Source organism: Nocardia sp. NBC_00565 (assembly GCF_036345915.1).
In the GTDB taxonomy this organism is placed as follows: domain Bacteria; phylum Actinomycetota; class Actinomycetes; order Mycobacteriales; family Mycobacteriaceae; genus Nocardia.
Window position 1 is genome coordinate 7,754,180 of record NZ_CP107785.1, and the last position, 922,746, is coordinate 8,676,925.

The 922,746-nt window shown below is 66.1% G+C and carries 798 protein-coding genes, 12 tRNA genes and 10 pseudogenes (2 of these 820 only partly in view); 412 read left to right on the plus strand and 408 right to left on the minus strand.

Translation table 11 applies throughout. From position 1 onward, the window contains the following. The 8 genes in view from OG874_RS35745 to OG874_RS35780 are tightly spaced (at most 53 nt apart) and all read right to left on the minus strand, a layout consistent with a single transcriptional unit that may run on beyond the window. Positions 1–267: the beginning of a hypothetical protein gene (locus OG874_RS35745; protein WP_330251458.1), read on the minus strand. It extends 1,374 nt beyond the left edge of the window; 267 of the gene's 1,641 nt are visible here — the first part of the coding sequence; its start codon is at positions 265–267; its stop codon lies off the left edge, out of view. 53 nt (positions 268–320) lie between these two features. Beyond that, positions 321–1,790 carry an SCO6880 family protein gene (locus tag OG874_RS35750; protein ID WP_330251459.1) on the minus strand — a complete coding sequence of 490 codons (1,470 nt, stop codon included), beginning with the start codon at positions 1,788–1,790 and terminating at the stop codon, positions 321–323. Next, complete coding sequence (locus tag OG874_RS35755) at positions 1,787–3,241, minus strand: hypothetical protein (RefSeq protein WP_330251460.1); 1,455 nt, start codon at positions 3,239–3,241, stop codon at positions 1,787–1,789. Before OG874_RS35755 ends, OG874_RS35750 begins: the two co-directional genes overlap by 4 nt. After that, positions 3,232–4,053, minus strand: coding sequence for a hypothetical protein (locus OG874_RS35760; protein WP_330251461.1), 822 nt, complete (start codon positions 4,051–4,053; stop codon positions 3,232–3,234). Before OG874_RS35760 ends, OG874_RS35755 begins: the two co-directional genes overlap by 10 nt. Continuing rightward, on the minus strand, positions 4,050–4,700 hold the full coding sequence (locus OG874_RS35765; RefSeq protein WP_330251462.1) for a hypothetical protein: 651 nt from the start codon (positions 4,698–4,700) through the stop codon (positions 4,050–4,052). Before OG874_RS35765 ends, OG874_RS35760 begins: the two co-directional genes overlap by 4 nt. A 52-nt stretch (positions 4,701–4,752) precedes the next feature. Beyond that, positions 4,753–4,989, minus strand: a complete 237-nt coding sequence (locus OG874_RS35770) for a hypothetical protein (protein WP_330251463.1) — start codon at positions 4,987–4,989, stop codon at positions 4,753–4,755. Then, positions 4,986–5,264, minus strand: coding sequence for a hypothetical protein (locus OG874_RS35775; protein ID WP_330251464.1), 279 nt, complete (start codon positions 5,262–5,264; stop codon positions 4,986–4,988). The genes OG874_RS35770 and OG874_RS35775 overlap by 4 nt, the downstream gene beginning before the upstream one ends. After that, entirely contained in the window at positions 5,258–5,473 is a 216-nt protein-coding gene (locus OG874_RS35780; protein WP_330251465.1) for a hypothetical protein, read from the minus strand. The genes OG874_RS35775 and OG874_RS35780 overlap by 7 nt, the downstream gene beginning before the upstream one ends. On the opposite strand from OG874_RS35780, the gene OG874_RS35785 reads away from it, so the two are divergent. Continuing rightward, positions 5,474–5,686, plus strand: coding sequence for a hypothetical protein (locus OG874_RS35785; RefSeq protein ID WP_330251466.1), 213 nt, complete (start codon positions 5,474–5,476; stop codon positions 5,684–5,686). 233 nt (positions 5,687–5,919) lie between these two features. Here the strand turns inward: OG874_RS35785 and OG874_RS35790 are convergent, their stop codons facing one another. From OG874_RS35790 to OG874_RS35805, 4 genes are all read right to left on the minus strand, one after another. Beyond that, complete coding sequence (locus OG874_RS35790) at positions 5,920–6,261, minus strand: hypothetical protein (protein WP_330251467.1); 342 nt, start codon at positions 6,259–6,261, stop codon at positions 5,920–5,922. 419 nt (positions 6,262–6,680) lie between these two features. After that, positions 6,681–8,249, minus strand: coding sequence for a cutinase family protein (locus tag OG874_RS35795; RefSeq protein ID WP_330251468.1), 1,569 nt, complete (start codon positions 8,247–8,249; stop codon positions 6,681–6,683). Beyond that, positions 8,246–9,502: a cutinase family protein gene (locus tag OG874_RS35800; protein WP_330251469.1), complete on the minus strand. Its 1,257-nt coding sequence runs from the start codon at positions 9,500–9,502 to the stop codon at positions 8,246–8,248. Before OG874_RS35800 ends, OG874_RS35795 begins: the two co-directional genes overlap by 4 nt. Continuing rightward, positions 9,499–10,332: a hypothetical protein gene (locus OG874_RS35805; protein WP_330251470.1), complete on the minus strand. Its 834-nt coding sequence runs from the start codon at positions 10,330–10,332 to the stop codon at positions 9,499–9,501. Before OG874_RS35805 ends, OG874_RS35800 begins: the two co-directional genes overlap by 4 nt. Positions 10,333–10,952: 620 nt before the next feature. Between OG874_RS35805 and OG874_RS35810 the strand changes: the two genes are divergently transcribed. From OG874_RS35810 to OG874_RS35820, 3 genes are all read left to right on the plus strand, one after another. Beyond that, the gene (locus OG874_RS35810) at positions 10,953–11,777 is read left to right on the plus strand and encodes a helix-turn-helix domain-containing protein (RefSeq protein WP_330251471.1); all 825 of its coding nucleotides are present in this window, start codon (positions 10,953–10,955) and stop codon (positions 11,775–11,777) included. Positions 11,778–12,603: 826 nt separating this feature from the next. Next, the gene (locus tag OG874_RS35815; protein ID WP_330251472.1) at positions 12,604–13,548 is read left to right on the plus strand and encodes an alpha/beta fold hydrolase; all 945 of its coding nucleotides are present in this window, start codon (positions 12,604–12,606) and stop codon (positions 13,546–13,548) included. Beyond that, on the plus strand, positions 13,545–13,898 hold the full coding sequence (locus OG874_RS35820) for a helix-turn-helix domain-containing protein (RefSeq protein WP_330251473.1): 354 nt from the start codon (positions 13,545–13,547) through the stop codon (positions 13,896–13,898). Before OG874_RS35815 ends, OG874_RS35820 begins: the two co-directional genes overlap by 4 nt. Before the next feature lie 138 nt (positions 13,899–14,036). Here OG874_RS35820 and OG874_RS35825 read toward each other — a convergent pair whose 3' ends face one another. From OG874_RS35825 to OG874_RS35840, 4 genes are all read right to left on the minus strand, one after another. After that, entirely contained in the window at positions 14,037–15,023 is a 987-nt protein-coding gene (locus OG874_RS35825; protein WP_330251474.1) for a hypothetical protein, read from the minus strand. A 143-nt stretch (positions 15,024–15,166) separates the two neighbouring features. Beyond that, positions 15,167–15,850: a hypothetical protein gene (locus OG874_RS35830; RefSeq protein ID WP_330251475.1), complete on the minus strand. Its 684-nt coding sequence runs from the start codon at positions 15,848–15,850 to the stop codon at positions 15,167–15,169. Beyond that, a complete protein-coding gene (locus OG874_RS35835; protein ID WP_330251476.1) occupies positions 15,847–17,028 on the minus strand; it encodes a tyrosine-type recombinase/integrase in 1,182 nt (393 codons plus the stop codon). The genes OG874_RS35830 and OG874_RS35835 overlap by 4 nt, the downstream gene beginning before the upstream one ends. A 121-nt stretch (positions 17,029–17,149) precedes the next feature. Beyond that, positions 17,150–17,232 (minus strand) — tRNA-Leu (locus OG874_RS35840). 224 nt (positions 17,233–17,456) lie between these two features. On the opposite strand from OG874_RS35840, the gene OG874_RS35845 reads away from it, so the two are divergent. The 7 genes from OG874_RS35845 (at position 17,457) to pknB (ending at position 27,401) form a co-directional block, all read left to right on the plus strand. Further along, on the plus strand, positions 17,457–18,860 hold the full coding sequence (locus tag OG874_RS35845) for a DUF3662 and FHA domain-containing protein (RefSeq protein WP_330251477.1): 1,404 nt from the start codon (positions 17,457–17,459) through the stop codon (positions 18,858–18,860). Between the two features lie 201 nt (positions 18,861–19,061). Next, entirely contained in the window at positions 19,062–19,529 is a 468-nt protein-coding gene (locus tag OG874_RS35850; RefSeq protein ID WP_014980860.1) for an FHA domain-containing protein FhaB/FipA, read from the plus strand. Continuing rightward, positions 19,526–21,001, plus strand: a complete 1,476-nt coding sequence (locus tag OG874_RS35855) for a protein phosphatase 2C domain-containing protein (protein ID WP_330251478.1) — start codon at positions 19,526–19,528, stop codon at positions 20,999–21,001. Before OG874_RS35850 ends, OG874_RS35855 begins: the two co-directional genes overlap by 4 nt. Beyond that, complete coding sequence (locus tag OG874_RS35860) at positions 21,001–22,476, plus strand: FtsW/RodA/SpoVE family cell cycle protein (RefSeq protein WP_330251479.1); 1,476 nt, start codon at positions 21,001–21,003, stop codon at positions 22,474–22,476. The genes OG874_RS35855 and OG874_RS35860 overlap by 1 nt, the downstream gene beginning before the upstream one ends. Next, positions 22,473–23,939 (plus strand): peptidoglycan D,D-transpeptidase FtsI family protein, encoded by a 1,467-nt coding sequence (locus OG874_RS35865; RefSeq protein ID WP_330251480.1) that lies wholly within the window; start codon positions 22,473–22,475, stop codon positions 23,937–23,939. Before OG874_RS35860 ends, OG874_RS35865 begins: the two co-directional genes overlap by 4 nt. A 37-nt stretch (positions 23,940–23,976) precedes the next feature. Continuing rightward, positions 23,977–25,500: a protein kinase domain-containing protein gene (locus OG874_RS35870; RefSeq protein WP_330251481.1), complete on the plus strand. Its 1,524-nt coding sequence runs from the start codon at positions 23,977–23,979 to the stop codon at positions 25,498–25,500. Continuing rightward, positions 25,497–27,401 (plus strand): Stk1 family PASTA domain-containing Ser/Thr kinase, encoded by a 1,905-nt coding sequence (gene pknB, locus OG874_RS35875; protein ID WP_330251482.1) that lies wholly within the window; start codon positions 25,497–25,499, stop codon positions 27,399–27,401. Before OG874_RS35870 ends, pknB begins: the two co-directional genes overlap by 4 nt. A 161-nt stretch (positions 27,402–27,562) precedes the next feature. On the opposite strand, the gene OG874_RS35880 is transcribed toward pknB, so the two are convergent. Genes OG874_RS35880 through OG874_RS35890 form a run of 3 tightly spaced genes read right to left on the minus strand, consistent with a single transcriptional unit; the run spans position 27,563 to position 29,363 of the window. After that, positions 27,563–28,015 carry a deaminase gene (locus tag OG874_RS35880; RefSeq protein ID WP_330251483.1) on the minus strand — a complete coding sequence of 151 codons (453 nt, stop codon included), beginning with the start codon at positions 28,013–28,015 and terminating at the stop codon, positions 27,563–27,565. A 29-nt stretch (positions 28,016–28,044) separates the two neighbouring features. Next, positions 28,045–28,722, minus strand: a complete 678-nt coding sequence (locus OG874_RS35885; protein ID WP_330251484.1) for a RibD family protein — start codon at positions 28,720–28,722, stop codon at positions 28,045–28,047. After that, positions 28,719–29,363, minus strand: a complete 645-nt coding sequence (locus OG874_RS35890) for an aminodeoxychorismate/anthranilate synthase component II (protein ID WP_330251485.1) — start codon at positions 29,361–29,363, stop codon at positions 28,719–28,721. Before OG874_RS35890 ends, OG874_RS35885 begins: the two co-directional genes overlap by 4 nt. A 207-nt stretch (positions 29,364–29,570) precedes the next feature. Here OG874_RS35890 and crgA point away from each other — a divergent pair, with 207 nt between their 5' ends. Then, positions 29,571–29,834 (plus strand): cell division protein CrgA, encoded by a 264-nt coding sequence (crgA, locus tag OG874_RS35895; RefSeq protein ID WP_330251486.1) that lies wholly within the window; start codon positions 29,571–29,573, stop codon positions 29,832–29,834. A 132-nt stretch (positions 29,835–29,966) separates the two neighbouring features. Next, the gene (locus OG874_RS35900) at positions 29,967–30,434 is read left to right on the plus strand and encodes a PH domain-containing protein (RefSeq protein ID WP_330251487.1); all 468 of its coding nucleotides are present in this window, start codon (positions 29,967–29,969) and stop codon (positions 30,432–30,434) included. An 83-nt stretch (positions 30,435–30,517) separates the two neighbouring features. On the opposite strand, the gene OG874_RS35905 is transcribed toward OG874_RS35900, so the two are convergent. Both OG874_RS35905 and OG874_RS35910 read right to left on the minus strand, forming a co-directional pair. Continuing rightward, entirely contained in the window at positions 30,518–31,381 is an 864-nt protein-coding gene (locus OG874_RS35905; RefSeq protein WP_330251488.1) for a rhomboid family intramembrane serine protease, read from the minus strand. A 4-nt stretch (positions 31,382–31,385) separates the two neighbouring features. Next, complete coding sequence (locus tag OG874_RS35910; protein WP_330251489.1) at positions 31,386–31,913, minus strand: peptidylprolyl isomerase; 528 nt, start codon at positions 31,911–31,913, stop codon at positions 31,386–31,388. 105 nt (positions 31,914–32,018) lie between these two features. Here OG874_RS35910 and OG874_RS35915 point away from each other — a divergent pair, with 105 nt between their 5' ends. Further along, on the plus strand, positions 32,019–32,231 hold the full coding sequence (locus OG874_RS35915) for a hypothetical protein (protein ID WP_330251490.1): 213 nt from the start codon (positions 32,019–32,021) through the stop codon (positions 32,229–32,231). Between the two features lie 34 nt (positions 32,232–32,265). On the opposite strand, the gene OG874_RS35920 is transcribed toward OG874_RS35915, so the two are convergent. From OG874_RS35920 to OG874_RS35930, 3 genes are all read right to left on the minus strand, one after another. Beyond that, positions 32,266–33,123 (minus strand): ABC transporter permease, encoded by an 858-nt coding sequence (locus OG874_RS35920; RefSeq protein WP_330251491.1) that lies wholly within the window; start codon positions 33,121–33,123, stop codon positions 32,266–32,268. After that, entirely contained in the window at positions 33,120–34,127 is a 1,008-nt protein-coding gene (locus OG874_RS35925; protein ID WP_330251492.1) for an ATP-binding cassette domain-containing protein, read from the minus strand. The genes OG874_RS35920 and OG874_RS35925 overlap by 4 nt, the downstream gene beginning before the upstream one ends. Positions 34,128–34,837: 710 nt before the next feature. Further along, positions 34,838–35,788, minus strand: a complete 951-nt coding sequence (locus tag OG874_RS35930; RefSeq protein WP_330251493.1) for an acyl-CoA dehydrogenase family protein — start codon at positions 35,786–35,788, stop codon at positions 34,838–34,840. 155 nt (positions 35,789–35,943) lie between these two features. Between OG874_RS35930 and OG874_RS35935 the strand changes: the two genes are divergently transcribed. Together OG874_RS35935 and OG874_RS35940 are read left to right on the plus strand one after the other, a co-directional pair. Next, positions 35,944–36,624, plus strand: coding sequence for a YoaK family protein (locus OG874_RS35935; RefSeq protein WP_330257570.1), 681 nt, complete (start codon positions 35,944–35,946; stop codon positions 36,622–36,624). Between the two features lie 40 nt (positions 36,625–36,664). Then, the gene (locus OG874_RS35940; protein WP_330251494.1) at positions 36,665–37,933 is read left to right on the plus strand and encodes a hypothetical protein; all 1,269 of its coding nucleotides are present in this window, start codon (positions 36,665–36,667) and stop codon (positions 37,931–37,933) included. Positions 37,934–38,203: 270 nt separating this feature from the next. Here the strand turns inward: OG874_RS35940 and OG874_RS35945 are convergent, their stop codons facing one another. Further along, positions 38,204–38,383 carry a hypothetical protein gene (locus tag OG874_RS35945; RefSeq protein WP_330251495.1) on the minus strand — a complete coding sequence of 60 codons (180 nt, stop codon included), beginning with the start codon at positions 38,381–38,383 and terminating at the stop codon, positions 38,204–38,206. Positions 38,384–38,645: 262 nt separating this feature from the next. On the opposite strand from OG874_RS35945, the gene OG874_RS35950 reads away from it, so the two are divergent. After that, the gene (locus tag OG874_RS35950; RefSeq protein ID WP_330251496.1) at positions 38,646–39,056 is read left to right on the plus strand and encodes a hypothetical protein; all 411 of its coding nucleotides are present in this window, start codon (positions 38,646–38,648) and stop codon (positions 39,054–39,056) included. Between the two features lie 782 nt (positions 39,057–39,838). Here OG874_RS35950 and OG874_RS35955 read toward each other — a convergent pair. From OG874_RS35955 to dnaA, 10 genes are all read right to left on the minus strand, one after another. Further along, positions 39,839–39,911: transfer RNA gene (locus OG874_RS35955), tRNA-Ala, on the minus strand. A gap of 25 nt (positions 39,912–39,936) precedes the next feature. Continuing rightward, positions 39,937–40,044 (minus strand): DLW-39 family protein, encoded by a 108-nt coding sequence (locus OG874_RS35960; protein WP_330251497.1) that lies wholly within the window; start codon positions 40,042–40,044, stop codon positions 39,937–39,939. A gap of 30 nt (positions 40,045–40,074) precedes the next feature. Further along, positions 40,075–40,148 (minus strand) — tRNA-Ile (locus OG874_RS35965). 133 nt (positions 40,149–40,281) lie between these two features. After that, positions 40,282–41,397, minus strand: coding sequence for a DUF3566 domain-containing protein (locus tag OG874_RS35970; protein ID WP_330251498.1), 1,116 nt, complete (start codon positions 41,395–41,397; stop codon positions 40,282–40,284). 39 nt (positions 41,398–41,436) lie between these two features. Beyond that, positions 41,437–43,950, minus strand: a complete 2,514-nt coding sequence (gene gyrA, locus OG874_RS35975; protein WP_330251499.1) for a DNA gyrase subunit A — start codon at positions 43,948–43,950, stop codon at positions 41,437–41,439. Positions 43,951–43,997: 47 nt separating this feature from the next. Then, complete coding sequence (gene gyrB, locus OG874_RS35980) at positions 43,998–46,043, minus strand: DNA topoisomerase (ATP-hydrolyzing) subunit B (protein ID WP_330251500.1); 2,046 nt, start codon at positions 46,041–46,043, stop codon at positions 43,998–44,000. Between the two features lie 463 nt (positions 46,044–46,506). Further along, positions 46,507–47,067: a DUF721 family protein gene (locus OG874_RS35985; protein WP_330251501.1), complete on the minus strand. Its 561-nt coding sequence runs from the start codon at positions 47,065–47,067 to the stop codon at positions 46,507–46,509. 235 nt (positions 47,068–47,302) lie between these two features. Beyond that, positions 47,303–48,490: a DNA replication/repair protein RecF gene (gene recF, locus OG874_RS35990; protein ID WP_330251502.1), complete on the minus strand. Its 1,188-nt coding sequence runs from the start codon at positions 48,488–48,490 to the stop codon at positions 47,303–47,305. 136 nt (positions 48,491–48,626) lie between these two features. After that, on the minus strand, positions 48,627–49,802 hold the full coding sequence (gene dnaN / locus OG874_RS35995; RefSeq protein WP_330251503.1) for a DNA polymerase III subunit beta: 1,176 nt from the start codon (positions 49,800–49,802) through the stop codon (positions 48,627–48,629). 841 nt (positions 49,803–50,643) lie between these two features. Further along, positions 50,644–52,602: a chromosomal replication initiator protein DnaA gene (dnaA, locus tag OG874_RS36000; RefSeq protein WP_330251504.1), complete on the minus strand. Its 1,959-nt coding sequence runs from the start codon at positions 52,600–52,602 to the stop codon at positions 50,644–50,646. Positions 52,603–53,221: 619 nt separating this feature from the next. Here dnaA and rpmH point away from each other — a divergent pair. The 9 genes from rpmH to OG874_RS36045 all read left to right on the plus strand — a co-directional run bounded on the left by rpmH (position 53,222) and on the right by OG874_RS36045 (position 60,691). Next, positions 53,222–53,365 (plus strand): 50S ribosomal protein L34, encoded by a 144-nt coding sequence (gene rpmH, locus OG874_RS36005; RefSeq protein WP_330251505.1) that lies wholly within the window; start codon positions 53,222–53,224, stop codon positions 53,363–53,365. 21 nt (positions 53,366–53,386) lie between these two features. Next, positions 53,387–53,818: a ribonuclease P protein component gene (gene rnpA / locus OG874_RS36010; RefSeq protein ID WP_330251506.1), complete on the plus strand. Its 432-nt coding sequence runs from the start codon at positions 53,387–53,389 to the stop codon at positions 53,816–53,818. Next, positions 53,815–54,168 carry a membrane protein insertion efficiency factor YidD gene (gene yidD, locus OG874_RS36015; protein WP_330251507.1) on the plus strand — a complete coding sequence of 118 codons (354 nt, stop codon included), beginning with the start codon at positions 53,815–53,817 and terminating at the stop codon, positions 54,166–54,168. Before rnpA ends, yidD begins: the two co-directional genes overlap by 4 nt. Before the next feature lie 4 nt (positions 54,169–54,172). Further along, positions 54,173–55,294 carry a membrane protein insertase YidC gene (yidC, locus tag OG874_RS36020; RefSeq protein ID WP_330251508.1) on the plus strand — a complete coding sequence of 374 codons (1,122 nt, stop codon included), beginning with the start codon at positions 54,173–54,175 and terminating at the stop codon, positions 55,292–55,294. 145 nt (positions 55,295–55,439) lie between these two features. Continuing rightward, entirely contained in the window at positions 55,440–55,970 is a 531-nt protein-coding gene (locus OG874_RS36025) for a Jag family protein (protein WP_330257571.1), read from the plus strand. Positions 55,971–56,211: 241 nt separating this feature from the next. Further along, the gene (rsmG, locus tag OG874_RS36030) at positions 56,212–56,976 is read left to right on the plus strand and encodes a 16S rRNA (guanine(527)-N(7))-methyltransferase RsmG (protein ID WP_330251509.1); all 765 of its coding nucleotides are present in this window, start codon (positions 56,212–56,214) and stop codon (positions 56,974–56,976) included. Between the two features lie 643 nt (positions 56,977–57,619). After that, a complete protein-coding gene (locus OG874_RS36035) occupies positions 57,620–58,573 on the plus strand; it encodes a ParA family protein (protein ID WP_442943463.1) in 954 nt (317 codons plus the stop codon). Between the two features lie 65 nt (positions 58,574–58,638). After that, on the plus strand, positions 58,639–59,667 hold the full coding sequence (locus tag OG874_RS36040) for a ParB/RepB/Spo0J family partition protein (RefSeq protein ID WP_330251511.1): 1,029 nt from the start codon (positions 58,639–58,641) through the stop codon (positions 59,665–59,667). Positions 59,668–59,959: 292 nt separating this feature from the next. Next, positions 59,960–60,691: a GNAT family N-acetyltransferase gene (locus tag OG874_RS36045; RefSeq protein ID WP_330257572.1), complete on the plus strand. Its 732-nt coding sequence runs from the start codon at positions 59,960–59,962 to the stop codon at positions 60,689–60,691. Between the two features lie 115 nt (positions 60,692–60,806). Here the strand turns inward: OG874_RS36045 and OG874_RS36050 are convergent, their stop codons facing one another. From OG874_RS36050 to OG874_RS36085, 8 genes are all read right to left on the minus strand, one after another. Further along, on the minus strand, positions 60,807–62,003 hold the full coding sequence (locus OG874_RS36050; protein WP_330251512.1) for an N-acetylmuramoyl-L-alanine amidase: 1,197 nt from the start codon (positions 62,001–62,003) through the stop codon (positions 60,807–60,809). Positions 62,004–62,177: 174 nt separating this feature from the next. Then, the gene (gene trxA, locus OG874_RS36055) at positions 62,178–62,504 is read right to left on the minus strand and encodes a thioredoxin (RefSeq protein WP_330251513.1); all 327 of its coding nucleotides are present in this window, start codon (positions 62,502–62,504) and stop codon (positions 62,178–62,180) included. A gap of 32 nt (positions 62,505–62,536) precedes the next feature. Continuing rightward, positions 62,537–63,523 (minus strand): thioredoxin-disulfide reductase, encoded by a 987-nt coding sequence (gene trxB, locus OG874_RS36060; protein WP_330251514.1) that lies wholly within the window; start codon positions 63,521–63,523, stop codon positions 62,537–62,539. Positions 63,524–63,631: 108 nt separating this feature from the next. After that, on the minus strand, positions 63,632–64,480 hold the full coding sequence (locus OG874_RS36065) for a hypothetical protein (RefSeq protein ID WP_330251515.1): 849 nt from the start codon (positions 64,478–64,480) through the stop codon (positions 63,632–63,634). Between the two features lie 102 nt (positions 64,481–64,582). Next, positions 64,583–65,164: an RNA polymerase sigma factor SigM gene (gene sigM, locus OG874_RS36070; RefSeq protein ID WP_330257573.1), complete on the minus strand. Its 582-nt coding sequence runs from the start codon at positions 65,162–65,164 to the stop codon at positions 64,583–64,585. 330 nt (positions 65,165–65,494) lie between these two features. Next, on the minus strand, positions 65,495–69,589 hold the full coding sequence (locus OG874_RS36075; RefSeq protein ID WP_442943181.1) for a lipid II flippase MurJ: 4,095 nt from the start codon (positions 69,587–69,589) through the stop codon (positions 65,495–65,497). 514 nt (positions 69,590–70,103) lie between these two features. Next, positions 70,104–72,827, minus strand: a complete 2,724-nt coding sequence (locus tag OG874_RS36080) for a DUF6049 family protein (RefSeq protein ID WP_330251517.1) — start codon at positions 72,825–72,827, stop codon at positions 70,104–70,106. Beyond that, positions 72,824–73,360, minus strand: a complete 537-nt coding sequence (locus OG874_RS36085; protein WP_330251518.1) for an NUDIX hydrolase — start codon at positions 73,358–73,360, stop codon at positions 72,824–72,826. Before OG874_RS36085 ends, OG874_RS36080 begins: the two co-directional genes overlap by 4 nt. Before the next feature lie 400 nt (positions 73,361–73,760). Here OG874_RS36085 and OG874_RS36090 point away from each other — a divergent pair, with 400 nt between their 5' ends. After that, a complete protein-coding gene (locus OG874_RS36090) occupies positions 73,761–75,191 on the plus strand; it encodes a CCA tRNA nucleotidyltransferase (RefSeq protein ID WP_330251519.1) in 1,431 nt (476 codons plus the stop codon). A gap of 15 nt (positions 75,192–75,206) precedes the next feature. Here OG874_RS36090 and OG874_RS36095 read toward each other — a convergent pair whose 3' ends face one another. The 3 genes from OG874_RS36095 to OG874_RS36105 form a co-directional block, all read right to left on the minus strand. Beyond that, a complete protein-coding gene (locus OG874_RS36095; RefSeq protein ID WP_330251520.1) occupies positions 75,207–76,022 on the minus strand; it encodes a hypothetical protein in 816 nt (271 codons plus the stop codon). 189 nt (positions 76,023–76,211) lie between these two features. Further along, positions 76,212–79,847: a hydantoinase B/oxoprolinase family protein gene (locus OG874_RS36100; RefSeq protein WP_330251521.1), complete on the minus strand. Its 3,636-nt coding sequence runs from the start codon at positions 79,845–79,847 to the stop codon at positions 76,212–76,214. Between the two features lie 57 nt (positions 79,848–79,904). After that, positions 79,905–81,581: a DUF4185 domain-containing protein gene (locus OG874_RS36105; RefSeq protein WP_330251522.1), complete on the minus strand. Its 1,677-nt coding sequence runs from the start codon at positions 81,579–81,581 to the stop codon at positions 79,905–79,907. A gap of 174 nt (positions 81,582–81,755) precedes the next feature. On the opposite strand from OG874_RS36105, the gene OG874_RS36110 reads away from it, so the two are divergent. Next, the gene (locus tag OG874_RS36110) at positions 81,756–82,307 is read left to right on the plus strand and encodes a hypothetical protein (RefSeq protein WP_330251523.1); all 552 of its coding nucleotides are present in this window, start codon (positions 81,756–81,758) and stop codon (positions 82,305–82,307) included. Here OG874_RS36110 and OG874_RS36115 read toward each other — a convergent pair. Together OG874_RS36115 and OG874_RS36120 are read right to left on the minus strand one after the other, a co-directional pair. Beyond that, positions 82,297–83,649 (minus strand): MFS transporter, encoded by a 1,353-nt coding sequence (locus OG874_RS36115; RefSeq protein WP_442943182.1) that lies wholly within the window; start codon positions 83,647–83,649, stop codon positions 82,297–82,299. The genes OG874_RS36110 and OG874_RS36115 overlap by 11 nt on opposite strands. A gap of 257 nt (positions 83,650–83,906) precedes the next feature. Next, the gene (locus tag OG874_RS36120) at positions 83,907–84,368 is read right to left on the minus strand and encodes an NUDIX hydrolase (RefSeq protein WP_330251524.1); all 462 of its coding nucleotides are present in this window, start codon (positions 84,366–84,368) and stop codon (positions 83,907–83,909) included. Positions 84,369–84,663: 295 nt separating this feature from the next. Here OG874_RS36120 and OG874_RS36125 point away from each other — a divergent pair, with 295 nt between their 5' ends. Next, a complete protein-coding gene (locus tag OG874_RS36125; RefSeq protein ID WP_330251525.1) occupies positions 84,664–85,449 on the plus strand; it encodes a pirin family protein in 786 nt (261 codons plus the stop codon). A gap of 173 nt (positions 85,450–85,622) precedes the next feature. Then, the gene (locus OG874_RS36130) at positions 85,623–86,105 is read left to right on the plus strand and encodes a DUF4190 domain-containing protein (protein WP_330251526.1); all 483 of its coding nucleotides are present in this window, start codon (positions 85,623–85,625) and stop codon (positions 86,103–86,105) included. Here the strand turns inward: OG874_RS36130 and OG874_RS36135 are convergent. Next, complete coding sequence (locus tag OG874_RS36135) at positions 86,077–86,634, minus strand: hypothetical protein (protein ID WP_330251527.1); 558 nt, start codon at positions 86,632–86,634, stop codon at positions 86,077–86,079. The two genes, OG874_RS36130 and OG874_RS36135, sit on opposite strands and share 29 nt — an antisense overlap. Before the next feature lie 133 nt (positions 86,635–86,767). Between OG874_RS36135 and OG874_RS36140 the strand changes: the two genes are divergently transcribed. From OG874_RS36140 to OG874_RS36150, 3 genes are all read left to right on the plus strand, one after another. After that, on the plus strand, positions 86,768–87,619 hold the full coding sequence (locus OG874_RS36140) for a helix-turn-helix domain-containing protein (protein WP_330251528.1): 852 nt from the start codon (positions 86,768–86,770) through the stop codon (positions 87,617–87,619). 10 nt (positions 87,620–87,629) lie between these two features. Continuing rightward, entirely contained in the window at positions 87,630–88,007 is a 378-nt protein-coding gene (locus OG874_RS36145) for a DUF397 domain-containing protein (protein WP_330251529.1), read from the plus strand. Positions 88,008–88,104: 97 nt separating this feature from the next. Next, entirely contained in the window at positions 88,105–90,201 is a 2,097-nt protein-coding gene (locus tag OG874_RS36150; protein ID WP_330251530.1) for a M13 family metallopeptidase, read from the plus strand. Positions 90,202–90,222: 21 nt separating this feature from the next. Here OG874_RS36150 and OG874_RS36155 read toward each other — a convergent pair whose 3' ends face one another. From OG874_RS36155 to OG874_RS36185, 7 genes are all read right to left on the minus strand, one after another. After that, on the minus strand, positions 90,223–91,302 hold the full coding sequence (locus OG874_RS36155; protein WP_330251531.1) for an ABC transporter ATP-binding protein: 1,080 nt from the start codon (positions 91,300–91,302) through the stop codon (positions 90,223–90,225). Between the two features lie 27 nt (positions 91,303–91,329). After that, positions 91,330–92,658, minus strand: a complete 1,329-nt coding sequence (locus tag OG874_RS36160; protein WP_330251532.1) for an ABC transporter substrate-binding protein — start codon at positions 92,656–92,658, stop codon at positions 91,330–91,332. A gap of 13 nt (positions 92,659–92,671) precedes the next feature. Beyond that, entirely contained in the window at positions 92,672–93,463 is a 792-nt protein-coding gene (locus OG874_RS36165) for a carbohydrate ABC transporter permease (RefSeq protein WP_330257575.1), read from the minus strand. Positions 93,464–93,534: 71 nt separating this feature from the next. Continuing rightward, complete coding sequence (locus OG874_RS36170; protein WP_330251533.1) at positions 93,535–94,464, minus strand: carbohydrate ABC transporter permease; 930 nt, start codon at positions 94,462–94,464, stop codon at positions 93,535–93,537. Positions 94,465–94,640: 176 nt separating this feature from the next. Beyond that, complete coding sequence (locus tag OG874_RS36175; protein ID WP_330251534.1) at positions 94,641–95,540, minus strand: L,D-transpeptidase; 900 nt, start codon at positions 95,538–95,540, stop codon at positions 94,641–94,643. A gap of 399 nt (positions 95,541–95,939) precedes the next feature. Beyond that, positions 95,940–97,286 carry a cytochrome P450 gene (locus OG874_RS36180; RefSeq protein ID WP_330251535.1) on the minus strand — a complete coding sequence of 449 codons (1,347 nt, stop codon included), beginning with the start codon at positions 97,284–97,286 and terminating at the stop codon, positions 95,940–95,942. An 85-nt stretch (positions 97,287–97,371) separates the two neighbouring features. Next, positions 97,372–98,595 carry a serine hydrolase domain-containing protein gene (locus OG874_RS36185; RefSeq protein ID WP_330257576.1) on the minus strand — a complete coding sequence of 408 codons (1,224 nt, stop codon included), beginning with the start codon at positions 98,593–98,595 and terminating at the stop codon, positions 97,372–97,374. A 633-nt stretch (positions 98,596–99,228) separates the two neighbouring features. On the opposite strand from OG874_RS36185, the gene lppU reads away from it, so the two are divergent. Next, positions 99,229–99,900 (plus strand): LppU family putative lipoprotein, encoded by a 672-nt coding sequence (gene lppU, locus OG874_RS36190; protein WP_330251536.1) that lies wholly within the window; start codon positions 99,229–99,231, stop codon positions 99,898–99,900. Between the two features lie 39 nt (positions 99,901–99,939). Then, complete coding sequence (locus tag OG874_RS36195; RefSeq protein ID WP_330251537.1) at positions 99,940–101,391, plus strand: MFS transporter; 1,452 nt, start codon at positions 99,940–99,942, stop codon at positions 101,389–101,391. Between the two features lie 125 nt (positions 101,392–101,516). Here OG874_RS36195 and OG874_RS36200 read toward each other — a convergent pair whose 3' ends face one another. Beyond that, entirely contained in the window at positions 101,517–102,191 is a 675-nt protein-coding gene (locus tag OG874_RS36200; protein ID WP_330251538.1) for a serine protease, read from the minus strand. A 631-nt stretch (positions 102,192–102,822) separates the two neighbouring features. On the opposite strand from OG874_RS36200, the gene OG874_RS36205 reads away from it, so the two are divergent. From OG874_RS36205 to OG874_RS36245, 9 genes are all read left to right on the plus strand, one after another. Next, positions 102,823–103,641 (plus strand): MlaE family ABC transporter permease, encoded by an 819-nt coding sequence (locus OG874_RS36205; protein ID WP_330251539.1) that lies wholly within the window; start codon positions 102,823–102,825, stop codon positions 103,639–103,641. A gap of 4 nt (positions 103,642–103,645) precedes the next feature. Continuing rightward, the gene (locus OG874_RS36210; protein ID WP_330251540.1) at positions 103,646–104,509 is read left to right on the plus strand and encodes an MlaE family ABC transporter permease; all 864 of its coding nucleotides are present in this window, start codon (positions 103,646–103,648) and stop codon (positions 104,507–104,509) included. Between the two features lie 6 nt (positions 104,510–104,515). Further along, on the plus strand, positions 104,516–106,012 hold the full coding sequence (locus OG874_RS36215) for an MCE family protein (RefSeq protein ID WP_330251541.1): 1,497 nt from the start codon (positions 104,516–104,518) through the stop codon (positions 106,010–106,012). Then, entirely contained in the window at positions 106,009–107,052 is a 1,044-nt protein-coding gene (locus tag OG874_RS36220) for an MCE family protein (RefSeq protein ID WP_330251542.1), read from the plus strand. The genes OG874_RS36215 and OG874_RS36220 overlap by 4 nt, the downstream gene beginning before the upstream one ends. Further along, complete coding sequence (locus OG874_RS36225) at positions 107,049–108,044, plus strand: MCE family protein (RefSeq protein WP_330251543.1); 996 nt, start codon at positions 107,049–107,051, stop codon at positions 108,042–108,044. Before OG874_RS36220 ends, OG874_RS36225 begins: the two co-directional genes overlap by 4 nt. Continuing rightward, on the plus strand, positions 108,041–109,162 hold the full coding sequence (locus tag OG874_RS36230; protein ID WP_330251544.1) for an MlaD family protein: 1,122 nt from the start codon (positions 108,041–108,043) through the stop codon (positions 109,160–109,162). Before OG874_RS36225 ends, OG874_RS36230 begins: the two co-directional genes overlap by 4 nt. Further along, the gene (locus OG874_RS36235) at positions 109,159–110,265 is read left to right on the plus strand and encodes an MCE family protein (protein WP_330251545.1); all 1,107 of its coding nucleotides are present in this window, start codon (positions 109,159–109,161) and stop codon (positions 110,263–110,265) included. Before OG874_RS36230 ends, OG874_RS36235 begins: the two co-directional genes overlap by 4 nt. After that, positions 110,262–111,440, plus strand: a complete 1,179-nt coding sequence (locus OG874_RS36240; RefSeq protein ID WP_330251546.1) for an MlaD family protein — start codon at positions 110,262–110,264, stop codon at positions 111,438–111,440. The genes OG874_RS36235 and OG874_RS36240 overlap by 4 nt, the downstream gene beginning before the upstream one ends. A 137-nt stretch (positions 111,441–111,577) precedes the next feature. Further along, a complete protein-coding gene (locus OG874_RS36245; RefSeq protein WP_330251547.1) occupies positions 111,578–112,315 on the plus strand; it encodes a hypothetical protein in 738 nt (245 codons plus the stop codon). Between the two features lie 131 nt (positions 112,316–112,446). Here OG874_RS36245 and OG874_RS36250 read toward each other — a convergent pair whose 3' ends face one another. The 7 genes from OG874_RS36250 to OG874_RS36280 form a co-directional block, all read right to left on the minus strand. Continuing rightward, positions 112,447–113,094 (minus strand): ribonuclease H family protein, encoded by a 648-nt coding sequence (locus tag OG874_RS36250; RefSeq protein WP_330251548.1) that lies wholly within the window; start codon positions 113,092–113,094, stop codon positions 112,447–112,449. A 10-nt stretch (positions 113,095–113,104) separates the two neighbouring features. Beyond that, positions 113,105–113,575 carry an SRPBCC family protein gene (locus tag OG874_RS36255; RefSeq protein WP_330251549.1) on the minus strand — a complete coding sequence of 157 codons (471 nt, stop codon included), beginning with the start codon at positions 113,573–113,575 and terminating at the stop codon, positions 113,105–113,107. Between the two features lie 171 nt (positions 113,576–113,746). Next, a complete protein-coding gene (gene lhgO / locus OG874_RS36260; protein WP_330251550.1) occupies positions 113,747–114,925 on the minus strand; it encodes an L-2-hydroxyglutarate oxidase in 1,179 nt (392 codons plus the stop codon). Positions 114,926–114,944: 19 nt separating this feature from the next. Next, the gene (locus tag OG874_RS36265) at positions 114,945–115,616 is read right to left on the minus strand and encodes a hypothetical protein (RefSeq protein ID WP_330251551.1); all 672 of its coding nucleotides are present in this window, start codon (positions 115,614–115,616) and stop codon (positions 114,945–114,947) included. 348 nt (positions 115,617–115,964) lie between these two features. Next, a complete protein-coding gene (locus OG874_RS36270; RefSeq protein ID WP_330251552.1) occupies positions 115,965–116,756 on the minus strand; it encodes a TIGR03084 family metal-binding protein in 792 nt (263 codons plus the stop codon). Positions 116,757–116,964: 208 nt separating this feature from the next. Next, a complete protein-coding gene (locus OG874_RS36275; protein ID WP_330251553.1) occupies positions 116,965–118,320 on the minus strand; it encodes a hypothetical protein in 1,356 nt (451 codons plus the stop codon). A 289-nt stretch (positions 118,321–118,609) separates the two neighbouring features. Further along, positions 118,610–119,875 (minus strand): cytochrome P450 family protein, encoded by a 1,266-nt coding sequence (locus OG874_RS36280; RefSeq protein ID WP_330251554.1) that lies wholly within the window; start codon positions 119,873–119,875, stop codon positions 118,610–118,612. Between the two features lie 546 nt (positions 119,876–120,421). Here OG874_RS36280 and lon point away from each other — a divergent pair. The 4 genes from lon (at position 120,422) to OG874_RS36300 (ending at position 125,655) form a co-directional block, all read left to right on the plus strand. After that, on the plus strand, positions 120,422–122,800 hold the full coding sequence (lon, locus tag OG874_RS36285; protein WP_442943464.1) for an endopeptidase La: 2,379 nt from the start codon (positions 120,422–120,424) through the stop codon (positions 122,798–122,800). A gap of 223 nt (positions 122,801–123,023) precedes the next feature. After that, the gene (locus OG874_RS36290; protein WP_330251556.1) at positions 123,024–124,094 is read left to right on the plus strand and encodes a DNA polymerase IV; all 1,071 of its coding nucleotides are present in this window, start codon (positions 123,024–123,026) and stop codon (positions 124,092–124,094) included. Between the two features lie 61 nt (positions 124,095–124,155). Continuing rightward, positions 124,156–125,151: an oxidoreductase gene (locus tag OG874_RS36295; protein ID WP_330251557.1), complete on the plus strand. Its 996-nt coding sequence runs from the start codon at positions 124,156–124,158 to the stop codon at positions 125,149–125,151. A 27-nt stretch (positions 125,152–125,178) separates the two neighbouring features. Continuing rightward, positions 125,179–125,655: a TetR/AcrR family transcriptional regulator C-terminal domain-containing protein gene (locus tag OG874_RS36300; protein ID WP_330251558.1), complete on the plus strand. Its 477-nt coding sequence runs from the start codon at positions 125,179–125,181 to the stop codon at positions 125,653–125,655. A 2-nt stretch (positions 125,656–125,657) separates the two neighbouring features. Here OG874_RS36300 and OG874_RS36305 read toward each other — a convergent pair whose 3' ends face one another. Beyond that, on the minus strand, positions 125,658–127,538 hold the full coding sequence (locus OG874_RS36305; protein WP_330251559.1) for an ABC transporter ATP-binding protein: 1,881 nt from the start codon (positions 127,536–127,538) through the stop codon (positions 125,658–125,660). Positions 127,539–127,972: 434 nt separating this feature from the next. Here OG874_RS36305 and OG874_RS36310 point away from each other — a divergent pair, with 434 nt between their 5' ends. Continuing rightward, positions 127,973–130,795, plus strand: a complete 2,823-nt coding sequence (locus OG874_RS36310) for an FAD-binding and (Fe-S)-binding domain-containing protein (RefSeq protein ID WP_442943465.1) — start codon at positions 127,973–127,975, stop codon at positions 130,793–130,795. 3 nt (positions 130,796–130,798) lie between these two features. On the opposite strand, the gene OG874_RS36315 is transcribed toward OG874_RS36310, so the two are convergent. Then, positions 130,799–130,972 carry a hypothetical protein gene (locus OG874_RS36315; protein ID WP_330257706.1) on the minus strand — a complete coding sequence of 58 codons (174 nt, stop codon included), beginning with the start codon at positions 130,970–130,972 and terminating at the stop codon, positions 130,799–130,801. A gap of 345 nt (positions 130,973–131,317) precedes the next feature. Between OG874_RS36315 and OG874_RS36320 the strand changes: the two genes are divergently transcribed. Continuing rightward, a complete protein-coding gene (locus OG874_RS36320; protein WP_330251561.1) occupies positions 131,318–132,232 on the plus strand; it encodes a DNA-3-methyladenine glycosylase family protein in 915 nt (304 codons plus the stop codon). A 167-nt stretch (positions 132,233–132,399) separates the two neighbouring features. Here the strand turns inward: OG874_RS36320 and OG874_RS36325 are convergent, their stop codons facing one another. Together OG874_RS36325 and OG874_RS36330 are read right to left on the minus strand one after the other, a co-directional pair. Next, positions 132,400–132,606 carry a hypothetical protein gene (locus tag OG874_RS36325; RefSeq protein WP_330251562.1) on the minus strand — a complete coding sequence of 69 codons (207 nt, stop codon included), beginning with the start codon at positions 132,604–132,606 and terminating at the stop codon, positions 132,400–132,402. Next, positions 132,606–132,896: a hypothetical protein gene (locus tag OG874_RS36330; RefSeq protein ID WP_330251563.1), complete on the minus strand. Its 291-nt coding sequence runs from the start codon at positions 132,894–132,896 to the stop codon at positions 132,606–132,608. The genes OG874_RS36325 and OG874_RS36330 overlap by 1 nt, the downstream gene beginning before the upstream one ends. 227 nt (positions 132,897–133,123) lie before the next feature. Between OG874_RS36330 and OG874_RS36335 the strand changes: the two genes are divergently transcribed. The 4 genes from OG874_RS36335 (at position 133,124) to OG874_RS36350 (ending at position 135,003) form a co-directional block, all read left to right on the plus strand. Next, the gene (locus OG874_RS36335; RefSeq protein ID WP_442943183.1) at positions 133,124–134,188 is read left to right on the plus strand and encodes a helix-turn-helix domain-containing protein; all 1,065 of its coding nucleotides are present in this window, start codon (positions 133,124–133,126) and stop codon (positions 134,186–134,188) included. After that, entirely contained in the window at positions 134,185–134,382 is a 198-nt protein-coding gene (locus OG874_RS36340; RefSeq protein WP_330251564.1) for a DUF397 domain-containing protein, read from the plus strand. Before OG874_RS36335 ends, OG874_RS36340 begins: the two co-directional genes overlap by 4 nt. A 13-nt stretch (positions 134,383–134,395) precedes the next feature. After that, positions 134,396–134,620, plus strand: a complete 225-nt coding sequence (locus OG874_RS36345) for a DUF397 domain-containing protein (RefSeq protein WP_330251565.1) — start codon at positions 134,396–134,398, stop codon at positions 134,618–134,620. Positions 134,621–134,805: 185 nt separating this feature from the next. Beyond that, positions 134,806–135,003, plus strand: a complete 198-nt coding sequence (locus OG874_RS36350) for a hypothetical protein (RefSeq protein WP_330251566.1) — start codon at positions 134,806–134,808, stop codon at positions 135,001–135,003. Between the two features lie 53 nt (positions 135,004–135,056). Here the strand turns inward: OG874_RS36350 and OG874_RS36355 are convergent, their stop codons facing one another. Genes OG874_RS36355 through OG874_RS36365 form a run of 3 tightly spaced genes read right to left on the minus strand, consistent with a single transcriptional unit; the run spans position 135,057 to position 138,607 of the window. Next, positions 135,057–135,803, minus strand: coding sequence for a succinate dehydrogenase/fumarate reductase iron-sulfur subunit (locus OG874_RS36355; RefSeq protein ID WP_330251567.1), 747 nt, complete (start codon positions 135,801–135,803; stop codon positions 135,057–135,059). 2 nt (positions 135,804–135,805) lie between these two features. Further along, the gene (locus OG874_RS36360; protein ID WP_330251568.1) at positions 135,806–137,746 is read right to left on the minus strand and encodes a fumarate reductase/succinate dehydrogenase flavoprotein subunit; all 1,941 of its coding nucleotides are present in this window, start codon (positions 137,744–137,746) and stop codon (positions 135,806–135,808) included. Positions 137,747–137,776: 30 nt separating this feature from the next. Beyond that, complete coding sequence (locus tag OG874_RS36365; protein ID WP_330251569.1) at positions 137,777–138,607, minus strand: hypothetical protein; 831 nt, start codon at positions 138,605–138,607, stop codon at positions 137,777–137,779. Positions 138,608–138,991: 384 nt separating this feature from the next. On the opposite strand from OG874_RS36365, the gene OG874_RS36370 reads away from it, so the two are divergent. Next, positions 138,992–140,233 carry an acetyl-CoA C-acyltransferase gene (locus OG874_RS36370; protein ID WP_330251570.1) on the plus strand — a complete coding sequence of 414 codons (1,242 nt, stop codon included), beginning with the start codon at positions 138,992–138,994 and terminating at the stop codon, positions 140,231–140,233. 163 nt (positions 140,234–140,396) lie between these two features. Here OG874_RS36370 and OG874_RS36375 read toward each other — a convergent pair whose 3' ends face one another. The 11 genes from OG874_RS36375 to OG874_RS36425 all read right to left on the minus strand — a co-directional run bounded on the left by OG874_RS36375 (position 140,397) and on the right by OG874_RS36425 (position 149,438). After that, on the minus strand, positions 140,397–140,684 hold the full coding sequence (locus OG874_RS36375; RefSeq protein WP_330251571.1) for a hypothetical protein: 288 nt from the start codon (positions 140,682–140,684) through the stop codon (positions 140,397–140,399). Between the two features lie 170 nt (positions 140,685–140,854). Then, positions 140,855–141,814 carry an alpha/beta fold hydrolase gene (locus OG874_RS36380; RefSeq protein WP_330251572.1) on the minus strand — a complete coding sequence of 320 codons (960 nt, stop codon included), beginning with the start codon at positions 141,812–141,814 and terminating at the stop codon, positions 140,855–140,857. A gap of 615 nt (positions 141,815–142,429) precedes the next feature. Continuing rightward, a complete protein-coding gene (locus tag OG874_RS36385; protein WP_330251573.1) occupies positions 142,430–142,912 on the minus strand; it encodes a DinB family protein in 483 nt (160 codons plus the stop codon). 484 nt (positions 142,913–143,396) lie between these two features. Beyond that, positions 143,397–144,392: a sigma-70 family RNA polymerase sigma factor gene (locus OG874_RS36390; RefSeq protein WP_330251574.1), complete on the minus strand. Its 996-nt coding sequence runs from the start codon at positions 144,390–144,392 to the stop codon at positions 143,397–143,399. Between the two features lie 21 nt (positions 144,393–144,413). Further along, positions 144,414–144,992, minus strand: a complete 579-nt coding sequence (locus tag OG874_RS36395; protein ID WP_330251575.1) for a TIGR03086 family metal-binding protein — start codon at positions 144,990–144,992, stop codon at positions 144,414–144,416. Between the two features lie 157 nt (positions 144,993–145,149). Continuing rightward, entirely contained in the window at positions 145,150–145,944 is a 795-nt protein-coding gene (locus OG874_RS36400) for an ESX secretion-associated protein EspG (protein WP_330251576.1), read from the minus strand. Then, entirely contained in the window at positions 145,916–147,208 is a 1,293-nt protein-coding gene (locus OG874_RS36405; protein ID WP_330251577.1) for a hypothetical protein, read from the minus strand. The genes OG874_RS36400 and OG874_RS36405 overlap by 29 nt, the downstream gene beginning before the upstream one ends. Then, positions 147,205–147,582, minus strand: a complete 378-nt coding sequence (locus OG874_RS36410) for a hypothetical protein (RefSeq protein ID WP_330251578.1) — start codon at positions 147,580–147,582, stop codon at positions 147,205–147,207. The genes OG874_RS36405 and OG874_RS36410 overlap by 4 nt, the downstream gene beginning before the upstream one ends. Positions 147,583–147,591: 9 nt before the next feature. Further along, the gene (locus OG874_RS36415; protein WP_330251579.1) at positions 147,592–148,182 is read right to left on the minus strand and encodes a DUF3558 domain-containing protein; all 591 of its coding nucleotides are present in this window, start codon (positions 148,180–148,182) and stop codon (positions 147,592–147,594) included. Between the two features lie 159 nt (positions 148,183–148,341). Beyond that, a complete protein-coding gene (locus tag OG874_RS36420) occupies positions 148,342–148,560 on the minus strand; it encodes a DUF397 domain-containing protein (protein ID WP_330251580.1) in 219 nt (72 codons plus the stop codon). Further along, positions 148,557–149,438 carry a helix-turn-helix domain-containing protein gene (locus OG874_RS36425; RefSeq protein ID WP_330251581.1) on the minus strand — a complete coding sequence of 294 codons (882 nt, stop codon included), beginning with the start codon at positions 149,436–149,438 and terminating at the stop codon, positions 148,557–148,559. Before OG874_RS36425 ends, OG874_RS36420 begins: the two co-directional genes overlap by 4 nt. Positions 149,439–149,715: 277 nt before the next feature. Here OG874_RS36425 and OG874_RS36430 point away from each other — a divergent pair, with 277 nt between their 5' ends. The 4 genes from OG874_RS36430 to OG874_RS36445 all read left to right on the plus strand — a co-directional run bounded on the left by OG874_RS36430 (position 149,716) and on the right by OG874_RS36445 (position 152,096). After that, the gene (locus OG874_RS36430; protein WP_330251582.1) at positions 149,716–150,141 is read left to right on the plus strand and encodes a DUF4254 domain-containing protein; all 426 of its coding nucleotides are present in this window, start codon (positions 149,716–149,718) and stop codon (positions 150,139–150,141) included. Between the two features lie 490 nt (positions 150,142–150,631). Continuing rightward, the gene (locus tag OG874_RS36435; protein ID WP_330251583.1) at positions 150,632–151,066 is read left to right on the plus strand and encodes an ester cyclase; all 435 of its coding nucleotides are present in this window, start codon (positions 150,632–150,634) and stop codon (positions 151,064–151,066) included. An 89-nt stretch (positions 151,067–151,155) separates the two neighbouring features. Further along, positions 151,156–151,455: a hypothetical protein gene (locus OG874_RS36440; RefSeq protein WP_330251584.1), complete on the plus strand. Its 300-nt coding sequence runs from the start codon at positions 151,156–151,158 to the stop codon at positions 151,453–151,455. Then, on the plus strand, positions 151,452–152,096 hold the full coding sequence (locus tag OG874_RS36445) for a dihydrofolate reductase family protein (protein WP_330251585.1): 645 nt from the start codon (positions 151,452–151,454) through the stop codon (positions 152,094–152,096). The genes OG874_RS36440 and OG874_RS36445 overlap by 4 nt, the downstream gene beginning before the upstream one ends. 791 nt (positions 152,097–152,887) lie before the next feature. Here OG874_RS36445 and OG874_RS36450 read toward each other — a convergent pair. Next, positions 152,888–153,574 (minus strand): FHA domain-containing protein, encoded by a 687-nt coding sequence (locus OG874_RS36450; protein WP_330251586.1) that lies wholly within the window; start codon positions 153,572–153,574, stop codon positions 152,888–152,890. A gap of 368 nt (positions 153,575–153,942) precedes the next feature. On the opposite strand from OG874_RS36450, the pseudogene OG874_RS36455 reads away from it, so the two are divergent. Then, positions 153,943–154,389: pseudogene (locus tag OG874_RS36455) on the plus strand (serine protease); the annotation flags it as partial. Between the two features lie 64 nt (positions 154,390–154,453). Here OG874_RS36455 and OG874_RS36460 read toward each other — a convergent pair. Beyond that, positions 154,454–156,409, minus strand: coding sequence for an acyl-CoA dehydrogenase family protein (locus OG874_RS36460; protein ID WP_330251587.1), 1,956 nt, complete (start codon positions 156,407–156,409; stop codon positions 154,454–154,456). 152 nt (positions 156,410–156,561) lie between these two features. On the opposite strand from OG874_RS36460, the gene OG874_RS36465 reads away from it, so the two are divergent. Beyond that, positions 156,562–157,932 (plus strand): serine/threonine-protein kinase, encoded by a 1,371-nt coding sequence (locus OG874_RS36465; protein WP_330251588.1) that lies wholly within the window; start codon positions 156,562–156,564, stop codon positions 157,930–157,932. Then, the gene (locus tag OG874_RS36470) at positions 157,929–159,053 is read left to right on the plus strand and encodes a BTAD domain-containing putative transcriptional regulator (RefSeq protein ID WP_330251589.1); all 1,125 of its coding nucleotides are present in this window, start codon (positions 157,929–157,931) and stop codon (positions 159,051–159,053) included. Before OG874_RS36465 ends, OG874_RS36470 begins: the two co-directional genes overlap by 4 nt. Positions 159,054–159,141: 88 nt before the next feature. On the opposite strand, the gene OG874_RS36475 is transcribed toward OG874_RS36470, so the two are convergent. Beyond that, positions 159,142–160,323 (minus strand): ATP-binding protein, encoded by a 1,182-nt coding sequence (locus tag OG874_RS36475; protein ID WP_330251590.1) that lies wholly within the window; start codon positions 160,321–160,323, stop codon positions 159,142–159,144. A 203-nt stretch (positions 160,324–160,526) separates the two neighbouring features. Here OG874_RS36475 and OG874_RS36480 point away from each other — a divergent pair, with 203 nt between their 5' ends. From OG874_RS36480 to OG874_RS36490, 3 genes are all read left to right on the plus strand, one after another. After that, positions 160,527–160,784, plus strand: a complete 258-nt coding sequence (locus OG874_RS36480; protein WP_330251591.1) for a hypothetical protein — start codon at positions 160,527–160,529, stop codon at positions 160,782–160,784. Between the two features lie 430 nt (positions 160,785–161,214). Then, positions 161,215–161,802 (plus strand): C40 family peptidase, encoded by a 588-nt coding sequence (locus OG874_RS36485; protein ID WP_330251592.1) that lies wholly within the window; start codon positions 161,215–161,217, stop codon positions 161,800–161,802. 2 nt (positions 161,803–161,804) lie between these two features. Next, the gene (locus OG874_RS36490) at positions 161,805–162,212 is read left to right on the plus strand and encodes an RNA-binding S4 domain-containing protein (RefSeq protein ID WP_330251593.1); all 408 of its coding nucleotides are present in this window, start codon (positions 161,805–161,807) and stop codon (positions 162,210–162,212) included. A gap of 164 nt (positions 162,213–162,376) precedes the next feature. Here OG874_RS36490 and OG874_RS36495 read toward each other — a convergent pair whose 3' ends face one another. From OG874_RS36495 to OG874_RS36515, 5 genes are all read right to left on the minus strand, one after another. After that, a complete protein-coding gene (locus OG874_RS36495) occupies positions 162,377–163,519 on the minus strand; it encodes a cation:proton antiporter (RefSeq protein WP_330251594.1) in 1,143 nt (380 codons plus the stop codon). Continuing rightward, the gene (locus OG874_RS36500) at positions 163,516–163,914 is read right to left on the minus strand and encodes a hypothetical protein (RefSeq protein WP_330257578.1); all 399 of its coding nucleotides are present in this window, start codon (positions 163,912–163,914) and stop codon (positions 163,516–163,518) included. The genes OG874_RS36495 and OG874_RS36500 overlap by 4 nt, the downstream gene beginning before the upstream one ends. 78 nt (positions 163,915–163,992) lie before the next feature. Further along, positions 163,993–165,666: a fatty acyl-AMP ligase gene (locus tag OG874_RS36505; RefSeq protein ID WP_330251595.1), complete on the minus strand. Its 1,674-nt coding sequence runs from the start codon at positions 165,664–165,666 to the stop codon at positions 163,993–163,995. Then, the gene (locus OG874_RS36510; RefSeq protein WP_330251596.1) at positions 165,663–170,903 is read right to left on the minus strand and encodes an SDR family NAD(P)-dependent oxidoreductase; all 5,241 of its coding nucleotides are present in this window, start codon (positions 170,901–170,903) and stop codon (positions 165,663–165,665) included. Before OG874_RS36510 ends, OG874_RS36505 begins: the two co-directional genes overlap by 4 nt. Continuing rightward, positions 170,900–171,154, minus strand: coding sequence for an acyl carrier protein (locus tag OG874_RS36515; RefSeq protein WP_330251597.1), 255 nt, complete (start codon positions 171,152–171,154; stop codon positions 170,900–170,902). The genes OG874_RS36510 and OG874_RS36515 overlap by 4 nt, the downstream gene beginning before the upstream one ends. 116 nt (positions 171,155–171,270) lie before the next feature. Here OG874_RS36515 and OG874_RS36520 point away from each other — a divergent pair, with 116 nt between their 5' ends. Continuing rightward, positions 171,271–172,305, plus strand: coding sequence for an MBL fold metallo-hydrolase (locus tag OG874_RS36520; protein WP_330251598.1), 1,035 nt, complete (start codon positions 171,271–171,273; stop codon positions 172,303–172,305). Positions 172,306–172,619: 314 nt separating this feature from the next. Here OG874_RS36520 and OG874_RS36525 read toward each other — a convergent pair whose 3' ends face one another. After that, complete coding sequence (locus OG874_RS36525) at positions 172,620–173,597, minus strand: NAD(P)H-dependent flavin oxidoreductase (protein ID WP_330251599.1); 978 nt, start codon at positions 173,595–173,597, stop codon at positions 172,620–172,622. 337 nt (positions 173,598–173,934) lie between these two features. On the opposite strand from OG874_RS36525, the gene fadD5 reads away from it, so the two are divergent. Together fadD5 and OG874_RS36535 are read left to right on the plus strand one after the other, a co-directional pair. After that, complete coding sequence (fadD5, locus tag OG874_RS36530) at positions 173,935–175,506, plus strand: fatty-acid--CoA ligase FadD5 (protein ID WP_330251600.1); 1,572 nt, start codon at positions 173,935–173,937, stop codon at positions 175,504–175,506. A gap of 48 nt (positions 175,507–175,554) precedes the next feature. After that, positions 175,555–175,953: an isochorismatase family protein gene (locus OG874_RS36535; protein WP_330251601.1), complete on the plus strand. Its 399-nt coding sequence runs from the start codon at positions 175,555–175,557 to the stop codon at positions 175,951–175,953. A 22-nt stretch (positions 175,954–175,975) separates the two neighbouring features. Here the strand turns inward: OG874_RS36535 and OG874_RS36540 are convergent, their stop codons facing one another. Beyond that, a complete protein-coding gene (locus tag OG874_RS36540; protein ID WP_330251602.1) occupies positions 175,976–176,650 on the minus strand; it encodes a TetR/AcrR family transcriptional regulator in 675 nt (224 codons plus the stop codon). A gap of 105 nt (positions 176,651–176,755) precedes the next feature. Here OG874_RS36540 and OG874_RS36545 point away from each other — a divergent pair, with 105 nt between their 5' ends. Beyond that, positions 176,756–177,466, plus strand: coding sequence for a methyltransferase domain-containing protein (locus OG874_RS36545; RefSeq protein WP_330251603.1), 711 nt, complete (start codon positions 176,756–176,758; stop codon positions 177,464–177,466). On the opposite strand, the gene OG874_RS36550 is transcribed toward OG874_RS36545, so the two are convergent. After that, complete coding sequence (locus tag OG874_RS36550; protein WP_330251604.1) at positions 177,463–179,835, minus strand: lysylphosphatidylglycerol synthase transmembrane domain-containing protein; 2,373 nt, start codon at positions 179,833–179,835, stop codon at positions 177,463–177,465. The genes OG874_RS36545 and OG874_RS36550 overlap by 4 nt on opposite strands. Positions 179,836–180,112: 277 nt before the next feature. Between OG874_RS36550 and OG874_RS36555 the strand changes: the two genes are divergently transcribed. Then, positions 180,113–180,976 carry an SDR family NAD(P)-dependent oxidoreductase gene (locus OG874_RS36555; protein WP_330251605.1) on the plus strand — a complete coding sequence of 288 codons (864 nt, stop codon included), beginning with the start codon at positions 180,113–180,115 and terminating at the stop codon, positions 180,974–180,976. Positions 180,977–180,982: 6 nt separating this feature from the next. Here the strand turns inward: OG874_RS36555 and OG874_RS36560 are convergent, their stop codons facing one another. Both OG874_RS36560 and OG874_RS36565 read right to left on the minus strand, forming a co-directional pair. Further along, positions 180,983–181,756: an SDR family NAD(P)-dependent oxidoreductase gene (locus OG874_RS36560; RefSeq protein WP_330251606.1), complete on the minus strand. Its 774-nt coding sequence runs from the start codon at positions 181,754–181,756 to the stop codon at positions 180,983–180,985. After that, positions 181,743–182,525 carry a 2OG-Fe(II) oxygenase family protein gene (locus tag OG874_RS36565; RefSeq protein ID WP_330251607.1) on the minus strand — a complete coding sequence of 261 codons (783 nt, stop codon included), beginning with the start codon at positions 182,523–182,525 and terminating at the stop codon, positions 181,743–181,745. The genes OG874_RS36560 and OG874_RS36565 overlap by 14 nt, the downstream gene beginning before the upstream one ends. Before the next feature lie 243 nt (positions 182,526–182,768). Between OG874_RS36565 and OG874_RS36570 the strand changes: the two genes are divergently transcribed. After that, entirely contained in the window at positions 182,769–183,545 is a 777-nt protein-coding gene (locus tag OG874_RS36570) for a winged helix-turn-helix domain-containing protein (RefSeq protein WP_330251608.1), read from the plus strand. Positions 183,546–183,600: 55 nt separating this feature from the next. Next, on the plus strand, positions 183,601–183,762 hold the full coding sequence (locus OG874_RS36575) for a hypothetical protein (RefSeq protein WP_330251609.1): 162 nt from the start codon (positions 183,601–183,603) through the stop codon (positions 183,760–183,762). A 14-nt stretch (positions 183,763–183,776) separates the two neighbouring features. Here OG874_RS36575 and OG874_RS36580 read toward each other — a convergent pair whose 3' ends face one another. Then, positions 183,777–184,160 carry a DoxX family protein gene (locus tag OG874_RS36580; RefSeq protein ID WP_330251610.1) on the minus strand — a complete coding sequence of 128 codons (384 nt, stop codon included), beginning with the start codon at positions 184,158–184,160 and terminating at the stop codon, positions 183,777–183,779. A gap of 197 nt (positions 184,161–184,357) precedes the next feature. On the opposite strand from OG874_RS36580, the gene OG874_RS36585 reads away from it, so the two are divergent. Continuing rightward, on the plus strand, positions 184,358–185,317 hold the full coding sequence (locus tag OG874_RS36585) for an oxidoreductase (RefSeq protein WP_330251611.1): 960 nt from the start codon (positions 184,358–184,360) through the stop codon (positions 185,315–185,317). Between the two features lie 78 nt (positions 185,318–185,395). Here OG874_RS36585 and OG874_RS36590 read toward each other — a convergent pair whose 3' ends face one another. The 4 genes from OG874_RS36590 to OG874_RS36605 all read right to left on the minus strand — a co-directional run bounded on the left by OG874_RS36590 (position 185,396) and on the right by OG874_RS36605 (position 189,656). Further along, entirely contained in the window at positions 185,396–186,520 is a 1,125-nt protein-coding gene (locus OG874_RS36590) for an NAD(P)H-dependent flavin oxidoreductase (protein ID WP_330251612.1), read from the minus strand. A gap of 281 nt (positions 186,521–186,801) precedes the next feature. After that, a complete protein-coding gene (locus OG874_RS36595) occupies positions 186,802–188,157 on the minus strand; it encodes a WS/DGAT/MGAT family O-acyltransferase (protein ID WP_330251613.1) in 1,356 nt (451 codons plus the stop codon). A gap of 135 nt (positions 188,158–188,292) precedes the next feature. After that, entirely contained in the window at positions 188,293–188,571 is a 279-nt protein-coding gene (locus OG874_RS36600) for a hypothetical protein (RefSeq protein ID WP_330251614.1), read from the minus strand. A 191-nt stretch (positions 188,572–188,762) separates the two neighbouring features. Continuing rightward, the gene (locus OG874_RS36605) at positions 188,763–189,656 is read right to left on the minus strand and encodes a DMT family transporter (protein WP_330251615.1); all 894 of its coding nucleotides are present in this window, start codon (positions 189,654–189,656) and stop codon (positions 188,763–188,765) included. Between the two features lie 254 nt (positions 189,657–189,910). Here OG874_RS36605 and OG874_RS36610 point away from each other — a divergent pair, with 254 nt between their 5' ends. Together OG874_RS36610 and OG874_RS36615 are read left to right on the plus strand one after the other, a co-directional pair. Further along, complete coding sequence (locus OG874_RS36610) at positions 189,911–190,552, plus strand: arsenate reductase ArsC (RefSeq protein ID WP_330257579.1); 642 nt, start codon at positions 189,911–189,913, stop codon at positions 190,550–190,552. 105 nt (positions 190,553–190,657) lie between these two features. Beyond that, on the plus strand, positions 190,658–190,984 hold the full coding sequence (locus OG874_RS36615; protein WP_330251616.1) for a hypothetical protein: 327 nt from the start codon (positions 190,658–190,660) through the stop codon (positions 190,982–190,984). A gap of 70 nt (positions 190,985–191,054) precedes the next feature. Here OG874_RS36615 and OG874_RS36620 read toward each other — a convergent pair whose 3' ends face one another. The 6 genes and pseudogenes from OG874_RS36620 to OG874_RS44980 form a co-directional block, all read right to left on the minus strand. Next, positions 191,055–192,719, minus strand: coding sequence for a cutinase family protein (locus tag OG874_RS36620; protein ID WP_330251617.1), 1,665 nt, complete (start codon positions 192,717–192,719; stop codon positions 191,055–191,057). 956 nt (positions 192,720–193,675) lie between these two features. Beyond that, positions 193,676–193,887 (minus strand): annotated as a pseudogene (locus OG874_RS36625) (TnsA-like heteromeric transposase endonuclease subunit); the annotation flags it as partial. 654 nt (positions 193,888–194,541) lie between these two features. Continuing rightward, positions 194,542–194,991 carry a TY-Chap domain-containing protein gene (locus tag OG874_RS36630; RefSeq protein WP_330251618.1) on the minus strand — a complete coding sequence of 150 codons (450 nt, stop codon included), beginning with the start codon at positions 194,989–194,991 and terminating at the stop codon, positions 194,542–194,544. Beyond that, a complete protein-coding gene (locus OG874_RS36635; RefSeq protein WP_330251619.1) occupies positions 194,988–195,485 on the minus strand; it encodes a DUF6301 family protein in 498 nt (165 codons plus the stop codon). The genes OG874_RS36630 and OG874_RS36635 overlap by 4 nt, the downstream gene beginning before the upstream one ends. Before the next feature lie 603 nt (positions 195,486–196,088). Continuing rightward, complete coding sequence (locus tag OG874_RS36640) at positions 196,089–196,622, minus strand: hypothetical protein (RefSeq protein WP_330251620.1); 534 nt, start codon at positions 196,620–196,622, stop codon at positions 196,089–196,091. Positions 196,623–196,731: 109 nt separating this feature from the next. After that, positions 196,732–197,280: pseudogene (locus OG874_RS44980) on the minus strand (toxin glutamine deamidase domain-containing protein); the annotation flags it as partial. Between OG874_RS44980 and OG874_RS36645 the strand changes: the two are divergent. After that, positions 197,173–197,418 (plus strand): hypothetical protein, encoded by a 246-nt coding sequence (locus OG874_RS36645; protein ID WP_330251621.1) that lies wholly within the window; start codon positions 197,173–197,175, stop codon positions 197,416–197,418. The pseudogene OG874_RS44980 and the gene OG874_RS36645 overlap by 108 nt on opposite strands. A 1,637-nt stretch (positions 197,419–199,055) precedes the next feature. On the opposite strand, the gene OG874_RS36650 is transcribed toward OG874_RS36645, so the two are convergent. Then, positions 199,056–199,295, minus strand: a complete 240-nt coding sequence (locus tag OG874_RS36650) for a hypothetical protein (protein ID WP_330251622.1) — start codon at positions 199,293–199,295, stop codon at positions 199,056–199,058. 34 nt (positions 199,296–199,329) lie between these two features. On the opposite strand from OG874_RS36650, the gene OG874_RS36655 reads away from it, so the two are divergent. Continuing rightward, the gene (locus OG874_RS36655; RefSeq protein ID WP_330251623.1) at positions 199,330–200,010 is read left to right on the plus strand and encodes a hypothetical protein; all 681 of its coding nucleotides are present in this window, start codon (positions 199,330–199,332) and stop codon (positions 200,008–200,010) included. 140 nt (positions 200,011–200,150) lie between these two features. Here the strand turns inward: OG874_RS36655 and OG874_RS36660 are convergent, their stop codons facing one another. After that, the gene (locus OG874_RS36660) at positions 200,151–200,381 is read right to left on the minus strand and encodes a hypothetical protein (protein WP_330251624.1); all 231 of its coding nucleotides are present in this window, start codon (positions 200,379–200,381) and stop codon (positions 200,151–200,153) included. Positions 200,382–200,526: 145 nt separating this feature from the next. Between OG874_RS36660 and OG874_RS36665 the strand changes: the two genes are divergently transcribed. Continuing rightward, positions 200,527–201,132 carry a hypothetical protein gene (locus OG874_RS36665; protein WP_330251625.1) on the plus strand — a complete coding sequence of 202 codons (606 nt, stop codon included), beginning with the start codon at positions 200,527–200,529 and terminating at the stop codon, positions 201,130–201,132. A 709-nt stretch (positions 201,133–201,841) separates the two neighbouring features. Further along, entirely contained in the window at positions 201,842–202,072 is a 231-nt protein-coding gene (locus OG874_RS36670) for a hypothetical protein (protein WP_330251626.1), read from the plus strand. A gap of 629 nt (positions 202,073–202,701) precedes the next feature. Here OG874_RS36670 and OG874_RS44985 read toward each other — a convergent pair. The 7 genes and pseudogenes from OG874_RS44985 to OG874_RS36705 form a co-directional block, all read right to left on the minus strand. Next, a pseudogene (locus OG874_RS44985) lies at positions 202,702–203,079 on the minus strand (WXG100-like domain-containing protein); the annotation flags it as partial. 12 nt (positions 203,080–203,091) lie between these two features. Then, positions 203,092–203,415: a WXG100 family type VII secretion target gene (locus tag OG874_RS36680; RefSeq protein WP_330251628.1), complete on the minus strand. Its 324-nt coding sequence runs from the start codon at positions 203,413–203,415 to the stop codon at positions 203,092–203,094. Between the two features lie 82 nt (positions 203,416–203,497). Continuing rightward, positions 203,498–203,953 carry a YbaB/EbfC family nucleoid-associated protein gene (locus OG874_RS36685; protein ID WP_330251629.1) on the minus strand — a complete coding sequence of 152 codons (456 nt, stop codon included), beginning with the start codon at positions 203,951–203,953 and terminating at the stop codon, positions 203,498–203,500. Continuing rightward, positions 203,946–204,626, minus strand: a complete 681-nt coding sequence (locus OG874_RS36690; protein WP_330251630.1) for a hypothetical protein — start codon at positions 204,624–204,626, stop codon at positions 203,946–203,948. Before OG874_RS36690 ends, OG874_RS36685 begins: the two co-directional genes overlap by 8 nt. Before the next feature lie 133 nt (positions 204,627–204,759). Continuing rightward, complete coding sequence (locus OG874_RS36695; RefSeq protein ID WP_330251631.1) at positions 204,760–205,116, minus strand: hypothetical protein; 357 nt, start codon at positions 205,114–205,116, stop codon at positions 204,760–204,762. After that, entirely contained in the window at positions 205,113–207,179 is a 2,067-nt protein-coding gene (locus OG874_RS36700; protein ID WP_330251632.1) for a hypothetical protein, read from the minus strand. Before OG874_RS36700 ends, OG874_RS36695 begins: the two co-directional genes overlap by 4 nt. Continuing rightward, a complete protein-coding gene (locus OG874_RS36705) occupies positions 207,176–207,553 on the minus strand; it encodes a hypothetical protein (RefSeq protein ID WP_330251633.1) in 378 nt (125 codons plus the stop codon). Before OG874_RS36705 ends, OG874_RS36700 begins: the two co-directional genes overlap by 4 nt. 283 nt (positions 207,554–207,836) lie before the next feature. Here OG874_RS36705 and OG874_RS36710 point away from each other — a divergent pair, with 283 nt between their 5' ends. Then, positions 207,837–208,115, plus strand: coding sequence for a hypothetical protein (locus tag OG874_RS36710; RefSeq protein WP_330251634.1), 279 nt, complete (start codon positions 207,837–207,839; stop codon positions 208,113–208,115). 444 nt (positions 208,116–208,559) lie between these two features. Here OG874_RS36710 and OG874_RS36715 read toward each other — a convergent pair whose 3' ends face one another. From OG874_RS36715 to rpsF, 5 genes are all read right to left on the minus strand, one after another. After that, on the minus strand, positions 208,560–211,658 hold the full coding sequence (locus OG874_RS36715) for a replicative DNA helicase (RefSeq protein ID WP_330251635.1): 3,099 nt from the start codon (positions 211,656–211,658) through the stop codon (positions 208,560–208,562). Positions 211,659–212,335: 677 nt separating this feature from the next. Then, positions 212,336–212,788: a 50S ribosomal protein L9 gene (gene rplI, locus OG874_RS36720; protein WP_330251636.1), complete on the minus strand. Its 453-nt coding sequence runs from the start codon at positions 212,786–212,788 to the stop codon at positions 212,336–212,338. 16 nt (positions 212,789–212,804) lie between these two features. Beyond that, the gene (gene rpsR, locus OG874_RS36725) at positions 212,805–213,056 is read right to left on the minus strand and encodes a 30S ribosomal protein S18 (RefSeq protein WP_040697505.1); all 252 of its coding nucleotides are present in this window, start codon (positions 213,054–213,056) and stop codon (positions 212,805–212,807) included. An 82-nt stretch (positions 213,057–213,138) separates the two neighbouring features. Next, complete coding sequence (locus tag OG874_RS36730; RefSeq protein WP_330251637.1) at positions 213,139–213,678, minus strand: single-stranded DNA-binding protein; 540 nt, start codon at positions 213,676–213,678, stop codon at positions 213,139–213,141. A gap of 80 nt (positions 213,679–213,758) precedes the next feature. Continuing rightward, entirely contained in the window at positions 213,759–214,046 is a 288-nt protein-coding gene (rpsF, locus tag OG874_RS36735) for a 30S ribosomal protein S6 (protein WP_330251638.1), read from the minus strand. A gap of 363 nt (positions 214,047–214,409) precedes the next feature. Here rpsF and OG874_RS36740 point away from each other — a divergent pair, with 363 nt between their 5' ends. Beyond that, entirely contained in the window at positions 214,410–215,729 is a 1,320-nt protein-coding gene (locus tag OG874_RS36740; protein WP_330257580.1) for a glycosyltransferase family 87 protein, read from the plus strand. Positions 215,730–215,749: 20 nt separating this feature from the next. On the opposite strand, the gene OG874_RS36745 is transcribed toward OG874_RS36740, so the two are convergent. After that, positions 215,750–216,286: a CGNR zinc finger domain-containing protein gene (locus OG874_RS36745; RefSeq protein WP_330251639.1), complete on the minus strand. Its 537-nt coding sequence runs from the start codon at positions 216,284–216,286 to the stop codon at positions 215,750–215,752. 102 nt (positions 216,287–216,388) lie between these two features. On the opposite strand from OG874_RS36745, the gene OG874_RS36750 reads away from it, so the two are divergent. After that, complete coding sequence (locus OG874_RS36750; RefSeq protein WP_330251640.1) at positions 216,389–217,324, plus strand: DMT family transporter; 936 nt, start codon at positions 216,389–216,391, stop codon at positions 217,322–217,324. Between the two features lie 17 nt (positions 217,325–217,341). Here OG874_RS36750 and OG874_RS36755 read toward each other — a convergent pair. The 3 genes and pseudogenes from OG874_RS36755 to OG874_RS36765 all read right to left on the minus strand — a co-directional run. Next, a pseudogene (locus OG874_RS36755) lies at positions 217,342–217,566 on the minus strand (Tellurium resistance); the annotation flags it as partial. A 136-nt stretch (positions 217,567–217,702) separates the two neighbouring features. Further along, positions 217,703–218,812, minus strand: a complete 1,110-nt coding sequence (locus tag OG874_RS36760) for a DUF475 domain-containing protein (RefSeq protein WP_330251641.1) — start codon at positions 218,810–218,812, stop codon at positions 217,703–217,705. Between the two features lie 208 nt (positions 218,813–219,020). Then, positions 219,021–219,596: a TerD family protein gene (locus OG874_RS36765; RefSeq protein WP_330251642.1), complete on the minus strand. Its 576-nt coding sequence runs from the start codon at positions 219,594–219,596 to the stop codon at positions 219,021–219,023. Positions 219,597–219,756: 160 nt separating this feature from the next. On the opposite strand from OG874_RS36765, the gene OG874_RS36770 reads away from it, so the two are divergent. The 6 genes from OG874_RS36770 to OG874_RS36795 all read left to right on the plus strand — a co-directional run bounded on the left by OG874_RS36770 (position 219,757) and on the right by OG874_RS36795 (position 226,904). Continuing rightward, positions 219,757–220,974, plus strand: coding sequence for a hypothetical protein (locus OG874_RS36770; RefSeq protein ID WP_330251643.1), 1,218 nt, complete (start codon positions 219,757–219,759; stop codon positions 220,972–220,974). A gap of 48 nt (positions 220,975–221,022) precedes the next feature. Continuing rightward, positions 221,023–222,234, plus strand: a complete 1,212-nt coding sequence (locus OG874_RS36775) for an HpcH/HpaI aldolase/citrate lyase family protein (RefSeq protein ID WP_330251644.1) — start codon at positions 221,023–221,025, stop codon at positions 222,232–222,234. Next, positions 222,231–224,786, plus strand: a complete 2,556-nt coding sequence (locus OG874_RS36780) for a phosphoribosyltransferase (RefSeq protein WP_330251645.1) — start codon at positions 222,231–222,233, stop codon at positions 224,784–224,786. The genes OG874_RS36775 and OG874_RS36780 overlap by 4 nt, the downstream gene beginning before the upstream one ends. Further along, positions 224,786–225,625 carry an HAD family hydrolase gene (locus OG874_RS36785; RefSeq protein WP_330251646.1) on the plus strand — a complete coding sequence of 280 codons (840 nt, stop codon included), beginning with the start codon at positions 224,786–224,788 and terminating at the stop codon, positions 225,623–225,625. Before OG874_RS36780 ends, OG874_RS36785 begins: the two co-directional genes overlap by 1 nt. Before the next feature lie 65 nt (positions 225,626–225,690). Continuing rightward, entirely contained in the window at positions 225,691–226,047 is a 357-nt protein-coding gene (locus OG874_RS36790) for a MerR family transcriptional regulator (RefSeq protein WP_330251647.1), read from the plus strand. Next, the gene (locus OG874_RS36795; RefSeq protein ID WP_330251648.1) at positions 226,044–226,904 is read left to right on the plus strand and encodes an LLM class F420-dependent oxidoreductase; all 861 of its coding nucleotides are present in this window, start codon (positions 226,044–226,046) and stop codon (positions 226,902–226,904) included. The genes OG874_RS36790 and OG874_RS36795 overlap by 4 nt, the downstream gene beginning before the upstream one ends. A gap of 82 nt (positions 226,905–226,986) precedes the next feature. On the opposite strand, the gene OG874_RS36800 is transcribed toward OG874_RS36795, so the two are convergent. From OG874_RS36800 to OG874_RS36810, 3 genes are read right to left on the minus strand one after another with little or no spacing between them, the layout of a single operon-like run. Continuing rightward, positions 226,987–227,754 (minus strand): AIM24 family protein, encoded by a 768-nt coding sequence (locus OG874_RS36800; protein ID WP_330251649.1) that lies wholly within the window; start codon positions 227,752–227,754, stop codon positions 226,987–226,989. A gap of 3 nt (positions 227,755–227,757) precedes the next feature. Then, positions 227,758–228,489 (minus strand): AIM24 family protein, encoded by a 732-nt coding sequence (locus OG874_RS36805; RefSeq protein WP_330251650.1) that lies wholly within the window; start codon positions 228,487–228,489, stop codon positions 227,758–227,760. Between the two features lie 11 nt (positions 228,490–228,500). Continuing rightward, complete coding sequence (locus OG874_RS36810) at positions 228,501–229,124, minus strand: AIM24 family protein (protein ID WP_330257581.1); 624 nt, start codon at positions 229,122–229,124, stop codon at positions 228,501–228,503. 174 nt (positions 229,125–229,298) lie between these two features. On the opposite strand from OG874_RS36810, the gene OG874_RS36815 reads away from it, so the two are divergent. Together OG874_RS36815 and OG874_RS36820 are read left to right on the plus strand one after the other, a co-directional pair. Beyond that, a complete protein-coding gene (locus OG874_RS36815) occupies positions 229,299–230,672 on the plus strand; it encodes a TerD family protein (protein ID WP_330251651.1) in 1,374 nt (457 codons plus the stop codon). A 34-nt stretch (positions 230,673–230,706) separates the two neighbouring features. Beyond that, positions 230,707–232,344, plus strand: coding sequence for a TerD family protein (locus OG874_RS36820; RefSeq protein ID WP_330251652.1), 1,638 nt, complete (start codon positions 230,707–230,709; stop codon positions 232,342–232,344). 7 nt (positions 232,345–232,351) lie between these two features. Here the strand turns inward: OG874_RS36820 and OG874_RS36825 are convergent, their stop codons facing one another. The 3 genes from OG874_RS36825 to OG874_RS36835 all read right to left on the minus strand — a co-directional run bounded on the left by OG874_RS36825 (position 232,352) and on the right by OG874_RS36835 (position 237,502). Continuing rightward, positions 232,352–233,998 carry a glycosyltransferase family 87 protein gene (locus OG874_RS36825; RefSeq protein ID WP_330257582.1) on the minus strand — a complete coding sequence of 549 codons (1,647 nt, stop codon included), beginning with the start codon at positions 233,996–233,998 and terminating at the stop codon, positions 232,352–232,354. Between the two features lie 146 nt (positions 233,999–234,144). Then, the gene (locus OG874_RS36830) at positions 234,145–236,319 is read right to left on the minus strand and encodes a transglycosylase domain-containing protein (RefSeq protein WP_442943466.1); all 2,175 of its coding nucleotides are present in this window, start codon (positions 236,317–236,319) and stop codon (positions 234,145–234,147) included. Positions 236,320–237,082: 763 nt separating this feature from the next. Further along, a complete protein-coding gene (locus tag OG874_RS36835) occupies positions 237,083–237,502 on the minus strand; it encodes a DUF5318 domain-containing protein (protein ID WP_330251653.1) in 420 nt (139 codons plus the stop codon). 197 nt (positions 237,503–237,699) lie between these two features. Here OG874_RS36835 and OG874_RS36840 point away from each other — a divergent pair, with 197 nt between their 5' ends. Both OG874_RS36840 and OG874_RS36845 read left to right on the plus strand, forming a co-directional pair. Beyond that, positions 237,700–238,788 (plus strand): DUF1707 SHOCT-like domain-containing protein, encoded by a 1,089-nt coding sequence (locus tag OG874_RS36840; protein ID WP_330251654.1) that lies wholly within the window; start codon positions 237,700–237,702, stop codon positions 238,786–238,788. Positions 238,789–238,795: 7 nt separating this feature from the next. Continuing rightward, entirely contained in the window at positions 238,796–239,596 is an 801-nt protein-coding gene (locus tag OG874_RS36845; RefSeq protein WP_330251655.1) for a DUF1707 SHOCT-like domain-containing protein, read from the plus strand. Between the two features lie 305 nt (positions 239,597–239,901). Here the strand turns inward: OG874_RS36845 and OG874_RS36850 are convergent, their stop codons facing one another. From OG874_RS36850 to OG874_RS36860, 3 genes are read right to left on the minus strand one after another with little or no spacing between them, the layout of a single operon-like run. Then, positions 239,902–240,120 carry a hypothetical protein gene (locus tag OG874_RS36850; RefSeq protein ID WP_330251656.1) on the minus strand — a complete coding sequence of 73 codons (219 nt, stop codon included), beginning with the start codon at positions 240,118–240,120 and terminating at the stop codon, positions 239,902–239,904. Next, on the minus strand, positions 240,113–240,436 hold the full coding sequence (locus OG874_RS36855) for a hypothetical protein (protein ID WP_330251657.1): 324 nt from the start codon (positions 240,434–240,436) through the stop codon (positions 240,113–240,115). The genes OG874_RS36850 and OG874_RS36855 overlap by 8 nt, the downstream gene beginning before the upstream one ends. Continuing rightward, positions 240,436–240,627: a hypothetical protein gene (locus OG874_RS36860; protein WP_330251658.1), complete on the minus strand. Its 192-nt coding sequence runs from the start codon at positions 240,625–240,627 to the stop codon at positions 240,436–240,438. Before OG874_RS36860 ends, OG874_RS36855 begins: the two co-directional genes overlap by 1 nt. A gap of 263 nt (positions 240,628–240,890) precedes the next feature. On the opposite strand from OG874_RS36860, the gene OG874_RS36865 reads away from it, so the two are divergent. From OG874_RS36865 to OG874_RS36880, 4 genes are all read left to right on the plus strand, one after another. Further along, positions 240,891–241,778, plus strand: coding sequence for a helix-turn-helix domain-containing protein (locus tag OG874_RS36865; protein WP_330251659.1), 888 nt, complete (start codon positions 240,891–240,893; stop codon positions 241,776–241,778). Further along, the gene (locus OG874_RS36870; protein WP_330251660.1) at positions 241,768–241,974 is read left to right on the plus strand and encodes a DUF397 domain-containing protein; all 207 of its coding nucleotides are present in this window, start codon (positions 241,768–241,770) and stop codon (positions 241,972–241,974) included. The genes OG874_RS36865 and OG874_RS36870 overlap by 11 nt, the downstream gene beginning before the upstream one ends. A 235-nt stretch (positions 241,975–242,209) precedes the next feature. Next, complete coding sequence (locus OG874_RS36875; RefSeq protein ID WP_330251661.1) at positions 242,210–242,764, plus strand: PadR family transcriptional regulator; 555 nt, start codon at positions 242,210–242,212, stop codon at positions 242,762–242,764. Continuing rightward, positions 242,757–243,857: an inositol-3-phosphate synthase gene (locus OG874_RS36880; protein WP_330251662.1), complete on the plus strand. Its 1,101-nt coding sequence runs from the start codon at positions 242,757–242,759 to the stop codon at positions 243,855–243,857. The genes OG874_RS36875 and OG874_RS36880 overlap by 8 nt, the downstream gene beginning before the upstream one ends. Positions 243,858–243,942: 85 nt before the next feature. Here the strand turns inward: OG874_RS36880 and OG874_RS36885 are convergent, their stop codons facing one another. The 6 genes from OG874_RS36885 to OG874_RS36910 all read right to left on the minus strand — a co-directional run bounded on the left by OG874_RS36885 (position 243,943) and on the right by OG874_RS36910 (position 250,982). After that, a complete protein-coding gene (locus OG874_RS36885) occupies positions 243,943–244,368 on the minus strand; it encodes a GyrI-like domain-containing protein (RefSeq protein ID WP_330251663.1) in 426 nt (141 codons plus the stop codon). 8 nt (positions 244,369–244,376) lie between these two features. Continuing rightward, positions 244,377–244,835, minus strand: a complete 459-nt coding sequence (locus OG874_RS36890; RefSeq protein WP_330251664.1) for a GyrI-like domain-containing protein — start codon at positions 244,833–244,835, stop codon at positions 244,377–244,379. A gap of 267 nt (positions 244,836–245,102) precedes the next feature. After that, on the minus strand, positions 245,103–247,370 hold the full coding sequence (locus OG874_RS36895; protein ID WP_330251665.1) for a transglycosylase domain-containing protein: 2,268 nt from the start codon (positions 247,368–247,370) through the stop codon (positions 245,103–245,105). 330 nt (positions 247,371–247,700) lie between these two features. Then, positions 247,701–248,591, minus strand: coding sequence for a carbohydrate ABC transporter permease (locus tag OG874_RS36900; RefSeq protein ID WP_330251666.1), 891 nt, complete (start codon positions 248,589–248,591; stop codon positions 247,701–247,703). Then, positions 248,591–249,598: a carbohydrate ABC transporter permease gene (locus tag OG874_RS36905; RefSeq protein WP_442943186.1), complete on the minus strand. Its 1,008-nt coding sequence runs from the start codon at positions 249,596–249,598 to the stop codon at positions 248,591–248,593. Before OG874_RS36905 ends, OG874_RS36900 begins: the two co-directional genes overlap by 1 nt. An 82-nt stretch (positions 249,599–249,680) precedes the next feature. Continuing rightward, a complete protein-coding gene (locus OG874_RS36910) occupies positions 249,681–250,982 on the minus strand; it encodes an ABC transporter substrate-binding protein (RefSeq protein ID WP_330251667.1) in 1,302 nt (433 codons plus the stop codon). A 174-nt stretch (positions 250,983–251,156) separates the two neighbouring features. Here OG874_RS36910 and OG874_RS36915 point away from each other — a divergent pair, with 174 nt between their 5' ends. The 3 genes from OG874_RS36915 (at position 251,157) to OG874_RS36925 (ending at position 254,337) form a co-directional block, all read left to right on the plus strand. Next, positions 251,157–251,996 carry a DUF2786 domain-containing protein gene (locus OG874_RS36915; protein ID WP_330251668.1) on the plus strand — a complete coding sequence of 280 codons (840 nt, stop codon included), beginning with the start codon at positions 251,157–251,159 and terminating at the stop codon, positions 251,994–251,996. A 168-nt stretch (positions 251,997–252,164) separates the two neighbouring features. Beyond that, positions 252,165–252,677: a TIGR04338 family metallohydrolase gene (locus tag OG874_RS36920; RefSeq protein ID WP_330251669.1), complete on the plus strand. Its 513-nt coding sequence runs from the start codon at positions 252,165–252,167 to the stop codon at positions 252,675–252,677. A 457-nt stretch (positions 252,678–253,134) separates the two neighbouring features. Beyond that, entirely contained in the window at positions 253,135–254,337 is a 1,203-nt protein-coding gene (locus OG874_RS36925) for an RNA-guided endonuclease InsQ/TnpB family protein (RefSeq protein ID WP_330251670.1), read from the plus strand. A 134-nt stretch (positions 254,338–254,471) separates the two neighbouring features. Here OG874_RS36925 and OG874_RS36930 read toward each other — a convergent pair whose 3' ends face one another. From OG874_RS36930 to OG874_RS36940, 3 genes are all read right to left on the minus strand, one after another. Next, a complete protein-coding gene (locus OG874_RS36930) occupies positions 254,472–255,434 on the minus strand; it encodes an o-succinylbenzoate synthase (protein WP_330251671.1) in 963 nt (320 codons plus the stop codon). Between the two features lie 284 nt (positions 255,435–255,718). Continuing rightward, entirely contained in the window at positions 255,719–256,576 is an 858-nt protein-coding gene (locus OG874_RS36935) for an SDR family oxidoreductase (RefSeq protein WP_330251672.1), read from the minus strand. Beyond that, positions 256,573–257,196: a TetR/AcrR family transcriptional regulator gene (locus tag OG874_RS36940; protein ID WP_330251673.1), complete on the minus strand. Its 624-nt coding sequence runs from the start codon at positions 257,194–257,196 to the stop codon at positions 256,573–256,575. The genes OG874_RS36935 and OG874_RS36940 overlap by 4 nt, the downstream gene beginning before the upstream one ends. Positions 257,197–257,300: 104 nt before the next feature. Here OG874_RS36940 and OG874_RS36945 point away from each other — a divergent pair, with 104 nt between their 5' ends. Next, positions 257,301–257,642, plus strand: a complete 342-nt coding sequence (locus OG874_RS36945; protein ID WP_330251674.1) for a hypothetical protein — start codon at positions 257,301–257,303, stop codon at positions 257,640–257,642. Between the two features lie 37 nt (positions 257,643–257,679). On the opposite strand, the gene OG874_RS36950 is transcribed toward OG874_RS36945, so the two are convergent. Beyond that, entirely contained in the window at positions 257,680–258,849 is a 1,170-nt protein-coding gene (locus OG874_RS36950) for a thiolase family protein (protein WP_330251675.1), read from the minus strand. A gap of 102 nt (positions 258,850–258,951) precedes the next feature. Between OG874_RS36950 and OG874_RS36955 the strand changes: the two genes are divergently transcribed. Together OG874_RS36955 and OG874_RS36960 are read left to right on the plus strand one after the other, a co-directional pair. After that, a complete protein-coding gene (locus tag OG874_RS36955; RefSeq protein ID WP_442943187.1) occupies positions 258,952–259,470 on the plus strand; it encodes a winged helix-turn-helix transcriptional regulator in 519 nt (172 codons plus the stop codon). A gap of 55 nt (positions 259,471–259,525) precedes the next feature. Further along, entirely contained in the window at positions 259,526–260,131 is a 606-nt protein-coding gene (locus tag OG874_RS36960; RefSeq protein ID WP_330251677.1) for a hypothetical protein, read from the plus strand. A gap of 80 nt (positions 260,132–260,211) precedes the next feature. Here the strand turns inward: OG874_RS36960 and OG874_RS36965 are convergent, their stop codons facing one another. Together OG874_RS36965 and OG874_RS36970 are read right to left on the minus strand one after the other, a co-directional pair. Then, positions 260,212–261,300: an ABC transporter ATP-binding protein gene (locus OG874_RS36965; protein ID WP_330251678.1), complete on the minus strand. Its 1,089-nt coding sequence runs from the start codon at positions 261,298–261,300 to the stop codon at positions 260,212–260,214. Between the two features lie 177 nt (positions 261,301–261,477). Beyond that, positions 261,478–261,876: an OmpA family protein gene (locus tag OG874_RS36970; protein WP_330251679.1), complete on the minus strand. Its 399-nt coding sequence runs from the start codon at positions 261,874–261,876 to the stop codon at positions 261,478–261,480. Between OG874_RS36970 and OG874_RS36975 the strand changes: the two genes are divergently transcribed. Further along, entirely contained in the window at positions 261,875–262,006 is a 132-nt protein-coding gene (locus OG874_RS36975) for a hypothetical protein (RefSeq protein WP_330251680.1), read from the plus strand. The two genes, OG874_RS36970 and OG874_RS36975, sit on opposite strands and share 2 nt — an antisense overlap. 341 nt (positions 262,007–262,347) lie before the next feature. Continuing rightward, on the plus strand, positions 262,348–262,659 hold the full coding sequence (locus OG874_RS36980; protein WP_330251681.1) for a hypothetical protein: 312 nt from the start codon (positions 262,348–262,350) through the stop codon (positions 262,657–262,659). A gap of 102 nt (positions 262,660–262,761) precedes the next feature. Here the strand turns inward: OG874_RS36980 and OG874_RS36985 are convergent, their stop codons facing one another. After that, positions 262,762–263,520 (minus strand): response regulator, encoded by a 759-nt coding sequence (locus OG874_RS36985; protein WP_330251682.1) that lies wholly within the window; start codon positions 263,518–263,520, stop codon positions 262,762–262,764. Between the two features lie 230 nt (positions 263,521–263,750). Then, positions 263,751–264,500, minus strand: coding sequence for a response regulator (locus OG874_RS36990; protein WP_330251683.1), 750 nt, complete (start codon positions 264,498–264,500; stop codon positions 263,751–263,753). Positions 264,501–264,949: 449 nt separating this feature from the next. Between OG874_RS36990 and OG874_RS36995 the strand changes: the two genes are divergently transcribed. The 7 genes from OG874_RS36995 to OG874_RS37025 all read left to right on the plus strand — a co-directional run bounded on the left by OG874_RS36995 (position 264,950) and on the right by OG874_RS37025 (position 270,965). After that, positions 264,950–265,744, plus strand: coding sequence for an LLM class F420-dependent oxidoreductase (locus OG874_RS36995; protein WP_330251684.1), 795 nt, complete (start codon positions 264,950–264,952; stop codon positions 265,742–265,744). A gap of 171 nt (positions 265,745–265,915) precedes the next feature. Further along, entirely contained in the window at positions 265,916–267,709 is a 1,794-nt protein-coding gene (locus OG874_RS37000) for an ABC transporter substrate-binding protein/permease (RefSeq protein ID WP_330251685.1), read from the plus strand. Positions 267,710–267,712: 3 nt separating this feature from the next. After that, positions 267,713–268,438, plus strand: coding sequence for an amino acid ABC transporter ATP-binding protein (locus OG874_RS37005; RefSeq protein WP_330251686.1), 726 nt, complete (start codon positions 267,713–267,715; stop codon positions 268,436–268,438). 98 nt (positions 268,439–268,536) lie between these two features. Then, on the plus strand, positions 268,537–268,833 hold the full coding sequence (locus OG874_RS37010; RefSeq protein WP_330251687.1) for a hypothetical protein: 297 nt from the start codon (positions 268,537–268,539) through the stop codon (positions 268,831–268,833). A 63-nt stretch (positions 268,834–268,896) separates the two neighbouring features. After that, entirely contained in the window at positions 268,897–269,391 is a 495-nt protein-coding gene (locus OG874_RS37015) for a GNAT family N-acetyltransferase (RefSeq protein WP_330251688.1), read from the plus strand. Positions 269,392–269,440: 49 nt separating this feature from the next. Continuing rightward, positions 269,441–270,100: a DUF998 domain-containing protein gene (locus OG874_RS37020; protein WP_330251689.1), complete on the plus strand. Its 660-nt coding sequence runs from the start codon at positions 269,441–269,443 to the stop codon at positions 270,098–270,100. A gap of 25 nt (positions 270,101–270,125) precedes the next feature. Then, entirely contained in the window at positions 270,126–270,965 is an 840-nt protein-coding gene (locus tag OG874_RS37025) for an alpha/beta fold hydrolase (protein ID WP_330251690.1), read from the plus strand. On the opposite strand, the gene OG874_RS37030 is transcribed toward OG874_RS37025, so the two are convergent. From OG874_RS37030 to OG874_RS37060, 6 genes are all read right to left on the minus strand, one after another. Beyond that, positions 270,962–271,597 (minus strand): TetR family transcriptional regulator, encoded by a 636-nt coding sequence (locus OG874_RS37030; RefSeq protein WP_330251691.1) that lies wholly within the window; start codon positions 271,595–271,597, stop codon positions 270,962–270,964. The genes OG874_RS37025 and OG874_RS37030 overlap by 4 nt on opposite strands. A gap of 23 nt (positions 271,598–271,620) precedes the next feature. Beyond that, positions 271,621–272,688: an NAD(P)H-dependent amine dehydrogenase family protein gene (locus OG874_RS37035; RefSeq protein WP_330251692.1), complete on the minus strand. Its 1,068-nt coding sequence runs from the start codon at positions 272,686–272,688 to the stop codon at positions 271,621–271,623. Between the two features lie 364 nt (positions 272,689–273,052). Further along, a complete protein-coding gene (locus OG874_RS37045; protein ID WP_330251693.1) occupies positions 273,053–274,321 on the minus strand; it encodes a CHAT domain-containing protein in 1,269 nt (422 codons plus the stop codon). Further along, positions 274,318–275,940: a tetratricopeptide repeat protein gene (locus OG874_RS37050; protein ID WP_442943188.1), complete on the minus strand. Its 1,623-nt coding sequence runs from the start codon at positions 275,938–275,940 to the stop codon at positions 274,318–274,320. The genes OG874_RS37045 and OG874_RS37050 overlap by 4 nt, the downstream gene beginning before the upstream one ends. Then, positions 275,876–276,889 (minus strand): hypothetical protein, encoded by a 1,014-nt coding sequence (locus OG874_RS37055; RefSeq protein ID WP_330251695.1) that lies wholly within the window; start codon positions 276,887–276,889, stop codon positions 275,876–275,878. Before OG874_RS37055 ends, OG874_RS37050 begins: the two co-directional genes overlap by 65 nt. Then, positions 276,889–278,211 carry a hypothetical protein gene (locus tag OG874_RS37060; protein ID WP_330257585.1) on the minus strand — a complete coding sequence of 441 codons (1,323 nt, stop codon included), beginning with the start codon at positions 278,209–278,211 and terminating at the stop codon, positions 276,889–276,891. Before OG874_RS37060 ends, OG874_RS37055 begins: the two co-directional genes overlap by 1 nt. A 146-nt stretch (positions 278,212–278,357) precedes the next feature. On the opposite strand from OG874_RS37060, the gene OG874_RS37065 reads away from it, so the two are divergent. Together OG874_RS37065 and OG874_RS37070 are read left to right on the plus strand one after the other, a co-directional pair. Next, positions 278,358–278,897 carry a lipoprotein LpqH gene (locus OG874_RS37065; RefSeq protein ID WP_330251696.1) on the plus strand — a complete coding sequence of 180 codons (540 nt, stop codon included), beginning with the start codon at positions 278,358–278,360 and terminating at the stop codon, positions 278,895–278,897. A 68-nt stretch (positions 278,898–278,965) separates the two neighbouring features. Beyond that, a complete protein-coding gene (locus OG874_RS37070; protein ID WP_330251697.1) occupies positions 278,966–279,769 on the plus strand; it encodes a hypothetical protein in 804 nt (267 codons plus the stop codon). 43 nt (positions 279,770–279,812) lie between these two features. Here OG874_RS37070 and OG874_RS37075 read toward each other — a convergent pair whose 3' ends face one another. Next, entirely contained in the window at positions 279,813–281,003 is a 1,191-nt protein-coding gene (locus OG874_RS37075) for an RNA-guided endonuclease InsQ/TnpB family protein (RefSeq protein WP_330251698.1), read from the minus strand. Between the two features lie 22 nt (positions 281,004–281,025). Between OG874_RS37075 and tnpA the strand changes: the two genes are divergently transcribed. Both tnpA and OG874_RS37085 read left to right on the plus strand, forming a co-directional pair. Further along, the gene (tnpA, locus tag OG874_RS37080) at positions 281,026–281,442 is read left to right on the plus strand and encodes an IS200/IS605 family transposase (RefSeq protein ID WP_330251699.1); all 417 of its coding nucleotides are present in this window, start codon (positions 281,026–281,028) and stop codon (positions 281,440–281,442) included. 348 nt (positions 281,443–281,790) lie between these two features. Next, the gene (locus OG874_RS37085) at positions 281,791–283,860 is read left to right on the plus strand and encodes a PhoX family protein (protein WP_330251700.1); all 2,070 of its coding nucleotides are present in this window, start codon (positions 281,791–281,793) and stop codon (positions 283,858–283,860) included. A gap of 106 nt (positions 283,861–283,966) precedes the next feature. Here OG874_RS37085 and OG874_RS37090 read toward each other — a convergent pair whose 3' ends face one another. Both OG874_RS37090 and ggh read right to left on the minus strand, forming a co-directional pair. Then, positions 283,967–284,743 carry a glycoside hydrolase family 25 protein gene (locus OG874_RS37090; protein WP_330251701.1) on the minus strand — a complete coding sequence of 259 codons (777 nt, stop codon included), beginning with the start codon at positions 284,741–284,743 and terminating at the stop codon, positions 283,967–283,969. Positions 284,744–284,907: 164 nt separating this feature from the next. Further along, on the minus strand, positions 284,908–286,245 hold the full coding sequence (gene ggh, locus OG874_RS37095) for a glucosylglycerate hydrolase (protein WP_330251702.1): 1,338 nt from the start codon (positions 286,243–286,245) through the stop codon (positions 284,908–284,910). 240 nt (positions 286,246–286,485) lie between these two features. Between ggh and OG874_RS37100 the strand changes: the two genes are divergently transcribed. Further along, a complete protein-coding gene (locus tag OG874_RS37100; RefSeq protein ID WP_330251703.1) occupies positions 286,486–287,181 on the plus strand; it encodes an SDR family oxidoreductase in 696 nt (231 codons plus the stop codon). A gap of 221 nt (positions 287,182–287,402) precedes the next feature. After that, on the plus strand, positions 287,403–288,170 hold the full coding sequence (locus OG874_RS37105) for a polysaccharide deacetylase family protein (protein ID WP_330257586.1): 768 nt from the start codon (positions 287,403–287,405) through the stop codon (positions 288,168–288,170). A 60-nt stretch (positions 288,171–288,230) separates the two neighbouring features. On the opposite strand, the gene leuS is transcribed toward OG874_RS37105, so the two are convergent. After that, positions 288,231–291,080 carry a leucine--tRNA ligase gene (gene leuS, locus OG874_RS37110; protein WP_330251704.1) on the minus strand — a complete coding sequence of 950 codons (2,850 nt, stop codon included), beginning with the start codon at positions 291,078–291,080 and terminating at the stop codon, positions 288,231–288,233. 218 nt (positions 291,081–291,298) lie between these two features. Here leuS and OG874_RS37115 point away from each other — a divergent pair, with 218 nt between their 5' ends. Beyond that, a complete protein-coding gene (locus tag OG874_RS37115) occupies positions 291,299–291,706 on the plus strand; it encodes an SdpI family protein (protein WP_330251705.1) in 408 nt (135 codons plus the stop codon). Between the two features lie 190 nt (positions 291,707–291,896). On the opposite strand, the gene OG874_RS37120 is transcribed toward OG874_RS37115, so the two are convergent. The 4 genes from OG874_RS37120 to OG874_RS37135 are packed head-to-tail and all read right to left on the minus strand — an operon-like array spanning position 291,897 to position 296,352. After that, on the minus strand, positions 291,897–292,931 hold the full coding sequence (locus tag OG874_RS37120) for an aminotransferase class I/II-fold pyridoxal phosphate-dependent enzyme (protein WP_330251706.1): 1,035 nt from the start codon (positions 292,929–292,931) through the stop codon (positions 291,897–291,899). Further along, positions 292,928–293,983: a 3-oxoacyl-ACP synthase III family protein gene (locus tag OG874_RS37125; RefSeq protein ID WP_330251707.1), complete on the minus strand. Its 1,056-nt coding sequence runs from the start codon at positions 293,981–293,983 to the stop codon at positions 292,928–292,930. The genes OG874_RS37120 and OG874_RS37125 overlap by 4 nt, the downstream gene beginning before the upstream one ends. Positions 293,984–293,992: 9 nt before the next feature. After that, complete coding sequence (locus tag OG874_RS37130; RefSeq protein ID WP_330251708.1) at positions 293,993–294,652, minus strand: SRPBCC family protein; 660 nt, start codon at positions 294,650–294,652, stop codon at positions 293,993–293,995. Between the two features lie 11 nt (positions 294,653–294,663). Next, the gene (locus OG874_RS37135; RefSeq protein WP_330251709.1) at positions 294,664–296,352 is read right to left on the minus strand and encodes a thiamine pyrophosphate-binding protein; all 1,689 of its coding nucleotides are present in this window, start codon (positions 296,350–296,352) and stop codon (positions 294,664–294,666) included. A 248-nt stretch (positions 296,353–296,600) separates the two neighbouring features. On the opposite strand from OG874_RS37135, the gene OG874_RS37140 reads away from it, so the two are divergent. The 3 genes from OG874_RS37140 to OG874_RS37150 all read left to right on the plus strand — a co-directional run bounded on the left by OG874_RS37140 (position 296,601) and on the right by OG874_RS37150 (position 299,067). Beyond that, positions 296,601–297,116: an EXLDI protein gene (locus OG874_RS37140; RefSeq protein WP_330251710.1), complete on the plus strand. Its 516-nt coding sequence runs from the start codon at positions 296,601–296,603 to the stop codon at positions 297,114–297,116. Between the two features lie 132 nt (positions 297,117–297,248). Then, positions 297,249–298,226: an ATP-binding cassette domain-containing protein gene (locus OG874_RS37145; protein WP_330251711.1), complete on the plus strand. Its 978-nt coding sequence runs from the start codon at positions 297,249–297,251 to the stop codon at positions 298,224–298,226. A 67-nt stretch (positions 298,227–298,293) separates the two neighbouring features. Then, positions 298,294–299,067, plus strand: a complete 774-nt coding sequence (locus OG874_RS37150; RefSeq protein WP_330251712.1) for an ABC transporter permease — start codon at positions 298,294–298,296, stop codon at positions 299,065–299,067. A 55-nt stretch (positions 299,068–299,122) separates the two neighbouring features. Here OG874_RS37150 and OG874_RS37155 read toward each other — a convergent pair whose 3' ends face one another. The 3 genes from OG874_RS37155 to OG874_RS37165 form a co-directional block, all read right to left on the minus strand. Beyond that, the gene (locus tag OG874_RS37155) at positions 299,123–299,830 is read right to left on the minus strand and encodes an anti-sigma factor family protein (protein WP_330251713.1); all 708 of its coding nucleotides are present in this window, start codon (positions 299,828–299,830) and stop codon (positions 299,123–299,125) included. Next, positions 299,827–300,336: a sigma-70 family RNA polymerase sigma factor gene (locus tag OG874_RS37160; protein ID WP_330251714.1), complete on the minus strand. Its 510-nt coding sequence runs from the start codon at positions 300,334–300,336 to the stop codon at positions 299,827–299,829. The genes OG874_RS37155 and OG874_RS37160 overlap by 4 nt, the downstream gene beginning before the upstream one ends. A gap of 62 nt (positions 300,337–300,398) precedes the next feature. Next, entirely contained in the window at positions 300,399–301,043 is a 645-nt protein-coding gene (locus OG874_RS37165) for a YqgE/AlgH family protein (protein ID WP_330251715.1), read from the minus strand. Positions 301,044–301,135: 92 nt separating this feature from the next. Here OG874_RS37165 and OG874_RS37170 point away from each other — a divergent pair, with 92 nt between their 5' ends. Continuing rightward, positions 301,136–301,897 (plus strand): lysophospholipid acyltransferase family protein, encoded by a 762-nt coding sequence (locus OG874_RS37170; protein ID WP_330251716.1) that lies wholly within the window; start codon positions 301,136–301,138, stop codon positions 301,895–301,897. 1 nt (position 301,898) lies between these two features. On the opposite strand, the gene OG874_RS37175 is transcribed toward OG874_RS37170, so the two are convergent. After that, on the minus strand, positions 301,899–302,210 hold the full coding sequence (locus OG874_RS37175; RefSeq protein WP_330251717.1) for a GNAT family N-acetyltransferase: 312 nt from the start codon (positions 302,208–302,210) through the stop codon (positions 301,899–301,901). 158 nt (positions 302,211–302,368) lie between these two features. Between OG874_RS37175 and OG874_RS37180 the strand changes: the two genes are divergently transcribed. Together OG874_RS37180 and OG874_RS37185 are read left to right on the plus strand one after the other, a co-directional pair. After that, on the plus strand, positions 302,369–303,985 hold the full coding sequence (locus OG874_RS37180) for an alpha/beta hydrolase (RefSeq protein ID WP_330251718.1): 1,617 nt from the start codon (positions 302,369–302,371) through the stop codon (positions 303,983–303,985). Positions 303,986–304,212: 227 nt separating this feature from the next. Then, positions 304,213–305,334 (plus strand): glycerate kinase, encoded by a 1,122-nt coding sequence (locus OG874_RS37185; RefSeq protein ID WP_330251719.1) that lies wholly within the window; start codon positions 304,213–304,215, stop codon positions 305,332–305,334. Positions 305,335–305,337: 3 nt separating this feature from the next. Here OG874_RS37185 and OG874_RS37190 read toward each other — a convergent pair whose 3' ends face one another. Further along, positions 305,338–305,691, minus strand: coding sequence for a winged helix-turn-helix transcriptional regulator (locus OG874_RS37190; RefSeq protein WP_330251720.1), 354 nt, complete (start codon positions 305,689–305,691; stop codon positions 305,338–305,340). A 144-nt stretch (positions 305,692–305,835) separates the two neighbouring features. Here OG874_RS37190 and OG874_RS37195 point away from each other — a divergent pair, with 144 nt between their 5' ends. Both OG874_RS37195 and OG874_RS37200 read left to right on the plus strand, forming a co-directional pair. Next, positions 305,836–306,717, plus strand: a complete 882-nt coding sequence (locus OG874_RS37195) for an NAD(P)-dependent oxidoreductase (RefSeq protein ID WP_330251721.1) — start codon at positions 305,836–305,838, stop codon at positions 306,715–306,717. A 235-nt stretch (positions 306,718–306,952) separates the two neighbouring features. After that, on the plus strand, positions 306,953–307,399 hold the full coding sequence (locus OG874_RS37200; protein ID WP_330251722.1) for a nitroreductase/quinone reductase family protein: 447 nt from the start codon (positions 306,953–306,955) through the stop codon (positions 307,397–307,399). A gap of 150 nt (positions 307,400–307,549) precedes the next feature. Here the strand turns inward: OG874_RS37200 and aroQ are convergent, their stop codons facing one another. After that, complete coding sequence (gene aroQ, locus OG874_RS37205; RefSeq protein ID WP_330251723.1) at positions 307,550–307,990, minus strand: type II 3-dehydroquinate dehydratase; 441 nt, start codon at positions 307,988–307,990, stop codon at positions 307,550–307,552. Positions 307,991–308,014: 24 nt separating this feature from the next. Next, on the minus strand, positions 308,015–308,623 hold the full coding sequence (locus OG874_RS37210; protein ID WP_330251724.1) for a hypothetical protein: 609 nt from the start codon (positions 308,621–308,623) through the stop codon (positions 308,015–308,017). A 393-nt stretch (positions 308,624–309,016) separates the two neighbouring features. Here OG874_RS37210 and OG874_RS37215 point away from each other — a divergent pair, with 393 nt between their 5' ends. Beyond that, positions 309,017–310,696, plus strand: a complete 1,680-nt coding sequence (locus OG874_RS37215) for an NTF2-like N-terminal transpeptidase domain-containing protein (RefSeq protein ID WP_330251725.1) — start codon at positions 309,017–309,019, stop codon at positions 310,694–310,696. A gap of 3 nt (positions 310,697–310,699) precedes the next feature. Here the strand turns inward: OG874_RS37215 and OG874_RS37220 are convergent, their stop codons facing one another. The 3 genes from OG874_RS37220 to OG874_RS37230 form a co-directional block, all read right to left on the minus strand. Further along, a complete protein-coding gene (locus tag OG874_RS37220; protein ID WP_330251726.1) occupies positions 310,700–311,080 on the minus strand; it encodes a DUF3054 domain-containing protein in 381 nt (126 codons plus the stop codon). A gap of 258 nt (positions 311,081–311,338) precedes the next feature. Further along, positions 311,339–312,442 (minus strand): lysylphosphatidylglycerol synthase transmembrane domain-containing protein, encoded by a 1,104-nt coding sequence (locus OG874_RS37225; protein WP_330251727.1) that lies wholly within the window; start codon positions 312,440–312,442, stop codon positions 311,339–311,341. Between the two features lie 4 nt (positions 312,443–312,446). Continuing rightward, positions 312,447–313,967: an adenylate/guanylate cyclase domain-containing protein gene (locus OG874_RS37230; RefSeq protein WP_330257587.1), complete on the minus strand. Its 1,521-nt coding sequence runs from the start codon at positions 313,965–313,967 to the stop codon at positions 312,447–312,449. A 275-nt stretch (positions 313,968–314,242) separates the two neighbouring features. Between OG874_RS37230 and OG874_RS37235 the strand changes: the two genes are divergently transcribed. The 4 genes from OG874_RS37235 to OG874_RS37250 all read left to right on the plus strand — a co-directional run bounded on the left by OG874_RS37235 (position 314,243) and on the right by OG874_RS37250 (position 318,200). Continuing rightward, complete coding sequence (locus tag OG874_RS37235) at positions 314,243–315,502, plus strand: AI-2E family transporter (protein WP_330251728.1); 1,260 nt, start codon at positions 314,243–314,245, stop codon at positions 315,500–315,502. Between the two features lies 1 nt (position 315,503). Then, entirely contained in the window at positions 315,504–316,694 is a 1,191-nt protein-coding gene (macS, locus tag OG874_RS37240; RefSeq protein WP_330257588.1) for a MacS family sensor histidine kinase, read from the plus strand. A 105-nt stretch (positions 316,695–316,799) separates the two neighbouring features. Beyond that, complete coding sequence (locus OG874_RS37245) at positions 316,800–317,432, plus strand: response regulator transcription factor (RefSeq protein WP_330257589.1); 633 nt, start codon at positions 316,800–316,802, stop codon at positions 317,430–317,432. 63 nt (positions 317,433–317,495) lie between these two features. After that, positions 317,496–318,200: a DUF1707 SHOCT-like domain-containing protein gene (locus tag OG874_RS37250; RefSeq protein ID WP_330251729.1), complete on the plus strand. Its 705-nt coding sequence runs from the start codon at positions 317,496–317,498 to the stop codon at positions 318,198–318,200. 122 nt (positions 318,201–318,322) lie between these two features. Here OG874_RS37250 and OG874_RS37255 read toward each other — a convergent pair whose 3' ends face one another. Then, on the minus strand, positions 318,323–319,513 hold the full coding sequence (locus OG874_RS37255) for a helix-turn-helix domain-containing protein (protein WP_330251730.1): 1,191 nt from the start codon (positions 319,511–319,513) through the stop codon (positions 318,323–318,325). Positions 319,514–319,841: 328 nt separating this feature from the next. Here OG874_RS37255 and OG874_RS37260 point away from each other — a divergent pair, with 328 nt between their 5' ends. From OG874_RS37260 to OG874_RS37275, 4 genes are all read left to right on the plus strand, one after another. Further along, the gene (locus OG874_RS37260) at positions 319,842–320,300 is read left to right on the plus strand and encodes a hypothetical protein (RefSeq protein ID WP_330251731.1); all 459 of its coding nucleotides are present in this window, start codon (positions 319,842–319,844) and stop codon (positions 320,298–320,300) included. 97 nt (positions 320,301–320,397) lie between these two features. Next, positions 320,398–320,667 (plus strand): type II toxin-antitoxin system Phd/YefM family antitoxin, encoded by a 270-nt coding sequence (locus OG874_RS37265; protein WP_330251732.1) that lies wholly within the window; start codon positions 320,398–320,400, stop codon positions 320,665–320,667. Further along, positions 320,657–321,106: a type II toxin-antitoxin system VapC family toxin gene (locus OG874_RS37270; protein WP_330251733.1), complete on the plus strand. Its 450-nt coding sequence runs from the start codon at positions 320,657–320,659 to the stop codon at positions 321,104–321,106. The genes OG874_RS37265 and OG874_RS37270 overlap by 11 nt, the downstream gene beginning before the upstream one ends. Positions 321,107–322,029: 923 nt before the next feature. Then, positions 322,030–323,685, plus strand: a complete 1,656-nt coding sequence (locus OG874_RS37275; RefSeq protein ID WP_330251734.1) for a DUF2339 domain-containing protein — start codon at positions 322,030–322,032, stop codon at positions 323,683–323,685. A 104-nt stretch (positions 323,686–323,789) separates the two neighbouring features. On the opposite strand, the gene OG874_RS37280 is transcribed toward OG874_RS37275, so the two are convergent. The 4 genes from OG874_RS37280 to OG874_RS37295 all read right to left on the minus strand — a co-directional run bounded on the left by OG874_RS37280 (position 323,790) and on the right by OG874_RS37295 (position 329,689). After that, on the minus strand, positions 323,790–326,603 hold the full coding sequence (locus OG874_RS37280) for an MMPL family transporter (protein ID WP_330251735.1): 2,814 nt from the start codon (positions 326,601–326,603) through the stop codon (positions 323,790–323,792). Then, positions 326,603–327,322: an NYN domain-containing protein gene (locus OG874_RS37285; protein WP_330257590.1), complete on the minus strand. Its 720-nt coding sequence runs from the start codon at positions 327,320–327,322 to the stop codon at positions 326,603–326,605. Before OG874_RS37285 ends, OG874_RS37280 begins: the two co-directional genes overlap by 1 nt. Continuing rightward, complete coding sequence (trmB, locus tag OG874_RS37290) at positions 327,322–328,131, minus strand: tRNA (guanosine(46)-N7)-methyltransferase TrmB (protein ID WP_330251736.1); 810 nt, start codon at positions 328,129–328,131, stop codon at positions 327,322–327,324. The genes OG874_RS37285 and trmB overlap by 1 nt, the downstream gene beginning before the upstream one ends. Positions 328,132–328,342: 211 nt before the next feature. Beyond that, positions 328,343–329,689, minus strand: a complete 1,347-nt coding sequence (locus OG874_RS37295; RefSeq protein ID WP_330251737.1) for a lipase family protein — start codon at positions 329,687–329,689, stop codon at positions 328,343–328,345. Between the two features lie 244 nt (positions 329,690–329,933). Here OG874_RS37295 and OG874_RS37300 point away from each other — a divergent pair, with 244 nt between their 5' ends. The 4 genes from OG874_RS37300 to OG874_RS37315 all read left to right on the plus strand — a co-directional run bounded on the left by OG874_RS37300 (position 329,934) and on the right by OG874_RS37315 (position 335,990). Continuing rightward, a complete protein-coding gene (locus OG874_RS37300) occupies positions 329,934–330,716 on the plus strand; it encodes an SDR family oxidoreductase (RefSeq protein WP_330251738.1) in 783 nt (260 codons plus the stop codon). 237 nt (positions 330,717–330,953) lie between these two features. Further along, entirely contained in the window at positions 330,954–332,087 is a 1,134-nt protein-coding gene (locus tag OG874_RS37305) for a hypothetical protein (protein ID WP_330251739.1), read from the plus strand. A gap of 247 nt (positions 332,088–332,334) precedes the next feature. Continuing rightward, entirely contained in the window at positions 332,335–333,882 is a 1,548-nt protein-coding gene (locus tag OG874_RS37310) for a hypothetical protein (RefSeq protein WP_330251740.1), read from the plus strand. A gap of 275 nt (positions 333,883–334,157) precedes the next feature. Beyond that, positions 334,158–335,990 (plus strand): phosphoenolpyruvate carboxykinase (GTP), encoded by a 1,833-nt coding sequence (locus OG874_RS37315; protein WP_330251741.1) that lies wholly within the window; start codon positions 334,158–334,160, stop codon positions 335,988–335,990. A 70-nt stretch (positions 335,991–336,060) separates the two neighbouring features. On the opposite strand, the gene OG874_RS37320 is transcribed toward OG874_RS37315, so the two are convergent. Then, complete coding sequence (locus OG874_RS37320) at positions 336,061–336,894, minus strand: HD domain-containing protein (RefSeq protein WP_442943467.1); 834 nt, start codon at positions 336,892–336,894, stop codon at positions 336,061–336,063. A 106-nt stretch (positions 336,895–337,000) separates the two neighbouring features. Then, entirely contained in the window at positions 337,001–337,840 is an 840-nt protein-coding gene (locus OG874_RS37325; RefSeq protein WP_330251743.1) for an NAD(P)H-binding protein, read from the minus strand. 63 nt (positions 337,841–337,903) lie between these two features. Between OG874_RS37325 and OG874_RS37330 the strand changes: the two genes are divergently transcribed. From OG874_RS37330 to OG874_RS37340, 3 genes are all read left to right on the plus strand, one after another. Further along, complete coding sequence (locus tag OG874_RS37330; protein WP_330251744.1) at positions 337,904–338,302, plus strand: winged helix-turn-helix transcriptional regulator; 399 nt, start codon at positions 337,904–337,906, stop codon at positions 338,300–338,302. Positions 338,303–338,349: 47 nt separating this feature from the next. Further along, positions 338,350–339,300, plus strand: a complete 951-nt coding sequence (locus OG874_RS37335) for a GlxA family transcriptional regulator (protein WP_330251745.1) — start codon at positions 338,350–338,352, stop codon at positions 339,298–339,300. 319 nt (positions 339,301–339,619) lie between these two features. After that, on the plus strand, positions 339,620–339,841 hold the full coding sequence (locus OG874_RS37340; RefSeq protein ID WP_330251746.1) for a hypothetical protein: 222 nt from the start codon (positions 339,620–339,622) through the stop codon (positions 339,839–339,841). A 1-nt stretch (position 339,842) separates the two neighbouring features. Here the strand turns inward: OG874_RS37340 and OG874_RS37345 are convergent, their stop codons facing one another. Beyond that, positions 339,843–341,288 carry an aldehyde dehydrogenase gene (locus OG874_RS37345; protein ID WP_330251747.1) on the minus strand — a complete coding sequence of 482 codons (1,446 nt, stop codon included), beginning with the start codon at positions 341,286–341,288 and terminating at the stop codon, positions 339,843–339,845. A 208-nt stretch (positions 341,289–341,496) separates the two neighbouring features. Between OG874_RS37345 and OG874_RS37350 the strand changes: the two genes are divergently transcribed. Beyond that, complete coding sequence (locus tag OG874_RS37350) at positions 341,497–341,790, plus strand: hypothetical protein (RefSeq protein ID WP_330251748.1); 294 nt, start codon at positions 341,497–341,499, stop codon at positions 341,788–341,790. Positions 341,791–341,793: 3 nt separating this feature from the next. Here the strand turns inward: OG874_RS37350 and OG874_RS37355 are convergent, their stop codons facing one another. After that, positions 341,794–342,543: a class I SAM-dependent methyltransferase gene (locus tag OG874_RS37355; RefSeq protein ID WP_330257591.1), complete on the minus strand. Its 750-nt coding sequence runs from the start codon at positions 342,541–342,543 to the stop codon at positions 341,794–341,796. Positions 342,544–342,751: 208 nt separating this feature from the next. On the opposite strand from OG874_RS37355, the gene OG874_RS37360 reads away from it, so the two are divergent. After that, positions 342,752–343,918, plus strand: coding sequence for a glycosyltransferase family 4 protein (locus OG874_RS37360; RefSeq protein WP_330251749.1), 1,167 nt, complete (start codon positions 342,752–342,754; stop codon positions 343,916–343,918). 31 nt (positions 343,919–343,949) lie between these two features. Here OG874_RS37360 and OG874_RS37365 read toward each other — a convergent pair whose 3' ends face one another. Then, positions 343,950–345,782 carry a hypothetical protein gene (locus tag OG874_RS37365; RefSeq protein ID WP_330251750.1) on the minus strand — a complete coding sequence of 611 codons (1,833 nt, stop codon included), beginning with the start codon at positions 345,780–345,782 and terminating at the stop codon, positions 343,950–343,952. Between the two features lie 112 nt (positions 345,783–345,894). On the opposite strand from OG874_RS37365, the gene OG874_RS37370 reads away from it, so the two are divergent. Further along, positions 345,895–347,238, plus strand: coding sequence for a polysaccharide biosynthesis protein (locus tag OG874_RS37370; RefSeq protein ID WP_442943190.1), 1,344 nt, complete (start codon positions 345,895–345,897; stop codon positions 347,236–347,238). A gap of 104 nt (positions 347,239–347,342) precedes the next feature. Continuing rightward, positions 347,343–347,708, plus strand: a complete 366-nt coding sequence (locus tag OG874_RS37375) for a VOC family protein (protein WP_330251751.1) — start codon at positions 347,343–347,345, stop codon at positions 347,706–347,708. 124 nt (positions 347,709–347,832) lie between these two features. On the opposite strand, the gene OG874_RS37380 is transcribed toward OG874_RS37375, so the two are convergent. Then, entirely contained in the window at positions 347,833–348,945 is a 1,113-nt protein-coding gene (locus OG874_RS37380) for a DUF3068 domain-containing protein (RefSeq protein WP_330251752.1), read from the minus strand. A gap of 227 nt (positions 348,946–349,172) precedes the next feature. Between OG874_RS37380 and OG874_RS37385 the strand changes: the two genes are divergently transcribed. Further along, the gene (locus OG874_RS37385) at positions 349,173–350,369 is read left to right on the plus strand and encodes an acyltransferase family protein (RefSeq protein WP_330251753.1); all 1,197 of its coding nucleotides are present in this window, start codon (positions 349,173–349,175) and stop codon (positions 350,367–350,369) included. Positions 350,370–350,494: 125 nt separating this feature from the next. Here the strand turns inward: OG874_RS37385 and OG874_RS37390 are convergent, their stop codons facing one another. From OG874_RS37390 to OG874_RS37410, 5 genes are all read right to left on the minus strand, one after another. Next, on the minus strand, positions 350,495–350,938 hold the full coding sequence (locus OG874_RS37390) for a DinB family protein (RefSeq protein ID WP_442943468.1): 444 nt from the start codon (positions 350,936–350,938) through the stop codon (positions 350,495–350,497). 180 nt (positions 350,939–351,118) lie between these two features. Beyond that, positions 351,119–355,633: an alpha-(1->3)-arabinofuranosyltransferase domain-containing protein gene (locus OG874_RS37395; RefSeq protein WP_442943469.1), complete on the minus strand. Its 4,515-nt coding sequence runs from the start codon at positions 355,631–355,633 to the stop codon at positions 351,119–351,121. Positions 355,634–355,706: 73 nt separating this feature from the next. Continuing rightward, positions 355,707–355,874 (minus strand): DUF2613 domain-containing protein, encoded by a 168-nt coding sequence (locus tag OG874_RS37400; RefSeq protein WP_330251754.1) that lies wholly within the window; start codon positions 355,872–355,874, stop codon positions 355,707–355,709. 125 nt (positions 355,875–355,999) lie between these two features. Beyond that, positions 356,000–357,094 carry an isochorismate synthase gene (locus OG874_RS37405; protein WP_330251755.1) on the minus strand — a complete coding sequence of 365 codons (1,095 nt, stop codon included), beginning with the start codon at positions 357,092–357,094 and terminating at the stop codon, positions 356,000–356,002. 57 nt (positions 357,095–357,151) lie between these two features. Further along, positions 357,152–357,631 (minus strand): universal stress protein, encoded by a 480-nt coding sequence (locus tag OG874_RS37410; RefSeq protein ID WP_330251756.1) that lies wholly within the window; start codon positions 357,629–357,631, stop codon positions 357,152–357,154. Between the two features lie 141 nt (positions 357,632–357,772). Here OG874_RS37410 and OG874_RS37415 point away from each other — a divergent pair, with 141 nt between their 5' ends. The 4 genes from OG874_RS37415 (at position 357,773) to OG874_RS37430 (ending at position 362,646) form a co-directional block, all read left to right on the plus strand. Next, positions 357,773–359,158 (plus strand): ADP-ribosylglycohydrolase family protein, encoded by a 1,386-nt coding sequence (locus OG874_RS37415; protein ID WP_330251757.1) that lies wholly within the window; start codon positions 357,773–357,775, stop codon positions 359,156–359,158. A 44-nt stretch (positions 359,159–359,202) separates the two neighbouring features. Continuing rightward, positions 359,203–360,363 (plus strand): glycoside hydrolase family 3 N-terminal domain-containing protein, encoded by a 1,161-nt coding sequence (locus OG874_RS37420; protein ID WP_330251758.1) that lies wholly within the window; start codon positions 359,203–359,205, stop codon positions 360,361–360,363. A gap of 228 nt (positions 360,364–360,591) precedes the next feature. Next, positions 360,592–361,191: a TetR/AcrR family transcriptional regulator gene (locus tag OG874_RS37425; RefSeq protein WP_330251759.1), complete on the plus strand. Its 600-nt coding sequence runs from the start codon at positions 360,592–360,594 to the stop codon at positions 361,189–361,191. Between the two features lie 207 nt (positions 361,192–361,398). Next, positions 361,399–362,646 carry a DUF5685 family protein gene (locus OG874_RS37430; RefSeq protein WP_330251760.1) on the plus strand — a complete coding sequence of 416 codons (1,248 nt, stop codon included), beginning with the start codon at positions 361,399–361,401 and terminating at the stop codon, positions 362,644–362,646. An 84-nt stretch (positions 362,647–362,730) separates the two neighbouring features. On the opposite strand, the gene OG874_RS37435 is transcribed toward OG874_RS37430, so the two are convergent. Both OG874_RS37435 and OG874_RS37440 read right to left on the minus strand, forming a co-directional pair. Then, positions 362,731–363,588: a MaoC/PaaZ C-terminal domain-containing protein gene (locus tag OG874_RS37435; RefSeq protein ID WP_330251761.1), complete on the minus strand. Its 858-nt coding sequence runs from the start codon at positions 363,586–363,588 to the stop codon at positions 362,731–362,733. Then, positions 363,588–364,946, minus strand: a complete 1,359-nt coding sequence (locus tag OG874_RS37440) for a 3-oxoacyl-ACP reductase (RefSeq protein ID WP_330251762.1) — start codon at positions 364,944–364,946, stop codon at positions 363,588–363,590. Before OG874_RS37440 ends, OG874_RS37435 begins: the two co-directional genes overlap by 1 nt. A gap of 247 nt (positions 364,947–365,193) precedes the next feature. On the opposite strand from OG874_RS37440, the gene OG874_RS37445 reads away from it, so the two are divergent. Further along, positions 365,194–366,510, plus strand: coding sequence for an acetyl-CoA C-acetyltransferase (locus tag OG874_RS37445; RefSeq protein ID WP_330251763.1), 1,317 nt, complete (start codon positions 365,194–365,196; stop codon positions 366,508–366,510). Positions 366,511–366,764: 254 nt separating this feature from the next. After that, entirely contained in the window at positions 366,765–367,313 is a 549-nt protein-coding gene (locus tag OG874_RS37450) for a hypothetical protein (RefSeq protein ID WP_330251764.1), read from the plus strand. 7 nt (positions 367,314–367,320) lie between these two features. Here the strand turns inward: OG874_RS37450 and prcB are convergent, their stop codons facing one another. The 3 genes from prcB to OG874_RS37465 form a co-directional block, all read right to left on the minus strand. Beyond that, the gene (gene prcB, locus OG874_RS37455) at positions 367,321–368,121 is read right to left on the minus strand and encodes a proteasome subunit beta (RefSeq protein WP_330251765.1); all 801 of its coding nucleotides are present in this window, start codon (positions 368,119–368,121) and stop codon (positions 367,321–367,323) included. Positions 368,122–368,293: 172 nt separating this feature from the next. Continuing rightward, positions 368,294–369,325, minus strand: coding sequence for a phosphogluconate dehydrogenase (NAD(+)-dependent, decarboxylating) (gnd, locus tag OG874_RS37460; protein WP_330251766.1), 1,032 nt, complete (start codon positions 369,323–369,325; stop codon positions 368,294–368,296). 367 nt (positions 369,326–369,692) lie between these two features. Beyond that, on the minus strand, positions 369,693–369,917 hold the full coding sequence (locus OG874_RS37465; RefSeq protein ID WP_330251767.1) for a hypothetical protein: 225 nt from the start codon (positions 369,915–369,917) through the stop codon (positions 369,693–369,695). A gap of 828 nt (positions 369,918–370,745) precedes the next feature. Here OG874_RS37465 and OG874_RS37470 point away from each other — a divergent pair. Further along, a complete protein-coding gene (locus OG874_RS37470) occupies positions 370,746–372,581 on the plus strand; it encodes a VanW family protein (RefSeq protein WP_330251768.1) in 1,836 nt (611 codons plus the stop codon). A 57-nt stretch (positions 372,582–372,638) separates the two neighbouring features. Here the strand turns inward: OG874_RS37470 and OG874_RS37475 are convergent, their stop codons facing one another. The 3 genes from OG874_RS37475 to OG874_RS37485 all read right to left on the minus strand — a co-directional run bounded on the left by OG874_RS37475 (position 372,639) and on the right by OG874_RS37485 (position 376,388). Next, positions 372,639–373,082 (minus strand): heme-binding protein, encoded by a 444-nt coding sequence (locus tag OG874_RS37475; RefSeq protein ID WP_330251769.1) that lies wholly within the window; start codon positions 373,080–373,082, stop codon positions 372,639–372,641. Positions 373,083–373,266: 184 nt separating this feature from the next. After that, the gene (locus OG874_RS37480) at positions 373,267–374,373 is read right to left on the minus strand and encodes a DUF4185 domain-containing protein (RefSeq protein ID WP_330251770.1); all 1,107 of its coding nucleotides are present in this window, start codon (positions 374,371–374,373) and stop codon (positions 373,267–373,269) included. A gap of 179 nt (positions 374,374–374,552) precedes the next feature. Next, the gene (locus tag OG874_RS37485; RefSeq protein WP_330251771.1) at positions 374,553–376,388 is read right to left on the minus strand and encodes an acyl-CoA dehydrogenase; all 1,836 of its coding nucleotides are present in this window, start codon (positions 376,386–376,388) and stop codon (positions 374,553–374,555) included. A 427-nt stretch (positions 376,389–376,815) separates the two neighbouring features. On the opposite strand from OG874_RS37485, the gene OG874_RS37490 reads away from it, so the two are divergent. Continuing rightward, positions 376,816–377,412 carry an alpha/beta hydrolase family protein gene (locus OG874_RS37490; RefSeq protein ID WP_330251772.1) on the plus strand — a complete coding sequence of 199 codons (597 nt, stop codon included), beginning with the start codon at positions 376,816–376,818 and terminating at the stop codon, positions 377,410–377,412. Positions 377,413–377,513: 101 nt separating this feature from the next. Beyond that, positions 377,514–378,179 (plus strand): alpha/beta fold hydrolase, encoded by a 666-nt coding sequence (locus tag OG874_RS37495; RefSeq protein ID WP_330251773.1) that lies wholly within the window; start codon positions 377,514–377,516, stop codon positions 378,177–378,179. Between the two features lie 159 nt (positions 378,180–378,338). On the opposite strand, the gene OG874_RS37500 is transcribed toward OG874_RS37495, so the two are convergent. From OG874_RS37500 to OG874_RS37515, 4 genes are all read right to left on the minus strand, one after another. Beyond that, a complete protein-coding gene (locus OG874_RS37500; RefSeq protein ID WP_330251774.1) occupies positions 378,339–379,043 on the minus strand; it encodes a class I SAM-dependent methyltransferase in 705 nt (234 codons plus the stop codon). Positions 379,044–379,114: 71 nt separating this feature from the next. After that, positions 379,115–380,362, minus strand: a complete 1,248-nt coding sequence (locus OG874_RS37505; protein WP_330251775.1) for an erythromycin esterase family protein — start codon at positions 380,360–380,362, stop codon at positions 379,115–379,117. Between the two features lie 134 nt (positions 380,363–380,496). Further along, a complete protein-coding gene (locus OG874_RS37510; protein ID WP_330251776.1) occupies positions 380,497–381,606 on the minus strand; it encodes a DUF4185 domain-containing protein in 1,110 nt (369 codons plus the stop codon). 183 nt (positions 381,607–381,789) lie between these two features. Next, positions 381,790–382,539: a crotonase/enoyl-CoA hydratase family protein gene (locus OG874_RS37515; RefSeq protein WP_330251777.1), complete on the minus strand. Its 750-nt coding sequence runs from the start codon at positions 382,537–382,539 to the stop codon at positions 381,790–381,792. A 213-nt stretch (positions 382,540–382,752) separates the two neighbouring features. Between OG874_RS37515 and OG874_RS37520 the strand changes: the two genes are divergently transcribed. The 3 genes from OG874_RS37520 to OG874_RS37530 are packed head-to-tail and all read left to right on the plus strand — an operon-like array spanning position 382,753 to position 385,797. Beyond that, positions 382,753–384,285 carry an acetyl-CoA acetyltransferase gene (locus tag OG874_RS37520; RefSeq protein WP_330251778.1) on the plus strand — a complete coding sequence of 511 codons (1,533 nt, stop codon included), beginning with the start codon at positions 382,753–382,755 and terminating at the stop codon, positions 384,283–384,285. Further along, positions 384,282–385,091: a crotonase/enoyl-CoA hydratase family protein gene (locus OG874_RS37525; RefSeq protein ID WP_330251779.1), complete on the plus strand. Its 810-nt coding sequence runs from the start codon at positions 384,282–384,284 to the stop codon at positions 385,089–385,091. Before OG874_RS37520 ends, OG874_RS37525 begins: the two co-directional genes overlap by 4 nt. Before the next feature lie 4 nt (positions 385,092–385,095). Further along, on the plus strand, positions 385,096–385,797 hold the full coding sequence (locus OG874_RS37530) for a TetR/AcrR family transcriptional regulator (protein ID WP_330251780.1): 702 nt from the start codon (positions 385,096–385,098) through the stop codon (positions 385,795–385,797). A 98-nt stretch (positions 385,798–385,895) separates the two neighbouring features. Here the strand turns inward: OG874_RS37530 and OG874_RS37535 are convergent, their stop codons facing one another. Next, positions 385,896–386,684: an alpha/beta fold hydrolase gene (locus tag OG874_RS37535; RefSeq protein WP_330251781.1), complete on the minus strand. Its 789-nt coding sequence runs from the start codon at positions 386,682–386,684 to the stop codon at positions 385,896–385,898. Between the two features lie 105 nt (positions 386,685–386,789). On the opposite strand from OG874_RS37535, the gene OG874_RS37540 reads away from it, so the two are divergent. The 3 genes from OG874_RS37540 to OG874_RS37550 all read left to right on the plus strand — a co-directional run bounded on the left by OG874_RS37540 (position 386,790) and on the right by OG874_RS37550 (position 387,728). Further along, complete coding sequence (locus OG874_RS37540) at positions 386,790–387,014, plus strand: hypothetical protein (RefSeq protein WP_330251782.1); 225 nt, start codon at positions 386,790–386,792, stop codon at positions 387,012–387,014. Further along, positions 387,001–387,297 carry a hypothetical protein gene (locus OG874_RS37545; protein WP_330251783.1) on the plus strand — a complete coding sequence of 99 codons (297 nt, stop codon included), beginning with the start codon at positions 387,001–387,003 and terminating at the stop codon, positions 387,295–387,297. The genes OG874_RS37540 and OG874_RS37545 overlap by 14 nt, the downstream gene beginning before the upstream one ends. A 71-nt stretch (positions 387,298–387,368) precedes the next feature. Further along, positions 387,369–387,728 carry a hypothetical protein gene (locus tag OG874_RS37550; protein ID WP_330251784.1) on the plus strand — a complete coding sequence of 120 codons (360 nt, stop codon included), beginning with the start codon at positions 387,369–387,371 and terminating at the stop codon, positions 387,726–387,728. An 81-nt stretch (positions 387,729–387,809) separates the two neighbouring features. Here OG874_RS37550 and OG874_RS37555 read toward each other — a convergent pair whose 3' ends face one another. The 6 genes from OG874_RS37555 to OG874_RS37580 all read right to left on the minus strand — a co-directional run bounded on the left by OG874_RS37555 (position 387,810) and on the right by OG874_RS37580 (position 392,880). Continuing rightward, positions 387,810–389,249 carry an alpha/beta hydrolase gene (locus tag OG874_RS37555; RefSeq protein WP_330251785.1) on the minus strand — a complete coding sequence of 480 codons (1,440 nt, stop codon included), beginning with the start codon at positions 389,247–389,249 and terminating at the stop codon, positions 387,810–387,812. 430 nt (positions 389,250–389,679) lie between these two features. After that, entirely contained in the window at positions 389,680–390,339 is a 660-nt protein-coding gene (locus tag OG874_RS37560) for a hypothetical protein (RefSeq protein ID WP_330251786.1), read from the minus strand. 581 nt (positions 390,340–390,920) lie between these two features. Further along, positions 390,921–390,981: transfer RNA gene (locus tag OG874_RS37565), tRNA-Gly, on the minus strand. 242 nt (positions 390,982–391,223) lie between these two features. Further along, complete coding sequence (locus OG874_RS37570) at positions 391,224–392,051, minus strand: helix-turn-helix domain-containing protein (RefSeq protein ID WP_330251787.1); 828 nt, start codon at positions 392,049–392,051, stop codon at positions 391,224–391,226. Continuing rightward, positions 392,048–392,593, minus strand: coding sequence for a DUF6879 family protein (locus OG874_RS37575; RefSeq protein WP_330251788.1), 546 nt, complete (start codon positions 392,591–392,593; stop codon positions 392,048–392,050). The genes OG874_RS37570 and OG874_RS37575 overlap by 4 nt, the downstream gene beginning before the upstream one ends. After that, complete coding sequence (locus OG874_RS37580; RefSeq protein ID WP_330251789.1) at positions 392,581–392,880, minus strand: hypothetical protein; 300 nt, start codon at positions 392,878–392,880, stop codon at positions 392,581–392,583. Before OG874_RS37580 ends, OG874_RS37575 begins: the two co-directional genes overlap by 13 nt. Before the next feature lie 269 nt (positions 392,881–393,149). On the opposite strand from OG874_RS37580, the gene OG874_RS37585 reads away from it, so the two are divergent. Genes OG874_RS37585 through OG874_RS37600 form a run of 4 tightly spaced genes read left to right on the plus strand, consistent with a single transcriptional unit; the run spans position 393,150 to position 394,606 of the window. After that, the gene (locus tag OG874_RS37585) at positions 393,150–393,449 is read left to right on the plus strand and encodes a hypothetical protein (protein WP_330251790.1); all 300 of its coding nucleotides are present in this window, start codon (positions 393,150–393,152) and stop codon (positions 393,447–393,449) included. Beyond that, positions 393,446–393,619: a hypothetical protein gene (locus OG874_RS37590; RefSeq protein ID WP_330251791.1), complete on the plus strand. Its 174-nt coding sequence runs from the start codon at positions 393,446–393,448 to the stop codon at positions 393,617–393,619. The genes OG874_RS37585 and OG874_RS37590 overlap by 4 nt, the downstream gene beginning before the upstream one ends. Before the next feature lie 37 nt (positions 393,620–393,656). Continuing rightward, complete coding sequence (locus OG874_RS37595; RefSeq protein WP_330251792.1) at positions 393,657–394,085, plus strand: hypothetical protein; 429 nt, start codon at positions 393,657–393,659, stop codon at positions 394,083–394,085. A 23-nt stretch (positions 394,086–394,108) separates the two neighbouring features. Next, positions 394,109–394,606, plus strand: coding sequence for a hypothetical protein (locus OG874_RS37600; RefSeq protein WP_330251793.1), 498 nt, complete (start codon positions 394,109–394,111; stop codon positions 394,604–394,606). Positions 394,607–394,613: 7 nt separating this feature from the next. On the opposite strand, the gene OG874_RS37605 is transcribed toward OG874_RS37600, so the two are convergent. From OG874_RS37605 to OG874_RS37615, 3 genes are all read right to left on the minus strand, one after another. Further along, positions 394,614–394,859, minus strand: a complete 246-nt coding sequence (locus OG874_RS37605) for a hypothetical protein (RefSeq protein WP_330251794.1) — start codon at positions 394,857–394,859, stop codon at positions 394,614–394,616. 260 nt (positions 394,860–395,119) lie between these two features. Continuing rightward, positions 395,120–395,539 carry a hypothetical protein gene (locus OG874_RS37610; RefSeq protein WP_330251795.1) on the minus strand — a complete coding sequence of 140 codons (420 nt, stop codon included), beginning with the start codon at positions 395,537–395,539 and terminating at the stop codon, positions 395,120–395,122. 381 nt (positions 395,540–395,920) lie between these two features. Further along, on the minus strand, positions 395,921–396,718 hold the full coding sequence (locus tag OG874_RS37615; protein WP_330251796.1) for a hypothetical protein: 798 nt from the start codon (positions 396,716–396,718) through the stop codon (positions 395,921–395,923). Between the two features lie 206 nt (positions 396,719–396,924). On the opposite strand from OG874_RS37615, the gene OG874_RS37620 reads away from it, so the two are divergent. Further along, positions 396,925–397,434, plus strand: coding sequence for a hypothetical protein (locus OG874_RS37620; RefSeq protein ID WP_330251797.1), 510 nt, complete (start codon positions 396,925–396,927; stop codon positions 397,432–397,434). A gap of 75 nt (positions 397,435–397,509) precedes the next feature. On the opposite strand, the gene OG874_RS37625 is transcribed toward OG874_RS37620, so the two are convergent. Beyond that, positions 397,510–398,679, minus strand: coding sequence for a pentapeptide repeat-containing protein (locus OG874_RS37625; protein ID WP_330251798.1), 1,170 nt, complete (start codon positions 398,677–398,679; stop codon positions 397,510–397,512). Positions 398,680–398,761: 82 nt separating this feature from the next. Between OG874_RS37625 and OG874_RS37630 the strand changes: the two genes are divergently transcribed. Further along, positions 398,762–398,962, plus strand: coding sequence for a hypothetical protein (locus OG874_RS37630; RefSeq protein WP_330251799.1), 201 nt, complete (start codon positions 398,762–398,764; stop codon positions 398,960–398,962). Positions 398,963–400,068: 1,106 nt separating this feature from the next. Here the strand turns inward: OG874_RS37630 and OG874_RS37635 are convergent. Then, positions 400,069–400,314 carry a hypothetical protein gene (locus OG874_RS37635; protein WP_330251800.1) on the minus strand — a complete coding sequence of 82 codons (246 nt, stop codon included), beginning with the start codon at positions 400,312–400,314 and terminating at the stop codon, positions 400,069–400,071. Next, positions 400,311–400,838 carry a hypothetical protein gene (locus tag OG874_RS37640; RefSeq protein WP_330251801.1) on the minus strand — a complete coding sequence of 176 codons (528 nt, stop codon included), beginning with the start codon at positions 400,836–400,838 and terminating at the stop codon, positions 400,311–400,313. Before OG874_RS37640 ends, OG874_RS37635 begins: the two co-directional genes overlap by 4 nt. Before the next feature lie 441 nt (positions 400,839–401,279). Here OG874_RS37640 and OG874_RS37645 point away from each other — a divergent pair, with 441 nt between their 5' ends. After that, positions 401,280–401,459: a hypothetical protein gene (locus tag OG874_RS37645; RefSeq protein WP_330251802.1), complete on the plus strand. Its 180-nt coding sequence runs from the start codon at positions 401,280–401,282 to the stop codon at positions 401,457–401,459. Between the two features lie 402 nt (positions 401,460–401,861). Here the strand turns inward: OG874_RS37645 and OG874_RS37650 are convergent. Continuing rightward, a tRNA-Gly gene (locus OG874_RS37650) sits at positions 401,862–401,935 on the minus strand. 175 nt (positions 401,936–402,110) lie between these two features. Further along, entirely contained in the window at positions 402,111–402,350 is a 240-nt protein-coding gene (locus OG874_RS37655) for a hypothetical protein (protein ID WP_330251803.1), read from the minus strand. Between the two features lie 48 nt (positions 402,351–402,398). Here OG874_RS37655 and dcd point away from each other — a divergent pair, with 48 nt between their 5' ends. After that, positions 402,399–402,971 (plus strand): dCTP deaminase, encoded by a 573-nt coding sequence (gene dcd, locus OG874_RS37660; RefSeq protein ID WP_330251804.1) that lies wholly within the window; start codon positions 402,399–402,401, stop codon positions 402,969–402,971. A 256-nt stretch (positions 402,972–403,227) separates the two neighbouring features. On the opposite strand, the gene OG874_RS37665 is transcribed toward dcd, so the two are convergent. Then, a complete protein-coding gene (locus OG874_RS37665; RefSeq protein ID WP_330251805.1) occupies positions 403,228–403,677 on the minus strand; it encodes a hypothetical protein in 450 nt (149 codons plus the stop codon). A 561-nt stretch (positions 403,678–404,238) separates the two neighbouring features. Between OG874_RS37665 and OG874_RS37670 the strand changes: the two genes are divergently transcribed. The 3 genes and pseudogenes from OG874_RS37670 to OG874_RS37680 form a co-directional block, all read left to right on the plus strand. Beyond that, positions 404,239–405,249, plus strand: coding sequence for an XRE family transcriptional regulator (locus OG874_RS37670; protein ID WP_330251806.1), 1,011 nt, complete (start codon positions 404,239–404,241; stop codon positions 405,247–405,249). A 238-nt stretch (positions 405,250–405,487) separates the two neighbouring features. Beyond that, on the plus strand, positions 405,488–406,744 hold the full coding sequence (locus OG874_RS37675) for a pyridoxal phosphate-dependent aminotransferase (protein ID WP_330257595.1): 1,257 nt from the start codon (positions 405,488–405,490) through the stop codon (positions 406,742–406,744). A 392-nt stretch (positions 406,745–407,136) separates the two neighbouring features. Beyond that, positions 407,137–408,408: pseudogene (locus tag OG874_RS37680) on the plus strand (YibE/F family protein); the annotation flags it as partial. A gap of 455 nt (positions 408,409–408,863) precedes the next feature. Here OG874_RS37680 and OG874_RS37685 read toward each other — a convergent pair. Both OG874_RS37685 and OG874_RS37690 read right to left on the minus strand, forming a co-directional pair. Next, positions 408,864–410,195 (minus strand): Hsp70 family protein, encoded by a 1,332-nt coding sequence (locus OG874_RS37685; protein WP_330251807.1) that lies wholly within the window; start codon positions 410,193–410,195, stop codon positions 408,864–408,866. Between the two features lie 152 nt (positions 410,196–410,347). Further along, entirely contained in the window at positions 410,348–411,670 is a 1,323-nt protein-coding gene (locus OG874_RS37690; RefSeq protein ID WP_330251808.1) for a UDP-glucose dehydrogenase family protein, read from the minus strand. A gap of 150 nt (positions 411,671–411,820) precedes the next feature. Here OG874_RS37690 and OG874_RS37695 point away from each other — a divergent pair, with 150 nt between their 5' ends. From OG874_RS37695 to OG874_RS37710, 4 genes are all read left to right on the plus strand, one after another. Beyond that, the gene (locus tag OG874_RS37695) at positions 411,821–412,366 is read left to right on the plus strand and encodes a YdcF family protein (protein WP_330251809.1); all 546 of its coding nucleotides are present in this window, start codon (positions 411,821–411,823) and stop codon (positions 412,364–412,366) included. 162 nt (positions 412,367–412,528) lie between these two features. Further along, positions 412,529–413,758, plus strand: a complete 1,230-nt coding sequence (locus OG874_RS37700) for an acyl-CoA dehydrogenase family protein (protein WP_330251810.1) — start codon at positions 412,529–412,531, stop codon at positions 413,756–413,758. Then, a complete protein-coding gene (locus OG874_RS37705; RefSeq protein ID WP_330251811.1) occupies positions 413,758–414,906 on the plus strand; it encodes an acyl-CoA dehydrogenase family protein in 1,149 nt (382 codons plus the stop codon). Before OG874_RS37700 ends, OG874_RS37705 begins: the two co-directional genes overlap by 1 nt. A gap of 1 nt (position 414,907) precedes the next feature. Further along, positions 414,908–415,501: a QsdR family transcriptional regulator gene (locus tag OG874_RS37710; RefSeq protein ID WP_330251812.1), complete on the plus strand. Its 594-nt coding sequence runs from the start codon at positions 414,908–414,910 to the stop codon at positions 415,499–415,501. 149 nt (positions 415,502–415,650) lie between these two features. Here the strand turns inward: OG874_RS37710 and OG874_RS37715 are convergent. Together OG874_RS37715 and OG874_RS37720 are read right to left on the minus strand one after the other, a co-directional pair. Further along, positions 415,651–415,783 (minus strand): annotated as a pseudogene (locus OG874_RS37715) (type II toxin-antitoxin system VapB family antitoxin); the annotation flags it as partial. Positions 415,784–415,881: 98 nt separating this feature from the next. Then, the gene (locus OG874_RS37720; RefSeq protein ID WP_330251813.1) at positions 415,882–418,983 is read right to left on the minus strand and encodes a (Fe-S)-binding protein; all 3,102 of its coding nucleotides are present in this window, start codon (positions 418,981–418,983) and stop codon (positions 415,882–415,884) included. 467 nt (positions 418,984–419,450) lie between these two features. On the opposite strand from OG874_RS37720, the gene OG874_RS37725 reads away from it, so the two are divergent. After that, a complete protein-coding gene (locus OG874_RS37725; protein WP_330251814.1) occupies positions 419,451–420,215 on the plus strand; it encodes a hypothetical protein in 765 nt (254 codons plus the stop codon). Positions 420,216–420,269: 54 nt separating this feature from the next. Here the strand turns inward: OG874_RS37725 and OG874_RS37730 are convergent, their stop codons facing one another. The 6 genes from OG874_RS37730 to OG874_RS37755 all read right to left on the minus strand — a co-directional run bounded on the left by OG874_RS37730 (position 420,270) and on the right by OG874_RS37755 (position 430,088). Next, positions 420,270–421,145, minus strand: coding sequence for an NRDE family protein (locus OG874_RS37730; RefSeq protein ID WP_330251815.1), 876 nt, complete (start codon positions 421,143–421,145; stop codon positions 420,270–420,272). Between the two features lie 171 nt (positions 421,146–421,316). After that, complete coding sequence (locus OG874_RS37735) at positions 421,317–422,516, minus strand: S1 family peptidase (RefSeq protein ID WP_442943193.1); 1,200 nt, start codon at positions 422,514–422,516, stop codon at positions 421,317–421,319. A 225-nt stretch (positions 422,517–422,741) separates the two neighbouring features. Continuing rightward, complete coding sequence (locus OG874_RS37740) at positions 422,742–424,106, minus strand: S1 family peptidase (RefSeq protein WP_330251817.1); 1,365 nt, start codon at positions 424,104–424,106, stop codon at positions 422,742–422,744. A 167-nt stretch (positions 424,107–424,273) separates the two neighbouring features. Beyond that, positions 424,274–425,395: a hypothetical protein gene (locus OG874_RS37745; RefSeq protein WP_330251818.1), complete on the minus strand. Its 1,122-nt coding sequence runs from the start codon at positions 425,393–425,395 to the stop codon at positions 424,274–424,276. A 44-nt stretch (positions 425,396–425,439) separates the two neighbouring features. Further along, complete coding sequence (locus OG874_RS37750) at positions 425,440–428,274, minus strand: LuxR C-terminal-related transcriptional regulator (RefSeq protein WP_330251819.1); 2,835 nt, start codon at positions 428,272–428,274, stop codon at positions 425,440–425,442. Further along, the gene (locus OG874_RS37755; RefSeq protein WP_330251820.1) at positions 428,274–430,088 is read right to left on the minus strand and encodes an Hsp70 family protein; all 1,815 of its coding nucleotides are present in this window, start codon (positions 430,086–430,088) and stop codon (positions 428,274–428,276) included. Before OG874_RS37755 ends, OG874_RS37750 begins: the two co-directional genes overlap by 1 nt. Before the next feature lie 289 nt (positions 430,089–430,377). On the opposite strand from OG874_RS37755, the gene OG874_RS37760 reads away from it, so the two are divergent. The 4 genes from OG874_RS37760 (at position 430,378) to OG874_RS37775 (ending at position 438,336) form a co-directional block, all read left to right on the plus strand. After that, the gene (locus OG874_RS37760) at positions 430,378–434,028 is read left to right on the plus strand and encodes an IniB N-terminal domain-containing protein (protein WP_330251821.1); all 3,651 of its coding nucleotides are present in this window, start codon (positions 430,378–430,380) and stop codon (positions 434,026–434,028) included. Between the two features lie 37 nt (positions 434,029–434,065). Then, a complete protein-coding gene (locus OG874_RS37765; RefSeq protein ID WP_330251822.1) occupies positions 434,066–435,880 on the plus strand; it encodes a dynamin family protein in 1,815 nt (604 codons plus the stop codon). Between the two features lie 47 nt (positions 435,881–435,927). Further along, the gene (locus OG874_RS37770) at positions 435,928–437,484 is read left to right on the plus strand and encodes a dynamin family protein (RefSeq protein WP_330251823.1); all 1,557 of its coding nucleotides are present in this window, start codon (positions 435,928–435,930) and stop codon (positions 437,482–437,484) included. Positions 437,485–437,691: 207 nt separating this feature from the next. Then, positions 437,692–438,336, plus strand: coding sequence for an endonuclease (locus tag OG874_RS37775; RefSeq protein ID WP_330251824.1), 645 nt, complete (start codon positions 437,692–437,694; stop codon positions 438,334–438,336). 3 nt (positions 438,337–438,339) lie between these two features. On the opposite strand, the gene OG874_RS37780 is transcribed toward OG874_RS37775, so the two are convergent. Further along, a complete protein-coding gene (locus OG874_RS37780; protein ID WP_330251825.1) occupies positions 438,340–438,612 on the minus strand; it encodes a helix-turn-helix domain-containing protein in 273 nt (90 codons plus the stop codon). A 171-nt stretch (positions 438,613–438,783) separates the two neighbouring features. Between OG874_RS37780 and OG874_RS37785 the strand changes: the two genes are divergently transcribed. Both OG874_RS37785 and OG874_RS37790 read left to right on the plus strand, forming a co-directional pair. Beyond that, the gene (locus OG874_RS37785; RefSeq protein ID WP_330251826.1) at positions 438,784–439,317 is read left to right on the plus strand and encodes an NUDIX hydrolase; all 534 of its coding nucleotides are present in this window, start codon (positions 438,784–438,786) and stop codon (positions 439,315–439,317) included. An 18-nt stretch (positions 439,318–439,335) separates the two neighbouring features. Continuing rightward, positions 439,336–439,863 carry an MFS transporter gene (locus OG874_RS37790; RefSeq protein ID WP_330251827.1) on the plus strand — a complete coding sequence of 176 codons (528 nt, stop codon included), beginning with the start codon at positions 439,336–439,338 and terminating at the stop codon, positions 439,861–439,863. Positions 439,864–439,993: 130 nt separating this feature from the next. On the opposite strand, the gene OG874_RS37795 is transcribed toward OG874_RS37790, so the two are convergent. After that, positions 439,994–440,290 carry a hypothetical protein gene (locus tag OG874_RS37795; RefSeq protein ID WP_330251828.1) on the minus strand — a complete coding sequence of 99 codons (297 nt, stop codon included), beginning with the start codon at positions 440,288–440,290 and terminating at the stop codon, positions 439,994–439,996. Position 440,291: 1 nt separating this feature from the next. Next, positions 440,292–442,037 carry an MFS transporter gene (locus tag OG874_RS37800; protein ID WP_330251829.1) on the minus strand — a complete coding sequence of 582 codons (1,746 nt, stop codon included), beginning with the start codon at positions 442,035–442,037 and terminating at the stop codon, positions 440,292–440,294. A gap of 113 nt (positions 442,038–442,150) precedes the next feature. On the opposite strand from OG874_RS37800, the gene OG874_RS37805 reads away from it, so the two are divergent. Further along, entirely contained in the window at positions 442,151–442,639 is a 489-nt protein-coding gene (locus tag OG874_RS37805) for a MarR family winged helix-turn-helix transcriptional regulator (RefSeq protein WP_330251830.1), read from the plus strand. A gap of 9 nt (positions 442,640–442,648) precedes the next feature. On the opposite strand, the gene OG874_RS37810 is transcribed toward OG874_RS37805, so the two are convergent. Continuing rightward, positions 442,649–444,253, minus strand: a complete 1,605-nt coding sequence (locus OG874_RS37810) for an FAD-binding oxidoreductase (RefSeq protein ID WP_330251831.1) — start codon at positions 444,251–444,253, stop codon at positions 442,649–442,651. A 525-nt stretch (positions 444,254–444,778) separates the two neighbouring features. On the opposite strand from OG874_RS37810, the gene dnaK reads away from it, so the two are divergent. The 5 genes from dnaK (at position 444,779) to OG874_RS37835 (ending at position 450,706) form a co-directional block, all read left to right on the plus strand. After that, the gene (dnaK, locus tag OG874_RS37815; RefSeq protein ID WP_330251832.1) at positions 444,779–446,626 is read left to right on the plus strand and encodes a molecular chaperone DnaK; all 1,848 of its coding nucleotides are present in this window, start codon (positions 444,779–444,781) and stop codon (positions 446,624–446,626) included. After that, entirely contained in the window at positions 446,623–447,276 is a 654-nt protein-coding gene (gene grpE, locus OG874_RS37820; RefSeq protein ID WP_330251833.1) for a nucleotide exchange factor GrpE, read from the plus strand. The genes dnaK and grpE overlap by 4 nt, the downstream gene beginning before the upstream one ends. 24 nt (positions 447,277–447,300) lie before the next feature. Beyond that, the gene (gene dnaJ, locus OG874_RS37825) at positions 447,301–448,464 is read left to right on the plus strand and encodes a molecular chaperone DnaJ (protein ID WP_330251834.1); all 1,164 of its coding nucleotides are present in this window, start codon (positions 447,301–447,303) and stop codon (positions 448,462–448,464) included. Next, entirely contained in the window at positions 448,464–448,865 is a 402-nt protein-coding gene (locus tag OG874_RS37830) for a heat shock protein transcriptional repressor HspR (protein ID WP_330251835.1), read from the plus strand. The genes dnaJ and OG874_RS37830 overlap by 1 nt, the downstream gene beginning before the upstream one ends. 671 nt (positions 448,866–449,536) lie before the next feature. After that, positions 449,537–450,706: a globin domain-containing protein gene (locus tag OG874_RS37835; protein WP_330251836.1), complete on the plus strand. Its 1,170-nt coding sequence runs from the start codon at positions 449,537–449,539 to the stop codon at positions 450,704–450,706. Positions 450,707–450,908: 202 nt separating this feature from the next. On the opposite strand, the gene OG874_RS37840 is transcribed toward OG874_RS37835, so the two are convergent. The 4 genes from OG874_RS37840 to OG874_RS37855 form a co-directional block, all read right to left on the minus strand. Next, the gene (locus tag OG874_RS37840; RefSeq protein ID WP_330251837.1) at positions 450,909–451,685 is read right to left on the minus strand and encodes an FAD-binding oxidoreductase; all 777 of its coding nucleotides are present in this window, start codon (positions 451,683–451,685) and stop codon (positions 450,909–450,911) included. Positions 451,686–451,695: 10 nt separating this feature from the next. Beyond that, positions 451,696–452,853: an FAD-binding oxidoreductase gene (locus OG874_RS37845; protein WP_330251838.1), complete on the minus strand. Its 1,158-nt coding sequence runs from the start codon at positions 452,851–452,853 to the stop codon at positions 451,696–451,698. Between the two features lie 210 nt (positions 452,854–453,063). Then, on the minus strand, positions 453,064–453,204 hold the full coding sequence (locus OG874_RS37850; RefSeq protein WP_330251839.1) for a hypothetical protein: 141 nt from the start codon (positions 453,202–453,204) through the stop codon (positions 453,064–453,066). A gap of 113 nt (positions 453,205–453,317) precedes the next feature. Then, positions 453,318–454,253, minus strand: coding sequence for an NADP-dependent oxidoreductase (locus OG874_RS37855; protein WP_330251840.1), 936 nt, complete (start codon positions 454,251–454,253; stop codon positions 453,318–453,320). A gap of 260 nt (positions 454,254–454,513) precedes the next feature. Here OG874_RS37855 and clpB point away from each other — a divergent pair, with 260 nt between their 5' ends. The 7 genes from clpB (at position 454,514) to OG874_RS37890 (ending at position 462,980) form a co-directional block, all read left to right on the plus strand. Next, the gene (gene clpB, locus OG874_RS37860; RefSeq protein WP_330251841.1) at positions 454,514–457,072 is read left to right on the plus strand and encodes an ATP-dependent chaperone ClpB; all 2,559 of its coding nucleotides are present in this window, start codon (positions 454,514–454,516) and stop codon (positions 457,070–457,072) included. Between the two features lie 413 nt (positions 457,073–457,485). Then, positions 457,486–458,340 carry a DUF5666 domain-containing protein gene (locus OG874_RS37865; RefSeq protein WP_330251842.1) on the plus strand — a complete coding sequence of 285 codons (855 nt, stop codon included), beginning with the start codon at positions 457,486–457,488 and terminating at the stop codon, positions 458,338–458,340. Between the two features lie 82 nt (positions 458,341–458,422). Next, on the plus strand, positions 458,423–459,535 hold the full coding sequence (locus tag OG874_RS37870; RefSeq protein WP_330251843.1) for a hypothetical protein: 1,113 nt from the start codon (positions 458,423–458,425) through the stop codon (positions 459,533–459,535). A 58-nt stretch (positions 459,536–459,593) separates the two neighbouring features. After that, positions 459,594–460,400 (plus strand): SDR family NAD(P)-dependent oxidoreductase, encoded by an 807-nt coding sequence (locus tag OG874_RS37875; protein WP_330251844.1) that lies wholly within the window; start codon positions 459,594–459,596, stop codon positions 460,398–460,400. Between the two features lie 5 nt (positions 460,401–460,405). Continuing rightward, positions 460,406–460,972 (plus strand): orotate phosphoribosyltransferase, encoded by a 567-nt coding sequence (pyrE, locus tag OG874_RS37880; protein ID WP_330251845.1) that lies wholly within the window; start codon positions 460,406–460,408, stop codon positions 460,970–460,972. Positions 460,973–461,122: 150 nt separating this feature from the next. Then, a complete protein-coding gene (locus OG874_RS37885) occupies positions 461,123–462,187 on the plus strand; it encodes a beta-ketoacyl-ACP synthase 3 (protein WP_330251846.1) in 1,065 nt (354 codons plus the stop codon). A 73-nt stretch (positions 462,188–462,260) separates the two neighbouring features. Then, a complete protein-coding gene (locus OG874_RS37890) occupies positions 462,261–462,980 on the plus strand; it encodes a lysoplasmalogenase (RefSeq protein WP_330251847.1) in 720 nt (239 codons plus the stop codon). On the opposite strand, the gene OG874_RS37895 is transcribed toward OG874_RS37890, so the two are convergent. After that, entirely contained in the window at positions 462,958–463,410 is a 453-nt protein-coding gene (locus OG874_RS37895) for a DUF3592 domain-containing protein (RefSeq protein WP_330251848.1), read from the minus strand. The genes OG874_RS37890 and OG874_RS37895 overlap by 23 nt on opposite strands. 587 nt (positions 463,411–463,997) lie before the next feature. Here OG874_RS37895 and OG874_RS37905 point away from each other — a divergent pair. The 3 genes from OG874_RS37905 to OG874_RS37915 all read left to right on the plus strand — a co-directional run bounded on the left by OG874_RS37905 (position 463,998) and on the right by OG874_RS37915 (position 466,277). Next, positions 463,998–464,336 (plus strand): DUF4190 domain-containing protein, encoded by a 339-nt coding sequence (locus OG874_RS37905; protein ID WP_330251849.1) that lies wholly within the window; start codon positions 463,998–464,000, stop codon positions 464,334–464,336. A gap of 57 nt (positions 464,337–464,393) precedes the next feature. After that, a complete protein-coding gene (locus OG874_RS37910) occupies positions 464,394–465,074 on the plus strand; it encodes a TrmH family RNA methyltransferase (RefSeq protein ID WP_330251850.1) in 681 nt (226 codons plus the stop codon). Positions 465,075–465,191: 117 nt separating this feature from the next. Continuing rightward, complete coding sequence (locus OG874_RS37915; RefSeq protein WP_330257596.1) at positions 465,192–466,277, plus strand: glycoside hydrolase family 76 protein; 1,086 nt, start codon at positions 465,192–465,194, stop codon at positions 466,275–466,277. 3 nt (positions 466,278–466,280) lie between these two features. Here OG874_RS37915 and OG874_RS37920 read toward each other — a convergent pair whose 3' ends face one another. Further along, entirely contained in the window at positions 466,281–467,000 is a 720-nt protein-coding gene (locus OG874_RS37920; RefSeq protein ID WP_330251851.1) for a DedA family protein, read from the minus strand. After that, positions 466,984–467,646: a DedA family protein gene (locus tag OG874_RS37925; RefSeq protein WP_330257597.1), complete on the minus strand. Its 663-nt coding sequence runs from the start codon at positions 467,644–467,646 to the stop codon at positions 466,984–466,986. Before OG874_RS37925 ends, OG874_RS37920 begins: the two co-directional genes overlap by 17 nt. Before the next feature lie 528 nt (positions 467,647–468,174). Between OG874_RS37925 and fbaA the strand changes: the two genes are divergently transcribed. After that, positions 468,175–469,209: a class II fructose-bisphosphate aldolase gene (fbaA, locus tag OG874_RS37930; RefSeq protein WP_330251852.1), complete on the plus strand. Its 1,035-nt coding sequence runs from the start codon at positions 468,175–468,177 to the stop codon at positions 469,207–469,209. A 31-nt stretch (positions 469,210–469,240) separates the two neighbouring features. Next, complete coding sequence (locus OG874_RS37935) at positions 469,241–470,359, plus strand: BTAD domain-containing putative transcriptional regulator (RefSeq protein WP_330251853.1); 1,119 nt, start codon at positions 469,241–469,243, stop codon at positions 470,357–470,359. Here OG874_RS37935 and OG874_RS37940 read toward each other — a convergent pair whose 3' ends face one another. Together OG874_RS37940 and OG874_RS44990 are read right to left on the minus strand one after the other, a co-directional pair. Next, positions 470,360–470,692, minus strand: coding sequence for an excalibur calcium-binding domain-containing protein (locus tag OG874_RS37940; protein ID WP_330251854.1), 333 nt, complete (start codon positions 470,690–470,692; stop codon positions 470,360–470,362). It abuts the gene before it with no gap. Between the two features lie 43 nt (positions 470,693–470,735). Further along, positions 470,736–471,035 carry an excalibur calcium-binding domain-containing protein gene (locus OG874_RS44990; protein WP_442943470.1) on the minus strand — a complete coding sequence of 100 codons (300 nt, stop codon included), beginning with the start codon at positions 471,033–471,035 and terminating at the stop codon, positions 470,736–470,738. Between OG874_RS44990 and OG874_RS37945 the strand changes: the two genes are divergently transcribed. Then, positions 470,919–472,364 (plus strand): DUF4185 domain-containing protein, encoded by a 1,446-nt coding sequence (locus OG874_RS37945; RefSeq protein WP_330251855.1) that lies wholly within the window; start codon positions 470,919–470,921, stop codon positions 472,362–472,364. The two genes, OG874_RS44990 and OG874_RS37945, sit on opposite strands and share 117 nt — an antisense overlap. Positions 472,365–472,374: 10 nt before the next feature. On the opposite strand, the gene OG874_RS37950 is transcribed toward OG874_RS37945, so the two are convergent. Both OG874_RS37950 and OG874_RS37955 read right to left on the minus strand, forming a co-directional pair. Next, positions 472,375–473,445 carry a fused (3R)-hydroxyacyl-ACP dehydratase subunits HadA/HadB gene (locus OG874_RS37950; protein ID WP_330251856.1) on the minus strand — a complete coding sequence of 357 codons (1,071 nt, stop codon included), beginning with the start codon at positions 473,443–473,445 and terminating at the stop codon, positions 472,375–472,377. Between the two features lie 75 nt (positions 473,446–473,520). After that, complete coding sequence (locus OG874_RS37955; protein WP_330251857.1) at positions 473,521–474,663, minus strand: Rv0361 family membrane protein; 1,143 nt, start codon at positions 474,661–474,663, stop codon at positions 473,521–473,523. An 895-nt stretch (positions 474,664–475,558) separates the two neighbouring features. Between OG874_RS37955 and OG874_RS37960 the strand changes: the two genes are divergently transcribed. The 3 genes from OG874_RS37960 (at position 475,559) to OG874_RS37970 (ending at position 478,110) form a co-directional block, all read left to right on the plus strand. After that, on the plus strand, positions 475,559–476,320 hold the full coding sequence (locus tag OG874_RS37960; protein ID WP_330251858.1) for a hypothetical protein: 762 nt from the start codon (positions 475,559–475,561) through the stop codon (positions 476,318–476,320). Positions 476,321–476,504: 184 nt separating this feature from the next. Continuing rightward, the gene (locus OG874_RS37965) at positions 476,505–476,954 is read left to right on the plus strand and encodes a DUF3151 domain-containing protein (RefSeq protein WP_330251859.1); all 450 of its coding nucleotides are present in this window, start codon (positions 476,505–476,507) and stop codon (positions 476,952–476,954) included. A gap of 7 nt (positions 476,955–476,961) precedes the next feature. Beyond that, positions 476,962–478,110 (plus strand): FUSC family protein, encoded by a 1,149-nt coding sequence (locus tag OG874_RS37970; protein ID WP_330251860.1) that lies wholly within the window; start codon positions 476,962–476,964, stop codon positions 478,108–478,110. Positions 478,111–478,407: 297 nt separating this feature from the next. Here OG874_RS37970 and OG874_RS37975 read toward each other — a convergent pair whose 3' ends face one another. Both OG874_RS37975 and OG874_RS37980 read right to left on the minus strand, forming a co-directional pair. Then, positions 478,408–479,193: a site-2 protease family protein gene (locus OG874_RS37975; protein ID WP_330251861.1), complete on the minus strand. Its 786-nt coding sequence runs from the start codon at positions 479,191–479,193 to the stop codon at positions 478,408–478,410. Then, positions 479,190–479,855: a hypothetical protein gene (locus tag OG874_RS37980; protein WP_330251862.1), complete on the minus strand. Its 666-nt coding sequence runs from the start codon at positions 479,853–479,855 to the stop codon at positions 479,190–479,192. The genes OG874_RS37975 and OG874_RS37980 overlap by 4 nt, the downstream gene beginning before the upstream one ends. A 474-nt stretch (positions 479,856–480,329) precedes the next feature. On the opposite strand from OG874_RS37980, the gene OG874_RS37985 reads away from it, so the two are divergent. The 3 genes from OG874_RS37985 (at position 480,330) to OG874_RS37995 (ending at position 484,501) form a co-directional block, all read left to right on the plus strand. After that, positions 480,330–481,625 carry an adenylosuccinate synthase gene (locus OG874_RS37985; protein ID WP_330251863.1) on the plus strand — a complete coding sequence of 432 codons (1,296 nt, stop codon included), beginning with the start codon at positions 480,330–480,332 and terminating at the stop codon, positions 481,623–481,625. Positions 481,626–481,699: 74 nt separating this feature from the next. Beyond that, positions 481,700–484,306, plus strand: coding sequence for a helix-turn-helix transcriptional regulator (locus tag OG874_RS37990; RefSeq protein ID WP_330251864.1), 2,607 nt, complete (start codon positions 481,700–481,702; stop codon positions 484,304–484,306). A gap of 121 nt (positions 484,307–484,427) precedes the next feature. Then, positions 484,428–484,501, plus strand: a tRNA-His gene (locus OG874_RS37995). A gap of 14 nt (positions 484,502–484,515) precedes the next feature. Here the strand turns inward: OG874_RS37995 and OG874_RS38000 are convergent. Next, a complete protein-coding gene (locus OG874_RS38000; protein WP_330251865.1) occupies positions 484,516–485,562 on the minus strand; it encodes a saccharopine dehydrogenase NADP-binding domain-containing protein in 1,047 nt (348 codons plus the stop codon). Between the two features lie 94 nt (positions 485,563–485,656). Here OG874_RS38000 and OG874_RS38005 point away from each other — a divergent pair, with 94 nt between their 5' ends. Beyond that, on the plus strand, positions 485,657–486,577 hold the full coding sequence (locus tag OG874_RS38005; RefSeq protein ID WP_330251866.1) for an AraC family transcriptional regulator: 921 nt from the start codon (positions 485,657–485,659) through the stop codon (positions 486,575–486,577). 25 nt (positions 486,578–486,602) lie between these two features. Here the strand turns inward: OG874_RS38005 and OG874_RS38010 are convergent, their stop codons facing one another. The 7 genes from OG874_RS38010 to OG874_RS38040 all read right to left on the minus strand — a co-directional run bounded on the left by OG874_RS38010 (position 486,603) and on the right by OG874_RS38040 (position 493,624). Further along, positions 486,603–487,355: a DUF427 domain-containing protein gene (locus OG874_RS38010; RefSeq protein WP_330251867.1), complete on the minus strand. Its 753-nt coding sequence runs from the start codon at positions 487,353–487,355 to the stop codon at positions 486,603–486,605. A gap of 33 nt (positions 487,356–487,388) precedes the next feature. Then, the gene (locus OG874_RS38015) at positions 487,389–487,832 is read right to left on the minus strand and encodes a MarR family winged helix-turn-helix transcriptional regulator (RefSeq protein ID WP_330251868.1); all 444 of its coding nucleotides are present in this window, start codon (positions 487,830–487,832) and stop codon (positions 487,389–487,391) included. 129 nt (positions 487,833–487,961) lie between these two features. Further along, positions 487,962–489,011, minus strand: a complete 1,050-nt coding sequence (locus OG874_RS38020; protein WP_330251869.1) for an acyl-CoA dehydrogenase family protein — start codon at positions 489,009–489,011, stop codon at positions 487,962–487,964. After that, the gene (locus OG874_RS38025) at positions 489,008–490,039 is read right to left on the minus strand and encodes an acyl-CoA dehydrogenase family protein (protein WP_330251870.1); all 1,032 of its coding nucleotides are present in this window, start codon (positions 490,037–490,039) and stop codon (positions 489,008–489,010) included. The genes OG874_RS38020 and OG874_RS38025 overlap by 4 nt, the downstream gene beginning before the upstream one ends. Further along, positions 490,036–491,178: an acyl-CoA dehydrogenase family protein gene (locus OG874_RS38030; RefSeq protein WP_330251871.1), complete on the minus strand. Its 1,143-nt coding sequence runs from the start codon at positions 491,176–491,178 to the stop codon at positions 490,036–490,038. Before OG874_RS38030 ends, OG874_RS38025 begins: the two co-directional genes overlap by 4 nt. After that, positions 491,178–492,071 (minus strand): enoyl-CoA hydratase, encoded by an 894-nt coding sequence (locus OG874_RS38035; protein ID WP_330251872.1) that lies wholly within the window; start codon positions 492,069–492,071, stop codon positions 491,178–491,180. Before OG874_RS38035 ends, OG874_RS38030 begins: the two co-directional genes overlap by 1 nt. After that, on the minus strand, positions 492,071–493,624 hold the full coding sequence (locus OG874_RS38040) for a FadD3 family acyl-CoA ligase (protein WP_330251873.1): 1,554 nt from the start codon (positions 493,622–493,624) through the stop codon (positions 492,071–492,073). The genes OG874_RS38035 and OG874_RS38040 overlap by 1 nt, the downstream gene beginning before the upstream one ends. Positions 493,625–493,732: 108 nt before the next feature. On the opposite strand from OG874_RS38040, the gene OG874_RS38045 reads away from it, so the two are divergent. The 5 genes from OG874_RS38045 to OG874_RS38065 all read left to right on the plus strand — a co-directional run bounded on the left by OG874_RS38045 (position 493,733) and on the right by OG874_RS38065 (position 498,732). Then, a complete protein-coding gene (locus OG874_RS38045; RefSeq protein WP_442943195.1) occupies positions 493,733–494,965 on the plus strand; it encodes an acyl-CoA dehydrogenase family protein in 1,233 nt (410 codons plus the stop codon). Between the two features lie 52 nt (positions 494,966–495,017). After that, positions 495,018–495,815, plus strand: coding sequence for an SDR family oxidoreductase (locus tag OG874_RS38050; protein ID WP_330251874.1), 798 nt, complete (start codon positions 495,018–495,020; stop codon positions 495,813–495,815). Between the two features lie 303 nt (positions 495,816–496,118). Next, on the plus strand, positions 496,119–496,850 hold the full coding sequence (locus tag OG874_RS38055) for a hypothetical protein (RefSeq protein ID WP_330251875.1): 732 nt from the start codon (positions 496,119–496,121) through the stop codon (positions 496,848–496,850). A gap of 70 nt (positions 496,851–496,920) precedes the next feature. Then, a complete protein-coding gene (locus tag OG874_RS38060) occupies positions 496,921–497,538 on the plus strand; it encodes a TetR/AcrR family transcriptional regulator (RefSeq protein WP_330251876.1) in 618 nt (205 codons plus the stop codon). A 9-nt stretch (positions 497,539–497,547) separates the two neighbouring features. Continuing rightward, the gene (locus tag OG874_RS38065; protein WP_330251877.1) at positions 497,548–498,732 is read left to right on the plus strand and encodes an acetyl-CoA C-acetyltransferase; all 1,185 of its coding nucleotides are present in this window, start codon (positions 497,548–497,550) and stop codon (positions 498,730–498,732) included. A gap of 89 nt (positions 498,733–498,821) precedes the next feature. Here OG874_RS38065 and OG874_RS38070 read toward each other — a convergent pair whose 3' ends face one another. Genes OG874_RS38070 through OG874_RS38090 form a run of 5 tightly spaced genes read right to left on the minus strand, consistent with a single transcriptional unit; the run spans position 498,822 to position 503,032 of the window. Beyond that, positions 498,822–499,379, minus strand: coding sequence for a hypothetical protein (locus OG874_RS38070; RefSeq protein WP_330251878.1), 558 nt, complete (start codon positions 499,377–499,379; stop codon positions 498,822–498,824). Between the two features lie 53 nt (positions 499,380–499,432). Then, positions 499,433–500,521, minus strand: coding sequence for an NAD(P)H-dependent flavin oxidoreductase (locus OG874_RS38075; RefSeq protein ID WP_330251879.1), 1,089 nt, complete (start codon positions 500,519–500,521; stop codon positions 499,433–499,435). After that, positions 500,518–501,378: a CoA-transferase subunit beta gene (locus tag OG874_RS38080; RefSeq protein ID WP_330251880.1), complete on the minus strand. Its 861-nt coding sequence runs from the start codon at positions 501,376–501,378 to the stop codon at positions 500,518–500,520. The genes OG874_RS38075 and OG874_RS38080 overlap by 4 nt, the downstream gene beginning before the upstream one ends. Continuing rightward, on the minus strand, positions 501,375–502,259 hold the full coding sequence (gene ipdA, locus OG874_RS38085; protein ID WP_330251881.1) for a cholesterol ring-cleaving hydrolase subunit IpdA: 885 nt from the start codon (positions 502,257–502,259) through the stop codon (positions 501,375–501,377). Before ipdA ends, OG874_RS38080 begins: the two co-directional genes overlap by 4 nt. Then, on the minus strand, positions 502,259–503,032 hold the full coding sequence (locus OG874_RS38090; RefSeq protein WP_330251882.1) for an enoyl-CoA hydratase family protein: 774 nt from the start codon (positions 503,030–503,032) through the stop codon (positions 502,259–502,261). The genes ipdA and OG874_RS38090 overlap by 1 nt, the downstream gene beginning before the upstream one ends. A gap of 162 nt (positions 503,033–503,194) precedes the next feature. Here OG874_RS38090 and OG874_RS38095 point away from each other — a divergent pair, with 162 nt between their 5' ends. The 5 genes from OG874_RS38095 to OG874_RS38115 all read left to right on the plus strand — a co-directional run bounded on the left by OG874_RS38095 (position 503,195) and on the right by OG874_RS38115 (position 508,227). Further along, entirely contained in the window at positions 503,195–503,983 is a 789-nt protein-coding gene (locus OG874_RS38095) for an SDR family oxidoreductase (RefSeq protein WP_330251883.1), read from the plus strand. Between the two features lie 38 nt (positions 503,984–504,021). Next, positions 504,022–504,933 (plus strand): SDR family oxidoreductase, encoded by a 912-nt coding sequence (locus OG874_RS38100; protein ID WP_330251884.1) that lies wholly within the window; start codon positions 504,022–504,024, stop codon positions 504,931–504,933. Positions 504,934–505,701: 768 nt separating this feature from the next. Next, entirely contained in the window at positions 505,702–506,625 is a 924-nt protein-coding gene (locus tag OG874_RS38105) for a hypothetical protein (RefSeq protein ID WP_330251885.1), read from the plus strand. Between the two features lie 79 nt (positions 506,626–506,704). After that, positions 506,705–507,220 (plus strand): ImmA/IrrE family metallo-endopeptidase, encoded by a 516-nt coding sequence (locus OG874_RS38110; RefSeq protein WP_330251886.1) that lies wholly within the window; start codon positions 506,705–506,707, stop codon positions 507,218–507,220. Then, on the plus strand, positions 507,217–508,227 hold the full coding sequence (locus tag OG874_RS38115) for a hypothetical protein (RefSeq protein ID WP_330251887.1): 1,011 nt from the start codon (positions 507,217–507,219) through the stop codon (positions 508,225–508,227). The genes OG874_RS38110 and OG874_RS38115 overlap by 4 nt, the downstream gene beginning before the upstream one ends. Positions 508,228–508,540: 313 nt before the next feature. Here the strand turns inward: OG874_RS38115 and OG874_RS38120 are convergent, their stop codons facing one another. Then, positions 508,541–508,957, minus strand: a complete 417-nt coding sequence (locus OG874_RS38120; RefSeq protein WP_011207048.1) for a helix-turn-helix domain-containing protein — start codon at positions 508,955–508,957, stop codon at positions 508,541–508,543. 362 nt (positions 508,958–509,319) lie between these two features. Beyond that, entirely contained in the window at positions 509,320–510,483 is a 1,164-nt protein-coding gene (locus tag OG874_RS38125; RefSeq protein ID WP_330251888.1) for a steroid 3-ketoacyl-CoA thiolase, read from the minus strand. Positions 510,484–510,581: 98 nt separating this feature from the next. On the opposite strand from OG874_RS38125, the gene OG874_RS38130 reads away from it, so the two are divergent. Beyond that, positions 510,582–511,889: a cytochrome P450 gene (locus OG874_RS38130; protein WP_330251889.1), complete on the plus strand. Its 1,308-nt coding sequence runs from the start codon at positions 510,582–510,584 to the stop codon at positions 511,887–511,889. A 130-nt stretch (positions 511,890–512,019) separates the two neighbouring features. Here the strand turns inward: OG874_RS38130 and OG874_RS38135 are convergent, their stop codons facing one another. From OG874_RS38135 to OG874_RS38155, 5 genes are all read right to left on the minus strand, one after another. After that, positions 512,020–512,436 (minus strand): nuclear transport factor 2 family protein, encoded by a 417-nt coding sequence (locus tag OG874_RS38135; protein ID WP_330251890.1) that lies wholly within the window; start codon positions 512,434–512,436, stop codon positions 512,020–512,022. Then, on the minus strand, positions 512,433–513,323 hold the full coding sequence (locus OG874_RS38140) for a TIGR03619 family F420-dependent LLM class oxidoreductase (RefSeq protein ID WP_330257599.1): 891 nt from the start codon (positions 513,321–513,323) through the stop codon (positions 512,433–512,435). The genes OG874_RS38135 and OG874_RS38140 overlap by 4 nt, the downstream gene beginning before the upstream one ends. Positions 513,324–513,444: 121 nt before the next feature. Further along, positions 513,445–514,641, minus strand: a complete 1,197-nt coding sequence (locus OG874_RS38145) for a thiolase domain-containing protein (protein ID WP_330257600.1) — start codon at positions 514,639–514,641, stop codon at positions 513,445–513,447. A gap of 23 nt (positions 514,642–514,664) precedes the next feature. Further along, positions 514,665–515,702, minus strand: coding sequence for a thiolase domain-containing protein (locus OG874_RS38150; RefSeq protein WP_330251891.1), 1,038 nt, complete (start codon positions 515,700–515,702; stop codon positions 514,665–514,667). 6 nt (positions 515,703–515,708) lie between these two features. Continuing rightward, positions 515,709–516,671: a Zn-ribbon domain-containing OB-fold protein gene (locus tag OG874_RS38155; RefSeq protein WP_330251892.1), complete on the minus strand. Its 963-nt coding sequence runs from the start codon at positions 516,669–516,671 to the stop codon at positions 515,709–515,711. A gap of 184 nt (positions 516,672–516,855) precedes the next feature. On the opposite strand from OG874_RS38155, the gene OG874_RS38160 reads away from it, so the two are divergent. Further along, the gene (locus tag OG874_RS38160; protein WP_330251893.1) at positions 516,856–517,893 is read left to right on the plus strand and encodes an LLM class F420-dependent oxidoreductase; all 1,038 of its coding nucleotides are present in this window, start codon (positions 516,856–516,858) and stop codon (positions 517,891–517,893) included. 21 nt (positions 517,894–517,914) lie between these two features. Next, positions 517,915–519,468: an acyl-CoA synthetase gene (locus tag OG874_RS38165; RefSeq protein WP_330251894.1), complete on the plus strand. Its 1,554-nt coding sequence runs from the start codon at positions 517,915–517,917 to the stop codon at positions 519,466–519,468. A 206-nt stretch (positions 519,469–519,674) separates the two neighbouring features. Here OG874_RS38165 and OG874_RS38170 read toward each other — a convergent pair whose 3' ends face one another. Next, positions 519,675–520,676 (minus strand): sigma-70 family RNA polymerase sigma factor, encoded by a 1,002-nt coding sequence (locus OG874_RS38170; RefSeq protein ID WP_330251895.1) that lies wholly within the window; start codon positions 520,674–520,676, stop codon positions 519,675–519,677. 255 nt (positions 520,677–520,931) lie between these two features. Between OG874_RS38170 and OG874_RS38175 the strand changes: the two genes are divergently transcribed. Then, on the plus strand, positions 520,932–521,351 hold the full coding sequence (locus tag OG874_RS38175; protein ID WP_330251896.1) for a VOC family protein: 420 nt from the start codon (positions 520,932–520,934) through the stop codon (positions 521,349–521,351). 47 nt (positions 521,352–521,398) lie between these two features. Here the strand turns inward: OG874_RS38175 and OG874_RS38180 are convergent, their stop codons facing one another. Next, entirely contained in the window at positions 521,399–522,178 is a 780-nt protein-coding gene (locus tag OG874_RS38180) for a crotonase/enoyl-CoA hydratase family protein (RefSeq protein WP_330251897.1), read from the minus strand. Between the two features lie 147 nt (positions 522,179–522,325). On the opposite strand from OG874_RS38180, the gene OG874_RS38185 reads away from it, so the two are divergent. Then, positions 522,326–523,975: an acyl-CoA synthetase gene (locus tag OG874_RS38185; protein WP_330257601.1), complete on the plus strand. Its 1,650-nt coding sequence runs from the start codon at positions 522,326–522,328 to the stop codon at positions 523,973–523,975. An 85-nt stretch (positions 523,976–524,060) separates the two neighbouring features. Beyond that, positions 524,061–524,906 (plus strand): thioesterase family protein, encoded by an 846-nt coding sequence (locus OG874_RS38190; protein WP_330251898.1) that lies wholly within the window; start codon positions 524,061–524,063, stop codon positions 524,904–524,906. Positions 524,907–524,928: 22 nt separating this feature from the next. Here the strand turns inward: OG874_RS38190 and OG874_RS38195 are convergent, their stop codons facing one another. Continuing rightward, the gene (locus OG874_RS38195) at positions 524,929–525,060 is read right to left on the minus strand and encodes a hypothetical protein (RefSeq protein WP_330251899.1); all 132 of its coding nucleotides are present in this window, start codon (positions 525,058–525,060) and stop codon (positions 524,929–524,931) included. Between the two features lie 49 nt (positions 525,061–525,109). After that, complete coding sequence (locus tag OG874_RS38200) at positions 525,110–526,291, minus strand: FAD-dependent oxidoreductase (protein ID WP_330251900.1); 1,182 nt, start codon at positions 526,289–526,291, stop codon at positions 525,110–525,112. 98 nt (positions 526,292–526,389) lie between these two features. On the opposite strand from OG874_RS38200, the gene OG874_RS38205 reads away from it, so the two are divergent. Next, the gene (locus OG874_RS38205) at positions 526,390–526,974 is read left to right on the plus strand and encodes a TetR/AcrR family transcriptional regulator (protein WP_330251901.1); all 585 of its coding nucleotides are present in this window, start codon (positions 526,390–526,392) and stop codon (positions 526,972–526,974) included. Here OG874_RS38205 and OG874_RS38210 read toward each other — a convergent pair. The 6 genes from OG874_RS38210 to OG874_RS38235 form a co-directional block, all read right to left on the minus strand. Then, a complete protein-coding gene (locus OG874_RS38210) occupies positions 526,971–527,738 on the minus strand; it encodes an SDR family NAD(P)-dependent oxidoreductase (RefSeq protein WP_330251902.1) in 768 nt (255 codons plus the stop codon). The two genes, OG874_RS38205 and OG874_RS38210, sit on opposite strands and share 4 nt — an antisense overlap. Next, a complete protein-coding gene (locus OG874_RS38215) occupies positions 527,735–528,709 on the minus strand; it encodes a hypothetical protein (protein ID WP_330251903.1) in 975 nt (324 codons plus the stop codon). The genes OG874_RS38210 and OG874_RS38215 overlap by 4 nt, the downstream gene beginning before the upstream one ends. 192 nt (positions 528,710–528,901) lie before the next feature. Beyond that, positions 528,902–529,693, minus strand: a complete 792-nt coding sequence (locus OG874_RS38220; protein WP_330251904.1) for an alpha/beta fold hydrolase — start codon at positions 529,691–529,693, stop codon at positions 528,902–528,904. 70 nt (positions 529,694–529,763) lie between these two features. After that, on the minus strand, positions 529,764–530,888 hold the full coding sequence (locus tag OG874_RS38225) for a cytochrome P450 (protein WP_330251905.1): 1,125 nt from the start codon (positions 530,886–530,888) through the stop codon (positions 529,764–529,766). 40 nt (positions 530,889–530,928) lie between these two features. After that, on the minus strand, positions 530,929–531,723 hold the full coding sequence (locus tag OG874_RS38230) for an SMP-30/gluconolactonase/LRE family protein (protein ID WP_330251906.1): 795 nt from the start codon (positions 531,721–531,723) through the stop codon (positions 530,929–530,931). A gap of 98 nt (positions 531,724–531,821) precedes the next feature. Next, a complete protein-coding gene (locus OG874_RS38235) occupies positions 531,822–532,967 on the minus strand; it encodes a cytochrome P450 (protein ID WP_330251907.1) in 1,146 nt (381 codons plus the stop codon). 131 nt (positions 532,968–533,098) lie between these two features. Between OG874_RS38235 and OG874_RS38240 the strand changes: the two genes are divergently transcribed. The 4 genes from OG874_RS38240 to OG874_RS38255 all read left to right on the plus strand — a co-directional run bounded on the left by OG874_RS38240 (position 533,099) and on the right by OG874_RS38255 (position 536,630). Continuing rightward, positions 533,099–533,659: a TetR/AcrR family transcriptional regulator gene (locus OG874_RS38240; RefSeq protein WP_330251908.1), complete on the plus strand. Its 561-nt coding sequence runs from the start codon at positions 533,099–533,101 to the stop codon at positions 533,657–533,659. 22 nt (positions 533,660–533,681) lie between these two features. Next, positions 533,682–534,485, plus strand: coding sequence for a helix-turn-helix domain-containing protein (locus OG874_RS38245; RefSeq protein WP_330251909.1), 804 nt, complete (start codon positions 533,682–533,684; stop codon positions 534,483–534,485). Positions 534,486–535,076: 591 nt separating this feature from the next. Beyond that, entirely contained in the window at positions 535,077–535,898 is an 822-nt protein-coding gene (locus OG874_RS38250; RefSeq protein WP_330251910.1) for a helix-turn-helix transcriptional regulator, read from the plus strand. A gap of 96 nt (positions 535,899–535,994) precedes the next feature. Beyond that, a complete protein-coding gene (locus OG874_RS38255; protein ID WP_330251911.1) occupies positions 535,995–536,630 on the plus strand; it encodes a LysE family translocator in 636 nt (211 codons plus the stop codon). Positions 536,631–536,731: 101 nt separating this feature from the next. Here OG874_RS38255 and OG874_RS38260 read toward each other — a convergent pair whose 3' ends face one another. Both OG874_RS38260 and OG874_RS38265 read right to left on the minus strand, forming a co-directional pair. Beyond that, positions 536,732–537,655 (minus strand): NADP-dependent oxidoreductase, encoded by a 924-nt coding sequence (locus OG874_RS38260; protein ID WP_330251912.1) that lies wholly within the window; start codon positions 537,653–537,655, stop codon positions 536,732–536,734. A 5-nt stretch (positions 537,656–537,660) separates the two neighbouring features. After that, positions 537,661–538,386 carry an SDR family NAD(P)-dependent oxidoreductase gene (locus OG874_RS38265; RefSeq protein ID WP_330251913.1) on the minus strand — a complete coding sequence of 242 codons (726 nt, stop codon included), beginning with the start codon at positions 538,384–538,386 and terminating at the stop codon, positions 537,661–537,663. 48 nt (positions 538,387–538,434) lie between these two features. On the opposite strand from OG874_RS38265, the gene OG874_RS38270 reads away from it, so the two are divergent. The 4 genes and pseudogenes from OG874_RS38270 to pgk form a co-directional block, all read left to right on the plus strand. Beyond that, positions 538,435–539,331 carry a LysR family transcriptional regulator gene (locus OG874_RS38270; protein ID WP_330251914.1) on the plus strand — a complete coding sequence of 299 codons (897 nt, stop codon included), beginning with the start codon at positions 538,435–538,437 and terminating at the stop codon, positions 539,329–539,331. A 227-nt stretch (positions 539,332–539,558) separates the two neighbouring features. After that, positions 539,559–539,876 (plus strand): DUF222 domain-containing protein, encoded by a 318-nt coding sequence (locus OG874_RS38275; RefSeq protein WP_274750416.1) that lies wholly within the window; start codon positions 539,559–539,561, stop codon positions 539,874–539,876. Positions 539,877–540,931: 1,055 nt separating this feature from the next. Continuing rightward, on the plus strand, positions 540,932–542,797 hold the full coding sequence (gene ltrA, locus OG874_RS38280; protein ID WP_330251915.1) for a group II intron reverse transcriptase/maturase: 1,866 nt from the start codon (positions 540,932–540,934) through the stop codon (positions 542,795–542,797). A 1,009-nt stretch (positions 542,798–543,806) separates the two neighbouring features. Beyond that, positions 543,807–543,932 (plus strand): annotated as a pseudogene (gene pgk / locus OG874_RS38285) (phosphoglycerate kinase); the annotation flags it as partial. A gap of 12 nt (positions 543,933–543,944) precedes the next feature. Here pgk and OG874_RS38290 read toward each other — a convergent pair. The 4 genes from OG874_RS38290 to OG874_RS38305 form a co-directional block, all read right to left on the minus strand. Then, the gene (locus OG874_RS38290; RefSeq protein ID WP_330251916.1) at positions 543,945–544,382 is read right to left on the minus strand and encodes a type II toxin-antitoxin system VapC family toxin; all 438 of its coding nucleotides are present in this window, start codon (positions 544,380–544,382) and stop codon (positions 543,945–543,947) included. Next, on the minus strand, positions 544,372–544,611 hold the full coding sequence (locus tag OG874_RS38295; RefSeq protein WP_330251917.1) for an AbrB/MazE/SpoVT family DNA-binding domain-containing protein: 240 nt from the start codon (positions 544,609–544,611) through the stop codon (positions 544,372–544,374). Before OG874_RS38295 ends, OG874_RS38290 begins: the two co-directional genes overlap by 11 nt. Before the next feature lie 380 nt (positions 544,612–544,991). Further along, positions 544,992–546,098, minus strand: a complete 1,107-nt coding sequence (locus tag OG874_RS38300) for an acyl-CoA dehydrogenase family protein (RefSeq protein WP_330251918.1) — start codon at positions 546,096–546,098, stop codon at positions 544,992–544,994. Positions 546,099–546,115: 17 nt separating this feature from the next. Next, the gene (locus OG874_RS38305) at positions 546,116–547,309 is read right to left on the minus strand and encodes an acyl-CoA dehydrogenase family protein (protein WP_330251919.1); all 1,194 of its coding nucleotides are present in this window, start codon (positions 547,307–547,309) and stop codon (positions 546,116–546,118) included. A gap of 208 nt (positions 547,310–547,517) precedes the next feature. On the opposite strand from OG874_RS38305, the gene OG874_RS38310 reads away from it, so the two are divergent. From OG874_RS38310 to OG874_RS38365, 12 genes are all read left to right on the plus strand, one after another. Continuing rightward, a complete protein-coding gene (locus OG874_RS38310; RefSeq protein ID WP_330251920.1) occupies positions 547,518–547,706 on the plus strand; it encodes a ferredoxin in 189 nt (62 codons plus the stop codon). A 120-nt stretch (positions 547,707–547,826) separates the two neighbouring features. Next, positions 547,827–548,744 (plus strand): 3-oxoacyl-ACP reductase, encoded by a 918-nt coding sequence (locus OG874_RS38315; RefSeq protein WP_330251921.1) that lies wholly within the window; start codon positions 547,827–547,829, stop codon positions 548,742–548,744. Positions 548,745–549,098: 354 nt separating this feature from the next. Continuing rightward, on the plus strand, positions 549,099–549,863 hold the full coding sequence (locus OG874_RS38320; protein WP_330251922.1) for an MlaE family ABC transporter permease: 765 nt from the start codon (positions 549,099–549,101) through the stop codon (positions 549,861–549,863). A 4-nt stretch (positions 549,864–549,867) separates the two neighbouring features. Further along, positions 549,868–550,719 carry an MlaE family ABC transporter permease gene (locus tag OG874_RS38325; protein ID WP_330251923.1) on the plus strand — a complete coding sequence of 284 codons (852 nt, stop codon included), beginning with the start codon at positions 549,868–549,870 and terminating at the stop codon, positions 550,717–550,719. 6 nt (positions 550,720–550,725) lie between these two features. Then, entirely contained in the window at positions 550,726–551,937 is a 1,212-nt protein-coding gene (locus tag OG874_RS38330; protein WP_330251924.1) for an MCE family protein, read from the plus strand. After that, on the plus strand, positions 551,934–552,965 hold the full coding sequence (locus tag OG874_RS38335) for an MCE family protein (RefSeq protein ID WP_330251925.1): 1,032 nt from the start codon (positions 551,934–551,936) through the stop codon (positions 552,963–552,965). The genes OG874_RS38330 and OG874_RS38335 overlap by 4 nt, the downstream gene beginning before the upstream one ends. After that, positions 552,962–554,029: an MCE family protein gene (locus OG874_RS38340; protein ID WP_330251926.1), complete on the plus strand. Its 1,068-nt coding sequence runs from the start codon at positions 552,962–552,964 to the stop codon at positions 554,027–554,029. Before OG874_RS38335 ends, OG874_RS38340 begins: the two co-directional genes overlap by 4 nt. Next, the gene (locus OG874_RS38345) at positions 554,026–555,288 is read left to right on the plus strand and encodes an MCE family protein (RefSeq protein ID WP_330251927.1); all 1,263 of its coding nucleotides are present in this window, start codon (positions 554,026–554,028) and stop codon (positions 555,286–555,288) included. Before OG874_RS38340 ends, OG874_RS38345 begins: the two co-directional genes overlap by 4 nt. Next, positions 555,285–556,511, plus strand: coding sequence for an MCE family protein (locus OG874_RS38350; RefSeq protein WP_330251928.1), 1,227 nt, complete (start codon positions 555,285–555,287; stop codon positions 556,509–556,511). Before OG874_RS38345 ends, OG874_RS38350 begins: the two co-directional genes overlap by 4 nt. Beyond that, complete coding sequence (locus tag OG874_RS38355) at positions 556,508–557,917, plus strand: MCE family protein (protein ID WP_330251929.1); 1,410 nt, start codon at positions 556,508–556,510, stop codon at positions 557,915–557,917. The genes OG874_RS38350 and OG874_RS38355 overlap by 4 nt, the downstream gene beginning before the upstream one ends. 73 nt (positions 557,918–557,990) lie before the next feature. Next, a complete protein-coding gene (locus tag OG874_RS38360) occupies positions 557,991–558,734 on the plus strand; it encodes a hypothetical protein (protein WP_330251930.1) in 744 nt (247 codons plus the stop codon). After that, positions 558,731–559,219 (plus strand): h domain protein, encoded by a 489-nt coding sequence (locus OG874_RS38365; protein ID WP_330251931.1) that lies wholly within the window; start codon positions 558,731–558,733, stop codon positions 559,217–559,219. Before OG874_RS38360 ends, OG874_RS38365 begins: the two co-directional genes overlap by 4 nt. A gap of 13 nt (positions 559,220–559,232) precedes the next feature. Here the strand turns inward: OG874_RS38365 and OG874_RS38370 are convergent, their stop codons facing one another. The 11 genes from OG874_RS38370 to OG874_RS38420 all read right to left on the minus strand — a co-directional run bounded on the left by OG874_RS38370 (position 559,233) and on the right by OG874_RS38420 (position 569,408). After that, entirely contained in the window at positions 559,233–560,729 is a 1,497-nt protein-coding gene (locus OG874_RS38370; protein ID WP_330251932.1) for a sensor histidine kinase, read from the minus strand. Next, a complete protein-coding gene (locus tag OG874_RS38375; RefSeq protein WP_330251933.1) occupies positions 560,726–561,463 on the minus strand; it encodes a response regulator transcription factor in 738 nt (245 codons plus the stop codon). The genes OG874_RS38370 and OG874_RS38375 overlap by 4 nt, the downstream gene beginning before the upstream one ends. Positions 561,464–561,604: 141 nt before the next feature. After that, positions 561,605–562,153 carry a TetR/AcrR family transcriptional regulator gene (locus OG874_RS38380; protein ID WP_330251934.1) on the minus strand — a complete coding sequence of 183 codons (549 nt, stop codon included), beginning with the start codon at positions 562,151–562,153 and terminating at the stop codon, positions 561,605–561,607. Between the two features lie 26 nt (positions 562,154–562,179). After that, positions 562,180–562,653, minus strand: coding sequence for a nuclear transport factor 2 family protein (locus OG874_RS38385; RefSeq protein WP_330251935.1), 474 nt, complete (start codon positions 562,651–562,653; stop codon positions 562,180–562,182). 199 nt (positions 562,654–562,852) lie between these two features. Beyond that, the gene (locus tag OG874_RS38390; protein WP_330251936.1) at positions 562,853–563,776 is read right to left on the minus strand and encodes a VOC family protein; all 924 of its coding nucleotides are present in this window, start codon (positions 563,774–563,776) and stop codon (positions 562,853–562,855) included. 3 nt (positions 563,777–563,779) lie between these two features. Then, a complete protein-coding gene (locus OG874_RS38395) occupies positions 563,780–564,640 on the minus strand; it encodes a fumarylacetoacetate hydrolase family protein (protein WP_330251937.1) in 861 nt (286 codons plus the stop codon). Between the two features lies 1 nt (position 564,641). Continuing rightward, the gene (gene mhpA / locus OG874_RS38400) at positions 564,642–566,282 is read right to left on the minus strand and encodes a bifunctional 3-(3-hydroxy-phenyl)propionate/3-hydroxycinnamic acid hydroxylase MhpA (protein WP_330251938.1); all 1,641 of its coding nucleotides are present in this window, start codon (positions 566,280–566,282) and stop codon (positions 564,642–564,644) included. Between the two features lie 30 nt (positions 566,283–566,312). Further along, positions 566,313–566,774 carry an anthrone oxygenase family protein gene (locus OG874_RS38405; protein ID WP_330251939.1) on the minus strand — a complete coding sequence of 154 codons (462 nt, stop codon included), beginning with the start codon at positions 566,772–566,774 and terminating at the stop codon, positions 566,313–566,315. A 150-nt stretch (positions 566,775–566,924) separates the two neighbouring features. Continuing rightward, positions 566,925–567,482: a hypothetical protein gene (locus OG874_RS38410; RefSeq protein WP_330251940.1), complete on the minus strand. Its 558-nt coding sequence runs from the start codon at positions 567,480–567,482 to the stop codon at positions 566,925–566,927. Between the two features lie 4 nt (positions 567,483–567,486). Beyond that, entirely contained in the window at positions 567,487–568,224 is a 738-nt protein-coding gene (locus OG874_RS38415) for a hypothetical protein (protein ID WP_330251941.1), read from the minus strand. Positions 568,225–568,574: 350 nt separating this feature from the next. Next, entirely contained in the window at positions 568,575–569,408 is an 834-nt protein-coding gene (locus tag OG874_RS38420; protein ID WP_330251942.1) for an IclR family transcriptional regulator, read from the minus strand. Positions 569,409–569,743: 335 nt separating this feature from the next. Here OG874_RS38420 and OG874_RS38425 point away from each other — a divergent pair, with 335 nt between their 5' ends. The 11 genes from OG874_RS38425 to OG874_RS38475 are packed head-to-tail and all read left to right on the plus strand — an operon-like array spanning position 569,744 to position 578,292. Continuing rightward, positions 569,744–570,013, plus strand: a complete 270-nt coding sequence (locus OG874_RS38425; RefSeq protein ID WP_330251943.1) for a nickel-binding protein — start codon at positions 569,744–569,746, stop codon at positions 570,011–570,013. Beyond that, complete coding sequence (locus OG874_RS38430) at positions 570,010–571,023, plus strand: TAXI family TRAP transporter solute-binding subunit (protein WP_330251944.1); 1,014 nt, start codon at positions 570,010–570,012, stop codon at positions 571,021–571,023. The genes OG874_RS38425 and OG874_RS38430 overlap by 4 nt, the downstream gene beginning before the upstream one ends. 2 nt (positions 571,024–571,025) lie before the next feature. Beyond that, a complete protein-coding gene (locus OG874_RS38435; protein ID WP_330251945.1) occupies positions 571,026–572,015 on the plus strand; it encodes an NAD(P)/FAD-dependent oxidoreductase in 990 nt (329 codons plus the stop codon). 29 nt (positions 572,016–572,044) lie between these two features. Next, positions 572,045–572,377 (plus strand): indolepyruvate ferredoxin oxidoreductase subunit alpha, encoded by a 333-nt coding sequence (locus OG874_RS38440; RefSeq protein WP_330251946.1) that lies wholly within the window; start codon positions 572,045–572,047, stop codon positions 572,375–572,377. Between the two features lie 6 nt (positions 572,378–572,383). Then, complete coding sequence (locus tag OG874_RS38445; RefSeq protein WP_330251947.1) at positions 572,384–573,565, plus strand: FAD-dependent monooxygenase; 1,182 nt, start codon at positions 572,384–572,386, stop codon at positions 573,563–573,565. Between the two features lie 8 nt (positions 573,566–573,573). Beyond that, positions 573,574–574,272 (plus strand): class II aldolase/adducin family protein, encoded by a 699-nt coding sequence (locus OG874_RS38450; protein WP_330251948.1) that lies wholly within the window; start codon positions 573,574–573,576, stop codon positions 574,270–574,272. Beyond that, positions 574,262–574,939 carry a maleylpyruvate isomerase family mycothiol-dependent enzyme gene (locus OG874_RS38455; RefSeq protein WP_330251949.1) on the plus strand — a complete coding sequence of 226 codons (678 nt, stop codon included), beginning with the start codon at positions 574,262–574,264 and terminating at the stop codon, positions 574,937–574,939. The genes OG874_RS38450 and OG874_RS38455 overlap by 11 nt, the downstream gene beginning before the upstream one ends. 17 nt (positions 574,940–574,956) lie before the next feature. After that, entirely contained in the window at positions 574,957–575,613 is a 657-nt protein-coding gene (locus OG874_RS38460) for an MBL fold metallo-hydrolase (RefSeq protein ID WP_330251950.1), read from the plus strand. A gap of 15 nt (positions 575,614–575,628) precedes the next feature. Further along, on the plus strand, positions 575,629–576,717 hold the full coding sequence (locus OG874_RS38465) for a cupin domain-containing protein (RefSeq protein WP_330251951.1): 1,089 nt from the start codon (positions 575,629–575,631) through the stop codon (positions 576,715–576,717). A 4-nt stretch (positions 576,718–576,721) separates the two neighbouring features. Beyond that, a complete protein-coding gene (locus tag OG874_RS38470) occupies positions 576,722–577,558 on the plus strand; it encodes a fumarylacetoacetate hydrolase family protein (protein WP_330251952.1) in 837 nt (278 codons plus the stop codon). 14 nt (positions 577,559–577,572) lie between these two features. Next, positions 577,573–578,292, plus strand: a complete 720-nt coding sequence (locus OG874_RS38475; RefSeq protein ID WP_330251953.1) for a maleylpyruvate isomerase family mycothiol-dependent enzyme — start codon at positions 577,573–577,575, stop codon at positions 578,290–578,292. Between the two features lie 123 nt (positions 578,293–578,415). On the opposite strand, the gene OG874_RS38480 is transcribed toward OG874_RS38475, so the two are convergent. Beyond that, positions 578,416–579,318 carry a LysR family transcriptional regulator gene (locus OG874_RS38480; RefSeq protein ID WP_330251954.1) on the minus strand — a complete coding sequence of 301 codons (903 nt, stop codon included), beginning with the start codon at positions 579,316–579,318 and terminating at the stop codon, positions 578,416–578,418. Positions 579,319–579,378: 60 nt separating this feature from the next. Between OG874_RS38480 and OG874_RS38485 the strand changes: the two genes are divergently transcribed. Then, positions 579,379–579,942 (plus strand): SDR family NAD(P)-dependent oxidoreductase, encoded by a 564-nt coding sequence (locus tag OG874_RS38485; RefSeq protein ID WP_330251955.1) that lies wholly within the window; start codon positions 579,379–579,381, stop codon positions 579,940–579,942. A gap of 546 nt (positions 579,943–580,488) precedes the next feature. Beyond that, positions 580,489–580,710, plus strand: coding sequence for a hypothetical protein (locus tag OG874_RS38490; RefSeq protein ID WP_330251956.1), 222 nt, complete (start codon positions 580,489–580,491; stop codon positions 580,708–580,710). Between the two features lie 182 nt (positions 580,711–580,892). Here the strand turns inward: OG874_RS38490 and OG874_RS38495 are convergent, their stop codons facing one another. Continuing rightward, entirely contained in the window at positions 580,893–581,201 is a 309-nt protein-coding gene (locus OG874_RS38495; RefSeq protein ID WP_330251957.1) for a LysR family transcriptional regulator, read from the minus strand. 61 nt (positions 581,202–581,262) lie between these two features. Between OG874_RS38495 and OG874_RS38500 the strand changes: the two genes are divergently transcribed. Then, positions 581,263–582,111 (plus strand): oxidoreductase, encoded by an 849-nt coding sequence (locus OG874_RS38500; RefSeq protein WP_330251958.1) that lies wholly within the window; start codon positions 581,263–581,265, stop codon positions 582,109–582,111. Between the two features lie 436 nt (positions 582,112–582,547). Here OG874_RS38500 and OG874_RS38505 read toward each other — a convergent pair whose 3' ends face one another. Together OG874_RS38505 and OG874_RS38510 are read right to left on the minus strand one after the other, a co-directional pair. Then, on the minus strand, positions 582,548–584,125 hold the full coding sequence (locus tag OG874_RS38505) for an alpha,alpha-trehalose-phosphate synthase (UDP-forming) (RefSeq protein ID WP_330251959.1): 1,578 nt from the start codon (positions 584,123–584,125) through the stop codon (positions 582,548–582,550). A gap of 83 nt (positions 584,126–584,208) precedes the next feature. After that, on the minus strand, positions 584,209–584,379 hold the full coding sequence (locus tag OG874_RS38510; RefSeq protein WP_330251960.1) for a hypothetical protein: 171 nt from the start codon (positions 584,377–584,379) through the stop codon (positions 584,209–584,211). Positions 584,380–584,565: 186 nt separating this feature from the next. Here OG874_RS38510 and OG874_RS38515 point away from each other — a divergent pair, with 186 nt between their 5' ends. The 3 genes from OG874_RS38515 to OG874_RS38525 all read left to right on the plus strand — a co-directional run bounded on the left by OG874_RS38515 (position 584,566) and on the right by OG874_RS38525 (position 585,976). Continuing rightward, positions 584,566–585,399: an alpha/beta fold hydrolase gene (locus OG874_RS38515; RefSeq protein ID WP_330257602.1), complete on the plus strand. Its 834-nt coding sequence runs from the start codon at positions 584,566–584,568 to the stop codon at positions 585,397–585,399. A gap of 131 nt (positions 585,400–585,530) precedes the next feature. Next, positions 585,531–585,773: an MbtH family protein gene (locus OG874_RS38520; protein WP_011207082.1), complete on the plus strand. Its 243-nt coding sequence runs from the start codon at positions 585,531–585,533 to the stop codon at positions 585,771–585,773. 128 nt (positions 585,774–585,901) lie between these two features. Then, a tRNA-Thr gene (locus OG874_RS38525) sits at positions 585,902–585,976 on the plus strand. A gap of 83 nt (positions 585,977–586,059) precedes the next feature. On the opposite strand, the gene OG874_RS38530 is transcribed toward OG874_RS38525, so the two are convergent. After that, a complete protein-coding gene (locus OG874_RS38530) occupies positions 586,060–586,485 on the minus strand; it encodes an HIT family protein (protein ID WP_330251961.1) in 426 nt (141 codons plus the stop codon). Positions 586,486–586,557: 72 nt separating this feature from the next. On the opposite strand from OG874_RS38530, the gene OG874_RS38535 reads away from it, so the two are divergent. Continuing rightward, positions 586,558–586,737, plus strand: coding sequence for a hypothetical protein (locus OG874_RS38535; RefSeq protein WP_330251962.1), 180 nt, complete (start codon positions 586,558–586,560; stop codon positions 586,735–586,737). Here the strand turns inward: OG874_RS38535 and OG874_RS38540 are convergent. Together OG874_RS38540 and OG874_RS38545 are read right to left on the minus strand one after the other, a co-directional pair. Then, positions 586,725–587,099, minus strand: coding sequence for a PH domain-containing protein (locus tag OG874_RS38540; RefSeq protein ID WP_330251963.1), 375 nt, complete (start codon positions 587,097–587,099; stop codon positions 586,725–586,727). The genes OG874_RS38535 and OG874_RS38540 overlap by 13 nt on opposite strands. 51 nt (positions 587,100–587,150) lie before the next feature. After that, positions 587,151–587,792: a TetR/AcrR family transcriptional regulator gene (locus tag OG874_RS38545; protein WP_330251964.1), complete on the minus strand. Its 642-nt coding sequence runs from the start codon at positions 587,790–587,792 to the stop codon at positions 587,151–587,153. A gap of 87 nt (positions 587,793–587,879) precedes the next feature. On the opposite strand from OG874_RS38545, the gene OG874_RS38550 reads away from it, so the two are divergent. Together OG874_RS38550 and purD are read left to right on the plus strand one after the other, a co-directional pair. Beyond that, positions 587,880–589,091, plus strand: coding sequence for an alpha/beta fold hydrolase (locus OG874_RS38550; RefSeq protein WP_330251965.1), 1,212 nt, complete (start codon positions 587,880–587,882; stop codon positions 589,089–589,091). A 135-nt stretch (positions 589,092–589,226) separates the two neighbouring features. Continuing rightward, positions 589,227–590,498 (plus strand): phosphoribosylamine--glycine ligase, encoded by a 1,272-nt coding sequence (purD, locus tag OG874_RS38555; protein WP_330251966.1) that lies wholly within the window; start codon positions 589,227–589,229, stop codon positions 590,496–590,498. An 18-nt stretch (positions 590,499–590,516) separates the two neighbouring features. Here the strand turns inward: purD and OG874_RS38560 are convergent, their stop codons facing one another. Then, positions 590,517–591,500, minus strand: coding sequence for a M23 family metallopeptidase (locus OG874_RS38560; protein ID WP_330251967.1), 984 nt, complete (start codon positions 591,498–591,500; stop codon positions 590,517–590,519). 132 nt (positions 591,501–591,632) lie between these two features. On the opposite strand from OG874_RS38560, the gene OG874_RS38565 reads away from it, so the two are divergent. From OG874_RS38565 to OG874_RS38585, 5 genes are all read left to right on the plus strand, one after another. Then, a complete protein-coding gene (locus OG874_RS38565; protein WP_330251968.1) occupies positions 591,633–592,799 on the plus strand; it encodes a pyridoxal phosphate-dependent aminotransferase in 1,167 nt (388 codons plus the stop codon). A gap of 142 nt (positions 592,800–592,941) precedes the next feature. Beyond that, positions 592,942–593,580 carry a TetR/AcrR family transcriptional regulator gene (locus OG874_RS38570; RefSeq protein ID WP_330251969.1) on the plus strand — a complete coding sequence of 213 codons (639 nt, stop codon included), beginning with the start codon at positions 592,942–592,944 and terminating at the stop codon, positions 593,578–593,580. A gap of 83 nt (positions 593,581–593,663) precedes the next feature. Next, complete coding sequence (gene purB, locus OG874_RS38575) at positions 593,664–595,085, plus strand: adenylosuccinate lyase (RefSeq protein ID WP_330251970.1); 1,422 nt, start codon at positions 593,664–593,666, stop codon at positions 595,083–595,085. Between the two features lie 20 nt (positions 595,086–595,105). After that, the gene (locus tag OG874_RS38580; protein WP_330251971.1) at positions 595,106–595,528 is read left to right on the plus strand and encodes an HIT family protein; all 423 of its coding nucleotides are present in this window, start codon (positions 595,106–595,108) and stop codon (positions 595,526–595,528) included. 157 nt (positions 595,529–595,685) lie between these two features. Next, positions 595,686–596,633 carry an alpha/beta hydrolase gene (locus OG874_RS38585; RefSeq protein WP_330251972.1) on the plus strand — a complete coding sequence of 316 codons (948 nt, stop codon included), beginning with the start codon at positions 595,686–595,688 and terminating at the stop codon, positions 596,631–596,633. 383 nt (positions 596,634–597,016) lie between these two features. Here the strand turns inward: OG874_RS38585 and OG874_RS38590 are convergent, their stop codons facing one another. Next, positions 597,017–598,105, minus strand: a complete 1,089-nt coding sequence (locus OG874_RS38590; protein WP_330251973.1) for an alkene reductase — start codon at positions 598,103–598,105, stop codon at positions 597,017–597,019. Positions 598,106–598,151: 46 nt separating this feature from the next. On the opposite strand from OG874_RS38590, the gene OG874_RS38595 reads away from it, so the two are divergent. Beyond that, complete coding sequence (locus OG874_RS38595) at positions 598,152–598,523, plus strand: MerR family transcriptional regulator (protein WP_330251974.1); 372 nt, start codon at positions 598,152–598,154, stop codon at positions 598,521–598,523. 10 nt (positions 598,524–598,533) lie between these two features. Beyond that, positions 598,534–600,717 carry a S9 family peptidase gene (locus tag OG874_RS38600; protein WP_330251975.1) on the plus strand — a complete coding sequence of 728 codons (2,184 nt, stop codon included), beginning with the start codon at positions 598,534–598,536 and terminating at the stop codon, positions 600,715–600,717. Positions 600,718–600,745: 28 nt separating this feature from the next. On the opposite strand, the gene OG874_RS38605 is transcribed toward OG874_RS38600, so the two are convergent. Next, complete coding sequence (locus OG874_RS38605; RefSeq protein WP_330251976.1) at positions 600,746–600,892, minus strand: hypothetical protein; 147 nt, start codon at positions 600,890–600,892, stop codon at positions 600,746–600,748. A gap of 173 nt (positions 600,893–601,065) precedes the next feature. On the opposite strand from OG874_RS38605, the gene OG874_RS38610 reads away from it, so the two are divergent. Next, complete coding sequence (locus OG874_RS38610; protein WP_330251977.1) at positions 601,066–601,767, plus strand: DUF2334 domain-containing protein; 702 nt, start codon at positions 601,066–601,068, stop codon at positions 601,765–601,767. Between the two features lie 110 nt (positions 601,768–601,877). On the opposite strand, the gene OG874_RS38615 is transcribed toward OG874_RS38610, so the two are convergent. Then, complete coding sequence (locus OG874_RS38615; RefSeq protein WP_330251978.1) at positions 601,878–603,323, minus strand: glutamate decarboxylase; 1,446 nt, start codon at positions 603,321–603,323, stop codon at positions 601,878–601,880. 434 nt (positions 603,324–603,757) lie between these two features. Between OG874_RS38615 and OG874_RS38620 the strand changes: the two genes are divergently transcribed. Continuing rightward, positions 603,758–605,122, plus strand: coding sequence for a dipeptidase (locus tag OG874_RS38620; RefSeq protein WP_330251979.1), 1,365 nt, complete (start codon positions 603,758–603,760; stop codon positions 605,120–605,122). A gap of 91 nt (positions 605,123–605,213) precedes the next feature. On the opposite strand, the gene OG874_RS38625 is transcribed toward OG874_RS38620, so the two are convergent. Beyond that, positions 605,214–605,858: an MBL fold metallo-hydrolase gene (locus OG874_RS38625; RefSeq protein WP_330251980.1), complete on the minus strand. Its 645-nt coding sequence runs from the start codon at positions 605,856–605,858 to the stop codon at positions 605,214–605,216. Between the two features lie 95 nt (positions 605,859–605,953). On the opposite strand from OG874_RS38625, the gene purS reads away from it, so the two are divergent. Together purS and purQ are read left to right on the plus strand one after the other, a co-directional pair. Then, a complete protein-coding gene (purS, locus tag OG874_RS38630) occupies positions 605,954–606,190 on the plus strand; it encodes a phosphoribosylformylglycinamidine synthase subunit PurS (RefSeq protein WP_330251981.1) in 237 nt (78 codons plus the stop codon). Beyond that, positions 606,187–606,864 (plus strand): phosphoribosylformylglycinamidine synthase subunit PurQ, encoded by a 678-nt coding sequence (gene purQ / locus OG874_RS38635; protein ID WP_330251982.1) that lies wholly within the window; start codon positions 606,187–606,189, stop codon positions 606,862–606,864. Before purS ends, purQ begins: the two co-directional genes overlap by 4 nt. A 223-nt stretch (positions 606,865–607,087) precedes the next feature. Here the strand turns inward: purQ and OG874_RS38640 are convergent, their stop codons facing one another. After that, positions 607,088–607,549 (minus strand): hypothetical protein, encoded by a 462-nt coding sequence (locus OG874_RS38640; RefSeq protein WP_330251983.1) that lies wholly within the window; start codon positions 607,547–607,549, stop codon positions 607,088–607,090. Positions 607,550–607,598: 49 nt separating this feature from the next. Here OG874_RS38640 and OG874_RS38645 point away from each other — a divergent pair, with 49 nt between their 5' ends. The 3 genes from OG874_RS38645 to OG874_RS38655 all read left to right on the plus strand — a co-directional run bounded on the left by OG874_RS38645 (position 607,599) and on the right by OG874_RS38655 (position 610,733). Further along, positions 607,599–608,036 carry a MarR family winged helix-turn-helix transcriptional regulator gene (locus tag OG874_RS38645; protein ID WP_330251984.1) on the plus strand — a complete coding sequence of 146 codons (438 nt, stop codon included), beginning with the start codon at positions 607,599–607,601 and terminating at the stop codon, positions 608,034–608,036. A 334-nt stretch (positions 608,037–608,370) separates the two neighbouring features. Next, positions 608,371–609,666, plus strand: a complete 1,296-nt coding sequence (locus OG874_RS38650; RefSeq protein WP_330251985.1) for a M18 family aminopeptidase — start codon at positions 608,371–608,373, stop codon at positions 609,664–609,666. Between the two features lie 131 nt (positions 609,667–609,797). Continuing rightward, a complete protein-coding gene (locus OG874_RS38655) occupies positions 609,798–610,733 on the plus strand; it encodes an LLM class F420-dependent oxidoreductase (RefSeq protein ID WP_330251986.1) in 936 nt (311 codons plus the stop codon). A gap of 92 nt (positions 610,734–610,825) precedes the next feature. Here OG874_RS38655 and OG874_RS38660 read toward each other — a convergent pair whose 3' ends face one another. After that, on the minus strand, positions 610,826–612,118 hold the full coding sequence (locus OG874_RS38660) for a glycosyltransferase 87 family protein (RefSeq protein WP_330251987.1): 1,293 nt from the start codon (positions 612,116–612,118) through the stop codon (positions 610,826–610,828). A gap of 223 nt (positions 612,119–612,341) precedes the next feature. Here OG874_RS38660 and purL point away from each other — a divergent pair, with 223 nt between their 5' ends. From purL to OG874_RS38690, 6 genes are all read left to right on the plus strand, one after another. Next, positions 612,342–614,636 (plus strand): phosphoribosylformylglycinamidine synthase subunit PurL, encoded by a 2,295-nt coding sequence (purL, locus tag OG874_RS38665; RefSeq protein ID WP_330251988.1) that lies wholly within the window; start codon positions 612,342–612,344, stop codon positions 614,634–614,636. Then, positions 614,633–616,411: an alpha/beta hydrolase gene (locus OG874_RS38670; protein ID WP_330251989.1), complete on the plus strand. Its 1,779-nt coding sequence runs from the start codon at positions 614,633–614,635 to the stop codon at positions 616,409–616,411. Before purL ends, OG874_RS38670 begins: the two co-directional genes overlap by 4 nt. 135 nt (positions 616,412–616,546) lie before the next feature. Continuing rightward, complete coding sequence (locus OG874_RS38675) at positions 616,547–618,298, plus strand: alpha/beta hydrolase (RefSeq protein WP_330251990.1); 1,752 nt, start codon at positions 616,547–616,549, stop codon at positions 618,296–618,298. A gap of 29 nt (positions 618,299–618,327) precedes the next feature. After that, the gene (locus OG874_RS38680) at positions 618,328–618,930 is read left to right on the plus strand and encodes a CPBP family intramembrane glutamic endopeptidase (RefSeq protein ID WP_330251991.1); all 603 of its coding nucleotides are present in this window, start codon (positions 618,328–618,330) and stop codon (positions 618,928–618,930) included. A gap of 95 nt (positions 618,931–619,025) precedes the next feature. Next, the gene (locus OG874_RS38685) at positions 619,026–619,241 is read left to right on the plus strand and encodes a hypothetical protein (RefSeq protein ID WP_330251992.1); all 216 of its coding nucleotides are present in this window, start codon (positions 619,026–619,028) and stop codon (positions 619,239–619,241) included. 136 nt (positions 619,242–619,377) lie between these two features. After that, positions 619,378–619,773, plus strand: coding sequence for a sterol carrier family protein (locus OG874_RS38690; protein WP_330251993.1), 396 nt, complete (start codon positions 619,378–619,380; stop codon positions 619,771–619,773). Positions 619,774–619,932: 159 nt separating this feature from the next. Here OG874_RS38690 and OG874_RS38695 read toward each other — a convergent pair whose 3' ends face one another. Together OG874_RS38695 and OG874_RS38700 are read right to left on the minus strand one after the other, a co-directional pair. Further along, positions 619,933–620,985: an acyl-CoA dehydrogenase family protein gene (locus OG874_RS38695; RefSeq protein WP_330251994.1), complete on the minus strand. Its 1,053-nt coding sequence runs from the start codon at positions 620,983–620,985 to the stop codon at positions 619,933–619,935. Between the two features lie 32 nt (positions 620,986–621,017). After that, positions 621,018–622,271: a YhgE/Pip domain-containing protein gene (locus OG874_RS38700; protein WP_442943471.1), complete on the minus strand. Its 1,254-nt coding sequence runs from the start codon at positions 622,269–622,271 to the stop codon at positions 621,018–621,020. 216 nt (positions 622,272–622,487) lie between these two features. Between OG874_RS38700 and purF the strand changes: the two genes are divergently transcribed. The 6 genes from purF (at position 622,488) to purM (ending at position 631,237) form a co-directional block, all read left to right on the plus strand. After that, complete coding sequence (gene purF / locus OG874_RS38705) at positions 622,488–624,047, plus strand: amidophosphoribosyltransferase (RefSeq protein WP_330257603.1); 1,560 nt, start codon at positions 622,488–622,490, stop codon at positions 624,045–624,047. A gap of 392 nt (positions 624,048–624,439) precedes the next feature. Next, positions 624,440–625,996: an ABC transporter substrate-binding protein gene (locus OG874_RS38710; RefSeq protein WP_330251996.1), complete on the plus strand. Its 1,557-nt coding sequence runs from the start codon at positions 624,440–624,442 to the stop codon at positions 625,994–625,996. A gap of 77 nt (positions 625,997–626,073) precedes the next feature. Further along, positions 626,074–627,132, plus strand: coding sequence for an ABC transporter permease (locus OG874_RS38715; RefSeq protein WP_330257604.1), 1,059 nt, complete (start codon positions 626,074–626,076; stop codon positions 627,130–627,132). Between the two features lie 92 nt (positions 627,133–627,224). Next, entirely contained in the window at positions 627,225–628,238 is a 1,014-nt protein-coding gene (locus OG874_RS38720) for an ABC transporter permease (protein WP_330257605.1), read from the plus strand. Further along, positions 628,235–629,947 (plus strand): ABC transporter ATP-binding protein, encoded by a 1,713-nt coding sequence (locus OG874_RS38725; protein WP_330251997.1) that lies wholly within the window; start codon positions 628,235–628,237, stop codon positions 629,945–629,947. The genes OG874_RS38720 and OG874_RS38725 overlap by 4 nt, the downstream gene beginning before the upstream one ends. A gap of 210 nt (positions 629,948–630,157) precedes the next feature. Further along, positions 630,158–631,237: a phosphoribosylformylglycinamidine cyclo-ligase gene (gene purM / locus OG874_RS38730; RefSeq protein WP_330251998.1), complete on the plus strand. Its 1,080-nt coding sequence runs from the start codon at positions 630,158–630,160 to the stop codon at positions 631,235–631,237. 371 nt (positions 631,238–631,608) lie between these two features. Here the strand turns inward: purM and OG874_RS38735 are convergent, their stop codons facing one another. The 4 genes from OG874_RS38735 to ygfZ all read right to left on the minus strand — a co-directional run bounded on the left by OG874_RS38735 (position 631,609) and on the right by ygfZ (position 634,805). Continuing rightward, positions 631,609–631,824, minus strand: a complete 216-nt coding sequence (locus OG874_RS38735) for a DUF3073 domain-containing protein (RefSeq protein WP_330251999.1) — start codon at positions 631,822–631,824, stop codon at positions 631,609–631,611. Positions 631,825–631,999: 175 nt separating this feature from the next. Beyond that, entirely contained in the window at positions 632,000–632,953 is a 954-nt protein-coding gene (locus OG874_RS38740; RefSeq protein WP_330252000.1) for an asparaginase, read from the minus strand. After that, entirely contained in the window at positions 632,950–633,690 is a 741-nt protein-coding gene (locus tag OG874_RS38745) for an MOSC domain-containing protein (protein WP_330252001.1), read from the minus strand. The genes OG874_RS38740 and OG874_RS38745 overlap by 4 nt, the downstream gene beginning before the upstream one ends. After that, positions 633,690–634,805, minus strand: coding sequence for a CAF17-like 4Fe-4S cluster assembly/insertion protein YgfZ (gene ygfZ, locus OG874_RS38750; protein ID WP_330252002.1), 1,116 nt, complete (start codon positions 634,803–634,805; stop codon positions 633,690–633,692). The genes OG874_RS38745 and ygfZ overlap by 1 nt, the downstream gene beginning before the upstream one ends. A gap of 339 nt (positions 634,806–635,144) precedes the next feature. Between ygfZ and OG874_RS38755 the strand changes: the two genes are divergently transcribed. The 6 genes from OG874_RS38755 to OG874_RS38780 all read left to right on the plus strand — a co-directional run bounded on the left by OG874_RS38755 (position 635,145) and on the right by OG874_RS38780 (position 643,189). Then, complete coding sequence (locus tag OG874_RS38755; protein ID WP_330252003.1) at positions 635,145–636,062, plus strand: aminodeoxychorismate lyase; 918 nt, start codon at positions 635,145–635,147, stop codon at positions 636,060–636,062. Between the two features lie 195 nt (positions 636,063–636,257). Beyond that, positions 636,258–637,745, plus strand: coding sequence for a cytochrome ubiquinol oxidase subunit I (locus OG874_RS38760; RefSeq protein WP_330252004.1), 1,488 nt, complete (start codon positions 636,258–636,260; stop codon positions 637,743–637,745). 10 nt (positions 637,746–637,755) lie between these two features. Further along, the gene (gene cydB, locus OG874_RS38765) at positions 637,756–638,787 is read left to right on the plus strand and encodes a cytochrome d ubiquinol oxidase subunit II (protein WP_330252005.1); all 1,032 of its coding nucleotides are present in this window, start codon (positions 637,756–637,758) and stop codon (positions 638,785–638,787) included. Between the two features lies 1 nt (position 638,788). Continuing rightward, positions 638,789–640,648 carry a thiol reductant ABC exporter subunit CydD gene (gene cydD, locus OG874_RS38770; RefSeq protein WP_330252006.1) on the plus strand — a complete coding sequence of 620 codons (1,860 nt, stop codon included), beginning with the start codon at positions 638,789–638,791 and terminating at the stop codon, positions 640,646–640,648. Positions 640,649–640,761: 113 nt separating this feature from the next. Beyond that, positions 640,762–642,471 (plus strand): thiol reductant ABC exporter subunit CydC, encoded by a 1,710-nt coding sequence (gene cydC / locus OG874_RS38775; RefSeq protein ID WP_330257606.1) that lies wholly within the window; start codon positions 640,762–640,764, stop codon positions 642,469–642,471. A gap of 277 nt (positions 642,472–642,748) precedes the next feature. After that, complete coding sequence (locus OG874_RS38780; protein WP_330252007.1) at positions 642,749–643,189, plus strand: hypothetical protein; 441 nt, start codon at positions 642,749–642,751, stop codon at positions 643,187–643,189. Between the two features lie 85 nt (positions 643,190–643,274). On the opposite strand, the gene OG874_RS38785 is transcribed toward OG874_RS38780, so the two are convergent. From OG874_RS38785 to OG874_RS38810, 6 genes are all read right to left on the minus strand, one after another. Continuing rightward, positions 643,275–643,979, minus strand: a complete 705-nt coding sequence (locus OG874_RS38785) for an FABP family protein (protein ID WP_330252008.1) — start codon at positions 643,977–643,979, stop codon at positions 643,275–643,277. Between the two features lie 183 nt (positions 643,980–644,162). Next, the gene (locus tag OG874_RS38790; protein WP_330252009.1) at positions 644,163–644,468 is read right to left on the minus strand and encodes a DUF1416 domain-containing protein; all 306 of its coding nucleotides are present in this window, start codon (positions 644,466–644,468) and stop codon (positions 644,163–644,165) included. Positions 644,469–644,472: 4 nt separating this feature from the next. Then, the gene (locus OG874_RS38795; RefSeq protein ID WP_330252010.1) at positions 644,473–645,306 is read right to left on the minus strand and encodes a sulfurtransferase; all 834 of its coding nucleotides are present in this window, start codon (positions 645,304–645,306) and stop codon (positions 644,473–644,475) included. 30 nt (positions 645,307–645,336) lie between these two features. Beyond that, the gene (locus OG874_RS38800; RefSeq protein ID WP_330252011.1) at positions 645,337–645,816 is read right to left on the minus strand and encodes a DUF4395 domain-containing protein; all 480 of its coding nucleotides are present in this window, start codon (positions 645,814–645,816) and stop codon (positions 645,337–645,339) included. A 319-nt stretch (positions 645,817–646,135) separates the two neighbouring features. Then, positions 646,136–646,576, minus strand: coding sequence for a thioredoxin family protein (locus OG874_RS38805; protein WP_330252012.1), 441 nt, complete (start codon positions 646,574–646,576; stop codon positions 646,136–646,138). Then, on the minus strand, positions 646,573–647,379 hold the full coding sequence (locus tag OG874_RS38810) for an LmeA family phospholipid-binding protein (protein WP_330252013.1): 807 nt from the start codon (positions 647,377–647,379) through the stop codon (positions 646,573–646,575). Before OG874_RS38810 ends, OG874_RS38805 begins: the two co-directional genes overlap by 4 nt. A 409-nt stretch (positions 647,380–647,788) precedes the next feature. Between OG874_RS38810 and OG874_RS38815 the strand changes: the two genes are divergently transcribed. The 6 genes from OG874_RS38815 to pstB all read left to right on the plus strand — a co-directional run bounded on the left by OG874_RS38815 (position 647,789) and on the right by pstB (position 653,734). After that, the gene (locus OG874_RS38815) at positions 647,789–648,556 is read left to right on the plus strand and encodes a winged helix-turn-helix transcriptional regulator (protein WP_330252014.1); all 768 of its coding nucleotides are present in this window, start codon (positions 647,789–647,791) and stop codon (positions 648,554–648,556) included. Between the two features lie 135 nt (positions 648,557–648,691). Continuing rightward, on the plus strand, positions 648,692–649,603 hold the full coding sequence (mshD, locus tag OG874_RS38820; protein ID WP_330252015.1) for a mycothiol synthase: 912 nt from the start codon (positions 648,692–648,694) through the stop codon (positions 649,601–649,603). Between the two features lie 249 nt (positions 649,604–649,852). Continuing rightward, a complete protein-coding gene (gene pstS, locus OG874_RS38825; protein WP_330252016.1) occupies positions 649,853–650,968 on the plus strand; it encodes a phosphate ABC transporter substrate-binding protein PstS in 1,116 nt (371 codons plus the stop codon). A gap of 91 nt (positions 650,969–651,059) precedes the next feature. After that, a complete protein-coding gene (gene pstC, locus OG874_RS38830) occupies positions 651,060–652,034 on the plus strand; it encodes a phosphate ABC transporter permease subunit PstC (RefSeq protein WP_330252017.1) in 975 nt (324 codons plus the stop codon). After that, a complete protein-coding gene (gene pstA / locus OG874_RS38835) occupies positions 652,034–652,939 on the plus strand; it encodes a phosphate ABC transporter permease PstA (protein ID WP_330252018.1) in 906 nt (301 codons plus the stop codon). The genes pstC and pstA overlap by 1 nt, the downstream gene beginning before the upstream one ends. A gap of 18 nt (positions 652,940–652,957) precedes the next feature. After that, entirely contained in the window at positions 652,958–653,734 is a 777-nt protein-coding gene (gene pstB, locus OG874_RS38840; protein ID WP_330252019.1) for a phosphate ABC transporter ATP-binding protein PstB, read from the plus strand. 199 nt (positions 653,735–653,933) lie between these two features. On the opposite strand, the gene phoU is transcribed toward pstB, so the two are convergent. The 3 genes from phoU to dusB form a co-directional block, all read right to left on the minus strand. Then, complete coding sequence (phoU, locus tag OG874_RS38845; protein ID WP_330252020.1) at positions 653,934–654,596, minus strand: phosphate signaling complex protein PhoU; 663 nt, start codon at positions 654,594–654,596, stop codon at positions 653,934–653,936. A 100-nt stretch (positions 654,597–654,696) separates the two neighbouring features. Then, positions 654,697–656,868 (minus strand): LCP family protein, encoded by a 2,172-nt coding sequence (locus OG874_RS38850; protein WP_330252021.1) that lies wholly within the window; start codon positions 656,866–656,868, stop codon positions 654,697–654,699. A gap of 214 nt (positions 656,869–657,082) precedes the next feature. Then, on the minus strand, positions 657,083–658,231 hold the full coding sequence (gene dusB, locus OG874_RS38855; protein ID WP_442943199.1) for a tRNA dihydrouridine synthase DusB: 1,149 nt from the start codon (positions 658,229–658,231) through the stop codon (positions 657,083–657,085). A 51-nt stretch (positions 658,232–658,282) separates the two neighbouring features. On the opposite strand from dusB, the gene OG874_RS38860 reads away from it, so the two are divergent. The 3 genes from OG874_RS38860 to OG874_RS38870 are packed head-to-tail and all read left to right on the plus strand — an operon-like array spanning position 658,283 to position 660,586. After that, the gene (locus OG874_RS38860; protein ID WP_330252022.1) at positions 658,283–658,894 is read left to right on the plus strand and encodes a helix-turn-helix domain-containing protein; all 612 of its coding nucleotides are present in this window, start codon (positions 658,283–658,285) and stop codon (positions 658,892–658,894) included. 22 nt (positions 658,895–658,916) lie between these two features. Further along, the gene (locus OG874_RS38865; protein WP_330252023.1) at positions 658,917–659,420 is read left to right on the plus strand and encodes a hypothetical protein; all 504 of its coding nucleotides are present in this window, start codon (positions 658,917–658,919) and stop codon (positions 659,418–659,420) included. Then, positions 659,417–660,586 (plus strand): MAB_1171c family putative transporter, encoded by a 1,170-nt coding sequence (locus tag OG874_RS38870; protein ID WP_330252024.1) that lies wholly within the window; start codon positions 659,417–659,419, stop codon positions 660,584–660,586. The genes OG874_RS38865 and OG874_RS38870 overlap by 4 nt, the downstream gene beginning before the upstream one ends. 155 nt (positions 660,587–660,741) lie before the next feature. Here OG874_RS38870 and OG874_RS38875 read toward each other — a convergent pair whose 3' ends face one another. The 4 genes from OG874_RS38875 to OG874_RS38890 form a co-directional block, all read right to left on the minus strand. Further along, positions 660,742–661,608, minus strand: coding sequence for an SDR family oxidoreductase (locus tag OG874_RS38875; protein WP_330252025.1), 867 nt, complete (start codon positions 661,606–661,608; stop codon positions 660,742–660,744). A 903-nt stretch (positions 661,609–662,511) separates the two neighbouring features. After that, the gene (locus OG874_RS38880) at positions 662,512–663,474 is read right to left on the minus strand and encodes an acyl-ACP desaturase (protein WP_330252026.1); all 963 of its coding nucleotides are present in this window, start codon (positions 663,472–663,474) and stop codon (positions 662,512–662,514) included. Positions 663,475–663,753: 279 nt separating this feature from the next. Further along, positions 663,754–664,323 (minus strand): DUF937 domain-containing protein, encoded by a 570-nt coding sequence (locus OG874_RS38885; protein ID WP_330252027.1) that lies wholly within the window; start codon positions 664,321–664,323, stop codon positions 663,754–663,756. A gap of 172 nt (positions 664,324–664,495) precedes the next feature. After that, positions 664,496–664,568, minus strand: a tRNA-Lys gene (locus tag OG874_RS38890). An 849-nt stretch (positions 664,569–665,417) separates the two neighbouring features. Here OG874_RS38890 and OG874_RS38895 point away from each other — a divergent pair. The 5 genes from OG874_RS38895 to OG874_RS38915 all read left to right on the plus strand — a co-directional run bounded on the left by OG874_RS38895 (position 665,418) and on the right by OG874_RS38915 (position 668,089). Then, complete coding sequence (locus tag OG874_RS38895; RefSeq protein WP_330252028.1) at positions 665,418–666,083, plus strand: TetR family transcriptional regulator; 666 nt, start codon at positions 665,418–665,420, stop codon at positions 666,081–666,083. Between the two features lie 93 nt (positions 666,084–666,176). Beyond that, positions 666,177–666,249 (plus strand) — tRNA-Glu (locus OG874_RS38900). Positions 666,250–666,278: 29 nt separating this feature from the next. Beyond that, positions 666,279–666,352: transfer RNA gene (locus OG874_RS38905), tRNA-Asp, on the plus strand. 58 nt (positions 666,353–666,410) lie between these two features. Next, positions 666,411–666,487, plus strand: a tRNA-Phe gene (locus OG874_RS38910). Between the two features lie 828 nt (positions 666,488–667,315). Then, entirely contained in the window at positions 667,316–668,089 is a 774-nt protein-coding gene (locus OG874_RS38915) for a polyprenol monophosphomannose synthase (protein ID WP_330257608.1), read from the plus strand. Here OG874_RS38915 and OG874_RS38920 read toward each other — a convergent pair. Next, positions 668,086–669,549, minus strand: coding sequence for an HAD-IB family hydrolase (locus tag OG874_RS38920; protein WP_330252029.1), 1,464 nt, complete (start codon positions 669,547–669,549; stop codon positions 668,086–668,088). The two genes, OG874_RS38915 and OG874_RS38920, sit on opposite strands and share 4 nt — an antisense overlap. Next, on the minus strand, positions 669,549–672,005 hold the full coding sequence (locus OG874_RS38925; protein ID WP_330252030.1) for a glycerol-3-phosphate 1-O-acyltransferase: 2,457 nt from the start codon (positions 672,003–672,005) through the stop codon (positions 669,549–669,551). Before OG874_RS38925 ends, OG874_RS38920 begins: the two co-directional genes overlap by 1 nt. A gap of 145 nt (positions 672,006–672,150) precedes the next feature. On the opposite strand from OG874_RS38925, the gene OG874_RS38930 reads away from it, so the two are divergent. The 5 genes from OG874_RS38930 (at position 672,151) to OG874_RS38950 (ending at position 677,257) form a co-directional block, all read left to right on the plus strand. After that, positions 672,151–672,915, plus strand: coding sequence for a DUF2127 domain-containing protein (locus OG874_RS38930; protein ID WP_330252031.1), 765 nt, complete (start codon positions 672,151–672,153; stop codon positions 672,913–672,915). Positions 672,916–672,986: 71 nt separating this feature from the next. Then, positions 672,987–674,297 (plus strand): salicylate synthase, encoded by a 1,311-nt coding sequence (locus tag OG874_RS38935; protein WP_330252032.1) that lies wholly within the window; start codon positions 672,987–672,989, stop codon positions 674,295–674,297. A gap of 187 nt (positions 674,298–674,484) precedes the next feature. Then, on the plus strand, positions 674,485–675,363 hold the full coding sequence (locus OG874_RS38940; RefSeq protein ID WP_330252033.1) for an oxidoreductase: 879 nt from the start codon (positions 674,485–674,487) through the stop codon (positions 675,361–675,363). Between the two features lie 150 nt (positions 675,364–675,513). Next, positions 675,514–675,984, plus strand: a complete 471-nt coding sequence (locus OG874_RS38945) for a carboxymuconolactone decarboxylase family protein (protein WP_330252034.1) — start codon at positions 675,514–675,516, stop codon at positions 675,982–675,984. A gap of 181 nt (positions 675,985–676,165) precedes the next feature. Further along, entirely contained in the window at positions 676,166–677,257 is a 1,092-nt protein-coding gene (locus OG874_RS38950) for a 3-deoxy-7-phosphoheptulonate synthase (protein ID WP_330252035.1), read from the plus strand. Between the two features lie 40 nt (positions 677,258–677,297). On the opposite strand, the gene OG874_RS38955 is transcribed toward OG874_RS38950, so the two are convergent. Next, positions 677,298–677,867 (minus strand): GNAT family N-acetyltransferase, encoded by a 570-nt coding sequence (locus tag OG874_RS38955; RefSeq protein ID WP_330252036.1) that lies wholly within the window; start codon positions 677,865–677,867, stop codon positions 677,298–677,300. 93 nt (positions 677,868–677,960) lie between these two features. Here OG874_RS38955 and OG874_RS38960 point away from each other — a divergent pair, with 93 nt between their 5' ends. Further along, complete coding sequence (locus OG874_RS38960) at positions 677,961–678,881, plus strand: sigma-70 family RNA polymerase sigma factor (RefSeq protein WP_330252037.1); 921 nt, start codon at positions 677,961–677,963, stop codon at positions 678,879–678,881. Between the two features lie 73 nt (positions 678,882–678,954). Here the strand turns inward: OG874_RS38960 and OG874_RS38965 are convergent, their stop codons facing one another. After that, positions 678,955–679,188 (minus strand): hypothetical protein, encoded by a 234-nt coding sequence (locus OG874_RS38965; RefSeq protein ID WP_330252038.1) that lies wholly within the window; start codon positions 679,186–679,188, stop codon positions 678,955–678,957. A 123-nt stretch (positions 679,189–679,311) separates the two neighbouring features. Between OG874_RS38965 and OG874_RS38970 the strand changes: the two genes are divergently transcribed. Continuing rightward, a complete protein-coding gene (locus OG874_RS38970; RefSeq protein WP_330252039.1) occupies positions 679,312–680,490 on the plus strand; it encodes a pyridoxal phosphate-dependent aminotransferase in 1,179 nt (392 codons plus the stop codon). 2 nt (positions 680,491–680,492) lie between these two features. Here OG874_RS38970 and OG874_RS38975 read toward each other — a convergent pair whose 3' ends face one another. Together OG874_RS38975 and OG874_RS38980 are read right to left on the minus strand one after the other, a co-directional pair. Next, positions 680,493–681,143 (minus strand): trimeric intracellular cation channel family protein, encoded by a 651-nt coding sequence (locus tag OG874_RS38975; protein WP_330252040.1) that lies wholly within the window; start codon positions 681,141–681,143, stop codon positions 680,493–680,495. A gap of 35 nt (positions 681,144–681,178) precedes the next feature. Beyond that, a complete protein-coding gene (locus OG874_RS38980) occupies positions 681,179–681,823 on the minus strand; it encodes a LysE family translocator (protein WP_330252041.1) in 645 nt (214 codons plus the stop codon). Between the two features lie 256 nt (positions 681,824–682,079). Here OG874_RS38980 and OG874_RS38985 point away from each other — a divergent pair, with 256 nt between their 5' ends. The 4 genes from OG874_RS38985 (at position 682,080) to OG874_RS39000 (ending at position 686,635) form a co-directional block, all read left to right on the plus strand. Continuing rightward, positions 682,080–683,738, plus strand: coding sequence for a DNA repair helicase XPB (locus tag OG874_RS38985; protein WP_330252042.1), 1,659 nt, complete (start codon positions 682,080–682,082; stop codon positions 683,736–683,738). 110 nt (positions 683,739–683,848) lie between these two features. Beyond that, positions 683,849–684,517 (plus strand): DUF3239 domain-containing protein, encoded by a 669-nt coding sequence (locus tag OG874_RS38990; protein WP_330252043.1) that lies wholly within the window; start codon positions 683,849–683,851, stop codon positions 684,515–684,517. 39 nt (positions 684,518–684,556) lie between these two features. After that, positions 684,557–685,192, plus strand: a complete 636-nt coding sequence (locus OG874_RS38995) for a LysE family translocator (RefSeq protein ID WP_330252044.1) — start codon at positions 684,557–684,559, stop codon at positions 685,190–685,192. Positions 685,193–685,243: 51 nt separating this feature from the next. Next, positions 685,244–686,635, plus strand: coding sequence for a M1 family metallopeptidase (locus OG874_RS39000; protein ID WP_330252045.1), 1,392 nt, complete (start codon positions 685,244–685,246; stop codon positions 686,633–686,635). A 6-nt stretch (positions 686,636–686,641) separates the two neighbouring features. On the opposite strand, the gene OG874_RS39005 is transcribed toward OG874_RS39000, so the two are convergent. Then, positions 686,642–687,472, minus strand: a complete 831-nt coding sequence (locus OG874_RS39005) for a hypothetical protein (RefSeq protein ID WP_330252046.1) — start codon at positions 687,470–687,472, stop codon at positions 686,642–686,644. Between the two features lie 330 nt (positions 687,473–687,802). On the opposite strand from OG874_RS39005, the gene OG874_RS39010 reads away from it, so the two are divergent. Beyond that, the gene (locus OG874_RS39010) at positions 687,803–688,315 is read left to right on the plus strand and encodes an LppU/SCO3897 family protein (RefSeq protein ID WP_330252047.1); all 513 of its coding nucleotides are present in this window, start codon (positions 687,803–687,805) and stop codon (positions 688,313–688,315) included. On the opposite strand, the gene OG874_RS39015 is transcribed toward OG874_RS39010, so the two are convergent. Next, complete coding sequence (locus OG874_RS39015) at positions 688,316–690,607, minus strand: helicase-associated domain-containing protein (RefSeq protein ID WP_330252048.1); 2,292 nt, start codon at positions 690,605–690,607, stop codon at positions 688,316–688,318. 76 nt (positions 690,608–690,683) lie between these two features. On the opposite strand from OG874_RS39015, the gene OG874_RS39020 reads away from it, so the two are divergent. Then, positions 690,684–690,872, plus strand: coding sequence for a hypothetical protein (locus tag OG874_RS39020; RefSeq protein WP_330252049.1), 189 nt, complete (start codon positions 690,684–690,686; stop codon positions 690,870–690,872). 80 nt (positions 690,873–690,952) lie between these two features. Here OG874_RS39020 and OG874_RS39025 read toward each other — a convergent pair whose 3' ends face one another. Beyond that, a complete protein-coding gene (locus OG874_RS39025) occupies positions 690,953–691,573 on the minus strand; it encodes a transglycosylase family protein (RefSeq protein WP_330252050.1) in 621 nt (206 codons plus the stop codon). A gap of 366 nt (positions 691,574–691,939) precedes the next feature. Next, complete coding sequence (locus tag OG874_RS39030; protein WP_330252051.1) at positions 691,940–692,182, minus strand: hypothetical protein; 243 nt, start codon at positions 692,180–692,182, stop codon at positions 691,940–691,942. Between the two features lie 201 nt (positions 692,183–692,383). On the opposite strand from OG874_RS39030, the gene OG874_RS39035 reads away from it, so the two are divergent. After that, positions 692,384–692,809, plus strand: a complete 426-nt coding sequence (locus OG874_RS39035) for a cold-shock protein (protein ID WP_330257609.1) — start codon at positions 692,384–692,386, stop codon at positions 692,807–692,809. Between the two features lie 175 nt (positions 692,810–692,984). Here the strand turns inward: OG874_RS39035 and OG874_RS39040 are convergent, their stop codons facing one another. The 3 genes from OG874_RS39040 to OG874_RS39050 form a co-directional block, all read right to left on the minus strand. Beyond that, complete coding sequence (locus OG874_RS39040; RefSeq protein ID WP_330252052.1) at positions 692,985–693,491, minus strand: DUF2771 domain-containing protein; 507 nt, start codon at positions 693,489–693,491, stop codon at positions 692,985–692,987. Between the two features lie 69 nt (positions 693,492–693,560). Further along, a complete protein-coding gene (locus tag OG874_RS39045) occupies positions 693,561–695,321 on the minus strand; it encodes an MFS transporter (RefSeq protein ID WP_330252053.1) in 1,761 nt (586 codons plus the stop codon). Between the two features lie 81 nt (positions 695,322–695,402). Beyond that, positions 695,403–696,176: a glutaminyl-peptide cyclotransferase gene (locus OG874_RS39050; RefSeq protein ID WP_330252054.1), complete on the minus strand. Its 774-nt coding sequence runs from the start codon at positions 696,174–696,176 to the stop codon at positions 695,403–695,405. Positions 696,177–696,223: 47 nt separating this feature from the next. On the opposite strand from OG874_RS39050, the pseudogene OG874_RS39055 reads away from it, so the two are divergent. Both OG874_RS39055 and OG874_RS39060 read left to right on the plus strand, forming a co-directional pair. Next, positions 696,224–696,920 (plus strand): annotated as a pseudogene (locus tag OG874_RS39055) (DUF3027 domain-containing protein); the annotation flags it as partial. 2,398 nt (positions 696,921–699,318) lie between these two features. Next, positions 699,319–702,735, plus strand: a complete 3,417-nt coding sequence (locus OG874_RS39060; protein WP_330252055.1) for a sacsin N-terminal ATP-binding-like domain-containing protein — start codon at positions 699,319–699,321, stop codon at positions 702,733–702,735. 67 nt (positions 702,736–702,802) lie between these two features. Here the strand turns inward: OG874_RS39060 and OG874_RS39065 are convergent, their stop codons facing one another. Further along, positions 702,803–703,417 (minus strand): TetR/AcrR family transcriptional regulator, encoded by a 615-nt coding sequence (locus tag OG874_RS39065; RefSeq protein WP_330252056.1) that lies wholly within the window; start codon positions 703,415–703,417, stop codon positions 702,803–702,805. A gap of 127 nt (positions 703,418–703,544) precedes the next feature. Between OG874_RS39065 and OG874_RS39070 the strand changes: the two genes are divergently transcribed. Beyond that, positions 703,545–705,599 (plus strand): neutral/alkaline ceramidase, encoded by a 2,055-nt coding sequence (locus OG874_RS39070; RefSeq protein WP_330252057.1) that lies wholly within the window; start codon positions 703,545–703,547, stop codon positions 705,597–705,599. Positions 705,600–705,605: 6 nt separating this feature from the next. On the opposite strand, the gene OG874_RS39075 is transcribed toward OG874_RS39070, so the two are convergent. Further along, entirely contained in the window at positions 705,606–705,845 is a 240-nt protein-coding gene (locus tag OG874_RS39075) for a DUF2530 domain-containing protein (protein ID WP_330252058.1), read from the minus strand. A gap of 141 nt (positions 705,846–705,986) precedes the next feature. Between OG874_RS39075 and OG874_RS39080 the strand changes: the two genes are divergently transcribed. Further along, complete coding sequence (locus tag OG874_RS39080; protein WP_330252059.1) at positions 705,987–706,424, plus strand: MarR family winged helix-turn-helix transcriptional regulator; 438 nt, start codon at positions 705,987–705,989, stop codon at positions 706,422–706,424. A 7-nt stretch (positions 706,425–706,431) separates the two neighbouring features. Here the strand turns inward: OG874_RS39080 and OG874_RS39085 are convergent, their stop codons facing one another. Then, on the minus strand, positions 706,432–706,860 hold the full coding sequence (locus OG874_RS39085; RefSeq protein WP_330252060.1) for a YccF domain-containing protein: 429 nt from the start codon (positions 706,858–706,860) through the stop codon (positions 706,432–706,434). 198 nt (positions 706,861–707,058) lie between these two features. Beyond that, complete coding sequence (locus OG874_RS39090) at positions 707,059–708,264, minus strand: GNAT family N-acetyltransferase (protein WP_330252061.1); 1,206 nt, start codon at positions 708,262–708,264, stop codon at positions 707,059–707,061. Between the two features lie 932 nt (positions 708,265–709,196). Here OG874_RS39090 and OG874_RS39095 point away from each other — a divergent pair. After that, complete coding sequence (locus OG874_RS39095; protein ID WP_330252062.1) at positions 709,197–710,000, plus strand: TrmH family RNA methyltransferase; 804 nt, start codon at positions 709,197–709,199, stop codon at positions 709,998–710,000. 10 nt (positions 710,001–710,010) lie between these two features. Next, positions 710,011–710,322 (plus strand): DUF2537 domain-containing protein, encoded by a 312-nt coding sequence (locus OG874_RS39100; RefSeq protein ID WP_330252063.1) that lies wholly within the window; start codon positions 710,011–710,013, stop codon positions 710,320–710,322. Positions 710,323–710,647: 325 nt separating this feature from the next. Here OG874_RS39100 and OG874_RS39105 read toward each other — a convergent pair whose 3' ends face one another. From OG874_RS39105 to serC, 3 genes are all read right to left on the minus strand, one after another. Further along, a complete protein-coding gene (locus tag OG874_RS39105) occupies positions 710,648–711,394 on the minus strand; it encodes a DUF6928 family protein (protein ID WP_330252064.1) in 747 nt (248 codons plus the stop codon). 527 nt (positions 711,395–711,921) lie between these two features. After that, entirely contained in the window at positions 711,922–713,040 is a 1,119-nt protein-coding gene (gene sepH, locus OG874_RS39110) for a septation protein SepH (protein WP_330252065.1), read from the minus strand. Positions 713,041–713,256: 216 nt separating this feature from the next. Next, positions 713,257–714,381: a phosphoserine transaminase gene (gene serC / locus OG874_RS39115; RefSeq protein ID WP_330252066.1), complete on the minus strand. Its 1,125-nt coding sequence runs from the start codon at positions 714,379–714,381 to the stop codon at positions 713,257–713,259. 64 nt (positions 714,382–714,445) lie between these two features. Here serC and OG874_RS39120 point away from each other — a divergent pair, with 64 nt between their 5' ends. Continuing rightward, a complete protein-coding gene (locus OG874_RS39120; RefSeq protein ID WP_330252067.1) occupies positions 714,446–715,090 on the plus strand; it encodes a hypothetical protein in 645 nt (214 codons plus the stop codon). A 67-nt stretch (positions 715,091–715,157) separates the two neighbouring features. Here the strand turns inward: OG874_RS39120 and OG874_RS39125 are convergent, their stop codons facing one another. The 4 genes from OG874_RS39125 to OG874_RS39140 all read right to left on the minus strand — a co-directional run bounded on the left by OG874_RS39125 (position 715,158) and on the right by OG874_RS39140 (position 722,099). Further along, positions 715,158–715,742 carry a GTP-binding protein gene (locus OG874_RS39125; protein ID WP_330252068.1) on the minus strand — a complete coding sequence of 195 codons (585 nt, stop codon included), beginning with the start codon at positions 715,740–715,742 and terminating at the stop codon, positions 715,158–715,160. Next, positions 715,739–719,512: an ATP-binding protein gene (locus OG874_RS39130; protein ID WP_330252069.1), complete on the minus strand. Its 3,774-nt coding sequence runs from the start codon at positions 719,510–719,512 to the stop codon at positions 715,739–715,741. The genes OG874_RS39125 and OG874_RS39130 overlap by 4 nt, the downstream gene beginning before the upstream one ends. A 223-nt stretch (positions 719,513–719,735) precedes the next feature. Next, positions 719,736–720,599 carry a polysaccharide deacetylase family protein gene (locus OG874_RS39135; RefSeq protein WP_330252070.1) on the minus strand — a complete coding sequence of 288 codons (864 nt, stop codon included), beginning with the start codon at positions 720,597–720,599 and terminating at the stop codon, positions 719,736–719,738. Between the two features lie 351 nt (positions 720,600–720,950). After that, positions 720,951–722,099 carry a citrate synthase 2 gene (locus OG874_RS39140; protein WP_330252071.1) on the minus strand — a complete coding sequence of 383 codons (1,149 nt, stop codon included), beginning with the start codon at positions 722,097–722,099 and terminating at the stop codon, positions 720,951–720,953. 256 nt (positions 722,100–722,355) lie between these two features. Between OG874_RS39140 and pdxH the strand changes: the two genes are divergently transcribed. From pdxH to OG874_RS39160, 4 genes are all read left to right on the plus strand, one after another. After that, positions 722,356–723,084: a pyridoxamine 5'-phosphate oxidase gene (gene pdxH / locus OG874_RS39145; RefSeq protein ID WP_330252072.1), complete on the plus strand. Its 729-nt coding sequence runs from the start codon at positions 722,356–722,358 to the stop codon at positions 723,082–723,084. Positions 723,085–723,141: 57 nt separating this feature from the next. Then, positions 723,142–724,434, plus strand: a complete 1,293-nt coding sequence (locus OG874_RS39150) for an MFS transporter (protein ID WP_330252073.1) — start codon at positions 723,142–723,144, stop codon at positions 724,432–724,434. A 138-nt stretch (positions 724,435–724,572) separates the two neighbouring features. Then, positions 724,573–725,874 (plus strand): citrate synthase, encoded by a 1,302-nt coding sequence (locus OG874_RS39155; protein WP_330252074.1) that lies wholly within the window; start codon positions 724,573–724,575, stop codon positions 725,872–725,874. Between the two features lie 46 nt (positions 725,875–725,920). Continuing rightward, a complete protein-coding gene (locus OG874_RS39160; RefSeq protein ID WP_330252075.1) occupies positions 725,921–726,280 on the plus strand; it encodes an FKBP-type peptidyl-prolyl cis-trans isomerase in 360 nt (119 codons plus the stop codon). 314 nt (positions 726,281–726,594) lie between these two features. Here OG874_RS39160 and OG874_RS39165 read toward each other — a convergent pair whose 3' ends face one another. Next, the gene (locus OG874_RS39165; protein WP_442943202.1) at positions 726,595–727,425 is read right to left on the minus strand and encodes an LppX_LprAFG lipoprotein; all 831 of its coding nucleotides are present in this window, start codon (positions 727,423–727,425) and stop codon (positions 726,595–726,597) included. Positions 727,426–727,858: 433 nt separating this feature from the next. Between OG874_RS39165 and OG874_RS39170 the strand changes: the two genes are divergently transcribed. The 4 genes from OG874_RS39170 to OG874_RS39185 all read left to right on the plus strand — a co-directional run bounded on the left by OG874_RS39170 (position 727,859) and on the right by OG874_RS39185 (position 733,882). Continuing rightward, complete coding sequence (locus OG874_RS39170; RefSeq protein ID WP_330252077.1) at positions 727,859–729,322, plus strand: cytochrome b5 domain-containing protein; 1,464 nt, start codon at positions 727,859–727,861, stop codon at positions 729,320–729,322. A gap of 99 nt (positions 729,323–729,421) precedes the next feature. Next, positions 729,422–730,612 (plus strand): type III polyketide synthase, encoded by a 1,191-nt coding sequence (locus OG874_RS39175; protein ID WP_442943472.1) that lies wholly within the window; start codon positions 729,422–729,424, stop codon positions 730,610–730,612. A gap of 59 nt (positions 730,613–730,671) precedes the next feature. After that, the gene (locus OG874_RS39180) at positions 730,672–732,558 is read left to right on the plus strand and encodes an ATP-binding cassette domain-containing protein (protein WP_330252078.1); all 1,887 of its coding nucleotides are present in this window, start codon (positions 730,672–730,674) and stop codon (positions 732,556–732,558) included. A 151-nt stretch (positions 732,559–732,709) separates the two neighbouring features. Beyond that, positions 732,710–733,882 carry a hypothetical protein gene (locus OG874_RS39185; RefSeq protein ID WP_330252079.1) on the plus strand — a complete coding sequence of 391 codons (1,173 nt, stop codon included), beginning with the start codon at positions 732,710–732,712 and terminating at the stop codon, positions 733,880–733,882. A 182-nt stretch (positions 733,883–734,064) separates the two neighbouring features. Here the strand turns inward: OG874_RS39185 and OG874_RS39190 are convergent, their stop codons facing one another. From OG874_RS39190 to OG874_RS39205, 4 genes are all read right to left on the minus strand, one after another. After that, on the minus strand, positions 734,065–735,438 hold the full coding sequence (locus OG874_RS39190) for a sensor histidine kinase (RefSeq protein WP_330257611.1): 1,374 nt from the start codon (positions 735,436–735,438) through the stop codon (positions 734,065–734,067). 22 nt (positions 735,439–735,460) lie between these two features. Continuing rightward, positions 735,461–736,168, minus strand: a complete 708-nt coding sequence (locus tag OG874_RS39195) for a response regulator transcription factor (protein ID WP_330252080.1) — start codon at positions 736,166–736,168, stop codon at positions 735,461–735,463. A gap of 177 nt (positions 736,169–736,345) precedes the next feature. After that, a complete protein-coding gene (locus OG874_RS39200) occupies positions 736,346–736,732 on the minus strand; it encodes a hemophore-related protein (protein ID WP_330252081.1) in 387 nt (128 codons plus the stop codon). A gap of 131 nt (positions 736,733–736,863) precedes the next feature. Further along, a complete protein-coding gene (locus OG874_RS39205; RefSeq protein WP_330257612.1) occupies positions 736,864–738,930 on the minus strand; it encodes an AMP-binding protein in 2,067 nt (688 codons plus the stop codon). Between the two features lie 342 nt (positions 738,931–739,272). Between OG874_RS39205 and OG874_RS39210 the strand changes: the two genes are divergently transcribed. From OG874_RS39210 to OG874_RS39235, 6 genes are all read left to right on the plus strand, one after another. After that, complete coding sequence (locus OG874_RS39210) at positions 739,273–743,286, plus strand: ATP-binding protein (RefSeq protein WP_330252082.1); 4,014 nt, start codon at positions 739,273–739,275, stop codon at positions 743,284–743,286. Further along, entirely contained in the window at positions 743,283–743,696 is a 414-nt protein-coding gene (locus tag OG874_RS39215) for a roadblock/LC7 domain-containing protein (protein ID WP_011207200.1), read from the plus strand. The genes OG874_RS39210 and OG874_RS39215 overlap by 4 nt, the downstream gene beginning before the upstream one ends. Positions 743,697–743,703: 7 nt before the next feature. Then, a complete protein-coding gene (locus OG874_RS39220) occupies positions 743,704–744,078 on the plus strand; it encodes a DUF742 domain-containing protein (protein WP_330252083.1) in 375 nt (124 codons plus the stop codon). After that, positions 744,059–744,661: a GTP-binding protein gene (locus OG874_RS39225; RefSeq protein WP_330252084.1), complete on the plus strand. Its 603-nt coding sequence runs from the start codon at positions 744,059–744,061 to the stop codon at positions 744,659–744,661. Before OG874_RS39220 ends, OG874_RS39225 begins: the two co-directional genes overlap by 20 nt. Positions 744,662–744,714: 53 nt before the next feature. Further along, positions 744,715–746,262 (plus strand): carboxyl transferase domain-containing protein, encoded by a 1,548-nt coding sequence (locus tag OG874_RS39230; protein WP_330252085.1) that lies wholly within the window; start codon positions 744,715–744,717, stop codon positions 746,260–746,262. Between the two features lie 152 nt (positions 746,263–746,414). Continuing rightward, positions 746,415–747,266: an aldo/keto reductase gene (locus OG874_RS39235; RefSeq protein ID WP_442943203.1), complete on the plus strand. Its 852-nt coding sequence runs from the start codon at positions 746,415–746,417 to the stop codon at positions 747,264–747,266. Here the strand turns inward: OG874_RS39235 and OG874_RS39240 are convergent, their stop codons facing one another. After that, positions 747,267–748,394: an NAD(P)-binding domain-containing protein gene (locus OG874_RS39240; protein WP_330252087.1), complete on the minus strand. Its 1,128-nt coding sequence runs from the start codon at positions 748,392–748,394 to the stop codon at positions 747,267–747,269. A 91-nt stretch (positions 748,395–748,485) separates the two neighbouring features. Between OG874_RS39240 and OG874_RS39245 the strand changes: the two genes are divergently transcribed. The 5 genes from OG874_RS39245 to OG874_RS39265 all read left to right on the plus strand — a co-directional run bounded on the left by OG874_RS39245 (position 748,486) and on the right by OG874_RS39265 (position 753,309). Continuing rightward, the gene (locus tag OG874_RS39245) at positions 748,486–749,211 is read left to right on the plus strand and encodes an enoyl-CoA hydratase (protein WP_330252088.1); all 726 of its coding nucleotides are present in this window, start codon (positions 748,486–748,488) and stop codon (positions 749,209–749,211) included. A gap of 13 nt (positions 749,212–749,224) precedes the next feature. Then, entirely contained in the window at positions 749,225–750,367 is a 1,143-nt protein-coding gene (locus tag OG874_RS39250) for an MBL fold metallo-hydrolase (protein WP_330252089.1), read from the plus strand. Between the two features lie 34 nt (positions 750,368–750,401). Next, positions 750,402–750,674, plus strand: coding sequence for an antitoxin (locus OG874_RS39255; RefSeq protein ID WP_442943204.1), 273 nt, complete (start codon positions 750,402–750,404; stop codon positions 750,672–750,674). A 49-nt stretch (positions 750,675–750,723) separates the two neighbouring features. After that, on the plus strand, positions 750,724–753,048 hold the full coding sequence (locus OG874_RS39260; RefSeq protein WP_330252090.1) for an ATP-dependent DNA ligase: 2,325 nt from the start codon (positions 750,724–750,726) through the stop codon (positions 753,046–753,048). An 81-nt stretch (positions 753,049–753,129) separates the two neighbouring features. Then, positions 753,130–753,309, plus strand: coding sequence for an antitoxin (locus OG874_RS39265; protein WP_330252091.1), 180 nt, complete (start codon positions 753,130–753,132; stop codon positions 753,307–753,309). 107 nt (positions 753,310–753,416) lie between these two features. Here the strand turns inward: OG874_RS39265 and OG874_RS39270 are convergent, their stop codons facing one another. Continuing rightward, the gene (locus tag OG874_RS39270) at positions 753,417–754,064 is read right to left on the minus strand and encodes a cysteine hydrolase family protein (protein WP_330252092.1); all 648 of its coding nucleotides are present in this window, start codon (positions 754,062–754,064) and stop codon (positions 753,417–753,419) included. A 281-nt stretch (positions 754,065–754,345) separates the two neighbouring features. Between OG874_RS39270 and OG874_RS39275 the strand changes: the two genes are divergently transcribed. Next, entirely contained in the window at positions 754,346–755,587 is a 1,242-nt protein-coding gene (locus OG874_RS39275) for a lipase family protein (RefSeq protein ID WP_330252093.1), read from the plus strand. A 57-nt stretch (positions 755,588–755,644) separates the two neighbouring features. Here the strand turns inward: OG874_RS39275 and OG874_RS39280 are convergent, their stop codons facing one another. The 5 genes from OG874_RS39280 to OG874_RS39300 form a co-directional block, all read right to left on the minus strand. Then, positions 755,645–756,289 (minus strand): ammonium transporter, encoded by a 645-nt coding sequence (locus tag OG874_RS39280; RefSeq protein WP_330252094.1) that lies wholly within the window; start codon positions 756,287–756,289, stop codon positions 755,645–755,647. A gap of 212 nt (positions 756,290–756,501) precedes the next feature. Further along, positions 756,502–757,188, minus strand: a complete 687-nt coding sequence (locus OG874_RS39285; protein ID WP_330252095.1) for a hypothetical protein — start codon at positions 757,186–757,188, stop codon at positions 756,502–756,504. Between the two features lie 18 nt (positions 757,189–757,206). After that, entirely contained in the window at positions 757,207–757,944 is a 738-nt protein-coding gene (locus OG874_RS39290) for an energy-coupling factor transporter transmembrane component T family protein (RefSeq protein WP_330252096.1), read from the minus strand. Position 757,945: 1 nt separating this feature from the next. Next, positions 757,946–760,078: an ABC transporter ATP-binding protein gene (locus OG874_RS39295; RefSeq protein WP_330252097.1), complete on the minus strand. Its 2,133-nt coding sequence runs from the start codon at positions 760,076–760,078 to the stop codon at positions 757,946–757,948. 63 nt (positions 760,079–760,141) lie between these two features. Further along, positions 760,142–761,608, minus strand: coding sequence for a flavin-containing monooxygenase (locus OG874_RS39300; RefSeq protein WP_330252098.1), 1,467 nt, complete (start codon positions 761,606–761,608; stop codon positions 760,142–760,144). A gap of 86 nt (positions 761,609–761,694) precedes the next feature. Between OG874_RS39300 and OG874_RS39305 the strand changes: the two genes are divergently transcribed. Then, on the plus strand, positions 761,695–762,753 hold the full coding sequence (locus OG874_RS39305; protein WP_330252099.1) for an AraC family transcriptional regulator: 1,059 nt from the start codon (positions 761,695–761,697) through the stop codon (positions 762,751–762,753). Here OG874_RS39305 and OG874_RS39310 read toward each other — a convergent pair. Together OG874_RS39310 and OG874_RS39315 are read right to left on the minus strand one after the other, a co-directional pair. Next, positions 762,750–763,529, minus strand: a complete 780-nt coding sequence (locus tag OG874_RS39310; protein ID WP_330252100.1) for a metallophosphoesterase — start codon at positions 763,527–763,529, stop codon at positions 762,750–762,752. The genes OG874_RS39305 and OG874_RS39310 overlap by 4 nt on opposite strands. 181 nt (positions 763,530–763,710) lie before the next feature. Continuing rightward, complete coding sequence (locus tag OG874_RS39315) at positions 763,711–764,139, minus strand: MarR family winged helix-turn-helix transcriptional regulator (protein WP_330252101.1); 429 nt, start codon at positions 764,137–764,139, stop codon at positions 763,711–763,713. A gap of 86 nt (positions 764,140–764,225) precedes the next feature. Between OG874_RS39315 and OG874_RS39320 the strand changes: the two genes are divergently transcribed. Further along, on the plus strand, positions 764,226–764,870 hold the full coding sequence (locus tag OG874_RS39320) for a TIGR03086 family metal-binding protein (RefSeq protein ID WP_330252102.1): 645 nt from the start codon (positions 764,226–764,228) through the stop codon (positions 764,868–764,870). A gap of 222 nt (positions 764,871–765,092) precedes the next feature. On the opposite strand, the gene OG874_RS39325 is transcribed toward OG874_RS39320, so the two are convergent. The 4 genes from OG874_RS39325 to OG874_RS39340 all read right to left on the minus strand — a co-directional run bounded on the left by OG874_RS39325 (position 765,093) and on the right by OG874_RS39340 (position 770,277). Next, positions 765,093–765,887 carry an RluA family pseudouridine synthase gene (locus OG874_RS39325; protein WP_330252103.1) on the minus strand — a complete coding sequence of 265 codons (795 nt, stop codon included), beginning with the start codon at positions 765,885–765,887 and terminating at the stop codon, positions 765,093–765,095. A gap of 243 nt (positions 765,888–766,130) precedes the next feature. Beyond that, positions 766,131–767,138, minus strand: coding sequence for an adenylate/guanylate cyclase domain-containing protein (locus tag OG874_RS39330; protein WP_330252104.1), 1,008 nt, complete (start codon positions 767,136–767,138; stop codon positions 766,131–766,133). A gap of 128 nt (positions 767,139–767,266) precedes the next feature. After that, positions 767,267–769,597 (minus strand): galactose oxidase-like domain-containing protein, encoded by a 2,331-nt coding sequence (locus tag OG874_RS39335; RefSeq protein WP_330252105.1) that lies wholly within the window; start codon positions 769,595–769,597, stop codon positions 767,267–767,269. 74 nt (positions 769,598–769,671) lie between these two features. Continuing rightward, on the minus strand, positions 769,672–770,277 hold the full coding sequence (locus tag OG874_RS39340; protein WP_330252106.1) for a PadR family transcriptional regulator: 606 nt from the start codon (positions 770,275–770,277) through the stop codon (positions 769,672–769,674). 116 nt (positions 770,278–770,393) lie between these two features. On the opposite strand from OG874_RS39340, the gene OG874_RS39345 reads away from it, so the two are divergent. Next, the gene (locus tag OG874_RS39345; RefSeq protein WP_330252107.1) at positions 770,394–770,855 is read left to right on the plus strand and encodes a hypothetical protein; all 462 of its coding nucleotides are present in this window, start codon (positions 770,394–770,396) and stop codon (positions 770,853–770,855) included. A 49-nt stretch (positions 770,856–770,904) separates the two neighbouring features. On the opposite strand, the gene OG874_RS39350 is transcribed toward OG874_RS39345, so the two are convergent. Together OG874_RS39350 and OG874_RS39355 are read right to left on the minus strand one after the other, a co-directional pair. Next, positions 770,905–771,498, minus strand: a complete 594-nt coding sequence (locus OG874_RS39350) for a protein-tyrosine phosphatase family protein (RefSeq protein WP_330252108.1) — start codon at positions 771,496–771,498, stop codon at positions 770,905–770,907. Positions 771,499–771,553: 55 nt separating this feature from the next. Then, positions 771,554–771,886, minus strand: coding sequence for a hypothetical protein (locus OG874_RS39355; protein WP_330252109.1), 333 nt, complete (start codon positions 771,884–771,886; stop codon positions 771,554–771,556). Between the two features lie 293 nt (positions 771,887–772,179). Here OG874_RS39355 and OG874_RS39360 point away from each other — a divergent pair, with 293 nt between their 5' ends. From OG874_RS39360 to OG874_RS39375, 4 genes are all read left to right on the plus strand, one after another. Continuing rightward, positions 772,180–772,779, plus strand: coding sequence for a TetR/AcrR family transcriptional regulator (locus tag OG874_RS39360; RefSeq protein ID WP_330252110.1), 600 nt, complete (start codon positions 772,180–772,182; stop codon positions 772,777–772,779). A gap of 84 nt (positions 772,780–772,863) precedes the next feature. Further along, entirely contained in the window at positions 772,864–774,084 is a 1,221-nt protein-coding gene (locus OG874_RS39365; protein WP_330252111.1) for a cytochrome P450, read from the plus strand. After that, the gene (locus tag OG874_RS39370) at positions 774,081–774,692 is read left to right on the plus strand and encodes a TetR/AcrR family transcriptional regulator (protein WP_330252112.1); all 612 of its coding nucleotides are present in this window, start codon (positions 774,081–774,083) and stop codon (positions 774,690–774,692) included. Before OG874_RS39365 ends, OG874_RS39370 begins: the two co-directional genes overlap by 4 nt. A 72-nt stretch (positions 774,693–774,764) precedes the next feature. Next, positions 774,765–775,748 carry an aldo/keto reductase gene (locus OG874_RS39375; protein WP_330252113.1) on the plus strand — a complete coding sequence of 328 codons (984 nt, stop codon included), beginning with the start codon at positions 774,765–774,767 and terminating at the stop codon, positions 775,746–775,748. Between the two features lie 62 nt (positions 775,749–775,810). Here the strand turns inward: OG874_RS39375 and OG874_RS39380 are convergent, their stop codons facing one another. After that, a complete protein-coding gene (locus OG874_RS39380) occupies positions 775,811–776,803 on the minus strand; it encodes an MASE1 domain-containing protein (protein ID WP_330252114.1) in 993 nt (330 codons plus the stop codon). Between the two features lie 291 nt (positions 776,804–777,094). On the opposite strand from OG874_RS39380, the gene OG874_RS39385 reads away from it, so the two are divergent. The 5 genes and pseudogenes from OG874_RS39385 to OG874_RS39405 all read left to right on the plus strand — a co-directional run. Continuing rightward, positions 777,095–777,256, plus strand: coding sequence for a hypothetical protein (locus OG874_RS39385; RefSeq protein ID WP_330252115.1), 162 nt, complete (start codon positions 777,095–777,097; stop codon positions 777,254–777,256). A 123-nt stretch (positions 777,257–777,379) separates the two neighbouring features. Further along, positions 777,380–778,621, plus strand: coding sequence for a cytochrome P450 (locus tag OG874_RS39390; protein WP_330252116.1), 1,242 nt, complete (start codon positions 777,380–777,382; stop codon positions 778,619–778,621). Further along, the gene (locus OG874_RS39395; protein WP_330252117.1) at positions 778,618–778,815 is read left to right on the plus strand and encodes a ferredoxin; all 198 of its coding nucleotides are present in this window, start codon (positions 778,618–778,620) and stop codon (positions 778,813–778,815) included. The genes OG874_RS39390 and OG874_RS39395 overlap by 4 nt, the downstream gene beginning before the upstream one ends. A 58-nt stretch (positions 778,816–778,873) precedes the next feature. Next, complete coding sequence (locus OG874_RS39400; RefSeq protein ID WP_330252118.1) at positions 778,874–780,403, plus strand: GMC family oxidoreductase; 1,530 nt, start codon at positions 778,874–778,876, stop codon at positions 780,401–780,403. Between the two features lie 26 nt (positions 780,404–780,429). Further along, positions 780,430–780,789, plus strand: a pseudogene (locus tag OG874_RS39405) (acyl-CoA dehydrogenase); the annotation flags it as partial. Positions 780,790–780,820: 31 nt separating this feature from the next. On the opposite strand, the gene OG874_RS39410 reads toward OG874_RS39405, so the two are convergent. Beyond that, the gene (locus OG874_RS39410; protein WP_330252119.1) at positions 780,821–782,155 is read right to left on the minus strand and encodes an FAD-dependent oxidoreductase; all 1,335 of its coding nucleotides are present in this window, start codon (positions 782,153–782,155) and stop codon (positions 780,821–780,823) included. 197 nt (positions 782,156–782,352) lie between these two features. Between OG874_RS39410 and OG874_RS39415 the strand changes: the two genes are divergently transcribed. Beyond that, a complete protein-coding gene (locus tag OG874_RS39415) occupies positions 782,353–783,912 on the plus strand; it encodes an aldehyde dehydrogenase family protein (protein WP_330252120.1) in 1,560 nt (519 codons plus the stop codon). Positions 783,913–783,975: 63 nt separating this feature from the next. Beyond that, on the plus strand, positions 783,976–784,680 hold the full coding sequence (locus tag OG874_RS39420) for a hypothetical protein (RefSeq protein ID WP_330252121.1): 705 nt from the start codon (positions 783,976–783,978) through the stop codon (positions 784,678–784,680). A gap of 400 nt (positions 784,681–785,080) precedes the next feature. On the opposite strand, the gene OG874_RS39425 is transcribed toward OG874_RS39420, so the two are convergent. From OG874_RS39425 to OG874_RS39435, 3 genes are all read right to left on the minus strand, one after another. Beyond that, complete coding sequence (locus OG874_RS39425) at positions 785,081–786,337, minus strand: cytochrome P450 (protein ID WP_330252122.1); 1,257 nt, start codon at positions 786,335–786,337, stop codon at positions 785,081–785,083. A 188-nt stretch (positions 786,338–786,525) separates the two neighbouring features. Beyond that, complete coding sequence (locus tag OG874_RS39430) at positions 786,526–786,774, minus strand: winged helix-turn-helix domain-containing protein (RefSeq protein ID WP_330257613.1); 249 nt, start codon at positions 786,772–786,774, stop codon at positions 786,526–786,528. 89 nt (positions 786,775–786,863) lie between these two features. Then, positions 786,864–787,172 (minus strand): hypothetical protein, encoded by a 309-nt coding sequence (locus OG874_RS39435; RefSeq protein ID WP_330252123.1) that lies wholly within the window; start codon positions 787,170–787,172, stop codon positions 786,864–786,866. 440 nt (positions 787,173–787,612) lie between these two features. Here OG874_RS39435 and OG874_RS39440 point away from each other — a divergent pair, with 440 nt between their 5' ends. From OG874_RS39440 to OG874_RS39460, 5 genes are all read left to right on the plus strand, one after another. Next, positions 787,613–787,756 (plus strand): hypothetical protein, encoded by a 144-nt coding sequence (locus OG874_RS39440; protein WP_330252124.1) that lies wholly within the window; start codon positions 787,613–787,615, stop codon positions 787,754–787,756. 188 nt (positions 787,757–787,944) lie between these two features. Then, positions 787,945–789,072: an FxsB family cyclophane-forming radical SAM/SPASM peptide maturase gene (locus OG874_RS39445; RefSeq protein WP_330252125.1), complete on the plus strand. Its 1,128-nt coding sequence runs from the start codon at positions 787,945–787,947 to the stop codon at positions 789,070–789,072. Between the two features lie 16 nt (positions 789,073–789,088). Beyond that, complete coding sequence (locus OG874_RS39450) at positions 789,089–790,882, plus strand: HEXXH motif domain-containing protein (RefSeq protein ID WP_330252126.1); 1,794 nt, start codon at positions 789,089–789,091, stop codon at positions 790,880–790,882. Continuing rightward, the gene (locus tag OG874_RS39455; protein WP_330252127.1) at positions 790,875–792,089 is read left to right on the plus strand and encodes an MFS transporter; all 1,215 of its coding nucleotides are present in this window, start codon (positions 790,875–790,877) and stop codon (positions 792,087–792,089) included. The genes OG874_RS39450 and OG874_RS39455 overlap by 8 nt, the downstream gene beginning before the upstream one ends. A 252-nt stretch (positions 792,090–792,341) precedes the next feature. After that, on the plus strand, positions 792,342–794,006 hold the full coding sequence (locus tag OG874_RS39460) for a WXG100-like domain-containing protein (RefSeq protein WP_330252128.1): 1,665 nt from the start codon (positions 792,342–792,344) through the stop codon (positions 794,004–794,006). A gap of 201 nt (positions 794,007–794,207) precedes the next feature. Here the strand turns inward: OG874_RS39460 and OG874_RS39465 are convergent, their stop codons facing one another. The 3 genes from OG874_RS39465 to OG874_RS39475 form a co-directional block, all read right to left on the minus strand. Continuing rightward, entirely contained in the window at positions 794,208–795,521 is a 1,314-nt protein-coding gene (locus OG874_RS39465) for a UDP-glucose dehydrogenase family protein (RefSeq protein WP_330252129.1), read from the minus strand. A gap of 218 nt (positions 795,522–795,739) precedes the next feature. Continuing rightward, positions 795,740–797,401, minus strand: a complete 1,662-nt coding sequence (locus OG874_RS39470) for a glycosyltransferase family 2 protein (protein ID WP_330252130.1) — start codon at positions 797,399–797,401, stop codon at positions 795,740–795,742. 173 nt (positions 797,402–797,574) lie between these two features. Further along, the gene (locus tag OG874_RS39475) at positions 797,575–798,582 is read right to left on the minus strand and encodes a UDP-glucuronic acid decarboxylase family protein (protein ID WP_330252131.1); all 1,008 of its coding nucleotides are present in this window, start codon (positions 798,580–798,582) and stop codon (positions 797,575–797,577) included. 352 nt (positions 798,583–798,934) lie between these two features. Between OG874_RS39475 and OG874_RS39480 the strand changes: the two genes are divergently transcribed. Continuing rightward, positions 798,935–800,161, plus strand: coding sequence for an MFS transporter (locus OG874_RS39480; RefSeq protein ID WP_330252132.1), 1,227 nt, complete (start codon positions 798,935–798,937; stop codon positions 800,159–800,161). Positions 800,162–800,233: 72 nt separating this feature from the next. Here OG874_RS39480 and OG874_RS39485 read toward each other — a convergent pair whose 3' ends face one another. Continuing rightward, positions 800,234–802,168: an oxidoreductase gene (locus tag OG874_RS39485; RefSeq protein WP_330257614.1), complete on the minus strand. Its 1,935-nt coding sequence runs from the start codon at positions 802,166–802,168 to the stop codon at positions 800,234–800,236. 189 nt (positions 802,169–802,357) lie between these two features. Here OG874_RS39485 and OG874_RS39490 point away from each other — a divergent pair, with 189 nt between their 5' ends. Genes OG874_RS39490 through OG874_RS39510 form a run of 5 tightly spaced genes read left to right on the plus strand, consistent with a single transcriptional unit; the run spans position 802,358 to position 807,819 of the window. After that, positions 802,358–803,395, plus strand: a complete 1,038-nt coding sequence (locus OG874_RS39490) for an extracellular solute-binding protein (protein ID WP_330252133.1) — start codon at positions 802,358–802,360, stop codon at positions 803,393–803,395. A gap of 20 nt (positions 803,396–803,415) precedes the next feature. After that, a complete protein-coding gene (locus OG874_RS39495; protein WP_330252134.1) occupies positions 803,416–804,168 on the plus strand; it encodes an SDR family NAD(P)-dependent oxidoreductase in 753 nt (250 codons plus the stop codon). A 10-nt stretch (positions 804,169–804,178) separates the two neighbouring features. Beyond that, positions 804,179–805,342, plus strand: coding sequence for an ABC transporter ATP-binding protein (locus tag OG874_RS39500; RefSeq protein ID WP_330252135.1), 1,164 nt, complete (start codon positions 804,179–804,181; stop codon positions 805,340–805,342). Then, complete coding sequence (locus OG874_RS39505) at positions 805,342–807,033, plus strand: ABC transporter permease (RefSeq protein ID WP_330252136.1); 1,692 nt, start codon at positions 805,342–805,344, stop codon at positions 807,031–807,033. The genes OG874_RS39500 and OG874_RS39505 overlap by 1 nt, the downstream gene beginning before the upstream one ends. A 21-nt stretch (positions 807,034–807,054) precedes the next feature. Further along, on the plus strand, positions 807,055–807,819 hold the full coding sequence (locus tag OG874_RS39510; RefSeq protein ID WP_330252137.1) for an SDR family NAD(P)-dependent oxidoreductase: 765 nt from the start codon (positions 807,055–807,057) through the stop codon (positions 807,817–807,819). Positions 807,820–807,895: 76 nt separating this feature from the next. Here the strand turns inward: OG874_RS39510 and OG874_RS39515 are convergent, their stop codons facing one another. The 15 genes from OG874_RS39515 to OG874_RS39585 all read right to left on the minus strand — a co-directional run bounded on the left by OG874_RS39515 (position 807,896) and on the right by OG874_RS39585 (position 821,423). After that, complete coding sequence (locus OG874_RS39515) at positions 807,896–808,066, minus strand: hypothetical protein (protein ID WP_330252138.1); 171 nt, start codon at positions 808,064–808,066, stop codon at positions 807,896–807,898. 8 nt (positions 808,067–808,074) lie between these two features. Next, complete coding sequence (locus OG874_RS39520) at positions 808,075–809,124, minus strand: MBL fold metallo-hydrolase (protein WP_330252139.1); 1,050 nt, start codon at positions 809,122–809,124, stop codon at positions 808,075–808,077. Further along, positions 809,121–809,456: an EthD domain-containing protein gene (locus tag OG874_RS39525; protein WP_330252140.1), complete on the minus strand. Its 336-nt coding sequence runs from the start codon at positions 809,454–809,456 to the stop codon at positions 809,121–809,123. The genes OG874_RS39520 and OG874_RS39525 overlap by 4 nt, the downstream gene beginning before the upstream one ends. 68 nt (positions 809,457–809,524) lie before the next feature. Then, entirely contained in the window at positions 809,525–810,148 is a 624-nt protein-coding gene (locus OG874_RS39530; protein ID WP_330252141.1) for a TetR/AcrR family transcriptional regulator, read from the minus strand. 45 nt (positions 810,149–810,193) lie between these two features. After that, positions 810,194–811,708 (minus strand): class I adenylate-forming enzyme family protein, encoded by a 1,515-nt coding sequence (locus OG874_RS39535; RefSeq protein ID WP_330252142.1) that lies wholly within the window; start codon positions 811,706–811,708, stop codon positions 810,194–810,196. Beyond that, complete coding sequence (locus OG874_RS39540) at positions 811,705–812,820, minus strand: alcohol dehydrogenase catalytic domain-containing protein (RefSeq protein WP_330252143.1); 1,116 nt, start codon at positions 812,818–812,820, stop codon at positions 811,705–811,707. Before OG874_RS39540 ends, OG874_RS39535 begins: the two co-directional genes overlap by 4 nt. Then, positions 812,820–813,608: an SDR family NAD(P)-dependent oxidoreductase gene (locus OG874_RS39545; RefSeq protein WP_330252144.1), complete on the minus strand. Its 789-nt coding sequence runs from the start codon at positions 813,606–813,608 to the stop codon at positions 812,820–812,822. Before OG874_RS39545 ends, OG874_RS39540 begins: the two co-directional genes overlap by 1 nt. A 13-nt stretch (positions 813,609–813,621) precedes the next feature. Then, positions 813,622–814,383 (minus strand): SDR family NAD(P)-dependent oxidoreductase, encoded by a 762-nt coding sequence (locus OG874_RS39550; RefSeq protein ID WP_330252145.1) that lies wholly within the window; start codon positions 814,381–814,383, stop codon positions 813,622–813,624. Continuing rightward, positions 814,380–815,582, minus strand: a complete 1,203-nt coding sequence (locus OG874_RS39555) for an acyl-CoA dehydrogenase family protein (protein WP_330252146.1) — start codon at positions 815,580–815,582, stop codon at positions 814,380–814,382. Before OG874_RS39555 ends, OG874_RS39550 begins: the two co-directional genes overlap by 4 nt. A 30-nt stretch (positions 815,583–815,612) precedes the next feature. Then, on the minus strand, positions 815,613–816,614 hold the full coding sequence (locus OG874_RS39560) for a phosphotransferase family protein (RefSeq protein ID WP_330252147.1): 1,002 nt from the start codon (positions 816,612–816,614) through the stop codon (positions 815,613–815,615). Beyond that, positions 816,611–817,819 carry an acyl-CoA dehydrogenase family protein gene (locus tag OG874_RS39565; protein WP_330252148.1) on the minus strand — a complete coding sequence of 403 codons (1,209 nt, stop codon included), beginning with the start codon at positions 817,817–817,819 and terminating at the stop codon, positions 816,611–816,613. The genes OG874_RS39560 and OG874_RS39565 overlap by 4 nt, the downstream gene beginning before the upstream one ends. Positions 817,820–817,846: 27 nt before the next feature. Continuing rightward, positions 817,847–818,998, minus strand: coding sequence for a thiolase family protein (locus OG874_RS39570; RefSeq protein WP_330252149.1), 1,152 nt, complete (start codon positions 818,996–818,998; stop codon positions 817,847–817,849). Continuing rightward, positions 818,995–819,366 (minus strand): Zn-ribbon domain-containing OB-fold protein, encoded by a 372-nt coding sequence (locus OG874_RS39575; RefSeq protein WP_330252150.1) that lies wholly within the window; start codon positions 819,364–819,366, stop codon positions 818,995–818,997. The genes OG874_RS39570 and OG874_RS39575 overlap by 4 nt, the downstream gene beginning before the upstream one ends. A gap of 37 nt (positions 819,367–819,403) precedes the next feature. Beyond that, positions 819,404–820,192 (minus strand): enoyl-CoA hydratase/isomerase family protein, encoded by a 789-nt coding sequence (locus OG874_RS39580; protein ID WP_330252151.1) that lies wholly within the window; start codon positions 820,190–820,192, stop codon positions 819,404–819,406. A gap of 94 nt (positions 820,193–820,286) precedes the next feature. Then, positions 820,287–821,423, minus strand: a complete 1,137-nt coding sequence (locus OG874_RS39585; RefSeq protein WP_330252152.1) for an acyl-CoA dehydrogenase family protein — start codon at positions 821,421–821,423, stop codon at positions 820,287–820,289. A 91-nt stretch (positions 821,424–821,514) separates the two neighbouring features. Between OG874_RS39585 and OG874_RS39590 the strand changes: the two genes are divergently transcribed. The 4 genes from OG874_RS39590 (at position 821,515) to OG874_RS39605 (ending at position 823,860) form a co-directional block, all read left to right on the plus strand. Next, positions 821,515–821,898, plus strand: a complete 384-nt coding sequence (locus OG874_RS39590) for a nuclear transport factor 2 family protein (RefSeq protein ID WP_330252153.1) — start codon at positions 821,515–821,517, stop codon at positions 821,896–821,898. After that, on the plus strand, positions 821,895–822,269 hold the full coding sequence (locus tag OG874_RS39595) for a hypothetical protein (RefSeq protein WP_330252154.1): 375 nt from the start codon (positions 821,895–821,897) through the stop codon (positions 822,267–822,269). The genes OG874_RS39590 and OG874_RS39595 overlap by 4 nt, the downstream gene beginning before the upstream one ends. Positions 822,270–822,480: 211 nt before the next feature. Further along, complete coding sequence (locus tag OG874_RS39600; RefSeq protein WP_330252155.1) at positions 822,481–822,990, plus strand: MspA family porin; 510 nt, start codon at positions 822,481–822,483, stop codon at positions 822,988–822,990. Between the two features lie 87 nt (positions 822,991–823,077). Next, the gene (locus OG874_RS39605; RefSeq protein ID WP_330252156.1) at positions 823,078–823,860 is read left to right on the plus strand and encodes an MspA family porin; all 783 of its coding nucleotides are present in this window, start codon (positions 823,078–823,080) and stop codon (positions 823,858–823,860) included. Between the two features lie 330 nt (positions 823,861–824,190). Here OG874_RS39605 and OG874_RS39610 read toward each other — a convergent pair whose 3' ends face one another. Next, a complete protein-coding gene (locus OG874_RS39610; RefSeq protein ID WP_330252157.1) occupies positions 824,191–824,328 on the minus strand; it encodes a hypothetical protein in 138 nt (45 codons plus the stop codon). 570 nt (positions 824,329–824,898) lie between these two features. Between OG874_RS39610 and OG874_RS39615 the strand changes: the two genes are divergently transcribed. After that, complete coding sequence (locus OG874_RS39615; RefSeq protein ID WP_330252158.1) at positions 824,899–826,191, plus strand: IS4 family transposase; 1,293 nt, start codon at positions 824,899–824,901, stop codon at positions 826,189–826,191. A 48-nt stretch (positions 826,192–826,239) separates the two neighbouring features. Here the strand turns inward: OG874_RS39615 and OG874_RS39620 are convergent, their stop codons facing one another. Beyond that, positions 826,240–826,638 carry a VOC family protein gene (locus OG874_RS39620; protein ID WP_330252159.1) on the minus strand — a complete coding sequence of 133 codons (399 nt, stop codon included), beginning with the start codon at positions 826,636–826,638 and terminating at the stop codon, positions 826,240–826,242. 301 nt (positions 826,639–826,939) lie between these two features. On the opposite strand from OG874_RS39620, the gene OG874_RS39625 reads away from it, so the two are divergent. Beyond that, a complete protein-coding gene (locus OG874_RS39625; protein ID WP_442943473.1) occupies positions 826,940–827,260 on the plus strand; it encodes a transposase in 321 nt (106 codons plus the stop codon). Between the two features lie 390 nt (positions 827,261–827,650). Here the strand turns inward: OG874_RS39625 and OG874_RS39635 are convergent, their stop codons facing one another. Then, a complete protein-coding gene (locus OG874_RS39635) occupies positions 827,651–829,123 on the minus strand; it encodes a catalase (RefSeq protein WP_330252160.1) in 1,473 nt (490 codons plus the stop codon). Positions 829,124–829,818: 695 nt separating this feature from the next. Between OG874_RS39635 and OG874_RS39640 the strand changes: the two genes are divergently transcribed. Beyond that, the gene (locus OG874_RS39640; protein WP_330252161.1) at positions 829,819–830,130 is read left to right on the plus strand and encodes a hypothetical protein; all 312 of its coding nucleotides are present in this window, start codon (positions 829,819–829,821) and stop codon (positions 830,128–830,130) included. A gap of 15 nt (positions 830,131–830,145) precedes the next feature. On the opposite strand, the gene OG874_RS39645 is transcribed toward OG874_RS39640, so the two are convergent. From OG874_RS39645 to OG874_RS39655, 3 genes are all read right to left on the minus strand, one after another. Next, entirely contained in the window at positions 830,146–830,517 is a 372-nt protein-coding gene (locus tag OG874_RS39645) for a hypothetical protein (protein ID WP_330252162.1), read from the minus strand. A gap of 143 nt (positions 830,518–830,660) precedes the next feature. After that, positions 830,661–831,227, minus strand: coding sequence for a nicotinamidase (locus OG874_RS39650; RefSeq protein WP_330252163.1), 567 nt, complete (start codon positions 831,225–831,227; stop codon positions 830,661–830,663). Between the two features lie 407 nt (positions 831,228–831,634). Further along, the gene (locus OG874_RS39655; RefSeq protein ID WP_330252164.1) at positions 831,635–833,065 is read right to left on the minus strand and encodes a cytochrome P450; all 1,431 of its coding nucleotides are present in this window, start codon (positions 833,063–833,065) and stop codon (positions 831,635–831,637) included. Between the two features lie 1,136 nt (positions 833,066–834,201). Between OG874_RS39655 and OG874_RS39660 the strand changes: the two genes are divergently transcribed. The 4 genes from OG874_RS39660 (at position 834,202) to OG874_RS39675 (ending at position 838,537) form a co-directional block, all read left to right on the plus strand. Then, the gene (locus OG874_RS39660; RefSeq protein WP_330252165.1) at positions 834,202–834,777 is read left to right on the plus strand and encodes a hypothetical protein; all 576 of its coding nucleotides are present in this window, start codon (positions 834,202–834,204) and stop codon (positions 834,775–834,777) included. A gap of 55 nt (positions 834,778–834,832) precedes the next feature. Further along, on the plus strand, positions 834,833–836,176 hold the full coding sequence (locus tag OG874_RS39665; RefSeq protein WP_330252166.1) for a Dyp-type peroxidase: 1,344 nt from the start codon (positions 834,833–834,835) through the stop codon (positions 836,174–836,176). Between the two features lie 127 nt (positions 836,177–836,303). Beyond that, the gene (locus OG874_RS39670; protein WP_330252167.1) at positions 836,304–837,455 is read left to right on the plus strand and encodes a DUF4331 family protein; all 1,152 of its coding nucleotides are present in this window, start codon (positions 836,304–836,306) and stop codon (positions 837,453–837,455) included. A gap of 8 nt (positions 837,456–837,463) precedes the next feature. Then, entirely contained in the window at positions 837,464–838,537 is a 1,074-nt protein-coding gene (locus OG874_RS39675; RefSeq protein ID WP_330252168.1) for a hypothetical protein, read from the plus strand. A 799-nt stretch (positions 838,538–839,336) separates the two neighbouring features. On the opposite strand, the gene OG874_RS39680 is transcribed toward OG874_RS39675, so the two are convergent. From OG874_RS39680 to OG874_RS39690, 3 genes are all read right to left on the minus strand, one after another. Continuing rightward, positions 839,337–839,409, minus strand: a tRNA-Arg gene (locus OG874_RS39680). Positions 839,410–839,518: 109 nt separating this feature from the next. After that, positions 839,519–840,343 carry a DUF1542 domain-containing protein gene (locus OG874_RS39685; protein WP_442943207.1) on the minus strand — a complete coding sequence of 275 codons (825 nt, stop codon included), beginning with the start codon at positions 840,341–840,343 and terminating at the stop codon, positions 839,519–839,521. A gap of 78 nt (positions 840,344–840,421) precedes the next feature. Next, positions 840,422–841,564: an acyl-CoA dehydrogenase family protein gene (locus tag OG874_RS39690; protein WP_330252169.1), complete on the minus strand. Its 1,143-nt coding sequence runs from the start codon at positions 841,562–841,564 to the stop codon at positions 840,422–840,424. 250 nt (positions 841,565–841,814) lie between these two features. Between OG874_RS39690 and OG874_RS39695 the strand changes: the two genes are divergently transcribed. The 6 genes from OG874_RS39695 (at position 841,815) to OG874_RS39720 (ending at position 849,018) form a co-directional block, all read left to right on the plus strand. Beyond that, a complete protein-coding gene (locus tag OG874_RS39695) occupies positions 841,815–842,540 on the plus strand; it encodes a ParA family protein (RefSeq protein ID WP_330252170.1) in 726 nt (241 codons plus the stop codon). Continuing rightward, positions 842,540–843,442, plus strand: a complete 903-nt coding sequence (locus tag OG874_RS39700; RefSeq protein ID WP_330252171.1) for a hypothetical protein — start codon at positions 842,540–842,542, stop codon at positions 843,440–843,442. Before OG874_RS39695 ends, OG874_RS39700 begins: the two co-directional genes overlap by 1 nt. Before the next feature lie 269 nt (positions 843,443–843,711). Then, a complete protein-coding gene (locus OG874_RS39705; RefSeq protein ID WP_330252172.1) occupies positions 843,712–845,418 on the plus strand; it encodes a C40 family peptidase in 1,707 nt (568 codons plus the stop codon). Positions 845,419–845,633: 215 nt separating this feature from the next. Continuing rightward, on the plus strand, positions 845,634–846,029 hold the full coding sequence (locus OG874_RS39710) for an ArsR/SmtB family transcription factor (RefSeq protein ID WP_330252173.1): 396 nt from the start codon (positions 845,634–845,636) through the stop codon (positions 846,027–846,029). After that, positions 846,026–847,213, plus strand: a complete 1,188-nt coding sequence (locus OG874_RS39715; RefSeq protein ID WP_330252174.1) for a cation diffusion facilitator family transporter — start codon at positions 846,026–846,028, stop codon at positions 847,211–847,213. Before OG874_RS39710 ends, OG874_RS39715 begins: the two co-directional genes overlap by 4 nt. 167 nt (positions 847,214–847,380) lie before the next feature. Next, positions 847,381–849,018: a long-chain fatty acid--CoA ligase gene (locus OG874_RS39720; protein WP_330252175.1), complete on the plus strand. Its 1,638-nt coding sequence runs from the start codon at positions 847,381–847,383 to the stop codon at positions 849,016–849,018. 74 nt (positions 849,019–849,092) lie between these two features. On the opposite strand, the gene OG874_RS39725 is transcribed toward OG874_RS39720, so the two are convergent. The 4 genes from OG874_RS39725 to OG874_RS39740 all read right to left on the minus strand — a co-directional run bounded on the left by OG874_RS39725 (position 849,093) and on the right by OG874_RS39740 (position 851,351). Further along, on the minus strand, positions 849,093–849,500 hold the full coding sequence (locus tag OG874_RS39725) for a PIN domain nuclease (protein WP_330252176.1): 408 nt from the start codon (positions 849,498–849,500) through the stop codon (positions 849,093–849,095). Next, positions 849,497–849,721 carry a type II toxin-antitoxin system VapB family antitoxin gene (locus OG874_RS39730; protein WP_330252177.1) on the minus strand — a complete coding sequence of 75 codons (225 nt, stop codon included), beginning with the start codon at positions 849,719–849,721 and terminating at the stop codon, positions 849,497–849,499. The genes OG874_RS39725 and OG874_RS39730 overlap by 4 nt, the downstream gene beginning before the upstream one ends. A gap of 130 nt (positions 849,722–849,851) precedes the next feature. Beyond that, on the minus strand, positions 849,852–850,244 hold the full coding sequence (locus OG874_RS39735; protein WP_330252178.1) for an SCO5389 family protein: 393 nt from the start codon (positions 850,242–850,244) through the stop codon (positions 849,852–849,854). Positions 850,245–850,304: 60 nt separating this feature from the next. Beyond that, on the minus strand, positions 850,305–851,351 hold the full coding sequence (locus OG874_RS39740) for a nitronate monooxygenase (protein WP_330252179.1): 1,047 nt from the start codon (positions 851,349–851,351) through the stop codon (positions 850,305–850,307). Positions 851,352–851,658: 307 nt separating this feature from the next. On the opposite strand from OG874_RS39740, the gene OG874_RS39745 reads away from it, so the two are divergent. From OG874_RS39745 to OG874_RS39785, 9 genes are all read left to right on the plus strand, one after another. Further along, a complete protein-coding gene (locus OG874_RS39745) occupies positions 851,659–852,483 on the plus strand; it encodes a M23 family metallopeptidase (RefSeq protein WP_330252180.1) in 825 nt (274 codons plus the stop codon). Positions 852,484–852,639: 156 nt separating this feature from the next. Beyond that, the gene (locus OG874_RS39750) at positions 852,640–853,653 is read left to right on the plus strand and encodes a LuxR C-terminal-related transcriptional regulator (RefSeq protein ID WP_330252181.1); all 1,014 of its coding nucleotides are present in this window, start codon (positions 852,640–852,642) and stop codon (positions 853,651–853,653) included. Positions 853,654–853,904: 251 nt separating this feature from the next. Continuing rightward, positions 853,905–861,218, plus strand: coding sequence for an amino acid adenylation domain-containing protein (locus OG874_RS39755; RefSeq protein WP_330252182.1), 7,314 nt, complete (start codon positions 853,905–853,907; stop codon positions 861,216–861,218). A gap of 120 nt (positions 861,219–861,338) precedes the next feature. Further along, positions 861,339–875,714, plus strand: a complete 14,376-nt coding sequence (locus tag OG874_RS39760; RefSeq protein ID WP_330252183.1) for a non-ribosomal peptide synthetase — start codon at positions 861,339–861,341, stop codon at positions 875,712–875,714. 201 nt (positions 875,715–875,915) lie between these two features. After that, a complete protein-coding gene (locus OG874_RS39765; protein WP_330252184.1) occupies positions 875,916–883,319 on the plus strand; it encodes an amino acid adenylation domain-containing protein in 7,404 nt (2,467 codons plus the stop codon). 156 nt (positions 883,320–883,475) lie between these two features. Beyond that, entirely contained in the window at positions 883,476–899,063 is a 15,588-nt protein-coding gene (locus OG874_RS39770) for a non-ribosomal peptide synthetase (protein WP_330252185.1), read from the plus strand. A gap of 187 nt (positions 899,064–899,250) precedes the next feature. Continuing rightward, entirely contained in the window at positions 899,251–910,185 is a 10,935-nt protein-coding gene (locus OG874_RS39775) for an amino acid adenylation domain-containing protein (protein WP_330252186.1), read from the plus strand. Positions 910,186–910,426: 241 nt separating this feature from the next. Then, positions 910,427–911,449 (plus strand): alpha/beta hydrolase, encoded by a 1,023-nt coding sequence (locus tag OG874_RS39780; RefSeq protein WP_330257616.1) that lies wholly within the window; start codon positions 910,427–910,429, stop codon positions 911,447–911,449. Positions 911,450–911,564: 115 nt separating this feature from the next. Further along, complete coding sequence (locus tag OG874_RS39785) at positions 911,565–912,815, plus strand: Nramp family divalent metal transporter (RefSeq protein WP_442943208.1); 1,251 nt, start codon at positions 911,565–911,567, stop codon at positions 912,813–912,815. Between the two features lie 4 nt (positions 912,816–912,819). Here the strand turns inward: OG874_RS39785 and OG874_RS39790 are convergent, their stop codons facing one another. The 4 genes from OG874_RS39790 to OG874_RS39805 all read right to left on the minus strand — a co-directional run bounded on the left by OG874_RS39790 (position 912,820) and on the right by OG874_RS39805 (position 915,480). After that, positions 912,820–913,845 carry an SDR family oxidoreductase gene (locus OG874_RS39790; protein WP_330252187.1) on the minus strand — a complete coding sequence of 342 codons (1,026 nt, stop codon included), beginning with the start codon at positions 913,843–913,845 and terminating at the stop codon, positions 912,820–912,822. Between the two features lie 827 nt (positions 913,846–914,672). Then, positions 914,673–914,912 (minus strand): hypothetical protein, encoded by a 240-nt coding sequence (locus OG874_RS39795; protein WP_330252188.1) that lies wholly within the window; start codon positions 914,910–914,912, stop codon positions 914,673–914,675. Further along, positions 914,909–915,037, minus strand: a complete 129-nt coding sequence (locus tag OG874_RS39800; protein WP_330252189.1) for a hypothetical protein — start codon at positions 915,035–915,037, stop codon at positions 914,909–914,911. The genes OG874_RS39795 and OG874_RS39800 overlap by 4 nt, the downstream gene beginning before the upstream one ends. 257 nt (positions 915,038–915,294) lie before the next feature. Continuing rightward, positions 915,295–915,480: a hypothetical protein gene (locus tag OG874_RS39805; protein ID WP_330252190.1), complete on the minus strand. Its 186-nt coding sequence runs from the start codon at positions 915,478–915,480 to the stop codon at positions 915,295–915,297. Between the two features lie 246 nt (positions 915,481–915,726). On the opposite strand from OG874_RS39805, the gene OG874_RS39810 reads away from it, so the two are divergent. The 6 genes from OG874_RS39810 to OG874_RS39835 all read left to right on the plus strand — a co-directional run bounded on the left by OG874_RS39810 (position 915,727) and on the right by OG874_RS39835 (position 920,343). Continuing rightward, the gene (locus OG874_RS39810) at positions 915,727–916,617 is read left to right on the plus strand and encodes a helix-turn-helix domain-containing protein (RefSeq protein ID WP_330252191.1); all 891 of its coding nucleotides are present in this window, start codon (positions 915,727–915,729) and stop codon (positions 916,615–916,617) included. Beyond that, positions 916,614–916,820 carry a DUF397 domain-containing protein gene (locus tag OG874_RS39815; RefSeq protein ID WP_330252192.1) on the plus strand — a complete coding sequence of 69 codons (207 nt, stop codon included), beginning with the start codon at positions 916,614–916,616 and terminating at the stop codon, positions 916,818–916,820. Before OG874_RS39810 ends, OG874_RS39815 begins: the two co-directional genes overlap by 4 nt. Before the next feature lie 324 nt (positions 916,821–917,144). Beyond that, positions 917,145–917,714 carry a DUF3558 domain-containing protein gene (locus OG874_RS39820; protein WP_330252193.1) on the plus strand — a complete coding sequence of 190 codons (570 nt, stop codon included), beginning with the start codon at positions 917,145–917,147 and terminating at the stop codon, positions 917,712–917,714. 56 nt (positions 917,715–917,770) lie between these two features. After that, positions 917,771–918,292 (plus strand): hypothetical protein, encoded by a 522-nt coding sequence (locus tag OG874_RS39825; RefSeq protein ID WP_330252194.1) that lies wholly within the window; start codon positions 917,771–917,773, stop codon positions 918,290–918,292. Further along, positions 918,289–919,446: a WXG100 family type VII secretion target gene (locus tag OG874_RS39830; RefSeq protein WP_330252195.1), complete on the plus strand. Its 1,158-nt coding sequence runs from the start codon at positions 918,289–918,291 to the stop codon at positions 919,444–919,446. The genes OG874_RS39825 and OG874_RS39830 overlap by 4 nt, the downstream gene beginning before the upstream one ends. A 129-nt stretch (positions 919,447–919,575) precedes the next feature. After that, positions 919,576–920,343, plus strand: a complete 768-nt coding sequence (locus OG874_RS39835) for an ESX secretion-associated protein EspG (protein ID WP_330252196.1) — start codon at positions 919,576–919,578, stop codon at positions 920,341–920,343. Between the two features lie 479 nt (positions 920,344–920,822). Here the strand turns inward: OG874_RS39835 and OG874_RS39840 are convergent, their stop codons facing one another. Then, positions 920,823–921,626 carry an enoyl-CoA hydratase-related protein gene (locus OG874_RS39840; protein ID WP_330252197.1) on the minus strand — a complete coding sequence of 268 codons (804 nt, stop codon included), beginning with the start codon at positions 921,624–921,626 and terminating at the stop codon, positions 920,823–920,825. Positions 921,627–921,826: 200 nt separating this feature from the next. On the opposite strand from OG874_RS39840, the gene OG874_RS39845 reads away from it, so the two are divergent. Continuing rightward, on the plus strand, positions 921,827–922,746 hold the 5' portion of the coding sequence (locus OG874_RS39845) for a TetR/AcrR family transcriptional regulator (RefSeq protein WP_330252198.1). The gene runs 346 nt beyond the window's last position; only the first 920 of its 1,266 coding nucleotides appear in the window; its start codon is at positions 921,827–921,829; its stop codon lies beyond the right edge, outside the window.

A 922,746-nucleotide genomic window follows, 5' to 3' on the forward strand; every position in this document is an offset into this window, starting at 1 on the left:
CCAGAGTCCAGCTGTTTGGGTTGTGGTGCCACGCCACTCTGGTGTCGCGGGAACGACCGAGGACCGCCCGCCTCCGGCTCCGCGATAGCCACGGTCGGTCAGAGTTGCCAACGGGCGGTCGAAGCCATCGCGGCGGCTGTCTTCGGCGCGGCGGGTCGCGGTGGCGAGGCGGTGGTTGTCGCTGGACAACAGGTATCGCGCCCACCAGGCACTAAGACCGCCGTGCGCCACGACATTCTCGACGCGCGCACGCTCGTCCCGCGTCATTACTCGAATCCCGGCCACCTGTGTGGTGCGGGCTGGATGGGCGGCGCGGCGGGTCATGACGCCGACACGCGCTTCGAGATGCTGGCATGTTCAGGCAGGATCACACCGACGCCGAGGCTCGCGGCAAATGCCGAGGCTTGGAAGGCGTAGCAGCGGCGCACGTTGAGCCGAGATGCCGCCGACATGGTCTGTACAGATGCTTCGATGCCGGGGAGATCAGCGCCCAGATGGTCGGTGACGGTGACGAGTACGCCGAAGCGAGTCAAACCAGCACCGCGGGCTTGTTCCTGACGGCTGGCCTGCGTGTTGCCTACCCGAAGTGAGGCGGATGCCGAGGCTATTCCTTGTTGGGTCTGCTCGGCGGCGAGAGCATCCTTGAAATCGGAATCGACGATCGAGGTCGATTCGGCAGGAGAGTGCAGTCGATACACGACGGCGACTCGTTTGCGGGGAACATCCGGGCGCGGCTCGAGCAGTGGCTTGAGTGCCGTTTCGTGGACCGCCCCCAGCGGAGCGGCGTCCATCTCCCAGGTCACCGACCGGGCACCATCGTGAACGAAATGGTCCCATCGGTCGTCATGACTGATCGGCCCGGCACTATCCCAGGATTGGGTGCCCAGTACATCCTCGCCCGCTGCTTCGACATCACGTTGAGCAGCAAGGTCGTAACGGGTCCGAACCAGGCCGAATACCTCCCACGCCCGCATTGGGGTAGCGGGCAGCCCGGCACGGGCCAATTGGCTGAGTGCTCCTTGCAGCCGCAGCCCGATTTCTTTCGCCTGTTCAGCCTGGTCGCGACGCATCCGCCCAATCGACCGGTACGTCAGCGCGATCCGAGCTTCGATACGCACTCCGCTTCCACCGGTATCGGCGGCAGCTTCGGCCATGACGGCGCGCGCGTAATCAGGGGTGCCGCGCCGAATCAGCCGTGCAACCTCACGCCGTTGCCGGAGCCGAGTATCGACGACGGATTCCAGAACCGAGGTCACCGCGACGACATCGCCGCTGCGCCCTTGTGCAGCCAGGAACGTCCCGTATTCTTCGACCCAGGCGTCGATTCGGTCTTGATCGACCAGTTCCTGCGCCGACGGAATGACGCGCAACACCACCGTCCAGTGGTTGGTTCGACGCACATGGATCAGCCCGAACCTCCGCCCACCCGGTGCTTCGAACTCCATCAGCTTCGAGTCGGCCAGCAAGCCAGGCAACCGCGCGGAACCGGGAATTCGGCTGAACCGCCCTGCACGGTAAAGGGTTTCGTTACGTCGTCGTGCAAGTGCGTACTGTGTTCGCAGCGTGACGATCTCCCAGCCGGTCCGTCCTGCGCGCTGCACGACCAACGGTGTCCACACAATGGCAGCGACGGCCAGCAGCACCGCAGCCACGGTGATCGATTGGGTGATCAAGAAACCGATCATGATCATGACGACCAGACCGAGTCCTGCCATGGACACACCCCAGGTCAGACCCATCAGCCCGGCGGATCGGGGCCGCTCCCAACGTCCGTACATTCGCGTTGTCATCGACGGACCTCCATGGGGCCGGGTTCGTCGGGGCCTATCTCGTTGGCGACTTGATCGCGTACTTGATTGGCTGCACTCGCTCCGGCTTGGACTCCGGCGTTGGCGGCTGCCACCCACGGCCCACCAGCGGCACCGCCCGCTGCCGAGCCAGCCGTTGAGGTCCCCGGCGTCGCACTGCCAGTGGGAACAGCTGGAGTCGGCTGTTGGCTACCGCTGCGACCACCTCCCCCGCCGTTAGTTGTTGAGGCCGTGGTGGATTCACTACCTGTCATCACCCGACCGCCACCACTGCCGTGCCCGGATCCGCTCTGCCCTGACGAAGAGTTCGATGAACCGCCGCTATGGACGGATTCAGTGACACCACGTGCGCCGGAAGCCGATCCCGCCGCCGACGCGGCACCGGAGGCAGCGAGGCCGCCCGCCGCGCCCAATGCCATAGCGGCACCGGCCCCGCCGCCGCCGCCCATCGTGGCGACCGCAGGCGCGACCATGCGCATGATCGCGGGCAATACCAGCGCCACCAGGGCAAGCAGGATCAGCCCAAGCAGTGCCATTTGAGGGTCGTCGCCGGGAGTGCCGGCGGCGGCGAAGGCCACGACGTAAACGAGCGCACCTACGGGTTTGAACAGCACGAAGGCGATCGACCACGTCAGCAAGCGTTTGTAGGCACCCGAACCCGGTCCTGTGCCCGCCGCTGAGGCGGCAACCGGCAGTAACGCGACGACCACGATCAGCAGTGCTTGTCGGATCACCAGCAGAATGACCTGGACCAGCGCTCCGATGAATCCGATCGTGCCGAGGATGAACATCGCTCCGAGCCCCAGTCCCCCGTCGCTGTCGACGAGGGAGTCGAAACTGACCATGTTGTGCAGGACGTTCACCGCGTCGTTGTGCGTGATATCGAGGAGGACCCAGGTCGAGAAGCTGTCTCCTGCCCTGGTTCCCGCGGTGATGACGGCGGCGAACATCCAGCTGCCGAACACAGCGCGGGCGAAGGTCAGGAAGGACTCCTGAGTTTCGGCCGCCAACCCGACCTGCCCAGGCAGACCGCCCCGCTTGGCCATCATCAATCTGGCGGCCGTGAGGAGCACCGCACCAGTCATCAGCAGCACTTGAAGTCCGGTCGTGTACTCGCGCACCGTGGCCAGGACGGGCGAGACTTGGCCCGATCCCGATCCGAGCACTGGAGAGGGCAGGGCGACCCACCACGACAAGGCCCATTCCAGCTGTCGGCCGAACCCCTGGAGCATCGAGTTGACGATGGCTTCGAAACTGCCCTGTGCCGCGTCCTTCACTGCGTCGCCGCCCACCTTGCACGCCAGGTCGGCGCCAGGGATATAGCACGGGAGGGGCTTGGCTGAGGCGCTGCCGGTGCCCAGGATCATCGATTCGGCCACCACAATGCCGGTGAATGGCACCGTGAGCAGAATGCGTCGGCCGATCATCGCCATACCCCGAAGTCGGCCAGCGAGGTGACCAACGTGGACGCCGCCCACAGGGCTCCCACGTCCTCTGGGGCACGGATACGCCAGTCGCCGTCGACCCAGACCATCGGCCAGGAGGAGAATCCCGACTTGCCTTGCGGGGTACGGACTCCCAGCTGCACGACAGCGAAATCGTCGCGGTAGCCGACGACTTTGATTCCTGCTGGGACGACGACGTATTTCGCGGCGTCGGGGTTGTCGCGGCGGCTGCTGGCGTATCGCTCGAGCAACGCTGCCTGGTCTCCGACAAATCGTGCTGCCACTACCCGCTGCCAGACCCCATCGGGGGCTGCCAGCGCGCGAGCCATCGCGTCGGCGGCGGCCAGGCCAGCACCCTGCGGTGTATGTGCGAATCCGGATGCGATGCCGCCATCGATACGCGCTGGGCCATCGCTGCGGGATGCGGGCAACGCTGCGCCGTTCCACCCCCGCTGCCACATCATGCCCGCCGGTGCGGCGATGAACCACGCGGCACCGAGACCGGGGTCCGGGCCAGCTGAGTCCTGGGGCAACGCCGCACCAGCCGGGTCGGTGGGCGTTTCGAGCCGGACACCGAACAGGTCTGTCGTCGGCAGCCCGAAGGCAGGCGATCTGGGCGGATTCGCCACCGCCGTCGACGATGGGTTCGGCGGAACACTCGGCACCACAGTGGTTTTCGTGCCGGACTGCGATTCGTTGTTGTACAGCAGGGCGAGCACGGCGACGACGACGAGCGCCAAGAGCGAAGCTGTGAGGGTCAGCCCGGGTCGGAGTCCGAATGAGGTCTTGCGGCTACTCATAGCGGTAGCCAGACCATGTCAGTGGGTGTCGCGGGTACCGCTGTCACCGGTGAGGAGTCGGGGTTCTCGGGCAGCACCAGGAGCCAGTCAGTGTCGTGCCAGGCCACCGTGGCGGTATTGCGGGTCAGTGAGTTATCGGGCTGGCGGGTGAAGATGGCGACGTCTGCGGAATCTGGGGTGTAGGCCAGCAGGCTGTAACCGAGGATCTGGGGTGCGCGATCGGATGTGACCGGTTCGGTGATGGACAGTTGGATGCGTGCTGTGGCCCAGTGATCACGGCCGACTCCGGGTTGGACCATCCGGCCGACGACGCGCGACCACTGGGTGTCGTCGGCATTGGAGATTCGCACGGTGGCTTGGATGGCCGCGACCGCCGAACCGCGGGGCGAGTGTTCGTATCCGGCAGCAACTGGTCCTTCCTCGATGGTCGGCCCCTGCTGAGTTCGAGGGATCGGAATGCCTTGGAACTGTTGCCATGTCAGCCCGGTCGGTGCGGCACCAAGTTCGGCGCGGGTCGGCGATGGGCCGGTGGAGATCACCGTCGGGCCGTCGGTGCCACATCCACTGATCAGACCGGCGAGAGTCAGCAGACCTGTAACGCCCAGCAGGATGAGGATGGCGAGGGCTGGTTTGCCACTCGGGTACATCGGGTGCCTTTCGTGAACGAGCATGGGTGAGCAAGTGGGGTCGGCGACTGCATCAGGGGGGTTGCAAGACGGCTTGGGCGATCAGCCCTGCCGATCCAAGGACGGCACCGCCCACCAGCGCGGCGATCAGCCCTTCGATTGCCTCGTCGCGGTAGACGCGAATTGCTAAAAGCGCTCCCGCCCAGATGATTCGGGTGATTCCGACCAGGATCGCCAGCCAGGCGACCCAGCCGAACAGCTGGATCAGCGGAGCGGTGACGGTGGGTGGCAGTTGCTTGGCGGCGATCAAGAGCTCACGCCGTTCATCAACAGCCCGGAGATGGTCACGAAGACGCCACCGATGAGAGCCCCGGCGATGATCTTCGGCGACTCCATGGCACCGCCGTGCATCTTCTCCCAGGCGAATTTGCCGCCGCCGTAGATGATTCCGAGGACACCGGCGATCATCGCGAACCAGCTGGCCCAGCCGATGAGTTTGAGGAAGCGTTCGGAGCCTGGAGGTGCTATTGGGGTCACGGAGACTTCGGCGAGGTGTGTCACCGCTGAAAGGGCCACGGTCAGCATGGGGACTCCTTGGTGCTGGTGTCGGACAGATGTCGCGACGCCGCGATGAGCCGGGTGATCGCAGCACCTGCGGCAATCACGTCGGCGGGGACCGATTCAGTGATGCGGCGACGGCGACGGCGACGCGGAACCGGTTGGCCCGGTGTCCATTCGGCGAGGTCAACCAGTTCGCAAGCGATGAGTTCGTCGTGCCAGTCGATGTTGAACACGTGCTCGTCGATGAGGTTGGCGACAAGATCTCGGTATCGGCGGACCTCGGCCGGTACTCGACCGGGGCGGGGCGGCGTCAGCACGAGCGCCACAACGGTCACGCCAGCAGGCGCGTGCTCGGCGCGCCATTCCCGCAATCTGTCGGCAGCGGCGACGAGGCCGGGCATGCACAGCCGCGCAGCGAGAACAACACGCTGAGTAGTAACCGTTGATGCGGGCCAGCACTGTCCGCTGTCGGCCGCGGGTGCCCAGAACCGTGCAAGTGTCGAGGTAGCGGCACCACCATGTGCGCCGACTATCGCAACGAGCGGTGGGTACGCGCCCGTGGTCGGTAGCGGTTGGCTACGGATGGGGGACGGAATGAGTGGGGATGCATAAACGAAGTCGGCCAGCGACGACGGCGCAGGCGCGCGGTCGGGTTGCAAAGGGAGCGCGTTGGTCACCGTCACCCTCGTTTCTGGATGTTGGTGATGTGTGTGCCGTCGTGGAAGCGAACGTTGATCAGTTGCAAGTAGTCGAAACGATCGCGGTCGGGCCGCAATTCGACGATGTGTACCTCTGCGGCGGTATCGCTCAGCGGAGTAATCGCAACGCAATGGCGGGTGCCGACGGGAAGGCTGGCGATTCCTGCGGTGAGTCCGTCGAGGGTGAGGCCCGCCTCGGGCGTGGTGAGAGACAATGCACGAGCTGGGTCACGGTCGGCGTAGTAGGCAAATTCGAAACTGGCGACGATCCCCCCGATCGAGGTGTCATCTCCATGGCGATCGGTGACGACGACGCCGGTCAAACCCATGCACGCCGGGCTGTCGTGAACCGTTGACACCCCGGCAGTTGTGGAGGTGATGGTCGTCGTTGCAGTTTGGTCGAGGTCGGGTCGCGACCTGACCGCCACAGCCCCGACGACGACTGCTACCACGGCGGCCGAGATGGATACCCACCCCAGGACGCTGCTGCTTGATCTGGGTGCCTTCGCTGTTACCAGGGCAGTGGTCTTGGTGTCCTCGTCGTCGGTGCGTTCACCATCGGCGGCCGATAGCTGTTGCTCGCCGAGCCATCCCCATTCTCGGGCGGTGTCCGGGTCCACAGCAGAGGTGAATGCGTCGAAAGACAGCGACTGGGCTTGGGCAGGGCGAGCGCCGGGATGGCCGTCGATCCATCCCCATTCTTCACGGGACTTATTGTCTTGCAACACACTTCACCTCCTCGTCAGTTGGCAGGGAGTTCCTCCGGGGGAGCCACACGATCTGGTGAGGGGGTGTGCGGCTCCCCCGAAGGAAGGGGCGCGGAAGTACTGACTCCCGCGGGCCTCGGTGTCACCGACGAGTGCGGTGGACGCTGGACAGGACTGTCGGCCAGTGCCGCGAACCAGTGCGCGGCCACCGTCATCAGCGACTGCTGGCCGTTGCTGGAGGCGCCGTAGTCGGCGCGCCGACCGATGACATCGGCGGCTTGGGTCAGAAGCCCGATGTCGACCAGGTCGGCGTTGTCGGTGATGTTGTCGCGAACGGCGTCGAATGCTTGCTGCACCAACCGCGTTCCGGTGGCAGGCGGGATCAGTTCGACGGCGGCAGCAGCAAGCTTCGTACCAAGAGTTGTCAACGCCGCGACTGGGTTGACCAGGCCGACGCCGATCAGTTCGGCAACGGTGGCTGGGGTGATGACCTTCTCGGCGACAGTGACGACGCTGTTGAAGGCAATGGTTCCCAGCTTCATAAGCGCCTGGATCGCGTCGTTCGGACCGGGGATCTGAGTGCGCGGGTCCGAGGCTTCGGCAAGTCGTTGCGAAATGCTCTTCTCGGGCGCATAGGAGATCTGGTCCAGGCTGGTGCCTTGAACGTCGTCGTTGACGACGTTGACCGCCGTGGTGTAAATCGTTTGCGCCATCGCGGTCGCGATCGTCGATATCGCCGCAATGGGGTCGTGGAGGTCTGCGCGTGCCGCCACGTTCGATACGACTTGCAGCAGCGCGGCGTGGTCGGGAGCGTTGCAGGCGAGATCACCGGGCGCGCAAAGGTCTGCGACGCGGCCGGTGAGTGTTCCGTAGCTGGCCGAACCGGTCGCATGGTTACCGAGCGCCGCGGCGATTCCGCCTCCGTCGAGGCGGGTGTTGGGCAAGGTGATCGCCGAGACAGCGGAGTCGGGCAGGCTCGGTGGTGCCGACGGTGTGGTCTGCCCAGGGCGGCCCGGCAGCACCTCGGAATCTCGCTGTCGCGCAGGATTGGCGATCAACGCGATACCCGCAATGCGATCGGCCGGGATGGCTGTGGCGCCGGTGCCGACTCGTCGGCTGAACTCTGAAAGCGCTTGCGCCCCTTGGGCATATCCGGCCCCGCCGAGCTGTGTGTCCGGGCACTTCTGAAGAACATGGGTCGCGGACTCGACCAATCTGTCCGCCGCCGCGCTGATGGCTCGGGTGTATCCGTCGCCTGCAGCGCTCGAAGAACCGGTCGCAGCTGAGGCGTCTAGTTCGACGTAGGCGCGTTGAACCTTCGTGCCCGTTTCGGCAAGCAGTGGCCGAAGCATCGTTCCGAGCATTCCGGTGTCGGTGGTGGACGTAGCGTCGGGCGAGGTTTCTTCGGCGGGCTGGATGCCGAGCACATACAGTGCCGGGCATTCAGCCCCGGTTGGTGGCTCCGATGTGGGCTGCGACCATGCCGCGCCGGTCATGACGATCAACGCGGCGACGGTAGTGGCGCTTGCTGCCAGCACCCGCACCGGCGCCCGGTGCGCACCACGCTGCGCACACCGAACCCGGGCCCACTGGAACCGACTCATCGGCCAGCTCCTCCCGCGAGATCACGCGACAGAGCCGAGAACCAGTCGGCAGCGTTGGCAGTCTGGCCATCGGTGCCGTACCCGGTGTGATTGCCGGGCACATCGAGGTAGCGCCCCAGGACTGCGGGGTTGGCCAGATCGCTGTTGTCGGCGATGTTCTGCCCGATCGCTGCGACGAGTTGCCCGGCTAGACGCGGGATCTGTCCCAGCGGATCAGCAAGGATCGCCGAAACGACGCGGTCGGCCTTGTCGTTGGCAGCATGCGTCTCCTCCGGTGTCGGTGCCGCGGAGCGGGGGTCGGCAGCTTCGGCCAAGCGCTGAGAGACCGACCGGGACGGGGCGTAGGTGACCTGGCCGTCGACGACGCTGACATCGTTCACCAGGACGGAGGTCCTGGTGTCGGCCACAGTGTCCGACCAGGCATTCGAAAGAGACTGTGCGGCAGCGATCGGATCGCGCAGGTCTGCTTGAGCGGCGAGACCGGCGGCGGTCCGCAGGGCTGCGTCGTTGGCGGGAGCGTCACAGCTCAGATCGCCCGCAATGCAGAATTCTGCGACGCGACCGGACAAGTCGCCATAGCCTGATCCGCTGGCAGCGATGCCACCGGTCGGAGGTACGGGGTTGATCCGTACCTGGGTGGTCAGTTCCCCGTCCGATCCTGGCGGCGGGTTGGGCGTCAACTGGCCGGGCCGCCCGGGGAACGGATCGGTGCCCGGTGCACGAGAGGGATTGCTGAGCAAGGCGATCCCAGCCACCCGGTCAGCCGGTACGGGCCCGTTTCCGGAGCCGACATCGGCGGCGAAACTGGAAAGCACTTCCGCGCCTTGACTGAATCCGGCGGCGGCCAGCTGCGTGTCAGGGCATTGCGCGATGACCTGGGTGGCCATCGCGTTCAGCTGTGCGCGGGCCGCTTGAACGGAATCGCCGTAGGAGTCGGTACCTGCGCCGGTGCCGATCACGCCGCCGAAAGAGGCTGGGTAAGGCACGTAGGCGTGTCCGATACTCACCCCGTTCGCCAGCATCGGCCGGAACATCTCGCCGAGCATCCCGGTATTGTCGAAAAGCGATGCTCCGGGCGAAGATTCGCTTGTCCCCTGAATACCCAGCACGTAGAGGCCAGGGCAGCTGGAACCAGGGACCTGCGCGGTGTCGTCGGCGATGGCTGTTGCGGTGCCCGCCAGCATCGCTGCTGCGGTGCATGCCGTCACGCTCCAGGCAGCACGGTGCCGCTGGCGAGCTCGGTGCTTGCTCATTCCCCCACCCCCACAGCTGCGCCGACGCTGGCGCCGACCGTCCCGCCAGCAATGGCTGCGGGGATTCCACCCAGGGCTCCGGTGATAGCCCCGCCGATCACGGCACCGATCACGGCACCGACTGCGGTAGCGGTGCCGATAGTCCCGCCGAAGACGATGGGAGTGGCGGCAGCAGCAGCCAGGATGCCTGGAATAGCACCGATTCCTGCGGTGGCTACAGCACCTGCGACGGCCAACGCACCCTCGACGCCAATAGACCCCACGACTCCAACTGCGGCACCGATCGCGGCACCGGCCGCGGCACCTACTGCCGCGCCAGGGACGGCGGCGACGGCAGCCGCAGGAACTCCGGCGGAGACGGCACCGATCCCGGCTCCTGCGGTGGCCGCCGCCGCGACGCGGTCACTGCGCTCCGGGGGTACCCCGATGCTGTCCCAGAGCTGTGCTGCTCCGGCTTCGAAACCTGCTGCAGCGGTGTTGATTCCGTCTCTCACCTCCGGAGGGAGCCAGTCTGGGCTGGGGGTGCTCCAGTCGCCGATCCTGATCGTGTTGGGCGGCGGTTCGATCGGCGCGACCGGCGGAGTCGGTTCGGGTAGGTGGAGGTCCTCCCAGACGATCGGCGGAGCTGGCTCCGACGGAGGGACCGGGCGGGAGGAGGCATCGTTGCGTACCGCGGGCGAGGTGTGCTCGGGTTCGGGTTGGGGTTCAGATGCCGTTGGAGGTGGGGACGGCGCGGTCGTTCCCGGCTGCGCCGGGCTGGTCACCCCCGGCTGGTCGGCGATATCACCGACGGCTGCGCCGGCCGGGATCACCAAGGCCAACGTGACCATCAGAGGAACAGCGGCAACGAACAGGCCCCGCTGGATTCGACGCTTGGCCTGCCCTTGAGGAGGCCAATGATGTGAGGAGGACTGGGAGGCGCTCTCGACATGCGGAGAAACGCATAGCGAGGTCCGGTTTTCCGATGAAGGCATGCGCGTTCCACTTTCTGCGCTGAGAATTATCGACAAAGTCGAAAGAGTTTCTAGATAGGAAATGGGCCGCCCGATGCATTCATCGCCGGGCGGCCCCGAAGTCCCTACAGGAAGCTGAATACGATATTCAGCACATTCACCAGAGCCGATGTCGCATTGACAGCGATCGAACTGCCGGTGTTGAGAAAGTTGAGGATGATGGCGGGGTCCACGGATTCTCCTTCTGATTCACGTGTTGTCATTCTGACTCCACCATCACAGCCGTGAAAACCATTGCGTGTCCATAGTTTTCACTTGCACCACCAAGTGCATTACACCTCGCAGTGCATTACACCGAACAGTGTCAATCCGACCCCTCCCACAAGATCACAATTCGAATACGATTCGATCTTGAAGGAACCGAGAACACAGTTCCGCCGTCCTATCCATCACAGGCGTTTTGGAGGAGATGCCTGCTTGAGAATCAAGGGGGTTGAATGCACAACGAAAGCTCAGCTAGCAAACAATTCGCTATCGAAAAGGGACCGCGGGTCCGCCCGCTGTCGCGTCCGACCCTCGGTCGGTACATCAGGGCGGCGCGTCGTCGCACGAAGATGAGCATGAGCCGTCTGGCCGAGCTCGCCCAGGTCAGCTTGTCCTATGTGGTGCAACTCGAACACGGGGACAAGAAGAAGCCGTCGATCGGAGTGCTCGAGGCTTTTGCTCGCGCATTGGAACTCGACGAAGACGGCCGGTGGGCCTTGTTCCAACTCGCCGGCGTCGAGGTTCCCGGCCCGACGCCGACCGTGGAGGAGTTGCGCCGCGGTCTTACCGCCAACCAGCGCTACACACTCACAGGAACCGAACCACACCTGGCGGCCTACTTCGATTCCCGGTGGAACCTGTTGGCCCACAACAGCGCTCACGAGCGCGCTTTTCCCGGTCTGGCCGAGGCCGGTAACGAACAACTGTGGATGTTCACCGACGAGGCACGAGAGGTCCTGTTGGACCGCGACCACGAGATCGCAATCAGGATCGCCTGCCTGCGCGGTCGTTTGGCGATGAGGCCGAAAACGGACTGGGCTGACGAGCTCCTGGGAGCGCTCGAGGAGTATCCCGAGTTCCGGCGACGTTGGAGCCGTGACGAACGGATGGCCTACGGCCGCAGCGCTGCCGACCCGTTCATGGCGCTCCTCGATCCGGTCACGCGCCAGCCTTACTTGGTGCGCGTCAACGAGTTTCTGACCGGCAAATGCGGTGGCTACGCTCTGCACTGCTTCGTCGGCTGCAAAGAGATCGCACACCAGGCGGAAGTGGCTTAGGTCACAACGATGCATGTTCGTGTTGCAGCTCACATCGACCCACCTCGTTGCAAGTGCAGATGCACGCACATACACCCGTCGGTGTATTGCACTCGATGGCGTAGTCGAAATCAGTGGACGCCCACGGGATTACACGGTTGTGATGGTGAAGTCCGATAAACCTTCGAACCAGGAGAACCCGTGGATTCAACCACCACTGGTCGAGCTTCGACCCGTTAACGCTGTGGAAATTCCGACGCATCCAAATCTTTCCCACTAGGGATTGCGCGGGCCGCCCGATCACCCCCTCCGATCGGGCGGCTCATTCCCACCGAAGCGATTGTCCTACGTACATCGTCTGATTCGCGTTGCGCGAGAATATCGATTCCGAATTCCGTCAGCCGAACTGTTCTGCCGCACCCGTATCTCGTTGCACGCCCGCGAATCCCATCACCCGAAAGTGCGCGCTGCCGTGCGCTCCTCGAAAGGAATGGGTTGTGAATTCGGCTCCCCCAGGGCGATGCCCTCAACATATCGGCACGACCATGACACCTTTGTGCGGCGCCTGCCGTACCGCACGCCGGGCTCGTGCCGCCTGGGATCGCCGACATCACAACGAGTTGCACGAAGCAGCGGTCGCCGAACGCACTCGGCGACGTTCCTGCTCGATGTGCGACGAAGCCGGATGGCGCAGGCCCCCTGCGGAATTGCTGGCAGCGAATGCCGATCCGCCTGTCGTCCGGTGCGACCACACCACACCCACGTCGCTCGATCACTGGCATCCGGCAGCTCCTCAGCCATCGATGCCGTTCACTCTCCCCCTGTCCCTATATGAGGAACCGAACCCATGACCTTCCCCAAGGAATGCACCCTCGCTGTCTCGACCCCGGATGGAGTTCGCCTGTCGGCCAAGCGATTCGGCACTGGCCGCGCACAGACCTCCGTGATCTTCGTGCACGGCTTGCTGACCGATTCGACCTACTGGGCTCCACTGGCCGAACATTTGACAAGCCGCCTCGGCGACACCGTCGATCTGTATCTCTACGACCAGCGTGGCCATGGCAATTCGGGATGGCCGCACCGCAGGGCCACCACCACACTGGCGACAATGGCGGCCGACCTCGACGCCATCGTTTCACGTGTGGCCGGCCGGGTGATCCTCGTTGCGCACTCCGCGGGCAGCCTGGTCGCCCAGGCTTTCGCTGAACACCATCCCCGCCAGTTCCGGGAGTTAGCCGCCGCCGTGCTATTCAGTCCGGCTGGTGAGTTCCCGGAGTACCCGGCCCTGCCGAGTTACTTCCTGTCCATTCCCAACGCGCTGAGCGGACCCCGTCCTGGGGCGCTCGACGCGCTGAATGTCTTGGCTCATCGAGCTCTACAAGCCCGCTTCCGAAGACTGAGTAGGCGATACGGATCACGCTCCCCGTTCGTGACTGGCCGCCACAACGGCGACCCTCGGGTGCTGTGCGATTTTGTGCACGCTCTGCGTCACTTCTATCTGGGACCGCAGACCATAGCCACGTTGCGCGCGGTTCCGACCGTCGTCCTGGGCGCGGAGCGCGATGGCGTCGTGCCCGCCTCGCAATCGGCGCGTCTCGCGGACAAGATCGAGGCGGATTTCGAGCTGGCCACCGGAGTCGGCCATTCGCTGCCGCACGCTGATCCAATCCGGTCGGCAACAGCCGTCGAATCCACAATCGCCAGAGTTGGTGGTCCGCGAGTCAGCATCGGTTACTCCGGTGCCGAGAACGACATCGCCTGGGGGGTGCACGGTTCGGGGTCCGAGGGATGACCAGGGAACCACCGGCCCCGCCAGACGACGAGACCGCAGGCCGCGACAACGGCAACGCAGCTGGGAAGACCTATCCGGTCGAGGAAGGCGCACGGCGGCTGCGCAAATCGAGAGCCTGGTACCTACGTCAACTGAGAGCCGGGCTGTTGCCCGGTCACCGGGCGGGTCGAACCTGGTTTCTGACCGAGCGCGATATCGACCAGGCGCTGGAGCAGACCGCCCAGCCAGCGAATGGCTCGCCCCCGTCAGCAACAGAGGCGTTGGGTCAGTCATCGGCCCAGAAGCTCACCCAGGCAGCGGGATTGAGTCGGCGGCAACGCCGACACCGTTTGCCACCACCAGCCGGTTGACCCCCTGGGACGCGGCTCAGCCGACACCGCGTGACAGGGATCGACACGGTCCGGAGAGTGATCCCAGGTGGAACCCGTGCACCTGTCTCCGGACCGTGTCACCGTCTCGTTCGCACCACGCCTAACGCGCAGGCACCGTCAGGCGCTGGTAGCCGCCGCCGGTCGGCGGGCACTCTCCAGCTCGGCACGCAGTCGGGCCACGTCGACGTCGGCCCGTTCCAACGCCGCAGTCATCTGTTCACGGTGGTCGCCGCGGATTCGTTCGATCTGCTGGCGATGACCGTGTGCCGCCCTGTCGGCGGCGCTATGCGCGGCCGTGAGCGCCTCGGTGTGGACCGCGTGCAGTTGAGCGAGTTGGCACGAGTGCTCCTCGGTCCGGCTCTCGAAGACCTCACGCAGTCTGGATGCTTCGGCTCGATCCGACTCGGCCGCCTTCAGCGCCGCATCGCGTTCGCCTTCGGCTCGTGCTTGCGCGGCGCGGGCGGCATCGACGTGCTCCCGCATCTGCTTGAGTGTCTGTTCGGCTTCGTCGTACACGCTGTCACGGGCAGCTTCGGCGTCGGCGATGCGCCGGTTCGCCTCGGCGGTCACCTGCTCGACTCGGTCGTTGGCCTCATCAAGGGCAGTCGCAGCCTCATCGGCGGCATCGATGGCCACCTGCTCGAGATCGCGAGATTGGTCGCGCTGTAGACGCATCGCATCGGCGGCCTGCTCGGCATGTGCACGAGCCTGTTCGGCTTCGGCGACCTGGATCGCGGTGCTGCGCTTGATCTCAGCGATCTCACGTGCAATGTTGGCCGGATTGCGGATCGAGTCGAATAGATCCCCAGCGTCGGTCACCACGGCGTCGAGCTCAGTGCCGAGTTTGCCGAAGCGGTCGACGAGTCCGACCAGCGAAGTGACGTCGCCGGTGACTGTCCGGCGAGCGGCAGCTTCCTCGGCGCGGGCCGCCGTCTTCGCCAGCGCCTGCTTCTTGCGCAGCGCCTTGAGAGCCGTGTGGCCGGGATCGTCGCAGTACGCCAGCGGACGACGCCGGTGTTCGCTGACCGCGACCGGCCGACCGCAGCCAGGATAGGTGCACGCATCAGAGGTGGTGGATGAGGACGAGTCGATGACCTTGAGCATTGGATTTCATTTCATTTCAATGCATTTCATTTCATAGCGTCTGTCGTGTGTGCAATGAAATGAAATTGGATCGGATCGAGTGCCCGGCTGCCCGCAGGTCGATCGTTGCGAACAGCCGGGCGGCAATGAGCCAGCGCGGTGGACTACGGGCTGACCGGCGGTGACGAGACCACGGGGGTGACCCCGGTGAGCTTCGCGCCCAGTTCAGGCACACACCGCTCGATCAGGGGCACCAACGTGTCGATGCGCGCCAGGCCCAGGTATGCGACAACCGACGGTAGGGACGCCCCGGCGGACAGCAGCCATTCGGCACAGCTCCAGCGCACGTCCTGCGGGCGCGGCCGTTTGCCGTGCAGTGGGTCGCTGGATTCGTCGTGGCCGTCGAGCAGATCCGCGAGTGCTCGTCTCCACACCTGGGCATAGCGATGGCCGAGGACCGCACCGCCCGAGCGGGTCGTGAACAGCAGCTCGTCACCGGGCCGGTCCAGGTCAAGGCTATCGATCAGCGCCTCGGGCACGCGGATCACCCTGCGGCCGTACTTGTTCGGCCGGATCTTCCATCCGTCGCGTGTCGGCATCCAGGTCTTGGAGATCTCGCAACCAGCGGTGTCGGGATCGACATCACACACGAACACCGCAGCAGTCTCGTTGAGACGTGCTGCACCCAGGGCAAGGAAGTCGGCGTGCCGATGCCAGAACGCGGGCAAAGCATCGCGTACTACGGTGAACTCGTCGGTGCTCAGCAGGACCGGCGACTTCTTGACTTTCCAGTACGGGGTGCGCCGCGACAACCGGGCTTCGGCGTGCTGCCGAATTGACGCGTTCATGCGGCGAGGGACAGGATCGGGCGGTGCAACCGCGGAAGGCGGGCGGCGAAGACCTGGGCGGCCTCGGCGCTGGCGGAGCGATCGAGGTGGCCGTAGGTCTTGTCGGTGATGACGGCCGACTCGTGCCCGGCGTCGCGGGAGACCACGAACAATGGAGCACCGCCGAGTAGACGCCAGCTGATTCCAGTGTGCCGCAACCAATACGGGCTAGGGCGTTTACCGTTCAGCTCATCGGAGACAACCTCGCCCTTTTCGTCGAGGACGATGAGGCTCTTCAGCGCCGGAACGAATGCCTTCTGATAGAAGTAGCAGGGCCGGACCGGGTTGCCGTGCTGGGTCTGGAACAGCAGCTCATGTGCGGGTCGGTTCAGGTCGAGTAGGTCGAGGGTTTCCATCGGCACGTTGGTGACGCGGACGCCTCGCTGTGTCTTGGGTGGACCCAGTTTGAGCTTGCCGCCGGTGTACTTCCATGCCTTGGTGATGTCCACCGCGCCGGTATCGCGGTTGATGTCACCGACCAGCAGCGCCGCGACCTCTGCGGGTCGCGCCATGGAAGCGGTAGAGAACTCGGCCTGCGGTACCCACCGCTCAGGCATCGCGCCGACGAACAGTTCATATTCGTCGGGTTCGAGGAACATGATGCGAGTGGCATAGATCTTCGGCAGCCGGGTTCCAGAGCACGGGTTGTAGGGGATCAATGATTGCGGCTTGAGCGTCGCCGCTGCTTTCATCGCCGAGGACAGGAATCCGTGTTTGTTGTGGATCGTCTTCGGCTTGAACTCCTTCTCCTCCTGCATGTGGATGACCCACTCGGCGTCGGTGAACTGGGTGACCGCGTCGATGGGCATGTGTCCCATGAAGGGATCGATGTCATTGTCGATGTACTGCCGGTACTTCTTCTTGGTGTACGGCTCGATGCCGCTGAGGTGATCGACGTAGATCCGGCACCATTCGGTGACCGTCGGCGCGACAACGATCGCGCTGCGCTGCACCTCGAGGATGCGCAGGGCCTCGATCGGCCCGACCTTCTCAAGCAGATCTGCGAACTTCTGCGCAGGTTCGTAGTCATCGAAGGTTTCGGAGGTCTGCTTGGGCGTGTTGCCGGGACGCGGCAGACGGAAGGGCACTTTCCAGGTGACAGAACCGTCACTGTTGGTGCGTGAACGTGGAGTGGGCACAAAGTCCTCCATGATGATGGTGACTGTGCCGACATCCCGTGGGATGCATGATGTTGACCGGAATGTTGACAGCCGGTCAGAGATCCAATTGAATCTTACCTCTGACCAGCCGCAACGTGTGTGGGCGAAGGGGGACTTGAACCCCCACGTCCCGAAGGACACTGGCACCTGAAGCCAGCGCGTCTGCCATTCCGCCACTCGCCCGAGCGACTCGGAGACAGTATCACGAGGGTCGACCGGACACGAAATCGGCGCCTGGCGGCCTTCGATCGCAGGCCAGGCGACCACGGGAACCCGCTGGGCTTTCCAGGAGTTACAGGTGTGGACGATCGTGGATATCATGCAATGAACGTGGTCGATACGCGACACGCCATATCCGCGTGTCGTTGTTATGAATCAGTACAGACGCTCACCGAAGGGAGGCCGAGATGGGCATCGTTTCTCGATTCGAGCGTCGCCTGCAAGGCGCCGTCGGTGATGTGTTCGCACGGGCCTTCGGGGGCAGTGTCGTCCCCCAGGAGGTCGAGGCGGCGCTCAAGCAAGAAGCCACCGACAATATCCAGGATCTGGGTGGCGGACATCTGTTGGCGCCCAACAGTTATGTGATCACCATCAACACCTCTGATCACCAACAACTCGACGCCGACCACGAGCTCACCACCCGCGCGTTCGCCAAACACCTCCAGGACTATATCCGCGAGCAAGGCTGGCAGACCTACGGCGAAGTACACGTGGCATTCGAGGCATCACTTACGCTGCACACCGGACAGTTCAGGACGAGCGGTCGGGTCGATCCCGACATCGGCCGCCGAGCCACCCCGGCTCGTAGCCCCGAACCCCCGCCACAACGACCTGCAAACCCGCAACCAGGAGCTGGCCCCATGACGCAGAACTCAGGCTACGACCCAAGCCGTGAGCCCGCGGAGTCCGATCCACGCAACCGCGGGTACGCACCGCCGCCAGCGGGGCGGCCCGGGCCGCCGAACGGTGCGTACCGCGACGACTACGGCCGGGGCGGCGCGCCCTATGGCGGTGGCGCCGACTATCCGGCGGCGGACCCGCAGCAGGGTTACGGCGAATACCAGAACGGCTACGACTACCAGCAGGGTGGCCAGGGCTACCAGGAGCCGGGTTACGGCGGTGGCCAGCAGGGCTATGGCGAGCGTGGCGGCTACGGCCAGCAGCAAGGTGGCTACGCCGAGCAGGACTACGCCCAGCCCGGGTACCAGGAGCCGGGTTACGGTCAGCCGGGCTATGGCGAACAGGGCTACGGACAGCAGGGCTACGCCCAGCCCGGCTACGGCGAGCAGGGCTACGCCGACCAGGGCGGATACGGCCAGCAGCCGGGCTACGGACAGCAGGGCTACGCCCAGCCCGCCTATGGCGAACCGGGCTATGCGGAACCCGGTTACGGCGAGCAGGGCTACGCCGCGCCCGAGGAGCAGGGCGGCTACGGCCAGGCCTACTCGCAACAGCCCGGCTACGGCGCCCAGGGCGGCGGTTACGCGGCCCCCGCGTACGGCGCTGGCGCACAAGCCGGTTCGGGTTACTCGGCGACGCTACAACTCGACGACGGCAGCGGCCGCACCTATCAGCTTCGCGAGGGCAGCAATATCATCGGCCGTGGCCAGGACGCGCATTTCCGGCTGCCGGATACCGGAGTCTCACGTCGGCACATCGAAGTTCGTTGGGACGGCCAGACCGCGATGCTCTCGGATCTCGGCTCGACCAACGGCACTCTCGTCAACGGTTCTCCCGTGCAGGATTGGCAGCTCGCCGACGGTGATGTCATCCGCGCCGGGCATTCCGAGATTCTGATCCGTATCGTCTGATCCCGTAAGCTCGCGGTGCAGGTCACGACATGGCGTACAGGGATTCTGCTGTCGTATCGTGATCGAACTCGACCCACGGCCCTATGATGCTGCCAACACACGCGCGTCACCGGGACCGGGGCTCGCGAAACCAGCAAGCCGGTGGGGGCGAACTCGCACCTACGGCACCGACGTACACGGTCGAACAGGAGGTGGAGCGCCGTGCAGGGACTTATCCTGCAATTGACCCGTGCGGGGTTCCTGCTGCTGTTGTGGTTATTCGTGTGGGCGGTGTTGCGCACTCTGCGCAGCGACATCTACGCGGCATCCGGCATCCGGATACAGCCCAGGGCCGCACGCGGTTCCGCGGTGCTGCCGTCTTTCAGCCGAGGCCAGAAGGGCGCCAAATTTCTTGTGGTGACTCAAGGTTCACTCGCCGGCACTCGCATCTCGCTCGGCACCCAACCGGTGCTGATCGGACGTGCGGACGACTCAACGCTGGTACTCACCGATGACTACGCCTCAACCAGGCATGCGCGGCTATCACCGCGTGGTGACGACTGGTACGTCGAAGACCTCGGCTCGACGAATGGCACTTACCTCGACCGCGCGAAAGTCACCACCGCAGTCCGAGTTCCACTCGGCACCCCTGTCCGTGTCGGCAAAACAGTGATCGAGCTGCGATCGTGACACTTGTTCTCCGCTACGCAGCGCGCAGCGACCGCGGTCTTGTCCGAGGCAACAACGAGGACTCCGTCTATGCGGGCGCACGGCTGCTCGCACTAGCCGACGGTATGGGCGGCCACGCCGCGGGCGAGGTCGCATCCCAGCTGATGATCGCCGCGCTGGCCCATCTCGACGACGACGAGCCCGGCGACGATCTGCTCGGCAAGCTCAACGCAGCCACCCATGAGGGCAATGCGGCGATCGCCGATCATGTCGAGGAGGAGCCCGAACTCGACGGCATGGGCACCACGCTCACCGCAATCCTGTTCGCGGGCAAGAAACTCGGCCTCGTCCACATCGGCGACTCCCGCGCCTATCTGCTGCGCGGCGGTGAGCTGGCCCAGATCACCCGTGACGACACCTTCGTCCAGTCACTGGTGGACGAGGGCCGCATCACGCCCGAGCAGGCGCACACCCATCCACAGCGTTCGCTGATCATGCGCGCGCTCACCGGCAACGAGATCGAGCCGACGCTGATCATGCGCGAGGCTCGGGCCGGCGATCGCTATCTGCTGTGCTCGGACGGACTCTCCGATGTGGTCAGCGATGAGACTATCGCCAACACCATGCGCGAGGGCAGCACCGACGAATGTGCCGACCGGCTCATCGAGCTCGCGTTGCGCAGCGGCGGTCCGGACAACGTCACCGTGGTCGTCGCCGATGTCATCGATCTCGACTACGGGCAGAGCCATCCGATCGTCGCAGGCGCGGCCTCGGGTCAAGACGATGACACGCCGCCGCCGAATACCGCCGCCGGTCGCGCGGCCGCGATGCGCCCGCCCCGGGCGGAGCCGCGCCGTGCCGCCGCCCCCGAACCACCCCCGCAGAGCAAATCGCACAAGCTGCGCTGGATCCTGCTGGCGGTCGCCCTCGTGGTGGCCGCTGGCGTCGGATTGCTGGTCGGCTACAAGATGATTCGCAGCAACTACTACGTCGGCGCCGATGGCGGCCAGGTCGTCATCCTGCGCGGGCTCCCCGGTTCGGTGCTCGGGTATTCGATCCACGAGGTCGAATCGATCGGCTGTGTCGACAAGAGCGGCACTCTCACGCTGGCGCAGCCGGGCGAAGATCTGCCGCCGAAGTGCAAGGCGCTCGCGGTCGCCGATCTCAAGCAGACCGGGCACGATCAAGTTGACAAGGGACTGCCGCCGGGCTCGCTGGACGAGGCCCGCAAGCAGATGCAGACCCTCGCGCAGAAGGAACTGCTGCCCGTCTGCCCGCCCAAGGAGTCGGTGCCGCAGCCTGGGGTCGTTCCGCCCGCCGAACCGCCCGCGCAACCCGGTACGCCCGCGCCGACCTCGGTCGCGCCGACCAGCGAGAACCGGTCTACACCCGAGCAAGCGGCCGAGACCAAGAGTCCGGACGCCAAGACCCCGACGGCGACGGCGTCGCCGAATCCCCAGACGGCGGGGGAGCCTTGCCGGGTGACGGACTGATGTCCGCTCCGGCACCGCCGTCCGCTGGGGCCTTTCCCAGTCCTCCCGGCGGATTCGCGCCTGCGCCGCCGCCGTCGACCAGGCGCAATGCCGAACTGTTACTCCTCGCCGGTGCGACGGTGATCGTCACCGTCTCGCTGTTCCTGGTGGAGGCCAGCCAGGAGCAGTCGGTCACCTGGGAAATCGCCAAATATGGTTTCGCCTATCTGGCCCTGTTCGCGGTGGCGCATATGGCGGTGCGGCGCTTCGCGCCATTCGCCGATCCGCTGCTCTTACCGATCGCCGCGCTACTCAACGGACTCGGCTTGGTGCTAATCCATCGGCTCGATCTCGCCGATGCGCAGACCGCCGCCTACAACTCGTGGCCGATCCCCTCCCCCGACGCCAATCAGCAGATCCTGTGGACCGGTCTGGGGATGATCATCTTCATCGCGATCCTGGTCGTGCTGCGCGATTACCGCACGCTGGCCCGCTACGGCTACACCTTAGGCCTCGTCGGTCTTGTCGCGCTGGCGATTCCGGCATTGCTGCCCGGCGCGTATTCGGAGACGAACGGCTCCAAGATCTGGATCAGGCTGCCCGGATTGAGCGTGCAGCCCGGCGAATTCGCGAAGATTCTGCTGATCATCTTCTTCGCCTCGGTGCTGGTCGCCAAGCGCGATCTGTTCACCGCGGCCGGGCGGCATTTCCTCGGTATGGAGTTCCCGCGCGCCCGCGATCTCGGGCCGATCCTGGTGGTGTGGATCGTCTGCATCGGGGTGCTGGTCTTCGAAAAGGATCTCGGCACTTCGCTGTTGATCTTCAGCACCGTGCTGGTGATGCTCTACATCGCGACCGAGCGGGTCGGCTGGCTCGTCATCGGCGGTGTGCTGCTGAGCATCGGGTTCTTCTTCGCCTACCAGTCCTTCAGCCATGTGCGGGTGCGCACCCAGACCTGGCTGCATCCGTTCGCCGATTACAACAACACCGGCTACCAGATCTCGCAGTCGCTGTTCGGGCTCGCCACCGGCGGACTCGCCGGCACCGGGCTCGGCAGCGGGCGGCCCTCGCAGGTGCCCTTCGCCAAGACCGACTTCATCATCACCACCATCGGTGAGGAACTCGGCCTGTTCGGGCTCGCCGCGGTACTGCTGCTGTTCCTGGTCTTCGTCGTGCGTGGGCTGCGGACCGCGCTGGCCGTGCGCGACAGCTTCGGCAAGCTGCTGGCCGCGGGCTTGTCGTTCACCATCGCGATTCAGCTGTTCGTGGTGGTCGGCGGTGTCACCAAATTGATTCCGCTGACCGGTCTCACCACCCCGTTCATGTCGTACGGTGGTTCGTCGCTGCTGGCCAATTACGCGCTGCTGGCATTGCTGATCAAGGTCTCCGACGCGGCCCGCGCCCCGGCGCCGGTACGCAAGAAGGATCCGGTGGCCCCGATCGCGGACGCGACTACCGAGCTTCTGCGTAAACCGGAAGCGAGGCCGCAGGAATGAACACACCGCTACGACGGGTCGCGGTCGCGGTGATGCTCATGATCGTCGCGCTGCTGATCAATGCCACCTACGTGCAGGTGATCAAGGCCGATGACTACCGCAACGATCCGCGCAATTCGCGCGTGCTGCTCGACGAGTACGCGCGCCAGCGCGGGCAGATCTCCGCGGGCGGCACCGTGCTGGCCAGTTCGGTCGCCACCGACGACCGCTACAAATACCTCCGCACCTACCCCACCGACCCCGAGGCCTACGCGCCGGCCACCGGCTTCTACTCGATGCAGTACGGCAGCACGGGTTTGGAGCGCGCCGAGGACACCGTGCTGAACGGTTCGGACAATTCGCTGTTCGGGCGCCGCCTGATCGATATGATCTCCGGTCGTGACCCGCGCGGCGGCAATGTGCTGACCACGCTGGATCCGATGATGCAGCAGGTCGCCTACGAGCAGCTGACCGCCAAGGGCTTCACCGGCTCCGTGGTGGCGGTGGAGCCGAGTACGGGCAAGATTCTCACCATGGTCTCCACCCCCAGCTACGACCCCAACCTGCTGTCCGGGCACGACGGCGCCCAAGGCACCAAATCTTGGGAAGAGCTGAGTGCGGATCAGCGCCAACCCATGTTGAATCGTGCTGTGTCGCAGACCTATCCCCCGGGGTCCACCTTCAAGGTGGTCGTCACCGCCGCCGCACTGGCCAACGGCACCGCCACCCCGGATGACCAGTTCACCGCGGCGCCCACCATCACGCTGCCCGGCACCACCACCACGCTGGAGAACTACAACGGCTCCACCTGCGGCAACGGCCCGACCGCGACACTCACCGAGGCGTTCCGCAGATCCTGCAACACCGCGTTCGTCGAACTGGGCCTCAAGGTCGGCGCATCGAACCTGAAGGACGAGGCCGCCGCGTTCGGCATCGGCGCGCACCGCGGCATTCCGATTCCGGTGGCCGAGAGCACCGTCGGCACGATTCCGGACAATGCGGCACTGGCCCAGAGCAGCATCGGCCAGCGCGATGTCGCGCTCACGCCACTGGATAACGCGGTCATCGCCGCGACCGTCGCGAATGGCGGCGTCCGCATGGAGCCATACCTGGTCGATCAACTGCAGGGACCCGATCTGAGCGAGCTCTCGAAGAACAAACCCGTCTCAGTCGGCCAAGCCGTCAGCGCCCAGGTAGCGTCGACGCTGACCAACCTGATGATCGCGTCGGAGGACAACACCGTCGGACACGGCCAAACCCGGTACCAAATTGCCTCTAAGACCGGAACCGCCGAGCACGGCAGCAATCCGCGCAATACGCCACCGCATGCCTGGTACATCGCCTTCGCCCCCGCACAGAACCCCAAGATCGCCATCGCGGTGATCGTGGAGAACGGTGGCGACCGGGCATTGGCCGCGACCGGTGGCTCGGTGGCCGCGCCGATTGCCCGCGCGGTGCTGGACGCCGGTCTGCGAGGGCGCTGAGAGATATGAACGTGCGAGTGGATGTACGGGGGCCCGGATGCTGAACAACGGTGCGATGATTGCCGACCGATATCGCCTGCATCGCCTGATCGCGACCGGCGGTATGGGTCAGGTCTGGGAGGCGCTGGACACTCGGCTGGACCGCCGGGTGGCGGTGAAGGTACTCAAGTCGGAGTTCTCGGCCGACCCCACGTTCCGGCACCGATTCCGCAGCGAGGCCAAGACCACGGCACAGCTGAATCACCCCGGCATCGCCGGGATCTACGACTACGGCGAGACCATGGACCCGAGCGGCGGTGAAACCGCGTATCTGGTCATGGAATTGGTGCAGGGCGAACCGCTCAATACGGTGCTGAACCGGCTCGGCCGACTCTCGGTGGTCCAGGGTCTGGACATGCTGGAGCAGACCGGCCGCGCACTCGAGATCGCACACGCCGCCGGCGTGGTGCACCGTGATGTGAAGCCGGGCAACATCCTGGTCACTCCGACCGGTCAGGTGAAGATCACCGACTTCGGCATCGCCAAGGCGGTCGACGCCTCCCCGGTCACCAAGACCGGCATGGTGATGGGCACCGCCCAGTACATCGCGCCGGAGCAGGCGGTCGGCGAAGACGCGACCGCCGCCAGTGATGTGTACGCCCTCGGCGTGGTCGGCTACGAAGCGCTGGCCGGGCAGCGGCCGTTCAGCGGCGACGGCGCGATCACCGTCGCGATGAAGCATGTGCGCGAGGCCCCGCCGCCGATGCCGTCGGATCTGCCGCCCAATGTGCGTGAGCTCATCGAGATCACCCTGGGCAAGGATCCGACGCGTCGCTACGCGCGCGGCGGCGAGTTCGCCGACGCCGTCGCGGCGGTCCGCGCCGGACGCCGCCCGCCGCCGCCGAGCGGCACCGCCGAACCGACGACGGGCGCAACCCGGGTCTTGCCGCCCGGCCCGACGGTGATCCTGCCGTCACGGGACTACGAAGGCCCAACGGTCCGGTACAACACTCCGGCAACGCCGGCGGGCGGCGCGACCGGGCACACCGCTGTCGGCGCTCCCGCGACCGTGCTTGGCACCAGCGCATCCGGTGCCACGCCGCCGACCGGACGTGGCACCTCGAATAGTCACGGCAAGCCGGGATTCAGCACGGGACAGAAGGTCGGCGCGGGCGTCGCCGTCGGCGCCGTGCTGCTCGTCGGTCTCGTCCTCTGGCTGCTCTTCGGTGGCGACACCAACCCGGACACCGTGCGCGCGCCCACCACCACCTCTAAGGTCGCACCGCCGCCGGTCACCACGCCGCCGCCGACGACCGAAGAACCGACGACGGTCATCACCACGACCAGGCCGGCCCCGCCCCCGCCGCCGACGACCGCCTCGGAACCGACGACGACGCAACCACCGACGACAACCCCGTCGAGCACCGCGCCGAGTACGACGAAATCGTCGAAGACGACGAGTCCGTCCACGACCACCAGAGGCTCGTGGTTCCCTACGCTCGATTTACCATTTCCGGATAGTCCCGGTGCCCGAGGACCCTCGGCCACCCCCGGCGCTGCTACTCCGCAAGGACAACCATGACGACCCCGAAGAATCTCTCCTCCCGCTACGAGCTGGGTGAGATCATCGGGTTCGGCGGCATGTCCGAAGTCCACAAGGCGCGCGATCTACGGCTGAGCCGGGACGTGGCGATCAAGGTGCTGCGTGCCGACCTGGCCCGCGACCCCACGTTCTATCTGCGCTTCAAGCGCGAGGCGCAGAACGCCGCCGCCCTGAATCATCCGGCCATCGTCGCGGTCTACGACACCGGTGAGGCGGAGGTGGACGGCGGTCCGCTGCCGTACATCGTGATGGAGTACGTGGACGGCGATACGCTGCGCGATATCGTGCGCGGCAAGGGGCCGATTCCGGCACGCCGCGCGATGGAGATCGTCGCCGATGTCTGCGCCGCACTGGATTTCAGTCATAAGGCCGGAATCGTGCACCGCGATATGAAGCCGGCCAACATCATGATCAACCGGGCTGGTGCGGTGAAGGTGATGGACTTCGGCATCGCGCGCGCCATCGCCGACAGCGCCAACCCGATGACCCAGACCGCCGCCGTTATCGGTACCGCGCAATACCTTTCGCCCGAACAGGCGCGCGGTGAGACCGTCGACGCCCGCTCGGACGTCTACTCCGTCGGCTGCGTGCTGTTCGAAATCCTCACCGGTGAGCCGCCTTTCACCGGCGATTCCCCGGTCGCGGTCGCCTACCAGCATGTCCGGGAGGATCCGCGGCTGCCCTCGCACGTCTTCGCCGGGGTGCCGCGCGAACTGGACTCCGTCGTGCTCAAGGCGATGAGCAAGAATCCGGCCAACCGGTACCAGACCGCCGCCGAGATGCGCGCCGATCTGATCCGCGTGCTCGGCGGCCAGAAGCCCAGCGCACCGATGGTGATGACCGACGAGGACCGCACCACCATCCTCGGCTCCAACGAACCGCCGCCGCGCAACTTCCGCACCGTCGAGCGCAATGACGACACCGCCGAGCAGGAGCCCGCCGATGCGGCGAATCCGCGCCGCAATATCTATATCGCGCTCGCCGCGGCCGCCGCGGTCATCGTGGCGTTCGCACTGTTCTGGGTATTGATAGGTCCCGGTGCCAGACCGGATCAGATTGCCATACCCGACCTTTCGAACAAATCCGCGCAACAGGCCCAGGACGCGCTGCAGAAGCTCGGCTTCACGGTGGCCATCCAGCAGAAGCCGGATAACAAGGTCGCCACCGGCAATGTCATCTCCACCCAACCGCTGGGTGGCTCCCGGGTCGACAAGGGCAGCACCATCACCGTCCAGGTCTCCACCGGACCGGCGCAGGTCCAGGTGCCGCGACTGGACGGCATGACCCAGCAGCAGGCCGAGCAGCAGCTGAACTCCAGTGGTCTGCGGATGGATCCGACGGTGCAGCGCAAACCGTCCAGCGAGCAGGAGACCGACAAGGTGATCGGCACCGACCCGTCGGCGGGCTCGCGGGTCGACGTCGACCAGGCCATCGTCGTCATTCTCGGTGCGGGCCCCGAACAGGTCCGGGTGCCGAACGTGATCGGGCAGGACATCAGCGTCGCGCAGCCGAATCTGGTGGACAGCGCCGGGTTCAAGATCAGCGTTCAGGAGGTGCCGTCGTCGAAGCCGAAGGGCGAGGTAATCGCGACGAACCCGACGGGCGGCACCACCGCCGATAAGGGGTCCGTAGTGACGGTGCAGGTCTCCAACGGAGACATCACCATGCCGAGCCTCATCGGCCTGTCCACCGCGCAAGCCGTGGACAAGCTGCGACAGGCGGGCTGGACCGGCACATCCGCTCAGATCAGCCAGTCCACCCAGGGCACCTTCGACACCAACAGCGTCGGCCGCGTCATCAGCCAGCAGCCCGCCGCGGGTTCATCGATCGGGAAGAACGGAACGGTTTCGATCACGACATACGTCCTCGGCCCGCCGTGAGCAATCGCTACGGCTGACCTTTTCGAGCGACCTGCAAGCAATCGCTACGGCTGACCTTTTCGAGCGACCTGCAAGCAATCGCTACGGCTGACCCTTTCGAGCGACCTGCAAGCAATCGCTACGGCTGACCCTTTCGAGCGACCTGCAAGCAATCGCTACGGTTAGGACAGATCCAGGTGGCGATTCATCGACATCGCCGCCTCGGCCAGCTCCGGTAGTTCGACCACCTCGACGCCGTGCTGCCGCAGTTTCTCCACACCGATGCAATTGGTCACGAAGGTCGTCGGTTCCCGCCAGGCGATGACGACGCGCGGAATCCCGGCCCGCAGGATCCGATCGGTGCACGGCAGGCGCGTCGCGGTGGCGCGCTGCGAACACGGTTCCAGCGTGCTGTAGATCGTCGCCCGGGCCAGCCGGGGATCGTCCGCGTCGAGCTTGTCCAGCGCGGACTCTTCGGCATGGACCTTCGCATCGGTCTCCCTGGAGTAGCCCGTGGCGATTTCAGCGCCATCGGTCACGATCACGGCGCCGACCGAGAACGCGGTCGGGCTGGTCGGGCACAACCGCGCCAGTGCTATTGCCCTGCGCATGAATTGGACGTCATCGGTCGACATCGACAGACCTCCGTGATTCTGGGCGGCGGTCATCCGCCGTCGGACTCTTGCGGCAGGTAGCGCAGCAGCGCGACATCACCGATCCGAGTGACATCGGCCAGCCGCATCCGGCGGCTCGGAAACTCGGCCGGGCCGAGAAAGCGCGGGGCCGCGGCGTGCCCGACGAGAATCGGTGCGACCGCCATCTGCAATTCGTCGGCCAAATCCGCCGAAAGGAACTCGGTATGCATCCGAGTGCCGCCCTCGACCATCATCCGGGCGATGCCGCGGCGGCCGAGATCGTCGAGCAGTGCACCGAGATCGATATCACCGCCGAGGGAGACGACCTCCGCGAGGCCCGCCAACCGGTCCCCGAGCTTCGCCGCACCGGTGTTGGTGGTGTAGACGAGTTTGTCACCGCCGTGATGCCAGAACCGCAGTTCGGGATCCAGATCGCCACGCGCGCTGACGGTGACCTTCAGTGGGTACTCCGGCTTACCCGCCGCGAGGCGCGCGGCCCGGCGCTCCGCACTGCTGACCAGCAACCGGGGATTGTCGCGCCGCAGCGTTTCCGCACCGATCAAGATCGCGTCGGAATCCGCGCGCACCGCATCCACCCGGTCGAAGTCCGCCTCGTTCGACAGCAGTAAACGCTGGGGACTCGCGTCATCGATGTACCCGTCGACGCTGACCGCGACGGACAGCAGGACGTAGGGACGGTGCGTCACTGAGTCACCAGTGCCGCGACCTCCGCCTCCAGCATCTCCACCAGGCTCTCGGACGGACGTTCGCCGCAGATCTCGAGCCAGTTCGCCAGCATCCGGTGCCCACTCTGGGTCAGCACCGATTCGGGATGGAACTGCACGCCGTGGATGGGCAGCGTGCGGTGGCGCATGGCCATCACGATTCCGGTCTCGGTGCGCCCGAGCACCTCGATATCGGCCGGCAGGGTGTTCTCGAGCACGGTGAGCGAGTGGTAGCGCGTCGCGGTGAACGGGTCGGGCAGACCGGCCAACACGCCGGCACCGATATGGAACACCGAGCTGGTCTTGCCGTGCAGTAGCTCCGGCGCCCTGGTCACGGTGCCGCCGAACGCCTCGCCGATCGCCTGATGTCCGAGGCACACCCCGAGCAGCGGAATGCGGTGCCGGGCGCAGGCGTGCACCAGGTCGATGCTCGCGCCCGCCCGATCCGGGGTGCCGGGGCCGGGGCTGATCAGGATGCCGTCGTATTCGGTGACCACGGCGTCCAGATCGGTCAGCTGTGGATCGTCATTGCGCCAGACCACGGCCTCGGCACCCAACTGGCCGAGATACTGCACCAGGTTGAACACGAAGCTGTCGTAGTTGTCGACGACCAGTACACGCATGGTGTCGAGATTACGTGGCGACCCGGCGGGCCGTCGCACGCATTACCAGTTGGGTTAGCCTAGAGGCAGACCCGGAGGGGACCCGATCCCGCGCCCGGACCGTCCTGGCTCCCGCCGGATCGGGTTCCGTGGCGAGCGAGCTCGGCACCATAATTCAACCGAATCTCTCCACCGGTACCCGACCTGAACGCCGAACACGAGGACGACATGCCCAAGTCGAAGGTCCGCAAGAAGACCGACTACACGATCAATCCCGCCAGCCGCACACCGGTAAAGGTGAAGGTAGGGCCGTCCCCGGTCTGGTACGTCGTGATCATGCTCGGCTTCATGCTGGCCGGGCTGATCTGGCTGCTCGTCTACTACCTGGCCAACGACCGCATCACCTGGATGGCGGATCTCGGCGCGTGGAACTTCCTCATCGGCTTCGGGTTGATGGTCGTCGGGCTGATCATGACAATGCGGTGGCGCTGACCGCTCCTACCCGGCTGATCGTTTCGAGCGACCTGCAAGCAGTCGCTAACGGCCGGATTACAGACGTGTCATTCATTCACACCTGTGGATAACCATGTGGACAACTCGAGGAACGATTGGGGAAAGTGACGCGTGGATCCCGAATCCGATTCGCCTGATCCGCTGACTCCCGCGCCGCGCACCACGTGGACCACGCCGGTCGCAGCGCTCGTCGCGGTCACCATCGGCGGTGTGGTGCTGGCCGGTGCCGCCATCCTCGCCAAGGACGGACCCAGCCGTCTGTTGATCGGATTGGCCGCGGTCGGTCTACTGGCGCTGGCCGGGCTCGGATTCCGGCAGCGCCCGCGACTGAGCATCTCCTCCGACGCTGAGCCACGGCTGGTGGTCCGCACCCTCACCGGCCCCACCGAATACACCCGCGACCAGATCCTGCGAGCGCGCGTCGTCGGCTACCGGCGCCTCGGTCGCAAGAATCCGATGCTCGAAATCGACGTCCAGCACCACGGCGACGAACGCCTGCTGATCTTCGGCCGCTGGGACCTCGGCACCAGCCCCGACGACGTCTTCGAATCCCTTGTCGCGCACGGCTTGGCGCGATAGCGATGCGCTGAATACGCGTCGGCGGCAACGTTTCACGTGAAGCATCTCGGGACCGACCGCTGCTGCAGCCCACCCCTGGCTCGTCAGTGATACGCCGCGGCGACGATGACAGCCAGCGCCACAACGGCGACCGCGGACACCGCCGCCCAGCCGATCAGCCGCACCGTCTCCTGGGATTTCGCGCGCAACCACTCGGGCAGGAACAAGATGCCGAGCGCGGCGAGAGTTCCCGCGACCAAGCCGCCGAGGTGTCCGGCCAAGGAGATGCCGGGCAGCGAGAAGCTGATGAAAACGTTGATGCCGATGAGGATCAACATCTGATTCGGGTTCTGCCGCACCCGGATCAAGATCACCGTGATCGCACCGAACAGGCCGTACACCGCGCACGACGCACCCGCGGTGAGGCTGTCCCTGGCGAAAACCATGACGGCGGCCGAACCGCCGAGCAGTGAGACCAGGTAGACCACCAGATAGCGCACCCGTCCGAGGACCGGCTCGATGCTGCGGCCAACCACGTACAACGCGAACATGTTGAGCAGCAGATGGATCGGCCCGTAGTGCAAGAAGCCGGATCCGATCAGCCGCACCCACTGGCCGTGCGCCACCGCGGGCGGGTACAGCACCCAGTCGACATATAACGCGGATCGGGCGGTGTTCTCCACCAGCGAGCGCGATTGGCCCGCGGTGACCGCGAACACGATCGTATTCAGCGCGATCAGGACATAGGTGACATACGGAATCGGATTCCGCGCGGTCTGCGCACCGGCCACGGTCCGGACCGGCCGGACCTCGCGCTGGCCTTGGCGGACACAGTCGACACAGTGTTGCCCGACCGCCGCGGGGCGCAGGCACTCCGGACAGGCCGGCCGCCCGCAACGCGTGCAGGCCAGGCCCGTCGGGCGATTGGGGTGGCGGACGCACGTCGGTGCGGGCGGCTGAGCGTTCATCGGACTACTCGATGGTGATCTTGGAGATGGTGACGGCTTCCTTCGGACGATCGTTGCGATCGGTCGCGGTGGTCGCGATGGCATCGACGACCTTGCGCGAATCGGGGTCGACGACCTCCCCGAAGATGGTGTGCTTGCGGTTCAGGTGCGGCTGCGCGCCGACGGTGATGAAGAACTGCGAACCATTGGTGCCAGGTCCCGCATTCGCCATCGCCAGCAGATATCCACGGTCGAAGCGCAGCTCCGGATGGAATTCGTCGCCGAATTCGTAGCCGGGTCCACCGCGTCCGGTGCCGGTCGGGTCACCACCTTGAATCATGAACCCGTCGATCACCCGGTGGAAGACGGCGCCGTCGTAGAACGGCCCGGAGGTTCCTCCGCTCGCGTTCTCGGTCTGGTACGGCGCCGATCCGTCGGCCAGGCCGAGGAAGTTCCGCACCGTCTTCGGGGCGTGGTTGCCGAAGAGCGAGATCTTGATATCGCCGTGATTGGTGTGCAGCGTCGCCACGGCGGTCTGATTCGGTGAGGTCACGCCGCCCATCGTGCCACGATCGCCGGATTCTTCCCCGAACCGGGCCGGGTACGGCTGTGAACTGGAGCTACTGCACGAAGCGGCGGTGTGTGCCACAGTTGTCGAATGACCTTGGGGCGCCTTCACGTATCCGCACGTTCTCGTAACCGACTAATCGCCGCGGCCGTCGTCGCGCTGGCCGGTGGCGTCGCCCTGCTGGCACGCAGCAAGCGTCCGCAGCCGCCGGAACCCGCATCGGCACCGCCGCGAATCGGATACTCCCGCAACGGCTCCGCGCCCACCCCGTTGGCGGGCGCGGGCGCGGACAACAGTCGCTGACGACCGGTTACCGCTGACCGGGCGCTACGTCCGGTCAGCGGCTGACGGTGCGTTTGTATTGCCGCAGGGCCAGCGGGATGAACACCACCAGGATGATCACCACCCACGCCAGCGTGGTCACCACCGGATGCCGCATGGACCAGGCATCCGATTGCGGCGCCATCGGGCTGGTGTTGCCGAACAGCTCACGGGTCGCCTGGGTAACCGCGGAAACCGGATTCCATTCGGCGAAGATCCGCAGCGCCGTCGGCAGATTCTCGAGCGGCACGAAGGTGTTCGCCAGGAAGGTCAGCGGGAAGATCACCATGAAGCTGGCGTTGTTGAACACCTCGGGCGCGCGGACGAGCAGACCGACCACGGCCATGATCCACGAGATCGCATAGGCGAACAGCAGCAACAGCACATAAGCCAGCACCGCGTCGAGGAGTGACCCGCGGATCCGCCAGCCGACGACCAGACCGGTCAGCGACATCACCACCAGGCTGACCACGTTGATCACCACATCGCTGATGGTGCGCCCGACCAGCACGGCCGAGGGCGCCATCGGCAGCGAGCGGAACCGGTCGATGATGCCCTTCTGCATATCCTCGGCCAGACCCAATCCGGTGAAGGTCGCGCCGAACACCACCGACTGCGCGAAGATGCCCGCGATCAGGAACTCGCGATAGCCGCCCGACATACCGGGCACCTCGATCGCCGAACCGAAGATGTAGGCGAACAGCAGCACGAACATGATCGGCGACAGCGTCGAGAAGATCAGCACGTCGGGTACGCGCTTGATCTTGATGACATTGCGCTTCGCGATCGTCACGCTGTCGCTGAAGACGAAAGACAGGCGTTCGCCGAGCGATATCGTGGTTCTGGTGTCCAGGGTCGTGGTCGCCGCGGTCATCGGTTCCGTCCTTCTGTGGCTTCGAGCCGGTCGGCGGACTTGCTTCCGTTGCCGTTGACCAGCTCCTCGGCCTCGTGCCCGGTCAGTGTGAGGAAGACGTCGTCGAGCGAGGGACGGCGCAGGCCGACATCGTGGATCTGCACGTTGTGCTTGCTCAACATGCCGATAGCATCGATGAGCGCCTGTGACCCGTCGCTGACCGGAACGGTGATCCGCCGCAGCCCGGGCTCCAGGTGGATCTCCCCATCCGCCAAGCCCTTCAGCGCCTCCTGGGCGGTCCCGAGGTTGTCGGCGTGGTCGACGGTGAGCTCGATGCGATCCCCGCCGACCAGGGTCTTCAGCTCGTCCGCGGTGCCGCGGGCGATCACCTTGCCGTGGTCGATCACCGCGATCGAGTCGGCCAGCCGGTCGGCCTCCTCCATGTACTGCGTGGTGAGCAGCAGCGTGGTGCCGCCGGCCACCAGTTCCTCGATGACATCCCAGAGATCGAGGCGCGCTCGCGGATCGAGTCCCGTGGTCGGCTCGTCGAGAAAGAGCACCGGCGGATTGGCCACCAGCGCACCCGCCAGGTCGAGCCGTCGGCGCATACCGCCGGAGTAGCCCTTGACCGGTCGGTCGGCGGCGTCGCTGAGTCGGAATCGCTCCAGCAATTCCCGAGCGCGCTCCTTACTGCGCGGCACACCCATGTGATAGAGCCGCCCCACCATTTCCAGATTTTCGAATCCGGTGAGATATTCGTCGACCGCTGCGTATTGTCCCGACGCGCCGATGCGCGAGCGCAGCGCCTGTGGATTGCGGAGCACATCGATACCCGCGACCGTCGCCTGGCCCGCGTCCGGAATCAGCAGAGTGGTGAACACCCGGACCGTGGTGGTCTTCCCCGCACCGTTGGGTCCGAGCAGTGCGGTGACGGTGCCCTCGGGCACCGACAGATCGAGTCCATCGAGGGCGACCAACTGGCCGTATCGTTTGACCAGACCCTCGGCGACTATTGCGTCGGGCATGATTCTCCTGAGTTTTCGGGCGCGGCGACCATTACCCGAGTCAGTATTGCCCTGGGCACCGACAATTTCATCCGATTTGTGGTCGACCTGGACATTCGACTGAAACCGCACCCCCGGCCGGATGTGACATAAGACGGTCGCATCCCGTTCCGGGCGGTGCTCGGGGGTGCCGGATCGGGATGCGACCGGTTCGATCATCCCGCTCGGGTACCCATGCCATCGCGCGTAGCGCACTACCCGATTCGGGCCCGAACCGGTACTCGAGTCCCGCGCACACGACATGCCCGCCCCGGAACGACACGCGACAAATCCGACCAAATCCGTAGCCCGGGAGCCGAAGCCGGGATCGCGATCACCGACACACAGCGGCCGGTCGGCACGTTTTTCACAGTGCACATCGACCTGGTAGCCCGCTCCCCTTCGCCCGTAAAAGCCTGCGCGACAGCATTTTTGACAACAGTCACAAAATCGGGCCGCGCACGACCAACCGACCGGTCCAGCTACCTGGGCGGAGTCTGCCACGACGGCGGGTAAATCGACCCAAAAAATCTTGGAAAGTGGCGATCCCCACGCACACACAATCCCGGATCATCGCGTAGGATCATTCACGTCGGCCCCTCCCCCCCGGGCCGACCTTACGCGGGCCTCGGCTAACTCCCCCCCTTCGCCGAGGCCCGCTCCCCATTTCTGGGGCAGGTCGAAACCCCGGCTCAGCTATCCGCCAGCACGGCTGGATCACCCTGATTTCCATCGATGCCCACCGATAGCCAGGCCGCCGTCAACCGTTGCGCCCGTACCTTTCCCGCCGTCGCCAGCAGCCGCCGATCGCGGTCCCACCGCTCGCGGGTGACCGGATCGGTCTGTGCCCAGAGCGGCGCCAACTCTGTCAGCACCTGCTCGAAGTATTCGTATCCACCCCCGATCGCGATATGCCCGCCCGGCGACGTCGGCCGATCCATCTCGAGGCCGCGCACGAACGCCACCGCGGCGAGCAACCGCTGCAATGCCGAGCGCGGCCAGCCGGACGCCCGCCCGACGCGGACCAGCCAGCCGAGCGTGGCCGCGAGCACATGGACGTCCTCGATGGTGCGGAACGGTTTGAGATAGTCCGAATACCCGTCACCGGGCAGCACCTCGGCTACGGCGCCCGCGAATGTCACCGTGGCGTGCGGGATTTCGGGTGCGAACGGGACCGGCGGCAGATTAGTCACATGCACACCGGACTGCCCGGCCTCGACGAGGACCGCGCGCAACCGATTCCGCCCATCCGCCGCCGCGCCCGCGCTCGCGATCACCAGGAAGCGCCGCGCCAGCATCCCCAAGGTCGTAAAGGTCTTCGTGCCGTCCACCCGCCAGCCCGCGTCGGTATCGGTGAGTCTGGTCTCGATCGCGGACGGATGCGCACCACCCGCCTCGGTCGCCGATACCGCGACCAGGTCATCGGCCGATATGTCCGGCAGCAAGCAGCGCAACGCCTGCTGATATCCGGACAGAAATGCGAAACCCAGTCGGTCCGCACCGAATCCACCGGCAATCGCGATATCCACCGTGGTGCCGAACTGTTCGGCGACCGCCCGATGCCGCGTCCACGCATCGGCGATCGTCTCGAGCGGTGTCGGGTCGAGAGCTTCGGTCAGCAGATAGTCGAACACAGAGTCCACTCGTGCACGCTAGCCGAGGAACGGCGACTGTCCGGCAATCCTTATCGAGCCCTCGGCGATGCGACGGCGAAATCTCAGGAACACCGGGTATCACTGAGTCGTCATCTCCCAGAGGAGCCCGACCAGTGACGAAACCGGATCTCGCCCGCAGAAGAATGCTGTACGACGCCGAGGCGCGGCTGTCGTGGGTACTCGCCACGCTCGCCGGTCTCATCGGCGCGGCGGCCTTCATGCATACCGCCGGCTACTTCGTCACCTTCATGACCGGCAATACCGAGCGAGCCGTCCTCGGTTACTTCCACGACGAACCCGACCTGGCCGTCGCCGCCGCCTTGCTGATGCTGTCGTTCCTGTCCGGCGTCGTGGTCGCCTCCTGGTGCCGCACGCATTATTGGTCCGGCCATCCGCACGGCCCGACCCTGCTCACCACGCTCAGCCTCGCCGCGGCATCCCTCGTGGACGGCATCATCTACTTGACGACCAGCGCCACCAACATCGACCTCATCCCGATCCTGCTGGTGGCCTTCGGCGTCGGCGCCCTCAACACTTCGTTCGTCAAGAACGGCGAAGTCTCGATTCCGCTCAGCTACGTCACCGGAACCCTCGTCAAGATGGGCCAGGGCATCGAACGCCACATCAGCGGCGGCGATTACGCCGATTGGCTCGGCTACTTCCTGCTCTACGCCGCCTTCAGCGCCGGCGCCCTGCTCGGCGGTCTGCTGAGTCTGCTGGTGGCCGGCTGGGCCATGCTCATCACCGCCACCGTGGTGTGCCTGATCACTACCTGCTTCACCTACCTGCACCTGGACCGACACGGCCCACCCACAACCGGCTGACCCGCGTGCGTGGCGTCGAGGCGACGGATACGGTTATCCGGTGGGGAGTTTCGAAGATCTGACGCCGGATCACTTTGCGACGCTCGTGCTGCGGCATCTGGCCGACGTCGGCAAATCGGTCGTGAGTTACGACCCCGAGACGTTCCGGATCGACTTCGTCGACGGATCCAAGATCGGGATCCGCGGTGCGTATTACGACACCATTCGCCTTCCCGAGCCGCAACGAGCAGCGTCGATCGCGAGGTTCCTGACCTCGGTGGGCAATGCGGAGCACCTGCGCCTGCCCACCTGGCAGGAAGCTCGACCGCTGCTGCGCCCGATTCTGCGTTCGACCACCGACAAACAGGCGACCGCGGATGAGGTGCTCCACCTGTCGCCCGAGGAGGTCGAAGAGGCCGACGCGCGGCCCGTCCGGCGCTCGGTGTTTCCCTTCGTCGACGAGTTGGTCGCGATCGACCAACCGAACTCCCGAACCGTCGTCGACTACTCGACCCTGACACGTTGGCAGGTCACGCCCGACGAACTCTTCGCGGCTGCCCGCGAAAACCTGGAAACCATTGCGCAGCCCCATGATCCGCGCGGCAACGCGATTCTCACCCGCACCGATCACAACGGCCACAGGTACTTCACCTCCTGGCCGCTCGCATCGAGCTGGTTGGCCAGCTTCCGCCAGCGCTACAGCGGCCGCCGCCCGGTCGTGTTCATGCCCGATATCGACACCCTGATCGTGGTCCCCGACATCCCGCACCTACTCGCCCGCATCTACCGCCAGGTCGAGCAGCAGTACGCGAACGCGCACCACCGCCTCTCACCCCAGGGCTACACCCTCGATGAGGACGACACCGTCGTCCCCTTCGACCGAGCGGGCCCGCACGAGCAGCACCAAGCCGCGGTACGCGCCGGATATCGCCTGGCGATCCAGGAGTACGCCGCCCAAGCCCGCTGGCTCAACGAGGCACTGCGGCGCGATCTCGAATTCACCCGCTTCGGCCTGGAAATGGCCGTCGTCGGCGAGGTAAAGGTCGCAGGCACCGACACCCACCCCTACACCTACACAATCTGGGGCAAAGGCGTCGACTACCTACTCCCCGCCGCCGACTACATCATCTTCGCCACCACCGACCCCGACGGCAAACCCGTCCCCCACTGCGCCGTCCCCTGCACCGCCGCCCTCGAAATAGCCGGCCTCATACCAATTCCCGACATGTCCCCCATCCGCTTCGAGGCCCGCTTCTGGCCCGACGAAACGATGCTCACCCACCTGCAACAGGCCTCGGTCCCCCTCGATGAACCCACATGGCACACCTAAACCAGTCGAGTACCTGAGCCGAACGAAAAAGTGCAGTACCGAACGAAAGTGCAGTGCCCCAGCGGAAGTCAGTGCCGCACCCGAAGCGCCGAGCCCACCAACCAAACGCAACCGGATCCATTAGACGGCGGCTCGGAGCTGCGAGAACTTTCTCTCCCACAGGGCACGCACCGGTCGTGCCGGCCGCATCTGCGGCCAGATGGTGGTGAGTAGGCGCCCGTTGACCAGTTCTCGCAGATGACGGCCGGTTCCTTCTTCGAGGACGATCTTTTAGGCCGCAGTTCGGTCGTAGGCGTCATCCAGGTCGAACTCGGTCCGGCCGCCCCATGCCAGCTCAACCGGCAGCCGGAGCACACCGTGTTCGGGTCCGCGCAGCTCCACCAGAGAGTCGACGACCTCATATGGTCTGACCTCAGCGAAGCTGAACGGCGTACCGGCATGATCGGACATGCTCACAGTCTGCCGGACATCTGGCAGCAGGTAAACCAACCCTCGAACGCGATTCCGGCGTCCAACACTGTGTCACTGCGAGACGGGTCAGTGCGGTGTTTGACGACGAGACCGCGGCCAGACTGATGACTCGACAACTACTGCGCCCGATGTGTTCCCAGGCGGTCGAGTAGCCACAGTGGTGATCGCCAACCGCGCCCGGTTCGACACGATCGCAGCTACGGTTGGGCTGGTCATCATGTCGTGGGCTGGAGGAATGTCGATGGCAATCAGCGACGAGCAGTTACCGCCGGAAACCGGCGCAGCCAAGGAACCCCCCGATAGCGTTGCCGCGCAACCCGATAGCGGCCAGACGGGTGCCGGGTATCCGCCGTGGCCGTATCCGTTGGCGTACAGCGAGCAGGGCCCACCAACCGATCCGGGTTCCGGCTATCCGGCGTCATCCCCCACCGGCGAATTCAGCCCGGTCTTCGTCCCGAAGAGCGAGAAAGAGCGCACCCGTCTGGTCAGGACCTTCATCGTCGGAATGCTCATCCTCGCAGTCCTTTTGGTCTGCTGCATACCACTGTTGGTCCTCACCGGCCACGACGCAGGCGTCGTCGTCGCCCCCCTCACCGCAATAATCGCAGGCCTGATCGGCCTGTTCGCCGCCTCCCCCGGCCAGGACAGCTGAGTCCGCCAGCACCCACGCTGACTGCACACCTCAGATGCATTCCGCTCGGATCCAGCTGCCGAGTATGGGTGTGTGCTGGCCCATTTCGGCTGCGGCAAGCAGACGGTCGAGCCACGGTCCAGGGTTGTCCAGATCGCGCCAGGTCCAGCGGATCACTATTCAGACGGATGCGCCGGAGCCATGGGCTTCGCCAAGGCGCGGCCCACGCCGGCCGCCACGAACCTGAACCCCGCGACATGACCCCGATTTCGCCCGGCCCGGCCTTCAGCACGTACATCAGCCGGTGGTTCGAACTCCCACAGGACCGGTACGCCGTTGCCCCGCACGATCACGGACAGACCGAGGTCCTCGGCGGCAGGGCACTTGAACGTCCTGAGGCGTGGGCCGAAAGAACGAGCTGACAATGGTCTGCGACGCCTGTGGCTGCTGGGTACCGATCGCGAGCTCCGGAAAGCTGTTCCCCCACGGCGGCGAACGCGGTGTCGTCCCCATCAACCTGCGGCTATACCAAACTACATCTGTGAGCGAACTGGGACTTGAAGCACCCCCGATGTTCGAGTGTGCGCTGCTCAATGGCCACCACGATCGAAATACCACGTCGCGAACCGAGGGAGGGTTAGGGGAATCGGAATCCGCCGCGCGGATAATACCGATCGAAAAGCCCAGTTCAGGCCATGGCGCAAGCTCAGAAAATGCTGACAGCAGCCTTACACGTCAACATAGAAAGCAGTAAGAAGAGCCTGAGAAAGTGCTCTGACCTGCAGTTATGCAGGTCAGATTTGTGGAGCCTAGGGGAATCGAACCCCTAACCCCTGCCTTGCAAAGGCAGTGCTCTGCCAATTGAGCTAAGGCCCCGAATCCCTGCTGTCCGAAGACAGATTCAACGGGTGGTGACTTCGTGCCACAGGTCCGCATCATCGCGCTTGCGCAGCTTGGTGATTCCGATGAGAACCACGACTACGACACCGACCGTGAGAAGAATTTTCATGGTTCCCACCCTACTTGTGATGTCCGGGAGTGGGCCTAGGAGGACTTGAACCTCCGACCTCTTCGTTATCAGCGAAGCGCTCTAACCGCCTGAGCTATAGGCCCTCATCTCGTTCGGATACCCGCCAAAAGCTGCTAACCGAACCGAGGCACGAGATTACCTTACCCGCCCGCTGATGACCAAAACGGCCGGTCACCGCCCTGCGTGAGGACAGCGACCGGCCGCGTGGCGATGCGTTTAGTCGGGGTCGGCCAGGGTTATCTGGATGCCGCCGACGAGGTCACAGCACTGGTTGTAGATGAAGACGCCGACGGTCGCCAAGGCAGTGAAAAGCACCACATTGATCAGTCCGATGACGCCCGCGTACCCGAACACCGAACCGGCGTCGACCAGTCCGACCGATCCGCTGTCCGAGGACACCATGTCGGTGAAGGTGCTGTTGAGCCGCTCCCACACGCCCATGCCCTCGAGCACGATGTAGAGCAGACCGACCGCGAGCATCCATACGAAGAACATCGCCACGCTGATCACCAGCGAGATCTTCAGGGTCGACCACGGGTCGATCCGGCGGATCTGCACCGTTGCCCGCAGCGGCTCACCCGAGGCGACGGCCGCCGCGACGGCGACCGGAGCGGCGGGCGAAACCGCGACGGTCTGCGGACCTATGGCCTCGACCGGCAGCGGATGCCGGATCTCGGAGAGGTCCGGCATGTCCTTGATCAGCTCCGGGCGCGCGATGCTGCGGGTCGGTCCGTCGATGCCGACGGACTTCACCATCGCCGCTTCCTTGCGGGCCGCCTTGGCCGCGAGGTCCGCGGTGCTGCGGGCATTCTTGGCGCCACCACCGAGACCGCCACCACCGAGACCGGCGTTGCCGAGACCAGCGTTGCCGAGACCAGCGCTACCGAGGCCGCCGCCACCGCCACCGCCACCCAGTCCGGGGCCGGAAGTCGGACGACCGGTCACCGGCGCCTGGCCGGGCCGGTACAGGTTCGACTGCGGTTCCCGCTGTGGCAACTGCGACCAGCCCTCCTGGAACGGTGACTGGCCATTACCCCCGGCCGATTCGCCGCCGTCCTTGGACGGATCGGCGTTGTTGCGCCGTGCCGTCGTCTGATCGAACGATTCGGGCTTATCGGCGCCGGCGGGCTCCGGCGCACTGAACGCGAGATCGCCTTGTTGGCTACGCATTTCATGCGGCTGGGCACCTCCCGGCGGGCCACCCGGCTGGCCGTTTTCGGCCGAGGCGACGGGCCGTGGGATCGGCCGCGGCGGAATCGGTGACGGTGCGATCCGTTCGGTAACACCGTTCGTCTGGTGCCGCTCGTCGTTCGGCTGATTCGGTGTGGTCAATGGGAATCCTTAGATCCGTTCGTTGCCGCCGCTGTGGGGTTACTGCTCAGAGGAACCGGTGTCGTCTCCGCCGCCGATTTCATCAGGTTCATCGGCATTGCGAGCGATAGCAAGCAACGTATCGCCATCGGCGAGGTTCATCAATCGCACGCCCTTGGTCTGTCGTCCAGCCTTACGAACCTGCTTCGCCGCCGTCCGGATAACTCCGCCGCCGGACGTGATCGCGTACAACTCATCCTCGTCGTCGACGATGAGCGCACCGACCAGGGTGCCACGCCTGGTGTCGTATTGGATAGTCAATACACCTTTACCGCCGCGACCCTGCGGTGTGTACTCCTCGATCGCGGTCCGCTTGGCATAGCCACCGGAAGTCGCGACGAGCAGATAGGTACCTTCACGAACCACATTGAGCGACAACAGTTCATCGTCGGCATTGAACCGCATGCCCTGCACACCGGAGGTGGCGCGACCCATCGGACGCAGCGCCTCGTCGGTGGCGGAGAAGCGGATCGACTGACCGCGCGCCGACACCAGCAGCAGATCATCGTCGGAAGAGCACAGCACGGCGCCGACCAGCTCGTCGTCGTCGCGCAGGTTGACCGCGACGATGCCGCCGCTGCGGTTGGAGTCGAAGTCCGACAGCTTCGACTTCTTGACCAGGCCGTTCTTGGTGGCCAGCACCAGATAGGGAGCGTCCTCGTAACCCTTGATCTGGATGATCTGGGCGATCTTCTCGTCCGGCTGGAACGCCAGCAGATTCGCCACGTGCTGACCGCGCGCGGTCCGGCTGGCCTCGGGCAGCTCGTAGGCCTTGGCGCGGTACACCCGGCCCTTGTTGGTGAAGAACAGCAGCCAGTCGTGCGTGGAGCTGATGAAGAAGTGCTTGACGATGTCGTCCTGCTTGAGGCCCGCGCCCTGCACGCCCTTGCCGCCGCGCTTCTGGCTGCGGTACAGGTCGGTCTTGGTGCGCTTGGCGTATCCGGTCTCGGTGACGGTGACGACCACGTCCTCGCGGGCGATCAGATCCTCATCGGCCATATCGCCGTCGTTGGCCACGATCTTGGTGCGCCGCTCGTCGCCATATTTCTCGACGATCTCGGACAGTTCGTCCCGCACGATCGCGCGCTGGCGCTCCGGCTTGGCGAGAATGTCCTTGAGGTCGGCGATCTCGGCCTCGATCTTGGTCAACTCCTCGACGATCTTCTGCCGTTCCAGGGCAGACAGCCTGCGCAGCTGCATATCGAGGATCGCGGTCGCCTGGATCTCGTCGATATCCAGCAACTGCATCAGGCCGGTGCGCGCGGTTTCGGTATTGGCCGAGCGCCGGATCAGTGCGATGACCTCATCCAGCGCGTCGAGCGCCTTGACCAGACCGCGCAGGATGTGGGCCCGCTCCTCGGCCTTGCGCAACAGGTAGCGGGTGCGCCGGATGATGACTTCCAACTGGTGCTCGACGTAGAACCGGATCATCTGATCCAGGCGCAGCGTGCGCGGCACACCGTCGACGATGGAGAGCATGTTGGCGCCGAAGCTTGTCTGCAGCTGGGTGTGCTTGTAGAGGTTGTTCAGCACCACCTTGGCCACGGCATCGCGCTTGATGGTGACCACGATCCGCATACCCGCGCGGTCGGAGGACTCGTCGTGGATATCGGAGATGCCCGCGATCTTGCCGTCCTTCACCTGCTCCGCGATGGAGTTGATGAAGTTGTCGGTGTTGACCTGGTACGGCAGCTCGGTGATGACGATCGTGGTGCGACCGCGGTTGTCCTCTTCGATCTCGACCACACCACGCATGCGGATCGAACCGCGACCGGTGGTGTAGGCGTCATGGATGCCCTGGCCGCCGACGATAAGGCCGTAGGTCGGGAAGTCCGGACCCTTGACCCGCTCCATGCAGGCGGCGAGGGTGGACTCTTCATCGGCGTCGAAGTTGTCCAGCGCCCAGTAGATCGCGTCCGCGAGCTCGTTGAGGTTGTGCGGCGGGATGTTGGTCGCCATGCCGACCGCGATACCGTTGCTGCCGTTCATCAGCAGCGCGGGCACCCTGGCCGGCAGCACGGTCGGCTCCTGCGAGCGACCGTCGTAGTTCGGGACGAAATCGACCGTCTCGTGGTCGATTTCGCGCAGCAGCTCCATCGCGAGCGGGGTCAGGCGGCACTCGGTGTAACGCATGGCGGCCGCGCCGTCGTTACCGCGGGAGCCGAAGTTGCCCTGACCGTCGACGAGCGGGTAGCGCAGCGACCACGGCTGCGCCATCCGGACGAGGGTGTCGTAGATCGAGGTGTCGCCGTGCGGGTGGTAGTTACCCATGGTCTCGGCGACCGGGCGCGCGGACTTCACATAGCCGCGGTCGGGCCGGTACCCGTTGTCGTACATCGCGTACAGCACCCGGCGATGCACCGGCTTGAGGCCGTCACGGACTTCGGGCAGCGCACGGCCGACGATCACGCTCATGGCGTAATCGATGTAGCTGTTCTGCATTTCGTTCTGGATGTCGACCGGCTCGATCCGGTCACCAGCTCCGCCGTTGGGTGGCAGGGTGGTTTCAGTCATCTAAAAGTCTCCTTTGGAACCGGACGTGGAAGATGGCGTCACGTCGGTTACACGTCGAGGAAGCGAACGTCCTTGGCATTGCGGGTGATGAAGCTGCGACGTGCCTCGACGTCCTCACCCATCAGGATGGAGAACAACTCGTCGGCCGCGGCGGCATCGTCCAGGGTGACCTGACGCAGCACCCGCACCGCGGGATCCATGGTGGTCTCCCAGAGTTCCTTGGCGTTCATCTCGCCGAGACCCTTGTAGCGCTGGACACCGTCGTCCTTGTTGATCTTCTTGCCCGCGGCCAGACCGGCCTCGAGCAGACCGTCGCGCTCGCGATCGGAGTAGGCGAACTCCGGTTCGGACCGCTGCCACTTGAGCTTGTACAGCGGCGGCTGCGCGAGGTACACGTGCCCGTGCTCGACCAGCGGACGCATGAAGCGGAACAGCAGCGTCAGCAGCAGGGTCGAGATGTGCTGGCCGTCCACGTCGGCGTCGGCCATCAGCACGATCTTGTGATACCGCAGCTTGGCGATATCGAATTCGTCGTGGATGCCGGTGCCGAAGGCGGTGATGATCGACTGCACCTCGTTGTTCTTGAGGACGCGGTCGATGCGGGCCTTCTCGACGTTGATGATCTTGCCGCGCAGCGGCAGGATCGCCTGGTACATCGAATCGCGGCCGGACTTCGCCGAGCCGCCGGCGGAGTCGCCCTCCACGATGTAGATCTCGGACTTGCTCGGATCCTTGGATCGGCAGTCGGCCAGCTTGCCGGGCAGGCCACCGAGGTCCGTGGCGCTCTTGCGGCGCACCAACTCACGTGCCTTGCGCGCGGCGACGCGGGCCTGCGCGGACGAGACCGCCTTGTTCACAATGGTCTTCGCATCGGCCGGATTGGCCTCGAACCAGTGCGAGAGGTGCTCGTTGCAGGTGCGCTGTACGAACGACTTGACCTCGGTATTGCCGAGCTTGGTCTTGGTCTGGCCCTCGAACTGCGGCTCGGAGACCTTCACGCTCACGATGGCGGCCAGGCCCTCGCGGATATCGTCACCGGTGAGATTGCCGTCCTTGTCCTTGAGCAGCTTCTTGTCCTTGGCGTACTTGTTGACCACCGTGGTGAGCGCCGCGCGGAAACCCTCTTCGTGGGTGCCGCCCTCATGGGTGTTGATGGTGTTGGCGAAGGTGTGCACGGATTCCGAATAGCCGGAGTTCCACTGCATCGCCACCTCGAGCTCGTGCCCGGTGCCCTTACCGGTGAACGCGACGACCGAGTTGTGGATGGCCTGCTTGGTCCGGTTGATATGCCGGACGAAATCCTCCAGACCACCCGGGTAGTGGTAGGTCCGCGTCTTCACCTTGTGCTCGACCGGCGCGGCAGGCGCGTTCGGGTCGGCGTGCTTGGGCGCCTCGGCGGTCTCGCTGACCACCTCGTCGGTGATATCGGCGTCGGTGACGCGCTCATCGGTCAGGACGATGGTGAGGCCCTTGTTCAGGAACGCCATCTCCTGCAGGCGGCGCGCGACCGTCTCGAAGTTGTAGGTGGTGGTCTCGAATATGTCTGCGTCCGCCCAGAACCTCGTAGTGTTGCCGGTTCTCGTAGTGGGCTCGCCCTTGACCAACTTTCCAGGTTTGGCACCTTTGTAACTCTGGCTCCATTGAAACCCGTCGCGGTCGATTTCGAGCTCAACTTGGCTGGACAGCGCGTTGACGACCGAGATACCCACGCCGTGCAGACCACCCGACACCGCATACGAGTCGGAGTCGAACTTGCCGCCCGCGTGCAGCTGCGTCATGACGACCTCGACAGTCGGGATACCGGACGCGTGCATCGCCACCGGAATCCCACGCCCGTCGTCACGCACTTCGACTCCGCCGTCGGCGAGCAGCGTGACATTTACCTGGCTCGCGTATCCGGCCATCGCCTCGTCGACCGAGTTGTCGACAACTTCCCAGATCAGGTGGTGCAAGCCGCGCTCACCGGTGGAACCGATGTACATGCCCGGGCGTTTGCGGACCGCCTCGAGGCCTTCCAGAACCGTGATGGAGGAGGCACCGTAGTCCTGCTTGCCCGATGTCGCGTTGGTCGAGCCCGATGCGTTGGAATCCATGGCAGCCACTGGTCGGTAGCTCTCCTTACTTGCTGATCCTTGCGCAGCGGTCGGACAGCGCTCGTGGGCCCCGGGTCTGATTCTGGTCGAGAATTACGGGTCCACGCGCGGGCTGTACGGAACGCGCCGAAGGTTCGCCGCTAGTTACCCCACCATCCTACTGGTAGACCCAAGCCACAATGCACCTACGACACCCCTAACGGCTCCGTGGATGCGAGAAATCGGTCGGCGACGAGTCGGTTCCGCCTTCAACCGCTTTGCGTCCGCCATTCCGCCTCCCCGAGCCGTTTGCCGACGGGTGGGTAGACCAGCGATTTCATGGCGGACCAGCGGTCGAACATGTGATCGACTACCGGTACACCCAGCGAGTTACCCGTGTTCCGACGAAATCGGTTGTCGCATCGGATGACTTCGAGAAGGGGTTTCACGTGGAACGACCTCGGACTACGACGGCACGCGGTGGCTATCCGTAGGTGTCGCGGGGGCCGCGGCCCTTGATGTGGCGTTCACCCTTGCGCCAGCTCGGAGCCGTCGGACCGGTGATCTTCAGCGAGGTGACCACGCCCTGTCCGACCCCCGCATTGATCTTCGCCAGGATCTGGCCCTGCAGCATACGCAGCTGGGTGGCCCAGGCCGTCGACTCGGCGGCGATACTCAGCACGCCGTCCTTCAATGTCATTGGTGTCGCGTGCGAGGCGATGTCCTCGCCGACCACCGTGGTCCAGCGGCCGAAGACCATGCCCTCGGCGACCTTGGCCGACCAGCCCCGATTCTTCGCGATGGATCCGGCGAGACTCGAAAACAGCTGTGGGTCACGGTCATCGGGCCGTGCGCCGGACCAGCCGCTGCGACGCCGGGCGCCGGTGCGCAGCCGACGCGGCGAGGCCCGGCCCTGTCCCACCGATTTGCCGCTCGCCTTGGCCGCCGCCCGCGCCTCCTCCAGCGCGCGCCGCGCCAGATCGATGCCGCGCAGTTCCGGCTCCGGCTCCGACGGGGAAGCGCTCGACGCCGCTTGATCGCTCACCGGGTCCACCTCTCTCCCCCCGCCTCCCCGAACCTTTGCCGGTCGTAAGTGCCTCGAACCTTGATCACGGGACCGACGGATCGGATGTGAGACAAGTTCTGGATGTACCCCGGCGACGTACCCATGTGCATTCGAAATCAGTTGGCGCGTTGGTAGCCATGGCGTTGCAACGGATTCGCGGGTGATCTTACCGATAGTCCACGCCGGCAGCTGCTCTGACGTCGGTACGAATAAATCACGGATCAGGCGGTGGGGTTTCGATGTCGGCGATCCGGGAGATGCGGCCGTCTGCACCACCGCTGGTCTCCACCCTGAGTGGCACGGCGGCGAGTTCCGCCGGCACATCCTCGGGGACGGCGGCGGTGATCAGCACCTGTTCGGCCCCGGCCGCGACCTGCGCGAGTGCGGTGCGGCGACGGCGATCGAGCTCGGCGAAGACGTCGTCGAGCAGCAGCACCGGTTCGGCGCCGGTGGTGCGCAGCAGCTCGAACGCCGCGAGCCGCAGGGCCAACGCGAACGACCACGACTCACCATGGCTGGCAAAGCCTTTCGCGGGGGCGGTGCCGAGCATCAGGTCCAGCTCGTCGCGGTGCGGGCCGACCAGGCAGACGCCGCGCTCCAACTCCTTCGGCCGCGCCGCCGCCAGTTCCCGCAGCAGGATCGCCTCCAGCGCCTCGGCGTCATCGGGCCGTGGCGCGCGCGCCGGATCCAGGAACTCCGGCGGCAGGCTCGCGCTGCGGTAGCCGATTGCGGCCGGGCGTGATTCGGGGGCGATCGACGAGTACGCCTGTGCGAGATAGGGATACAGGTCGTGCACCAGCCGCAGCCGCTGTGCGAGCAGTACCGCGGCATGCGTCGCCAAATGCCCGTCCCATACGTCCAGGGTGCTCAGCTCCGCCTTCGAGCGGGCCTGGCGCCCAGCGGATTTCAACAATGCCGAGCGCTGTCGCAGCACCCGGTCATAGTCGGCGCGGACGGCGGCGAGCCGCGGCAATCGGGCTGTGCACAACTCGTCGAGAAAGCGCCGGCGCTCGCCCGGATCGCCGCGGACCAAGGCGAGGTCCTCCGGTGCGAACAACACGGTCTGCAGAATGCCGAGGATCTCTCGTGGTCGGCGTACCGGCGATCGATTGATCTGTGCGCGATTCGCGCTGCCCTGGTTGAGTTCGATATCGACGCGCAGTTCGCGGCCCGCGTTCACGACGGTCGCGCCGATCCTGGCGCGCTCGGCCCCGATGCGGATCAGCGGTGCGTCGGCGGCGACCCGATGCGAGCCCAAAGTGGCGAGGTAGCCGGCCGCCTCCAGCAGGTTCGTCTTGCCGTTGCCGTTGGAGCCGAGAAAAACCGTTCGGCCTGGGGATAATTCGAGCTCCGCGTGTTCCCAGGAGCGGAACTCACGCAGTGACAGCGTCCGGATGAACACCCGTCTACTCCGCTCCGGCCGTCGTAATCGCCGTTTTTCGCCGCTGTCGGCAGCGCATCGGCACCAAACCACAACATCTTGTGGTCCATCCACTGCTTGTGGACGAACTGTGGATAAACCGCATCGACGCCGATGCTCAGCCGGGCAGCCGAACCGGCATCAACAGGTAGATGTACGGGCTCTCCATCGCGGCGAACGCGCCCGACTCCGTCACCTTGGGCTCCTCGTCGCTGGCGGGCAGCAGCACCGCGGGGCGGCTCGGCGTGGTGAAGCCGAAGGTGACTCGCTCGGCGTGCAGCGCGGAGAGCCCATCGATGAGGTAACCCGGATTGAACGCGATCGTCAGCGACTCACCACGGAAATCGGCTTCCAGCCATTCCTCGGCGCGTCCGGCATCGTCACCGCCCGCCGAGAGCAACAGGCCCTCGTCGGCGAATTCCAGGCGCACCTGGGCGCCGCGCTCGGCGACCAACGCGACGCGCTTGATGGCGTCGGTCAGCGAGGCCACCGGGAGCGTTGCGATCGAGGTGTGCTCCTTGGGGAGCAATTGGCGGAACTTGGGGAATTCCGCATCGAGCAGTCGGGTCGTAGTCCGGCGGCCCGCGTTCACGATGCCGAGCAGACCATCCGCGCCCGCCCCGGTGCCGAGGGACAGTTGCACGGGGGCATCGGACGGGCCGAGCGTCTTAGCGGCCTCGGACAGCGTCCGGGCGGGGATGAGCACCGCGGTCTCGATATCGATTCGGGCGGGCTGCCATTCGATGTGCCGGACGGCCAGCCGGAATCGGTCGGTGGCCGCCAGCACGACGTGTGGCCCCTCGATCTCGACCCGGATGCCAGTGAGCATCGGCAGGGTGTCGTCGCGCCCGGCGGCGACCGCGACCTGGCCGACCGCCTCGGCGAAGATGTCGACGCTCAGCGCACCGGTCTGCTGGGGTACCTCGGGCAGCTGGGGATAGTCCTCGACCGGCATGGTCGGCAGCGAGAATTTCGCACTGCCACAGGTGATCAGCACACGGGTGCCGTCGACGGCGACATCGACCGGCTTATTGGACAGCGCCTTGGTGATGTCGGCGAGCAGTCGGCCGGAGACCAGCACCTCACCGGGACCGGCGACCTCGGCCGCCACGCGCATCTGCGCGGAGACCTCGTAGTCGAAGCCGGAGACGGTGAGCCCGTCCTCGCCCGCCACGAGTAGTACACCACCGAGTACCGGGACCGGAGGCCGCGACGGGAGGCTGCGTGCCACCCATGCAACGGACTCGGCGAAATCCTCTCGGGCGACCCGAAACTTCATACTCGCCAGCTCCATCGCCCGATCTGTCCTCTCCCGGTTCCGTGATCTCTGTCGGCTCGTCAGCGTTGATTCTCGAAAAAGGGGTGCTGTTTCGGCCGCCCGAAAAGTGTGGCATAGGCGACCGACATCAAACCGTACCCGCGCGGACCAGATGAACCTAGCCCGACCCTCCGGTCATTGTCTGTAGCGATCTCGACATTCGCATCGATCAGAAGTCATGGAGGAGGGGTGCGGGCGATCCGGTGGATAGGTCACCCCCTCTCCTCCTTGCTCGGGTGCAGTGACCGACTCGGATGCCGAGGCTCATCGATCGACTTTCCACACACCCTGTTTTGAAGAGAGATTTCTAAGAAGAAGAACTGAAGTAGTAGTAGGCACTGTGGAATCTGTGGACTGCGGCCGAATCCGCAGGTCCGAGGGCGTGGTGCCGTGGGGATGACCGTGGGGTGACTCGAGGATGAACGGGAGGGGGCTGTGGAGGTTGCGCAGTTGTCCCACGTTCATCCTCGAGTGCTCCTCGAGTTGTTCCACCGGATTCATGTGGTTGTTCACACGTGTGCACCGATTCGTGGACAACTCGTGGAATCCTCGAGGACTCCACACGGAATCCTCGAGGATTCCACAACCCCTTGACCGAGCCCGCTGCTGCTCGAGGGGTGTGTGCGGATCGGGCTGTGGAAGCTGTGGAATCCACCCCTGTTAGCGAAGCCGTCGGCGATGCTCCCCGAGCCTGTGGACGAACCGGTGCACAACTTCGAGTTTCCTCGAGGACTCCACAAGAATTCCTCGAGGAATCCACAGGGCACAAAAAAGCACCGCCCCTGGTCAGGGGCGGTGCACAGGGTGTTAGTGCGGATCAGCGCGAACGCTGTTTAATCCGGGCTGTTAGTTCTTGAACCTGGTCATAGACCCGGCGCCGTTCGGTCATTTCCTTGCGTACCTTCTTCTCCGCGTACATCACCGTGGTGTGGTCGCGGCCGAACGCCTGACCGATCTTGGGTAGCGATAGATCGGTGAGTTCGCGGCATAGGTACATGGCGATCTGGCGGGCCTGCGCCAGCGGTCGTGCCTTGCCCGGGCCGGTGAGCTCTTCGAGCGTGGTGTTGAAGTACTCGGCGGTGACGGCCATGATCGTCGCCGCATTGATCTCCAGCGTCGCGGTATCGGGCATCAGATCCCGCAACACCACCTCCGCCAGCGGCAGATCCAGCGGCTGACCGTTCAGCGACGCGAAGGCCGTCACCCGGATCAGCGCACCTTCCAGCTCACGGATATTGCGCTCGACTCGGCTGGCAATGAGTTCGAGCACGTCATGCGGCACGTCTAGCCGGTCCATCCGCGCCTTCTTGCGCAGGATCGCGATGCGGGTCTCCAGCTCCGGCGGCTGCACATCGGTGATCAGACCCCATTCGAATCGGGTCCGCAGTCGCTCCTCCAGGGTGGCCAGTTGCTTGGGCGGGCGGTCGGAGGAGACGACGATCTGTTTGTTGGCGTTGTGCAGGGTGTTGAAGGTGTGGAAGAACTCCTCCTGGATACCTTCCTTGCCCTCGATGAACTGGATGTCGTCGACCAGCAGGATGTCGGTCTCGCGGTAGCGGCGCTTGAACGCCACCTTCCGGTCGTCACGCAGGCTGTTGATGAAGTCGTTGGTGAACTCTTCGGTGGAGACGTACTTGACCCGCATGCCGGGAAAGAGTCGCTGGGCGTAGTGGCCCGCCGCGTGCAGCAGATGGGTCTTGCCCAAACCCGAAGCGCCCCAGACGAACAGCGGGTTGTAGGCGCGGGCGGGTGCCTCCGCGATGGCCACCGCCGCGGCGTGCGCGAAGCGGTTGGAGGCGCCGATCACGAAGGTGTCGAAGGTGTATTTCGCGTTCAGGCTCGCCGATGAGTTCGACGGCGCCGGGTTCTCCTGTGACTTGGTGAAGTAGGTGGGCCACGAGTTGCGGACATTGACGACCGGTTCGTCGTCGTCATGTGAGTTGTCCGATATCGGCTCGCGGACCGATTCGTGCGCGGCCGCGATCGCCGGATCGGTGTTCGGCCGGTTTTCTCGCATCGGCGCACGGCCCGGACCACGTGAAGGCTCCGGCTCGGGGTTGAACAGCGACTCCTGCCCGGGCGGTACGGAGTCGCGGCGCGGCGGGAGTCCGGATTCACGGCGCGGCGCGGGCTGCTCCTGCCGTTCGCCGTTGACCTGGCCCGGGTAGTCACCGCGGGTCGGGTATTGGTCGGTGGGATACCCCCTTGCCCCTTCATATCCGGGCACCGGCAGGTACTCCGGTGCACCCGTGTAGTCGGGCGCTGCTTCGTAGTCCGGGGCTGTCGAGTATTCGGGGCCGCCCGAGTACCCGGGCGCGGCCGGGTACTCGTTGGGTTGTGCATAACGTGGCGGCGAATAGTCGTTGCGCCCCGGATAATCGGGTGCGGAATATCCGGCCGGACCGCGGCCGCTGTCCCGGCCGCGCTCGGGGCGGCTGGTCATTCTGGCGTGACGCGGATTGTTGCCGGTGCGCTCGGTCGGCTGGGTGGCCGGTGCCGCGATACGGACGCCGAGCCCCTCGACCTGGGGACCCAGGCGGCGACCGAGGGAGCGCAGGATGGGTTCGCGCAGATCGCGTTCGATGGCCTCCTGGGCCAACGAGGACGGCACCGAGAGCAAGGCGAAGCCCTGTGCCACGGTCAGTGGCTTGACGAGTTTGAGCCAGGCCTGCTGCGCCCGGGAAACCGGCGGGATGGCACCATCGGGTGAGCCGGTGGTGAGCTCGGCGACCACCTCGGGCCACACCGTGGCCAACACGTTCTGCTCGTCGTCCATGCAGTTTCCTCCCCGGAAGTAGGCGATAGGAGCAGACGGTCGGGGCACGCGGGGTATCTACCGTGGATAGGTCGAAGCTGTGAGTCCGCGTACGTCCGTAACCGGTTCGGACGCTGCCCGGGTCCCCCATCCGGGCGGCGGCTTGGCACCGTCGGCCCTACGAATATGCCACTCCAGGGGTCTTTCCACACAATTATCCACAGATGTGGAGAACTCTGGGGAAATGTGAAATGAGGCTGCGCTCCGCCGCTATAAGGCCTGGACCTGCGGTTCTTCAGCAATCTTCTGGCTACGTACGTTAGCTGGTGTGGCGGCCGACGGCTAGGGGTGTGGACGAACTCACGGTTATACCCAGGACGCGTGACTCCCGGCGGCGCCACCGCGGCCGAACCGCAAGGGTGGGCCGAGTTTGACCCGCACTTTGCCGATCAGTACCCTCGTACAGTCACCCCTTGGTGCGGTGGCGGTCCTGTGCTGACCGTGTCGGGTCAATATCGACCTCGTGCGCCAGGACCGACGCGCATCGATGATGACCACCTCGCGATTCATCGCGCACAGACGTATCACTGACAAAGCTTTGGGCGCCGAACGGTGCCCACTTACTCGAGGAGTGTTGACCGTGGCCAAGGGCAAGCGGACGTTCCAGCCGAACAACCGTCGTCGGGCGCGGGTCCACGGCTTCCGTCTCCGGATGCGCACCCGCGCTGGTCGCGCCATCGTTTCCACGCGTCGCGGCAAGGGCCGCAAGTCCCTTACTGCCTGATCCTCGCTCTCGGACGCTCGGGTGTTGCCTGAGCCGTATCGGTTGCATCATCGTGCCGACTTCTCCCGGACGGTGCGCCGCGGCCAGCGAATCGGGAGGCGAGATCTGGTCGTACACGCGCTCGTGCACGGGTATGACGGAGTCATGGGCGCGAGTGGACCTCAGAGCGATCCGGCGGTAGCCGGATCGTTGGTCCGCGTCGGCGGTCCGCGATTCGGATTGATTGTCAGCAAGGCGGTGGGCAATGCGGTGATTCGACACCGCGTCGCCCGCCGCCTGCGTCATATGTGCGGCAAGGTGATCGCCGAGCTGCCCGCCGATGCCGATATCGTGATCCGGGCGCTGCCCGGTGCCGCGACCGCGGACTCGGACGAGTTGCTCCGGCAACTGCGTGGCGCGCTGCGCAAGCTCGATATCGCCCCCGCATCGGCTACCGTGGCCGGTGCGGGATGAGTGCCCGCACTACCGTTGCTCGGCTTCCCGCGAACACGGTGATCTTTCTGATCGAGCTCTACCGGACCTATGTCTCCCCCATGCGCATGCCGGTGTGCCGTTTCACCCCGTCCTGCAGCGAGTACGCGGTGACCGCGTTGCGCACCCGCGGCCTGTTCATCGGCCTCGGATTGACGGTCGTGCGATTGGCGAAATGTGCGCCCTGGCACCCTGGTGGGTGGGATCCCGTTCCGGAGCGTAAACCGCGCGGACGGAACGAGGCAGCCGCCGACCCGGAAGCGTCGGCGCCACACGCTTGTAAAGGATCACCGCGCGCGGTGATCGGCGACACGAACGACGGGAGTGCATAGAGCCGTGCTCGACTTCATTTATTACCCGGTGTCCTGGATCCTCTGGTTCTGGCATCGGGTCTTCGGGTTCGCGTTCGGCGCGGACAACGGACTCACCTGGGCCCTGGCCGTGGTGTTCCTGGTGTTCACGCTGCGCTTGGTGCTCTATAAACCGTTCGTCAAACAGGTGCGTACCACCAAGCAAATGCAGGAGTTGCAGCCCCAGATCAAGGAGCTGCAGAAGAAGTACAAGAACGATCGCCAGAAGATGGCGACCGAGATGCAGAAGCTGCAGAAGGATCACGGCTTCAACCCGCTGATGGGCTGCCTGCCGATCCTGGCGCAGGTGCCGGTCTTCCTCGGTCTGTTCCATGTACTGCGCTCGTTCAACCGCACCGGCACCGGCATCGGCCAGCTCAGCATGTCGGCCTACGCCAATGCGCATACGCCCAACTATGTCTTCAGCGCCGACGATGTCCAGTCATTCCTGAAAGCCCGTATCTTCGGTGCACCCATCTCGGCCTACATCACCAGCCCGCCCAGCCAACTGCAGGCATTCCTCGACTACGGCGGCGTACCGACCAAGCTGAGCATCGCGCTGGTCTCCATCCCGTTGATGGTGATCGCGGGTCTGGCAACGCATTTCAACGCGCGCGCGTCGGTTGCACGGCAGAGCCCGGAAGCCGCGGCCAACCCGCAGTCGGCCATGATGAACAAGCTCGCGCTGTGGGTCTTCCCGCTCGGTGTACTCGTCGGTGGTCCGTTCCTGCCGATCGCCATCCTGCTCTACTGGGTCGCAAATAACATCTGGACCTACGGACAGCAGCACCTCGTCTTCGGCCGCATGGCGAAGGAAGAGGAAGTCAAGAAACAGCAGAAGCTGGAGCAGCGCGCACAGAACGCGCCGAAGCCGGGCGCCAAGCCGGTCAACGTCAAGAAGAAGCAGTCGCCCTCGGACGCGACCCCCGTCGACGCCGATTCCGACGCCGATTCCGACGCTGATTCTGTGGCCGATGCGGTCGACGCTCCGCCGTCTACGAACGGCACCGCGAAGTCCCCGACCAAGGCGGGACAGGGACAGCGGCGCTCGGGCGGTCAGAAGCGGCCGGGCAACCGCGGCCGGCCGAACCAGAAGCGACGGCGCTGAGTCAGCCGGCCTGCGAGACCCTTTGAGCAACCCTGATTGCGTTCTCCGGCCGGCGCCGGTCGCCGGTCGCGCGCGATGAGCAGATGAAGGAAATCAAATGACTGTTGAAACCGACGGAGGGGACGCCACAGTGGCGACGACGACGATGGTGAACGACACGGCCGGGCACGAAGCCGATGCGGGGACCGAACCCGCCGACACCGCGAACGATGCCGAGGAAGCCCTGATCGAAGAGGGCGAAATTGCGGGCGACTACCTCGAGCAGTTGCTCGATGTGCTCGACTTCGATGGCGATATCGATCTTGATGTCGAGGGTGACCGCGCCATCGTGAGCATCGATGGTGGCCGGGATCTCTCGAAGCTGGTCGGCCGTAACGGCGAGGTGCTCGACGCGCTACAGGAGCTGACGCGCCTGGCCGTGCAGCAGGCGACCGGGGTGCGCAGTCGGCTGATGCTTGACGTGGCTGGCTGGCGTGCCAAGCGCCGCTCGGAGCTGAGCGCGCTCGGGGCGGCCGCCGCGCAGCGGGTGCTCGAATCGGGTGCGCCGGAGCCGCTGGCGCCGATGACGCCGTTCGAGCGCAAGATCGTGCACGACGCGGTCGCCGCGGTCGACGGCGTCAGCAGCGAGAGCGAGGGTGTGGAGCCGAACCGCCACGTTGTCGTGGTGCCCTCCTGAATTGCGCACTCCGCAGGCGAATCTCGAGCTGATCGTTTCGAGCGACCTGCAAGCAGTCGCTACGCTGATCGTTTCGAGCGACCTGCAACCAGTCGCTACGAGGGTTCCAGGACGCCATGTTTGGCGACGGAACCAGTAGTGATTGGATAGGGCCTCTGGTCTTCGGACCGGAGGCCTTCTTCATGTCCTGGATATCCCCCCTCCCCCGCACCGCCGCACTGATCGACTCGAGTTCGGAAGGATGTTTCACGTGGAACGAGATCTCGGTGGAGTCGCCGCTGGCGACCGCTCGCCGGTGGGTTCGAATAACGTCGCGTTGCCGAATGAGCTGGAGCCCCCAGCGTCGGCCGCGGTGGTGTTCGGGGACCGGCTGGATCTCGCCCGTCGGTATTGCACGGCACTCGCCACCGCCGGAGTCGAGCGCGGGCTGATCGGTCCCCGCGAGGTGCCGCGGTTGTGGGATCGGCACATCCTCAACTGCGCGGTGGTCGGTGAGTTGATGGCCGAGGGCACGACCGTGGTCGATATCGGCAGCGGCGCCGGGCTACCCGGAATCCCGTTGGCGATCGCTCGCCCGGATCTCCGGATCACCCTGGTCGAGCCGCTGCTGCGCCGCACCATATTTCTGAGCGAGTTCATCGAGGCGGCCGGTCTCGATATCACCGTGGTGCGCGGGCGGGCCGAGCAATCGGGCGTGATGAAGGAAGCGGGCGGCGCGGATGTGGTGACGTCCCGTGCGGTCGCCCCGCTGGCGAAGCTAGCGCAGTGGTCCCTCCCCCTCCTTCGCGACCACGGGCGGATGCTCGCGCTGAAGGGCGTGAGCGCAGCCGAGGAACTCGAGCGTGATGCGGATGCCTTGGCGAAGGCGGGCGCGGGGAATGCGAAGGTTCTCGAATGCGGTGCCGGACTCGTCTCGACGCCCACTCTGGTGATCAGCGCCGAGCGGCTGCCACGCGCCGAGCGTCCCTCGCGACGCGCGGGTAAGTCGGCACGGAAGTCGAAGTAGATCCGATTCGCGGCAATGTTTCATGTGAAACGACGCACCTAGGCGTCCCGGATTCGGATGACTCGAACGTCAAACTCCACGTGACGTTTCGAACCTGGTGCCATCGGATGGGGAAATCGATGACCCGGATTGCGCCAGCCTGATCTAGCCCGAGAGGCCCCCGAGTGCCGCACGTGTCGGCGCCCCCGACGCTCGCGGGTCGATGGACGCGGCACGGTGATGCGGCCCATGTTTCATGTGAAACATGGGCCCGGTGTTGATCCGGCACTTCATGTTTCATGTGAAACAGCGATTCGGGCGCGCCAATCTTGTTTGCGGCAGCGAGATTCGGCACAGATTTGCGTGTCGTCTGCGCGTTGCCGCGATTCAGCTTTCTAATCGCGCTCAGTGCTGGCAAGCTAGTGAGCGTCGGGCGTGAGCGTTGGTGCCACGGAGGATGTGGGTGTCGCAGCGGCGAGAGCTCCGCTCGGTCGATCGGGCGCCGCGGTTCCGATCGAGCATCAAGTTCGATCCGACACAGCTAGTGATGACACGGCGCCGAATTCGGTCGGGCGCATGTGATCTGAGGTTCTCGCGTTAGGAGCTGTCTATGTCGAGCGGTCCGGCGAATGTTTCACGGGAAACGACGTCGCGCGTGCCGGGGATGCTGGACTCCAGCACCTTCGATACGGAGGCATTCGGAAGCACACCGTTCGGGCACATCTCCCCCAGTGAGACCCCGATAGCGGCCGAAGCCCAACGTGCAAGCCAAATATTGCATCCAGGAAAGGTGACAGTGCCGAAACCGTACGAGCAACGGATCATCACCATCGCGAATCAGAAGGGCGGCGTCGGCAAGACGACGACAGCGGTCAATCTCGCGGCCGCACTGGCGCATACCGGGATGACTGTTCTCGTGATCGATCTGGACCCTCAGGGCAATGCCAGCACCGCGCTCGGTATCGAGCATCACTCGGGCGTTCCGTCGAGTTATGAACTCCTCATCGGCGAGGTGTCGGTGAGCGATGCGATCCAGCAGAGCCCGCACAGCGAACGGCTGCTGTGCATTCCGGCCACCATCGATCTGGCGGGTGCGGAGATCGAATTGGTTTCGATGGTGGCCAGGGAGGGGCGGCTGAAGGCCGCCATCCAGGAGGCGAATATCGCCGGGTACGACATCGATTACGTGATGATCGACTGCCCGCCGTCGCTCGGTCTGCTCACCGTCAACGCACTCGTCGCGGCCAAAGAGGTGCTGATTCCGATCCAGTGCGAGTACTACGCGCTGGAGGGTGTCGGTCAGCTGCTCCGCAATATCGGTCTGGTGCAGGCGCATCTGAATCCCGAACTACACGTCTCCACGGTGATTCTCACTATGTACGACGGCCGGACCAAGTTGGCCGACCAGGTCGCCGAAGAGGTGCGTGGGCACTTCGGCGATGTGGTGCTGAAGTCGGTGATCCCCCGCAGCGTGAAGGTCTCCGAGGCGCCGGGCTACGGCATGACGGTGCTCGATTATGATCCAGGCTCCCGGGGCGCGATGAGTTATCTGGACGCCGGTCGCGAGATGGCTGCGCGGTCGGTGGTCCGGCCGGGTGCGGCAGAGAGCGCGCAATGATCCGACGGGATCAGATGATTGATCGGGTGCAGCGTGGTGGCGAACGAGGAAAGGGTCGGTAACCGATGACTCAGGCGAAGAAGGGCGGGCTAGGGCGCGGACTTGCCGCGTTGATTCCGACGGGGCCGACGGCCACACCGGGGCTCGGTGCCACACCGGGGTTGGGCAGCGCCGCCGCCAATGTCGTCATCGGAATCGATCCGATCGGCCCGCAGCCCGCGTCGGCGTTCCTGCATCGGGTCCCCGACCCCAGTGACGAGCAGCTGTCGGACAGCGGCGCGACCTATCGCGAGATTCCGCACGAGCAGATCGAGCCGAATCCGAAGCAGCCGCGCCACGTCTTCGAGGAAGAGGCGCTCGCCGAACTCGTGCACTCCATCCGTGAGTTCGGGCTGATGCAGCCGATCGTGGTGCGCCGGCTCGAGCCCACGGTGGACAAGTATCAGATCGTCATGGGCGAGCGGCGCTGGCGGGCCTGCCAGGAGGCCGGTCTGGCCAGCATCCCGGCGATCGTGCGGGAGACCGCCGACGAGTCGATGCTGCGCGACGCCCTGCTGGAGAATATCCACCGGGTGCAGCTGAACCCGCTCGAAGAGGCGGCGGCCTATCAGCAGCTGCTCGAGGAATTCGATGTCACCCATGAGGAATTGGCCGCGCGAATCGGCCGATCTCGACCGGTCGTGACCAATATGATCCGCCTGTTGAAATTGCCGATCCCGGTGCAGCGCCGGGTCGCGGCGGGCGTGCTGTCCGCCGGCCACGCTCGCGCGCTGCTCGGCCTCGAGGCAGGCGCCGATGCCCAGGAGGTTCTCGCCGCTCGCATCGTTGCCGAGGGGCTGTCGGTGCGGGCCACCGAGGAATCCGTCACCCTGGCAAACCGGGACCCGGATGCGCCAACGCCCTCCGCTCCCCGGCGCAAGCCGATCCATATGCCTGGTCTGCAGGATGTGGCCGAGCGATTGTCGGAGTCCTTCGACACCAGGGTGACGGTGAGCCTCGGTAAGCGGAAGGGCAAGATCGTTGTCGAATTCGGTTCGGTCGAGGACCTCGAGCGCATCGTCGGCATGATGGAGCAGCAGCAGCTCAACATGTGACAGAAGTGGCAAAAATAGCCCTGTGTTTCCGACAGGCACGAGTCCGGCGCTGAAACGTCACTGTGACGGCATCGAAAATCGGCCTCGGACAGGTTCCTTACTAACAGCACAGCGACGTGGAATGAGGCGGGTTCTCTTTGATCGCTTATTCTTGCTGGCGAGTGAATGCAGGCGCGAGCGAGCGCAGCGAGCGAGCCATGTCACAGCGTGCTTCGCTCACGGCGGAGCCGAGCGCCAGCGAGGCGGAGGCGTGAGCGTGGATGAATCGGATAGCTGGAGGCTGAGCAGAGCGGTGTCGACCAGCGTCACAGCACTAACCCTCGGCGGACTCGACAAGCTACCCGCGCACGCGCGGCGTTGCGTGTTCTGGGAGATAGATCCGGCCCTTGCCGCGACGTCCCGGGAGTTCAGCGATCCGGTCTTCGAGAAGGAGGCCTGGCTCTCCACGGTCATGCTGGAGTGGGGTTCGTGCGGTCAGGTCGCGAACGTGGACGGCAATATCGCCGGGTGTGCTCTGTATTCGCCGCCGAGTGCCGTGCCACGCGCCGGGCTCTTCCCCACCTCACCGGTCAGCCCGGACGCGGTCCTGCTGACCACGCTGCGGGCCGAATTCCCCTACCAGGACGCCGACATAGCCAACCGGCTCGTATCGGCCGTGGTGGCCGATCTGGTGCGTCGCGGTGTGCGTGCGCTGGAGGCCTTCGGAATTCGCAAAGATCCCCCGGCGACGGCGATGTCGGATCGTTCGCTGGGCTCCATGCGATTGATGGAGCGGATCGGCTCACCGGTCCGGGACGCCGCCTCGGCCGGTAAGGCGATCGAATGCTCGCCGGAGACCTGCATGATCGAGGCCGACTTCCTGGAGGACGTCGGCTTCGAAGTAGTCGCGCCGCATCATCGTTTCCCCCGGCTGCGTTTGGAACTCAATTCCGATCACGGTTGGAAGGAAGACGTCGAGCACGCACTCGATCAGCTGCTCGCGGCCGCCTCCCTGACGATCCCCTTCCGCGTCGGGGCTCCCTGAGACTCCCCCCGCACAGACCAGTGCGCCCCTGCTGACGGATGGTCGGCAGGGGCGCACTCGTATCAGAAGTACTTTGCTGATCTGTTCATAATCTATTGGACCGGAACGTAATTCACTACATGCGGTCGGCCGCGGCCAACTCCTCGGCCAGCAGTTCAGCGAAGGTGTATGTGCCCGTTGGCTGATCGTCCTGGCCGAGCAGATACAGCCGCTTCACCGAGATCAGGATGGCTTCGGCGATCACATCGCGCACCCGCGGGTTGGTGAGCACCGTGGAGTCGTATGTGTTTGTCAGATAACCGATATCGACCTGCACGGTCGGCATCTTGGTCAGCCGTAGCAGATCCCAGGTTCGTGCGTGAGTTCGGCAGTCCTGCAATGAGGTTCGCGCGACCACCTCGCGCTGGATGAACCCGGCCAGCACCTGGCCGATCATCGATACCGACCCGTGCGAATTGCCGAAGTGGAAGCTTGCGACACCGTTCGCGGACGGGCTCGGATTGGTCGCGCAGCGCAGCGAGATCATCAGATCGGCGTCGAAGGCGTTGGAGGTATCGGCCCGTTCGGCGTCGGTCGGGTTGGCGCCCCACGGCCGCGACAGGAAGGTCTCCATGCCGGTGGCGGCCATCCGGCCCTCCAGCCTGCTGGCCAGATCCCAGAGGATCTCCGACTCGTAGACGTCGCCGTATTCGCTCGGCACCGCGAAGCCCTTATCCGGACCGCCGAGACCCGGATCGATGACGATCCGTTTGCCGGTGAGCTGCGGACCGGCCCGATGCACGACCTCTTCCTCGGCGATCCGGTGCGGATTGCCGCCGGTGACGCGCGCGCCGAGCAGTTCGAGCGAGCGCAGCGTATCCGGACCGCAGATACCGTCCGCGGCCAGACCGATCTCCCGCTGGAACGAGGTCAGGCCGTCGTGGGTGTGCGGGCCGAAGTAGCCGTCGACCCGGTGTACGTAGAAACCGAGGTCCTGCAGCCTGCGCTGCAACGTTGCCACATCGTCGCCGTAGAGCGGCGCGGAGAGCTGATAGATCAGCGTGCGTGCGCCGAGCCGGTAGGAGGCTTCCTTGAGAGCACGGTAGGTGGCCGGTCCGACGACGCCGTCGACCAGTAGTCCGCGGTGCTGTTGGAATGCGCGAACCGCCGAGTCGAGCTGGCGATCGAAGGAAGCGTCGGTGTCCTTCCAGTACTCTCGCGGATCAGCATGATCTGTTGCGGCGGAGTGCGTATGCAGAAACCCGAGACTTGCCAGGGTGCTCCGAACCTCGGCGACGGCTGGACCGGTATCGCCGTGACGAAGTCGGTGCATGCGTGAGAGCCCTTTCCTTCCGTCAACCCGGGTACCCACTCATGCGATGGCTACACACCTTCGCACGACCGGAGGTCGGTCGATTGTCTCAGACCCGGACCGGAATTCAGCAATTCCCGGCGTCCAGGCATCCTACGGCGCGTCGTCGAATGACGGCGTTCTTTGACGGAAACGTCAGATGATGCCGTCGAGTTCACGCAACAGGGCGGCTTTGCCCTTCGCGCCGACGATCTGCTTCACCGGCTTGCCGCCGGAAAACAGCATCATAGTTGGCAACGAAAGGATCTGATAATCGCGGGCCGTGCCCGGATTGGCGTCCACGTCCAGCTTGGCCACGGTCAGCTTGTCCGCGTGCGCGCCCGCGATCTCCTCCAGCACCGGAGCGACCATCTTGCACGGACCGCACCAGTCGGCCCAGAAGTCGACGAGTACCGGCTTCTCACTGAGCAGCACGTCGTCGGCGAAGGACGCGTCGGTCACAGTGACCGTGTTTTCGGACATGGGTATCTCCTTGTGATGAAAAAGTGGTGAGATCAGTTGGCGGGCACGGCAACTGAGTTGCCGGCGTGGTCCAGGGTGTTCGAGCTGATATCACCCTGTTCGGCCAGCCAGCGCTCGGCATCGATCGCGGCGCGACAGCCGGTGCCCGCGGCGGTGATGGCCTGGCGGTAGGTGTGGTCGACCAGATCGCCCGCGGCGAAGACGCCGGGCGCCGCGGTGGCGGTCGACGGGTGCACCACCTGCACGTAGCCCTCGTCGTCCAGCTCCACCTGGCCCTGCACCAGCTCACTGCGCGGATCATGGCCGATCGCCACGAACAGGCCGGTCGCGGCCAGTTCGGAGGTCTCGCCGGTGCGGGTGTCGCGCAGTGTCAGACTCGTCACGCTGGTATCGCCGTTGACCTCGGCGACCTCGGCATTGAGCACGAACTTGATCTTCTCGTTGGCCTTGGCGCGCTCCAGCATGATGCGCGAGGCACGGAATTCCTCGCGGCGGTGCACGATGGTCACGGTGCTGGCGAACTTGGTGAGGAAGGTCGCCTCCTCCATCGCGGAGTCGCCGCCGCCGACCACGACGATGTCCTGGCCCTTGAAGAAGAAGCCGTCACAGGTGGCGCAGGCGCTGACACCGCGGCCGAGCAGCTTCTGCTCGCCGGGGACGTTCAGATAGCGTGCGGCCGAACCCATGGCGAGGATCACGGCGTAGGCCTGGTAGGTCTCCTCACCCACCGTGACCGTTTTGATCGGACCGTTCAGGTCGATGGCGTCCACGTCCTCGGTGCGGATATCGGCGCCGAACCGCTTGGCCTGCTCGCGCATCTCCTCCATGAGATCGGGGCCCATGATGCCGTCGCGGAAGCCGGGGAAGTTCTCGACCTCGGTGGTGGTCATCAGTGCGCCACCGAACTGTGTGCCCTCGAACAGCAGGGGCTGGAGTTCGGCGCGGGCGGCGTAGACGGCGGCGGTATAGCCAGCGGGTCCGGAGCCGACGATGATCAAGTCGCGAACTGCGTTGCTCATGGGGCCCTTCCGAGGGGAGATCGTTGGACGTGTGGGTCAACAACAGCGTAAACGGTGTTGTTCCCGACGTGATGTGGGACAACATCACGACGTGAAGCATGCCACTCGCTAGCCGATGTCGGTGCGCGCCAACTGCTGGGGATCGTCGGTGCCGCAACTCATTCCGACGACCAGGGCGGTGATCTTGTGCGGGCGTGGGCCGGTGAGCAGGATCAGCACGGCGTCCCTGCCCTGGAAGGTGGTGTTGGTCGAGCCGAGGACGGTGCGGTCCAGTCCGTTGGCGTGCACGCAGCGATTCAGGGCCGCCGGAGTGCCGAGGACGCCGGTGACGTCATTGCGACCGAGTGCGCTGAGCGCGACGGTGGTGTCGAGTCCGTCACCGAGTTGGACATTGCTGGTGGTCGGCTGCGCCGATGGGGCGTCGTCGGGTCCGCGCATGGTTTCCACCACGATCGCGGCACAGGCGACGACCGCGATGACGGCGGCCGCGGCGGCCGGCCAGCGGAGCCGGCGCGGGCGGCGGCCGGCCAGCGGGATCGGGGCCGTGAACGTCTCGAGCTGGGCGTTGGCGATCGGGTGCGGCTCGGAGTCCGATGTGCCATCGGTGGATCCGGGCCACTGCGCGATGGCGGATTCGGGCCCGGCGGCGACGGAGGGCAGCCGATGGATGGTTGCGACCCGCTCGGTGGAATCCTCGGTCAGGTCGAGACCGTCTACGAACTGCTCGAGCCGGGCCGCGATATCGGCGGGCATCGGGTGGACGATGTGCTCGTCCCGGCCGAGGGCGCGCAATTCGGCGCCGACGTCGTCGAGCGAGCTCAGGAACCGCAGGGCATCCGGATCGCGGCGGACCACGGGCCATAGTTGCTCGCTTAGTTCCGGCGCAACATTGTCGGCGTGCAGATCGGCTAGCAGCTCCGGCGAGAACGGAGGCTGCGGAACGGATCGGGTCGCCATCGCACCTCCGGGGTTCGCTAGTGGATATCGCGGGAGCTCGCACGTAGCGGGCACTGCATGTACATCGTCTGGTTGTCCGTCACTATTAATGACGCATCTCGACTACTTCCGGTTCCCCGGATCACGCAGAAATTCCAAACGTTCTTGTAGCCGCTGCCGACCGCGTGCGCACCGGCTCTTGATCGTCCCCTCCGGAACCCCGAGCAGCGCCGCCGTCTCGGCGACACTACGCCCCTCGAGTTCCACCGCGACCAGCGCCGCCCGCTGCTCCTCCGGCAGCGTGAACAGGGCGCGGTCGATGATCAGCGACATCTCCAGCTCAGCGATATCGTCCCTGGTGTCCTTCGGTTCGGGCATGGTCTCCGGCGACAGCGAGACCGCGCGACGAGTCTTGTTGCGCCGAATCCGGTCCAGGCAGGCGTTCACCACGATGGCGTGTAGCCAACTGCGCACCTCGGCCTCGGCGCGGAACGAGGCGGCGGTGCGGTGCGCGGAGAGCAGGGCGTCCTGCAGTGAGTCGGCCGCGTCCTCGCGGGTGTAGGAGGTGCGCAGGGCGGTCTGCCAGAGGTGATCGTTATGGCGGCGCAGAAGTTCGGCGAAAGCGTGCCGTTGGCCGGCGACATGGGCTCGCAGCAGTTCGGCATCGGTGAGTTCATCGGGTACGAACGAACGCTCGCGAAACACCACAGGCCGCGCCTTCCCCCCGTGGGAATCGTTCAGTTCGGACGGCAAAACCAACCCCTTGGACAACGCTCACGCGGTAACGGGCGCAACCGACCGTCACCGAAGTTTTCGCAGCGTCCAGGATCGAACAACCAGAACCTGGGAAGCTCCCCTGCTGAGAGCGCGGCTAGATCATATCGTTAGTAACGATTCAGCAGCAACCAGACGAGGTGCGCTCCGGACGGGAGCGATGTGCCCGGGGAATCGACACCGGCGGGCGAGGCGAAGCGTAGTTCAGCGGCGACACGGGAGTCGACACGTGCGGCGGGCGGTGGAGCTTTGCGGCGCTTTTTACGGCGCGGCGTCGAAGCGGAGTTCGGCGATCGAGGTCTGGAACTGGCCACCGGAATTGCCGAGTCCGGTGATCCATACGAGCACGTACCGGGCCGCCTGATCAGCACGGACCGGGATTTCGGTGATGCCGTTCTCTAGTCGCGCCGAGCCGATCAGCTGGGTCTGGTCCAGTGTCGGCGAGGCCGTCGGCGAGGTACGGATCTCGACCGCGGTGCCCGGACTCGGCGATTCGATCGAGACGTTCGTCAACTTGGCCGGACTCGGCAGGGTGGCCAGCAGCCCGACGCCCTTCTTGAGCGCCGGGAACTGCTGGAAGTACTGATCGCTGCGCCAGACGGTGGCCGGATTGTTATCCAGTACCGCCCCGGTGCCGCTGACATTGTCCGGCGTGCCCTCAGGGGAGAACACCTTCACACTGGTCACCGGCACCGGCACCCCGCCCGTCGGCGCAGCCGTCGCGCCGCCGGGCGTCGGCGCGGGGCCGGGTGAACTGTTCGTGGTGAGGCCGATATTGCGCTGTTCGTTGAGCGGCGCATCCGATGCGCCGGGCGCGAAGACGCTGACCATCCACCAGATGATGATGCCGACCACGAGCGCGGCCAGGATGCCGAGCCCGACCATGATCCACATCATCCGCTGCGAGCGTTCCCGTTCCGCCGCAAGCAGTTCCGGATCGGCGAGCGATTCGTCGGCCCCGCTCGGCGGACGCTGACCCAGCCGCAGCACCGGGATGAAGTCGGTCTTCTGATCGACCACCGAGGCCTGCTCGAGCACGTGCTGCACGGTCGCCGCGGTGCGCACACCCTTGTTCGATTCCAGCGAGCGGACCGCGACCGCCGAGATCTCGAAGGGCACCTCGGGCCGGATCTGCCGCGGCTCGACGGGGGTGCCGTCCGAGCCGAAATCGGCCAGCCGCAGCCCGCCGACAGTCGCGGCGGTGCCGGTCATACCGCCCGCCCGGATCGGCCAGCGCGCGGTGATCAGCGCGTAGAGCATCGCGCCGAGACCGCGCACATCGGCCTGCGCGTCGGAGTCGCCGAGGGTGCCGGGGAACGCGAGCACCGCGTCACCGGTCGCGCTGATCCGGACCCGGTCCGGATGGTCGATGGACAGCGAGCCACCGCCGCGGTGCGCCAGTTCGGCGGCCGAGGCCAGCGCCCGGATGGCCCGGGCCGCACCGATCGGCGACGGCACCGTCTCGGCCATCTCGCGCAGCGACCGACCCGGTGTCCACTCGGCCACCACGATGCCGCCGGAGCTGCCGCGCACCACGTCGAGCACGCGTGCCAGACCCGGTGAGTTGATCCGGCCGAGTCGCAGTGTGCGCGACAGGATCGCCTGCGGGCCGTCGTGACCGGAGTTGTCGCTGGCCTTCTGATCGGCGTCGACGAAGGTGAGCGCGACCTCGCGGTCGAGCTTGATATCGAGTGCCTGCCAGAACTTGAGGCCACGGGATCCACCGTGACCGGCGAGCAGTCGGTAGCGGCCGCCCGCGACCGAGGCGCCCGGAATCAGTTTGGGGCCGCGCGGGGTGCGCCGACCGGCCGGGTCGCCGCCAATGGGCGGCAACTGCGGCGGGATCGGAATCATCCCGGTGTCGTACATCGGATCACGCTGCGGAGCCTCCCGCGGTTGCTCACCGGATCCTGGTGCGGCATCGTGAACCGGCGGAACGCCATCGGCGTCCTGGTTCGCGTACGCGGGATCGGAGGCATTCCCGGCGGGCGGAACATCCGTGGAGAGCCCACCTACCTTGTTCGCAGAAGAGTCGGCGGCTGGGACGCCGCCCAGCGCCGCGTCGTCGCTCACCCTCGTTCCTCCTTCGGCCTGATATGTCGAAGTTTCGGCAAACTCGCCACCTGTGCTTCTCTGCCGAACAGGGTACGGGAACTCACCCATACCGGTGCTGTCAACGGCATGAGCTCTGATCACGGGTAGCACCATGGTCTGGGCATCCATGTACGGGTCGAAACCAGGGTATGCCACATACGGTTCGGGGCGCCGGAATACCTGCGTTGCGTACTCGTCCTCGACCGGACCGTCGAGACCCAGATCGGGGGCAGGCGGAGTGAAGCCGAGCCGCCGGGAGATGGCCACGGTGATCGCGACGATCTCCGGAATACCGGCGAGCCGCATCAGCCCGAACGCGACCGCGAACATCACGATCGCCGACAGTGTCACCCGGATCAGTGAACCGGGGCCGCCGGTGAGCCGGTCCAACCCGAGCACCTTGTCCACGATGAGCATGACCGCGCCGCCCGCGATCGAGGCAAGCAGGACCCGGGTCACCGTGCGTCCGACATTGACCATGCGCAGATCGCCCAGACTGCGGTGCAGCAGGTAGCCGCCGATGAAGGCACCGCCCAAGAAACTGAGACCGGTCGCGACACCGAGAACGATCACGACCTGATCGCTGCTGCTCGCGATGACCGGTGCCAGCACCGAGATCAGGATCTTGATCGTGGTGATGCCCAGGATGATCCAGGTCGGCGTCCACGCCTGCTCCCTGGCGTAGAAGACGCGCAGATGGATCAGCACCAATGAGTACGGAATCAGCGCGAAGGCCGACCAGCTCACCGCTTCACCGAGACGTTCGGCGTCACCGGCGAACCGCGCGTAGCCGAACAGCGCCTCGCCGACCTGTGGTCCCGCGAGCGTCAAGAAGGTGACCACGGGGACCAGGGCGATCATCGTCAATCGGGTCGCTACCGAGAGATCGTCCACGACGGCCGGGGTATCGTCGGCCGCCGCGTTGCGGCTCAGCCGCGGCATGATCGCGGTCAGCAGGGTGACACCGAGTACGCCGTAGGGCAGCTGGAGCAGCAGCCAGGCGTTGGTGTAGATCGCTGGGCCCGCTTCGTCGGCGGCCGAGGCGATGTGGTTGGACACGATCAGGCCGATCTGGCTGATCACCACGTACAGGATGATCGCGGAGCCCATCTTGCCGAACTGCTTGAGTCGCGCGTCGACACCCCACAGCGGACGCAGATCGACATGGTTGCGCCGGATCGCGGGCAGCAGGCTCAGCGCCTGGGTGGCGACGCCCAGGGTGATGCCGCCGCCGAGGACCAGCAGTTTCGGATCGCTCATCCGGACCGGATCCAGGGTGATCTCGCCCGGCGTCAAGGCATAGAGCGCCAGCACGACCAGCACGACGACGTTGTTCAGCACCGGCGCCCAGGCACCGGGTTTGAAATTCTGCCGGGTATTCAGAATCGCCGTGAACAGCGCCGACATGCCGTAGAACAGGATCGCCGGCACCAGCAGATAGGTCAGCGCGGTGGTCAGCTCGGTGTTGACCTTGCCGTCCGAGGAGACGAATACGCGCGTCGCGAGCAGCGGCGTCGCGGCGGCGGCGAACAATGTGGCCGCGGCGAGCACCGCGAAGGCGGCGGTCACCAGCCTGCGGACGAAGGCGACGCCGCCATCGTCGTCCTCTTGTTCGGCGCGGACCAGCGTCGGCACCACCATCGCGGTCAGCACCGCACCGAGGACCAGCTCGGTGATCATATTCGGGATCAGGTTCGCCGAGGTGTACGCACTGGCGATGGCCGGGCCGAGAGCGGTCAGCAACAGCAGCTGTTTGCCGAAGCCGGTGATCCGACTGATCAGGGTCGCGATCGCGATCGAACCGGAGTCCCGCAGCAGTCGCGAACTCGCGCTCTGTTTGGTCTCGGTGGCGACCGCGCCCGAGGCGGGCCACTCCTGGGTCCGCGGGCGGCCCGCTTCCCGGGGAGGGCGTTGGCGTTCTACCGGTTGCTGGCGTTCTACTGGGTGCTGCCGCTCGACCGGGGGCTGCCGCTCGACCGGGGGCTGCCGCGTCGCGGCGGGCTGTGGCGGCGGGGTCTGGTAGCTCGGCTGCGGCGGCTGGTAGTTCGGCGGTGGCGCGAAACGCTGGGGTGGCACCCGAGGTGGCTGCCCAGACGGTCCGGGGACCGGCTGGCCGGGCGGCATCGGACGTGGCCGGGCCGGGCCGGGCGCTGGCGGCGCCGCCGGATACTGACGCTGGCCCGGATGCGCCTGCTGATTCGGCTGGGGTCGGGGCTCCGGGTATTGCTGGGGACCGGGCCGCGGGGGCGTTTGCCGTGGCATCGCTCCCGACGGTGGTGCCATGGGGCCGGCAGGTGGCTGCGGCGCGCGCCCGGGGTGCGGGCCGGGTCGCTGGGGTGGCGCTTGCCGTGGCGTCGCTCCCGATGGCGGCGACATCGGACCGGTAGGGGGCTGCGAGACGCGAGGTGCGGGTCGGCGCGGTGGCATCGGGGGCTGCCCGGGACGGCTCACCTGCGGCACGCGCGGCGATTCGGCGAAACGATCGTCGGGAGTCATTTCCGCGTCCTCCGGTTCTGCCGGTGGCTGCGCCAGTTGTCGTTCCCAGGGTGCCGCGGGTGCCCGGCGGGCCGGGGGTCCGTCGGGCCGATCAGGTCGTTGCCGATGAGCGGATAGATCATCGTCGCTCATCGTGCCTCCTGCGCCATGCTGTTCCCCCCGCCACCCGCCGATAACATCGAGGCTGTTACGCGATTGTCCTCCACGATGCCATGTGTGGTGCGGGGTCGGCATGGATCAGGGGTGGCGACAGCCGGAAACGAGTGCGGTGTCGCCGTCCTCATCCCGCCTCCTGCTGCTCCTGCTGCTGTAGTACGCGCTTGCGTGCGCGCCGATACCTGTTCACCCGGCGTCGGGTGCCCGGGTCGAACCCCTCGTCGGCCGGATCCGGCTGTCCGCGGAACCGACGCCACAACCGGCGCCCGGCCAACAGGAACAGCAGTATTCCGGCACACGCCGTAATTATTGCCAAGGTCTGACCGTATGCGTTCGAGCGCACCGAGACCGAGGTGGGATTGCCGAGGGGGATGCCGTCGGGCGTGGTAAGGGATATCGGAATGACCAGGTTGCGGCTGTCGCTGACCTCGGTCGGAATCTGGAATGACCGACTTCCGGTGGGCGGCAGGGTCTCATCGCCGGGATCGGTGATCTTCGTCTCGACGGGGGCCTCGATCCGGAACCTGATCCGGATGGCGACCGGCAGATCGTTGCGGGCGACCAATAGCAGGGGGCTCTGCTCGGAGGCCAGTGTGTACACCCCGCCGGGCGGCAGCACGGTGACCGAGCCGTAGAGGCGGTCCATCGTGTGTGTCACCTGGTCGAGGCGGCGTTGGGCATAGGTTTCGGGTTGTGCGGAATCGCCGGAGCGCCGGTCCGAGAGCGTCAGCACCCGCAGCAGGTCGTCGCGCAGCGGAGTCAGGAATTGCCGTGGCGTCGGCTCGGATTCGGGCACCTCGACGAGCGCGCGCATGAGTTCGGTGATCCGGCGGCCCTGATCGCGGACCGGGAGTACGAAGCGGTCCGGGACCGCGTCATGGGCGGCCTGCGGCAGGTATTCGGGTTCATACGGCTGCGCGTCGGGCGACTCGGCGATCAGGTCGGCGAGCGGGCGCGGGGCCGCGAGGTTGTTGCGCAGCAGCAGATCGACCTGTTTGAGGATCGCGCCGGCCTCGTCCCGGTTCGCACTCCATTGCTGCGGCGGCACCAGCAGCAGCGAGCGCGGTCGGTTCGGCTCCGGGTTCAGCGCGGTCCAGGTGATGGCACCGAGTGCGTCCTGCAGCCGGGCCATCCGGGAGTCGTTGGTGACGTCGTAGCGGACCCGGGACGGGGTGAACGACGGGGTCGGCGGATTGGAGCCGACCGCGGCGAGGGCGGTCGCGGACCAGATGTCGAAGGTCGCCGCATGCAATGCCGGGTCTGCGGGTGGACTCGCGGGCAGGGTCGGCGTGCCCGGGGTCGGTGCGCCGGAGGTGGTGGTCGTGCTCGAGGCGGAGGTACTCGGTGCGGAGGTGGTCGGTGTCGCGCTGGTCTGCGGTTCCGGTTCCGATGTCGACTCCGCCGTCACCGGAACCGGGGCGATCTCGGCGAGCCGGACCACATCCGGGGTGATCGTTTCCGGCAGCGGCGGACTCGCGCTGGTCTGGTTGGCGGTGCTCTGGTTGCCGGTGCTGTTGCCGGTAGCCGTCGGCAGTTGCGATGCCGTCGCGGAACCGGCCGTGCCGAGCGGGACGGCCGCGGTGTCGGCCAGCACGGCGGTCCCGAAACCGTGGCTGCGCAACAACATTCCCGCGCCTTCATCGAGACTGCCGGAATCGGGGACACTCACCCCGCGTACCGATTTGGTGGCCAGGATCGAATCGACGATATCGGCGGGTGCGTCCAGCGCCCGGGCGGACAGATCGGGATCGTTGACCGCGGCCACTGCGGTGATATCGACCTGCGCGAACGGCAGCGCGACCGTGCAGACCGAGGCGGCGACCGCACGCAGCCGATCCAGCCAGGTCTGGGCCTGGTCGGCGCCGGCGCCCGCTCTGGTCGCGCCGTCCGGATCGGATGGGCTGGCCAGCACTCGATAACCCTTGGTCATCGCCTGCACGGTGATCAGCAGATCGGGATCGACGGCGACGCAGACCGATGAGGTCAGCGTCCGATCGCGACCGGCCGGGCTGGTTCCGAGCACCGACTCCAACGCCCCGAGCAGTTGGTCCAGGCGTCCGCCCTTGCCCAGTGAGGCGGCCAATTCATCGTCGGTCAGCTCGGCTTTCCCGTTCACCGAGCCCGGAACGCCGGCCACCAGCCGAGGACGATCGGCCAACGGCCACAGCAACGTCGTCGCCACCGGGGTATCGGGGACGGCGGGCACCGGCTGGGCCGCCGCACCGTCGGCATCGGCCGCTGGCGGGACGCCCAACACCGGCAGCAGGAAGCGGGCGTCGTCGAGGCGGGCCTGGGTGCCGTAGGCCGGTTCACCGTTGACGTTCAGCAGCAGCGGATAGACACCCGGCTTGCTGATATCCAGCGAGGCCGCGCTGCTGGAGCGAAACGCGATGGTCAGTTGGAACTGTTTGCGCTGGCCGGGGCTCAATCGTTCGGCGACATCCTCGAACGGACCGGTCATGTCGTAGTTGACCTGATCGAGGCGCAGCGTCGAGCGCAGTGCGCTCGGTGTCGTCACCGCGGCGGCGCGCTGGATGCGAACGCTGACGTCCTCGACCACCCGGTCGCCGATATTGGTGACGGTGCCCGCGACCGTCAGCGTCGGATCGCTGGTCGTGGTCACCGCGGCCGGATTCACCGAATCCAGGGTCAGCTTCAGGAATTTCGGCGACGACGAACTATTCGGCGTCGTCGGCTGTGCGGTGGCGGGCTGGGCGATCAACATCGGTAGCGCCGCCGCCGAGCCGAGAATGGTCAGGACCGCCACGATGATCCGGAACAGGCCCACCCGTCGCCCGGCCACCACCCCCAACGGAATCGCTGCGCGATGCCGAAAAGTCTGGGTCATCGCTTGCCGGTCTCCATCCGGTCGATCATCCGGTTCGCCACTTCGGCCAGGCGCCGTTCGTCAGCGTAGGCCAGTCGAGAATCCAATTCGCTCAACGGAACCCACGCGACCTGCGTGACCTCGACGTCGGCGTCGGAGAGTTCACCACCGATGGAACGCAACAGATAATGATGCACGGTCTTATGTACCCGGCGACCCTCGGTGACGAACCAATAATCGATGCTGCCGAGTTCGGCGACCACGATCCCATTGATTCCGGTCTCCTCGGCGACCTCGCGGATCGCCGTCTGCTCGGGCGTCTCCCCCTCTTCGATATGTCCCTTGGGCAGTGACCACAGCAGTCTGCCGCGCCGATCGGTCCGCCCGATCAGTGCCGCACTGCGCTGCTCGCTCGGCCCGTCCAACCCGTCGACGACCAGCCCGCCCGCCGAGGTTTCCCGAACCGTGCGCATGCGAGGCTTCGCCGCGTTGGCCGCCGATCCGCGGCGCCGAGGCTGGCGGCGTCGACTGTTCGCGCGATCGGCCGGAGACACCAAGCAATCCTACTGTGTTGGATTTGCAGCGCCTGCGGCGCTGCGTGTTCGCGGCCCCCGTATGTCTCGCGTCCGAGCCGTCGAGACTCGCGCCTGCGGCGCATGCACTTCGACGACTCGGACGCGAGACGGGCCGCGAACGGTCGCTCGTAAGACTCGCTCCGTGGTGGTTGCGTGGGTGCGGTCGATTGTGAACTGGTTTGCCGTTTCGAGTGGTTGCGTGGGTGCGGTCGATTGCGAACTGGTTTGCGTTCCGAGTGGTTGCGCGGGTGCTGTCAGCTCGCCTGATGCGTGCGGCCTTGTATATAGGTGGCGGCCGTGTGGGTTGCGCTGGAATCTCGGTTGCGCGGGCTCGGTAAGCTGCTGTTTCGTGGTTTCGCCCAAGTCCGAGGATGCAGCGTTGGATCGACGTACCCGATTGCTGGCCGCGGCCGCGGTCACGCTCGGACGGTTGTCCGATGTGTTGGCGCCGTTGGGCGAGTTGTTCGCTGCGCGCGGCTATGAGCTGTACCTGGTCGGGGGCAGTGTGCGCGATGCGGTGCTCGGGCGGTTGGGGACCGATCTGGATTTCACCACCGATGCCAAGCCGGAGCAGGTGCAGGAGCTGTTGCGCGGCTGGGCCGATCACCTGTGGGATACCGGCGGGCTGGCATTCGGCACGGTCAGTGCGTCCAGGGCCGATCAGCAGCTGGAGATCACCACCTTCCGCAGCGATACCTATGACCGGGTGTCGCGAAATCCCGAGGTAACCTTCGGTGATTCGCTCGAAGGCGATCTGGTGCGCCGCGATTTCACCGTCAACGCGATGGCGGTCAAGATCGGAGCCGACGGGTCGCTGGAGTTCATCGATCCGCTGGGCGGCATGGACGCGCTACTCGCCGGGATGCTGGATACGCCTGCGGCGCCGGAGGATTCGTTCCACGACGATCCGCTGCGCATGCTGCGGGCGGCGCGCTTCGTCGCACAGCTCGGCTTCGAACTACATCCGCGGGTGCGGACCGCGATCAGCGCGATGGCCGGTGAGATCGAGCGGATCACCGCGGAGCGGGTGCGCACCGAATTGGACAAGCTCATCGCCTCCGCGCATCCGATCGACGGCATCAACGTCATGTGCGAGACGGGTCTGGCCCAGCTGGTGCTGCCCGAGGTGCCCGCGATGAAATTGGAAATCGACGAGCACCACCAGCACAAGGACGTCTACTGGCATTCGCTGACGGTGCTGCAACAGGCCATCGACCTGGAGGAGGGCGATCCGGATCTGGTGCTGCGCTGGGCCGCGCTGCTGCACGACATCGGCAAACCCGATACCAAGCGCAACGAGCCGGGTGGCGGTGTGAGCTTCCATCACCACGAGGTGGTCGGCGCGAAGATGGTGCGCAAGCGGATGCGCGCGCTCAAGTACCCCAAGCAGTTCACCGAGGACGTGGCGCGACTGGTGTTCCTGCACTTGCGTTTTCACGGCTACGGCAAGGGCCAGTGGACCGATTCGGCGGTGCGCCGCTACGTCACCGATGCCGATGACCTACTGCCGCGGTTGCACAAGCTGGTCCGCGCCGACTGCACCACTCGCAACAAGCGCCGCGCCGCCGCGTTGCGTGGCACCTACGACGAGCTCGAGACGCGCATCGCCACACTGCAGGAGCAGGAGGATCTGGATCGGGTTCGTCCCGATCTGGATGGGAACGCGATCATGGAGTTGCTCGGCATCCCGGCGGGTCCCGAGGTCGGCAAGGCCTGGCGTTTTCTGAAGGAGCTTCGTCTGGATCGCGGTCCGCTGAACCGGGATGAGGCCGAGGCGGCGCTGTTGGAATGGTGGAAGACCCAGGGCTGACAGCGGATTCGCGGGTCAGAAGATGATGAGCGTGGTGCCCGCGACGATCGCCGAGCGGATCTGCGCCAGGTCGAACGATCCGGTGATCGCCGACAGCTCGACCCGGAAGCGGACCAGATCGCCCTCGCGGGTGGCGTGCACGATGCGCGCGTCGTTCGGCAGCTGATCGAGCAGGATCGCCGGGGCGGTCAGCAGATTCCGCGGCACTCGGATGCCCAACCAGTTGGCCCGGTGGATTTCGACGGTCAGCAGGTTGTCGCGCACCTGCGCCTCCACCAGCGCGGTGATCCGGCGCCGCCGATGCTTCGCCCGGATCAACCCGCTTTCCGCGATACCGAGCTGCCAGTCGATCCGCTGGGTATTGAGCCAGCCGACGACCGCCTCGGTGGTGACGGTGCCGTTCAGGTCCAACTGCTGCACCCGGGCCTTCGTCGGCACGCCGGGCACCAGCCGGACCCCGTGCGCGATCACGGTGACCTGCTCGATCGGGTGGTCGTCCCAGCACATCCGCGACAGCACGGTCTTGGTCTGGAAATGCGCGCCGCGGCGGCGCACCTTCAGCACCTGCAGGGTCGCGTGCAGGTCGTGGCCGAGCAGCGTCGCGCTGACCTCCTGGCCACCGAACCGGCTGAGAATGCCCTCGCTGAGCACGGTCATCAGCACATCCGGCATCAGTGCGGTGACGGTGCCCGCGCCGAGGTCGGCCACCGGATCCATCCAGGCGGTGGTGAAGGAGAGCCATTGCTCCAGCAGCGACTGATCGAAGAGTCGCTTGCCCAAGTCGACGGCCCGCATCGGTGACCATGACGTCGGATCGAAGTACGTGGCCATAATTGCTCCGAGCGTACTTGGCGGCGGCGGTCGCCGCTGTGACGAAGTTGGCAATAGCACGTATCTACTGCGCGGTGTCAGCGATGACCCCGCGCAGGGCTGGGTCGCGGCACTACAACTCGCGGCGGCCAAGGACTCCCCCGGGCCGTCTGGTGATCGAGGGCCAGGATTTGGTGGCAGGGCCGAGGATCAATTCCCGTATCCGCCGCCACCGGGTGTCTCTATAACCAGCACATCACCGGGTTCGAGCTGTGCCGAATCCGCGCCGCGCAGGTCGACCACCGTGCCGTCCGCACGTTCGATCCGGTTGCGGCCCAACGATCCGGGTGCGCCACCCGCCATGCCGTACGGCGGTACCCGGCGGTGACTCGACAGCGTGGAGACCGTCACCGCTTCGGTGAAACGCAGGCGGCGCACGGCACCATCACCACCGCGCCATCGACCGGCGCCGCCGCTGCCCGGACGCACCGAGAACTCCTCGAGCAGCACCGGCAGCCGCCATTCCAGGACTTCCGGATCGGTGAGTCGGGAGTTGGTCATATGGGTTTGGACCACCGGGGCACCGTCGAAGCCCTCGCCCGCACCGGAACCGGAGCCGATCGTCTCGTAGTACTGGGAGCGGTCATTGCCGAAGGTGACGTTGTTCATCGTGCCCGATCCCTCGGCCTGCACCCGGAGCGCCGCGTACAGCGCGCCGGTGATCGCCTGGGAGGTCTCGACATTGCCCGCGACGACAGCGGCGGGCGGTTCGGGCGCGAGCATCGAACCGGGCGGCACGATGATCCGCAGCGGACGCAGGCAGCCGTCGTTGAGCGGGATGTCGTCGGCGACCAGCGTGCGGAAGACATACAGCACCGCCGCGTTCGCGACGGCGTAGGGCGCGTTGAAGTTACCGGGCAACTGCGCCGAGGTGCCACTGAAATCGATGGTGGCGCTGCGGTTTTCCCGATCCACCGTGACCCGCACGCGAATGGTCGCGCCCAGGTCGGTCGCATAGGCGTACTCGCCGTCGTCGAGTGTGTCGATGACCCGGCGGACCGATTCCTCCGCATTGTCCTGAACGTGGCGCATGTACGCCTCGACGACATCGAGCCCGAAGTGCCCGATCATCTTCCTGACCTCTTCGACACCCTTGGCATTGGCGGCGATCTGCGCGCGCAGATCGGCCAGGTTGGTGGCCGGATTGCGGGACGGGTACGGCGCTTCGGTCAGCAACCGGTAGGTCTGCGCTTCCCGGAACCGGCCGTTCTCGACGAGCAGCCAGTTGTCGAAGATGACGCCCTCTTCTTCGATGCGCCGGCTGTTCGCGGGCATCGATCCCGGCGCGATGCCGCCGATCTCCGCGTGATGGCCGCGGGAGGCGACATAGAAGAGGATCCGCGCGCCCGGCGCATCGAAGACCGGCGTGATCACCGTGACGTCGGGCAGGTGCGTGCCGCCGTGATAGGGATCGTTCACCGCATAGGTGTCGCCCGGGCGCATGGTCGCGGCCCCGGCTTGTCTGCGCCGGATGACCTCTTTGACGCTGGTGCCCATAGATCCCAGATGCACCGGAATATGCGGTGCGTTCGCGACGAGATTGCCGTCGGGATCGAACAGCGCGCACGAGAAGTCCAGGCGTTCTTTGATATTGACCGATTGGGCGGTCGATTCCAGGCGCGCGCCCATCTGTTCGGCGATGGACATGAACAGATTGTTGAAGACCTCGAGCAGCACCGGATCCGCTTCCGTACCCGCCTGCGGTCCGGCCGCCACCGCGACCCGTGCCATGATCAGATGCCCGAGGTCGTTCACCACCGCCTGCCAGCCGTCGTCGACGACCGTGGTGGAGTTGTCCTCGGTGATGACCGCAGGCCCGAGCACGACCTTACCGGGCACCAATTCCGCACGCCGGTAAAGGAATACGTCACGCTGGGCGCCGTTGGTATGCAGCCGCACGGTCTCCGGTTCGCTGGTGGCGGCGAGCGGCCGGGCCAGATCGGCGAGATCGGGTGGTTCGGTGAGCCCGGTCGCCTCGACCGAGAGCGCCTCGATCACGATCGGCCGGTCCAGCACAAAGGAGTAGGTGGTGCGATGTCGCGCGGTGAAATCCGTTGCCATGCGGTCTGGTTCGGTGAGTTCCACGGTCAGCGTGGTGTCGGTGCCGTCATAGCGCAGCTGGGCGCGGCGGACCACACGGACCCGATGTACGGGCACATCCTCGCCGAGTAGTTCGGCACGGGCGACGGCCTCCAGATCATCGGCGATCTCGACGACGCGGGGCATCGACTCGGCGCGCAACGGCAGCTCCACCGACTGCTCGCGCATGGCGGTAGTGTCGGCCAGGCCGATGCCGAGCGCCGAGAGCACACCGGCCATCGGCGGGACCACTACGGTGCGGATGCCGAGGGAATCGGCCACCTTGCAGGCGAGTTGGCCGCCCGCGCCACCGAAGGTGGTCAGCGCGTACCGGGTGACATCGTGCCCCTTCTGCACCGAGATCCGCTTGATCGCGGCGGCGATATTGGCGACGGCGATCTCGAGATAGCCCTCGGCGACCTGCTCGGGGGTGCGGTCGTCACCGGTGTTCTTCGCGATCTCGGCGGTCAGTTCCGCGAACCGGTCGCGCACCAGCGCGTCATCGAGCGGCCTATCGCCGTCCGGACCGAAAACCCGTGGAAAGTGCGCGGATTGGATGCGGCCGAGCATCACGTTCGCGTCGGTGACGGTCAGCGGTCCGCCGCCGCGATAACACGCGGGCCCCGGCACCGCACCCGCGGAATCGGGGCCGACCCGGTAGCGGCTGCCGTCGAAATGCAGGATCGAGCCGCCGCCCGCCGCGACGGTGTGGATATCGAGCATCGGGGCGCGCAGCCGGACTCCGGCGATCTGGGTGATGAACACCCGCTCGTACTCGCCCGCGAAATGTGAGACGTCGGTGGAGGTTCCGCCCATATCGAAGCCGATGACGCGGTCGAATCCGGCGAGTTCGGACATTCGCACCATGCCGACGATGCCGCCGGCCGGGCCGGACAGAATGGCGTCCTTGCCGCGGAACTGGCTCGCCTCGGTGAGTCCGCCATTGGACTGCATGAACATCAGCCGCACATCCGCGAGCTGGTCGGCGACCTGCTGGACATAGCGGCGCAGCACCGGCGAGAGATACGCGTCCACCACCGTGGTGTCGCCGCGCGGCACCAGCTTCATCAGCGGACTCACCTCGCTGGACAGCGAGATCTGCGGAAATCCGATATCGCGGGCGACCCGTTCGATCGCCTGCTCGTGCGCGGGATACAGATGCGAGTGCATGCACACCACGGCAACGGCTCGAATACCGTCGTCGTACCACGGTTTCAGTTCGGCGGCGAGGGCGTCCAGATCCGGCGGTGCCAGGACCGTGCCGTCCGCGGTGACGCGTTCGTCCACCTCGATCACGTGCTCGTGCAACAACTCCGGCAGCACGATCTCGCGCGCGAAGATCTGCGGACGATTCTGGTAGGCGATGCGCAGTGCGTCGCGGAACCCCCGGGTGATCACCAGTACGGTGCGTTCGCCCTTGCGCTCGAGCAGGGCGTTGGTGGCGACCGTGGTGCCCATCCGGACGGCATCGATATCGGCGCTGTCCGCCCCCGCGTCGGCGAGGATTTCGCGGATACCCGCGACCGCGGAGTCGGCGTAGCGCGCCGGGTTCTCCGAGAGCAGCTTGTGGGTGACGAGTGTGCCGTCGGGTCGGCGGGCCACCACATCGGTGAAGGTGCCGCCCCGATCGATCCAGAACTGCCAGCCGGGTCCTGGTGCGTCCGCTGGGCGGGAGGAGGCGGCCGTCACCGCAGCCGTCCACGGCATATGTGCTGGTCGATCACATGCGCACCATACCGAATCGGGGCGGCGCGGCCCCGATCGTCAGCGTGGCGGATCCAGTTTCGCGTGCATGAGGTACACGTTGTAGCTATCCCACGCCGAGATCGTGAAGTACAGGTCCTCGGCTGTCGACCACGGATGGATGAACCCGCCGTAGGCCTTCGGGTAGTCATCGGTCGAGACCAGCGGGATGCCATCGGTCCACGCACCCTGCGGCGTGGCCGCGGTGCGCATCACGATCGCGCCGCGCGCCGAATCCAGGTAGACCATCTGCCACTGCCTGGTGTCCTTGTCGAAGCGCACCGACAGCTCGCTCGCCATGCCGAGAACCAAAGGCGTTGCCTGGTTTTCGGCGGCCGGGGCCCAGGTGCCCCCGACCCAGTACTGATAGGCCGACTTGTTGAGCACCTCGGCCTTCGGCACCCTGGCCAGGCCGATCACGCCGACCCGGCCGTTCGGTGTGCCGAACATGTAGACGTAGTTGCCCTGCGGCACCATGGCCGCGACCTGGAAGCGGCCGAGCCCGAAGAAGTTGTCCCACTTGGCATACTGATCTTTGATCCACGTGCGGCCGTTGTCGTCGGAGTACGCGAGACCGCCGTAGTTGGTCGACCACATACCCGGAATCCGGCTCCAGTGGTTCACCGACATATAGCTCATGAACTGGCGCTGCCCGATGGCGAACCCGGAGGTCGGGATGGTGGTCGTCTCCCAGTTCTTGATCTTGCGACTGGACAGCAGTTCGGTGGCGTGACAACGGCTGTCCTGCACCATGGTGTCGATGCTCAGCCCATCGGCGAGATCACGGTCGGTGCTGTAGCCGAGCACATTGCTGCGCCAATCGGGTCCGCCGGCGCCGCCGCCCTCCCAGCCTTCACCGAAGGTGTCGCCGAAGACCACCGCGACCTCGCCCGGTTTGGTCTCCCACATCAGCCCGAGGTCGGTGCCGTCGACCTGCCAGCGCATGTCGGTGCGATTCTGCGAACCGTGCCCGGTCACCTGGCCGGCCAGTTCCACCGACTCCACCCGCGGCGCGGCGACGGCCGCGGCCAGCGGTCCGGGTTCGGCCGGGTGCACGATAACCGGCGGGGCCGGTTGCGGTTCGGGCCCGTCGCCACCGGGCACCGGGATCGGAATGGGTTCTATCTCCGGGCGGATCTCGATGCGCGGCAGCGTGATCGAGCCGGATCCCGAACTCGAGCCGGAACCCGAGCCGGAGCTGGAACCCGAGCTCGATCCGGTGTTGGGGGCGGAGCCGGATCCCGAGCTCGATCCGGTGTTCGGGGCGGTATTCGGATTCGGATCCGGTTCGGTGCTGGGCTCCGGTGGCTTCGGCGTGTCACGCACGTCCGGGCACGGATTGCGACATGGGTCCGCGGGCAGCGGCTCCGGATCGATCCGGGTGTTGTCCGGCGGCGGATCGGGTACGGGTACCGGCGTCAGCTCGGGCACCGGCACCGGGATATTGATCTGCGGCGGTAGCGGTGGCAGCAGCGGTGGTGGTGGCGCGTTCGGGTCCGGCTCCCGGTTCAACGGGTCGAAGCCGACTTCGCCGCAACTGTTTACCGGCGGCGGCGCCCACGGATGCTGGGCGGCGTGTGCGACGGGTGCCGGCAAGGTCAGCAGCCCGGCCAGCAGTGCGCCGAATAAGGCAGGTACGCAGGGATATCGGGCTGTCCAGGTCGCGCTTGTCCGCGCCCCGCTCGGCCGAAATCCCATGTGTTGTTGACTCCCTGTCGATTCGGGTCGATGGAGGATCAACCTACCCGACCGTTCGCTTCGAATGCGGTACCGCGAGCGCGTGCGATGATATCGAATTCGCACCGGCTGCGCGTGTCGGCGAAATCGCGCGTTTCATGGAACCGGATGGGCAACAGCAGCGTCCAAACAGATATGAACGAGATCGAGTACGTGTTCGGGACCGGTGACGGCACGGTCCACGTCTGGACCAGCCAGGCGGACCTGGATCTATCCGGATCGGGCGCGGGCGACGCCGTGCGACTGGACTTCGACGGCGACGGTCTGGTCGACGACGTCCTATGGGATTCGCACGGCACCGGCATCGCCGATGTGGTCGGGCTGGATCTCGACGACGACGGCACGCTGGACCACTTCTTTACCGATCCGACCGGCAACGGCACCTGGAACCACCAGATCACCGGCAATCCGGCCGATGCGAACAGCGAACACCTCGACTGGATCGTGCGCGCCGAACCGGAGCCGGATCACCTCATCGACCACGATTCAGGCGCATCCGTGCCGAATCACGATGCGCCACCACCGGATTCGCCGTGGTCGGACCCGCAGGTACCGTCCAACAGCATCGCGCAGCGATTCGATGAGGGGTGGTCGGGAGACGGGTGGGCACAGGTGGCCACGCTCCAGGATCACCGCACCTGGTCGGGTGATGAGCCGGGTGCCACCGCGACACCGTTCACCGAGTGACCGGCACCCGCCGGTTGTTCAGCGCGATGGCCGCGATTCCGGCGCAATAGATTCCGGCGCCGACGAGCACCACCGCGATCGAGCGCCCATCGGCCGGTATCACCAGTGCGGCGAGCGCGATCGCCAGCACGAAGGCGATATTGAAGACGGTGTCCTGCAACGCGAATACCTGGCCGCGCCTGGTGTCATCGATATCGATCTGCATAATCGCGTCGCCGGTCAACTTGATGGTCTGTCCGGCGAGTCCGAACAGGAACGCGCCGACCAGCAGCAGTTGATGCGCGCGATGCGCGCCGTTCCCGTCCGTGGCGATCGCGGTCGGTGTGACCAGCGCCAGCTGGACCGCGGTCGCGGTGCACAGACCGAGCACCACCGTGCGCGACCGGCCGAGCCGTGGGATCAACAGCGGTGCGACCACCGCCGCGACCAACATCCCCGCCGCCGTGCAGCCGATGGCGAGCCCGAACCGAGTCAGCCCGGTATTCGAAGCGGAGCCGTCGATCGGCGCCTGCCGCAGTACCAGCACCATGATCAGCGTATTGGTGCCGAACACGATCCGGTGCGTGCCGATGCCCACCATCGCGGTGGTGACTTCACCGGACCTCCAGACCGCCGCCGCACCGTGGCGCAGACCCGTGGCGATCGCCCGCACCGCACTCTCCCGGACCGCCGCCCCCGGCTCCGGACCGAGCACCCCGTGCCCGAATCCGGCCGCGAGCACCGCACCGACCACCGACCAGACGGCGCTGACCGCGACCGCGATCGCCGAGGCGAAATCACCGGCGCCGACCAGCCCGATGATCGCGACCGAGGCGGCGGCGCCGACACCGGCACAGGCCGAAGCCACCGTGGCGAGCACCGAATTCGCGGGCACCAACCAGTGCTGATCCAGCACCCGGGGCAGCGCCGCGGACACGCCGGAGAGCACGAACCTACTGATCCCGACCACCGCGAGGGCCAGCAGCAACAACGGTGTCTCACCACTGTCCGCCAGCAACCCGACACTCACCGCGCCGATCAGAATCGCCCGCAACACATTGGCGACCAGCAGCACCGCACGCCGATCCCAACGGTCCAGCAGCGCACCGGCGTACGGGCCGATCAGCGAGTACGGCAGCAACAGCACCGCGAAGGCGGCCGCGATGGCCAGCGGATCGGTCTCCCGTTCCGGATTGAACAGGATCGCCCCCGACAGTGCCGCCTGGAACATACCGTCACCGAATTGGCCGGTGAATCGCACCAGGGCCAGCCGCAGCACACCGGGACTCGCGCGCAACGCCCGCTGAAGCGATACCGGCCGTTCATCCGCGGGAGTGGAGCCTTCGGGGCGACCAGTGGACACGTCGGAAGATTACTGTGTCTGATTTGCCGCGCCTGCGGCACGGCGTGTTCGCGGCCCCCTCGGTCTCGCTGACCCGTTCGAGCGACCTGCAAGCAGTCGCTAGCGGCCGAGCCATCGAGACTCGCGCCTGCGGTGCATGCGCTTCGACGACTCGGCTGAGTTCGATGGCCGCGCCTGCGGCGCGGACGCGACACCGGCCGCGAACGTCGCCCGCAAGACTCGCTCCGTCGTAGTCGCGATTGTGGGCGTGTCGCCGATCAAACGCAGTCGACCAGCGCAGTGATTGTTTCGCGCATATCCGGGGCCATCGGCAGTTCGTCCAGGGCGGCGGCATCGATCCAGGCGAAGGCGTCGTGTTCGCCCGGTGCCAGCTCCACCTCGCCCGGCTCCACCTCGACGACGAAGCTGTACTTGCGGACTCGGGCCTTGGTTCTGGTGGCGTAGTCGAAGCCCCCGAGGAAGTCGGTGATATCGCGCACTCGCAGGCCCGTCTCCTCGAACAGTTCCCGCGCCACGCATTCGGCCAGGGTTTCTCCGGATTCGACTCCGCCACCGGGCAGTTCGTACATGCCGCCGCGGTAATCGTCCGGCACGCGGCGGACTACCAGGAGTTTGCGGTCGCGGAATACCGCAACACCGACGACGAAATCGCTGATCCCATCGCGCTGCGCCGCGTCGCGGAGTTGTCGCTCGATGCGTGCGAGCGTTTCCGGTCGCATCTGTTCGTCGCCTCCGGTTCCATTGTGGCACATGGTGTTACGAATCCGGCATCCGCGCGGACGGATTGCCCGGTGCGGTAGCGGGCCGAGCTGACCACTGATTCGACGAACCAGTCGGTACTGCTCGCCTGCCGTTCACCCGCCGGTCGCTGGCGACTGCTTCCATGTCGCTGGCGAAGATCAGCTCGCGTAAAATGCCGAGTGCAGGACAATTTACTAGGAATACGGAGTACCACGTCGTAAGTGCTCCTACCCTGAAAGGTGATCGGTGCACGGTCCCGAGAGGAGGACCACGATGTCCACACTCACGACACCACACATCGATGTCCATCGCGGCGGCGACCGCATGAAAACGCGCGTGTCCTGGCTGGACTCGAAGCACTCGTTCTCCTTCGGCGAGCACTACGATCCCGACAACACCCATCACGGGCTGTTGCTCGTCAATAATGACGATATCGTTTCCCCTGGTCAGGGCTTCGAAACCCATCCCCATCGGGATATGGAGATCGTGACCTGGGTGCTCGGTGGCAGCCTGGTGCACCAGGATTCCCTGGGCCACAGCGGCGTCATCTACCCGGGCCTCGCCCAGCGGATGAGCGCGGGCACCGGAATTCTGCATTCGGAGAAGAACGACTCCTGGCGGCTGCACGACGGCACTGAACACGATGAGCCCGTGCATTTCGTGCAGATGTGGGTGGTGCCCGACGAGCCGGGCCTGGACCCGGGCTATCAGCAGCTCGAGATCGACGATGAACTCGCCAGCGGCGGCCTGGTGACCGTGGCCTCCGGACTGCCGCGCTACCGCGACCGGACCGCGATCGTGATCGGCAGCAGTCATTCGGCCCTGCATGTGGCGCGGATGGCGGGCACCGGTGATATCGAACAGGCGGTCGACATCCCGGACGCGCCGTATCTACATCTGTTCGTCGCCAGGGGCGAGGTGGAGATGGAGGGCGTCGGCCCGCTGTACGAGGGCGATGCCGTGCGCCTGACCAGGTCGGGTGGGCAGCGGGTGATCGCCCGCAGGCCGGCGGAGATTCTGGTCTGGGAGATGCACGCGCGGCTGGGGTCGCAGCCGTAGCAGGTTGTTCGAAATGGGCCGTTGCGACTGGTTGCAGGTTGTTCGAAATGGGCCGTAGCGACTGCTTGCAGGTCGCTCGAAATGGTCAGCCGGGTTCGGCATTAACATCCCTGCTCAGGTAGTGCGATCAGTAGGCGACTGCCGTGCACGCGCACCGGCTGAGAGGAAGTCCCATGTCGCAATATCCGCCGCCCGGGCAATATCCGCCGCCTGGTCAGTACCCGCCGCCGGGTCCGTATCAGGACCGGCCGACCTACTGGCAGGAATCGCCCAAGCGCACCGGCCTGGCGATCACCACCCTGGTACTCGGCATTCTCGCGCTCCTGAGCTGCTGGACGCTGATCGGCGGTTATCTGTTCGGCTTGTTCGCGCTCATCTTCGGCATCATCGCGTTCTTCAAGATCCGTTCCGGCAGCGCGGGCGGCACCGGCATGGCCGTCGCCGGTGTCATTCTGGGCGTGATCGGTCTGGTCGCGGCGATCCTGCTCACCATCGTCGGCTGGAGTTTCTTCGTCGACTCCGGCGGCAAGAACTATCTGGATTGCGTGAACAAGGCGGGCAACGATCAGACCAAGCTCAACGAATGCCGGGACAAGTGGCAGCAGCAGATCGAGAACAGCTTCAGCGTCACGCTGACTCCACGTCCGACCCCTTGACACCCAACCCGTTCGACTTGCCGAATTTGACCCCGCTACTGCTGGCGCACGCCCGCGTCGTGGCGATGACATCGCCGAGTTCGGGTCGATAGTCGCTCTCGGGCGGTGCGATCCAGGTCCGGTAGCCGCTGGCCTCATCGGTCGGTGAGGGCAGCACGATCCGGCTGCCCGGCAGTGCCACCGAGGCGCAGACCCGGAACAGCTCCGGAAAGATCGTCATGTCCAGGTAGGAGTTATCGGTCGGTCCGGTCAAGAATGACCAGCGGCTGGAGCGCGGGTGCGCGATGATCGGGCCGGTCCGCCCGTAGGTGGCCATGAGCTGGGCGCGGACCCGCTTACCGAGCGCGGCGGGCATGACGACCGCGCCTACCGCGCCGATCTCCAACAGGATGCGCCCGAGCGCGGGATCGACGACCCCGTAGAGCCCGTTTTCCTTGCGGTAGCGGCGACAGCGGGCGATGGCGTCCTGGGCCGCCGCGAAGTCCTGGGCGGCCTGGTAGCTACCCGATTCGATGCGCGACGTACTCATGACGAACCTCGCCTCGACTTCTGAGTGGATCGACGTGAAAAGCAAAGGTGCCGCTGAAATCGACCCTAGTCTTGCACAACTGGGTTGACAATAGTCACACGCCAGAGAATTGCGGGGCGTAGCATCGCCAGGCATGGCGCCCGTTTCCCCTACCGTTGCCCGTTGGGAACTGGTGCTACGGCTGCGGGAATTGCGGGAACAACGCGGCTTCGATTCGGCCACCTTCGCCAAGCGGGTCGGCTTCACCCCGGCCAATTGGTCGCATGTGGAGAAGGGCAGACGGGTGCTCACCATGAACACCATCGGCCCGGTACTGGAATTGCTCGAGGTGGATGCCGAGGAGCGCGACGAGCTGCTCACGCTGCTGGAGTCGAGCAAACAGCGTGGCTGGTGGGCCAAATCGTCGGCATTGATCGGCCCGGAACTGCAGCGGCTCTACGGCATGGAGTTCGGCGCGCAGAGCATTCGCAGTTACGACAGTTTGGTCTTCCCTGGGCTGCTGCAGACTGAGGATTACGCTCGCGCGCTCATCAGCGCGGATGTGATGATCCGTCCGGTACAGGTCGAGCAACTGGTAGCCATCAGGATGCGGCGCCAGGATCGGTTGCGTGGCAAGGGGCGGGTCGAGCTGACCGCGGTGATCGGCGAGGGCACGCTGTTGCAGCAGACCGGTGGTCCGGAGGTGCTGCACGGGCAGCTGGAATATCTGGCCAAGTTGGTCGAGCAACTCGACAATATCGAGGTGCGGGTCATTCCGTTCGCCGCGCGGGCGGGCGCGGTGCTCGGCGGTTCCAGCTTCCATCTGATCGACTTCGCGGGCGAACAGCTGCCGACCTTCGCCTGGGCCGAGAGCGCGGTCTTCGGCGGTGCGGTCGACGATCCGGAACGAGTGCGCGATCTGAACTTCGCTTACGTTCGCGCGCTGGAACAATCGTTGACTCATGATGAGTCATTGGCCCTGATCAGACGCTATACACAAGTGTAAAATCCTGCCCATGGCCACCACCGCTACCTCCCGGTCGGTTTTTACTGACTGGTTCACGTCGACTCGTTCCAACAACGGCAATCAATGCGTCGAGGTCCGGTTCGATGGTGACGCGGTGCTCATCCGTGACAGCAAATACCGCCGCAACCCGGCCAACCGCCCCGCCGAAGAGCCCATCATCACCATCACCGCGAGCCAATGGACCTCGTTCATCAACCTCCTCAACAGCGGGCGATCGCATACCGAGCTGATCGCGCACACGACCGCCGACGGCGCCACCACGCTCCGCTACGGCGACATCACTCTCACTTACACCCCCGAAGAGTGGGATGCCTTCCTCGCCGGAGCCGGCGAGGGCGAATTCGACCGCATCATCTTGCCCGCCTGACCGTCCCACCCCGGCCGCTGACGACTGCCTATCGGTCTCTCGAACGCGGCCGGGCCGATCTCGGCGGCATCTCTCGCGCCTCTGCATACTGGAGATCGTGACTTCCGATCTGAGCAGTCCCTCCGGTATCGATCTGTCCTATCTCGACCAGGCCGTGCGCGTTCAGGACGACCTGTTCGCGCATGTCAACGGCGCATGGCTGGATACCTACGAGATACCCGCGGACCGCGCGGTCGACGGCGCCTTCCGAACGCTGTACGACCAGGCGGAGCTGGATGTGCAGACGATCATCCAGAATCTCGCGGTGCGAGCGACGGGCCCGGAGGAGGCAGCGGAGCGTAACCACGCAGGGCCCCGGGAGCACCGCAAATCAGACACAGCCGCCGCCGCGGCGGAGCCGGGTAGCGACGCACGCAAGATCGGTGATCTGTACTCGAGCTTCATGGATACCGACACCGTTGCGTCGCTGGGGCTGGCGCCCATCGCCGGTGAACTCACCGAGATCCACGAGGTCGCAGACCGCACCGCCTTCGCCGCGCTGCTCGGCAGGCTGCAGCGCACCGGCATCGGCGGCGCGCTCGGCTTTTATGTCGACACCGACGACAAGAACTCCGACCGGTACCTCGTGCACGCCACCCAGTCCGGGATCGGGCTGCCCGACGAGTCCTACTACCGGCAGGACGAATTCGCCGAGATCCGCGCGAAGTACATCGAGCACATCGGCCGCATGTTCGCACTCGCCGCCGCCGAACCGCAGATCGCCGCACTGCTGCCCGCCGACCTGACGACGGTCGGTCAGCGGATCTTCGAACTGGAACGCAAGCTGGCGGCCGGTCACTGGGATGTGGTGCGACGTCGCGATGCCGAGTTGAGCTACAACCTCACCACCTTCGGCGCACTGGCCGCCGACCACCCGGAATTCGATTGGCAGGCTTGGACTTCCGCGCTCGCGGGGGGCGTGTCGAAGTCCGGACCGGAGCTGTTCGCCGAAGTGGTCGTGCGTCAGCCGGATTACCTGCGCACCTTCGCCCAGACCTGGGTGCGTGAGTCGCTGGCGGATTGGCAGGCCTGGGCGACGTGGCGGCTGTTGCGTTCGCGCGCGGCCTATCTCACCGATCCGATCGTCGAGCAGAGCTTCGACTTCTATGGCCGCACTCTCACCGGGGCGCAGGAGAACCGGGAACGCTGGAAGCGCGGCGTTTCGCTGGTGCAGGATCTGCTCGGTGAGGCGGTCGGGAAACTGTATGTCGCCGAACACTTCCCGCCGGAGGCCAAGGCGCGGATGGTCGAGTTGGTGGCCAATCTGCGGGCGGCCTACCGTCGCAATATCGCCGACCTGGACTGGATGGGACCCGATACCAGGGCGGCCGCGCTGGCCAAGCTGGAGAAGTTCACCCCCAAGATCGGCTACCCGGACAAGTGGCGCGACTACTCCGCGATCGTGATCGTCCCGACCGATTTGGTCGGCAACTACCGCCGCGGCCACGCCGCCGATCACGACCGCGATCTGAACAAGCTCGGCGGCCCGGTCGATCGCGACGAATGGTTCATGACTCCGCAGACCGTGAACGCGTACTACAACCCGGGCATGAACGAAATCGTCTTTCCCGCGGCGATTCTGCAGCCGCCGTTCTTCGATATGCACGCCGACGACGCCGCCAACTACGGTGGCATCGGCGCGGTCATCGGCCATGAAATCGGCCATGGCTTCGACGATCAGGGCGCGAAATACGATGGCGACGGCAATATGGTCGACTGGTGGACCGATGCCGACCGCGCCGAATTCGGTAAGCGCACAAAGGCTTTGATAGATCAGTACAGCGTGCTGTCGCCCAAGGCGCTGCCCGACGACCAGACCGTCAACGGCGAATTCACCATCGGCGAGAACATCGGCGACCTCGGCGGCCTGAGCATCGCCCTCGCGGCCTACCGAATCTCCCTCGACGGCGCGGAGCCCTCGGTGATCGACGGACTCACCGGCCTGCAGCGCGTCTTCTACGGCTGGGCCCAAGTCTGGCGCACCAAGGCCCGCACCGAGGAAGCCATCCGTCGCCTGGCCACCGACCCGCACTCCCCGCCCGAATTCCGCTGCAACGCCGTTGTTCGCAATATCGACAGCTTCCACGAAGCCTTCGAGGTAAAGCCCGGCGATGCCCTCTACCTCGATCCCGACGCGCGGGTGAAGATCTGGTAGTCGTCCAGTGCCTGCGGTGATTCAGCGCAGGCGCTGTTCGGATTCGCCGTCGAAGAAGAAGATTTCGTCGAGTTTGGGGCGTAGGCGCAGGCGGTCGCCAAGGGCGACCTGGAAGCGACGGTCGACGCGGGCCACTACCTTGCCCGAGCGGCTGTTCCATTCGTCGGTGATGCCGTGGCTGTAGATGAAGGATTCGGCGCCGAGTTCCTCGAGGAGTTCGGCGGCGACGGCCAGGCTATTGTCGGGGTCGGTGGTGGTTTCCCAGGACTCCGGGCGGATGCCGACGACGACGCGGTCGCTGGTCACGCTGCGGGGCAAGGGGATTCGCAGGTTACCGAGCACGGCTGCGCCGTCTTGGACCGGGGCGTCGAGCAGGTTCATGCCGGGTGAGCCGATGAAGCCGGCGACGAAAGTGTTGACCGGATTGTCGTAGAGCTCACGCGGTTTGGCGATCTGCTGGAGTTTGCCCTCGCGCAGCACCGCGACGCGATCGCCCATGGTCATGGCCTCGACCTGGTCGTGGGTGACATAGACGGTGGTGGTGCCCAGACGCTTCTGCAGCGCGGCGATCTGGGACCGGGTACTCACCCGCAGTTTGGCATCCAGATTGGACAGCGGCTCGTCCATGCAGAAGACCTGCGGGCGGCGCACGATGGCCCGGCCCATGGCGACGCGCTGACGTTGTCCGCCGGAGAGTTTCGCCGGTTTGCGGTCGAGCAGATGCTCGAGTTCGAGCATCGTCGCGGCCTCCTGCACCCGAACCGCGGTGTCCGCCTTGTTCATTCCCGCGTTGCGCAGCGCGAAGCCCATATTCTGCGCGACGGTCATATTGGGATAGAGCGCATAGCTCTGGAACACCATCGCCACATCGCGTGCCCGCGGCGGCAGGCCCGTCACATCCTTGCCGCCGATCAGAATGCGGCCCGCCGCAACGGATTCCAGCCCGGCCAGCATCCGCAGACTGGTCGACTTGCCACAGCCCGATGGGCCGACGAGGACGATGAATTCCCCGTCGGCGATATCGAACTCCAGGCTGTCGACAGCCGGCGTCGGCGCACCGGGATACCGATGCGTCACCCCGTCGAAGTGCACAGTTGCCACGGGCGTCGATCTCCTACTCTTCGCTGATTACTTGGGCAGCTTCGGCGTGATCTGCCGATCGATGATCGCCTGTAGCTGGCTGGCCACATTGGCGAAAGCCGTTGCCGGATCCTGATTCTGCAGACCGATCTGTTCCAGCCCGGTGCCGATGATCTGGTCGCCGCCCGGCACGAACACCCGCGCGTAATCCTGCGACTTGGTCACCGCGAGCTGCTCGATGGCGACCTTCGACTTCGGGTTCTTGGCCAGGAAGTCGACCTCGCTCGGATCGGTCTGCGCCGACTTGCGCACCGGCATGTATCCGGTGCCCTGCGAGAAGTAGGCGGTATTGGCGGCATTGGTGATGAACTCGATGAACTTGAGCGCGTTCACCTTCCGCTGATCGGAGATGCGCGCCGGAATCGCCAGGCCCGCACCGCCGGTGGTGACGCCGGGCCCGTTGGGATGCGGCAGGAACGCGGTGCCGAATTCCAGCTTGCCCTCGGCGTTCTTCTGGATGCCGCTCAGATCGCCGGTGGAGGCGATGGTGGAGGCGATGACACCGGTGCCGAAATCGACGGCGATCTGCGGCTTGATGCCGGCGTACTTCTTGGTGTGGATCATCTCGCGCAGGAACTGGCCCGCCGCAATGGTTTTCGGGTCGGTGAACTTCAGCGTCCACTGATCGGAGTAGGCGCCACCGAAGGTCCAGTTCGGGCCCTGGAAGGTCCAGGCCAGGTAGTTCTTGGCGTCACCCCAGCCGTGCGCGAGCTTGCCCTCGCCGACCACCGACTGGATCTTCGGCCCCCACTCGTCGAACTCCGGCCAGCTCTGCGGGCCGCGGTCCGGCAGCCCGGCCTTCGCCCAGACGTCCTTGTTGTAGTAGAACAGCGGCGTCGAGCGGGAGTAGGGCAGGGCGTAGTGCTTACCGTTGAATACGTAGTCCGCGGCCAGCGAATCGATGTAGTCGTCCAGCTTCACCCCGGCGTCGGCGAAGTGCGCGTCGAGCGGTTCGATGGTGCCGTTGAGTGCGTAGTTGAACCACCAGACGTCCGAGAGCACAACGACATCGGGCAGCTCACCACCGGAGAGCGCCGCGTTGAACTTCTGCGACACCTCCTCGTAGTTCTTGCCCGCGTCGACCAGGTTGACCTTCAGGTCCGGGTACTTGGCCTGGAACCGGTTGATCAGCTCGGTCTCGAGTTCCTTCGAGGTGCCAGGGTGATTCGACCAGAAGGTGATGGTGTTGGCGTCGCCGGACTGCTTGCCGCCACCGCCGCTGCCCGCGCACGCGGTCAGTGCGGTACCCGCGGCGAGCACACCGGCCAGTCCGATGAAGCCGCGCCGCGACAGTGCGGGGAATTGTGAAGTGGACACTGGTTCTCCTCGGTTAACCCTTGACCGCACCTGAGGTGAGGCCTTTGATCATGTGGCGCTGCAGCAGCAGGAACACGAGCAGAATCGGCAGCATGGTCAGCAGTGTGCCCGCCATCACCGGCCCCCAGTTGGTAACGCTCGGATTCTCGGTGTTCTGCAACAGGGTGAGGCCGACCGGCAGCGTGGCGACCTTGGTGTCGTCGGCCATCAAGAACGGCCAGAGATATTCGTTCCATTCGTTGACCAGCGTGACCACCGCGAAGGCGACCATCGTCGGCCCCGACATCGGCAGCACGACCCGGGTGAGCAACCGCCACCAGTTGGCGCCGTCCATGCGCGCCGCCTCGATCACCTCCGAGGGCAGCGAGAGGAAGTGGTTGCGCATCAGGAAGGTGCCGAAGGCCACGCCGCAGAGCGGAATGATGATGCCCTGGAAGGTATTTCGCCAGCCCAGCTGCGCGATCAGCGCATAGTTGGAGATCACCGTGATCTGGTTGGGCACCATCAGCGCCGCGATGATCACCAGGAACACCACGGTCTTGCCCGGAAACCGCAGGAACACCAGGCCGTACGCGCTGAAGACGCCGAGCACGAACTTCACCAGCGAGATGATCCCGGTGATGATCAGCGAATTGCGCAGGAACGTCCAGAACGGCAGTGCGGTGGTGGCCTCCTCGTAGTTCTCCGGATGCCAACTGTGCGGCCAGTACACCGCGGGCTGAGTGTAGATATCCGGGCGCGCCTTGAACGAGGTGATGAAGATCCAGAACAGCGGCACGCCGACGATGATCAGCACGCACACCATCGCGGCGTAACCGAGCAGCGTCACCGCACGCTGCCGACGCCGATACGAAAGCGTCTCCACACCAGCATGTTTCACTGCTCGCCCCGATCCATGATGCGCACCTGGATCAGCGTGATGACCAGCAGCACGAGGAACATGATGGTGGCGACGGTCGCGCCGTACCCGGCCCGGAAATTGCGGAAGGACTCTTCGTAGACCTGGTAGACCATGGTCGTGGTACCGGTACCGAGCGGCCCGCCGCGGGTCATCACGTTGATGATGTCGAAGACCTGCAGCGAGTTCAGCAGCACCGTGATGGACAGGAAGAACGTCGTCGGGCGCAGTTGCGGCAATAGGACTTTGGTGAAGGTGGTCCAGCGGCTCGCGCCGTCCATCTCGGCCGCCTCCATCAGATCGGCGCGGGTGCCCTGTAGCGCGGCCAGGTAGATGACGAAGGTGTAGCCGAGGTTCTTCCAGATGTAGGTGACCGTCACCATGAACAGCGCCCAGTGCGGGTCCTGGTAGAAGTCGGGCACCTTGTCGACGCCGATGCGGTGCAGCAGATCCTGGATCAGGCCGAAGCTGGGATCGAAGATGAACTGGAACGCGACGCCGATGGCCGCGCCGGAGATGACGAAGGGCGCGAAGATGGTCGAGCGGACCACATTGCGGCCGAACAGCTTACGGTCGAGCAGCAGTGCCAGCGCCAGGCCGAGCACCATGCTGCCGACCACTGCGGCCAACGTGAACACCACCGTGTTGGTGACGATCTGCCAGGAGTCGTCCCGGCCCCACCACTCCGTGTAGTTGTCGAACCCGATGTAGTTCACGAACTGGTCGGAGATGTTGAAGTCGGTGAACGAGAGCCGGATATTGTCGGCCAGCGGGCGGTAGACGAACAGCGTCAGCAGTGCGAGATTCGGTCCGAGCAACACCAGGAACAGCGCATAGTCCTGCCACGGCCGATTCCGCAGGCCACGCCCCTTGGGTTGGGGCAGCACTCGTTCCGGTCTGGTTCGCACCGTCGAACCTTTACGTCCCGCAGCATACGGTCGGTTAACACTTAGCGCCGACACGCTGAACTTTCCGCGCACCGGCAAAGTGAAACAAAAGCCGAACATTACGACCGGACTTTCGTCCATTTTGGTCGTAATGTTCGGCTTTCGATTACCCCGTCGCGACGGGGCGGGGAGCTACCTCACTCGTTCCAGTCGCCGTAGCCGTCACGCGCGTTGAGCGTGCCGCCCTTGGTGTTCTGGACGATGACCGGATCGCCCTTCTTGGCGTTCTCGAAGAACCACTTGGCGTTTTCGGTGCTCACGTTGAGGCAGCCGTGGCTGGCGTTCGAAACACCTTGCTGCGCAACCGACCACGGGGCCGCGTGCACGAAGATGCCGCTGTTGGAGATGCGGGTGGCGTACTCGACCTCGACCTTGTAGCCCTCGGGATCGGTGGTCGGCACGCCGTAGGTGGACGAATCCATGGTCATCTTGCGCAGCTGCTCGCCGACGAAGTAAGTGCCGTTCGGGGTCTCGTGCTTGGTCCTGCCCATCGAGGTCGGCATCGTCATCACCTCTTCCCCGTTGCGGGTGATGGTGATGGTGTGGGTGTCGTCGTCGGCGGTGGTGATGAAGGCGTCGCCGATCTTGTACGCGGTGCGGGTACCGCCCGCCTCAACCGTCACATCGGTGTTGGCCGGCCAGAACTCGTTCGGCCGCCAGCGCACCTGCTTGTCGTTGAACCAGTAGAAGTATCCGGGCGCCGGATTCGAGGAGGTGATCTTGATGGCCTGCTCGGCGGTGGCGTGATCGGCCACCGGATCCTTGAAGTTGATGATGATCGGCTGCGCGACGCCGACGGTCTCACCGTCGCCGGGGCTGATGCTCGGCGGCGCGAAGTTCGCCTGGACGCCCGGATCGGTGACCGGCGACGACGAGGAGCCCGATCCGAGGCCGAGCGGATCGGCCTGCGCGGGCGCGACGGCGCTGACGCCGAGCGCGGCGATCGCCGCCGACAATAGGACGCCCTGCCGGAGTCGGCGGGCTAGCGCTCTCCGACGAGGAGCAGTCGACGTCCCGGTGTGCAAAGCGGCATGCATAGGTTTCTCGTTCCAATCCATCTCTCGACGACGCCGGTGGCGCAGCGAGATCTCTCATCGGCGTGGTGCCCGCGCGGCAGTCCCACGAAGACTGTCGTGGACTGGCGTTGCGAACGCCCACGGAAAAACGGCGTGGGCATGAAACACCCCACGGGTATTGATGACGCACCCGACCCCTGCCGTCCTTCCTACCGTCCCGATGCGGTTGGAAGCCAGTGGTGTTTCGCATTGATTCGGACCGTCCAGCAAGTGTGTCGTGCGACACATATGCCGTTGGCGGTCACCATCTTTCGTGAAATGGGCCGGTCACGTCGGCGAGTCTCGGTGCGCCCATTGGGTCGATCGGGCGGACGGTTGAAGCGAGCACCAAACTTCTTCGTGAGATAAATCACGCTGACATCACGCCAGTACATCGAATGGAATCGACCGATGCGGACCGGTCGCGATGTTGTGTGGCACCGCCAGCGGCACCCGCCCCCGCGCGTAGCGCGGCGCGAGCCGCAGCCGCACCCGAGTGAGGATCGTGGCGAGTACGACCCGCAGTTCGTAATCGGCCAGTGACGCCCCGACACACCGCCGGTGCCCGCCACCGAACGGCGCGAATTCGAACGGCCCGTATTTGCGATCGATGAACCGCTCGGGTCGGAACAGGTCCGGATCCGACCACACCGCGGGATCCCACACCGCAGGATCGGTGTGGAGCAGCGGCACCGCGACCCCCATCGTGTCGCCCGCGGCGAGCGCGACGCCGCGCAGCGTGAACGGCGCGGTCAATCTGCGCAGGACAATCGGCACGGTGGGATGCAGCCGCAGCGTCTCCTGGCAGACCGCGTCCAGATACGGCAGACCGGCCAGCTCGAGCGGGGTGGCGTCCGGCCCCGCCGAGTCCAGTTCGGCGTGCAGGCGTGCCAGCGCTTCGGGTTCCCGGTGTAGATGGAACAGCGCCCACACCAGGCTGGTCGCGGTGGTCTCGTGCCCGGCGACGAGCAGGGTGCGCAGTTGTTCGCACAGATCGTCATCGGTGATCGAGGTGCCGTCGTCATAGCTGGTCGTCAGCAGCATGCCGAGAATGTCGGCGCCGCCCCGGTGCCGGTCGGTCACCGCCCTTCGCCGCGCGATATCGGCCAGGATCAGCTCGTCCAGCCGCGCGCGGGCCGCGACGAACCGATCCCACGGCGCATATCCGAACAGCCCGTGGCGCAGCGCGGGGACCAGCATCAGCGGCCCCGAGAAGGCGGTGAGGAATTCCGCGACCGCGGCGGTGTATTCGGCGCGGCGCTGGTGGCTGTCCACCCCGAAAACCGCCTCCAGAATCACCCGCAGCGTGATCGCCCTGGCCGCCGCACGCGAGTCGATGCGCGTGCCAGGTCGCCAGGCCGGGCTGGATTCGCTTGTGCTGCCGGATATTTCGCCCACGGCGGAGTCGCGAATGAGTTCGCCGTAGGCGCGGATCCTGGCGCCGTGAAACGCGGGTGCGAGCAGTGCCCGATCGCGGCGGTGCCGTTCGCCCGCGGCCAGGATCAGTGAGGCGGACCCGACCAGCGGTTCGATCGGATTCGGCCGCGGCGGTTCGAGTAGGTCGATCGGTGCGCGAAAGATCTCGCGGGCGCCCTCGGCGGTTCCGGTGAACAACACCGCACCGAAACCGGGGAACCGGACGTAGAACGGGTCGCCCTCGCGCGCCCGTCGCCACCGGAAATACCGCTCGAAATCGATGCCCGCCGCCAGCGCGTGCGCGACAGCCATCCGGGGCACGCGCGGCATCGATGGTGCGGCCTCGTGCCCACCCTCGCCTGGTGTGCCCGCGTGTCCCATATCTATAGCTACGAACTCACCGGGCGCCTGGTTCGACCGGTCCCATCGACTTCACCTTCCGCACCGTATTGGCCGTCATCGCCGCAATGCGGGCGAGGCGGGCATCCCCGAGCGCGGTCACCATATTGCCGAGACGGTTGGTGACGAAGGCAATCGACATACCGAGCTCGGGATCGGCGTAGGCCCCCGAACCGCCGAGTCCGTAGTGCCCGAAGGCTCTTCCCGGCTGCTGCTTGGACATCAACACCGGGCGGTGATAGCCGAGCGTGAATTTCAGCGGCAGTCCGAGCACGTAGTCGCGGCTTTCGGAGCGCTGCGTCTGATTGATGATCTCGATCGTCTCGGGTTTCAGTAACTGCACGGCCCCGATGCCGAGCCCGCCGCGTACGGGATCGAGCGCCTCGACCCGACCGCCGTTGGCCAGCGCCCCATACATTCTGGCCAGTGCGCGCGCCGAGAAGACGCCGTTCCAGCCCGGCATCACCGCATCGTGCACGCGCGGGTCGCGGACCAGTTCGTCGAAGCTCTCCGGCATGCCCGCCTCGGCGAGTCCGCGGATCGGCCGCACCCAGGACAGCACCGATGACGCGGTGTTCCAACGGATTCCGGGCGGGCTCAGATGCGGAAAGATCTTGGCGATCCGGTAGCGCTCGGATTCCGGTACCCGGAACCAGAATTCGTCATAGCCGAGCGGCTCGGCGATCTCGCGACGCAGCACCTCGGTGAACGGATCCCCGGTGACCCGCTGCACGATCTCGGCCACCAGCCAGCCGAAGGTGATGGCGTGATATCCGGAGCTGCGGATCCGGCGCGGATCGGCCGGACTCTCGGCCAGCGCGCGCACCACGGCGTCGTAATCGAGGATGCCCTCGCGGCCGGGCACCAGGCCGCGGACGCGATGCAGCCCGGCGTGGTGCGAGAGTACGTCGCGCACCGTGATGTCTTCCTTGCCGTGTGCGCCGAACTCCGGCCAATACGCCGCTACCGGAGTGCTGTAGTCGATCAGGCCCCGCTCGGCGAGCCGGTGCACCACGGTGGTGGCGACACCCTTGCCGGTGGAGAAGGTGAGCGCCACATTGTCACCGCTCCAGCGCCGATCCCTGGCCGCCCAACCCGCCCAGATATCGACGACGGGTCGACCGTCCAGGTAGATCGCGAGCGCCCCGCCACCGCGGGTCGGCTGGGTGAACATGCCGAAGAAATGGTCGGCGAGCCGGACGAATTTCGGATCGACGAGCATCTCCCGTGGCGCGGCGGGCTGTCGATCCGGTGCTGGGATGGCAGAAACCACGGGTCGCACCTCCTGCTGGCTGGGGCCGAATTTGCTGGCTGGGCCGAACTTCAGCCTAGCTCCGATCTTGGTGTTCGCCGGCGACCGAACGGTGTGGTCGGGCAGGTCGCGCCAGTTGCCGAATTCCCGGCGAGGGCGGCCGTGCCCAGGCAGACCACCGAACTGTCGGCGGTCGCGACCTGCGCGCGTGAGCCCGCTGTCGGATACGCAATGCACATCGGTTGCTGATGCCACTACGGAAAGTATCAGCGAGGCTCCGACCGCGGCCGTGGTACAGGCGATTGCGCTGATCAGGTTCACCGACGAACTCCTCTCACGCCGGAAACCCCACCATACCCAGATCGGTTGCTGGAAGGTCGATTCCGCTGGTCTGCCGCCGCGCCGCAGTGATCGAACCGACATTGCCGCCCGATCGGGTCGATGTCTCGACACCGGGACACCTTCTCCACCGTGGTGCGTCGTCGACTCGACGCGTGCGCGGTCGGTGGTGTAAGCATGGCGTGGTATTTCATGTATTGCTAGATCAACTTCGGATTCCGACGGGGGTATGAGTTCGGAGCGTTACAGCCGGGAGGACTGTAAGTGTCTCGTCAACTGATCTCGGGTCGCCTAGCGACGGCGATCGTCGCCGCGGTCGCTGTGGTCGCCGCACTCTCGCTCGCGGGCTGCGGCAACAAAATCAGCGGCAACGCCCAGCCCGCGGTGCAGAACGGGACCATCGATGCGGTCTCGTCCACCAACACTCCGAGAACCTCATCCGCCAAGCCCACTTCGAGTGGGCGGCCGACGACCGGCGCCCGCCCGTCCTCCGGCAAGCCGACCGCGACCACCTCGCCGTCCAAGGGCGGCAACACCGACTTCCAGGCCAGTGTCGGTGACTGTGTCACCCTCGGCGGCACCACCGACAACGCCACCATCGCCAAGGCCTCGTGTGGCAGCCGGGCGTCGAACTACAAGGTGATCGGCAAGGCGGCGACCAGTTCGCAGTGCGTCGCCGACCGCGACTCCGCCTACTTCGAAACCCTCAACGGCGCGCAGCAGGGTGCGATCTGCCTGGATATCGATTGGGTCGTCGGCGGCTGCATGGATATCAGCGGTGAGGACCCCAAGCGCATCGACTGCACCGAACGGGTCAGCCAGGGTGTGAAGGTCACCAATATCGAGCAGGGCGCCGACGACGCCAGCGTCTGCGGTAGCAGCAGCGGGTTCGAGTACCCGACGCGGCATTTCGTGGTCTGCGTCCAGAATCTCTGACCGCCACGAAATTCGGCTCGCGGAGGTTACGTTGGGCCGGTGAGCGTTACTGAACTACCCCGGCTGAGTTCAGCCACCGGCCGCTGGATCCTGCTGGCCACCATCCTCGGCTCGTCGGTGGCCTCACTGGACGCCACCGTCGTCAATATCGCGCTGCCGCGCATCGGTGAATCCCTGGACACCGATGTCGCGGGGCTGCAGTGGACACTCAACGGCTACACGCTGACCCTGGCCTCGTTCATCCTGCTCGGCGGCTCGCTCGGCGACCATCTCGGTCGGCGCAAGGTCTTCGTCTGGGGTGTCATCGGTTTCGCGCTGGCCTCGGTGCTCTGCGGCGCCGCGGTGAATATCGAGATGCTGATCGTGGCCCGGGTGCTGCAGGGCGTGGCGGGCGCGCTGCTCACCCCGGGCAGTTTGGCCCTGATCTCCTCGTCCATCGATCAACGTGATCAGGGCGCGGCGATCGGGCTGTGGTCCGGCTTCGGCGGTGTCGCCGGTGCGCTCGGGCCGTTCCTCGGCGGCTGGCTGATCGAGCTGGCGGGCTGGCAGTCCATCTTCTTCATCAATGTGCCGCTCGCACTGGTTGTCGTCGTCGTCGCGCTGAAGCATGTGCCGGAGAGCCGCGATCCGAATGCCACGGCGCGACTGGATGTTCCCGGCGCGGTGGTGGTCGCGCTGGCCTTGGGCGCGTTGACCTTCGGCCTGATCGACTCGATGCCGCTGCTGGTGGTCGCGGGTCTGCTGCTGCTCACGCTCTTCGTGGTGATCGAACTGCGCAGTGATCATCCGCTGGTGCCGCCGTCGCTGTTCGCCTCGCGCGTCTTCACCGCCGCGAACCTGGTCACCCTCGCGGTCTATGCCGCGCTCGGTGGCGTCTTCTTCCTCCTGGTCCTGCAACTGCAGTTGGTGGCGAAGTACTCGCCACTGATGTCGGGGGTGGCCACCGTCCCGGTCACGCTGGTCATGCTGGTGTTCTCCGCGCCGGCCGGCCGCTGGGCGCAGGTGCACGGTGCGCGCATTCCGATGACGGTCGGTCCGCTGCTGGCCGCTGGCGGCCTGGTGTTGTTGCTGCGCATCGGACCCGACACCACCTACCTGACCGATGTGCTGCCCGGCGTGCTGGTGTTCGGACTCGGCTTGTCGGCGCTGGTCGCCCCGCTCACCGGTGCGGTGCTCGGCGCGGTGCCCTCGAGTGAGGCCGGTATCGCCTCCGGGGTGAACAATGCCGTCGCCAGGACCGCCCAGCTGCTGGCCGTCGCCGCGCTGCCCGGTCTGGCCGGGATTTCCGGATCACTCAGTGACCCGGTCGAATTCGATCGTGGCTTCGGCGTCGCGATATGGATCTGCGTCGGCCTGCTGGTGGCCGGTGCACTGCTGGCCGCCGTGCTGCTGCGCGCGCCGCGGCACGCACCGACATTGGACAATGTCGACTGCATGCCGCAGTTCGGGGTCGCCGGTCCGGCGCTGGCACCGCTCGGTAAAAAAGAATGAGCGAGCGCAGCGAGCGAACAACAAGCACAGCCGGGCGGACCCGCTCGTTCCGGAGCCGAGCGCCAGCGAGGCGCAGGAATGAGCGGGTCTTTCGACCCGCTCATTCGGTGTTCGGTCGATCTCGACTAGATCGGGTTGAAGCCGGCGCCCACGCTGCCACGGGCGTTGATATCGCCCATGATCGAGCTCAAATTGGTGCCGACCTCGGGGCCGAAGCAGGCGATCGCCAGGTAGGCGTTCACCATGCCGACCAGTGTGGTGCCGACGACGACCGGCGCGCCGGAATCGCCTTCCACCACGCACATCTGCGACCAGGTCTCCATATTCGTGCCGAAGACGTCACCCCAGGCGATGCCGCAGGTGTTGCCGGTGGTGCGGCCTTCCTTGCAGACGATCATCGGGAACTGCGCAGGGCCGCCGATTCCGGTGATGGTGACGCCGCCGATCCGGTTGACCGGGATGATCTTGCCCGGCTCGAACTGGATGATGGCGTAGTCCAGATCGTGGTTGGAGTAGACGAACCGGCCGATCACGCCTGCGCCGCGATCAGTCTCGGCGTACACCTGAGCGCCCGGGTCGCCGCAGTGTCCGGCGGTCAATCCGACCAACCGACCCGCGCCGTCGTAACCGACTGTCGTTACGGTGCACTCGAACTGGTTATCGATGATGATCCCCGACCCACCGCCGACGACCGGAGGCCCCGGCGCGGCGTCCGCGGTCCCGGCCCCTGTCGCGAGCAGCGCCGCACCAAGAGCTACGGCGAAGGCGGCGTTGGCCACCTTGGCGAGTTTGCTGAACATGTCCCTCCAGACGTCGGAAGCCCGCACGATATCAATCTGTCGCACCCATCGTGTCAGTATTCGGCTCCGGGCGCGTCCTGTATCCCAGTGACCCGTCGCGAGTCGGTCGAATCATTTCCCGGCGACTGCTGGCGGATCGCTGGAATTGGTCAACTGTCTTGATGTCGATCGCGTCGCGGGTCCGCACTTTTCGACATTTCAGGTACAGCGTCTCATTTCTGGCAATAGCTGGTCTCTATAACAGTGGTCATCGTAATGCGCGCGATTGGTGTTTCGGCCGCTGGCGGAGGGTGTTCTCGAACGGTATTCGAATCGGTACATATTTTCGATGAATTCTATCCGCTCAAATAACCGAACGGGCCATATCCGCCGGTGATGGACCCGGGTGGAACTGTGACCCGTTCTAGAAGTATCCCGGTTAACTTCGGGGCCCGTACCAAGCTCCGTGCCACTGCTCTTAGGGGTTCTCCAGCAGGGACTCTGAACTATGACTGCAATCACACCGTGATGCTGTGTTCTGCACTACTCCGTAGTAAGGTGCGTCAAGCAATCAAGTCGTCGGGGTTTGGTTTCCGGCGTCGAGAGGGGTTAGCCAGTGCAGTCGACCAAGAGTCCACCAGCGCAGTCACGGATGAGTGATGCGGTCGATTGGACGAAGGCCTACTGGGAAGACCATCCGAAGCGCTCATTGGAGACCTTCGGTAGACAGATCACGATGGGGTTCGCTGCCGTCGCCGAGTTGTTCGTCGCGATATTCCGGCGTCGATTTCCCTATCGTGAGTTCATCCGGCAATGCGCCTTCATGTCCAGTGTCGCGGCGGCGCCAACCCTCCTGGTGGCTATCCCGATCGGCGTGATCGTCTCCATCCAGGTCGGCGCGGTCGCCAGCCAGGTCGGTGCGACCTCGTTCATCGGCGCGGCCAACGGTCTCGGCATCATCCAGCAGGGCGCGCCACTGGTCACCTCGCTGATGATCGCGGGCGCGGTCGGTTCGGCGATCACCGCCGATCTCGGTTCGCGCACCATCCGCGAGGAGATCGACGCGATGCGGGTGATGGGCGTGGATCCGCTGCGCCGCTTGGTCGCGCCTCGGCTCGGCGCAGCCATGCTGGTCAGCGTGTTGCTCTGTGGCTTCGTCGTTTTCGTCGGATTCTTGACCGGCTACATTTTCAATATTTTCGCGCAGAACGGCACCCCAGGTTCGTATGTCGGCACCTTCTCCTCGTTCGCCGTCACCATCGATCTTCTTGTCGCACTGGTGAAATCGTTGATCTTCGGGTTGCTCGCGGCGATCATCGCCTGTGATACCGGACTCAATACCCGCGGCGGTCCCGGTGGTGTCGCGAACTCGGTGAACTCGGCAGTTGTCAGTTCCGCCATCATGTTGTTCGGCGTGAACTTGATCATCACGCAGATCTACAACGTTCTCCTCCCCCCACAGGTGGTCTGAGCCGGTGTCATCAACCTACATACCGCCACTGCTGCGGCCGCTTCAGCAAATAAAGAAGTCCGCGCAGGCCCCGGTCGATATGCTTGCGCGCCTGGGCCACCAGGTGTTCTTCTTCCTGCGGTCGGTCGGCTCGATTCCGGTGGCGCTGCGGCACTATCCGAAGGAAGTCTGGCGGCTGCTCTCGGATGTCACCTGGGGCAACGGCAGTCTGGTCGTCGGCGGCGGCACCATCGGCGTCATCCTCATCCTCAGCGCGTTCGGCGGGATGACGGTCGGCATCCAGGGCTATACCTCGCTGAATCTGCTCGGCCTGAGTCCGATCACCGGCGCCATCTCGGCGTTCGCGACCACCAGGGAGCTCGGGCCGCTGCTGGCCGCGCTGGCCTTCGCCGCGCAGGCCGGCTGTCGATTCACCGCACAGCTCGGTGCGATGCGGATCTCCGAGGAGATCGACGCGCTCGAGTCGATCGCGATCCGGCCGCTGCCCTACCTGGTGAGCACCCGGATGTTCGCGGCGATGGTCGCGATCGTCCCGCTCTACTGCATCGGCCTGGCCATGGCCTACATCTCGTGCTCGCTCACGGTGCAGCTGATCGGCGGCACCTCCAGCGGCACCTACGCGCACTACTTCTATCAGTTCCTGATTCCAGTGGACGTGCTCTACTCACTGCTCAAGGCGATGGTGTTCGTCGCGATCACCACGTTCATCCAGAGCTACTACGGCTTCTTCGCCTCGGGCGGTCCCGAGGGCGTTGGTATCGCGGCCGGTCGGGCCATCAAGATGAGCATCATCGTCGTGGTGTTCGCTGACCTGTTCATGACGTTGGCGATCTGGGGCGTCAATCCCGGCATCCGGATCTCGGGGTAGGACGAGATGATTATCGATCCCAGTGGGCGTGGCCCCACCATGCGGCAGCTGTTGATCGCCGGTGTGTGCGGACTCGTCGTGTTCGCCCTGATCCTCGGCTTTCTGATGGCCAGATACCGTGGCTATTTCGTGCCCAAGGTCGATGTGGTCGCCAATCTGACCACCACCGGTGACGGACTGCCCGATCAGGCCGACGTCAAGTTCCGCGGCGTGCTCGTCGGCGCGGTCAAGGACGTCGAGGTGGCCGCCAAGGGTGAGCTGCAGAAGGTACAGATCGAGCTGAAGCCGGAGTTCGCGGGCGATATCCCGTCGAACGTGACGGCCCGGGTGGTGCCGAGCAACCTGTTCGCCGTCACCTCGGTGGAGTTGGTCTTCAACGGCCCGGGTGACAAGTACCTGCACGAGGGTTCGACCATCGAGGAGGACCGCAGCCAGGGCACCATCGCGCTGCAGGACACCCTCACCACTGTCCGGACCATCCTCACCAAGATCGATCCGGTGCAGTTCGGCCGGGTACTCGGCACGCTCTCACAGGCGCTGGACGGCAGCGGCCGGATGCCCGGCTCCACCGTCGAGCGGCTGGATAATTGGCTCACCTCGGTGGACCAGTCCATCCCGAATCTCGGTGTGCTGCTCGATGATTTCTCGAACTCGTTCCGCGCGCTCAACCAGTCCGCACCGGAACTGCTCGATGTGCTGGGCAGTTCGGTGAAGACCGCGCAGACCATCGCGGATCACCGCTCCGCCCTGGTCGCGTTGATCAGTGGGACGGCGGGCACGGTGGATACGGTCAACGGACTGTTCGCCCGCAACGGCGATATCGGCAAGCAGATCACCGCGGGCACCAGCGATATGTTCGGTGCGATTGCCGCGGACGCGAATTCGATTCCGGACACCATCGCCTCGCTGAACAACTCGCTGCGCAAGTTGAGTACGACCTTCCACTGGGGTCCGCAGCGGCAGATGGTCTGGAATGCCGGCGCGACGCTCACTCCGTACCGGCCCTACGAACAGGCGGACTGCCCGCGCTACGGCAATCTGGCCGGCCCGAGCTGTGCCACCGCGCCGGCTGTCTCCGATCCCGGTTACCTGCCGCCGTCGATGCAGCCGCGTTCGCTGGCGAGCGCCGAGGGGTTGGCGAAACTGCCACTGCCCGCGGGCTTCCCGGAGATTCCGGGGCTGACCTCGCCGGGTGATCCGCTCGCATCGACCTCGGCCGAGCCGAAGCCGGCCAGCCCGTTCGCGGGTACACCGCTGGAAGGGTTGTTCCCGAATCTGATTCCGTCCGCACCGGGTGCTCAGCCCGCGGCCGGTCAGCCCGCGGCTCCGGTCGCGCCCGCCGAACCGGCGAGAGTGCCTGCGGCCGCACCGATTTCGTACGAAGGAGATGCCGCGATCGTCGCGCTGCTCGGTCGTCGGCCGACGACGGCCGAATATCTGTTGCTCAGTTCGGTACTGCGCGGGGGCACCCTGCAGGTGACCGAAAGCGGTGCGGCCAAATGAGCGTTCGCAAACCGCTGATCGGCTTCGGCCTGTTCGCGATCGTCTCGATCCTGGTCACCGTGGTCGTCTGGAATACGCTGGCACGGGTCGTGGCGGGTGAAACCAACACCTACACCGCGACGTTCAGCGATGTGCTCGGCCTGCGCGAGGGCGATGACGTCCGGATGGCGGGTGTGCGCGTCGGCAAGGTCGAGAAGATCGAGCTCACCCGGGATACCCAGGCCAAGAAGTCGGTCGCCAACGTGACCTTCATCGTGCAGCGCAACCAGACGGTGTACGACGATACGAAAGCCCTTGTCCGCTACCAGAACCTGATCGGCCAACGCTATATCGCGCTGGCTCCGGGCAAGGCGGCCGGCCCGGCGGCGTTGAAGAACAAGGCCACCATTCCGCTGACGCGCACCGAGCCGTCCTTCGACGTCTCGGGTCTGCTCAACGGATTCCAGCCGCTGTTCCAGGTGTTGCAGCCCGAACAGGTGAACCGGCTCTCGGAGACCTTCATCCAGGCATTGCAGGGTGACGGTGTTTCGTTGAGCTCGTTCATCACCCAGGCCGCCACCCTGGCCACGGATTTCCAGCGCAGGGACGCGATTCTCAGCGATGTGATCACCAACCTCAGCGGCGTGATGTCCGGGTTGGCCAAGCGAGGTGATGAATTGGAGACCCTGGTTACCCAGACCCGGGCACTGATCGGCGGCCTGTACGACCAGGGCCAGTCGCTGCAATCGTCCACGGTGCAGATCGCGGACGCGACCAGCTCCCTGATCGACATGATGGGCAAGATCCAGCCGAAGCTGGCCACCGCACAGGATTCGACGAGCGCGGCGCTGACACTGTTGATCGCCAACGGTGCCAAACTCGACCAAGCTGCGATCGACCTGCCCGCGGCGCTGGCCGCCCTCGGCAAGTTCACCCAGGACGGCGCCTACGCGAATGCGTACTTCTGCAAGCTGGACGTCTCGCTGTACGGCATCCTGCTCCCCCGCGGTCTGCTCCCCCAGATCGGCGGCAACGGACAGTCGGCGGTGTGCCGCCCATGACCAAGATCAAGGACAGGTTCAACAGCAACCGCTACTTCTGGCTGGGTGTCATCGGTGGCGTCCTCATCATCGTGCTGCTGATCGGCTCGAGTGCCTACAAGTTGATCGGCGTCGGTGAGAAGACGGTCAAGGCCGAGTTCGCGCAGACCGCCGGGGTCAGGGTCGGCGACAAGGTCAATGTGGCCGGTGTCCCGAGCGGCCGGGTGGCCGGTGCGAAGCTGGAGGGCGGGCACATCCTGCTCACCCTCAGCGTCAAAGACGACGTCGAGCTGGGACCGGATGCCAGGGCCTCGATCAAGATGGCGACGCTGCTCGGCGCGCGCTATGTCGATCTCGATCCGGGTGACGGCTCCGGCCTGAAGGACGGCCGAATTCCGTTGTCCAACACTTCGGTTCCGTACAACCTGGCCGATGTGGTCGAGTACGGTACCCCGAAATTCGAGGCGCTCGACACCAAGCAGCTGGCCACCTCGCTGGATCTGATCAACAAGCAGATGGGCGATTCGCCCGCGCTGACGGCGCAGGCGCTGGACAGCATCGGCGCGCTGGCGAAGGTGATGGATTCGCGCAAGGCGGAGGTCGACGGCCTGCTCAAGGATCTCGACCGGGTTACCAGGATCCTCGGCGACAACCGCAACAGCGTGCTGTTGGTGATCACCCAGGGCGAGGCCATCGCCAACCGGGTGATGGAACGCCAGGGCCTGCTGCGGCAGCTGCTCGACAATGTGTCGACGTTGAGCCGCCAGCTGCAGGAGATCGGCGCGGCCAATAACAATCAGCTCGGCCCGACCATCGAGCAGCTGAACACCATGGCCGAGGGCCTGCAGAAGAACAAGGACAACCTCGATCGGATGCTGCAGACCATGCCGGTGGCGGTGCGCACCTTCAACAACGCGTTCGGCAACGGTCCGTACGGTGAGGTCGGCCTTCCCTGGCTCTTCCCCGACAACTGGTTGTGCTTCGCCCACATGATCGAGGGGTGCCAGGGATGAGACTGCTGCGAATCAACCTGCGCCGGCCGAATCTGCGGCGGGTGACCAAACCACTGATGATCAGTGCCGCGGCGCTGGCTGTCGGCAGTTGCTCGCTGCTGCCGAGTTCGATGAACAGCGCACTGGGCAACACCATAACGATCACCGCGGACTTCGAGAACATCGCGGGCGTCTTCGAGGGCAACCCGGTCACGGTGCTCGGCTTGGAAGTCGGCAAGGTCGACAAGATCATTCCCAAGGGCACCCTGGTCGAAGTGCACATGACGATCGACAAGGACGTCAAGATCCCGAAAGACGCGATGGCCGCGATCGTTTCGCCATCCATCGTCACCGATCGGCACGTCGAACTCACCCCGGCCTACACCCAGGGCGAGACCATGGCCAACGGCGCGCATCTGCCGAAGGCGAAGACCAAGACGCCGGTCGAGCTGGACACGATGCTCAAGACCATCGATCAGTTCGCCGCGGCGCTGAAGCCGGAACCGGGCACCGAGGGCATCGGCCCGCTGTCGGGCCGGGTGCTCTACCCGATGCTCAACGGCAACGGCGAGAAGATGCGTGACACCCTCAACGCGCTCTCCGGTGCGTTGAAGGTCGGTGTCGACAATAAGGACGCGGTCTCCAACATCATCATCAAGCTGAACGAACTCACCACGATGCTGTCCGAAAACGACCAGTCCGTGCGTGATTTCAGCAACCGGATGACGCAGCTGACCGGACTGCTCAGTGATCAGGCCCCCGGTCTGGAGGCGACGCTGCAGCAGCTCAACGACTTCCTGGCCAATACGAGTTCGGTCTTCGTGCAGTATCAGGATCAGCTCGGGAGTTCGCTCGCCGGACTGACCAAGGTGACCGATCAGTTGCGTGCCAACGCCCGTGGCCTCACCGAGGTCGTCGACATCACGCCACTGCTCATGCAGAACCTGGACCGGTCGATGAATCGCGAGCTGGGCTACGTCCGGCTGCACGGCAACCTGCCGACCTTCCTCAACGGCGAGCTGCTGAGCGTGTTCTGCGAACGGATTCAGATGCGCTCGGATGGCTGCCGGACCGGCAAGATCGAGGACCTCGGCCCCGACCTGGGGATTACGGCGGCACTGCTGGGGATGACCAAATGAACGACCGGTTCACGTTGAAACCCCGCCGCACGCTGGTCGCGCTGGCGGCGGCATCCGGAGTGGCCATCACCTCCGGCTGTGGTCTCACGGTGGAGAGTCTGCCGCTGCCCAAGCCGGGCACGGCCGGTGAAACCTACACCGTGCACGCGAAATTCGAGAACGCGCTGAACCTGCCCGACCAGGCGAAGGTGAAGATCGGTGGCTCCGATGTCGGCGTGGTCTCCAATATCCAGACCAAGAACTTCGAGGCCATTGTCGATCTGAAGATCAGCAAGGACATCGATCTTCCGGTCGGCAGTACGGCCGAACTGCGCCAGGCCACCCCACTCGGCGACGTGTTCGTCGCGGTGTCGAAGGCCAAGGCGGATCCGGGCGCACCGATGCTGCACAACGGCGATACCCTCGGCTTGGACAAGACCTCGGCGGGCGCCACTGTCGAGGAGCTGTTGATCTCGGTCTCGCTGTTGTTCAACGGCGGTGGCGTCGCGGCGCTGACCAAGCTGACCTCGGAGATGGACTCCATCGTCGGCGGCCGCGGTGACCAGATAGCGCATCTGATCAACGAAATGACCGGCGTGGTCGGCAGTTTGAACGACAACAGCGCTCGGATCGACAGTGTGCTCGCCCAGTTCAGCTCGCTGGCCACCACCATCGAGTCGAGACATACGGAGTTGGGGCAGGTCGCGGACACTCTGCCACAGATGATCGGCGCGGTCGCGGAGAACAACCGGGCGATCGGTGATCTGCTGCAGAAGATCTCGACGACCAGCGCGGCGCTCGGCGACTATGCCAACACCTCCAGCGACCAGCTGAGCGATCTACTCGACAATGTGCACAAGTTGATGACCGCGCTGTCGCAGACCGAGCAGAACTTCGGTCCGGCATTGGATGCGTTGCGCGACATACGCGGTCCGCTCGACGCGTCCTTCCGCGGTAACAGCCTCGCGGTCTACGCCACCGTCACCAATATCCACAACTTCAGCTTGTTGTCGGATCCGGCGCAGGGCAAGTTCTTCGACGGCCGCGATCTCAGCGACTTGGCGGGCAGCCTTATCACCGTCTTGCAGGCCATCCAAGGACGACTGCAAGGGGGACACCGATGAGTTGGCTCGGCAAACTGATGCGGCGCAAGTTGCTGCTGTCCAGCATCGGCTTGGTGCTGGTGTTCATCGTCGGCGCGACCTACCTGTTGGTGAGCGTCATGCGGGTGAACCCGCTGAAATCGACTTATGCGGTCACGGTTGACTTGGACCGCTCCGGCGGTCTGCAGCCGGGCAACGATGTGACCTTGCGCGGCTACCGCATCGGCAAGGTGACCTCCATCGAGTTGGTCGATCGCGGACAGTCCATCGCCGCGACAGCCGAGATCGACTCGAAGTACAAGATTCCGGTCGACACCAATATCTCGGTGGGCGCGCTCTCCGGCGCCGGTGAGCAGTACATCGACTTCCGGCCGAATACCGAGCAGTCGCCGTTCCTGAAGGACGGTTCGGTGGTCGAATTCAATGCCGAGAAGATCAAGACGCCGACCCCGATCTGGTCGGTGCTCGACAACTCCAGCGCACTGATCGCTCAGGTCGATCCCGATAAGTTCAGTGTCATCCTGTCCAACTTGGATGTCGCGCTCAGTGGCGGTCCGGATCAGTTGCGCGGCATGGTCAATGGCATCAGCTTGGCCATGGCCGGTTTCGACAATCTGCTGCCGCAGACCCAGAACCTGATCGCCAACCTGCGCACCATCGCGGACACCACCTCGAACGCACAGCCGGATCTGGCGACGCTGACCCGCAATTCGGGCCGGTTGTTCGACCAGTTCAACAATGCCAACGGCGAACTGCAGGCAGTGCTGGAGAAGGCGCCGGGACAGCTGACCAGTCTCGGTGCGGTGCTGGACAAGACGGCCGACCCGATCACCAGTCTGGCGGCCAACTTCGCGGCGATGACCAGGGCCGCGCAGCTGCGGATTCCGGCGCTGCAGGCGCTGTTCCCCTCCCTGAACATCGGGTTGTCCGCCGCTGGTGTGCCGGCCCACGACAACGAGTTCTACGCTGTCGCGGATATCTGGGTTCGGCCGATATGCCAGTACAAACACACGCCGATCCGCAATGAGGTCATCCAGGACGGTTCGGTGCCCAAGTGGAACTACTGCGAGAATCCGCCGCCCGGACTGCAGGTCCGCGGTTCGGCGAACGCACCGCGCCCGGATGTTCCGGACAATGGTGCGCAGATGCCGCCGGGTGCGGATCCGAATGAACACACCCCGCCGGCGCTGCGGTGAACGTGAGTCACCCCGGCCAGGGTGCGTGATCCGCGGCCGGGAATACTCCCCCGCAGAGTGCGAAGATTCGTACGATGCGGACCGACAAAGCAATATCGGTGCGCTCGAGTGCGCCGGGAAAGTGCAGGATTGTATCGATGTCCACTGATGACGCCGGCGCCGAGAACCAGGACGCCCAGAACGCGGACGCACCGCAGCAGGACGCCGAGGTCGACGCGTCCGCCGCGGACAAGCCGATCGAGTTGGGTAAGGCCGACGCCGAACCCGCGGCCGCTCCGAAGCCGACCGAGACGCAGGTAACGGACACGTTGGCCGAGGGCGCGCAGCGTCCGGTCGCCGCGGGGAGCACCAAGGGTAGTGGCGCGCTGGTGCCGGTGATCGCCGCATTCGTCGCCGGTGTACTGCTCGTCGCGGCGGTCACCGCCGTCGTCGTCTTCTACCGGCAGGCGAGCAACCGCGGCGACGAGTTGGACGCGCACGCCGACGCGACCTCGGCGGCCTGCGAATACGGCAAGCTGATCTCCACCTACGACCCGCAGACCATCGACGACTACCTCAAGAAGGTGGACGCCGCGTCGACCGGCGAGTGGCGGGACCAGTTCAGCAAGCTCGGCCAGGACCTCAAGGGCGTGGTCATCGACGCCAAGGCCACCTCGTCGACCTACGACATGCAGTGCGGCTTCCAGTCCGGCGACACCGAGAGCGCGAACGTTCTGGTGGTGATCGGCCAGACCACCACGAACGTGAATATCGCGGCTGCCAACAAGCCGCCGAGCAAGGTCGAGCTCGTCGTCGTCGCTGGCCTGAAGAAGGTCGACGACAAGTGGCTCGTCGACAAGTTCGATCTCCCCATCCTGAAGCAGATGGGCAATTGAGTTGTGACTATGCCGAGCTGACACTCGGCTAGGTCGCGAATCCAGCGAAAAGCGCCTCCGGGCGGGTGGGAATGGCACCACCCGCCCGGAGGTCTTTCCGGCGGTCTTGCGCCCGGTCGCACCAGGCGAACTCAGAACAAGGTCAATGCCTGAGGCGCTGGGGCGACCGGCTTCCCCGCTGACCGCGGCCGGGGGGCTTTACTTGCGCCGTGTTTACCCACCCCGCCGGCTTCACCGGCTGCCATCCCCCTGAGGGAATTCCCCGTGGCGGTGGTCTTTTCGATCTTGTCCTCGAGTACCGGCGGTAGTTCGGGCAGTTCCGCGGTCGGAACTTCACCCGCGGCCGCGGAGGCCGCGGCCTGCCTGGCCGCCTCGCCGGCGAGGGTATCGGCCATCTCGTTGAAGTAGTTGCCGACATGTCCACGCACCCAGCGGAACCGGACCGGTCCCGGTCGGGAGGCGATGGCCCGATCGATCTGCTTGATGAGCTCGACGTTCTTCACCGCACCGCCGGTAGAGGTGCGCCAACCGTTGGTGCGCCAGCTACCGATCCATTCCGAGGCGCATTTGATCGCGTATAGCGAATCGCTCTCGATGAGCAACGGCTCTTCGCTGGGATGGGCGAGCACCGCTTCCAGCAGCGCGCGCAATTCCGCTACCTGATTGGTTCCGGTGGCGGCTCCCCCGCTGCGCGAACCGCCCTGATGATTGACCCAAGCCCAGCCGATGGCGCCGCCGGGATTGCGGAGGCAGGATCCGTCGGTGCTCACGATGATCATGGGTGGCACCCTACGCAATCCGACCGACAAGATCGGTACCGTGGAATTCCTCTATCTCCCTTCGCAACTGGGACTCGGTGCGGCGTAGCGCCGATCGCACGGCGGCATCCACCACGCGCAGGCACAGGCGACCGAAGAGCCCACCCGGTGGAGCGTACTCTGCTTCCGAGGTCAGCACCGAGCGTCCATAGCCGAGCGGGTCGAAGCGCAGCGTCAAGGTGCCCGACAATCGACCGCTCAGCGTGTAGCCGATCACCACATTGCGCCGGTATTCGGTGATCTCGCACGCCAGCTTCGGCCGCCACGGTCCGACCCCGGCGTGCGTGCTGAAGACCGCGCCCAGGCCCTGGTCGAGCTCGCCCTGCGGCTCGAACGCGGTAACGCCGAACATCCAGTCCGGCACGAACTGATGGTTGTCCGTGTAGGTGAAGGCCACCTCGACCGGTGCCCCCACGTCACTCGCGTACTTGATGTGGCCCATAGGCCCTCCCTGTCGGCTGCCGATAAAAGTACTACAGATCTCCTCTTTATTGCAGCGGTTGCCCGGAACTCGGTTTGTCGGCTTGCCACATCGGCGACCGCCCGGTCGCCGATGTGGCAAGCAGTCGCCAGCGGTGTTTGCTGGGATCGGTGGTCCAGCTATCGCATCGGTTCAGAGCTGGTCGACGAGGTATTCGGCGATCGGCATGGCCGAGGTGGCCGCCGGGGACGGCGCGTTGAGCACATGGATCGAGCGCGCCGTGCGTTCGATCATGAAGTCGTGCACCATGGTGCCGTCGCGCAGCACTGCCTGCGCCCGGATGCCCGCTTCGCGCGGTTGGAGGTCCGCGACCGTCAGCTCCGGACAGTAGCGTCGGCATTCGGCCAGGTAGCCCCGCTTGAACAGGGAGTTGCGCAATTCGCGTAACCCGGTGCGCGCATGTGCGCGGGCCACCCGGTGGAAGCCGGGGAAGCCGAGCACGGCACGGGCGTCGCGCGCGTCGAAACTGCCCTTGCGGTAGCCCTCCCTGGCCAGGCCGAGTACCGCGTTCGGGCCGACGGTCAGGGCGCCGTCGATCATCGGGCTCAAGTGCACGCCCAGGAACGGCAGGTTCGGATCGGGAATCGGATAGATGAGCGTGCCCACCAATCCGGCGCGGCTGGGCGGTAGCTGGTAGTACTCGCCGCGGAACGGCACGATGCGGAAATCGGTTGGCAGACCGGCCAGCGCGGCCATCCGGTCGGCCTGCAGACCCGCGCAGACCACCAGCGTGCGCGCCGTCCAGGAGCCGGCGGGCCCGGCCACGGTGACCGCGTCCGCGGTCTCGGTGATCGCCGTGATCTCCGCGCCCAGCACGATCCGGCCGCCCGCGGCCCGGACTTCCTCGGCCAGTGCCGCCGTGACGCGGGTGTAATCGATGATGCCGGTGGCGGGCACGAACAGTGCGCCGACGCCGGTCACGTGCGGTTCCCGGCGGGTGAGTTCGGTGGCGTCGATCAGTTCGACATCGACCCCGTTGGTGACCGATCGTTCGTGCAGCGCGAGCATCCGCCGGTGTTCGGCGGCGTCGGTGGCTACCAACAGCTTTCCGCAGACCTCGAACGGAATGCCGTGCGTGGCGGCGAATTCCTTCGTCCATGCGGCGCCCTGGCGGCACAGCCGGGCCTTGAGACTGTCCGGCGGGTAATAGATGCCGGAATGGATGACGCCGCTATTGTGTCCGGTCTGGTGCGTGGCCAGCGCATTCGCCTTGTCGAGGAGCACCAGACTCGCGCCGGGATGCCGATCCAGAATCCGATGCGCCGTCGCGACTCCGACGATCCCGCCCCCGATGACACAGAAGTCGTCCATGGGACGCAGCGTAGGCGGACTACACGACGATGGTGCGATCCGCCGTCGAGTCGTCCACGCTCGGTGGGTGTTTCGTGGTGGGCGCGGGGTAGCGCGCCACCCGCAGTCCGTGTTCACCGAGGGTGGGATCGGAGAAGGTGAGCGTCACTTCGCCGTTGTGGGTGTCGACCTCGGTGCGCAGCTGGGTGACGCCGTCCGGGTGGCCGTGCATGCCGAGCCGTTCCCGAACCGGTTCGGCGAGCAGGAAATCCGACAGCACCGTCAATGCGTTGGTATCCACGGTGAAGGCGACCGAATTCGGACGGCCTGAAGCGACCTGCGCGCCGACATAGGTGCTGCCGAGGCGCAGCTTGCCGCTGATCTCGGCGGGCGAGGTGGTCGGCGAATCGGCATGGGATTCCGGGATTTTCCCGGTGGTGTCGGTGGTCTCGGCCGGGAAACGGGCGAATAGTGCGGGCAGATCGCGACTTTCACCGGTCAGTACGGCATCGGAGAGTTCGGGACTGGAGTCGATGACGATATCCGGGATAGTCGCCGACGGCGGCGCGGCCATTTCGCCGGCGGCGCGGTGCGTATCGGCCATCTGATGCACGATGTAGGCCCCGGAGACGACGGTGAGACTGAGGCTGGCGGCGCCGGCGAGCACGATGGCGGCGTGCCGCGCGATCTGGGCAGGTTTGTGTGCTGTCACGATGCGTTCCTTTCCCTCCGCCCCTGGTCCCCTGACGGGTACGGCCCGCATCGTCGAAAGCCGTACGCTTGTTCAGGTTACCGGGGCGGCCGCGAGCGGCACCCATGGGGGAGATCAGCATCACAAAGCCCCAGGCAGCGCTCGCCAGCGCGAACTCGAGCCGAATGGCGTCGCACATGTTTCTACGAGCTGACAAAGGGGTAAACACACATAGCTGGCGAGCGTCATTCTCGACTGCCACATCGAGACACCCGGCCAACGGCGTCCGGCCGACACGAACGGCGCACCCAAGGTGACGCTCGCCCGCTTCGAACTTCCGGTCGGACCGGGTGGTCGGGGTTCGGCGGGTCAGGCGAACTGGCCCGCTGTCCGCCCGGGGCCCGTCGGCCCCGCGAAAGCCTGTGCGATGGTGAGCCATTCGGCGGCGTCCGCACCCACGGTTTCGAGCGCGAGGTCGTCGCGGTGGCGTCGCTGCGTCACGAGCAGGCAGAAGTCGAGGGCCGGGCCGCGCACGCGTTGGGCGGCGTCCTCGGGTCCCCACGACCAGACGCCGCCGTCCGGTGCGGTGAGTTCGACCCGGAATTCCTCGACCGGTTCGGTCTTGCCGCGCACGGTGTAGGCGAAGTTCCTGGTCCGCACGCCGATATGCGCGACCGTGCGCAACCGGGCGGTCGGTGTCCTGGTCACACCGAGCGTGTCTGCGATGTCCTGGCCGTGCGCGAAACTCTCCATGATGCGGGCGCTGACCATGGATGCCGCACTCATCGGCGGTCCGAACCACGGCAGTTTGGTGCCCGGCGGGACCGCACGCAGGGCTTCGATGAGATCCGCGCGGCCCCGGCGCCACCGATCGAGCAGTTCGGCGGCCGATGCCGTGACCGCCGCCGCGGCGGCCTCGTCGACGAAGGTGAACGCCTTCGGTGCGGCATCTTCGAGCAGTTTCGCGAACCCGTCCGGATCGGTGGCGGCCAGCGTGGCCACCTCATCGGTCCAGGCCAGATGGCCGATCTGATGGGCGATGGTCCAGCCGGGCGCGGGCGTCGGCGTGGACAAGTCCGCCGGTGCCGTCTCGGCGACGATTCGTTCCAGGTCGGCGCATTCGTCGGTGAAATCGCGCAGGAGCGCGTCGAGGTCAGCCATCAGTTTCCTGTCTAATTTGCGGCGCTCGCGGGGCCCCTACGTGGTTACGCAAGCTGCCTCCTCCGGGCCCCGTCGCTCACACCGCGTGTCCATCCAGTCGTACTGCTCCGTACGCCGTCGCGGTTCAGCATCGCAGCGGCATCAAAAAAATGCAAGCATGCGTGCTTTTATTTGGCACAAGCCGCTTCGCGGATCGGAATTACGTCGGTTACCAGCCGAAGATCGTGAGGTGGGCGGCGCCGACCAGCAGGCCGAGCAGCGCGCCGTGCAGATACAACAGCCAGGCATCCTGTTCGACCGACGCGTAGAACATCTCCATGAACTCCCCCGGCGTGAGGTCCTGGAGCTTGCGCGCCGCGAACTCGTCGATCTTCTTGGCCTGTTCGAGGGTGAACTCCTCGTCCTCCACCAGGCTCGGGGCCAGGCCGACCGCCGCACCCGCCGCGCCGACCTTGAGGTTGTCGAACTGGCGGCGACCGAATGCGACGCGCACGATCGAGGTGGTCGGGCCGAGTTGGCGATGGATCTCGTCGGAAACCAGCCGCTCGATCAGCTGCCTGGTCTTATCGCCGTTGGGGCCGTCGAGCAGTTCGTTGGACAGGTTCGGCAGTGTCAGCACCTGGTAGGCGAGGATGTGCGCGAGGTCGGTCGCTGCCTGCGGCTGCCGCTTGGCCAGCAGTGCCTGCTTCCACAGGTATTTGTAGCGTGGCTGCGGATCACCCGGTTCGAAGACCATCTTGACGGCGATCACGTTGACGATCACGCCGATCGCCGCGGCGGCCAACAGCACGATCACCCACCCCGGCACCCAGCCGAGCACCGGAATGGTGTGGTGCACATGCATATACAGCGCGAGCAGCAGACCGAACGGCCCGCCGAGCAGACCGATCCGCACCATGAATCGCAATTCCGGCGCGGCGATGGTAGTCGTCAGATCCTTCAGGATGTACGGGTTTTCCCGCAAATAGCGGATAACGAAGGATTTGATATCGATGAGCTGGTCGACATTGTCGCCGAGGGATTTGAAGGCCCGCCTGGTCAATGTCGGCAATTCCCGATCCACGCGCTGATAGACCATCTGTTTCATGGTCTTGGGCACGCCCCGCCACAGATCCGGATTCTCCCGGTACATCACCTCGTCGACCAGCGGCTGCACCTGCTTGCTCGCGAGTATCGCGATGTAGTCGGCGATACTCTCCAGATCCAGTTCGTGGATGAAATCGCGCGGACTGCCGATGCGCATGAGCGCCTTGTCGACACATATGCTCGCCATCTTCTCCGCGCGCGCCGGAATGAAGCCCTGGAAGCCGAATCGGCGGCCGTCACCGGAGAAGGTCGGCAGCACCTGAACCCGCCGCGGAAAATACGGATACAGCACCTGCAGGCCCGGAATTCGGATGCCGCGAAATATGACGGGCCAGAACAACATCAGCACGCCGGTCCAGTTGGTGAGCCAGCCCGCGAGCGCGCTGAAGACCGGAAAGGTGATCAGATCGACGGCGAACTTGGACAGGCCGGTGAGCTTTTCCCAATCGATGAACACTCCGGCCGCGAGTGTCGTCATCGTGGGATCCCCCTATGGCCGCCCAGCCGTAGCGACTGCTCGCAGGTCGCTCGACAAGATCAGTGGTGTCTGGGTGCCAACATTGTCATTGGCTCCGACGGGGTGTCAATGCACATGCGCTAGGGCGCTGTGATCGACCAGACGACTCGAGCCTGCGAGTCGAGGCCGGGCAACTCGCCGCCGACGACCCCGACATCGCAGTTCGCGAACTCGAACAAATCGTGACGACCGCGCCGAAGACGGCCCCTACCCGTAAGAGAGGCAGAGTATTTGGGCCCTGGGTCGCCGGTCAGGCCATCGAAGGTTGCCGCCCCTCGTAGCCGATGGTTAGCGCCGTGAAATCGACAGGTGGCGCGAGGCGGACCGGGAGCGCGGCGAGGCCGCGGATCAGCAGGCTCTTCCGCCATGTCGGTTCGCCGGCCGCTGTGTCCAGCGACATTACCGGGACCTTGGCCAAGAGCCGAGTGAGCGCGATGGTGGCCTCCGTCCGGGCAAGGGCCGCGCCGATGCAGTAGTGGATGCCATGGCCGAAGGCGATATGCCTGTTGTCGTCGCGATCGGCATCGATCCGGTCCGGTTCGGCGAACCGCTCCGGGTCGCGGTTGGCGGCCGCGAGGGAGATCATGATGAATTCGCCGGCGTCGATGTCCTGGTTGCCCAAGGTAATCGGCGCGGTGGTGTAGCGGGCGGTGGCCAGGTGCACCGGACCCTGGCAGCGCAGGATCTCGTCGATGTAGGCCGGAATTCCCGTCGGGTCCGCGCGCAGTCGTCCGGCCCTTTGCGGGTCGCGCAGCAGCTCGAGCACGGCGTTGCCGATCAGGTTGACGGTGGTCTCGTGTCCGGCGGCCAGCAAGAGGAAGAGCATGGAAATGAGTTCTTGCTGGTCGAGCCGATCATCGTCGTCCTTCGCGATGATGAGCTCGGAGAGGAGGTCGTCGCGGGGATCGTCGGTGCGCTTGGCGATCAATTCCGTCAGGTAGGTAAAGAAGCTGACTCCGGCACTGGTGCGCGCCTCGATGGTGGCCGAGTCGTTGACAACGACGGCGGTCCAGGAACGAAAGGCGTCCTTCTCGTCGTCCGGTACCCCGAGCAGTTCGCAGATCACGGCGATCGGCAAGGGGAACGCGTAGCTGTCCAGCAGGTCGACCCTTTCCCGGATGGTCATCTCGTCGAGCAGCGTGTCGGCGATCGTGGTGATCCGCGGCCCGAGATCCCGGACGGCCCGGCTGGCGAACGCCTTCGCGACGAGGCTGCGCAGCCGGGTGTGCTGTGGCGGATCGGCGAACAGCATATTGTCGCTGATGGTGCTGTTGAACATGTCGGCCGCGCCGTTCTTCGCCAAGATGGCCTGGCCCTCGGGTGAGGAGACCTTCTTGCTGATATTCGGCTCGACGAAGGCCTGCTTCGCGACCTCGTAATCGACGACCAACCAGCAGAGCACCCCCTCAACGCGGACTCGGTGAATGGGCCCGCGCGTGCGCAGTGACCGGTAGATCGCATGTGGGTCCTGGTAGAAGTCGCCGGTCAACTCGACAATCTCGGGCGCGGCCGTCATGCGTCACCGGCCATTGATGCGGTGTCGGCAGCGGCCCAGCGTGAATCCATGCAGTTCACTTGCTCACAAGTCCTTTCGACGTCGAACGGTTTGACTGACGTGCGATGCAGTCACGAGCAGCGGCAGTTGCGGCGGCCCGGTGACCGGCCGTGATGCTGCCGGGATGGGACAGCGGACGCGCGCGCAACCCGATGAGCAATCGACCGCGTCTGTATCGGTGGAAAGTCGAGCAGTGTCGATCGTTGGGTGAACCAGGAAATATCCGGTGCCGGACTTGCCGACGGCAGGATGTCCGCGCGCGCGGAATTTCCGTGCGATTGTCGCAGAGGTCCATTGTTCGGTCCCGCAGGTTCAGGCGGATGTCGCCGCAACCTTGGGAAAATTCGGCTGCTCTTCGCCGTGAGCGAACGGTAGGGGCGGGGCGGAACAAACCCGATCACTCCGGGGTTGACTGGGCATCGCTCAACTTTTGGAAGGGTCGAACACGTGACTACACCACAGAACCTGCCGGTGCTGTTCCTGACCGATCCGATCGTGCTGCCGGGCATGGTCGTGCCCATCGAACTGGACGAATCGGCGCAGGCCGCCATCGACGCCGCGCGGGCCGCGAACACCGACGCGGTGCTGCTCGCACCGCGGCTGGACGAGGGCTACGCCACCTACGGCGTCGTCGCAACCATCGAACAAGTCGGTCGGATGCGCGGTGGCGCACCGGCCGCCGTGCTGAAGGCCGAACGGCGCGCCAAGATCGGCCACGGGGTCACCGGGCCGGGTGCGGCGCTGTGGGTCGAGGCCGAACCGGTCGAGACGCCCGCCGTCGACGGCCGCACCAAAGAGCTTGCCGCCGAATACAAGAAGCTGGTCGTCTCGGTGCTGCAGCGCCGCGAGGCTTGGCAGATCATCGACGCGGTCAACCAGCTGACCGATCCGTCGGCGATCGCCGATACCGCGGGCTACGCGCCGTACCTGACCGCCGACGAGAAGCGCGACCTGCTCGAAACCCCGGATACCACCGAGCGTTTGACCAAGCTGATCGAATGGACCAAGGCGCATATCGCCGAGGCCGAGGTCACCGAGAAGATCAGCGCCGATGTCCGCGAGGGCATGGAGAAGAGTCAGCGCGAGTTCCTGCTGCGCCAGCAGCTCAACGCGATTCGCAAGGAGCTCGGCGAGGACGAGCCCGACGGCGCCGACGACTACCGCACCCGGGTCGAGCAGGCCGATCTGCCCGATACCGTGCGCGCCGAAGCGTTGCGCGAGGTCGGCAGGCTGGAGCGGGCCAGCGATCAGAGCCCGGAATCCGGCTGGATCCGGACCTGGCTGGACACCGTGCTGGAACTGCCGTGGACGGTGAAAACCACCGACAGCACCGATGTTTCGGCCGCTCGCGCGGTGCTGGACGCTGATCACCACGGCCTCGACGAGGTCAAGGACCGAATGGTCGAGTACCTGGCCGTGCGCTCCCGGCGTGCGGCGCGCGGGCTCGAGGTCGTCGGCGGACGCGGCTCCGGCGCGGTGCTGGCGCTGGTCGGTCCGCCCGGTGTCGGCAAGACCTCGCTGGGTGAATCCGTGGCCCGCGCCACCGGCCGCAAGTTCGTTCGCGTCGCCCTCGGCGGCGTGCGCGACGAGGCCGAGATCCGTGGTCACCGGCGCACCTACGTCGGCGCACTGCCCGGTCGGATCGTGCGTGCCATCAAGGAGGCGGGTTCGATGAATCCCGTTGTCCTGCTGGACGAGATCGACAAGGTCGGTTCGGACTTCCGCGGCGATCCCGCGGCGGCCCTGCTCGAGGTGCTGGATCCGGCGCAGAACCACACATTCCGCGACCACTACCTGGATCTGGATCTGGACCTGTCCGACGTGCTGTTCATCGCGACCGCGAATGTCATGGAGACCATCCCCGGCCCGCTGCTGGACCGGATGGAGCTGATCACTGTCGACGGCTACACCGAGGACGACAAGGTCGCCATCGCGCGTGACTTCCTGGTGCCGCGGCAGCAGGAACGCAATGCGCTGACCGCGGCGGAGGTTTCGATCACCGACGACGCGCTGCGTGAGATCGCGGCCAACTACACCCGGGAAGCCGGTGTGCGGCAAATGGAGCGAATTATCGCGAAGGCGTTGCGCAAGGCCGCGACGCGGCTGGCCGAGGACGGAAACGACACGGCGGCGGACGATTCCGTGGTGTCGCTCGGCTACGAGACGGAGTTGGGCTACGACGCGCTGGTGAAGTCCGAGAACGGTGTGATAACTGGTGAAACGCTGACCATCGATCTGGACAATCTGAAGGACTACCTGGGCCGCCCACGCTTCACCCCGGATTCGGTGGAGCGCACCGCGGTCCCCGGTGTGGCAACAGGTTTGGCGGTCACCGGACTCGGCGGCGATGTCCTCTACATCGAGGCCAATTCCGCGGCGGGCGAGCGCGCGCTCACGCTGACCGGCCAGTTGGGCGATGTCATGAAGGAGTCGGCGCAGATCGCGCTGACCTACGTGCGCTCGCATCTGGCGGAGATCGGTATCGAGCCGTCGGTGCTGGATCGCAATATCCACATCCACTTCCCGGCGGGCGCGGTGCCGAAGGATGGTCCTTCGGCGGGCGTCACCATGGTCACCGCCCTGGTGTCACTGGCGCTGGACCGGCAGGTGCGCGCGGATGTCGGCATGACCGGTGAGGTCACGTTGAACGGGCGGGTGCTGCCGATCGGCGGTGTGAAGCAGAAGCTGATGGCCGCGCAGCGTGCGGGCCTGAAGACGATCTTCATCCCGGCCCGCAATGAGCCGGATCTGGACGACGTCCCCGCGGAAGTGTTGGCCGCCCTGGATGTTCGTCCCGTCGCCGACGTCGCCGACATCTTGGCCTACGCCATCGAGCCGGTCGCCGAACCGGCCCTGGACGCTCCCGCGTTCGCGGCCACTGCCTGATAGCTCCCCGAACGGTGTGCCCCCATGATCGCGAAGTCCCGGTCATCGCCGAACGGTCGGCGGTCAGGCGGTCGGGCGGTCAGGCGGGGACGGCGCAGCAGCCAGGCCAGGAACGATCGCCTGGACGGGCGCGGATACGACTCCGCCGTCGCATTGCCCGCCGCCAACTGATGGTCGGAGCGAATTTCCGCTGCTTGTCGTAGGCGTGCGGTAAGACCTATACATGCCCAGGTGGCTGTTGCACGTCGATCTCGACCAGTTCCAGGCGGCGGTGGAGTTCCGCCGCCATCCGGAGCTGCGCGGCCTGCCGGTCATCGTCGGGGGCAATGGCGATCCCGATGAACCGCGCAAGGTGGTGACCTGCGCGTCGTATCCGGCCAGGGCGTTCGGGGTGCGCGCCGGAATGGCGTTGCGCTCGGCCAAGCGCAAATGTCCCGATGGCATCTTCCTGCCGCTGGATATGGCCTCCTATGAGGAGGCATCGGAGGAGGTCATGGCATTGCTGCGCACCTTCCCCGGCCGCGTCGAGGTGTGGGGCTGGGATGAGGCGTTCCTGGCCGCCGATACCGACGATCCGGAGCAGTTGGCGCGCGAAATCCGCAGCGCCATCGCCGAATTGGATCTGAGCTGCGCCATCGGCATCGGCGACAACAAGCTCACGGCCAAGCTGGCGACCGGCTTCGCCAAGTCCGCGGGCAAGTCCTCGGCCGCACCCGCAGACACCGACGGCGCGGCCGCGGGCATGTTCCGGCTGACCGCCGCGAACTGGGTCGAAGTGATGGCGCACCGGCCGACGAATGCGTTGTGGGGCATCGGAAATCGGATCGCGGCCCGGATGGCCGAACTCGGCATCGAAACCGTCGCCGACCTCATGGCCGCCGACCGGCATCGCCTCGCCGCCGAATTCGGTCCGAATACCGGGCCGTATCTCTGGGTGCTCGGCCACGGCAAGGGCGATACCGACGTGACCACCGAGCCGCGAATTCCGGTGGGCCGCAGTAAATCCGAAACCTTCCCGCACGACCTCACCGAGCGCGCGGAGATCCGTGCCCAGGTGGCGCGGCTGGCCACCGAGGTCGCCGAGGAGATGGTCGCAGCGGGTCGCGTCCCGTTGCGTGTCTCGGTGACGGTCCGCAGCAATACCTTCTTCACCCGCAGCAAGCAGGAGAAACTGCCCGAGCCGAGCACCGACATCCCGGCGATCGTCGAAACCGCCCTCCGGATCATCGACCGCTTCGAACTCGATCGCCCCGTTCGCTTGCTCGGCGTCCGCCTCGAACTCGTGCCGGAGTAGCGGCGCGATTCGGCCACGGAAGATCCACCCGGCATCGCCCCGCGCTCGTATGCTCGTCGGCATGGAGTTCTGGGCGATGGTGGCACACGAATCGGATAGCGGGATCGTGCTCACGCGGCAGCAGGTCAGCGAGGACTTCCTCGGGCCGGGCGAGGTCACGATCAAAGTGCACTACTCGAGCGCGAATTTCAAGGACGGGCTGGCGATCACCGCGGGCGGTGGCGTCGTCCGCAAGTACCCGATCATTCCGGGCATCGACCTCACCGGTGAGGTCGTCTCGTCCGAGGACGACGACTTCACCCCCGGCGACCTGGTGGTGGCGCATGGCTACGACATCGGCGTCTCGCACCACGGCGGTTTCGCCGAATACGCCAGGGTGCCCGCCGACTGGGTGGTCAAGCTCGACGGCCTGGACACCCGCGATGCGGCCGCGCTCGGCACCGCCGGTTTCACCGCGGCCATGAGCGTGCAGGCCCTGCTCGACCACGAACTGACCCCCGAAACCGGGGCGGTGCTGGTCACCGGCGCGACCGGTGGCGTCGGCAGTGTGGCCATCGACATTCTGTCCGGGCTCGGCTTCGAGGTGATCGCTTCCACCGGCAAGACCGGCGCGGCCGATCTGCTCGCCGAACTCGGCGCCAACGAGGTGATCGGGCGACTTCCGGAAGATCCCGATGCCAAGATCCGTGCATTGTCGAAGGCCCAGTGGGCGGGTGCGGTGGACAGCGTCGGCGGCAAGTCGCTGGCCTACATCCTCAGTTCCATCGGATACGGCGGCGCGGTGGCGGTCAGCGGCCTCACCGGCGGCGCCGACCTGCCCACCACCGTGATGCCGTTCATCCTGCGCGGCGTGGCGCTGCTGGGCATCGACTCCGCCTACTTCCCCATCGCCAAGCGCCGCGCGCTGTGGGGCCGCCTCGCCAACGAATTGCGGCCGCAACATCTCTCGACCATCGAGAACTACGCCCCGATCACCGAGGCCGAGAAGGTGCTGCACGCGATCCACAATGGGAACCACTCGGGGCGGACGGTCTTCGGGGTCGCGGGCGAATTCTGATCGTCGAGGGTCTACGGCGAGATCCGGGTGCCCGAGATCGCCGATGCGGCGCAATGGCGTACGGCCACCGCGGAATGCGCCGCCGGCTTGCGCGCCATGATCCTGCGGCACCCGTGGATGGCCTCGACGCTCGGTCAGGTCGGGCTGTCCTACCTGGGCCCCAATGTCATGCGAATGACCGATCGGATGGTCGGCCTGTTCATTACCGGCGGATTCACGGCGGAGGAGGCCGGGGACGCCATCGGCGTGCTGGTCGGCTATGTCGTGGGCGTCGGCATCAGCGAGGCGGCCTGGTTGACCATGCTGACCCGCACCGGCCAGACCGAACGGGAGCTGATGGACGGCCTGCGCCCGGCCGCCGAACAGGCCGCCCAGGAGTTCCCGCATCTGAAATCCGATATCGCTACGGAGAACTGGGACCAGGACCCGAGCAAGGCGCGCGACCGGAAATTCGCCTACGGCCTCGATCGGGTCCTGGACGGTCTGAACCTGCGCCGCAACTGACGTCAGGCCGCGACGGTCACCGGTTCCTCCGCGAACTGCGTGCGGTACAGCTCCGCGTAGCGTCCGTCGGCGGCCAGCAGCTGAGTGTGCGTGCCGCGCTCCACGATTCGGCCGTCCTCGAGCACCAGGATCTGATCGGCGGCGCGAATGGTGGACAGGCGGTGCGCGATCACCAGTGCGGTACGCCCGTCCAATGCCTCCGAAAGCGCCTCTTGGACAGCGGCTTCCGAGGTCGAGTCCAGCGAGGCGGTCGCCTCGTCGAGGATCACCACGCGGGGTTGCTTCAGCAGCAGCCTGGCGATGGTCAACCGCTGGCGTTCACCGCCGGAGAGGCGGTAGCCGCGTTCGCCGACGACGGTATCCAGACCGTCCTGCAGCGAGGTCACCAGATCGCCCAACCGGGCTCGCTGCAACGCATCCCACAGCTGCGCCTCGGTCGCCTCCGGCCGGGCCAGCAGCAGGTTGGCGCGGATGGTGTCGTGGAACAGGTGCCCGTCCTGGGTGACCAGGCCGACGGTATCGCGGATCGAGGTCGTGCTCAGCTCGCGCACATCGGTTCCGTTCAACCGCACCGCGCCGCCGTCGACATCGTAGAGCCGGGAAACGAGTTGGGCGACAGTGGATTTACCGGCACCCGAGGAGCCGACCAGCGCGACGAGCTGTCCGGGTTCGGCCCGCAGCGACACATTGTGCAGCACCTCCACTCCGCCGCGGGTGTCCAGTGTCGCGACATCTTCGAGCGAGGCCAGCGACACCTTGTCGGCCGACGGGTAGCCGAACGTGACGTCGTCCAGCTCCACCGCGACCGGACCCTCGGGCACCGCGACGGCATCGGGCGCATCCTCGATGAGCGGGTGCAGATCGAGCACCTCGTAGACCCGCTCGAAGCTCACCAGCGCGGACATGATCTCCATCCGGGCGCTGGCCAGCGCGGTGAGCGGCGTGTAGAGCCTGGTCAGCAGCAGCGAAAGGGACACCACCGCACCGGCATCCAGCTGTCCGCGCAGCGCATACCAGCCGCCGAGCCCGTAGACCAGCGCCAGCGCCAGCGCCGAAACCAGAGTCAGCGAGGTGACGAAGACGGTCTGCAGCATCGCGGTGCGCACTCCGATATCGCGCACCCGCCGCGCCCGCAACGCGAACTCGTCGGACTCCTGCTGTGGCCGCCCGAACAGCTTCACCAGCGTCGCGCCGGGAGCGGAGAACCGCTCGGTCATCTGCGTGCTCATGGCGGCGTTGAGTCCCGCCGCTTCGCGCTGCATCCCGGCGAGGCGATTGCCCATCCGTCGCGCCGGAAGGACGAACACCGGCAGCAGCACCAGCGCGAGCAGGGTGATCTGCCAGGAGATGCGGACCATCACGGCGAGGGTGAGCGCGAGGGTCACCAGATTGGTGACCACACCGGAGAGCGTGTCGCTGAACGCGCGCTGCGCACCGATCACATCGCTGTTCAATCGGCTGACCAGCGCACCGGTGCGGGTCCGGGTGAAGAACGCGACCGGCATCTTCTGCACGTGATCGAAGACGGCGGTGCGCAGATCCAGAATCAGTCCCTCACCGATCCGCGAGGACAGCCAGCGAATGATCACCCCGAGCGCGGCGTCGACCACCGCGATCCCGCCGATCACGAACGCGAGAGTCACCACGACCCGGGGCGCGGCCCCGCCGACGATATCGTTGACAACCCGTCCCGCCAGCACCGGCGTCGCTACCGCCAACAGTGCGGATATCACGCTGAACAGCAAGAACGCGCCGATCCGGCGGCGGTGCGGCCCGGCGAACCGCAGGATGCGCTGCGCCGTCGCGAGCCGGAACGGCCGCTGTTCCTGCGGCGCGTTCGCCCGCCGATACATCTGGCTCCAGGCCACCGATTCGATACTCACCTTGGGACTTCCTCTCGCTCCCCACCCATCGAACTCCTGGCCACCGACACTAAGACCTCAACAAAGGTTGAGTGCAAGCTGTTTCCGCCCGAATTCCGCGCACAGCGAAACCGCCGCACCCAGTCGCAGGATCGGCCGGGGTGCACGGCCATATCTCTCGATGCGCCGCCTCGGTGGTGGACAGCGCTGCGCGCCCTGTTTTCCACGGTCCGGGCGGATCTGCGCCACCAGGGCTCGATGGTCGGCGCTGTACCAGTCGTGGGCACACGCCACTGGGTGCGGATCCGAAGAGAGGGTGCGGATCCGGTAAGGACATCCGGATCCGGACAAGGGTACGGATCTAGACGAGAGTTCGGATCCGGACAAGGAGTGCGGATGTCGCGCGGGCGGCCGGGGGCGTGCGTGCCTAGGCTGGCGGGGTGAGCGAGGACCGAATGTCCGATGCGTTGCGTCGCAGGATCGCGGGTGCGGTCGACGCGTCCCCGCGCAGGCGGGCGGAGTACTCCTCCGATGCTTCGAACTATCGGGTGCTCCCGGCCGCGGTCGTCTTTCCGAGCGGTGACGAGGATGTGGCGCGCACGCTCGAATTCGCCGGGGAGAACGGGCTGTCGGTTACGGCGCGCGGTGCGGGAACCTCGGTGGCGGGCAATGCCATCGGAACCGGAATCGTGGTGGACTTCAGCCGATATATGAACGTCATCCGCGGGCTGGACCCAGATCGTCGGGTAGCGCGAGTCCAACCCGGTGTCGTGTTGTCGCAGCTGCAGCGCCGGGCCGGCGCGCACGGGCTGCGGTTCGGGCCCGATCCGTCGACGCAGAATCGGTGCACGCTCGGCGGGATGATCGGCAACAATGCCTGCGGACCGCATGCGGTGGCGTGCGGCCGCACCTCGGACAACGTGCGGGAACTGCGCATTCTCGACGGGACCGGCACCGAGCGGACGCTCGCGGCGGATCCGTCGGTGCTGCCCGGACTACCCGAATTCACCAGGGCGAGTCTCGCGGTGATCCGCACCGAACTCGGCCGATTCGACCGGCAGGCCTCCGGTTACGGGCTCGAACATCTACTGCCGGAACATGGTTCGGCGATCGCGAAATCGTTCGTCGGCACCGAGGGCACCTGCGGACTGCTACTCGAGGCCGAGGTGGATCTGGTCGCGCTGCCACCGGCCACCGTGCTCACCGTGCTCGGCTATCCCGATATGGCAACGGCCGCCGACGATATCGCGGCGGTGATGGCGTGCGATCCGATCGCGGTGGAAGGTATCGACGCACGACTGGTCGACATCGTCCGGGTGCACCGCGGCGCCACCAGCGGGGTGCCGGAACTGCCGCGCGGCAGTGGCTGGTTGTTCGTCGAGTCCGCCGGTGACACCGCGGCCGAGGCATACGCCGTCGCCGAAAAGCTGTGTCGCACGGTGGGTGCGCTGGACTCCCGGATCGTCACCGATCCCGGTGCCGCCGCGGCACTGTGGCGAATCCGAGCGGAGGGAGCGGGCCTGGCCGGGCGCACGCCGCAGGGGCATCCGGCCTGGCCCGGCTGGGAGGACGCGGCCGTGCCGCCGGCACATCTCGGTGCCTATCTTCGCGATTTCGCGGCGCTGACCAAGGACCACGGCGTGGACGGTCTGCTCTACGGCCATATCGGCGACGGCTGTATCCACGTCCGCCTCGATCTGCCGATCGCCGATGCGCCGCAACGCTTCCGGGCCTTCCTGCACGACGCGGCCGAGCTGGTGGTCCGCTACGGCGGCTCACTCTCCGGTGAGCACGGTGACGGCCGGGCCCGCTCGGAGTTGTTGTCGGTCATGTACTCCCAGGACGCACTCGACGTATTCGCCGGGTACAAGGCACTTTTCGATCCGAACGATAGGTTGAACCCGGGCGTGCTGGTGGCCCCGCGCCCGATCGATACCGATCTGCGGCTGGTCGGTGTGCGTCCGATCGAGGCTGCGGGTGGTTTCGCATTTCCGCACGACAACGGTGATCTCGCCACGGCCGTGCACCGCTGCGTCGGTGTCGGCAAATGCCGCGCCGACACCCGCGCGACCGGCGGTTTCATGTGCCCGTCGTATCTGGCCACCGCCGACGAGAAGGACAGCACCCGCGGTCGGGCGCGCGTACTCCAGGAGGTGGTGCGCGGCGCGCTGCCCTGGTCGTCCGAGGCCGTCGCCGAATCGCTCGATCTGTGCCTGTCCTGCAAGGCGTGTCGCTCCGACTGCCCGGCCGGGGTCGACGTGGCGACCTATAAGTCCGAGGCGCTCTACCGCCGCTACCGACACCGACCGCGCCCGATCGATCACTATGCGCTGGGCTGGCTGCCGCGTTGGCTCGGTGCGGCGGGTCGGGTTCCGCGCATTGCCAACGCGATCTCCGATATCGGCTGGTTGCGCCGAATCGGCCTGCGTGCCGGTGGGGTCGATCCACGTCGCGAGGTTCCGCGGCTGGCGGACCGTAGCTTCCGTCGGATCTGGCGGGACCGGCGGTTATCGGGCGCAGCGCAATCGACGGCCGGTGCGCGGTCGGACGGTGCGGCGCCGTCGGATTCGAATCGGTCTGCGGAAGTGATGCTGTGGATCGACACCTTCACCGACGCGTTCGACCCCGAAATCGCCCTGGCCGCAGTGGAATTGATCGAATCGCTCGGCTATCGCGTGCGCATACCGCAGCGGCGAGTGTGCTGCGGACTCACCTGGATCAGCACCGGTCAGCTCGACGGCGCCCGAGCCCGACTGCGCGCGACATTGACCGCATTGGATGAGCATGTGCGCGGCGGCGGTATCGTCGTCGGCCTCGAACCGTCGTGCACGGCCGTGCTGCGCGCCGATCTGCCGGAACTACTCCCGGATGACCCGCGTGCGGCCGCTACCGCCGCGGCCGTGCGTACCCTCGCGGAGTTTCTCGCCGAACAGCCGAACTGGCGACCGCCACTGCGCACGGGACGGTCGGTGGTGGTCCAACCGCATTGCCATCACCATGCCGTACTCGACTTCAATCAAGATCGCCAAATATTAGCCAGCATGAATGTAAATGTGACAGAGGTCACCGGATGCTGCGGCTTGGCGGGTAACTTCGGAATGCAATCCGGCCATTACGACATTTCGGTCGCGGTGGCCGAGAATGGCTTGCTACCCGCACTGCGCAACGCCGACGAGGATTCGATCCTGCTCGCCGACGGCTTCTCATGCCGCACGCAGGCCGCGCAGTTGGGCGGCCATCGGGGGCTACACCTTGCGCAATTCCTGCTCGGTGAATGAGGCTCAGCTGCCGAACGGCAGTGTGCCCGGCGGAATCTGGTAGCCCGAACTGCCCGCGGAAACCGCACCCCAGGCATTGAGTAACCAGTTGAGCGCATTGGTGATCATCGAAACCTCCGTTATGGCGACTGCCAGCTGTTTGCCGAACGCACAAATATCGCCATACTTATTCGTCACGTTACAAAATAGCGGAGATCTGCGACTATGCCGAATCCCTATCAAGAAATCGGACAATTAGGCCGAACTCTTTGTGAGCCAGGCAACATTCGACACGCGACGACATTCGATGGGGAGGCCCGTGCTCGCGCCGCGCACCCAGCGCGCACAATGAGGCGGTGCGCAATCAGACGGCCGAGCCGGGCCTGAGCCCGTCCGGTCTGACCAGGACGGTCACAGCTGCGCCTCGCTGGCGCTCGGCTCCGCCGCGACCGATGGTGCTGTGCTGATGGTTCTCTCGCTGCGCTCGATCACAGCTGCGCCTCGCTGGCGCTCGGCTCCGCTGCGACCGATGGTGCTGTGCTGATGGTTCCCTCGCTGCGCTCGATCACCACCCAGCGGCCGATCGATCTCGCGCCTACCCTCGCGCCACTGTCGCGCGGCCGCGGCGATCCGTGTCACCAGGTCACCCGCGACGGCGCACACTGGCACGCCTCCCGAATGCCGACCGGCCCGGTCACCTACCGCCTGACCCAGCCGGGCCGCGACACGGTGGACGCCCGCGCCTGGGGCCCCGGCGCCGCCGAATTCCTCGACGGTCTCGACCACATGCTGTGCCTGGACGAGGACCTCTCCGACTTCGCCCCCGAGCATCCGAAGGTCATCGACGCACACCGCCGCTTCCCCGGACTGCGCATGCTGCGCACCGGCCTCGTCTTCGAGGCCCTGGTGCCCGCTGTGCTGGAACAGAAGGTGCACACCGTATCCGCCCGCGCCTCCTGGCGAAAACTGGTGCGGCAGTTCGGTTCTCCCGCACCGGGCCCGGCGCCGGCAGGTCTGCTGCTGCCGCCCGACGCCGATACTTGGCGGCAGATCCCGTCCTGGACCTGGCACCGCGCCAATGTCGGACCGCAGCGTTCGCAGACGATCGTGCGCGCGGCCCGGCTGGCGGATGCGCTGGAGCGAGCGGCCGCCCAGGATCCCGCCGAGGCCGCGCGTCGGCTGCGGACGCTGCCGGGTATCGGGGTGTGGACCGCCGCTGAGATCGGCCAGCGCGCCTTCGGCGACGCGGACGCATTATCGGTCGGTGACTACCACCTCGCGGCTATCGTCGGCTGGACCCTACTCGGCGAGCCCATCGACGACGACGCGATGGTCGAATACTTGGAACCGCTACGGCCACACCGATATCGGGTCGTTCGCCTGCTGGAGATCAGCGGCCACGCGCACAAGCCGAAGTTCGGCCCGCGCACCCCGCTCACCGATCACACCTGGCACTGACCGCGGCCGGGCGACTCGCTTGCGCAGACCACTGTCCGTCCGCGTGAATTCGGTTCCTGCGGCTACGTGACGCCGATGCGCAAATGACTCCGCCGTTACCCAACGCAGGACGCGGATGCAGTCCTTCAGTACCTCCGGCACACCGGGTGAATGAGCCTCGACGGGACTCATAACTGCAGCGCGCGCTCGTCCAGCACGCATTTGCCCGCCTCGACCAGCGTGCTGCGCGCGGCGCGGCGCACCCGACAGCGGTCGACGGTGCAGTCGATATGTAATTGCATTGCGGCATGGGCTTGTTCAGTTGTCAGCACACCAGGGTCGTTACCGCAGGCCAGGAGCGAGGCAACGTGCATATTCAGATTGGTGAGTTGCATCAGACGACCTCCGCCCGGCGGCGCACGGATCGGACATGTCGGGAATACCGGGAGATCGGGCCTTCGTCCCAGGGGGCCTGTCGAACCGCCATGCCCAGCGCTTCGAGTGGGGTGAGGCCGAACGAGTCGGCGAGCTCGCCGACAGCGTCGAACAGCGACGGCACCACCTCGGCAACCTGCAGCGCGGCCACCGCCTGCGCACATGTCAGCTTGCGGCCCGGCAGATAGGAAACCACCCAGCCCTCCTGTCCGACGGCCCGGGCCCGGTGCGGGGTCAAATCGCTGGTCATCAAGGACGACGCTATGACACTTACAGCCATGACTCCTCGTTCCTACGTGCGCGATTCCGGTGTGTGCCCGGAGGTTTCGCAGGAGGAGGGGTACGGCGCCTGTTCCGCTCCGGGCACACTTCCAGCACACCATCGCGGAAGGCCCAGAACAACGTAGTTGTGGATATCCAAAGTTTTACCGCGAATTCCCAGCACAAAACCCAATCGGGAAGGGAGGATTCTCCATAGTGGACGAAAGAGCCCTCTGCCCAAGCGAAGTGACGGGGAACCGAGCTTGTGGGAACGCCCCGGAGCAACCTTTGGGTGTGCATCCGAGCAGAACGGAGCGTGCGGTGTCAGCGAGTTCGGCAAGAGCGTCAGAGAGTTCCGGCAATTACTCGAGGGTGATCGAAGCCTCGGATCGACTATCTCCCGACAGCGCCGCCTCCACTCTACCCAGGCGCCAGCTCGGCAGGTACCTCCGGGATTGGCGCACCCAGGCCGGCCTCACCATCGCCGAAGCGTCCAGACTGATGGAGTGGGGTGCAAGTACCTTGCAGCGCTTGGAAAAAGGCCAGGCCGATCGCATCCGCACCATCGATATCCAAGAGCTCTGCCGCATCTACGGCATTCCGGACGAACTCTCCGACGGCCTCAAGGGCCTCGCACAGCAAGCCGCCGTCAAGAGTTGGTGGCACGCCTATGGCGATCTCATTCCCGAAAACTTCGACGTCTATGTCGGTTTGGAGGCATCAGCCCAGCAACTCAGCTCTTACCAATCCGAAATGGTCCTCGGCCTATTGCAGACCGCCGACTATGCCAGAGCCCTCAATCGCCTTGGCTATCCGGACGATTCGGATGCTGAGATCGAGCGCCGCGTGCAATTGCGTCTACAGCGTCAGGCTTTGATCACCAGGAAGGCCGCACCGGCGACGGTGGACGTGGTGCTGCACGAATCGGTCTTGCGCCGGGTGGTCGGTGGCGCCAAAGTGATGGCGGCGCAGCTACGTCATCTTGCCGATATCGGTACCCAACCCAACGTCACCCTGCGTATTCTGCCGTTCGCGGCCGGTGTTCCGCTCGGAGTTTCCACCGGACCGTTCACAGTTCTCCGGTTCGGAATCGATGGCAAAGGCCAGCCGATCGAGCCGCCGGTGGTGTATGCCGAGGGCTTCACGGGGGATCTCTACCTCGAAAGACATGCAGATGTACGGCGGTACGATCGTGCGCACGAGTGCCTCCAGCGTAGCGCGCTGGATATTCAACCCAGTAGACATCTGCTACGGCAGATCGCGAAGGAGTATGTGGCATGAGTATGGATTTGGTTGGCGCGCAGTGGTTCAAGAGCGCCCGTAGTGGCGCGGGTAAGGACTGCGTCGAGGTCGCCTTCCTCGGCAGCGGTCGGGTCGGCGTGCGTGACAGCAAAAATCCGTGTGGACCCGCCCTGGTCTTTACCACGGGCGCATGGGATGCGTTCACCGCTGGTGTGGTGGGCGGCGAGTTCTGAGAGGAGTGGCGACGTGAGTGTCAACGAGGGTGCCGCAGTGGATTTGAGCGGCGCGATCTGGCGCAAGGCCGGCGATGGGACCGGCAAGGACAGTGTGGAGGTCGCACTACTAGACGCCGGTCACGTCGCACTGCGCGACGGTAAGGACCCCGACGGGGCGATTCTGGTCTTCACGCCCGGTGAGTGGGCCGCCTTCACCGCGGGCGTGCACGACGGTGAGTTCGATCGTCCCGAGTAGTGCGAACGGCCCGGCGGTTTTGAGGATGCCCGCCGGGTCGAGTCACGTGACGGTTTGATCGCCCGGCCAGCCGTACACCATAACCCCATCTATGTGATCAAATGTGCGCGGGAAGATCACGAAACAGTGCAGATTCCACAACGAAAGTGCGTTTGCCAACGGCAATTACGGGTAGACAACAACTTGTGGACCGTGGGCTCAAGAGTTCCCATCCCCGGTACAAGAAATTGCGGCCGGGCGATTGGGTGGAATGGCTGATCGTGGCACTGCTTTTCGCGGTGTCGGCGGTCGGCGTGTTCGTACTGACCGGCTCGTTCCTGTCGGCACTGTTCGTCGGAGTGCTGGTATGGATCGTCGCCGTCGGAGTCGTCGCGTTGTTATAGCGGGTGCGCCGACCGGCCGGGCAGTAACACCCGGCCGGTGGTCCGGTAGCTGATCAGCGCCGGAAGAGCTTGTTGCCCAACCAGACCAGCGGATCGTACTTCTTATCCGCCACGCGTTCCTTCATCGGAATCAGGGCGTTGTCGGTGATCTTGATGTGCTCCGGGCAGACCTCGGTGCAGCATTTGGTGATATTGCAGAGGCCGAGCCCCTGCTCCTCCTGTGCCAGATCGCGGCGGTCGGCCACATCGAGCGGATGCATCTCCAATTCGGCGATCCGCATCAGGAAGCGCGGACCGGCGAATGCCTCCTTGTTCTCCTCGTGATCGCGCACCACGTGACAGGTGTCCTGGCACAGGAAGCATTCGATGCATTTGCGGAACTCCTGCGAGCGCTCCACATCGACCTGCTGCATCCGGTAGTCGCCCGGTTTCAAATCGTCCGGCGGCGTGAAAGACGGTATCTCCCTCGCCTTCTGGTAGTTGAACGACACATCGGTCACCAGATCCCGGATCACCGGGAAGGTGCGCATCGGTGTGACGGTGATCAGCTCATCGGGCTGGAAGGTCGACATCCGGGTCATACACAGCAGCTTCGGCCGCCCATTCACCTCGGCCGAACACGAACCACATTTGCCCGCTTTGCAATTCCACCGCACCGCGAGATCGGGCGCTTGCGTGGCTTGCAGCCGGTGGATGATGTCGAGCACCACCTCGCCCTCGTTCACCTCGACGGTGAAGTCGTGCAATTCGCCACCGTCGATATCGCCGCGCCACACGCGGAATTTGGCGTCGTAACCCATTCTTACGCCTCGCCTTCCGTGGCTGTCACCGAGGTCGCCGGATGGGAGGCGAGATCGGCTTGATTGTAATACTTTTCGAGTTCACCGAGGTCGAAGAGTGAGAGCAGGTCGTCGCGCATCGGGATCTGGTCCTCCGGGGTGACGCGCACGCCCGGCACCGGACCGTCCGCGTCGGCCGGATCGATCGCGCACACCAGCAGCTTGTTGCGCCATGCCGGATCCATCGTCGGGAAGTCGTCGCGAGTGTGCCCGCCCCGGCTCTCGGTGCGCAAAAGTGCTGCCTGTGCGACACATTCGCTGATCAAGAGCATATTGCGCAGGTCGAGGGCGAGATGCCAGCCCGGGTTGAACTGCCGATGTCCCTCCACCACGACACCGTCGAAGCGGGTGCGCAATTCGGCGAGACGCTCGACGGCCTCGCGCAGTTCGTGGTCCTTGCGGATGATGCCGACCAGATCGTTCATCGCCTGCTGCAGATCGGTGTGCAGGGTGTAGGGGTTCTCTCCCGACCCTTCGGCGGGGGGATCGAACGGTGCCACGGCATCTTTCGCGGCCGTGGCGATATCGGCATCGGTGACGGCGGGCCGCTCGGACAGTTGTTCGACGTAGGTGGCGGCGCCGAGTCCGGCCCGTCGACCGAAGACCAGCAGGTCCGAGAGCGAATTGCCACCGAGCCGGTTCGAGCCGTGCATACCGCCCGAACACTCACCGGCGGCGAACAATCCGAGCACCGTGGCCGCACCGGTATCCGGATCGACCTCGATTCCGCCCATCACGTAGTGGCAGGTCGGGCCGACTTCCATCGGCTCCTTCGTAATGTCCACGTCCGCGAGCTCTTTGAACTGATGGTGCATCGAGGGCAGCCGCCGCCGGATCTCCTCGGCGGGCAGCCGCGAGGCGATATCCAGGAATACGCCACCGTGTTCGGTGCCCCGGCCCGCCTTCACCTCCGAGTTGATGGCGCGGGCCACCTCGTCGCGGGGCAGCAGATCCGGGGTGCGGCGGGCGGAGTCGTTATCGCGCAACCACTGATCGGCCTCATCTTCGGTTTCGGCGTACTGCCCCTTGAAGACCGGCGGGATGTACTCGAACATGAACCGCTTGCCCTCGGAGTTCTTCAGCACCCCGCCGTCACCGCGCACACCCTCGGTGACGAGGATACCCTTCACGCTGGGCGGCCAGACCATACCGGTCGGATGGAACTGCAGGAACTCCATATTGATCAGCGTCGCCCCGGCCCGCAGTGCCAGCGCGTGTCCGTCGCCGGTGTACTCCCACGAGTTGGAGGTGACCTTGTAGGACTTGCCGATACCGCCGGTGGCCAGCACCACGGCCGGCGTCTCGAACAGGACGAACCGCCCGGACTCGCGCCAGTAGCCGAACGCGCCGGAGATCCGGTCGCCGTCCTTCAACAGTTCGGTGATGGTGCATTCGGCGAAAACCTTGATGCGCGATTCGTAGTCGCCGGTCTCCGCGAAATCCTCCTGCTGCAGCGACACGATCTTCTGCTGCATGGTGCGGATGATCTCCAGCCCGGTGCGGTCGCCGACGTGCGCCAGCCGCGGGTAGGTGTGGCCGCCGAAGTTGCGCTGGCTGATCCGGCCGTCGGCGGTCCGATCGAACAGCGCCCCATAGGTTTCCAGCTCCCACACCCGGTCGGGGGCCTCCTGGGCGTGCAATTCGGCCATGCGCCAGTTGTTGAGGAACTTGCCACCGCGCATGGTGTCCTTGAAATGGGTTTGCCAGTTGTCCTTTTCGTTGGCATTACCCATCGAGGCGGCGCAACCGCCCTCGGCCATCACGGTGTGCGCTTTGCCGAACAACGACTTGCACACCACCGCGACGGAGAGACCGTGTTCGCGTGCTTCGATCACCGCGCGCAGTCCGGCGCCACCGGCACCGATGACGACGACGTCGTACTTGTGCCGTTCCACTTCTGGCATGGCCGCGAAACTCCTGGTTTGTGAGGGCGGTTAGTTGATGAACCGCAGATCTGAAATCGTGTCGCTGGCAACCAACATCACGTAGAAGTCGGTCAGTGCGAGGGTGCCGAGCGTGGTCCAGGCCAACGCCATATGGCGGGTGTTGAGCTTGGACACCTGGGTCCAGAACCAGTACCGCGTCGGATGGGCGGAGAAGTGCTTGAGCTTGCCGCCCATGATGTGGCGGCAGGAATGGCAGGACAGGGTGTAGGCCCACAGCAGGATCACGTTGGCGAGCAGCACGATATTGCCGAGGCCGAAGCCGAACCCGCCGGTCTTGCCGTGGAACGCGGTGATCGCGTCGTAGGTGTTGATCAGCGAAACGAGCACGGCCACATAGAAGAAGTAGCGGTGCGCGTTCTGGATGATCAGCGGCAGCCTGGTCTCGCCGGTGTACTTGGCCTTCGGTTCGGCGACCGCGCACGCGGGCGGGGAGAACCACACCGCGCGGTAGTAGGCCTTGCGGTAGTAGTAGCAGGTCAGCCGGAATCCGAGCAGGAACGGCAGGACCAGGAAGCCCAGCGGCAGGATCGCGGGGATGTGGCCGAACCAGGCGCCGAAGTGGGTTGAACCCTCGACGCAGTCGGTGCTCACGCACGGTGAATAGAACGGCGTCAGGTAGTGGTACTCCGGCACCCAATATGCCGTTCGCACATACGATCTGATCGTCGCGTAGATGACGAAGGCGGCCAGTCCTATGGCCGTCGCTAGCGGTGGAACCCACCATCGGTCGGTGCGCAGTGTGCGCACGGAGATGGCGGCCCTGGTCTTGCTGAAGACGCCGGTTCCCGTTTCCGGGCTGGCGGTCGGTGCGGCACTCACAGGTGGATGCCTCGCTGATCTGCTGTGCGGACGGTCCCCGTGACCTCCGCAATCGAATGTGATGCTGAGCACCATACGACACCCCCGCTATCGCGCAGCGGGGTCCTGCCAAACCTGACCCACCCTCAGGTCCGTGATTTCCGCCACATTCGATCTAGGTTTGCCCTCCGCGCCCGGTGCGAGCCGACTGCGAACCCTTCGAACTCGCCTGCCCGGAACATGATTCGAGCGAGGCCGCCGGTCCGGAATCCAGTGGTCGAATTTCGGCCGCACGAACGTCACACGGCGGCAATAAATCTATGGTCACCTTTCCTGGAGATTCGCCCGCTGACGTGCGCTGATACGACCGTCGCACGGCTGAGCCCGGGGAAGGGAGACACCGATATGAGAAGAGCCGCGATCGTGGCGCCGGTCCGCACCCCGAGCGGTATCGAAGGCGGCGCACTGTCCGGAATGTCGCCGGAATGGCTGGCCTCGACCGTCCTTTCGGCGGTGATCGCGCGCTCGGGCATCAATCCGCTGCGCATCGAGGATGTCGCGATGGCCTGTGTCGACAACCGGGCCGGCGCGCCCGAACTGAGTAGGTTGGCCGCACGCGGCGCCGGATTGCCGTTCGCGGTGCCCGGATTCCTGACCGACTGCCGCTGCGGTAGCGGGCTGCAGGCGGTGATCACCGCGGCGATGATGGTGCAGACCGGAGCGGCCGATGTGGTGGTGGCCGGTGGTGTCGAGTGTTCGGCCGCCGGCGACTGCTCGCCGGTCGGTCGAAACACAGCTGCCGGGTGCGATCCATTCCAGAGCGGCGATCTGGCGAACGCCGAAGACCTGGCTCGCTACTACGGAATCAGCCGAGAAGAGGCCGACCAGTTCGCGGTCGCCAGCCATCGCAAGGCCGCGCGTGCCTGGCGGCAGGGCACCTTCACCGCCGAGGTGATCCCGGTCGGCGTTGTCGAGGATGCCAACGACTGGAACAGTTTCGACACCGCGGCGCGGCATCGGATCATGCGCGACGAAGGCGTCCGCGAGGATGTCTCCACCCATGCGCTGGCCGCGCTGCATCCGCTGATCGCGCGCGGGGTGGTCACCGAAGGCAATATGAGTTCGCATCGGAACGGCGCATCGGCCTGCCTGGTCGTCGCCGAGGACCGGCTCGACGAATTCGGGCTGGTGCCGATGGCCTATCTCGTCGGCTGGGCCGCGGCCGGATGTGATTCGGACACAGCGACTCTCGGCGCCGCTCCGGCCGTCGCGAAACTGCTCGGGCGGACCGGATTCACCCTCGACGATCTGGATTTGATCGAGGTCAACGAGGGTTTCGCGGTGGAAGTGCTCGCGCTGGCGCGGGCCTGGGAACTGGACCCGCGCGACCGGCTCAACGTCAACGGCTCGGCGATCGCACTCGGTCATCCAGTCGGCGCCACCGGCCTGCGCATCATGACCACGATGCTGCACGAGTTGGCCAGAACCAACGGCAACTACGGGTTGGAGGCGATCGCACTCGGCCATGACCACGGCATCGCGGCCCTGTTCGAATCGGCGGGCACGGCCCCGATCATGGAGACGCCGCGTGGGGCTCGATTCCATGGCGTCCGGGCGTCGCGCAGGTCGGGTCGGCACCGCGCCTGACGCGGCAACTGATTTCGTGAGGACGTGGGTAACTCGTCGGGAACGCCCAAAGGCCGACGAGTTACCCACCGCCGGTCCGCGACGGAAGTCGCGGCGCGCCTGACGACCGGCAAAAGATCCGGGGAGGCGGGGGAGCGTCGGGTCCGCGAACCGGAGAGTTGCGCTATTTCGTGCGCGGGCGTGAGTGGAAGCCGAGTCCCTCGTCCTGCGCGCCCATCCACGCCGCCTCATCGGACTTGCTGTCCGGGACGTAGATGGTCTCCTGCGGACGGCGGCCGACCTCCTGCGGTGGCGACTGCTCGAGTTCGTCGGCATCGATGACGAGCCGCTCGAGGTCGTTTTCCAGCCGCCGCACCGTATTGGCATCGCCATAATGGGAGCGCAGCGCGCCGATGGATTGCCGGAGCTGGCCGACCGCGTAGCGGAGTTCCGCTATGTCGCTGCGTGTCATCGATACCTCCTGTGTTCCTTGGCGGACAGACGAACTCGGTGGGTAGCGGCTGGTTCCAGGGTCTGCCTGGGACCGCGCTTTACCAAGTCGTGTGACTCACCACACAACGTGATCTTTAACACAGTACGCGAGGAATTGCGTTTTGGCTCGGCTCTCCCGCCGCATGCCGGTCAGCTGGCTGTGGCGTATCCGTGGCCGCGCATGGCGGTAAGGACCCGGTCGACCAGGCCGACGATGGACGATGCCACCTCTTCGGCCCGCTCCAGGTGGACGCCGTGGCCCGCGCCCTCGAGCCGGACCAGTTCCGAGCAGGCCAGTTGCGAGGCGAGCACCACTGAATGCGCGAACGGCACCACGATGTCGGCCGAACCGGCCAGTACCAGCGCGGGGATGCTGCTGAGCCGGTGCAGCGAGGCGGTCTCGTCGAAGGTGATCAGCGAGGCGAGGAAGCTCGACATGGTGAGCAGCGGCGTGTCGTTCATCATCGTCGCGGCCACCGCGATCATGCGCCGATTGGTTCGCTTGGTGCCCATATTCGCCTCGCGGGTGATCGGCTCGAAGATCCGGCGGGTCAGGCGCTTGGAGGCTTGCATGAGCCGCGGCGCGCGCAACACCGCGACTTGCAGCGAATTCACCGCGCGCCGGTTCAGGAGGCGCCCGAGCCCCACCTCGGTGATGCCGTTGGCCGCGCCCGCGATCAGGCCGACACCGACCAACCGGGTGCCGATCGCCGCCGGAAACAGCCGGGCGTAGGCCAGGGTCACCATCGCGCCCATCGAATGTCCGACCAGGACGATCGGACCGGTCGGCACGACCGCCCGCAGCACGGCGTCGAGGTCGTGGCCGAGCTGGTCGATGGTGTAGGTCGAGGGATCGGCGACGCCGGAGGCACCGTGTCCACGGTGGTCGTAGAAAACCATTCGGGTATCCGTGCTCCACTGCCGCAGCAGTTGATCGCGCAGGAACGACCAGGACTCGGTGCGCAGGCAGTGGCCGTGTACGAAGACAACGGTCAGGGGTGCGTCGTCGGCGCCGAAGGTGCGGACTGCGATCGGAACGCCGTCGTCGGCCGACACCGTGATGTGGTGGCCGTCGAGGTCGGCGGCCCGGCGGGCGATGGTCGTGGACATGAAGTTCTCCTGTGCCTCGTGGGACACCCGATACGGAGCGTTCTTGCCCGGTTGTCGGATTGGATGCCCACGCCGTTAGCGCTCCATACCGCTCGTTATGTACGCGTTGTTCAACTGACGCTGGCGATCGACATCGTCAGGTCTGCGACCGCGTCTATTCGCGAATCTAGGAGCTTATAGGTCAGGCGATAGATTAGAGTAGATTTTCATGATCGGTGGGCTCTTTCCCGTTCATCGGGACATCTCTTAGATTTTCTAGAGTCAGCTAGAGAGTGTTATCAGACGGCCGCCACCTCGAAGTATCGAAATCTTCGGAGACGTCATCGACGGTGCTGCCGGCCTCGGCAGTCGGTCTCGGCGGTGTCCGAATCGCGGGCGGCGGCGCGGTCGGCTGTGGTGGTCATTGTTCGGTGACCGACTCGAGCACGGCGCGTATGAGGTGCGAGGACTGTTCGGCGATCTGTTCGGGCGGGCAGGGCCGGTCGTGTTCGAGCCACAGCTGGTTTCGATGACGGCGGCTTGTCCGGAAATGGCACCGTCGGATATTCGAACTGTCCGAATACCTGTCGTAGGCCGGTGTATTTGGATCGGGATGTCCTGTGGCGAGGAGCGTGACTACTGGGCGTGTGCGGCGGCAAGCTGTTCGCACAGGATGTCGCTGTGGCCCGCGTGGCGAGCGAACTCCTCGATCATGAGCAGGTAGATCCACCTGATGCTGACCGTGCCGGCGCGCGGGTGTTGTTTCGTGTCATTCAGGTCGTATTGCGCGGCGATCACTCGGGATCGTTCGCTGGCACGCTCGAACTCCGCAATGACCTCAGCGAGGGTCTCGTTCGCCCCGACCGCGAAGCTGGCGACCTCGCCCGGACGGGGTGTGTCGCCTCCGGATTCGAGGAAGCGTTGGAACCAGATCCGTTCGGCGGCGGCGGCGTGTTTGATCAACGCGATCGGCGTGGTCAGCGACGGCACTAGGCGACGGCGGGCCTCTTCGTCCGACAACCCGCGCACGGTGTCGATGAGCCCAGCCCGGTTGCGGTCGAGCATGTTCTCGAGCAGGACGCGTTCGGGACCGTCGGTAACTCTCTGCGGTAGAGACATATTCGTGTGTCCTCTCTTATTTCTGTTGTGTCGGAATTGATTTCGCGGTTTGCGGACGTGTCGGATCCGTCGTTCGGATCTCGGGGGGATCGCTGGATGTCGTGCCGCCGCGTGACCCGGTTGAGCGGGGCGGCATTAGGCACGCGTGCGCGGCTATCAACCGTGTGATGGGTGGGCGCGCCGATGGGCGGCTCGGATGCCGAATGTGGTTGGCGCTGCCTGATCGGTTGGCGAGACGCAAACAACCACGGTGTCGATCACCGGCGGCGGCATGTGATCGCGTCGGCTACTGACAGCGGGTTGCGAGCTGCGCTGCCGGCGGACGCTGAGCCGACGGATGTGCGGACAGATTCGCACCGTGCGGTCGCTCTTGTCAACGTCGGTCGGTGGGCTCAGCTCGTTGCTGACGTGATCGGCTGCTGACGTCGGCGGCGTAGCCCGTCCAGTCTCCGGCGCCGAAGCGCCGCTACCGAACAGAGAATTTTCAGCCGGCCGGGACTACGGACGGAAATCCGAAAGAGGGCACCAACTTCGGATCGCCGAAGGAGACCACCCCGGCAATACCCGTGGGTGTCACGGTGAGCACGACCACTCCATATGCGTGGTAGTCACCGTCGTCGCCGCGGCGATAGCCGACGGCTGCGGGCTGCCCGTTCGCGCCGGTAGGCAGCATGAGCCAGTCCCCCTCGGCGCCCAGAACATATCGGCGCAAGAAGGGCACGCAAGTCCTGCGGCCCGCAAACCAGGTCTGTATCGGCGGCGCCTCCAGTGTGGACTCGTCGCAGAGCAAACGCTCGAGTTCGGCCGCATCCGCATTCTGGAAAGCTGCCATGTACCGGTCGAGCAGCGCCCTCGCATGCGATTCAGCGGGTTCGGCAAGAGCATCCGGCCTCGGTGACAGTTCCCGCAATCGAGCACGGGCACGCTGCAGAGTGCTTTTGACCGCGGGCGTGCTCGTGCCGAGCATGGCCGCGACCTCGACCGCCGGGAAGGCCAGCACATCCCGCAGAATGAGTACCGCCCGCTGCGTACCGGGCAGGTACTGCAAGCTGGCGATGAGCGCCAGCCGCAGCCCCTGCCGCGCCGCGAAGACTACCGCCGGATCCGCCGACTCCGGGATCACCAGTGCATCGGAAATCGGTTGCAGCCAACTGATATTCGATTCCGCACGTTGCGCGGCGGCCGCCGGGTACGGTTCGGGTTCACCGAGACCGGAGGGCAGCACGCGGCGACTGTGGTGTTGCAGCGCAGTCAGGCAGGCGTTGGTCGCGATCCGGTACAGCCAGGTGCGCACCGAGGACCTGCCTTCGAACCCGTCGTAGGAGCGCCACGCGCGGAGGTAGGTCTCTTGCACAAGATCCTCGGCGTCATCGGCCGATCCCAGCATCCGATAGCAGTGTGCCAGCAGCTCGCGACGGAACGGCTCGGTATCGCGCACGAACGACGCGTTGTCCGGGCCCACCGAGCCGTCTCCGTTCATCCGATCGATTGTGCTCTCGCCTCAGCTGGTTCGCCCGAGGAAGGCGGCGAGCCTGTCGGCGGGAACGGCATCGGCGGGCGTTTCGGCAACCGGGCCGAACGGGGCTACGCCGTCGGGACCGCGCAGCGCATCGGCGACGGTGGCCTTCGCCTGGATCAGTAGTTCCTCCGCAAGTTCGGGGTCTAGATCCGTGGCCCGACCGATCGCCCGGGCCAGATCCCAGCCGTGGGTGAACTGGTCCACCGTGGCCAGGCCCATGAAGGCAGCCCCGGACATCTCTGCGAATGACAGCCTGACCGTCTTGTCGAGGGCGCCGGGGGTTTCGAAGGCGGCCAGCGCATCTCGGATGTACGTGTCGTAGGTCGCGAGATAGTCACCCGCGGTGAAATCCCGCTGGTCGGTGACATCGTTGTCGCTCATCACCGCCGCGGCCCAGTGCGCCGTGCCGATGAAATGATTGATCAGCTCCCGCACATCCCATGAAGCACACGGTGTCGGCACATCGAGCTGGTCGGGCCGGACGGCGGCCAGAACGGCCCGGGTACTGGTGAATGCTCGGTCGAGCCGCGACGTCGGAGCGGTCGTCTGCTGGTTGTTCATCGATGGAGATCCTCTCGTTTCGGAAGGTATCGGCCTCCAACCATGCAGACCTACCTAACGAGCAAAAAGAATCGCGGCCGTTGCTCAGCCTAAGGGTCGGCCGCCAATTGACTCGGCTTGATGGGGCGGGGTGCCATTTAGCGGATGAGAGGGTGGGTCAGTGGCGGGAGCGGAGGTATTCGTCGTGGGCGCGGTCTTCGTGGTGGTAGCGCTGGGTGAGAGTTAGGAGGCGGTGGATTTCGGTGGACATGGCGGTGGCGTCCAGGGGGGTGGCGATTATGGGGTTGCCGGTTTTTATGTAGTAGCGGCCGTCGGGGTAGTCCATCCACCAGAAGCCGCGGCCGGGGGTGGGGCGGGCGTCGACGGCTGGGCCTGCGTAGATGGTTATTTCGCCGAGGGCGGAGCGGGGGCGTTGGAAAATGCGGTTCAGTTGTTCGAGGGGGCCGTGGTCGTGGGCGCGGCGGATGTGGCGGTCGCGGTCGGCGGCGATCTCCTCGCGGCGGAGCTCCAGGCGGGGGTGGGTGCCGGGATCGCGTCGTGGCAAGGCGTCGACGGCTTGGGTGCAGACCTGCTGTGCGGTGCAGTATGTGATGAGCACATCGCCGCCGGTATCGGCGGTGGCGCCGGGCAATTGGGTGAGCGCGGCCCCCATGCGGTCGCGGACCGCGCCGTGGAATCGGTAGGTCTGCGATAGGTCGGGGCCGCCGAAACCCTTCGACTCCACCCGGGCATCCGGTTCGAGCAGCACCTCGATGGCGTGTTCGAGTTCGGGTGAGTACTTCGCGAGCAGGGTGGTGAGTGCGGCGTCGCGGTGGCGTTCCAGCTCGTCGAATTCGGTGATCTCGGTGCGGTAGTGCAGCGGGTAGGGCATACGGTCGCGACCGTATGCGGCCCAAAGCATTTCGAACTCCAGGCCACTGAGCCTAGTACTGCTGGCCACTGTCGTGGTCACCGCCGATCACCGGGGGCACGGTCTTGGGCAGCGAATCCAGTCCGGCGGCCTCCTGCCCGTGCTCGGCGGTGATCAGGTAATCGGGAACGCCCTTCTTGCGATCCTCCTCGCTGCCCTTCCCCTGACCGGCCCCACCCATGCCCGACATGCCGGACGATCCCGCACGGCCTGTTGCCGTGCCGCTCTGGCGCGCGGCCGCGGCGGCTGCCGTAGTGCCGCTGGTGGGAGTACCTGCGACGCTGCGACCCGGGCTACCCGAACCGGTGCCGCCCGGACTGCCCGAGCCGGTGCGGCCACTCGCGGGGCTGCCGATTCCGGGTGTCGCGGAGTTCGGGGTGCCCGTGGTCAGACCGCTGGTTCCGGACGTGGTCGGTGTCGCGGTGGTGGGTGAAGTGGATTGCGTTGTCGGCGTGGTGCTTTGCGGATTCGTACTCGTGGGCGTCGTGGAATCCGACGTGACCGACGACGGTTCGGTTCCCGTTTGCCCACCTGTGCCGGATCCCGAGTCACCGCCGGTTTGGCCGCCGTCGCCGGTACCGGAATCGCCACCACCCGAAGGTCCCGGCGACACACCAGGATTCGGTCCCGGCGTGACCGGGACGACGGGGCCGTTCGTAATCGTCGGCGCGGTGGGCATATACGGGACGCCGACATCGGTCTGCCCCGCCACCTGGCCGTAGACCGTCCGCAGGATTCTGCGGCCCTCCTGCTCGGCCTCGGTTTGGGTGTATTCGTCGGTCTTCATGACGCCGTCTTTGGGCAGCGTCTTGCCGGTGATCTCCGGGCGTTCGGTGAGGCCGGGCATGAGTGCCTGGGTCTGCTCGAGGCCGGTCTTCATTTCGGAGAGTTTGAGGCTGGTCAGCGTTGCCGCCGTGGCCAGTGGGATCGACTTTTCGTGGTAGTTGTTCACTGCGGTCGTCGCGGCCTGCGCTGCCGCGCCGGTCCAGCCGGAGTGGCCGTTCTGGCCGGTGATGGTGCGGGCGAATTCGCGTTTGAAGGTTTCGAACGAACCCTGAAGTTCCAGACCGATATTCGCCCACATCGTGACCGCGTCATCGACCAGTTTCGGCTTCATCGCCGATACGGCGGTCTGCATTTGCTCGAGGGTGAGGTGGTCGTAGCTGTCTGGGGTGGTGACGTGCGGCGGTTGTGTCTCGCCTTCGAAGTTGTTGTAACCGGACTCGGTCTTGTAGATCCAGTCGCGGTCGCGGTTCCACTGTTCCTGCGCCTCGATGATGCGGCGCTGGTAGTCGTCGTAAGTCATTCCGGAGTCACCTGCGTCAACTGGGAGGCGCGGTCTTGGTCTTGGGCGACGAAGTTTGCGATCGCCTTCGCCACAACCTCTTTCGCAGTCTCGACGGCATCGATGTGCTGTTTAACCACTGCGTCGAGCGAGCGATCGGTTCCGGATGCGGTCTCCGAAAACTTCTTCTCCAAGATCTTGCCCGAAGGGAAGTCTCCGAATCCCGTGATGCGGCTTATGTTGTCGGTAAGTGCCAGCACAGTGTTCAGCCTGTCGATGTGGTCGTCGCACACCTTGTCCAAGTCTTTTCCGACCTCAGGTGACAGTGACAGCTCACCGGCATTCGCCCGTTCCAGTAATTGCGACCATTGGTCTGGATCGATGCCGCTTATCATTCCCCCTCCTCAACGTGCAGGTAGATACATGGCCAAGGCTTCAGTGAGTCGACGTGTCTCGGCACATGGTTCACCGGCTTTGGCCCCGGATGAGCCGTATCGATTCAGTACGTGGAAATCGACGATTCCGGCGGGGACCTCAACGGCCAGCCAGCACCCCAGGTCGTGTGTGGCACCAGCGCCGCGAAACTGAAGAGCCTGATGGGCACCGACAGTTGTGGGCATGTAGTCCACATAGTCGGTGCGCTGCCTGGACTCTTCGAGTGTGTGTTCCGATGACAGGACACTAAAGGTGTACGCCTTCGGCTCGGACTGCCAACTGCATACCTTCCAGCCGGTGGGGTCGACCCCGGCAACGGTGTTTTCCTTGGTGGAAGTGTTCAACCCGAGCGCAGTGAGCGCAGAATCGGGGATGGTGCACGGATCCCAAACGGCGGCTTCAGGGGCGGTCGATGTCGTCGCCGCGGCAGTTGTCTTCGGTGCGCTCGTGGTGGCCGCAGTCGGCTTCCCCTCCGTCGAATCGCCATTGCACCCGGCGAGCACCAGTGCCGCGCCAATGGCCAAGGCCGCAGCGGGCAATGCCTTCGCTCTACCAGTCATTCGCGTACCCCTTCACTACTACCAAGTGCCAAGGGGCCACGCGCATCCCCCGCTGGCCCGCACTTTACCGTCGGCCGCTCGCGACCTGCAATGAGCGGGCAGGCGGAACAAGATCGAGACCTCCCGCGTCAGACGAGCGGGAGGTCTCGAATCGATCGACTACGACCGGCGGAATTCCCCATCAGAGATGGCGGCAGCGAACGCATCCCACGCGCCGCCACCGAACACCAGGGCTGGGCCATCCGGATTCTTCGAGTCCCGGACACCGACGAGATTGCTGGACAGGAACGCGACCTCGACGCAGTCCTTCGTGCCGGAGCTTCGGGTGCTCTTGAACCAGCGAGCCCCTGCGAGGTCGATCTCGTACTTGTCGCTCACGTCGCGCACTCCCTAGCTAGCTGCCGAAGCAGGCTCCTGCTGTTCGTCTCATCCAGCGCCGCGCGTCGGATGGACGCATGAGCCACATGGTAGCGCTCCACGTCTGCCTGCGACTCCAGATATAAGTCCCCCGTGAAGTTTTCGAGGTAGACGACTGATGGCTCGATTGGTTCGTTCTTCTTGTCCAGTCCGAAGTCGACGACTGTGAACATTCCAACCGGATCTCCCAATGGGATGCCTGCACTGTAGGGGAGCACCCGCAGTGTGAGGTTCGGTCGCGTCGACATGTCGGCGAGGTGTCGCAGTTGGGCAGCCATGATTTGGCGGCTCCCAACCACGCGTCGTAACGCACACTCGAGCAGTACAACATCGAACTCGGTTGGTTGGCGTTTGCGAGTGAGAATGTTCTGGCGACGTCGCTTCAGTTGCACCCGTCGTTCGATTTCGTCAGGGGTGTCGGTAGGGCTCGCCGTGCGGGCCAGAATGCGTGCATAGTCCGGAGTCTGCAACAGCCCCAACACCACGTCGGGCGAATACGACGTCAGCCTGCGCGCAGCCGCCTCCAACCCCACGTAGACATTGAAGTCCTCCGGGATCAGCTTCCCGTAGTCATGCCACCAACTCTTCCCCGACGCCTCCTGCGCCAGCCCGAGCAATCCGGCGGTGACGACATCGCTTGCGCTGTACACACTGCACAGCTCCCGAATATCGAGCAGTCGTATCTTGTGCGTCTGTCCCGTCTCCAATCGCTGTAGCGTGGTCGTGCCGCGTTCGATCAGCCGCGCGGCTTCCGGCATGGTCATTCCGGCCTGCAAGCGCAGGTCTCGGAGGTGCCGTCCCAGTTGCCGTCGCGGCACAGTGCTTCCTGATTCCGACATGGGCCCCCTGCCTCAGTTCTCGGATGTGAAGGTGATTCGTGCGTGTATGTACCGATCTCCGCAAATGGATCTTGGCCTCGCCGTTCGGCGCGATCGGAATGAAATCCCCATGAAGACGCTGACTCCTCCGCCTGTCGCGTGCTGTGCTGTTGCCGCGCCCGGCCGGGGAGTCCAAGGAAACTGAGAAACCTATTGGATCACAACGGAATGCTGTTATCCGCAGATTCGGCCGGGTGCACCCGAATTCACCGATACGAACCGAGCTTCGAGGACCGCCGTGCTGATCGAACCGCTGCCGACCAAAGGGGACGTCCTGCGCGCCTGTCGCGGCGTCGAACACACCGCCCACCCACTGCTACGCGCGGCCTATGAACTCGCCTGCCTGCACGAACGCAGCCCGTCCGATGAGCATCAGGGCACCGATATCAATTGCCGCAGAGCAGGTTTGGTCCGCGAGATCGATCGCTGGGTCTACGCACACCTACCGCCGGCGCACGGTTGCGCCTCGGTGCACACCGAAACACTGGGCACCGTGATCGACCGCCTCGCCGAGTACACCGCGATCGCCTACACCGCCCTGGCCAGCCCATCCGACAACGACCTCGGCGACGCCTGGGAGCGTTTGGCCGAATTAGCCGTCGGCTACGAGGATTTGGCCGACGAGGTCACCACCGGCCGCCGCCGCCTCCCCGGCGGCCCCTGACCCCACCGATGCCCATCATCGACGCAGCAAACCTGAGATTAACTAAATATTAGCCATGACTTCTTGTGCTGCCCGATCCGTGTATCAACGCGCGCCGACGCCACTGCGGTGTTCCCGTCCGAAGCCCCTCACGGTCGACCTCAAATCAACTTGTTGAACTATTAACCCGCAGGTAGGCGTCGTGCGAGCGCGGGACGGGCCCGCAGCAGTCTCCGTTGCCCCCTTACCTCGCGCACGAAAGAGGCGCACAATGATTGCGATACACCGGCTTCAGGGATTGTGATCGGTGGGTAGCTGGATGTCCGCCGACAACATTCGGACGGGCATCTCCCGTGATGACAGCGTCCACATACGGGGTCGCGGCGCCTGGATCCACTGCTGGCATCGCCGCCGCGCTCCGCACCACACTCAGCGCCGGGCGTGCGAATGCTGCCCGTAGCGACTACGGCCGCTCCCGCCAGTTCGGCGCCATCAACCGATAGGAAGCGCCATGTCAGAGCAGAACAAGGCCGCCGCCAAGCGCGTCTTCGACGCATGGAATACGCGAGATCTCGATGTATTCGACGAGGTGATCGCGGTCGACTGCATCAACCACGATCCACAGAACCCGTTCGCCGATGTCCATGGCCCCGACAGCTTCAAAAGGCTCGGGCAGATGTATCTCGCCGCGTTCTCGGATCAACGGTTCTTGGTCAACGAACAGATCGCCGAGGGCGATTTCGTCACTACCCGATGGACGGCGACGGGCACCAACGACGGCGAGATGATGGGCATGTCCCCGACAGGCAAATCAGCGGTCGTTCAGGGAATCTCGATCAGTCGCTTCCGGGACGGCAAGATCGTCGAAAGCTGGGCATGCTGGGACACACTCGGGATGATGCAGCAACTCGGCGTCGCCCAGTCTGCGCACTCTGCAACAACCTGACTCGTCGACGTGGATGCGTACCGTGTCCCTGTTTCATATGGTGGACCAGGACCGGAATGAGCTGGATGGCGGGCTCGGTGACGCTGTAGGTGGCACGCCAGTCCGCGCCCGGCGTTGTCGCGGGTGAGCAGTCCCGCATCGGTCAAGGTGCGCAGCCGGTCGGCCAGGATATTGGACGCGATGCCCTCTTCGGACTGTGGCTGCAACCAGCGACGGCGGTCGCCGAACATCATGTCGCGCAGCAGGAGCGGCGACCGCCGATCACGTCGATCGCGGCGTTGATGGGGCGGCCGGAGCGCGGCACGAAACCTCCGCATCGACTGCTTGCACTTTACAAGCACCTCGGGCAAACTGATTGCACATTGCAATCAGAAGGGGTGTTTCGATGACACAGCTCGTGCGCGTCCATAACTTCAACGTCTCCAGCGATGGGTACGGAGCGGGGATTGGGCAAAGCCTGGAGCGTCCTTTCGGGCACGCCGACGGGCCGGCGCTGTTCTCGTGGGCCGGGGCGACCGCGAGCTGGGTCAACCGCACCGAACCCGGGGGGACGCGCGGTCTCGACGACTACTGCACGCGCGAGTTCCATCGCAATATCGGGGCCGAGATCATGGGGCGCAACAAGTTCGGACCACAGCGCGGTCCGTGGGAGAATCTCGACTGGCAGGGCTGGTGGGGCGACGAACCGCCGTTCCGCACACCAGTATTCGTGCTCACCCACCATGAACGACCCTCGTTCACCTTGGGAGAAACAACGTTTCATTTCCTGAGCGCATCACCGCAGGACGCCCTGGCACAGGCGAAGGCGGCCGCCGACGGAAAGGACGTGCGGATCGGCGGCGGCGTCGCCACGGTCCGTGAATTCCTGGCCGCCGACCTCATCGACACCATGCACTGCGCTGTCGCGCCCGTCGAACTCGCCGCTGGCGAACAACTCTGGGACAGTCCCGATCACCTCCTGGACCGCTTCCACCTGGAGAAGATCCCGAGCCCGAGCGGCGTTGTCCACCACTTCTTCTGGCGCCGCTGAACCGTGTACCTTGAACCCGAATTGGCAGAGCGAATTGGAAAAGATTGATCCAAACGTGCGGCCTTGGGTGGGATCGGCGGTGCAGTACGGAAATGCGGCGGGTATCGATCCTCGGCTTGTGATGGCGATCGTCTACAACGAGGGTGGATACCGATCCGATTCGTTCATCGAGAAAAGTCCTGTCGCGTACGAGCAGTTCAATCCTTCAGTTCACCGAGGTGCGAGCGTTTTCAGCCTGGGGGAGGATGGTGGCTCCGCACACCCCGCGAGAATAATAAATGGAATTCGCATGCAGAACCGCCCAGCCGTGGGAGGCCGTGTGAAGGGTAGGAATGTGTCGAGGCGGGCTCGACATCAGTCGATGGAGGATCATTATGAGTAAGAAGTTTCGGACCACAGCAGCAGTCTTAGCGATGGCTCCGGTGATCGCCTTGGGCTCGGGCGTGGCCGCCGCCGAACCGGCCCCAGCACCGGCCCCAGTACCGGTATCAGCATCGGCACCCGCTGACGCGGTCCAGCCAGTTTCCCTGCCGCTACTTTTCCCGTGGAGTTTCGTCATATGCTTCCCAACGATCCTCGCCCTCCCGCTCTATTTCGCCTGCGTGGCGTGAGCCACAGATCAGGGTCGAGGTTGGGTCGAGGTGAGCGGTGTCGCAGATCGCCTGGCCTGACCCAGTAGGTTCCCATCGGGTATATGAGCCTTCCAGCCGACGATGTGGGCGGGAAGGCTCGATGACGATGACCACGAGGAAAAGGCACACCCTGGAGCTTGTTGTTCAATCTTGTGCACCTCACTCGAGGCCCGGTAACTCCGCGTCGGCCCGGTGATTGATGATCACGCCACTTTCGAAGGCGCGTTTGACCAGAAACATGCGTTTCTGGTTCTGCGGCAAGGCTTCGATCTGGAATATTTTGAACAAGGCCCGCATGTGGGTCTTGACAGTGGAGATACTCAGGCACAGATCGTGTGCGATCCGGCAGTTCGACGCGGGGTATGCGTAGGGAGTCTGTGCGCCGCACGGGCGGCACAGCGCCGCCAGAACCAGATATTGGGCCTCGGTGAGCGAATTCCGGATGGGTTGGGCATCGTTGGCAATTGTTATTTCATCGTCGGATGGCTGGCCGTCTCGGAAAATGAATACCGATTGCCCGACATGAACAACATCGCCGGAGTTGAGTCTCCGGCACCCATCGATGCGCTCGTCGTTGACGAATGTTCCGTTCTTCGACATTCCGTTGTCGACGATGACCCAGCAGTCGCGCATCCACTCGATGATGGCGTGCAGACGCGATGCGGTCGCATCGGCCGTCACGATTATGTCGGCTGCATCCGACCGCCCGATCGTCATACGGGGCGCGTCGCGATTCAGTGAGATATCGCGCCAAATTCCATGGCTGATCTGCTGCGACAGAGTCGGACAAATGGCCGACCGGGGCCGCGCGGGCGATCTTGCCACCGAATGCAGTTCGCGATACATGGCCTCTGATCCGCTTGACGTGGACATGACTTGCGTTCCCGTTCGACGTACATTGCGAGCCGCGGGCTCCAGCCGCTTCACTCAGTGTGCGCCTTTCCGGCGCTGACCACCTGAGTAGTTGGCTACTTCTCTGCATCGGCCGGGTCCACTGGTGCCCCATGACTCGTGGATGACATCAAAGACCCTGCTCACCACGCTGATCTGCGAGCGTTCCCCGGTTCCGCCCAGGTGTGAGTGTTTCCAACCCTGAGGACGATGGCCCTATCCCGCACCCTGCGAGCAAAGTTGATGGTGTTCACCTGAGGGGAAACGAGCAGAACACTATTCGCGCCGCACTGGACCGCTGCGGCTCAACCATCGGATTCGACATGTTCAAGAAATTCGCGGGCGCTGCCGCCGTTCTCGCAGCGAGCGCAATCATGGTCGGGCAGCAAGCAGGTACCGCGCACGCCGCAGGTCCGGCCGTGCTGGGCGGTGGTTCCGGCATCATCGTCGATGATCAGAGCATCTGCACCCTCACCACGATCGGGCGTGATTCAGCAGGCAGGTTGGTCGGGTTCACGGCAGGACACTGCGGTGACGCAGGTGCCGCGGTGGTTGCCGAGGCCGACAGTGACGCCGGAGTCGTCGGCAACCTCGCCTACTCGAACAAAGACATGGACTACGCCGTGATCGTGTTCGATGCGGGCAAGGTCGTGCCGGTGAACCGCGTCGGCAACACGACGATCACCGGATTGGGCAGTCCAGCGCAGTTCCCGGATATCGCCTGCAAGGAAGGTCGGACCTCGGGCCAAACCTGTGGACTGAGCTACGGTGGTCACCCACATTGGACGAGCCGTCACCCAGGGATGTCCGGGTGACGGCTCGCGCAGGCCATGTCTAGGTGTCCGAGTGACTACGGGTCGAAGGCAGGAAGGGGCGGAGCAGGTTGGGTTCGGTCGACGGACCTGTCTGCCATTCGGCGATCCACGGACCGGTGCCTTCGCTGGGGTCGAAGATGCCTTCCTCCAGCCACTCGTAGCGGCCGTCGAGGACGCCTCGGGTGAGGGTGCGATCGTCGTCGTCGGTGTTGTCCCACAGTGCGTCGAACAACGTCTTCACTCGGATCCGGGACTGTCGGCTGAAGGTGTCGGCGAGTTCCTCGGCGGCCTTGGCCTCCGGTGCGCCCGCGGCTCGTAGTGCCTGCGCGCGCACGCAGGCCGCGGAGATCGCGAACAGCTCCGCACCGATATCGACGATGCGACCGAGGAAGTTCTGCCGGTACTCCAGGCCCGCCTGCCAGCGCGCCATGGCGTACATCAGCGATCTGGCCTGCTTGCGGGAGTTGCGCTCGACGAAGCGCAGATGCCTTGCCAGCGGACCGAATTCGGGATAAGTCGACGGGACCGTGCCCGCGCCGACCGCCAGTTGCGGGAACCACTTGGCGTAGAAACCGCCCGCACCGACCGCGGCCTTGGCCTTGTCCTTGAACTCGGCGTTGCGATCGACGAGCGCACCGGCGGCGGACATGTGGGCGTCGGCCATCTCCCTGGCGACCAGCAGCCGCATGATCTCGCTGGAGCCCTCGAAGATGCGGTTGATCCGCAGATCGCGGACCAGCTGTTCGGCTCCGACCGCGCGCTCACCACGGGCCTGCAGCGAGGCTGCCGTCTCGTAGCCGCGGCCGCCGCGGATCTGTACGAGTTCGTCGGCGATCCGGCAGCTCATCTCGCTGGCCCAGAGCTTGGCCAGGGCCGCCTCGATGCGGATGTCGTTGCGGGCCTCGTCGCACATCGTGGCCGAGAGGTCCAATGCCGCTTCGAGTGCGTAGGTGGTGGCCGCGATGAAGGAGATCTTCTCCCCGACCGCCGCGTGCTCGCCGACCGGCCTGCCCCACTGCACCCGCTGCGTACTCCACTCCCTGGCGATCTTGAGCGACCACTTCGAGGCCGCCGTGCACAGCGCCGGGATGGCGAGGCGGCCCGCGTTCAGGGTGGTGAGCGCGATTTTCAGGCCGTCGCCCTCGCGGCCGACCAGATTGCGCTTGGGCACGCGGACGTTGTACAGCCGGGTCACGCCGTTCTCGATGCCGTGCAGGCCCATGAACGCATTGCGGCGCTCCACCGTGATGCCCGGTGAATCGGCCTCGACGATGAAGGCGGAGATGCCGCCGCGGTGGCCCTCGCTCTTGGGTATCCGGGCCATCACCACCAGCAGTTCGGCGACGACGCCATTGGTGGTCCAGAGCTTGACGCCGTTGATCTCGTAGGCCTCGCCGTCCGCGGTCGGGGTGGCGAGGCTCGCCATGCGGGCCGGATCGGAGCCGACATCGGGTTCGGTGAGCAGGAACGCGCTGACCGCCCCCGCCGCGCAGCGGGGCAGGAATTCGGCCTTCTGCTCGGCGGTGCCCGCCAGCTTCAGCGGTTCGGGCACGCCGATCGACTGGTGCGCCGAGAGCAGGACGCCGAGGCTGGGGTGTGCGGAGCCGACCAGCATCAGCGCCCGGTTGTAGCCGACCTGGGACAGGCCTTGACCGCCGTACTCGGTCGGGATCTTGAGGCCGAAGCAGCCGAGTTCGGCCAGGCCCTTCACGTATTCGTCCGGAATCTTGGATTCGGTCTCGATGACGCTGCCGTCGATCGATTCGCAGAACGGCCGCAGCCGGGCCAGATAGGCCTCGGTGCGCGCGGCGTCCTCGTCGCTGGGCTGGGGATAGGGGTGGATCAGATCGAGCCGGAATCGTCCGAGAAACATCTCCTTCGCGAACGATGGTTTGGCCCAACTGGTTTCGCGGGATTCCTCGACCAGTGCACGTGCCTGTTCTTCGGTGGCGTCGACTTTCGCGGTAGTCGCCATGATGTCCTCCTCGGACGTGATCAGGATCACATTAGAGTGTAGGAGGGTTTGTTACCGGCCGGTAGATGTCGAGGGAGAGCGTTATCTTCTAATCTGACTGAAACGCCAGGCGACGGCGAGGACGTGGCCCACATTCCCGTTGGAGGGCAGGGATGTTGTTACGGCCAGGACAGGTATTCGCGGGGTACTCGATTGTGCGGCCCCTCGGTTCCGGCGGGATGGGTGCGGTCTACCTGGCTGACGATCCGGCATTGCCGCGGCAGGTGGCGCTGAAGGTGCTCGCCGCGCATCTCGGCGCAAATCACCGATACCGCAGTATCTTTCGGCGTGAGGCCGAGCTGGTGTGCCGCCTGGACCATCCCAATGTCGTCTCGGTCTACAACCGGGGTGAACAGGGCGATGCCCTGTGGATGGCGATGCAGTACGTGGACGGCACCGACGCCGGCGAGCTCATGCACAAGGAATCCGGTGGTCTGGAGCCCAACCGGGCGGCCCACATCGTCTGCGAGGCTGCCAAGGGCCTGCACCACGCGCACGAGCAGAACCTGCTGCACCGTGATGTCAAACCGTCGAACATCCTGGTGGCCGATGGTGTCGAGGGGGAACGTGTGCTCGTCGCCGACTTCGGGTTGGCGCGCACGGTCGAGGATGCCGCGACGGTCACCGAAACCGGTTGGCGTGCATGCACTCCCGCATTCGCGGCACCGGAGGTGCTGGCGGGACGCGCGGTCGATCGGCGGGCCGATATCTATTCGCTCGGTGCGACCCTGTTGGCGCTGCTCACCGGCTCGAATCCGAATGGCCACGCACCGACACCCGAGGGGACCAGCACCGTACGGGACAATCCGGAACTCACCCGGGTCCGGCCGGATGTGCCACCGGCGCTGGACGATGTCATCGCCCGCGCGATGGCGGCGGATCCGCGGCGGCGGTATCAGACCTGCGCGGAGTTCGCGCGTGCGATGGAGCTGGCGATCAGCGATACCGAGCGGTGGACGTACCGGTGGGGGTTGTCCGGTTTGGTTCGTGCTCCACGCGTCCGCATCGCCGTGCTCGCAGGGATCGCGACCGTGATCGTGGCAGCACTGACGATCGCTGTCTGGCTGATTCCCCAGCGATCCGATGGCGCGGCCCCGGTAACCGCGCCGCCCACCAGCAGTGCGCCGACAAAGCTGCTGCGGTGCTATTGGCGCGTGCGGGTCGCGCTCGGCACCGACTTCTATCTCGAATTACCCAGCGGGACAGCCGATCACGACGACGCGCATTGCGCGCTCAACGAGGGCGATCGGGGCGATTCGGTGACGGCCCTGCGGCAGGCGCTGACCATGTGCCACGGCATCCAGCTGGATGCGACGACGGTGTACGACACCCCGATGAAGCGCGCCATCAGACATCTGCAGGTCGACCACGGTGCCGCGGTCGACGGCATCTACGGCCCGGAAACGCGGGCCAAAGCCATCCAGTGGCCGGTATTCCGAGTCGCCGACGGTGCCTTCGACGGCCGATGCGTCCCAGCTCCATGACCAGCGTAGAGACGGTGGATGTGCGCATCCTCGGCCCGGTCCGGTGGTATGTCGCGGGCCGACCGCTCGCCGTCGGCGGGCCGCTGACCAGGGCGATGCTCGCGGTACTCGTGCTCAACCGGCGCAATGCCATCTCGCCGACGCGTTTGGCGAACACCATCTGGGACGGTGACCCACCGCCCAGCTTCCGTGCGAATCTGCACAATCGCATCGCCGAACTGCGGGCCGCGCTGCAGGCCGCCGAGGTGGCGGCGACCGCGATACTGCGCACCGACAGCTCCGGCAACTACTGCTTGGACATTCGGGACGAGGACTGCGACCTCGGTCGTTTCGAGCAGGCCAGAACCGCGGCGATGGCCGCGTTCGACACCGGTGACCACGCGCGCGCCGCCGAGTATTTCCTCCAGGCGCTCGGCGAATGGAGCGGCGCGGCGCTGGACGGTTTGCCGATGTCCACCTTCGTCGAGGCGTTCTGCGCGCATATGGACGAGGAGCGCCAGCACACACTCGAGGCGCGGCTGGATCTCGAGATCGCCGCCGGCCGGGCCGCCGAGGTCATCGGGGAACTGCGTGCGCTGACCGCGCGCCATCCGCTGCGCGAAACCCTGTGGGCACAACTGATCACGGCGTTGTACGCGGCGGGGCGACACGGTGACGCGCTCGCGGCCGGTCGGGCGGTGCGCGGGTTGTTGCGCGAACAGGGCATGGATCCCAGCGACCGGTTGGCCGGGCTGGAGCAGCGGATCCTGCGACATGAGCCATTGCCGAACCCGGCCCGAATTCGCTTGCGCCTCAACGTGGATTCCAGTGGGTCGACACTCTTGGAGACGCTGGGCCACCTGCAGCTGTATGTGGACGACGGCAGGCGCTATGAGGTGACCAGGGCGGTTATGACGATCGGCCGCAGCGCGGATAACGACATTCGGCTCGAGGATGCCAAGACCAGCAGGCAGCACGCCAAGGTCGTCGTGGACGGCGAGGTGGTGCGGATCGAGGATCGCGATTCGGCCAATGGCGTGTATGTCAACGACCGGCGCGTCCGGGGGTGGGCCGCGCTCGTACACGGCGACCGCATTCGGATCGGTTCGGTGATGCTCGAGGTGCGGCGTCCGCTGGCGTGAGCCTGGCGGCACATCGCGATCAGCTGCGCACAGCGCGGCGACTGCGACTACAGGTGGCCGTATCCGTTGCCTGCCTGAGCCTTTCGTCCTACACGCTGCGCAGATAGCGACCGAAGTGCGGCACCGTGAACCCGATGGTGCCGCGCTCGGCCGAATAGATCAGCCCCTTCTTGATCAACCCGTCCCGCGCCGGTGAGAGTGAGGCGGGCTTGCGGCCGAGCTCATTGGCCACCGCCGCGGTCGGCACCGGACCGTCGTCGCCCGCCAGATCGGCCATGGCACGCATATATTCGCGTTCGGCGGGTGTGGCGCGTTCGTATCGGGAACCGAAAAAGCCCACGGCCAGCTCTTCTTCGGCGCTGGGCGCGGCCACTTCGACATCCTCCGCGGTGATCGGACTCTCCGGCGCCTGATCCCAGGCCGCCTTGCCGTAGGCCTGCACGAAGTACGGATAGCCATCCGCCCGCTGGTACAGGGCATTCAGGGCTTCCGAGGTGAACTTCACCTCCTCACGCTCGGCGGGCGCGATGAGGGCCAGATCCGCGGCTTCGCGATCGAGACGATCGATGCGGTGGTAGCTGAACAGTCGCTCCGAATAGCTCTTCGAGGCCGAGAGCACCGCGGGCAGGTGTGGCAGGCCCGCGCCGACGACGATCAAAGGCGCGGCGTCCTGGCTCAATTCGTGACAGGCGCCGCAGATCGCCGAGATATCGGCCGGACCGAGATCCTGCATCTCGTCGATGAAGATCGCGATGCCGACGCCGATATCGCTGGCCAGCGCCGCCGCCTCCTTGAGCAGTTCGATCAGATCGATTTCGATATCACCGGAGTCGGCGCGACCGGTGACCGCAGGCACGTCGATACCGGGCTGCCAACGCTCCCGCATGCCCTTGTCGGCGGTGGAGCGCAGTGCGAAAGCCTTGAGGATGCCGAGGAAGTCGTCGACGCGGTCCTGACTGCGGTGTGCCATGGCGATGGCGCGCACGGCCATATGCAGTGCGGACGACAGCGGGCGGCGCAGTTCCTGATCCGGCCTCGCCTCGATTTTGCCGGTGCCCCAGTTGCGCGAGCCCGCGGCGGAGCGAAGTTGGTTGAGCAGCACGGTCTTTCCCACGCCACGCAGTCCGGTGAGCATCACGCTGCGCTCCGGCCGACCGCGTGCGATCCGCTCCAGCACGATGTCGAAGGCCTTGAGTTGCTTATCGCGCCCGGCCAATTCGGGTGGGCGCTGTCCGGCTCCGGGAGCATACGGATTCCGCACGGGGTCCATGCCCAGACACCGTAGCGCGTTTCGTCAGCCAAATCTGGCCATGTATACGGCGTGTCCTAGATATTGCTAGCGAACTATCGCATTGTTGAGGAGGGCGGCCTGCGAGCAGTCGCTCGCGATCGGTCAGTGCACTATTGCTATCGCCACTGAAATCTCTACGCTGATGGCGATTTGGAGAAGGTCCAGTGCTGGAATGGAGGGGCATGTCCGAGGAACGATTGCCGACCACCGCCGAGGTGGTCGAGTCCTGGAGCGTTCCCGCCGGGGCCATCGAGGCCGGCCGTATCCGCGCCAATATCCTGACCGCGATCGATCGCGGCTATGACGATCCGCAACTCGTCGCCGATCTCGCGGTGGGGCCGCTGGTAATGGCACTCGGTCAGCTCGAGATCGGCTTGGCCGATGCGAAGCGCCGGATCGATGAGCTCGAGCGGGCGCTGGAGCAGCGGTCCGATGGTTAGCCGGATCCGGTTGGGCGACTTCGGTTCGATAACACTTGTCGCGCCGCCGATATCGTGTCGTGACCTTTCGGGCGTGTCGCAATTCGGGCCGCTCGTCCAGCGGTTTTCTGATCATCCGCGAACATGCTGGTCTGTGGGCTGGACAACACCGCGTCCGGGTCGTAATCTCTTCGTGACTTAGTGGAGTCTGTCGGTTCGTCAGAGAAGCGGCGCCACTGAGTCACCGTCAAACGGCTGTCGGGGCCAACAGATCTCGACAGTCGTGACCGGGACCCAGAGATTCAACTGGGAGTTGGGCCGTTCTGCCGGTCTCAACCGACAGCTGACCCGGTCGACGGAAGAGCAGAAAGATCGGAGACTCGGCTCGGTGGGTAAACACAGCTTGCAACGGGAATCGCGGATACCGAATTCCGTTAAGGGTGCTCTCGTCATGGGCGCAGTGGCCGCAACTGGTGCGATGCCCGCGATCCCGGCGATGGCAACTACCATCAACGTCCCAGGCATCGGCGATTTCGACATTCCACAGGAACTCGATCAGCCGATCCAGCAGATGAACCAGCAGGTCCAGCAGGCGCTCGCCGCGATGCCCGCACCGGCGCCCGCGCCGCAGTTTGCGATGCCGCAGCTCCCCGCCTTGTTCGATCCGGGCGCCCAGGACATGTTCAGCCACAACACCGCCAGTGATGTCGCACTGGACGCCGCCAAGTCCAAGGTCGGCGCCATGTACTCCTGGGGTGCCTCGGGTCCGTACAACTTCGACTGCTCGGGTCTGGTCCAGTGGGCCTACAAGCAGGCCGGAATCGAACTGCCGCGCACCAGCTTCGAACAGTCGCACGTCGGCGCGCCGGTCGCCTTCCATGACCTGCAGCCCGGCGATATCGTCGTGACCAACGGCGGCGGCCACGTCGGCCTGTACGCGGGCGACGGCAAGCTGCTCAATGCGGTCCAGTCCGGCCAGCCGGTGTCCTACACCTCGCTGCGCCCCGACATGGTTGTTACGGCACGCCGTATGGTCTAAGGGTGGCACCCGCCCAACCGAGTACCAAGAACGCCGCCCCGACACAAGCCCGTGTGGACTCGTGGACGTGGGCGGTGCGTCTTTTCAAGACCAGGTCCGCGGCCGCGGAAGCCTGCCGCGGCGGGCATGTTCGGGTGAACGGTGTTACGGCCAAACCGGCTCAGCCGGTTCGTCCGGGTGATGAGGTCCGGATCCGCGCCGGTGGTGTCGAGCGCATCGTCATCGTGGAGCGGCTGGTCACCAAGCGCGTCGGCCCACCGATCGCCGCAACGTGTTTGATCGATCGCAGTCCACCGCCGCCGCCCCGCGAGATTCTCGCGACCATGCCGCGACGCGATCGCGGCTCCGGTCGGCCGACCAAGCGGGAACGGCGCGAGACCGACCGCCTGCTCGGGCGGCCAGAGGACTGAGCCCACGCCCCTTCCGCGCCGTCCCAGATCGTTTTCGTGCCCTCCGCGCCCCTTGTGGAAGCCATAAAGGGCCGATAGAGGGCGCGGGATTTGAGGGCTGGGCTGTGCTCGGTGAGTTGCTCATGTGCTCGCGAAACTGAATGTGACTTGGGAGAGTTGGCAGGTCAGTGTTCGGTGGTGTGTGGGGCGCGGGTTGCTATTCGGCTTGCTGCTAGTGCTGCTGTGGCGATGGTGCACAGTGCACCCAGCATCATGGCCGACGCCTCCCCCGGCACCAGGACATGTAGTTGCGAGCCGACCGTGACGGCGGCGACCGGTACGCCGACCTGTGCTGCCGCGAGCGCGCCGAAGGCGATCGGCTGTCCCGCGACCCGAGTCGCCAGGTGCACCAGCACCGCACCCGCGCCGAGTACGAGGCCGAGCAGGATGAGACGCGGATGGTCGCCGAACTCGCGCAGGTTGAGCCTGGCACCGAGCCAGACGAAGAAGAGCGGCCCGAGGAAACCGTCGTTGATGGCGAACAGTTGGCGCGCGACTCGACGCGGTTCGCCGATACCGGCGACCGCGAGCCCGGCGGCGAATCCGGCGAGCATGATCGACACCTGGGTCTGGGTTGCCAATGCGCACAGGGCGAACAGCGCCGCGAGACTGACCCGCAGCTCCAGTGCGAACGCGCGATCCTCGGATAACCGATGCGCCCGGCGCCGCGCACCCGACGACTCCAACTTGCGCAGCACCAGGAACAGGACTGTCGCGGCCGCCGCCACAGCGACGGCGCCGAGTGCCGCGCGACCGGCGTTCGCCGGATCGATCACCAGCGGCAGCGCCACCACACACGCGGTATCGGCGATCGCGACCTGGGCGGTCAGGGCGAGCACCGGTTTGCCCTGCAGGCCGAGCGAGTCGATGATCGGGAGCACCAGCGCGGCCGACGAGGATGCCATCAGTACCGCGTAGACCGCGCCGTGTCCGGTATCGAACCAGCGGGCGATACCGAAACCGGCGGCGGTAGCGAGTAATCCGACCAGGACGGCGCGCACCGCACCGCTGTCGAGCGCGGTACGCACGGCCGGGTCGCGCACCGGGACATGGGTGCCCGCGACGAACATGACGACGGCGAACCCCATATCGGCGAGGAAACTGAATATCGGGTCCGCGGTGTGCAGGACGCCGAAGCCGGTGGCGCCGAAGACGATGCCCGCGAGCAGTTCGCCGAGGAGCACCGGGATGTGCCAGGCCTGCCGTAGCGCGAGCAGCGGCCCGCACAGTCCGAGCGTGATGACCAGGGCGAGGGTGGAGAAGGTCATCGGTGGCGCTGGGGCGGCCCTGGCATGGGGGCGATCTTCGCCGGAATGGCGATGTTCTCATCCGCCCAGTGCACCGCGCAGACACGGTGGTAGCCGTCGGCGATCACCAACGGCACATTGCTGCGGAAGTCGCCGCGCACCAGCAGGATCGGCGAGAGCGTCTTACCGTTATTGATCTTGATCAGATCGCGGCGGACATACGGATTCTCGGCCGAGACCAGCTCCAATCGGGCGGCTCGCAGGATGTCCTTGGCCTTCTTGTGCACAATCGGAGCGGTGCGCAGATCCGCGATCACCGCGTCGACGACCTCAGGCGCGGCGAGCAGCTCGAGGTAGTCCGCGGCCGCCGGGTAGTCGTGCTCCTCCGGCTCGTCCTTCCAGGTCACGGAGATGATTTCGGTCGCCATCCGCCCATCATCGCGCTCGATGCGCTGGAGCTGGGGGACATCGGCCGGTGTTTCCGGTGCGGGCTGCTAGGTCAGGCGCCCCGCGCCATAGAGTGCCCGGCATTCGCCGCGGCGCAGCTTGCCGCTGGAGGTCTTCGGGATTCGGCCCGGTTCGACCAGGACGACGGCTCCCGGTGTGACCTCGTGCGTGGCCGCTATGGCGTTGCGTATCCGGCGGGCCACTTCCGGTACCTCGGCGGTCTGGGCGTCGGCGAGTTCGGCGACCACCACCAGATCCTCGCGGTGACCGTCATCGTGCCCGAACGCGGTCACATGCCCGGCGCGCACCTCGGGCGCACAGTCCGCCACCGTGGTCTCGATATCGGCCGGATAGTGGTTGCGGCCGTCGATGATGATGAGGTCCTTGAGCCGGCCCGCGATATAGAGCTGACCCTCGTACCAGAAGCCGAGATCGCCAGTGCGCAGCCAGGATTCGTTGCTGCCGGACAGGGTGGCCCGGAAACTCACCGCGGTGGCGACCGGATCGTTGTAGTACCCGGAGCAGACATTGGGCCCGCTGACCCAGATCTCGCCGACGGTGCCCTCGGCGATCTCGATCCGCTCGGTCGGATCCACTACAGCGACTAGCTGACCTGCGGGCATGCCACAGCCGACGAGGGGAACGCCTTCCTGCGCGGTCTGCGCCCGGCCTCGTGCCAGGGCGGCACGATCGAATCGATGCGCGACGGGTTCGTCCAGCTCACCGCAGATGGTGACCGGCAGGGTCGCCTCGGCCAGTCCGAATCCCGGCGTGTGTGCGTGGTGCCGGAATCCGTGGGCGGTAAAGATTTCGGTGAAGTCGGTCAGCACATCGGCGCGGATCGGTTCGGCCCCGTTCAACAGTGTGTCGAGATCGGACAGGTCCAGACCTTCGCGTTCCTCGCGGGTGGTCGCCGAGAGCGCAAGGGCCAAGCCGAAATTCGGGCCGCCGGTGGTGCCGGCACGGTAGTCGCTGAGGGCGCGCAGCCAGCGGATCGGGCGTTTCACGAAATCCGCCGGGGCCATTGTCACGCCGTGCACGCCCGAGTAGAGCGGCAATGAAAGGGCCAGGACCAGACCCATATCGTGGAAGAACGGCAGCCACGACACCATCGGTTTCGTGCGCGCCGCGGGTACCGCGTGCCACAACTGATCCAGTGCCGCAGCGAGATTCGCGTGGGTCACCTCGACTCCGGCCGGAGTCTTGGTCGATCCGGAGGTGTATTGCAGGTAGGCCGGATCCATTCGGACGTCATCGATGGCGGGGTCCGGTGCCGTGGCATCCGGCAAGAGTTCCAGTACCCGGCCGAGCGCCGCACCGAAGAGGGCGCCGGTTGTGGTGTCGGTTGCCGAGACCAGGCTCAGTGCCGGTTGGGCATCGGCGAGTACGCCGTCGAGTCGGGATCGGTTTCGACCGCCGGTCGGCGGAAAGAGCGGTACCGCGATGCGATTGCTGTAGAGACAGGCGAGAAAGGCGACCACGTAGTCGATTCCATGTGCGCACAGAATCGCCACCCGGTCGCCGGGATCACTTGTCGCCCTGAGTCGTCGGGCGAGTGCGCCTGCCGCGCAGTGCAGTTGTGCATAGGTCAGCGTGACCGGCTCGCAGTCCGTTCCGCGATAACGCAATTCGGTGTAGGCAGCGCTATCGGGCTGCGTTCTGGCCCACTCGGCGACCCGGGCGGCCAGGACATTGCGATGCGGCGTGTTGGGCGAAGTCACAGCGCCTCATCGGATTTCGCGGCGACTCGATCGGCCAAGGCCGCACCGAGTGCGGTGATGGTCGGGTGTTCGAACAGCTCGGCGGTCGAGATCCGGATATTGAGCCGGGATTCGAGATGTCGGCGCATCTCTATTCCGAGCAGCGAGCTCAGGCCCAGATCGTTGAAATCGGCCTCCGGGTCGAGATGCTCGGAGCTGAGGTCGAGGGTGGCGGCGAGGACGGCGCGGATTGTCGTGGTGAGCGGTTCGGCCCGATGATGCCGCGGTACGGCCGGACTCGGCGGTGCGGAAGCTGTTTTCGCGGGGTCGTCGGTGGTGAGCAGGGTGCGCAGCCGGATGGCGACCGGAGTTGGGTTCGCAGTCGGCGTGTAGTCCAGTGCGAGCAGATAGCGCTCGTCGTAACGCATGGTCTGGGCGAGCAATTCGGTGCCGCGCGAGGCATCGAAGGCGGCGATTCCGGCGCGCCGTAAATGGACCGCGCCACCCGCGCCGTCGGCGAGCCCCGAATCCCAGACGCCCCAGCCGATACTCAGCACGCGTCGACCCGGGTGTGCGTGGGCGAGGGCGTCCATGGCGGCATTGGCACTGGCGTAGGCGGCCTGACCGGGTGCGCCGAGCGCGCCGGTGGCCGAGGAGAACAGCAGTGCGAAGTCGGTCGGATCGGCGGCGGTGAGTTCGATGACATTGCCCGCGGCGATCAGTTTCGGTGCGAACATGCGCGTGAGTTGCCGGGCGGTGATGGCGTCGAAGGCCGCATCCTCGAGTGCCCCGGCGGCGTGCACGACACCGCGGATGGTGGAGCCGCATTCCCGAATATCGTTGAGCGCATTGGCGAGATCGTTACGATCGGCGGCATCGCAGCGCACCACGACGATCCGATCCTCCAGTCCATCCAGGAGCGCGGGCACCGGCCGGGGCGCGCGGGTCAGCACCACCACATCCCGGGCACCGGCATCGAGCAGCCACCGCACCGCGACCGATCCGAGCGCACCCAACCCGCCGGTGACCACGTAGGTGCCGTTGGGGTCGATGACGGTCGGCGTGATGCGCGGTCGGACGGGGACGAAACGGCGAGCGGCGACGATATCGGCGCGGATACGGAGTTCCTCGGGGAGCGCGTGGACGGATGGCTCGACGATGAGTTCACGAAGTCGCGGTACGGCGGTCTCCGCCCCGTCGGTCCATATCAGCCGTATATCGCGGCCCGACTCGAGCTGGAGCGATCGGACCAATCCGGCGACGGCCATCGGCACGGTCACGGCGGCCGGTGGCGGTTGAGTCGTCGTGCCGGAATGCCGATGGTCGGGCGGGTAATCGGGGAGGACGATCGTCAAAGAGGCGGTGGCGTCTTCGGATTGGACACGTTGGATCAGATCGAGCACTCGTCCGGTGGCGGCGATGCTGTCGGTCCCGATCTCACCGCCGGACGCGGATTCGGTGGGCCAGACCACGACGATAGCGGTGCGTCCGGAACGTGCGGCGAGGACGGCGGCGACGATCGGACCGGCGGCGTCCGGTTCGCGGGCGACCCGTTCGGTGGGCAGGGTGCGGTCCAGTTCCCTGGCCAGCCGGACGGCGAGTTGGGATTCCCCGATGACCAGGGCGCGCTGTGGATCCGCGGTGTGCGCACCGTCGCGACCGGTTCGGTGCTGGAGCGGTACCCACATTTCGTGGCGGAACGGGCCGACCGGCACCGCGGCTTCGGGGCATGCTCGCGATGTGGTGAAACGGATCTGCACACCGGTCAGTGCGAGCACCGGAACGCCGTGCTGATCAGTGCCGATGATGTCACCGGTCAGCCCGCTGACGGATCGATCGCGCACGAACGCATGGGCTTCCAGCAGGACCGGCTCCGATTCGGCCGATAGCCAGGCGGATTCGATGCCGATCGGCAGCGGGACCGCATCGGCGGGCAGATGGTCGTAGTTCGCGGCGGCGAGCAGGTGCAGGCAACCGTCGAGGGTCGCCGAGCGCTGCGGTGAGGCGGAATCGAACGAACCCACCGCACAATCGGACCCGGCCTCGATACCGCGCAGCACGCGGAAGTCGGGTCCGTACTCGAGGTGCCGCGCGCGCAACGAGGCGTAGAAATCGCCGGTCGCGATCGTCCGCATCCGCCTGCGAGCGGCCCGATTTGCATCGACCACCCGCATCCATGCGACGATATCCGCGGGTGTGGGGTCACCGGCCAGCCGTGCCGAAGCCAGCGTACCGGCGCCTGTGACCTCCGCCTGCAGCTTTCCACCACCGATATTCCGGTAGGTGACGGCCGACAGCGCCGGCAGATCGGTCCGCTTGTGCACCACGAAGTCGGTGATCATGGTGGCCGACGTGTGCTCGGCCAGACCGAGCAACCTGCGCAACCAGAAGACTGCCGGGACGATCGGCTCGCCCTGCACTACGTGATCGGCGAGATCATCCGCGGGGAGGTCGGATTCGGTGCCGATGACACCGGCAGCGGTCGGGCGATGGTCGACGGGCACGGATCCGGAATCGGGCGAGGTGACCAGCGGGAATCGGCGTCGAGACCACTCGCGCGGCGGCGGTGCGGCGAACGGGCCACTCTCGGCCCAATTCACCACACGCCCTTCGACGTACAGCCTGCCCAGACACGTCGAAAATGCACCGGCCTCGTCGTCGCGGCTGGTCACCGCGTGGGCCGCGTCGGCGAAATCGGGATACTCCCGAACCGCGGGTATCAGCACCGGATGCGGCGCGATCTCCAGCACCGACGAGAACCCGTCGCCAGCGGCTCGTTCGAGCGCGGCCGCCAGTTCCACAGTTCCCGAGGCATTTTCGGCCCAGTAGCCGGCGTCCATCGCGGCCGTGGTGATGGTTTCGCCGCGCCGCGCCGTCGAATAGACCGGAACGCGTGGCACTCGCGCGGTGAGATCGTCGAGTGTGTCGACGAATTCCGGCAGCAGCTCGCGCACCTGCGGACTGTGCGCGGCGAAATCCACCGCGATCCGCTGCGCGAATATCTGCCGGCGCTTGGCCCGTCGGATGAGCGCATCGATATAGCGCGCCGCGCCGGAGATCACCACCGAACGCGGGCCGTTGATCGCCGCGATCCCCACCGCCGCGTGCAGTGGTTCGACCAGCCGTGCCGCCTCGTCCGGTGCTGCCTCCAGCACCGCCATCGCGCCGCGTCCATCCAGTTGCGCCAGTATCCGGCTGCGCCGCACCGCGACTCGGGCCGCATCCGATAGCGATAACGCACCACTCACCGCCGCGGCGGCGACCTCGCCGAGGCTGTGCCCCGCCACCGCATCCGGTGCGACGCCCCACGAGCCGAGCAATTCGGCCAGCGCCACCTGGAATGCGAAGATCGCCGGTTGTACGAGTTCGGTAGTGCTGGTGCCATTGCCCGCGGCCGAACCGCCGAGCGCGAATCCATTGCGCGGCGTCCACACCCGCGTCCCGCCCGCCGCGACGAGTGCGTCGGTGGCGGCGGTCACCGCGTTGGCGAATACCGGATAGCGCGCCGCCAGCGCCCGTCCCATCTTGGGATGCTGACCGCCCTGCCCAGAGAACAGGAATAGCATCCCGCCCCGCCGCCGCACCGAACTCGCGCCGATCACGCCGGCACCGGAAACCCCGTCCGCGAGCGCCCGCAACCGTTCCACCGCGTCGCCCCGGTCGTGCACGAGCACGGCCGCGCGGGCATTTTCGGGTATCAATCGCGCTATCGCACTGGCGAATTGGCGCAGCTGCTCGCGGTCGTTCGTCTCGGCCTGCGAAGACGACCCGTTGGCCGCGGTGTGCGGATCGACTGTCGTCAGGCGGACTGAGCTCGCGCTGTCGAGTTCCTCGGCCCACCGTCGCGCCCGCGCCCGCACCTCTGCGATATCGCGCCCGGTCACCGGAATCACCACGGGCGGTGCGAAACCCCGCTGCCATCGCGGTGGCGCGATACCGCCCAGCACCACATGCGCGTTCGTCCCGCCGAACCCGAACGAGCTGACCCCGGCAAGACGCGCGCCCACCGGCGTCCCGGTCCAGTCGACCGGCTCGGTCGGCACCCGCAGTCCGTGTTCGGCGAGTCGCAGCAGCGGATTCTCGATGTGGAAGTTGATGGTCGCAGCGATCACACCGTGCCGGATGGACAGCGCCGCCTTGACCAAGCCGGTGATGCCCGCGGCCGCCTCCAGATGGCCGAGATTGGATTTAACCGAACCGATCCAGGTCGGCTCGACACCGTCGCCGAGCACCGCGGCGAGTGCGCCGACCTCCACCGCATCGCCCAATGGCGTTCCAGTGCCGTGACATTCGATGTACCCGGCACTGCGCGGATCGCGTTCGGCCCGGGTCCACGCGGTGCGAATGGCGTCCTGCTGGGCCCGGCCGTTCGGTGCGTACAGACCATTGGAGCGTCCGTCCGAACCGACTGCTGTGCCGAGGATTTCGGCATAGACCCGGCTCCCGTCCCGCTGCGCGTCGGCGGTGCGCTGCAGTACCACCACGGTGCACCCGTCACTGCGGGTATAGCCGTCCGCCTCGGCGTCGAATGGCTTACAGCGCCCGTCGGGTGCGAGGAATCCGCCCTCGGCCAGGTAGTCCGCGATATGTGGCAGCAGCGTGAGATTCACCCCGCCGACGATCGCGAAGGGCACCGCGTCATCGGCCAGCAGGCGCAGTGCGAGATCGACCGCCGCCAGCGAGGACGAGCAGGCGCTGTCCACCACCAAGCTCGGTCCGTGCAGGTCGAGGACGTAGGACAGCCGGTTCGCGATGATGCTGAGTGCGGATCCGGTGACCGCGTACGGCGCGTCGTGCCCGCCACCGCCCAGCACCGTGATGCCGTGATCGTAGGTGCTCGCCCCGAATACCACCGCGGCACCGGAACCCCTGGTGCGGTGGCCGATTCCGGCATCGTCGAGCGCCTCGACCGCGACCTCGAGCGCGAGCCGCTGCTGCGGATCCATGAGCGCGGCCTCGCGGCCCGAGATGGCGAACCAGTCGTTATCGAAGGCGTCGACGTCGGCGAGGTACCCGCCGTGTCGCGCACCGAGGCGTCCCGGCGGCGGCGCACCGGTCGCGTCGCGGCCGTCCAGCAGCATCCGCCAGAATTCGGGCACGCCCGTCGCACCGGGTACCCGGCAGCCGATACCGATGATCGATACCGGCGGATACGGGCGGACGGAGTCGGTGTTGTTTCGAGCGACCTGCGAGCAATCGCTAGCGGTGTGGTTTCGAGCGATCTGCGAGCAATCGCTAGCGGCGTCGGCGGTGGTCATCGCATCGCGAGATACTCGACAAGCTGCTCGATGTCCGGATGGTCGTAGAGGGTGGTGAGCGAAACCTCGACTCCCATGGCATCTTCCAGCCGCGCCGTCAGCCGGGCCAATTGGAGCGAGCCGAGGCCGAGATCGCTGAACGGTGCGCTGGTGCACACCGCGGCGGCATCGACATCCAGTAGGTCGGCGACGGCTGTGACGGCCGCAGTCAACAGTGCCGCGCGTTGCGAACCACCCGAGCCGAATTCCATCCGACCTCCCTCGCAGTCGCCCCGAAGGCTGCTGCCCCCGCGCCGGTACCCCTGCCGATTATGCCGTAGATATCGGGCCGGACAAGGGGCACCAGGTGCGGAGCGATTGTCCTCATTTGTCCGGAATCGCGCTGGTTGTCCGGCTCTTTCGCCCCCTGGCCGCCCCGATCGCCTACGGTGACACCGTGCCGGAACCCACACCCGACGCTCGCGGCGAGCGCACACCGACCCTGCCCACCGTGCTGCGCTGCTGTGCGGCACTGGCGGCCACACCGGGCCGGTTGCTGCGCCCACGTCGCCCCGACGCCGAACTGCTGGCCGGGCTGGACCCGGTGCCGCTGCCGCAGGCCAAGGCGACGGTCGGGCTCACCGTGCTCATGCAGGGCCGCATGGCCGTCCCGGCCGCCATCGTCGCCGAAGGTGTGCGCAGCCTGCGCGAATTGCCGATGACCATGTCGGCGTACCTGATCGAGCATCCGAAGGCGCGCTTCCTGGTCGATCCCGCACTGTGCGCGGGTGTGCACGATCGGGTGCTGCCGGAGCTGCCGTTCCCGGTCCCGGCGCTGGTCGCGCCCGATAAGCCGGTGCTCGGGCTCGCGGACGCGCTCGCCGCCCGCGATATCGCCGTCGACACCATCGATTTCGTGCTGCCGACCCACCTGCACTGGGACCACGTCTCCGGTCTACTGGAATTACCCGATGCGGTGACCGTACGACTGCCCGCGGCCGAACGCGCCTGGGCGCTGGACGGTCCGCATGCGCCGGTCGGCGTGGCCCGGGGTCCCCTGCGCGGGCGCACCTTCGACACGTTCGAACTCGACGGCCCACCGGTCCTGACCTTCCCGCGCAGCCTGGACCTGTTCGGCGACGGTTCGGTACTGCTGGTCGATCTCGCCGGACATACGCCGGGCAGTATCGGCGTGCTGCTCGCGGTGGACGACGGGACGCGTGTGCTGCTCGCGGGCGACGCGGTGTGGCACAAGCTGCAGGTGCAGTTGATCCGTGAGAAGGCACCGATGCCGGGGCAGCTGTTCGATGCCGATCGCGATGCCGCATTCGCCACCATCCACCGGTTGCATGCCCTGCCCGCCGGCATCGAGATCGTCGCGGCCCACGACTACGCGGCGGTCGAGGCGCTGGCCGCGAGATAGTTTCGCGGATTCGACCGCGCCAGCGGGAGCGAGCTCGCCCGCAGATTGATCGGTGCCGCCTAGGCGCGAGAGGGGGCGAGCACTTCCCTGAGCGGTGGTGCGCGATCCGATGTTGTCCGGCCGGGAGCCCTGCGTTGCGCACACTGCCGGGAGCCCTGCGTTACGCACACTGCCGGGAGCCCTGCGTTACGCACACTGCCGGGAGCCCTGCGTTACGCACACTGCCGGGTGCCTGCGGCCGGACCGAACCGAGCTCGGAGACAAGCGGTCGGCCGCGGTCACCCGCGACAGACTGCGACGATTTGCTGCCGCCTCTAGGCGACGACTACGGCGTCGGCGAGGCGAGCAGTGATCAGCTCTTCGGCCTCGGCGACCATCCGGGCGATGAGTTCGGCGCAGGACGGGATGTCGTGGATCAGGCCCTGGGACAAGCCGGCGGACCAGATGCCGGCGTCGAGGTCGCCCTCGTCGAATACCCGGCGGCCGCGGGCGCCCGCGACCAGATCGCGGACATCATCGAAAGTGCCACCGGCCTTTTCGATCTCGACGACCTTGCGGCTGATCTCGTTGTCCGCGACGCGCGCGGTATTGCGCATGGTCCGGAAGATCAGCTGCGTATCGAGCTCGGAGTTGGCGACGATCTGTTCCTTGACCTTCTGATCGATCGCCGACTCCTGGGTGCACAGGAAACGGGTGCCCATATTGACGCCATCGGCGCCGAGGGCGAGCGCGGCCACCAGACCGCGGGCGTCGGCGATGCCACCGGAGGCGATCATCGGAATGTCGAGCACCCGTGCGGCGGCCGGAATCAGGATCAGGCCCGGAATGTCGTCCTCGCCCGGATGGCCCGCGCATTCGAAGCCATCGATGCTGACACCGTCGACGCCGATCTTCTGCGCCTTCAACGCGTGCCGCACGCTGGTGCACTTGTGCAGCACCTTGATTCCGGCCTCCCGGTAGTACGGCAGGAAGGGCTCCGGATTGCTGCCCGCGGTTTCGACAATCTTGATGCCGCTGTCGATGATCGCCCGCACGTACTCGGTGTACGGCGGCGGGTTGATCGACGGCAGGATGGTGACGTTGACACCGAACGGCTTATCGGTCAACTCCCTGGTGCGCGCGATCTCCGCGCGCAGGTCGTCGGGGGTCGGCTGGGTCAGCGCGGTGATGAAGCCGAGGCCGCCCGCGTTGGCGACGGCGGCGACGAGTCCGGCCCGGCCGACATGCATCATGCCGCCCTGCACGATCGGAACTTCGACGCCGAACGTCTCGGTGAACCTGGTACGCAGCATTGCGCTTCTCCTCTGCGTCGCGGGGCGCGCCAGTCCGCCCTTACGCAGTGATAGTGACACGAGAATCGCCCGCTGTTCAACTCATAAGTAAGCCATGATTCGCATCGTCATGGGCCATATACGCGGGTGCGCGCTCATCGTCGCCGCTTTGATCGTCGGTAAATATGCAGTTAGAAGGCATTTCCATGCAACTGTCCACAGGCTGTGGCGATTAACAGCGATTCCCATCTTGGCTTCTTGCTCACCCAAGAAGTTAGTTGTTATTCTGCTCTCAGTTCAGCCCGTAAACGCTGTCGGACAGACCGGCGGACCTCGTTGACGGTCCGAGAGGAGTGGCATGACCACCGGTGCACAGGCGCTCGACGAACCGATCAGGTCGCGGCGCAACCACTGGAACAACCAGATCGCCGCGCACGCGCAGATGCGCCCGGATGCGATCGCCGTGCGGTTCCGTGGCGTGGACACCACCTGGCGGCAGCTGCACGAGCGCTCGTTGAAGTTCGCTGACGCACTGGCCCGCCGCGGTGTCGGCTTCGGCGACCGGGTGCTGATCCTGGCGCTGAACTATCCCGAGTACCTCGAGGCCGTCTTCGGTATCAATGCCCTCGGCGCCATCGCGGTCCCGGTGAACTTCCGGCTCACCCCGCCCGAGGTCGCCTACATCGTCAGCGATTCCGGGGCCAAGGTGATCGTCACCGACGCCATGCTGCAACCGCTGGCCACCGCGGTGCAGGGTCAAGCCCCCGAACTCGCGACCTGCATCGTGATCGGCGGCCAGAGTGCCGACGGCGTGCTCGGCTACGACGAGGTGCTGGCCGAGGGCGGCGAATCGCATACGCCGCTGGACATTCCGGAGGACACCCCCTCCCTCATCATGTACACCTCGGGCACCACCGGCAGTCCGAAGGGCGCGGTGCTGTCCTACGCGAATATGAATGCCCAAGCGCTGACCGGTATCCGGGCCATGGATATCGGCCCCGATGCGATCGGCTTCTGCACCTCGCCGCTGTTCCACATCGCCGGACTCGGCAGCCTCGCACCGTATTTCCTGCTCGGCGGCAAGACGGTGCTGCATCCGCTCGGCGCGTTCGATCCCACCGAATTCCTCGACGCCGTCGAGCGCGAACAGGCCACCACCGCCTTCTGCGTGCCGGCGCAGTGGCAGATGATCTGCGAGGAGCCGACGGTCAAACAGCGCAAACTGGCGCTGAAGATGCTCAGCTGGGGTGCCGCGCCCGCCTCCGACACCGTGCTGCGGGCGATGGCCGAATGCTTCCCGGACGCGGTCAATGTCGCGGTCTTCGGGCAGACCGAGATGTCGCCGATCACCTGTGTGCTGGACGGCAAGGACGCGATCGGCAAGCTCGGCTCGGTCGGCAAGCCCATCCCGACCATCCAGGCGCGCGTCGTCGATGACGAGATGAACGATGTCGCGCCCGGCGAGATCGGCGAAATCGTCTACCGCGGACCGACCCTCATGCAGGGCTACTGGAACAAGCCGGAGGCGACGGCCGATGCCTTCGCCGGTGGCTGGTTCCACTCCGGCGACCTGGTCCGTGCGGACCAGGAGGGCTTCCTCTGGGTGGTCGACCGCAAGAAGGACATGATCATCTCCGGCGGTGAGAACATCTACTGCGCCGAGGTGGAGAACGTGCTCTTCGCGCATCCGAAGATCCGCGAGGCCGCCGTGGTCGGGCGCACGCACGAGAAGTGGGGCGAGGTCCCGGTCGCCGTTGTCGCCCTGGTCGATCCGGACGCCGAGCTCACCCTCGACGAGCTCGCGCCGTTCCTCAACGAGAACCTGGCGCGCTACAAACACCCCAAGGATCTGGTGATCGTGGCCGAACTGCCGCGCAATGCCAGCGGCAAGGTCGTGAAAGTGCAGCTGCGCAAGGACTATTCGTCCTGAGTTCGGAAATCGTGGACAGCGGCGGCGGGCATGCGTCAAGATCGCCCTATGGCGATCCCCCGTGTCCGCGCCGCCGTCATCGCCCTGCACTGGCAGGTGAATGTGCTTCGGCCCGAAGGCTTCTTCGGGCCCATGCTGGCCGCGCCGGTCGCGGCCAGCGGGGTGGTGCCGCGAGCGGTGCGCTTGCACGCGGCGGCGGCCGAACGCGGGCTGCCGGTGGTGTTCGTGCGCTTCACGATTCCCGTCGGCGAGGGCGTCGCGACCAATCTGGTGGTCGAGCAGACCGCCAGGCACGCCACCGATCTCGGCTTCACCGTCTACCCGGTCTCGGACTGTGTCGCCGCGGCGAGCCCCGAAACACATGCCGCATCGTTGGCGAATCTCGAATTGACCACGGCGGGTTGCCGCACCGCCGACCAAGTCCTCGACCTGATCGGTCCGCGCTGACGCCCCGCTCGGACGCTGCCAGTTATCGCGCTGCGCGCCAACTGATTTCGTTCGAACCGAAGGCGGCCTTTCCGCCCGTGGGAAGGTGGCCTTCGGTATGTGATGGGTCGGCCGGTCGCACGACCCGCTGTTCGAGTCCAGGGCCGACCAAATCCATCAGCCGCCGGTAGGTCTCGGCGGCGGGCAGTGGTGGATCGGCGTCGGCGATCGAACCGAGCAGGCCGACCACGCCCCAGGACAGGAAGGTCGTTGTCACCGCGAATTCGTCGTCGTCCATATCCAGCCGACCCGAGAGCTGTTCGGTGAGAATCTCTTCTACCATGCGCCGGGCCGAGCGCAACAACACACCGGTCGCCCTGCGCCCCAATAGCGCCCGGTAGACCTCGGGATTGGCCGAGGCCAGGCGGAACAGCGTGTACAACGGTGCGAGCGGTGTCGAACTCTGCGGGAACTGCGGGTCATTGGCTGCCGATCCGGCATCCGCGACCGCCGCGCGCAGGTACTCGGTGCTGCTCACCAGCAGCAGATCGTCCTTATCGCGAAAATGCGCGTAGAACGTGGAGCGTCCGACATCGGCGCGATTCAGGATGTCCTGCAGGGTGATCCGGTCGTAGCCGCATTCGATCATCAGCTCGATCAAGGCACGATGGAGCAGACTCTTGGTGCGCCGAACCCGGCGATCGGTGCTGCCGGTCATCAAGCCCTCACGTTTCCGTACAGATGGTGCGAATCCGTTCCGAACAGAACGGTTTCCGCCGATTTGCTTCTGGTTGATCCGGATTCCGAGTCCGATTATGTACACATGATCGGAAACAAACAACAGTCCACTGCCGAACATGCTGGTCAGAACTCCGAGATCGGCATCGTCATCACCAGACCGCGTGGCTATCTCGCGGTGAAATCGGCCTTCCTACTCGGCCGGGTCGGCGTGTTGAATGCTCGCCTCGTCGAGCTGACCGGTGCCGCCGCGGGCGATGAGGCCGTCGATATCGGTTGCGGTCCAGGACAACTCGTCCGGGCACTCGCGCAGCAAGTCGGTCCGTCCGGTCGCGTGCTCGGCATCGACCCGTCGGCGGCGATGATCGACTACGCGACCGGCCGCGCGAAAGCATTGTCCAACTGTCGATTCGAGGTGGGCACCGCGCAGTCGCTGAATCTGCCCGACGCGTCGGTCGATGTGGTGACCTCCACCTTCGTCATGCATCACATTCCGGAGGCCAAGCGCGCCGAGGCTATGGCGCACATGTTCCGCGTGCTCCGTCCCGGCGGCCGACTGCTGCTCGCCGATACCCACCCGACCGGGCTGGTGCTGCCCGCGGTGATCCGGATCATGTCCCGATTCGCCGCACATCGCACCGACGATGCGCACGCCGCCGGACATCGGGCGGACCCGCTCGCGGCCGTCGATATCCGGCGCTATCGAGAAGCGTTGCGGGAAAACGGATTCGAGACGGTCGACTTCACCGCGCTCGCGCCGACGACGGGCGTACTGGTGGCGACCAAGAATGCCTAGATCATGTCCTTCGAGGTCATCCAGCGCATGGTGAACCAGCCGCAGAACACCGGCAGCCAGCAGGTGAGTACGCGGTAGAGCAGTACCGACGGCACGGCGATGGCCGCGGGCAGCCCGAAGGCCCCCAGACCACCGATCAGCGCCGCCTCCACGGCGCCGACACCGCCGGGGGTCGGCGCGGCCGAGGCCAGGGTGCCGCCGATCATCGTGACGATGGTGACGGTGATGAACGACGCGCCGCCGCCGAACGCCTCGACACTGGCCCACAGCGCCAGCGCCTGGCCGATGGTGATCGCGCCACAACCGAGCACGATCACCAGGAAGCGCTTCGGATCGCGCGCCAGATCACCGAGTTCGCCGAGCACCTCCTGCAACTGCGGGCGCACCGAATTGTTCAGCCAGCGGCGCAGTTTCGGCACGAACATGAACGTCCCGATGATGCCGACACCGACACCGGCCGCCAAATAGAGCACCGTGGCGTCGGGGACGAAATGCGACAGATTCGCCGAGGTGCCCGCCGCGACACTGAACAGGATCAACAGGCTGAGGTGGGTGATCACCTGCACCGCCTGCTGCAGGGTGACCGCGGCGGTGGCCCGCACCGCGCCGAGTCCGCCCTTCTGCAGGAAGCGCACGCTCAGCGCAAGACCACCGACGCGGGCCGGTGTCGTCGTCGCGGCGAAGGTGTTGGCGATCTGCATGATCACCAGATTGCGGAAGCTGACCATGCGTGCGGCACAGGCCCAAAGCGCCGCCGCCGCACCGACATACGTCAATCCCGAAACCGCGAGCCCGAGCAGGGCCCACCACCAGTTGGCGGTCTTCAACTGCGAGAAGAACGTCGGCACGGCGCTGATGAACGGGTACGCGACATAGACCAGCGCGATCAGCAGCACCAGCTGAATGATCTGATTGCGGCTGAACCGGGTGATCTGATCGGCCTCGATCTTGTCCTGACCGGTCTGCTTGCGTACCTCGTCGCGCGCTTCGGACAGCGCCGCACCCCAGTTGCGAATCGAGATCTTGATGCTGGCGGGCATGACGGATTTGGTCAATCGGCTGGCCGCGTTCAATACCGTCTGATCGCCGAGGGTTTCGATGGCCGCGCGTACCGCGGGTTCCTTGCCGAATACCGCGGTGGTCGACACCAGCAGTTGGGCGATATCGGATTGCCGCTGTTTATCGGAGGCACCGAATTCGCCGCTGGCGAATCCGCTGAAGCGGGTGGTGCCGTCTTCGATGCGGATCTCGGCGGGGCGCAGATCGCCGTGGGAGAGCTGACCGCAATGCAGCGCGTCGAGCGACTTCCACACGTCGGTGAGGACATCGCTGGACCACTCGTCGAGCGGCTTACCCCGGGGTACGGTGTGCGCGTACAGCATCCAGCCACGTTCGAGCGCGGCGACAGCGACCTGGCTGAGGGCGGCCAGACCGAGGTCGCCTGCGGCGATCGTCATCAGCGCGCGATGTTCGACGGCCCGGTGCAGGGAGCCGTGCAGCGCCGCGGTTTCGCTGGTGCGAAAGGTGAGCCAGCGCCACAGTTGTCGGATCGCGCCGAGGCTGCGCTGATTCTTGCCGTACATCTCGACGATCAATTCGCGCTCGGGTCCGTCGATGGCGGCGGCGAGCACCAGTGGTCCGCGTCCGGCGGGCCGCATCACCGTGAACCCGGTGACGGTATGCCCGCGTCCGGCCAGTACCCGCACCGCCGCGTCGAGCGGTACCTCCAACGCCGGTGTGCCGACCACCAGCACGATCACCGCACCGACCAACCAGCCCACCGCGAGCCCGAACATGGCCCGGGCCGGCACCACCGTACTGACCACCAGATGGATCGGCGCGAATGCCAGCAGCAGCACCCACAGCCAGCGGCGCGGCCGGGTCGGCAGCCACGGGCTGGAGACGGTCAGCACCGCCGCCAGCATGGCGATCCAGCGCGGATCGTCGAGGAACTGCGAGAGGAAGGTATCGAGCCGATCCGGTACCTGCAGATGCCATTGCGGCGCGGACAATCCCGTTCCGGTGATCGACAGCAGCAGACCGGCCACCAATCCCGCCGCGGCATAACCCGCCAGCAGCTTCCACTGTCTGCCGATGATCAACTCGATGAGGATCGCGAACGGCAGCGCCAGAATCGCCATGCCGTACACCAGGTACACCAGATTGGACTGGTCGGGATTGAGGAACCCGACGATATTCGAGACCGACCGCTCCAGCGCGAGCCACTCCGGCCGGGTGATCAGCGAGGCGGCCACGACCACGCCGACCCACAGTGCGGCGAGGACGACACGGATGATGTCACTGGTCCGCCGGATCAGCGGCTGCAGCAGGCTCCCGGTGACCGGGATATCCCGCCCGTCGACTCGCATGGCTCCGCTCCTCCGCCTCTCCGGGTATTTTGCCGGTCGTGGGTGCTGAACTGCACGCTGCGGGCCGGCGGTTTGCGGCAGGGCTGAGCTCTGGGCGTACCCGGCGAGTTACCCATGTGCTGACGAGATCAGTTGTCGCGTCTGTGGGGACGATACACACCGATCAGCGTCTACCGACCTACCGGTTAGTAGACGGCCTTGCCGAAAGGGGCCGGGCCGAAGAGGATCAGGGACGAAGAGGTTCAGGACGGAATTACCGACGGCCGGGAGGCAGCACATGGCAGCACAGGATCTATCGGGTAAGACGGTGGTGGTGACCGGAGCCAGTTCCGGTATCGGCGCCGAGGCGGCGGCGAAACTGGTTGCCCGCGGCGCCACCGTCGCGGTGGTCGGACGCTCGCCCGAGCGCACGGCCGAGGTGGCGGAACGGGTCGGCGCGCAGGCGTTCCTCGCCGACTTCGCCCGCTTCGACGAGGTGCGCAAACTCGCCGATCAACTCCTCGACCGCTATCCGCGCATCGACGTGCTGGCCAACAACGCGGGCGGCGCCTGGGCCAAGCGCATCGTCACCGACGACGGCAACGAGCAGACCTTCCAGGTCAACCACCTCTCGCCGTTCCTGCTGACCAGCCTGCTGCTGGATCGGCTGGTGCAGTCGCAGGCCAGGGTGGTCAATACCGCGAGCACGACCTACCGGATGGCCAAACTGGATCTCGATACCGTCAACGCGTCGACGGGTTCGTTCAACCAGCTGGCCGTCTACGGCACCTCCAAGCTCGCGAACATCCTCTTCACCAGGGAACTGGCCCGCCGCACCGAGGGCACCGGGCTGCTCACCGTCGCATTCCATCCCGGCGTGGTCGCCACCCGCGTCTACGACAACATCCCGCTCGGCATCGGCGCGTTCATCCGCTCCCCGCTGTCGCGACCCTTCTTCATCCGCCCCGACAAGGGCGCGGATCCGTTGGTGCACTTGGCGACATCGGCGGAGGCGATCAACGGCCAGTACTACCACCGCTTCAAGGTGGAGCCGCCGCGCAACAAGCGGGCGGTGGATCCGGAACTCGCGCAACGGCTCTGGGTGCTCTCCGAACAGATCACCGGTGTGACGAGTTCGGCGACAAAACCAGATCAGACGTAGTCCGGCTCAGTGGGCGTGCGCACCGAGTGCGTGCTGCCCACCGGCCATGTCCTCGGCATCGACTCCGACGCTGAACACCTCGCCGGTCATCTTCCCCTGATCGAGTTCGACGATCGCCCGAACCACCTGCTCGGTGGGCACCAGCGCGGGAAAGCTGTTGGGCGCGATGGCATTGGCCCGCACCCCGAACTCCGCGAACTCGACTGCGAGGTGCCGGGTCAACTGGTCGAGCGCGGCCTTGGACGCGGCGTAGACCGCCTGCCCGCCGGGATACACCCGCGATCCCGCGATGCTGGAGACATTGACGATATTGCGGTTGTGCTCCCGGTTCTCGTCCGCGGTGTGCAGCCAGCCGCGCTGCGCCAGTCGCGCCGATAAGCGCAGCGGCACACCGACATTGACCGCGAAGTGCGGTTCGAACTCGTCCAGTGCCGCATCGCCGTCGACGATGCCGCGTGGCTGCCACCGGCTGTGGCCCGCATTGTTGACCAGCAGATCCACGCGGCCGAACCGGGCCAGCGCCAGCTCGACCACTCGCTCGACCGCGCCCGCTTCGGTGAGGTCGGCGCGGATCATGAAGATGCGCGAAGCATTCTCCGGCACCGGCGTTTCCGGCTCGAACGGATCGATGAACCATTCGTGCTGCGAGGGTGCGGCCGGGATGCGATTGCGGTGCACCGCGACGATGTCGTACTGCGTGTACAGGCCACGGCAGAAGGCATCGCCCAAGGTGCCGCCGGCACCGGTCAATAGGCAGACGCGGCGGTCACCACGGGACAATGCTATCTCCTCCCCAACGCTGGACCACATACTCCCTCGGCCGATGCAGCCACATGATCACGGTATTGCGCGCGGCCGCATTGTTTCCGGCGAACATATGCCACGAGCGCGGCGTGCACTCGAACAGCACCAGCGAATTGTCCAGCGGCGGAACCAGCAGGGACGCAACCGGATTCCCGGCGCCGACATGCTCGAACAATGCGGTCTCGCCGCCGTCGCCCGGCTGCCAGCCCGGATTGCCCAGATAGAACAGCACGGCCACCGCGCGCACGTTCTCCCGTGCCACCACACCGGGCTCGCGCGCGCCGGTCTTGATATCCACCGCGGGATCCGCCGTCCGGATCTCACCGGGACCGGGGACCGGCCCCGGGAACCAGGCCGGGCCGAGATCATTGTGTGGTCCACCGGGCGGACTGTTGGGCGGGTGATTGTGGATACCGCCCTCGACGTCGCCGGTCGCGCTCACCCCGGCGACCCGGGCGATCAGGTCGTGCCACTCCCGGGACAGGAACAGCGCGAGCGGCCCGTCCCGCATCCCGGACAGCGGCGCCCCGATCGCGCCGTAGTTGTCCGTGACCGGCCCGAACGACTGTTCCCGGCGCACCCGCACCAGTTCATCGGCCAACCGCCGATAGAACTCGGGCACGAACACATCCCTGGCGTATACGTGCGGAAACGGTCCGGCCCGGCGAATCCAGCGCCGATGGGCGAAAAGCTCCGCGAACCACTGGGGTAACGCGGGCGCGTTGGCACCTGCTGGCCCTGTCACATCAATCCCTCCCGAACGACCATCGCGATCCTATTGCCTGGTCCGCCCCTGGTGTGCGCTGGCCGCTCGACCGTTGCGAAGATCGCCGGGTGAGCCGCGACCTACGCATCTGTTTCCTCGGTGATTCGTTCGTCGCCGGTGTCGGCGACCCGCGCTGCCTCGGCTGGGCGCGGTGCGCGGTCCACAGCGGCAGGGCTTAGACTGTCTGGGACGTAATCGGAACGAAAGCGAAAGGTCGCATCGATGGGATCCCAAACGGTAGTCGCCGACGTTGCCGACGAACTGGCACGCCGGGTTGCCGCAGGGGAATATCAGCCGGGGGATCTAATGCCCTCGGTGCGGCAGGTGGCCGAAGAATTCGAGATGAACCGCGCGACCGCGCAGCTCACCCTCGGTCGGCTGGAGTCCTATGGATTCGTCGAAGCGCGCCGGGGCAAGGGGTTCACCATCCGCGATGTCCGTGAGGCGGGCGGCATCGACGTGTATCGGCACCTGTTCCGGTTCTCCATCCCGATGCCGGATATCGCCATCGAAATGTTCCACGATGTGGTCGAGGTCGAGCGCGGCATCGTCATGGAGGCGCTGCTCGCCTACACCAGCGGCGAACAGGACATCGACCCGGCCGTATTGAAGGCCGATATCGATGAACTGGAATCGCTTGCCCGCCTGGAAGTTCCGGACCATCGCCAGATCCTCGCCATCGAGGTCGGCTTGGTCCGCAGGCTGCTCACCTCGCTCGGGCTGAGTATGCAGCGGGCGGTTCTGAACTCGATCGGCGAGATGGTGCTCGAGGTGCCGGAGGCGATCGAGGCCTACTTCGCGGGTGCTGCCGATCTGCACGTGCTGGTCTGGCGGGCGCTGGTCGCGGTGTGGGATTCCGGTTCCGGCCCGTCCGATGCGCAATTGGCGCTGTTCGAGGACCTGTTCGGGATGTATCACGAAAAGGTGATCGCCCGGTTCGAGGAGCTGCTCGGGGTGTCCGAAGAGCACGAGCGCGACGCGCACGCGGCGACCGCCTGACCGCTCGATACGCGTGATCAGCGATCGACCACCTGTCTGAGACAATATATGGTCGGTGGCAGGCTCGCACCGACTCGCGGCGAGTATCGGACAGGTGCACCGCGCGATCTGCCGCGACGGCCGCACCGTCTGCGCGCAACTCGACGCCGAGAGACCCTTCCTCGAATTGGTCGAGCGCTGGCTGCCGGGCCGCACCGAGAACGGTGCGGCCGGGTAGCTGCGATCACTCCCTCAGCCGATGAAGGACTCGGGGCCGAGGCGGCCCCACGCAACGAAGACGGCCAGGGCGAGATAGACCAGATTCACCGCTACCGTCAGGCGTTCGCCGTGGCGGAGGTGGGTGATCATCGCGCCGATCATCAGCAAGATCCAGCAGATGGCCGTCACCGGCACCATGACCGGTGCGATGTCGGTCACGGCGGGCAGGATCAGGCCGGCCGCGGCCAGGATCTCGAGGACACCGAGGGTCTTGACGAAGCCGACGCTGGCTTCGCCGGTCCATGCCCCGCCGGGGGCCTCGGCCAATTTCCGCTTGGGCACAAACGTCTTGGTGATGCCGCCGAACAGGGCGACGGTAGCCAGCAGTCCGGCACAGATCCACAGGGCGAGGTTCATGAGTTTCTCCTTTTGAGCGGTTCGCACACAAGACACCGGTGCCGCGATCGTTGTGACAGTGCAGGCATATGGCGTGCACCACAAGCGATCTCCGCCGCGCGATTACGCTTTCGGCACACCGGCGACCAAGGTCGCGGCCGAGGGGCCACCCGCATCGGCGGTGGTATCGGTTCGAACAGCACAACGAGGAGCCGTCGATGACGTCGATTCCACTACTCCCCCGTCGTTGGACAGTCGAGAACATTCCCGATCTATCGGGTCGTACGGCCGTCGTCACCGGCGCGAACAGCGGCCTCGGTCTGCGGACCGCGCAAGCATTGGCGGGCAAAGGCGCTCGGGTGGTGCTGGCCTGCCGAAACCAGCTCAAGGCCGCCGCCGCCCTGGAGTCCGTGGCCGCAGCGGCGACCGGTCCGAAGCCGGCGCTGCTGTCCTTGGATCTGGCCGATCTGGCTTCGATCCGGCAGGCCGCCGAACAACTCGACGCGACCGTGGACCGGCTCGATCTGCTGGTGAACAACGCGGGTGTGATGGCGGTGCCGCGCTCCCGTACCGCGGACGGTTTCGACGCGCAGTTCGGCACGAATCACCTGGGCCACTTCGCTTTTACGGGTTCGGTGCTGCCCGCGCTACTGCGCGCGCCGCAGCCGAGGGTGGTGACCGTATCCTCGGTCGCCGCGTGGGGCGGCATGATCAATTGGCCCGACCCGAACTGGCGACGTTTCTACCTGCGCTGGTTCGCATACAGCCAGTCCAAACTGGCGAACCTGCTGTTCACGGCCGAGCTGGACCGACGGGCGAGGAAGGCGGGCGCCACCTTGCGCGCCCTCGCCGCGCATCCGGGGGTGTCGGCGACGCATCTCTACGACCGCAATGGTGAGAAGGGTGTGGCGGGCCTGCTGGCGGCTGTCCCGCAGGCGCTGCTCTACGCGATGGCGCAGTCGGACCAGATGGGCGCTCTGCCGCAGCTTTACGCCGCCACCATGCCGAATCTACCCGGAAACGGTTATGTCGGACCGGGATTCGAATTCGCGGGCTATCCGCGGCGCGCCCTGCGCAATCCACTCGCGCACAGCAGGCTGAACGCGCGCTGGTTGTGGCGGCTCAGTGAACGGCTCACCGACGTGCACTTCGACTGGACTGCCGTGCCGAGGGGCTAGCCGGGCAGTCCTACCTGGACAGCGACATGGGGCCCCGGGGCATTCGATGCCCCGGGGCCCCAAGTATGGATGTCGTTCCTACAGAGCGCTATTGAGCTTGTTGAGGCGATCGCATGCCTCGACGTACTCATTGATCAGCCGCGCCATCACATCGGCGGAGCGCTCCACCTTGTTCATCATGCCGACGACCTGACCGACCGGGTTGAAGTTCACATCCTTGGCGGCCTCCGGGTAACGGTGTCCGCGCTTGACGCCGTCGAGGGCCACCATCATCTGCAGCGGCATCGGCAGCGGGTCCGGATTCTCCGGCGACTCCCACGCCTCGGTCCAGTCGTTCTTCAGCATGCGGCACGGCTTACCGGTCCAGGACCGCGAGCGCACGGTGTCGTGGCTGGAGGCCTCGATGTAGGTCTGCATCTGCGCGGGCGGCACATTCGCCTCTTCGACGGTCAGCCACAGCGAGCCGGTCCACGCGCCCGCCGCGCCCATCGCCATGGCCGCGGCGACCTGACGGCCGTTGCCGATGCCACCGGCGGCGAGTGCGGGCAGATCGCCGATCGCGTCGATCACCTGCGGCCACAGCACCAGCGAGGAGATCTCACCGCAGTGACCGCCGCCCTCGGTGCCCTGCATGACCACGAAGTCCAGTCCGGCCCGCTTGTGGTTGAGCGCGTGCTTGACCGATCCGCACAGCGCGCCGATCAGGCGGCCGGAATCCTGGATCTGCTTGATCACGTCATCCGGCGGCGTGCCGAGTGCGTTGGCGACCAGCTTGGCCTTCGGGTGGCGCAGGATCACCTCGATCTGCGGTGCGACCGTGGTGGCGGTCCAGCCGAGCAGCTGATTGTGATGCTCCGCCGAGGGCAGATGCGGGACGTTGTGTTCGTTGAGGAGCTTCTCGGCGAAATCGCGGTGGCCCTGCGGAACCAGTTCCGCCAGTTTGGCTTCCAGCTGTTCGGGGCTCAGATCATCGATGCCCTTGCCCTCGTATTTGGACGGGATGACGAGGTCGACACCGTAGACGCCGTGCACATGCTCGTCGAGCCAGGTGAGCTCGACCTCCAGTTGTTCGGCGGTGAAGCCGACCGCGCCGAGCACGCCGAGACCGCCGGCATTGCTGACCGCGGCCGCCACATCGCGGCAGTGGGTGAAGGCGAAGATGGGGAATTCGATCCCCAGCCGGTCACAGATTTCGGTACGCATGGCGTGCTGGTCTCCCTACTTGGCCCACAGCCGGAGCGACCGGCTGGAGATCCTGGAACGGGTTACATATTTGGTCTCCGGCCCGCCCTGTCGATTCGGCCGGTTACCGCAGATATCACCATGACGCGGCGGCGGCTTCGTCGACAGGCGCGGGCGCCTGACTTCGAATGTAACACGTTCTAGTTTTGTTGGGATAGACGTTTCCCGACGACCCGATCAGAGTCCCGCGATGCGGCGCAGACAGCCCAGGTCGAGACAGGGATTTCCGGCAACCCGCCGGTTCAGACGGCCGCTTGCTCGAGTTCGGTCAGCGAGTTCTCGAGATGGTCGAGCAGGCTGTGCAGTCGCGGCACGCTGCGGCGGCAGCCGACCAGCCCGAAGTCCAGGTTGTCGGCGTTGGTGGTGAGGGTGATGTTGACGGCCTGCCCTTCGCAGGGGATCGACATCGGATAGGTGGCGTCGAGTCGCGCGCCGTTCCAGTACTGGGGTTCCTTGGCGCCGGGGACGTTGGAGATGACGATATTGAACGGCGGGTTCGTCAACGACAACATGCCGGGCAACATGGTCAGCGCCAACGGGCTCAGCATCAGCCCGGACAGGGCCATGGTCTGGGTGGGCGAGAGCGAGTTGTAGACCTCTTTACTGCGGCGCATCGAGTCGCTCACCACCCGCAGCCGTTCGATCGGGTCGGCGATATCGGTGCCGAGGTTGCACAGGATCGCGCCGACCTTGACGCCGTCGGCCTCCGTCGCGTCCTCATCGGTCCGCAGCGAGACCGGGACCATGGCGATCAATGGCTTGTCGGGCAACGCGTTCTGCTCGATCAGATATCCGCGCAAGGCACCGGCCGACATCGTGAGCACCACATCGTTGACGGTCGTGCCGGTGGCCTTGTTGACCTGCCGGACGCGTTCGAGCGGCCAGGACCGGACCGCGCAGCGGCGCGCCCCGCCGATGGGCACATTGAACATCGAGCGCGGCGCCTCGAAGGGCATGGTCAACTGCTGGCGCAGTAGCGCGGCGCGGGCCACCCGCAGCACGGCCGGACCGGAACCGGCCGCCGACAATAGATTTCGTGCGATCCCGCCGGCCAGGGACCCCGGCGGTTCGGCCCGGCGGTTGGACCGCGGCAGGTTCCACGGCACGCGCGTTTCGCTCGCGTGTGGATCATTCGTGAGGGTCTTCGCCAGCACCCGCTGTGCGGTCACGCCGTCGATCAACGCGTGGTGCATCTTCGAGTACACCGCGAAACGGCCGTCGCTCAGCCCCTCCACGAGGTGGATCTCCCACAGCGGGCGGTGCCGGTCGAGCAACGTGCTGTGTAGGTCGGAGGCCAGCTCCAGCAGTTGATCGAAGTGCCCCGGACTCGGCAGCGCCGACCGGCGCAGGTGATAGGAGAGTTCGACGCCCTCGGCCTGTGTCCACGCCAACCGCGGTGCGCCGAGCCAGGTGGCCTGGCGCTTGCGGAAGGTGGGGTGAAATTCGTTGTCCACCAACAACTTTTCGTGGATGTGCCGGGCGAAGTCGGGCCCGGCGTCCTCCGGCGCCTCGAATAGTTGCAGCGAGCCGACATGCATCGGGTGCTCGCGGGATTCGGCGAGTAGGAATACGGCATCGATCGGAGAAATGAGCTCCATGGGTGAGTCGCCCCCTGACGACGGTGGTGAAGCTTGTGAAAGGTATCGACCACGATGTCGGACGGGCCCGCGCAGCCATGAATCCTGCGCGCTGTCCCCAACCTTACTGAACGGCGCGCAACCGCGTTCGCCGAATCAACGATCCTTGACCAGCAGCAGATAGGCCCGGCGGCCCCGCTCGTCGGGATCCGGTTCCCGGACCAGCCGGGCGATCGGCGTGAAACCGGCCTGCTGCGCCAGCGTGGCGAGCCGATCCGGTGACCACCGATAGGCGCGAATGACCTTGTGGTCGAACGGTTCCACATCCTGGACGGACTGACCCTTTCGAGCGATCTGCAAGCAGTCGCCAGCGGTGGCCTGGAAGGCGAGCGGGGCGTGCCCTGTGATGGCGAGTACCCGATGGAACTCCGTCACCGTTGGCGCGCACCAGTTCTGCGAATGCGCCGAGCATGGCGCGGTCGAATGGCTTGGTCGCGAGACGGTCTCTGGCGAATTCGGCGTAGCTGTCCGCGATGTCGTCGTAGGCGGTGCGGGTGTCTGCCATATCCGCCGGAACGGTCCGATTGTGCGCTGCCACCCGGACATCATTCCACCGCCGGTAGCGCCTAGGAGGTATGGCTCGGCGCCGGTGTGGCGGCGGGCTGGTCGGCGGCGCGGGTGCGGGCGGTGCCGAGGATCGAGCCGAGGATGACCAGCGGGAAGCCGATACCCATGCCGATGGTCAGCGGCTCGTTCAGCAGGGTTACGCCGAGCAGAATGGCCACCGCCGGATTGATATAGGTGATGACCGTCGCCCGGGCCGGGCCGACCTCGCCGATGAGCGCGAAGAAGACCAAGAACGCTGCGGCCGTGCAGATTACGGCGAGGCCGAGCACCGACCACGACGCGTCGGCGGTGAAATGTGACGGCCGGCGCAGCGCAGCGAACGGGAGGTAGATCACCGCAGCGAGGATCAGCGAACCGGTGACGACGCCCATCGGCGGCAGGTCGGCGAGCGCGCGGTTGATGATGATCGGGCCGACGGCATAGCCGATGGTGGTCAGCGCGATGGCGCCGATGGCGGCGGGCTCGCTCAGATCGATATCGAGTCCGACCAGCGCCGCCACACCCGCGAAACCGACGATCAGGCCGATGGTGCGGCGCGCGTCGAAGCGGTCGTGACCGAGCTTGGTCACGATGACCACCGCGATCAGCGGCACCGCGGCGATCAGCAGGCCGACCGTCGAACTGTTCAATGTGGTCTCTGCGAATCCGATGAGCAGCCACGGACCGGTGATCTCGACCAGTGTGTACAGCAGCAGCGGACGCCACCGCCGGAACACCGGCGCGAGCGTCTTGGTGTACAGCGCGACCGGCAGCAGGAGCAGCGCGCCGAGGAAGGTGCGGCCGAATGCCACCACGATCGGGTCGAAGTCCGCCACCGCGATCCGGATCATCGCGTAGGGCACGCCCCAGATGACGCCCATCGCCAAGAACAATGCCCAGCCGCGCTTGGTCATCGTGCGACCCTCCGATCCATTTCCCGCACCGGAGCCTATCCGTTTTCATCCCATGATTCGAGGGCGAACTGTGTTGGTACCGGAGCTCGACGGCGGCGGTCGGCACGGTGTCGGTGAACGGCCGAGTACGAGCCGGTTCACGGGATGTTCGTTTGGTGGTGTATTCGACGAGCTGACAGGCTGGGGGAGTGTCTCAGCCTGAACAGTCGGATGCGACCGAACGCTCAGCCGCCTCTGCGACGCCCCACTATCGCCTGCTCGCCCTCGACCACCAGACGGCCCTCGACAATGCCGAGGCCCGGCTGCGCGATGAGTTCGCGTCCATGTTCGACTTCGAAACCGTCCACCGCTTCCTGTACGACTCCTACGATGATTTCGTCGCTCGCGCGACGGTGACCCTCTATCTACCGACACTCGCCGAACGCTTCGGCCGCCAGCGGTTGCAGGCCATGGCCCGGGTGCAGGGCAAAGTCGCCCAGCCCAAGCCGGCCGTGCTCTTCCTGTGCACGCACAACGCCGGACGCTCACAGATGGCGCTCGGATTGTTCACCCACCTCGCCCAGGGCCGAGCGATCGCCTGGTCCGGCGGCTCCGAGCCCAGCGCCGCCCTCAACCCGGCCGCCGTCGAGGCGATGGCCGAAATCGGTATCGATATCGCCGACGAATACCCCAAACCCTGGACCGACGAAATCATCCGCGCCGCCGACATCATCGTCAGCATGGGCTGCGGCGACACCTGCCCCCTGGTCCCCGGCCCGCGCTACGACGAATGGATCGTCGAAGATCCGGCGGGTCTCGGCCTCATCGAGGTCCGTCCCATCCGCGACGATATCCACAAACGAGTCGAACAGTTGATCGCTGACCTCGGCATCCCCATCGGCACATTGCGCGGTTAGCCGCAAGCAGGTGGACCCATGTCAGCGCGATGTCAGCGGCGGGCGGCATCGTCGTGTTCAGGCCACGAACCACGTGGCACTCGACGATCACCCGAGAGGTTCGACATGGAAACCAGCACCGCCGAAACCCTGCGCCGCCAACTGGTACTGCCCGTCCGCGCAGTCCGCGTGGGCCTGCACGCATCCGGCAGCGATCCGGCCACAGTCGCGCGTAAGACGAGGAAGGTTGGTCCCGCGCTGACCAAAGCGACCGAACGGGTCGCGGTCGTGCATCGTCGAGTCGAACGAACCGCCGCCGATCTGGAGCGGACTTCGGCCCGCCACCACCCGACCGCCCTCGCCGAGCGTCGCAAGGCTTTGGCTGATGCCCTCGCGCTCGTCGCAGGCGTCGATGCGGACCTGAACGCCGCCATCCGGTCCCTCGACCGCTGAATCGCTACGAGCAGCGGCTGATCCTGGGTTCGGCCACCATGCGTAGATCGCCGAACTCAGGGCCGCATCGTCACTTCGTACTGGTGGTGGTCGGCACTGCGGATGTCGTTGTTGTTGTGGTGGTCGGCGCGGTCGTGGTCGTGGTCGGTTTGGTGGTGTCAGTGGGTGCCGCGGCCGAAGTCGGAGCCGGTGTGGTTGTCACCTCCGGTGTGACTGCCGGGCTCGAGGTCGTGGACGGTGGCACCGACGTTGTCGAGGGCGGCGTCGTTGTGCTGCTGACACCGGTCTTGGTGGTCGTGGGTGCCACGGTCGTGCTCGTGGTCGGTTGGCTCGTCGGCGTCGGCGAAGTGGTCGCCGCCTTGTACGCCGCGGCCAGGTCAGCTTCGTCCGGCTTGGCGGTCGTATCGACCGTCTTACCCGCCTGCGCCTGCTGCGCCAGGTGGGTGAGCCAGGCGGCCGCGTACTCGGCCGAGGTCAGTGGCTTGCCGTCGGCAGCGTTCGCGTCATGCCAGTAGTCGAAGTGGTGACCGGTGTGGTTCGGGCCGAGCGTTTGCTGGTACGGGTCGCTCATGATCACCGGGATGGTGTTCTGGTTCGTCACGATGAGACCGACGATCTCGTTGAACACCTTCTGCGGCAGGTAGGCCAGCGACGACATGTCGTTGGTCGCGATCGAATCCGCCTTCGCGGGGGTCGTCGGCGTCGCACCCGGCTTGTACGCCGGATCCGAAACCCGCAGCAGTACCTGGAGGAAGGTCTCGTTGCTCTGCATCCAATTCGGCTGCGACTGAATATCCGCGAACGCGGCAAGCGCGATGTTGCCGAGGGTGACCGCGACGTCCTGCCCGGTCGCCGGGGTGAGCCCGTCGCGTTCGAGCGCGTCGACGTTCAACTGACGGCCGACATTGACCGCCAACTGCAGCAGTGAAATGTTCTGCGGCGCCGAGCAGGTGAGATCGCCGTCGGAGCAGAACGACGCGATCTTGCCGTTCAGCGCGCCGAAGTCACCGCTGGTACCCGGCAGCGCACCTTGACCCGGTGTCGGATTCGCGCCGTTCTGATACTGCTGGTCGAAGCCGTCGGGATGGTTCGGGTCCTGCGCACCGGGGAACGGTCCATCGCCCGCCGTGCGACCCGCATCGGCGAGGATGACGACACCGACCACATTGGCCGGATCGACGATCCCGTATCCACCGTCCTTATCGGCCTCTTGATGCCCGACGGTCATCGCGACCCGCCGGACGACATCGGCGCCCTCGCTGTATCCGACGATCGAGAACTTGGTATCCGGGCAGGCCTGTGCGATCTCCCGCATCACCTGTTCGGTATTCGCGACACCGGTGTTGACAGCATCCTCGTAGCTGGCCATATTCGCCGGATACGCAATGTAGACAGCCGCGTACGAGCCGGGTTCGACGGCATTCGCGGGAGCATTGACCACCGGATCGACCCATTCACTGGAATGGTCACCGGACAGCGCCGCGGGTAATTCCGCACCATTGGCGTCGACCAGCAACTTCGTCGTCCCCGCAACAGGCGTATCCCCGCGCCCCGCCACCGAGATCGTCACCATGTCGTGGCATTCGGTAACCGACGACGTGAGCTGCGTATCCCTGGTCTGCGGCGACGATGTCAGCGCCAACGAAGCGGCGACAACCGCCGCCACCCCCAACACCGCGGGCGCCGCAACAGCCGAAGCCATTCGATGGCGCGCAAAGAACTCCCGAAGAGCCATGTCCCGTTCCCCAATCCAATTAACCGACAAGTGGACGGACAGGCCCCCCGACAGGCCGTGTGTCAAGGAGAACGTCGTAATTGGGGCGACAAACGTTACCGAACTGGAATTATCAGCCGGAAATCAGTCCGAGCCGGCGGCGCAGTCCGACGGATCTGTCAATGTCCCGTACAGCGCTGCCAGGCCGGCCAGGGTATCCGATCGCGGACCACATCGGCCCGGGTGCGAGTACGAATCACCCCGGAGGCCGTCGCTGCACTACTGCTCGGCGAATGCATTGCGGATGCATCGACGCACAGACGACAGGCCTGCCATTGAGGGCCCCACAAGCCAGTTCATCCGGGCCCCCCAATCGTTCATGCCGTCGTCTGGGGCCACGGCATCCCCGTGGGCCACTTACTCCGCGTTCGTGGCCGAGATCGGGAGGCCGAGTAGGGGGTAGAGGACCCATCGGGAAGACCTCGGGTTCGGCAACCTCACCAACTACATCGCCGGGAGCCTGCTCGAAGTCGGCGGGTTCAGACCGCAACTACACCCTCAACTGTGAAGAGCCGGTTTATCGAACCCCCGGGGTGATACCGGGAATCGGTGAGCGGTAGCCGGGGCTGACCTGCCCTGGGCCGCTGTTGGTGGGCGGCTCGGTCCGCTTCCAGGTGCCGTCGGATTGGCAGACCAGGTAGGTGCCGTCGGGATTGGAGACCTTGCCGCCGACGTCGTAGGTGGACCCGCTCGACTCACAGGTGTAGGCGACAGTCCCGCCCGGTTTCGTCCTCGTGTCTGTGTGGGCGACTCCGGCCGAGGCGCCGATCAGGCCAACGGCGATGAGCAGGGAGGCGGTCAGGGTCCGGTGTCGGCCGCCTGCGGTGTCCCCCGTACGGAGAGCTGGTTCTCACCACCCTTGGCATCGCCCGAAGCTGCGACGAGTGGCTGTCCAGGTTGTCTCACGGTGTGGCCGGCAGCCGTGCCAGCTCTAGCCGCGATTCGTAGATCACGTGCCCGGACTCGGTCGCCGATCGTAGGTCCCCGAATAGTGCTTCTGACCTCCACGCCAGCGAAAGGTCCGCCACGACAACGCGGTAACAACGTCATCGACGCTGACGCCGGGTAATGGTCGTATCTCCGCGCTAGTGTCCTCTGCACGGCGCCGGGCGAGCAATGCCGCACTCATATCCACCGACCCTGCAAGCGATTTCGACGATCGAGCCATAGCGATCACCATCGCGGAATCTCCCAGCATCGGAAGTAACTTCCTTGGATCATCCACCCGGAAGCTCGGTCAAACCACGCAGTCATGCCGAGACAATCTCACCGAAATTGGCAAACTGGCCACTGAGTCGCGATCTCTGATGAGGTTTGAACAATAGTTTCGAGAGCCTACAAAGCCCGAACTGTAGGGTCTCAAAAGTCTTGGCCAGCATCGTCTCTCCGACCTGCTGGTTCTGCTTCTGTCTCAAAAGGTGGCCACGGCAGCCTGTCTCATAATGATGGCCATTCTTCAAGGGAGCGGGTAGGTCGGCATGGCGCTGTGCAAGCCCGTCGCGCGAGCGTTCCGAAAGTGTGCTGCGGCAGTAAGTCTCACTCAAGGTGTTTCATCACGTGATGAATGTGGTTCAGACCCGCTTCTTGTGACCGTAGTGCCTGGTCAAGAACCTCCGTGGGGCGGCGGGTGCTGGTCATAGCGATCGTGCATCTTGCGCGGTCGCTATCGGAGAAGGGGCACGCGTCCTCGGTGGGAGGCCGATCAGCCGATGCTGCGGGTGGTGATGGGAGCCGATGGTCGGGGGCGACCGGCTCGGATCCCGAAAGCTCGGATGACAACCGATCAAACCTGACGTGCCAGCCCGAGCAGTGGCAGGTGAAGGTCGCGTTCGTCTGCGTTCTTGTTCCATGCGGTGTAGGTCAAGGACCCTGGGGCGCTGATTCGGAATGCGTCACGGAGTCCGGTCACCACCATTGCCGCCAACTGGCTGTATATGGCTGAATTGACCGGCCATGGCAGTTCGATCCACCAGTAGGGGCCGTGGTCGGCATCGGGTTCCTGCCAGCCTCTCTCGGTGATCAGGCGGTGTCCCGTTTCGTCAGGCCGCGCGGTGGGTTCGAGGAACTCATCGCCTGCCAATTCGGCCAGTAGCTCGCTGTCGGTCTGCGCGAACTGCGCGAACCGTTGGTGGCCCGGGGGGAGCCCCGCTTCTACGATCTTTACAATCGCGCCTGCGGGCAGTACAGCTAACTGCTCGGCCAGTCGCTCGGTGAATTCCGTCCAATCCGTCATGTCAGGCCCTGCTGTTCGAATTCGATGGATCTATCGAGAGCCGCCAGGGAGGCGTTCGTCTGATACGTCAGCTGGACAGTATGTGCGAGACTCAGATTCTTCAGGCGCAATGTTGTTTCCGGGAAAGCCCAACGGATTTCTGCGGATTCCCCCGGCATGCGGGCGGTTGGTTCGCCGAGGGCGCCGGTTATGGTGTCGGTCATCCTGACCAACGCGTCACGCACCATTGCTCGGCCGGTCGCGTCCTCGCTCGCGGAGTCGGTGACCATCAACTTGATGGACTCGGCTACCCCATCGCGGCCGTCTACCGAACCGCTGCTCAGCCCGAAGCCGCAGTCGAGCATGACCCAATCCTTTCGGGTCATCAATATCTGCCAGTCGAACCTTGCCGCTATCGCGGGCACATCTTGCAGCTGCCACGACCAGTCCAACGACCGCAAGCCGGTAGTCAATTCGACTATCTCGTCATCGGTCAGCGCATGCCATCCCGTCATGGATTCACCTTGTTCCTATTGCCGGATTTCGTTTGGTTCCGTTCTCGGCGGAACCGTCACCGCGATGCGACCCTGCACATGTTCCCCGCTCAGGACAGCGTTCTACCTTCTCGCTCCAGCGCTCGGGCTTGCTCGCGTAAGCGTTCAGCGCGCACCATCTCTACGCGTCGTTGCCCTCGTCTGGTTCACGCGGTTGCGAATGTTCGCTGGAGCTTTCGTGTGGAGACGCAATTCGTGGATCTCGTGGGTGTTGATTCGTGGGCGGACGGGCTTCTTGTTGATCCCGAGCTGACGTTCCACGGTCGGATCCGGTGGCTTCAGATACTTCGCCATTGGCACGGTCAGCTGGTGGTCGGCCGATGCCAGGGGACCGGTCCAGCGCGTGGTCAGGATCGGTTACGCGGTCGCTTTGCGATGGTCGACCTGTCTCTATCGTCCGATCTCCGGGCGCAGATCCGGATCGGCTGGTCGGCAGGTCCGAATGCGAGACACGATCAAGAGGAGCTTCGAAGCTCACACCGGCGCTCGATTCTGCGCCCGGCGATTGCGTGTGTGACTGGGTGGTCCACTCAGCCGCTGGCGGTGGGTAACCGTGGTCGGGGCCTAGTCCTCGAAGGTCCCCTGTTCCGGCCAGGTCCCGTCCTGACGGGATTTCCATTCCGCCCACGCCGCTGCGCGTGTCGCGCGCGCCCAGGTCGGCCGAATACGGAGCGGGTGCTTGGTGATGGTCAGCTGGAATTCCTCGGTCGGCTCCGGGGGTTGGACCAGCGACTCGATCCGGACTTGATACTGGATCATCTCTGAGTCCTCTTGTGTGCGTTGAATTGTCGTCCGGGTGCGATGTGGGTAGATCTGGGCGCCCTGGACCGGTTGGCCCGCTTCGATCGCCTGGTCGTACATCTCCCCGATCGTGAACGGATCCAGACTCGGGTGTACCGTCACCACGCCCGTCTCCCGGTTCACCACGTAACTGGTGAGGCCCAGATCCATGCCCCGCGCTATCTCCTCCGGGGTGAGTTTCGGACGGCACACCCATCCGTGCTGGAACGAAATCGGCCCTTCGAACTGCAAACTCGGGAATGCCTGGGCCAGATACTGCTGGACCTGTTCCTCGGTTTGGAACCGTTGTGCCACCATGTGATCCTCCATTCGGGTCGCAAATCATGAATCGCACCCCCATCGACCTGTCGACCAGGTGCGCCGGCGGCTTATCGGAGATGATCGGTGGCTTCGGTTGCGCGTCGACCCACATCGGCCCGCTTGCCCCGTGCGGGTAGACGATCGCGGTAGCGTGCGAACCCCCCATGATCGGGCTGCCGTCCGGGTTGTAGAGCTTTTGCCCAGTTTGCGGGTCGCGGGCGTGCCAGGCGTTGTGCACGTATGCTGACGCACCTGGGCCCTGTTGAGCTACCCAGTCATGCAATGCCTGGAACTGTTCGGGTATCGATCTGCCGCTGTCGTTGAAATGTTGCCAAGTGCCGCCGATCCACGCTTCGGCGCGCTGTAGACCGAGCGCTTCACCGGCGCGGGTGTCGATGCTGCCGTCAGGCAACACATCCGGCCATCGAGGGGCAGCGGCCATCGGCCGACCGTTGTGCGTGGACAGGATGGCCATCGTGCAATCACTGCAGTCGTTGCTACGACCCGGTTTCGTGGGGCCACCATCGTTGATGTGCTCTGCGTACAGGTGCGGATCGGCACCAACAAGGAATCGATTGCCAGCACGGACGGAATCCTCGACTACGTGCTGATACGCGGGATCCTCGATGTCGTTGAGGTTGCCTTCTCCGATCACCCGACTATCCGCGATGTCGCCGCGGGTGACTGGGGTATTGGCCTTGGCGATGTCGTTGCTGAGCTGGTGAATCTCGTCCGGGCTGAACCCGTGTCCGCGCTGGCCTGGTTCGGTTTGCAGTCCAAGATGGTCGCGTAACTGCTGGACGATCGCGTCGGGGTGGGCGTCGGGATGCCAGGGGCCGGCGGTTTCACTGACGTGGATGTGCAGGTTCGCCGCCGCCGGATCCGGCGTGTGCACCAAGTCGATCAGCACCCGGTCACCGGATAACAACCGCTGACCGTGATTGAAGGTCAGATCCGTTGCCAACTGCGCCCTTTCCCACAACCGCGCCACCTGTTCCGGGGATACGCTGCGGTCTGCGGTGACATGCACCTTGATGCCGGCTACCGCGAGGGAACCTTGGTGCTCATCGGGGTAGCGCCGGAAGTCATAGGCGGGCTTGGTATTCGCCCCATGCTCGGTGGGCACCTGAGTGGTATGGCCGCCCTCGGGCAGCTGCTGGCGGTACCACTCACGTATCTGTCGCACTTGGTGTGCCTGCTGAAACTCTTGAGGCGACAGTCGTTGCGGACCCTGGTGTGGACCAGGCTGATCCGGCCTCGGCGCTCTGCCCGGATGCTGAGGATCATTTGAGCTATGTGCCTGCGGACCGCGCTGCTGCGGTGCGCGCGAATCCGAGTGCGGCGCTGAGTGTTCCGCTGGATCTGCATGTCGTACCGGTGTTGGCGGGACCGGTGTGTGTGACTCGATGACTTGCGGGGGTGTTGAGCTGCGAGGGGATTCGGGAGGCGCCAGTGAAGTGCGGGGGTGCGGTGGCGGGACCTGGTGCGGGCTGAGTTCTGGTGGACGCTGGTGTGGTGTCGATGGTGTGCGGGCTACCGGCTGGTGTGGTGGTGTCGGCGTATGAGTGGGCGAATTGTGGGGCGCCGGCGCCACATTCGTTGGCGAGTGATGCGGCGCAGGTGAGATGGGTCGGTGTGTTTCAGGGGAATGTTGCGTCGGCGGTGTCGGAGAGTGTGACTCCGGCGCAGGCGCATGTGGTGTCGGCAGTGGTGACTCGGGGGCACGCGAGGCCGTCCACGGCGCGTGCGGCGAGGGTGATTCGGGAGCGTGCTGTGACACCGAATGCGATTGTGCCTGTGAATGATCTGGCGATACGGGCTGCCGGGGGGCCGGGTCAGGCGTGGTCGGCGGATGTGGTGTCGTCGGCTCGTGCGTCGGTGCGTGAGTTATCGGTGGCAGCGATTCCGGTGTTCGCGACGACCTCCATGGTTCCTGTGGTGCTGGAGGCTGGGACTCCGGAGCAGGATCGCTGGGGTGCGATTGTCGCTGGGTGTTGAGCCAGTTGCGCACCTGGATGTCGTGTGGGCTCTCGCCCGGTGGGTGGGCGCGGGCGGCGGCGATTTCTTGCTGGGTGGGTTGGTAGCGGCCGATGTGTGGGTTGTATTCGCCGCTATAGAACGGGTCCATCGGAATGAGGCGGCCGTCGTCGAATCGGGCGACGTATTTGTGGACTTCGGGGTCGAAGCCTCGACGTTGCGGTGGCGGCTCCAGAGACGGGGCTCGAGTGGGTGTCGGCGCGTGTTCTGTTGTGAGAGAGCCATTTTCGGAGTATTCGGAGCGAGCATCGGGCCGCGCGTGAGATTGGTGGGCGTCGGCTTCAGTCATCGAATCCGGGCGTGCCCACCGCGGCGGCTCTGATTCCGGTGCGCGCGTCGTCGACGTTACCGGGCGGTCGACCGGACCATGGTGCGGTGCAACCGATTCCGGTTCTATTCCGTCGTTTCTCCCTGTTCCCGAGCGATACGCTTCAGTTCCGACTCCCCCCAGGCTTGCCAGATCTTGACCTGCTCCTCCGATGCTGGACGACGCCCCTTCGCTTCCAATGCGGCTCGGTGGGCGTCCATCTCCCGTACTGCTTCCTGACTCTCGGGGTCGGGGTTGGACTGGCGCAGCGTCGGGCCGAGAATTTCTAGCGCTATCTGTTTCATTTCCTCTGGACTGATGGCCATCGGGAGTCCTTCCTAGATCGGTGAGACGGATGATGTGTTTGCCCGGGTCGTGCGGGCGTCTACCCGGCTCGAACGACATGTGATCGACCCGGAACTGGTGCCCCGGCGGGAAGATGATCTCGGCCTGGTTGAGGCTGGCCCAGGAGATGTCCTTACCGTAGCGGGACTTGATGATGAGCTCGACATTTCCGCCTGCCATCGAGGTTTCCTTGTCCGAGGACGCAAAGCCAGGATCGATGACTACCGGGTCAGACCTATTGGGGTTGTAGTACTGGAGAAACCTCTTGAGAGCTGCGGGGTCGTCGATATACAGAGATCGATAGACCACACCCTGATGGTCGGGCAGTTTGTTGTAGGCGTTGACCAATGCCCGGATCTCGAGATCGTGTTTCGCCAGCAGCGCCTCGTCACCGTTGCGCATGGCTTTGTTGGCCGACTCGTTGAGCACGACATCCTGATTCCGGCGGATCAGCTCGATCTCGGAGTCGGACAGTCGGGCCAGCTCCGGATATTCCTCGATGCTGTTGCGGGACCGGATATCCTGCGCTTCAGGACTCACCGGGTGGTCGCGCGCGTATTCGCGTTCGGCGATCGGGTCGTGGTAGTCCGGATTGGCGTAGTACGGCTTGCTCTCCACCGGCAGCTTCGGCCAGTATTTGGCCTCATCCGGTCGCGCCGCCGGATCGCCTCCAGCACTGTGGTTATCAGGATCTGATGGGTGGCTGCGGCTCGCCGCCGGGTCGTGAGAGCCGGGATCGGGGAAGGCGTGCTCGCCTCCGCTGGGCATTCCGGGCCGAGGCGAATGACCAATGATCGGTTCGGGGACCGATGTGTCGCGGCGCTCGCCGCCCTCGGTTAGGAGGCGATTACCCCGTTCTGCGGCCATGCTTTCTCGCGTTTGGCCCGGAGCATGATCTGTCCCGCCGCGGACCGGAAAATCACGTCCTCCGGTTGGTCCGTGCGGGCGGTGTTGTTGGTCGTATCGATCGTCAGGACGCGGTCGAGGTTGTCCCTCGTCTCCCCGAACTGGTATGCCACCTCGTTCGGGTCGTTCCTGATTCGGTTGTAGTAGATCAGTAGCGCCATCGTGTGGTCCCCATAGTGTGTCGTACCGTTCGCCGCTGCGCGGCGCCGCAACCGGTGCCCAGTTGTGGTCGATGTTGGCGTATGCGTGGGCCTCTTGATAGAGCGCCCCCGGGTTGTCGCGATAGTAGTTCGACTCCGCGAGTTCGTGTTCGAACAGCACGAGATCGGCGGGGTGCGGCCTACCGGATCGCAGTCGGATCCATGCTTCGGCGATGTCGGGGTCCGCGTCGTAGCGTCGGTGTGCGACGGTTCCGTCATAGTCCTGGATCGGATGTTCTTCGCGGAACAGGTGGTTCTTGATCTGCTGGACATCGTCGTGTGTGAAGTGCGTCCTGTCGACGCGCGGATGGTCGGCGAGAACGCTGGCGATGTCGTCGATATCACGGTCGTCGCTTCGGAAATGGTCGTAGGCGTTTTCGGCCCATTCGAACGCCGCGAAGTCGTCGCGTGGCCGGACCGCTCCGCCCGAATAGGCGAGGTCCGGTTCGTCTGGTACGGCGGTGTCACGGGGCGAGTGATCAGTCGAATCCGTGTGTGGCGAGTCGCTGCGGCGCTGGCCTGGTGTCGAAGAACCTGCACGGATGTCACCGCTGGAAGGCGGGTGCGCAACGACCTGCGGTGCCTGGTCGCCCGTGCCCTCGGTCCAGGTGTCACGAACTTCTGGCTCGAGTGTGTGATGGTCTGTGCCGTCGGGCCGGTCCGAAAGATCGGCGGCTCGTCGATCTGGGACGCTGTTGGGATCGTCGCCTGATGCACGGTGGCTGCGGGGCTCTGTATTGCGGTCCGCGGCAGGCGTATTGCGGTCGGCGGTAGGCGCACGGTTGGTAGCAGATTCTTGGGGGCGGGGCGCGGTGTGTTGTCCCGTGTCCGGGTTGCGCGAACTCGCCGAGTTTGCGGTCTCTCGTGTCGGGGAGGCGGTGTCACGTGGACCCGGCAGGTGGGTATCGGGTCGACTGGCGGCTGAGTTGGGGTGTGGTGACCGGTCCCCAGTCCCGTTGCCCGGTGTCCGCTCAGTCGGTTGGTGCGGTCCGGAATCGAGACGTGGTGTGCTGCTGCTGGTTTCCCGTGCCGGGGGCGTTGCCGCCGTCCGATCCGGTGTGTCGATGCTGCTGGATGATCGAGGAGTATCGCCGGGGCGCTGTGAGGTTGTGGCGCGATCGGACGTGGCGGGTGTGTCTGATCGGGGCGAAACCTCCGAACGCTGGGGAACGTCGGTGGATGCCCGAGCCGTACTAGCAGGCGAGGGACGGTCGCCGACGGGGGTAGCCGCGTTGGAGACAGGTGTCGCTGTCCCCTGCGCGACTTGTCGGTCCGGTGTGGGTGCCGTGGTTGTCGCCGACGATGCCTGTCCTGCGGCGCCACGGTCAAGGGCTGAGTGCCCTCCGGTACTGCTAGCGGGGGCGGCAGATGAGTCGGAGGAAACGGAACGGCTGTCGGCGGTATGGCCGGTTCCTGCTGAATTGGATTGGGCCCCAATCGGATTGTCTTGGCCGACGGCAGTGGAGTTCGGGCCGTGGGTTTCCTGGACTCCTGTTGTGGTCGCGGCGGCCGACGAGGTCGTTTCCGAGTGCGTTGCGCTGGACGAGGACGCGGTGTCGGTGTGGGTTTGGGGCGTCGGTGTGGATGCGGTGGCGGTCGAGGGGCGCTCGCTGCCAGTGGTGACTGGGGGTTCGTGGGAGGTGTCGGTGTGAGTGCTGGCTGGGGTCGTGGTGCCGGTCGATGATCCGGTCTCGTGCGTGGTGACAACTTCATGTGGTTTGACGCGACCGAATCCGGCGCCTGCGCCGTCGGCGACGGTGCTGAAGTCGACGTGCCCTCCGGACGTTGCGAAAGCGGCTGCGGTGTTGCCGGCGATGTTGCCGGGGACTGCACCCACGCCGCGGGTCAGCACTCCGCCCAGCGAATTCGATCCGACGTCGGTGCCCACCGTACTGGCCAGACTCTGGCCGGCCTTTGCCGCGATCGGCCCGGCCACTGCGCCGGCAATGGCGCCTGCGCCAGCGGATCTGCCAACGGAGCCCAGGTCGAGGCCGTCGCGATTGCCTTCAGCGATCTGGACACTCTGGGCGGCCAGATCCGTGCCCGCGCCGAAAGCCGTGCCAAAAGCCGAGCCGCCGGCGGCTTCACCAACGATCTTGGCAGCCAGTCTCGATGCCGCCTGCTCACCCAACTGGCTGGCTGCTTCCAGACCGACTCGCTCGACGAGAAATGCCGCGCCTTTGGCAGCAAGCTTGTCGATCAGCTCTTGCACCGTCTTACGGATGATGAGCTTGACGGCGGCAGCGGCAGCGAGGTCGGCGACCTGACCAATACCGGGCACGAATGCTATCGCCAACATCGCGGCCAACGAAAAGTAAATGGACAGCTTGGCGTACTCGATATCGGTGGCACCGTGTTCGAGTTGCTGGGCGAAGCTGTCGCAGGCAGTGATGAGGTTCTCTAGATCGCTGCCGTCTCCGCCTGCGACATCCTGCCAGTACGTGGACATCGCATCGTGGATCTTGCCGTCGATAGCGGACAAAGCGGTGTTCATCGCTTGATCGGCAGGACGCTGGAGTTCTCGCAGGGCATTAGCCATGTTCGACCAGTGTTCGGCTGTTCGGCGCATGGCGTCTTCGTCGCCCTCGGGCCAATGACCGACAAGGAAGTCCTCCAGCCATCCCAGCGGGCCCGGAAGATGCGGAAACCACAGAGTCATAGGTGTCTGTCCCTACAGTGGCCGGTATTGGTCGGCGTTGTGTTGATCTTGGTTTTGGAGGCCGTTGGCGGTGGTGGTGATGTGGTCACCGGTTGTCTTCAGCTTGGTCGCCAGGTTCGCCAGCGCGGCAAGGCATTCCCCGACGCTGCCCTGGCCGTCCCCCTGCGGATAGTTCTGCTCGAACTGTTGTCCGGGCTTGTCCTCACCCCAGCAGCGGCCCTCGGACTGAATCCCCTGCCGAAGCGTCTCCAAGGCCGAATTCACATCATCGCCCAGCTGCTCGAACTGCGGCGATACCGCGCGCAACCGGTCGGGATCAGCCCATAGTTCAGCCATGTTCGCACTCCCTCATCAGGTTTCGGACAGTCTTCGACTTCGACGCTGTGGCAGCGCCTTTGGTTCCAGGGATCTAGTCAGCTCAACGGGATGGCTCGGGCGGCGGCGATGTCCGCGACAGCACCGCCTGCAGATTCCGCAAACTCGGTGCGCCCGGAATGATTTCGTTGAGATCGGCCATCCCGTCCACGATCGTTTTGATGGGCGCGAGCACCTTCTCGCGGGCTGCGGTCGCCGCCTCGACCGCGCCCCGGATCGCGGCATTGAGGTCCTCGGTCAACTGGTGCGGTGTGCTGCGACGGTAGGCGTCATCGGCGATGGTTATCTCCGTGACCATCCCGGATGAGTTCACCGTCACCCGCGCGAGATTCTTCGGTGTGGTCGCATGGATCTTCATCGCGGCCAGCTTGCGCTGGATCTCGCCCAATTCATCGATCTCACGGTCGAAGTCGTTCTGGATCGCATCCAATGCCGAACGCAGCCCAGCGTTGGCGGACCGGATCTGTTCCTGTTCCCATCGCTCCACGCGATCACCCACCACCGGATTCTGTTGCGAGACGATTGCTTTCGGCAGCAGTCCACTCCTGCCACCAATTGGCCAGATCCGAGCCACGCAACTCCATGTTCGGGAAGCTTTCGCGGTTGACGATCACCCACGTCCGCTCCTGCGTGCATACCTGCTCGAGCACTTCCCGGCCCGAGACCGTCCGGCGCAGCCACGGGTTGACATCACTGGGCAACATGCCCGCAGAGGTATGAACCTCCAAGAGCGTGGATTCCCCTACGGCGTCCAGCGGCAAACCCCGCTGTCCATCTGGATCATCGGCGGGCAGAACCACGATGAGCTCACTGCGGCTGAACGCGTCGATGAATCGACCGATGTTGTTGAACCCGTACTCGACGCGCCACATCACCAACTCGAACTCGTTCGCGATGTCCCGACGTGCGTACTGCGGAGTCGGTATGAAATCCGGATTCAACCAGATCTCAGCGAATCCGCCCTTGTCGTCGGCCAACCAGCCACCGATCACATTGGTCTGCTGGATCGCCGATTTGTCGGCGGTCGGGTCCACGAAATGCTGCCACTTGCCTGGATTCGCATGTGCCCACGCGAAATCCGCGTCCGTCGGCTCGGGCAAGACCTGGGTATTGTCCGCCAGATAATCGGAAATATGGAGCGTGTCCTGTTTAGCCCGCTGGCTCAGATTCATAACCGCCCCCTACCACTCGTTCGGGCCGTGATGGACACACTTGGACGTCCCGGCCAGATCAACTCGCAACCTCATCTTCCGAAAACCACACACCTTGTTGCGCAGGCGAATAGAACCGCCCACTGATAGAGCCCTAGGTCAGCCAGGACTTCGGTGAGCCATAACCTTCTTCCCTGGCCTCGTCCTCATCGGTCCAATCGGTTGGCATCACGTAGTTGTCCCTGCTGTTCTTGCGCCCGGCCGCCCTAGCCCGGTCGGCGGCTTCGCGTAACAGTCGATCATGCTCGGCACGGGCCTCGTCAGCCGCTCTTTGTTCCGGGGTCTGCTGGTGCTGTTGTTCGCGCTGGATCAGCTCTTGGCGGACGTCGTCGAACACCTCGGCACCGCTACGAGCGGTCCGCGCATCGGCGTCGAGAAACCGGTTGAGTACCGTGCGTGAAGCCGCTGTGTAGTCGGCGACGATTCGGTCCATCTCGGCCGCATAGTTCATCTCTTATCGTCCATTTCGATCTCGATCTTCACGCCGTCGTCTCGTGGAACCGGCGTTGTCGCGGGCTCGGGTGCCGATGCCGGATCGGTAGGCGCTTCGACATCCGAGGCCACTTGTGATCCGCTGTCCAATGGCCCGGCCGTTGCCAACACGGGACCGAGGGTCGTTGCGCCGTCCGGTCCAGGTGGGGCGTCGAGTACTCCATCGAAACCTGGAGTGGTGTTCCACATCGGTTGGGGTAGTACGAGTCCGGTGGAGCTACGTTCGCCGCCTGTTGTGCTCTTGGCTCCGGCCGCGCTACTTCCGGGCATGCCGCTTGTCGCCGATCCCGTGGTTGCCTGCGATCCGCTCGCGTACGAGCCGGAGGTGGAATCGGTCGCCGCGGCGTGCGATGTCTGCTCCACTGACGCTCCCGACTGCGTTACCGGCACAGACAGTGTTGCCGTTGGCGCCTCTACCCGCGCTGTTGCCCCGCTGCCGCCTGTGGATCCGACAGCGGGGGCCCCGGAGTCAGGGGTTGTTGAGGGCGTTGTCGTCGATTCCTCACTCGGGGTAAAGAACGGCACGCCGTCCTTGATCCCCATCGAGTACTGCTGCGACTTTCCGTCGGGTCCGGTGATCTTCGCGGTGACCGTACCGTCCGGCGCCTGCGTCACCGCCATACGTTGCCCGGCAACAGTGAAGTCCGCCAGCGTCCTCGATCCGGATGTCTCGCTTGTGCCGGCAATCGTTGATCCCGTACCGGGCGTTGCGCCGCTGAGCCCGGTCAATCCTTGTTGGACGGTGGTCCCGAGCTGGCTGAGACCTTGCTGCACTGTCTGTCCGGCCTGGCTGGCTTGGCTGGCAAGGCTCGTCAGCGTCTGCAGCGGATTCATTTGCGAAGTGGTCGAGGTAGCCGATGTGGGGATTGTTGATGTCGATTGGGGCGTGGTCTGCGGTGTGGTCGAGTTGACCCCCGCGGTCTGGACGCCGGTGTTTACCCCACCAGTCTGCGACGTGGACGATTGTGTTGGTGTCTGCTGGTCCTGCGGTTTGGGAAACGACTTGGCATCGTGGTTGTCCAGCAGGTCCATCACCGGCTGATAGGCGCGGCGAATGTAGTAGTCCGCCAGCGCGCACTGATGGATGAAAGCTTTGAAAGCCTCTCGCACCGCCGGGCCGAAATGACCGGTCAGCCATTGTTTGCAGGCATCCCGGATCTTCTGGGAGCCGTCGCTGGTGCCGGGACCGACGTTGGTCATGTGAAACTGGTCGGCGGCCTTTTGGTTCGTGTCGCTGTAAAGATAGCCCCAGGTGGTGCTTTCCGACGCCACGGAAATGATTGTGCTCACAGGGTCTTCGCCACCGCCGAGCCGCATAGCGTGCCCAGCGACCGGACATTGGGAGCTGTCGAACGCGGCGACGAAATTCGCCTTGTCCCTGACGATCTGCAGTAGTACGTCCGGTAGGCCATTCATGGCTGCCGCAACCGATTGCAGGTACTGGCTCTGCTGATCGGCGTGCGCGTGTAATCCGGCCAGATAGTCCTGAGCGGCTCCGCCGGCGTTTCCCTGCCATGCCTCTGGCACCGCGTCCTTGACGCCGGCTAAGTCGGTCGTGATTTCGGTCGTGCTGGGGTGGGAATCAGTTCCTGAGGAGGCACCGTCGAGCGCCGTGGCCAGACTACGCAGGCTGTCGAGCTTCATGCTGCGTTGTTGGTCGTAGTACGTCCCCTCTAGTCGGCGGATCTCGTCGTTCGGATCCTTGATGGTGTCGATGCGTTCACCGCCGACCGCCGTACCGTCGACAGTCAGCGGCTCGACGACGATGCTGTCGAACCCCGGCAGCTTCAACACATCCCACACACGGTGGTAGCGAACAAGCGCCAACCGGAACCACTCCAGCCCGGGAGCAGCCTGATCCAGCAGTTTGTTGACATCGGAATCGGTGAGTTTGGGCTTGTCGTTCCAGATCGCCTTGTCGAAGAAGCTGTTGCCGTCTTCTTTGAGGAAACGCGCAAGGTCCTGCTGCGCCTTGTTTAGGTTGGCTTGATACTGCTGCTCATACTGTTGGGGAGTCGTCATGCCGATCCCAACTCGCCCTCGGCGGCGGCAATCTGGGCCCGATGCTCCTGATCGGTGGTCACCGTCGTTGTCACTGCCTGCCGCAGAACCTCCACCGTAGCGCCGGAAGCCTCGGACCATGACTGCAGCATCGTGACGAGCCCCTCGACTCCCGCCGCGAGTTTCTGTCCCTGCTCCAGATAGTCCTGCCCGGCATGAGCTGCCTCGAAACCAGAACCCGCGATGCGTGTCGCGTGCCCCTGGGTGGCATCAACGGCCGGCTCGATCGTGCTTGCCATGCCAAGCACCGACTCTGGGACGAAAAGCACTGCCCCTCCTAATCTTCCGATGTCACCCCACAGAAAGCCAACCCCATCGAAACTGGTCAGCTTCATGATCATGACACGGCCGGAGGAAAGCGCCCGATTTGAAAGACATTGTTTTGCAATGTCTTTACCTCTGCATGGCAGCAGCAGGCGTGGATTCGGTGTGCGAAATCGCCCCATCGTCACCGCGGGTTGCTCGCCTCGGCGTGGGCAATGTTGCGGCGCACGGTGTTCCGTGTCCCTGCTGGATGACCTGTACTCGCTGCGGGGCAGCCACGGGAGACCAAAGACGAAGGCCAACGGGGCCGCGAGAACGGCTACACCATGACCCTTATGGTGGCACCGCACCCAGATGAACGACCGGAGTATCCAGAAGGTGATCGAAAACCGGGCAGATTCAGCTGATCAGAAAGGGAGCTCGATGACAATGACGACTGTTCGCTGTGCGCGTATGCCCTGCGGCAGCGAGAACGGCGGCCTGGAATGGATGAACGACCTGCCCGCGCGATATGTCCACGGCCGCAAGGGCTTCGACCGCCGGATCATGGAAGAACCGAGTTACACCTCGACGACCTCGCAAACAGCCCGCGCACCATCCCACAAGGCATCCCGATCTTCCTGGACTGGCTGACCAACCTCGAAGCCAAGATCCCCGGCCCGAAGCCGAGCATCGCTCGATCATCCGTTCCGGACTGATCCGCAACCTCGCCGACCCCGCCGTCCGCGGCAACCAACGAGCCATCGACCTGCTCATCATCACTCAGATCCGCCACGAACCCCCACTACTGCCGCGCCTACTCGACTACGCCTGCCACGGACTGGCCCTCATCGCGGGACCCAAACACTTCCCACTGATCACCGAACTACTCGCTGAATTGCCGCCCGACGCTCTGGCTCGGTACGCGCTGGTGGAATACCTCGGCAGGGTCAAAACCGACGATGCCCGCGATCTCGCGGTCGGTGAACTCGACGGGCCGTCCCGGATCGCCGCGATATACGCCCAAGCCGAGATGAAAGCGACCGGCGTCGTACTCGCTGTCACCCTCGGACCAGGATCAGAACGCGTCAACAACGATCAGCCGCGCGCCATATCCACAAACCGGCTCAAATGCAGCTGGTGCGCAACGGTAATCGTCGCGGTCGGGCCATTACGATGCTTACCGACAATCAAGTCGGCCTCGCCACCGCGCGGGTCATCCCGCTCGAACGCATCCGGTCGATGCAACAGGATGACCATGTCGGCATCCTGCTCCAAAGAATTATGCAAACTAATGCCGTTGGCAACAAAATTGTGCGTGCCAGAGACAGTTCCGTCGAACACTTCCTGCTCCCCAAGGCTGGTCACCTCAACTATGTTGTCCCAGAACACATCGTTGGTAGCCAGCATTTCGATATCGGCGTCATCGAGCACCGCCGCAACCCGGCTTAGACGCGACCGACTCGGTGCGTGATGCCACATCTGCGATCCGCAGTAACGCGAATTCATCGCGTCAGAGAACTCCCGATGGGTCATTTGTTTGGTGGCCAGCAGTGTCTGAACTTGTCGCCAGACCTCCTTGGGCACAGTATCGGCATTCGGCTTTGGCACCAGAGGCTCAAGTTCGGCGAGAAGCGATTGTGCCTTGACGCCGCGTGCGCCGTGGACACCGATATCTCGGATGAACGCGATCTGATGCTCGGAGCCATAGATTGCGAGGTGCCAGCCGTCTCGATAGCCCGACTTGGTGACTCGCTTAATCCGCGAATGAACGCCGAGGCGGAGCAGCAGCTGTGCGACATCGTCGATCAGACGACGACTCGTTGACGCGTAATAGATCCAACCTTGCTTGTTCTTCGCATCCCAGCGGATCGAACCATCGGTGGCCCAGAGGTGCTTCAAAAATAGTGCGATCTGATTGTTCGGCAGTGCGAACACCCGCTGCGGGACGAACTTGTCATAGCTTCGCAAACCGAAGAGACCAAGCTCGTCGAGCCAGGCGGCGATCGGATTCCGCTTGCCGCGCGCGAGCCGGTACGGCGCGGGCAGCCGCAAGGTGGTGACGCGCGCCGCCGCATAGTCATCGCGCACCGCTGTTACACCGAAGTGGCGTGCGGCGGTGGTGACCGCCGCGAGGTTCTCTTCATCGATGCTGGCGTAGCGAATCGGCTGCCGTTTGATACACGACCCGTCACCGATCATATGCGCCAGCATGATTACTTCGGCATCCGCCATAGGCCTGGTGTCCACCGGTTCTGGGACGTAGCGCGGGGTCGCGAGGCGATCACCGACAGCCAGCTTCTCGAGCGGAATCCAGCCGTCGACGGTCAGGAATGGATGGTTGCCCGTGGCCTCGACTTCCCGTCCCGAGGTAAGCCGCAGCCGGAACACTTCCTTTCGTCCGCTGGGGAAGACTTTCACCATCGGACGCGCCACCATGCGCATACGGTCGTCCAGCGACCACACCAGCGGCTGTTCGCCGCTTGCGAGCAACTCCCCGAGGGTGGTCTCGCCGCCATTGTCCGCCCGCAGGATTCGCGTCGAAGCGGGGAGGCAACCAGATTCGCGCAGGTCAGATACCATGGGGCGCTTATCTGTTCGCTGTTCGGGGCCACGGTTCAGCTGGCTGATGGCGATGACAGGTACTTCGAGTTCCTTGGCCAGGAGCTTCAGGTTTCGGGAGAAATCCGAGACTTCTTGCTGGCGGGATTCGACCTTCTTGCCCGAGGTCATCAGCTGGAGGTAGTCCACCACAACGAGTTTCAGGTCGTGGCGCTGCTTGAGGCGGCGCGCCTTGGCGCGGATCTCCATCATGGTCAGGTTGGGCGAGTCGTCGACGAACAGTGGTGCCTCGCTGATCTCGCTCATTCGGCGAGCCAGTTTGGTCCAGTCGTCGTCGCTCATGCGGCCCGAACGCATATCGCCCAGCTTGATTTTCGCCTCGGCCGAGAGCAGGCGCATCACGATTTCGGTGCGGCTCATCTCCAGCGAGAAAATGACGCTCGGGAGGCCGTGCTTGATCGAGCAGCTGCGCATGAAGTCCATGCCGAGCGTGGAATTGTGCGTCGGGACCATCGTCGCGCCCGCGAGGTACAGGTGGTCGGCATTGTCGACCTCCACGCACCGTACGGGGACAGTGTCGATCTTTCGCACATCCACAATGTGGCGGGCGGCCGAACGAGCGGTACTCGGCACGAGATGGTTCGGGCTGTCGTCCGCGCGACGCACACTGTGGACTATTTCGCCGGTTGTGCGTACGGCGGCTGCACGAGCGCCGGTAGACCCGGCCATGGTGAGCCACTGATGCTGTTCGTCCGCGACGATCACAGTTCCGTCCGAGAATTCGACCTCGTAGCAAGGGCGTTCGGTCAGCACGTCGGTGGTGGCGAGGACGCGGGTGGGGCGGCCTTGGGCGTCGAGGAGTTCGTCGCCGATCTGAACCTCACCCATGGTGGTCCAGCCGGTGGGGGTGGGCAGGGGGGTGTCCAGGGCCAGGGCCTTACCCACGCCGGGGCGGGCGGCGACGATGATCATCTGGCCGGGGTGCAGGCCGTTGGTGAGTTCGTCGAGTTCGGTGAAGCCGGTGGGGACGCCGAGGGAGATGCCGCCGCGGGAGGCGATGGAGTCGATTTCGTCCATCGTGGGCTGGAGGAGTTCCTCGAGGGGCAGGAAGTCTTCGGTGGTGCGGCGTTCGGTGACCTCGTAGACCTCGGCTTGCGCGCGGTCGACGACCTCGGCGATGTCCTGGCCGTCGGCGCCCGCGTAGCCGTATTGGACGATGCGGGTGCCCGCTTCGACCAGGCGGCGCAGGATCGCCTTCTCCGCGACGATTTCGGCGTAGTAGCCCGCGTTGGCGGCGGTGGGCACGGTTTGGGTCAGGGTGACCAGGTAGGGCGGGCCGCCGATGCGCTTGAGTTCGCCCTTGCGGTCCAGGCCCGCGGAGACGGTGACCGGGTCGGCGGGTTCGCCGCGGCCGTAGAGATCGAGGATGGTGTCGTAGACCGCTTGGTGGGCCGGACGGTAGAAGTCGCCGGGGCGCAGCACCTCGACGACGTCGGCGATCGCGTCCTTGCTCAGCAGCATGCCGCCGAGTACGGACTGCTCGGCCGCCATATCGTGCGGGGGCTGACGGCCGAAGTCTTCGCCGGGCGGTTCGGGCGGGTAATCCGTGTGCCCGCGGTCATCGGTGGCAGTCACCAGACTCGACCGTCCTCTCTCGCCGGCTGACCCTATTGATCACTCGTTGTACTCCCGGGTACCGACACGTCCGGCGTCGAACCGCCGTGTGCGAGCCCCCGTCAATGGGTCTCACCTGCGGTTCCAGCAAACGGGTGTGACAGCTCCCGGATCATGACGATCCGGAGGTTCGTTCATGACAATGCGACGAACCTAGGCGACCCGATGGGGACACGCCAAACCGCACTGTGTACACACCTGTGGATAAGTTGGGGACTGTTTACCTAACGATGTGCACCCCCTGTGTACTACTTGGGGAAAACCCAGGTCATCTCGTTCAAATACGCAGATAGATATCGATTTCTGAATCTATCCACGTGTGGATGAATGATGGGTCGGCGTGTCGGTCCAGTTGAACAGCCGGGCGTGTTGGGTAAACAGCGCGTATTACGGATATGAACTGGATCACATTGCGGCCGGTTGGTTTTCCCGGCGATCCACAAGCCGAATAACAGGTGGTAGAGCCGATAGCAAGTGTTAGCCGAAGATGGTCCAGGTCACTCTGTGGGCCTTTTCGCAAACGTTTGGCTACCAAATCGAATCTTGATCATGTCGAACGCGGAACCTCGCATTGGTCTTATGCCGCACAGCCGAAGGCCACCCTTGTGCCGAAACACAAGAGTGGCCTTCGAATGAACTCAGTTCGCGGCGACCTGCAGGTCGAATTTCGCGATCACGTCGGGGTGCAGGTGCACCACGACGCCGTGCTTGCCGGTCGTCTTGATGTGCGACTTCGGCAGCTCGATGCTGCGCTTGTCGACGACGGGGCCACCGGCCGACTTGATAGCGGCGGCGACATCCGACTGGGTGACCGAGCCGAACAGCTTGCCGGTGCCGGCGGTCTTGACCGACAGCGAGACCGACTCCAGGCCCTCGATGGCCTGCTTCAGCTCGTTGGCGTGATCCAGGTCGCGCACCTTGCGCGCGTCCTGTGCCCGGCGGATGCCCTCGACCTGCTTCTGGGCGCCCCGGCTTGCGGCGATTGCCAGGCCGCGCGGCAGCAGGTAGTTGCGGCCGTAGCCGTCCTTGACCTCCACGGTGTCACCGGGGGCACCGAGGTTGTCCACATCAGCAGTCAGAATCAACTTCATTGCGATGTCTCCCTTCTCAGCGAGCCGTCGACACGTAAGGCAGCAGGGCGACCTCACGCGAGTTCTTCACGGCAACGGCGACGTCGCGCTGGTGCTGCACGCAGTTGCCGGTGACCCGGCGAGCGCGGATCTTGCCGCGATCACTGACGTACTTCCGCAGCAGGGCGGTGTCCTTGTAATCGATATTGACGGTGCCGGACTTGGCTTCCTTGCAGAAGGTGCAAGCCTTCTTCTTCAGCACCTTTTCGCGCGCGGGCGCTTTAGGCATGGTCTTTACTCCGTAATCGTGTGATGGCCCGGCTCTTTCGAGCGACTGCGAACAGTCATGGTCGGACCGATGTGAGCCGTTCTCAGAACGGCGGTTCGTCGTCTACGCGGCCGCCGCCCCCGAAGGAGCCGGCCGCAGGTGCGCTACCCCACGGATCGTCTTGGGCGCCACCGGAACTTGCGCTGCTACCGCCACCGGCAGGGGCGAAATTGCCACCGCCGCCGCCGGAACCGAATCCGCCGCCGCCCCCGCCGCCGCGGCTGGCCTTGGCGACCTTCGCGGTGGCGTAACGCAGCGAGGGACCGACCTCGTCGACCTCGAGCTCGACGACCGTGCGCTTCTCACCCTCGCGGGTTTCGTAGGAGCGCTGCTTCAGTCGTCCGCTCACGATCACACGGGCGCCTCGGGTCAGGCTTTCGGCGACATTCTCCGCAGCTTCACGCCAGATGTTGCAGCGCAGGAACAGCGCTTCGCCGTCTTTCCATTCGTTCGAATTACGGTCGAACACGCGGGGAGTCGATGCGACGGTGAAATTCGCCACCGCAGCGCCCGCGGGCGTGAATCGAAGTTCGGGATCGGCCGTCAAGTTTCCGATGACGGTGATGACCGTGTCGCCTGCCATGTGGTTCCTCCTGCTCGGTATGCAGTCCGCAGTGCCCTATTGCGCTAGAGCCTAGAGACAGGCACCGACGCAATCGAGGGTCACTTGCCGTGGCGCAGAACCTTGGTGCGCAGCACCGACTCGTTGAGGCCCAGCTGGCGGTCGAGCTCGCTCACGGTGGCGGGCTCGGCGGTCAGATCGACCACCGCGTAGATGCCTTCGGCCTGCTTGGCGATCTCGTAGGCGAGACGGCGGCGGCCCCAGATGTCGACCTTGTCGACCTTGCCGCCATCGGTACGAACCACGCTGAGCATGGTCTCCAGAGACGGACCAACGGTGCGCTCGTCCAGGCTCGGATCGAGGATAACCATCACTTCGTAATGACGCACGGACCAATCACCTCCTGTGGACTAGGAAACGGCCACGGACGGTCCGTGGCAGGAGGGTCGTTGCGTCAGCAACCCGACAAGGCTACATGACCAGCTACTGAGCCTTGAAACTCCCCCGCCTCCCCGGGTCTTTTGCCGGTCGTAGGGGCCTCGACAGTCGTGTCATCACTGGGGATATGGGCGCGGACTGCCTCAGGCACCTAGGGTGGTCGTCATGCCGACCGGACTGGCCGCCAGCGACACGATCGCAGGCCCGTGAGCGAGCGGAGCGAGCGAGCCATCGACACAGCCCCCTCGCGGCGCGACGGAGCCGAGCGCCAGCGAGGTGGAGTCCTCACGCGCACCGCGGCGTTAGCCGCGGTCGTGGTGTTGCTGTGTGGTCTGACGCTGCTGCTCGCGTACGCGAACAAGGCGCGGTGCGCGGGTGCGCCGTTCGGCGCGGACGGCCGCAGTTCGGTCTTCGAGGTGAAGAAGGATTCGGATGTCTGTTATTCCGATATCCAATTCCTGTGGCTCGGGCGCGATATCGACAATCACGTCTTTCCCTATATTGATGGCGGCATCACCGACGAGGGCGCGCTGACCGGGGGTGCGGTCGAGTATCCGGTGCTCAGCGGCGTTTTGATGTGGCTCGGCGCGGTCGGCGCCGATAACGACGCGGAATTCCTGCTGCATTCGGCATTGCTGCTGGCGCCGTTCGCACTGCTGACCGCCTGGCTGCTGGTCCGGCTGGCCGGGCGAGCCGCGCTGCTGTGGGCGGCGGGTCCGCCATTGGTGCTCTATGCGTTCCACAATTGGGAACTGCCTGTGGTCTGCATGGCGGTCGGCGCGGTGTACGTGGTGACCGCGCTGACCCGATATTCGTTGCGCACCAGGGGAATTCTGGCCGCTGTACTTCTCGGCATCGGTTTCTGCCTCAAGCTGTATCCGGGCATCTTCGTGCTGCCGCTGATGGCCTATGTGCTCACCGGCGGTATCCGCGATATGGATGATCCGACGCCGCCGCGGTTCGATGTGCGCGGCGCGCTGCTGACGGCGGCGGCCGCCATCGGCACGGTGGTCGCGGTTAATCTGCCTTTCGCACTTGCCGGTTACGAGGGTTGGCGTGCGTCGATCACCTTCCAGCAATTGCGCCAGGCCGATATCACCACGAATTCCATTTGGTACTGGGGACTGCGGCAGATGTTCGGCCAGGACGCCGAGAGCGAGACCGCATTCCAGCACGCGGTATCGATCGCGTCGCCGACCTTGGTCCTGGTCGCCTTCGCGCTGGCAATGTGGTTGGGCTGGAAGCGATTCCAGCTGACCGGCACGTTCCCGTGGATCGGTGTCAGCGGCGCGATGCTCTGCGGATTCCTGCTGTTCCACAAGGTGCATTCGCCGCAATACACACTGTGGCTGATTCCATTCCTGGTCCTGCTCGAGGTCCCGTGGTCGGCCATCGCGGCCTATCTGGTCGCCGATGCGGCGATCGGGATCGGCGTATTCCGATACTTCTATTCGATCGGTTCCGGCGGCTCGGTGGATCAGATGGAAAACGTCGTCCAATTCGGCGTCTGGGGCCGCGCCGTACTTCTCGTTGTGTTCTTCTTCCTCTTCATTCGTGCCCTGCCCCGCGGCTTCCGCCTTGCGCCACCACCGATACCCCGTTTCGAACCCGGCGAATTGGTGCCGGTGGCCTAGTGGCGGCGCGTAATGACCCGTCAGTCGGTATGCCTGGCGCGGAATGCGGCACTCTTTGCGCGATTTCCGCAGATGGTCATATCGCACCAGCGGCGTGAGCGGCCGCGTGAGGTGTCGAGGTAGAGGCGCGTGCATTCGACGCGCCCGCACTCTTTGATCAGTCCTCGCTCCGCGCCGCCGAGCATTTCGATGGCGGCGCGCGCGATCGCGGTCAGTGCCGCATCGGGATCGCCGTGGCGGCCGACGGTCGCGTCGGATCGCAAAGTGAGCCGGGGCAATTCGCCGTCGGCCAGCTCGTTGACGATCTTGCGGTCCGCGTCGGCGAACGATTCGTGGCGGGCCGCAGCCGAGGCCAGTCGGTAGGCCGCCTCGCGCAGGCGCACGGCGCGGTCGAGTATGGCCGCGTCGCAGTGCGGTGCGGTGTCCAGGAGCTCTGCGGCGAGCAGCCACTCGTCGAGATCCGCCGGCGTGCCGAGGTAGTCGTCGAACGTCGTGGCACGGGCCTTGACCGTGCCGGCGAAGTCCAAGGCGAGGTTACCGCTCACGAAGGCGAACACGTCTTCAGAGTAACCACCTTGACAGGTTATGCGCAAAGATGCGACGTTAGTAACCGACTTAGATGGTTACTGCGGCCCCGTGTGGTCGCTCGAGGAGTTCACGTGAAGACGCAGCTCTTGGATCCGTTGTTCCGAGCGACCGGCAAGCCATCCCTGGCGGCCGGCATGCAACCGCTGTTCGTCGTGCTGTGGAGCAGTGCCTTCATCGCCGGAGTGGTCGGTGTGGGCGCCGCGCCGCCGATGATGGTGCTGTTCGCGCGGTTCGCCATCGCCGCGATCCTGCTCGCGGTGTACGCCACCGTGATGCGGGCCCAATGGCCCAGCGGCGGCCAACTCAAACATGTCCTGATCGCGGGACTGCTGATGCAGATCGTGCAGTTCGGCGCGTTCTATACGGCGATGAGCCTGCACATTTCGGCCGCGATCATCGCACTGGTGCAGGGGCTCAATCCGGTGGTCATCGCCTTGCTGGCCGGATTCATCGGCGAAACCGTCACCGCGCGACAGTGGTTCGGCTTCGGGATCGGCGGTGTCGGCGTCGGGTTGGCCGTGCTCGACCAATCGAGCATGTCACTGGTCGGTCTGCTGCTGTGTGTGATCGGCTTGTTCGGCCTCAGCGTCGGCACGATCTACCAGAAGCGATTCGTCCCGCAGGTCGATTCGCGCGCGGCCACCGCGGTGCATATGGCCGCGAGCGCACCGGTCGCGGGGGTAATCGCCTGGGGCACCGGACAACTGCACATCTGGGACGCCGGCCGATTCGCGGCCGCACTCACCTGGATGGTGCTGGTCAATTCGATGGTCGCCTTCCTGCTGCTGAACGCCATGCTGCGGCGCTGGGAGGCGACCAGGGTCGGCCGACTGTTCTTCGCGACCCCGGCCGTGACCGCGATCCTGGCCTGGCTGTTCATCGATCAGCCGCTGCGCCCGCTTGCCGCGGCGGGACTCGGCGTCGGCCTGATCGGCATGGTCTTCGCATCGCGCCGACCGACGTCCACGGCCGAACAACCCCGGCCGGTCCCAGTGCGCGTCAGCTAGCAACCCGGCTGCGCCGACTACTTTCGCGCCGAGTGCCACTCCATGCCCCACCCGTACGCCTCGTCGATCATGCGCTGGGAACCGTTGATGTAGTTCACTTCCCGGTGCACGGTGGTGCCCGAGCCCTGGTTCTGCAGCAGGGCGATGGCGCAGGACCGCGCACCGTCCACCGGGGAGTCCAGCCGGACCTCGATCTGCGGACCGGAGGTGGGGAACAGTGTGACCACACCGTCGGCCGTCGCCTTCGACAGGGTCACCTTGGACAGGTCGACGCCTGGACTGTTGTTCGCCATCGCTGGTCCCCCCTTGGGAAAAGAAGAAGCGGCAGCGGCCGTTAAAGGCCGCTGCCGCTCAGGTTCTTCGGCTAATTGCCGAAATTCAGCCTACCGGGGTGGGCTCTCGCTCGCTCTCCACTTCATCGGCATCCTCGTGCCGATTCCGAATGATGCTGGTAACGAACGCCGCGCCGATGAACGCCACGCCGACAAGGCCGGTGACGATCTCGTTGATGTGCACACCGATCGAGACGAACAGGATGACCGCCAGTGCGCCGATCGCCCAGTGCGCGCCGTGCTCCAGGTACACGTACTCCGACAGCGTGCCCTTGCGCACCAGGTACACCGTGATCGAGCGGACGAACATGGCGCCGATCAGGCCGAGGCCGAGCGCGATGATGATCGGGTCGGAGGTGATGGCGAAGGCGCCGATGACACCGTCGAAGGAGAACGACGCGTCCAGCACCTCGAGGTAGAGGAACAGGAAGAACGCCGCCTTACCCGCGGCCTTGACCAGCTGGGACGGACCGCCCTCGGCCCCTTCCTCGAACTCCTCGGTGTGGAACAGCGATCCGAGTCCGTCGACCACGATGTAGGTGATCATGCCGAGCAGCCCCGCGACCAGCACGGTGGCGCGTTCTTCGTCGCTCGCGACGAGTTCCGCGGTCAGCACCAGTCCGACGCTCGCGACGACCACCGAGAGCATATCGAGCTTGCCGAGCTGGGCCAGCGGCTTCTCCAGCCAGGACAGCCAGGTGATCTCGCGCTCTTCGAAGATGAAGTTCAGGAACAGCAGCAGCAGGAACATGCCGCCGAACGCCGCGATCTGCGGATGGGCATCGGTGAGCAGGGTTTCGTAGCTCTTGCTGCCATCGGGGAAGGTCGGCGCGTCGTTCTCCGGCGGGTTGAGCGCCAGGTCGAAGGCCTTCACCGGGTTCAGGCCCGCGGTGATCCACACGATCGCCAGCGGGAAGATCAGCCGCATACCGAATACGGCGATCACCACGCCGACGGTGAGGAAGATCCGCTGCCAGAACGCGTTCATGCGTTCCAGCACGGTGGCGTTGATGACGGCGTTGTCGAACGACAGCGACACCTCGAGTACACCGAGGATCGCGGCCAGCGCCAGCGCCGTCGGCCCGCCGTAGAGGAACGCCACGATGAGCGATACCACGGTGACGACGATGGACATCCCGAATATGCGCAGGACCACGCGGAGACCCTTTCCGTGCGGCGGTTCGAATGCTTGTCCGAGCGCGCCTTGGCTGATGTAACCCGAGGGTCGTGCAACCCGCGGTGGCGACGATGGTTCCAGCGTGGCCGCGGAACCGTCGGTTGTCCAACGGTGCGCGGAGATAAATCGTTCCGTGAACACGCGGACAGGGGGCCCGTCGCCGAGCCCCCTGTGAGATCGCTCCGTCTTAGACGTTCACGCCGTAGTCGCGGGCGATACCGGCCAGACCCGAGGCATAGCCCTGGCCGACGGCGCGGAACTTCCACTCGGCGCCGTTGCGGTACAGCTCGCCGAAGACCATCGCGGTCTCGGTCGAGGCGTCCTCGGACAGGTCGTAGCGCGCCAGCTCGGTGTTGTTGGCCTGGTCCACGACGCGGATGTAGGCGTTGCGCACCTGACCGAACGACTGCTGACGGGTATCCGCGTCGTAGATCGAGACCGGGAAGAAGATGCTCTCGATCGTCGGCGGGGTGTTGGCCAGGTCGACCTTGATGACCTCGTCGTCGCCCTCGCCCTCACCGGTCAGGTTGTCGCCGAGGTGCTCGATGCTGCCTTCGGGCGACTTGAGGTTGTTGAAGAAGATGAAGTGCTTGTCGGACACGACCTTCTTGTCCGCCCCGGTCGCGATCGCACTGGCATCCAGATCGAAGTCGGTGCCGGTGGTCGTACGAATATCCCACCCGAGCCCGACGGAGACAGCGGTAAGGTTCGGCGCCGCCTTGGTCAGCGAGACATTGCCGCCCTTGGACAAACTGACACCCATGCGGGGTTCCCTTTCAATAGACGTCTGTGATTCCCAGCATGTCCGAATCGCCGGGTACGCCTTACGACAGTAGTAGGTTTCGGCGAGCTTGCGTAGGAACTGCCAAACCGTCTGTTGCGCTTGGGCGAGCGAAGGCGAGAACACCGCCTACCATCGGGGCGTGACAGGCCGTAGGCGTGGATGGTTCCGGTCGTCCGGGCACACCGAATGGATTTCGCAGGCCCGGCCGACGCTGGCGGCCGCGTTCCTCGATATGGATCAACGCCAGAGCGCGGCCGAGGCGGCGGTGCACGCGTATGAGCAGGTATTTCCGGATCCGCGCTTGTCCGCGCAGTGGGAACCGGCGCGCACCCGGTGCTATGACGCCGCCGGTGCGTATCTGACGCTGACCGAGGAACTGGACAACGCCGAACGCGACGGCACCCCGATGCCGCAGGGGCAGGCCCGAGTGGACACCCTGGTGCGGCAGCTGACCGACGCGGCCAGGGCGGTAGACGAGTTCTACCGCGGCAACCAGGCCGAGCTCGAGCAGGCCGTCGCGGTGCTCGGCACGGTGCCGCAGTTCGTGCAGCAGGTGAAGGTCACGGCGGCGGGGGTGCGCGGGCAGGCGGCCGAATCCGAATACGCCGACTACCCCTCGGTGCGTCAGCACGCCGCGGCGGTGGATGAGTCGCTGCTCACACTGGAAGCCCTCGGTTCCGAGGTGTCGGTGGCGCAGCGCCGCGAGGCCGCAGGCCATCTGGAATCGGCGACGAAAGAGCTGGCGGAAGCGTTGGCGCAGGCGCCATCCCGGGCCGGCGCGGCGGCCACCTCGATCACCTCGGTGACCACCAGGCTGGCCGCGGCGCGCAATCGCGGCGAAAGACTGGCGCCCGCCTATTCGGAGCTGCTCCGCGAGTTCAATGCTGCGAGTTCGGCGGATCTGGCTAACAATGGGCAGGACAGTCAACGGGCCATCGAGGCCGCCGACGCTGCCCTGGTCCGGGCGCGTGCGGCGGCGGCGGAGAACAATCCGGAGTTTGCACTTGAGCTGACCACATCCGCACGTGGGTATCTCGCCGAGGCCGAGCAGAAGGTCGACGCCGTCACCAAACGGCTGACCCTGCTGCGTGAGGTCCGCGTGAATCCGCAAGAAAAGGCCAAGGCCGTACGATTTCGGCTGCGGGACGCGCAAATGCTCGCGGTGAGTCGCGGGCTCGTCGGCGAATGGGGATCTGTGCTCGACGCACAGGTGGACCGAATAGATCGAATCACCGAGAACCTGTCGGGGCGCCACCCCGACTACTGGGCCTATGTGGCCGAATTGGACGCCGTCGCGGAGTTCGTAGCGGGGGTAGTGGATCGAATGAGAAAACACGCAGGACCACGACGAGAATGAGGCCACGGGAATGAGGCCACGGCCACTGGGAATGAGGACAGCGTCACGATGACCGCAGGCATCGCCGTCCAGCAACAGATCTCCCTGCGAAAGCAATTGCCGCTGCGCCATTTTCGGCAGCTGCACGGCCCGGAGGCGCGGCACCTCTTCCACAGACAACCGGAACCGTTCGGCGATCACGCCGACCGGGAACTCTTGGCGATCGCTTTGGGCGCCACGCTGTACGCGCCCGCGACTCGGCCGGACCTCGCCTTGACGATCAGCAAGCGGGCCGCGCGCGGCGTGTGCTCGATGGTCATCGATCTCGAGGACGCGGTCGCCGACCACGAGGTGGAGTTCGCCAAACAGCAGACGGTCGCGACGCTGAATCTGCTCGCCGACAGCGCGGATCCGAATCCGCTGCTGTTCGTTCGGGTCCGGGACGCGGATACCGTCACCGAAATCGTCGAGCAGCTGGGTACGGGCGCGGCGGCGCTGACCGGATTCGTCTTCCCGAAGTTCGACAGTGCGAGCGGCCCGAAGTATCTCGCGGCGCTCGCGGCGGCCGCCGAGCGATTGAGCAGGCCGGTGTACGGCATGCCGGTGCTCGAATCGGCGGCGCTGGTACATCGCGAGACCCGGGATCAGGAGTTGACGCATATCGCGGCGCTGCTGGACGAGCATCGGGAGCGGATCCTCGCGGTGCGGATCGGCGCGACCGATATGTGCTCGACCTTCGGCATCCGGCGCGACCGGGACCTGACGATCTACGACGTGCGGGTGATCGCCGATGTCATCGCCGATATCGTCAACTACCTGGGGCGTTCGGACGGTTCGGGTTTCGTGATCACCGGGCCGGTCTGGGAGTACTTCGCCGATCACGAGCGGATGTTCCGGCCGCTGCTGCGCACGGCGCCGTTCGAGGAGTCCGACGCGGTGCCGTTCCGGCGCTATCTGGTCAGCCGGGATCTGGACGGTCTGCTGCGCGAGATCACGCTGGACCGGGCCAATGGCATCCAGGGCAAGACGGTGATCCATCCGTCGCATGTGGCGGCCGTGCACGCGCTGTCGGTGGTGACGCATGAGGAGTATTCGGACGCGCTGGACATTCTGCAGGTCGATGCCGGTGGGGTGGCGGCGTCGGGGTATCGGAACAAGATGAACGAGATGCGGCCGCACCGCAGTTGGGCGCGCCAGACCTTGTTGCGGGCCCGGGTTTTCGGTGTCGCGAACAAGGGTGTCTCGTTCGTCGATCTGTTGACGGCATTGGTGACCGAATGAGCAGTGATCCCTGGGCGACAGCGAATCTCGGTATCGAGCTGTGGCACGAACAGTCACATGGCGGCGCATCGGTGGATGTGCTGCCCGCCGAACTGCCCATCGCGATGCTGATCCAGCCCGGTCTGCGGCGTAATCCGCGCCGCGCCCATCTGCTGGTGTCCACCGTGCTCGGCAAGCATCTGCCGACCGATCCCCGGGTGGTGCTCGGCGCGGGCAACCGGCTCGGCGATCTGGTGCGGGAGACACTCGGTGCTCGCGAGGCGGTGGTGCTCGGATTCGCCGAGACCGCAACGGGATTGGGGCATTGCGTGGCGGCGCGGATCGGCGCGGGCTGCTATCTGCACTCCACCCGCCGCGCGGTGCCCACCGCGACTACCCTGACCGGATTCGAGGAGGGCCACTCACACGCCACCTCGCATATGCTGCAGCCCGCGCCCGCCGATATCTTCGTCAACGATCTGCCGCTGGTGCTCGTCGACGACGAGATCTCCACCGGCGATACCGCGATGGATGCGCTACGGGCACTGCACGCGTTCGCACCGCGATCGCATTACGTGCTGGCGTCGCTGGTGGATATGCGGACCGCGGACGATCGGGTGCGGTTCGATGCCGTGGCCGAGGAGTTGGGCGCACGGATCGACACCGTCTGCTTGGCCTCCGGGCGTACCCTGCTACCCGACGATCTGACCGAGACGGTGTCGGCAATGCCGGAGCCGATGTTGAATCCGACCGCGTCGCGGCGTGGTTCGTTCGAACGGGTCGAGTTGCCTTGGCCCGCTTCGGTTCCCGAGGGCGGCAGGCACGGGATCCTGCGATCGGATACCGATGCGTTCGAGGCGGCGCTCGCGAAGGCAGCCGAGGCGTTGCGGGTACGGCTCGCGGAGCTGGGTCGGCCCGCCATTGTGCTCGGGCATGAAGAGCTGATGTATCTGCCTTTGCGGTTGGCCGCGGTCCTCGCCGACGCCGGTATTCCGACGCGATTCCAGACGACGACTCGCTCGCCCGCCTATGTGCTGGACGAGCCGGGTTATCCGCTCCGGCGCGGGTTCCGGTTCATCGCGCCCGAACCCGGTGAGGCGCAGCCGCGTTATCTGTACAACGCGCAGTGGGCCGAGGACGCCTCGGCCGAGGTGGCGTGGTCCGCGCATAGTGTCGACACGAGCGATGAGTCCGACCTTGCCGAGGCTGCTGAGCCGGTGCTCGTTGTCGTCATAGACCCACCCGCGGACACCGAAGAACTCAGGGCGCAGGGCGGTCTCATCGATGTGCTGACCGCGTCCGGCTCGGATGTCGTCCTGGCGGTGTTGCCGGGTGCGGATCCGCGGCAGCTGCATGCCGAGCGGAGCGAGCTGTCACCGAACTATGTCTTGGAGTCGAATGCCATGCCGGAATCGGAGACCTTCCTCGACTCGGACCCGCCGCTCGAACTGCCCGCCCCCCTGCACGGCCCGGAGTTCGGATCGTATGCGGCCGAAGAGGTGTCCTGGCTGCTGAAGGATCTTTCCGAGGTCGACCTCGAGGCCGATGTGGCGGTGCGGGAACGCCGGATCCAGTCCGGGGCCGCGCATTATGCCGAGTCGCTGCCGATCGAGTATCAGCCCGATGCCGCGTACCGGTCACTGTTCGACGAGGTACTGGCCGACAGCGCCGAGCGACTAGCCCTCGCCGTCGCGACGGTATCGGAACTCGTTGTCGCCGAACGAGGTAATGACATCGTGCTGGTCTCGCTGGCCCGCGCCGGCACCCCGATCGGTGTCCTCATGCGGCGCTGGCTGCGTTCGGGCCGGGGTGCGGTGCCCGGCCTCGAGGTGCCGCACTACGCGGTGTCGATCGTGCGCGATCGCGGCATCGATGCCGTCGCGCTGGACTACCTTGCCCGCCATCATGATCCGGCCTCGGTGGTATTCGTCGACGGCTGGACCGGCAAGGGCGCGATCACCCGCGAGCTGACCGCGGCGTTGGACGCCTATCACGCTGCGGGCGGTGCCCGTTTCAATGATGAACTCGCCGTCCTCGCCGACCCGGGCCACTGTGTGCGCACCTACGGCACCCGCGACGACTTCCTGATCGCCTCGGCCTGCCTGAACTCCACGGTCTCCGGCCTGATCTCGCGGACCGTCCTCAACGACACGCTGATCGGTCCCGGCGACTTCCACGGCGCGAAGTTCTACCGCGATCTCGCGGGCGACGATGTCTCCGGCCGCCTGCTCGACACCGTGACCGCGGCCTTCGACACCATCCGGGATCGGGTGCCCGCCGAACTGGCCGCCGTGCGCGCCGGTGACCGCACGCCGACCTGGACCGGCTGGGCCTCGGTCGACAAGGTGCGCCGGGAATACGGCATCGCCAGCGTGAATTTCGTGAAACCCGGTGTCGGCGAGACGACTCGGGTGCTGCTGCGGCGACTGCCGTGGCGGGTGCTGGTGCGCGTGGCGGACGCGCCCGAGCACGCGCACATCCGTCTGCTCGCCGCGGCCCGCGGCGTTCCGGTCGAGGTCGTTCCCGATCTCGCCTACTCATGTATGGGATTGATCAAGGACGTGCAAGCTTAATGCTACGGAGATTACGAAGACAGGCCTTGATCGCTACTGATCTGGACCGGACGATGATCTACTCGCGCAACGCTTTCCATGCTGGTACCGAGGTGCCGACGGTCTGTGTGGAGCACCTCGAGGGCGCGCCCCTGTCGTTCATGACAACCACCGCCGCCCTGCGGATGCAGATCCTGACCGAACCCGCCGCCGTCATTCCCACCACCACTCGGACCATCAAGCAGTTCGAGCGGATCCAGCTTCCCGGCGCCCCATGGCGATACGCGATCACCAGCAATGGCGGCAATATCCTGGTCGACGGCGTCCCGGATATGCGCTGGCGCATCGATATCGACGCACAGGTGCGGGCCGGCGGTGCGACGCTCTCGGAGGTGAATACCGAACTGCGCGCTCGGATCGATGACTCCTGGGTCACCAAATTCCGGGTCGCCGACCACCTGTTCACCTATCTGGTGGTGAAGCCCAAGGAGGTGCCCGAGGGCTTCCTCGCCGAATGGGATGCCTGGTGCCGCCAACGCGGCTGGTCCGCCTCGCAACAGGGCCGCAAGATCTACACGATGCCGATCGCCGTCTGCAAGAGCCATGCGGTCCGCGAGGTGCGCCGCCGCCTGGTCGAGAATGGCGAACTCACCAACGCGGCACTGACGCTCGCGGCGGGCGACGGCGCGCTCGACGCGGAAATGCTGCGCACCGCGGACTCCGCCATCCGCCCACGCCACGGCGAACTCGAACAACTCAACTGGACCCATCCCAACCTCACCATCACCCGCGCCTGCGGCATCCTCGCGGGCGAGGAGATCATCAACTGGTTCATCAAGGCGGCCCCGAACACCCCGTAGCCGACGCTTGCCTTGACACCGGCGACAAGGTTTAGCGTTGCCGAGAAGGTCATTGAGGAGGTCGAATGCTGATCGGTGAGCTCGCGGAACGCGTCGGGACGAGCACCAGGACGCTGCGGTATTACGAGGAGCACGGGCTGGTGCGGGCGCAGCGCTCCACCAACGGGTATCGCGTCTATGACGAGACGGAGCTGCAGGTCGTCCACAAGATTCGGACGCTGCTCGATGTCGGGTTCGATCTCGACGATATCCGCCCGTTCGTGGCCTGCCTGCGCGAAGGGAACACCTCGGGGGATGTCTGCCCGGATTCGGTGGCGACATTGCGGCGCAAGCTCGCTGAGGTCGAGGGCGCCCTCGATCGGTTGACTGCGGTGCGAACCCAGCTGCGTGACCAGCTCGCCGCGGCGGCGGTGACCCGATGAAGTTCGGAATCAGCTACAGCACACCGTATTACGGCACCGATCCGGATCGGCTGATGGCGTTCGCGCAGCATGCCGAGGCGTGTGGTTTCGAGTCGATCTATCTGCCCGATCACATCGCGCTGTACCCCGGAGCAACGGTCGGTACGTTCGAAATGCCGCCGACGCTGCCCTTTCCCGATCCACTCGATTGTCTGAGCTTCGTCGCGGCGGTCACCGAACGGATCCTGTTGGGTACCGGCGTGCTGCTGCTGCCGTATCGCCATCCGGTGGTGCTGGCCAAACGGCTCGCGACCATCGACCTGCTGTCCAAGGGGCGAATGCGGCTGCTGACAGTGGGACTCGGCACGTTATCGGGCGAGGCCGAGGCGCTCGGAGTGGATTTCGCTACCCGCGGCCGGCGGGCCGATGAGGCGATCGACGTCCTGCGCCTGCTGTGGGCCGGTGGTGCGGACGGTGTCAGCTACCACGGTGAGTTCTTCTCGTTCGACAACCTGTGCGTGTACCCGAAACCCCATGGTGGGGACCAGTTGCCGATCCATATCGGCGGATCGAGTCGCGCGGCGGCGCGCCGGGTCGGGCGACGCGGCGATGGTTACTTCCCGGGCGGCATGTTGATGCCCGCGGAACGGGCCGAGCACTTGGAACTCGCCAGATCGACAGCCGTCGCGGCGGGACGGGATCCGGCGGCGTTGGAGTACACACGCTGGGGATCGATCGATATGCCGCGCGATCGTGTGGAAGGCTTTGCCGCCCAAGGCGTGACCCGCATCGTGGTCGGCGCTACCGCCACCGACCGGGTCGAGCAGTTCGAGGAGATGGCGGCTTTCGCGGCGCGATTCGAGTTGGCGGCCCGCTAGGATCGGACCGCGCCGAGTCGGCCGAAGGTAGGACTCGGCGGAGGACCCGGTGTCATCCGCCGACGGCGTCGCGTCGCGGCGGTCAGTACTCGCGTTGCTGAGCTCCCAGTTGCTGGGTGATGACGCCATGCAACCGTTGGAGTCCGCCGACGGTCATACCGCTCTGCAACTGACCCTCGATGGTGCGGATCAGGGCCGAATCGCTGAGGATCTTCTCGCTGGATTGGATGAGCACGGTGCCGGTGCCGGTGAAGTCGAATTGGCGTTCCTCGCCGGAGTTCACGCCGAAGCGCGCGGCACCCGCGGCGAGGAAGCTGGTTATCCAGCGCTGGTCGTAGTGATGGCTGGGGGAGGGGCAATCCGCCCAGCCGACAAGGGCTTCCGGGTCGACGCGCAATGGCGGTTCGGCGAACATGACCGGGCCGTTGGATGAGGCGAGGAATTTGCCGGTGCCGATAAGGGTGAGGAAGCCGGGGACGATCGACTGGTTCAGCGATAGACCGGGTTCGAAGGCGAGCAGGTTCGCGGCGCGGATGGTGAGGTTGCCGTTGTCCTCGAGGTCGTAGGAGTTGATGTCGTAGCCGCGGTCGCCGATGATCAGCTTGCCGTGGCCCTCGGCGATCACATAGTCGCTGGTGAACAGCGGTGCGGAGAACTGCTGGGAGACCATGTGCAGCAGTCCGCCCTGCAGTCCGTGGGTCAGCATCTGGAACCGCATATCGCCGTAGTAGGCGATCATCGCGCCCTTGCGCATGAACCACGGTTTGGTGAGGTCGATGCAGTAGGCGTAGCTGTTGCCCGGGATATTGTCGCTCTCACCGAGATTCAGCGGATTCAAAATGTCAGTCATGGTTCACAACTTCTCTTCCGAGGCTTGCACGTAGACGACACCCTGTCCGACACAATGCAATTGCATCGCCTCACCGGAGCCGCGGCCGACCGCGTCGCGCCAGCTCATCGCTGTCTTCAACTCGGTCTGCACATTGCCGTAGGCGGCGACGAACGCCTGCGGGTCCACCACGATCTGCCCGGGGGTCTGGGGGTTCCCCCCAGATGAACCGAGCGGTCCGCCCACCGGCAGTTCCAGGAATCCGCCGTGCGCGAGCAGCACCGCCGCGCCCTGTCCGGACAGCTGCGTAGTGAACATGCCCTGACCGGTCAGCGCACCGCTGGCGGCCCCGCGCAGCGCGCCCATCAGCCCGCCGCCGCCTCCGCCGCCGCCCGAACTCATCACCGACACAATCGAACTCTGCAGTGCGGCGGTATTGGCCAGCAATCGCGAGGCCTCGACCCGCAGCACCGCGCCCGGCTGCATCTGCACCACATGGACTTCCAGCCCGGCGAAGCCGTAGTGCACTTCGCCATTGCCGGTCGCCAACATGGTGCGCTCATGCTCACCGGCCATCATCCGGCCCGCCATCCGCATGATGCCGCCGCCGCCCACGCCCGGGCCCGCGCCCGGAATCTGATGCGGCGCAAAGGAAATATCGCCGGTGTAGAACAGCATGGCGCCGTTGCGCGCGACCACGCCGCCCGCCATGCCGACATCGACCTTGACGGCCTTGCCGTTGACTTTCTCGAACATCGCAGGTCCCCTTACCGTTCCGCCGGCTGGATCAACACGAGGCCCTGACCGTCGAAGCGCAGCGAAAACGCCTCGCCGGCATCCTGACCGACGAAGCTGCGCCACGACACATCGGTCACGAATGACTGATTGAGGTTGCCGCGGCAGGCCACGAACGCATCCGGATCCACGATCAGCGGGTACTGCGGCGAGACCTCGAGGTGGATCAGCGGCCCGCCCGCCGAGAGCAATGCGACCTGACCCTGTCCGGTCACCGTGGTGGTGAACAGTCCCGCACCGGAGGACGCGCCGCGCAGACCGGCGAAACGTACGTCGGTGCGCAGATTTCCGGCGAAGCAGAGCAGCTGTTGCGATTCCACCTGCAGCGTCTCGTTATTCAGGTTCACCACGGTGACGTGCTGACCGTTGACCGCGAAGAAGACCCGGCCATTGCCGGTGCATTCCATCAACGACAGTTTCTCGCCGGTGGCACGCTGCTTGAGCCCGGCGAGTACGCCGTCGCCGCCGCCGAAACCGGCCGATTTGAACTGCACATTTCCTTCGTAAGCGACCATCGAACCGGAGATCGCGCGGATACTCGATCCGGCGAGGTGCGCCTCGATCACCTTTTTCGACTGCTCGAACAGTTGCGCCATGGGGAGTTTGCCTGCTGTCTCGTAGGGGAACATGGGATTGATCGCCCCAGATCCCGACTGCGTTTCGCCACCCTAACCGATGGCATCGAGGCGATCTCGGCCATTACTTCGGATCGAGTTCGGCGCGTTTCTCGTAGAGTGGCACCGTACGCACCGACAAGCGAAGGGTCGAACTTGTCCGCAACACTCGCCAAGGGTCAGAATGGCCCGCTGGCCACCAACGACGTGGTGATCTCCATCCAGCTGACCGCACCGGCGGATCTGTCCGCGCTGCTGGTCACCGAGTCGGGGAAGGTCCGCTCCGACGCGGACTTCGTCTTTTTCAACCAGCCCAGCGGCCCCGGGGTGAATCTGCAGCCCGCACCGGCCGGGCAGCCCGCGTCGCTGGCGGTATCGCTGAATGCGGTGCCCGCGGATATCGCGCAGATCCGCGCGGTGATCACCCTCGATGACGCGACCAGCAATTTCGGCCGCTTTCCCGCGCCGACGGCGATCGTGTCGGATTCGGCGGGCAATCAGTTGTACGAGTACCGCATCGACGGTTTGAACAGCGAATCGATTGTGATCGCGCTGGAGCTGTACCGGCGGCAGAGCGAATGGAAGGTGCGCGCGATCGGCCAGGGCTACGCGGGCGGTTTCGCCGCGCTGGTCACCGATCACGGCGTGTCCGTCGACGAGTCTCCGGCCGCTACGCAGGCCCCGCCGCCGCCGGCCTATCAGCCCACCCAGGCCGGTCCGGGCCAACCGCCGCCGCCCGCGTACCCGACGCAGCAGCAGCCGCAGTACCCGCCAACGCAGACCTACCCGCAGGGCGCGCCCGGCTACCCGCCGCCGCCCGGACCGGCCCAGGGCTACCCGCCGCCCGGAGGCGGTTACCCGCCGCCACCCGGTCCCGGCCAGGGCTACCCGCCGCCGGCTCAGCCTGCCGCGCAGCAGCAGCCACCCGCCGAGGTCAGCCTCAGCAAGGACCGTCCGGTCAGCCTGGTCAAGGGCCAGCGGGTCACCCTGCGCAAGGAGGGCGGCGCCGCGCTGACCTTCGTGAAGATGGGGCTCGGCTGGGATCCGGTGCGCAACCGCGGCATGTTCGGCAACCGGACCGTCGATGTCGATCTCGACGCGTCGGTGGTGATGTTCGCCGATATGAACATGGTCGATGTCGCCTACTACGGACAGCTGACCTCCAAGGACGGCTCGATCCGGCACCAGGGCGATAACCTCACCGGTGAGGGCGAGGGCGACGACGAGGTGATCCTGGTCGATCTGACCCGCATCCCGGCGCATGTCAGCACGCTGGTATTCATCGTGACCTCCTACAAGGGCCACACCTTCGAGCAGATCCAGAATGCGTTCTGCCGCTTGGTCGATGGGGCCAACAACGCCGAGTTGGCCAGGTACACCCTCGCGGGCGGGATGCCGTTCACCGCGATGGCGATGGCGAAGGTGTTCCGGGTCGGCAACGATTGGAAGATGCAGGCACTCGGCGAAGGTTTCCAGGCCAAGCATCCCGGCGAGGCGGTGCCACAAATGGGCCGGTTCCTGGGCAACTGAATAAGGTCGAGCACGAAATAACGGGGCGGACAACGTGATTCAGCTGAAGGCCGGTCAGAACATGGCGCTGACCGGCGATATCGTTCGATTCAGTGCGAAAGCCGGGGCTGCCCTGGATGTTTCCGCGCTCGTGGTGGCGGAGAACCTGCGGGTCTTCGATACCGGCGATTTCGTGTTCTACAACCAGGCCGAGACCGCGGGGGTGACCCTATCCGAGGACGGGGTCACCATCCGGCTCGCCGAGGTGCGCGCGGACGCCAAGGCGGTGCTGCTGGTGGTCAGCGCCGATCCGGCCGCGCCCGCGCAGTCGGGCGGGCTCGCTGCGGTCACCGCCGCGCTCGCCGTAAATGATGTCGTCGCAGCCGAATTCGCGATCGATCCGTCCTCGGGCGAGACCGCGCTGATCTGCCTGGAGGTATACCGGCGCGGGACCGAATGGAAGCTGCGCGCTGTCGGCCAGGGCTATGCGGGTGGACTTGCCGTGCTGCTCACCGCGCACGGCGTCGAGGTCGACGAACCGGTGACGCCGCCGTCCGGTCGGCCGCACTCCGGTCAACACAGTGCGGCCGATCTGCGCGACACCCAACCCGTCAGCGCCCCGGGGCGGGCCAGCGGTCAGGACACCATCAGCGGTCCCGGCTCCGGGGACGCGCGCGCGACCGGTCCGGCGCCGCTCGAGGTCGCGCACGGGCTCGAACGCCTGTGGATGATCTTCGAGGATGCCGCGCGCTCGGCCGCCGCGCTCATCTCCTCCCGCGATTACGCGATGCAGCGGCTGGATCAGGAACTTTCCGCGGCGGTTTCGGATCCGGCCACCAGGAACACCCCGGCGGCCGAGGATGCGCGACAGGCCGCCCAGCGCCGATGTGACGATCTGATCGCCACCGCCGAGGGCAACCACCTGCGCGATAGCGAACAGCTCATGCGCGAACTCGCCGACGCCGATCGGCGGCTGCCGCCGTCGCTGGCCTCCTGGGACTCGCCCGCCTGGGACGGATCGCCGACGCCGAGCGATGGCATCCGGCTCGGTGAGCTGTACGCGATCGAACGTGGGCCGCTGCGCATTCCGTACTGTGTGCCGGTCCCGCTGACCCGCCCGCTGTGGGTCGACACCGAATCCACCGCCGCCGCGACCCCGGTCGTCGGCGCGCTGCTCGCCCGGCTGCTCGCGGCCGATCCCGGGCGGCGCACCCTCGTCGACATGATCGATCTGACCGGGGCGTTCCACCAGCTCGTCGGCCCGCTGACGCCGGTGCTGAACGGTCCGCCGATCACCGACTTCGGCGATATCTCGGCGCGGCTGCAAGCCTTGGTCGATGCCGCCGAATTGGCCGAATTGGCTTATTCCAGCGGGAATTTCACCCCGCCGACCGAACACCGGGTACTGCTGGCCGCGGACTTCCCGCACGGGTACCAGACCGCGGACGCACACCGCATCGCGACGCTGATGTTGCGCGGCGATCTGATCGGGTTGTCCACGCTCATCGTCGGCTCCGACGAATCCGAATCCAGCGACGGCACCGTGGCGATGCTGTCGCAGTCCTGCCGGCATCTGCCGACGACGGACGGCACCCCGCTGTTCGATCCGTGGACCGGCAGCGCGTGGCAGCTGGATCTGGATCTGCTGCCGAGAGAACCGGCCAGGCAGGCGCGTTTCCTGCGCACCTCCTAGTTGGTCGCTAGCGGACCAGCGCCACCCTGGGCCGCAGCGCCTCGGGCAGCCACGGCAGTAGTGGGTCCGGTGCGCGATCGACGACGCCGCCGACCGGATCGTCGACGAAATCGCGCCGGACCAGATCCTCTTCCGGCCGGTAGATCTGCCGAATGATCAAGGCGCACAGCGCGAGTACCGCAAGGTCGCGCAGCACCACGGTCCCGGTGAACCACTGCTCGGGCAGGCCCTTGCGGTCCAGGCCGAGGTAGTAGAACATGCGCGGCACCCAGACCAGTGCGTCGATGGTCATCCACGCCAACAGGATTCGGCGATGCGGCAGCGCGAGCACGGCCAGCGGCACAAGCCATAGCGAATACTGCGGGCTCCACACCTTATTGGTGATCAGGAACGCCGCGACCACCAGGAAGCACAACTGGGTCAGCCGGGGGCGGCGCGGTGCGGTGAGCGCGATGTAGGCGATCACCGCACAGGCGGCGGCGAATACCATCAGCGACACCAGGTTCAGGATGGTCGGCTGGTCGCTGTGACCGATATGGCCGTCGAAACCGGCCCAGCCGGTGAACGAGGTGATGACGTTGTAGATGGAGTCCGGGTCGGCGTTGCGGGTGGTGTTGAGCCGGAAGAACTCTCGCCAGCCGTTCGGATACAGCAGCGCGATCGGTAGATTCACCACCAGCCAGGTGCCGGCCGCCGCCGCGACGGTGAGCGCCGCCGCGCCGAGCGGCCGGGCGCTGAGAAACTGGATGCGATACGGGGTTTCGCGCAGCCAGGTCACCGCGGTGCGCCAGCTGTCGATATCGCTGAGCCGGAGCCCGAGCCGCGCGCTCGGCACCCGCTGCAGTGGGTCGGCGCGCAGGCACAGCACCACGATCGGCCCGAGCAGCAGCAGCGGATACAGCTTGGCCGCACCGCCGAGCCCGAGCAGCAGACCCGCGAGCACCGGTCGTCGGCGTGCCCAGGCGAGCAGGCCGGTCGCGGCGAAAGCCGTTGCGAGCGCGTCGAAGTTGGTGAAAATGTGCACGATCACCAGTGGCGAACAGGCGACCATCGCGGCATCCCAGATCCGGCGTCCCGCCAGCTGCGCCGAGGCCCACACCGTGACCAGCCAGGCGAAGGCCAGGCCGACCGCGACCACATTGAAATAGATGACGACCTGCAGCGCGCCCGGCAGTGGCGAGGCGTCCCAGGTCTTGGCGACCTGCATCGCCGCGTACTGATACAGCCCGGAGAGCACCGGATACTCCATGTACCTGGTCTCCCGGCCGCCGTCCGGGGTCTGCTCGGTCCATTGCTTCTTGTACGGGAACGCGCCTTCGTTCAGGCGTTCCGCGCCGTAGAGCGGCACCGTATCCGAGTAGCACATGGCAACGTACTGACGGCCGTTGTTCCAGTCCAGGGAGATCGAACCGTCGGCGCCGGTGGTCTGCTGGATGCAGCCCGCCTTGCTTGCCCAGCCGAGCGCGAGGAAGACCAGCGCGAAGGCGAGCAGCACCCGCATCGGCGTCCAGAACCGCACCCGGCCGATGAGCGCGTGGTCACCGACCGGTCCGCCGATTACGGTGCTCAGCTGCGCCGTCATGGAGTCGTTGCGGCTCGGCCGATCCCGGCCGTCGGCCGAGCGTAGATCCGGTGCGAGCGGCGCGGGCGCGATGGTATGCGCCGCGCCGCGCGGGAGGTCCGGCGCGGGGTCGTGGCCCGCGACGGACTGCGTTGCACCGGACGGTATCCCGTTCGGCCGCGGTGCGCTCCCGTTCGTCCGCTCGTCCACGAGATGGTGTTCGGTCACGGCACCCGAGGCTACCGGCTACGTGTCGGTTGGCTGCCGTTGCCGTTCCCTGTACCACTGGGTTGGGGTGACCCGGTTGTCGTCGACATCGAGCCATCGGAGTTCGCCGTCGGCTGCCCGGGCAGTGGCGTCGACTCCGGCTGCTGTTGTTGCTGCGGCTGGCGCTGCTGCGTTTGCGGTTGCACGCCCGGAACCTGGATCGGCCCGAACGGGGTGTCGATCGTATTCGGGACGATCTGGATCGGCAGCGGGATCGGCGCGTCCGTGGTCGAGGGCGGGGTGAACGGCGCCGACCACGCGGGCACACCGGCCTGCCCCTTGATGGGCGCGGGCTTCGGGAAGGTTTCGTTGGGGGTGCCCTGCAGGGCACCGTCCATGGTGGCCTTCCAGATATCGGATGGCAGACCGGAACCGTAGACCATGCCGCCGCTGTAGTTGCGCAGCGCCGAGTTATCGATGGAGCCGACCCACACCGCGGTGGACAGCGATGGGGTGTAGCCGACCATCCAGGCGTCCTTGTTCTCGCCGGTGTCGCCGAGCTGAGCGGTACCGGTCTTGGTCGCCGACTCGCGGCCGTTGGCCAGGTTGTGGTTGCGCGACCAGGCGGCGATCGGCTTCATCGCGTCGGTCACGTTGTCCGCGACCGCGGCCGCGACCCGGCGCTCGCCCGCCACCTCACCGCGGTCCATCAGCACCGCGCCGTCGGCGTTGACCACCTTCGAGACGAAATGCGGTGCGTGGTAGACGCCGGAGGCGGCCAAGGTGGCGTAGGCGGAGGCCATATCGAGCGCCCTGGCCTGGTACTGGCCGAGCACGATGCCGTTGTTCGGCGCCCCGCCGTCCGGTTCGACGAGGCTCTTGCCGACGCCCGGGATGGTCTCCGGAATGCCGAGCTTGTGCGCCATATCGGCGATCTTCTGCGGACCGTTCTGCATATCCAGCTCCATGCGGTAGAAGCTGGTGTTCAACGAGCGCTTCAGCGCCTCGGCGATGGTGCAGGTGCCGCACTGTTCGCCTTCGACGTTGGTGATCTTGATGCCATTCGCGGTGACCGGCGAGCTGTCGTACATCTGTGACAGCGGGATGCCCAGTTCGAGGTTCTCGGCCAGACCGAACACCTTGAACGACGAACCCGGCTGCAGGCCGGCGTTGGCGAAGTCGTAGCCCTGGCCGTCGTCACCGCCGTAGTAGGCGCGCACCGCGCCGGTCTTCGGATCCACCGACACCACGGCGGTGCGTAGCTGGTCCGGCTCGCCCTGCATCTTCTTCTGGGCGGCCTCGACAGCGGACTGCTGTGCCTTGGCATCGATGGTCGTGGTGATCTGCAGGCCCTCGGTATTGAGCTGCTGCTCACTGATGCCCGCGGCCGCCAACTCCTTGAGCACCTGGGTCTTGATCAGTCCCTCCGGACCAGCATCCAGGCCCTTGTCCTTGGTGGAGGCGACCGGTACCACCTGCGGGAACTGCTGGGCTTGGCGCTCCTCGGCCTTCAGATTGCCACCGGCGACCATGCCGTCGAGCACGTAATTCCAGCGGGTCTTCGCGCCGTCCGGATTCTTCTCCGGATCCAGGCCGGAGGGCTGCTGGATGGTGGCGGCCAGCACCGCGCCCTCGGCCACGCTCAGTTCCTGGACCGGCTTGCCGAAGTAGGCCTTGGCGGCGGCGTCGATGCCGTACGCGCCGCGACCGAAGTAGATGGTGTTCAGGTACGCGGCGAGGATCTCGTCCTTGCTCCACTGGCGCGCCATCTTCGCCGAGATGACCAGCTCGTGCAGCTTGCGGGTCAACGAGTGTTCGTCACCGACCAGCGCGTTCTTCACGTACTGCTGGGTGATGGTCGAGCCACCGCCCGCGCTCTCCTTGTTGAGGGCTTGATCCCTGGCGGCGCGCATGAAGCCGGAGACCGAGAAGCCCGGGTTGGTGTAGAAGTCCCGGTCCTCGGCCGCGATCACGGCATTGCGCACATGCGGCGGAATCTGATCGATGCTGACGTCGGTGCGGTTGCCGTCGGGCGGCACCACCTTGCTGATCACCGAGCTGCCATCGCTGGCGAGGATCGTCGCGACCTGGTTGGTCTTGAGGTCACCTGGCTTGGGCACCGACACCGTGGTGTAGGCGATGAGGAAAACCGTGCTGGGCAGGATGATCGACAGGGCTAGCAGGACGTAGATCACCCGGCGCACGATCCGCCACGGCGACTTCTTCTTCGCGCCGGGACGACGGCCGCCTGGACCGTTCGGGCCGTCACCGCCGCCATTGCGTCGCGGTGGCGGGCCCGAGGGGGGCGCACCGGCGGTCGCGCGGCGCTCACCGGTGGTACCCGCGCCGTTGGTGCGGCGGGCGCCGGGACGATCGGCGCCGGGACGATCCTGGCCCGGGCGCGCGGTGGCCGGGCGGGGACCGGTGGGCGGCGCGGTGCGGCGGTTGCGCTCGGCGACGGCCTCGCTCAGCGAAGCGGGCCGGTCCTGCGGGCGCTGGATCTTCTGCGTGGCCCCGGCGCCGGGAGGCGCGCTGTTGGGTGCCGGTCGGCTCGGCGGCGGACCGCCTTGCGCGGGACTGCCTTGGGGCGGGCGGCCCTGCGGGGGCGGACCCGGTCGTCGCGGCGGCTGCGGTCCGCGCGGCTCGCCGGGGTAGCCACGCTGGTGTTGACCCACCCCGCCGGCTCCGCCGGCTGCCGTCCCCTCCGGCGGACGGGCGCCACCGGCGCCTGGCCGGGGGCCGGGTGGGGGACCGGCGGGTCGCCGTTCGGGATACGGGTTCGGAGGGGGTGAACTTCGCTGAGTGCGGCCGCCGTGCGGTTCATCGCCGTAGGGGGAAGTCTCGTAGGGCGAATTCACTGACAAGATCTCCATAACTCGTATCGGTCTGCGGGGTTCGGTGCGGCACTGCTTGCCGCGGCGGACGCGTGGGGGCTCCGCGTGTCACCCGACGGGCAGATGACCTGGCGCATCATTCGGCTGCGGTACGCCGGTTGCCTCGGGTACCCGTGCGACGCCGTGTCGGCGTCGGCGCGGTACCGAGTACATAGGACTGCACCAGATGATTCCAGCTGCAGCTCCGGCATACCTCGACGACATAGACCGAGAACTCCTCGCGAGTCTCGGCGAGGCGTATCAGTTCCTCTGGTGTGCGAGCCGAACCTGCCATCTGTCCGAGGCCGTCGCCGTAGACCCAGGATACGAGCGTCAATTGCTCTTTCCGGCAGATAGGGCATGTGACCTCGCTCCCCCGGCCGTGGAACTTCGCCGCACGCAATAGGTAGGGATTCGCATCACACACCTCGGCGACATCGACGCGGCCCGCATAGACGTCAGCCAGCAGCGATTTACGCCGAAGGGCGTAATCGACCACCTGCCGCTGAATTCGCACGAGAACCAGAGTAGCGGGGCGCGCTCGGTGACGCCGAGGTCCGCTCTTCTTTCGTCGAACCCGGCAGTCCACAGCGGGCGTTTCGTTGCCTCGGTGGATGGGTATCTACCCAGGTTCGGGAGCTCCGTCGGATACCTGCCCTGACCGGGGCATATCGCGGCTAGGATTCGTCTGTGTCAACCGCAGCATCAGGCCGTATGCGCGCGCGTGACCTCGACCGCGCGAACGCGTCCAGCCTGTTGGATGCGGCTTATGCGGAGGGGCAGCTCGGCGCTGACGAGTATCGAGACCGAACGGCGCAGGCCGACGCCGCGAAAACGGTCGGTGACCTCGAACGCCTCACCGCCGATCTGCAGGTCCCTTCCGCCGTGCGCGATCTCGTGCCGGGCGCGCCGGCCCCGACGCGAAACCTATTGCGCCGCTCCGGATCCGCCGGGGGTTATCCCGGTCACACCCGGGCCCGCGACGCCGACCGCGACACCACTCGACAGGTGCTCGACAGCGCGCGCAGCGACGGTCAGCTCACCGAGGAGGAGCACGAAACGCTCACCGAGTTGGCCGAATCCGCGACGACACTCGGCGATCTCGCCGATCTGGTCGACGATCTGCAGCGACCGACGGATGCGCCGGCACCGCCGCGACCGCCGCACTCGAATCGTCGGCGCTGGTATCTGAGCAGTGTCATGGCCGCGTCCGTCTGTGCGATGGTCGCCACCTTCGTACTGACCAGTGGCATCATGACATCCGATCCGGCACCCGCCGCGCCGGTCGCCGCGCCCGACCTCGGTTCGGTCCGGCCGGTGGTGGTCGCGACGCCGAATCTGTTCACCGGCGAAGGCATTTCGCACTTCATGCGGAAGTACCGCGAAAAGTTCGGTGACTTGCAAGCCGACGAGCTGTATTTGCACGGCGACTACGCCAGCGTCAAGCGCGCGGTCCCCGGCCAACCGAACCGACTGGTCTCCTATGACTATCGCGGCGGATTCGAGCAGAGCGGTGACATCACCAGCCGCAAGGCCGGTACGCCTGCCGTCGATCTGGCGCAGTTGAATGTCGCCGCGCTGTCCGATGTGCTCGCGAGCGCGCCCGCGACATTGAAGGTGCCGAATGGATCCGTCACGCTCATCAATGTGGAGGTCGACGAGTCCGGCAGCTACAGCTCCTACGGCATCGCCAAGGGCGCGGCGTTCGTCCGGATCTTCGCGAGCAATCAGTTCAGGGAGTCCGGAAATTTCCTACTCACGCCGACGGGGCAGGTCCTTCGCGCATGGCCGTTCGGAGAGTGACCCGCTGATGGCAACCACGCGCTACAGCGGAATCCGGGCCCGCGACACCGATCGTGCCGATGTCTGCGGTCTGCTCGACGCGGCGCTGGCCGACGGTCAGCTCACCGAGGGCGAACACGCCGATCGCACCGCGAAGGCGATGCGCGCCAAGGCGTTCGGCGAGCTCGACCAACTGATCGGCGACCTACAGGTTCCGCAGAACCTGGTGGACGCACCGGTGATCCGAGTCGACCGCCGACGACCGCGACGCTGGATCGCGCCGGTGGCATTCATCGCGGGCTCGGCGATCATCGGGGCCGCGGCCGGTGGCATCGCGGGCTGTGCCGGAGGCACGATCGGGCTGTCCGAACACCTACCCGTGTTGACCACGGGCACCGGCCTCGCCTACTTCATCGACGAATATCGCGCCGAGTTCGGCGATACGCAGGTCGACGACGTCACCGTGTACCCCAGCTATGTAATCTTCGAACGCCGGGCCGCAGGAGATCCGACCGCTACCGCGAGATATCGCTACAACGGCAGTTTCCACGACTACTCCGCCAGCAGCGGCCGCAGATCCGATGTCCGCTCCTTCGATCTCGCGAGCATCGATCAGCGTGCCATCGCCGGATTGCTCGCCGGTGCGCCGCAGTCGGTCCGCCTGCCCGACACCGCCATCACCCACGTCTCCCTCGAATTCCCTCCCGGCGGCAGCGCCGATCGCCCGCCGGTAGTGGTGATCCACGTAACAAACAAGGCAAATTCCACCGGAGTCCTGACCACCACCTTTACCGGCGAGCCCCTAACCGTCTCCCCACCCACCCGCTGACGCCCCGCATCGATCACTGTGTGCCGGTCCGCCCGGGGTGGTTTGCGGTGTGCCATGGGCGATGTCATGGAAGGCGGCGCGCAGCAGTGCGGTGATTCGTTCCGGTGCGGCGTCGTGCAGCGCGTCGAGCTGGAGCAGAAGACGCCCGATAACCGGCACCCGATGGCGATTGCCTCGGCCGTGCTCGCATCCGTTCTGGACTCTCGCAGACGTTCGTGTTCGGAGCGCGCTGTGCCGTGCGGTGAGTCGTTGTGCGAGGTGTGACAAAGGTGTGCGAGGCAGGGTGTCGGTAGCTGCTGCCGAATTCATGCGCCGTCGCGAGATACTGGCCCGGCGTTGTCCGGGTCGGTGTACTCGGTGAGCCAACCGTCTTCGCCGACCGCCCATAGTGAACCGTCGGCACGTTCACACACCGCGCTGCTGTCCACCGCAGCCAGTTCGAGTTTGAACCGGGTGTCTGCATGGAAGGCGGCCAGGAGCGCCTCGACCGCTGGATCGATTCCGTATCGCTGAGGCTCACTCATCGGTGTTATGCCCCAACTGGTTCGGGTGGTCTGTCGCGCACATGAGGGCGGTCCAGTAGTCGTCGCGGAGTGCGTTCCAGAGGTCTTCGTGGGAGGGAAGGAGGTGGCGGGCGTCGACCAGGTCGGGGTCGGTGTCGAAGAGGATGGTTCCGGGTTGGGCGTCCGGCAGTGGAGTGCGTGAGGGCAGGCGATGGGCGGGGAAGGATTCGTGGGGGAACTGCACGCGCAGGATGCGGGTGGAGCTGTGTACCAGCTGCCACACCGCTACCTTGCGGCCATCGTGGGTTCGGGTGGTCCGCAATGCGTCTCGGCGCATCACGCCTCCGCACCGTTGATGCGCCCGATGCCGGGGGAATCGTCACCCCGGCACCGGGACGTTTCTGTGGGCTGGTCTGCCCATTCGGTGATGGCATCGGCGAATCTCTCGATCACCTCGGCCGGGGCACCTCGGTAGATGGCTGGCGGCCCGACGAACGGATCTCGCTGTGGAAGCTCACTTCTCGGCATCTGCCGACCTCCCGAACCTCGACGATTGTTGGGTGCGCCCGGTCCCGGCACTCCTGGATGTTCTTGGGACGGAAGCGGACTGCCTGAGGGGCAAGCTGGTTGTTTCCCTACCGGCGCATAAGGCAAGAAGACACCCGCGAACTTCGGCCCGGAAGCGTAAATTGGGAATCCGAATAATTGGCCCAAATCTGCAGCAGGGCGACCGGACCGGCAGTGAAGACTTCCCGATTCGGGCGTGCGGATGAGTCCGAAAGGGGACGTCTTTGCCAGAAGGGGATAGCTCGATCACGCGCCGTCAACTGGGGCGATACTTGCGGGAAGCGCGAGAAGCGATGGGCATGACGCTCGAGGATGCTGCCAGGCTCATGGAATGGGGCAAGTCGAGCCTGCAGCGAATTGAGAAGGGGCAGAACCAGAAGATCCGAATCCGTGATCTCGACGGGCTGATCGAGATCTACGCGATTCCTGACGACAAGGCAGCCGGGCTACGGGGGCTTGCCCAACAGGCCGCAGAAAAGTCCTGGTGGCATGAGTTCGGCGACGTCATTCCAGCCAACTTCAGCGTGTACATGGGTTTGGAATCCGCCGCACAGAGACTTGCGAGCTACCAACCCGATCTGGTTCCAGGATTGCTTCAGACACCGGACTACATCCGAACGTTGCTTCAGACCGGTCATCCCGAATTCACCCAGGCAGAGGTCGAGGGGAACATTCAGCTCAGAGTCCGTAGGCAGCACCAGATCACACGAGCCACCAAGCCAACTGCGTTGAACGTCGTTCTGGGCGAAACTGTGTTGCACCGCGTAATAGGCGGACCTAGGGTCATGGCGGTGCAGCTCAAGCACTTGGCCGACGCAAGCACCCTCCCGAACATCGGCATACGAATCCTGCCGTTCTCCGCTGGGATGCCTAGCGGTGACCAGATCGGACCGTTCGTCATCCTGGAATTCGGGGCGGATAGCCGAGGCGAGCCGATCGAGCCGACGATCGTCTATGCGGAGAACTTCACCGGAGATATGTATAGCGAGAAGGTCGGTATCGTTCAGCGGTACGCGCAAGCGTACGGACGCATCCAGCAAGCAGCGCTGGATGAGAGCGGCAGCAGAAATCTGTTGCGGGGCATGGCAAGGGAGTACCAGCGTGAACGTTGATCTATCCAGAGCCGAGTGGTTCAAGAGCAGCCGTAGCGGTGCCACTAAGGAATGCGTGGAGGTCGCGTTCCTCGACGGAGGCATGGTCGGAGTTCGTGACTCCAAGAATCCGGCCGGTCCCGCGCTGGTTTTCACTCCTGGCGAGTGGGACGCCTTCGCCGCCGGTGTAGCCGATGGGGAGTTCGACCGGTCGTAGACCGTCACCCAGGAAGCTCCGCCCCTCGTTGATGACTCGAGGTGGCGGGGCTTTTTTGTTATGTCGGACGGTCGCGGGGTAGGCGATCCAGGACCAGTGCTGACGGATCTAGCGCTTCTACCTGCGTAAACAGTGCTATGTATCGCCGACGACTATGCACGTTTATATCGGTCCGATATAGTGGGAAGTCGCATCCATCGGTTAGGTCTGCACAGAAGTCAGGGGGTGACGCCCGATGCTCGAGCTGGCAATTCTCGGGCTGCTCCTCGAAGCGTCCATGCACGGGTACGAGCTGCGTAAGCGGCTGACCGGGTTGCTCGGGCCGTTTCGGGCCTTCTCCTACGGGTCGCTCTATCCCACGCTGCGTCGCATGCAGACGGATGGGCTGATCGCCGAGGAGAACGTCGCGGGGGTCACTCGCCGTGCGCGACGGGTCTATCAACTGACTCCGGCTGGGCGGGAGCGGTTCACCGAACTGCTCGCCGACACCGGACCGCAGAACTACACCGACGACGGCTTCGGCGTCCACCTGGCGTTTTTCAGCCGCACCCCCGCGGAGGCGCGGATGCGGATTCTGGAGGGCAGGCGACGGCAGGTCGAGGAGCGCCGAGAGGGTCTGCGGGAGGCGATCAAGAAGGCCAGTGGCTCACTGGATCGCTACACCCGCCAGCTCCACCAGCTCGGTCTGGAATCAAGCGAGCGCGAAGTGCGCTGGCTCAACGAGTTGATTGCGGCGGAGCAATCGACGAAGGCGGCACCACAGAAAGAGGGAAATATCGGCCATGAGTGAAGACAAGAAGGCTGAAAACGCCAACGAAGTTCGCGTCGCCATCATCGGCGTGGGTAACTGCGCTTCCTCGCTGGTCCAGGGCGTGCAGTACTACAAGGACGCGGACGAGACCGCGGTCGTGCCCGGCCTCATGCACGTCAAGTTCGGTAAGTACCACGTGCGCGACGTGAAGTTCGTCGCCGCGTTCGACGTCGATGCCAAGAAGGTCGGCTTCGACCTGGCCGAGGCGATCTTCGCCAGCGAGAACAACACCATCAAGATCTCCGACGTACCGCCCAGCGATGTCGTCGTGCAGCGCGGTCCGACGCTGGACGGTATCGGCAAGTACTACGCCGAGACCATCGAGCTGTCCGAGGCCGCACCCGTCGACGTGGTGAAGGTGCTCAAGGACAACAACGTCGACGTCTTGGTCTCCTACCTGCCCGTCGGCTCCGAAGAAGCCGACAAGTTCTACGCCCAGTGCGCCCTCGACGCGAATGTCGCCTTCGTCAACGCACTGCCGGTGTTCATCGCCTCCGACCCGGTCTGGGCCGAAAAGTTCACCAAGGCAGGCGTTCCCATCGTCGGTGACGACATCAAGAGCCAGGTCGGCGCGACCATCACCCACCGCGTGATGGCCAAGCTGTTCGAGGACCGCGGCGTGCAACTGGACCGCACCATGCAACTCAATGTCGGCGGCAACATGGACTTCAAGAACATGCTCGAACGCGAGCGCCTCGAGTCCAAGAAAATCTCCAAAACCCAGGCCGTCACCAGCAACCTGAAGAAGGAACTCGGCGCCAACGACGTGCACATCGGCCCCTCCGACCACGTCGGCTGGCTCGACGACCGCAAATGGGCCTACGTCCGGCTCGAGGGCCGCGCCTTCGGCGATGTACCACTGAACCTGGAATACAAGCTCGAGGTATGGGACTCACCGAACTCGGCGGGCATCATCATCGACGCGGTACGCGCGGCGAAGATCGCCAAGGACCGCGGCATCGGCGGACCGGTCATCCCGGCCTCGGCGTACCTGATGAAATCCCCGCCCAAGCAGCTGGCCGACGATATCGCCCGCCAGCAGCTCGAAGCATTCATCATCGGCGCGGAGTAACCACTCCACGTTGCTGGGGAAAGCCGGGCCGGAGATCTCTTCGGCCCGGCTTTGCGGTATTCAGGCCGCGCAACTGATTACGCGCTCAGTCGAGCGAGACGTACACCTCGACCGACGTCGGTCCGGTGTAGCGCTCGATCTCCGCGGTGTGCGAGCGGGTGATGGTGCCCGCGCTCTCGGCCCTGCGGACCTGCGCCCATGCGGTGCGCAGCAGATCGTAAGGCTTATCGGAGACAACGAATTTCGCGTAGCGTCCGGTCGGCACGCGGGTCAGCACGTCGCCGGCGTCCATATCGTCCATCTCGGTCACCTCGTAGCCGAGTACGGCGACGGCGTGATCGTGCTGCCCGATATAGGCCGCGACGCGCGGCACGTTCTTATCTCGCGCCAGATACCGGTCCCAGGTGAAATTCACCAGGTCCAGGTCGCGGGCGGTTACCTCGCGTCCGGCCAGCGGGATGGTGAGTCCGGCGACCAGGCTTTCGTCCAAGGTGACAATTTCGAAGTCCACAGCTGTTCCTAACCGTCGACCGGTTCGTCTGCCAGCGCCACGAATACCTCGGCGGTGCGCGCGTCCGGATAATGTTCCACGTCACCGGTGTAGGAGCGCACGAATCGCCCGGCGGCCTCCGCGTCCCACACCGCGCGCCAGATGGTCACGATGGTGTCGCCGAGGTTGTCGCCGCTGAGCGTGAAGCGCGCGAACCGGCCCGCGGGCACCCGCGCCAGCACGTCACCGGGCAGTAGATCGGCGAGGGTGTGGCAGCGGTAGCCGACGATGTGGGTGAGGTAGGAGTTGATCTCCGGCGCGTGATCCACATACGCGGTCGTCGGCGGTCCGGGCAGCGCGCGAGCCAGGTTGCGTTTCCACGCCTCTTCGACCTTCGCGCGCCGCGGACCCTCGACCGCGAGAGCCGGGCTGCGAAGCACTGTGCCCGCCACGAGCGTCTCGGGACGGTCAACGACATTGAAATCCACCGGCGTGCCCCTATGTCTAGTCTGTCTCCAATTAGCGGCGCTCCCGGGCCGCCGCATATCGTCGCTCGAGCGCTTATCCTTCCTCATCGATCGCGCGGCGTCGGCGTCGGCCTGGTTTCGGTTACCGGCTCGTTGTACTCGGTGTGTGCGCCGATGCGACGCCGGAGGCGTTCGCTGTTCACTGTGGCAAACGATGCTGCCACGTCATCCGTTCCCATGGCCCCGGTAGGCGCACATTCACGGCGAACCTTGCGTCGGCCGAAATACTCAGCCGGGTATCGGAATGCTCAATCCGGGGAAGATCTCGACTTCCTTGGGCGGCTGCGGTGCGGGCGGGATCACGATGACCGGCGCGGGCGTGGAGCCGGACGGCGGGTTCAGGATGTCGTAGCTGTCGCTGGAAGGTTTGCCCGCATCCGGCTGACTGCCCAGCGGTGCGGCCGCCGGGAACTCCTCGATCGGGGTGCCGTCGAGTGCGCCATCCATCATCTGCTTCCAGATATCGGAGGGCAGGCCGGAGCCGTAGATGTCGGCGCCGCGCGCGGTCTGGATCGGCTCGGACTGTTCGGTGCCGACCCATACCGCGGTGGACAGCGACGGGGTGAAGCCGATCATCCACGCGTCCTTGTTCTGCTCGGTCTCGCCGAGTTGGGTGGTACCGGTCTTGGCGGCCGAGGGCCGACCGCCGGCCAGACTGTGCCCGTTGGAATACGCGGCGATCGGGATCATCGCCTCCGTGGTGTTGTCGGCGATGCCGCGCGGGATGCGCTGCTGTCCGGGCGGGAGCTGCTTACCGACCTGCTGGTCGCCTCGATCGAGCAGCACCCGGCCGTCGCCTGCCACCACCCGCTGCACGAAGTAAGGCTGCTGGTAGACACCGGAATTGGCGATCGTCGCATAGGCCGAGGCCATATCGATGGGGCGAACCAGATACTGCCCCAGCACGATGCCATTGAGCGGGCGTCCGCCGTCCTCGGTGAGCGTCTTACCGGCCACGCCGGGGATCTCGGCCGGGATACCGGCCTGGTGCGCGGCGTCGGCAATCGCCTTGGGCCCGTCGGACATCGACATCGTCAGCCGGTAGAAGCTGGTGTTCAACGAGCGCTTCAGTGCTTCGGCCATGGAGCACTTGCCGCAGGATTCGCCGTCCACGTTGGTGATGTTGGTGCCGTGGTCGGTCACCGGTGAACTGTCGAGTATTCGGGTGAGCGGAATGTTCTGCTGCAGTGCCGCGATCACCGCGAACGGTTTGAACGCGGACCCGGTCTGCAGCGGGGCCTGGGCGAAATCGAAGCCGATACCGTCGGAGCCGCCGTAGTAGGCGCGCACCGCGCCGGTGCGCGGGTCGATCGAGACCACCGCGCCGCGCAATTCGGGCGGCTGCGGGTCGAGTCGATCGTGGATCGCGCCGAGCGCGGCCCGCTGGGCGTTGGCGTCGATGGTGGTGGTGATCTGCAGTGCCCCGGTACTCAGTTCGTGTTCGCTGATGCCGGAGGCGCGCAGCTCCCGCAACACCTGGGTGCGGATCAGCCCTTCGGGGCCGCGCGCCTCGTTGACGTCCGAGATCTCGTTGATCGGGAGGATCTGCGGAAACACCGTCGCATCGCGGATACCCGGTGCCAGCACACCCATTTCGACCATGCCGTCGAGCACATATCGCCAGCGCGCCTTGAGATCGGCAAGATGGTTTTCCGGATCCAGGATCGAGGGAGTGCGGATCACCGAGGCCAGTACGACGCCCTCGGCCAGCGTCAACTCCGGCGCGGGCTTATTGAAATAGGCCTTGGACGCGGCGGCGATGCCATAGGAGCCGCGGCCGTAATAGATGGTGTTGAGGTAGGCGGCGAGGATATCGTCCTTACTCCACTGCCGAGCCATCTTGGCGGCGATGATCAGCTCGCGCATCTTCCTGGTCAGGGTGCGTTCGGAGCCGAGAAAGGCATTCTTCACATACTGCTGGGTGATGGTGGAGCCGCCGCCCGCGTCGTCCTTGCCCTGGATGTTGTCGCGTACGGCGCGCAGGAAGCCGCTGGTCGAATAGCCGGGATTGCTGTAGAAGTTGCGGTCCTCGGCCGAGAGCACCGCGTCACGCACCGGCCGCGGTACATCCGACAGCGGCACCGGAACCCGATTGCCATCGGGCGGAACGACCTTCGCGATCACCGTGGTCCCGTCGGCGGCGAGGATGGTGGCGATCTGATTGCTCTGCACCGAGGACGGATCCGGGATCTCGGCGCTCCAGTAGACGAGCACGAACAGCAGGGACGGCACCGCGACAAAGGTGATGAACAGGGCGAGCAGCAGCCGCCGGAAGCGTTCGCCGCGGGTGCGCGGGGGTCGATCGGTGCGGGTGGGCACCGGTCGGGGCGGGGTGCTCGTGCGGGGCGCTTTCGCGGGCCGGCTCTTGTCCTTGCGCCGTGATCTGGTGTGCTCGTTGAACCCGGCGACAGAGGCATAGGGAGCCGCCGGTTTGCCTCGCGCGCCGTGCCGACTGCCGCGGGGTTCTCGCCGCTTGCCGAACAAGCTCACGATCATCTCCTCCCGGAGCGTCGGTAAAACTCACCTGCACGGACACGATCGGAAACCGGGACTTGGCGGGTACATACCTTTCCACGCCGAATTAACCCGCGATCCTATCAGTCTAAGGCTCCGCGACCAGGCCAGTTCAGGCTCGACATCCGATGTGACCGATTACCACCCACATAGCCACCATGGAGCGAGTCTTACGAGCGAGGAGTTCGCGGCCCGTCTCGCGTCCGAGTCGTCGAAGCGCATGCGCCGCAGGCGCGAGTCTCGACGGCTCGGACGCGAGACATCAGGGGGCCGCGAACACGCAGCGCCGCAGGCGCTGCAAATCAGACACAGCTAGCTCTTCACACCACCGGCGGTGAGGCCCGAGATGATGCGGCGCTGGAACAGCAGGACCATGATGACCAGTGGGATCGTCACCATCGTGCCCGCGGCCATGATCGCGGCATAGGGCTGTACGAGTGGGTTGTTGCCGGAGAAGCGCGCGATCGCCACCGTCACCGGTTCGGTCTTATCGCCGGAGAGCAGCCGGGCCAGCAGGTACTCGTTGACCGAGGCGATGAATGCCAGGATCGCGGTGGTGAAGACCGCGGGCGCGGCCAGCGGCAGCATCACCAGCCGGAAGGCCTGTGTCTTGGTCGCACCATCGATGCGCGCGGCTTCTTCGAGCTCCCAAGGCAATTCGGCGAAGAACGAGGCCAGGATGTAGACGGTCATGGGCAGCACGAACGAGATGTTCGGGATGATCATCGCCTGGTATTCACCGATCCAGCCGAGGTTGGTGAACAGCTGGAACAGCGGGGTGACCAGCACGACCACCGGGAACATCGAGGCGCTCAGGATGAGTCCGGAGACCAGATACTTGCCCTTGAACGTCAGCCGCGCCAGCGCGTAGGCGGCGAGCACACCGAGGACCAGGGCGACCGCTGTGGTCACCGCGCCGATGATGACACTGTTGAGCAGTGCCTTGCCGAAGTCATTGCCGCGGCTGGTGTCGAAGGCGTTGCGGAAGTTCTCGAAGGTGATGTGGGTGGGCCACGGGGTGTTGTCGAAGGTGTAGTCCGGATCGCGGAAGGCGGTGACGGCCATCCAGTAGAACGGACCGAGGCCCCACACGAGCACGATCAGCGCGCCGAGATACAGCCGCACCGACCCCAGTCGCTTGCTCCCCGGCGTCGGTCCCACATTCTTTGTGGCCGTGGGCTTTTCGGTGGTCACGGTGGTCATCAGTGCGCCTCCCGCTGTTCTTCCTGGGTCCGAACCGCGTTGGCGCCCAGGACCTTCACCAGCAGGAACGCCACCGCGAAGATCAGCAGGAAGGTGATCGTGGACAACGCGGCCGCGCTGTTGGGGCCTTGCCGGACCTGCTCGACCACCAGTGCCGAGACCGGGCGGGTGGCCGGGTTGCCCAGCGTCATGATGGCGGGCAGGTCGTACAGGCGCAGGCCGTCCATGGTGCGGAACAGCACCGCGACCAGCAGTGCCGGCTTGAGCAGTGGCAGCGTGATCTGGGTGAAGCGCTGCCAGGCCGAGGCGCCGTCGACCTTGGCGGCCTCGTACACGTCGGCCGGAATCACCTGCAGACCGGCCAGCAGCAGCAACGCCATGAACGGTGTCGTCTTCCAGACATCGGCGGCGATCACCGCGAACCGCGCGGGCCAGGCATCGGAGGTCCACAGAATGTGCGTACCGAAGATCCGGTTCACCACACCGTCGTACTGGAACATGAACTCCCACAACCGAGCCGTGACCGCGGTCGGGATCGCCCACGGCACCAGCACCGCGGCGCGCAGCAGGGCGCGGCCCCTGAAGGTCTTGCCCATCACGATGGCCATGCCGAGGCCGAGGGTGGCCTCCAGCGTCACCGTGATCACCGTGAAGAACAGCGTCACACCGATGGCCAGCCAGAACTGCGAGCCGAGGTTGCCGGTCGGGCAGGAAACGGTCTCGCCGCCCGCCTGACACTGTTGCAGTAGCCAGTGCGTGTAGTTGGAGAAGCCTGCGCTGCCGCCCTCGACGAACATGCCGGTCGCCGGATCGAGTCCGGCGTCCTTCTGGAACGACATGTACAGCGCGCGGAAGACCGGATAGCCGACGACCACCGCCAACGTGAGCAATACGGGCGTGACGAACAACCACGCCTTACCCGAACGCCTCAGCTCCAACGCCAATGTCCCACCGAATCCGCGCTTGTCGCTCGGCACGAGGGTGGCCGTTCCCGAAGGATCCGACACCGTTTCTCTCTCCTACGGGTAGGTCGGGTCCGTGTCCGCTAGCGACTGCTTGCAGGCCGCTCGAAACAACACTGTGTATCGCCTACGATCCGGCCGTCTCGATGCCCTTTTGCATCCCGGTGATCGCGTCGTCGACGGACTTGGTTCCGTTCAACGCAGCATAAGCGTTGTCCTGGATGGCCTTCGACACCGCCGGGTAGAACGGGGTCACCGGACGCGGCACCGCGTTGGCGATCGAATCCTTCAGCGCGGGCAGGTACGGCATCTTCGCGATCAGCGCCGGATCGTCGTACAGCGACGCGCGCACCGAGGGCAGCGCACCGGCGGCGACGATGTGCTGGGCGTCTTCGCTGATCAGGTAGCGCAGGAAGTCCAGTGCGGTGGCCTTGTTCTTGGAGAACGCGCTGATGGCCGCGTTGTAACCGCCGAGGGTCGAAGCGCCGACGCCGTTCTCACCGGGCAGCGGCGCGACACCGAACTTGTCCTTGACCGCGGAGGATGCCGAACCGGCGTCACCGAAGGTGGACGGCCAGTTGCGCATGAAAAGCAACTTGCCGGTGTTGAAGGCATTGGCGCTTTCCGGCTCCTTGAAGGTGATGGCTTCCTTCGGGATATCGCCGTTCTTGTACGCGTCGACGAGCACCTTCAGTCCGGCGCGGGCCTGCGGGGTGTTGACCGTCGGCGTCTTGCCGTCCGCACCGACGAAGGTGCCGCCATAGGCGTTGATGGCTTCGGCGGCGTTCACCGTCAGACCCTCGTACGGTGCGAGCTGGCCCGCGTAGCAGCCGATGTTGTTCTGCTTGGCGATCGGGCACTGCGCCAACATCTCGCCCCACGTCTTGGGCGGGGTGGGCACCAGGTCCTTGCGGTAGAACAGCAGGCCGCCGTTGGTGTTTCGCGGTGCGGCGTACAGAGTGTTGTTGTAGGTGGCGCTGGCGACCGTCGGGGACAGCAGTGCCGAGGTGTCGAGGGTGAAGGTGTCCTTCAGCGGCTGGATCCAGCCCTTCGCGGCGAATTCCGCGGTCCACGGCACGTCCAGGGCGACGACGTCGTAGCCGGACTGCTTGGAGCGCATGTGCTCGACCAGGTCGTCGTACTGCTGCGAGGCGTCGTTCGACTGCTCCTTGAACGTCACCTGCTCATCCGGATGCGAGGCGTTCCAGCGCTCGATCAGTTGCTTGACCGCGCCCGTCTCGGTGGTGTCCTTGCCCTCCACATAGGTGATCGGACCGCGACCGGTGAGGTTCTGGCCGGACGGGTTGCCGCCGCTGTCGCTGGAGCATGAGCTGGTGAACGTCGCCGTCAGCAGCGCCACGGAGGCAGCCGCCAGCGCCGCTCGGGGTACGAGCGACGAACGTAGGGACGACACCTTCTTCAAAGCCATCGCGAACACTCCATGGGGTCGAGACGTGAGCAGCAGCACACCGTGCAGGTGCACAACGCAAGATACATGGTGTCGATAAGGCACGCAGCTGTATCTCCCTCGTAGCGGTTGCTGGGCAGTATGTTCATCGGCGTGACGGATCCGGTGTCATAGCAGCTCGTTAGGCTGTCGGTGATGACTTCGCTGAATACGGTTCCCGACCGGATGCTCACCCGAATCGGAGGGTTGCTGCGCCAAGCCGAATCGACCGATAACGAGCACGAGGCCGAGGCGTTTCTCGCCGCGGCGCAGCGGTTGGCGACCAGGTCCTCGGTCGATCTCGCGGTCGCCCGCGCGCATATCGCCGGGCGCGAGCGCAGGCCGACCCCGGTGCAGCGGATGATCCCGATCGGCGAACCGGGTAAGCGGGGTTTGCGTACCTACGTGCAGTTGTTCGTGGCGATCGCGGCCGCCAACGATGTGCGCTGTGATGTTGCGCGCACCTCCACCCAGGTCTATGCCTACGGCTTCGATTCCGATATCGACACCTGCGAAGCCCTCTATACGAGTCTGCTGGTCCAGATGGTGCGGGCGTCGGATCAATACATCAAATCGGGCCAATACCGTTCGGCCACTGTGGAAAAGGTCGTCACGGAGAAACGGTGGGGCCGACAGGTGCAGCGCCGGATCCAGGCTCCGGTCGCGCCGGTCACCGCCCGGCTGAACTTCCAGATGGCCTTCGCCGCCCGCATCGGCCGCCGCCTGGCCGAGGTCAAGGCGGAAGTCGAGGCCGAGGTGGTGCCCGAGGTATCGGCCGCGAGCACCGCGCTCGCCCTGCGCAACAAGGAAATCGAGCTCACCGACTTCTACACCCGAACCTCCGAAGCCCGCGGCACCTGGCGCGGGCCACAGGCCTCAGCCGGACATTCCGCGGCGGCCCGACGCGCGGGTGATCGCGCCGGACGGGCAGCACGACTCGGCACGTCCCCTGAACTCGGCGCGGCGCGTGGGCAATTGCCTGGCGGGTCGAAGTGAGTGCTGCTGGTGGGAAATTGCCCGGACCGGGCGGCGGCTCGTGATGACTGCCTCGGGCTCGGTGGACTTGCCGGGTGTCTGCTGGTCGCTATGCGCGGCTTGGCCTGCGCGGGACGTCTCCGGGTGGACTGCCGCTGCGGTCGAGTCGCAACGCATAGGCTTGGTGCGGTGAGTGCGCGAGATACCCAGCGCACCAGGGTGTATGACGCCGAGCAGTTGGTGCGTGGGGTGTTCGATCGAGCCGATGAGCACGGCAACCGTACGGTCGAGCTCTACGGCTCGCACATCACGTTGCCGATCGAGCGGCGTTTCGCTTCGGTCGAGTCGGTGCAGACCTACGCCGATAAGGTGCTGGGGCTGAATTGGGTTCGGGCGCAATGGGATCGTGCCGCGACACCGGTCCGGGTCCGATCGCGCGCCGGCACGAGCGCCGCGCATTACGAGGCCGCGGACGCCGTGCTCGCGGTCCCGCTGCACACCGGGGCCACCGCATGGGCGCTGCGCGAACTGGTGATCCTGCACGAACTGGCCCACCACCTCGAGCCCGCCGCGGCGTCGGTGGCACCGCACGGCCCCGAATTCTGCGGTCGCTACCTCGAACTCGTCGACGGCATCATCGGCCCCGAGGCGTGCCTGGTCCTGCGCACATCCATGCTCGGCTGCGGCGTCCGCCTCACCTGACTTCCGCCTCGTGTGCGCCGTCGACAGCCGCACGCCGTTTTATCGTCGAGTCGCCGGCCCGGGTCGGAGTTGAGCTCCGTCAGCGGCAGCCGCACTTCACCCTTCGATCAGGTATGCGATATCGGTGAGCGCTGCCGCTGTATGGCCGACGCCGCAAGTCGGTGCGTTCAGGCCGGGGTTGGTGACTGCTGGCTGTTTTGTCAGTGATTGTTGGTGTTCCTCCGCGATCATGGGGTCGGAAACACCGCGGGGTGGCTGGATTCACCGGCCGCGCGTTCGGTCGCGAATCGGCTTCTGGCGTGTCGGGTGGGAATGCTGTTGTGTCGCCAGCAGAGCGGATACGGTCGAACATGTGAGCGAAACCGTCACGGGTGCGGGCAGAGCCACCCGCCATCGACCGGGGAGTGAAAACCCCTGCCACGCAGGACCTCAGGGCCGTGTAACTCATATGCAGGGTGTGCGTTTCGAGCTGGCCCCTACCCCGGAGCAGGCGGTTGTGATGGGCCGCTATTGTGGCCTGTCGCGGGCGGTGGAGAACTTCTGCCTCGAGATCGTGGGCAAGAAATGGGCGCAACGCAAGGCCGAGGAGTCCTACGGTCTGTCCGGTGATGAGTTGACCGCAGTGCCGTGGACGGCACCGGCTTTGGAGCGGGAGTGGCGTGCCGCGCACCCGAGCCGCTATCCGTGGTTCACGCAAGACAAGATGTCTTCGCGGGTGCCGAAGGAGGCGTGCCGGGTGCGGGCGGCTGGGTTCGCCAACTACTTGAAATCGAAGACGGGAAAACGTCGGGGTGCACGGATCGGGTTCCCGACGTGGCGTAAACGCAAGCATGGCTCCCGATTCCGTTACGACGCCGACCGCGCCGCACCCCGCGGTGAACACACTGTGAAACTACCCGGTGTAGGCGACGTCGCCGCCCGTGAAGACATGTCGTGGCTGACCGAGCGTCTGGCCGATGGTCGTGCCCGGATTCTGGGGTCCACGATCCGGGAGCAGGGCGGACGGTGGTGGATCTCCTTCCAACTCGAGGTCGACCGCACCGACATCAACACCCGCCGCATGGTGCCCGCCGATGCCCCCCGATGCGGAATCGACCTGGGCCTGAAGACCTTCGCGGTCCTGACCAATGAGGACGGCAGCACCGAGGAGATTCACGCCCCCAAGCCGTTGCGCGCCGCGCAACGCGCCCTGGCGCGTGCCAACCAAAAACTTGCGCGGACCGGGCGGGAGTCAAAGAACCGGATTAAGGCGCGGGTGCGGGTGGCGCGGCTGCATCTGCGGGTCGCGGGTCGGCGACACGATTTTCTGCACAAGACCACCACGCGGTTGGCGAGAACCAAGTCGGCTATCGCGGTGGAAACGTTGAATGTCGCGGGGATGGTGCGGAATCGGCGCCTGTCTCGGGCGATCTCGGATGCGGGGTTCGCTGAGTTCGTGCGCCTGCTCGAGTACAAAGCCGACTGGTACGGGGCCACGGTGTGGAAGGCGGACCGCTGGTTCGCCTCCTCGAAGACCTGCGGGCCATGTGGGTGGGTCCACACGGAACTGACGTTGGCGGACCGGAGTTGGGCGTGCCCGGGGTGTGGTGTGGTCCATGACCGCGACCGCAACGCGGCCGGTAACCTACTCGCGGCGATGCTCGCCGACGTCGCTGGTTGACAAGAGAGGTCGTCCTCGCCGGGAAGTTCCCCGGAGAGGTGAAACGCCTTGCCGAGACCATGTAAGTCCATGCTCTCCGGAGCGGGCGGCGGTCGGTGACGCAGGAAGAAGATCAGCGAGATAATCACTGAAATTCACGCAACGGTCAGTTCGCGTACTCGGGCCAAGCGGTTCTCCCACCATTGGGTGCGGGCCGGGTCGGGGTGGCGGTAGCGCTCCAGCAGGGCCGGGTCGGGTGTTGGCGGGGTTTTCGGGACCGGGAGGAAGCCGTCGACTGGGCGTAGTGATTCGTTGACGAGGTCGCCTTCGAGGAGCGATAGAGTGCCCAGGCCACAGGCGAAGTCGAGGTCCGGCAGGGCGGCGGCGAGTGCGAGTTGGGCGGCGAGGCCGATGCTGGTCTCGAGGGCGGAGGACACCACGCATGGCAGACCGGCGGCCTCGGCGACCTGGAGTGCGCGGCGCACCCCGCCCAATGGCGTGCACTTGAGGACCGCGATATCGGCGGCACCGGCCACCGCGACGCGCAGCGGATCCTCGGCGCGGCGGATGGATTCGTCGGCGGCGATCCGCACATCGACCCGTCGGCGCACCGCCGCCAGCTCATCGATGGTGCGGCACGGTTGCTCGACGTATTCCAAACCGCCTGCGGCACGGTCGATCTGCTTGATGTGCGCGACCGCGGTATCGACATCCCAGACCGCATTGGCATCCACGCGAACCGATCCGTCCGGGCCGAGCGCATCCCGCACCGCCTCGACCCGCGCCAGATCCTCGCCCAGCGAATCGGCATGATCGGCGACCTTGACCTTCGCCGTGTGGCACCCGGACCCGGCCACGATCGCATGCGCCCGCACCGGATCGACCGCGGGCACCGTGCAATTGATCGGAATCCGCTCGCGCACCGGCTCCGGCCACCCCGCCGTCACCTGTTCCACCGCGGTCGCCAGCCACCCCGCCGCCTCCCGATCGTCGTATTCGGGAAACGGACAGAACTCACCCCACCCGAGCGGACCCTCGATCAACATCCCCTCGCGCACCGTGATGCCGCGGAACCGGGTCCGCATCGGAATCGCGTAGACAAAGGTTTCGGTGCTCACCCGGTCAGCCTACGTATCGCAGTGCCTCCGAGGTTTGGACACGTGAACACCATGTGCTGGTGCAGGCAGACGTCGACTCGGTGTCGAGAAGGATGCAACAGCATCTTCGTTGATCGGGAGTTGTCGTATGTCGCTGTCGCTGTCGCTGTTGGTGTTGGTGTTGGTGTTGCGGGAGTTCTGATGGTTGACGGCGTCGGATGCCGGTCGGACGGTGGGCGTGCTCGGACGGTGGGCGTGCTCGACGGCGGGCGTGCGTTGGTGGGAACAGCACGATTCTGGGCGGGTCAGCGGAAGTCGTTGGCGTGGTCGGCCGCCCACTGTGTGTAGGTGCGTGGGGCACGGCCGGTCACCGACTCAGCGGTGGGGCCGATATGGGCGGGGGTGGTGCCCAGTGTTGCCCACATGTCGAGTACCGGCTTGAACATGAACTCCGCTGCCTGCTCGTAGGTCAGCTCGACCAGTTCGATCGGTGCGCCGATGGCGGCCGCGATGGCGTCGACCATCGCCCGCTGCGACAGCGATTCCGGTCCGGTCAACGGGTAGATCTTCCCGGCATGTCCGGGCTCGGTGAGCGCGGTGACCGCGGCCGCCGCCATATCCGCCTCGTGGATCGGGTTCAGTTGCAGATCTGGAAACGGCAGGCGCACAACGCGTTCGGATTTGATCGACGATATCCAGCCGCGCGCGTTGGCCGCGAACGCGCCCGGCCGCAGAATGGTCAGCGCGAGACCGGAGTCCTGCAGGGGCCGCTCCACCGCGAGATGCTTTGCGCCGATGGGATTGTCGCCGCTCTCGGCCGCGATCGACGACAGCAGCACCACCTGCTCGACGCCGACGGAGGCTGCCGCGCTGATGAAGTTCTCGATGCCTTCGGGCTCCGCGTAGAGGAAAACCCGCTCGATGCCGTCGAGCGCCGCGGCTACCGACTTCGGATCGGTTTGGTCGTACGCGACCACATCGACGCCGTCGGGCACGGTGGACTTCGCGGGGTCGGAACTGGCCGCCCGCACCGATTTTCCGGCGGCCAGCAGCTGATCGATGACAGCGCGGCCGACAATGCCGCGTGCGCCGGTGACGAGGTATGCCCTCCCGTCGCCCGGCCACCGCCCCTCATCGAATCGCTGCGCGATGCTGTGTGTCATGGTTGGTCTCCTTGAAAATCGGGTGTACTGAGATGAGCGAGGATCCGGCGCAATTGCTCGCCGTATCGCTGTTCGAATTCCGGTGTCCGCGCGTCCATTCCGAACAGATCACGCACCTGGACGGGCAGCAGCAGCGGGGCCATCACCATGCCCATCACGGCGAGCTGGAGCGACGCGGCATCGAGATCGGCGGCGATCTCGCCACGCTCCTGCCGTCTTCGGGTTTCGGCCAGATCCGACTCGGCGAGTGGGTTCGTCGTGTCCGGCGGCGCGTCGTCGGAGAGTCCGCGCCACATGACCAGGCGGGTGCCGCGTGGATCGGCGAGTGCGTGCCGCAGGTAGCGGGTCACGATCTCGCTGAGCGGCAGGGCCGGGTCGGCGAATTCGGCCTCGGTATCGAGCCACTGCTGTTGCAGTGCCTGGTAGAGACCGGCCTTGCCGCCGAAGTAATAGGTGATGAGCTGCTTGTTCACTCCAGCGCGGCTGGCGATGTCGCCGACGCGCGCACCCGCGTATCCGCGAGCCGAGAATTCATCGAAGGCCGCGTCGAGCAGACAGCGCTTGGTGCGTTCGGCATCGCGGACACGGGTTTCGGGCTCGGGGGTCCGGTGGCTGGGCACAGCGTCAGCCTAACCACTAATTTTACAACTGGCTAATTGAATTAGAGGTCTGGATGATTCTGGCACCCGTTGCTCGGATCGCCGAGTCTGGTCATGCTGGGCGAATGGGGTCGCGCCGATGGGAGCAACGGCTGTCCAGCATCGTCGCGGCGGTGCTCGGTTCGGTGATCGCGCTCGGATTCGGTTGGCTGGTGGCCATTTTCGTGCCGCTGTACGAATTACTCGGCCGCGACGCCGATCCCGGCGGCGGCGTCCGCTATCTGCCTGTCGCGTATGGAATTGCCTGGGTGGGCATTGCGTTCTCGCTGGTCGCGGTGGGTGTCATGGTGGTGGAGAAGGTGCGCGCCCGCCGTCGGATCGCTTGGACCCCGTTGATGGCGGTGCCATTGATCGCCGAGTCGTGGTTGCTCGGCTTTCTGGTGGCGGTGGTGCTGGTTTCGATATGAATGCGGCGGCACCGGTGGTGCCGCCGCAGGCGATTCGTCAGAGTCGTTCGAGAATGGTCGCGTTCGCCAAACCGCCTGCCTCGCACATGGTTTGCAGGCCGTAGCGGGCGCCGCGGTCCTGCATGGCGGACACCAGGGTGGTCATCAGGCGGGCGCCGGACGCGCCGAGCGGATGGCCGATGGCGATGGCGCCGCCGTTGACGTTGACTCGGGACAGATCCGCGCCGGTGTCCTGCGCCCAGGCCAGGACCACCGGGGAGAACGCCTCGTTGATCTCGATCAGATCGATATCGGAGAGCTGGAGTCCGGCGCGCTGCAACACCTTTCGGGTCGCCGGGATGACCGCGGTCAGCATGAGCAGCGGATCGTCACCCACCACCGCGAAGCTGTGCAGCCGGGCCAGCGGCCGCAGGCCGAGTTCCTTGGCGCGCTCGCTGGTCATGATCAGTACCGCGGCACTGCCATCGCTGACCTGGCTCGCGGTCGCGGCGGTGATTTCCCAGCCGATCTGCGGAAAGCGTTCGGCCATGGCCGGGTCGTAGTAGGCCGGGCGCAGCTTGCCGAGGGTTTCCAGCGTGCTGCCGACCCGGATGCCCTCGTCGGTGCTCAGCCCGTTGATCGGGGCGAGTTCCCTGCTGAACAATCCGTTCTTCGTTGCCAGCGCGGCCTTTTCGTGGCTGCCAAGGGCGAACTCGTCGAGTTGGGTGCGGGTCAGGCCCCATTTGGCGGCGATCAGTTCGGCGCTGATGCCCTGCGATACCAGCCCCTCCGGGTAGCGCGCGGCGAAGCCGACGCCGGACAGGTCCTCGGATCCGACCAGGTTGGCGCCCATCGGAATCCGGCCCATCGACTCCACGCCCGCCGCGACCACGATGTCGTACGCGCCGGAGATCACGCCCTGTGCGGCGAAATGAATGGCCTGCTGGCTGCTACCGCACTGCCGGTCGACCGTGGTCGCGGGCACCGATTCCGGATAGCCCGCCGCCAGCGCCGCGCGCCGGGTCATATTGGCGCCCTGTTCGCCGAACTGGGTGACGACGCCGCCGATCACATCATCGATGAGCACCGGATCGATGCCGCTGCGGTCCACTACCTCGCGCAGGCTGTGCGCCAGCAGGTCCACCGCGTTGACGTTGTGCAGTGCCCCGTTCGGCTTGCCCTTGCCGATCGGCGTGCGTACCGCTTCGACGATCACCGCGTCTCTCATGGTGGCTCCCTTTCGAACCGTGAGCCGAGCTCCTGCGCCTGGCTCTATTGGATTATAGTCAGGTTAACGCCTGGATATAGTCAACTCAAGTCAGATATCGCTATGATGTTCGTCATGGCAGCCGTGATGGAAGGACCGTTGGCCGATCTGAGTGCGTGGCAACCCGATGAGTGCTCGATCGCGAAGGCGATGGACATGATCGGCACCCGCTCGGTGGTGCTGATCCTGCGCGAGGCGTACTACGGCACGACGCGTTTCGACGGCTTCGCCGCGCGCGTCGGCATCACCGATGCGGCCGCCGCCGGCCAACTCCGCAAGCTCACCGAGGCGGGCCTGCTCGCCAAACGGCCATATCAGGAAGCGGGTAAACGCACCCGGCACGAGTACGTGCTCACCGATATGGGGCGCGACCTACTGCCCGCGGTGCTCGCGCTCATGCAATGGGGTGATGCGTATCTGCAGTCGGGGCCCGCGCCGCTGCTGCTGGTCGAGGAGTCGACCGGCGCGCCGGTCCGGGTTCAGGTCCGCAGCGATACGGGGAACGAGATCGAGCTGGAAAAGCTGGGTGTGCGGCTGAATCCGGAGTATGCGCGCAACCGTCGCGCCCGAGTCGAGTCGTAGTTCATCGCGCGCCGACGTCTGCGCCTACACTCGCTCGAAATCCGAGGGGGAGAATATGCCGTCGTCTACATCGCCGCGCCTGATGGGCTGCCTGCTGCCACTGGCCGCCGTAATTCTCATGGTCGGGGGCTTCGCCGCCTACGTGAAACTCCTGTCCTGGTACGAGGACTCGCATCCGCCCGCCGCGGCCCCGCCCGATCTGTGCGCGGCAATCGGTTCCGGCCTCTTCGAGCGTTTGGTCCCGGATGGTGTGCCCGAGTCCAAGGCGATCTACTCCTCGGGGCCGGATGCGGCTTGTGAGTACTACACCGCCGAGGACCGCCCGATCGGCTCGGATAGCTATGGCTTCCTGGGGGTGCGGTTGCTGCGATATGGCCAGGTCGGGTGGGACTCGGGGGCCGAGCGCGCCGCCGACGCGCTCGTCGAATCCTGTGCGGGTAGTTCGGTTGCCGGGCAGTTCCACACGACGAGCGGCCTCGGTGACGCGGCCTGTGCTGTCGACAGCGACGAGGGTGAGGGCGGCACGGGGAAGGGTTCGGCTGTCGTTCGACGCGGCGCGGATCTGTTCTGGGTGAACTTCTATACGCACCCGGGCACCGCTGAACAAGCTCGGCAGGCGGTCACCGAGACAGCACTCGCGGCCCTCCAAGCGGTCCGCTGAAAGCTCGGAAACTGTTCTGAGCGTGCACTTTTCGCAGGAATTGCCCGAAAAGTGCACGCTCAGCGCAATCGAGACCCGGGTCAGGCCAGGCGGCGACCATCGACGGCGGAGAAGAAGTAGGTATGTTCCGGCGAGGCCGCCAGCTGCACCCGGTTGCCCTTTGCGGGCGGGTTACGCCAATCCGCCCGGGCGACAATAGTTTCGCCCGCGCCGTTCGTCGCACCCTCGGCGACCGTGCGGCCGTAGATGTAGGCGTCGGAGCCGAGTTCCTCCACCACGTCGACCTCCATCAGGATGCCCGACTTGTCGCCGCCGAGTTCGAGATGTTCCGGTCGAACACCGACCACCACCGAGCCCTCCGCCGCTTCCGCGACCGAACGCGGCACCGGCAGCGTGGCGCCACCGAGCTCAACGGCAGCGTCGGCGACCGGCAGCGTGAACAGGTTCATCGCGGGCGAGCCCATGAATCCGGCGACGAAGACATTCGCCGGATCCCGGTACAGGTCACGAGGTGTCGCGCACTGCTGCAACAGTCCGTCCTTGAGCACCGCGACCCGATCGCCCATGGTCATCGCCTCGACCTGGTCGTGGGTGACGTAGACGGTGGTGGTGCCGAGACGGCGCTGCAACTGCGCGATCTGGGTGCGGGTCTGCACGCGCAGCTTCGCATCGAGGTTCGACAGCGGCTCGTCCATCAGGAACACCTGCGGCTGGCGCACGATCGCCCGGCCCATCGCGACGCGCTGGCGCTGACCGCCGGACAGTGCCTTCGGCTTGCGAGTCAGGTACGGCTCCAGGTCGAGCAGTTTGGCCGCCTCCAGTACCCGACGCTCTTTCTCCGCCTTCGCGACCTTGGCCAGCTTGAGCGCGAAGCCCATATTCTCGGCGACGGTCATATGCGGGTAGAGCGCGTAGTTCTGGAACACCATCGCGATATCGCGTTCCTTGGGTTCGGCGTGCGTGACATCGTTGGCGCCGATCAGAATGCGCCCGCCGTCGACATCCTCGAGTCCGGCGAGCATCCGCAGCGAGGTCGACTTACCGCAGCCCGAAGGACCGACCAGGACGAGGAATTCCCCGTCGGCGATCTCCAGATCCAGCTTGTCGACGGCGGGTTTGGTCGAGCCGGGGTAGAGCCGGGTCGCGCTATCGAAGGTCACAGTGGCCATGACAAATCACATCCCATCCCGGCAGGAACGTGCCGGACGATCCGAGTACAGGGTTGACCGGCGATACTACTGGGTGTGCTCGCTTCGCGCACGATATGCTCGAGTTCGCGCATCAGATCGGTGCGGTGGGCCACCATTGATCGTGCAGTTTCCGCCCGGATGCCGTACCGGGTCGTCCTAGTCGCCGACCACCGCGATCTCCGCCTCGTCGACCTGAGCATCGGATTCGGTCGGGTTGGCATCGGCCTGCACGGTGATCCGTGTCTTGTCGATGCCCTCGGCTTCCAGCGCCGTCACGATATTGTCGGCACGGGCGTTGGCCAGGGATTTGGCTGTGATCGGGTTCGAATCCTGGGCGTAGGTCGTGATCTGGATTTTGGTGTCGTTTCCTTCCAGCGGGAGCGCTACTGCTTTGATGGTTGCGATATCGACCGCGCTGAGGTCCGAGCTGCCACTGGTGAAGGTGATCGGTGCGGCGGCCAGCACCGTGTTGATCGCGTCTTGGATCGTCTGCTGTGCGCTGCTGCGTGCCGAGCTCACTACGGAGGAGGCGGTGGCGGCGATACTGCTGCGCATGCCGTTCGTCTGCGTGGTCGATGCGGTCGTCGCAGCGGGTGAACTGCTGTCGGACCCGCATGCTGCGGTCATGAGCAGAACCACTGCCGTAGCGGCGATTCCGGCGGCGCTTTTGCTGGATATCATTTGACAGCTCCTGTATTCGACGAAGAATCCATCTCTGGCATTTCATTGCGATTTCGGGAATTGTCAGAACTGCTGCGGTCTCGAACTGTAGTGTCCGCGTGCGCACGTCGATTGATGGTGCCGGTTACTGATCCTCGCACAGGCGCGTCGTCGAGAGTGTCGTTTCGCAGTCGCTCGGAATCCTGTCCCGAGTCCGGGGCTTTGCCACCGGATAAACGTAAGTCGAAGTGATCGTCGCGGTGACGGCGTAGCGTCGATGGGCAGCGTGTGCGTGCTCACCCGATCCAGCAGCCGAAGCACTGCGAGCGGGCGGAAGTCCACATGGATGGGATCCCTTCGATGCCGATGGCGGACAGTTCTCGCAGCGGATCGGCCGGAGACCGGTACCGGTCACTCCGCCGCGCGCTGCTGCCGCCGATCTTCATCATGTCGGTATTACTGCTGGCGTACTTCTCGCTGCCTTTCACGAAGATCGGCGACCTGCCCACCATGGTTCTGCTGCTGTGCGGTGTGCTGGCGGTGTTGTCGGTGTGTGTCTGGCAGATCCGCCGGGTGCTGCGTGCGGAAAACCCTGTTGCGCGGACCTCGGTCAGTTTCCGTCGACGCCAGTTGGGCAATTCCGGCCCGTTCCCGACCGGACGAGCAGAGGGGCAGTGAAAATGCGGTGCGGCCGGTGAAATTGTCGGTGTCGCTGGCTTGGCAGGTGGCGTCGGCACGGGCCGAGGCCGCTACCGGCTGGTTACGCGGAACGCCATCCGGCTACGGGGTCCGGATACCGGTGGCCGTGATTGACGATGCAGGCGGTTCCAGGACATCCGCGTGGCCGTATCGACGACACCAGCTCATGAGATAGCGGGCGTGGATTCCACACCAGCGGTAGACCACTGGCGGTGTGATCTCGCCGATCGGGCCGTGCTCGCCGCGGATGCGGATAACCGGGCCGAGCAAGGTGCTCGCAACTGCTTCGGCGGTGTCCAATCCGACGTTGGCCGCCTGCGCCAGCGATGGTGTGTCCCAGGTTCGGCCCGAGGCGATCGCCCCGGCCAGTCGCCCGGCGGTTCCGCCCTGACCTCCGGCGAACAGTTCGTGCAGCGAAGTGGCTCGGGGCATGGCGGGGCGGCGGAATTGGCACCCTCCATTCGCGGCGTCGTGTATCGCGGCAAGGAGCGGCGGGATGCCGGCGGGCTTGTCGTGCACGCCGACGACATCATCCGAACGCCGGTATGCCTCGTCCAAATGATCCTGCTCGATGCTGTGGCCTTGGGTAGCCAAGAGCACCGGGGTGCTGCGGTCGGCGGCATGCACCATATCTACGACATCGAGGCCGTCGAATCTGAATTCCAGTCGGGGATCGCTCCATATGAGATCCGCGATGACTACATCGAATCGAAGGTTTTCTTCGATCGCATTTTGCACGCCCAACTGGTCGAGGGCGACGGTTACCTCGGATCCTTCGAACGATCGTGACAGCGTCGGCTCGATCACCATCCCCAACGGCGATGCAACAAGAATCCGCATTCTCGCATATTTGCCCATGAGTTTCGTCCCGTCGATGTCGGTTCGGCTGTGGACATCACATCATGAATATCTGGCAGGGCATGCGAAAAAATTTGGCGTAGGCAAAATGCGTCATATGCCTTGGTGTGGCGGCACAATTAGTGACTCGGACCCACGTCCGCAGGGCGGCTGTTTACCTGACGCAAGGATCGGTCGGCAACATATTGCCGACGTCGGACGCGCGCACGGTATCACCCGGTATCTGCCCGGTATTTCGGCAGCAACACATCGTCGTGGCCGTTCCGCCGGCACCAACTGGTCAGATATCGGGCGTGCAGCCCACACCAGCGATAGACGGCGCCGAGTGTCATGGGTATCTCTGGATCGTGTTCGCCGCGTTGTTGAATGATCGGGCCGAGGTAGGTACTGGTCACCTTGTTGGCCGTGTTGATGCCGACTTGGGCGGCTCTGGCCAGCGTCGGCGCATCGGAGGCTCGGCCCGCGGCGATCGCACCGGCTAGCCGGCCCGACGTGGAGCCCCGCTGCCCATCGAAGAGCGCGTACAAGGGCGCAACGGTGTTCTGCGCGGCATCGGCTATGGACCGTTGGCCGATGGCGGCGTCGTGTATGGCGGTCAGCAGGGTGGCGACACCGGAGGACTTCGCGTAGACACCGGCGACTTCGGGGCGCAGCCGTGCCTCGTCCAAGAGATCCTGCTCCATCGAATGACCTTGTGTCGCAATGAGAATCGGGGCGAGCCGATCCGCCGCCGCCAGCATGTTCACCACATCGAGACCATCGAAGGAGAACTCCAGTGCGGGGTTGTTCCAGACCAGATCCGCGATGACGACATCGAACCGGTAGGTCGCGGTGATCGCGTTCTGCACCTCCCGCCTGTCGACTGCGACCGTGACGACCGGATCGGAAAGTTCTCGGATCAACGTCGGAGCGATCACCTTCCCCAATGGTGACGCCACCAGAATCCGCATTCCCGTCTTCATGCTCCAATCGTGCTCTGGGGCCACTTGATTGGGCAAGGTGGGAGTTACGCAGTCCTGGTGCCTTTTTACAGCCCCGACTCGTATTTCCTTAGGATAGACAGCTTTCCAGAATTCGGTGATCGATTGTGCTCGTTTTGTGGTCGGCATCGGCATAAGGCAGTAGTTCGGGAACGATGATGAAATGGTAAGTGCTCCAGGGGGAAACAGGTGTTGGGGTGTGTGGTTGCGGCGAGGATGCCGACCACGGCGTGCGCCAGCGTGGCCGGTACCGATCCCGCGCTGGTCAGGCCGGCCGACTCGGTTGCCGCGCGTTATCGGGAGGCGGTACCCGAGAGGTCGGTATGGGAGGCGGGGGCGCGATTGCCGACACCCCAGTTCGTCGGGTCGCTCGGACGGGTCAGCCGGTAGCCTCGATCGGGGAACCAGATCGAGCGACGAGGAGCAGACTCATGACCCGACCGGTTCGAATCGGTGTACAGCTGCAACCCCAGCATGCCCCCGACTACGGACTCCTGCGTGACGCCGTATTGCGGGCCGAAGACGTGGGCGTCGATATCGCCTTCAACTGGGACCACTTCTATCCCCTGACCGGCGACCCGAACGGCGCGCATTTCGAATGCTGGACCATGCTCGGCGCCTGGGCCGAGCAGACCGAGCGCATCGAGATCGGCGCACTTGTCACCGGCGGCGGCTACCGCAATCCGGACCTGCTCGCTGATATGGCGCGCACCGTCGACCACATCAGCGACGGCCGACTCATCCTCGGCATCGGCGCCGGGTGGTTCCAGAAGGACTACGACGAGTACGGCTACGACTTCGGTACGCCCGGGACCAGGCTTGCGCTCCTGAAGGAGAACATGGCCCGGCTCACCGCTCGGCTGAAGAAACTGAATCCACCGCCGACCCGGGATATCCCGATCCTGATCGGCGGCGGCGGTGAGAAGAAGACACTGCGGTTGGTCGCGGAGTACGCCGACGTGTGGCACACCTTCGCCGATCTCGACGTGCTCGCGCACAAGAACAAGGTGCTCGCCGAGCACTGCGCGGCGGTGGGTACCGATCAGGCGCGGATCGAGCGCTCGGTGCAGTGGCCGGGTGCGGAGCAGGCCGCGACCTTGGTGGCGGCGGGGGTGACGCTGTTCACCATCGGCATCAGCGGTCCGAAGTACGACTTCAGTGAGGTCGAGCGCGCGGTCCGCTGGCGCGATGAGATCAATCCGGAACCGGTCAGCGGCCTGGCCTGAGCGTAGCGCCGGGTCGGTGACAGGGTTCGAATCACTGTGATCGGAATTCGGACACCGGTGGTTCGCAACTGATCCGGCGCACGCCGGGCCGTCGCGAACGGTCCGGGCCAAGACCGCGCCCGGCAGGGTAGCTGCGGATTAGCGCCCGATCGGACGATAGGGTTACCCGTCATGGCTGTTCTGCCCGCTGTGCGGTCTCGTGCGTTGATGGCCGTCGTATTGCTCGCCGTCGGCCTCGCGGCCACGGCGTGCGGTTCCGGCGACGACTCCTCATCCGACCGGAACCAGTGCGCGCCACCCGGGCTGAGTGCGGCCTCGGCGGCGCCGACGAATCTCGGTTCGGCGGCCTCGGCGGGCGAGGATCGGTACACCACGGCAAACACCCAGCCGCTGTCCGCGATCGACACCAGCAAACTGCGGCTGCTGACCCCGGGCAAGCTGAGCGTCGGCACGTTGAGCGACGCACCGCCGAGTATCTGCTTGAATCCGACCGGTACGTTCACCGGCTTCGACAACGAACTGCTGCGCGCGATCGGCGCGAAACTCGGTTTGCAGGTGGAGTTCTCGGGCACCGAGTTCGCACCGCTGCTCTCGCAGGTGTCCAGCGGCCGCTTCGATATCGGCTCGTCGAACATCACCACCACCGCCGAGCGTCGCGAGCGGGTCGGCTTCACCAACGGCTACGACTTCGGCTACTTCTCCCTGGTCGTCGCCAATGGCAGTGCAATCAAGGGCTTTTCGGATCTGGGCCGCGGCACCAGGATCGCCGTCGTGCAGGGCACGGTGCAGGACGACTATGTGGTCAACCAGCTGCATCTGGACCCGGTGAAGTTTCCGGACTACGCGACCGCCTACGCGAATCTGAAGTCCGGGCAGGTGGACGCCTGGGTGGCGCCGTCGGCGCAGGCCGAGGGCCAGGTCAAGCCGGGCGATGGCACCTCGGTCATACAGAACACCTTCAGCCTGGACAACTTCGTCGGCTACGCCGTTGCCAAGAACAACCAGCCGCTGATCGACGCGCTCAACAGCGGTCTGGACGCGGTCATCGCCGACGGCACCTACGCCAAGCTCTACGCGGACTGGGTGCCACGGCAGCTGCCGCCGGGCTGGAAGCCGGGCTCGAAAGCCGCACTCGCACCGCAACTTCCGGATTTCGCGGCCATCGTGGCGGAGAAGAAGCCGACCGACGATGCGCAGAGCGCGCCGAAATCGACGGTGCAGCAGTTGAAGGAGACGTTCTTCGACTGGTCTTTGTACCGCAAGGCATTTCCCGATCTGTTCAAGACCGGTCTGCCGAATACCCTGATCCTGGCGCTGGTTTCGGGCGTCCTCGGCACTGTCCTCGGCATGTTGCTCGCGGTCGCCGGCATCTCCCGGACCCGCTGGCTGCGCTGGCCCGCCCGGGTCTACACCGATATCTTCCGCGGCCTGCCCGCCGTGGTGATCATCCTGATCATCGGGCTCGGCATCGGCCCCGTGGTCCGCAGTATCACCGGCAACAACCCGTACTGGCTGGGCGCGATCGCACTGGCTCTGCTCGCCTCGGCCTATATCGGTGAGATCTTTCGCTCCGGTATCCAGTCGGTCGAGGCCGGTCAGCTGGAGGCGGCCCGCGCCATCGGCTTCGGCTACCGCCAGGCAATGACGCTGGTGGTGATCCCGCAGGGCGTGCGCCGGGTGCTGCCCGCGCTGATGAACCAGTTCATCGCGTTGATCAAGGATTCGTCGCTGATCTACTTCCTCGGCCTGCTCGCCACCCAGCGCGAATTGTTCGCGGTCGGGCGAGATCTCAACGCGCAGACCGGAAATCTCTCCCCACTGGTCGCCGCGGGCCTGGTCTATCTGCTGCTGACCATCCCGCTCACGCACCTGGTGAACTACATCGACCACCGGATGCGCACCGGTCGGCCCGACCAGCCCATCGACCAGGTCGAGGCGGCCACGATCACGGAAGGGCGCGGATAAAATATGAGTGCCTCCCTCACCGGTACCGGTCTGCAGCTGCGGCTGGGCAACAACCAGGTGCTGCGCGGTGTCGACATCCACGTCGACGCGGGCAAGACCACTACCGTCATCGGGCCGTCCGGCTCGGGCAAGTCGACGCTGCTGCGCGTGCTGAACCGCCTCTACGAACCCGATCAGGGCGATGTGCTGCTGGACGGCGAATCGGTGCTGAAGCAGGATCCCGACCGGCTGCGCCAGCGCATCGGCATGGTCTTCCAGCACTTCAACCTGTTCCCGCACAAGACGGTCGCCGACAATGTCGCGCTCGGTCCGCGCAAGCTGCGCGGGCTGTCGAAGGAGCAGGCCAGGGCGCTGGCCATCGAGCAACTCGAGGTCGTCGGGCTGGCCGATAAGGCCGATGCGCGACCGTCGAACCTGTCCGGCGGGCAGCAGCAGCGGGTGGCGATCGCGCGTGCGCTGGCCATGCAGCCCGAGATCATGTTCTTCGACGAGGCCACCTCGGCGCTGGATCCGGAGCTGGTGAAGGGCATCCTCGCGCTGATGGCCGAGCTGGCGACCAAGGGTATGTCGATGATCGTGGTGACCCATGAAATGGGTTTCGCGCGCAGTGTTTCCGACAGCGTGCTGTTCATGGACGCCGGTCAGGTCGTCGAAACCGGGACCCCGGACGCGCTGTTCGACAACCCGCGGACGCCACGTCTGCAGCGTTTTCTTTCGCAGGTTCTGTGACCGCCAGCACACCCTGAGCAAATTGCATAGATGCGCACCTGCTAATGTATTTGGCGCTCGAGCTCTACCTGTCCAGCGATAGGAAAGAGGGACGTCTCATGACAACAGCGCATCTGGAGCACACCGCACACGACCATGTCCACGGGCCTGGCTGCGGCCACACCACCGTCGAGCACAACGACCACGTCGACTACGCCCACGACGGCCACCTGCACCGCGAACACAACGGCCACTGGGACGAATGCGAGCCGGCGGGCCATGCCGAACACCCGGGCCACGACCATGTCCACGGCCCCGGCTGCGGCCACGAAGCCGTCCAACACGGCGACCATGTCGACTATCTGCACGACGGCCACCGCCACGCCGCCCACAACGGCCACTACGACGACCACTGACCCAACCCGCTCGCGCCGATCCGCAGAACCGACGGATCGGCGCGAACACGGCACGATGGTGTCGTGGGTGACAATGTGGGCGACGTCGAAATTCGGTTGTTGACAGCTGCGGACTGGCAGGCGTTCCGCGACATTCGACTGCGGGCGTTGGCGGATGCGCCGGCGGCCTTCGGGTCGACACTCGAGTCGGCGCAGGCCAGGACGGAACGGGATTGGCGGGAACTGCTGGCGGGGCGGGCGCAGTTTCTGGCGAGTGTCGATGGGGTCGACGTGGGGACCGCCGCCGGGTTGGATGATCCCGAACGGGCTGGAGCGCATCTGATTTCGATGTGGGTCGCCGGGCCGGCCCGTGGTACCGGGGTGTCGGACCTGCTGCTGCGTGCGGTGATCGATTGGGCTGTCGGCGTGGGACATCAAAAGGTCTGGCTCGAGGTTGCGATGGGCAATGTCGCGGCGGAGCAGTTATATTTGCGTCAGGGGTTCGTACGAACCGGGGTTGAGGGGCTGGTCGCGCCCGGCGATCCGCGGCCGGAATTCGAGATGTTGTTGGAGCTGTGAGATGCGGTTCGCGCGCGCGGTTTCCACGATCACCGCTGCGATACGTCCGATGACCCGCCGGAAAACCGGTGCGGCACTGCTCATTCTGGCGAGCTCGTACTACCTCGTCGAGTCGATCGTGGCCGCCCGCTGGCCTGCGCCACCCGGCTACAGCTGGTCCCGCAACATGATCAGCGACCTCGGTGTGCCCGAATGCCTTGGCGACGCTCCGAGCGGGAGGTTCATCTGCTCGCCGTGGCATGCGCTGATGTCCGCCGAATTCGTGCTGCTCGGCATCTGGGTGCTGGCCGCCGCCATCCTGCTGAAACCGCTACTCCCGAAAACTCCACTGGCCGAGGCGATTACCTATCTGGCGCTGATCAACTGCCTCGGTAACGTCCTGGTCGGGGTCTTTCCCGGCAGTGCGAGCGAGGCTCCCGACGGCAGTCATCTTCGTGTGGTACTGCATCCGACCGGGGCGTATCTGGAACTGTTCGCCGGTATCGCGATCATGGCGATCATCGCCCGGTTGTATCGGGCGCACCGGGGTTACACAGCGTTCACGCTCGCAATGCTCGGCGCGAGCTTCGTCGGCATGATCGCCTCGGTGACCAGCTCACCTCTCGGCGCCGGTGCGGCCGAGCGTCTCGCCATCGATCCGTTCGTCTGGTGGCGAATCGTCACCGGTGTCGTCGTTCTCGCCGCGGCGGGGCGTCCGGCCACCCGCTGACCCATGCGCCTCTAGAGTCGACCTGGTGATCGAGGCAACCAAGATCTCCACCGATAGCGGCACCTTCGATGTCCTCACCAGCGGCGAGCCCGGTGGTCGCGAGGTCATGCTGCTGCACGGCTTCCCGGAATCCGCTATCGAGTGGGAATTCCAGCTGACCGCACTCGGCGGCGGTGGCTGCTATGCCGTCGCCCCCGATCAGCGCGGTTATTCACCAGGTGCCCGCCCGGAGCAGGTCGCCGACTATCGCGTCGAGGAGTTGGTCAGCGATGTCGCCGCGATCGCCGACCAACTCGACTGGCAGCGCTTCGACCTCATCGGCCACGATTGGGGCGCCTACGTCGCTTGGGCCGCCGCGGCCACCATGCCCGAACGCATCCGCAGCCTGACCGCCGTCTCGCTGCCGCATCCCGCCGCATTCCTCCGGGCCATGACCGAGGACGAGGACCAGGCACAGCGATCCCAGTACTTCAACCTGCTCCGCCGCCCCCGGGTCGCCGAGCGAGTGCTGCTGGCCGACAACGCATCCGGGCTCCGCCAGATCTTCGACTGGAAGATTCCGGAGGACCGCATCGACGACTACATCTACCGCCTCACCCAACCCGAGGCCCTCACCGCCGCCCTGAATTGGTACCGCGCAATGCATCTCGCCGAACCAACCGGCCCGATCCAGGTCCCCACCCTCTACGTCTGGAGCACCGAGGACACCACCGTAGGCTCCACCGCCGCCCTCGCCACCGCGGCCCACGTCACCGCCCCCTACCGCTTCGAAATGCTCGAAGACATCTCCCACTGGATCCCCGAGCAGGCCCCCGAAGCCCTGACCCGCCTCATCATGGAACACCTCCTCACCCACCGCACCTAGGTCGTTGTCGGATGCTGGTCTCGCGACTCGGTCCAGTCGGGGGTGAGCAGGACCATGCGTAGGGCGTTCTCGACTTGTCGTGGTAGTGACATGTCCTCGGGGCGGTCGTTGGTGATCCAGTTCCGGAAGACGTACTCGCTGGCGGCGAGGGTGATGGTGACGAGCAGGCCGGGGCGAGGGTCTGCCGCGGGGTTGTGGTTGGTCCCCATGCGGTGAGCGACAAGTTCGATCAGCGTGGCTTGATCGTCTTGGCTGACGAGGGTAACTCGGCTGATCAGCTGCGGCGCCGTCCGGATGGCCGCGCGCCACAGGTCGATCTCGGCGCTCTGCGCGGCGGTCATGGCGGCCACCGTGGCCGCTATCAGGGCTTCATTGACGTTCTCGGTGGAGGGCCGGGCATCGAGGGCCGCCACGATCGCGGAGATGCCCTCCAGCAGGGGGTCGATCAGCAGGATGTCCTTGCTGGCGACGATGCGGAAGAAGGTGCTCTTCGAGATCCCGGCCGCGGCGGCGATGTCATCGACGGTGACGGCGTCGAATCCGCGTTCGGCGAACAGTCGCAGCGCCGCGCCGCGTACCTCGTTGACCAATTGCGCGCGCTGGCGTGCGCGCAATGGCTGTGGCGAGTTCAATTCCGGCCCTCCCACGAGTCGGTTCAGTGTCGTTTCAGAAACTTCGGGTGTGCGCGACCGGCGACCATCGGCAGGTCGACGGCGGTTTGGATGCCGGCCGGTGCGGCACACACGTAGGGTATCGAGTTGACCAGATGGGCGGCCGTGGCGACAATTCCGTCGTTGCGGGCCAGTCCGGCTTCGATCGAGTCGGCGTGCCAGCCGTGGATCACCACGTAACTGTCGGGGTCGCCTTTGACCTCCATTTCGAAGCGTTGTCCTGCGGCGCCGAAGCTCCAGGGCGGGTCGAGGTTGTCTTCGCCCATCAGCCAGTTCACGCCGATACGGACGACGACGTCGCCGCCGACCGATGCCTCCCAGTGGAAGCGCTGCGCGGCGACCAGGCCGGGTGCGATCTGTCCAATGGGGGAATCGATGGGCGCCGTGGCGACTGCGTAGCCGTGGCTGCCGCGGATCTCGGCGTCATCTTTGTTGATGCCGAGGGTTTCCAGGATCATATGGACCGACTGGCGGAAGCCGTCGTCGAGCAGCGACAGCATGGGCCCGTTGACTGCTTCTTCGGGTGTTGCGCCGAACAGCATGATGTGGCGGATCACATCCGGGGCGCTGTAGCTGCGGATATCGGAGAATTCCTCGCCGCGAACGAACGTCACCGCCGAGGACATCGCCGTCATCATCAACGGGAAGATCTCGGTGACTCCGCCGGGATCGATGCCTGTTCCGTGCAGGGTGACCTGTGCTTCGGCGCAGGCCGCCCGCAGCGACTGAGCGTCGTCGTCGTCGGGATAGAACCAGCCGACCGGGGTGATGACGTTCTTGCCCGAACGCAGCAACGCCTCCACTTCGTTCGGAACCGGCAGCAGCGGCGCGTAGACCACGGCATCGGCGTCGGTGGCCAGGATGTCCTCGACACTCGAGGTGGCGCGTACCCCGATCGGGGCCGTGCCGATGAGGTCGCCGACATCGCGACCGTTCTTATCTTGCGAGTGCACCCAGCACCCGACCAACTCCAGATCAGGGTGACGTTGGATGCATTCGATCGCAGCACGACCGACCGAACCGGTCGCCCACTGAATGACTTTCCACGGCATCGGGGAACCTCCCAGGTAAATAGCACTCGGACCTATTATGAGATTGTGTTCCTACTTGGCACCGAGTGTCAACCGTTGGTACGGTCACGTTTGTGGCGCGAGTCACCGACTCGAATCACCGGCCGGATAGCTGTTGCAACCAAGCGTGATTCACGCCGCGACAAGGAGGATGACTGTCGTGTCGACACCAACATTGCCCCCCGGATTCGACTTCACGATCCAGCGATTTGGGGTCAGCGGGTCCCTCATCAAGAATTCGCGCGGTTGCGTCGCACCGCGCCGGTCTGGTGGAACGCGCAACCCGACAGCGCCAACATCCACGGCGACGGCGGCTACTCGAAACACGCCCTAGCCGCATACGCGCTCAAGCGCGGACGGTGGCGAAGGCGGACCAGAGGATGGGGGAGTGGGGGATGGTGCGTTCGGTGCGCCAGGCGGTGAGGCGCTTTCGTTGCCATTCGGCGAGAGTTGCTACGGGGTCGGGTTGTTCGTGGGCGGTGTCGATGGAGCAGATGGCGTCTTGGAGGGGGTGGGCGTCGGGGGCGGCGCCGGCCAGGCGTTGGAAGGCGAGGTCGGTGGGGAGGGGCCATCTGCTGGCGGTGACCAGTTCGGCGCCGTTGTTGATCATGGCGGCGACCAGGCCGAGCGCCTCACTGAAGCGCAGGTCGCCGCCGCTTTCGCAGGCGATCAGGGCGACTCGGCTCGGGATGGGCCAGAGGTGCGCTCCCGCAGCGGGTTCGGGGTCGAGGGTGTGCGTGCCGAGGAGTAGGTCCTTGGCGGAGAGTGGGCGGTGGACGCGGGTCGGGGTCGCGAAGCCGATGGTGTCGGCGGCGCAGGCCAGATGTAGTTGGGCGTCTTCGCTTTGGCCGGATTCCGGTGCGGCGGCGGTCACGTGGCCGACGTAGGTCAGGCGGCTCGCGCCTTGTCGCAGTGCCGCGCTCAACCAGGTGCGATCGATATCCGTGCGGCGGAAGGCCGCGGTCGGATCGGCCACCGCAGGCAATAGTCGTTGTTGCGCAGAGTATTCGGCGACGCGTCGGGCCAGTGGGGTGTCGGATTCCATGCGGCCGAGCACCGATCCCAGCGCGGAGTCGGCGCGGAAACCGGGGACACGCGGGTCGAGCACGGCCACCACCGGCAGCTCACGGGTCTCGTTCCAGGAGTTGGCTTTTCGGCCCGGAGCGTGCACGATGCTCGCCGGGGCTAGCAGACTCACATCCGCGATATCGACCAGGCGCAGGTCGGGGCTCGGCGCGATGATCTCCCACGGGACCTGGGCTACCCGCGGTGACGGCTGCAACCGAATGTGCGGGCGCACGCCGCGCACATGCAGGTCGTACAGTTGTTCGGCCAAGCCATAGGGCAGCAGTGCGCGCGAAAGGGCCTGTGCGACACGATATTCAGTGTCGTAGGCGGCGAACGCCCCGGTCGTCAGGGCGCGTTCGAGTGCGTCCGGATCCGCCGGGTTCGGCAATGCGTCGACCAACAGTCGCAGTGCCTCGACTATCTCCGCCTCGGGCAACATGCTCGCCCCTCGGCTGTAGTCGTTCCCGGACCAGCGCCAGGACATGTACAGATCGCCCGCATCGGCCATGCGCACGATGACCGTCGGCTGTTCCCCTGCGTTCGTCATGCGGGCAACACCCGACTGTCGCGGACCGGCTGCCCGTAACGCTGTTCGGCCGCGATAATGTGCGCGCCCAGCGCGATATGCCCGTCCGGTGCGACGGCGAGCTGTGGCGGCGGCGAAACCGGCAGCCCCGCACTCGCCGCGACCGTCGCCAAGGCTGTCCCGAGTCGCGGCGCGGTGCCGCCTGGACTACCGGTGCCGAACTGCATCGCCATCCCGAGTTGCAGGGCCGCCTGCGGCTCGTCCGAGGCCGCTGGCGGATCGAAGAGTTCGAGTGGCAGCCGTGGCGCGGGGATGGTTTCGGATTTATCGATATGCAATGCCGTTCCCGCGCACTGTGTTTCGATGAGATCGGCCAGCAGCGGACCATCGCCGGACAGGTAGGCGAACCGGAAGGCCATCCGCATTGCCGGATCCGCGATCTGGCGGTTCCACTGCTCACGCTGGTTGCCGTTCGGCAGGGTATAGCGCACGGCATCGATGGCCAGCGCCGAAGCTACCGCGAGATCCACCGCCCGCGAAAGCATTTCGGCATCGGGTCGCTCGCTCGCCTCGATCACCCCTTCCAGCAGCGCCGCATGCCAGAAGTCGATCTGCGCGCACTGCAGCCCCAGTCCGCGTTCGGCGTACTCGGCGAACGACGCGGCGATCAGTTCCTCACCTTCATCGAATCGGCCCTCCGCGTAGGCCACCGTCGCCAGGCGCACCCGCACATCGGCGGCGTCCAATACCGCCCCGGACTCGAGGAAATATTCCAGCGCCCGGCTGTACAACTCACGACCGCGTTCGGTCGCGCCGCGACCCTCGGCCAGGAATCCCATGGTCTTGAGCCCGATGCCGGCGCGGTACCCCAGCCCGGACTGCTCGAAGTACTCCTGGCTGGACCGCAGCAGCGGCTCCGCCTCGTCGAAGCGGTCCAATCGGACGTACATGGTGCCCAGATTCTGTTCGGTCTCGGCGACCGCATTGCGGTCACCCGCCGCGTCGAAGGCCGCGAGCGCCTGCTGCGCGAAATCCAAGGCCAGCTCGCGCCGCCCGGTTTCGAAATAGATCCCGCTCAGCGTCGATAGCGGATGCCCGGCTAGATAGGGCGCGAACCGCACTGCCGCGTCCAACGTTTCGGTGGCGAGTTCGATGGCGTAGGCCCAGTGCTGGCGATGGAAGGCGACGGCGGTCAGCGACAGCAGACAAGCCACCCGCAGGTGACTCTCGTTGTTGGTCTCGGTGAGGATGGTCCGCGCCTGCTCCAATGCCTCCTTCGCACCATCGAGATCGCCGACATGCTGTAACGCCTGGGACAGATTGACCAGCGCGGCCGGACGTTTCTCGACCGCGTCCTCGGGCATCTCGGCCAGCGCCTCGCGGAACATCACCACCGCACCGGCGTGATCCCCGAGCTCATCGCACATGCTCGCCGCATTGACCAGTGCGCTGACCCGCAGACCGCCGGTGCTGGTGCGAGCGATGTCCTCGAACAGGCGCCGGGCCTCGGTGACATCGCCGCGGGTGTAGGCGGCCGCACCCTCGGCGAGCAGCTTGCTACCGTCATCCTGCACGTCAGAAGTCCGATTCCGCTGCGGCAGTCGCGATTTCGGCCAGCAGGGGCGAGTCGAACGCGGCATCGTCGACGCCGGTGGCACGCCGCAATCGGGCCGCCGCGAGATCGCGGACCCGGTGGCGGTCGTCCGCGCTACCGGGTCCCGGTGTGCCGAGTCCGGGCACATAGACATCCACGGCCGAGGCGGCCTCCGCATCCGTGCGCACCTGGCCGCTCCAGGTATCGCCGGCCAGGTTCAGTTCGGTCTCGATGGTGCCATCGGCAATGGTGATGAGCGCGCGTGGCCGCAGGTGCGCCGGAATATCGGACGGCAACTGCGGTGCGGCAACGACATCCACCCGAACGGTCGTGGTGCCGCCCGCCCGCAGCACCTGCCAGGACACCGCCTGTTCCGAGGCATCGATCAGCCCGGGTGGGCACCGATGCCAGTCCCAGCCCCCGGTGCCGCGCGCGAGGATGAGTGCGCTCGTCGCAATGCCGGAGTCGCTTCCTGCCGCCAAGGCGTAATCGTTGGCGCGAGCTGGTATTTCGACGCTGGACAACGCACGGTGAGCTGGCTCGTCCTGCTCGACGAGCAAATCGCATTTCGCCTGCAACGCGGCGATCTCCTGGTCCAGCAGGTGCTCATCGAGCGGCCCGATCCCATCGATGATCGACGCCGGCCACCACCGCGCCGCCCAGTGCGCGTATCCGAGTCGCCACGCATTCGCGACGAGCTCCGGTAACTCCGGCTCAGCCGGCAGTTCGATTGATTCACCGTCGAATTCGTCAACGGCCATGGCAATCCGCTCGCCGTACACCGCCCAAATCCACTCCTGGGCAACTACGAAATCGTCGATCACCGCGGCCGGAGTCGACTGTCCGGCAAGCACACTCCATGACAGGTACCCGCCGACCACATCGAGCACCATGGCATCGATGCCGGGGGCGTCATCGACTACGGTCGGCGCACCCGCGGGCGCGATGATCCACACGCCGTCCGCGGCCCGCGTGAGGGCTACTGTTCCACTCATCAGCTCGCCCTCGATTCCGCCGAGTCCGGCTCGCTCACCAGGGAACTCAGACTCAGCGCCTGCTTGACCCGCATCCGATGATCGAGCATGACCGACCGGGCCACACCATCGAGCAGATCCCACAGCTCGTCCGGCTCATAGACGCCGGCCTCCCTGACATCGCGACCGTGCAGGCGCACCCAGAGTCGTCGCAGGTAGGACCGCCACGGTGTGCGCAATTCGGCGGCGATGGCGGCCAGTGGCCCATCGTTGGGCCCGACACTCACCGCGAGCCGCCGCGCCTGCAGCACATACGCCTCACGTTGCCAGCGGCCGTTGATGACTCGATGCGCTGTTGTCCGAGCACCGTCCGTCTCGGTGTCCTGGGTGGTCCCGATCGGTCGCAGCCCCAACGCGAGCGTGCGTCCGGTGGACGCCGCGACCCGCAGCGATTCATCGAGAAGCGCCCAGGGCGAACAACTCCGGGCGATCTCCGTGGTCACCAGTTCCGGAATCGGCGGCAGCTCGGCGCGTTCGCTGGATGCCTGCAGCGCGGTGAAGACGCGCTCGTAGATGGTCCGATCGAACGGCAGCCCCAGGGTGGCCTTCGAGGCCGAGACGCCGAGCGCGGGTGCTTGCGGCAGCGGATGCGCGGTAAGCCCGAGCTCCGCCGCTGTCGGTGCTGATCCGTTGTGCCAGAGCCGAATTCCCGTATGGGTGCCCGCATGTGCGGCCACCAGCCGGTCGAACTCCGCCTGGCCGTCGTCGCCGGTGTACCCGAGCCGGGCGGCGGCGCAGGCCTCGAGCAGGGCCAGCGCCAGCAGCGTGTGGTCTCCGGTCGGACCGGCCACCGGCCGCCGCCCCCACGCGATATCGATCAGCGCGGTGAGTTCGCCGCCGCGCGCTCCATCGGTCAGATACTCCTTCAGCGCCTGGGTGGTCCGCCCCGCGGTGAACTCGTGAATGTCACGCAGCGCCGCCTCGGCGATCGCCCTGTCCCGCACCGCATCCGGCGCACCCGAGGTGGTCGCCAGTTCGAAACAGCGTTGGAAATACAGATCTTGGGGATTGCCCTCGGTGATCCGCAACGCCCGCCGGACCTGCTTGAGCAGTGTGAACCAGCCGGCCGTCGCACGCAGGACGTCCGCGGCGGCGTGCATCCGGGTGGCGAGCAGGGTCGCGCCATCCGCGGTGAGGATCGGGCCCGCGCACAGCGGATGCTGAACCGGGCGAATGACCAACGGGTCGAGGATGAGCTTCACCGTGCGGCGCAACGGTCCGCCATGCGGTCCACTGAGGGGCTCGACACCGTCGAACCGGCGCCAAACCTCATCCAGCACCATCGCGCGCGGCCGTCGCATTCGACCAGGTTAACGGAATTTTGCCGATGCGAGGCACCGGAAAACTGGGATCGGTAGGGCGCGAGGCATTTCTACCTTTCTCGTATCGGCTCCACCGCGGGGCCGAACGAAGCAAAAGGAACGAAATCATGAACACGAAGCCGGTCCGTATCTACGCCGCCGCTCTCACCGTCACCGCCGCCGCCGTCGGCCTGTTCGTCACCGGATGCAGCGATGATTCCGGCAGCAGCAGCCCGACCACATCCGCGAAGGCCACCGCGGCGGCACCCGCGCCGTCCGGCAAGTCCGTGGCCGCGGTCGACGGCAAGGCGCTCGACGGAAAGTTCGAGACCACCTGCGCCAAGCAGGGCGGCACCCTGGCCCTGGCGCTGAGCGACACCAATAACGCGACCTACGGCACCCTCAGCGTCAGCGCCTCCATCACCGGCGCCGATTCGGTCCAGGCGGTAGCGGTCGCGGGCAGCAAGGGTGGCGCCAATGGCCTGCCCTACGCGCTCGGCTTCGGCAACGGAATGCCCGGCGGATCGGCGAAGCTCGTCAAGGACGGCAATACCTACAAGGTCACCGGTGAAGGTGTCGGCGCCCCCGACCTCACCAATCCCACCGCGGGCCCGAAGGCGTCGAAATTCGACATCACCTTCGCCTGCTCGACGGTCGTCGGCGGCTAAATATCGATTGCCCCGCTCGCTCACGCCCTGGGTAGGGCGTGAGCGGGCCTACTACCCATTAGGAAATCATGAAAACCATCGCCCGCTCGATCGCCCTCGCCTTTCTCGTCCTGGCCATCGGCTATTACCTCTGGCACGGCCTCACCTATGTTCCGTCCGATGTTTTCGACGACAGCATGCTCGCCTGGGTCGGCCCGCAGATGGCGCTGCCGATTATCGCCATCACCGTCGTCCCCATCGTCTTCGCATTCACCGGAGACGGCATTCTGCAGGCCTTCACCGGTCACAACAGCGCCGAATTCCGCGATGGTCTGCTCGGCATCGGCACCGTGAAGTCCTTCCACCAGACCGGACTCACCGTCAATGACCAGCCGCAGATCCGCATCGAATTCGGCGTCGAGGGCGTCGACGGCAAGATCTTCGACGCACAGGCGAAAATGATCGTCCCGCTCACCGAACTCGCGCTGCTGCAGCCGGGTGTCGTCCTGCCGGTGCGCTACCGGCCCGACCGCCCCGACAAGGTCGAGGTCGACCGCTCGGGCGATATGTCCGCGGCACAGCAGGCGATGAACGAATCAATGCTGCGGAAAGGCTTCACCACCAGGGCCAAACTCGATATCGCCGAGCGCGGCAGCACTGCCCAGGCGGTCGTGCAGACCCTGTCGGTGCCCGGCGAAATCCGCAACGGCCACTCCAAGATCGAGCTCGGCCTGGTCGTAACCCGCCCGGACGGAACAACATTCGCCACCCGCGTGGAGAAGTTTCTGCCGCCCGCCAGCGTCGGCCAAGTCCAGGTCGGCCGCATCATTTCGGTTCACTATCTGCCGGAGAACGAGCAGGAGGTCGTCGTCGCCCTACAAGTCAATGCTTGACGTCCTCTCCCGCCTGAAGGCGGAAGATTCCGGCCTGTGCGGGCTACGCCGCGCTTCCGGTGGGTTCCTGCTTCAACGCCGGTTGCTCGACCGAGGCCGAGGCTGACACCAGCTCCACAAGCGTTGGGCTGTCCGCACGTCCTGCGGCCAGAATGTTCTTCGCGGCGTTCAAATCCCGATCGTGGGTTGTGCCGCACGTGCAGGTCCAGGCGCGCACATGCAGGGGCTTGCTGCCCGACAGCGCGCCGCACACCGAGCACATCTGCGAGGACGGGAAGAACCGATCCACCCTGCCGAATTCTCGGCCGTAACGGTTGGCTTTCTCCTCCAGCATGCGGGTGAACATGGCCCACCCGGCGTCGTGGACCGACTTCGCCAGCCTCGTGCGGGCGAGACCTTTCACGCACAGGTCCTCGACGTATACCGCTTGGTTGTCGCGGATGATCGCCGTGGAATGCTTGTGCGCCCAGTCCCGGCGCGTGTCGGCCACCTTCGTGTGCGCCTTCGCAACCTTCAATCGGGCCTTGGCCCGATTGAAGGAACCCTTCTCCTTGCGGGACAACGCTTTCTGCGCCTTGCGGAGCTTGCGTTCGGCCTGCCGCAGAAAGCGTGGCGAGGCGATCGTCTTCCCGTCCGACAGAACCGCGAACGATGTCAGCCCCAGGTCGATACCAACCTCGCTGTCCACCTCGGGCAACAGCTCGGTGTCGACCTGAACGACGAACGACGCGAAATAACGGCCCGCCGCATCCTTCACAACGGTCACGCTCGTCGGAGCGGACGGCAGCTCTCGCGACCAGCGAACCACAACGTCGCCGATCTTCGGCAGCCGCAGCTTCCGGCCCGAGGTCACAGTGAACTTGGCGTTGCGGGTGAAGCGGATCGACTGCCTGCTGTCCTTGCGAGACCGGTACCTCGGCGGAGCAACCTTCGCGCCCTTGCGCTTCCCGGACGACGAGGTGAAGAAGTTCCGGTAGGCCGTGTTCAGGTCGGCGAGTGCCTGCTGAAGCACCACCGCTGACACTTCCCCGAGCCATTCCCGCTCCGGGGTCTGCTTGGCCTCGGTGAGCCGCTTCGACAACTCGCCGTCGCTGATCCGCTTCCCGACCTCGAACGCTTCGCGCCGAGCGGCCAGCGCGTCGTTGAACACCACCCGCGCACAACCGAACGCCTTCGCCAACGACACCTGCTGTCCCACTGTGGGATACAAGCGGAAGTTGTATCGAAGCTGCACCACCTGATTCTATCATTGGTTTATGGCCGAATACGGAGACATACGCACCGGCAGGCACTGTGTTTTCGTGCTGCATGCCCACTTGGTCTTCGTCACCAAATATCGACATCGTGTGTTCACCGACCGGCACCTGAGCCGCATGGAACAGATCATGCGCGCGGTGTGTGAGGACTTCGAGTGCGAGCTTGTCGAGTTCAACGGCGACACCAACCATGTCCACCTGCTGGTCGACTTCCCACCCAAGGTCGCCCTGTCCAAGCTGGTCAACTCCCTCAAAGGCGTGTCCTCGCGCCGAATGCGTCAAGAGTTCCCCGACCTCGTGCGTCACTATTGGCGGGCACAACGCTTATGGTCGGGCTCCTACTTCGCCGGTTCGGTCGGCGGCGCCCCAATCTCGGCGCTGCGCCAGTACATCGAACAACAAGACCGGCCCGTCTAGAGCACGCTCGCCCGCTGCGCGGACTCCCGCGTCCGCCTTCACCACCGCCCTGAAGGACGGCGCACTAGCGGACCTTCGGTAGCCCAGCGAATGTTGCTCTCGTTCGATACCAGCGAACGAGAGCAACATTTTTCGTATGTCAGAACACTCGAGAAGCCGTAGTAACAGGTCGGCTTTGAGGGTTACCTAATTGGTCAGCCGTTCATCGGAACGTTTCCCGGGGATCGTTTGGGGCGCTTAACGTGCGCCCGTCAGCACTATCCAGGAGGTCGCCACGTGAGCGAAGCGAGCCATCGACACAGCCCCTCTGGGGGGCACGACGGAGCCGAGCGTCAGCGAGGCGGAGTCGTGAACCTCAAACCCCTCGCCCTGTTCGTGAAGCGGGACGGCCGGCCGAAGCGGTCGGCCCTCACCTGTCAGTACAAGTGCGGTAACGCCTGCTTCCACGAGGCGCCGAACACCTCGGACAACGAATATTTCGGCGATATGGTGCGAGCGGCGCTGTCGCGGCGCGGCCTGCTGAAGGGCAGTGCGGGTGTCGTGGTCGCGGTCGGCGCGGCCGGTGTGCTCGCGGCTTGCGGAGATGACGACAAGGTCGAGTTGGCCGCGGGTGGCTCGCTGGTCGACGGCGTGCCGGTAGGCACCAACTTCAAGCCGGTCGCGGCGAATTCCGATGACGCGCTGGTCATTCCGGAGGGCTACGAGCACAACGTGGTGATCCGCTGGGGCGATCCGCTGTTCGCGGACGCGCCGAAATTCGACGCCGACAAGCAGAGCGCGGCCGCACAGGGCAAGCAGTTCGGCTTCAACAACGATTTCGCGGCGCTGCTGCCCATCGAGGGGCAGGCGAACACCTACCTGCTGGTGGTGAATCACGAGTACACCACCGAGCCGCAGATGTTCAAGGGCTATGACAAGGCGAATCCGTCGTTGGAGCACTACCAGACCGCGCTTGCCGCACACGGTCTTTCGGTGGTCCAGGTCAAGGGCGAATCCGAAACCGGCAAGCTGACACCGGAATTCGGCAAGTACAACCGCCGCATCACCGGCTCCACCGAATTCACCGTCAGCGGTCCGGCCGCAGGCAGCGCCTTCCTGAAGACGAACGCCGACCCGACCGGCACCAAGGTGCTCGGCACCCTGAACAACTGCTCCGGCGGTGTGACCCCGTGGGGCACTGTGCTTTCCGGTGAAGAGAACATCAACCAGTACTTCGCCAACGCGGACAAGGTCGCCGACGAGCCCGCCAAGGCAAGGCTCAAACGCTACGGTTTCGCGAACACCTCCGAACGCAAGTGGGAGCGCCACGAGCCCCGATTCGATCTGGAGAAGGAACCGAACGAGGCCAACCGCTTCGGTTGGGTCATCGAGGTCGACCCGTGGGATGCATCGGCCGCGCCGATCAAGCACACCGCGCTCGGCCGGTTCAAGCATGAGGCCGCGACCATCCATGTCGCCGCGGACGGCACCGTGGTCGCCTATATGGGCGACGATGAGCGCTTCGACTACATGTACAAGTTCGTCTCGTCGCGAAAGGTGCAGTCTGGCACCGGCCAAGCCAGCATGCGGCACAACCTGACCATCCTGGACGCGGGCACGCTGTACGTCGCGAAGTTCACCGGCGATCACCCGGACAAGATCGATGGCAACGGCACCGTCCCCTCGGACAAGGGTTTCACCGGTACCGGCCAGTGGATTCCGCTGCTGGTCACCGCCGAGGACGGCAAGGCCACCTCGAAGGTGGACGGCTTTACCGCCGAAGAGGTTTCGGTCTTCACCCGGTTGGCGGCCGATAAGGTCGGCGCGACCAAGATGGACCGCCCCGAGGACTTCGAGGCAAATCCCAAGTCCGGCAAGGTCTATGTCGCGCTGACCTACAACGAGCAGCGCGGTGCGGGGGGCAAGGCCGCCGTGGACGAGGCGAATCCGCGCAATGTCAACAAGTTCGGGCAGGTGCTCGAACTCGACGACGACCACGCGGGCACCAAGTTCACCTGGAATATCCTGATGCTGTGCGGTGATCCGAAGACCACCGACACATACTTCGCCGGATTCGACAAGGCCAAGGTCAGCCCGATCGCCGCGCCGGACAACCTGGCCTTCGACGACTACGGCAACCTGTGGATCTCCACCGATGCCTCGCGCGCCACCGGCGCCAACGACGGCCTGTTCTCGGTGGTGCTCGACGGTGCGAATCGCGGTGAGACCAAACAATTCCTGACCGTGCCGTTCGGCGCGGAGACCTGTGGTCCGACCGTATCGGAACACCGGGTCACCGTCTGCGTCCAGCACCCGGGCGAGCGCGACGACGCGACCGCCGAGAAGCCCGCCTCGCACTGGCCCGATGGCGGCGACAGTCTGCCCCGACCGGCCGTTGTCTCGGTGTGGAAGAAGGGCGGCGGCCGGATCGGCACCTAGCCGAAGGCCGCGCAACACACGAAACCGCTACTCGACCTGCAGGGAGTAGCGGTTTCGTGTTGTTTCAGCTGTGTTCAATTTGCGGCGTTCCCGGGGCCCTGCGTGGTCACGCTCCGCTACCGCCTCCGGGCCCGTCGCTCACGCCGCGGCTGCCGAACAGGCCGGCGATATTCGCGTAGCGCGCGAAATCGCCTTGGGCGCCGCTGTACACGTTGACATCGGTGCCGCCCGCGATGCCGGGAATGCTGCCGCCGTCGGTGGTCTGCCAGAACGTCCAGGTCGGCCAGCCGCCGGGTACTTCGGGGTGTTCGTTGCCGCGATAGTCGGCGATCCAGAGCGGGTACCGGGTGAACTCGGTGGTGTTCGCCATCGCCGTCTTCCAGAAATTCGGATACGTGTAGATGATCGGCACCCGCCCGGTCAGCGCCTGCACGGTGTTCAGATACCGATGCGTCCAGTTGATCAGCCCGCCCGGATCCAGCCCACCCGCGTTCTCCAGGTCGAGTACCGGCGGCAGATCCATCGGCCCGTTCTGCCCGAGCACGACCGTCGCGTACAACGCCGCCTGCGGCTCCGGCGCCAGATTCGGCCGCGCGTAGTGATATGTCCCACGCGCGACGCCCGCCGCCCGCATCAGCAGACTGTCGGGCACGAAGTACGGATTGACGTAGTTCACTCCCTCGGTCGCCTTGACCATGGCGAAGTCGTGCCCAGCCCGCTTCACCGCGAACCAGTCGATGAACCGCCCGTCGACGTGCTGCCAAGACGACACATCCGGCCCACTCGGTCCCGCCGCCGCCGTGCCGGTAGCGGTAAGGATGCTGCCCACAGTGATCGCGGACAACGCCAATGCGCGAGTCGATCTCCAACGAGTGCTATCCATGCCTTTTGACGATAGCGACAAGTGTCAGCTGTGACCAGTGTTACGTATGAGGTATTTGCGCAATGTTCACCAAGGAACCCGCCACGGGAGTCGACTACTCGGCAAAGCTCACGCCGTGCGGCATCCCACGTCGTCATCCCGTTGGATAGCGACCGGGCAGATCGTCAGCCGAGCCAGTCGAGGACCGAGGCGGCGGTCCAGGACTGTTGCATGCTGCCCAGGGGTGCGCCGGTGAAGGGTTCGTAGTACTCGGCGAAGCTGCCGTCGCTGGCTTGACGCAGGCCCTCCGCGCGAAGCATGAACGAGCGTTCGGCCCAGCCACGGCGGGCGAAGACCCAGGAGAACAGCCAGCTCATGACCGGCCAGACCGGGCCGCGCCAGTATTCGCGGGAGCGGAAGTCCTTGGATACCGGTGAGGTCGACGGCGGGAGGGCATAGCGCAGGTCCGGGTGGCCGCAGAAGCGCGGACCCTCGAACAGGCGCAGCAGGCTGCGTTCGGTGTCGCGGGGCAGGCCGCCGCACAGCAGTGGGGCGAACATCGAGAGGGTTTCGGTACCGATCCAGCGTTGCAGGCGCACGTCGAAATCCCGGGCCGCGCCGGAGCGCGCGTCGGTGGTGGCGACCACGCCCGCCCGGAACCGGTCCGCCCACGAGTGCAGGTCGCGGACATCGGCATGCGGCTGTTTGTACTCCTCGCCGATATTGGCGAGCACCTCACAGGCCAGCGAGAAGATCGCGGTCACGAAGACGTCCTCGACGGCGAAGCTCATCGAGGATGCGAGCAGGTAGTCGTCGTACCCGGCGCGGCGCATCTGCTCGACCAGCCACAGGTAGCGGTCGTATTCGCGGTCGCTCGGCCGTTGCGATGGGTCGGCGACCACCAGCAGATCCTCGCGCTCATACGGCGGCAGGTCGCCGGGGACCACGTTCGCGTAGGCCCGGTCCCAGCGCGGCGAGTTGTCCATCCCGGATTCCCAGCCGTGGTACAGCGTGATCCGGCCACTCTCCTTGGGATCACGCGCATGGGCCAGCCAGCGATGCCAACGCACCAGATCCGGCCAGCGCCGATTCAGGAATTCCTCGGCCACCGCCCGGGTGCTGCGACCGTGGCGGCGGGAATGATCGAGGATGCGCTGCACCGCGATGGCGTGCACCGGCGGCTGGGTGATCCCGGAGGTGTCGGGTCCGTCCGGGGCATTGGCGGCCAGCTTCTTGCATTCCCAGCGGGATGGGCCGGGAAAGTAGCCGTCCACGCCGTTGGCGAAGACGATGTGCGGGATCATCCCGTTCTTCCACTGCGCCGAGAGCAGCGTGTCCAGCTCGATGACCGCGCGCTCGACGCTCAGCGGGGCGAGTCCGACCGCGACGAAGGCGGCGTCCCAACTCCACATGTGCGGGTACAGCCGGGGCGCGGCGCTGGTCATGGTGCCCAGATCGTTGCCCCGCAGCAGGTAGGCGGCGCGGGCCGCGAGCTGTGTTGGGGTGAAACCTGGGTGTGCCATTCCCCTATTCTGCGGTGACACCCGCAAGTACGCCCGCTCAGTGCTGTTCCGACCGATCTGCGAGCCGTCGCCAGCGGCGGCATTCGTCGTGTTCTCGTGCGGTTTGGTGGCCAGCTGGTGTGCGCCGGATCTCACTCTGCATCCCCCGTCCGTGAATCTCAGTTATTCGCTTTATGTATCAACCGCCGCGCGCCCTAGTAGTGCTACGACCCTTATCGGTTGCCGGATACCGTGAGCTGCATGACCACCGCCGTGACCAGCACACCGAAGCCGACCGCGCTGATCACCGGCGCCAGCCGCGGGCTCGGCGCCGCGATCGCTCGCGAACTCGCACCGACCCATGAGCTGTTGCTCGGCGCTCGCTCGCCCGAAGCGCTGCGCGCGATCCTAGGCGAACTGCCCGGCGCGACCGGATGGGCGGTCGAGTTGACCGACTATTCCGCAGTGGCCGAAGCGGTTTCGCCGATTCGGCGGCTGGATGTGCTGGTGCACAACGCCGGTGTGGCAGATCTGGGCTCGATCGCCGAGTCGTCGGTGCAGCAGTGGCGAAATACCCTGGAAGCCAATGTGATCGCCGTTGCCGAGCTGACTCGGCTGCTATTGCCCGCGTTGCGTGCGACCAACGGTCATGTGGTGCTGATCAATTCGGGCGCCGGACTGCGGGCGAACGCGGGCTGGGCCTCGTACGCGGCGAGCAAGTTCGGGCTGCGCGCCTTCGGCGACGCATTGCGGCTGGAGGAGCCGACGCTGCGGGTGACCTCGATCCATCCCGGCCGCATCGACACCGATATGCAGCGCGAGATCATCGCCGGCGAGGGCCGCGAGTATCGGGCGGAGGAGTTCCTGCGCCCGGAGACCGTCGCGAGCACGGTGCGCGCCGCCATCGACACTCCGCGCGACGGCCATCCGACCGAGATCGTGCTCCGTCCGTACTGATTCGGCTCGGCGAGATTCCTATCCGGCGCAGCGCGCTCGAGTGCGGGAAATGACGAACAAATGATGTCGTTTTGTTTGCATGTTGTTCGAAGGTTCAGCTGCCGGCCAGGTCCGCTCGGTACAGTCCCGACTGTTATCTGGGCGTTACGTCAGCGGGGTGACGGGGCGCTGCTCGAGCGAAGCTAAGGGTTTGGATCGTGGACAGACGTCGGCTGCTGACGATGCTCGCTGCGGGGACTGCGGTGGCATTGACCGGCTGTTCGAAGGCGGTCGGGGAGCCGTTCAGCAGCGGATCCGGGCGCGGCGGGCCGATCCTGCCCGCACCCGCTCCGCTATTGCCACCGCCCCCGATCGGGCCGAAGACGCCGATTCCGGCGCAGACGATCACCGCGCTGCCCGGGAGGGGCGCCAATCTCGCGCTGACGGTCGACGACGGCGCGAGTCCCGAGGTGGTCGGCGCTTATATCCAGTTCGCCCGGGATACCGGCGCCAGGTTCACCTTCTTCGTGACCGCGTACTACGACTCGTGGGCGATCCATCGAAACGCGTTGCGGCCCTTGGTCGATTCCGGGCAGATCCAGCTCGGCAACCACACCTGGGACCACGCGGATCTGACCAAGCTGTCGGCCGCGGGCGTGTCCTCGCAACTCGAGCGAGCGAAGTCCTTCCTGTGGAACAACTTCGGCGTCGACGGCGCGCCGTACTACCGCCCGCCGTTCGGCCGCCACAACGGCACGGTCGATCGGGTGGCCGCAGATCTCGGTTATACGGTGCCTACCATGTGGTACGGCTCGCTCTCGGACTCCGGCGTGATCACCGAGGGTTATCTGATCGAGTGCGCGCGTAAGTATTTCAACGCGCAGACCATCATCATCGGACACGCCAACGCGCCCACCGTCACGCACGTCTACGGGCAACTGGTGGACATCATCAAGGAGCGCAATCTCTCGATGGTGACCCTCAACGACGTGCTCGCGCCGCCGCGCTGACTCATCCGTGTCGAATCGCACGCCCGGGCATCGGAGTGATGCCTGGGCGAGCAGGACGGCTCAGGCGACGATATTGATCAGCCGCCCCGGCACCACGATCAGTTTGCGCGGCGCACTCCCACCGAGCAGTGCCGCGATCTTCTCATCGGCCAGCGCCGTCGCCTCGATGGTCGCGTTATCGGCGTCGGCGGGCACCTGAATCCGGCTGCGCACCTTGCCGTTCACTTGGATCGGGTATTCCACCGACTCCTCGACCAGCAGCGCCGGATCCGCCACCGGGAACGGACCGTGCGCGAGGGATGCGGTGTGGCCCAGGCGTTCCCACAGTTCCTCGGCGATATGCGGCGCCATCGGGGCCAGCATCAGCACCACCGGCTCCACCACCGCGCGCGGCGCACCCGCCGGGTAGCTCTTGGTCAGATGGTTGGTCAGCTCGATCAGCTTGGCGCCCGCGGTGTTATCGCGCAGCGCGGCGTAATCATCGTCCACACCGGCGATGGTCTTGTGCAGCAGCCGCAGCGTTTCCTCCGACGGCGCCGCGTCGGTGACCCGCGTCGCGCCGGTCTCCTCGTCGAGGACCAGTCGCCACACCCGCTGCAGGAACCGGTGCGCGCCGACGACATCCTTGGTCGCCCACGGCCGGGAGGTGTCCAGCGGACCCATCGCCATCTCGTAGAAGCGGAAGGTGTCCGCACCGTACATATCGCACATCTCGTCCGGCGAGATGGCGTTCTTCAACGATTTGCCGATCTTGCCGTACTCCTGGAACGCCTCGATCTCGATGCCGGTGGTCGGATCCGGGAAGTAGTGCTTGCCATCGCGTTCGATGATTTCGGCGGCGGGCAGGTACGCGCCGCGCGCGTCGGTATAGGCGTGCGCCTGGATGTAGCCCTGGTTGAACAGGCGCCGGTACGGCTCATAGCCGCTCACGTCACCCAGATCGAAGAGCACCTTCTGCCAGAACCGCGCGTACAGCAGATGCAGCACCGCGTGCTCGACACCGCCGACGTACAGGTCGACCCCGCCCGGATCGTTCGGGCCGTGCTCAGCGGTGCGCGGGCCGAGCCAGTACTGCTCGTTCTCCTTGGCGCAGAACGCGTCCGCGTTGGTCGGGTCGGCATAGCGCAGCTGGTACCAGGAGCTGCCCGCCCAGTTCGGCATGACATTGGTATCGCGCCGGTACTGCTTGGGCCCGTCGCCCAGATCCAGTTCGACGTGCACCCAGTCCGTCGCCTTGGCCAGCGGCGGTGACGGCTCGGAATCCGCATCCTCCGGATCGAAGGTCACCGGGGCGAAATCGTCCAGTTCCGGAAGTTCCACCGGCAGCATGGATTCCGGCAGTGCGTGCGGTGCGCCGTCTTCGTCATAGACGATCGGGAACGGCTCGCCCCAGTAGCGCTGGCGGGCGAACAGCCAGTCGCGCAGCTTGTACTGGACGGTGCCCTTGCCGTGGCCGTCGGCCTCCAGCCGGGCGATCACCGTCGACTTGGCCGCCTCGACGGACAGACCGTTCAGGTAATCGGAGTTCACCAGTTCGCCCTCGCCCCCGTGGGCCGAGGCCGAAATATCACCGCCGGAAATGACTTCCACGATCGGCAGGCCGAACACCGTGGCGAATTCCCAGTCGCGATGGTCGTGTCCCGGCACCGCCATGATCGCGCCGGTGCCGTATCCGGCCAGCACGTAGTCGGCGATGAAGATCGGCACCTGCGCGCCGTTCACCGGGTTGGTCGCGTAGGTGCCCAGGAAGACGCCGGTCTTCTCCTTGTTCTCCTGCCGTTCCAGATCCGATTTGGCCGCGATCGCTTTGCGATATGACGCGACGGCGTACCCGGGGTTGTCGGCGTCGTCGTAGGTCCAGCGCGAATCGGTGCCGGCCGGCCAGGCCGCCGCGGTCAGCTTGTCGACCAGTTCGTGCTCGGGTGCCAGCACCACATACGTCGCGCCGAACAGGGTGTCGGGCCGGGTGGTGAAAACTTCGATCTGCTCGCCGTCGGCGTCGAATTTCACCTGTGCGCCACGCGAGCGCCCGATCCAGTTGCGCTGCATGGCCTTGACGTTCTCCGGCCAGTCCAGCCGATCCAGATCATCGACCAGGCGGTCGGAGTAGGCGGTGATGCGCATCATCCACTGCCACAGCCGCTTACGGAACACCGGGAAGTTGCCACGCTCACTGCGGCCGTCGGCGGTGACTTCTTCGTTGGACAGCACCGTGCCCAGACCCGGGCACCAGTTGACCACCGAATCGGTCTGGTACACCAGGCGATACGAGTCCAGCACCGCGGCGCGATCGGTGGCGCTCAGGTCGGGCCAGGACCGGCCGTCGGGGGTCGGCCGCGCACCTGAGGCGAACTGCGCCTCGAGTTCGGCGATCGGCCGGGCGCGGTCCAGATCCTCGTCGTACCAGGCGTTGTAGATGCGCAGGAAGATCCACTGCGTCCACTTGTAGTACTCCGGATCGGTGGTCGCGAAGGACCGCCGCCGGTCGTGGCCCAAGCCCAGCCGGTCCAGCTGGCGCTGCATGGTGGCGATATTCGATTCGGTGGTCACCCGCGGATGCGCGCCGGTCTGTACCGCGTACTGCTCGGCGGGCAGGCCGAACGCGTCGTAGCCCAGCGCGTGCAGCACGTTGCGTCCGTGCATCCGGTGATAGCGGGCGAAGACGTCGGTGGCGATGTAGCCGAGCGGATGCCCGACGTGCAGCCCCGCGCCGGAGGGGTACGGGAACATGTCCTGGACGAACAGCTTGTCCGCCGGTGTGGCACCCGCGAGCGGGCCGACCGGGTTCGGCGCGTGGAAGGTGCCGCGCTCGTCCCAGGTCCGCTGCCACCGGCGTTCGATGCGGCCGGCAAGGCCGGCGTTGTACCTGTGCTCTGGTACATCGCTTTCGGTTGCACGAGTGTCCGCCACGGTCCTGCCTTCTTGTTCTCGCCGATCCCCGTCATATTTGTGTCTATCAGGGTAGAACGTCCGGGGTCAGGCACCGAAAATCGGGTTGCGGTGGACCTGTCGGGGCGGCCTGCGCGGACGAATCGTAGTGGTTGCGCAGGCTGGTTCCGGTGCGGGTGCTGACCGGTTGCGGGGGAGCGGCCCGCCGCCGCGTGGCGCCGGTGCGCTAACCTTCTCGGGTGTTCGTCGTCGCTCTCACCCTGTTCGTACTGGCCTTCGTGGCCCTCGCGACCGGCGTGCTCGGACTGACCGGCCGACTCCCGCGCAACCGCTTCGTCGGGGTGCACACCGAAGCGGCGCTGTACGACGAAGCGACCTTCCGCATCGCGAACCGCGTCGCCGCCCCCACCTCGGTGGCCGCGGGCGCACTCCTGTTCGCCGGCGGCCTCGTCGCTCTCGCCGCGGGCGGCTTCCCAGCAGTGATCGTGGCCGTTCTCACGGCAACCGTCGCCCTGTTCACCCTCGGCGCAGGTGCCAACGCCGCGGCCCGCGCAGTCGAGGCCCTCGTCCCCGCCGAACAGATCGGTGGCTGCGGCTCCTCCTGCGGCGCGTGCTCGCTCCGCGACGCCTGCGCCCCAACCAACTGAGCTGGGTCTTTCCGGTTCGGGTAGTTCGGGCTTCGAATCCGCTGCCGCGAGTCCGAGGGCCAGTCGAGCTCCACTGGTCGGCGCACTCGGCTGGCGTGACGCGCCACGGTCCGGATCAAGATCAGGTGGAATCTGTGGCGGTATCGGCCGAGCAGCCCCACCACCGGTTCCACCTGATCTTGATCTGCGGCTAGCGCAGTGACTCGAGCGCCCTGAGGACGGCGTTGTCGGCTTCGAGGTCACCGACGGCGATGCGGGCGCTGCCGTCGGGGTACGCCTTGGCGGCGATTCCTGCTCGGCGTAGCGCTGTTGCCACGCCCGGGCCCGTGAGGTACAGGAAGTTGGCGTAGCTGCGGGGGACCGCGATGTGTCGGCGCAGCAGTGCGCTGCGCAGGGCCTCGCGCTGGGTGGTGATGCGCATGATGCGTGCGGCCAATTCGGGTTCGGCGGCGTAGGACGCGGTGACCGCGGCCGCCGCCACCGAACTCACCCCGAATGGCAATTGCAGCCTGCGGACTCGGCTGATCAACTCGCTGCGGCCGAAGGTGTAGCCGATGCGCAGTCCGGCCAGCCCGTAGGCCTTCGAAAACGTGCGCAGCACGAGCAGATTCGGATGCCGATCCAACAGCGCGAGGGTGTCGACCTGATCGGTGGGCCCGAGGAATTCGGCATATGCCTCATCCAGGATCACCGGCACCCGCCGTGGCACCGAGCACAGGAATGCCTTCAGCTCACTTGCCGCGATCACGGTGCCGGTCGGATTGTGCGGACGGCAGATCACCACCAGGCCGGTCCGCTTGTCGACGGCTCGCGCCATCGCCCACAGATCCTGATTGCCCGCGGCATCGAGGGGCACCGGCACCACATCCAGCTCGGCCATCTCCGCCATGATCGGATAACCGTCGAAAGTCGGTGATCCGTAGACGATTCCGGCGCCGGGCGTGGTCAATGCCTGGATGATCTGCATGGCCACCCCGGTCGCGCCGGAGCCGACGACCACCTGATCCGAATGCACCCCGACATGGCTTGCGATCAGCTTCGGCAGCCGCCGCGGCAAGAACTCCGGATAGCGGTTGGCGTGCGCCAGTACACCGTTCACCGCGCGCAGTACCGAAGGCAGTGGCGGAAACGGGTTCTCGCTCAGGCTGAGGTCGAACCGCGTCTGCGTCCGCTGACTTCGGTGCTGCTGCGAGGGCCGAGACTCATCGGCCAACCGTACGGTCATCTGGCCGCACCCCAGCGGATCGCCGCGGCCCCGGCGAAGTCACCGGCGTGCGCGAACGCCGACAGCAGCACCACCGATCCGTTGCGCAGCCGACCGGCCCGGTTCTCGACATCGAGAGTTACCGGAATGCCCGCGGCGAAAAGGTTTCCGCACTGGTCGAACGTGTCCGGATGCCGTTGCGCAGGCAGCTCCAGCGCGTCGTGCCAGTTGCGCAGGAACAGTCGGTTGGGCTGGTTGGTGATGAAGGTGTCGATATCGCGGCCCTTCACCCCGATCCGGTCGCAGACCGCCAGCGCCACCTCGGGCACCAGTCGGTTGCCCCGCGCGAACACCTTGGTGATCTTCGATTCGGTGAAGCTGACGCAGCCCTCCCCCTCGCCCGGCTCCCAATACTTGCGCTCGCCGTTGGTGGAAAATTCCATATCCCCGGCGAATTCGGGATAGGTGCGGCATTCGATATCGAGGATCGGCGCGGAATCGTTCTTGACCAGTAGTCCGACACCGCATCCGTCACCTGGCACCGGGGCCTGGGCGAGTTTGCGGATATCGGGCTGGGTGAAGACCGGGCCCGCGCAGTTCTGCGACGCCGCGATCAGCGCGGTGCGGGCGTCGGTGGTCTGCAGGATCATCCGGGCCATTGCCATCATGTGCACGAAGGCCGCGCAGCCGCCGTTGTGCATGTCGATGACGTGCTTGGGCCGCATACCGAGGCGGCGGGCCACCTCGGGTCCGCACCCCATTACCGGATTGTCCGGCAGCTGGGTGTGCGTGAGCAGCACATCGATACCCGTAATCGTCTGTGCGCCATGACGTTCGATCAGCGGCGCGACAGCGCGCTCGACCATATCCACCGCGGTCTCGTCACGGTCCACGTGGTGGCGTGCCTTGGGCGAGCGGAACATGACGTTCTTGGCCATCCGGTCGGATCGGCTGTACTGGGTGAAGTATTCGGTGCCGATCGGCGCACCTGGCAGATAGCTCGCCACATCGACCAGGCTGACGGTCGGCAGTCCAGGGGCGTCCGGTTCAGCGGGTGTTGCGGAGTTGATCATGGCGCGGCCTCACTTCATCCAGTCGGGCTTGATCGGAAGGCCGTGTGCCGCCCGGTATTCGCAGATCGCCTTGAGGTTGTCCATCTCGAGCTGATGTCCGGCGGAGAACATCTCCCAGAAGTCGCCCACCCACACCGGGCGCTTCGCGGGAGCCGTTTCGGGATAAGGGTTTTCGTCGTAGAAGGGGTGCTTGCAGTTGACCCACAGCACCACCGAACCCGGCTTGTTGAACACCACCTGCGCGTCGATCACCCGCAGCAGGTAGATCATCCACAGGTGCTGGCCCTGGTCCCAGGCACAGTGGTAGTCGACGGTCATCGCGTCCTTGTGCGCGACGGTCCGGGTGAAGATCTTGGTCTCGGGTCCGAGCCGGTCGTAGGCCAGCCACAACCCCGGCTCCTCGGATTCGACGAATCCGCGCAGGCTATAGGTCCATTCCTCCAGAGACCTGGTGTCGGCGAGGTACTCGTACACATCCTCCGGCGGTGCCTCGATATAGGCCTGCACAGGGCAGTATTCGCCGAAGATCTGGTCGTGCGGGTACACCGACCGCAGCATGTCCATGATGATCGGGGTGGTTGCGTCTTTGTCGGAGTTCTCGATTCGCAGCACACCGGGAACCTCGTCCTCCGGAATATCGCTGAGCGCGGGCAGGGAGCTGGTTGTCACGCCTTTTCCTCCTATGTTGCGAGCTTGTCCAACGTCGCGAGAAACGGGATGAACGGTGGAACTTCGTCGGGGTCGACGTCGATCGAAATGAACGACGGCCCTTCGGTTTCGACGCATCGCCCCAGTGCGATGGCCAGGTCTGCGGTAGTACGGACGGAGTAGGTGGGAAGTTCAGGGAACATCGCATCGATGCCGGCGCCCAGCTGGGCGGGCCGAAATCGGTTGAAGCTGTAGCGATCCTGGTAATAGAGCTGTTCGCGGGTGACGCACATGGCGTGCGCGTTGTTGTTGAGCACGATGAAGGTGAGCGGCAGCTGGTGCTCGATCGCGGTGTGCAACTCCATGCCGTGCATGTAGAACGCGCCGTCACCGGCGATGACCACGGTGTGCCTGGTGCCGTACGGTCCGCGCCGGCGCGCGAAGGCGGAACCTATTGCCGCGCCGAAGGCGTAGCCCATCCCGCCCATGCCGAGCGCGACCACGAATCGGCCGCCGCGCGGTACCCGCAGATGGTGCACCACCGCCGCGCCGGTATTGCCCGCGTCCGCGAAGACGTCGGTGCCCTCGGGCAGTAGCGCCTCGATCGTCTCGACCAGCTCGCGGTAGCGCAGGCCGGGGCCGCTCGCGTCGGGCACACGCAACGGTGTGAGCGCGTGTGGTGGATGCGGGCGGTGGTGGCTCGATGTCGTGGTGTCGCCGGTGAATTCATCCGCGAGGGCGACCAGATCGCGCGCGAGGTCGGTGCTGGTGGCGTGGATCGCGGACAGATACGGCGCGCTGACGCCGAGGTGCGCGACGGTGCGGTCGGCGAGCAGCTCGTCCAACCCGGTGCGCGCGGTGATCGGCATCGGCGTCCCGACGATCAGGCACAGCGCCGCCGAGCGCAGTGCCGCCGACAGCTCCGGATGTCCCATGCTGCCTGCGACGCCGCAGAACGCCGGGTCGGTGTTGTCGTAGGTGTCCTTGGCGTCGGGGGCGACACCTACCCTCGCGTCCAATGCGTGGGCCAGCGCGGCGAGTTCGCCGCGGGCATCGTCGCGCGCCACCTGATCGCCCGCGATGATCACGATCTTGCCGACCTTGCGGGCCGCGGTCAGCGCCGCGCGCACTCGAGCCAGGCCGTTCTCATCGCGTCGGTGCGTAGGCGCCGTCAACCGGAACGGCGGGATATCGCCGATATCGCTCTGTTGCACATCCTTGGGCAGCAGTAGGACGGCGGGCCCGCCGTGCCGGGCGCCGGCGACCGCCCTGATCACCTTGTCGGGCAGGTCGGCGGCGGTCTCCACGCGGGCGCAGTACTGGGTGATCTCGCTGAACATCCGGGCCGCGTCGATGGTGCCCGCGAGTCCGCTGGAGTCCTGGAACGCGCCGTTGCCCTCGAGCGCGGTCGGCGGCTGGCCGACCAGGGCCAGTACCGGCACCCGGGACGCATACGATTCGGCAAGTCCGGCAACGAGATTCATCGCACCGCCGCCAGAAGTGGCGGCTACGACACCGAGTCCACCGGTCGAGCGCGCGTATCCGTCGGCCATGGTGGCGGCCGAAAACTCGTGCTTGGCAATGATTCCGGCGACATCGTAGGGCGCGTCGAAGAGCGCGTCGTACAGGTCCTCGATGTTCGCGCCGTCGACGCCGAAGATATGTCGCACACCCAGGGTCGAGACCGCCCGGACCAGATAATCAACGACCCTGCTCGGCATCGACACTCCTCTCGAGGTAATCGGCAGTGCGATGTGCACATGCGCGACCGCACACCGCGTACACGTGAACTACGAGTTGGACTGCCGAGCGGTTCAATGCTGGCCCTTTCGAGCGACCTGCAAGCAGTCGCTGCTGGCCTTTTCGAGCGACCTGCAAGCAGTCGCTAGCGGCGCGCAAGATGTATTTCGGGAATCTTCGTTGTGGGCGACAACTTGCGTGTACGTATACATCTACGTATAGTGAGTTCATGCCCAATAAGACGATCTATGTTGCCGATGACGATCTGTCACTGTTCCAGCGCGCACAGGAGCTGGTCGGCGGCAACCTTTCCGGGGCGGTGACCACCGCGCTGCGGCGGTTCATCGAGCTGGAAGAGGGCAGGCTGGAGGGCTACGACGAGGTAGTGCTGCGGGTCGGCCACAACGGCGTGCGCCAGGTCCGTTTCTCCGGCGCCCTGCTCGGCGAGCACCGCGACGTGAACGAAGAGCGCATCGAACACGTCAGGGTGTATCGCAGCCGGAAGGGCAAGTTCGTCATGCACGCCCAGTACTCGAACTGGAACGAATATCCGCAGAACTCCAATTGGGTCAAGGATCTGACCAATTGGCGGCGCATGCTCGGCGTCGGTGACCAGGACTGGGGCGACTTCATCTTCGAGGTCGTCGACACGCTGGGTGAACTGAAGGGGAAGATTCCGGACAAGCTCTACGAGCGGGTGGCGCAGATCGCCGACCGCCCCCCGGTCGAGGAGCTCGACATCTAGCAACCAGGGCCGAATCATTCGGCCGGACAATCGAATACTACCACTATTCGCCGCACCGGACGCTGGGAGCGGTGCAGGTGAAACATGCTCTCATTCGCATTATTCTATGAAACCTTCCATGAAAGGAAGACCATGACCAACGGTCATCGCGCCCCGGCCATTTCGGCGCTGGGCCTGCGTAAATCGTTCGGTGATCAGGTCGTGCTCGATGGCATCGATATCTCGGTCCCGGCGGGCACGATCTACGCCCTGCTCGGCTCGAACGGTGCGGGCAAGACCACCACCGTGCAGATCCTCACCACCCTGATCCACGCCGACGCGGGCGAAATCCGGGTCGACGGCCACGATCTGGCCGCCGCGGCCGATGCCGTGCGCACCGCGATCGGTGTCACCGGTCAGTTCTCCGCGGTCGATGAGCTACTGACCGGCCGCGAAAACCTGATCCTGATGGGCGATCTGCACCACCTGCCGCGACGCGAGAGCAAGCGCCTGGCCGCGGAGCTGCTCGACCGGTTCGATCTGGTCGAGGCGGGCGACAAGACCGCGGCGACCTATTCCGGCGGTATGGTCCGACGCCTGGACCTGGCGATGACGCTGGTCGGTGACCCGCGCATCATCTTCCTCGACGAGCCGACCACCGGCCTCGATCCGCGCAGTAGGCGGGCCATCTGGGACATCATCCGCGGTCTGGTCGACGACTACAGCGTCACCGTCTTGCTCACCACGCAGTATCTGGAGGAGGCCGATCAACTCGCCGACCGGATCGCCGTGCTCGACCACGGCCGCATCGTCGCCGAGGGCACGGCCGCCGAGCTGAAACGTCGGGTACCGGGCGGTCACATCCGGCTCGAGTTCGCCGATCAGTTCGGACTCGACGCCGCGGCAACGGCATTGGGTCCGGAGGCCCGAGTCGTCGATGACGTGGGCGAGGAGGAGTTCACCCTCGCGGTGCCCAGCGACGGCGGCGTCACATCGCTGCGCGCGGTGCTCGACCGGCTCGACTACCAGCAGATCGAGGTCGCCGGACTCTCCGTGCACACCCCCACCCTCGACGACGTATTCCTCACTCTCACCGGGCACCCCACCGCCGAAAAGGAGACTGTGCGATGAGCGAGCGAACAATGGACACAGCCACCTTCGTGGTCATGACGGAGTCGAGCGACAGCGAGGCGCAGTCATGAGCACTATGGCACTCGCGCTTGCTGATTCGAAGACGATGCTGCGGCGTAACCTGTTGCACGCCAAGCGCTATCCGAGCATGACCTTCGGCGTCGTGCTGATGCCGATCGTGCTGCTGCTCACCTTCAACTTCGTCTTCGGCGGCGCATTGGAGAAGTCCTCCGGCGGTAACTACATCGATTACCTGACGCCCGGCATGCTGTTGATGATTCCGGCCTACATGACCGCGTCGGTGGCGGTCTCCATCGCGACCGATACCACCAAGGGCATCGTCAATCGGTTTCGCACCATGGCGATTTCACAGCCCTCGATCCTCACCGGACATGTGACCGGCGCGCTGATCCAGGCCATGCTCGGCATTGCCGCCATGGCCGCGGTGGCGGTGGCGATCGGGTTCCGACCCTCGGCGAATGTCATCGAGTGGGTCGCGGCGTTCGGGCTGCTCGCCATGCTGACCGTCGCGCTCGTCTGGCTTGCGGTCGGCATGGGTCTGATCGCGGCGAATCCGGAGAGCGCGAGCAATATGCCCTTCCCGCTGATCATGCTGCCGTTCCTCGGCAGCGGTTTGGTCGGCACCGACACCATGCCGGTCGGCCTGCGCCAGTTCGCCGAATATCAGCCGTTCACCCCGCTCACCGAGACCATTCGCGGCCTGCTCATGGGCACGGAGATCGGCAACAACGGCATCATCTCGATCGCGTGGTGCATCGGCCTCGGGTTGGTCGGATACCTCTGGTCGACCTCGGTCTTCCGCAAGCAGGCACAACGCTGAGTGCCATTGCGGCGCAACGATCCCCCGTCGGATATCGGCGGGGGATCGCTGTGCGTCAGACCGTGCCGGACAGCAATGTCTCGCCCGTCGAGGCCAACCGGATCTGGACCGTCTGGATCTGTTCCGGCGCCTTATCAATGGTCCGGTCGATCGTCAGTTCGGTGCCGGGTCCGGCCGGCCACTGATCGAGTTTGCTCTGGCTGCCATCGGTGCCGATGACGTACAGGTCGAGGTTCCAGTTGTACTTCTGATCGCTCGGTCCGTAACTGCACGTCATCACGAGACGCGTCTTGCCGTCGGCCCGAACGACTTTGAAACTGGCCGTCACCGGATTCGGCTTGATCGGCTGCATACTGCGTTCGGCCACAACCTGTTCGGTGCTCGGGTTATCCGATGCGGTGACCGAGGCGACCACCGGAACCGCGATGGCCACCGCCGCGGCCGCCGCCGCAACGGCAGCGCCGACGGAGACCCACCGACCGCGGCGCCTGCGCTTCTCAGCGGCGTCGGCGAGCCTGGGCAGCAGCTGCGCGGGCGGATCTACCTCGGCCGCGGGAGTTTCCGAGGGTTCGATCATGGCGAGCGCGGTTTCGGGTTCGACCATGGCGAGCAGGCCGGGGAGTCCGGCCAGATCAGCCACCGCCGCCCGGCAGACCGGGCAGCCCGCCAGATGCTCCTCGTACTCGCGCCGTTCGATGCGGGTGAGGGAGCCGAGAACGTACGGTGCATCCCACGTCGTGTAGTCGTCGGCAACATCGGTCATTGGTTCGTCACCCCCATCTCCTGAAGTGCCAGCCGTAGTGCCCGCATGCCGTAGTGCATCCGGGATTTCACCGTGCCTGCCGGGATTTCCAGTTCCTCGGCGATCTGGTGGGTGGAAAGGCCTCGATAGTAGGCACGCACGATCACCTCGCGATGATCGGCACTGAGCCGGCCCAACGCGTCCGCGACCAGCCAGCCGTCCAGAGCTCGATCGGCCTGATCCGGTGAGGCTTGCTCCGGCGGATTGTCGGTGCGGAACTCGCGCCGGTTGCGGGCGCTGCGATGCTCATCCACGGCGAGATTGCGCGCGACCGTGAACAACCACGCGCGCGCCGACGTCGTCGATTGATCCAGCACACTCGGGCGCTGCCACGCCCGCAACAACGTCTCCTGCACGATGTCCTCGGCCCGACCGGGGTCGCGAACCAAACCGAGCGTGTAACGCCATAGCGCCGAAGCATGTTCCTGATAGAGCACCCGCATCAACTCGGCCTGTTCCTCGGGCATTTGTCACCTCCCGCTCATCCCACGATTCAGAGGGGTGGAAAGGTTCAATGCTCGGCGGCATGTCAATTGCGCTCTAGTTCAATCGGATGTGTGGCCAGCAGGGACAGGGGTAGTGGCTGGCGGCGTAGGACGTGGGCCCAGAGGTCGGGGCGGCCGGTGCTGATCGGGTCCGAGGGCAGGGCCGAGAGCACGATCCAGTCGTTGTTCTGTAGTTCGCCCTCGAGTTGGCCGAAGGTCCAGCCCGCGTAGCCCGCGAAGATCCGCAGACCCTCGATCAGCGGGCCGATCCGCTCCGGGTCGGCGTCGAGGTCGACCAGAACCACGCGGCCATCGATCCGGCGCAGTCCGGAGACACCCGCGATCGACGCGCCGACCCGCACGGTGCCCAGGCACAGCGCCGCGTCCCGCTTGACCGGGCCGCCGATGAACAGGGTGCGTGGCGCCGCTGCGACCTCGGTCCAGCGTGGCAGCACATCATGCACCGAGGTATCGCTCGGGCGGTTGAGCACGACGCCGAGGCTGCCCGCCTCGTTGTGCTCGATGATGTACACGACGGTGCGCCGAAAGGTCGGTTCGACCAGTTCCGTCGCCGACACCAGCAGGGTGCCTGCGCGCACCACCTGCTCGCCGTGCCGGAAATCGCGTCGCCTGCGGTCGCCGTGTCCGCCGCGAGTTTTCCGATCGTCCGGGTCATCTGCGCGTGCCACTCCGACATCATCGCACTGGCGCGCAACGTTCGTCGGTCAAGCGGCGTGGCGGGAGTCCGACGAGGCGGAAATCGACCGGTTAGGGTGTGGCCATGGAACGGCCCGAGGTTCTCCTCGACAACGCTGACGCTGTCTACGACTTCTATCGCGATCACCGGCAGAACCGGTTGAAGGCATGGGGTGCCTACGCCATTCTCGGGCGTCGATACCATGCGCGCGTCGCCTACGCCGAGGGTGCGCGCGAACTGTTGCACCAGGTGATCCGCCAGGGTCGGCCGCTGCTGATCGCAATCAACCACCTCTCGGAATCCGATCCCTACACCGTCGCCGCCGCGGCGTGGCGCAGTGAGCTGCGTCCAGTGATCGGGCGGGTGCGCGTGCTGGCCAAGGACGAGCTGTTCCTCGAGCCCGAACAGCGCCGCAAGATCGACATGATGGGCGGGATCCCGGTATTCCGCGGTAAGGACCACGGTCTGCGGGCGGTGAACGCGGCCGGTCAGCGGATGATGGATATTTGCGCCGAACGGATGGCCGGCGGTGATGGCATCGCGGTCTTCCCGGAGGGCACCTGCAACGAGGTCGACCACACCGAAGTGCAGCCGGTGGGCAGCGGAATCGGGCATATCGCGTTCCGCGCGATGAAGTTGGGCGCCGAGCCGGTGCTGGTCAGCATGGGTTTGAGCTATGGGGCCAGACCCGATCCGACGGTGCCGGTCAGCAAGGAGGAGGCCAAAGGGGCCAGCTGCTATTTCGGGGTTCCGGTCACCGAGCTGCCCGCCCGGCCCGCGGAGATCGCCCGACTGGTGCGCACGGATCTGCAGCAGGCGCTCGACGGCGCGGTCGCCGCGTACTGAGTTACTGGGGCAGGCCGAGATTCTCGCGCGCCCACTGCGGGACCAGCGCGATGTACTCCGGCCTCGACTCCACGAAGTGACGCACCATCGGGCACATCGGCAGAATGCCGAAACCCTCCTGCCGCGAGGCGTTCAACGCCGCCGCCACCAGCACCCGGCCATACCCCTCGCCTTCGTGGCGCGGATAGATTTCGGTGTGGACGAAGGCCCGCTCGTTGGCGGTGTCCTGATATTCGGCGTATCCGGCGATGGCACCGTCGACATAGATCTCGAAGCGTTCCAGCGTGGTGTTGATACGGACCTCAGTCGACATGGCTCGACGCTACTCCGGTGTGGGTGGATGGTTGTGCACCGCAACGCTTTGCCGGCGGCAATCGCGCGCTCGACTTGTCTACCGGTCCCGGGCTGGCGAGAATGCTCTTGGTCGCGCCGAACGCTTCCGAGTAGCGATGGCCGGCGGAGGTACGAAACATGATGAGGACGCTAGGTCTTTCGCGAGTACAGGGTCTTTCGCGAGCTCTGGTCGCCGTGGCCGCCGCGAGCCTGTTGAGCGGATCGATCGTGACGGGGCTGGCCGAGGCCGCACCCGCCGCATCCTTCGGTGCCTGCCCGGATTCGTCGGTGACCGAAGGCCGCGGCGTCGAATGCGCGGTGATCTCGGTGCCGATGAACTACGCCGATCCCGACGGTGCGCATATCGAACTCACCGTCAGCCGGATCGCCGCCACCGGAGAGCGCCGCGGCGTCATCTTCGCCAACCCGGGCGGCCCCGGCGCGGACACCCTGGACTACTGGGCCCGCCGGATCGACTCGCTGCCCGCCGAACTCAACGCCCACTACGACCGGATCGCGGTGCAGCCGCGCGGACTGCGCTGGGCCACCCCGCTGCGCTGCGACGTCCGGTCCACCGTCGCCGTCGCGAACTCAGACGATGACGACCAGGTTTCGTTGGGCGGCGGTAACCGCGACGACATCAAGAAGGCCTGCGACGCCGCGCTGCCCGGCTACCTCGACACCATCACCACCGAGAGCACCGCCCGCGACCTGGACGCGGTGCGCGCCGCGCTCGGCATCGACCGGATCAGCTACCTGGGCACCTCCTACGGCACCTACCTCGGCGCGGTGTACGCCTCGCTGTTCCCGCACCGGGTGGATCGAATGGTGTTGGACTCCAACGTCAATCCCGCTTGGGTGTGGACCGAGGAGTTCGCCCAGCAGCAGGTCGCGGGCAAACAGCGGCTCGACGATCTGTTCACCTGGATCGCCGAGCACAGCGGCGAATACCGGCTCGGCGATACCGCGTTGCAGGTCTATCAGAACTGGGTGCGGCTGGTCGCGGACCAGGGCGGCGGCTGGTACGCCAACCTGACACCGCCGCCCGCGAGCGTCGCCGATCTGCCCGGCACGCTGCCCGAGCCGCTCGCCGAGATCGCCCGTGACGGTTTCAACGACAGCGTGGAGCAGGCGGGCAAGGTGCAGAACCTGGTGCGCCTGATGCTCACCGGCGGTGCGTCCGCGCAGGTGCCGCTGGTCGGTGCGACCGCGGTGGCCACCTACACCCGCACCTTCTGGCCGACCTTCGCCCGTGCGATGGCCGATGCCAATATCGACCCGAAGAACGTGCGTCAGCTGCTCGCCATCGAGGGCGCCACCAGCACCGACCCCACCGGCCGCTTCGTCTTCTCCGCCATCACCTGCAACGAGAACAATGTGCCCGGCCGCATCGAGCTGGTCGGCTCGGCCATCGCCACCATCGCCACCGGCGGCAACGCGATGGACGCCCGCGCCGATCTGGTTCGCTCCGGAACCGCCTGCGGTAACTGGAAACCGGTGGTCAAGCCGGTACCGATAAACGGAAAGGATCTGGGCACCCGCCCACTGCTCCTACAGAGCCGCCGCGACGCACTGACGACATACGAGGGCGGCCCGGCGATGGCCCGAGCACTCGGCGGTTCCCTGATCACCGTCGAGGGCGGTGACCACGGCGCCTTCGGCCGCGGCAACACCCCCGTCGACGAGGCGGTGATGACCTATCTGCGCACCGGTCAGGTCACCATCGACCACGCCGACCAGGCACCTTTGCGCTAGCGCGCTGGCGAACAGGCTCCGGCGCGGGTAGGCACGGCTTGACGCCGAGCAGGTTGCCCTTGCGGTCGGGCACTGGCTTTCGACGCGACTTCGATCCACCGGTTTCAGCTGCGCTCTATCCGGACACGTGCCATCGACCTGACATCTACCCTCGGGATCGGCCGGGCTGGGGATGGTCGGGATCGGCCCGACGTGCGATGGTCGGGATCGCATCCGACAATGTGGGGATGACGTCCGCGCCCCGGGTGGTGCTCGCCCCGGACAAGTTCAAGGGCTCGCTGACCGCACCGCAGGTGGCGGCGGCGCTGGCTCGTGGCATTACCGAGGCGTGGCCGGAGGCCGAGATCCAGCGGGTGCCGGTCGCGGATGGCGGCGACGGAACCGTTGACGCGTTCGTCGCCGCGGGGTGGGATCGGATCGAAATCGATACCCCGGGGCCGACCGGCGCACCCGGCACCGCGGCCTACGCAGTGCACGGAACTACCGCGGTAATCGAGTTGGCCGCGGCCGTCGGACTGACGAAACTGCCAGGGGGACAACCAGACCCGCTCGGAGCACACACCTATGGCCTCGGCGTCGTTATCGCGCACGCATTGGATCGCGGCGTCACCGATATCGTCCTCGGCCTCGGCGGTAGCGCCTCCACCGACGGCGGCGCAGGCATGCTGCGCGCCCTCGGCGCCCGCATCCTCGACCACAGCGGCAACGAAATCCCGCTGGGCGGTGGCGCATTGGCCCACGCCGCCCAACTCGACCGCACCGGTCTGCACCCCGCTATCGCCACGGCACAATTCACGCTCGCCTGCGATGTCGACAACCCGCTGCTCGGCTCGACCGGTGCGGTCGCGGTCTACGCGCCGCAGAAAGGCGCGATATCGGCGGACCTACCGATTCTCGAAGCGGCACTGACGAATTGGGCGCGAATCGTCGCACCGGAATTCGCGGAGGTGCCCGGGGCGGGTGCTGCGGGTGGCACCGGTTTCGGCGCGCTGGCGGTACTCGGCGCACAGGTCCGCAGCGGCATCGACGTCGTACTCGAACTCCTCGATTTCCCGACGCTTCTCGACGGGGCCGCACTGGTCGTGACGGGTGAGGGCGCACTCGATTCGCAGAGCTTGCACGGTAAGGCCCCGGTTGGCGTCGGTGCGGTCGCGCGCAAGGCGGGCGTCCCCGTCATCGTCGCGGCCGGTCGCATTCTCCTTACCCCGCAACAGATCCGGGCCGCGGGCTTCGCCGCCGGCTACGCCCTGGCCGATCTCGAATCGGACCCGGACCGGTCGATGGCGCATGCGGCGACGCTGCTCGAGCAGATCGGTGCGCGGATCGCCGACGATCAGCGGCGACCTTAGCGGCTAACCCGCGGCGGCGAGGAGGTTGCCGAGGAGTTCGTCGCGGTTCTTATCGCCCCAGGCTTCGAGGGGCCGCAGGGCTACTTCGAGTTCTTCGCCGAGGGGGGTGAGGGAGTATTCGACGCGCGGGGGGACTTCGGGGAAGACCTCGCGGTGGACCACGCCGCTGGCTTCGAGGTGGCGCAGGTTTTCGGTGAGGACCTTTTCGCTGACACCGGTGAGCAGCTTGCGGATCTGGCCGAAGCGCTGCGGGCCCGCGCTGAGGACCCACATTAGATGCAGCTTCCATTTGCCGCCGACGACGTCGATCGCCACCGACATGCCACACACATCGCTGTGAACTGCATCACTGCCCATGTCCACCGCACTCCTTCTGACCCGAATTCGAACCTCGAGGTAAGCAACCACACCTGAACGTTCGGTCTTCCCGACCCTACCTGCGACAACGACCATGGGTTCCGGCGCCGACCACCTACCGAACGAGATCCGAAGGGACACACAATGTCCGAGCAGACCAGCCCGCGTTCCATCTCCGTCGTCGGCCTCGGGCCGATGGGCCAGGCCATGGTCCGGGCGTTTCTGGACGCCGGTATCGAGGTGACAGTGTGGAACCGCAGCTCCGACAAGGTCGACGCCATGGTCGAACTCGGCGCGAAGCGCGCCGCCACGGTCGCCGAGGCACTGGACGCCAACGAGGTCACCGTGCTGAGCCTCACCCACTATGCCGCCATGTACGACGTGCTCGGGCCGGCGACCGACCGCTTGCCGGGAAAGGTGATCGCCAACCTGTCTTCGGATTCCCCGGAAAAGGCCCGCGAGGGTGCGGCTTGGGTTCGCGAGCAGGGTGCGGAGTTCATCTCCGGCGGCGTCATGTCGGCGGGTGACAATATCGCGCACCCCGCGTCCTACATCTTCTACAGCGGTCCGCGCGCGGTCTTCGAAGCGCACGCAGAACTGCTGCGCCCGCTGAGCCCACAGGAGTACCTCGGCGCGGACGATGGTCTCGCGCAGGTCTTCTACCAGGCCCTACTCACTATCTTCCATCCCTGGCTGCTGGCCTTCGACCAGGCGACCGCGGTCATCGAGCGCTCCGGGCACCGCGTCGACCAGTTCGTCCCGTTCGCCGTCCGCTCCAATGCCGCGTTCCCCTACTTCATGGAGCAGCATTCGGTCGCCAACCAGAACGGCGGCTGGGCTACCTTGGCAAGTCTCAAAATGATGGATGCCGGTGCACAGCACATCATCGACGCCAGCGAGGAGGTCGGCGTCGACGCAACGTTCTCGCACACCGCACAAGCGTTCTGGCGCAGGGCCGTTGCGGCCAGCGAGGACAAGGGTGAGGCGGTGTCCACCTACGCGTTGATGCTCGGCGACCGTCCGTGACACGGTGCGCGCCACCGTCCCGTCCGGGATCCGCGCACTGGGCGGCATGCGCGCACCGATCGAATCGACTGTGGCATCTCGATGGCGACCGCATCGCCGCGCGCATGCCCAGGCCCAGCCAATAGACGGGGAACACCTGCGCCATCACATAAGAGAGCAGTGCTCTTGACTTTGTGGAGCAGGGTGTGGAACACTGATCTCAACAGAGAGCAGTGCTCACAATAAGGAGTTGGAGATGAACGCCAGCACTCGGTACATCGGTCCTACCGGCATCGACCCGATCATGAACAAGATCTTCAACTGGTTGCCTCGGCTGGGGATCAGTGTGATGGGGTCGCGACTGCTCGCGGTGCGCGGGCGTAAGAGTGGGGAGTGGCGGTCCACGATGGTGAATCTGCTGGTCGATGCGGATGGTGCTCGGTACCTGGTCGCGCCGCGTGGGCACACGCAGTGGGTGCGGAATCTGCGGGTCGCGGGGGACGGTGAGTTGCGGTTGGGGCGCAAGGTCGAGGCGTTCACCGCGGCCGAGGTCGCCGATGTGGACAAGGTGCCGGTGTTGCGCCTCTACCTGCAGAAGTGGGGCTGGGAGGTCGGCAAGTTCTTCGAGGGTGTCACCAAGGACGCCACCGACGAGGAGTTGGCCGCGATCGCGCCGGGCTTTCCGGTCTTCCGGCTCGCCTGAGCCGAAATGTGCTGGCATGTTGGCCTGAGCACCCATCCCGATTCTGCGAAATCTTGCTGAATCAGCGCGGGAATGGGTGCTCAGGCCACTGGGTGCCCCGATGAATTTATTGCGCCGCAACGTTATCCACAGGCTGACAAGGCCTGTGGATCAATCGCGGTGTGCCAGGAAATCGATCGCCGCGGCATAACCCTGAATCCCCATCCCGGCGACCACCGCCGTGGCGATCGGCGAAATGTAGGAGTGATGCCGAAACTCCTCCCGCGCATGCACATTGCTGATGTGCACCTCGACGATCGGGAGTTCCGGAATCACCAGCGCGTCACGCAGCGCCACCGAAGTGTGCGTGAGCCCACCGGGATTGATGACAATGCCCGACTCGACGCCGCGCGCCCGGTGGATCCGATCGATCAGCGCGCCTTCGGAATTCGACTGGAACGCATCGATCTCGCGGCCGTACCGGGCGGCGGTCTGCCGGCACAACTCGACGACATCATCGAGCGTGGCCGACCCGTAGACCTCCGGCTGGCGGGTGCCGAGCATATTGAGATTCGGGCCGTTGAGAACCAGGATCGGACCAGTTGTCGACATGGGGATGACACTAGTCTGCGCCGATCAGAGTCCCTGCGGCCCTTCCGAGCGCAGGTCGTCCACCTTCCGCATCGCGGTGCGCAACTCCTCGAGCCACGCCTCCGCATGCTTGCCCGCCAGCTTCACCGTCCACGCCAGCGCATCCGCCCGCGAGCGGGCCACCCCGGAATCGACCAGCGTGTCGAGCACCTTGCGCTCCGGCTGACGCAGCCGGGTCATCACCGGAACCGCCAAGTGCGTGAACATGATTCGTTCGCCGTCCACCGAGACGCCCCAGGCGACGCTGCGCCCGTAGCGGTGCTGAGCCTCGTCCGCGATCCGCATGCGCGCCGGTCGGGTCGACTCGCGGAATCGGGCGATCGCACCCTCCTTCGTCGCGGTCGGGACCTGCTCGGTGGGCGCGTCCTCGCCCTCGGAGGGCTCCGCTACCGCGGGCTTCTCGGGCTGTGGGATCGGGAGTTCACCGATCACCACGATCTCGTCGCGATCGATGTCGATGACGGGCGGTCCGGTGAACCAGTCGCTCGGCAACCGACCGGCGAACCAGTCGGTGGCATCCGCGGGGTCCGGTAGGTCGGCCTGTTGCCAGCCGCCCGGTCGTCCGAAACCCCGTCCCCGATGGTTGTGCCTCATGGGAATCACCTACTTACTGTGGTGCCTGTATTGCATTGATTACAAGATTACGTCGCAAAAGGGCGCCGTGGTTCCGCTCTATGCGAACGGGTTTGGCGACCGGTGGTGCGGGTACGCCGAGGGGAGGTGTGCGCTGGTCAACGGGGCCCTTCGCGCCCGAAACGCCGACGTCGGCCGTTTTCTGACAACTTTGCGTTCCGGCCGGTACGGTTGCGGCGCCGGATGTCGCGGCGGGACCGGAGAACGCCCATGATCGGGCCCCTGAAGCCTGGTTTTCGGGCACAATTGGAGATGCTGAGCATGGGTAACGTCCGGGCGCGACGGCACGGCGGGCAAATATTTTCAGGTACGGTGGTCTTGTTACTGGAGTGACAAGAGTGAAGAGTGGGCGACATGGATGTGTGGGGATCCCGCCGCTATCGCGTCCGGGGCGCTATCGCACTCGCGGGGGTGGCAGCGCTGGCCATTGCGATCGGATCGTGTGGATCCGAGGAGAAACGGAATGAAGCCGAGAGCGTCGTCGACCGCTTCACCCAACTACTCGACGACCAGAACTACACCAAGGCGGCGGAGCTGACCTCCTACCCGCCTGCCGCTTCAGCAACGCTTAAGCAAATGTTCGCCGGGCTGCAGCCGGGCAAGGTGGACTATCAGAAGACCCAGTTCATCGGTCTGGACCGCGAGGCCGGACTCTTCAGCATGGACGTCGCCTGGAACTTCGGCGAGAACAAGACCTGGAAATACAGTCTGCAGGGCAATGTGCGGAAATTGGCGATCGGCTGGCGGATCTCCTGGGATCCCGCGGTCGTGATGCCGCAACTCGACCACAACCGCACGGTCCGGCTGGTGCGCACCACGCCGACGCCGCCGCCGCGGGTCAGCGATATCGTCGGCGATGCGCTGATGACCGAGCAGGTCATCAATGTGGTCAAACTCGATCCGGCCAAGACAACCGCCCTCGGTGCCTCGGCCGATGCGCTGGCCAAGGCCATCGAGCCGGTCGCGCCGCTGATCACCGGGCCGTCGCTGCTGCAGCAGCTGTCGACCTCACAGGGCAAGCCGATCGTCGCGGTGAATCTGCGCGAAGGCGATTTCGCCATCCTGGAGTCCGCGCTGGCGCGGGTGCCCGGCGTGGTCATGGAGAAGCAGCCGCGCCTGATCTCCGCCGATCGCCGGACCTGGTCGCCGCTGCTGGACGCGCTGCAGCGGGTTTGGCAGGACAACCAGGACCGGCACGCCGGATGGGGTGTGCAGATCTTCGAGCAGGACGGACGATTCGTCGGTCAGGTCGCCGGATATCAGGGACCGCCCGGCCCGGATATCGCGGCCACCATGGATCAGCGCCTGCAGCGCGCCGCCGAGGATGCCGTGGTCAGTGTCGGCACGCCCGCCTCGATCGTGGCGATCCAGCCCTCCAGCGGCGCGGTCGTCGCGGTCGCGCAGAACACCCAGGCCAGTGAGCACGGTTCGGTCGCCTTCACCGGGCTCTATCCGGTCGGCACCAATATCGACCTGTTCCGCAACGTCGCCTCGGTGCTGAAGAACAAGGCTCCCCAGGACGTTTCGGTGCAGGATGCGGCCGAGGCGGCGCCGAACCTCGGCGTCGGCGTCGATTACAAGGTGCCGGGCCTGGACGAGGTCACCGGGCGGGTCGCGGTCGCAGGCCGCAGCGCCGAGCAGGTACGCCAGGGCGGCGGTACGGATGCGGTGCTGGCCAGCCCGTTCGGCATGGCGATCGCCGCGGCCGCCATCGCGCGCGGACAGGTGCTGCCGCCGATGATCCAGGCCGGGCGGCCGAGCACCACGGACGCGCAGGTGGGCACGATGTCACCGGAGTTGACCGATCGCCTGCGCGGGCTGCTGCGCGACGGCGCGGGCCGACCGGAGTTCGCCAGTCTGCGCGCCTACCGCGATCTCACCGGGTTCGTGGCCACCGCGGGCAATGACGGCTGGCTCATCGCGACTATGGGCGATCTGGCCTTCGCGGTCCACATCAACGACACCGACAGCGGCGATGCGACCGCCCGGATGGCGGCCAGGATGCTCCAATCCCTGGCCACCCCTGAGCCGTAGATCTCAGTTGATGGCCTTGATGGCCGCGCGCCAGCCCAGCAGGAACAGCGCGAGCACGCAGGTCGCGACCACGATGAAACTGAATGCCGTGCCCTGACCGCCGATCACGCGCGCCAGCATGCCGCCGCACAGGGTGCCGAGCCAGACCAGGACGCCGGTCGGCCACAGGGCGGTTCCGTCGAACCGCGCGGCCAGCTCCTGCGCACCGAATATCCGGCTCGCGACGATCACCGCCGCGACCCAGCCGATCGCCAGTCCGATCGCGAAGGGCCACACCGTCTTCAGCAGCCCGGCGAGTACCGCCTCGTCATGGCTGCGCCTGCCGATCACGCAGAACAGGATCACCAACAGCGCATCGACGACCAACGGCACCAGTTTCCTCACCCGGGTCAGCGTAGTAGCGCGGGCCTGCCGCACCGCGACGCGACGCGACGCGACGTTGCTTGGTGACAAATCCGTGTACTCTGGCCGGTCGCTTTCGGCGCCCGATCACCCCGTACGGAGCGAGTCTTACGAGCGACGTTCGCGGCCCGTCTCGCGTCCGAGTGGCCGAAGCGCATGCGACGTAGTCGCGAGTCTCGGCCGCTCGGACGCGAGACATCGGGGGCCGCGAACACGCCGCGCCGCAGGCGCGGCAAAATGTCACAGCCTTCGCTGTTCGAATTCCTTCTCGAATTCGGCGTCGTCGGCCTGCGGGGTGCGGAACAGGAAGGCGAAGACGATCCAGCCGATGATCGCGACCAGGATGAAACTCACCAGGCGGTAGACGAAGGCGGCGGCAACGGCTTGGGAGGCGGGCAGGGCCGCGCCCGCCGTGAGGCCGTAGATGAGCGTCGCGTCGACATAGACGATGCCGCCCGGCGCGAATGGAATGGAGCCGACGGCCTTGCCCGCGGTGAACGCGATCAGCAGTCCGGCCAGCTTCGGGTCGGCGCCGACCGCGTAGCAGGCCGCGCCGAGGCAGGCGACATCGGCGAAGCGGTGCACCACCGCCCAGCCCGCGACCATGGCGCCGTCGCGTTTGCCGAGCTTCACCGATTCCAGCTGCGAGAGCATATCGGCGATCTTGCTCAGGCCCTGGTCGGCTGGTCGTTTGCGCAGGCGATTGAGTAGCGCGAGCCCGCGGCGCAGCACGGCCTCCAGCGCGCCGGGATTCTTCGAGATGTGGTTGCCCACCCACACCAGCGCGGCCACACCGACCAACGACAGGATCAGCTTGAACGGCCCGACCCGACTCCCGACCAGCAACGCGCCGCCGACGCCGAGCAGGGCGAGTCCGGCGGTGGCGACCACGCCGGAGATCACCAGCTGCCAGGAGGCGACCATCGGGTTCGCGCCCCAGCGGCGGGTCTGGCGATAGGTGAAGGCGGTGGAGAACACCTGTCCGGCAGGCAGTGACACCGACATCGCGGTGGCGCCGTAGACGACGGCGACGGATTTGCGCTGCCGTACCTCGACGCCACCCGCATGCAGCAGTTGTTTCTGGACCCGGCTGAATCCGCTCATCGATATGGCCTGCATCCAGATACAGGCGGCGACCCAGCCCCAATGAATTTCGGTGAGCTTATTCCAGGAATCGTGTAATCGTGGCCAGAGATAGTAGCCCTCGCCGATGAGCAAGGCGAGCAGGGCGATCCCACCGACCCATTTGACCCACCAGAATCTGCCCCGCTGCGAATGTCTGTCGGAGGGCTCGTCGGGCGGCGGCGGGCCGGGCTCGCCCGCCAGTTCCCCGTTGCCCGTCACGCCGTCAGCCTAACGAACCCACTGTTTCGCTGTCTGCATCGACGTGGCCATCGGTATCGTCTTTCGGCCAGGCCAACCGGGTCTTTCTGCGCCGTCCGCGCAACTGGACTTCGTCCCCCGTCACCCAAGAGTCCTGCTCGCTTTCGTCGGCGAAATACAGCGCGCTGCCCGAGGCGAGCACGCGGCCGGGTTGATCCTTGGCCAATTCGGTGAGGCGCGAGGCCTCGTTCACCGGATCGCCGATCACGGTGTATTCGAAACGGTTTGCGGCGCCGATATTTCCGGCGACGGCCAGACCCGCCGATACGCCGATGCCGATATCGAGTCCGGGCACCTCGCGCAGCACCTCGCGCAGTTCCCGGGCGGCGGCCAACGCGGCGGTCGGTGCGTCCGGCCGGTCCAGCGGGGCGCCGAAGATCGCCAGCGCGGCGTCGCCGACGAATTTGTTGACGAATCCGTGGTGCCGGTCGATGACGTCGACGACGATCCGGAAGAATTCGTTGAGCAGGCTGACCACCTCGGTCGGGGGTCGCTCCGCCGCGGCGGCGGTGGACCCGACCATATCGACGAACAGCACGGCCACGAATCGGGTCTCCCCGCCGAGCTCGGTGCCGTAGTCGAGGGCGCGCTGCGCGACCTCCTCACCGACGTGCTGGCCGAAGAGTTCCTGCAGTTGGCGGCGTTTGGCGGCCTCTTCCATCATGCGGTTGAAGCCGACCTGCAGCAGCCCGATCTCACTACCGTCGAAGACCTCGACCTGGACATCGCGAGCGCCCTCCTGCACCCGGTCGATGGCCTGGCTGAGCTGGCGCACCGGATCGGAGATGCTGGATCCGGTCAGCATCGATAGCGCCAGCGCCTGCATGATCACCACGCCGGATAGCAGCAGAATCGAGATGGCCAGTGACTGCGCGGAGAACTTGACGTCCGAGGTGATCTGGGTGACGCACAGCAGCACGATGGCGATGGTGGGGGCGAAAGTGCCCATGCCCCAGGTCATCCCCATCCTGGTGCCGACGCCCGGCGTCAGCGTGTGATCGAAGGAGCCTTCGGTGAGCGCCTGCGCGGCGACGGGGCGCAGAATCCGTTCGCCGAGCATGTAGGTGAACCCGAAGACGATCGTCGCGGCCATACATTCGGTGACGATGACCGCGCCCGCCAGTTCCGGTGCGTCCACGATGATGGTGGCCGCCAAGATGGCGCCGCCGATCAACCAGAGCACCAGATGCAGGAACGCCTGGCGCAGCGGCGCGTGCAGCGCGGCCATCTGCTCCTGGCGGCTCGGTGGTCCGCCGCGCATCTGCCAGCGCATGACCGGACGCAGCATCAGCGCCGAGGCGGCCAGGCTGAGCAGGCCGCCGGTGGTGAAGACCAGGGCGGGAATCAGCAGGCCGGTGCGTCGCGCACCGGCCGCCTCACCTTCGGGAACCGGGAGTCCATATTGGATGAACGCCCACACCAGGACCGCGCCGAAAGCGTTGGCCAACAGCATCGATGTCAGGTACAGCGGCCAGCGCGTTCGCATGGTCTGTTTGACCGCTTCCAAGGGCGCTGACACGATGACCAATCTAGCGTTTCGATCATGCGAGCAGGTTCACGACGGTCCACGGCCGTAGCGACTGCTTGCAGGTCGTTCGAAGAGAGCCGTAGCGGCTGCTTGCAGGTCGCTCGAAAAGAGCCGTAGCGACTGCTTGCAGGTCGCTCGAAAAGAGCCGTAGCGACTGCTTGCAGGTCGCTCGAAAAGAGCCGTAGCGACTGCTTGCAGGTCGCTCGAAAAGATCAGCCATTAGGCTCGCGAGGGTGACCGACCCGAAGGTAACTGCTCTCGGAAAAGCCACTGCTGCGCGGTCGGCTGCTGATTCTGTGCATCCATTCGTCCGAGTTTCCGCGGAGTGGGCGTGGCGGCTGCTGGTGATGTTCGTCGCGCTGATCGCGGTGGTGACCGTGGTGCAGAAGTTGGCGACGGTGGTGATCCCACTCGCCATCGGTCTGCTGGCCGCCGCACTGCTGGCCCCGCTGGTGGATTGGCTGCAGCGGCTCGGGGTGCCGAGGGCGGTGGGGGTTTTCGTCGCGCTGGTCGGGTCCATCGGGGTGGTCGCGGGCATCCTGACCTTCGTCGTCGAGCAGTTCATCGAGGGTGTGCCGCAGCTGTCCGATGAGATCACCCACAGCATCCACCAGATTCAGGACTGGCTGATCAATGGTCCGCCGCATCTGAGCGATGAGCAGATCCGCAATGCGGGCGACACCATCGTCAAGACGATCCGGGAGAATCAGGACAGTCTCACCAGCGGGGCGCTGACCACCGCGACGGCGATCGGGCACGTGCTGACCGGTGCCTTCCTGACCCTGTTCATTCTCATCTTCTTCCTCTACGGCGGCGATCAGATCTGGCATTTCGTGACCCGGATCGTGCCGACCCCGCAGCGCGAAAAGGTGCGCACCGCAGGGCGACTCGGCTTCGGCACGTTGGTCGGATTCGTGCGCGCGACCGTGGTGGTGGCCGCCGTCGACGCCATCGGCATCGGTGCCGGCCTGGCGATTCTCGGGGTGCCATTGGCGCTGCCACTGGCCTCGCTGGTGTTCATCAGCGCGTTCATCCCGATCGTCGGTGCGTTCCTGGCCGGGACCATCGCGGTCTTCATCGCGTTGGTGACCAAGGGCTGGGTGACCGCGCTGATCGTGCTCGGCATCATCATCGCGGTGATGCAGCTGGAAAGCCATGTGCTGCAACCGTTGCTGCTCGGACGCGCCGTCAGCATCCATCCGCTGGCGGTGGTGCTCGCCATCGCCGCGGGCATCGTGCTCGGCGGCATCGCGGGCGGTCTACTGGCGGTGCCGTTCGTCGCGGTGATGAATACCGCGATCCGGTCGCTGCTCTCGGATGGTCCGGAAGAGATATTCGAGGAGCTACGCACCGGCGAACCGGGCAGAATTTTCGCGGCGGAACCGGATGAACCGGACCCCGACCGGTTCGATGTGGCGGCGACGCTGGCTCGGGAGATCGCCACCGAGCACAAGGGTGGGGATAAGACCCGTGACTCGGCCGCCCCCGACTGAGATCCGATCCACCGAGCTGAGCGCGGCCGATGCGGCGACCGCGCCGCTGTGGCGCGCCGTACAGGCGTTGCGGCTGGTCACGCTGCTGTATGCGGTGGGTCAGCAGATCGCCTCGGTGGATGACTACCGTAACCAGCAGCTGAGCTGGGTGCTGATCGCGGTGATGGCGGTCTGGTCCGGCGCCTCGGCATTCATGTTGTCGCAGTGGCACTTTCCGGATGTGGCGCGGCTGCGGTGGTGGGTGGTTATCGGGGACCACGTGGTGGTGATCGCGCTCATCGCCTCGACCCGGCTGGTCGCCGATTACGACTGGTACCACGGGCATCAGACCTTGCCGACCACGCTGTGGGTCGCCAATGCCGTTGTCTCGGCGGCGATTCTGCGCGGGCCGGCCGGTGGTGTGCTCTCCGGACTGTTGATTTCGGCGGTGATCGTCACAGTGCGCGACCAGTGGGGGCAGGACGTATGGGCCGATGCGACCGCACCGGTGCTGGTCTCCATCGGACTCGCGCTCGGGCTCGCGGCCAATACCGCCCGCCGGGCCCAGGGCCAGCTGGAACGGGCCGTTCGGCTGACCGCGGCCGCCGAGGAGCGCGAGCGACTGGCCCGCGAGGTACACGACGGTGTGCTGCAGGTGCTCAGCTACATCAAGCGACGCGGTAGCGAGATCGGCGGGCCCACCGAGGAATTGGCGCAGCGGGCGGCCGAACAGGAAGTTGCGCTGCGGGTGCTGATCTCCGAACAGGGCAGATATGGGGATACCGGTGGCGCCGAGGTCGATCTGCGGCCGCTGCTCACCGTGCACGCGACACCGTCGGTATTCGTCTCGACGCCGGGTGAGCCGGTGCCGGTCGGGCGTTGGGCGGCCGGTGAGCTCGCGGCGGCGGTGGCCAATGCGCTGTCCAATGTCGCGCTGCACGCCGGGCCGGATGCGAAAGCCTATGTGCTGCTGGAGGATACCGGTGACAAGCTGATCGTCAGCGTGCGCGACGACGGTGTCGGGATCGCGCCGGGCCGACTGGCGCAGGCCGAGGCCGAGGGACGGATGGGGGTCTCGCGCTCCATCATCGGCCGGATCGAAACGCTCGGCGGGACGGCGGTATTGCTGACCGAGGAACAGGGCGGTGTCGGATTTGGCACCGAATGGGAATTTCGGGTACCCCGTGCTCGGGCCGCTGATCGGCGGGAATGATTCGGGGCGCGATGCGGGTGTGGGCCGGGTTGATGGGAACGATGCGCGCGAGAGCACAGGAGGTGCGGTGTGACCGATGGTGATGCGGCCGAGGCGATCTCGGTGATGGTGGTGGATGACCACCCCATGTGGCGCGACGGGGTGTCCCGCGACCTGTCCGAGGCCGGGTTCGTGGTGGCCGCCACCGCGGACGGGGTCGGGGCGGCCACCCGGCGGGCGGCGGCGGTGCGGCCCGCGGTGGTGTTGATGGATATGCAGCTGCCCGATGGGAACGGGGCGCAGGCCACCGCGGAGGTACTGCGGGTGTCGCCGCAGAGCCGGGTGCTCGTGTTGTCCGCCTCGGCCGAGCGCGCGGATGTGCTGGACGCGATCAAGGCCGGGGCCTCGGGTTATCTGGTGAAGAGCGCGTCGGCGACCGAATTGATCGAGGCGGTGCGGGCCACCGCGGCGGGGCAGCCGGTGTTCACGCCCGGATTGGCCGGGCTGGTCCTGGGCGAATACCGGCGGATGGCGAGCGCGCCCGCCGAACCGGACGAACCGCATCGGCCCGCGCTGACCGAGCGGGAGACCGAAGTATTGCGGATGGTGGCGAAAGGGCTGTCCGCCAAGCAGATCGCGTCGCGGCTCGGGCTCAGTCATCGAACGGTGGAGAATCACGTGCAGGCGACCTTGCGGAAATTGCAGTTGGCGAATCGAGTGGAATTGACGCGCTATGCGATCGAGCAGGGCCTGGAGTAGTGCTGCCGAAATCCGGGATTGCCCTGATGCGCCGATGGCCCGGGGCTCGGTAATCTCGAAGCTATGGGTGGCCCCGAATCGGTATCCAAAGGTGTCGGCTCCGGTGACGTGGTCGGCGACCGTGAGCTGCGCGTCTCCGATGCCGAACGCGAGCATGTCGGCCAATTGCTGCAGCGGGCCGTCGGGCTCGGCATGCTCTCTCTCGGCGAGTTCACCGAGCGGATGGACACCGCGCTGGCCGCCAAGACCCGCGGCGAACTCAACGCCGTCCTGATCGATCTGCCCGGTGTGCGACTCGTCGGCCAGCCCGCCGCGCCGCCGTCGACATTCGTGAACGCCGCGCCGTCGTTCGTCAAACGGCCGATTTCGCCGGGCCTCGCCGTCCCGTCGCAGGTGACCCCCAGCAACGTGGTCCGCAGCCGCCTGTCCGGCGTCAACCGCCGCGGCCCCTGGCAGGTGGCGCCCATGCTGCACCTGAACAACTGGCTCTCCGGCGTCACCCTCGATTTCACCGAGGCGATCATGTCCACCCAGGTTGTCGAATTACATCTCGACGACTACCTCAGCTCGCTGACCCTGATCGTCCCCGGCGAGGCCACCGTCGATCTCAACGCCCTCGACCTCATCGGCTCCAGCGTCAACAACAAGGTCCGCACCGGCCCACCCATCGGCCCCCTCCACCTGATCGTGCACGGCCGAGTCCGCTTCGGCTCGGTCACCGCCAAACACCCCTTTCGCGCCCAGTTGCGCAAGTTGATGGGCGGCTGATTCGCAACTCGTCGAGCCGGCCCTCGCGCGCCGTGTGCCGTCTTGCCTGCTTGGTGCGAGTGGTCTACGTCCAGGTGTCGGCCACGATGTGCGCGGCGGCGTCGTGGTCGGAGACTTCGTGGTCAGGTGTTGACGCCGATGCGGCGGGCGAAGGCGCGCAGGGGGACTCGGCGGTCGTGGTCGAGGAGTTCGGAGACGATATGGCGAGGCAGGGATTGGTATTTGATCCAGTCGCCGCCACCGACGCGTTCGGCGTTGAGCAGGGCTTCGAGGGCGCGTTTGTGCTGGCCGGTGCGGGTCCATGCGACGGCGGTGTCGGTGAGATGGCGGGCGCGGGAGGCCTGGGGGAGACCGCAATTGGCGGGCATATCCTTCGCGGCCGCCAGTGCCTCCGGATAGCGTTCGGAGCTCACGTTCACATCGACGGTTTGCATGATGACTTGGGAAGGGCCGAAATAGGTTTCGTAGTCGTGCCGATCGCCGCCGATGCGCAACGCCACCTCGCCCGCCGCTTGGACCAGTGATAACGCCTCGGGCACATCTTGTGATCGACCCGCCGCCGTCGCGCCCTGCAGCACAAGTGATCCGTACGCGGACAGGTGCGCCGGGGTTTCGTCGCCCGCGGGTTCCAGACTCGCGGCCGCGCGCAGGGCGACCTTGCGCGACTCCTCGTAGCGGCCCTGCACCAGCAGCTGCCAGGCGACCGAGCCGCGAATGGTGCCGAGCAGCAGCGGGTCGTTGCCGAGCTCCGCGGCGGCCAGCGCCTGCCGGATCGCGAGGAACGCCGGATCGGTCTGGCCCAGGTGGACCAGGGTGCAGCCGGTGACCCAATACATCCGGGCGAGTAGTTCATTCGCGGGTGCGACGGTGCCGTTGCGTGCGGCGTGCACCGTCGCCCGCAGTTGGGTGAGCCCCAACGGCAGGATCGAGGTGAGCAGTTCGTAGCGACCCACCCAGTAGGCGCCCCAGGCGTAATCGACTGCGCGACTGCCCTCGTCGAGGCCGATCGCGTGCTCCTCCGGCAACTCGCCGAGTAGATCGTCCACCGGGGTCAGCGCGCGCCGGATCGCGACGATGCCCGCGTCCGGATTGCCGGAGGGTATGCCGTGCCGCTTGCCCACCAGGTCGGAGATATCGACATCCAGTGCGCGCGCGAGTTTCTGCAGGCTGGCGATCGACGCGGTCTGGCGGCCACCCTGTTCGAGCTTGCGCACCAGATCCACGCTGACGCCGGCTTGGTCGGCGAGTTGGCGCTGGGTGAGCGCCTTTCCGCGGAAGCGTCGTATCCGGACGCCGATCGACGAATCGTCCATGTAGCCAAGTCCTTTGTTACATCCTCGTTTCAGGGTACGACGCTAAGTGATTACGCTCACCCAAAGTGGGACATTACGTACGACTCGTCGACGCCTAGTTGGAATACCGTTGCCTTTCTGCAACTTTGAGAATGCAAAGGGCGGCGGCAATGAATCTCATGCCGAATACCACCGAGCGAGCTCTCCGCGCCGATCGCGCGTCCGAGCCGGGTGTACAGACCACACGATCCACGCGCCACACCCAGCGCGTCCGCGAACAGCACGGCCCGCTACGTGAACGGGGCTGCCCGGTCTGCCGAGAAGTCCGGATGCGGTGAGGGGGAGAGCCATGTTCGAGCGCTGTCATTCGCCCCACGAAATCGCGCATATGCTGCGAAATCGGTACGGGTTGCCGGTCCAACTGCTGGCCGGTCGCCCGATGATCACCACCGGTTCCATCCTCGGCGCCGTGGTGATGCCACCCGAGCTGGGCCGCAAGGTCCTCGGCACGCTGGACCGGACCTACGCGGCCCCCGTGGTCGCCGATCCGGGTGAACGCACCTGGACCTTCCTGGTCGCCCCGCCGAGCCCGGCGACCGCTGTGGATATCAGCGTGCGCCAGAGCCTGGCCGGTCATCACGTGACGGTCATCCCCGGCGGCCGCCACGTCCTGTTACCCACCACCGACTCCCAACTCGGCTGGCACTGGGCGGGCGAACCGGCCCCGGGAGTGCTGCGCATGCCACCGCGCTCAGCGGTGATCAACGCGGTGCACCAGGTCACCACGATGCGAGCCCCGAGCATCTGATCGCGCCGCCCGGCTGACCCCACCTGCAATCCCGGGTGTGGGTCAGCCAGAGTGTCACGCTGTAGCACCTCGTGCTACCGAAGCGGTAGGCTGAGGTATGTCCGTTCAGCCTGAGATTACGCAGCGGGACCTGCGGAACAGGTCCAAAGAGATCATGGATGCCGTCGAGCACGGCCAATCGTTCACGGTTACTCGAGACGGGCACCGGATCGGCGAGCTGATTCCGCTCCGGCGGCGTCGGCGCTTTGTCAGCAGAGACGACTTTGTCGCGATGTCACGCAACGCCCCCGCTGTTGACCTTGCGGCGTTTCGCGCTGATCAGGATGCCCTTGTTGAGCACGACGTAAGCGGTCCGTATGACCGATGAGGTTCCGGAGTTCGGACTACTGGATACCAACATCCTGATCCTGCGGCGGCATATCGACCCAGCCGAGCTCCCGACGAACATGGCCATCAGTGCCATCACGCTGGCCGAGTTGTCCGCGGGACCGCACGAAGTTCGAAACAACGCCGAGCAAGGGGAGTACGACGAGTACGAGGAGCGCGCGCGTCGGCTGGATGTCCTGCAACGGGCCGAGAGTGAATTCGACCCGATTCCCTTCGATGTGGAAGCGGCCCGCATATACGGCAGGGTGTCGGCCGCGGTCGTTGCTGTCGGACGCAAACCGCGCAGGCGTCTTGCCGACCTGATGATCGCCTCGACGGCGATTGCCAGTGAATTACCGCTGTTCACCACGAATCCCAGTGATTACGTTGGACTGGAGCGGCTGTTGACGGTGGTGCCGGTTACCCGACCTGCCGGGTAACGGTCTGTTAGGACCCTGTCGTCCGACGCGGCGGCGCAAGTCGGGTAGATATCTGTGGTCCACCGAGGATTTCTACTCATGTCTCGGCGTTGTCCGCGAATCAGCATTGGAGCATGACTACAGCTATCGATCCCGCGCTCATTTCGCGGTTGTCGGGGGAGTTCACCGCGTTGGGAACGCAGATGGGCGTTCTCGGTCGAGACTTGGATCTGTTGCGGACTCAGGTCGTGGCGGGTTCGGTTGCGGCATCTGGTGTTTCGAAAGCGGTGGACGCTCGGGTCGCCGGAGAGTCGCCGGCCGGTTCGATTCCCGTGTCGCCCAGTGCTGCTGACGCGCCTACATCAGGGGCGGTATCGCCTGATATCGGGTCCACAGCTTCGACGGGGTCGACCGGCCGCGGGACACCGACCCCATCGACTGAGCCTTCGGGTGCCCCGGTCGTGCCTGCGACGGGACCGGAGCCCGGTGAGCCTGCCGTGCGGGAGACATCGTCCACGACACCGCTTGCCGGAGCCTCGGGAGAGTCGGCCGGTCCCGCGTCGGCGGTCGAGCCTTCGGGCGCTCCGATTGCGCCTCTGGCCGGGTCTGCGGCGGCGGAACGGATTCCGATGCCGCCTGTCGCGCCCCCGCCTTGGGGGCAGCCGGCGCCGGGATACGGGCCCGGCTACGCGCCGTCACATCCTGCCGCGGTGTCCGGCTGGGCGGTGACGCCGCCTGGAGCGCCAGTCCCTCCCGGCGCAACAGGGGTGCCGGGGGCGAGTGTGCCGGGGGCTCCGGGAGGGTATGCGCCGTCGGCGGGAATGCCAGTTGCGCAAGGTCAAGGCGGGTATCTGCCGCCGACAGGTGTCCCGTATCGGCCATCCGGTTCGGCGGTTCCGACAGGTGTGCCGCAGCGGCCCGCCGGCGGGGCGATTCCGCCGGGTATGCCTGCGCGTCCGCCGGTGCGGCGCGGACCGACTGCGCCGCGGACGCCGTGGTGGCAGCAGGAGGGGATGATCAGTCGGGTGCTCGCGGTGGCCGGGGTGGCCGTGACACTGATCGGTGTGGTGATGCTGCTGGTGCTGGCGGCGCAGGCCGGATTCTTCGGGCCGGTGCCGAGAGTTGTGGCCGGTGCGGCGTTCTCGGCGGCACTGGTGGGCGTCGGGATGCGCGTGTTCGGGCGGGTCGGTGGCCGGGTCGGCGGAATTTCCTTGGCCGCCACGGGTATTGCGGGGGCCTATCTGGATGTGGTTGCGGTGACCGCGATCTACGGGTGGCTGCCTCCGGTGGTCGGGCTCGCGGTGGCACTGGCTGTCGCGGCGGGTGGGGTCGCGCTGGCGATGCGGTGGCAGTCGCAGCCGTTGGCGTTGCTGGTGGTCGCGGGTGCGGCGGTATTGTCGCCAGTGGTGACCTCGGAGCTGGTGCTGGTCGCGTTCCTGATCGTGTTGCAGTTGGTCTGTGCGCCGGTGCAATTGGTGCGTGATTGGCCGTTCCTGCATGTGGTGCGGACGGTGCCCGCGACGCTGGCGACCCTGTTCGCCATTGCCGTGGCCGCCATCGGTGATCCGGCGCAGGGGCGGGTGAACTGGCTGCTCACCGCCGCGATCGCGGTGGCGGCGATCGGGTTGGTCGGCGGTGTGCTAGTGGTGCGCAGACGATCCGGCGATATCGTGGCCGTGCTGAGCTTCGCGCTGTCGACGGTGCCGCTGCTGGCCGCGCCCGCGATGTTCGAACGGCATTCGGCGGCCCTGGTCGCGGCGAGCTATGCGGCGGTGCTGTTGAATGTGGCGGCATTGCCGATAGCGCCGAAACTGCGTGAGCTGGTGCGGATTCCGAATTCCATCGCATTCGTCGCCGCGATCGCCGGTTCGTTCGCGCTGCTCGAGGCATGCGTCGGGGTGACTCGGGTGCAAACGCTGCCGATCGCACTGTTCCTGGTGGCGCTGTGCTTCCTCGGGGTGGCCGGGCAACAGCGCTCGCGCGTCACCGCCGCGATCGGTGTGGCCTACACGATGGTGGGCGCACTGGTGTTCCTCGCCACCGTGACGCCGGAAACACTTGCGACGCAACGGATCGCGCAGGAGCGCCTCGGCATTTCGACCGCGCTCGGCGCCGTCCTGGCACTGGTGGTGATCGCCGCGGCGGTCTGGTGCGTGCGCCAACTCCCCGGCACGACCAGGGGTGGATCCGATGAGTCGACGCTGTTCGTCGTCGCGAGCGCCGCGAGCCTGTACGCGGTGACCGCCGCGACGGTCTCGATCGGCATCGCGACCGGCGCCGCCGATGGCTTCATCGTCGGTCACAGCGCCGCGACCATCATCTGGATGGCCGCCGCCACCGCCGCCCTGCTCTTCGGCCTGCGCAACCTGTCCCGCTCGGCCGCCGTGGCCAAGCTGGCCCTCGGCTCCGGCCTCCTGGTCACCGCCGCCGCCCTGGCCAAACTGTTCCTCTTCGACCTCGCCACCCTCGACGGCCTGGTCCGAGTGGCGGCCTTCCTGGTAGTCGGCGTCCTCCTGCTCCTCGTGGGCACCCGCTATGCCCGAGCCTTCGCCGAAGCCGCCACCCCACCCCGAGATCCAGCGGACCCCACAGCTCGCTGACCCGCCTGTGCGGCCGTGACCAACGTCGCGGCCGCACAGCCATCCCGGTCGCAGACGGCGGCCGGTGGTGCCCTCCGGAGGTCATACCCACACCCTAGGTCGAGCTATTCGCGGTCGCGGCGACGCAGGAGTTCGTTCACGCTGACGGTGCGGCCGTCGGCGCCGTGGTGGCGGCCCTCGTCGGGTTTGCCGATGCGGCGGCGGTTGGAGCGCAGTTCGGCCATCCAGTTCTCGATGCTGCTGCGGTTCTGCTCCGGGGCTTCGTCATTCGGCGGTGGCGGGGTCGCGGGTTCTTCGGGGGCCGCATGCTGGGTCGGGTGGTCCGCGGCCGTGGGTGCCGGCGTGGGTTGGACCGGCGGCCTGGGCGCGGGCGTCGGGTACATCGGCGTGGGCGTCGGCGGAATCGGACGGGTCGGCTCCGATGACGAAATCGAAGGCAGCGGCCGCGGCCGGATCGGCTCGGGCTGCACCGGCTGGGAAGTCGGCGGCGTGGCCGGCGGCGGCGTCTGCGCCGGCGGTGTCGCCCTCGGCCGAGTCGGATCATGCGGTGCGAGCACGGGCCGCGGCGGTGCGGGCGGAATATTGGCGGGCGGGAGCTTGGCGAACTGCTGCGTCGGCGCTCCGGCCTCGATCTCCTCGATCGTGCGCGGACGGCGCGGGCTCTTGCGAATCGGGCCGAGTGCGGGCATCACGGTGGTGACCGGATCGGTGACCGGTGTGGTCTCGATCAGGTCGACGAGCTCGCCGCCACCGGGACGCTCATCATCGAGGATCGGCTCGCCGAGCCCGATCTTCTGCTGCACCTTCTTCATCCAGGCCGGCGCCCACCAGCAGTCGTCGCCGAGCAGCTTCATGGTCGCCGGAACGAGCAGCATGCGCAGGATGGTGGCGTCGATGAACAGCGCCGCGATCATGCCGTAGGCCAGGTACTGCATCATCACCAGATCGGAGAACGCGAACGCGCCGGTGACGACCAGCAGGATCAGCGCGGCGGCGGTGATGATCCGCCCGGTCTGCGCGGTGCCGATGCGCACCGCTTCGGTGGTCGATGCCCCCTGCGTGCGCGCTTCGACCATGCGCGACAACAGGAATACCTCATAGTCGGTCGACAGACCGTAGATGACGGCGATGATCAGCACCAGCACCGGCGACATGATCGGCTGCGGAGTGAAGTTGAGCAGGCTCGCGCCGTGCCCGTCGATGAAGATCCAGGTCAGAATGCCGAGTGTGGAACCCAACCCGAGCGCGCTCATCAACGCGGCCTTGATCGGCAGCACCAGCGAGCCGAAGGTCAGGAACATCAGCAGCGTGGTCACGAACAGGACCAGCGCGATCATCCACGGCATCCGGTCCAGCAGCGCGTCGATGCTGTCGCGCTGGATCGCGGGCTGTCCGCCGACATACATCTGCACGTCGTCGGGCACCTCGAGCGAGCGCAGATAGTCGATGGTCGGATCGAAATTCTCCGAGTCCGCGAGCGTCGCACTGGTGCGGTAGACGTTCGGGTCGGTGGTCGAACGCGACGGCACGTCGAAGGTGCCGGTCAACCCCGGCGCCTGCTTGGCCTGGGCCCACACCTTGCCGACGTCGTTACTGTTCTCGGAGACGAAGACCAGCTGGATCGGATCGGACTTGCGTAGCGGGAAGATCGAGTCGAACTTCGCCTGCGCGAGCCGAGTCGCGTTGTCCGGCGGCAGATACCGCTCGTTGATACCGCCGAACGCCAGGTTCTTCACCGGAATGATCAACAGCAGCAACAGGATGCAGATCGGGATGGCGATCTTGAGCGGATGCTGCATAACCCAGCGGGTGGACCGGCCCCACAAGCTGTTCTCGACGTCCTCCGCGGTCTTGGTCTTGCGGAATCGCTTGAACCCGAGCATGTCCACCCGGGGCCCGAGGATGCCGAGCATCGCGGGCAGGATGGTGATGGCGGTCAGGGCCGCGAGTGAAACGGTCGCGATGGAGCCGTAGGCAATGGATTTCAGGAATCCCTGCGGGAACAGCAGCATGCCGCCGAGGCTGGCGATGATCATTGTGGCCGAGAACACAACGGTGCGACCCGCGGTCATCACCGAACGACGGACAGCCGCGCGCGTGTCGTAGCCCTCGGCCAGTTCCTCGCGGAACCGGCTCACGATGAACAGGCCGTAGTCGATGGCCAGACCGAGACCGATCATCGAAACGACCGGCGACACGAACGAATTGACCTCGGTGAATTCGGTGGCGAAGCGCACGATGCCCCACGCGCCGATCACCGTGAGACCACCCACGATCAGCGGCAGCGCCGCCGCGACCACACCACCGAAGATGAAGAACAGCAGCACCGCGACCGCGGGAATGGCCAGGATCTCCATCCGCTTCTGGTCGGCGGCCATGGTGTCGTTCAGCGTGCCCGCTACCGCCTGCAGACCGGCGACCTGCACATCGACGCCCGGAATGTAGAAGATGTCCTTCACTTTCCGGAAGTTGCGCACCATATCGGTGTCGTTGTCGCCCTGGACGGCGATCGAGGCGAAGGTGTACTTCTTGTCTTTCGAACCGAATGTCAACGGTGACGCGGGGCCGGTATCGGTCTGCCAGTAGGCGCCGTTGACCTTGGCGATCTCGTCCGGATGATCGCGCGGCAGGCTGTTCAGATTGTCGACGATCTGCTGCCGGAACGCCGGATCGTCGATCGTCTTACCGTCCGGCGCGGTGTAGAGCACGATCACATCGCTGTTGTGATCGCGCCCGAACGCCTCGTCGGACAACTTCGCCGCCTGCGCCGATTGCGACGTAGGATCATCCCACCCGCTGGAGCTGAGATGGTCTTCCAACCCGAGGCCGTAACCGCCAAGCGCCAAGAGTGCGGCCGCGACCATGCCGATGACGGCGAAGCGCAGCCGATAGACCAGATCGCCCCAGCGTGTGAACACTAAGCGACTCCTTGGGCAGGGCGAGAGGTGAGCAGCGCCGACAGCGGCCGGAACGGCTGCAGCCAGGCGCCCTCGTCGGGCAGCGAGTCGAGGCTGACCCTGGGCAGCGGTTCACGGAACACGCCCGGGATCTCCTCGAGGTCGATGAACTCGAGAGTATCGGATGTGACAGCCCAACTCGCATGCTCACGGAAGCCGAGTATCTGAACGGGGATTCCGTTGGCGGCCAATTGTTCGAGCGGTTCGCGGAAGGCCTGGCCGTCGGCGGAGGCGACCATGATGCCCGCCAGACCGGCGCCGCGACTGCGTAGCTCGATATGTGCCAGCATGTCCGCGTCGACATCGGAGTCCTCATCGATCTTGGGCTTGGCGAAGACCGCGTAGCCGACATTGCGCAGCGCCTCCACCCACGGCCGCACCACATCCGCGGTGCCGGGGGCGATATTGGTGAAGACGGTGGCTTCCGGTTCGACCCGGGTCACGCTGCCCACCGATAGCTCGGCGGTGCGCGCGAGCAGCCAGCGGCCGAGTGCGTCGAAGCGCGGGCGATAGGCGGCGGTCGGCCGGCCGCCGAGGATGGCGCCCAACCCCATATCGAGATTCGGGGCGTCCCAGACCAGCAGCACCCGACGCACATCGGGCGTCGCAGCGCCGATTACCTCTGATCCGGTTCCGTGCACCTCCCCGGCAACATCCACGACCTCACTCACGCTCACCATCATCCGATCTTCCCCCATATGAACTCGTTGATGGCGCTTCCGGCGCGATGCGCCTTGCCTTCGAATTTCGTGACAGGCCTTTCGAAGCCGATCGGCGCGGTCTCCCGATGCTCCGCGCTGACCCCGCCCGTTGTCTCGTTCAGGCCGATGAGCAGGGGTTCTGCCGCGCCGACCGCGGCGATGAACTCCGCGTAGTCGGCGTGGTCGGTCGCGACATGCAACACACCGCCGGGCCGCAGGCGGTTGGCGATCAGCGCGACCGTCGCGGGCTGCAGCAGCCGTCGCTTGTGGTGTCGCGCCTTGGGCCACGGGTCGGGAAAGAAGACGCGGACGCCGGTGAGCGATTGTTCAGCAATCATGTTTTCCAGCACATCGACGGCGTCGCCGCGCAGCAGCCGAATGTTTTCGATCTGCTCGCGCTCCACGCGTTGCACCAATTGGGCCAGACCGGGTTGGTAGACCTCGATGCCGAGCAGATTCAGATGCGGTTCCGCCTGTGCCATCGCGGCGGTGGCGGTGCCTGTCCCACAACCGATCTCGATGACGAGCGGGGCGTCCCGGCCGAACCAGGCTGCGGCGTCCAACGATTCGTCGGCGACATCGCGGCCGATGCGTGGCCAGGTGCGGTCCCAGGATTGCTGCTGGGTCGCGGTCAGCGCGGCCCGGCGCGAGCGGAAGCTCGTCACGCGGGGGTACAGGCGGGAGCCCGAGCCCTTTCGGGATCCACCGTCCGCCCGAGCCGAAGCTGTGGACGGCGGACCGGGAACTGACTCGGCAGTGTGGTTCGCGGCGTCGTTCACGCAGTCCATTGTCCAGCATCGGATGATCAGCTCGGCAATCGGCCGCTAGCGATTGCTTGCAGGTCGCTCGAAATGGTCAGCTAGCGATTGCTTGCAGGTCGCTCGAAATGGTCGGCTAGCGATTGCTTGCAGGTCGCTCGAAATATCAGCTGGCGATTGCTTGCGAGCCGCTCCTGGCGATGCTCCGGAGCGGCGCTCGAAAGGCCCTGCCGTTGATCGATCAGGCGGCGCGTTCGCGGGGGATTCGGGTCTCTGGCGCGCTCTCCTGCCGCAGCGGCTTGCCCAACGCCACCCTGACCGCGGTCCCGAGCATCTCCAGCAGTCCGCGCACCCCGGCGGGCGAGGCGGCGACCGACCACACCGTGGCGTCGCCCTCGTCGCGCACCGGTTGCCCGGCGAGCCGATCGCTGAGCCAGTCCAGGCTGATCGGGGTGGCCAGCGGGAGCAGCGAGAAGTGCTCGCTGAGCCGATCGCGCACATAGGTGACCTGTGCGCCGCCGCGCCGATACCGTTCCACCTGACCGTCGATGCCGTCCATATGGATGATCTGGTCGTGCACCGGCTGCACCACCAGCAGCGGACAGGTCGGGGTCGAGTGGCCCAGGCGCAGGTCGGCGAGCATGGCCTGCAGGTCGGGCTCGGCGAGCACCTCGTCGAGCGGGCGGGTCAGGTGGCTACCGACATCGCGATTGATGAGGCCGAGGATCGCCGAGAACGGCGTCGCCCGTTCGGCGCGTTCGATCAGTCGATGCCCCTCGGCGTCACAGTCGGTCTCGAACACCGCGGCCAGCGCCGGATACAGCCGTCGCAGCGCCGCCAGCACGATCGCGGGCAGTCCCGCGTAGTGTCCACCGTTCAGCCGGGTGAAGACCTGACCAGGATCGCCGACCGGCGCGCCGAGCACCGCGCCGACGATATCGATCTCCGGCGCGTAGGTCGGCGCCATCTCGACCAACCATGAACTGGCCATGCCGCCACCGGAATAGCCCCACACCGCGACCCTGGTATCGGGCCGCAGGCCGAGGGGAGTGAAGCGCAGTGCCGCGCGGATGCCGTCCAGCGCGCGGTAGCCGGGTTCGCGTGGTGCGCCGAAATTCCCCTGTGGGCCTTCGTGATCGGCGATGGTCACCGCCCAGCCGCGACGCAGCGCATTGGCCACCAGCATCCATTCGAACTGGGTGACCGAGCCGAGCGCGCGAGCGCCGCGCCGCAATGCGTAGGAGGGTGAACAGCGCTCGGCGACCGCGTCCATGGCGGTCTGGAAGGCCAGTAGTGGGCGATCTTCTTGCGGATCCGCGCCGAGCGGGAGCAGCACCGTGGTGACCGCCGCCTCCGGCGTGCCGTGCAGATCGCAGCTGCGGTAGAGCAATTGCCATGCCGAGACCTGCTGCGGAACACGGCCGAACAGTGCCAGTTCGACGTGACGGCTGCGCAGGATGGTGCCGGGCGGACGGGCCGCGAACCCCTTCGGCGGCCGCAGGAACGGATCGGTACTCGGCAACAACGGCTTGCGATCCAGATCCTCATTCGACCCATGATCGACAGCACCGATGACATCGACGGCCACGGCAACCTCCTCATCGAGACCCGGCACTGGCGGACGAATTCCGCCCGGTCGGCTTGCCGCGTTCGAAAAGTGAAGCTGCGCACCGACTATGGTGCCGACCATCTCAGCAGACTAAGTTATCAGGGCATCTGGGGGAACCCCGAGGTAGGGGGCTTGCCGCGCACTAGACTGCGCGCATGAGCGAGCCAAGCATGTGCCAGCGCGCATCGCGCATGCCGGAGCCGAGTGTCAGCGAGGCGCGGGCATGAGCAGACCGACTGTGTTCATCACCGGTGCGGCAGCGGGCATCGGCCGGGCCACGGCCCTATTTTTCGCCGCACAGGGGTATCACGTCGGCGCCTACGATATCGACGAGGTGGGCCTGACCCGCCTCGCCGCCGATATCCACGCGGCCGACGGCAGCGTGCGGACCGGGGTGCTGGATGTGACCAACGCCACTCACTGGACCGAGCGTCTCGCGGAGTTCCACGCGGACCAGGACCGGCTCGACATCCTCGTCAACAATGCGGGCATCCTGCGCGCGGGTCCGTTCGAGGATATCGATCTCGCCACCCATCAGGCGATCGTCGATGTGAATATCGGCGGCGTCATCACCGGTACGCACGCGGCGTTCGGATATCTGCGGGATACGTCGGGGGCACAGGTGGTGAATCTGTGCTCGGCCTCGGCGATCTACGGTCAGCCCCAACTCGCCAGCTACGGCGCCAGCAAGTCCGCGGTCAAAAGTCTCACGGAGGCATTGGATCTCGAATGGGAGCGCCATGACATCCGGGTGATCGCGGTGTGGCCGATGTTCGTCGCGACCGCCATGGTGGACGGCATGGAAACCGGATCGACCAAATCGCTCGGGGTGCGCCTGACCGCCGAGGATGTCGCGAAGGGAATCTGGGAGGCGACCCGCAAGCGCGGACGGCTGCCGCGCGTGCACTACGAAATCGGTACGCAGGCAAAGGTACTGGCGACCGTCGCGAAATACGCGCCGAACTGGGCGGTGCGCACCGCGAACAAATACTTCAGCGGCAGCTGATCCGCTCGAGCGAGCGGCAAGCAGTGACCAACTGACGATTTCGAGCGACCTGCAAGCAGTCGCTGCTGACCGTTTCGAGCGGCCTGCAAGCAGTCGCTACCGACCGTTTCGAGCGACCTGCAAGCAGTCGCTGCTGACCGTTTCGAGCGACCTGCAAGCAGTCGCTACGGGTGCGTCCGCGCGGTACCGCGGCCCGACGTCTGCAAGAATTGCGCACCGAAAAGGGGGTGTGCAGCTTTGCCGACAGCCACCGACTCCGACGGGCCCCGTATCCGACCGGGCGGACCCGCGCGTGAACTCGACCAACTCGACCATCTGCTCGCCACGCTGCGCTCGGGGGCGGATCCACGGATCGTGGGTCAGGTCGGGGCCGCCATCGCCCGCTGGCGCAGGCCGCCGCGCATCCAGGTGACCGGTCGCGCGCATACCGGGCGCAGCACCGTACTGCACGCGCTGGCGCTGATGTCGGCGGTGGAGACGGCGGCAGTGGACGAGCCCGGGGTGGCCGATCCGGAGCTCGACGCCGACATCATCGTCTATGTCCTCTCCGGTGCGCCGCAGCCCGCGGACCGGCGGATCCTCGCCGAGCTGCCGCCCGAGCGGACGGTCGCGGTGCTGAACAAGGCCGATGCGATCGGCTCCCGCTGGGGCGATGCGGTTGCCGCCGCCGAGCAGTACAGCGGCGGCCTCGGCACCGTCACGTTGCCGGTGGTCGCCTCGCTGGCGGTGCGTACCAGGGCGGGTGCGGTGACCGAGGCCGATCTGGCTACATTGCGCCGGCTCGCGCAGACCGCGGATCCGGCGCTCACGCTCTCGCCCGACCTGTTCGTCGCGGCCTCGGCCGGATCCGATGTCGCCGAACGCGAACAGCTGCTGCAGCGCTGGGATCTCTACGGCGTGACCTGCGCGCTGTCCGCGCTGCGCGAGGACCCCGAGCTGTCCCCGCACGCGCTGCTGCAGATCATGCACGCGGCCAGCGGCATCGACCCACTGCACCGGTTGCTGCACCGCCGCTACGAACAGGTCTCGGCGTTGCGTGGCGGCGAACTCCTCGACGAACTGGCGCGCCTGGCCGCCGGCGCGCTGCCCGGCGACGGCAGCAATGCCAGGGACATGGTGGAGGACTATCTCTTCGGCGACGACGCCCTCTGGCTCGGCCTCTGCGCGGGCCTGGCCTATCCGGAGGTCGCCCACCTGGCCGCCGGTTACCGCTCGCCCGCACCGGCCGACGCCGACGACGCCCTGGCCCGCGCCGCCCGCTGGCGCGCGGTGGTCGCCAGCGATATGTCCCCCGCCGCCCGCCGCGCCGCCCTGCGCGTCCACAACGGTTACATCCGGCTATGGGAGCGGATGAGCAGTGCCGGACTCTGAGCAACCGGACCCGCGCCTGCCCTTCGCCGCGCCTGCCTCGGATGAACCCGCGATCGGTCCGGATAGGCCCGCTGATCCTCCGAATGGATCGGTTCGTGCTGCTGGCGCGCCCATCTCGGCCGAGTCTGCGCTGGGAGGGCCGGCGACCGGTGCGGGCGGTAGCGCCGCGTCCGCATCGCGACGGACAGCGCCCGATTCGGCTGGAACTGCCGCGACTGCTTCGGCAAGGACGGGAACCGCCGCCGCGGTGCCGCCGTCGGGCAGTGCACAGCCGCAGCTGACGGCGGCGGTGGCAGCGGTTGTCGCGCGGTGGAATCCGCAGGGGATGGCGTTGCTGCGGGCGGTGCGGGGGACCGGGGTGGCCTCGGCGGTCACGTTGATCGGTCCTGATGACGCCAACACGAGTCTGTTGCGCACCGAATTGGCTCGGTTCGAGCCGCGGATCGATCTGTCCGACCCGGTGCCCGATGCCGGCGCGGCGGTCGAGAGCACCTCGTCGTCGGGCACCGCACCCTCGGCCGTCGCGCTCATTCTGTTGGACGCGGGTAGCGCCCTCGGGGCCGACACGCTCGACGTGATGCAGCGCCTGCGGGCCGACGGCACCAGAATCCTGTTCGCCATGAACGGCATTCACGCTTACCAGGACTGGCGCGCGGTGCACGCGCACAACCTCGAGCTGCTGGCTGCGCAGGGCGCCGACGACCTGGAAATCGTGCCGGTCTCCGCGCGGCTCGCGGTGGCGGGCCGCGCTGCGGGCGATGCGGGCCTACTCGATCGTTCGGGCTTCGGCGCGCTGCACGCTGAATTGGCGGCGGCGACGGCGGGCGCCGAATCCGATGACCGGGTCACCGCGGTCACCACGCGGGTGCTCGCCGATACCCGCAGGCGGGTCGCCGAACAGGTCGCGGTGCTGCGCTCCGGCGCCGAACCGATTCGGTGGCGCGAGGAACGCGCCGTACTGCTCGCCGGTCGCGACGGCGGTCGCGCCACCGCCATGTCCACCCTGCGCAGCCAACTGCATCTGGCCAGGGTCGATCTGATGACCGATGTCGGCGCCAGGGTGCGCGCGCTGCACACTGCGGCCCGCGGCGAACTCGACCGACTGCGTCGCGCCGAACTCGGCGACTATCCCGAACGCCTGCAGCAGGCGGTGAGCGAGCTCACCTCGGCCGTGGACGCGAGCATCGACCACCGGGTTTCGGAGCTCACCGACCGGCTCGGCGCTGATCGTTTCGAGCGACCTGCGAACAGTCGCTACGTGCCGCCGGATCAGGACCGCGATATCCCGCCGCGATGGCGTGATCCGGCCCCGCGCGTCGGCCCGGATCCGGAGCCGCGGCATCGGGGTGTCGAAGATCACCTCATGATTGCGCTCGGCGCCTCCGCCGGAGTCGGCATCGGCCGCCTTTTGGTCGCGCCGTTCTCGCTCGTGCAGGCGTTGGATTTTGCCACTGTCCCGGTGACGCTGCTGCTCGGCGCCGGTGCGGCGGCCTGGGTGGTGCGGGCGCGCGGGCAGGTGGCCGACCGCGCGCATCTTCGTCAATGGGTCTCCGACGCGCTGGTGAATGTGAAGGCCCAATTGGAGCAGCGCGTGGCTACCGCACTGGTGGAATCGGAGACGGCGCTGGCCGATCGGGTGATGCGCGCTAGCACCTCGCGAATCGTCGAAATCGACCGTCAAGTGGCCGAATTGGAGGCCAGACTGCGTCGGGCCGCCGCCGAGCAACCGGGGCAGCTCGCCGCCTGCGAGCGTGATATCGCGACCATCGATGGATATCGCACCTCTTTTGATTAGGTAATTAATGGGTACTCCCTGGGGAACCCGATTCCGTACTGGTCGTCACATCGCGTTAACCTCTTAAGCAGGAACCTGGGCGTCCGCTTCGTCCTTGTACGCGGTCCAGCCATGACGCGCATTCGATTGGTCGTAGCGGGTGCCTTCCCGCCAACGGTGGCGCTCGGTGTGTTCGCGCTGGTCATGGGCCTGCCCGCTAGCGACTGCTTGCAGGTCGCTCGAAAGGGCCAGTCCAGGCGGAGACACCGTGAACCGCCCATCTCAGGAGAGTTTTCATGACCTCAGCGACCATTCCTGGTCTTCGGAATTCCGACGGCAAGCAGCCGACCGAGCACAGCGAACTACTCGCCTGGGTACAGGAAGTCGCAGAACTCACTCAGCCAGAGCGAGTGGTCTGGGCGGACGGTTCCGATGAAGAGTGGGACCGGCTGACCACCCAGCTCGTCGCGGCGGGCACCTTCAAGAAGCTCAACGAGGAGAAGAAGCCGAACTCCTACCTCGCCCTCTCCGATCCCTCCGATGTGGCGCGTGTCGAATCCCGCACCTACATCTGTTCGAAGACCGCGGCCGACGCGGGCCCGACCAACAACTGGATCGACCCCGCCGAGATGCGCGCCACCATGACCGAGCTGTACCGCGGCTCGATGAAGGGCCGCACCATGTACGTGGTGCCGTTCTGTATGGGCCCGCTCGGCGCCGAGGACCCCAAGCTGGGTGTGGAGCTCACCGACTCGGAGTACGTGGTGGTCTCGATGCGCGTGATGACCCGGATGGGTGCCGTCGCGCTGGAGAAGCTCGGCACCGATAAGCCGTTCGTGAAGGCGCTGCACTCTGTCGGCGCGCCGCTGGCCGCCGGCGAAGCCGATGTGCCGTGGCCGTGCAACGACACCAAGTACATCACCCACTTCCCCGAGGACCGCGAGATCTGGAGCTATGGCTCCGGTTACGGCGGCAACGCGCTGCTCGGCAAGAAGTGCTACTCACTACGCATCGCCTCGGCCATGGCCCACGACGAGGGCTGGCTGGCCGAGCACATGCTGATCCTCAAGCTGATCTCCCCGGAGAACAAGGCTTACTACATCGCCGCGGCCTTCCCGAGCGCCTGCGGCAAGACCAACCTCGCGATGATCCAGCCGACGGTTCCCGGCTGGCGCGCGGAGACCCTGGGCGACGATATCGCCTGGATGCGGTTCGGCAAGGACGGCCGCCTGTACGCGGTGAACCCGGAGTACGGGTTCTTCGGCGTCGCGCCGGGCACCAACCGCAGCTCCAACCCGAACGCCATGGCGACTGTCGAGGCCGGCAACACGGTCTACACCAACGTCGCGCTCACCGATGACGGCGATGTCTGGTGGGAGGGCCTGGAGGGCGAGCACGATCACCTGATCGACTGGAAGGGCAACGACTGGTTCCTCCGGGAGACCGAAACGCTTGCCGCGCACCCGAACTCGCGCTACTGCACGCCGATGTCGCAGTGCCCCACGCTGGCTCCCGAATGGGACGACCCGCAGGGCGTGCCGATTTCGGCCATCCTGTTCGGCGGTCGCCGCAAGACCACGGTCCCGCTGGTGACCGAATCCTTCGACTGGCAGCACGGCGTTTTCATGGGCGCCACCCTGTCGTCGGAGCAGACCGCCGCGGCCGAGGGCAAGGTCGGCACCGTGCGCCGCGACCCGATGGCCATGCTGCCGTTCCTGGGCTACCACGTCGGCGACTACCTGAACCACTGGATCAATGTCGGCAAGAACGCGGATGCGAACAAGCTGCCGAAGATCTTCTATGTCAACTGGTTCCGGCGTGGCGGCGACGGCCGCTTCCTGTGGCCCGGATTCGGTGAGAACTCCCGCGTGCTGGAGTGGATCGTCGGCCGCATCGAGGGTTCGGCGCAGGCCGAGCCCACCGCGATCGGCCACGTGCCGACCGCCGCGCAGCTGGACCTGGACGGTCTGAAGGTCGATCCCGTCGATGTCGACGAGGCGCTGGTCGTCGACGCCGACGAGTGGCGCAAGGAGATCCCGCTGATCGAGGAGTGGTTCGAATTCGTCGGTGACAAGCTGCCTTCGGGCGTGCGCGACGAGTTCGAGGCCCTCAAGGAGCGCCTGGGCTGATAGCGCCCCGAAGCTGATTCGCCCGCACCATCTTCGGAGATGGTGCGGGCGAATTCGTTTATCCGACAGGTTATTCGGAGTACGGAGCCATCCGGACGAGTTGCAGAAAGCCGACACTGTTCAGCAGGGCCGCGCGGCCCTTCGGCACCGCCTCGGCCTCGGCCTTGAACGCGGCGATCAGCTGCCGCTTGGCATCGTGACGCGGATGCCGTTGCAACAGTTGCGCGACCCAGTCCGGATCCAGTTCCGGGAAGCGCGCCCCGATCACATCCACTGAAGCGCCCGCGGACACGAACCCGCCGGGATCACTCAGATCGTTGGCAACGCCAGGTGTGATGTGCGCGGCGATCGCGGCCCCGATCGCCTGTGCGCGTTCAGGTTCCGCGCCCTCGCGCACCGCGAACGCTGCCGCCCGTTCGCCACCGGCCACCGCGAAACACCTGCCCGGAGTCGGGCTTTCGAGCTGCAGATCATGCAGCAGGCAGGCGATATAAACCAGTTCGTCGTCGTAGCGAACACCGTCGAGCTCGGCCAGTACCCGCCCGAAGAAGTAAGTGCGATACGAATGCTCGAGCATGTGGATCGAAAGCGATTCGCGGGCTTCGGTTTCGGCCGCCGTGGCGAGTTTCGAATCAGGTAGCCGCAGCCCCGCGAACTCCAGACGCCCGGTACCGGTTCTCCCGAGTACCCGTTTGAGCTGCGCACCGCCCAGTTTCGGCAGCGTCCGCGCGAGCTCGACCGCCAGCTGCCGGTGCTGTCTCCCGGATAGCGTTCCCCCGGTCCGCGTCGCCCATTCCCAATCGATTCCAGCAGGCGCACCCACGTCCCTCTCCTTCTCCTCGACCGGTTCTCGCTGTTCAGTGAAGCGCCCGCGCCGATTGCCGACGAGTGGCGGAAATGCCAGTAATACTCGGATTCACGCCAATCCTAGCGGCAGAAAGCCCGGTCGACAGGTTTCCGAGTCGTACCGGGCTTCGCGGGTTCAGGGACGTCGTGGCTGCGGTGACTGCTCAGCGGAAGTCGGTCGCGTGGTCCCTTGCCCACTGCGCGAACGTGTGCGCGGGACGACCGGTGACCTCCTCGATGACCGTCGACACCTGTGGTGCTGTGGTGCGTCCGGCCTCCCATCCGGCTAGAACGGCATCGACGCCGATCGATGGCATGGTCTTACCGAGTTCCGCACGCGCCTGTTCGACGGGGATCACCTCGACGGTGATCTCGCGGCCGATGGCCGCACCGATGTGCTGGACCTGCTCGCGCAGAGTCAGTGACTCAGGGCCCCAAACGGGGTAGGCCTGGCCTTGATGACCCGGTTCGGTCAGCGCGGTCACCGCGAGTGCGGCCAAGTCCTTCTCATGGATGGGTGCCGTCCGGGCGTCGGCATATGGCATCCGAACGACGCCTTCGGCGCGGATGGACTGCTGCCACCACCACAGAGCGTTGGTGGCGAACATGCCGGGCCGGATGAATGTCCACGCCAGATCGGACTTTTCGATGGCGGACTCGACGACGGCGTGCATCCGGGCAATCGGGTTGTCCGCGGCATCGGTCCGCAGGACGGCCCCGGAAGACAGGAGTACCACGTGCTGTACTCCGGCGGACTCGGCTGCCGCGACGAAACCGTCGATCCCGTCGGGCTTGGCGTAGAGGAACACCCGCTCGGCGCCTTCGAGTGCGGCGGGCAGCGTTTCCGGTTGTTCCAGATCGGCTGCGACGACCTGCGCGCCCGGCGGGAAGCCCGCGGTTCCGGGTTCCCTGCTCGTCGGGCGGACCTGCTCGCCCCTCGAAATCATGCCCGCCGCGACATGGCGGCCGACATTGCCTCTGGCTCCGAAAATGACTGTGACCATGGCGGCAGCGTAGGCCGCCTAGCTTACTGTCGGAAAGGACATACCTTCAGGTAAGCTCCGGAAATGGCGGTACGTTCGCAGGTTCGGCACGATGACTGGCCGAGCATGAGTGACGCATTCAACAGTGATTGCCCGGCTCGTGAGGTGCTCGACCACATCACGAGCCGCTGGGGAATATTGATCCTGACCGCGCTCGGTGCCGGGCCACTGCGGTTTTCCGAGTTGCACGCCATGATCGGCGGGATCAGCGAGAAGATGCTTTCGCAGACGCTGCGCACGCTCGTGCGGGACGGGTTGATCGCGCGCACCGTCGAGCCGACCACCCCGCCTCGGGTCAGCTACGAACTGACCGCACTCGGCCGGGGACTCACCGAGTCCCTGCATCAATTCCTGGGTTGGATCCGTCAGAACACGGTCGAGGTGGTGGCTGCTCAGCGCCGCTACGACCGGCAGAACCGATAAAGTGGCGGAAAGGGCAGTAGTGCTTGGATTCGTGCCAAACTGAGGATGTGAAGCAGGTAGTCGCGCTCGCGCTGGACGGGGTCATGACCTACGACCTGACGTGTGCGGTGCAGGCGTTTCGGCATGGGCCGGGTACCACCGGTGCGCCGGTGGGATTCGAGATGCGGACCTGCGGGGTGCGGCCCGGGCGGGTCTGGACGCCGAACGGATTCGAGCTGCTGGTGACGGACGGTCTGGAGGCGCTGGAGACCGCCGACATCGTGGTCGTGCCGGGCATCGGGCTGCCGACGCTGCCGCCGCCCGAGGAGGTCCTCGACGCGCTACGAGCCGCGGCGGCGCGCGGCGCGACCATGGTGAGCATCTGTGTCGGCGCGTTCGTCTTGGCGCGGGCCGGATTGCTGGACGGGCGGCCCGCCACCACGCACTGGGCGTACTGCGATGAGTTCGCCGCGTTGTTTCCGGCAGTGAAATTGGACCCGACGGCGCTCTATGTGGACGACGGTGACGTGCTGACCTCGGCCGGATTATCGGCCGGTCTCGACCTCTGCCTGCATATCGTCCGCCGGGAACTGGGCGCGGGCGCGGCGGCGGAGTTGGCCCGATGGAATGTGACGCCACCGCACCGCGAGGGCGGCCAGGCCCAGTACATCCCGGATGCCTTGGGCAGCAACGACTTCCCGGGCACGCTGGCCGCGACCATGGCCTGGGCCGCGGCGAATCCGGTGGCGGCACCGGATGTTTCGGCGCTGGCCGGATATGCGCTGATGAGTGAGCGCACCTTCATCCGCCGGTTCAAGGCCGAGGTCGGCACGACCCCGAGACGGTGGTTGGACGCGCAGCGCACGGTGCGCGCTCGGGAGTTGCTGGAAACCACCGAACTACCCGTCGAAGTCATCGCGGCACAGTCCGGATTCGGCAGCGTCACCGCCTTGCGGGTGCATCTGCGTGCGGCGACCGGCACGACGCCCGCCGGGTATCGGCGGTCACTTCGCCGCTAGCGGATCGTTCGCGGATATCGCCGACGGTCCTGCGTGCACGGCGGTGCCGAGTGCTCGCGGCGTCAGCAGTGTGTCAGATCGCCGGATACCGAGCGTCAGGTGCGCTACGGTTGCAAAAGCTCGACGCGCTGCGGGAATGTCCGCGGTGCCAGGTATGCCCGGTGGTGGCTTATGCTTCGTACGTTCTCCGTCTCAACCGACCAGTTCGATTGCCAAGCGTTAACTGCGTGACTTAGATCGACTGAACTACTTCCCTTTCGACTCGTGGCCCCGCGTCCGCGGCCAACGATGACATCGACGCGCGAGAGGTGGTTGGAGCATGACCGATCTGGAAATAGGCCCGTTGACAGTGCCCGACGTTGCCGGAATCGAACTGGCGACCGCGAGTACGCCGCTGCGGCGTGCCGCGGGCCGGTTGGAATCGGTGCTGCCGCCCGGCTGGCGGGTCGAGATCGTCGACGCGCCCGGTGCGCACAGCAGTGCCGGCACACCGGGTATGCGTCATCAGCCCGTACTCCGGGTGGTCATGCCGGGGGACTGAATTACCCCGTCCAACCCAGCGGCATCAGCAGGGACTTCTGTTCGCAGAACGCGTCCAGACCCTCTGGTCCGTTCTCTCGGCCGAGGCCGGAGGTCTTGTACCCGCCGAACGGCGAGCCGGGGTCGAACGCATACCAATTGATCGCGTAGGTGCCGGTGCGCACCCGCGCGGCGATCTCGGCGCCGTGCTCGATATCGGTGGTCCAGACCGAACCGGCAAGGCCGTAGACGGAGTCGTTCGCGATGGCGACCGCCTCGTCCTCGGTCTCGTACGGAATGACCGAGAGGACCGGGCCGAAGATCTCCTCCTGCGCGATGGTCGACTTGTTGTCGACATCGGCGAAGATGGTCGGCTCGACGAACCAGCCGCGATCCACATTGGCCGGGCGGCCGCCGCCGAGGACCAGGCGCGCGCCCTCTTCCTTGCCCTTGGCGATATAGCCCTCGACCCGGTCGCGCTGGCGTTCGGAGATCAGCGGGCCGAAAGTTGTTGCCGGGTCGGCGGGATCGCCGGTCTCGAGCGTCCGCACGTGTTCGACCAGTGCGTCCAGGATCTCGTCATAGCGGCTGCGCGGCGCGAGGATGCGGGTCTGCGCGACGCAGCCCTGGCCGCTGTTCATCAGACCGGAGAAGGCGAGCACCGGGATATTGGCGGCAACGTCCATATCCGGCAACAGGATTGCCGCGGATTTGCCCCCGAGTTCGAGCGAGACGCTCTTGAGCTGACCGGTCGCGATGGCGCCGATCTTGCGGCCGACCGCGGTGCTGCCGGTGAAGGTGACCTTGTCGACGCCCGGGTGCGAGACGAGATATTCGGCGGCGTCCGCCTCGGCGGGCAGGATCGACAGCACGCCCTCCGGCAAGCCTGCGTCGGTGAAGATGTCGGCGATCTTGTTGGCGGTCAGCGGAGTCAGCGGCGCGGGCTTGAGCACCACCGTGCATCCGGCGAGCAGGGCGGGCGCGAGCTTGTTGGCCGCGAGGAACAGCGGGACGTTCCACGCGGTGATGGCCGCGACGACGCCACGTGGCTCGCGAGAGATCCGCGAGGTGCCGAACAGGCCGGTGCGCGTTTCGTGCCAGGGGAAGGACTTCGCCAGTGCGGCGTACGCGTCGAGCGTGGCCACCGCCGGAATCTGGTTTAGCGTCATGGCAATCATTTGCGGTGCGCCCATTTCCGCGGTGAGCGTGGCGAGCAGATCGGCTGAACGCTCCTCGATCAGGCGGGCGGCGCGCGACAGTACCTGGGCGCGCTCTTCGGGCGGAGTGGACGGCCACGGGCCGTTGTCGAAGGCGTGCCGTGCGGCGGCTACGGCGGCGTCGACGTCGGCGCGAACCACCACCGGGACGCTGCCCACCGTCTCGACCGTCGCAGGTGAGACGACCTGGAGGCGTTCGGTGGTGGCTGGCGCGGTCCAGCGGCCGCCGATGAACAAGCTGTCGTAATGCATGAGAACACGTTACAGTTTTGCGGCCGGATTGTCTGTAACCTGTTCCAGTTTTTCGCTCGGACACCGTTCTGAACAGGGCGAATTCCAACCTGTCGGTTCGCTTTTCAGAGAACGCACTATTGCGTTCTGTTGTTGCACCGGTCATGCTGTAGCTATTGATCAGCTCGCTCGATTCATGAACCGATTACGCAATTGGGGAGTCAGAGTCATGGCGGTGCAAGTGATCGGTCTGTCGCTGATGACCAGCGACCAGACCGAGCATCAAGCTAAGAGTGTTGGCACAGGCGGGTGGGTGGTTTCCTTCCTGCCGGGCCGGACGCTGACCATCGAGCAGGCGACGGCGGCGATGCAGGCCGCCGAGGCCGTCGCGGTCGTCGGACTGCTAGCCGATCTAGTCGGCCTCACGGCGCTGGAAACCGTGGGCCTGGCCATTCAGGAATCACCCTGGGCCCAGGTGGCCTGCGGGCGGCGCACCTGGCGCCGAGGGTGGCTGGAGAAGTAAGAGCTAATTCTTGGTGGCCACGACAACCAGATTGCTCACCAGTAACTCACGCACCGCGGGGATCCGAACGAGCCACCACGCCCAGCGTGGGTGGTATCGGGGGAAGACCGCGAAGATATCGGCCGGAGTGGTTGCCGCCCAGCGCAATCCGTCCACCGCCCGAACGGCGAACATCGACTCGCCGAAGCGGTTCTTCGGTTCCCGGCCGGTCTTGCGGCGGTATCGACGCGCGGCGTACTCGCCGCCGAGGTAGTGCCAGGGGCCGGTTTCGTGACCGCCGAACGGGCCGAGCCACACCGTGTACGACAACACGATCAGCCCACCGGGGCGAGTCACGCGCACCATCTCATCGGCCATGACCCAGGGGTGCGGTACGTGTTCGGCGACATTCGAGGAGAAGCAGATGTCCACTGCGTCGTCGCGGAACGGCAGCGCCATTCCGGAACCGCGGACCGCGCCCGGGACCGACAGTCCGGCGGCGTGCATCTCCGACGGGTCGGGTTCGACCGGAATGTAGCGCGCACCCGTCTTGACGAATTCGTCGGCGAAATAGCCGGGGCCGCCGCCCACATCCAGGATCGTCGCGCCCACTAGGGGCCGCCCGGTGACGTCGGCATAGAAATCGCCGATCATCGCGGCGCTGTCGGCGGCCAGGCCACCGTAGAACAGCGCCGGATCGGTCTGCTCGAAGCGGAAACTGCCGAGCAACCGCAGCGACCGGCGCAGCGTGGCCCGTCGCGCGAACCGGGACAGGCGTCCGCGCCCGGACGGCGGGGTACCTACTTCCGCCGCTTCGGTCGGCTCGGTTTCAGCTCTCGGCACGGCGGAGAGTCTCGCATAGCCCCACCGCTGGGGAATCCCGCGGACGGTGCGGAGCTTGCTGGGCGGGTGCACGGGTTAGGGTGTACGGCGATATTCATCCTTCCCGACCCGGGACCTGTCGACCGAGAGAAGCTCCACCGTGCGCGAAGTCCTCCTGCTGTGCTGGCGTGACACCGGGCACCCGCAGGGCGGCGGCAGCGAACGGTACCTGGAGCAGGTCGGGGCCCAGCTCGCCGCGCGGGGGGTCAAAGTCACCCTGCGTACCGCCCGCTATCCGGGCGCGCCGAAACGTGAGCGGATCGACGGCATCGATATCAGCCGGGCAGGCGGGCGGTTCACCGTTTATCCGCGGGCCCTGGCGGCCATCGCCCTCGGCCGACTCGGGATCGGGCCGCTGCGCGGTCTGCGGCCCGATGCGGTGATCGACACCCAGAACGGGATCCCGTTCTTCGCGGGTGCCGCGAGCGCCGCGCCGTCTGTGGTGTTGGTACATCACGGACATCGCGAGCAATGGCCGGTCGCCGGGCGTCTCGTCGGGCGGATCGGGTGGTGGATCGAATCGCGGCTCTCGCCGCGGGTGCATCGGGACAACCAATATCTGACCGTTTCGCTGCCCTCGGCCGAGGAGCTGGCCACGCTGGGCGTGGACGGGTCGCGGATCGCGGTGGTGCGCAATGGTGCTGAACCGGTTCCAGTTGATGCACCGACCGGGTGTGTCGAGACGCGCACGGAGGATCCGCGGATCGTGGTGCTGTCGCGGTTGGTGCCGCACAAGCAGATCGAGGACGCGCTGGCCGTTGTGGCCGGACTACGGCATCGGATTCCCGGGCTGCGGCTCGATGTGATCGGCGATGGCTGGTGGGCGGACAACCTGAAGGCCGACGCGCATGGGCTCGGCATCGCTGACGCGGTTACCTTCCACGGTCACGTCGATGAGCGTCGCAAGCACGAACTGCTCGCGCGAGCCTGGGTGCATGTGCTGCCCTCGCGCAAGGAGGGTTGGGGGCTCGCGGTGATCGAGGCCGCCCAGCACGGTGTGCCGACCATTGGTTACCGCAGTTCGCGGGGGCTCACCGATTCCATTGTCGACGGTGTGACCGGTGTGCTCGTGGATGATGTTGCCCAGCTGGCCGATTCGGTCGGGGATTTGCTCGACGACAATGAGTCGCGGACGGTCATGGGGGAGAAGGCGCGGGCTCGGGCGCGTGAATTCTCTTGGGAGCAAACGGGTAACGGGGTTTATGACGTGCTCGCGGCGGTTGCTCGTGGGGAGCACACCTCCGGACTGATTCCGCCCGGTCCGTAATCGCGCCGGATAGGTGTGCTGCCAACGGTTTTCATGCGGTCGGCCGCGGGCGTAGTAAGGCCGCCAGCAGCAGGCCGCCGACGAGCATTGCGGCCCAGAGGATGTGGGCGGCGTACGCGATCGTGCGGTGGGCGGGCTGCGATTCGGAGCGATGGTCGGCGACGGCGGGGACTCGGTACAGCGTCAGGTCCTGGTCGGTGTATATCGGGTCCAATTGGGCGAGTGTCGTTTTCGACTCGCCCAGCGGACCGGGGGTAGTGCGCTCGACGAGCACCCAGCCGACGCCGAGATCACCCAACTGTCGCGCCGAACCACCGTGCAGCAGTAAGGTTTCCACCTCCCGAGCCCCGGCCCCTTCGCCCGCGACCGTACGTCCGCGGACCGGGAGCTCACCGGTCTGCAGCACATCGTGCGGGAGCATCCGCGGCGCCGGATCCAACACGGGCGCTTTACCGCTGTATGGGAACTTTCGGAACATGCCCCCGGGCAGGACCGCGATATCTCCCGGCCCGTCGATCCGCTCGGTAACGCGCTGCCACCCGGCGGGGTAGTGCACCGGCCGCAACTCGCCGCCTACGCCGTAGGCGAGATCGAACAGTGGCAGTACGAGCAATGCGATGAATGCTATTGCGGTCAGCGATATTGCGGGCGACCTGTGCGCGTTGGCAGTCGAGGGGGTGTGGGCGAAGCGCACGCCGAGTGCTCGGCATCCGGCCGCGGCGCACAGCGCGTAGGCGGGCATGGCCAGTGCGACGTACTTCTGCGTATCACGCAGTAGTCCCGCGCCGGGCACGCCGGCGACGAGCCACTCCATGACGCTCATGCCCCAAGGCGTCGACCCCAAGGCGGGGAGGACGACAGCGGCGACCGCGAGTATCAGCAGAGTACGGCGAACTCGGAGGCTCGCGTGATCGACACTGGCTATCTCTGCGTCGGCCGCGCGGATGCCCGCCCGACTGCTGGCGGTCGCGCGGATGCCGGTCGCCACGACAGCCAGGAGCAGAACGGTGCCGATGAGGGCGAGCAGGGTGATGCGGGAGTCCGGCACCGAGTCGCCGTTCCAGATTCCACCCAACCCGGCCAGCGAGCCGAGGGTGCCGAGGCCAGGTTCCGCGCGCGCGGCGAATGCGGCTATCCCGGCCGGGTCGGAAGGTTCGGACCCGGCCCCAGACAGCGCCGTCGCCGTCAACCACGGCGCGGACGCCACCAATAGCAGGCCGAGCGTCCCGAGCAAGTTTCGCCGCCCGACCAGCACCACAGCGGTACAGCCCGCCAGCAACGCCCCGGTCGGAGTGAGTCCCGCAGCCGCAAAGCACCCGGCCAACGCGCCCCAAGCCCCCGCCGCCCCAAGCCGCCAAGCCGTGTCACCCGTACGCCGGGCGATGGTGGATGCGCGGATTCGGTAGGCGGCCAGTGCGGTCCAGGGCAGTGCGGCGTATCCGGTCAGCAGGCTCCAATGGCCTTGGAGTAGACGCTCGGCGACGTAGGGGTTCCATAGGGCGACGGTGACGGCTACCAGTTGTGGGGCGGTCGATACTCGGAGTAGTTCGCGGGTCAGCACCGCCGCGCCGTATCCGGCCGCCCACAGCGCGACGAGCAGGATCGCCTTGACGATCAGGCCGCCGTCGATGATCGGTGACAGTGCCGCGAGCAGCGCGTCCTGCGGTACCGCTCGTGGGGCGGCGTCGCCGAGGCCGAGCGCCGAGTCCGTCAGATAGGAGCGCGGTGTGCTCACCGCATCCCGCAGCAGCAGATAACCCGGCCCGAGCAGTGGACCGGCGATGAGCAGCGCGAGGACTCCGCTGTACCCGGCCGGGACCAACCTCGTCCACCGGTCGCGCCGCGTCGAGCCGCTGCCACTCACGGTTGTGCACCCTACGTTCCGATCGGGAAGCCGCGCGCCGCCGGGCGGGTGCGGGCAACGGCCGGTCGGGTGGGACGATTGCCGCGTGCCTGCCGTCCGTCGCCTTCCCGTCGTGGCGGATTTGACGTTGGTAACGGCCGGCGCGATGACGGCCAATGTGGCGGGATATCTGCTGCAGATGTTGGCCAGCCGCTGGTTGGGCGTCACCGGCTACAGCGAATTCGCGAGCCTGCTGGCCGTCCAACTCTTATGTGCGGTGCCCGCGCTGGCCCTGCAGAACGTAGTGGCCAGGGAACTCGTGCGTGGGGCAGGCGTCGCGGCGCTGCGCGGCCTGCAGTGGCGCTGCGCGGTGATCGTTGCCGCAGTGGCCGCAGCGTTGGTGCCGCTGGTAACCGCAGTACTGAACGTCGGCGTGGTCGCCTGCGCCGCCGCTCTCGGCGCGGCCCCCGCCTTGGTGCTGCTATCCGGCGAACAAGGAATCCTGCAGGGCAGCAGACGCTTCCGCGCGTTGGCAGTGGTCCTCGGCGCAGCCGGCATCGCCCGGGTAGCTCCCGCCCTCATCGTCCTAGCCCTAGGCGGCGGCGCAGCCCCCGCCCTATGGGCCGCCGCCCTCGGAATCGTCGCAGCCGCAGCCTTCGCGCGATACACAGCAGGCTCCCCCCATTCCCGCATCCGCCCGGCACACGACGCGGCAATCGAGCCATCGCCAGATGACGGCTCAGATGATGGTGGTTTCGGAGTCGAAGGCGCGCGACCCGGGCGTGCGGGTGTATCTCAGGGCCGGACGGCGCGGATGCGTGCGCAGCGGCGTTCCGGTGATGCGGCTGACGGGGGTGCGCGGTTTGTTGGGGTATTGCCGGTGTTGCGGGCCGCGCAGGTGCAGGCGGCGTTGATGGCGTTGTCGTCGGCGGATCTGATCATTGCGCGGGTCGTTTTGGATGAGGCGGATGCGAGCAGGTATGCGCTCGGGGCGATCGCCGCGAAGATCGCGTTCTGGTTGCCGCAGGCCGTAGGGGTGGTGTTGTATCCGCGGATGGCGCAGCCGACGCACTCGGCGCGCGCGATACGGGATGCGCTGGCTGTCTTGTCCGGCATCGGGATCATCGCGGTAGTAGGTGCGGCGGTGGCGGCACCGTTGGCGCCGCTGTTCGCGGGACAGGACTACGCCCCGATCCAAGGCATGCTGTGGTTGTTCGCCTTACAAGGCGCCATCCTCGCCGTGCTGCAGGGCGCACTGCTTTCGGCCATCGCGGTAGACCGCACCGCCCTCGCCACGGTGACCTGGCTGGGCCTCGCGGTCGAGGTAGTGCTCATGACCTGCTTCGCCCGCTCGGTACCCACCCTGATCACCACCGCCGTCGGAGTCGCCGCCGCCACGACGATCCTGATCGCGGCAATCGTCCTGCGCACCGCCGACCACCCCACCCCAACCGAATCGCACCCCTCACCCAGCTGAGAAACCCACCCGAGCCAACTGCGCCCGCCGTCCAGCGATACCCGCCATCCCGGTGTGTGCACGGGTGTGCGGGGATTGGAGGTGGGGCGTTTACGATCACGGACATGATCACCGGTGTGCACACTCTGGTTTATGCGCAGGATCCGGATCTGGCTCGTGGGTTCTTTCGCGACGTTCTCGGCTGGCCGAATGTGGATGCCCATGACGGGTGGCTCATCTTCGGCACGGGGCCGAGTGAGCTCGGTGTACATCCTGCGGATGGTCCACCGCGCCACGAGATTTCGCTGATGTGCGATGACCTCGAGCGGACGATCGCCGAATTGGCCGGGCGCGGGGCGCAATTCGAGGGGGAGATAGCCGATCGGAGTTTCGGGCGCTGCATCGACCTGAAGATCCCGGGCGCGGGAGTGATGCTGCTCTATCAGCTGGCACATCCGGTCGCCTACACCTTGGGTTCGTCCGCCCCCTGACGCTGAGCGCCAACCGCTCTGAGCGTCAACCACCTCGGCACCGAGCGCACGCGCGCCGAATACACCTGTGCGGAAACGAACTCGGCCCCCAGGTGCAACCTGGGGGCCGAGGATCTGACTACCGTCAGAGGTTCTTCTGGATCCTGATCTGCTCGGTCGGAGCGTCATCTCCACCGCGGCCGGTCGGACCGCCGCGACGACCCGCGGGCGCGGGCGTGGACCCACCGCGAATGCCCAGGACCACACCGCCGATCAGCGCGATCGCACCGAGCACGCCGAACACGATCGGCAGGATCCGGCCGTAGAGCGACAGCTTGTCGATGTTCTCCTTGGCCACCGAGATCTGCGATTCGATGGTGTTCTCATCGAAGACCAGGTGCGACTTCAGCGCGGTGACATCGGGGTGGTCGCCGTTGCGCGCGTAGTACAGGTGGATCTGCTCGCCACCCTTTATCACGGTGCCGGTCTTCGGCTCGATCCACAGGTCGCGGGTGTCGGTGTAGAACCGGGTCATGGTGACCGGCTCGTCGCCCTCGAGGCCCCACTTGGCCGCGGGCAGGCTCAGCTTGTTGGTCGGCGCCTGAATCACCTCCCACATGTTGGTCACCGGGACCGTCATCTGGAAGTGGTAGACCTTCATGCTGTTGATCTCGGTCTCTTCGATGAACTTGGCGTCGTAGGACTTACGCGCGTTGACATCGAAGTACGGGTAGCTCTTCTTCTCGGTGCCGATCGGGAAGCGGTACTGCAGACCGGTGTGCTGCACCGGATCGGCGATGGACTCGCCTTCTTTGGTGGTGGTGACCGCGACGGAACCGTTGGGGTCCTTGCTGACCGGCGCGCCCGACACGCGGTCGATGGTGACCCGGTCGACGGTCGCGGTGAGCAGGCCGGTGTCGCCCTGCTTATCGATGCGCCGCAGGGTCTGACCCGCCTGGACCGTCATCTCGGTGGCATCCGAGGGGTCCTCGACGGTGAGGAACCGCTGCGAAATCAGCGGCACATTGGTGTCGATCTTGGCCGCGCCTTCCGGCGCACTGAGCGACTTCGAGTCCAGGACCAGGCTGTCCTCGCCCGGCTGGTTCGTCGCTATGGTGGTGATCTCGAGGTCGAGAGGAGTTTTCGCCAGTTTGCTGACGGTGTAGGACGGAATCATCACCGCGGCGACGATCAACAACGCGCCCAGACCCACGAGCAGGCAGGCCACCGTCCTTCTGGTTCCGGCACTCAGTGCCATGCAAACTCTCCTCGTCGTAGAACACAGGTCTGTACGGCGAGTACTGCGGGCGCACCGCGGCACTCGTGAGCCCCGACACTAACAGCCCGATGTCGTACCATGCGGTGCCGAGGCCGGATTAGACCCAGAAATCGCCCGAGTCTAACGCGAAATCTGAAACGTTGTGTTACCAGCTGTAGGACGACCCACTTGCGGGGTCGCACGAACGAAGCCGCAGACTGGTGCCGATGACCGCCACCCTGCCCGCGCCGACAACCGATGCGCCCATCCGAGCGCGCGGATTCGTGCCTGCGTTGGAAGGTATGCGCGGTATGGCGGCGCTCGGCGTACTGCTGACGCACGTCGCGTTCCAGACCGGTGCGGCGAATGCGCCCGTACTCGGCCGGATCTGGGGACGGTTCGATATGGCCGTCGCGGTGTTCTTCGCACTGTCGGGCTTCCTGCTCTGGCGTCCGCACGCCGCCGCGGCGCGCGGGCTCGGCACCGCGCCGTCGGTCGGCTACTACCTTCGGCACCGGGCCGCGCGCATTCTGCCCGCCTACTGGGTTGTGGTGGTGGCGGTTCTGGTCTTGGAGCCGAGCGCGGCGGACACCGCCGGCGTACGGGTGTGGCTGTCGAATCTGGCGTTGACGCAGGTGTTCGTGCCGCTGACCCTCACCGACGGACTCACCCAGATGTGGAGCCTGTCCGTCGAGGTGGCCTTCTATGTGGTGCTGCCGCTGCTGGCGTTCGCGGCGGTGCGGTTGCGTGGCGACGCCGCGCGCTGGCGCATTCCCGCGATCCTCGCACTCGCGGCGGTAAGCATGACTTGGAACTTCATCCCGGTGCCGACGCCCGACGCCATCCACGCCGACAATTGGCTGCCCGGTTATCTGCCGTGGTTCGCTGCGGGCATGCTGCTCGCCGAACTCGTCGATAATAGGGATCGGCTATCGCCTAAGCTGCGGGTGCTCGCCAATCAGCCGGTGATGTGGAGTGTCGCGCTCGTCGCTTTCCTGTGCTCCGCCACCGATCTCGGTGGGCCCGCCGGACTGACCCGGGCCGAGCCGTGGCAGTACGCGGCCAAGATGGGTTTCGGCGCGATCATCGGTTTCGCGCTGCTCGCGCCGCTGGTGCTGCGTGCGCCGGGAGCTCGCCCACATCGCTGGCTGGAATCCTCGGTCGCCGCCACCATCGGGCGCTGGTCCTACGGCATCTTTCTCTGGCATCTCGCGGTGCTGACGGTGGTCTTCCCGATCTTCGGAATCCTGCCGTTCCGCGGCGATTTCGTGGTGGTCCTGATACTGACGATCGCGATCACGCTTCCGGTCGCCGCGGCCAGCTATGCCCTGATCGAGGAACCGGCGCGCCGCTTCGTCCGAGATCGCGATCGCGCGAAGGCCGCCAGCGCCATGTCGGAGCCGAGCGGCGAAACAGTCCGCTGACGCGGTTCGCGCGCACGCCGTGATCGGCTCGGATGCGCCGCGGACGAGTTGATCGATGCTCCGACGTCTGCCGGGCGTCCGGCCTGCCGAATCGTATGTATCACAGCTGATGGGTCGCATGACGGTCAGTCGAGTTGGCGGCGGATGTCGAGGAGATGGTGCCGCAGTTCGTGGAGTGTGTGCAGGGCCAGCCAACTCAGTGGACGTTGCTGCCGCTCGGGAAAGTTGTAGATGAGCGTGCGATCCCAGTCGGCGGGTGCCAACCGATCGAGCACATTGGCGAACAGCAGCGCCGCATCGCCGAGTTGCCGGGCCACGTCCGACGGCTGCTGATCGGCATATCCGTCGTGCTCGACGCGTTCATCGCGACCCATGGGCTCGAGGGTCGGCGTATCGGCGCGACGTGCGAGCAGCACCCGTTCGCGTTGTGCGAGCAGGACATCGCGCATATGGCACGCGTACTCCAACGGGGACCACACCTCCGGTGCGGTTCGCCGCCGGAGTTCCTGGTCGTCACGCCGAAGCAGTGCGGCGTACTCCGCCGCGCGGACCTTCGTCAGCGCCGAAATCTCGGGCACCAACGCCGGTTCGTATTCGAATCCGCACTCCGCACAAGCCGTCACCTATCCGACGCTAGCAATCGGATTCGCTCCATAAGAACCATCGACGGTTGCTGGGTTCGAGACACCCATCGGACCGCAGGTGCGTGATTTGTCGCTGCTGAGCGCAGGTTGTCGAGCGGCGGCTCGCTACCTGCGTGGGCGGCGCGCCGGCAGCGTGGCAATACCCACCGCGACAACGGCGAGCAAGGCGGGCAGCTGGACCCACAGCGAGCCGCCCACATATCCGCCCGCGGCACGCCATGGTCCGGTGGAGAGGGCGGCGATAGCCGCGGCGGTGCCCAGACCCGCCACGGCGGCAAGGACTTTCGGCGTCACTCGCGGGACGAAGCGGACCGCGGCGAGAGTGATCACAGTCAGTGCGGTGCCGACCGGCCCGGCGATCACCGTTGCGACAGCGCCGATTCCGAGCGCACCGAGGATGCGGTTGCCCCAGGTGGACGGCGGCGAGTCCGCGGTGTAGTCGTCTGCCACAGCGGGGGATTCGGCGGCGTGAGTCGCCGCTTCGGCTGGTGCCGGCGTAGCTGCGTCATCACCGGGCGATCGACGGGCTGAGTCGTCGCGCGCATCGGTGGCGGGGCTGGAGCGAAGCAGGGGATCGCCAGTGGTGACATCCGGATTCGGAGCAGGGCGCGTAGCGGAGTCGGGGGCTGTCGTCGGCTTGGAAGCGCTCTGGCGATCGCTCGCATCGGGATTCGGCCTCGGCCCAACGGCTACCGGGATACGGCGCGTGCCGGCTCGGCGGGGGATGGCGAGGAGGACCAGCGGGATGAGTAGTAGCAGGCCGCCGAAGATGCTGAGGCGGTACCAGCGGTCGAGAGGGAACGAGACGGTGATCGGACCTGACTGTGTTGCGGGATTCGATCGGGTGGCGGCGCTGTCCGGCAGCAGCCAGCCTTGCTGCCAGCCGTTGACCACGATCGGTTCCGGCTCGCCGCCATCGGCGAAGCGTGCCCGCCAGCCGACGTTGGTGCTCAGCGGCAGCACGAGGAGCTGGTTCGGTGGCGTCGCGCGATCCGGCTGCGGCGCGGTGGGCGGGTCGAAATCGGTGCGGTTCAAGCGAAGTCGGTCGACGAAGAAGAGATCGGTGGGCGCGACCGTCACATCGGCGCGTCCCTGGGGCACCGCAATGTCGAGGACTCCGGTTTCGCTCGCTTCCGAATCCGGGGCACCAGTCGAATCCGGGGTACCTCCCACTTCCTGAGGGACTTCCGAATTCGCGCACACGCGAGCGGGAACCGGTGCGCCGGAACGTAATTCATCGGCGGTCGCAGTGACGGTCGTGTGGACGAAGCGTCCTCCGAGTGCGATGGTCGGCCCTTTTACGCACGGAATGGTGATGAGCCGGTCCGGCGCGGCAGGCGCGGGATACTCCGGCCCGAGCACCGACACCTCGGCAAGACCAGGTGGCTGCTCGACCGCGAAACCGAGTGCGGTGCGATCCAGCACCGGCTTCCAGGTCTGAATGCTTAGTTCGATGCGATCGGTCACCGTGGGCTGCAACGAGATTCGGGTCGTGGCGTCGGGCTCGAGCTCGCGAATCTGCGGTCCGTTGCCCAGGTTCACCGCGACCGAGAGCGGCTTGGCGGGCAGCCCGCCGAGCGACGGTGTCAGGTCCAGCCCCGTCACCAGTGCGGGTTCGGGCAATTCCAGGGTGAGCGTCGGTTTGCCGCCCGCCGGATTCCGCACCGAATCCTCCGGAGCCGTCCAGCTCGTGCGCGGATCCCCATCGGTCGCCGCGAAGGCGGAACCACGCAGGTCGCCGACATCGGCCTTACCGCGAGCCACCGCGCGCGAATGGTCGGTGAGCAGTGCCTCGAGCGCGGGCCCCTGTCGCGTACGCACGGTCAGTTGCGGCGCGACGGTCACCGGCTGCGGCACCGACAACGTGCGCTCGAACGCCCCGGGTTCTTCCGGCGCGAGGGCCAGCCCTTTACTGCACCGCACCCGGTCCAGCGCATCGAAACACGCACTGCGCCCCGGAAATTCCTGACCGAGATCCCAGGCACGAACCGGAGCGCCCGCCGGAGTTGGCGGCAGCACGGTCCGATGTCGGATATCGACCCGCACCGGTGCCCCACGGACGGTGTAATCGTCCAAGGTCAGGTCGCTGATCCCGAATTGCCCACCCCGCGTGCCGTCTTCGGTGCGGATGGCGGTGATCGTGAGCCAGTCCGTTTTGCCCGCGGGCAATGAAATCGATACCGACGCACCCGGTTCGGAAATCCGGGCGGAAACGCTGCCCTGCGCGGTCCGCACCTCCACCCACTTCACCCGATCGCCGATCGCCGCCGCACTGGTGGACAGTCGCAGCAGCCCGGAGTTGATCGGTTGGTCGAGATCGAGCCGAAGCCATTGTCCCAGTGCGTGTTCGGTGCCATTGCTGATCCACGCGGTCGACGGATCGCCATCGACGACGGCGGCGGTCGAACTGCCCGGTGCGGATCCGCCCAACTGGGTTGCGTCGGCCGCCGAACTGGACGCGGTGATCGTCGCGCCCGACCATTCCCCGCGCACCAGATCCGCTCCGGGAACCGGATAGTCGGGTACCAGATTGTGCGTGCGGCGCGCGTCGTCCGGGGCGCGCAGTGCCGAATTGTGATTGTCCACCCGGCCGAAGTCGGACTCTCTGGCCATCGGCGTATCCGTGACGGTCAACGGCCCGATCGGCAGTCCGGCCGCGGCCGCGTCGGATGCGAGCAGTCTCGGCGTATCCGTCGACGCGGAATCGCGGTGCAGCCGTTCGAGCACCTCGGGACCACCCTGCACCATCGGAACCTCGGCCAGGGGAACCGTGTACGCGCCCGGGAACGAGGTCGGAGCGCCTGTGCCACTGCGTATTTCGATAGGTGTGCCCGGCGGCCGCGCCTGGACCCGATAGATCTCGATCGCCGGGTAGGCGGGCCGCAGGTCACCGTCGGCGACCAGGCCATCGGAGATGACCATCGTCTGGATGGGATTGCCGAATTCGGCCACCTTGGTCAGTCCTGGTGAGCCGTCGATCGCCTGATGCGCCAACATCGGCCGGGTCGAACGCGACGTCTCCGGGTCGAGATCGTTGCGCAACACCAGGATTCCGATGCCCTGATCGGCCAGCGTCGCGGCGAGTCCGGCCGATGGTCTGCCGTCGGCGATCAACCGCTGCACCGAATCCATCGCGCGGATGGTGCCCGGCGGGTTCAGCGGCACCGCATCGCGGATCGCCCAGGGTGTGCTCGCGAGCGCCTGCAGCGGCTCGTCGCGGGTCAGCCCCCACACCTGGCTGCCGAACGGTGCACCGGGTACTACCAGGGCGCGGGTGTCGGAGGCGTTATGGGACAACCACTGTGCGGTCTGCTTCCAGTACCCGGGCACCTCGTCGTACGCACCGCGCGGCGCGAGTTTTCCGGTCCAGGCCAGCGAGGTGGACAGCGCGAGCGCGGTGAGAATCAAGGCGGCGACCGCGACCGACTTATCGCGTTCGGGATGGGCGAAGGCACTGCGCCACACCGGCATCGGCACGGACGCGGGCAACGGCACCTTGGTCAGCGCATGGGCGAGGCCGAGCACCAACGGGATTCGGATCAACGGCTCCAGCTTGTGCACATTGCGCAGCGGCGCACCCCCGGAATCCAGGAATACCCGCACCGAATCCGCGAACGGCCCGCTCAACTCCCCGACATATCCGGCGCAGATCCCGACCAACCCGACCAGCAGAATCAACGCGAGCCGTCCGCGAAACGGCATGGACCGCATCGCCAACCCGGCCATCCCGGCCGCCGCGAGCAATCCGGTGGCCAGCACCGCCGCGGGCTGGGTAACCAGCACCGCGCCCGCGATCCGCTCGGGCGAGACGAACGGTGTCCAGCTGTCGGTGCCACGCAGCACCTCACCCAGGGACGCCCACTGCGTGGTCACTCCCGAGGATTCGATGTAGTCCAGAAACGGCGGGCTGACCTTGCCGAGCAGCAGCAGCGGCACCGCCCACCAGAACGTGGCCAGTACCAGCAGTGGAATCCAGGCTCGGGTGAATCGCCACCACCGCCTGTTCGGCTTGTACGACGCCCACCACAACAGCGCGGGCAGGAATGCCGCCACTGTCGCCACCGCATTGACCGCGCCCATCAACGCCAGGGCCAGCGCACTCCCCGCGGGCGAGGCCGCACCACCGCGTTTGCGATGTCGATAAGCGGTGCCCAGCGCGGCGGGCGCGAGCAGCACCCAGGGCGCGAGCACCATCGGCAACGTCTCCGACGAGATCGAACCGAGCGTGGTCAGCACCCGCGGTGACAGCGCGAACGCGGCCGCCGCCACGATCCGGGAGCCGCGACTGCCGATGCCGAGCGCTTCGCAGAGCCGGACGATGCCCCAGAACCCGGCGAGCAGCAATAACGCCCACCAGATTCGCTGGGTCACCCAAGCGGGCAGACCGAGCACATGTCCGGCCGAGAAGAACGCGCCGTGTGGAAAGAAGTACCCGTAGGCCTGGTTCTGCACCTGGCCCATCGGAGCCTGGCTGCTCCACAGGTGCGCGGCGCGTTCGAGGAAACCCAGCGGATTTTGCGCCAGGTCGTATTTGGTGTCGGCGACGGTGAATCCCGGCGCCTGCAGAAAAGTCAGCAGGAACGCCGCGACCACTGTCCCGGCGAACCAGCGTCTACCCAGCGGGGCGCTACTGTGCTGACGCGCCGCGCCGGAAGAACCGAGCGAGTCGGTAGATGAAGCGGAGGTCAGCGGATCAGCGGCTGCCGTACTCAACGTTGTTGAGTAGCGAGGAGTCGGAGTCGGTGCGCTCGATATCGGGCCGTGTGTTCTGCTGCACTGCCACCGTGATCACGAACACCGCGATCACGCCCAAAACGGCGCCGGCGACCGCACTCGCAACACCAGGGACAGCAAACTTCATCGCGGCACTCCAATACGTCGATGCAGGCATATTCTGGGCCAACCTAGCAGGGCCGCCCGCAAAGTCGTACGTTCAGGCCACCAATAGCCGGATCGAATATCCGGGCACTGTGCCAAATGACCGGTTCAGCTGGTCGGAACGGCGCAGTGCAAGCTGCCGAGCAAGGTGCGCAGCTTGGCGCTGGTCTCGTCCAATTCGGCATACGGGTCGGACGCCGCGACAATGCCGCCGCCGGCGAAGGCCCGCAGCGAGCGACCGTCGGCGGACAGTTCCGCGCTGCGGATCGCGACCACCCACTCCCCGTCGCCGCGCGCGTCACACCAGCCGACCGCGCCGCCGTAGAAGCCGCGCTCCTCTTCTATGTGGGCGATGGCGTCGAGGGCGAGATTTGTCGGCGTGCCGCAGACCGCGGGGGTGGGGTGCAGCCGAATCGCCAGGTCGAGCGCGGTCGTCGCGGGATCGCGCAGCCGGCCGGTGATCGGGGTGGCGAGGTGCCAGACCTCGTGCGTATTGATCAGCTGCGGGCCGTCCGGAATGGTGAGTTCCGCGCAGACGGGCTCGAGCACCGCCCTGATCCACTCGATGACGAACGCGTGCTCGTCACGATTCTTGGTGCTGGCCAACAACTCTCGCGCCTGCGCGGCATCGGCGTCCGGATCGGCCAGGCGCGGTAGCGTGCCCGCCAGCGGACGCAGCGAGACGGTCGCGCCGTGGCGCGCGACCAATACCTCCGGGGTGGCGCCGACGAGGGTCGCACCGGGCCGACCGGCGGCCGTCAGGTCGACCGCGAAGACATTCGCATGCGGATGCCTGGTCAGCAGATGTCCGGCGACCACCTCCGGATCCAGCGTGTCATCGGCCTCGGCCAGTACCGATCTGGCGGCGACGACCTTGCGCAATGGTTGCGCGGCGTCGTTCAGTTGCTCGACGAGTTTCGTCACCCGCGCGATATGCTCTGCCGGACTGGGTATTTCGGTGATCACCCGGACAACGGGCAGTTCGGGCAGTGCCGCGGGCCGCCATGGTCCGGCGGTGCGTTGTGCCTGTTCGGGCACGCTCAGCGCGGCCGGGTTCCGGGGATCGAACGGCAACGCCCCGACGATCAACTCCGCGTTCCCATCCCGCAGCGCCGCCACCGCCCGGGTCGCATCGTCGAATGCGACCCGGGTCCCCGACGCACGGACCACGCCATCGGGCTGGGCGAGTAAGAAACCGTTCATGATCCCTCGACCCTAGCCCCGCAAACCCGTCGCCAGGCCGACCGAGCGACCCAGATCTCAGCGACGGGGCTCCTTGCCGGGCGGCACCATGAGTACCGGGCGGTGGCAGTGCTTGAGCACGGCGTCGGCGACGCTGCTGTGCATCAGGGCGCGAATGCCGGTCGCGCCGCGGGTGCCCGCCACGATGATGTCGACATCGAGGTCGTCGGCGGTTTCGACGATGGCGTTCCAGATCGTCGTCGTGCATTCGGCGGTGCGCGCCTCGGCGTTGAGTCCGGCGAGTTTGGCCAAGCGCACGCCCTCGGTATTGATGGTGCGGGCATCGACGTAGGCGACGTCCTCGATCTCTTCGTCGGGCACCCATTCCGGCTGCATCACACCGGAGAGCCCGGATAATCGGGCGGCTTGGCGCACCATCGGTTCCCACGCGGTGAGGACCACGGCTCTGTTCGCGGAGAGGAACCGACCGGCGTATTCGATGGCCCGCTTAGCGTTCTCGGATCCGTCATAGGCGATGAGCATTAGATCGCACGGCACGATGACCTCCTGGTGGGAGTCACATGGCTACGCCACCAACATACTCCGGGCAACCTCGCCCCGATGCGTTGCCGCGCGCGGATAATCGGCTGCGAAATCGGATCGAAGACCGTGTGCCACCGATACGACTGCGGGAGCGCGATGGACGCGAACAAATTGGTGTTCTTCGGCAGGCACGAGGCCGATCCGCGCACGCTGCTGTATTACGAATGGTGGCAGCGACGCGAATCGGGCTTTCTGGTGGCCGAGTTCGAGCCGGCGGTGCGGGCGCTCGCGACCGCTGATAATGCCGACGCCGCCGAGTGCTGGTCGCTGTTCGAGCGACTCGAACGCGCCGCGCGCGATCCTGCCTGGACTTACGACGAATCCGGTCGGTACCCGGAAGCAACTGTGCGGCAATCGCCCAGGGGTTCTGAACCGGATGCCGCGTCGAATACGCCATTCCGAGCGTCGACTCCGGCGGCGCGTGTGGCCGATACCGCTTTGTTCGACCGGATCTATGGCGGTTGGCTGGGGCGATGTGTGGGTTGCACGCTCGGCAAGCCGCTGGAGAACGGCTTCGTCTGGACGCCGGCGCGAATTCGCGCCTATCTAGAGCGGGCCTGCGCCTATCCGCTGACCGATTATGTGCCGGCATTGTTGCCGCCGTCGCCGGAATTCCCGCTGAATCCGACATGGCCGGTTTCGGCAAAGGGCCGTATCGACGGCGCTCCACGCGATGACGATGTCGACTACACCGTGCTGGGTCTGCACCTATTGGAAACGTGCGGAATGAATTTCACGCGATCCGAGGTGGCGGACGCGTGGTTGGAGCACCTGCCTTTCCTGCAGACCTACACCGCCGAGCGAGTCGCCTACCGCAATCTGATCGATGGCCTGACCCCGCCGGAGGTGGCCCGATATCGAAATCCCTACCGCGAGTGGATCGGTGCGATGATCCGCGCCGATATCTACGGGTACAGCAACCCGGGTGACCCCGCACGTGCCGCCGAACTAGCGGCTCGCGATGCCGGTCTCTCGCACACGGTCAACGGTGTGTACGCGGCGATGTGGGCGGCCGCCCTGGTCGCCGCCGCATTCACCGCCGACGGCGTAACGGATGCGATTTCGGCTGCCCGATATTGCATTCCGGAACAATCCAGGCTGCACGCCGCGCTCACCGAGGTCATCGCCGATCACGAATACGGACTGTCGTGGGAACAGGCCCTCGGCGCCATTCACCGCCGCCACGACCACTACAACTGGGTGCACGCCATTCCCAACGCCTGCCTCGTCACGGCCGGTTTACTGTGGGGTGCGGGCGATTTCACCCGCACCATCGCACTCACCGTGCAAAGCGGATGCGATACCGACTCGAACGGGGCCACCGCGGGCTCGGTCGCCGGAATCCTGGTCGGCGCCGACGCGATCCCCGCCCACTGGACCGACCCGTTCCACGACCGGTTGCACAGCGCGGTCTTCGGCTACGACGGCAGCCGAATCTCCGACCTGGCACGCAGAACACATCTGCTCGCCGGGCGGACATAACCCGCGTGCGCCGCGATCGACCCCGGGCATTACCGTGGACACTTATGCGGAAGACGCCTATCGTCCTGCTCGCAATCCTGGCCGCCGTCGCGACCGCCTGCTCCGGCGGCGACTCCGAGTCCGCGCCGCCGCGCTCCGCGCCGCCGGACGCCACGACCGCTTCCGCTGCGCCAGGCGCCACGGCGGCGAAATCGGACTGCGGTGCCGATTACCTGGCGAAACTCACCCCGCGCGAGAAGCTGGCGCAGCTGCTGACGGTCGGTGTCACCGGTGCCGCCGACGCCGCCGATGTGGTGCGCACCTCGCAGGTCGGCGGCATTTTCGTGGGCAGCTGGACCGATAAGTCGCTGCTCGCCGATGGCCTGATCGACCAGGCCAAGAACGCGGCCAAGGTGCCGCTGCTGGTGACCATCGATGAGGAGGGCGGCCGGGTCTCCCGAGCCGAGGATCTGATCGGTCCGGCACCGTCGGCGCGGGTGACCGCGCAGACCATGACTTCCCAGCAGTTCCACGACGCCACCGTGCTCCGCGGCCGCAAGCTGAAGGATCTGGGTGTGACGGTGGACTTCGCGCCGGACGTCGACGTGAGCAGCCAGCCCGACGACTCGGTGATCGGTGACCGCTCCTTCTCCGACGACCCCGCGGTGGTCAGCGAATACGCCAAGGCCTACATCAGCGCCATGGCCGAGGTCGGAGTCGGCACGGTGATCAAGCACTTTCCCGGGCACGGTTCCGGGTCGGGCGATTCGCACACCGGCGCGGTCCGCACGCCGCCGCTGTCGCAGCTGCAGAGCGTCGACCTGGTTCCTTTCCGCGATCTCGTCGACTCGGGTGCCGCGGTCATGGTCGGCCATCTCGACGTTCCCGGCCTGACCACCCCCGATGTTCCCGCCAGCATCAGTCCGGAGGCCATGGCGCTGCTGCGCGACGGAACCGGGTACGGCGCGGCGCCGTTCCAGGGGCCGATCTTCACCGACGACCTCGGCGGCATGGCCGCGATCACCAACCGGATGAGCATCGAGGACGCGGTCGAGGCGGCGCTGATCGCCGGTGCCGACAATGCCCTGTGGATCACCACCGATGCGGTGCCGCAGGTGCTGGACCGGCTCGAGCAGGCGGTGGCGAGCGGTCGGCTGTCCGCCGCCCGGGTCGACGCGTCAGTGCTGCGGATGGCTCGGTACAAGGGCGCGCTGGGGTCCTGCTGAGGGCGATCCGGTAGCAGTTGTCTTATGACGTACAGCCGCGCTGTCGGTGTACCGCCGTAGTATCGCTCTGCTGGACAGTCGAACAGCTGTGCGGCAAAACCCAAGGACGCTGCGGTCCGAAGGATGGAGCCCGGCGTCGAAAGCTCGATGAAGTTACGAACGCGCAATCCGACCCGCCGAACTTACCTTGGAGTAATATAAGAGCTTCACAGTGCGGTAGGAGAGCGGATGGCGGGCGGAACGAAGCGACTTCCTCGGGCGGTTCGTGAGCAGCAGATGCTCGACGCCGCGGTCGAGGTCTTCTCGCGTAAAGGGTTCCACGACACCTCGATGGACGCGATCGCCGCCGAGGCGAAGATCTCCAAGCCGATGCTGTACCTCTACTACGGCTCCAAGGATGAACTGTTCCGCGCCTGCATCCAGCGGGAGGGACTGCGCTTCATCGAAACGGTGGCCCCGGCGGGCAACCCGCAACTGTCCCCGCACGAGCAGGTCCGCACGGCGCTCGAGGGCTTCCTCGGTTTCGTCGACCGCAATCGCAACTCCTGGCAGGTCCTCTACCGCCAGGCGATCGGCCAGCAAGCCTTTGCCTCGGAGATCGAGAACGCCCGCGAACGCGTCATCGAACTAACCGCCAAACTCCTCGAATCCAGCGCCAAACATGCCGAACCCGGCACCAACTTCGACATCGTCGCAGTAGCCGTCATCGGCGCGGGCGAAGCAATCGCCGACCGCGTAGCCAGCGGCCGCATAGAAGTCGCCGAAGCCGTAGACCTCCTCGACGACCTGGCCTGGCGCGGCCTCGCGGGCCGCAAGAAAGCCGAGTAACCACACCCGGGTTCAAACCGACGCCCAATCGATCGCGGACACAGCGCAGGTATCCGATGCCCCGGCTCAGCGCGGCCGCAGGAGCCGCGATACGGCCGAGCGGCGCAGGCCTAGAGGGGCGTCGGTCGAGGGGGTGGGCGGCTGGGGTTTCGGGTTGCTCGTTCGTTGATGGGCTGCCAGAGTGCGGGAGATCAAAAGTACGGACCGGTGGCTGCCGAGTGGCCGGGGAATGGGGCGGAATTGTTCGGGATGCTGCGGCCGTGTTCGCATGGGGCCGAGAAGTATGGGATCGATGCGGCCGAGTGGCGCAGCCACATGTGCGGGCTGTGTTTGGGGTTGCGCGACGGGCACGGCCAGCTGGCGCGCACGGCTACCAATACCGATGCGATTGTGTTGAGTGTGCTGACCGAGGCGCAGCTGTCCGGTCCGATGGCGCGGACCACCGCCGGGCCGTGTGCGTTGCGTGGCATGCGCCGCGCGGAGGTGGCGACCGCGGATTCGCCCGGTGTGCTGCTGGCCGCCACGGCGTCACTGTTGCTGGGATCGGCCAAGATTCGTGATCACATCGACGATGGCGACAGCTCGACGCTCACCAAGCGTCCGATGACGAAGGTGTCGAGCCGCTGGGCGGATCGAGCGCGGGCGCAGGCGAAGTTGATCGGCCTCGACGTGGAACCGCTTGTCGCCGCGATCAACTCGCAAGCTCACCTCGAGGCTCGGGCCATGTCCGGTGTGTTCGGACCGGGCGGAACGAAGTTGGGCGCAAGGCCCCGACCCAGTGGGACCAACACCGCATCTCTCGACGAGCTGACCGCGCCCACTCAGATCTGCGCATCGGAACTTTTCGCGCACACGGCGGTTTTGGCCAACCGTCCCGGGAACATCGCCGCATTGGGTGAGGCGGGAAAGCATTTCGGCCGAATCGCCCACCTCGCCGACGCCGTCGAGGATTACGACGAAGACCGCACCCGCGGCCGCTTCAACCCACTCGCGGCCACCGGAACCACCATGCCGGAGGCCTACGACTTACTGCGCCAATCCGATTCGCAGCTGCGCAAGGCGGTCGCCGAGGCCCAACTGGACCAAGTCCCCACCATCCGCTGGATGCTGCTCGACCCGCTGCACGCCCTGGTGCGCCGAGTCGGCCGCGGCATCGGCGCAACCGCCCACGCCTGCAACGTTTCCCGCGACACCGCCACCGCGCAGTACCCGGGCCCGCCGCCCGACTTCGAAAGACGCCCACCGGTCCGCCGCCCCGGCGTCGGCGAGGCTCTCGCCTTGGTCTTCGGCGTCTACTGCACCGGCTACGCCTGCTGCGCCGACCACACCAGCCCGTGCGACGGCCAACGCAAGGACGCCTGGATCAAGAACTGCGACTGCGGCGATTGCTGCGATTGCGGTGACTGCGGCTGTGACTGCGGCGACTGCTGCTGCGATTGCGGCTGCGACTGCTGACCCGCGACGCGCCGAGGGCGGCGTTGGGGTGAAAAGCGGAGAGCCGCACCTCGATTCGGGGTGCGGCTCTCGGCGATAGCGATGTCAGCGCAGGGTGGCGGTGAAGTACGGATAGCCCTTCTTCGGGTTCCGCAATGCCAGATCCCATCCGCTGTCGACCCGGTCCGCGTATACGTTCACCGTGGACGGGAGCAGGATCGGCTTGCCGAATTTGACCGCGTAGGTCGCTTCGCCGGGGATCCGTCCCTCGATATTGGACAGGATGTTCGCGGCCGACCACATGCCGTGCGCGATGGTCTTCGGGAAGCCGAATGCCCTGGCGCCCAATGCCGAAGTGTGGATCGGGTTGTGGTCACCGGAGGCGGCCGCGTATCGGGTGATCGTCTTCTGATCGACCCGAATGGTCCGCATCGGCGGCGGCGGAACCTCTTGCGGCTTCTCCTCTTTCGGTCCGCCCGACAGCGAGGTGCGCTGCTGGTGCAGGAAAGTGGTGACCTGACGCCACACCAGTTCCCGCCCGACGTTCACCTCGGTGACCGCATCGACCAGCAGCCCCTTCGGGTGCTCACGCAGATTCTCGGTATGCGTCTGGAAGTCCAGCGGCTCGCTCACCGAGATCTCGCGGGTGCGCTCGATCAGGTTCTGCGCGTGCACCGCACCGACCGCGACGAACGGAAAGTCGCGTGCGACAACGAGTTGCATCGCCAGCGGGAAGCTGAGGATGAACGGGTAGGTCAGCGGCAGCGAATCGCCGAACCGCAGTCCGGTCGCCCGGCAATAGGCGGCAAGGTGATCCGGATCCACGTGCAGTCTGTCGAGCCGGACAACTCGGTCCGGCAGTGTCGATTTGCGCGCCGAGATCAGCGGAACCGCGCCGAGCGCGGCCTTGACGAAAAGGCTGCTGTTCTTGGGCGGTGCGGTGAGCGTGATCGTCTCCGTCATCATGCTCCGATCAGGCTCTGCCCGCAGACCCGAACCACATTGCCGCTCACCGCATTCGACGCCGGGCTGGCGAAGTAGGCGATGGTCTCGGCGACGTCGATGGTCTGCCCGCCCTGCAGCAGCGAGCTCATCAGCCGACCGGCCTCGCGGGTAGCCAGCGGGATGGCGGCGGTCATCGCGGTCTCGATGAAGCCCGGTGCGACGGCATTGATGGTGATGCCCTTCTCGGCCAGCTTCGGCGCCTCGGCATTGACCATGCCGATGACACCGGCCTTGGACGCGCCGTAGTTGGTCTGGCCGCGGTTGCCCGCGATGCCTGCGATGGAGGACACGTCGATCACGCGGCCACCCTCCTTGAGCGCGCCACGCGCCACCAGGCCTTCGGTAATCCGGTGCGGCGCAGCCAGATTCACGTTCAGCACCGAGTTCCAGCGGCCCTCGTCCATATTCGCGAGCAACTTGTCGCGGGTGATACCGGCGTTGTGCACGACGATATCGATGCCGCCGAAACGCTCGGTCGCGAATTCGGCCAGCTTCTCCGCGGCATCCGCGGCGGTCACGTCGAGCGCGAGCGCGGTACCGCCGACCTTGTTGGCCGTCGCCGACAACGCCTCACCGGCGGCCGGGATATCCGCGACGATCACCGTAGCGCCGTCGCGGGCGAACACCTCGGCGATGGTCGCGCCGATACCGCGCGCCGCACCGGTGACCACGGCGACCTTGCCCTCGAGCGGCTTGTCCCAGCTGGCGGGGGCCGCGGCATCGGCCTTGCCGACCCGGATGACCTGGCCGTCGACGAACGCCGACTTGGCCGAAAGCAGGAAGCGCAGTGTGGATTCCAGACCGGACGCGGTCGCCGACGCCGCGGGCGAGAGGTACACCAGCTGAGCGGTCGCGCCGCGCAGCAGCTCCTTGGCGACGCTGCGGGTGAAGCCCTCCAGCGCGCGCTGGGCGATCTGCTCGTCCACGGTCGTGGTCAGTTCGGGGGTGGTGCCGACGATGACGACGCGACCGGATGCGGCGATGCTGCGCATGGCGGGCTGGAAGAACTCGAACAGCTGCGACAGATCCTCGACCGAACCGATGCCGGTCGCGTCGAACACCAGCGCGCCGTACTTCTGACCCGAGGCGGGCGCGTCGGCGAAGGTGTAGTCCGACAGCAGGGTTCGCACGGGTTCGGCGACCCGGCCCTTACCGCCGAGCAGTACCGGACCGGGCAGCGACGGCTCGCCCGCGACATAGCGGCGCAGGTTCTGCGGCTGCGGCAGGCCGAGCTTGCTCGCCAGGAACTGGCCGGGGGCGGAGTGTACGAACGATCCGTAGAGGTTGGGAGCACCCTTGCTCTTGTTCGCTGCCACTGTTTCTCCCTTTTCTGTGTCTCGTGTGTCGTGGTTTCGGCCCGCCGGTGGCTGCGTTGCCGAAAATGGTCTGCTCGCTCACCACATGCCCCGGGGCGAGATTTACGCACACTTCCGGGGTACGGTGTCGACATTAAACTTACTCCAGAGTAAGTTTAAAGTAAACCAACCGCGACGGGGCGCCGATCTGCGCGGAGACTTTCGCGCCGACGGCCCACCGGGCACCCGACGAGACTTGGAGACTCGAGTGACAACCAAAGCCCGTTCAGCGAAGAGCACGGCGAAAAAGGCCCCGCGCCCAGTCGCGATCGTGGGCGGCAACCGGATTCCGTTCGCCCGCTCCGATAAGGCCTACGCCCACGCCTCCAACCAGGACATGTTCACCGCCGCGCTGGACGGTCTGGTCAGCCGGTTCGGTCTGCAGGGCGAACGTCTGGGCATGGTCGTCGGCGGCGCGGTGCTCAAGCGCGTCGGCGAGCACGGGATGATCCGCGAGAGCGTGCTCGGCAGCAAGCTCAGTCCCTACACCCCGGCCCACGATCTGCAGCTCGCCTGCGGCACCGGCCTGCAGGCCATTGTGACCGTGGGTGACGCGATCGCCGCGGGTCGCATCGAGGCCGGTGTCGGCGGTGGCACCGACACCACTTCCGACGCGCCGATCGGCGTGAGCGAAGGTATGCGCGAGTGGATGCTGGACGTGAACCGCGCCAAGACCAACAAGGACCGCCTCAAGCTGGTCGGCCAGCTGCGTCCGGGCATGCTCGGCATCGAGATTCCGCGCAATGCCGAACCGCGCACCGGGCTGTCCATGGGTGAGCACGCCGCCATCACCGCCAAGGAATTCGCCATCGCGCGTGCGGCCCAGGACGAACTGGCCTACCTGTCGCACAAGAATATGGCCGCCGCCTACGACCGCGGCTTCTTCGACGACCTGATCACCCCGTTCCTCGGCCTGACCCGCGACGACAACCTGCGTCCCGGCTCGACCGTCGAGAAGCTGGCCACCCTTAAGCCGGTCTTCGGCGTCAAAGCGGGCGACGCCACCATGACCGCCGGTAACTCCACCCCGCTGACCGACGGCGCTTCCGCGGTGCTGCTGTCCAGCGAGGAATGGGCCGCCGAGCGCAACCTGCCGGTGCTGGCCAACCTGATCGACTCCGAGGTCGCCGCGGTCGATTACATCCACGGCCCCGACGGCCTGCTGATGGCGCCGACCTACGCGGTGCCGCGCATGCTGGCCCGAAATGGCCTGACGCTGCAGGACTTCGACTACTACGAAATCCACGAGGCCTTCGCCTCCGTGGTGCTCGCGACGCTGCAGGCGTGGGAGTCCGATGCCTACTGCAAGGAGCGCCTCGGCCTGGACGGCGCGCTCGGCTCGATCGATCGCAGCAAGCTGAACGTCAACGGTTCCTCGCTCGCCGCGGGCCACCCGTTCGCCGCGACCGGCGGCCGCATCGTCGCCTCCACCGCGAAGATGCTGGCGGAGAAGGGATCCGGCCGCGCGCTGATCTCCATCTGCGCCGCGGGCGGTCAGGGCGTCGTCGCGATCCTGGAGCGCTGAGGCGGCGCTGGGCGCGAAAACGACTGACAGGAGGTGGCATTCGGCTCAGCCGGTCGCCGCCTCCTGTTTTCGTGATCGCACACGCTTTGCGAGTTCCATTCGACGCCAATGGAGTTCGCGGTTCGCGTGACCGAGAGTCGCACTTCGCTGTCGTTCTTCGCGAACTCCCCCGGGTCGGGCCGCCGAACCGAGTAGGTTCCAGTTGGAAACGACTGTTCGTTGTCCGACAAGGCAACCGGGAGACAGGAGTGTTGATGCTGACTGCGAGGACCCTGGCCGAAGCGCAGACCTACCTGAGCCTGATGGCCGCCTCCGATGACGCGCCCGAAGCGGTCCAGTCCAGCCCGCCGGTGAGCTCGCTGACCGAAGGTGAGCAGGCGTGGACGGTCCACTCGGGGCTCGGTGACGTCGAGGTCCCCTACGCCTCCGAGGACGCGTGCCGGCGGCTCGGCGTGTGGTTCGGTCTCGGTGTCTCTCAACTGGTGGATGCCGGGCAGTGGATCATGGTGGCGAGCACCTATGCACGCCGCGCGTTGGAGGCGGACCTCGCCTACCAGGGGAAACCCGGCCAGGACCGCAACACTGTCGAACTGAACTGGCAGTTCGCCGGCGAGGCGATCGGCGAGGCGATCAAGTTCCTGCCCGAGGGCGCGTACCGCCTCCCGGACACGGCGTTCTGGTCCGCGCAGGGCGAGCAGATGCGGCGCGACCAGCCTGAACGGATCACGCGCGCCCAACTCGTCGACGACAAGGACTATTACGTCGGCACGCTCGAGGACTTCCGCGCACTCTACGACGAGTGATGCCCGATCAATCGCGCGCCGATGCGGCACGGTCGGTGACCAGTCCGCGGGTGATCTCCGCGAGCCGATCCGCCGGAACCTCCACCGCGCCTTCGGGATTGATGACGACCACCGTCGGGTAGATACCACGGGTGAGATCCGGACCGCCGGTGGCGGTGTCGTCCTCGGACGCGTCGAACAGCGATTCGACGGTGATCCGCAGCGCCTGGTCCTCGTCGATGCCGCGGCTGTAGGTCTTCTTCAGCGAGGATTTCGCGAACAGCGATCCGGAGCCGACCGCGGTGTAGCCGAATCGCTCCTCACTGCGTCCGCCGACGACATCGTAGGAGAAGATCCGCCCGACCTTCTCCGGATCGGTGGCGCTCAGGTCATAGCCGACCAGGACCGGGACCACCGCCATATCCTGCAGCGCCGCAGGCAGATTGTCGCGCACCATCTTGGAGAGCTTGTTCGCCTTGCCCTCGAATGTCAGCCCGACGCCCTCGATCTTCTCGTAGTGTTCGAGCTCGACCGCGAACAACCGGATCATCTCGATGGCCATGCCCACCGTGCCCGCGAAACCCGCCGCAGAATAGGTATCGGTGATGAACACCTTCTCCATATCACGGCTGGCCAGCAGGTTTCCCATGGTGCCGCGCCGATCACCGGCGAGCAGCACACCGCCACGGTAGGCGACGGCGACGATCGTGGTGCCGTGCGGCGCGATGTCGCGCCCGCTGACCTCGACATTGCCGAAATGATTGCCCGGAAGGAGTTCCGGTGCGTATCGGCGCAGGTTCTCGGAGAAGGAAGATGTCGCGTACTCCACCCACCCACCGTAACGATTCCCGCGTCGCGCGTCAGCGCACCGAACTCCCACGGGCGGCGGCCGAGTGCCGCAACAGTTGCACCTCCGCTATCCGAACCGCTCGGCACGTGGACAGCGCCGTCCGCCCCATTCTGTCTGAGACGGCGTGTTTCGGGGTGGTCCCCGGCGGGTGCTACTTCGACGGCAGCTCGTTGTGGCCGCCGAAGGCCTTGCGCATGGCCGAGAGCATCTTGTCCGCGTACAGCGCCTCACCGCGCGAGGAGAACCGTGCGAACAGCGCCGAGGACAGCACAGGCGCGGGCACGCCGGTATCTATCGCGGCGTCCAGCGTCCAGCGACCCTCGCCGGAATCCGAAACCCGCCCGTCGAACGAATCCAAGTTCGGATCGGCGTAGAGCTCGATCGCCGTCAGATCCAGCAACCATGAGGCGACCACGGAACCGCGCCGCCACACCTCGGTCACCTCGGGCACATCGATGTCGTACTGGTACCACTCCGGATGTTCGAGCGGGGTCTCCTCGGCGGAGGCCACGACATTGCGATTCGCGCCGATATTCGCCCTGTGCAGGATGTTCAGACCCTCGGCGTAGGCCGCCATCGCGCCGTACTCGATGCCGTTGTGCACCATCTTCACGAAATGACCCGCACCGGCCGGGCCGCAGTGCAGATAGCCCTGTTCGGCAGGGGAGGGCTCGCCGGTGCGGCCCGGGGTTCGCTCGGCCGCCGCGACGCCGGGCGCGATGGACTTCAGCAGCGGATCCAGATGCGCCACCGGTTCGGCCTCGCCGCCGATCATCAGGCAGAAGCCACGTGCGAGGCCGTAAACACCTCCTGACGTGCCGATATCCACGTAGTGAATGCCCTTCGGCCGCAGCTCGGCGGCGCGGGCGATGTCATCGTGGTAGCGGCTGTTGCCGCCGTCGATGATGATGTCGCCGGGCTCGAGCAGCTCGGCCACCTGGTCGATCACCTGACCGGTCACCGCGGCCGGGATCATCACCCAGACCACCCGCGGGGTCTCCAGCCGGGACACGAAGTCCCGGAGCTCGGTTGAGCCCTGGAAACTGTCGCTGCCCAGCTCCTCGGCGAGTACGTCGATGGTCTTGGGTCTGCGTTCGTAGCCGACGGCGGTGTGCCCGTCCTTGACGATGCGGCGCACGATATTGCCGCCCATGCGTCCCAGGCCGATCATTCCCAGCTGCATTCCATCTCCCTCGTTGCGTGCGAAGCCCGGATGGCGAGAGTTCGGATCGATTGTCTCTCGCAGGTGTAACGCGCGATGCGCTGCACCGATAAACGGATTGGCTCCGTGTAGTTGCCAGACCCCCGACCCGGCAACTGCGCGGGGCCCTTCCATGTGCGGCGCGTTCCGTTGCACGGGATTTGCTGTTGGATCGTGCTGTGCCGACGATGTCAGTAGGGAGCACTATCGTTGGCGGGGACTCGCACCGTGCGAGCCCTTTTCAATCGAGCGGGGAGGACGGTTCGTGACGAGCGAATCGAGCACCGGGCGTCGCGGCCGACACGAGGATGGCGAGGTCGGATTACGACAGCTCCTCGACTCGGCTCGTTCATCGACCCCGCAGCAGCCCGCCCCACCCCGCCCGGTCCAGCGCCAGCCCCCACCCCCACGCACCGTCCCGCAGCCCCCGGCCCCATCCGAGTCGGCCACGCAGCACCCGGCTGGACAACAGCCGTCCGGCCCCGAGTCGTCCGCCGAACAGCAGTCCGCCGGCCAGCACTACTCGGCCCATCAACCCGCGCCGCACCAGCCGTCGAGACCGCAGGCGTCGCATCAATCATCGGAGTGGGCCGGTGATCATGAGACGTCGAACCTGTATCAACCAGCGGCCCGGTATCAGGAGTCCGACCAGTATCAGAGGTCGGCCGCAGATGAGACGTTCGACCCGAATCAGTCTGCGGTACAGCAACAGTCGGGCCAGCCTTACTCGGCCGATTATCAGTCTGCGTCGCCGCATCAACCGTCGAGACCGCAGACGCCACACCGATCCTCGGAGTGGTCCGGTGATCATGAGGCGTCGGACCTGTATCAGTCGGCGACCCGATATCAAGAGTCCGACGAGTATCGCGGGTCCGAGCATGAGATGTCGGATCCGAATCAGTCGGCAGTGCAGCAACAGTCGGCGCAGTACCAGTCAGCGAGTCGGTACCAGGAGGCGACTGCGTATGAGGCGTTCGACCTGAATCAGTCGGCGGCACAGCAACAGTCCGGCCAGCATCAGTCTGCGTCGCAGGGTCAGCAGTCGGCACAGCAGTCATCGGAGTGGGCCGGTGATCATGAGACGTCGGATTCGTACCAGTCGGCGAGTCGGTATCAGGGGGCGACTGCGTATGAGGCGTTCGACCTGAATCAGTCGGCGGCACAGCAACAGTCCGGCCAGCATCAGTCTGCGTCGCAGGGTCAGCAGTCGGCACAGCAGTCATCGGAGTGGGCCGGTGATCATGAGACGTCGGATTCGTACCAGTCGGCGAGTCGGTATCAGGAGGCGACTGCGTATGAGGCGTTCGATCTGAATCAGTCGGTGGCCCAGGAGCAGTCTGCTGGGCAGGAGCAGTCGGGCCAGTATGAGCCTTCGCGGTCGGGCCGATCGTCGGAACCGCAGGTGGCGGAAGAGTCTTCGGAGTGGGCCGGTGATTCCGCGCCGACCGAGCCGCTGCGGACGACTCGGCGGGCGAAAGCGGCCCGGCCCGAGGCGTCGTCGTCGGCCGGGAGCGAGCGTTGGCAGCGGCGTAGCTCGTCCGAGGAACCACTGCAGACGAGCGGGCTGAGGTCATCGATCGTCAAGCGCATCGGGATCGGTGTCGGCGCGCTCATCGCGGTCCTCGGGCTGGCTTACGTTGCGGACCTTGTGCTTTCGTCGGGCCACGTGCCGCGCGGTGTCGTCGTCGCCGGCATCGAGATCGGTGGCAAGGACACCGACGCCGCGGACGCGCAACTGCGCACCGAACTCGGCCCACGCGCCGATCAGGAGCTGCCGTTGCAGATCGGCGATGTGCAGACCCGATTGACGCCCACCACCGCGGGCCTGGCGATGGATTGGGATCGCACCTGGGCTCGCATCGGTTCTCAGCCGCTCAATCCGATCACCCGGCTGACCTCGCTGTTCACCACCCACACCGTGCCCGTCGCCAGCACTGTCGACGACAATGCGCTCGATACCCAGCTGACTGCGCTGCGCGTGCACGACCGCGCGACGGTCGAGGGCACCATCGCCTTCGACGGCGCTCGCGCGGTCGCCGTGCCGCCGGTGCCCGGCCGGGTCCTCGATGTCCCCGCCGCGCGCGCCGCGCTCATCGACAACTGGTACCTCGGCGCGCTGGTGGATCTCCCGGAGACCGCCGCGCCCATCGCCGTGCGCCCGGAGGCGGTCCAGCAGGCCTTGCACGATATCGCCGAACCGGCCGTGCGCGCGCCGATTGTCTTCGCGGGCAAGAACAATGCGACCGGCAAGCTGGAACCGGAGCAGATCGCATCCGTGCTGGCCTTCGCCCCCGATGGCCAGGGTGGTCTCGCCGCGACCTTCAAACAGGATGTGGTCCTCGGCGTGCTCGGCCCACAACTCGCACCCTCGGAAGTCGAGGCCAAGGATGCGACCTTCGCGCTGACCGGGGCGAAACCCACTGTGGTACCGGCCGTTATCGGCGACAAGATCAATTGGGCGAAGACATTGGAGCAGTTGTCCGCGCTGATCGTCGCGCCACAGGAGCGCACCGGGCAGGCGGTCTACGAGAAGGTGGATCCCAAGCTCACCACCGAGGCCGCGAACGCACTCGGTATCACCGAGATGATGGGGCAATTCACCACCAGCGGTTTCAGCGGCCCGTCCGGCGTGAACATCCGAGTGGTCGCCCGCAAGGTGAACGGCGCCATCGTCAAACCAGGAGAAACGTTCTCGCTCAATGACTTCACCGGCCCCCGCGGCACCGCCGAGGGCTACGTCGAATCCGGCATCATCGACCACGGTCGCCCGAGCACCGCGGTCGGCGGCGGCATCAGCCAATTCGCCACCACGCTCTACAACGCCGCCTATTTCGCGGGCATGGAGGACGCGGGCCACACCGAGCACAGCTACTACATCTCGCGCTACCCGGCGGCACGCGAGGCCACCGTCTTCGACGGCGTCATCGACCTCAAATTCCGCAACAACGGCCAAACCGGTGTCTACATCGAGACTTCGACCACCGACTCCGAGGTGACCGTCCGCCTCTGGGGTACCAAGACCGTCAACGTCGAATCCATTACCGGCGAAAAGACCAAGCCCACCGAGCCCACCGAGATCAAACTCCCCAAGGGCAAGGACTGCATCGCCACCGAAGGCGCCCCCGGCTTCACCATCTCCGACACCCGAGTCATCACCGACAGCAAAACCGGCCGCCAGATCTCTCGCACCACCCGCACCGTCAAGTACGACCCCATCCCAGTCGTGAAGTGCGAGTAGCCACCGGGCGGCCCGAGCCGGTCGTGGAAGCTTCGCATCAAGGCCACCACCTCCGCATTACTTTTGGCTATCGACGGAACGGTTCTCCTGCCACCGCTGCACTGCCGTTTGCACGGCCTCTTCGTCTTCGACAGCATGGGCACCGGATGCGCCTGCGGCACCGAGGATCAACTCACCGTCGGTAACCAGAACACCGCCCGCCCACGGGACGAAGTCGCCGCCGTAGAGGTGCTGGATGCTGTCGACGATTCCCCCGGGGAGGTTGATCAGGCCGGAGGGCTGCAGTGCAAGCAGCGCAGTGCGCGCCTTGGCCACTGCAATTCGGCTGGTCATGGGCATACCGCCATCGCTGCGCCGCAGGACGATCACCGCTCCGGCAACGTCGACAACGGCCACCGCCAGCGGAGGGAAACCTCGCTCCGCACCGACCGCCAACGCCGTTTGCACCAACCAATCCGCCTCGGCCAACTTCAACCCGGGAAGGCGTGGAGTACCAGACATGAACCCGAAATTAACGGCGACAGCCCCAGGAGTCAAAGCAGCCACCACTTTTCAAATGTCTCGCACAACTGATCGAGAGGCATATCGCGAACGCGAACTGACCATGTCCCGCGCTATGACATACCGCTTGGCCCAATCGGCAAGTGCACGTGGCTGTTACGTCGAAACATCGTATCGCCCAGTCCTACAGCGGCGTTTTCATCAGCAGCACGTTGTACTGGTTGTACACCGAAAGCAAGAAGTACAGATCACTGCCGGTTTGGTAGGGAAAGATCATCGGCGCGTAGGCACTCGGCAGTGTGGGCCCATCGACCAGCACCTGCGGCTCACTCCACGGCCCCTCCGGCTTCGGTGCGCTGCGCATGACCACCGAATTGTTCGCATCCGTGGTCAGCATCACGAACTTGCCGAGATGGTCGTTCCACATCACCGACAGCTCGGCGACGCCGTCGAGGATCGGGGCGGCGACTTTGGCGTCGGGCTTCCACTCCTTGCCGTCCCAGTACTCGTAGAGATCGATATTCGCGATATCGGATTCCTTTGCCCGCGAGACGAATCCGGGATGCTGCCGGCCGGCGGCCGTGCCGTAGCGGTAGACGTAACCGTCGTCCTTCAGGAAGGCGTTCTGTTGAAAGTTCTGATGCCCGTCCACATTCGCGCGTCGGGTGGTGGTCAACGGTGCCCAGCTGCGCCCACCGTCACCGGAGGCGGCGAGGGTGGAGAAGTTGGTATCCCACTTGCCGTGTTCACCCCAGTCGGCCACCGACATCAGGCTCATGTACTGCACGCCGCCGACCGAAATGCCCGCTGTCGGAATGAGACTGATCTCGATGCCGGGAATCTTCGGACTGGGCAGCGGATTATTGCTCACGACGCCGTCGAACGAAATCCCGTGCGACGGATCCTTGGTGTTGCTCTGGAACAGCACCTGGCTGCTCCATGCCCACACGCTGCCCACGAGCAGATTCCGGAAGCCCAGGCCCGCGCTGTCACCGAAGGCGGTGAGCATCCGGCCGCCGCCGTCGTCCCACATGATGCCGAGGTCGGTGCCGAGCACATTGACGTTCTGGGTGCGATTGGGGCTGTCCATGCCGGTCATCTGGAAGACCGCCTGGGTCACCCCCGGTAGCCGAGGCAGACCTCGCGGCTGGCCATTGATGCCCGGAATGGGGTTGATGCCGGGAATGGGGATCACGATATTCGGATCGGCGACGGCCGGTCCGGCCAATGCCACGGCGAGAGCGGCGGTGAGAACACCGGCTCTGGTGAATGCGGACAGCGATCGGTTCATCCGGACGATCCCTTCTTCGGCGCGCGCGGTCTGCCCGGCCATTGTGCCCGGTTTCGATGCGGATGTGTGGATGCGTTCGATGTGGAACCGGACACCCGCCCCCGAAATGACGACAGCGGCCCCGGAGAGAGCTCCGGGGCCGCTGTCGTCGTATTCGCTTGTGTTCGAACCCTATCGGATCAGAACGCCGCTTCGTCCAGCTCCATAATGTCGTTGTCCAGGTTCGACAGGATGGCGCGAGTCGAGGTCAGCTCGGGCAGCACGTTGCGGGCGAAGAACTGTGCGACGGCGACCTTGCCCTGGTAGAACGACTCGTCAGCACCGGTCGCGCCATTGTCGAGGGCCTTGGTCGCGACCTCGGCACCACGCAGCAGCTGCCAGCCGATCAGCAGGTCGCCGACCGCCATCAGGAAGCGCACCGAGCCGAGACCGACCTTGTACAGCTCCGACGGGTTCTCCTGAGCGCCCATCAGGTGTCCGGTCAGGGTGGCGGCCATGGCCTGCACATCCTCGAGCGCGGTGGCCAGCAGCTTGCGCTCGGCCTTGAGGCGACCGTTGCCAGCCTCCGACTCGATGAACTTCTGCACCTGACCGGCCACGTGGGCCAGCGCGACGCCGCGGTCACGGGCGATCTTGCGGAAGAAGAAGTCCTGCGCCTGAATCGCGGTGGTGCCCTCGTAGAGCGAGTCGATCTTCGCGTCGCGGATGTACTGCTCGATCGGGTAGTCCTGCAGGAAGCCCGAGCCGCCGAAGGTCTGCAGCGATTCGGTCAGGTACTGGTAGGCCCGCTCGGAACCGACACCCTTGACGATCGGCAGCAGCAGATCGTTGACGCGGAAGGCCGTGTCCGCATCGGCGCCGGAAACCAGCTGCGCGATATCGGCATCCTGGTGCGCGGCGGTGTAGAGGTAGATGGCGCGCAGGCCCTCGGCGTAGGCCTTTTGCAGGGCCAGCGAGCGACGCACGTCCGGGTGGTGGGTGATGGTGACGCGCGGGGCGGCCTTGTCGGTCATCTGGGTCAGGTCCGCACCCTGGACGCGCTGCTTGGCGTAGTCCAGTGCGTTCAGGTAACCGGTCGACAGGGTGGCGATGGCCTTGGTGCCCACCATCATGCGCGCGTTCTCGATCACGTCGAACATCTGCGCGATGCCGTTGTGCACCTCGCCGACCAGCCAGCCCTTGGCGGGCACGCCGTGGCCGCCGAAGGTGACCTCACAGGTGGCCGAGACCTTGATGCCCATCTTGTGCTCGACATTGGTGACGAAGGCACCGTTGCGGTCGCCCAGGGTCTGGGTATCGAAGTCGAAGTGCCACTTCGGCACGTAGAACAGCGACAGGCCCTTGGTACCCGGTCCCGCGCCCTCGGGGCGGGCCAGCACCAGATGCATGATGTTCTCGAACAGGTCGTCGGAATCACCCGAGGTGATGAAGCGCTTGACGCCCTCGATGTGCCAGGAACCGTCCTCCTGCTGGACCGCCTTGGTGCGGCCGGCGCCGACGTCGGAACCGGCGTCCGGCTCGGTCAGCACCATGGTGGCGCCCCAGTTGCGATCGGCGATGATCTGAGCCCACTTCTTCTGCTCATCGGTGCCGTTGTTGTAGAAGACCTGCGCGAAGCCCGCACCCGCGGCGTACATCTGGGCCGGGGGGTTGGCGCCGAGGACCATCTCGCTAAGCGCCCACGTGACCGCGCTCGGCGCGGCGAGGCCGCCCAGCTCCTCGCGGACGCCGACCTTGGCCCAGCCGGCGTCTTCGAGCGCGCGGTAGGACTTCTTGAACGACTCGGGGAGGGTGACCGTGTGGGTCGCGGGATCGAAGGTCGGCGGGTTGCGGTCACCGTCGACGAACGAATCGGCCAGTGGACCCTCGGCCAGGCGACGCACTTCGTTGAGCATCTCCTTGACGGTCTCGGTGTCGAGATCGCCGTATGCGTCGCCGTCGAGGAGCGAGCCGAGGCCGAGCACCTCGAAGAGGTTGAACTCCAGGTCGCGGACGTTGCTCTTGTAGTGGCCCATGTCTGTTACTCACTCTCCGTTGAGTTGGTGCGGTCGGTTGGTTGCCGTTCCCGCCCGTTGTCGTCCACCGGGTAAGCCATGCCGGACTTCGGTAGCGACTGCTTGCAGGTCGCTCGAAACGATCAGCCGCATGCTACTCGCGGGTAACTTACTCGCCATATTACCGGCCGGTAATGGGGTCGCAAAGGCTCGAGCGGGCAAATGTGACGCGAAAAACACCCGACGGCATTGCCGTACGACTACGGCTCGCGTAGTAGACGATCCGCTCGGGGTTGCCGGTGAGTTCTGAGTGGCTGGTGTGCTCTGAGTGGTTCCGAGTGGCTGGTGTGCGTTCGGCGTGGCCTGTGGTTCGGCTTGCCGGTGGGTTTCGGCAGACGCACCCCAGGTGGCTGGGGGTTTCGAGGTAGCCGGGGGCTACCGTGGAATTGTGCGAATCGAGACGAGCGCCGGGCCCGCCGAGATCGAGCTCGACAAGCCGCGCAAGGCGGCGTTCCTGCTGCTGCTCACGCACGGATCCGGCGGCGGTGTAGACGCGAAAGATCTGCTCGCGGTGCGGGACTGTGCCTATGAACTGGGTGGCGCGGTGGCGCGGGTGGTGCAGCCGTATCGGGTCGCCGGTCGGCGGGCGCCCGGCTCGGCGATCAAGCAGGACGAGGCGTGGTTGGAGATCGTCGCCGACCTGCGTCGTCGCGTGCGGAAGGTTCCGCTGATCCAAGGCGGACGCAGCAACGGTGCCCGAGTCGCCTGCCGCACCGCCATCGCCGCCGACGCCCGCGGAGTACTCGCGCTGTCGTTTCCACTGCATCCGCCGGGTAAGCCGGAGAAGACGAGGCGCGAGGAACTGCTCGCGACGGGCGATATCGAGGTCGTTGTGATCAACGGCGCGAACGACCCATTCGGCATCCCCGACCCCGCCGACGCCGCCGAGGTGCGGATTATCCCAGGTCAGCCGCACTCCTTCCGATCCGGATTCGACGTCATCGCGGAGACGGCCAAGCCTTGGTTGGAGCGCTGGAGCTCATAACCATCAGTTCTGGCTCCCAGCAGAATCATCTGTTGGACTTCTGGTCGTCGTGCGGCAACGCTGAAAGGCGTTGAATCCCCACGCGATATCGGGAGCACCTCTTGGCGACCTACGTTCTCATTCCCGGCATGTGCCATGGCGGATGGACCTTCGAGCCGATCACCGAACAACTCCGACGCCGCGGCCATCGGGTGTACCCGATGACGCTGACCGGACTCGCCGAGCGCAGCCACCTGCTGAACGCGACGGTTAACCTCGAAACGCATATCCAGGATGTGGTGAACCTGCTGGTTGCCGAGGATATCGAGGATGCGGTGCTGGTCGGTCACAGTTACGGCGCAATGGTGATCACCGCGGCCGCGGATCGGCTGCCCGAGCGGGTGGACTCGCTGGTCTATCTGGATGCCATGGTGCCGCGGGACGGCGATTCCTGCTGGAGTCTCGTCACCGATCAGGAACGACAGTGGTACCTGGATGTGGCGGAAACGGGCTATGTGGTGCGGCCATTGCCTTTCTTCGACACGCGAGCCACGGGTCATCCGCTCGCGTCGGTGCTACAAGCGGTTCGCCTGACCGGCGACCTCGGCCGGTTCCGGCGCCGGGACTACGTGTACGCGACGGGGTGGGATGGCGAGTCGCCCTTCACGACCTTCTACCAGCGGTTCCAGGCCGACCCGCAGTGGCATGCGCATGCGCTGGACAGCAAACACAACCTGATGCGGGACGCGCCCGAGAAACTGCTGGCGATCCTGCTCGAGGACCGGTGAATCCAGCGCAAGCGGCTTGCCCTCGGCAACGCACCCGGCACCGGGGTCGCGTTCCGGTCGGGCATGGTTCTGACCGTGTTGGCGCTGGTCGCTAGTGCCCAGTTAGCCATCAGCGGCAGGGCGACTCGGCAGCGGGGGCGGGGATATGGACGCTCGCGGTTAGGCGGTTGAGGATTCGGGCTCGATAGCTACCGGGGCAGGTGCTGGTTTGGTGGCTATGACCAGGGCGTCGATGGCGTCACGCTCCTCGGTGGGGCGGAAGATGCGGTCGGCGATACGGACCCGGATGCGGTCGGCGTCGGGGCCGAGGTCGGCGATGATGTCGTCGGGGGTGAACAGGACCGATGGGTCCTGCGGGCCGCCGTAGCCGTCGGTGAGGTTGGTGCTGTCGTGGCCGAGGATCAGCAGGGTGCCGCCGGGGGCGAGCAGATCGGCGAGGCGGCGGACCAGCGGGCGGCGTTGTTCGGCGCGCAGCTGCAGGAAGACCATCAGCACGAGTTCGTACGGTCCGGTGATGCCCGCCGAATCCAGATCGGTGACGTCGGCACACTGCCAGCTGATGCGACTACGAACCGACCGGGAGAGCCGAGTGGCGATGGTCCGCCCCTTGTCGATCCCCACCTGTGAGTAATCAACGGCGTGCACCTGCCAGCCGTGGGTGGCCAGCCATAAGGCATTGCGCCCTTCGCCGCTGGCGAGGTCGAGGGCACGCGGCAGACCGGGCGAATCGCCATCCGGGGTGTTCGGCACCACCGGAGCGACCCGCTCCAGCCCGTATACATGCTCCACAACGGTGCTGTTCGGCGGTGCGCCCCAAACCAATTCACTCTGCGCATACCGCGTATCCCAATCGGTCGCGTCCATACCCGCGAGTCTATTGCGCCCACCTGCCCGCCTACCCGGCGACCAGCGGTGTGTTCGGCAGCTGCCGGGCGTTAGGTGGCCGCTTGGGGCAACCATTGCACGGGCGAGGTCTCGCGGATGTGGACGAGCACGTCGAACGCGTGTATGAGGGATCGCACGGCGGTGTTCGCGGTGGCGTCCTTGGCGGGGTCGTAGATGCCGCTGATTGTGCGGAGCTTCGCGGGGCCGTGTAACCACTGGCTGACCGATTCTGTTGCGGGGCTGTGCAAGTCCACGTAGAAGGCGGGTAGATCCACGGTGCCGAGCGTGGCGTCGACCAAGTCCGGCCGGGGCGGCGGGGCCACCGCCATACCGAGGTCGCCGTGGTGGAAGCCGATGGCCACGGACGCATACCGCGCGCCGAAGTGCGCACGCAAGTAACTGCCCGTGCCGCGGAACTCGGAGGTCTGCGCCGGGCCGTCGCCGAGCGCGATGGCGGCGGTGTGGGCGATGCCGTCCCAATATGCGATCTTCGCGCCCGTGTCGCGGTGCCATTCGATGACCCGGTCCGCCGCGGGGCGTTCGTCGCGCGCGAAACCGCCCTGTCCGGCGACGCTCTTCTCGTGGAACTCGACGATGAGTCGCAGATGTGTCAGTGCGTTCTCGAATTCCGTTGTCGCAGGGAGTGTTTTGAAGAGTGCGAGCGCGTCGCGGGCGTTCTCGGCGAAGGGGCGGCCGGGGTGAATTCCCTGGTGGCGCTGGACATGTTCGTCCACCTGGTGTGCGGTGCGGATCGGGGTGAGGTGGGCTTCGATGGCGGCCGAGCGATCCGGCGCGTGCCTGCGCAGGTAATCCAGGACCACGTCGTAGTCCGACGGTTCCGCACGCGGCGGTTCGACGCCGAAGATCCGAACCGGATCATCTGGGTGCGATTCGTTGTACGCGCGGATCCACCGCAGCGCCGCCGCCATCTCGGCGGTCCGCGTCGGCCGCCAGGCACCCGCGAGCACCGATTCGGGATCACCCGTGCCGGTGCGCACAAAAGCATCGAGCCGCTCGCCGGAACGCGCACTGTCCTGCACCGCGAGCGCCCGATATCCGTATCCCTCGACCAGCACACGGAACACTCGCTCGCGCACCCCGAAGGTTTGCCGCGAGAACCGGGTCGACTCACCCAACCCGACCACCGTCGCGGACCCGAGCCGCTCGGTCAGCGCCGCAAGATCCGACCCACTGCTGTTCGCATAGGTATCGGCTATCGGCCGCCCGTGAGCGAGCAGCCATTCGTGCAACCCCGTAGTGGCGATGAGTGAATCACTCGATGTGGCGCTGGCGTCCATGGTCTCTCCCGAAGCTCGATGATCCAACGCGACCCAGCTTCTTACCTGAAGTGGCGTTGAGGTCAAGTCGAGCCGACAAGATCAATGGCACCTTTCGCGGCCGATGCCGCGGCCAGGTGCCGTTGATCTCGGACCTAAAGCGTCGTACGCATCAGCACCACGTTGTATTGGGTGTGGACCGTGGTGACGAAGTAGAGATCGCGCCCGGTTTGATACGGGAAGATCGACGGCGCGTACGCGGCGGGCAGCTCGCGGGTATCGATCAGCACCTCGGGCGCGCTCCACGGCCCCTCGGGCGATGCGGCCCGACGCATGACCACCGAATTGAACGGATCGGTGGTGAGCGAGATGAACTGTCCGAGGTACTCGTTGTACATCACCGATATCTCGCCGACGCCGCCCATGATCGGCGCCGCGGCGTTGACATCGCCCCTCCTGCTCCAGTGCTCGCCGTCCCAGTACTCGTATTCGCCCAGATTCGCGATATCGCCCTCGCGTACCCGCGCGACGTACGCCGCCTTGTTGCGCCCGGATGGGGTGCCGTACTCGTAGACGAACCCGCCGTTCTTGAGGAATGCGTTCATCTGGAAGTTGGCGTTCCCGCCGTCGTTCGGGCGGCGGGTGGCGGGCAGTTCGCCCCAGGTCTCCCCGTTATCGCCGGAGGCGGCGAGCCCGGAGAAGTTGGTGGTCCACTGCCCGACATCGTCCCAGCTCTGCACCGACATCAGGCTCATGTACTGGACGCCGCCGGCCGAGATGCCCGCGGTCGGGATGCGGCTGATCTCCACGAACGGGATCTTCGGGCTGGGGATCAGGTCACGCGCCTGGCCGACGATATCGCGCACGACGCTGTCGAAGAAGATGCCGGTGGACGGATCGTGGGTGTGGCTGCGCACCAGAATATTGCTGCGCCACGCCCAGAAACTGCCCGCGAGCAGGTTCGGGAGGCCCAGGCCTGCGGTATCGCCGAACGCGGTGAGCATCTCGCCGTTCCCGTTGTCCCACATGATGCCGAGATCGGTGCCGAGCACGTTGTAGCTCTGGGTGTTGTTCGGGCTGGCCATGCCGGTCACCTGGAACACGGCCCTGGTCCGCCCGGCGAGATTGGGGAGACCGCTGGTGCCGTTGAGTACCGGAATCGGATTGATCGCGTTTGGGTTTGCCTCGGCGGGGGTAGTCGCTACCAGGATCAAGGCCGAGGCTCCGGCCACTGCCGATAGCAAGGCAGATGCGGTCTTGTTCAAAGTCTCTTAGCCCTCCATTTTCTGGCCGAAACGGCACGATACGGATTCCCTCACCGTGTATGTCGTGCCACATTTCGGCTGGCTGGCAAATCGTTCAAGATGCTAACAGTGAATCCGGTGAAATTGGTGGCTTGCGTAACTCGTCTCGAAAGTTGTAGGCACTTCGCGACCTTAGGTAGCCGATCAATTGCTGCGAGAGGTCGCCATTCGTAGAATCAATGGCAGCTGGGTCGCCCGCTCGATAGCGAAGGTGCGTCGGGCCGAGGCGTGCCAGGAGCGATCGAAGAGTCGTTTGGCCCCGGCGACCGCATGCGGGGAGCGGGTCGCGATGCGATCGGCGAGCTTTTCCGCCGCCGCGACCGGGTCCGCGGTCACCTCGGTGACCAGTCCGATCCGCTCGGCATAGGCGGCGTCCACCGTGTCGGCGGTCATGGTCAGCAGCAGTGCCTTGTCGACGCCGATCAGGCGGGACAGCGTTGCCGCGCCGGTCATATCCGGGACCAGGCCGTGCTTGGCCTCCATTACCGAGAACTGCGCGTCCGGAGTCGCGAAGCGGATATCGGCGGCCAGCGCGATCTGCAGGCCGCCGCCGTAGCAGCGTCCGTGCACCGCCGCGATCACCGGCACCGAAAGCCGACGCCAAGCCCAGCACGCTTCCTGAAATGTGTTGGTGCCGCGCCAGGGCAGCGGGATGAAATTGCGCACGATAGCGAGCGGATCGCTGGTCGCCTTGGCGACGTCGAGTCCACTGCTGAAACTCGGGCCGTTGCCGGACAGGATGACCGCGCGGACATCCTTGCGATCGGCGATGGTGTGCGCGGTCGTGATCAGGTCGCGGAGCATGTCGAGGGTGAGGCCGTTGTGCTTTTCCGGCCGGTCGAGCGTGACGTAGGCGCGGTCGCCGTCGAACCGCAGCGCGATGTTAGAGCCCATTCCTGGATCTTACCCGCGAGTCAGTTCGCGCTGCTCCTTTTGAGCGACCCGCAAGCTCATCCTTTCGAGCGACTTGCAAGCAGTAGCTACTGACCCTTTCGAGCGACCTGCAAGCAGTCGCTACGGCCGCCATTGCCCGTCCGGATCCGTTCTGTTCTAATCGAACGCAAGTTACCGTCAATGCTGACTGTAACTGGATCGAGCGGAGGAACAATGCTGCCACCCGGATTGGACCCCCGGACGCCGGTGCTGGTCGGCGTCGGACAGGTCGTGCACCGGAACGGCGAGCCCGGACTACCCGGACCTGTCGAACTTGCCGCGGAATCTCTGCGCCGCGCGGGCGCTGATAGCGGCACCGGCGATCGGCTGCTGCGATCGGCCGATCTGATCGCCGCCGCGGCCCCGGTGAGCAGGCCGTATGCGGATCTAGGCGCGTTGGTCGGCGCGGAGTTGGGTGCCGCGCCCAAGCGCACGCTGCAATCCGCCCGGTTCGGCGGTGACGCACCGCAGCGGCTGGTCAATACCGTCGCGCAGGCGATTGCCGACGGGCAGTGCGAGGTCGCACTGATCACCGGGGCCGAATCCGTGGCGTCCTGGAATGCGGCCACGCGCACCGGCACTGCTCTCGATTGGCCCGAACAGTCCGAGCAGGTGCGGCCGACCGAGATCATCGGCACCGAACGCGGACCCAATACCGATATGGAGTCCGCGGCGGGGCTGTGGGGGCCGATCTACTTCTATTCGCTGATGGAGACCGCGCTGCGCGGACGAGTCGGGCTGACTGCGGCCGCGCATCGAGAGCGGATCGGCGGGCTGTGGTCGCGGCTCTCGGCGGTGGCCGCTCGCAATCCGTACGCGTGGCAGCCGACCGAGCAGTCGATCGACGACGTGACGACGCCGAGGCGCGCCAACCGGCTGGTATCGACGCCGTATCCGAAGCTGCTGGTCGCGAACCTTTCGGTGGATCAGGGCGCGGGGCTCATCCTGTGCAGTGCGGCGGCGGCCGATGCGGCGGGCGTACCAAGGGACCGCTGGGTGTTCCCGCACGGCGGTGCCACCGCGACCGACGAGTGGTTCGTCTCCGAACGTGCCGATATGTCCACCTCACCCGCCATCGCCGCGGCCGGGCGGGCGGCACTGTCCGGCGCGGGCATCGGCATCGACGATGTCGCGCATATCGATCTGTACTCCTGCTTCCCGGTCGCGGTACAGGTCGCGGCCGAGGCGCTCGGTCTGTCGATCGACGATCCGGCGCGGCCGCTGTCGGTCACCGGCGGACTGACCTTCGCGGGCGGGCCCGGCAACAACTACACGACGCACGCCATCGCGACGCTGGTCGGTCGGTTGCGTGCGGACCCATCGGCCTACGGCCTGGCGACCGCGCTCGGCTGGTACATCACCAAGCACGGTGTCGGCGTCTACTCGGCGCGCCCGCCCGCTCGACTGTTCCGTGCCGTCGAAGCGGAAGTGCCGGTGGCACGGCGCGATACGGCGCCCGGCTATACCGGCCCCGCCACCGTCGAGGCCTATACCGTGCCCCATCGCAAGGGCCCCGCACCCGAACACGCCGACGAACCCGAGGCCGTGGTGATCAGTGCGCTGACTCCGACGGGTGCCCGCATACTGATCCGGGCGTCCGATGCCGAGACCATCGCGGCGTTCACCGATGGCGACCCGATCGGTGTCCCCGCCGATATCACCGCCGCCGACAAGCTCACCTTGCTGACCGAGAGGACCGTCCAATGAGTACAGCAGCGCAAGGCGATTCCACGAGTGGCCGGGTGGGTGGGCCGGAGCTGGTGCTGATCGAAAAGCGCGAGGCGATCACCGTGCTGACCGTCAATCGCCCGGAAGCCCGCAATGCCATCAACCTGGCCACCGCGCAGGCCATCGAGGCCGCGGTCGACGAGTTCGAGGCCGATGCTGCCGCGCGCGTGCTCGTACTCACCGGTGCGGGCGGAACCTTCAGTGCGGGAATGGATCTCGTTGCCGCTTCCAAGGGGGAGATGCCGATAACCGCCACCCGCGGTCCGCTCGGTATCGCGGCGAAACCACCTGCCAAGCCGATGATTTCGGCGGTCGAGGGCTTCGCACTGGCCGGTGGTTTCGAGCTCGCGCTCTCCGGCGACCTGATCGTCGCCGCGAGCAACGCCCAGTTCGGCATTCCGGAGGTGAAGCGCGGTCTGGTCGCCGCGGGCGGCGGTGTGCTGCGGCTGACCCAGCGACTGCCACGCCCCATCGCCGCGGAGCTGGCGCTCACCGGTGGGCGCATCGACGCCGAACGGCTCTACCAACTCGGCCTCGTCAATCGGATCACCGAACCGGGTGGGGCGCTGGCGGGTGCGTTGGCGCTGGCCGCCGAAATCGTCGCGGCCGCACCACTTTCGGTAGCGGCGAGTAAACGGATCATCGACGAGTCACCGGACTGGTCCGTCGCGGAGGGTTTCGCCAAGCAGGGCGAAATCGCCTTGCCCGCATTGTTCTCCAAGGATGCCGCCGAGGGTGCGCTGGCCTTCGCGCAGAAGCGCGAGCCGCAGTGGCAGGGACGCTGACCAATTGAATGCAGCGTCCCAGCGCGACTCGATGCGGGGTGGTGGGCCCGAACGCATCCGGGAGACGCAGGCGCAGCGCCGCTTGCGCATGCGCAAGCGGCTGCTGGACGCGGCGGTGGAGAGTCTGGTCGAGGTCGGCTATGCGGGCACCACCACGCTCGAAGTGCAGAAGCGGGCCGGGGTGCCGCGCGGCACGCTGCAGCACTACTTTCCGACCAAGGCGGAACTGCTCGCCGGTGCCGTCGAGCATCTCGCCGAACGCCGATTCGCTCAACTGACCAGGGAATTCGAGGCGATTGCGGCCGACGCGGACCGCCTCGAAACGGCCGTCGACCTGACCGTGCGCATGTTCACCGGGCCGACATTCTGGGCGGCGCTGGAGATGTGGGTCGGCGCGCGCACCGATCCCGAACTGCTCGCCGCGTTCCTGCCGCTGGAACATCGACTGTTCGACCTGATGCACAACAGCATTCGCGACATCTTCCGTCAGGAATTCCCAGCTGACCCGCGCGTGCCGACCATCACCGAATTCACCATCGAGATCATGACCGGCCTCGCCCTGCGCGTCCTGCTCACCGGTGACCTCGACCGCAACCGAATCCTGCAGCACCGCTGGCGAAATGCGGTGCGAATCCTGCTGGGGAAGTCGGATCCGAAGACACTGACCGATCCGCCGCCGTCCGGTACCGGCCCGAGACCACGCTGATCGCCTCGCGCCGGCCGGAGCTGCCTCGGCGGTCCCATCTGTGTTCGAGTCGCGTCGACTTGGGGTAGACGCGCCGAATGAGCGTGGCCGACAGGCGCTTACGCGCGCGGGCTGATCGTGTCGAGCAGGACCTTCGCGCACCCGGCCGGATCGTCGTAGAACGGGGTATGCCCACTGCCGTGCAGTGTGACGTGGCGGACGTTCGGGAGGACGGTGCGGGCGCGGGTGCTCTGGGTCGCGTAGGTCAGCAGAATGTCGCGGTTGCCCCAGGCGACGGTGACGGGAATATCTGTCAGAGCGCCGATTTCGGGCAACTTCACATCGGTGAAGGAGGCGAGGGCGGGTTCGAAGCCGGGGGCGTCGGCCGCGCCGATCGCGGTGTCGACGGCCACCTGCGTGTCGAGCGCCCACGGCTTGCCGAAGATCAGGGTCAAGAATGCGGTGCGGCCCGCGGCGGTGCCGAGGACCGAGGGCAGCGCCCGGCGCAGCGCACGCGCGAGCTGGCGGGACTTGCCGAGTGACTGCTGGCACCACACGCGACCCGGGGTGTCCCAGAATCCGATCGGGGAGTACGCCGTGACCGAACGGGCCAGGCCACGCGCGCCGAGGTTCAGCGCGATGAGCCCGCCCATCGAATTGCCCGCCAGATGCGGACGCTCGATGCCCTGTTCGGTGAGGAAGTCGGCGAGCGCCTCGGTGAGGGTGTCGACGGTGGTGTGCGCGATCGGCTCGGAACCGCCGAATCCGGGTAGATCGACGGCGATGACGTCGAAGGATTCGGCGAGGGTGTCGATGATCGGCGTCCACACCTGCCAGCGGCTGCCGACACCGTGCACCAGAACAAGCGGTTCTCCTGCGCCGACCCGGTGATGGTTCAACGTCGTCATATCTGTGACCGTAACAGCGGTCACCAGTCGTCGGCCGAGATTTCCGGCCACGATCGGCCCGGATTTCCGCTGGCAGTCGGCCGAAATGTCGGTACGATAAATGGTATGGCAACACGTAAGGTCACCCTGTCGCTGGACGAGGCGTCCTGGGCCTTCGCCGAACAGGCGGCGGCTCGCGCGGGGATGTCACCCTCGGCGTGGATATCGAAGGCAGCGCGTCGCGAAGCCGTGCGAACCGGCGTCGGTCCGGTGCCGGATGTGACGGCCCTGGCTGCGGCGGACGATGCGGAGCTGGCCGCCGCCGAGGAGGCGATGCGTGCGCAGGGGTGAACTGTGGATCTATCACCCACACGGTTCGCCGCGGCGCCGTACCGTCGTGCTCATCAGCAGTGATGGCATCAATGAATCCCCGAGGCCGTGGCTGATCGCCGCCGAGGTCGTCGAGGAGGATCCGCAGGACATCCTGGCCGTACCCGTCGAGCGGCACGGTTGGGTGCACGCCGGAAATATCGGTCGCATCTATCGCGGCTGGTTGGCCGAGCACATCGATGAGATGGAATCCGATGCGCTGGACCGGCTCGATACCGCGTTGCGCGCGGCCATGGATCTCTGACGCACCGGATCTGGGAAGCGCCAACCGCCGTACGGCATTATCGTTGCGGCGGCACCAGCGGTGGCCGTTGGATGCCAAGACTTATGGAGAAGAGGAGTCAGGTGCGGATCTTCCTGATCGCCGCGGCACTTGTCGCGCTGCCGGTACTGGCGGCGTGCGGTAACGACAAGGCCGCGGAACCCACGGTCACCCAGGCGGATATCTCGAAGTCGCTGCAGGACAAGGGGCTCAAGGACAAGAGCCTCGCCGACTGCGCCGCGAAGGTCTATGTGGACCAGGGCATTTCGCAGGAGGGCCTGCGCAAGATGATCGGCGACGAATACGACGCCAAGGCCGCGGATCCGAATAACTTCGGGATGAGCAGCGATGACGCGGACAAGGCTCGTGAGGCCAACACCAAGATCTTCACGGAGTGCCGCATGCAGAAGTGAGGCGTGGTGCGCCCATTCCGGTGGAAATTCAGCGGGGATCCCGCTGATTCGGTGCCGGAATGGGGCGCTGAGGACATCTGCTCAGGCAGCGGGGCAGTGCGTCGATGGAGCAGGGACGGTTCGCTCGATGAGATAGCTGTCGACGGCGGTCTCGGTGCACTGTGTGTCGTAGACGCCATGTCCCCAGCCGTCGTAGGTGAGCAGGGTGGCATTGCTGGTTCGAGCGGCCACCTGCGTTGCCCACTCATGCGGGGTGGCGGGGTCGTGCAGACCGTTGGCGATCAGGATCGGTGCTGCGCCGTCGACCCGTGGCCGGTGCGGCGGGTTCTGCGGCGCGGTCGGCCAGCCGGAGCAGAAAGTTCCTGCGGCCCAGGCGAAATGGGCGCGCAGCGTGGGCGCTTGCGCGTTCTGCTCGTGCCACTGCCCGATCCAGTCGCCCTGGTCTTCGATATCGAATTTCCAGTCGGCACAAAGGATTACCTCCGGCATCGCGGTGGGTTCCCCCGATTTCCGGCTTTCGATGGGCGGCATCGGGGCGGCCACTGGCTGGACGGTCAGTGCTTGTAGATCACCGGTTAGTCCGGCCCAATCAGGGCGGTAAAGTCGTTGCGTCACTTCGGCACTCAGATCCATCGGTCCCAGCACCCGGTCCGGTTCAGCGAGGTCGCGCAGCTCCCCGCGGGCGGCCCTGGCGTAGAGATATCCGTAGACCCGGTGCACGTCGGTGTCGTGCAGCGCGCACGTTTGATCGCGTTCGCACCAAGCCGCGAATTCATTGAACGTGTCCTGTCCCGCACGGGCTTCGGTCGCGAAGAAGTCTCGGCCGTCGAGGCTGTGATCGTCCACGCTGTCCAGCACCAACGCACGCAGCCGCTGCGGGAACAGCTCCGCATACGCCTGCGCCGGCATGGTGCCGTACGACCGGCTGTACACGCTGAGCTGATCCACGCCTAGCGCACTACGCAGCGCCTCGACATCGCGGGCGACGCTGACGGCATCGAGATGATCGACGAGCGGCCCGGTGTGCTCGCGGCAACTGGCCGCGAGATCCCTTGCGTAGGACTGTACTTCGTCGATTCGACCACCGAGGTCCGGCACCATATTCGGCCGGTGCGCGGCCAGCCCGGCATCGCAGCGAACCGGATGACTGCGCCGCACCCCACGCGGATCGAGACTGATGATGTCGAATCGCGCCCGCAGCTGCGGCGAGAACTTCCCACCCCGCAAGATCTCGTCCACACCGGATGTCCCGGGCCCGCCAGGGAGCGAGACCAGCGTGCCCACCTTCCGCGCCGCGTCATCGGCCCGATCCCGAATCACGGCGATATCGACCGTCGCCCCCGTGCGGTCCGCCCAATCGATCGGCACCCGCACTGTCGCACAGTCGTATTCGGCGTTCTCGGTGCACGGCTGCCAGCTCAGCGCGGGTGTCGGACTCGCCGCGGAACTACACGCGACCAACGCACCGGGAACCAACGCGGTCGCCAGCGCGACACAGAACATGTTGCGACGAAAGAACATAGGCGCAATCCTCAGCACCCCACCCACTCACCCACATCACCCGGACGAGCCACCGCATCTCACACCCCGGTACTACATGGGCAACAAAAGGCCCCGACCTGTGAGTTACTGGTCGGGGCCACTTTTGAGCCGATGACGGGAATCGAACCCGCGCTGTCTGCTTGGGAAACTTGACTTCCTATACTAGAAGCAATGTATTTGGCGGAATCCCAGCAGTTGGACCATTCGAGATCGTCCGCGCCAGCGCCGCGCGCTGACCCGCTCCGAAACCTCGCCGGAGCTATCCCAAACGAACGACCAACCGCCGCGACCAGAGGAACAGTGGATCGAACTACGACCGTGAGCTGCACGGTGCCCAGTCCCGCTGCGGCGCGCTCGTTACCTCACTCACGCCGACGATATCTCGAGCCGGACTCTCGTCTAGCCCAACCTAACCGATGGTGAGCCCCGTCTTATACCAGTCAATACCAGTCCGACTGTCGATTCCAACTGAGACTGGATCGGCCGCCTTTTCTGCAATAAGGCGGTCGACATATTCCGGAAGGTACCAATAATATGTCGCTGCTCTTCCCACCTCCACCACGAAGGGAAATCTGTAGCATTTTATGTCTTTATCGGTATCGGGAGATTCTGTGCAGTACGGCGGTGTTGTATACGGTTGCGAAGTAATCCACCAGCCGAATCCATTTTCAATGTTCGTAAGTAGTCCTATGTCCATTACTGTAACCGGTCGATTCCCGATGTTCGTGACGGTAATTGATAGCCACGTACCCTTTATTTTCGCGGTATCGGTAGATATTTTCTTTGGCTCACTATCCGGGTCGCTAACTCTATTTAGGTAGCTGCCGTCATCTCGGTCCTGCTTCAGGGTGAAGGTTACGCTGTACCAGAGTCCGGTATCTATTTTGTTGATCTGCGCAGCTTCCCCTGCAATCCGATTGGCTTCCAGGCTATTTGAACACGCTCTTGTAGCGGTGAGGAAGGATCCGATGGTGCCGATCAGTGCAATAAATGCAATTGCTATTGTAAAGCGGTCTTTCACTTCCAGGCTCGCCATTATACTGCTGACTCGTGAGGTAAGCCTACCCACCGTGCCCCCCTTGAATGAAAATCAAAGCTCAGATGCAATTACACCGCCGGAGGAAGGCCTCTGGCAACTGCTCCGCGCATTAATGGAAAACTTCCGGAAGTAAAACCGGTGGGTCGGTCTTCGGAAGTCGGATCTGTGGGCGCATCGCACCGGCATTCGATTGCCAAGGTTGCGATCGACGCTGTGTTGCCAGATCAGTGAGGTTTGCCCTCTGGCCTCGGAAAACGGTGCACACTTGCGAGTTCGCGACACATCCGACGTGCGGCACCATTGCGCAGTGGACGAGGATCGGGCCGTGACCAGGACAGGGAAACACAGGCACCATGCAGACTTGACGCTCGTTTCATCCAGTCCGGCACCGCCCCTCGATGGCACCTGAGGTGCAGATTTCGGCCGTGACCTGCGCTTTACGCCTCGCGCGAGGTGGGGTCGATCGCGAAGGATGAAGAGTCCGTGCGCGCGAAATGGCGTGGCGGACCGTGGAATCGAACGAAAGGCTATACCTTGGACTACACCCGAAACCGCAGTCCCTAGGGGAAACAGACGAAAGGCCCTGGTTAGAGGGCCATTTCGTGTCGAGCCGATGACGGGAATCGAACCCGCGCTGTCTGCTTGGGAAGCAAAGTGTCGGGTCATTTCACCTGTGGTTTTCCCGCAAAACCCCAGGTCAAGGCCATCCGCGATGGCCCTGTTCGGTCCCCGTTTGTGTGGCTTGACTACACCAACGGGCACACCAAACAGAATGCGCGAAAACGTTGGCCGCACAGTGTCAAACACTACGCAAGCACTTCGCATTCACCTCGTAAATGCGCAGGTCTGGAGCCTGCGCTACTCAGGCCGGCGGCCCTACCCCAGAGGACACACCAACACGACGCGGGCAGCTCTCACACGCCGATCCCCGCAATCAGATCCACAGCCCCCGCACCGTGGCGGGCCAGGCCATGCATGATCGCGAAGGCATCCGTGTAGATCGCGATTTCCGACGGGCGAGTGATAGTCAGCTCCGCTGAAATGGTCTCGACCATCACGCGCTCAGCGTCGAAGATCGCGAACCCGTGCGAGCCGACCGACGCATCAACAGTCGCCGGAACGATCCCCAAGTCGACCCGCGGATTCGCTGCGTGCTCGATCAGGGCGCGGCGCTGCTCGGCCATGATCTCCGACGATCCAACCGTCTGATGCAAGGCAGCCTCGCCGATGACGAAGGAGAACCGGCGTCGCCCCGTGCGCAGCACACGCTGTCGGGACATCCGCACGGCGACCGCTTCAGCGATGTCGTCGCGGCCACCAGGGACGAGCGCACGGCAGGTCGTGAGCATCGCTGCCGCATACTCCGATGTCTGGAGCAGACCGGGCACCACCCACGATTCAAACCACCTGACGTATTGGGCGCGGCCCTCGATCTCAAGGGATTGCCGCTGTCGGTGGGCGCGGCCGGACGCCACGACGCGCCGCCACTCGAGGTACATGGATTGCAGGTTGCGGAGAGTGGCGACCAGGTCGTCATAGACGAGAGGCGAATTGGTGGCGCGGCACCAGGCGAGTAGGTCGTCTTCGCTGGGTTGCTGCTTGCCCAGTTCGATGCGGGACACCTTCGCGGGATGCCACCCGCACGCTTCGGCGAGTTGCTTGCCGGACAGGCGGGCGTCCCTGCGAAGCTCGCGCAAGCGAGCCCCCAGAGCCGCCCTTGCCTGCCCGACGCTGCTGCTCACTGTGCCGCGTATTCCAATCGGTAGTCGGCGCGGTTGATGCCCTGCTCCCACAGCCGACGCCACCCGGCACCGGCTACCGCGACGATGTCCGGATCCGTGGTGACGGCGAGGCCGACCGCGTCGCCTGTCTCGTCGACGGTGTTGAACGCGACTCGTTCGTCATCGAACAGCCAGTAGTCGTCCTGCGGGATGTGGCCGGTTGCGAGATGCCGGGGGAGATACCGGATCTGTTCGCCCGCTGCGGCATTCGGCGCGCACGCATCGAGCAGCCACGCGGTGTACTCGGTGTGCGGCACCGACACCACTCGCACCCGCGCCACGGTCACGCCGCGCGCCGCTGTTTCGGCGACTAGGGCGCACCACTGGCGACCGCCGTCGGTCTCGACGATGTCGCGGGATTCGCGCCACCGCACCAGCGGTTCGTACTCGTCCGGCACCTGGTAGGAATCCTGCACTTCGACATGCACGGCAGACACCTTCGCTGCCCGGAAGTACTCGGCGTAGATGCCTTCGCCAGCGAGTTCGCCGCTCACTGCGCGCATCGTGGAACCTCCACAGCGGTCTCGTCGGGATCCAGGGTGAGTTTCGCCCGAATACTGTCGGGCACAGGGGTTCCGGCGACGAGTAGCAGGCCGGGGGTCTCGGTGGTTTCGACACGCAATGCGGCTCCGGGCTCAGCCCAGTCGAGCAAGGCATGGGGTACGAGGACGGCGTGACCGTCGCGGGTGTGAAGCCCTTGGACGATCAAGGCGTCCGGGCCGAGCGCATACAACGCCGGGCAACCTCCATCTTTCGATCCTGACCCGAGCAATCGCAGTTCGTTGGTCATCGCCTACTCCTTGTTCGCGCAACTCTACGTGTGTGACTCTGCAATTCTCCCTGCTCAGACCAACGATTGCAGAGGATTGCCGCGCAATCTGCCGCAATTCTGTATCGCCGCTGTTTGCCTGCGCCATAGCGTCTTTCGTGGCCCCGCCGTCGGGTCGACGCCACACCGCCCCCTCATCCGGTGAACCACTCGCCCGCATGGGATGGCCCGAGTGGGCGGCAGTCCTCGGCGGCGGGTGCTCACCAACCGGACGACCGAAGGGGCGGGAGATGAACCTTCCCGTACGACGTGACGACGAAGACGCTCGGAAACTGGCGCTTGCCCCGGAGGGCGGCCCGCGCTACCTCCAGCATGACGACGGATCATGGGACCTAGTCGGCGAAGACGGGTGGCTGATTGATCCTGAAGAACTCCGCGACCTCCACGCCGACGCCACGGCCGTGAATGCCGCTGCGACGTTCGCACCGATCGACGTAGACCTTCTGACCGAAGTCCGTCAGGGCCTCCTGTCCATGCCTTCAGTGATCGACGTAGAGCCGATCTCCGTGCGGGACAACGAGGTTCGATGATCGGCGACGGGTGGATCATGCTCGGTTTGATGCTGGCGTCCGGCTTGCCGCTGGGGGTCGTGGTTGCGGTGATCGTGTGGCCCGAGCGCATCCCGAAAGACCGGACTGTGGAGGCCATCCGGGAGCGGGTCGAAGCGGAGGAATCCAACCGCGCGACAGGCGATTTCTGACCCGCAGACAGCGGTAAGTAGATAGATAGGGGAAGTGATGAGGAACCTGATCAGGGTGGCGTTGCTCACCGGATTCGGCATCGGCTCGACGCTCGTCGGCGGCGCTACCGGTACCGCGTCGGCCGACAACATCGTGTGTTTCATCCACGCGATCGAGCCATGGAAAACCGACCATAACTCGATAGCGCCGATCAACTTCGGGTTCAAGGTGCACTGCACCGGAAAGCCCGCGTTGCGCAACGTGACTACGAAGCTGTGGCGCTACGACCCGACGGACGGCAAGCACTATGTTCACTCCGAACGCAACGACAACACCACCGATCCCGATGTCGAAACGCTGTACTCGGCGTCGTGCTCGTCGGCCGGGATCCTCTACCAGTTCCACACCGAGGCGATCGTGAACGCGTTTAATGGCAACTGGGACCGCGAACCCGACAACAGCAGCACCATCGCGGCGATCTGCTGACAACAACGGAAGGGCGTAGCCGAATGACGACTCTCGAGCAGCATCCAGCGGTCGCAGTGGCAACCCGCGCCCTCGTGGGCAGTGACCGGGATCTGAGCCCGGTCGCTGCCGTCATCCGCGACGATGTCGCCGCTGTCCTCATCGACGGCGCAGAGGGCCGATGGATCGTGTTCGCCGATCCGCGTGGCGGCGAATGGTTCGTGGAGGGCACCACGTTCGGTGCGACGCGACCGGCCGGGCCGCGTAGCGTCCGCTCGCCGGATCACATGCCGCTCCAACGTTTGCGAATCAGGTTCCACGGTGACGGCGAGGGCGGCGAAGGGTGGTTAGCCGTAACCGGTCTCGCCGCCTATGACGCGGTGTCGGTGTCGGTGGCCTCCGGACTCGACGAAGCCGTCGCATCCGTCACCGATGACGGTCTCGTTTTCGCCGTCATTCGAGCGCGCGCCGATGATGATCCGAGCGTCTACGTGAACACCCGCGACGGACGGCGCATATCGGCCGTAGCGCGCGAAAGCTGAGAGGACCCTACTTCGTCGTCCGCGTGGGCTGGTGACCGTAGTCGGGACGGAGGGTCACGAGGTACTCCCCGAGGGTGTTGCAACAGGCGACGCTGTAGGCCACGATTCGGCTGGGGTCGCTCGGGCTCCGGTGCACCTGGGCGATGATTCCGGTGCGGCGCACCGCCGCTGGATCCGCGGGTTCGACACCGCGCCCATGCGTGTCCGACCACCAGGTGACCGGGTCGCCCACCGCGAGAGATGTATCGAACATACTTTCGAGTCTCCCACATATCTCAGCTTCGTGTCGTGCCGCGCGAAAGCTGTGGCTGACCACCATATCTGTCAGGTGATCACGATATCTGTCACCGAACGCGGTGGATGGCCTTGCGGTGGCTGTCGGGCGCGCAAACCGGAAATCCGACACTCAGGCCTGCCCCACTTCGGTGAAGCCGGAGCCAGTCTTGTTCGCTGGAGCTGATGGCCGAATCCCGACACGGCACGCCCGACAACCTACGCCGCTACCTCAAACCCTCACCGGCCTCGCGCGCCATCACTAGCCTGCTCGGCCCCGTCAGTCGCCGATGAGCTAATTCCAAACAAGCGGCTGACGTTGTTCGTACCGGCCGCCAGACGCGCCGAGCGCTGGGTGTAGAACGTCCAGTCGCGTCCGCCGGACCTGAACTCCATCAAGTACTTGAATCCGGTGTTGGTCACTATGAACAGTTCGTCGTCGCTCCAGAACTCATCGCTGGTGGTGGAACCGGGACCCAAAGTAAGCATGTGACGATACGAGCCGCCGGATTTCCGGATGAACGTGATGGCGAGTGGGTAATCGTTGTAGATCCTGGCTCGCGACCCACTAGCGCCCGGTAGATCGGGCTCGTTCCCGCCCATCTCCGATAACGGTATGACCAGTTCCTCGACTTCGCCTTCCAGTTCGAACTCAGTCACTTGCGCCTCCCACGGTTGAGTGCTCTCGAACAAGGAATCAGCAGCGCGAACGCTGGCTGGATAACGTTGAGCCGCGCCAGCTTGGTTGTGAAGACCCAGCCGAACAAGTATGAGCCCGGTTCACAACCGCAGCGGCCGTTTCGGTCCCTGCGCCGTTTCCTCGGCCCAGGCCACTGGCGTGCGGCCTCTCGACTGGAAAGCCAGCAGATTGGTGACAACAACCATGAAGAATCGGTGACAGATACCGTGGTCAGAACAGCGACAACCGCCAGCTCGGACACTTCAGCCAGTGACAGATAAGTTAGTCAGCCACAAAAGCCGAGAGGATCGACCGGTCTCGACGGCACTGGAAATTCAGCGGATCCCGATTCTGACCACCGATTACGCTTGCCCCCTGCTCCGAATGGCCCGTCCGGCGGCTCTGTGCACCCAGAGCGCGGCTTGCTGCAGGGCTTCGTCGGTGAACGTACCGGCAGGCGGCCAAACGACTTCCTTTACGGCTGGCCACACACATACCGTTTCCGACGAGTACGGAAACAAGGGGGAAAGGAGGCCCGGCGGATCCCAGAGCACCAGCACGACCAAGCGGTCGGCCACGAAGGTTGTCGTGCCCCACTTGTCGATAATCTGCCGCCTTGTCGCGTCGGAGATATCCGCGTTCGCGTGGTAGTGCCGACGATCCCATCGCGTGCCTTCGTGCCTACCGAGCCATACCCGGTTCATGCTCAATGCTTTACGGGCGTGGTAGAAGGCTATGTCGTCATCAGGGTGGGACGTTTTGGTGCTTTCATCGGTGAACTGCATCATGATTGAGGTCTTCACCGCCCAACGTGCGACCGTCTCTTGGTCGGCAACCGACAGCACACAGTTTGGCGTGTCTTTAATCATCGGCAAGAGCAGCGGCATCGCTGCCGTCTCGAGCCTCGACATCCAGCCGCCGTTGCAGTGGTTTCGACAGACTTTCCGCACCTTCCGCGAGGTAGTCGGACCTTGCCGCTGGCGATGCTCCGGGACCAAAACCGCAGCGGCATCAGTGATGAACGCGTGGGTGATCAGCTGAGACGAGCTATCGCCTCCCGGATGGGAGGTGGCGCGGCGAATCCATCGAGGCCAGATGTCCTCCTTCGAAAGACCCGTCGAGCCGCAAAAGATACACCGCCCTGCCTGCCCGTTTCTCATGTGTAGATCCTCCCGCATCCACTGGGGTCCTGACCAACTTGTTTGCGCTGCGCCCGTTCACGTGTGTGACCGCCGATAAACCGGGCCTATCACCGAGTTTGGAACCTACTCGGCAGGCGCTGTGTCCTGTTCGGAGCTGGCCTCCGTACCCCAGTACGGAGCGCATTCCCTGGATAGGGCCGTCGGCGACAGCTACTCTCCCGGGTATGAGTCTGGCCCAGTGGTTGATGCTCGCCGTTGCAGTGATCGCTGCCGCCATCGCGTCGATCAGTGCGGCTATTGCCGTCGGCCAAGCGAAATCGGCGAAAAGGTCAGCAGACGCAGCACATCGGATGGCCGACATCGACGCCCGGCGCCGACACGAGGAACTCGCACCGCTGTGGAAAAAGCCGCGCTTGGTTGCCGCAACAGGTGCATCATCATTCCGACTGAAGCTCCAGTTGGAACGAGGCGAACTGGACCATCTCGTCATCGAAATCTATGACAGCCCCGGCATCACGTTCGACGTAAGTCGTCAGGCTGATGTGGTTGCCGAGCGCGCCGAGCGAAACGAAGCGATGGAGGCTGGTAGTTCCGTGGCCTTCTGGGTGAAGATCCGCCCCGGGCATGAGCGCAGGCTGTGTCTGCGTGTGAGGGCAGGCCTCAAAGGCGCGCAGTGGAAACCTGCTTTGCTTCCCGAGATCGAGGTGGTCGTCGACGGGAGCGACGACGCCTGATAGTAGATTTCGGATCTCCAGCAACCTCACTGAATCGGCCGTTTCTGGCCGCCGATAAGCGGGCGTTATCGGCGGTCAGGCATCGGGTTGTGGTGGAGTAAACCCCTCCGGCCACTGCGTGAACTCGTTGTAGGTGACTCTGGACAAGCGAGCATCGACCAGCTTCGCATTGGTCAGGTTCGCGGCGGTCAGGTTTGCGCTGGTCAGGTCTGCGCTGGTCAGGTTTGCGCCGACCAGCTTCGCACCGGTCAGGTTTGCGCCGACCAGGTTTGCGCCGACCAGCTTCGCACTGGTCAGGTCTGCCTCGATCAGGTCCGCTTTAAGCAGGCGGGCATCGGCCAGGTTCGCGCCGGACAAGTCTGCGCCATTCAGGAACACCCCATACATTTCTGCTGTGGTCAGGTTTGCGCGTGCCAACATCGCGTCCGTCATCTTTGTAATGACGAGCATTGCGCCGGTGAGGTTCGCCCCGGTGAGCTTCGCGTCGGCGAGGTTCGCGGCCGACAAATCCGCGCGGGAAAGGTTCGCGCGGTACAGGTGAATACCGGTGAGATTGAACTGAACGAGGTGGCAATTGGGCAGAGACACCTGATGCAGGCTGATATCGGTGTATTTCCAGGATTTCGGGTCGTCGGCCGATCGACTTCGACGTTGGGCAAGAATGCTGACGATGGTCTGTCGAATTTCACGTTCGGACAGATCCGGTTTCTCAGGGTCGTTGCCTTCGGGAAACGGAACACGTAGATACCACTGGAGCAGGTTGATGCAGACTTGTCGTTCGTCGTCCTCGCCGAAGGCATGCCAGTCGTCGGCGAGCGCGGTCAGCGCGTACACACCCGCTTGCCGGATGGCGGCAGAGTCGTCGGCGATCTGGGCGGTAATGGCGGTGTAGCGGTCACGCAGGGCCGACTCTTTCGTGTGACGAGAGTCTTCCTGGTGGCGCTCGCGCTCGCGTTCCATATCAGCCTTGTGATGAGCTTCGGTTTGTGCGCGACTGTGTTGACCGTTGAGATAGGCCAGGAGGCCAGCGGAAACCGCGCCAGCACCGGCAAGGAACGTCGCGAGCGGCTGCGAAAACCCCGCCTGCACTCCGAACAACAGGGCTGCACTGAACCCCGCCACTCCACCACCGACCGTCGTGGCGACGAGGCCGAACAAAAGCGATCGGCTTCGCCTCAAGACCAGCCCACGGTCAGGACTTCCACCCGCGGCCGTCTCGGCCGTCACTTTCTCCACGTCGGACACAGCAAGACGGTACATAGACCGCCCGCTGTCGGTAGCTTTACAGCGAACCGAACCTGTCGGTCTACGCCGCTAACCTGCCCCCGTGGCGATCGGAGTAGCCCCCCACGTCCGCTTAGGCGAAGGCGGCGTCAGCGTGATCGAAGTCGGTGTCGATGGCGACCCGAACCGCGCGCTCGTCGAATCCGTCGACGAGCCGAAGCCCGGTGTCTATCAGTGGCCGACCGATATCAGGCGGCTCGTGCCCGCCGACGGCGAGCCGGGCCAGACTTCCGAGTCCGCCTAGTAGTCGCACCACTGCTCCGGGATGTCATCGTCAGGCGGACCGGTACGCGCCTCGACCTTTCGGCGTTATCCCTCTTCAACCATCGCACGGCCTCCACTACTTTCGCGGCGCTAACGATCGGCAGCAAGCCAGCGGCCCCGACGGCGATGTAGTTGAGAACCCCGGCAACTGGATCATCCGCAAACTGATCCAGTCCCTCCCACCACGCGATGACGACGACGACAAACAAGGGAGCAACGGCCAGAAAAAGCGAACCAAGGATCACCACGTCAAACCTTGTGCGGGTTCGAAGCTCGTCAGCCACGCGCTCGTCAGCCTCTCGCGCCTCGGCCGTCGGCGCAGGGTGAGCAGTGCTCCCCTCATTCACCCGGATCTGCGCGAGTGCGTGACCGATCGACCTGTCCACGGAGTCGCGGCCGTCGAGCCCATCGGGCCATCCGGAGCGCGCCTTAATCAGGACGTCGAGGTGTTCGTACGGCGTCTTTTTGGAATTGCGCGTTAGATACCTACCCGCGATGAGCGCTGCGCTCACGGTCGCCAACGGCACACCGACAGGCAGGAAGTCTTTCCATGTGGTTGCCGTTGACACGGGATCTGCTGCAAGCCAGTCGATCACGCCGTCATCCTGGCAGCCTCACCGCCTACTCGCCGCGGTTCGCCCGCAACCTGCCGAGGACACGCCCAAGATCGCCCGTGAACGCCCTCTGTAGGTCCGGACCAACCTCGCCCCCATACCGGCATAGGTTCCGTCCGTCTGTGTCGACGCAGGGGCCTATTCCGTGGTTCCTGCGTTCGGGCCTTGGAGGCGAACAAAGCTCTCGCGGCCGAACGGGCTTCCTCCGATGCTGGCGGCGCAACTGTCAAGGCGGGCTGGAACTTTGGCGCGAATGGCACTGGCCTTGCCGCACGAATCAGCGCGGTCACATGCGCGGGCATGATCCGCTCCGTCGAGACGGCGTAGTGCTCGCGGATCGCTTGCAGCGCATCGTCTCGCTTCCAGCCGATCCGCGTCGCGGCGTTGAGCCGCGCGGATTGCATCAGCCGGTCGATGTTTCGGCTGTCGTACGACTGCGCGACCTGAAGCAGGATCAACACTTCGTCGGGAGTCACTTCAGGCTTCTTTTCCTCGGAAACCAGGCGTCGGGGTGGACTGGATCGCCGACCGGTGTCTCACCGGACCACTGCTCGTGCAGCTCGCCGTCGTCGCCCTCATCGGTCCAGGACGTACCGCAGTCGGAGCACACGAACGAGTCGCCGTCGTGCTCGATAGTGCCGATACCGCACGACATTCCGCCGCAGTCGTAGCTGATGCTCATCGACGGCGGTCGGCTGTAGCGGACCGTGTAGCTCATGACGCGGACTCGATTGCGACGGTGGCCCATTCGTCTAGTTCACGAATTGTGTTGTGCGGCATGGGTATTCCGGCAGCTGCGAGGATGCGTGGGTCAGGGTTGTCCTTGAGCGCTTCGGCTTGCGCGAACTTCATTTCTGCTGGCGTGAGCCCGTTCGGGCGCTGAGGACTGGGCGCGGACGAGGGCCGGAATCGCGGGGGAAGTGGCTCGTCGGTCCAGCGTTCGCCGTTGAGCCATGTTGCCGGGTGCGGGATGAACTGCGGTTCGGGGAGGTTCGGATCTGCCGCGAATCGGCGGGCACCGTCAAGGATCGCTGAGGAGTCGGTGCGGGTGATGGCTTTCGCGTAGGCCTTGCGTGCTCCGCCCTTGTCGGTGCGGCGCGGGTAGGCGGCCCAGAACTCGACGAAGCCAGGCGGGTTGATTGTCGCCGTCGGCTGCGGAGCGGTCGATGAAGTCTTTTCAGTACCTACGTAAGTAGGTACTTCTTTTTCTACTTCTTTTTCTGGTACAGATTTGCCACCCATTTGGTTGCCGTTTGCTGTAGCACTTGCTACCCCCTGCTACCTGCTCTGTCGGCGTTGCGAGCCTTCGCCTATCCACCCTTCTGGCCTGCCGAACTGCGCTTTTCCGCATCGCTTCAACGCCGGTGCGCTTCGATTGGTGGTCGAGGTACCCCAAAAACAGCACGCAACTCGTCGGCAAGGTTCTACCTGCGTTCGACTCGAACTCCGTCCGAATCCGGTTGGAATCCGGACGGAATTTGGACGATTTCGCCCTTCGGAACTCGCGACCGTCACCCGCGAAATTCTGGAAGCGGCCACAGCGGCGGTCGCCGAGTTTGGCACGGTCACATTTGATTTCGGTTATCGGCTGCACGGTGTGAATCGCAGATATTTCGGGAAGCCATCGAGGACATCTACGGGTACGACACTCTCGACGGCGAGTTTGTCGCGTTCGGACTTGAGGTGCGCCGCGTCCAGACCCTCCGCAGGTTCAGGGATCTACTCGACGATCGTCTGAACGGCAGCCGTGGCGAGCTGGCCGCCGATCTGCGGGCAGCGGGCCGCGTCGACGTCCGTGACCATTCGACGGTGATCTATTGGCCGGGACTGCGATTCGCCGAGTCGGCCGATATCGAGGAGTAGCGAGAGTCCGCGTCGGAGCCCGCCGCCCCGTCCTTGTCCAAGGGTGGGGCGGTCTGCGTTCTGCGGTCGATACAACACGTGCGGTCGACGCTCTCGGCGCGGCCGACGGAGTCGGGCGACCAGGGGAAATGGAAAGTATCAGGGAGGTGCATCACACCAAAACTTCTGTATTTCGGGCTTGCGTGGTAGTGCGAAAACACTATGTGGCCTGTAGGTTTGGGGTACTTCCAAGTGTGCCGAGCGTGCTCCGTGGGTCCGGCCGATCGGCCGACGGAGGCGTGAACGGGGATCGAGATGGCCCTCGTCGACAGCATCGCGCGACGTCGCGGCGCTGCTGGCTACACCAACGAGAAATCCGGAGATGCAGTGGTAGAAGGAAACCCCCTGAACGGGGGTTTCCTGTGGAGCCGATGACGGGAATCGAACCCGCGCTGTCTGCTTGGGAAGCAGAAGTTCTACCATTGAACTACATCGGCGAACCGCACCGAGTGCGCTCGCGACTCTATCAGACCAGGCACTACGTCGGTCAACTCACTCCCCGGCCGAGCCGGGCGGCCCAGGTCCGGATTACTCCGGATTTTCGGCTGAGCGTTCGGCGGCCTTCTTGATGCCGCTGATGTGCGTCGGCCAGGATATGTTCGATTCCGAGGCTCAGATCACTGGGCCGACTGGCTGGGCAGCGACTGTCCGGCTCTGCTCGTCACCGGCAACCGACAGCCATGCCCCGCCCTCGCCGACGGGATAATCGCCCGGCGGCCGAATTCCGCGCTGATCACCCTTGATGCCGATCACTTCGTGCACAAGGGCGATCCGACCGGATTCGCCAAGGCCGTCCGAGAGTTCCTGCGGCAGTGCTGAACAGTTGAGAGGGTGTCGCTCTCGGGTTGTCATCGAGCGGCGGCTGAGGAGCGTCATCCAGCAGGCGCTACGCTCGTCGGCGTGCTGCTTTCCGATCGTGACATCCGTGCGGAGATCGCCGCTGGGCGTCTCGGCGTCGAGCCGCTCCAGGAAAATCTGATCCAGCCGTCGAGTATCGATGTGCGCCTGGATGGACTGTTCCGGGTCTTCGACAACTCCCGCTACACCCACATCGATCCCGCGCAACGCCAGGACGAGCTGACCAGCCTGGTCGAACCCGCCGACGGTGAGCCCTTCGTGCTGCATCCCGGCGAATTCGTGCTCGGCTCCACGCTGGAGGTCTGCACGCTGCCGAACGATCTGGCCGGTCGGTTGGAGGGCAAGTCGAGTCTGGGGCGGCTCGGCCTGCTGACGCATTCGACGGCGGGCTTCATCGATCCGGGCTTCAGCGGCCACATCACGCTGGAGTTGTCGAATGTGGCGAACCTGCCGATCACCCTCTGGCCAGGTATGAAGATCGGCCAGCTCTGCCTGCTCCGGCTGACCAGCCCCGCCGAGAACCCGTACGGCAGCACGACCGCGGGTTCGAAGTACCAGGGCCAGCGCGGCCCGACGCCCTCGAAGTCCTACCTGAACTTCCCGCTGCCCACCTAGCCGCATCAGCGACCCATAGGTCATCGGCGACAACCCGACCTGCTCGGTGCACCGCCGGCGGAAATGCCATCGACGCCAACCACATTCGCCCTCCGCAACTCCGCCGCCTTTTCACTGCCCATTCGTCCACGCCAGATCGCGTGATTGCGCCGGTCTCGACCCGAAAACACCTACCGAGCCCGCCCCTGTCGACTGCCAGTAAAGGGGCGGGCTCGGTAGGTTCGGTGCCGGACGACAGCGGGGACCGACGACGCATTCAGTCCCCGCCGCCCGCACCCACTGCCAATGCCGTCGTGATGATGACGGACAACGGTGGGAGCGTGTCGCCGTGACTCGGTGGGTTGACCCAGAAGCACCCTTCCCGGGTCCACCGCCCGAGCCCGGTCGGCAACATCACGGCACTGCCGATGGCGGGTATGCCGATATCGAGACGGTTCAGCACCTCCAATACCTGCGCACCCGGCCGGCTGTCCGGCTCGGCAAGGAAGCTCCAGCGGATCTGCCTGGCCAGCATGGGGCCCCTCGTCCCCTGCTGTTCCAATGCGGCCCTGACCTTTTCGGCCCGGGCGGTCGGTAGGTGGACGACACAGACCCGGCCGTTGATGGGCAGCATGACGAACCCGCCGCGTTCGGTAACCGGTAACCCGAACTCGTGTCGGTAGAAGGCCACCCAATCGTCGACTGTTCTGAGTTTTTCCACATTCACGGCCGCTCCTTGCCTTCCTCCGCTCAAGGGTCCTGCGGGAGGCCGTGATTCGGCTATGCCAACCTGCTCGCCTTCCACTGCCATTCCGCTGCCTCTGATAGCGGATCGCTTTATTTGTGGCCGCACTCACTAAGCGCTCGTACCCTGGGAAGGAGTTCGATCGGAAGGGATGGCATCGTGGTCCGGCACTGGTCAGGTAGAGAAGCCCGGGCTCTGCGCGATGCCAGGCGGATGAGTATTCGTGAGTTCGCGGCACATCTGGGAGTGCACGAGCGCCTCGTATCGAAGTGGGAGGCCGGCGGCGCGCGGGTCCATCCACGTCCGATCAATCAAGCCGCTCTCGATACATCTCTGGCCAGGTCCGATGATGTTGTGCGGGCACGGTTCGCGGCCATGATCGATCAGCCTGTGCTCGATCGACCAGCCGCGCCCGGATTCGACACGCGGGCCGATGCCTCGGCCCGCGTCAATTATTCGAGTGACGCGGACCTTTTGGCTCTCATAGACGCCGGTGCGATGAGAGGTGATGCGTTAGCAGCGATTTCGGAGAGGGATCTGATCATGGCGGCTGCCCACGAGGCGAGCGAGCACGCCGGCCAGGCCGAGAGCACGAATGTGGGTGCTACCACCTTGGAACAGCTCGACGCCGATGTCACGCGCATCGCGAACGATTATGTGCACATCCCGCCGGTACCGATGATGGTGGAGATGCTGCGGGTGCGACGCCGGGTCTACCGACTGCTGGAGGGACATCAGCGTCCCGCCGACACCAGTCATCTATACCTATTGGCGGGCACACTGTCGGGTTTGCTCGCCAACGCGAGCACCGACCTGGGGTATCTGGATGCCGCAGGCGAGCAGATCAGGGCGGCCTGGGCGTATTCGGAGCTGTGCGGGCACAACGGATTGCGCGCTTGGACCCGCGGCATGCACGCGCTCATCGAATACTGGTCCGACCGCCCGCGCCGCGGCGTCCTGCTGGCGCAGAGCGGACAGGAGTTCGCCGAATCGGCCACGGCCAAGGTACGACTATTGAATATCGAGGCGAGGATCTGGTCCCAGCTGGGCAGTGCCGCCGATGCCGATCGCTGCATTCGCGCCGCCGATGCTGCCCGCGAGGCGCCGGATGCCGACACCCTGCACGACGAGGTCGGCGGTGTCTTCGGCTTCAACGAGGCGAAGGCCCACTACTACGCGGGTGCGACCTATATCCATCTCGGTCAGGCCCAACCCGCATTATCCGCGACCCAGCGGGCCATCGAGTTGTACGCGAGCGGTCCGTCCGAGCAGCGCTCCTATGGGGCCGAGGCAATGGCTCGGGTCGACAGCGCCGCGGCGCACCTGATCAATGGCAGCCTGGACGGCGCGGCCGCCGCCCTGCTTCCGGTGCTCGGGCTCGCCGAGGACAAGCGCATCGCCCAACTGGAGGAACGGCTCCTCGGCGTGCGGCACCGAATCGCGGGTCCAGCGTTCCACGATGCCGTGGAAGCGCGCCTCCTGGATGAGCGGATCGAGGAATTCTGCGGATCCACGGCGGCCAAAGGCATCCCGCCGGGCACTTCGTCGGCCTGAGTCCAATCATTGATGCCGACCGCACGCGGGTGAAACCACCTGCTGAACGTGCCTATCAGCACTAGCAACCACCACGGAGCGAGTCTTACGAGCGACCGTTCGCGGCCCGTCTCGCGTCCGAGTCGTCGAAGCGCATGCGCCGTAGGCGCGAGTCTCGACGGCTCGGACGCGAGACACACGGGGGCCGCGAACACGCCGCGCCCGCGCGGCAAAAAACACGGTTGCCAGGGATGGCACCATAGGACGGGTGAGTCCAAGCCACCTACCGCATCACCCGCCACGCGCGCTGGAGCAGTCCACGAAGCTGCAGAACGTCCTCTACGAAATTCGTGGACCGGTACACGCGCATGCGGCACGGTTGGAGGCGGAGGGGCATCGCATCCTCAAGCTCAACATCGGCAATCCGGCCCCCTTCGGATTCGAGGCGCCCGATGTGATCATGCGTGACATCATCGCCGCACTGCCCTATGCCCAGGGCTACTCCGAATCCAAGGGCATCCTCTCGGCCCGGCGCGCCATCGTCACCCGCTACGAGCTGGTCCCTGGCTTTCCCGAACTCGACGTCGACGATGTCTACCTGGGCAACGGCGTCTCCGAGCTGATCACCATCACCATGCAGGCGCTGCTGGACAACGGTGACGAGGTGCTGATCCCGGCGCCCGACTATCCGCTGTGGACCGCGATGACGAGCCTGGCCGGTGGCACGCCGGTGCACTACCTATGCGACGAGTCCAACGGCTGGCAGCCCGATATCGCCGATATCGAATCGAAGATCACCGCCAAGACCAAGGCGCTGCTGGTCATCAATCCGAACAATCCGACCGGCGCGGTGTACTCCGCCGAGGTGCTGCAGCAGTTGGTCGACCTCGCGCGCAAGCATCAGCTGCTGCTGCTCGCCGACGAGATCTACGACAAGATCCTCTACGACGACGCCAAACACATCTCGCTGGCCTCGCTTGCGCCCGATCTGCTGTGCCTGACGTTCAACGGTCTGTCCAAGGCCTACCGGGTCGCGGGTTACCGCTCCGGCTGGCTCGCGATCACCGGCCCCAAAGAGCATGCGGCCGGCTTCCTCGAGGGTATCGACCTGCTCGCCTCGACCAGGCTTTGCCCGAATGTGCCCGCGCAGCACGCGATTCAGGTGGCGCTCGGCGGACATCAGAGCATCGAGGATCTGATCCTGCCCGGCGGGCGGCTGCTCGAGCAGCGCGATGTCGCGTGGGAGCGGCTGAACATGATCCCGGGCGTGTCCTGTGTGAAGCCGAAGGGCGCGCTCTATGCGTTCCCGAAGCTGGATCCAAACGTCTATGAGATCCGCGATGATTCGAAACTGATCCTGGACCTGCTGCTCCAGGAGAAAATTCTGATGGTGCAGGGGACCGGCTTCAATTGGCCGCATCATGATCACCTGCGGATCGTGACGCTGCCGTGGGCGCGTGACCTCGCGGTCGCGATCGAGCGTTTCGGGAACTTCCTGTCGGGTTACCGGCAGTAGGGGGACTGTTCGGTCGTTCTGCTACTGGCGCGTTCTGGGCAACCGGATCGCCCCGCTTCGGGGACTGAAACATACTTCGCGTACGGATATCTGCGAGTTTTAGTTATCCGCTAGCGCTAAACGAGACTTTTTGTGTACAGTCTCTCTTGGCACTTCGAGTGCCCGGTCAAGTTGTCTACCCCCCCTGGACAACCTGACCTCGGGTTAGGCTGCCTACCCCCCTGGGCGCCAACCTGCGGGCGGCGGAGACATCCCCCTGCTCTCCGCCGCCCCCTCCCGACTTCCACTTCGGAACGTTCCCCGACGCCGCGGTTGCTCGCCGTCGGAGCCGATCTTGAAAATGAAATCCTTTAAGCTCGCACCGGGACGACAGACGACAAGGTAGGAGTCCGGTGAGCGAGCATCATCACCATCACCACGACCATTCGGGGCCCATCGCTATCGGTGCCACCGCGGCTCGTGTTGTCGTCGGGCTGCTCGCCGCTATCGGCGTCATCGTCGTCATCGCCACGATCGTGCTGTGGCCGAGTAGCCAGCACATCGATATTCCATTGCCGATGCAGAACGCGGGCGGCGGCGCGGTGCAGACCGAGGCCGGGACCGTGGTGCTGCAGGACATCGGTAATTGCGGCAGCAGTTCGACCGGCAAGGTGTTCATCGACCAACCCGAACAGCCGCGCGCCGGCGGCTATACCTGCCAGCGCAGTCTCATCAGCATCGACTCGGGACCGCACAAGGGCAATCGCACCCTGTTCGAAATCCCGCCCGGCCCGGGGCAGCCCGATCTGCACGCCGGTGACCACATCAGGATCGTCCGGCAGACCGACCCCAGCGGGATGCCGATGTACTCGTTCGAGGACTACTCCCGCGGGCTGCCGCTGACGCTGATCGTGCTGCTCTTCGTCGTCGTGATCATCGTGGTGGCGCGCTGGCGTGGGCTGCGCGCATTGCTCGGGCTGGTCTTCGCGTTCGCGGTGCTTGTGCTGTTCATGTTGCCCGCGCTGTTGGACGGCAAGCCCGCGATTCCGGTCGCGCTGGTCGCGGGTGCGCTGATCCTGTACGCCGTGCTGTATCTCGCGCACGGGGTGAATCTGCGGACCAGTTCAGCGCTGCTTGGCACGCTGACCTCGATGATCGTGGCGGCGGTGCTGTCCTGGGTCGCCATCGAGATGACGCATCTGACCGGGCTCTCCGAAGAGCAGAACACCAACGTCGCCACCTATATCGAGCACGTCAGCATCACCGGCCTGCTGTTGGCCGGCTTCATCATCGGCTCGCTCGGTGTGCTCAACGACGTCACCATCACCCAGGCATCGGCCGCCTTCGAACTCGCCGCCATCGACGAATCCGCATCGCGCCGCGAGGTTTTCACCGCCGCCATGCGAGTCGGGCGCGACCACATCGCGAGCACCGTCTACACCCTGGTCCTGGCCTACGCGGGCGGCGCGCTGCCACTGCTGCTGCTGTTCAGCGTCGCGGGCCGCTCCATCCGCGACGTCTTGACCGGCGACGCGGTCGCCATCGAAATCGCCCGCTCGTCCGTCGGTGGCATCGCCCTTGCCCTCTCGGTCCCGCTGACCACCGCGATCGCGGTCATGCTCGCCCGCCCCTTCGGCCACAAACCCGAACCCGCCACTGCTGCCCGCCACTCCCGGCACGCGAAGTCCGAAGCGACCGGCTCGACCCGCCGCGGCCCATCCCGTTCGGCCGCCACCCCATCGAGCGCCGGTGTCGCCAACCCATCGAGCACGGGTGTGGCCACCGACCCGAGAGACACCGGCCGCCAACGGTTCTCGGACCGAGACTGGGACGACGACCCGGACCCGGGCCAGGTCCCCAACTCCCGCGCCTACGACCGCAATCGGGGCTACCGCAGCGCCGACCCGCAAGGGTACGAAAGCGACTACGAGAACACCGACCCCCGCGGCTACCGCCGCCCAGAGCCTCGGGGCTATAAAAGCTGGAACGACGAGGACCCGCACAGGCACTAACGCTCACCAGCGACTGCGAATTCGCCGAAGTCGGTGACGCCGGGATCTCTGTCCAATGCACTGGAGGTACGCGCGAAAGCACTGCGAGGTATCGCGCAACCGCTCCTACCTCCGGGAGCCGGCCCAGCTCAGCGCGGCGCGGGCGGCGGGAAGGGGAAGATCTCCGGCGGGATGGTCGGCAGCACGATCGTCGGAAGGCCGGGCACCACAATGGTATTCGGCCCCGGATGCGTCGGTGCCGGTTCCGAAGTCGTCGCGCGACGCGGGGGCGGTGCGGCGACCGACTCGCTGCCATCGGTGGTGGTTGCGGGTGCGACGGCGATCTGGGGATCGAGGGTGGTGGTGCGCGGCGGGCTGGTCGGGGAGATCGAGGTGGCGCGGTCGCCGCTCTGCGAATCGCGTTCCAGGACTTGCGGACCGTAGCCGAGGCCGAGTCCGATCGCGGCGACCACGGCCAGTGCGCTGACGGTCAGCACCGCGCCGTTGATCTCGCGCTTGCGGCGGCGCTTGGGTGGCGCGGATAGCCAAGCGGGCGAGAGTTCGTCGTCATCGAGCAGCGAATCCGCGGCGGGTGCGTGGTGCTGCGAGTTGGTGCCCACGGGTCGAACCGGACGCGCCAGCAGGGCCGCGCCGCGGGTCACCACCGTCTCCGGATTGTCGGGCACGATGACCGGCACACCCATCCAGCGTTCGAGCACCTTGGCGATCAACGGAATTCGGGCGCAGCCGCCGATCACGAGCACACCGTGCACCGGTCGATCGGCGCGCACGATCACATCGCGCGCCATCCGGGCCGATGATTCGATCGCCAGCATGATGAGGGATTCGAAGTTCTCCTGCGCGAGCAGAACCAGGCCCTGTTCGCTCGGCAGGGCCACGGCGGTGTTTGTGGACAGCTGTTCCTTCGCCTCGCGGCACAGCGCGTCCAGGGCGGCCAGCCCCGCCGAATCGGGCGGATGCGCGATCCGGCCCGAGGCGATCTGCTGTTCGCGAATCAGCGAATCGAGGTAGTCACCGCTGATATCGCTGGTGCGTTCGCTGTGGCGGATCTCACGGGTCTCGGTGTCGACGACGCTGACGGTCAATCCGGAGCTGCCGAGGTCGTAGACCACGAGTGCGGAGATACCGCGAATATCCCCGGTGGACTGCGCGAATTCGAGCGCCGCGATGATTTCGGGCACGAGTTCGTAATTGGTGAGCTGCTGGCGCGCCATGGCCGCCCGCAGCGCTTTGGCGTGCTGCTCACTGCGGTAGGCGATCGCGGTGGCGGCGATGCCGGGCATGGAAACGAGCGTCACGCCGATCGCCTCGGCGGCCAGCTCCTCCACCTGATGTTCGACGACGGGAATGGTCTGCAGATCGAACGAATGCGGCGCGACCCGGCCGTGAGGGTTCGCGGCGTGTGGCCGCGCCATACGGACGGCGCCGGCCCCCACCGAAACTCCCAGAACCGAACTCATCAGCTGCCCATCCCGTTTCACACATCACGACATGCGAGCCTGCGCCGCCCGCCGGTGGAATGGCCCGCCTTCGCGACCATACCGCCGACGTCCGACAGTGCCGAAGGCTGGACCTGATCGATCCGGCGTTGCCCCCGCCTCGCCAGGCAACTCTACGGTGTGCCGAGTCCGGCGTACACCCATCCCGCGGCTCTCCAGGTGGCACGATTGAGACAGTTCCGGCCGTCGATGATGGACCGCTTGCGGACCACCGGATCGAGGTCTTGCGGATGCAATGCGACGAACTCGTCCCACTCGGTCAGCACCAGCACCACATCGGCGCGATCGCAGGCCTCGGCCACCGATGTCGCGTAGTTCAGCGTGGGGAATACGCGCCGCGAATTCTCCGCCGCCTTCGGGTCGTACACCGTCACCACCGCGCCGTGCAGCTGGATCATCCCGGCCACATTCAGCGCGGGTGAGTCGCGCACATCATCGGATTCGGGTTTGAACGCCGCACCGAGCACCGCGACATTCGCGCCGAGCAGCGATCCGCCGCAGGCCCGGGTGGCCATATCGACCATCTTGGTGCGGCGGCGCATGTTGATGTTGTCGACCTCGCGCAGGAACGCCACCGCGTGATCGGCGCCGAGTTCACCGGAGCGCGCCATGAACGCGCGGATGTCCTTGGGTAGACAGCCGCCGCCGAAACCCAGTCCGGCATTGAGGAATCGGCGGCCGATGCGCGCGTCGTAGCCCAGCGCGTCGGCCAGCATCGTCACGTCCGCGCCGGTCGCCTCACAGACCTCCGATACCGCGTTGATAAAGGAAATCTTGGTCGCGAGAAAGGCATTCGCGGAGACCTTCACCAATTCGGCGGTGGCGAGATCGGTCAGCAGGAACGGCACCTCGGCCGCGATCAGGTCCGCGTAGATCTCGCGCACCAGGTCCTCGACCCAGGCGGCCGCGTCGCGTGCGTGATCCACCCCGAGCACCAGTCGATCCGGACGAAGCGTGTCCTTCACCGCGAACCCCTCACGCAGGAACTCCGGATTCCACGCGACCTCCACCGGGGTATCGGTGAGCGCGCGAGCGCGCGTCCCCAATGCCGCCGCGGTGCCGACCGGAACCGTCGACTTCCCGACGATCACCGACGGCCGCTCCAGCAGCGGCGCGAGCGTATCCACCACGGCGTGTACATACTTCAGGTCCGCGGCGTACTCGCCCTTCTTCTGTGGCGTCCCGACCCCGAGGAAATGCACCTGCGCATGGGCCGCCGCCTCCGCATATGAGGTGGTGAACCGCAGCCGGCCCGCATCCAGATTGCGCCGCAGCACCTCCTCCAGCCCGGGTTCATAGAACGGCACCACGCCATCGGACAGCTTCGCGACCTTGCCCGGATCGATATCCACGCCGACCACGTCGTGCCCGAGCTCGGCCATGCACGCAGCGTGCGTGGCCCCGAGGTACCCGGTTCCGAAGACTGTGCATCGCATGATCGATTGATAGATCCCGCCGATGGCCGACGCAGGTCAGCGAGGCAAGTGTCTCGGCAACAGCAGATGTACATGTGGCGACATGAATCCGGAACAGCCCTGTTGACCTGCGCAGACTTCCTCGATGACGGTCCAGTTACGATCGATCTTGTGCGACGCCACCGCGGAATCCGGGCACGTAGCGCCTGGGTGGTACTGGGCGTCGCGGTGGTGGTTCTCGTCGCGGGTTTGTGGCCGGTCTATGTCCGGCCTCGGGTCGACGCGCCCGCGCGGGCCGATGCGATCCTGGTGCTCGGCGGTGCGCACGATGGGCGCGAAAAGCTGGGGCTGCGGCTGGCCGGCGCGGGCTACGCGCCTCAGGTGCTGTTCTCCGACCCGTATGAGAACAGTGCGCTGATGAATCGAATTTGCCACAGCCGCTATAGCTTCCAGGTCACCTGCCTCGATCCGTCGCCGCGCACCACGCGCGGCGAGGGGCGCGAACTGGCCGAGCGCGCCGCGGCCGAAGGCTGGCGTCGAGTCATCGTCATCACCTTCACCCCGCATATCTCGCGGGCCCGCTACATCCTCGGGAAGTGCTGGGACGGTGAGATTCTCATGGTGGATCCGCGGCCGCGGCTGTCCGTCGGCCGGTGGGCGTACGACTACTTCTATCAGTCCGCCGGCTTCGTCAAGGCGTTGTTCGAGGACTGCTAGGGCCGGGCCGCCGCGTTCAGCGCGGATTGCTCGAGAATCGATCACGGTCAAGTGCAGGCGGGTGGCCTCAGTTTGATTCCGGGGTGAGACAGACGTACATTGTGTCTCGTGGAGCCGCAGTGCGACACGGATGCGATGACGCACATCCCGCCGGGAGGGCAGATGGATTACAACTGGTCAGCGGCCGATCTGGCCTTCCGCGACGAGGTTCGCGCATTTCTCGACGAGCAGCTGACGCCGGAATTGCGCCGGGCCGGACATCTGGCGACGAGCGTGTATCCGGACCATGCGGCGAGCATGCGATGGCAGCACATCCTGCACGAGCGCGGATGGGCCGCGCCCGCCTGGCCGGTGCAGCACGGTGGATGCGAGTGGAGCCTCACTCAGCACTACATCTTCAATCGCGAATCGATGTTGGCCGGTGCGCCGACACTGTCGCCGATGGGGATCCGAATGGTCGCGCCCGCGATCATCGCGTTCGGGACGCCGGAACAAAAGGCGTTCTATCTGCCGCGGATCCTGACCGGGGAAATCTTCTTCTGCCAAGGGTATTCGGAGCCGGAGGCCGGTTCGGACCTGGCCGCGCTGACGATGGCCGCCGTCGATGACGGCGCGGATTTCCGCTGCACCGGCAGCAAGATCTGGACGACCCACGCGACGGAAGCGAATTGGATCTTCTGTCTGGTCCGGACCTCGCGCGCGGGAAAGAAGCAGCAGGGCATCACATTCCTGCTGATCGATATGACGACGCCGGGTATCGAGATTCGCCCGCTGGTGATGACCTCCGGCGAACAGGTGCAGAACCAAGTCTTCTTCGATAACGTCCGGGTGCCCAAGAGCAATGTGCTCGGCCGGATCGATGACGGCTGGACGGTCGCGAAATATCTGCTTGTCCACGAGCGCGGCGGTGCGGCCTCGCCGATGCTGCAGGTCATGGCCCAGGAGGTGGCCGCCGCGGCGGGCGGGCAGACCGGACCGGACGGCAACGCGCTGATCGACGACGCCGCGTTCGCGGCGAAACTGGCCGAGGCCCGCATTCGGACCGAGGTGCTCGAAATCCTGGAGTACCGCACGCTTTCGGAAATGGCACAGGGCAAGAATCCGGGCCCGGCGTCCTCGATGCTCAAGATCCTGGCTACCGAATTGAGTCAGCGACTCACCGAATTGGCGCTCGAGGCGGCCGGTCCACGCGGCCGGGTCTACCAGCCGCACGCCACCGAACCCGGCGGGCCGATCGCCGAATTCACCCCGCCCGCGGATGGATATCGCAGTGGCGAGGATTGGCAGGCCGTCGCGCCACTGCGCTATTTCAACGACCGGGCGGGCTCGATCTACGCGGGCAGCAACGAAATTCAGCGAAACATCCTCGCCAAGGCAGCATTGGGGCTCTGATGGACTTCACCTTCACCGACGAGCAGGAACTCCTCCGCGATACGGTGGCCGGATTCCTCGGCGCCCGTTACGAATTGGAGAAGAGTCGTGGCGCGGCGAAATCCGAGGCCGGGTGGCAGCCGGGCGTATGGCATGGATTCGCCGAGGAGCTGGGCATTCTCGGCGCGACATTGCCGGAGCGCGTCGATGGCATGGGCGGCGGTCCGGTCGAGTTGATGATCATCACCGAGGAACTGGGCCGCGCGCTCGTCGTCGAACCGTACGTCGACACGGTGGTCATCGGCGCGGGTCTGCTGAACCGCAGCGGTGGCGATCGGGCCGATTCCGTACTGCGGCAGATCGTTTCCGGTGCCGCGCGGACCGCCTTCGCGTCGTTGGAGCCGACCTCGGGTCAGACGTTGCACGACGTATCGACCACCGCGCGCCGCGACGGTGATTCGTGGGTGCTCGACGGCGTCAAGACCGTGGTGACCAGTGCGCCGCTGGCCACCCATCTCCTCATTACCGCGCGGACCTCCGGTAATCGGCGGGACAAGGACGGAATCTCGTTATTCCTCACCGAATTCGACGCGGCCGATCCGCCCGCGGGTATGGAAGTGCATTCCTACCGGACGATCGATGACAGGCTCGGGTCCGACATCACATTCAGCGGATTCCGGCTGCCCGCCGATGCGCTCTTGGGCATCGAGGGGGCGGCATGGGACGCAATCGATGTGACAGTGGACGAGGCGATCGCGGCAATCGCTTCCGAGGCCGTCGGCTGTATGCGGAAAGTCCTGGGGGACACCGTCGAATACGCCAAACAGCGGCAGCAGTTCGGTCAGCCGATCGGCAGTTTCCAAGTGTTGCAGCATCGTATGGTCGATATGTTCATCGAGCTCGAGCAGGCCATCGCCGCGGTGTACCTGGCTGTTTATGCACTGGGTGCGGCCGCCGCGGACCGGGCGCGAGCGGTCTCGGCCGCGAAGGTGACCATCAGCCGTGCCGCGCGGTTCATCGGCCAGAACGCCGTGCAGTTGCACGGCGCGATGGGGATGACCGAAGAACTCGCGATCGGTCACTACTTCAAACGCCTGACCGTGATCGAGCACGAATTCGGTTCCAGTGACCAGCATCTCACGCGTTACGCGGCACTGACGAGGCCGTAGCGTGTCGGACGGCTCGCCGCGATCCGATGTGGACCTCGCGCCGAAGCCGGTGCGCGAGGATGTGATCGACCTCGCGCACCGCTGGTTCCTCGATGGCCGCCGCGTCGATATGCAGCAGCTCGCCCGCGAGCTGGGCATCGGCCGGGCCACGCTCTATCGCTGGTGGGGCAGTCGGGAAGTGGTGATCGGCGAGGTGGTGTGGCGCGTCATCGCGGAGGCGATCACCCGGGTCGAGGCGCGCGGATCCGGTGCGCCCGCCGAACGTTTCGTCCGCAATTTCGGCAAGCTCGCCGATACCGTGCGCACCTTCGAGCCGCTATCCCGGTTCGTCGCCGACGATCCCGAATACGGCCTGCGCGTACTGACCTCCGGTTACAGCGTCGTGCAGGGCCGCATGATCGATTGGGCCGCTTCGCGATTGGCCGGACTGCCGGATCTCGACGCACGCATCGAAATCCGCGATCTCGCCTACGCGATCGTGCGCATCGGCGAAGCCTTCGTATGGAGCGACATCATCACCGGCGACCCACCGCGATCGGAAAAGGCCACCGCCATGGTCGAACTGCTCGTTTCCGCCGCATCCGGCAAACGCTGACTCTCGCGACTGGTCGGCTCGTCTTCAAGCGGTGATGTGGCGGACCGTGTCCTCAGCGCCAGGCTCCCTTCATCGCCTCGGGCGTAGGTCGGTCTCGCTATCGCGAAGCTGCTGAATCATCTTCGAAACCGCTCGCCGGTTGGCTACCTCCCGCAGTGCGGCGTTGACGGTGGCGACCTTGGTTTTGGTACCCAGTTCCTCTGCGGCGAGGGTGAGAGCGTCATCGTCGATGTCGATTAGCGTCCGGGAACCTCCTGATATCAGATTTCTAGAAACAGTGATATCAGCATCCTGGGTTGGTGTTCGAGTTGCGCGGGCTGTGGATAGAACTCGACCCGGGTCCGAATGGGCCCGGGTCGAGTGTTGTTCAGTTGTGGCCGTCAGCTTTTGCGGCCCGGGGCCTTTGCGCCGGACTTGAAGCCGAGGCCGCCCGGCTTGGCGGCCGGAGGTGCTACCTCGGGGGTGCCGTTGCCATTGGTGGGCTGGTCTGGTTCCGGAGCTGATTCGGCTGGTGCCGCAGGAGCTTCTGCGGTCGAGGCCGTACCAGCGGGCGCAGCCGGGGTCGAGGTTGCTGAGCCGGGGGCCTTGGGGCCGGGGCGTTTGAAGCCGGACTTCATGGCCAAGCCCTTGGCGGCGACCGTTGGTTTGACCTCGGTGGGGGTCGAAACCGGTTCGGTGGCGGGGGTTTCCGTAGCCGGTGCGGCTTCGGGGGCCGCTGTCGCCGCAGGGGCGGCCGGGGCCTTTGCTCCAGGTGCCTTGGCCGCGCCCTTCATGGCGAGGCCCTTGCCGCCCGGTGCTTTCGCGGGCCCCTTCATGGCGAGGCCCTTGACCGGAGGTGCCGGGGTGGCCGCTGCCTCGGCGGCCGGTGCGGGCTCGGTGGGTGCCGAAGCTCCGGGTGCCTTGGCGGCCCCCTTCATCGCGAGTCCCTTGCCGCCCGGTGCCTTCGCCGGACCCTTCATGGCCAGGCCCTTGGCGGGCGCGGCCGGAGCCGATTCCGCTGCGGGTGCGGTGTCTTCGGGTGCCTTGGCGCCGGGTGCTTTTGCTGCCCCCTTCATGCCGAGGCCAGCACCGGGTGCCTTGGCCGCGCCCTTCATGCCCAGACCACCGGGTGCCTTGCCGCCGCCCTTCATCGCCAAGCCGCCGCCGGCGGGCGCGGTCTTGGGCTCGGCGGGAGTCTCGGCGACCGGTTCGGGTTCCGCGACAACCGGTTCCGGCTCCGGGGCCGTCTTCGGTTCCTGCACCACGGTCAGGTTTTCGGTGAGCTTCGACGGGTCGACCCGGTCGATGGCGTCCAGCATCAACTGGGCGACGTCGACGACCTCGACACCCTGGGCGACCTCGCCGCCATCCTTGCGGGCGGTGACGCCATCGGTGAGCATGACGCGGCAGAACGGGCAGCCGGTCGCGATCTTGGAGGGCTCGTTGCCGCCATTGAGAGTGGCCAGGGCCTCGTCGACGCGGTCGATATTGATGCGCTTGCCGAGCTGCTCTTCCATCCACATGCGCGCGCCACCGGCGCCACAGCACATGGACCGTTCGCCGTGGCGGGGCATTTCCACCAGGGTCGACCCCGAGGCTTCCATCAACTCCCGGGGTGCGTTGTAGACCTTGTTGTGCCGGCCCAGGTAGCAGGGGTCGTGGTAGGTGACGTTCTGCGATACCGACGCGACCGGGATCAGCTGCTTCTGCCGCACCAGGCGATTCAGCAGCTGGGTGTGGTGCACCACCTCATAGCTGCCACCCACCTGCGGGTACTCGTTGTTCAAGGCGTTGAAGCAGTGCGCGCAGGTGACCACGATCTTCTTGCGCGACTGCTCGACACCCTCGAACACCGAGTTCAGCAGTTCGATGTTCTGGGCGGCCAACTGCTGGAACAGGAACTCGTTACCCGCACGGCGGGCCGAGTCACCGGTGCAGGTTTCGTCCGCGCCGAGCACCATGAACTTCACTCCGGCGGTGGCCAGGAGTTCGGCGACGGCTTTGGTGGTGCGCTTGGCGCGATCCTCGTACGCGCCGGCACAGCCGACCCAGAACAGGTACTCATAGCCGTCGAAGGAGTCGGCGTCCTGGCCGAAGACGGGGATCTGGAAGTCGAGTTCGTTGATCCAGTTCAGCCGGTCCTTGGCGTTCTGGCCCCACGGGTTGCCCTTGTTCTCCAGGTTCTTGAACAATCCGGCCAGCTCGGAGGGGAACTCCGATTCGATGAGCACCTGGTAGCGGCGCATATCGATGATGTGATCGACGTGCTCGATATCGACCGGGCACTGCTCGACGCAGGCGCCGCAGGTCGTGCACGACCACAACACTTCCGGGTCGATAATGCCGGAAATATCCTCGCCGCCGACCAGTGGACGTTCGGCCTCGGCCTTGGCCGCATCCGAAATCTTCGCCAGCGCGGCCTCGTTCGGCTTGCCCTCGGCATCGACCAGGCCGATCTCGTCGCCGCCCATATCCTTACGTCCACCCGCCAGCAGGTACGGCGCTTTCGCATACCCGTGGTCCCGCAGCGACATGATCAACAGCTTCGGCGACAACGGCTTACCGGTATTCCACGCCGGGCACTGGGACTGGCAACGACCACACTCGGTGCAGGTGGTGAAGTCCAGCCAACCCTTCCACGAGAAGTCTTCGATCCGCCCGGCCCCGAAGGTGTCGGTATCGGGATCGGCGGATTCCATATCCACCGGCGCGCCCTTGGACATCATCGGCTTGGCCGCACCCAGCGCGACCGTCCCATCGTCCTCGCGCTTGAAATAGATATTCGGGAACGCCGAGAAACGATGCCACGCGACACCCCACGTGACGTTTCGTCCGACGAGGTACAGGAAGGCCATACCGGACATCAGCTTCACGAACGCGAACAGCGCGACCATGGTGGTGCTCGCCGGCAGGATCTTCGCGACCTGCATGGTGAAGAAGTCGGTGGCCGGATCGGAGTGGCCGTAGGCGGCGATCTTGCCGGCCTTGACGAAGACCATGCCGAGCCCCTCGATGAGCACGATGGACTCGATCACGTAGGCGGGGGCGAACTTCGAGCCGCTGAAGCGGGCCAGGCGCGCGGGGATCCGCGGGTGGTTCAACTGACGGATGATGATCAACGCCAGGATGCCGACCACGGTGCCGATGCCGAGGATCTCGTCCCACAGGTGGTAGATCGGCCAGGCGCCGACGATGGGCCAGTGGAACTCCGGATCGAAGGTCTGGCCGTAGGCCTCGAACCACAGCATGAAGCCGCCGAGGAAGCCGATCATCACCAGCCAGTGCGCCCAGCCGACGGTGCGGAACTTGTTCATGCGGGTATGCGCGATGAACTCCACCAGCATCTGCTTGATGCGCGGGAAGAACGGTCGCCAACGGTCCGGCGCGGGCTGGCCGATCATGATGGCGCGGACGATATTCCGCACGCCGCCGATGAACGACGCCCAACACAGGAGGCTGAGCGTCGCCCCAATCGTGCCCAGCGTCACTGTCAGGGCATTCATGTCGCGACCTTTCTTTAGAGGCAACACGAGCTTGCATGGGTGGCGATCGCGCCACCCGGGTTGGCTCGTATACTAACTGCCGGTAAGTTACCCACCGGTAACTTACCTGTCTATCGTACGATCGGCAGTTATGCATTGCCCCCTCTTCCTGGGGCTTGACCCACAATCTGCCTGTGAGGGATCTCACGAAGATCGTGCGATCCGTGTGTGAGTTCGGGCGACAACCACCGTAAACAGTGCGCGGTGCCGTCTCGGCGATAAGGACAGGCTTAGTCACGCTGGGATCACAGAATGAGTAGCGGATCTCGCATCTTCATGTCGGTTGGATTACGCTCACGACGTTCCGTTTGCTGTGCTTGTCTTCACACTGCTCGGGGAGAATCCGGGGACCGACCACCTCGGGTTGATGAGCGCTCTCGCGTGGCGGAGGCGGCTCGCGGACACCCATGAGATGGATTGGAAACTGAATGAATCTCCGCAGCTCCACCGCGGCTGCCGCCATGGCCATCGGTGCGATGACCATCGGTCTCGGAACCGCGCATGCCGAGCCGGTCGCACCGGCTGATCCCGGCATCACCTACTCCGTCAAGTTGGTGGACAAGACCGTTGTGGCGGCGCTCAAGGGGGGGACCTTCTCGCTGACAGAGGAACCCGGCGCCACCGCCGACGATCCGAAGACCACGGTCGCCAACGTTCGCGACAGCAAGGGCGCCACGCTCGTCTCCTTCCCGCTCAACGTGGACGTCGACGGCAAGCTCGTGCCGGTCAAGGCGGATATGAAGAACGACGACACCGTGCTCGAGGTGACCCCGGAGAAGCCGGCGAATCTCGCGGTGTCCGATAAGCCGGTCGTCGCGAAGCCGGTCCTCGCCAAGGACATCGCATCGCCGGTCGAGAACCAGCGCGCGCAGAACGAATTCGCCAGCAACTTCGGCATCGCGACCGCGGTCGGTGGTTTCATCGGCACCGCGATCGGTGCGGTCGTCGGCTGCATCTTCGGTCTCCCGCTGTTCGGTGTCGGCTGCATCGCCGGTCTGCCGATCGGTGCGGGTATCGGCGGCATCCTGGGCACCATGGTCGTCGGTGGTCCGACGCTGGTCGCCGCTGGCATGGAGCTGCTCAACACCCTGCAGGCGCCGGATGGCACCACGAAGTGGGCCGAGACGCCGGTGGCGGCTGCCTCGAAGCCTACTGCCGCGGCACAGCCCGCGCCGGTTCAGCAGCCGAACTGATTCGACGAACTCAACCGGCCTGTTCTCTATTGAGACCGGGCCGGTTTTGTGTTTTCAGGACTGTCGTTCGCGCAGTTCCAAACTGCCGTTGAAGGTTTCCGCGCCCTTGCGCCGGCCGAACCGGCCGAAGGAGCGTTCGGCCATCTCGAACGAACCGTCCTCGCGTACCAGCAATACCGTGCTCGCCCTGGTCCCGTGTATCGCATTCGCGATGAACCTGGCCGAGAGCGCGCGTTCGCGCTTGCGCGGAACTCCGGTGTGTGGCAACAGATCGTCGGGCGCCTCGGTGCGATCGGCCAGCACCTCGAAGTAGCGCCCCACCGCGCCGGGATCCGATTCGACCACGCCGCGCAGTTCGGTGAGACCGCTGCGCACCTTGGGCCAAATAGGTTGCGGCGCTTCCAGTTCTGCCGCGGGGCCGGGCGCCGCCGAGGTGACGAAGGTGCCGTTGGATATGCCGTGGAAGCCCGGTGCGAGCTCCTGCGGTGCCAGGGCGCTGCGGTTGGAATGCCACCACAGCGATTCGAGGTCGGAGACCAGTACGTTGTATCCGTTGTAGTCATCCGGTGCGGCCGCGACGTCGAGGACGTACTTTTCCGGGCCCGGAGATTCGCCGCTGCCGCGCAGGAAGTCCATCAGTAGCGCGCCACGCGAACGTGCGCCCGCGCGTTCGGCTTTCGGATTGCGCACATTGGTCACCGTCGCGAAACGGTTGCGTCCGTGTGCTTCTCGGGTCAGCCCGAGCCAGGTGCCCGGCGGATCGCCCACGGCCTTGCCGACCGCCCCGAGATCGCGCCCGGCCAGCAGTCCCGGTACCTCGGGCCACCACCGCATCGACTCGGTCGGGCGGGCATAGACCTCATCCCGGTTGGCCGCCAGTATCAGCCGATACTCCGGATGCGCCCGCCAACCGATCAACACCAAACACATGCACTCCAGAATGCCGGAACATGCCGCGGGCCCACATAGCATTTCCGTCCGTTCGGGCGTGCAAGGTCAGTGAATCGCCCGCAATGACAGCAAAAAGGCCGACAGCGTCGCCGCTGTCGGCCTTTTCGAGCCGTCGGCTGGAAACTTTACCCACCCAACGGTTTGTTGTAGCTAGTTGTTGACCTTCAGGCCCGGATTGTCCGAAAGGACCACGCTGACCGGCTGCGCGAACAGCTGGGGCGCGTCGCCGGTGAGTGCGCCGATCAGATTCGGGATCTCGCAGATCGGGAAGTCGGCCACCGACGACGCGCTGGAGATGCCGAGAGCCATCCGGCCGGAGACGATCGCGCCGCCGCTGTCACCCGGCAGGGCGCAGATGTTGGCGGAGAAGGCCTGGGTCAGCTCCCGATCGCCGACCTGCACGGTCTGGTCGATGGCGTTGACGATGCCGCAGCTGAAGCCGGTGCGCGCACCGGACTTGCAGACCGGAGCACCGACCACCGGCACCGCGACGCCCTCGATCGCGACGGGCTGACCGGGCTGGCGCACGAGGTTGTTCGTGAAGCGGTCCCTGGCCTGATCGTTGATCCGGATGATCGAGTAGTCCTGCGCGCCGAGCACCGACTTCTGGAAGGTGCCGAGCTGCGCGCCGGGGCGATCGCCGGCCAATTCGAAGACGCCGGACGCGTTCGCACTGCCCGCTGACGGGATGTCGGGATTGCAGTGGCCCGCGGTGATATTCACGACGTTGCCCGCGCGGTCGGTGCCGTTGAAGCCCAACGAGCAGCGCAGCGACATCCGCCCGGCGACCGAGGCGAAAGCGTCGCCACCGGCCAGCGGGCCGGTCTGCATCGCGCTGGCGACCGGAGTGGCCTGCAGCTGCTCACCGGCGATCGGCGGCGCCATCACGATGACCCGCGACGGATCGATGAAGTTCGGCATCGGCAGACCCGCCTGCTCGACGCGCACCGCGATGCTGTTGTTGACGGGGTCGACCACGACACCGCGCACCAGTGCGGAGACCGCCTCGGGCTGACCCTCCAGCCAGCGTTCGAACGCGCTCTTCTCACCACGCAGCGCCGCCTCGCTCTTGGCGACATTGCGGACCTCGAACCCGGCCGAGGTGGCGGCACCGCGGGCCTCGTCGGCGCCGGGGCCCTGCGCGACCGCCACCACCGCCCTGCCGCCGTCATCGAGCCAGGAACCGGCGAAGGCCTGCGGGAACTGGCGCTGCGCCGTGGTGGCGAAGGCGGCGACCTGCTGCGCCAGATCGGCGCGGCGCAGGTACTCGTCGGGGGAGATCTTCAGATCGCGCGCGACCGCGGCGATCAGGTCCGCGGGCAGGCCGGGCTGGTCCGGTTGTGCGTTCACTACTGCCGCCGTCGGCCCGAACAGCAGAATCGCCGCCGAGGCGGCGATTACTGTTTTTCGGACCCGGGTCTGTCGCGCAGCTGATCGGAACTGACCTATACGTGGCAGGAGCATGCCCATACCTTAAGGTGTCCGGCCGGTTATGCCTACTTATGTCGAGGTGTTGTTCAGCCCACTGCGAAACCGAAGGGCGAGAAGTCGGAAATACGGTGTCCGACAGCCCTCTCACCCGGCGTTCGGCCGGGTCCGCACCTCGATGCCGTTGCCGACGCCGCCGCCCGAGGAGGCATCGATATCGGCCAGGATCGACCGGATCGGAATGCCGAGCGTGGCGGTGCCGCCGTACTGCGCCAGCGCCATATTGGCCTCGTTGCAGTCCGGTGCGTCGGCCGCGTTGGAACCGCTGGTGATACCGAGGGCGAGGGTGCCCGTGACGATCGCGCCGCCACTGTCGCCGCCGAGGGTGCAGGCCGAGCTGGCGAAGCCGCGCACGGTCTTGCTCACGCCCTCGGAGGTGAACAGCTGGGTCTCGACCCGATCCGCCACCACGAAACCACAGGTGAAGGTGGAGGACTGGCCCGATTTGCAGACCGGAGCGCCGGTGACCGGTTCGGCGGTACCGGTGACGGTCAGCGTGGTCCCGTTGGCACCGCGCACCGACGGCTGGTCCATGCCGGCGTGCACCGAACGCTCGTTGAGCTTGATGACGGAGTAGTCGAGCGCGGTCGCGCCGCCGAGCCGGGCGTGCACGAAGTTGCCCAGCTCGATGCTGTTCGGAATGTCCTTGATGTTGGGCAGGTAGACGGCGGCCTGCTGATTGTCCTTCTCGAGGTTCGGATCGCAGTGGCCTGCGCTGATGTTCAGCGCGTTGCCCGCGGCGTCCACACTGTTGAAGCCGAACGAGCAGACATCGACGCCACGCAGCGAGGTGTCCTTCAGCGAGGTCGGCGCGGTGATGTAGGTGTCGCCGCCCATCGGACGACGCTCGACCGGGCCGCCGCTGTTGGGCGAGAGGATGACCTTGACGTTGGCGATCAGGGTCGGCAGGTTCAGCGCGTGGCCGACCGGGGTGTTGGCGACGGTCAGCACCAGTTGGCTGTTGAGGAAGTCGACGGCGACGGAGTTGATCGCCTGGGCGATCCCGTTCGGCAGCGTGTTGATCCACTGATTCAGCTGCATCAGTGAGTTCTCCAGGCTGTTCGCCGAAATCGGGGACAGCTTGGTCTGGTATCCATCGGCCGCGGCGATCTTGGCGGCATCGGCCGAGGTGACCGCGACGACCGGCTTGCCGTCGGTGCCGAGCCAAGCGCCCGCGTAGGTATCGGGACGCTCATTGCGGAAGTCGCGCGCATAGTCGCTGAGCTGCTGGGCCTCGGCCGAACGCGCCAGGTACTCCGCGGGCGTCATCTTCAGATCCCGTGAAATGGCCTGCACCAGTTCGGGCGGCAGATCCTCGGCGCCCAGCTGGGCGGGCACGGTCGGCGCGGCTGAAGCGGAGCCGGTGACGAGTAAGGGTGCCATAAAGACGGTCGCGGCCAATCCGATCGAGGCTGCCTTGACCGCGGCGCTACGCGCCACCAACTTGCGCATGAAGTCCCTTCGTCGGCACGAGTGTGCCAGCTACGTCCGTGGGCCATGGCCTGAATCCGTTGGCGCACAGTCTTCGTCCAGCAACAGACCAGTTTGTCGGCAATTTTTCCGGCAACACCGGTCAGCGGATCACTTTAGGGCACAAACCCGGCTGGGTGTCTACCGAATCAGCCAGGAGGTGGGAACTGGAACGTGTACGGCTGCTGCCACGGCTGTTGTGTCCAGCCGGGGACGGTCCACATGGGTATTCCGGGGCGGGTCGTGGTGGTTCGGCTCGGGCGGGTCGTGGTCGGCGGTGTCGTGGTGGTCGATTCCGTGGTCGGCGGTGTGGTGGTCGGCGGCGCCTCGGTGGTCGTCTCCGGTTCGCTACTGGTGATGACGATGGGCGGTTCGGTCGTCGTGCTCGACTCGGTCGGGAGATCGACCGGCGGCTGCGGCGGGGTCGGGCTCACCGACACCTGGTCGGACTTGGCATCGCGCACCGGCGGCACCGCGGTCGCGCCGGTGTCACGGAACAGCACGGCCACCCCGAATCCGCCGAGCACCAATCCGATGACGACGGCGACCCCGATCAGCAGCGGGGTGGTGCGACCTGGCTTGGCCGGGGCCGCGGGCGGCTTGGGTTCGGCCACCTCGACAGCGGTCGCCGCGATGAGCGGAGCGGCGACCGGAAGCGCCGCCGAGTAGGCCTGCGGCTGGACATCGGGCGCGGGTACCGCCGGAATGATGTCGGTGACCACGGTCGAGTTCTCGGCATCGGTCGGATCCGGCGGCGTCGCACCGGCGGGGGTCGCCAGCACGGCGGCCAGCGCCGCCCGGGCGGCGTCGTAGGCGTAGGACAGCTCCGGTGCGACGGCGTCGCTGCCGGGCAGATCGCCCTCACTGACCAGCAGTACCGAACGTAGGCCCAGGTAGTCGAGGGCGTCACGCAATGAGAGCACGTACTCCGACGGCCACCCGGCCGGATAGGCCGCGTAGAACTCGGCGGCGCCGTTCAGATGTTCGGCGGTCAGATTGATCAGGCAGAACAGTGCCGTCGCGACCAGGTCCTCGGCTCGATAGGCCTCGCCGTCGTCGACGGTGAGGCCGGCCGGATCGCCGACCGCGGCGGCGAAACCGGTGATCGAATGCGTGTGACCGGCCGGTGCCGGACCGCCGAGCACGGTGTCGCCATCGTCGGACATGTGCAGGATCGACTCGCGAACTATGAACTGCGGTTCGCCGCTGTCGGTCACGATGGCCGCTGTGCAGTTGTCCTCGGCGATGCGCAGGCCCACCCCAGTGGCCATCCTCAAATACCTCGCTTCGGCGTCACGGATCGGCCCGCACCTTTTCACACCAGCAGCGAGCCGTGTCCCATGGCGCGGAGCATCGACAATAACTCCGAACGCGAACGGGCACCGATCCGGCGTCGGATACGGGCGACATGATGCTCCACCGTTTTGGCGGAAATATACAGGCGAGCGCCGATCTCCCGATAGGTCAGACCGAGCAGGACGAGTTCGGCGACTTCGCGCTCACGTTCGCTGAGGATGGCCGCGTCCGCCACCGGCTCGGGTGCGGATTTCGGCCCGTCGCCAGCGGACTCGGCGGGTGCGGGCTGGCGGGCCGCGGGCTCCTGCGGCCGGGCGTCCGCGCGGACGATTCTGGCCAGTTTGAGCAGTGCGGTCGCGGTCGCGGAATCGGCGGCCGCGAGTGCGGCCTCACTGGCGAGCCGGGCGGCATCCCAGGTCAGACCGATTTCGCTGAGTCCGGCGACGGCCGCCTGCACCGGTGCCGCGGCGACCTGCCCGCGCAGCACGAGCACCCAGGTGCGGCCCGCGTCGGCGAGGATCGCGGCATGCCGGTCGCCCGCTTCGGCCGCGGCCTTCAGCAGCCGGGCATGCGGCAACAGCTCCGCCGGACTTTCGTGCGCGATCGCGGCCTGCACGCCGTACCAGTGGAACGCATTGGCCCAGGCGGGCGGCTGGTCCAGCCGTCGGAGCAGAGCCAGGGAGGCATCGACCAGCGGGGCGATCCGGCGCTCATCGCGCAGCCGGATGCCGGCGAGCCACAGCTCGCCGATCGGCAGCAGGGTGAGCAGGTCGGCGTCCACATCATCGAAGAACGGATACGCGGCCTGCCAGGCGCGGGTCAGCGCGGCGTGATCGCCGCCGCGGCGGGCCAGCCCGACCGCGACCCCGTGCGCGAGCAGGCGGTCGCGGATATCGAGCGACTCCGGTTGCAGCGCGGCGACGGTGGCCGCGGCGGCCTGTTCGTCACCGCCGAGCATCGCGGCCCATGCGGCGAGCACCTGTAATTGGTGGCAGCGCAGGCCGCTGGTGGTGGCCCGGCGCAACGCCTCACCGGCCCGGCGCGGTTCACCGGTGCTCAGGCACAGCAGGGTCGCGATGGAGGCGGCGGTGCACGGCAGGAACCGATCGGTGCCCGCATCGGCCTGCGCGGCCTGGATGAGCGCGGATACCGCTGCGGCGGTGCCGGTTTCGTGTTCGACGATGGTGCGGGCGAGCGCGGTGGCGATCAAGCGGGCGTGTGCGTTGGCCTCCGTCGGCGGCCACTGCGTCGATGATTCCGACATCGCGGCGGCGGCGCCGACATCACCCGCGAGGTACAGCACGGTCGCGCCGACCGCCCAATCCGCACCGACCCGATGCGCGCCGAGCCAGGAGTACAGCTGGGCGGCGCGGCCGACCAGGCCGCGCCGGGTCAGCACCGCCGCGCAGATGCGCACGGCCGCGGCGAGTTCGGCGCCGGTGACACCGGGGCGGGCCAGCACCGGTTCGGCCAGGCGGATGGCGGTATCGCCGTCGCCGGTGCACGCGGCCGCCTCCGCCCAGCGCAGCGCGATGAGGTCGGGATCGGCGCCGGTGGCCGCCGCGGCGGCGTAGTAGCGGACGGCCTCGCGGCCCGCCTTTTCGGCTGCGGCGCACAGGAATTCGGCAAGTCGCTGATCGCGGACACCGGACTCGGCGAGCAGCAGCGCGGTGTGATCGCGCAGCAGGCCGGCGTCCAGTCGCGCATTGAGCAGTCGACGCTGGACCGCGACGAAACGACGGTCGCCGAGCAGGGTGCGCAGCGGTCCGACGGCCGGTTCGAGCAGCAGATCGGCATCGGTGACCAGGGCGCTGGCCCTGGCTCGATCGATAAGGACCTGGGCCGCAGCGGATTCCACGCCGAGGACCTCGGTGAGTTCGCTGGAATCCAGTCCGGTGCCGGTCGTGGCGACCACCAGGGTCTCCAGCAGGTCCGGCTCGAGGTTGTCCAAAAGGGCACGGGCCCACGCGGTCACGGAATCGTCGACGGCATGGATACCGGCGTCGAGCCGGGCCGAGCAGGCGGCGGTCAATGCGGCGACCACACCGCCGCGGCTGCCCGCGGTCTGCCGGTGGATGTGCTGGGCGACCGGGCGCGGTACCGCCATGCCGAGTTCGCGGGCGAATGGCGCGATATCGGAGACGCCGAGGGCGCGCAGGTCGACCACGCGGCCGCGGCGGGCGACGGTATCGGCGAGTGTGCGCAGGCGTGCGTCGTGCGGGCGCGGCTGGGTCGCGACGATGACCGTGCAGCGGCCGGATTCGATGGTCGCGCAGAGGGATTCGAGATCGGATTCGCTCAGGGTGTGGGCGTTGTCGATGATCAGGGCCGGGCGGGGATCGGTGCGCGGGTGTGCGTCATCGGGGGAGTTGGGTGTCGGACGGTAGCCCGGGTGCGACCCATTGTCGGGGCGAGAGCCTGTCTTGTACCCATTATCGCTCGCGCGGGTTCTGCCGTAGGCGGGCGGTTTGTCGTTGACGTGTGGCACATCGACAGCGCCGGGTGCGTGGCCGGGTCGGGTTTCGTGGCTGCGGTGTGTTCCGTCGGTGTTGTGTGCTCCGATGCCGCGGTCCGTTGTGGCGGTGCGGTGTGGGCCAGCCGTGCTGCCGCCCAGTGTCGCGTGTGCCCCGTCGGATGAATCAACCTGTGCCGCAGAACGTTCGGGCATTGCCGGGTCGTCTCGGAAGGGGACACCATGGGCGCGTAGGCGGGCGCGGATCACCGAGAGGAGGGTGGATTTGCCCGAGCCGGAGCGGCCGCGGATGAGATAGACGATCGGTTGGTGATCGGCGGAGTCCAACTCACGGAAGATCTCTCGTGCGTCGGGCAGCGTCTCGAAGGCGATATCACTCATCATCTGCCTCCGGGGATCTTGGGCAGGACGGATACGACGCCGCCGACGGTGTCTTCTACCGCGTTGCCGAGGGTGTCCACGCCCGGAAGAGATGGCGCGGTCGGAACTTGCGGCTGCGTCGTGGGCTGTGGCTGTGGCGTGGGGGTGTCCGCGGACGGCTGCTGGGCAGGCGTCGGTTGGCTCTGCGTCGGTTGGCTCTGGGTGGGTTGGCCGTTGGCAGGCTGGCCGGCGGCGGTCTGTCCTGGTGTGGGCTGGCTGTTCACCACGGCGACGGTGGTCGCGGCGGGGGAACCCGGCTGTCCCGCACCGGATTTCGGTTGACTCGGGCTGCCGACGGGCGAATCCATCGCGGCCGAGGTCACGGGGCCCGAGGGATTGCCGTCGGTGGTCGCGGCGACGGCCGAGGCGCCCGGTGCGGTCGTTTGATCGGTGCCGGCCGGTTGGTTCGTGGTCGACTGCGCGCCGGTGCCGAGCGCGACCGTGCCGGTAGCGAGCACGCCGAGCACCAGCGCCGCGCCCGCGACGATGGCGGCGCGCTGGCGGCCGGTGAGTTTGCGGCGGGACCGGCCGCTCGTACTCGGCAAGGTCGGGTTGTGCACAACGGTGTCGCGCCCGCCGTTCGTCATCGGGCTGCCGGTCGGGCGGGCGACCCGCTCGGCGCCCCGCGGCACAGTGGGCAGTTCCTCGGTCTTCGCGATGCCCGCCGCGATGGCCGCCACCGGGGTGCGATCCACGGTGGCCGCCAGCAGATCCGCGGCCAGTGCCGCGGCGCCGAGCGCGCTGGTCAGCTGCGGTTCGGGGGCCGCGACCACGGGCAGTCCGAATTCGGTGGAGATCAACTCGGCCACCAGCGGGATCGCGCCGCCGCCACCGGCGAGCAACACCCGGCCGATATCGCCGATATCGAGTCCGGCGCGGTGTACCGCGTCGCGGATCAGCTCGATCGAGGTCAGCAATGGCCCGCGCAGCAGATCCTCGAGTTCGCCGCGCACCAGTCGGATGTTTTCGGCGTGGTGATCGGCCGGGTTCAAACGGACCGGGACGACGGTCGCGGTATTTGTGGAAAGCTCTTCTTTCGCATATCGGCAGCGTTCACGCAATGCCGACAATTCCCGTTCGATCACCGGATCGAACGGATCGAATTCATTTCCCCGCATGGCGTTAGCCAGGACATAGCGCATGGTCAGCAGATCGAATTCCGCGCCGGCGACATCGGTAGAACGCAGTGGTGCGCCGAGTACGGCCGCCTGGTCACCGGTGCGCACCACCGAGACGGTCAGGCCGGATGCGCCGAGGTCGTAGACCACCACCGCGCCGTCGCCGAGCGGGCCGTGTGCGGTCTCGAGCCATCGCATCGTCGCGGTCGGCTCCGGGACAAGCGTCACCTCACGCAGGCGAGCTCGATCCAGTGCGGCCCGCTGGACGTCGACGGTGTGCCGCGACCACCATGCCGGATGGCAGGCGACCGTGGCTCGCGCCGCACCGGGGCCGATCTCGTCGATCAGGCAGGTGACGGCCGTGGCCACGAGATCCGCTGCGGAGTGGGCGGTTCCGTCTTCGGCGAGGATATCGACCGGATCGCCGACCCGCGCCAGAAAGCCCTCGAGTACGACGTCGCTGGAGTGCCGGCCGGTGCGGCGGGCGCTGCTGCCGAATGTGGGCGCCGCGTCCGCCGCGAAGCGCAGCACGCTCGGATGGGTGATGACAGTGCCACCGGAGTGGCCGCTGTCGTAATCGCTGCCGTCCCCCGGGGTCGCCACGGCGACCGAATTCGACGCTCCGACAGTTATGCCGAGCGCCACACGCTCTGTCATTCGAGAACCCCGTTCGAAAACTGTGTGGTCCGGTAGTCGCTGTTGTCTGGTCGAGAAGGCGGAGTAGACCTGCCAGCCGCAACACTTCTGTCGGTTGCTGGGCGTCCGCCGTTACCGAGTCGGGGAAGGTGCGGGGAAATTCCCCTAATGGTTCGCGTACCCCTAACCGAGTCGTGCGGTGCGCAGTAGGGGCGCGCCCCGTTTCGAAGTAACGCCGGACGTACCTAGCGTGAAATGCATTCCAACGACTGCGGACCGCACGGGTCCGCTCATCCAGGAGATGATTTCGATGACACCCAACGCGATTCTGGAGTTCATCCTCAACCTGCTCCGTGACCCTGAGGCCGCGGTGGGTTACTGCGCGAACCCCGGACAGGCGCTGGCAGCTGCCGGTTTGCCCGCGGTCACGCCCGAGGACATCGCCGCCGTCGCCCCCATGGTCGCCGAATCGGCCCTGATCGCGGGCGGTTCGCAGCTGTCGGCGATCGTGGCGGCCGGTGGCGCCGCCGACGCGGGTGCCGCGGCCGCCGCGAGCGCCAATACCGCCGCCGCGGTCGGCGTCGGCGCGGCGGCCGATGCCGGGGTGAACCTCGGCACCGATATCAACCTCGGCGCCGACCTCGGCCTCGATATCGGCACCGGTCTCGATCTGGCCACCGGCCTCAACGGTGCGATCGGTGCGGGCCTGCAGGCGGGCGCCGACCTCGGTGCGGGAGTGGCGACCGGCCTCGGCGGCATCGTCAACGCGGGCGCGGGCCTGACCGCCGGACTCGGCGCCGCCGTCGATGCCGGTGTACAAGCCGTCACCGGCCTGACCGCGGGCCTCGGCGCTGCCCTCGGTGGGTCGGCGCAGGCCGGAGCCGACCTCGGCGCCGGTCTGAGCACGGGCCTGCAAGGCGCGGTGGATGCCGGAACGCAGCTCGTCACCGGCCTGGGCGCGGCAGTCGGCACCGGGCTGGACGCCGCTATCGGCGGGGGGTTGAACGGCACTATCGGTACGGGTGCACAAGCGATTTCAGGTTTGGAGACGAGCCTCGGGGGTGCCCTCGATGCGGGTGGACAGGTCGGAGCCGACCTCGGCGCCGGCCTGAACGGCGTCATCGGCGCGGGTACTGACCTGGGCGCGAGCCTGTCCACCGGCCTCAGCGGAGTCGCCGATGCCGGAGCACAAGCGGCGGCCGGGATCGGCGGTGCGGTGAATGCGGGCGGACAGGTGGGCGCCGGGCTGGGAGCCGGACTCGGCGGCACGGTGGGTGCCGGGACGCAAGCGATCTCGGGCCTGGAGACAGGGTTGTCCAGCGGACTCGGTGGTGTTGTCGATGCCGGTGCCGATCTCGGCGGTGGCCTGTCGACCGGCCTGAATGGTGCCGTCGATGCCGGTGCGCAGGTCGGCTCCGGCCTCGGCGGCGATATCGACGCGGGTGGCGGTCTCTCGACCGGCCTGAATGGTGCGGTCGATGCCGGTGCGCAGGTTGGTTCGGGCCTCGAGGCAGGCCTCGGTGGTGCAATCGACACCGGTCTCTCGACCGCAATCGGTACCACGGCCGACCTGAACACGGAGTTGTCCACAGGTTTGGCGGGTGCGGTGAATGCCGGAACCGAGGCGGGTGCGGATCTGTCCACAGGTGTCGGCGGCACGATCGGCGGCGGCGCACAGACCGGTGCCGATCTCGGTGCGGGCCTGACGACCGGTCTCGGCGGTGCTGTTGATGCCGGTGCGCAAGCTGCCGGTGGCTTGGAAACCGGGCTGTCCACCGGACTCGGTGGTGCTGTCGGCGGTGGCGCGCAGGTGGGGACCGATCTCGGTGCCGATTTGTCTGCGGGTCTCGGCGGTGCTCTCGATGCTGGTGGCGAAGCGGCTGGTGGTCTGGGGACGGGGCTGTCCACGGGGATCGGTGGTGCGCTCGGCGGTGGTGCTCAGGCGGGTGCTGATCTCGGTGCTGGCCTGTCGACCGGTCTCGGCGGTGGTGCGCAGGTGGGGACCGATCTCGGTGGCGATTTGTCTGCGGGTCTTGGCGGTGCTGTTGGTGCCGGTGCGCAGGCTGCTGGTGGTTTGGGGACCGGGCTGTCCAACGGAGTTGGTGGCGCGCTTGGTGGTGGTGCTCAGGCGGGTGCTGACCTTGGTGCGGGCCTGTCGACCGGTCTCGGCGGTGCTGTTGATGCTGGTGCGCAGGCTGCCGGTGGTCTGGGGACCGGGCTGTCGACCGGACTCGGTGGTGCTGTCGGCGGTGGTGCGCAGGTGGGGACCGATCTCGGTGCTGATTTGTCTGCGGGTCTCGGCGGTGCAGTTGATGCTGGTGGCGAAGCGGCTGGTGGTCTGGGGACGGGGCTGTCCACGGGGATCGCTGGTGGTGCTCAGGCTGGTGCCGATTTGGGTGCCGATCTGTCCGCTGGTCTCGGCGGTGCCGTTGATGCTGGTGCGCAGGTGGGGACTGGTCTGGAGGCGGGGGTATCGAACGGGGTCGGTGCGGCTGCGGGAGCTGGGGCCGGTGTGGGTGGCGGGGTGGCCACCGGGTTGAACGGGGTTGTCGATGCGGGGGCGCAGGCGGCGACTGGGATCGAAGGAGCGTTCGGGGCGGGGGCGCAGGCGGGTGGTGAGCTCGGTGGCGGGTTGGCTACTGGTGTCGGTGGTGTGCTGGATGCCGGTGCGGGGCTGGGGACCGGGGTGTCGGGCGGAGCGTCGTCCGCGGTCGGTACCGGTGCTCAGGTGACGACCGGGCTGGAATCGAGTCTGGCCACGGGGGTCGGCGCCGCGCTGGGGGCGGGAGCCGATCTCGGGGGTGGGTTGTCGACCGGTCTGGGTGGTGCTTTCGATGGCTCCACGCAGGTTGGGTCGGATGTCGAGGCAGGGGTCGGTGGCGCTGTCGACGCTGGTGCACATGCCACGACCGGGCTCTCCAGCGCGATCGGCGGAGCCGCCGATCTGGGTGCCGGATTGTCCACCGGCGTGGGCGGTGGTGCACAGGCAGGCGCTGATCTCGGTGCTGGTCTGTCATCCGGTTTGAGTGGTGCGCTCAACAGCGGCGTGCACGCGGGTGGCGGTCTCGGTGCGGGGCTGTCCACAGGTGTGGGTGGTGCTGTTGATGCTGGTGGCCATGCGGTGACCGGCTTGGAGACGGGGCTGTCCACAGGTGTGGGTGGTGCTGTTGATGCTGGTGGCCATGCGGTGACCGGCTTGGAGACGGGGCTGTCCACAGGTGTGGGTGGTGCTGTTGATGCTGGTGGCCATGCGGTGACCGGCTTGGAGACGGGGCTGTCCACAGGTGTGGGTGGTGCTGTTGATGCTGGTGGCCATGCGGTGACCGGCTTGGAGACGGGGCTGTCCACAGGTGTGGGTGGTGCTGTTGATGCCGGTGGCCACGCGGTGACCGGTCTGGAGACGGGGCTGTCCACCGGACTCGGTGCGGCTGCCGGCGCTGGCGGCGGCGTGTCGACGGGGTTGCAGGGCACGGTCGACGCCGGAACGCAGCTCGGTACGGGCCTGGAGACTGGTCTTTCCTCCGGAATCGGCGGCGCGGTCGACGGCGGTGTGCACGCCGGAACCGGTGTGTCGACAGGGCTTTCCACGGGTCTCGACGGGTCCGCGAATGCTGGTCTCGGCGGTGGGCTTTCGTCGAGCGTCGACACCACGGTGCACTCCGGCGGCTCGGTCGGCGGTGCCACGCAGGGGAGCGCGGACGGTGCCGCGGATCTCGGTGGTCACGCGAGTTCGACGCTGACCGGCGGCGCGTCCTCGACCGTCGGGTCCACCGCGAATACCTGGTCGTCGCTTGATGTTTCGAGCGCCTTCGGTTCCGGACTCGACAGTTCGGCCGGTTCGCACCTGGACACCTCGGTCACCGGGCACAGCGATACCGGGTTGTTCTCCGATACGCATGCCGGGACCGATCTGGGCGCACATGCGGGCGGCGATATCGCGGGCGACGCCTTCCTGCACTAACTAGGTAGCCACAGATATCGTTCTGGAGAGAGGTTCGATGGGGACACCGGCGGTCAATGCTCAACCACCTGCGGTACCGCTGCTTTCGGTACTCGGTGAAACCATCGCCGCGGCGCGGGCCGCGGGTCGCAATGATCTGGTCGGTCGCCTGGAAGTGGCGGCCGACCGGGTCCGCGATCCGCGGCGCCGCATCGTGATCGCCGGCCAGCTCGGCCAGGGCAAGAGCTGTTTCGTCAACGCACTATTGAACCTCGAGGTCTGCCCGGTGGGTGACGACGCGACCACCGCCGTCCCGACCCTGCTCGCGCACGGCCCCGAACCGCGCGCGGAACTCGTCCTCGCCGGTCCGAGTGGTAGCGAGGAAGCACGAGTTCCATTGCCGGTCAACGAGATCGGCACCATCACCGCGCGCACGCCGCAGGCACACGGCCGCCGCGTGCTGCGCATCGAGATCCAGCTGCCGAATCCGCTGCTCGCCGACGGTATCGTCCTGGTGGACACCCCCGGCGTCGGCGGGCACGGAAGTTCTTATGCGGCAGGCGTACTCGGCATGGTCGCGACCGCCGACGCGGTCCTGGTCCTGTCCGACGCGTCCACCGAAATCACCGAACCGGAACTGGCCTTCCTCCGCCAGGTCCGCGAGCTGTGCCCGACCACCGCACTGCTGCTCACCAAGACCGACCTGTATCCGCATTGGCGTCAGGTCCATCAGGCCGATCAGGGCCATCTGGCCCGCGCGCGGGTCGAGGTCCCCATCATCCCGGTCTCCGCGCTACTGCGCGGCCACGCGATGCGCCTGCAGGACCAACAGCTCGGCCTCGAATCCGGCTTCGGCCCGCTGTATCAGTTCCTGCGCGATCAGGTAGTGGCCCGCGATCAGGCGGCCACCCGGCTCGCGGTAGCCCACGATATCCAGTCGGCCGCAGAGCATTTGGCGCTAGCACTCGGCAGTGAACTGGTCGCGCTGCGCGATCCCCGCCAGGGCGCGATGGCGGTTCGTGAGCTGCAGTCGGCGAAAACCGCGGCTGAGGACCTGCACCGACGCACCTCGGCCTGGCAGCTGACCCTCTCCGACGGCATCACCGACCTGGCGGGCGATGTCGATCACGATCTGCGCGACCGCCTGCGCGAGATCGCCAGAACCGGCGAGGAGTGGATCGATGGCCACGACCCGGGCCGGCATTGGGACCGGATCACCGAATGGCTCACCGGCGATATCGACACCGCGCTCGGCGACAACCTGCTCTGGACGCATACCCGGGCGGTCGAGCTCGCCGAGCGGGTCGCCGAACACTTCGCCGAACTCGGCGCGGTCGACCTGCCCGATGTCAGCTCCGGCCTGCACACCGAAGGCACCCGAACCGACTCGGGCACCCTCGCCGATCTGGAGCCCGATATCGGCTTCGGCAGCAAGATCCTGGTCGGCATGCGCGGCTCCTATGGTGGCGTGCTGATGGTCGGCCTCGCCACCACCTTCGCCGGACTCGCGATGCTCAATCCGATCTCCATCGGCGCCGGTGTGCTGGTGGGCGGCAAGGCCTTCCGCGATGACAAGCAGGCCAGGCTGGCCCGGCGCCGCAACGAGGCGAAGGTCGCCATCCGGCGCTTCATCGACGATGTGGCCTTCCACGCGGCCAAGGAATCCAAGGATCGGCTGCACCGTATCCATCGCGCGCTGCGCGACCACTACACCGGTATCGCGGAACGCAGCCTGCGATCGATCGACGATTCGCTGCGCGCCACCCAGGAGGCCGCGAATATGGAGGCGGCGCGGCGGGCCGAGCGCTGCGCGGTGCTCGAACGGCAGCTGCGGGTGGTCGCCGAGCTGCGTCGCTATGCGGACGCTATGTAACCGGCCATCGCCGCGCCGAGCGAATGGGACGCCGGTACGGTAACCCCGTGAGAAGAGACGTGACCCGGCACGACGCCCGGCGGGCGCCCGGCATCGTCGCCGAGGCGCATCAGCTGGTCGCCACGGCCAGGCAGGCCTTTCCGCGCGAGCCGCGGCCGCGTGCGCTGCTCGCCGACTGTGCCCGACGCCTGGATCAACCGCTGCGGGTGGCGCTGGCGGGTTCGTTGAAGGCGGGCAAGTCGACCCTGCTCAACTCCCTGGTCGGTCAGGACATCGCGCCGACCGATGCGACTGAGTGCACCCGCGTGGTCACCTGGTACCGCAACGGCTCGACCCCGAGCGTCACGGCATACGCGCCAGATGGCTCGACGGCGAATGTGGTGGTACGCCGCGGCAGTGGCACGCACGGGCTGACCTTCGATCTGGAGCGACTGAACTGGAACGCGCCGGGCCCGCGCGAGGTCGACCATCTCGAGGTCGAGTGGCCCGCCGCCGCACTGGCGAATACCACCATCATCGATACCCCGGGGACGTCGTCGCTGTCGCGGGAGGTGTCGCTGCGCACCGCGCGACTGCTCACGCCCGACGACGACGATCGCGATATGGCGGGAGTGTCGATTCCCGGGGCCGACGCCGTGGTGTATCTGCTACGTAGGCTGGACGAGGCCGACGTTCGTTTCCTCGAACAGGTCGGTGCCGGAGCGGCTGGGGCACAGGGCATTTCGGGTCCGCTGGGGGTGATCGGGGTCGTCTCGCGCGCCGACGAGATCGGGGCAGGCCGGATCGACGCACTGCATTCCGCGCGCGATGTCGCCGTGCGCTTTGCCGGAGAGCTGGAGCGAACCGGGCTGTGCCAGGCCGTGATTCCGGTCGCCGGTCTCCTCGCGTTCGCCGCGGCGACCCTGCGTCAACAGGAATTCGCCGCCTTCGAGGCATTGGCCCAGGTTCCGGTCGATGAACTGAGCGCCGCACTGCTCTCGGCCGATCGCTTCGCGCGCCCCGATATCGTGCTGCCGGTTCCGCCCGAACTCCGTGCCCAACTCGCCGAACGCTTCGGCCTGTTCGGAATCCGCATGGCGGTCACGCTGATCCGGCTCGGGGTGCGCGATTCCGCCACGCTGGCCGCGGAATTGACCAACCGCAGCGGCGTCGACGAACTGCGCTCGGTGCTCGACGTCCAATTCGCCCAGCGCGCCGACCAACTCAAGGCCCACTCGGCACTGACCGCCCTGGCCCGCGTCCTCACCGCGTATCCGGGCACCCCCGCCGACCAGCTGCTACCGCGCGTCCATACGCTGCTCGCCGACGTTCACGGCTTCGCCGAACTCCGTCTACTCGGCCGCCTGCGCACCGATGAATTGCCGCTGCCCGCGGACGATCTCGCCGAACTGCACCGACTGATCGGCGGCTCGGGCGTCGCCCCGCACCTGCGCCTCGGCGTCCCTTTCGACGCGGACCCGCGTATCCAACGCGCACAAGCCATGGCGGCGGTCCGAAAGTGGCGCGCCCGCGCCCGCCACCCACTGGCCGATCAATTCACCACCACCGCCTGCCTCACCGCGGCCCGGAGTGCCGAGGGCACATTGAGCCTGCTGCCGGAGTGATTTCGGTGTACACCATCGATTGATGCGGCGGCGGTTCCGGCTATAGCGGACCGTTGGCATTCGTCGATGCCCTCGAAGAGGCGCAGGCCGCGGCGAGCCTCGTCGAGACCGGAGGCCAGTTGTTCGTAGGAAACGCATGACACATCATTATTCGTGTTGATCTGGCCCTCAGGGGTACGCCTGAAGTACCCAACCAGGGAGAACGCAATGACTCAGCAGAATGTGGTGAACGCATTGTTGGACCGGGCGGGCACCGGGTACGCGGCCGAGGCCGGAATTGCCCTGGCCGATAAACCGGCTCCGCTGTTCCAACTGCTCATGCTCGCCGAATTGCTCAGCACCCGGATCTCCGCCGGTATCGCGGTGGCCGCGGCCAAGGAATTGGTGAGTACCGGATATCGCACCCCGCGCCGGGTCGCCGACGCCGACTGGCAGGAGTTGGTCGACGCCCTCGGCCGGGCGCATTACAAACGCTACGACGAAAGCACGGCTTCGCGCCTGGGTGCCAACGCTTCGCGTGTCCTGGACCGCTACGACGGCGACCTGCGCAAACTGGCCGAGGAAGCGGGTCACGACCCGACCCGCACCGCGCAACTGCTGCAACAGTTCCAGGGCATCGGCCCCACCGGCAGCGATATCTTCTTGCGCGAGGTCCAAGACATATGGACCTGGGCTCGACCACATTTCGACGAACGCGCCCTGCGCGGCGCGGAGCGGGTCGAGCTGCCGACCGACCCGGATCGGCTCGCTGATCTGGCTCCGGAAAATCACACCGCCGAGTTGGCCGCCGCACTGGTCCGCGTCACGTTGGACAACGAGATCGCCGAACAGGTCCGCGCCGCCACCAGCTGACGCTCAGGTGATCTGCACCCGCACCCGCATACCCGCCGCGGCGACCATATTGACCAGCGCATCCAGGCTGAACAGGTGCGTCTTACCGCCCAGGAGATCGGAGATCCGCGGGGCGGTCACGCCTAGGTGCTCGGCGGCCGCCTCCCGACTCCAGCCCTGTGCGGCGATCCGGTCGGTCAGTTCGAATATCAGCTGCGACCGCAGCCGCATGTTCTCGACATCGCGTGTGGTGTCGGTGACCGCGTCCCATACGATGTCGAAGATTTTTTCGGCCATGCTGAGCCCACCTTCTCGAGCGATTCGAGTATCTGTGTGTGCTGCGCGAACGGGTGGCGACGGTGTACAAGTGGAGAGACCGTGCCCATCGTCGCAGCCGGTGATGCCGCACGCAGGGAACCGCGCCGAACCCGCTGATTTCCGGATCTAGCGAAGGAAGGTCGTGAGGCGATGCCGGACCGTGATGAGCAATCGTTCGCCCAGGTCAGACTGGCCGCGGGAGCTCTGTTCGTGCGCGGCGAGGAGGTGCTGCTGGTGCATGTGATCGAAACGGGCTGGTGGGAGATTCCGGGCGGTTTCGTCGAACCCGGCGAATCGCCCGCGGCCGCCTGTCGCCGCGCGATCCGCGCGGAACTCGGCCTGGACCGCCCGCCGGGGCGACTGCTGGTGCACGACTGGGCGCCCGCGCCCGCCGACGGCGAGATGATCCGCTACATCTTCGACTGCGGCGAGCTCGGCGACGGATCCGCCATCGAGCTGCGCAAAAGCGAGCTGGACCGCTGGCAGTGGGTGCGCGTGGACACCATCGACACCCTCGTCCGCCCGCCCCACGCCCGGCGTATCTGGCAAGCCTTCCGCGCTCGTATGGAGGGCCACGCCGTCTATCTCGAACACGGTGAATCCACCCTGGTACAGCAGGGGGCCGCGGCGGCCGTCCCCTCCTGGCTCGACCGTCAGCCCGACCGCGACCGCCATCTCGGCTGAGCTCGACAACCGATTACGGTGTCGTCGCCGCAGCCGAGGGCCAGTTCGCGGCGGCGCGTGCTCGCACCGGTGCTGACCCCGCGGCTGGTGGACCGATTCGGCAATGCCCGAGTGGTTTTCGGCGGTGTGCTGCTGGCGGTACTCGCCTACGCGATGTTCCTGCCGACCGACCTGGACCGAACCTACGCCGCAATGTTCCCGGCGCTGCTGTTGCTCGGCGTGGCCTTCGCGCTGGTCTACGGGCCGCTGACCATCGCGGGCACCGAGGGGATCGCCGAACAGGATCAGGGCCTGGCCAGCGGCCTGCTGTACACCGCCTTCCAATTCGGCTTCGCCCTCGGCGTGTCGGCCGTCACCGCAGTCGACGTCGCGGCGATGACGACCGGAGCTGCCGAAATCGACGCCCTCCGAACCGCATTGATCGTCCCCGTCATCACCGCCGCGTTCGCATCCGTCGTCGCCATATTCGGGCTCCGCCGAACCGCGCCATCCGATCGTGACCTCACCTCCGATGAGCGGTCGAACCCGGCGGTGGTCTCGAAATGACCATCACAACAACAAGATTCGATGACATCCGCGGTGAATTCGACGCCTACGTCGGCGATATCAACTACGCGACGATGGTCACCGTCGGAACGGCGGCGCCCTCGCGAACGAGGGAGCCGCCGTCTGGGTCTTACTGACGCTCCAGCGTCGGGATCACTACTTCGTTCAGGTACTCCGTGATGCCGCGGCCGCCGCGTCGCGCTTCGTGCACGGTGACGTGCTGTGCGGCCGCCTTCTGCTTGAGGGTCGCGCGGGAATCCGGTTCCACCCCGCCGCCGATGATCAGATTGGTGATCTCGCCGGTGTCGAGGGCGTGCAGCGCGTCCGTGTCGGCGACCGCGCCGATGGCGGCAAATCCGTTGGCGCGCAACAACTTGGTCGCGGCGTCCACGACCTCTTGTCCGCGGCCGATAGCAAGTACTTTCATCTCAGACTCCTGTCGGTAGCAATTCCAAAGGATCATCGATTTCATGGTGCTCGAGCCGGGCGTTTCTGGGCAGCGCGAGGAAGCCGAGGCACATCACGGACAGTAGGCCGATCCCGTACCACAGCGTGTATTCGAAGGTGTTGGCGAAATTCACCGCGTTGGCTTGCTCCCCCGCAGCGGTAAGCACCTGTCCCACAGCATAATTGCCCGGATCGGAGAGCTGGCAACTGGCCGGCACCACGGTCGGATCCACCTCCGCCGACCGATCACGCACGCAGGCAAGGAAATTCGCGATGATCTGGTCCTGCGCCGGTTCCGGCAGGCCGATGCTGGTGAGCTCGGTGCGCACCTGCGGCGTCACCGCCTCGACGCCGCGCGCCGAATCATGGTCCAGCTGACCGAAGAACACGACGCCGACCAGCGCGACACCCAGCGCGGTGCCGAGCTGCTGCCCGGTATTGAGCAGGCCCGACGCCGCCCCGGCCGCCCGCGCGGGCACCTGGCCGAGCAGCAGGTCGATGGTCGGCGCGACCACCATGCCGAATCCGATGCCGGTGACGATCAGCGGAATCACCATCTGCCAGGACGCGATCGACGCACCATAATGCGCGGCCAGCCACCCGTACAGTCCGAATCCGGCGGCGTTCACCAGACCACCGGCGACCAATACGATGCGTCCGAAGCGCGGTGCGAGCGCACTCACCGAGACCCCGGCCCCGATGCCCGCGCCGACCGCGAAGAACACCGCGGTGAGCCCGGCCCGCATCGCCGACCAGCCCAGACCCGCCTGCATGAACAGCGTCCACACCAGGAAGAACCCGCCGAGCCCGATCCAGAACAGCAACCAGCTCGCCAGCCCCACCGCGAACGGACGGGACCGGAACAGATCCAGGTCGATCAGCGGGGAACCGACCGTCCGCGCCCGCCGCCGCTCGAAGACGACGAATACCGCGAAGACCACGGCCGCGCCCGCCATCATGACGAAAGTCCATGCGGGCCAGCCCAATCGGCGACCCTCGGTGAGCGGATAGGCCAGCAGCAGCACCGCGGAGATGGCCAGCACCATGCCGATCGGATCGAGCCTGGCCGCTGTGCTGTTTCGAGCGACCGGCAAGCCATCGCTAGCGGTCGTGGAGCGCGAATCCTTCATTACAACGGTGGCCGCGATCAGCGCCGCGATACCGACCGGCACATTGACCAGGAAGATCGGCCGCCAGGCCAGATCGAACAGATCCCACTGCACCAGCAGCCCGCCCAGTGAAAGGCCGACCGCCGAGGCCGAGCCGCCGACGCCGCTGTAGATCGCGATGGCCTTGGCGCGTTCGTCCCGCGGGAAGGTGGTTCGGATGATCGCGAGGATCTGCGGCACCATCAGCGCGGCCATCGCGCCCTGGACGAACCGGGAGGTGATCAGCATGGTCGGATCGGAACTGAATCCGCACGCGGCCGAGGCCAGCGTGAATCCGGTCATGCCGATCAGGAAGATGCGTTTGCGGCCGTAGATGTCACCGAGTCGGCCGCCGGTGATCAGCACCGCGGCGAAGGCCAGCACATAGGCCGCGATGATCCATTCGATCTGCGAGTACTGCGCGCCGAGATCGGTCTGGATGCTCGGCACCGCGACATTGACGATGGTGACGTCGAGCAGATCCATGAATCCGGCGGCCAGCACGACCGCGAAGGCGATCCAGCGGCGTGGGTCGAGGTGTGGTGGGGCTGCTGCGTCGGGGGCGATGTCGGTATCCACGGGAGCTCTCCTCGGTCGGTGGGGGTGTGGCGACACCTCAAACTATGCACATGAAGTGATTATCAATCAAGTGTGCAATCATTAAAAGTGCGTTGATTGGGTATGCTGGGGAGGTGACCGACGATCCGACCTTCGTGCCGCTGTCCGAGCACCCCGCCTTCCTGTTCGGCCAGCTGGGATTTCATGTCAGCTACCGGTTCACCGACCTGCTCGCGCCGCTCGGTATCAGCCCGCGTCACTACGGCACGCTGCGGATATTGAGTGCGAACGACGGCCAATCGCAACAGCAGCTGTGCGAGGCGCAGCGGATTCATCGCAATGTGATGGTCGGGCTGGTCGACGAACTGGAGAAGCGCGGACTCGTCGAGCGCCGCAAACATCCGACCGACCGGCGAGCGCACGCGGTGTATCTACTCCCCGCCGCACATGAGCTGCTCGCGCAGGCCGAGGAGATCGTCTCCGGATTGGACGCGGACGTGACGGCATCGCTCGATCCCGAGGAGCGCGCGACGCTGGTCAAGCTCTTGCAGCGCACCGCGATGGGCAACGGGCTGATCCCGGATATCCATCCCGGCCTGGCCCGGCCGGCGGATAAGTGCTGAGCTCGAGACTCAGATAAGCACGCCGGGATTGAGAATTCCGGCCGGATCCAGCGCGGATTTTGCCGCCCGCAACGCATTCGCGAACGGGTCGGGACGTTGGCGGTCGTACCACGGTCGGTGGTCCCGGCCGACCGCGTGATGGTGGGTGATGGTCCCGCCTGCGGCCGAGAGTGCCTCGGAGACAGCGGCTTTGATGTCATCCCATTGCGCGAGCGTGCTGCCCCAGCGGCCCGCGGCGTAGATGCCGAAATATGGTGCCGGACCGTCCGGATACACGTGGGTGAAGCGGCAGGTCACCACGCCGGTGGCGCCGACCGACCGGATGGCCGTGTTCGCGGCCTCGGTCACCGATGCTTTCAGATTGTCGAATTTGTCCCAGGTGCAGGCGGTTTCGAAGGTTTCGGTGATCATCGATCGGGCCGCCAGGGCGTCGCGCTGGTAGGGCATTCGCAGAAATGACGATCGCCAGGTGTCGGCCGCGCCCGAACCCGGTTGGTGCATGGTCGATTCGGTGTAGCGCGCGGGCTCGGGAAGGGTGCCGCCGTGGTCGGCGACCAACTCCAGCGCGCGTTCCATCCAGGTGCGCGTCGGGTGATCGGCGGATTCGAATCCGAGTACCAGTACGCCGCCGCTCGTCGCGGCACCGGCATTGAGAAATGCCTCGGCCGGATCGAGGAGTCGGCAATTGCTCGGGTGCAGACCGGACTGTGCGATGGCCCTGGTAGCGGCCACCGCCTTCGCGTAATCGTCGAAGTGCGCGGAAGCCGTTGCGCGCCAACGTGGCCGGTCCTGCAGGCGCATCCACGCCTCGGTGATGATGCCGAGTATCCCCTCGGATCCGAGGAACATCCGGTCCGGCGACGGCCCCGCTCCGGATCCGGGCAGCCGCCGCGATTCGCTTGTGCCCGTCGGCGTCACCACCCGCATCGACTCGACCAGGTCATCGATATGGGTGTACAGCGTCGCGAAATGCCCACCGGCCCTGGTGGCCAGCCATCCGCCGAGCGTCGAGAACTCGAACGACTGCGGAAAATGCCGCAGTGTCAGGTCCGCGCCGCGCAGCTGATCCGCCAAGGCCGGACCGAACACTCCGGCCTGTATTCGTGCCGCCCGGCTGGTCCGATCGATCTCGAGTACGCGATCGAGAGCGCCGAGGTCCAGGCTGATCGCCCCCGCGAATTCGCTTGCCGCCGATCGCGGCTCCACCCCGCCGACCACGGAAGTTCCACCGCCGAACGGGATTACCGCGATATTCGCCCCAGCGGCCCAGTCGAGGACGTCCACGATATCGTCTTCGCCGCGCGGCCGAACGACCAGATCCGGCGCACTGCGCACATCACCGAGCAGATTGCGCACCACATCGCGAAACGCCTGACCGTGTGCGTGCGCCGCCCGATTGGCCGGATCCGCCGACACCAGTTCGGCGAGCGAATCCGGTGCGGTCACCCGCGGTTCGGGCAGCCCGAGCGATTCGACCGATGGCGGTTCGTGTGGCGTGAGATCCACCCCCCGGAGCATCGCCGCGACCCGCGCCGTCAGCGCTTCCAGCTCCGCGCCGACGACCGCATCCTCGACATTGCCCCAGCCCCACCACGACCGCGTCTTCGTCGACACACCCACTCCTCTCAGCGGATCGATCGGCCGCACCGCCGCTCGCCATCCTGACGAGTGTCAGACCGGGAGTTCGAAGATTTCGTCCGATCCTATAGAGGAGATCGATACGCGGGGGTGGGGTTGCGGGGGTCCTGCTCGGACCGGATGCCGCGGAAACACCGGGCGCGGTCCGTCGGGATCCGGATCAGGGGTTGGTCACAACTGGCGCACGTTCCTGGCCTGGGCGAACCCGGCTGACGAGAATGGCGGACGGTGGCTTGCCGGCGATCCGGGAATAGATTGCGGAGGTCGCCGGTTGAGCTGTTCGACAATCAATATTGAGTGTGATCGGCTCAAGTTTGAGTTGACTCCCGGCGGCGGTCGGGTGCAAGATTGAGCCGACCACGCTCAGCGTCGCTGGGACCGTGCTCCGTGAGGTGCTCGGTGCGAGGTCTCGTGGCAGCCGATCACGGATGTCGCAGATCGCTTGAAACCGCGTTTACCCAGCACCGACACAAGTAGTTACGTCAACTAGGAGGAACCACCATGGCTCGTGCGGTCGGAATCGACCTCGGGACCACGAACTCGGTCGTCGCCGTTCTCGAAGGCGGCGAGCCGGTCGTTGTCGCGAACTCTGAAGGATCGCGCACTACCCCCTCGATCGTCGCGTTCGCCAAGAACGGTGAGGTTCTGGTCGGCCAGCCCGCCAAGAACCAGGCGGTCACCAACGTCGACCGCACCATCCGCTCGGTCAAGCGCCACATCGGCACCGACTGGTCCGTGGAGATCGACGGCAAGAAGTACACCTCGCAGGAGATCAGCGCGCGCACGCTGATGAAGCTGAAGCGCGACGCCGAGTCCTATCTCGGTGAGGAGATCACCGACGCGGTCATCACCGTGCCCGCGTACTTCGAGGACGCCCAGCGTCAGGCCACCAAGGAAGCCGGCCAGATCGCCGGGCTGAACGTGCTGCGCATCGTCAACGAGCCCACCGCGGCCGCGCTCGCGTACGGCCTGGACAAGGGCGATAAGGAACAGACCATCCTGGTCTTCGACCTCGGTGGCGGCACCTTCGACGTCTCGCTGCTGGAAATCGGCGAGGGCGTCGTCGAGGTCCGCGCCACCTCCGGTGACAACCACCTCGGTGGTGACGACTGGGACGAGCGCGTGGTGACCTGGCTGGTCGACAAGTTCAAGGCCAGCGCGGGCATCGACCTGACCAAGGACAAGATGGCGCTGCAGCGCCTGCGTGAGGCCGCCGAGAAGGCGAAGATCGAACTGAGCTCCTCGCAGAGCACCTCGATCAACCTCCCCTACATCACCGTCGACGCGGATAAGAACCCGCTGTTCCTCGACGAGCAGCTGACCCGCGCCGAATTCCAGAAGATCACCTCGGATCTGCTCGACCGCACCCGTGCGCCGTTCCAGTCCGTGATCAAGGACGCAGGCATCAACGTCGCCGATATCGACCATGTCGTGCTCGTCGGCGGCTCCACCCGTATGCCCGCCGTATCCGAACTGGTCAAGGAACTGACCGGCGGTCGCGAGCCGAACAAGGGCGTGAATCCGGACGAGGTTGTCGCCGTCGGCGCCGCCCTGCAGGCCGGTGTGCTCAAGGGTGAGGTCAAGGACGTCCTGCTGCTCGATGTGACCCCGCTGTCGCTGGGTATCGAGACCAAGGGTGGCGTGATGACCAAGCTCATCGAGCGCAACACCACCATCCCGACCAAGCGCTCGGAGACCTTCACCACCGCCGACGACAACCAGCCGTCGGTGCAGATCCAGGTGTTCCAGGGTGAGCGTGAAATCGCCTCGCACAATAAGTTGCTCGGCTCCTTCGAGCTGACCGGCCTCCCGCCCGCTCCGCGTGGCGTGCCGCAGATCGAGGTCACCTTCGATATCGACGCCAATGGCATCGTGCATGTGACCGCGAAGGATAAGGGCACCGGCAAGGAAAACAAGATCAAGATCCAGGACGGCTCCGGCCTGTCCAAGGAAGAGATCGACCGGATGGTCAAGGACGCCGAGGCGCATGCCGCCGAGGACAAGTCGCGGCGCGAGGAGGCGGAGACCCGCAACCAGGCCGAGTCGCTGGTGCACCAGACCGAGAAGTTCATCAAGGACAACGAGGACAAGGTCCCCGCGGATATCAAGTCCAAGGTCGAGGCGGCCATCGCCGAGGCGAACGAGGCGCTCAAGGGCACCGACATCGCCGCGGTCAAGGCAGCCGTCGAGAAGCTGGCGACCGAGTCGCAGGCGCTTGGTCAGGCGATCTACGAGGCCTCGGCCGCCGAGTCGGCCGCCTCCAGCAACGGGGCATCGAGCTCGGCCGGCGATGACCAGGTCGTGGACGCGGAGGTTGTGGACGAGCCGGTCGACACGGAGAAGAAGTGAGCGAGGGAAACTCCGAACAGGAGCCGATCACCTTCGTCGACAATCGCAAGATCGATCCGGAGACAGGTGAGATCCGGGAACCGGCGGCGGATCAGTCCGCCGCCGGGCCCGGCCCGGAAGCCGGGAACGGCACCGAACCCGTCATCGGTACGGACGAGGGCGCCGAGATCCTGGCCGAGGCCATCACCAAGGAGTTGGCCGAGCGCACCGCCGACCTGCAGCGGCTGACCGCTGAATACGCCAACTATCGGCGTCGGGTCGAGCGGGACCGCCAGGCCACCATCGACGCGGCCAAGGCCGCCGTGGTCTCCGAATTGCTTGGCGTACTCGACGACCTCGATCGTGCGCGTGCGCACGGCGACCTCGATGCCGGACCGCTCAAATCGGTCGCGGACAAGCTCGCCGACGCACTGCACAAGCAGGGTCTGCAGGAATTCGGTTCGGAGGGTGAGCCTTTCGACCCGACCCTGCACGAGGCCGTGCAGCACGAGGGCGAGGGACACGATCCGGTGATCGGCATGGTCATGCGCAAGGGCTATCGGTTCGGCGATCGGGTGCTTCGGCACGCGCTCGTCGGGGTAACCGATGGCGTGGCCGATCTGGTCGAAGAAGAGGCATCGGATGTTGATGCCAATGCGAACAACCAATAGGAACCCGAGAGGAGGAGATACCCGGTGAGCCAACGGGAGTGGATCGAAAAGGACTTCTACAAGGAGCTGGGTGTCTCCTCCAGCGCCTCGCAGGACGAGATCAAGAAGGCATATCGCAAGCTCGCTCGTGACTTGCATCCGGATGCCAATCCCGGCGACACCAAGGCCGAGGAGCGGTTCAAGACCGTCAGCGAGGCGCATGCCGTGCTGTCGGATCCGGCCAAGCGCAAGGAATACGACGAGACCCGAAAGCTGTTCGCCGGTGGCGGATACGGCCGTGGCGGCTTCACTCCCGGTGCGGGCGGCGGCTTCTCGCAGGATTTCAATATCGGTGACATCTTCGGCCAGGCGAATGCCGGCGACGGTGGCCTCGGTGACCTGCTGGGTGGGCTGTTCAATCGGGGCGGCACGCGGACCGCGAGCCGTCCCCGCCGCGGCGCGGATGTGGAGACCGAGACGACGCTCGGTTTCCGCGAGGCCGCGCAGGGCGTCACCGTTCCACTGCGAATGACCAGTCCGTCGCCGTGCACTACCTGTCACGGCAGCGGCGCCAAGCCGGGGACCAGTCCACGAGTCTGTCCCGTCTGCAATGGAAACGGCGTGATCAGCCGCAACCAGGGTGCGTTCGGCTTCAGCGAGCCGTGCGATGAGTGCCGGGGCACCGGCTCGATCATCGACGACCCGTGCGTCGACTGCCACGGCAGCGGCATCCAGAATCGGACGCGCACCATCACGGTGCGGATTCCCCCTGGTGTCAGCGACGGGCAGAAGATCCGGCTGGCCGGACAGGGCGAGGCCGGGCTGCGTGGTGCGCCCTCGGGTGACCTCTATGTGACCGTGCACGTCAGCCAGGACAAGGTCTTCGGCCGCAACGGCGACGACCTGACCCTGGTGCTGCCGGTCAGTTACAGTGAATTGGTGTTGGGCACAACGGTTTCCGTGCCCACGCTGGAAGGGCGCGTCGGCGTGAAGGTGCCTGCGGGCACCGCGGACGGCCGCATCCTGCGGGTGCGCGGCCGTGGCGTGCCCAAGCGTGGTCCCGGTGGCGGCGCGGGCGATCTGCTCGTCACCGTCAAGGTCGCCGTGCCACAGAAGCTGGACGACAATGCCGCCGAGGCGCTCAAGCGCTATGCGGAGGCGGAGAAGACCAGTGGGTTCGATCCACGTGCGGGATGGGCGGGTGCGTGATGTCCGATAATCCGAAGCAGGCATCCGGTGGGACCGCGCGGGCCGAGTTCTTCATGATCTCGGTCGCGGCCCAGCTAGCGGGTATGCACGCGCAGACACTGCGCACATATGACCGCTTGGGACTGGTTACGCCGCAACGGACTTCGGGTGGCGGTAGGCGTTATTCGACACGGGACGTCGAGCTGCTGCGCGAGGTGCAGCGGCTATCCCAGGACGACGGCGTCAACCTGGCGGGCATCAAGCGCATCATCGAACTCACCAACCAGGTCGAGGAACTGCAGCAGCGGGTCGCCGAAATGGCGGCCGAGCTGGAGCGGCTGCGCGCGGGGTACCGCCCCGATCTCACGCCGCCGCAACGCAGTACCGCACTGGTGGTGTGGAAGCCGCGCAATCGGCGCTGATAAGCGCCACGGCACAGCAAGGCTCCGGGATTCGGTTGCACAACCGAGCCCGGAGCCTTTGTCGTATTCGGCTGATAAATGGCGGTGGCCGGGACCGTTGGGTCGAAACGCGGTGCCGGTTCGCGCTTGCGAATTAGTGCTGGCAGTGGGCGAGCAAACGCCCGATTCCGGTTTCGGTACCTGACAAGTGTTTTGGGGTCCCAGGGGACTCGGCGTGCGGTCGCCTAAGTTGCCGATGATGTGCCGATCTGCGAGGTTTGCTGTGGGCGCGGATCCAGCAAACTATGCGCGATTCGCCATGAGGATTCCATCGGTCGCCAGGTCGGTGGGTGCGCGAGGTTTGCTCGAGTCCGGTGGCCGGATGCGAGCGCGGGGTTGCCGTGGGATCGCTCCCACTGCCCGATTGGGATGAACCATGCAAAACGGGGTTGCGAAATCGCCAAGTATGTGACGGATTTCACCGTCGTGTTCGTTCTTTCGGTTTGTTTTCAAGGCATTTCGTGGTGCGGATCCTCGTTTAAGGGGAATTACACACGTGATGTTTATTCGATTGATTCCGTTGCTGGCAAACCTCCCTTACACTCGTTCGCATCGGCTGCTGTCGAGTGACCCACAGCACCTCACGTGACAGCTCAGTTTGTGTTCAAGTGCGAAATGGGGTTGTGACACAAATGGATTCGCGGACTGTCGCTTTGATAAGAACGACGTTCAAGGCGGTTGCTGCGGAGGAGGGGGGTCCGGCAAAGCTGGCCAGTTCGTTCTACGCAATCCTGTTCACCGACTACCCCGCCGCCCGGGATTTCTTCCCCGCAGCGATGGATTCCCAGCGTGACCGATTGGTCAAGGCCATCTCCTACGCGCTGGATCGGCTCGAGGAGCCGAACAAGTTATTGCCCTTCCTCGCCCAACTCGGGCGCGACCATCGCAAGTACGGTGTGCAGCCCGCGCATTACACCGCCGTAGCCACCTCGTTGAAGACCGCGATGCGAATCTTCGCGGGCACCGAGATGTGGACCGATGAGGTGGACCGCGCCTGGGACGAGGGCCTCAAGATCATCGGCGACACCATGATCGGTGCGGCCCAGCAGGAATCCGCACCATCGGTGTGGACCGGGACCGTGGTCGAGCGCCACGATCTACTGCGCAATCTCGCCGTCGTCCGGCTGCAATTGGATCAGCCCATGCAGTACGCCGCAGGGCAGTACATCAGCGTGCAGATCCCGTCCCGGCCGCGCATGTGGCGCTATCTGTCCCCCGCGGTGCCAGCGAATGCGAACGGGGAGGTGGAATTCCACATCCGCGGCGTACTCGGCGGCTGGGTCAGCCCGGCCATCCTCAGCAATACCGTTGTCGGTGATCAGTGGTTACTCGGTTCGCCACTGGGCGGACTCGGCGTACCGCGCAATGTGAAACGGAAGATGTTGATGGTCGGCTGCGGTACCGGCATCGCACCCCTGCGCGCCCAGCTCATGGCGATGGCACAACGGCGCGTCAATCCGCGGGTGCAGCTGTTCGTCGGCGGCCACCATCCCTGTGATCTCTACGATCTGGAGATCCTGAGCCACCTGGCCACCGCCAATAAGTGGCTCACCATCACCCCGGTCACCGAGAGCGACGAAAACCCTTGGTGGTACCTCGATTCCGATGAACCCCAACCCGCCTGGCCCGGCCTGGAGGCCCGGATTACCGGTCAGATCGGCAAGGTCGTCGCGAGCTACGGCTCCTGGTCGGACCGGGATGTGCAGATCGTCGGCTCGCCCTCGATGGTGCAGACCACCAAGTTCCGTCTGATGGCCGCAGGAACCCAAACCAAGAACATCAGACACGACCCACTGTTCTGAGCTGTGTTTTCGGCCGCGCGGGCGCGGCGTGTTCGCGGCCCCCGGATGTCTCGCGTCCGACCCTTTCGAGCGACCTGCAAGCAGTCGCAAGCGGTGCCGTCGAGACTCGCGCCTGCGGCGCATGCGCTTCGACGACTCGGACGCGAGACGGGCCGCGAACGGGTCGCTCGTAAGACTCGCTCCGTTGTGGTCGGTTTGTCTATCAGAGTCCTTCGAATTGTATTGCAGCAGCTGGAGTTCCGGTCTCCACGAGACGGTCCAGGGTTACCCGGACCATATTGGGGGAGCCGCAGACCAGGACCTGGTGGTTGTCGAACGCGCCGTGTGAACCGACCACGTCCGCGACCGTGCCGAAGAGCATGTCGTCCAGTGGGAATCCGATACCGACGCGCGCCTGCTCATACCATTCGTCGACCCAGCCCGGATCCTCCGGGCTCTCGACCACGGGAATCACCGTGAGCCAGGGCAAGTCGTTCGCCAGCAGGAAGAGCATATCGTCGGCGTACAGGTCCCGCGGGGAGCGGCCGCCGACGAATAGGTAAGTGGGCGGCGGATCTTCGTGTCTGGCCAGCTCGAGGATCTGGGCGCGCATCGGCGCCAGACCGGTGCCGCCCGCGATCAGCACCACCTCGTCGCCGTACGGATCGATGGCGAAGGTGCCCAGGGGAGCACCGATCTGCCATTCGTCGCCGGTCTTGGTGTCGGCGACGATGCTGCCGCTGCACCAGCCGCCGGGCACCGTGCGCACATGGAACTCCAGCTTGCCGTCCAGCGAGGGCGGCAGCGCCGGGGAGAGCCGCCGACGCATGCCGGGATGCTGCGGCACCCGGACCTCGACGGATTGACCGGCCAGGAACGGGATGTATTCGCCGATCAAGCGGATTACCGCGACATCGTGGCGTAGTCGGTGGTGACCGACCACGGTCGCCTTCCATTCGGGCGCGGCACCATTGCCGAGCCCGCTCGGATCTATCGTCATTCTGCTTCTCTCACACGGGATCTGAGCTGATGGCCGACTCCGGGGTGCCGACGGCCATGAGTGCGCGGCGGGTGTCGGCGATCATGCGTGCCGACCCGGCGATCTGGATCTGCCGGTCGGCCCAGGAGCCGAAGCTGGCGACCACCGCGCCGAGATTGCCGATCAGGCGGCGGTGCATGCCGTACGGCTCGTCCTGCAGCGGATGCGGATACCACCACGGGTTGGTCTTCTGTTCGCAGACCGGGACCACGGTGAGCCACGGATTGCTTTGCGAGAGCTGCCACATGTTCTCGACGTCGTACAGATCGCAGGGATAGCGCCCGCCGATGAAGAAGTGTACGCGCGGGTTGATACCGCGCTGACCCATCTCGATCAGCTGGGCGCGCAGTGGGGCGATGCCGGTGCCCGCGCCGATGAGCAGCACGTCGCGGCCGCTGTCGCGGTCGACGTGCAGCCCGCCCAGCGGACCCGCGACCATCCACCGGTCGCCGACCCTGGTCTCGTTGACGATGGCCGGACTCACCCAGCCGCCGCGGATCTTGCGGATGTGGAATTCGATTTCGCCATAGGGATTCGCCGGAATCGCGGGCGAGAGGTAGCGCCACATCTTCGGGCGCTGCGGTACGGATATCGGCACATACTGACCGGCCTGATACGGAATCGGGCCGTCGGACTGCAGCCGCACGATGGCCAGATCCTCGAGCACCCGGCGATGGCCGACCACGGTCGCCTCCCAATACGGCTGCGACTTGTCGGAGTTCGCGCCGATGGCCATGGACGCCGAGATCAGGATGGTGATATCGCGCCAGCCCTCCTCGAGCGCGCGGTTCCACATCGGACCGTTGAAGACCCGGAACGCGGCGAGCAACGCCCGCCCCGCGATATCGTAATGCGCGGCGATGACACCGTACTTGCGGTGATCCCGCGCCAACTGTTCCAGGAATTTCTGTGCCCGTCCCCAGTCCTCGAGGTTGTCGAGCACGAAATGGATGGCGGTCACCAGGCGCTTCGCCTGCATCTCCATCGCGGGCGGGAACAACTCCCGCAGCTGAGGCTTCTCCGCGAACAGATGACCATAAAACGCACTGATCAACCGCTCGGGTCCATGTGGCGACTCGATCACCGAACGAAAGTTGGCGCGGACCAGCGCTGCCGAACGCGCATCCACGACGTGGAGCTTCCTTTCCCTCTACCTACTGCCCAGGGAGACATGTCCGTAACCGGCGGTTCTCCGCTGTCAAGTATCCCTGAAAATCCCGTGGTCGTGTGGGTATGACCGATCACGCCCGCGCCAACGGTAATCCGTGGGCAAATCGGGGGTGCCTTGGGCCTGGCGTGGGAGGATATGTGAGGTCCGGGGCGGCCGGTTATCGCCGGGTCAACTCGCGAGGTTCGCGCGGACGGCGGGGGCGACCAATTCGGCATAGCGGTGCACCTGTTCTACCGGATCACCCTCGGTCGGCCAGAAGATGAAGGCGTCGACGCGCTGGTCGCGGTGCAGTGCGGACAGATCGTCCACCCAGCGCTTTCGGCGTAGGTCGTCAGCTCGGTCAATTGCTGATAGTCATCGGCCGCCGGAAGCAGGAAGAGGCCGAATTCCACAGGGCGGGTGCTCATTAGCTCTCCACGAGCTCAGATGGAGAGCACGGTCTTGCCGCGCGCGCCCGACGCGCCGATGACGGAGGCGGCTGCGGCCAGCGGGATGGTCGCGTCGATCGGCACGACCACGTCGCCCGCCGCGACGCGATCGAGCAGGCGGGTCAATTCGGGTGCGCGGCCGCTGGATTCGATATTGCCGCCCTTGATGCTACGGTCGCACAGGGCGTCCTGGTCGGCGGCCCAGATGGTGGAGTAAACGGTGCCGCCGTCGCGCACGACAGCGGTCAGCTCCGCCAGTGCTTCGGGCGGACTCACCAGATCGAAGAGCGCATCGACCCCGTTCGGATATGCGGCGGCGACCTGTGCCGCGACCGGTCCCTGGGTGTAGTCGATGGTCGCGGCCGCACCGAGTCGGGTCATCTGGTCGGCGTCCGCGCCGCGCGCCGTCGCGATGACGTGTGCGCCCGCCATATTCGCCAGCTGCACCAGGAAGGAACCGACTCCGCCGGTGGCACCGACGATCAACACCGTCTGATCCGGTTCGATCTTGCTGGCGTCCACGATGTCCTGAGCGGTGACCCCGGCGGTCGGCAGTGCCGCGGCCGCGATGGTCGGCACGCCGTCCGGGATGCGCACCAGCGTGGCGTCCTCGGGCAGCACCGCGTATTCGGCGAAACTGCCGTGGCCGACCGGCGGGTTCAGGAATTTGCCGACGACGCGGTCGCCGACGGCGAATTTGTTGACGCCGGGTCCGACCGAGGACACCGTGCCCGCGCCGTCGACGCCGAGGATCATCGGAAAATCGTGTGGCAGTTTGCCATCCAGAATGCCGGTGGCCATCCGCTGGTCGAAGGGGTTGACCCCGGCCGCCTCCAACTGGACCCGGACCGCGCCCACACCGGGTTCGGGTACCGGCATATCGGCCAATTCGGGTGTCGCTGCGAAGCTTCGTACCACGATCGCGCGCATACATCGCTCCTTGATTCGGGCTGAATTGTGATGCATCAACCAACGGCCAAGGCCATCGTAGGCACCTCCATGCCGCAGACCCGGTGATTGATGCCATTCGGCAGTGTCGCGGCGTAGCGTTCAGCACGAGTCTGTTCGGGTGTCGGTCGAGTCGATCGTTCTCGGAGCCGTCCGTTCGAAGTAATTCAAAGTTGAGTGGAACAGACTCAACCTTTCCGACGTTGGATGGTGCAGAGCATCGACTAGTAGGAAGGTGACTTGTGGACTCGTTCAATCCCACCACCAAGACCCAGGCGGCCCTGACCGCCGCCCTGCAGGCCGCCTCGGCCGCGGGCAATCCGGAGATCCGTCCGGCGCACTTGCTGGTGGCGTTGCTGGACCAAACCGATGGCATCGCCGCCCCCTTGCTCAAGGCCGTCGCGGTGGATCCGGCAATCATTCGGCGCGAGGCGCGCGACATTGTGGACAAACTGCCGCGGGCGACCGGCGCGACCACCACACCGCAGCTCGGCCGCGAGGCCCTGGCCGCGATCACCGCCGCCCAGCGCCTGGCCACCGAACTCGGCGACGAGTACGTCTCGACCGAGCACGTCCTGGTCGGCCTCGCCGACGGCGACTCGGAAGTGACCATGCTGTTGATGAAGTACGGCGCGACGCCTGACGCGCTGCGTGAGGCGTTCACCGCCGTACGCGGCAGCGCACGGGTCACCAGTCCGGATCCCGAGGGCACTTACCAAGCGCTGGAGAAGTATTCGACCGATCTCACCGACGCGGCGCGCGCGGGCAAGCTCGACCCGGTCATCGGGCGCGATACCGAAATCCGCCGGGTCGTCCAGGTGCTGAGCCGTCGCACCAAGAACAACCCGGTGCTAATCGGCGAACCCGGTGTCGGCAAGACCGCGATCGTCGAGGGCTTGGCCCAGCGCATCGTGGCCGGTGACGTGCCGGAGTCACTGCGCGGCAAGTCCGTTGTCTCGCTGGACCTGGGCGCGATGGTCGCCGGTGCGAAGTATCGCGGTGAATTCGAGGAGCGGCTCAAGGCCGTGCTCGAGGACATCAAGAACAGTGCGGGACAGATCATCACGTTCATCGATGAGCTGCACACCATCGTCGGCGCCGGTGCCACCGGTGAATCCGCGATGGACGCGGGCAATATGATCAAGCCCATGCTCGCCCGCGGTGAGCTGCGGCTGGTCGGCGCGACCACGCTGGAGGAGTACCGCAAGCACATCGAGAAGGACGCCGCACTGGAGCGTCGCTTCCAGCAGGTGCTGGTCGGCGAGCCGTCGGTGCAGGACACCATCGGCATCCTGCGCGGTATCAAGGAGCGCTACGAGGTGCACCACGGCGTGCGCATCACCGACTCCGCGCTGGTCGCCGCCGCCACCCTCAGCGACCGCTACATCACCTCCCGGTTCCTGCCGGATAAGGCGATCGACCTGGTCGATGAGTCGGCATCGCGGCTGCGCATGGAAATCGACTCGCGTCCAGTGGAAATCGATGCGGTCGAGCGCGCGGTGCGCCGCCTGGAAATCGAAGAGGTCGCGCTCGAGAAGGAAACCGACGCGGCCTCCAAGCAGCGCCTGGAGAAGCTGCGCCAGGAACTCGCCGATGACCGCGAGAAGCTCAACCAGCTGATGACCCGCTGGCAGAACGAGAAGAGCGCCATCGATCAGGTCCGAGTCCTCAAGGAGGAGTTGGAATCCCTGCGCGGCGAATCCGAACGCGCCGAGCGCGACGGTGATCTGGGCAAGGCCGCCGAGCTGCGCTACGGCCGCATCCCGGCACTGGAGAAGCAGCTCGCCGAGGCCGAAAAGGCTTCCGCGACAGCCGGTGACGGCGAAGTGATGCTCAAGGAGGAGGTCGGCCCCGACGATATCGCCGAGGTGGTCTCGGCCTGGACCGGTATTCCGGTCGGCCGGATGATGGAAGGCGAGACCCAGAAACTGCTGCGGATGGAGCAGGAGCTGGGCAAGCGCGTCGTCGGCCAGCCCGAGGCGGTGCAGGCGGTCTCCGACGCGGTGCGCCGGGCGCGGGCCGGAGTCGCGGATCCGAACCGTCCGACGGGCTCGTTCATGTTCGTCGGCCCGACCGGTGTCGGTAAGACCGAGTTGGCGAAGGCGTTGGCGGACTTCCTGTTCGACGACGAGCGCGCCATGGTCCGGATCGATATGAGCGAGTACAGCGAGAAGCATTCGGTGGCCCGGCTCGTCGGCGCCCCGCCCGGCTACGTCGGTTACGACCAGGGCGGTCAGCTGACCGAGGCGGTGCGACGCAGGCCGTACACCGTGGTGCTGTTCGACGAGATCGAGAAGGCGCATCCGGATGTCTTCGACATCCTGCTCGCCGTGCTCGACGAGGGCCGCCTGACCGACGGCCAGGGCCGCACGGTGGACTTCCGCAACACCATCCTCATCCTGACCTCGAATCTGGGTGCGGGTGGCGATCTGGAGTTCGTCATGAACGCCGTTCGCTCGGCCTTCAAACCGGAGTTCCTCAACCGCCTCGACGATGTGGTCATGTTCCACGCCCTCGACGAGGAGCAACTGGAGTCCATCGTCGATATCCAGCTCGACCAGCTGCAGAAGCGGCTGTCGCAGCGCAGGCTGAAGCTGGCCGTCAGCGATTCGGCCCGGTTCTGGCTCGCGGTGCGCGGCTACGACCCGGTCTACGGCGCCCGCCCGCTGCGCAGGCTCATCCAGCAGTCCATCGGCGACACCCTCGCCAAGGAACTGCTCGCCGGCGAGATCACCGACGGCGACACCGTCGCGGTCAACGTCACCCCGAACGGGGAGGGCCTGATCGTCGGCAAGGGCTGACCGGCAAACATGTGCGGCCCGGTTCGCGATCGATCGTGAGCCGGGCCACACATGACCACCACGGAGCATTCATCCAGTTGCGAGGTGGGGTCCCCGCTCGATCGACCACAACGCAGCAAGTCTTACGAGCGATCGTTCGCGCATTCGCAACCCACAACGGAGCGAGCCCTACGAGCGACTGTTCGCGCATTCGCAACCCACAACGGAGCGAGCCCTACGAGCGACTGTTCGCGCATTCGCAACCACCACGGAGCGAGTCTTACGAGCGACCGTTCGCGGCCCGTCTCGCGTCCGAGTCGTCGAAGCGCATGCGACGCAGTCGCGAGTCTCGACGGCTCGGACGCGAGACATCGGGGGCCGCGAACACGCCGCGCCGCAGGCGCGGCAAAGTGTCACAGCCTACCCTGGAAGCCATGACGAATCCCAACGATCCTTGGGCTCAGCGACCGGAGGATGCGCCGACGGAGCACATCGGTCCGCCGGGTAGGTCGGGATTCGAGCAGCCGTCGCATACGACGGAGTACACCGAAGCGTATGGCCAGGGCGGGGTTTATCCGTCTACCGAGCAATTCGAGCCGTGGGCTCCGCCGCCGGCCAACGCGACCAAGGAATTTCCGCCGTATGAGAGTCAGCCCCAGTGGGGCGGGTACGAGAGCGGCTATGGCGAACCGTGGGCCTCGGGTACGCAGAATCCGACGCAGGTCGGCGGGTTTGCCGTGCCGGGCGCGCAGTATCCGCCCGGCGGGCTGCCACCGGGCGGACTACCGCCGGATCAGCAGCAGCAGCCGCCGCGCAAGCGCAACACCGGGCTGTGGATTGCCCTCGGACTCGGCGTGATCCTGTTGATCGGCGCCGCAAGCGTGGTCGCGGGTGCGCTGCTCGGCGGTAAGGATTCGTCCTCGACCGCCGCGAGCACCTCGGCGTTCCCGACCACGGGACGTCAGCCAGGCGGCACCGCGCCCTCGGGGCAGCCGACGCCCACCCGGGTCACCCCGACCATTCCGGGGCTCGGCGGTATCGACGATCTGGGCGCGACCATGGGCACGATCACCGCCAATACCGGCGGCCAGCTGACCCTCGACACCTTGGGGGGAGCACCGGTCACGGTGCGCACCACCGATAAGACCCAGGTGATCTCGCTGACCGGGTCGAAGGTGGCCGATCTACCGGTCGGTGACATGGTGATGGTGCAGGGCGACAAGGTCGCGGACGGTTCGATCGACGCGAAGATCATCATCAGCACGGCGATGCCCGGAGGCACGCGGTGAGACATCAGACGGGGTCCTCGCTCGGCCCGGCGCGGGGCCAAAGACGGACTCCGTCCGGCTGCGCATATTAGGGTAGGCGACGATGACGGCAATGTGGTTCGGGTTGGCGGCGATCGCACTGGTTGGTGCGATCGTGCTGCTCTATTTCGATCGGATCCAGCGACGGCGGACCGGTCATGCGCGCCAGGTCTGGGCGAAGGCCCAGGGATACACGTATGTGTCGGTGGAACCGGCACTAGCGTCGACTTGGCGCCGCGGTGCGTTGGCCAAGCTCGGTTACCTGTCCGCGGTGGATGTGGTCTCCGGGATCCGCAAGGGCGAGAAGTTCGTCCTGTTCGATCTCGAGGACGCGGCGACACTGGTCGCGGTGCGCAGGCAGATCGGCTCGGATATCGATGTGGATATGCGGCTCAAGACCGCGTCCCCGCCCAAGGACGCCGATCTGGAGCTACTCGGTGCGATCGGCGACCGGGTGGTGTTCGCGACCAATCCGGAGATCGCCAGGCACGCCGTCGACCAGCGCATGGTCGCCTTCATCGAATCGCTGCCCGACACCGTGCAGATGCTGTGGAGCGAGGGCAACTGGACCCTCGGCATGCTGAATGTCGGGACCGTCGGCAAGGATTGGGAGACCGCGATCGACGCGGTGCTGCGCCTGTCCGGTCTGCTGCATGTGCTGCCGCCGGTCACCGATGTGCTCGGCGTCGATTCGGGTGGTCACGATCCGGGTCGACCGCATCCGCGCACGTCGCGTTCGGGTGATTCGGGGTCGGACGCTCCGGTGGGTGCGGCCCGCATGGCATCGCCGGCGTCGCGCAAGGGTGATCGCGAGGAGCCGGACGCCGATTCCGCATACGACGACGACCGCGGCCGCGAACGGTCGAAGTATCAGGAGCCGGAGTATTCGGACTACGACGACGAACCGGCCGCCGACCCGGTGACCCCCGAGCCGCCGCGCCGCCCCAGCCTCGCCGTCGTCCCCGACTCGCGCTCGCGGGCGCGTGACGAGCGCTGGGAGCCCGACGACAGCTGGCCGCCCGAAGACCGTCCGGCCCAGCGCAAGCCCGCCCAGTCCGAGTCCATCAGGGCCGAATCGGACGAGGACGACTGGCCGCCCGCCGAACACAACCCGGAACAGCCCGGCGGTCCGTTCCACCCAGGATTCCGTCCGTACCAGGGTCCCGTGCCGCAGTGAGTGGGCACGCCGCCACACTGATCGGCGGTGTCGACCGCCAAACGACTTGGAATGTGCCATGACAGATAGTCCTGCGCGCCTGCCCGGCGCCATCCGTCCTGTCGCGCTGATCACCGGACCGACCTCCGGTATCGGGCACGGGTTCGCCGTGCGACTGGCCAGGCTCGGCTATGACCTAGTCCTCGTCGCCCGCGACGAGGAGCGGCTCAATGCCCTAGCGGCGGAACTAGAGCGGAAATTCGCCACCCGTTCGGAGGTGCTGGTCGCCGATCTGGCCGACGCCGCCGATCGGGACCGAGTCGTCGCGCGCGCCACCGACGGCATCGAATTCCTGGTCAACAACGCGGGATTCGGGCAGTCCGGGGAGTTCTGGACGCAGCCGCCCGAGCAGGTGCAGGCCCAACTGGACGTCAATGTCACCGCGGTGGTGCAGCTCACCAGGGCCGTCCTGCCCTCGATGATCGCGGCGGCGAAGGGTTCGGTCGTCAATGTCGCCAGCGTCGCGGGTCTGATCCCCGGACGTGGCTCGACGTATTCGGCCTCCAAGGCCTACGTCGTATCCTTCAGCGAGGGGTTGGCGGGCGGATTGGCCGGAACCGGTGTTCGAGTCCAGGCGCTGTGCCCCGGATTCGTGCACACCGAATTCCATGAGCGAGCCGGTATCGAGATGTCTTCGCTGCCGAAACAGCTGTGGTTGAGCGTCGACCAGGTTGTCGCCGGTTCGCTGCGTGATCTGGAGAAGGACCGGGTGCTGAGTGTGCCCGGTGTGCAGTACAAGGTGGTCACCACCGTCGCCGGAATGATCCCGCGACCGCTGGCGGCCCGACTGAATCGCGGCCTGTTCAACGCACGCGGAAGGACTTAACAGACATGATCGACCAGGCAAGCAACGCTGCCGTTTCGACCGAGGACCGAGACAGATTGGCGGCGTTGGTGCGCGAGCTCGCCGTCGTGCACGGCAGAGTCACGCTGTCCTCGGGCAAGGAGGCCGACTACTACGTCGACCTGCGTCGCGCCACCCTGCACCACGGCGCCGGACCGCTGATCGGCAAGCTACTGCGCGAACTGGTGGCGGACTGGGATTTCGAGGCCGTCGGCGGTCTCACCATGGGCGCGGATCCGGTCGCGCTGGCCGTCATGCACGCGCCGGGCCGCCCGATCGACGCCTTCGTGGTGCGCAAGGCCGCCAAGACGCACGGCATGCAGCGCCAGATCGAAGGCCCGGACATCGTCGGCAAGCGGGTGCTCGTCGTCGAGGACACCACGACCACCGGGAATTCACCGCTGACCGCCGTGCGCGCGCTGCGCGAGGCGGGCGCGACCGTGGTCGGCGTCGCGACCGTGGTGGATCGGGAGACCGGCGCTGATCAGGTGATCGCGGCCGAGGGGCTGGAGTACCGGTCCATCCTCGGACTGAAGGATCTTGCCCTCGGCTAAGCTGAGAAGGCGGTCCCGGGTCGCAATCGCTGGTGGTGGGGGCGCTTGTCGAGCAATCCGAAACGGGGTAGCGATGCGACCCGATAAAGGAGCGCATACGCCGAGCGCAGCGCGGCGGTCGGAGACAGTGAAGGGTCGTGTGAGTTACCTGTGGTGAGCATCGCAGTCAATAAGAGCCGAGAAAATGTCGCGATGCTCGGCATCGGTGCTTACCGTCCGAAACGCCTGGTCAGCAATGAAGAGGTGTGCGAGGTCCTGGACTCCACCCCCGAATGGATCTACGAGCGCACCGGCGTACGCAACCGCCGCTGGATCAGCGGTGACGAGACGTTGCAGTCGATCTCGGCGGCCGCCGGTGAGCGCGCGATCAAGAACAGCGGCATCGACCGGTCCGAGATCGGCGCGCTGATCCTGGCCACCTCGAGCTGGCTGACGCTGACCCCGCACGGTGCGCCCAAGGTCGCCAACGATCTGGGGATGAACGGGATCGCGGCCTTCGATCTGACCTCCGGCTGCGGTGGTTTCGGCTACGGCCTCGGGGTCGCCGCCGATCTGATCCGGGCGGGCTCGGCCGAATATGTGCTGCTGATCGGCGCCGAGACGATGACCGTCGGACTCGATCCGACCGATCGCGGCACCGCGATGATCTTCGGTGACGGCGCGGGCGCGGTGGTGGTCGGCCCGAGCGAGGAGAACGGCATCTCCCCGACGGTGTGGGGCAGCGACGGCGAGAACGCGTCGGCGATCGCGCAGGATGTCGACTTTCTGGAGTACATGGAGCGGGCACAGGCGCTGCAGGGCACCGATCCGGCCGTCGAGCCGGTCGGCCGGATGTCGCTGCGCATGGAGGGGCCGCGCGTATTCCGTTGGGCGGCGGTCACTTTGCCGCGCGCGCTGGCCTCCGCGCTGGAGGTGTCCGGGGTGTCGAAGGAGGACATCGAGGTGTTCATCCCGCATCAGGCCAACGCGCGCATCAACGAGTTGATGAAGAAGAACCTCGGGCTGGCCGATGACATCCCGGTCGCCAATGACATCGAGAACACCGGCAACACCTCCGCCGCCTCCATCCCGCTGGCGATGGAGGAGATGCTGGTGACCGGTAAGGCCAAGGGCGGCCAGACAGCGCTGCTGCTCGGCTTCGGCGCCGGTCTGAGCTACGCGGGTCAGGTGGTCACGCTGCCGCCCGCCCCGACCGAGCCTAGCTTCAGTGTCTGATTTGCGGCATTCGCGGCGCCCTCCGTGGTTACCCAAGCTGCCTCCTCCGGGCGCGTCGCGAACGCCGCGGGGCGTGCGCCCCTTCCGTGCCGGATTCCTCGCGGCCGCGGCGGTGACCGTATTCGGCGCGGTCACCGGCCGAGACAAACTGCAGTGGATCGCGAAGCCGCTGATGATGCCGCTGCTGGCGGCGGATGTCGGGACCGATCCGGCGGCGCTGGATCCGGTCGACCGGACGGTGCTGCTCGGTGCGCTCGGCGCCGCGACGCTCGGTGATGTGCTGTTGATCGAGCCGGATAACGATCGGCGGCTGATCGCGGGTGCGTCGTCGTTCGCGGTGATGCAGACCGGATATTCGGTGCTGTGGTGGCGCCGTGGCGGGCGGCCGCGTCCGGAGATCGCACTGCCGCGGGTGGTGGCCTGGCTCGGGGCCGCGGCGCTGATGCGGGCGAAGGCGCCGACCGTTGCGGCTCCGCTGACGGCTTACGGTGCGACACTGGGCAGCGCGGCCGTGCTCGCCTCCGATCCCGGGTTGGCTCCGGGTGCGAAAAACATTGGCGGGCTGAATATTCCGAGCTCCGATCCACGCAGTCGGCTCGGCCTCGGTGCGCTGCTGTTCACCGTCTCCGACGGGCTGATCGTGTTGCGTCGCCTCTTCGTGCACGGTGAGCGCTCCCGGCGGGTCGCCGAGGGCGTCATCCTCGCCACCTACGCCGCCGCCCAGTACCTCCTCGCCGACCCCCGCGCACATGCCTCGGCGTTGGGCGGAGTTACTGCTCCAGCACGAGGATGATTCGGTCGCGGTTGGCGGGGTCGACGCGGATGGAGATGGTCTCACCGACTGCCAGGCGCGGTTTGTCGGCCGGGGTTACGTCGAAAACGATTGTCCCGTGGTAACTTTCGGAACCGGGCACGACCAGTTCGAGATCGAATTCGGTCAGTTCGGTGTGGTGATCGGTGCGTTGTAGCGTGTGTGCGCTCTCGATGGTCGCCCAGCCCTCCAACCCGTGCCGCCACAGTTGCCGATCCGCGCGCGAGGGCCGCGCGGCCAACAGCATGCCGACGCCGACGCACGAACCGAACAGGCCGACCAGTGCGACGATCTGAAATGCCTCGGTCCCCGGCGGCGTATGCGGTAGCAGCCAGCCCAGCCAGAGCCCGAGCAGCACCAAATACCCGGCGGTCACCCCGAGCACTATGCGGAGAATGCGCGCGTGGTCCATACCAGCCTCCACCCGACTGCCCTGACATCCAGGATAGGTCCGCCCGGCCCGGTCTGAACGCGCCTTGACCAGACGCGTGCCGTTCAGCCCTGCAATCGCAACGAGGCCGTCTCCGCCCGATACCTGCGCCAAGAGTTCCCCGACCACATCCAAAAATACTTGTGGGGCAACCACTTCTGGTCACCGTCCTACTTCGCCGCCTCTGCAGCAGGAGCCCCCTCGCCATCATCGCCGAATGCATCACCAACCAGAAAACAACCCGAGCCCACGAAAGAAAGCGACCCCCACCAGACGCGCTCGCGCAACACAGAACCAGCTTCCTCCCGGCTAGAGGGCCAGGCTTCCGCTGATCAATCCGGTGAAGACATAAGCGAGTTGCTTCTAGGTCCGGGCCTGGATCGGTGCCCACAGCACCGTGCGCAGCACCGCGCGCGCATCCGGGCCGGGTGTTTCGGTGGGCGCGTCGAGCACGAGGGTGTGTGTCTCGGTCATGGACTCCAGGGTTGTCGCGTGCGCGGCGGGCTTCGATGGAGCTGTCCGCCGAATCCGTGGTGTGGCCAGCCACACCACGAACTACCATCCTGCGCATGAACTATCCGCCGCCACCGCAGTACGGGGCACCGTATGGATATCCAGCCTACGGTCCGCCGCAGGACCACCCGCAGGCCGTGACGATCCTGATTCTCGGCATCCTCGGTCTGCTGCTGTGCCAGTTCCTCGGACCGGTCGCGTGGGTGATGGGTAAGAAGGCGCTCAACGAGATCGACGCCTCGGGCGGTGCGATCGGTGGTCGCGGCAGCGTGCAGGCCGGGTACATCTGCGGCATCATCTCCTCGGTGCTGCTGATCCTCAGCATCCTGTTCATCGTGGTCATGGTGATCCTCGCCGCCAGCGGCGCCCTCGACAGCTCGTCGTCCACCTACTAGGCACCGCCCGTTCCGGCCACCCGATGGTGGCGGTACGGCCGGAATTAGCATCGTGGAGTGAACCACCCCGCGCCGGATACGGCCGAACAGCCAGGACCCACCGAATGGGGCGAGCATCCGCACGGTGTCGGGCCATGGGCCGAGGAGCACGACGAGGCGCCGCCGCGGGATCCCCGATTCGATCCGGAGCTGCTCGCGGGCGGTGACCGCCGCAATGTCGTGGACGCTTACCGCTACTGGACGCGCGAGGCGATCATCGCCGATATCGACCGACGCAGGCACCCGTTCCACGTGGCCATCGAGAACTTCGGGCACGACGCGAATATCGGCACCGTCGTGCGCACCGCCAATGCCTTCGCCGCGGCGGCCGTGCACATCGTCGGCAGGCGACGCTGGAATCGCCGCGGCGCCATGGTCACCGACCGCTATCAGCACATCGAGCATCACACCGATATCGGCGAGTTGGTTGCCTTCGCCGCGCACGCGGACCTGACGGTGGTGGCGGTGGACAATGTGCCGGGCTCGGTCCCGCTGGAAACCGTCGAATTGCCGCGCCGCTGCCTGCTGTTGTTCGGGCAGGAGGGTCCCGGTGTCACCGAACATGCGAAGGGTGCGGCCCAGCTGACGGTTTCGATCGCGCAGTTCGGTTCGACCCGCAGTATCAATGCCGGAGTCGCGGCCGGTATCGCCATGCACGCGTGGATCCGGCAACATGCCGATTTGACGTCAGCTTGGTAACGAAAAGATCCCTAGAAATAGGGCAGAAGCTGGCACCATTGACCCATGACCTCGCGGAGCCCGCAGACCGGGCGCGATGCTACCCCCACGCCCGCGCTGTGGTCCGAGCGCGCGGATATGGCGGAGTCCGCGATCGTCTCTCGGCACCTGCGCGCGCTATGGGCCCTTCCCGGAACGGAATTGGGCGTGGTCGGCTGGCCGGCGACCCGGCGTGAGCGCGCCTTCGCGTCCTGGCACTACTGGTGGCAGGCGCATCTGATCGACTGCGCGGTCGACGCCGCCAACCGGGCACCGACCCCGGTGCGGCGCAGGCGCATTGCCGCCATCGCGCGCGCCCATCGACTGCGCAATGTCACCGGGTGGACCAACGACTACTACGACGACATGGCCTGGCTGGCCATCGCTTTGGAGCGCGCCGAGCGAACCCAGGACATCGACGTACGCGGCGGGCTGATCGCGCTGGAGAAGGAGCTGTACGGGGCCTGGGATCCGGCGCGCGGCGGCGGCGTGCCATGGCGGGTCGATTCGGATTACTTCAACGCGCCCGCCAACGGTCCCGCCGCGATCGCGCTGCTGCGCCTGGGCCGTCACGTCCGTGCACAGGAGATGGCCGACTGGATCGATGCGACGCTGCTCGACAAGGAGAGCGGCCTGATCCTGGACGGCATCCACCTGCCCTCCGGCGAGATCGAGCGCCCGGCCTTCACCTACTGCCAGGGTGTGGTGCTGGGCCTGGAAGCCGAACTCGCGGTGCATACCGGCGAGGAGCGCCATAGCGAACGCGTGCACCGGCTACTGATCGCGGTCGAGGAGCAGATGACCACCGGTGGGGTGATCAACGGTGGCGGTGGCGGCGACGGCGGGCTGTTCAACGGGATCCTGGCCCGCTATCTCGCGGTGGTCGCGCTGATGCTGCCCGGCGAGGATCGCGAACAGGTGGCCGATCGACGCAACGCCGCGGCCATCGTGCGCGCCTCGGCCACCGCGGCCTGGGCGAACCGGCTCGAGGTCGAGGGTGAACCGCTGTTCGGCCACGATTGGAGCAAACCCACCCAGCTACCCGGCGGCCGATCCGGCGCCGGTCATTTCACCGCGGGCGGCTCGGTGACCTCCTCGCGGGTGCCCGAGCGCGATATGTCGGTCCAACTGTCGGGCTGGCTGCTGATGGAGGCGGCCTACCAGGTCAGCGCCGCCGGACTGTAGGCATCAGCACTCGGTCTCGAGCACGCCGGACGGCGCGGATTCGAGATCGAAATCCTCGGCGGGTTTGGCGATCTCCTGCCGGTAGTGCCGGATGCCCAGCGCCGTCCCGATGATCAGTCCGACCACCAAGGTGCCGATGACCATCGGCTCCAGCCACGGCACCCGCTCCAGGAAACTGCCCGCGTAATAGCCGATCAGCAGCAGTACCGGCGCCCAGATGATCGCGCCGATCGTGCTGGCCAGGGTGTATTTGCGGTGGTTCATCTGCGCCGCGCCCGCGACCACCGGGCACAGCGTGCGCACCCACGGAATCCAGCGCGAGATGAGCACCGCGAGGAAACCATGTCGCTGCAGCAACTCGGTGACCCGCCGCAGGTTGCGGGTGTTGATGTAGCGGCCGTTCTTCCTGGCCACCAAATGGTGGCCGGTGCGATGCCCGATGACGTAACCGACCTGGTTTCCGGCGACGGCCGCGATCATCGCGCCGACCGAAAGCGCCCAGACGTGTGCCTCGCCGGTGGCATTCGACGCCATCACGATGCCCGCGGTGATCAGCATCGAGTCACCGGGCAGGAACAGCCCGATGATCAACGCGCACTCGAGGAAGACGAAGGTCAGCACCACCGTCCAGACGAGCGCGGGGCCCGCCGAGGTCAGCGGATCGAAACTGCCCACTGCTAGGGGCAACTGCGCGGTAGACACCAGCTCAGCGGGTCGAATCATTCGTCGAGGCGGTCAGTTCGGCATCTTGCCGCCCGGCCTCGGACTTGTCGACATCGCGGTTCAGCAGTTTCTTCGCCACGGCGATGATGCCGGGCAGCACCGAGATGAGCACGATGAGCAGGAAGATGGCCTCGATGTGGTCGCGGATGGCCGCGACATTGCCGAGGAAGTAGCCCAGCACGGTGACGCCGCCGCCCCACAGGACCGCGCCGACGATGTCGAAGGCGACGTACTTGCGGTAATCCATCTTCGACACACCGGCGAGCACCGGCATGAAGGTGCGCACGATCGGCACGAAGCGGGCCAGGATGATGGTCTTCGGCCCGTGCTTCTCGAAGAATTCGTGCGTCTGCGTGACGTAGTGCTTCTTGAAAAACCGCGTGTCTTCCTTGTGGAACAGCGCGGGCCCGATGGCCCGGCCGATCCAATACGCGCATTGGTCACCGGCGAACGCGGTGATCGCGACGGCGGGCACCAGCACCCAGATCGACACCGGCGGATCGGGCTGCGCCGAGAGCAGACCACCGGTGAACAACAGGGAATCACCGGGGAGGATCGGGAAGAGCAGACCGGTCTCGATGAAGACGATCACCAGGATCGCGGGCAGTACCGCGTTCTTGAGCCACGTTTCCTGGAGCAGGTACATCGGATCCAGCAACTGGGTCAATGCGACGTTGCTCGTCACCGATTCTGTCGCTGCCAGCAGAATCACGCGGCCTCCTGTCCGGGGTACGGCTGGCCTACATTGCTTGCCACCGCATCGGAAGCTGCCAGCGCAATTACGCGGCCAACAGTACCGGGTTCGCCTGAGAAAGGCTGTGTTGGATTGCGCCGCCTTCGGCGGCGCGTGTTCGCGGCCCCGGATGTCTCGCGTCCGAGCCGTCGAGACTCGCGACTGCGTCGCATGCGCTTCGACGGCTCGGACGCGAGACGGGCCGCGAACGGTCGCTCGTAAGACTCGCTCGGTGGTGGTCTTGTAGGGACGCGAACGGTTGCTCGTAAGACTCGCTCGGTGGTGGTCTTGTAGGGACGCGAACTCCTCGCTCGTAAGGCTTGCTCCGTGGGTCGGGTAAGAACGAACCCATCTGCTGCCCGTCAACCGACGCCAAAGTGGGCTGGCTTACTCTGAGTGCTGACAGAATTGTCTTTTGCCGCACAACACGGAGGTCTCACTGTGCCCATCGCGACTCCGGAGGTCTACGCCGAGATGCTCGGTCGGGCCAAAGCGAACTCCTTTGCCTTCCCGGCCATCAACTGCACCTCCTCGGAAACCGTCAACGCGGCCATCAAGGGCTTCGCCGACGCGGGCAGCGATGGCATCATCCAGTTCTCCACCGGTGGTGCGGAATTCGGCTCGGGCCTGGGCGTGAAGGATATGGTCGTCGGCGCGACCGCGCTGGCCGAGTTCGCGCATGTGATCGCCGCGCGCTACGACGTGACCATCGCGCTGCACACCGACCACTGCCCCAAGGACAAGCTGGACACTTTCGTGCGCCCGCTGATCGCCATCTCCCAGGAGCGGGTGAACGCCGGACAGAACCCGCTGTTCCAGTCGCATATGTGGGACGGCTCCGCGATCCCGATCGATGAGAACCTGGAGATCGCCAAGGAGCTGCTCAAGGCGACCAACGCCGCGAACATCATCCTCGAGGTGGAGATCGGCGTCGTCGGCGGCGAAGAGGACGGCGTCGAGGCCGAGATCAACGAGAAGCTCTACACCTCGCCCGAGGACTTCCAGAAGACCATCGACGCGCTCGGCGCGGGCGAGAACGGCAAGTACCTGCTCGCCGCGACCTTCGGCAATGTGCACGGCGTGTACAAGCCGGGCAATGTGGTGCTCAAGCCCGACGTGCTGGCCGAGGGCCAGCGGGTGGCCGCCGCGAAGTTGGGCCTCGCGGCCGACGCGCAGCCGTTCGATTTCGTCTTCCACGGCGGTTCGGGCTCGCTGAAGTCCGAGATCGAGGATTCGCTGCGGTTCGGTGTGGTGAAGATGAACGTCGACACCGACACCCAGTACGCGTTCACCCGGCCGATCGCCGGTCACATGTTCACCAATTACGACGGTGTGCTCAAGATCGACGGCGAGGTCGGCAATAAGAAGACCTACGATCCGCGCGGCTACCTGAAGAAGGGCGAGGCCGCCATGGCGGCGCGTGTCGTCGAGGCGTGCAATGATCTGAAGTCCGCAGGACGCTCGATCAGCGCCTGACCCTCTTACCCTTTTCGGGGGCTTTGAGCACATGAGTCTGGATGTGCGCGTGCTCGGGCCCGTGCGATTGCTAGTCGGTGGTGAGCCGGTAGCGGTCGGCGGGCCCAAGCCGCGAGCCTTGCTCGCCGCGTTGACCGTCAACCGACGGCGCGCGGTGGCTTCGGTTGCCCTGGCCGATATGGTGTGGAACGAGGATCCGCCCGATTCCTACGCCGCCAGCCTGCAGGTATTCGTCTCGAATATCCGTAAGGCACTGCGTAATTCGGGTGTCGATCCGGCCATGGTGCTGCGCACCGAATCATCCGGCTATCGGCTCGAAATCCCGGAGGACGCCTGCGATCTCGGCCGCTTCGAGGCGGCCAGGGAGGCCGGCGCGCGCTGCGCCGAGGTCGGCGACAATGCGGGCGCGGCGCAGTTGTACGGAAATGCGTTGCGCGAGTGGAGCGGTCGGGCACTGGCCGATCTGGCCGGGTTGCAGTTCGCCGATGGTTTCGCCACCGCGATGGACGAGGAGCGGCTGCAGGCCGCCGCCGCCCGCATCGATGCCGAAATCGCCTGCGGGCGTGCCGCATCGGTGATCGGTGAGCTGGTCTCGATGACCAACGAACATCCGCTGCGCGAGCCGCTGTGGGGTCAGCTGATCACCGCGCTGTACCTGTCCGGCCGTCAGGCCGATGCGCTGGACGCGTGCCGTCGGGTGCGCACGGTGCTCGCGGAGGAGCTCGGTATCGATCCCGGCCCGGTACTGGTCGATCTCGAACAGCGGGTGCTGCGCCAGGAACCGCTGAGCACGATGGAGCTCAAGCGCACCGAGCGGCTGGCCGCGGCGATGACCGAGACCGTCACCGAAATGCCGCGGGCGGTCCGCAGCGGACAGTTGCGCATGCCCGATGGCCGGGTCCTGGCAATCGCACAGGGCGGTATGCGCATCGGCCGGATGACCGATAACGATCTGGTACTCGACGACCCGAAGGCCAGTCGCTACCACGCGCACATCATGCCGAGCCGGGCCGGACTGCTGATCAAGGATCTGCATTCGGCCAACGGCGTGTACGTCAACGACGAGGCGATCGAGAGCGGAGCCCTGCTCGCCGACGGCGACACCATCCGCGTCGGCGCGACAGTACTGGTGTTCCAGGCGATTCAGTAGTCAGTTGCAGGCGATCCCGTCCCCATCGGGATCGAGGTACGCGTTGTACCCGGGCTGCCCGCGATACAGGATCTTGCCCTCGGCGCGCACCTGATCGCAGTCGGTGTAGGTCTTCGTCGACTTCTCCTCGGACTCCTGCGGCGGCGGCACATTCGAGCCCTTGGGTCCCGGGCGATAGCTCGGAATCGGCAACGAACCGTCCGGGCCTGCGGTGGCGGAGATGGTGGGTGAATCGGCGACGGCAGTCGGCGCCGTGACGGCGAAGCCGCCGACCGCGAGACAGGCAGCACCGATCGCGGGCACGATACGGCGGTACATCAGTGCAGTGTTCACGTCATCCATCCTGCTCCGCAGTCGGCGTTCATGTCAGTCCGCTTCATTCGCAGGCGATTCCGTCGTTGTCTCGATCGAGGTGCGAGGCGTATCCGGCTGACCGCGGTAGAGCGGGGTTCGGCTCGTGGATGGTTTGCCATCGGTGCGCAAGTCGGGCGAGACGAAACGGGCAAAGCAGGTAGGGTCGGTCGCTGGTGGGTGTCCTGCGAGAGTCGAGGGGTTGCCGATGGCTCGGCGGTTGATGGCTGTGCTGGGTGCTGTCGTGTGCGCGGCGGGGGCGATGTCGTATGAGGGGCGACCCGCCGGCGCGGATGTGTCGGGTGCCGGCCCGTGTATGACCGATCCGGCGGCCGTGCACGAAGGGCTCGTACCCAAGATACTCGAGGTGCCGGTTCCGTATCCGGTGATCACCGTGTTGCCGCCGGATCGGGTCGAGCCCGCGCCGACCCGGACGCAGATGGAGCTGCCGACGGATCCGTGCGCAAATCCCTGCCCGGATCTCACCGACGTCCCGACGCCGCCGCCGAGTCTCGCGAATCGACTCGGCATTCCGGAAATCCTGTTGAGCCCCAAACCCTTCCACCTCGGGATCCCGGGGCCGGGACCGGATCCCGGTCAGGTGCCGCCGCCCCCGCCGCGCGTGGATCCGCCGACCGAGCCGGCCGCGCAGTCACCGGCCCGGGCGCAGCCGCGGATCGGCGCGGTCACCGAGGTGGCCAAGCAGACCGGCGCGAATTCGGTCAATCGCACCGATAAGCGCTGGCAGGTGGACGGTACCGACCTGGGCATCATGTGGGAGAGCGCGCCGGGCGAGATCGCGACCGCCTTCGGCGACACCATCGGGCGCGGTTTCCACCCGCCGGGCGGGTTGGGGATGGACTGGCGCAGCAATGTGCTCGCCTTCAGCACCGATCGGGATCTCGCCGACGGGATGACCTACGACCGGATGGTGACCGACGACCGTTGCCACGCCGCGGAAGTGCTCTCCAGCCGCAAAATCGACAATGTCGAGGTCACCACGATTCCGACCTCCGGTTTCGCACTCGGTGACCGGCAGTACCTGAGCTACATGTCGATTCGCACGTGGAACAGCATTCCCGGCACCTTCTTCACGAACTACGGCGGCATCGCCTACTCCGATGACCATGGTCAGAGCTGGACCAAGGATCCCTACGCGCGCTGGGACAACATCTTCGGACTCGCCAATTTCCAAGTGAGCGCGATGGTTCCGCAGGGCGACTACGTCTACATGTTCGGCACGCCGAATACCCGGTTGGGTGCGGTAGGGCTGGCCAGAGTGCCCAAGGATCAGTTGCTCAACACCACGGCCTACCAGTACTGGCGGGACGGAAACTGGACTCCGGTAGGCGGATTCGGCTCCGCGAGCCCGATCGTCGACGCGCCGGCCGGTGAGCTGTCGGTGCGCTTCGACGCCGCTCGAAACGTCTGGCAGATGAGCTATTTGGATACCGCCAAGGCGGCTCTGGTTGTCCGCGAATCGGATTCACCGCAGGGCGTATGGTCCGACGGCGCACCGACGGTGACGGTGCGCGATTACCCCGAGCTGTACGGGGGATTCATCCACCCCTGGTCCGCGGGCTCGAACCTGTACTTCACTATCTCGACCTGGAGCGACTACAACGTGTACCTGATGCGTGCGACTCTCGAATGAGGGTGCGCCGCTAGGCGAATCGAACCTCGGCGATGGCCCGGCCGAAGAGTTTGCGGCCTTGCGAACTGCCCGCGAGCACGACCGTCGCGCTCCGCCTGTGCGGATTCAGTGACTTGATCTTCCCGCTGAACTCGACGGTGCTCGGGGCCTCGGGGGTGACCGGAACGAATCCGGAGAACCGCACGCTGAACTTCTCGATGGCCGTCGGATCGCCGAGCCAGGAGGTCAGATAGCCACCGGCCAGGCTCATGGTCAGCATCCCGTGCGCCACCACCGACGGCAGTCCGGCCAGTTCGGCCGCGCGGTCGCTGAAGTGAATCGGGTTGTGATCGCCCGAAACTCCCGCGTAGTTGGCCAGATCGCCGCGCGTCACCTGCGCGGTCGCGGCCGGGATCGGCTCGCCGGCGGATAGCCGGTCGAAGTCGGGGAGTGTGTGCACGATCTCGTTCGACGCCGCGGGCCGTCCGCCGGGCGGGCCGTCCGCGGCCAGGGCGACCAGTGGGCCGCCGGCGGGGTCGGCGATATCACCGACGGTGACCGGGCGCGTGTGCATCATGATGTTCTCGACGGTGTCGGTGATACTGGGGTCGATCTCGACTCCGCGGCGCGCCACGATGGTGGTCGAACCCGACTGCACGATTTCCCCGTGCTGATTGATCAGCGAGAACGTCACCAGGATGAAGTCGTTGTCGCCGAACTGCCGGATCGATTCGATCGCGATCTCGGTGGTGAGCCGATCGCCCGCGACGATCGGCCGGGTCAGCTCGAAGACCTGGTCGGTCTGCAGGATCTGGGACATGTCGTAGTGCGAGAGCACCGAATCCAGCAGGGCCCGGGTCGCACTGATGCCGATCACCGAGGCGAAGGTTGGCGGCGCGACGATGCCGTCGTAGCCGAGCTTGCGGGCGTCCGGTTCGAAATGATGTGCGCCGTGCCGACTCTGGGTGGCGCGCGCGAACTCACGGACCTTCTCCCGGCCGACCGCGTAATGGTCGCGTATCCGGAACCGGCGTCCCGCCAGTGTGGCTTGCTGCACAACTACTTCGGTTTCCGGCTGCGCTATTGTCTGTTCCCTGACCATGATCCGGGCCATGCTACTGGCGAACCGGTCTGTTGACCAGGTAAGTGTGACGATCGCTACCGCACAACCCCGTGCCTACGGGGTGCCGACGGACGGCGGATCGCACACCTTCCAGCCGTCGTCGGTCCGCTCCAGATCGAAGGTTCGGGCCGAGCGCTTCGTCGGATCCGCGTCGGTATAGACGGTGGCCTGCGCGATCGCGGTCTTGTCTGTGATCTTGATCGCATCGACGCCGGCCACCACCGGAATGTTCTTCCGGTCCATCGACAGCTGGTGCACGCTCGCGAACTGGTCCGCGGGGATGCCCTGATAGAAATCGTGCAGTGGACCGCATGTGGTTTTGCGCAGCGCCGCGAGATCGCCGGACTTCAGCGCCGCGGTGTAGTCGGTGATGCTGGCGCGCACCTTGGCGTCCGGGGAGTTGTCGCCCCGATTCCCGATCAGCACGACCGCCAGTCCGACCACGGCGACGACCACCAGGGCGGCCGCCCCGAGCAGCGTGTACAACCCGCGTTTCGACCGCCCGGCCGGTGCCTCGGCGGTGGCCGGTGGTTGCATGCCGGGCGGGGTGATCCGCTGTGGCTGCGCGATCACCCGTGGCTGCGGCGGCCGCGAACCCGGGACCGGCTGTGCGGGCGTTGTCTGCTGCATATCCGCGGGTGAGGGCGCCGACGCCACCTGACGTGGCCGAGTCGACGGGCGCGCTGCGGACGGCGCGGTCTCCTCGAGTCCGGGCCCGGTCTGCGCAGGTCCTTGTGCCCCAGCCTGTTTCGGCCCCGACGCCGGACGCGGTGTACTCGGTGGTTTGGTGATCGGCGCGGGTCCCGCCGCGGGCGGTACGACCCGGTCGGTGCCTGCGGGCTTCGCCCCGGCATCGGTCCGCATCCGTTGCGTGGCGTCCTTGTCGACCGGCTTCTGAATCGGCAACGCCATCGTTTTGTCGGCATCGAGTTTGTCGAGGTCCGCCTTCGAGACCACCGGCATCGCGACGGTCTTGTCATCGGCCCCGGCCAGCTCCGGCTCATCCCGACGTTTCGTGTTGCCGGCCCCGGCATCCGAAGTCGCGGCCGCCGACGGCTTGTTCGCCGGGTCCACCCGCCGCATCACCATGGTGGCCGCATCCGCCCCGGCGACATCCGCCGCAGCATCCCCGACCTGGCCACCATTTTCGTCGACCGGTGCCGCGGCCTTGCTCGCGCCCGAATCCCGCCGGATCACCGTGGTCTCCGCGTCAGACCCTGCGGCAGCAGTACCGGAGGGCCGTACGGGTTCACCCGATGAACTCGCGGATCCAGCGGCTCGGATGGCGGGTCCACCCGTTGGTCCTGCGGATGGGGTGGTGGGTGCGCCGGATGGTCCGGTCGCTTGGGCGGGTTCGCCAGACGGTTCGGTGGCTCGGGTGGCGGCCCCACCTGTCGGCCCTGCGGATGGGGTTGCGGGTCCGCTTGACGGTCCTGTCGATGGGGTCGCGGATCCGCCGGATGGCGCGGTGGCTCGGGTGTCGGGTCCGCTTGACGGTCCCGATCGGGTGGCGGGTCCCCCCGTCGGTCCTGTCGATGGGGTGGTGGGTCCGCGGGATGGCGTGGTGGCTTGGGTGTCGGGTCCGCTTGACGGTCCCGTGGATCGGGTGGCGGGTCCCCCCGTTGGTCCTGTCGATGGGGTGGTGGGTGCGCCGGATGGTCTTGCGGATTGGGCGGTGCGTCCGTCTGATGGTCCGGTGGATGAAGTGGCCGGGCCGGACTGCGCCGCGCGAGCGGCGGCTGCGGCACCGACGGCTCGACCGGCGGGTCCAACGGAAGGAGCAGCAGAATCGCCGGACTGCGCGGCGCGTTCGTTGGACGGTACCGCCGGACCTTTCGGGGGAGTCGCAGCGCCACTGGGCTGTGCGGAAGCGGCCGGTCCGGATTTCGCGGCGGGTCCGCTGGGTGGTGCGGATGCGGCGGACTTGCGGTCTGTCGCACCGGCCTCGGATCGGGCTGCGGCGTCGGATTGATCGGACGTGGAACCACCCGAGGCGGTGGGCGCCGCCGGGCCGCTTGCGGATCGAACCGCTGGACCGCCTTGTTCGATCGCGGCGGTCGGCGCATCGGGTCCGCTGGCGAGGTTCGTCGGCTTGTCGGCGGTGGACCTGCTGGCAGGCGGTGTCGCCTTGCCCGGAACCGCGCCTGATGCCGCCGCGCTCGGGGCGGCAGGTGTCGCCGGGCTGCTGGTGGATCGGGTCGTGCGATCGTCCCGTTTCATCGCGGCGGTCGGCGCATCGGGTCCGGCCGGGATGTTTGTCGGCCTGGTGGAGCCGCCAGCGGGTGGCGTTGCCTTGCCGACAGCCGCACCGGATGCGGCGCCGGGAGCCGATTGGCCATTGCCGTCTTTGTCCTCGGCGACACCGCGTGGGATCGCTGTGGTCCGTGCTTCGGAATTCGGCCTCGTGCCGATAGGTCCATTCGGAGCGGAACCGCCGCCGGCGGCCGGTTTCGCGGAACCAGCGGCGGATCGGTCCGTGGCATCGTCACGTCGGCCGGCGCCAGCAGTCTTGTTCGACGCGTCTGCCGAAGCCGTTGATTTCACATCGCTGGATCGACCGGAAGCCGCAGGTGTCGGCCGATGGCCAGCGGCTTCGGCGGGTTTGCCGAGCGCTGCGATATCCCCGGTCGCCGCACTCTGGCTACTCGTCTGCGCCGCACCGGTCGACGGCTGCTTTGCCGCCGAAGCTGGGATGGGCCGAGTCGGCGCGGCAGCCGCGCCGGCACCGGGCTTCGCGGACGCGTTGGGGTCCGGTGCGGGGGTCCGGTTCGCGGGGGTGCCGGGGCGCGGGGTCGCCGCGGGGCGGCCGGAATCCCGCGCCGGGTTCTTCTCGTCGTTCGGGTCGGACACCTAACTACCCCTCGCTCAGCCGCAACAGTGTGAACTCGACGGCCAGCCTAACCAGCAAATCGGTCAACTGGGAGTATTCCCCGGCCCTCGTGCTCCGGCGGCCCCGGCCACCGTCGTGGACGCTCGGTACCCAGTGGGTGGAACACGGGCGTCAGCGCGGCTCGCGCGCGCAGTGCACAATGAACCGCATGACCTCGTTCGGTGACTTGCTCGGACCGCAACCGGTACTCCTGCCCGAAGACTCCGACGCCGAGGCGGCGCTGCTCGACAAGGCCGATCCGGTGCAGGTCGCGGCTGCGCATCCGGCGGCTTCGATCGCGTGGGCCTACCTCGCGGAGGCCGCGTTGGAGCGCGGCGGGGCCGAAGGCGATACGCAGGTGGTCAACCATGACATCGTCGCCGCCTACGCGTTCGCGCGCACCGGCTACCACCGCGGCCTGGATCTGTTGCGGCGCAACGGGTGGAAGGGCTTCGGGCCGGTGCCGTGGAGCCATGAGCCCAACCGTGGTTTCCTGCGCAGTGTCGGCGCGCTCGCCCGTGCGGCCAGGGCCGTCGGCGAAACCGAAGAGTATGCACGTTGCCTGGATCTGTTGGAAGACTGCGATCCCCGCGCGGCATCCGAGCTCGGCCTCGACTGAGCCGTAGTTGATCGATCCGAACTCCCCGGTCGGCGTTGCCCGCGACAGCAGCATCGAGAAGCTGCGCAGCTCGTGGGCGCGGTTGCGGCTCTCGGCGCTGCCGATTCTGCAATGCGCGGTGGGCGCGGCGCTGGCCTGGTTCATCGCGCACAAAATAATCGGGCATACCCAACCTTTCTTCGCTCCGACCGCAGCCGTGGTCTCGATCGGTATCTCGTTCGGCGCTCGGCTGCGCCGGTCGGTGGAGTTGGTGGTCGGCGTCGCGGTCGGCATCGGCATCGGTGATCTGTTCATCACCCGAGCGGGCACCGGCGTCTGGCAGATCGCCTTCGTGGTCGCGGTGGCCATGGCACTCGCGGTCTTCCTCGACGGCGGCTCGATCATCACCATGCAGGCCGCCGGTTCGGCCGTACTGGTCGCCACCCTGCTGCCGCCCTCGGCGGGCGGCGGCTTCTCGCGCATGATCGACGCGCTCGTCGGCGGTCTGGTCGGTGTGGTCGTCGTCGCCTCGATACCGCTGCATCCGGTGCGCCGGGCTCGCGAACAAGCGGCGGAAGTCCTTGCGGTGATGGCCAAATCGCTGCACGAGTGCGCCGACGGACTCCTCGAACAGGACCCGGAGAAGATCCGCCTCGGCTTGACCGCCGCGCGCGCGACCCAGCCGCAGATCGACGGTCTGCGCTCCACACTCGACGGCGGCCGCGAGATCAGCCGGATCTCCCCGCTCTACTGGAATTCGCGCCAGCGCCTGGACCGTATCCGCGCAACCGCCGACCCACTCGACAACGCCGTCCGCAATACCAGGGTGCTGCTGCGCCGTTCCCTCACGCTGGTGCAGGACGACGAAATCCTCGACCCGCGACTGATCGACGAGCTGGAACGCCTCGCCCAAGCCGTCGAGGTGGTGCGCCGAATGATGCTCGCCGATCCCGGCCAGCAGCCCGATCAGGCCGAGGCCGCCAGGGTATTGCGCGGCGTCGCCAAGGACGCGCGACCGGAACTCGTTGACGGTGCGGGACTTTCGGCGCATGTGGTCTTCGCGCAGACCCGCTCGATGCTGGTCGATCTCCTGCAGGTCTGCGGTATGCAGCGCATATCCGCGATGGCACTGTTGCCCCCAACCGTCCCGCACCCGCACGTACCGCCCGCGGAATGAGCTGACTACTCAGCGGATTTCGGACATTTCACACCGGTGTGCGGGCACTGTCACAACCCTGAGCTTCCGATGGTTGATCTTCGCGTAGTCCGCTACTCGTGTTCGCGCCTCGGCCCGGTCATAGCCTCGACAGGCACCGCAATTTACGAGGGGTAATGCGGTCGGACGCTTCGCACGACGGCGAAACGCCCTACCGGCCATTTTGGTGTGGTGGCCGGGCGGGTCAGGGCGCAACGCGGTCGAGCGAAGAGGTCGCCCGGTCCGGAGATCGGGCCGGGCGACCGGAATAGGTTGAGCTCAGGTCCAGAACCGCGTCAGCCAGCTGCCGTACCGCGACCAATCCGCGTCGACCCCGGACAGTTCGTACAGCGAGTAGACCGCGTCGAAGAAGATCTGGTTGATCGATGGCGTGAACAGCAGCGCGAACAGGATCAGCATGCCGAACGGTTTGAACTGGTCGAGCGCACGCCGGGTCTGATAACCCAGCGACGGCTCGAGCACGCCGTATCCGTCCAACCCGGGCACCGGCAGAATGTTCAAAAGCGTTGCGGTGATTTGCAGAAACGCCAGAAAGCTCAGGCCATACCAGAACGCGCGATGCGAGGTATCGCTGCCGAAGAACCGCACGACCAACAACAGCAGCACCGCGCATACCGCATTCACCGCGGGTCCCGCACCACTGATGATCCGTTGCATGCGCGGGCTGACGTTATGCGTGTGCACGTACACCGCGCCGCCCGGCAACCCGATACCGCCGAGCGCGATGAACACCATCGGCAACACGATCGACAGCAGCGGATGACTGTATTTCAGCGGATTCAGCGTGAGATAACCCCGCAACTCCACCTCGCGATCACCCGCCCGCCATGCCGTGAACGCATGTGCGAACTCGTGCAGGCACAGCGTGACGATCCAGCCGAAGACGACCAGCAGGAAAACTCCGAACTTCGCCCGCGTCGACTGCACGTCGGCATCCCAGGCGAGTACCCCGCCGACCGCGGCTATCGCGATGACCAGCAGGAATATCGGACTCGGCCACACGGCCCCGAGTGCGGCGCGGCGACCAGGAAACGGAATCGTCATCGCGCCAAGAACCAGTTTTCGTGATGCCGATAGAACGAGGACCGCGGCAGGATCCGATCGTTGGCGATGCCGTCCCTGGTCACCACCGCACCCGGCGTGCCGAGCTGCGCCGCCCGGCCCGCTATCCAGCGACGCTTGCGCAAGAAGCCCTTCCGCCGCACGCTCGCCCGCACGCCCGGCAGCTCCAGCGTCGGGGATACGAGCATGGCATTGACCTTGCCGGAGAACAGCTGGGTGTCATCCACGTAGGCCTCGCCTTCGAGCTTCTCGCCGCCGGGGCCGGTGATCACCGCCCGCCCGACCAGCACTGTGCCGGTGTCGTCGCGGATCAGTGGGGTCTCGGTGGCCCGGCCCTCCAACGCCCGCTTGGCGGCGGCGTTACCGGTGCCGAGCTGGTAGGCGCGGGAACCGTAGGTCTTGTCGACGGGCACGTAGCCGATTTCCACCTGCAGTCGTTCGGTCCGCATCAGATGAGTCAGCACCGATGCCAGGGCGGCGTCGTCGCCGAGCACGATCAGCCGGGGCAGGCTGTCGGCGGCCAGGACGGGCAACAGCTCATCGATCACAGTGTTCTCGGGGATGGCGGTCGTCTGCGATACCGGCAGCGCGGCGAGGGCGATGGGTACCGGTGCGCCGTCGCAGCGGAGAACGTGGGTACTCAAACTGCCGTACACCCTCCTCGGTTCAGCCGACAACCCGTCGGCCACCCTCGCAACTTTCAGCCGAACCCGCTGCTGGTCCGCTGTGCCACGCAACCATAGCTGTGTTTTTGGCCGCGCGGGCGCGGCGTGTTCGCGGCCCCCGGATGTCTCGCGTCCGACCCTTTCGAGCGACCTGCAAGCAGTCGCAAGCGGTGCCGTCGAGACTCGCGCCTGCGGCGCATGCGCTTCGACGACTCGGACGCGAGACGGGCCGCGAATGGGTCGCTCGTAAGACTCGCTCCGTGGTCCGTAAGTAGCAGCACTCGCTTGCGAACCAGACGGACGCCAGGACGTGGTTGGGCGTTGGGTAGACTGTGCTTCCGGCCACCGCCTCATTACGGCAGGTAGCTGCAACACTGGTGCTTACCCGCCCCGCCGGCTCCGTCGGCTGCCATCCCCCGGGGTGTTGCGCGTCGAACCGTAGGAGATACGACCATGCCGGCAATCGTCCTGATCGGCGCCCAATGGGGCGACGAGGGTAAGGGCAAAGCAACCGATCTGCTCGGTGGCAGATTGCAATGGGTCGTCCGGTACCAAGGCGGAAACAACGCCGGTCACACGGTCGTGCTACCCAACGGCGACAAGTTCGCATTGCATCTGATCCCCTCCGGCATCCTCACCCCCGGCGTGACGAATGTCATCGGCAACGGTGTCGTGGTCGACCCCGGCGTGCTGCTGGCGGAGCTGGCCGGACTGGAGGAGCGCGGCGTCGACACCTCGGGTCTGCTGCTCTCGGCCGACGCGCACTTGATCATGCCGTACCACGTGGCCATCGATAAGGTCACTGAACGCTTTCTCGGCAACAAGAAGATCGGCACCACCGGTCGCGGTATCGGCCCGTGCTACCAGGACAAGGTCGCGCGGGTGGGCGTGCGGGTCGCCGATGTGCTCGACGAGAAGATCCTCACGCAGAAGGTCGAGGCGGCCCTGGAGTTCAAGAACCAGGTGCTTGTGAAGATCTACAACCGCCGTGCGCTGGACCCGCAGCAGGTGGTAGACGAGGTGCTCGGCCAGGCGGACAGCTTCAAACACCGCATCGCCGATACCCGACTGGAGCTGAACCTGGCCTTGGAGCGCGGGGAAACCGTGCTGCTGGAGGGCTCGCAGGGCACCCTGCTCGATGTGGACCACGGCACCTATCCGTATGTGACCTCGTCCAATCCGACCTCGGGTGGTGCGGCGGTCGGTGCAGGCGTCGGGCCCAACAAGATCAATACGGTGCTCGGCATCCTGAAGTGCTACACCACGCGCGTCGGCTCGGGCCCGTTCCCGACCGAATTGTTCGACAACTTCGGTGAATTCCTGGCCAAGCAGGGCGGCGAGGTCGGCGTGACCACCGGCCGGGCCCGCCGCTGCGGCTGGTTCGACGCGGTCATCGCGCGCTACGCGACCCGGGTCAACGGCATCACCGACTACTTCCTCACCAAACTCGACGTGCTGTCGAGCCTGGACCGGGTGCCGATCTGCATCGCCTACGAGATCGATGGCAAGCGGGTCGAGCAGATGCCGACCACCCAGACCGAATTCCACCATGCCAAGCCGATTTACGAGGAGATGCCCGGCTGGTGGGAGGACATCTCGCAGGTCAAGACGTTCGAGGAATTGCCCGCCAACGCGCAGGCATACGTTTTGCGCCTGGAGGAGTTGTCCGGCGCGCGGATTTCCTGCATCGGCGTCGGACCGGGCCGTGATCAGACGATTGTCCGCCACGACGTGCTCGGGCAGGGCTGACCAGGCGGACCCGCTGTCGCCGTTCATCGTTCGTTGTCTTCGATCATGATCCGTGACGAACTACAGTAAGTGCTATGGCTCGGAACTGGCCGATGATCGAGCGCGAAACCGAGTTCGAAGCGATCCGCGCGGCCCTCACTGGTACTGAACACGTTGGTGCGGTACTGACCGGGGACGCCGGTGTCGGAAAGACGACGCTGGCCAGACATGCGACCGCCGCTGTCGGCGGCAATATCAGGTGGGTGGCGGGCACGGAATCGGCCCGCAGCATCCCGCTGGGCGTGTTCGCGCATATGGTCGGCGTCTATACGGCGCACGATCCGGTGACCTTCATGTCCGCCGCGCGCGAAGCACTGCTCGCCGACGGGCACGCGATCATCGGCGTCGACGATGCGCATCTGCTCGACCAACTCTCCGCGACGCTGTTGTTGCAGTTGGCCATCGACAAGGCCGCGCATATCGTCGCGACCGTGCGCAGCGGGGTGCAGGTGCCCGACGCGGTCACCTCGCTGTGGAAAGACGGCCACCTGCTGCGCATCGATCTCAACCCGTTCTCGGAGCGCCAGAGCGTAGATCTGGTGGAGCAGATGCTCGGTGGACAGCTGGAAGGCTTCACCGCCAACCTGATGTGGGAGTCGTCCGGCGGAAATGCGCTGTTCCTCAGGCATTTGGTGGAGGGCGCGCTGGAGGCGGGCTCGCTGCGCCAGGTGAACGGCGTCTGGCAGTTGCGCGGCCGGGCCGCGGTGACCTCGGAATTGGCCGCGCTGCTGGAGGATCGGGTCGAGCAGCTGCCCGAATCGGTGCTGCGGGTGCTCGAACTGCTCACCTTCTGCGAACCGATCGACCTGGACGTACTGGCCGAACTGGCGGGCGAGGAAGCCGTCGAGGCCGCCGAAACCCGCGGCCTCATCCGGGTCGTCGAGAATTCACACCAGTTGATCGTGCGCTACAACCATCCGCTGTTCGGCGAGGTGATCCGGCGCAGACTCGGCATCGCCTCGGCGCGGCGACTGCGCGGTCGGCTCTACTCTTCGCTCAGGGAACGGCCGATCAATTCCGCGCTGGACCGCATCCGGCTGGCCGAATTGGCTTTGGACAGCGATAAATCCGCCGATCTCGAACTCTTCGAGGCGGCCGCCGCGGATGCCATCGGGCTGGCCAATCTGCCGCTCGGCGAGCGCTTCGCCAGGGCCGCGGTGGAACGTCGCGGCGGGGTGGAGTCCGCGGACCTGCTGGCGCGTGCATTGCTCTGGCAGGGCCATCGCATCGAGGCCGAACGCACCCTGGCCAGCTTTGATCCGGATCAGATGACCGAGGTGCAGCTGGCCAACTGGGGCAGCACCCGGGTCTCGAATCTGTTCTGGGCCATGGGCGACGCCGAACGCGCCGACGAGGTGCTCGCGATGCTGCGGAGCAAGGTGCAGCACCCCAAGATCGTGGCCACCTTCGAGGGGCTGGCCTCGGCCTGTGCGGTCAACGAAAACCGGCTCGAGGACGCGTTTTCCGGAGCCGAGGCGGTGATGGAGACCAAAGGCGCGCCGCCATGGGCGGTGTGGTGGGCCTCGTTCGGCGGTGGCTTGGCGCTGGCGTTGATGGGCAAGGGTGAGGCGGCGCGGCAGTACGCGGCCCGCGGGCACCAGGTGGAGTCGCATATCGACGGGCTCAACCGGTTCATCTCGACCCATGCCGAGGTGCTCGCGCTGACCTTGACCGGTGATCTCGAGGCCGCACGCCGTTGTGCCTCAGGGTATTTCGGCTACTCCTCGCCGGGCCAGTACCTGGCCTGGGGCATGTCGAAGATCCTGCAGGGCACCGTCGACGTGGCGCAGGGCCGCTTCCTCGACGGGATCGAACATCTCGAGCAGGCGGTGGCGGCGCTTACCGCCGAAGGGGCCGCGGCCTGGCATATACCGGCGAGAATCCGGATGGCCGAAGCGTATTCGGCACTCGGCCGGGCGCCGGAGGCTGCCGAATCCGTCGCCGAGGCGAGTGCGCGCGGTGGCAGGCACAGCGCGGTTTACGACCCGCAGTTGGAGATCGCCCGCGCGTGCGTCGCCGCCGCGGAAGGCACCGTCACCCCCGCCATCCGACTGGCCATGAGCGCCGCCGACGCGGCGGCCCGCTCCCATCAGCACGCCATCGAGGCCATGGCATTGCACGCGGCCGCGCGCTTCGGCGACCACTCCGCGGCCGGTCGACTCGCGGATCTGGCCGCCCGGGTCGATGGCGCCCTGGTGCAGGTCCAGGCCCGACACGCGGTGGCACTGGCCGCCCACGACGGACCCGGACTCGATAAGGCCGCAGCCGAATTCGAGCAGATCGGCGCCCTGCTCTCGGCCGCCGACGCCGCCGCCCAAGCCGCATCGGCCCACGAACGAGCCGGGGACCGCCGCCGCCTCCTGGAATCCGCCGCCGCCGCGAACCGCCTGGCCGCGGCCTGCGGCGGCGCGAGCACCCCCGCCCTTCGCCAAGCCGCCCAACCCCTGCCGCTCACTTCGCGTGAACGCGAAATCGCGAATCTCGTTGCCGCAGGCCTGTCCAACCGCCAAATCGCCGACCGCCTCACCGTCTCGGTCCGTACGGTGGAAGGCCACCTCTACCGCGCCTGCATCAAAATGGACGTAACCGACCGCGAGTCCCTCGGCGCACTCATGCGCGGCGAGTCTTCCGCACCCAGCTGACCGCCTCCTCCGGTGGCGTCCTGGGCGGCATGGCAGGCGCCACCCGTTGAAATCCGCGCTGCCGAAATTCGGATGACTGGGGCGAGTCCGGCGCGCTACCTTCGGTTTCGAAGCATGCGTGGTGGGTGTAGCTCAGGTGGTTAGAGCGCCTGGTTGTGGTCCAGGAGGTCGCCGGTTCGAATCCGGTCACTCACCCTCGGGCGGTGGGGTTATCGGGTGATGCGCCAGGTGATGCCGAATTGGCTGAGGGAGTTCAGGAAGTCGGTGGGGTCGAAGGCTTCGGCGGGGGCCAGGACGCCGGGGGCGGCGCTGCCGTTGGTGAGCCGGGCGGCGACTTCCACGGCCATGAGTGCGGAGTCGACGTAGGCGTCGCGGCCGCTCACCACGCCGCGCACCGTATTGCCGTCCGCCGCATAGGAGTCGACCACCAGATCGTAGGTCAGTCCCGGAGTCGGTTCCTCGGGCAGTGATTCGACGATCTCGGCGGTGAAGCTCGACAGTTGGCTGTGGAAGGCGGTCTCCAGAACGCCCTCGACATAGGAGACGTTCGTGTGCCGGGGGAGGGTGAGCACCGGCGGCTGCGGAAACTTCGACACGGCAGTGGGTTCGGTGTCGCCGGGGAAGGTCATCTCGGCATGCCGTGTGGTCGTGCCGGTGCGCAACTCGCCTTCCTGGTAATGCCAACCGCCGCTGCGGAACCAGTCGAGGCTCGCCAGCACCGTCCGTGCGCTGCCCTTGGATCCGTGGCCTTCGCTCGTGCCGTGCAGGCTGATCGAGATCTCCACCGGGCCGGTGAGGCGTTGGGCGGTCAGGTGGCCGAGCAGGTCGCCCGGGATATTGCTGTTGGTGATGCCGGGGACCGCCGTCACTCCGGCCGCCTCGGCGCGCGCCGCGTACTCGTCGAAAACACGTTTGATGAACAGCTGCTCACCGGACATATCGGTGTAGTGCGCACCCGCGTCGATCGCGGCGGCGACCACCGCCTCGCCGAAGCTCACGTAGGCGGGCAGGCTGCTGATCACCGCGTCGGCACCGGTGAACGCGGCGACCAGGGCTTGGTGGTCATCGAGGTCGGCAAGCCGGATCTCCGCGTCGGGGATGCCCGCGGCCGCCGCGGCGGTATGCAGCCGATCGGCGTTGCGGCCCACCAGGATCGGCGTTATGCCGCGACGGTTCAGTTCGGTGAGGAGGTGGCCACCCGTGACGCCGGTGGCGCCGTAGATGGCGATTGTGACGGTGTCTTTCGTCGTTGTCATGGATACGACACTATGGGCGACAAATGAGTATATGAATGGCTGAACAACTCGATCAGATGTCTGAAACGCTCATCAGGGAGCGTATGGTTAACGGGTGGACATTCTCAGCGAAACCATCGCGGCAATCCGCACGGGCAACCCGACCTCCGGCCTGTTCATCCGGCACGCACCATGGGGACGCGCCTACCCGGTCGTACCGGGCGCGGGTTTCCATGTGGTGCTACAGGGTTCATGCTGGGTGGTGCCGCCCGGCGGCGAACCGATCGCCCTCGGCGTCGGCGACGTCTTGTTCATGCCGCGCGGCGCCGACCACGATCTGGTCGACCGCCTCGACAGCCCGGTCACCGAACAGGCCAAGCCAGGTGAGCCGCGCGAGCTCACCGGCCCCGGCGCACGCGCCGTATTGCTTTGTGGCGCATACGAACTCGGCAGACAGCGCAGCCATCCACTGCTCGACGAACTCCCCGAATTCATCCATCTCCCGGCACGTCCCGGCCGCCACCCGTCCTTGCGCGCCGCCGTCGACCTGCTCGCCGCCGAGGTCGCCGAACCGAAACAGGGCAGCGATGCCGCCGTCCCCGCCATCCTGGAGACTCTGCTCCTGTTCATCCTGCGCGCCTGGTTCGACGAACAAGCCGCCGATGAACCGGCCACCGGCTGGGCCGGCGCCTTCGCCGACCCGGCGGTCGCCGCCGCCCTGCGCGCCGTACACGAAGAGCCGGCCCGCACCTGGACCGTCCCCGACCTCAGCGATATCGCCGGCGTCTCCCGCGCCACCCTGGCCCGTCGCTTCACCGCCACCGTCGGCGAACCGCCCTTGGCCTATGTCACCCGCTGGCGCATGCTCACCGCGGCCCGTCTCCTGCGCGACACCGACGGCTCCCTCGGCACGGTGGCCCGGAAGGTCGGCTACGCCTCCGAATTCGCCTTCGCCAAGGCGTTCAAACGCGAATACGGGCTGGCTCCAGGCCAATACCGCCGCGCCGAAGACAAACCACCCCTGGTCGCGGTATGACCCTCGATCGCAATCGTCGAGCACCTCAGCTGAAGGGCGTCTTCGGACGTTCCTGTAGGTCGCCGTCGAGGTAGATGTCGACTTTTTCGTTGTAGAAGCAGACCAGTCCGGCGATTTTTTGGCTCTCGGGCAGCGGCGTCCGGTAGCCCCACACGTAGTCCGGATATTCGTGGTCGGCGATGTGGACGGTCCAGTAGTCGGCGGTGCCCTTGTAGGGGCAGCTGGTGTGCGTCGGCGACGGCTTCAGCAGGTCCAATCGGACGTCGGGCAGCGGCAGATAATACCGTGCGGGGAGGCCGGTTTCGAACAGGATGCGGGGTGAGTGGGAGTCGGCGACAGTGGTGCCGTCGATTTCCACGCGGACGTGGCGGGAGCTGGCGAGGATGTCGACCCGGGAATACGGGTCGCGGGCGTGCACGTAGACCGGCTCGTCCTCCTCGAACCACTCGTCCATGGCATTCCACTCCAGCCGCACGAGCTCGTTCAGCTCGGGCAGCGGGGAGTCGTGATAGCGCAGTGCCGCGCCCGCCGCGGTGGCGCCGTCGACAACCACGTCGTATCCGGTGGCCGTGCCGCGGCTGGGGGAATTCTTGCTGGTGCCGTTCGGCTCGAGCTTCGCGTGCAGATCCGCGACCGGCAGATAGTAGGTCGGGTAGTGCGGGCTCTCCCACACCAGGACCGGCCGGGCGGTATCGGCGACCAGTTGGCCGCCTAGATAGACCCGGACGCGCTTCTGGCTGGTCGCTACCTTGACCCGACCGCGCATGTCATCAGTCATACTCTCCGACCGTACTCCGGCTCGGTTACTCGACTACCGCCCCGACGGCAGGTGCTTCGGTAACGAATTCTTCAGGGCTTCCAGCAGTTCCTTCATATCGGTCTCCAGGCGAGCCAGCCGATCGATATCGAAAGCGGCCAGCCCGGGCGCCATCGCCTCGCCGAAGGCGCGGCGCGCCTCGGTCAATCGGGTACGTCCGGCCGGGGTGAGCTCGACGACGACGGCCCGGGAATCATCCGGGTCCTTGTGCCGGGCAGCGAAACCATCCGCGACGAGCTTACCGATCAGCGCCGTTGCCGCCGGTTGGGAACATCGATCGATACGGGCGAATTCGCTGACCCGCACGGCACCGTGTTCGTCGAGCACCGCAAGTGCTCGCATCACCGCGCGTGGTAGGTCGTCACCGCTGATCACCCCGGCCAGCCGGGTCAGCCGACCTGCGGTGACGAGTAGGTTGACCACGATGTCATCTGCCACCTGAGCCTGCTGCACAGAATATTATTACATACGCTAACTATCTGTGCGGGCGTGGAGGTCATAATGCGGCACCGACCTGCGCAAACGATAGCGCCCCGGGGAGTGGGACTCCACCGGGGCGCATAACGACTACGCGGGCTGAGTCAGTGGCCTGCGTGGTTGCCCGAACAGCTGCGCATCGCCGTGCGCCCGTTTGAAGAACAGATGCGCGTCGTGTTCCCAGGTAATGGCGATCCCGCCGTGCAACTGCACCATCTCCGCGACGATGGTCGTGAACGCCTCCGAACACTGCACCCGCGCCGCCCAGACATCCTCCGCCGCCGACGGGCTCTGCTCCGCCACCGCGACCGTCGCCGCCCGCGAGGCGGATTTGGCCGATTCCACCAGCACATACATATCCGCCATGCGGTGCTTGAGCGCCTGAAAACTGCCGATCGCCCGCCCGAACTGCACACGGGATTTGGTGTACTCGACCGTCATCTCCAGGCAGTACTCGGCCGCGCCCACCTGTTCGGCAGCCACTGCCGCCCAAGCGATTTCATGCAGGCGCGCGGTGATGACCACAGGATCCGCGGCACCGAGCCGCCGCGCGGGCACCGCGGCGAAGGTGACTTCGGCGAGCTTGCGGGTCGGGTCCATGGTCGGGACGGCGCGCCGGGTCACGCCGACGGCACCCGCCTCGACTTCGAACAGTCCGATCGAGGTAACCACGACAAGAGTGTCGGCATTCAACCCGTCGAGTACGTAATGCGCTGTACCGGACAATGTTCCGTCCTCGGCGTGCACACCGGGCTCATCCCAACCGCCTGCCCCCGCCCAGCACACCGCGATCGTGCGAGTACCTTCGGCAACCTCGGGCAGCAGCCGCTCACACGCCTCGGTGTCGCCCGACAGCAACACCGCCTGCGCACCGAGCACCGCCGAACCGAGCATCGGCACCCCGGCCAGCGTGCGCCCCAATTCGCCTACCACCAGCAGCGATTCGAACAGACTCGCACCGAACCCGCCGTATTCCTCCGGAATCGCCAGCGCGCCGACACCGATCTGCTCGCACAGCAGCCGCCACAGGTTCTCGTCGTAGCCGAGTTCTGTCGCCATTCCGGCGCGGACCGCGGCCGACCCGGCATGCTTGCCGAGCAGCGCACGCACCGACTCGGTGAACTCCTGCAGCTCATTCATGCGGTACCCCGCAACGCACGCTCCCGAACCACTTCGTCGCGCAGCGCCCGAGCGATCCGCGAGCGGTGCAGATCCGGTGTGCCCCAAGCCGACCGGAGTGCGGTCACCTTGGTCAACCACAGTGACAGGTCGTACTCGGCGGTGTACCCGATCGCGCCGTGCACCTGTAGCGCCGCCCGCGCCGCGCGATACGCCGCGTCACCACAGGCGATCACAGCCGCCGACACATCGCGGCTGCGCGTCGACTCTCCCATGGTGAGCGCCGCACGGTAGAGCAGCGGCTCCGCCAGATCCAGCCCGATCAGCACATCGGCCAACTTCTGCTTCACGGCCTGGAATTCACCGATCGGCTTGCCGAACTGCTTGCGTTGCTTGGCATATTCGGTCGCGGCCGCCAATAGCGCCCGACCCGCGCCGAGCAGCTGTGCGGCATTCGCCAGTGCCCCGGTATCGAATGCGACCGCAACGGCTTCCGGCACCTGATCGCCCTCGGCGACCACGTCATCGGCTTCCACAACGAACAGCCGCCGCGCCGGATCGACCGACCGCATCAGACCCGCTCGATGCGCCGTGCATACCTTATTGCCGTCCGCGATCAACACCACCTCGGCGGTATCCGCGTCCAACGCGACCCTGCCGTGCTCGGGTGCGGCGAACGCCAGTGTGCCCAGCGCCGCGCCGTCCGCGAAACCGGGCAGCCAACGCGCGGCCAGCGCGGTATCCGGAAGGGCTTGCAGCAGTGCGGGTATCGCGGCGGCCGTCTCCACCAGCGGTCCGGGCGCGGCGGCCCGGCCGATCTCCTGGAACGCGACGACCAGATCGATCGGCTCCGCGCCGACGCCGCCGTGACGCTCCTCGACGGCAAGGCCGAACACGCCCGCACCGGCCAGCTGCCGGATGAGTCCGCGGCCGGGCCGGGGATCGCCGGTGGCCCACGCGCGCACCGCGGCAGGTGTCCGCCCGGCATCCAGCAGCTTGCGCAGGCTGGTGCCGAAGTCGAGTTGTTCCGGGCTGAGCGCGAATCTCATCGGCTGCTCCCTCTCGGTAGTCCGAGCAGCCGCTCGGCGATGATATTGCGCTGAATCTCGTTGGTACCGGCGTAGATCGGGCCGGACAGCGAGAAGAGATAGCCGTCGGTCCACGGCCCGGACCGTTCGGCGGCGCCGCCGAGCACGTCCAACGCGGTTTCGTGCATGGCGATATCGAGTTCGGACCAGAACACCTTGGTGATCGACGATTCCGCGCCGAGTTTGCCGCCCTCGTTCAACCGGGTGACCGTGCCGAAGGTGTGCAGCCGATACGCTTCGCTGCCGATCCAGGCGTCCACCACCGCGTCGCGCTGTGCGGTATTGGTGCGATCGCTGGAGTCGAGCCACAGATCGATCAGCCGCTGTGCGGTCGCGCTGAAGCGGCCCGGGCTGCGCAGCGACAGCCCGCGCTCATTGCTCGATGTACTCATCGCGACTCGCCAGCCCGCACCGGGCTCGCCGATCACATCGCGATCCGGGACGAAGACGTCGTCGAGGAAGATCTCCGCGAAGCCGGGTTCCCCGTCCAACTGCGGAATCGGCCGCACCGAAACACCATCCGCCGACAGCGGGAACATCACATAGGTGAGTCCGCGATGCCGTTCGGCCTCGGGATCGCTGCGGAACAGCCCGAATGCCCAGTCCGCGAACGACGCTCGCGAACTCCAGGTCTTCTGTCCGCTCAGCAGCCAGCCGCCGGTGGTGCGGCGCGCGGTCGAGCGGATACCGGCGAGATCGCTGCCCGCCTCCGGCTCGGACCAGGCCTGCGCCCAGATATCGTCACCGCGCGCCATCCGCGGCATGATCCGATCCAGCTGTTCGGGCGTACCGTGCTCGAAAAGTGTTGGCGCCAACAGGAAGATGCCGTTCTGACTGACTCGCCCCGGCGCGCCGGCGGCGTAGTACTCCTGCTCGAAGAGCACCCACTCCAGCAGTGAGGCGTCCCGGCCGCCGTACTCGCGCTGCCAGGAGACGACCGAAAGGCGCGCGTCGGCGAGGGTGCGTTCCCATGCGCGATGCGCCTCGAAACCGGCCTTGGTATCCATCGAGGGCAGCGGTTGGGCGGGTTTGTTGGCGGCGAGGAAATCCCGGACCTCCTGCTGGAATTCCCGAGTCGCCTGATCTAGCTCCAGATCCACTACGCTGTCCCGTTCTGCTCGGACTTCGGCTGTGTCGCATTGGCCTTCATCGATTTGGCGTTCATCCCGCCCAGCGGGTCCGCACCGACCTCGGCATTGTGCGCGTGCGCGAAGTGATGCAGGCCGAACACCGAATCCATACCCGCGCGCATGCCCATCAGATCCTCGGCCTGGTTGACCGCCTTCTTGGTCAGTGCGAGCCCGAATTGCGGCATGGTGGCGATCTTTTCGGCCAGTGCGAGGGTTTCGTTCTCGAGTTCGTCGCGCGGCACGACCCGATTGACCATGCCCCACTCCTTGGCCTGCGCCGCGTCGAACCGGTCCCCGGTGAACAGGAACTCCTTGGCCGCGCGCGGCCCCATCACCCACGGATGCGCGAAGTACTCCACACCCGGAATACCCATGCGGACAACGGGATCGGAGAAGAACGCGTCATCGGCGGCGATGATCAGATCACAGACCCAGGCCAGCATGAGCCCGCCCGCGATACACGCGCCCTGCACCATGGCGATGGTCGGCTTGGGGATTTCCCGCCAGCGCCGGCACATGCCGAGGTACACCTCGGTCTCGCGGGCGAAGCGTTGATCGCCACCGACCCGGTCCACATGGTCCCACCACAGCGCTGCCTTGTTCGGGTAGCGCACATGGTGATCGCGTCCCGGAGTTCCGATATCGTGCCCGGCGCTGAAGTGTTTGCCGTTGCCCGCCAGCACGATCACCTTGACCTCGGCGTCCTCGACGGCACGCTCGAATGCCGCGTCGAGGGCGTAGGTCATCACCGAGTTCTGCGCGTTGCGGTAGTCCGGCCGGTTCAGCGTGACAACGGCGACGGCACCACGCTTTTCATAGGTGACGACATCTCCTTCATCAGGAACACCGTTCTCCTCGGACATTACGACTTCTCCTCACGTAGTTGACGCTTGAGCACTTTCCCGGCCGCGCTGTAGGGCAGCTGATCGCGGAATTCGATGAACCGGGGGACCTTGAAGTTGGCGAGAACCGTTGTCGCGTGCGCCAATACCTGGTCCTCGGTCAGCGTCGAACCCGGTTTGCGCACCACGTAGGCCTTGCCCACCTCGCCCATTCGGGTATCGGGTACGCCGATGACCGCGGATTCCGCGACACCGTCGAGCCGCGCGAGTGCCTGTTCGATCTCCGCCGGGTACACATTGAATCCGCCGGAGATGTACATATCCTTGAGCCGGTCGGTGATCTTCAGATAGCCGCGCTCGTCGATCGTGCCGATATCCCCGGTGTGCAGCCAGCCATCGGCATCGATGGTCTCCGCGGTGCTTTCGGGATCATTGAGATAGCCGAGCATCACATTCGGGCCGCGCAGCAGCACCTCACCCGCGTCACTGAGCCGCAGTTCGAAGTCGGCGATCGGGCGTCCGCAGGTATTCGCGATGGTCTCGGCGTCATCGTCCGGTCGGCACATGGTGCCGAAACCGGCGGCCTCGGAAAGACCATATGCCGTGATGACGATGTCGAATTCGAGTTCGGAGCGCATCCGCTCGATCAATACCACCGGCACGGTTGCCGCACCGGTCGCGGCGATCCGCAGCGTGCTGAGATCGAACTTGGCGCGGTCCGGAAAGTCGAGGATGGTCTGGTAGATGGTGGGCGGCCCGGGGAGCACGGTGATCTTCTCTTCGCCGATCAGCCGCATGGCGGTCGGCACGTCGAACACCACCTGCGGAATGATCGTCGCCCCGGTCACCAGACATACCAGGATTCCGGCCTTGTAACCGAAGTTGTGGAAGAACGGGCTGATCACCAGATAGCGATCGTCGCTGTGCACCGTGGTGCACTCGGCCCAGGCCCGCACCACCGACAGTGCCTGCCGGTGCGCGACCAAGGTGCCCTTGCTGCGCCCGGTAGTGCCCGAGGTGAACAGGATGTCGGAAATATCCTCGGGGTCAACCGATTCCGCGCGTTCTACCGCCGCCGCCAAGGAGACGGTTTCGGCGATACCGGCCAATTGGGACCAGTTCAGTGCGTCCGCGTCGGTGGTTTCGGTATCCGATTCGACCGGAATCACGACCACCGTGTCGATGCGCAGATCCGGTGCGGCGGTGCGCAATTCGGCGAGCCGGTCGCGGCCGAGGAAGGTGCCCGCGATGAACAGCGCCTTCGCGTCGATTCGGGCCAGCACATCGGCTGCCTCGTCGGCGACATAACGCGTGTTGAGCGGAACCAACGCCGCCCCCGCATAGTGCGCGCCCAACGCGGCGATCACCCAGTGGTGGGTATTGGGCGCCCACATGGCGACCCGATCGCCCGACCGCACCCCACGGGCGATCAGCGCCCGCGCCACCTGCTGCACTGCCGACAGCAACTGCGTCCAGTCCAGTCGGACCGTGCCGTCGCCGAGGGCGGGCGCTGCGCCGAAGGTGCGCGCGGCGTCGTGCAGTGCCATGGGTGTCGTCTGTGCAGGGGTTGTCACGGTTGTCCTCACCGTCGGCGGGGGTTTTCGCTGCTCGTGCTCGATCAAAGGGGCCGATCTTTCGGCGCGCTCTAACAAAGCAAGTGCTTGGTAGGTTATCCTACCGGCGTGGTTGCGATCCAGGCATCAGATTCCGACAAGGGGGGCGGGCCCGAAGGGCAGGGGGGTGGGAACAATACTGCCGCACAGGACGCGCGGTTTTCCGCAGAAGTGCGCGAGTGGTTGGCCGAGAACCTCGACGGCGAGTTCCGCGAACTGCGCGGACTCGGCGGGCCCGGCCGCGAGCACGAGGCCTTCGAGGAACGCCTGGCATGGGACCGGCATCTGGCCGCCGCCGGGTGGACCTGCCTGGGCTGGCCCGAGGAGTGGGGCGGTCGCGCGGCCTCGGTGCGTCAGCAGGTGATCTTCCATGAGGAATACGCCAAAGCGAATGCGCCGGCGCGGGTTTCCCACGTCGGTGAGGAACTGCTCGGTCCGACCGTGCTCGCCTTCGGAACCCAGGCGCAGAAGGAACGCTTCCTGCCCGGGGTCCGGAATGTGACCGAGCTGTGGTGCCAGGGCTACTCCGAACCCGGCGCCGGCTCGGATCTGGCGGCCATCACTACCAGCGCCCATCTCGACGGTGCCGAATGGTCGATCAACGGCCAGAAGATCTGGACCTCGCTGGCGCATGTGGCCGACTGGTGCTTCGTGGTCGCCCGCACCGAGAAGGGTTCGACGCGGCACAAGGGCCTGTCCTACCTGCTGGTTCCGATGCATCAGCCGGGTATCGAGGTGCGCCCGATCATCCAGCTGACCGGCACCTCGGAATTCAACGAGGTCTTCTTCGACAACGCGCGCACCGCGGCGGATCTGGTCGTCGGCGAACCCGGCGACGGCTGGCGCATCGCGATGGGCACGCTGACCTTCGAGCGCGGCATCTCCACCCTCGGCCAGCAGATCCGCTTCGCCCGCGAACTCGCCGATATCGAGGCGCTGGCCCGCCGCACCGGCGCGGCCGACGACCCGCTCATCGCCGACCGGATCGATAAGGCGTGGGTCGGCCTGCGGGTGCTGCGCGCCCACGCACTGCGCACCATGCAGGACACGGCCACCGACGACGGCGGACAGGCCTCGGTCTCGAAGCTGTTGTGGGCGAACTGGCATCGTGGCCTGGGCGAACTGGCCATGGCCGTGCTCGGCCCCGCCGGTCTGGTGGCCGAGGAAAACGATCTCAACGAATGGCAGCGGCTGTATCTGTTCACCCGCGCCGACACCATCTACGGAGGTTCGAACGAAGTGCAGCGCAACATCATCGCCGAGCGCGTGCTCGGCCTGCCGCGGGAGGCGCGTCCCTCATGAGCGAGCGAATCATCGACACAGCGCCCCGACCGGGCACCAGCGAGGCGCAGTCATGAGCGGTCCACTTTCTGTTGCGCCCCAGCCGGTTCCGGGGCACGGTCTGCTGACCGGCCGGGCCGCCGTGATCACCGCTGCCGCGGGCACCGGCATCGGTTCGGCCACCGCGCGCAGACTGCTCGCCGAAGGCGCGGATGTCGTCGTCTCCGACTGGCACGAGCGGCGGCTGGCCGAAACCGAGATCGAGCTGAAGGCCGAATTCCCGGAGCGCCGGGTCGCCTCGATCGCCTGTGATGTGCAGCGCACCGAGCAGGTCGATGAGCTGATCCGCGGCGCCGCAACGGCATTGGGCCGCATCGACATCATGGTCAACAATGCCGGGCTCGGCGGCGAGACCCCGGTCGTCGATATGACCGACGAGCAGTGGGACCGCGTGCTCGACATCACCCTCAACGGCACCTTCCGCTGCACCCGCGCCGCCCTCGGCTACTTCCGGAACGCCGGCCACGGCGGCGTCATCGTCAACAATGCCAGCGTGCTCGGCTGGCGCGCCCAATACGGCCAGGCCCACTACGCCGCCGCCAAGGCGGGTGTGATGGCCCTGACTCGCTGCAGCGCGATCGAGGCCGCCGAACTCGGCGTCCGGATCAACGCGGTCGCCCCGAGCATCGCCAGGCACGCCTTCCTGGACAAGGTCAGCTCCACCGAACTGCTCGACCGCCTGTCCGAGGGCGAAGCCTTCGGCCGCGCCGCCGAGCCATGGGAAGTCGCCGCCACCATCGCCATGCTCGCGAGCGACTACACCTCGTATCTCACCGGTGAAGTGGTATCCGTCAGCAGCCAGCGAGCCTGACCTACCCGACCGCCACGGACCCAGTCTCGATTGCGAGGCATCCTTCCGAGCCTTGCCAGCCGCCACGGAGCGAGTCTTACGAGCGACCGTTCGCGGCCCGTCTCGCGTCCGAGTCGTCGAAGCGCATGCGCCGCAGGCGCGAGTCTCGACGGCTCGGGCGCGAGACACCCGGGGGCCGCGAACACGCCGCGCCCGCGCGGCCAAGAACACAGCTGATCAGCTAAAAAAGGGCGGGACGCGGTGTATCCAGGTGTGCCATGCTGAGGGAGGACGGATCCCGTACTCCCCAAAGGGGCGATGGCTATGGGCCTGGATCGCCCACATGCCCGCGAACAAATGGAACTCGAATTGGTTCGCGAAGTCGTGTTGGCCAGGCGACGAATGGACAGCTTGGTGCTCGCGGCGCTCGCGCTCGGTGCCGAGCTCATGGATCACGATTCCGAAGGCGCGACCGCGACCCGCGCCGCCCAAATTCTCGAACAGTATGCGGTCGACGAGTCCGCGGTCGCCCGCGATCCGCGCGGCGCGTTGCGTGCCGATATGGCGCGCGATCACGAACGCGCCTGCCGCATCGGACTCGATGCCGACGCGGGTATTGCATCGGAGCAGTACCGCCGACGGCAACGGCAGACCGCGCTGTTGTGTGAAGTGCGAGCGGATCTGCTCGACGTTGTTCGCAAATGCCGCAAGTTCCGCTTCGATCGCGTCGCTTTCGCCGACGAGATCGCGCAGGGCCTGTGCGCTGCCACCGACAAACTCGTCGTCGGCGCGGATATGGACACCTACCGCGCCTGGCAGCGCGGCATGGTGCTCAAACTCATCGAGGAACCGGTTCGGTTCGGTCCGCCCCGCGTCATGGCCACCGTCGACGCGGGCCCCGAGCGCGGTCCGCTGACCGTCGAATGGGACAGCTGTGAGCGCCGACTCGCACTGGTGGCACGGATGGCGCGCGCGGGTATCTCACCGGTCGTGATCTGTGATCGATTACTGGCCGACTTGTCAGTCTCTTCGCCCCTGCGCTACTCGATGCGTTGAACGTAACCACCACGGAGCGAGTGACCTATTCGCGGCCAAAACTTTACCCAAGCAAATGCTTGGTTGTACTATGGCCCGTGTGACCGCACCCGACGCCTCGAAATCAGCACGGCGCAACGAACTGCTCGCGCTCGCGGCTCAACTGTTCGCCGAACGCGGGCTGCGCGCGACGACCGTGCGGGATATCGCCGATGCGGCCGGGATTCTATCGGGGAGCCTCTATCACCACTTCGATTCCAAGGAATCGATGGTCGACGAGATTCTGCGCGGCTTCCTCGACGAGCTGTTCGGGCGCTACCGGGAAATCGTCGGCTCCGGACTCAGCTCGCGAGATACCTTGGAAGCCTTGGTGACCGCGTCCTATGAGTCCTTCGACCGCTCGCACGCGGCGGTGGCGATCTATCAGTCGGAGGCGAAGCGGCTGCGCGATTCCGACCGGTTCACCTACATCGCCGATTACAACCGCGAATTCCGTGAGCTCTGGCACCGGGTGTTGATCAACGGCGTCAAGGACGGCAGCTTCCGGCCCGAGCTCGACGTCGAACTGGCCTACCGGTTCCTGCGCGACACGGTGTGGGTCGCGGTGCGGTGGTACGAGCCCGGCGGCTCGATCACCGTCGAAAATCTCGCGAAGCAGTACCTGACCATCGTGCTCGACGGACTCACCGTCCCTGAACACACCACGTAGGAGTCTTTGATGTCAGCACCATCCGCCCGCCGTCCCTACGCTCCGCTCCGGGATGCCTATGTGATCGACGCGGTGCGCACCCCGGTGGGCAAGCGCAATGGCGCGCTGGCCGCTGTACATCCGGCCGATCTGGGCGCGGCCGCGCTGCGAGGTCTGCTGGACCGCAACACGATCGACCCGGCGGTGGTCGACGACGTGATCGTCGGCTGTGTCGACAACATCGGCCCGCAGGCGGGCAATATCGGCCGCAGCATGTGGCTGACCGCGGGGTATCCGGAGGAAGTTCCCGGCGTCACCGTCGACCGGCAGTGCGGATCCTCGCAGCAGGCCATCAATTTCGGCGCGCAGGCCATCATGAGCGGCACCGCCGAGGTGATCGTCGCGGGCGGTGTGCAGAACATGAGCGCCATCCCGATCTCGGCGGCCATGTTGGCGGGCAAGGAATACGGTTTCGACTCACCGTTCGTCGGCGCGCAGGGGTGGGACCATCGCTATGGCACCGGCGAGGTTTCGCAGTTCAACGGCGCGCAGATGATCGCCGACAAGTGGAATATCAGCCGAGAAGAGATGGAGCGCTGGGCATTGCGCAGCCACGAGCGCGCCCGCGATGCCATCAAGAACGGTCGCTTCGACAATGAGATCGTGGCGGTCGGCGACTTCTGGATCGACCAGTGCCCGCGCGAGACCACACTGGAGAAGATGGCGTCGCTGGCGGTCCTGGCCGAGGGGGGGACGCTGACCGCCGCGGTCGCCAGCCAGATCTCCGACGGCGCGAGCGCGACGCTGTTGGCATCCGAATGGGCCGTCGAGGCATACGGATTGCGCCCGCGCGCCCGCATCCACCACGTGAGCGCGCGCGGTGCCGATCCGATCATGATGCTCACCGGCCCGATTCCGGCGACCAAGTGGGCGCTGGAGAAGACCGGGCTGACCATCGACGATATCGATGTCATCGAAATCAACGAAGCGTTCGCCCCCGTGGTTCTGGCGTGGCTGCGGGAGACCGGCGCGGACCCGGACAAGGTCAATGTCAACGGCGGCGCGATCGCCCTCGGTCACCCGCTGGGTGCCACCGGCGCAAAGCTTTTCGCCACCCTGCTCAACGAGCTGGAACGCCGAAACGGCCGCTACGGCCTACTCACCATCTGTGAGGGCGGCGGCACCGCCAACGCCACCATCATCGAACGCTTGTAAGTAGGAGCCGCACGGCTTTTCGGCAGATCCTGCGTCGCCGAACAGCCGAAGGGCCGCCCACGGACGCGATTCCGGGGCGGCCTTTCGGTTCAGACGGTTTCTGCGGTTCGTCCGATGAGCGCGGCGAGTGGGCGCGGGCTGGGCAGTGTGGACGCTATGCCCAGATCCGGTCGGGCGCACGAATAGAAGCGGTCCCGCGCTTCGGATGCCGCTTCGAGAGCGAGCTGCACGGCTTCGGGGGTGACGGCTTCATCGGTATGCAGGGCACGCAGCTGCCACACCTGCTGCTGCCAGTCGCGGGCGGCGTCTACCGTGGGGCCGTCGGCAAGCAGCAGGATTGCCTCGAGCAGATCTGCCCGCTTGTCCTCCGCGGTGGCCAGCAGCGGCCACCCCTCCGAGAGCGGCAATGTCTCATGGCCCGGCCACAGTTCGGAGTGTTTCGCGGCCGCCATTTTCACATGCAACCGGATCTCGTGCTTGATCGCCGCGGCGAAAGCGACATATGCCTGCTGCCGTGTGCTGTCCCACCGAGCTGCCTGATCGCGGTGCCACTGCATCCGGTCCTTGCGGACACCGAAGTAATAGCTGAGCCATGCGGACGTGGCACCTGTGACGATCGCGACCGCGGCACTGTAGAGCGCAAGCATGGCTAGAGGTTACGGTCCGCCTCCCATCTTGTGGACTGGAGGCGGCGCTCGCATCAATTGGATTGGGTCGGAGTCACTCTCGTATCGGTGAGAGCGGCTATCGCGTCGATTCTGGCGACGGCATCGGCGACGATGCGGTCGATCAGTTCCTTGCAGGTGGGCAGGTCATCGATGATGCCGGTGACCTGGCCCGCGGCGAGGACACCGGCTTGGGTATTGCCCTCGACGAGACCGGCGCGCAGCAGCATCGGGGTGTTGGCGGCCATGACGACCTGAGACCAGCTGAGGTCCTTGGCCTTTCGCATGGCGAGTCCGTCGCGCACCATCGTCGACCATTTCATGCCGGTCATGCCCTTGAACTTCGCCGCGTTCGATACCGCGGCGGCCAGGCCCCGCCAACGACCCGAATGTTCCAGGCGGTCAACGAGTTCGGTGTTCAGTACGCGATGCGGCATGCCGTCGACCTTGAGCGAGACCACGGTGTCCTGCAGCTGCCGCTTCAGGTACTCCTGCTTGACCGCCTCAGGGACGGTGCTCTCCTTCGTGAGCAGGAAGCGGGTCCCCATCGCGACACCCGCGGCGCCGTATGCCAATGCGGCCGCCAGACCACGGCCGTCGAAGAACCCGCCCGCCGCGACAACCGGGATATCGACCGCATCCAGCACCGATGGCAGCAGCAGCGTGGTGGCCACCGGGCCGGTATGTCCGCCGCCCTCACCGCCCTGCACGATCACCGCGTCGGCACCCCAGGAGGCGACCTTCACCGCATGCTTGGCGGCGCCGATCGACGGAATCACCACCACACCGGCATCTTTCAGCTTGGCGATCAATTCCTGCTTGGGGGCCAACGCGAACGATGCGACGGCCACCTGCTCCCGGATCAGCAGATCGATGCGCTCCGGAGCGTCCGTGGCATCAGCGCGGATATTCACCCCGAAGGGTTTGGCGGTGTGTGCCTTGGTCTTCGCGATCGCGGCTTCCAGCTCGGCGAAGGTCATGGTGGCCGAAGCCAGGATTCCGAGCCCGCCGGCCTCGGCGGTGGCCGAGACCAGGCTCGGACCGGCGACCCAGCCCATGCCGGTCTGCACGATGGGATGCTCGATGCCGACCAGCTCGGTCAGCGGTGTCCGCAGCACGGTCATGACGGCACCTCCGATTCCCGAACCTTCTTGGGATCGAGCACATCCCGGATCAACCGCAGTTCCTCGGCGGTCGGCAGCCGGGTAGCACCCGCGTCGGCCAGGCCCGCGATCTCGAAGGAGGTGTTCTCCGCGACCTCGGCGGCGGTGACGCCCGGGTGCAGGCTGCGCGCCCGCATGGTGTGGTCGGGTCCCTCGAAATCGAAGACGCCCAGGTTGGTCACCACTCGATGCAGGTGATGGAACCGGTAGGCCGAATCGGCCGGATCGACCTTGTCGTAGCCGACGCCGGAAACGATATCGACCTGATCCACGAATACCCGCCGGGTATGTCGCGCGACCCAGTAGCTGGTCGGATGATTGATGGTGTTGCCCGGTGCGCCGCGCGAACCGAACATCTGCCTGCTCGGCTGCTGCAGCGCACCGAATGCCGACAGATTCTGGTTGCCGAACCGGTCGATCTGGTTGGCGCCCATCACCACATGGCGACGACCGGAGGCCACCACATCGAAGACCTTGCGGAACGGAATCCAGCCCTCGATCGGGGCCTTGCCGCCGAGCGGCGGTGTATCGGCGAAGAACAGCGCCTCGCCATCGGAGAGCAGCAGATCCGGTTCGGTGGTCAATTTAGCCAGTCGCGCGCCGATGATCGACATCGGCGACATCGGCGAGGCCATGATTTCCCCGGCCCCACTGAAGATCTCGGCGCAGGCCAGTGCGCAGATCTCGGCCCGGGTGACGGTTTCGATGGTTGGCCCGCCCGTCGCCCGGCCACCATCCCCCAATGAATCGCTACGCGATGCTGGCCCGCCCGTCGCCCGGCCACCACCCCGCACTGAATCGCTACGCGATGCTGTCATTTTTGCGCCTCCTGTGCGAACTCGCGAACGGCAGCCTGGTACTCGTCCTCGGAGACGGCCAGATACTTGTCGACGAACTGCTGCCAGGCCTCCGGCGTCTTGGCCGACTCCACGTAGTGCTTCTGGAACTTCTCGTCGCGGCGATAGCTGTCAGCGGCCAGCGTGAAGTGCGCGCCGTTCGGGGCTTCGACCACACCGTCGACCATCATTCGATTGAGCAGCAACGACTGCAGCGGAACGGTTTTCACCAGTTCCTCGGTCTCCACCACCCGCTCCACCGATACATAGCGACGCTCGGCGGCCAGGCAGTACAGATCGTCGAAGTACGGATCGACACCGGTGTAAGCGGCATTGCCGTGCTTGTCGCCGATATTCAGATGCACAAGCGCCGCATCGAGATTCAGCGCCGGCATCGCGATCAAGGTTTCGGGCCGACCATCGGGACCCGGGTACGGCGATGTCACGGTCTGTAATTCGCCATCCCAGAAATTCACGACATCGGATCCGAGCCCCGCCCGGATCGGCAGGAACGGCAGCCGCGCGGCCGCTGCCTGCAGCCCGCACTTCACCATGCCCTCGTCCATCTCCCGGGCCACCAGCGCGCCCGAGGTGCGTGCCTTGGCGAACCACGGATCGTAGAACGGCGGCGAATCCAGGGATACGAAGCCGTAATAGGCCTTGCGTACTTTGCCCGCCGAGCACAGCAGACCGAGATCCGGTCCGCCATAGGTGACCACGGTCAGATCCGTGATATCCGAGCGCAGGATGGCCCGCACCAGCGCCATCGGCTTGCGCCGCGAGCCCCAGCCGCCGATGCCGATGGTCATTCCGCTGCGCAGTTCGCCGACGACCGCGTCGAGCGACATTCGCTTGTCCCGCATCAGTTTTCCTTGCTCTCTTCCTTGCGTGCGGCCAGATCGTCGTCGAACCGGGCGCGGATCTCATCCGCGACGCCGGCCAGATTCAGCTCGAAGGTGAAGCCCTGTTCGTAGCGGTAGCTGCGGTGCACGTCCTGCAGATCGATGCCGTTCAGCGCCCGCTTCGCCGCCCGGATCACCCGGCCGTCCTTGGCCGCGATGTTCTTGGCGACTTCCATTGCAGCGGCGTCTAGTTCGGCGCGCGGCACCACCTGGTACACCGATCCGAAGTGCTGCAGCTGCTGCGCGGTGATGGTGCTCGCGGTGTAGAACAGCGCCCGCATCAGATGTTGGGGCACCAGCCGCGACAGATGTGTGGCCGCGCCGAGTGCGCCGCGGTCGACCTCGGGCAGACCGAAAGTGGCATCGTCGGAGGCGATCACCACATCGGCGTTGCCGACCAGGCCGATGCCGCCGCCGAGGCAGAAGCCCTGCACAGCCGCGATCACCGGCACCGGGCAGTCGTAGACCGCCGCGAACGCCTCGAAGCAGCCGTGATTCGCGTCGATCAGCGCCTGATGGCCCGGGGTGCGCTGCATCTCCTTGATATCGACACCGGCGTTGAATCCGCGGTTCTCGGCGCGCAGCACCACCACCTTGGTCTCCGGGTCGCGCCCGGCCGCGCGGATCTCATCGGCCAGCGTGAACCAGCCGTCGGAGGGTATGGCGTTGACCGGCGGGTAGTCGACCGTGACCACGGTGATGCCGGTTGATTCGGAGTGACGGTTGATCCCCATCGCATGTCCCATCGTGTGCGCTGATCGTTTCGAGCGACCTGCGAGCAGTTGAGCCGATCGTTTCGAGCGACCCGCGAGCAGTCGCAAGCTGATCGTTTCGAGCGACTTGCAGGCAGTCGCAAGCGGTTGGCAAAGCAAGCAGTTGCTTGGTAGGTTAGCACGGTGGCACTCGAAATCGATCTCACCGGCAGCGTCGTTCTGGTCACCGGCGGCGTGCGCGGGGTGGGCGCGGGTGTGAGCAAGGCATTTCTCGCCACCGGAGCCACCGTGGTGGCCTGTGCGCGGCGTCCCGGCGAAGCTCCTGTGCGCCACGATGGACGGGAGATCGAATACCTGCCCTGCGATGTGCGTGATGTCGACGCCGTACAGGGGCTGGTCGATACGATCGTGGCTCGACACGGCCGCCTCGATCATCTGATCAACAACGCGGGTGGCGCTCCGTTCGCCCTGGCCGCGACCGCGAGCAAGAACTTCCATAGCAAGATCATCGAACTGAATCTGCTCGCGCCCCTGCTGGTCTCGCAGGCCGCCAACGCGGTCATGCAGCAGCAGCCGGACGGCGGGTCGATCGTGATGGTGTCCAGCGTGAGCGGTCACCGGCCCTCGCCCGGCACCGCCGCCTACGGTGCGGCCAAGGCCGGTATCGACAGCCTGACCTCCTCGCTCGCCATCGAATGGGCGCCCAAGGTTCGGGTCAACTCGCTGGTCGCCGGTGCGGTCGAAACGGAGCAGAGTCAGCTGCACTACGGCGACCAGGACGGCATCGACGCGGTCGGCGCGACCATCCCGCTCGGCCGGATGGCCCGCCCCGATGACATCGGCCGCTGTGCCGCCTTCCTCGCCTCACCGCTGGCCGCGTATGTCAGCGGCGCCACGCTGCTGGTGCACGGTGGCGGTGAGCGACCGGCATTCCTTGCCGCGTCGAACGCGGAGCTGCCCGCGCAGGCCTGAACCAACCGAACCCGAAAACGAAGAGGACACAACAGGTTATGGACACCGAGCAGATCTGCGCGGGGCGCATCGTCATCGTCACCGGCGCAGGCCGCGGTATCGGCCGGGCGCACGCGCTCGCCTTCGCCGCCGCCGGAGCACGCGTGGTGGTCAATGATCTCGGCTCCACCCTGAACGGCGTGGCGACCAGCGAGACGCCCGCCCAGCAGGTTGTCGCCGAGATCGAGGCGCTCGGCGGGGAGGCCGTCGCCAATGGCGACGACATCGCGGACTGGGACGGCGCGCGCAACCTCATCCGTCAGGCCGTCGACACCTTCGGTGGCCTGGACGTACTGGTCAACAATGCCGGTTTCGTGCGCGACCGCATGTTGGTCAACCTCGGCGAGGACGAATGGGACGCGGTGATCCGAGTGCACCTCAAGGGCCACTTCGCGACCATGCGCCACGCCGCCGAATACTGGCGCGGCGAGTCCAAGGCGGGCCGTCCGGTCGACGCCCGCATCATCAACACCAGTTCCGGCGCTGGCCTGCAGGGCAGCGTCGGCCAGGGCAACTACGGTGCGGCCAAGGCGGGCATCGCGGGCCTGACCCTCACCGCCGCAGCGGAATTCGCACGCTACGGCGTCACCGTCAACGCCATCGCCCCGTCCGCCCGCACCCGGATGACCGAGATCGTCTTCGCCGAAACCATGGCCGCCCCCGAGGACGGCTTCGACGCCATGGCCCCGGAGAACATCTCGCCGATCGTCGTCTGGCTCGGCAGCCCCCAATCCGCCGCCGTCACCGGCCGGATGTTCGAGGTCGAGGGCGGCAAGGTCGCCTTGGCCGACGGCTGGCGGCACGGCACCGCCGTCGACCGCGGCGCCCGCTGGAGCCCCGCCGAACTCGGCCCGGTAGTCGCCGACCTGATCGCCAAGTCCACCCCACCCGAGCCCGTCTACGGCGCCTGAGCCTCCGAATCGACTACGCGGGCCGCGTGTTCCACGCGGCCCATGTCGCGCTTCGATGTCTGGTAGGCGGCTGCACAACGCCGGACGGTATAGACGCCGAGCTGGTTCATCGCGGTAAGGGTGCGACGGCCGACAAAGGGTGCGGCTGTGGCGGGGCGTCGTGTGTGCGGTGCGACAACAGTCCGAGCGATGCGCGGCGCGGGTGGATCGGCGTGTCAGTGGTGGGAAGTCAGGTGATCGCGAAGTCCGGCTGATGCGGGGCCGCTGGGACCACCTGAGCGTGCGCTTCCCGCATGGGTGGCGTGGTGGTGTGACACGTGGAGCTGCGGTGACATACGGACCGGTCCGTGGCTTTCGTGGCACTGCCGTGTAGGGGTATTAACGCGGAAATGTTCGGGATTACATCTGGACTTTCGAAGGGCGATCTGGGCGCTCGACCGGATTCGGGGTGCGCGGCCGGTCGGGCGTGTCATCGGTGCTGCGCGGGTCAAGCGAATGCGCGGTTTGGGCTGCGGTTTACTATGGGCTCCCGTCCGTTCAAGTCCCGGAATGAAGAGTTGCGACCGGGCAAGAGATCTGCGCTATATCGAATGAGGGAAGGCTGGCGCATTGGCCGTTGGTCGCACGTCGCGCGTGGTTGCAGTGCTTGCGACTGTTGCTGGCTGTGCGCTACTCGGGGGAGTTTCGGCCGAGGCGCAGCCCGGCAGCGCTTGTCCACAATGTGCGGGCCCCGATTCCCCTGCTTCTGACGCTGGCGGCGATGTGTGGATGCCGCTCACAATTCCAGGGCAGCAGTCAACTGTCAGTTCGCCCGTCGATCCGACCGATGCCGCCGCGGGCGTACACCCGGCCGCCGGTTCGGCTGCCGCGGGATCCGCCGCCGTCGGTGCGACGGGTCTACTCGGCGCACTCCTCGGCGGCGGCTCGGTGGGTGTCGCAACGATCATCGGAACCGGCTCCGCGGGCATCGGCGCGATCATCGGAACCGGCTCGGCGGGTGTCGCCACCGTCCTCGGTACCGGTTCCGCCGCGGTAGGTTCCGCGGCCGTCGGTACCGGATCGGCGGCGCTCGGCACGCTCGGTACCGGTTCCGCCGCAGTAGGTTCCGCCGCTGCCGGTACCGGTTCGGCGCTCGCAGGCACGGGTTCGGCCGCGGTCGGCTCGGCCGGAGTCGGATCCGCGGGTGTGGGTTCGGCGGGCGTCGGCGCCCTCGGCCTCGGTTCGGCGGGCGTCGGCTCGGCCGGTACCGGTTCTGCCGCGGTAGGTTCCGCGGGTGTCGGTTCTGCCGCGGTCGGTTCGGCCGCCCCGCTGCTACTGCTCTTGATTCCGCTTCCGCCGCCGCCCGCCCCGCCCGTGCCGATCATCGTCCCGCCCGTTCCGGCGGCGCCGCAGCTCGCGCCGGTCCCGGTGGCCGCACCACCCGCGCCCGCGCCGGAACAGGCACCCCCGCCGCCTCCGTCGCCCGCGCCGCCGGCCGCATCGCCCGCGGCGCCGGCCGAGCCGAATCCGGATATCCGGCCGACCAGCGCCGACGACGGACTCCCGAAGCCCAACGTATTGGGCGTGGTCGGCGGTCTGATCGCCCTCGCATTGGCCGGAACCGGTTCCGGCGCAGTGAGTTTCCACAGCGCGTCGGCCGCACAGGCCCGCATCGATGCCGCACGTGCCGAGTTCTTCGGACCGAGGACGTAGGTAGGGGGCGTTCGATGAGTGAGCGAAGCGAGCGAATCACGTCGCACATGTCGGAGCCGAGCGTCAGCGAGGCGCGGGCATGAGTGAGAGTAGGACGCAGAGCGGACTTCGGGCGTACCGACGGGTCGCGGCGGCGGTCGACGCGGTGTGCGCCGTCGCCGCGGATTCCGATGCGACCACCCTCGAGGAGGTCGTCGCCTCGATCGCGAGTGAGCGGCACCGCGAGATCGAAATCGCCAGTGCCCAGCTGGGTCCCGGCGTATGCGGGCAGCGGCGGTTCTATCCGGACCGCGATGTCATCGTGCTCGCCACCGCACTACCGAGCCGCGACCACACGCTCGCACACGAATTGGGCCATATCGTCTTCGATCACGAGGGCGCGCCGGCACCCGAGGTGACCCTGGAGGCCAGTGACGATCTGATCGCCTACATGCTCAGCCAGCGTGCGCATCAGCAGATCGTCGACGACGGCGCGGACGAACTCGCCGAATGGGAGGCCGAGACCTTCGCCGCCATGTTGATGACCCGACTCCGCGTGTTCAACAGCCGGGGCGCAGGCGTCTCGGTCCTTCGATTCGATGAGGCGCTGGGATGACCCTCTGGTTGACGGCCATGCTGGTCTGGGTTGCCGCCGGTGCGCGTGTGGGGCGTGTACTGGTCAAGCCCGCGACCACCGCGCGGGTGGCGATCGTCGTCGCGGTCGCGGCGGTCGCGGTCGCGGCCACCGTCGCGGTTCCCGAAATCGCGCTGGCGATCGACAACCTGCATCCGCGCGGTCTGCATTCCGGCCTGCTCTCCGACGGTGTTCTGACCTCGGCCTGGATCCTGTTCGCGATCGCGACCTCGGTGGTCGCGTCGGCGGCTTGGCCGGTCGTATCCCGCCGCAACCTGCGTCAGATCGCGTTCGTGATCTATGGCATCGGCCTGGTCGCGGTGGCGGCCAACCTGTTCTGGTCCACCACCTTCGGCGGGATCGTCGTCGCGCTCGGTTGCGTTTTCATCGTCATCACCGGTGTGCGCAATCTGGACTGGACCACCCTCGGCCGCGGTATCGCGATCTACACCGCGGGCACCGCGCTCGTCGCGGTACTCGCCATATTGGAGATCCGGCCGGCCATCGCGGACGCTCCGGTCACGAAACCGGGCGAACCGGACTGGGGTTGGCCGGCCTGGGAGGTCGCCGGTCTGCTCATCGCCTTCGGCGCGGTCTGGATCGTGGTCGAGTTGTGGGTGCGCGCGCGAATGTTGTTGCGGCAGATCAAACTTCTGCATCGGATCATGATCGGGCGCTTCCCCGAGGTGGTCGCGCACGAACAGGCCGGGACGGCCACTCAGCTCAAGGCGTCTGATCAGGTCGCGCAGATCATGGACGCGCTGTACCTGCAGTCCGGCGGCGGCGTCGAGCTGGTCGCCGCGGGTCCGCCGCCGCCTTCGGTGGCCGTGCGTGCCGATCGAGTCGCGCAGTGGGCGCGAAACCCATTGGGCGATGTGGTGGTCGACGCCAGGTGGATTGCTCCGCCCGAGGGGATTAGTCCGCGCGGCTGGGTTCAGGCAATCGCCCGGGCCTACGATGCGAGCACCCCGGTGCCCGTTCGGAATTGATCGAGTGACACCAAAAACGATCAGCGCGAAGCATTCTGAAGGACTCGCTCCGGGTATTCAAAAAGGTTGACATAGCAAGAATCCGACTCGGTTGATCACCGCGCCGGATTCCTTGTGTCGATCTACGTATCCGCTCAACTGATTTCGTCAGTACCGCAGTCACTCGGGGTACGCAATTGACGCACCCCTGTACTCACCGCCGGCCCACAATTTCCGGGGCACCAACCGTGCGTCGAAGTCGTGGCGGCTGTCTTACCCATGACGCAGTACGGTGCGACCCTATGGGTCGCACCGTACTGCGCTGTGGGAGAACCTATTCGGTACCGTCCGGAGGAATTTCGGGCAAACCTTCGCTTGCCCGCAACTTCTCCGCCATGGAGGTGAGGAGGTTCTGTGATTCTTCGGAAAGATCAAACGCCCTACTCGACAGCCGTCGCAGCCCATAGCCCTGCAGCTGGGACAGCAACTCCAGATCGTGATCGATCTTGGCGGCATAGATGTCGTTGAAGAAGTAGTCCGGTTTGACCTTGAAGAACTTGGCCAGTGCAGCCACCGTTTCGTCCGACGGGTTGGTCCGCTGTCCCGACCGCAACTGCGAGAGGTACGGTTTCGAGATCGGATGCCCGGAGGCCGTCAGCGCAGCCGCAACCTCCGCGTTGGTGTGCGGCTTGCGCCCCGGGGGATGCACGGTTTCGAACAGCTTGTTCAGCCGCGCCGCGAAATCAGCCATTGTGAGCCGCCCAATTCCCTTCGCTGTACTAACAGTCGTTATCTCGGATACGTATCATTGATATTAGCGGCTCAGTAACTGAAAACCTACGCCTGATTCAGGATTTCCTTGAAGCTTCTAGGTGTCGCTCCGGCGAAGTCACTGCGACGGTTGCGTTTGCGGGTCACGCCAACGGCTCTTGGTTACGCGTGGTGTGAACCGGTTCTGGCCCGTCGCAGCGGTCTTCCCCGACAGGTCAATGATAGCTTCAAGATAGCTGACGGGTCATCTAGTCTTCCGTACTGGTCTTTGTGTGGCGTACGACACGTTTTGGGCTTGTTGGGATGAACGTTCAACCAATGGGACGGAATTGGTTGAGAATGCTACAACCGCTCGATGATGGTGCCTGTCGCCAGTGCGCCACCCGCGCACATGAGCACCATCGCGGTACTATCTCCGGTTCGCTCCAGTTCGTGCAAAGCCGTTGTGAGGAGCCGGGATCCGGTGGAACCCACCGGATGTCCGAGGGCAATGGCGCCGCCGTTGACATTTACCCGGTCCATGTCCGGATTGTGTACAGAAGCCCACGAAAGCGCAACGGCCGCAAAGGCCTCATTGATCTCGAAAAGATCGATGTCACCGATATTCATCCCGGACCGCTCGAGCAGTCGAGTGCAGGCCTGCACCGGTCCGTCGAGATGGAACTCCGGCTCCGCGCCGACGAGCACCTGGGTGACGATCCGGGCGCGCGGGCGCAAACCCGCTCGCTGCGCGGCCTTTTCGTCCATCAGCAGTACTGCGGCCGCGCCGTCGGAGATCTGCGACGACGTGCCCGCGGTATGGACGCCACCGTCCAGTACCGGCTTCAACTTGGCCAGACCCTCGGGTGTGGTCTCGCGCAGCCCCTGATCCCTTGTCACGTCCAGCTTTTCGCCGGTGAGATTGCCTTCCTTGTCGACGGCGGGCGCCGTCACGTGCAGCACCTCGCGGTCGAAGCGGCCCTCGGCCCAGGCCTGGGCAGCCAGTCGCTGCGAACGGACGCCGAGTCCGTCCAGATCGTCGCGAGTGAGGCCGCGCCGCTTGGCAATTCGCTCGGCCGCCTCGAACTGGTTCGGCAGATCGATATTCCAGGATGCGGGCCGGCGCGGCCCCGCGTGCTCACCGACGTTGGCGCCCAAGGGAACTCGGCTCATCGCCTCCACGCCGCAGGCCATGCCGATATCGATGGCGCCGGTCGCGATGAGCCCGGCGATCAAGTGATTGGCCTGCTGCGCCGATCCGCACTGCGCGTCGATTGTGGTGGCGCCGACCTGCCACGGCAGTCCGGCGTGCAGCCAGGCGACGCGTGTCACATTATTGGACTGTTCACCGGCCTGGGTGACGCAACCACCGATGACCTGCTCCACCAGGGCGGGATCCAGGTGCGCCTTATCGAGCAGTCCGCGCTGCGCGAGGCCGAGCAGTTCGGCGGCGTGTAGACCGGCGAGCCAGCCGCCGCGCTTGCCGATAGGGGTGCGAGCGGCCTCGACGATGACGGGTGTGCCCATGTCCAACCTTTCTTCTGGGACAGAAACTGAAACGTGTGTTCACGCGTGTGACAGTTGAATCCGTCCTGTTCTTCCCTCATTATGCAGCCTATGCTTCAATGATTGTAGAACGTGTTTCAGTTTGTCGAAGGAGACATCTGGTGGTAGACCCGCGCAATGCCCGGCCGAATCTGCCGGATGGGTTCGATGTCACGGACCCGGACATTTATGCCGAGCGTGTTCCGGTCGAGGAGTACGCCGAATTGCGTCGTACCGCACCGATCTGGTGGAACCCACAGCCCGCCGAGATCGGTGGCTTCCACGACGAGGGCTTCTGGGTGGTGAGCAAGTATGCGGACGTCAAGGAGGTCTCGCGGCGCAGCGACGTGTTCTCCAACTTCGAGAACACCGCGATCCCGCGGTTCAACGACGACATCACCCGGGAGCAGATCGAACTGCAGCGGTTCGTGCTGTTGAACATGGACGCACCCCATCACACCAAGCTGCGCAAGATCATCTCGCGCGGTTTCACCCCGCGCGTGATCAACGGCCTGCGTGCCGAACTCAAGGCCAGGGCCGAGTCGATCGTGAAGGAGGCGGCGGAGTCCGGATCCGGTGACTTCGTCACCCAGGTCGCCTCCGAACTGCCGCTGCAGGCGATCGCCGAGCTGATCGGCATCCCGCAGGAGGACCGCATGAAGGTCTTCACCTGGTCCAACGATATGACCGGCTACGACGATCCGGAGAGCGAGGCCGACCCGGTCGCCGCCTCCGCCGAAGTCCTCGGCTACGCCTACCAGATGGCCGCGGCGCGCAAGGAATGCCCGGCCGACGATATCGTCACCAAACTGATCGAAGCCGATGTCGACGGCGATGAGCTGACACCGGAGGAGTTCGGCTTCTTCGTCATCATGCTGGCCGTGGCGGGCAACGAGACGACCCGCAACGCGATCACCCACGGTATGGCGGCCTTCCTGGATCACCCGGACCAGTGGGAGCTGTTCAAGAACGAGCGCCCGGCCACCGCCGCCGACGAGATCATCCGGTGGGCGACGCCGGTCACCTCGTTCCAGCGGACCGCGCTCGAGGACACCGAGCTCGGCGGCGTGCAGATCAAGAAGGGCCAGCGGGTGGTCATGCTCTACCGCTCGGCCAACTTCGACGAGGACGTATTCGAGGATCCGGAGAAGTTCGACATCACGCGAAAGGACAACCAGCACTTGTCCTTCGGCGGCACCGGCGCACACTTCTGCATCGGCGCCAACCTGGCGCGGATGGAGGTCGATCTGATCTTCAACGCCATCGCCGACGCCATGCCCGATATCACCAAGCTCGGTGATCCGAAGCGGTTGCGCTCGGGCTGGCTCAACGGCGTCAAGGAGTTCCAGGTCGGCTACCGGGGCTCCGGCTGTCCGGTCGTGCACTGAGACGGCGGGACCCAGGCTTGTGTCGGCAGCTTGGGTCCCAGGTTTCGGCGCACAAAAGGGCCCTCGTACCGGCAGTCCCTTACCGGTACGAGGGCCTTTGTGCTGTCCCTGAGGGGGAGGGGCAGCGTGCTCAGGCGATGGGCTCAGCCGTCCGCATGGCTCGGTCGACCTCCCAAAATGCCCGCAGCGCAGCGATTTTGCCGGTGTCGTCCACCTTGTAGGTGAATACGCCCTCGGCGTCGATCTGGTGGCCGCCCATCTTGGTGCGGATCAGGCCGGTGAAGGCGATCTCGTTACCGCAGGCGAAGGAGTCCTCGAAGCGGAACTCGATCGAATCGGTCTTCGCGATCGCCATATCCCAGAACCTGGCGATCGCCTCCTTGCCCCGATGGCCCTTGCCCTCCGGATCGAAACCCGAAGGGCCGATGGGATCTTCGACGATGCCGTCGGCGGCGAACAGATCTACCCAGGCCTGCTTGTCACGAGCCCGTACCGCACTTTGCGAGGCGAGTCCGGCGGCTCGTGCTGGATGCTCAGTAGTGGTCATACGCTTGCCTTCGCGACGATGGGTTCCTCGATATTCTTCGCGGCGAAGCGGCGCAGCGATTCCTGCTTGGCCGCCAGCTCACCGTCGAAGCCGATGCCATCGGCCAGCCACGGGATCACGATCGCATCGGTCACCCCGGCATCGGCCAGATCCTGATATCCGGCGCGCCCGAACTTGTCGACGCACACCGCCTGGATCTCGAACGGCACACTCTCCCTGCCGAATTCGGCGCGCAGTGCGCCGAGCTTGCCGATGGTGGCGCACAGTTCGTCGTAGGTCATCATCGCCGAAGTCCAGCCGTCACCGACCTTGGCCGCGCGGCGCAACGCGGGCTCGGTGTGGCCGCCGATGTAGAACGGCACCGGCTCGCTCGGCGCCGGACTGATCTGCAGTGGGTCGAAATCGAAGAATTCCCCGTGGTATTCGACCATGCCGCCGCCGAGTACCAGCTTGATGACCTCGATCATCTCGTCGACCCTGGCTCCGCGCTTGGCATAGGGCACCCCACACCACTCGAATTCCTCGGGCGCCCAACCGATTCCGACGCCGAAACCGAACCGGTTGCCGGAGAGGTTGGCGACCGAGCCGACCTGTCGGGCCAGTAGCAGCGGATTGCGCGAACCGAGCTTGAGCACATTGGTGTAGAAGTGAATCCGGCTGGTCACCGCCGCCATGGCGGTCGCCCCGATGAGCGGATCGACCCACGGCGTCTCCGGTCCCCAGAATCGGCTACCGTCGGCGGTGTACGGATACTTCGCCGACGCCGATTTCATATAGAACAGCGAATCCGGCAATGCTATCGATGAAAATCCGCACTCCTCAGCGGTCTTCGCCAATTCGGGCAACTGCTCCAGCGGACTGAGCGCAATACCAAGGGTGAACTTCAACGACTCCATCCGATGCCCTGCCTTCCTGAGTACGTTTCATATCGCCTGGCCACTGGGCAGATCTCTCGATGCCCGGCCGCGAGTAGGTTTCTTGTCGACCGGGCCCCGAGAAAACCGCGCGTCAGCGCGGTTTCTCCGCGCCAACAACCCACATGGCGAAGTACTGCGAGCCACCGCCGTACGCGTGCCCGAGTGCCTTCTTGGCGTTCGCGACCTGGTAGTCGCCGGCCCGGCCCATGACCTGTTTGGCGGCCTCGGCGAACCGGATGAGGCCGGAAGCGCCGATCGGGTTCGAGGAGAGCACGCCGCCGGACGGGTTGACCGGTAGGGTGCCGCCGATCTCGGTCTCGCCCTTATCGGTGAGCTTCCAGCCGTCGCCCGGTGGGACGAAGCCCAGGTTCTCCAGCCACATCGGCTCGAACCAGGAGAACGGCACGTAGATCTCGGCCACGTCGATCTCGTTGAGCGGATCGGTGATTCCGGCGGTCTGCCACAGCGCCGCGGCCGCATCCTGTCCGGCTTGCGGATTGACCTGATCGCGTCCGGCGAAGGTGGTCGGCTCGGTGCGCATCGCGGTGCCGTGCACCCAGGCGACCTTCTTGCCGGTGGCCTCGACGGCATTCGCCGCGTCCTCGTCACCGATCACCACGGCGCAGGCACCGTCCGAGGACGGGCAGGTCTCGTCGAATCGGATGGGATCCCACAGCATCTGGGAGGAAAGCACCTTCTCCAGCGTGATATCGGGCTGGTGCAGGTGTGCGAGGGGATTCTTCGCGCCGTTGCGGCGATCCTTCACCGCGACCATCGCCCCGATATGACTCGGCGCGTTCGACCGGCGAATGTAGGAACGCACGTGCGGGGCGAAGTAGCCGCCCGCGCCCGCGCCGACCGGCATGGTGAAGGGCACCGGAAAGGACAACGCCCACATGGCATTCGATTCCGACTGCTTCTCCCAGGCGATGGCGAGCACCCGCTTGTGCACCCCGGCCTGCACCAGATTGGTGGCGACGATACCGGTAGAGCCGCCGACGGATCCGGCGGTGTGCACCCGCAGCAGCGGTTTTCCGGTGGCGCCCAACGCATCCGCCAGATACAGCTCGGGCATCATGACGCCCTCGAAGAAGTCCGGCGCCTTGCCGACCACCACCGCATCGATATCGGCGATGGTGAGCCCGGCATCGTCGAGTGCACGATCGATCGCCTCGCGGCACATGCCCGCCATGGACACATCGGTACGTTTTGTCACGTGATGGGTTTGTCCGGTGCCGAGCACCGCAGCTGGAAAACGCCCACCCGTCGCCCGACCGCCACCCCTCATCGAATCGCTACGCGATACTGAATTCATCGGGCCTCCGAATCCAAAACGGCTACCAGGTTCTGCTGCAGGGCCGGGCCGCTGCTGGCATGGGCGAGCGCCCGATTCGCGGTGCCCGCCATGATCGCCTCGGCCGCGCAGCCGATGCGCTCCAGGCCCGCCGCGAACATCGGATTGGCGGCGAGTGCGCCGCCCGACGGATTCACCTTGGTCTCGGGCCGCAACCCGATCGCCTCGGCGAGGATCAGCTGCTGATGGCTGAACTGCGCATGCAGTTCGGCGATATCGAAGCCACTGGTATCGCCGCCGGTAACCGACTGTGCCGCCGCCGAAGTCGATGGCGAGACGGTCAGATCGCGGGCGCCGAGGTTGGGCGTGTCCACCCGGTGCGCCATACCCGTGATCCAGGCCGGGCGCTCACAGAGTTCCCGCGCCCGATCGCCGACCGCGAGCACGATGGCGGCCGCGCCGTCGGTGATCGGCGCGACATCGTGCGCGCGCAATGGATCGGCGATATACGGTGTGGCGAGCAGGCTTTCGACATCGCCGGAGTCACCGGCGGCGACCGCGGCCATATCGCGTTCGGTCCATCGACCCGCGTCGAGTCCGGCCCGCGCCTGCAGGCCCGCGATCGAGAGCGAGTCCGGCCACAGCGGAGTGACCAGATAGGGGTCGAGTTGCATGGTCAGGACCTGGCGCAAGGTGCCGGCCGAGGACTTGCCGAAGCCGTAGACCAGTGCGGTCTTCGCCTGTCCCGACGTGAGTTTCACGAACGCCTCATACAGCGCCCAGGCAGCGTCCATCTCGACATGCGATTCGTTGATCGGCGGTACCGCGCCGATGGCGTCGATTGCCGAGATGAACGAGAAGGCCCGGCCCGCAAGGTAATCCGAGGAACCGGAGCACCAGAAGTCGATATCGGATTTGGTGATGCCGAGTCGGGTGTAGAGCTGCTGGAAGATGGGCACCAGCATCTCGACACCGTTGGTGGTGCCGAAGGTCTCCGGCACATGCGGCGCGTGGGCGAATCCCACGACCGCGATGTCGGTGTTGTTCGTCAACATGGCCTCTCAGAGGTGGTGCTTGTAGGTGTCGTAGTCGGCATCCGGCTCGCCGGTGGGACGGAAGTGGTCCACATTGCTGAGCGCGTAGCTCCACTCCTCGCGCGGCTTCCACACCGCCTCCACCCGCATGCCCATCCGCACCTCGCTGGCCTCGCAGCCGAGCACCAGGTGCAGCACCGGGATATCGGCGCCGTCGAGCAGCACATAGGCCGCGACGTACGGCGGCTTGATCCGCTGGCCCATGAACGGCACATTCACGATGCAGAAGGTGGTCACGATGCCGCGGTCGGGCAGTTCGACGATTTCGTCGGTCGGCCTGCCGTCGGTCGGATTGGCGCCGCGCGGTGGGAAGTACACCTTGCCCGCGGCGTCCGTGCGCCCGCCGAGCAGCTTGCCCTCGGCCAGGCCGCGCAGGTAGATGGTCTCCTGCGGGGAGGCGCTGTGCATGTAGTTCAGGTCGACCGGTGTGGTGATCACCGTGATCGGCTCGCCGTCTTCGGTGGATTCCGCTGGTGCGGTGGAGGTTTCGCCGGGTTCGAAGCAGGCGATGTCCTTGATGCTGCCGATGGTCTCGGCGGCCCACCGGGCGACCACCCGCTGTCCGGTGTGGATGTCCTCGGGCGCGGCGACGTCGACGGCGTGCAGCAGTGTGGTGTCCGCACCGTCGAGCTTGATCAGCGCCCAGGCGAACGGGCGGTCGAAGGGCTGGCCGGGCAGCGGATCGCGGACCCAGGTCCAGGACTGGACCGTGCCGGTATCGGCCACGGCGACGAACTCGGTCAGCGGTGCGGAGGTGACCGGATCGTATTCCGGCGGCGGCACCAGCACCCGCCCGTCCGAGCCGCGCACGCCGACGATCTTGCGGGCCCGCAGCTTGGTCAGGAAGGTGCCGATGGTCGGTCCGACCGACCGCGTGTAGTCGAATTGCACCCGCAGGGGTGCACTGAGTACATCTGGCGCGGTGTTCAAATCCGAGCCTCTCTCATCCGCGATTGTGCCGGATGCGGTATTCCCCTGAGTCACATCATCGAGTAGAACAGGTTCTTATTCTGGTGGCAAGAAGTGCTGGCTATTTCGAGCGACCTGCAAGCAGTCGCTAGCGGATCGTTTCGAGCGACCTGCAAGCAGTCGCTAGCGATGGAAGGAGTCGACCATGAAGTTCGGATTGCAACTCGGGTACTGGATGGCGCAGCCGCCGAAAAACGCCGGTGAGTTGGTGGTGGCCGCCGAGGCGGCCGGGTTCGACGCCGTGTTCGCCGCCGAATCGTGGGGATCGGATGCCTTCGGGCCGCTGATGTGGTGGGGCTCGTCCACGCAGCGGGTCCGGCTCGGCACATCTGTGGTGCAGATGTCGGCGCGCACGCCCGCCGCTACCGCCATGCACGCGCTGACGCTGGACCACCTCAGCGGCGGGCGGGCCATCCTCGGTCTCGGTGTCTCCGGGCCGCAGGTGGTGGAGGGCTGGTACGGGCAGCCGTTCGCCAAGCCATTGCAGCGCACCCGCGAGTACGTCGGCATCATTCGCCGCATCCTGGAGCGGCAGGCGCCGGTCACCAATGACGGCCCGCAATATCCGCTGCCCTACACCGGCCCGGGATCGACCGGGCTCGGCAAGCCGCTCAAACCGATCGTGCATCCGCTACGAGCGGATTTGCCGATCTGGCTCGGGGCGGAGGGTCCGAAGAACGTGGCGTTGACGGCCGAGATCGCCGACGGCTGGCTCGCGATCTACTACGCGCCCCGGTTGGCCGGGATGTACAACGACTGGCTCGACGAGGGCTTCGCCAGGGCGGGCGCGCGGCGTTCGCGGGCGGATTTCGAGATCGCGGCCAGCTGCCAGGTGGTGATCACCGACGATCCCAAGGGCGAGCTGGAGCGGATGCGCTGGATCATGGCGCTCTACATCGGCGGCATGGGTGCGCCTGAGTTGAACTTCCACGCGCAGGTTTACCGGCGGATGGGCTACGAGCGCGAGGTCGACGAGATCGGCAGACTGTTCCAATCCGGTAAGAAGGCCGAGGCGGCCGCGCTGGTACCGGATGAGCTGATTCTGGATACCTCGATCATCGGCGACGAGGAGTATGTGCGTAAGCAACTCGGCGTGTGGGAAGCCGCCGGGGTGACCGAGATGCTGGTGTCTGTTCCAGATATCGAGCAATTGCATCGGTTCGCACCCCTTGTACAGATGTAGAACACGTTCTAGATTCGTAGGGTGACGACGCAGGAGTCAGTAGAAATTCTCGGTCTGTGGAACATCGCGAACGCGGAGCCCGATCGGATCGCGATGGTCGATCCATTGGGCCGCGAGGTGAGTTATCGCGAATTGGCCACGCTCGCAAACCGTTACGGCACCGGCCTGCGGGCGCTCGGCCTGCAACCCGGCGACGTGCTGGTCACCATGGTGCACAACTGTGTCGAGGCGGTCGCCGCCTACTTCGCGGCCTATCAGGCCGGGCTGTACATCGTCGCGGTGAACTGGCACCTGACCGGCCCGGAGGTCGCCTATATCCTCGCCGACAGCGAGGCGAAGGCCTTCTTCGCGAGCGACCGTTTCGCCGCCGCCGCGATCGCCGCGGCGGACGAGGCCGGGCTACCTGCCACAGCGCGTTTCGCGGTCGGCGAGATCGACGGCTTCAAGTCGGTGGCCTGGCTGGGCGCGGCCGACACCGGTCGGCCCGACAATCGGACTACGGGTGCGCCGATGCTCTACACCTCGGGAACCACGGGGCGGCCCAAGGGCGTTCGGCGTCCGCTCACCGGCACCGACCCGGATGTCGTTCCCGCGTACTCGTCCGCGTTCTTCGGACTGTTCGAGCTGAAGCCCTACGACGAGCACGTGCACATCTGCGGTTCGCCGCTGTATCACACGGCCGTGCTGAACTTCGCCACCATCTCGATCCAGTTGGGCCACAAGCTCGTTCTGATGGATCGCTGGGAGGCCGAAGAGATGCTGCGGTTGATCGAGAAGCATCGGGTGACGCACAGTCACATGGTGCCGACCCAGTTCCATCGGCTGCTCGCACTGCCCGAAGCGGTGCGCGCCAAGTACGACGTGTCCTCGCTGCGCAGCATGGTGCACGGCGCGGCGCCGTGCCCGGCCGAGACCAAGCGGCAGATGCTGCAGTGGTGGGGTCCGACGGTGACCGAGTACTACGCGGCGACCGAGGGTGGCGGCACGGTGATCAACGGCACCGACTGGCTGCGCAAGCCGGGTTCGGTCGGCAGGGCCTGGCCGTGGTCGGTGATCAAGGTGCTCAGCGAGGAAGACGGTTCCGAACTGCCCGCGGGCGAACCTGGTCTGGTCTACATGCGCATGGGCACGTCGAGCTTCGAGTACCACCACGCCAAGGAGAAGACCGAAGAGTCAAGGGTCGGTGACCTTTTCACGGTCGGCGATATCGGCCACCTCGATGAGGAAGGCTACCTCTACCTGCACGACCGCCGCTCCGACCTGATCCTGTCCGGCGGTGTGAACATCTACCCGGCCGAGATCGAGACCGTGCTGATCACCCATCCGAAGGTCGAGGACGTCGCGGTCTTTGGTCTGCCGCACCCCGATTGGGGTCAGGAAGTGAAGGCCGTCGTCCAGCCCGTCGCCGGAATCGAGGGCAACGACGAACTCACTGCCGAGCTGATGTCCTTCGCCGCAACCCAATTGGCCAAGTACAAAATGCCACGCTCCATCGACTACATGGACGAACTCCCTCGCGACCCCAACGGCAAGCTCTACAAGCGCAAAATCCGCGACCGCTACATCCCGGCGTAGTACCCCACGAAACCGGCCCCGCTGTCGCATGCGGCGGGGCGGTTTCGTTCGCACCCCGAGCCCATGGGTGACACCAATTGGTGTGCCGAGAGCTACGCGGAGCGGATCGAACGAACTACCGCCGCAACGGCATATGCCCGTCCGGATCGATGAAAGTGCGGCCGAACATGCCGACCTGAGCTTCTCAGGTCGGCGGTGTGTGCGGATCAGACGTCCTCGCGGAGTTCTGGGGCGAGGCCGAAGAGGGGGAACAGCTTTGCGGTATCGAGGAAGAAGTTGAGGCCGGCGATGGTGCCGCCGTCCAGTTCCAGCACCGTGATCGACCACGGAACCCACACGCCCGCTTCGGTTTCGTGTGGTTTGTAGTGGCCGAAGGCGGGGTGGCCGTTGGCGCCCGCCAGGGGGATCATGCGGGAATCGCGGCAGCCGCTGCCGGTGCCGAGCATGAATGCGGCCACGTTCTCGGGGCCGGAGATCCACAGGTCGAACGGCGGCATGGACAGTGCCACATCGGTTTTCAGCAATGTGGTCAGTGTGTCCATGTCGTAGGCCTCGAAGGCCTTGACGAAATCGTCGACGAGTTTGCGCTGGTTGCCGTCGGTCTCGTCGTAGGTGTCGGTGGCTGCGGGCTGGACCTTCGACATGGTCGCCCTTGCGCGCTGCAGCGCGCTGTTCACCGAGGCGGGTGACATGGTGAGTGCCTCGGCCGTCTCGCTGGCCGAGAAACGCAGCACCTCCCGCATGATCAGGATCGCGCGCTGGGTCGCGGGCAGGTGCTGACAGGCCGCGACGAAGGCCAGCCGCAAGGTGTCCTTGGCGGAGGCGTGCTCGGCCGGATCCGACCCGAAGGCCAGTCCGTTCGGGATCGGCTCGATCCAGACGTAGTCCGGCTGCGGCGCGGGCAGTTGCGAATCCGGCCGCGACGGTCCGGATAGATCCATCGGCCTGGCCCGGCGCTGCGGGCCGTCGAGCATGTCGAGGCAGACATTGGTGGTGATCTTGTACAGCCAGGAACGCAGGCTGGCGCGGCCCTCGAACGAGTCGTAGGACTTCCATGCGCGGGTGAAGGTCTCCTGCACCGCGTCCTCCGCTTCGAAGGACGAGCCGAGCATGCGATAGGCGTAGGCGCACAGCTCCCGCCGATGTCCTTCGAAGGACTCGAGGACATCCGGACTGAGGCCGACGGTGGAGCCGGACGAGTCGTTCATAATCGTCACCCTGCCACAGGGGACCGACACATCCCAGACCTTTAGGGGCCCCGATCAAGCGCAGCCGGACAGCGTCCGTCAATAGTCCCTTGCGCTTGGGCGAGCGCAGGCGAGACCGCCGCCTACCAGGGGAATCAAGATCATCGGAACCGTTGCGCCAGCTTGTGCCCGGGTTCACAGCGGTCGCCGCGATGAGTTTCGTGCGGTCGGTCCGTCTGAATCTATAAACCGCCGAAGACGACGTAAGGACCGCCCATGCCGAGCAAGATGATCTTCATCAATCTCCCCGTCGCTGACCTGGGCCGGTCCAAGAATTTCTACCAGGCGATCGGCTGGAAGGTGAATCAGGATTTCACCGATGAGAATGCCGCCTGCATCGTCATCGACGACAACATCTGCGCCATGCTGCTGACAAAGGACTTCTTCACGACCTTCACCAAGCGCCCGATCGCCGATACCGTCTCGGAAATCAGCTCGGCGTATGCGTTGTCGCTGGCCAGCGCGCAGGAGGTCGACGCGCTGACCGAGGCCGCACTGGCCGCGGGCGCGACCGAGGAAGTCAACGAGGACAGGCGAGCCGAAGAGGCTCAGGTCGGCATGTTCGGCCGCACCTTCATCGATCCGGACGGCCACCAGTGGGAGCCCTTCTGGATGAACTATCCCGGCAGCGACTGACGGCACGGCCGCGCCCCGACACGGGAAGTGCCGGGGCGCAGGGGGATTCAGCTGCCGGTGAAGGTGGGCTTGCGCTTTTCGGCGAAGGCCTTCGGGCCCTCCTTGGCATCGGCCGACCGGAAGACCGCCATGCCGAGTTTGGCCTCGATCTGGAAGGCGTCCTCTTCGGGCATGGCCTCGGTCTCCCGGATGGTGCGCAGAATCGCCTGCACCGCGAGGGGGCCGTTCGCCGCGATCTGCTCGGCGAGTTCGAGGGCCTTGTCCAATGCGGTGCCGTCCGGGACGACATGCCCGATCAGCCCGATCTCCTTGGCCTCGGCGGCGGTGATGTGTCTGCCGGTCAGCAGAATGTCCGCGGCAACGGTGTAGGGGATCTGGCGGACCAGCCGAACCGCCGAGCCGCCGAGCGGGAACAGGCCCCAACGCGCTTCGGATACACCGAATTTCGCGCCTTCGGCGGCCACTCGGATATCGGTGCCCTGCAGGATCTCGGTGCCGCCGGCGATGGCCGGGCCCTCCACTGCCGCGATCAGTGGTTTGGTGAGCCGGCGGCCCTTGAGCAGCGCCTCCAATTTGGTCGGATCGAAGCTGCCCGCGCTGGCGTCGCCGGGGTGCCGGGCGGTCATCGCCTTGAGGTCCATGCCCGCGCAGAACGCACCGCCCGCGCCGGTCAGGATCGCGACGCGGATATCGGGGTCGTTGTCCACCTGGTCCCAGGCGTCGCGCATGATCGCCATCATCTCGGCCGAGAGCGCGTTGCGGGCCTCGGGGCGATTCATGGTGACGATGAGGACGTGATCGCGCTTCTCGACGAGGCAATCTGGCATTACTCGATCTCCTGACTCTCCAGGGGGAGGCAGGCCGGCGGAGCCGGCCGGGGTGGGCAAACTCAGGGGGAGGCAGGCCGGCGGAGCCGGCCGGGGTGGGTAAACTCAGCCTTGTCAGAAACAGTAACACGTTCTATTTTTAGGTCTGTGAGCTACAACATAGCGGACCTAGTCGAACATGCCATCGATCTGATGCCCGACCGCGTAGCGCTGGCCGACGACGGCCGCGAGGTGACTTACGCGCAGCTGGAGGAACGGGCCAATAAGCTCGCCAACTACCTGCTGGAACAGGGTGTCCAACCGGGCGACAAGGTGGGCATCTATTCACGCAACACGGTCGAGGCCGTCGAGGCCATGGTCGCGATCTTCAAGGCGCGCGCCGTGATGATCAACGTGAACTTTCGATATGTCGAGAACGAGTTGCAGTACATCTTCGACAATTCGGATATGGTCGCGCTGATCCACGAGCGCCGCTACAGCGACCGGGTGGCCGGGGTTCGTCGGAATACGCCCTTGCTGAAAACGGTCATCGTCGTGGACGACGATACGACCGGAACCATCGCGACCGCAGCGGATTCGGTGGAATACGAAACGGTGCTGGCGCAGTCCTCCGGCGAGCGAAACTTCGGTGCGCGTTCGGGCGACGACATCTTCATGCTCTACACCGGCGGCACCACCGGCCTGCCGAAGGGCGTGATGTGGCGGCACGAGGACTGGTGGCGCGTGCTCGGCGGCGGCATCAACTTCCTCACCGGCGAATACGTCGAGGACGAATGGCATCAGTCCAAGCTGGGCGCGGGCAATCCGCAGATGGTCCGGTTCCCGATTCCGCCGATGATCCACGGTGGCTCACAGACGGCGACCTTCCACAGCCTGTTCGACGGCGGCAAGGCCGTGATGATCCCGGAGTTCACCGGACACGGCGTGTGGCAGCACATCGATCGCCACAAGATCAACCTGATCTTCATCACCGGAGACGCCATGGCCCGGCCGATGGTCGACGCACTGCTCGAGGGCAATCCGGAAACCGCTGCGCCGTACGATCTTTCGAGTCTGTACGTGATCGCCAGCAGTGCCGCGCTGTTCTCGCCGACGCTCAAGGACAAGTTCCTCGAACTGCTGCCCAACCGGATGATCACCGATTCGATCGGCTCGTCGGAGACCGGCTTCGGCGGACTCGCCGTAGTCGCCAAGGGCGCGAACCACACCGGCGGACCGCGGGTGAAGATCGACGCCGCCACCGCGGTGCTCGACGATGACGGCAATCCGGTCGAGCCGGGCTCCGGCAAGGTCGGCTTCCTCGCCCGCAAGGGGCACATCCCGGTCGGCTACTACAAGGACGAGGCCAAGACCGCGGCAACGTTCAAGGAGATCAACGGCATTCGCTACTCCATCCCCGGCGACTACGCCCGGGTCGAGGAGGACGGCACCGTTACCATGCTCGGCCGCGGTTCGGTCAGCATCAACAGCGGTGGCGAGAAGATCTATCCGGAGGAGGTCGAGGGTGCGCTGAAGTGTCATCCGGATGTCTTCGACGCGCTCGTGGTCGGTGTCCCCGACGAGCGCTGGGGCCAGCGGGTGGTGGCGGTCGTGCAGTGTCGTGACGACAAACGTCCCACGCTCGAGGAATTGCGCCCGGTGCTCACCCAGGAGATCGCGCCCTACAAGCTGCCGCGCAGCCTGTGGTTCGTGGACCAGATCAAGCGCAATCCGGCGGGCAAGCCCGACTACCGCTGGGCCAAGTCGCAGACCGAGGAGCGCCCGGCCGACGAGCACGCCGAGGCGACCAGCAAGTAGCACGGTAAGTACGCCGGAACACCGGCAAGGGCTGTCGCGAGAACCGCGGCAGCCCTGCATCATTCTGCGGTCGTGTGCGGCGGGTATGGGATTGGAGATCGAATTGGCAATGCGCTACGGATTTTTCGAGGCCACCTCGGATGGCTTCGCGCCCTTGCCGTTCGCGGCCAGTGCGTGGTCGCCGAAGATGATCAACGGTCCCGCCCTCTGCGGTCTCCTGGCCAGAGCGTTGGAGCAGCAGCACTGTGCGGCCGGATTCACCCCGGCCCGACTGACTGTCGACCTGTTCCGCCCGACGCTCAACAAGCCGGTGACCGTGGTGACCGAACTGGTTCGGGAGGGGCGGCGGATCCTGGTCGCCGATGCCGCGCTGATGCAGGACGGCGAGGATATGGCCAGGGCGACAGCGATTTTCCTGAAGCGATCGCAGCAGCCGCCGGGCAGCCTGTGGACGCGTGCGCACGATCCGCAGCCGCCCTCGGTGCCGGTCGCGACGGAGCCGACCGCACCGCTGTGGGGCAGCGACGCGCACGGCGATGGCTGGTCCGCCAGCATGGGCGAACATCAGAACGACAGCCGAAAGCGCATGTGGCAGGTGCCGATGCGGGTTGTGGAGGGCGAGACCCCGTCCGGATTCGTCGGTGCCGTGGTGATCGGTGAGTCGACGAGCCTGATGACGAACTGGGGCAGCGCCGGGATCGGCTTCATCAATACCGATATGACGCTCGCGCTGGCGCGTACGCCCATCGGGTTGGCGGTCGGGGTCGAGGCGGACAATCACCTCAGCGCGGACGGAATCGCCGTCGGCAGTGCGACATTGTTCGATCGATCCGGATCCTTCGGCACCTGTGTGGTGACCGCGCTGTCGAATGCCGAGCGGCAGGTCGATTTCTCCGATGATTCGGCGCTGCGGGCGCGAGTCGGGATCTGACGGCGAAATCTTGGTGAATGCACTACAGGTTCCGCACGGTCACCGTGAGCGGACTGGCGCTGATCGCGGCCAGCACCGTCAGCGCCTGCACCAGCACTGTCGAGGCGTCCAGTTGTTTTCGCTGACTCCGGCGCGCCGATTGCCGTTGGGCCAACGCCGAAAGCCTCCACCGGAGGGCGGAGGCTCGTGGCGGAGGCGGTGGGTCAGCGGTTGGCGAGTTCGGCCAGTTGGTAGGCGAGCTTGGTGCGGACCGCGGGGATGCGAGTCAGGACCGATATCGCGGTGTTGCGGACCAGACGGGCGGGCAGCGGGCGCAGGGTAGCCATCTTGGTCATCCGGTCGGTGAAGGCGACGACGCCGAGAGCGACCGGGCGGCGGGTGGTTTCGTAGGTGTCCAGCACGGTGTCGGTCTCGCCGTTGACAACTCGGGCCAGTAGCGGGCCGAGGAAAGCGGCGTCCTGGATGCCGGTGTTCATGCCCTGACCGCCTGCCGGGCTGTGTACGTGGGCGGCGTCGCCCGCGAGCAACAGACGCCCCGCGCGGTAGTGATCGGCCACCCGGTGGTGCACCCGGAAGCGCGAGCTCCACAACACCTCACGGACTTTCACGGCACTGCCCGGGCCGCGGGTGTCGAGGATGGTTTGGATGTCCTCGATGGTCGGGTGCTCGGGGGCTTCGGTGATGGTGGCGACGACCCGGTAGCGATTGGGCTCGGTGTCGTCGGGCAGTGGCGCGACCACGGTCACGCCCTCGGGCGAAAGGTGCAGTGCCACTTCGTTGCGCGCGATCGGCCAGTCCATTCGGACGTCGGCCAGTACGAAGGATTCCGGGTAGGTGGCGCCGGTGAAGCCGATGCCCGCCTGCTCCCGGACGACGCTGTGCATGCCGTCCGCGCCGACCACATAGTCCGCGCGGATGCGACCGGTCGCGCCGGTGCCATCGCTGTATTCGACTGTGACGCCGTCATTTTCGTCCACGACCCGGGTGATCTGGTAGGGTCGGTGCACATCGCCGCCCGCCTTGCGCAGCCGCTCCAGCAGCACCGCCTCGGTGGTGTCCTGCGGAACCATCAGCGTGTACGGGTACTCGGTGGGCAGTCCGCCGAACGGCACGGTGGCCAGCGTGCGGTCACCGTCGTGCACCGTGAAGGCCGGCACCACGATGCCGCGGGCGACGAGTTCGTCGGCGATGCCGAGTTCCTGGAGCACCTCCAACGTCCGGGCGTGCACGACGGCGGCGCGCGAGGTGTTGGCCCCCTCGGCGAGCCGGTCCAGTAGGACGAAGTCGATTCCGGCATCGGCGAGGGTGATCGCGGTGGTCAATCCGGCCGGACCGGCGCCGACGATGACGACGGAAGTGGTCTCCGGCAGCGGGGTGGTGTTCATCGGAACTCCTAAGTCAACATCTGTAGGCCAACGCTTGTTGACAACCGTAGCGCGGATTGGCCAGTGAAGTCAACAGCTGTTGGCCTACACTTGTTGACATGAATGTCGAGCCTGATCAACCGCCTGCGCGCCGCTCGGATGCGACCCGCGCGGCCATCCTGGAAGCCGCCCGCGCCCGCTTCGCCGCCGAAGGGTTCCGCAAGGCGACCATCCGCGCCATCGCCGCCGACGCCGCGATCGATCCGTCGATGGTGATGCGCTACTTCGGCAGCAAGGGCGGACTGTTCGCCGCGGCCGTCGATGTGCGCCTGGACCTGCCGGATCTCGCGGCAGCCGAACCGAATACCCTCGGCGAGTTGTTGATTCGCCGATTCCTGGCGATCTGGGAGGACCAGCCCGATAACAAGGTGCTGGTGATCCTGCTGCGCTCATCGATCGCCGATGAGGGTGTCGGCGAACGCTTTCGGCAGATCTTCGCCGAACAGGTGCTCCCCGCGGTGCTGCGCTTCGGTGATCCGGCCGACGCGCAGCGCCGCGGAGGTTTGATCGTCAGCCAGTTGCTCGGGCTCGCCCTGTGTCGCTACGTGCTCGAGCTGCCGCCGGTGGTCGGCCTGACACGCGACCAGATCATCGCGGACATCGCACCGACCTTGCAGCGATACCTGACCTCCGCACCCATTTAGACGTGCGCGCCGCCATCGACGTGAATCGTTGTGCCCGTCATGAATTCGCCGTCATCGGAAGCGACCATCGCGACCACGCCCGCGACCATCTCGGGCGAACCGAGCAGCGGGCCGATGGCCGGAGCCATCTTGCTCAGCAGGCTCGGGTCGATATCCGGCGGCACGTCCAACAGGCTGTAGGTCATGGCCGTCTCGATACCGCCGGGCGAGACGCAGACCGCACGCAGATTCCGCTTGCTGTACTCCAATGCCAGCACTCGGGTGAAGGCTTCCAGCCCGCCCTTGCTCGCCGCGTACGCCGCCCGATACGGCGCGGCATAGGACGCGGCATTCGAGCTGATATTGACCACCACACCGCGCCCGGAGTCCAAGAGTGCGGGCAATGCGGTCCTGGTCACCAGGAACGATCCGGTCAGATTGGTGCCGAGGACGCTATTCCACACCTCGGTGCTGGTCTCGTGGGTGTGCGACATGCGCACGATCCCGGCGGCATTCACCAAAACGTCCAGACCGCCGATCCCGGCGATCGCGGCCGGGATGGTGTGGGCGACGGCCGGCTCATCCGAAATATCCAGCACCGCAACGGTCAACCGGTCGCCGAGTCCCTGATCCAGCGCGAGTTGCTCGGTCTTGGTGAGGCCATCATCGGTCCGGCTCACACCGACGACCGTCGCGCCCTCCACGAGCAGCCGCAGGACAATGGCTCGGCCGATACCGGAACCGGCTCCCGTTACCAGCACTCGGCGCTGCGCGAAACGATTCATACGCTCTGCACATCCCGCTCGCCGAGCAGCCGCGCCAATTCCGGCAGCCGGTCGAGATCGGTTGGCTCGGCGACCAATTCGACCGGAAAGGGCCGAACCGCGGGTTGCGGCAGGCCCGGCCCGAGGATCAGGCCGCCGCGGACGCCGATGCGATCCATCTCCTGGATCAACGGCTCGTAGCGGGCGGGCAGCAAATTATTGTGCAGCACGAAATCTCGGATATCGTCGGCGGTGGTCAGGCTGCGCTGTCGCACGGGCGAGCAGACCGGGAATTTCGGATCGCGAAAGGTCATTCCGTCGACGAAACCGTGCATGAAATCCGCGGCATGCTGCTGTAACGGCGAATGGAACGCACCCTTGTACGCGTCCAGGACGAACATCTGCCGGGTATCGGACGCCGCCTCGATCTCGGCCAGAATGTCCTGCAGCGCCGTGCGATAACCCGACAGCACGAACGATCGGTGCACGTCATCGATAGGACCGGTATCCACCGCGAGGTGCACACCGGGGCGGCGTTCGCCGTAGTAATTCGCCGGATCGTCCTCGATCGGCACGTACATCAGTCCCATCCCGTGCGCGGCAACACCTTCCGGCGATTCCGGCACGAGTCGCCGATGGTGCAGCATGCCGAACAACTCGTGTCGCTCGACGGCTCCGGCCACACTAGTGCTGATCAGCGCGCCCAGGCTCAAACCGCCTGCGGCCTCCGGTTCGAAACCGTGCGCGGCCAGGTCCTCGGCCAGCCCCAGCGCGAATGCCGCCTGGCGCAATGCGCCGAGGCTGTGCCGATCCTCCGGCGCGTTCGCCAGTTCCGCGGCCATTTCCCTGGCGCGCAGGCGGTCCACCGATAATCCGGTGACCGCGGCGGCCTCTGCATAGGCGAGCGTGATGGATGGACACCGCTCACAGAACTCATCGATGACCTCGGCCGTCAGGCTGACCTGGCCACCGAACAGAAAAGAAACCCTCATAGCATTTCCTACCCACGCCGGGGCCGCGCAACGGCGACACCCCCAGTGCGTTTATGTGAATCACGTTCGACTGGAACGGAATTGGCGGCGCCGCCATATCGAATACAACAAGTAGGCCCCGCAATGGGCAAGAGTTTCGCCGGACCAGGCGTTGGCCACCCCATGGTCGGTGGTACCACCGACCAGTAGTAACTACCGGCCGAGTCGGCCGAGGAATTCCAGCATCAGCTGGTCGATCTCGCACGCGTGCGTCAGATTCGGCATATGCGCCGCGCCCTCGATCTTGTGGAATTCCGCGGGGCCGCCGAGTCCCTTTGTCAGTGCGTCCATGGCGTCATGATCGAAGGCGGGATCGGAGGCGCCACGCATCAATAATGCGGGGCAGGCGATATCGCCGATCAGATCGGTGATGTCATCCACATTGACCAGGCAGTCGGCCGCCGCGGCGACACGTTCCCGGTCACCGTTCAACCATTTCGCCAGCCACGGTTGATGATCGGCCCGGTCGCCACCGATGATCAAACCCGCGACCATCTTCGCGATCGCCGCCAACGGCGCGGTACCGGTCCAGGCATCGGTGACCTGGCGGTAGCCGATCCGCTGCACCGCGCTGTAGGACAGCGCCGAGCAGCCGAGCAGGATCAAGCCGTCCACCCGCGGCGGGCACAGCAATGCCATGCGCAGCGCGGTGAATCCGCCCTGTCCGGCACCGCCGACGACCACCCGATCGATGCTGAGCCGGTCGAGCACAGCCCAGGCGTCGCGGGCCAGATCCCAGAAGCTGAATGTGCTGTCGTCGTGCTCGGTCAGCCCGTGCCCGCGCGCATCGATCGAGATCACCCGGTATTTCGGCGTCAGCGCGGCAACCTGATTCGCGAACATCTCGTGATCCATGAAGAAGGCGTGCCCCAGCACCACCGCTGGCCCGGTTCCCCCGCTGTCGACGAAGTGGACTTTCGCGCCAGCCGAGGTTACGAAGGGCATAACCGTGCTCCTGTCAGACTGCATCCCGCGAAGGGAGCAGCCTAACAAGAACCGGTTATACCAACGGTTTTCACCACCGCACGGGCAACTCCTCGACACCGCCGGTGAAGGTGCTGGTGCGCATCGGCACCGCGGCCGGGTCGACGGCCAGCCGCATGGTCGGGAAGCGGGTGACCAACTGGGTGAACACGGTGTGCAGTTCGATGCGCGCCAGCGGTGCGCCGATGCAGTGGCGCGCGCCGTACCCGAAAGTCACATGGGAGCCGTTTTTGCGGGTCACGTCCACGCGGTCGGGATCGGCGAAGACCGTCGGATCATGGTTGGCCGCAGTCAGATCCAGCAGGACGAGATCGCCCGCGTGCACCTCGTTGCCGTCGATCCGCATATCGGTGCGCGCGTACCGGGGCATCTGGGTGGCGTCGCCCACTCGCAGCAGTTCCTCGATCGCGGTCGGCACCAGGTCCGGATCCGCTACCAGTGCTTGCCATTGGGTCAGATTCTCCAGCAGCCGTTTGGCGCCCACCCCGATCTGCACCACCGTGGTCTCGTGGCCGCCGAACAACAACCCGAGTCCGAGGGTCGCGATGCCCTGATCGGACAGGTCGTCCCTGGCACACAGATGCGACAGCACGTCATCGGCGGGATCGATACGTTTGCGCTGCACCAATGCCATGAAGTACTCGAACAACCCGGCGACACCCTGCTGCACCTTCGCGCCGTCCTGCTGCTCGCCGAGCGCTTCGGTCCAGGCGCGGAACTGATCGCGGTCCGCATAGGGCACACCCAGCAGTTCACAGATGACCAGCAGCGGCAACGGCAGCGCGACCGCGGTGTGCAGGTCGGCGGGTGAGCCCTGTGTGGCCATCTCGTCGAACAACTGTGTGGTGAGCTCTTCTACCCGCGGCCCGAGATCGCGCATCCGGCGCGGCGAGAAGAACGGCACCACCAACTCGCGCAGCCGGGCCTGATCGGCGGGTTCGGTCTCGAAATTGCCGAGCGGTCCGCCGAAGAACACCGAATCCGACACCCGCGCAGCGGTTTCCGGCGTTGGGTGGGCGCGGCCGAGCCGGGGGTCGGCGAAGAGCGTCCGCACCTGCGCGTAGCTGGTGGCCAGCCAGCCTTCGTCGCCCAGTGCGGTCCGCGTCCGGCGGATGGTACCGGTGACCGGACAACCGTGCGTTGATTCCACGGTCATGGCGCACTCCTTTCTGAGTTCTTTGACGGGACAACTGATTTCAGTCGGCCGGGTGCACTCGTAGCAGATTGCCGCTCGTAGTTCCGACCAAGAATTCGCGGTCGGGCGTTACAACGATCGAGGTCATCGGTTCGCCCATCAGGATGGTGCAGGTCGAATGATCTTGCGGGTTGATGCGTACGAGTCGTCCGGAAGTGGTGGCGTCATAGAGCAGGCCGTCCGGGCCGATGACCAGGTCGTCGGGCAGCGGTGGCGCGCCGGGGCCGGCGGCCAGCTCCGCGACGATGGTCGCGTGTGCCGGGTCGTCGAGCGGGATGCGCAGGATCTGGCCGTTCGGGCTGAGATACAGCGTGACGTAGAGGACATTGCCGTCGACCAGGATGCCGTCGGCACCGAAATGCCTGGCCTGGTCGGACCATTCGGTGTCGACGCGACCATCCGGCTGGATCCGGATGACTCCGGTCGAGGTGTCGGCGACGAAAAGGTTGCCCGCCGCATCGAATGCCGCGCCATTGGCCATCCCGAGACCGGAAACGAAGGTCTCGGCCTCCGGGTTCTCGGCGTTGGGGTCGATGCGGACCACACCGCCACCCGTCGCGCCGGGCACCAGATTGGTGAGGAAGTTCCCGTACGTCACGTAGATCCGTCGGTCCGGACCGAGTTTCACCGCGCCGGGATAGGGGATGGCGACAGTAGCGGTCACCCGACCGGACGGGTCGTAGCGCACGACCTCGTTGCGCCGCACCCGCGAGACCCAGAGGTCGCCGCGCGCGTCATAGGCCAAGCCCTCCGCCCAGTCTTCATCCCGCACGACGGCAGCGGCGGCAATGGTCACCGCAGCCGGTTTACACGAAACCGGATCGGCCACAGCGGAAGTCGGAGCAGCCACACCGACGAGAACGCAAGCGATCGCGATGCCGATCCGAGCCGTGTTCACCATGCGACGGGCAGCGAGGTCAAGCCCTTGGTGACCACGTTCTCGCGCACCGGCAGGGCGTCGGGATCGACCGTCAAATGCAGGGTCGGGAAACGAGAAATGAGTTGACCGAACGCGACCTGCAATTCGATGCGGGCCAGCGGCGCGCCGGTGCAGTAATGCAGGCCGTAGCCGAACGCCAGATGCGCGCCCTCCGCGCGAGTTACGTCGAGTTGGCGCGAGTTGGTGAAGATTTCCGGATCATGGTTGGCCGAATCGACATCCAGCAGTACCAGATCGCCCGTCCGGACGGTGACGCCATCGATCTCCATATCGGTGCGCACATAGCGGGCGAAGGCAGTGGAGTCGTGCACCCGCAGCAGTTCCTCGATCGCGCCCGGTATCAACTCCGGCTGCTCCACCAGCTTCTGCCATTGCGCCGGATTCCGCAGCAATTGCACTGTGCACAGGCCGATTTCGACGACCGTGGTTTCGTGCCCGGCCAAGAGCAACCCCATGGCCAGCGTCGCGATGGCATCATCGGCCAGGTCCGGCACCTCGCACAGCTTCGCCAGCACGCCCTCGCCCGGCTCACGGCGTCGCCGTTCGACCAGCGACTTGCAGTAGAGGAACCATTCGGCCCCGGCCTGTCCCGATTTCGCGCCGTCGCTGGTGTCGAACAGTGCCTCGCTCCAGGCGCGGAACTGCGCGCGATCCTCGTAGGGCACGCCGAGTAGTTCGCTGATGACCAGCAGCGGCAGCGGTTCCGCGAAGGCCTTGTGCAGGTCGGCGGGCGAGCCCTGCTCGGCCATATCGTCGAGCAGTTGCGTGGTGAACGCGGCCACCCGTGGCGTCAGTTCGCGCATCCGCTTGGCCGAGAACATCGGATTCAGCAGTCCGCGCATGCGCGCGTTATCGGCGGGCTCGGTCTCGAAGTTCCCGAACGGCCGACCGAAGAACACCGATTCCGAGGACCGCGCGGCGGTTTCCGGCGTCGGATGCGAACGACCGAGCCGCACGTCGGTGAACAACTCCTTCACCTTGCGATAGCCGGTCACCTTCCACGCTTCGTCGCCGGTGGCGGTGCGGACCCGGCTGATCGAGGTGGGCGTGGCGTCTTTGCCGGTGAAGGGGCAGACGAGTTCCGACGAATCTGCGGTCATGGCTCACTCCTCGAGCTACACAAGAACTTGTACAAGATAGCTTAAACATAAGCGGTTGTATCATTCCACTTGAACAAGGAGGTGATGTCCTGCCGAAGAACCCCACGTCCGCGACGGCACCCGCGCGACGCATGCCGCGCGCCGAGCGCCGCGAGCAGATCCTGGCCGCCGCCACCCGTGCTGTCGCCCGAAACGGCTTCAGTGCAACGGGTCTCGATGACATCGCCGCCGAAGCCGGTATCACGCACGTGATCCTGTACCGGCACTTTGCCTCGAAGGCCGACCTGTACCGGGCCGTGCTCGAACGGGCCTACACCCGACTCGGCGATGCGGTCGGGACCGAAAATATCGACGGCACCAGCATTTCCGCATTGCTGGCCGCGGCTTCTGCGGATCCGGAGGCCTTTCGGCTGCTGTTCCGCCACGCGGTGCGCGAGCCCGAATTTCGCGATGTCACCGATCTGGTGCGCAGCTACTCCACGCTGCTCGCCCAGCGGTACCTCACTACTGCGATGGCGGACGGGCCGTGGCAGGACTGGGCGGCACAGGTCATCCCCACCTTCATCCTGGACGCGGTGATCGCCTGGCTAGATGTCGGTCAACCGGACCTCGACGATGCCGCCGCGCGGATCAGCCGTGCGGCGCTCGCGCTGATCGAGGTTGCGCAAAGCGGTGCAAGGCAAAAGGATTGAGGCTGTACACGGGAGGAGGCATATGGACTATGCGACAACGCGCAGCGATTCGATGAGGGGTGGCGGCCGGGAGACAGACGGGCTGCGGGTGCCGACGCTTGCCGAATTCGTGCGCGCGCGGCGGCTGCGACCGACCGCGGCGAATCCGACCGGCCTGAGTCGACAGCAACTGGCCGAGGCGATCCACTCCAGCGTCGGCTACCTCGCCAAGATCGAACAGGGCGGGGCGTTCAATCCGAGCCCGTCCGTGCTCGATGCGCTCGCCCAGGTCTTCGGCCTGGACCTGGATGAGCGCGTGCACCTGTATCACCTTGCGCAGCAACGGTTCACCGACCGCGGACCGCAAGAGTCCGGTCCGCCCGTTCGCAAAACACTCGACGCCTTGACCCCACATCTGGCGGCCGCACTGGACGACGGCTGGCGCGTCATCGAATGCAATGCCCCGTTCGACGAGGCGTTCCCCGGCCTACACCCCAACGGAAACGTACTGCGCTGGATGTTCACCGATCCACGCGCACGGCTGGTGATCGAGGAATGGGAACAGGAGGCCGATCTGATGGTCGGCCGCTTCCGCAGCTACACCGCCCGTGCCGGTGCGCAGACCGAAATCCAGCCGCTACTACGAGAACTGGGCACACAGCCCGACTTCCACCGCCTGTGGAACACCGGCCGGGTATACATCGGCCGCCGCGACCCAACCATTCGGCTCCGAAATCGTAAGACGGGCAAACCATTCGAAATTCACGTCCAACGATTCCGCACTACAGTCCCCGAGCCGACCCGACAACTTTTCGTAGGGTTGCTCGAGGACGACGGGGCCAGGTAACGGTTCCGATTACTCTGAGCCGGAGGCAGCTGTGTCGCTATGAGGCGGGTGGGAAGTAAGGCCGAGGTGTCGTTTGCCACCGTTGTGGGACCGGGGTGTTCCGGTCGCGGGCCGTGTGCTGATAGTGACTGGTCGATGGGGTGCCGGTAAATTCGGCGCCCGTTTCTCCGTGGTCCGCGAGGGGGTCAGATTCTCGCCAGAGGGGGTTGTGTGAACGGTTGGTCCATCGGTTCTGGCATTACCGTTGTTGCCGTGTCCTCGGTAGTGCTTCGGCGAGCCCTGACTGATCGCGGTGGGCTGGCTCTTCGGCCGCTGCCGGAGCGGGTCGAGGTCTTGCTGGAGAGTCTGGACGCTCCGCCCCGGCTTGGAGCGCACTTGCGGGCGGTCCATGATGTGGCCTGCGAGTTGATGGACTCCCATCCGCCCGCGCGTAGCGGAATTGCTCCTGCGCCAGATGTCGGCTCAAAGGGACGGCGCCAGACTTGCAGACCGGCCGCTGTACCCGCGCAGTCGGCATGGTCCAGGCGAAGGGATCCGTGGGTACGGTGGCGCTCACCGATCAGGAGGTAGGGGAGCTCTAGGCTTGCACCCGTGGTGGAGGCGGAGTTCTGGCGCGACGCTGCGCTGCCCTTTCTCGAGAGCAGGCGGGCCTGCCGCACGGTCTCCTGCTACAAACCGCACTCCCACGATTCGATGTCCATCGGCGTGGTCGACGAAGGACGCAGTGTGTTCACCGGCGCACCCGGCGGTCCCCTGCAGCTGACGGCGAGGAGCGTCGTGGTGATCCCCGCCCACCGAGTCCACGCCTGCAACCCCGTCGAAGGCCGGTGGAGCTACCAGATGCTCCACGTGGACGAGACCTGGCTCGCCGAATCCCTACCCGAACTCGATATGGGGGCCGATCAGAGCCCGCGGCGCCCGCGGCCGGTGCGCATCGTCCCCGAGCCCGGCGGATACGCTGCGTTCTGCCGTCTCAACGAGGTGCTGTTCTCCGGCGCCGACCCGCGCGAGAAGGAAGAACTGCTCGTCACCGTCCTCGACGAGATCCTGACCGCACCCGCTGATATCGTCGCCGGCGCCAGGGCCCGTGCGTCCGACGTGGCCGTCGTCGCCCCGATTCTCGAGTACCTCCGCACCTCGAATATGCAGGTCTCCCTCGGCGACCTGGTCGTGGAAACGGGCCTGAGCCGGTTCCAGCTGGTTCGGCGGTTCCGCGCCGTCACCGGGCTGCCTCCCCTCGCCTGGCAGATCAACGAACGCATCATCAGAGCGCGCTCCCGGCTCCGCGAGGGCTGCGGCCCGGCCGAGGTCGCTGCCGACCTCGGCTTCGCCGACCAGAGCCACTTTCACCGGACCTTCAAACTCCGCACCGGGGTCACGCCCGGCGAGTACCGCGCCGGCGCCACCAACTGAAACGGGCACACCGGTCCCGCAATTTCGTTCAAGACACCGCTGCGGCGACTCCGGCACAGTGGCTCGGTCCCGTACGCGTCCGAGCACAGAGGAAGAATGAACCAATTCGCTGCCGTGGCCGGTGCCCACTTCCTTGCCCTGTTGTCCCCGGGCCCCGATTTCTTCCTCATCGCGCATACTTCGATGACCGACGGATGGCGTCGCGCGATCGCCGCGTGCGCGGGCATCGCGGCCGCGAACGCCGTCTTCATCGCGACCGCGTTCGCGGGCCTGTCGATACTGCGGCCGGGCGGTATCGCGTTCACCACGGTCCAGATCGCGGGTGCCGCCTTCCTCCTGCAGCTCGGAGTGGGCCTGCTGCGCTCGGCCGGTGCCGCCTCGATCGAGCCGGCACCGGCCCGCGGCACCGCGCGCACCGCCGGAAGCCGGTGGAAACTTGCCGCGATGGGGTTCGCCTCGGCCGCCCTCAACCCCAAGAACGCACTCTTCTACGCGGGCCTCGCCGCCGTTCTAACGGTCGGCGCGAGCACGGGACACCTTGTCGCATACGGCATGTGGATGTTCGCTGTCGTACTCGGCTGGGACGTGCTCGTATCTGTCCTCATCGGCAACCGCGTCGTCCTGACCAGATTCGCTCGCGCGCTCCCGATGCTCGAACGCGCATCCGGCGTAGCGCTGATCGGGCTGGGTCTCGGCATCCTCCTGACAACGGCGTTCCACTCGGATGTGTAGCCAGCAGTGTCGCGGTCTTAGGGTGGCAGACAACCGTGCCGACGGGAATCAGCCCCCGCGCGGTTGAGCAGTCCCCCGAAAGCGCGCCGCACTGGTGCCGGCTAGGGCCTCAGCACGATTTTGCCGTGGGTGTGTCTGCGTTCGAGTTCGGTGTAGGCCTGACGAACCTGTGTCAACGGGTAGACGTTCGCGATCGGGACTTCGAGGTGTCCGTCGGCAATCAGGCCGGCCAGTTCGGCGAGCACCTCGGCACCCGGCCTCGCCTTGGTCCCGGGTTCAGTCTTGACCCCATACTTTGCGGCTGCCGCGAAATCTGCGATGGTGTCGATCCGCTCGATTGCGACGCCCAGGGCGAGGGCCAGTTCGACGTACCCGTCGCCGTAGGTGTCGATGAAGGCATGGACGCCGTGGGGTGCGGCGGCCTCGAGCCGGTCCATGACGCCGTCACCGTATTCGACGGGGATCACGCCGTGGCTTTGCAGCCATTCGTGGTTGGCCTCGCTCGCCAGTCCGATGACCGTGGCTCCGGCACGGCGAGCGAGCTGAACGGCGAGCGAGCCGACTCCTCCGGCCGCTCCGGAGACGACGACGCACTCACGCTGCTCGAGCTGTACGGAATGCACTGCACCCCATGCGGTCACGCCGGCGACGTAGAGGCCGCCCGCCACCTCCCACGAGACGTTCTTCGGTTTGGGGGTGAGGTTGTCGACGTCGACCGGGACCAGCTCGGCCTGGGCAGCCCGCCGCTCGGAGAACCCGATCACCTCGTCGCCGGCTGAGAATCGGTCGGCTCCGGCGCCGATCTCGGCGACGACTCCGGCGAGATCGCTGCCCTGCCCGGACGGAAAGGTCGAGGGAAAGATGTCCGCCATCGCCCCGGTGCGGATGGCCGCCTCACCGGGGTTGATGCCGGCCGCTTTCACCTGCACGAGGACCTGCCCGTCCCCGGGCACCGGGCGGTCGACCTCGTCGATCCGCAGGACGTCGATTCCGCCGAATTCGTCGTACCTGACCGCCTTTGTCATGCCCGTCACCAGGGCACCACCCCTGCGTCGTCGAAGAATCCGCTGGTCGGTCCATCGTCGGGCAGTGTCGCGAGCCGGATTGCGATCGCCGCGCCCTGCTCCGGTGTGCGGACGCCGCGGAAGCCGTTGAGGTCGGTGGCGGTGAAACCGGGGCAGCCGGAGTTGATCAGGATGTTGGTGTCGCTCAGTTCCTTGGCGTATTGGATGGTGACGGCGTTGAGGAAGGTCTTCGACGCCAGATACGCGGCGGGAACCGGGCCCATGTCGATGCCGGGCGTGGTCTGCAGGGCGAGCGAGCCCACGCTGCTGGACATGTTGACGATTCGCGGTGAGGCCGAGCCACGCAGCATGGGCAGCATCGCGTTGGTGACCCGGATGACGCCGATCACGTTGGTTTCCACGACAGCTCGCACGGTCGCGGGATCGACCGTGGTGGGTGTCTGTGGCATACCGCCGGTGATCGCGGCATTGTTGACCAGAACGTCGAGCCCTCCGGCATGGTCGGCGATCAGCTCGGCCGCGGCGGCGACACTCGCGTCGTCGTCCACGTCGAGCGGCACGCCGAACGCATCGGCCCCGGCCGCGCGCAGCTTCTCCACCGCGGTCTCGCGGCGTTGTTCATCCCTCGCGCCCACACCGATTCGCCAGCCCAGGGCGCCCAGGCCCGCCGCGATCTCGTATCCGATTCCTTTGTTCGCGCCGGTCACCAGCGCGATCGTCCGTTCACTCATGCCGTCGATCATGTTGCGGACTCGGGTAAGGCGTCCAAGACCGATCGGGTGGGCGGCGATACCGCACGGGTATTGGTCGTGGTCGGCGCCGGATACGATGACATGGTGGAGACGCGGGAGTTGCGATACTTCGTCGCCGTCGCCGAGGAGTTGCACTTCGGGCGGGCGGCACAACGGCTCGCGATGGCGCAGCCGCCGCTGTCGCGGGCGATCCAGCAGCTGGAACGGCGGCTCGGAGTCGTTCTGCTGCACCGCAGTTCACGCGCAATCACGTTGACCAAGGCCGGGTCGGTGCTTCTGCGGGAGGCCCGGTTCGCTCTCGAAGCGGTCGAAGCCGCCGAGCGCCGCACCCGCCGCGCCGCTGCCGACCGACCCGGTCTGGTGCTGGCCGCCAAGGCAGGAGCGTCCAGCGAACTGTTGTCGAAGCTGCTGGACGCCTACGCCGCCGAACCCGACGCTGTCGCGGTCGAGGTGGTGCTGCGCGGGCCCAGCGAACCGGAAAGCCTGCTACGCAACGGGAGTGCCGACGTTGCTCTGCTCCACCGGCCCTACGACACGACAGCCGGATTCGACACCGAGGACCTGCACACCGAACAGCAGATCGTGGTCCTGCCCGCCGGGCACCCCCTCGCCAACCGGCCCTACGTGTCGATGGCCGAGGTCAACGCCCTGACGGACCTGCCCCTGCCGCGCTGGCCTCGCCCGGATGGAAGTTATCCGGAAGGCCCCGGCCCGCAGGTTCGCGACCATACCCAGTTGACCCAGCTGATCAGGCTCGGACGGGCCTGTGCGGTCATGCCCGAGTCGCTGCGAGCCCAGCTACGCGACGATCACGCCGTCGTGCCAGTGCCGGACGCAGCCGCCGTCACGACCGTCATCGCCTGGCCACCACACAGCAGATCCAAAGCCGTCGCCGACCTCGTCCGGACGGCGATACGCCTCTAGCCGACAACATCCGCAATCGCCGTGCGCGCTGAGCCTGCGCGGTACCTCGGAAGATCAACGGGCAGAGCGTCGTACGACCGCCCGCAGTCCGCGCTCATGCCGAATGCCGTGCGAATGCGCCGCGCCGCCAGGCCGCCAACAGCGCACCGACAGTGACGCCAGGCTCGGGCATATCCAGCAAGGCGAATTGTCGAACATATGTTCGACACTGAGGTAGGCTGGTTCGGGTGAACATACATTCGATCGCGGCGGCGCCGGATGCTCCAGCACCGGGATGGCCGGAACTGGCCGATGTCGATTTGCTGCGCACCCTCGTCGAAACCGAACGCCGTCGGAGGCGACTGGATGCTGCCATGCGCGCGGCCGTCGCCGAAGCCGAGCGTCGTGGCCTCGCCGCAGACACCGGCTATCGGGACACCGTGGAGCTATTGACTGATCTGCTGCGGATCAGTGCCCACGAAGCGCGCCAGCGAATCGAATACGCGGCTCCGCAGGCCCGCTCGCGTTCCAGAAAGGTATGGAGGGTGCTGGCGGCAGCAAGCTGAGGCCGAGCCCGCTGCCTCGACCTCTGTTCGGAGGGCCGCGAGGACCGACTGCACGTTCACCGTGTAAGCGCCAGCACGGGCCGCATCCACTGTGGCTCGTTCCGAAAGGCGCTGTATCACCGGAGGCGGGCGGTTCGAAGCGGCCATGCGGCAGGACTGAAAGATCAACGAGCCGAGCTCATCTCGACCGGACGAACGTACTGACATGCCGTTGCGACACGAGGTCGCACGATGCGAGTGAACTCGCAGATAGGAGGGCCGAATTCGGTTTCGGCTGTGTGAGTTTCTGGCTCGTGCTCGATGCCCGGCCCCGTTCTGACGTGCGTTGCTGGTAACGGCAGGGTGCGAAGCTCAGAGGAACGCCGAAGGGTCTCCGTTCCATCCGGGGGCCACGGGCCAGGGGCAGGCCGGACGTTGCGACACGATGTTGCAGGAGTTGAGTGGGTGAGCTGTTTGGAGGTTCGGCTGATGTCGAAGGTGTAGCCCCAGGGCAGTGTTCATGGCCCTGTCCTCAGCCTGACGTGCGCCGCTGGTGACGGTGGGGTGCGAAGCTCAGGCGATCAAGCCCAAGGACGCCCGCTCCATCCGGGTGTTACAGGTGAAGAGGAAGACCGGCCGGGCGAACGTGAGTGAACCCCCGATGATGCCCCGTCACTTCCAACCCCGTGGATGGAATGCAGTGCTGGGGTCTAGGACTGGCCGCAGAGAAGCGGCAGGCGCCAGCTGGCTACGTCCGGTCAGCTGGAAGAACACCGCCGTCCCGGGGTGCAGGGGGCGCCCAACCCGGTCGTATCTCGCTCGTGCAGAACGTGACAACCCCGATGGGGTCCGGACCCGGAATGCGTCCGGTAAGCCGACCGTGAGGAAGGCCCAAATCCCCAGCGGGAGCAGGACGATCCCAAAAGCCAACGCCGGTGGCCGAAAGGCAACAGGAAACCGGGACCGTGAGCGGCCCTCCGCCGCTGGTCGCGCATAACTGGCCGGATACGGGTTGCTGCCCGGACTTGAAAGGGTGCCCACGGGGATCGGGTGAGCCTGCGGAGATCCGATGGCCGATGAAGCTGGAACTGAGGGACAAGTTGGACGTTATGGCGGTGCTCGACGCGATTGTGGTCGTGGACGGTGTCGGGGTGACGAACGGACCCGAAGACACGCCTGTGGACTGGCAGTCGATTGATTGGCGGCGGGTCGAAGGCGATGTAGAGCGGTTGCGGCAGCGCATCTTCGCGGCGTCGAAGGCAGGGGACCTGGCGAAGGTCCGTAATTTGCAGAAGTTGATGCTTCGGTCCCGCTCCAACACGCTGTTGAGCGTGCGGCGGGTCACGGAGACCAATGCTGGTCGCCTGACACCGGGCGTCGACGGCAAAGTAGTGCTGGAGCCTCAGGACAAGGCTGAGATGGCTGACTGGGCGCAAAAGTATTCGAGGTCGTGGGTGCCCAGACCTGTCAGGCGGGTGTATATACCGAAGGCCAACGGAAAACGACGCCCGCTCGGTATTCCCGTGATCGCCGACAGATGCCTTCAGGCTTTGACGGCCAACGCGCTGGAACCGGAGTGGGAAGCGCGATTCGAACCGAAGTCATATGGATTTCGGCCGGGTCGTGGCTGCCACGATGCGATTGAGGCTATCTTTCTGACCGCGAAAGGTGTTAACGCCAAGCGGTTGTGGGTTCTCGACGCAGATTTGGCGGCGGCGTTCGACCGAATCGATCATCGCCACATAATAGCCAGTCTCGGTTCGTTTCCCGCGAGGAAGATGATCGAGCGATGGCTTAAATCGGGTGTGGTCGACAAGGGTTGGTTCACGCCGACCGAGGAAGGTGTTCCTCAGGGAGGTGTGATCAGTCCTGTGCTGTTGAATGTGGCCTTGCACGGTATGGAGCAAGCTGCTGGGGTCCGTTACTGCATGACCGGCAGACATGCCGGAAGTGTCCTGACGAGTAGCCCCATCGTGGTTAGATACGCAGACGACCTGGTCGCATTTGCTCACTCCCGTGAGGAAGCCGAACAGGTCAAGGCACGGCTGGCCGCATGGCTGGCTCCGAGAGGGCTGAAGTTCAACGAAGAGAAAACGCGCATCGCTTCTCTTCAGGATGGCTTCGACTTTCTAGGCTTCAATGTGCGCCGCTACGGAGGCAAGCTGCTGATCAAACCAAGTAAGGCGGCTTTGCAGCGAATCCGGGAACGGCTCTCCGTTGAGATGAAGGCCCTGCGAGGGGCCAACGCGGAGGCAGTGATCACCACGCTCAACCCGATCATCAAGGGATGGGCTGCCTACTACCGGACGGCGGTGTCCAGCAGGGCTTTCGCCGCGCTGGATAATCACATGTGGCACCTGACCTTCAAATGGGTCCGGCACAGCCATCCGAACAAATCGAGGAAGTGGGTTACTATCCGCTACTTCGGTGCGTTCAACAAATCCAGAAGCAATGTGTGTGTTTTCGGTGACCGCGACAGCGGCGCTTATCTGCACAAGTTCGCCTGGACCAAGATAGTCCGACACCAGATGGTCAAAGGAGGGGCGTCTCCGGACGATCCCGACTTGGCCGAGTACTGGGCCGAACGACGTCGCCGCAAGAGAAACCCACTCGAAACTGCCGGGCTGCCTCGAATTCAGTTGCAGCGCGGTCGTTGTCCATTATGCGGGGGTCTGTTGCTACACGCTGACTACGAGCCACAGACCCCACTCGAATGGGAGAAATGGCTCAAGGTAATCCGCCTGGCGATTCGCAGACAAGCAATCGCCATCTCTGCGGAATTTGGCACGTCGGACAAACCCGCCGCGCTCCGACTCGTACACACCCATTGCCGAACCCGGCGACAACCCAGGGGCGGCAATGAATCGGCACCTGCACCTGCCAAGAGCCTTCAGGGCTTGCTTGAGCCGTGTGCCGCGATGAGTGGCACGCACGGTTCTTAGGGGGCGCGGGCACAGCAATGTGCCCGCGCTACCCGGCGGTGAATCGCGTGAACCTTCGTTGATGTCTCGTAAAGCGGACCCTGTCGATGGGATGTGTGTTGGCGGGGAGTAGGGGCTGGCCGTTGTGAAGCGGCAGGCGCCGGTCGGGGACGGCACTCGGCCGGGAGAGCACCGCCGTCCCCGGGATATAGAAGGCACCCTCCCCGGCCGTATCTCGCGCGTGTGGAATGTGGTAACCCCGACGGGGTCCGGGCATCGAAGCTGGTGTCCGGTAGGCCGACCGTGAGGAAAGCTGAACTCCCCGAGCGGGATTGGGATGGCCCGAGAAGCAAATGCCGGTAGCCGAAAGGCAGCGGGAAACCGCGACCGGTAGTCACTGGCCCCTCCGCTGGTGCGTCGTGGATAACCGGCCGGATACCGGACCAGGAAGTGTCCGGACCTGAAAGGGTGCTGACGCGGGCCAGGTGAGCCTGTAATGGAGATGTGGCCAAGACGCTGGAACCGACGGACAAGTTAGACGCCGGGTATCCGGTGAACGGACCAGAGGACGAGCGTGTTCGATTGTGCCACTGTGGGATTGGCGGCATCGTGAGGATGCGCGTGTACGGCGTCGTACGGCACCATCACCGTCGCGGGCTTGCTTGAGCCGGATGCATAGCAATGTGCACGTCCGGTTCTTAGGGGGGCCGGGCGCAGCAATGCGCCCGGCCTACCCGGCATTATGTGTTTCGTGCGCCACGAGCGCTCAGGCTGGGCACCAGCAGACAGTTGATGGGCCCGTCTTGCCTCGAGCCTGGACAGACCCGCGCCGCTTCGGCGGTGCTGGGCGATTCAAGGTTCCGTTTCGTTCTCACGCGAGATCGGTAGGCGCAGAATACAATTCGATCTTTAAAACGCGTATCAAGCTGCACGGCAGGTGTTCTCGATACGGTAATGAAAGGCGTTCGATTTCACCGCAGTACAGCACGGTTGCCGCACGGCACAGTTCGGAAGCGAGAAGGGGTTCGTCATGACTGTAGTGAAAATGACCGATTTGAATCTCAGCGGGAAGCGTGTCCTGATCCGTGCTGACCTGAACGTACCCGTCAAAGACGGAAAAGTTACCTCCGACGCCCGTATCCGAGCGACTCTCCCGTGAGGCCCGTTTTCATGGCATGGGTGCGATCAGTTCTATGGTCGGGAAATAGCCGCGATACCGGGCAGCGTCACGTGTGAGCAGTCGATATCCGGCGACTGCGGCATGGGCGCCGATGTAGAAGTCGGGCATTGGGGAGCGCTTCTCGCCGCTGTTACGGCGATAGCGCTGAAATGCCTTGCCCGCCAGGAAGCCGGCTCGGAACGGTAGGGCTTCACGCTCGAACTCGTCGGCGGGCAACAGATCGTCGAGATCTTCGACGGTGTCGTACCCGACGGAGACCTCCGCGTAGATGATCGGGTTGATGACCACTCGGCCGGAATCGAGGGCCTCGGTGATTCGATCCATTGACCAGGCCGCCCAGTGCTCGTCATTGGTCATGACATCGAGTAGGACGCACGAATCGATCAGGACGGCCGGTCCGCCTATCGGCGTTGGACTACTCGCCACGGAGCAGATCCATGATCTCGTCCGTGCTCATGCCTTCGATATCTCGGCTGTCTGCGGTTCCGCGGAGCCGCCGGACGAGTCGTTGTCCACGAGTAGGGGCGCCTTCGGTGCGCACGATCCGAAGGGCGCCATCGACCTCTATGATTTCGACGTCGTCGCCCTCGCGCAGATTGTGCTTGGCGCGCAGCTGTGCGGGGATTGTCACCTGGCCCTTGCTGTTGAGCAACACGGTATCCTCCTCGAGCCGTACCTGTAATACGTGTACTACGTAATACTAGCGCGAGCGGCCTGACCAGCACAGTCGCGCCAATAACAACATTTGATGTGTCGATAACTTCGCTCTAGGTGAAAGTATCGGTGCGCACCACCCTCTTATACGCATTGCCCCAGAGCCGTGCGTACGACCTCACCCGGCTCACGGTCGGACCGAGTGGTCAGAGTCGGTGCGGCGCGGATCGGCAATGACCGGGCGGCCGCGTGAACGACAATCGGCCCGCCGGGGCAGGTCCGGCGGGCCGATCGGGTGCGGATGCCGCCTCTTTCGGCGACCTGCAAGCAGTTGCTAGCTGACCGTTTCGAGCGACCTGCGAGCAGTCGCTAGCGACGAGGTCAGGCAGGGGTTTCCGCGAGGAGCGAGCCGAGGGCGCGCAGGTGGTCGGTGGCTGCGCCGAGGGCGAATTCGTTGTGTTTGGCGGCGGTGAAGTAGTTGTGCACGATGTGGTCGCGGTCGATGCCGACGCCGCCGTGTACGTGCACGACGGTGTGGGCCACTCGGTGTCCGGCGTCGGCGGCCCAGAACTTGGCGGTGTGTACCGCTTCGGCGGCGGCGAGATCCTCGGAGACGCGCCAGGCCGCCTGGGTGACCGCCAGCCGCAGGCCCTGCACGTCGATGTAAGCGTCGGCGAGGCGCTGGGCGACGGCCTGGAAGCTGCCGACGGCCTTGCCGAATTGTTCACGCTCGCGGGCATATTCGGCGACCAGCTCGAGTGCGCGTTCCAGGGTGCCGAGCTGCTGAGCGCTCAGGCCGAGCCAGGCTCGGGTCAGGATCCAGTCCAGGATTTCGGCGCCGGAGTCCACCGTCGCGACCAATTCAGCTGGGGTGTCATGGAATTCGACGCCGAATTCGGCACTGAAGTCGACCACGCCCTGCGCTGTCACTGTGACAGTCGGATCGCCGGGGTCGACCAGGAACAGTGCCGCGGCGCCGGAAACCGTTGCCGGGATTAGGATTCGGGCCGCACTATCGGCATAGGGCACCGTGGTTTTGGCACCGGTCAGCCGCCAGCCGCCGTCGGTCTCGTGGGCCACCGTGGTCGGCTCGGTCGGCTCCCAGTTGTGCTCCTCGGCGAGCCCGGCCGTGAGGATGACGCTGCCCTCGCCGGCCTGACGCGCCCAATCCTGTTGTGCGGCAGAGCCGAAGCGCGCCAGCGCGCCCGCGCCGACCACGATCGACCACAGGTAGGGGACCGCGGCGACATGTCTGCCGAGTTCACGCAGTACGGCACTCTGCTCGAGCGCCCCGAAGTCGCCGCCGCCCACCGACTCGGGCAGTGCGGCGGCCAGCACGCCGGTCTCGGCGAGCGACTGCCACAGCGGTTGATCGAAACGGCCCTGGGTATCGAGTTCGCGGATCCGGTCGGCGGTGACCAATTTGGCGCAGACCTCGGCGGTCAGGCGGGTCAGGTCGAGCTGGGCTTCGGTGGGAGTGAAATCCATGGTGTCTACCTGCTTTCTCAGCGCGCCGCGGCGGGTTGCTTCAGTGCGGTCATGGCGATGATGTCGCGCTGGACCTCGTTGGTGCCGCCGCCGAAGGTGAGGATCAGGGCGGCGCGATGGAACCGCTCCAACCGTCCGCGCAGTTCCGCGCCGGGGGAGTCCTGGCGCAGATAGGCCTGCGGGCCGAGGATTTCCATCAGCAGTCGGTAGGCCTCGGTGGACAGTTCGGTGCCGTAGACCTTGCAGGTCGAGGCGTCCCACGGGCGCGGCGCGGCATCGCCGCCCGCATCGGCGCGGCTGGCGATCTCCCAGTTGAGCAGCTTCAGATATTCGACCTTGGCCTGCACCCTGGCCAGATTGAGCCGCACCCATTCCTGATCGATCACCCGGGAACCGTCGCCCGCCTTGGTGTTGCGGGCCCATTCGGTGGTCTGGTTCAGCGCAACGGTGAGCGGTCCGGCGGAGGTCAGCGCGACGCGTTCGTGGTTGAGCTGGTTGGTGATCAGCGCCCAGCCACCGTTCTCCTGGCCGACCAGTGAACTCGCCGGGACGCGAACGTCCTGGTAGTAGGTGGCGCTGGTATCCGGTCCGGCCATGGTGTGCACCGGGGTCCAGGAGAAGCCCTCGGCCGTGGTCGGCACGATGAGCATGCTGATGCCCTTGTGCTTCTTGGCATTCGGATCGGTGCGCACGGCGAGCCAGACATAGTCGGCGTACGCGATCAGGCTGGTCCACATCTTCTGGCCGTTGATCACGTAGTCGTCGCCGTCGCGTACGGCGGTGGTGCGCAGGCTGGCCAGGTCGGTGCCGGCCCCCGGCTCCGAGTAGCCGATGGCGAAGTGCAGTTCGCCCGCGGCGATCTTGGGCAGGAAGAACTTCTTCTGCTCTTCGCTGCCGTAATGCATGATCGTCGGCGCCACGGAGTTGATGGTCAGGAACGGCACCGGCGCGCCGGCGATGGCCGCCTCATCGGTGAAGATCAACTGATCCATGGTCGGGCGGTCCTGGCCGCCGTATTCCTTGGGCCAGGCCAGGGTGAGCCAGCCGTCGCGCCCCATCTCCTGGACGACCTCGCGATAGACGTTGCCGTGCCCGTACTCGCCGGTGGTCGCGCTGAGCGCGGCTCGGCGCTCCGGGGTGATCAGCCGCGCGAAGTAGTCGCGCAGCTCCGCGCGGAGCTCTTCCTGCTGCGGCGTGTACGCAATGCGCATGGCAAAACCTCTTGGGGGATGGTCAGCCGACGGAGCTTGCGGAGTCGGCGGGGGTGGGTAGGCAGAGCCTTCGTTCGATGTCGGTCAACCGATCATTGCATATGAACTGAAACATGTTCCAGTATTGACGGCTAATGCGGTCGATGGCGGCGCGCGACACCACATCGTGTTGTTAGGCTTCGATCAGAGGATCAGTGAAGGAGTTGCCATGAAGGTCAGTGTCGATCTGGACCAGTGCGAGGCCAACGGAATCTGTGTCGGATTCGCTCCCGACGTCTTTGAACTCGATGACGACGACGTACTGCACATCGTGGATGGCGAGGTGTCGGAGGATCGGCTCGATGATGTGCGCGACGCGGTTGCTCAGTGTCCGAAAGCGGCCCTGCGGCTGGAATGACGGGTGCTTGCCGTAAAAAGGAACACGTTCTAGAGTCGGCCCCGTGAGTGAGCGAAGCGAGCGAACCGTGTCACAGCGTGTTTCACACACGGCGGAGCCGAGCGCCAGCGAGGTGCAGCCGTGAGTGATGTAGACAACACGGGTGTGAGCCTCGCGGGCAAGGTGGCCATCGTGACCGGCGGTGGCGCCGGACTGGGGCGCGCCGAGGCGCTCGCCCTGGCGGGTGCGGGTGCGTCCGTGGTGGTCAACGATCTGTCGGAATCGGAGGCGGTGGCCGAAACCCTCGCCGATATCCGGGCGCTCGACGCCAAGGCGGAGTTCGTCGCGGGCAGCATCGCGGAGCGTTCGACCGCGGACGCGCTCATCCGCACCGCCGCGGAGGCGTTCGGCAGCCTCGACATCGTGGTGAACAACGCGGGCATCACCCGGGACCGGATGCTGTTCAACATGACCGACGAGGACTTCGACGCGGTCGTCGCGGTGCATCTGCGCGGTCATTTCCTCTTGACCCGCAACGCGGGCGCCTACTGGCGGGCCAAGTCCAAGGAGGCGGGTGCGCCGATCTACGGCAGGCTCGTCAACACCTCCTCCGAGGCCGGTCTGCTCGGCCCGGAAGGACAGGCCAACTACGGCGCGGCCAAGGCCGGCATCACCGCGCTGACGTTGTCCGCCGCGCGCGGACTGTCCCGTTTCGGCGTGCGCGCCAATGCGATCGCGCCGCGGGCCCGCACCGCGATGACCGAAAAGGTCTTCAGCGCCGCGCCCGAGGGCGAGATCGATCCGCTCTCGCCCGATCATGTGGCCCGGTTGGTCGCATTCCTCGCCTCGCCCGCGGCCGACGCGGTCAACGGTCAGCTGTTCGTGGTGTACGGACCGATGGTGGCGTTGATGGCCGCACCGATCGTCGAGCAGCGCTTCGACGCGGCCGATGGCCTGTGGTCGGCAAATGATCTCGCCGCCACGCTCGGCGGGTACTTCGCTGAGCGGTCTGCTGGGCGTACGTTTTCTGCGTCCTCATTGATCGATCTGGGTCCGTAACGATTGCTGGAGGCTCGGTTGGCGACGTCGCGCGGCGCGTTCGAAAACCGTTAGGGTCGCTCAGTGATGGCAGGTGCCTTCGATCAGCTGTTGATCACATGACCAACTATTGATCACCGATGCGGTGCTTGGTAAACATGGGAGTCAACGTGTGTGACGCCTCACAAGGGTTAGGCCACCCTCAAATGACACCTGTTACAAATCCATGGGCCGAATTCGAGAAAAAGAGCACTTCAAAAGTGGCAAAAGGCTTCCGGCACGAATGTGAACATGTTCTAATCGTTGCGGCGATGTGGCCACAGACGGGCGTCGTGCGGTGAGCGGTATCAGCAGGATGAGCAAGGAGGATCGCGCGTGAACGAGGTCCTCGCTGTGCCGTTGCGCGCTGTCGGCGGATTTTTCGAACTTGTCGCCGATGTCGCCCGGGCCAGCATTCGACGACCATTCCAAGGGCGCGAGTTCATTGATCAGGCCTGGTTCATCGCACGAGTTTCGATCGTTCCGACGCTGCTGGTCGCGATTCCGTTCACTGTGCTGGTGAGCTTCACGCTCAACATCCTGCTGCGCGAAATCGGCGCCGCCGACCTCAGCGGCGCCGGAGCGGCATTCGGTGCGGTCACCCAGGTCGGTCCCATTGTCACCGTGCTGATCGTCGCGGGCGCCGGCGCCACCGCGATCTGCGCGGACCTCGGCGCCAGAACCATTCGCGAAGAGATCGACGCGATGCGCGTGCTCGGCATCGATCCGGTGCACCGGCTGGTGGTGCCGCGCGTGCTGGCCTCGATGTTCGTGGCATTGATGCTGAACGGCCTGGTGTGCACCATCGGCGTTGTCGGTGGCTTTCTGTTCTCGGTGCTGCTGCAGGATGTGAATCCCGGCGCGTTCGTCAACGGCATCACGCTGCTCACCCATCTGCCCGAGTTGGTCATCTCCGAAGTGAAGGCCGGGTTATTCGGGCTGATCGCCGGACTGGTGGCCTGTTATCTCGGCCTGAATGTCAAAGGCGGTCCCAAGAGTGTCGGTGATGCGGTGAATCAGACCGTCGTCTTCGCCTTTATGGCCCTGTTCGTGGTGAACGTCGTGGTCACCGCCGTCGGCATCAAGTTCTCGGCGCGGTGACCCGATGGCATTCGTAATCCAGTCCCGCTTCCCGCGTACCGTGCGGCGAGTGCGTCGGTTTTCGGACTCGCTCGATGCAGTGGGTAAACATGCGGTCTTCTATGCGCAGACAATCGGTTCCATACCGCGCGCGCTGATGCACTATCGCACCGAGACCATTCGTTTGATCGCCGAAATCAGCATGGGCACAGGCGCTTTGGCGGTGATCGGCGGCACGGTCGTGATCGTCGGATTTCTCACCCTGTTCACCGGCGGCACTATCGCGGTGCAGGGTTACAGTTCGCTCGGCAATATCGGCGTCGAGGCGCTGACGGGCTTCTTCGCGGCATTCATCAATGTGCGCATCGCGGCGCCGGTGATCTCCGGCATCGGCTTGGCGGCCACCATCGGTGCGGGTTCGACCGCGCAGCTGGGCGCCATGCGGGTGGCCGAGGAGATCGACGCGCTGGAGTCCATGGCGATCCGGCCGGTGCCGTATCTGGTCGGCACCCGGGTGCTGGCCGGCATGATCGCGATCGTGCCGCTGTACGCGCTCGCGGTCATCTGTTCGTTCATCGCCAGCCGATTCGCCACCGTGGTCATCTACGGGCAGTCGGCGGGCGTCTACGACCATTACTTCTCCACCTTCCTGATCCCCAGCGACATCCTCTGGTCCTTCGCACAGGCGATCTTCATGGCCTTGGCGGTCATGATGATTCACACCTACTACGGCTATAACGCCGCGGGCGGACCGGTCGGCGTCGGGATCGCGGTCGGCAATGCGGTGCGGGCCTCGTTGGTCGCGGTGGTCACGGTGACGCTGCTGATCTCGCTGGCCATCTACGGCACCTCCGGCAACTTCCATCTCTCCGGGTAGAGCGGTATGGCAACGAAGCAATCGGAAAGCGGCCTCGGCGCAACGTTGCGCGGGGCGTTCGGGCTCAAGCTCGCCGGGCTCGGCATGGTGTTGGCGTTGGTCGCGATCGTGACCATCGCGATGGTCATGTTCGTGGGCGGGTTCACCAAGACGGTCGCCATCACGGTCGACGCGCCGCGCAGCGGCCTGGTGCTCGACCCCGACGCCAAGGTGAAGATTCGGGGCGTGGAGATCGGCCGGGTCTCGCAGATCAAGCAGACCGGCGACGGTGCGAAGCTGACACTGGCGATGGATCCTGAACTGCTGAAGATGGTTCCGTCCAATGCCGTTGTGGATATCAAGTCCACCACGGTATTCGGCGCGAAGTACATCAATTTCGTGGCACCGGACCAGCCCTCGTCCACCCCGCTGAAGCCGGGCTCGACCGTTACGGCCGAAGCGGTGACCGTCGAATTCAATACGCTGTTCCAGCATCTGACCGATGTGCTGCAGAAGATCGAGCCGGAGAAGCTCAACGCGACGCTGTCGGCACTGGGCACCGCGCTGCAGGGACGTGGTGAGAAGCTCGGCGATCTGCTCGCTCGCAGCGATGCCTACCTGCGCGATATCAACCCGAGTCTGCCCGCGCTGCAACGGGATCTGGTGTCCTCGACCGGCGTCACCAATCTGTACGCCGACACCGTGCCGGATCTGCTGCGCACCACCGACAACGCCATCGTGACCAGCCGCACGCTCGTCGAGGAGCAAGAGAATGTCGATGCGATGCTGGCCGATCTCATCGGACTGGCCGATACCACCGGCTCGGTATTGCGCGAGAACGAACAGCCTCTGGTGACGGCGCTGGATCTGCTGCGCCCGACCACCCAGCTGCTCAACGATTACAAGCCCGCGCTGCGCTGCCTCATCAACGGCCTGGCGGCCGTGCTGCCGATTGGTGAGGACATCTTCGGTGGCCGATTCGACGCCGTGCCGTTGAACGCGAGTTTCATGCCCGGTGCCGACGCGTATCAATACCCGCAGGATCTGCCGAAGGTCAACGCCACCGGCGGTCCGCATTGCGACGGCGTGGAGACCCGGGTGCCCGACAGTCACGCGAACTACGTCGTCACCGACACCTCCGAGGGCCATGTGTGGACGCCGTCGACGACGACACATCTGAACGGGCCCAAGGTTTTCCAGATCCTGTTCGCCGGCATGCCGGGGGTGGGGCAGCTGTGAAGTCGCGTGCGACAACCATCAAGCTGACGATCTTCACGCTGGTCATGGCACTGGTCCTGGGCGGACTGGTGATCGTGTTCAGCCAGATGCGCTTTGCCAGGGAGACCGGCTATCACGCGGTGTTCACCAGTTCCTCCGGAATGCTCGACGGGTCCAAGGTGCGCATCGCGGGGGTGCCGGTGGGTTCGGTGACCGGGGTGCATGTCGGCAAGGACAATCTCGCGCACGTCGATTTCGATGTGGACAGCAAGTACCGGCTCTACACCAGCACCAAGGCGACGATCCGCTACGAAAACCTGGTCGGTGACCGGTATCTCGAACTCATGGAGGGCCCCGGCACCGCAGTACGGGTGATGTCGAAGGGCGCCACCATCGGTACCGATCGCACCTCACCCGCGCTCGATCTCGATATGCTGCTCGGCGGCTTCAAACCGCTGCTGCGCGGCCTGGATCCGGCCCAGGTGAACGATCTGACCGAGGCGCTGCTCCAAGTTTTCCAGGGGCAGGGCGGCACGTTGGTCGCGCTGCTCAACAGCTCCGGATCGTTCAGCAAGACCCTCGCCGACCGAGACGCGTTGATCGGCAGTGTGATCGAGAACCTGAAGACCGTGCTCACCACGATCGATGAGCGCGATCAGCAGTTCGGCACCACGCTCGAGGAATTGCAGCGACTGGTCAGCGGATTGGCCGCGGACAAGGATCCGATCGGCGCCGCACTCCCGCGCCTCGCGGGGGCGACCGGCGATCTGACCGACCTGCTCCAGCAGGCGCGCCCGGACCTCAAGGCCACCATCGAACAGACCGGAACCGTCGCCGAGACGCTCGACAACGGCTCCGACACCGTTCAGTGGGTGCTGGAGCGGCTGCCCGAGACCTACCGGAAGCTGGTCCGGATCGGCGCCTACGGTTCGTTCCTGAACATGTACGTGTGCGGCACGAACTTCCTTGTCGACGGTCCCGATGGCAAACCGCTGCATATCACCCTGCCCGGTTTCCAGACGACCGGAAGGTGTGCGAAGAACCGATGAACCCGACCCGATCACGCACCGTCTCCCTCGGCATCGTCGGCATTGTCGTCGCGGTGACGGTTTCGCTGTCCGCACTGCAGGTCGACCGACTGCCGTTCATCCGCTCCGGCGCGACCTACACGGCGTACTTCGCCGATGCGGGTGGGCTGGTCCCGGGTGACCAGGTACAGGTCGCCGGGGTGCGCTCCGGGCGCGTCGAGGAGGTGAAGCTGGATGGTGCGAAGGTGTACGTCCGGTTCACCCTGGACGAGGCGATCCCGCTGGGGCACAAGACGAGTGCGGCCATCAAGACCAATACGGTGCTCGGCCGCAAATCGCTCGAGGTGACTCCCGCCGGGACCGGTTCGACGCATGCCGACGATCCGATTCCCTTGGACCGCACCACCTCTCCGTATTCGCTCACCGATGCCCTCGGCGATCTGTCGAACACCGTCAAGGGCCTGGATATGGATCAGGTCAACAAGACCCTCGACACGTTGTCCACGACGTTCGCCGATACTCCTGCGCCACTGCGTTCGGCACTCGACGGCGTCACCCAGCTCTCGCGCAGCCTCAACGCCAGGGACAAGGCGCTGACCGATCTGCTCGGCCGGGCCCAGAACGTCACCAAGGTGCTCGCCGATCGGAGCAATCAGATCAACGCGTTGCTGGTGGACGGCAATGAGCTGCTCGGTGAACTGGATCGGCGGCGCAGCGCGCTCAGCCAGCTGATCGTCTATGTGAACGGACTCGCGCAGCAGCTCACCGGACTCGTCAACGACAACGAGGCACAGCTGAAACCCACCCTGGACAAGCTGAATTCGGTGCTGAATCTGCTGCAGACCAACAAGGACAACATCGCCAAGGCGGTCGACGGTCTCGGTCCCTTCGCGGCCGCGCTCGGCGAGCAGGTCGGCAGCGGCCCCTACTTCCAGGCATACGTCTCGAACGCGACTACGCGGGGTCTGCAGATACTGGTCGACGCGCTGGTGTGGCCGCAGCATGTGCCGGATTCCTTCCGTGCGTACCTCACCGACCCGGCGCTGCCGTCGATCGAACCCTCGATTCAGGAGCCGCCGCGATGAACGCACTTCGTAACGTCCGGCAGGCGCCGCGCTGGGTCCGCGTGGTCGCCGTGGTGGTCGCCGTCGGCTTGGTCGTCGCTATCGGTTGGTCGGTGCTGTCGCGGATCGGCAAGACCACGATCACCGCGTATTTCCCGTCGACCAACGGCCTGTATGCCGGTGACGAGGTGCGGGTGCTCGGCGTGCACGTCGGGCGGATCGACACCATCGATCCGGGCAAGGACCGGGTGCGGGTCGAGATGACCCTCGATCGCGGTATCGATATCCCGGCCGACGCCAAGGCGGTCATCATCTCGCCCTCGCTGGTGTCGGCACGCTTCATCCAGTTGGCGCCCGCGTACACCGGTGGGCCGAAGTTGGGCGACGGCGGCCAGATTCCGATCGAGCACACCGCGGTTCCGGTCGAATGGGATGACATCAAGACCGAATTGTCCAAGCTGGCAACGACCCTCGGTCCGATCGGCGAGGACAAGCAGGGCTCGTTCGGGCGGTTCGTGAATACCGCCGCCGACAACCTCGCCAACGGCAACGCGCAGGCGCTGCGGGATACGCTGCGCGAGCTGTCGAGCACCTTGAATACGTTGTCGGACGGGCGAACCGACCTTTTCGGCACCATCCGCAATCTGCAGCAGTTCGTGGATGTGCTGTCCAAGAGCAACGATCAGATCGTGCAGTTCGGCGGGCGACTGGCCTCGGTGTCGTCGGTACTGGCGGGCGTCTCCACGGATCTCGGCGAAGGACTGGACAATCTGGATAGCGCCGTCGGCGATGTGCGGCGTTTCTTGGACGAGCGCGGCGGCGCGCTGACCGAGGGCGTTCAGCGGCTGGCCGACGTCACCCAGGTGCTCGCGGATAAACGACCGCAGCTCGAGCAGATATTGCATGCCGGGCCAACGGCGTTGGTGAACTTCTACCAGATCTACGACCCAGCTCAGGGCAGTCTGACCGGTGCCGTTGTCGCACCGAACTTCGCCAACCCGTTCGCCTTCCTGTGTGGCGCGGTCGAGGCGAACGATGCGAACGGATCCGATACCAGTGCCGCCCTCTGCAACCAGTACCTGGCGCCGGTGATCCAGCAGCTGATGATGAACTACCCGCCGCTGCTGACCAATCCGGTATCCAATCAGACCGCTTTCCCGCACCAGCTCGTCTACAGTCCGCCGAGCCTGGCCAATGAGGCTGCTCCCGCACCGGTTTCGAACCCGGTGACGGTACCGAATGGCATTGCCGGACTGGCTATTCCGGGAGGAGGGCGATGATGCGGCGCCGCATGGCCGGTGCGGTGATGGGACTCGCCATCGCCTTGGGAGTCACCGGCTGCCAATGGGACGGCCTCAATTCGCTGCCGATGCCCGGTGCGCAGGGCAATGATCCGAACGCCTACCAGGTGCAGATCCAGATGCCCAATGTCACCACGCTGACCCAGAATTCACCGGTCCGTGTCAACGACGTGACGGTCGGCACGGTGTCGAAGATCGAGGTGCAGGACTGGCACGCGCTGGTCACCGTGAAACTCCAGCACGATGTGCGGCTGCCCGCCAACGCCACCGCCCGGATCGGCCAGACCAGTCTGCTCGGCAGCAACCATCTCGAACTCGCCGCTCCGAAAGACGTTCCGGCGCAGGGTGAGTTGAAGAACGGCGACATCATCCCGCTGGCGCGGGCCGGGGTCTATCCGACCACCGAGCAGACGCTGTCCTCGCTGTCGGTGGTGCTCAACGGCGGCGGCATCAGTCAGCTCGAAACCATCACCCACGAACTGAATGCCACGTTCAACGGTCGCGAGGACGCGATCCGCGATCTGCTGCCGCAGCTGAACGAGCTGACCACCACGCTGGACACCCAGACCAAGGACATCATCGACGCGATGGGCGGACTGGACCGGTTCGCCGGCACGCTGGCCCAGCAGAAGGATCGGGTCGCCGCGGCCATCGAGCAGATCCATCCGGCACTGACCGTGCTGGCCGACCGGCGCGAGAACATCACGCACACCATTACCGCACTCGGCGATCTGAGTGATGTGGTGCAGCGGATCATCGCGCAGGGCGGCGACAACCTGAAGGCGAATCTGGCCAATCTCGCGCCGGTGCTGGAAACCCTTGCCAGCACGGGGAACAACCTCGTCGAGGTGATGAAGGTGCTGTTCACCTTCCCGTTCCCCATGAAGAATCTCGACAACGCGGTCAAGGGCGACTACATGAATTTGATCATGACCGTCGACATCACGGGCAAACGGCTGGATTCGAACTTCCTGACCGGCACCCCGCTCGGCGGCCGATTCGGCGGGGTCGAAGGCGCTCTCGGCGGTTTGGCCGGTACGGCGGAGGGCAACAGCAATCCGGCGACCGCGCCGCTGCAGACGCCGCCGCCCGCCACCGCGTCGCCCACGCCGAGTATCCCTGGGCTGCCGCCGATTCCGGGTCTGCCCGCGATTCCGGGCCTGACGGTTCCGCCCGCCGGGCAAGGAGGTGCGGGTCAATGAAACTCACGCGATTCGTTCGAATCCAATTGGCCATCTTCTCGGTGCTGACGGTGATCGGTTTGGTGGTGATGGGCGGCACCTATGTCGGTCTGCCCGCGATGTTCGGTATCGGCCGCTATCGGGTGACGGTGCAGTTGGCCGCCACCGGCGGGCTGTATCCGACCGCCAATGTCGCCTATCGCGGCACGAATGTCGGCAAGGTGGAAGAGGTTCGGCTCACCCCCATGGGTGTGGACGCGAAACTGTCCATCGACAGCGACTACAAAATTCCCTCGGACGTCGACGCGTGGGTGCGCAGCGTTTCGGCCATCGGCGAGCAGTACGTCGATCTGGTTCCGGCCGCGAATCCCAAGGGCGGCAACCTTTCCGATGGTTCGGTGGTGCCGGTCGAGCGCACGAAACTGCCGGAGGACATCGGTACGGTGCTGGATCGGTCCGATCGGCTGCTGTCCAGCATTGCCGACACCAAGCTGCGCCAAGTGATCGACGATGCGTTCACGGCGTTCAATGGCGCCGGACCGGATCTGCAGAAGTTCATCGATTCCGCTTCGCTGCTGGTGCAGGAGGCGCAGGCCAGCGCGGAACCGACCAAGGATCTGCTGGAAAAGATCGGCCCGCTGCTGGACACCCAGAACCAGTCCGATGCCGCCATCCGGTCCTGGACCCAGGATCTGGCGACCGTCACCGACCAACTGCGGGCGCACGATCCGGCGCTGCGCAATGTGATCAACAAGACCCCGGCCGCGGCACAGCAGGTGAGTTCGCTGTTCCAGGATCTGAAACCGACACTGCCGATACTGCTGTCGAATCTGGTCAGCGTCGGTCAGGTCGGTGTGACCTACCATGCCGGTTTGGAGCAGATCCTGGTGGTCTACCCGCCGCTGACCGCGGCCTTCCTGACCGTGATCCGCGGCCCGATCGAATATGGTGCGGTCGTCGACTTCCATCTCGAGCTCAACGATCCGCCGGGCTGCACCACCGGCTTCCTGCGACCGGACCAGCGCCGGTCGCCGGCCGACCTCACGACTCCGGACTCGCCCCCGGGCATGTACTGCAAGGTCGCGCAGAACGCCCGCGAGGCCGTGCGTGGCATTCGCAACACGCCGTGTATGGAAGTGCCGGGCAAGCGCGCACCGACGCCGGAATTGTGCCGTGACCCGAACGGTTACGTGCCCGAGGGTGACAATCCGCCGTTCGGCCCACCGAATCCGGTGACGCCGTCGGGCGATCCGATCGGTGATCAGGGATCAACCCACCCGGCGGCGAGCAGTACCTCACTGGATCCCGGCAGCGGGACATTCGTAGGACCGGACGGACGCACGTACCGTCAGGGGGATATCGGGAAGGACGGATCCGGCACGATACCGTCGAGTTGGCAGGCGATGCTTCAGGAGCAGCAGATATGAGTGAGCGAAGCGAACGAATCATGACACAGCGTGCTTCGCTCATGCCGGAACCGAGCGCCAGCGAGGTGGAGGCATGAGTGATCCAAGTGTGAAGGGCCGGACCCGGCGACGTGCGGTGCGCTCGGTGGGTCCACCGCCGGAGGACACCAGGGAGATCGTGGAGCGGGATACCGCCGCGGACTCCAGCGAACCGGTCGTGCTGTCGAAGGCTGTGGCTGTCGATGTCACGGTAAAGGCGGACAAGGTCGTGGCCACGCCTGTCGAGAGCGCGAGTGCGTCGGCACCGGCGCGCACCACGGATCTCGTCGATGCCGAACCGAAGATGGGTCGGCCCCGCTGGCTACTCGTCGCCGGCGCGGCGGTGGCCGCGGTCGTGGCGATCGCGCTGGTGATCGGCAGCGGCCTGTTCCTCTACGGCCTGCACAACGCCGACGTCCGGGACGCGCAGCGCGCGGACTACGTGCAGACCGCCAAGCAAGCGATACTCAACCTGACCACCATCAACGACAGCACCGCCAAGGCGGATATCGACCGCGTGCTCGCGGTGGCCTCCGGCGAACTCAAGGCCGAGTATTCCCAGCGCAAGGACGCCTACGCGAGCGTGGTGGAGCAGGCCAAGGTGAAAGCCAGCGGTGAGATCATCGAATCTGCCATCGAGAGCGAGGACGGGAATTCGGCGCGGGTGCTGGTCGCCGCCAAACAGACCCTGACCAATGCGGGTATGGCCGATCCGCAGACGCGGTTCTACCGATTCCGGGTCACCGTCACTCGCGACGACAGCGGGATCACCGCATCACAGGTGGAGTTCGTAGCATGAACCGACGTCGGATAGTCCTAGTAGCGTCGGCACTCGGTCTTGTGCTCATGGCACTGGCCGCCATCTGCGGGATCACCGGATACAAGTACTGGAACGATCGCAAGGCTGAAGACGCGCGCACCCAGGTCGTCCCCGCCGCCCAGCGCACGGTCGAGGCGATGTTCACCTACAACTTCAAGACGGTGGACGCCGAATTGCCCAAGGCCGCGGACAATCTCACGGGCGGTTTCCGCGACGACTACCTGAAGCTGATCAAGGAAGCCATCGCACCGGGCGCCAAGGAGAAGGAACTCAACGTCCAGGCGACCACGCAGGCCAGCGGTGTCGTCTCCGCTGAGCCCGCGCACGCGGTGGTGCTGCTGTATCTGAATCAGGTGAGTACCGGTAAGGATTCGCCGCAGGCCAGTATCAGTACCAGCCGGGTGAAGGTGAGCCTGGACAAGAACGACGGGCACTGGCTCGTCTCGGCGGTCACGCCTATCTGATAGCCCTTGTGGCTCAGCGACTTTCGCGGGGCAGGTGCACGGTGAATGTGGTGCCCTCGCCGGGAGTGCTCTGCACACTCACCTCGCCCTCGTGCGCGGCGACCAACGCTTGCACGATGGACAACCCGAGTCCGGTGCCGCCGCTGGTGCGGGTGCGGGAGGTATCGGTGCGATAGAAGCGTTCGAAGACGCGCTCGGCTTCCTCGGCGGGTAAGCCGGGGCCGGTGTCGGCCACTTCCAGCAGAACCGCGTCATCGGTGGGGGTGAGGCGGACCTTGACGGCGGTGCCGGGTGGGGTGTGGGTGAGGGCATTGTTCAGCAGGTTGGCCAGCACTTGGCGAAGCCGGGCCTCATCGCCGACCACCTCCAATGTGCCTGCGCCCGAACAGATTTCCAATTCGACCGTTCGATGCGGGCCGTCGTCGCCATTGGCCGCGACGACCGCGCGCGCATTGTGCACGGCGTCGCTGGCGATGGCGAGCAGATCGACCGGACCCAGTTCCAATGGGCGCTGCGCGTCCAGTCGGGCCAGCATCAGCAGATCCTCGACCAGCAGACCCATGCGCTGGGCCTCGTGTTCGATGCGATCCATGAACAGGGCCGGATCCGCGGTCGCGCCTTGGCGATACAGCTCGGCGAAGCCGCGGATGGTGGTGAGCGGGGTGCGCAGTTCGTGGCTCGCGTCAGCGATGAAGCGGCGCATCTTCGATTCGGAGCGCCGCGCCGCGGCCTCGGAGGCTTCGGTCGCGGCGAAGGCGGTCTGGATCTGGGCCAGCATGCCGTTGAGCGATTGGGACAGTCGGTCGACCTCGGTATTGGTGCCGCGCACCGGAACTCGGCGATACAGATCGCCCGCGGCGATGGCGGCGGCGGTCTTCTCGACCGCGCGCAACGGGCGCAGACTGCGGCGGATCACGAAGTAGGCGAGTACCGCGAGCGCGGCGAGTACGGCGGCGCCGACCATGAGCTGCAGCATGATCAACCGGTTGGCGGTGTCGATGTTCTCGGTGAGCGGTATCGCGACGGTCGTCGTCGTATCGGGTGTCACCGCCGTGATGGTTCGCCATTTGACCGTGGCACCGTTCCTGGAGCCGACGGTCGTCGGTTTGGTGATGACCCTGCCGCCGGGCGAGTCGGCGGTCGGCCGCCCTTCGGGTGGCTCCGGCAGCACGGGTTCGGCTTCGACATTGAACGGTCTGGTCTCGAAGTAGACGGTGGCGTTGCCGCCCGGGGTCGGTTGGGTGCGGATGTAGAAGGTGCTGGACGGATGCGGCGGATTGGCCGGGTTCACGGGTCTGGGCCGCGACCACGCCATGGCCGCATCGCGCAGTTGCTGATCGGTGCGATGGGTCAGCGATTTCTCCAACGCGGAGGTGACGACCATCCCGGATGCCAGCAGACCCAGCGCGGATAGCAGCACGAGCGCGACCACCAGGGTAACGCGCAGCGGTATCGCCGACGATCTGCGCGACAGTTCGCGACGGGTCCTGGCGATCCGGGAGGCGGTCATTTCTCGGTTTGGCGCACGCGATTGGGCGCGCGCATCACGTAGCCGACGCCACGCAGGGTGTGGATCAAACGCTGATCACCGGTATCGACTTTCTTGCGCAGATACGACACATATGTCTCGACCACACCCACTTCACCGCCGAAGTCGTAGCGCCACACGTGGTCCAGGATGCGCGGCTTGCTGAGCACCGTGCCCGCGTTGACCATGAAGTAGCGCAGCAGCGTGAATTCGGTGGGGGACAACGCGACCGGCTCGCCCGCCTTCCACACCTCGTGGGTGTCGTCGTCGAGTTCGATATCCTCGAACCGAATTCGGGAACTCTCGCGCTGCGGTGCGGTATGGCCGAAGCGGCGCAACACGACTCGCAGCCGGGCCACCACTTCCTCGAGGCTGAACGGTTTGGTGATGTAGTCGTCGGCGCCGAGGGTGAGTCCGGCGACCTTGTCCTGCACGTCATCGCGTGCGGTGAGGAACAGCACCGGTGCGTCGATACCGTCGGCGCGCAGGCGGCGCAGCAGCCCGAACCCGTCCATCCCGGGCATCATCACATCGACGATCAGCGCCTGCGGCCGGAAAGTGCGCGCCTTGTCCAGCGCCTGCGCCCCATCGATCGCCGTATCGACCGCGAACCCCTGATAGCGCAGACTCACCGACAGGAGCTCCACGATCATCGGCTCGTCGTCCACCACCAGCACCCTGGCCTCGGGTGTGGTCTCCGCAGGCGCACCACTCATTGCCTCATAATCCGGCAATCAACTGGGAATTGTCTGGTCCTTAGCTGGGTGAATGCTGTGAACTCTGCCGCGCGGCGCGCTGTTCGCGGTTCTGTCGGGATTTGAACTGACGCCCCTCCGGGCGCATCCCCCAGTGTCGGGTCAACGGGCGGTGAGGACGTGCGCCCACGGCTCGTCGATGTCGGCAAGACCCAGCACGGCGGTCACATTGTCGAGCATTCCGGCGCCGAACCAGTGCCGCACGGCGTCGTCGTCGCCCAGCAGCTGCCGAACGGTGTCAACCTGCTTGGCGTAGCACCGACGCACGGCCTGCCCTACCAGCGGCTCGCCGGCGGCACAGTTCGCGTGCATGAGGAAGCGCAGGATAGCCCGGTCCGCGACGAGCGCGGCGTAGGCGCCGCGCGCCGCATCCACCGCCGCCTCGGACGCAGGCCCGGCCCCACCCGACGCCGGCGAGTGCGCGACCAAGGTTTCGGTCATCACAACGGACACGTGGTCGACCGCCGCCGCGAACAGCGCTTGCTTGTTCGGGTACAGGCGATAGAGATACGGCTGAGAGATGCCGACCCACTCGGCTATCTCGTGCGTCGTCGTACCGTAGAAACCCTTCTGCGCGAAGCAATCGATCGCGGCGGCCACGATGGCTCGACGTCGTTCGTCGCTCTTCGTCGTAGTGCCGGCGGCGGGCATGGGCGTCAGTCAAACACGGCTCCCACTCAGCCTCCAAAAGTCACGCTGAGGTCAGGGTCGGACGGCACGTCGTGGGGTGTGAGTGCCTCGATCGCTACCAGCGGATTCCAGTAGTCCAGGTAGTGGGTGATGAGCGCGTCGTCATCGGTCCGGACGACAGAGATGCACGTCTGCTCGTACGGCTTGCCGGTCGGCCGTGCGGTGCCCGTCGAGCGGAATTCGACAATCACGAGACTCGGATCGACCGTCTTGTGGAACACCAGGTCGGCGAACTCTACGTCAAAGGTCTCGGGAAAGTGACTCATGTGTGCGAACAGTGCGTCTCGCCCAGTTACCCGTCGAGGCACGCCGGCTGGCGCGAACGGGAACTCGAGCACCGCGTCCGGGGCGAACAGCTTCACCCATTCGTCGGTGCGTCCTGCGGCGGTAAGGCGCAGGTGCTCGGACACGGTGTGCTGGGCAGCGGCGCGGCGGTTGGTGTCGTCTTCCTCGACTGTCATATTTTCTCCTACGTTAGTGGTCGCTCTATAACTTATCGGTTCGCGGCAGCCAGGTCAATCGGTGGCCGCTCCTCGCGGAAGGCGGATGCAGATGACGGGACCGCCGAAATCGCGCGGAGCCCGACGTCGAGTTGGGTGGGGTTCGGAAATGATCGGTGCCACCGTCTCCCCGACGGAGTTCGATCCCGTCGTTCGCAACTCAGGGGGCCTTGTGGGCTCCGGTCATGAGTGCGGCCAGATCTTCCGGATGCAGGAAGGACGGTGGTGGCGGCGGACCCCAGTTGAACAAACCCTTTGCGCCTTCAAGGGTTTCAGGGCTCCACAACTGGTCGTCGACGATGCAGTCCATATCGGAGTAGTACTCGCTGAAATTGCCTGCGGGATCTTTGAGGTACCAGAAGAAATTGGAGCCCGCGTGGTGACGGCCCAGGCCCCACACGTGGCGCTCCGGATTGTCCTCGAGCATTGCGAACGCCCCGCGCCCGACCTCGTCGATGTCCTCCACCTGCCAGGAGGTGTGGTGCAGAAAGCACACCGGTGCGGCCAGGACCAGCACATTGTGATGGTCGGTGGAGCAACGCAGAAACGCGCCGTGGTCCTTGATGTAGTCGCTCGCCTTGAAACCGAGCCCTTCGACGAAGAACCGCATGGTGGTTTCCAGATCGGTGGTGCCCAGGACGGCGTGCCCCAGTTTGCGGGGCCGGACCGGGCGTGTGCGATCGATGAAAGCCGCTCGTTTCCCGGTTCTCTCGATACGGCCGGGGCCGTTGTAGGGAGTGGGCGGGGTGTAGGGCTGGATGATGCGCGGTGTGACATTCATATTGATCTGCGAGCCGGTGATCGGTTCGGTTGCGCGAAGTACGTTGGGGTGCAAGGAAACCTGTATGCCGAGGCGTCCCAGTCGGGCAGCGGTGGCTTCGAGGTCATCGGCGTCATCTGCGGCGATGCCGAGCTCTACCAAGCGGCGATGGGCCGAGTGGACGATCTCGAGCTGGTCGCCGCCGTCTTGGGTCGCGAACCAGCCGTCGCCGCGGGGCGTCAAACCGAAATCGGTGTAGTAGGACTCGGTTTCGGCCGTATTGGGGACACCGATGGTGACGTGGGAAAGGCCGTGCAGTGCCATGACCTACTCCTCCGACTCGGCCACGAAGGTCTGATGCAGTTCACCGATTCCCTCGATCCAGCTGTCCAGTCGCTCGCCGGGCTGAATGAACCGCTTGGGTTCGCGGCCGACGCCGACGCCGGCGGGGGTGCCGGTGAAGATGATGTCGCCCGGATAGAGCGGGGTGGTGTGCGACAGTTTGGAGATGAGCTTGGGCACGGAGAAGATCAGCTCGCGTGTGCGGCCCTTCTGCATCTGTTCGCCGTCGAGGGTGCAGCCCAGTTCGAGGTCGTCACGGTTGTCGAGCTCATCGGTGGTGACCAGCCACGGGCCCATCGGCGCGAAACCCGGGAACGACTTGCCGAGACTGAATTGGGGTGCGGGACCGGCCAACTGGGAGGAACGTTCGGAGATATCCTGCCCGGCGGTGAGCCCGGCGACGTAATCCCAGGCGTCGGCCTCGCTGACCTTCGCCGCAGTGCGGCCGATGACCGCCACCAACTCCACTTCCCAGTCGACGGTGCCGCCGGTCGGGATGACGACCTCGGTGTCGGGGCCGCTGAAGCTGCTGACGAACTTGGTGAAGACCGGCGGGATCTGGGTCGGCGATTCGAAACCGGATTCCGCGGCGTGCGCGCTGTAGTTCAGGCCGATCGCGAAGGTCTGGCGGGGCGCCGGGGACGGTGCGCCGAGTGCCCGCCGATCGATTTCGACACCGTCGGTGTCCGCGTGTTCCGCTGCATCGGCCCAGGCCCGGAACGCATCCCAGTTCTCGTAGATAGGGGACAGGTCGGGTCCGAAACGGCCTTCGCTCGCGGTCGCGATATCGATGGCGCACTGTCCGTGAACGAGAACCGCCCGGCCGCCGAGGTTTGCGATACGCACGTCAATTGCTCCTTGTCTGGGTGGCCGGATCGGCCGATGGATGAACCTGTACCCGGAGATGCCGGGAGTACTGGGAGATGAGGCCGCCGACGGCTTGCGCGTCGTGTGCGGCTCCGAAAATGTAGGCATCGGGGCGCACCAGTGCCGTGGTGGCACCGAATTGCGCGAACCAGGAATGCCATTCGTCGTCGGCATCGATCAGCACGGTGGCGTTGATGTTCGGAGTGGCCGTGTTGGACCCGGATGTGAACGACGTCAGGACGATCAACCGAACCCCGAGGTCGGTGAGCTCGGCGCGGGTTTGCTCGCCGAGGGTTTCAGGAAGCTGTGCGTCGATGGTGAGCAGCACGGCGGTGTTCGCGCCGACCAGATCGTCGAGAAGTGCGGTCCTACCATCGAGTCCGGCACGGAACTGCGGCGACAGGGTGCCGCGCACAGCGGGCAGGTCGATTCCAGTCGCCACGACGCCGGGCCCGAGTACCGGCTGAGCCGAAATCGGGAGCACCGCAGCAGGATCGGCATTGCCCGCGATCATGCGAGCATCGCGTCGTGCGGCGGCTTCCTCGTCGAGCACGCAGATGACCTTGCCCAGCTCCACCGACATGGCGATCGCGTGCTGGATGTGGGTGAGGCGTTCGCTGGTGTAGGTGTCCAGCAGCGCTGGATCCGATCGCCCGCGCAGTACTCGATCGAGCTTCCAGCTCAGATTGGCCGCGTCACGGATGCCCGAGCACATGCCCTGACCGGCGAATGGCGGCATATTGTGGGCCGCATCGCCGACGAGGAAGAGCCGGCCTTCATTCCAGTGGTCGGCCCATCGAGCCTGGAAGGTGTAGACCGCATGCCGCTCCAGGACGGTGTTCTCGGGTGTACGGCCCCACGGTTCCATCAGCCGCCACGCGGTGTCGCTGCGGTTGAGATCCTCGAGCGACTCACCCGGTAGCCGCATGAACTCCCATCGGCGCCTCCCCGGCCCGCCGGAGACGATCGTGGTCGGCCGGACGGGGTCGCACAGTTGCCAGTTCTGCGGTGACCACACCAGGTTGTCCTGCGGGAGGGTGTCCACGATCAGCCAATCGAAGTAGAACCCGAGGTCCTGCATCGAGGTCGACATCTGTTCGCGGACAAAGCTGTTGGCTCCGTCCGCGCCGATCACATAGCGAGCGTGGATCTCCGCGATGGCGCCGTCCGCACCGGTGTGGGTGAGCACGACGTCCTGGTCGAGTTCGGCGACGAGCCGGATCACCTCACGGCCGCGCCGCACCGTCACCCGCGGCATGGTGGCGACCGCGTCGCCCAGCACCTGCTCGAGTTCGGGCTGGGAGAAGAAGTTCGCCACCGGCCATCCGGAGGGACCGAGCCCGGACCAGTCGATTCGCACCAGTGAATCACCGTTGCGGTTGCGCCATTCGTAATGGTCGGGAACCGGCGCGGAAATGGCCTCGATCTCCTCGCGCAGGCCCATTGCCTGGAACACCCGCCCGATTTCATGGTCGAAATGCACCGCACGTGGCAGTGGGTACAGTGAGGGCCAGCGCTCCAGCACGATCACCGAATGACCTGCCCGGCCCAGCATACGCGCGACCGCCAGCCCGACCGGACCGGCACCGACCACCGCTACGTCGTATATCGGCTCCTGCACGAAAACTCCCTTATCCGAAACACTTTGAGATCACAGCGCGGCGATGACCGCGGCAATGAGGAAGATGAGCGCCACGACCGCGACGCTGGTACGGGCGAAATGGAAACGCCGCCAGAACGCGCGCAGGCCCTCGGCGCCCTCGGGCGGCGTGCCCTCGGGGAGCCGGCGGAACTTCGAGTTGATCGGCTCGCCGAATATGATCGAACCGATCATGATCACTGCCAGGCAGACCAGGCCGAGCCAGCCGAACATTCGTGAGGTACCCGATGACTGGGTGGAGAACAGCACTGCCCCGAGGCCTGCGAGCGATACGAAGATGGGCATCATCGGATCGACGTGTTCGAGCGTGCGCCGGAAGTCGGTCGCATACTCGACCACCGACATTCGGTTCCATACCGCGAGCCGGTCAACGGCGATGACCCAGATTCCACCGGTGGCGAGCCCACCGAACAGCAGCATCAAGATCGCGCCCGCGTTCGCGAGATTCGACATGATCAGTCCTCGTTTCCGGCATGGTCGCTATCGGTGGCGTGCGGGGACACGATCAGCGACTTTCGAATCACTTTCTGCGGCAGGCGATTTTGTCGCGTGCTTCAACCGCTCCGCACTGAATGAGTGCGGAGCTGGAATCGGATCGGATGGCTATCCCCCGGCGGGAACGGGTTTGGCGACGAGCTCGGTCCAGCCGAGAATGTCGAGGTCGATCGGTTCGGCTACGGTGCCGCACGTGCCACAGGTGCGAGCGTCGAGATCGGCGCTGAAACGGGCACAGGCGGTCGCGTAGATCGGTGCGGCCTCGGCGTCATTGTCGTGTTCCCATTCCAGGCGGTGCAGTTCCGCGCCACACGTCTGGCAGAACCAGGCCGCGGCAACGAGTCCTGGTTCGAGCGCGACATAGCGCAGCATTACGCCCTCTTCGATGGGCTCGATACGGTGCGGAGTGCCTGCCGGGATGTAGACGTTGTCGCCGACCTGAGCAATGAAGTAGTTGACATTGCTGTTGCGCATACTGATTCGGGACGAGCCCGACATCTGGACGATAATCGTGTCCTTGGCGAAGATCTGATAGAACGGCTGGTCGACCCAGTTCCTTGACAGCACCAGCTGGGGATCGACATCGATCGGCAGGACCGCGAGGTCGGCGTAATTGCCAACGGTGGCACCGGTTTTGAAGGCTGACAGCATACGGCGGCGCGACATCTGATTATCCCTCTTCCTTCGCGGTCGTGCGTAGTGCGTGGTAGGCCGCGTTGGCGACCCGGGTCTGTTCGACCACTCGGCCCCAGCCCCAAGGGTCGGCTGGGAAATCGGTGTTCACGTGCCCGCAATTGCCACAGGTGCGACCGGCATCGGAGTTGCGGATCGCCGCGAATTCGTGGGATCCGACCATGGTGGAGAACTGTCGGTAGACATCGTCGGCCCTGCCGAATCGGGTCGGATCGAAATCCGGTGCGCCTTCGGGGCCGGCATAGTATTCGTGCCGAAGCATTTCCTTCTTGCAGCTCTGGCATTTGGCGACCATGGCTTCCTTCTGTCCGGCCTCCTCGGACTGCAACTGGGTGACCGTCACCAGCACGAATGCTTCGGGGTTCGCCTGGTCGCGCAGAAAGGAATTCACGCCGTGGAACTTCTGCAGTGCCATGATCTGGCCGGTTTGCAGCATCGCGTCATTCGCGCCGAAGATCACCGTCACTTCCGACACCGAGTTGGCATGGAAGAAATGCCCGTGATCCTTGCCGGGTTCCCCGTACATGAGCGCCCCGCACGGCACCATGGCGCCCGCGTCGTCGTACGGGAAGATCGGGACCAGCTCGGCGCCGGCTTTCGCCATTCGCTCGTACACGCTGACTTTCAACGGTTCCCGCTTGCCCGTTGGCAGCGGGATTCGCTTTCCGGCAGTCATCTCGGGGATGGCTGCCGCGGCTTCAATGGCTTGGCTCACATCATTCTCCTTCGAACTGTGCCCCATGCGTGCCCGCCGGTCCGGGGTCGGGCGGGCACCCATGGGCGGGCCGGACGCGAGGCGGTGACGCCAGGTACGGGCGAAGCCCTGAAATGGCGTCCGGGCCGAGTGGCGGCTGACTGTACCCACCTGATTGTGTCGCATCATAAGGAACAGTGACCCGTGTCACGCGACAACACTAGCAAGAGTCGATACCGTCGGCAAGCGCGGCCCGCCCGGCGAAGCTGTCTGCGCGAAGGTGGTCGAGGGGAAACGAGTTCGGTGACCTCCGCGTGAACCTGATGGTTCGCGAAGGTCACCGAAAGTGACTGGTGGTGCGGTGTTGTCGGCTACCCGATGCGGCCGCTGAGTTCGTCCGCGATGCGGATGGTGGTGGCGGCGGTGGTCCTCACCCACTCCTGGTCGACGCGCGAACGGGGCGCTGTCACGGCGATCGATGCGCGTGCCCGCCCGGCGCGGTCGCGCACGACGGTGCCGACGGCGCTGACATCGTTCTCGCTCTCGGCGTTGTTGATCGCGTAACCCCGGTCGCGAGTCTCGGCCAGTTGGGCGAACAGGGCGGCTCTGCTGTTGAGTGCAGTGCTGGTCGGCGCTTCGAGTTTCTCGTTCGGATACAACGCCAGCAGGTCTTCCTCGTCGAGTTCGGCCAGGAGTGCTTTGCCGCTCGCGGTCGAATGGGCGGGCAGTGTCCAGCCGATGCGGCTACCGGTGCGCACGATCTGCTGACTTTCGATGCTGTCGAGGAACAGCACCTCGGGTCCACGCAGTATTGCCAGATGGACCGTCTCGTTGGTCTCGGTCCAGAGTTTGGTCAGCGCAGTGCGGGCGATCACCCGGATATCCATGTTCTGCACGACGGCCAGCCCGATGTCGACCAGGGCTGGTCCTGGCTGATACGCCCGGGAGAACTCGTCCTGTTCGACGAACTGGTGGTAGCTCAGCGTCGAGAGCATTCGATGAACGGTCGAACGGGACAAGCCCATTTCGCGGCTGACCTCGTTGACTCGGAGCTGTTTGCTGTTCTCGAACAGTCGCAGCAGGCGCAGTACGTTGTCGACCGCTCCGATCAGGCCGGCGGGTCGCTCTTCGGTTTCCTCATCCGAATTGTCCACTCGCGCAGGCTTGGTGGTGCTGCCCGGCTGATCGACGCGATTGACATTCATGAGTTCACGGTATCTCACAGGGCCGCGATTCCCGCTGGTCGCACCGGCTGGCACCCAAAATATGGGATCCAGTGCAGGTCGCGATAGGGAACATTGGCTCTCATAGTGAAACCAAAGTGCTGGTGACGCCCCGCGCGCAATGGCACCATATGGAACATTGTTCCTTAGTGTGCGACGTCAGAGTCTGTGGAGTTCGGCAATGCCGGACCCTTCTTCGGCCGGTTCGGCGCGGACTGGACAAGCCGCTACCGCCGCGACCTTCTTGCGGTGTGACCCACGACGTGTCATTATGGGTGACAGTGTTCCGTATAGTGACACCAATCTAGGAGATTGATATGCCCTTCTTTCTGAGCCTCCATCAGGCCCCCGGATTGTCCGCCGAGGAAGTCGCCGGCTTCGGGCCCGAGGTAGCCAAGGGTGTGCACGCGACGTTCAAGCGGCTGGAAGCCAATACCGATACGGGGTTCATCGTGACCCTGTACGAGGCGGCCGACGCGGCGTCGGTCGAGCAGGAGTTCGAGCGGGTCGGATTTCCGTTCGACTCCATCAACGAGATCGACCTGACGCTCGATGAGGTGGGTCTGAGCGCTCTGGTCGCGGAATGACAGCGGGAGTGCGGGCGACGGCCGCACCTCGGATCGAGCGGGACATCACGTTGCAGTTCCGCGCCGACTGGGGCCAGGCGAATATGACCCGTATCTGCGGATGGCTGGCCCAGGAGATCGGCGACAGGTCCGGTGCCGGTTCACGTTTCGCCACCTGGGCGGGGCGCGGCGGCCGCGATCAGACTGATGCGCTGCTCGCGGGCGATGTCGACATCACCGTGATGACCCCGGCCCCGGCCATCCGGCTCGTCTTCGACGGCTGCGGACCGATCGGGATCGGCCCGCAGCCGAACCTGCGGGCTCTGGGCTCGATCACTCACCGTGACCGTCTGGTCATCGCGGTCGATGCGAGCCTGCCGGTGCATAGGATGTCCGATCTTGCGAAGGTCGCCGACCAACTGGTCATCGCGACCTGCGCGGAGGACGGGATCAACACCATCGGTATGGCCGCCCATCACGGGTTGCGGCTGGCCGGGGCGGACCCGGAAACCCTGGTAGCCGACGGCGCCCGTTTCGCCTACTGGGAGCGGCCTTTCCCCGCACTCCACGCGTTCACCACCGGCCAGGCCAACGTGCTGATCAATGAAGCGATCATGATGCCGGTCTGGCAGCGCATCGCCGACCGACGGCCGGTTCGCTACCTGGACTGGGGAGACGAGGTCATCGACGGCTTCGCCGAACTCGGCTGGGGCACGGCCACTGTCGAAGCCGGATACCTTCCTGGTCTCGAAAGTGACCTCCGCACACTGGATTTCGCCGATCTGGTGGTGCTCTGCCGCGACGATCTGCCCGACGATATCGCCTACCTGGCGACCTGGTGCATGGTCCAGCAGCGCAAGGCGCTCGAGGCTCAATACATGCACCTGGCCCCCGACCACACGCCGGTCGGCTACCCCCTGGATCCGGCCGCGATGGCGAAGACTCCGGTCCCGCTACATCCGGCCGCGCAGCGAGCGTACGCCGACCTGGCACAGGAGGAGCCCGCCGCCGACGGGTTGATCTGGAGCTGACCATGATCGAAACAGATCTGCTGATCACCGGAGCCGGTCCGGCTGGGCTATTCGCCTGCTACTACGCAGGCCTGCGCGGATTGCGTGTCGCCCTCGTCGACAGCCTCCCGCACCTGGGCGGGCAGACCGCAGCGCTGTATCCGGAGAAATTCATCTACGACGTCGCCGGCTTTCCTGCGGTCCGCGGCCGGGACCTCATCGATCGCCTGGTCGAGCAGGCGACGACCGCCGATACGACCATTCTGCTGAATCAAGAGGCCACCACGCTCGAGGACCAGCCCGACGGTTCGCTGATCATGACCACCGCGACGGGCACCCGTATCCATGCCGGCGCGGTCCTGGTCACTGCGGGCATCGGCCGATTCAGTCCGCGGCCGCTGCCCGCGCTGGACGGATTCACCGGGCGCGGCGTCGAATACGTCGTAGGCTCGCCCGAGCAGTACGCAAACGATCACGTGATCGTTGTCGGCGGCGGAGACAGTGCGGTGGACTGGGCGAATTCCCTTGTCTCACACGCACGCTCGGTCACCGTTGTGCACCGGCGCAACCGCTTCCGGGCGCACGAGAGCGCGCTGGCCCAGCTGTCGGCCACCCCGGCGCGCATGATCATCAACAGCGAGATCGCGCAGGTGCACGGCAACGGCTCGCTGCGCGCGGTGACAGTCCGCGATTGCGTCGATAACACCAGCGAGCAACTCGACGCCACCATCCTCATTCCCGCTCTCGGTTATATCGCCGCGCTCGGCCCACTGACCCAGTGGGGGCTGCACATGACCGATAAGCAGATCGAAGTCGATACCACCATGGCCACCAGCCGATCTCGCGTATTCGCCGCCGGTGACATCACTACCTACCCCGGCAAGGTGCAACTGATCGCGGTCGGATTCGGCGAGGCAGCCACGGCCGTCAACAACATCGCGGTGACGCTGCGGCCCGGAGAAGCCCTGTTCCCCGGTCACTCCACCGAGATGTCGCCCCAGCCGGTGGCCTGAAGATGCCCCGGCCTGAAAGGAGGCCTGACATGGCGTATGTCATCAACGACGCCTGCATCAACGAACTCGACGGCTCCTGCGTCGACATGTGTCCGGTGGACTGCATCTACGAGGGTCTCACCAAGCGTTACATCAACCCGAACGAGTGCATCGACTGTGGCAACTGCCTGTCCGAATGCCCGGTGTCGGCGATCCAGAGCCCCAAGGACATCACCGACCCGACCTGGCAGCAGGACAATGCCGCGTTCTTCGCGCTACCGCTACCCGGGCGCGAAAAAGCCCTCGGCGACCCCGGCGGCGCGGTCGGGCTCGGCGCGATTGGTGTGGACACCCCGCTCGCGGCCTCATGGATCAAGGAGTAGTAAGTCATGCGTGTTCCCTTTCTGATCATCGGCGGCGGCATCGGTGGTATGACCACCGCGCTGGCTCTGGCACAGGCGGGTTTCGCTGTGCATATCGTCGAACAGGCGTCGGAGTTCGGTGAAATCGGCGCTGGTATTCAATTGGCGCCCAACGCGATTCGGATCCTCGATCAGCTCGGGCTGAGCGGCGCCATCGAGCGGATCGTGGTCCGGCCGAAGAACCTGGTCTTTCTCGACATCGACTCCGGTGAGCACCTGGCGACGGTCGATCTCGCGGACCGGTTCGTCGAACGCTACGGACAGTCCTACTCGGTGCTGCACCGCGGTGATCTGCTCGACGCCTTGCTCGATGCCTGCCGTACGCAGACGAACATCACCCTCGAGCCCGACAAGATGGTCACCGGGATCGCGAACCGTGAGAACAACACGGTGGTGGTCGATTTCGCCGACGGCACCCAATACGTGTGCGACGCGGTCGTGGGCGCGGACGGCCTGTGGTCCAAAACCCGCACCTTGTTGTCCGACGACGACCCCATCTGCTCGGCCTATGTCGCCTACCGAGGAGCGCTCCCGATGCGCGAGGTCACCGCCCCCGTCGAGAACGACGACGAAATCATCTGGATAGGACCGAACAAGCACCTCGTGCAGTACCCGATCCGGGGTGGCCACCTGTACAACCAGGTCGCAGTGTTCCGTAGCGATCGTTTTGACCCCGCGATCGCCCGAACCGAGGAGTGGGGCACCCCCGACGAGCTCGACCAGCACTTCGGCACCGCCTGTGGGCAGGTACGCAGGTCCATCTCCCAGTTCAAGCGCGAGAAGCGCTGGCCGATGTACGACCGTGCACCACTGGCCAACTGGACCGTCGGACGGGTCACCCTGCTCGGGGATGCCGCGCACCCGATGCTGCAATACCTGGCACAGGGCGCCTGCCAGGCCATCGAGGACGCCGAGTGCCTCACCCGGTTCATGGTCGAGCACGACGGTGACGTCGACGAAGCCTTCGCGGCATATCAGGCCGAACGTATTCCGCGCACCGCCCAGATCCAGTCGGTCGCCCGCATATGGGGCGAAATCTGGCATACCGAAGACCCTATCCTGCGCGAACTGCGCAACCGGGTCTTCGCCCGCGACACCACCGACCACTACGTCGACCTGGACTGGCTCTACCAGACCCGCGTCGGATAGGAGTACTGATGAACGACGTTGTGCACGAGGTGATCCGGGCCAGCGGTGCGCTCGCCTTCGCAGGCCTGAGCGATATGGTGTGGGGCCACGTCTCGGTCCGCGACCCCGAGGGTAAAGGCGTGTGGATCAAGGCATCCGGCTGGGGATTCGAAGAGATCGATGCCGAGAAGGTTCACCTCGTCTCGCCCGAAGGCGCTGTGCTGACGGGGGAGGGGAAACGGCACCTCGAATTCCCTATCCACACCGAGATCATGGCGCGGCGCACGGACGTGGGCTGTGTCGTGCACACCCATGCGCCCGCACTGGCCGCCTTCGCCTCCCTGGACGTTGAGCTGCAGCCGATTTCGCATGACGCGGTGCCATTCGCCTATCCGCAGCTGCCCCGCTTCACCAAAACCGGCGCTCTCATCGCGACCCGGGACCTGGGCTGCTCCCTCGCCGAGACGCTCGGTGACGCGAACGGCATCTTGATGCCCAACCACGGTGCGGTGACGGTCGGACCTGACGCCGCGACCGCTGTCATGTTCGCGGTACTGCTCGAACGTGCCTGCCGCACACAACTTCTCGCACTGGCCGGGGGTGGATCGAAGGTATGGTCGGATGAGCAGGAGACCCGCTTCAAACGTGATCAGATCTGGAACCCAGGTCAGCTGGGCGTCGGCTGGGAGTACCTGGCCAGACGCGCAGCGCAGGCCGATGTCCACTGATCGGCTCCTCGATTGGCTCGAGTCGGAGACGAAACGCCTGCTCGAAACCATCGACGAGTACTGGGAATCGGATTTCAACGAGCAGTCGACACTGCCCGGATGGACCACCGGGGCACTGGTCACCCACCTGGCGAACCACGCCGACAGCGTGAACAACCAGCTGACCGGCCGCGATTCTGGTCGGCGATGGACGGTCGACACCGGTGCGGACCGGCCCGGCGCGGTGCTGATCACCGACGCGATCGACTCGGCGGAGCGGCTCCACACAACGGTGTCCGGGTTGCGCGCCGCCGACTGTGGGCGTTTGATCCACACTCCCACAGGGGAATTGGTCACCGTCTCCCGCTTGGTGTGGCTACGGCTGCGGGAAGTCACCGTTCACCACGTGGACCTGGGTGGTCGTTTCGAAGACTTGCCCGCAGATCTGATCGACGAGCTACTGGCCGATGCGGTACGAGCGGTGCGGCACCGGGGTGACTGGCCGGCGCTCGTGCTGCGGCCGACCGGATTCGATCAGGTATTGCGAAGCCGGCCAGAGAACTATCCGGCGCCTGTCGAGATCAGCGGAAGCCCAGCCGGACTGCTGGATTGGGTGACCGGTCGCAGCGGCGGAGGACTACTCGAAACCCCGGACGGAAGGCTTCCAGCTCTGCCGTGCTGGCTCTGAACATGGAAACGAGAACAATGAAAATCACCCACTTCGGGCACGCCTGCGTGCTCCTCGAGATTCCCGCGCCCGGCACCGAGGTCCGCGTCCTCATCGACCCCGGCACTTACTCCACCGGATTCGAAGGACTCCGTGGCCTGACAGCGGTGCTGATTACCCACTCCCACCCCGACCATATCGACATCGACCGATTGACGACGCTGCTCGCGGCGAATCCCACCGCCGACATCGTGGCCGATTCCGCCAGCGCCGCACTGCTTTCGGGTCTCGACCGGACCGTTACCACGGTGCAGCCGGGCGACAAACTGTGGGTCGCCGGTGTACGCGTGGACGTGATCGGCGGCGTGCACGCGTGCATTCACGCCGCGCTGGCGAACGTCCTCAACAACGGCTACATCATCGACGGATCGGTCCTGCATCCCGGCGACGACCTCGAGACCTTCCCCGCAGGGCATGCGATCGAGGTGCTGCTCGTCCCCGCCGGCGGACCGTGGATGAAGATCGGCGAAGGCATCGACTTCCTGCGCCGCGTTGCGCCTCGCGTCGCCATCCCCATCCACCAGGCCGGACTCGCTCAGATGCATCAGCAACTGCACTACCAGCTGTTGCGGAATCTCGGGCCCGAAGGCTGTGAACTCGTCGTTTTGGAACCGGGCACCGCGCATGCGGTCTGAACAAGGCGGAAAGCTATGAGCACCAGCGAAAATGTCGACACCGCGACCGTGCCCGACCCGGCGCTGGAGCAGCTCTACCAGGACTTCGCTGCCGAACACCTGAACCCGCTCTGGACCCAGACCAACGACCTCATGCCGATGATACCGGCGTCGAAGGCGATTCCCTTCGTCTGGAAGTGGTCCACGCTCTATCCGATCGCCCAGCGCGCCGGCGATCTCGTGCCTGTGGGACGTGGGGGAGAACGCCGGGCCATCGCTCTGGCCAACCCTGGTCTGGGTGGCGTACCGTACGTCACCCCGACGCTCTGGGCCGCCATTCAATACCTGGGCCCGAAAGAAACCGCACCCGAACATCGCCACGCGCAGAACGCTTTCCGATTCGTCGTGGCGGGCGAAGGTGTGTGGACGGTCGTCAACGGCGATCCGGTCGCCATGCGTCGCGGCGATTTCCTGCTGACACCAGGCTGGGCGTTCCACGGCCACCACAATGAGACCGATCAGCCGATGGCATGGATCGACGGCCTCGACATTCCGTTCGTCAAGTACACCGACACCGGGTTCTTCGAATTCGGCTCCGACGGTGTCACCGACGATGGCACGCCGGATATCTCACGCGCAGAACGACTTTGGGCGCATCCCGGATTGCGCCCGCTGGTCGGATTGGGCAGCAAGACCAGCTCGCCGATCGCCGCCTACCGGTGGGAACACACCGATGCGGCACTGCACGAACAGCTCGCCCTCGAGGACGAAGGCCACGCCGCTACCACCGAACCCGGGCATGCTGCGGTGCGCTACACCAACCCCACCACCGGCGGCGATGTCATGCCGACCATTCGCGCCGAATTCCACCGCTTGCGCGCCGGCGCGCGCACCCGCCCACGCCGTGACGTCGGCTCGTCCGTCTACCAGGTATTCGACGGCACCGGACGATTCCAACTGGGGGACAAGGTCTGCGAGATCGGGAAGGGCGACATGATCGCCGTCCCGTCCTGGACGGAATGGTCCATCGACACCGACCACGGCCTGGACCTGTTCATGTTCTCCGATGCCCCCATCGTCGAACGCCTGCATTTCGACCGCACCCAGATTTCCGAAGGAGCATGATCCGATGCGACTCGCCACCCTACGCCTCGCCGCGAACGCCAACGCCACCGCGGCCGTTCGTGTGGACAGCGACGAATTCGCCACTGTCATAGAAGGTTTCGCTGATCTGTCCGAGCTGCTCGCGGATCCTGATTGGCGGACCATCGCCGAAGCGGCCGATGGCGTAGGGGTTGTGCTCGCGGGCGCCGAATACGCCCCGGTGGTCCCGAAACCCAGCAAAGTCATCTGCGTCGGCCTGAACTACGCGACCCATATCAAGGAAATGGGCCGGGAACTGCCTGCCTACCCGACTTTGTTCGCCAAGTTCCCGGAAGCGCTGACCGGGCCATACGACGACGTCGTCGTTCCGTCCTACGCAGCGGCGCAATGTGATTGGGAGGGTGAGCTTGCCGTAGTCATCGGCAGGACCGCCTACCAGGTGGACGAAGCCGACGCCGAGGCCTACATCGCCGGCTACTCGGTCATCAACGACTACACGATGCGCGACTACCAAACCCGCACCCTGCAATGGGATCAGGGCAAGTCCTTCGAGAAGACCGCGGGCTTCGGTCCCTTCCTCACCACCACGGACTCGTACACCTTCGGAAGCACGCTCGAGACCAAGCTCGAAGGCCGTACGGTGCAGACCACCACGACCGACGATCTGGTATTCGAGCCCGCCGAGTTGATCGACTACATCTCCCACATCGTCACCCTGCAACCAGGCGACGTCATCTGCACCGGGACTCCCGGCGGTGTCGGCCACGCACGCAAGCCCGAGGTGTACATCCAGAACGGGGAAACCGTCGAGGTCACCATCGAGGGCCTCGGGACTGTCCGGAACAAGACGATCGTCAAATAGGAGCCTCGACGCTGATGGGATTCCACGATCTCGTGCGCACCGAACAATCGCTGCTCGCCCGCTGTGGCACCGCCTATTTCACCGAGCGGCTCGGCGCGCTCACCGATGCCGAACTGGGCGAACCGACCCTGCTGCAGGGCTGGACTCGCCGCCACCTCGTCGCGCATGTGAGTTACAACGCGGTAGCCCTGGGTAATCTGCTCGACTGGGCGGCAACGGGTAACGAAACACCCATGTACACCTCGCCCGAGCAACGCGGGCGGGATATCGAGGAGGGCGCCACGATGTCGCCCGCGGCCCTGCGGAATCTGTTCGACCACACGGTCGCGCGGCTCGACGAGAAGTGGCGGAACCTCCCGGACGCGGCCTGGGATGCGAAAGTCTTTACTGTCCATGGCCGTTCGGTTCCGGCCGTGGAGACACTGTGGATGCGCAGCCGTGAGGTGTGGATTCACACGGTGGACCTGGCCAACGGTGGTCGTTTCGACGTATTCCCCGACGTGATCGCTCAGAGCCTGCTCGACGATGTGGTCGGTATCTGGCGTAAACGGGATGTCGGCACGGGTTTGGCCTTTCGAATCGATGATCGACCGCCGGTCGCGGTGCAGCCCGAAAGCCCGACCGGCACCACGATCACGGGATCGCTTGCCGCGGTGACTCGCTGGGCGACCGGCCGCGGGGCGATCGGTATCACCACAACGGGTCCGGCGGTTGCCGTGCCCAGCTGGCTCTGAACGCGAAAGGTGACCATTGGCAACAAGTTCCACATCCGCTGCTCCGATGGGCGGTAGTGGACGTGCCGCATTCGACACCGTGGATCTGGCCCATGCGCGCGGTTGCGCAGGCACTGGGTGCTCCTATTTCTCGTCGCTGTCGCGGACTGCTCGTAGCGCCTGCTCATAGGCCCGAACCAGAGGGCGCTGGTCGTTTGCGCGGCGGGCGAGCGCAAAAAGTAGCGGGGGTAGATCGCGGACCGGGCGGAAAGTCACCCCGCCGTGGTCGAGCAACGGGATGTCGCCCGCGGCGGTCAGGGTCACGCCGAGGCCCGCCGCCAGAGCTTCGTTGACCTCATCGATACCGGCCACCTCGGCGCCGACGCGGACCGGCCGCCCGGCCCTCTTCTCCATTGCCAGCCAGTAGTCCCGCAGTGGTCCTGCCGCGCGCGGCAGTGCCAGGAACGGCTCGTTCAGCAGGTCCGCGAAGTCCAATGCCGTCGTGCCCGCCAGCTGATGTCCGGGAGGCAGCGCGATCAGCCGGGGTTCCTCCGATACCACTGTGGTGGCGTAGCGCCCCGGATCCGGCAATGGGAGCCGAATGTATGCCAGATCGCTGCTGCCGTCCGACAGTCCGGCGGTCGGGTCCTGCCAGCCCACCTGACGTAACTTCAAGGTGACTTCGGGGTAGGCCGCGAGGAACCGCGATCGCACCGCCGGAAGCAGTCCGCCGCGCCCCGGGCTGGCACCCATCCCGATCACGAGGGTGCTTCGCTGGGCCGCTCGCGCTTGCTCCACCGCCGCGGTCGCGGCATCGAGTGCCTCCAGTACTGTCCGTGCGTGCGGGAGCAGTGCCTCACCGACAGGGGTGAGTATCACCTGCTGCGGATCCCGAGTGAAAAGTGGAGCGCCCAAGTGTCTTTCGAGTGCCCGAATTTGCTTGCTCAGTGCCGGTTGCGACACATAGAGTCGTTCAGCCGCGCGCGTGAAGTTCAGCTCTTCCGCGACAGCCAAGAAATAGCGCAGATCGCGTCCGTGCAGGTCCATAACCAATGGTTATCATGACAGATCTTGGACACGCCCCCGAACCGCCTGCACGCTGAAGAAATGAACGAGATCTGGAACGAGATCTGGATTGTCACAGGCGCCAATTTCGGCTTCGGTCGGGCCATCACCGAGGCGGCAGTCGGCGCGGGGAACATTGCCATCGCAGCCACGCGGCGACGCGAAGCCCTGGCAGATCTCGTCGCCGCCCACCCGGATCGGATCGAGGCGCTCAGCCTCGACGTCACCGATCAGACCGCGACCGCTGTCGCGGACATCGCAGCCCGCTACGGCCACATCGACGTCCTGCTCAACAATGCCAGCCGCTGCGATATCGGAGCGTTCGAGGAGACCTCCGACGCGGAACTTCGGGTGAGCCGGGTTCGTTCCGCACCAGCCCGCCCGGCAACACCACGCTCAGCTCCGAATTGTCCGCCTACGCTGCTACGGTCGGCGGCATACGCGCTGGCATCGCCGCATCTGACGGAGAACAGCCCGGCGACCCGGCCAGTGATAGTGAGTCAACCAGGAGAGTGCGCTTACCCACGTCGGCAGCCGTGCGTCGCTGGACTCGACGCTCTTGCGGGCGGTGCCGCGTCCTGCATGCATACCCATCGGAGCAGTTGAACGCTGGACCACAGATGTCGTGCTGGAATGCAATGCCGCATTACCTGGCCTTCGATCGGGTGAGTGCACGGTCACCCGATTTTGGATGGATTCGCCTCCAGATGAGAGTGTCACCACTTTCATCGCCCGACAACGACGTCGGCGGTGGTTCACAACGGCGTGGACCTGGAGACGTTTCCGGTCGGGTGACCGAGGGCTTCGGCGTAGCGGCGCACGGGTGCTGAACGCACAAGTCTCGTCCTGAAGTACTCCGCTGGATTCGTCATATACAGCATGGCGTTGAGTTTGGAGAACTGCTCGAAGGCGAGCTTTGAGTAGTGGTCGGACAGGATTTGCTGCGATGGTTTCCTCGGAGCCCAAGCATGCGAGTGCCTCGTCCAGAAAGGTTGACCTGGAATCGGGGTGGCTGGGTGATCGCGGACTTGCCGCTGGTGGAGGCGGAGTCGTGATTGGTGAGCCCGACGTGTTCGTCCGACTGGCGACTCCGGAGGAAGGCTGGCGGCTGCAGGATTACCTACCTTACGGCGCCCGAGGAGGCGATATGCCATGACTACGGAAGGATGGTTCCCATCCGAAGGTGATGTGCACCTGCGGATCTGGCTGGCCGACCTGGACTTCGACTTCACGGCCACTGCGGTGGCGGCCCGCAATCTGATCCACGATTGGGAGCGAAAGCATTGGTGCACAATCGAATTGATCCGCGACATCATCGAGTGCTCTCGGCTGCTGCCGCGCCTGCCGTGCGAGCGATTGTTCCTAGGGCCGTGACCAGCAGCGCCATGCTTTGTCCGGATAGGTTGCTGTGGTAATCCGGGTGAGCGGCCGGGGTGGGACTCATTGCGACGACTGCTCGTTCGGCGATCACGGTCATGGTCTCGGCATGCACGACGATGCCATCGGTGTGCTCGATACGCTGTACCGGCTGTTCGAGAAGAATGCCGTAACCGAGTTCATCGGCCAGGGCGAGTGCGAAGCGTTGTGAACCTCCGACGAAGCGGCGCTCCCGCGCGCCTCCGGAACTGGAGCGCAGCGCGATGAACCCGCATGTATGCGTGCGGGACGAGTGCCTCGCCGACCGGCGTGAGTGTTACCTGCTGTCGATCCCTGGTGAAAAGTAATGTGCCCAAATGTCTTTCGAGTGCCCGAATCTGCTTGCTCAGTGCCGGCTGTGACAAATAGAGCCGTTCGGCCGCGTGCGTGAAACTGAGCTCTTCCGCGACAGCCAGGAAGTAGCGCAGATCCCTTCCGCGCACGTCCATAACCAATGGTTATCACGATTGCTCTTGGACAAACCCCGGAATCCGGTCGCACGCTGAAGAAATGAACCAGATCTGGATTGTCACAGGCGCCAATTCCGGCTTCGGTCGGGCTATCACCGAGGCGGCCGTCGCTGCCGGGAACATTGTCGTCGCGGCCGCACGACGACCGGAAACCCTGGTCGATCTCGTCGCCGCCTACCCGGATCGGGTCGAAGCGCTGAGGCTCGACGTCACCGATCAGATCGCGATCGCGAACGCTGTCGCGGACATCGCAGCCCGCTATGGCCACATCGACGTCCTGGTCAACAATGCCGGGCGCAGCCATATCGGATCATTCGAGGAGACCTCCGACGCGGAATTGCGAGATCTGTTCGAACTGCACGTCTTCGGGCCTGCCGCGCTCGTCCGCGCCGTCCTGCCACATATGCGCGCTCAACGATCGGGAGCAATCATCCAGGTCAGCAGCCTGCGAGGACAAACCTCCCGGGCCGGCTTCGCTGCGTACAGTGGCGGCAAGTTCGCCATCGAAGGCATGTCGGAAGCTCTCGCGAGGGAAGCCCGGCCGCTCGGCATCAAGGTGATGATCGTCGAACCGGGATCATTCCGCACCAGCCTGCCAGGCAACACCACGGTCAGCCCCGCATTGCCCGACTACACTGGCACAGTCGGCCGCATGCGCGCTGTCATCGCCGCAGGTGAAGGTGAACAGCCCGGCGACCCGGCCCGCGGCGCGGCCCTCGTGCTCACTGCCCTCGACGCCGACCGCACGCCACTGCGACTGGTGCTCGGCGCCGATGCCGTCGACGGTATCCTCGCGCACCTCGACCAAGTCCGGGACGACATCGAAGCATGGGAGGACGCCTCCCGCGAGACCGGGTTCCGGCGCTCCCGAGTTCTGCAATTCGGATGACGCTCGACAACGCCGACGAACTACTAGCGGTTTGGGATGGGCAACCAGCGCGCGGCTACGGCGGCACAGTTGACGTGGTGGCCGTCGCCCGCGAATGCGGCATACCGGTAATCGTGATCTGGCCAGGGGGCAGACCAAGACTAGGCCGCAACTCCCCAGACACCGAGAAAGAAGCCCGCAATGCGCTGGCCGAGGTCAGCTCGACGTGGCACGCGGTACCTCGGTCCGTTCGACTAGAAAGCTCGCTTCAGCGCCGTAGGACGCGACGCAGACAGATCTCAGCAGCCCCTGTCTGGATTAGCCGCGCGTATGACGGGGCGTGTTCGCGGCCGCCTCGGTCTCGCGTCCGAGCTGTGTTCGATCACCGCGCCTTCAGCGCGGACGCGAGACGGGCCGCGAACGGGCCGCTCGTGAGACTCGCTCCGTGGTGGCGGGGTTAGCGGCGGGGTGCACGCGATTCGGGGTATACGTCGTCGTCGGTGAGGAGGGCGCTGCCCGCGACCTGGTCTTGGGCCAGCGCCTCCAGGAAGGAGCGCGCCCAGCGGTCCACATCGTGGGCGAGTACCTGGCGGCGCAGGGAGCGCATTCGGCGGCGGCGGGTGTCGCGGTCGTCCTCCAGTGCGTCGATGATGGCGTCCTTGACGCTGTTCAGATCGTGTGGGTTGCACAGGTAGGACTGGCGCAATTCGGCTGCGGCGCCGGTGAATTCGCTCAGCACCAAGGCGCCGTTGAGGCCGCTGTGACAGGCCACGTATTCCTTGGCGACCAGGTTCATGCCGTCGCGCAGCGGTGTGACCAGCATCACGTCGGCGGCCACGAAGAAGGCGATGAGTTCGTCGCGGGGGATCGGGCGGTGCAGGTAGTGCACGACCGGGTAGCCGACCCTGGCGAATTCGCCGTTGATCCGGCCGACCTGGCGCTCGATATCGCCGCGCATCTGGATATAGCTCTCCACCCGTTCGCGACTCGGGGTGGCCAGCTGCACCATTACGGTCTCGGCGGGATCCAGCCTGCCTTCGAGCAGCAGCTCCTCCAGTGCGGCCAAGCGGATGTCGATGCCCTTGGTGTAGTCCAAGCGGTCGACGCCGAGCAGGATGTTCTTCGGATTGCCCAGTTCCGCACGGATCTTCGCGGCACGTTCGCGGACCGAGCGGCGGCGCGAATGTTCGTCGAGTTCGGCCGAGGCGATCGAAATCGGGAATGCGCCGACCCGCACCGTGCGGAAGCCGACCTGCACGACGCCGAGTTTCGAGCGCACGCCGACGGTGCCGCGCGAGGTGGGCTGACCGGCCAATCTGCGGGCCAGGTAGAGGAAGTTCTGCGCGCCGCCGGGCAGGTGGAAGCCGATCAGATCGGCGCCGAGCAGGCCCTCGATGATCTCGGTCCGCCACGGCATCTGCATGAACAGCTCGACCGGCGGGAACGGAATGTGCAGGAAGAACCCGATGGTGAGATCGGGGCGCAGCATCCGCAGCATCTTCGGCACCAGTTGCAGCTGGTAGTCCTGCACCCAGACGGTCGCGCCCTCGGCCGCGACCTTCGCGGTGGCCTCGGCGAAACGCCGGTTCACCGTGACGTAGGCGGCCCACCAGGCGCGGTCGTAGACCGGGCGCACGATCACATCGTGGTAGAGCGGCCACAGCGTGCCGTTGGAGAAGCCCTCGTAGTAGTCGGCGACTTCGCCCGCGGTCAGCGTTACCGGATGCAGTTCGAGACCGTCTTCGATGATCGGGTCGATATCGACGTTCGGCACACCGGCCCAGCCGACCCACGAGCCCTTGTTATTGCGGAGTACCGGCTCGAGCGCGGTCACCAGACCGCCCGGACTGCGCTTCCAGCGGGTGGTGCCGTCGGGCAGTTTCTCCAGGTCGACCGGGAGCCGATTGGCGACGACAACGAAGCCGGAGCCCGCTCCGTCCGGTTCGGCCAAGGCGGAGGTGACCACCGTGGTGTTTGATTCGGGCGGAGTCTCTGGAAGGGCGTGGTCGGAGTCGTCGGACGGCTGTTCGGTCATCTGGTGCCTCACGCATCCTTTGCGCGTCGCTGTTCCCGGTGAAGTTATCGGTTCAGTCGACGTCGCCGTTGACGTCGCGGTTGCTACTCTCCCCGCGTGCCGGGCCCGATACCCAGCATCGACAGCAGCATCCGGCATTCGTCGGCATCCTCCGCGTAGGCCGCGACAACACGCTGCGCCTGACGGGCGGTCTCGTCGGCGAGTGGTTCCAGATCGTCGTCCGCGATGTCGTTCGCGCTGCTCTTCGCGGCCATCTTGTTGTCCTCCCGGCTAGTACGCTCGTACGTGCGAATAGTCAATGGTATCTGGCCCCGGTGCAGGTATGCCGCCCCCGGATACGGGTGACCTCGGACACGTGCGCGGGCATACCCGTCGGCTATCCGCCGGAAACGCCGCCCTATACCGTGGGAACGCAGTACCAACTCCACGAAAGGGTCGATATGCCGCTGGCCACGGTGAACGGAATTTCGCTCAACTATCAGGTCAAGGGCGATCCTGCCAAGGGCACGGATGTGCGGGGCACGGCACCGCTGGTCGTCATGATCATGGGCACCGGCAGCCCGGGGCGGGTCTGGGAATTGCACCAGGTACCGGCGCTGGTCAAGGCGGGATATCGGGTCTGCACCTTCGATAACCGCGGCATCAAACCGTCCTTCGAGGCGGCCGGTGGCATGACCCTCGAACAGTTGGTCGGGGACACCGCGGGACTTATCGAACTGCTCGCCGAGGGCCCCGCGCTGGTGGTCGGCACCTCGATGGGCGCACGGGTGGCTCAGGAACTCGCGCTGGCGCGTCCGCAACTTGTGCGCAAGGCCGTGTTCATGGCCGCGCACGGCCGCCTCGACCAGTTTCAGAAGACGCTCTCGCTCGGCGAGCACGAACTCGATGCCAGCGGAGTCAAGCTGCCCGCGAAGTACGAGGCGGCGATGACCGCGGTGATGAATATGTCGCCCGCGACCATGGCCGATCCGGCCGCGGCCCGCGACTGGCTCGATCTGTTCGAATTCACCGGCGGGCCGGTGACACCGGGCATTCGCGCGCAGCGCCGGATGGACCACGATTTCGACCGTGTGCAGGCCTATCGCGGCATCAGGGTGCCGTGCCTCGCGCTCGGATTCGCCGATGACCGGATGATTCCGCCATATCTGTCCAGGGAGGTTGCCGAGGCCATTCCCGGTGCGCGCTACCTGGAAGTTCCTGATGCGGGGCATTACGGTTATCTCGAGCGTCCAGAAGCCGTGAACAAGATCCTGCTCGATTTCTTCGCGGCCTGAGGTAACTGCCAACACGTAACGTCTGCCTTGCTAGGGTCGACACAACGCTCGTGGAGAGCTTCCGGCGCTGTAACAGTGCTGGATGAGCCAAGGGCGATCCCGTACATGCGCCAGTATCCAGTGAGGTGAAATTGAGCACCAACCCCTTCGATGACGAAGACGGCCGCTTCTTCGTTCTGGTGAACGACGAGGAGCAGCATTCCCTGTGGCCCGCCTTTGCGGAGGTCCCGGCCGGATGGCGAGTCGTATTCGGCGAGGACAGCCGCGCTGCGTGCGTCGAGTACGTCGAGAAGAACTGGACCGATATGCGTCCGAAGAGCCTGCGTGACGCGATGGCCGCCGACGACGCGGCCCGTCAGGGCGCCCAGTCCTGACCCGCGGTATCCGATACTGCGCCGGGGCTCACTGCTGAACCGCCACTGCGTGGCACCGTAAAGCCGGTGTCACGCAGCTGGCGTGCCCGGTTATGATTGGCACCGCTTTTCGAGTTAGACCCCCGTCCGCCTCCTTAGCTCAGTGGTAGAGCACTCGCCTTGTAAGCGAAAGGTCGTCAGTTCAATCCTGACAGGAGGCTCCAGTCGAGCCTGACAGGGGGCTCCACCACAAGAGGGTGGTCGGTGCGCATGATTGCGTGCCGACCACCCTTTTTGGTCGACCTGCTCAGTCCGGGACGTTGGCTCCGTAGCCCAGTTCGCGCAGGGCTTTCTTGATTTTGGCTTGGGCCTCGTCGAGGGATTCCGGGGTGGGGTTGGGGTCGGCGCCGGAGATGTCGAAGTTGCCCATGGTGAATGCCGGGAAGACGTGCAGGTGCAGGTGTGGCACCTCGAGGCCGGCGATCAGCAGGCCCGCGCGGGGTGCGTCCCAGGCCTCGCGCACTGCTCGGCCGATCTTCTGGGCGACGCCGTTGAGGCGCGCGAAGGTGTCGGGGTCGATGTCCTGCCACTGGTCGATTTCCTTGCGGGGGACCACGAGGGTGTGGCCGGGGGTGACCGGGGCGATGGTGAGGAATCCGACGAATTCATCGTCTTCCCAGACGAATCGGCCTGGCAGTTGGCCCGCGATGATCGCGCTGAAAACGGAAGGCATGCACCGGAGGCTACTCGGCCGGCGGTTCGGGTTGGTGTTGACGCCGCCGCCGTCTCCGCCGCACCCGCTGGCTTGCGCACGCACCGCCAACTGCACCGTCGCGATGCCGCGCGGGCATTGCGGATCGACATCCCGAACGGCATCGACGAATCGGGATTCGTCACCATCGGCAGTATCGACCAGTGGTCGAGATCTGCGGCGATGGGCCAGAAGTCGTTGGTGGCGTGGGGCTTTCGCGGTCAGGCGACGTAATGCGACAGGATGCTCTGCACCTCGTAGATATCGACCTGACGGTTGAACCGCTTCTGCACCGGCTCGTCGCTGCCCGAGATCCAGATGCAGAGTTCGGCATCCAGATCGAAGGTGCCCGCGGTTTCCACCGAGAAGTGCGTGATCGCCCGGTAGGGGATGCTGTGATAGCTCACCTTCCGGCCGGTGACGCCCTGCTTGTCGACCAGGACGAGGCGGCGGTTGGTGAACAGGATCGCGTCGCGCACAAGCAGATACGCGGCGTAGATCTGTTCGCCGTTGCCCATCAGCCTCGCGTATTCCTCTTGTGCCTTGCCGGGCTCGATGCGCCCGGCATTGCCCATCAGTCCGTCGATAAGACCCATCGTCAGCACGTCCTTCGGGTGCGGTGGGGTCGGCGCTCGCGCCCCCTGTCATCAATCATCCACGCGCGGACCGCCGGTGGCCGATAACGCGCTGATTGATGTGTCGGTACCGCTCAGGCCGGCACAGATGAGATCGACGATGCGCTCGGGCAGTGTGTCGTCGATCGGCTCGTGGGTCAGCAGGACTCGCATGTGCAGTGGGGCGATGACGGTTTCCAGCACCAGGCGGGCATCGGTGGCCCGCGGTAATTCTCGCCGCTGAATGCCGCGCTCGATGATGACAGCCGCGAGTTGCAGACGCGATTCCCAGAACTTCCGGCGCGCCGCCGCGATCGTTTCGTCATCGACGTGCACTGCCGCCGCGCGGGTGAAGGTCGCGCCCGCGGGATGTGTCAGATATGTGGCAACCGACCGGGCCAACTCGATGAGATCGCCGCGCACCGATCCGGTGTCGGGCACGGGGATGACCGCACCGCTGGTGGCCAGCAGCGCATCGACGATGAGGTTCTCCCGAGTGCGCCAGCGGCGGTAGATCGACGTCTCGTGAACTCCGGCCTTCGTCGCGACCTCGGCGACGCTGAAATGGTCCGGACCTCGTTCCAGCAACACGGTCACCGCGGCATCGACGACCGCTTGGCGCACGCGCGCACTGCGCCCGCCGGTCCGTCGGGACCGATGTGATGGTTCAGTCACGAATCCACCTTAACGCAAGATATCTTGCGTTTTGATCCCGCGAGGCTTACCGTCTTATCGCAATACCTCTTGCGTTAAGGAGTGCTGATGGTCAACTGGGATGCGCCGACGATCGACTTCGCCCCCACCGCGGAACCCGTCGGTTACCACCGATTGCATCCGGACCGGGGCATGGAGTTCCAGCTCGACCGTTTCCTGCAATGGATCGGCCCCGCCGCGTTGGCCGAGCTCCGCACCGCTGCGGATCGGATCGGCTCGTACGCCGACTGGGTCGAGGTGTTCCTCGAGCTGGCGCAGCGGGCGCGGGCGACCGATCGGGAGTTTTCCGCCGCGTACTACGACCGCGCGGCGGAGTTCTTCATGCCTGTCGACGATCCGCGTCGCGCCCCCGCCCGCACTCGGTTCGTGCGTGCCATGCGTGATCTCTACCAGTTGTCTCCGGTGGACGTGCCCTATGGTGCGGCCGCATTGCCGACCTACGACCTTCGACCGGAGGGTCTGGCGCGGGGCGTGATCGTCGTTTGCGGTGGGTTCGACGAATACACCGAGGAGATCTTTCCGTTGCTGCTGGCCGGAGCCCGCGCCGGATACCGCGTCATCGCCTTCGACGGCCCCGGACAGGGCGGTGCCCTCCTGGACCACGGTCTGCCTATGACGGCGGCATGGGAAGGGCCGGTCGCCGCTGTCCTCGACCATTTCGGCCTGGACGACGTCACCCTGATCGGGGTCTCGCTCGGTGGCGGACTGGCCATCCGCGCCGCCGCGTTCGAACCCCGAATCCGCCGCGTCATCGCCCTCGACGTGCTCGACGATTTCCTGGAATGCCTTGGCAGACAAGCATTTCCCGGTGCCACCCCGGGGATCCGGCTCGCACTGGCGGTCCGCGCCCGCCACCTGGTCAACCTGACCGCCCGCCTGGCCGCCGCCCGCAAACCGATCGCCGCCTGGGGCCTGAGTCAAGGCATGCACGTCACCGGCACGAAAGATGCCTACGAGTTCTTCCGCGCCGCTCGCGACCTGTCCTCCCGCGCGGTCTCGCACCGCGTCACCGCCGACGCGCTCCTCTTGGCCGGATCCGACGACCACTACGTCCCCGCCCGCCAGCTGCACCGCCAGGCCGCAGCACTCACGCACGCCCGTTCCGTCACCACCCGCCTGTTCACGCCCGCCGAACAAGCCCACAACCACTGTCAGATCGGCAATATCGGTTGCTGCCTGGGCACCATCCTCACCTGGCTGCAAGACCACGAACGCGCGGCCGAAGATGTCGTCGCCGGTAACCACACGCCGACCAGCTGACTGAACAGGCGCTGGCACGGTTGGTGCTCGTGAGCGGGCGCCGATCCGCGTCTGGGATGTACAAGTGATGAACCCCGAGTAGCGGGTGCGCGGACTACTGATTCTGCGCCATTGGGGACAACCTAAGCTATGCGCGTGCGCGTACTCGTGATCGGTTCCGGAGCCCGTGAACATGCCCTCGTCCTGGCCCTGCGCCGGGACCCCGCGGTGACCGCGCTGTTCGCGGCGCCGGGCAATGCCGGGATCGCCCAGCACGCGCAGACCAAGCCGGTCGATCCCTCCTCCGCCGAGGCGGTGGTCGCCGTGGCCACCGAACTGGACGCGGATCTGGTGGTGATCGGGCCCGAGGTGCCGCTGGTGCTCGGCGTCGCCGACGCGGTGCGGGCGGCGGGCATCGCCTGTTTCGGTCCCTCGGCCGCGGCCGCGCGGATCGAGGGTTCGAAGGCCTTCGCCAAGGACGTCATGACCGCGGCCGGTGTACGCACCGCGCAGAGCGAGATCGTGGACACCCCGGCCGATCTCGACGCCGCGCTGGATCGCTTCGGCCCCACCTGGGTGGTCAAGGACGACGGGCTCGCCGCGGGCAAGGGCGTCGTGGTGACCGCCGATCGCCTCGCGGCCCGCGACCACGGCGCGGAGCTGCTCGAACAGGGGCATCCGGTCCTGCTGGAATCCTTCCTCGACGGGCCGGAGGTATCGCTGTTCTGCCTGGTCGACGGCGAAACGGTGGTGCCGTTGCTGCCTGCGCAGGACCACAAGCGCGTCGGTGACGGCGACACTGGGCCGAATACCGGCGGTATGGGCGCGTACACGCCGCTGCCGTGGCTGCCCGAGAAGACGGTCACCGAGATCGTCGAGGATGTCGTCGAGCCCGTTGCCGCCGAGTTGGTGCGGCGCGGCTGCGCCTTCTCGGGTCTGCTCTACGCCGGTCTGGCGATCGGCGCGGCCGGACCCGCCGTCATCGAGTTCAACTGTCGCTTCGGCGATCCGGAGACCCAGGCCGTGCTCGCGCTACTGGACAGTCCGCTGGGCGAGCTGTTGAACGCCACCGCCACCGGCACGCTGGCCCAGGTCGCCGCGCCGCGCTGGAAGGACGGCTCGGCCGTCACGGTCGTGATCGCCGCCGAGAACTATCCGGGTCGCCCTCGGGTCGGTGATGTGATCACCGGAACGGGCGACGCAGGCGCCGACGATTCGTCCGCGGTCCTGCACGCGGGCACGGCCCTGCGCGAGGACGGCGCGCTGGTTTCCGCGGGCGGTCGGGTGCTGAGCGTTGTCGGGATCGGCGCCGGCCTGGCCGAGGCCCGCGCGCACGCCTACGACCGGATCGCCTCGATCAAGCTGCCGGGCAGCCACTTCCGCACCGATATCGGGCTCGCCGCGGTCGAGGACCGCATCAGCGTCTGACCCGATTCCGGTCCGCGCTCAGCCGAAGCTGAGCCCGTGCACCGCCAGCCACTGCTGCGGATCCACATGCTGTCCGTTGATGATGACCTCGAAGTGCAGGTGTGGGCCGGTGGAGTCGCCGCGGTTGCCCATGCGAGCGATTTGCATGCCCGCTGGGACGCGTTCGCCGACGGAGACGACGAAGTCGTACATATGGCCGTAGACGGTGATGCTGCCGTCGTCGTGCCGGATGCGTACCCAGAGTCCGAAGCCCTGCGCGGGACCCGCGTCGATGACGGTGCCGTTGGCGACGGCGTAGATCGGTGTGCCGATCGGACCCGCGATATCGATGCCGTTGTGGAAAGTGCCCCAGCGCGAACCGAATCCGGAGGTGAAGGTGCCGCGCGTCGGCAGCACCATGCCGGTGATGCCGGGTAGCACCGAACCGACGGTGACCGGCGCGCTGCCCGCCATCCACGGCTGATACTCCCCGGAGACCGCCGCGGCGGCCTCGGCCTTGGCTCGTTCGAGGGTGGTGCGGGCGGCCGCGGCGACCACCTCCTGCTCGCGGATGCGTTCGCCGTTGGCGATGGCGTTCATATAGCGCTTCACCGACGGCGGTGTGGACTGCATCTGCTGCGGGTAGGCGAAGGCGACGCGCTGCGCCTCGTCCGGACCGGGCGTGCGATCGGTGACGCCCCAGGCGAACGATGAATCGGCCGCCGCCAGCACGGCGGCGGCGGTCAGTCCGGCGAGCAGGATTCGATGCTTGCGCAGCAGCGCGCGATAGTCGGGTTCGGGCCGGTCCTGCCACAGCGCACGCAGGTCGGGCGGCGGTTGTCGCCGCAACCAGGCCAGACCTTCCTTACATTCGGCGAGCACCGCACGCGCCCGCCCCGGTAGCGCGCGCAGTTCGGATTCGCGCCGTACCCGCAGCTCGGCACGCCAATCGGGCGGAATGACACCGACGCCACCCACCCCGGGTACTCGGTCCAGCCGCGCGCGGCGAGCCTTGTCAAGCATTAACGCCGACCATAACCCGCACGGCGCGTTCGGCACACGCCGAACCGCAGGGCGGGGCGATTCTCGGCGTCGGTCCGGCACGCCCGAGTATCAGCGAGATGTCGAGGTGCGGGACCATATACCGTCTGTCGGGTGTCCAGAGAATCTCGCCGGTCGGCCATTCCACCTTTCTACGTGATGGATGTCTGGAAAGCGGCCGCGGAACGGGCCAGGACGCACGGCGATGTGCTGGTGCTGGCGGCCGGGCAGCCGTCGACGCCGGCGCCCGCCCCGGTCCTGCGCGCGACCAAGACCGCGATCGAATCCGAATTGCTCGGTTACACAGAGACATTCGGGATTCTGCCGCTGCGTGCGGCGATCGCCGAACACCACCGCGACAGCTATGGATACGACGTCGAACCCGACGATGTCGTGGTGACGACCGGCTCCTCCGGCGCGTTCACCCTCATCTTCCTGGCCGCATTCGACGTCGGCGACACCGTCGTGGTGGCCAGGCCGGGTTATCCGGCCTACCGGAATACCCTGACCGCGCTCGGCTGCCGCGTGATCGAACTCGACTGCGGTTCCGAAACCAGGTTCCAGCCGACGGTCGCGATGCTCGAGGCGCTCCCGGAACCGCCCGCAGGCCTCATCGTGGCCAGCCCGGCGAATCCGACCGGCACCATGATCGACCCGGATGAGCTTGCCGCACTGGCCCGTTGGTGTGATGCGCAGGGCACCCTGCTGATCTCCGACGAGATCTATCACGGCATCACCTACGCGGGTGTCAGCGCGGGCCGGACCTCGTCGGCTTGGGAAACCTCGCGCGAATCGGTGGTCATCGGTTCGGTCTCGAAGTATTTTTCGATGACCGGTTGGCGGCTCGGCTGGATGCTCGCGCCGAGCGGGTTGCGGCCCGCGTTACAACGGCTCGCGTCCAATATGACCGTCTGCCCGCCCGCGGTCTCGCAGTATGCGGCGCTGCACGCATTCGGCGCGGAGGCCAAGGAAGAACTCGACGGCCACGTCCGGCGCTACGCGGTGAACCGGCAGCTACTGCTGGAGGGGCTGCCGAAGATCGGCATCACCGAGTTGGCGCCGGCCGACGGCGCCTTCTACGCCTACGCCGATATCGGCCACCTCACCGACGATTCCCGCAAGTGGTGTGCCGAGGTACTGGACCACACCGGAGTCGCGTTGGCGCCCGGCGTCGACTTCGATACCGTGGCGGGCAATCGGACCGTACGCTTCTCCTTCGCCGGTGCGACCGCGGACATCGAAGCGGCACTCGTTCGGCTAGGTCATTATCTGCGCGGTTGATCATGCTGTCGGACAACGAGTTTGCACAGTTCGGCACAGTGCACGCGCAGATGCGGTAAAACAACGTTGGCTACGTTTCCACTCTTGGGTTTCCTCTCTGATTTCGCACGGATGAGCTGATGACGACTGGCACGATGGCACGGTGATAACCGCGACGACCCCGAAAGGCGAACGGCGTCGCCAGGCTCTGGTAGCGGCCGCCGCCGAGTTGTTACTCGAAGGCGGATTCGATGCGGTGCGGCACCGCTCGGTCGCGACGCGCGCCGACCTTCCGCTGGCGTCGACCACGTACTACTTCGAGTCGCTCGATGACCTGATCGCGCGGGCGGTCGAGTTCAGCGGCAATGTGGAGTTGGACTCGATGCGCCGCCGGGTCGGCGAGGTGAGTCATCGTCGGCGCGGTGCCGAGGCGACCGTCGATCTGGTGCTCGACCTGCTGGTCGGGGCGGACGGCCACGACGAGGGCGCGCGCGGACAGTTGATCGCGCGCTATGAGCGTTCGGTGGCCTCGGCGCGACATCCGGAACTGCGGGAAGTCCAGCTACGACTAAGGGCACAACTCGATGAGCTGCTCGCCGACGTGCTGCGCCGCTCCGATCGGATGGTCCGGCCGGAGCAGTTGCGCAGGATGGTGGCCGTGGTCGACGGGGCCGTGGTGGCGGCGCTGAGCGAATTGGACCCCGAGCCGAGGCGAATGGCGCGCGGGGCGTTGCTGGAGGTCATCGATATCGTCGCGCCCGCGACGCCGCAGCAAGTGGATCGGTACCGAACACTAGACTGACCAGTCGTGAGCGAGCGAAGCGAGGGAACCATGTGCCGGCGCGCAAGGCGCACGACGGAGCCGAGCGCTAGCGAGGCGCGGTCGTGAGTCTTGTCCCTAACGTCCTTGCCACTCGATACGCCAGCCCCGAACTGGTGCATCTCTGGTCGCCCGAGAACAAGATCGTGCTCGAACGGCGGCTGTGGCTGGAGGTGTTGCGGGCGCAGTCCGAGCTCGGCATCGACCTGCCACCCGGCGTGCTCGACGACTACGAGCGCGTGCTCGATCAGGTCGATCTGGCGTCCATCGCCGAGCGCGAGCGGGTCACCCGCCACGATGTGAAGGCGCGCATCGAGGAGTTCAACGCGCTGGCCGGGCACGAACATGTGCACAAGGGCATGACCAGCCGCGATCTCACCGAGAATGTGGAGCAGCTGCAGATCCGGCTCTCGCTCGAGCATGTGCACGCGCACGGTGTGGCGGTCGCGGCCCAGCTGGCCCAGCGGGCCGCCGAGTACCAGACGCTGGTGATGGCCGGTCGTTCGCACAATGTCGCCGCGCAGGCCACCACGCTCGGCAAGCGCTTCGCCTCCGCCGCCGACGAACTGCTCATCGCGCTGACCCGGGTGCGCGAGCTGATCGACCGCTACCCGCTGCGCGGCATCAAGGGCCCGATGGGTACCGCACAGGACATGCTCGACCTGCTCGGCGGTGATCCGGCCAAGCTGGCGACGCTGGAGCAGCAGGTCGCCCGGCATCTCGGCTTCGCGAATGTGCTCACCAGTGTCGGTCAGGTGTATCCGCGTTCGCTCGACCACGACGTGCTCTCCGCGCTCGTGCAGGTCGGCGCGGGTCCGTCCTCGTTCGCACACACCATCCGCCTGATGGCGGGACATGAGCTGGTCACCGAGGGTTTCCAGCCGGGCCAGGTCGGCAGCTCGGCCATGCCGCACAAGATGAACACCCGCTCCTGCGAGCGCGTCAACGGCCTGCAGGTGGTGCTGCGCGGCTACGGCTCGATGGCCGCCGAACTGGCGGGCGCGCTGTGGAACGAGGGCGACGTCTTCTGTTCGGTGGTGCGCCGTGTCGCACTGCCGGACGCCTTCTTCGCCATCGACGGCATGATGGAGACCTTCCTGACCGTGCTCGCCGAATTCGGCGCCTACCCGGCCGTCGTCGCCCGCGAACTCGAGCGCTATCTGCCGTTCCTGGCCACCACCCGGATGCTGATGGCCGCGGTCCGCGCCGGCGTCGGCCGTGAGACCGCACACGAGGTCATCAAGGAACACGCCGTCGCCGTCGCTTTGGCGATGCGCGAACAGGGCCGCGAACCCGACCTGCTCGATCGCTTGGCCGCCGACCCGCGCTTCCCGCTCGACCGCGCTCAGCTCGACGCCGCCCTCGCCGATAAGTCCGCCTTCATCGGCGCCGCCGAAGCTCAGGTCGCCGATGTCGTGGCCGCCGTCCAAAAGCTCGTCGACCAACATCCCGAAGCCGCCCGCTACACCCCCTCCCCGATCCTCTAGCCGCGAAGTTAGGGTGCGGTGTGAATCCGTACACGATTTTCGCTGACATCGTTGCCGGGCGGGCGGAGGCCAGCATGGTGTACGAGGACGATGATGTGCTGGCCTTCATGGATATTCGGCCGATGACGCCGGGGCATCTGCTGGTGGTGCCGAAGGTTGCGGCGCGGAGTCTGGCGGAGCTGGATCCCGCGATCGGCGCGAAGTTGTTCCAGGTGGGGCAGAAGTTGGCAGGGGCGCTGCGGGCCAGCGAGGTGGAATGTGACGGAGTTAACTTCTTCTTGGCCGACGGAGTGACGGCCGGTCAGGAAGTATTTCATGTACACCTGCATGTGATTCCGCGAACGCCGGGTGACGGGTTCGGATTACGTGGCCGGCCGACCAGTCCGCGCCGCGCTGACCTGGACTATCTCGCCAGTTCGATTCGCGGTGCGCTCACCGGGTAGGTTTGTCGCGACGCAGGCGTGACAGTTGTTGTCAGTGTGAAAGTTGTTACGTACCGGTCAATTTGCTGCGGAAGCGCCGGAATCTTGAATCTCTTCCCCAACGTCTCGACGTGAGTTACGTTGGATGCTCTTGTCATGCGGTGCTGGAGGTGGGGACATGCGGCATACGAAGATAGCTGTTTCGGTGCTGGCCTTTGCAATTGCGCTGATAGGTCCCGTGGTCGTCGAGCCTGCCACGGCATCGGCCGCATGGATCGATGAGCTGAGCCCGACGCGCTCGGCGATCTTCGTCGAATCGCCATCGATGGGACGGATCATCCAAGTCCAGGTCCTGCACCCGGCGGGCGGCGGCGCGTATCCGTCCTACTACCTGCTCGACGGCCTCGATCCCGGTGTCGGCCAGAGCACTTGGACCAATGCCACCGATGCCGAGTCCTTCTTCGCGGGCAAGAACGTCAATGTGGTGCTGCCCGTCGGCGGCCAGGCCAGCTACTACACCGACTGGGCGCAGGACGATCCCAAATTCGGCCGCTACCAGTGGGAGACGTTCCTGACCGAGGAACTCCCGCCGATTATCGACGCGCACTACGGCAACGGCGTGAACGCCATCGGCGGACTCTCCATGGGTGGCATCGCGGCCTTCATCCTCGCCGCGCGGCATCCGGAAATGTACCGTGCCGTCGCGGGATACAGCGCCTGTCCCGACACCACCCTCGCCACGGGCGCGGTGATGTTCTCCATCGCCAATCGCGGCGGCAACCCGGTGAACATGTGGGGTGGGGCGGGCAGTTCGGCCTGGGCCGAGCACGATCCCGCATTGCTGGCGGAACGCCTGCGCGGCAAGGCGATCTACCTCTCCACCGGCACCGGCATTCCGGGCCCGCACGAGGCCGAGGTCAAACCGCAACTGGCCGAGAACATCTTCCTCGGCGGTCCCGTCGAAGTCGGCGTCAACACCTGCGTCGTTTCCTTCGAACAGCGCCTGCGCGGCCTCGGCATCCCGGCCCGAGTCGACTACAGCCCCACCGGAACTCACTCCTGGTCCTACTGGCAGGACGATCTGCACGCCTCCTGGCACACCATCGGCCCTGCCATCGGGGCGTGAGTTTTCACGGCTTGCGCAGCACGCGGACGACGGCGACTCCCGCGACAATCGCGGCGAGTGCGGCCGCGCCGAGGATGACCTGGCCAGCGGGCAGTCCGAACAGCTTCACGTCCTCGGTGCGGTAGACGGTCCGGTAGACCTCCGCGTCGGTGGCGTCGGGCTCGAAGGTGAAGTCGGCGTGGATATCCGCGGGCCGGTCGATGGAGATCCGCAGTTCGGTCAGGTAGTTTCGGCCGTTCGTCGTCCGTTGCGTGAGTTAGGCGGCAGCCGGTGCGAGCGCACCGACCACCGCCGTGGCGAACAGCATCCCCGTCACGGCCAGCAGGCGAACTGCGATGGTGGCACGCATGCCGCGAGCCTACTGGGATTCGCGCGTCCGCTGCTCAGGCGCAACGCACCGCGCCGGCGGCCCAGCGCGGATAGTCGCTGTAGCCCGCCGCGTCGCGCCCGTACAGCAGGTCCTCCCGGATCGACGCCAATGGCAGCTCGTGGGTGATCCGTTCCACCAGATCGGGATTGGCGATGAAGGCGCGGCCGAACGACACCAGATCGGCGCGGCCCAGCCCTAGGACGGCTTCGGCGTCGTGCGCGGAGGTCGGCCTGCGGTTCTCGCCGATATTCGCGATGAGCGTGCCGCGCCACCGTGGTCGCAGATCGGCGAGTGCCGGATAGTCGTCGTTATCGGTCAGATGCAGATAGGCCAGGTCGCGGCGGTCCAACTCGGCGAGCAGCGCCCGGTACAGCGGTGCCGGATCGGCCTCGACCATATTGAACTGCGGGTTGCCCGGCGACAGTCGGATCGCGGTGAGCCGCGAACCGATGGCCGCGGTGACCGCGTCGACGATCGCGAGCGGCGCGCGCATGCGGTTCTCGATGGATCCGCCGTATTCGTCGGTGCGCAGGTTGGTGTTGTCGGCCAGGAACTGGTGCGGCAGATGGCTGTTCGCGCCATGGATCTCGACGCCGTCGAAGCCCGCGGCGATCGCATTGGCCGCGGCCACCGCGTAATGCCCGACCACTACTGCGATTTCGGCGTGCTCGAAGGCGCCCGGCGTGATCGGATCCGCCTTGGTGCCGTCGAGTAGATGTGGCCGGTCCGCATCCACGACCGAAGATGGTCCGGTGGGCCAGGATCCGTCGATCCGGGCCAGCGGATGACCCTTGCGACCACCGTGCATCAGCTGCGCGACGATGCGCCCGCCCCGCGCGTGCACCGCCTCGGTGACCCGCCGCCACGCGTCGATATGACGTCCGGTTTGCAGGCCCGGCACCCAGGCCTCGCTCTGGCCGGTCGAATGCGGCCAGATGCCCTCGGTCACGATCAGACCGGCCGCGGCCCGCTGCGCGTAGTAGTCGGCGACGTCGGCGGTCGGCGAACCGTCCGGATGCGAGCGCAATCGCGTCATCGGGGACATGACGATCCGATTGGGCAGGGCCGATGCGTGGTCACGGTATTCGCTCAACAGCTTCATGGCCGTACCATAAAACCTGACATCAATGTCAGGTCAAGGAGCGTATATGCGCATCGGGGAGTTGGCCGAGCGGACCGGGGTGAGTGTCCGATCGCTGCGGTATTACGAGTCCAAGGGCATGCTCGCGGCCGAGCGCACCTCGGGTGGTCAGCGGGAATATCCGGAGTCGGCGGTGGCGCGGGTGCTGCGTATTCGCGAGATGTTCGCCGCGGGTATCGGTAGCGACACTGTTGCCGAGCTGCTGCCGTGTATCCACGATGTCGACGGCACGCCGAACGAGCTGGCGACGCCGTTTCTGGTCGACAAGCTGGGCGAAGAGCGTCGGCGCATCGACCAGGCCATGACCGATCTGCACCGCGCGGGCGTGGTGCTCGACGACATCATCCGGGCTGCCGGTGGCGAGAACGCGGAACAGTAGGGTGGACCCCATGGCTCTCGACAGTGGCACCGGAACGATCTCCGACCCCGGCGATGAATCGGCCGTGGTGACGGCCCCGATCGCCAAGACGGTACGGACCGAGCGGGTGCACCACGGCGACGTCTTCATCGACGAGTACGAATGGCTCCGGGATAAGGACAGCCCCGAGGTCATCGCGTACCTGGAGGCCGAGAACGCCTACACCGACGCGCGGACCGAGCACCTCGGCGGGCTGCGCGCCAAGATCTTCGACGAGATCAAGGCGCGCACCCAGGAGACCGATCTGTCGGTGCCGACCCGGATCGGCGAGTTCTGGTACTACGTACGCAGCTACGAGGGCAAGCAGTACGGCGTGCACTGCCGCTGTCCCATCGACGCCGCGGCCGAGGGGGTCGATGCGTGGACCCCGCCGCAACTCGAGGTCGATACCGAGATCCCGGGGGAGCAGGTGCTGCTCGACAGCAACCAGCTCGCCGAGGGGTACGACTTCTTCCTGCTCGGCGCGTCCTCCGTCAGCCACGACGGCAATCTGCTCGCGTATTCGATCGACACCACCGGTGACGAGCGCTACCTGCTGCGGTTCAAGGATCTGCGCACCGGTGCGATGCTCGCCGACGAGATCGCGGGCACCGCGCCCGGTGCGACCTGGTCGCTGGACGGCACACACGTCTTCTATCAGACGGTCGACGAATCCTGGCGGCCCGACACCGTATGGCGGCACCGACTCGGCACGTCGAAGGATGACGACGTCAAGGTGTTCCACGAGCCCGACGAGCGCTACTGGGTGCACCTCACCTCGACCCGCTCGGAGAAGTATCTGATGATCTGGATCAGCTCCAAGATCACCACCGAGGGCTGGGTGCTCGAATCCGATGATCCCGAAGGGGAATTCCGGATCATCATGCCGCGGCGCGAGGGTGTGGAGTACTCCGCCGAACATGCGGTGGTCGGTGGCGAGGACCGTTTCCTGATCCTGCACAACGACATCGTGGACGGGGTGAAGGCGGAGAACTTCGTACTAGCCGACGCTCCGGTGTCGGATCCGTCGAATATGACGCTGCTGATCGAGCATCGCGACGACGTCCGGCTCGAGGATATCGATCCGTTCGCCAACCATCTGGTACTGAGCTACCGGCGCGAAGCCCTGACCCGCGTGGCCATTTGGCCGCTGACCGAATCCGGCTACGGTGAGCGCCGCGAACTGGAATTCGACCTGGAGCTCTTCGCGGTCGGCTCGGCGCACAACCCGGAGTGGGAGCAGCCGACCTTGCGGATCGGGCTCACCTCGTTCATCACGCCGGTCCAGGTATTCGACTATGTGCCGGCGACCGGTGAGCTGCTCTTGCGCAAGGAGCAACCGGTGCTCGGCGGGTACGACGCGAACGACTATGTGCAGCACCGGGATTGGGTGGTGGCCGAGGACGGCACCCGGATTCCGATCTCGCTGGTGTGGAAGAAGGATCTGCCCGAGGGCCCGAAACCGCTGCTGCTGTACGGCTACGGCTCCTACGAGGCCAGTATGGATCCGTCTTTTTCGGTGTCGCGTCTGTCGCTGCTCGACCGCGGCATGGTCTTCGCGGTCGCGCATGTGCGCGGCGGCGGTGAGATGGGGCGGCTGTGGTACGAGCAGGGCAAGACGCTCACCAAGAAGAACACCTTTACCGATTTCATCTCCTGCGCAAGCCATCTCATCGAGACCGGCCGCACCTCGGCGGACCGGATCGTCGCCGATGGCGGCAGCGCGGGTGGCCTGCTGATGGGTGCGGTGGCGAATCTGGCGCCGGAGCTGTTCAAGGGCATCCTGACCGGTGTCCCGTTCGTCGATCCGCTCACCTCGATCCTCGACCCGTCGCTGCCGCTCACCGTCATCGAATGGGACGAGTGGGGTAATCCGCTGGCGGACAAGGACGTCTACGACTACATGAAGTCCTACGCGCCCTACGAGAACGTCGAGGCCAAGGACTACCCGGCGATCCTGGCCACCACCGGCCTCAACGACACCCGCGTCCTCTACGTCGAACCGGCCAAGTGGGTAGCCAAACTCCGCGCCACCAAGACCGGCGACTCCCCGCTGCTGCTCAAGACCGAAATGAGCGCCGGCCACGGCGGCGTCAGCGGCCGCTACGAAAAGTGGAAGGAAGTCGCCTTCGAATACGCCTGGGTCCTCGACACCCTAGGCCTGGCCGACGCGTAATCGGTGCGCGGCCGGCACCCCCGGCCGCTCACTCGGACACCAGCAGTTTGCCGAGTAGCGCCGTGAGCTGACCTCGCTCGGCGGCGGTCAACGCGGCGAAGGTCTGGTCGAGATATGCCGGAATCGCCTCCTCCGCCGTGCGCAGCCGGGTGCGCCCCGCGTCGGTGATGGTCACCGCATATGTTCGGGTGCCTCGGGATCGGGTGCTGCATTGGGATCGCTGGTAGTTATCCGCTCCAGCAAACGTCGGCGGTGCCGGTATGGCGACGGAAGACGCGTGCCGGAGTGTTCGTCGGCGGGTCATCCGCACTGCACGCCGAGTACATCTGCGGCAGGCACCGTAGGTTCATGAACGCTGAGCTGATCGTGTCGATTTCCGGGATCCGGGACACCACGCGGGACGCGGCAATCGAGTTCGCGGCCGAGATGGATCGCCGTGCTGTGCGCCTCTCGCTGCTGGTCGCGCCCCGGCTCAAGGGCAGATACCGGCTGATCGAGGATGCGGCGACGCAGTCCTGGCTGCGCGGGCGGCGGGCGCGCGGCGATGCGATCGTGCTGCACGGCTACGACCAGGCGGCGACCAAGCGCCGCAGAGCCGAATTCGCCACCCTGCCACGGCATGAGGCGCGGCTGCGGTTGACCGCGGCGGACCGGGTGCTGGAACAGGTGGAACTGCGCACCCGACTCTTCGCGGCCCCGCGCTGGGACGCCTCGACCGGCGCCATGGACGCGCTGCCCGATGTCGGCTTCCGGCTCGCGCTCGGCCTCACCTCGATCCTCGATCTGGAACAGAATGTGGCGCAGAAGGCGCGCGTCTACGGCATCGGCGAGGGTTTCCGCGCCGAACCGTGGTGGTGTCGCGCGCTGGTGATGGGCGCGGCCAGGACCGCGCGGCGCGGTGGCGTGCTGCGCCTTGCCGTATCCGCCGCGCAGCTCACCCGTTCGGGTCCGCGGCAGGCCATGCTCGACGCGGTCGATCTGGCGCTGTTCCACGGCGCGGCCAGCGAGGTCTATCGCTGGGAGCCGTTCGATATCGCCAAGGCGGCCTAGAGACCGTGTGCGGGGTGTGGTCGGCACCGCTCACACGAGAAGCGCGCCGCCGCCCGCATTGGCGTAACCGGGCGGCGGCGCGCGGTGGACGAGAATACGATCGGATCGCGTTACGACCGCTTCTTGACCGGTCTCGCTTTCTTACTCGGCACGACGGCGGTGGCGGTATGGGTGAAGCCGCCCGCTTCCTCCCGGGTGAGCGGCGTCGGCTGCGGATGCTTGGCGAGCTGCCGCATGCCGCGCACGATGTCGTCGAGCAGCAGGTCGGCCATGTCGATGGTGAATCCGTGCCGGATCAGCGCGCGCATGATCGTCTCGTCCCCGCGATCGGGGGGCAGCGGGTACGCGGCGATCAGCCAGCCCCTGGTGCGCAGCCGATCCGACAGTTCGTAGAGGTTGAATCCGACATCCTGCTTCAGCCGCCACGACACCGCCGCGATGCCGCGCTGCGGGTCGCCGCCGTGGATCATCTCGAACGGGCCGAGCTGCAGCAGTCCGTCGGTCAAATGCTGGGCGACCCGGTAGAGCTGGGACTGCACGCGGGTGTATCCGGTGCGGCCGAGCCGGATGAAGTCGTAGTACTGGGTGATCACTTGCCCGCCGGGCCGGGAGAAGTTGAGGTTGAAGGTGGCCATGCTGCCGCCGAGGTAGTCCACATTGAAGACCAGCTCGTCGGGTAGATCGGCGGCTTCGCGCCAGAGCGCCCAGCCGGAGCCGAGCGGTGCGAGCCCGGTCTTGTGTCCGGAGGCGTTGATCGACTTCACCCGCGGCAACCGGAAATCCCAGATCAGATCGGGTGCGGTGAACGGTGCGAGGAAGCCGCCGCTGGCCGCGTCGACGTGGATCGGGATGTCCAGGCCGCTGGATTCTTGCAGCTGATCGAGGGCCTTGCTGATGCCCGCCACGTCCTCGTACAAACCGGTGAAGGTCTGGCCGAACGTCGGCACCACCATGATGGTGTTGTTGTCGCAGTAGGCGGCCACGTCATCGGGGTGCATGGTCAGCCGGTCGCCGCGCAGCGGGATCTGCCGGATCTCCACATCGAAATACCGTGCGAATTTCTCCCAGCACACCTGGACCGGGCCGCAGACGAAATTGGGGGTTGCGCCGCTAGCGACTGCTTGCGGGTCGCTCGAAACAGCACCGCCGCCCCTTTTGCGCCAGCGGAATTTCGCCGCCAGGCCGCCGAGCATCGCGGCCTCACTGGAGCCGGTGGTGGAGGTGCCGCGGGTGCCGACCGGATCGGGGGCGTGCCACAGATCGGCGACCATCCGCACGCCGCGCCGCTCCAATTCGGCGGTCTGTGGGTATTCGTCTTTATCGACGATGTTCTTATCGAGGGATTCGGCCATCAGCCGGCGCGCTTGGTCGTCCACCCAGGTGGTGCAGAAGGTCGCCAGGTTCATCCGGGAGACGCCGTCGAGCATCAGCTCGTCGTGCACGATCTCGTAGGCGACCTGCGGGATCATTTCCGGCGCGGGAAATCCGGATTTCGGTGCGGTCCGACGCAGGCCGGGTAGGGCGAAAAGGTCGTCGGGATCAAGTCCGTCTGTCATCGAATGGCCTCCGCAAGGTTGGATTGCGTGATGTTTGCTAAACGGTGGAGTCCAGTGCCGGTGAACCGAAACTAGCTGCACTACCTGGCTATTCGTAGAATTTTTATGAATGCTAACTATTTACCATTCAACACCATCGACTACCAGCATGTCATAGAGCAAGTGATGTCCGATACGAAATCCGGACGACACAGACCGATCGGTCGGGTGAATTCGTCCTTGTCACCGATCGGTTCATGCCAGAGTGAAACCAGCGGCGCCCGCGACCGCTTCTGAAGTGTGCTGGATCGGATCGAACCGAAAACGTGCAGATAGGGAGCGGTCATGACGACGACGGCAAGCCGGGGCGGACGGGGACCGCCTATCTTCAACAGATCAAGGACATGAAATCAGGTGACACCGCGAAATGATGTGCCGGAAATGAGGTTTCGCAGATGAACGACGACTCCCGCACCGCGGCGCTGCGCCAGCGGGTGGCCGCGCTGATGCCGCAGGCGAAAATCGATCTCACCCAACTGGTTTCGTTCAAATCGGTGGCCGATCCCCGGCAGTTCCCGCCGGAGGAATGCGAGCGCACCGCGCAGTGGGTGGCCGATGCGTTCGCCGCGGCGGGTCTGACCAAGGTGGGCCTGCACGAAACGCCTGATGGCAGTAAGGCGGTCATCGCCTCGCGTCCCGCACCGGATGGTGCGCCGACGGTATTGCTGTACTGCCACTATGACGTGCAACCGCCGCTGGACGATGGCGCCTGGCGCACTCCGGTCTGGGAGCTGACCGAGAAGGACGGTCGCTGGTACGGGCGCGGCAGTGCCGACTGCAAGGGCAATATCGTGATGCATCTGACCGCGCTGCGGGCGTTGGGTCCGGATCTGCCGCTCGGGGTGACGCTGGTCGCCGAGGGTTCCGAGGAACAGGGCACCGGCGGGCTGGAGCGGTTCGTCGAGGCCAATCCGAATATGTTGCGCGCCGACGCGATCCTGGTGGGCGACAGCGGGAATTTCGCCGTCGGGGTGCCGACCTTCACCGAGACGTTGCGCGGCACCGTGAATGTCGTCATCACCATCGAAACCCTCGCCGGGCCTTTGCATTCCGGCATGTTCGGCGGTCCGGCCCCGGATGGGCTCGCCGCGCTCATCCATGTGCTCGCGACGCTGCGCGATGAGCACGGCAACACCACGGTGGCCGGGCTGCCCAATGACCAGCACTGGCCCGGTGTGCAGTACGCCGAGAACCAATTCCGCACCGACGCAGGCGTACTCGGCGGCGTCGAACTCACCGGGGACGGCACCGTTGCCGATATGCTCTGGGCCCGACCGGCTTTGACGGTGATCGGTATCGATGCGCCGAAGGTGGTCGGCTCATCGGCGGCGATTCAGCCCGCCGCCCGCGCCCGGCTCAGCCTGCGCATCCCGCCCGGCACCGATCCGGACCAGGCGCTGAAACTCCTGACCGCGCACTTGCGTGCGAATACGCCGTGGCAGGCCACGCTTACGGTGGAAACCGAGGCCACCGGCGCACCGTTCCGATCCAGCAGCGGCGGCCCCGCGCGCACCGCGATGGACGCCGCGCTCACCGCATCGTACGGTCGGGCGACCACCACCCAGGGCCAGGGCGGATCGATCCCGCTGTGCAACGTCTTCGCCGACACCTACCCCCACGCCGAGATCATGCTGCTCGGCGTCGAGGAACCGAAATGCCTCATCCACGCCCCCAACGAGAGCGTGGACCCCACCGAAATCGAACACATGGCACTCGCCGAAGCACTGTTCCTCACCACCTACGCCGAGCAGGGCCGCTAGCGCGGTGTCGGCCGCTCGATCACCATGCGCCGACGGCTCGACGTTTGCCTGTACCAGCGCATGGTGATCGGACGTCCAAGTAGCTATCGGGTTAGAAGTCCTGATGGTCTTCGGGTTGGATCACGGTGAATTCGGTTGTGGTGGGACGCATTTCGGATAGGCGACCGAAGTAGATGCCCTGGGCTTCGGGTTGGATGATGCCGAAGTGGATCGGGAAGGCGGTGCGGGGGGAGACGGCGCGCAGGTAGTCGACGGCTTCGCTGATGCGCATCCATGGGGCCGACGCCGGGAGGGCGAGTACGCCGACGGGCACCGGCGGCACCCACAGCGAGTCGCCGGGATGGACGAGTTGCGCGGGATCGTCGGGGGTGCCGAGTTGGAAGACGGTGTTATCGATGACCGGGATCTCGGGGTGGATCACCGCATGTCGGCCGCCGCCACCGGTGATCTGGAGGCCGCCGAGGGTGACCACATTGCCCGCATGCACCGCCTCCCAGGGTTCGCCGCGCTGCTGTGCGGTCTGCGGATCGCTGAGCAGGCGCGCGTTCGGATTGGCCGCGAGCAGCGCCTGGATCCGGTTCGGATCGATATGGTCCGGATGCTGGTGGGTTACGGCGATGGCGTCCAGGTCGGTGATGCCCTCGAAGCCGTGCGAGAAGGTGCCGGGATCGAACAGCACCTTCTTACCGTGCAACTCGACGAGGATGCAGGAGTGGCCGAAGTGGGCTATGCGCATGGGGCCATGCTATTTGACTCGACCCCGGCACGAGCTCGGGCAACCTGGACAACTACGCTGCTCAGATAACCCCCACACCACCTGAGGAGCAACGCGTGGCACGAGTCGTGGTCGAGGTGATGCCGAAGGCCGAGATCCTGGATCCGCAGGGGCAGGCGATCGCCGGTGCGCTCCCGCGCCTGGGATTCGCCGGAGTCTCGGATGTGCGGCAGGGCAAGCGATTCGAACTCGATGTCGACGACAGTGTCAGCGACGCGGAGCTCGAACAGATCGCCGAGGCGCTGCTCGCCAACACCGTGATCGAGGAATGGAAGGTTGTGCGCGTCTCATGACGGCGCGCATCGGGGTCATTACTTTTCCCGGCACGCTCGATGATGTCGACGCCGCACGGGCGGTCGAGCTGGCGGGCGCCGAGGCGGTCAGCCTGTGGCATGCCGATGCCGATCTCAAGCAGGTCGACGCGGTGGTCGTGCCCGGCGGATTCTCCTACGGCGACTACCTGCGCGCCGGTGCCATTGCCCGGTTCGCGCCGGTGATGGGCGAGGTCATCAAGGCCGCGGGCCGGGGTCTGCCGGTACTCGGCATCTGCAATGGCTTCCAGGTGCTGTGCGAGGCGGGTCTGCTGCCCGGCGCGCTGACCCGGAACGAGGGCCTGCACTTCATCTGCCGCGACGAGTGGCTGCGCGTCGAATCGGCGGATTCGGTCTGGACCTCGCGCTACGAGCCGGGTGCGCAGATCCTCATCCCGCTGAAGTCCGGTGAGGGTCGCTTCCAGGCCTCGACCGCCGTGCTCGACCAGCTCGAGGGTGAGGGCCGGGTCGTATTCCGCTACGCGGGCGACAACCCGAACGGCTCCCAGCGCGGCATCGCGGGCATCGCCTCGGCGAACGGTCGCGTCGTCGGCCTGATGCCGCATCCCGAGCACGCCACCGAACCGCTGACCGGTCCGAGCGACGACGGCCTCGGCCTGTTCCTCTCGGTCCTCGACACCCTGGTCTCTGCGTAATTTGGCCGCGCCTGCGGCGCGGCGTGTTCGCGGCCCCCGGATGTCTGGCTGACCCTTTCGAGCGACCTGCAAGCAGTCGCAAGCGGCCGAGCCGTCGAGACTCGCGCCTGCGGCGCATGTGCTTCGACGACTCGGCTGAGTTCGATGGCCGCGCCTGCGGCGCGGACGCGAGACGGGCCGCGAACGGGTCGCTCGTAAGACTCACTCCGTGGTTGTCGCCAGGTCAGGTGATCTTGGCGATGATGTCGAAATCGACGCCGTCGGCCAGCGCTATATAACCGTGCTGTTGGGCCTGGTTGCCGAGGAATCCTCGTGTGCCACCCGGTGTTTCGAGCAGCACTCCTTGGTCGAGCACGGCGTGCACCTCGGGTACCTGCAGTGATCCGACGGTCTGCGCGATCGCGCGCAGCGTGTGGATCGCCTGGTAGCTCATATTGCTGAAACTGGTCAGTGCGGGCGCGAAATTGCCGTGTAGTCTGCGGTAGCGGGCCAGCCGGTCGCGGCCGCCATCGATATTCGTAGTACGAATTTCGCGACCGAGAAATCCTGCGCCAGTGTTGATTTCGTCGACGGTCAGGGAAATCGCCGCATCGCACGATGCCGCGACGATACCGCCCGGTCCCTGCATCGGGACTATGTTCAGTATCTCGATCGTGACGTCTGGGCCCTCGCCGAACGCGGACATTCGGTACTCTTCTTCTCGTTCGAGCGAAATTCATGGCAGGCAGGAAATAATGACGACCATTGTAAGCGGATATTCCACGCTGCATGGTGCGCTGCGTGCCGCGGAACGGCGTTGGCTGGGGCACCTCGACGTCGCCCTGTGTGCCCGGCAACTAACGGCCGATCAGTGGTCGATGCTGTCGAATCTGTCCACCGAGTTCGGGGTCACGATGAGTGAACTCGCGGGCAGATCGCAGCTGGCGCCGTCGTCCGCGACCAGGCATGCCGATGCCTTGGCCGAGCGCGGCCTCATATTCCGAGTCGCCGCCGAGGACGACCGCCGCCGCATCCTGATCGGCCTGAGCAGGCTCGGTTCGGATCTGGTCGACGCGGTGCGCGCCGAGGAGGCGCGGGCGGAACAGGAGTTGCGGTCGCGTATCGGTGCGCGGCGGTATGCCGAGCTGATGCGTTTACTGGAACTCGTTTCCGCGGTTAGTGCGCGCGCGTAGTTCGCCGAGTAAGTATTACCTTATTCGTCGGATGAATTAACGCGCGAATAGTCCGAACACCCGATTCTGTCCGTGTTGGCGAGCGGAATATCGTTCCTTGGTTATGTTCCACATGAAATTAGTTTGGTTCGATAGTCAAGCGAACGAAGATGGGCGACGAAACGGTTGCGCCGAACCCGACGCGGGAACATGTCGCCGTCATCAATCAGGTGATGCCGCGACTACACATCCGCGCCGAAGTGCTCGCGGACTGCACGAGCACGTTCAGGAACTGATCGGGAATTGAGCCGAGCGGTTCGGGGGCTCGTCCGCAGGTCTGCATAGGATCGCAGGCATGCCCGTTTCCACTACCGCTGCCACGGCCGTTGGGTTGTGTGCCTTCATCGATGAGTCGCCCTCGCCCTTTCACGTGTGCCGTACGGTCGCGCGGGAACTGGACGCGCACGGCTTCACCCGGCTCTCGGAGTCGGCCCCGTGGCCCTCGGACGGGCCGAGCCGGCATTACGTCGTGCGCGGCGGCTCCCTGGTCGCCTGGGCGACGGCCGATTCCGCGGGCGGTACGCCGTTCCGGGTGGTCGGCGCGCATACCGACAGTCCGAACCTGCGGGTCAAGCAGCATCCGGATCTGGCCTCGGCCGGCTGGCAGTTGGTCGGGCTGGAGCCCTACGGCGGCGCGTGGCTCAACTCGTGGCTGGATCGCGAACTCGGGATATCGGGGCGGCTCAGCGTGCGCGACGGAAATGCGGTGCGCGACCGGCTGGTTCGCATCGATGAACCGATCCTGCGGGTGCCGCAGCTGGCCATCCACCTGTCCGAGGATCGCCGCGGCGTCACCCTGGACCCGCAGCGGCACGTCAATGCGATCTGGGGTCTGGGCGCGCAGCCGCGCTCGTTTCTCGAGTTCGTCGCCGAGCATGCGGAGGTCGATCCGTACGAGGTGCTCGGCTGGGAGCTGATGACCCATGACCTCGCGCCGAGTCGGCTTGTCGGTCGTGACCGCGATCTGGTCAGTGCGCCGCGGCTGGACAATCAGGGCACCTGCTACTCGGGACTGAGTGCGTTCCTCGCGGCCATCGCCGAACCCGGTGCGGCCATTCCGGTGCTGGCGATGTTCGACCACGAGGAGGTCGGCAGCCAGTCCGATCGGGGCGCGCAATCCGACCTGCTGCCGACGGTGCTGGAACGCATTGTGTTGTCGCGCGGCGGCGGCCGGGCCGAATATCTGGCCGCGTTGGCCGGATCCGTCTGCGCCTCCGGTGATATGGCGCACGCGACGCACCCCAACTACCCGGACCGGCACGAGCCGGCCCACCGCATCGAGGTCAATGGCGGACCGGTGCTCAAGGTGAACCAAAATCTGCGCTACGCAACGGATGCCGCGGGCGCGGGTGCGTTCGCCCTGGCCTGTGCACAGGCCGGGGTGGCGTTGCAGCGCTACGTGCACCGGGCCGATCTGCCCTGCGGTTCCACCATCGGCCCGATGACCGCCGCCCGCACCGGCATGCCGACTGTCGACGTCGGTGCGGCCCAGCTGGCGATGCATTCGGCGCGGGAAATAATGGGCGCAGAAGACGTCTCGGCCTACGCGGCCGCACTCGCCGCCTTCCTGACGCCAGCGCCGGTCGGCTGATAAGTCGCGTCGGTCAGCGGTCTCGGAGCAACCTGTCGATCGCCTTGGCGATCAATGTTGGGCGTTCGGCGGTGGGCAGCCACTGGCGTTCGTAGTCGATCAGGCGCTCGGCTGATCGGTAGGATGACGGGATGTTGCTGAGGGTGTTCACCGAACCGCAGCAGGGTGCCTCGTATGACGATCTGCTCGCGGTCGCGCGGCGGAGCGAGGAGTGCGGGTTCGATGCGTTCTTCCGCTCTGATCACTATCTGGTGATGGGCGAGCCCGATGGGCTGCCCGGGCCGACCGATTCGTGGATCACGTTGGCGGGGCTGGCTCGGGAGACCAGTCGGATCCGCCTGGGCACGCTGGTGAGTTCTGCGACCTTTCGTAATCCGGGTGTGCTCGCCATCTCTGTTGCACAGGTCGATCAGATGAGTGGTGGCCGGGTCGAATTGGGCTTGGGCGCCGGGTGGTTCGAGGCCGAACACCGGGCCTACGGCATCGATTTCCCGGATACGGTCGGCCGGTTCGACTTGCTCGAGGAGCAATTGGAGCTGATCACCGGGCTGTGGGATACCCCGTTGGGTGAGCGCTACGACTTCGCAGGCAAGCACTACCGCATCGTGGATTCCCCGGCACTGCCCAAGCCCGTGCAGTCGCCGCATCCGCCGGTGATCGTCGGCGGTGCGGGTAAGCGGCGCACGCCCATGCTGGCGGCGAAGTACGCTGCCGAATTCAATGCCGGCTTCAAGACTTTGGATGAGACCGCGGAGCTGTTCGGCCGGGTCCGCAGTACCTGCGCCGAGGTAGGGCGTGACCCGGCGACACTCGATCTGTCTGTGGCGCATGCGGTTGTCCTCGGTAAGGACGACGCCGAAGTGCGCCGCCGCCTCGAGATCTACGACGCGGCGGATGTCGAGGAAGTGCGCGCCCATGCGCTCGTCGGTACGCCAGGCGAAGTCGTCGACAAACTCGGCCGGTATGCGGCCATCGGCGCGGGCCGGGCCTACCTGCAGATCCTCGACCTGTCCGACCTCGACCACCTCGACCTGATCGCCGCCGAAGTCCTGCCCCACATGACCTGATCGGCAGGTCGGTCGAAGCGAGTCGCGTGGTGGCACTGAGGATTCCGGGCAGCAGCCATTCGACAACCGCCGATTGTTGTTCGGCACGCCGCCTAGGCGTCAGCCGTCTCCGGAGTGTCCGCGGTGGCCGGGTGGTAAGTCGCGACCGCGATCACGAACACCGCGAGCGTCGCCAATACGTAACTGCTGCCGATGATCTGCTGCCACCAGGCCCAGCCGAGCTCGAGGTCTTTCGAATGCGGCAGCAGCCACTGCGGGCCGATCAGGAACAGCACGGTGCAGGCGGCGACCGCGCCGATGAAGCGGCGATCGCGGGTGCCGCGGGCGATGGTGTCGGCGACGACCAGCAGGGTAGGAGCGATCCAGACCCAGTGGTGCGACCAGGAGACCGGGGAGACCAGCAGAATCGCGGCCGCGTTCACCATCAGCGCGGCCACCTGTTGGCCGGATTGGATCAGCCGGTGCATCCACACTGCCGCGAGGGCAATCGCGATCAGCGACAACGTGATCCAGATCAGGGTGGCCAGCGAATCGGCGACGCCGAGCCGGAAGGCCATACCTTTGATCGACTGATTGCCCGCGAAGTACGGGGGGCCGATGCGGCCGGTATCGGACAGCGTGTGGAACCAGTATTCGACCGAATCACTGGGGAACAGCAGGAATCCGAGCCCGATCGCCGCGATCGCGGAGACAACCAGCGTGCCCGCCGCCTTCCAGTCCCGGCGCAGCAGGAAGTAGAGCAGATATCCGGCCGGGATCAGCTTCACCGACACCGCGATGCCGATCAGCATGCCGCGCGGCCAGATCGGTTTGCGGACAAGGCAATCCATGGTGATCGCGGCCATCAGCACCAGATTGATCTGGCCGAAGCCGAAGGTCGCCCGGACCGGTTCGAACATCTGCGCCGCCGCGACCGCGCCGATGACCAGTGCGAGCATGCCGCGCCGCTCGAGGGTGGGGCGCAGGCGCGCGAGCACCAGCCACAGTGTGATGCCGAGACTCAGCACCGAGGTGGCGGTCACCAGCACCTCGGCAGGCACCAGCGGCATCAGCGCGAGCGGTGCGAAGAACAGCGCGGCCAACGGGGGATAGGTGAACGGCAGCCCGATTCCCTCGACCGGAGGCATCGGACCGTAGAGCTCGCCGTCGTCGAGCCAGACGCGTGCGCCGTTGCGGTAGACCTGGAGATCGATATAACCGTTCCACCAGTGCACCACCAGCGAGACGAGGACCGAGACGGCGAACAGGGCGATGGCGATCAGCAGCCAGCGCACCTGCGGGTTCGATGTCGAGAATGGCGGCGTCGCGGACGCGGCTTCCAGTCGGGTGTCCGGCGTGATGACGGGCTGCTCAGCCTGATCCGCAATCCCCGATCGATCGTTCACCGCCTGAGCGTAGCGGTTGCGAACTCGGGCATTGTGGGCCGACCCGGGGCATTTCCGCCGATCCACACCATGTTCTCGGTCACATCTCGTGAGCCCTCGTACCCGGGAAAACCGGCGATCCGGACGACCGGTCGATGCGACCGGCTGACCATCGCGGGCCACAGCTAAACTTCAGGGCGAATCCCCAGCTTCGCGCTCCGGCCCGAAAGGACCCTGGTACTCCGTGACTCCGCAGGTCGACACCGTCAGCGCAGCCGCAGCAACGCCCGACGCACCGCAGCCGTACAAGGAGCTCGGTCTCAAAGACGACGAGTACGCGCGGATCAAGGAAATCCTCGGCCGTCGGCCGACCGACGCCGAACTGGCGATGTATTCGGTGATGTGGAGCGAGCACTGCTCGTACAAGTCATCGAAGGTGCATCTGCGCTACTTCGGTGAGACCACCACCGACGAGATGAAGGCCGCCATGCTCGCGGGCATCGGTGAGAACGCGGGCGTGGTCGATGTCGGTGACGGCTGGGCGGTCACCTTCAAGGTGGAGAGCCATAACCACCCCTCCTATGTGGAGCCGTATCAGGGCGCGGCCACCGGTGTCGGCGGCATCGTGCGCGACATCATGGCCATGGGCGCGCGGCCCATCGCGGTAATGGATCAGCTGCGCTTCGGCGCGGCGGACGCGGCCGATACCCGGCGCGTCGTCGACGGTGTGGTGCGCGGTGTCGGCGGCTACGGCAACTCGCTCGGTCTGCCGAATATCGGCGGCGAGACCGTCTTCGACGCCTCATATCAGGGCAACCCGTTGGTTAACGCGCTGTGCGCCGGTGTGATGCGGGTCGAGGATCTGCATCTGGCCTTCGCCTCCGGCGCGGGCAACAAGATCATTCTGTTCGGCGCGCGGACCGGCCTCGACGGCATCGGCGGCGTCTCGGTGCTGGCCTCGGACACCTTCTCCGGTGACGAGTCCGGGTCCGGCCGCAAGAAGCTGCCCAGCGTCCAGGTCGGTGACCCGTTCACCGAGAAGGTGCTCATCGAGTGCTGTCTCGAGCTGTACGCCGCCAAGCTGGTGGTCGGCATCCAGGATCTCGGCGGCGCCGGATTGTCCTGTGCCACATCCGAACTCGCGGCAGCGGGCGACGGCGGCATGCATATCGACCTGACCAAGGTGCCGTTGCGCGCCAAAGGCATGACCCCGGCCGAGGTGCTCTCCAGCGAATCGCAGGAGCGCATGTGTGCGGTGGTCACGCCGGAGAACGTGGACGCGTTCATGGCCGTCTGCCACAAGTGGGATGTGCTGGCCACGGTGATCGGTGAGGTCACCGAGGGCGACCGGCTGGTGATCAGCTGGCACGGCGAGACCGTGGTGGACGTGCCGCCGCGCACCGTCGCGCACCAGGGCCCGGTGTATGAGCGCCCGGTGCGGCGCCCGGATTTCCAGGACGCGCTGATCGCGGACAGCACGGACAAACTGTCGCGGCCGAAGACGGCCGACGAATTGCGCGCGACCCTGCTGCAGATGATTTCCAGCCCGCAGCTGTGCAGCCGCAAGTGGATCACCGAACAGTACGACCGTTACGTCCGCGGCAACACCGTGCTGGCCGAACACGCCGACGCGGGTGTCATCCGGATCGACGAGCAGACCGGCCGCGGCATCGCGCTGGCCACCGACGCGTCCGGCCGCTACACCAAGCTTGACCCCTACACCGGCGCGCAGCTCGCGCTGGCCGAGGCCTACCGCAATGTGGCCACCACCGGTGCTACGCCGAAGGCCGTCACCAACTGCCTCAACTTCGGTTCCCCCGAGGATCCCGGCGTGATGTGGCAGTTCCAGCAGGCCGTGCGTGGTCTCGCGGACGGCTGTGTGGCCCTTGGTATTCCGGTTACCGGCGGCAATGTCAGCTTCTACAACCAGACCGGCCAGGACGCCATCCTGCCGACCCCGGTGGTCGGCGTGCTCGGCGTCATCGACGATGTGCACCGGCGCATCCCGACCGGCCTCGGACTCGAGCCGGGCGAAACGCTGATCCTGCTCGGCGAGACCGCCGACGAATTCGGCGGTTCGATCTGGTCGCAGGTCGCGCACGACCATCTCGGCGGCGTGCCGCCGAAGGTCGACTTCGCCCGCGAGCAACTGCTCGCCGAGGTGCTGACCTCGGGTTCGCGCGACGGCATGATCAGTGCGGCGCACGACCTTTCGGAGGGCGGCCTGATCCAGACCGTCGTCGAGGCCGCGCTGGCGGGTGAAACCGGTTGCCGCATCCTGCTTCCCGAGGGTGCGGACCCGTTCGTGCAGCTGTTCTCCGAATCGGCGGGCCGGGTGCTCGTCGCGGTGCCGCGCTCGGAGGAGACCCGCTTCACCAAGATGTGCACCGCGCGGGCATTGCCGTGGGCGCGTATCGGAGTGGTCGACCAGGGCTCGGATGCCGTTGAGGTGCAGGGACAGTTCTCGATCACCCTGGACGAACTGCGCGCGGCGCACGAGGGCACGCTGCCGAAGCTGTTCGGAGCCAGCGCCATTTGAGCGCGCCCGAGGCTCGGGAAGTCTCGGTACGTCTACGCGACGGCGTCGGCAGGGTTGTCGGCGCCGTCGAGCGCTTCTTCCATCCGAACTATGTCGGCCTCATCGTGGCCACGGTGTTCTTCGGTTGGTCGCTGACCCCCTCACTACTGCCGCGCGATTGGTTGTTCGAGGGGCTGGTCAGCGGTATCAACGCCGCTATCGGCTACGGCGTCGGCTGCCTGTTCGAGTGGGTGTACCGCAAGTGGGTGCGCAAGCCGCTGCGCCGCAAGGCGGCTCAGTTGCCCGCATCGGTCACGCGCCAGTGGGCGAAGCGGCCCAAGTGGCTGTCGGGTGCGGTGAAGGTCGCCATCGTGCTGGCCTGTCTCGTCGTCGCCGTAATTCTGCTGGTCGAGTCGGCGCGCTGGCAGCGCGAAATCACCGCGCTCATGGCCATGGAGCCGATCACGACCTCCGGCTTCCTGCGCACCGGCGCATTGAGCGCCCTGGTCGGTGCGATCGCCATCGGGGTGTTCCGCGCCGTGCGGCGGCTCGTTCGTTCGATCGCGTTCGAGCTGATCAAGCGGGCCCATTTTCCGCGCCAACTGGCCGTACCGGTCGGGTTTCTGGTCGTGGTCGTCGCGGCGGTGCTGCTGTTCAACGGTGTACTGACCAAAGTGTTTTTCGACGTGGCGAATTCGGCCTTCAGCGTGCGCAACAGTCACACTTCGCCGAATGCCGTGCAGCCGCAACTGCCCGAGCGTTCCGGCAGCCCGAACTCGCTGGCGGCCTGGGACACCCTCGGCTCCGAGGGCCGCTGGTTCGTATCTTTCGTGCCGACCGCAGCTGATATCGCGCGGGTCACCGGAAAGCCCGCGCGCGAACCCATTCGGGTCTATGCGGGGTTGGAATCGGCCGACGGTCCCGAGGCGCAGGCAGAGCTGATCGCGGCCGAGCTGGAACGCACCGGCGCGTTCGAACGCAAGGTGCTGGTGGTCGTGACGACAACGGGCACCGGCTGGGTCGATTCGACCAGCGCCGAATCCATCGAGCTGATGTACGGCGGCGATACCGCGATCGCCGCGACCCAGTATTCGTATCTACCGAGTGTGCTGTCGTTCCTTTCGGATAAGGAAAAGGCCACCCGGATGGGAAAACTGGTCTTCGACAAGGTCTATGAGCACTGGTCGGTGCGTCCGAAGCAGACCCGGCCGAAGCTGCTCGTCTACGGTGAGAGCCTGGGCTCACAGGGCTCCGAAGGCGCGTTCCCGGGTCTGGCCGACCTTCGGGCGAAGACCGACGGCGTGCTGTGGGTCGGGCCGCCGAATTCCAACCGGCTGTGGAGCGAATTCACCGCCCGCCGCGATCCCGGATCGCCGGAAATTCTGCCGACCTATGCCGACGGACTGGTGGTGCGCTTCGCCGACAGCCGCGGTGACCTGTGGAAACAGGGCGATACCTGGCTGCCGCCCCGGATCGCCTATCTACAGCACGCCTCCGATCCGGTGGTCTGGTGGTCACCGGATCTGTTGTTCAGCGAACCGGATTGGCTGCGCGAGCCGCGCGGCCCCGATGTCTCGTCGCGGATGGCGTGGTATCCGATCGTGACGTTCTGGCAGGTCGCCGCGGATCTGCCCAATGCCCAGCGGGTCAGTGACGGGCACGGGCACAACTACGGCACGCTGGTGCTGGCTGCGTGGGCCGCGATCGCGCAGCCGCCGGATTGGTCGGCGGATCTGGCGGACCGGATCCGTGCGTACCTGGACGCGTCATCGGCCATGGAACACAAGCTGAAATAACGCCGACCTGTTGCACCACCCCCGACGGCTGTACGCGACCCGCATACTGTTCGGGTGATGATCGCTACGGCCCCGTTGACGCCCGTGCCCGATCCATGCCCCAACGATCTGGGCATCGCGCCGGCCCGCTGACCGATGCTCGAAACCGCCACCACCTTGATGAAGCTGCGTGCGCGCGGCGTCGTCGTGATGCGGCGGGCCGAGGAGATCATCGACCTGAACTACGCCGGGCTGGTCTTCGCGACGATCTTCTTCGCACTCTCGGTGACGCCGTCGCTGGTGCCGCGCGACTGGTTGTTCCAGGGCCTGATCAGCGGCATCAATGCCGCACTCGGTTACGGCCTCGGCTGCGTACTGGAATGGCTGTTCCGGCTGTGGGTTCGGCCGCGGTTGTCCAAGCGGCTGGGTGATCGGATCGCACCGCCGCCGACCTGGGTGCGCTATGCGGTGAAATCCGCCATCCTGTTCACCTCCGCCGTGACCGCGGCCGTCATGCTGGTGCAGTCGGCCCGTTGGCAGCGCGAGATCACCGCGTTGATGGGGATGGAGGGCACCACCACACCGGCCTACCTGCGCACCGGCTTGCTGAGCGTCGCGGTGGGCGCTGCGTTGGTCGCGGCGTATCGGACGCTGCGCGAGACCATCCGGTTCCTGGCCCGCCAGCTCAACCGCTGGGTCCGGGTGCCGCGTGAGTTGGCGCCCTCGGCCGGATTCCTGGTCCTGGTGATCCTGACCGTCACCCTGTTCAACGGTGTGGCCTCGCGTGCCTTCTTCGCGGTGGCGAATTCGGCGTTCAGCGTGCAGAACGATCACACCTCGCAGAATGCGATCCAGCCCGTGCAGCCCGAGCGCTCGGGCAGTCCGGCCTCGCTGGCGAAATGGGATTCGCTCGGTTTCGAGGGCCGCTGGTTCGTCTCGCACGGGCCGTCCGCCGCCCGGATCACCTCGATCACCGGCAAATCCGCGCGCGAGCCGATCCGGGCCTATGTGGGCCTGGAGTCGGCGCAGAGCGGCGAGGCGCGGGCCGAACTCGCGGTCTCCGAACTGGAGCGCACGGGCGCGTTCGATCGAAAGGTGCTGGTCGTGGTCACCACCACCGGTACCGGTTGGGTGAATTCGATGGCGGCCGGTGCCATCGAGTACATGTACGGCGGCGATACCGCGACCGTCGCCTCGCAATACTCGTATCTGCCCAGTGTGCTGTCGTTCCTCGCGGACCGCGGCAAGGCCTCGGACGCGGGTAAGCAGCTCTTCGACGCGGTGTACGAGCATTGGTCGGCACGGCCGGACGGTGCACGGCCGAAGTTGCTCGTCTACGGCGAGAGTCTGGGATCGCAGGGCTCGGAAGCGGCCTTCGACGGGCTGGCCGATCTGCGTTCGAAGGTCGATGGCGCGCTGTGGGTCGGCCCGCCGAATTCGAATCGACTGTGGGAGCAATTCGTTTCGCGGCGCGATCCCGGATCGCGGGAGGTGGAGCCGGTCTACGCGGACGGCCTGGTGGTCCGATTCGCTTCCGACAGTGCCGATCTCGCGCGTCCATCGACCGAATGGCGGGCCCCGCGCATCGCCTATCTGCAACACGCCTCCGACCCGGTCGTCTGGTGGTCCTCGGATCTGATCTTCTCCCAACCGGATTGGCTCTCCGAGCCGCGCGGTTCCGACGTCACCGCCCAGATGCGCTGGTGGCCCTTCGTCACCTTCTGGCAGGTCACCTGTGATCTCACCAACGCCCAGGGCGTCGCCGACGGCCACGGCCACCGCTACGGCAGCCTGGTCCTCGATGGCTGGATCGCGGTGGCCGCGCCCCCGGACTGGACCGTCGAGCAAGCCGATAGGATCCGGGCCCAAATCGAGGCCGCCGAGGACTACGAGCGCGAGATCAAGTAATGCGCGTCGGACTGAAAACTGCTGTTGCCATGGGTATTCCAGTGGCCTGGAGTAATTGGCTCTTACCGCGCCTAGACCTGGATATGCGCGCCCGCACCGCCGCCAACGCCGGATTCGCCACCGGCTACGCGCTGGCGTTCGGCGGCCGACCGAACTGGTTGTCCGCCCGCGGCTTCCGCTACGGACTCGTCTCCGCGAGCGTGATCACCGCCGGTTACACTGCGGCCCTTGCCATTCCGGCAGTGCGAAACCGCATGTCCGAGTTGTCCGACCGCGCGCCGGATGTCCCGTTCGTCGAGTGGGTCACCGTCCACATCCCGATCGGCACCGTCTACAGCGAAGAACTCGTCTTCCGGGCAGCGCTGGACCCATTGCTGGACAACACCTTCGGACCACGCCGCGGCGCGGTGCTCGGTGCCGCGACCTTCGGCCTGTGGCATATCCAACCGGCGCGCGCGGCGGGCGACAGCGTCCCCGCCTCGGTCGCCGCGACCACTCTCGCCGGTCTGGTATTCGGCCTGCTGCGCAGCCGCACCGAGAGCGCCGCCGCTCCTGCCTTACTGCACCTCGCCCTGAACGTGGGCGGCGCCCTCGCTCCTCGCCTCGCCGCACGGCTTCGTCGTCCGGCCTGATCGCCTCGCTCTGATCACCTAGCCCTGGTCGTGGGCACTCGGTACACCCGTCCGCCGATACGGCGTGCGCACTTGCGTACGGCATGCGCGATGACATGAAGGACATGTCCCCGCCGCTGGATATGGAGCTGACCCCGGTGACCGACACGGTATGGGCCGCCTCCGGTGCGGGCCCGTCGTTCAGTGCGGCCTACATGCCCGTCGTCTTCACCACCCTGAAGGGTGCCGAATACGTCTACATCGGCATGCGCGCCGCCCCGAAGCAGGCCACACCGGCAAGCGTTTCCGCCTCAGCGGCCGTGGGCGGCTGATCGTAGGTCGGCCCGGCCCGGCCTCAGCGCCCATTCCTTCCGGATTCACCCCGCGGATTCCGGCAGGGAATGGGCGCTGAGGCCGATCGCGCGCGCTATGTCGGCCCTGTCACCGCCCCGCAGTAACCTCGGCACCGTGGCGGGACGAACAACCGTGAACCCAGCGGAACTACGAGCGGCGGTCGCCGCGGTCAGCGACTGGCTGCACGACGAGTCGGCACCGGCACCCGCCCGCACCGACCTCGCCGCCGCGGTGCGTACGACTGCCCGCACCCTCGCCGCCTCGGCCCCGGGGCATTCGGTCGAGGTGCGGGTGCCGCCGTTCGTGGCGGTCCAGTGCATCGAAGGCCCGCGGCACACCAGGGGCACACCGCCGAACGTAGTGGAGACCGACCCGCGCACCTGGCTGCTGCTGGCTACCGGTCTGCTCGATTTCGCGGCGGCCGAGGCGGCGGGTTCGGTGACCGCGTCCGGCAGCCGGGCCGGCGAGGTCGCGCATTGGCTGCCGATCGCACGCACGAGCGCCGATTGACGGTTGTTGTCGTGCGGAGGACCTGGTCCGCTCCGACCGGCAGGACATCATCTGGAATTCCGGACGCGAGGCGCTTTCGGTCTGGGGCCGCAACCTCGTCCGCAACCTCGGCCGGCTCGACGATTATTCGGTCGAGCGCCGGCGTCGGCTAGCGATTCGTCAGGGTGTTCGGGTCAGCCGGTCCAGCAGGGCGGTTCTGATCGCCGGGCGGGAACCGAAGACCAGGGTGAACGTCGCCTCGCGCAGTGACCGTTCGGCACGGTTGCCGCGCGTGACGGCCGCGCTGCCGATGGCCGTCACCAGCGCGGCCGCCGCGCGGACCGCGAGTTCGGAGGCGCGGGCGCGGGCCACGTAGATATCCGACTGTCCGCTGAGCGCGTCGTCGAGTTCGGTTCGGATGCGCGCGGATTCGGCGGCCAGCGCGGTGGTGTCGACGCCGAGGTCGGCCAGTTCGCCGAGACAGCGCCGCACCAGACCGAGCGCGAGCGCACCGTTGCGCCAGGCGGCCAGGATGAACGTCGCGTGGAAGTTGCGCAGCGAAATCCGGTTCTCCACGGCGGAATCGGGAACCATGAGGCCGTCGACGGTGAGCGTCACGGTATTGCTCGCATCGGCCGCGATCAACGGAAGCGGTTCGGCGTGCACGGCGGGTCCGGATTCGGCGGGCACCAGCACGCTGATCAGTGCGTTCTCGTCATCGGCAGCGCGCGCCATCACCCCGATGATGTCGACCAGGCCCCATCCGGTGACGAATGGCGCGGTCCCGTCGAGCACATATCCGCCCTCGACCCGGTGCGCGGTCAACCCCGGCTGATCGTTCGCGCCCGCGTACGTGACGCCCGCCCGCACCCGGCCGTGCCGCAGGTCCTCGGTAAGTCGTTCCCGCAGTTCGAGATTCGGTGAGTTGGCGACCCGCCGCGCGACCCCGAGATGCTGCGCCCAGACGAAGGTCGTCGTCAGGCATCCGGCCACCAGGATCTCGCCGACCTGGGTAAAGGTACTGATATCCACATCGGCCCGACCCGTCTCCCGGCCACCACCCCTCATCGAATCGCTGCGCGATGCTGCACTCATGGTCGCGCCGTAGAACCCGTACTCGGCGAGCAGGTCGAAGTGCGCACCCGGAATCCGGCCCTCGCGGTCGACCGCATCGGCCGCCGGTGCGAATACCTCGTCGGCCAAATACTGCGCGCGTTCGATCCAGGAATTCACACGAACCATCTTGGTGCATGCCCGATGGCCCGTCAGGCTCGGGACGGGTCCCACCGTTGCAACCGCTTGTAGTCGTAGTACCGCGTGATGAACGTGCCGAGTACAAGTCCGATCGCGAGCCCGAGCACCGCCATCCACACTCCACGCGACAGCCCCGCCTGGTAGTCCGCGTCGAAGTAGAGGATCGACCGCACACCGACGAACACCTGGTGCATCGGCTCGAATTTCGCCAGCCAGGCCAGATATTCGGGCGTCGCCTCGATCGGCACCGTCCCGCCCGAGGAGGGCAGGCCGAGGATGATGAACAGGATCAGGTTGATCAGCAGCCCCGCCGAGCCGACCGCCGCGAGGATGGACAGTCCGGTGATCCCGACCGCGATGATGGCGAACGCGCTGTAGATGAACAGCCCGAGTGGATGATCGAGCGGCATATCGAGCAAATGTGCGACTCCGAGGAATACGCCGGCGACGATATTCGCCGTGATGACCATGACACCCCACTTGATCAGCAGCGTGTTGAACCGCGAGATCGGGGTGGCGGGGAAGTGCACGTACCACGGTCCATATTCCGTGGGCACGAATCCGAGCGCCGCATCGATCATGGTGTGGATGATCATCGAACCGACCAGTCCGGCGAGCAGGAGCAGCAGCGCGTAGAAGAACGCGGTCAGGCCCTGTCCGGTCCCCGAGGGCAGGGGACGGAACGGCTGGATGAGGATCTGCACCGGATCCGCGAGCGCCACCCGGGTCGCGCCGGTCAGTTCGGGCGCGGACCCACCGCCGGGCGGTGTCAGCTGTGTTCGCACCTGGTCGGTCAACTGCTTGCCGACCTGCTCGTTCACCTGGGTCAGCGCCTTGGTGCCGATGGTCGTGACGATCTGGGTGGCGAATGGGCCACTGCGCGGATTGGTCTGCAGCATGAGCGTCGGACGCTGGATATCGCCGGGAAGCACACTGCCCACGCCGAGGATGCCGAGACGCTTACTGAAATCACTGGGGATGAGGATGGTCCCGTAGACCGCGCCGGATTGCATTTTCAGCTGGGCCTCGTTGATACCGAGTACCTGTAGATCGACCTTGTCCGCCGGGATGCCGTGTCGCAGCGCCTCGGTGATCTGGTCGCCGAAATCGACCTGCTGCCCGTTGACGGTGTCACCGACGTCCTGGTTCACCAGCGCCATCGGGAAGTCGTGCAGGTTCTTCTCCGGATCGACGACGTAAGCCAGATACATCGTGCCGAGCAACGCCATGAACACCGTCAGTACCGCGATCGGGGCCAACCACATGCGCAGGGTCAACCGCCTGTCCGACCCACCGGCTCGCGCGCTGTCCGTCGTCGTCACGGCAGGCACGGTAGCACCGCGCCGCGGCGAAAAACGGCAGCGTCGCTCGGCGATTGCTATGCCGAGGCGGTGGCGGTGATCGCGCCGGATGATTCACCCGTAGAATGGCCATTGCCCCCAGCCCGCCCGAACAGGGAGCAAACGGTGACCAACGCCGAAATGCCGGTCGAAACTACCCCCGATCAGGTCGAGAACGAACCGCGCGAAGAGTGCGGTGTGTTCGGAGTCTGGGCGCCTAGCGAGGACGTGGCCAAGCTCACGTACTACGGCTTGTATGCGCTGCAACACCGCGGCCAGGAAGCGGCAGGCATCGCCGTCTCCGATGGTTCGCAAATTCTGGTCTTCAAGGATCTCGGCCTGGTCAGCCAGGTATTCGACGAACAGACGCTGGCCGCGATGCCGGGCCATATCGCCATCGGTCACTGCCGCTACTCCACCACCGGCTCCACCACCTGGGAGAACGCGCAGCCGATCTTCCGCACCACCTCCGTCGGCTCCGGACTTGCCTTGGGCCACAACGGAAATCTGGTGAACACCGCCGAATTGAGCGCGCGCGCACGCGAACTCGGACTGATCGGCGCGGCGCCGGTTTCGGGTGGACGCCCGGCGCCGATCACCGCTACCTCGGACTCCGATGTGATGACCGCGCTGCTGGCGCACGCGTCCGCGGATTCGAGCATCGAGCAGGCGGCCATGAAGCTGTTGCCGACGCTGAAGGGCGCGTTCTGCCTGACCTTCATGGACGAGCACACCCTCTACGCCGCGCGCGATCCGCACGGTGTGCGCCCGCTGTGCCTCGGTCGGCTCGATCGTGGCTGGGTCGTAGCCAGTGAGACCGCCGCATTGGATATCGTCGGCGCGGCCTTCGTCCGGGAGATCGAGCCGGGCGAACTGCTGGCGATCGACGCCGACGGTGTGCGGTCGATGCGCTTCGCCAATCCCGAACCCAAGGGCTGCGTCTTCGAATTCGTCTACCTGGCCCGGCCCGACAGCACCATCTCCGGTCGCTCGGTGCACGCCACCCGGGTGGAGATCGGTCGTCGCCTGGCCAAGGAGCATCCGGTCGAGGCCGATCTGGTGATCCCGGTGCCGGAATCCGGTACCCCCGCCGCGGTCGGTTATGCCCAGGGCTCGGGCGTGCCCTACGGACAGGGCCTGATGAAGAACGCCTACGTCGGGCGCACGTTCATCCAACCGAGCCAGACCATCCGCCAGCTCGGTATCCGGCTCAAGCTGAATCCGCTGCGCGAGGTGATCCGCGGCAAGCGGCTGATCGTGGTGGATGACTCCATCGTGCGCGGCAATACCCAGCGCGCGCTGATCCGGATGCTGCGCGAGGCGGGCGCGCTGGAGATCCACGTGCGGATTGCCTCTCCGCCGGTGAAGTGGCCGTGTTTCTATGGCATCGACTTCGCCTCGCGCGCGGAGCTGATCGCCAATGGCGCGGGCGCGGAAGGTTCGTTCGACGAGATGGTGGAGGGTGTGCGCCGTTCGATCGGCGCGGACACCCTCGGCTACATCTCCACCGACGGCATGATCGCCGCCACCGAGCAGCCGCGCTCACGACTGTGCTGCGCCTGCTTCGACGGCGACTACCCGATCGCACTGCCCACCGAGGCGGCCATCGGCAAGAATGTGCTGGAGGGCATGCTCAGCGGGCAGTCCGAGGCAATGTTGTTGAGCGAGAACGCGAATGCGAGCGCGCTGAGCCGTCCCTGACGAGATCCGACCCCGAACCCCTCGGCCGTAGCCGGGGGGTTCGATCTTGTTCGGGCCGAGCCCTAGCACGATCTGTCCGCCGGTGTGCCGTGGCCTCCTCGAGACGGGCTCGAGTCGATTTCGGGGTGAACCTGGTCATTCGTCCGGTGATCCGGTGTCCGGCGTGCGCCATTCGCAACGTCCGCTAACACCCCCGTGATTTTTTCTTTGAAAACGCAACATCCCAGAAATGGATCGTGGGTACGGTGCCCGACATATCGGAAGTTCACCGCGTCCGCCGCGGTCCTGTGATCCAGAACACGCGGTGTGGCGCGCTCGAGAAGTGGGGCCTGATGTTGGTTTCAAGGAAGCCTGGGCGAAGGGATCGGACGCGACGAATCGCGGCCGTCGGGATGGCGGCATTGGCCGTCTCCGCGATCGCTGGATGCGGTTCGGGGCGCACCGGCGGTGGTGGTGACGGGGCCGGACTGGTCATCGGCACCACGGACAAGATTTTCTCGCTCGACCCGGCCGCAGCCTATGACCAGGGTTCGTATGTGCCCGAGACACAGATCTATCAGCATGTGCTGAATTTCGGACCCGGTGAGACGACGCCGAAGCCGGATGCGGCGGAGAAGTGCGAGTTCACCACCCCCACCGTGTACACGTGCACGCTGAAGAAGGGGCTGAAGTTCGCCAACGGGAATCCGTTGACCGCGACCAGCGTCAAGTTCTCCTTCGACCGGATGCTGAAGATCAACGATCCGAACGGGCCCGCCTCGCTGCTGGGCAATCTGGACAAGACCGATGCCGTCAACGAGACCACCGTCGCGTTCACGCTCAAGCTCGCCAACGATCAGACCTTCCCGGCGATCCTGCCGACTCAGGCCGGTCCGATCGTGGACGAGAAGGTCTTCCCCGCCGACAAGATCGCCGACGATGGGGATGTCGTCAAGGCGAAGGGTTACTCCGGCCCCTACACGATCGCTAGCTACGACAAGAACAAGCTGGTCGAGTACAAGGCGAACCCTGACTACAGCGGTCTGCTCGGCAAGCCGAAGACCGACACCGTCTCGGCGAAGTACTACGCCAGCGCCGACAACCTGAAACTGGATATCCAGAACGGCAGTATCGACGTCGCCTACCGGAGTCTGACGCCGACCGATCTGGATTCGCTCGGCAAGAGCGATAAGGTGACCATCCACACCGGCCTCGGTGGCGAGCTGCGCTACATCGTATTCAATCTGAACACGATGCCCGGCGGTACTCCCGACCAGAAGCTGGCCGTCCGCAAGGCCGTCGCTTCGTCGATCGACCGCGACGCGCTGTCCGCCAACGTCTACAAGGGCACCTACCAGCCCGCGTATTCGTCTGTGCCGCAGGGTTTCCCGGGCGCGGTCGAGCCGTTCAAGGATATCTACGGCGCGAAGCCGAGTAAGGATAAGGCGGCCAAGTTCCTGGCCGACGCCGGCGTCGCGACACCGGTCGAGATCAATCTGCAGTACAACCCGGACCACTACGGCAGCACCAGCTCCGAGGAGTACGCGGCGGTCAAGAGCCAGCTGGAGGCGACCGGACTGTTCAAGATCAACCTGCAGTCCACCGAATGGGTGACCTACCAGAAGGAACGCGCCCGCGACGGCTACCCGGTCTACCAAATGGGCTGGTTCCCGGACTACCCGGACGCGGACGACTACCTGACCCCGTTCTTCGGGCCGAACAACTTCCTGCAGAACCACTTCGAGGTGCCATCGATCACCTCGCAGCTGAACGCGGAGGTGACCGAGCCGAACACCGAACGGCGGATCGCGCTCATCGAGCAGGTACAGCGTGATCTCGCGCAGAACCACCTGTCGATCATTCCGTTGTTGTCCGGCAAGCAGATCGCGGTCGCGGGTAAGAGTGTCCAGGGGGTCGAGTCGACCCTCGACCCGTCGACCAAGTTCCGCTATACGGTGCTGAGCAAGTGACTTCGGATGTAGCCGGGGCCGAGTCCGTCGCCGTCTCCGAGGAGGAGACGGCCCCGGCTCGGGCCCGGCGATTCGGCATGCCGCAATTCGGTAAATTCGGCGGCGGTGACTCCCGCCAGCTCGCCCTGTTGCGCTACTTGTTCATTCGGCTGCTGCTGATCATTCCGACCGCGTGGATTCTGGTGACGGTCGTCTTCTTCCTGATGCGCGTGGTCGGCGATCCGATCAGCGCGGCCATGGGCGGACGGCTCCCACCGGATCAGATCGAGGCGCGCAAGGAGGCAGCCGGGCTGAACCGGCCGATCCTGTCACAGTACTGGGACTACATCTCCGGGCTGTTGCACGGGGATTTCGGCCGGTCCCAAGATAATCGGGCGATCAGCGAGGTGGTCACCACCTATGGTGCGGCCACCCTGGAGCTGGTGTTCTGGGCGCTGGTCGTGGCCTTCGCGATCGGCGTGCCGCTGGGCAGATACGCTGCGACGCACCGTGATTCGGCCGCCGATGTCGGGCTGCGTTTGTTCGCGGTGCTGGCCTACGCGGCGCCGGTGTTCTTCGTCGGCCTGCTGCTGAAGCTGGTCTTCGCGGTGAAGCTGGGCTGGCTGCCGGTCGCGGGCCGGGCCAGTACCAATGTCGAGTTGGATCTGCAGCATGTCTCGCCGAAGACAAACGTCATGATCATCGACGCGATCCTGTACGGCGACACCGGTTATGTGTGGGATGTGCTGGAACACGCTGTGCTGCCGGCGATCGCGCTCGGGCTCTTGACAGCGGGCATCTTCCTGCGGCTGGTGCGGGTCAATCTGATTCAGACGCTGCGCAGCGATTATGTCGAGGCGGCGCGGGCGCGCGGGTTGTCCGCGCGCGTGGTGACCGGGCGACATGCCGTGCGCAATGCGCTGATTCCGATCATCACCGTGATGGGCATGTACATCGCGATGTCGCTGAGCGGCGCGGTACTCACCGAGACCACCTTCGAGTGGAAGGGCCTCGGCTACCAGCTCGCCCAGTATCTCCAAGCCCGCGATTTCGTTGCGGTGCAAGGGATTGTCGCATTCGTCGCGCTGATCGTCGCCGCCATGAGTTTCGTGGTCGACGCCATCGTCGCGCTGATCGATCCGAGAGTGAGGTTCTGATGACCGCTCCGGAACTGGCCAACGAGCCGCTCGTCGTGCCGCCGGTACCGCCGTCGGTGCGGCGGCGGATTCCCGGCCTGCGGCTGTTCTCGATGACCGCGGGCGTGCAACGGGTGACGCTGCTGCTCGGCGTCGGTCTGGTCGCGCTGTTCGTGGTGATCGCCGTCTTCGCACCGCTGATCGCGCCCTACGGTTTCGCCCAGAGCGCCAGCGACGGTGTCGATTTCGTGCGGCAGCAGGCGCCGTCGGCGCAGCACTGGTTCGGCACCTCGGTGCGCGGGGAGGATGTGTTCTCCCGGGTGATCTACGGTGCGCGGACCGCGCTGTGGGTCATCGCGATCTCACTGGTGCTGTCGTTATGTGTCGGTGTGCCACTGGGTTTGGTGTCCGGGTATCTGGGGCGCTGGGTGGACCGGGTGCTGGTGCTGTTCATGGACGCCATCTACGCCTTTCCGACACTGCTGCTTGCCATCGTCGTCTCCATCGTGGTGGCGGGCGGTCAGTCCAGCAGCTTCGGCGGCGTGCTGTCCGCGGCGGTGGCGATCACGGCAATCTATGTGCCGCAATACTTCCGGGTGGTGCGCAATGCCACCGTCGCGGTGAAACAGGAACCCTATGTGGACGCGGCCCGGGTTACCGGTGCGTCCACCGTGCGAATTCTGTTCCGGCACATCTTCGCCAACGTCACCCAGTCGCTGCCGGTGATCATCACGCTCAACGGCGGCGACGCCATCCTGACGCTGGCCGCGCTCGGCTTCCTCGGCTTCGGTATCGAGCCGACCCAGGCCGCCGAATGGGGCTATGACCTCAATAAGGCGCTCTCCGATGTCTCCAACGGCATCTGGTGGACCGGCATCTTCCCCGGTACCGCCATCGTCCTGGTGGTGCTCGGCCTGACCCTGGTCGGTGAGAGCCTCAACGAGGTCCTCAACCCGCTGCTGCGCACCCGCCGGGCCTTGAGTCCGGCCACCGTCGCCAGCGATAGCGTGGCCGTCCTCGAAAAGGACGTTCCCGCATCGGAACTCACCGCCGCCGAACTGGATCTGGTCGAAAACGACAGCACCACGGACAAAGACGGCCCAACAGGGGAAGGAGTATCGCAATGACGGAAGCGGTAGCCGAGACGAAGCGCCCGGCGCTGTCCATCGAAGCACTGTCGGTCACCTTCGCCACCGACGCCGGGCCCGTGTACGCGGTCAGCAATGTGTCCTACGAGGTGTTCCCGGGCGAGGTGCTGGCCATTGTCGGCGAGTCCGGCTCGGGTAAATCGGTGAGCTCGCGCACCGCGATCGGGCTACTGCCGAATACCGCGCGGGTCGAGGGTCTGGTCACCCTCGGCGCCGACAAGGTCACCTCGATGAGCGAGCGGCAGCTGACCGCGCTGCGCGGCGGCGCGATCTCGATGATCTTCCAGGAGCCGGGCCGGGCGCTCGATCCGCTGTTCACGGTCGGCTATCAGATCGTCGAGGCGCTGCGCGCGCACAGCGATATGAGCCGCAAGGCCGCGAAGGCCCGCGCGATCGAACTGCTGCGCATGGTCGGCCTGCCAGATCCGGAGCATCGGGTGGATTACTACCCACACCAGCTCTCCGGCGGACAGAAACAGCGCGTGATGATCGCGATCGCCATTTCGTGCGAGCCGAAGGTGATCATCGCCGACGAACCGACCACCGCACTCGATGTCACCGTGCAGGCCGAAATCCTGGAACTGCTGCGCGATCTGCGCGATCGCATCGGCAGCGCCATCGTGCTGATCACACACAACATGGGTGTGGTCGCCGATATCGCCGACCGGGTGGTGGTGATGCGTGACGGCAAGGTGGTCGAGCAGGCGCCGGTGGACGAGTTATTCGCCCAGCCGACGCAGGAGTACACCCGCAAACTGCTCGCGGCCGTACCGCATCTGGGCACCGAACAGCTCGAGCACGGCACAGGCAAAGAGGTCGCCACCGCCGAACCGGTACTCGAGGTCTGCGATCTGGTCGTCCAGTTCCCGGGACCGTTCGGCCGCCCGCCGTTCCGTGCGGTGGACAACGTGAGTCTGTCCATTCGGCCCGGTGAAACCCTCGGACTGGTCGGTGAATCCGGCTCGGGCAAGTCGACCATCGGCCGCTGCGTCGCCGCACTGCAGCGGCCGACCTCGGGGATCGTCAAGGTGCGCGGGCAGGACATCGCGGATCTGTCGCAACGGCAGCTGCGGCCGATCCGCCGCCGCTTCGGGTTCGTCTTCCAGGACCCGGCCAGTTCGCTGAACCCGCGGCTCACCGTGGGCGACTGCGTTGCGGAACCGCTCATCGTGCACAAGACCGGCAGCTCCGCGGAGATCCGCGCGCGCGTGCGCCATCTGCTCGATGACGTGCAGCTGCCCGCGGGCACCGAGCGCCGCTATCCGCACGAACTGTCCGGCGGCCAGCGTCAGCGCGCGAGCCTGGCCCGCGCGTTGGCGTTGGATCCGGACCTGCTGGTGGCCGACGAACCGACCAGTGCGCTGGATGTCTCGGTACAGGCGGCGGTGCTGGAGCTGTTCGGCAAGTTGCAGCAGGAATGCGGCTGGGCGTGCCTGTTCATCAGCCACGATCTGGCGGTCGTCGACCAGCTGGCCGACCGGATCGTCGTACTGCGGGACGGCGCGGTGGTCGAGCAGGGCGATCGCGATCGCATCCTGCGCAACCCGCAGGAGGAATACACCCAGCGCCTGGTGGCCGCGGTCCCGGTGCCCGATCCGGTGGAGCAGCGCCGCCGTCGCGCCGAGTCCGCGGCGTTATTCGCCACTGAGCCGGCTCCCCCGCCGCCCCCGGACTTCGGCCCGTCGTAAGTGCCGGGAGACTTGGTCACTGGGCCGGCGGTTGGGTGGGTGACACCTTCTGGGCGGGCCCGGTGAGTTACCCATGTACCTACGAAATCAGTCGTCGCTTTTGTACTGGCGGCGGCGGTACTGCACCAACTCCGCTGCAAGCTTGTTATCCGGTTCCGGTAGCGTGAGCTGGCATCTATCCGCCGATTCGGTTTGGAGCTCTCCCCGAAAATGACTGAACAGACCCCCAGTGGTGCCGGTGCCTCGTACGCCGCGGCAGGCGTGGACATCGCGGCAGGTGACCGCGCAGTCGAGTTGTTCGGACCATTGGCGAAGAAGGCCAGCCGACCCGAGGTCCAGGGTGGGCTCGGCGGATTCGCCGGACTGTTCGCGCTCAAGAGTGGCTACCGCGAGCCCCTGCTCGCGGCCTCCACCGACGGGGTCGGCACCAAGATCGCGGTCGCGCAGGCGATGGACAAACACGACACCGTCGGCCTCGACCTGGTCGCGATGGTGGTGGACGATCTGGTGGTTTGCGGCGCCGAACCGCTGTTCCTGCAGGACTACATCGCCATCGGCAAGGTCATCCCGGAGAAGGTGGCCGAGCTGGTCTCCGGCATCGCCGAGGGCTGTGTGCGGGCGGGCTGCGCGCTGCTCGGTGGCGAGACCGCCGAACACCCCGGCCTGATGGATCCAGACGACTACGACCTGTCCGCGACCGGTGTCGGCGTGGTCGAGGCCGATTCGGTACTCGGTCCGGACCGGGTGCGCCCCGGCGATGTGGTGATCGCCATGGGCTCCTCGGGTCTGCACTCCAACGGCTACAGCCTGGCTCGCAGGGTGCTGCTCGATATCGACCGGATGTCGCTGACCGGGCACGTCGAGGAGTTCGGCCGCACCCTCGGCGAGGAGCTGCTGGAGCCGACCAAGATCTACGCCAAGGACTGCCTCGCGCTGATCGCCGAGACCGATGTGCGCACCTTCGCCCACGTCACCGGTGGTGGACTGGCCGCGAACCTGGCTCGGGTGCTGCCCGCGGGCATGGTCGCCGAACTGGACCGCGGCACCTGGAACCCGGCGCCGGTGTTCAAGTTGATCGCCCAGCGCGGTCGGGTCGACCGGGTCGAGATGGAGAAGACCTTCAATATGGGTGTCGGCATGGTCGCCGTGGTGGCGCCCGAGGATGTCGACCGGGCGCTGGCCGTGCTGACCGCGCGGCACATCGCCTGCTGGACCCTCGGCACCGTCAAGAAGGCCAAGGACGCCGATGCGGTGCGTGCCGTGCTGGTGGGTGAACACCCGCGCTTCTGAGTCTTTGGCCGCGCCTGCGGCGCGGCGTGTTCGCGGCCCCGGATGTCTCGCGTCCGAGCCGTCGAGACTCGCGCCTGCGGCGCATGCGCTTCGACGACTCGGACGCGAGACGGGCCGCGAACGGTCGCTCGTAAGACTCGCTCCGTGGTGGTGTCGCATGTGGCGCACGGAGATAGACGCCAGCGTCCCGCATACGCTCGTAAGACTCGCTCCGTGGTGGTGCGTATGCGGCGCACGGAGATAGACACCAGCGTCCCGCATCGTCAGATGCGGGACGCTGGTGTTTTGCAAGCCTCGAATGGTTGGTCCGATAACCCGGCAAACGTCTGAAGGGGAGGCCTGTCGGCCTCCCCTTTTACCCGTCTACCGAGTCAGCGGCGCCAGTCGTCGTACTTGTCGCTCTCGTCCCACTCGGGGCGAGAGGACTCGTCCGCGTCGTGCTCATCGGACAGCAGTCCACCACTCATCGGAGAGTTAGGGCTACCCGAAAGCTCGCGCTGAAGGCTCTGGAAGTCAGTCGGCGTCGAGCTGTACTTCAGCTCTCGTGCGACTTTGGTCTGCTTTGCCTTAGCCCGGCCACGGCCCATGGCTGACCCCCTCGCGTCACTGCGGGGCGGCCTGGGGTTTGTTGGCGGCCCCGTTCGAATTAATACTCTTCCTGACAGACACTTTAGCGTGTGTCAGGCGGTCGCGCTTCCAGGAGTGCGCGAAGAACTCCGGAAGTGGGCCGTTTGCCCGTTTGTCGCCGTCGGGCCGACCCCTTTACACGACCCCGGGGATCGCTCGGATGACGCCGACTCTGGCACCGCCACCGAGTACCGGCGGCGCCGCGAGTTCGGCGTGCGCATCGGTCCACTCGATCCCCATGCGATGCAAAATGGCCAGCGTCAGGGGGATTCGCGCGCGGTCGTGACCGTCGGCGATCTTGTACGCGAACGCTGTTCCGTCCGGCAGCGCGCCCGCGTGCACACCATCCGCGCCGATCTTGCAGACCAGACCCGGGGTCGCCCGCATGGTCAGCAAATCGGGTGCGTTCGTGCCCGAAATCACTCGCGGGTTGGCGCGGATCGCGTCGGCGACGCGGCGCTGCGGTGTACCGGGCTCGGCGGTCGCCATGGCCGCGAACGAGCGCGCCAGATTCACCAGCGAGACCGGAATGATCGGCAGTCCGCAGCCGTCGATGCCGAGGTCGGTCTCGGGTTCGCCGGTGAGGTCGGCGATGGTGGCGATCACCGATTGCTGCAGCGGATGTGCCTGGTCCAGATAGCCCTCGGTGGGCCAGCCGTTGATCGCGCAGGTGGCGAGCATGGCCGCGTGCTTACCGGAACAGTTCATGTAGACCCGGCGGGGTTCGGGCGATTCCTGAAGTGCGGCGAGGCGTGCGCGTTCGTCCGAGGGCAGGTCGGGCGGGCACTCGAGGGCCTTCTCGTCGAAGCCGAACCGGTCGAGCAGGCGCGTTACCAGCGCGACGTGATCGGGTTCGCCGTAGTGCGAGGAGGTCGCGATGGCCAGCTCCGCGTCGTCGAGCGGATCGAAGCCGTTGCGCAGCAGGGTGATCGCCTGCATGGGTTTATTGGTGGAGCGCGGGAAGATGGGGACGTGCACCTCGCCGAGTGCGAGGGTCGGCTCGCCGTCGGGGCCGAGGATGACCACCGAGCCGCTGTGCACGCATTCACGGAAGCCGGAGCGGACGACCTCGACCAGTTCGACGGTCATAGCTGGGCTCCCATCGGTGTCTCGGCGGTCGTCGCGTCGGCCCGGCGGGGCTGGGTGCGTTGGGGCTGGGTGCGTTGGGCTCGGGCGCGTTGGGCATTGGCGTGGCGGCGGCGGTGCCGTTCGATCTGCATCCGCACGTCATCGGAGATGGTCGGTTCGGCGGCGAGCAGGATCGCGAGCAGTTCCGGATCATTGCCGGTGAACAGGTCGCGCACGGTGACACCGTGGTCGGGCGTGTGCACGATCTCGACCGTGTCACCGGCGCCGATCGTGCCCTCGGTGAGTACGCGCAGGTAGGCGCCGGTATCGCTCTGCAGCGTGAAGCGCTTGACCCACTGGGCCTCGCCGGACCAGTGCTGGAAGGTGGCGCAGGGAACACGCGGCGCGCTCACTTCGAGCAGGGTGTCGCCGATGGACCAGTGCGCGCCGATCACCGCGTCACTGACCGCGAGACCGGAGATGCGCAGGTTCTCGCCGAACCAGCCCGCGGGCAGTTCGCGGCCGAGTTCCGCGCCCCAGCGCCGGGCGTCCTCCTCGGCGTAGGCGTAGACGGCCTGGTGCACGCCACCGTGATTCGTGATGTCGCATACGTGATCACCGTCGAGACCGCGAGCGCGCACGGCCACCCGGTCGGGCACCGGTCGCTTATCGATCGCGGTCCGGCCGACGCGGCCGGGCGCGTCGAGTTCGGCGTGTACGACACAGACGGCCAGTACCCGCGCCCGATCGGACGGCATCAGCGGCCACGCAGCCGGTCGACCGCGACGCGACCCGCCTGGTGTGCGTCATCGGTGGGCACCGAATCCGGATCGATGGCGGCGGCGCTCGGGCCCGCGGTCAGCGCGGTATCGGCCGGGATCGTGCGTTTGACCAAAGCCAGTGCGATGGGCCCGAATTCGTAATGGTCGACGACGGTGCCGAGCCTGCCGACCGTGCGGCCGCCCGCGGTGACGTCCTCGCCAGTGCTCGGGCGCTCGTCGGCGGAGCCGTCCAAGTGCAGCAGCACCAGGTGACGCGGCGGTTTGCCGAGGTTGTGTACCCGGGCCACCGTTTCCTGTCCGCGGTAGCAGCCCTTGTCCAGGTGGACCGCGCCGTGCTCGTCGACCCCGCCGATCCAGCGGGCCTCGTGCGGGATGGTGCGTTCGTCGGTATCCAGGCCGATCCGGGGACGCAGTGCGGCGACGCGCAGCGCCTCGAAGGCCCACATGCCGGCCGGTTCGGCGCCCGCGGCGGTGAGGCCGGCCCAGCGGTCGGCGAGTTGGTCGCGCGGGATCACCAGATCGAAGGAGTCCGCGCTCGGCCACGGCATCCGGCGCAGGAATCCGCCGCTCGGCAGCGGTACCGCGTCGTAGGTGTCGGGGAGAGCGGTAAGGCCCAGCGTCTCGGTCAGTGCACCGGCGCGCGGGCCGAGCAGGCTCAGGACCACGTGATCGGGGGCCTCGACCGGCTTGGCGTCGGCCCAGAAGACCATCTTCGCCAGGAACTCCAGCAGCGCCGGTCCGCGGTCGGCCTCGGTGTCGATCCACGCCGTGCCGTCCAGTTCGGTGAGCACGAAGTGATGCAGCACCCGGCCGTTGAGATCGAGGTCCAGGCTCTCCGCCGACCGGCCGTCGCTCAGGTTCGCGATGTGCTGGCTGGTGATGGTGTGCAACCAGGTCAGCCGCTCGGCACCGGTGATCTTCAGAACGAAACGATGCGACCGATCGACGATCGCCACCCGTTGCGCGGCGGCGCGCTGTTCGCCGAAGGGATCCCCGTAATGCCACGCGACGGCGGCATCCGGCGAACCGGCCGCTCCCGCGACGGCGCCCGGTACAGCGAGGATGGGGCTGGGTGCAACGACCACGGACACGTAGACCACTCTAGGCGCGAACCTAATTGCTTGCTGTCGGTGGCCTGTTGAGGGTGCGGCACGTCCGCTCCTCAGCGACCACGACGGAGCGAGTCTTACGAGCGACGTTCGCGGCCCGTCTCGCGTCCGCGCCGGAGGCGCGGCCATCGAACTCAGCCGAGTCGTCGAAGCGCATGCGCCGCAGGCGCGAGTTTCGACGGCACCGCTTGCGACTGCTTGCAGGTCGCTCGAAAGGATCGGACGCGAGACATCGGGGGGCCGCGAACACGCAGCGCCGCAGGCGCGGCAAATCCAACACAGTCCTAGGCGCGGTCATCGAACACCGCCTACTCTCGTCCCATGGTGGATCGAGTTCTAGTAACACTCGACGGCGCCGTCCAAGATCCGGACGCGCCGTTGTTGTTTGCCGACGACATCGGCGTGCTGCGCGGCGACGGTGTCTTCGAGACGATTTTGGTGCGTGGCGGGAACGCGTGCGCGATCGAATTTCATCTTGGCCGACTGCGTCGTTCGGCGCAGGCGCTCGATCTACCCGAGCTCGAGCTAGGGAAGTGGCGGGACGCGATCGAGACGGCGACGAAGGAATGGGGCACCGAGCGCGAGGGCCTGCTGCGGCTGGTGCTCACGCGGGGTCGCGATACCGAGCTATCGGCCCGGTCCAGCGTCACCTCCGGTGATCTCGCGGCCGCGGTGCCGGTGCCGACTTCCTATGTGTTGGTGCTGCCGGTGCCGGATCGGGTGCACAAGGCGCGCACCGATGGCGTCGCGGTGGTGTCGCTCTCGCGCGGTATCTCGGTCGATCTGGCGCAGGCCGCGCCCTGGCAGCTGCTCGGTGCGAAGACGCTGTCGTATGCCACCAATATGGCCGCGCTGCGCTTCGCCCACCGGATGGGCGCCGATGACGTGATCTTCACCAGTACCGAGAACCGAGTGCTGGAGGGGCCGCGCTCCTCGGTCGTGATCGCGCGGGACAAGCAGCTGATCACGCCGCCCGCGAAGAACGGCGTACTGCCCGGGGTCACCCAGCGGGCGCTGTTCGCCGAGGCCGAGAAGGCCGGGTGGAAGACCAGCTACAACTCGCTGTTCACCGCGGATCTGCTGACCTGCGACAGCATTTGGCTGTTGTCGAGCATCACCTTGGCGGCTCGGGTGAATTCGCTGGACGGACTGCGCATGATGGCGCCGGACAACGCGGCCGAGATCATCGAGTTGGTGGACCGGGCAGTGGAACGCGCCGGAGCCATCGGCGATTGGTAGGTGCGGCGCTGTGCCGTGATCCTTCGTTGCCGTGATCTTCGTCCTACTACGACGCGTAGGAGAGGGTGACGAGCTCGGAAAACGGGCCGTTGACGGTCTTGTGTCCCGGTGTGTCGTGGCATAAGGCGTCTTGATCGGCCCTTTCCTGGGCGTACTCTTTACTACGTCATGTCGTAGATCGGCAGGAGGTCGGTTTTGAGCGTCCTGGACTTATCGCGTTGGCAGTTCGGCATCACGACCGTCTATCACTTCATCTTCGTACCGTTGACGATCGGTCTCGCCCCGCTCGTGGCGGGTATGCAGACCGCTTGGGTGATTACCGGCAAAGAGCACTGGTACCGGCTGACCAAATTTTTCGGAAAACTTTTCCTGATCAACTTCGCGCTCGGTGTCGCCACCGGCATCGTGCAAGAGTTCCAGTTCGGGATGAACTGGAGCGAATACTCACGCTTCGTCGGCGACGTCTTCGGCGCACCGCTCGCGCTGGAAGCACTCGTCGCGTTCTTCCTGGAGTCGACCTTCCTCGGTCTGTGGATCTTCGGCTGGGCGCGATTGCCCAAAGCGCTACACCTGGCGACGATTTGGCTCGTCGCGATCGGCGTGAACGCCTCCGCGTACTTCATCGTCGCGGCCAACTCCTTCATGCAGCATCCGGTCGGCGCCAAATACAACCCCGAGCGCGGGCGCGCCGAACTCACCAGCATCTGGGAAGTGCTCACGAACAACACGACGCTGGCGGCATTTCCGCACGTGGTGGCCGGAGCGTTCCTCACCTCGGGCACATTCGTGGTCGGCATCGCCGGATGGTGGATGGTGCGCAACGCCCGCAGCGGCGACGAGACGAAAATCGCTGAGGCGCGCACGATGTGGCGCTCCGGCGGCCGCGCCGGCCTGTGGGTGATCGTGGTGGCCGGTGTCGCGCTGTTCTTCACCGGTGACGTGCAGGGCAAGCTGATGTTCGAACAGCAGCCGATGAAGATGGCCTCGGCGGAATCGTTGTGCAACACCGCAACCGATCCGGACTTCTCGGTCCTGACCATCGGTACGCACAACAACTGCGACAGCGTGACCCACGTGCTCGAGGTGCCGTATGTGCTGCCGTACCTGGCCAAGGGCAAGTTCAGCGATGTCACCCTGGACGGCGTCACCGATCTGCAGCACGCCTACAACGCGAAGTTCGGCCCCGGCGACTACCGGCCCAACCTGTTCGTCACCTACTGGTCCTTCCGCGCCATGATCGGACTGTCGGCCGGGGCGATCCTGCTCTGGTTGGTCGGCCTGTGGCTGACCCGCGGCGGCCGGATCACCGATAAGCGCTGGTACTCGTGGCTGTGCCTGATCGCCATCCCGACCCCGTTCCTGGCAAACAGCGCGGGCTGGGTCTTCACCGAAATGGGCAGGCAGCCTTGGGTTGTCGCGCCGAATCCGACCGGTGACCAACAGCTGCGGCTGATGGTGCAGCAAGGCGTCTCCGACCACGTCGCGGGCACGGTGATCACCTCGCTGGTGGTCTTCACCCTGCTCTACGGCGCGCTCGCGGTGGTGTGGTTCTACCTGATGCGCCGGTACACGATCGCAGGCCCCGAAGCGGCCCCGACGATTCCGCCGGACGATACGGGTGGGTCGGCCGGGCGGCATCGTGCCGAAGAGCCTGCCGTCGAACAGCTTTCATTCGCGTACTAGGGAGCCGACGATGAATCTGCAACAGTTCTGGTTTCTGCTGATCGGCGTCTTGTTCACCGGCTACTTCGTGTTGGAGGGCTTCGACTTCGGGGTCGGCATGCTGATGCCGATCCTCGGCAAGGGCAGCGATACTCGAAGGCGGGTGGTGCTCAATACGATCGGGCCGGTGTGGGACGGCAACGAGGTCTGGTTGCTGACCGCGGCCGGTGCGATGTTCGCGGCCTTCCCGGAGTGGTATGCGAGCCTGTTCTCCGGCTTCTACCTCGCGCTGCTGCTGGTGTTGGTCGCGCTGATCGTGCGGGTCTGCGCGATCGAATACCGCAGCAAGGTCAACGATCCACGCTGGCGGGCCTGGTGTGATGCCGCGATCGGAATCGGTTCCTGGATACCGGCGCTGGCGTGGGGCTGGGTGTTCGCCAATGTGGTGCGCGGGGTGCCGTTGAACGAGAAGAAGCAGATCGCCGGTTCGGTGTGGGATCTGCTCGGGCCGTACGCATTGCTCGGCGGGCTGTCGACCGGGTTGCTGTTCGCGTTGCACGGTGCGGTGTTCCTGGCGTTGAAGACCGGCGGCGAGGTGCGCGACGACGCGGTGAAGTCGGTGCGGCTGTTGCTGGTGCCGACCGCGGTGGTGGTCGGTGCGTTCGGGGTGTGGACGCAGCTGGCCTACGGGACCGAATGGACCTGGATTCCTTTGGTGCTGGCGGTGATCGGGCTGGTTGTCGCCGCGGCGGCGAGCTTCGCCGATCGGGACGGGTGGGCGTTCGTCGGTACGGCGGTCACCACCGCTGCGGCCACCGTACTGCTGTTCGGGTCGCTGTATCCGAATGTGTTGCCCTCCACCATCAGCGACATGTTCGACCTGACCATCGACAATGCCTCCTCGACGCCGTACACGCTGAAGGTGATGAGTTGGGCGGCGGTGATCGTCACGCCGGTGGTGCTCGGATACCAGGGCTGGACGTATTGGGTATTCCGCAAACGGATTACGGTCGAGCAGATTCCGGCGCCCATCGGCCTGCCATTGGCATCGGTCGAGGACTGACATGGCTCGTCCACCCGTCGACCCCCGGCTGTGGAAGTACGCGCGCTCGGCCCGCCGCTATCTGGTGCTGAGTGTGGCGCTGTCCCTGGTGATCACCGGCTCGATCGTGGTGACGGCGGTGGCACTGGCGAACGTGCTGGCCGGGGTCATCACCGACCCCGGTCGGCGCTCCTTCGGGGCGTGGACGTTCGAATTGATCGTGCTGGCCGTCGCGATCGGCTGCCGGGTGCTCGCCACCGGGGTGCAATCCCGGCTCGCGCATCGCGCCGGGGCCACGGTGGTCGCCGAACTGGAAACCGCCGTGCTGGACGCGGGTGCCCGGCTGGCACCGCGTGAACTCGAAACGCGCCGAACCGAACTCGCGGTGGTGGTGAGCACCGGTCTGACCGGGCTGCGGGCGTATCTCACCGGGTATCTGCCCGCACTGTTGCTGGCCTGCCTGGTGCCGCCGATCGTGCTGGTGGTCATCGCATTTCACGATCCGATCTCCGGGGTCATCGCGGTGGTCACCCTGCCGCTGATCCCGGTGTTCATGATCCTCATCGGCCTGCTCACACAGGGGCGGGCGCAAGCCACGCTCGCCGCGACCACCCGGCTGTCGGATCAGCTACTCGACCTTTTCGCCGGCATGCCGACGTTGCGTGCGCTCGGGCGGGAGGTCGGTGGTGCGCCCGTGAATTCGCCCGACAGCCGGATTCGCTCGATGGAGTACCGGGTGCGCGAGCTCGGGGATGCGTTGCGGCAGCGGACGATGCGTACACTCCGGATCGCGTTCCTGTCGTCGATGGTGCTCGAAATGCTCGCGACGCTGAGTGTGGCACTGATCGCGGTTTCCATCGGGCTGCGGTTGGTGTATGGCGAGATGAGCCTCTACGCCGGGTTGGTGGCGTTGATCCTCGCGCCGGAGGTGTATCTGCCGCTGCGGATGGTGGGCGAGCGGTTCCATGCGGCGCAGGATGGCATGGCGGCGGCTGATCGGGCCTTTGCCGTCTTGGAGCCGGAAACTGTTGCGGCTGAGCATGACTCGAGCTCCGGCGTTGGCGAGTCGGCGGAGTTTGCGCGGGCGGCACCTGATCCGGGTCACGGGCTCAGCGCAAGGTCGTCGGATCGCTTGGGGGCACGGATCGACGAAAGTAGCGAGTTCAGCCGAACGGACTTCGCGGGCGTCATCGAGATACGCGATCTTACGGTGCGCGCCAGAGACGGGCTCGCGCCTGCCGGACTGTCGGCGGTACTGCGACCCGATGCGGTGACGGTGCTCACCGGTCCCAATGGAAGCGGGAAATCGACGGCGCTGCAGGCGATCCTGGGATTGATCGGGCCGGACCGGGGATCGGTGACGGTGGACGGCACCGACGTGCGCGGCCTGGACCAGGAGCTGTGGTGGTCCCGACTGGCCTGGCTACCCCAGCGCCCGGTCCTGGTACCAGGAACGCTGCGCGAGAACTTCGAACTACTCGGAGCACGCACATCCGAACGCACCGCCAAGGGCGCGTCCCGAGTCATCGACGAACTCGAAGCCGCCTGCATCGCAACCGGATTCGACGCGGTCCTGGACGAACTCCCGCACGGTTGGGACACGGTGGTCGGCGCGGGCGGCGTCGGCCTGTCCCTGGGCCAGCGCCAGCGCCTCGCCCTCACCAGAGTGCTGGCCGCCGACCGCCCCGTCCTCCTCCTGGACGAACCGACCGCCCATCTCGACCCCGCCAGCGAGGCCACAGTCCTCACCGCGCTACACCAACGAGCCCGCGCAGGCGCCACCGTAATCGTCATCGGCCACCGCCCATCCATCCTCGCCGCCGCCGACCACCTCATCCCGGTCCGAGCCCGAACCCCAGACCCCCAGGCGGCTCTCCGATGAATCGAGCGACGAACGGGACATGGTGGCGGCAAACCCCGAGAGGTGTCCGCCGTGATGTACCGCTCGACCAGCGGGCAAGGCGGGATGGAACGGTGGTGCGGGATCTGCGGCGGATGTGGGCGCTGCTGGACCTGTCGCTGTGGCGGATCGCGGTAGCCATCGCGTGGGGCGTGCTCGCCCTCGGCAGCGGCCTCGGCCTGGCGGCACTGGCCGCATGGTTGATCGCCCGCGCCTGGCAGATGCCCCCGGTCCTCGACCTGAGCGTCGCCGTCGTCGCCGTCCGCGCCCTCGGCATCTCCCGCGGCCTCTGCCGCTACCTGGAACGCCTGGCCACCCACGACGTAGCCCTACGCGCGATGACCACAGCACGAACCACCGTCTACCGCACCCTCGCCCGCTCCGACATCTGGATGCGGCGCGCCATACGAAGTGCGGATGATCCGCCGTCATTGCGGCGTGGGGATCTCTTGGTTCGAATCGGTAGTGATATCGATGATCTCGGCGCGGTCGTGGTGCGCGTCTTCGTGCCGATCGCGGTGGCGATTGTGTTGTCGGTGGCGGCGGTCGGGCTGTTGGCCACCATTTCTGTTGGTGCGGCGGCGATTCTGGCTGTGTCGCTCGTTGTTGCCGGGATCGTCGCGCCGTGGCTGTCGGGGTGGGCCGCGCGGGCGGCCGAGCGTGCGGTGCGTGCCGACCGTGCCGAGTTCACGGCACAGGCCCTCACCGTCCTCGACCATGCGCCCGAACTCCGCGTCGCGGGCAAGCTGGATGCCGCGCTGGCGGCTGCGCAGCGCGCGGGGCAACGCGCGGTCGCCGCAGAGGATTCTGCGGCCGCACGCAGCGCCTGGGCGGCCGCCGCGACCCCACTGTCGATCGGCGCGAGCGTCATCGGTGCCCTACTGGTCGGCATCGCGATCTACGGCCCGCACGGCGGCGCACCCGGTGCGATGACCCCGATGGCCCTCACCGTCCTTGTCCTGCTGCCCCTTTCGGCATTCGAAGCCGTCGCTCCCCTCCCAGCCGCCGCCCAAGCTCTGACCACCGCCCGCGCCGCCCTGCACCGCCTGTCCTTACTCGAGGGTGCAGGATCCGCACTACCAACCGCGCGAGATCGCACGGCGCAACAACCGTTCAACCATGCCGCGACCGGCCACAGCGTGAACGGTCGCAGTCGACCGCCGCGAGATTTGTTGCCGGACAACCTGCCTGCGCGGCCAGAGGGGCGCAGGATTGCCGTTGTCGGTCCGAGTGGGGCGGGAAAGACCACCTTGCTGATGGCCTGGGCCGGGTTGTTCGATACGCCCGAGCCGGGCGTGACGTTCTTTGCCGAGGATGCGCACATTTTCGGCACCACTGTCCTGGAGAATCTGCGGGCCGCGCGTGGTGATCTCACTGCGGACGAGGCTGAAAAGGCGTTGTGCGCAGTGGGTCTCCGGGAATGGGTGGAGTCGCTGCCGGATGGTGTGGATACCGATCTGGTGGGCGGAGCGGCGGCGGTGTCGGGTGGGCAGCGGCGGCGGATTCTGCTCGCTCGTGCCCTCATCTCGCCCGCGCGGGTGCTGCTGCTCGATGAGCCGACCGAACATCTGGAGGCCGAGGCGGGCGCCGAGCTGCTGCGCGATCTGCTCGACAGCGACAGCGGGCTCCTCGAACCCGATCGGATCGTGGTTGTCGTCACACATCAGCTGCCGTCGGATCATCGGGCCGACACGGTTCTGCACGTCAATGCATCAGGCCAGGTCACGACCGATTTTCCAGCGTATATCGCATTCGCGGCACCCGCCGATTCCGCCGACCGAGAAATTCCGTTGCCGACCCGCTGACTCCTGGCTAGATTCGTTCGTACACAAGGAAGGAGGTGGTTCGAAGAATGTATGTTCAAAGGACTCGTGAGGTGGCTGTCCGCTAGCGCCACCGCTGCAACGGATTTCCGTTCGCGCGAGCGCTGAGCGAATTCCAGGCAGTCACCCGGCCCCCGAGCTACCGGTCTAGTCCGACCGGGACCCTTGCACTCAGCAGGGTATGGCTCGGGGGCCGTTCCTTTTTCCGGGTCGCTTCTCGGTACAGTCCTCCGACCGGGTTTCGAGCGAGGGGAGAAGGATGCCATCGGAGGGGCTTGCGGGGGTAGTGGGTCGGCGGATCAAGGCGATTCGGCGGATGTTCTATGTGCACGGCGTGGATGTCGACCGAACAGAGGGGCCCATCGAGTTGACCTTCGATGATGGTTCGGTCCTGCTGCTGGACGCCGGAACCGACGGCGAGGAACTGCGCGTCGGATCAACCCGCTGGCACGACCCCTTCGCGGGAGTCTCCGAACCCGAGTACATCGAATACGTCGCGGAGTCAGGCAAGTACACCGCGTTCGACGTCGGCTCGGAACCCCCGTACTCCCACCTGCTCGGCTGCCGAATCGCCGCCATCACCGAGTCCCGCCTGCACGACGACCGCCTCCGCGCCGCCACCCTCGAGGTGAACGGCTCGCGCCTGGCCGTCGAAACCATTGCCGACGAACTCCTCGTCAGATGGCACCCGGAGGCCTGAACGTCGGCAGCCGGGGTAAGTGAGCGGAAAGAGCCGGGCAGCAAAATGCCCCGCTCCCAAAGGGACACGGGGCACGGGGAAGGTACTAGCCGATGTAGCGCCGCAGCCGAGCGGACAATCTGGGCTCCAGCGGACCGTCGGCTACGACTCGCTCCTCGACGTATGCCAGGTCGCCGCCTTCGACGATGCCGTACAACCGCTTGGCGCCGCCGACGACGATGCCGGATTGGCTGCGGATGACCACATCGGTGGCCAACTCCCAGGAGGACTGGGTCAACGCCGTCCCGTAGAAGAGTTCGACGATGCCGGTGCTGTGGGTCAGCAGTAGTTCGATGACCTCGTCGTCGCCGTCGATGCCGACCCGCCAGAAGCCGCTCTCGCGCAGATCCGGGCCGCCGTAGGAGCCGTCGGATTCGATGACCCAGGAACGGGACTCCCAGGCCAGGTAGTCGCCGCCGTCGTGCGAGACGATGATCTGCTGACCGAAGCGGTAGTCGCCGCGGTCGGGGTCGTTGCCCTCGCCCTCACCGCGCCACACACCGACCATCGGCAGCAGCGCAAGCATCGACGAACTCAGATCCGGGCCGAGTCGCAGATTCGCGGTTTCCTCGGGTAGCGGCAGGTCCGGTAGCACTGGAATATTGCGCGCACCGGTTGCTTTCGCCCGTTCGGCCGCCTCGGCCACGGCGTCACCACTGCGACGAGCCGACGGCTCGGCAGGACCGTTGCCGTTCACTTGTTCACTCGCTCGCTCGGCCGGATTGGAACCTTCGCTCGCGAGTTCACTCATGATTCGGTGAACAACCGGTAGAAGACGTACAGGCCGAACCAGCCGATGAGAACGGCCACGGCCACCAGCAGAATCTCGAATAAGAGGACCACATTTGGAGTCTAACGACTTCCCTCGCACCCAGCACAACGGCCCCGTTGCTTCCCGATCGCTCGGGAGACAACGGGGCCGTTGGTCGCTTTGCTACTTGGCGATGGCCACGTCGACGGCGTGGATGCCCGTGCCTTCCGGCCGGACCTCGGCCGAGCCGTTGCCCGACGAGGACAGTGCGCGCACGGTCCACGCGCCCGGCGCGGCGAAGAAGCGGAAATCGCCGGTGCCCGAGGCGACGACCTCGGCGGTGAAGTCACCGTTGCCGTCGAGCAGGCGCACGAACGCGCCGCCGACGGGCTGACCGTCAGAGCTCAACACGCGGCCGGTGATGACCGTTTCCTTCTCGACATCGACTCCGGCCGGAATGGCCTGGCCCTGGGTAGGTGCTGCGCACATGTGATTACTCTCCCAATTCGATCGGTGCACCGACGAGGGAGCCGTACTCGGTCCAGCTCCCGTCGTAGTTCTTGACATTCTGGTGGCCGAGCAGCTCCTGCAGCACGAACCAGGTGTGCGAGGAACGCTCGCCGATGCGGCAGTAGGCGATGGTGTCCTTGGACCCGTCCAGGCCCGCCTCGCCGTAGATCTCGGTCAGCTCGGCATCGGACTTGAAGGTGCCGTCTTCGTTCGCGGCCTTGCTCCACGGCACGTTGATGGCGCCGGGGATGTGGCCGGGACGCTGGCTCTGCTCCTGCGGCAGGTGGGCCGGGGCCAGGATCTTGCCGGAGAACTCGTCAGGGGAGCGCACGTCGACCAGGTTCTTGGCGCCGATGGCGGCGATGACCTCGTCGCGGAACGCGCGGATGGTCAGGTCGGGCGCGGCGGCCTTGTACTGGCCGGCCGGGCGGGCGACCGCGTCGCGCGAGAGCGGACGGCCGTCGAGCTCCCACTTCTTGCGACCCCCGTCGAGCAGCTTGACGTTGTTGTGGCCGTACAGCTTGAAGTACCAGTAGGCGTAGGCCGCGAACCAGTTGTTGTTGCCGCCGTAGAGCACAACCTCGTCGTCGTTCGAGATGCCGCGCGCCGAGAGCAGATCGGAGAACTGCTCCTGGTTCACGAAGTCACGACGAACCTGATCCTGCAGGTCCTTCTTCCAGTCGAGCCGGACGGCACCCTCGATGTGGCCGCCGTCGTAGGCGGAGGTGTCCTCGTCTACCTCGACGAAGACGACGCCGGGGGCGTTGAGGTTCTCTTCGGCCCAGTCAACGGAGACCAGGACATCGGAGCGGGCCATGTTGTTCCTTTCGGGGTGGTGACTTGCAGGTCAGTTCGTAGCCGGGGCGGTCCGGCGAAACCGGGCGACCAGCGGATAGATCTGGCAGCCCAGGCAGATCCCGAACGCCGCGTTCAGGAACGCCGCGAACAGGGCGAAGCCGACGAATACCGCGCCGACAACGGTGGAACCCGCCAGGAAACCCAGCAGGCCGACGGCACTGAAGATCAGGCCGAGTAATTGGGCGAACCGCAGCGGGGCCGCGGGTTCGGTTTCTTCGGTGGGACCGAGGCGCGGCGCGACGAACGCGGCGAAGATCCGGCCGTAGGGGTGGCGGCGCGGTCCGTAGGCCGCGCCGATCGCGAAGACCACCGCCTGCGCGGCGATGAGCACCGCGGCGAGTGGTGTCGAGATGGCGGCCGCGAGCAGGACCAGAACGAGCACGCCGGTGGTGACCCACGCGGCGAAGCGCGGACCACGAACGTCGACGACAGCGGCTGCAACGGATGTGGTTCGAGAATTTGTGGACATTGTGCATACTCCTGCGCTGAATATTGCTGGTGGCGGAAAATTGCCAGTTCGCCGGGGGATCAAGAGATCACTCGCACGACGGACGCAGGTCGGCATCAGGAATTCTGAGGGAGCCGACCGCTCAGCGGCACAGGCAGCAACAACCACCGAGGCGACACAGATCAACTGTGCGGCGTCGGGTGAGCATCAGCTCGTGGTTGGCTTGCACGGGAAGTAGTTTACCTGGTTCCGACGGAGAATTGGACCCGGGGTTCATCACTAATGCTATGAACCCTTGTCGCGCCCTGTTTTTCCGCCGTCAGTGCCGTTTCGGCGGTGTTTATCCGACGGTCAGGGGTGCCAGTGCGGTGCGCAGGTCGGTGGACTTGGGTACACCCGAGATGCGGAAGCGCTCGCGTCCTTCGATATCGAAGACGAACGTGGTCGGCAACGAGAGCACATTCAGTTCCTTGGCCAGCGCCGGCTCGGCATCGATATCGACCTCGATGTCCAACGGCGGGCGCGGCGATCCGGACAGTTCCTCGGTCACCCCGGCGACGACCCGGCGCACGGCCGCACACGGTCCACACCAGTCGGCGGAGAAGTGCAGCACCGCGGGACCGGAGCTGTCGACACCGACGGACGCCAGTAGTCCGGTGCGCGCGGATTCGGTCGGCGCCGCGGTATCGCTAGCGCGCAGCTTGCCGTCGCGTCGCCGCAGCATTAGCCCGACCGCCACCCCGGCCAGCATCATCACCACCAGAATTGTGATTTCGATCATGGCCGCTGCAATCTGTCGAGGTCGATGGTGACGTTCTCGGACTTGCCCTCGACGACGATCTGTCCGCCCATCGCGTACACCTTCGTCGGCCGCAGACCGAACGGCAGTTCCTTGGTGTCGATGGTCCGGGTGAACTGCTCGAGCACCATGGGGCGTTCGGCCTCGGAGACGACCGCGGTCGTCGTATCGGTACCCGTGCCGCGGTAGATGCTGGTCGCGACGATTTTCACCTGATCACCGTCAATCGTCAGGTCGGCCGTCACGCTGACATTGTCACCGCCGAGCGGTGCGCCGGGCTTGCTCGGCGTCTTGCCCGGCATGGTGCCGGTGAGCAACAGTTGCCCCCCGGTGGTCATCCCGGAGCCGCCCGATCCGCCCGTTCCGTCGGATTTGTTCCCCGGTGCCGAATGCACTTGCAGGTCGGGGATTTTGAACAGCTTGCCGAGTTCGGTCGGCTCGAGCCGCATCCGCCCCTCGGCCCGATCCACCGGCACGGTGCGCACGTTCCCGTCGGAGAGATCGCTGAGCGAAAGATGGGCTCCGGTCAGCGTCGCCTCGACCGAAACCTCACCGGGAATATCGGGCCGCATGATGTGCGCGCGGACATCGACGTTCTGGTAACGGCCGTCGAGCGCCTGGGTGAGAAAGGGGAACCCGTGAATGGTCACCTCGGGATCCGCACTGAGATCGGCGCCCACGCGCAGGGCGCGCGACACGCGATACTCGGAATAGGCGGCGACGCCGAAATCGATGACTACTGCCAGTCCCGCGAGGCACAGCAGCACGATGATCAGCTTGCGCATGCACGCAACCCTAATCGCAGGTTGGGTCGGAGACCGTGGTCAGCCTGCGCTCGGCCGAGCGCAGGCTCTCTATCGAGGTGCCACACTAACCGTTGAGCGAGTCTCAGCGGTACTCTCGCCGAGGCCCTTCCTGCTTCACCGGCCACTGCCGACTCCCGGAGGAGTTGAGGTCTTACATGGCCTCCACGAGGCGTTTATCCTCTCCGGGCAACTTCCCGGCGAGTACTGCGATCCAGAGCATAACTACATAACGCTGACCCACGCCGAGAAACAGCTCATCAGGTTTTCAACCCCGGATGACGAGGTCATCGGTGTTCACGCGCTAATCTTGCATCCGATTACCTCTGATTAACGACGTGGCCCCGGCGGTGTGGCTGTTGTCCGGAGCTACTAGATGGGAGGAGGGCTTGTGGAGCTGCTCCTGCTGACCTCCGACCCCAACCCCGAGTCGGTACTGCCAGCTCTGTCGTTGCTGGCGCACAATGTGCGTCCGGCGCCGACCGAGGTGGCGTCCCTGCTGGAGGCGGGGACCGCGGATGTCGCACTTGTCGACGCGCGTACCGACCTGGCCGCCGCGCGCGGCCTCTGCCGACTGCTCGGCAGCACCGGTTCGTCGGTGCCCGTGGTCGCCGTGCTCACCGAGGGTGGGCTCGTTGCCGTCAACGCCGATTGGGGCCTGGACGACATCCTGCTGCCCGGCACCGGACCGGCCGAGCTGGACGCCCGGCTGCGACTGCTCGTCGGTCGCAACGGCGGTGTGGCGAGCCCGGAGAACACCGGCAAGATCACCCTCGGCGAACTGGTGATCGATGAGGGCACCTATACGGCCCGGCTGCGCGGTCGCCCCCTGGATCTCACGTACAAGGAATTCGAACTCCTCAAATATCTCGCGCAGCACGCGGGCCGCGTCTTCACCCGAGCCCAACTGCTCCAAGAGGTCTGGGGTTACGACTTCTTCGGCGGCACCCGCACAGTCGACGTGCACGTCCGACGCCTGCGCGCCAAACTGGGCAGCGAATACGAATCCCTGATCGGCACCGTCCGTAACGTCGGCTACAAGGCCGTCCGCCCGGCCCGCACCGCCGCCAAGGGCGAACCCGTCGCCTTCCCCGACGAGGAACCCGCCGAAGGCACCGACGACACCCCACCCGTCACCGTCAACGGCTCCGTCCAATAGGTCGCTCGAGACCAGGTGGAATCCGTGGCGGCATCGGCCGAGTAGCCCCCGCCACCAGGTTCCACCTGATCTTGTTGCCCGGCTCGGGGGTTCGGTGCAGTGGTGGGGGTTGGTATGGCGAGGGAGAGGTGGCTCATGGGTGAGACTGCGCTGTGGTGGAGTGAGCGGCTGGATGCTGAGCGGGCGCGCGCGGTGCGCGAGCTGCTCGAGCGGGCGGCTGCGGCGGATGGGGTCGCGCCGGTCTCGGAACAGGCCGTGCTCTCGTTGGGCGCGACCGATGCCGAGGCCAGGCATCTGGTGGCGGTGCGGGCGGATGTCGTCGTCGGTTACGCGAATCTTGTTCCGGCACATGGCGAACATCCCGCAATGGCCGAGGTCGCCGTCGATCCCGCCGCCCGCGGCCATGGCGTCGGTGCGGAATTGGTTTCCGCCGCACTTTCGGAGGGCGGCCCCGGAACTCGCGTGTGGGCGCACGGCAACAGGCCCGCCGCAAAGGCGCTCGCAGCTCGCCTCGGATTGCGTACCGCACGGGAGTTGTGGCAGATGCGTCGGTCGCTGGCAACACCGGAGCTACCGGAATTGGCTGTGCCCGACGGCATCGTGCTGCGGACCTATGAGGGCCCGTCCGACGACGCCGAACTGCTGCGTGTCAACAGCGCCGCCTTCGCCTGGCATCCGGAACAGGGCGGCTGGACCGAACGCGATATCGAGGTTCGGCGCGCGGAGTCCTGGTTCGACCCGAAAGGTCTGTTCATCGCGGTTGATCCCGCCGATCCGGGCCGCATCCTCGGATTCCATTGGACGAAGGTGCACTACGACGAGAGCCCGGCGGTCGGCGAGGTTTACGTGGTCGGTATCGATCCGGCCGCGCAGGGACGCGGACTCGGTCGCCTGCTCACCCTCGCGGGCCTGCGCTACCTGCGGGAACGCGATCTCCACGAAGTGTTGCTCTACACCGAGGCCGACAATGTCGCGGCCGTGCACACGTATACGCGGCTCGGCTTCGCGGCAGCGCATATCGACGTCGCGTATTCGACCCATGACTGAATAGCAGGCGGCCCCCCGGGGGCACTCGAGTAACACTGGGGCAAATGTCACACATATCGGGCCTATTAGCGCCGGGCTGTTCACTCCCCGTTCACCCAGCTTGGTCCAACTGTCAACCGGGCGACCCTACGTTACTTATGGGCGGCACCGTTGTCGCCTGGTGCGCGAGTTCCCCGCGAACGGCACCTCGAAACCCGCCCGGGCCGGTGAGGGACCGGGCGTGTCGAACGCGATTTCCCGGAGGAATAAGTGAACTTCAAGCGCAGCAGCGCCCTGATCGGTGTGCTGGCCGCAGTCGCTATGCCGCTCGCCGCCTGTGGCAGTGACGACAACTCCTCGTCCGCCGATACCAGCAACGCGGCCAAGGTCGACGTCGCCTGCGGTGGCAAGAAGGCCCTCAAGGCCAGCGGTTCCTCGGCGCAGAAAAACGCCATGGACCGCTTCGTCGCCGCCTACGAGGCCAACTGCAGCGGTTCGACCCTGAACTACACCTCCAGCGGTTCGGGCGCGGGTGTCAACGAATTCATCGGCGGCCAGACCGATTTCGGTGGCTCCGACTCCCCGCTGAGCGCGAGCAAGGGTGAGCCCGCCAAGGCGCAGGAGCGCTGCGGGGCACCGGCGTGGAACCTGCCGACCGTCTTCGGCCCGATCGCCGTCACCTACAACATCGACGGCGTGACCGATCTCGTGCTCGACGGCCCGACCGCCGCGAAGGTCTTCAACGGCGCCGTCACCACCTGGGACGCCCCCGAGATCAAGGCGCTGAACCCGAACGCCAAGCTGCCTTCGGACAAGATCGCCGTCATCTTCCGCAGCGACGAGTCGGGCACCACCGACAACTTCCAGCTCTACCTGGACGCGGCCGCCGACGGCGCGTGGGGCAAGGGTGCGGGCAAGACCTTCGCCGGCGGTGTCGGTGAGGGCGCCAAGGGCAACGAAGGCACCTCGGCCGCCATCAAGAGCACCAAGAACTCGATCACCTACAACGAGTGGTCGTTCGCGAAGGCGCAGAACCTGTCCATCGCCCAGATCGTCACCTCGGCCTCCAAGGACCCGGTCAAGCTGACCGTCGACTCCGCGGCCAAGGCCATCGACAGCGCCAAGATCAAGGGCGAGGGCAACGACCTGGTCCTGGACACGTCGTCGTTCTACAAGCCGACCGCTGCCGGTGCGTACCCGATCATCCTGCCGACCTACGAGATCGTCTGCTCGAAGTACGCCGATGCCGATACCGCCAAGGCGGTCAAGGCATTCCTGACCTCGGCCGTCAACAACGGCCAGAAGGGTCTGGACACCGCGGGTTACGTCGCGATCCCGGACAAGTTCAAGACCAAGTTGACCACCGCGATCAACGCCATTTCCTGATAGCCGCGCTGCCATGACCGTGCACCCTGAGGTGACCGCCGCGGGCCAGTCGGACTCGACTGGCCCGCGGCCGGCTGGAGATACTGCCCCTATGTCGAGTGAACCGAGCACCGAACCGGCCTCACCGAAGGCCAAGAAAGGCCACAGACAAGGGGCCGAGGTCGTCTTCCGGTCGCTTGCCACGGCAGCCGGAGCGACCATCGTCGCCGCGATCGCACTGATCGCGCTATTCCTGTTGATCCGTGCTTGGCCCTCGATCATGGCGAACGAGGCGAACTTCTTCACCAGTACCGAGTTCAGCACCACCAATGCCGATCACCTGCGGTTCGGCATCCGGGACCTGCTCATGGTCACGGTGCTGAGCTCGATAATGGCACTGCTGATCGCGGTGCCCATCGGTGTGGGCATCGCGCTGTTCCTGACCCACTATTCGCCGAAGACGATGGCGCGCCCGTTCGCGACTTTGGTCGACCTGTTGGCGGCGGTGCCGTCCATCGTGTTCGGTCTCTGGGGTGTGCTGGTGCTCGCGCCGCGGCTGGAGCCGGTGCAGACCTTCCTGAACGACAAGCTCGGGTGGTTCTTCCTGTTCTCCGACGGCAATGTCTCGATCGCGGGTGGCGGCACGATCTTTACCGCGGGCATTGTGCTCGCGGTGATGATCCTGCCGATCATCACCTCGGTCTCGCGTGAGGTCTTCAACCTGACTCCGGTCACGCACATCGAGGCCGCGCAGGCCCTCGGCGCCACGAAGTGGGAGATGGTGCGGATGACCGTACTGCCCTACGGCCGCAGCGGTGTGATCGCCGGATCCATGCTCGGCCTGGGCCGCGCGCTCGGTGAGACGATCGCGGTGTTGGTCGTGCTGCGCACCTCCGCGCAGGCGGGGCACTGGTCGCTGTTCGACGGCGGCTACACCTTCGCCTCCAAAATCGCCGCCGCCGCTTCGGAATTCAGCCAGCCGCTGCCGACCGGCGCCTATATCGCCGCGGGCTTCGTGCTGTTCGCGCTGACCTTCGTCGTCAACGCGCTGGCGCGGCTCGTGTCCGGCGGAAGGGTGAACGGGTAATGACCACCACGACCACACTCGACAAGCCGGTCAAGGCGCCCACCTTCCGGGACGTCAGCACCGGGCGCCGGATCAAGAACAACATCGCCACCGGCATCATCTGGCTGTGTTTCGCGATCGCTCTCATTCCGCTCGCCTGGGTGCTGATCCTGGTGGTGTCCAAGGGTTTCGACGCCGTCGCATCGCTGGACTGGTGGCAGAAGTCGCAGAAGGGCATTCTGCCGGATCAGACCGGCGGCGGTGTCTACCACGCGATCTACGGCACCATCGTGCAGTCGGCGGTCGCCGCGGTCATCGCCGTGCCGCTCGGCATCATGGCGGCGATCTACTTGGTCGAATACGGCCGCGGCACACTGGCCAAGGTCACCACGTTCATGGTGGACATCCTGGCCGGTGTGCCCTCGATCGTCGCGGCACTGTTCATCTTCGCCCTGTGGATCGCCACCCTCGGTGCGCCACAGAGTGCGTTCGCGGTATCGCTCGCACTGGTGCTACTGATGCTGCCGGTCGTGGTGCGCAGCACCGAGGAAATGTTGAAGCTGGTCCCGGACGAGTTGCGTGAGGCCTCCTACGCGCTCGGAATTCCCAAGTGGAAGACCATCGTTCGGATCGTCGTGCCGACCGCGCTGCCCGGCATGATCAGCGGCATCCTGCTCGCGCTTGCCCGCGTCATGGGTGAGACCGCGCCGGTGCTGGTACTGGTCGGCTACAGCAAGTCGATCAACACCAACCTCTTCGACGGCAATATGGCCTCGCTGCCGCTGCTGATCTACCAAGAGCTGGCGAACCCGGAACCGGCGGGCCGGGTACGGGTTTGGGGCGCGGCGCTGACGCTGATCCTGCTGATCGCCCTGTTGTACGCGGCGGCCGCGGTCGTCAACAAGCTGCTCACGCGGAACCGATAGAAGCGAACGGATACTCAGATGGCAAAGCGGATCGACGTCAAAGACCTGAATATCTACTACGGTAAATTCCATGCGGTTGCCGATGTCAAGCTGTCGGTATTGCCGCGCAGCGTGACCGCCTTCATCGGCCCGTCGGGTTGCGGTAAGTCCACCGTGCTGCGTTCGCTCAACCGGATGCACGAGGTGACCCCGAACGCTCGCGTCGAGGGCGCGGTGCTGCTGGACGGCGAGGACATCTACGGCTCCACCGTCGACCCGGTCGGTGTGCGCCGCACCATCGGCATGGTGTTCCAGCGCCCGAACCCGTTCCCCACCATGTCGATTCGCGACAATGTGGTGGCCGGGCTGAAGCTGCAGGGTGTGCGCAACAAGAAGGAGCTCGACGAGGTCGCCGAGCGTTCGTTGCGCGGCGCCAACCTCTGGAACGAGGTCAAGGATCGGCTGGACAAGCCGGGCGGCGGCCTCTCCGGTGGTCAGCAGCAGCGACTGTGCATCGCGCGTGCGATCGCGGTATCACCCGATGTGCTGCTGATGGACGAGCCCTGTTCGGCACTGGACCCGATCTCCACGCTGGCGATCGAGGACCTGATCACCGAGCTGAAGAAGGAATTCACCATCGTCATCGTCACGCACAATATGCAGCAGGCCGCGCGCGTGAGCGACCAGACCGGCTTCTTCAACCTGGAGGCGCAGGGCAAGCCGGGCAAGTTGATCGAGATCGACGATACCGAGAAGATCTTCTCGAACCCGGGGGAGAAGGCGACGGAGGATTACATCTCCGGTCGCTTCGGATAAGCCTGGAAATGCCAAAAGGCCTGCGCTACGGCGCGGGCCTTTTCCCGTTGTCGGGCAATTCGGTTCGCGATATCGCCGGATCACCTGGGCGGACATTGTCGACCAACGAGCAGAGCCCCGGCCTGAGCCGGGGCGCGATCGCGTGCCTGATGTCCGGTTGCGTGCCCTGTTCCCGTGTCCGGCAGGGAGTTTCGCCGAATTACGCCTCGGTGTCGGGATCGGGCGGCAGGACGCCGGTGACCAGGAAGATCACCCGGCGGCCGATCTCCACGGCATGGTCGGCGAAGCGCTCGTAGTAGCGGCCGAGCAGCGTCACATCGACGGCCGCGGCGACACCGTAATTCCAGTCGCGATCCATCAGCAGCGTGAACAGGTGACGGTGCAGATCGTCCATCGCCTCGTCGTCCTCGTTGAGCTGCGCGGCGCGCTCGGGATCGCGGGACTCGAGCACCTCCTTGGCGCCCGCACCCATATTCACCGCGATGCGACCCATCTCGGCGAAATAGCCGTTCACCGATTCCGGTAGCGCGTGGTTGGGGTGGCGGCGCCGGGTCACCTTGGCGACGTGCAGTGCCAGCGCGCCCATCCGGTTCACATCCTGGACGATCTGGATCGCGCTGACTACCTGTCGCAGATCACCCGCCACTGGCGCCTGCAGCGCAAGCAGCGCAAACGCCCGCTCCTCGGCATCGGTGATCATTTCGGCGATCCGGTCGTCTTCGCTGATCACCGACTCGGCCAGAGTGAGGTCGGCTTGGAGCAGGGACTGGGTAGCCCGGTCCATCGCCGAACCCGCCAGACCGGCCATCTCGCCCAATAGATGGGCGAGATCGGCCATTTGCTCGTTGTAGATGACACGCATGAAATCAGACATTAGTGCCCAGTGCTGACCTAGTCACCAACGGAGGGTTAATGGGTGGTGCCGAACATTAGCGGCGGTGTTGCCCCAGCTCCGGCCGCATCTACTTGCAGGTGTCGTCGGCCGCGTTGACGTGTTCCAGATCCGAGGGAAGTGTGACCGGGGCCTCACTCGCCGAGGTGATGGAGGGCACGTTCGAGATCGGATCGCCGACCGGCGTGGGGGCGCGAACAGTGCCCCCGTCGGCGCCGATCACCACCTCGACGATGCCGCCCAGTGTGCTCGCTTGCTCGAGCGACGCACCGGGCAGTGCACTGGCCACTGTGGCCGCTTCCGCCTCGTGTCCGGTCCCGAAGCGCACCTTGGTGGCCACCTCGGTATTGCCACCGGAGTAATTGCCGGTGTTGTAGATCTGGAAGCCCTGGTTGCCCAGTTTGGTCGCCGCCTTATTGGCCGCGCCCGCGGTCTCCGAGCCATTGGAGACCAGCAGGGACACCGTGCTCGGATCGACCGCGATCAGCTTCGGCGGCGCCGGCTGGGACGACGGGATCGAACCGGGGGCCGGTGTCGACTTCTTCTCGCCGGGCAACGGCTGATCGTCGATGACGGCGCGGAAGATCGCCTTGATATCGGATTCGCGGGGAATCTCGTTGCCGTAGGAGGTGGTGCCCGCGGTCGGGATGGTCAGGAAGGTGACCGCGCCCGCGTCCACCTTCTGCAGCGAACGGCCCAGTGTCAGCAGATCGGTGGGCTGGACCTTGTCCACGAAGGTGTGGCTGGTGAACGCGGAGATGAAGCCGTTCAGCTTGCCGGGATCGAACAGCACCCGGCCCGACAGTGCGCCGCGCAGCAGTGAGGCCAGGAAGCGCTGCTGCCGGTTGATCCGGTCGTAGTCGCTGCGCTCCTCGCCGTAGACGTGCCGGGCGCGGACGTAGTTGAGGGCGGTCGCGCCGTTGATGCGCTGCGGGCCCGGGTTCTCCAGCACCGTGCCGAGGATGCCGTCGACGATCGGCTTGGGGGTACACACATCGACGCCGCCGACCTGGTCGACCATCGCCTCGAAGCCGGCGAAGTCGATGCCGATGAAGTGGCCGATGCTCAGGCCCGTCATCTTGCGGATCACGTTGACCAGACACTTGGGTCCGGCGAGTGCGTAGACAGCGTTGAGCTTGTCGCCCATGGCCGAGGGGAAGACCTCGTTGGTGTACTCGGCCTTGTCGTTGTCCCAACCATTGCACTGCGGCCGGGTGACGTCGAGGTCGCGGGGGAACGAGACGACCACGACGCGGGAGCGGTTCTTGGGGATGTTCACCAGCATGACGGTGTCGGCGCGCGAGCCCTCGGCATCGTCGAGGGTGCCCGCGCCCAACTGGCTGTTGACGCCTGCGCGGGTGTCGGTGCCGACCAGCAGGTAGTTCTCGTCGCCGAGCTGTGCGCCCGAGTCGAGGACGTCCTCGGGGTGGTCGTCGAGGGCGGAGACCTGGGTGAAGCCGTTGGCGGTCGAGCGCAGGTAGCTCCAACCGCCGCCGGTGACCAGTAGCGCGATCACCGCGCAGATCGTCATGCTGATCCGGCCTGCCAGCCGCAGGCGCTTGTTGCGGCGCTGCCTGCTCGCCGCCAGCCGGGACATGCCGACACGGGTCGAAGGTGCGGCGGACTCGGCGGCGTCCGAGTCGGTGGTCGGCCAGCCGTTGGCGCGCTTCTTGGTGCGCGGGGTGTCGGCGACCGGGGTGATGACGTCGGTGACGACCTCGGGTGGTTCCTTGGCGGCGGCCGAGCCGGTTGCGGTGCGGCGCTTCGTGGCGGGGCGGGCGGATGTCGGGGTGCCCGCGATGTCGTCGACGACCGGGGATGACGCGGGTCGGCGGGCGGGGCCGGCCGGGCGGGCGTCCGCCTTCTTCGCGGGGCTCGATGGACGTGGTGGCGTGTCGGTTTTGCGCGCGGACCCGGTGCTCGGCGAACGAGCCGGGGCGTCGGGTTGGCGCGGGGGTTCCGAAGGCTTCGGCGCGGGTTCGGCTCGCCGGTTCGCCGACGTGGGCGGTGCGGCGCTATCCGGAGTCGTCGAGGGCCGCCGCTTGCGCCCGCTGCGTTCGTTGTCGACCTTCTGCACCAGATCCTGAACCGTCAGCGGGGCGGAGCCGGATTCGGGATCGGTATGCCGAGCCCTACGGGACGACCGAGCGCCGTCCCGGTCGGTGTTATCCGCCGTGGGATAGCGCTCCCACGGGGCGCGACCTCCGGGCCGTGGCGACTGCCCGTGCCGATCGTCACCCACCAACGAACCTCGCTTTTCGTCTCCGCTGCCGTTTCGGCCGCTTTCGACCGGCATGACCGATTCCGCCAATGATAACGATTCCGCCACGACGAGCCAGCCGAGTACGCAATCGACTGGCCGGGGTGGTGTTTCGCATTGGGATGACTGCTGGTCGGAGGGTTTCGATCGATCGGATTACGGAAAACATCTGTTTGTTTGCGATCGCTCGAATCGGTCAGCCGCCGCTGTGCATGAGATCCGCGCCCTCGGGTACGGCCGCGTCGTCCGGATCGTCGAGCCAGCCGTATGGCAGCGCGACCTTGCCCGGCGAGCCCTGGCGACCGCGTGGTCCCTCGGCGTCCCTGGGGAATGGGGCGGTCGGGTCGAGTTCGCCGATCAGGTCCCGCAGTTGGGTCAGGCTGGCGACCGTCGCGAAGGAACGACGCAGGTCGGCGCCGGCCGGGAAGCCCATCAGATACCAGGCCATATGTTTGCGCAGATCGCGCATGGCCTTGTCCTCGCCGAGATGTTCGGACAGCAGTGCGCCGTGCCGGTACAGCACTTCCCCGACGCGACCGAGATTCGGCGCCTCGGGCAGCGGCTCACCGCGCAATGCCGCCTGCAGTTCGGCGAACAGCCACGGGCGGCCCAGGCAGCCGCGCCCGACAACGACTCCATCGCAACCGGTTTCGTCCATCATGCGCACCGCGTCGGCGGCGGCGAAGATATCGCCGTTGCCGAGCACCGGGATCGTCTGGACGGCTTCCTTCAGCCGGGCGATGGCCGACCAGTCGGCCTGGCCGGAGTAGCGCTGCGCGGCGGTGCGGGCGTGCAGCGCGACGGCCTTGGCGCCCTCCGCCTCGGCGATGCGGCCCGCGTCCAAGTAGGTCAGGTGGTCGTCGTCGATGCCGATCCGGAACTTCACCGTCACCGGGACACCGGCCGGTTCGGCGCCGGCGACCATCGCGTTGACGATCTTGCTGAACAGCGCGCGCTTGTACGGCAGCGCGGCGCCGCCCCCCAGCCGGGTGACCTTGGGCACCGGGCAGCCGAGATTGAGGTCGATGTGATCGGCCCAGCCCTCGCCGACGATGATCCGCACGGCCTCGCCGAGGGTGGCCGGATCCACACCGTAGAGCTGCATGGAGCGCGGGTGCTCGTCCTCGTCGAAGGACATCATGTGCAGCGTCTTCTCATTGCGCTCGACCACGGCCCGCGCGGTGATCATCTCGCATACATAGATCGAAGTAGAGCTGCCGAACTCACGGCACAACTTCCGAAACGCCAGGTTGGTGATGCCCGCCATCGGCGCGAGCACTACCGCCGGATCGACCGGATACGGCCCGATCCGCAGCACACTCTTCGCCTCAGCAGTAATCGTCACGCCCACCAGTCTCTCATCCGGACGAACCAGGGCCGATGCCACCGTTGTCCGATGTGTGCCTGCCCACGCCTGGTCGTTCGGGCCGCGGTGATGGGCGTCGCCGCGGTGCTGGTCCGGCAGTTCATTCAGGGGCAGGTGTATGCGCAGGTTGCCGCCACCACGCCCGGTCTGGCCTGTCAACGGACGTCAAGCGATAATGGTTGGAAGGCATTCCAGTTGACGGGAAGGCGGCCGGTGGACGAAACAGCCTCAGCGTTGGCGTCGAGATTGACCCATCTTTTCGATGTCGTGCGCAGGCCGGACGGTCGCGAGTTCAGCAATGAGGAGGTCGCCACCGCGATCGCCCGCGATCAGGGGGTGAAGTTGTCCGGCTCCTATGTCTGGTATTTGCGTACCGGTCAACGAGACAATCCGACCTATCGGCACTTGAGCGCGCTGGCTCGATTCTTCGGGGTTCCGCCTGCCTACTTCTTCGATGATGAGACCAGTCGCGAGGTCGATGCCGAGTTGGATCTGCTGACTGCCATGCGGGACGCGGGCGTGCGTGATGTGGCGTTGCGCGCGGCGGGCCTGTCTGCCGAGAGTCTGGCGGCGGTCACTGATGTGATCAACCGTTTCCGGCGCTTGGAGCGACTGCCCGCGGGCCCGTCCAGCGACCGGTAGCGCGCGAAGAGCTTCGACTGCCATGCGGATTACGGATTTGCGCAAGCGCTGCGAAAGGCGAATCGATGTGCTCGGGCTGCCGGTTCGTTTCGGTATCGACGAGGTGTGTGAGCGTCTGGCGAGTCAGGTGGGCAGACGGATCGAACTGATCCCGATGGCGTTGCCGCCCGCCAGTCCACTCGGGTTGCTGATCACCGACGAACACGGGCATTCGGTCATCTACGAGGAGTCCGCTAGTCCGATTCACCGCCAGCAGATCATCTTCCACGAATTCGCGCATCTGCTCTTCGGGCACACGGGTCAGCCGATCGGCGATGATCGACGGCACTGCGTGTTCGTGCACATCGCCCATGAGATCCAAGGACAGGTTCTGGCCAGGTCCTGCGGATCGACCGAGCAGGAGACCGAGGCGGAGATGACGGCGACATTGCTGCTGCGGCGCGCGCACCGGTCGAGCCAGCCGGTCACCGTCGCTGCCGATCCGGCGATCGCTGACATAGTCCGCCGCTTGGACAACTCACTGTGACCCCCGACCCGATTCTCCTCATCGTGCTCACGGCGCTGGCTTGCGGTGCCGTCCTGGCCATCAAGGCTCGCGATATCATGCGGGATTCCGACAACGGGATGCACCGTGCGAGTGCGCTTTTCGCCGGCGCGATCCTGGCGACCATGTTGATCTGGCTCGAATCCGATGCCATCGACCACCACACCCATATTCGGACACTCGGTATCTTGCTCAGCGACGTCACCGCGATGCTCGCGGTGTGCGCGAGCCAGATATGGTTTGTGTACCTCACGACCCGGACCGAGATCGCGCGCCGCAGGTCACCGCTGTGCTACGCGGGATTCGTTGTTGTTGTCGTCGCAGTCGTCGCACTGTTCGCCGCGTTCCCGCCGACGTCGGCGAACGATGCCCAGTATCGGTATCTGTTCATCTGCTACGTCGGTGTCAGCGCCGTCGCGGCGGTCGTGTTCGGGTTCCGCTACGCCGCACTCACCGCGAAACCGTGGCTGGGCATCGGATTCCGGGTAATCGCACTGGGCGGCATCGCCGTGATCGCGCGCCTGACCTTCCTCGGCTACGTGCTCGTCGCCGTCGATCTCGGCCACCCACCCCGGCCGATATACGCCATCGTCGACGGGCTACTCACCGTAACCGGACTGCTCATCGTCATCACCGGGATGGCACTGCCCTCGGGGGGTGAGTTCCTGGAGGCGCTGCTGCACGCTTACCGATGCCACCGAGCCGACCGGCAACTCAGCGCGCTGAGCCGGCACCTGACATCGGCCACCGGCACCACCAGCGCTGTGCCCCTGCCCGCCGGCCGCGAATGGAATCCTTTACGGGACGCCGAATTTCGGCTCTGTCGCCGAGTCATCGACATTCGGGACGCGCAACTGGCGTTGCGCGGGTATGCCGATCCACGGGCGCGACAACTCGCCGCCGAGCGGTCCGACGCGCTCGGCTTACCCGACCATGAGCGCGGCCCGATGATCGAGGCAGCCGTCATCGCGGCCGCGATCCAGGCCAAGCAAGCAGGCGACCCGCCCCGGCACAACACGACGATGACCCTGTCCGCTGAACACGGCGGCACCGATACGCTGCTCGACGAAGCCGAATGGCTCGAACATGTCAGCCGCGCCCTGCGATCCTTCGAGATCGAACGCCCCGAAACGCCGAGGTCCAGCTGAGGCGATCGAGACTGCACTGTCGATTGAAATCGAGCTGCGTAACCGGGTGATCGCGGGTTCGCTATCCGGTTATGCGCAGGCTCGCCGCGATCTGCACGATCGCGCCCACTCCGATGCCGAGCCGACCGCATGAGCCGATCCGATCGCGAGACCCTCTAGTCGCCCCGGAGTCTGCGGTGGTAGATCTCCCGCACCGCCGGATCCGGTTGCGCGTAAGCCGTTGTCGCACCGGTGAATCGGGCCACGCCCAACTGTGCCCGGTACGGCAGTAGCTGCGCGGATTTGATGATCGCCGCGAGCTTGCGCGGCACGGTGATCAACGGCTTGTCGGTCAGCACCGATCTCACGATCGCCTGCGCGACATCCTCCGGATCCACCGTGGTCAGCGGCGTAATCCAAGCCGGCATATTGGCACCGGCCGACAGTTCGGTGCGCACGATGCCGGGCAGCACCGCCCCGACGTGCACACCGTGCTCCTTCATCTCGAGATGCAGCGCCGAGGTGAACCCGACCACCGCGTGTTTGGTCGCACAGTAGGTGGCCAGGCCCGGAAAGCCTTGTGTCCCAGCCAAAGACGCGATATTGATCAGGTGCCCGCCGCCGCGGTCCTTGAACCGCTCGATGGCCAACCGCGAGCCGTGGATGACGCCGTTGAGGTTGATATCGATGATCCGGTCGGTCATCGCCTGGTCCTCATCGGCGAAGAGCCCGGTCGGCATGATGCCCGCATTGTTGACCAGCACATCCAGCGGCCCCAGCGTGCTGTCCACGCTGTCGAGGAAGGCGGCGAACGAGGCGCGGTCGGTGACGTTCAGCGGCAGCCCGACGATCTTGGCGTCCGGATCGGCCCCTAACTCCGCCGCGGTCTTGGCCACCAGTTCGACATCGATATCCCCGATCGCGACCACGGCCCCCGCCGCCAGAAACGCCTCCGCGGTGGCGCGGCCGATACCGCGCGCACCACCGGTGATCGCGACAACCTTGCCGGTGAGCGCTGGGTCACCCTTCGATGTGCTGGTCATGGTCTCGGCCTCCTACGCTGAATGAGAGGTGTGGCCGGTCAGCGCAGCGCGCCGTCGGCGGCCAGTCGCGCCGCCCGTTCGGCGGCAATACCCCAAGTGTCGAGGTTCGCGCCGGAATCGTCGGCGAATTCGGAATAGGGATTTCAGCGCGTCCCTATCGGAACCCATCCATCGAGAGCGGTGCCATGTGTCTGTGTCCGTCCGCCGGGCCCGGATAGGACCGCGCCGCTCGAAGCAATGACCGCAGCACTCGGATCAGGACACCGGCGCCGACCCGATCACTCCGGCTGCGCGCCGATCACCTCGGCGAAGGCTTGGACCACTTCGTCGTGATGCTCGCGAATGAGCGGTCGCGGTGCTCGCCGGATTTTCTGGTCGGCGAGTAGTGAACTCGCCGACCAAAACGATCAGGCGGCAGCGGATAAGAAGGCCGAACAGGTCGCTACCGAATACGCGGTCGGTGCGCCGGCCCGTCAATTACCCGGACATCCCGTCCTGGATAGAAGGCGAATACCGTTACGCAGTCGGCCAATAGGTTTTATGCGGCAGTGTCCGAATTCGAACGGATTCTGTTTCCGTTGAAGTGCACATCGACGGCGACACCGATTGCCGCAAAGGTGCTTTCGGATCAAGGCAGCGTTCACACGGGTTGATGTGTTCGTGAATGTGAGTTCCACGAATGCGTAGCGTCCGGAAGGCGCACGGACCACGGTGCTTGCCGATGAAGTAGCCGGGCCGATGAAGTAGCTGGACGCCGATCCAGTAGCCATTCCCACGAAGTTAACCACGATCATATCGAGTAACTATCGATGCGTAGCCCGCGATCGAATTAGCCGTGAACGAAAACGCGCCGTCGCCGGAAGAATCCGACGGCGGCGCGTTGCGCTTGCGGTAGGTCCGAGATCAGCTGGCGACCCCGGCGAACTCACGCTTCTTGGCTTCGCGGGCGAGCATGCGGTCGCGTTGTTCTTCGAATTTGAGTACGTCTTGGGCGAGTCTGTCGAGGAACAGGGCGAGTCGTTCGCGGACGGCTTCGCCGCGTGGGGTGAAGTCGGTGCGGTCGAAGATGTTCCATTTCTTGAGGACGGGTTGGATGACTTCTTCGAGGTGTTGGCGCAGGTCGTAGATGCCGTGTTTGGCCATGAGTACGCCGTTGCGGCGGAAGTTGGGCATGCCGGCGCCGGGCATCTGGAAGTTTTCCAGGATGAGGGTGATGGCTTCGATGGCCTGGTCGGGGGACAGGTCCAGGGCGGCGCCGCACATGTTGCGGTAGAAGATCATGTGCAGGTTTTCGTCGGCGGCGACGCGTTGGAGCATGCGGTCGGCGGTGGGATCGTCGCAGACGCGGCCGGTGTTGCGGTGGCTGACGCGGGTGGCCAGTTCTTGGAAGGTGACGTAGGCGACCGAGTGCAGGAATCCGGCGTCGGCCTCGGTCGGGGAGGCGAAGCCGTTGGTCATGTGGATCATGCGTGCTTGTTCGAGGGCGACGGGGTCCACGCTGCGGGTGACTACGAGGTAGTCGCGCATGACGATGCCGTGGCGGTTTTCCTCGGCGGTCCAGCGGCCGACCCAGGTGCCCCAGGCGCCGTCCTGGGAGAAGTTTTCGGCGATCTCGCGGTGGTAGGAGGGCAGGTTGTCTTCGGTGAGCAGGTTGGTGATCATGGCCGCTTTGGCGACTTCGTTGAGTCGGGACTGCTGCGGGTCCCAGTCCACGCCGCCGAGCGCGGCGAAGTTGCGGCCTTGGTCCCACGGGACGTAGTCGTGGGGATGCCATTCCTTTGCCAGGGAGAGGTGCCGGTTGACGTTTCCTTCGGCAACCGGCTCCAACTCCGTGAGCAGCTCGAGCTGAGTCAGATCCCTTGCCATATACAAACCCTTCATGTGTGCGTGGCTCTTGTTGGTCAGTCCCCCGGGTAGACCGTGCCGATTCGGCCATACCTTACGGCACCGTAGGTGTGATGCGAAACGCATCTGTCATAGAATCGATGCTCGTGATACACGTCATACGCCAGCGTTGGCGTTCGGCGACCGTCCCGAGTGTATGGCCTCGGCCCGCAGTGATGGGTTTATCGCTACCGGCCGAGAGTCGTTAGCCCGGGGTGCTTCACCGCACAAAGTCCGGGGTGTCGGACGTGCGTGCGTTGTTCAGCGTTTGCCCCCGAAAAGGCCACCGAGCGCACCATCGGCGTTCTTGGCCAACGCTTCTCCGATCGCGCCGCCGATGCCACCGCTCTTGCCGCTGCCGCCGAGCAGACTACCGAGTATGTCGCCGATGCCGCCGCCCGACTGTGTCTGCGGTGCCGCGGCGTCGCCGCCGGACATCTGCTTGGCCAGATAGGCCATCACGATCGGGGCAAGCATCGGCAGCAGTTTGGCCACCAGATCGTTGCACCCGGCGCTCTTGGTCGCGCCGAGCGCGCTGATCACGGTGTTCTTCTCCGCGCCGAACACCTTGTCGACGATCTTCGACCCATCTCCGACATCGACCTGGTCGATATCGACCGCGCCCTCGCCTTCGACAAGGTCGCCGTGTTGGTCCAGTGCGCCGGCCAAGGAGGCCGCGCCCTCGGGTTCGGTCGCCTTGGCCTGTAATCCGCCGAGCAGCGTGGGCAGCGCCGCCTTTACCGCATTGGTCGCGGTGGCCTGGTCGACGCCCAACTTGTCGGCGATCTGTGCGATGGGAACCTGGGAGAGCAAATCATCGAAGGAAGTCATCAGCTCCACCTGTTTTGTCGGGGGATGCCCCCGGTGTGCGGGGACGCGCCACACAGTAGGGGAAAGCCCGCGCGGAGTGTGTTGTTTCCTGGCCCGCCCGGGTACGCGTCGCGCGGGTGGCGGGCCGGAAAATGGCTCAGGCGTCCGGTACGAACCCGGACGCCTGACAAAGTGCCCCCAGTAGGGCTCGAACCTACGACCTGCGGATTAAAAGTCCGTAGCTCTACCAACTGAGCTATAGGGGCGCGGAGGGACAGTGTAGTGGGCCGGGCGTGGATCGGGTAACCGGGGGCTGGTCGTGTCGGGTGGGCCGCGGTCGGGTTCGCTCGGGGTTGCCGGGGCCGGTGCCGAGTCATGCTGTGGCAGCGGGTAACACGATATGCGCGGGTGGCGATGCTGCCGGTAAACATTTGGGACCCAGCTTTGTTCAATCCGGCCGCCCCGGGCTACCATTCCAATCATGTTGCGTACCAATGTCTTTGGATTTGCAGGGGGTGTAGGGTCGGCGCACGGGGGGATGCGCGGAGGCGCCGGGCGGGTGTCGCGCGTTCGATGCGGGCGCGATCGGTCCGCTGGTCGAGTCGGGTGAACAGCGCTGCGTCGCTGTCGAATTCGGAAATCCGGATGGCCCCATTGCGTGATTGCGCGATGTTTGCTGTAACAGATATCCGGATGTTTCGGCAGCTCGGGTCTTCGGTTTGCCGCGTGTCGGATGGTGATTCCGGGTACGGTGACGACTTGGTGAATTACGGAGAAATCGCCGACTTACCCGGCGATCCGGAATTCGGCTTATCGTTGGTGTGCCCGAACGTGTCGCGACCGGTACGGCCGATCGCGACTTCCTACGAGTCGACGCCGGGGGAGGCAGATCCGAGACGAAGTAATGCCCAGGTGCGCACCCCCTGCGGCGCACCTGGGCAGGAAAACTATACCAGCTGGTGTGTTTCAGGATTTTCGCAAGTTTTCGTACCGAAAGTTTGAAACTGGGCGAAAACCCGGTTTGAAGTATTGATAAAACTCATAACTTCGCGCCACGGGTCCGTTCCTTTTGGGGCACCTATTGGCGACGAGTAGGCTTCGGAGGCGTTTCGAGCATGGCACGGCAGCAAGAGCGGGCCCGCCGGACACGCGCGGCGATAATCAGGTCCGCCGCCGTTGAGTTCGGGAAGAGCGGCTATGCCGCTGCATCGCTCAACCGCATTTTGGAAGGTTCACGCGCCACCAAAGGCGCCATGTACTTTCATTTCGATTCCAAGGAAGATCTGGCACGCGCCGTACTCGAGACGGCGGTCGAACGGTACCGCGCATCGGCCGAGCGTTGGCTGGCCAGAACGGATCTCGGTCCACTCGACGTCCTGCACGGGATGATCGACGAGATGGCACTGCGGCTCGAGCACGACATCATCGTGCAGGCCGAATTCCGGCTGATCATCGAGCCGGATTTCTATCGCGACGTGCAGACCGGCGGCGGTCGGATCATGGGCCGCGCGACCAGAGCGCTCGCGGTCCGTGCCATCGATCAGGGGCAGCTGCGTGCCACGGCCGATCCGGACCGCTTCACCCGCACCCTCTCCGCCGCGCTGGCCGGCCAGCGCTACATGGTCGACATGCTCGGCAGCGGGGTCGATCTGCGCGCCCGGTTCCAGGAGGCGCTCGAGGTCGTGGTCGAGGCGATGGCCACCCCGGAGTGGGCCGAGAGGTTCCGCAACGACGGCTGGCGCGCGCAGGCTCGGCTCGAAGAGCTCGGTTTGGGAGCCTGAACAGCCGATTTGGGAAACCTGGCCGGTCTGTCATAAGCTATCCCAGCTCCCAACGGACAGCCGTTGAAGCCGGTCCGGAGAAATCCGGGACGAGCCCCCTTCGTCTAGCGGCCTAGGACGCCGCCCTTTCAAGGCGGTAGCGCGGGTTCGAATCCCGTAGGGGGTACGGTCTTCGGGCCGTTGGTAGCAACGCAAGGCCCTGTGGCGCAGTTGGTTAGCGCGCCGCCCTGTCACGGCGGAGGTCGCGGGTTCGAGTCCCGTCAGGGTCGCAAGTAAGCGCCGGAGCAATCCGGCGTTTCGCGTATGGCATTCACCACGGGTGCCTGCGGCCAGGTAGCTCAGTTGGTACGAGCGTCCGCCTGAAAAGCGGAAGGTCGCCGGTTCGATCCCGGCCCTGGCCACCAAATCCCCTTGACAGATCGCCTGGTCGGGGGGATTTTCGCGTTCATACCCCGCAGAGGCATTCGCCCGCTGTTGACCGCCGAGAACCGGGACTCATCGCATGTGGAGCGCACGCCCCGAATTGTGACGTTCGACTCTCGACTCGTTCGCTCATCGATAACCGCTTGGTCGGTTGTGATTGATCATCGTATTTGTCACTTGTCGGGTGGCAGCTCGTTGTGGACCGACCCAACCTTTTCCAGGTCGTACCCGTTGTCCCCAACGGAGTGAACGAAACGAGATCCGAGGGCGTATTCGCCGCCACCCGCCTGCCGGACTGACCAAGGCGCTCGATTTCCCGCCCGCGGCCGGACGGCTCCGCAAGGGGTGGAAGAGGGACTGGCTGCGGGGTACCTAGGTGCTGCGCGGATGGGTTACTTGAAATCTGGAACCGAGTTGATCATCGGTGGGATGCTGGGGGGATGGCGGAGAAGTGGTACTACTGCTTGAAGCATCAGCGGGCCGAGAATGGGAAGCAGTGTTGGTTTCGGGATCGGATGGGGCCGTATCCGGATCGGCAGACTGCGGAGCGGGCGTTGGAGATCGTGCATGCGCGGAATGCTCGGGAGGATGCGCGGGAGCGGGATTGGCGGGATGGGGATAAGTGATCTGACGGCCAGGCTTGCTGTGTGACAACTGATTTCATGGGGACCGGGGTAACTCGCCGAGGCTGACCTGCCACTGAACGCCGGTGCGCGGCGCGACCGGCGAGGCAGATGCCGATGGGGGCGGTGGGGGCGCGCTCAGGTACTCCAAAGGTCGATCAAGTACGGTTCTTGGCAATCAGAGGAATGCTCGGGGTCCAGTCGTGGGTCCTGCGGGCTGGAACAGGTGAGCAGGGAGGGCGACCCTTGAGGGTTACCGTTGTTGTGCCGACCTACAACGAGCGGGAGAATCTGCCGGTTGCGGTGGAGCGGCTGACGGCGCTACCAGTGCCCGACCTGCATGTGCTCGTGGTGGATGACAGTTCGCCGGACGGTACCGGTGAGGTTGCCGACAAGTTGGCGGCCGAGCTGCCGAATGTGGTCGGCGTGCTGCACCGGACCGAGAAGGACGGGTTGGGCCGGGCCTACGTGGCCGGGATCACGCGCGCGCTGGACGAGGGCGCGGACGTGGTGATCCAGATGGACGCCGACTTGTCGCATCCGGCCGAGGTCATCCCGGCGATGCTGGAGAAGCTGACCGATGCCGGTGTCGTGCTCGGATCGCGCTACGTGCCCGGCGGGTCGACCGCCGAGGAGTGGAAGTGGTACCGCAAGGCGCTGTCCGCGTGGGCCAACTTCTACGTGAACCTGATCCTGCGGATCGGCGTGAAGGACGCGACCGCCGGATTCAAGGCGTGGCAGGCCGACACCCTGCGCACCATCGACGTGGCTTCGATTCGCAGTAACGGCTACTCGTTCCAGGTCGAGATGAACTACCGGACCGTGAAAAAGGGCATCGCGATCGCCGAGGTGCCGATCCGGTTCGAGGAGCGCACCGTCGGCGCCTCCAAGATGAGCCTCAAGGTGCAGCTGGAATCGGCGCTGATGCCGTGGAAGCTGCTGTTCGGCCGCTCGGTCTAGTCGACGGGCCAGTCGAGCAGGGTGTCGAGGTAGAGCTGCCGGACGGCCTCGACCATGTCGTCCATGTCATTCGGATCCCAGCCGCTGACGTCGATGGGGTCGAGGATGGCGATATCGACGGTGCCCTTGCGGGCGATCATCGAATTGCGCCAGTTGATTTCACCCGCGTTGCGGATCACCACCGGGATCACCGGCACCCCGGCCTGGATCGCGATGTGGAACGCGCCCTTCTTGAACGGCCCGACGCCCGGCGTGTAGGAGCGGGTTCCTTCGGGCGCGACGGCGATCGACAGCCCGTCGCGCAGCGTCTGCACCACCGGCGCAAGGGCGGCCTTGGCCTGCGTGGTATTCGCCCGATCGATGAAGGTGACCCCGACGAACCGCATCAGCGGTCCGAAGATCGGATTCTTCGTCAGCTCCTTCTTGCCGATGCCCGTGACCCCGCCCTCGAGCACCTTCGGCAGGATGATGATGTCGAATTGGCTCTGATGGTTGAACAGGAATACCGCGGGCCGCGGCGCGCGCGCGTTTTTCGTGCCGGTGACCCGCAGCTGGATGCCGGTCGCCCCGAGCGTCGCACCGGTCCCGTAGGCCATCAGCGCATCGGCCATCTTCCGGCGTTGGCGGCTGTAGGACTTGGCCAGCACGCCGAACAATGCCCCCGCCAGCAGTCCGGCGAATCCGGCGATGGTGCGCAGGTAGTCGCTCGGGCGCGGCGGCTGTCGGGGGCGGAAGGTCAGTGTCGGCCAATGCTGTTCCGCGGCCGCGACACCGAGTTTGCGATCGGGATTCACCGCGACCGGATGCCCGAGCACCGAGAGCAGCGGTAGATCGGCGATGCTGTCGGCGTAGCCGTAGCTGCGGGTGATGTCCAGGCCGTGAGCGGCGGCGAATTCGCGGACCGCGTCGGCCTTGCCGGTGCGCCACAGGGTCTTGCCATCGGTATAGCCGGTGAGCGCGCCTTCCGAGGTCGCCATCCGGGTGTACAGCACGTGCTCGATACCGAGTTCGGCGGCGGCGGGCTCGACCTGGAACCGGGTCAATGAGGTGACGAGTACCACGGTGTGGCCAGCGGCCGCGTGCGTCCGGATCAGCTGCCAGGCTTCGGGATACAGGTGTCCGTAGATGGTTTTCTGGAATAGCCGCTGACCCAGCTCGTCGAGTTCGGCTTCCTGCTGGCCGGCCAGGTCGTGCGCGGCCTGCTGTAGAAACCGTCCGTATTCACCATCGGTGAGCCCATTGCGGATGCCACCGAGCAGGGTGCTCGCGGGGGTTCGGTCGCCACCGCGCCGGAATGCCCGCTGCCACATCGGCGGCCGCACGAAACCATCCACCACAGCGCCGGTGAAGTCGAAGATCGCGGCGGTCTCCGGTCCCTGCGGTCCGGATCGGATGGCGGCGACGGCAGCCGCCAGATCTGTTGGGAGCCCGTCCACCTCGGCACCCGGTTGCACAGCCATCAGGCCCCCGGTGCGGGCCGATTGAACGGATCCAGTGTGGCTGCCTGCCCGATCCGGGTGGCGATGGTCCGCAGCTGGTCGGCGAATTCGATTCTGCGCCGGACCAATTCGGCCCTCCGCTTGGCCGAATCATGGCTCACCGGTGTCAGCAGTCCGTGGTTGTCCGCGAGTTTCAGTGCGCTGGTGAACAATTCGGTGGAGACCGATTCGGGGCTGCGCAACCGCTGCTGCAGCAGCATCTGCTTGCCGACCGCGACGCATTCGTCGATGAATTCCTTGCGGTCGATTTCCTCGCCGCTGTCGCGGGCCGCCAACCGTTCGGCCACCACCAGTTGCGCGTCGACGAATGAGCGCAGCGCGCGGTGCGCCATGATGAATCCGGAGGCGGTCAACTTGTTCAGAATGTCCGCGCCGAGGGTGTCCTCGGCGGTGCGCTGATGCCACTCCGGATCGACAAGCAGCATCTCCGCGGTCATCTGGGCCGAGAACTCGGCCCGTTCCGGGAAGAAGAATTCGAACTTGAGCAGATCGCGCAACCGGAACGCCTCGTCCCATCCGGCCCGCAGCTGATCCGGCGCCCGCGTCTCCACCGCGGCCAGGATGGACAATTCGAGGATCGCGCGGTTGATGAACCAGTGCACCGCGTTGTTGCGATAGAACGCGGCCTCCAGATGCGCACCCGCCTCGATCGAGTAGACCGGTTCCAGCCCACCGCGATACACCGTCACCACCTTGGCCAGCGACAGCTGTTCGAGTACGACCGCGAGACTCTGCTCATCGCGCAACGCCGCCAGCTCGCCACTGGGTAGCCCACGCTTTTCGATATAGCGCAGCACCGGCGCCAGCAGGGTGCGCACCTCGCCGAGGGTGAGCGCGCGCTCGTGCACACCGAGCAGGGCCAGGGTGACCAGCGCGTTGACCGTGATCGGGGTGACCGCGTTGATGCCGACGGCGACCTCGAAGGCCAACCGCTGCACGGCCTTTCGCTCCAGCTCGGCGACCTCCGCGGACTCGGCCGCACTACTCGGCTCGGTCCCGGACTGCTCGGTGCGGTGCAGCGGAATGGTCATCGGCGGCGGGGTGAGCGGATCCCCGTATGCCGCAAGGCGATCACGCGCCGAGAGCGGATCGCCGAACCGCACGTAGACGCGTCCGGCCGAATGCTGTTGGCTGCGCACATAGCGCGCCATCCAGGCGAGCCCCTCCGGCTTCTTCTTCCCGCCCACCTGCTCGGTGGCGATGGCGCCGAGCTCATTGAGCCGCTCGTAGGTGATCGAGACCGGGACGAGCAGGACATCGTCGATGCGATTCGAACGGACCGCGGCGGCAAGATAATTCAGCAACCCGTAGCGCGGCGGGCGTAGCTTCCCGGTGCGGGTGCGCCCGCCCTCGAAGTACCACTCCATATTGAATCGCTTGGCCAGCAGGTAGGCGAAGTACTCCTCGACCACCGCCTTGTAGACCTCGTCGTCGCCGAAGCTGCGGCGAATGAAGACGGTGCCGGTGCGCCGCGCGATCGGTCCCATCGGCCAGAAACTCAGGTTCGCGCCGCCGATCACATGATTCGGCGGGAAGTCGTTGCGGGCCAGCACATCACCGAGCACGAATGCGTCGACATAGGACCGGTGCGAGGGCAGGAAGACCAGCGGATAGCGCCGGTTGAGCTCGCGCAGACCGTCCAAACCGGAGTCGTCGCTGTCGACCTTCCAGGTCGAGGCGTGGATCGGGCGCATCGCCTGGGTGAACAGATCCGAGACCAGCCGGCTCTGTGCGGCGACGAGTTCGCGCAGCGCCTTCTCCGCCCGCCGGTACACCTCGTGCGGACTGGCACCGATCTGATCGGCGATGAATTCGAGCCTGCGCAGGAATTCGGGCGAGTCGAGAATCTCCTCGGCCACCAGCCGCGGCACCTTGTAGCGGTCGCCGATGATGGAGCGTTCGGCGCGTTCCAGCGCGACCACCGCCGCACGCACGATGGCACGGGCGAACGGCTCGGCGGAGCCCTTCATCAGCAGCGCCGCCGCCTCCGGGTTATTGACGCGCAGTTCGCTGAGCAGGGCGGGCTGGCCGGTGAGCACCACATGCCGGTCCGGCGATTTGCCGACCAGCCTGCGTTGGGCGAGCCGGTTCGGCTTGCGCGGGTTGGTCAGCAGGGCCATATCGGCGAAGGTGATGCGTCGAACCCCGTCGCGTTCCGGTGGCAGCCACAGCACGCGCACCGGCACCACCAGTGGATCGTCGCGACGCCCGACCAGCCGCCCGGCGATCGCGCCCGAGTCCAGATCCAATTGGGTGACGGGTGCGTCGACGCCGAGGTCGTGCACGAGACCGCCCTCGGCCAGCCACGTGCCCACGAGTTCGCGTTCCACTCCGGAGCCCGCGTCGATGAGCGCCACCACCGATTCGGGTGCTGTCGCTCTAGCCGGAGCGGGCGTGTCCCCGCGGTGATCGATCATGACTTGGTCCCTCCGCAACTGCCGATCCCCCTATTGAAGCCCGCCAGGGGATTCCGCGCAGGAACTCCGCCGGGCGAGTCCCCACGAGGTTTCGACACGGTGCTATCGATCGCGGCCGATCATGAGCTCGAACTAGGCTGCGCGCATGGATTGGGCGTTGCGCGCGTGCGGCTGGCACGGCCACTACACCTATGCGCCGGATGAGCCGGAATTGGCGGATCGGCTGCGCGTCGAGACCGTGGCGGGTGTCGCGTGGCGGTGTCTGCGCTGTGGCACATTCGTGCCGGGCGAACCGGTCGGGTCCGGACCCGCCGATCATGCGCCGGAGGTGCCGCGTGGGCGGCTGTTGCGGGATCGCTGGCTGATGCGGGCGCTGGCGATCGAACGGTTGGTGCGCGGGTTGCTGTTGGTGGTGGCCGCGCTCGCCGTCTTCAAATTCCGTTCCTCGCGCGAAGACATGCGGGCGGTCTTCGATGAGGAACTGCCGCTGCTGCGGCCGCTGGCCGACCAGATCGGGTGGGATATCGACCGATCCAAGCTCGTGCATCTGATCGATGAGGCCTTCTCGCTGTCGAATACCACCTTGCTCTGGGTGGCGATCGGCATCCTCGCCTATGCGGGACTGCAGGCGATCGAGGCGCTCGGGCTCTGGCTCGTGAAGCGCTGGGGTGAGTACTTCGCGGTCGTCGCGACCAGCATCTTCCTGCCGCTGGAAATCTACGAGCTGACCGAGAAGATCACCGTGCTGCGCATCGGCGCGCTGTTGATCAATATCGCCGCGGTGGTCTGGCTGGTCTACAGCAAGCGGCTGTTCGGGCTGCGTGGTGGCGGGGCCGCGTACCACGCCGAGCACAGCACGGAGAGTCTGCTGAGCGTCGAGCGTTCGGCGCTGGCGGTGCCTGCGAAGTAGCCGTGGCGTTCTAGCCAGGTAATGCTAACCTTACCTATTGAAGTTAGGTCAGCATAACCTTTGGAGGACCGTTGTCGACCACGGAGCGCTTGCGCGTTGAGTATGTGACCGATCCGGCGGCAGCGATGTCCCGGCTGGCGGCAGCCGAGCGCTTCGGCGACTACGTGATGTACGAACGCCCCGGTGAGTGGGTGTTCGCGGCGGATCCACTCGGCAGTGTCGCGCTGGACGCGAACGAACTGCGGGTGCTCTGGGATGGACGCGGCACCACCACGGCGTGGGAGGGCAGCCCGGCGAGCGTCATCGACCGCGCCCTCGGCACGCTGCCGCTCGGCGGTCGGCAGGCCTACGGCTGGATCGGATTCGAGTTCTGCGCATGGGCATTGGACGCGACCCGGCATCTGGATCCGCGAACGGCACTGGCGCATCTGATGATTCCGCGCATCGAGGTGCGGGTCGGCGAATCCGGCGTGCGGATCTCCGGCGCGACACCCGCCGAGGCCAATGACATTCACGATCTCATCGCCGCATCGCAGGACACCGAACAGGCACAGGCGTATCCGGTCGACGTGCGTCTCGATCCGACCGGCTATCGCGATCGGGTCGCTACGGCGGTCGCGGAGATCGGTGCCGGGCGTTATCAGAAGGTCATTCTTTCCAGGAAGGTCGATCTGCCGTTCGCGGTCGATGTGCCCGCCACCTACCGGCTCGGTCGCGCCAACAACACTCCGGCGCGGTCGTTCCTGCTGCGCCTCGGCGGGCTCGCGGCGGCGGGATTCAGCCCGGAATTGGTTGCCGCCGTCGACGAGAATCGGATGGTCACCACCGAGCCGCTCGCCGGAACCCGCGCCTTCGGCCTGGGCGAGGCCGCCGATATGGCGGCCAGGGCCGACCTCGTCACCGACCCCAAAGAGATCGTGGAGCACGCGATTTCGGTGCAGACCTCGTTTGCCGAGATCGCCGCGGTGGCCGAACCCGGGACACCCGCCGTCTCCGATTTCATGGCTGTCCGTGAGCGCGGCAGCGTGCAGCATCTGGCCTCCATTGTCCGCGGGCGGTTGGCCGCGGACCGTTCCAGCTGGGACGCGCTGGAGGTGCTCTTCCCGTCGGTCACCGCTTCCGGTATTCCGAAGCGCGAGGCCGTGGATTCGGTGTTCCGGCTCGATGGTGCGCCGCGCGGTTTGTATTCCGGTGCCGTGGTGACGATCTCGCCGAGCGGTGCGATGGAGGCCACGCTGGTCCTGCGTGCGGTTTATCAGACCACCGAGGGCGCCTGGCTGCGGGCGGGCGGGGGCATCGTCGGACAGTCCCGGCCGGACCGTGAATTCGAGGAGACCTGCGAAAAGCTCGGCAGCATCGCGCCCTATGTCGTCAAGGCGTAATCGCACCCATCAGAATCGGGCTCGGTTCCGAATCATCTGCCGGGGCAACTCGGCGATAGCCGGGTGAAGATCGGGGGTGGCGTACCTCGGACTCACGCCACCCCCGATCGTTCCGTCAGCCGGGGCTTACGTGCCCGCTCAGATGTAGCGGGCGAGAGTCGCCGCGCCCAAGACTAGACTTCCGAGTATGAGCAGGTGGGATACCTCGAACATCGCGGATCAGGGCGGCCGGACGTTCATTGTCACCGGCGCGAACAGCGGGCTCGGTGCGGCGGCCGTGCGCGCATTGGCGGGAGCCGGTGCGCAGGTGATCTTGGCCTGTCGGAATGTGGCCAAGGGGGAAAAGGTGGCGGGGGAAATCGGCGAGCGCGCGCAGGTGCGCGAGCTCGATCTTGCCGACCTGTCCTCGGTGCGCGCGTTCGCCGATTCGGTGGACCGGGTCGACGTGCTGATCAACAATGCGGGTGTGATGGCCGTGCCGGCGGGGCGCACCGCCGATGGCTTCGAAATGCAGGTCGGCACAAACCATCTCGGGCACTTCGCGCTGACCGGTCTACTGCTGGACAAGATTTCCGACCGCGTGGTCACGGTGTCCAGCGGCGCGCACCGCGCGGGCAAGATCGATCTCGACGATCTGAACTGGGAGCACCGCAAATACCAGCGCTGGTCCGCCTACGGGCAGGCGAAGCTGGCCAATCTGATGTTCGCCTACGAATTGCAACGCAGACTGACCGCCGCGGGTTCGTCGAAGATCTCGGTCGCCGCGCACCCGGGCTACGCCGCGACGGAGCTGCAGTCGCACACCGAGTCGATTCAGGACACGCTCATGGCGCTCGGCAACCGGCTGCTGGCGCAGAGCGCCGAGATGGGTACGCTGCCAGAGCTTTTCGCGGCGACTGAGTCGGCGGAACCGGGTGCGTTCTACGGGCCGGGCGGATGGCAGGGGATGCGCGGCTACCCCGAACGGTGCGACTCCAGCGCGGCGTCCAAGAACGAGGAAGTCGCGCGCGGTCTGTGGGAGCTGTCGGAGAAGCTGACCGGCGTCACCTTCGCCTTCGGGAAGTAGACGACGGCCGAATCCGCGATTCGGCCGGAGTCCGTTCGGTCGAGGTCTCGGCCGCCCATCTCCGTGATGCAGGTCACATTTGGCGATGTCACACCGCGTTGTGCCACGTCGTCGTCTCTGTGACCCCAACGGAATGGAAAGGCACACATCATGGAACAGCGCTTCAACCTCATCGCCAACCCGGTCGCGGGCAGCTTCATCAAGCGCCTCAATACAGCGGGCAAGGTCGTCGAAGGGTCCGAGCTGCCCGCCGCCACCTATGAGCTGGTCAAGATTCGCGCCAGCCAGATCAACGGCTGCGGCTACTGCACCGATATGCACACCAAGGACGCCGCGCACCGGGGCGAAACGTCCGTGCGGCTCAACCTTGTCGCCGCCTGGCACGAGGCCACCGTCTTCACCGAGGCCGAGCGCGCCGCCCTGGCCCTCACCGAGGAGGCCACCCGCATCGGCGACGGCCGCGCCGTCAGCGATGCGGTGTGGGAGCAGGTCCGCAAGCACTACGACGACGATCAGATCGCGGCCCTCATCGCGGCCATCGCGATGATCAACGCCTGGAACCGGATGAACGTGATCAGTCGCACGCCGGCGGGCGATTACCAGCCCGGCCAGTGGGGGTGACACCTCTGCTACAGTTGCCGACGTGCAGCGCTTCTATTTCTGGTTTAGCGAACCGGCCCTGGGTGGGCCGGTCTGCGGCAACCACATGCGCTGACCTCACTTCCACCCCGAGCCGGATACTGACCGGCTCGACGGGTTCCGCATCCGTGGGTCGGCCTTGAAGTAAAGGAACCCACCAACGATGACTACCGCAGCCGACGTCGACGCGCGGCATTCCGATCTCGATGATCAACGCACTCTCAGCGTGAGCCCGTTGCGCTCACCGGCCGAAGTGCGCCTGGTACACCAGATCACGGATTCGCTCGCGGACGTGGTCCGCGCCGGTCGCACGGCCACCGTCGATGTGCTCAACGGTGACGACGATCGCCTCATGGTGATCGTCGGGCCGTGCTCGGTGCACGATCCCGCCGCCGCGCTGGACTACGCCCGCCGCCTCGCGGCCAAGGCCGCCGAGCTGAACGATCGGCTGCACGTGGTCATGCGGGTGTACTTCGAGAAGCCGCGCACCACCCTCGGCTGGAAAGGGCTGATCAACGATCCGCACCTGGACGGCTCCTTCGACGTCAACACCGGCCTCGGCATCGGCCGCAAGGTGCTGGTCGACATCACCGCCCTCGGCCTCCCGGTGGCCTGTGAATTCCTCGACCCGATCACCCCGCAGTACATCGCGGACCTGGTCTCCTACGGCGCCATCGGCGCGCGCACCGCGGCCAGCCAGGTGCACCGCCAGCTGAGCAGTGCGCTGTCCATGCCGGTCGGCATCAAGAACGGCACCGACGGCGATGTGCAGGTGGCCGTCGACGGCGTCCGGGCCGCCGCCGCCAGTCACGTGTTCCCCGGCACCGACCTGGACGGCCGCTCGGCGCTGATCCGCACCACCGGCAACCCGGACTGCCATGTGATCCTGCGCGGCGGCAGCACCGGCCCGAACTACGACGCCGCCTCGGTCGCCGAGGCCCGCGTCCGGTTGGAGAAGGCCGCGCTGCCGCAGCGGATCGTGGTCGACGCCAGCCACGGCAACAGCAATAAGGATCACAACAAGCAGGTCGACGTGGTCACCGATATCGCGGGCCGGTTGGCCGCGGGTGAGCCGGGCGTCGTCGGTGTGATGCTGGAAAGTTTCCTCGTCGCGGGCCGCCAGGATCTGACCCTCGGCCACGCCGACGCACTGACCTACGGCCAGTCCATCACCGATGCCTGCATCGACTGGGACACCACGGCCGCCCAGCTCGACCGGCTCGCCGACGCGGTGCGGCAGCGCCGCAGTCGCTGATACCGAGGCCCGTCGCCCCGGCGAAAGCCGGGGCGCTCGGTCAGATCCCGGGCGGCCAATCCGTGGCCGGGCCGGACGGGTCCGTCGCCAGCCGTCCGGCCAGCCAGGTGTCGCGGCGGACACCGCGCTGCAGGCTGCCGAGCCTGGTCATGCCCTCATAGTGAAAACCGTTGCGGCGCACGGCCGCGGCCGAGCGATGGTTGCCGACGAAGGCGCGCCAGCTGATCCGGGCCAGCGCCAATCCGTCCGGGTGGAAACCGAATTCGCACACCAGCGCAATCGCGCGCGACATCAATCCGCAGCCGCGGTGTGCGGGTACCAGCCAGAAGCCGATCTCGCGGGTCGATGCATCACGTTGACCGAGGCCGATCATTCCGACAACCGGACCGTCGGCGCTGCGCCGCACCGCCCAGATCGGGCTGTCGGCGGCCCAGCCCGGCGCGACCATCTCGGTGAGAAAGGCCTCGGCGTGCTCCCGGTGGTAGGGCACGGGGATCGTCACCCACTCGCCGATCGTCGGCTCCTGGCAGCATTCGACGATGGCGTCGATATCGGCCTCGGTCGGCCGTGACAGCCAGACGGTTCCGTCGGATAGCGGGTGATCCTCCATTGGAGCATGGTGTCATGCGGGGGTAGCTCACCTCATCGGGTTTTCGCAGGACCGGGCGCTGAGGCGGATCGCACGGACCGTAGAATCAACCCGGTGGTTGCCGCTCTACTCGCCGACTTGTTCGAATCGCATCGGGCGCATCTGCTCTCGGTCGCATACCGGCTGACGGGCAGCGCGGGCGACGCCGAAGACGCGGTGCAGGAGAGTTGGCTACGGCTGGCCGGTGCGCGTCAATCCGAGATCGAGGATCTGCGGGCCTGGCTGACCACTGTGGTCAGCCGAATCTGCCTGGACCACCTACGCAGAGCCGCGGTGCGCCGGGAAAGCTATGTGGGGCAGTGGCTTCCGGAGCCGGTGGTGACCGGTATCGCGGGGTCGAGCGCGCCGGACCCGCTGGAGGTGGTGGTCCGCAAACAGGAATGCAGTCTTGCCGCCATGGTGGTGCTGGAGCGGCTGACGCCGTCGCAGCGGGTGGCATTCGTACTGCACGACGGACTTTCGGTGCCGTTCGACGAGATCGCCGAGATACTGGGTGTTTCGGTGGAGGCCGCACGTCAACTGGCCGTGCGGGCCAGGAAGTCGGTCGCGCAGGCCCCGCCGCCCGCTCCGGATGGTGAGCATGCGGCCGCGGTGCGGAAATTCATGGATGCCCTCGCGACCGGTGATATCGGCGCGGTAACCGCTGCGCTGCACCCGGATTCGGTGATCGTCGGCGATGCGAACGGCACCACTTCGACTGCCGTGAATGTTGTCGGTGGCGCGGACAAGGTCGGCCGGTTCTTCCTCGGCCTGCTGCGCAAGTACGGGATGGACGGTTCGTCGGAGCCGACGTTGGAATACGAATTCGCGACGGTCAATGGGCAATTGGGTCTGGTGTTGTACCGGGTGGCCCCGGGCTACGGGCGTCTCGACGGTCTGGCGCGGGTGGTCGGATTCGCTGTTCGCGACGGATTGATCTGCGGTGCTTACGATCTCGCCAATCCGGAGAAGTTGACCCGCGTTCGTCTCGGCTGAGCGGTACCAGGCCGTGCCCTCATCGCCCGACCTGGTACCGCTCGTTGGGCTACGGTGTGGACGAGCCCAGGAATCAGTCCCCGGTCGAGGATCCGGTGCCGCTGTTGCCGGTCGATGAACCGTTGAACCAGTCGCCGGTGGAGGAACCGAATCCGGCGATCAGCTCATGTGCGACATTTCGAAGGAAACCCAGTACGGTTCCGGCGACCTCCGACGCGGCCGGTTGCAGTACCAGGTCCAGATACGAGGCCATCAGCGCCCCTTTCGAGATACCGCCGAAAGCCGACGGTTTTGTGAGGTAGAACACGGCGAGGCTAGCCGCCGCTGGGATAACGCACATCCATGCAGGTAGATGGCCCAATTCAAAAGTGAAACATAGCTTTTCGCTATCTAATGGCAACAATAGCGACCGCTGGGCTACGCTCCGGATATGCCCTCGCACAACGCGACCGTCGCTCGCCTTCGCCCGTTTGCCTCCACGATTTTCGCGGAGATGACCGAGTTAGCCGTCCGCCACGAGGCGGTCAACCTGGGGCAGGGCTTTCCCGATACCGACGGTCCCGCGGGCATGCTCGAGGTCGCGCGCCAGGCCATTGCCGATGGGGTGAACCAGTACCCGCCCGGGCGCGGCATGCCGATCCTGCGCCGCGCCATCGCCGCCGATCGCGCCCGCCGCTACGGCACCCACTACGACCCCGACACCCAGGTGCTGGTCACCGTCGGCGCGACGGAGGCGATCAGCGCCGCCGTCCTCGGTTTGGTGGAGCCCGGTCAAGAGGTCGTGCTGATCGAGCCCTACTACGACTCCTACGCGGCCGCCATCGCGCTGGCTGGGGCGCAGCGGCGCACGGCCCACCTCGTCGCCGACGGCGACCGCTTCGTCCTCGACCTGGACAGCCTGCGCGCGGCGATCACGCCCGCGACCAAGATGCTGATCGTCAATTCGCCGCACAACCCGACCGGCACCGTCCTCGGCCGCGCCGATCTCACCGCGATCGCCGAAATCGCCTGCGCGCACGACCTGTTGGTGCTCACCGACGAGGTCTACGAACATCTGGTCTACGACGGCAACGAACACATCAGCCTGGCCACCCTGCCCGGTATGGCCGACCGCACCGTCGTGGTGTCCAGCGCGGCAAAGACTTTCAGCGTCACCGGCTGGAAGACCGGCTGGGCCTGTGGCCCCGCGAATCTCATCGACGGTGTGCTCGCGGCCAAACAATTCCTGACCTTCGTGGCGGGTGGGCCGTTCCAGCCCGCCGTCGCATACGCGTTGCAACATGAACTCGATTGGGTCGCCGGACTGCGAGACACACTGTCGGACAAGCGACTCCGCCTCGCCGCGGCGCTGGCGGATACCGGATTCGGGGTGCGGCAGAGCGCGGGCGGCTACTTCATCTGCGCCGACATCAGGCCAATGGGCGCGACCGATGGCCTGGCCTTCTGCCGCGAACTGCCCGGTCGGATCGGGGTCGCGGCGGTCCCGATCAGCGTATTCGCCGACAATAAAGCGGCGTGGAACCACCTGGTGCGCTTCACGTTCTGCAAACGGGACGAAACCCTCGATGAGGGGGTCCGCCGCCTTCGTGCGGGAGTGCGCGTCAGCTGAGCCTAGGCCCGGTCCTGCGGACGCCGCAGGGCCTGTGGTGCGTGCCAGTTGTACCGCAGCGCGAGCAATCGGAACCCGATGGCGCCCAGGGCGGCAACGATGCCGGTGACCGGGTTGTAGGCATTGAAATGCAGCAGCGTCGCGGTCGCGGCGGCGCCGAAAAGTGCTGGTACCGCATAGATCTGCTCGGGTACCAGCACACTCGGCGTCTGCCCGCCGAGTAGATCGCGGATCACCCCGCCGCCGATCGCGGTGACCAGCCCGAGCAGTGTGGCCGACGGCGCACCGAGGCCGTGGTTGTAGGCGATCACCGTGCCGGTGACGCAGAACAACCCGAGCCCGAACGCATCGGCCACTTCCAGCGGCCCGCTGGTCACCCGCGGCGATGGATGCCAGAAGAAGATGACCGCGGCCGCCAGTAGCGCGGTCCACAGATAACTGAGATCGACGAATGCCGCCGGTGGCGTCCGACCGATCACCAGATCCCGAATGACCCCGCCACCCAACGCCGTACTGCAGGCAAGCACCACGATCCCGAAGACATCGAACCCCCGCCGCACCGCGAGCAGCGCCCCCGAGGCCGCGAACGCGACAACGCCGAACAACTCCCCGACATGCTGTGCGGTATTGACCGCGGAATCGAAATGCGCCATGCGCACACGATCACATACCCGCTGTCGGAGTGCGTTCAGGCGGGCATCGGGCGGGCACGGTCCGTGGCGAGCAGCACGGCGATCCCGCCGAGCATCGTGCCCATCACATAACGCTGGATTCGCAGCCACCGCGCCCGACCGGTCAGGAATGCGGCGATCCCGCCCGCACCGAGCACGATCAGCCCGTTCACCGTCAATGCCACCCCGATCTGCACCGCACCGAGGCACAGACTCTGCAACCACACCTGCCCACGTTCGGGCACCACGAACTGCGGAATCAACGCCATGTACATGATCGCGATCTTCGGATTCAGCAGATTGGTGACCAGTCCCATGGTGAACAATCGTCGCGTCGGATCCGCGGGCAATTCGGCGGGCGCGAATACCGAGGTCCCACCCGGCCGCACCGCCTGCCACGCGAGCCACAGTAGATACCCGGCCCCCGCGAGCTTCACCGCCAGATACAACCCCGGCACCACCGCGAACACCGCGGTGATCCCCGCCGCGGCCGCCGCCAGATACACCCCGAACCCGGCCGCCACGCCGCCGAGCGACACCAGCCCGGCCCGTCGCCCCTGTGACACACTCCGCGAGACCAGATACATCATGTTCGGCCCCGGCGTCAGCACCATCCCCAACGCGGCCGCCGCCACTCCCAGAATCGCCGCCGTTTCGATCATGGCCCGATCCTGACGTATCAGCCCCATACTCGTCTCGGTCCAGTCGAGCACCGGTGGACCGGCGCGGTGGGTGCTCGGTCCGACCCGTAGCGGAACAAAACGCGCGGCCCGGACGCTGTAGTTGCGGAGCCGATGCGAGCTACGCCCGTCGGCATGGAGGCCGCACCTGATAGGTGTCGGTGCTGTCGGGGAGAATGGGCCGGAGTCGCACGGGCGGCCGGACAAGAATGCCGACCGCCGTATACGAGGAGAGACTGTGACAGACGGTCCGCTGATCGTTCAAAGTGACAAGACGTTGCTGCTGGAGGTCGACCACGAGTTGGCCGGGGTGGCGCGCCAGGCCATCGCGCCGTTCGCCGAATTGGAGCGGGCGCCGGAGCATGTGCACACCTATCGGGTGACGCCGCTGGCGCTGTGGAACGCGCGCGCGGCGGGGCACGACGCCGAGCAGGTGGTGGACGCGCTGGTCAGCTTCTCCCGGTATGCGGTGCCGCAGCCACTGCTGGTCGACATCGTGGACACCATGGCCAGGTACGGCCGGTTGCAGCTGGTGAAGAATCCGGCGCACGGGTTGACGCTGGTCAGTCTGGATCGGGCGGTGCTCGAGGAGGTGCTGCGGCACAAGAAGATCGCTCCGATGCTCGGTGCCCGCGTCGATGACGACACCATCGTCGTACATCCCTCCGAGCGTGGCCGGATCAAGCAGATGCTGCTGAAGATCGGCTGGCCCGCCGAGGATCTCGCGGGTTACGTCGATGGCGAGGCGCATCGGATCGAACTGGATTACGCCGGCGGCCACTGGCATCTGCGCGACTACCAGGAGATGGCCGCGGATTCCTTCTGGGCCGGTGGCTCCGGTGTGGTCGTGCTGCCGTGTGGCGCGGGCAAGACGATGGTCGGCGCGGCGGCAATGGCCAAGGCGCAGGCGACGACGCTGATCCTGGTCACCAATACCGTGGCCGGTCGGCAGTGGCGGCGTGAACTGCTGGCCAGAACCTCGTTGACCGAGGAGGAGATCGGCGAATACTCCGGTGAACGCAAGGAGATCCGTCCGGTCACCATCGCCACCTATCAGGTGATCACCCGCCGCACCAAGGGCGAGTACAAGCACCTCGAACTCTTCGACAGCCGCGACTGGGGACTGGTCATCTACGACGAGGTGCACCTGCTGCCCGCACCGGTCTTCCGGATGACCGCCGATCTGCAATCGCGACGCAGGCTCGGCCTGACCGCCACCCTGGTGCGCGAGGACGGCCGCGAGGGCGATGTCTTCTCGCTGATCGGCCCGAAGCGCTATGACGCGCCGTGGAAGGATATCGAGGCCCAGGGCTGGATCGCGCCGGCCGACTGCATCGAGGTCCGGGTGACCCTGACCGATGCCGAGCGGATGTCCTACGCCACCGCCGAGCCGGAGGAGCGCTACAAGCTGTGCTCGACCGCGCGCACGAAAATCCCTGTCGTGGAATCGATCTTGGCCCAGCACAAGGGCGCGCCGGCGCTGGTGATCGGTGCGTACCTGGACCAGCTCGACGAACTCGGCGCCGATCTCAACGCTCCGATCATTCAGGGTTCGACGAAAACCAAAGAGCGCGAGGAACTTTTCGAAGCCTTCCGCCGCGGTGAGATTCCGGTGCTGGTGGTGAGCAAGGTCGCGAACTTCTCCATCGATTTGCCCGAAGCGTCTGTCGCGGTACAGGTTTCGGGAACATTCGGCTCACGCCAGGAAGAGGCGCAACGGCTCGGTCGCCTATTGCGGCCGAAACAAGATGGCGGACAAGCCCACTTCTATTCGGTCGTCGCGCGTGACACTCTGGACGCCGAATACGCCGCGCACCGGCAGCGTTTCCTCGCCGAACAGGGTTACGCATATCGCATAACGGATGCCGATGACTTGCTGGGCCCGGCGATCGGATAAGCGTTGCCCTCGCCTGCGCTCGGCCAAGCGCAGGGCTGACGACGGACTGCGTCCGGCTGCGACAATTAAGCGGAGGCAATACCTCCGATACGTGTGCTAGGAATTGAGACGTGCGACGCTTCGAATTCGCGGTCGACCGTGACCACGCCCATGCGGTCAACGAAGTCTTCGCCGACTTGCGTCGACTGCGCGTCATGGCCATCGCGGCCGCCGTCATCGCGGTGACCGGGACCGCCTACCTGATCTGGCTGAACCACCCGTGGGCCTACCTGCTGGCCGTCGCGTTCGCGCTCGGCGCGGTGGTCGCGCTGTGGGTGGCCTTCTGGACGCCGCACCGTTCCAGCATCGACAAGCTCTATGCCGACGGCGAGTTGGTCCCCGCGGTCGTCTCCGAGACGCATCCGAGCGGGGTGGTGCTGCTCGCATTGGTCGACGTCTCGAAACCGGAGACGCCCGGCCCGCGCTACGCCCTGGTGATCAGGAAGGTCCGTGACCTGCCCGGACACGAGAAGCGCACGGGCGAGCGGGTGCCGTCGGTCGCGGTGCGTACCGACCGCGCCCCGCGCCAGGTGGGTGAGCGCTGGCAGTCGGTCAGCGCCATGCCGATCGCCTGGGGCACCCGAGACGGCGCGGTCATCGAGCGCGCCCGCGAGGCCATCAGCGAGGTCGAATGGCGGCTGCTCACCGACAATCTCGAGCTTGCGGACAAGGTGCGGCGCACCTCCGCCAAGCGGTTGCTGCTCGACCCGCATCAGCTACCGGGTGACCTGGGTTCCTGACCACCCGAATTCCCTTGCGCCGCCCAATAGACTCGGTAGATGGTTCCGGCGTCCAATCTGCTGGCGTTCATCGCCGCATCTTTCGTCATCATCGTCATCCCCGGTCCCGGTGTGCTGTTCACCATCGGTCGAGCGCTCGCCCTCGGCCGCCGCGCCGCCCTGGTATCGGTATTCGGCCATTCGGCGGGCGTTTTCGTCGCACTGCTGCTGGTCTCGGTGGGGCTCGGCACGCTGCTCGCGGCATCGGCGCTCGCGCTCACCGTGGTGAAGTTCGCCGGTGCGCTCTATCTGATGTATCTCGGAATCCAGGCGATTCGCGAACGCAAGGCGCTGCGGGCGGCGCTGAACACCGAGATGGACCCCGCCGACGCCAGGGTGTTTCGGCAGAGCGTCTTCGTCGGGCTGACCAATCCGAAGGCGATCGTGTTCTTCTCGGCGGTGCTGCCGCATTTCGCCGATCCCGACGCGGGCTCGCTGCCGCTGCAGTTCCTGATCCTCGGCTCCATCTTCCTGGCGATCGCGCTGGTCTCCGACAGTGCCTGGGGGCTGCTCGCGGCCTCGGCGCGCTCCTGGTTCGCGCGGTCGCCGCAGCGTCTCGAGGCGGTCGGTGGCGCTGGCGGTGCGATGATCTTCGGCCTCGGCGCGTCGGTGGCACTCAGCGGTAGCGCCGACTGAAGCGACTACCATCCAGCGAGTTCGGATGGCCGGAAAGGGGTGGTTGGTCGTATGAGGTGGTCCGGCTTGTGCTGCGCCGCGATGGTCGGCGCACTGGTCGTCGCCCCGATCCCCGCCGATGCCGATCCGCTGGTCGGCGCGCCTGGACTCGGTGACCCTTACTACCCGCTGGACGGCAACGGTGGCTACGACGTCGGCCACTACGAGGTCACCATCGACTATGACCCGCCGAGCCACCAGCTCACCGGCTCCACCAGGATCGATGCCACCGCCACCCAGCCGCTGCGGATGTTCAACCTCGACTTCAACGGTCCGGACGTGCGCACGGTTTCGGTCAACAATCTGCCCGCCGCTTTCGACCGCAACGGCGAGCACGAACTGACCGTGACGCCGCTGCTGCCGTTGCTGCCCGGCCTGCCCTTCACCGTCACCGTCGATTACGCGGGCCCGGCCGCGAATACCGCGGACGGTGGCTGGACCTACGCCCCCAGCGGTGGCGCGTTCGTCGCGGGCGAACCGCATGGCGCCACCACCTGGTACCCGCTGAACGACACACCGCTGGACAAGGCCACCTTCACGCTGCACGCGTCGGTGCCCGCCGAGTGGGAGGTGGTCTCCAATGGTGTGCGCACCCAGAATTCGGTCGCCGGTGCCAAGCGCACCGTGATCTGGGAGACGCACCATCCGGTGCTCGGCTACCTGACCACCGTCGCGATCGATCACTACAACTACCTCGAGCAGCGCCGCGCCAACGGCACCCCGCTGATCAGCGCCTTCGCCGCGAATGCGGAGCGCAACAGGGAAACCGAGCAGCGCCTGCCCGAGATCCTCGATTTCCAAGAGGCGCTCTACGGTCCGTACCCGTTCGACGCCGCGGGCGGTATCTATGTCGACGCGGAGCTGGAGTTCTCGCTGGAGACCCAGACCCGCCCGGTCTACGCGCCATGGACCGACCTGCGGACCGTGGTGCACGAAATCGCGCATCAATGGTGGGGTGACTCGGTATCGGTGCGGCAATGGTCCGATATCTGCCTGAACGAATGCTTCGCCAGCTACACCGCCGACTATCTGTGGCCGGAGCGAATGGAGGGCAAGGACGTCGATGCCGACTACCGCGAAACCATTCGGAAATACCGTGATAAGCAGGAGTTCTGGGATATTCCGCTGGAGAACCCGGGCGCCGGAAATGAATTCACCGCCGTCTACTATCGCGGCCCGCTGTTCCTGCACGCGTTGCGCAAACAACTCGGCGACGACGTATTCTTCACCGCTGTCCGGGAGTTCAATGCCGCACATGCCTACGGCAATGCCTCGATGCCGGATTTCCGCACGTTCATGCAGTCGAAAACCCGCACCGATCTGACCGGTTTCTTCGACGCCTGGTTGAACCGCACCGTGCTGCCAGCGGAGGAATACCTCTTCCCCGGCACGTTGCGCGGCTGACCGCCGTTATTCGCCGTCGACGCGCTCGCGGGCCCGCTGCACCCAGCGCTCGACCCGATCGAGTTGTTTTTGGGCCGAACGCAACTGGTCCTGCGCGCCGCGGTCGGCGGTGCGGGCGAACTGCTTCTGCTCTTCGGCGTGTGCCAACTCGGCACGTAGCGTCTCGATGCGAGATTTGCTCTCGGCCACGTGGTTCGCCGCCTGTTCGGCCGCCGATTGCGCCGAATCCCGTGCCGCGCGGGTGGATTCGAGGGCTTCGAGAGCCTGCGCCAGTTCCTTGCGCGCGTCCTCCGGTGCGGTATCCGGCGGTGCGGCAACGGATTCCGTTGTGCCGGTACCGTCGACGGCGGTCAGCGCGGCCCCGCTCGGCCCGAACCCCTCGTAGCTCGCCGCGGTAGTCAAGGTCCCGCTGCGCACCTGCTCGGCCACGGCGTCATCGGCTAGCGCCGCCGACAGCGTCTGGCCGACCTCGCGCAGCACCCCCGCACCGACCGGATGCCCGCGCTCGGCGGCCAGCGCACCGGCCCGTTTGGCCAGGGCATTCACTACCTGCTGCCGCTGCGCGGTCAATGCACGCAGCTGCTCGCCGGACAGTTCCCGTTGCGCCGCACGCAAAGCCGCACCCAATCGCAGCAGCGCCTCGACATCGTCGGGCGCCGCGCGGGCCAGCAGATTCACCGTCCACGCCACCACTGTGGGCTTGCGCAGTTTGCCGATCGCGGTCGCGAGTTCCTTATCGCTCGCATCCTTGGCCTCGGCAACGCGCGCGGCCCGGGCGGCGACGAACGCGGCTGGGGCGAATCCGTACAGGTCGACGGCGACGTCCTCGAGCGTCATACTTCCCAAGCGTAACGACCACGTCCCCGAGAGCGACAGACCGCACGTGCTGGACGGATGTCCACGTGCGTGCGGAATGCGAAAGGCATTGATAGTGAACTATTACGGAATCCAGGTGCTCGCCAGTCTGCTGCCGAAAATGATCGGCCTCGCGATGATGGGGTTGTCCGGGCTGTACGGGCTGTACTGAGATCCCGCTACTGCTCGAATCCCACCGTTGGTCGCCCGCAGTGCTGATGCGGTTGCGGTGACCGTGAGGGTATTCTCACCGCGTTCACGACTATGTGAACGCGTTCGGTGAGAGAGGGTTTCACGTTGAAGTTCCCAGGGATGAGGCTGCTGGCACGCATAGTGCTCGCCCTCCTGGCGGTGGGCGCATTGGTGGCCGTGGTGACCGGTTGTTCGGCGCTCGACAATGCAACTAAGTCCGACACCGCCAAGGCGAAGGTCGGTGACTGCATCAATGTCACCGACAGTTCGTCGACGGCCACCAAATCCGAGCCGGAGGACTGCTCCTCGGCGAAGGCGGTGTACAAGGTATTCCAGACCGCCGACAAGAAGATCGACTGCGCGGCCGAATACACCACCTACACCGAAGACCTGGTGGGCGGCGGTCAGGCCTACATGTGCCTGGCGCCGAACTTCAAGCAGGGCAGCTGCTACGCCGACGTCGGCTCCAACCCGTACAAGTACGTGGACTGCACCTCGGGCGAAGCCTCCTTCAAGGTCCTCGGGCGCATCGACGGCCAGACCGACGAGCTGCTATGCAATGCCGACGCGACCAGCTTCGTCACCGTCCCGGATCCGAAGACCACCTTCTGCCTCGGCGCGGCCAAGGGCTGATTACTCGAGTAGGGCGACCGACGCGATCCGGTGCAGTGTGAAATGCCGGACCGCGCCGGTCACCGGGTCCAGTGCGTCGAGCTGGCCGTTGCCGACCTTCAGCGGTTCGACGACACGCTGGGACGCGACGCCGGAGGCGTCGACATAACCGATATTGACCGACCGCCGCACCCGCGCCGCCAATTGCAGCAGCGCCAGGGTCGCGGCGGTACTGGTTCGGGTGCCATCGGTACGCACCGACTGGCCGTTGCGAGCAACGGCGGCCCGTTCGCCCGCGCGCAGCTCCGCGACGAGTAGTTCCAGCTGTTCGGTGCTCGGCGGCGTCGGACGATAGGGCTGCCTGGCATGTGGACGGACCGCGATCCGGGCGCCGCGCGGGCGCAGATCGACGATGGTGCCCGCCGAATCCTCACCGGCCGGGGCGAATCCGGCCGTGCGCAGCCGTTCGAGTAGTTCGCCGAGCGGGGCCTGGGCGATGGCGACGGTCGGTGCGATGGCCCGCAGCGCCAGTTCGCTCGCCACCGGCGAGGCCAGCACCTGAGCCAGCAGCGCGGGATCGTCGCTGCGCACGAAGGACTGCGCCATCCCCGCGCGCAGCTGGCCGTGCCTGCGCGCCACGTCATCGATCAGGTAGCTCAGTGACTGCGGGATCGGCGTGCGGGAGTGCGTGGTGAACAGCGAATGTAGTTCGGCCGCCGTCATCCCCGCATCCAGCGCGCGCCGGACCGAGGTGTCGCTGATCCGGTACACCGTTGCCGCACCGGCGGATTCGACATCGGCGACGAGCGCGACCCGCTGTTGCAATTCCGGTGTCAGCGGACCGGGCGCGATGACCGTCAGATCGGCCTGCACCAGTACGTGATCGACCGGATCGGGTAGCGCCGACTCCATCTCGGTTTCGGCATCGGCCGCACTGGTCGGCGCACCGTGCAGCAGTGCCCTGGCCGGTGAGCCGACCGCGCCGCGCCCGACGAAACCCAGCGCCGCGGCCTCCAGCAGGGTGTGCTCGACCGCCTCGGTGCGAAAGTGCCTGCGCCAGCGCGGTTGTCGCCAGGCCAGGATGCGGCCGATATCGGCGGGATCCAATGCGGTGCCGGTGGGGTATTCGGCGAGCAGGTTCAGCATGGCGTGCCGGTCCCGCGGCGCGTGCGGGGTGCGCAATTCGATCGAGAGTGCCGCCAGCGGTTTGTCGTTGGCGTCGCGCATGCCGATCATCCAGGGCATCCGGTCCAGCTCGAGCCAGGCCAGCGCCAGCGCCACCCAGCGGCGGGCGGGCGGTGCGTCGCGCCAGCCGTCAGCGGCCGGGGTCGGTGCCCAGAAGTCGTCGGTGGAGTCGAATTCCGGTGGCGGGTCGGGCATGCCCTTCTCGATGAGCTTGGCGGCTGCGAGCAATTCGGCGAGTAGTCCGGCGCGTGCCTCGTCGATTCCGGTCTGTTTGGCGATGCGGCGCAACTCCCGCACGCCGAGGCCGCCCGCGCGCAGTGCGGGCGCGGGAGCTTGGCCCAGCGCCTCCAGAATGTCGGCGCAGTGCCGCAGCAGCTCGCCCACTTCGCCCGCCGCGACCGCGTTCACTTCGGCGGGGGTCTGCTTCGTCGGTGTCGGCTCCGGGGGTTTCAGGGCGTGCGGGTGGGTCACCGGCTCCCGGCGCAGCACCTGGCCGACAGTGACCGGCAGCTCGACCGTCTCGTTATCGATCCAGTGCAGCAGTCGGTGGGTGAGCAACTGCTGGATCGGGCGGTCGGCGGGTGTGCCCGGTGCGGCGTCCCTGGTGCGCCCGCGCGGGCCGGTGGCGGCCAGTTTGTCCAGCAGCGCGCGTTCGGCGGGGGCGACCGCCGCGAGGGCGGCCACCACCTCGGGCTCGGTCAGCGAATCCGGAATCTCGGTGGTGCTGCCGAGTGGCCAGGGTAGTGCTTCCGCGGCGGCCGGGATCAGATGGAGGTCCGCACCGTCGTTCCAGACCAGCGCGCGATCGCTCAACCGGGCCAGTGCGGTATCGATCGCGGCGACCCGCACCCGATCTTTCAACTGCGAGCGCAGCGCCTTGCGACTCATCGGCGTCCCACCGGACCCCGTCGACCGATGCACCGCAAGGGTTTCCACGATCGCGAACTCGAGCGTGTCGAGGTAATCGGTGGCGCGCAATACCGAAGCGCGCTGCTCGGCGCGTGCCGCGAGCACCGCCATGGACGAGGGCAACGGCACGGCCAGATCGGGCCGGAGTTCGAGCAGGGCCACCAGCTGCGCATCGCTACGGGCCGCGAGCCACCCGGCCAGGGAAACGGTCGCAGTCATCTGATCCAGCCTACGGTGCAGGAGAATTGTCGGCCGGGGCAGGAGCTTGCTCGGGCGCGCGCGTTAGCATGTGGGCGTGGTGAACAAATCCAAGAAACCCTATGTCGACCATGGCTGGCCCTCGGTGGATGACGGTGACCATGCGGTCACCGAACTGTCGTCGACCCGTTCCGGTGGCCTCTCGCCGTTCGGCGAGGACACCGAATTTCCGCTCCCAGCCGATCAGCTGCCGTACATGCACCCGAACACGGTGATCAACCGCTGAGCTCCCGGACGGAAAACCTGCGGATACGAAGAAGGTCCCCACATCACCATTGATGCGGGGACCTTCTTCGTACGGTCTGCTCAGGAGGGCAGCAGGCCCTTGTTCGCTTCGTAGAAGTTCACGACCGCCGGGTCGAGGTGAGTGCCCTTGGTGGCGTTGAAGAAATCGAGTGCTTCCTTCGGGATCTCGACGCCCTGTCCCTGCACGACGGCGACGGCACGGTCGATCGCGTCGAAGACTTGTTGGCTGGGGTCGGCCACAGCCTGCTGCGGAGCAGCGGGGGCCGGGTTCCAGCGGGGGGTTTCTTCCGCGGGGGCACTGCGCGGGGTGGATCCGCTGCTCAGGCCGAGCGAGGACGAGCACGAAGGCCAAGCGCCCCAGCCCTGGGTGGCGAGGACCTTTTCGGCGACCGCGATCTGCTGTTCGCGGGTGGCCTGATTGGCGGTCGAGGCGTACTCGCCGCCGCCGTGGGCGGTCCAGGTGCCGGGGGAGAACTGCAGTCCGCCCTGGAAACCGTTGCCGGTGTTGATGCCCCAGTTGCCGCCGGCCTCGCACTGTGCGAGCCGATCCCAGTCCTGATCGGGTGCCGCGCTGGCGTTTCCAGCGAGAGCCACACCTGCGGTGCCGATGATCGCGCCGGTGACGGCGACCTTGGCTACGGTGCGCCCAGTGGAGGTTGGCTTGCGATGGCGTCCACTCATTGCGGGTTCGTCTGCCTCTCGTACGCATCTGCAAGTGGTCCGGACTGAGAGGTCGTCCGTCCCGCCCTCACCCCTGATTCCGTTGGGGTCCGGCACCCGCGGGGTGAGGTTTGATGCGGCGGGGCGGTGGTTGCCGGGTGTCCCGGCTGGGTAAGACGGTACGACGATCGCCGCGAAAAATCACTATTTGGTAACCGGCGGGTCTGTGCGGGTCTCGGACTGGTATCGGTTGTGGCCGTGACGCTTCGGTGCAGCTGAGAGCTGGTGCAGCGGGGCCGGTAGTTGGCCGTGGCCGCTCCGTGACCGTGCTGTTATGTGATGAGGATCACATCGGCGGTTTGGTAACGATTAGCCGGGGTAACCAGTTCACCGCGTACGCCTGCCGGACCACAGTGCGAAGCCGACCGAGCCCAAGAAGCCCAGCGGCGCCAGCATGGCCAGCACATACAGCCACAGACCCGGGTCGGAGTCGCCCAGAATTCCGACCAGGAATATCGCGACGATCGCCAGCAATCCGATCGCGAACAGGCCGAGGGCCACATACAGCAACCAATCGCTGGGGCGGCGCGGCGAGCGGCTCGGGGGCGGTGGTGCGGATGGGTTCGTCACCGCTCGACCGTAAAACTGATGTGCTTGCGTTATTCGCACCGGGGTAGACTCGATGTCTATCGCGTCCTGCACAGCTGTGGGGCGCGTTCTTTTCGCAAACTGACAGGATCTGTCCGAGGCGGTTCGCCGGACGGGTCCCGAGCAGACGGATGTGCTCGGGCCGCTGGGGCCCGAGTTTTCGATGATGAACGGGTGAGCGCAGTGCCGACCGGCAGGGTGAAGTGGTACGACGTCGAAAAGGGCTTCGGCTTCCTTTCCCAAGACGAGGGTGAGGATGTCTATGTCCGTTCGTCCGCGCTGCCGGATGGTGTCGAGGGACTCAAGCCCGGTCAGCGCGTCGAATTCGGGATGGCCGCCGGGCGTCGTGGGCCGCAGGCGCTGAGCCTCAAGGTGCTCGAGTCGCCGCCGTCGGTCCGGCAGGGCCAGGAGCGCGATCGTGCGGCGCACAGGGAACCGGCCGTGCGCAAGCACACGCCGGACGAACTGCACGGGATGGTCGAGGACATGATCACCCTGCTCGAGGCCAAGGTGCAGCCGGATCTGCGCAAGGGCAAGTACCCGGATCGCAAGACCGCGCAGCGCATTTCGGAAGTGGTGCGGGCGGTCGCGCGCGAACTCGACCACTGAGGTTCGGGTGTTGCGCACCTCCTGACCCCGACGGAGCGAGTCTTACGAGCGACCGTTCGCGGCCCGTCTCGCGTCCGAGCGGTCGAAGCGCATGCGCCGTAGGCGCGAGTCTCGACCGCTCGGACGCGAGACAACAGGGGGCCGTGAACACGCAGCGCCGCAGGCGCTGCAAATTTCACACGGTACTGATCGACCAGGCCGCGTGCGGGACGTAGAACTCCCGCCCGGTCTCGTCGCGCGCGAGGATCGGCAGCTGTAATTCGACGCCGACGAGCCGCAACTCGTCCTCCGGCTTCGAATCGATGGTGACGGCGAGTGCGCCCTCGGGAAAGTCGTTGCGGCTCACCACCCGATCCACCTTGTCGCCATTGGGCAGGACGTAGACCAGCTGGGCCAGCCAGGGCGCGTCGGCGATCTTCTTCGGCAGCGACAGCTGCAGCGGATATCCGGCTGGGACCTCGAGTGCGACGGTTTCGCCGTATTTGCAGTCCTCCAGCTTCACCGTGCAGTAGAGGAACGGCTCGACCGTGACGGTCTTGCCATGGGCATAGGCGGTAACGGTCGGGTCGTGATGTTCGGCCTTGCGCACGAGCACCGTCAAGACGCCGACGAACGCGACGGTGAGCACCGATAGGGCCGCCACGGCTAGCGCGACAACGGTGCGGGTATTGGGCTTGCTCACGACGGCGCCTCGCTGGCGCTCGGCTCCGTCGAGAGCAATGCTGCTGTGTCGGTGGTTCGTTCGCTTCGTTCACTCACAGATCGGATCTCCTGTGCCTCGTTGCATGTGCTTAGTGTCGCCACCGCGCTCCCGGCCGCGGGGGGCGGCTCGGTCGGCATCGGCGTGTCGGGTGTTCGGCACTTCCTGCTCCGCGTGTTCGGGGCGGTGGCCGCCGAGCCCGGGCAGCAGGGAGTGACCGCGGTCGCTGATGAAGGTCTGCAGCAGTCCGAACAGCAGTAGCGCCGAGATGAACGCGAAACCCTGCCAGTAGACGGTGGGCAGCAGCACGCCGGCGGAGCCGCCGATGACCCAGCTGAGCTGCAGCACGGTCTCGGAGCGGCCGAAGCCGGAGGCGATCGATTCGGGCGGCAGGTCGTCCTGGATGGAGGCGTCCAGCGATACCTTCGCCAGCGCGCTCGCGGCCGCGGCGACCAGGGTGGCCAGCGCGGCGCCGAGCAGGTTGTTCAAGAAGACCGCGAGCAGCGCCACCGCGCAGCAGGCCGCGGTGCAGCCCAGCACGATCAGCGACGGCTTGCCGAGTTGGATGCGGGCGCCGGTCGCGTTGCCCGCGAAATTGCCGACGGCCGCGGCGACACCGACCACGCCGAGCATGGCCGCCTGCTGCCAGCCGCCGTGTTCGGTGGCCTTGGCGACGAAGGCCACATAGAACGTCAGGAAACCGGTCAGCACGCGGATGGCGCTGTTGCCCCACAGTCCGGTGACGACCGCGCGGCCGAGCGGCTGCCTGCGCTTGCGCGGCGGAATCGTCGCTTCGGTCGTGGGATCGAGCGCTTCGGTCTTGGCGTGATAGCTGAACGTCGCCGGGACCTCGCCCTCGGTGACCTCGACCCAGCGCGGGATGCGCAGGCTCAGGAAGGTGCCCGCGACGGCGATCGCGGTCGCGAAGACCAGCGCGCCATTGGAACCCGCGATCGCGGCGGCCAGTGCGGCTACCGCACCCGCGCCGATGGTGCCGCCGACCAGACCGAAGACGGTGAGTCGAGAGTTGGTGCGCACCAAGTCGATTTCCGGTGGCAGTACGCGCGGCGTCACCGCGCTCTTGAGCACCGAGAAGGATTTGCTGCCGATCAACATGCCCAGGGCCAGCGGATACAGCGCCCAGGTGTTGAAGGCGAAGATCAGCACCACCGCGACCACCGCGCGTAGGGCGAACGAGGTGGCCAGGGCCAGCCTGCGACCGCGCTGGAGGCGGTCGAGCATCGGTCCGATGAGCGGGGCGATCACCGCGAACGGGGCGATGGTGATCAGCAGATACAGCGCGACCTTGGTCTTGCTCTCCGCGGTCGCGCTGGCGAAGAACAGCGTATTGGCCAAGGCCACCGCGATCGCGGCGTCGAGGGCGAAGTTCGCCATGGTGGCGTAGGTCAGCGCGGTGAGGCCGGATTTGTCGGCGCCGTCGGCCTTGGCGGCGCGTTGGAAGGAAGCGACGCCGCGGGAGGTGAGTTCGCGGCCGCGCATGGCGGCGACGCGGGTGACCGTCAACTTGCGTGGGGGCCGCTGCGCCGCGGCCTCGTCGTCACCGCCGGGTAGCTCTTCGGGTTCCGGCGGCGGATTACGGGGTCCGCTGGACAGTGGCTTGGTCGGCGGTGATTGGCGGCGCTGCGGCTCGGGACTCGGTTGCGGTTCGGGACCCAGTGGCGGCAGGGACCTGCGAGATGGTGCGTGCGGTGGCGGGTAGCGGTCATAGCCGGGGTGACGCTGGATCGGTGGGGACTCCTCGCCATCCCACGGACCGCGGTCGGAACCGGAGGGGTCGCGGGGAGTAGTCACGCCCCCAATTCTGTCGTACATCGGCGACTTGGGTTCACTTGCCGCTCCAAGCCGTCCGGAAAGGTGATGTGGCTCGCGATCTCAGTCCGGCACGAAGCGGACTTCGAAGATGGTCGGCCAGTATTTGCCGGTGATCAGGAAGCGGTCGGTGCCGGGGAGTTGGGCGATGCCGTTGAGCACATCGGTACGCGCGCGGACGGTGGCCGGGAGTAGTCCGCCGGCGTCGATAACCGCTGAGACGTGGCCGGATTCGGGATCGATGCGCAGGATCTCGTCGGTGGGGTAGGCGTTGGCGTAGACGGAACCGTCGGCGGCGCAATCGAGTTCGTTCAGTTTTGCCTTGTTGTGGCTCGTCAGCGTGACGGTGCCGGTCGTGGCGAAGGTGACCGGGTCGCGGAAGGTGAGGGTGTCGGTGCCATTGCTCATCACCAATTTGTCCGCGCGGGTGCACAATCCCCAACCCTCGCCGTCGTAGGAGGCCCTGGCGCGTTCGAGCAGCGTGGCCGGATCGCGGGCGATGGCGACACGGTCCTGCCAGGTGAGTTGCCAGAGGGTGTCGTCCGTTTTGGATATGCCTTCGCCGAAGTAGGGGGCGGGCAGGTCGACTCTGGTCAGTTCGGCGCCGGAGTTCAGATCGGTTGCGCGCACGTTCGACGCGCCCGACATGCCGGTGCTTTCGTAGAGCACCGTGCCGTCGATCTCCAGACCCTCGGTAAACGCCCTCGCGTCGTGCGGATGGGTGCCGACCACCTCGATGTGCAGTCGCGGCGAATCGTCGTCGGAGCCGCCGCACCCGGTGATTCCGAGCAGGCTGACCAGGACAACGACGGCCAACGAACGCCGATTGCGCTCCATACGGCAAAATGTAGGCTGTGAGCGCAGTTTCTGTTTCGCAGTCCGGCATGCGGCCGATCCTTGCCGATGCCGTCGACGTGGCCCGCCGTGCGCTCCTGGAGCTGGAACCAGCCGGCGTCGGCGCGCATCTAGGCGTGACCGTGGAGGACGAAGCCGCGGCCACGCACCGCTTCGAAGCCACGCTGTCCGGCTATCGCGGCTGGCAGTGGGCGGTCGTGGTGGCGGCACCGCCAGGTGCGCAGTACGCGACGGTGAGCGAGTCGGCGCTGCTGCCGGGTCCCGACGCACTGGTGGCCCCCGACTTCATCCCGTGGGACCAGCGGGTCCGTCCCGGCGATCTAGCGCCCGGCGACCTGCTCGCGCCGCCGCCCGACGATCCACGCCTGGTGCCCGGCTATATCGCCAGCGGCGATCCGGCCGTCGACGAGGTCGCCCTGGAGATCGGCCTCGGCCGCACCAAGGTCCTCAGCCTCGAGGGCCGCGAAGAAGCCGCCGAACGCTGGTACTCCGAATTCGGCCCGGAAACCGATATGGCCAAGGCCGCCCCCTCCACCTGCGGCCTCTGCGGCTTCTACCTTCCCCTCGCCGGAGCTATGCGTGCTGCCTTCGGCGTCTGCGGCAACGCCATGGGCGCCGACGGGCGAGTAGTCCACGCCGAATACGGCTGCGGCGCGCATTCCGACGTGGTCGGTCCGACCGGCGGCGGTTCCCCGTTGTACGAGGCGTACGACGACGCCGCGTTCGATGTGATCGCGCCCGACGCATCGCGGAGGCCGAAGGATGCTGAGGCGTCGGATGTAGATGCCGGTGCTGTGGGCGAGACTACTTCGGAAGCTCACGCCGTTACTGCCGCGGAGGCTGTATCCGACACCGCGAGCGTCACCGACACACCGACCACTGTCGAGGCTCGACAGGCCACCGAGGACGACTCGACATCCGGTGTCTCGGGTACCAGCAACGTTTCGGCCGATCCGAATACAGCAGCTGAACAGAACACCGTGCCCCCGAACGGCCAGAGCGTCGCCGCACCGACCACGGACAGCGAAACCACTGCCCAGCCCGCCTCGAAGCCGACCACCGCGGCCACGCTCGAGCCCAACGCCCCAACCGATGCAGTGGCCGAACCGGGCGCAACGATCGATCTCAATGTCGGCGCTGCGTCGAGTGATGTTGCCGCCGAGCCGAACACGGCCGCCGAACAGAACGCCACAGCTCCGAGCACAGACATAGCTCCCAGCGCCCAGACGGCTACATCGTTTGCAGATGCAGTCCAGCCGACCTCGGTCGAGCCAGGGGCTACGGACGCCTCGGGTGACGTTGTAGCCGAGCAGAACGCCTCCGCCTCGAGCTCGGGTTTAGATTCCAGCGTCCAGGCGGCCACATCCCCTGCGGATGCTGTTGTGGCCGAACCGGATACGGCGGTCGAGCAGTCCGCGGTGACGCCGGGTGCGGATGCGGAGTTCAGGGCTGAGGCCGACGCGGGCCAGCAGGCTACTGCTGTCGCTGGATCGGTCACGGTTGAGCCGGGGGCTGCGATCGCGTCGGGTGATGTTGTGGCCGAGTCGAACACGGTGGCCGAGCAGAACGCCTCCGCCTCGAGCGCGGGTTTCAAATCCGACGCCCAAGCGGCTACGTCGTCTGCGGATGCTGTCGCGGCCGAGCCGAGTACGGCGGTCGAGCAGTCCGCGGTGACGCCGGGTGCGGATGCGGAGTTCAGCGCTGAGGGTGGCGCGGGCCAGCAGGCCGCTGCTGTCGCTGGATCGGTCACGGTTGAGCCGGGGGCTGCGATCGCGTCGGGTGATGTTGTGGCCGAGTCGAACACGGTGGCCGAGCAGAACGCCGCCGCCGCGAGCGCGGGTTTCAAATCCGACGCCCAAGCGGCTACGTCGTCTGCGGATGCTGTCGCGGCCGAGCCGAGTACGGCGGTCGAGCAGTCCGCGGTGACGCCGGGTGCGGATGCGGAGTTCAGCGCTGAGGGTGGCGCGGGCCAGCAGGCTACTGCTGTCGCTGGATCGGTCACGGTTGAGCCGGGGGCCGCGGACTCGTCGGGTGATGTGGCGGGCGAGTCGATCTCAGAAGAGCCGGGCGTTGTTTCCGCTGCCGGGGTTGCGGCCGAGTCGAGCATCGCCGCCGAGCTAGGCGATACTGCGGTCGAGTCGACCATTTCGGGTGAGTCGAATGCTGCTGCGCTGGGTGCGGACAGCGCCTCCAGTACTGCTACTGCGTCCAGTTCGACAGCTGAGACCGTGGTCGAGCCGAGTACAACGGTCCACTCGAGTGGGGCGGCCGTGTCGGGATCGGTGGGTGAAGTCGTAGTCGAACCGAGTGCGGTCGTCGAGTCTGCTGTCGATGCGGACGTGACCCGCAATGCCTCGACAGGATCGGCGGGAGCTGTCGATCCGGACGCGTCTACCGAGACTGGGTCGGACAGTGCGGCTGCCGCAGTTGATACCGCGAGCTACGTGGCACGTCAGGCTGCTGTCACGTTAGGCGCGGCGGGTGATGCCGCTGCTGTTGAGCCGAGCATCGAAGCTGCGACGGTGGAGCCGGAATCGGGTGCCGGCGCGGTGCCCGGTACCGAGGCCAGGGGCGCGTCGGGCGTGGATGCCGCTGTGTCACAGCCGGAATCGGGTGTTGAGTCCGGTGGCGAGGTCGAGCCGGTTGCTCCTAGCGATGCGGCTGTCCGGGCTGCGGTGACGTTCGCCGCGGACAGTGACGCCGCTGCTATCGAGTTGGGCACTGCAGGTGCTGTGCAGCGGCCGGAGTCGGCTGCTGCCACGGTTTCGGGTACCGAAAGTGCTGTGCCGCAGCCGGAGTCGGGCACTGAAGCGGAGTCGGGTGCTGGTTCGGCGCAGGGTGCTGAAGCGGTGACGGTTTCGGGTATTGAAGGCGTTGTGTCGCAGCCGGAGCCGGGTGCTGAAGCGGGGTCGGGTGCTGGTTCGGCGGAGGGTGCTGAAGCGGTGACGGTTTCGGGTATTGAAGGCGTTGTGTCGCAGCCGGAGCCGGAGGTTGAACCGGTGGCTGATTCGGATGAGGCTGAGGGTGGGGCTGTCGGCGGCGCTGCAGGTGCTGATGGCGGCGGTGCGGGGGCTGATGGGCCGGGGGCTGCGGCGCGGCCGGAGTTCGGGTCATCGTTGCAGGGGTGAGTGCGGATCCGTTCGGTACGTCGGGGCTGCGGGCGGGGGTCCTTGCGGCTTGGCGTGATTCGCCGACTCGGTTGCGCGAGGATGCGGCGACCGAGGCGGATCTGGTGCGGGCGGGGTATCGGGATCGGCTGCTGACCGAGTTGGCGCAGAACGCGGCGGACGCGGCAGCCAAGGCCGGCGTCCCGGGACGGCTGGTGGTGCAGCTGGTCGACGACGTCGTGTCCATCTCGAATACTGGTGCGCCGCTGGATATCTCCGGCGTACACGCATTGACCGCACTGCGTGCCTCCGGCAAGGCTGATCCGGCCACCAGCGTCGGCCGCTTCGGCGTCGGCTTCACCGCGGTGCGCACGGTGAGCGATGAGATCGAGGTCCGATCGACCACCGGCTCCCTGCGCTTCTCCCGCGACCTCACCTGGGAAGCGCTGCGCGATAACGCGATAACCGTCCCCAGCCCGGCCGACACCTTCACCCCGCCCGTACTACGCCTGGCCTGGCCGATCGAAGCCGCCCCGCCCGCGGACGCGGACACCGAGATCGTGCTGCGCCTTCACCCCGACATCGATCCCGAATCCCTCCTCGCCGCCATGCGCGCCGAAGCCGCCGACCTCCTCCTGGAACTCCCCGCCCTCCGGCACATCCGAATCGGCGATGACGAGCTGACCAGCACGATCGCCGATCTACACAGCACCGATCCGCGCCAATCCGCGCACAGCGCCCTGGGCATTGTCGAGGCTGACACCCCTGTCGTGGATCTGAGCGGTGCCACCGGTGGCTCCACTGCCGCGGATTTGCGTGGTGACGATCCGCGGCAATCTGCGTCCGGCGGCCTGGGCACCGACGACGGCTCGGCTGTCACAGATCCGGGCGTTGTCGAGGCTGAGACCGCTGTAGATCTGAGCGGCACAGAGGGCGGCTCCACAGGCGCGAATTTGCGTAGTAGAGATCCGTATCCCCCTGCGAGTGGCGGCTTAGGGGCCGCCGAGGCCGGCTCGGCTGTCACGGATTCGGGCGTTGCCGTGGATGACACCGGAGACGATCCGCATCACCCTCGGCGGGGCGGCGGACGTTATATCGAGGGTGACAACAACGTCGCGGACTGGAGCGGCGGTATTCCGGTCCCGATCGGACAGCGCGACGTACGCGACGCCGAGTTCCGCGGCACCGGTGCGGATCTGAGCGGAAGCCATTCGGCAGCGGGCATCCGGGTAGTGCGTATCGACGGGCCCGGAGCGGAACGGCGGACGTGGTGGGAGTTCCGTACGGCCAGGGCGCGCTGGCTGCTGCCGCTGCGGGAGGGCAGGCCAGTGGCGGCTGCGCATGATGTGTTGCGCGCGCCGACTCGGTCCGATGAGGAGCTGTCGCTGCCGGCTGTGCTGATCGCCGATATCCCCATGCAGCCGGACCGCCGACGTGTGCTGCCCGGTGCCCGCTTTGCCGAATTGGCCCAGGGGTACGCCGATTTCGCTCGCGCACTCCCACCTCGCGACCGCCTCGTGTTGGTCCCCACTCCGGGTTTCGCCCGCAGTGAGGTCGACGGCCTGCTGCGCGAGGCCCTGGTCCGCGAACTGCAAACCCACCCCTGGCTCCCAGTCGTAACCGCCCGCCCGAACTCGGCGCGCGGGTACAAAGCGGCAACACACGACGCTATGGAGCTGCCCGACGGCGGGGTATTCCAGGACTCCGCCGTGGTCGGTCAGCTCGGCGCATCCGTGGACGTCGCAGTGGCGCAGGACATTACGGCACCTGGCGAGGGCGCGACCGCGGTGCCGACGCGGGCGAGCGTATTCACCGGTCTGAGCCGGGAATTGGCCGAGTTGCTCGATGATGTGGTCGGGCCGCTGGTGGTTCCCGAATTGTCCGGGCGTGCGCATATCGAGGCGTTGGGTGTGCTGGATGTGCACCGATTGGGATTGGCTCGGCTGGCGGAGCTTTCGGGTGGGCTGGAGCGGTCGCCGAACTGGTGGCAGGCGTTCTATGCGGCGTTGGAGCCGTTCGTGGTCGATCCGTTGGCGGCCGAGGAGTTGGGGGCGCTCGCGGTGCCGCTGGCGGACGGTCGGCTGGTAACCGGGCCGCGCACAGTGGTTTTGGATGATCGGCTCGAGGTTGCGATACCGGTGCATTGGGCGCGGTTGGCGCATCCGGAGGCGGTGCATCCGCTGCTCGCGCGGCTCGGCGCGCGTTCGGCCACTGCCGAGGATCTGTTGAGCGATCCCGGGCTGCGTGCCGAGTTGGCGGATCAGCCGGACGATCCGGATACCACCGACGCGGTACTGCGCCTCGCCGCGCACGCCGATCCGGCGGCGCTACCGTCCTGGCTCGGACTGCTCGAATTACCGGACAGCACTGGGGAATTGCTGCCCGCCGACGAATTGCTGCTCCCGGACGCGCCGCTGCGCGCTTTGCTGGTGGCGGATTCGCCGTTCGGCACCGTCGCGGCAGATCTGGTGGACCGCTACGGCGCGGATGCGCTGCGCGCCATCGGCGTCGGATGGGATTTCAGCATCGTCGTCGAGGCCGACCCCACCGGCCCCGACCATCACCTGGACGACGAGGAACGTTGGTGGTCGGGCCTGCCCGAGGATCCCCCAGAACTGGCCGCCGTCCGCGACCTGGACCTGGTCGCCGAGTCATCCTGGCCAGAAGCATTGCGGCAGTTGGTATCCGACCCGCGCACTCACCGGCTGCTCACCGATCCCGATGGCTACACGGCCTGGTGGTTGCGCAGGCACGCACGCATCGATGGCACCCCACTCGGCCTGCTCCGCCATCCCGCGGATACCGAATTCGCCGACCTGCTCCCCACATTCGAGCTCCCCGGCCTCCGACCGGATTCCGACGCTTTGCGCGCCGTGCTGGCGAACCCGAATGTCATTGCCCAGGAACTGGCCGCAGCCCTACTCGACGCACTCGCCGATCCCACGAAAACCCCTACGCCCGAGGTGGTTTCCCGAACACACGCTCGCCTGGCCGCCGCGGTAGCCGCGGATCACCTCGACCTGACCGAGTTGGACCTGCCCGACCGCGTACGCGCCCTGTCGTCGGAAGTCGTTGAACCCGATGACATCTGGGTGCTGGACCAACCTTGGTTCGGCCTCGCGGTACCTCCGGGCCGCCTGGTGGCAGGCGATATTCCCACCGCACCCGCCCTCGCGACTCTGCTCGACCTGCCTCTGGTCTCCGAGGCGATCACCGCCGAGGTGATCAGCGAAGGCCGCCGCACCACCTGGTCCGCCGAACCGCTGGGAATCGTACTGCGCCAACTCTTCTCGCTGCCCGACCAGGACGGCGATCTGGTACTCCACGACGCGCTCCAGATCCGCCTGCGCGGCGGCCTGGAAGCCACGGTCTCCGTCCCGTGGTGGCACGACGGCACCGCCACCCACATCCAAAACCCGAGCCACCCAGCCTGATACCACAGGCGCCGGATCGGGCCGAGAATGGGCGCTGACGCCAACTCGGCCCGGCCGAAGGTGCAACCTACACCGTGTAGTTCGCGATCATGTCGCTGAGCAGATCCAGTTGCCCGCGCACACTTTCGCTGTCGTTGTCGACCAGCCAGCGCAGCACCACACCGTCGATCACATTGAGGGTGAAGCGGCTCAGGGTCTGGACCGGTACGGACCAGCTGCAGTCCGTGGCATCGCGGGCGTGGTCGAGGATGTCGGCGACGGTGGTGTCGTTGAATGCGTACTGTTCGCGTGCGATGGCGAGTTTCGCCGGGGTCGATTCCCCTTCGCGTAGCGCATATGTGGTGGTTTCGTAGGTGAGCAGTTGTCGTTCCGGTGTGGCTTCAATGTTGAGCCACATCAGTTCGAGTGCAACGCGCACCAATTTTTGAAGCGCTTCTTTTCCACTTCCGACGTCTTGCCAAACTGTTTCATTGGCGTCGACAGAATCGCGTAATTCCATCGACAACGCCTTGACCAGCTCGGTCATCAGCGCATCCTTGTTTTCGAAACAGTAATGCACCACACCGAGCGAAACACCAGCTGCCTGAGCGACATCGCGCGTGGTCACGCCCGCGACGCCCTTTTTCTCGGCAAGGCCGATGGCTGCCTCGATAAGGTGGGCCCGTCGTTCTTCGACGCTCAATCGGGAGGACACCCCAGGGAGTTAAGTCTCCAACTCCGCCGCAGTCAATTCGCGGGGCCGAAAATCTCGACTGGACGAGCGTCCAGTTGTGTGGTTCGCTTCATCGTGGGATCGAAGGGAGACGCGTATGTCGGTGCCACGCAGAACGGTGCTGGCCCGAACCGCGGCGGGTTCGGCCGCACTCGCGACAGCGGCCGCGGCGGCCACGGTGCCAGTGCTCGGCGCACCGGCAACGGCGGCACCGGGATCCAGCGGCTACCTCATCGGCCTCGGTCTCTCCGACATCACCGGCCCGGCCGCCGAATGCGGCATGATGGGCTATTCGCAATTCGACCAGCAGACCGCGGGCATCCACCTGCGTCCGCGCGCCCGCGCCTTCATCATCGACAGTGGTGAGCGCCGAATCGTGTTCGCAGTGGCGGAGAACGGCATGATTTTCCAGTCCGTGCACCGCGGCGTCATGCTCGAACTCGCTCGCCGCTTCGGTGATCTGTACACCGAACAGAACGTCGCGCTGACCTCGACGCATTCGCACGCGACCTGCGGCGGCTCCAGCAATGACTACGCATACAACCTGTCCATCCTCGGTTTTCAGCAGCAGGTCTACGACGCCGAGGTGAACGGCATTGTCGAGGCGATCGCCGCCGCGCACGCTGATCTCGGATCGGGGACGCTATCGCTCGGGCGCAGTGAACTACACGATGCCAGCGTCAATCGATCGCGAGTTGCCTTCGAGCGCAATCCGGATGCGGATAAACAGCACTTCCCGAATGCGATCGATCCGGCGGTCACCGTGCTGTCCTTCGTCAAGGGCGGCAAACAGGTCGGCGCCATCACCTGGTTCGCCACGCACAACACCTCGATGACCAATCAGAACCGATTGATCAGTGCGGATAACAAGGGCTATGCCTCGTTCTCCTACGAGCACACCGACCATGGCGTCCGTTACCTCGACGGCCGAGCCGATTTCGTGGCCGCGTTCGCGCAGACCAATGCGGGGGATATGTCCCCGAATCTCAATCTGCGCCCCGGCTCGGGTCCGACCGACAACGAGTTCGACAACACCCGAATCATCGGCGAGCGGCAGTATCACGCCTCCAAAGACGCGTTGGCCACGGCACGGTCGATGAGCGGCGCGGTCGACTCGATGCTCTGTTATATCGACCTGGCCGATACCGCCGTCGACGGCAGGTTCACCCCGGACGGGCAGCCGCGACACACCGCGCCCGCCGCCGCGGGCGTCTCGCTCATCGCGGGCAGCGTCGAGGACGGTCCGGGGCTGCCGGGCGTCCCCATCCCGGAGGGTGTGCGCAATCCGTTCATCGACGCCCTCGGCGATCCGCGCCAACCCGCACCGTCCTGGCTCACCGATGCCCAGGCGCCCAAGGCGATCGTGGCCCCGCTCGGACTGCTGCCGCCGGTCCCGTGGGTGCCGAATGTGGTACCGATCCAGATCGTTCGCATCGGTGAGCTCTATTTGGCCGGCGGCGGTGGGGAATTCACCATCGTCGCGGGATTGCGCATCCGCCGCGCGGTCGCCGCCGCGCTCGGCGTTTCGGTGGAGCAGGTGCTCATGCAGGGTTACGCGAATGCCTACCACGAATACGTCACGACCCCTGAGGAATACGACTCCCAGCAGTACGAGGGCGGCTCAACCCTGTTCGGCCGCTACACATTGCCCGCCTATCTGCAGGAGTTCACCCGGCTGGCAACGGCTTTCGCCGCCCGTCAGCAGGTGCCGCGCGGACCGGCGCCTCGTGATATCTCCAACCTGCAGCCGAACTTCCAGCCCGCGCCCGGGCCGGATGCCACGCCGCCGGGCCGTGATTTCGGCGATGTCCTGACTCAGCCCGCCCCCGCTTACACGGCCGGCTCCCCGGCTGCGGCCGAATTCGTCTCCGCCCACCCGAAACACAGCCCCCGCCGTAACGGCACGTTCCTGGAAGTGCAGCGGCGCAACGCATCCGACGACTGGGTCCGCGTCGCCAACGAAGGCGAGTGGGCCGTGCGCTTCTACTGGAGCAAGCGCGGCACCGCCGAATCCGTGGCCCGCTTCACCTGGGACATCCCCGCCGACGCCACACCCGGCCGCTACCGCATGCAGCACTACGCGGACGCCTTGGGCGCTGACGGAGTCCTGCGCCCCTTCACCGGCACCACCAACGAATTCGACGTGAGCTGATACCGGCTACAGGCCGGTTTGGGCGCCCTTGTCGCCGCGGCGGGCGCCGCGGCGCTGGATAGCGAAGATCGTGTAGCCGAGCAGGCCCACCGCCATGCCCATCAGGCATACCGGGCGCGCCGATTCCCACCGGTCGCCGCTGGTCCACACCACGATCGTGGCGATCAGCCACAGGGTGCTGCCGACCGCGAGGACCGGCCGTGGATCGGTCAAGCGCGGCGGTATCCGCGGCACATTCTGGGTCACAGCTGCGCCTCGCTAGCGCTCGGCTCCGCTGCGCCCAAGGGTGCTGTGTCTATGGTTCCCTCGCTGCGCTCGGTCACAGTCACAAGCGTACCTGCGGGAACAGGCGGTCACTGGCCAGCGTGTCCCGTATCGTTCTGCTCTGTGACAACGCCATCGGATGTTCGAGCTCTCGCAGGTGAGCTGTCGCTCGCGGTGGTGCGCTTGACGCGACATCTGCGGGGACGGCGCGCCGAGGCGCAGATTTCGCTGACGCAGCTCTCCGCGCTCGCCACCCTGCATCGGGAAGGCTCGATGACGCCGGGCGCACTGGCCGCCAAGGAGCGGGTCCAGCCGCCGTCGATGACGCGAGTGATCGCCTCGCTCTCCGACCTGGAACTGGTGGAGCGCAAACCGCACCCGACCGACGGACGACAGATCATCGTCTCGCTCTCGGAGGCGGGCCGCGCGTTGATCGCCGACGAGACCAGCGCCCGCGAAGCCTGGATGACCGAACAGCTCTCCACGCTCACCGACGATCAGTTGGTCGTGCTGACCCGCGCAGTCGGCATCATGAAGCAGCTCGTCGCCGATTCGGAGTAGGCCGGGACTAGCGGTTTGTATACCCGCCGCGGGCGTACTGCGCGGCGAACGGCTGGTCGCTGTCGACGATCTCCCGGCCGAGCGGGAACAGCGACACCGGGATCAGCTTGAGGTTTGCCCAGCCGAAGGGAATCCCGATGATCGAGATGAACAGCGGGATGCTCGTGAGCAGGTGACCGAGCGCCAACCACCAACCGGCGACCAGGAACCAGATGATGTTGCCGATCATCGACCCCACACCCGCGGAAGGCTTTTCGACGGTGGTCCGCCCGAACGGCCACAGCACGTAGGCCGCGATCCGGAACGACGCGATACCCCACGGGATCGTGATGATCAGGACGCAGCAGATGATGCCCGCCAGGATGTAGCCGAGCGCCATCCAGAACCCCACGAACACGAGCCAGAGGATATTGAGCACCAGCTGAATCGGCTTCATGTGACCAGCATGCCAGCCGAGCCGTATCCAGGCATCACTCCCGGGGACGAATTCGGCTCCGGGTTGTCCCTGATCCGGCCGGTCTTGTCCGATCCGCGCCAGCTCGATCCGAGCTGGCCCGGCCGTGTCGGATCCGGCCGAGGCTTCGAGTGATCCGGCCCTGCCGAGACAGCAACGAGAGGGCCGCCCCGACAGCGTTCAGAAAAACCAGCCCAGCGCCGCATCCCGCTCCGCGCCGAACGCCTCGTCGAGTGCTCGCAACTGCGCGGTGTCCTTCGCCTGCAGCCGGTTGGCTCCCGCGAATACCCGCGCCGGGTATGCGCCGAGGTACATGCTGGCGAGCACGTCGATGCCGAGTTCGATGTCGGCCGTCCGGGTGGTCGGCGCGCATTCGGCGATGCCGTCACGTATCCGGAGCGCGAAGGTGCCGCCCGCGTTCCGGAACGGATCCTGCACTGCGAGTACGACATCCAGATCGCGCAGGTACGACCGACCGGTCAGCGCGGCGGGAATATCCATGAGCCGCAACCACAATGCGTCGTAGCGCGCTTTCGTGCGCACCAGCCGCAGATCGGTGAGCAGATAGGGCAGCGGATCGTTATCGGTGAGCACCGCCTCGACGTGGCTGCAGAGCTCCAGCCCGAATAATGCCCGCCACAGCGCGATATCCGCCTCCGCGGTCACCGCACGCATCTCCTCGATCACCGCGGCCTTGCCGTGCTCGCGTCGGTGATACCGGTACAGCACATAGCCGTCCGGGTGCAGGAAGGCGAAAAGCTCAGTGCCGCCGTCCCGGAACGCGGGCGAATCGGCGAGATCCATCTGCCATCGCGCCTCCGGCCGCACCTGCCCGCCCGGCACCAGGCGACGCCACCGGTCGTAGATTGCGCGCACCGGCTCGCCCGCGTCGGCCATGGTGCTGAGCACCACGCCGCCCGGATCCGGTGCGGACGGCAGGAATTCGGCGAGGCGCCGATCGATCGAGACCGCGTTCTCGCGAATCGTCGGCCCATATCCGAACCGCCCGTAGATCGCGCCCTGACTCGCGGTGAAGATGGTCAACGCCAGCCCGGCCGCTTCGGTGCGCCGATGCTGCCCGGTGTAGATCGCCCGCAGAATCCCGCGCCGCCGGTGCGTCGGCGCGACCATGACCCCCGCGACGCCGCATGCCTCGACCGTGCGCGCACCGGGCACCGTCAACGTCATCCGGGTGGACGTGGCATGCCCGACGACGCGCCCGCCCTCGACGGCGACGATCGCCTCCTCGGTAGGAAAGACCTGCGACCGTAGCTCCGTGTACGCCGGTTCGCTCACCACGCCGAACGAGGTACCGCCGAGCAATTGGATGGCCGCCACATCGTCGTCGGTAGCCGACCGAATGGTGATGCCGGGTATCAGCGTCATCCTTCGACCATCGCACGCACCACACCCGTCCGCACTCGAATTACCGCTACTTGTATGGCCGCGCCGTCAGGAGCCGCGATTCGATGAGCCGGTTCGCCAGGAGTTGGTATTTCCGCTCGGTCCCGGCCGATGGCTGATCGTCGAGGGTGACGGTTGGTTGTGGAACCACCACTGGATTGCGCGAAATCAGCGGGCCGCCCTGGACATCATTCGCGTCTCGGCATGGCGACATACCCGAAAGCGGCCGTTGGCGCGGCGTATCGATGACTATCTCGCATTCGGGGTGGATATCTATGCACCATGCTCGGGGTGGGTGCGAGCAGCCGCGGATGACACGCCGGAGAACTATCGCGATTTCTGCCGGGCAGGCGGAAACGAGATCGTTATCGATAATGGCACGGAATTGATCGTAATCGCCCATTTACGGCGAGGCAGCGTCGCGGTCGAGGCTGGACAGTACGTTGAGGTGGGGGCAGCGGATCGGTGCCATCGGCGATTCCGGTAACTCCACCGAACCGCACCTGCACATTCACGCGGAATGTGCGGGGGAACCACGACGCCTGGTTTTCCAGGGGATTCGTCGTCGCTTTCCGCGCGGCGCAGTTATTACTGTCCGAACTGGACACTTGAATCAGCCGGTCTAGCTGTGCGAAGGAAGAATTGGATACTGCGGGCAATTGCCGGTGCCTATGCAGTCGTCGCGCTGGTCGGGCCTCGAGCGCCCCGGCAACCGGCTGCTGGAGGCAATTGTCCGCACGGTCGTCCCGCGCGCCCACCCGGTGCTCGCTTCCCGTTCATGCTGCTGACGACGCGGCCGCAGCCGGAGATGTCGATACTGCGGGTCATTCTGGTCTCGGAGATCTCGGCGACGGGCGTCCGCTGATGATGGATCCGGTTGTGGCAGGGAGAGGTGCGCGCGGCAGGATGATGTGGTGGCCGAAGTGATCGACATCGACGACCCTGCCGATCCGCGGGTTGATGACTTTCGCGACTTGAAGTCCGCCGATCGGCGGCCGGATCTGCCGGGGCGCAAAGGGCTGGTGATCGCGGAGGGGGTCGTCGTCGTGCAGCGGATGCTCGGCTCGCGATTCCGGCCGAGCGCGCTGCTCGGGGTGGAGAAGCGGCGGGTGGAACTCGCGGACGATCTCATCGGCAGCGACGTACCGTACTTCCGGGCGAGCGCCGAGGTGATGGCGGAAGTGGTCGGATTCCATCTCAATCGTGGGGTGCTCGCGGTGGCGCGCAGGCCGGCGGAGTTGAGCGTGGATGAGGTCGTCGAACAGGCCAGGACGGTGGCGGTGCTGGAGGGTGTGAACGATCACGAGAACCTCGGTTCGATGTTCCGGAATGCGGCGGGGCTCGGCGCCGAGGCGATTCTGTTCGGGGACCGGTGCGCCGATCCGCTGTATCGCCGAGCGGTGCGGGTGTCGATGGGGCATGTGCTCCGGGTGCCGTTCGCGCAACTGCCGCAGTGGCCGGGTGGTCTGGAGGTATTGCGAAGCAAGGGATTCCAGATCATCTCGCTCACCCCGAACCCGGCCGCGCCGAATCTGGCGACGGCGATGACAGGGGAGCGGGTGGCATTGCTGCTCGGTGCGGAGGGGCCCGGTTTGACCGAGGAAGCCATGCGGGCCACCGACATTCGGGCGCGTATCCCGATGTCACCGGGTACCGATTCGCTCAATGTGGCGACTGCGGCCGCGATGGCGTTCTATGAACGGGTGAGGAAGTCATGAGGGGGACGGTGTGAACTACTTCCCGAATGGGGCGTACCGGCCCTACCAGCCCTACCAGGATCCGACCCCATGGGCCGCCGGGCTCACCGTCGCGACCATGGTGGCGCTGCTGACCGCCGTTGCGGTCTATGCCTTCGGCTCAGCACTCGCACAGGTCCACCCCCTCCTCGCGATCGTCGTCAACCTGGTCGCGGTAGGCGGCGCCGCCCCCACCGCCTGGCGCTGGCGATTCGTCCCCGTCACCCGCTGGGTCATCGGCGGCGGCGCGGCAGGAGTTCTGCTCGGCTGGCTGGTTCTCATCATCGGCGGTCTCGCCGCATAAGCCTCGACTCGATCCCATGCCGGGGAGATCGGAGTTGATCGTGTTGGGCCGATGCGGCCGGGCGCGTCGATGCTGGTCGGCGCCTGGCCTGCGGGATCTGGTGCAGGCGCGCTGACCGGGGGTGCGAGCTGACCGGGGGTGCGAGCTGCTGCGGGCGGGAGTTGGTGCGGGCGGGAGTTGGTGCGGGCGGGAGTTGGTGCGGGTGCGACCTGGCTGGCACGAGTGAGAGCCTGGTGCGGAGCTGTGGCGGCCTGAGCCGAGGTGGGGTCGAGCCGGTCCAGGTTGGAGTGTGGTGCGGGCTGGTGCGATTCGGGGTGGGCTTGTACTACGACACTCGGTCTTTGCCGCGGAGCCAGTTGATGAGGCCGCGCTTTGGTCTCGGGTCGCCGTTGGTCTGCAGTTCTTGGGGGATCAGGGTGGCGTGGTCGGGGGCTTGGCCCTTCGGGTAGAGGGTGAAGCCGCAGACCGCGATATCGCCTGGTACCAGTGCGCCTTCGGGGGCGGGGGCGCGGTAGTGGAAGCCGAGCCATTCGTTGTTGGCGGCGTCGGCGAAATCGGGCGGGTCGAAGGGGAGTGTCTGTGGGTCGGGGAGTTCACCCGCCTGCCACCGCACCGGATGATCACCTGCCCAGTATGTGCGTTCCCAGACCAGCGGGAGTCCTTCGTCTTCCAGGATGTTCACTCTGGTCGAGCTGAACGAGCGCCGGAATTCGCCGCGCTCCCAATGGGCGAATGCGCCCCACCCGTGGTTGGCGTCGAACGCGACCAGATAGGTGTGCTCCGAGGCGAGCGGGCGAACCAGCAACTCCGGTAGCGCCGTCGGGTGCGCCCGCGCGGCCTGCGTCGAGCAGACCACGGTGACACCGGGATAGCAGCCGATGTACACCTCGTCGGCATCCGGTCCCGCGCAACCGCCGAGCGTGCCGACCATGATGGGCATGACGTCCCGGTCTGCGTGCAGCTGTTTGGCCAGCGCGAGCGCGGCGTCCGGATCCGGATCGTGATTCGCGCAGAGTACCGCCAACGGATCCTGTGCGTCGACGTACCAGAGAGACGAAGCCTTGGACAGCATTTCCGGCACCTCCCGATGGTTGCACCAAACAGCTCCGCGAACTTCGGGCAACTCACGGTGTCCTCGAGCAACATCCCACTACCGTGAACTGCCCAATGTCGACGTACCGAGTCGACGACACTCCGAAAAATCTACTCGCACTGCCGCGCCAACGTCGGACCTTCCGCCTTCGAACACGCCAGCGGGCTCCAGAAATTCGCAGCAAACGCCAACGGACCAAGACCAGGTGGAACTGGTGGCGAGGGCTTCTCGGCCGATGCCGCCACCAGTTCCACTTGATCTTGATCGTCGCTGCTGAGTGGGCCCAGGTGTGCGCGTTTCGTGAGAATGCGGACGAATTGCCAGACTTGGCGGGCGTGTCGAGGCCTTAGGTCATCGAAGGGGGACCGCATCTCGATGACTGGACCGCATCAGACCCAGGATCCCGATCGCCCCATCAATTGGCCTGCATCCCGTCGGCCGCGACGACATCTCGAGCAGCTCGTCAACCGGCCTGCATCCCGAAAACGCCCGCGTCGGAACCTGACTCAGTTACCCGAGCTGCGCACCCCTAGTAGCACGTCCTCCCAGGACGGCATGGGCGCCTTACCCCGCTTCCGCGCTGCCTTCGCGGGCGCTGCCTTCTTCGGCGCTTCCTCCGTTGCGGCCGGCTTGGCCGTAGCAGCAGGCTTCGCCGGGGCAGCGGGCGCGGCCGGAACGGATGGCGCGGTACCGGCCGCCGGGGCGGCGGGTGCACCACCAGCGGCGGGTGCGGTACTCGTCGCCGCACTACCAGCGGTGGAACTGCCCGCCGCCGGAACGGCATTCGTGCTCGCGGCGGCCGGAATGGCGGCGGCTCCACCCGCGCTGACCGGCGCAGTAGTCCCAGCGGCCGCGACGGACCGCTGCTCGTAGTATTCGTCCAACGTCGGCTGGGTCCGGGCCGTTGTGCGCGCGGGCGGCGCCGCGGCCTCACGGGCCGGACGCGTTTCCGCGGGCCGCGTCTCTACCGGCGGTTCCGGCGCGACCGGCGCTTCGATCTCGGCGTGCGGCGGCAGGATGGTCGCGAGCCCACGTAGGGCACGGCCGAAGTCGGGATCGATCAGATCCGAGGCCGGATCGTCGAGGGGGGAAACCGAGCCGCCGTGCGCGTCGGGCTGGTAACGCCAATGCGCGGCGATCTCGGAACGGCCGTTCTGCCACTGCAATTGCGCGACCCAGAAGCCCTTTTCGTCCTTCCAGGCATCCCACTCGGCGTGCTCGAGGGTGTGCCCGCGCTCGGTGAACGCGGCGGTGACGATATCGATCAGGGTTTCCACGGCGGGACCATCAGCGCGGACCGGATGCGCCTTCTGCGCGAGTTCCGCGGCCCGAGCCCGTTCCAGCAGTACCGGATAGGCGAAGCGTTCGACCCGGCTGGACGGCATGCCGGATTCCTCGGTCACCTGTTCTACGGAGGCCCCGGCACGGATACGAGCTTGAATATCGCGGGGACGCATAGTTGCTTCCATCTCGATCTCAATCTGGCCGAATCGGGCAAGGTCTCCGCGTGCTGCGGCTCGAAGCTTGTCGTCGGCGGGCAGCCGGTACTTGTTGCCGGTCTCGGTGTCGATGCACACGATGTGCGTGGAGTCGGGCGTCACCCCGATCACTCGAAGTTCACGCACCGTTACCTCCTTATCGCGTCGGCTCACGACACCGCCCACTGTTCCGAAACAGTAGTGCACAGTTGATGATCTCGAGGCAAGACACGCGGGCGGAAAATCTGCCTGCGAGCCGCAACACCCGCTAGTCTGCTCTGTTCGACTCACCACGCTACCTGAAGCGGTGTGTCGAATGCGGTGTGTCGCTTGGCTTCCCCTGTGCACTACTGCCTGCGGCGCTTACCCCAGTTTGCCGACGACCCAGTCGATGCTACGCGTCAGCTGCGCGACATCCTCGGGGTCGATCGCCGGGAACATGCCGACGCGCAGCTGGTTGCGGCCCAGCTTGCGGTAGGGCTCGGTGTCCACGATGCCGTTGGCGCGCAGCACCTTCGCCACCGCGGCCGCGTCGACCGAGTCGGCGAAGTCGATGGTGCCGACGACCTGCGAGCGGTGCGCCGGATCCGTGACGTACGGGGTGGCGAACTCGCTCGACTCGGCCCAGGAGTACAGCCGCGACGAGGAGTCCAGCGTCCGCTTGACCGCCCAGTCCAGGCCGCCGTTGGCGTTGAGCCATTCGATCTGGTCGGCGAACAGCAGCAGGGTGCCGAGCGCGGGGGTGTTGTAGGTCTGGTCCTTGGTGCTGTTGTCGATGGCGATCGGCAGCGAAAGGAAGTCGGGCGTCCAGCGGCCCGAGGCCTTGATCTCCTCGACCCGGGCCAGCGCCGCCGGGCTCATCAGCGCGACCCACAGGCCGCCGTCGGCGGCGAAGCATTTCTGCGGCGCGAAGTAGTAGACGTCGGCGTCGGTGATGTTCACCGGCAGACCGCCCGCACCGGAGGTGGCGTCGATGGCGATGAGCGCGTTGTCCGAACCGGCGGGACGCTGCACCGGGATCGATACACCGGTCGAGGTTTCGTTGTGTGCCCAGCCGATGAGGTCGACCGAGGGATCCGACACCGGCTCGGGCGCACTGCCCGGCTCCGCGGAGACCACGATCGGATCGCCGATGAACGGGTTGCCCTTGGCGACCGCGGCGAACTTCGAACTGAACTCACCGTTGGTCAGGTGCAGCGAGCGCTCGCGGATCAGACCGAAGGCGGCGGCATCCCAGAACGCCGTGGTGCCACCGTTACCCAATACGACCTCATAGCCGTCGGGCAGCGCGAAGAGCTCACGCAGGCCTTTGCGCACGCGCGCGACCACATCTTTGACCGGCTTCTGCCGGTGACTTGTTCCGAACACCGAGGCGCCAACGGTCACCAGAGCCTGCAACTGCTCCGGGCGCACCTTGGAGGGGCCACAGCCGAACCGTCCGTCGGCGGGCTTGAGATCGTCGGGAATCGTCGGGAACTCAGCGGTCATGGCCAACAGGGTAGACGGTGGTATTGCTGTGTCTCTGACCACACTCCGGCTAACGTTGACACCCATGAACCTGGCGTCGGCTAATACGGGGTGGCGACTGCGCAGTCGGCGGGCACGGAACTTCGGACTGCGCGCCGGGGTGCTCTCGGCCGCGCAGCGGCGCGAGTTGCTCATGCACGGCGTCGCGGGGTCGGCGACGATCCTCGGCGTGCGACCACAGCGCAACGAACCCGGGCACGTTTTCTGGGTTCGAGTGCAGTTAGAAGGCGCATTGCCGTACGAAACCCGGGTTCGGCAGCGGATGCGCCAGGACGACCTGGAGTGGATGCGGCCGGGGGATGTGATCTGCTGCCGGGTCGATCCGGGCGACCTGGACCGGTTGGTGCTCTACGTCCCCGATATCGAGGAGACGGGCCGGGCGAGCATCTCCAAGATCCTCTCCGACGGTCGCCGCGCGGACGCCACCGTACTGGCCGCCGCACCGGTCGCGGCCGATTACGGCGGTCGCGACGACCCGGTGCTGCGCCTCGACCTGGAACTGCGCGCCTGGGACGAGCCGAAACCGTGGCGGGTCCGGCTGATCCAGCCGGTCCCACTGGCCGCGATCGGTCTGGTCGATCTGGGCCAACACCTCGAAGTCGCCTTCTTCACCGTCGACCGCGGCGAATCCGTCGCCGTCGACTGGCTCTCCTCCATCGGCGAGGACTAGGCGGAATCGGCACTGGTCGAAATGGCGGCTCAGCGATCCTGCGGAGTCGCCATTCGATTCGGCTCGGTCAGCTCTTCGCCTTCACCCGGGCCAGCGCGTGACCCGTCAGGGCGATGAGGGCGGTTTTGGCGGACTCGCGGTTCCTGGCGTCGATCATCATCACCGGGACGTCGGCGGAGAGCGAGAGCGCGTCGCGGATGGCTTCCTCGGGGAACTTGGGCGCACCGTCGAATTCGTTCACCGCGACCAGGAACGGCAGGCCGAGTTCCTCGAAATAGTCGACTGCGGCGAAGCTCTCGTCCACCCGGCGGGTGTCGACCAGCAGGATCGCGCCGATCGCGCCGAGGCTCAGGTCGTCCCACATGAACCAGAAGCGGTGCTGGCCCGGGGTGCCGAAGAGGTAGAGCACCAGATCATCGGACAGGGTGATTCGGCCGAAATCCATGGCCACCGTGGTGGTCTGCTTATCCGGCACCTTGGAGGTGTCGTCGACCTCGGAGCTCAGATCGGTCATCAGTGCCTCGGTGCGCAGCGGCACGATATCCGATACCGCGGCGACCAGGGTGGTCTTGCCGACGCCGAACTCTCCGGCTATCACGATCTTCGCCGAGATAGCGCGGGCGGCGGGTGGTGCTTGCTCAGGTGCGGTCATCGAACATCCTCGGCTGCAAAGGGTTTCAACTTACCAGTGGCTCTTCCGTCACGTACCCCCCGTGCATAGCTGTTCAATCCTGCGCGGATCGATTCCGGGTCGCGGCCCGCGCGCGCCGCCGATTCCGTTGCCTCCGTCCCTGATTCGGCCCCACCCGGTACTAGTTGATTCCCTGGGTCTCGCTTCGGCAGCCCGGAGGTTGTCCGTGCCGTGATCGATGCGTCCGCCACCCGCTGCGCTCTCGACCATCCTTCATCCGCCGCCGAATTCCAATTCGTCACGACCGGCAATTCCCCGGTAGTCGGATCCGCCAACCACGCCGACATCATCCCCGCGAAAATCGGCGTCGGCTCACCCGCCCGTGTCGTCGACCCCGCCTCCCCATTCGATGTGGGTTGAACAGCATCCGCCCCTTGCCCATTCGCCCCGGACGGCGCTGATTGCGTACCCGGCGTCGCCACTTGGAAGAACGACGTCGCCTTGGCTGCCCGCTCTTGCGGCCCAGTCGGCGGCCCCGCGTCGGTCACGCCCGCCGACGCCGATGCCGCGGCGGAATCCGAGCCGGCTGTCGCTGATTCCCCTGCAGCCGGTCCGGTTGGAGCTGATGCAGCGGGGCCGGACGCCGACGCTGTTGTTCCCGGAGCCGGGGCAGCCGAGGTTGGTGCGCCTGCGGCTGCTGTGCCCTGGGCCGTTGCGTCTGTAGCCGAGGCGCTCGATGCCGTTGTGCCCGTGGCTGAGGTGCCAGCAGTTGGTTCGGTTGGAGCTGATGCGGCGGGGTTGGACGCCGACGCTGCTGTGCCTGGAGCCGAGGCTGACGCGGCCGTGGCTGGGGTGGTCGACGTCGGTTTCCCCGTGGCAGAGGTGTCAGTAGCCGGTGCGCCTGAAGTCGATATGCCCCGAGGTGATGTGGTCGGAGCCGGTGCGCCCGCACCTGATTCGCCCCGAGGTGATGTGGTCGGCGAAGTGCCCGGAGCTGCTGTTCCCGTAGCTGAGGCTGCCCTGGCTGAGGCAACGGGAGCTGATGTGCCCGTGGCCGAGGTGCTCGACGCGGGTGTGCCCGCGGCTGGTGTGCCTGACGCCGATGTGTCCCTTGATGATGCGGTCGCAGCCGGTGTGCCCGTGGCGGATGCGCCTGTGGCTGGAGCCGATGCACTCGGAACCGATGTGCCAGCAGCCGACGCGGCCGTGGCCGATGTGCCCGGACCCGATGTGCCCGGAACCGATGCGCCCGGAACCGATGCGCCTGAGTCCGAGGTGGCTGAAGCTGATGCGGCTGGAGCCGCTGTGCCTGTGGCTGATTCGGCCGAAGTCGACATAGCTGGAGCCGACGTGGCTGTGGCAGATGCGGCTGGAGCTGACGTACCTGGAGCCGACGTACTCGGAGCCGATGCGCCCGGAACCGAGGTGGCTGGAGCTGATGCGTCTGAGGCTGATGTGGCTGGGGCGGCTGTGCCTGGGGCGGATTCGGCCGAAGTCGACGCGCCTGTAGTCGTTGTGCCCGGAGCTGCTGTCCCTGGATCCGCTGTGCCCGTAGCCGCTGTGCCCGCAGCTGACGGGGCTGGGGTCGATGTGTCGGCGGGTGTGTCCCAAAGCGATGCGGCCGATGACGTTGTGCCCGATGTGGCAGCGGCGGCAGCGCCACCTCCCTTGCGACGCCCCTTGCGGTTGACGCCCGGAACTCGTTTCGGCAGGCCATAACTGGTGATCACCGGCGGTGCGCCGGCCACTGCGGCCGCGACTTCCGCTGGTGTGGATGGGGGTGCGCCGATCCGACGGGCCGCGGGTGCGGGCTTGGCGGGGGGCGTGATGGCCTTGGGAGCAGGCGCGACCGACTGTGCTGTCCTGGCGGAACCGAGTACGTCGCGGTGTACCGGAATCACCGGCTTCAGGGTTGCCGGATCGTCCGGATCCTGTGACGGCACCTCGATCAGCGCGGGCGGAATGTGCAGGCTCGCGGTGATTCCCGGACTGAGCGCCCGGTCGTGCGTGCGCCGCAGTCGAACCGTGATGCCGTGCCGTTCGGCGAGTTTGCCGACCACGAACAGGCCCATCTGCCGGGTCGTCGCGACGGTGGCCGCGGTCGGTTTCGCCAACCGCTCGTTGATCTCGTTCAGTTCGGTCGCCACGATGCCGATGCCCTCGTCGATGACCTCGATCAGCAGGCCGCCCTCGGAGGTCCGGCTATAGGCGAAGGTCACATCGCTTTTGGGCGGCGAGGCCCGCAGCGCGTTCTCCAGCATCTCCGCGATCAGATGCACCACATCGGTGGCCGCGATGCCCGCGACCCAACCATCAGGTGTCTTACCGGATTTGACCCGCGGATAGTCCTCGACCTCGGAGACCGCGGCGCGCAGAATATCGCGCACCTCGACCGGCCCGGACCGATCGTGGCGCGAGCGCGTCCCGGCCAGCACCAGCAGGTTTGCGCTATTGCGCCGCATGCGCGCGGCCAGATGGTCGAGCCGGAACAGGTGGCCGAGCCGCTCAGGATCCTTCTCCTCGAACTCGAGCGACTCGATCATGCTGAGTTGGCGATCCACCAGCGTCTGATTGCGCCGGGCCATGGTCTCGAACATGTCGTTGACCTGATCGCGCAGCAATTGTTGCTGCGCGGCGAGTTTGAGCGCCTGTGCGTGCAGACCGTCGACGGTACGGGCGATTTCGCCGATCTCCTCACCGGTGTGCACCGGCACCGGACGCACCGCGATCTGCTCGAGCTGGGTGCCGTGCATGATCCGCTCGACCTCGTTCGGCAGTTCCTTCTCGGCGAGTTCGTGCGCACCCGCGCGCAGCCTGCGCAGCGGCCGCAGCAGCGAGCGGGCGACCAGGAGCGCGAGGCCGAGCGCCGCGATCAGGGTTCCGAGCACCACCAGCGAGGCTTGGACGGCCGCGGATCGGGTGGCGGCAGCCTGGTCGTCGACCTCGGTCATGACGTTCTGCACGATCTCGTTGGTGAGTTGGGTGAAGACGTCGCGTGAATCGATGGCCAGGCGCCGCGCCTCGACCAGATTCAGGGTTTGGGTGCGGATGGACTCCTCGGTCAGGTCCTTGAGCACGAGGGTGTTGCCGCGCACCCGATCGAGTTCGGGCTTGGCCGCGGGCATGGCCCGCTCGGCCGCATCGATCGTGCTCACCAGGCGACCCTGCGCGGTGTGAAACTCCTCGACCTGGGTCGGCTGCTGGATCGCCGACATTGCCGCCAACAGCCAGTTGAAGCCCTCGACCTTGCCGACCAGCACATCGGAGAGCTGGGCTTTCGCGGCCACGATCGAGCTGATGTGGATCGGCGTGAGCAGCTTGTCCACGGTGCCGATGGCATCGGCGACGATCGCGTTGTTCAGTTCGGCGGCCTTGAACGGATCGCTGCCACGCTTGCCGCCGGACCGAATGACCTCGCTGGTCGCGGTCATCTGCTTCATCGCCCTTGCGACAGACGCATCGATGCCCTTGCGTCCGGCGCGCACGGTGGCTTCGGTAATAGCCGTTGACAATTCGACCAGGTCCTGGTCGGTGGTGGTGCCGTAGACCTGCCCGCCCGCGACTGTCGAGGCCGCCGATTCGAGCGCGGTGATGGCCGGGATATCGGCGATCCGAGCTGCCGCCCCGTCGTATTCCGAGTAGTCGCGGAACACGACCATCAGGCGCAGGCTACCGAGCAGCATGGCCGCGGCCAGCGGAAGGGCAACGGCGGCGCCGACTTTCCAGCGGACTCGCCATTGCTCGAGATTCCGCCACCGAGTGTGCGCGAAGATTCCCTGCGCCACCCTCATTACCGCCTTCCGCTCGGACCGGCCGGATCCGGACACCTCGCGTGCGGCGAAATGCCCGGTGAACAGCCATGATCCGTCTCACCGATGTGCTGTGCCCGAAGAACTCGAGCATATGGTTTTTCGAGCGACCATACTGGCTCGCCGCCATAGGGTACGTGCAATTGACGCGATCCCGGGAGCCGCCGGGTTCATTCGGGCCGAGACGACGGAAAAGGCTCCGGCTCTACAGGTGTACGAAGGTGAACCCCGCCGACCGCAGCGCGGGTAGCGCCGCCGTCATGCCGGCGGCAGTCCCGGAGTTCGGCCGGTGCATATGCGCCAGCGAGATCGTACCGGGCGCGGCGGCATTCATCGCACGCTGGACCTGCGCCGCACTCGCGGTGGCGCCGTAGTCGGCGTTGATGCTGAAACCGACCGGCCGCTCACCCAACTCGTTGACGATCGCGACCGCCACATCGTCATAGTGCGCGGTGCCGGTGCGGAAGAACCGCGGCGGCTTGCCGAGCAGTGTGGTGAGCCGTTGGTGGTTGGCCCAGACTTCGTCGACCGCCTCCTGCGGGGAGCCGGTACCCGCGATGCCGTAGGCGGCCCGGCCGGTCACCGACAGCGGCTTATGCGCCACACCGTGATTGGCCAGCTCGAACAGTGGGTTCGCGGCCAACTGCGCGGCGCGCGTCGGATTCGCATCGATCCAGCGTTTGTTGAGGAACAGGGTGGCCGGAATCTGCTGGGAGATCAGCAGCTTCAGCAGCATCTCATCGATATCGTTGTTGCCGGGACCGCCGCAGGCGTCGAAGGTCACCGCCATCTGCTTGCCGTTCGCCGCGAAAGTGCTGGTGATGCCGTCCATCGCGGTGCCCCACCGCTGCGGCCGCGCACCCGCGTGCCGGGCGGCCACCGCGATGGGGGAGTTGGCCGCCGGCGCCTGCTGCTGCCGCGGGGTCGCCGGAATGGCCTGCACGTCAACGGCATTCGCGGCCGTGGTCCTATTCGGTTGCACCTTATCGGTAGCGCATCCAGCGACGAAAGCCGCAGCCGCGGTACCGAACCCGATCAGCCGTCGCCGCGACACGTTTCTATCCAGCATTCCCCGTAAGGTCCTCTCCCAAGCGCCAGTGACATCTTGCCGTGCTTGCGGCACGGCGTGTTCGCGGCCCCCGATGTCTCGCTGACCCTTTCGAGCGACCTGCAAGCAGTCGCCAGCGGCCGAGCCGCCGAGACTCGCGCCTGCGGCGCATGCGCTTCGACGATTCGGCTGAGTTCGATGGCCGCGCCTGCGGCGCGGACGCGAGACGGGCCGCGAACGTCGCTCGTAAGACTCGCTCTGTGCGGGGCGATTTCGCGTCCGCTGTCACTACAACGAGCCGGACGCCTCGGTGGGGAATGGATCCCACCGCGACGTCCGGCTCGCGGATACGCTGTTCGATCGTCGGTCGACCTACGCGTGCGCGATGGTGGACCAGCCGTCGACCTCATGGGGCAGGCGCGGGCCGGGGCCGGTGTAGATGGCGGCCGGGCGGACCAGCTTGCCCAGTTGCTTCTGCTCCAGGATGTGGGCACACCAACCGGCGGTGCGGCCACAGGTGAACATCGCGGGCATCATGTGCGCGGGTACCTCGGCGAAGTCCAAGATGACCGCGGCCCAGAACTCGACATTGGTCTCGATGGCGCGGTCCGGGCGACGCTCGCGCAGTTCGGCCAGCGCGGCCTGCTCCAGTGCGGCGGCGACCTCGAAGCGCGGGGCGCCGAGGCGCTGAGCGGTGGCGCGCAGCACGCGGGCGCGCGGATCCTCGGCCCGGTAGACCCGGTGGCCGAAGCCCATCAGCTTTTCCTTGCGATCCAGGACGCCCTTGACCAGCGTGCGGGCGTCACCGGACTGCTCGACGGCCTCGATCATCGGCAGCACGCGCGCCGGTGCGCCGCCGTGCAGCGGGCCCGACATCGCACCGATCGCACCCGACAGCGCCGCGGCGACATCGGCACCGGTCGAGGCGATCACCCGCGCGGTGAAGGTGGAGGCGTTCATGCCGTGCTCGGCCGCCGAGACCCAGTAGGCGTCGATGGCTTCGGTGTGCCGCGGATCCGGGTCGCCCTTCCAGCGGGTCATGAAGCGTTCGGTCACCGTGGTGCACTCGTCGATCTTCTTCTGCGGCACCGCGGGCTGGTAGATGCCGCGCGCGGATTGCGCCACATAGGACAGCGCCATCACCGAGGCGCGGGCGAGATTCTCCCGCGCGGTCTCGTCATCGATATCGAGCAGCGGCTGATAGCCCCAGATCGGCGCGAGCATGGCGAGACCGGCCTGCACATCGACGCGCACGTCACCGGTGTGCACCGGCAGCGGGAACGGCTCGGCGGGCGGTAGGCCGTGACCGAATTCACCGTCCACCAGTAGCGCCCACACGTCGCCGAAGGTCACCTGCGAGCCGACCAGATCTTGGATATCGACGCCGCGGTAACGCAGCGCGCCGCCGTCCTTATCGGGTTCGGCGATATCGGTGGTGAAGGCCACCACACCTTCCAGGCCGCTGACGAAATCACTGGGTACGGCGGTTTGCCCATTGGGTACCGCGGGGCTGGTAGTCATGTTGTGACTCTCCTTGCACTTCGGTTCGCACACTGTCCGTAGCGATTGCTTGCAGGTCGCTCGAAAGGACCAGCCCGCGACTGCTCGCAGGTCGAAAGGACCAGCAGCGACGGCTTGCAGGTCGCTCGAATGGATCACTAGCGACTGCTTCGAATCGCTGGAAAGGCCTGTTCTCGTCGATGAGGGTGTGGCTCGCCGAGCACATGCCGATCCACAAAACCTTAGCTCCTTGCTACCGCGGAGTAACGTCTGGGCCATGCGTGACCTGGACAATTCATCTGTCGGTCAGGAAACGGCCGAATTACTCACCGGCCCCGATCTCGCATCGATGCGAGTCGACTACGGCGGCATGCCTTTCGGCAGTGGCGAAGACACCGATCTGGACGAAACCTGGCTGGCAGGCGGCTGGGAGCCGCTGCTGCGGCACTGGATCGAACAGGCCACCGCGGTCGGTATCGCCGAACCCAATGCCATGGTGGTGGCCACCGTGGCACTGACCGACGTGGGGCCGCGCCCGGTCGCCAGGACGGTGCTGTGTAAAGGCCTCTCACCCGAGGGTGTGACTTTTTACACGAATTACGACTCGGCCAAGGGCAACCAACTGGCCGCGGTTCCGTTTGCCGCGGCCACTTTCGTCTGGCCTGTGCTCGGCAGACAGGTCCATGTGCGCGGACCCGTCGAGCAGGTCGTCGCCGAGACGACCGCCGTCTACTGGCGCTCGCGGCCGCGCGATTCGCAGTTGGGCGCCTGGGCCTCGCGGCAGTCCCGGCCGATCGCGTCGCGGGCCGAACTGGATCGCACGCTGGCGGAGACCACCGCCCGCTTCGCCGATGTCGACGAGATCCCGGTGCCGCCGCATTGGGGCGGCTACCTGCTGCGCCCGGACGAGGTGGAGTTCTGGCAGGGCCGCCGGGGCCGGCTGCACAATCGGATCCGGGTCCGGATCAGCGCCGATGCCATGGTGGTCGACCGACTACAACCGTGAGGAATGCCACGACCCCAACCCTATTGAGCAGCTGACTCATTCACTACGCTCCCGGCAGTGAAGCTGCTCGCCGACACCACCCCACTGCGCTATCCCGATTACCGGCGGCTGTGGACCAGCAACATCGTCACCGTCATCGGCTCGCAGCTGGCGGTTGTCGCGGTGCCGCAGCAGATCTTCCAGATCACCGGCAGTTCCGGCTACGTCGGTCTGGCCGGTCTGTTCGGCGTGGTACCGCTGATCGTGTTCGGCCTGTGGGGCGGCGCCCTCGCCGATGTGATGGACCGGCGCAAGCTGATGCTCATCACCAATTGCGGCACCGGCGCGACCGCGCTCGCCTTCTGGGCGCAGGCCGCGGCCGGACTCGACAACGTCTGGATCGTGCTCGGGCTGTTCGCCGCGCAGCAGGCGCTGTTCGCGGTGAATCAGCCGACTCGTAGCGCCGCCATCCCGCGGCTGCTCCCCGCCGAACACCTGGCCGCCGCCAGTGCGCTGAGCATGACCGTGCAGCAGATCGGCGCGATCGCCGGGCCGGTGCTCGCGGGTGTGCTGATTCCCATCATCGGGCTGTCCACCCTGTATCTGATCGACGCCATCGCATTGCTGGCCACCATCTGGGCGGTGTGGAAGCTGCCCCCCATCGCGCCGACCGGTGCCGCGCGCAAGGCTGGATTCCGCGCGGTGCTGGACGGTTTCACCTACCTGGCGACTCAGCGCATCCTGCTCGCCTCGTTCGTCGTCGACGTGATCGCCATGGTCTTCGGCATGCCGCGCGCGCTGTTCCCGCAGATCGCGCACGAGACCTTCGGCGATCCGGCCACCGGCGGCGTCGCGCTCGGGCTGCTGTTCGCGTCCATGTCGGTCGGGGCGGTGCTGGGCGGGGTGTTCTCCGGGTGGATCTCCCATGTGCGCCGCCAGGGTCTGGCCGTGGTGGTCTGTATCGCGCTCTGGGGACTGGCCATGGTCGGCTTCGGTCTCGCCGTCGGATTCACCGGGCACGGCCTCGGCCTCGGACCGGGGCTGTGGATCGCGCTGGCCTGTTCGGCCTTCGGCGGGGCCGTCGATATGGTCTCGGCCGCGCTGCGCGTCGCGATGCTGCAGACGGTCGCCACCGACGAGATGCGCGGACGGTTGCAGGGTGTGTTCATCGTGATCGTCGCGGGCGGTCCGCGCATCGGTGATGTTGCCCACGGTTTTGCCGCGGCCGGCCTGGGTACCGCGGTCGCCGCGGCGGGCGGCGGTGTGCTGGTTGTTGTCGGAGTCGTGCTGGCGGCGCTGGTTTTCCCGGCCTTCGTGCGCTACCGCGTCGGCAGGTCGCATTCGGTGCCGGTGTCGGGAAACCTCACGTGACGACAAGTTGTTTGTGAGGTTCTCCGGTGGGCACCCTCGTTCTCGTGCCGTGCGAGCAACGACTAGCGTCTAGGTGAGAGCACCGCCGTGTCGACCGCACCCCGTTGCCGACGGTCATAGCCTGAGAGGGATCCTTCCGTGCCCGAAAAAGACATCAACGACGCCAAGCCGGTGCTGACCTACCCAGGCGGCGAGTACGCGATGACGATCGCCGAAGCCAAAGAAGGCAACGACGGCATCGACCTCGGAAAAATGCTGGCCAGCACCGGATACGTGACCTACGACCCGGGTTTCATGAACACCGCCCCCACCAAGTCGGCGATCACCTATATCGACGGCGACGCGGGCATCCTGCGCTACCGCGGTTACCCGATCGACCAGCTGGCGGATTCCTCGACCTTCATCGAGGTCAGCTACCTGCTGATCTACGGCGAGCTGCCCACGCAGGCGCAGCTGGACGATTTCACCGATCGGATCCGCAGGCACACCCTGCTGCACGAGGATCTCAAGCGGTTCTTCGACGGTTTCCCGCGCAACGCGCACCCGATGCCGGTGCTGTCCTCCGCGGTGAACGCGCTTTCCGCGTACTACCAGGACTCGCTGGACCCGCGTGATCCCGAACAGGTCGAACTATCCACCATCCGACTACTGGCCAAGCTGCCCACCATCGCGGCCTACTCGTACAAGAAGTCGGTCGGCCAGCCGTTCCTCTACCCGGACAACTCGCTGAGCCTGGTGGAGAACTTCCTGCGGATGACCTTCGGCTTCCCGGCCGAGCCCTATGAGGTCGACCCGGAGATCGCCGCCGCGCTCGACATGCTGCTGATCTTGCACGCCGACCACGAGCAGAACTGCTCCACCTCGACGGTGCGCCTGGTCGGCTCCTCGGACGCCAACCTGTTCACCTCTGTCTCCGGCGGCATCAACGCGCTGTGGGGTCCGCTGCACGGCGGCGCCAACCAGGCCGTGCTGGAGATGCTGGACGGCATCAAGGCCGATGGCGGCAACGTCAAGGAATTCATCCGCAAGGTCAAGAACAAGGAAGACGGCGTGAAGCTCATGGGCTTCGGGCACCGCGTCTACCGCAATTACGACCCGCGCGCATCGATCGCCAAGAAGCATGCCGACGCGATCCTGTCCAAGCTCGGCGGCGACGACGAATTGTTCGATATCGCAAAGTCTCTCGAAGAGGCGGCGCTCACCGACGAGTACTTCATCTCGCGCCAGCTGTACCCGAACGTCGACTTCTACACCGGCGTCATCTACAAGGCCATGGGCTTCCCGACCCGGATGTTCACCGTGCTGTTCGCGATGGGCCGACTGCCGGGCTGGATCGCGCACTGGCGTGAAATGCACAGCGAGCCTTTGAAGATCGGCCGTCCGCGGCAGATCTACACCGGTTACGGCCACCGCGACTACGACGAGATCAACGGTCGCTGATACTTCCGTCCATCAATCACCGTCACCTATCAGAGGGGATAGCCGAATGACCAAGCCGGAGATCGAATTCCAGGAGGGCCCCGCGCCCACCGAGCTGGTTGTCAAGGACATCGTCGAGGGCGAGGGCACCGAGGCCGTGCCCGGTGGCACCGTCGAGGTGCACTACGTAGGCGTGGAATTCGAGTCCGGCGAGGAGTTCGACTCGTCCTGGAACCGTGGCGAGGCGATCAGCTTCCCGCTGCGCGGCCTGATCCAGGGCTGGCAGGACGGCATTCCCGGTATGAAGGTGGGCGGCCGTCGTCAGCTGACCATCCCGCCGGAGCTGGCCTATGGCCCGGCCGGCGCGGGTCACAAGCTCTCGGGCAAGACCCTGGTCTTCGTGATCGATCTGCTGAACGCGAACTGAGCGAAAACGCTTGCCGCGGCCCGTGTTCCACTCCGGTGGAGCACGGGCCGCAGTCGATTGACTGCGAGTTCCACGCGGAATCTGAGTATTTCGCCGAAGTCGCCGCGATGCAAGCCGAAACCGACATCCGGGAGATCGCTGCCCGTTACGCATCCCACCTCGAGTACCCGGCGCTCGGGTTCGACGGTTAGGAGCTCAGGTGCCGACTTGAATTGTGTCCCGTTGGGACCTGAAACGCGAAAACCGGTCCGGGAGTGCGGATGACGGCTGCTGCCACCGTCACGCATTCCCGGACCGGTTCGCGTATCTGTGCCTTACTTCGGCGGCGCGGTGACCTTGACCGGCTTCCCCCAGTCCGACAGCGTCACCTTGATCGTGCCCGGATCCCGCTTGACGACCGCCTGGACCAGGTTCGGGCCGGTTCCGGGCGAGGCCGCCTGCGACGGCAGTGCCGACGCGGAACCCGACGGCGGCGCGACATCCGCGATCCACAGAGTGATCGGGAACGTACCCGCGGGGTCACCCGACTTGGGCACGATGGGATCGATCACCGTGGAGTCGATGGTTCCGGAGACCTTCACGGTGTCGACACCGTCGACCTTCTCGCGTCCCTCCACCTTCGGGTTCTTCACCTGCCCGATGAGGTTGGCCAGACCCTTGTCCTTGTCGAGGATCACGCCCGGGTCGTAAATCTGCTCCGCCGGACCGACTTTCGCGTAGGCGGAGGAGCCACCGGTCTGCGCGTACATGACCTTGTCCACGACCAGGAACTTGGCCTGGATGAAGTCGGCTTCGGGCTTGGTCCTGACCTTCGCCTCACCGATCGCCTGACCGGCGCCCTGCGGCTGGTTGGTCACATCGGCCGAGACGGTCTCGACCGGGAGGTTGGTGAGATTGTCCACCTTCAGATTCAGGTGCACCGCTTGCAGGGTCTGAGTGGTCTTGGCGGACTCTTGCACGATCTGTGCGGCGTCGGGCAGCTGGCCCGACGGCGGCGCGGACGAGGTGGTCTTCGAGTCGGAGCTGGAGTCGCAGCCCGTAACCAGTGCCGCGAACATCGACGCCGCGACCACTGCGGGCACTAGGCCCGGTCGGCGAAGTCGGAGTCGGCGCGTGGTGCGTGCGTGCGCTGTCAGGTCACTCAATGTTCTGCCCCCAGAAGAGTGCGAGGTCGGTGAAGACCGGGTGGATGAGACGCAGCTGGTGCTGCCGCCTTCGTGGTAGTGCAGCATTTCGCCCGCCAGATTAGCCTGTCTCGCAAGTTAACTCGACCCGGTTCCCAGGAGTGAACTCGACCGAATCGCACGTGCTGCGGGGGCCGACGTTACCCTTGGTGCGGTCTTCTCGCAGAGATCGGGGGGAATCCGACGCGAAAGCTACCGGGTTAAGGGATTGTTTAGTGAGATGTAAGGCGTTGGAACCACGATGCACTCATGAACGCTCAGGCGGTGTGCGTGTCTTCGGGGGGACGTCCGGCACACCGGGCGATGCGCCCCCGCGCCTGTCCGCGATACACGCCATAACCCCGGTCGGCCGACAACGGCCACCGAACCCGCGGATCAGACACGGAGGATTGCCATGACGAACAGCCACCCAGAAGCGGAGGAGCGGGACTTCCGTAGACCGCCCGGCCCCCCTCCGGGTGGACCGTTGAATGTGTGGGTTTACAACGGAAAAGCCTACGATCTGAGCGATTGGATCTCCAAGCATCCCGGCGGCGAGTTCTTCATCGGGCGAACGAAAAATCGCGATATCACCTCCATCATCGGGTCCTACCATCGCGATCCGGAGCGGATCGGGCGAATGCTCGAGCGGTATGCACTGGACCGCGCGGCATTGCCCGAGGACATCCATCCGAAGAACAACGCGCCGGACTTCCTGTTCAAGGAAGGCTTCGACAGCTGGCAGGACACCCCGAAGTACCGGTTCGACAACAAGGAAGATCTGCTCCACAAGGTGAAGGCGCGGCTGAAAGAGCCGCAGTTGGCGGCTCGTCTGCAGCGCATGGACACGATCTTCAACATTGTGGTCGCGGTGCTGGCCATCGCCTATTTCGCGGTGCAGGGACTGCGGCTGTTCGAGCGCAGCTGGATGCCGCTGCCGGTCTTCGTGATCGCGATGGTGCTGCTGCGCAGTTCGCTGGCCGGATTCGGCCACTACGCGATCCATCGCGCGCAAAAGGGCCTCAACAAGATCTATACGAATACCTTCGATTTCAATTACGTGGCACTGGCTTTCGTCACCGCGGACGGCCACGCGCTGCTGCACCACCCGCATACCCAGAGTGAAGTCGATATCAAAAAGAACGTTTTCACAATGATGATGCGGGTGCCACGGTTGTACCGGGTGCCCATTCACACCCTCCACAAGTTCGGACACACGGTGACCGGCATGACGATTCGACTGCTTGACGTCTGCCGCCTCACCCGCAAAGTGGGCATCAAGGACATGTACGGAACGTGGGGCGGGGCGCTGCCGCATTTCATCGGATCGTTCGGTGTACGCGCGCTGCTGCTCGGCGAGTTGATCGCCTTCACACTCGCGGGCGACTTCTGGGCCTGGGCACTGCAATTCGTGGTGACGCTGTGGATCAGTACCTTCCTGGTCGTCGCGAGCCATGATTTCGAGGTGGAGACCGAGGAACTGCCCGCCTCCGATACCGAAGACTGGGCCGTGAATCAGATGGAGCAGGCCTACGACCTGAAGGTCATCGGAAACCGTTATATCGACTGCTTTCTCGCGGCGGGCCTGAGTTCGCACCGCGTGCACCACGTCCTGCCGTTCCAGCGCAGCGGCTTCGCCAATATCGCCACCGAGGACGTATTGCGCGAGGAGTCCGCGAAATTCGGTGTCGAGTGGCTCCCGGCGAAGAGCTTCTTCACCGACCGGTTCCCGAAGCTGTGCCAGACGTATCTGTTGTCGCCCTCGCGCGAAGCCGAGGAACGGAAATGGGGATTCATCCGTGAGCATTGTTCGCCAGCGGCCTTGAAGACCTGCGCCGTCTACACGGTGCAGGGATTCACCGGAATCGGCACGGTCTGAACCGATTCCGCCGACCGCGTCGACCGATCGAGCCGCTGCCCGACGGCAGCTCCGATCACCATTTTCATAAGAAACGGGGAGATTTTCGTGTCTATCACCATCAATGAGGAGGGCTCCGCGCCCACGTCGGCCGCTCGCCAGGGGAACGAGCACGGCCACGACCTCGCGCAGCACGGACTGCCGCCCGCGCCGCCGACCACCATCGGCGTCATCGAGAGCATCGCGACGGGCGCGCCGGGTCGGATCGTCGATCAGGACGACGCCGCGGATCGAGTCGCCGAGCTGTTCACCGATCCGACTCAGCGGGCGCGGATCTCGCGGATCTACCAGAAGACGAAGATCGATACCCGTCGCATGGTGATCGATCCGCTCGATCCCGAATTCCTGCCGTTCAGTGGGGATTCGGGCACGATTCGGGATCGGATGAACCTGTACTACCGCCACGCGGTGCCGCTGGCCGTCGACGTCGCCGGACGTGCACTCGCCGGTGTCGACGACGCGGCCGCGGAGATCGGACTGCTGGTCTTCGTGACCAGCACCGGCTTCATCGCCCCCGGTGTCGATGTCGCCGTGGTCAAACAGCTCGGCCTGTCGCCCTCGGTGGGCCGGGTCGTGGTGAACTTCATGGGCTGCGCCGCCGCCATGAACGGCATTCGGACCGCCGTGGATTACGTTCGGGCACATCCGGATAAGAAGGCCATGGTGGTCTGCCTGGAGCTGAGCTCGGTGAACGCCGTCTTCGACGACAACATCAACGATGTGATCATCCACAGCCTGTTCGGGGACGGCTGCGGTGCGGTCGTCATCGGCGCCGGACAGGTCCAGCAGCCGCTGGCGCCGGGCAAGGTAGTGATCCGGGACAGCTTCAGCCAGCTGTTCGACGGCGCGGAGGACGGCATCGTGCTCGGTGTCAACCACAACGGCATCACCTGCGAGCTGTCGGAGAATCTGCCCGAGTACATCTACACCGGGGTCGATCCCGTGGTCACTGCGGTATTGCGGCGCAACGGATTGCAGAAATCGGATGTCGATCTGTGGGCGATCCACCCCGGCGGGCCCAAGATCATCGAGGAGTCCGTGCACTCGCTGGGTATTCCGGCGGAGCGGGCGGCCTCGAGCTGGGAGGTGCTGGCCAGGTTCGGCAATATGCTGAGCGTATCGCTGATCTTCGTGCTGGAACAGATGATTCAGCAGGCGGAGACGGCGAAACCGATCTCGACGGGGGTGGCGTTCTCCTTCGCGCCGGGTGTCACCCTCGAAGGCATGATCTTCGACATCATCCGCCGGTAAGCGGCTTCATCCGCACCACGCCCATTCGGCCATACCCCCGTTGAGGGAGCTCAGTAACCATGCAACTCATCAGATTCCTCATCTCGATCTCGTGGATGCGGATCGCGGCCGTCATCGTCGCGGGCCTGCTCTGCGGCGCGGCCAACACCTATCTGGTGACCCTCATCCGAGGTGTCGTGTCACCGGAACCGCATCCGCATGTCAACGTCCAGAGCTTCGCGCTGACGGGCCTGGTCATTCTGGTCAGCGGCGTGGTGTCGCAGGTATTGCTGATCCGGTTGGCCCAGGACGCGATCTACCGGCTGCGTGCGGATCTGAGCTCCGGCATCGTCTCGGCTCCGCTCGAGCATCTGGAACGGCTCGGGATGCACCGGCTGATGGCCACGCTGACCGAGGATGTGCGCTCGCTGTCGCAGGCGGTGACCGCCATCCCGAGCATCTGCATCGACGTGGCCACCATCGTGGGCTGCTTCATATTCCTGCTGGTGGTCTCGGGTCCGCTCTTCGCGGTCACCGTGGCGGGCACCCTGCTCGGGATCGCCTGTGTCGAGCTGATTCTCGGGCGGGTGCGCAATATCTACCGTGCGGCGCGCGAGAACGAGGACGCGCTGCTGCGGTCGTACCAGGCCGTCACGTTGGGCATCAAGGAGCTGAAGCTGCATCGGGGCCGCCGCCGGGACTTCATGCAGCGGCATCTGCTCGGCTCGGCCGCGACGCTGCGTGCGCAGAACGTCGACGCCGGATCCAAATTCTCAGTGGCGCAAGGGTTCGGGCAGGCACTGCAGCTGGCCACGATGGCGCTGATTCTGTTCGTCCTCGTCACGCCGCTACACCTGTCGCTCGACGTCATGGTCGGCTATGTCCTGGTGACGACCTTCCTGGCGATGCCGATGCAGAACTTCATGCACCGCATTCCGGATCTGCTGCGCGGTGATGTCGCGCTGGCGAAGATCCGCGCCATGAACCTGTCCATGGAGACCATGCACGACGAGGAGCAGTTGCCCTTCACCGACCGTCCCGCCGTCGACGCGGCGCGGCTGGAGCTGACGAATGTCGGCTACAGCTACCGGATGCAAGCGCCCCCGCCGTTTCCGCCGGGTCCGGGTGCACCGCCCCCGCCCGGCGCGCCACAGTCCGGTCCCGGTGCCCCACCGCCCGGTCGCGGTGCGCCGCAACATGGTCGGGGCGTGCACCCGCCCGGTCGGGGGCCACGCCCCGGCGGGCCGCGACCAGACGTCAATGGCCATCGGTTCGTCGACCACAGCGGACACGACAACCTGCCGGCGCCGCTCGGTCCGCCTCCGGAGGCCGATAACGGCGAGTCCGGATTCCGGCTCGGCCCGCTCGACCTGGTCTTCGAACCCGGACAGATCACCTTCATCGTCGGCGGTAACGGCAGCGGCAAATCCACGCTGGCCAAGCTGATCACGGGGCTGTATGTGCCGCAGACCGGATCGCTGTCGCTCAACGGCGAGCCGATCGACCACCAGAACATCGAGTGGTTCCGGCAGAACTCCTCGGCCATCTTCACCGACTTCCACCTGTTCGAGGAGTACCTGGGCTTCGATCGGCCCGGGCTCGACGGTGAGGTGCGCCGCTATCTCGAACAGTTGCAGATCGCGCACAAGGTGACGGTGCGCGACGGTCGGTTGTCCACCATCGATCTGTCCCAGGGCCAGCGCAAGCGGCTCGCGCTGTTGACCGCGCTGCTCGAGGACCGCCAGATCTATGTCTTCGACGAGTGGGCCGCCGATCAGGAGCCCAAGTTCCGCGACGTCTTCTATAAGGAGATCCTCGCCGATCTCAAGAAGCGCGGGAAGACCGTCATCGTGATCACCCACGACGACCGCTACTTCGACTGCGCCGACCAATTGGTCAAACTCGATTTCGGCCGGGTGGTGGACGCGAAGCGGATCACCGAACCCACTGCCGTCGAGCTGTCCTGACCGAATGCCTTACCGAACTCTCAGAGTTGGGCCGGCGACGAAGCCAATTCGGACCTCTAGGGTCTGCAGATGTGACTGAGCGTAGCGAGGGAACCAAAGACACAGCAGCACTGCCGGTCACGGCGGAGCCGAGCGCTAGCGAGGTGGAGCTGTGACTGGAATTCGCGCTCGCTCTGCCATGTTCGCCGTCGCCGTACTCACCGCCGGGGCACTCGGCGGCGCACTGATCGCCTGCGCAGGATCGTCCAGTTCACCCGAGGGCATCGCGTTGGTGAACGCCGATACCGGGCCGACCGGTGCGCGCATCGCGCAGGGTCTGCAGCAGGAGGGCGGTGGCTACGAGTGGACCGTCGGCAAGCCGGGTGAGATCAATGCCGACGACTACGCAGCGGTGATCACCCTGCCCGCCGATCTGACCGAATCCATGGGCACGCTGGCGAGCGCGCAGCCGCGGCGGGCCAAGGTCACGGTGGATGCGCACCGGGGCGCGGACGAGAACCTGGTGAACGGCGCGGTCGATACGGTGACGCACCGGGTCGGTGCGTCCGGTATCGACGCCGCACTGGCCGCGGTCGCGCAGGCGCGCACCCAGATGACCTCGGTACAGTTCACCGCCCAACTGCTCAGCGCGGGCGTGAACGCCGCGGCGGCGGGCGCGGACCAGTTCAGCTCGGGCGCGGATCAGTTGCTCGGCTTCCTTACCTACGCCAAAGAAGGCTCGGCACAGCTGACTTCGGCCATCGCACTGCTCAATTCGACGGTTTCCGGTGCGGCCGCACAGGCGAATCAGCTTGCCTCGGCGCTGGATTCGACCGGCATCACGATCGGCCAGGTGCAGCAGACCGCGAATACGGTGAGCGGCGGCCTGGATCAGATCCTGCCGCTGCTGCGTGCGCTGCCCTTCTCCGGTGATCCGCAGGTCGCCGACATCATCACGAAACTCGAAGGGCTGCGCAATGTTTCGGGACAGTCCGGACCCCAGCTGAACAACCTGGGCGAACTCGTCGGCAGCGCGGTCGACCCGAGCACCGATCTCGGCACCCTACTGCGTACCGTGGTCGACCGATTGACCGGCGCCAGTGCGCAATTGGCCGAGGGCGCCAAGCTCGCCGAGGCCCTGCCCCACCTGGCCGACCAGGGCGGGGCCCAATTGGTCAGCGCCATCGGCCAACTCACCAGCGGCGTCACCCAACTCCAGCAGATCGTCACCAATCTCAGCACCCAGACCGACAAGGCCGTCGCGGCGCTACCCCAGCGCAGTAGCGCCCAACAGTCCGCGCTGGCTCTTGCGCTCACCGACCCCGTCGAAGTGGTCCGCAACTGACAAAAGCACCGTCCATCCGACAATCCGAAGGACTTTGCCAGCCTAGACGAACTCGTAACGATCGTTGCAGTTGCCCGGCCCGATGGTGCGACCGGCTGACCGACGGCCCTGCCACGCTCGAGAAGCAACTGCTGCCGGTGGTCCAGGAGAGTGGGAACCGCAGGCCGCAGTGCTCTTTCGGGTCAGGTGTTGGTACTGCGTTCGGGAAGATCCAATACCAAGCGCACGCCACTGAGTGGACTGTCGTCGAAATACGCTCGGCCGCCATGGAGTTGGGCCTGTTGGGCGACCAGGGCCAGGCCGAGGCCGGACCCGCCCTTACTGGCCTGACTACCGCGGAAGAAGCGTTCGAAGACGGCGGTGCGTTCCTCGACGGGGATGCCGCGGCCGTTGTCGTCAACGGTGATCAGTATGTGGCCGTGCGGATTTCGGTGCGCGGAGACCACCGCCTCGGTGGCGCGGCCGTGTTTGACCGAGTTGGCGAGCGCGTTGTCCACCGCGAGGCGCAGCCCGGCGGGCAGGCCGCGGGTGATCAGTTCGGCGTCGGTATCGATGCGCACGGTCAGTCCGGGGAAGTGGCGCATGGCATCGTGTGCGGCTTGGTCGCAGAGGTCGCCGACGTCGGTATCGACATGGTCGCGCTCGTTGGTGAGATCGCCGGAGGCGAGTCGTTCCAGTGCGGCCAAGGTGGTTTCGACGCGGCCCTGGCTGCGCTGTAGGTCGGCGAGGATCTCGGCGCGCTGCGCCTCGTCCAGATCGAGGGTGCGCAGCACCTCCAGATCGGTGCGCATGGCGGTGAGCGGTGTGCGCAGTTCATGCGCGGAGACGGCCGCGAAATCGCGTGCGGTCTCCAATGCCGCGGCGGTTTCGCCCTGCGCCTGGTCGACCCGTTGCAGCAGGGTGTTCACCGCCTCGGCGAGCTTCTCCGCCTCCCTGACTCCGGAACCGTCGACCCGCGGCTGTGGATTGTCCGGATCGCGGTATCCGCTGCGGGTGCCGACCTGGTGGGTGAGATCGACGATCGGGCGTACCGCGCGCCCCGCGAGCAGCCAGCCGAGCGCGGCCGCGGTGGCGATCGCCACCCCCGCTCCGGCCAGCACCCAGCGCTGTTGCTCGGCGGTAGCCCGTGCCGCATCGGTAGCCGGAATGCCCAGCGAGACGACCCGTCCCGCCGGCTGATTCTCGGTGGTGGTGAGTACCCGGAACGGGGTGCCGTTCACGGTGACGGTATGCGAGCCGATCGGCTGTTCCGGCAATCGGATCGGCGTGCTCGCCACAATCGTGTTGTTGTCGCGGACGGTCACCGCCATGTCGGAGGTCGGGCCGACCAACCCGAGCACGCCAACGGCCAACACCGAATCGATCAGCACCAAGCGCGATGCGATGGTCAGTTGCTGATCGGTCTGGGCCAGGTTGTTGCGCTCGATGGCCTGCGAGGAGATCACCCCGATGATCGTGACGATGATGATCGCCCCGACCGCAGCCGCGCCCGCCACCCTGGTGCGCAGCGAGAAGGTGCGCCGCCGCTTACCGGGAGTCGTTGTGCCGGAAGGCATCTGGCTCATCGATCAGCCGAACTCATTTGGGCGCTCGTAGTACGAATCCGACGCCGCGGACCGTGTGCAGCAGCCGGGGCGTGCGCTCCACCTCCAGCTTGCGCCGCAGATATCCGACGAAGACATCCACGACATTGGTGTCGGCGGCGAAGTCGTAGCCCCACACCAACTCCAGCAGCCGCTCCCGGCTCAGCACCACGCCCGCGTTGCGCGCCAGCGTGGACAGCAACTCGAATTCCCGCTTGGTGAGCTCGATTTCCTGCCCGTGCAGCAGTGCGCGATATCCGGCGGCATCGACCTCCAGCGGGCCGACCGTGATCGCGCCGGGCGTGGCCGGAGCCGGGACATCCGAGCGCCTGCGCAGCAGGGCCTTGATCCGCGCCACCAGTTCGGCGAGCACGAACGGTTTGGTCAGATAGTCGTCGGCGCCGGACTCCAGCCCGGAGATCCGGTCGTCGACCGAGGCGCGGGCGCTGAGCACGCAGATGGGGACGTCATTGCCCAACGCGCGCAATGCCGTCACCACCCCCGCGCCGTCGAGCACCGGCATATTCATATCGAGCACCACCGCGTCCGGCGCCTGCTCGGTCACACTGCGCAGCGCCTCGGCCCCGTCCCTGGCAACCCGCACCTGGAAGCCGGACAGCCGCAGCCCGCGCTCGACCGACGCGAGCACGTCCTCATCGTCGTCGACGACAAGGACGGTCGGGTTCGAAGTCACGTCATTCATTCTGCTCCCCCGACTCCCCGGATCTATTGGCCATACCAGTAGGTGCCGCTATGTTTCCGTACAGGTCCAGGGTTGGGTGCCCCGGGATTTTTGGGCGTACCCGGCGAGTTGCCCATGTGCTCGCGAGACCAGTCGGCCGGTCAGTATCCGGAAGTTACTCGGCGTGTCGGATACGGGTCAGTAGGAGTGGCAGGAGTCGGCGACCGTGCGGATGGTTTCCGCGAGACCGGATGCGCGCGGATCGTTCTCCGCGTCCTTCGCGGCGTCCGGGTTCTCGTTGATCATGGCCTGCAGTTCCGCACGCCGCTGCTCGACCGGCTGGTCGAATTTGCGCCGCAATTCGGCCTTCTGGGTCGGGTTCGAGTCGAGCATCGCCGCCAACTGCGGTGCCTTGGCGTGCAGCGCCGCGTCGATCTGCGCGAAGGAGCAGTCCGAGTTCAGCAGCGGCCCGGCCAGTGTCATCGGATCCGCGGCCGCGATGGCCGGGGACAGCAACACGGCCACGCCGGCCAATCCGCTCGCGGCGAGAGCGGTGGCGGCGGGGCGACTGCGCAAGAGCTTCATGGTGTTGTGCCTCCAGATCTTTCGAGTGGTGCTGCGGTTCCAGCGCTCTAGACGCTATTGCCTCGCACTGGCACATGTGTGAACTATCCCTGAGGATTTCCTAAGGGGTGCAACGATCACGCATCGCGAAGCTATGACGGCAGAATCGGATCCCCGTTGGCGGCAACGACTTCTGGCCCCGGCTCCGGCGGGCGGCTGGCCCGGATCTGTACTTCCAGCGCGGCGAGCACCGAGGAATCCTCGATCGTGGACGGTATCTCGTAGGCGTCGCCCGCGGTGATCTGCCGGATGGTCTTGCGCAGGATCTTGCCGGATCGGGTCTTGGGCAGCGCGGTGACGATGACGGCATCGTGCAGGGTCGCGATCGCGCCGATCTGCTCGCGCACCCGGGCGATCAGTTCGTCACGCAATTGGTCGGGATCGATCTCGACACCGGACTTGAGCACCACGTACGCGATCGGACGTTGGCCCTTGAGTTCGTCCGGTAACCCGATCACGGCGCATTCTGCGACCGCGAGATGTCCGGCGATGGCGGCCTCGATGCTGCCCGCCGAGAGCCGGTGCCCGGCCATATTGATCACATCGTCGCTGCGACCGAGTACGTAGAGATATCCGTCGTCGTCGAAATATCCGGAGTCGCCGGTGAGGTAGTGGCCGGGGAACGCCAACATATAGGAACGCTGGAAGCGCTCCTCGTCGCGCCAGAGCCCGGTCAGTGTGCCGGGCGGTAGCGGAAGTCCGATGACGATATTGCCCTCGGTGCCCGGTGCGACCGGATTGCCCTCCGCGTCGAGCACCCGCAGCCGGTAGCCGGGCACCGGCACCGACGCCGAGCCCGCCTTGATCGGTAGTTGTTGCAGACCGAGCAGATTCGCGCAGATCGGCCAGCCGGTCTCGGTTTGCCACCAGTGGTCGACCACCGGGCAGTCGGTGCGGTCGGCGAGCAGTATCTCGCTGGCCCACTCGTAGGTGGCCGGGTCGAGCCGCTCGCCTGCGCAGAACAGCGCGCGCAGCGAGGACAGGTCGTGCTGGTGGGCGAACGCGGCGTCCGGATCGGCCTTGCGGATGGCGCGCAATGCGGTCGGTGCGGTGAACAGCACTCGGACGTTGTGCTCGGCGATCACCCGCCAGTACGCGCCCGCGTCCGGGGTGCCGATCGGTTTGCCCTCGTAGAGCAGGGTTGTCGCGCCGACGAGCAGCGGCGCGTAGACGATGTAGGAGTGCCCGACCACCCAGCCGACATCGGAGGCAGCCCACATCACCTGGCCGGGACCGACGTCGTAGATATTGCGCATGGACCAGGCGAGGGCAACCGCATGTCCGCCGTTGTCCCGGACCACGCCCTTGGGCTTCCCGGTGGTGCCGGAGGTGTAGAGGATGTAGAGCGGATCGGTCGCGGCGACCGCGACCGGATCGGCGGGTGGCGCATCTCGGACGGCGTCGTCCCAATCGAGCCATTGGGCCGCGACGGTCTGCGCGGAGCTCGGCAATGATTCGGTCGCGGGCTGCGGCGCGGGGAAGTGGATGGTCGGGAACTGCGGTCGCTGCTTCACGATCACCTGGCGCGGCGCGCTGGTCTCGGCGAGGTCCAAGGCCTGCAACACAATCGGCGGGTAATCGATGGTCCGGCCCGGTTCGAGGCCGCCGGATGCTGTGATGATCAACACTGGTTCGGCATCGTCGATGCGTGCGGCGAGCTCGGGTGCGGCGAAGCCGCCGAAGACCACCGAATGCACCGCGCCGATGCGCGCGCAGGCGAGCATGGCGATCACGGCTTCGGGGATCATCGGCAGGTAGATGACCACGCGGTCGCCGACCCCGACACCCAAACGGACCATCGCACCGGCGAACTCGGCGACCTTGTCCAGCAGTTCCGCATAGGTGAAAACACCTCTGGCGCCGGTCATAGCGGAGTCGTATATTAGGGCGGGCTGATCGGCCCGGCCCACCTTGTCCGCAGCGTCGCCACCGTGCACATGTCGGTCGAGGGCGTTGAAGGAGGTATTGAGGCGAGCATCCGGAAACCATCTGGCCATCGCGCGAGCCGTGGTGTCGACGATCTGGGTTGGCGGTATCTCCCAGTCGATCGCCGCAGCCGCGTCAGCCCAGAACTCAGCGGGATCGACCAAACTGGTCTGGTAGACCGGCCGGTACTCGTGCCTCGCACGCCCACCCGTCGCCCGACCACCACCCCCCACCGAATCGCTACGCGATGCTGTACTCAAGTGACTCCCTAGCCTCGCCTCGATGCCCGCCTCGATAGATCAGCACGATTGTGGCAGACTTCACGCGACGCCCGGGTGGGTGCCGCGACCTTTGGTTTTGCCAACTATCGGCAGGTCAAGGCCTGTAGCTATACTCAACGTCACCCAAGCTGTTATTGATCCGTTAGAATCTGATGTCACTTATTTGGGCCGTCGTAGACGCAATTTCTCGGCCAGCCGCAGTTCCTCGGCCAGCTCTGCCTGTCGAGCCAGCATGCGATTGTCTAGGTTCGCTGATGGCACGTGGTTGGGGCCAGTTTGGAAAGTGAGTGGGAGATGCGTGACGCCGCAAGGTCCGGCAGCAAACGCTGGGCGCTCGGCAACTGGGACCTGCGCTGGAAGGTTACGGCGGTCCTGGCCGTTCCGCTGGCAGTCGCGGTTGGACTCGGCGTGTCCAGGATTACTGCCGAGTTCGCCGACGCGAACCGGCTGGACGCTGCCGCCAAGAACATCGAAGCCCTCCCGGCGGTCACCGGGCTGAGTGCGCAGACCGCGACGACCGCGGCCTCGCAGATGATCTCGATTATGCCGGGCGTTTCGATCGTGTCCGACAAGAACCTCGCGGACCTGGACAAGGGCATCAGCGATGCCGAGCAGGCGGTCGACAAGCTCAGCGCCGTGCCCGGTGCCCGGGCGGCGCTCGAAGGCATGATCACCCAGGCCAAGGCAGTTCGAGCCCAGGGCAAGAACGCCACGACGCAGACCCCGGCCGAAGTCATCGGCACGATCGACAAGGTCCGCAACGGCAGTGTGAACATCGTCGAGAGCACGGTCAGCCAGGTCAGCGATCCGGCCGTCGACCAGGCGAAGCTGCGGCTGGTCGACTCGCTGAACACCCGGTACGCGCTGGTCGGTGAGGTCGCCGCGTTCCCCGAGGTACTACGTAGCCCGACCACTGGAACGCAGAGCGTGCTCACCGCGGCCAGCACCGAGCGGTCGCTGCTCAACGTGCTCGCGCACCGTTTTCCGGATGCCGACACCTCGATCGCCGACCTGCGGGCCGGCATCGATAATCGGGTCTCGCTGATGAACAGCCCGGAGGCGCAGTCCGGCAAGATTCCGATCGGTGATCTGAAGAACTCGCTCACCGGCAGCCTCGACGTCTACGAACGCGTGGTCGCCAAGTCCACCAAGGACATCGACTCCGCGATGAGTTCGCTGGTGTCGAAGGCAAATACCGGCGCGTGGACCTACACCGCGGTCGTCATCGCGACCATCCTCGCCGCGCTGCTGCTCGCCGTCTTCGTGGCGCGCTCGATGATCGTGCCGCTGCACCGGCTGCGGCTGGCGGCACTGCGGGTGGCCGAGAGCGATCTGCCGCACGAGGTCGCCCAGCTCCGCAACGGCGCGTCCCCCGAGGACGTACCGCTGGAGCCGATGCCGATCCGCAGCAGCGAGGAGATCGGCCAGCTGGCCCGCGCCGTCGACGACATCCACGGCCAGGCGCTGCGTCTGGCCAGTGATCAGGCGCAGATGCGCGCCCAGGTCAACGACATGTTCGAGACCCTGGCCCGGCGCTCCAAATCGCTCGTTGACCACCAGCTCAGCCTGATCGAGGCGATGGAGTACGACGAGAAGGATCCGCGCCTGCTGGAGAACTTGTTCCGGCTGGACCATCTCGCGGCCCGCATGCGCCGTAACGGCGACAACCTGCTGATTCTCGCCGGTACTCGGCAGCGGCGCAGCAAGTCCGCGCCGGTCGAGATCGCCGACGTGCTGCGCGCGGCGATCTCCGAGGTCGAGGACTACGAGCGGGTGAAGCTCGGTGCGACCCCGCGTGGTTCGCTGGTCGAGCCCGCCGCATCGGATATGGCGCACCTGTTCGCCGAGCTGCTGGACAACGCGCTACGCGCCTCGCCGCCGGAGACCGACGTGAAGTTCACCTTCGCGCAGGGACACGACCAGGGCATGCTCATCGAGGTCGCGGACCGCGGCATCGGTATGCCGCCCTCCGAGATGGCCGATATCAACCGGCGACTCGAGCAGACCGCCGAGCCCGGTCCCGATACCGCCCGCCACATGGGTCTTTTCGTGGTCGGCCGATTGGCCGAGCGGCACGGGCTCACCGTGCGGCTGCGTCCAACCTTCGATACCGCGCGCGATCCCGGCGTCACGGTCACCGTGCAGGTTCCGATCGGTCTGATCGTCCTCGAACGGGGACAGACCACCGCGATGCCGCAGGCCGCGCCGCAGGTTTCCGCCAATGCGCCGCAACGGCAGTCGACTCCGTCGTCGATGCAGACGCGCGCGATCACCAGGACGCCGGGCGGCAACGTCATGGTCACCGTCGATCCCGGTGTCAGCGGTCCGATTCCGGTGACGCCGAGTCCGGCGCCGTCCGGGACCAGTGGTCCGATTCCGGCGGCGGGCGGCCTACCGCAGCGCTCGCCCGGCTCGACCATGGCCTCGGGTCTGCGTCAGGACGCGGCACCGGCCGGTCCGACCCTGCGGCCCGCGTCCGGACAGACGCCGAGTGGTCCACAGCGCGGCAAGCTCGCGGCCGCGAGTCTGCCCAAGCGCAATGTCACCCCCGGCGGTCCGCCGCCGAACCGGCCCGGGGCCGAGCCGACCATCTCCGGTGGCGGTCTGCCACCGCGGAATCTCAACTCCGGTGGACTGCCGCAGCGGCAGCCCGGCACGAACGGTGTGCCGCAGCCGCCCGAGGGCGGTCAGCCCAGTGGTGGTCTGCCGCAGCGTCAGCCGGGTGCCAACGGTGTGCCGCAGCGCTCGGGCGGTCTGCCGCAGCGTCCATCGGGGCTGAACGGTCTGCCGCAGCGGGAGCCGGGCGCCGGTGGCGTGCCGTCGCGCGATACCGGATCTGGTCTGCCGCAGCGGGACGCTTCGGGTGGTCTGCCGCAGCGCGATGCTGGTGGCAGCGGGTTGCCGCAACGTGATTCGAGTGCCGGTGGTCTGCCGCAGCGTGATCCGTCGTCGGGGAGTCTGCCTGCGCGTGATCCGTTGCGTGATCCGTTGCCGGGTGGTTTGCCGCAGCGTGATTCGGCGCAGCGTGATTCGGCCTCGGGTGGTTTGCCGCAGCGGGAGCCGGGTGCGACCGGTCTGCCGCAGCGTCAGTCGCCCGCGGCGAATCTGCCGCAGCGCGAGGCGCCCAGTGGTTTGCCGCAGCGTGATGCCGGGGGCAGTGGTCTGCCGCAACGGGATTCCGGGTCGACCGGTCTGCCGCAGCGTGAGTCCGGTCTGAACGGTCTCCCGCAGCGGGATACCGGCTCGGGTGGTTTGCCGCAGCGTGATCCCGGGTCGAGTGGTTTGCCGCAGCGTCAAGCCGGCTCGGGTGGTTTGCCGCAGCGTGATCCCGGGTCGAGTGGTTTGCCGCAGCGTCAAGCCGGGTCGGGTGGTTTGCCGCAGCGTGATCCCGCTTCCGGTGGTTTGCCGCAGCGTGATCCGTCGTCGGGTAGCCTGCCTGCGCGTGATCCGTTGCGTGATCCGTTGCCGCCTGCGCGTGATCCGTTGCGTGATCCGTTGCCGGGTGGTTTGCCGCAGCGTGATTCGGCCTCGGGTGGTTTGCCGCAGCGGGAGCCGGGTGCGACCGGTCTGCCGCAACGGCAGTCGCCCGCGGCGAATCTGCCGCAGCGCGAAGCGCCCAACGGTCTGCCACAGCGGCAGCCGGGTGCGCAGACGCCCAGTGGCCTACCCCAGCGCGACGGTCTGCCGTCGCGGGACAGTCTGCCGCAGCGGCAGCCGGGTGCCACCGTGCTGCCCCAGCGCGAGCCCGGCGCGGCCGCACTGCCGCGTCGCGAGGCCACACCGGGAATCGGTCTGTCGCAACGGGATCGCGGTGCGACCCAGTCCGCGCCGAGTGGTGAGGTATCCGCGGTTTCCGAGAGCGGGACCACGGGCGCAGCGCGGCACAGCTTCAAGCCCGATCCGGAGAAGGCGGCGTCGTTCTTCCAGACCAGGTTGCAGCCCGCGGCCGATTCTGATTCGGTCATGGGCGGCACCCCGATCTTCGCCGAGATGATGTCGGCGTGGCTCTCGGATCCGAATCAGGACCGGTCCCAGGTGGCCGCCTCCTTCGAATCACCGGGTGACGAAGGATGGCAGGCCGCGCGCCGGGCAAGTGAGGCGCAGACCGAAACAAAGACGGCCGCCGGGTTGCCGCAACGCAATCCGGGCGGGAGGCTGGTGCCCGGCGGTGTCAACGGCAACGCCGGTCGCGCGCCGCGTCGCGATCCAGAAACGATCAGGTCCAGCTTGAGTCGTCACCAGCAGGGCGTCCGGGATGGCCGCGCAATGAAGCCAATGAACTTAACCGGAGATAAAGGAGACCGATGAACCCCGATCTAGGTGGTACGAATCGTCAGCTGGATTGGCTGGTTTCGAACTTCGCCAACGAGGTTCCTGGCGTAGCTCATGCCGTCCTGGTCTCGGCTGACGGACTACTCATGGCCGCGAGCGCGCAGCTGCCCGTGGACCGTGCCGAACAACTCTCGGCCGTCACCGCCGGACTTGCCAGCCTCTCGGTGGGCGTCTCGAACCTATTCGAAGGCGGCACCGTCCTGCAGTCCGTGGTCGAGATGGAGCACGGCTATCTGCTACTCATGGCAGTCGGCGATGGCTCGTATCTCGCGGTGCTGACCAATACCTCTTGCGATATCGGCCAGGTCGGTTACGAAATGGCCTTGTTGGTCGAGCGTGTCGGCCAGACCGTCCAGGCCACGCCACGCGTCACGATGGGTTCCTGATGGTCGGATGGACATAGACGATCACCGCATGGGGAGTGCCGAGCCCAGCCTCGTTCGCCCGTACTCGTTGACTGCGGGCCGCACCCGGCCCGCAATCGAGTTGGCGTTGGAGGCGCTCGTCGCATCGCATCCGGTCGCCCTGGAGCGGCAGTTCGAACTGACCAACATCGAGACGTCCATCGTGGAGTTGTGCAGAGAATCGCCGTCCGTTGCTGAAGTGGCAGCGCGTTTGGGTATCCCTATCGGGGTGGCCCGCGTGCTGGTGGCCGACCTCATCGAGGCCGGGCATGTGCGCGTTTCGGCGACTTTGAAAGACGATTCCAGCGACGATGAACGTCGCGAGCTGATCGAAAGGGTTCTCAGTGGACTCCGGCGTATTTGATTCGACGGCGCAGGTCGATACCCGCACCAGTAAGCCGACCTCGGCGAAGATCGTTGTCGCGGGTGGGTTCGGTGTCGGTAAGACCACGTTGGTCGGTGCAGTCTCGGAGATTGTTCCGCTGCGCACCGAAGCTCTGGTGACCAATGCCAGCACCGGAATCGACAATCTGACCGGCATTCCGATGAAGTCGACTACCACGGTGGCGATGGACTTCGGCCGGATCAGCCTCGCCGACGATCTGGTGTTGTACCTGTTCGGTACGCCGGGCCAGTACCGCTTCTGGTTCATGTGGGACGACCTGATCCGCGGCGCCATCGGCGCGGTGGTGCTGGTCGACACCCGCAGACTCGAGGACAGCTTCGCCGCCGTCGACTATTTCGAAGCGCGCAGCCTACCGTTCCTGGTGGCGCTCAACGAATTCGACGACGCACCGCGGTATCCGATCGAGGACATCCGGCAGGCACTCGCGGTGCCCGCCGATGTGCCGATCCTGTCCATCGACGCCCGGCGTCGTGAGCCCGCCAAGCAGGCGCTGGTCTCGCTCACCGAGTACGCACTGCGCAAGGTCATGCAGGGCTACTGAGCGGTCGTGTCGCTGTCGCGGCGCCTTGCGAACCGAGTGGCTAAGCTCGCTCGGTGAGGATTTCGGCGCGGGAGCTGCTCGAGCAACTGCTCGACTCGGACTCGTTCGTCAGCTGGGATCGGCCACCGGTGACGGTGGCCGTATCCCCGCGCTACCGCGAGGATCTGCGCAGGGCCGCCGTGGCGGCGGGCACCGATGAAGCGGTGTGCACCGGCGAGGGGCTGCTGCGTGGTCGACGCATGGCCGTAATCGCCTGCGAGTTCGGATTCTTGGCCGGGTCGATCGGTGTGGCCGCGGCGGAGCGGATCGTCGCTGCGGTCGAGCGGGCTACCGAACTCGGCTTGCCCCTGGTCGCATCGCCGACCTCCGGCGGCACCCGAATGCAAGAGGGCACAGTCGCTTTCGTGCAGATGGTGAAGATCGCGGGCGCGGTCGCGGTGCACAAGGCGGCCGGATATCCGTACCTGGTCTACCTGCGCGACCCGACGATGGGCGGCGTTTTCGCGTCCTGGGGGTCGTTGGGGCACATCACCTTTGCCGAACCCGGCGCAATGATCGGGTTTCTCGGTCCGCGCGTCTATAAAGCTCTGTACGGCAGGAATTTTCCGGAGGGCGTCCAGGTCGCCGAGAATCTGTATCGCAGCGGTGTGATCGATGGTGTCCTTCCGGTCCCGGTATTCCGCCGGATCGCGCATCGCGCGTTGAGCGTGCTCAGCGGCGTGCCGGATCCCGTTGCGGCCGAACCCGGTTGGGCCGCGCCGGTACATGGGTTGACCGGCGAGTCAACCGACGTGCATCCCGCGCCGAGCGGGCTCGATGCGAATACCGATGTCCCGGCATGGGATTCGGTGCGCATCTCGCGCCGTCCGGGTCGGCCGGGCATTCGTGATCTGTTGCGCCATGTGACACAACGGGTTCCGCTCAGCGGTACCGGTCAGGGCGAATCCGACCGCACCATCGTGCACGCACTGGCGCGCTTACGCGGTGAGCCCTGCATCGTATTCGGCCACGATCGCTCGGGGCAGGCGGGTGAGCACACCATGGGCCCGGCCGCGCTGCGCGAGGCGCGGCGCAGCATGGCCCTCGCCCAGGAGTTGCGGTTGCCGCTGGTCCTGGTGATCGACACGGTCGGCGCCGCACTGTCCAAGGAGGCCGAGGAGCGTGGCCTCGCCCCCGAGATCGCCCGCTGCATAGCGGATCTGGTGACCCTGGACACCCCGACCATCTCGATCCTGCTCGGCCAGGGCACCGGTGGCGGCGCACTGGCCCTGCTGCCGGCCGATCGCGTCCTGGCCGCCACGCACGGCTGGCTCGCGCCGCTGCCGCCGGAGGGCGCGAGCGCGATCGTCTACCGCGATATCGCCCACGCTCCCGAGCTGGCCGAGGCGCAGGGCATCCGGTCCGCCGATCTGCTCGCCGACGGTGTGGTCGACCGCATCGTCCCGGAGTTTCCGGACGCCGCCGACGAACCGGTCGAATTCGCCCGCCGCATGGTCGCCGCCATCGCCGCCGAACTGGCCGATCTGCGTGCTCGCCCGCTGGCCGAACTCCGTGCCGCCCGGCATACCCGCTATCGCCGCATCGGCCTCCCACCCAGCTGAATTCCCGGGCACGGCGCCCAGCTTTCCGGTGATCTCGATCGCCCGCCCGGCGCGGTCCGTGCCAGGGCATAGTGTGCTCCGACCAGCAAAAAGTGGTCAACACACCAGGGGGCTTCGTTGACGACTCGCCGCGGCACTTCTACGGTCGGATGGTGACCTTCAGAAGCGAGACCTGCGCCATTGCCTCGATCGTGCTGAACGACGGGAACGTGATCCCGCAGCTCGGTTTCGGTGTGTTCCAAGTTCCGCCCGATGACGTCTACCCGGTCGTCACCACCGCACTCGAGGCGGGCTATCGCAGCATCGACACCGCGGCGATCTACGGCAACGAGGAGGGCACCGGTCGCGCCATCCGGGAATTCGGGCTGCCGCGCGACCAGGTGTACGTCACCACCAAGCTGTGGAACTCCGAACAGGGCTACGACGCCACGCTGCGCGCCTTCGACGTGAGTATGGCTCGGCTCGGCCTGGACTACCTCGACCTCTATCTCATCCACTGGCCGGTCGCGCAGGCCGATCGCTTCGTCGAGTCCTTCAAGGCCTTCCAGACGCTGAAAGCACACGGCCGGATCCGCTCGATCGGCGTCTCGAACTTCACTGTCCCCGACTTGCAACGGGTCATCGGTGAGACCGGTGAGATCCCGGTGGTCAACCAGATCGAACTGCACCCCCGGCTGGCGCAGCGCGAGCTACGCGCCTTCCATGACGCGAACGCCATCGCCACCGAGGCATGGAGCCCGCTCGGCCAGGGCACCCTGCTCGACGATCACACCATCGTCGCTATCGCCGACGAGGTCGACCGCACCCCGGCCCAGGTGATCATCCGCTGGCATCTGCAACAGGGCATCGTGGTGATCCCGAAGTCGGTCACGCCCTCGCGCATCCAGACCAACTTCGACGTCTTCGGCTTCGAGCTGAGCCGGGAACAGATGCGTGCCATCAACGCGCTCGAGAAGGGTGCTCGCATCGGCCCCGATCCGGCCACCTTCACCGCCGGTTTGTAGTTATCGCAGGCCGAGGTGCGCGGTGAGTTCTTGCGCGGCGGCTCGGCCCGCGCGGTTCGCGCCGATGGTGCTGGCGGACGGTCCGTAGCCGATCAGGTGGATTCGCGGATCGACCGCGACCCGGGTGGCCAGCCGTCCGGTCATGGTGATGCCACCACCGGGGCCACGAAGCCGCAGCGGTGCCAAATGGTCCAGGGAACTGCGGAATCCGGTGGCCCACAGGATGACGTCCGCGTGCTGGAACGTGCCGTCGGCCCAGCGCACCCCATCGGGTTCGATGCTCGCGAACATCGGGTGCCGCGCCAGTGCCCCGCGGGCTCGAGCGGCGCGTAGCCGATCGTCGAGTCGCAACCCGGTCACCGAGACCACCGAACCCGGCGGCAGCCCGTGCCGCACTCGGTCCTCCACGATGGCGACGGCGGCGCGGCCGTCCTGCTCGGCGAATGGCGAATCGCGGAAGACCGGTTCGCGGCGTGTTACCCACGTGGTGGTGGTGATCTGCGAGATCTCGTCGAGCAGCTGTACGGCCGAGATGCCGCCGCCGACCACGACCACATGTTGGTCCGCGAATTCGTCGGCGGTGCGGTAGTCGCGGGTGTGTAGCTGTCGCCCGGCGAAGGTCTCCGCACCCGGGTAACGCGGAATGAAGGGACGCTCCCAGGTGCCGGTGCAGTTGATCAGCCCGCGCACCCGGATGACACCGGACGCGTCGGTCTCCACGTTCAAGTTCTGGCCGCGGCCGGTGGCGAGATCGGGCCCTGCGGCACAAGGGGTTCCGTCCGCATTGCGGTCGCAGACCACGGTGACCGTGACCGGTCTGCGGACCTGTAGGTCGAACCGCTTCTCGTACAACTCGTAATAGTGCGGCACCGCGGTCGCCGCGGGCACGGCGTCCGAATCCGGCGGCAAGGTTTCGGCGAACGACATGCCCGGCAGGTCGTGCACCCGGTTGACGGTGGTCAATGTGAGCGATGGCCACCTGAATTGCCAGGCCCCGCCGGGTCCCGGCGCGTGATCGACGATGCGGAAGTCCTGTTCGGGCCGCAATCCGAGGCGCTGCAGGTGGTAACCGGCCGACAGCCCGGCCTGACCAGCACCGATCACCAGGATGGAGAACTCTGTCGGCACAAGCCGTGATCGTATCGGCCTTGGTCGGTATACGCCGTCAACTATGGCAGAGTTGATGTAACCACTCGAACCGGTCAGTTGGGGAGAATGAATGCTCGGAGTGAGCCGTGATGGCGACGTCGTCACCATCGAACTACAGCGCGAGCAGCGGCGTAACGCGCTGAACAACGAACTCGTCGCCGCGCTGCGCGATGCGGTGTGGACCGCGGCCGAGGATGCCCGGGTGATCGTACTCACTGGCCAGGGGCCGATGTTCAGCGCGGGTGCGGACCTGTCGGGCGTCTACTCCCAGGAATTCCTCGATGGCCTGCTCGACATGCTGCACACCATCGAATCCGTTCCGGTCCCGGTGATATCGGCGATCAACGGCGCCGCGCTCGGCGCGGGGGTGCAGATTGCCCTGGCTTCGGACCTGCGGGTGATCGAACCGGACGCCTATATCGCGATTCCGGCGGCCAAGCTGGGTATCTCGGTCGATCGCTGGACCATGCGGCGACTGGCATCGCTGATCGGCGGCGGTCCGGCCAGGACCATGCTGCTCGGTGCCGAACCGATCACGGCCACCGACGCCTACGCCTTCGGCTTCGCCAACCGGCTCGGCACCCTGGCCGACGCCCAGAAGTGGGCGAAGTCGATCGCCGAGCTGGCACCGATGTCGCTACGCCATATGAAGTTGGTGCTGAACGACGACGGCACCCGCGAACCGGCCACCGAGGTGCAGCGCGTGGCCCTCGAGGCCGCCTGGACCAGCGAGGACGCCAAGGAAGGGCGATTAGCCAGACAAGAGAAGCGTGCGGCGAAGTTCCTCGGGCGATGATTGGGTGGCGATGATGAACCTGAAGAAACTTATCGGCATGGCGGCCGGCGCGGTCGGCGTCGCCTGGGTGGTGCGCGCGGTCTGGGATATCCCCTCCGCCATCGGCGCTTCGATCAACGCCATTCAGCCCTACGCCGCGGGTGCGGTGAGCTACCGCAATCGGCAGTTCCACAACTCCGAGCCGAGCACCCAGTTCGTCTCGGGTTCGGCTCCGTCCCTGCTGTTTTCGGCGCTGACCCGGCGCAACGCCGGTCGCCCGCAGGTCGCGATTCCGCTGGCGCGGCCGGAGGTGCCGACCGAGGCGGCCGATCTCGCGGTCACCTGGTACGGGCACGCCTCGGCGCTCATCGAGGTGGACGGCTACCGGATTCTCACCGATCCGGTATGGAGCGAACGGGTTTCGCCGTCCGCGCTGGTCGGTCCGGCCCGGTTGCATCCGGTGCCGACGCCGTTGTCGGAGCTGCCGCCGGTGGACGCCGTGATCATCTCCCATGATCACTACGACCATCTGGACAAGGCCACCGTCCGGCAACTGGTACTCGGTCAGGCCGCGCCCTTCCTGGTGCCGATCGGCATCGGCGCGCATTTGCGGCACTGGGGTGTGCCCGAGCATCGGATCGTCGAATTGGATTGGGGCGGTTCGGTTTCCCTCGCCTCACTGGGCCGGGAGCGCGATGGCACGGATCTAGTGCTCACCTGTACCGAGGCGCGGCATTTCTCCGGTCGCGGCCTGCTGCGCAACACCACGCTGTGGGCGTCCTGGTCCATCGTCGGCCCGACCCGCCGGGTGTACTTCGGCGGTGACACCGGATACACCAAGGCCTTCGCCGAGGCCGGTGCGGCACTCGGCCCGTTCGATCTGACGCTGCTGCCGATCGGGGCCTACGACGAGGCCTGGCCGGATATCCACATGAATCCGGAGGAGGCGGTGCGCGCGCACGCGGACCTGTGCGTCGGCGATCCGGGCCACGGGCTGCTGGTGCCCATCCATTGGGCGACGTTCAATCTGGCCTTCCATGGATGGTCGGAGCCGGTCCGGCGGATGGTCGAGGCGGCGCGGGCAGCGGGTACCGCTGTGGCGGTGCCGATGCCGGGGCAGCGCATCGATCCCAATGGCGTGCCGGTACGCGATTCGTGGTGGGAGGATGTGGGGTGAATACCTCGGTTCGTCGACAGGAAGGAACGAAGGCATGAGTCTCGCGGACACCCTGAAAGGCCTGGTCGGCAAAGGGAAGGAAGCGGCGGCAAAAAACGCCGACAAAATCAACGAAGCGGTCGACAAGACCGGTAGTTTCATCGACCAGAAAACCGGTCACAAATACTCGGACAAGATCGGGAAGGCCCAGGAGGCTGCCAAGAAGGCCGTCCCGACGGACCAGCCCGAGGTAGCGCCGGAACCGCCCGTCGAGCCGGCGCCGGAACCGCCCGTCGCGCCGGAGGAGCCGGGGAAACCACAGGCCTGATATGTGGCGGGGACCGGTTTCTGTCGGTCCCCGCCCCTAAAATTCATTCATGGTGACCCGCCGGGAATTCGGTGGCAGCCCGGGCGGCCCGGGCATAGAGGTTGAATTGAGCAACCTCGACAAGGTGCTGTATCCGGCGACCGGAACCACCAAGGGCGAGGTCATCGCCTACTACACGGCCATCGCGCCCGCCATGCTCGCGCATATTGCCGGGCGGCCGGTCACGCGCAAGCGCTGGCCCAACGGGGTCGACGAACCGTCGTTCTTCGAAAAGAATCTCGCGGAGCACGCACCGTCCTGGCTGGAGCGCCACACCATCGAGCATCGCGGTCGCCGGGTCGTCTATCCGGTGATCGATACCGAGGCCGGGCTGGCCTGGATCGGGCAGCAGGCGGCGCTGGAAGTCCATGTGCCGCAATGGCGTTTCGACGGCGATGCGATCGGCCCGGCGACTCGGCTGGTATTCGACCTCGATCCCGGTCCGGGCGCCGGACTGGCCGAATGCGCGCGGGTCGCGGTGGCGGTGCGCGATATGGTCGAGGGTATCGGGCTGCACGCGTTCCCGGTAACCAGTGGTAGCAAGGGAATTCACATCTATGTCCCGCTGGACCGTGAGCTGAGTCCGGGGGGCGCGTCGACGGTGGCCAAGCAGGTGGCCACGAATCTCGAGCAGCTGCACCCGGATCTGGTCACCGCGACGATGGCCAAATCGGCGCGCGGCGGGAAGGTGTTCCTGGACTGGAGCCAGAACAATCCGTCCAAGACCACCATCGCACCGTATTCGCTGCGCGGCCGGACCGAACCCAATGCCGCGGCGCCGCGCAGCTGGGCCGAGATCGAGAACCGGAAGAAGCTGCGGCACTTGCGGTTCGACGAGGTGCTCGCGCGCTGGCGCGATGACGGCGACCTGCTCGCCGAATTGGATCCGCCCGCATCGGATTCGTCCGGCAGCGACGCGCTGACGAGGTATCGATCGATGCGTGACGCGACGGCCACCCCCGAACCGGTGCCCGCCGAAGCGCCGACGTCCGGTGCGAACAATCGCTTCGTCGTCCAGGAACACCACGCCCGGCGGCTGCACTGGGATGTGCGGCTGGAACGCGATGGTGTGCTGGTGTCGTGGGCGGTACCGAAGGGTCCGCCGACCTCCTCGGATCAGAACCGGCTCGCCGTGCACACCGAGGATCATCCCTTGGAGTACTTGGACTTTCACGGCGCGATTCCGAAGGGGCAGTACGGCGCGGGGGAGATGACGATCTGGGATTCGGGCACCTATGACACCGAGAAGTGGCGCGCGGACGAGGTCATCGTCGCATTCCACGGCAAGCGACTGCGCGGCCGCTACGCGCTGATCCGGACCAACGGCACCCAGTGGCTGATGCATCTCATGCGTGAGCAGCAGGTGCACGAGAGTGGTTCGACCAGAGTATCCAGCGGCCCGATCGGACCCGAAGCGGCGTTCACCGTGCCGAGAACGCCCGGGCCGGTGCCCTTTCCGCGCGGCCTCGCGCCGATGCTCGCCACCGCGGGCGAGGTCGCCGATCTCGACGATGTCGAGTGGTGCTTCGAGACCAAGTGGGACGGCTTCCGCCTCATCGCCGAAATCGATTCCGGGACACTGACTTTACGTAGCCGAGCGGGCAATGTGGTGACCAAGCGCTATCCGGGCATGTCGGTGCTGGCCGCGGAATTGGCCGGACACAATGTGGTGCTCGACGGCGAGGCCGTGGTCTTCGACGATCACGGCGTCGCCAATCTCGGTCTGCTGCAGGCGGATGCGGCCCGCGCGGTCTTCGTCGCCTTCGATGTGCTGTATCTGGACGGGACATCCCTGGTCCGCAAAAGGTATTCGGATCGTCGCCGGGTGCTGGAGGCGATCGCCGCCAACGCGCCGTCGCTGCGGGTGCCGCCGCGCCTGGACGGCTCCGGTGCGGACGCGCTGCGCTACAGCCAGGAGCAGGGCTTGGAGGGCGTGGTCGCCAAGCGCAGGGATTCGGTGTATCTGCCTGGTAAGCGCGGACATTCGTGGGTGAAGCAACGCAATTGGCGCACTCAGCAGGTGCTGGTCGGCGGTTGGCGCCGCAGCGACGCACGGGAATTCGCCTCACTGCTGGTCGGCATCCAGCACGAGGGCAGGCTGTATTACGTCGGCCGGGTCGGCACCGGTTTCGGTGCTGCCGAGATGCGGGATCTGGCCTCGCGGCTGCGCAAGCTGGCGCGCAAGACCAATCCGTTCGACAATGAGTTGACCGCCGACGAGCGCAAGGACGCGGTCTGGGTGACGCCGAAAGTCGGTGGGACGGTGCGGTTCATGAACTGGACCGAAACCGGGCGTTTATGGCATCCGGCCTGGCTGGGCCGAATATCGGACTGAGTTCGGGTATCCGGTCTTCCTGTCGTGCTGGGTAGGGTGAGTCCGCGGTTTGTTTCGGCTCGACATCTAGGGAGTGACAGCGTGGACTTCAAGAACCTGGCGAACAAGGCGATGGACCTGGCCCAGCAGAACTCGGACAAGGTCGAGATGGCCATCGATAAGGCGGGCGATCTCGTCGACAAGCAGACTGACGGCAAATTCGCCGGCCAGGTCGACGCCGCGCAGGATGCCGCGAAGAAGGCCGTCCGCAAGGAAGGCTGAACCGACCGTTTCGAGCGACCTGCAAGCAGTCGCTGCTGACCCTTTCGAGCGACCTGCAAGCAGTCGCTACGGCCGGCGGATCGGGCATTTCGATCCGCCGGCACGGCTCAGCTGTGTTCGCGCTCCAGCAGCGCAATGATGGTGGCGCTGTCGGTGATCATCGTGTGCCCCTGGAACTCGAACTCGTCGTAGGCCCGCGCCATCGCCTCCTTGTCGCGGCCGCCGACGGCATCGGTGATGACCACCGGCACGAAGCCGAGGTCGGTCGAATGGGTGACCGTGGGTGCGATGCCGATCTCCAACGCGACGCCGGTGATCGCGTAGGTGCCGATGCCCAGATCGCGCAGCACCGCGGCCAGTGGCGTGCCCTCGAACGCCGACATCGAGGTCTTGTCGAAGACCACCTCGTCGGCCGTCGGCCGCAGCTCCGGAACCAGTTCGAAGGGCGGAGTATCGCGCTGCAGGATGAATTTCACGTCATCGACGGAATCGACCTGCTGCCAGCTCATCGCCATCCGCAGCGCGAAGGTGCCGCTGAGGCGGCGCGGTAGGAAGAAGTGCCGCAGGAAGATCACCGGATAACCGCCGCGCCGCGCCGCCTCCACTATGCGTGCCACCCGCGCGATGATCTCGGGGCCGTCCGGTAGCTGGGAGAGCACGCCGACCTGCATGTCGTAGACGATCACCGCCATGCGGTTCGGCGCGCACACATCGGCGAGTCCTTCTGGAATGTCGAGTCCGTTGCCGTGCCGCATGGTCAGCTCACTCCTGTTCGATACCCATCACCGTCGGGGTACGACCCGACGACGAATCGGTTGCGCGGTAGACACTTTCGAAGCGTGCCGCAGCCAGCTTCGACCCCACTGTAACGATGTCGGAAATCGGACACGCGCGGCGTTACCGGTGCCCGCCTGTGACCGTTGCCGGGGGCTCTGATCAGGCAGTACGGTGGTGGCAGTCGTTGCCGGGCGGAGTCGGCACTGACGCGATCCCGGCGCACTGTGCGTCGCGCCGCGTCGGAACACTGGAGGCCCCGATGAAATATCTGCATGCACCATTCGTCGGAGGTCACCGAGTATCGGCTCGGGCAGGCATTCTGGTCGTCCTCGCGCTCGTGGCGTTCGTGTTCGTGCCGACCGCGCGCGCGGTGCCGCCGCCGGATGCGGACCCGTTCTATGCGGCATCGGTCGACCTGGCCGACCATCGCGCCGGGGCCATCTTGCGGACCCGCTCGATCGTGTTGTACGGTCTGCCGCTACCGGTTTCGGCCTGGCAGGTGCAGTACCGGACCAACGATGCGAACGGCTTACCGATCGCCGGTATGACCACCGTGCTGGTGCCGAATTGGCCGTGGTTCGGTCCCGGCCAGCGGCCGCTGCTCTCGTATCAGATCGCGGAGGACAGTCTCGGCACCCGGTGCGCGCCGTCGTACGCACTGCGCGGCGGCTGGGATCTCGGCGGCGCGAACACCTTCATCGACACGCCCTTCATCGCCGAGGCGCTTCGCCGCGGCTGGGCGGTGGTGACCAGTGATTACGAGGGGCCGCAGTCCCGATTCCTGGACGGCGTCAATGCCGGCCGGGCGGTGCTCGACGGTATCCGCGCCGCTCGTGCGCTCGCGCCGGACGGGGTCGGCCCGGCCAGTCCCGTTGGTGGGTGGGGCTATTCCGGCGGTGCGTTCGCCACGCTGTGGGCGGCCCAGATGCAATCGGAGTACGCGCCGGATGTCCAGCTCGCGGGTGTCACCGCGGGTGGGATTCCCGCCGATTGGCCCGCCATGGTCCACGGTGTGGACGGCGGCACGCAGGCGGGTCTGGCGATGCTCGCGTTGACCGCGATCGCGAAGAACGAGCCGAATTCCGGTGTGCTGGAACTACTCAACGAGCGTGGTCGCAGCAACTTCGCCGAGGATGTGAACGCCTGCGGACCGGATTTCGTCATCAAGTACATCAACGCGCATGTCGACGATTTCGCGACCGTACCGGATGTGTTGTCGCATCCGGACTTTCGGGCGGCGATCGACCGGCAGGAGCTCGGCGGCGGCGCACCCGTCGCGCCGATGTACCTGTACCACAGCACAACCGACGATGTGATCCCGGTCGCGGGGTTCACCGATCTGCTCGGGCGGTATTGCGCGCAGGGTGCGGATATCACCTCCGTGCACTCGACATTGCCCGGACACAATCTGACCGCCATCGGTGAGGCGGCCGGTGCGATGGGCTACCTCGCCGATCGTTTCGCCGGTGTGCCCGTGGCTCCCGGCTGTCACGGCCGATAGCACGAAAACGCGGCGCACACCGGGGATCGGCTGTGCGCCGCGTGCGCAGCCGCGGGCCTACTTGACCGGCGTCTCCTGCCACTTGGTGGTGCCGGGCGGGGCGGCCAGGGTGCTGAACAGATCGATGCCGGCGATGATCAGTGTCGGTCCGCCCACCACGATGGTGCCGATGATGCCGCCGATACCCGCGCCCGCGATGACGCTGGCGATCACGGTTGGTCCGCCGATGATGCCGGTCAGTCCGACCAGGGCACCGATCACCGTGCCGATGAATCCGCCGATGACGGTGGCGAGGCCGAACTGCGACAGAAAGTTGTCCTGTGCGCGCAGGTTCTCCCGCGGCGACGCGACCGGCGTCGCCACCTGCCGCGCCGAGGTGTAGTCCTTGACCGCGGTCAACTCCAGCACCCGGCCCGCTTCGCGCACCTCGTGCGGTAGCGCGAATTCGAGCCCGTCCTGCCGGAACGACAGCGGTAGCGTCACAACCGTATTGCCCGCGATGTCCTTGATATTCACCGTGGCGTCGGATATCTCGAACGACCCGTTGGTCAGTGTGGTGACAATCTTGGCGCCCACCAGTTCTGCCTCGTAGCCGATATCGGGTACAGGTGTGGCGCTCGGCTGCGCGTAGGAGGTGCCCGCGCCGACCGCGACCGCGGCGACTATCGGCACCGCTGCCGTGGTGATCTTGCGGAGAATCATTCCGGTGGTCCAATCTTCATCATCTTGTGCAAGCCGTAGCAACACTCCGCATGCGAAAAATCCTCCCCCCAGGCGCTATGCAGAGTCACGATGTGATCTAGAGAACAGCACTCCGATCAGACTGTACCGCGTACGAATAGTTTCGAAGCGAAAATATTGGGGTAATCAATTTGCCCGAGCGGCGAATTGTATTATAGCTCTTAGCTATACGGTCACGAGTCGCTGTGCAGGACGTTGATCGCCCGTGCGATCACCAAGATCACCAGGATCAGCGAGATCGTCGATTGCGCCATCATCGTCAACTTCGCCCAGCGTGACATCGGCATCACATCGGTCGGGCTGAACGCGGTCGCGTTGGTGAACGACAGATACAGGTAGTCCACGAACTGCGGCTCCCACTCCGGCGGGGCCAACTCCGGATTCTGCATCTGCACGAACAGGAAGTCCGGCAGTGGCTTTCGCGCATGCGCCCGCGCCGCGGGCCCGCCGCGATCGAACTCCCAGTACCAGAGCCCGAACACCACCACATTGGTCAACCAGATCGCCCCGCCCGAGGCGAGCAATGCCGAGGCATTGTCGCTGAGCGGCCCATGGATCAGTTCGAACACCAGTCGATCCGCCGAGACCGCCGTGGCCAAGCTCAACAGCCCGGTCAGCAACAACCCGCCATTGCGCAGCCACCGCTCCTCCCGGTTGATCCGGAACGGATTGGCCACCACCAGCACACCGAGCAACAGAATCTCGAGTCCGGGCAGCAGCCACGCGGGCTGCGGCCGGAGCTGTTGCGGGAGCGCGACCTGCAGAACGACGATCGCCAACACGGCCAGCGTCGCCGCGATCCGTGACTCACCCTCCGTCTTACGCTGCCACGCGGGCACATCGTCGTCTCGGTCCGTCACAGCGGCCAGTATCGCCGATCAGGTCAGCAGATCGAGTGCGACCGCGCCGAGGCAGACCGCGATGACGACCGATAGCGCGATCACGTCGTTGCGTCCCGGTGCGCTGGGGCGGGCGGTCAGTTGCCCGGTGCCGCCGCGGGCGGTGATGGCCTCGCCGAGTTCGGTTGCCCGGCGGGTGGAGACGGCCATAGCGGCGGTGAGGATGTCGATGAACGGATTGTCGGCGGCGCGGTTGAGCAGGCTCACCTGCGGGCGTAGCCGCCGCGCCGCCCGCAGCACCCGGATCTCCTCCATCAGCAGTGGCAGCCCGCGCAGCGTGAGCGCGATGACCACGGCCCATTCATCCACCGGCACCCGGAGTTTGCGCAACGGAGACCCGAGTTTCGCCAGCGCCGGCGCGATATCGCCCATCGGGGTGGTCCAGGCGATGAGGAAGGACGAAGCGAGCAGGATCAGGCCGAAGATCGCGGCATTGGTGTAGCGCAGCACGGCATCGCCACCGATCGGCACATTGAGCAACGCGCCCGCCCCGAGCATTGCCCAGAACCACCATGGCAGGCGCGGCAGCGTGCTCAGCGGGAGCCGGGCCAGTACGCCGATCGCGATCAGGAACGTGATCATCAGGCCGAGCACCGGCCAAGAGGGCAGGAACATCAGCACCACGCTGATCAGGAACGCCCCGATCATCTTGGTGCCCGCCCACAGGCTGTGTACCGGACTGGTGACCGGTACCTCGCGGAACAGGACGGTACTCATGTCAACGCCCTCCGTTCCCGAGCCGCCACGCCGGATCGCCGGGCCGGGGTCCGGGGACCGTCGGGCGGGAATCCGGCTGGTGCGCAGGCGTATTCGTGGCCGCGGCGATATCGCGCGCAGGGTCGGCCTCCAAGATTTGCCCGGCCTCCAGATGAACGGTCCGATCACAGACCGCGGCCATATCGTGCACGTCATGTGAGATGACGATCAGCGTGAGCCCGGAATCCCGTAGGCGGGCAAGCAGTTCCACGACATCGGTCCGGCCCTCGGGGTCCAGTCCGGCCAGTGGCTCGTCGAGCACGACGACCGGCGCGCGGCTGGCCACGATGGCCGCGAGCACGACCCGCTTGGCCTGCCCGCCGCTGAGTTCTTCGATGGATCGGGCGGCGAGTGCCCGATCGAGACCGACCGCGTCCAGCGCGCGTCCGACCGCGCCCGAGCCGGTCGCCCGCCCGCCCCAGTCCGCGATCTCGTCACCGACCGTCTGCTTGTGCAACTGCAACCGCGAGTGCTGGAAGGCCAGCTCGACCTGGCCGATCTGCTTGGCGATCGGCTTGTCGTGCAATTCGCAACGGCCGGAACTGGGGTCGATCAATCCGGCCATGATCCAGGCCAGCGTGGACTTACCGGATCCATTGCCGCCCACCACGAGTAGCGCCTCGCCGCGGCGCACGGTCAGATCGACGCCGTGCAAAGCCGGTGCCGCCCAGGGAGTTCCGCGGTTGTAGGTGTGCCGGACATCGCGTAACCGCAGTATGGTCTCGCCCATCGGTCGGCACCGGATCTCGCGCACCGGCCGCGGCCAGGCGGGCAGCCGCTCGACGGTCCGGCCGGCGGCCAGGTGCACCACCCGGTCGGCCGCGGCCGCATCGGCCTCGTGATGGGTCACCAGTATGACCGCCATGGGATGGCGTTTCGGCAGTTCGGCGAGCAGTGCGACCAGATCGCGGCGGCCCTCTGGGTCGATCATCGAGGTGGCTTCGTCGGCGATGAGCAGGGCGGGGCGGCGGGCCAGCGCCGCGGCGACCGCAAGTCGCTGCTGCTGACCGCCGGAGAGGGTGGTGGTCTCCCGATCACCCATGCCGTCCAGGCCGACCTCGCGCAACAGGCTCTCGATATCGACCGCCGCGGCGAGTTCGGTGGACAGGCCCCACACCACATCGTCGGCGACGAGTACGCCGAGGGTCTGACTCTCCGGCCGTTGCAGCACCAGTGCGGTGCCGCCCAGGTGGCCGAGCCCCGCCGCGCCTGGCCGGTCGACACTGCCCGTGGTCGGCGGGCGGCCGGCGAGCAGCCGGGTCAGCGTGGATTTCCCGGATCCGTTGTGGCCGACGACGGCGACGAATTCACCGATCTCGACCGTGAGATCGATCCCGGTCAGCGCGTCGACCGACCTGCCGGGGTAGCGGAAGCCGACGCCGCGCAGCCGTACCGGCAGCGGCGCGATGGGCCGGTTGTCGGGCGGTGCGTCGAGCCGATCCTGGCTCGGTAACCAGGCCAGTCGGTCGAGCACCGAACCGAGCACGAACCAGGAGAAGACCGCCGTCGCGATGATGCCGGCCACGACACCGCCGCCGACCAGGGCCCACCACCAGCGGATCGCGGCGTCGGCGGCGTCGGCGGCGCCACGCCCGAGCGGTGCCAGTTGCGGTTGCCGGGCCGCGAGGTTCTCCAGACCGTCCGCGGTGCTGCGGATGGTGCTGAACAGCAGCGTCCGGGACCGGGACAGCACCAGCAGCGATCCGATGGCGAAGGCCGCGAACCCGACACTGGCGACCACCGATAACCCGAGCACCGCGGGCAATCCGCCGCGCCGCCGTTTCACGATGCCGATGATGCCCGCGATGGTCGCGGTGCTGACGATGCCGAAGGCGGGCACGATGCCCGCGGCGACGAAGCTGACCAGTGCGGCCGCGCCGGTCGCGGTGACCAGGGCGCGCAGCCGGTAGCGGTGCGCGATCATGGCCAACGGCACCGCGGCGACCAGTTGCAGTGCGGCGGCGAACGGGATCACCGCCCCGACGGTCACCAATCCGACGGTGGCGCCGCCGAGCACCGCCCCGGCGGCCAGCTCGATCGGGCGCAGTGGGCCGCGCACGATGGCTAACTCGTTGGTGCTGGGCAGATCACTCACGCAACAAGTCTGCCAGCTTCGGGTGGATAGTTTGTGTGCTCTTCCTGTGGAGAGTGTGTGCTATCAGGCAACACGGGTCAGCTCGTAATCGTCGGCATCGAGCTTGCGGACGCGACGGCGATAGGCGAGCTGCATGCCTGGCCAGTTGTTCGTGATGCGACCGGAGGCGGTGCGGTACCAGCTGGAGCAGAAGTTCCACGGTGTGCGCGCGAGGCGTTCCTGGATCGCGGTGTTGAACCGTTCTTCGGTCTCGGGACGCACCTCGAGCACGTGGCCGGGGCGCGCGGCGAGCAGTTGCACAGCCTGGCGGATATAGCGGGCCTGCGATTCGATCATGTAGATGATCGAGCCGACACCGAGGTTGGTGTTGGGGCCGTAGACCAGGAACAGATTCGGGAAGTCGGGCACGGTGATGCCGCAGTAGGCGTGCGCGCCGCCCTGCCAGGCATCGGAGAGCTTGCCGCCCGCGCGGCCGTAAATGTTCATTGGCCAGAGGAATTCGGTGCCTTTGAATCCGGTGCCGTAGATGATCACGTCCGCCTCGTGCACCGCGCCGTCGGCGGTGCGCACGCCGTTGGGGACGATTTCGGTGATAGCGGTGGTCTCCACCAGTACATTCGATTCGGTCAGCGCCGGGTAGTAGTCGTTGGAGAACAGTCCGCGCTTGCAACCGATCGGATAGTCGGGGGTGAGCTTGGCGCGCAGCTGCGGGTCCGGGACCTGCTCTTCCAGATGTTTCGTCGCGATCCGGCCGACGAGCCGTACGATCCACGGGAATTCGACCAGGCCGAGCGCGACGAATTCGGCGATGGCCCACCACCCGAAGCGTTCGACGAGCAGCGCGCCGGGCAGCCGGGCGAAGAGTTTGTGCTGGATCGGGGTGTAGTCGGTGTCGAATTTGGGCAGCACCCAGGCCGGTGTGCGCTGGAACAGCGTGAGGTGCTCGACCCGCGGTTGGATCTGCGGGATGTACTGGATGGCGCTGGCGCCGGTGCCGATGCAGGCGACGCGTTTGCCGGTCAGCTCGACGCCGTGGTCCCATTCGGCGGAGTGGAAGGCCTGGCCGGTGAAGGTATCGATGCCGGGAATGCTCGGCAGGGCGGGCCGGGACAGCTGGCCGACCGCGGGGATCAGCACGTCGGCGGTGCGGGCCGTGCCATCGGTTGTCCGCACGGTCCAGCGGCCGGAGCCGTCGTCGAATTCGGCGTCGGTCACCTCGGCGCCGAAACGGATCGCGTCCAACAGCCGGTGTCGCTCGGCGACGCCACGCAGGTAATCGTGGATCGCGGCCTGACCCGAGTAGCGCTGCGGCCAGTCCGGCTTGGGCTCGTAGGAGAACGAGTACAGCGGCGAGGGCACATCGCAGGCCGCGCCCGGATAGGTGTTCTCCCGCCAGACGCCGCCGATGTCGGCCCCGCGCTCCAGGATGGCGATATCGTCGAAACCATTGCGCCGCAGCTCTATTGCCATCCCGATGCCGCCGAATCCAGCACCGATGATGATGACCGACGGCCGCTCGCCAGCTGTCATGTGACACTCCTCACAACAGGGTGGATGAGTTCCACTCTAGGACCGTCCGATCCTGACATCGAGATTTTCGGCCATAATGGTCCGCTGTGGAGCGGGTGCAGGATCCGGGAATCCGCGACTGGAACTTTCCGCGCGGCATCGCCAGCGTGGCGCTGATGGTCGGCTACGCCGATGAGCACGCGGTGCCCGCCGCGCCCATGCTCGCCGGAACCGGGCTCACCGAGGCGCAGCTGCACGACCCGGACGTCCAGATCGACGCGCGGATCGAACTCGCCGTGATCCGCAATCTGGTCCGCGAACTGGCCGACAAACCTGCGCTCGGCGTCGAGATCGGCCGCCGCTACCGGATCACCACCTTCGGGATCTTCGGCTTCGCCTGCGTGAGCAGTCCCACGCTCGGCGAGGCGATCTCGTTCGCGCTGCGCTTTCTGGAACTGAGCTTCACCTTCTGCCTGCCCGTCGCGGAGTGGGGCGACGGTGAATTCATCGCGTGGGTGCACGACGAATCGATTCCCGCCGATGTCCGCCAGTTCCTGGTCGAACGCGATGTCACCGCCATGCATCAGGTCATGTGCGATCTGATCGGCAGGCAGTTGCCGCTCACCAGGGCCGAATTCCGTTTTCCCGAACCGACATACGCCGATCGGATCATGGCGGTCACTCAGGTTCGGCCGCGCTTCGGCCGGCCGCACAACCTGTTCGCCATCGATCCGGTGCTGCTGGAACAGCCACTGCCGCAGGCGAATGAGCACACCTGGGCCATGTGCCTGGCGCAATGCCGGGATCTGGTGGACCGCCGCCGCGCGCGTACCGGCATCGCGGCCGAGGTGCGTGAACTGCTGGTCCCCGGCGGCGCCGACGGTTTCGCCGCACCGCTCGGAATCGACGCCGTGGCACGCGATCTCAATATGAGCACCCGCACCCTGCGCCGCCACCTCGACGCCGCGGGCACCAGCTATCGCGCGCTGCTGGACGAGGTCCGCCGTGCGCTCGCCGAGGAGATGCTCACCGCCACACCGCTTTCGGTGAGCGATGTGGCGATCCGGCTCGGTTATGCCGAATCTTCCACCTTCATCTACGCGTTCAAGCGCTGGACCGGCGCGACACCGGCGGCATACCGCAGGGCCCGCGCCGTGCGGCGCTAGGCGGGCTGCACGCTGATCCAGCCGCCCATTGCCACGCTGCGGAAATGCGTTGTCATGCGGTGGTTTTCGTCGATCACATGGAGGGCTAGGGCGGGATCGGGCGCGTAGTCCATGACGCGGTCGGGCAGTTCTAGCTCCCACTCGCCGCCGAGGACCGATGCGGTGCTCGGCGCGATGAGCAGCGGACGGCCCGCGAAGGTGGTCGCGGCCGAGGAGTGCGCGTGCCCGGTGATCACACCGACGATGCGTTCGTCGGAGGCGACGACCTCGGCCAGTTTCTCCGGCTCGGTCAGCGAGATCTCATCGATGACCGGGCTGAACAGGTGCGCGGGCGGATGGTGCAGCGCAAGGAGAATGGGTGCGTCGGCGGGTGCGGCGGCGAGTACACCGCGCAGCCAGTCGTAGGTCTCCTCGGTCAGTCGGCCGCTGGCTTCGCCCGGAATACTCGAATCCAGCAGGGCAACGGTCAGATTGCCGACGCGGTGTGCGTGGTTGATCGGCGCCGACGAAGCGGGCTCGCCGAGTAGGGCGGTGCGGAAGGCGGCGCGGTCGTCGTGGTTGCCCGGAATCGGATAGACCGGGATATCGGCAGCGAGCACCACGCGCGCCTCGGCGTACTGCTCGGGCTTGCCGGAATCGGTGACATCACCGGTCACCAGGATGACGTCGGGCCTGCGCCGCAGATCGGCGAGATACGCGAGTACCCGCTCGGCGCGTTCGGCGTTGCGAGCGCCGAGGTCGAAGTGGGTATCGCTGATCTGAGCCACCAAGATCATCAGCGTTCGCTTTCTCTGGGGGATCGCTCCGTTGCGGCAGAGTGTGCCGATGTCGCGCGGGGCACGTCTTCAGGCTAGATGACCTGCGCGTTCCGTGTCGTCATGAGGCCGACCACCGGTATCGGGCCGTGGGGTCGGTAGTGGCGGCGGGCACAGCGGTACCCGTGGGTTTCGGATCCGATCAGTCCGTGACCGATTCCGACAGCGTCCGCAGCGACCGCAGGAATACTTTGCGATCGGCCGCGGGCAGCTGCGACAGCAGCCGGTCCTCCTGCTCCTGGATCTCGCGTTGCGCCTGGTCGCGGGTGGTCCGGCCGGTCGGGGTGAGCGAGACCAGGCGCGCGCGGCGGTCGGCCGGATCCGGATCGCGCCGGATGAGCCCGCGCTGCTGGAGTTCGTCGAGTACACCGATGATGCGGGTCTTGTCCGCGCGGATCTTTTTGGCCAGTGCGGCCTGGGTGTAGACGGGTTCGTCGCCCAAGCCGAGCAGGACCACATAACCCCACATCGTCAGTCCGTGCCGCTCGAGTACGGGCAGCTCCGCCGCGACGAGGGCGCGGCCGAGCGGCGCGAGCATCGCGGCGAGATCGGGGCGCTTCACTTCCGGCATGAGTAGAAAATACTTCTTGGCATATGATAAGCATGAGCATACGATAGGCAGGTGATTATCATTATGGATGTATCGAGAGGACTGACATGACCACCGATTCCGATACCGGTGCCGCCCTGCGCACCCTTGATGAGCTGGGGGCAAAGGTCGATCTCAGCGCGCTCAACGCGCAAACCGTGCGCACCAGCATCGATGTGGTTTCCCAGGTCACGGCAGCCGATCTGGCCAAGCCCACGCCCTGTGCGGGCTGGACGCTGCACGGGCTGCTTGCGCACATGATCACCCAGCACTACGGTTTCGCGGCCGCCTCGCGCGGCGAGGGCGACCTGTCGCTATGGCGGCTGCGTCCCCTCGGTCCGGACCCGGTCGCGGAGTACCGGGCCGCCGCCGAACATGTGCTCGCGTCCTTCGCTGAGGACGGCGTACTCGAGCGGACCTTCCCGCTGCCGGAGTTCACCAGGGACTTCGAATTCTCCGGGGCCGAGGCGGTGAGCTTTCACTTCATCGACTACGTCGTGCACTCGTGGGATGTCGCCCGAACACTCGGGCGGACAGTGCGTTTCGACGATGACCTGCTCGCGGCGGCACTACCGGTCGCCCAGGTGGTGCCGGGCGGTAAGGCGCGGTTGGCGCCGGGTGCGGCGTTCGCTCCGGAGGTCGCGTGGTCGGGTGACTCCACGCTGGACGAGATCGTGGCGATTCTCGGGCGCTCGCCCAGCTGGCCCGAGTAGTCCGCGAGGCGAGCGCATGCCGGGTGCGGTGTCGGCGACGGCAATTCTGCCACCGTGATGCGTTTGCCCGCTCAGGCCCGTGAGTCGGTGGATGTAGTCGGGCCGCACCTGGTGACCTGCGGCGGCGTCGTAATCGCGCCCGGCGACCTGTGCGACATCCAAGATGTCGATCCGTAGCGCATTCGGGACGGTGCCGCAGTTCTGTATCGGTGGACGTCGGGCCTATTCGCTTGCGGGCAGCGGTGATCGGCTGCCGCGCAGCAATTCGTCGGCCCGCCGGAGTGTCGCTTCGGCGGCTGCCGGATCGGCGTGCACCGGTCGCCAGAAGTCGGCATCCGGTGTCGCCCGCAGGGCGAGTTCCGGGGGAGTGCGCCAGGGTGCGACCAGGCCGAGCTGCCAGGAGTGCAGATGGGTCCGGTCGTACCGGGCGGATTTGTCGAACAGCGGGTCGCCGACGATCGGATGCCCGATCCAGGCCAGGTGCACCCGGATCTGGTGGCGTCGGCCGGTGATCGGGCGGACCGCGAGCACGGTCCGCTCATCGGTGCGCAGGACCGTGCTGAACTCGGTGACCGACGGATAGTTCTTGGCGGCCAACAGATCCGCGTCATCGACGAACCAGCGTCCCGCCTGCGCACGAATGCTCTCGCGAGGCGCGGCGATCCGCACCCGGTTCTTACGGCCGACGCTGAGCGGCAGCTCGATGACGCCCCGATCGGGCAGCCCGGTCGACTCGACAATCGCCAGATACGCCTTCTCCGCCGTCTGCTTGTTGAACTGCCTGGTCAGCTGCCCGTGCGCACCCAACTCCTTGGCCAGCAGGACCAGCCCGGAGGTCACCTTGTCGATCCGGTGCACCGGATAGAGCGTTTCCCCCGCCGCGGCCGCCGCCTCGACGATATCGCTGTCGTGCCGCTCCCCGGTCACCGAAATCCCGGCCGGCTTGTTCAACGCCAACACCGCCGCGTCCTCCTCGACGACGCAGCTCTTGCGCAACTCGGCCCACTGGAATTCCACCGGTCGAGCTTAGGTCGTCGCGCGGCGCACCCACCCGAGCGACCAGGATCGGGTCCTTGCGAGCGGCGTTCGCGGCCCATCTCGTGTCCGCGCCGAAAGAGCATCGCCGTTGAACACAGCCGAGTGCATGCGCGAGTCTCGACGGCACAGCCGCTAGCGATGGCTTGTAGATCGCTCGAAAGGGTCAGCGAGAAATCGGGACCGGGAACACGCCGTGGCGCAGGTGCGCCAAATCCAACACAGCTACCGGTACTTGCCGTTGCGGCGGAGCACGTGCGGACGCAGGCGGTTGAAGCCGCGGACGCGGACGCTGCGGAGGTTGCGGATGTCGAATTCCGGGTTGCCGTCCAGCGCCAAGGCGGCATGGTCGTCGATCATGACGCTGCCGGGGCGGGCGACGCCGGTGAGGCGGGAGGCGATATTGACCACCGAGCCGTATAGGTCACCGAAGCGCTGTAGCACCGGACCGTAGGCCACCGCGACGCGCAGTTCGGGAGTGCCGCCGACCATCATCGTGCTCTCTTGGATGGCCAGTGCGATCCGCGCCGCGTCGGCCGGATCCTCGGCCGCGAACATGACTTCGTCGCCGACGTTCTTGATGACCCAGCCGCCGTTCTCGGTGATTGCGGCGGTGGTGGTGGATTCGAACGCTTCGAGCAGCATCGATAATTCGTCCGGATGCAAGTGCCTGGTGAGCCGGGTGTAGCCGACCATATCGGCGAAGCCGACCGCCAACTCCCGGACCGCTTCACCCGCGGTGGTGCCCGGGTCGAGGGAACGGGCCAGTGCCGCGGCGAGATGGCGCCGCCAGGCGTAGTTGTTGAGCTGTTCGAGGGTGGAGATGGCCGCCTCGGTGGCAGTGCGGGCGGTCTCGGCCGGGTCGGCGCCGGGCACTGCCCCGGCGATGCGACCGCGGATCTCGTCGAGTACCAGGTCGACCTGCCATTCCGCGAGTCGCGCCATGCCCTGGCCGAGGGTGCGCGCGGTCGCGGCCTGCTGTCGGGAATCGGCGGAGGAGAGCACGTTGAGCGCGCGGAAATTGCGGACCGCGGCGATATCGGCGTCGGTGTAGTCGACGGCGGTGTCATCGACACCGGCCGGGAAGCCGAGCGCCATCCACAGCCGTTTGGTGAGGTCGGTGGTCGTTCCGGATTGTTCGGCGACCTGGGTCCGGTTGTAGCGGCGCGGTCCGTCGAGCAGATACGACTCCACGACCGACTCGACCAGCTCGGATATCTCGGTGGGAACCATGATCGGTACCTTACGGGCCGGGCGGGTGCCGATGGCCGCAACCGAGCAGTCGACAGTGACCGCACGGTCGCCCCGGTCGAGGACTGTGAACGGTCACAATCGGCGGGTGCGACAGCAGCGCGGCGGGGTCAGCTCAGATGCAGCCACTGTCCGGTCGATGGCAGGCCCTGGTCGTTCACGACGAACATCAGGTACCAGCCCGGCGGCGCGAGCGCCGGATTCGACGGCAGCGTGATCTTCACCGAATCCGGTGCGGTGGGGGTGAATTCGAGATCGATCAGGCGCTGCTCGTTATCGGAGGAGTGGGTGCACGCGCCGGGGCGGACCAGATTGACCTCGCGCAGGGGCGCGGTGCTGGTCGCGGTCATGGTCGCGCCGTAGGTGACGGTGCCCGTCGCGAGTTCCAGCTGTGGCCGCTCACCCTGGAAAAGATAAGGCGGCCAATAGGTTTCGATGCGCAATTCCTCGGTCTTGCGCGCGGGATTCGAGCCGGCGGTGATCACCTTGCCATCGGGGGTGAGCAGGGCGATGGAGTGGTACAGCCGTGGCACCCGGCAGGGTGCGGTGTGCATCCAGGTATTCATCGCCGGGTCGAAGATCTCGGCATGCGGTGGCGCGTCGTGCGCCATCTCCTCCATGCCGGAACCGCCGGTGGCCAGCACCGTACGGTCGGGGAGCAGAACCGCGCTCAGGTGCATCCTGGCATGGTCCATCGGCGGCGCGGGTTGATACTCCGGTGTCGCCGCGGTCAGGTCGACGATCCTGGTATCGGCCAAAGCCGGTGCGGGACTGTGCATATCGAAGCCGCCACCGCCGAGGATCATGACGCGCTGCTGTTGCGCAGGCGGCAGCAGCACGCTGGCGGATTGATTGCGCGATCCCGGGTCGGTGAGGCCGGGTACCTCGGTGGTGGCCCCGGTCGCCGGATCCCAGATCGACGGGCGCATACCGTTGTTCGCGCCGTACTGGCCGCCGGTGTAGAACAACCTGCCGTCGGTGAGCAGCACGAGATGGCCGTACATCGGGATCGGACCGGGTGCGGGCAGCTGTGACCAGGTTTCGGTGCCGGCGTCGAAGAGCTCCGGGACGACGGAGAGGAAGTTGTCGGCGCCGAGGCCGGATATCGCGACGATATTGCCGCTCGGCAGCGGTGCCAGTGCCGGATACCAGCGACCGAAGGCCATGTCCGGCTTGGTATTCCAGGTCAGATTCGACGGATCGAAGATGAGCGCGTCCTTGAGGCCGTAGAACGGGTCGTAGCGTTCGGTCCCACCCGCCGCGAGCAGTCTGCCGTCCGGCAGGAACGCATGGCCGACGCAGAACAGATCGATCGGGGTATCGGGCGCGCTCAAGCCCGGTTTCGGGTAATGCCAAACGCGCGTGCGGAATTCGTGCGCGTCGTGCTTATCGGGATCATTGCCGGAACCGGCGAAGAACAGCACGTCGCCGGTGTTCAGCAGGGCGGCGTGCACCGGGTTGATCTCGGTGCCGAAATCGAGGATGCGCCACAGGCCCATATGCGGCGCATGCGTCAGATCGGTCTCCAACTCGAGCACCCGCAGGTAGCCGGCGTTGGGGCCCTCCGGTGCGTCGATGGTGAATATCACCAGCTCCGGCGGGGCACCCTCGTGTGGCAGCAAAGCCACTGCCGCGCCCTGGTTTTCGGCGAATCCCCACTGGGTCTGGGTCCAGACGCTCCACCCGTCGACCGCGTGACCGGATCCTTCCAGCCCCCAGCCGATGGTGTACACGCCGGTGTTCACGCCCTCGGGATTGTCCACCGCGAATACGATCAGCTCCGGCCTGCCGTCGCCATCGAGATCCGCGGCCGCGATACCCACGCCCTGGTTTTCCCAGCCGTACCAGTCGGGCACCGCGACCCAGGGCGTCCATTCGCCGACCGTCCCGTCCGCGGTCAAGCCCTTGGCCAGCCGGAACTGCCCGCTGTTCTGGCCCGGCGGATTGTCGACGGTCAACACGACCAGGGTGGTCTGCCCGTCGATCGTGGTGAGGCAGATATCGGCGCCCTGGTTTTCCCAGCCGTACCAGTCCGGTACCGCGATCCACGGTGTCCACCCGCCGGTCACCGTGCCATCGGCGGCCAGATCACGTCCGATCCGGTAGTAGCCCTGGTTCTGGCCGGGCGGATTGTCCACGACGAACACCACCAGATCGAACTGGCCGTTACCGTTCAGATCGGCGATCGCGATGCCCGCGCCCTGGTTCTCCCCGCCGAACCAATCCGGCACCGGCAGCCACGGTCCCCAGGCCTGCGTCGAACCATCGGCGGCCAAACCCTTGCCCACCCGATAGTTGCCGGTGTTCTGGCCCTGCGGGTCGTCCACCATGAGTACGACGACATCGGGGGTGCCGTCACCGTCGAGATCCGCGATCGCGATGCCGCAATCCTGGTTCTCCCATGCGAACCAGTCGGGGATCGGAACGAATTGTCCTGCCACGCATTACATCGTCGTCCCGAAAGCGATCTTCCGCGCCGCTTGCGCCGAAGTTGTCGGCTGTTGTCCGGAACCCGCTAGGGCTGTTGGTAGGGCAGCAGCGATTCCCGGGACCAGGTGAGGGTGCCCGCCGCCAGATCGGCGATAACACCGTCGAGCCAACGCAATTCGGCCTCGGTGACGGCACGCTGGTATTCGTCCTCCAACATCACCACCCGGGGTAGGTGCATCGCGGCGGCCTGCGTCGCGTCGGTATCTATCTGGGCGAGTTCGGTGCGCACCGACGTTGCGCGCCGCTCCAGTTCGGTGCGGGCGCCGTCGGGGCCGAGCAGCATCAGGAATGACAGCGCGGCAGGGAATTCCGGATATTCGTTGCGCGGCTCGCCGAGCATCTCGGCCAGCCAGTTCGCGCAGGCCGCGCGGCCCGCTTCGGTGATCTCGTAGACGGTCCGCTCCGGATATTGCTGATCTCGGCCGGTCTCACGGACGGTGACCAGTCCGGCCTCCTGGAGCCTGGCGATCGTCTTGTAGAGCGCGGCGCGCTGGGCGACATTGACGACCTTGTCCTTGCCCCACTCCTTGATCCGCCGCTGGATCGCATAGGGGTGCATCGGTTCCAGATGCAGGATGCCGAGCAGCGCCATCGCCAGGGGAGAGCGCTTGAACTGCGTCGATGCCGTCATACCGACCATTCTAGTGGTGTCCGGACAACTAGGTTCCTACAAACTAGTTGCAAAGAAACTAGTTTGTATGCCACTATTGGTTCATCAGCAGAAGCCACCGCCCGAAAGGACCGAAAATGACCGCCAAGACCACCACCCGGATCCACGTCGACCACGAGACCGCCAAGCGCCTCGGCAACTGGACCGACGCGGACACCTTCGATGTCACCGCCCGCTACGGCAGCGTCGTCATCGACCTGCGCTCGCCGCGGATCGCGGGCGATGGCGAGATCGTGTTGCACGCCGATCTCGACCACGCCATGGTGAAGCTGCTCGTCCCGGACGACGCCGTCATCGACCAGACCGCGCTGCGCTGGACCGGCCGCGGCCGGGTGAAGGATTTCGCGTGCCCCCAGGACGCCGCGGGGCGGGTCATCCGGCTCACCGGCACCAGCACCCGCAGTGAATTCCGCGTGCACCGCGCCGGGATAGCCGTGCTGTCGGCGATGTTCTCCCGTGAGTTCTTCGAGGACGCCCGCCGCGCCCACCGTGAAGGCGCGCATCCGACCGTCGCCGATCCGGCCAACAGCCCGCGTTGAGCGGCGATCAGTGCCCCGATCTCGGTTTGCGCCGAGGTTGGGGCGCTTGTCATTTCGATTCTTTACACCACGGGTGCGCTTTGTCGAGGCACACCGAATCGGAGCTGTGGGCGCCTTGTCGAGCTGCCATTCGACTCGCGTCGTCGAGGCCGGTTGTCAGGTAGCTGACGAAGAATTCGTTGTTCAGCGCATAAGGTGAGCGCTGCTGGCGGATCAGGGGTATGGCGTCCTCGACCGAGTAGCCCAGATCCAGCAGGGTCTGCGCGACCACCAAGCCCGAACGGTTGTAACCGTATTGGCAGCGCACCATGACCGTGCGGTGCGCGCGGACCGCGGCGGCGGCGATGGTGGCCAGCTGCCGCGCCGCCGTCAGTTGATCGGCGTGTAGCGGCGCATCCGGAATCGTGAGGTGATGGTGTTCGACGCTGGGGTCCGGACCGTGCCCCTCGGCCTGGAACAGGCTGATCACCATGTCGAATTCGGTGCCGACCACTGCGGGAACCCGCACGCCATCGGCGTTTCCGTAATGATGTCCGCCCATCCACAGCTCGGGGATGATCTCGTTCCACGGCGCATCGGGATCGGGTGTCTGCATCCCCTTGATCCGCACCATCGCTGCCTCCCCGTGGTTCTCGGCCGACACGCGGCCTGCTTCCACGGTACCCAGGCCGCCGCGACGGCTCGGGAGAATGCGCGGGTTACTCGGCCTGCATCCGAATCGGCGGGAGGCTGTGCCGGTCGTAGGTTTCGACGGGGTTGACGGTGATCACGTCGCACACCCGCACCAGTGCTGCCGGTTGGTTGTCCAGATGTGCGAGATTCGGCATGATCACTGCTTCGGCTTCCGTGTCCCGGATAACCTCGCGCAACGCCGCGACAATGTGGGTGGCAGTGGAGTCCAACAGCACGATCTCGGCGATGTCATATCCCAATCGCTTTGCCAACTTGCGGATCTGGGCCGTATCCCAAGCCTGTGAGCTGCCCGAAATATCTCGGTGAATGAATCCGATCGCGGTCGGCGTCGGCCTCATCGACTTGCCCCGTTCCGTCGTGTACCCGATCTACCAGTGCTCGATGTCGCATGGCCGCGGCGGTGGTGACTGCGCTCATGCCAGCGTCGTTTCGCGTCAGCAAATGCAACGCAACCGTAGCAATTTTGCCTACCGAATACAACACATGTGTATCTTGGTCGGTCGAATTTCTTGCGGTCGAACCGATTCCACATGATAAGCAATATCTGTCAGTATGAACCGGTGGAGGTGAAGCGGTAGTGGCGGGATCGCGAACCGCGTCGGAACGGCCGAAAAGGCGTTATGCCCCCCGCTTGCCACCCGAACAGCGGCGCGCTCAGCTACTCGATGCCGCCTTCGCGGTGCTACATCGTGTGGAGTTGCCGGAGCTGAACATGGAAGCGGTAGCTCAGCAGGCCGGCGTCGGGAAACCCGTCCTATATACGGTTTTCAAGACCCGTGCCGAGTTGGTCGCCGCGCTCTTGGAACGCGAACGCGAACGCGGACTGGACCAGGTGGTCACGGCCCTACCGACCGATTTGATCGGATCCGATCCCGTCGCCGCGGCCTCGGCGACGGTGGAAGCTTTCGTCGGTATGGCCCTGGAGAATCCGACGCGCTGGCGGTTGATTCTCGCCACTCCGGGCGGAGCTCCCAGCGAATATCGTGAGGCACTGAGAAATTCGCGCTCCATTATTCTCGAACACGCCGAGGCGCTGGTGCGCATGGGTCTGGCGCTCGAACCCCGCTGGGCCGGTGCGGATTCCGCACTGCTCGCTAATTCGCTGCTGACCGTCGCCGAGATGCTCGGCAGACTAGCGGTCAACGATCCGGGCCAGTATCCAAGGGAACGCCTACTCGGCTTCCCGCGCACCCTCGTTCGGCTGGTGATGGGGGTGCCACCCGGCGATTAGCCCCGATTCCGCGGCAACTCTTCTTCTCGGGAGCGTCTAGAACGCGTTCTAGACAAAATTGGCATTTTGTCTTACATTCGAACCATGCAGACAGAGCTGTCTCACCGACCTCGTTTCGAGTTGAGATCCGCGGAGACCTGGCGTGACCCGTGGCAGATGTACGCCGAGCTGCGCGCCGACGATCCGGTGCATCACGTTGTGCCCGAGGATGATCCGGCCGGCGACTACTACGTCCTGTCCCGCTACGCGGACGTGTACGCGGCCGCTCGGGACGTCACAACGTTCTCCTCCGCGTCCGGCCTGACCATCGACTACCGCGATCTCGACGAGATCGGCCTGCCCCAGCCTCGGCCGTTCGTCTTCACCGATCCACCCGGCCACACCACCTTCCGCAAACAGGTCATGAAGGGCTTCACGCCGCGTCAGGTGCGCTCGGTCGAACCGCAGGTGCGCGCATTCGTCGTCGAGCGTTTGGAGCGGCTGCGCGCGGCAGGTGGGGGCGATATCGTCGTCGAACTGTTCAAGCCGCTGCCGAGCATGGTGGTCGCGCATTATCTCGGTGTGCCCGAAGCGGATCGGCCGAAATTCGACGAGTGGACCGACCTCATCATGACCGCCTCGGCCGGCGGCAGTCCGCTCGACGCCCAAGACGCGATCGCCGAATTGATGCAGTACTTCAGCCAACTCATCGAACGCCGCCGCGCCGAGCCCGCCGATGACACCATCTCGCATCTGGTCGCCGCCGGCATGGGCGCGGACGGCGACTACGCGGGCATCATCTCGATCCTCGGCTTCGCGTTCACCATGATCACCGGCGGAAACGACACCACCACCGGCAATCTCGGCGGTGCGGTGCAGTTGCTCACCGAGCGTCCGGATCAGCGACGGCTGCTGATCGAGAATCCGGCGCTCATTCCGGACGCGGTCGAGGAATTCCTGCGGCTCACCTCGCCGGTGCAGGGTTTGGCACGAACCCTGGTGCGCGACACCGAGATCCACGGCAGCACCATTCCAGCCGGACGCCGCGCGCTACTGCTGTACGCCTCCGCCAACCGCGACGAACGCGAATTCGGCCCCGCCGCAGGCGAACTCGATGTGCTGCGGCGGCCCAAGCAGATCCTGACCTTCAGTCATGGCAACCATCACTGCCTCGGCGCGGCCGCCGCACGCATGGTCGCATGCGTCGCACTCGAGGAGTTACTGTCGCGCTGCCCGGATTTCGCCGTCGATATCGACCGCGTGCGTTATGCCCCGGGAAGTTACGTGCGCTGGCCCGATCGCGTCCCGTTCCGGGTGTCTCGATGAGGGCGGCATCGCACGGCGATTCGATGAGTGGGCCGGGTGGTCCCGGAGATTGGTTGCGTCCCAGGCGCGCCGATATCGCGGCCGAACAGATTCTCGACGCCGCCGCGCGGCTGTTCGTCGAGCGCGGTGTCACCAACACCGGGATGGGCGATGTCGCGCGGGCCGCGGGCTGCTCGCGCGCCACCCTGTACCGCTACTTCCCGAACCGCCAGGCCCTGCGCATCGCGTTCGTACACCGCGAAGCGCGCCGGGTCGCGGCCGCCGTCGCCGAGCAGACCCGCGATATCGCCGATCCGGGCGAGCGCATCGTCGCCGTCATGCTCGCTTCGCTGCGGATGGTCCGCGCCGATCCGACACTGATCGCCTGGTTCACCGCGGGTGATGCGGGCATCGCCAATGAGATCGGTCAATCCTCCGAGGTCATCGAGGCTATTGCCGCGGGTTTGCTGCCGCGGACCGTCGATGACGATCGCGCCCGCCTGGCCCGCTGGCTGGCCCGCATCATCATGTCGCTGCTCACCGCCCCCGGTCGGGACGAGACCGATGAGCGAGCCATGCTCGAGCAGTTCGTCGTTCCGGTCGTCATCGGCGGCGTCACCAACTCTTGACTAGGAGTGCACTCCAGGTCGTAGCGTCGAGGTGTGAGTCAATCGATCGCCGACCAAGGAGGAGAGCCACGCATGATCGCGACCAGGAAGCTGGGACAGTTGACCGTGGGTGCACAGGGTCTGGGCTGTATGGGCATGAGCGGGGCCTACGGTGTGCGCGATAACGACGACGAATCCATTGCCACCATCCATCGCGCGCTGGAACTGGGCGTGACGCTGCTGGACACCGCCAATGTCTACGGTCCGGAGACCAATGAGCGCCTGGTCGGCCGGGCCATCGCCGACCGCCGCGATCAGGTGGTGCTGGCGACCAAGTTCGGCATCGTATGGGGCGAGGACGGATCCCTCGGCGCGCGTGGCAACGCCGCCTATGTAGAGCAGAGCTGCGACGCGTCGCTGGCCCGGCTCGGCGTCGACCATATCGACCTGTACTACCAGCACCGCGTGGACCCGAACGTCCCGGTCGAGGAGACCTGGGGCGCACTCTCGGAATTGGTGGCCGCGGGCAAGGTGCGCTATCTCGGCATCTCGGAGGCGTCGGCCGCGACCATCCGGCGCGCGCATGCGGTGCACCCGGTGACCGCGTTGCAGAGCGAATGGTCGCTGTGGACAAGGGATATCGAGGCCGAGGTGCTGGCGACCTGTCGTGAGTTGGGGATCGGTATCGTGCCCTTCTCGCCGCTCGGGCGCGGCTTCCTGACCGGCGCGATCACCTCCACCGCGGACCTGCCCGCCGACGATATGCGCCGCACGCTTCCGCGATTCGCCGACGGCAACTTCGACCGCAACCTCGCCATCGTCGCGGCGCTGCGCGAGCTGGCCGCTGAAAAGGGCATCACCGCAGGACAATTGGCCCTGGCCTGGGTGCAGAGCCGCGGTGACGATGTGGTTCCCATCCCGGGTACCAAGCGCCGCACCTACCTCGAGGAGAACGTCGCCGCCACCGAGATCACCTTGACCGCCGACGATCTCGCCCGCATCGACGCGGCCGCTCCCGCCACCGCCTTCGCCGGCTCGCGCTACCCGGAGGCGCTCGCCAAGGCCGCGGGCCGCTGATCGACAACGCCGTGGCGGTGGCGTCCTTCGCACCGCCCGGCCGCGTCAATGGTGGACCTGGATCAGGGACTTTGGTCACCGAGGCCGTGCAGCCTGCGTTCGAGATCGGTCAGGTTCTCCAGTGTGCGATCGCGGTTGAGCACGGCGACCGATTCGAGGAGCTGGACACAGACCTCGTCTACCGCGCGCCGGGCGCGATCGCGCTGCGCGGTGATGGTCGCGTGCAGCAATGCGGTGAGCGCGATCGATCCATTGAATGCCTGCAGCGCAATCATTTTCGTCGTCAGGTCGAGGTCCGCGAAGGCGGGGAAATCGCGAGATGCCGCATAGGTGGTGGCTGCGGAGGCGATGAAGGCGCACGGTATCGCGCCCGCCAGGTGAAAACGCATCGCGGCCCAGATGACGAACGGGAAGACCAGGAACAACAGATTCGTCGACACGGTGGTGGCGACCAGTACGACCAGCAACGTGCCCGTTATCAGCGCCGTGGCCTCCACTGCGCGTACGGGCTTGACCTTCTTCGGTTTTCCGGCCGTCATCAGCAATATCAAGGGAGTGACCGTCAGCACGCCCATCGCGTCTCCGGTCCACCACACCGCCCATATTTGGGTCAGATCACGCGCCGCGAGTCTGCCGCTGACGAACAGCGTCAGGCTACCGACCGTCGAGCTGACCAACATCCCGGTCAAGGCCCCGAGAAATACCAGCGCCAGCGCGTCTTTGATCCGGTCGAAATCCCGTTGGAACCCGGCCCGTTGTAGCAGCAGATAAGCAATGATCGGTGCCGCTGTGTTCCCGGCGGCGATGATCAGCACGGCGGGCAGCGTCGGCCCCAGCAAGATATTCACCGCGAAGGCCCCCAGTGCGATACCCGGCCAAGCGCGCAGTCCCAGCAACAACAGGCAGGCCACGCCGATCCCGGTCGGCGGCCATAGCGCGGTAACCTGCCCGCCCACCAATGCCATCCGCAATCCGACCTGTCCGGTCGCGAAGTACGCGACCGCGATAGCGGCGATCCAGAGGATCAGAGCGGTGCGCCTGCCGGGACGACCCACTGACCGAGCATAGTTCGAATTCACCTCCGGTGCTCACGAATCAGGGGATGGCCCAGTCGATACGCCGTACCGCCCGTGGCGCTGAGCAGCAGCATCGGCGGCGCTCGCCTCTCGCTACCTGCGACGCGCACCCGACTTCGACCGCGCAGCGCTGTGGCGTCCGAATGCGCTTCGCGCGCAATCACGTTCGATGGCGAGTCTGGCGGGCACGAGTGCCGTCGCACTCACCGCGGCCGTGGCGCTGCTACAGCGAAAGAATCTCTTCGACCTGCCGCGAACCAATCCGCGGCTGTGGATGGCAGTAATGGTGCTGTATCCGGTGGCGAGCTGTTCACCGCATCCGTCGAGCATTCGATCTATGGGATCGTCATCTTCACCGTCGGCCTGGGCACGTACTTCTATCACGGCGCGGAGCAGGCGCGGCTAGCGCAGCACCTCGCCGATGCCGAATAGTAGGTCCTTCTTTCCTGTCATTTCCACAGGTCAGGGGATTTTTAAAGCCTAATTGCGCGATTTCTAGTCAAACTGAAATCAGTTCAGTATGCTGGCGTCGAAACCGACCGAGGAGACGTCGCCATGACGCAGACCACAAGCCTTTCCGAGACACCCGATCGAGACCTGGGTGGCTGCCCGGTCATGCATCGCGACTTCGCGCCCGCGCAGGCGGCCGGCCACCATTGGGAGTTGGCGGACGAACTGCGCGAGACGAGCCCGGTCTTCTTCAATACCTTCGCCCAGGGCTACTGGGTGTTCACCCGCCATGACGCGGTCCGCGACATCTACAAATTGCCGGAGGTGTTCTCGAGCGAGTCGATCACACCCTGGGAGCCGGACCCGATCTACCGCTTCGTCCCGACGCAGATCGACGCGCCCGACCACATCAAGTACCGCAAGATCGTCAACGCGTGGTTCTCGCCGCACGCGATCGACGAGGCGGAACAGACGATGCGCGACCGGTGCCGCAGACTCGTCGAGGAGGTGGCTCCCACCGGCGCATCCAACTTCGTCGGCGAGTTCGCCCTGCGCTTTCCCACCGAGGCCTTCCTCAGCGTGATCGGCATCGATCCTTCCGACGCGGACCTCTTCGTGCCGTGGGTCGAGGACTTCTTCGGCGGGTTCAGCGGTGACCCCGCCGGTCTGGAGCCGATGGGGAAGGCACTCGAGGGTATCCGCGGGTACTGGGTCGCCGCCCTGGCGGAGCGACGGGCCGATCCGGTGCCTCGCCAAGGCGATCTCGCGACGCACCTACTGCATTCGACCTTCGACGATCGTCCGCTCACCGACGCCGAGATGCTCGACATGCTCACGGTGCTCGTGCTGGCCGGGCTCGATACGACCCGCGGCACGCTCGGCTACCTGTTCCGCCACCTCGCCACGCACCCTGAACATCGCAGGCAGCTGATCGAACAGCCGGAGCTGATCCCGTCCGCGGTGGAGGAGGTGCTGCGTTTGTACACCATCGTCTTCGGCGACGGCCGAAAGGTGACTCGCGACATCGAGTTTCACGGTGTTCAGCTGAAGCGGGGCGATATGGTCTATGCGCTCGTCTCCGGCGCGAACCGAGATCCGCGCGCGTACGACCAGGCCGACGAGTTCGTCATCGATCGCCAGCGCAATCAACATATGGGCTTCGCGAACGGCCCGCACCGGTGCCTCGGCTCCCATCTCGCGCGGCGCGAGCTGCGGATCGCGGTCGAGGAGTGGTTGCGGGTGATCCCGGACTTCCACATCGCGGGCGAGGCAGAGCTGACCGAGCGCGGCGGCGGCGCGATGATGACGCTGACCCGGCTTCCACTGGCCTGGGCGGTGCAGTCGTGAGAATCACGGTCGACGGCGCGAGCTGCACCGGGCACGGCCGCTGCTATTCGATGGCTCCGGACTTGCTCACCTGCGATGACGAGGGCTTCGTCGCGATGCGGGATCAGCCGATCGAGGTGCCCGCCGATCAGACCGAGGCCGCGGCCGACGCGGCCGGGACCTGCCCCGAAGGGGCCATCACGCTGGGTGCGTAGTGACTGTCGCTACCCGAATGCCCACACCACCGATCGACGCTCATCGAGGAGACGCAAAATGGCAAGACGCATAGTGGTGGTCGGCGCAGGCTCCGGCGGTTGTGTCATGGCCGCCCGGCTATCCGAGGACGAGAACAATAACGTAGTGCTCGTCGAGGCCGGGCCCGACTATCCGACACTCGACGACCTGCACGAGCATGTGAAGGATGCCTTTACCTTCGGGTTCACCACACACGACTGGGGCTATGTCTCGGAGGACCACATCCCCGGTTCTGCCAATGCGCCGACCTTCGCCATCGTCGAGCAGGGCGTCCTTCCGGTACTTCGCGGCAAAGTGATGGGTGGCTCGTCCGCGGTCAACGCCACGAACGCGCTGCGCCCGACCCCGCGCGATTTCGAACAGTGGGTAGGCCTCGGCTTGGACAAATGGTCCTGGGACGAGGTCCTGCCGTATCTGAAGCGACTCGAGCGCGATCCGGTCGGCGGTCCACTGCACGGCGTCGACGGACCTGTCCCGATAAAACGATGGAGCGAAGGCGACGGTCTGCGCCCGTTCATGGCGGCCTTTGTCGAATCGGCCGCCAGCCTGGGTTACCGGGTGGTCGACGATCTCAACGGTGCAAGCCAGCTCGGCGTCGGCCCGGTCCCGATGAACCAGCAGGACGGAATCAGACAGAGCACCGCGGTGACTTATCTCGCGGCCGCTCGCGGCCGCAAGAATCTCACGGTACGTGGCGGCGCCGATGTCGACCGGCTCGAGATCGTGGACGGCCGACCACGTGCGGTCGTGCTCGCCGACGGCGAACGCATCGACGCGGATCTGGTGGTGTTGTGCGCGGGATCGATCGGCACCCCGTCGATCCTGATGCGATCCGGAATCGGACCCGCGGAGGTGCTCGAGCAGTTGGACATCCCGGTCGAGGTGCCGCTGGCAGGCGTCGGGCGCAATCTCCGCGATCATCCCCTGGTGTACATGACCTATACCGGTGATGCGGAGGCCATCGGTGAACTCCTGCCACCGCTGCAGGTCGTGCTGACGACCAGCGCGGCGGGGCCGGACGGTTCGGCGGAGATCGACCTGCACATGATCCCGTTCACCCTCGAGCCCGGCTCGATTCTCGTCGCGGTCGGTCTCGTTCGTCCGTACTCGATCGGCTCCACCGAGATCAGATCCGCCGATCCCGGCACCGCCCCGCGGATTCTGCTGAATCTCCTGCATCATCCCGACGATCTGCGCCGCCTGGTGCGCGGCGTCGAACTCACGCGGCAGGTGATGAACTCCGGACCGCTCGCGAAATACGTCGGCGAAGAGTTGTGGCCCGGGCCGTCGGCAGCCACGACCGGTCAACTCACCCAGGCGGTCTTGGAAGCCAAGAACACTTATGCGCATGCGGTGGGCACCGCGGCCATGGGTGAGGCGGGCAGCCCGTGGGCGGTGGTCGGACAGGACTGCAAGGTGCACGGCCTCGATGCGCTGTACATCGCCGACGCGTCGGTGATGCCGACCATCGTCGGTGTGCCGACCAATACCACCACGATGATGATCGCCGAAAGGTGCGCGGACTTCATCAAGGACATATTCAGGTAGCCGATCTCGTGGAGATCAAGGCATTTCATATCGCGAGCCCGGAGCAGAAGTCGCAATACCTTGCGCCCTTGGCGAGTGGTGAGATCAGGTCGGCGTTCGCGATGACCGAGCCCGCTCCGGGCGCGGGCTCGGATCCGTCGGCGCTGATGACCCGGGCCGAGCGGACACCGGCCGGGTGGCGCATCAACGGACGCAAATGGTTCATCACCGGAGCCGACGGCGCCGGGTTCTTCATCATCATGGCGCGTACGTCGGGTGTGCCGGGAGAGCGTGGCGGCGCAACGATGTTCCTGGCTCCGGCCGAAACGCCGGGGCTGCACGTCGGGCGGCACATCCCGACAGCGGACCGCTCGATGCTCGGTGGTCACTGTGAGGTCATCTTCGATCGCGGCGACGCTGTTTCGAGCCCCAGGACGGTCAGGTCGCCGCGATGGCACGGTCGGCGGCCGCTCGGTCGGCCGCGGCAAGTCCGAATACGAGTGCGGCCGCGATGCCGCCGGTGTACGCGCGGTCGTAGAGACCGCCGATATCGGCGCCCGCCGCGAAGAGTCCATCGATGGTTGCACCGCTTGCGGCAAGGACTCTGCCATCCCGGTCGATGCGGATGCCGTGGAACGGAAATGTCAGGGCGGGGCACACCTCGATGACGTAATACGGGCCATGGTCGAGCGGTCGCGCGTCGTAGGCGCGCGGGGGCCGCGCGGCTGAACCGGCGGCGTTGACGGCGCGGATCTGCTCAGCGATGTCGACGCCGTCGTAGCCCCACTCGGTGGGCAGATATGCGAAGTCGTCGAGGTTTTCGGCGATCCCGCAGCGCCCGCACCGGCGTTGTGCCAGATCGAATTTGTCGAGCGCGTCCGCACCTTCGACGTAACTTCCGGTGATCCAGTCGCGGTAGACCCGCTCGTCGGCGACGAGCAATCCGCGGGCCTCCGGTTGGTCCAGCAGTTCCATAGTGGTCAGGTGGTCGCCGACGGTTTCGTCGGTGAACCGGCGGTTGTGGAGGTTGAACAGCAGGGCGTGCTCGCTGTAATACAACGACAGCGCGACGAAGTCGGACGGATCGCGGAACTCTACCCCGGTGGGAATGAGGTGGCCGTAGAAACCGGAGCGTTCCATGCCCGTCGCGGCCCCGACCTCCTCGGCAAGCCGAAGTCCGTCGCCGACGCTGGTCGGATTGGACCGCAACTGCATCGCGCTCGCAGCGGGATGGATGTACTTATCGACCAGCTCCGGATTCGCCTGGAACCCACCAGTCGCGAGTATCGTTGCGCCAGCGCGAATCTCGCGTTCGGTGCCGTCCGGAAGTCGCACCCGAGCGCCGACGACGGCACCGTCTTCGGTGAGCAGGGCTCGAGTGTCGGTCTCGGTGAGCAGCTCGCCCCCGGCGCGGATCCGTCGGCGGCATTCGTCGATGTACCGGTTGGTGTCGAATTGGTGACCGGAACCGTAGCGCAGGACGGTAACCGCGTCGGCGCATTCGACGCCGAGCGACCGGATCCAGGTGATACCAGGCCCGAACCCGTCGACGAGTGCGCGGCGCAGCTCGATATCGCCGCGGGGGTTGACCTCGTCCATGATCGGGTGGGAGGGGGCGGTCCAGGCATATCCCGCGAATTGGGCGGATCCGCCTACTGCGGTTGCCTTTTCGACGACGATCACGGAATTGCCTCGATGCAGTGATCGTGCCGCCGCGGTGAGCCCGGCCATCCCGCCGCCGATGACAAGTACGTCCGTGTGGACCTCTGGCATTCGATGCTCCTCACGCGTCGCGGTCGTTCCCAGCGTGATGATCAGCCTAACTCTAAAACTGAAGTCAGTTCAAGTACGGATTTGCTTGTGAAGTGGATCACGGTGCATGTACGGTGTTACCCGAACCGAGTTCAACTCAGTTTAGTTCGGCGACAGCGCGCCGACGACAGGAACCTTGCCTTCGAGAGGAGCTTCGCGTGATCGATCGCGAATTCACTGGATTCTTTATTGGGGGATCTTGGCGAAAGACGTCCTCCGATGACCGATTCGAGGTGATTTCGCCGGCGAGCGGTAAGCCGATCGGTTCGGTGCCCGCGGCCACCGAAGCGGATATCGACGCGGCCGTTGCCGCCGCCCGAGAGGCTTTCGACGGGTCCGACTGGCCGAAACTCACGCCTGCGCAGCGCGGAGCGCATCTGGTCCGGCTGGCAACGGCGATCGCTACCCACGAGGCGGAATTCGCCGAACTCATCACTGACGAACTGGGCTGCAGCCATCTGCTCTCCCAGGTGTACCAGGCCGTCGCGCCGGTGATGAGCCTGAATTACGTCGCCGAAGTGGCGAAGTCGCTGCAGACCAGTGAGCTCCGCGTGAGCGACCTGTCCCCGTTCGCGGGATCGGGGGATGCGGTCGGCGTCATCCCGATGGCAGGTAAGAGCCTGGTCGTCAAGGAGCCGGTGGGCGTTGTCGCGGTATTTCCCGCCTATAACTTCGCTCTTCCGGCCGTGGCGCAAAAGATCGGTCCCGCCTTGGTCGCCGGCTGCACGGTTGTTGTCAAGGCGACGGAGCCGAACCCGCTGGCGATCTTCAACCTGGGAAATCTGTTGCAGGAGATAGGTTTTCCCGCCGGAGTCATCAATATCGTTGCCGCGCGAGCAGGTGCGTCCGAGTATCTCGTCGGACATCCCGGTGTCGATATGGTGAGCTTCACCGGATCCACCGAAGTCGGCAAGAGGATCGGTGCGGCGTGCGGCGAACTGATTCGACCGGTGGTCCTGGAACTCGGTGGAAAGTCGGCGGCGGTAGTCCTGTCGGATGCCGATCCCGAGATCGTCGTTCCCACTCTCGTCGGAGCGAGTGTCGCCACCAATTCCGGCCAGAGCTGCGTTGCTCAGACCCGATTCCTGGTACCCGAGGAACAGTACGAGTTCTACGCCGATGCGTTCACGCGGGCGTTCGAGGCGCTGAAGGTGGGCGATCCGCGCGACGCCGACACAGTAGTGGGACCGGTGATCAGTAAGTCGCATCTCGAGCGCATCGAAGCGCACCTGGCCCGGGCCGTCGAGCAAGGAGCGACGATTCGCACCGGCGGTCGACGACCGGCGCAGCTCTCGGAGGGCTGGTACATCGAACCGACGTTGGTCACCGGCGTCACGAACGATATGGATATCGCGCAGAACGAGATATTCGGACCGGTAGCGGTTTTGATCGCGCACAACGGTGAAGAGGATGCCGTCCGGATCGCCAATCAGAGCCGCTACGGTCTTGCCGGATCAGTCTTCACGGCCGACTCCGCACATGGTTTCGAGGTCGCACGCCGAATTCGAACGGGAACCTTCTCCGTGAACACATTCGCCGCGGATCTCGGCTCTCCTTTCGGCGGCTACAAAGAGTCCGGCCTCGGGCGCGAGCACGGCGTCGGCGCGGTGCAGGAGTACCTGCTGCAGAAGACGATCTCCATCGACCCCAGCCTCGATCTCCCCGAAGAAGTCGTGTCCGGCGTACCGGTCGGACGCGGTCCGGGCATTACCGCCTGATTCCCGAATCAGTAGTATTGCCAACTTGTTTCGCCAGATGAAGAACCGATGAGGATTCAAGCAATGAAATTCGAGAAGTTCGCGGTGACGGCCGCGCTGGTGACCACCGGATTCGGTATCACCGCGGGCACGGTCAATGCCGCGCCCGCGCCGAGTAGCGATGACGTCAAGTTCGCCACCTCGGTCACCGATGGGTCGACGATCATCAACACCGAGGCCGGTTCGATGGTTGTCGAGGATGGGGTGTTCAAGATCAAGGCGGCCAACGGGGTCACTCTGGCCGGCTCCGAATTGCGGTTCCGTGTCGATGATTTCGAATTCCCGATCGCCGCGGATATCGCCGGTCGCACCGCGACCCTGACCCCGCAGTTCGACATGGCACACGCGACCTACAAGCCGGTCGCGCTGCCGTTCGAGGACCAGGCTCCCTGGAAAACCCAATACGACCGTGAACAGGCCGCTTTCACTCGCATGATGAGCACCGTCACCATGGGCTCCACCATCGGCGGCATCGTCGGCGGCCTCGGTGGCGGCGCCATCGGCTGTGTCCTCGGCGGCATCGCCGGGGCCACCGTCGCCTCGGCCACCATCATCGGCCTGGTCGGCGCCTTCATCCCCGCGGCCGCCATCGGCTGCCTCGGTGGCATCGTGGCCATCGGTGCGGTCGGCACTTTGGCCGGTCAGCTGTTCATCGCCGCCCCGCTGGCGATCATGGCGGTGGCCCAGTACTTCACCACCATCAACCAGCCGATGCCCACCCCGAAGTAGCCCGCCGATTGCGCCTGTAAGCAACGTCAAGCTCACGCCCTGCTCGGATCCCTCGCCGAGCGGGGCGTGAGTAGGTGTACGGCCGCTATGTGCGGTCACCCGCACGATGAGCGTCGCGAGCTAGCCCGATCGGACACCCGTGTCCGTGATCGCCTGCGCCGCAGCGTATCCCTCCGCCATCGCGTGCGAGACCCGGCGCCTCTTCGGCCGACCGCTACGAGATCCCTTCTCCGCTGCTGCCACCACGCCACGGCATAACGAAAATCTGCCCGAAGTTGGGGGTCTGGCGGGGGGATTGCGATCGCTGCCATGCCGCGAAACTGTGGGGTTGAATGCGTCACGGTCTCCGGTAACCCGGCCGATGTGCTGCATCGGATTTCATTGGCTAGCCGCCACCGAACTAGAACGCAGTCATGGGAGAGGTAGGAGAGAAGTCGACCGGTAGCACGGCCAGGGCCCGATGAAAAGGGCCCGGCCGCCAGGCTATTTCACCGACCGGTACGGCCAGCCGCATCTCGGGCAGCGCATCGAGAAGCTGATGGATCGCGTCCTCAGCGATCAGGTAGGCCATCGACCGCGCCGGGCAGGCATGCGGGCCGAGGCCCCACGCCAAATGTGAGCGATTGCCCGTGTGATCCCCGGTGCGGATTGCGGGGTCGTTGTTGCAGCCGGCCATGCTGACCAGGACCGGTTGGTGCGCGGGTAGCCAGGCGTCGTTGATGAGGATCGGCTGCCGGGGATAGCTGGCGCAGAAGTTTGCCAGTGGCGGGTCGCTGAACAGGACTTCGTCGAGTGCGTCGCGCGTGGACAAGCTCCCGGCGAGGACGTCGCCTGCGAACCGGTCGTCGGTGAGGATCAGCAGCAGAGTGTTGGCTGTCAGGTTTTGCTGCAACTCGAACGCCGCAGCATAGAAGCCCGCCACTTGGTGGAGCATCTCGGCCTCGTCCAGCCGGGCCGGGTGCCGCAGCAATCGCGAGGTAATGTCGTCGCCGGGTTCGGCCCGTTTGAGGGCAATCAATTCCCGCAGCGCCTCGCTGAGCATTTCGTTGCCCGAGTCGGCGTCTATGCCCTCGAACATCGCGGCCATAGCCGTCGCGGCCCGCTGGCCTATCTCCAGCGGGCAACCGAGCAGGAGATTGACAACTTCGAACGCCACCGGGAAGGCGTACTGCCTGATCAGGTCGGCCGTACCGGCCTGGCAAAAAGTATTGATCCGTTGGACGGCGATCTGCTCCACAGTGTCATGGAGTGCATGCAGATCCACTTCGTCGATGCTCGCTGTGATCGCCTGCCGGTAGCGCTCATACTCCGCTCCGGCGCTTCTACTCGCGATGGGCCGCCACCCCAGCATCGGCAGGATAGGGCAGTCGGCGGGGATGTTCTTCTGCCACGTGCGCGGATCAGCCGGAAAATGGTCGTGGTCATGGAGGACCCGTATCGCGGTATAATAGCCGATCACCAACGTCGCGGGCACGCCTGGGGCCAAGTCCACCGGCACCAAAGAGCCGTACTGCGTGCGCATTTCACGGTAGGCGCGGTGAGGATCCGCAGCGAAGTCCGGCGAGTACATCGATACCCGCGGACCATCGCCACCATTCGGTGAGCCGTAATCGACCGGACCGGATTGGGTGTGTGACGGATAATGCGGGTTGGTCATGGAATGTCGCTCCAAACTCTCCATTTGTGACGCAGCGCAACCACAGAGCGGGCGGCGCCCAGGTCGACACGCACCTGAGGTCATCGACAGCGCCATAGTGTGACATCGGCTGGGGGCGCAGGGGCAGGACCGAAGGTGCCAGCAAGCTGGCAGACCGCGCCAGAAGTCACGGCACAAACCCGTCGGCTTCACCTCACATCGGCGGACTGGGCCCCTGGCCGGTCACCGCCCGGGTCGCGATTTCGGCTGCAATTCAGTACTTCACCACGGTCAGTTCCGCATCCCGCTTGGAGCGTCCCCGTCGTTGTATCCACTGCGACCGAAGCATGTGCCCACTGGTACCCGTAGCCGCGGAGCGTGATGATCAAGTGGGGCTGGTTCAGCTTGGTACGGAGTCTGGCCATGTGTACGTCCAGCGAGTCCAGCGCTGTGCGCATCAGGGCTTGCCCGACGCCCGTCTTGTGCCGGTCCGGCAACACATGCCAGGAATGCACTTGGCCCGCACCATCCGGGCGGAGGGACGCCTCTACGTAGTGGCCGGAACAATCTCGGACGTCGGTATGAAGCTCGTGGCATCGGCAGGCTGCTGGCCGGAAATACCTGCTCGGAGTCCGTCGCTTCCTCGGTCGGTGTGCGATTGCAATCCTCGGCCGCGGGCTGTGTTGATTGCGCCGGCGCAATCACTATCGACCACCGCTGAGTTCCGGGCAATTTCACGTAGATTGCCGGTCGCCGGCCGGTAGTAATAGCGATCGACGGCGCTGCTGGCTGTCTCGGCCGCATCGACTGCACGATTGGCCATCCCGGTAAGTATTCGGCCGAAATCGGCAACCACAGATAAACCTTCCTGCCGCCGGTGACCGCACAAGACTCCGTCTCATCGGTTCTTGGTCGGCTTGGTCGTCTGCGTGTCACGATCGGCTCAATAGACGAGAACGACAGGTTCCTCCAGGCCGGTAACGTCCTGGAGTTGACGGAGTCGCGGCTCCCGGAGTCACGCTCCACGGGTTGGCTTGTCCGACAACGAGATTCTGTACTGCACGCACCCGCCCTGCCAGAACAGAAACAAGTTGTAACGTTCTCGTAAGGAAGACGGGAACCGCGGGCATAGGTAATGCTGTTGTGCCGCAATACGCTTGATCAACCGGGCCGACGACCTGTCGCCCGGCGACGATCATCTCCCGTACCTGCATGCCGGAATCTTCTGCCGGGTATTTCGCCTTGTGACCGGCAGCTCCGCCATTCGCAACGGGAGAGATACAGGGAGGTTCTGTCATGGAAAATCTTGCCGAACTCGCCGAGCTGGATCCTGAGCAGTTGATGGCCAACTCCAGTCCCGCATTGCGGGCCGCGATCGAACGTCACAAGACGCAATCCAGAGGTAACGGCTTCACGTCGTTCATCAGCCCCGATAAGTAGCCCGGATGTAAACCTTCCGCGGGCGACTGGTGTGCAGGCCAGCCCCGTGGGAGGACACAGCGCAGAGCGAACGAGGGATGGAGGCGGGGCCGGTGACCGTAAAACGTTCCGGGAGTCAAATGTATTGGCCCACAGTCGGGTTAGACGTCGCAAAGTTGATTCGCGGCGGTTGGGAGCCGCAGCCCTTCGTGGAGTTCGTCGTCAAGATCCACAGTCGGTGCAATCTGGCCTGTGACTACTGCTACATCTACGAGATGGCCGACCAGAGTTGGCGAGAGCAGCCGAGGACGATGAGCCGCCAGGTTTTCGCCGACGCTTGCCGGATGATCGGCGAGCATGCCCGCCGATTCGCGCTGCCCGCAGTTGATCTCGTATTCCACGGTGGGGAGCCATTACTGGCGGGACATCGGAACCTGGAGTACTTCGCCCGACAGGCCCGGGAACTGCTCGAGCCGAACACCGAAGTGCGTCTGGGGATGCAGACCAACGGCACGCTGCTCGATGCGGAGTTCCTGCGTATCTGCGATGAATCGGGTATCCAGATCGGAGTCAGTATCGATGGCAGTGAAGACGGGCATGACCGACATCGGCGGGATCGGCGAGGTGCGGGAAGCTACGCTCGGGTCACCGCGGGGCTCGGCCAGCTGCTGGCCGCCGATCGGCGCCACCTGTTCTCCGGCCTACTGTGCACGATCGAGGTGGCCAACGACCCGGTGGAAACCTACGAAGCGCTCGCGAAGTTCCGCCCGCCGGCGATCGATTTCTTACTACCGCATGGCAATTGGACAACTCCGCCACCGGCGTTGACAGTCGGCGACCCCGCCACACCCTATGCGGACTGGCTCATCGCGGTATTCGATCGCTGGTATCACGCACCGACGTTCGAAACCCACGTACGGCTCTTCGACGACATCATCGACCTCCTGCTGGGCGGGCAGCCGACATCGGAAGCCGTTGGACTCGCGCCCATTCGACTGGCCGTGATCGAGACCGACGGCACTCTCGAACAGGTCGACGAACTGAAGTCGACCTTCGCGGGGGCCACCAGACTTCTCCTCGAGGGCGAGGGTAATCCGCTCGACCAGGCGCTGCGGGAACCGTCCATGGTCGCCCGCCAGATCGGGGTCGCCGCGCTCAGCGACACCTGCCGCGCCTGCCCGGTACGCGCCGTGTGCGGCGGTGGGCACTACGCGCACCGATATCGCGCGGACAACGGCTTCCGCAACCCATCAGTGTATTGCTCCGACCTGCAGAAGTTGATCTACCACATCGAATCCCGAATCCGCGCGGATGTCGACACCGCAATCAGCACTTAGCGACAGGAGACCGACCGTGACCGCGACATTCGCCGGGATCGACGATGCCACCGCCGATTTGAGCTCCGGCCACGGAACCGAGCGGTCCATTGCGGTACTGGCGAACGGCCTGTTGACGACGCGGACGATTCTGCTGCGCACAGCCATTGCCGAAATCACCACACAGCTACCCGAAATCGCTGACCGCGCCGGACTTTCCCTGGCCTATCAGACCATGGCCGAACTCCAACGATCACATCCAGCGGCGGTCACAGCGTTACTGTCGTACCCGCACACCGGCCCATGGCTCGCCCGCGTCCTGCATCGCATTCACGCCGCACCCGACGACGAGACGACCCCCCTGTGGGCTGACTGCGGCTATCTGGGCTGGCTCGCCGCCGCCGGTGGTATCACCTGCCGGGCCGAGGGCTCAATGAAACTCGTGGTGCGCAACGGTGTCGTGATGCTGCCCGGGATCGGCATGGTTCGCTTCGGATCCGCCGAGGACTGCGGGCACTGCGAACTGCGCTGGACAAGTGAGGGCGCCTTGCACTTCACTCGGGACACGACCACCGTCCTGATCTCGTGCACGGATGAGGAGTCCGACCCGGTATGGCTACCCCTGCGGCGACTGTGCGGGGCAGCGGACGAGCCGGAGGTTTTTCTCGACGACCTCGATCCGTTCCGTGACTTCCTCGATGACAGAACGCCGGCCCGGCTGACGGCGGCACAAGCCGAATTGTGGCAGCAGGATTTCGCGGCGGCCTGGGACCTGTTGGACCGTGATTTCGACCGATATCTGGTACCGATGCGCAGTTGCTTGCAGGCCCTGGCACCCCTGAGTGTCCGACCGCTTGTGGCCAGCACCAGCCACACCTCGTCCACCGGGCTCGGGTGCGTCTACACCACCGCCCCAGCGGATCCCTGTCAGCTGGCACTTTCGCTGATCCACGAGATCCAGCACACCAAGTTCACCCTCCTGACCGATCAGGTGGTCCTGGTGGATCCGGATCCGGCATGCCACTTCTACGCACCATGGCGCGACGACCCGCGCCCGATCTTCGGACTGCTACACGGGATTTACGCATTCTTCGGCGTCACCGACTTCTGGCGAGTCCATCGTCACGCCGACTGCCACCGCTCCCAGCAGGCGCACGTCGATTTCGAATTGTGGCGCATACAGGTGGAAGCGGCTATGACGCACGCGTCGACCTCCGGGCTGCTCACCGACTCCGGTGCACAATTCATCGACACGCTCCGGGCGGGCATGCGTCCCTGGAGCAGCGAGGATGTGTCCGCCGAGGCCAGGCTGGCCGCATCCGAAGCGTCCGCCGCGCATCGGACGTTCTGGCAGGTGCGCAACCTGATACCGGACGCCGGGGGCATCGCCAACCTGGCTGCCCAGTGGACGGCACAGGCGTCACGGCCCACAGTGCTACCGTCCGCGGGGCACGCGGATCAGCAGACCGTGCCGGATGGATATCGCCGCCTTCACCTTTCGGCACAACTGAAGGTGTTCGACAGTGGACCGGCCGGAGCCCTCGCGAGCCCGGACCAGCCGCACGGTGACCGGGCCTACCTGGCCGGCGACCTGTCCGAAGCGGTCGCGCTGTACGCCCGGGAGTTGCACGCCGACCCGCTCCGGCCACAACTGTGGGCGGGCTTGGCGTTGACCATGCCGAAGCTGTACCCGGACAGCAACTTCAGCATCCTGAACACCAGGGCAGAGGTGGCGGCCCGGCTGTATCGGACGGTGCGGGCGGATACCGGCACTGCCGCGATCATCGATCTGGTTCGATGGTTGTCGAACTGCCCTGACGTCGATGGATAGGTCGGGGATCCACACCAATCGGAATTTCCTCCTACTGTGGTCCGGCAACGCTACATCGCTTGTGGGGTTCCACGGCGTCCGAATCGCCTATCCACTGCTGGCGCTCACGGTGACCGGCTCCCCAGCCGCCGCCGGTTGGGTCGGGTTCGCACTGAGCGTGCCGAGCCTGATCTTCCAGATTCCCGCCGGCGTGGTTGCGGACTGTTCCGACCGACTGCGAACCTTGCTGCTATGCCAGGTCATCGGGCTGACAGCGACGTGCCTGGCCGCCGTGGCGGTCGCGGCCCAGCTGTCCGGCCTCGGCCAGTTGCTCGGTGCCGCAGCGTTCGTCGAGGGCAGCGTCTATGTCTTCCTCGGCCTCAGCGAGCTGGCCGCGGTCCGTGACCTGGTGACCCTCGCGCAACGACCCGCGGCGTTCTCTTTCCTCGAAGCCGAACAGCCGATCGCCATCCTGGTCGGGCGAGCGGCAGGTGCCGCGATCTACGGCGTCGCCCGCTGGCTGCCATTCGCGGCCAACGCCGTGTCATATCTGTACTGCTTCGCCACACTGGTGCTGATCCGTTCGAACTCGTCGCGGTCGTATGCCGACGAGTCCGCGGACCGGTCGGTCGGCCGCAATATCGCAGCCGGTGTTCGCGTCGTGTGGACCGAACCGTTCCTGCGGGTGTCGACGGCCATGATCGGTGGGTCGAATATCGTCATTCAAGTTGTCCTGCTGCTGATCCTGGTGGAGCTGAAGCGCGGCGGCCACCCTGCATGGACGGTGGGTGTCGTGCTCGGTACCGCGGGAGTGGGCGGAGTCCTCGGCGCGGCCGCGGCATCATGGGTCACCCGCCGCATCCCACCCCGGCTCGTCTATCGGGGAGCATTGTGGGCCTGGACCGCCCTGCTGGTCCCGATTGCGTTGAGCGCCAACACCATTGTGCTGGCCGTGTGCTGGGGCGCAATCGGCGGCGTCGGTGTGGTCAGCAACGTCGCGTTGACCCTGTGCCGGGTCGAGGTCATACCCGAACACACGCTCGGTCGTACCGTCGCGGCCATGGCGATTGTCTGCGACGGCGCGGTAGCGATCGGTGCGCTCGGCGCTGGCTACCTGCTCTCCACTGTCGGGATCGTCACCACGCGATGGACCGCGCTTGCGGCGATGTGCACACTCGCCGTGTATGCGACCATCCGCACCGCTGCGAGGACAACCGCTCAGAGATGACGTCACCCGGCTACAACGCTCGCAGTGACCCGGGGCCCAGCGGCTGTCCGTCCGGGAGATCTGGACTTAGTGGGAGTGCAGGATCTGGGATGAGTAGTGGTGCCGGTCGAAGAACGCCAGCGCTGAGGGATGTTCTCGCCCGGGTGTTGCGGTCATCGCGCGTACGCTGCCGCGACGGGCTGCACAACTCGGGCTGGTCGCCCACTCGCGTCGAGGTGATCCATGCCGCGGGCCTGAGGAGTGAGTCGCGCCGTGTCCATTGAAGTACCGCACGAGGTGGCGCTGTTCCTGAATTACATGGGTGTCCCGTATCCGGACATCGATGAGGATCAGGTACGTGAATTGGCTGGTCAGGTGCGGGATTTCGCCACGAACCTACGCGACACCCACGAGTCGGCCACTGGCGCGATCCAGGATATGGGCTCGGTCTATTCGGGATATTCCTACGAGCAACTGGTCACGGTGTGGGCGCGGATGAGCTCATCGCACATGGCGGACTTGGATGGGGCGTGCCATGTGGTGGCGAAGGTCCTGGACGTCGCCGCGGAGGTGATCACCGTGGTGAAGGTCGCTGTGCTTGCCGGATTGGCTGCGATGGCGGCGAGTTACACGGCCCTCATGGCTGCCACCGTGCCCACCGTGGGTTTATCGGCCGCACTCACCGCAGCTATCCGGGCGGCCGCGACCAAGGTGGTCACCGCGATGGAGCAGATGGTGATCGGTTATATCGCCACCGAGGTGATCGACAAGGCCATCGAACCGCTCGAGCACACCATCGAGCGCATGATCAACGGCGTCGTGTACGACGCTGCGAAACAGCTACTGGATGTACCGCCCGACAGCTCGTCGGCACTGCCGCTGCACATCGAACCCGATGAGGTACTGCGGTACAGCGATATGCTCGACGAATACGCCGACGACGTCCTCCGGCATGCCATGACCTTCGCCGACAACGTTGCCGCGCTGGACTTCAGCACGTCCAGCGAGCGCGATGATCTGGTTGGCCCCGGCCCGAACACCTCCGACATCACGCCCGGATCATCACATCCCGACACCGGTCCTGAACTGTCGTCCACTCCAACGACTTCGGCCGAGACGGCGCCGGAAGTAAGCGGATCGCGGCCGATGGAAGCCGCTCCGGTCGGCGCCAACAGTGCCGATTCCCGGACAGCGGACACATCCGACGACGGCCGTTCTGCTACCGCACCCGAGCGAGCTGCTGTGCCCAAGGCGCAAGCCGACACCGGCACCGCAGCTGTGCCCAGCGCACAAGAGCGCACCGATAGCGGCGGAGTGAACTCGGCCGCTATCGCCGCCGACCGCGCGGCAGCGATGCCGACACCGGCCGACAACCGTTCCCTCCCGACGCCGACCGACGCGACGCATAATTTGCGCGAGATGACCCAGCGGCTACCGGAGATCTCGCCACATTCCTTGGAAAACGTCGCGCAACCTATCGAAGACTTTGCGCGGCATAGCCGTTCAGGCGAACATTCGCCGGCCTCGTTGGGAGCCGACACACCCGAAAACGTCCTGCCGCCTGGGTCCGACTCCGTCCAGAACAGTCACGCGAACACGACCGACGGCCAGCCGGGTGCTTCCCCAGTGCAGGGCACGCGGCAGGGTATTTCGTCGTCGACTCCGTGGCAGCGTTCCGTGCCGCCGGGCAAACGAGCAAAGGCAGCCGCGAAGCCTGCTGCGAGCAACGTTGGCAAGCAGCGCGCCACCGATCCGGCAACCGACAAACCGATAAGGACGCCGTGGTCGACGAAGCCCGAGCCCACCCCGGTCACCGATCCCAAGGTTTTCACGCCGGACACTGCGGGCCCGGCGCCTGTGCTCCCGGCCGACAGCCTCGCGACCGCAGCGGAGCGACCGAACAAGGCGGCCGATCGCGCCACCGAACCGCCCATCTGAGCGCACAGCGACAGCAAGAGGCAGCCGACCACCCCAGGAGCTCATCGACCATCAACCAGTCGATGCCCGCTCCAGCGAAATAACCAGTCCCACAACAGAAGACGTCCCTCGCCCGATGATCGGGCGAGGGTTGTCTTTTCCTACGGCCATCGAAACCGCCACTCGTGCCCGCCGATCGACGGCATCGTCGCGTGGCAAAGGTCAGGCGGTGGCCCGCCCGAGTCCGCGAATCGTCCAGCCGGCGGTGCGCCAGGAATCCAGCGAGAGCACGTTCCGCCCGTCGAGAATGCGTGGGTGGTTCACCGTCTTGGCGAGCTCCGCCGGATCCAGTTCCCGGTATTCCCTCCACTCGGTCAGATGGAGCACGATGTCGGCGTGCTCACACGCCTTGGTCACCTCGCGCGCGTAGTCGAGCCCGGGAAACACCGCACGCGCGTTATCGAGTGCTTCGGGGTCATGCACTCGTACCCGGCCACCGCGCAGCTGAATCGCGGCCGCCACGTTGAGTGCCGGAGAATCCCGGACATCGTCGCTATCCGGTTTGAACGCCGCACCCAGTACCGCGACGGTGCGCCCGAGGAACGAGCCACCGACGAGCTGGCGAGCCAGCTCGACCACGTGTTCCCGTCGCCGCATGTTGATCTCGTCGACCTCTTTCAGGAAACCCAATGACGCCCCGACGCCCAGCTCACCAGCTCGGGCCGTGAATGCACGGATATCCTTCGGCAAGCAGCCACCGCCGAAGCCGAGTCCCGCGGACAGGAATCGGCGTCCGATGCGGTCGTCATGGCCGATCGCATCGGCGAGCGTGACGACATCGGCACCGGCCGCCTCGCACACATCGGCAATCGCATTGATGAACGAAATCTTCGTCGCCAGGAAGGCATTCGCCGAGACCTTGACCAACTCCGCGGTGGCCAGATCCGTCGAGATGTACGGGATACCTTCTTCCAGGATCGGCGCGTAGACCGAACGCAGGATCGAGTCGGCCTCGGCCGATTGGACGCCGACCACCAGTCGGTCCGGCCTCAGCGTGTCCTGCACCGCGAAACCTTCGCGAAGGAATTCCGGGTTCCAGGCCACCTCGATACTGGCGGGCGCAAGCCGAGCCACCCGGGTCGCCAGCGCGGCCGCCGTCCCGACCGGCACGGTGGACTTGCCGACAATCAAGGCGTCCCGGTTCAAATGGGGCGCCAACCCGTCGATCACGTCGTTCACATACCGCAGGTCCGCGGCATATGACCCCGGCTCCTGCGGAGTACCGACACAAACGAAATGGATATCGCCGAACTCGGCGGCTTCGACGAGCGATGTCGTGAATCGCAGCTTGCCGGAGCTGACGTTGCGCTCCAACACCTCGGAAAGGCCGGGTTCGAAGAAGGGCGCTCGGCCCGCGGCCAGTACTTCGATCTTGTCGGCATCGAGGTCGACACCGAGTACTTCATGACCGATTTCGGCCATGCAGGCGGCATGGACCGCTCCCAGATATCCTGTTCCGATCACCGTAATCCGCATGTCGTTCTCCTGAGTGGAAAATCGGGGTGTTGGACAACCCGTGGTAGCCGTTGGTCGAGCCGTCGGAACCGTTACGCGTCATCGCATATAGCGGCCAGATTTCGAGTGGTTCGCCAGCCCCATTTCCGCTCGACCCGGCTCACGTCGGCGATGAGGCACGCCACGTCATCGGGGCGTCGATCCACGATCCGATAAGGGATCTCCGTGCCTTTCTGCATTCACTTCCGAACCACGAACAGGGCAATCGCCGCAATGGCGGGAGTAATTGTCAGTGCGGCTATCGATAACGGGGCCGCCACGTTCTCGATAGCACGGCGAAAGCTCACGCCGGCCGCCTTGACGGTTTCCGCGGCATGCAGCAGACACACCGCGAACGTCACCGCGATAAAGACCGCCGCCCCCAATAGCGAAAGGAAGACGTAACTTGCCGTCGCACTGGACAACTCGCCGATGAACGCGGCAGCGGCCAACGTCGTTCCGATCACGGCATAAGGTGCGATCAGTCTGGACGGCAGCGGCTCGAGCCCGTCCACCTCTTTGGGAGTCACCTTGATCGTGATCGTGCTGGGCCGGAACAGTTGCCAGACCGCCGCACCCACTCCCCAGGCGATGAACGGCCACCTGGTCAGGCGGTACAGCCAGTTCTCCCAGCTCAGAATTGGTGTATCGATCGGCCGGAGCAGCCCGGCTCTCCGCAACACCACAGTGAGCAGGACGAGCCAGAGCGAATTGGCCACCCAGTACAGGAGCACCAGAATCGGGTTGGCGGCGAACCACTTCGCTCCGGTGACGGCACTGATCGCCAGGGCCGCTATGCCGCATCCGATGGCCACGATCAACGCGGAGTGAAAAAGCATCGCGTACAGATACCGCAGCCGCAACCGCCAACTGAGCCGGCCGAAATGTAGCGGCACCACCCGCAACAGCAGGGTGGTCAGGCTTCGTGTCCATTGAAATTCTTGGACGAGCATCGCCGAAAACGTCAGTGGCCCGTTCCCGTGTGTACCGGCCGCAATGGCGAAGGCACCGCGCCAACCCGCTGATTCGAGTAGGAACCCGGTCGAGAAGTCTTCCAGGAGTTCTGGACCGATCCCACCGATCTCGGCAAGGGCCTGTGTTCTGATCGCCCAGTGGGAGCCGATGGGGATCGGCGCCAGTCCGCGGTTGTGACCGAGTTGAACAGGACCGTGGAAGTACGCCTCACGATGTACCCGTCCGCGGGCCGACCACGAACTCGCCGCGTTGCGGTCGCAATTATTCGGTGCCGCGACATAACCGACGGCGGGATCGCCGAACGGCCGGACCATCTCGGCCAGCGTGCTCGAGTCCGGCACGTGATCGCAGTCGACGTGGACTGCGACATCGTAATTCTCGTACCCCACGCGATCGTAGAAGTACGCGAGGTTGCCCTCCTTGCACCGAGTACGGCGGGGCCAGGCGGCACAGTGGTATTCCTCGACACCGAATCGACTGGAAATCCGGACGCCGTGCGCCACACACCAATCCGTCACCGCTGCGGTCGGCTGCTCGTCGCACAGCCACACGTCGTAGGGGTACGGGAACTCTTGCGCCAGCATCGACGACAGCGTCGTCCGCGCGACGTCCCATGGTTCCGACGGTGCGCGTGTGACGACAAACGCCACCCGAAGCCCGGGCACCGGCAATCGCCGATCGACTTGCCACAGTCGGTTCGCCGCGGCGAGATAGGACAGCGGCTCGCAGGAGAGGTACAGCAATACCGTGCTGCCGATAAGGAACCCGATCCATCCCACCCGGTTTTCGGGCCACAGCCACCACCACCAGAAGGCCAGGACGCCGACGAGCCAACCGATAGTCAGGCCGACGACGAGTACGCGCTCCCGGCGCCCCAGTGCGGGCACGAAGGTTTCCGGGTCGAAAGTCCGTTGCTGTTTCGTACCGCGATCGAATATCGGTCCGCGCGAAGAAATTTCGATGACATTGCCATCGGACAGTCGTCGGATCGCCGCGGTGCGGTCTCGATCACCGGGGTCCTGGTGCGCCTGGGTTGGTGATTGTGTAGGACCGAGCGAGTTCACAGCTGTTCCTGGTATTCCGGGAACAGGTTGTCGCATTGCCCGCCGGCAACGGCGGGGGCGGCCGCGGCCACCTCCTCCGGCCTGGACCGGAACCACTCCACCGTGCGGCCTACACCGTCCTCGATATCGACTCGCGGTGACCAGCCGAGGGTCCTGCGCGCCTTGGTGATATCCGGGCGACGCCGAGTCGGGTCGTCGGTTGGCAGCGGGTGGAACTCGATGGGCGAGTGGGCGCCGGTGACCGCCAAGACCAGCTCGGCGAGTTCGGCCACGGTGCGTTCATTCGGGTTGCCCAGGTTGACCGGACCCGGCTCGGGCGAGTCGATCATGGCGACAATGCCGCGGATGAGATCATCGACGTAGCAGAAGCTTCGGGTTTGGCTCCCGTCGCCGTAGATTGTCAGCGGGTCACCATTCAGGGCCTGCGTGATGAAGCTGGTCACCACGCGGCCATCATGGGGGCGCATCCGAGGACCATAGGTATTGAAGATCCGAATCACACCGGTATCGACGCCCAGAGTCCGTCGGTAGGCTGCGGTAAGCGCCTCGGCGAACCGTTTGGCTTCGTCGTACACACTGCGTGGGCCGATCGGGTTGACATTGCCCCAATACTCTTCGCGCTGCGGATGCATCAGTGGGTCACCGTAGATCTCACTGGTCGATGCCAGCACGAAGCGAGCTCCATGCCGGTGCGCCAGCCGCAGGGCGTGCTCCGTTCCACGGCTCCCGACCGCAAGCGTCTCGAGCGGCAGCCGGTGATAGTCGGGCGGGGAGGCCGGGCTGGCCAGATGCGCAACCGCGGAAACCGTGCCCTCGATCTCCAGTCCGGCGCTGACATCAGCCTCATAGAATTCGAAGGCGGGATTTTCCGCCAAATACTCGATATTGGATTTGTTGCCGGTCGACAGGTCGTCCACACATATGACCTGATCACCTCGATCGAGGAGTAACGCACACAAATGGGAGCCGATAAAACCAGCGCCGCCAGTTACCAGAACACGCATCGATCACCTCGGTGATTTACAGGTTTGAGCTGGCGTCGCGTGGCCAACCCTATGCGAGAAGAATAAGCCACAACCAGACACCGATGCGCGACAGACTGAATGGTTTGGTTTGGCCGAAAACCGTACCGCGCCCGTACTCGACGACCTGCTGCGACCGAGTTGTATCGATCGAGCAGCAATTTTACCGCCCGGTAACGGGCGCGGCGGCGACATCTTTTCGTCAGCTCGTCCGCCCACTATGGCACCTGACTCCGGAATGGCAGCGATGACGCGTGGGCCCTACCGCACTCGCGGGTAAATGAACGAAGGTTGAAATTAATTGAGCGGCGATTCAGTCGAACTTTATAGTTCCTTGAGATTGCGGAAGGGCCAGTTCGATCACCCCGCGACGATCGCTGCGAGCGACTCGGCGACCCGCCTGGTGCGCGATCGCGTCACCTGGCTGCACTATGCGCAGCAAGGCGCCCTCGGATATTTCCAGTTCGGATTCGGTCCCGCCGTACTCCTGCTCAGACAGGAGGCGGATGTGAGCCGTACGGTCGCCGGCCTGTACGGACCGGCGTTGGCGGTCGGCGCAGTGCTCGGCGGCGCACTGTTCCCGCACTTGACGCGGCGGTCGCCACTAGCCGTCGTACTGTCGATCGCCCTGGGCGGAATGGCCACCGGCGTGGCCATATTCTGCCTGGCACCATCGGTGACCGGCACGCTTGTCGGTGCGGCATTCGCCATGACATTCGGCATCCTCGTGCTCAGCGCAGTGTCCACCGGACTCTCCGACCACCACGGAACGACTTCCGGCGCAGCGATCAGCGAGGCCAACGCGGCCAGTGCCGGCATGGGGATCATCTCCCCATTGCTGATCAACGTCGCCGTGGACGCCGGACTGGGCTGGCGTGCGGCAATGGGCCTTTCGATTGTTTTCGCCTGTGTACTCGCCGCGGTAACCGCGCTGAGCCACCGACGGTCGACCGTTGCGGTCCGCATCGTTGCCGATCAACGACATTCGGATGGCGAGGGCCTGCCACCGCGATACTGGCTGGCGTGGACTTGCCTGCTGGCCACCGGTTCCGTCGAGGCGGGCCTGATGCTGTGGTCGCCCGAGGAACTTCGAATGCACACCGGAATGGCCGCGAACACGGCTGCTACCGGGGTCTCCGCTGTACTCGGCGGCATGGTGGTCGGCCGACTCGCGGGCGGATGGGTGGTAGCGCGGGTCCCCACCGTCGCCTTGATGTTGGCTGCACTGGCGGTCGCGGCGGCGGGATTCGCGGTGTTCTGGTCCACGGCCGACCCGGGAATCGCCATAGGCGGCCTCATTTGCTGCGGGTTGGGTATCTCGTTGCACTTCCCGCTCAGCGTGGCCCTCACCCTGCGGGCGTCGAATCAGCAGCCCGAACTCGCCATGTCGCGCAACTCCTACGGCGTCGCCTTCGGCTTGGGGGCTGCCCCTTTCCTCCTCGGCGCCGCGGCGGATCTGCTCGGGATTCGTGCGGCATTCGGGTTGATACCCCTCTGCCTGCTCGTCGCAGCCCTCTCGGTCGGACAACTGATGCGTCTGGCCCGACGTAACCACCTGTGATGCGCGGCCGGCGGAGTGTCCATCGCTCTCGCGTTCACCGCGGTCTCTAGCGCGGTGCTGATCCTGCGTGGGCTAGCCCGATCGGACACTCAGGACCGTGATCGCCTGCGCCGCAGCGTATCCCTCCGCCACCGCGTGCGAGACCCGGCGTGGCACCACCGCATCCCCGATCACCTGCACTCGTGTCCGCGCAAGGGCCTGCTCTAGGCCCTGCCAGCCGGAGGCGATCCTTTCTCCGACGGCAACAGCGTGTTCGCACGCAATCTCGAATATCCTGCCCGACAGGAGATGTCGGCAGCACACGACAGTGCCTGCGCTGTTCGTTCGTATCTCCGTCACTGCCGCGCCGACGACGAACTCCACCGGGCTCCCGGCGAGCCGCTGCATCAGTTGGACCCGACTTTCCGGTGGGATGCCGGCCGCAAATGCGGGTCCCGGAACCACCACGGTCACCTGTGCGGCTCCTGCTGCCAACGCGGCTTCCAGCGCGCCGACGGTAAGCCATGAGCCGAAGCCATCGTCGGCGATGATCACCCGATCTCCCGGTGATATCGCATGCCGATCGGCAATCAGGCCTGTCGAGGACAGCGCACCGGGCGTGCGGAGTTCAGTTGCACCGGTCGCGACGATGACCTCATCGAAATCGACCAGTTCACGCGGTGTTACGCGGTGTCCGAGCCGCACCTCGGCATTCCCGAGATTGTCTGTGTAGAACCGCAGTAACTTCGACCAGCCGGCCCTGTTCGGCGCCTGCGCCGCCACGGCCAACTGCCCACCGATCCGCTCGTTCGCCTCGAACAGCGTTACGTCGTGCGTCGCGGTGAGTTGTAGCGTGGCCTCCAAACCTGCCGGTCCGGCGCCCACCACCGCCACTCGCCGCGACGATGCCGGTGGCAGGCCGAACTGGAGCGGCGACGCCGGGCGGGCGTCGTGGCCGGGCGGGGCCAAGGTTGGATTCACCGAGCAGAGCAGGACTGGAGTGAATGTGCGACAGTCCTCATTGCACGATACGCACGGCCGGATCTGAGAGTCATTGCCCCGCAGTAACTTTTGCGGCAGTTGTGGATCGGCGATGAGCGGCCGAGCCATCCCGATCAGATCGGCTCCGGCCGCCAACGCGGATTCGATGTCCTGGCTGGAGCGAAACGCCTGCGACACCAGCAACGGCCGCGTCGTTGCCGTGCGCAGCCGCCGCACGTGCGCGAGCAGTGGCGGCTCGGCGGTCGCCATATCGCGCACATATGTGGTCCGCACCCCCGCGGTCACATTCACATAGTCGAACATGTCGAGCAACGGCATCAGCTCGCACAGTCCGTCCAGGTCCAGACCGGCCTCCTGCGCACCATCGATCGAAACGCGCACCCCGAGCACCATTTCCGGACAAGCCGTCGTGATCTCGGCATGCAGCCGGTGCAGAACCTGCACCCGCCTCGCAACTTTGTCGGCCCCAGGCCGGTCGTTGGAAGCGGGCGAAAGGAACTGAGCCAGCAAATACCCATGGGCCGCATGTAGTTCGATCGCGGGGAACCCCGCTTCGACGGCGTGGCGGGAACTGGCGACAAAGCTCGCAATCATTCGATCGACGTCGGCGTCGGTCATTGTCCTGGCGCGCACCGGCTCTCGCGGTGATCTGATGTTCGACGGCGCGATCGGGTGCTCCCAGATCTCGGCCCCTAGTGTTTCGCGGCCGAGGTGTACGAGCTGGCATACCGGAACCGCACCCTCGCTATTGATCGCGGTCGCGCGCGCCCGCAGCCCGCTGATCGCCTCGGGCCGCCATGCCTCGGTGATATTGCCGATTCGATTCGCCGATTCCGGACTCACCACCGTGCCACCCGCGATCACCATCGCCGCACCCCCGGCGGCGCAGCGCCGCCAGTAGTCCGCGTCACCGTGCTGTGCCAGGCCGCCGCCGACCACCCCGGATCCGTGCGCGGTGGCGACCAGACGATTCCGCAGCCGAACTGCGCCGATCCGCAGCGGCCGGGATGCCCGGCGAGTGGGCACAAGATCTTCTTGAACTGGATTCACTTCATGAGTTTGCCTCGATGTGATTGACACCACAAGGGGCTGCGGATAGATTCTCAAACTGAGGTCAGTTCAGTTTCGGAGGTTCGATGGATTTCTTGCTGGTGCACGGAGCCTGCCCGGCGAGCTGGCCGCTCTTCTCGATCAGGTAAGGAAACAGATTCCCTCATGAAATCTCTGACCAAGGCGGTCGCGGCGCTCGCGATTGTCGCCTCGACATTCGGCCTGGCCGCCTGCGGTGGGAATTCGTCCGCCGCCAAGCCCGTCGATGGGAGCTGGGAGGACGTTGTCGCCGCGGCCAACGGGGAGGGCGCCGTGATGCTCTACTCGAGCCAGAAGCCGGCCAACCTCGAAGCCCTGAAGACCGCGTTCCAGGCGAAGTATCCGCGGATCAAGCTGGACTTCGTGCGCGGTACCGACGCCGACATCAACCCGCGGGTGGAGACGGAGAAGAAGACCGGGAAGGGCACAGCCGATGTGCACATGCTGACCGATGCCGCGTGGATCGCCAATGCCGCGAAATCGGGGGCGTACTCCACCGAGTTGGTCGGGCCGGATCTGAAGGCTCCCGAGTATCAGCCGGACAAGAGTGTGCTCAACAACCGGTTCTTGCTGACGAGCGCGGCAGTTTTCGCGCTGGGCTGGAACACCGGTGCGGTCCCGAACGGCCTGAAATCTCCCCAGGACATAGTGAATCCGGCCTATCGGGGCAAGATCGGAATCGTCAATCCGTCCGGCATCGCCTCCTACGTCGATCTGTACCGGTACTACGCGCGCACCTACGGCGAGGACTACTGGAAGCAACTCGCCGCCCTGAAGCCACGGATCTACCCAAGCGCTCTGGGTGTCGCCCAGGCGCTGACCTCCGGTGAAATTGTTGTGACGCCTTCGGTTCAGCCCTTGGTGACCGAAGTGGCCGCAGGGGCTCCGGTCAATTGGACCCTGCCACCGTCGCCGTGGGGCACCCCCTGGTACAGCCAGGTGACGAGTGTGGCGCCGCATCCCAATGCCGCTCAGGTCCTGGCGAATTTCATGGTCACCCGCGAGGGACAGGCAGCGCTCAACGGGGGATACGCGGCGGTGTTATCCGATGTCCCCGGCGCGGTAGCCCGGGCTCAGGACATCGCTGCACCGGACACCAGTGATCTGACGCCCGAGAAGATCGAGAAGTACTCCCAAGAGTGGTCCCAACTTTTCCAGAGCTGACAGTGGACGGGAGTACTGCATTGCGTGGAGTCAACGTATTGGTCACCGGAGCGTCCGGCGGAATCGGCGGCGCGACCGCCGAACTGTTCGCGAGCAAGGGCGCGACGGTGTACCTCACCGACGTCGACGACGCGGCGGGGGAGCGCCGCGCACATGAACTGGGGCCGACTGCGCATTACCGTCGGCTCGATGTGACTGCCGAATCCGATTGGCAGGCAGTCACATCCGATATGGATCGCGCGGGGCACCCCCTGCAGGTGCTGGTGAACAGCGCCGGGGCAGCGATGAAAGCGCCACTGACCCAAACCACGCTGCAGCAGTTCCGCAGGATGATCGACCTCAATCTGGTCGGCACCTTCCTCGGACTGCAGGCGGCCGCCGCGGCGATGGTCGCAGGTGGGTCGGTCATCAACATCTCGTCGCTGCGGGGCGTGCTCGCGACCGCCGAACTCGGTGCCTACGGCGCGTCGAAGTTCGGTGTCCGCGCCCTGAGCAAGGTCGCGGCACTGGAACTGGCCGATCGTGGCATCCGTATCAACACGGTGTGTCCGGGCAGCATCGACACCGAGATCACCTCGGTTCCCGACTTCGCCGCCGACGATGTCGAAGCCTATGTGCGATCCATCCCCATGCAGCGGCGTGGCAGCCCCATGGAGGTCGCGAAGGCGATCTTGTTCCTGGCCGGTGCCGACAGCAGCTATGTCACCGGGATCGACCTGCTGGTCGATGGCGGCACTGCCGCCGGAGTCCGCACACCCAAGAAGCAGACCTAGAAGGCATGAAATGAGCTCGCAGTTCACAGTTTCCGGTCTCACCAAGACCTACGGATCGAACGTCGTCGTCGACCAGCTCGACCTCGCGATCGAGGAAGGCGAACTCCTCGTACTACTCGGCCCGAGCGGTTGCGGCAAGACGACCACCTTGCGCTGCCTCGCCGGATTGGAGACGCCACAGGATGGTTCGATCACCTTCAAGGACCGGCGTGTGTTCGACGCGCAGTCGAAGCTGAATGTGCCTGTCCACAAACGGAATATCGGGATGGTGTTCCAGTCGTACGCGCTGTGGCCACATATGACCGTGCGCAATAACATTCGGTATCCGCTCCAGGTCCGCAAATTGCGGAAGGAGATCTCGAGCGGAGCCGTCGAAAGTGCCGCTGCCATGGTCGATTGCGCAGAGCTGCTCGACCGGTACCCGGCGCAGCTCAGCGGTGGACAGCAGCAGCGCGTCGCGGTGGCCCGTGGCTTGGTGGCCCAACCGGATCTGGTGCTCTTCGACGAACCGTTGAGCAACCTGGATGCCAGATTGCGAGATCAGGTTCGTTCACAAATCCATCAGCTGCATCGAAGTCTCGGATTCACGGCGGTTTTCGTCACCCATGACCAAGCCGAGGCGTTTGCCCTCGGCGACCGCGTCGCCATTATGAAGGCGGGCAAGATCGAACAATACGATGCGCCGGAGCAGGTTTTCGAGCATCCGGTGTCGGAGTACGTGGCCGCATTCATCGGTATGGCCAACCGGCTGGAACTGCGCCGTGGTCCCGGTGGCTGGATGACCTCGGCCGGTGACGATATCGACCTGACGCGTGCGGTTGTGCGCGGACGAGCCGACGAAGGTACGTCCGCGGTCGCGCGGCTGCGTCCCGACGATGTCGTGGTGCATTCGTCGATCGACGAAGTGCCGCAGGGCGATGTGGCATTGCATGCCGAGTTGGTGACATACGAATACGGCGGCCGCCACTTCGACGTGACCGTCCGAACGGGTGGCGAACAGCTCGCGGTGCGGGTCGATGCGGCCGCCTATGGTGCCACGTTGCGACGAAGCCGCCCAGGAGATCCCATGATCGTCAGTTTCTCTCCCGCCAGCTTGCGCGTGTTCGCACACCCAGACGGCGCCGACGCCGATGTGCCGGAGCTGGCGACGGCGGGTGCGGGAGGGCAGTCGTGATGGCCACGCTGACCGCCACCCGGTCCCTTGCGATACCCGCGCACTGGCGGGCCAGAATTGGATATCTGGCGTTGCTGGCAGTTCTCGCCTATCTGGTCGTATTGCCGATGATCCGGCTGCAATCGTTGGCATTCGAAAACGGCGCGCAGGGTTATCGAAACCAGTACGGGCGCTTCGATATCGCGGAAACGATCGGGACCACCATCGCACTGGCCCTCGGATCGCTCGTGATCGCGATGGTGCTCGGCACGGTGCTGGCGTTCGCGGCGAGCCGACTTCCGGCGAAACTCGGCTTCCTGCGGATCATCCCGATCCTGCCGATCGTCATGCCCGCGGTCGCCAATGTCGTCGGCTGGGCCTTTCTGCTGTCGCCAGGGCCCGGTTACCTGAACCTGGTGCTCAGGAAGTTGCCGTGGTGGAGCGGATCGGACATCGGACCGATCGATGTCTACACCGTTCCGTGGATCATCATTCTCACGGCCTTCGGACTGACGTCGTTCGTCTACCTTTTCGTCAGTGCGGGCATGCAGAACATCAGCTCGGAACATCTCGAGGCCGCACAGGTGAGTGGGTCGTCCACGCTCGGAGTGTTCTTCCGGGTGGTGCTGCCACTGCTGCGCCCGTCGTTGATCTACGGCGGCGGAATTGCGTTGTTGCTGGGGCTCGGTCAGTTCACCGGTCCACTGCTGCTGGGCCAGAACAGTGGCGTCAAAGTGCTCACCACCGAGATGTATCGGCGAGTGTCCGAATCACCGTCCGACTTCGCCGCCGCCGCTGCGGCCGGTTCGCCACTGGTGATCTTCGGGCTTGTCCTGGTGCTGATCCAGAAGGCCTTGCTGGGCAACCAGATTCGCTTCGTCACCCACGGCGGCAAGGCGTTCGCGCCGTCCACCGGCCGCGCCACCTGGGCCACGGTGACGATCGTCGGCTACGCGTTGTTCGCCCTCGTCATCCCCTTGGTCGGGTTGATCATCGTGGCCTCGACGCGGTACTGGTCAGGGTCACTGTCGTGGGATCTGTTCACGCTCGACAATTTCCGAGAGTTGGCCTCCACCGACGCGATCGTCGAATCGGTGATCACCAGTGTGCTGACATCGCTCGGCGCGGTGGCGATCTGCGTACCCATCGGCTACGTGATGGCCAACCTGATGGTGCGGGGCCGACGCTACAAAATATTGGCGCTGATCGGTGACTTCGTCACGGCATTGCCGCTCGGCATCCCGGCGGTGATCTTCGGCGTCGGTTTCTTGCTCACCTATACCGAGCCGCCACTGATTCTGTACGGGACGCGAACAGTGATCATCCTCGTCTACGTCGTACTGATGTTGCCCTTCGCGACGCGCATGCAGATGACCGCGATGCTGTCGCTCGGTAGCACCTATACCGAGGCGTCGGCAACCAGCGGAGCATCACCATTCGTCACGAACGCGCGGATCATGCTGCCGTTGATGCGCCCCACCATCCTCAGCGCGGTCGCGCTGATGTTCATTCTGCTGACGCACGAATTCGCGGCCTCGCTATTGGTGCGTGCGTCGACCACCCAGGTGATGGGGACCCTGCTGTTCGATATGTGGCAGAACGGTTCCTACCCACTGGTCGCGGCGATGGCGCTGCTCATGACAGCGGTCACCACGATCGGCGTTGCACTCGCCATGCTGGTCGGCGGCCGCAACGTCCTCAGTAATCTCTGACCTCGAAAGGGCTGCACGGCAATGACTCTCGGTGTTTCGAGGCTCGACGGCAAGGTCGTACTGGTGACCGGCGCGACAGGGGGAATCGGCGTCGAAATCGTGCGCCGCCTGGCCGAGGAAGGGGCATCGGTCGTGGTGACCGATATCGATGTCGAGGCATGCGCGAAGCTGACCGCCGGTCTGGAACACGGTGAGCGGCACCAGGTTCTAGGACTGGACATCGCGCAGGAGGCCCAGTGGCAGCAGGTGGTGTCCGCGGTCTCCGAACGCTTCCCGGGTCTCGATGCTGTGGTCAACAACGGCGCCATCGGCAGTCTGGCATCGGTAGTCGACGAGGATCTGAACCGATACAACCGGGTGATCGAGGTGAGCCAGACCGGCACCTGGCTGGGTATGAAGCATGCGGGCGCACTGATCGAGCACACCGGCGGCGGATCGATCGTCAATATCTGCTCGATCCTCGGCACCGTCGGCGGCCTGGGCAACAGTCTGGCCTACGCCGCGGCGAAGGGCGCCGTCCGCAGCATGACGAAAAACGCCGCATTGCATTGGGCGACAAGGGGAGTGCGAGTCAACTCGATCCACCCGGGATTCATCGAAACCCCGCAACTCCTCGAACGATACGAGGGCACCGAGCGACACCAGGCGATGGTCGCGAACACCCCGATGGGCAGACTCGGCCGCGCCGAAGAGGTCGCGGCCGCAGTCGCATTCCTGGCGGGCAACGATTCGACCTTCATCACCGGCACCGAACTCTACGTGGACGGCGGCTGGACCTGCGCCTGACCGGCGAAGCCCGTGGTGCCCGCCGACCGAGAGCGGGGCGGTCATATCTTGCTGACCGCTAAGGAGTCGCCGCCAACTAGTGGTCCTGTGATTCGATCCGGCGGGGTGTCTCGCGGTTGTCCAACACCGCGTGCACATCCAACTCGACCGGAATGCTCGCGTCGATCTGTTCGAAGAACCGCAGGACATCGCTGCCTGCGTGGCCCTTGTGCAGCTCTGTCAGGACCTCGCCGGTGGCGATGTTCATCGCGGCGGCTACTTTGTCATCGAATGGTCCGACAGCTGTCCATCGCCTTGCTCGAAGTGCTCCACGCCGTCTGCATCCTTCGCGGACAGCACATTTCGGGCGACCAGTACGTCCAGATGTGCCATCGTCTCGCACGTCGCAACCATCTGATTGAAATCGTCGAGCGTGCTGAACGCGCGGTCGCGCCGCGTCCACGTCAACGCTCGGGCCACCGCCACGCCGGTGCACGGTCCCAGATCGCCGACGACAGTGACGATTTGCTCGAACCGGTGGTCATGATGGGCGAGGAGTGCACGAGCGCGTTGCCCGACGCTGCCTCCGGTGGGACCGTGCGCGGGCAACATCTTCTGCTCGTCATCGTGCTGCAGTAACGCCAATGACCGGAGGAAGTTGTCCAACGGCAGTTCCCACGGGCCCAATTCGAAACCGATCGACGGGGTGATCGTGGGCAGCACGTGGTCTCCGGTGAAGACGAGCCCCCGGTCGCGATCCTGAAAGATCATGTGGCCCTTGGTATGTCCGGGTGTGGCTACCGCATGGAGATCGAGCCCGGCGATGGCCAGCGCGCCGGGGCGCAGCCAGTGGTCGGGCTGTTCCCAGTCGTCGCGGTCGAACGGTTCGGCGATGCCTGCCGCATGGGCTCGTCGCGCGATATCGTCCGCGCCGGCCCGACGTAGTTCCCGCAGCGAACTGTCGGGGACGTTGCTGTTCAGTGCGTGAATGGCGCTGAGCCCGCCGGCTTCATCGGCGCCGAGATGAACTCGGCAGCCGTGCCGACGACGCAGTTCGATGGCGAAGGTGTAGTGGTCGCGGTGGATATGGGTGACGAAGACATCGTGAATATCGGCTGCCGACCGGCCGATTCGGGCCAGCGCGCCGGACAGCTCCCGGTAGGTGTCGGGCCGGTGCCAGCCGCCGTCGATGAGTACGAGGCCGTTGTCGGTTTCCAGTACGTACACGTTGACCGCGCGCAGGCCGTCCTGCGGCATCTGCAGCGGGATGCGGTGGATCCCATCGGTTATCGGATAACACCCGGGTTCGGCCCATTCGGCGCTCATTGGGTCGCGGGGGCGAGTGGCACCATCGTCTTCTCCTCGCCGTACCAGATCATGCGCCGTCCCCGCATAGTGCCCACGTTCTCGACGGCGGCCTGCCATTCCGGGCTCGCCAATGCGGCGTCGAGCGCCTCGCGGGATTCGAAACTCAGAATCGACAGACCGTCCCAGCCGGACGACTTCTCGTCGAAGAATTCGAGGAGTTCGGTGTGCTGCCAGCGCAGCAGGCCCGGCAGCGGGTAGGTCACCTCCGCGTGTTCACCCCGCCACCATTCGATGAACTGCTCGTGGGTCCAATCGTTGGGACGTGATGCGAGGACGATCAGGTTGTACATGCGACTCCTAACTGAATTCTGTTCAGTTTCGGCGGGCGTAGAGCTCCCACCGTGTGGGCGGTGGGAGCTCAGTTACGCACGATCCGTACTGCTGCTTCGGTGACCGACTCGGTGATCTGCTCGAGGGTGACGTTGCCCCTCGGCCGGTACCAGCGCCAGACGCTGATCACCAGGCCGAGGACCATTCGACCGAGCATGCGGGGATCGCCCGGAGTGAAGACGCCGGCCTCGATTCCGTCCGAAATCAGCCCGGTCCAATTCTGCTCGATCTGTCGCACGAGCTCGCGCGACCGCAGGCGTTCGGCCTCTTCCTTGGCCGACTGACGCGGGGCGGCCAGCAAATCCATATGGTTCTGCAGGATGCGGCGCTGTAGGGCATCGGTCGGCGAGGCAGTCAGCGCCGCGCCGATGGCGGCGCGCAGCGCCTGCTCCGGGTCGGCCTGATCGGCAACCGCGACGTTGAACCTTTCGGCCGAGTCGGCCAGTTCGAGTCGCATGATCGTCAGCAGGCAGTGGGCCTTCGATTCGAAATAGTGGTACAGCGCGGTCTGACCGATACCCACCTCGTCGGCGATCGACGCCCATTTGGTGTGCTCGTAACCGACTTTTCCGAACTGTTCGATGGCAGCGGTGAGGATTCCGCTGCGCTTCGAGCGCGCGCTTTCGCGGCGGACCTCCGAGTCAACGGTCATCAGCGCTCATACCCCCGCATTCGATGGTGTGCATTCGAAACGACTCTACCGGAACTGAGGTGAACTCGGGTCAACTGCGGCCAGCTGTGTCGCCAACCGCACAGCCTCGGGCCGGGACAACTTGCCGACGGTGTTCTGCGGCAGGTCTTGCACCGTGAACAGGTACTCGGGCCACTTCGACTTGGGAAAGTCCGCCGCCGCGAGTTGATCGGTGACAGTGGCCAATGTCAGCGGTTCGCCGTCGGCGACAACCAGCGCTGCCGCTCGTTCACCGAGCAGAGCGTCGGGCACCGGGACCACACACACTTGCACGATGCCCGGCACGTTCGCGATGGCCGATTCGAGTTCGTTGATATCGATATTGCGCCCGCCGCGGATAATGATCTGCTTCTGGCGCCCCGTCACCCGGATGGAGCCGTCGATTGCCACCTCGACCAGATCACCGGTCGGGAGGAAACCGTCCGCGGTGAGTGTCGGGGGAATCGCGACGCCGTCTCGGGCATAGCCGACGAACAGGGACGGGCCCTTTACCTGTGCATCGCCGATCGCACCGGCGGCCACGACCTTCCCGGCGGTGTCGACCGCCCGCACGACGGTGCCTCGGAACGGTCGCCCGTCCCGGCCGAGCCTGATGGCGGTCGGGTCGTCGAGTTGTGGCGTGGTGTGTCCGAGACATTCGGACATACCGAAAACCCGCAGGAACGTGGTACCGAGCTTTTCCTCGGCCGTATGCAGCGCGCGTTCGTTCATCGGACCGCCGCCTACGGTCATCGCGCGCAGGGCGGACAACGTGCCTTCGGAGCCGTCGGCCACCGACAGTTGCAGGGCCATGGTCGGAACCAGCATTGTCCAGGCGACGCGGTGCTCCGCCATGGCCGCCAGGGCCGCGGCAGGTTCCCATTTGCCGATCGACACCATCGTGCCGCCGAGATAGGCAGGTAGGTACATGCCGAAACAGAACGCGGCCACCGAAGACAGTGGTACGAACGCTCCCACAGCCTCATCCGGCTCCAGTCGAACGGTGTCGATGGTGCACTGGCAGGCGTAGCGGATGGCTTCTTCGGATTGCACAACACATTTGGGACGCCCGGTAGAACCGGAGGTCATCGCAATGGCCGTGCCTCCGTGCCATCGGTCCACCGAATCGAACGGGCCGGTTCGCGAGCGCAACACGCGTGCGTCGAAGGCAGCCGCCCGAATCGGGAAGCGATCCTCCCGCACACCCCAGCGCAGCAGCGAGTCCGGTGCCGCGACGACCATATCCGGGGCAATATCCTCGACAGCCAGCGCGAACTCGGATTCGGTGGCATGCGCGCCGAATACCGCGACGACACCACCCCGCAGACCGACCGCCACGGCGGCCGCCACCGTGTGCCAGGTGTTGTCGGCCTGGATGAGGGCAGTGGGCGGGGCCGAATCGATGGACTCGATCCGCTCGGCCAGCGCTCGGGCCGCTGCGACGATCTTTCCGAGGGTGTGGCGACCGAATTCGTCCACGACCGCGATCTGGTCCGGCGCACGCTGTGCCCGCTCGATCATTTCCTGCGCAAGTGTCTTCATCGCCCCACTTCTCTCGCGACGCTCGATATCTGTCTACTCGCTTCCACGTGCTGCGGCGCACCGCACGTCGACGGCGGCGGCACGAGGACCGCGCGTCCGGTGACGGTCCCGGCCCGAAGGCGCCGGTAGATGTCGACCGCGTCCGTGAGGGGATAGGTCGTGGCCGCGACGTGGAGTGTCGCGCCGATAGCCATATCGACCACGGCCTCCAGATCCGATCGGGTACCCCAGAACGGTGCGTCCACCTGCCACCCGGCGGCGAGGCCGATACGTTTGCCCATGGCCAGGCGGCCGCCCGCACTGCCGACGACCGCGAGTCGGCCCCCTGGCGCGAGCGCTCGCGCGGCCGACTCCATCGTGTCGGACGTGCCGACGAAATCGAGGATCAGGTCGGCACCGCCGTCGAGTGCGGGGAGCGCCGAGGCGAGATCGGCAAACGCCGCATCGCTGCCCAGCCGCAATGCGACGGGGAGCGTCTCCGGCCGGTTGTCGATGGCGAGGACACGTCCGGCACCGAAGTGGCGAAGGATCTGAATCGCCAGGTGACCGAGTCCGCCGACACCGATCACCACACAGATCGCGGATTCGTCGATGACATCGGCGTGCTGGCGCACAGCGTGGTAGGCGGTCGTCCCGGCGTCCGCGAGGGGAGCGGCGATGGCGGGTGCCAGATCGCCGGTCCGAACAAGGTATCGGGCCGAGGGAACAACCATGGCCTGTGCCAGACCACCGTGATAGCCGAGGCCATTGCCGATCGGAGCCAGTCTGCCGTCGGACCGAGGCCGCAGTGTCAGACAGTAGTTCTCCCGTCCACGCGCACAATTGCGGCAGCGGCCACAGCCCCAGATGCCATGGACCACAACGGCTTCGCCGAGCCAGGACTTATCCGCACCGGGGCCGGCATCGATCACCGTGCCCGCGACTTCATGGCCGAGGGTGAGCGGCAGTGGATAGTCGAAACTCGATTCGGCGGCATCCATGACATGCAGATCGGAGCGACACAACCCTGCCGCGGTGACCTGCAGCAGGAGTTCCGCACCACGCGGCTCCGGAACGGCGACTTCGCGCAACTGTGGTTCGGTACCCCACTCGGTCAGTTGGACGGCCAGCATCAGCGAGCCGTCCAGCCGCCGTCGACAATGAGCGTCTGCCCGGTCATATAGGACGACGCGCCGGAGGCGAGAAACAGGACCGCGCCGTCGATTTCACCGGCATTGCCACCACGGCCGAGCATGGTGTTGCGCCGCACCCACCCCGCCGACTTCTCGTTGTCGAACAGGCCATCGGTCATCTCGGTGTCGAACCAGCCCGGGACGACGGCGTTCACCCGGATCCCTCTGCGCCCCCACTGCCCGGCGAGTTCCCTGGTGAGTCCGAGTATCCCGGCCTTGGATGCGGCGTAGCTCGCGCCGCCGATCGGTGCGGTCGAGACCAGCCCGATCACCGACGAAATATTGATATACGACGCGCGTTCCCCTTCGGGCAGTCGCGTCGCGGCATAGGTGGCGAGGTGAAATCCAGCCACCAGGTTGACCTCGAGTATCGATGCGAACCCGGCTACCGTTTCGTCCTCGGCGTGCGGGGGACCGGGCCTGCCCGCGTTGTTGACCAGTACGTCGAGCCGTCCGGACTGCTCATAGCAGCGGTCGACCAACATTCGGCGGTCCTCGTCGGATGTCACATCACAGCGAACCGGAATGAGCCGGGGGTTATCCGCGGCCAGCGCCGCCAACCGGTCGAGCCTGCGAGCGGCCGCGTACACGGTGGCCCCGGCACCGGCGAGAGCGTTCGCGAAGCCCATCCCGAGGCCGGACGACGCGCCGGTGACGACGGCGACCCGGCCGGACAAACCGAACAGATCGTCCAGCGTCGTTCCGGTGTCGGATCCGTTGGCACTCATATCGTTTCGCATATCAGTACACCGCGGTCCGGCCGCCGTCGACGGGGATGATCGCACCGGTGGTGTAACCGGCGGCGGCGCTCGCCAGGTGGGTGACCAGACCGGCGATTTCCGCCGGCCGCCCCAGCCGACCGGCGGGCAGGCGATCGATGATCTTCCCGACGAACTCCTCATCCCAGTTCTCGGCCATATCCGTCGCGAATCCGCCCGGCATCACGCAGTTGACGCGCACAGTGGGCGCGTACTCCTGAGCGAACGCCATGGTCAATGCGTTGAGCCCGTTCTTGGCCGCCGCGTACATCGCCTCGGGCGGACTCGGCCGGACCGCCCCGATGCTCGAGATATTGATGATCGACCCGCCACCGGCGGCGGCCATCCGGTCACCGGCAACCGCCATCAGGCGAAACGGGCCCTTCAGGTTGACCTCGATGGTCTTGTCCCACAGTGCTTCCGAGACCGACAGCAGATTGTCGGCCAGCGGTGCGATACCCGCGTTGTTCACGACGATATCGAGCCTGCCGAAATCGGCGATGATTCGATCGACGGCCGGTTCGATCGACTCCCACTTGCCGACATGCAATACGAACGGGTGCGCGCTGCCCGGCCCATCGCCGTCGCTGAGTGCGGCAACGGCCTGCTCGCACGCGTCGCGTTTGCGGCTGGACACGATAACCGTGCAGCCCGCGTCACGCAGCCCGCGCGCGATCGCCAGTCCGAGGCCGCGGCTGGCGCCGGTGACCAAGGCGACCTTTCCGGTCAATTCCGTTGTGCTCATTTGTGCTTCTTCAATTCGAGGCGGGCGATGGTACGCAGGTGTACTTCGTTGGGACCGTCGGCGATCTGCAGTGCCCGGGTGATGGCGTACAGGCGGGCCAGGACGGTGTCGTCGCTGACGCCTGCGGCACCGTAGGTCTGCACCGCGCGGTCGACGACGGTGTGCGCCACTTCCATCGCCGAGACCTTGATGGCGGCGACTTCCGATCGAGCGGCCGCGTTGCCGTAATTGTCGATGAGCCAGGCCGACTTCAGGACGAGCAGGCGGATCTGATCGATCTCGATGCGGCTGCGGGCAATCCACTCGCGTACGACACCGCGATCGGCCAGTGGACCGCCGAATGCGATGCGCTCCAGGGAGCGTTGGCACATCATGTCGAGTGCACGCTCGGCCATGCCGATGGCGCGCATCGCGTAGTGCATGCGGCCCGGTCCCAACCGGCCCTGGGCAATGGCGAAACCGTCACCTTCGGCGCCGAGCATATTCTCGGCCGGAACGCGGACATCGGTGAACTGGACTTCGCCGTGGCCGAGCCGGTCACGGAAGCCGAACATCGGAAGATCGCGCAGCACTTCGATCCCCGGGGTGTCACGGGGGACCAGAATCATGCTCTGCTGGCGATATGTCGGTGCCTGCGGATCCGATTTGCCCATGAAGATGATGAGCTTGCAGTCCGGGTCGAGAATGCCGGAGGTGTACCACTTACGGCCGTTGAGGACGTACTCGTCGCCGTCACGAACGATGGTGGAGGTGATGTTGGTGGCGTCGGAGCTGGCCACCGCGGGTTCGGTCATCGCGAATGCGGAGCGAATAGTGCAGTCCAACAATGGTTTCAGCCAAAGCTGGCGCTGCTGCTCGGTCCCGTACATGGCCAGAATTTCCATATTGCCGGTGTCTGGAGCCGAGCAATTGATGGCTTCGTTGCCGATGATGGATCGACCGACTACCTCGGCCAGTGGCGCGTACTCCAGATTGGTGAGCCCGGCGCCGAGGCCGTCGTGGGTCATGAACAGATTCCACAGACCTGATTCGCGGGCCTTGACCTGCATATCTCGCATGACCTGCGGCTGCTCATGGGGGTTGTCGTTCGCCGCGATCTGGGCGTCGAACACCTGCTCCGCGGGATAGACGTACTCGTCCATGAAGGATTCGAGTTTGCCGAGCAGATCCTGCGTGCGGGGGGAGTAGGAGAAATCCACGGTGCGGCTCCTGAACTGGTGCGGTCGATATCAACCGGCGAGTAGCGCGGTCCCGGTCTCGATCAGGCGGTTGATGGTGGCGGGCAGCTTTTCCTGGTCGGGGTCGTAGTGCCGACCTTCGCGGTGTCGGCGCAGGTTGTGGCCCATGATCGCGGCCATCTTGAGGCGGCCCAGCGCGTCGAACCACGTCATATCGGTGAGCGCGGGCCCGTCGCCGACATACAGGTCGACCAGCTCTTGCGCCGAAGCCAGCCCGGGCACCTCCCGGCCGACGCCGGGAAAGTTGCTGCCATCGGCAAAGACGAGGAACCAGCCCAATTCGACCCGAGGGTCGCCTGCGCTCCAGATCTCCCAATCGATCAACGCGACCGGTTCGACCCCGTCGGAAATGATGTTTCCGAGGCGGTAATCACCATGCACCAGTGTCGGTGTGGTCGGTTCGGGTGTGGTCCGGCCGAGCAGCTCGAGCAGCCGGTCGCCACCGGCAACGAGGTCGGGCGGGACGGCGCCGAGGGTGCGAGCCCAGCGGGCGAGTTCGGCGTCCGGTGTCAGCGGTGCTTGCGCGCCGGGCACGGTGTTCGGATCTATTGCGTGCAGGCGCGGCAGAATTTCCGCGGCCCGCCGCATCCGGGCCGCGGCCAAGCCGGTTTCGACGGCCGGATCGTCCAGTACCGGTTCCAACGCCTCCCCGGCCACGAATTCCATGGCGAACCAGGCGGGTTCGATGTCGTCGACCGCAACGATGTCCGGTACGGGAACAGGTGTGTGCGCCAATGCCTGCATGATCCGGGCCTGTCGCAGCATGTCGTGCCGGCCGATGGCCTGCTGCCCCTCGGGTACGGCCTTGACCACGAAGTCACCGCCGGTCGTTCGCACCCGGTACGTCAAGCCGGAATGTCCGCCGAGCAGCGGTTCGAATGCGGTGACCGTCACGTCGCGGTCCGCCTGCAGCCGGGTTCTGACGCGTTGTTCCACGGTGTGCCCACCCGTCGCCCGACCGCCACCCCCTACGGAATCGCTACCTGAACTCATGGGCGTGGCTCCCTCGGTAGTCCGAGAACTCGCTCGGCGATGATGTTGTGCTGAATCTCGTCGGTTCCCCCGGCGATCCGATAGCCGGGCGCGCCGAGAATGTGCTCGGCCCACGCGAAGGTTCCCCAGCGACCGGAGTCCACGGTGAGGTCTGGCCCGAGTAGCAGGCGCACCACCTCGGACGTGCGCGCCATCGTGTCGGTCGCCAGTAGTTTCCCGATCGAGGCCTCCGGTCCGGGGTCCTTGCCCGCGACGACGGCGCCCGCCACCCGCATATTGCCGATTCGCTGTAGATAGCTGCGTATTACCAGGTCGGCGACCTTATCGCGTTCGATCTCGGTCAGCTCCCGTCCGAGATGCTGGGCCAGCGCGACCGCCTGATCCGCGTTCGCCAGACCGAGGTTGCCGCCGTCGAGGCGTTCGGCGGCCAATACGGTGAGCGCTACCGGCCAGCCCTGCCCCACCGGTCCGAGCCGGTAGCTGTCGTCGAGTCGAACACCATCGAGGAAGACCTCGTTGAACGAGCTGCCACCGGTCATCTGCCGGATCGGGCGAACGGTCACCCCCGGTGTGGTCATCGGCACCAGGAAGACGGTGAGTCCGGCGTGTTTCGCTGCCGCGGTATCGGTTCGGCACACGGCGACGCCGATATCGGACACCCGCGCGCCCGAGGTCCACACCTTGTGGCCGTCGAGCGTCCACATGCCATCGGCGGATCGGACGGCGCGCGTCCGCACCGCTGCCAGATCGGAACCGGCCTCGGTTTCCGAGAACAATTGGCAGGCAATGATATCCGTGCGCAGCATGGCCCGGACATAGCGTGACCGCTGCTCGTCGGTGCCCCATTGCTCGATGGTGGGAGCGACCAGTTGTTGTGTCACCGAGAACATCTCGGTGCGCCGTGGCACATCGAAGTCCGCTTCGGCGCGCCGGAAAGCAAGGACGTACGACAGCGGCAGACCGCGGCCGCCGTAGGTCTCGGGCCAGTTCAGCGCGCCCCAGCCCGCGTCGAATTTGGCGCGCTCGTACTCGCGGATCCGGTCGGTGTGCGCGCGTTCCTCCTCGGCGTTCCAGCTCTCGAAAACGGCTACCGAATCCGAACCCGAACCCCAGACCGATTCCGCTCGGCGGACTGCCACACTGCTCAACCAGGCGAGCGCCTCATCGGTGAAGCGGACGAGGTCGGGAAGTGTCTGTGTGGTCACTGATTCACCTCGAAAAGTGTTGTCATGTCACACCGAAAGCACGGTGCAGGCGCTGATTCCGGGCGCTCCGTACACGTGCGTGAAGCCGACCTTCGGTGCTCCGGGTACCTGTCGATCTCCGGCTTCGCCGCGCAGCTGGGTGACTATCTCGTGCACCTGGCGCAGACCCGATGCGCCGATGGGTTCGCCGTTGGCGATGCACCCACCGTCGGTATTGACCGGCAGTCGCCCGCCGATCTCGGTGTCGCCTGCCGCGATCATCGACTCCTGCTCGCCGTGCTCGCAGAAGCCGCATTCGGCCATATGCATGATCTCGGCACCGCTCTCGGTGTCCTGAAGTTGCGCGACGTCGACATCGGCAGGGGAAATGCCCGCCTGTTCGAAGGCCGCCGCGGCCGCGTCGGCGCTCACGCTGGTCGGTTCGCCCCCGCCTTGGACGGCCGGGCTGAATACTTCGAATGAGCCGAAGCGGCGGGTGCGGTGGCTGATCGCGCGCAACCGGACCGGGCGACCGCCGAGTCGCCGGACCGCGGCCTCGGTGGCGACGATGACGGCGGCCCCGCCCTCGCCCGGGGAGCAGAACATATATCGCGTCAACGGGTCGTTCACCATATCGGCGGCGGCGATCTCGTCGGCCGAGATCGCTGCACGTCGCCAGGCATTCGGGTTCAGACTGCCGTTTCGGTACGCCTTTTCGGCAACCTTCGCCAAGGTCGTGCCGGAAATCCCGTATTCGCGCATATATCGGCCGATCTTGGCGCCGAAGAACTGCGTGGTGACCATGAGCCCGGCCGCGCCGTAACCCTCGGGCAGCCCCCATTCGGCCGGTGTCGGATCGAAGGCTCCGCGTGGGTGTTTATCGAATCCGACCGCCAGCGCGATTTCGGCGGTTCCGGAACGGACCGCATTGACCGCCGAGAACAGTGCGCTGCCACCGGTGGCGCAGCCATTCTTCACATTGCTGAAAGATATTCCGGTGAAACCGAGTTCGGCGACGAGGGTGTCGGCGAGTCCCGAACCGTCGCTACCGCCGACGGCGACATCGATGTCGGGCCAGGTCAACCCGGCATCGTCGAGTGCGGCGGCGATGGCGCTGACCGCCATCTGACGGCCGGTGCTGCCGGGCTGCCTGCCGAACTTCGACAGCCCGGCTCCGATGATCGAAACTGTTTGTGTCACTGCGCTTCTCTTTGCTGTGAAACGACCGCGAACCGAGGTACCGGTGCGGTGCCGACGAGGTGCACCGGTGCCCGGTCCAACTCGGTGAAGTCCGCGCACTCCAGGATTGCTTGAATGCGAATACCTTCCGGAAGCTCGACATAGCCCACCGCGAATGCTGAAAAGCCTTCGGCAGGAGGGATATACGGTGGCGACTTCGGTGGGAACCGTTGGACCGTGTAGGCCCACACCACTCCCCGCGTGCTCAACTCCATTGCGGTGGCCGTCGGCTGGACGCATCGTGCGCACATGGTGGTTGCCGGATATGCGACCGTGTCACAGACCGTGCACCGGCTACCTTCCAGTACCGATGCTGCGTGCTCGCCCATGTCGATCTCCTCTTCGAGTCGTACGGAGCGGCGTTGTTCAGCGACCGACCCACTTCGGTTCGCGCTTCTCGAGGAATGCGTTCACGCCCTCGCGTGCGTCTTCGGACTGCAGGGCATTGCCCACCGCGAGATGCTCCATCACCATGAGCGATTGGATGTCCGCATCCAGACCGCGGTCGATGGTCATCTTCGTGAGCTTCATGGCGAATGGGCTCTTGTCGACGATCGGTGCGATGAATTCGGCGACCAGGTCGTCGAGTTCGGCCGCGGGTGCCGAAGCATTGATCAGATCGAAGTCCACGGCTTGCTTGCCGGACAGCAGCTTTCCGGTCAACATCAGTTCCTTGGTCTTACGGATACCGATCATGCGGGGCAACCGGTAGATCGGACCCGCGCCACCGAAAAGCGCACGGCGAATGTGGAAGTCACCGATCAGCGCGTCCTCGGATGCGACAGCGAAGTCGCAGGAGATCATCAGCTCGAATCCGCCGGCCGTCACATGCCCCTCGAGGACCGCCACCGATGGCGTGTTCATCGAGTAGAGGCGGTCGCACACCTTGGCCGAGAGCACCGCGACATCCATCGCATTGGTGCTGCCGACATAGTTGGCAAGCAGTTCGTCCAGGTCGAAGCCCGAGCAGAACGTATTGCCGCGGCCGCGTAGCACGAGGACTTTGAGATCTGGGTCGTTGTCGACCTCGACGATGATTTCGTCGAGTCGGTGCAGAAGTTCTGTGGTGACAGCGTTCTTCTTGTGCGGGCGATTGAGCCACACGCGGGCGACGTCGCCGTCCTTCTCCAACACGATGTGGTCGGTGTCCACCATCTCGAACCTCTTTCTTGAACTTGAACTGGATTCAATTCAGTTTTACCTAGGCAACCGCTCCACGTCAACAGGAGGGCTGGCGCCGTTGGCTGATTCAGATACCGATCAGGGTGCCGATTCGCGCTCGCTGCGCACGTGAATCACCCTGTAGCGCTTCGTTTCCCATTGCCCTGCGGAAGTAGGAGTGGGCGGGGTGTTCCCAGGTGAAACCGACGCCACCGTGCAGCTGGATCGCTTCTGCCGCCGCGTGCACCGCCGCATCGGTACAAACGGCTCCGGCGACCGCCACGGCCAACGAGGCCGATCCTGGGTCCTGTGCATATATCGCCGCCGCATAGCGGGAGGCCGATCGAGCACGTTCGAGAGTGACCAGCAGATCGGCCAGCCGATGTTTGACAGCCTGGAACGAGCCGATGGGGCGACCGAACTGGTGCCGAGTCCGCACGTACTCCACGGTCATCTCGAGCAGGCGGTCGACGATGCCGGTGTTCTCGCACGCTAGCGCCAGCGTTGCCAGCTCGCCCAGCCGCGCGGCGGTCGCCTCGGTGGCATCGACGTCGGTGAGCGCGATCGCCGGACATTGATCGAAGGTGAGATCGGCTCGACGGCGCGTGGGGTCGAGTACTCGACGTTCGGTTCGGACGAGCGGTGCGCCCGGTTGGGTAGCGAACAGCCGGCGGCCGTCCGGGCATTGCGCCGAAACGACGGCTATATCGGCATTGCCGCCGCCTACCAGGTGGGTCGCTGTGCCGTGCAATAGCCACCCGGTCCGCGTCGACTCCGCGTGCACGTGATCGGTGGTGGCGGACAAGGCGCTGACCGTCGCCAGCAGGCTTCCGTCGAGAACTCCGGCGAGCAGGTCCGCGTCCTGAATGGGATCCGCCGACAGTAGTGCGTGGACGCCGAGGACTGCCGATGTGTACACCGGCTCGCATGCGAGCGCGCGACCACATTCCTCGAGCACGATCCCCAGCTCGACCATGCCGTAGCCGAGGCCGCCGCGGTTTTCGGGGACCGCCAATGTGGTGACCGACATGTCATCGACGAGGGTTTTCCACAGCTGTGGTGAATAGCCGAGTTCGGCGGAAGCGGCCGTTCGTACCTGCTCGATACCGCTGTGTTTGGCGAGTAGGCCGCGGATGGCCGCACGCAGCTCCGACTGCTCCGGTCCGGGTGTCAGCGCAGGTGGATCCGTGCGGGGCCATGGCACTTCTATCGCGGGTGCGGACATCTAACCTACCTAAATTGAGTTCAGTTTGATGTCTCGAGAGTATCGCGCCGGAGCCTGGACAAGAAGGGAGATACTGAACTAAGTTCATTTCATGACTTTGGCCATCGAGGGCTACTACGCGACCTTGGACAGCGGGCGACTGGACGACGCGGTGGCGTTGCTCGCCGAAGACGTCCAGTTCGCGATGCTGCTGCCCACCGGAGTGAACCTCGGACACGGCCGGGCGGCCATGCTCGAATACCTGAAGGGCCGGCCGAAGGTGAACCGCAAGCACCGGCTGTTGCGGGTGGCCGCCGCCGACGGCGTGGAGTTCGCATACGGCGCCGTCACCGAGAACGACGTGACGACAACCGGTTACTTCGTCGGCGCGATGCATATCGGCGCCGACGGGCTGATCGATCGCTACCAAGTGTCGTTCAGCGCCGAATTCGCGCTGCTACCAACAGATTTCCACGTCGAGGGAGCGGTAGGATGACGAGCGCGGTGCCCCCGGTGCTGGCCCGGTGGTTCGAATACATGGATTCGGACGATCCCGACTGCGTACTGGGCATGATCTCCGACGACTTCGCGATGTCGGTGCAGTTCTCCAAAGGTGCAGGCCTGTCCGCCGAATTCGTGGGAGACCGCGCGGGCTTGGTCGACTACTTGGCGCAGCGCGAGAAGAGCACGCTGGTCCATCACATCGACACCGGTGCGGTGGTCGGTGATTACGAGTTGGTGCTCGGCCGCACAACCCGTGCCGGAGCATTCGAGGCTTCCTTCAACGCCACCGCCCAACTCGACGCAGAAGGCAAAGTCCGCCGCCTCCTCATCGCCCGCACCCCAGAAGTATCCTTCGCGCGCTGAGCTCGCGGCCCGGAGCTTCCGAAACTCACAGCCAATCCACTGCTGATCACCAGCTTCGATTCATCTGCTCGGGAAAGCATGGGTGAGATTTGCTGGCGTTCGGGCGAGAAGGAGCTGTGAGTTGCTTGCTGGGTTCGGCCGTTTTCCTGTGGGTGTAGGTGTGGGGCTGGCGGCGATACTGCTCGGATGTGGTGTGGCACAAGGAGATACGGTGGTGCCACTGCCCGACGGTCAGCAGGCTTTCACGACGGCAACCGGTGTCCGGATCGACCTGAGCCGGACCGGGGAGAGTGCGGTCGTGTCTCCATCGCTGGCCTATAACGGTCTGTCGCGCACGGCGAGCATGTCGGGCACGGTGTATGCCACGGTCGACGGCGCTACCGGCGGCACCCTCGTCACCGGCTACCTCGTCGGTTGCCAAGTCGATCTGTCCGGTGGCGTGAGTCTGGGCGGTGATGTGTATGTGTCGCCGAACTCGGTGAGTCCGGAGCTGTCACCCAGCATCAATCTCGTACCGGGCGGCGTTGCCCGGGTGAAGTTCGATACCAAGCGGCTCGATCCCGCGGCCGGGGCCGTCGGCGTGGAGTACCACGACCGCGGTGTCCAGGTCGACGGTTGTGCCGGATATGCGCAGGCTCGCGCGTTCACGATGTTGACCGTGACCAACGAGCGCGGTTCGGCCGAGGTGACGTTGTACGGCGATCCGTTCAGCATCGGCTGAGCTCGCATGCGCTCCGATGCCCTGCGGCTCATGTCGGAAAATGCAGTGCCGCAACGTGATTCGAAGATAGTCGAGAGGAATATAGCCGTGCGGGGTTGGCTGTGCAGTGCGATCGTGGTGTGCGCCGTTGCGCCGATGCTGGTCGGGACGGGTCCGGCGGCGGCCGATACGCAGGTAGCGCTGCCGGACGGGCACGGCCAGTTCACCACGCGCGACGGGCTGACCGTTCAGGTCGACCGCAGCGGTGAACATGCGACGGTCTCCGGGTCCATGGCGTCGAGCCCGCTCTCCCGCAACGTGTGGGTATCGGGTGTGGCATCGGTCGACGTCACCGCGCCGGACGGTGTCAAGGTCACCGGTGGTCGTATCGAGACCGGATATCTGGTGGGCTGCCAGGTCGACCTGGGTTCTGCAGCGCACGCCAACAGCAGCGGTGATGCGGCAGGTCAGCCGAAGAAGGGCGGGGACGCCGACGGCGCCGGTGCGGGCGCAAGCCCGTCCAATTCCGATGGTGCGGAGGGCGGCGGCGACTCGAGTGGCGGCGGCAACTCGGGCGGCGGCGGCGGAGGCGGCGGCGGGCTGACGCTCGGGGACGGCGATTTGGGTGCGGGTGTCGGCACCTCGGGAATCAGCCCCTACTCCGACCCCAATATGCGGCTGCAATTGAAGCCGGGCACGGTCGGCACCAAGCAGATCGAGACATACAACTTCACCGGTTCCTCGGGCGTCACCCAGTATGTCGACCACACCCTGTCGATCGACGGCTGCGGCGGCTACGCCGAGGCGCGGTCGTACACCACGATCGTCATCCACGACAATGTCATGGACGCCACCCAAACCCTCTGGGGCCAGCCATTCAGTCTCGGTTAGTAAGGGCGTCACACGAGTTATTCGCCGCGATACGATTCCATGTGGTCGAGGAATTTCCGACGCATCGCCGGAACTTTGCCTGTCAGGCTGAAATATCCGCGGGCTGCGGCGAGAGCGAATCGGCCGGCGATGGGACGGTAGAGCGAATCGTCGCCGTGTGTGCCGAAACTCTCGAGCGAGTCCGCGACTCGGGCGAACCCATAGGGGACCATTTCCGCCTCGTACTGGCCGATGGCTTGTGTAGGCGTCTGTTCTCCGCGTGCGGCCGCGGTGAGTGAACTGTTGCAGCGTGGCGTACAGCTCGGTGTACGTTCGACCGGCACCACGATGTCAGTGGGCGATGCCGCCGGTGGCCGGGGTGCGGCCGTGCTTCATTACCAGCGCGAGCGAGAGGGCGAGCACCGAAGCGGCCGCGCAGACCCAGAAACCCAACTGGTAGCCGGAAGGCGAGCGAAGCCGCCTCGACATGCGCTCGTCCCGTCAGAGGCTCGCAGCGCCAACAAGATTCGCACAGACGCTTACCCAGCCGACCGGAAACCCGAAGTCCCGACGAATTGGGTAGGTGGATCAGTCGGCTGGAGGCCCGACGAAACCCTCTCGGGCGCAGGTTCATTCATCTCGAGGCCGAGCAGTGCCGACGAAATACGAGTAGGCACTTGCTACTTGGACAAATCGAGCCCCAAGGACCTGGTAGGTGCCGTCGGCGGCCTCGTACAAGCCCTGCATCGCGCACAATTTCGACTGCCGCCACAGCTCGTGTCGGCAGCGATTGCTCACCGGACTCAGCGGAGCGTGGTCCGGTGTTCCCATATGAACAGAAGAACGTCCCGAAGGGGTAAGCAGTAACTTCTCTGGATGCCTAGTACCAAGGCCGCGCAGTTAACGCGTGAGCTGGTGTGTCAAGCGGGGTGGGGTGGTGAGTGGGGACAGCGGAACTGTTGGTAGAGAGGTGTTGTCCGCCAAGACAATCCGCTCGATCGAGGAGTTCCGCTGTCAGTTCAGTGTGTCATTGATCGTTCCTCGCCGGTCGCGGAGGGTGTGTTCGCGCCGGGGCATCTGGGGGAACTGACCCGGATCGTGTCGTTCGACCTGGTCGACGCGGCGCTGGAAACGGCCGGTGCCGTGCGGTCACGAGTGCGGCTGCTGCCGTCGCGGGTGGTGGTGTATCTGCTGCTGGCCGGAGCGTTGTTCTCCGATATCGGGTATCGGCAGGTATGGGCGCGGTTGTGTGCCGGGCTGCCCGGCGGATCGTTCGTGTGTCCTGGTTCCCCGGCCTTGTCACAGGCGTTGCGCCGCGTCGGGGTCAAACCCCTGAAGGCGTTGTTCGATCTGCTCGCCGGCCCGGCCGCCGGGACCCGGCGGTGGCGGGGACTGCTGGTGTGCGCGATCGACGGCACCAGTGTGTTCGTGGCTGACAGTCCAGGCAACGTGGCCGAGTTCGGGCGTCACGGCGGCGGTCACGCCCAGGCTGGGTATCCGATGCTGCGGTTGCTGACGGTGGTGGCGTGTGGCACCCGCACCGTCGTCGATGTCGTGTTCGGCCCGTTGCGGATCGCGGAAACAGCCTATGCACCACAACTTTTGGGGTGCCTGCGCCCAGGCATGCTGTTGCTGGCCGACCGGAACTTCGCGGTCACGGCGTTGATCGAGCAGATCACCGGCACCGGAGCAGATCTGCTGATCCGCGCCAAACTCAACCGGCGCGTCCCCGCGATCGCGCGGTTGGGTGACAGATCGTGGCTGACCCGCACCGGTACGGCGACCGTGCGCGTGATCGACGCCGAGATCGCCGTCAGCTGCGCCGGCGGGCCACGCCGGGTCGAGCGGTACCGGCTGATCACAACCCTGACCGACGACAAGCGTTATCCAGCAAAGGAATTGGTGGATCTCTACCATCAGCGGTGGGAGATCGAAACCAGCTATTTCGAACTGAAATCGACCATCCTCGGCGGGCGGGTGCTGCGCGCCCGCACCCCGGCCGGGGTCGCCCAAGAGGTCTACGCCTTGTTGATCACCTACCAGGCGCTGCGCACCGCGATCGCCGATACCGCGCTCGCCACACCGAGTTTCAGCCCCGACCGCGGCAGTTTCACCATCGCCGTGCACACCGCCCGCGATCAGCTCATCCAGGCCACCGGAGTTCTCGCCACCACCACGATCAACCTGATCGGCACCATCGGCCGCGCGGTCCTGTCCAGCCCGATGCCACTACGACGCCAACGCTCCAGCCCCCGCATCGTCAAACGTGCCATCTCCAAACACCGCGCCAAGGGCGAGGTCGACCGCAACATCTACAAAACCCAGATCAGCGTTCATATCCTGCCCGGTTGACAACCGAGCAGAAACCCAAACTGCGCGGCCTTGTGCCTAGTACTCCACCTATTCCCGGTCGTGGTGACATACGGCCTCAAGCATGAGCCCGAACGGATCGAGCCAGAATGCCGCGAAGTACGGCGGTGGATACTGCGGGAACTCCTGCGGCTCATGCACGGTCGTAGACCCGAGTTCCAGAGCACGTTCGAGTACGGTGCTCACGGAGGTCCGTGTGGGGACTATGAACGCGAGGTGCTGTAGACCGGTGCGCTGCCGGGAGAAGTCGCCGGACTCCTGGGCTGGATAGAAGAACAGGTAGGTACCCGGCTTGCCGTTGGCGGGCAGGTAGGCGAACTCGTCATCGCTGTTGAGGAACTCGGCGAAGCCGAGCAGCGGCATCAGCTCGCCGTAGTAGGCCCGGGCCGCTGCCAAGTCCGGCACGTTGATGCCGATATGTCCGATCATGTTCTACTCCTCCATTGCCGCGTCACATGCGGCACATTGCTGCTTATCACGACCGCTCACCAACCGGTCATGCGGTCGATCCGCTTCCGAGGGATGTCGGCGTGGCAGTTACGGCGGGCGCGCCGATAGCAATCTGCCTTTCGGTGGCGATGTATTGCGGCACTGTGTCATTGGTCGTGCCAGGAGGAAGCGAGACGGCCGCCGCGTGGTCAAGTCGAGGTTGTGTGGACAACGACTGATGCGTGGTGGCCGTGGACCTGAGCATAGTGGTGGCGGCGCGGATGGGGTGATGGACGAGTTGATGGGACGGATCGCGGGCCGGTTCCGACGGCGGGAGACCCGTGCGACGGCGAAAGCATTTGTGACAGCGCTGCTTTCCTCGCTGCCGTCGAAGAACTGTTGGACTCTGTCCGAACAGGCCGGGGATGCTACACCGGACAGGATGCAGCACTTGTTGGCGCGGGCGTCGTGGGATGACGACGGTGTGCGTGATGACCTGCGCGGATTCGTCGCCGAGCGGCTCGGCACCGCCGGTGCTGTGATCGGAAAGCCCGAGTCGATCGTGATAGACGCCACGGAAGTCGATTCCTGTGTCGAAATATTCAGGCTGCTTCTTCAGTGAAAATCCTATTCGCGGCAGCAACTCGCCGATTAGGTAGTCGTTCTGTGCCGACGGCGGGGTACCGGTGGACTGACCGTTTTGTAGCGGGACTGTCACCCAGCGGACGGGAGCGGTGGCGCCCGTGTCGCGTTGGTGAAATGAAACGCGTTGAGCCCGTGAAAGGTGCTGTTGGCGAACCCCGAGCTGGGCGGGGACTGGTTGATGATCTTCATGGCGGCGGCGGACTCGGGGTGGCGGGCCAAAAACGCGGCCATCAGCTGCGGGTGGCACTCGCCACCTTGCCTTTCCACCGCCTGCGTCACTGGTATCGACGCCCGAGCGGTTCACCCATCGCGGGCGATCGTCCGGCACTCGTTGCCAGCGGCGCGCCTCAGGTCGATGCGGCTGTGATCAGGATTTGGCCGCGTGGACACCTTTGTGTGCGTGAACGTCGTGTTCGACTCGGTCACCCAGGTTGGTGTCGACGTTGCGCAGGTATTCGAAGACACGTTTCAGGACCGGCTCGGTCACGCCGGCCAGCAGGTGGCTCACGATGTTGTCGACGAGGCGATCGCGTGCTGCAGCATCCATCACGGTGCGGACGAGGGTTCCCGCTTGGCCCCAATCGTCGTCTTCGCGGTGTCGTTCATAGGCGGTACGCATGATGTCGCCGTCTGTGTACCAACTGGCGGGTGGGTAGTGCTCGCTGTCGGCGCGCGGTCCGCCCTTGGAATTGGGTGCATAGACCGGGTCGGTGCGGTTCTGGATCCGCATCATGCCGTCTTTGCTGTAGGTGTGCACGGGCACGACCGGTGCGTTGACCGGGATTTGCTCGTAGTTCACGCCTAGCCGGGCGCGGTGCGCGTCGGTGTAGGAGAACAGGCGCGCCAGCAGCATCCGGTCCGGGCTCGGCCCGATACCTGGGACCAGATTGTTGGGCTGGAAGGCAACCTGCTCGATCTGCGTGTGATTGTCGACCGGGTTGCGGTCCAGGGTCAGCCGTCCGACCTCGCTGAGTGGGTAGTCGCCGTGCGGCCACACCTTGGTCAGGTCGAACGGGTTGAACCGATAGCCTGCGGCATCATCGAAGGGCATGATCTGCACAAACAGCGTCCAGCTCGGGTGCTCGCCGTGCTCGATTGCCTCGAACAAATCACGGGTGTGGTAGTCGGGGTCGGTCCCGGCGAGCAGGTCGGCTTCGGTCTGGGTGTAGCACTGGATGCCCTGATCTGTCTTGAATTGATACTTCACCCAGAACCGCTCGCCCGTGGCGTTGATCCACATGTACGCATGCGAGCTGTAGCCGTTCATGTGCCGCCACGTACGCGGTATACCGCGGTCGCCCATCAGCCAGATCACCTGGTGCGCGGTTTCGGGCAGCAGCGTCCAGAAGTCCCACTGCATGTCGTTGTCGCGCAGGTTGTTGTCGGCACGGCGCTTCTGCGAACGGATGAAATGCTGGAAGTGCAGCGGGTCCTTCACGAAGAAGATCGGCGTGGCGTTGCCGACCATGTCGTAGTTGCCTTCGCTGGTGTAGAACTTCAGCGCGAACCCACGCAGGTCCCGCACTGTGTCGGGGTATCCGCGCTCCCCGGCGACCTGTGAGAATCTGGCCACCAATCGGGTCGAGGTGCCCGGCTGGAACACCGCCGCTTTGGTATAGGCACTGAGGTCACGGGTGACCTCGAACCGGCCGAACGCGCCGCTGCCCTTGGCGTGCGGCTGCCGCTCTGTGATCCGCTCCCGGTTGAACTGAGCCATCTGCTCGATCAGATAGGCATCCTGCAGCAGAATCGGGCCTCCAGGACCGACAGTCAGCGAAAACTCGTCGCTTTCAACCGGAATACCCGAATCTGTTGTCAGTTTCGACTGTGAGGTATTCATCTCCCTACCTCCGATGTGTGTGGAAATCCGGGGCAGTGACCGAGCGCGGCGAACCTGTAGCTCACAAATCGACACACCGTCGCGGCATCACACCGCGCAACGGATAAATCGCCGATCATCCCCAGTGCTTCGAGCGCCGAAAACACCGCTACACCCGCACTGCTCTGCGGAAAAATCTTACTCTTCCGCCAATCAGACCGAGGGCCCGTCAGTGAGATCACCGCTGTAGCGGGTCGAGGGTGGCTGGCGGCCATCGGGCGTCGCCGACTGGAAGCGACACCGTCCGGTGTCGATGTGTGATCGGGCCTGGCCGATCGAAATACTTTCCGCCGCTACACAAGCCGCCGCGGCGCTGACCGCTCCGCACCCCCGGAACCAGCCGCCGAACCACCACCGGCACCAAGCCGAACCAGCACGCGACACGACACGACAGGCCGGGCAACAACTGAAACAGTTGCCCATGTTTTCGGTGCCCTCGGCCGGACACACAAAACATGGGCAACCGGAAAACGGCTGGTCATCGTGGGTGTGTACCCGGTTTGAGTACCGCGCCGCCCTGCGTCGATTATGCAGCCGGACCCATCCCTTTAGAGTCCCAGGCAGGGCTCTATAAGGATGGGACCCGTTCTGACCGGCGATTCTTCTGGTGAACGACTGGCAGTTGAAGTGGGATTCGACTGTCTGAAGTCCGGTCGGTGAGTCCCAGTTTCGAGCTGCCACCAGGGCTTGCCGCCCAGCCGATGTGGGGGATTCTGGTCTATCGTGAACGGCCGTGCGTATGGGTCGGCATCGAAGTGCCCACGATCTCGGCGGACCTGTTGCGGGTCGCGCGCAAGGTGCAGAACAGATACATGGCCGTGCGCCTGGATCTCACCGACGCCACCAATGTTTCATTAGCCGAGCGATACGAAACTGTGGAGGTGTTGACACTCGACCGACGTGATTTCCGCGCAGTTACCCCGCTCACTGGTCATGCCGCGTTCCGCCTGCTGCCCGACGATCTCTAGCCGATCTGTCGGTGCTCACATCGAACCCTCTTTGTCGCCCCTTGCCACCAGCATCGTAGGATTCGTCACCGAAGTTGTTGTTTCTGCTGCATGATCCAGCTCGGCACCTGTGGGGTGTCGATGACAGGGTTGCGGATCTTCGAGACCTGGAAGTCCGACGCCGAGGACATCGGCGAGGAACGCTGAAAAGGTTGCCGAAGGCTGCCAGCGATCGACGCCGATCAGCCAGCTACCGTGACTGGCGTGAAGCGGTAGCGCGCAGTTTCGATGCGTTCGCGGATCGCGCAGGCCAGTACAACCGCTCGCACCGATTCCGGGACTACAGATCAGAAGGTTAGTGGTCGGCGCGATACGAGCCAGCGCCACTGCCAGGCTGATGTCGTTCAATGGTAGAACTTCTGGTCTAAAGCAGATTCTTGCTCATCGGCCCTCTGGTGTTCGGGGACAATGCGAGTCAGCCCGCGGGCGCGTGAGGCGGGCCGCCAGGCCCGACTACGGGCCCGCACACGACGGCCCGATGAGGGTGTCCGTCAGCTGTCGATGTTTTCGGCGATCTCCACGCCCGCCGCCTGGAGTTCGTCCAGGGCCCGTTCGATGTTGGCGGGGGAGACGCCGGCGGACAGGCCCAGGAGCACCCGGGTGTCGAACCCGGCGGTGCGGGCATCCAGGGCGGTGGCGCGAACGCAGTGGTCGGTGGCGATGCCGCAGACGTCGACGGTGTCGATTCCCTTGGTGCGCAACCAGTCCGCGAGGGCCGTGCCGTCCTCTGTCGCGCCCTCGAATCCGGAGTAGGCGGCGGCGTAGGCGCCTTTGAAGAAGACCTCGTCGATCGGCGCGGTGTCCAGGTTCGGATGGAACTCGGCGCCAGGGGTGTCGATCCGGCAGTGCGGCGGCCACGAGTCGACGAAGTCCGGGTTGTCGGAGAAGTGTGCACCGGGGTCGATGTGGTAGTCGCGGGTGGCGGTGATCGCGGCGTAGTCGCTGGCGCGCAGATATTCGCTGATCCGTTCGGCCAGCGCGGCTCCGCCCGTGACGGGCACCGAACCGCCCTCGCAGAAGTCGTTCTGTACGTCGACGATGATCAGAGCTGTGCTCATGACGCCTCCACGAGATCGGTCCCGCAACGATTTTCGGCCAGCACTTATTGTAGGTGGCTATCACCAATGCACATCGCCGAACGCGCCGTCGGACATCCGCGCCCCGTGATCTGCTCAATCGGTTATCGGCGGTCAGCCGAGAACACGCAGGTCAGCGCCGATGAGAGTTCGAGCGGGCATCCACCCGCAGGATCTTCCGCAGACTCCGCTCTACCCGGACGCATCACTCACATTTGCCCAGCTCAGCGGCGGAGTGACGCGACGGCCCCCGACATCAGGTGGGAAACCTACTGAGCGGGGAGCGTCACAACTCGACCGCTGCGGTGTCGGACCGGCAGTCGCGCGCCTGTCACGCGACCACGGACACCTGGCAGCACTCGATACTTCCTATTCGTGTCTGCGGCAGTTCACTCCACCCGTCTGGTCGACCGTTCGGTTCGCGGGCGAGAGCATGTGCGGTTGGGAACGTTGTTGCTGTCGGCGCCGTGCGGCAGGCGCTGCACTGCTCGGGCTGCCAGGGAAAAATAGATCAACTGTGCCGCGCCGAAGGCAACGCGCTCCGCGCGGTCGCGTGTCCACACGACCTTCTTCTTGAACACGATCCCGGGAGCTGAGGCCGAGCCGAGCGGCACCAGGCAGCACAGGCCGCCCCCCTCCAGCGCCCGGGTGTGGCGGATTGGTGCATGTACTGCAAAAGAGCTCAGCAGTTCTTGCACGATCACAGCCGCAGCTGTCCGGGAGAACCGCTCGGCAGGACATTTCCGTTGCCCCTTGCCGAAAACCACGAATCCGCTGTCGGCCCGGCTGCGCTGTTCCCATCGCTCCGGGATGAACGCGTCTGGTTCAGTGTGGCCCATTCGCTGGTGGCGGCTGATGTCCACCAGGAGCTGAGTCCCGCGCGGGATCGTCACCGTCGGGCTCAAAGCGACGTCGTCCACCACGAGGTGTTGGATCGTGGCGTGCTGGGGGTAGAGCCGCAGTGTTTCCGAGAGGACGTGGTCGAGGTAGCCGGTGTCGCCCTCGATGATCCGCTCGACGACGTGTGGATGCTCCGATGCCGCGAGCACGGCATGGCAGACGCATTCGGAGAGCTGGTTGACGCCCTTGCTGAAGAACATCCCCTGCAGGTGTTTCGCCCTGGAGTTCGTGTCGAGCGTGCTGTCGGGACCGAAGATTTCGGGGCACCCTCCGTACTCGGTCACCTTGGCCCGCAAAAGGTCGAGGAGCTCCAGCTTGGCGGAGATGTTTCCCGAGTTCCGAAGTCCCTTGAAGTTCTTCGCGGTATCAGTGGCGCAACGACCGATCAGCGCGATCTGTTCCTGCGACGGCGCGGCCCTGAAGACCAGTTCGAACATGAGACGGGAGGCGATAGGGACGGTAAGGTCCGTGAGTCGCAGCACGCGGCTTGTGGTGCCGACGGGCCAGAGGTCCTCCAGGACCTGATGGCTGCACCTGCGGGCCATGGCGACGATCTCCTCGCGTGGAACGGAGAGGGTACGCAACGTCGCCCCGGCCAGCTCCGCGTAGTGGGGGTGGTCGGTGTCGATGCATTCCTGGTGTTCGTCCGCTGGCCTGTTGTAGTAGAGGAAGGTTCGTCGCACGTGGGTTTGTCCGCGTTGGCTTGCGGACTTGTGGGCGAAGAGCTTCTCCAGTAGATCCCCATGGAGGTCCCGGTTGGGGATCCGGATCGTCGGGACATCAGCCGGGTCGTCGCCTGTGGCGAGCAAGCGCAGCCTGTAGGCGTCTGCAAGGCGTGGACTCGCGGCAAAAGCGAGCAGTACTACGGCGGCGGCAGCGGTCGGCGGGATCGCCTTCAGCAAGATCAGGGATACGCGCATGTGGGCTCCGTAGATGAGACTCGGATCTTGTGTATGTCCGTTAGCCGGCTCCCGGAGCTTCAGTATGCGGGATACGCGCAACGTTGTCCGCCAAACCCGAAATACCCACCACCGCACAGGAAAACATCAACGCCATCCGTAGCGAGAGTGATCACAGCTGCTCGAGCCCTGTCGCATCGGCCACCTGTACCACCGCGCGCAGCCGTTGAGGAGGATTATGCGGACGGAAAGCAACACCCAGCTTCGTCATGCCCCATCGTTACCAGTTGGCACCGTCGCTCTCGACAGAATATTCGGCAGCCCAAGGGATTTGATCAATGCGCTGCGCGGCTCGCCACATCAACGCACGGTAAGTAGCCGCTGAGCGCGTGATCGGTGGCGGTCGAGAGCGCTGGAGGCAATAGAACCGAGACCGAGACACAAGGCCGCCACACCGCCCCCTTCGATCGCCTACTGCGCCGTGACCGCGCGGGTGTTTTGGAGTCGGTGCGGATCGGCCCCCATTTCGGCAGCGGCACTGACGAATTCGTCGAGTATCCACATCCCGGCCCGGCCGAAGGACTCACCCGACGCATTGCCGCTGCGCGGGCCTGCGCGACGAGATCCACTGCGGTGGCAAACGTCTGGTCTTGCCAATTAGCATGCGTCGTCCTGATGCTTCTGGCATACAAGCGGCGCGATCGTGCCGCTGGTCCGCCAGCCCCGCCGATCGTCGCGGGTCTCTTCGGATTCAGGGAGGGAGTTTCGATGATTGGTCGCGAAGCGTTGCGTGGAATCGTTCTACGGTCATTTCGAGACCGATCCGCCTCGCTGGGCGACTGTTGGCGACCTCATGCCGGAACAGCTCTGGAATGAGATCTGCGACCACTACGACGATATCGCTACCGGTTATGTTCGATTGACAACGAGGAAGCGTTGCACTGGGGAAACGCCGTGGGCGACGGATCGATGTGGAAGACTCGATCGCGACGGGCGGCTCCACACAGGCGGAGACCCTCGTAGGTGACGAGAGGCCTTGTTCTCGTTGCCGGCTATCAGGATCTGGTACTTCGAAACCCCTTGCTGGTCTGGTTCATGAACCGGACGGGCGAGGGTGAGTCACACGTCAGAAGTGACCGACTACGAAGGAGATAGCCATGGCGAGTACGCAACAGGCAACGCCGGCCAGGCGGCCACGAAAGGGCAAGAAGAGCGGGCCGGTGACCGAGTATTGCGCCTTGTGGCATATAAAGCCCGGACATGCCGAGCAGGTGATCGATGAGATTGCGGCGGGCCTGTCGAGCCGGGGGGATGTACGGGACATGTACAAGAAGATCGGCGTTCACGACGCCAGGTATGTGGTCCTCGACAACGGTACGCGGCTTCTCATCACGATCAGCTTCGACCTGGATTTCGACCCCTACTTCGACGACGCCATCGCATCCCTCGTCGGCGGCGACAAGAGCCAGATCAAGTTTGACTGGATGAATCATCTTGTCGAAGCACCCGAAGGCGGCTACGACTCCATGTCGTGGGAGGCGTTCAAGAATTGGCTGGTCGAGACCCAGACGGAAGCCGACATCTTCGCCAATACCAACGACGCGACCGTGCAAGAGATCGACAAGGCGCTGCGTGTGCAGCAGGCGTTCCAACAGGTGCTCGACCACCCCGAGGCCGCGCAGGCGCTCCAGCACCCGGCGTTGAAGCCGCTGCTGGAGGAAGCCGCGGGCTGAACCCGCACGGCGGAACGGTTGGCGGAGGCCACCGGTTATGGAGACGAACGTATCCATGGCAACAGTAGAAGAGCCTGTCGTGCTCGAATTGGATGATATCCAGAACGGGGCCATACATCCGCGGCCCTCGCCGTACGTCGGCGCCTATATTGTGCTGCGAATCGACGACCGGCGCGCCGGTCGTGAGCTGTTACGCAGGCTGATTCCGGCGCTCGCCGACGCCACCAGCCCGATGGATCCAAGCCACCAGGCCTGGGTCAGTGCCGGACTCAGCTTCCAGGGCCTCGAGGCGCTGGGTGTTCCGCAGGACTCGCTCGACAGCTTCCCCCTGCCGTTCCAGCAGGGCATGGCCGCGCGTGCGGCAGAGCTGGGGGATGTCGGTGACAGCGCCCCCGAAAACTGGGAGAAGCCGTTTGGGACCCCGGATGTCCATGTCGGGCTCAGCGCGCTCTCACCCGACGCGGCGCGGCTCGAGCCCGTACTCGCGCGCGCCCGGACGGCGTTCGAGGAACTCTCCGGGGTCACCGCTCTATGGAGCCTGGATTGTCACGTGCTGCCCACGGAGAAAGAAGCTTTCGGGTTCCGGGACGGCATCAGTCATCCAGCAATTGAAGGAAGCGGTATTCCGGGATCGAACCCCCAAGAGAAGCCCCTTAAGGCGGGCGAGTTTTTGCTGGGCTATGAGAATGAGCGGCATGAACTGTCTCCGATGCCGCGGCCCGAGGTCCTGGGTAAGAACGGCACCTATGTCGCTTTTCGCAAGCTGCACCAACGTGTTGCGGCGTTTCGCCAGTATCTGAAGGCGAACTCCTCGACTCCGCAAGAGGAAGACTTTCTGGCGGCAAAGATGATGGGGCGCTGGCAGAGCGGCGCGCCGTTGGCGCTGTGTCCGATGCGCGATGACCCCGAGTTGGGTGCCGACCCGAAACTCAACAATGATTTCCTCTACCAGGATGATGATCCGCAGGGCTTGAAAACACCCGCCGGCTCGCACATTCGACGTCTGAATCCGCGCGACTCGGACATCAGCGGCTTCGCGCGTTTTCATCGCATGATCCGGCGCGGCACCAGCTACGGCCCGATGCTTGCGCCCGGGGTCATCGACGACGATGGCGCCGAACGAGGGTTGGCGTTCGTCTTTGTCGGCGCGAACTTGGAGCGGCAATTCGAGTTCGTCCAGTCGGAGTGGGTGAACAAGGGGCAGTTCTTTCATGGCCCCGTCGGCGATAAGGACCCGATCGCGGGCGCGAACAGCGGAAGCGATCACTTCACCATCCCTCAACAGCCGATCCGCCGGCGGCTACAGGGTTTGCCGGCTTTCGTCGTCACACGGGGAGGCGAGTATTTCTTCGTGCCCGGCCTGCGCGCCCTGCACTGGTTGGCCGATCTCGAGACCTGACGAGGGAACGCAGCGATCCCACGCTCCCTGGCCCGCCCGCACTTCCCGACGGGATGGTCGGCACCTGCTGTGGATGAAATCGCGCTCTACCAGAGTCTTTTCGATGGTCTGAAGGAGTTGGTGAGAAATGTCTGACCATAATTCCGGGCCTCGGGCCTTAGCAGATCCCGTTGTGGACATCACCGACGTCTACGCCTTCCCCAGTCCGGAACAGCCCGGCTTTCTGGTCTTGGTGCTCAACGTGTTTCCGAACGCAGAACCAGCCGCGCTGTTTTCCGATGCGGTCGACTACCGATTCCGGCTGCGGCCGGTCACGATCCCGCGCGGAACCGCTCCCGCGTTTGCCGTCGGCGAGAAGGAGTACACCTTCAGCTTCCGTTTTGCGGGCCCGGTCGAGCACCAGGCCGGCTCGCCGCTCGCGCAGGAAGGCACCTGCACCGCCTCAACCGGCCAGACCGCGTCCTTCCGGGTGAACGACGAACAGGGTGGAAAGGCTCACGGCCTGCGCGCCTTTGCCGGACGGCGGATGGATCCATTTTTCTTCGACGGCGTCAGGGCGGCGCAAACCATAATGACCCGACAGCTGGCGTTTGTCAGCCCCGGCGACAGCAGGCAGTACCGCCAAAACGTCCTCAGCATCGTCGTCGAACTCGACATCGCCACGACTTTCGGGGCGGACGCCGGACCGCTGTTTGCCGTCGTCGGCGAAACGATGATTCCCGGGCCGATCACGGTCCGTCTCGAGCGCTTCGGCCGCCCCCTGATGAAGAGCGTCGTCCTCGGCGCAAAGGACTTCGATACCGTCAACCGGGATCTGGATATTCGCGATCTGTATAACCAGGAGGACCCATATAACCTGGGGCCGACATACCTTGGTGCGTACCGGGCGCGGATGAACGCGAATCTCGGCTTCTGGGATGGCCTCGACCACAAGACCGACTGGCCGCCGGACGCGCACGGCACCCACCCTCTGACCGAGCTGCTGTTGGCCGATTTCATGGTGATCGATGTGTCGAAGCCGTATGCCGAGGATAGCTACTTCGAGATCGAGCGGGCGTTGTTGAACGGCGCCAGCCATCAGACCTGTGGTGGCCGAAGCCTCAATGACGATGTCGCAGACACCATTGTGACGACGCTGGTCAATGCAGGCAACGGCGCCCGGATCAGCGACGGTGTCGACCAACAGGCAGTTCGGGCCTCTCGCACCTTCCCATATCTCGTTCCCCCGGAACTGAACCCTCCGGCCAAGATCGAGCTTTCCCTTGACAAGTCCGGGTGAGGACGGTGATGACGGGACACAGCGACCCGGCAGCAACCGGCGGGGTGATCGATGGCGAGTTACCAACGACGGCAGGTGTTCTCGCGCTAGCGAATCTGCAAGCGCAGATCGACGGCCAGCAGCGGATGGCCCTCGCGGGAGGGCTCGATGTTGGTGGTCGAGCCGAGCTCATTGAACTAGTGGCGCTGCGGGGGCACATCCTCGGTTGCATCGCAGACTACGAATGGGCGCAAGCGCGGGCCGAACAGCTCACGCACGATCGCCCGGCTGACGGCGCAGCCCTCATCGCGCGCGCCCGGGCGCGAGCGACATTCCATCGCTTCACCGATGCACTGGGTGACCTCGATGAAGCCCGGCGGCTCGGAGCAGATCCCCCCGTGGTGGATGCCGAACACGCCGCGATCCTGCAGGCGGTCGGACGCTACGACGAAGCCCTCACATTCATGCGGGAGGCTGTGAAACGCCGAGCCGATTTCGCCTCTGTCGCGGCGCTGGCTTCGCTCTGCGCTGAGAGCGGGGATGTGGCCACCGCCGAGCATCTATTCGACGAGAGTCGGGATCACTACCGGGGGGTCTCGCCGATTCCGCTGGCGCAGCTCTACTTTCGGCGCGCCCAAATGTGGCTCGCGCAGGGGAATCTCCCACGCGGGCACAGTTGGCTCAGCGCCGCGCATCGCCGCCTTCCGGCCTACGCCCCCGCGCAAGGCCATCTGGCCGAAGTCGAGGCGGCGCTCGGCGAGACCGACTCCGCGATCGCCCGGCTGCACCCGCTGACGATCTCCTCCGACGACCCCGACTACCCGGCACAACTCGCCCGCATACTGAGCGAGGTCGGCCGCGTAGAAGAGGCTCGTGAGTGGCGTGCCCGGGCGGCAGCCCGCTACGACGAACTGGTCACGCGACATCCCGAGGCCTTCGCCGACCACGCGGCGGAGTTCTGGCTCAACGCAGGTGCCGACCCCCATCGGGCACTACAGCTCGCGAGGAAGAACCTCGAGGTCCGCCAGACACGACGGGCCCATGAGCTCCTCGCTCACGCCACGCGTGCAGTTGACGGTGCTCGGGCCGCAGGCAGGAGATAGGCCAAGCGGACGGCATCGTTATCGGTGCCGAACCGGCCAGTATGTTCGCCACACAGGCAACGGTGCGCCCTCATTGGGGCATCATCTCTTCTGCAGACCGAATAGTTAGGGTTGTTGCCTCCCGGTTCCGGTGGGTGCATGGCCTCGTTCGCGTGCCGCATTCCACGCCAACCTATTTCACGCTCACCGCAGCGGCTATCGGGCACCTCGCCGGAATGACGCGACCCCCGGTCGAATACACCGGCGCTGACCGCAGTTGTCATCGTCGGTCGGATCGGCTCTCGTCCGCGCGCCTGCCCGAGTTGGAGTGATCTGATCGAGAATCTCGCGCGTGGCTGCGAGCAACGAGAGCGATCCCGTCGACTCGGTGATATCCGAGTCGGACGTGCCGGTGAGCCGGGTCTCGATAGGCGACCGGGGCGGAGGTGGCGACCATGCATCAGCCGGATCGGACGGTAGTCCGGTCGGGATACCTGTCCAACGGGGTGTAGACATGGTGTGTGACGGGTTGACGGTGTCCTTCGAGGTTCGATACGTCGGTGGTGCGGAAGGAGATCGCATCGCTGCCGCGCAGGCGAAGGCGTTTGCCGGCGCTGTTGAAATGGCAGGCGGGTTGCTCCGAAGTCGGCCGGTCCTGAATTCCGGCGAGTTGCCGGCCCAGTTGCCCATGTTTTGTGTTTCCTGGGGGGCTCGCACCAGGGCAACCGTTTGACCTGCACATTTCGGTTTTGTTGGCTATCCGGAAGCGATGCACGGATCAGAAAAACCTGTTGACCTGCGGAAACGCGTCGCAGGTTTGTGCCCTCGGCAGGATTCGAACCTGCGACACCCGCTTTAGGAGAGCGGTGCTCTATCCCCTGAGCTACGAGGGCTTACGTGGTGGGTGCTGGGGGCGCCTACCGGGACTTCGGGGAGTCTACCGGGTCGGGTGGGTGGGGGGCGCATCGATTTGGTTGGTGGGGCGTGATGGGGTCCGCGCGTTCAGAATCCGTCGAACCCGCCGCCATCGAAGCTACCGCCGTCGAACCCGCTGCCGGAGTCGTATCCACCCTGATCGGCACCCGAATCATAGCCACCCTGATTGCCGCCGGAGTCGGCTCCGCCCGTATCGCCGCCAGCGGCATCCAGCCCGTCCTGATAGCCGTCCCCGTAACCACTTTCGAATCCCTGCACGTCATATCCCACCCCGGACATTCCGGAGAACAGTGACGAGAACAGCAGCGCCGACCCGAGTCCCCAAGCGCCGGCGATCAATGCGGGCCGCCACCACGGTTCGGAGTACCAGCCCGCGGGCACCGGCCGCCCCGCGACCCGGCCGCCCGGATAGTAATTCGGTGTCTGCGCGGACGGATTCGGTGCGGCGGCGACCTCGCGGCCGTCGTATTCGACGACCCGCTTCTCGGTGACCCGCCCCGCGGTGTCCTGACCGTCCAGCGCCGGGATCACCGGACCGGGATCCATGCACATCGCTATGCGCGCCGCGCGGATGTAATACATACCCTCGGCCGCGGTCTGTTTCGCGAGCCGGGCTTGAGCGGGGGTGCGCGCCTGCTCGATCTGGGATCCGGCCGCGATGTGTCGCTCCGACGCGTCGGCGAGTGCCTGCTTCGCGGCGTCGTTGCTACCGCTGAGGTTGTACACCTGGCCGGCGAGGCGTTCGATCATCTGCCTGGCGTCGGCGGCCGCGTCGTCGAATTTGGACGCCGCGCGTCGTTTGGTCTGCTGGGTCAGGAACACGACGTAGGCCGCCGCGAGCAGAATGACAACGCCGATCAGTAGCCACAGCACCGCTCGCGCCCCTTTCATCCTCGGTCCAGGTCGCCCCCAGTTTACTGGTGACTTGCTGAGACTCGGCTGAGCTCGACGGCGGGGGATCGGCCTTTCCTACTGTCCGGCGAGTTGGCGGGCGATGACCAGCCGCTGGATCTGATTGGTGCCCTCGAAGATCTGCATGACCTTCGCCTCGCGCATATAGCGCTCGACCGGGAAATCCTGGGTGTAGCCGTAGCCGCCGAAAACCTGCACCGCATCGGTGGTGACCTTCATGGCGGCGTCGGTGGCGATCAGCTTGGCGACGCTGGCCTGACGGGAGTAGGGGAGTCCGGCATCGCGGCGGCGGGCGGCGTCGAGGTAGGTCGCACGCGCCGAATCCACCGCCGCGGCCATATCGGCGAGCAGGAAACCGAGGCCTTGGTGATCAATGATGTTGCGGCCGAAGGCTTCTCGTTCTTTGGCGTAGGCGACGGCGTCGTCGAGGGCGCGCTGGGCGAGGCCCGTCGCGACCGCGGCGATGCCGAGCCGACCCGAGTCCAAAGCGCTGAAAGCGATCGAAAGTCCTTGTCCCTCAACGCCTATCAGTCTTTCGGCGGGCAGTATGGCGTCGTCGTAGCTGGCGGTGGTGGTCGGGATGCCGCGCAGTCCCATCTTCTGCTCCGGCTTGCCGAAGCTCAGGCCCTCGGTGTCGCTGGGCACCAAGAAACAGGAGATGCCGCGCGAGCCCTCGCCGGTCCTGGCGAAGAGCGTGTAGAAATCGGCGCGACCGCCGTTGGTGATCCACGCCTTCGACCCGGTGATCCGATACCCGCCCTCGACCGCGGTGGCGCGGCAGCGCAGCGCGGCCGCGTCGGATCCGGCGTGCGATTCGGAGAGGCTGTAGGCCCCGATGGTCTCACCGGAGAGCATGGTCGCGAGCCAGCGCTGCTTCTGGTCATCGGTGCCGAAGGTGAACAGCGGATGGCAGGACAGGCTGTGCACGCTGACCGCGACGGCGACCGCGGCCCACCGGCTCGCCAACTCCTCGAGCACCTGCAGATATACCTCGTAGGGCTGATCGCCGCCGCCGAACTCCTCCGGATATGGCAGGCTCAGCAGCCCGGCCGCGCCCAGTGCCGGAAAGACGCCGTCGGGGAAGGTGCCGGTCTTCTCGCACTCGACCACGCGTGGCTCGAGCACCTTGTCGGCGATATCGCGAGTCAGCTCGATCAGGTCGCGAGCCTCGGGCGTCGGCAGCATCCGGTCAACAGGCATGCCACCTGTTCTACCCGGTCGGCGCCGTAGTTCGAAAGGTGACCACCGGTGCCGCTGTGTCCAATTGGACACAACCCGAATGCGGCACAGGCGAAATAGCGCGCGCAATCAGCGGTAATTGATCGCCGCTGTGTCAAACTTGGCCCCGCACAGCTGACCATTTCGAGCGACCTTTAGGTCGCTGCTGACCATTTCGAGCGACCTGCGAGCAGTCGCTACGGCCGCACTCCTCACCCTCGGAGGACTGTCTATGAATAATTCTGTTGCGCCACTCGAACTACCCGAACCGCTGGTCGTCACGCTGGGGAATCTCAAAGGCGGCGTCGGCAAGACGACATCAGCGTTTTTCCTGGCCACGTATTTCGCGCAGGTCCACGAATTGCGCGTACTCGTCATCGACGCCGACCCGCTCAGTCAGACCGGATATTCCTGGTATCGGCGGCTGGTCAGGGGCGGGATCGAGGTGCCCTTCGAGTTGATCGCCTTCCCCTCGCGGCACGTCAACGACTGCATTACCGACAACGCCGGGAAATTCGATGTGATCATCGTCGATGCCGGGGGTGAGTCGGCCGAGATATTCAAGGCTGCCATTCCACAGAGCGATGAGCTGATTCTGTTGACCAGCGTGAGTCCCTCGGAAGTGAAGCGTGTGCCGAGTACGTATAAGGCCGCTGAGGAGGCTGCGGTGGATAGCGGCCGCGAGATACGCGTGCGCGTGCTGATGACCAAGGTGCCGGTAACGATGAAGAAAGGCGTGAACGTCTCGACCGAATATCGCACGCAGCGCGGGAATCTGGAGGATGCGGGCTACGACGTATTCGAGTCCTATTTGAGTGCTTGGAAATGGTATCGGGAGGCGGCCGACGGTGAGGTCGGCGACGGTGCCGAGAATCCGATCGCGGACCTGGGGGAGTATCTCCGGGTCGGCGACGAGCTGGTGAGCCCGTATCGGGTCGCGGTGGAGGTGCCCGCCTGATGCCTCCGCAGCGTAGGAAGGGTTCCATCGGCAAGGGCGCGATCGGTGGCGCGAATCCGTTGGCGGATAGTGCCGAACACACGCCGCCGGTTTCGCCGCTGCGTGACGCCGAGTGGCGCACGGGCACGCTGAATGCCGCGTCCGTGGATGTGATCGCACCGCTCGCGGATGCGGCCGCACCGGTCGTGAACACGGCCGCACCGGTCGTGAACTCGGCCGACGGTGCGGATGTGCTGATGATGCCGCTGCCCGCGCCGGGCGAGGCCGCGCTGGCAGGCCCGCTCGACGATCGTGAGCAGGCGCAGCTGACGGCCTGCGAATCGTCGATCGATGGTCTGCGCGTCGCCTTCTGGGCGGCTGGACGGGCGCTACAGATCGTGCGGGACGGTCGCCTGTACCGCGATCGGCACGCGACGTTCGACGAGTACGTCGAGCAGCGCTGGGATATGCAGCGGTCGTACGCGCACAAGCTGATTCGGGCCTGGCCGCTGGCCGCCAAACTGCACCCGGTCGCGCCCGCCATCAATGAGGGACAGGTCCGCGAGTTGCTGCCGGTCGCGGTCCAACATGGCGAGGATGCCGCGGTCACGGTGTATACGACGATCGCGGGCACCGATGATGTGAAGGTCACCGCGGGCATGCTCCGCGAGGCCGTCGCGTTGCTGCCCGAGCGATTCGACAAGGCCGAGGTGGTCGCGTTGCTGCAGGCGTGGCTGCGCGGGGAGTTACGCGACGAATCGAACGCGCGGGCCGTCGATCTGTTCGCCGCCGTGGAATCGCGGTTCGCGGCGTTGACGCGTCGAGTTGTCAAGGGCTCGAACAACGATCCGGCGGCGGCGCGCGAATTCGCTGCGAAACTGCGCACTCTCGCCGAGCAGATCGAGGAACAGATCACCGCGTGAGCAATTTATTTGCCGGAATGCCCCGTCGCGAAAGTGGTTCCGCGACGGGGCATTTTCGATTAGTTATGGTTTTGTTACCCCGACTTCGCGTGTCGTGTTGCATAATTCGTCCGGAGTGCCGAAATATGGGCGCTCGGATCCGCTGGACTACATATCACCGTGATGGTTTTCGAATCTATTCGAGGTCTTGGTGAAGTCCTACGCGCCAATGCAATACGGCGTCGCACGGCCAGCCAGGACCTTCGATACGAGCATCGGAGGACCGGATCATGGCTTCATCTTCGGAGGGTCGATATTCCCGCTTCCTGCGGCGCGTGCTCCCATGGGCCGTCGGCGCAGGAGTCATCGCAGGCACGGCCATCGCCGCGACACTGCTGGCGGGAGGACAGGCCGCGGCACAGCCGCTGACGATTCCAGGTATCGGGACATTCGAAGTCCCGGACGAGTTTTCGATTCCAACCGCGATTCCCGGCGTCGAGGTTCCGCATTCATCGCCTGCTTCACTTCCCGCGGTTGCAGAATCCACTGTTCTTTCCGAAATCGCTCCCGCTGAAGTTCTGGGGAAGGAACTTTCGGGTCCGCTCTTGGTTTCGGGTGTGGAATTCTCGGCGCCATCGGCGGCGGTCGTGCGTTCGGCTCTTCCGGTGGTTCCTGCGATCGGTGATTCGGTCGCGCCGGTGGAACTCGCGCCCGTTGTGGTTTCGGGGAAGGAGCTTTCGGCTCCGTTCGTGGTTTCGGGTGTGGAATTCTCGGCGCCATCGGCGGCGGCTGTGCGTTCGGCTCTTCCGGTGGTTCCTGCGATCGGTGATTCGGTCGCGCCGGTGGAACTCGCGCCCGTTGTGGTTTGGGGGAAGGAGCTTTCGGCTCCGTTCGTGGTTTCGGGTGTGGAATTCTCGGCGCCATCGGCGGCGGCTGTGCGTTCGGCTCTTCCGGTGGTTCCTGCGATCGGTGATTCGGTCGCGCCGGTGGAACTCGCGCCCGTTGTGGTTTGGGGGAAGAAGCTTTCGGATCCGCTCGTGGGTCCGGGTGTGGGATTCGCTGTGCCTCTGCGAGTTCTGGGGATCGAGCGTTCAGCGTTGCCTTTGGTTCCTGCGATCGGTGATTCGGTCGCGCCGGTGGAACTCGCGCCCGCTGTGGTTTCGGGGAAGGAGCTTTCGGCTCCGCTCGTGGTTTCGGGTGTGGAATTCTTGGCCCCATCGGCGGCGGTCGTGCGTTCGGCTCTCCCGGTGGTTCCTGCGATCGGTGATTCCGTCGCACCGGTGGAACTCGCGCCCGCTGTGGTTCCGGGCAAGGAGCTTTCGATGCCGCTCGAGGTTCCGGGTGCGGACTTTTCAGCGCCTCTTGCGGTGCTGAGGATCGGGCGTTCGGCGCCGCTGGCGGTTCCCGGGATGGAGACTGCAGCGCCGCTGCCGGTTCCCGGGTCGGACCGTTCGGCGCCGTTGGCGGTTCCGGTGCCCGAGCGCTGGGTGCCCCTCGAGGTTCCGGGGCTGGAGCTATCTGTGCCTGCGACTATTCCGGGGACCGGGATTCAGTTGCCCGCCGATGTGCTCCGTCGCGAACTCTCGTTCCTCACCGGTGTTCTCGGCATCAAGCCGCCTGCTCCGACGCCGGCGCCCGCGGTGTCGCCGGAGCGGACGCATGGCGCGATCGCCGTCGATGCCGCGCGCGGCAAGGTCGGCACCGGATACAGCATGGGTGCGACGGGTCCGGACGCCTTCGACTGTTCCGGACTGGTGCAGTGGTCGTACGGGCAGGCCGGGGTGAAGGTGCCGCGCACGAGCTATGAGCAGTTGTCCGCAGGCACTCCGGTCGCCGAGGATCAATTGGAGCCAGGTGACATGGTGTCCTTCTACGGCGGCAGTCATTCGGCCCTCTATGCCGGTGACGGCAAAGTCATCCACGCCTCCACCTACGGCACCGGCGTGACGACGTCACCGATGTCCTCGATGCCGTACGCGGGCGCACGCCGCTTCTGACGCCGCGACCGATAACCCGGCGAAAGCGCGATGTTCGGTTTCATGCAGATCTTCGTCGGCAGGTTGGGTGGCGTGGCCGTGCCGGAGCGACTGAGGCAATGACCTGTTGGAAGTGGGCGGGGACCGGTCGGTCGGCGGCCGTGCGGAGGGCATCGCCGTCGGGCCGGTCCGTAAGGACTGTTCCATTGTTCGGCTAACCGTTCTACTATCTGCGTATGAATGCAGATAAAGAGCCACTGCGGCCGCCGATCGCGGAGGATCAGGTCGGGCTGGTTGTCGAGGTCTTCCGAATGCTGGCCGACTCGACCCGCGTGCAGGTGCTGTGGGCGCTGGTGGACCGGGAGTTGTCGGTCAACGATCTTGCCGACCACATCGGAAAGCCGGGCCCGTCGGTCTCGCAGCATCTGGCCAAGCTGCGGATGGCGCGATTGGTCCGCACGCGCCGCGCCGGAACCACGATCTTCTACAGCCTGGAGAACGAGCACGTCCGCCAGTTGGTCGTGGACGCGGTGTACAACGCAGAACACGCGGGCCCCGGAGTGCCCGCACACCACCGCGGCGACGGTGTGGTCCGCGAATTGCCATCCCGTAATCGGGCGGTGTCGAAATGACCCACAAGCGCAATCCCGCACGCTGGCAGGATATTTCGGGTGATGAAGACCGAAATATCCAGGCGCGCAGCGATAATGCTGGCACCGAGCATCGTGGTAGCGCCGGAGACGGTCATGAGCATGGCCGGGGATTCGGGCACAGTCATCGGCGGACCGATGGGCACGGCCACAGCCATGGATCTGAGGACAGGCACGGGGCCGGCCACCGCCATGGCGCGCACGATGATCATGACCACCCGGGTGGTCTGCGCGGTGCGCTGCGCGAGATCTTCGTGCCGCACAGCCATGATGCCGCCGACAGCGTCGACGATGCGTTGGAGGCCAGTGCGGTAGGGATTCGCGCGGTGAAGATCAGTCTGGGGGTGCTGGGGGTGACCGCGGTGCTCCAGATGCTGATCGTGGTGGTTTCCGGGTCGGTTGCATTGGCGGCTGACACCATTCACAACTTCTCCGATGCGCTGACCGCGGTGCCGCTGTGGATCGCGTTCGCGCTGGGGCGGCGGGCCGCAACTCGGCGCTACACCTATGGATTCGGGCGGGCCGAGGATCTGGCGGGGTTGTTCGTGGTCGGCATGATCACGCTGTCCGCGATCATTGCCGGATACGAGGCGGTGCGCAGACTGCTCGATCCGGTCGAGATCCAGCATTTGAGCTGGGTTGCCGCAGCGGGGCTGATCGGGTTCCTCGGCAATGAGACCGTCGCGCTCTATCGGATCCGGGTCGGGCGGCGCATCGGCTCGGCCGCGCTGGTCGCCGACGGATTGCATGCGCGGACCGACGGATTCACATCGCTGGCGGTGCTCATCGGCGCGGGTGGCGTCGCGCTGGGGTTCCCGCTCGCGGATCCCATTGTCGGACTGCTGATTACGGTCGCGATCCTCGCTGTGCTGCGGACGGCGGCACGAGATGTGTTCCGCCGCTTGATGGATGGTGTCGAGCCCGCGCTGGTGTCGAGCGCCGAGCAGGCGCTGGTCGGCGAACCCGGGGTGGTCGGTGTGCGCAGCCTGAGAATGCGCTGGATCGGCCACCGCCTCCATGCGGACGTCGAACTCGATGTCGCCCCGACCATCACCCTCGCCGACGCCCACCGCCTCGCCCACGGGGCCGAACACACGCTCACCCACGCGGTTCCCAAACTCGACACCGCCCTGGTCCATGCGTACCCCGCCCACTCCCCGGCCTGACCAGCCGAGTCGCATGGTGACCGTTCAGCTCCGGGAAGTGAGGGCGGGTGCCTGCTGATGGGAATCGCGGGTGCGGCTTCCGGTCGCCCTACTCTTCGGTAGCATCCGGGGTGTGATGTGGCTCATGGTCGGCAGGCCGCCGTAGTCACCGAAGAAAAGGAGTACCGATGTTGAGCACCATGCAGGACGAGCCGTTGTCACTGGCGACGTTGCTGCGCTACGCATCGACGTTCATGGGCGATTCCACCGTATCGACCTGGACCGGCACCGGCGTACGCACCATGACCTACCGTGAGCTGGGCGCCGAGTCGGCGCGTCTGGCAAATGCGTTGCGCGGCTTGGGGATTGGTGTCGGCGATCGTGTCGGCACATTCATGTGGAACAACAACGAGCACATGGTCGCCTACATCGCGGTGCCCGCGATGGGCGCGGTGCTGCACGCACTCAACATCCGGCTCTTCCCGGAGCAGCTCGTCTTCGTGGCCAACCACGCCGAGGACCAGGTGGTGATCGTCGACGGCACGCTGGTGCCGATGTTCGCCCAGTACCTGCCCAATTTGAAGACCGTGCGCCACGTCATCGTGGCCAATGGCGACGCTGCCGCGCTGACGGCCCCAGAGGGCGTCCAGGTGCACTCCTACACCGAACTGCTCGCCGCGCAACCGGACACCTACGACTTTCCCGTGATCGACGAACGATCCTCCGCCGCAATGTGTTACACCTCCGGCACCACCGGCGACCCCAAGGGCGTGGTGTATTCGCACCGCTCCAACTGGCTGCACGCCATGCAGGTCTGCCAGCCGACCAGCATGGGCTTCTCCAATCGCGACTACGTGCTCGCGATCGTCCCGCTCTTCCACGCCAACGCCTGGGGCCTGCCCTACGCCGCGCTGATGTCCGGCGCGAATGTCCTTATGCCCGACCGCTTCCTGCAGCCCGGCCCGCTGCTGGAGATGATGGCGGCGGAAAAGCCCACCTTTGCCGCCGCGGTCCCGACCATCTGGGGCGGCGTACTCGCCGGATTGGCCGCGAACTCGCAGGACATCTCCCATCTGCGCTCGGTGGTCGTCGGTGGTTCGGCGGTACCTCCGTCGATGATGCGCGCCTTCCAGGACAAGCACGGCGTCCGAATCCTGCACGCCTGGGGCATGACCGAGACCTCCCCGCTGGGCAGTGTCGCGCACCCGCCCGCCGGAGTGACCGGCGAGGACGAGTGGGAGTATCGCTTCACGCAGGGTCGCTTCCCGGCCAGCGTGCAGGCGCGCCTGGTCGCCGATGACGGCAGCGTGGTCCCCAATGACGGTGAGTCCCTGGGCGAGTTGGAAGTTCGCGGGCCCTGGATCACCGGTTCGTACTACGCCCCGGACGGCGCACAGATCGACCCGGACAAGTTCGACAACGGCTGGTTGCGCACCGGCGACGTCGGCAAGATCAGCCCCGACGGTTACCTCACCCTGGTCGACCGCTCCAAGGACGTCATCAAGTCCGGCGGTGAATGGATCTCCTCGGTGGACCTGGAGAACGCGGTCATGGGTCATCCGGCTGTCGCCGAGGCCGCGGTAATCGGTGTGCCGGACGAGAAGTGGGATGAACGGCCGCTCGTTGCCATCGTGCTCGCCGATGGTTCCGAAGCCAAACCCGAAGAGCTGCGCGACTTCCTCGCCGACAAGTTCGCCAAATGGCAACTGCCGGAACGGTGGACCTTCATCGCGGAGGTCCCGAAGACCAGCGTCGGCAAGTTCGACAAGAAGCGCCTGCGCGCTCAGTACGCCGACGGCGATCTCACGGTCACCACACTGTCCTGACCAACTGCCTCGCGGCGGACGTGGAATCGACTGTTCCGAATAGCAATTCACGTCCGCCACGAGGTAATTCGGCGCTACGATCTATCGATACGCCGAACCGGCTGGCCGGTGACTCGTGCGATGGTCTCGAAGTCGTTGTCCGCGTGGAGAACTGTGAGCCCGTGGTGCACAGCGGTTACCGCGACGAGTAGGTCGATCGCACTAGCGCATTGGTGCCAGCCCTTGTCCGCAAGCCGTCGTTGTAGGTCCGCACTGTCATCCCACGATGTATCGCGCATAGAGAAGTAAGGAAAGGTCTCACGGAGCAGGCCGTCTGCCTCGTAATATGCGGGCGTACCGCCGACTGCACGCAAGTACTCTCGGCGCACCGGTTGGCAGATGCCGATGAGTCCAGCGTCAACCGCCTCATCCCATTGTGGTCCGGTCTGTCCCCGATAAAAGCGCACCAAGGCGCTGGTGTCGACGAGGAACAGTTCCGTCACGCGACGGACTCGTGCGGATGCTCACCTGATTCGATGACCGAGAAGTCGATCTCACCCGATGCGACCATCTCGCGCATTCGTGCGACAGCAGCCGCTCGCCGACGGCGATCGATGATTTCGTGTAGCGCTGCGTTGACGGTGTCGCGCTTGGTAGAAGTGCCCAGGTACCGAGCCGCCTCGGTCAGGGCGTCGTCGTCCAGATCGATCACTGTTCGCGCCATCGTGAGCCTCCCGATCCATTGATATCTATTCTCAAAATAAGATATCACCGCCCATGATCGTGCCGCTACCGCGGTGAATACGCGCAAAGCCGACGCGGCCGATATCTCGATCGCGTCGGCTTTGGCGGCCCTAGCAGTTGCGGAGTTCGGGGCTCTGGTTCAGCAGTTGGGCGCGGGTTCCGATGAAGGTGCTGTAGGTGTCGCCGCCGACGGCGGCGATCGGGAAGGCCGCGACTCGGTGGCAGTTCTGGAAGGCGAGTTTCACGTTGAAGTGGCGTTCCAGGCCGCCGCGGATGGCGTCGGAGGCCATGGCACGCAGCAGTTGTCCACGGGCCACCTCATCGGGGGGCGGTACGACATTGTCGGCGTATTCGGCTGTGCCGGAATGCAGCTCACCGGCTACCCGGCTGACTACCTCCCAGGCGTACGGGAGCGAGACCCGCACACATTCGACGAAGTCGGCGTCGTCGACCTCGCCGCGTTCGGCGCGTTCCAGTATGGCGGTGGGAACATCGAGGGACATAGCGCTCTCCTGACGTGGATGGCTGATGCGATGTCCTTCGAGTCTAATCGGTAATTGTTGTCAACAAGACTGGAATCGCCGCGAAAGTGCTGTGGTCAGGGCGGTTTTCGTATCGGCGGCCAGTTGGCCGACCAGTTCGCCGGCCGGTAACTCGGGTGCCAGTGTATGGGTCTGGCCCGCCCACATGTTCACTTCATCCGGGTTGCCTGCCGTCCGTGCGGCGGCCCGCAACGGCGCTGTGGCGTAATGGATTTCCGGATAGGCCGCCGGTGCCGTCGCGGAGTGTTCGGCCATGAATTGATTGCGCAGGCCGCGCGCCCGGCGGCCGGTGAAGGCGCGGGTCAGCATGGTCGGGGTGTCGGTGCTCAGCGCGGCGCGGTGTACCTGGTTGGTGCCCGCTTCCGGGCAGCGCAGGAAAACGGTCCCGAGTTGCACGGCCGACGCGCCCGCCGCGAGCGCTGCCGCGATGCCCGCACCCGTGCTGATGCCGCCGGTGGCCACGATCGGCCGGTCCACAGCGGCGGTCAGAATCTGCAGCAGGGCCAGCAGTCCGAGCGGATCGGTGGCGTCGTCCGCGACCCGGTCGACGAAGGTGGCGCGATGCCCACCGGCTTCCGCGCCCTGCGCGATCAGGACATCGGCACCCGCCGCCGCGGCGATCCGGCCCTCGGCGGCCGAGGTCACCGTCACCCACACCTGCGAACCGGCGTCGTGCAGCCGAGCGATCTCCGTTGCGCTCGGACATCCGAAGGTGAAGGTGACCACCGCGACCGGTGCGGCGACGAGCAGATCCAGCTTGGCGTCCCAGTCGTCGGTGTCGTACTTCGGCGTGCCGAGTTCGTGTGTGCGACCCAACTCGGCGAGGTAGTCGGCGAAATCCTCGGACGGGGTGGCGGGTCCGGGCATGAAGAGGTTCACGCCGAACGGCGCGGTGGTGAGTTCTCGGGTGGCCGCGAGCCGTGCGGCGGTGTCGGCGGCCGTCAGGTATCCGGCGGCCAGCAGTCCCAGTCCGCCCGCCGCGGAAACCGCCGCGGTCAGCTCGGGTGTGGACGGCCCGCCCGCCATCGGCGCCAGCACGATCGGGACGCTCAGTTCGTCGAGGATCACGGATCTCAGTCTGGCCCATCGACCGCCGCTGCCGATCGAGGCGGGTCACTGGAAAGTCACGGCTTCGTGATGTTCGGCCAGACGTCTGACCAGGCCTTAAACAGGAACTTCGACAGAGAAGGTTGCGGAATGGTCACGACGGGGTAGAGTTCCCGTCACAACGGATACCGAAACGTTACATAGTTCGAAACCGGCGAATCGTTACCGAAAACGTCGGCTTCGGCCCGGAATTCGTTGAGCCACTGTAGGTCGAGCGCAAGGACCAGCTTTGTCGCAGCATCGGGTAGGCCCCAGTTCCATAACCGTCATGAGCCTGATCGGTGAAGGCGTTGCGGGTCGGCCGACGCGGCATCGCGCCGAGCCGACCACCACCGACCGGGTGAAGATCGCGGCCGGCGCCGCGGTCGCCGCCGGCGCCCTCATCGGCACCGCCGCCCAGGTCGCTCCGGCCATCGCCGCCCCGCTGATGCCGGGTGCGCATGAGGGAGACGAGGAAGCTGCCGCTCCCATGACATTCAAGGGCACGGCAGAACTCCCGGTCGAAGAGGCGCGGGCGTCGGCTCCCATCGCCGAAGCCGCCCAGGTCGCGACCACCCCGGTGGCCGCGCCCGTCGCGGCCCCGGTCGCCAACCCGTTCGGCATCAACGGTCTGCCGCCGGAGATCGCGGGCCCGCTGGCCCAGGTCGAACAGATCCTCAAGGGCGCGCAGCAGCAGATCGCCCCGGCTGGCGCGGTGCGCCCGGTCGCCGGTGAGATCAGCTCCGGATTCGGTTCCCGCTGGGGCGAATTCCACTACGGCCTCGACTTCGCCGATCAGCTCGGCGCCCCCATCCACTCGGTGAGCAACGGCACCGTCATCGAGGCGGGCCCGGCCTCCGGGTTCGGCCTGTGGGTGCGGGTCCAGCAGGACGACGGCACCATCGCGGTCTATGGCCACGTGAACGAGATGTTCGTGCACGAGGGTCAGCGGGTGAACGCGGGCGATGTCATCGCCACCGTCGGCAACCGTGGCAACTCGACCGGCCCGCACCTGCACCTGGAGATCTGGGATCAGGGCGGCAACAAGGTCGATCCGATGCCGTACCTGGCCGCCAAGGGCGTCCCGCTGCAGTGGGGCCCGTCGGCGCACTGATTTTTCGTTGCCCGGCTTGATAGTCCAATACGCACTGCGCTCCCATAGGGACCGGACGGTCGTTAGGCTCGGGCCCGTGAGCGAGCGTGGCGAGCGAGCAATTAGTACAGCCGAGCACTCGCTCGTGCCGGAACCGAGCGTCAGCGAGGTGCAGGCATGAGCGAGCGTAGCGAGCGAGCAATTAGTACAGGCGAGCTGGGCGACATCTTCGAGCCTGGATCACCGCACGGGCGTACCTACGCCGTGCTGGTGCATCATCCGCGATCCAGCCTGGCCCAGGTCGCCCGATATCTCGGTGTCTCGACCGAGGCCGCGGGCGAATCGCTGGCGGTGCTGACCGGGCTGCAGGCCGCGGTCAGTCAGTTGTCCGCCGACGGCGAGGCCGTCTGGGACGCGCACGCCCCGGAATCGCTGTCGGAGGCCGAGGCGCGGCGCAGACAGCACGAGATCAACCAGATGCACGCCGCGGCGGCGCGGCTCAGCGAGACCTTCCGCTCGGTGCGGCGCTCGCCGCGCACCAACGGCGCAATCGTTCCGGTATTCGAACGTCTGGAGATGTTGGCGGACTTCGAGGAGGTGCAGACGTCGGCGCGCAATACCGTCAAGGTGATCGAACGCGGCCCCTACCTCAGCGATCCCGAGCGGGAGCGACAGTTGTTCCTGCTCAAGCGCTCTCGGATCGGCGAGGGCATCCGCTACCAGACGCTCTATCAGGACACCATCTACCAGGACGCGGAGCGGCTGCGGCACGCGCTGTCCACCAATGCCAGCGGCGCTCAGGCACGCACGCTGCCCGAGCCGCCGTTCAAGCTGATCATCAGCGACGACGAACGGGCCAGTCTGGTGCTGCACGCCGATGAGCGCCGCCCGGATCCGATGGGGCTGCGCGTCGCCGGATCGCCCGGATTGCGTTTGCTGATCAAGACTTTCGATGTGCTGTGGTCGCTGGCCGCGCCGATTTCGGTGAATCCGGCTGCCGAGGAACTCGACGAGCGGGACAAGGCGATCCTGACCCTGATGGGTCTCGGCGCGACCGATGACACCATTGCCCGCAGGCTGGGCATGTCCCGGCGCACCGTGGTCCGGCGCACGGCGCGGTTGCTGGAGCGGCTCGGCGCGAGCACTCGGTTCCAGGCGGGGGTACAGGCGACCAGGCGCGGATGGTTGTGAGTTCCCGCCAGTGAACTGCTCGATTCGACAACGTATGACGATTGTTGAACGATCAGGGCCGGGAGGTTTGAGGGCTTGTGCGGCAATGGGTTCGGAGGTACTGCCACACACCTCAGCGCTTCGGGGGTAGCCGCGCTACCCCCGAATCCCGATGGCGTGGTGCGGGGCGGACACGGCCGCGGCGGCAATCGTCGTGGTGGTTGGCTAGTTCGGCCCCGTGGCCTGGCGTGATGTGAGAGGTAGTTGCTCGAGTGGATGGAGTACGTCGTTCCGTTCGGAGTAGCCGTCGACGCCGGGCGGGCGCACCACTTTTCGGGCAGCTGCTCACCGCTGCCGTCGAATCCGCGGCCGATGCGATCGCGATCCGATTCGATCCGACCGGTGATCCGGCGACCCGGGTCGAGCTGACCTATCGCGAATTCGATGAGGCGTCGTCGCGGCTGGCCAGAGAGCTGATCGAGCGGGGCATCGGCCCCGGCGATGTGGTGGCTGTCGCGCTGCTGCGTTCGGTCGAGTCGGTGCTGGCCGTGTGGGCCATCGCGAAGACGGGCGCGGCCTATGTTCCGGTCGATCCGGGCTATCCCGCGGAGCGGATCACCCATATGGTGACCGATTCCCGCGCCGTGCTCGGCGTGACCATCTCGGCGCACCGGGTCGCACTCGGTACCTCGCTCGATTGGATCGAACTGGACGATCCGGCTGTGGCCGCGCGGGTCGCCGCTCAGCCGGAACGGCCGATCTCCTATACCGATCGGGTGCGTCGGCTCGACGAACGGCATCCGGCGTACGTCATCTACACGTCGGGGTCCACCGGGCGGCCGAAGGGTGTCGTGGTGACGCATGCCGGTCTGGCCGCGCTGGCCGCGGTCGGGCAGCGGTACGCGGTGACCAGCGCTTCGCGGGTCACCCATCTCAGCTCGCCGAGCTTCGACTTTTCCCTGATGGAGCTGCTGTTCACCTTCTCGGCCGGTGCGACGCTGGTCATCGCGCCGCCGACGGTGTTCGGCGGCGACGAACTCGCGGATCTGCTGCGGCGCGAGCGGGTCACGCATCTGCTGATCACGCCGGGCGCGCTGGCATCGGTCGATCCGGCCGGGCTGGACGAGCTGCGGGTGGTGGTCGCCGGCGGCGACAAACTGAGCGCCGAGCTCGTCGAGCGGTGGGCGCGCGACGGCCGGGCCGTCTTCAATGCCTATGGCCCGACCGAGGTCACGGTCATGGTCACCACGGGACAGATGGTCTCCGGCGAACCGGTGACCCTGGGCGGCGCGGTCGCGGGTATCGGGGCGTTCGTACTGGATTCCCGGATGCGTCCGGTGCCATCGGGTGTCGTCGGCGAGCTCTATCTGACCGGACCCGCGCTCGCGCAGGGCTATCTCGGTCGACCGGGGCTCACCGCGGATCGGTTCGTGGCCAGCCCATTCGGCGCGGAGACCGGAGCACCGGGCGCTCGGCTGTACCGCACCGGCGATCTGGTGCGGCGCGATGCCGGCGGCAACCTCGAGTATCTGGGCCGGTCGGATTTCCAGGTGAAGATCCGCGGTCTGCGCATCGAACTCGGTGAGATCGACAGTGCACTGGCCGCGCATCGGGATATCGACTTCGCGGCGACGCTCGGGCGGACCTTGCCGTCCGGGGTGAGCGCCCTGGTGTCTTATGTCCGGCCGCGCGCCGGTGCGATGGTGGATACCGCCGAGCTGCTGGCCGGGCTCGCGGAGTCGTTGCCCGCGTATATGGTTCCGGCCGCCATCGTGGTGCTCGACGAGATTCCGTTGACCCCGGTGGGGAAGCTGGATCGGGCGGCATTGCCGGAGCCGGTATTCGAGGCCCGGGAGTTCCGTGCGCCGTCCACTCCAGTGCAGCAGATCGTCGCGCAGGTGTTCGCCGCGTTGCTGCTGGCCGAGGGCACGGATGCGCGCGTCGGCGTCGATGACGATTTCTTCGCCCTCGGCGGCAACTCGCTGCTGGCCGCGCAGGCCGCGGCGCGGATCGGCACCGCACTGCAGACCCGGGTTCCGGTGCAGCTGGTCTTCGAGGCGCCGGCGGTCGGCGAGCTCGCCGACCGCGTGGCCCGCCACCTCGGTTCGGCCGGGGACCCGCTGACCGCGCAGCAACGTCCGGAGCACATCCCGCTGTCGTACGCGCAGCAGCGGATGTGGTTCCTCAACCGCTTCGATCCGGCCAGCGGGGTCAACAATATTCCGCTCGCGGTGCGGTTGGCCGGTGTGCTCGACGTCGTGGCGCTGCGGGCCGCGGCGCGCGATCTGGTGGCGCGGCACGAGGTGCTGCGGACGGTCTATCCGGAGATCGACGGCGACGGTACCCAGTTGGTGTTGCCGATCGACGATGCTCGTGCGGTACCGGAACTTCCCGTGCTCGCCGCGACCATGGCCGAGCTGCCCGAACTCGTCGCCGCGGCGGCGGTCGCGGGCTTCGACGTCGTCGCGGTACCGCCGATTCGACTGCGGCTGTTGCGGATCAGCGAATCCGACCACGTGCTGGTGTGCGTGGTGCACCACATCGCGGCCGACGGGTTCTCGATGGGGCCGCTCGCGCGCGATCTGATGTCCGCCTATGCCGAACGGGTACGTGGTGACCAACCGCGGTGGCAGCCGCTCGAGGTGCACTACGCCGACTATGCGATCTGGCAGCGGCGGGTGCTCGGCGCGCCGGACGACGCCGAATCACTGCTCGCCACCCAGATCTCCTTCTGGCGTGCCGAATTGGCCGGTCTGCCCGAACAATTGGCGCTGCCCACCGATCGGCCACGGCCCGCGGTGCTGTCCAACCGCGGCGCCGTGTACGTCTTCGAGATCGATGCCGAGATCCACACGGCGCTGGAACATATTGCCCGCGGCCATAATTCGACTCTGTTCATGGTGGTGCACGCCGCGTTCGCGGTGCTGCTCGCGCGACTGTCCGGTACCCGGGATATCGCCATCGGGACACCGGTCGCCGGACGCGGTGCGGCCGCGCTCGACGATCTGATCGGCATGTTCGTCAATACGCTTGTGCTGCGCGGCGATATCGATCCGACGCTGTCGTTCGACGAGCTGCTGCGCGAATTCCGGCGCGGTGATGTCGCGGCCTTCGGGCACGCGGACGTCCCGTTCGAGCGCCTGGTCGAGCTGCTCGATCCGGTGCGGTCGATGTCGCGGCATCCGCTGTTCCAGGTGCTGCTGACCTTCCAGAACATGGCTCCGACAGCACTGGAGCTACCCGGGCTCGCCGTATCGGGTCTGGATCTCGGTGTGACGCAGTCGAAGTTCGATCTCGAGCTGACCGTGGTGCCGAATGCGGACAAGGGTGTGGCAGGCGGTATGGCGGCCTCGTTCACCTACGCGACCGATCTGTTCGACGAGACAACGGTGGCGAGCTTCGCGGCGCGCCTGACTCGAATACTCGCCGCGGTCGTCGCGGATCCACACCGGGCGGTGGGGCAGATCGAGCTGCTTACGGCCACCGAGCGGCAGCGAATGCTGGTGGACTGGAACGACACTGCGCACCAGGTCGCACCGGAGCTCCTGCTCGACGGATATCGGCGGGCAGCGGTGCGATATCCGGACGCGGTCGCGGTGGCCTTCGAAGGGACCGAACTCACCTATCGGGAGTTCGACGCGCGGGTCAATCGGCTCGCCAGGTTGCTGATCCAAGCGGGCGTCGGCGCGGAATCGCTGGTGGGGCTGGCGGTTCGGCGCTCGGTTGAGCTGGTGGTCGGCATGTACGCGATCATCACCGCGGGTGGTGCGTACCTGCCGTTGGATCCGGATCATCCGGCCGACCGGATCGCGCACATCCTCGATACCGCCCGGCCCGTCTGCGTGCTGACCACCATGTCGGATGCCGTCGCGGTGCCGGGCGATACACCGGTGGTGTACCTGGATACCGTTGCGCTGGAGCTGTTCTCGGGGGATGCCGTCGAACTGTCGCGACCGGTGTCGCGGAACAACCCCGCCTATGTGATCTTCACCTCGGGTTCCACCGGTCGCCCGAAAGGCGTCGCGGTGTCCCATGCGGCGATCCACAACCAGATCGAGTGGATGTTGTCGGAGTATCCGCTCGGTCCCGATGATGTGTATCTGCAGAAGACCGCCACCACGTTCGATGTGTCGCTGTGGGGATACTTCATGCCGCTGCGGGTGGGAGCCAAGCTGGTGGTGGCCACTCACGACGGTCACCGCGACCCGGTCTACCTGGCGGAAACGATTGCCGCACAAAAGGTTACGGTCACCGACTTCGTGCCGTCGATGCTGACGGCGTTCGCCGCGCATACCGCGCCCGGATCCTGCCCCACCCTGCGCGATGTGCTCGTGATCGGCGAGGCGCTGCCGCCGGAGACGGTCACCGCCCTCGGCGCGGTATCCGGCACCGCGGTCCACAATCTGTACGGCCCGACCGAGGCAGCGGTATCGGTGACCGCGTGGCGGGCAAGTGCCGCCGACACGGTCACCGTGCCGATCGGCCTGCCGCAATGGAATACCCGTGTGTACGTGCTGGATTCGCGGCTGCGGCCGGTTCCGGCCGGTGTCGTCGGTGAGTTGTATCTGGCGGGGGATCAGCTGGCGCGCGGCTATGTCGGCCGACCGGATCTGACGGCGGATCGGTTCGTGGCCGACCCCTTGACCGTGGGTGCGCGGATGTATCGCACCGGTGACCTGGTGGCCTGGCGTGCGTCGGCCGACGCCCATGTTCTGGAATACCTGGGCCGCAGTGATTTCCAGGTGAAGTTCCGCGGCCAGCGGATCGAACTCGGTGAGATCGAGACCGCGCTGCAGGCCCAGCCCGCGGTCAGCCAGGCCGCGGCGGCGGTGGTATCCACGCCGACCGGCGATCAACTGGTCGGGTACGTCGTGCCGATGCCGCGACATCAGGTCGAGCAGCGGGAATTGCGTTCGGGCATAGCGCAAGTGCTGCCGACCTACATGGTTCCGGCCGCCGTCGTGGTGCTCGCCGAGTTCCCGTTGAACACCAGCGGGAAGCTGGATCGCAAGGCGTTGCCCGCACCGACCTTCAGCGCGCGTGAGTTCCGTGCCACGATCACCCCGGCGCAGGAGATCGTGGCGGCCGTATTCGCCGAGGTGCTCGGTGTCGAGCGGGTCGGCCTCGACGACGACTTCTTCGACCTCGGCGGCAATTCGCTGCTGGCCACCCGGGTCATCGCCAGGATCAATGACGCGCTGGATACCGATGTGGCGGTGCGGGATCTGTTCGAGACCTCGGCCGTCGCCGCGCTCGCGGCCGGGATCGTGCCCGGTGCGGGCCGCGATGCCACCCACCGGCTGCCGCTGACGCGGGCCGAGCGGCCGGAGCTGGTGCCGCTTTCGCTTGCCCAGCAACGGATGTGGGTGCTCAACCGGATCGATCCGCGCTCGCCCGCCTACAACCTGCCCTTCGCGATCCGGCTGACCGGTGCGCTCGATATCGCGGCGCTGCGCCGGGCCGTCGAGGATGTGCTGGTGCGGCACGAGGCGCTGCGCACCCGCTTCCCGACGGCCGGGACCGGCGGGCAGCCCTATCAGGAGGTGCTTTCCGCCGCCGAGGCACTACCCGGCGGACTTCGCGTCGAGACCGCCACCGACGTGTCCGCCCGGGTCGGGGAGCTGGCGTCGGAGGGCTTCGATGTCACCGAGCAGGTGCCGGTGCGGGTTCGGCTACTGGCCGACGAGGCCGGCGCGGACCATGTGCTCGTCCTTGTGGTGCACCATATTTCGGCCGACGGCGCCTCGCTCGCGCCGCTGGCCCGCGATCTGGTGACCGCCTACCTCGCACGTATCGGAGGCAGCGCGCCCGGCTGGTCGGCGCTGCCGGTGCAGTACGCGGACTTCGCGCTCTGGCAGCGCGCGGTCATCGGCGTCGACGACGATGCGAACTCCGTGGCCGCACGGCAATTGGCGTACTGGCGCGAGCAGTTGGCGGGTCTGTCGACGGCACCGGTACTACCGCTGGATCGGCAACGTCCGGTGACCGCGTCGGGCCGCGGTGCGTCGGTCGGGTGGACCGTGCCCGCCGAGGTGCACGAGGGTCTGCTGCGGATCGCGCGTGCGCACCGGTCTTCGCTGTTCATGGTGGTGCATGCCGCGCTGGCCGTCCTGCTCGCCCGACTATCGGGCGGTTCGGATATCGCGATCGGCACCCCGATCGCCGGGCGCGGTCAACGGGCGCTGGACGAGCTGGTCGGCATGTTCGTCAACACGCTCGCACTGCGCACGTCCGTCGATCGAGCGAGCACCTTCGACGAGCTGGTCGAGCAGACGCGGACGACGGATCTTTCCGCGTTCGCGCACGCGGATCTGCCGTTCGAGCGGGTGGTCGAGGCCATCGCCCCCGGCCGGGGCGCGGCGTCGCGGCATCCGCTGTTCCAGGTGATGCTGTCCTTCCAGAACCTCGAACAGCCCGGTCTGGAGCTGCCGGGTCTGACCGTCGCGGCATTGGACGCGGGCGATGTCGTCGCGAAGTTCGATCTGCAGGTGGTGGTCGAACCTCGGCGACAGCCGGACGGTACGCCCGGCGACCTGATCGCCGTATTCACCTATGCGACCGACCTTTTCGAGGAATCGACGGTGCACGGGCTCGGGCGCATGCTGGAGCGCATTCTGGCCGCGGTGGTCGCCGACCCGGGGGCGCGCATCGGCGGCATCGATATTCTCGACGCCGTCGAGCGGGATCGGGCGGTCACCGCGACCGCGCCGACCGAACCAACCCGGGCCGGCACCGATGGGACCGAGCTGACCCACCTGTTGACCGCCGCGGTGGAGGACGATCCGGACGCGCCCGCCCTGGTGTGGGGCGAACACGAACTGTCCTATGCCGAGCTCGACGCTCGGTCCTCGCGGCTGGCCAGGGTGCTGATCGGGTACGGCTGTGGGCCGGGCACCGGCGTCGCGATCCGGTTGGAGCGCGGCGTCGACTCGGCGGTGGCGGCGTGGGCGGTCCTTGAGGTGGGCGCGGCGCTGGTCCCGGTCGCCTCGATCGACGCGGCACTGCCCGCTGGATCCGCGGTCCGGATCGGGCTGACCACCGGTTCGGATCCGATCGGCGGCGCGGGCGTCGAATGGCTGCGACTCGACGATGCCGCAACCGCCGCCGTCATCGCCGCGCAATCGCCGCGACCGGTCAACCACGCGCACCGGACCGGAGTGTTGAGCGGTGGCGATCCAGCGCTCATCGCCGCCTCGGGGGTGCGGATGAGCTATGACGAGGTGGCGACCGCGGCGGATCGGTTGCGCGTGCGCACCGGGCTGACCTTCGAGTCGCGTACCTTCCGGCATGGACGGCCCGATACGTCGGCGGCGCTGCTCGAGGTGGTGGTCGCGGGCGCGACCGGAGCCAGCCTGATCGTGCTGCCGGACGCCGAACTCGATCTGGGTGCGGCCCTCGCCGACGAGTGGGTGACGCATCTGATCACCGATGACGCCGTGCTGAGCGCCATCGATACGACTCGACTCACGGACCTGCGGGCGGTGGTGCTCGAACGGGGATCGGCCGCCGGGGTCGCGGTGCCGGGGTCGACCGAGCTGGTGCTGCTGGAGGAGCTGTTGCCGGTCGGGGTGGCCCTGAGGATGTGACGGTGCGTGGGGGCGGTGTTCGGTGTAACGACAAATGGTAGGAAGTAAATCCCTGATGGTGGGCTCGTTCGGATGTGTGTGGGTGACGCGGCAGCGCGTCGAGCGGCCGGGGTTCGGCGCATGACGCGGCCGAATCGTGAGCGCCCCAACCGGATTCGACGCCCGCGGATCAAGACCCTGCCGCAGTTGCTGACCACCGCGGTGGAGGCCAATCCGGCCGGACCGGCGGTCGTCTTCGCGGACGCGACAACGACATCGGCGCGGCTGAGTTACGCCGAACTCGATGATCGGTCGAATCGCTTGGCGCGCTTGCTGATCGAACGCGGGGTCGGACCCGAGGATCTGGTCGCCGTCGGCATCGCGCGGTCGGTGGCGTCGGTGGTCGCGGTGTGGGCGATCGCCAAGACCGGTGCCGGATTCGTTCCGGTCGACCCGAACTATCCCGCTGATCGCGTGGCGCACATGCTGTCGGATTCCGGTGCGGCACTCGGCATCACGGTGGCGGCCGAGTCGCTACCCGGTACGACGGAGTGGCTGGCCATCGACACCGCGGCGTTCGCGCGGCGACTCGAGGCGTATTCGGCCGATCCCATCACTTACGCGGACCGGGTTCGGCAACTGCGGGCCGAACATCCGGCCTACGTCATCTATACCTCCGGATCGACCGGTACGCCCAAGGGCGTGGTCGTCACGCAGGCCGGGCTCTCGAATTTCTGCGACGAGCAGCGCGAGCGTTATCAGGTGACATCCGATTCGCGCACACTGCATTTCGCGTCGCCCTCCTTCGACGCGTCGGTACTGGAGCTGCTGTTGGCGTTGAGCCGGGGTGCGACGATGGTGGTCGCCGCGCCGACGGTGTACGGCGGTGCCGAACTGGCTGCGCTGCTGCGACGCGAGCGGGTGACCCATGCCTTCATCACCCCGGCCGCACTCGCCTCGGTCTCGCCCGAGGGGCTGGACGAATTGCGTGTCGTGGTCGCCGGTGGTGAGGCGTGCCCGCCGGAGTTGGTGCAGCGCTGGGTTGTTCCGATCGCCCAGGGCCGAATCCGTGAGTTCTACAACGGATACGGGCCCACCGAGACCACGATCATGACCAATATCAGTGCGCCGATGACGCCCGGCGTGCCGGTGACGATCGGTGGGCCGATCCGCGGCATCACCGAGTATGTGCTGGACGAGGAACTGACGCCGGTACCGGGCCGGGTTGTCGGCGAACTCTATATCTCCGGTGCGCAACTGGCGCGCGGCTATCACGGCCGACCGGGACTGACCGCCGCCCGTTTCGTGGCCGACCCGTTCGGTGCGCCGGGCGCTCGGCTCTACCGCACCGGCGATCTGGTGCGCTGGACGGCGGAGCGGGAGCTGGAGTATCTGGGGCGCAACGACTTCCAGGTGAAGATTCGTGGCTTCCGCATCGAACTCGGTGAGATCGACGCGGTGCTGGCCGCGCACGAGAGTGTCGGTTTCGTGGTCACCGTCGGACACGAACAGGACAGCGGCACCACGATTCTGGTGTCGTATGTGCGCGCCGCCGACGAGATGTCGGTCGATACCGCGGAATTGGCCGCACTGGCAGAACGGAAACTCCCGGCCCATATGGTGCCGAGCGACATCATGGTGCTCGCGGAAATCCCGCTGACCCCGGTCGGCAAGTTGGACCGGCAGGCGCTGCCCGCACCGCGGTTGCGCAGCACGACCTTCCGCGCGCCAACGGGCGCGGTCGAGCCGGTGCTCGCCGAACTCTTCGCCGAGGTCCTCGGGCTCGAGGTGCCGGTCGGTGCGGACGACGACTTCTTCGCACTCGGTGGCAACTCGCTGATCGGCACTCAGTTGATGGCGCGGCTCGGGGAGGCTTTGGACGCGCGGGTGCCGGTGCGGCTGCTCTTCGAGGAGCCGACTGTCGCCGGGCTGGCCGCCGCGGTAGCGCCGCACGCGGGTGCGGGGGATCGTACGGCGTTGCGGGCCGGTCCACGGCCGGCGGCGATTCCGCTGTCGCTCGCGCAGCAGCGGATGTGGTTCCTGAACCGCTTCGACGCGGCGTCGGCGGCGTACAACATCCCGATCGCGGTGCATGTGCGCGGTGCGCTCGACGTGTCCGCGTTGCGGGCGGCGGTCGCGGATCTCGTTACGCGCCATGAGGTGCTGCGGACGGTGTATCCGCAGACCGCATCCGGTCCGGTGCAGGTCATCCTGCCGCCGGATGACGCGGTACCCGAGCTGATGGTTCAGGCGGTCGCGGTCGAGCATTTCGAATCCGTTGTGCGCGAATTGCTTTCGACGACCTTTGACGTGACCGCCGAAGTGCCGCTGCGGGTCGCGCTGTTCGCGGTCGATGATGCGGACGCGCCGGCCGAGTTCGTGCTGGCGCTGGTGGTGCACCACATCGCCGGCGACGGCACGTCGATGGGGCCGCTGACTCGGGATCTGATGACGGCCTACGCCGCTCGATCGACCGGTACCGCACCGGAGTGGGCACCGCTGCCGGTGCAATACGCGGACTACAGCATCTGGCAGCGCGAGCTGCTGGGTGACGAGGACGATCCGGAATCGTTGGCGGCCGGGCAGATCGCCTATTGGCGCTGCGCACTCGCGGAGCTGCCGGACCAGCTGGACCTGCCGACCGATCGGCCGCGGCCCGCGGTGCAATCCTTCGTCGGCGGCAAGGTCGCGGTGCATATCGATGCCGAAACCCACCGGGCGCTGGCCGAATTGGCCCGCACCGAGGGCGCGACACTGTTCATGGTCGTGCACACCGCGCTCGCGGTGCTGCTGGCCCGGCTGTCGGGCACCGATGACATCGCCGTCGGCACGCCCATGGCCGGTCGTGGTGAGGCGGCGCTGGACGATCTGATCGGCATGTTCGTCAATACCTTGGTGTTCCGGACGCGGGTCGATGCCGCCGCGCCCTTCACCGAACTGCTCGCGGGTCAGCGCGAACACGATATTCAGGCGTTCGCCAACGCGGATGTGCCGTTTGAGCGACTGGTCGAGGTACTCAACCCGGCGCGCTCGACCGCGCGGCATCCGCTGTTCCAGGTGGGATTGTCGTTCCAGAATCTGGCCGCGACGAGTCTGGAGCTGGCCGGACTGACCGTTTCGGGGGTGGACTTCGATGCCGCGGTCTCGCAGTTCGATCTGCACTGGATCGTGGGCGATGTCTTCGATGAGGCCGGTGCCCCAGCGGGTATCCGCGGTGCCGTCACCTATGCCCGCGATCTGTTCGATGAGGCGACGGTCCGGGGTTTCGTGGCGCGGTTCACGCGGTTGCTCGGCGAGATCATCGCCGACCCGCGCACCGCCGTCGGCGACTTGGAGCTGCTCGATGCCGCGGAGCGGGCCGCGCTGATCTCCGGTCGGAATGCGACCGACCACGCGGTGGATGTGGACACGACCCTGGTGTCATTGTTGGACGCGACTGTCGCAGCTACCCCGGCTGCGCTGGCATTGATGGGCTCCGATGGTACGCCGGTCACCTACGGCGAGCTGGATGCGCGGGTGAACCAGCTTGCGCGGTACCTGATTTCGCTGGGCATCGGTCCGGAGTCGCGGGTGGCGCTGGCGATAGGGCGGTCGGTGGATCTGGTCGTGGCGATGTATGCGGTGGCCAAATCCGGTGCCGCGTATGTGCCCCTGGATCCGGACCAAGCGCGGGAGCGGATCGATTACGTCCTGCGCACTGCGGCACCAGCGTGCGTATTGACCAGCACCGATGCGGATTTCGACACCGATGTCGCGCCGGTTGTGCCGCTGCGTCGGCTCGACCTCGGCCACCTGGCCGCGACGCCGATCGACGACGGCGAGCGGACGACGCCGCTGCGGGCGGCGAATACCGCGTATGTGACCTTCACATCGGGCTCCACGGGGCGTCCGAAGGGCGTCGCGGTGTCGCATGCCGCGATCGTCAACCAATTGCGTTGGAAGATCAGCGCATTCGGGCTCGGCCCCGGCGATGCGGTGGTGCTGAAGACGGCCGCCACCTTCGACCTGTCGGTATGGGAGTTCTGGACGACGGTCGTATGCGGCGGTCGACTGGTGCTCGCCACGCCCGACGGACACCGTGACCCCGCCTATCTGAACGACCTGATGGCGCGGGAAGCGGTGACCACCCTGCACGCGGTGCCGTCGATGCTGGACGCGCTGCTCACCGGTCGGCTGCCGTTCACGTTGCGGCGGGTATTGGCGATCGGTGAGGCGCTGCCCGCCGGTCTGGCACAGCGGTTCCGGGCGACCTATCCGCAGAAGGAACTGTTCAATCTGTACGGTCCGACCGAGGCGGCGGTGTCGGTCACCAGTCATCGGGTGACCGATGCGGATGTGGTGTCGGTGTCGATTGGTGCGCCGGAGTGGAACTGTCGTGTCTATGTGCTGGATTGGCGTTTGCGTCCGGTGCCGGTGGGTGTTTCGGGTGAGTTGTATTTGGCTGGTGTGCAGTTGGCGCGTGGTTATTTTGGTCGGCCGGATTTGACTGCGGATCGGTTTGTGGCGAATCCGTTCGAGCCTGGTGCGCGTATGTATCGCACGGGTGATGTGGTGGCGTGGAATGTTGATGGTGGGTTGGTTTATCGGGGTCGTACCGATTTCCAGGTGAAGATCCGTGGTTTCCGTATCGAGCTGGGTGAGATCGAGTCCGCGCTACTGGCCCGGCCCGAAATCGCCCAGGCCGTCGTCATCGCCGATGACGATCCGCACACCGGCGCTCGACTCGTCGCCTACCTGGTCCCCTCGGCCGGTGCCGATGTCGATGTGGCGCAGGTGCAGTCGACGCTGACCACTGTGCTGCCGTCCTATATGGTGCCCGCCGCCTTCGTGGTCTTGGACGCGCTGCCGCGCAATGCCAACGGCAAGCTGGATCGAAAGGCATTGCCCGCGCCCGAATTCGAGACGCACGTCTTCCGCGCGCCATCGACGCCGATCGAGGAGATCGTCGCCGGTGTATTCACCGATGTGCTCGGGCTGGATCGCGTCGGTATCGACGACGACTTCTTCGCACTGGGCGGCAATTCGCTGATCGCCACCCAGGTGGCGGCCCGGCTGGGTGCGGCCCTGGATGCGCAGGTGCCAGTGCGAATGTTGTTCGAGGCGAGCACTGTAGCCGCGCTGGCGGTCCGGGTGGAGCAGCGGGCGGGATCCGGTCGACGGCCGCGGCCGGCCGCCGGTCCCCGGCCGGAGCGGGTGCCGTTGTCGCTGGCACAGCAGCGCATGTGGTTCCTGAACCAGTTCGATACCGCATCGGCCGCGTACAACGTGCCGGTGGCGGTGCGCCTGTCCGGCGCGCTGGATGTCGATGCGTTGCAGTCGGCCGTCGCCGATGTCGTGGCTCGGCACGAGGTGCTGCGCACCCGGTATCCGGCCGATGACGGTGTCGCGTCCCAGGTGATTGTGCCGGTGGGACAGGCGGTACCGGACCTCACGCCGGAGCCGGTCGCGGTCGACGCGCTGCCGGCGCGAATCGCCGAGCTGGTCGGTGCGGGTTTCGATGTGACCGCCGAGGTGCCGTTGCGCGCCGCACTGCTGCGCTGTGCCGACGACGAGCATGTGCTGGTAGTGGTGGCGCATCACATCAGCGCCGATGGCTGGTCGATGGGTCCGCTGACCCGTGATCTGCTGCTGGCGTACGTCGCGCGCGGCGGCGGATCGGCGCCGGCGTGGACGCCGTTGCCGGTGCAGTACGCGGACTTCGCGATGTGGCAGCGGGCCGTGCTCGGATCGGAAGCGGATGCGGATTCGCTTGCTGGACAACAGGTGTCGTATTGGCGGCGGGCGCTGGCGGAGCTGCCGGATGAGCTGAACCTGCCGTCGGACCGGACCAGGCCCGCGGTGCGGTCGTTCGTCGGTGGCCGCACCGATTTCACGATCGATGCGCGGTTGTCCGAGGCGCTGGGGCGCTTGGCTCGTGAGCACAATGCGACGCTGTTCATGGTCGTACACGCCGCCCTCGCGGTGTTGCTGGCGCGACTGTCGGGTACCGACGATATCGCGATAGGCACACCGGTCGCGGGGCGTGGCGAAGCCGAACTCGACGAGGTCATCGGCATGTTCGTGAATACCCTCGTGCTGCGCACCGAGGTGCCCGGCCGGATCGGCTTCGCCGAATTGCTGACACGGGTCAGGGAGGTGGACCTGCAGGCGTTCGCGCATGCCGATATCCCGTTCGAGCGGTTGGTGGATCTGCTCGCACCGGAGCGGTCGACGGCGCGCAATCCGTTGTTCCAGGTGGGACTGTCGTTCGAGAATCTGCCGGACAGCTCCTTCGAGTTGCCCGGATTGCGGATCGCCCCGGTCGATCTCGATATCGCGACCGAGAAATTCGATCTGTCGCTGGCGATTCGCGAGTCGAGTGCGGGGATGTACGCCGAGTTCTCCTATGCGCGCGATCTTTTCGATGAAGCGACTGTTCAGGTGTTCGCGGATCGGTTCGTGCGGCTGCTCGAGGCGATCGTCGCTCGGCCGGAGCTGGCGGTGGGTGATCTGCCATTGCTGGCGGAGTCGGAGGTGAAGTTCCTGACTCAGGTGTATCCGGATCAGGTGATGGCCGGTGGGCTGCTGCCCGATCTGCTGTTGCGTGGGCTGCGTCGTGGTGCGGGCCGGACGGCGATTCGTTACCGGGGCCGTTCGATCAGTTATCGCGAGCTCGACGAGTACTCCGCACGGCTGGCGCGAGTGCTGATCGAACGCGGTGTCGGTCCGGAAAGCCTTGTCGCCGTTGCCTTGCCGCGCTCGTATGAGATGGTCGCTGCCGTACTGGCGATTGCCAAGGCCGGTGGTGCGCAGGTGCCGGTTGATCCGAATTATCCGGTGGATCGGGTGCGGCACATGCTCACCGACTCGGCTGCCGTGGTCGGGTTGACGACCACCGAATATCGCGGTCAGTTGCCGGATGACGTGCGATGGCTCGTGCTCGATGACGCGGAGACGGACGCGTGGTGTGCGAACCGATCCGCTGCCCCGCTCACCGATGCCGACCGGATCGCGCCGCTGCGGCTGCATCACCCGGCGTACGTCATCTACACCTCGGGTTCGACGGGTATGCCCAAGGGTGTCAGCGTGACCCACGCCGGCCTCGGCGGTCTGCTCCGTCACGCGGTAGACCTGTACCGGCTCGAACCCGAGCACCGGTTCCTGCACATCTGCGCGCCGAGCTTCGACCCGTCGGTGCTCGAGTGGCTGTGCGCTTTCTCGGTCGGCGCGTCGTTGGTGATCGTGCCATCGGACATCATCGGCGGTAAGGACCTGGGCGACCTGCTGCGCACCGAGCAGGTGACGCACGCGATCATCACCCCGGCGGTGCTCGGCACGGTCGATCCGTCCGGGCTGGATCAGCTCGAAATGCTGTCTGTCGGCGGCGATGTCACCACGCCGGAGCTGCTGGCCAAATGGCAACCGGGCCGTAGGTACTACAACGGTTACGGCCCGACCGAGACGACCATCATCTCCTCCTATGCGGAATTGACCGCAGGACAGCACATTACGATCGGCACGCCGGTTCGCGGCATGTCCGCGCTGGTGCTCGACGCGCGACTGAATCCGGTGCCGCCAGGGGTGGCGGGCGAGCTGTATCTGGCGGGTGGTGCGCTGGCGCGTGGGTATCACAACCGTCCCGAGCTGTCCGCACAACGTTTCGTGGCCAACCCGTGGGGCGAGCCGGGCGCACGGATGTATCGCACCGGCGACCTGGTCCGCTGGTATGCCGCGCCGGGGTCGCGCGACACCGCGTGGCAGCTGGACTATGTGGGGCGCACCGATTTTCAGGTGAAGATCCGCGGCTTCCGCGTCGAGCTCGGTGAGATCGATGCGGTGCTCGGCGCGCACGAGGACGTCGCCTTCGTGGTCACCATCGGTCGCGAAACAGCTGCGGGCGCAACGGTTCTGGTGTCCTATGTGCGCGCCGCGACCGATCGCGCCGTCGATCCGGACCGGCTGACGGAGTTCGCGGCGCGGTCGCTGCCCGCGCATATGGTGCCTTCGGCGGTCGTCGTACTGGACGAAGTTCCGTTGACCTCCAACGGGAAGCTCGACCGTAGTGCGCTGCCGGAGCCACACTTCACGGCCACGGTCTCGCGGGTGCCGTCCGGTCCGGTGGAATCGCGGATCGCCGAGCTCTTCGCCGAAGTCCTCGGCGTGCCACAGGTCGGAGTCGACGATTCCTTCTTCGCCATCGGCGGTGACAGCATCATCTCGATCCAGTTGGTATCGCGCGCCAAGGCGGCCGGGATCGTGTTCACGCCGCGAGATGTGTTCGAGCAGAAGACCGTTGCCGGACTGGCCGGCGTCGCGATCGCCGGGGAGGCGAACGCGCCGGTCGTGCTCGCGGAACTGCCCGGCGGCGGTATCGGCGAGATTCCGCTGACACCGGTGCTCGCCGGATTCCTGGACGGCGGCTCATTCGACCGGTTCGCCCAGACCATGGTGCTCGCACTGCCGGACGGCATCGATCGCGAAGGCCTGGTCGCCACGCTCAGCGCCGTGCTCGACCACCACGACATGCTGCGCGCCCGCGTCCGGCAGGTCGATGGGCGATGGCAGCAGGAGGTACCGGCGCCGGGGACCATCGACGTGGCGGCCCTGGTCGCCGAGGTGGACGTGCTCGCCGAAGCCGAACTGAACGAAATCGGCAACGCCGCAATGGATTCCGCGCTGACGGCGCTGGATCCGGCGGCGGGCCGGATGATCGCGTGCACCTGGTTGCGTCGACCGCACGCGCGCGATCTGCTCGTCGTCGCGGCGCATCACTACGTGATCGACGGTGTGTCGTGGCGAATCCTGATCCCGGACCTGGTCACCGCATGGCTGCAGCGCGACGCGGGACTCACCGTCGCACTGCCCGCGGTCGGCACATCCTTCCGACGCTGGGCGCACGGTCTGGTCGAGGCGGCGAGCACGCCGTCGCGCATCGCCGAACTGGGCCGTTGGCGCGAAGTACTGGCCACACCGGATCCGCTGCTCGGCACCCGCGCTCTCGACCCGACGATCGATACCCACGCGACGGTGCGCCGTTTCCAGGTCGAAGTGCCGGTCGAAGTCGCCGACGCGGTCCTGACCGAGGTACCCGCGCGGTATCGCGGCGGGGTCAATGACGGTCTGCTCGCGGCACTGGCCGTGGCGGTGCGGGCCTGGCGCGCGCGGCGCGGTCTCGACGCACCGGTCACCAAGATTCGGCTCGAGGGCCACGGCCGGGAGGAATCGACCGTCCCCGGCGCCGATCTGACGCGCACGATCGGCTGGTTCACCAGCGTGTACCCGGTCGCACTCGACCTCACCGGCCTCGCCGAAGGCAACGCGGGTGCGTCGATCGCGGCGGTGCTGCGATCGGTGAAAGAGCAGCTGCTCGCGGTGCCGGATAAGGGCATCGGCTTCGGCCTGCTCCGCCGGCTCGACCCGAAGACCGCCGCCGCGCTCCCCGGTGATCTCGGGCAGATCGGCTTCAACTACTTGGGGCGGGTATCCGCGGGCGGTGCGCCGGCGGGGCTGACCGATCCGGGCTGGCTGCCGACCGGTGAGCTGGGCGAGCTGGACGGCGGCCAGGATCCGGCCCTGCCCGCGTCGGCCGTCGTCGATATCAACGCGATCGTCGTCGATACCGACTCCGGACCGCGAATGGATGTGCTGTTCCAGTACGCGAGCGAGATCATCGATGAGGCGGCGGTGCGCGAACTCGCCGCGGACTGGCTGGCCGCGCTGACCGCGGTGGCCGGGCATCTGGCCGATCCGGCGGCCGGTGGCTTGACGCCGTCGGATGTGCCGCTCGCGCGGGTCACCCAGAACGAGCTCGACAGCTGGCGCGAGACCTATCCGGGCCTGGCCGAGGTGCTGCCGCTGTCGCCGCTGCAGACCGGACTGCTGTTCCTGATGGAATTGCTGGCGGAGTCGGTGGACCCGTACGTCATTCAGGTATCCATCGGGCTCGCGGGCGAATTCGAGCTCGATCGCCTGCGCCGTGCGGCACAGGCCGTGCTGGACCGGCACCCGAATCTGCGCAGCGCCTTCGCCTTCGGCGCCGAAGGCAGGCCGGTGCAACTGATCGCCGACGCGGTGCCGGTGCCGTGGCAGGTGGTCACCGGTGTGCCCGATGCCGAGCTGCCCGACCTGCTCGCCGCGGACCAGCGCGTCGGATTCGATCCCGCGGCCGCGCCGCTGCTGCGATTCACGGTGTACCGCACCGAATCCGGTGACACCCACCTGGTGCTGACCGCGCATCACATCCTGCTGGATGGCTGGTCCATGCCGCTGCTGATGAAGGATCTGCTGGTCCTGTACGCGACCAGGAGCGATGCGTCGCCGCTGCCCGCGGCGCGTCCCTACCGCGACTTTCTGACGTGGTTGTCGCGCCAGGATCGCACCACCACGCTGCGCGCTTGGGATGCGGCGCTGACCGGCGTCGAGCCGACCCTGCTCGCCCCCGCGCTGGTACGGCCCGCCGTGCCGGACACCGGATTCGGCAAGTCCGCGTTCGAGCTTTCGGCGACCGAGACGGCCGCACTGACGGCTTGTGCCGCCGCGGTCGAGGTCACCGTCAATACCGTGGTGCAGGCAGCGTGGGGCGTGGTCATCGCCGAGCTCACCGACCGCGACGACGTCGTCTTCGGCGTCACGGTATCGGGTCGCCCACCTCAGCTCGACGGTATCGACGTGATGGTCGGCCTGTTCGTGAACACCATCCCGGTGCGCGTCCGATTCGGCACGCGGACAACGGTTTCCGATCTGCTGGTCGATCTGCAGGCCGAGCAGGCGGCGCTGCTCGAGCACCACTATCTCGGGCTCGCCGAGGTACAGGGCGTGGCGGGCGGGGCGGAGCTGTTCGACTCACTGGTCGCCTACGAGTCCTATCCGATCGATGCCGATGGCCTGCGGCAGGCGGGCAATGCCATCGACGGGCTGCTGGTCACCGGCGTGCGTTCGGTCGACTACACGCACTATCCGGTCACGGTGCGGGTCGAGCTGGACACTCGGCTGCGGGTGGAGGTGCTGCATCGGCGCGATACCGTCGCCGATGCGGCGGCGCGGGCGCTCACCGACCGGTTGCGCGCGGTGCTCGGTGAATTCGTTACCGCGCCACAGCATCCGGTCGCGGCGGTGCGCGGCGTCGTGGGCAGCGACGTGCTCACTCAGGCCCGGTACTGGCGTTCCATGCTGGCGGGGCTGCCGGATGAGCTGCCGTTGCCGATGGATCGGCCGCGTTCGGTGGCGCCGACCCACGGCGGTGGGCAGGTGACGCTCGAGGTCGGCGTGCACCTGCACCATGGCCTGCGCCGACTCGCCGAGACACGGGATACGACGCTGTTCGCGGTGCTGCACGCGGCGTTCACGGTGCTGTTGGCGCGACTGTCCGGTACCACCGATATCGCAATCGGCACCTCGGTGACTGGCCGCGAAATCGATGGTGCGAGCGGCTCTTTCGACAATACGGTGGTATTGCGGACCGATTTCGACGCCGGTGCGAGTTTCGACGCGCTACTCGCCGCGATCGGCTCGGTCGACGCCGCCGCCTTCGAAAACGTCGATGTGCCCTTCGAACAACTCGTCGACATGCTGGACCCGGTCCGGGTAATCGGCAGGCACCCGCTGTACCAAGTTGCCATCGACCTCCGCAACGCCCGGCCGGCGGATCCGATCCCGGTCGATCTGCGGTTGTCGCTGACCGAACGGGTCGGCCCGCGCGGCGATACCCACGGGATGCTGGCCGAATTCACCTACGCGACGGATCTGTTCGACGCGGCGACCGCGCAGAGCATCGCCGATCGGTTCGGCCGCATCCTGGCAGCGGTGGTCGCCGACACCGCCGTGACAGTCGGCGATATCGAATTGCTGGCACCGCAGGAACGCGCCGGCGTGCTGCACGAATGGAATTCGCGCGGTGCGTGGGTGCCCGCCGCGACGCTGCCCGAGCTGATCGCAGATCACGCCCGGCGCAGGCCGGATGCGATGGCGGTCCGGTTCGGCGACACCGCACTGAGCTTCGCGCAGTTGCGGCGGCGGGCGAACCGGGTGGCCAGGGCACTGATCGCGGCCGGTGCCGGACCGGAATCACTGGTGGCCGTGGCGGTTTCGCGCACCGAAGAGCTCCCGATCGCATTGCTGGGTGTGCTCACCGCCGGTGCGGCCTACCTGCCGGTCGACATCACCTACCCGGCACAGCGGCTGGCCTTCGTGCTGTCGGACGCGAAGCCGGTCTGTGTGCTCACCACCGACGAACAGCGTGGCGAGCTCCCGGTGAGTGACCTGCCGGTGATATTGCTCGAAGAGACAGTGGAATTCGCCGACGACCCGATCAGCGATGCCGACCGCCGCGCGCCGCTACTACCCGATCACCTCGCCTACGTCATCTACACCTCGGGTTCGACCGGTGTGCCGAAGGGCGTTGGTGTGGCGCACCGCAATGTGATCGAGTTGTGCGCGAATACCCAGCCGCTGTTCGGTTTCGACGAGACCGATGTATGGACGCTGTTCCACTCCTTCGCCTTCGACTTCTCGGTGTGGGAGCTGTGGTGCGCACTGCTCACCGGCGGCACCGTGGTCGTGGTCGACCACGCCACCTCGCGGACGCCGGACCTGTTCCGCGAGCTGCTGATTCGAGACCGGGTGACGGTGTTGAATCAGACACCGTCGGCGTTCTACCAGCTCATCGAGGCCGACCGGGCCGCATCGGCGGGCGAGTTCGCGCTACGGCACGTGATATTCGGTGGCGAGGCACTGGATCTGCGTCAGCTGCGGCGCTGGTACGAGCGACATCCGGCGGAGGCGCCGCGGTTGGTCAATATGTACGGCATCACCGAAACCACTGTGCACGTGTCGTTCCTGGCGCTGGACGAACAGGTCGCGGACAACCCGGCCAGCCTGATCGGGCGCGCGTTGCCCGGCCTCGACAGTTATGTGCTCGACGAGCGGTTGCATCCGGTACCGGTCGGCACACCGGGCGAGATCTATATCGCTGGTGCCCAGCTGTCCAGGGGCTATCTCGGCCGCCCGGGTCTCGCGGCGGCACGGTTCGTCGCGAATCCGTTCGGCGCACCGGGTTCTCGCATGTACCGCACCGGTGACCTCGGGCGCTGGGGCCACTTCGACGGAGAGACCGGGCTGGCCTACGCCGGCCGCACTGATCAGCAGGTGCAGTTGCGCGGCTTCCGAATCGAGTTGGGGGAGATCGAATCCGCGCTGCTGCGCTGCCCGGGCGTGAGCCGAGCGGTGGTGCTGGTCCACACCTCCGAACGCCTCGGTGACCAGCTCGTCGGCTACGTGGTGCCCGCCTCGGGCGCCCACCTGGACGCGGATGAACTGCGCGTTCAGGTGGCCGAATTCCTCACCGGCTATATGGTTCCCGCCGCGATCGTGCCGCTCGATGTCATGCCGCTGACGCCGAACGGCAAATTGGACCGGCACGCACTGCCCGAGCCGATGTACGAGGCACGGCAGTACCGCGCGCCGGCCACCCCGATCGAGGAGAACGTCGCCGCGGCCTTCGCTGAAGTGCTCGATCTGGACCGATTCGGGATGGACGACAACTTCTTCGAACGCGGCGGCAACTCGCTGATCGCCACGAAGCTGACCGCGCGGCTGAGTTCGGTGCTCGGCGCGAAGATTCCGGTGATGCGGGTGTTCACCGCACCCACCCCGGGCGAATTCGTCACCGAGCTGGCGCGCCGGGCCAGCGGTCAGGTCGAGGGCGAGGCGGCCTTCGATGTGCTGCTGCCGCTGCGGGCGACGGGCTCCACCGAACCGCTGTTCTGCATCCATCCGGTCTCCGGCATCGCATGGTCGTTCGCCGGTTTGGCCGCCTATCTCGACCCCGCGCGTCCGATCTACGGCGTGCAGGCGCCGACGCTGGCCGCGGCGACACAGCTGCCGGACACCATCGAAGACTGGGCCCGGATCTATGTCGAAGCGATCCGCTCGGTCCAACCGCAAGGCCCCTATCATTTGATCGGCTGGTCGATGGGCGGTGTCTTCGCGCACGAGATCGCGGTGCAGTTGCAGGCGGCCCGACAGCGGGTGGCCCTGCTCGCGGTGATGGACAGCTATATGGCCGATCCGCCGGATGAACGCGCCGATGGCGCGGGTTCGCCGGTGCCGGTGGCCGAGCTGATCGGCGGATTGCTCGGCGAGCAAGCCGGTGACCTCGGCTTCGACACCGACGTGGATTGGGGCGCACTCGCCGAGCGGCTGGTCGAACTGCCGGAGCCGTTCGCCTCCTTCGGATCCGATCGGTTCACTCGGGTGCTGGACACCGCCGTGCATTCGGTGCTGCTACGTAATGCCTATCGCCCGGCGCGGTTCCACGGCGATGTCATCTACTTCACCGCGGCCCTCGACGATTCCACCGGTGCGATCGGTGCCTCGATCTGGGCCGAGGTGGTCGACGGCGCGGTGGACAATCGCGCGGTGCCGACCACGCACTGGCGGATGACGGCCGCCACCGGACTCGCCGAAATCGGCCGGGTGCTGACCAGCATCTGGCATGAGCGGGCGGCCGAACGCGCTGTCGGCGAGGGGGGAGAAATGTGAGGTAACTCACTGTGAACCGGCCAGTAGCAACATCGACAATCGAAGTCCGATACACAGCTGTCACGTCTGCGATCCCACCGCGCAGGCGCGACCGTGCGTGGAACGGGCTTATATGATGGCCCGGACTGTGCTGGCCCCGGCGCTATATGTCCCATTAGGGGTGGAGCAGGTCCAGCTGGACGCGAGAGGTAAATGCACCAAATGGAAACCGCCCGTCGTTCCGCCCGTGGTAGCCGTCGACGCAGGTCAGGGAGCCCGCTCTTCGCGCAGCTGCTCACCGCCGCGGTCGAGGCAGAGGCCACCGCGGTCGCGATCCGGTACAACCCGACCGGCGCCGCGGCGGATCAGCGTCAACTCACCTACCGTGAACTCGACACCGCCTCTTCGCGCCTGGCCCGCGAGCTGATCGAGCGCGGGATAGGCGCGGGCGACTACGTCGCGATGGGCATTACCCGTTCGGTCGAATCCATCATCGCGCTCTGGGCGATCGCGAAGACGGGCGCGGCCTATGTGCCCGTCGATCCCAACTATCCGTCGGACCGGATCCAGCACATCGTGACCGATTCCGGCGCGAAGCACGGCCTGACCACCTCGGCGCACCGGGCCAAACTCGGTACTTCGGCCTACTGGATCGAAATGGACGATCCGGTGCTGTCCGAGCGCATCGCCGCCCGGCCCGACCACCCGGTCTCCTATGCCGACCGGGTGCGCGTGGTGAACGAAAACCACCCGGCCTACGTCATCTACACCTCCGGCTCGACCGGCAAGCCGAAGGGCGTCGCGGTCACCCATACCGGTCTGGCCGGTCTGGCCGCGGTCGGCGAGCATTATCTGATCGACGCGGATTCACGTGTCTCGCACCTCAGCTCGCCGAGTTTCGACTTCTCGATAATGGAGACGCTGTTCACCTTCTCGGCGGGCGCGACCCTGGTGATCGCCCCGCCGACGGTATTCGGCGGCGTCGAACTCGCCGATCTGCTGCGCCGCGAGCAGGTTACGCATCTGCTGATCACGCCGGGTGCGCTGGAATCGCTGGATACGAATGATCTGGATGATCTGCAGGTCGTAGTGGCCGGTGGCGACCGGCTCGGCGCGGATCTGGTAGCACGGTGGGCCGATAACGGCCGGTCGATGTTCAACGCGTACGGGCCCAGCGAGGCGACCGTGATGGTCACCAGCACCGAGGCACTGGAGCCGGGGGAGCCGGTCACCGTCGGCTCCGCCATCGCGGGTGTGGGTGCGTTCGTACTCGATTCGCGGTTGCGCCCGGTGCCCGCGGGTGTCGTCGGCGAACTCTACGTCTCGGGTGCGGTGCTCGCGCAGGGTTACCTCGGCCGCCCGGAGCTGACCGCAGAACGTTTCGTCGCCAGCCCGTTCGGCGCGGAAACCGATCATCCGGGTGCGCGGTTGTATCGCACCGGAGATCTGGTGCGGCGCACCGACAGTGGCGCGCTGGAGTACCTGGGCCGCTCCGACTTCCAGGTCAAGATTCGCGGCCTGCGCATCGAACTCGGCGAGATCGACAACGCACTGACCACGCACCCGGATGTCGACTTCGCCGCCACGCTCGGCAAGACGCTGCCCTCGGGCACCACCGCCCTGGTCGCCTATGTGCTGCCGCGCGACGGCGCCACCGTGGACACCGGAGAGCTGGCGGCCCACATCGGGGAAACGTTGCCGGACTACATGATTCCGGCCGTCATCATGGTGCTCGACGAGATCCCGCTGACACCGGTGGGCAAGCTGGACCGGACGGCGCTGCCCGAGCCGGTCTTCGCCGCCCGGCAGTTCCGTGCCCCGTCGAATCCGGTCCAGGAGATCGTCGCCGAGGTGTTCGCGGCCCTGCTGCTCGGCGGCGCGGCTGACGCGCGCGTCGGCGCGCAAGACGACTTCTTCGAACTCGGCGGCAACTCACTGCTGGCCGCGCAGGCGGCCGCGCGCATCGGGTCCGCACTCGATGTGCGGGTGCCGGTGCAGCTGATCTTCGAGGCCTCCACGGTCTCCGTACTCGCCGAACGTGTCGAGCAGCACGCGGGTTCGGCGGTGGGCCGGGCACTGACCGCGCAGACCCGCCCGGACCGGATTCCGCTGTCGTACGCGCAGCAGCGGATGTGGTTCCTGAACCGTTTCGATACCGCGAGCGCGGTCAACAACATTCCGCTCGTGGTGCGACTGTCCGGTCGACTCGATATCGACGCGTTGCGCGCCGCGACGCGCGATCTGATCGAGCGCCACGAGGTGCTGCGCACTATCTACCCGGAAATCGACGGCGAGGGCTTCCAGGTCGTACTGCCCGCGAGCGATGCGCGTGCGGTTCCCGAACTGGCCGTAACCGCCACTGCCGCAGGTGGACTGACGGATCTGGTCATCGCCGAGGTGCTGGCCGGATTCGATGTGACGACCGCGCCGCCGGTGCGGCTGCGGCTGTTGCGGCTGAGCGAATCCGAGTACGTGCTGGTGGGCGTGGTGCACCACATCGCGGGGGACGGGTTCTCGCTCGGCCCGCTGGCCCGCGACCTGATGTCGGCCTATTCCGACCGCGTGCGCGGCGGACGGCCGCAGTGGCGGCCGCTGACGGTGCAGTACGCCGACTACACGATCTGGCAGCGCGAGATTCTCGGCGGCGAGGACGATCCGGAATCGGTGTTCGCACAGCAGATCGCGTTCTGGCGCGACGAATTGGCCGCGCTGCCCGAACAATTGGATCTACCCGCGGACCGCCCGCGTCCGGCCGCCGCGTCCAATAATGGCGGCGTTGTCGCCTTCGATGTCGACGCCGACGTGCACGCCGGCCTCAACCGTCTTGCACACGAACACAATTCGACGCTGTTCATGGTCGTGCACGCGGCCTTGGCGGTGCTGCTGTCGCGTTTGTCCGGCACCCGCGATATCGCGGTGGGTACCCCGGTCGCCGGGCGCGGCGAGGCAGCGCTGGACGATCTGATCGGCATGTTCGTCAACACCCTGGTGCTGCGGACCGAGATCGATCCGGGCATCACCTTCGACGATCTGCTGCGCGTGGTGCGCAAGGTCGACGTGGCGGCCTTCGGCCACGCCGATGTGCCGTTCGAGCGGCTGGTCGAACTGCTGGATCCGGTGCGCTCCGCGGCGCGGCATCCGCTGTTCCAGGTCATGCTGGTGTTCCAGAACCTGGCGCGCACCGAACTGGAACTGCCGGGGTTGACCGTCGCGGGGGTGGATCCCGGGGTAGCGCTGGCCAAATTCGATCTGCAGTTGGAGATCGCCGAGAACGCCGACGCGCCGGGGATGTCGGCGACATTCACCTACGCCACCGACCTTTTCGACGCCGCGACCGTACAGGACTTCGCCGATCGCTTCCTGCGGGTGCTGTCCACCGTGGCGGTCGATTCCGATGCGGTGCTCGGCGATATCGATCTGCTCGCCCCCGGCGAGCGCGATCTGGTACTGCACGAATGGAATTCGGCCGGGGCGATGGTTCCGGAGGTGACCCTGGTCGACCTCATCGCCGAGCAGGCCCGCCGCCGGCCGAATGCGATCGCGGTCCGATTCGGTGATACCGCACTGAGTTTCGGTGAACTGCAGCGGCGCGCGAACCGGGTGGCGCGGGCGCTGATGGCGCGCGGCGCGGGTCCGGAAGCGCTGGTCGCGGTCGCCGTCGGCCGGACCGAACTGCTGCCGGTCGCGCTGCTCGGTGTGCTCACCGCCGGTGCCGGATACCTGCCGATCGACACCACCTACCCGGCGCAGCGGCTCGAGTTCATGCTGCACGACGCCCGCCCGACCTGCGTGCTGACCACGGCCGATCTACTTGCCGACGTGCCCTCGACCGGTGTTCCGATGGTGCTGCTCGAGGACACCGCCGGATTCGGCGAATCGTCGATCACCGATGTCGAGCGCACGGCGCGGCTGCGTCCGGACAACCTGGCCTATGTCATCTACACCTCGGGTTCCACGGGTGCGCCCAAGGGCGTCGGCGTGGCGCACCGCAATGTGGTCGAGCTGTTCGCCAACACCCAGCTGATGTTCGAATTCGACGAGACCGATGTGTGGACGCTGTTCCACTCCTTCGCCTTCGACTTCTCGGTGTGGGAACTGTGGTGCGCGCTCGCCAACGGTGGCACGGTGGTCGTCGTCGACCACCTGACCTCCCGTTCCCCGGAACAGTTGCGCGAGTTGCTGATTCGCGAACAGGTCACGGTGCTCAATCAGACGCCGTCGGCGTTCTATCAGCTCGCCGAGGCCGACCGTGCCTCGCACGCGGGCGATCAGGGCAAGTTCGCCCTGCGCTACGTCGTCTTCGGCGGTGAGGCACTGGATCTGCGGCAATTGCGGCATTGGTACGACCGCCATGCCGTCGACGCGCCGTGGCTGATCAACATGTACGGCATCACCGAAACCACGGTGCACGTATCGTTCCTGGCGCTCGACGAGCAGCTCGCCGAGAACCCGGCCAGCGCCATCGGTCGCGCGCTACCGGGTCTGGAGAGCTATGTGCTCGATGACCGGCTGCATCCGGCTCCGGTCGGCGTGGCCGGCGAAATCCATGTCAGCGGTGCGCAACTGTCGCGCGGCTACCTCGGTCGCCCCGGACTCGCCGCGACCCGCTTCGTGGCGAATCCGTTCGGGGCGCCCGGATCTCGCATGTACCGCTCCGGCGACCTCGGTCGCTGGGCGGGTTTCGGCGGCCACGCGAATCTCGAATACGCCGGTCGCAGTGACCAACAGGTGCAGTTGCGTGGCTTCCGCATCGAACTCGGTGAGATCGAGTCCGCACTGCTGCGTTGCGAGGGTGTGAGCCAAGCGGTCGTCCTGGTGCGTTCGGATGAACACGCGGGTGATCGCCTGATCGGATACGTGGTGGCCGAGGCCGACGCGCCATTGCCGGCCACCGAGCTGCGGGCCGCCGTCGCCGAATTCTTGACCGGCTATATGGTCCCCGACGCCGTGGTCGTGCTGGACGCGCTGCCGCTGACCCCGAACGGCAAGCTGGATCGAAAGGCGCTACCCGCACCGGAATTCGTCAGCGACGCCACCTTCCGTGCCCCGCAGACACCGATCGAGCAGGCGGTGGCCGAGGTTTTCGCCGGATTGCTCGGCGTGCGCGATGTGGGTCTGGACGACGACTTCTTCGGCCTCGGTGGCAATTCGCTGCTGGCCACCCGGGCGGTCAGCCGGATCAACGAGGCGCTGGATTCGAACGTTTCGGTACGTGAACTGTTCGAGGCCTCGACCGTCGCGGCGCTGGCCGGACGCATCGTGCCAGGGTCCTCGACCGGTGCTCGGACACCGCTGGTTCCGGCGGTGCGCCCGGATCGGGTGCCGCTGTCGCTGGCCCAGCAGCGCATGTGGGTGCTCAACCAGATCGACACGAGTTCGGCCGCCTACAACATTCCACTGGCGATCCGGCTGAGCGGCGCGCTCGACGTGCAGGCGCTGCGCGACGCGGTGGCCGATGTATTGGATCGGCACGAGGCGCTGCGCACCCGCTACCCGGCGCCGGGTCCCGGCGGACTGCCGTACCAGGAGATCCTGCCGGTAGCGCAGGCGTGGCCGGGTGGGCTGCGGGTCGAGACGACCGCCGACCCGATTGCCTGGTTCACCGAGATGATGTCGACCGGATTCGATGTCACCCAACAGGTTCCGCTGCGCGGTGTGCTGCTGACCAGTGCGGTGAGCAACGAGAATCTGCTCGCGATGGTGGTGCACCACATTTCCGCCGATGGCGTATCCATGGCCCCGCTGGCCCGTGATCTGATGCTCGCCTACGCCGCACGCTGTGTGGGCGATGTACCGACCTGGACGCCGCTCGAGGTGCAGTACGCCGATTTCGCGATCTGGCAGCGCGCGGTCGTCGGCACCGATGACGACGAGAACTCCACGGCGGCACAGCAATTGGCCTACTGGCGCGATCAGTTGGCCGGACTCGCCGGTGCGCTGGACCTGCCGCTGGATCGCCCGCGCCCGGTGCTGCCGTCCATGCGCGGCGCCTCGATCGGCGTCCTGCTCTCGCCACAGGTGCACGCCGGGTTGATCCGCATTGCCCGCGAACACAATTCGTCGCTGTTCATGGTCGTGCACGCGGCGTTGGCCGTGCTGCTGGCACGGTTGTCGGGCAGCTCCGATATCGCGATCGGCACCCCGATCGCGGGCCGCGGCGAGCGTGCGCTCGATGATCTGGTCGGCATGTTCGTCAATACCCTGGCGCTGCGTACCGCGACCGAATCCGCGACCACCTTCGACGCACTCGTCGAACACGTTCGGGAGACCGATCTTTCGGCCTTCGGCAATGCCGATATCCCGTTCGAGCGGGTGGTCGAGGTGGTTGTGCCCAAGCGCGCGACCTCGCACAACCCGCTGTTCCAGGTGGTGCTGTCGTTCGACAATATCGAGCAGCCGTCGCTGGAACTGCCCGGACTGACCGTTACGGCGCTGGACGCCGGCGTGGTCGCGGCGAAATTCGATCTGCAGGTGATCGTCGAACCGCGGCACGGCGAAGACGGCGCACCCGCCGAGCTGGTCGCCGTATTCAACTACGCGACAGACCTTTTCGACCAGTCGACGGTCCAGGCCTTCGGCCGCCGGTTCGAGCGGATCTGCACCGCGGTCGTCGCGGACCCGCAGGTCAGCATCGGCGATATCGATATTCTCGACGCGGCCGAGCGCGATCGCGCACTGCCCGCGCCGGATAGCGCGCTGGAGCAGACGGCCGACGATGTGCCGGTGACCAGCGGTGCCGCGCTGACCCAGGCGCTGGCCGCGGCGGTGGAAGACGATCCGGGCGGACCCGCCGTGGTCTGCGGCGAGGACGCCGTGTCCTTCCAGGATCTCGACGCGCGATCCTCCCGGCTGGCCCGGGTGCTGATCAGCCGCGGCTGTGGTCCGCGCACCGGTGTCGCGATCCGGCTGGATCGTGGCGTGGAGGTGGTGGTCGCCACGTGGGCAGTGCTCAAGGCGGGTGCCGCGCTGACTCCGGTCGACGCGTTCGACGGACTGCCGCTAGCGACTGCTCGCGGGTCGCTCGAAACAACACTGCCTGCCGGGCCGGAAGTCAAGGTCGGTCTCACCAGCGGCCGCGCACCGATCGGCACCGGCAGCATCGATTGGCTCTCGCTCGACGATCCGGCCGTACTCAGCGAAATCGCCGCCGAATCGCCGCGACCGGTGACCTACGCGAACCGGACGCAGGCGCTGCGCGGTGAGGATCCGGCCTTCGTCGCCGCGGTGACGTTGTCCTACAACGACATCGCGGTGGCGACCAAGCGGCTGCGGGCGCGCACCGAGCTGACCTTCGAATCCCGGCTGTTCCGGCACGGTCGGGCGGATTCGGCGGCGGCGCTGCTGGAAGTGGTGGCGGCCGGTGAGAACGGTGCGTCCGTGGTGGTCACCACCGACGGTGAGCTGGACAACGTAACGCTATCGGCATTGTTGGGCGACGAATGGGTGACGCATCTGTTCATCGATCGTTCCGGTCTCGGCGCCATCGATGTGACGGGGCTGGAGGATCTGCACGCCGTGGTCCTGGACGATGATGCGACAGCACCCGCGCCGGAGTTCGGCGCTGTCGCGGTCGTCGTCGGTCTCGGCGAGTTGCTGGGGGTCGAGGGTCCGGGCGACGCGAGTTGATCTTCGACTCCGAAGATCCATGAGCCGGTGCGCACAGGTCGGCATCGGTGGTGACTGGTCCGCCTGTTGACTTGACGATGGGCGAGGGAGGAACGTTCCTATGGTTGGGGTGCGCGGACAGGATCAGGTGCGGATGGCCGAAGCGGGGATGTGCGCGTGACGCGCCCCGCTCGTACCCGCCCGGTCCGGACCAGACAGCCGCGGGTCACTTCCCTGCCGCAGCTGATGGGCACCGCCGTCGAGGCGAATCCGGACGGAATCGCCGTCGTCTTCGCCGACGCCACCGCGAGCATCGGGCAGCTCACCTACGCCGAGCTCGACGACCGGTCCACGCGGCTGGCCCGGCTGCTCATCGAACGCGGTGTCGGTCCGGAAGATCTTGTGGCTGTCGGCATTCCGCGATCGCTGGACTCGGTCGTCGCGGTCTGGGCGGTGGCCAAGACCGGTGCCGGATTCGTGCCGGTCGACCCCAACTACCCGGCCGAGCGGGTCGCGCATATGGTGACCGATTCGGGCGCGGTGCTCGGCCTCGCCGTTGCCGAGGTGGCCACCGATCTACCGGATCAGGTCGAGTGGCTGGTCATCGATGCGCTCGAACTCGCGCTGCGCCTGGAGGAGTACTCGGGCGAGCCGATCACCTACATGGACCGGGTCCGCGCGGTGCGGGCCGAGAATCCGGCCTACGTCATCTACACCTCCGGCTCCACCGGCAAGCCGAAGGGTGTTGTCGTCACGCAGGCCGGGCTGGCCGGCTTCTGCGATGAACAGCGTGAGCGCTACCGCGTCACGAACCATTCGCGCACACTGCATTTCGCCTCACCGTCGTTCGACGCGTCGGTGCTCGAGCTGCTGCTCGCGCTCGGTGGCGCGGCCACCATGGTGGTGGTGGCCCCGAATATCTTCGGTGGCGATGAACTGGCTGCGCTGCTGCGCCGGGAACGGGTGACGCACGCCTTCATCACCCCGGCCGCACTCGCCTCCGTCGATCCGACCGGGCTCGACGATTTCCGGGTGGTCGTCGCCGGTGGCGAGGCCTGCCCGCCGGATCTGGTGCGGCGCTGGGTATTACCGATCGCGGACGGTCGTACGCGCGAGTTCTGCAACGGCTACGGGCCGACCGAGACCACGATCATGACCAATATCAGTTCGCCGATGACACCCGGGGAGACGGTGACGATCGGCGGCCCGATCCGGGCCATCACCGAGTACGTGCTCGACGATCGGCTGAACCGGGTCCCGAGCGGTGTGATCGGCGAGCTGTACATTTCGGGTGCGCAGGTGGCGCGCGGCTATCACGACCGCCCCGCACTCACCGCATCTCGCTTCGTGGCGAATCCGTTCGACCCCAGCGGTTCTCGGCTCTACGCCACCGGCGATCTGGCGCGCTGGACCACTGCGGGCGAGATCGAATATATGGGCCGCAACGACTTTCAGGTGAAGATCCGCGGCTTCCGTATCGAACTCGGCGAGGTCGACGCGGTGCTCGGCGCGCACGACAGCGTGGACTTCGCCGTCACCATCGGGCACGAACTCGATACCGGCGCGACGATTCTCGCGTCCTACGTGCACGCCGCGGGCGATGCGGAGGTGGACACCGAGGCGCTGACCGCGTTCGCCGAACGCTCGCTGCCCGCGCATATGGTGCCGACCGTCATCACGGTGCTCGACACGATTCCGCTGACCCCGGTCGGCAAGCTCGATCGAAGCGCACTACCCGCACCGGTGCTGGAGACCAAGCAGTACCGCGTGCCGGAGACCGAGGTCGAGCAGGTCATCGCCGAGGTGCTCGGCGAGGTGCTCGGGATCGATCGGATCGGTCTCGACGACGATTTCTTCGCGCTCGGCGGCGACAGCATCACCTCCATTCAGGTGGTGTCGCGCGCCAGGGCGCGCGGTGTGATCTTCACGCCCCGAGACGTTTTCGAAATGCGCACGGTCGCCGCGCTCGCATCGCTGGCGACGGTGGCTGCCCCGGCGCCGCCCGGCGAGCTCCCGACCGGTCCGCTGGTCGAGTTGTCGCAGGCCGACACCGACCGGCTGGCCACGGAATACCCGAAGTTGGCCGAGGTCTGGCCGCTGACCCCGCTGCAATCGGGCATGCTGTTCCACGCGCAGCTGGCGGAATCGTCGGTCGACGCGTACATGACCCAGTTCATGGTCGATCTCGGTGGCGATGTCGACCCGCAACGCCTGCACGCGGCCGCCGTCGCCGTGGTGGGTCGGCATGTGAACCTGCGGGTGGCCTTCGCCGTGGACGCCGACGGCAATCCGGTGCAGGTCGTGCTCGATGAGGTCGAAGTGCCTTGGCGCGCTATCGATCTCACCCACCTCGGGCAGACCGAGGCCGCTGCCGAGCTGCAGCGGGTCATGGCCGCGGATCTGGCCGACCACTTCGATATGCGCGCCGCGCCGCTGCTGCGATTCGCGCTGATCCGATCGGTGGCCGACGCCTACCACCTGCTCGTCACCAGCCATCACATCCTCATCGATGGCTGGTCGATGCCGCTGCTGACCCAGGATCTGCTGACGCTCTACGTCCTCGGCGGCGATGCGACCCAGCTGCCACCGGCCCGTTCCTACCGTGACTACCTGGCGTGGCTCGGCACGCAGGACCACAGTGCCGCACGGGATGCCTGGCGCGAGGTGCTGGCCGGCATCACCGAGCCGACGCCGCTGGCCGGCGTCGATCCGGCACGCGAAATCTCGGCTGGCGTAGGCGAAATCGGGTTCGAACTCACCGAGGATGACACCAAGGCGCTGACCCGGTTGGCCGCTGATGCCGGGGTCACCGTCAATACCGTCATCCAGGCCGCCTGGGGGCTGCTGATCGGCCGCAGCGTGGATCGCGACGATGTCGTCTTCGGCGCCACGGTCTCCGGACGCCCGCCGCAGCTGGATGGCATCGAGACCATGGTCGGGTTGTTCCTCAACGCGATTCCGGTCCGGGTGCGGCTGGACGCGAACGACACCCTCGCCGGGCTGCTGCGTCAGCTGCAGTCCGAGCAGGCGGCGCTGCTCGACCATCACTACGTCGGCTTGAGCGAGATCCAGGAAATCGTCGGCGTCGACGGGCTGTTCGATACGCTGGTGGTCTTCGAATCCTTCCCGGTCGACGAGAAGGCGCTGACCGCTGCGGCCAGTGCGCTCGACGGTATGAGCATTACCGGCGCGGTCGCGGTGAACGGTACGCACTACCCGGTGACCGTGGTGGTCGTGCCCGATATCCGCATGCACGTCACCCTCAAGTACCTGCGTGATCTGTTCGACGAGACGGCGGCACAGGCACTCGCACAGCGCTTCTCGACGCTGATCGGCCGCTTCATCGCCGATCCGCTGGCCAAGATCGCCGAGGTGGACGCGCTGACCGAGGTCGATCGGGCCGTGCTCGACGCCGTCAATGCGACCGAAGTGCCGGAGCTGCTGGATGATTCGACGCTGCTGACGCTTTTCGACGCGCAGGTCGCCCGCACACCGGAGGCGCCTGCGTTGATCTTCGGCGACACCATTGTGAGCTACGCCGAACTCGACACCCGCTCCCGGCAGCTCGCGCGGGACCTGATCCATCGCGGCGTCGGCGTGGAATCGGCGGTGGCGGTGGCGATGCGGCGTGGCATCGAGATGGTCGTCGCGATCTACGGTGTGCTGCGCGCGGGTGGCGCGTATGTGCCCATCGATCCCGATCATCCGGCCGAGCGCAACGAATACGTGCTGGCCAGCGCGGCTCCGGTGGGTGTGCTGACCACGACCGGCACCGGCTTCGAGACCGCGACCGACACGCCATTGGTCTATGTGGACGGGCCGAACTCCGCCGCGGCGTTGATATTCGAGGATCTGCTGTCCGGCACCGGCACCGTCGCCGCACCACATCCGGACAACACCGCCTACGTCATCTACACCTCCGGTTCGACCGGCCGGCCCAAGGGCGTGGCGATCACGCACCGGCAGATGGCCAACCAATTCCGTTGGGCGCAGCGGACCTATCCGCACGGTCCCGGCGATGTGGTGCTGCACAAGACGCCGATCACCTTCGATATCTCGACGTGGGAACTGATCTGGACCTTGCAGACCGGTGCGGCGGTGGTCGTCGCCGAGCCGGACGGGCATCGCGATCCCGCCTACCTCGCCCGGGTGATCGACGAATACAGGGTCAGCACAGTGCACTTCGTGCCATCGATGCTCGACGCGTTCCTCGATGGCATGCCCGCGGCGGCGGCGTACCCGTCGTTGCGGCGGGTGTTCGCCGCCGGCGAGGCATTGTCGGCGGATACCGCGGCCCGGTTCACCACCTTCCTGCCGAACGCGGACCTGCACAACTGGTACGGGCCCGCCGAGGCCACCGTCGTCACCGCCTATCCGGCCGAACCCCGTGGGCGCGTGGCGATTCCGATCGGCACCACGGTCGCCAATACCCGGGTGCATGTGCTCGACCGGCAGTTGCGGCCGGTGCCGATCGGTGCGGTCGGCGAGTTGTATGTCGCCGGTGTGCAGTTGGCGCGTGGCTATGTGAACGCGCCCGCGCTGACCGCCGAACGGTTCGTCGCGCACGTCGACGGTCAGCGGCTGTACCGGACCGGTGACGTGGTGCGCTGGGTGCCCGGTCGGGGCGATTATGCGCTCGAGTACTTGGGCCGCAGCGACTTCCAGGTCAAGCTGCGCGGCCAGCGCGTCGAACTCGGCGAGATCGAGACGGTGCTGCTCGGGGTGGACGCGGTGCAGCGCGCAGCGGTGGCACTGGTCAATGGGAGCACCGGGGACCGGCTGGTCGCCTATGTGGTGGCCGCGCCGGGTGCGCAGATCGATGAAGATGTCTTGCTCGACGATGCTCGGGCGGCGCTGCCGTCGTATATGGTGCCGTCGGCGATCGTGCGACTGGATGCCTTGCCGCTCAACGCAAGCGGCAAACTCGATCGCAAGGCGCTGCCCGCGCCGGAGTTCATCGGGCGTCCCTATCGCGAACCGTCGACGCCGCTGGAACGCATCGTCGCGGAGGTGTTCGTCGAGGTGCTCGGCATCGAACGCGTGGGCGCCGACGATGACTTCTTCGATCTCGGCGGCAACTCGCTGGTCGCCACCCGGGTGGTTGCCCGGCTCGGCACCGCCATCGGTAGCCGGGTTCCGGTGCGCGCCGTCTTCGAGGCGCCCACCGTGGCCGGTCTGGCCGCCGCGGTCGCGCCGAGTGCGGGTCAGCGTCGCGAGGTCCCGCTCGTGGCCGGTCCGCGGCCGGAACGGATTCCGTTGTCGCTGGCGCAGCAGCGGATGTGGTTCCTGAACCAGTTCGATACCGAATCCGCGGTGAACAATCTGCCGGTCGCGGTGCGGCTGACCGGCGCGCTGGATATCGCCGCGCTGCAGCAGGCGGTCGCCGATCTGGTGGAGCGACACGAAACCCTGCGCACTGTGTACCCGGCCGACCGGGACGGCGTCGCGCATCAGGTGATCGTGCCCGCGGCACAGGCGGTTCCGGATCTGACGCCGCAGCCGGTCACGGCGGATGCGTTGCGCGCGAAGGTCGTCGAGATCGTCGCGGCCGGATTCGATGTCACCGATCAGGTGCCGCTGCGCGGTGCGCTGTTCCAGGTGGCCGAACCCGGCGGACCCGCCGACGAATACGTGCTGGTCTTCGTCGCACACCACATCAGCGCGGACGGCTGGTCGATGGGACCGATGACCCGCGACCTGATGCTGGCCTACGTCGCGCGCGCGGCCGGTGTGCTGCCCGCGTGGCAGCCGCTGCCGGTGCAGTACGCGGATTTCAGTCTCTGGCAACGGGAAGTGCTCGGCTCCGAGGACGATCCGGACAGCCTGATCACGGCACAAACCAAATTCTGGCGCACAGCGTTGGCTGGTCTTCCGGATGAGCTGAACTTGCCCGCCGACCGGCCGCGTCCGATGACGCAGTCGTTCGCGGGTGGCACTGTCGGCTGCACCGTCGACCCTGGGGTGCATCGTCGGCTGCAGGAGATCGGTCGCGAGCAGAATGCGACGATCTTCATGGTCGTGCACAGCGCGCTCGCGGTGTTCCTGGCGCGCCTATCCGGCACCGACGACATCGCCGTCGGCACCCCGGTCGCGGGCCGTGGCGCGGCCGAATTGGACGATGTCATCGGCATGTTCGTCAATACGCTGGTGCTGCGGACCCCGGTGCGCGGCGGTGCGAGTTTCACCGAACTGCTTTCCGTGGTGAAAGACGCCGACCTGCAGGCATTCGCATACGCTGACATTCCGTTCGAGCGACTGGTCGAGCGATTGAACCCGGTGCGGTCGACGGCACGGCATCCGCTGTTCCAGGTGATGTTGTCGTTCCAGAACCTGCCGGACAACTCGTTCGAACTCCCCGGACTGCGGGTCGACGGCGTCGAACTCGATATCGACACCGCGAAATTCGATCTGTCGCTGGCGCTGAACGAGCCAGCGGGCAGCGGCGGAATGAACGCCGAATTCTCCTTCGCACGCGACCTCTTCGACGACACAACCGTGCGGCGCTTCGCGGACCGGTTCGTCGGTCTGTTGGAGCAGATCGCCGCCCGGCCGGATGCGCCGGTGGGAGACATTGATCTGCTGGGCGATGACGAGCGGGCCGCGGTGCTGTTGCGGTGGAACGACACCGGGCGTGAGCTGCTTGCCCGTCGTCCCGAGCCCGGCGCCGTTGGGTTCACAGTGGTGGACGACTTTCTCGCGCAGGTGCGGGCGACGCCGGGTGCGGTGGCGATTGTGGATCCGGCGTCGGAAACTTCGTTGACTTACGCCCAGTTCGGCTCTCGCGTGCATCGGTTGGCGCGGCGGTTGATCGAGGCCGGTGTCGGTCCGGAAAAGCTTGTCGCCCTTGGTCTGCGGCGTTCGGTGGACCTGGTGGTCGCGGTGTATGCGGTGCAGGAGGCGGGCGGCGGGTACGTCCCGCTCGACCTGGACCAGCCGACCGAGCGCGTCAGTTATGTGCTCGAATCGGCGGCACCGGTCTGTGTGCTGACGACCTCGCACGACAACTTTGGAAGCGGTGGTCTACCGACACTGTCGATCGATGAGCTGGACCTGTCCGGATACTCGAATGAGCCGGTGGTCGACGCGGAGCGGATCGGACCGCTGCGGCCGGAGAACGCCGCGTACGTGATCTTCACGTCGGGTTCGACGGGTCGTCCGAAGGGTGTGGCGGTGCCGCATTCGGCGGTGGTGAACCAAATCCGTTGGATCACTGCTGAGTACGGCATCGGTGCCGATGATGTGGTGTTGTTCAAGACGCCCGCCACGTTCGATGTGTCGGTGTGGGAGTTGTTCGGTCCGCTGTCCACGGGTGGTCGGATCGTGGTGGCGAGCCCCGACGGCCACCGTGATCCGCAGTATCTGGCCGAAGTCATTGCGGCCGAACGGGTCACCATGACTTCGTTCGTGCCGTCGATGCTGACGGTGTTCGCGGGCAGTGTGGAGGCGGCCGGGGGCGGCACCGCGTTGGCATCGTTGCGGGCGTTGCTGGTTGCTGGTGAGGCGTTCACCGGTGATGCGGCGGCTGCGATCCGTCGCGTGAGCTCGGCGGAACTCTACAACCTGTACGGTCCGACCGAATTCGCTGTGCATGCGACGCATTCCCCGGTCGCGCGGGATATCGCGGGTGCGGTGCCGATCGGTTTGCCGGTGTGGAATGCGCAGGCGTACGTGCTGGATTCGCGTCTGCATCCGGTGCCGTCGGGTGTGGCCGGTGAGTTGTATCTGGCGGGTGCGCAGTTGGCGCGTGGCTATTTCGGTCGCGCTGATCTGAGTGCGGATCGTTTCGTGGCGAATCCGTTCGGGATGTCGGAGCGGATGTATCGCACCGGTGACCTGGTCACGCGCGATGCTGATGGGTCGATCGTCTACTTGGGCCGTACTGACTTCCAGGTGAAGTTGCGTGGTCTGCGTATCGAGCTCGGTGAGGTCGAAACCGCGCTTACCGCGCATGATTCGGTGGGTCAGGCTGTGGCGTTGGTGCGTTCGGATGCTCGCACCGGTGATCAGTTGGTCGGTTATGTGGTGCCTGCTGCGGGAGCCACGGTGGATACCGACGAGTTGCGTACCCACTTGAGTGCGCGTCTGCCGTCGTACATGGTGCCCGCGGCGTTGATGGTTCTCGATGTCATGCCGTTGAATCCCAATGGCAAGCTCGATCGCCGCGCGCTGCCCGAACCGGCCTTCGAAGCACGGGAATTCCGCGCACCGAACACCCACACCGAACAGATCGTCGCGAGCACCTTCGCGGCGGTGCTGCGGATCGGCACCGACGCCGACGACGACCGCTACCTCGGCCTGGACGACGACTTCTTCGCGCTCGGCGGAAATTCGCTGCTGGCAACGCAACTGGTGGCCCGACTCGGCGCGGCACTGGACACCCGCGTGCCGGTGCGGGTGCTGTTCGAGGCCTCGACCGTGGCCGAACTCGCGGCCGAGGTACAGCAGCTCGCGGGCACCGGCGACCGCCTGGCCTTGACGGCGAGCGAACGGCCCGAACATATTCCGCTGTCGCTGGCACAGCAGCGGATGTGGTTCCTGAACCGGTTCGACACCGACTCCTCGGCCTACAACATCCCGATCGCGGTGCGGCTGACCGGTGCGCTCGACGTGGCGGCGCTGCGGCGGGCGGTCGCCGATCTGGTCGAGCGACACGAGATCCTGCGCACCATCTACCCGCAGACCGATGCGGGGCCGGCCCAGCTGATCCTGCCTGCCGATGCGGCCGCGCCGAAGCTCGAGGTCCGCGAGGTGCAGCCGAGCGAAATCGAATCGGCCGTCGTGGAGCTGACTTCCACGATCTTCGATGTCACCAGTGCGGTCCCGGTTCGGGTCGCGCTGTTCGACATCGATACCGCTGGCGACCGCTTGCAGGTCGCTCGAAACGACACTGCGGACAAGGAATACGTGCTGGCGATGGTGGTGCACCACATCTCCGGCGACGGTTCCTCGGTCGCGCCGCTGACCCGCGATCTGATGATCGCGTACGCGGCCCGGTCGGCGGGCGCGGCCCCGAGCTGGTCGCCGCTGACGGTGCAGTACGCGGACTACAGCATCTGGCAGCGCGAACTGCTCGGCCGCGAGGACGATCCGGAGTCGCTGGCGGCCGAGCAGGTTGCCTACTGGCGCTCCGCGCTGGCGGACCTCCCTGAACAGCTCGATCTGCCCTCGGACCGACCGCGACCGGCGGCGCAGACCTTCGCGGGCGGCGCCGTCGAGCTGCACATCGCTGTCGAAACCCACCGGGCGCTCATCGAATTGGCGCGCGCCGAGGGTGCGACGCTGTTCATGGTCGTGCACACCGCGCTGGCGGTACTGCTGTCGCGGCTGTCCGGCACCGAGGACATCCTCATCGGCACACCGATGTCCGGTCGCGGCGAAGCGGCGGTGGACGATCTGATCGGCATGTTCGTCAACACCCTGGTGTTGCGCACCAGGGTCGCCCCCGCTGCGACCTTCGCGGAGCTGACCGCGCGCCAGCGTGAGACCGATATCCAGGCCTTCGCACACGCGGACGTACCGTTCGAGCGCCTCGTCGAGGTACTGAACCCCGTCCGCTCGACCGCGCGACACCCGCTGTTCCAGGTCGGACTGTCATTCCAGAACCAGGAGCAGTCCAGCCTGGAGCTGCCCGGCCTCACCATCGCCGGTGTCGGCATCGACACACAAGTGGCGCAGTTCGATCTGAACCTCATCGTCGGCGATGCCTACGACGAGCACGGCGTACCCGCCGGTATCGCGGGCCAATTCGTCTATGCGAAAGACCTTTTCGATCACGCGACGGTCGACGGTTTCGCCGCTCGGTTCGTTCGTCTGCTCGGCGAGATCATCGCCGCGCCGCGCACTCCGGTCGGCGAATTCGATCTGCTTGCGCCGGTCGAGCGGACGCGAATCCTGCTGGACTGGAACGACACCGATCATCCGGTGGCCCCGGAACTGCTGCTGGACGCCTACCGCCGTGCGGTGGCCGAACATCCGGACGCCGTCGCGGTGGCCTACGAGGGCGCGGAACTCACCTATCGCGAATTCGATCAGCGGGTCAACCGACTGGCGAGGCGACTGATCGAGCAGGGGGTCGGCTCCGAAGCGTTGGTGGGGCTGGCAATTCGGCGCTCGCTGGATCTGGTCGTCGGCATGTACGCGATCGTGGCGGCTGGTGGCGCGTATGTACCGCTGGATCCGGATCATCCGGCGGAGCGAATCGCGCACATCCTCGATACCGCACAACCCGCGTGCGTGCTGACCACCACGGCGGATGCGGTTGCGGTGCCCGGTGATACGGCGGTGCTGCACCTGGATATGTTGGCACTGGACGACTTCGACGACACTCCCGTGCGCAGCGACGAACTGCTGCGGCCGGTGCGCCCGGAGAACCCGGCCTACGTCATCTTCACCTCGGGTTCGACCGGTCGGCCCAAGGGCGTGGCGATTTCGCATGCGGCCATCCACAACCAGACCACCTGGATGCTGCAGGAGTATCCGCTCGGCCTGGGCGATGTGTACCTGCAGAAGACCGCGACCACCTTCGACGTATCGCTGTGGGGCTACTTCATGCCGCTGCGCACGGGCGCGAAACTCGTCGTCGCCACCCACGACGGCCACCGCGATCCGACCTACGTCGCGGAAACCATTGCCGCCCAGGGCGTGACGGTCACCGACTTCGTACCGTCGATGCTGACCGTCTTCGCCGCGCACACCACGGCGGGCTCCTGCCCGACGCTGCGGGACATCTTCGTCATCGGTGAGGCGTTGCCGCCGGAGACCGTCGACGCGGTGTGCGCGATATCGGATGCCCAGGTGCACAACCTCTACGGCCCGACCGAGGCCGCGGTCTCGGTGACCTACTGGGCGGCGCGCGGCAACGCCTGTTCCGGTGTCCCGGTCGGTCTGCCGCAGTGGAACACCCAGGTGTACGTGCTGGACGCCCGGCTGCGCCCGGTGCCCGCCGGTGTGGCCGGTGAGCTCTACCTGGCCGGTGATCAGCTCGCCCGCGGTTATGTCCGCCGACCCGATCTGACCTCGGATCGGTTCGTGGCCAACCCCTTCGGCGACGGCCTGCGTATGTACCGCACCGGCGACCTGGTGGTCTGGCGCGAGTCGGCATCGGGCGGTGTCCTCGACTACATCGGCCGCACCGACTTCCAGGTCAAGTTCCGAGGCCAACGGATCGAACTCGGTGAGATCGAAACCGCGCTACTGGCCCAACCTTCGGTCAGCCAGTCCGTCGCCACAGTGCTGCCGTCCGCACTGGGCGACCAGTTGGTCGCGTACGCTGTGCCGACTCCGGGATACGAGATCGATCAGGCCGAACTGCTGGCCGCCGTCGCGGAAACCCTGCCCGCGTACATGATCCCGGCCGCCATCGTGGCGCTCGACTCGTTCCCGCTGAACACCAGCGGCAAGCTCGACCGCAAGGCCCTACCGGAGCCCACCTTCGCCGGCCGCGAATTCCGCGCTCCGGCAACGCCGGTCGAGCAGATCGTGGCGGGCGTATTCGCCGACGTTCTCGGCATCGATCGGGTCGGGGTCGACGACGACTTCTTCGCCCTGGGCGGCAACTCGCTGATCGCCACCCAGGTGGTGGCCCGGCTCGGCGCCGCGATCGGCGGCCGGGTGCCGGTGCGCACCCTCTTCGAGGTGTCGACGGTGGGCGCACTCGCGGTCAAGATCGAGCAGCACGCCGGATCCGGCGGTCGCCGCGCGTTGACGGCCGGGCCGCGCCCGGACCGGATTCCGCTGTCGATGGCACAGCAGCGGATGTGGTTCCTCAACCAGCTCGATCCGACCTCGGCGGTGCACAACATCCCGGCCGCGGTGCGCCTGACCGGTGCGCTGGACCTGGCCGCGCTCGAGCTGGCGGTGACAGACCTGATCGAGCGGCATGAGGTGCTGCGCACGATCTATCCACAGACCGACGCGGGCCCCGTGCAGCTGATCGTGCCCGCCGAGCAGGCGGTACCGGATCTGACTCCGGTCCCGGTCGGCGCGAATGAATTGCCCGCGCGAGTGATCGCGACGGCCTCGGCCGGATTCGAGGTGACCACCGAGGTTCCGGTGCGGGCCGAGCTCTTCCGTGTCGAGCACGCTAGTGACTTGCGGGGCACTCGAAACGACACAGAGCATGTCCTCGTCTTGGTGGCGCATCACATCAGCGCGGACGGCTGGTCCATGGGCCCGCTGACGCGCGACCTGATGATCGCGTACGCGTCCCGCTCGGCCGGTGCGACTCCGGCCTGGACGCCACTGCCGGTGCAATACGCCGATTTCAGCATGTGGCAGCGCGAGGTGCTCGGCTCGGAAACCGATCCGGACAGCCTGATCACCGCCCAGGCGAACTACTGGCGCGACACTCTCGCCGGCCTGCCCGACGAGCTGAATCTGCCCACGGATCGTCCGCGTCCGACGACACAGTCCTTCCGCGGCGGACGGGTGGTTTTCCCGATCGGCACCGAGCTGCACCGAGAGCTGCAAGCGGTCGCACGCGCCAAGGGTGCGACCATGTTCATGGTGGTGCACACGGCGCTCGCGGTACTGCTCGCGCGGCTGTCGGGCACCGATGACATCGCCATCGGCACCCCGGTCGCCGGTCGCGGCGAGGCCGAACTCGACGATGTGATCGGCATGTTCGTCAACACCCTGGTCCTGCGCAGCGAGGTGTCCGGGCAGCTGAGTTTCGATGCGCTGCTGGCACATACGAAGGACGCGGATCTGCAGGCCTTCGCGCACGCCGACATTCCATTCGAGCGGTTGGTCGATCTGCTGAATCCGGTGCGCTCGACGGCGCGGCATCCGCTGTTCCAGGTGATGCTGTCGTTCCAGAACCTTCCCGACAGCACGTTCGAGCTGCCCGGCTTGCGGATCAGCGCAGTTGATCTGGAGATCGATACCGCGAAATTCGATCTGTCGCTGACCATTCAGGAGGCCGCGCGGGGCGCGGGCATGGTCGCTGAGTTGTCCTTCGCCCGGGATCTTTTCGACGATGCCACCGTGCGGGGCTTCGCGGACCGGTTCGCCGGTCTGCTGGAGCGGATCGTCGCGCGGCCGGACGTACCGGTGGGTGATATCGACCTGCTCAGCGACGCCGAACGGGCCGCGGTGCGGTGGCAATGGAACGACACCAGCCGTGCGCTGGGCGCGGTCGGCACGCTGGTGGACGAGTTCGCCAGGCAGGCGGCGGCTACGCCGGACGCGACCGCGATAGTCGATCCGGCGACCGGAACTTCGCTGGCCCACCCGTCGCCCGACCACCACCCCTCATCGAGTCGCTCCGCGACGCTGACCTACGCCGAATTCGGTGCTCACGTGCATCGGTTGGCGCGGCGGTTGATCGAGGCCGGTGTCGGTCCGGAAAAGCTTGTCGCCCTCGGCCTGCGCCGTTCAGTGGATCTCGTGGTCGCGGCGTATGCGGTACATGAGGCCGGTGGCGGGTATGTGCCGCTCGACCTCGATCAGCCGATGCAGCGGATCGGCTATGTGCTCGAGTCGGCCGCGCCGGTTTGCGTTTTGACCACCACCGGTGACGATTTCGATGGTGGCCTGCCCACCTTGAGGATCAATGAGCTGGACCTGTCGAGCTACTCGGATCAGCCGGTTGTCGACGCCGAGCGGATCACGCCGTTGCGGCCGAGTAACCCGGCGTATGTGATCTTCACGTCGGGTTCGACGGGCCGGCCGAAGGGTGTGGCGGTGCCGCATTCGGCGGTGGTGAACCAGATCCGTTGGATCACTGGTGAGTACGGCATCGGTGCTGATGACGTGGTGTTGTTCAAGACGCCCGCCACGTTCGATGTGTCGGTGTGGGAATTGTTCGGCCCCTTGTCCACTGGTGGCCGGATCGTCGTGGCGAGCCCTGACGGCCACCGTGATCCGCAGTATCTGGCCGAAGTCATTGCGGCCGAACGGGTCACCATGACTTCGTTCGTGCCCTCGATGCTGACGGTCTTCGCAGGCGCGGTCGACAGCTCCGCACTGTCATCGTTGCGCGCACTCCTGGTCGCGGGTGAGGCGTTCACCGCCGAGGCGGTGCGCGCCATCCGCAAGGTCAGCGCGGCCGAGCTGTACAACCTATACGGCCCCACCGAATTCGCCGTCCACGCGACCCACCGTCCGGTGGCCGACGAGATCGAGGGCGCGGTGCCGATCGGTCTGCCGGTGTGGAATGCGCAGGCGTACGTGCTGGATTCCCGACTGCACCCGGTGCCGCCGGGCGTGGCGGGTGAGTTGTACCTGGCCGGTGCGCAATTGGCGCGCGGCTACGCCGGTCGCCCCGATCTGACGTCGGATCGTTTCGTGGCCGATCCGTTCGGCACGTCGGAGCGGATGTATCGCACCGGTGACCTGGTCGCGCGCAATGCCGACGGCGCGATCGGGTACCTGGGCCGCACCGACTTCCAGGTCAAGCTGCGCGGTCTGCGCATCGAACTCGGTGAGATCGAAACCGCCCTCACCGCGCACCACTCGGTGGCGCAGGCCGTCGCACTGGTCCGCTCGGACGCGCGAACCGGCGATCAACTGGTCGGCTATGTCGTCCCCGCCGCCGGTGCCATCGTCGACTCCGAGGAACTGCGATCCCGCCTGGCCGAGCACCTGCCGTCCTATATGGTCCCCGCCGCCATCGTCGTCCTCGATCTCATGCCGCTGAACCCCAACGGCAAGCTCGACCGCCGCGCACTGCCCGACCCGGTCTTCGCGGCACGGGAATTCCGCGCACCATCGACCCCGCTCGAGGCGACCGTCGCCGGTGTGTTCGGCGATGTCATCGGTGTCGACCAGGTCGGCCTGGACGACGACTTCTTCGGCCTCGGCGCTAACTCGCTGCTGGCGGCGCAGGTCGTCGGCCGACTGCGCAAGCTGACCGGCGCGGAAATCAAGGTCGCGTGGTTCTTCATCGAGCCAACGGTGCTCGGCATCTCGAAGCAGATCATCGCGGCGCTCGAACACGGCCACGACTACGAATCCAGCTCCGCGGCCGCGCTCGGGGTGATCCTGCCGATCCGCGCCGCGGGCACCAGGGCCCCGCTGTTCTGCGTGCATCCCCTGGCCGGATTGTCGTGGTCCTACGCGGGCTTGGCGCGGGTGCTCCCCGCCGACCAGCCGATCCTCGGCATCCAGTCGCCCGCGCTCGCCGAGGACGACTACGCGCCGAGTTCGGTGGCCGATATCGTGCGCCGCTACGTCACCGAGATTCGGGCGGTGCGGCCGCAGGGCCCGTACCGGCTGCTCGGCTGGTCGCTCGGCGGCAAACTGGCGCATGCGATAGCGACTCAGCTGCAGGCCGATGGCGCCCAGGTCGAGCTGTTGGCGATCCTGGACGCCTACCCGGGCGGCGACGTCACCGATTTCCGGACCCAGATCCGTCAGGTCTTCATCGAACTGGGGCTGGACGCGGCGGCGCTGCCCGAGGCGGAGAACCTGCAGGAACTCGGCGACGAGGCACTGGCCGCACTGCACGCGATGGTCGTCGATCAGGGTCTGGACGTGCTGACCCCCGAGCGACTACGCCTGATCTATCGCACGGCAATGCGCACCGTCGAGTTGGCGTCGGAACACCGGCCACCGGTGTTCGAGGGGCAGCTCGAGTTCTTCAGCGCTACGGTTGACGCCGAGGCACGCGCGGATCGCGCACCCGCCGACTGGCAGCCTTTCGTTTCCGGTGAGATCATCGATCGCCCGATCAGGGCGACGCACGAGTTGATGACCTCTACCGAAGCGTTGGACGAGATCGGTCCCTGGCTCGCTGAGCTGCTCGAAACCCCTGAGCGGCCGTGATAAGCCGGGGTACGCGGGTGGATCGTCGGCGTGCACAAGCGGCCATTGCGGTAACGATCGGCGTCTGACCATGCGATGCTTCTGAGTACAGCGCTGGGTGGGGAGCAGATTTAGGGATTACAGGGTAGGTGAGCTCCTTCATGTTTCGGGTGGTTGGACAACGTCGGCATGAGGAAGCGGTGCACGAGTGACGCGCCCGGCTCGGGTACGCCCCGCACGGGCCCAGCGGATGCGTGTCATCACCCTGCCGCAATTGATGGCGGCCGCCGTCGAGGCGAATCCCGGCGGCCCCGCCGTCGTGTTCGCCGACGCGAACACCAGCTCCGGGCAGCTGAGCTACGCGGAGTTGGACGAGCGCTCGACCCGCCTGGCCCGGCTGCTCATCGAGCGTGGCGTCGGTCCGGAGGACTTGGTCGCCGTGGCCATCCCGCGGTCGGTGGTTTCGGTGCTCGCGGTGTGGGCGGTCGCCAAGACGGGCGCGGGATTCGTTCCGGTGGATCCGAACTATCCGGCGGCGCGGGTCGCGCACATGCTGACCGACTCCGGGGTGAACTTCGGACTGACCGTCGGCGCGGTCCGCGGCAGCCTGCCCCAGCACACCGAATGGCTGGTGCTCGACGAGCCCATCACCGCGCAACTACTGCAGCGGTATCCGGTGGACCGGATCACCAACCAGGATCGGGTGCGGCCGCTGCACGGCGCGCATCCGGCCTATGTCATCTACACCTCGGGCTCGACCGGTGTCCCGAAGGGTGTGGTCATCACGCACCAGGGCCTGTCCGGCTTCTGCGACGAGCAGCGCACCCGATATCGCGTGACGAGCGCCGCGCGGACACTGCACTTCGCCTCGCCGTCCTTCGACGCGTCGGTGCTGGAACTCCTGCTGGCATTGGGCGGTGCGGCCACCATGGTGGTGGTGTCGCCGACCGTCTACGGCGGCGCCGAACTGGCCGCGGTGCTGCGGCGCGAGCGGGTGACGCACGCGTTCGTCACGCCTGCGGCGCTGGCCTCGGTGGAACCAGCGGGTCTGGACGAGCTGCGGGTCGTGGTGACCGGCGGCGAGGCATGCCCGCCACAGCTGGTAAGGCGCTGGGTATTACCGATCGCGGGCGGGCTGCTGCGGGAGTTCTTCGATGCCTACGGTCCGACCGAGGCCACCATCGCCACGAATATCACTCCGCCGATGGTCCCGTGGGAGCCGTTGACGCTCGGACCGCCGATTCACGGCAGCACCGCCTATGTGCTCAACGACCGGCTGGTGCCCGTGCCGAACCGGGTGGTCGGCGAGCTGTATGTCGCCGGAGCCCAACTGGCGCGCGGTTATCTCGGCCAGCAGACCCTCACCGCGGCGCGTTTCGTCGCCAATCCGTTCGAACCGGGCACCCGGCTGTATCGCACCGGCGATCTGGTGCGCTGGACCGCGAGCGGTGAACTCGAGTATCTGGGCCGCAATGACTCCCAGGTGAAGATCCGCGGCTTCCGCATCGAACTCACCGAAATCGACGCGGTCCTCGGCGCCGACGATCGGGTGGATTTCGCGGTGACCGTCGGGCACGAACTCGACAGCGGAACCACGGTATTGGTGTCCTATGTCCACCCGGTGGCCGGGCAGCGTGTGGACGTCGCGGAGCTGAAGGCACTGGTCGAGCAAAAGCTGCCGTCGCATATGGTGCCCGCGTGCCTCACGGTGCTCGACCAGGTGCCGCTGACGCCGATGGGCAAGCTGGATCGGAAGGCGTTGCCCGCGCCGGTCTTCGAGGCCAAGGTGTTCCGCGCGCCGTCGACGCCGGTCGAGGAGATCGTCGCCGGGACCTTCGGCGATGTGCTCGGTGTCGCACGGGTCGGCTTGGATGACGACTTCTTCGAACTCGGCGGCAATTCACTGCTCGCCACCCAGGTGACCGCGCGGCTGGATGCCGCGCTGGATACCCGGTTGGCGGTGCGGGATCTGTTCCACGCCGCGACGGTGGCCGCCTTCGCGGCGGTGGTCGAGCGCACCGCGGGATCGGGCCGGAGTCGACCGCCGCTGGTCGCCGGGGCACGGCCCGAGGTGATTGCGCTGTCGCTGGCGCAGCAGCGGTATTGGTTCCTCAACCAGTTCGATACCGAAACCTCGGCGGTGGACAATATTCCGCTCGCCGTGCGGCTCTCGGGCGAGCTGGACAGCTTCGCGCTCGGTCTGGCGATCGGCGATGTGCTGAGCCGGCACGAGGTACTGCGGACCACCTATCCGAGCACCGGCGGGCGACCGCATCAGGTCATCCATCCGGTGCCGGCGGAGCCGTTCGCGACGGTGCCGATCGAGGTCACCGAGGACGAATTGGTCGGCCGGATCATCGAGTTCGCGGTGCTGACCTTCGATGTGACCGTCGAGGTGCCGATCGCGGTCGCACTGTTCCAGACCGCGCCGAGCGAGCATGTGATCGCGTTGACCGTGCATCATGTCGCGGCCGACGGTGCGTCGATGGGCCCGCTCGCGCGCGATCTCATGGTCGCCTACTCCGCACGCGTGCACGGGCAAGAGCCACAGTGGGATCCGCTACCGGTCCAGTACGCCGACTACGCGCTCTGGGAGCGCGCGGTGCTCGGCTCCGAGGACGATCCGGAATCGCTGGCCGCCCAGCAGATCGCCTATTGGCGGGCCCGGCTGGCGCAGTTGCCGGACCAGCTGGAACTGCCCACCGACCGCCCGCGCCCGCCGGCCCAATCGTTCCAGGGCAGGTCGGTGCGGTTCGAGATCTCGGCGGACCGGCACGCGCGGCTACACGAGCTGGCCCGGGCCAATCACGCCTCGCTGTTCATGGTCGTACACGCGGCGCTCGCGGTGCTGCTGGCGCGGCTGTCGGGCACCGATGACATCGCGGTGGGCACGCCGATCGCCGGTCGCGGCGAGCGCGAACTCGATGATCTGATCGGCATGTTCGTGAACACGCTGGTGTTCCGCACCCGGGTGAACCCCGGCGACAGTTTCGCCGATCTGCTCACCGACGTGCGCGAACACGATCTCGAGGCGTTCGCCAACGCGGATGTGCCGTTCGAACGCGTCGTCGAGGCGCTGAACCCGGTTCGCTCGATCGCGCGCAATCCGCTGTTCCAGGTGAGCCTTTCGTTCCAGAACCTGCCCGACACCGCCTTCGAATTGCCCGGTCTATCGGTCAGCGCGGTCGATTTCGAGCTGCAGCTGGCCAAGACGGATCTGCATATTTCGCTGGCCGACCGCTATGGCGAGGACGGCACGCCCGCCGGGATCGTGACCGACTTCGGTTATGCCATCGACCTGTTCGACGAGGCGACGGTCCAGGGGTTCGCGGATCGGTTCCTGCGGGTGCTCGATGCCGTGCTCGACGATGTGTCGGTGCGGGTCGGCGAGATCGAACTGCTCGCCGTGGACGAGAGTTCGCGGATTCTGGCGAGCTGGAACGATACCGCGTGCGCCATCGATCGGACGGCCACGCTGGTGTCGCTGCTGGATGCGACGGTCGCGAGCGCGCCGGATGCGGTGGCGTTGGTATCGGATCAGCCGGGGCGCGAACTCACCTATGCTGAACTCGACGCTCGGGTCAATCGGTTGGCGCGGTACCTGATCGAGCGCGGTGTGCGGCCCGAGGACCGAGTCGCATTGGGCATGCGCCGATCCATCGATCTGGTCGTCGCCATGTACGCGGTCACGAAATCCGGTGCGGCCTATGTGCCCGTCGATCCGGATCAGCCTACCGAGCGCGTCGAGTACATGCTGCGGACCGCGCGACCCATGTGTCTGCTGAGTACCGTGCACGACGGATTCCACACCGACGCGGTCGATTCCGTGACGATCGACGACCTCGACCTGTCGCGGTATTCGGACGCGCCGATCAGGGCGGATGAACGCCGTGCGACGTTGCTGCCCGGGCATACCGCCTACGTGATCTTCACCTCCGGCTCGACCGGACAGCCGAAGGGTGTCGCGGTCTCGCACGGCGCGATCGTCAACCAGTTGCTCTGGGAGAGGACCGAATTCGGCCTCGGTCCCGATGATGTGATGCTGCTGAAGACGGTGGCCACCTTCGATCTGTCGGTGTGGGAATTCTGGACGGCGGCGGTGTGCGGTGGCACATTGGCCATCGCCGCGCCGGATGGGCACCGCGATCCGTCGTATCTGAACGAGCTGATGGCGCGCGAATCGGTGACGACGCTGCATGTGGTGCCGTCGATGCTGGACGCGTTGTCGACCGGCCTGTTCTCCCGGTCGCTGCGGCGGGTGCTGGCGATCGGTGAAACACTGCCCGCCGCGACCGCGCAGCGGTTCCGGCAGGACAACGTCGCGGAACTGTTCAATCTGTATGGTCCGACCGAGGCGGCGGTGTCGGTCACCAGTCATCGGGTGACCGAGGCGGATGTGGTGTCGGTGTCGATTGGTGTGCCGGAGTGGAACTGTCGTGTGTATGTGCTGGATTGGCGTTTGCGTCCGGTGCCGGTGGGTGTTTCGGGTGAGTTGTATTTGGCTGGTGTGCAGTTGGCGCGGGGTTATTTTGGTCGGCCGGATTTGACTGCGGATCGGTTTGTGGCGAATCCGTTCGAGCCTGGTGCGCGTATGTATCGCACGGGTGATGTGGTGGCGTGGAATGTTGATGGTGGGTTGGTTTATCGGGGTCGTACTGATTTTCAGGTGAAGATCCGTGGTTTCCGTATCGAGCTGGGTGAGATCGAGTCCGCGCTACTGGCCCGGCCCGAAATCGCCCAGGCCGCGGTCCTGGTCACATCCGATCCGCGAATCGGCGATCGGCTGGTGGCCTATCTCGTACCGGCGCCCCCGGCGACCGCGCTGCCGGCCGCCGAGGTGCAGGCGGCGCTGGCCACGGTGCTGCCGTCCTACATGATGCCGAACGCGTACGTGACGCTGGAAGCATTGCCGCGCACCGCGAACGGCAAGCTGGACCGCGCCGCGCTACCCGAACCGGAGTTCGAAACCCAGGCCTTCCACGCGCCGTCGACGCCGATCGAGGAGATCGTGGCGGGCATCTTCGCCGATGTGCTCGGCGCGCAGCGAGTCGGGCGCGACGACGATTTCTTTGCCACGGGCGGTAACTCGCTGCTGGCCACCCAGGTGGCGGCACGGGTCGGCGACGCACTCGACACGAAGGTGCTGGTGCGGTCGGTGTTCGAAACGCCGACGGTGGCCGGATTGGCCGCCAAGGTCGAGACCCATGTGGGTTCGGGTCGGCGGCGGCCGCTGCTGGCCGGACTGCGACCCGAGCGGGTGCCATTGTCGCTGGCGCAGCTGCGGATGTGGTTCATCAACCAATTCGATCCCAGTTCGGCGGCCTACCACATCCCGGTGGCGATCCGGCTATCCGGCGACTTGGACGTGACCGCGCTCGGCCTGGCCGTCGAGGATATGGTGGCGCGCCACGAGGTGCTGCGCACCGTCTACCCGCAGACCTCCGACGGTCCGGTGCAGGACATACTCGCCCCGAACGCGGTGCCGATCGATCTGGTGCCGATTCCGATCGCGGAAGCGGCTGCGGTGCAGGAGGTTCAGCAGGTCGTCGCGGCGGGCTTCGATGTCACCGTCGAGGTACCGTTCCGCGCCACGCTGTTCCGGCTCGATACTGCCGCTAGCGACTGCTTGCAGGTCGCTCGAAACAACACTGATCACCTGCTGGTTTTCGTCGCACATCATATCGGTGCGGACGGCTGGTCGATGGCGCCGCTGGTCCGTGACGTGATGCTCGCCTACTCCGCCCGCAGTTCGGGTGAGCTGCCCGCCTGGACGCCGCTGCCGGTGCAGTACGCGGATTTCAGTGTCTGGCAACGGCAGGTGCTCGGCTCCGAGGACGATCCGGACAGCCTGATCTCGGCGCAGGCCGCCTACTGGCGGACCGCGCTGGCCGATCTACCCGACGAACTCGACCTCCCCACGGATCGACCGCGCCCGGCCGTGCAGTCCTTCGCGGGCGGCCGCACCGAATTCGTCATCGACCCGCGGGTACACGCCGGTTTGGCCCGGCTCGCTCGTATGCACAACGCCACCATGTTCATGGTGGTGCACGCCGCGCTGTCGGTACTGCTGGCCCGCATGTCCGGCACCGAGGACATCGCCATCGGCACCCCGGTGGCCGGTCGCGGCGCGGCCGAACTCGACGACATGATCGGCATGTTCGTCAATACGCTGGTGCTGCGTACGCAGGTGCCGGGCGAGATCACCTTCGGAGACCTGCTCGCCAGTACCAAAGACACCGACCTGCACGCGTTCTCGCATGCCGACCTCCCATTCGAGCGGCTGGTCGAGCTGCTGAATCCACCGCGCTCGACGGCGCGGCATCCGCTGTTCCAGGTGTCGATGTCGTATCTGAACCTGCCGACCAGCACGTTCGAGCTGCCCGGACTACGGGTGCAGACCTTCGATTTCGCCGTCGACACCGCGAAATTCGATCTGTCGCTGACCATGTGGGCGCCGAGTCGATCCCCCGTCGCTTCGCTCGCCCCGGGCGCCGCCGATGACACCTTGCGCGGCGAATTCTGCTTCGCGCGAGATCTGTTCGACGACACCACCATCGAGGATTTCGCCGCCCGGTTCACCCGGCTGCTCAGCGAAATCGTCGCGCGCCCATATAGTCCGATCGGCGACCTGCCGTTGCTCGGCGACGCCGAAGAGCATGCGCTGACCCCGGTGCGGCGTGGCGAGACGCCCGCGGTTCGGCTGCTACCGGATCTGCTGACCAGTGCCGTCGGCGTCGACCCCGAACACGTCGCGGTGCGTTCGCACGGTCGCTCGATCACCTATCGTGAACTCGACGAATACTCCTCGCGGCTGGCCCGGGTACTCATCGATCGCGGCGTCGGCCCGGAGAGCCTTGTCGCACTTGCCCTTCCGCGTTCTCTGGAGATGGTCGCCGCCTTCTGGGCGGTCGCGAAGGCCGGTGGCGCACACGTGCCGATCGACCCGACCTATCCGGTGGACCGGATCCGGCACATGGTGACCGATTCCGCCGTCGTCCTCGGCATCACCACCTCCACCTACCTGGAGCGGCTGCCCGACGAGTCGAGCGAAACCGCGTGGCTGCAACTCGACGATCCCGCGATTCACGCCGCGGTGGCCGGACAGTCGGCGGCGCCGCTCACCGATGCCGACCGGCTGGCGACACTGCTGCCAGAGCATCCGGCGTACGTCATCTACACCTCGGGCTCGACCGGCACGCCCAAGGGCGTCACCGTCACCCATGTCGGCGTCGGCGGTGCGGTCGAGTACGCGAGCGCCATGTTCCAGCTCACCCCGCAGCATCGCTTTCTGCACCTGTGCTCGCCGAGCTTCGATCCATCGGTCCTGGAGTGGCTCTGCACCTTCCACAGCGGCGCGACGCTGGTGATCGTGCCCTCGACGGTCCTCGGCGGACCGGATCTGGCCGCGCTGCTGCGCACCGAGCGGGTCACCCACGCGATCTTCACCCCCGCGGTCCTCGGCACCATCGACCCGGCCGGTCTGGACGAGTTCCGCTTCCTGGTCTGCGGCGGTGACGTCACCTCCCCGGAGCTGGTCGCCAAGTGGCAGCCGGGGCGGCACTTCTTCAACGGCTACGGACCGACCGAGGCGACCGTGGCCGCGTCCTGGAGCGAGATGATCGCGGGCCGGCGCGTCACCATCGGGCGGCCGGTGCCGGGCACACCGATGCTGGTGCTGGATGCGCGGCTGCGCCCGGTGCCCCCCGGTGCCGTCGGCGAGCTGTATCTCGCGGGCACCGCACTGGCCCGCGGCTACCACAACCGTCCGACGCTGAGTGCGGCACGCTTCGTCGCCGATCCGTGGGGACCGCCCGGCGCGCGGATGTACCGCACCGGTGATCTCGTGCGCTGGGTCGGCGAAGCGGGGGAGTGGGAGCTCGAATACGTCGGCCGCACCGACTTCCAGCTGAAGATCCGCGGCCTGCGCGTCGAACTCGGCGAGATCGACGCGGTGCTCGGCGGCCACGACGCGGTCGAGTACGCCGTCACGATCGGTCGCGAAACCCCGACGGGTGAAAAGATTCTCGTCGCCTATGTGCTGCCGGTGCCCGGCCTGACCGTCGACACCGCCGAGCTCACCGAATATGCCAAGCGCCGGTTACCGCGACATATGGTGCCGACGGCGGTGGTGGTCCTCGACGAGGTACCGGTTACCCCGGTCGGCAAGCTCGATCGCGCGGCGCTGCCCGCGCCCGAGTTGGCGCAGCGCCCCTACCTCGCGCCGTCGACACCGCAGGAACACGCCGTCGCCGAGGTGTACGCCGAGGTGCTCGGCGTCGACCGGGTCGGCGCCGATGACGATTTCTTCGCACTCGGCGGCAGCTCGCTGATCGCGATGCGCGCGGTGAGCAAGCTGCGCGACCTGACCGGTATCGCGGTCCAGGTGCAGTGGTTCTTCACCGACCCGACCGTCGCGGCGTTCACCCAGCGCATCCTGGCGGCCGACGAAACCGAGGACTACGACTACGGATTGAACGCCGAAGCCGCCCTCGACGTGCTGCTGCCGATCCGCAACGGCACCGGCGAACCAGTGTTCTGCATCCACCCGATGGCCGGATTGTCCTGGTGTTACACCGGTCTCGCGCAGTATCTGCCCGCGGACCGGCCGATCGTCGGCGTGCAGTCGCCCGCGCTGTCCGAACCGGACTTCCTGCCGGACTCCCTGGACGCGATGGCGCGCCGCTACGCCGAGGAGATCATCGCGGTCCAACCCGAGGGGCCCTACCGCCTGCTCGGGTGGTCGCTCGGCGGTGCGCTGGCCCACGCGGTCGCGGTCGAATTGCAGTCCGCGGGCGCGGAAGTCGCGCTGCTCGCCATGCTGGACAGCCGCACCGGCGGCAATATCGCCGATTTCTGGGCGGAACTGCGCTCGGCCTTCGCCGAACTCGGCATCGGTCCGGATCTGCTCGGCGACCAGAACATCCGCAACCTGACCGAAGAGGCCCTTGCCGTCCTGTACGCCAGCATCCCGCCGGAGCTGGCGCTGCTGACCCCGGAACGCCTGCGCCAGAGCTATCGCGGCGCGGTGCGCTCGGTGGAACTCGGCATCAATCACCAGCACAAGGTCTTCCACGGCGAGCTCCACTTCTTCAGCGCCACCGGCCACACCGCCGAAGCCCGAGCCTGGCGGCCCTATGTCGACGGCGTGATCACCGACCACCCGGTCGCCGCGACCCACGAACTGATGACCGCCCCGGCGGCGTTCGCGGAGATAGGCCCGGTCCTCGCGGAGTTGCTCGCCGAAGTGCCTGCGACACCGGTGGAAGACGAACCGGCGGTCGTCGAGAACCTCTCGGCACCAGCCGAAGACGCGGCATACCTCGGCACGGCAGCCACCGCTGAACCGGCTCGTAGGTTGGCGGACCCGGCATACCTCGGCACCGCCGCCACAGCTGAACCGGCTCGTAGGTTGGCGGACCCGGCATACCCCGGCACCGCCGCCACAGCTGAACCGGCTCGTAGGTTGGCGGACCCGGCATACCCCGGCACCGCCGCCACAGCCGAACCGGCTCGTACGTTCGAGGACCCGCCACCCACGGTCGAGGCCCCGGCGCTGCATCTGGACGACGACTGGGCCGAGAACAACGATGCTGCCACGGCGGACGATCTCCCACCCACCGTCGAAGCCCCGGCGCTGCATCTGGACGACGACGCGGCCGCGTTCGACCGCGAAGCGACCGAGTTCGCCAGCAGCGCAGCCGGTTTCGACGACCGCACCACAGCGTTCGTGGTCAAGGCAGGTGAGTACCAGTACGCCTACCCGAGTTCGGCCGAACAAACCCCCGCCTCGATCGACCCTGCCGAACAACAGGACCCGTTCGTCGAACTAGCGGTGCCGCACCGCCCCGAGGAACCCGACGACGGCCCGATCCCGCTGTCGCTGACCCCCAATGCCGTGCGGCTCTTGGAGTCCGGCGTCGAACTGCGCGTCATCGCCATCGACATCCCGCCCAACTACTCACCCGAAGCCGTCCAATTCGCCGTCGACACCGTGCTCGAGCAGCATCCGATGCTGTGGGTCCGCCTGCACCGCGACGGTGTCGGCAGCACGCCGATCTTCGAGATACCCGCCGAAGCGGAGCGTGTCGACGAGGCGTTCCTCGGGCTCGAGTACGGCATCGACCAGACCCCGCCGTCGGTCGAGGACGTGGTGCGCGCGGTCGCCACCGAACTGGATCCGGCGCACGGCCGCAATATCCGATTCGTGCTGGTCGGCGGCCCGGAAGTGCCGACGACGATGGTCGTGGTCGCCAACGGCCTGGTCGTGGACGACACCTCCTGGCGCACCATCATCGACAAGCTGTCGCTGGCCTGGTCGCGCGGCAGGCACCGGTTCCCCGCCGTCCCCGAGGCCGGGCTCGCCGATCTGCTCGGGGTGCTCACGGAGCGGGCGAGCGGCCCGGAGGCCATCGAGGAAATGGCTTGGTGGCACCACACATTGAGTGCGGTACCCGCGGCCAAGGCCGGTGCCGCAGGCAAGAATCTGCGGGTGCGCCGCCGGGTCTCGCTGACGATCACCACCGAGGGCACCGCGGCCATCGTGTCTGCGGCCGCCGCGCACGACGCCAGCGTCGACGAGGTCCTGCTGACCGCCGTCGCCATCGCCCAGATCACCTCCGCGGGCGAAACCGTCACCGACACCATCGGTTCGGTGGTCCGCCTGTTCGCCGACAGCCGGGTGCTGGCCGAAACCGATTCCCTCGTCGGCGCTTTCACCACCGACTACCCGCTGCCGCTGCGGCTCGTCGGTGTCGATATCGAGGAGGCGCTGATCGGTGGTCGCGCGGCGGGCACCGCGATACAGCAGATCAAGCGGCTCGCGGGCGCGGTGCCGTCCTATGGCGTCGGGTACGGCCTGCTGCGCTCGCTGAATCCCGATACCGCCGCCGCCCTGAATATGCTCCCCACCGGCCAATTCGGGTTGCGCTACCGGGACCTGCGCCCGGCGCGGGTGCACACCGAGGCGCCGGTCGCGGATCTGCTGCTCGATATCACCGCCGACGCCACCGCCGACGGCCTGCTCGTGCGCTTCGACTACGCCGCCGAGGTCTTCGGCGGCGATGAGGTGAAGACCTTCGCCGAACACTGGATCCGGGCACTGGGCGGACTGGCCGAGCACGGCCAGCAGGTGCGCGTCCGATGACTGTGCTCGAGGTCATCGACTCCGGGGCGAGCAAGATCACATTCCGGCTGGTCCGGCATCATGGGGCAACGTTGCGGTAACGATGTCCACTATTGTCACGACTACATAGGCCGTATGGTCGAGCGCGATGCCTTCGGCACGCGCGCCGACGGTAGGGACATCCCGCCCGTAATCACGAAACGAAGTGAAGGTGAAATTGATGCGTAGTCAGATCCGGCGTCGCGGCACACGTGTGGCAGCGATGATCGCGGCGACCGCGGCGTTCGCGGGAGTCATGTCCGGCTTCGGCGCATCCACCGCGACGGCTGACCCGATCATCGATTCGAAGACGCTACTCGCCAATCCGATCGCGCCGGACGGCTCGAAGATCACCAAGGCCGAATACAAGGACGACCGCAGCCTCCGCCTGCACGTCTACTCCGCCGCCATGGACCGGACCTTCGCGGTCGACGTGCAGCGCCCGGCCGATGCCTCGGTGCCGCGCCCGGTCCTGTACCTGCTCAACGGTGCGGGCGGCGGCGAGGACGAGGCGTCCTGGGTGGCCAAGACCGATGCGCTGAAGTTCCTCGGTGACAAGAACGTCAACGTGGTCCAGCCCATCGGCGGCAAGTGGAGCTACTACACCGACTGGATCAAGGACGATCCGACGCTCGGCCGCAACAAGTGGAAGACCTTCTTCACCGAGGAGCTGCCGCCGCTGATCGACGGCGCGCTCGGCACCAATGGCACCAACGCCATCGCGGGCCTGTCCACCTCGGGCACCACCGTGCTCGCGCTGCCGATCGCGAAGCCGGGTCTGTACAAGGCCGCCGCCGCCTACAGTGGCTGCGCCCAGACCAGTGATCCGGTCGGTTCGGAGTTCGTGAAGTTGACCGTCGAGACCTGGGGCGGCGGCAATGTCGACAACATGTGGGGCCCGATCGGTTCGCCGGACTGGGCGGCGAACGATCCCTACGTCAATGCCGAGGGTTTGCGCGGCACGGACCTCTACATCTCGACCGGCAACGGTCTGCCCGGCCCGTACGACACCCTCAACGGTCAGTACGCGCTGCCCGGCTCCTATGGTCTGGCCAACCAGATCCTGATCGGCGGCATCATCGAGGCGGGCACCAACTACTGCACCAACAACATGAAGGCGAAGCTGGATTCGCTCGGCATCCCGGCCACCTTCAACTTCCGCCCGTCGGGCACCCACTCGTGGGGCTACTGGAACGACGAGCTGCACGCCTCCTGGCCCACCCTGGCCCGCGGCCTGGGCCTCTGAGGCTGACCTTTTTACCACCGACCGCCCCGGTTGTGCGCTATCGCACAACCGGGGCGGTCTGTTTTATATAGTTGGGGCTAACCAAAAAGTTCGGGAACCCGTAAAATTCTGTTCTGTGAGTACAACCCTGGTCGAATCGGCGCGTAACGCGTCACAGCGGGCGAGATCTGTCAGCATCTTGCTCGGACCGGCATTCGTAGCGGCCATCGCCTATGTCGACCCCGGCAATGTGGCGTCGAATATCTCCGCGGGCGCGCAGTTCGGTTACCTACTCGTGTGGGTGATCGTGATGGCGAACGTGATGGCCGGATTGGTGCAGTTCCTATCCGCGAAGCTGGGGTTGGTCACCGGTATGTCGCTACCGGAGGCGGTGCGCTCCAAGTCGAGTCGTCCGGTGCGCCTTGCCTATTGGGTCCAGGCCGAGACCGTCGCCATGGCCACCGACCTGGCCGAAGTGGTCGGCGGCGCGATCGCGCTGAAGCTGTTGTTCGATCTGCCGCTACTGGTCGGCGGACTGATCACCGGTGTGGTCTCGATGGGACTGCTGCTGGTGCAGAACCGGCGCGGGCAGAAGCCGTTCGAGCGGGTCATCACCGGCCTGCTCGCCGTCATCGCCATCGGCTTCCTGGCCAGCGTGGTGATCTCGCCGCCGTCGGTCCCCGGCACCATCGGCGGTCTGCTGCCGCGTTTCCAGGGCGCCGAGAGCGTGCTGCTCGCCGCGGCGATGATCGGCGCGACCGTCATGCCACACGCGGTGTACCTGCACTCCGGCCTGGCCCGCGACCGCCACGGTCAGCCCGAGGTCGGCCCGCTGCGGGTCCGGCTGCTGCGGATCACCAAATACGACGTCGTACTCGCCATGCTGCTGGCGGGCACGGTCAACCTGGCCATGCTGCTGATGGCCGCCAATACGCTGCGCGGCCGCGATAACGTCGACACTCTCGAGGGCGCGCACGCCGCCGTCGGCGATGCGCTCGGCCCCGTCGCCGCACTGCTGCTGGCGATCGGCCTGCTGGCCTCCGGCCTGGCCTCGACCTCCGTCGGTGCGTACGCGGGCGCGATGATCATGGAAGGCTTACTGCGGCGCAAGATTCCGCTGTTGGCCCGCCGCCTGGTCACGCTGATCCCGGCCATTCTGATCCTGGCGATCGGCATCGATCCCACCCGCGCCCTGATCATTTCGCAGGTGGTGCTGTCATTCGGCATCCCATTCGCGTTGATCCCGCTGGTCCGCTTCACCAGCGACCGCGTACTCATGGGCAACGATGTCAACCACCGGGTGACCACCGGCCTGGCCTGGCTGGTCGCCATCATCATCAGCCTGCTCAATGTCGCACTGATCTACCTGACGGTCACCGGCAGCTGAGCCGTCAGACCCAGTTCTCTACCCAGTACTTCCAGATCAGCGGGGCATAGGCGGCCAGCGGCGGCACCTTGATATCGGTGCCGGCGAGGGCGGCGGTGGTGTGGCGGCAGTCGAACCAGCAGCTGAATTCGCTGTGCTCCAGCACATCCTGCGGTACGCCGACGCGGGGGAGCAGCCAACTCGTGCCGGGTACCCGCAGCATCATTTCGAGGGTGCGTTTGGGCATCACCTCCACCAGATGTGGCGCTCCGGCCTCGTCGGCGAACAGATTCAGCGCCTCGGCGGCGCTCTGTCTGCGCGGATCGACCAGATGGTAGGTGGCGCCGTTCGAGCCGGGTCGGTGCGCAAGGTGATCCAGTGCGCGGGCCACGAAATCGACCGGGACCATATTGGTTTCGCCCAGCTTCGGCACCAGCACCGGCAGAATCCGCGGCAGCTGTGCGGCCATCCGCAGCAGCCGGAAGAAGTAGTAGGGCCCGTCGATCCGATCGATCTCACCGGTGCGCGAATGCCCGATCACGATCGAGGGCCGATAGATCCGCCACCCGATCCGAGACTCGCGCACGATCTTCTCGGCCTCGAATTTGGCCCGCTGCATCGGCGAACTCAGCACCTGTCCCTCGTCGAACATGTCCTCGCTGAACAGACCGTCGAGCCCACCCGCCACATCCACCGTCGACACATGGTGCAGCAACCCGGCTTTCAAATCCTCCGCGACATCGACGACATGCCGAGTCCCACCGCCCCGCGCGGTCAGGTCATAGCCGGACGCCAAATGAAAGACATGCTCGATCGACCCCCGATGTTCGGCGACCCACCCCGGATCGATCCCGAGCCCCGCCTCCCCGAGATCCCCCCGCACCGGCCGCACCCGCTCCGCACCCACCCACTCCCGAGCACAGCACGTATACCGAGCGGCCGAATCACCCCCCTGCCGCACCAGCACATGAATATCACCCTCGCGCTTCAGCAACTCGGGAACCAGAAACCGACCGATAAACCCAGTTGCTCCAGTAACCAGGTAAGTCATAGCCGATGAACATAGTCGTTCCTTCGCCACGACCGGTGACCGGGATCACTTGCCCCCCGTCCCGCCCCCCTACTGGTCGTTAGTGCTCCCGCGAGTCACGCTCTGGACCGACGGTCAGATGGCATCGCCTTGACCAACTCAGTCCCGCTGTGCTCCGTCCGGCCAGATCACCGTGACCGGCTCCCTCGGTCGCGGGCGACGGCTACCCCATCAGCGGTTCCGCCGTACCCCACAGTGTTTGGGAAGTACGGATCGCCCCGGCTTTGAAGACTTGACTACCCCGGAAAATGGCCCGCTATCCGGTCAGTAAGCCGTGACGCCGGACTTCCGCCGGATGTTCCCCGCCCCGAAACATCGACGCACTGTCAGTATTGCCTCGCTCAGGCCCTCGGCTCGAGCGAAGCGGCGGTAAAGGTCGACGGTTCGACCGGAACTGCGGGTCTCGCCAGGGTGAACTTCTCGGGGCGGTGGGGAAGCGGCCGTCGGCAGTTAGAGCGTGGAAGCCGTGGATTTCGGCGCGGAGCCGCATCACCGCGGGCACCTGCCCGCCGACCGTCGAATCGACAGTCCCCCACCGCGGTCACCCCCTCATGAATCGCTGACAGGGTACTCCACGCCGAGCATCTGGCTGAGAATTCGGGCACAGCGTCGACGACGATGATCGGGTTGCGGACCGAGTCGGGGAGGGCGCTGCCTTCGGCGTCGTAGTTGGCGAGTACGGCGACCGGCACCTCGTGGATCCGCCACGGTCGTCATCGGCGGTGCAGGCCGCGACGCGACTTTGCGGCCGTCCTGGGTTTGGGTGGTACGCAACTGATCTCGGCGCATCAAGCCTCCTGATGATTGGTGCGTCCGATGCCGGGGGACTCGACACCCCGGCACCGGGACGACCACGCGGGCACAGGCTGATTCGCCCATTCACGGACCGCGTCCGCGAACCGCTCGACCACATCGGCTGGCGCACCGCTGTAGATGGCCGGTGGACCGATGAACGGATCACGTTGCGGCAGTGCAGGATCGCCGTCGCCGGCCCGCGATTGGCCGCGGTTCAGCTTGCTGGCGGTCATCGGCCCGCCTGACCGGTGTTCTCCGCGCCCGGATCGGCGTGAGGCTTCCCCACTGCATAGACCAGCCACGCCGCGTAAGGGAGGGTGGTGAGCAGGACGATCAGGGCGGTGATCTGGGCGGGCATTGGGCAGCACCTCTTGGTTGTTCGGTATTGGAGATCTGCTGTCAGGCAGACGGTCTGGTGCAGGTGGGGCAGTCGTCGGGCGAATCGGTGGGGTGCGGATGTCCCGTCTCGATCAGGTGTGTCCAACAGCCGCGCAACATCGCACACGTCCGCACCGTGCAGTCGGCGTGCCGGTCGTGGGCGATTTCCCGATGCATCTGAGCCGGTGACATCGCATGGCTCGGATACTGGTGCTCGACGGGATCGGCGGCCATCTCTCAGAACCCCAGGTGCGGGACATCGGCCGGGACGAACCGGCCGGCCTCGATGAGCCGCTTCTTCGCCTGCGCCTTGACCGGGCATATCGACGCCTGACAGTCCAGGTGGGTTTGCATGATTACATGCGCGTATTCGATTGTCATCACGGGCAATTCGCTGTGGTTCGTTACCGGCAGGCCGTGCATGCGGATACTCCGAACGTGGGTTTGAGGGTCTGGAATGCCCGGTAGCCGAGGCCGAAACCGCCTGTGATGCAAGGAGATTTGCGCGTGCGGTAGGTGCTTCCCGGCTACCGGGGTGATTTCAGTAGTACGCTTCACGGGAGAGTTGTGGAAGATTCCAGCACGAGAATTGACCAAGTTTGTTCCAAAATTCCATGGCGAGGAGCAAACTGATTCCAAACCGACATCACCCGATAGCGAGGCTAAGGAATGTCCACTGGTTCAACGGGTTCCACTCTGCCGCGTCGTATGCTCGGCCGAGCGCTCAAGCGGTTGCGGGAGGGGGCGGGCGTACCGCCGAAGGTTGCGGCGCAGGCCATTCGGGTATCGGCGCAGACGTTGTGGCGGATCGAAACCGGACAACATGGACCGAAGCTGAAAGAGATTTATGTGCAAGCGCTCTGCCAGCTGTACGGAGCGGCATCGGACGAGACGAAGGTGCTTGTCGGTCTCGTGGAGCTGGCCGAACAGAAGAACTGGTGGCACCCGTACGAGGATGTCATTCCAGAAGTCTTCGCCCTGTTCATTGGCCTGGAAGAGTTTGCCCGCGAGCTTACGACCTTTCAGCTCACACTGATACCGGGTCTCCTCCAGACCGCCGATTACCGACGCGCTGGTGTCTGGGCGCTGCAGCCGCAGGCCAGTCCGACCGAGGTGGAGCGCAACGTAGAGCTGACGATTCGGCGACAAGAGCGACTTCGGAAGGATAGCCAGAACTTTACTGTGCATGCTCTGTTGTGCGAGTCGACGTTGCGCTACCCGATCGGTGGTCCGGCGGTAATGGGACGCCAGCTCCGCTACCTCGAGGAGGCGGCTCAAATGCCTAGCGTGTCGATTCGCGTCGTACCGCTCAGCGCAGGAATGCATATCGGTCTGCAGGTAGGGAGCTTCGTCTTGCTGGAGTTCCCCGAACATCCGACCGCCTACTTGTCGGAGCCCCCGGTGGTATACGTGGATGGGTACACGGGCGCCCTCTACCTGGAACGTGAGACGGAGATTCACCAGTATCGCTCCGGACTTGCGGGCATCCGCCGTGTCGCGTTGGATGAGGGAAAATCCAGGGAACTCGTGGCCCAGATAGCAAGGGAGTACGAAGGGTGAGCATCGACCTGTCCGGGGCGAAGTGGTTCAAGTCCAGCCGCAGCAAGGACGCCCAGGCCTGCGTAGAAGTTGCACACCTCAGCGGGGGCATGGTTGGCGTGCGCGACTCCAAGGATCGCACCGGTCCGGCGCTGGTTTTCGGTCCTGCGGAGTGGGATGCCTTTGCGGCAGGAGTCAAGGAAGGCGAGTTCGATCGCGCCTGATCGGCGGTCGAAACACGAAACCGAATGAACCCCAGGCGCTTTCCTTGGGTTCTTCCGTTCCCAGAGTTCCACGCCTGCGCGTCGGCGACGGTAGGTAGACGTGCATCGGTTCGGCTGACGATGGCGACATCCGAAGCAACCTCGGCGTCGTATCCAGCGTCATCGTTGTCGGCGTGCGCGGCCCTGTAGAACCCACTCTGTAGGAATCACCAACGCCTTTGCGTGCTGGTGACCTGGCCGGTACGGTCTAGACGAGGTTATTAGGGGGCGGGGGAAGCCGGTCCGGTCCCAGGGTCTGGGATGGCACCGGTTCGAGAGGACGAGATGGCCAGCTGGAGCGGTGTGGTCCGGGGTGTGGTTCTCGGTGCGGGGGTGGTCGTGCTGGTTTCGGCGTGCAACTCCGGTGGGGAGTCGAAGGGCAACACGAACAGTGCGTCGGCGACGCCGACCATCGCGGCGGACGTGCCAGCGGGGTTCGATGCGTGTAAAGACCTCCCGCAGGCTCTCATTCAGTCGGAGAAGCTGAAGAACAAGGGGGCTGACACCACAGATAGGCCCGGTGGCATGAAGTGGCGCGGCTGCATCTGGGTTCAGTCCGACGGATACGCCGGCACGATCGACACCACCAACATCACCTTGGCGATGGTGCGAGCCAACAAGGACTTCACAGTCGACGAGGAGCTCACCGTTGCGGGGCGGGCTGCACTCACTTCCCATGTCACCGGTCAGGATCCGCACGCTGACTGCGTAATCAATGTCGAGATGACGAGCGGCAGTCTTGAGATCAGTATCAACAACCCGCCTTCGGCCAAACTGACCGCCTCCCAGCACTCTTGCGAGATCGCTAAGCGCCTCGCGGAGCAGATCGTTCCAGCGATACCTGCCACCCTTTAAACTTGAACGACCTCCGGTCGATTCCGGCCGGAAACCCTTGGGGAGGAACACGAACAGTGAGCGGCGAATCCACGACACCGTCATCTGCGGGCCCACTGGCCAGCGTGATCAAGGATGCTCAGGACGGCAAGCTGACTGTCAGTTTCGGCAACGAAGTGCGGGTCAACGCCGATGAGTTCGTCTACATCGAACGCGACTGCCAGGCGTTCAAAGACGAGATCCGTGCACTCCAGGTAGTCGCGCAAACCATCTCGCGCCGTGAGCACTGGGGCCTCGGCGAGACGACGGACGGCATGAGCTCTGCCAATACGCTCGTGGCTCGCTTCCGCGGCAAGGCCAAGATCGTCGATCCTGCCAAGGACTCGGACAACAACGTCTTCGACATCCTCGCGCAGCACTACCAGATCGTCGACGACATCCAAAACCTCCACCGCACAATCGCTCAGAAATACGTGGAGCAGGATCAAGAATTTGCCGCTCGTTACAACGAGTTGACAGCGAATGTGGAAGCCAGCCAGATCGGTACTCCGACCCAACTGGGCGTGACAACGCCCCCGGCTGTCGGTGCCTCGAAATGAGCGATTCGAACGAGCCGTCCAAGATTCCCGGTGGCGGTGAACATGTTGATAGCTGGAATCATTGGAAGATCTACAACGCGTTCACTCCGCTGAATACGACCGAGGCGAACAACGGCTCCGGCGAGTATGCCCAGATCGCCACGCGGTGGGCTTCGGCGGCGGAACTTTTCGCCAACCGGATCAATCATTCGAGCTCGGCGGCCTGGGACGGCGCTGCCGCGAATAGTTCGCGAGACGCGATCAGCAAATACGCCAAGGCCGCATTGGACCTGACGACACCGCTGCAGAACCTCGCCGACCGAGTGTCAGCAGCGGCCAAGGGTGTCAACGATACTCAGAATGCCGTGGATAAGCCGCCGGACGGTGGATCCTGGTACAACCCGAAGAGCTGGAACCTGGGTATCTACCACGGCCCCAATTCCGCTGCGGTGCGCAACGATTGCGAGAGTGCCGCACGGGAAGCCATGCGCAGTCATTACGTCAATACATTTGTTTCGGCGGATACGCAGATTCCGGTGCTCCCGGTGCCGAACAGTCCGACCGATCCGTTGTACAAGCCACCCGAAACCAAGAACGACGGCTACACCCCGGGGACAACTGGAAACGGTGGCGGTAACCCGACGTCCGGGACCGGCAACCAGGGCAGCGGCGGCCAAAAGGAAGATTCGCAGACCGCCACCGATCCGACGACGAACAATTCGCAGGAGTCGTCGACCACTCCCACGAGCACCGATTCGTCGTCGCAGACCCCGTCGAGCACCTCGGCTACCCAACCGAGTTCGGTGACCCCCACGACGAGCACTTCGACGACGCCGAGCAGCTATCCGGGCAGCAACAGCGGCGGGTTGGGTGGCGCCTCCGGCACGACCTCGGGCAAGCCTGGCAGCACCGTGCCCGGCACACCGACCGCCACCGGCACGACAGCCAACGCGGCACGTGCGGCGACCACCAGCACCGGCACCTCGGGCATGTCGGGAATGGGTGGAATGGGCGGTGGCCGTGGCCAATCCAAGGGCGACGACGAGTCTCATCAGCTCCCCGAGTGGCTTCGGAACATGGAGAACACCGAAGAGTTGCTCGGGCCCGCCCCGAAAACTGTTCCTCGTGGCGTGATCGGCGGCGACCACGCCGAACCCGGACCGACATCGAATTGATTCACGGCCGCTGGTCGAAATGTCGGCGGCCGAAGTGCTTATTACCTGGATTTCGTTGGCCTGCTGCCGGTCCCGAGGTGCCCACACCGTACCCGGGACGCTACCGGGCCGCCGCATGATGTTGATTGGATGACCACGATGGCCGAATGGAGTTGGGAACCGGACGATTTCGCGGCGCTGTGGTACAGCGACGCGAACGACCGGTTCCCACACCCGCTGCGCTATATCAGCCATTTGGCCACCAACGACGAGGTCGTCGCGCATCGGGCCGCCGTGCGCGCCCGCTACGGTGTCGAGGAAACCCAGCAGATCAATCTCGCCCTGCACACCCTCACCACCTCCGAGCTGCGCATCGAAATCGCCGGTGAATCAACGGTTCTCGGCAAAGGCGAACCCCGCGAATACCGCGTCCTCGGCGCCCGGACCCCCTATCACGCGGTGATGCTCACCCAGACCGCCACGAGCGGTGTCGACAGCCCTATCCGCTGTCGGCTGTTCCGCACCGAACAACTAGCGGCACGCTTGGCCGCCATCCTGCCCTCGGTTCCTCCCGGCAGCGCCAAACCGGACACCTTCCATGTCGAGGATCTGCGTTCCGGCAACAACGGCCATGGCCATGGCCGCAACAGTCCGCTGGAACGTTTCGATCGTCTCACTCAGCACCGCTCCGGCGCGGGCGTCGCCGGCCTGCTCGCCGGATACCTGCACAGCCGCCCGGCCCCCTGGTACGCCATCGGATGGTTCGATACCGAAGGCGACGGCCGATACGTCCAGCAGCAAACCCGCGAGCACATCACCATCCGTCCCGCCACCACCGGCGATCTCACGAACTACTTCGAATCCTGGATCGACTCAGCCCTGAACCGACTTCGCGGCGACGAACCCGACAACTGGTGATGCGATCGTCGCCGGATTCTCGCCATCCCGTGGTACTGGCGCTGAACCAGCCGCCGTCGGCGCCCGCGAAGCGGGCCGGGACAAGGTCGCCTACGACGGCTTCACCGTCGACAGCCCTATTGCACCGCAGGCGGGCCGTACAAGGCGTTGAGCTGTTCCGCGAGATCTGGGGTGTGGATTCGCCCCAGGCTGCGACCTCACGGTTGCATGTGCTCGTTTCGAAACTGCGCAGCCAGTCGCGCAGTCAATCGGTGGCCGACAGTGCGGTGCTGAGCTCGACCGCCTCCGTGCTGGGACCGCCTGCGGCGACTGGAATACACCCATCGGCGAGCAACGAGGAAACATCAGTAGATACGGACGACTGCGGCCCGGCCCTCGGAGGATGAGGAGCCGGGACCGCTGGGTTGCTGGCGCTGTTTGTAGAACGCCACCTGATGAGTTATCCGTGCACCAACCGAAATCGGTTGTTGCCTACGCGATCAGTCCGCGAACACGGGCTTGCGCTTGGTGAGCATGGCGGTTGCGCCTTCGAAGAAGTCGGGGGATTGGAGGAGTTCGCCCTGGCCGGACTTTTCGGCGGCAAGTGCGGCGTCCAGTGCCGCCAGGGTCGCGGCGTTGAGGGCTTGTTTGGTGAGTTCCAGTGCGCGACGGGGGCCTGCGGCGATCTTCGCGGCGGCGGCCTCGACCTTTGCGTCGAGTTCGTCATCGGGGACCACCGCGGTGAACAGTCCGGCTGCTTTGGCCGCGGGTGCGGGCAACCGTTCGCCGAGCAGCGCCATCTCCGCGGCCAGTGGGCGTCCGGCCGCGGCGGCGACCATGGCGGCGGCGCCGCCGTCGGGCATCAGGCCGATATTGATGAAGGCCAGTAGCAGGTAGGAGTCCTCGGCGGCGTAGACGAGATCGGCGGCAAGTGCGATGCCGACGCCGACGCCTGCGGCCGCGCCCTTGATCCGGGCGATGACCGGAATCGGCGCGTCCACAACGGCTTTCACCAGGCGGTTGGCCGCGTCCATCACCATATCCGAGGTTATTCCGCGCTGCGCCTCGGACGCGGTTGCGGCAAGATCGGCTCCCGTGCAGAAATCCCCGCCCTCGCCGGTCAGTACGATCACCCGGACCGAGGGGTTCGCGGCGGCGGCCAGGAAGGTGTCACCGAGCGCGACCATCGTGTCGTAGTTGATGGCGTTCTTCCGCTTCGGCTTGGTGAGCGTGACCCGTAGCACCTTGCCGTCGTTGACGGCGCTGAAGCCCGCGGGTGTCGTCGCGGAATCGGGGTTGCTCATGTGGCGCTCCTGGTCTGGAGTTCGGCGGGCCGGCTTGAGCGATCTGCAAGCAATCGCTACGACTGGCTTTTTCGAGCGATCTGCGAGCAATCGCTACGGCGGGCACCATGAATGGTGGTTAACTTTGCGAATTGTGGTTAACTTAGGATGATTTGTCCGGCGCTGTCAACCAGCGGCGCCCTCCCAGAACGGAGAGCTACATGGTCGCGGATCGCAGCGAGGTCGACATCGCTGGCGATCGCGCGCGGGTCGTTCGCAGCACCGCCGCTCGATCCGACGCGGGTGCGACCGGGGCGGAGCCGGCCCAGTCGGTGCGGCGTCGCCCGAAGGATCGCAAGGTCCAGATCATCCGGGCGGCCGCGCGCGCATTCAGCGACCGCGGGTACTACCCGGTCGGCGTCGACGAGATCGCGGCCGAGGTCGGCATCTCCGGCCCCGCGCTGTACCGCCACTTCGCGAACAAGTACGCGCTGCTGCTCGCGGCCGCCGAAGAAGGCGCACTGCACCTGCTGAAGGTCGCTCGCGCCGCTGACGACCCGAACCTGGATCCCGAGCCCAGGCTCGACGCCTTGATCAGGGCGATCAGCGAACACACCATCGATATTCGGCGCGAGGCCGGGCTGTACCGCTGGGAGCGCCGCTACCTGGAGGCCGAGGACCGCGCCCGGATCCGGAAGGTCTACGACGCGCTCAACGCGACGCTGGCCGAACCGATCGCGCTGCTGCGACCCACCGCACCGCCCGCCGATGTGGCGATGCTGGCCGCCGGCGTGCTGAGCGCCATCGCCAGCATCTCCTCCCACCGCACCGCCCTGGCCACCACCAGACTGCTGCCGCTACTGCGCGAGATGAGCTGGTCGATCCTGCGCGCGGAACTGCCGCCGGTACCGGCGCAGCCCACCCCGGATCCGGTGCCCCGCGGTCTGCCCATCACCTCGAAACGCGAACAGTTGCTCACCGAGGCGATCCGGATCTTCGGCAGGCAGGGCTATCACGAGGCCAGCATCGAGGAGATCGGCGCGGCCGTCGGCATCAACGCCTCCAGCGTCTACCGGTACTTCACCAGCAAGGCCGATCTGCTCGCCGCCGCCTTCCACCGCACCGGCGACCGGGTGGCCAT

Bases quoted from the DNA above. Each gene is read 5' to 3' on its own strand.
- OG874_RS39830 (WP_330252195.1), top strand. From the start codon at position 918,289: ATGAGCGATTCGAACGAGCCGTCCAAGATTCCCGGTGGCGGTGAACAT.
- OG874_RS37300 (WP_330251738.1), top strand. From the start codon at position 329,934: ATGAGCAGACCGACTGTGTTCATCACCGGTGCGGCAGCGGGCATCGGC.
- dnaK (WP_330251832.1), top strand. From the start codon at position 444,779: ATGGCTCGTGCGGTCGGAATCGACCTCGGGACCACGAACTCGGTCGTC.
- OG874_RS39660 (WP_330252165.1), top strand. From the start codon at position 834,202: ATGGCGAGTACGCAACAGGCAACGCCGGCCAGGCGGCCACGAAAGGGC.
- OG874_RS36475 (WP_330251590.1), bottom strand. From the start codon at position 160,323: ATGGACCCCGTGCGGAATCCGTATGCTCCCGGAGCCGGACAGCGCCCA.
- OG874_RS35800 (WP_330251469.1), bottom strand. From the start codon at position 9,502: ATGAGCAAGCACCGAGCTCGCCAGCGGCACCGTGCTGCCTGGAGCGTG.
- OG874_RS36380 (WP_330251572.1), bottom strand. From the start codon at position 141,814: ATGTCCACGACCATCGCCCGCCGGGCCGCCGACCTCGACGGCCACCAC.
- OG874_RS37180 (WP_330251718.1), top strand. From the start codon at position 302,369: ATGATGAGGACGCTAGGTCTTTCGCGAGTACAGGGTCTTTCGCGAGCT.
- OG874_RS35810 (WP_330251471.1), top strand. From the start codon at position 10,953: ATGCACAACGAAAGCTCAGCTAGCAAACAATTCGCTATCGAAAAGGGA.
- OG874_RS39625 (WP_442943473.1), top strand. From the start codon at position 826,940: ATGGGACGGATCGCGGGCCGGTTCCGACGGCGGGAGACCCGTGCGACG.
- OG874_RS39670 (WP_330252167.1), top strand. From the start codon at position 836,304: ATGTCTGACCATAATTCCGGGCCTCGGGCCTTAGCAGATCCCGTTGTG.
- OG874_RS39010 (WP_330252047.1), top strand. From the start codon at position 687,803: ATGAGGCTGCTGGCACGCATAGTGCTCGCCCTCCTGGCGGTGGGCGCA.
- OG874_RS35915 (WP_330251490.1), top strand. From the start codon at position 32,019: ATGACCTTGGGGCGCCTTCACGTATCCGCACGTTCTCGTAACCGACTA.
- OG874_RS37750 (WP_330251819.1), bottom strand. From the start codon at position 428,274: ATGAGTGATATCGCCTTCGAGACGCTGCCCGACGCACGAGAGATCTTC.
- OG874_RS36785 (WP_330251646.1), top strand. From the start codon at position 224,786: ATGCTACGGAGATTACGAAGACAGGCCTTGATCGCTACTGATCTGGAC.
- OG874_RS39160 (WP_330252075.1), top strand. From the start codon at position 725,921: ATGACCAAGCCGGAGATCGAATTCCAGGAGGGCCCCGCGCCCACCGAG.
- OG874_RS36710 (WP_330251634.1), top strand. From the start codon at position 207,837: ATGAACGACCGGAGTATCCAGAAGGTGATCGAAAACCGGGCAGATTCA.
- OG874_RS36395 (WP_330251575.1), bottom strand. From the start codon at position 144,992: ATGAACAACCAGCAGACGACCGCTCCGACGTCGCGGCTCGACCGAGCA.
- OG874_RS39695 (WP_330252170.1), top strand. From the start codon at position 841,815: ATGAATAATTCTGTTGCGCCACTCGAACTACCCGAACCGCTGGTCGTC.
- OG874_RS36290 (WP_330251556.1), top strand. From the start codon at position 123,024: ATGCCCAGGTGGCTGTTGCACGTCGATCTCGACCAGTTCCAGGCGGCG.
- OG874_RS37140 (WP_330251710.1), top strand. From the start codon at position 296,601: ATGCCCAATAAGACGATCTATGTTGCCGATGACGATCTGTCACTGTTC.
- OG874_RS37260 (WP_330251731.1), top strand. From the start codon at position 319,842: ATGTTCGAGCGCTGTCATTCGCCCCACGAAATCGCGCATATGCTGCGA.
- OG874_RS37255 (WP_330251730.1), bottom strand. From the start codon at position 319,513: ATGGACGATTCGTCGATCGGCGTCCGGATACGACGCTTCCGCGGAAAG.
- OG874_RS39280 (WP_330252094.1), bottom strand. From the start codon at position 756,289: ATGATTCTCCGCAAGATCACCACGGCAGCGGTGCCGATAGTCGCCGCG.
- OG874_RS37905 (WP_330251849.1), top strand. From the start codon at position 463,998: ATGAACTATCCGCCGCCACCGCAGTACGGGGCACCGTATGGATATCCA.
- OG874_RS39090 (WP_330252061.1), bottom strand. From the start codon at position 708,264: ATGACGCTGATACCCGGCATCACCATTCGGTCGGCTACCGACGACGAT.
- lon (WP_442943464.1), top strand. From the start codon at position 120,422: ATGGTCGTGCCCATCGAACTGGACGAATCGGCGCAGGCCGCCATCGAC.
- OG874_RS39170 (WP_330252077.1), top strand. From the start codon at position 727,859: ATGACGAACAGCCACCCAGAAGCGGAGGAGCGGGACTTCCGTAGACCG.
- OG874_RS37420 (WP_330251758.1), top strand. From the start codon at position 359,203: ATGCGGAAGACGCCTATCGTCCTGCTCGCAATCCTGGCCGCCGTCGCG.
- OG874_RS36900 (WP_330251666.1), bottom strand. From the start codon at position 248,591: ATGACCACCGTGACCACCGAAAAGCCCACGGCCACAAAGAATGTGGGA.
- OG874_RS38310 (WP_330251920.1), top strand. From the start codon at position 547,518: ATGAAGGTCAGTGTCGATCTGGACCAGTGCGAGGCCAACGGAATCTGT.
- OG874_RS39750 (WP_330252181.1), top strand. From the start codon at position 852,640: ATGAGCGAGCGTAGCGAGCGAGCAATTAGTACAGGCGAGCTGGGCGAC.
- rpsR (WP_040697505.1), bottom strand. From the start codon at position 213,056: ATGCCTAAAGCGCCCGCGCGCGAAAAGGTGCTGAAGAAGAAGGCTTGC.
- OG874_RS37515 (WP_330251777.1), bottom strand. From the start codon at position 382,539: ATGGGCTCTAACATCGCGCTGCGGTTCGACGGCGACCGCGCCTACGTC.
- OG874_RS39500 (WP_330252135.1), top strand. From the start codon at position 804,179: ATGAGCTCGCAGTTCACAGTTTCCGGTCTCACCAAGACCTACGGATCG.
- purQ (WP_330251982.1), top strand. From the start codon at position 606,187: ATGACGGCGCGCATCGGGGTCATTACTTTTCCCGGCACGCTCGATGAT.
- OG874_RS37005 (WP_330251686.1), top strand. From the start codon at position 267,713: ATGAGTGCCTCCCTCACCGGTACCGGTCTGCAGCTGCGGCTGGGCAAC.
- OG874_RS38725 (WP_330251997.1), top strand. From the start codon at position 628,235: ATGACGGAAGCGGTAGCCGAGACGAAGCGCCCGGCGCTGTCCATCGAA.
- OG874_RS39525 (WP_330252140.1), bottom strand. From the start codon at position 809,456: ATGTACAACCTGATCGTCCTCGCATCACGTCCCAACGATTGGACCCAC.
- OG874_RS36730 (WP_330251637.1), bottom strand. From the start codon at position 213,678: ATGGCAGGCGACACGGTCATCACCGTCATCGGAAACTTGACGGCCGAT.
- OG874_RS38715 (WP_330257604.1), top strand. From the start codon at position 626,074: ATGCCGCAATTCGGTAAATTCGGCGGCGGTGACTCCCGCCAGCTCGCC.
- OG874_RS39515 (WP_330252138.1), bottom strand. From the start codon at position 808,066: ATGAACATCGCCACCGGCGAGGTCCTGACAGAGCTGCACAAGGGCCAC.
- OG874_RS39410 (WP_330252119.1), bottom strand. From the start codon at position 782,155: ATGCCAGAGGTCCACACGGACGTACTTGTCATCGGCGGCGGGATGGCC.
- OG874_RS35750 (WP_330251459.1), bottom strand. From the start codon at position 1,790: ATGACAACGCGAATGTACGGACGTTGGGAGCGGCCCCGATCCGCCGGG.
- OG874_RS37200 (WP_330251722.1), top strand. From the start codon at position 306,953: ATGAACGCCAGCACTCGGTACATCGGTCCTACCGGCATCGACCCGATC.
- OG874_RS38410 (WP_330251940.1), bottom strand. From the start codon at position 567,482: ATGTCGCGCCGCCGTATGCTGTCAGCCTTCAAAACCGGTGCCACCGTT.
- OG874_RS39290 (WP_330252096.1), bottom strand. From the start codon at position 757,944: ATGAGTACCGTCCTGTTCCGCGAGGTACCGGTCACCAGTCCGGTACAC.
- OG874_RS38035 (WP_330251872.1), bottom strand. From the start codon at position 492,071: ATGTCCGAGGAGAACGGTGTTCCTGATGAAGGAGATGTCGTCACCTAT.
- OG874_RS38355 (WP_330251929.1), top strand. From the start codon at position 556,508: ATGAAACTCACGCGATTCGTTCGAATCCAATTGGCCATCTTCTCGGTG.
- OG874_RS38475 (WP_330251953.1), top strand. From the start codon at position 577,573: ATGGGATTCCACGATCTCGTGCGCACCGAACAATCGCTGCTCGCCCGC.
- OG874_RS39655 (WP_330252164.1), bottom strand. From the start codon at position 833,065: ATGCGCGTATCCCTGATCTTGCTGAAGGCGATCCCGCCGACCGCTGCC.
- OG874_RS37780 (WP_330251825.1), bottom strand. From the start codon at position 438,612: ATGGCCGAAAAAATCTTCGACATCGTATGGGACGCGGTCACCGACACC.
- OG874_RS38740 (WP_330252000.1), bottom strand. From the start codon at position 632,953: ATGACCGTCGAACTGGTCGAGGTCGTCCGCTCCGGCTTCCGTGAATGC.
- OG874_RS38405 (WP_330251939.1), bottom strand. From the start codon at position 566,774: ATGTCGAATCTCGCGAACGCGGGCGCGATCTTGATGCTGCTGTTCGGT.
- OG874_RS35755 (WP_330251460.1), bottom strand. From the start codon at position 3,241: ATGGCGATGATCGGCCGACGCATTCTGCTCACGGTGCCATTCACCGGC.
- OG874_RS36995 (WP_330251684.1), top strand. From the start codon at position 264,950: ATGACCCGACCGGTTCGAATCGGTGTACAGCTGCAACCCCAGCATGCC.
- OG874_RS35860 (WP_330251479.1), top strand. From the start codon at position 21,001: ATGTCCGCTCCGGCACCGCCGTCCGCTGGGGCCTTTCCCAGTCCTCCC.
- OG874_RS38625 (WP_330251980.1), bottom strand. From the start codon at position 605,858: ATGCGCATAGCCCACTTCGGCCACTCCTGCATCCTCGTCGAGTTGCAC.
- OG874_RS36320 (WP_330251561.1), top strand. From the start codon at position 131,318: ATGGTTCCCTCGCTGCGCTCGATCACCACCCAGCGGCCGATCGATCTC.
- OG874_RS38515 (WP_330257602.1), top strand. From the start codon at position 584,566: ATGCCGCTGGCCACGGTGAACGGAATTTCGCTCAACTATCAGGTCAAG.
- OG874_RS39790 (WP_330252187.1), bottom strand. From the start codon at position 913,845: ATGACTTACCTGGTTACTGGAGCAACTGGGTTTATCGGTCGGTTTCTG.
- OG874_RS39465 (WP_330252129.1), bottom strand. From the start codon at position 795,521: ATGCGGATTACGGTGATCGGAACAGGATATCTGGGAGCGGTCCATGCC.
- OG874_RS36025 (WP_330257571.1), top strand. From the start codon at position 55,440: ATGGTGAACGACACGGCCGGGCACGAAGCCGATGCGGGGACCGAACCC.
- OG874_RS36405 (WP_330251577.1), bottom strand. From the start codon at position 147,208: ATGACTTACGACGACTACCAGCGCCGCATCATCGAGGCGCAGGAACAG.
- OG874_RS36780 (WP_330251645.1), top strand. From the start codon at position 222,231: ATGAGCAGTGATCCCTGGGCGACAGCGAATCTCGGTATCGAGCTGTGG.
- dnaN (WP_330251503.1), bottom strand. From the start codon at position 49,802: ATGGAGCTGGCGAGTATGAAGTTTCGGGTCGCCCGAGAGGATTTCGCC.
- OG874_RS37840 (WP_330251837.1), bottom strand. From the start codon at position 451,685: ATGACGATAGATCCGAGCGGGCTCGGCAATGGTGCCGCGCCCGAATGG.
- trmB (WP_330251736.1), bottom strand. From the start codon at position 328,131: ATGGACTGCGTGAACGACGCCGCGAACCACACTGCCGAGTCAGTTCCC.
- OG874_RS39330 (WP_330252104.1), bottom strand. From the start codon at position 767,138: ATGGTTCCCACCGAGATATCCGAGCTGGTCGAGTCGGTCGTGGAGTCG.
- OG874_RS36640 (WP_330251620.1), bottom strand. From the start codon at position 196,622: ATGGTGGCACAACGGTTCCAAACCGAGGAACAGGTCCAGCAGTATCTG.
- lhgO (WP_330251550.1), bottom strand. From the start codon at position 114,925: ATGGACGACTTCTGTGTCATCGGGGGCGGGATCGTCGGAGTCGCGACG.
- OG874_RS38655 (WP_330251986.1), top strand. From the start codon at position 609,798: ATGTTGCTGAGGGTGTTCACCGAACCGCAGCAGGGTGCCTCGTATGAC.
- OG874_RS38595 (WP_330251974.1), top strand. From the start codon at position 598,152: ATGCGCATCGGGGAGTTGGCCGAGCGGACCGGGGTGAGTGTCCGATCG.
- OG874_RS38505 (WP_330251959.1), bottom strand. From the start codon at position 584,125: ATGACCGAACAGCCGTCCGACGACTCCGACCACGCCCTTCCAGAGACT.
- OG874_RS38120 (WP_011207048.1), bottom strand. From the start codon at position 508,957: ATGGCTGATTTCGCGGCGCGGCTGAACAAGCTGTTCGAAACCGTGCAT.
- OG874_RS39025 (WP_330252050.1), bottom strand. From the start codon at position 691,573: ATGAGTGGACGCCATCGCAAGCCAACCTCCACTGGGCGCACCGTAGCC.
- OG874_RS37150 (WP_330251712.1), top strand. From the start codon at position 298,294: ATGAGCACTATGGCACTCGCGCTTGCTGATTCGAAGACGATGCTGCGG.
- OG874_RS37525 (WP_330251779.1), top strand. From the start codon at position 384,282: ATGAGTACAGCAGCGCAAGGCGATTCCACGAGTGGCCGGGTGGGTGGG.
- OG874_RS37035 (WP_330251692.1), bottom strand. From the start codon at position 272,688: ATGCCGTGGAAAGTCATTCAGTGGGCGACCGGTTCGGTCGGTCGTGCT.
- OG874_RS37450 (WP_330251764.1), top strand. From the start codon at position 366,765: ATGCTGACTGCGAGGACCCTGGCCGAAGCGCAGACCTACCTGAGCCTG.
- OG874_RS37175 (WP_330251717.1), bottom strand. From the start codon at position 302,210: ATGTCGACTGAGGTCCGTATCAACACCACGCTGGAACGCTTCGAGATC.
- OG874_RS36140 (WP_330251528.1), top strand. From the start codon at position 86,768: ATGGCGCCCGTTTCCCCTACCGTTGCCCGTTGGGAACTGGTGCTACGG.
- OG874_RS38440 (WP_330251946.1), top strand. From the start codon at position 572,045: ATGGCGTATGTCATCAACGACGCCTGCATCAACGAACTCGACGGCTCC.
- OG874_RS35920 (WP_330251491.1), bottom strand. From the start codon at position 33,123: ATGACCGCGGCGACCACGACCCTGGACACCAGAACCACGATATCGCTC.
- OG874_RS37485 (WP_330251771.1), bottom strand. From the start codon at position 376,388: ATGGGCCACTACAAGAGCAACGTCCGCGACCTGGAGTTCAACCTCTTC.
- OG874_RS37100 (WP_330251703.1), top strand. From the start codon at position 286,486: ATGACCACCGCCGTGACCAGCACACCGAAGCCGACCGCGCTGATCACC.
- OG874_RS36800 (WP_330251649.1), bottom strand. From the start codon at position 227,754: ATGACTGACATTTTGAATCCGCTGAATCTCGGTGAGAGCGACAATATC.
- OG874_RS36585 (WP_330251611.1), top strand. From the start codon at position 184,358: ATGACGTCGATTCCACTACTCCCCCGTCGTTGGACAGTCGAGAACATT.
- trxA (WP_330251513.1), bottom strand. From the start codon at position 62,504: ATGTCCGAAAACACGGTCACTGTGACCGACGCGTCCTTCGCCGACGAC.
- OG874_RS36590 (WP_330251612.1), bottom strand. From the start codon at position 186,520: ATGCGTACCGAAATCTGTGACCGGCTGGGGATCGAATTCCCCATCTTC.
- ipdA (WP_330251881.1), bottom strand. From the start codon at position 502,259: ATGCGGGACAAGCGAATGTCGCTCGACGCGGTCGTCGGCGAACTGCGC.
- OG874_RS35765 (WP_330251462.1), bottom strand. From the start codon at position 4,700: ATGTACCCGAGTGGCAAACCAGCCCTCGCCATCCTCATCCTGCTGGGC.
- OG874_RS39585 (WP_330252152.1), bottom strand. From the start codon at position 821,423: ATGTCCGCACCCGCGATAGAAGTGCCATGGCCCCGCACGGATCCACCT.
- OG874_RS37475 (WP_330251769.1), bottom strand. From the start codon at position 373,082: ATGTCTGGTACTCCACGCCTTCCCGGGTTGAAGTTGGCCGAGGCGGAT.
- OG874_RS35870 (WP_330251481.1), top strand. From the start codon at position 23,977: ATGCTGAACAACGGTGCGATGATTGCCGACCGATATCGCCTGCATCGC.
- OG874_RS38370 (WP_330251932.1), bottom strand. From the start codon at position 560,729: ATGACCGCCTCCCGGATCGCCAGGACCCGTCGCGAACTGTCGCGCAGA.
- OG874_RS39455 (WP_330252127.1), top strand. From the start codon at position 790,875: ATGGATAGGTCGGGGATCCACACCAATCGGAATTTCCTCCTACTGTGG.
- OG874_RS37345 (WP_330251747.1), bottom strand. From the start codon at position 341,288: ATGCATTACGACAGCTTGTTCATCGGCGGCCGCTGGACCGCGCCAGCC.
- dnaA (WP_330251504.1), bottom strand. From the start codon at position 52,602: ATGGACGACGAGCAGAACGTGTTGGCCACGGTGTGGCCCGAGGTGGTC.
- OG874_RS37965 (WP_330251859.1), top strand. From the start codon at position 476,505: ATGACCTCGTTCGGTGACTTGCTCGGACCGCAACCGGTACTCCTGCCC.
- OG874_RS38265 (WP_330251913.1), bottom strand. From the start codon at position 538,386: ATGAGTGAACGGACGATCGCGCTGGTGACCGGCGCGAACAAAGGAATC.
- OG874_RS38240 (WP_330251908.1), top strand. From the start codon at position 533,099: ATGCCGCGCGCCGAGCGCCGCGAGCAGATCCTGGCCGCCGCCACCCGT.
- OG874_RS38000 (WP_330251865.1), bottom strand. From the start codon at position 485,562: ATGACAACGACGAAAGACACCGTCACAATCGCCATCTACGGCGCCACC.
- OG874_RS37285 (WP_330257590.1), bottom strand. From the start codon at position 327,322: ATGGTGAGCGTGAGTGAGGTCGTGGATGTTGCCGGGGAGGTGCACGGA.
- OG874_RS38380 (WP_330251934.1), bottom strand. From the start codon at position 562,153: ATGCCCGCCGCCGGCACTACGACGAAGAGCGACGAACGACGTCGAGCC.
- OG874_RS39375 (WP_330252113.1), top strand. From the start codon at position 774,765: ATGATCGCGACCAGGAAGCTGGGACAGTTGACCGTGGGTGCACAGGGT.
- OG874_RS38790 (WP_330252009.1), bottom strand. From the start codon at position 644,468: ATGTGCGCAGCACCTACCCAGGGCCAGGCCATTCCGGCCGGAGTCGAT.
- OG874_RS37340 (WP_330251746.1), top strand. From the start codon at position 339,620: ATGACCGATCTGGAAATAGGCCCGTTGACAGTGCCCGACGTTGCCGGA.
- OG874_RS37375 (WP_330251751.1), top strand. From the start codon at position 347,343: ATGATCACCGGTGTGCACACTCTGGTTTATGCGCAGGATCCGGATCTG.
- OG874_RS36230 (WP_330251544.1), top strand. From the start codon at position 108,041: ATGAGACTGCTGCGAATCAACCTGCGCCGGCCGAATCTGCGGCGGGTG.
- OG874_RS38680 (WP_330251991.1), top strand. From the start codon at position 618,328: ATGGGTATTCCAGTGGCCTGGAGTAATTGGCTCTTACCGCGCCTAGAC.
- OG874_RS36325 (WP_330251562.1), bottom strand. From the start codon at position 132,606: ATGCAACTCACCAATCTGAATATGCACGTTGCCTCGCTCCTGGCCTGC.
- OG874_RS36035 (WP_442943463.1), top strand. From the start codon at position 57,620: ATGCTGGACTCCAGCACCTTCGATACGGAGGCATTCGGAAGCACACCG.
- pstA (WP_330252018.1), top strand. From the start codon at position 652,034: ATGACCACCACGACCACACTCGACAAGCCGGTCAAGGCGCCCACCTTC.
- OG874_RS36915 (WP_330251668.1), top strand. From the start codon at position 251,157: ATGACTTCGCTGAATACGGTTCCCGACCGGATGCTCACCCGAATCGGA.
- OG874_RS39505 (WP_330252136.1), top strand. From the start codon at position 805,342: ATGGCCACGCTGACCGCCACCCGGTCCCTTGCGATACCCGCGCACTGG.
- OG874_RS37190 (WP_330251720.1), bottom strand. From the start codon at position 305,691: ATGGGCAGTGATGCAGTTCACAGCGATGTGTGTGGCATGTCGGTGGCG.
- OG874_RS39800 (WP_330252189.1), bottom strand. From the start codon at position 915,037: ATGCCCGCCCAGATCACCGCCCTGATCGTCCTGCTCACCACCCTCCCT.
- OG874_RS35815 (WP_330251472.1), top strand. From the start codon at position 12,604: ATGACCTTCCCCAAGGAATGCACCCTCGCTGTCTCGACCCCGGATGGA.
- OG874_RS39780 (WP_330257616.1), top strand. From the start codon at position 910,427: ATGATCGCGGCGACCGCGGCGTTCGCGGGAGTCATGTCCGGCTTCGGC.
- OG874_RS38385 (WP_330251935.1), bottom strand. From the start codon at position 562,653: ATGACAGTCGAGGAAGACGACACCAACCGCCGCGCCGCTGCCCAGCAC.
- OG874_RS36215 (WP_330251541.1), top strand. From the start codon at position 104,516: ATGATTATCGATCCCAGTGGGCGTGGCCCCACCATGCGGCAGCTGTTG.
- OG874_RS38875 (WP_330252025.1), bottom strand. From the start codon at position 661,608: ATGACCAGCACATCGAAGGGTGACCCAGCGCTCACCGGCAAGGTTGTC.
- OG874_RS38020 (WP_330251869.1), bottom strand. From the start codon at position 489,011: ATGAATGAGCTGCAGGAGTTCACCGAGTCGGTGCGTGCGCTGCTCGGC.
- OG874_RS39140 (WP_330252071.1), bottom strand. From the start codon at position 722,099: ATGACTACCAGCCCCGCGGTACCCAATGGGCAAACCGCCGTACCCAGT.
- OG874_RS37170 (WP_330251716.1), top strand. From the start codon at position 301,136: ATGGAACGGCCCGAGGTTCTCCTCGACAACGCTGACGCTGTCTACGAC.
- OG874_RS35950 (WP_330251496.1), top strand. From the start codon at position 38,646: ATGGCAATCAGCGACGAGCAGTTACCGCCGGAAACCGGCGCAGCCAAG.
- OG874_RS36470 (WP_330251589.1), top strand. From the start codon at position 157,929: ATGACCAGCGTAGAGACGGTGGATGTGCGCATCCTCGGCCCGGTCCGG.
- OG874_RS36415 (WP_330251579.1), bottom strand. From the start codon at position 148,182: ATGACTGGTAGAGCGAAGGCATTGCCCGCTGCGGCCTTGGCCATTGGC.
- OG874_RS36200 (WP_330251538.1), bottom strand. From the start codon at position 102,191: ATGTTCAGCAAACTCGCCAAGGTGGCCAACGCCGCCTTCGCCGTAGCT.
- OG874_RS37400 (WP_330251754.1), bottom strand. From the start codon at position 355,874: ATGAAGTTTGCTGTCCCTGGTGTTGCGAGTGCGGTCGCCGGCGCCGTT.
- OG874_RS39180 (WP_330252078.1), top strand. From the start codon at position 730,672: ATGCAACTCATCAGATTCCTCATCTCGATCTCGTGGATGCGGATCGCG.
- OG874_RS38495 (WP_330251957.1), bottom strand. From the start codon at position 581,201: ATGGACGTGCGCGGAAGGGATCTGCGCTACTTCCTGGCTGTCGCGGAA.
- OG874_RS35760 (WP_330251461.1), bottom strand. From the start codon at position 4,053: ATGAGTAGCCGCAAGACCTCATTCGGACTCCGACCCGGGCTGACCCTC.
- OG874_RS36535 (WP_330251601.1), top strand. From the start codon at position 175,555: ATGGCGATCCCCCGTGTCCGCGCCGCCGTCATCGCCCTGCACTGGCAG.
- OG874_RS37580 (WP_330251789.1), bottom strand. From the start codon at position 392,880: ATGACCAACGAACTGCGATTGCTCGGGTCAGGATCGAAAGATGGAGGT.
- OG874_RS36110 (WP_330251523.1), top strand. From the start codon at position 81,756: ATGAACGAGATCGAGTACGTGTTCGGGACCGGTGACGGCACGGTCCAC.
- OG874_RS36510 (WP_330251596.1), bottom strand. From the start codon at position 170,903: ATGACCACCGCCGACGCCGCTAGCGATTGCTCGCAGATCGCTCGAAAC.
- OG874_RS38135 (WP_330251890.1), bottom strand. From the start codon at position 512,436: ATGACCACTACTGAGCATCCAGCACGAGCCGCCGGACTCGCCTCGCAA.
- mshD (WP_330252015.1), top strand. From the start codon at position 648,692: ATGGGTGAGACTGCGCTGTGGTGGAGTGAGCGGCTGGATGCTGAGCGG.
- OG874_RS37605 (WP_330251794.1), bottom strand. From the start codon at position 394,859: ATGTTCGATACATCTCTCGCGGTGGGCGACCCGGTCACCTGGTGGTCG.
- OG874_RS35795 (WP_330251468.1), bottom strand. From the start codon at position 8,249: ATGAGTCGGTTCCAGTGGGCCCGGGTTCGGTGTGCGCAGCGTGGTGCG.
- OG874_RS38995 (WP_330252044.1), top strand. From the start codon at position 684,557: ATGGTTCCGGCGTCCAATCTGCTGGCGTTCATCGCCGCATCTTTCGTC.
- OG874_RS36185 (WP_330257576.1), bottom strand. From the start codon at position 98,595: ATGCTCGTCGATCCGAAATTCGTCCGGCTCGCCGACCATTTCTTCGGC.
- OG874_RS38560 (WP_330251967.1), bottom strand. From the start codon at position 591,500: ATGCTTGACAAGGCTCGCCGCGCGCGGCTGGACCGAGTACCCGGGGTG.
- OG874_RS39575 (WP_330252150.1), bottom strand. From the start codon at position 819,366: ATGGGCGAGCACGCAGCATCGGTACTGGAAGGTAGCCGGTGCACGGTC.
- OG874_RS37765 (WP_330251822.1), top strand. From the start codon at position 434,066: ATGGGGACACCGGCGGTCAATGCTCAACCACCTGCGGTACCGCTGCTT.
- OG874_RS39635 (WP_330252160.1), bottom strand. From the start codon at position 829,123: ATGAATACCTCACAGTCGAAACTGACAACAGATTCGGGTATTCCGGTT.
- OG874_RS39420 (WP_330252121.1), top strand. From the start codon at position 783,976: ATGAAATTCGAGAAGTTCGCGGTGACGGCCGCGCTGGTGACCACCGGA.
- yidD (WP_330251507.1), top strand. From the start codon at position 53,815: ATGAGTGCCCGCACTACCGTTGCTCGGCTTCCCGCGAACACGGTGATC.
- OG874_RS36175 (WP_330251534.1), bottom strand. From the start codon at position 95,540: ATGCATGCCGCTTTGCACACCGGGACGTCGACTGCTCCTCGTCGGAGA.
- OG874_RS38175 (WP_330251896.1), top strand. From the start codon at position 520,932: ATGCCGAGCAAGATGATCTTCATCAATCTCCCCGTCGCTGACCTGGGC.
- OG874_RS38470 (WP_330251952.1), top strand. From the start codon at position 576,722: ATGCGACTCGCCACCCTACGCCTCGCCGCGAACGCCAACGCCACCGCG.
- OG874_RS37405 (WP_330251755.1), bottom strand. From the start codon at position 357,094: ATGAACGGTTTCTTACTCGCCCAGCCCGATGGCGTGGTCCGTGCGTCG.
- OG874_RS39345 (WP_330252107.1), top strand. From the start codon at position 770,394: ATGACCGCCAAGACCACCACCCGGATCCACGTCGACCACGAGACCGCC.
- OG874_RS36950 (WP_330251675.1), bottom strand. From the start codon at position 258,849: ATGAGAGACGCGGTGATCGTCGAAGCGGTACGCACGCCGATCGGCAAG.
- OG874_RS36310 (WP_442943465.1), top strand. From the start codon at position 127,973: ATGTCCGATGCGTTGCGTCGCAGGATCGCGGGTGCGGTCGACGCGTCC.
- OG874_RS37330 (WP_330251744.1), top strand. From the start codon at position 337,904: ATGGCGGTACGTTCGCAGGTTCGGCACGATGACTGGCCGAGCATGAGT.
- OG874_RS37230 (WP_330257587.1), bottom strand. From the start codon at position 313,967: ATGCGAACGCGCTGGCCGCTGTACCTGACATCGATGCTGTTGGCCAAC.
- OG874_RS37595 (WP_330251792.1), top strand. From the start codon at position 393,657: ATGAGGAACCTGATCAGGGTGGCGTTGCTCACCGGATTCGGCATCGGC.
- OG874_RS39735 (WP_330252178.1), bottom strand. From the start codon at position 850,244: ATGTCCCTCGATGTTCCCACCGCCATACTGGAACGCGCCGAACGCGGC.
- OG874_RS38105 (WP_330251885.1), top strand. From the start codon at position 505,702: ATGCCGCTCACAATTCCAGGGCAGCAGTCAACTGTCAGTTCGCCCGTC.
- OG874_RS38225 (WP_330251905.1), bottom strand. From the start codon at position 530,888: ATGACCGTGGAATCAACGCACGGTTGTCCGGTCACCGGTACCATCCGC.
- OG874_RS38860 (WP_330252022.1), top strand. From the start codon at position 658,283: ATGTGTGCCTGCCCACGCCTGGTCGTTCGGGCCGCGGTGATGGGCGTC.
- OG874_RS36695 (WP_330251631.1), bottom strand. From the start codon at position 205,116: ATGAACTATGCGGCCGAGATGGACCGAATCGTCGCCGACTACACAGCG.
- OG874_RS39705 (WP_330252172.1), top strand. From the start codon at position 843,712: ATGGCTTCATCTTCGGAGGGTCGATATTCCCGCTTCCTGCGGCGCGTG.
- OG874_RS37730 (WP_330251815.1), bottom strand. From the start codon at position 421,145: ATGTGTTTGGTGTTGATCGGTTGGCGGGCGCATCCGGAGTATCGGCTG.
- phoU (WP_330252020.1), bottom strand. From the start codon at position 654,596: ATGCGTGTCATCTACAACGAGCAAATGGCCGATCTCGCCCATCTATTG.
- OG874_RS38255 (WP_330251911.1), top strand. From the start codon at position 535,995: ATGAACCAATTCGCTGCCGTGGCCGGTGCCCACTTCCTTGCCCTGTTG.
- OG874_RS39355 (WP_330252109.1), bottom strand. From the start codon at position 771,886: ATGAGGCCGACGCCGACCGCGATCGGATTCATTCACCGAGATATTTCG.
- OG874_RS39730 (WP_330252177.1), bottom strand. From the start codon at position 849,721: ATGGCGCGAACAGTGATCGATCTGGACGACGACGCCCTGACCGAGGCG.
- OG874_RS38090 (WP_330251882.1), bottom strand. From the start codon at position 503,032: ATGGGGATCAACCGTCACTCCGAATCAACCGGCATCACCGTGGTCACG.
- OG874_RS36700 (WP_330251632.1), bottom strand. From the start codon at position 207,179: ATGACGACTCCCCAACAGTATGAGCAGCAGTATCAAGCCAACCTAAAC.
- OG874_RS38200 (WP_330251900.1), bottom strand. From the start codon at position 526,291: ATGAACACCACCCCGCTGCCGGAGACCACTTCCGTCGTCATCGTCGGC.
- OG874_RS36220 (WP_330251542.1), top strand. From the start codon at position 106,009: ATGAGCGTTCGCAAACCGCTGATCGGCTTCGGCCTGTTCGCGATCGTC.
- OG874_RS38795 (WP_330252010.1), bottom strand. From the start codon at position 645,306: ATGGCCCGCTCCGATGTCCTGGTCTCCGTTGACTGGGCCGAAGAGAAC.
- OG874_RS38745 (WP_330252001.1), bottom strand. From the start codon at position 633,690: ATGCCGTCCGATCGGGCGCGGGTACTGGCCGTCTGTGTCGTACACGCC.
- OG874_RS36515 (WP_330251597.1), bottom strand. From the start codon at position 171,154: ATGGAATTCGGCTCGGGTGGTTCGCAACGCGCGGCACTGTTGACTGCG.
- OG874_RS37655 (WP_330251803.1), bottom strand. From the start codon at position 402,350: ATGACAACCCGAGAGCGACACCCTCTCAACTGTTCAGCACTGCCGCAG.
- ggh (WP_330251702.1), bottom strand. From the start codon at position 286,245: ATGGCACACCCAGGTTTCACCCCAACACAGCTCGCGGCCCGCGCCGCC.
- OG874_RS36065 (WP_330251515.1), bottom strand. From the start codon at position 64,480: ATGGCGACCCGATCCGTTCCGCAGCCTCCGTTCTCGCCGGAGCTGCTA.
- OG874_RS36255 (WP_330251549.1), bottom strand. From the start codon at position 113,575: ATGGGCCACATCAAGTACGCGAGTGACGTGGGGGCACCGGTCGAGGTG.
- OG874_RS39620 (WP_330252159.1), bottom strand. From the start codon at position 826,638: ATGATCGGACATATCGGCATCAACGTGCCGGACTTGGCAGCGGCCCGG.
- OG874_RS38235 (WP_330251907.1), bottom strand. From the start codon at position 532,967: ATGACCGCAGATTCGTCGGAACTCGTCTGCCCCTTCACCGGCAAAGAC.
- OG874_RS39070 (WP_330252057.1), top strand. From the start codon at position 703,545: ATGTCGGTGCCACGCAGAACGGTGCTGGCCCGAACCGCGGCGGGTTCG.
- OG874_RS36460 (WP_330251587.1), bottom strand. From the start codon at position 156,409: ATGGCGACTACCGCGAAAGTCGACGCCACCGAAGAACAGGCACGTGCA.
- OG874_RS38450 (WP_330251948.1), top strand. From the start codon at position 573,574: ATGAACGACGTTGTGCACGAGGTGATCCGGGCCAGCGGTGCGCTCGCC.
- OG874_RS36795 (WP_330251648.1), top strand. From the start codon at position 226,044: ATGAAGTTCGGAATCAGCTACAGCACACCGTATTACGGCACCGATCCG.
- trxB (WP_330251514.1), bottom strand. From the start codon at position 63,523: ATGAGCAACGCAGTTCGCGACTTGATCATCGTCGGCTCCGGACCCGCT.
- OG874_RS36550 (WP_330251604.1), bottom strand. From the start codon at position 179,835: ATGCGAGTCGACGGGCGGGATATCCCGGTCACCGGGAGCCTGCTGCAG.
- OG874_RS38620 (WP_330251979.1), top strand. From the start codon at position 603,758: ATGAACGACGACTCCCGCACCGCGGCGCTGCGCCAGCGGGTGGCCGCG.
- OG874_RS39315 (WP_330252101.1), bottom strand. From the start codon at position 764,139: ATGCCGGAAGTGAAGCGCCCCGATCTCGCCGCGATGCTCGCGCCGCTC.
- OG874_RS37620 (WP_330251797.1), top strand. From the start codon at position 396,925: ATGAGTCTGGCCCAGTGGTTGATGCTCGCCGTTGCAGTGATCGCTGCC.
- OG874_RS38010 (WP_330251867.1), bottom strand. From the start codon at position 487,355: ATGACTGATGACATGCGCGGTCGGGTCAAGGTAGCGACCAGCCAGAAG.
- OG874_RS37120 (WP_330251706.1), bottom strand. From the start codon at position 292,931: ATGACCGTACGGTTGGCCGATGAGTCTCGGCCCTCGCAGCAGCACCGA.
- OG874_RS38145 (WP_330257600.1), bottom strand. From the start codon at position 514,641: ATGAGGGGTGGCGGTCGGGCGACGGGTGGGCGTTTTCCAGCTGCGGTG.
- OG874_RS36410 (WP_330251578.1), bottom strand. From the start codon at position 147,582: ATGATAAGCGGCATCGATCCAGACCAATGGTCGCAATTACTGGAACGG.
- OG874_RS36040 (WP_330251511.1), top strand. From the start codon at position 58,639: ATGACTCAGGCGAAGAAGGGCGGGCTAGGGCGCGGACTTGCCGCGTTG.
- OG874_RS38465 (WP_330251951.1), top strand. From the start codon at position 575,629: ATGAGCACCAGCGAAAATGTCGACACCGCGACCGTGCCCGACCCGGCG.
- OG874_RS38055 (WP_330251875.1), top strand. From the start codon at position 496,119: ATGGGCCTGGATCGCCCACATGCCCGCGAACAAATGGAACTCGAATTG.
- OG874_RS38880 (WP_330252026.1), bottom strand. From the start codon at position 663,474: ATGGCAAGGGATCTGACTCAGCTCGAGCTGCTCACGGAGTTGGAGCCG.
- OG874_RS36245 (WP_330251547.1), top strand. From the start codon at position 111,578: ATGTCCACTGATGACGCCGGCGCCGAGAACCAGGACGCCCAGAACGCG.
- OG874_RS38755 (WP_330252003.1), top strand. From the start codon at position 635,145: ATGGTGGATCGAGTTCTAGTAACACTCGACGGCGCCGTCCAAGATCCG.
- OG874_RS39795 (WP_330252188.1), bottom strand. From the start codon at position 914,912: ATGACCGCCAGCAAGCTGAACCGCGGCCAATCGCGGGCCGGCGACGGC.
- OG874_RS36630 (WP_330251618.1), bottom strand. From the start codon at position 194,991: ATGACGGATTGGACGGAATTCACCGAGCGACTGGCCGAGCAGTTAGCT.
- OG874_RS37745 (WP_330251818.1), bottom strand. From the start codon at position 425,395: ATGGCCACTGGGGTGGGCCTGCGCATCGCCGAGGACAACTGCACAGCG.
- OG874_RS37425 (WP_330251759.1), top strand. From the start codon at position 360,592: ATGGCGGGCGGAACGAAGCGACTTCCTCGGGCGGTTCGTGAGCAGCAG.
- OG874_RS39760 (WP_330252183.1), top strand. From the start codon at position 861,339: ATGACGCGGCCGAATCGTGAGCGCCCCAACCGGATTCGACGCCCGCGG.
- OG874_RS36705 (WP_330251633.1), bottom strand. From the start codon at position 207,553: ATGAAGCTGACCAGTTTCGATGGGGTTGGCTTTCTGTGGGGTGACATC.
- OG874_RS39545 (WP_330252144.1), bottom strand. From the start codon at position 813,608: ATGAGTGCCAACGGATCCGACACCGGAACGACGCTGGACGATCTGTTC.
- OG874_RS35880 (WP_330251483.1), bottom strand. From the start codon at position 28,015: ATGTCGACCGATGACGTCCAATTCATGCGCAGGGCAATAGCACTGGCG.
- OG874_RS36980 (WP_330251681.1), top strand. From the start codon at position 262,348: ATGGCGGACAGTTCTCGCAGCGGATCGGCCGGAGACCGGTACCGGTCA.
- OG874_RS37925 (WP_330257597.1), bottom strand. From the start codon at position 467,646: ATGTACCTGCTCCAGGAAACGTGGCTCAAGAACGCGGTACTGCCCGCG.
- OG874_RS38215 (WP_330251903.1), bottom strand. From the start codon at position 528,709: ATGAGGGTTTCTTTTCTGTTCGGTGGCCAGGTCAGCCTGACGGCCGAG.
- OG874_RS38170 (WP_330251895.1), bottom strand. From the start codon at position 520,676: ATGAACGACTCGTCCGGCTCCACCGTCGGCCTCAGTCCGGATGTCCTC.
- OG874_RS38070 (WP_330251878.1), bottom strand. From the start codon at position 499,379: ATGCTTGCGCTCTACAGTGCCGCGGTCGCGATCGTCACAGGTGCCACG.
- OG874_RS37865 (WP_330251842.1), top strand. From the start codon at position 457,486: ATGACGAATCCCAACGATCCTTGGGCTCAGCGACCGGAGGATGCGCCG.
- OG874_RS38205 (WP_330251901.1), top strand. From the start codon at position 526,390: ATGAATGTCGAGCCTGATCAACCGCCTGCGCGCCGCTCGGATGCGACC.
- OG874_RS36765 (WP_330251642.1), bottom strand. From the start codon at position 219,596: ATGGGTGTCAGTTTGTCCAAGGGCGGCAATGTCTCGCTGACCAAGGCG.
- OG874_RS39275 (WP_330252093.1), top strand. From the start codon at position 754,346: ATGAAATATCTGCATGCACCATTCGTCGGAGGTCACCGAGTATCGGCT.
- OG874_RS39245 (WP_330252088.1), top strand. From the start codon at position 748,486: ATGCTCGGAGTGAGCCGTGATGGCGACGTCGTCACCATCGAACTACAG.
- OG874_RS39540 (WP_330252143.1), bottom strand. From the start codon at position 812,820: ATGCTGGCCGTCCAACTGACCGAGTGGGGTACCGAACCACAGTTGCGC.
- OG874_RS38780 (WP_330252007.1), top strand. From the start codon at position 642,749: ATGCCATCGGAGGGGCTTGCGGGGGTAGTGGGTCGGCGGATCAAGGCG.
- OG874_RS38130 (WP_330251889.1), top strand. From the start codon at position 510,582: ATGATTGTAGAACGTGTTTCAGTTTGTCGAAGGAGACATCTGGTGGTA.
- OG874_RS37210 (WP_330251724.1), bottom strand. From the start codon at position 308,623: ATGAGGCACAACCATCGGGGACGGGGTTTCGGACGACCGGGCGGCTGG.
- OG874_RS38530 (WP_330251961.1), bottom strand. From the start codon at position 586,485: ATGCCTTCCGTTTTCAGCGCGATCATCGCGGGCCAACTGCCAGGCCGA.
- OG874_RS39005 (WP_330252046.1), bottom strand. From the start codon at position 687,472: ATGACGCTCGAGGACGTCGCCGTCGACCTGTACGGATTCGCCCCAGCC.
- OG874_RS37350 (WP_330251748.1), top strand. From the start codon at position 341,497: ATGGCGGTGCAAGTGATCGGTCTGTCGCTGATGACCAGCGACCAGACC.
- OG874_RS37315 (WP_330251741.1), top strand. From the start codon at position 334,158: ATGACCTCAGCGACCATTCCTGGTCTTCGGAATTCCGACGGCAAGCAG.
- OG874_RS36495 (WP_330251594.1), bottom strand. From the start codon at position 163,519: ATGACCTTCTCCACCCTCGCCCTGGTCATCACGCTCGGACTGTGCGGG.
- OG874_RS38390 (WP_330251936.1), bottom strand. From the start codon at position 563,776: ATGGCACTGCACGGCCTTTCCCACGTCACCATCGGTGTCCCCAATACG.
- OG874_RS37920 (WP_330251851.1), bottom strand. From the start codon at position 467,000: ATGATTCGACCCGCTGAGCTGGTGTCTACCGCGCAGTTGCCCCTAGCA.
- OG874_RS36650 (WP_330251622.1), bottom strand. From the start codon at position 199,295: ATGGCCATCAGTCCAGAGGAAATGAAACAGATAGCGCTAGAAATTCTC.
- OG874_RS36330 (WP_330251563.1), bottom strand. From the start codon at position 132,896: ATGACCAGCGATTTGACCCCGCACCGGGCCCGGGCCGTCGGACAGGAG.
- OG874_RS36135 (WP_330251527.1), bottom strand. From the start codon at position 86,634: ATGAGTACGTCGCGCATCGAATCGGGTAGCTACCAGGCCGCCCAGGAC.
- OG874_RS38075 (WP_330251879.1), bottom strand. From the start codon at position 500,521: ATGACCGTGCTGCGGACACCGCTGACCGAGCTGGTCGGCATCGAGCAT.
- OG874_RS36295 (WP_330251557.1), top strand. From the start codon at position 124,156: ATGGAGTTCTGGGCGATGGTGGCACACGAATCGGATAGCGGGATCGTG.
- OG874_RS37670 (WP_330251806.1), top strand. From the start codon at position 404,239: ATGGCGGCTGCCCACGAGGCGAGCGAGCACGCCGGCCAGGCCGAGAGC.
- OG874_RS39685 (WP_442943207.1), bottom strand. From the start codon at position 840,343: ATGAAAGGGGCGCGAGCGGTGCTGTGGCTACTGATCGGCGTTGTCATT.
- OG874_RS38585 (WP_330251972.1), top strand. From the start codon at position 595,686: ATGCGGCATACGAAGATAGCTGTTTCGGTGCTGGCCTTTGCAATTGCG.
- OG874_RS38700 (WP_442943471.1), bottom strand. From the start codon at position 622,271: ATGTGGTTGGCCCCGATCGCGGTACTGACGGTGTTCATGGCGTTGCTC.
- OG874_RS38955 (WP_330252036.1), bottom strand. From the start codon at position 677,867: ATGGAGGATCACCCGCTATCCGACGGAACCGTCTGGCTGTCACGGCCG.
- OG874_RS36370 (WP_330251570.1), top strand. From the start codon at position 138,992: ATGAGAAGAGCCGCGATCGTGGCGCCGGTCCGCACCCCGAGCGGTATC.
- OG874_RS36540 (WP_330251602.1), bottom strand. From the start codon at position 176,650: ATGACCGGCAGCACCGATCGCCGGGTTCGGCGCACCAAGAGTCTGCTC.
- OG874_RS36895 (WP_330251665.1), bottom strand. From the start codon at position 247,370: ATGATCGTGAGCTTGTTCGGCAAGCGGCGAGAACCCCGCGGCAGTCGG.
- OG874_RS39520 (WP_330252139.1), bottom strand. From the start codon at position 809,124: ATGAGCGCCGAATGGGCCGAACCCGGGTGTTATCCGATAACCGATGGG.
- OG874_RS36945 (WP_330251674.1), top strand. From the start codon at position 257,301: ATGGGGTCGCGCCGATGGGAGCAACGGCTGTCCAGCATCGTCGCGGCG.
- OG874_RS39425 (WP_330252122.1), bottom strand. From the start codon at position 786,337: ATGACCAACCCGCATTATCCGTCACACACCCAATCCGGTCCGGTCGAT.
- OG874_RS38650 (WP_330251985.1), top strand. From the start codon at position 608,371: ATGCCCGTTTCCACTACCGCTGCCACGGCCGTTGGGTTGTGTGCCTTC.
- OG874_RS36970 (WP_330251679.1), bottom strand. From the start codon at position 261,876: ATGCGCAGCAGTATCGCCGCCACCGCCTCCTCCGTAGTGAGCTCGGCA.
- OG874_RS38800 (WP_330252011.1), bottom strand. From the start codon at position 645,816: ATGTCCACAAATTCTCGAACCACATCCGTTGCAGCCGCTGTCGTCGAC.
- OG874_RS36960 (WP_330251677.1), top strand. From the start codon at position 259,526: ATGCCGTCGTCTACATCGCCGCGCCTGATGGGCTGCCTGCTGCCACTG.
- OG874_RS38340 (WP_330251926.1), top strand. From the start codon at position 552,962: ATGAACCCGACCCGATCACGCACCGTCTCCCTCGGCATCGTCGGCATT.
- OG874_RS39535 (WP_330252142.1), bottom strand. From the start codon at position 811,708: ATGAAGACACTTGCGCAGGAAATGATCGAGCGGGCACAGCGTGCGCCG.
- OG874_RS38080 (WP_330251880.1), bottom strand. From the start codon at position 501,378: ATGACAGCATCGCGTAGCGATTCAGTGCGGGGTGGTGGCCGGGCGACG.
- OG874_RS37265 (WP_330251732.1), top strand. From the start codon at position 320,398: ATGTCCGTTCAGCCTGAGATTACGCAGCGGGACCTGCGGAACAGGTCC.
- OG874_RS36880 (WP_330251662.1), top strand. From the start codon at position 242,757: ATGAGTGAAGACAAGAAGGCTGAAAACGCCAACGAAGTTCGCGTCGCC.
- OG874_RS37705 (WP_330251811.1), top strand. From the start codon at position 413,758: ATGGACTTCACCTTCACCGACGAGCAGGAACTCCTCCGCGATACGGTG.
- rplI (WP_330251636.1), bottom strand. From the start codon at position 212,788: ATGAAGTTGATTCTGACTGCTGATGTGGACAACCTCGGTGCCCCCGGT.
- OG874_RS38925 (WP_330252030.1), bottom strand. From the start codon at position 672,005: ATGATCGATCACCGCGGGGACACGCCCGCTCCGGCTAGAGCGACAGCA.
- OG874_RS39650 (WP_330252163.1), bottom strand. From the start codon at position 831,227: ATGAGCACAGCTCTGATCATCGTCGACGTACAGAACGACTTCTGCGAG.
- OG874_RS36145 (WP_330251529.1), top strand. From the start codon at position 87,630: ATGGCCACCACCGCTACCTCCCGGTCGGTTTTTACTGACTGGTTCACG.
- OG874_RS39665 (WP_330252166.1), top strand. From the start codon at position 834,833: ATGGCAACAGTAGAAGAGCCTGTCGTGCTCGAATTGGATGATATCCAG.
- OG874_RS36680 (WP_330251628.1), bottom strand. From the start codon at position 203,415: ATGGCTGAACTATGGGCTGATCCCGACCGGTTGCGCGCGGTATCGCCG.
- OG874_RS38110 (WP_330251886.1), top strand. From the start codon at position 506,705: ATGAGTGAGAGTAGGACGCAGAGCGGACTTCGGGCGTACCGACGGGTC.
- OG874_RS38590 (WP_330251973.1), bottom strand. From the start codon at position 598,105: ATGAAGCTGTTGAGCGAATACCGTGACCACGCATCGGCCCTGCCCAAT.
- OG874_RS36570 (WP_330251608.1), top strand. From the start codon at position 182,769: ATGGGATCCCAAACGGTAGTCGCCGACGTTGCCGACGAACTGGCACGC.
- OG874_RS39340 (WP_330252106.1), bottom strand. From the start codon at position 770,277: ATGACGGCATCGACGCAGTTCAAGCGCTCTCCCCTGGCGATGGCGCTG.
- OG874_RS35935 (WP_330257570.1), top strand. From the start codon at position 35,944: ATGCTGTACGACGCCGAGGCGCGGCTGTCGTGGGTACTCGCCACGCTC.
- OG874_RS38710 (WP_330251996.1), top strand. From the start codon at position 624,440: ATGGCGGCATTGGCCGTCTCCGCGATCGCTGGATGCGGTTCGGGGCGC.
- OG874_RS38430 (WP_330251944.1), top strand. From the start codon at position 570,010: ATGACAGCGGGAGTGCGGGCGACGGCCGCACCTCGGATCGAGCGGGAC.
- gnd (WP_330251766.1), bottom strand. From the start codon at position 369,325: ATGCAGCTGGGAATGATCGGCCTGGGACGCATGGGCGGCAATATCGTG.
- OG874_RS35845 (WP_330251477.1), top strand. From the start codon at position 17,457: ATGGGCATCGTTTCTCGATTCGAGCGTCGCCTGCAAGGCGCCGTCGGT.
- OG874_RS38435 (WP_330251945.1), top strand. From the start codon at position 571,026: ATGATCGAAACAGATCTGCTGATCACCGGAGCCGGTCCGGCTGGGCTA.
- OG874_RS36525 (WP_330251599.1), bottom strand. From the start codon at position 173,597: ATGCTGCGTACCAGGTTCACCGAGACGTTCGGCGTCGAAGTTCCGATC.
- OG874_RS36985 (WP_330251682.1), bottom strand. From the start codon at position 263,520: ATGCGGATTCTTGTTGCATCGCCGTTGGGGATGGTGATCGAGCCGACG.
- OG874_RS39805 (WP_330252190.1), bottom strand. From the start codon at position 915,480: ATGCACGGCCTGCCGGTAACGAACCACAGCGAATTGCCCGTGATGACA.
- OG874_RS37760 (WP_330251821.1), top strand. From the start codon at position 430,378: ATGACACCCAACGCGATTCTGGAGTTCATCCTCAACCTGCTCCGTGAC.
- OG874_RS38785 (WP_330252008.1), bottom strand. From the start codon at position 643,979: ATGAGTGAACTCGCGAGCGAAGGTTCCAATCCGGCCGAGCGAGCGAGT.
- OG874_RS39400 (WP_330252118.1), top strand. From the start codon at position 778,874: ATGGCAAGACGCATAGTGGTGGTCGGCGCAGGCTCCGGCGGTTGTGTC.
- OG874_RS37550 (WP_330251784.1), top strand. From the start codon at position 387,369: ATGCCAAGACTTATGGAGAAGAGGAGTCAGGTGCGGATCTTCCTGATC.
- OG874_RS36075 (WP_442943181.1), bottom strand. From the start codon at position 69,589: ATGCCACGGCAAACGCCCCCGCGGCCCGGTCCCCAGCAATACCCGGAG.
- OG874_RS36125 (WP_330251525.1), top strand. From the start codon at position 84,664: ATGTCCACACTCACGACACCACACATCGATGTCCATCGCGGCGGCGAC.
- OG874_RS39220 (WP_330252083.1), top strand. From the start codon at position 743,704: ATGGACATAGACGATCACCGCATGGGGAGTGCCGAGCCCAGCCTCGTT.
- OG874_RS39530 (WP_330252141.1), bottom strand. From the start codon at position 810,148: ATGACCGTTGACTCGGAGGTCCGCCGCGAAAGCGCGCGCTCGAAGCGC.
- OG874_RS36050 (WP_330251512.1), bottom strand. From the start codon at position 62,003: ATGCACCGACTTCGTCACGGCGATACCGGTCCAGCCGTCGCCGAGGTT.
- OG874_RS37325 (WP_330251743.1), bottom strand. From the start codon at position 337,840: ATGGTCACAGTCATTTTCGGAGCCAGAGGCAATGTCGGCCGCCATGTC.
- OG874_RS38615 (WP_330251978.1), bottom strand. From the start codon at position 603,323: ATGACAGACGGACTTGATCCCGACGACCTTTTCGCCCTACCCGGCCTG.
- OG874_RS38490 (WP_330251956.1), top strand. From the start codon at position 580,489: ATGACTACGGAAGGATGGTTCCCATCCGAAGGTGATGTGCACCTGCGG.
- OG874_RS39550 (WP_330252145.1), bottom strand. From the start codon at position 814,383: ATGAGCACAACGGAATTGACCGGAAAGGTCGCCTTGGTCACCGGCGCC.
- OG874_RS36790 (WP_330251647.1), top strand. From the start codon at position 225,691: ATGCTGATCGGTGAGCTCGCGGAACGCGTCGGGACGAGCACCAGGACG.
- OG874_RS39000 (WP_330252045.1), top strand. From the start codon at position 685,244: ATGAGGTGGTCCGGCTTGTGCTGCGCCGCGATGGTCGGCGCACTGGTC.
- OG874_RS36660 (WP_330251624.1), bottom strand. From the start codon at position 200,381: ATGGCGCTACTGATCTACTACAACCGAATCAGGAACGACCCGAACGAG.
- OG874_RS37690 (WP_330251808.1), bottom strand. From the start codon at position 411,670: ATGCGATGCACAGTCTTCGGAACCGGGTACCTCGGGGCCACGCACGCT.
- OG874_RS38685 (WP_330251992.1), top strand. From the start codon at position 619,026: ATGAAGGACATGTCCCCGCCGCTGGATATGGAGCTGACCCCGGTGACC.
- OG874_RS38945 (WP_330252034.1), top strand. From the start codon at position 675,514: ATGGAACAGCGCTTCAACCTCATCGCCAACCCGGTCGCGGGCAGCTTC.
- OG874_RS39125 (WP_330252068.1), bottom strand. From the start codon at position 715,742: ATGACCGCACCTGAGCAAGCACCACCCGCCGCCCGCGCTATCTCGGCG.
- OG874_RS37755 (WP_330251820.1), bottom strand. From the start codon at position 430,088: ATGACAGAGCGTGTGGCGCTCGGCATAACTGTCGGAGCGTCGAATTCG.
- OG874_RS39710 (WP_330252173.1), top strand. From the start codon at position 845,634: ATGAATGCAGATAAAGAGCCACTGCGGCCGCCGATCGCGGAGGATCAG.
- OG874_RS38610 (WP_330251977.1), top strand. From the start codon at position 601,066: ATGAACGCTGAGCTGATCGTGTCGATTTCCGGGATCCGGGACACCACG.
- OG874_RS38480 (WP_330251954.1), bottom strand. From the start codon at position 579,318: ATGGACCTGCACGGACGCGATCTGCGCTATTTCTTGGCTGTCGCGGAA.
- OG874_RS37685 (WP_330251807.1), bottom strand. From the start codon at position 410,195: ATGAGTTCGGTTCTGGGAGTTTCGGTGGGGGCCGGCGCCGTCCGTATG.
- OG874_RS39690 (WP_330252169.1), bottom strand. From the start codon at position 841,564: ATGCCTGTTGACCGGATGCTGCCGACGCCCGAGGCTCGCGACCTGATC.
- OG874_RS36690 (WP_330251630.1), bottom strand. From the start codon at position 204,626: ATGAATCTGAGCCAGCGGGCTAAACAGGACACGCTCCATATTTCCGAT.
- OG874_RS37540 (WP_330251782.1), top strand. From the start codon at position 386,790: ATGGCAACACGTAAGGTCACCCTGTCGCTGGACGAGGCGTCCTGGGCC.
- OG874_RS37915 (WP_330257596.1), top strand. From the start codon at position 465,192: ATGGCGGAGTCCGCGATCGTCTCTCGGCACCTGCGCGCGCTATGGGCC.
- ltrA (WP_330251915.1), top strand. From the start codon at position 540,932: ATGAAGCTGGAACTGAGGGACAAGTTGGACGTTATGGCGGTGCTCGAC.
- OG874_RS36270 (WP_330251552.1), bottom strand. From the start codon at position 116,756: ATGGCTGACCTCGACGCGCTCCTGCGCGATTTCACCGACGAATGCGCC.
- OG874_RS39745 (WP_330252180.1), top strand. From the start codon at position 851,659: ATGAGCCTGATCGGTGAAGGCGTTGCGGGTCGGCCGACGCGGCATCGC.
- OG874_RS38420 (WP_330251942.1), bottom strand. From the start codon at position 569,408: ATGAATGTCAATCGCGTCGATCAGCCGGGCAGCACCACCAAGCCTGCG.
- OG874_RS39440 (WP_330252124.1), top strand. From the start codon at position 787,613: ATGGAAAATCTTGCCGAACTCGCCGAGCTGGATCCTGAGCAGTTGATG.
- OG874_RS38940 (WP_330252033.1), top strand. From the start codon at position 674,485: ATGAGCAGGTGGGATACCTCGAACATCGCGGATCAGGGCGGCCGGACG.
- OG874_RS39430 (WP_330257613.1), bottom strand. From the start codon at position 786,774: ATGCGCACAGCGCTGGACTCGCTGGACGTACACATGGCCAGACTCCGT.
- OG874_RS36450 (WP_330251586.1), bottom strand. From the start codon at position 153,574: ATGTATCGCGAACTGCATTCGGTGGCAAGATCGCCCGCGCGGCCCCGG.
- OG874_RS36990 (WP_330251683.1), bottom strand. From the start codon at position 264,500: ATGAAGACGGGAATGCGGATTCTGGTGGCGTCACCATTGGGGAAGGTG.
- OG874_RS37585 (WP_330251790.1), top strand. From the start codon at position 393,150: ATGAACCTTCCCGTACGACGTGACGACGAAGACGCTCGGAAACTGGCG.
- OG874_RS36435 (WP_330251583.1), top strand. From the start codon at position 150,632: ATGTCAGAGCAGAACAAGGCCGCCGCCAAGCGCGTCTTCGACGCATGG.
- OG874_RS38190 (WP_330251898.1), top strand. From the start codon at position 524,061: ATGGGATTGGAGATCGAATTGGCAATGCGCTACGGATTTTTCGAGGCC.
- OG874_RS38325 (WP_330251923.1), top strand. From the start codon at position 549,868: ATGGCATTCGTAATCCAGTCCCGCTTCCCGCGTACCGTGCGGCGAGTG.
- OG874_RS39370 (WP_330252112.1), top strand. From the start codon at position 774,081: ATGAGGGCGGCATCGCACGGCGATTCGATGAGTGGGCCGGGTGGTCCC.
- OG874_RS37635 (WP_330251800.1), bottom strand. From the start codon at position 400,314: ATGAGCTACACGGTCCGCTACAGCCGACCGCCGTCGATGAGCATCAGC.
- OG874_RS38915 (WP_330257608.1), top strand. From the start codon at position 667,316: ATGCTCGGGGTCCAGTCGTGGGTCCTGCGGGCTGGAACAGGTGAGCAG.
- OG874_RS37185 (WP_330251719.1), top strand. From the start codon at position 304,213: ATGACGTCCGCGCCCCGGGTGGTGCTCGCCCCGGACAAGTTCAAGGGC.
- OG874_RS35960 (WP_330251497.1), bottom strand. From the start codon at position 40,044: ATGAAAATTCTTCTCACGGTCGGTGTCGTAGTCGTGGTTCTCATCGGA.
- OG874_RS37045 (WP_330251693.1), bottom strand. From the start codon at position 274,321: ATGACGAACGCAGGGGAACAGCCGACGGTCATCGTGCGCATGGCCGAT.
- OG874_RS39510 (WP_330252137.1), top strand. From the start codon at position 807,055: ATGACTCTCGGTGTTTCGAGGCTCGACGGCAAGGTCGTACTGGTGACC.
- OG874_RS38160 (WP_330251893.1), top strand. From the start codon at position 516,856: ATGAAGTTCGGATTGCAACTCGGGTACTGGATGGCGCAGCCGCCGAAA.
- OG874_RS39490 (WP_330252133.1), top strand. From the start codon at position 802,358: ATGAAATCTCTGACCAAGGCGGTCGCGGCGCTCGCGATTGTCGCCTCG.
- OG874_RS39595 (WP_330252154.1), top strand. From the start codon at position 821,895: ATGACGAGCGCGGTGCCCCCGGTGCTGGCCCGGTGGTTCGAATACATG.
- OG874_RS38540 (WP_330251963.1), bottom strand. From the start codon at position 587,099: ATGGGTCTTATCGACGGACTGATGGGCAATGCCGGGCGCATCGAGCCC.
- OG874_RS39700 (WP_330252171.1), top strand. From the start codon at position 842,540: ATGCCTCCGCAGCGTAGGAAGGGTTCCATCGGCAAGGGCGCGATCGGT.
- OG874_RS39475 (WP_330252131.1), bottom strand. From the start codon at position 798,582: ATGCGTGTTCTGGTAACTGGCGGCGCTGGTTTTATCGGCTCCCATTTG.
- OG874_RS36845 (WP_330251655.1), top strand. From the start codon at position 238,796: ATGGCAACCACGCGCTACAGCGGAATCCGGGCCCGCGACACCGATCGT.
- OG874_RS36545 (WP_330251603.1), top strand. From the start codon at position 176,756: ATGATCGGAAACAAACAACAGTCCACTGCCGAACATGCTGGTCAGAAC.
- OG874_RS38150 (WP_330251891.1), bottom strand. From the start codon at position 515,702: ATGTTGACGAACAACACCGACATCGCGGTCGTGGGATTCGCCCACGCG.
- OG874_RS37950 (WP_330251856.1), bottom strand. From the start codon at position 473,445: ATGGTCAGGGAACAGACAATAGCGCAGCCGGAAACCGAAGTAGTTGTG.
- OG874_RS39840 (WP_330252197.1), bottom strand. From the start codon at position 921,626: ATGAGCAACCCCGATTCCGCGACGACACCCGCGGGCTTCAGCGCCGTC.
- fadD5 (WP_330251600.1), top strand. From the start codon at position 173,935: ATGACCACCGGTGCACAGGCGCTCGACGAACCGATCAGGTCGCGGCGC.
- cydC (WP_330257606.1), top strand. From the start codon at position 640,762: ATGTGGGCGCTGCTGGACCTGTCGCTGTGGCGGATCGCGGTAGCCATC.
- purM (WP_330251998.1), top strand. From the start codon at position 630,158: ATGACTGAACAGACCCCCAGTGGTGCCGGTGCCTCGTACGCCGCGGCA.
- pyrE (WP_330251845.1), top strand. From the start codon at position 460,406: ATGATCGACCAGGCAAGCAACGCTGCCGTTTCGACCGAGGACCGAGAC.
- OG874_RS37090 (WP_330251701.1), bottom strand. From the start codon at position 284,743: ATGGATAGCACTCGTTGGAGATCGACTCGCGCATTGGCGTTGTCCGCG.
- OG874_RS38365 (WP_330251931.1), top strand. From the start codon at position 558,731: ATGAACCGACGTCGGATAGTCCTAGTAGCGTCGGCACTCGGTCTTGTG.
- OG874_RS37070 (WP_330251697.1), top strand. From the start codon at position 278,966: ATGAAAACCATCGCCCGCTCGATCGCCCTCGCCTTTCTCGTCCTGGCC.
- OG874_RS39130 (WP_330252069.1), bottom strand. From the start codon at position 719,512: ATGAGGGTGGCGCAGGGAATCTTCGCGCACACTCGGTGGCGGAATCTC.
- OG874_RS36605 (WP_330251615.1), bottom strand. From the start codon at position 189,656: ATGACCAAGCGCGGCTGGGCATTGTTCTTGGCGATGGGCGTCATCTGG.
- OG874_RS37935 (WP_330251853.1), top strand. From the start codon at position 469,241: ATGAGTCTGGATGTGCGCGTGCTCGGGCCCGTGCGATTGCTAGTCGGT.
- OG874_RS39310 (WP_330252100.1), bottom strand. From the start codon at position 763,529: ATGATCTTGGTGGCTCAGATCAGCGATACCCACTTCGACCTCGGCGCT.
- OG874_RS38025 (WP_330251870.1), bottom strand. From the start codon at position 490,039: ATGAGATTCGCGCTCAGCCCGGAACAACTCGACTTCGGCACCAGCCTG.
- OG874_RS39050 (WP_330252054.1), bottom strand. From the start codon at position 696,176: ATGGAGCGCAATCGGCGTTCGTTGGCCGTCGTTGTCCTGGTCAGCCTG.
- OG874_RS37160 (WP_330251714.1), bottom strand. From the start codon at position 300,336: ATGCCCGAGGAACAGGCCGAGTTGATGCGGGTGCTCTATCAGGAACAT.
- cydD (WP_330252006.1), top strand. From the start codon at position 638,789: ATGGCTCGTCCACCCGTCGACCCCCGGCTGTGGAAGTACGCGCGCTCG.
- OG874_RS36375 (WP_330251571.1), bottom strand. From the start codon at position 140,684: ATGACACGCAGCGACATAGCGGAACTCCGCTACGCGGTCGGCCAGCTC.
- OG874_RS37060 (WP_330257585.1), bottom strand. From the start codon at position 278,211: ATGGTGCTGGATGAGGTTTGGCGCCGGTTCGACGGTGTCGAGCCCCTC.
- OG874_RS37870 (WP_330251843.1), top strand. From the start codon at position 458,423: ATGACGGCAATGTGGTTCGGGTTGGCGGCGATCGCACTGGTTGGTGCG.
- OG874_RS36555 (WP_330251605.1), top strand. From the start codon at position 180,113: ATGGCAGCACAGGATCTATCGGGTAAGACGGTGGTGGTGACCGGAGCC.
- OG874_RS37125 (WP_330251707.1), bottom strand. From the start codon at position 293,983: ATGATCAACTCCGCAACACCCGCTGAACCGGACGCCCCTGGACTGCCG.
- OG874_RS38865 (WP_330252023.1), top strand. From the start codon at position 658,917: ATGCGGATTACGGATTTGCGCAAGCGCTGCGAAAGGCGAATCGATGTG.
- OG874_RS38675 (WP_330251990.1), top strand. From the start codon at position 616,547: ATGCTCGAAACCGCCACCACCTTGATGAAGCTGCGTGCGCGCGGCGTC.
- OG874_RS36635 (WP_330251619.1), bottom strand. From the start codon at position 195,485: ATGACGGGATGGCATGCGCTGACCGATGACGAGATAGTCGAATTGACT.
- OG874_RS39300 (WP_330252098.1), bottom strand. From the start codon at position 761,608: ATGACAGCTGGCGAGCGGCCGTCGGTCATCATCATCGGTGCTGGATTC.
- pdxH (WP_330252072.1), top strand. From the start codon at position 722,356: ATGCGTGACCTGGACAATTCATCTGTCGGTCAGGAAACGGCCGAATTA.
- OG874_RS37010 (WP_330251687.1), top strand. From the start codon at position 268,537: ATGACAACAGCGCATCTGGAGCACACCGCACACGACCATGTCCACGGG.
- OG874_RS38645 (WP_330251984.1), top strand. From the start codon at position 607,599: ATGACGACCATTGTAAGCGGATATTCCACGCTGCATGGTGCGCTGCGT.
- OG874_RS36240 (WP_330251546.1), top strand. From the start codon at position 110,262: ATGAGTTGGCTCGGCAAACTGATGCGGCGCAAGTTGCTGCTGTCCAGC.
- OG874_RS37600 (WP_330251793.1), top strand. From the start codon at position 394,109: ATGACGACTCTCGAGCAGCATCCAGCGGTCGCAGTGGCAACCCGCGCC.
- OG874_RS38345 (WP_330251927.1), top strand. From the start codon at position 554,026: ATGAACGCACTTCGTAACGTCCGGCAGGCGCCGCGCTGGGTCCGCGTG.
- OG874_RS38735 (WP_330251999.1), bottom strand. From the start codon at position 631,824: ATGGGCCGTGGCCGGGCTAAGGCAAAGCAGACCAAAGTCGCACGAGAG.
- OG874_RS38300 (WP_330251918.1), bottom strand. From the start codon at position 546,098: ATGGATTTCACTCCCACCGAAGCCCAGCTCGACCTGACCCGCCTGACC.
- OG874_RS39015 (WP_330252048.1), bottom strand. From the start codon at position 690,607: ATGACTGCGACCGTTTCCCTGGCCGGGTGGCTCGCGGCCCGTAGCGAT.
- OG874_RS37875 (WP_330251844.1), top strand. From the start codon at position 459,594: ATGACAGATAGTCCTGCGCGCCTGCCCGGCGCCATCCGTCCTGTCGCG.
- OG874_RS39200 (WP_330252081.1), bottom strand. From the start codon at position 736,732: ATGAAGCTCTTGCGCAGTCGCCCCGCCGCCACCGCTCTCGCCGCGAGC.
- OG874_RS36615 (WP_330251616.1), top strand. From the start codon at position 190,658: ATGGAAACCAGCACCGCCGAAACCCTGCGCCGCCAACTGGTACTGCCC.
- OG874_RS38245 (WP_330251909.1), top strand. From the start codon at position 533,682: ATGGACTATGCGACAACGCGCAGCGATTCGATGAGGGGTGGCGGCCGG.
- gyrB (WP_330251500.1), bottom strand. From the start codon at position 46,043: ATGGATTCCAACGCATCGGGCTCGACCAACGCGACATCGGGCAAGCAG.
- OG874_RS37020 (WP_330251689.1), top strand. From the start codon at position 269,441: ATGACCCGCCGGAAAACCGGTGCGGCACTGCTCATTCTGGCGAGCTCG.
- OG874_RS38980 (WP_330252041.1), bottom strand. From the start codon at position 681,823: ATGATCGAAACGGCGGCGATTCTGGGAGTGGCGGCGGCCGCGTTGGGG.
- OG874_RS37895 (WP_330251848.1), bottom strand. From the start codon at position 463,410: ATGGACCACGCGCGCATTCTCCGCATAGTGCTCGGGGTGACCGCCGGG.
- OG874_RS36100 (WP_330251521.1), bottom strand. From the start codon at position 79,847: ATGCCGTGGACGGCTGCGGTGACGGCCGCCTCCTCCCGCCCAGCGGAC.
- OG874_RS36910 (WP_330251667.1), bottom strand. From the start codon at position 250,982: ATGGCTTTGAAGAAGGTGTCGTCCCTACGTTCGTCGCTCGTACCCCGA.
- OG874_RS39820 (WP_330252193.1), top strand. From the start codon at position 917,145: ATGGCCAGCTGGAGCGGTGTGGTCCGGGGTGTGGTTCTCGGTGCGGGG.
- OG874_RS38930 (WP_330252031.1), top strand. From the start codon at position 672,151: ATGGATTGGGCGTTGCGCGCGTGCGGCTGGCACGGCCACTACACCTAT.
- purF (WP_330257603.1), top strand. From the start codon at position 622,488: ATGCCGGTCGAAACTACCCCCGATCAGGTCGAGAACGAACCGCGCGAA.
- OG874_RS37245 (WP_330257589.1), top strand. From the start codon at position 316,800: ATGGTGGTGGATGACCACCCCATGTGGCGCGACGGGGTGTCCCGCGAC.
- OG874_RS35830 (WP_330251475.1), bottom strand. From the start codon at position 15,850: ATGAACGCGTCAATTCGGCAGCACGCCGAAGCCCGGTTGTCGCGGCGC.
- OG874_RS39135 (WP_330252070.1), bottom strand. From the start codon at position 720,599: ATGCTGGATAGAAACGTGTCGCGGCGACGGCTGATCGGGTTCGGTACC.
- OG874_RS37380 (WP_330251752.1), bottom strand. From the start codon at position 348,945: ATGGCACTGAGTGCCGGAACCAGAAGGACGGTGGCCTGCCTGCTCGTG.
- OG874_RS39120 (WP_330252067.1), top strand. From the start codon at position 714,446: ATGAACCTGGCGTCGGCTAATACGGGGTGGCGACTGCGCAGTCGGCGG.
- OG874_RS35890 (WP_330251485.1), bottom strand. From the start codon at position 29,363: ATGCGTGTACTGGTCGTCGACAACTACGACAGCTTCGTGTTCAACCTG.
- OG874_RS37505 (WP_330251775.1), bottom strand. From the start codon at position 380,362: ATGGACGCCAGCGCCACATCGAGTGATTCACTCATCGCCACTACGGGG.
- OG874_RS36595 (WP_330251613.1), bottom strand. From the start codon at position 188,157: ATGGAGCTCATTTCTCCGATCGATGCCGTATTCCTACTCGCCGAATCC.
- OG874_RS39260 (WP_330252090.1), top strand. From the start codon at position 750,724: ATGGTGACCCGCCGGGAATTCGGTGGCAGCCCGGGCGGCCCGGGCATA.
- OG874_RS38065 (WP_330251877.1), top strand. From the start codon at position 497,548: ATGTCAGCACCATCCGCCCGCCGTCCCTACGCTCCGCTCCGGGATGCC.
- OG874_RS39610 (WP_330252157.1), bottom strand. From the start codon at position 824,328: ATGTCGAGGCGGCTTCGCTCGCCTTCCGGCTACCAGTTGGGTTTCTGG.
- OG874_RS37520 (WP_330251778.1), top strand. From the start codon at position 382,753: ATGCTGCCACCCGGATTGGACCCCCGGACGCCGGTGCTGGTCGGCGTC.
- OG874_RS39765 (WP_330252184.1), top strand. From the start codon at position 875,916: ATGGAAACCGCCCGTCGTTCCGCCCGTGGTAGCCGTCGACGCAGGTCA.
- OG874_RS36775 (WP_330251644.1), top strand. From the start codon at position 221,023: ATGACCGCAGGCATCGCCGTCCAGCAACAGATCTCCCTGCGAAAGCAA.
- OG874_RS37855 (WP_330251840.1), bottom strand. From the start codon at position 454,253: ATGCGCGCGATCGTGGTACGAAGCTTCGCAGCGACACCCGAATTGGCC.
- OG874_RS38460 (WP_330251950.1), top strand. From the start codon at position 574,957: ATGAAAATCACCCACTTCGGGCACGCCTGCGTGCTCCTCGAGATTCCC.
- OG874_RS37055 (WP_330251695.1), bottom strand. From the start codon at position 276,889: ATGAGTGGAACAGTAGCCCTCACGCGGGCCGCGGACGGCGTGTGGATC.
- OG874_RS36850 (WP_330251656.1), bottom strand. From the start codon at position 240,120: ATGAGTGAGCCTCAGCGATACGGAATCGATCCAGCGGTCGAGGCGCTC.
- OG874_RS37500 (WP_330251774.1), bottom strand. From the start codon at position 379,043: ATGGACGCGACCGATTGGGATACGCGGTATGCGCAGAGTGAATTGGTT.
- OG874_RS38885 (WP_330252027.1), bottom strand. From the start codon at position 664,323: ATGACTTCCTTCGATGATTTGCTCTCCCAGGTTCCCATCGCACAGATC.
- OG874_RS39195 (WP_330252080.1), bottom strand. From the start codon at position 736,168: ATGAATGACGTGACTTCGAACCCGACCGTCCTTGTCGTCGACGACGAT.
- OG874_RS36425 (WP_330251581.1), bottom strand. From the start codon at position 149,438: ATGTCGGAATCAGGAAGCACTGTGCCGCGACGGCAACTGGGACGGCAC.
- OG874_RS37050 (WP_442943188.1), bottom strand. From the start codon at position 275,940: ATGCCGCGTTCGACTCGCCCCTGCTGGCCGAAATCGCGACTGCCGCAG.
- OG874_RS36275 (WP_330251553.1), bottom strand. From the start codon at position 118,320: ATGACGACACTCGCGGCCGGAGTGTTCATCGATTGGGAAAAGCTCACC.
- OG874_RS38810 (WP_330252013.1), bottom strand. From the start codon at position 647,379: ATGCGCAAGCTGATCATCGTGCTGCTGTGCCTCGCGGGACTGGCAGTA.
- OG874_RS39210 (WP_330252082.1), top strand. From the start codon at position 739,273: ATGCGTGACGCCGCAAGGTCCGGCAGCAAACGCTGGGCGCTCGGCAAC.
- OG874_RS36390 (WP_330251574.1), bottom strand. From the start codon at position 144,392: ATGAACGGAGACGGCTCGGTGGGCCCGGACAACGCGTCGTTCGTGCGC.
- OG874_RS38330 (WP_330251924.1), top strand. From the start codon at position 550,726: ATGGCAACGAAGCAATCGGAAAGCGGCCTCGGCGCAACGTTGCGCGGG.
- OG874_RS39720 (WP_330252175.1), top strand. From the start codon at position 847,381: ATGTTGAGCACCATGCAGGACGAGCCGTTGTCACTGGCGACGTTGCTG.
- OG874_RS38920 (WP_330252029.1), bottom strand. From the start codon at position 669,549: ATGGCTGTGCAACCGGGTGCCGAGGTGGACGGGCTCCCAACAGATCTG.
- OG874_RS38210 (WP_330251902.1), bottom strand. From the start codon at position 527,738: ATGAATCGTTTCGCGCAGCGCCGAGTGCTGGTAACGGGAGCCGGTTCC.
- OG874_RS39675 (WP_330252168.1), top strand. From the start codon at position 837,464: ATGACGGGACACAGCGACCCGGCAGCAACCGGCGGGGTGATCGATGGC.
- OG874_RS37065 (WP_330251696.1), top strand. From the start codon at position 278,358: ATGAACACGAAGCCGGTCCGTATCTACGCCGCCGCTCTCACCGTCACC.
- OG874_RS37830 (WP_330251835.1), top strand. From the start codon at position 448,464: ATGTCCGATAATCCGAAGCAGGCATCCGGTGGGACCGCGCGGGCCGAG.
- OG874_RS36225 (WP_330251543.1), top strand. From the start codon at position 107,049: ATGACCAAGATCAAGGACAGGTTCAACAGCAACCGCTACTTCTGGCTG.
- OG874_RS37835 (WP_330251836.1), top strand. From the start codon at position 449,537: ATGGATTCGCGGACTGTCGCTTTGATAAGAACGACGTTCAAGGCGGTT.
- OG874_RS37990 (WP_330251864.1), top strand. From the start codon at position 481,700: ATGGCTCGGAACTGGCCGATGATCGAGCGCGAAACCGAGTTCGAAGCG.
- OG874_RS39320 (WP_330252102.1), top strand. From the start codon at position 764,226: ATGACCACCGATTCCGATACCGGTGCCGCCCTGCGCACCCTTGATGAG.
- OG874_RS38805 (WP_330252012.1), bottom strand. From the start codon at position 646,576: ATGATCGAAATCACAATTCTGGTGGTGATGATGCTGGCCGGGGTGGCG.
- OG874_RS38445 (WP_330251947.1), top strand. From the start codon at position 572,384: ATGCGTGTTCCCTTTCTGATCATCGGCGGCGGCATCGGTGGTATGACC.
- OG874_RS37275 (WP_330251734.1), top strand. From the start codon at position 322,030: ATGCCTGCGCGTCCGCCGGTGCGGCGCGGACCGACTGCGCCGCGGACG.
- serC (WP_330252066.1), bottom strand. From the start codon at position 714,381: ATGACCGCTGAGTTCCCGACGATTCCCGACGATCTCAAGCCCGCCGAC.
- OG874_RS36235 (WP_330251545.1), top strand. From the start codon at position 109,159: ATGAACGACCGGTTCACGTTGAAACCCCGCCGCACGCTGGTCGCGCTG.
- rsmG (WP_330251509.1), top strand. From the start codon at position 56,212: ATGTTTCACGTGGAACGAGATCTCGGTGGAGTCGCCGCTGGCGACCGC.
- OG874_RS38550 (WP_330251965.1), top strand. From the start codon at position 587,880: ATGGTCAACTGGGATGCGCCGACGATCGACTTCGCCCCCACCGCGGAA.
- OG874_RS37250 (WP_330251729.1), top strand. From the start codon at position 317,496: ATGGGTGGCCCCGAATCGGTATCCAAAGGTGTCGGCTCCGGTGACGTG.
- OG874_RS37215 (WP_330251725.1), top strand. From the start codon at position 309,017: ATGGATGTGTGGGGATCCCGCCGCTATCGCGTCCGGGGCGCTATCGCA.
- OG874_RS37105 (WP_330257586.1), top strand. From the start codon at position 287,403: ATGCTCGCTGCGGGGACTGCGGTGGCATTGACCGGCTGTTCGAAGGCG.
- OG874_RS37480 (WP_330251770.1), bottom strand. From the start codon at position 374,373: ATGAACCGATCGCTGTCCGCATTCACCAGAGCCGGTGTTCTCACCGCC.
- OG874_RS37720 (WP_330251813.1), bottom strand. From the start codon at position 418,983: ATGAATGCCCTGACAGTGACGCTGGGCACGATTGGGGCGACGCTCAGC.
- OG874_RS37740 (WP_330251817.1), bottom strand. From the start codon at position 424,106: ATGCGCAAGTTGGTGGCGCGTAGCGCCGCGGTCAAGGCAGCCTCGATC.
- OG874_RS36805 (WP_330251650.1), bottom strand. From the start codon at position 228,489: ATGTTCGAGAAAGTCAACGGCAAGGCCGTCAAGGTCGATGTCGGCATG.
- OG874_RS38360 (WP_330251930.1), top strand. From the start codon at position 557,991: ATGAGTGATCCAAGTGTGAAGGGCCGGACCCGGCGACGTGCGGTGCGC.
- OG874_RS36360 (WP_330251568.1), bottom strand. From the start codon at position 137,746: ATGCCAGAAGTGGAACGGCACAAGTACGACGTCGTCGTCATCGGTGCC.
- OG874_RS39270 (WP_330252092.1), bottom strand. From the start codon at position 754,064: ATGCGGCACGGCAACGGACTCGACATTCCAGAAGGACTCGCCGATGTG.
- OG874_RS35820 (WP_330251473.1), top strand. From the start codon at position 13,545: ATGACCAGGGAACCACCGGCCCCGCCAGACGACGAGACCGCAGGCCGC.
- OG874_RS36105 (WP_330251522.1), bottom strand. From the start codon at position 81,581: ATGGGATTTCGGCCGAGCGGGGCGCGGACAAGCGCGACCTGGACAGCC.
- OG874_RS36205 (WP_330251539.1), top strand. From the start codon at position 102,823: ATGAGTGATGCGGTCGATTGGACGAAGGCCTACTGGGAAGACCATCCG.
- OG874_RS36860 (WP_330251658.1), bottom strand. From the start codon at position 240,627: ATGCCGAGAAGTGAGCTTCCACAGCGAGATCCGTTCGTCGGGCCGCCA.
- OG874_RS39835 (WP_330252196.1), top strand. From the start codon at position 919,576: ATGACCACGATGGCCGAATGGAGTTGGGAACCGGACGATTTCGCGGCG.
- pstC (WP_330252017.1), top strand. From the start codon at position 651,060: ATGTCGAGTGAACCGAGCACCGAACCGGCCTCACCGAAGGCCAAGAAA.
- OG874_RS38115 (WP_330251887.1), top strand. From the start codon at position 507,217: ATGACCCTCTGGTTGACGGCCATGCTGGTCTGGGTTGCCGCCGGTGCG.
- OG874_RS39590 (WP_330252153.1), top strand. From the start codon at position 821,515: ATGACTTTGGCCATCGAGGGCTACTACGCGACCTTGGACAGCGGGCGA.
- OG874_RS38975 (WP_330252040.1), bottom strand. From the start codon at position 681,143: ATGGCGCATTTCGATTCCGCGGTCAATACCGCACAGCATGTCGGGGAG.
- OG874_RS38950 (WP_330252035.1), top strand. From the start codon at position 676,166: ATGACTACCGCAGCCGACGTCGACGCGCGGCATTCCGATCTCGATGAT.
- OG874_RS36280 (WP_330251554.1), bottom strand. From the start codon at position 119,875: ATGACGGCCGCGCCCGAGATTGTCGAGTTGACCGGCGACTTCTACCAG.
- OG874_RS37385 (WP_330251753.1), top strand. From the start codon at position 349,173: ATGACCGCCACCCTGCCCGCGCCGACAACCGATGCGCCCATCCGAGCG.
- OG874_RS36485 (WP_330251592.1), top strand. From the start codon at position 161,215: ATGGGCGCAGTGGCCGCAACTGGTGCGATGCCCGCGATCCCGGCGATG.
- OG874_RS35905 (WP_330251488.1), bottom strand. From the start codon at position 31,381: ATGAACGCTCAGCCGCCCGCACCGACGTGCGTCCGCCACCCCAATCGC.
- OG874_RS37775 (WP_330251824.1), top strand. From the start codon at position 437,692: ATGACTCAGCAGAATGTGGTGAACGCATTGTTGGACCGGGCGGGCACC.
- OG874_RS36620 (WP_330251617.1), bottom strand. From the start codon at position 192,719: ATGGCTCTTCGGGAGTTCTTTGCGCGCCATCGAATGGCTTCGGCTGTT.
- OG874_RS39250 (WP_330252089.1), top strand. From the start codon at position 749,225: ATGAACCTGAAGAAACTTATCGGCATGGCGGCCGGCGCGGTCGGCGTC.
- OG874_RS36180 (WP_330251535.1), bottom strand. From the start codon at position 97,286: ATGGCTGTCGCGCACGCGCTGGCGGCGGGCATCGATTTCGAGCGGTAT.
- OG874_RS36340 (WP_330251564.1), top strand. From the start codon at position 134,185: ATGAGTATGGATTTGGTTGGCGCGCAGTGGTTCAAGAGCGCCCGTAGT.
- OG874_RS36855 (WP_330251657.1), bottom strand. From the start codon at position 240,436: ATGCGCCGAGACGCATTGCGGACCACCCGAACCCACGATGGCCGCAAG.
- OG874_RS39715 (WP_330252174.1), top strand. From the start codon at position 846,026: ATGACCCACAAGCGCAATCCCGCACGCTGGCAGGATATTTCGGGTGAT.
- OG874_RS38060 (WP_330251876.1), top strand. From the start codon at position 496,921: ATGGCCCGTGTGACCGCACCCGACGCCTCGAAATCAGCACGGCGCAAC.
- OG874_RS37985 (WP_330251863.1), top strand. From the start codon at position 480,330: ATGCCGGCAATCGTCCTGATCGGCGCCCAATGGGGCGACGAGGGTAAG.
- OG874_RS39810 (WP_330252191.1), top strand. From the start codon at position 915,727: ATGTCCACTGGTTCAACGGGTTCCACTCTGCCGCGTCGTATGCTCGGC.
- OG874_RS35775 (WP_330251464.1), bottom strand. From the start codon at position 5,264: ATGCTGACCGTGGCCCTTTCAGCGGTGACACACCTCGCCGAAGTCTCC.
- OG874_RS39255 (WP_442943204.1), top strand. From the start codon at position 750,402: ATGAGTCTCGCGGACACCCTGAAAGGCCTGGTCGGCAAAGGGAAGGAA.
- cydB (WP_330252005.1), top strand. From the start codon at position 637,756: ATGAATCTGCAACAGTTCTGGTTTCTGCTGATCGGCGTCTTGTTCACC.
- OG874_RS39365 (WP_330252111.1), top strand. From the start codon at position 772,864: ATGCAGACAGAGCTGTCTCACCGACCTCGTTTCGAGTTGAGATCCGCG.
- OG874_RS38050 (WP_330251874.1), top strand. From the start codon at position 495,018: ATGAGCGGTCCACTTTCTGTTGCGCCCCAGCCGGTTCCGGGGCACGGT.
- gyrA (WP_330251499.1), bottom strand. From the start codon at position 43,950: ATGACTGAAACCACCCTGCCACCCAACGGCGGAGCTGGTGACCGGATC.
- OG874_RS39580 (WP_330252151.1), bottom strand. From the start codon at position 820,192: ATGGTGGACACCGACCACATCGTGTTGGAGAAGGACGGCGACGTCGCC.
- OG874_RS36465 (WP_330251588.1), top strand. From the start codon at position 156,562: ATGTTGTTACGGCCAGGACAGGTATTCGCGGGGTACTCGATTGTGCGG.
- OG874_RS39560 (WP_330252147.1), bottom strand. From the start codon at position 816,614: ATGAGTTCAGGTAGCGATTCCGTAGGGGGTGGCGGTCGGGCGACGGGT.
- OG874_RS38600 (WP_330251975.1), top strand. From the start codon at position 598,534: ATGGCTCTCGACAGTGGCACCGGAACGATCTCCGACCCCGGCGATGAA.
- OG874_RS38375 (WP_330251933.1), bottom strand. From the start codon at position 561,463: ATGAGTGGTGCGCCTGCGGAGACCACACCCGAGGCCAGGGTGCTGGTG.
- OG874_RS37000 (WP_330251685.1), top strand. From the start codon at position 265,916: ATGGCTGTTCTGCCCGCTGTGCGGTCTCGTGCGTTGATGGCCGTCGTA.
- pknB (WP_330251482.1), top strand. From the start codon at position 25,497: ATGACGACCCCGAAGAATCTCTCCTCCCGCTACGAGCTGGGTGAGATC.
- OG874_RS36975 (WP_330251680.1), top strand. From the start codon at position 261,875: ATGCCGTTCGTCTGCGTGGTCGATGCGGTCGTCGCAGCGGGTGAACTG.
- OG874_RS37155 (WP_330251713.1), bottom strand. From the start codon at position 299,830: ATGACCGATGTTGCCGACGACTACACGACGTGGGATGCACCGTACGTT.
- OG874_RS37795 (WP_330251828.1), bottom strand. From the start codon at position 440,290: ATGAAAGTACTTGCTATCGGCCGCGGACAAGAGGTCGTGGACGCCGCG.
- OG874_RS37785 (WP_330251826.1), top strand. From the start codon at position 438,784: ATGCCGGACCGTGATGAGCAATCGTTCGCCCAGGTCAGACTGGCCGCG.
- OG874_RS37435 (WP_330251761.1), bottom strand. From the start codon at position 363,588: ATGACGGAGACGATCACGCTCACCGCACCGCCCAAGAACAGCAGCCTT.
- OG874_RS36080 (WP_330251517.1), bottom strand. From the start codon at position 72,827: ATGACCCAGACTTTTCGGCATCGCGCAGCGATTCCGTTGGGGGTGGTG.
- OG874_RS38500 (WP_330251958.1), top strand. From the start codon at position 581,263: ATGAACCAGATCTGGATTGTCACAGGCGCCAATTCCGGCTTCGGTCGG.
- OG874_RS38125 (WP_330251888.1), bottom strand. From the start codon at position 510,483: ATGGGCACACCCGTCATCGTCGAGGCCGCTCGCACCCCTATCGGCAAG.
- OG874_RS38260 (WP_330251912.1), bottom strand. From the start codon at position 537,655: ATGACAAAGGCGGTCAGGTACGACGAATTCGGCGGAATCGACGTCCTG.
- OG874_RS37945 (WP_330251855.1), top strand. From the start codon at position 470,919: ATGGCTCGGCGGTTGATGGCTGTGCTGGGTGCTGTCGTGTGCGCGGCG.
- OG874_RS38425 (WP_330251943.1), top strand. From the start codon at position 569,744: ATGCCCTTCTTTCTGAGCCTCCATCAGGCCCCCGGATTGTCCGCCGAG.
- pstB (WP_330252019.1), top strand. From the start codon at position 652,958: ATGGCAAAGCGGATCGACGTCAAAGACCTGAATATCTACTACGGTAAA.
- OG874_RS39105 (WP_330252064.1), bottom strand. From the start codon at position 711,394: ATGCTGTCCAAGGCTTCGTCTCTCTGGTACGTCGACGCACAGGATCCG.
- OG874_RS35825 (WP_330251474.1), bottom strand. From the start codon at position 15,023: ATGCTCAAGGTCATCGACTCGTCCTCATCCACCACCTCTGATGCGTGC.
- OG874_RS35805 (WP_330251470.1), bottom strand. From the start codon at position 10,332: ATGGTCACGTTGGCCTTGGTGATCCCGGCCGGCGCAGCCGTCGGTGAT.
- OG874_RS37575 (WP_330251788.1), bottom strand. From the start codon at position 392,593: ATGCGCGCAGTGAGCGGCGAACTCGCTGGCGAAGGCATCTACGCCGAG.
- OG874_RS36120 (WP_330251524.1), bottom strand. From the start codon at position 84,368: ATGCGACCGGAAACGCTCGCACGCATCGAGCGACAACTCCGCGACGCG.
- OG874_RS37270 (WP_330251733.1), top strand. From the start codon at position 320,657: ATGACCGATGAGGTTCCGGAGTTCGGACTACTGGATACCAACATCCTG.
- OG874_RS36095 (WP_330251520.1), bottom strand. From the start codon at position 76,022: ATGGCCACGTACTTCGATCCGACGTCATGGTCACCGATGCGGGCCGTC.
- OG874_RS36480 (WP_330251591.1), top strand. From the start codon at position 160,527: ATGTCCGAGGAACGATTGCCGACCACCGCCGAGGTGGTCGAGTCCTGG.
- OG874_RS37725 (WP_330251814.1), top strand. From the start codon at position 419,451: ATGAATCTCCGCAGCTCCACCGCGGCTGCCGCCATGGCCATCGGTGCG.
- OG874_RS36810 (WP_330257581.1), bottom strand. From the start codon at position 229,124: ATGGCGCAACTGTTCGAGCAGTCGAAAAAGGTGATCGAGGCGCACCTC.
- OG874_RS37465 (WP_330251767.1), bottom strand. From the start codon at position 369,917: ATGCGACGCCTGCGGTCTCGACGGCTGGTGCGGCGCGGGTTGATGGGC.
- OG874_RS39390 (WP_330252116.1), top strand. From the start codon at position 777,380: ATGACGCAGACCACAAGCCTTTCCGAGACACCCGATCGAGACCTGGGT.
- OG874_RS38640 (WP_330251983.1), bottom strand. From the start codon at position 607,549: ATGTCCGCGTTCGGCGAGGGCCCAGACGTCACGATCGAGATACTGAAC.
- OG874_RS38895 (WP_330252028.1), top strand. From the start codon at position 665,418: ATGGCACGGCAGCAAGAGCGGGCCCGCCGGACACGCGCGGCGATAATC.
- OG874_RS36955 (WP_442943187.1), top strand. From the start codon at position 258,952: ATGATGTTCGTCATGGCAGCCGTGATGGAAGGACCGTTGGCCGATCTG.
- OG874_RS38455 (WP_330251949.1), top strand. From the start codon at position 574,262: ATGTCCACTGATCGGCTCCTCGATTGGCTCGAGTCGGAGACGAAACGC.
- OG874_RS37590 (WP_330251791.1), top strand. From the start codon at position 393,446: ATGATCGGCGACGGGTGGATCATGCTCGGTTTGATGCTGGCGTCCGGC.
- OG874_RS36840 (WP_330251654.1), top strand. From the start codon at position 237,700: ATGCGCGCGCGTGACCTCGACCGCGCGAACGCGTCCAGCCTGTTGGAT.
- OG874_RS36130 (WP_330251526.1), top strand. From the start codon at position 85,623: ATGTCGCAATATCCGCCGCCCGGGCAATATCCGCCGCCTGGTCAGTAC.
- OG874_RS38485 (WP_330251955.1), top strand. From the start codon at position 579,379: ATGAACGAGATCTGGAACGAGATCTGGATTGTCACAGGCGCCAATTTC.
- OG874_RS37135 (WP_330251709.1), bottom strand. From the start codon at position 296,352: ATGCCGAGCAGGGTCGTTGATTATCTGGTCCGGGCGGTCTCGACCCTG.
- OG874_RS38720 (WP_330257605.1), top strand. From the start codon at position 627,225: ATGACCGCGGGCGTGCAACGGGTGACGCTGCTGCTCGGCGTCGGTCTG.
- OG874_RS35865 (WP_330251480.1), top strand. From the start codon at position 22,473: ATGAACACACCGCTACGACGGGTCGCGGTCGCGGTGATGCTCATGATC.
- OG874_RS37615 (WP_330251796.1), bottom strand. From the start codon at position 396,718: ATGAGAAACGGGCAGGCAGGGCGGTGTATCTTTTGCGGCTCGACGGGT.
- OG874_RS38510 (WP_330251960.1), bottom strand. From the start codon at position 584,379: ATGGCCGCGAAGAGCAGCGCGAACGACATCGCGGACGACGATCTGGAA.
- crgA (WP_330251486.1), top strand. From the start codon at position 29,571: ATGCCCAAGTCGAAGGTCCGCAAGAAGACCGACTACACGATCAATCCC.
- OG874_RS37145 (WP_330251711.1), top strand. From the start codon at position 297,249: ATGACCAACGGTCATCGCGCCCCGGCCATTTCGGCGCTGGGCCTGCGT.
- OG874_RS39215 (WP_011207200.1), top strand. From the start codon at position 743,283: ATGAACCCCGATCTAGGTGGTACGAATCGTCAGCTGGATTGGCTGGTT.
- OG874_RS35925 (WP_330251492.1), bottom strand. From the start codon at position 34,127: ATGCCCGACGCAATAGTCGCCGAGGGTCTGGTCAAACGATACGGCCAG.
- aroQ (WP_330251723.1), bottom strand. From the start codon at position 307,990: ATGTCGACAACTGGTCCGATCCTGGTTCTCAACGGCCCGAATCTCAAT.
- OG874_RS35945 (WP_330251495.1), bottom strand. From the start codon at position 38,383: ATGTCCGATCATGCCGGTACGCCGTTCAGCTTCGCTGAGGTCAGACCA.
- OG874_RS37415 (WP_330251757.1), top strand. From the start codon at position 357,773: ATGGACGCGAACAAATTGGTGTTCTTCGGCAGGCACGAGGCCGATCCG.
- OG874_RS38350 (WP_330251928.1), top strand. From the start codon at position 555,285: ATGATGCGGCGCCGCATGGCCGGTGCGGTGATGGGACTCGCCATCGCC.
- OG874_RS37700 (WP_330251810.1), top strand. From the start codon at position 412,529: ATGGATTACAACTGGTCAGCGGCCGATCTGGCCTTCCGCGACGAGGTT.
- OG874_RS36385 (WP_330251573.1), bottom strand. From the start codon at position 142,912: ATGTCTCTACCGCAGAGAGTTACCGACGGTCCCGAACGCGTCCTGCTC.
- OG874_RS36250 (WP_330251548.1), bottom strand. From the start codon at position 113,094: ATGATCATCGTGAGCACCGACGGATCCTGCCTCCGCAATCCCGGCGGC.
- OG874_RS36965 (WP_330251678.1), bottom strand. From the start codon at position 261,300: ATGGCCACTGTGACCTTCGATAGCGCGACCCGGCTCTACCCCGGCTCG.
- OG874_RS37640 (WP_330251801.1), bottom strand. From the start codon at position 400,838: ATGGGTGGCAAATCTGTACCAGAAAAAGAAGTAGAAAAAGAAGTACCT.
- OG874_RS38180 (WP_330251897.1), bottom strand. From the start codon at position 522,178: ATGCCAGATTGCCTCGTCGAGAAGCGCGATCACGTCCTCATCGTCACC.
- OG874_RS36580 (WP_330251610.1), bottom strand. From the start codon at position 184,160: ATGAACCTCGCCCTGTGGATCTGTGCCGGACTGCTGGCTACCGTCGCC.
- OG874_RS37195 (WP_330251721.1), top strand. From the start codon at position 305,836: ATGTCCGAGCAGACCAGCCCGCGTTCCATCTCCGTCGTCGGCCTCGGG.
- OG874_RS36935 (WP_330251672.1), bottom strand. From the start codon at position 256,576: ATGACACACAGCATCGCGCAGCGATTCGATGAGGGGCGGTGGCCGGGC.
- OG874_RS38220 (WP_330251904.1), bottom strand. From the start codon at position 529,693: ATGCCCTTCGTAACCTCGGCTGGCGCGAAAGTCCACTTCGTCGACAGC.
- OG874_RS38970 (WP_330252039.1), top strand. From the start codon at position 679,312: ATGCCCTCGCACAACGCGACCGTCGCTCGCCTTCGCCCGTTTGCCTCC.
- OG874_RS36165 (WP_330257575.1), bottom strand. From the start codon at position 93,463: ATGGTGTGCGTGCTGATCATCGTCGGCGTGCCGCTGTTCTGGATCTTC.
- OG874_RS37975 (WP_330251861.1), bottom strand. From the start codon at position 479,193: ATGACGATTCCGTTTCCTGGTCGCCGCGCCGCACTCGGGGCCGTGTGG.
- OG874_RS37535 (WP_330251781.1), bottom strand. From the start codon at position 386,684: ATGACGACGTTGAACCATCACCGGGTCGGCGCAGGAGAACCGCTTGTT.
- tnpA (WP_330251699.1), top strand. From the start codon at position 281,026: ATGGCCGAATACGGAGACATACGCACCGGCAGGCACTGTGTTTTCGTG.
- OG874_RS39190 (WP_330257611.1), bottom strand. From the start codon at position 735,438: ATGCCTTCCGGCACAACGACTCCCGGTAAGCGGCGGCGCACCTTCTCG.
- OG874_RS36355 (WP_330251567.1), bottom strand. From the start codon at position 135,803: ATGGGTTACGACGCCAAATTCCGCGTGTGGCGCGGCGATATCGACGGT.
- OG874_RS38305 (WP_330251919.1), bottom strand. From the start codon at position 547,309: ATGCGCATTGCGTACACGCCGCAGCAGGAAGAGCTCCGCGCGGAGCTG.
- OG874_RS37555 (WP_330251785.1), bottom strand. From the start codon at position 389,249: ATGTTCTTTCGTCGCAACATGTTCTGTGTCGCGCTGGCGACCGCGTTG.
- OG874_RS38100 (WP_330251884.1), top strand. From the start codon at position 504,022: ATGGACACCGAGCAGATCTGCGCGGGGCGCATCGTCATCGTCACCGGC.
- OG874_RS39085 (WP_330252060.1), bottom strand. From the start codon at position 706,860: ATGAAGCCGATTCAGCTGGTGCTCAATATCCTCTGGCTCGTGTTCGTG.
- OG874_RS36875 (WP_330251661.1), top strand. From the start codon at position 242,210: ATGCTCGAGCTGGCAATTCTCGGGCTGCTCCTCGAAGCGTCCATGCAC.
- OG874_RS36445 (WP_330251585.1), top strand. From the start codon at position 151,452: ATGACACAGCTCGTGCGCGTCCATAACTTCAACGTCTCCAGCGATGGG.